General features: G+C 67.4%; 783 protein-coding genes, 10 tRNA genes, 3 rRNA genes, 7 pseudogenes, 1 CRISPR repeat array and 1 riboswitch (2 of these 805 running past the window's edge). Of the genes and pseudogenes, 488 read left to right on the top strand and 315 right to left on the bottom strand.

What is annotated here, in order from left to right; all coding sequences use genetic code 11:
* From ACOQPE_RS09210 to ACOQPE_RS09240, 7 genes are all read left to right on the top strand, one after another.
* Positions 1-1,100, top strand: partial view of a DUF3179 domain-containing (seleno)protein gene (locus ACOQPE_RS09210; protein WP_420608628.1) — the 3' portion only. 514 nt of this gene lie to the left of the window's left edge; 1,100 of the gene's 1,614 nt are visible here — the last part of the coding sequence; its start codon lies beyond the left edge, outside the window; the stop codon is at positions 1,098-1,100.
* Positions 1,101-1,148: 48 nt separating this feature from the next.
* Positions 1,149-1,221: transfer RNA gene (locus ACOQPE_RS09215), tRNA-Glu, on the top strand.
* A gap of 100 nt (positions 1,222-1,321) precedes the next feature.
* The gene (locus ACOQPE_RS09220) at positions 1,322-3,001 is read left to right on the top strand and encodes a class I adenylate-forming enzyme family protein (RefSeq protein WP_420608629.1); all 1,680 of its coding nucleotides are present in this window, start codon (positions 1,322-1,324) and stop codon (positions 2,999-3,001) included.
* 50 nt (positions 3,002-3,051) lie between these two features.
* Positions 3,052-4,515 carry an FAD binding domain-containing protein gene (locus tag ACOQPE_RS09225; protein WP_420608630.1) on the top strand — a complete coding sequence of 488 codons (1,464 nt, stop codon included), beginning with the start codon at positions 3,052-3,054 and terminating at the stop codon, positions 4,513-4,515.
* A complete protein-coding gene (locus ACOQPE_RS09230; RefSeq protein WP_420608631.1) occupies positions 4,512-6,875 on the top strand; it encodes a xanthine dehydrogenase family protein molybdopterin-binding subunit in 2,364 nt (787 codons plus the stop codon). Before ACOQPE_RS09225 ends, ACOQPE_RS09230 begins: the two co-directional genes overlap by 4 nt.
* Positions 6,876-6,953: 78 nt before the next feature.
* Positions 6,954-8,000: a helix-turn-helix transcriptional regulator gene (locus ACOQPE_RS09235; protein WP_420608632.1), complete on the top strand. Its 1,047-nt coding sequence runs from the start codon at positions 6,954-6,956 to the stop codon at positions 7,998-8,000.
* Positions 7,997-9,043: a helix-turn-helix transcriptional regulator gene (locus ACOQPE_RS09240; RefSeq protein ID WP_420608633.1), complete on the top strand. Its 1,047-nt coding sequence runs from the start codon at positions 7,997-7,999 to the stop codon at positions 9,041-9,043. Before ACOQPE_RS09235 ends, ACOQPE_RS09240 begins: the two co-directional genes overlap by 4 nt.
* A 10-nt stretch (positions 9,044-9,053) precedes the next feature.
* Here ACOQPE_RS09240 and ACOQPE_RS09245 read toward each other — a convergent pair whose 3' ends face one another.
* A complete protein-coding gene (locus tag ACOQPE_RS09245) occupies positions 9,054-9,860 on the bottom strand; it encodes an endonuclease/exonuclease/phosphatase family protein (RefSeq protein ID WP_420608634.1) in 807 nt (268 codons plus the stop codon).
* A gap of 77 nt (positions 9,861-9,937) precedes the next feature.
* On the opposite strand from ACOQPE_RS09245, the gene ACOQPE_RS09250 reads away from it, so the two are divergent.
* Complete coding sequence (locus tag ACOQPE_RS09250; protein ID WP_420608635.1) at positions 9,938-10,681, top strand: alanyl-tRNA editing protein; 744 nt, start codon at positions 9,938-9,940, stop codon at positions 10,679-10,681.
* Positions 10,682-10,864: 183 nt separating this feature from the next.
* Complete coding sequence (locus tag ACOQPE_RS09255; RefSeq protein WP_420608636.1) at positions 10,865-12,421, top strand: DNA-methyltransferase; 1,557 nt, start codon at positions 10,865-10,867, stop codon at positions 12,419-12,421.
* 6 nt (positions 12,422-12,427) lie between these two features.
* Here ACOQPE_RS09255 and ACOQPE_RS09260 read toward each other — a convergent pair whose 3' ends face one another.
* Together ACOQPE_RS09260 and ACOQPE_RS09265 are read right to left on the bottom strand one after the other, a co-directional pair.
* The gene (locus ACOQPE_RS09260) at positions 12,428-13,171 is read right to left on the bottom strand and encodes a PIG-L deacetylase family protein (protein WP_420608637.1); all 744 of its coding nucleotides are present in this window, start codon (positions 13,169-13,171) and stop codon (positions 12,428-12,430) included.
* The gene (locus tag ACOQPE_RS09265; protein ID WP_420608638.1) at positions 13,168-13,824 is read right to left on the bottom strand and encodes a hypothetical protein; all 657 of its coding nucleotides are present in this window, start codon (positions 13,822-13,824) and stop codon (positions 13,168-13,170) included. Before ACOQPE_RS09265 ends, ACOQPE_RS09260 begins: the two co-directional genes overlap by 4 nt.
* 119 nt (positions 13,825-13,943) lie before the next feature.
* Here ACOQPE_RS09265 and ACOQPE_RS09270 point away from each other — a divergent pair, with 119 nt between their 5' ends.
* Both ACOQPE_RS09270 and ACOQPE_RS09275 read left to right on the top strand, forming a co-directional pair.
* On the top strand, positions 13,944-16,466 hold the full coding sequence (locus ACOQPE_RS09270; RefSeq protein ID WP_420608639.1) for a hypothetical protein: 2,523 nt from the start codon (positions 13,944-13,946) through the stop codon (positions 16,464-16,466).
* Between the two features lie 44 nt (positions 16,467-16,510).
* Complete coding sequence (locus ACOQPE_RS09275; RefSeq protein ID WP_420608640.1) at positions 16,511-17,218, top strand: ribonuclease HII; 708 nt, start codon at positions 16,511-16,513, stop codon at positions 17,216-17,218.
* A 95-nt stretch (positions 17,219-17,313) separates the two neighbouring features.
* Here the strand turns inward: ACOQPE_RS09275 and ACOQPE_RS09280 are convergent, their stop codons facing one another.
* Complete coding sequence (locus tag ACOQPE_RS09280; protein ID WP_420611352.1) at positions 17,314-18,222, bottom strand: IS982 family transposase; 909 nt, start codon at positions 18,220-18,222, stop codon at positions 17,314-17,316.
* 130 nt (positions 18,223-18,352) lie between these two features.
* On the opposite strand from ACOQPE_RS09280, the gene ACOQPE_RS09285 reads away from it, so the two are divergent.
* Together ACOQPE_RS09285 and ACOQPE_RS09290 are read left to right on the top strand one after the other, a co-directional pair.
* Positions 18,353-19,249: a class I SAM-dependent methyltransferase gene (locus tag ACOQPE_RS09285; protein ID WP_420608641.1), complete on the top strand. Its 897-nt coding sequence runs from the start codon at positions 18,353-18,355 to the stop codon at positions 19,247-19,249.
* 91 nt (positions 19,250-19,340) lie between these two features.
* Positions 19,341-20,480, top strand: a complete 1,140-nt coding sequence (locus ACOQPE_RS09290; RefSeq protein WP_420611378.1) for a carboxylate-amine ligase — start codon at positions 19,341-19,343, stop codon at positions 20,478-20,480.
* Here the strand turns inward: ACOQPE_RS09290 and ACOQPE_RS09295 are convergent.
* Positions 20,477-21,469 (bottom strand): hypothetical protein, encoded by a 993-nt coding sequence (locus tag ACOQPE_RS09295; protein WP_420608642.1) that lies wholly within the window; start codon positions 21,467-21,469, stop codon positions 20,477-20,479. The genes ACOQPE_RS09290 and ACOQPE_RS09295 overlap by 4 nt on opposite strands.
* Positions 21,470-21,645: 176 nt before the next feature.
* Between ACOQPE_RS09295 and ACOQPE_RS09300 the strand changes: the two genes are divergently transcribed.
* Together ACOQPE_RS09300 and ACOQPE_RS09305 are read left to right on the top strand one after the other, a co-directional pair.
* Positions 21,646-21,849 (top strand): hypothetical protein, encoded by a 204-nt coding sequence (locus ACOQPE_RS09300; protein WP_420608643.1) that lies wholly within the window; start codon positions 21,646-21,648, stop codon positions 21,847-21,849.
* Positions 21,846-22,235 (top strand): type II toxin-antitoxin system death-on-curing family toxin, encoded by a 390-nt coding sequence (locus tag ACOQPE_RS09305; RefSeq protein WP_420608644.1) that lies wholly within the window; start codon positions 21,846-21,848, stop codon positions 22,233-22,235. The genes ACOQPE_RS09300 and ACOQPE_RS09305 overlap by 4 nt, the downstream gene beginning before the upstream one ends.
* On the opposite strand, the gene ACOQPE_RS09310 is transcribed toward ACOQPE_RS09305, so the two are convergent.
* Positions 22,209-22,472, bottom strand: a complete 264-nt coding sequence (locus ACOQPE_RS09310; protein ID WP_420608645.1) for a helix-turn-helix transcriptional regulator — start codon at positions 22,470-22,472, stop codon at positions 22,209-22,211. The genes ACOQPE_RS09305 and ACOQPE_RS09310 overlap by 27 nt on opposite strands.
* Before the next feature lie 194 nt (positions 22,473-22,666).
* Between ACOQPE_RS09310 and ACOQPE_RS09315 the strand changes: the two genes are divergently transcribed.
* The 4 genes from ACOQPE_RS09315 (at position 22,667) to ACOQPE_RS09330 (ending at position 26,891) form a co-directional block, all read left to right on the top strand.
* Entirely contained in the window at positions 22,667-25,492 is a 2,826-nt protein-coding gene (locus tag ACOQPE_RS09315; protein ID WP_420608646.1) for a DEAD/DEAH box helicase family protein, read from the top strand.
* Positions 25,493-25,603: 111 nt separating this feature from the next.
* The gene (locus ACOQPE_RS09320) at positions 25,604-25,879 is read left to right on the top strand and encodes a hypothetical protein (protein ID WP_420608647.1); all 276 of its coding nucleotides are present in this window, start codon (positions 25,604-25,606) and stop codon (positions 25,877-25,879) included.
* Entirely contained in the window at positions 25,876-26,250 is a 375-nt protein-coding gene (locus tag ACOQPE_RS09325; protein ID WP_420608648.1) for a clan AA aspartic protease, read from the top strand. Before ACOQPE_RS09320 ends, ACOQPE_RS09325 begins: the two co-directional genes overlap by 4 nt.
* A 149-nt stretch (positions 26,251-26,399) precedes the next feature.
* Complete coding sequence (locus ACOQPE_RS09330) at positions 26,400-26,891, top strand: hypothetical protein (RefSeq protein WP_420608649.1); 492 nt, start codon at positions 26,400-26,402, stop codon at positions 26,889-26,891.
* Between the two features lie 52 nt (positions 26,892-26,943).
* On the opposite strand, the gene ACOQPE_RS09335 is transcribed toward ACOQPE_RS09330, so the two are convergent.
* From ACOQPE_RS09335 to ACOQPE_RS09345, 3 genes are all read right to left on the bottom strand, one after another.
* The gene (locus tag ACOQPE_RS09335) at positions 26,944-28,332 is read right to left on the bottom strand and encodes a hypothetical protein (protein WP_420608650.1); all 1,389 of its coding nucleotides are present in this window, start codon (positions 28,330-28,332) and stop codon (positions 26,944-26,946) included.
* A gap of 184 nt (positions 28,333-28,516) precedes the next feature.
* On the bottom strand, positions 28,517-29,872 hold the full coding sequence (locus ACOQPE_RS09340) for a DNA cytosine methyltransferase (protein WP_420608651.1): 1,356 nt from the start codon (positions 29,870-29,872) through the stop codon (positions 28,517-28,519).
* A 1-nt stretch (position 29,873) separates the two neighbouring features.
* Entirely contained in the window at positions 29,874-31,916 is a 2,043-nt protein-coding gene (locus ACOQPE_RS09345; RefSeq protein ID WP_420608652.1) for an ATP-binding protein, read from the bottom strand.
* Positions 31,917-32,242: 326 nt separating this feature from the next.
* Here ACOQPE_RS09345 and ACOQPE_RS09350 point away from each other — a divergent pair, with 326 nt between their 5' ends.
* Positions 32,243-33,682, top strand: a complete 1,440-nt coding sequence (locus ACOQPE_RS09350) for a type I restriction-modification system subunit M (protein ID WP_420608653.1) — start codon at positions 32,243-32,245, stop codon at positions 33,680-33,682.
* 49 nt (positions 33,683-33,731) lie between these two features.
* Positions 33,732-34,430 (top strand): hypothetical protein, encoded by a 699-nt coding sequence (locus ACOQPE_RS09355; protein ID WP_420608654.1) that lies wholly within the window; start codon positions 33,732-33,734, stop codon positions 34,428-34,430.
* Between the two features lie 10 nt (positions 34,431-34,440).
* On the opposite strand, the gene ACOQPE_RS09360 is transcribed toward ACOQPE_RS09355, so the two are convergent.
* The 4 genes from ACOQPE_RS09360 to ACOQPE_RS09375 all read right to left on the bottom strand — a co-directional run bounded on the left by ACOQPE_RS09360 (position 34,441) and on the right by ACOQPE_RS09375 (position 38,161).
* Complete coding sequence (locus tag ACOQPE_RS09360) at positions 34,441-35,232, bottom strand: DNA-processing protein DprA (protein WP_420608655.1); 792 nt, start codon at positions 35,230-35,232, stop codon at positions 34,441-34,443.
* 191 nt (positions 35,233-35,423) lie between these two features.
* Positions 35,424-37,493: a RecQ family ATP-dependent DNA helicase gene (locus ACOQPE_RS09365; RefSeq protein WP_420608656.1), complete on the bottom strand. Its 2,070-nt coding sequence runs from the start codon at positions 37,491-37,493 to the stop codon at positions 35,424-35,426.
* 105 nt (positions 37,494-37,598) lie between these two features.
* The gene (locus tag ACOQPE_RS09370; protein ID WP_420608657.1) at positions 37,599-37,922 is read right to left on the bottom strand and encodes a type II toxin-antitoxin system PemK/MazF family toxin; all 324 of its coding nucleotides are present in this window, start codon (positions 37,920-37,922) and stop codon (positions 37,599-37,601) included.
* The gene (locus tag ACOQPE_RS09375) at positions 37,916-38,161 is read right to left on the bottom strand and encodes a ribbon-helix-helix protein, CopG family (protein WP_420608658.1); all 246 of its coding nucleotides are present in this window, start codon (positions 38,159-38,161) and stop codon (positions 37,916-37,918) included. Before ACOQPE_RS09375 ends, ACOQPE_RS09370 begins: the two co-directional genes overlap by 7 nt.
* Positions 38,162-38,345: 184 nt before the next feature.
* Here ACOQPE_RS09375 and ACOQPE_RS09380 point away from each other — a divergent pair, with 184 nt between their 5' ends.
* Both ACOQPE_RS09380 and ACOQPE_RS09385 read left to right on the top strand, forming a co-directional pair.
* Positions 38,346-39,569 carry a sulfotransferase family protein gene (locus ACOQPE_RS09380; protein ID WP_420608659.1) on the top strand — a complete coding sequence of 408 codons (1,224 nt, stop codon included), beginning with the start codon at positions 38,346-38,348 and terminating at the stop codon, positions 39,567-39,569.
* 13 nt (positions 39,570-39,582) lie between these two features.
* Positions 39,583-40,707, top strand: coding sequence for a DUF1214 domain-containing protein (locus tag ACOQPE_RS09385; RefSeq protein ID WP_420608660.1), 1,125 nt, complete (start codon positions 39,583-39,585; stop codon positions 40,705-40,707).
* Positions 40,708-40,755: 48 nt separating this feature from the next.
* On the opposite strand, the gene ACOQPE_RS09390 is transcribed toward ACOQPE_RS09385, so the two are convergent.
* Positions 40,756-41,607 (bottom strand): TIGR03619 family F420-dependent LLM class oxidoreductase, encoded by an 852-nt coding sequence (locus ACOQPE_RS09390; RefSeq protein WP_420608661.1) that lies wholly within the window; start codon positions 41,605-41,607, stop codon positions 40,756-40,758.
* Between the two features lie 10 nt (positions 41,608-41,617).
* Positions 41,618-42,901, bottom strand: a complete 1,284-nt coding sequence (locus ACOQPE_RS09395; protein WP_420608662.1) for an acyl-CoA dehydrogenase family protein — start codon at positions 42,899-42,901, stop codon at positions 41,618-41,620.
* A gap of 89 nt (positions 42,902-42,990) precedes the next feature.
* Here ACOQPE_RS09395 and ACOQPE_RS09400 point away from each other — a divergent pair, with 89 nt between their 5' ends.
* From ACOQPE_RS09400 to ACOQPE_RS09415, 4 genes are all read left to right on the top strand, one after another.
* Positions 42,991-43,281, top strand: a complete 291-nt coding sequence (locus tag ACOQPE_RS09400) for a hypothetical protein (protein WP_323670980.1) — start codon at positions 42,991-42,993, stop codon at positions 43,279-43,281.
* 211 nt (positions 43,282-43,492) lie between these two features.
* Positions 43,493-43,759, top strand: a complete 267-nt coding sequence (locus ACOQPE_RS09405; RefSeq protein WP_420608663.1) for a cupin domain-containing protein — start codon at positions 43,493-43,495, stop codon at positions 43,757-43,759.
* Between the two features lie 101 nt (positions 43,760-43,860).
* A complete protein-coding gene (locus ACOQPE_RS09410; RefSeq protein ID WP_420608664.1) occupies positions 43,861-44,769 on the top strand; it encodes a hypothetical protein in 909 nt (302 codons plus the stop codon).
* Positions 44,770-44,827: 58 nt separating this feature from the next.
* Positions 44,828-46,561 (top strand): DNA polymerase Y family protein, encoded by a 1,734-nt coding sequence (locus tag ACOQPE_RS09415; protein ID WP_420608665.1) that lies wholly within the window; start codon positions 44,828-44,830, stop codon positions 46,559-46,561.
* A 41-nt stretch (positions 46,562-46,602) separates the two neighbouring features.
* On the opposite strand, the gene ACOQPE_RS09420 is transcribed toward ACOQPE_RS09415, so the two are convergent.
* The 5 genes from ACOQPE_RS09420 to ACOQPE_RS09440 all read right to left on the bottom strand — a co-directional run bounded on the left by ACOQPE_RS09420 (position 46,603) and on the right by ACOQPE_RS09440 (position 52,944).
* A complete protein-coding gene (locus tag ACOQPE_RS09420; protein WP_420608666.1) occupies positions 46,603-48,042 on the bottom strand; it encodes a D-alanyl-D-alanine carboxypeptidase family protein in 1,440 nt (479 codons plus the stop codon).
* Positions 48,043-48,357: 315 nt separating this feature from the next.
* Positions 48,358-49,209, bottom strand: a complete 852-nt coding sequence (locus ACOQPE_RS09425) for a fumarylacetoacetate hydrolase family protein (RefSeq protein ID WP_420608667.1) — start codon at positions 49,207-49,209, stop codon at positions 48,358-48,360.
* A 72-nt stretch (positions 49,210-49,281) separates the two neighbouring features.
* Complete coding sequence (locus tag ACOQPE_RS09430) at positions 49,282-49,791, bottom strand: hypothetical protein (RefSeq protein ID WP_420608668.1); 510 nt, start codon at positions 49,789-49,791, stop codon at positions 49,282-49,284.
* A gap of 10 nt (positions 49,792-49,801) precedes the next feature.
* Entirely contained in the window at positions 49,802-51,328 is a 1,527-nt protein-coding gene (locus ACOQPE_RS09435) for an amidase (protein ID WP_420608669.1), read from the bottom strand.
* Between the two features lie 41 nt (positions 51,329-51,369).
* A complete protein-coding gene (locus tag ACOQPE_RS09440; protein WP_420608670.1) occupies positions 51,370-52,944 on the bottom strand; it encodes an amidase in 1,575 nt (524 codons plus the stop codon).
* Between the two features lie 135 nt (positions 52,945-53,079).
* Here ACOQPE_RS09440 and ACOQPE_RS09445 point away from each other — a divergent pair, with 135 nt between their 5' ends.
* Entirely contained in the window at positions 53,080-56,607 is a 3,528-nt protein-coding gene (locus ACOQPE_RS09445) for an error-prone DNA polymerase (protein ID WP_420608671.1), read from the top strand.
* A 12-nt stretch (positions 56,608-56,619) separates the two neighbouring features.
* Here the strand turns inward: ACOQPE_RS09445 and ACOQPE_RS09450 are convergent, their stop codons facing one another.
* On the bottom strand, positions 56,620-57,657 hold the full coding sequence (locus tag ACOQPE_RS09450) for a hypothetical protein (RefSeq protein WP_420608672.1): 1,038 nt from the start codon (positions 57,655-57,657) through the stop codon (positions 56,620-56,622).
* 93 nt (positions 57,658-57,750) lie between these two features.
* Here ACOQPE_RS09450 and ACOQPE_RS09455 point away from each other — a divergent pair, with 93 nt between their 5' ends.
* The 3 genes from ACOQPE_RS09455 to ACOQPE_RS09465 all read left to right on the top strand — a co-directional run bounded on the left by ACOQPE_RS09455 (position 57,751) and on the right by ACOQPE_RS09465 (position 61,313).
* Positions 57,751-58,386 (top strand): TlpA family protein disulfide reductase, encoded by a 636-nt coding sequence (locus ACOQPE_RS09455; protein ID WP_420608673.1) that lies wholly within the window; start codon positions 57,751-57,753, stop codon positions 58,384-58,386.
* 282 nt (positions 58,387-58,668) lie between these two features.
* Positions 58,669-59,910, top strand: coding sequence for a magnesium transporter (locus ACOQPE_RS09460; protein ID WP_420608674.1), 1,242 nt, complete (start codon positions 58,669-58,671; stop codon positions 59,908-59,910).
* A gap of 152 nt (positions 59,911-60,062) precedes the next feature.
* Positions 60,063-61,313, top strand: a complete 1,251-nt coding sequence (locus tag ACOQPE_RS09465) for a potassium channel family protein (protein WP_420608675.1) — start codon at positions 60,063-60,065, stop codon at positions 61,311-61,313.
* Between the two features lie 186 nt (positions 61,314-61,499).
* On the opposite strand, the gene ACOQPE_RS09470 is transcribed toward ACOQPE_RS09465, so the two are convergent.
* Positions 61,500-63,581: a hypothetical protein gene (locus ACOQPE_RS09470; protein WP_420608676.1), complete on the bottom strand. Its 2,082-nt coding sequence runs from the start codon at positions 63,579-63,581 to the stop codon at positions 61,500-61,502.
* Between the two features lie 307 nt (positions 63,582-63,888).
* Here ACOQPE_RS09470 and ACOQPE_RS09475 point away from each other — a divergent pair, with 307 nt between their 5' ends.
* Positions 63,889-64,761: a PIG-L family deacetylase gene (locus tag ACOQPE_RS09475; protein WP_420608677.1), complete on the top strand. Its 873-nt coding sequence runs from the start codon at positions 63,889-63,891 to the stop codon at positions 64,759-64,761.
* The gene (locus ACOQPE_RS09480; protein WP_420608678.1) at positions 64,758-65,111 is read left to right on the top strand and encodes an SCP2 sterol-binding domain-containing protein; all 354 of its coding nucleotides are present in this window, start codon (positions 64,758-64,760) and stop codon (positions 65,109-65,111) included. The genes ACOQPE_RS09475 and ACOQPE_RS09480 overlap by 4 nt, the downstream gene beginning before the upstream one ends.
* Positions 65,112-65,127: 16 nt before the next feature.
* Here ACOQPE_RS09480 and ACOQPE_RS09485 read toward each other — a convergent pair whose 3' ends face one another.
* The 4 genes from ACOQPE_RS09485 to ACOQPE_RS09500 all read right to left on the bottom strand — a co-directional run bounded on the left by ACOQPE_RS09485 (position 65,128) and on the right by ACOQPE_RS09500 (position 68,043).
* The gene (locus tag ACOQPE_RS09485) at positions 65,128-65,973 is read right to left on the bottom strand and encodes a ChbG/HpnK family deacetylase (RefSeq protein ID WP_420608679.1); all 846 of its coding nucleotides are present in this window, start codon (positions 65,971-65,973) and stop codon (positions 65,128-65,130) included.
* A gap of 9 nt (positions 65,974-65,982) precedes the next feature.
* A complete protein-coding gene (locus tag ACOQPE_RS09490) occupies positions 65,983-66,408 on the bottom strand; it encodes a thermonuclease family protein (RefSeq protein ID WP_420608680.1) in 426 nt (141 codons plus the stop codon).
* 197 nt (positions 66,409-66,605) lie between these two features.
* On the bottom strand, positions 66,606-67,799 hold the full coding sequence (locus tag ACOQPE_RS09495; protein ID WP_420608681.1) for a steroid 3-ketoacyl-CoA thiolase: 1,194 nt from the start codon (positions 67,797-67,799) through the stop codon (positions 66,606-66,608).
* 73 nt (positions 67,800-67,872) lie between these two features.
* Positions 67,873-68,043, bottom strand: a complete 171-nt coding sequence (locus ACOQPE_RS09500; protein ID WP_420608682.1) for a hypothetical protein — start codon at positions 68,041-68,043, stop codon at positions 67,873-67,875.
* Positions 68,044-68,153: 110 nt separating this feature from the next.
* Between ACOQPE_RS09500 and ACOQPE_RS09505 the strand changes: the two genes are divergently transcribed.
* The 6 genes from ACOQPE_RS09505 (at position 68,154) to ACOQPE_RS09530 (ending at position 74,870) form a co-directional block, all read left to right on the top strand.
* Positions 68,154-69,140 (top strand): LLM class F420-dependent oxidoreductase, encoded by a 987-nt coding sequence (locus ACOQPE_RS09505; RefSeq protein ID WP_420608683.1) that lies wholly within the window; start codon positions 68,154-68,156, stop codon positions 69,138-69,140.
* An 89-nt stretch (positions 69,141-69,229) separates the two neighbouring features.
* A complete protein-coding gene (locus ACOQPE_RS09510; protein ID WP_420608684.1) occupies positions 69,230-70,018 on the top strand; it encodes an enoyl-CoA hydratase/isomerase family protein in 789 nt (262 codons plus the stop codon).
* A 163-nt stretch (positions 70,019-70,181) separates the two neighbouring features.
* Positions 70,182-71,306 carry a RidA family protein gene (locus tag ACOQPE_RS09515; protein ID WP_420608685.1) on the top strand — a complete coding sequence of 375 codons (1,125 nt, stop codon included), beginning with the start codon at positions 70,182-70,184 and terminating at the stop codon, positions 71,304-71,306.
* A 20-nt stretch (positions 71,307-71,326) separates the two neighbouring features.
* Positions 71,327-72,376 carry an FAS1-like dehydratase domain-containing protein gene (locus ACOQPE_RS09520; RefSeq protein WP_420608686.1) on the top strand — a complete coding sequence of 350 codons (1,050 nt, stop codon included), beginning with the start codon at positions 71,327-71,329 and terminating at the stop codon, positions 72,374-72,376.
* Positions 72,377-72,498: 122 nt separating this feature from the next.
* Positions 72,499-73,665: an acyl-CoA dehydrogenase family protein gene (locus ACOQPE_RS09525; RefSeq protein ID WP_420608687.1), complete on the top strand. Its 1,167-nt coding sequence runs from the start codon at positions 72,499-72,501 to the stop codon at positions 73,663-73,665.
* Positions 73,662-74,870: a CaiB/BaiF CoA transferase family protein gene (locus ACOQPE_RS09530; protein ID WP_420608688.1), complete on the top strand. Its 1,209-nt coding sequence runs from the start codon at positions 73,662-73,664 to the stop codon at positions 74,868-74,870. The genes ACOQPE_RS09525 and ACOQPE_RS09530 overlap by 4 nt, the downstream gene beginning before the upstream one ends.
* 34 nt (positions 74,871-74,904) lie before the next feature.
* Here the strand turns inward: ACOQPE_RS09530 and ACOQPE_RS09535 are convergent, their stop codons facing one another.
* The 4 genes from ACOQPE_RS09535 to ACOQPE_RS09550 all read right to left on the bottom strand — a co-directional run bounded on the left by ACOQPE_RS09535 (position 74,905) and on the right by ACOQPE_RS09550 (position 80,577).
* Positions 74,905-75,237 carry a DUF7508 domain-containing protein gene (locus ACOQPE_RS09535; RefSeq protein WP_420608689.1) on the bottom strand — a complete coding sequence of 111 codons (333 nt, stop codon included), beginning with the start codon at positions 75,235-75,237 and terminating at the stop codon, positions 74,905-74,907.
* 70 nt (positions 75,238-75,307) lie between these two features.
* The gene (locus ACOQPE_RS09540) at positions 75,308-76,495 is read right to left on the bottom strand and encodes an amidohydrolase family protein (RefSeq protein WP_420608690.1); all 1,188 of its coding nucleotides are present in this window, start codon (positions 76,493-76,495) and stop codon (positions 75,308-75,310) included.
* A 134-nt stretch (positions 76,496-76,629) separates the two neighbouring features.
* Positions 76,630-77,559 carry a DapH/DapD/GlmU-related protein gene (locus ACOQPE_RS09545; protein ID WP_420608691.1) on the bottom strand — a complete coding sequence of 310 codons (930 nt, stop codon included), beginning with the start codon at positions 77,557-77,559 and terminating at the stop codon, positions 76,630-76,632.
* Positions 77,560-77,658: 99 nt separating this feature from the next.
* Complete coding sequence (locus ACOQPE_RS09550; protein WP_420608692.1) at positions 77,659-80,577, bottom strand: M16 family metallopeptidase; 2,919 nt, start codon at positions 80,575-80,577, stop codon at positions 77,659-77,661.
* Positions 80,578-80,699: 122 nt separating this feature from the next.
* On the opposite strand from ACOQPE_RS09550, the gene ACOQPE_RS09555 reads away from it, so the two are divergent.
* Both ACOQPE_RS09555 and ACOQPE_RS09560 read left to right on the top strand, forming a co-directional pair.
* A complete protein-coding gene (locus ACOQPE_RS09555) occupies positions 80,700-81,836 on the top strand; it encodes a nitronate monooxygenase (RefSeq protein WP_420608693.1) in 1,137 nt (378 codons plus the stop codon).
* A gap of 43 nt (positions 81,837-81,879) precedes the next feature.
* Entirely contained in the window at positions 81,880-82,764 is an 885-nt protein-coding gene (locus tag ACOQPE_RS09560; protein WP_420608694.1) for an SDR family NAD(P)-dependent oxidoreductase, read from the top strand.
* A gap of 22 nt (positions 82,765-82,786) precedes the next feature.
* Here the strand turns inward: ACOQPE_RS09560 and ACOQPE_RS09565 are convergent, their stop codons facing one another.
* Positions 82,787-83,686, bottom strand: coding sequence for a metal ABC transporter permease (locus ACOQPE_RS09565; protein WP_420608695.1), 900 nt, complete (start codon positions 83,684-83,686; stop codon positions 82,787-82,789).
* A 71-nt stretch (positions 83,687-83,757) separates the two neighbouring features.
* A complete protein-coding gene (locus ACOQPE_RS09570) occupies positions 83,758-85,077 on the bottom strand; it encodes a metal ABC transporter solute-binding protein, Zn/Mn family (RefSeq protein ID WP_420608696.1) in 1,320 nt (439 codons plus the stop codon).
* Between the two features lie 193 nt (positions 85,078-85,270).
* Here ACOQPE_RS09570 and ACOQPE_RS09575 point away from each other — a divergent pair, with 193 nt between their 5' ends.
* Both ACOQPE_RS09575 and ACOQPE_RS09580 read left to right on the top strand, forming a co-directional pair.
* Positions 85,271-86,104: a metal ABC transporter ATP-binding protein gene (locus tag ACOQPE_RS09575; protein ID WP_420608697.1), complete on the top strand. Its 834-nt coding sequence runs from the start codon at positions 85,271-85,273 to the stop codon at positions 86,102-86,104.
* Positions 86,105-86,166: 62 nt separating this feature from the next.
* Positions 86,167-86,625: a Fur family transcriptional regulator gene (locus ACOQPE_RS09580; RefSeq protein ID WP_420608698.1), complete on the top strand. Its 459-nt coding sequence runs from the start codon at positions 86,167-86,169 to the stop codon at positions 86,623-86,625.
* A gap of 22 nt (positions 86,626-86,647) precedes the next feature.
* Here ACOQPE_RS09580 and ACOQPE_RS09585 read toward each other — a convergent pair whose 3' ends face one another.
* On the bottom strand, positions 86,648-87,118 hold the full coding sequence (locus ACOQPE_RS09585) for a phosphoribosyltransferase (protein WP_420611379.1): 471 nt from the start codon (positions 87,116-87,118) through the stop codon (positions 86,648-86,650).
* Between the two features lie 221 nt (positions 87,119-87,339).
* Here ACOQPE_RS09585 and ACOQPE_RS09590 point away from each other — a divergent pair, with 221 nt between their 5' ends.
* From ACOQPE_RS09590 to ACOQPE_RS09610, 5 genes are all read left to right on the top strand, one after another.
* Positions 87,340-87,693 (top strand): hypothetical protein, encoded by a 354-nt coding sequence (locus tag ACOQPE_RS09590; protein WP_420608699.1) that lies wholly within the window; start codon positions 87,340-87,342, stop codon positions 87,691-87,693.
* Positions 87,694-87,724: 31 nt separating this feature from the next.
* Positions 87,725-88,807: a hypothetical protein gene (locus ACOQPE_RS09595; protein ID WP_420608700.1), complete on the top strand. Its 1,083-nt coding sequence runs from the start codon at positions 87,725-87,727 to the stop codon at positions 88,805-88,807.
* A 132-nt stretch (positions 88,808-88,939) separates the two neighbouring features.
* Complete coding sequence (locus ACOQPE_RS09600; protein WP_419914856.1) at positions 88,940-89,581, top strand: nitroreductase family protein; 642 nt, start codon at positions 88,940-88,942, stop codon at positions 89,579-89,581.
* Positions 89,582-89,586: 5 nt separating this feature from the next.
* Positions 89,587-90,915, top strand: a complete 1,329-nt coding sequence (locus ACOQPE_RS09605) for a hypothetical protein (RefSeq protein ID WP_420608701.1) — start codon at positions 89,587-89,589, stop codon at positions 90,913-90,915.
* Positions 90,916-91,070: 155 nt separating this feature from the next.
* A complete protein-coding gene (locus tag ACOQPE_RS09610) occupies positions 91,071-91,877 on the top strand; it encodes a 2-keto-4-pentenoate hydratase (RefSeq protein ID WP_420608702.1) in 807 nt (268 codons plus the stop codon).
* Between the two features lie 48 nt (positions 91,878-91,925).
* Here the strand turns inward: ACOQPE_RS09610 and ACOQPE_RS09615 are convergent, their stop codons facing one another.
* From ACOQPE_RS09615 to ACOQPE_RS09625, 3 genes are read right to left on the bottom strand one after another with little or no spacing between them, the layout of a single operon-like run.
* Positions 91,926-92,312, bottom strand: coding sequence for a RidA family protein (locus ACOQPE_RS09615; RefSeq protein WP_419854157.1), 387 nt, complete (start codon positions 92,310-92,312; stop codon positions 91,926-91,928).
* A gap of 54 nt (positions 92,313-92,366) precedes the next feature.
* Positions 92,367-92,654: a DUF1330 domain-containing protein gene (locus ACOQPE_RS09620; protein WP_419854156.1), complete on the bottom strand. Its 288-nt coding sequence runs from the start codon at positions 92,652-92,654 to the stop codon at positions 92,367-92,369.
* Between the two features lie 31 nt (positions 92,655-92,685).
* Positions 92,686-93,609 (bottom strand): TauD/TfdA dioxygenase family protein, encoded by a 924-nt coding sequence (locus ACOQPE_RS09625; protein ID WP_420608703.1) that lies wholly within the window; start codon positions 93,607-93,609, stop codon positions 92,686-92,688.
* A gap of 80 nt (positions 93,610-93,689) precedes the next feature.
* On the opposite strand from ACOQPE_RS09625, the gene ACOQPE_RS09630 reads away from it, so the two are divergent.
* Together ACOQPE_RS09630 and ACOQPE_RS09635 are read left to right on the top strand one after the other, a co-directional pair.
* Positions 93,690-94,940, top strand: a complete 1,251-nt coding sequence (locus ACOQPE_RS09630) for a mandelate racemase/muconate lactonizing enzyme family protein (protein ID WP_420608704.1) — start codon at positions 93,690-93,692, stop codon at positions 94,938-94,940.
* Complete coding sequence (locus ACOQPE_RS09635) at positions 94,933-96,531, top strand: MFS transporter (RefSeq protein ID WP_420608705.1); 1,599 nt, start codon at positions 94,933-94,935, stop codon at positions 96,529-96,531. Before ACOQPE_RS09630 ends, ACOQPE_RS09635 begins: the two co-directional genes overlap by 8 nt.
* Before the next feature lie 18 nt (positions 96,532-96,549).
* Here ACOQPE_RS09635 and ACOQPE_RS09640 read toward each other — a convergent pair whose 3' ends face one another.
* The 5 genes from ACOQPE_RS09640 to ACOQPE_RS09660 form a co-directional block, all read right to left on the bottom strand.
* On the bottom strand, positions 96,550-96,972 hold the full coding sequence (locus ACOQPE_RS09640; RefSeq protein WP_420608706.1) for a DUF3237 domain-containing protein: 423 nt from the start codon (positions 96,970-96,972) through the stop codon (positions 96,550-96,552).
* A gap of 73 nt (positions 96,973-97,045) precedes the next feature.
* Positions 97,046-97,834 carry a maleylpyruvate isomerase family mycothiol-dependent enzyme gene (locus ACOQPE_RS09645; protein ID WP_420608707.1) on the bottom strand — a complete coding sequence of 263 codons (789 nt, stop codon included), beginning with the start codon at positions 97,832-97,834 and terminating at the stop codon, positions 97,046-97,048.
* Positions 97,835-97,904: 70 nt separating this feature from the next.
* Positions 97,905-98,816, bottom strand: coding sequence for an LLM class F420-dependent oxidoreductase (locus ACOQPE_RS09650; protein WP_420608708.1), 912 nt, complete (start codon positions 98,814-98,816; stop codon positions 97,905-97,907).
* A 20-nt stretch (positions 98,817-98,836) separates the two neighbouring features.
* On the bottom strand, positions 98,837-99,274 hold the full coding sequence (locus ACOQPE_RS09655; protein ID WP_420608709.1) for a MaoC/PaaZ C-terminal domain-containing protein: 438 nt from the start codon (positions 99,272-99,274) through the stop codon (positions 98,837-98,839).
* Positions 99,271-99,762 (bottom strand): FAS1-like dehydratase domain-containing protein, encoded by a 492-nt coding sequence (locus ACOQPE_RS09660; protein ID WP_420608710.1) that lies wholly within the window; start codon positions 99,760-99,762, stop codon positions 99,271-99,273. Before ACOQPE_RS09660 ends, ACOQPE_RS09655 begins: the two co-directional genes overlap by 4 nt.
* A 50-nt stretch (positions 99,763-99,812) precedes the next feature.
* On the opposite strand from ACOQPE_RS09660, the gene msrA reads away from it, so the two are divergent.
* The gene (gene msrA / locus ACOQPE_RS09665) at positions 99,813-100,466 is read left to right on the top strand and encodes a peptide-methionine (S)-S-oxide reductase MsrA (protein ID WP_420608711.1); all 654 of its coding nucleotides are present in this window, start codon (positions 99,813-99,815) and stop codon (positions 100,464-100,466) included.
* A 27-nt stretch (positions 100,467-100,493) separates the two neighbouring features.
* Here msrA and ACOQPE_RS09670 read toward each other — a convergent pair whose 3' ends face one another.
* The gene (locus ACOQPE_RS09670) at positions 100,494-101,489 is read right to left on the bottom strand and encodes an LLM class F420-dependent oxidoreductase (protein ID WP_420608712.1); all 996 of its coding nucleotides are present in this window, start codon (positions 101,487-101,489) and stop codon (positions 100,494-100,496) included.
* Between the two features lie 175 nt (positions 101,490-101,664).
* Here ACOQPE_RS09670 and ACOQPE_RS09675 point away from each other — a divergent pair, with 175 nt between their 5' ends.
* A complete protein-coding gene (locus tag ACOQPE_RS09675; protein ID WP_420608713.1) occupies positions 101,665-101,889 on the top strand; it encodes a hypothetical protein in 225 nt (74 codons plus the stop codon).
* Positions 101,890-101,922: 33 nt separating this feature from the next.
* Here ACOQPE_RS09675 and ACOQPE_RS09680 read toward each other — a convergent pair whose 3' ends face one another.
* The 10 genes from ACOQPE_RS09680 to ACOQPE_RS09725 form a co-directional block, all read right to left on the bottom strand.
* The gene (locus tag ACOQPE_RS09680; RefSeq protein WP_420608714.1) at positions 101,923-102,519 is read right to left on the bottom strand and encodes a phosphatase PAP2 family protein; all 597 of its coding nucleotides are present in this window, start codon (positions 102,517-102,519) and stop codon (positions 101,923-101,925) included.
* Complete coding sequence (locus tag ACOQPE_RS09685; RefSeq protein WP_420608715.1) at positions 102,516-102,911, bottom strand: LysM peptidoglycan-binding domain-containing protein; 396 nt, start codon at positions 102,909-102,911, stop codon at positions 102,516-102,518. The genes ACOQPE_RS09680 and ACOQPE_RS09685 overlap by 4 nt, the downstream gene beginning before the upstream one ends.
* 47 nt (positions 102,912-102,958) lie before the next feature.
* Complete coding sequence (locus ACOQPE_RS09690; protein WP_420608716.1) at positions 102,959-103,255, bottom strand: LysM peptidoglycan-binding domain-containing protein; 297 nt, start codon at positions 103,253-103,255, stop codon at positions 102,959-102,961.
* Between the two features lie 66 nt (positions 103,256-103,321).
* Complete coding sequence (gene map, locus ACOQPE_RS09695; RefSeq protein WP_420608717.1) at positions 103,322-104,287, bottom strand: type I methionyl aminopeptidase; 966 nt, start codon at positions 104,285-104,287, stop codon at positions 103,322-103,324.
* Between the two features lie 98 nt (positions 104,288-104,385).
* Entirely contained in the window at positions 104,386-105,657 is a 1,272-nt protein-coding gene (locus ACOQPE_RS09700) for a CaiB/BaiF CoA transferase family protein (protein ID WP_420608718.1), read from the bottom strand.
* A 37-nt stretch (positions 105,658-105,694) separates the two neighbouring features.
* Complete coding sequence (locus ACOQPE_RS09705; protein WP_420608719.1) at positions 105,695-106,492, bottom strand: enoyl-CoA hydratase/isomerase family protein; 798 nt, start codon at positions 106,490-106,492, stop codon at positions 105,695-105,697.
* Positions 106,493-106,503: 11 nt separating this feature from the next.
* Complete coding sequence (locus tag ACOQPE_RS09710) at positions 106,504-106,989, bottom strand: HIT family protein (protein ID WP_420608720.1); 486 nt, start codon at positions 106,987-106,989, stop codon at positions 106,504-106,506.
* A gap of 21 nt (positions 106,990-107,010) precedes the next feature.
* Positions 107,011-107,970 carry a type I pantothenate kinase gene (gene coaA / locus ACOQPE_RS09715; RefSeq protein ID WP_420608721.1) on the bottom strand — a complete coding sequence of 320 codons (960 nt, stop codon included), beginning with the start codon at positions 107,968-107,970 and terminating at the stop codon, positions 107,011-107,013.
* Between the two features lie 4 nt (positions 107,971-107,974).
* Positions 107,975-109,243: an NAD(P)/FAD-dependent oxidoreductase gene (locus ACOQPE_RS09720; RefSeq protein WP_420608722.1), complete on the bottom strand. Its 1,269-nt coding sequence runs from the start codon at positions 109,241-109,243 to the stop codon at positions 107,975-107,977.
* Positions 109,244-109,247: 4 nt separating this feature from the next.
* The gene (locus ACOQPE_RS09725) at positions 109,248-111,380 is read right to left on the bottom strand and encodes a VanW family protein (RefSeq protein ID WP_420608723.1); all 2,133 of its coding nucleotides are present in this window, start codon (positions 111,378-111,380) and stop codon (positions 109,248-109,250) included.
* Between the two features lie 144 nt (positions 111,381-111,524).
* Here ACOQPE_RS09725 and ACOQPE_RS09730 point away from each other — a divergent pair, with 144 nt between their 5' ends.
* Positions 111,525-112,442, top strand: a complete 918-nt coding sequence (locus ACOQPE_RS09730; RefSeq protein WP_420608724.1) for an SDR family oxidoreductase — start codon at positions 111,525-111,527, stop codon at positions 112,440-112,442.
* 52 nt (positions 112,443-112,494) lie between these two features.
* Positions 112,495-113,376 carry a MaoC/PaaZ C-terminal domain-containing protein gene (locus tag ACOQPE_RS09735; protein WP_420608725.1) on the top strand — a complete coding sequence of 294 codons (882 nt, stop codon included), beginning with the start codon at positions 112,495-112,497 and terminating at the stop codon, positions 113,374-113,376.
* 12 nt (positions 113,377-113,388) lie between these two features.
* Here ACOQPE_RS09735 and nucS read toward each other — a convergent pair whose 3' ends face one another.
* Both nucS and ACOQPE_RS09745 read right to left on the bottom strand, forming a co-directional pair.
* Positions 113,389-114,048, bottom strand: a complete 660-nt coding sequence (nucS, locus tag ACOQPE_RS09740) for an endonuclease NucS (protein ID WP_420608726.1) — start codon at positions 114,046-114,048, stop codon at positions 113,389-113,391.
* A gap of 4 nt (positions 114,049-114,052) precedes the next feature.
* A complete protein-coding gene (locus ACOQPE_RS09745; protein ID WP_420608727.1) occupies positions 114,053-115,084 on the bottom strand; it encodes an MBL fold metallo-hydrolase in 1,032 nt (343 codons plus the stop codon).
* Positions 115,085-115,208: 124 nt separating this feature from the next.
* Here ACOQPE_RS09745 and ACOQPE_RS09750 point away from each other — a divergent pair, with 124 nt between their 5' ends.
* On the top strand, positions 115,209-117,008 hold the full coding sequence (locus tag ACOQPE_RS09750) for a PEP-utilizing enzyme (protein ID WP_420608728.1): 1,800 nt from the start codon (positions 115,209-115,211) through the stop codon (positions 117,006-117,008).
* 33 nt (positions 117,009-117,041) lie between these two features.
* On the opposite strand, the gene ACOQPE_RS09755 is transcribed toward ACOQPE_RS09750, so the two are convergent.
* Entirely contained in the window at positions 117,042-117,863 is an 822-nt protein-coding gene (locus ACOQPE_RS09755) for an enoyl-CoA hydratase-related protein (RefSeq protein WP_420608729.1), read from the bottom strand.
* 95 nt (positions 117,864-117,958) lie between these two features.
* Positions 117,959-118,726 carry a 3'(2'),5'-bisphosphate nucleotidase CysQ gene (locus ACOQPE_RS09760; protein WP_420608730.1) on the bottom strand — a complete coding sequence of 256 codons (768 nt, stop codon included), beginning with the start codon at positions 118,724-118,726 and terminating at the stop codon, positions 117,959-117,961.
* A gap of 218 nt (positions 118,727-118,944) precedes the next feature.
* On the opposite strand from ACOQPE_RS09760, the gene ACOQPE_RS09765 reads away from it, so the two are divergent.
* The 4 genes from ACOQPE_RS09765 to ACOQPE_RS09780 all read left to right on the top strand — a co-directional run bounded on the left by ACOQPE_RS09765 (position 118,945) and on the right by ACOQPE_RS09780 (position 124,759).
* Complete coding sequence (locus ACOQPE_RS09765; protein ID WP_420608731.1) at positions 118,945-120,114, top strand: amino acid ABC transporter substrate-binding protein; 1,170 nt, start codon at positions 118,945-118,947, stop codon at positions 120,112-120,114.
* A gap of 189 nt (positions 120,115-120,303) precedes the next feature.
* Entirely contained in the window at positions 120,304-121,848 is a 1,545-nt protein-coding gene (locus ACOQPE_RS09770; RefSeq protein ID WP_420608732.1) for an amino acid ABC transporter permease, read from the top strand.
* Position 121,849: 1 nt separating this feature from the next.
* The gene (locus tag ACOQPE_RS09775; protein ID WP_420608733.1) at positions 121,850-123,871 is read left to right on the top strand and encodes an ABC transporter permease subunit; all 2,022 of its coding nucleotides are present in this window, start codon (positions 121,850-121,852) and stop codon (positions 123,869-123,871) included.
* A gap of 165 nt (positions 123,872-124,036) precedes the next feature.
* Entirely contained in the window at positions 124,037-124,759 is a 723-nt protein-coding gene (locus tag ACOQPE_RS09780; protein WP_420611380.1) for an amino acid ABC transporter ATP-binding protein, read from the top strand.
* A gap of 37 nt (positions 124,760-124,796) precedes the next feature.
* Here the strand turns inward: ACOQPE_RS09780 and ACOQPE_RS09785 are convergent, their stop codons facing one another.
* Entirely contained in the window at positions 124,797-125,075 is a 279-nt protein-coding gene (locus ACOQPE_RS09785; RefSeq protein WP_420608734.1) for a hypothetical protein, read from the bottom strand.
* A 152-nt stretch (positions 125,076-125,227) separates the two neighbouring features.
* Here ACOQPE_RS09785 and ACOQPE_RS09790 point away from each other — a divergent pair, with 152 nt between their 5' ends.
* Genes ACOQPE_RS09790 through ACOQPE_RS09800 form a run of 3 tightly spaced genes read left to right on the top strand, consistent with a single transcriptional unit; the run spans position 125,228 to position 128,468 of the window.
* Positions 125,228-125,941 carry an HAD-IA family hydrolase gene (locus tag ACOQPE_RS09790; protein ID WP_420608735.1) on the top strand — a complete coding sequence of 238 codons (714 nt, stop codon included), beginning with the start codon at positions 125,228-125,230 and terminating at the stop codon, positions 125,939-125,941.
* 35 nt (positions 125,942-125,976) lie between these two features.
* Positions 125,977-127,671 (top strand): energy-dependent translational throttle protein EttA, encoded by a 1,695-nt coding sequence (gene ettA, locus ACOQPE_RS09795; protein ID WP_420608736.1) that lies wholly within the window; start codon positions 125,977-125,979, stop codon positions 127,669-127,671.
* Positions 127,672-127,694: 23 nt separating this feature from the next.
* Positions 127,695-128,468 carry an exodeoxyribonuclease III gene (locus ACOQPE_RS09800; RefSeq protein WP_420608737.1) on the top strand — a complete coding sequence of 258 codons (774 nt, stop codon included), beginning with the start codon at positions 127,695-127,697 and terminating at the stop codon, positions 128,466-128,468.
* Between the two features lie 5 nt (positions 128,469-128,473).
* Here the strand turns inward: ACOQPE_RS09800 and ACOQPE_RS09805 are convergent, their stop codons facing one another.
* Positions 128,474-130,369 carry an ATP-dependent helicase gene (locus ACOQPE_RS09805; RefSeq protein WP_420608738.1) on the bottom strand — a complete coding sequence of 632 codons (1,896 nt, stop codon included), beginning with the start codon at positions 130,367-130,369 and terminating at the stop codon, positions 128,474-128,476.
* 45 nt (positions 130,370-130,414) lie between these two features.
* On the opposite strand from ACOQPE_RS09805, the gene ACOQPE_RS09810 reads away from it, so the two are divergent.
* The 4 genes from ACOQPE_RS09810 (at position 130,415) to ACOQPE_RS09825 (ending at position 133,306) form a co-directional block, all read left to right on the top strand.
* Positions 130,415-131,188: a helical backbone metal receptor gene (locus ACOQPE_RS09810; RefSeq protein WP_420608739.1), complete on the top strand. Its 774-nt coding sequence runs from the start codon at positions 130,415-130,417 to the stop codon at positions 131,186-131,188.
* 48 nt (positions 131,189-131,236) lie between these two features.
* Positions 131,237-132,388, top strand: a complete 1,152-nt coding sequence (locus tag ACOQPE_RS09815; protein ID WP_420611381.1) for a CaiB/BaiF CoA transferase family protein — start codon at positions 131,237-131,239, stop codon at positions 132,386-132,388.
* A 97-nt stretch (positions 132,389-132,485) separates the two neighbouring features.
* Positions 132,486-132,938: a hypothetical protein gene (locus tag ACOQPE_RS09820; RefSeq protein ID WP_420608740.1), complete on the top strand. Its 453-nt coding sequence runs from the start codon at positions 132,486-132,488 to the stop codon at positions 132,936-132,938.
* Positions 132,935-133,306, top strand: coding sequence for a hypothetical protein (locus ACOQPE_RS09825; protein WP_420608741.1), 372 nt, complete (start codon positions 132,935-132,937; stop codon positions 133,304-133,306). Before ACOQPE_RS09820 ends, ACOQPE_RS09825 begins: the two co-directional genes overlap by 4 nt.
* Positions 133,307-133,350: 44 nt before the next feature.
* Here the strand turns inward: ACOQPE_RS09825 and ACOQPE_RS09830 are convergent, their stop codons facing one another.
* Together ACOQPE_RS09830 and ACOQPE_RS09835 are read right to left on the bottom strand one after the other, a co-directional pair.
* On the bottom strand, positions 133,351-135,177 hold the full coding sequence (locus tag ACOQPE_RS09830) for a phosphoenolpyruvate carboxykinase (GTP) (protein WP_420611382.1): 1,827 nt from the start codon (positions 135,175-135,177) through the stop codon (positions 133,351-133,353).
* A gap of 49 nt (positions 135,178-135,226) precedes the next feature.
* A complete protein-coding gene (locus ACOQPE_RS09835; protein ID WP_420608742.1) occupies positions 135,227-135,424 on the bottom strand; it encodes a hypothetical protein in 198 nt (65 codons plus the stop codon).
* A 153-nt stretch (positions 135,425-135,577) separates the two neighbouring features.
* On the opposite strand from ACOQPE_RS09835, the gene ACOQPE_RS09840 reads away from it, so the two are divergent.
* The 3 genes from ACOQPE_RS09840 (at position 135,578) to ACOQPE_RS09850 (ending at position 146,099) form a co-directional block, all read left to right on the top strand.
* Positions 135,578-137,428 (top strand): DAK2 domain-containing protein, encoded by a 1,851-nt coding sequence (locus ACOQPE_RS09840; RefSeq protein WP_420608743.1) that lies wholly within the window; start codon positions 135,578-135,580, stop codon positions 137,426-137,428.
* Positions 137,425-139,647, top strand: a complete 2,223-nt coding sequence (gene recG / locus ACOQPE_RS09845; protein WP_420608744.1) for an ATP-dependent DNA helicase RecG — start codon at positions 137,425-137,427, stop codon at positions 139,645-139,647. Before ACOQPE_RS09840 ends, recG begins: the two co-directional genes overlap by 4 nt.
* 149 nt (positions 139,648-139,796) lie before the next feature.
* Entirely contained in the window at positions 139,797-146,099 is a 6,303-nt protein-coding gene (locus ACOQPE_RS09850; protein ID WP_420608745.1) for a PEP/pyruvate-binding domain-containing protein, read from the top strand.
* A 6-nt stretch (positions 146,100-146,105) separates the two neighbouring features.
* On the opposite strand, the gene ACOQPE_RS09855 is transcribed toward ACOQPE_RS09850, so the two are convergent.
* The 3 genes from ACOQPE_RS09855 to ACOQPE_RS09865 form a co-directional block, all read right to left on the bottom strand.
* Complete coding sequence (locus ACOQPE_RS09855) at positions 146,106-149,519, bottom strand: helicase-related protein (RefSeq protein ID WP_420608746.1); 3,414 nt, start codon at positions 149,517-149,519, stop codon at positions 146,106-146,108.
* A 106-nt stretch (positions 149,520-149,625) separates the two neighbouring features.
* Positions 149,626-150,369: a hypothetical protein gene (locus ACOQPE_RS09860; RefSeq protein WP_420608747.1), complete on the bottom strand. Its 744-nt coding sequence runs from the start codon at positions 150,367-150,369 to the stop codon at positions 149,626-149,628.
* 485 nt (positions 150,370-150,854) lie between these two features.
* The gene (locus ACOQPE_RS09865; protein WP_420608748.1) at positions 150,855-154,067 is read right to left on the bottom strand and encodes a hypothetical protein; all 3,213 of its coding nucleotides are present in this window, start codon (positions 154,065-154,067) and stop codon (positions 150,855-150,857) included.
* Positions 154,068-154,344: 277 nt separating this feature from the next.
* Between ACOQPE_RS09865 and ACOQPE_RS09870 the strand changes: the two genes are divergently transcribed.
* Positions 154,345-155,973 (top strand): HNH endonuclease signature motif containing protein, encoded by a 1,629-nt coding sequence (locus tag ACOQPE_RS09870; RefSeq protein ID WP_420608749.1) that lies wholly within the window; start codon positions 154,345-154,347, stop codon positions 155,971-155,973.
* Here ACOQPE_RS09870 and rsmD read toward each other — a convergent pair.
* Positions 155,946-156,506 (bottom strand): 16S rRNA (guanine(966)-N(2))-methyltransferase RsmD, encoded by a 561-nt coding sequence (gene rsmD, locus ACOQPE_RS09875; protein WP_420608750.1) that lies wholly within the window; start codon positions 156,504-156,506, stop codon positions 155,946-155,948. The two genes, ACOQPE_RS09870 and rsmD, sit on opposite strands and share 28 nt — an antisense overlap.
* Before the next feature lie 60 nt (positions 156,507-156,566).
* On the opposite strand from rsmD, the gene ACOQPE_RS09880 reads away from it, so the two are divergent.
* The 18 genes from ACOQPE_RS09880 to ACOQPE_RS09965 all read left to right on the top strand — a co-directional run bounded on the left by ACOQPE_RS09880 (position 156,567) and on the right by ACOQPE_RS09965 (position 170,741).
* Positions 156,567-156,746 (top strand): hypothetical protein, encoded by a 180-nt coding sequence (locus ACOQPE_RS09880; RefSeq protein ID WP_420608751.1) that lies wholly within the window; start codon positions 156,567-156,569, stop codon positions 156,744-156,746.
* Between the two features lie 118 nt (positions 156,747-156,864).
* Complete coding sequence (gene coaD, locus ACOQPE_RS09885) at positions 156,865-157,350, top strand: pantetheine-phosphate adenylyltransferase (RefSeq protein WP_420608752.1); 486 nt, start codon at positions 156,865-156,867, stop codon at positions 157,348-157,350.
* Entirely contained in the window at positions 157,347-158,120 is a 774-nt protein-coding gene (locus ACOQPE_RS09890; protein WP_420608753.1) for a hypothetical protein, read from the top strand. Before coaD ends, ACOQPE_RS09890 begins: the two co-directional genes overlap by 4 nt.
* A gap of 77 nt (positions 158,121-158,197) precedes the next feature.
* Positions 158,198-158,677 carry a YceD family protein gene (locus ACOQPE_RS09895; RefSeq protein ID WP_420608754.1) on the top strand — a complete coding sequence of 160 codons (480 nt, stop codon included), beginning with the start codon at positions 158,198-158,200 and terminating at the stop codon, positions 158,675-158,677.
* 45 nt (positions 158,678-158,722) lie between these two features.
* The gene (gene rpmF, locus ACOQPE_RS09900) at positions 158,723-158,944 is read left to right on the top strand and encodes a 50S ribosomal protein L32 (RefSeq protein WP_420608755.1); all 222 of its coding nucleotides are present in this window, start codon (positions 158,723-158,725) and stop codon (positions 158,942-158,944) included.
* A gap of 19 nt (positions 158,945-158,963) precedes the next feature.
* Positions 158,964-159,986 carry a phosphate acyltransferase PlsX gene (plsX, locus tag ACOQPE_RS09905; RefSeq protein ID WP_420608756.1) on the top strand — a complete coding sequence of 341 codons (1,023 nt, stop codon included), beginning with the start codon at positions 158,964-158,966 and terminating at the stop codon, positions 159,984-159,986.
* 13 nt (positions 159,987-159,999) lie between these two features.
* Positions 160,000-160,290 carry an acyl carrier protein gene (locus tag ACOQPE_RS09910; protein ID WP_419854094.1) on the top strand — a complete coding sequence of 97 codons (291 nt, stop codon included), beginning with the start codon at positions 160,000-160,002 and terminating at the stop codon, positions 160,288-160,290.
* A 1-nt stretch (position 160,291) separates the two neighbouring features.
* Positions 160,292-161,056 (top strand): ribonuclease III, encoded by a 765-nt coding sequence (rnc, locus tag ACOQPE_RS09915; RefSeq protein WP_420608757.1) that lies wholly within the window; start codon positions 160,292-160,294, stop codon positions 161,054-161,056.
* Positions 161,049-161,879 carry a DNA-formamidopyrimidine glycosylase family protein gene (locus tag ACOQPE_RS09920; protein WP_420608758.1) on the top strand — a complete coding sequence of 277 codons (831 nt, stop codon included), beginning with the start codon at positions 161,049-161,051 and terminating at the stop codon, positions 161,877-161,879. The genes rnc and ACOQPE_RS09920 overlap by 8 nt, the downstream gene beginning before the upstream one ends.
* A gap of 27 nt (positions 161,880-161,906) precedes the next feature.
* Positions 161,907-165,062, top strand: a complete 3,156-nt coding sequence (locus ACOQPE_RS09925; RefSeq protein WP_420608759.1) for a chromosome segregation SMC family protein — start codon at positions 161,907-161,909, stop codon at positions 165,060-165,062.
* 11 nt (positions 165,063-165,073) lie between these two features.
* Positions 165,074-166,177, top strand: a complete 1,104-nt coding sequence (gene ftsY, locus ACOQPE_RS09930; RefSeq protein WP_420608760.1) for a signal recognition particle-docking protein FtsY — start codon at positions 165,074-165,076, stop codon at positions 166,175-166,177.
* A 12-nt stretch (positions 166,178-166,189) separates the two neighbouring features.
* On the top strand, positions 166,190-167,689 hold the full coding sequence (ffh, locus tag ACOQPE_RS09935) for a signal recognition particle protein (RefSeq protein ID WP_420608761.1): 1,500 nt from the start codon (positions 166,190-166,192) through the stop codon (positions 167,687-167,689).
* Positions 167,690-167,960: 271 nt separating this feature from the next.
* On the top strand, positions 167,961-168,437 hold the full coding sequence (gene rpsP, locus ACOQPE_RS09940; RefSeq protein WP_420608762.1) for a 30S ribosomal protein S16: 477 nt from the start codon (positions 167,961-167,963) through the stop codon (positions 168,435-168,437).
* Entirely contained in the window at positions 168,434-168,706 is a 273-nt protein-coding gene (locus ACOQPE_RS09945; protein WP_420608763.1) for a KH domain-containing protein, read from the top strand. Before rpsP ends, ACOQPE_RS09945 begins: the two co-directional genes overlap by 4 nt.
* Positions 168,672-169,181, top strand: coding sequence for a ribosome maturation factor RimM (rimM, locus tag ACOQPE_RS09950; protein ID WP_420608764.1), 510 nt, complete (start codon positions 168,672-168,674; stop codon positions 169,179-169,181). Before ACOQPE_RS09945 ends, rimM begins: the two co-directional genes overlap by 35 nt.
* A 37-nt stretch (positions 169,182-169,218) precedes the next feature.
* Entirely contained in the window at positions 169,219-169,962 is a 744-nt protein-coding gene (trmD, locus tag ACOQPE_RS09955; RefSeq protein WP_420611383.1) for a tRNA (guanosine(37)-N1)-methyltransferase TrmD, read from the top strand.
* A gap of 51 nt (positions 169,963-170,013) precedes the next feature.
* Complete coding sequence (gene rplS / locus ACOQPE_RS09960) at positions 170,014-170,358, top strand: 50S ribosomal protein L19 (protein WP_419553838.1); 345 nt, start codon at positions 170,014-170,016, stop codon at positions 170,356-170,358.
* Positions 170,359-170,396: 38 nt separating this feature from the next.
* On the top strand, positions 170,397-170,741 hold the full coding sequence (locus ACOQPE_RS09965) for a YraN family protein (protein ID WP_420608765.1): 345 nt from the start codon (positions 170,397-170,399) through the stop codon (positions 170,739-170,741).
* A 13-nt stretch (positions 170,742-170,754) separates the two neighbouring features.
* Here ACOQPE_RS09965 and ACOQPE_RS09970 read toward each other — a convergent pair whose 3' ends face one another.
* Entirely contained in the window at positions 170,755-170,973 is a 219-nt protein-coding gene (locus tag ACOQPE_RS09970; RefSeq protein ID WP_420608766.1) for a hypothetical protein, read from the bottom strand.
* Positions 170,974-171,328: 355 nt separating this feature from the next.
* On the opposite strand from ACOQPE_RS09970, the gene ACOQPE_RS09975 reads away from it, so the two are divergent.
* From ACOQPE_RS09975 to ACOQPE_RS10045, 15 genes and pseudogenes are all read left to right on the top strand, one after another.
* Positions 171,329-172,846: a YifB family Mg chelatase-like AAA ATPase gene (locus ACOQPE_RS09975; protein ID WP_420608767.1), complete on the top strand. Its 1,518-nt coding sequence runs from the start codon at positions 171,329-171,331 to the stop codon at positions 172,844-172,846.
* Positions 172,847-172,881: 35 nt separating this feature from the next.
* The gene (gene dprA / locus ACOQPE_RS09980; protein WP_420608768.1) at positions 172,882-174,105 is read left to right on the top strand and encodes a DNA-processing protein DprA; all 1,224 of its coding nucleotides are present in this window, start codon (positions 172,882-172,884) and stop codon (positions 174,103-174,105) included.
* A 63-nt stretch (positions 174,106-174,168) separates the two neighbouring features.
* Positions 174,169-175,101 (top strand): tyrosine recombinase XerC, encoded by a 933-nt coding sequence (locus ACOQPE_RS09985; protein WP_420608769.1) that lies wholly within the window; start codon positions 174,169-174,171, stop codon positions 175,099-175,101.
* 68 nt (positions 175,102-175,169) lie between these two features.
* Positions 175,170-175,679, top strand: coding sequence for a murein hydrolase activator EnvC family protein (locus ACOQPE_RS09990; RefSeq protein ID WP_420608770.1), 510 nt, complete (start codon positions 175,170-175,172; stop codon positions 175,677-175,679).
* A 190-nt stretch (positions 175,680-175,869) separates the two neighbouring features.
* The gene (gene rpsB, locus ACOQPE_RS09995) at positions 175,870-176,934 is read left to right on the top strand and encodes a 30S ribosomal protein S2 (protein WP_420608771.1); all 1,065 of its coding nucleotides are present in this window, start codon (positions 175,870-175,872) and stop codon (positions 176,932-176,934) included.
* Position 176,935: 1 nt separating this feature from the next.
* Positions 176,936-177,742, top strand: coding sequence for a translation elongation factor Ts (gene tsf / locus ACOQPE_RS10000; RefSeq protein ID WP_420608772.1), 807 nt, complete (start codon positions 176,936-176,938; stop codon positions 177,740-177,742).
* Positions 177,743-177,822: 80 nt separating this feature from the next.
* Entirely contained in the window at positions 177,823-178,521 is a 699-nt protein-coding gene (gene pyrH / locus ACOQPE_RS10005) for a UMP kinase (protein ID WP_419917394.1), read from the top strand.
* Between the two features lie 88 nt (positions 178,522-178,609).
* On the top strand, positions 178,610-179,131 hold the full coding sequence (gene frr / locus ACOQPE_RS10010; RefSeq protein WP_420608773.1) for a ribosome recycling factor: 522 nt from the start codon (positions 178,610-178,612) through the stop codon (positions 179,129-179,131).
* Between the two features lie 20 nt (positions 179,132-179,151).
* Positions 179,152-180,591: a phosphatidate cytidylyltransferase gene (locus ACOQPE_RS10015; protein WP_420608774.1), complete on the top strand. Its 1,440-nt coding sequence runs from the start codon at positions 179,152-179,154 to the stop codon at positions 180,589-180,591.
* Positions 180,592-180,595: 4 nt separating this feature from the next.
* Entirely contained in the window at positions 180,596-181,750 is a 1,155-nt protein-coding gene (gene dxr / locus ACOQPE_RS10020; RefSeq protein WP_420608775.1) for a 1-deoxy-D-xylulose-5-phosphate reductoisomerase, read from the top strand.
* Complete coding sequence (locus ACOQPE_RS10025; protein WP_420608776.1) at positions 181,747-182,988, top strand: M50 family metallopeptidase; 1,242 nt, start codon at positions 181,747-181,749, stop codon at positions 182,986-182,988. The genes dxr and ACOQPE_RS10025 overlap by 4 nt, the downstream gene beginning before the upstream one ends.
* 13 nt (positions 182,989-183,001) lie before the next feature.
* On the top strand, positions 183,002-184,213 hold the full coding sequence (gene ispG / locus ACOQPE_RS10030; RefSeq protein ID WP_419915012.1) for a flavodoxin-dependent (E)-4-hydroxy-3-methylbut-2-enyl-diphosphate synthase: 1,212 nt from the start codon (positions 183,002-183,004) through the stop codon (positions 184,211-184,213).
* Positions 184,214-184,362: 149 nt separating this feature from the next.
* Entirely contained in the window at positions 184,363-185,037 is a 675-nt protein-coding gene (rimP, locus tag ACOQPE_RS10035) for a ribosome maturation factor RimP (RefSeq protein WP_420608777.1), read from the top strand.
* Positions 185,034-186,293, top strand: coding sequence for a transcription termination factor NusA (nusA, locus tag ACOQPE_RS10040; RefSeq protein WP_420608778.1), 1,260 nt, complete (start codon positions 185,034-185,036; stop codon positions 186,291-186,293). Before rimP ends, nusA begins: the two co-directional genes overlap by 4 nt.
* A gap of 99 nt (positions 186,294-186,392) precedes the next feature.
* Positions 186,393-186,530: pseudogene (locus ACOQPE_RS10045) on the top strand (translation initiation factor IF-2 N-terminal domain-containing protein); the annotation flags it as partial.
* Positions 186,531-186,808: 278 nt separating this feature from the next.
* Here the strand turns inward: ACOQPE_RS10045 and ACOQPE_RS10050 are convergent.
* Positions 186,809-186,955 (bottom strand): hypothetical protein, encoded by a 147-nt coding sequence (locus tag ACOQPE_RS10050; RefSeq protein WP_420611416.1) that lies wholly within the window; start codon positions 186,953-186,955, stop codon positions 186,809-186,811.
* Positions 186,956-187,100: 145 nt separating this feature from the next.
* Here ACOQPE_RS10050 and infB point away from each other — a divergent pair, with 145 nt between their 5' ends.
* The 8 genes from infB to ACOQPE_RS10090 all read left to right on the top strand — a co-directional run bounded on the left by infB (position 187,101) and on the right by ACOQPE_RS10090 (position 196,656).
* Positions 187,101-189,281, top strand: coding sequence for a translation initiation factor IF-2 (gene infB / locus ACOQPE_RS10055; protein WP_420611384.1), 2,181 nt, complete (start codon positions 187,101-187,103; stop codon positions 189,279-189,281).
* A 48-nt stretch (positions 189,282-189,329) separates the two neighbouring features.
* The gene (locus tag ACOQPE_RS10060) at positions 189,330-189,692 is read left to right on the top strand and encodes a ribosome-binding factor A (RefSeq protein ID WP_420608779.1); all 363 of its coding nucleotides are present in this window, start codon (positions 189,330-189,332) and stop codon (positions 189,690-189,692) included.
* 5 nt (positions 189,693-189,697) lie between these two features.
* Positions 189,698-190,561 carry a tRNA pseudouridine(55) synthase TruB gene (gene truB / locus ACOQPE_RS10065; RefSeq protein WP_420608780.1) on the top strand — a complete coding sequence of 288 codons (864 nt, stop codon included), beginning with the start codon at positions 189,698-189,700 and terminating at the stop codon, positions 190,559-190,561.
* Positions 190,562-190,598: 37 nt separating this feature from the next.
* Positions 190,599-191,543, top strand: a complete 945-nt coding sequence (locus tag ACOQPE_RS10070) for a bifunctional riboflavin kinase/FAD synthetase (protein ID WP_420608781.1) — start codon at positions 190,599-190,601, stop codon at positions 191,541-191,543.
* 185 nt (positions 191,544-191,728) lie between these two features.
* Positions 191,729-192,001: a 30S ribosomal protein S15 gene (gene rpsO / locus ACOQPE_RS10075; protein ID WP_323673084.1), complete on the top strand. Its 273-nt coding sequence runs from the start codon at positions 191,729-191,731 to the stop codon at positions 191,999-192,001.
* A 32-nt stretch (positions 192,002-192,033) separates the two neighbouring features.
* Entirely contained in the window at positions 192,034-194,556 is a 2,523-nt protein-coding gene (locus ACOQPE_RS10080; RefSeq protein ID WP_420608782.1) for a polyribonucleotide nucleotidyltransferase, read from the top strand.
* An 82-nt stretch (positions 194,557-194,638) separates the two neighbouring features.
* Positions 194,639-195,406, top strand: a complete 768-nt coding sequence (gene dapB, locus ACOQPE_RS10085) for a 4-hydroxy-tetrahydrodipicolinate reductase (protein WP_420611385.1) — start codon at positions 194,639-194,641, stop codon at positions 195,404-195,406.
* Positions 195,407-195,477: 71 nt separating this feature from the next.
* Positions 195,478-196,656 carry a sulfite oxidase gene (locus ACOQPE_RS10090; RefSeq protein ID WP_420608783.1) on the top strand — a complete coding sequence of 393 codons (1,179 nt, stop codon included), beginning with the start codon at positions 195,478-195,480 and terminating at the stop codon, positions 196,654-196,656.
* Between the two features lie 39 nt (positions 196,657-196,695).
* Here the strand turns inward: ACOQPE_RS10090 and ACOQPE_RS10095 are convergent, their stop codons facing one another.
* The 4 genes from ACOQPE_RS10095 to ACOQPE_RS10110 all read right to left on the bottom strand — a co-directional run bounded on the left by ACOQPE_RS10095 (position 196,696) and on the right by ACOQPE_RS10110 (position 201,821).
* Positions 196,696-198,501, bottom strand: coding sequence for a ribonuclease J (locus tag ACOQPE_RS10095; protein ID WP_420608784.1), 1,806 nt, complete (start codon positions 198,499-198,501; stop codon positions 196,696-196,698).
* On the bottom strand, positions 198,498-199,382 hold the full coding sequence (gene dapA, locus ACOQPE_RS10100; protein WP_420608785.1) for a 4-hydroxy-tetrahydrodipicolinate synthase: 885 nt from the start codon (positions 199,380-199,382) through the stop codon (positions 198,498-198,500). Before dapA ends, ACOQPE_RS10095 begins: the two co-directional genes overlap by 4 nt.
* A gap of 71 nt (positions 199,383-199,453) precedes the next feature.
* On the bottom strand, positions 199,454-200,188 hold the full coding sequence (locus ACOQPE_RS10105; RefSeq protein ID WP_420608786.1) for a transcriptional regulator: 735 nt from the start codon (positions 200,186-200,188) through the stop codon (positions 199,454-199,456).
* A 7-nt stretch (positions 200,189-200,195) separates the two neighbouring features.
* Positions 200,196-201,821 (bottom strand): long-chain fatty acid--CoA ligase, encoded by a 1,626-nt coding sequence (locus ACOQPE_RS10110; protein WP_420608787.1) that lies wholly within the window; start codon positions 201,819-201,821, stop codon positions 200,196-200,198.
* 100 nt (positions 201,822-201,921) lie between these two features.
* On the opposite strand from ACOQPE_RS10110, the gene ACOQPE_RS10115 reads away from it, so the two are divergent.
* Entirely contained in the window at positions 201,922-202,653 is a 732-nt protein-coding gene (locus ACOQPE_RS10115) for a hypothetical protein (RefSeq protein WP_420608788.1), read from the top strand.
* A 48-nt stretch (positions 202,654-202,701) separates the two neighbouring features.
* Positions 202,702-205,068, top strand: a complete 2,367-nt coding sequence (locus ACOQPE_RS10120; RefSeq protein ID WP_420608789.1) for a DNA translocase FtsK 4TM domain-containing protein — start codon at positions 202,702-202,704, stop codon at positions 205,066-205,068.
* 27 nt (positions 205,069-205,095) lie between these two features.
* Here ACOQPE_RS10120 and ACOQPE_RS10125 read toward each other — a convergent pair whose 3' ends face one another.
* A complete protein-coding gene (locus ACOQPE_RS10125; protein ID WP_420608790.1) occupies positions 205,096-206,334 on the bottom strand; it encodes a cytochrome P450 in 1,239 nt (412 codons plus the stop codon).
* A gap of 122 nt (positions 206,335-206,456) precedes the next feature.
* Here ACOQPE_RS10125 and ACOQPE_RS10130 point away from each other — a divergent pair, with 122 nt between their 5' ends.
* From ACOQPE_RS10130 to iolG, 8 genes are all read left to right on the top strand, one after another.
* Positions 206,457-207,401: an MBL fold metallo-hydrolase gene (locus ACOQPE_RS10130; protein ID WP_420608791.1), complete on the top strand. Its 945-nt coding sequence runs from the start codon at positions 206,457-206,459 to the stop codon at positions 207,399-207,401.
* A 200-nt stretch (positions 207,402-207,601) separates the two neighbouring features.
* Entirely contained in the window at positions 207,602-208,495 is an 894-nt protein-coding gene (locus ACOQPE_RS10135; protein WP_420608792.1) for a sugar phosphate isomerase/epimerase family protein, read from the top strand.
* Between the two features lie 62 nt (positions 208,496-208,557).
* Positions 208,558-209,592 carry a substrate-binding domain-containing protein gene (locus tag ACOQPE_RS10140; protein ID WP_420608793.1) on the top strand — a complete coding sequence of 345 codons (1,035 nt, stop codon included), beginning with the start codon at positions 208,558-208,560 and terminating at the stop codon, positions 209,590-209,592.
* Positions 209,593-209,600: 8 nt separating this feature from the next.
* Complete coding sequence (locus tag ACOQPE_RS10145; protein WP_420608794.1) at positions 209,601-211,883, top strand: ABC transporter permease subunit; 2,283 nt, start codon at positions 209,601-209,603, stop codon at positions 211,881-211,883.
* Complete coding sequence (locus tag ACOQPE_RS10150; RefSeq protein ID WP_420608795.1) at positions 211,880-212,656, top strand: ATP-binding cassette domain-containing protein; 777 nt, start codon at positions 211,880-211,882, stop codon at positions 212,654-212,656. The genes ACOQPE_RS10145 and ACOQPE_RS10150 overlap by 4 nt, the downstream gene beginning before the upstream one ends.
* An 8-nt stretch (positions 212,657-212,664) precedes the next feature.
* Positions 212,665-213,894: a Gfo/Idh/MocA family protein gene (locus ACOQPE_RS10155; protein WP_420608796.1), complete on the top strand. Its 1,230-nt coding sequence runs from the start codon at positions 212,665-212,667 to the stop codon at positions 213,892-213,894.
* Positions 213,895-213,940: 46 nt separating this feature from the next.
* On the top strand, positions 213,941-215,872 hold the full coding sequence (gene iolD, locus ACOQPE_RS10160; RefSeq protein WP_420608797.1) for a 3D-(3,5/4)-trihydroxycyclohexane-1,2-dione acylhydrolase (decyclizing): 1,932 nt from the start codon (positions 213,941-213,943) through the stop codon (positions 215,870-215,872).
* Positions 215,869-216,876, top strand: a complete 1,008-nt coding sequence (gene iolG, locus ACOQPE_RS10165; protein ID WP_420608798.1) for an inositol 2-dehydrogenase — start codon at positions 215,869-215,871, stop codon at positions 216,874-216,876. Before iolD ends, iolG begins: the two co-directional genes overlap by 4 nt.
* Before the next feature lie 4 nt (positions 216,877-216,880).
* Here iolG and ACOQPE_RS10170 read toward each other — a convergent pair whose 3' ends face one another.
* The 4 genes from ACOQPE_RS10170 to ACOQPE_RS10185 form a co-directional block, all read right to left on the bottom strand.
* Positions 216,881-217,897, bottom strand: a complete 1,017-nt coding sequence (locus tag ACOQPE_RS10170) for a LacI family DNA-binding transcriptional regulator (protein WP_420608799.1) — start codon at positions 217,895-217,897, stop codon at positions 216,881-216,883.
* An 80-nt stretch (positions 217,898-217,977) separates the two neighbouring features.
* Positions 217,978-218,901, bottom strand: a complete 924-nt coding sequence (locus tag ACOQPE_RS10175) for an SMP-30/gluconolactonase/LRE family protein (protein ID WP_420608800.1) — start codon at positions 218,899-218,901, stop codon at positions 217,978-217,980.
* 61 nt (positions 218,902-218,962) lie between these two features.
* Entirely contained in the window at positions 218,963-219,961 is a 999-nt protein-coding gene (locus tag ACOQPE_RS10180; RefSeq protein ID WP_420608801.1) for a hypothetical protein, read from the bottom strand.
* A 4-nt stretch (positions 219,962-219,965) separates the two neighbouring features.
* Positions 219,966-220,772, bottom strand: coding sequence for an SDR family NAD(P)-dependent oxidoreductase (locus ACOQPE_RS10185; RefSeq protein WP_420608802.1), 807 nt, complete (start codon positions 220,770-220,772; stop codon positions 219,966-219,968).
* Positions 220,773-220,850: 78 nt separating this feature from the next.
* Between ACOQPE_RS10185 and ACOQPE_RS10190 the strand changes: the two genes are divergently transcribed.
* Positions 220,851-221,990 carry a DMT family transporter gene (locus ACOQPE_RS10190; protein WP_420608803.1) on the top strand — a complete coding sequence of 380 codons (1,140 nt, stop codon included), beginning with the start codon at positions 220,851-220,853 and terminating at the stop codon, positions 221,988-221,990.
* Positions 221,991-222,102: 112 nt separating this feature from the next.
* Positions 222,103-222,933, top strand: coding sequence for a DUF6159 family protein (locus tag ACOQPE_RS10195; RefSeq protein WP_420608804.1), 831 nt, complete (start codon positions 222,103-222,105; stop codon positions 222,931-222,933).
* 22 nt (positions 222,934-222,955) lie between these two features.
* Here ACOQPE_RS10195 and ACOQPE_RS10200 read toward each other — a convergent pair whose 3' ends face one another.
* Both ACOQPE_RS10200 and ACOQPE_RS10205 read right to left on the bottom strand, forming a co-directional pair.
* A complete protein-coding gene (locus ACOQPE_RS10200) occupies positions 222,956-223,792 on the bottom strand; it encodes an LLM class F420-dependent oxidoreductase (protein ID WP_420608805.1) in 837 nt (278 codons plus the stop codon).
* A gap of 69 nt (positions 223,793-223,861) precedes the next feature.
* A complete protein-coding gene (locus ACOQPE_RS10205; RefSeq protein ID WP_420608806.1) occupies positions 223,862-225,085 on the bottom strand; it encodes an aminotransferase class III-fold pyridoxal phosphate-dependent enzyme in 1,224 nt (407 codons plus the stop codon).
* Between the two features lie 103 nt (positions 225,086-225,188).
* On the opposite strand from ACOQPE_RS10205, the gene ACOQPE_RS10210 reads away from it, so the two are divergent.
* A complete protein-coding gene (locus tag ACOQPE_RS10210; RefSeq protein ID WP_420608807.1) occupies positions 225,189-226,376 on the top strand; it encodes a CaiB/BaiF CoA transferase family protein in 1,188 nt (395 codons plus the stop codon).
* 56 nt (positions 226,377-226,432) lie between these two features.
* On the opposite strand, the gene ACOQPE_RS10215 is transcribed toward ACOQPE_RS10210, so the two are convergent.
* Positions 226,433-227,647 (bottom strand): acyl-CoA dehydrogenase family protein, encoded by a 1,215-nt coding sequence (locus tag ACOQPE_RS10215; protein ID WP_420608808.1) that lies wholly within the window; start codon positions 227,645-227,647, stop codon positions 226,433-226,435.
* A gap of 74 nt (positions 227,648-227,721) precedes the next feature.
* Here ACOQPE_RS10215 and ACOQPE_RS10220 point away from each other — a divergent pair, with 74 nt between their 5' ends.
* Positions 227,722-228,357: an NUDIX hydrolase gene (locus ACOQPE_RS10220; protein WP_420608809.1), complete on the top strand. Its 636-nt coding sequence runs from the start codon at positions 227,722-227,724 to the stop codon at positions 228,355-228,357.
* A 233-nt stretch (positions 228,358-228,590) separates the two neighbouring features.
* Positions 228,591-230,081 (top strand): HNH endonuclease, encoded by a 1,491-nt coding sequence (locus tag ACOQPE_RS10225; protein ID WP_420608810.1) that lies wholly within the window; start codon positions 228,591-228,593, stop codon positions 230,079-230,081.
* Between the two features lie 108 nt (positions 230,082-230,189).
* Here the strand turns inward: ACOQPE_RS10225 and ACOQPE_RS10230 are convergent, their stop codons facing one another.
* Positions 230,190-233,324 carry an AAA family ATPase gene (locus tag ACOQPE_RS10230; protein WP_420608811.1) on the bottom strand — a complete coding sequence of 1,045 codons (3,135 nt, stop codon included), beginning with the start codon at positions 233,322-233,324 and terminating at the stop codon, positions 230,190-230,192.
* Positions 233,321-234,643 carry an exonuclease SbcCD subunit D gene (locus ACOQPE_RS10235; RefSeq protein WP_420608812.1) on the bottom strand — a complete coding sequence of 441 codons (1,323 nt, stop codon included), beginning with the start codon at positions 234,641-234,643 and terminating at the stop codon, positions 233,321-233,323. Before ACOQPE_RS10235 ends, ACOQPE_RS10230 begins: the two co-directional genes overlap by 4 nt.
* A 191-nt stretch (positions 234,644-234,834) precedes the next feature.
* Between ACOQPE_RS10235 and ACOQPE_RS10240 the strand changes: the two genes are divergently transcribed.
* Together ACOQPE_RS10240 and ACOQPE_RS10245 are read left to right on the top strand one after the other, a co-directional pair.
* A complete protein-coding gene (locus ACOQPE_RS10240) occupies positions 234,835-235,689 on the top strand; it encodes an SMP-30/gluconolactonase/LRE family protein (protein ID WP_420608813.1) in 855 nt (284 codons plus the stop codon).
* A 25-nt stretch (positions 235,690-235,714) separates the two neighbouring features.
* On the top strand, positions 235,715-236,482 hold the full coding sequence (locus ACOQPE_RS10245) for an alpha/beta fold hydrolase (protein ID WP_420608814.1): 768 nt from the start codon (positions 235,715-235,717) through the stop codon (positions 236,480-236,482).
* 9 nt (positions 236,483-236,491) lie between these two features.
* On the opposite strand, the gene ACOQPE_RS10250 is transcribed toward ACOQPE_RS10245, so the two are convergent.
* Positions 236,492-237,271: an SDR family NAD(P)-dependent oxidoreductase gene (locus ACOQPE_RS10250; RefSeq protein ID WP_420608815.1), complete on the bottom strand. Its 780-nt coding sequence runs from the start codon at positions 237,269-237,271 to the stop codon at positions 236,492-236,494.
* Positions 237,272-237,345: 74 nt separating this feature from the next.
* Here ACOQPE_RS10250 and ACOQPE_RS10255 point away from each other — a divergent pair, with 74 nt between their 5' ends.
* A complete protein-coding gene (locus ACOQPE_RS10255; protein ID WP_420608816.1) occupies positions 237,346-238,617 on the top strand; it encodes an MFS transporter in 1,272 nt (423 codons plus the stop codon).
* 94 nt (positions 238,618-238,711) lie between these two features.
* On the opposite strand, the gene ACOQPE_RS10260 is transcribed toward ACOQPE_RS10255, so the two are convergent.
* Both ACOQPE_RS10260 and ACOQPE_RS10265 read right to left on the bottom strand, forming a co-directional pair.
* A complete protein-coding gene (locus ACOQPE_RS10260) occupies positions 238,712-241,258 on the bottom strand; it encodes a DNA polymerase (RefSeq protein ID WP_420608817.1) in 2,547 nt (848 codons plus the stop codon).
* Positions 241,259-241,346: 88 nt separating this feature from the next.
* The gene (locus ACOQPE_RS10265; protein WP_420608818.1) at positions 241,347-242,429 is read right to left on the bottom strand and encodes an aminotransferase class IV; all 1,083 of its coding nucleotides are present in this window, start codon (positions 242,427-242,429) and stop codon (positions 241,347-241,349) included.
* Between the two features lie 118 nt (positions 242,430-242,547).
* On the opposite strand from ACOQPE_RS10265, the gene pgsA reads away from it, so the two are divergent.
* From pgsA to ACOQPE_RS10285, 4 genes are all read left to right on the top strand, one after another.
* Positions 242,548-243,150 (top strand): CDP-diacylglycerol--glycerol-3-phosphate 3-phosphatidyltransferase, encoded by a 603-nt coding sequence (gene pgsA / locus ACOQPE_RS10270; RefSeq protein ID WP_420608819.1) that lies wholly within the window; start codon positions 242,548-242,550, stop codon positions 243,148-243,150.
* A 34-nt stretch (positions 243,151-243,184) separates the two neighbouring features.
* Entirely contained in the window at positions 243,185-244,651 is a 1,467-nt protein-coding gene (locus ACOQPE_RS10275; protein WP_420608820.1) for a molybdopterin-binding protein, read from the top strand.
* A gap of 140 nt (positions 244,652-244,791) precedes the next feature.
* On the top strand, positions 244,792-245,694 hold the full coding sequence (locus ACOQPE_RS10280) for a TIGR03560 family F420-dependent LLM class oxidoreductase (RefSeq protein ID WP_420608821.1): 903 nt from the start codon (positions 244,792-244,794) through the stop codon (positions 245,692-245,694).
* Between the two features lie 49 nt (positions 245,695-245,743).
* Positions 245,744-246,595: a TIGR03619 family F420-dependent LLM class oxidoreductase gene (locus tag ACOQPE_RS10285; protein WP_420608822.1), complete on the top strand. Its 852-nt coding sequence runs from the start codon at positions 245,744-245,746 to the stop codon at positions 246,593-246,595.
* Between the two features lie 30 nt (positions 246,596-246,625).
* On the opposite strand, the gene ACOQPE_RS10290 is transcribed toward ACOQPE_RS10285, so the two are convergent.
* The 3 genes from ACOQPE_RS10290 to ACOQPE_RS10300 form a co-directional block, all read right to left on the bottom strand.
* Entirely contained in the window at positions 246,626-247,870 is a 1,245-nt protein-coding gene (locus tag ACOQPE_RS10290) for a CaiB/BaiF CoA transferase family protein (protein ID WP_420608823.1), read from the bottom strand.
* 67 nt (positions 247,871-247,937) lie between these two features.
* On the bottom strand, positions 247,938-249,242 hold the full coding sequence (locus tag ACOQPE_RS10295) for an MFS transporter (RefSeq protein WP_420608824.1): 1,305 nt from the start codon (positions 249,240-249,242) through the stop codon (positions 247,938-247,940).
* Positions 249,243-249,253: 11 nt separating this feature from the next.
* Entirely contained in the window at positions 249,254-250,138 is an 885-nt protein-coding gene (locus ACOQPE_RS10300; protein WP_420608825.1) for an enoyl-CoA hydratase/isomerase family protein, read from the bottom strand.
* 218 nt (positions 250,139-250,356) lie between these two features.
* Here ACOQPE_RS10300 and recA point away from each other — a divergent pair, with 218 nt between their 5' ends.
* From recA to miaA, 4 genes are all read left to right on the top strand, one after another.
* A complete protein-coding gene (gene recA, locus ACOQPE_RS10305; RefSeq protein ID WP_419854021.1) occupies positions 250,357-251,442 on the top strand; it encodes a recombinase RecA in 1,086 nt (361 codons plus the stop codon).
* Between the two features lie 156 nt (positions 251,443-251,598).
* Complete coding sequence (locus tag ACOQPE_RS10310) at positions 251,599-253,401, top strand: flavin-containing monooxygenase (RefSeq protein WP_420608826.1); 1,803 nt, start codon at positions 251,599-251,601, stop codon at positions 253,399-253,401.
* Positions 253,402-253,467: 66 nt separating this feature from the next.
* Positions 253,468-254,964 (top strand): MiaB/RimO family radical SAM methylthiotransferase, encoded by a 1,497-nt coding sequence (locus ACOQPE_RS10315; RefSeq protein WP_420608827.1) that lies wholly within the window; start codon positions 253,468-253,470, stop codon positions 254,962-254,964.
* Between the two features lie 13 nt (positions 254,965-254,977).
* Positions 254,978-255,928, top strand: coding sequence for a tRNA (adenosine(37)-N6)-dimethylallyltransferase MiaA (gene miaA / locus ACOQPE_RS10320; RefSeq protein WP_420608828.1), 951 nt, complete (start codon positions 254,978-254,980; stop codon positions 255,926-255,928).
* 41 nt (positions 255,929-255,969) lie between these two features.
* Here miaA and ACOQPE_RS10325 read toward each other — a convergent pair whose 3' ends face one another.
* From ACOQPE_RS10325 to ACOQPE_RS10365, 9 genes are all read right to left on the bottom strand, one after another.
* Positions 255,970-257,118, bottom strand: coding sequence for an aminotransferase class I/II-fold pyridoxal phosphate-dependent enzyme (locus ACOQPE_RS10325; protein WP_420608829.1), 1,149 nt, complete (start codon positions 257,116-257,118; stop codon positions 255,970-255,972).
* Positions 257,119-257,125: 7 nt separating this feature from the next.
* Positions 257,126-258,406: a GTPase HflX gene (hflX, locus tag ACOQPE_RS10330; protein WP_420608830.1), complete on the bottom strand. Its 1,281-nt coding sequence runs from the start codon at positions 258,404-258,406 to the stop codon at positions 257,126-257,128.
* 121 nt (positions 258,407-258,527) lie between these two features.
* Positions 258,528-259,571, bottom strand: coding sequence for a hypothetical protein (locus tag ACOQPE_RS10335; RefSeq protein ID WP_420608831.1), 1,044 nt, complete (start codon positions 259,569-259,571; stop codon positions 258,528-258,530).
* 386 nt (positions 259,572-259,957) lie between these two features.
* The gene (locus ACOQPE_RS10340; RefSeq protein ID WP_420608832.1) at positions 259,958-260,917 is read right to left on the bottom strand and encodes an SDR family oxidoreductase; all 960 of its coding nucleotides are present in this window, start codon (positions 260,915-260,917) and stop codon (positions 259,958-259,960) included.
* A 22-nt stretch (positions 260,918-260,939) separates the two neighbouring features.
* Positions 260,940-261,016 (bottom strand) — tRNA-Gly (locus tag ACOQPE_RS10345).
* A 74-nt stretch (positions 261,017-261,090) separates the two neighbouring features.
* Positions 261,091-261,315 (bottom strand): hypothetical protein, encoded by a 225-nt coding sequence (locus ACOQPE_RS10350; protein WP_323672321.1) that lies wholly within the window; start codon positions 261,313-261,315, stop codon positions 261,091-261,093.
* A gap of 13 nt (positions 261,316-261,328) precedes the next feature.
* Positions 261,329-261,538: a hypothetical protein gene (locus ACOQPE_RS10355; RefSeq protein ID WP_420608833.1), complete on the bottom strand. Its 210-nt coding sequence runs from the start codon at positions 261,536-261,538 to the stop codon at positions 261,329-261,331.
* Entirely contained in the window at positions 261,535-262,773 is a 1,239-nt protein-coding gene (gene metX / locus ACOQPE_RS10360; protein WP_420608834.1) for a homoserine O-acetyltransferase MetX, read from the bottom strand. Before metX ends, ACOQPE_RS10355 begins: the two co-directional genes overlap by 4 nt.
* 109 nt (positions 262,774-262,882) lie before the next feature.
* A complete protein-coding gene (locus ACOQPE_RS10365; RefSeq protein WP_420608835.1) occupies positions 262,883-264,052 on the bottom strand; it encodes a DEAD/DEAH box helicase in 1,170 nt (389 codons plus the stop codon).
* A gap of 238 nt (positions 264,053-264,290) precedes the next feature.
* Between ACOQPE_RS10365 and ACOQPE_RS10370 the strand changes: the two genes are divergently transcribed.
* Positions 264,291-264,361: transfer RNA gene (locus ACOQPE_RS10370), tRNA-Cys, on the top strand.
* A gap of 108 nt (positions 264,362-264,469) precedes the next feature.
* A tRNA-Val gene (locus tag ACOQPE_RS10375) sits at positions 264,470-264,543 on the top strand.
* A gap of 249 nt (positions 264,544-264,792) precedes the next feature.
* On the opposite strand, the gene ACOQPE_RS10380 is transcribed toward ACOQPE_RS10375, so the two are convergent.
* Positions 264,793-265,086, bottom strand: coding sequence for a DUF2442 domain-containing protein (locus tag ACOQPE_RS10380; RefSeq protein WP_420608836.1), 294 nt, complete (start codon positions 265,084-265,086; stop codon positions 264,793-264,795).
* A 128-nt stretch (positions 265,087-265,214) separates the two neighbouring features.
* Between ACOQPE_RS10380 and ACOQPE_RS10385 the strand changes: the two genes are divergently transcribed.
* From ACOQPE_RS10385 to ACOQPE_RS10400, 4 genes are all read left to right on the top strand, one after another.
* The gene (locus ACOQPE_RS10385; protein WP_420608837.1) at positions 265,215-266,417 is read left to right on the top strand and encodes a CaiB/BaiF CoA transferase family protein; all 1,203 of its coding nucleotides are present in this window, start codon (positions 265,215-265,217) and stop codon (positions 266,415-266,417) included.
* 127 nt (positions 266,418-266,544) lie between these two features.
* Positions 266,545-267,612, top strand: a complete 1,068-nt coding sequence (locus ACOQPE_RS10390; RefSeq protein ID WP_420608838.1) for a 6-phosphofructokinase — start codon at positions 266,545-266,547, stop codon at positions 267,610-267,612.
* Between the two features lie 62 nt (positions 267,613-267,674).
* Positions 267,675-267,783, top strand: a riboswitch (TPP riboswitch).
* Complete coding sequence (locus tag ACOQPE_RS10395) at positions 267,771-268,904, top strand: thiamine ABC transporter substrate-binding protein (protein ID WP_420608839.1); 1,134 nt, start codon at positions 267,771-267,773, stop codon at positions 268,902-268,904. (Overlaps the previous riboswitch by 13 nt.)
* Positions 268,905-268,932: 28 nt before the next feature.
* Positions 268,933-270,591, top strand: coding sequence for an ABC transporter permease (locus ACOQPE_RS10400; protein WP_420608840.1), 1,659 nt, complete (start codon positions 268,933-268,935; stop codon positions 270,589-270,591).
* A gap of 15 nt (positions 270,592-270,606) precedes the next feature.
* On the opposite strand, the gene ACOQPE_RS10405 is transcribed toward ACOQPE_RS10400, so the two are convergent.
* Together ACOQPE_RS10405 and ACOQPE_RS10410 are read right to left on the bottom strand one after the other, a co-directional pair.
* Entirely contained in the window at positions 270,607-271,053 is a 447-nt protein-coding gene (locus ACOQPE_RS10405) for a hypothetical protein (RefSeq protein ID WP_420608841.1), read from the bottom strand.
* Positions 271,050-273,140, bottom strand: coding sequence for an acetoacetate--CoA ligase (locus ACOQPE_RS10410; RefSeq protein WP_420608842.1), 2,091 nt, complete (start codon positions 273,138-273,140; stop codon positions 271,050-271,052). The genes ACOQPE_RS10405 and ACOQPE_RS10410 overlap by 4 nt, the downstream gene beginning before the upstream one ends.
* 98 nt (positions 273,141-273,238) lie before the next feature.
* On the opposite strand from ACOQPE_RS10410, the gene ACOQPE_RS10415 reads away from it, so the two are divergent.
* The 7 genes from ACOQPE_RS10415 to ACOQPE_RS10445 all read left to right on the top strand — a co-directional run bounded on the left by ACOQPE_RS10415 (position 273,239) and on the right by ACOQPE_RS10445 (position 279,787).
* Positions 273,239-274,018: a TIGR03084 family metal-binding protein gene (locus tag ACOQPE_RS10415; protein WP_420608843.1), complete on the top strand. Its 780-nt coding sequence runs from the start codon at positions 273,239-273,241 to the stop codon at positions 274,016-274,018.
* A gap of 58 nt (positions 274,019-274,076) precedes the next feature.
* Entirely contained in the window at positions 274,077-274,703 is a 627-nt protein-coding gene (gene coaE / locus ACOQPE_RS10420) for a dephospho-CoA kinase (RefSeq protein WP_420608844.1), read from the top strand.
* On the top strand, positions 274,700-275,557 hold the full coding sequence (locus tag ACOQPE_RS10425) for a hypothetical protein (protein WP_420608845.1): 858 nt from the start codon (positions 274,700-274,702) through the stop codon (positions 275,555-275,557). The genes coaE and ACOQPE_RS10425 overlap by 4 nt, the downstream gene beginning before the upstream one ends.
* Positions 275,558-275,615: 58 nt before the next feature.
* Positions 275,616-276,533 carry an HAD family hydrolase gene (locus ACOQPE_RS10430; protein ID WP_420608846.1) on the top strand — a complete coding sequence of 306 codons (918 nt, stop codon included), beginning with the start codon at positions 275,616-275,618 and terminating at the stop codon, positions 276,531-276,533.
* Complete coding sequence (locus ACOQPE_RS10435; protein WP_420608847.1) at positions 276,526-276,987, top strand: hypothetical protein; 462 nt, start codon at positions 276,526-276,528, stop codon at positions 276,985-276,987. Before ACOQPE_RS10430 ends, ACOQPE_RS10435 begins: the two co-directional genes overlap by 8 nt.
* Positions 276,988-277,045: 58 nt before the next feature.
* Entirely contained in the window at positions 277,046-278,323 is a 1,278-nt protein-coding gene (locus tag ACOQPE_RS10440) for an acyl-CoA dehydrogenase family protein (protein ID WP_420608848.1), read from the top strand.
* Between the two features lie 66 nt (positions 278,324-278,389).
* On the top strand, positions 278,390-279,787 hold the full coding sequence (locus ACOQPE_RS10445; protein ID WP_420608849.1) for a hypothetical protein: 1,398 nt from the start codon (positions 278,390-278,392) through the stop codon (positions 279,785-279,787).
* A gap of 110 nt (positions 279,788-279,897) precedes the next feature.
* Here ACOQPE_RS10445 and ACOQPE_RS10450 read toward each other — a convergent pair whose 3' ends face one another.
* The 5 genes from ACOQPE_RS10450 to ACOQPE_RS10470 form a co-directional block, all read right to left on the bottom strand.
* Positions 279,898-280,608, bottom strand: coding sequence for a hotdog domain-containing protein (locus ACOQPE_RS10450; protein ID WP_420608850.1), 711 nt, complete (start codon positions 280,606-280,608; stop codon positions 279,898-279,900).
* 6 nt (positions 280,609-280,614) lie between these two features.
* The gene (locus tag ACOQPE_RS10455) at positions 280,615-281,106 is read right to left on the bottom strand and encodes a nuclear transport factor 2 family protein (protein WP_420608851.1); all 492 of its coding nucleotides are present in this window, start codon (positions 281,104-281,106) and stop codon (positions 280,615-280,617) included.
* A 28-nt stretch (positions 281,107-281,134) separates the two neighbouring features.
* Positions 281,135-281,914, bottom strand: a complete 780-nt coding sequence (locus ACOQPE_RS10460) for an ABC transporter ATP-binding protein (RefSeq protein WP_420608852.1) — start codon at positions 281,912-281,914, stop codon at positions 281,135-281,137.
* Between the two features lie 72 nt (positions 281,915-281,986).
* On the bottom strand, positions 281,987-284,176 hold the full coding sequence (locus ACOQPE_RS10465; protein ID WP_420608853.1) for an ABC transporter ATP-binding protein: 2,190 nt from the start codon (positions 284,174-284,176) through the stop codon (positions 281,987-281,989).
* A complete protein-coding gene (locus tag ACOQPE_RS10470) occupies positions 284,170-286,164 on the bottom strand; it encodes an ABC transporter ATP-binding protein (protein WP_420608854.1) in 1,995 nt (664 codons plus the stop codon). Before ACOQPE_RS10470 ends, ACOQPE_RS10465 begins: the two co-directional genes overlap by 7 nt.
* Before the next feature lie 80 nt (positions 286,165-286,244).
* On the opposite strand from ACOQPE_RS10470, the gene ACOQPE_RS10475 reads away from it, so the two are divergent.
* From ACOQPE_RS10475 to lysS, 3 genes are all read left to right on the top strand, one after another.
* Entirely contained in the window at positions 286,245-287,594 is a 1,350-nt protein-coding gene (locus ACOQPE_RS10475; protein ID WP_420608855.1) for a hemolysin family protein, read from the top strand.
* The gene (locus tag ACOQPE_RS10480; RefSeq protein ID WP_420608856.1) at positions 287,591-288,712 is read left to right on the top strand and encodes a hemolysin family protein; all 1,122 of its coding nucleotides are present in this window, start codon (positions 287,591-287,593) and stop codon (positions 288,710-288,712) included. The genes ACOQPE_RS10475 and ACOQPE_RS10480 overlap by 4 nt, the downstream gene beginning before the upstream one ends.
* Positions 288,713-288,773: 61 nt before the next feature.
* A complete protein-coding gene (lysS, locus tag ACOQPE_RS10485; protein ID WP_420608857.1) occupies positions 288,774-290,402 on the top strand; it encodes a lysine--tRNA ligase in 1,629 nt (542 codons plus the stop codon).
* 48 nt (positions 290,403-290,450) lie between these two features.
* On the opposite strand, the gene fabI is transcribed toward lysS, so the two are convergent.
* Complete coding sequence (gene fabI / locus ACOQPE_RS10490; protein WP_420608858.1) at positions 290,451-291,230, bottom strand: enoyl-ACP reductase FabI; 780 nt, start codon at positions 291,228-291,230, stop codon at positions 290,451-290,453.
* Positions 291,231-291,428: 198 nt separating this feature from the next.
* Here fabI and npdG point away from each other — a divergent pair, with 198 nt between their 5' ends.
* The 5 genes from npdG (at position 291,429) to ACOQPE_RS10515 (ending at position 295,766) form a co-directional block, all read left to right on the top strand.
* Positions 291,429-292,235 (top strand): NADPH-dependent F420 reductase, encoded by an 807-nt coding sequence (npdG, locus tag ACOQPE_RS10495; RefSeq protein WP_420608859.1) that lies wholly within the window; start codon positions 291,429-291,431, stop codon positions 292,233-292,235.
* 54 nt (positions 292,236-292,289) lie between these two features.
* Positions 292,290-293,408: a cysteine--tRNA ligase gene (locus tag ACOQPE_RS10500; RefSeq protein ID WP_420608860.1), complete on the top strand. Its 1,119-nt coding sequence runs from the start codon at positions 292,290-292,292 to the stop codon at positions 293,406-293,408.
* 185 nt (positions 293,409-293,593) lie between these two features.
* Complete coding sequence (locus ACOQPE_RS10505) at positions 293,594-294,190, top strand: hypothetical protein (protein ID WP_420608861.1); 597 nt, start codon at positions 293,594-293,596, stop codon at positions 294,188-294,190.
* A gap of 2 nt (positions 294,191-294,192) precedes the next feature.
* Positions 294,193-294,786: a CDP-alcohol phosphatidyltransferase family protein gene (locus tag ACOQPE_RS10510; protein WP_420608862.1), complete on the top strand. Its 594-nt coding sequence runs from the start codon at positions 294,193-294,195 to the stop codon at positions 294,784-294,786.
* Between the two features lie 44 nt (positions 294,787-294,830).
* The gene (locus tag ACOQPE_RS10515) at positions 294,831-295,766 is read left to right on the top strand and encodes a phosphatidylinositol mannoside acyltransferase (protein ID WP_420608863.1); all 936 of its coding nucleotides are present in this window, start codon (positions 294,831-294,833) and stop codon (positions 295,764-295,766) included.
* 12 nt (positions 295,767-295,778) lie between these two features.
* Here ACOQPE_RS10515 and ACOQPE_RS10520 read toward each other — a convergent pair whose 3' ends face one another.
* Positions 295,779-296,600: a nucleotidyl transferase AbiEii/AbiGii toxin family protein gene (locus tag ACOQPE_RS10520; protein ID WP_420608864.1), complete on the bottom strand. Its 822-nt coding sequence runs from the start codon at positions 296,598-296,600 to the stop codon at positions 295,779-295,781.
* A 59-nt stretch (positions 296,601-296,659) separates the two neighbouring features.
* Positions 296,660-297,178 carry a type IV toxin-antitoxin system AbiEi family antitoxin gene (locus ACOQPE_RS10525; protein ID WP_420608865.1) on the bottom strand — a complete coding sequence of 173 codons (519 nt, stop codon included), beginning with the start codon at positions 297,176-297,178 and terminating at the stop codon, positions 296,660-296,662.
* Between the two features lie 534 nt (positions 297,179-297,712).
* Here ACOQPE_RS10525 and ACOQPE_RS10530 point away from each other — a divergent pair.
* From ACOQPE_RS10530 to ACOQPE_RS10635, 22 genes are all read left to right on the top strand, one after another.
* The gene (locus ACOQPE_RS10530; protein ID WP_420608866.1) at positions 297,713-298,792 is read left to right on the top strand and encodes a glycosyltransferase family 4 protein; all 1,080 of its coding nucleotides are present in this window, start codon (positions 297,713-297,715) and stop codon (positions 298,790-298,792) included.
* Positions 298,793-299,846: 1,054 nt separating this feature from the next.
* On the top strand, positions 299,847-300,224 hold the full coding sequence (locus tag ACOQPE_RS10535; protein ID WP_420608867.1) for a hypothetical protein: 378 nt from the start codon (positions 299,847-299,849) through the stop codon (positions 300,222-300,224).
* Between the two features lie 17 nt (positions 300,225-300,241).
* Positions 300,242-302,101: a hypothetical protein gene (locus ACOQPE_RS10540; RefSeq protein WP_420608868.1), complete on the top strand. Its 1,860-nt coding sequence runs from the start codon at positions 300,242-300,244 to the stop codon at positions 302,099-302,101.
* Positions 302,098-302,940, top strand: a complete 843-nt coding sequence (locus tag ACOQPE_RS10545) for a hypothetical protein (protein WP_420608869.1) — start codon at positions 302,098-302,100, stop codon at positions 302,938-302,940. The genes ACOQPE_RS10540 and ACOQPE_RS10545 overlap by 4 nt, the downstream gene beginning before the upstream one ends.
* The gene (locus ACOQPE_RS10550) at positions 302,937-303,224 is read left to right on the top strand and encodes a hypothetical protein (protein ID WP_420608870.1); all 288 of its coding nucleotides are present in this window, start codon (positions 302,937-302,939) and stop codon (positions 303,222-303,224) included. Before ACOQPE_RS10545 ends, ACOQPE_RS10550 begins: the two co-directional genes overlap by 4 nt.
* Positions 303,225-304,070: 846 nt before the next feature.
* A complete protein-coding gene (locus ACOQPE_RS10555) occupies positions 304,071-304,886 on the top strand; it encodes a hypothetical protein (RefSeq protein WP_420608871.1) in 816 nt (271 codons plus the stop codon).
* A gap of 54 nt (positions 304,887-304,940) precedes the next feature.
* A complete protein-coding gene (gene pdxS / locus ACOQPE_RS10560) occupies positions 304,941-305,840 on the top strand; it encodes a pyridoxal 5'-phosphate synthase lyase subunit PdxS (protein WP_419864268.1) in 900 nt (299 codons plus the stop codon).
* 84 nt (positions 305,841-305,924) lie between these two features.
* Positions 305,925-306,584, top strand: coding sequence for a pyridoxal 5'-phosphate synthase glutaminase subunit PdxT (pdxT, locus tag ACOQPE_RS10565; RefSeq protein ID WP_420608872.1), 660 nt, complete (start codon positions 305,925-305,927; stop codon positions 306,582-306,584).
* Between the two features lie 67 nt (positions 306,585-306,651).
* On the top strand, positions 306,652-307,440 hold the full coding sequence (locus tag ACOQPE_RS10570) for a YebC/PmpR family DNA-binding transcriptional regulator (RefSeq protein ID WP_420608873.1): 789 nt from the start codon (positions 306,652-306,654) through the stop codon (positions 307,438-307,440).
* Positions 307,441-307,499: 59 nt separating this feature from the next.
* Positions 307,500-308,060 (top strand): crossover junction endodeoxyribonuclease RuvC, encoded by a 561-nt coding sequence (gene ruvC / locus ACOQPE_RS10575; protein WP_420608874.1) that lies wholly within the window; start codon positions 307,500-307,502, stop codon positions 308,058-308,060.
* Positions 308,057-308,674 (top strand): Holliday junction branch migration protein RuvA, encoded by a 618-nt coding sequence (gene ruvA / locus ACOQPE_RS10580; protein ID WP_420608875.1) that lies wholly within the window; start codon positions 308,057-308,059, stop codon positions 308,672-308,674. Before ruvC ends, ruvA begins: the two co-directional genes overlap by 4 nt.
* Positions 308,671-309,921: a Holliday junction branch migration DNA helicase RuvB gene (ruvB, locus tag ACOQPE_RS10585; protein WP_420608876.1), complete on the top strand. Its 1,251-nt coding sequence runs from the start codon at positions 308,671-308,673 to the stop codon at positions 309,919-309,921. The genes ruvA and ruvB overlap by 4 nt, the downstream gene beginning before the upstream one ends.
* A gap of 90 nt (positions 309,922-310,011) precedes the next feature.
* A complete protein-coding gene (locus ACOQPE_RS10590; RefSeq protein WP_420608877.1) occupies positions 310,012-311,319 on the top strand; it encodes an S-adenosylmethionine:tRNA ribosyltransferase-isomerase in 1,308 nt (435 codons plus the stop codon).
* 10 nt (positions 311,320-311,329) lie between these two features.
* The gene (gene tgt, locus ACOQPE_RS10595) at positions 311,330-312,538 is read left to right on the top strand and encodes a tRNA guanosine(34) transglycosylase Tgt (protein WP_420608878.1); all 1,209 of its coding nucleotides are present in this window, start codon (positions 311,330-311,332) and stop codon (positions 312,536-312,538) included.
* Positions 312,539-312,597: 59 nt separating this feature from the next.
* The gene (gene yajC, locus ACOQPE_RS10600; protein WP_420608879.1) at positions 312,598-312,912 is read left to right on the top strand and encodes a preprotein translocase subunit YajC; all 315 of its coding nucleotides are present in this window, start codon (positions 312,598-312,600) and stop codon (positions 312,910-312,912) included.
* Positions 312,913-312,957: 45 nt separating this feature from the next.
* Positions 312,958-314,574, top strand: coding sequence for a protein translocase subunit SecD (secD, locus tag ACOQPE_RS10605; protein WP_420608880.1), 1,617 nt, complete (start codon positions 312,958-312,960; stop codon positions 314,572-314,574).
* Positions 314,571-315,692, top strand: a complete 1,122-nt coding sequence (secF, locus tag ACOQPE_RS10610) for a protein translocase subunit SecF (protein ID WP_420608881.1) — start codon at positions 314,571-314,573, stop codon at positions 315,690-315,692. Before secD ends, secF begins: the two co-directional genes overlap by 4 nt.
* A 106-nt stretch (positions 315,693-315,798) precedes the next feature.
* Positions 315,799-318,105 (top strand): RelA/SpoT family protein, encoded by a 2,307-nt coding sequence (locus ACOQPE_RS10615; protein WP_420608882.1) that lies wholly within the window; start codon positions 315,799-315,801, stop codon positions 318,103-318,105.
* Positions 318,106-318,172: 67 nt separating this feature from the next.
* Positions 318,173-319,525 (top strand): histidine--tRNA ligase, encoded by a 1,353-nt coding sequence (gene hisS / locus ACOQPE_RS10620; RefSeq protein WP_420608883.1) that lies wholly within the window; start codon positions 318,173-318,175, stop codon positions 319,523-319,525.
* Positions 319,525-321,348, top strand: a complete 1,824-nt coding sequence (aspS, locus tag ACOQPE_RS10625) for an aspartate--tRNA ligase (RefSeq protein WP_420608884.1) — start codon at positions 319,525-319,527, stop codon at positions 321,346-321,348. Before hisS ends, aspS begins: the two co-directional genes overlap by 1 nt.
* A complete protein-coding gene (locus tag ACOQPE_RS10630; protein ID WP_420608885.1) occupies positions 321,345-321,728 on the top strand; it encodes a hypothetical protein in 384 nt (127 codons plus the stop codon). The genes aspS and ACOQPE_RS10630 overlap by 4 nt, the downstream gene beginning before the upstream one ends.
* A gap of 1 nt (position 321,729) precedes the next feature.
* On the top strand, positions 321,730-321,999 hold the full coding sequence (locus ACOQPE_RS10635) for a hypothetical protein (protein WP_420608886.1): 270 nt from the start codon (positions 321,730-321,732) through the stop codon (positions 321,997-321,999).
* Positions 322,000-322,011: 12 nt separating this feature from the next.
* On the opposite strand, the gene ACOQPE_RS10640 is transcribed toward ACOQPE_RS10635, so the two are convergent.
* Entirely contained in the window at positions 322,012-322,170 is a 159-nt protein-coding gene (locus ACOQPE_RS10640; protein ID WP_420608887.1) for a hypothetical protein, read from the bottom strand.
* Entirely contained in the window at positions 322,167-322,436 is a 270-nt protein-coding gene (locus ACOQPE_RS10645; protein ID WP_420608888.1) for a hypothetical protein, read from the bottom strand. The genes ACOQPE_RS10640 and ACOQPE_RS10645 overlap by 4 nt, the downstream gene beginning before the upstream one ends.
* 107 nt (positions 322,437-322,543) lie before the next feature.
* Here ACOQPE_RS10645 and alaS point away from each other — a divergent pair, with 107 nt between their 5' ends.
* From alaS to mltG, 3 genes are all read left to right on the top strand, one after another.
* On the top strand, positions 322,544-325,171 hold the full coding sequence (gene alaS, locus ACOQPE_RS10650; RefSeq protein ID WP_420608889.1) for an alanine--tRNA ligase: 2,628 nt from the start codon (positions 322,544-322,546) through the stop codon (positions 325,169-325,171).
* On the top strand, positions 325,168-325,605 hold the full coding sequence (gene ruvX / locus ACOQPE_RS10655; RefSeq protein WP_420608890.1) for a Holliday junction resolvase RuvX: 438 nt from the start codon (positions 325,168-325,170) through the stop codon (positions 325,603-325,605). The genes alaS and ruvX overlap by 4 nt, the downstream gene beginning before the upstream one ends.
* Positions 325,606-325,924: 319 nt before the next feature.
* On the top strand, positions 325,925-327,076 hold the full coding sequence (mltG, locus tag ACOQPE_RS10660; RefSeq protein ID WP_420608891.1) for an endolytic transglycosylase MltG: 1,152 nt from the start codon (positions 325,925-325,927) through the stop codon (positions 327,074-327,076).
* A gap of 88 nt (positions 327,077-327,164) precedes the next feature.
* On the opposite strand, the gene ACOQPE_RS10665 is transcribed toward mltG, so the two are convergent.
* Together ACOQPE_RS10665 and ACOQPE_RS10670 are read right to left on the bottom strand one after the other, a co-directional pair.
* Complete coding sequence (locus tag ACOQPE_RS10665) at positions 327,165-327,947, bottom strand: hypothetical protein (protein WP_420608892.1); 783 nt, start codon at positions 327,945-327,947, stop codon at positions 327,165-327,167.
* Positions 327,944-328,828 carry a DNA-methyltransferase gene (locus ACOQPE_RS10670; protein ID WP_420608893.1) on the bottom strand — a complete coding sequence of 295 codons (885 nt, stop codon included), beginning with the start codon at positions 328,826-328,828 and terminating at the stop codon, positions 327,944-327,946. Before ACOQPE_RS10670 ends, ACOQPE_RS10665 begins: the two co-directional genes overlap by 4 nt.
* A 241-nt stretch (positions 328,829-329,069) precedes the next feature.
* Between ACOQPE_RS10670 and ACOQPE_RS10675 the strand changes: the two genes are divergently transcribed.
* The gene (locus tag ACOQPE_RS10675) at positions 329,070-331,073 is read left to right on the top strand and encodes a hypothetical protein (RefSeq protein WP_420608894.1); all 2,004 of its coding nucleotides are present in this window, start codon (positions 329,070-329,072) and stop codon (positions 331,071-331,073) included.
* A 421-nt stretch (positions 331,074-331,494) separates the two neighbouring features.
* Positions 331,495-331,925: direct repeats of the CRISPR family, unit length 36 nt; unit sequence GTTTTGGTAGCCGACCATTCCCTTACCGGCTAAAGT.
* Between the two features lie 54 nt (positions 331,926-331,979).
* Here the strand turns inward: ACOQPE_RS10675 and cas2 are convergent.
* The 3 genes from cas2 to cas9 are packed head-to-tail and all read right to left on the bottom strand — an operon-like array spanning position 331,980 to position 336,350.
* The gene (cas2, locus tag ACOQPE_RS10680) at positions 331,980-332,312 is read right to left on the bottom strand and encodes a CRISPR-associated endonuclease Cas2 (protein ID WP_420608895.1); all 333 of its coding nucleotides are present in this window, start codon (positions 332,310-332,312) and stop codon (positions 331,980-331,982) included.
* Positions 332,309-333,217: a type II CRISPR-associated endonuclease Cas1 gene (cas1, locus tag ACOQPE_RS10685; protein ID WP_420608896.1), complete on the bottom strand. Its 909-nt coding sequence runs from the start codon at positions 333,215-333,217 to the stop codon at positions 332,309-332,311. The genes cas2 and cas1 overlap by 4 nt, the downstream gene beginning before the upstream one ends.
* Before the next feature lie 7 nt (positions 333,218-333,224).
* Positions 333,225-336,350: a type II CRISPR RNA-guided endonuclease Cas9 gene (gene cas9, locus ACOQPE_RS10690; RefSeq protein ID WP_420608897.1), complete on the bottom strand. Its 3,126-nt coding sequence runs from the start codon at positions 336,348-336,350 to the stop codon at positions 333,225-333,227.
* Positions 336,351-336,653: 303 nt separating this feature from the next.
* Between cas9 and ACOQPE_RS10695 the strand changes: the two genes are divergently transcribed.
* The 33 genes from ACOQPE_RS10695 to ACOQPE_RS10855 all read left to right on the top strand — a co-directional run bounded on the left by ACOQPE_RS10695 (position 336,654) and on the right by ACOQPE_RS10855 (position 371,009).
* Complete coding sequence (locus tag ACOQPE_RS10695; protein ID WP_420608898.1) at positions 336,654-337,595, top strand: shikimate dehydrogenase family protein; 942 nt, start codon at positions 336,654-336,656, stop codon at positions 337,593-337,595.
* 51 nt (positions 337,596-337,646) lie between these two features.
* Positions 337,647-338,315, top strand: a complete 669-nt coding sequence (locus ACOQPE_RS10700; RefSeq protein ID WP_420608899.1) for a prepilin peptidase — start codon at positions 337,647-337,649, stop codon at positions 338,313-338,315.
* Between the two features lie 102 nt (positions 338,316-338,417).
* On the top strand, positions 338,418-339,503 hold the full coding sequence (locus ACOQPE_RS10705) for a 3-dehydroquinate synthase family protein (RefSeq protein ID WP_420608900.1): 1,086 nt from the start codon (positions 338,418-338,420) through the stop codon (positions 339,501-339,503).
* 8 nt (positions 339,504-339,511) lie between these two features.
* Positions 339,512-340,000, top strand: a complete 489-nt coding sequence (locus ACOQPE_RS10710) for a type II 3-dehydroquinate dehydratase (protein WP_420608901.1) — start codon at positions 339,512-339,514, stop codon at positions 339,998-340,000.
* A 152-nt stretch (positions 340,001-340,152) separates the two neighbouring features.
* Positions 340,153-340,719 (top strand): elongation factor P, encoded by a 567-nt coding sequence (gene efp / locus ACOQPE_RS10715; protein WP_420608902.1) that lies wholly within the window; start codon positions 340,153-340,155, stop codon positions 340,717-340,719.
* Positions 340,720-340,757: 38 nt separating this feature from the next.
* Positions 340,758-341,180: a transcription antitermination factor NusB gene (locus tag ACOQPE_RS10720; protein WP_420608903.1), complete on the top strand. Its 423-nt coding sequence runs from the start codon at positions 340,758-340,760 to the stop codon at positions 341,178-341,180.
* Between the two features lie 331 nt (positions 341,181-341,511).
* Positions 341,512-343,497, top strand: a complete 1,986-nt coding sequence (locus tag ACOQPE_RS10725) for a hypothetical protein (protein WP_420608904.1) — start codon at positions 341,512-341,514, stop codon at positions 343,495-343,497.
* Positions 343,494-346,001: a hypothetical protein gene (locus ACOQPE_RS10730; protein WP_420608905.1), complete on the top strand. Its 2,508-nt coding sequence runs from the start codon at positions 343,494-343,496 to the stop codon at positions 345,999-346,001. The genes ACOQPE_RS10725 and ACOQPE_RS10730 overlap by 4 nt, the downstream gene beginning before the upstream one ends.
* Positions 345,998-346,750 carry a hypothetical protein gene (locus ACOQPE_RS10735; RefSeq protein ID WP_420608906.1) on the top strand — a complete coding sequence of 251 codons (753 nt, stop codon included), beginning with the start codon at positions 345,998-346,000 and terminating at the stop codon, positions 346,748-346,750. The genes ACOQPE_RS10730 and ACOQPE_RS10735 overlap by 4 nt, the downstream gene beginning before the upstream one ends.
* Positions 346,751-346,753: 3 nt before the next feature.
* The gene (locus tag ACOQPE_RS10740) at positions 346,754-348,799 is read left to right on the top strand and encodes an ATPase, T2SS/T4P/T4SS family (RefSeq protein WP_420608907.1); all 2,046 of its coding nucleotides are present in this window, start codon (positions 346,754-346,756) and stop codon (positions 348,797-348,799) included.
* A complete protein-coding gene (locus ACOQPE_RS10745) occupies positions 348,793-349,566 on the top strand; it encodes a hypothetical protein (RefSeq protein ID WP_420608908.1) in 774 nt (257 codons plus the stop codon). The genes ACOQPE_RS10740 and ACOQPE_RS10745 overlap by 7 nt, the downstream gene beginning before the upstream one ends.
* A gap of 55 nt (positions 349,567-349,621) precedes the next feature.
* Positions 349,622-350,389, top strand: coding sequence for a type II secretion system F family protein (locus ACOQPE_RS10750; protein WP_420608909.1), 768 nt, complete (start codon positions 349,622-349,624; stop codon positions 350,387-350,389).
* 76 nt (positions 350,390-350,465) lie between these two features.
* On the top strand, positions 350,466-350,675 hold the full coding sequence (locus ACOQPE_RS10755) for a hypothetical protein (protein WP_420608910.1): 210 nt from the start codon (positions 350,466-350,468) through the stop codon (positions 350,673-350,675).
* A gap of 165 nt (positions 350,676-350,840) precedes the next feature.
* Positions 350,841-351,257 carry a hypothetical protein gene (locus tag ACOQPE_RS10760; protein ID WP_420608911.1) on the top strand — a complete coding sequence of 139 codons (417 nt, stop codon included), beginning with the start codon at positions 350,841-350,843 and terminating at the stop codon, positions 351,255-351,257.
* 114 nt (positions 351,258-351,371) lie between these two features.
* Positions 351,372-351,788, top strand: coding sequence for a hypothetical protein (locus ACOQPE_RS10765; protein WP_420608912.1), 417 nt, complete (start codon positions 351,372-351,374; stop codon positions 351,786-351,788).
* A gap of 70 nt (positions 351,789-351,858) precedes the next feature.
* A complete protein-coding gene (locus ACOQPE_RS10770) occupies positions 351,859-352,230 on the top strand; it encodes a hypothetical protein (RefSeq protein WP_420608913.1) in 372 nt (123 codons plus the stop codon).
* 131 nt (positions 352,231-352,361) lie between these two features.
* Positions 352,362-352,907 (top strand): bifunctional pyr operon transcriptional regulator/uracil phosphoribosyltransferase PyrR, encoded by a 546-nt coding sequence (gene pyrR / locus ACOQPE_RS10775; RefSeq protein ID WP_416246650.1) that lies wholly within the window; start codon positions 352,362-352,364, stop codon positions 352,905-352,907.
* Positions 352,904-353,983, top strand: a complete 1,080-nt coding sequence (locus ACOQPE_RS10780; protein ID WP_420608914.1) for an aspartate carbamoyltransferase catalytic subunit — start codon at positions 352,904-352,906, stop codon at positions 353,981-353,983. Before pyrR ends, ACOQPE_RS10780 begins: the two co-directional genes overlap by 4 nt.
* Positions 353,976-355,337, top strand: coding sequence for a dihydroorotase (locus ACOQPE_RS10785; protein ID WP_420608915.1), 1,362 nt, complete (start codon positions 353,976-353,978; stop codon positions 355,335-355,337). Before ACOQPE_RS10780 ends, ACOQPE_RS10785 begins: the two co-directional genes overlap by 8 nt.
* The gene (gene carA / locus ACOQPE_RS10790) at positions 355,334-356,512 is read left to right on the top strand and encodes a glutamine-hydrolyzing carbamoyl-phosphate synthase small subunit (protein WP_420608916.1); all 1,179 of its coding nucleotides are present in this window, start codon (positions 355,334-355,336) and stop codon (positions 356,510-356,512) included. Before ACOQPE_RS10785 ends, carA begins: the two co-directional genes overlap by 4 nt.
* Positions 356,512-359,856 carry a carbamoyl-phosphate synthase large subunit gene (gene carB / locus ACOQPE_RS10795; RefSeq protein ID WP_420608917.1) on the top strand — a complete coding sequence of 1,115 codons (3,345 nt, stop codon included), beginning with the start codon at positions 356,512-356,514 and terminating at the stop codon, positions 359,854-359,856. Before carA ends, carB begins: the two co-directional genes overlap by 1 nt.
* Entirely contained in the window at positions 359,849-360,820 is a 972-nt protein-coding gene (locus tag ACOQPE_RS10800; RefSeq protein WP_420608918.1) for a dihydroorotate dehydrogenase, read from the top strand. Before carB ends, ACOQPE_RS10800 begins: the two co-directional genes overlap by 8 nt.
* Positions 360,817-361,605, top strand: coding sequence for an orotidine-5'-phosphate decarboxylase (gene pyrF / locus ACOQPE_RS10805; RefSeq protein ID WP_420608919.1), 789 nt, complete (start codon positions 360,817-360,819; stop codon positions 361,603-361,605). The genes ACOQPE_RS10800 and pyrF overlap by 4 nt, the downstream gene beginning before the upstream one ends.
* A 61-nt stretch (positions 361,606-361,666) precedes the next feature.
* Positions 361,667-361,987 (top strand): integration host factor, actinobacterial type, encoded by a 321-nt coding sequence (gene mihF / locus ACOQPE_RS10810; RefSeq protein ID WP_420608920.1) that lies wholly within the window; start codon positions 361,667-361,669, stop codon positions 361,985-361,987.
* 27 nt (positions 361,988-362,014) lie between these two features.
* Positions 362,015-362,662, top strand: coding sequence for a guanylate kinase (locus tag ACOQPE_RS10815; protein ID WP_420608921.1), 648 nt, complete (start codon positions 362,015-362,017; stop codon positions 362,660-362,662).
* A gap of 13 nt (positions 362,663-362,675) precedes the next feature.
* The gene (gene rpoZ, locus ACOQPE_RS10820; RefSeq protein ID WP_323672173.1) at positions 362,676-363,014 is read left to right on the top strand and encodes a DNA-directed RNA polymerase subunit omega; all 339 of its coding nucleotides are present in this window, start codon (positions 362,676-362,678) and stop codon (positions 363,012-363,014) included.
* A gap of 1 nt (position 363,015) precedes the next feature.
* Positions 363,016-364,275 carry a bifunctional phosphopantothenoylcysteine decarboxylase/phosphopantothenate--cysteine ligase CoaBC gene (gene coaBC / locus ACOQPE_RS10825; protein ID WP_420608922.1) on the top strand — a complete coding sequence of 420 codons (1,260 nt, stop codon included), beginning with the start codon at positions 363,016-363,018 and terminating at the stop codon, positions 364,273-364,275.
* Positions 364,276-364,379: 104 nt separating this feature from the next.
* On the top strand, positions 364,380-365,591 hold the full coding sequence (metK, locus tag ACOQPE_RS10830; protein ID WP_420608923.1) for a methionine adenosyltransferase: 1,212 nt from the start codon (positions 364,380-364,382) through the stop codon (positions 365,589-365,591).
* 26 nt (positions 365,592-365,617) lie between these two features.
* Complete coding sequence (locus ACOQPE_RS10835) at positions 365,618-367,504, top strand: hypothetical protein (protein WP_420608924.1); 1,887 nt, start codon at positions 365,618-365,620, stop codon at positions 367,502-367,504.
* Between the two features lie 60 nt (positions 367,505-367,564).
* Entirely contained in the window at positions 367,565-368,134 is a 570-nt protein-coding gene (def, locus tag ACOQPE_RS10840) for a peptide deformylase (RefSeq protein ID WP_420608925.1), read from the top strand.
* A 177-nt stretch (positions 368,135-368,311) separates the two neighbouring features.
* Positions 368,312-369,190, top strand: coding sequence for a methionyl-tRNA formyltransferase (locus tag ACOQPE_RS10845; protein WP_420608926.1), 879 nt, complete (start codon positions 368,312-368,314; stop codon positions 369,188-369,190).
* Between the two features lie 124 nt (positions 369,191-369,314).
* Complete coding sequence (locus tag ACOQPE_RS10850) at positions 369,315-369,887, top strand: YfcE family phosphodiesterase (RefSeq protein WP_420608927.1); 573 nt, start codon at positions 369,315-369,317, stop codon at positions 369,885-369,887.
* A gap of 75 nt (positions 369,888-369,962) precedes the next feature.
* Positions 369,963-371,009 carry an amidohydrolase family protein gene (locus ACOQPE_RS10855; RefSeq protein WP_420608928.1) on the top strand — a complete coding sequence of 349 codons (1,047 nt, stop codon included), beginning with the start codon at positions 369,963-369,965 and terminating at the stop codon, positions 371,007-371,009.
* Between the two features lie 33 nt (positions 371,010-371,042).
* Here ACOQPE_RS10855 and ACOQPE_RS10860 read toward each other — a convergent pair whose 3' ends face one another.
* On the bottom strand, positions 371,043-371,813 hold the full coding sequence (locus tag ACOQPE_RS10860) for an N-acyl homoserine lactonase family protein (protein WP_420608929.1): 771 nt from the start codon (positions 371,811-371,813) through the stop codon (positions 371,043-371,045).
* Positions 371,814-371,881: 68 nt separating this feature from the next.
* Complete coding sequence (locus tag ACOQPE_RS10865) at positions 371,882-372,760, bottom strand: crotonase/enoyl-CoA hydratase family protein (protein ID WP_420608930.1); 879 nt, start codon at positions 372,758-372,760, stop codon at positions 371,882-371,884.
* 126 nt (positions 372,761-372,886) lie between these two features.
* On the opposite strand from ACOQPE_RS10865, the gene ACOQPE_RS10870 reads away from it, so the two are divergent.
* Positions 372,887-374,140, top strand: a complete 1,254-nt coding sequence (locus ACOQPE_RS10870) for a CaiB/BaiF CoA transferase family protein (protein ID WP_420608931.1) — start codon at positions 372,887-372,889, stop codon at positions 374,138-374,140.
* A gap of 32 nt (positions 374,141-374,172) precedes the next feature.
* Here ACOQPE_RS10870 and ACOQPE_RS10875 read toward each other — a convergent pair whose 3' ends face one another.
* Together ACOQPE_RS10875 and ACOQPE_RS10880 are read right to left on the bottom strand one after the other, a co-directional pair.
* Positions 374,173-374,601 (bottom strand): hypothetical protein, encoded by a 429-nt coding sequence (locus ACOQPE_RS10875; protein ID WP_420608932.1) that lies wholly within the window; start codon positions 374,599-374,601, stop codon positions 374,173-374,175.
* Positions 374,598-375,767 carry an amidohydrolase family protein gene (locus ACOQPE_RS10880; protein WP_420608933.1) on the bottom strand — a complete coding sequence of 390 codons (1,170 nt, stop codon included), beginning with the start codon at positions 375,765-375,767 and terminating at the stop codon, positions 374,598-374,600. The genes ACOQPE_RS10875 and ACOQPE_RS10880 overlap by 4 nt, the downstream gene beginning before the upstream one ends.
* A 102-nt stretch (positions 375,768-375,869) precedes the next feature.
* Between ACOQPE_RS10880 and ACOQPE_RS10885 the strand changes: the two genes are divergently transcribed.
* The 5 genes from ACOQPE_RS10885 to ACOQPE_RS10905 all read left to right on the top strand — a co-directional run bounded on the left by ACOQPE_RS10885 (position 375,870) and on the right by ACOQPE_RS10905 (position 380,068).
* The gene (locus ACOQPE_RS10885; RefSeq protein WP_420608934.1) at positions 375,870-376,400 is read left to right on the top strand and encodes a MogA/MoaB family molybdenum cofactor biosynthesis protein; all 531 of its coding nucleotides are present in this window, start codon (positions 375,870-375,872) and stop codon (positions 376,398-376,400) included.
* Positions 376,400-377,536, top strand: coding sequence for a bifunctional diaminohydroxyphosphoribosylaminopyrimidine deaminase/5-amino-6-(5-phosphoribosylamino)uracil reductase RibD (gene ribD, locus ACOQPE_RS10890; RefSeq protein ID WP_420608935.1), 1,137 nt, complete (start codon positions 376,400-376,402; stop codon positions 377,534-377,536). The genes ACOQPE_RS10885 and ribD overlap by 1 nt, the downstream gene beginning before the upstream one ends.
* A gap of 144 nt (positions 377,537-377,680) precedes the next feature.
* Positions 377,681-378,301, top strand: a complete 621-nt coding sequence (locus ACOQPE_RS10895) for a riboflavin synthase (protein WP_420608936.1) — start codon at positions 377,681-377,683, stop codon at positions 378,299-378,301.
* Positions 378,294-379,592 carry a bifunctional 3,4-dihydroxy-2-butanone-4-phosphate synthase/GTP cyclohydrolase II gene (locus ACOQPE_RS10900; RefSeq protein ID WP_420608937.1) on the top strand — a complete coding sequence of 433 codons (1,299 nt, stop codon included), beginning with the start codon at positions 378,294-378,296 and terminating at the stop codon, positions 379,590-379,592. Before ACOQPE_RS10895 ends, ACOQPE_RS10900 begins: the two co-directional genes overlap by 8 nt.
* 62 nt (positions 379,593-379,654) lie before the next feature.
* A complete protein-coding gene (locus ACOQPE_RS10905; protein WP_420608938.1) occupies positions 379,655-380,068 on the top strand; it encodes a hypothetical protein in 414 nt (137 codons plus the stop codon).
* An 84-nt stretch (positions 380,069-380,152) separates the two neighbouring features.
* Here ACOQPE_RS10905 and ACOQPE_RS10910 read toward each other — a convergent pair whose 3' ends face one another.
* The 4 genes from ACOQPE_RS10910 to ACOQPE_RS10925 are packed head-to-tail and all read right to left on the bottom strand — an operon-like array spanning position 380,153 to position 382,485.
* Positions 380,153-380,599, bottom strand: coding sequence for a hypothetical protein (locus tag ACOQPE_RS10910; RefSeq protein WP_420608939.1), 447 nt, complete (start codon positions 380,597-380,599; stop codon positions 380,153-380,155).
* 31 nt (positions 380,600-380,630) lie between these two features.
* A complete protein-coding gene (locus tag ACOQPE_RS10915) occupies positions 380,631-381,116 on the bottom strand; it encodes a prepilin peptidase (protein ID WP_420608940.1) in 486 nt (161 codons plus the stop codon).
* A complete protein-coding gene (locus tag ACOQPE_RS10920; RefSeq protein WP_420608941.1) occupies positions 381,113-381,742 on the bottom strand; it encodes a hypothetical protein in 630 nt (209 codons plus the stop codon). Before ACOQPE_RS10920 ends, ACOQPE_RS10915 begins: the two co-directional genes overlap by 4 nt.
* Positions 381,743-381,750: 8 nt before the next feature.
* Complete coding sequence (locus tag ACOQPE_RS10925; RefSeq protein ID WP_420608942.1) at positions 381,751-382,485, bottom strand: hypothetical protein; 735 nt, start codon at positions 382,483-382,485, stop codon at positions 381,751-381,753.
* Positions 382,486-382,524: 39 nt separating this feature from the next.
* Here ACOQPE_RS10925 and ACOQPE_RS10930 point away from each other — a divergent pair, with 39 nt between their 5' ends.
* The gene (locus tag ACOQPE_RS10930; protein WP_420608943.1) at positions 382,525-383,094 is read left to right on the top strand and encodes a hypothetical protein; all 570 of its coding nucleotides are present in this window, start codon (positions 382,525-382,527) and stop codon (positions 383,092-383,094) included.
* Positions 383,095-383,101: 7 nt separating this feature from the next.
* Here ACOQPE_RS10930 and ACOQPE_RS10935 read toward each other — a convergent pair whose 3' ends face one another.
* The 6 genes from ACOQPE_RS10935 to ACOQPE_RS10960 are packed head-to-tail and all read right to left on the bottom strand — an operon-like array spanning position 383,102 to position 388,698.
* Positions 383,102-383,635: a hypothetical protein gene (locus ACOQPE_RS10935; RefSeq protein WP_420608944.1), complete on the bottom strand. Its 534-nt coding sequence runs from the start codon at positions 383,633-383,635 to the stop codon at positions 383,102-383,104.
* Between the two features lie 3 nt (positions 383,636-383,638).
* Complete coding sequence (locus ACOQPE_RS10940) at positions 383,639-384,463, bottom strand: hypothetical protein (protein WP_420608945.1); 825 nt, start codon at positions 384,461-384,463, stop codon at positions 383,639-383,641.
* Positions 384,460-385,407, bottom strand: coding sequence for a type II secretion system F family protein (locus tag ACOQPE_RS10945; protein WP_420608946.1), 948 nt, complete (start codon positions 385,405-385,407; stop codon positions 384,460-384,462). Before ACOQPE_RS10945 ends, ACOQPE_RS10940 begins: the two co-directional genes overlap by 4 nt.
* The gene (locus ACOQPE_RS10950; protein ID WP_420608947.1) at positions 385,404-386,687 is read right to left on the bottom strand and encodes a CpaF family protein; all 1,284 of its coding nucleotides are present in this window, start codon (positions 386,685-386,687) and stop codon (positions 385,404-385,406) included. The genes ACOQPE_RS10945 and ACOQPE_RS10950 overlap by 4 nt, the downstream gene beginning before the upstream one ends.
* Positions 386,684-387,595, bottom strand: coding sequence for a hypothetical protein (locus ACOQPE_RS10955; RefSeq protein WP_420608948.1), 912 nt, complete (start codon positions 387,593-387,595; stop codon positions 386,684-386,686). Before ACOQPE_RS10955 ends, ACOQPE_RS10950 begins: the two co-directional genes overlap by 4 nt.
* Positions 387,580-388,698 (bottom strand): SAF domain-containing protein, encoded by a 1,119-nt coding sequence (locus ACOQPE_RS10960; RefSeq protein WP_420608949.1) that lies wholly within the window; start codon positions 388,696-388,698, stop codon positions 387,580-387,582. The genes ACOQPE_RS10955 and ACOQPE_RS10960 overlap by 16 nt, the downstream gene beginning before the upstream one ends.
* Positions 388,699-388,932: 234 nt before the next feature.
* On the opposite strand from ACOQPE_RS10960, the gene ACOQPE_RS10965 reads away from it, so the two are divergent.
* The 9 genes from ACOQPE_RS10965 (at position 388,933) to ACOQPE_RS11005 (ending at position 408,211) form a co-directional block, all read left to right on the top strand.
* Complete coding sequence (locus tag ACOQPE_RS10965) at positions 388,933-395,607, top strand: hypothetical protein (protein ID WP_420608950.1); 6,675 nt, start codon at positions 388,933-388,935, stop codon at positions 395,605-395,607.
* A 269-nt stretch (positions 395,608-395,876) separates the two neighbouring features.
* Complete coding sequence (locus tag ACOQPE_RS10970) at positions 395,877-397,163, top strand: hypothetical protein (RefSeq protein ID WP_420608951.1); 1,287 nt, start codon at positions 395,877-395,879, stop codon at positions 397,161-397,163.
* Between the two features lie 176 nt (positions 397,164-397,339).
* Positions 397,340-398,452 carry a glycine betaine ABC transporter substrate-binding protein gene (locus ACOQPE_RS10975; RefSeq protein ID WP_420608952.1) on the top strand — a complete coding sequence of 371 codons (1,113 nt, stop codon included), beginning with the start codon at positions 397,340-397,342 and terminating at the stop codon, positions 398,450-398,452.
* Positions 398,453-398,532: 80 nt separating this feature from the next.
* On the top strand, positions 398,533-403,992 hold the full coding sequence (locus ACOQPE_RS10980; protein WP_420608953.1) for a hypothetical protein: 5,460 nt from the start codon (positions 398,533-398,535) through the stop codon (positions 403,990-403,992).
* 106 nt (positions 403,993-404,098) lie between these two features.
* Positions 404,099-404,677: a hypothetical protein gene (locus tag ACOQPE_RS10985; protein ID WP_420608954.1), complete on the top strand. Its 579-nt coding sequence runs from the start codon at positions 404,099-404,101 to the stop codon at positions 404,675-404,677.
* Positions 404,661-405,341 (top strand): hypothetical protein, encoded by a 681-nt coding sequence (locus ACOQPE_RS10990; protein WP_420608955.1) that lies wholly within the window; start codon positions 404,661-404,663, stop codon positions 405,339-405,341. Before ACOQPE_RS10985 ends, ACOQPE_RS10990 begins: the two co-directional genes overlap by 17 nt.
* Positions 405,342-405,562: 221 nt before the next feature.
* Complete coding sequence (locus tag ACOQPE_RS10995; protein ID WP_420608956.1) at positions 405,563-406,138, top strand: hypothetical protein; 576 nt, start codon at positions 405,563-405,565, stop codon at positions 406,136-406,138.
* A gap of 19 nt (positions 406,139-406,157) precedes the next feature.
* Complete coding sequence (locus ACOQPE_RS11000) at positions 406,158-406,907, top strand: hypothetical protein (protein ID WP_420608957.1); 750 nt, start codon at positions 406,158-406,160, stop codon at positions 406,905-406,907.
* A 176-nt stretch (positions 406,908-407,083) separates the two neighbouring features.
* Entirely contained in the window at positions 407,084-408,211 is a 1,128-nt protein-coding gene (locus ACOQPE_RS11005) for a glycine betaine ABC transporter substrate-binding protein (RefSeq protein WP_420608958.1), read from the top strand.
* Positions 408,212-408,279: 68 nt separating this feature from the next.
* Here ACOQPE_RS11005 and ACOQPE_RS11010 read toward each other — a convergent pair whose 3' ends face one another.
* The 6 genes and pseudogenes from ACOQPE_RS11010 to ACOQPE_RS11035 all read right to left on the bottom strand — a co-directional run bounded on the left by ACOQPE_RS11010 (position 408,280) and on the right by ACOQPE_RS11035 (position 411,958).
* Entirely contained in the window at positions 408,280-408,780 is a 501-nt protein-coding gene (locus tag ACOQPE_RS11010; protein ID WP_420608959.1) for a prepilin peptidase, read from the bottom strand.
* Positions 408,781-409,016: 236 nt separating this feature from the next.
* Positions 409,017-409,889: an ATP-binding protein gene (locus tag ACOQPE_RS11015; protein WP_420611386.1), complete on the bottom strand. Its 873-nt coding sequence runs from the start codon at positions 409,887-409,889 to the stop codon at positions 409,017-409,019.
* A pseudogene (locus tag ACOQPE_RS11020) lies at positions 409,887-410,168 on the bottom strand (AAA family ATPase); the annotation flags it as partial. The gene ACOQPE_RS11015 and the pseudogene ACOQPE_RS11020, both read right to left, overlap by 3 nt.
* Positions 410,169-410,180: 12 nt before the next feature.
* Entirely contained in the window at positions 410,181-410,306 is a 126-nt protein-coding gene (locus tag ACOQPE_RS11025; protein ID WP_420608960.1) for a hypothetical protein, read from the bottom strand.
* Between the two features lie 191 nt (positions 410,307-410,497).
* A complete protein-coding gene (gene hisG, locus ACOQPE_RS11030) occupies positions 410,498-411,373 on the bottom strand; it encodes an ATP phosphoribosyltransferase (protein WP_420608961.1) in 876 nt (291 codons plus the stop codon).
* Between the two features lie 105 nt (positions 411,374-411,478).
* Positions 411,479-411,958: a hypothetical protein gene (locus tag ACOQPE_RS11035; RefSeq protein WP_420608962.1), complete on the bottom strand. Its 480-nt coding sequence runs from the start codon at positions 411,956-411,958 to the stop codon at positions 411,479-411,481.
* A 245-nt stretch (positions 411,959-412,203) separates the two neighbouring features.
* Here ACOQPE_RS11035 and infC point away from each other — a divergent pair, with 245 nt between their 5' ends.
* The 6 genes from infC (at position 412,204) to pheT (ending at position 417,930) form a co-directional block, all read left to right on the top strand.
* Positions 412,204-412,704, top strand: a complete 501-nt coding sequence (infC, locus tag ACOQPE_RS11040; protein ID WP_420608963.1) for a translation initiation factor IF-3 — start codon at positions 412,204-412,206, stop codon at positions 412,702-412,704.
* 145 nt (positions 412,705-412,849) lie between these two features.
* Positions 412,850-413,044 carry a 50S ribosomal protein L35 gene (rpmI, locus tag ACOQPE_RS11045; protein ID WP_323673642.1) on the top strand — a complete coding sequence of 65 codons (195 nt, stop codon included), beginning with the start codon at positions 412,850-412,852 and terminating at the stop codon, positions 413,042-413,044.
* A 64-nt stretch (positions 413,045-413,108) separates the two neighbouring features.
* A complete protein-coding gene (rplT, locus tag ACOQPE_RS11050; RefSeq protein WP_419915273.1) occupies positions 413,109-413,477 on the top strand; it encodes a 50S ribosomal protein L20 in 369 nt (122 codons plus the stop codon).
* Between the two features lie 56 nt (positions 413,478-413,533).
* On the top strand, positions 413,534-414,310 hold the full coding sequence (locus tag ACOQPE_RS11055) for a TrmH family RNA methyltransferase (RefSeq protein WP_420608964.1): 777 nt from the start codon (positions 413,534-413,536) through the stop codon (positions 414,308-414,310).
* A 34-nt stretch (positions 414,311-414,344) separates the two neighbouring features.
* Positions 414,345-415,469 (top strand): phenylalanine--tRNA ligase subunit alpha, encoded by a 1,125-nt coding sequence (gene pheS / locus ACOQPE_RS11060; RefSeq protein ID WP_420608965.1) that lies wholly within the window; start codon positions 414,345-414,347, stop codon positions 415,467-415,469.
* A 37-nt stretch (positions 415,470-415,506) separates the two neighbouring features.
* The gene (pheT, locus tag ACOQPE_RS11065; protein ID WP_420608966.1) at positions 415,507-417,930 is read left to right on the top strand and encodes a phenylalanine--tRNA ligase subunit beta; all 2,424 of its coding nucleotides are present in this window, start codon (positions 415,507-415,509) and stop codon (positions 417,928-417,930) included.
* A 48-nt stretch (positions 417,931-417,978) separates the two neighbouring features.
* On the opposite strand, the gene ACOQPE_RS11070 is transcribed toward pheT, so the two are convergent.
* The 4 genes from ACOQPE_RS11070 to ACOQPE_RS11085 all read right to left on the bottom strand — a co-directional run bounded on the left by ACOQPE_RS11070 (position 417,979) and on the right by ACOQPE_RS11085 (position 423,818).
* Entirely contained in the window at positions 417,979-418,959 is a 981-nt protein-coding gene (locus ACOQPE_RS11070; protein ID WP_420608967.1) for a D-isomer specific 2-hydroxyacid dehydrogenase family protein, read from the bottom strand.
* A gap of 17 nt (positions 418,960-418,976) precedes the next feature.
* Positions 418,977-419,795 (bottom strand): SDR family NAD(P)-dependent oxidoreductase, encoded by an 819-nt coding sequence (locus ACOQPE_RS11075; RefSeq protein WP_420608968.1) that lies wholly within the window; start codon positions 419,793-419,795, stop codon positions 418,977-418,979.
* 9 nt (positions 419,796-419,804) lie between these two features.
* Positions 419,805-420,632 carry an SDR family NAD(P)-dependent oxidoreductase gene (locus ACOQPE_RS11080; protein WP_420608969.1) on the bottom strand — a complete coding sequence of 276 codons (828 nt, stop codon included), beginning with the start codon at positions 420,630-420,632 and terminating at the stop codon, positions 419,805-419,807.
* Positions 420,633-420,764: 132 nt separating this feature from the next.
* Positions 420,765-423,818: a cytochrome P450 gene (locus tag ACOQPE_RS11085; protein ID WP_420608970.1), complete on the bottom strand. Its 3,054-nt coding sequence runs from the start codon at positions 423,816-423,818 to the stop codon at positions 420,765-420,767.
* Positions 423,819-423,900: 82 nt separating this feature from the next.
* Between ACOQPE_RS11085 and ACOQPE_RS11090 the strand changes: the two genes are divergently transcribed.
* On the top strand, positions 423,901-424,647 hold the full coding sequence (locus tag ACOQPE_RS11090) for a DUF192 domain-containing protein (protein ID WP_420608971.1): 747 nt from the start codon (positions 423,901-423,903) through the stop codon (positions 424,645-424,647).
* A 129-nt stretch (positions 424,648-424,776) separates the two neighbouring features.
* Positions 424,777-425,433: a GOLPH3/VPS74 family protein gene (locus ACOQPE_RS11095; protein WP_420608972.1), complete on the top strand. Its 657-nt coding sequence runs from the start codon at positions 424,777-424,779 to the stop codon at positions 425,431-425,433.
* 41 nt (positions 425,434-425,474) lie between these two features.
* Here ACOQPE_RS11095 and ACOQPE_RS11100 read toward each other — a convergent pair whose 3' ends face one another.
* Complete coding sequence (locus ACOQPE_RS11100; RefSeq protein ID WP_420608973.1) at positions 425,475-426,242, bottom strand: nitroreductase family protein; 768 nt, start codon at positions 426,240-426,242, stop codon at positions 425,475-425,477.
* A gap of 85 nt (positions 426,243-426,327) precedes the next feature.
* On the opposite strand from ACOQPE_RS11100, the gene merB reads away from it, so the two are divergent.
* Both merB and ACOQPE_RS11110 read left to right on the top strand, forming a co-directional pair.
* Positions 426,328-426,819 carry an organomercurial lyase gene (merB, locus tag ACOQPE_RS11105; protein ID WP_420608974.1) on the top strand — a complete coding sequence of 164 codons (492 nt, stop codon included), beginning with the start codon at positions 426,328-426,330 and terminating at the stop codon, positions 426,817-426,819.
* 6 nt (positions 426,820-426,825) lie between these two features.
* Entirely contained in the window at positions 426,826-427,473 is a 648-nt protein-coding gene (locus ACOQPE_RS11110) for a hypothetical protein (protein ID WP_420608975.1), read from the top strand.
* Between the two features lie 6 nt (positions 427,474-427,479).
* Here ACOQPE_RS11110 and ACOQPE_RS11115 read toward each other — a convergent pair whose 3' ends face one another.
* From ACOQPE_RS11115 to ACOQPE_RS11170, 12 genes are all read right to left on the bottom strand, one after another.
* On the bottom strand, positions 427,480-428,811 hold the full coding sequence (locus tag ACOQPE_RS11115; protein ID WP_420608976.1) for a M20 family metallo-hydrolase: 1,332 nt from the start codon (positions 428,809-428,811) through the stop codon (positions 427,480-427,482).
* Between the two features lie 18 nt (positions 428,812-428,829).
* Positions 428,830-430,287, bottom strand: a complete 1,458-nt coding sequence (locus ACOQPE_RS11120) for a glutamate synthase subunit beta (RefSeq protein WP_420608977.1) — start codon at positions 430,285-430,287, stop codon at positions 428,830-428,832.
* A gap of 81 nt (positions 430,288-430,368) precedes the next feature.
* On the bottom strand, positions 430,369-435,042 hold the full coding sequence (gene gltB, locus ACOQPE_RS11125) for a glutamate synthase large subunit (RefSeq protein ID WP_420608978.1): 4,674 nt from the start codon (positions 435,040-435,042) through the stop codon (positions 430,369-430,371).
* Between the two features lie 126 nt (positions 435,043-435,168).
* The gene (locus ACOQPE_RS11130) at positions 435,169-435,615 is read right to left on the bottom strand and encodes a hypothetical protein (RefSeq protein WP_420608979.1); all 447 of its coding nucleotides are present in this window, start codon (positions 435,613-435,615) and stop codon (positions 435,169-435,171) included.
* Positions 435,612-436,127, bottom strand: coding sequence for a hypothetical protein (locus ACOQPE_RS11135; RefSeq protein WP_420608980.1), 516 nt, complete (start codon positions 436,125-436,127; stop codon positions 435,612-435,614). Before ACOQPE_RS11135 ends, ACOQPE_RS11130 begins: the two co-directional genes overlap by 4 nt.
* Entirely contained in the window at positions 436,124-436,894 is a 771-nt protein-coding gene (locus ACOQPE_RS11140) for a hypothetical protein (protein WP_420608981.1), read from the bottom strand. The genes ACOQPE_RS11135 and ACOQPE_RS11140 overlap by 4 nt, the downstream gene beginning before the upstream one ends.
* Entirely contained in the window at positions 436,891-437,400 is a 510-nt protein-coding gene (locus ACOQPE_RS11145; RefSeq protein ID WP_420608982.1) for a hypothetical protein, read from the bottom strand. Before ACOQPE_RS11145 ends, ACOQPE_RS11140 begins: the two co-directional genes overlap by 4 nt.
* Before the next feature lie 86 nt (positions 437,401-437,486).
* Positions 437,487-438,308, bottom strand: a complete 822-nt coding sequence (locus ACOQPE_RS11150) for a type II secretion system F family protein (protein WP_420608983.1) — start codon at positions 438,306-438,308, stop codon at positions 437,487-437,489.
* A complete protein-coding gene (locus ACOQPE_RS11155; RefSeq protein WP_420608984.1) occupies positions 438,305-439,237 on the bottom strand; it encodes a type II secretion system F family protein in 933 nt (310 codons plus the stop codon). The genes ACOQPE_RS11150 and ACOQPE_RS11155 overlap by 4 nt, the downstream gene beginning before the upstream one ends.
* A complete protein-coding gene (locus tag ACOQPE_RS11160) occupies positions 439,207-440,517 on the bottom strand; it encodes a CpaF family protein (protein WP_420608985.1) in 1,311 nt (436 codons plus the stop codon). The genes ACOQPE_RS11155 and ACOQPE_RS11160 overlap by 31 nt, the downstream gene beginning before the upstream one ends.
* Positions 440,514-441,464, bottom strand: a complete 951-nt coding sequence (locus tag ACOQPE_RS11165; RefSeq protein ID WP_420608986.1) for a hypothetical protein — start codon at positions 441,462-441,464, stop codon at positions 440,514-440,516. The genes ACOQPE_RS11160 and ACOQPE_RS11165 overlap by 4 nt, the downstream gene beginning before the upstream one ends.
* Positions 441,434-442,399, bottom strand: coding sequence for an SAF domain-containing protein (locus tag ACOQPE_RS11170; RefSeq protein WP_420608987.1), 966 nt, complete (start codon positions 442,397-442,399; stop codon positions 441,434-441,436). Before ACOQPE_RS11170 ends, ACOQPE_RS11165 begins: the two co-directional genes overlap by 31 nt.
* A gap of 543 nt (positions 442,400-442,942) precedes the next feature.
* Between ACOQPE_RS11170 and ACOQPE_RS11175 the strand changes: the two genes are divergently transcribed.
* From ACOQPE_RS11175 to ACOQPE_RS11225, 11 genes are all read left to right on the top strand, one after another.
* Positions 442,943-447,874: a hypothetical protein gene (locus ACOQPE_RS11175; RefSeq protein ID WP_420608988.1), complete on the top strand. Its 4,932-nt coding sequence runs from the start codon at positions 442,943-442,945 to the stop codon at positions 447,872-447,874.
* Positions 447,864-448,997 carry a hypothetical protein gene (locus ACOQPE_RS11180; protein ID WP_420608989.1) on the top strand — a complete coding sequence of 378 codons (1,134 nt, stop codon included), beginning with the start codon at positions 447,864-447,866 and terminating at the stop codon, positions 448,995-448,997. Before ACOQPE_RS11175 ends, ACOQPE_RS11180 begins: the two co-directional genes overlap by 11 nt.
* 78 nt (positions 448,998-449,075) lie before the next feature.
* Positions 449,076-450,227 carry an extensin family protein gene (locus tag ACOQPE_RS11185; protein ID WP_420608990.1) on the top strand — a complete coding sequence of 384 codons (1,152 nt, stop codon included), beginning with the start codon at positions 449,076-449,078 and terminating at the stop codon, positions 450,225-450,227.
* Positions 450,228-450,271: 44 nt separating this feature from the next.
* Positions 450,272-451,336, top strand: a complete 1,065-nt coding sequence (locus ACOQPE_RS11190) for a hypothetical protein (protein ID WP_420608991.1) — start codon at positions 450,272-450,274, stop codon at positions 451,334-451,336.
* Positions 451,336-452,472 (top strand): hypothetical protein, encoded by a 1,137-nt coding sequence (locus tag ACOQPE_RS11195; RefSeq protein ID WP_420608992.1) that lies wholly within the window; start codon positions 451,336-451,338, stop codon positions 452,470-452,472. The genes ACOQPE_RS11190 and ACOQPE_RS11195 overlap by 1 nt, the downstream gene beginning before the upstream one ends.
* Positions 452,473-452,496: 24 nt before the next feature.
* Positions 452,497-454,893, top strand: coding sequence for a hypothetical protein (locus tag ACOQPE_RS11200; protein WP_420608993.1), 2,397 nt, complete (start codon positions 452,497-452,499; stop codon positions 454,891-454,893).
* A 69-nt stretch (positions 454,894-454,962) separates the two neighbouring features.
* Complete coding sequence (locus ACOQPE_RS11205) at positions 454,963-455,934, top strand: hypothetical protein (RefSeq protein ID WP_420608994.1); 972 nt, start codon at positions 454,963-454,965, stop codon at positions 455,932-455,934.
* 331 nt (positions 455,935-456,265) lie between these two features.
* Entirely contained in the window at positions 456,266-456,829 is a 564-nt protein-coding gene (locus ACOQPE_RS11210; RefSeq protein ID WP_420608995.1) for a hypothetical protein, read from the top strand.
* A 140-nt stretch (positions 456,830-456,969) separates the two neighbouring features.
* On the top strand, positions 456,970-457,854 hold the full coding sequence (locus ACOQPE_RS11215; protein ID WP_420608996.1) for a hypothetical protein: 885 nt from the start codon (positions 456,970-456,972) through the stop codon (positions 457,852-457,854).
* Between the two features lie 166 nt (positions 457,855-458,020).
* On the top strand, positions 458,021-458,677 hold the full coding sequence (locus ACOQPE_RS11220) for a hypothetical protein (RefSeq protein ID WP_420608997.1): 657 nt from the start codon (positions 458,021-458,023) through the stop codon (positions 458,675-458,677).
* Between the two features lie 413 nt (positions 458,678-459,090).
* The gene (locus tag ACOQPE_RS11225) at positions 459,091-459,822 is read left to right on the top strand and encodes a hypothetical protein (protein WP_420608998.1); all 732 of its coding nucleotides are present in this window, start codon (positions 459,091-459,093) and stop codon (positions 459,820-459,822) included.
* Positions 459,823-459,902: 80 nt separating this feature from the next.
* On the opposite strand, the gene ACOQPE_RS11230 is transcribed toward ACOQPE_RS11225, so the two are convergent.
* Complete coding sequence (locus ACOQPE_RS11230) at positions 459,903-460,403, bottom strand: prepilin peptidase (protein ID WP_420608999.1); 501 nt, start codon at positions 460,401-460,403, stop codon at positions 459,903-459,905.
* Positions 460,404-460,476: 73 nt separating this feature from the next.
* On the opposite strand from ACOQPE_RS11230, the gene ACOQPE_RS11235 reads away from it, so the two are divergent.
* The 31 genes from ACOQPE_RS11235 to ACOQPE_RS11385 all read left to right on the top strand — a co-directional run bounded on the left by ACOQPE_RS11235 (position 460,477) and on the right by ACOQPE_RS11385 (position 492,604).
* Entirely contained in the window at positions 460,477-460,878 is a 402-nt protein-coding gene (locus ACOQPE_RS11235; RefSeq protein ID WP_420609000.1) for a hypothetical protein, read from the top strand.
* Complete coding sequence (locus ACOQPE_RS11240; protein WP_420609001.1) at positions 460,875-461,507, top strand: hypothetical protein; 633 nt, start codon at positions 460,875-460,877, stop codon at positions 461,505-461,507. The genes ACOQPE_RS11235 and ACOQPE_RS11240 overlap by 4 nt, the downstream gene beginning before the upstream one ends.
* 327 nt (positions 461,508-461,834) lie before the next feature.
* Entirely contained in the window at positions 461,835-462,140 is a 306-nt protein-coding gene (locus tag ACOQPE_RS11245; RefSeq protein ID WP_420609002.1) for a hypothetical protein, read from the top strand.
* Positions 462,137-462,373 (top strand): Arc family DNA-binding protein, encoded by a 237-nt coding sequence (locus tag ACOQPE_RS11250; RefSeq protein ID WP_420609003.1) that lies wholly within the window; start codon positions 462,137-462,139, stop codon positions 462,371-462,373. Before ACOQPE_RS11245 ends, ACOQPE_RS11250 begins: the two co-directional genes overlap by 4 nt.
* A 226-nt stretch (positions 462,374-462,599) precedes the next feature.
* Entirely contained in the window at positions 462,600-463,667 is a 1,068-nt protein-coding gene (argC, locus tag ACOQPE_RS11255) for an N-acetyl-gamma-glutamyl-phosphate reductase (RefSeq protein WP_420609004.1), read from the top strand.
* Positions 463,664-464,563, top strand: a complete 900-nt coding sequence (argB, locus tag ACOQPE_RS11260) for an acetylglutamate kinase (protein WP_420609005.1) — start codon at positions 463,664-463,666, stop codon at positions 464,561-464,563. The genes argC and argB overlap by 4 nt, the downstream gene beginning before the upstream one ends.
* Before the next feature lie 91 nt (positions 464,564-464,654).
* Positions 464,655-465,929: an acetylornithine/succinylornithine family transaminase gene (locus ACOQPE_RS11265; RefSeq protein WP_420609006.1), complete on the top strand. Its 1,275-nt coding sequence runs from the start codon at positions 464,655-464,657 to the stop codon at positions 465,927-465,929.
* Positions 465,929-466,888, top strand: a complete 960-nt coding sequence (gene argF, locus ACOQPE_RS11270; RefSeq protein ID WP_420609007.1) for an ornithine carbamoyltransferase — start codon at positions 465,929-465,931, stop codon at positions 466,886-466,888. The genes ACOQPE_RS11265 and argF overlap by 1 nt, the downstream gene beginning before the upstream one ends.
* Entirely contained in the window at positions 466,885-467,346 is a 462-nt protein-coding gene (gene argR / locus ACOQPE_RS11275; protein ID WP_420609008.1) for an arginine repressor, read from the top strand. Before argF ends, argR begins: the two co-directional genes overlap by 4 nt.
* Before the next feature lie 12 nt (positions 467,347-467,358).
* On the top strand, positions 467,359-468,831 hold the full coding sequence (gene argH, locus ACOQPE_RS11280; protein WP_420609009.1) for an argininosuccinate lyase: 1,473 nt from the start codon (positions 467,359-467,361) through the stop codon (positions 468,829-468,831).
* Positions 468,831-469,442 carry a DNA-3-methyladenine glycosylase gene (locus tag ACOQPE_RS11285; protein WP_420609010.1) on the top strand — a complete coding sequence of 204 codons (612 nt, stop codon included), beginning with the start codon at positions 468,831-468,833 and terminating at the stop codon, positions 469,440-469,442. The genes argH and ACOQPE_RS11285 overlap by 1 nt, the downstream gene beginning before the upstream one ends.
* On the top strand, positions 469,397-470,122 hold the full coding sequence (locus ACOQPE_RS11290; protein WP_420609011.1) for an NUDIX hydrolase: 726 nt from the start codon (positions 469,397-469,399) through the stop codon (positions 470,120-470,122). Before ACOQPE_RS11285 ends, ACOQPE_RS11290 begins: the two co-directional genes overlap by 46 nt.
* A 31-nt stretch (positions 470,123-470,153) precedes the next feature.
* Positions 470,154-470,402, top strand: a complete 249-nt coding sequence (locus tag ACOQPE_RS11295) for a hypothetical protein (RefSeq protein WP_420609012.1) — start codon at positions 470,154-470,156, stop codon at positions 470,400-470,402.
* Between the two features lie 124 nt (positions 470,403-470,526).
* The gene (locus tag ACOQPE_RS11300; RefSeq protein WP_420609013.1) at positions 470,527-470,835 is read left to right on the top strand and encodes a hypothetical protein; all 309 of its coding nucleotides are present in this window, start codon (positions 470,527-470,529) and stop codon (positions 470,833-470,835) included.
* Entirely contained in the window at positions 470,832-471,830 is a 999-nt protein-coding gene (locus ACOQPE_RS11305; RefSeq protein ID WP_420609014.1) for an ABC transporter ATP-binding protein, read from the top strand. The genes ACOQPE_RS11300 and ACOQPE_RS11305 overlap by 4 nt, the downstream gene beginning before the upstream one ends.
* Positions 471,827-472,594 (top strand): ABC transporter permease, encoded by a 768-nt coding sequence (locus ACOQPE_RS11310; RefSeq protein WP_420609015.1) that lies wholly within the window; start codon positions 471,827-471,829, stop codon positions 472,592-472,594. Before ACOQPE_RS11305 ends, ACOQPE_RS11310 begins: the two co-directional genes overlap by 4 nt.
* Positions 472,595-472,635: 41 nt before the next feature.
* Entirely contained in the window at positions 472,636-473,907 is a 1,272-nt protein-coding gene (gene tyrS, locus ACOQPE_RS11315; protein WP_420609016.1) for a tyrosine--tRNA ligase, read from the top strand.
* A 491-nt stretch (positions 473,908-474,398) separates the two neighbouring features.
* A 16S ribosomal RNA gene (locus tag ACOQPE_RS11320) occupies positions 474,399-475,918 on the top strand.
* 263 nt (positions 475,919-476,181) lie between these two features.
* Positions 476,182-479,264 (top strand): 23S ribosomal RNA (locus tag ACOQPE_RS11325).
* 148 nt (positions 479,265-479,412) lie between these two features.
* A 5S ribosomal RNA gene (gene rrf, locus ACOQPE_RS11330) occupies positions 479,413-479,529 on the top strand.
* The 16S, 23S and 5S rRNA genes sit together here, the layout of an rRNA operon.
* A gap of 275 nt (positions 479,530-479,804) precedes the next feature.
* Positions 479,805-480,656: a hypothetical protein gene (locus ACOQPE_RS11335; protein ID WP_420609017.1), complete on the top strand. Its 852-nt coding sequence runs from the start codon at positions 479,805-479,807 to the stop codon at positions 480,654-480,656.
* Positions 480,657-480,776: 120 nt separating this feature from the next.
* Complete coding sequence (locus tag ACOQPE_RS11340) at positions 480,777-481,883, top strand: class I fructose-bisphosphate aldolase (RefSeq protein WP_420609018.1); 1,107 nt, start codon at positions 480,777-480,779, stop codon at positions 481,881-481,883.
* A gap of 64 nt (positions 481,884-481,947) precedes the next feature.
* Positions 481,948-483,891, top strand: coding sequence for a 2-oxoacid:acceptor oxidoreductase subunit alpha (locus tag ACOQPE_RS11345; protein ID WP_420611387.1), 1,944 nt, complete (start codon positions 481,948-481,950; stop codon positions 483,889-483,891).
* An 88-nt stretch (positions 483,892-483,979) separates the two neighbouring features.
* The gene (locus ACOQPE_RS11350) at positions 483,980-484,999 is read left to right on the top strand and encodes a 2-oxoacid:ferredoxin oxidoreductase subunit beta (protein ID WP_420609019.1); all 1,020 of its coding nucleotides are present in this window, start codon (positions 483,980-483,982) and stop codon (positions 484,997-484,999) included.
* A 64-nt stretch (positions 485,000-485,063) separates the two neighbouring features.
* A complete protein-coding gene (locus ACOQPE_RS11355) occupies positions 485,064-485,900 on the top strand; it encodes a TlyA family RNA methyltransferase (RefSeq protein ID WP_420609020.1) in 837 nt (278 codons plus the stop codon).
* Positions 485,897-486,766, top strand: a complete 870-nt coding sequence (locus tag ACOQPE_RS11360; protein ID WP_420609021.1) for an NAD(+)/NADH kinase — start codon at positions 485,897-485,899, stop codon at positions 486,764-486,766. The genes ACOQPE_RS11355 and ACOQPE_RS11360 overlap by 4 nt, the downstream gene beginning before the upstream one ends.
* Entirely contained in the window at positions 486,766-488,367 is a 1,602-nt protein-coding gene (gene recN / locus ACOQPE_RS11365; RefSeq protein WP_420609022.1) for a DNA repair protein RecN, read from the top strand. Before ACOQPE_RS11360 ends, recN begins: the two co-directional genes overlap by 1 nt.
* A 2-nt stretch (positions 488,368-488,369) precedes the next feature.
* Complete coding sequence (gene steA / locus ACOQPE_RS11370; protein WP_420609023.1) at positions 488,370-489,548, top strand: putative cytokinetic ring protein SteA; 1,179 nt, start codon at positions 488,370-488,372, stop codon at positions 489,546-489,548.
* Between the two features lie 13 nt (positions 489,549-489,561).
* Positions 489,562-490,623, top strand: a complete 1,062-nt coding sequence (locus ACOQPE_RS11375) for a copper transporter (protein ID WP_420609024.1) — start codon at positions 489,562-489,564, stop codon at positions 490,621-490,623.
* Positions 490,620-491,492 (top strand): glycosyltransferase, encoded by an 873-nt coding sequence (locus tag ACOQPE_RS11380; RefSeq protein ID WP_420609025.1) that lies wholly within the window; start codon positions 490,620-490,622, stop codon positions 491,490-491,492. The genes ACOQPE_RS11375 and ACOQPE_RS11380 overlap by 4 nt, the downstream gene beginning before the upstream one ends.
* Positions 491,399-492,604, top strand: coding sequence for a hypothetical protein (locus ACOQPE_RS11385; RefSeq protein WP_420609026.1), 1,206 nt, complete (start codon positions 491,399-491,401; stop codon positions 492,602-492,604). Before ACOQPE_RS11380 ends, ACOQPE_RS11385 begins: the two co-directional genes overlap by 94 nt.
* A gap of 8 nt (positions 492,605-492,612) precedes the next feature.
* Here the strand turns inward: ACOQPE_RS11385 and ACOQPE_RS11390 are convergent, their stop codons facing one another.
* A complete protein-coding gene (locus ACOQPE_RS11390; protein WP_420609027.1) occupies positions 492,613-494,118 on the bottom strand; it encodes an amidohydrolase family protein in 1,506 nt (501 codons plus the stop codon).
* A 163-nt stretch (positions 494,119-494,281) separates the two neighbouring features.
* On the opposite strand from ACOQPE_RS11390, the gene ACOQPE_RS11395 reads away from it, so the two are divergent.
* Positions 494,282-495,946: a CTP synthase gene (locus ACOQPE_RS11395; RefSeq protein WP_420609028.1), complete on the top strand. Its 1,665-nt coding sequence runs from the start codon at positions 494,282-494,284 to the stop codon at positions 495,944-495,946.
* A 2-nt stretch (positions 495,947-495,948) separates the two neighbouring features.
* Positions 495,949-496,875 carry a tyrosine recombinase gene (locus ACOQPE_RS11400; RefSeq protein ID WP_420609029.1) on the top strand — a complete coding sequence of 309 codons (927 nt, stop codon included), beginning with the start codon at positions 495,949-495,951 and terminating at the stop codon, positions 496,873-496,875.
* Positions 496,876-496,887: 12 nt separating this feature from the next.
* Here ACOQPE_RS11400 and trpS read toward each other — a convergent pair whose 3' ends face one another.
* Positions 496,888-497,889: a tryptophan--tRNA ligase gene (gene trpS / locus ACOQPE_RS11405; RefSeq protein WP_420609030.1), complete on the bottom strand. Its 1,002-nt coding sequence runs from the start codon at positions 497,887-497,889 to the stop codon at positions 496,888-496,890.
* Positions 497,890-497,975: 86 nt separating this feature from the next.
* On the opposite strand from trpS, the gene ACOQPE_RS11410 reads away from it, so the two are divergent.
* The 7 genes from ACOQPE_RS11410 (at position 497,976) to ACOQPE_RS11440 (ending at position 508,357) form a co-directional block, all read left to right on the top strand.
* The gene (locus ACOQPE_RS11410; RefSeq protein WP_420609031.1) at positions 497,976-498,782 is read left to right on the top strand and encodes a segregation and condensation protein A; all 807 of its coding nucleotides are present in this window, start codon (positions 497,976-497,978) and stop codon (positions 498,780-498,782) included.
* On the top strand, positions 498,779-499,582 hold the full coding sequence (gene scpB, locus ACOQPE_RS11415) for an SMC-Scp complex subunit ScpB (protein ID WP_420609032.1): 804 nt from the start codon (positions 498,779-498,781) through the stop codon (positions 499,580-499,582). Before ACOQPE_RS11410 ends, scpB begins: the two co-directional genes overlap by 4 nt.
* Positions 499,583-499,587: 5 nt before the next feature.
* Positions 499,588-500,430, top strand: coding sequence for a pseudouridine synthase (locus ACOQPE_RS11420; protein WP_419856117.1), 843 nt, complete (start codon positions 499,588-499,590; stop codon positions 500,428-500,430).
* A gap of 195 nt (positions 500,431-500,625) precedes the next feature.
* Positions 500,626-504,363 (top strand): indolepyruvate ferredoxin oxidoreductase family protein, encoded by a 3,738-nt coding sequence (locus ACOQPE_RS11425; protein ID WP_420609033.1) that lies wholly within the window; start codon positions 500,626-500,628, stop codon positions 504,361-504,363.
* A gap of 72 nt (positions 504,364-504,435) precedes the next feature.
* Complete coding sequence (locus ACOQPE_RS11430; RefSeq protein WP_420609034.1) at positions 504,436-505,578, top strand: prephenate dehydrogenase/arogenate dehydrogenase family protein; 1,143 nt, start codon at positions 504,436-504,438, stop codon at positions 505,576-505,578.
* Complete coding sequence (gene aroA / locus ACOQPE_RS11435) at positions 505,575-507,662, top strand: 3-phosphoshikimate 1-carboxyvinyltransferase (RefSeq protein ID WP_420609035.1); 2,088 nt, start codon at positions 505,575-505,577, stop codon at positions 507,660-507,662. The genes ACOQPE_RS11430 and aroA overlap by 4 nt, the downstream gene beginning before the upstream one ends.
* Positions 507,662-508,357: a lysophospholipid acyltransferase family protein gene (locus ACOQPE_RS11440; protein WP_420609036.1), complete on the top strand. Its 696-nt coding sequence runs from the start codon at positions 507,662-507,664 to the stop codon at positions 508,355-508,357. The genes aroA and ACOQPE_RS11440 overlap by 1 nt, the downstream gene beginning before the upstream one ends.
* A 15-nt stretch (positions 508,358-508,372) precedes the next feature.
* On the opposite strand, the gene ispH is transcribed toward ACOQPE_RS11440, so the two are convergent.
* Positions 508,373-509,416 (bottom strand): 4-hydroxy-3-methylbut-2-enyl diphosphate reductase, encoded by a 1,044-nt coding sequence (gene ispH, locus ACOQPE_RS11445; protein WP_420609037.1) that lies wholly within the window; start codon positions 509,414-509,416, stop codon positions 508,373-508,375.
* 163 nt (positions 509,417-509,579) lie between these two features.
* Between ispH and ACOQPE_RS11450 the strand changes: the two genes are divergently transcribed.
* From ACOQPE_RS11450 to ACOQPE_RS11470, 5 genes and pseudogenes are all read left to right on the top strand, one after another.
* Positions 509,580-511,268 (top strand): DUF512 domain-containing protein, encoded by a 1,689-nt coding sequence (locus ACOQPE_RS11450; protein WP_420609038.1) that lies wholly within the window; start codon positions 509,580-509,582, stop codon positions 511,266-511,268.
* Complete coding sequence (gene der / locus ACOQPE_RS11455; RefSeq protein ID WP_420609039.1) at positions 511,265-512,644, top strand: ribosome biogenesis GTPase Der; 1,380 nt, start codon at positions 511,265-511,267, stop codon at positions 512,642-512,644. The genes ACOQPE_RS11450 and der overlap by 4 nt, the downstream gene beginning before the upstream one ends.
* A 295-nt stretch (positions 512,645-512,939) precedes the next feature.
* Positions 512,940-513,017, top strand: a tRNA-Pro gene (locus ACOQPE_RS11460).
* A 14-nt stretch (positions 513,018-513,031) separates the two neighbouring features.
* Entirely contained in the window at positions 513,032-513,640 is a 609-nt protein-coding gene (locus tag ACOQPE_RS11465; RefSeq protein ID WP_420609040.1) for a DUF6642 family protein, read from the top strand.
* A 105-nt stretch (positions 513,641-513,745) separates the two neighbouring features.
* Positions 513,746-514,117, top strand: a pseudogene (locus ACOQPE_RS11470) (DUF427 domain-containing protein).
* Positions 514,118-514,153: 36 nt separating this feature from the next.
* On the opposite strand, the gene ACOQPE_RS11475 reads toward ACOQPE_RS11470, so the two are convergent.
* The gene (locus ACOQPE_RS11475) at positions 514,154-515,443 is read right to left on the bottom strand and encodes an NAD(P)/FAD-dependent oxidoreductase (RefSeq protein ID WP_420609041.1); all 1,290 of its coding nucleotides are present in this window, start codon (positions 515,441-515,443) and stop codon (positions 514,154-514,156) included.
* 382 nt (positions 515,444-515,825) lie between these two features.
* Between ACOQPE_RS11475 and ACOQPE_RS11480 the strand changes: the two genes are divergently transcribed.
* The gene (locus ACOQPE_RS11480; protein ID WP_420609042.1) at positions 515,826-518,336 is read left to right on the top strand and encodes a ribonucleoside-diphosphate reductase subunit alpha; all 2,511 of its coding nucleotides are present in this window, start codon (positions 515,826-515,828) and stop codon (positions 518,334-518,336) included.
* A 203-nt stretch (positions 518,337-518,539) separates the two neighbouring features.
* Positions 518,540-519,499, top strand: a complete 960-nt coding sequence (locus ACOQPE_RS11485; protein ID WP_419856378.1) for a ribonucleotide-diphosphate reductase subunit beta — start codon at positions 518,540-518,542, stop codon at positions 519,497-519,499.
* A 30-nt stretch (positions 519,500-519,529) separates the two neighbouring features.
* On the opposite strand, the gene meaB is transcribed toward ACOQPE_RS11485, so the two are convergent.
* Positions 519,530-520,516 carry a methylmalonyl Co-A mutase-associated GTPase MeaB gene (gene meaB / locus ACOQPE_RS11490; RefSeq protein WP_420609043.1) on the bottom strand — a complete coding sequence of 329 codons (987 nt, stop codon included), beginning with the start codon at positions 520,514-520,516 and terminating at the stop codon, positions 519,530-519,532.
* Between the two features lie 125 nt (positions 520,517-520,641).
* Here meaB and ACOQPE_RS11495 point away from each other — a divergent pair, with 125 nt between their 5' ends.
* Positions 520,642-521,196, top strand: a complete 555-nt coding sequence (locus tag ACOQPE_RS11495) for a hypothetical protein (RefSeq protein ID WP_420609044.1) — start codon at positions 520,642-520,644, stop codon at positions 521,194-521,196.
* A 21-nt stretch (positions 521,197-521,217) separates the two neighbouring features.
* On the opposite strand, the gene scpA is transcribed toward ACOQPE_RS11495, so the two are convergent.
* Both scpA and ACOQPE_RS11505 read right to left on the bottom strand, forming a co-directional pair.
* Positions 521,218-523,539 carry a methylmalonyl-CoA mutase gene (scpA, locus tag ACOQPE_RS11500; protein WP_420609045.1) on the bottom strand — a complete coding sequence of 774 codons (2,322 nt, stop codon included), beginning with the start codon at positions 523,537-523,539 and terminating at the stop codon, positions 521,218-521,220.
* Positions 523,536-525,098 (bottom strand): methylmalonyl-CoA mutase family protein, encoded by a 1,563-nt coding sequence (locus tag ACOQPE_RS11505; RefSeq protein WP_420609046.1) that lies wholly within the window; start codon positions 525,096-525,098, stop codon positions 523,536-523,538. The genes scpA and ACOQPE_RS11505 overlap by 4 nt, the downstream gene beginning before the upstream one ends.
* 50 nt (positions 525,099-525,148) lie before the next feature.
* Here ACOQPE_RS11505 and ACOQPE_RS11510 point away from each other — a divergent pair, with 50 nt between their 5' ends.
* The 3 genes from ACOQPE_RS11510 to ACOQPE_RS11520 all read left to right on the top strand — a co-directional run bounded on the left by ACOQPE_RS11510 (position 525,149) and on the right by ACOQPE_RS11520 (position 531,526).
* Complete coding sequence (locus tag ACOQPE_RS11510) at positions 525,149-526,342, top strand: hypothetical protein (RefSeq protein WP_420609047.1); 1,194 nt, start codon at positions 525,149-525,151, stop codon at positions 526,340-526,342.
* Positions 526,343-526,890: 548 nt separating this feature from the next.
* A complete protein-coding gene (leuS, locus tag ACOQPE_RS11515; protein ID WP_420609048.1) occupies positions 526,891-529,770 on the top strand; it encodes a leucine--tRNA ligase in 2,880 nt (959 codons plus the stop codon).
* 73 nt (positions 529,771-529,843) lie between these two features.
* Positions 529,844-531,526: a thiamine pyrophosphate-binding protein gene (locus ACOQPE_RS11520; RefSeq protein WP_420609049.1), complete on the top strand. Its 1,683-nt coding sequence runs from the start codon at positions 529,844-529,846 to the stop codon at positions 531,524-531,526.
* A 336-nt stretch (positions 531,527-531,862) separates the two neighbouring features.
* Here ACOQPE_RS11520 and ACOQPE_RS11525 read toward each other — a convergent pair whose 3' ends face one another.
* From ACOQPE_RS11525 to ACOQPE_RS11535, 3 genes are all read right to left on the bottom strand, one after another.
* On the bottom strand, positions 531,863-532,702 hold the full coding sequence (locus ACOQPE_RS11525) for a type ISP restriction/modification enzyme (protein WP_420609050.1): 840 nt from the start codon (positions 532,700-532,702) through the stop codon (positions 531,863-531,865).
* Between the two features lie 225 nt (positions 532,703-532,927).
* The gene (locus tag ACOQPE_RS11530) at positions 532,928-537,334 is read right to left on the bottom strand and encodes a type ISP restriction/modification enzyme (RefSeq protein WP_420609051.1); all 4,407 of its coding nucleotides are present in this window, start codon (positions 537,332-537,334) and stop codon (positions 532,928-532,930) included.
* Between the two features lie 145 nt (positions 537,335-537,479).
* Entirely contained in the window at positions 537,480-537,680 is a 201-nt protein-coding gene (locus ACOQPE_RS11535; protein WP_419856140.1) for a hypothetical protein, read from the bottom strand.
* A 125-nt stretch (positions 537,681-537,805) separates the two neighbouring features.
* Here ACOQPE_RS11535 and ACOQPE_RS11540 point away from each other — a divergent pair, with 125 nt between their 5' ends.
* Positions 537,806-538,555: an SOS response-associated peptidase gene (locus ACOQPE_RS11540; protein WP_420609052.1), complete on the top strand. Its 750-nt coding sequence runs from the start codon at positions 537,806-537,808 to the stop codon at positions 538,553-538,555.
* Positions 538,556-538,578: 23 nt separating this feature from the next.
* Here the strand turns inward: ACOQPE_RS11540 and ACOQPE_RS11545 are convergent, their stop codons facing one another.
* Positions 538,579-538,977, bottom strand: coding sequence for an HIT family protein (locus tag ACOQPE_RS11545; protein ID WP_420609053.1), 399 nt, complete (start codon positions 538,975-538,977; stop codon positions 538,579-538,581).
* 42 nt (positions 538,978-539,019) lie between these two features.
* Between ACOQPE_RS11545 and ACOQPE_RS11550 the strand changes: the two genes are divergently transcribed.
* The 6 genes from ACOQPE_RS11550 to ACOQPE_RS11575 all read left to right on the top strand — a co-directional run bounded on the left by ACOQPE_RS11550 (position 539,020) and on the right by ACOQPE_RS11575 (position 542,993).
* Entirely contained in the window at positions 539,020-539,634 is a 615-nt protein-coding gene (locus ACOQPE_RS11550; RefSeq protein WP_420609054.1) for a CDP-alcohol phosphatidyltransferase family protein, read from the top strand.
* A gap of 87 nt (positions 539,635-539,721) precedes the next feature.
* The gene (gene gcvH, locus ACOQPE_RS11555; RefSeq protein ID WP_420609055.1) at positions 539,722-540,123 is read left to right on the top strand and encodes a glycine cleavage system protein GcvH; all 402 of its coding nucleotides are present in this window, start codon (positions 539,722-539,724) and stop codon (positions 540,121-540,123) included.
* A gap of 5 nt (positions 540,124-540,128) precedes the next feature.
* Positions 540,129-540,581, top strand: a complete 453-nt coding sequence (locus tag ACOQPE_RS11560) for an FHA domain-containing protein (protein WP_420609056.1) — start codon at positions 540,129-540,131, stop codon at positions 540,579-540,581.
* Entirely contained in the window at positions 540,578-541,627 is a 1,050-nt protein-coding gene (locus ACOQPE_RS11565) for a MerR family transcriptional regulator (RefSeq protein ID WP_420609057.1), read from the top strand. The genes ACOQPE_RS11560 and ACOQPE_RS11565 overlap by 4 nt, the downstream gene beginning before the upstream one ends.
* 52 nt (positions 541,628-541,679) lie before the next feature.
* Positions 541,680-542,204: a bifunctional nuclease family protein gene (locus ACOQPE_RS11570; RefSeq protein WP_420609058.1), complete on the top strand. Its 525-nt coding sequence runs from the start codon at positions 541,680-541,682 to the stop codon at positions 542,202-542,204.
* Positions 542,205-542,378: 174 nt separating this feature from the next.
* Positions 542,379-542,993: a MerR family transcriptional regulator gene (locus tag ACOQPE_RS11575; RefSeq protein WP_420609059.1), complete on the top strand. Its 615-nt coding sequence runs from the start codon at positions 542,379-542,381 to the stop codon at positions 542,991-542,993.
* 76 nt (positions 542,994-543,069) lie between these two features.
* Here the strand turns inward: ACOQPE_RS11575 and msrB are convergent, their stop codons facing one another.
* From msrB to ACOQPE_RS11590, 3 genes are all read right to left on the bottom strand, one after another.
* A complete protein-coding gene (gene msrB / locus ACOQPE_RS11580; protein WP_420609060.1) occupies positions 543,070-543,495 on the bottom strand; it encodes a peptide-methionine (R)-S-oxide reductase MsrB in 426 nt (141 codons plus the stop codon).
* Between the two features lie 65 nt (positions 543,496-543,560).
* Positions 543,561-544,631: an LLM class flavin-dependent oxidoreductase gene (locus ACOQPE_RS11585; RefSeq protein WP_420609061.1), complete on the bottom strand. Its 1,071-nt coding sequence runs from the start codon at positions 544,629-544,631 to the stop codon at positions 543,561-543,563.
* Positions 544,632-544,704: 73 nt separating this feature from the next.
* Complete coding sequence (locus tag ACOQPE_RS11590; RefSeq protein WP_420609062.1) at positions 544,705-545,100, bottom strand: hypothetical protein; 396 nt, start codon at positions 545,098-545,100, stop codon at positions 544,705-544,707.
* A gap of 91 nt (positions 545,101-545,191) precedes the next feature.
* Here ACOQPE_RS11590 and ACOQPE_RS11595 point away from each other — a divergent pair, with 91 nt between their 5' ends.
* Together ACOQPE_RS11595 and ACOQPE_RS11600 are read left to right on the top strand one after the other, a co-directional pair.
* Positions 545,192-546,052 carry an enoyl-CoA hydratase/isomerase family protein gene (locus tag ACOQPE_RS11595; RefSeq protein ID WP_420609063.1) on the top strand — a complete coding sequence of 287 codons (861 nt, stop codon included), beginning with the start codon at positions 545,192-545,194 and terminating at the stop codon, positions 546,050-546,052.
* A gap of 67 nt (positions 546,053-546,119) precedes the next feature.
* Positions 546,120-547,298, top strand: coding sequence for an aromatic ring-hydroxylating oxygenase subunit alpha (locus tag ACOQPE_RS11600; protein WP_420609064.1), 1,179 nt, complete (start codon positions 546,120-546,122; stop codon positions 547,296-547,298).
* A gap of 33 nt (positions 547,299-547,331) precedes the next feature.
* Here ACOQPE_RS11600 and ACOQPE_RS11605 read toward each other — a convergent pair whose 3' ends face one another.
* The 6 genes from ACOQPE_RS11605 to ACOQPE_RS11630 all read right to left on the bottom strand — a co-directional run bounded on the left by ACOQPE_RS11605 (position 547,332) and on the right by ACOQPE_RS11630 (position 553,119).
* Positions 547,332-548,414 (bottom strand): pyridoxal-phosphate-dependent aminotransferase family protein, encoded by a 1,083-nt coding sequence (locus tag ACOQPE_RS11605; protein WP_420609065.1) that lies wholly within the window; start codon positions 548,412-548,414, stop codon positions 547,332-547,334.
* A 46-nt stretch (positions 548,415-548,460) separates the two neighbouring features.
* On the bottom strand, positions 548,461-549,354 hold the full coding sequence (locus ACOQPE_RS11610; protein WP_420609066.1) for an NAD(P)-dependent oxidoreductase: 894 nt from the start codon (positions 549,352-549,354) through the stop codon (positions 548,461-548,463).
* On the bottom strand, positions 549,332-550,891 hold the full coding sequence (locus tag ACOQPE_RS11615) for a class I adenylate-forming enzyme family protein (RefSeq protein ID WP_420609067.1): 1,560 nt from the start codon (positions 550,889-550,891) through the stop codon (positions 549,332-549,334). The genes ACOQPE_RS11610 and ACOQPE_RS11615 overlap by 23 nt, the downstream gene beginning before the upstream one ends.
* Positions 550,892-550,936: 45 nt before the next feature.
* The gene (locus ACOQPE_RS11620) at positions 550,937-551,983 is read right to left on the bottom strand and encodes a peptidase M29 (protein ID WP_420609068.1); all 1,047 of its coding nucleotides are present in this window, start codon (positions 551,981-551,983) and stop codon (positions 550,937-550,939) included.
* 77 nt (positions 551,984-552,060) lie between these two features.
* On the bottom strand, positions 552,061-552,690 hold the full coding sequence (locus tag ACOQPE_RS11625) for a histidine phosphatase family protein (protein ID WP_420611388.1): 630 nt from the start codon (positions 552,688-552,690) through the stop codon (positions 552,061-552,063).
* A gap of 42 nt (positions 552,691-552,732) precedes the next feature.
* Positions 552,733-553,119, bottom strand: coding sequence for a hypothetical protein (locus ACOQPE_RS11630; RefSeq protein WP_420609069.1), 387 nt, complete (start codon positions 553,117-553,119; stop codon positions 552,733-552,735).
* Between the two features lie 289 nt (positions 553,120-553,408).
* Between ACOQPE_RS11630 and ACOQPE_RS11635 the strand changes: the two genes are divergently transcribed.
* The 3 genes from ACOQPE_RS11635 (at position 553,409) to ACOQPE_RS11645 (ending at position 556,933) form a co-directional block, all read left to right on the top strand.
* A complete protein-coding gene (locus ACOQPE_RS11635) occupies positions 553,409-554,050 on the top strand; it encodes a hypothetical protein (RefSeq protein ID WP_420609070.1) in 642 nt (213 codons plus the stop codon).
* Between the two features lie 67 nt (positions 554,051-554,117).
* Positions 554,118-555,422 carry a serine hydrolase domain-containing protein gene (locus tag ACOQPE_RS11640; RefSeq protein WP_420609071.1) on the top strand — a complete coding sequence of 435 codons (1,305 nt, stop codon included), beginning with the start codon at positions 554,118-554,120 and terminating at the stop codon, positions 555,420-555,422.
* Positions 555,423-555,466: 44 nt separating this feature from the next.
* On the top strand, positions 555,467-556,933 hold the full coding sequence (locus ACOQPE_RS11645) for a mycothione reductase (protein ID WP_420609072.1): 1,467 nt from the start codon (positions 555,467-555,469) through the stop codon (positions 556,931-556,933).
* Between the two features lie 111 nt (positions 556,934-557,044).
* On the opposite strand, the gene ACOQPE_RS11650 is transcribed toward ACOQPE_RS11645, so the two are convergent.
* A complete protein-coding gene (locus tag ACOQPE_RS11650) occupies positions 557,045-557,518 on the bottom strand; it encodes a hypothetical protein (protein WP_420609073.1) in 474 nt (157 codons plus the stop codon).
* Positions 557,519-557,612: 94 nt separating this feature from the next.
* A pseudogene (locus tag ACOQPE_RS11655) lies at positions 557,613-557,789 on the bottom strand (hypothetical protein); the annotation flags it as partial.
* Between the two features lie 368 nt (positions 557,790-558,157).
* Between ACOQPE_RS11655 and ACOQPE_RS11660 the strand changes: the two are divergent.
* Both ACOQPE_RS11660 and ACOQPE_RS11665 read left to right on the top strand, forming a co-directional pair.
* A complete protein-coding gene (locus ACOQPE_RS11660) occupies positions 558,158-558,868 on the top strand; it encodes a DNA methyltransferase (RefSeq protein WP_420609074.1) in 711 nt (236 codons plus the stop codon).
* On the top strand, positions 558,865-559,359 hold the full coding sequence (locus tag ACOQPE_RS11665; protein WP_420609075.1) for a hypothetical protein: 495 nt from the start codon (positions 558,865-558,867) through the stop codon (positions 559,357-559,359). Before ACOQPE_RS11660 ends, ACOQPE_RS11665 begins: the two co-directional genes overlap by 4 nt.
* A gap of 189 nt (positions 559,360-559,548) precedes the next feature.
* Here ACOQPE_RS11665 and ACOQPE_RS11670 read toward each other — a convergent pair whose 3' ends face one another.
* The 15 genes from ACOQPE_RS11670 to serB all read right to left on the bottom strand — a co-directional run bounded on the left by ACOQPE_RS11670 (position 559,549) and on the right by serB (position 578,572).
* Positions 559,549-560,742 (bottom strand): ISL3 family transposase, encoded by a 1,194-nt coding sequence (locus ACOQPE_RS11670; protein WP_420609076.1) that lies wholly within the window; start codon positions 560,740-560,742, stop codon positions 559,549-559,551.
* A 237-nt stretch (positions 560,743-560,979) separates the two neighbouring features.
* On the bottom strand, positions 560,980-562,551 hold the full coding sequence (locus tag ACOQPE_RS11675) for an SIR2 family protein (RefSeq protein ID WP_420609077.1): 1,572 nt from the start codon (positions 562,549-562,551) through the stop codon (positions 560,980-560,982).
* Positions 562,526-563,479: a hypothetical protein gene (locus ACOQPE_RS11680; protein ID WP_420609078.1), complete on the bottom strand. Its 954-nt coding sequence runs from the start codon at positions 563,477-563,479 to the stop codon at positions 562,526-562,528. The genes ACOQPE_RS11675 and ACOQPE_RS11680 overlap by 26 nt, the downstream gene beginning before the upstream one ends.
* A gap of 44 nt (positions 563,480-563,523) precedes the next feature.
* Complete coding sequence (locus tag ACOQPE_RS11685) at positions 563,524-565,923, bottom strand: hypothetical protein (protein ID WP_420609079.1); 2,400 nt, start codon at positions 565,921-565,923, stop codon at positions 563,524-563,526.
* Positions 565,924-566,093: 170 nt separating this feature from the next.
* A complete protein-coding gene (locus ACOQPE_RS11690) occupies positions 566,094-567,044 on the bottom strand; it encodes a DNA-methyltransferase (RefSeq protein WP_420609080.1) in 951 nt (316 codons plus the stop codon).
* A 78-nt stretch (positions 567,045-567,122) separates the two neighbouring features.
* Complete coding sequence (locus tag ACOQPE_RS11695) at positions 567,123-568,100, bottom strand: isopenicillin N synthase family dioxygenase (protein ID WP_420609081.1); 978 nt, start codon at positions 568,098-568,100, stop codon at positions 567,123-567,125.
* An 8-nt stretch (positions 568,101-568,108) separates the two neighbouring features.
* Positions 568,109-568,696 carry a hypothetical protein gene (locus ACOQPE_RS11700; protein WP_420609082.1) on the bottom strand — a complete coding sequence of 196 codons (588 nt, stop codon included), beginning with the start codon at positions 568,694-568,696 and terminating at the stop codon, positions 568,109-568,111.
* 4 nt (positions 568,697-568,700) lie between these two features.
* Positions 568,701-569,846 carry a selenide, water dikinase SelD gene (gene selD / locus ACOQPE_RS11705; protein WP_420609083.1) on the bottom strand — a complete coding sequence of 382 codons (1,146 nt, stop codon included), beginning with the start codon at positions 569,844-569,846 and terminating at the stop codon, positions 568,701-568,703.
* A 108-nt stretch (positions 569,847-569,954) separates the two neighbouring features.
* A complete protein-coding gene (locus ACOQPE_RS11710) occupies positions 569,955-571,091 on the bottom strand; it encodes a glycoside hydrolase family 3 protein (RefSeq protein WP_420609084.1) in 1,137 nt (378 codons plus the stop codon).
* Complete coding sequence (locus ACOQPE_RS11715; protein ID WP_420609085.1) at positions 571,091-572,014, bottom strand: nucleoside hydrolase; 924 nt, start codon at positions 572,012-572,014, stop codon at positions 571,091-571,093. Before ACOQPE_RS11715 ends, ACOQPE_RS11710 begins: the two co-directional genes overlap by 1 nt.
* Positions 572,011-572,727 (bottom strand): hypothetical protein, encoded by a 717-nt coding sequence (locus ACOQPE_RS11720; RefSeq protein WP_420609086.1) that lies wholly within the window; start codon positions 572,725-572,727, stop codon positions 572,011-572,013. The genes ACOQPE_RS11715 and ACOQPE_RS11720 overlap by 4 nt, the downstream gene beginning before the upstream one ends.
* A 23-nt stretch (positions 572,728-572,750) precedes the next feature.
* Positions 572,751-575,660 carry an aminomethyl-transferring glycine dehydrogenase gene (gcvP, locus tag ACOQPE_RS11725; protein WP_420609087.1) on the bottom strand — a complete coding sequence of 970 codons (2,910 nt, stop codon included), beginning with the start codon at positions 575,658-575,660 and terminating at the stop codon, positions 572,751-572,753.
* A gap of 67 nt (positions 575,661-575,727) precedes the next feature.
* Positions 575,728-576,867 carry a glycine cleavage system aminomethyltransferase GcvT gene (gene gcvT, locus ACOQPE_RS11730; RefSeq protein ID WP_420609088.1) on the bottom strand — a complete coding sequence of 380 codons (1,140 nt, stop codon included), beginning with the start codon at positions 576,865-576,867 and terminating at the stop codon, positions 575,728-575,730.
* 19 nt (positions 576,868-576,886) lie between these two features.
* Positions 576,887-577,192: an arsenate reductase family protein gene (locus ACOQPE_RS11735; protein WP_420609089.1), complete on the bottom strand. Its 306-nt coding sequence runs from the start codon at positions 577,190-577,192 to the stop codon at positions 576,887-576,889.
* 108 nt (positions 577,193-577,300) lie between these two features.
* A complete protein-coding gene (serB, locus tag ACOQPE_RS11740; RefSeq protein ID WP_420609090.1) occupies positions 577,301-578,572 on the bottom strand; it encodes a phosphoserine phosphatase SerB in 1,272 nt (423 codons plus the stop codon).
* A gap of 64 nt (positions 578,573-578,636) precedes the next feature.
* On the opposite strand from serB, the gene ilvD reads away from it, so the two are divergent.
* The 4 genes from ilvD (at position 578,637) to ACOQPE_RS11760 (ending at position 583,503) form a co-directional block, all read left to right on the top strand.
* Positions 578,637-580,472 (top strand): dihydroxy-acid dehydratase, encoded by a 1,836-nt coding sequence (ilvD, locus tag ACOQPE_RS11745; RefSeq protein WP_420609091.1) that lies wholly within the window; start codon positions 578,637-578,639, stop codon positions 580,470-580,472.
* Between the two features lie 62 nt (positions 580,473-580,534).
* Entirely contained in the window at positions 580,535-582,106 is a 1,572-nt protein-coding gene (locus ACOQPE_RS11750) for an MFS transporter (RefSeq protein ID WP_420609092.1), read from the top strand.
* A 28-nt stretch (positions 582,107-582,134) separates the two neighbouring features.
* Entirely contained in the window at positions 582,135-582,683 is a 549-nt protein-coding gene (locus tag ACOQPE_RS11755) for a thioesterase family protein (protein ID WP_420609093.1), read from the top strand.
* A gap of 46 nt (positions 582,684-582,729) precedes the next feature.
* Positions 582,730-583,503: a dihydropteroate synthase gene (locus ACOQPE_RS11760; protein WP_420609094.1), complete on the top strand. Its 774-nt coding sequence runs from the start codon at positions 582,730-582,732 to the stop codon at positions 583,501-583,503.
* A 28-nt stretch (positions 583,504-583,531) separates the two neighbouring features.
* Here the strand turns inward: ACOQPE_RS11760 and ACOQPE_RS11765 are convergent, their stop codons facing one another.
* Complete coding sequence (locus ACOQPE_RS11765) at positions 583,532-585,877, bottom strand: molybdopterin-dependent oxidoreductase (protein ID WP_420609095.1); 2,346 nt, start codon at positions 585,875-585,877, stop codon at positions 583,532-583,534.
* Between the two features lie 184 nt (positions 585,878-586,061).
* On the opposite strand from ACOQPE_RS11765, the gene ACOQPE_RS11770 reads away from it, so the two are divergent.
* A complete protein-coding gene (locus tag ACOQPE_RS11770; protein ID WP_420609096.1) occupies positions 586,062-586,256 on the top strand; it encodes a ferredoxin in 195 nt (64 codons plus the stop codon).
* 36 nt (positions 586,257-586,292) lie between these two features.
* Here the strand turns inward: ACOQPE_RS11770 and ACOQPE_RS11775 are convergent, their stop codons facing one another.
* Positions 586,293-587,180, bottom strand: a complete 888-nt coding sequence (locus ACOQPE_RS11775; RefSeq protein ID WP_420609097.1) for a 3-keto-5-aminohexanoate cleavage protein — start codon at positions 587,178-587,180, stop codon at positions 586,293-586,295.
* Positions 587,181-587,219: 39 nt separating this feature from the next.
* Complete coding sequence (locus ACOQPE_RS11780; protein ID WP_420609098.1) at positions 587,220-589,658, bottom strand: xanthine dehydrogenase family protein molybdopterin-binding subunit; 2,439 nt, start codon at positions 589,656-589,658, stop codon at positions 587,220-587,222.
* Here ACOQPE_RS11780 and ACOQPE_RS11785 point away from each other — a divergent pair.
* Entirely contained in the window at positions 589,657-590,568 is a 912-nt protein-coding gene (locus ACOQPE_RS11785; protein WP_420609099.1) for a methyltransferase domain-containing protein, read from the top strand. The genes ACOQPE_RS11780 and ACOQPE_RS11785 overlap by 2 nt on opposite strands.
* Here the strand turns inward: ACOQPE_RS11785 and ACOQPE_RS11790 are convergent.
* Positions 590,561-591,502: a PfkB family carbohydrate kinase gene (locus ACOQPE_RS11790; protein WP_420609100.1), complete on the bottom strand. Its 942-nt coding sequence runs from the start codon at positions 591,500-591,502 to the stop codon at positions 590,561-590,563. The two genes, ACOQPE_RS11785 and ACOQPE_RS11790, sit on opposite strands and share 8 nt — an antisense overlap.
* Positions 591,503-591,656: 154 nt before the next feature.
* On the opposite strand from ACOQPE_RS11790, the gene ACOQPE_RS11795 reads away from it, so the two are divergent.
* Positions 591,657-593,279, top strand: a complete 1,623-nt coding sequence (locus ACOQPE_RS11795) for an AMP-binding protein (protein WP_420609101.1) — start codon at positions 591,657-591,659, stop codon at positions 593,277-593,279.
* A gap of 21 nt (positions 593,280-593,300) precedes the next feature.
* Here the strand turns inward: ACOQPE_RS11795 and ACOQPE_RS11800 are convergent, their stop codons facing one another.
* Positions 593,301-593,900 carry an HhH-GPD-type base excision DNA repair protein gene (locus tag ACOQPE_RS11800; protein ID WP_420609102.1) on the bottom strand — a complete coding sequence of 200 codons (600 nt, stop codon included), beginning with the start codon at positions 593,898-593,900 and terminating at the stop codon, positions 593,301-593,303.
* A gap of 101 nt (positions 593,901-594,001) precedes the next feature.
* On the opposite strand from ACOQPE_RS11800, the gene ACOQPE_RS11805 reads away from it, so the two are divergent.
* Entirely contained in the window at positions 594,002-594,448 is a 447-nt protein-coding gene (locus ACOQPE_RS11805) for a hypothetical protein (protein WP_420609103.1), read from the top strand.
* A 29-nt stretch (positions 594,449-594,477) separates the two neighbouring features.
* On the opposite strand, the gene ACOQPE_RS11810 is transcribed toward ACOQPE_RS11805, so the two are convergent.
* Positions 594,478-594,792 carry a hypothetical protein gene (locus ACOQPE_RS11810; protein ID WP_420609104.1) on the bottom strand — a complete coding sequence of 105 codons (315 nt, stop codon included), beginning with the start codon at positions 594,790-594,792 and terminating at the stop codon, positions 594,478-594,480.
* 205 nt (positions 594,793-594,997) lie between these two features.
* Here ACOQPE_RS11810 and ACOQPE_RS11815 point away from each other — a divergent pair, with 205 nt between their 5' ends.
* The gene (locus tag ACOQPE_RS11815) at positions 594,998-595,702 is read left to right on the top strand and encodes a hypothetical protein (RefSeq protein ID WP_420609105.1); all 705 of its coding nucleotides are present in this window, start codon (positions 594,998-595,000) and stop codon (positions 595,700-595,702) included.
* A 65-nt stretch (positions 595,703-595,767) separates the two neighbouring features.
* On the opposite strand, the gene ACOQPE_RS11820 is transcribed toward ACOQPE_RS11815, so the two are convergent.
* Both ACOQPE_RS11820 and ACOQPE_RS11825 read right to left on the bottom strand, forming a co-directional pair.
* Entirely contained in the window at positions 595,768-596,130 is a 363-nt protein-coding gene (locus ACOQPE_RS11820) for a hypothetical protein (protein WP_420609106.1), read from the bottom strand.
* 250 nt (positions 596,131-596,380) lie between these two features.
* The gene (locus ACOQPE_RS11825) at positions 596,381-597,100 is read right to left on the bottom strand and encodes a DUF3800 domain-containing protein (protein ID WP_420609107.1); all 720 of its coding nucleotides are present in this window, start codon (positions 597,098-597,100) and stop codon (positions 596,381-596,383) included.
* A gap of 214 nt (positions 597,101-597,314) precedes the next feature.
* Between ACOQPE_RS11825 and ACOQPE_RS11830 the strand changes: the two genes are divergently transcribed.
* The 3 genes from ACOQPE_RS11830 (at position 597,315) to ACOQPE_RS11840 (ending at position 600,373) form a co-directional block, all read left to right on the top strand.
* On the top strand, positions 597,315-597,800 hold the full coding sequence (locus ACOQPE_RS11830) for an HIT family protein (RefSeq protein ID WP_420609108.1): 486 nt from the start codon (positions 597,315-597,317) through the stop codon (positions 597,798-597,800).
* Entirely contained in the window at positions 597,800-598,789 is a 990-nt protein-coding gene (locus ACOQPE_RS11835) for a hypothetical protein (protein WP_420609109.1), read from the top strand. Before ACOQPE_RS11830 ends, ACOQPE_RS11835 begins: the two co-directional genes overlap by 1 nt.
* 168 nt (positions 598,790-598,957) lie before the next feature.
* A complete protein-coding gene (locus tag ACOQPE_RS11840; RefSeq protein WP_420609110.1) occupies positions 598,958-600,373 on the top strand; it encodes an NAD-dependent succinate-semialdehyde dehydrogenase in 1,416 nt (471 codons plus the stop codon).
* Positions 600,374-600,395: 22 nt separating this feature from the next.
* Here the strand turns inward: ACOQPE_RS11840 and ACOQPE_RS11845 are convergent, their stop codons facing one another.
* Positions 600,396-601,190: a class II aldolase/adducin family protein gene (locus ACOQPE_RS11845; RefSeq protein ID WP_420609111.1), complete on the bottom strand. Its 795-nt coding sequence runs from the start codon at positions 601,188-601,190 to the stop codon at positions 600,396-600,398.
* 135 nt (positions 601,191-601,325) lie between these two features.
* Here ACOQPE_RS11845 and ACOQPE_RS11850 point away from each other — a divergent pair, with 135 nt between their 5' ends.
* The 6 genes from ACOQPE_RS11850 to ACOQPE_RS11875 all read left to right on the top strand — a co-directional run bounded on the left by ACOQPE_RS11850 (position 601,326) and on the right by ACOQPE_RS11875 (position 609,317).
* A complete protein-coding gene (locus ACOQPE_RS11850) occupies positions 601,326-603,569 on the top strand; it encodes a CoA transferase (protein ID WP_420609112.1) in 2,244 nt (747 codons plus the stop codon).
* Positions 603,570-603,619: 50 nt separating this feature from the next.
* Positions 603,620-605,965: a xanthine dehydrogenase family protein molybdopterin-binding subunit gene (locus tag ACOQPE_RS11855; protein ID WP_420609113.1), complete on the top strand. Its 2,346-nt coding sequence runs from the start codon at positions 603,620-603,622 to the stop codon at positions 605,963-605,965.
* 46 nt (positions 605,966-606,011) lie between these two features.
* Positions 606,012-607,307: an O-acetylhomoserine aminocarboxypropyltransferase gene (locus tag ACOQPE_RS11860; protein WP_420609114.1), complete on the top strand. Its 1,296-nt coding sequence runs from the start codon at positions 606,012-606,014 to the stop codon at positions 607,305-607,307.
* A 4-nt stretch (positions 607,308-607,311) separates the two neighbouring features.
* The gene (locus ACOQPE_RS11865) at positions 607,312-608,142 is read left to right on the top strand and encodes an alpha/beta fold hydrolase (RefSeq protein WP_420609115.1); all 831 of its coding nucleotides are present in this window, start codon (positions 607,312-607,314) and stop codon (positions 608,140-608,142) included.
* Positions 608,143-608,301: 159 nt separating this feature from the next.
* Positions 608,302-608,841 (top strand): FAS1-like dehydratase domain-containing protein, encoded by a 540-nt coding sequence (locus ACOQPE_RS11870; protein WP_420609116.1) that lies wholly within the window; start codon positions 608,302-608,304, stop codon positions 608,839-608,841.
* Positions 608,842-608,894: 53 nt separating this feature from the next.
* A complete protein-coding gene (locus ACOQPE_RS11875) occupies positions 608,895-609,317 on the top strand; it encodes a MaoC/PaaZ C-terminal domain-containing protein (protein WP_420609117.1) in 423 nt (140 codons plus the stop codon).
* Between the two features lie 60 nt (positions 609,318-609,377).
* Here ACOQPE_RS11875 and ACOQPE_RS11880 read toward each other — a convergent pair whose 3' ends face one another.
* Entirely contained in the window at positions 609,378-610,634 is a 1,257-nt protein-coding gene (locus ACOQPE_RS11880) for an acyl-CoA dehydrogenase family protein (RefSeq protein WP_420609118.1), read from the bottom strand.
* Positions 610,635-610,781: 147 nt separating this feature from the next.
* On the opposite strand from ACOQPE_RS11880, the gene ACOQPE_RS11885 reads away from it, so the two are divergent.
* Positions 610,782-611,330 carry a DsbA family oxidoreductase gene (locus ACOQPE_RS11885; protein ID WP_420611389.1) on the top strand — a complete coding sequence of 183 codons (549 nt, stop codon included), beginning with the start codon at positions 610,782-610,784 and terminating at the stop codon, positions 611,328-611,330.
* On the opposite strand, the gene ACOQPE_RS11890 is transcribed toward ACOQPE_RS11885, so the two are convergent.
* The 3 genes from ACOQPE_RS11890 to ACOQPE_RS11900 form a co-directional block, all read right to left on the bottom strand.
* Positions 611,327-611,761 carry a rhodanese-like domain-containing protein gene (locus ACOQPE_RS11890; RefSeq protein ID WP_420609119.1) on the bottom strand — a complete coding sequence of 145 codons (435 nt, stop codon included), beginning with the start codon at positions 611,759-611,761 and terminating at the stop codon, positions 611,327-611,329. The two genes, ACOQPE_RS11885 and ACOQPE_RS11890, sit on opposite strands and share 4 nt — an antisense overlap.
* Before the next feature lie 96 nt (positions 611,762-611,857).
* On the bottom strand, positions 611,858-612,268 hold the full coding sequence (locus tag ACOQPE_RS11895; protein WP_420609120.1) for a VOC family protein: 411 nt from the start codon (positions 612,266-612,268) through the stop codon (positions 611,858-611,860).
* A gap of 80 nt (positions 612,269-612,348) precedes the next feature.
* Positions 612,349-613,116 carry a DUF169 domain-containing protein gene (locus ACOQPE_RS11900; RefSeq protein ID WP_419907707.1) on the bottom strand — a complete coding sequence of 256 codons (768 nt, stop codon included), beginning with the start codon at positions 613,114-613,116 and terminating at the stop codon, positions 612,349-612,351.
* Between the two features lie 261 nt (positions 613,117-613,377).
* Between ACOQPE_RS11900 and ACOQPE_RS11905 the strand changes: the two genes are divergently transcribed.
* The 4 genes from ACOQPE_RS11905 (at position 613,378) to ACOQPE_RS11920 (ending at position 618,462) form a co-directional block, all read left to right on the top strand.
* A complete protein-coding gene (locus ACOQPE_RS11905; protein ID WP_420609121.1) occupies positions 613,378-614,160 on the top strand; it encodes an enoyl-CoA hydratase/isomerase family protein in 783 nt (260 codons plus the stop codon).
* Between the two features lie 87 nt (positions 614,161-614,247).
* On the top strand, positions 614,248-615,171 hold the full coding sequence (locus ACOQPE_RS11910) for a TIGR01777 family oxidoreductase (protein ID WP_420609122.1): 924 nt from the start codon (positions 614,248-614,250) through the stop codon (positions 615,169-615,171).
* 51 nt (positions 615,172-615,222) lie between these two features.
* A complete protein-coding gene (locus tag ACOQPE_RS11915) occupies positions 615,223-617,496 on the top strand; it encodes a penicillin acylase family protein (protein WP_420609123.1) in 2,274 nt (757 codons plus the stop codon).
* Positions 617,497-617,550: 54 nt separating this feature from the next.
* Positions 617,551-618,462, top strand: coding sequence for an alpha/beta hydrolase (locus tag ACOQPE_RS11920; RefSeq protein WP_420609124.1), 912 nt, complete (start codon positions 617,551-617,553; stop codon positions 618,460-618,462).
* On the opposite strand, the gene ACOQPE_RS11925 is transcribed toward ACOQPE_RS11920, so the two are convergent.
* The 4 genes from ACOQPE_RS11925 to ACOQPE_RS11940 form a co-directional block, all read right to left on the bottom strand.
* On the bottom strand, positions 618,440-619,300 hold the full coding sequence (locus ACOQPE_RS11925) for an alpha/beta fold hydrolase (RefSeq protein WP_420609125.1): 861 nt from the start codon (positions 619,298-619,300) through the stop codon (positions 618,440-618,442). The two genes, ACOQPE_RS11920 and ACOQPE_RS11925, sit on opposite strands and share 23 nt — an antisense overlap.
* A complete protein-coding gene (locus ACOQPE_RS11930) occupies positions 619,297-620,580 on the bottom strand; it encodes an LLM class flavin-dependent oxidoreductase (protein WP_419915408.1) in 1,284 nt (427 codons plus the stop codon). Before ACOQPE_RS11930 ends, ACOQPE_RS11925 begins: the two co-directional genes overlap by 4 nt.
* A gap of 47 nt (positions 620,581-620,627) precedes the next feature.
* The gene (locus ACOQPE_RS11935) at positions 620,628-621,950 is read right to left on the bottom strand and encodes a cytochrome P450 (RefSeq protein ID WP_420609126.1); all 1,323 of its coding nucleotides are present in this window, start codon (positions 621,948-621,950) and stop codon (positions 620,628-620,630) included.
* A gap of 73 nt (positions 621,951-622,023) precedes the next feature.
* Positions 622,024-623,148, bottom strand: coding sequence for an acyl-CoA dehydrogenase family protein (locus ACOQPE_RS11940; RefSeq protein ID WP_420609127.1), 1,125 nt, complete (start codon positions 623,146-623,148; stop codon positions 622,024-622,026).
* 157 nt (positions 623,149-623,305) lie between these two features.
* Here ACOQPE_RS11940 and ACOQPE_RS11945 point away from each other — a divergent pair, with 157 nt between their 5' ends.
* Complete coding sequence (locus tag ACOQPE_RS11945) at positions 623,306-624,670, top strand: M20/M25/M40 family metallo-hydrolase (protein WP_420609128.1); 1,365 nt, start codon at positions 623,306-623,308, stop codon at positions 624,668-624,670.
* A 5-nt stretch (positions 624,671-624,675) separates the two neighbouring features.
* Here ACOQPE_RS11945 and ACOQPE_RS11950 read toward each other — a convergent pair whose 3' ends face one another.
* A complete protein-coding gene (locus tag ACOQPE_RS11950) occupies positions 624,676-625,386 on the bottom strand; it encodes a hypothetical protein (protein ID WP_420609129.1) in 711 nt (236 codons plus the stop codon).
* A 149-nt stretch (positions 625,387-625,535) separates the two neighbouring features.
* Here ACOQPE_RS11950 and ACOQPE_RS11955 point away from each other — a divergent pair, with 149 nt between their 5' ends.
* The 6 genes from ACOQPE_RS11955 (at position 625,536) to ACOQPE_RS11980 (ending at position 632,498) form a co-directional block, all read left to right on the top strand.
* Positions 625,536-627,254: an N-acyl-D-amino-acid deacylase family protein gene (locus ACOQPE_RS11955; RefSeq protein WP_420609130.1), complete on the top strand. Its 1,719-nt coding sequence runs from the start codon at positions 625,536-625,538 to the stop codon at positions 627,252-627,254.
* Between the two features lie 68 nt (positions 627,255-627,322).
* Positions 627,323-627,799, top strand: a complete 477-nt coding sequence (locus tag ACOQPE_RS11960; RefSeq protein ID WP_420609131.1) for a peptidylprolyl isomerase — start codon at positions 627,323-627,325, stop codon at positions 627,797-627,799.
* Between the two features lie 202 nt (positions 627,800-628,001).
* The gene (locus ACOQPE_RS11965; RefSeq protein ID WP_420609132.1) at positions 628,002-628,808 is read left to right on the top strand and encodes an enoyl-CoA hydratase; all 807 of its coding nucleotides are present in this window, start codon (positions 628,002-628,004) and stop codon (positions 628,806-628,808) included.
* Positions 628,809-628,886: 78 nt separating this feature from the next.
* Positions 628,887-630,527, top strand: a complete 1,641-nt coding sequence (locus tag ACOQPE_RS11970; protein ID WP_420609133.1) for a cation:proton antiporter — start codon at positions 628,887-628,889, stop codon at positions 630,525-630,527.
* On the top strand, positions 630,524-631,330 hold the full coding sequence (locus tag ACOQPE_RS11975; RefSeq protein ID WP_420609134.1) for an inositol monophosphatase family protein: 807 nt from the start codon (positions 630,524-630,526) through the stop codon (positions 631,328-631,330). Before ACOQPE_RS11970 ends, ACOQPE_RS11975 begins: the two co-directional genes overlap by 4 nt.
* A 43-nt stretch (positions 631,331-631,373) precedes the next feature.
* Positions 631,374-632,498, top strand: a complete 1,125-nt coding sequence (locus ACOQPE_RS11980) for an AI-2E family transporter (protein WP_420609135.1) — start codon at positions 631,374-631,376, stop codon at positions 632,496-632,498.
* On the opposite strand, the gene ACOQPE_RS11985 is transcribed toward ACOQPE_RS11980, so the two are convergent.
* Entirely contained in the window at positions 632,489-633,172 is a 684-nt protein-coding gene (locus ACOQPE_RS11985) for a M23 family metallopeptidase (RefSeq protein ID WP_420609136.1), read from the bottom strand. The genes ACOQPE_RS11980 and ACOQPE_RS11985 overlap by 10 nt on opposite strands.
* A 138-nt stretch (positions 633,173-633,310) precedes the next feature.
* Between ACOQPE_RS11985 and ACOQPE_RS11990 the strand changes: the two genes are divergently transcribed.
* Positions 633,311-633,586 carry a DUF4031 domain-containing protein gene (locus ACOQPE_RS11990; protein ID WP_420609137.1) on the top strand — a complete coding sequence of 92 codons (276 nt, stop codon included), beginning with the start codon at positions 633,311-633,313 and terminating at the stop codon, positions 633,584-633,586.
* Here the strand turns inward: ACOQPE_RS11990 and ACOQPE_RS11995 are convergent.
* The gene (locus ACOQPE_RS11995; protein WP_420609138.1) at positions 633,549-634,238 is read right to left on the bottom strand and encodes an alpha/beta fold hydrolase; all 690 of its coding nucleotides are present in this window, start codon (positions 634,236-634,238) and stop codon (positions 633,549-633,551) included. The two genes, ACOQPE_RS11990 and ACOQPE_RS11995, sit on opposite strands and share 38 nt — an antisense overlap.
* Before the next feature lie 67 nt (positions 634,239-634,305).
* On the opposite strand from ACOQPE_RS11995, the gene ACOQPE_RS12000 reads away from it, so the two are divergent.
* Positions 634,306-636,120, top strand: a complete 1,815-nt coding sequence (locus ACOQPE_RS12000; protein WP_420609139.1) for an acyclic terpene utilization AtuA family protein — start codon at positions 634,306-634,308, stop codon at positions 636,118-636,120.
* 125 nt (positions 636,121-636,245) lie between these two features.
* Here the strand turns inward: ACOQPE_RS12000 and ACOQPE_RS12005 are convergent, their stop codons facing one another.
* Together ACOQPE_RS12005 and ACOQPE_RS12010 are read right to left on the bottom strand one after the other, a co-directional pair.
* Positions 636,246-637,187: a DNA-3-methyladenine glycosylase family protein gene (locus tag ACOQPE_RS12005; RefSeq protein WP_420609140.1), complete on the bottom strand. Its 942-nt coding sequence runs from the start codon at positions 637,185-637,187 to the stop codon at positions 636,246-636,248.
* A 24-nt stretch (positions 637,188-637,211) separates the two neighbouring features.
* Positions 637,212-638,057, bottom strand: coding sequence for a fumarylacetoacetate hydrolase family protein (locus tag ACOQPE_RS12010; RefSeq protein WP_420609141.1), 846 nt, complete (start codon positions 638,055-638,057; stop codon positions 637,212-637,214).
* 146 nt (positions 638,058-638,203) lie between these two features.
* On the opposite strand from ACOQPE_RS12010, the gene ACOQPE_RS12015 reads away from it, so the two are divergent.
* Positions 638,204-638,725 carry a diguanylate cyclase gene (locus ACOQPE_RS12015; protein WP_323672456.1) on the top strand — a complete coding sequence of 174 codons (522 nt, stop codon included), beginning with the start codon at positions 638,204-638,206 and terminating at the stop codon, positions 638,723-638,725.
* A gap of 16 nt (positions 638,726-638,741) precedes the next feature.
* Here ACOQPE_RS12015 and ACOQPE_RS12020 read toward each other — a convergent pair whose 3' ends face one another.
* The 3 genes from ACOQPE_RS12020 to ACOQPE_RS12030 all read right to left on the bottom strand — a co-directional run bounded on the left by ACOQPE_RS12020 (position 638,742) and on the right by ACOQPE_RS12030 (position 642,679).
* Positions 638,742-640,340 (bottom strand): gamma-glutamyltransferase, encoded by a 1,599-nt coding sequence (locus tag ACOQPE_RS12020; RefSeq protein WP_420609142.1) that lies wholly within the window; start codon positions 640,338-640,340, stop codon positions 638,742-638,744.
* A gap of 90 nt (positions 640,341-640,430) precedes the next feature.
* Entirely contained in the window at positions 640,431-641,852 is a 1,422-nt protein-coding gene (locus ACOQPE_RS12025; RefSeq protein WP_420609143.1) for an FAD-binding oxidoreductase, read from the bottom strand.
* Positions 641,849-642,679 carry a glycerophosphodiester phosphodiesterase gene (locus ACOQPE_RS12030; RefSeq protein ID WP_420609144.1) on the bottom strand — a complete coding sequence of 277 codons (831 nt, stop codon included), beginning with the start codon at positions 642,677-642,679 and terminating at the stop codon, positions 641,849-641,851. Before ACOQPE_RS12030 ends, ACOQPE_RS12025 begins: the two co-directional genes overlap by 4 nt.
* 106 nt (positions 642,680-642,785) lie before the next feature.
* On the opposite strand from ACOQPE_RS12030, the gene ACOQPE_RS12035 reads away from it, so the two are divergent.
* Complete coding sequence (locus tag ACOQPE_RS12035) at positions 642,786-643,604, top strand: SirB1 family protein (RefSeq protein WP_420609145.1); 819 nt, start codon at positions 642,786-642,788, stop codon at positions 643,602-643,604.
* 39 nt (positions 643,605-643,643) lie between these two features.
* Here ACOQPE_RS12035 and ACOQPE_RS12040 read toward each other — a convergent pair whose 3' ends face one another.
* A complete protein-coding gene (locus tag ACOQPE_RS12040) occupies positions 643,644-644,261 on the bottom strand; it encodes a histidine phosphatase family protein (RefSeq protein WP_420609146.1) in 618 nt (205 codons plus the stop codon).
* A gap of 67 nt (positions 644,262-644,328) precedes the next feature.
* On the opposite strand from ACOQPE_RS12040, the gene pyk reads away from it, so the two are divergent.
* Entirely contained in the window at positions 644,329-645,762 is a 1,434-nt protein-coding gene (gene pyk, locus ACOQPE_RS12045) for a pyruvate kinase (protein WP_420609147.1), read from the top strand.
* Between the two features lie 14 nt (positions 645,763-645,776).
* On the opposite strand, the gene ACOQPE_RS12050 is transcribed toward pyk, so the two are convergent.
* Positions 645,777-646,088: a hypothetical protein gene (locus tag ACOQPE_RS12050; RefSeq protein WP_420609148.1), complete on the bottom strand. Its 312-nt coding sequence runs from the start codon at positions 646,086-646,088 to the stop codon at positions 645,777-645,779.
* A gap of 113 nt (positions 646,089-646,201) precedes the next feature.
* Between ACOQPE_RS12050 and ACOQPE_RS12055 the strand changes: the two genes are divergently transcribed.
* The 4 genes from ACOQPE_RS12055 to ACOQPE_RS12070 all read left to right on the top strand — a co-directional run bounded on the left by ACOQPE_RS12055 (position 646,202) and on the right by ACOQPE_RS12070 (position 648,927).
* Positions 646,202-646,666, top strand: coding sequence for a DUF3151 family protein (locus tag ACOQPE_RS12055; RefSeq protein WP_420609149.1), 465 nt, complete (start codon positions 646,202-646,204; stop codon positions 646,664-646,666).
* On the top strand, positions 646,663-647,241 hold the full coding sequence (gene mobA, locus ACOQPE_RS12060) for a molybdenum cofactor guanylyltransferase (RefSeq protein ID WP_420609150.1): 579 nt from the start codon (positions 646,663-646,665) through the stop codon (positions 647,239-647,241). The genes ACOQPE_RS12055 and mobA overlap by 4 nt, the downstream gene beginning before the upstream one ends.
* 116 nt (positions 647,242-647,357) lie before the next feature.
* Positions 647,358-648,521, top strand: coding sequence for a ribonuclease D (locus ACOQPE_RS12065; RefSeq protein ID WP_420609151.1), 1,164 nt, complete (start codon positions 647,358-647,360; stop codon positions 648,519-648,521).
* A 133-nt stretch (positions 648,522-648,654) separates the two neighbouring features.
* Positions 648,655-648,927, top strand: coding sequence for a hypothetical protein (locus ACOQPE_RS12070; protein WP_420609152.1), 273 nt, complete (start codon positions 648,655-648,657; stop codon positions 648,925-648,927).
* Here ACOQPE_RS12070 and ACOQPE_RS12075 read toward each other — a convergent pair whose 3' ends face one another.
* Positions 648,928-649,692, bottom strand: coding sequence for a hypothetical protein (locus tag ACOQPE_RS12075; protein ID WP_420609153.1), 765 nt, complete (start codon positions 649,690-649,692; stop codon positions 648,928-648,930).
* A gap of 137 nt (positions 649,693-649,829) precedes the next feature.
* Between ACOQPE_RS12075 and ACOQPE_RS12080 the strand changes: the two genes are divergently transcribed.
* The 4 genes from ACOQPE_RS12080 to ACOQPE_RS12095 are packed head-to-tail and all read left to right on the top strand — an operon-like array spanning position 649,830 to position 653,729.
* On the top strand, positions 649,830-651,275 hold the full coding sequence (locus ACOQPE_RS12080; RefSeq protein WP_420609154.1) for an FAD-binding oxidoreductase: 1,446 nt from the start codon (positions 649,830-649,832) through the stop codon (positions 651,273-651,275).
* Positions 651,272-652,261, top strand: a complete 990-nt coding sequence (locus tag ACOQPE_RS12085) for an FAD-binding protein (protein ID WP_420609155.1) — start codon at positions 651,272-651,274, stop codon at positions 652,259-652,261. The genes ACOQPE_RS12080 and ACOQPE_RS12085 overlap by 4 nt, the downstream gene beginning before the upstream one ends.
* A 17-nt stretch (positions 652,262-652,278) precedes the next feature.
* A complete protein-coding gene (locus ACOQPE_RS12090; RefSeq protein WP_420609156.1) occupies positions 652,279-653,511 on the top strand; it encodes a (Fe-S)-binding protein in 1,233 nt (410 codons plus the stop codon).
* The gene (locus ACOQPE_RS12095; RefSeq protein WP_419856268.1) at positions 653,508-653,729 is read left to right on the top strand and encodes a hypothetical protein; all 222 of its coding nucleotides are present in this window, start codon (positions 653,508-653,510) and stop codon (positions 653,727-653,729) included. The genes ACOQPE_RS12090 and ACOQPE_RS12095 overlap by 4 nt, the downstream gene beginning before the upstream one ends.
* Positions 653,730-653,762: 33 nt before the next feature.
* Here the strand turns inward: ACOQPE_RS12095 and ACOQPE_RS12100 are convergent, their stop codons facing one another.
* From ACOQPE_RS12100 to ACOQPE_RS12135, 8 genes are all read right to left on the bottom strand, one after another.
* A complete protein-coding gene (locus tag ACOQPE_RS12100; protein ID WP_420609157.1) occupies positions 653,763-654,374 on the bottom strand; it encodes a hypothetical protein in 612 nt (203 codons plus the stop codon).
* Positions 654,375-654,389: 15 nt separating this feature from the next.
* Positions 654,390-655,118 carry a redoxin domain-containing protein gene (locus ACOQPE_RS12105; protein WP_420609158.1) on the bottom strand — a complete coding sequence of 243 codons (729 nt, stop codon included), beginning with the start codon at positions 655,116-655,118 and terminating at the stop codon, positions 654,390-654,392.
* A gap of 67 nt (positions 655,119-655,185) precedes the next feature.
* On the bottom strand, positions 655,186-657,636 hold the full coding sequence (gene cofH / locus ACOQPE_RS12110; protein ID WP_420611390.1) for a 5-amino-6-(D-ribitylamino)uracil--L-tyrosine 4-hydroxyphenyl transferase CofH: 2,451 nt from the start codon (positions 657,634-657,636) through the stop codon (positions 655,186-655,188).
* 68 nt (positions 657,637-657,704) lie between these two features.
* On the bottom strand, positions 657,705-658,214 hold the full coding sequence (locus ACOQPE_RS12115) for a winged helix-turn-helix transcriptional regulator (protein ID WP_420609159.1): 510 nt from the start codon (positions 658,212-658,214) through the stop codon (positions 657,705-657,707).
* Positions 658,215-658,416: 202 nt separating this feature from the next.
* Positions 658,417-659,550, bottom strand: a complete 1,134-nt coding sequence (gene tal, locus ACOQPE_RS12120) for a transaldolase (RefSeq protein ID WP_420609160.1) — start codon at positions 659,548-659,550, stop codon at positions 658,417-658,419.
* A gap of 33 nt (positions 659,551-659,583) precedes the next feature.
* On the bottom strand, positions 659,584-661,533 hold the full coding sequence (tkt, locus tag ACOQPE_RS12125) for a transketolase (protein ID WP_420609161.1): 1,950 nt from the start codon (positions 661,531-661,533) through the stop codon (positions 659,584-659,586).
* A 13-nt stretch (positions 661,534-661,546) separates the two neighbouring features.
* Complete coding sequence (locus ACOQPE_RS12130) at positions 661,547-662,719, bottom strand: FIST signal transduction protein (protein WP_420609162.1); 1,173 nt, start codon at positions 662,717-662,719, stop codon at positions 661,547-661,549.
* Positions 662,720-662,734: 15 nt separating this feature from the next.
* Positions 662,735-663,190 (bottom strand): hypothetical protein, encoded by a 456-nt coding sequence (locus tag ACOQPE_RS12135; protein ID WP_420609163.1) that lies wholly within the window; start codon positions 663,188-663,190, stop codon positions 662,735-662,737.
* Between the two features lie 110 nt (positions 663,191-663,300).
* Between ACOQPE_RS12135 and ACOQPE_RS12140 the strand changes: the two genes are divergently transcribed.
* Positions 663,301-663,756 carry a nitroreductase family deazaflavin-dependent oxidoreductase gene (locus tag ACOQPE_RS12140; protein WP_420609164.1) on the top strand — a complete coding sequence of 152 codons (456 nt, stop codon included), beginning with the start codon at positions 663,301-663,303 and terminating at the stop codon, positions 663,754-663,756.
* Positions 663,757-663,858: 102 nt separating this feature from the next.
* Here ACOQPE_RS12140 and ACOQPE_RS12145 read toward each other — a convergent pair whose 3' ends face one another.
* A complete protein-coding gene (locus tag ACOQPE_RS12145; RefSeq protein WP_420609165.1) occupies positions 663,859-665,043 on the bottom strand; it encodes a M20 family metallopeptidase in 1,185 nt (394 codons plus the stop codon).
* A gap of 119 nt (positions 665,044-665,162) precedes the next feature.
* Here ACOQPE_RS12145 and argG point away from each other — a divergent pair, with 119 nt between their 5' ends.
* Positions 665,163-666,530, top strand: coding sequence for an argininosuccinate synthase (gene argG, locus ACOQPE_RS12150; protein ID WP_420609166.1), 1,368 nt, complete (start codon positions 665,163-665,165; stop codon positions 666,528-666,530).
* Between the two features lie 167 nt (positions 666,531-666,697).
* Here argG and ACOQPE_RS12155 read toward each other — a convergent pair whose 3' ends face one another.
* The 4 genes from ACOQPE_RS12155 to ACOQPE_RS12170 form a co-directional block, all read right to left on the bottom strand.
* On the bottom strand, positions 666,698-667,615 hold the full coding sequence (locus ACOQPE_RS12155; protein WP_420609167.1) for a hypothetical protein: 918 nt from the start codon (positions 667,613-667,615) through the stop codon (positions 666,698-666,700).
* The gene (locus ACOQPE_RS12160) at positions 667,612-668,700 is read right to left on the bottom strand and encodes a hypothetical protein (RefSeq protein ID WP_420609168.1); all 1,089 of its coding nucleotides are present in this window, start codon (positions 668,698-668,700) and stop codon (positions 667,612-667,614) included. Before ACOQPE_RS12160 ends, ACOQPE_RS12155 begins: the two co-directional genes overlap by 4 nt.
* Positions 668,697-669,932, bottom strand: a complete 1,236-nt coding sequence (locus ACOQPE_RS12165) for an AIPR family protein (protein ID WP_420609169.1) — start codon at positions 669,930-669,932, stop codon at positions 668,697-668,699. Before ACOQPE_RS12165 ends, ACOQPE_RS12160 begins: the two co-directional genes overlap by 4 nt.
* Before the next feature lie 687 nt (positions 669,933-670,619).
* Positions 670,620-672,332: a hypothetical protein gene (locus ACOQPE_RS12170; RefSeq protein WP_420609170.1), complete on the bottom strand. Its 1,713-nt coding sequence runs from the start codon at positions 672,330-672,332 to the stop codon at positions 670,620-670,622.
* Positions 672,333-673,014: 682 nt separating this feature from the next.
* Between ACOQPE_RS12170 and ACOQPE_RS12175 the strand changes: the two genes are divergently transcribed.
* Both ACOQPE_RS12175 and ACOQPE_RS12180 read left to right on the top strand, forming a co-directional pair.
* The gene (locus ACOQPE_RS12175) at positions 673,015-674,325 is read left to right on the top strand and encodes a DNA methyltransferase (protein ID WP_420609171.1); all 1,311 of its coding nucleotides are present in this window, start codon (positions 673,015-673,017) and stop codon (positions 674,323-674,325) included.
* Positions 674,325-675,176, top strand: a complete 852-nt coding sequence (locus ACOQPE_RS12180; protein WP_420609172.1) for an endonuclease — start codon at positions 674,325-674,327, stop codon at positions 675,174-675,176. The genes ACOQPE_RS12175 and ACOQPE_RS12180 overlap by 1 nt, the downstream gene beginning before the upstream one ends.
* A gap of 42 nt (positions 675,177-675,218) precedes the next feature.
* Here ACOQPE_RS12180 and ACOQPE_RS12185 read toward each other — a convergent pair whose 3' ends face one another.
* Both ACOQPE_RS12185 and tcuA read right to left on the bottom strand, forming a co-directional pair.
* Complete coding sequence (locus tag ACOQPE_RS12185; RefSeq protein ID WP_420609173.1) at positions 675,219-677,489, bottom strand: NADP-dependent isocitrate dehydrogenase; 2,271 nt, start codon at positions 677,487-677,489, stop codon at positions 675,219-675,221.
* Positions 677,490-677,544: 55 nt separating this feature from the next.
* Entirely contained in the window at positions 677,545-679,065 is a 1,521-nt protein-coding gene (tcuA, locus tag ACOQPE_RS12190) for an FAD-dependent tricarballylate dehydrogenase TcuA (RefSeq protein ID WP_420609174.1), read from the bottom strand.
* A gap of 110 nt (positions 679,066-679,175) precedes the next feature.
* Here tcuA and ACOQPE_RS12195 point away from each other — a divergent pair, with 110 nt between their 5' ends.
* The 3 genes from ACOQPE_RS12195 to ACOQPE_RS12205 all read left to right on the top strand — a co-directional run bounded on the left by ACOQPE_RS12195 (position 679,176) and on the right by ACOQPE_RS12205 (position 682,199).
* On the top strand, positions 679,176-680,312 hold the full coding sequence (locus ACOQPE_RS12195; protein WP_420609175.1) for an Ldh family oxidoreductase: 1,137 nt from the start codon (positions 679,176-679,178) through the stop codon (positions 680,310-680,312).
* A 254-nt stretch (positions 680,313-680,566) separates the two neighbouring features.
* On the top strand, positions 680,567-681,565 hold the full coding sequence (locus tag ACOQPE_RS12200) for a hypothetical protein (RefSeq protein ID WP_420609176.1): 999 nt from the start codon (positions 680,567-680,569) through the stop codon (positions 681,563-681,565).
* A gap of 1 nt (position 681,566) precedes the next feature.
* On the top strand, positions 681,567-682,199 hold the full coding sequence (locus tag ACOQPE_RS12205; protein ID WP_420609177.1) for a hypothetical protein: 633 nt from the start codon (positions 681,567-681,569) through the stop codon (positions 682,197-682,199).
* A gap of 18 nt (positions 682,200-682,217) precedes the next feature.
* On the opposite strand, the gene ACOQPE_RS12210 is transcribed toward ACOQPE_RS12205, so the two are convergent.
* A complete protein-coding gene (locus ACOQPE_RS12210; protein WP_420609178.1) occupies positions 682,218-683,942 on the bottom strand; it encodes an SIR2 family protein in 1,725 nt (574 codons plus the stop codon).
* Positions 683,943-684,677: 735 nt separating this feature from the next.
* The gene (locus ACOQPE_RS12215; RefSeq protein WP_420608456.1) at positions 684,678-685,970 is read right to left on the bottom strand and encodes an ISL3 family transposase; all 1,293 of its coding nucleotides are present in this window, start codon (positions 685,968-685,970) and stop codon (positions 684,678-684,680) included.
* A gap of 110 nt (positions 685,971-686,080) precedes the next feature.
* On the opposite strand from ACOQPE_RS12215, the gene ACOQPE_RS12220 reads away from it, so the two are divergent.
* Positions 686,081-687,004 carry a hypothetical protein gene (locus ACOQPE_RS12220; protein WP_420609179.1) on the top strand — a complete coding sequence of 308 codons (924 nt, stop codon included), beginning with the start codon at positions 686,081-686,083 and terminating at the stop codon, positions 687,002-687,004.
* A 484-nt stretch (positions 687,005-687,488) separates the two neighbouring features.
* On the opposite strand, the gene ACOQPE_RS12225 is transcribed toward ACOQPE_RS12220, so the two are convergent.
* Positions 687,489-688,358 carry an IS3 family transposase gene (locus tag ACOQPE_RS12225; RefSeq protein ID WP_420609180.1) on the bottom strand — a complete coding sequence of 290 codons (870 nt, stop codon included), beginning with the start codon at positions 688,356-688,358 and terminating at the stop codon, positions 687,489-687,491.
* Positions 688,355-688,663, bottom strand: a complete 309-nt coding sequence (locus tag ACOQPE_RS12230; protein ID WP_420609181.1) for a transposase — start codon at positions 688,661-688,663, stop codon at positions 688,355-688,357. Before ACOQPE_RS12230 ends, ACOQPE_RS12225 begins: the two co-directional genes overlap by 4 nt.
* A 158-nt stretch (positions 688,664-688,821) precedes the next feature.
* On the opposite strand from ACOQPE_RS12230, the gene ACOQPE_RS12235 reads away from it, so the two are divergent.
* The 3 genes from ACOQPE_RS12235 to ACOQPE_RS12245 all read left to right on the top strand — a co-directional run bounded on the left by ACOQPE_RS12235 (position 688,822) and on the right by ACOQPE_RS12245 (position 690,467).
* Positions 688,822-689,664 (top strand): restriction endonuclease, encoded by an 843-nt coding sequence (locus tag ACOQPE_RS12235; RefSeq protein ID WP_420609182.1) that lies wholly within the window; start codon positions 688,822-688,824, stop codon positions 689,662-689,664.
* 267 nt (positions 689,665-689,931) lie between these two features.
* Positions 689,932-690,183, top strand: coding sequence for a hypothetical protein (locus ACOQPE_RS12240; protein ID WP_420609183.1), 252 nt, complete (start codon positions 689,932-689,934; stop codon positions 690,181-690,183).
* Complete coding sequence (locus ACOQPE_RS12245) at positions 690,180-690,467, top strand: ribbon-helix-helix protein, CopG family (protein WP_420609184.1); 288 nt, start codon at positions 690,180-690,182, stop codon at positions 690,465-690,467. Before ACOQPE_RS12240 ends, ACOQPE_RS12245 begins: the two co-directional genes overlap by 4 nt.
* A gap of 72 nt (positions 690,468-690,539) precedes the next feature.
* On the opposite strand, the gene ACOQPE_RS12250 is transcribed toward ACOQPE_RS12245, so the two are convergent.
* Both ACOQPE_RS12250 and ACOQPE_RS12255 read right to left on the bottom strand, forming a co-directional pair.
* Entirely contained in the window at positions 690,540-691,397 is an 858-nt protein-coding gene (locus ACOQPE_RS12250) for a TauD/TfdA dioxygenase family protein (protein WP_420609185.1), read from the bottom strand.
* 83 nt (positions 691,398-691,480) lie between these two features.
* On the bottom strand, positions 691,481-693,595 hold the full coding sequence (locus tag ACOQPE_RS12255; RefSeq protein ID WP_420609186.1) for a 3-hydroxyacyl-CoA dehydrogenase NAD-binding domain-containing protein: 2,115 nt from the start codon (positions 693,593-693,595) through the stop codon (positions 691,481-691,483).
* Positions 693,596-693,751: 156 nt separating this feature from the next.
* Between ACOQPE_RS12255 and ACOQPE_RS12260 the strand changes: the two genes are divergently transcribed.
* Positions 693,752-694,777 (top strand): branched-chain amino acid aminotransferase, encoded by a 1,026-nt coding sequence (locus ACOQPE_RS12260; protein WP_420609187.1) that lies wholly within the window; start codon positions 693,752-693,754, stop codon positions 694,775-694,777.
* A 14-nt stretch (positions 694,778-694,791) separates the two neighbouring features.
* Complete coding sequence (locus tag ACOQPE_RS12265) at positions 694,792-695,394, top strand: HD domain-containing protein (RefSeq protein WP_420609188.1); 603 nt, start codon at positions 694,792-694,794, stop codon at positions 695,392-695,394.
* Between the two features lie 32 nt (positions 695,395-695,426).
* Here ACOQPE_RS12265 and ACOQPE_RS12270 read toward each other — a convergent pair whose 3' ends face one another.
* From ACOQPE_RS12270 to ACOQPE_RS12285, 4 genes are all read right to left on the bottom strand, one after another.
* The gene (locus ACOQPE_RS12270) at positions 695,427-695,816 is read right to left on the bottom strand and encodes a type II toxin-antitoxin system VapC family toxin (protein ID WP_420609189.1); all 390 of its coding nucleotides are present in this window, start codon (positions 695,814-695,816) and stop codon (positions 695,427-695,429) included.
* Complete coding sequence (locus ACOQPE_RS12275) at positions 695,813-696,055, bottom strand: type II toxin-antitoxin system Phd/YefM family antitoxin (RefSeq protein WP_420609190.1); 243 nt, start codon at positions 696,053-696,055, stop codon at positions 695,813-695,815. Before ACOQPE_RS12275 ends, ACOQPE_RS12270 begins: the two co-directional genes overlap by 4 nt.
* Positions 696,056-696,201: 146 nt before the next feature.
* On the bottom strand, positions 696,202-696,804 hold the full coding sequence (locus tag ACOQPE_RS12280) for an MOSC domain-containing protein (RefSeq protein ID WP_420609191.1): 603 nt from the start codon (positions 696,802-696,804) through the stop codon (positions 696,202-696,204).
* A 65-nt stretch (positions 696,805-696,869) separates the two neighbouring features.
* Entirely contained in the window at positions 696,870-700,772 is a 3,903-nt protein-coding gene (locus ACOQPE_RS12285) for a hydantoinase B/oxoprolinase family protein (protein WP_420609192.1), read from the bottom strand.
* A gap of 52 nt (positions 700,773-700,824) precedes the next feature.
* On the opposite strand from ACOQPE_RS12285, the gene ribH reads away from it, so the two are divergent.
* Positions 700,825-701,310 carry a 6,7-dimethyl-8-ribityllumazine synthase gene (gene ribH, locus ACOQPE_RS12290; protein ID WP_420609193.1) on the top strand — a complete coding sequence of 162 codons (486 nt, stop codon included), beginning with the start codon at positions 700,825-700,827 and terminating at the stop codon, positions 701,308-701,310.
* On the opposite strand, the gene ACOQPE_RS12295 is transcribed toward ribH, so the two are convergent.
* Complete coding sequence (locus ACOQPE_RS12295) at positions 701,307-702,296, bottom strand: NADPH:quinone oxidoreductase family protein (protein ID WP_420609194.1); 990 nt, start codon at positions 702,294-702,296, stop codon at positions 701,307-701,309. The genes ribH and ACOQPE_RS12295 overlap by 4 nt on opposite strands.
* Before the next feature lie 172 nt (positions 702,297-702,468).
* Here ACOQPE_RS12295 and ACOQPE_RS12300 point away from each other — a divergent pair, with 172 nt between their 5' ends.
* The gene (locus ACOQPE_RS12300) at positions 702,469-703,611 is read left to right on the top strand and encodes an amidohydrolase family protein (protein ID WP_420609195.1); all 1,143 of its coding nucleotides are present in this window, start codon (positions 702,469-702,471) and stop codon (positions 703,609-703,611) included.
* Positions 703,612-703,742: 131 nt separating this feature from the next.
* On the opposite strand, the gene ACOQPE_RS12305 is transcribed toward ACOQPE_RS12300, so the two are convergent.
* Positions 703,743-704,594 carry an alpha/beta fold hydrolase gene (locus tag ACOQPE_RS12305; RefSeq protein ID WP_420609196.1) on the bottom strand — a complete coding sequence of 284 codons (852 nt, stop codon included), beginning with the start codon at positions 704,592-704,594 and terminating at the stop codon, positions 703,743-703,745.
* Between the two features lie 30 nt (positions 704,595-704,624).
* On the opposite strand from ACOQPE_RS12305, the gene ACOQPE_RS12310 reads away from it, so the two are divergent.
* The 3 genes from ACOQPE_RS12310 (at position 704,625) to ACOQPE_RS12320 (ending at position 707,585) form a co-directional block, all read left to right on the top strand.
* On the top strand, positions 704,625-705,365 hold the full coding sequence (locus ACOQPE_RS12310; RefSeq protein ID WP_420609197.1) for an alpha/beta fold hydrolase: 741 nt from the start codon (positions 704,625-704,627) through the stop codon (positions 705,363-705,365).
* Between the two features lie 76 nt (positions 705,366-705,441).
* The gene (locus ACOQPE_RS12315) at positions 705,442-706,671 is read left to right on the top strand and encodes an ATP-binding protein (RefSeq protein ID WP_420609198.1); all 1,230 of its coding nucleotides are present in this window, start codon (positions 705,442-705,444) and stop codon (positions 706,669-706,671) included.
* Positions 706,672-706,757: 86 nt separating this feature from the next.
* Positions 706,758-707,585, top strand: coding sequence for an SDR family NAD(P)-dependent oxidoreductase (locus ACOQPE_RS12320; RefSeq protein ID WP_420609199.1), 828 nt, complete (start codon positions 706,758-706,760; stop codon positions 707,583-707,585).
* Positions 707,586-707,686: 101 nt separating this feature from the next.
* Here ACOQPE_RS12320 and ACOQPE_RS12325 read toward each other — a convergent pair whose 3' ends face one another.
* From ACOQPE_RS12325 to ACOQPE_RS12335, 3 genes are all read right to left on the bottom strand, one after another.
* On the bottom strand, positions 707,687-708,940 hold the full coding sequence (locus ACOQPE_RS12325; protein ID WP_420609200.1) for a glycine betaine ABC transporter substrate-binding protein: 1,254 nt from the start codon (positions 708,938-708,940) through the stop codon (positions 707,687-707,689).
* Between the two features lie 245 nt (positions 708,941-709,185).
* Positions 709,186-711,828: an ABC transporter permease gene (locus ACOQPE_RS12330; RefSeq protein ID WP_420609201.1), complete on the bottom strand. Its 2,643-nt coding sequence runs from the start codon at positions 711,826-711,828 to the stop codon at positions 709,186-709,188.
* Positions 711,825-713,081, bottom strand: a complete 1,257-nt coding sequence (locus ACOQPE_RS12335) for a quaternary amine ABC transporter ATP-binding protein (RefSeq protein WP_420609202.1) — start codon at positions 713,079-713,081, stop codon at positions 711,825-711,827. Before ACOQPE_RS12335 ends, ACOQPE_RS12330 begins: the two co-directional genes overlap by 4 nt.
* A gap of 186 nt (positions 713,082-713,267) precedes the next feature.
* On the opposite strand from ACOQPE_RS12335, the gene ACOQPE_RS12340 reads away from it, so the two are divergent.
* Both ACOQPE_RS12340 and ACOQPE_RS12345 read left to right on the top strand, forming a co-directional pair.
* Complete coding sequence (locus ACOQPE_RS12340; RefSeq protein WP_420609203.1) at positions 713,268-714,572, top strand: 4Fe-4S dicluster domain-containing protein; 1,305 nt, start codon at positions 713,268-713,270, stop codon at positions 714,570-714,572.
* A complete protein-coding gene (locus ACOQPE_RS12345; RefSeq protein ID WP_420609204.1) occupies positions 714,569-717,445 on the top strand; it encodes a molybdopterin-dependent oxidoreductase in 2,877 nt (958 codons plus the stop codon). The genes ACOQPE_RS12340 and ACOQPE_RS12345 overlap by 4 nt, the downstream gene beginning before the upstream one ends.
* Positions 717,446-717,453: 8 nt before the next feature.
* On the opposite strand, the gene ACOQPE_RS12350 is transcribed toward ACOQPE_RS12345, so the two are convergent.
* Complete coding sequence (locus tag ACOQPE_RS12350; RefSeq protein ID WP_420609205.1) at positions 717,454-718,206, bottom strand: hypothetical protein; 753 nt, start codon at positions 718,204-718,206, stop codon at positions 717,454-717,456.
* Between the two features lie 32 nt (positions 718,207-718,238).
* Between ACOQPE_RS12350 and ACOQPE_RS12355 the strand changes: the two genes are divergently transcribed.
* Entirely contained in the window at positions 718,239-719,138 is a 900-nt protein-coding gene (locus tag ACOQPE_RS12355) for an alpha/beta fold hydrolase (protein ID WP_420609206.1), read from the top strand.
* Here the strand turns inward: ACOQPE_RS12355 and ACOQPE_RS12360 are convergent.
* The 3 genes from ACOQPE_RS12360 to ACOQPE_RS12370 are packed head-to-tail and all read right to left on the bottom strand — an operon-like array spanning position 719,093 to position 723,129.
* Positions 719,093-719,947, bottom strand: coding sequence for an alpha/beta fold hydrolase (locus ACOQPE_RS12360; RefSeq protein ID WP_420609207.1), 855 nt, complete (start codon positions 719,945-719,947; stop codon positions 719,093-719,095). The genes ACOQPE_RS12355 and ACOQPE_RS12360 overlap by 46 nt on opposite strands.
* A gap of 5 nt (positions 719,948-719,952) precedes the next feature.
* Positions 719,953-721,368: a benzoyl-CoA 2,3-epoxidase subunit BoxB gene (boxB, locus tag ACOQPE_RS12365; protein ID WP_420609208.1), complete on the bottom strand. Its 1,416-nt coding sequence runs from the start codon at positions 721,366-721,368 to the stop codon at positions 719,953-719,955.
* 33 nt (positions 721,369-721,401) lie between these two features.
* Positions 721,402-723,129 (bottom strand): enoyl-CoA hydratase-related protein, encoded by a 1,728-nt coding sequence (locus tag ACOQPE_RS12370; protein WP_420609209.1) that lies wholly within the window; start codon positions 723,127-723,129, stop codon positions 721,402-721,404.
* 174 nt (positions 723,130-723,303) lie between these two features.
* On the opposite strand from ACOQPE_RS12370, the gene ACOQPE_RS12375 reads away from it, so the two are divergent.
* Positions 723,304-724,800: a benzoate-CoA ligase family protein gene (locus tag ACOQPE_RS12375; RefSeq protein WP_420609210.1), complete on the top strand. Its 1,497-nt coding sequence runs from the start codon at positions 723,304-723,306 to the stop codon at positions 724,798-724,800.
* Between the two features lie 104 nt (positions 724,801-724,904).
* Here the strand turns inward: ACOQPE_RS12375 and ACOQPE_RS12380 are convergent, their stop codons facing one another.
* On the bottom strand, positions 724,905-726,461 hold the full coding sequence (locus ACOQPE_RS12380; RefSeq protein ID WP_420609211.1) for an alpha/beta hydrolase: 1,557 nt from the start codon (positions 726,459-726,461) through the stop codon (positions 724,905-724,907).
* A 137-nt stretch (positions 726,462-726,598) separates the two neighbouring features.
* Here ACOQPE_RS12380 and ACOQPE_RS12385 point away from each other — a divergent pair, with 137 nt between their 5' ends.
* Both ACOQPE_RS12385 and ACOQPE_RS12390 read left to right on the top strand, forming a co-directional pair.
* Positions 726,599-727,381, top strand: coding sequence for a crotonase/enoyl-CoA hydratase family protein (locus ACOQPE_RS12385; protein ID WP_419856318.1), 783 nt, complete (start codon positions 726,599-726,601; stop codon positions 727,379-727,381).
* A complete protein-coding gene (locus tag ACOQPE_RS12390; RefSeq protein WP_420611391.1) occupies positions 727,378-727,992 on the top strand; it encodes a class I SAM-dependent methyltransferase in 615 nt (204 codons plus the stop codon). Before ACOQPE_RS12385 ends, ACOQPE_RS12390 begins: the two co-directional genes overlap by 4 nt.
* A 3-nt stretch (positions 727,993-727,995) precedes the next feature.
* On the opposite strand, the gene ACOQPE_RS12395 is transcribed toward ACOQPE_RS12390, so the two are convergent.
* The 4 genes from ACOQPE_RS12395 to ACOQPE_RS12410 form a co-directional block, all read right to left on the bottom strand.
* A complete protein-coding gene (locus tag ACOQPE_RS12395; RefSeq protein WP_323672729.1) occupies positions 727,996-728,298 on the bottom strand; it encodes a hypothetical protein in 303 nt (100 codons plus the stop codon).
* A gap of 71 nt (positions 728,299-728,369) precedes the next feature.
* Positions 728,370-730,043, bottom strand: a complete 1,674-nt coding sequence (locus tag ACOQPE_RS12400; RefSeq protein ID WP_420609212.1) for a long-chain fatty acid--CoA ligase — start codon at positions 730,041-730,043, stop codon at positions 728,370-728,372.
* A gap of 37 nt (positions 730,044-730,080) precedes the next feature.
* On the bottom strand, positions 730,081-731,211 hold the full coding sequence (locus ACOQPE_RS12405; RefSeq protein WP_420609213.1) for an epoxide hydrolase family protein: 1,131 nt from the start codon (positions 731,209-731,211) through the stop codon (positions 730,081-730,083).
* Positions 731,212-731,381: 170 nt separating this feature from the next.
* A complete protein-coding gene (locus tag ACOQPE_RS12410) occupies positions 731,382-733,757 on the bottom strand; it encodes a CoA transferase (RefSeq protein WP_420609214.1) in 2,376 nt (791 codons plus the stop codon).
* Positions 733,758-733,858: 101 nt separating this feature from the next.
* On the opposite strand from ACOQPE_RS12410, the gene ACOQPE_RS12415 reads away from it, so the two are divergent.
* A complete protein-coding gene (locus ACOQPE_RS12415) occupies positions 733,859-734,746 on the top strand; it encodes a polysaccharide deacetylase family protein (RefSeq protein ID WP_420609215.1) in 888 nt (295 codons plus the stop codon).
* A 154-nt stretch (positions 734,747-734,900) separates the two neighbouring features.
* Positions 734,901-735,992 carry a histidinol-phosphate transaminase gene (hisC, locus tag ACOQPE_RS12420; RefSeq protein ID WP_420609216.1) on the top strand — a complete coding sequence of 364 codons (1,092 nt, stop codon included), beginning with the start codon at positions 734,901-734,903 and terminating at the stop codon, positions 735,990-735,992.
* A 26-nt stretch (positions 735,993-736,018) separates the two neighbouring features.
* Here hisC and ACOQPE_RS12425 read toward each other — a convergent pair whose 3' ends face one another.
* The gene (locus ACOQPE_RS12425) at positions 736,019-737,491 is read right to left on the bottom strand and encodes a pyridoxal-dependent decarboxylase (RefSeq protein ID WP_420609217.1); all 1,473 of its coding nucleotides are present in this window, start codon (positions 737,489-737,491) and stop codon (positions 736,019-736,021) included.
* Between the two features lie 86 nt (positions 737,492-737,577).
* On the opposite strand from ACOQPE_RS12425, the gene ACOQPE_RS12430 reads away from it, so the two are divergent.
* From ACOQPE_RS12430 to ACOQPE_RS12445, 4 genes are all read left to right on the top strand, one after another.
* Positions 737,578-738,648: a phosphotransferase family protein gene (locus ACOQPE_RS12430; RefSeq protein WP_419856325.1), complete on the top strand. Its 1,071-nt coding sequence runs from the start codon at positions 737,578-737,580 to the stop codon at positions 738,646-738,648.
* A gap of 6 nt (positions 738,649-738,654) precedes the next feature.
* Entirely contained in the window at positions 738,655-739,320 is a 666-nt protein-coding gene (gene ung / locus ACOQPE_RS12435) for a uracil-DNA glycosylase (RefSeq protein WP_420609218.1), read from the top strand.
* A gap of 133 nt (positions 739,321-739,453) precedes the next feature.
* A complete protein-coding gene (locus ACOQPE_RS12440) occupies positions 739,454-739,744 on the top strand; it encodes a DUF1330 domain-containing protein (protein WP_420609219.1) in 291 nt (96 codons plus the stop codon).
* A 46-nt stretch (positions 739,745-739,790) separates the two neighbouring features.
* Complete coding sequence (locus tag ACOQPE_RS12445) at positions 739,791-741,515, top strand: uracil-xanthine permease family protein (protein WP_420609220.1); 1,725 nt, start codon at positions 739,791-739,793, stop codon at positions 741,513-741,515.
* Between the two features lie 73 nt (positions 741,516-741,588).
* Here the strand turns inward: ACOQPE_RS12445 and ACOQPE_RS12450 are convergent, their stop codons facing one another.
* The 6 genes from ACOQPE_RS12450 to ACOQPE_RS12475 all read right to left on the bottom strand — a co-directional run bounded on the left by ACOQPE_RS12450 (position 741,589) and on the right by ACOQPE_RS12475 (position 749,498).
* The gene (locus tag ACOQPE_RS12450; protein ID WP_420609221.1) at positions 741,589-742,212 is read right to left on the bottom strand and encodes a VOC family protein; all 624 of its coding nucleotides are present in this window, start codon (positions 742,210-742,212) and stop codon (positions 741,589-741,591) included.
* A 46-nt stretch (positions 742,213-742,258) separates the two neighbouring features.
* Positions 742,259-744,658: a CoA transferase gene (locus ACOQPE_RS12455; RefSeq protein WP_420609222.1), complete on the bottom strand. Its 2,400-nt coding sequence runs from the start codon at positions 744,656-744,658 to the stop codon at positions 742,259-742,261.
* Complete coding sequence (locus ACOQPE_RS12460; RefSeq protein WP_420609223.1) at positions 744,655-746,421, bottom strand: cation:proton antiporter; 1,767 nt, start codon at positions 746,419-746,421, stop codon at positions 744,655-744,657. The genes ACOQPE_RS12455 and ACOQPE_RS12460 overlap by 4 nt, the downstream gene beginning before the upstream one ends.
* A 160-nt stretch (positions 746,422-746,581) precedes the next feature.
* Complete coding sequence (locus tag ACOQPE_RS12465; protein WP_420609224.1) at positions 746,582-747,196, bottom strand: RES family NAD+ phosphorylase; 615 nt, start codon at positions 747,194-747,196, stop codon at positions 746,582-746,584.
* Between the two features lie 63 nt (positions 747,197-747,259).
* Positions 747,260-747,901, bottom strand: coding sequence for a hypothetical protein (locus ACOQPE_RS12470; RefSeq protein ID WP_420609225.1), 642 nt, complete (start codon positions 747,899-747,901; stop codon positions 747,260-747,262).
* A gap of 145 nt (positions 747,902-748,046) precedes the next feature.
* A complete protein-coding gene (locus ACOQPE_RS12475; protein WP_420609226.1) occupies positions 748,047-749,498 on the bottom strand; it encodes a flavin-containing monooxygenase in 1,452 nt (483 codons plus the stop codon).
* 46 nt (positions 749,499-749,544) lie between these two features.
* Between ACOQPE_RS12475 and ACOQPE_RS12480 the strand changes: the two genes are divergently transcribed.
* Positions 749,545-750,750: an acyl-CoA dehydrogenase family protein gene (locus tag ACOQPE_RS12480; protein ID WP_420609227.1), complete on the top strand. Its 1,206-nt coding sequence runs from the start codon at positions 749,545-749,547 to the stop codon at positions 750,748-750,750.
* Positions 750,751-750,759: 9 nt separating this feature from the next.
* Entirely contained in the window at positions 750,760-751,233 is a 474-nt protein-coding gene (locus ACOQPE_RS12485; protein WP_420609228.1) for a nuclear transport factor 2 family protein, read from the top strand.
* A 36-nt stretch (positions 751,234-751,269) separates the two neighbouring features.
* Here ACOQPE_RS12485 and ACOQPE_RS12490 read toward each other — a convergent pair whose 3' ends face one another.
* The gene (locus ACOQPE_RS12490; RefSeq protein WP_420609229.1) at positions 751,270-752,493 is read right to left on the bottom strand and encodes a CaiB/BaiF CoA transferase family protein; all 1,224 of its coding nucleotides are present in this window, start codon (positions 752,491-752,493) and stop codon (positions 751,270-751,272) included.
* On the bottom strand, positions 752,490-753,251 hold the full coding sequence (locus ACOQPE_RS12495) for an enoyl-CoA hydratase/isomerase family protein (RefSeq protein ID WP_420609230.1): 762 nt from the start codon (positions 753,249-753,251) through the stop codon (positions 752,490-752,492). The genes ACOQPE_RS12490 and ACOQPE_RS12495 overlap by 4 nt, the downstream gene beginning before the upstream one ends.
* Before the next feature lie 111 nt (positions 753,252-753,362).
* On the opposite strand from ACOQPE_RS12495, the gene ACOQPE_RS12500 reads away from it, so the two are divergent.
* Entirely contained in the window at positions 753,363-754,190 is an 828-nt protein-coding gene (locus ACOQPE_RS12500; RefSeq protein WP_420609231.1) for a PP2C family protein-serine/threonine phosphatase, read from the top strand.
* Here ACOQPE_RS12500 and ACOQPE_RS12505 read toward each other — a convergent pair.
* Positions 754,172-754,244 (bottom strand) — tRNA-Ala (locus ACOQPE_RS12505). The two genes, ACOQPE_RS12500 and ACOQPE_RS12505, sit on opposite strands and share 19 nt — an antisense overlap.
* 100 nt (positions 754,245-754,344) lie before the next feature.
* Here ACOQPE_RS12505 and ACOQPE_RS12510 point away from each other — a divergent pair.
* Positions 754,345-754,731: a pyridoxamine 5'-phosphate oxidase family protein gene (locus tag ACOQPE_RS12510; RefSeq protein WP_420609232.1), complete on the top strand. Its 387-nt coding sequence runs from the start codon at positions 754,345-754,347 to the stop codon at positions 754,729-754,731.
* Positions 754,732-754,802: 71 nt separating this feature from the next.
* On the opposite strand, the gene ACOQPE_RS12515 is transcribed toward ACOQPE_RS12510, so the two are convergent.
* Together ACOQPE_RS12515 and ACOQPE_RS12520 are read right to left on the bottom strand one after the other, a co-directional pair.
* Positions 754,803-755,816, bottom strand: coding sequence for an LLM class F420-dependent oxidoreductase (locus ACOQPE_RS12515; RefSeq protein ID WP_420609233.1), 1,014 nt, complete (start codon positions 755,814-755,816; stop codon positions 754,803-754,805).
* A 17-nt stretch (positions 755,817-755,833) separates the two neighbouring features.
* Positions 755,834-756,880, bottom strand: a complete 1,047-nt coding sequence (locus ACOQPE_RS12520; protein WP_420609234.1) for a phosphotransferase family protein — start codon at positions 756,878-756,880, stop codon at positions 755,834-755,836.
* A gap of 91 nt (positions 756,881-756,971) precedes the next feature.
* On the opposite strand from ACOQPE_RS12520, the gene ACOQPE_RS12525 reads away from it, so the two are divergent.
* The 4 genes from ACOQPE_RS12525 to holA all read left to right on the top strand — a co-directional run bounded on the left by ACOQPE_RS12525 (position 756,972) and on the right by holA (position 761,685).
* The gene (locus tag ACOQPE_RS12525; RefSeq protein ID WP_420609235.1) at positions 756,972-758,129 is read left to right on the top strand and encodes an MFS transporter; all 1,158 of its coding nucleotides are present in this window, start codon (positions 756,972-756,974) and stop codon (positions 758,127-758,129) included.
* 10 nt (positions 758,130-758,139) lie between these two features.
* Positions 758,140-758,799 (top strand): helix-hairpin-helix domain-containing protein, encoded by a 660-nt coding sequence (locus ACOQPE_RS12530; RefSeq protein WP_420609236.1) that lies wholly within the window; start codon positions 758,140-758,142, stop codon positions 758,797-758,799.
* A 124-nt stretch (positions 758,800-758,923) separates the two neighbouring features.
* Positions 758,924-760,732 carry a ComEC/Rec2 family competence protein gene (locus tag ACOQPE_RS12535; protein WP_420609237.1) on the top strand — a complete coding sequence of 603 codons (1,809 nt, stop codon included), beginning with the start codon at positions 758,924-758,926 and terminating at the stop codon, positions 760,730-760,732.
* Positions 760,714-761,685 carry a DNA polymerase III subunit delta gene (gene holA / locus ACOQPE_RS12540; protein WP_420609238.1) on the top strand — a complete coding sequence of 324 codons (972 nt, stop codon included), beginning with the start codon at positions 760,714-760,716 and terminating at the stop codon, positions 761,683-761,685. Before ACOQPE_RS12535 ends, holA begins: the two co-directional genes overlap by 19 nt.
* Positions 761,686-761,693: 8 nt before the next feature.
* On the opposite strand, the gene rpsT is transcribed toward holA, so the two are convergent.
* Positions 761,694-761,957, bottom strand: coding sequence for a 30S ribosomal protein S20 (gene rpsT / locus ACOQPE_RS12545; protein WP_420609239.1), 264 nt, complete (start codon positions 761,955-761,957; stop codon positions 761,694-761,696).
* Between the two features lie 147 nt (positions 761,958-762,104).
* On the opposite strand from rpsT, the gene lepA reads away from it, so the two are divergent.
* The 5 genes from lepA (at position 762,105) to hemW (ending at position 767,644) form a co-directional block, all read left to right on the top strand.
* On the top strand, positions 762,105-763,898 hold the full coding sequence (gene lepA / locus ACOQPE_RS12550) for a translation elongation factor 4 (protein WP_420609240.1): 1,794 nt from the start codon (positions 762,105-762,107) through the stop codon (positions 763,896-763,898).
* 75 nt (positions 763,899-763,973) lie between these two features.
* Complete coding sequence (hrcA, locus tag ACOQPE_RS12555; RefSeq protein ID WP_420609241.1) at positions 763,974-765,056, top strand: heat-inducible transcriptional repressor HrcA; 1,083 nt, start codon at positions 763,974-763,976, stop codon at positions 765,054-765,056.
* Positions 765,057-765,067: 11 nt separating this feature from the next.
* Complete coding sequence (dnaJ, locus tag ACOQPE_RS12560) at positions 765,068-766,273, top strand: molecular chaperone DnaJ (protein WP_420609242.1); 1,206 nt, start codon at positions 765,068-765,070, stop codon at positions 766,271-766,273.
* A 1-nt stretch (position 766,274) separates the two neighbouring features.
* A complete protein-coding gene (locus ACOQPE_RS12565) occupies positions 766,275-766,565 on the top strand; it encodes a helix-turn-helix domain-containing protein (protein WP_420609243.1) in 291 nt (96 codons plus the stop codon).
* Positions 766,562-767,644: a radical SAM family heme chaperone HemW gene (hemW, locus tag ACOQPE_RS12570; protein ID WP_420609244.1), complete on the top strand. Its 1,083-nt coding sequence runs from the start codon at positions 766,562-766,564 to the stop codon at positions 767,642-767,644. Before ACOQPE_RS12565 ends, hemW begins: the two co-directional genes overlap by 4 nt.
* Positions 767,645-767,658: 14 nt before the next feature.
* Here hemW and ACOQPE_RS12575 read toward each other — a convergent pair whose 3' ends face one another.
* The 8 genes from ACOQPE_RS12575 to ACOQPE_RS12610 are packed head-to-tail and all read right to left on the bottom strand — an operon-like array spanning position 767,659 to position 772,726.
* The gene (locus tag ACOQPE_RS12575; RefSeq protein ID WP_420609245.1) at positions 767,659-768,102 is read right to left on the bottom strand and encodes a hypothetical protein; all 444 of its coding nucleotides are present in this window, start codon (positions 768,100-768,102) and stop codon (positions 767,659-767,661) included.
* The gene (locus tag ACOQPE_RS12580; protein WP_420609246.1) at positions 768,092-768,556 is read right to left on the bottom strand and encodes a hypothetical protein; all 465 of its coding nucleotides are present in this window, start codon (positions 768,554-768,556) and stop codon (positions 768,092-768,094) included. The genes ACOQPE_RS12575 and ACOQPE_RS12580 overlap by 11 nt, the downstream gene beginning before the upstream one ends.
* Complete coding sequence (locus tag ACOQPE_RS12585) at positions 768,553-768,969, bottom strand: hypothetical protein (protein WP_420609247.1); 417 nt, start codon at positions 768,967-768,969, stop codon at positions 768,553-768,555. Before ACOQPE_RS12585 ends, ACOQPE_RS12580 begins: the two co-directional genes overlap by 4 nt.
* Positions 768,966-769,229 carry a hypothetical protein gene (locus ACOQPE_RS12590; protein WP_420609248.1) on the bottom strand — a complete coding sequence of 88 codons (264 nt, stop codon included), beginning with the start codon at positions 769,227-769,229 and terminating at the stop codon, positions 768,966-768,968. Before ACOQPE_RS12590 ends, ACOQPE_RS12585 begins: the two co-directional genes overlap by 4 nt.
* 23 nt (positions 769,230-769,252) lie before the next feature.
* Complete coding sequence (locus ACOQPE_RS12595) at positions 769,253-769,978, bottom strand: type II secretion system F family protein (RefSeq protein ID WP_420609249.1); 726 nt, start codon at positions 769,976-769,978, stop codon at positions 769,253-769,255.
* The gene (locus tag ACOQPE_RS12600; protein WP_420609250.1) at positions 769,975-770,832 is read right to left on the bottom strand and encodes a type II secretion system F family protein; all 858 of its coding nucleotides are present in this window, start codon (positions 770,830-770,832) and stop codon (positions 769,975-769,977) included. Before ACOQPE_RS12600 ends, ACOQPE_RS12595 begins: the two co-directional genes overlap by 4 nt.
* Positions 770,829-772,121, bottom strand: a complete 1,293-nt coding sequence (locus ACOQPE_RS12605) for a CpaF family protein (RefSeq protein WP_420609251.1) — start codon at positions 772,119-772,121, stop codon at positions 770,829-770,831. Before ACOQPE_RS12605 ends, ACOQPE_RS12600 begins: the two co-directional genes overlap by 4 nt.
* Positions 772,118-772,726: an RcpC/CpaB family pilus assembly protein gene (locus tag ACOQPE_RS12610; RefSeq protein WP_420609252.1), complete on the bottom strand. Its 609-nt coding sequence runs from the start codon at positions 772,724-772,726 to the stop codon at positions 772,118-772,120. Before ACOQPE_RS12610 ends, ACOQPE_RS12605 begins: the two co-directional genes overlap by 4 nt.
* A 336-nt stretch (positions 772,727-773,062) precedes the next feature.
* On the opposite strand from ACOQPE_RS12610, the gene ACOQPE_RS12615 reads away from it, so the two are divergent.
* From ACOQPE_RS12615 to cysS, 3 genes are all read left to right on the top strand, one after another.
* Positions 773,063-773,377, top strand: coding sequence for a helix-turn-helix domain-containing protein (locus ACOQPE_RS12615; RefSeq protein WP_420609253.1), 315 nt, complete (start codon positions 773,063-773,065; stop codon positions 773,375-773,377).
* Between the two features lie 11 nt (positions 773,378-773,388).
* Complete coding sequence (locus ACOQPE_RS12620; protein WP_420609254.1) at positions 773,389-774,180, top strand: type II CAAX prenyl endopeptidase Rce1 family protein; 792 nt, start codon at positions 773,389-773,391, stop codon at positions 774,178-774,180.
* 69 nt (positions 774,181-774,249) lie between these two features.
* Positions 774,250-775,689 (top strand): cysteine--tRNA ligase, encoded by a 1,440-nt coding sequence (gene cysS / locus ACOQPE_RS12625; protein WP_420609255.1) that lies wholly within the window; start codon positions 774,250-774,252, stop codon positions 775,687-775,689.
* On the opposite strand, the gene nudC is transcribed toward cysS, so the two are convergent.
* The 3 genes from nudC to ACOQPE_RS12640 all read right to left on the bottom strand — a co-directional run bounded on the left by nudC (position 775,690) and on the right by ACOQPE_RS12640 (position 778,098).
* The gene (nudC, locus tag ACOQPE_RS12630; protein WP_420609256.1) at positions 775,690-776,511 is read right to left on the bottom strand and encodes an NAD(+) diphosphatase; all 822 of its coding nucleotides are present in this window, start codon (positions 776,509-776,511) and stop codon (positions 775,690-775,692) included.
* Between the two features lie 55 nt (positions 776,512-776,566).
* Positions 776,567-777,223 carry a transcriptional repressor LexA gene (gene lexA, locus ACOQPE_RS12635; protein WP_420609257.1) on the bottom strand — a complete coding sequence of 219 codons (657 nt, stop codon included), beginning with the start codon at positions 777,221-777,223 and terminating at the stop codon, positions 776,567-776,569.
* 146 nt (positions 777,224-777,369) lie between these two features.
* A complete protein-coding gene (locus ACOQPE_RS12640) occupies positions 777,370-778,098 on the bottom strand; it encodes a dihydrofolate reductase family protein (protein WP_420609258.1) in 729 nt (242 codons plus the stop codon).
* Positions 778,099-778,333: 235 nt separating this feature from the next.
* Between ACOQPE_RS12640 and ACOQPE_RS12645 the strand changes: the two genes are divergently transcribed.
* A complete protein-coding gene (locus ACOQPE_RS12645; protein ID WP_420611392.1) occupies positions 778,334-781,183 on the top strand; it encodes a vitamin B12-dependent ribonucleotide reductase in 2,850 nt (949 codons plus the stop codon).
* 23 nt (positions 781,184-781,206) lie between these two features.
* On the opposite strand, the gene hemH is transcribed toward ACOQPE_RS12645, so the two are convergent.
* Positions 781,207-783,618: a ferrochelatase gene (gene hemH, locus ACOQPE_RS12650; protein ID WP_420609259.1), complete on the bottom strand. Its 2,412-nt coding sequence runs from the start codon at positions 783,616-783,618 to the stop codon at positions 781,207-781,209.
* A 126-nt stretch (positions 783,619-783,744) separates the two neighbouring features.
* Here hemH and ACOQPE_RS12655 point away from each other — a divergent pair, with 126 nt between their 5' ends.
* The 5 genes from ACOQPE_RS12655 to era all read left to right on the top strand — a co-directional run bounded on the left by ACOQPE_RS12655 (position 783,745) and on the right by era (position 787,866).
* The gene (locus ACOQPE_RS12655; RefSeq protein WP_420609260.1) at positions 783,745-784,026 is read left to right on the top strand and encodes a DUF3039 domain-containing protein; all 282 of its coding nucleotides are present in this window, start codon (positions 783,745-783,747) and stop codon (positions 784,024-784,026) included.
* Positions 784,027-784,171: 145 nt separating this feature from the next.
* The gene (locus ACOQPE_RS12660; RefSeq protein ID WP_419853334.1) at positions 784,172-785,134 is read left to right on the top strand and encodes a PhoH family protein; all 963 of its coding nucleotides are present in this window, start codon (positions 784,172-784,174) and stop codon (positions 785,132-785,134) included.
* Positions 785,135-785,138: 4 nt separating this feature from the next.
* Positions 785,139-785,639 (top strand): rRNA maturation RNase YbeY, encoded by a 501-nt coding sequence (gene ybeY, locus ACOQPE_RS12665; protein WP_420609261.1) that lies wholly within the window; start codon positions 785,139-785,141, stop codon positions 785,637-785,639.
* The gene (locus ACOQPE_RS12670; RefSeq protein WP_420609262.1) at positions 785,636-786,970 is read left to right on the top strand and encodes a hemolysin family protein; all 1,335 of its coding nucleotides are present in this window, start codon (positions 785,636-785,638) and stop codon (positions 786,968-786,970) included. Before ybeY ends, ACOQPE_RS12670 begins: the two co-directional genes overlap by 4 nt.
* A gap of 29 nt (positions 786,971-786,999) precedes the next feature.
* Entirely contained in the window at positions 787,000-787,866 is an 867-nt protein-coding gene (gene era / locus ACOQPE_RS12675; RefSeq protein ID WP_420609263.1) for a GTPase Era, read from the top strand.
* 175 nt (positions 787,867-788,041) lie between these two features.
* On the opposite strand, the gene ACOQPE_RS12680 is transcribed toward era, so the two are convergent.
* On the bottom strand, positions 788,042-789,979 hold the full coding sequence (locus ACOQPE_RS12680) for an ATP-dependent DNA helicase (RefSeq protein WP_420609265.1): 1,938 nt from the start codon (positions 789,977-789,979) through the stop codon (positions 788,042-788,044).
* A gap of 63 nt (positions 789,980-790,042) precedes the next feature.
* On the opposite strand from ACOQPE_RS12680, the gene uppS reads away from it, so the two are divergent.
* Entirely contained in the window at positions 790,043-790,765 is a 723-nt protein-coding gene (gene uppS / locus ACOQPE_RS12685; RefSeq protein WP_420609266.1) for a polyprenyl diphosphate synthase, read from the top strand.
* A 101-nt stretch (positions 790,766-790,866) separates the two neighbouring features.
* Complete coding sequence (gene recO / locus ACOQPE_RS12690; protein ID WP_420609267.1) at positions 790,867-791,583, top strand: DNA repair protein RecO; 717 nt, start codon at positions 790,867-790,869, stop codon at positions 791,581-791,583.
* Positions 791,584-791,646: 63 nt separating this feature from the next.
* On the opposite strand, the gene ACOQPE_RS12695 is transcribed toward recO, so the two are convergent.
* Positions 791,647-792,081 carry a hypothetical protein gene (locus tag ACOQPE_RS12695; RefSeq protein WP_420609268.1) on the bottom strand — a complete coding sequence of 145 codons (435 nt, stop codon included), beginning with the start codon at positions 792,079-792,081 and terminating at the stop codon, positions 791,647-791,649.
* 165 nt (positions 792,082-792,246) lie between these two features.
* Between ACOQPE_RS12695 and ACOQPE_RS12700 the strand changes: the two genes are divergently transcribed.
* The 5 genes from ACOQPE_RS12700 (at position 792,247) to dnaG (ending at position 797,954) form a co-directional block, all read left to right on the top strand.
* Complete coding sequence (locus tag ACOQPE_RS12700; RefSeq protein ID WP_420609269.1) at positions 792,247-793,596, top strand: glycine--tRNA ligase; 1,350 nt, start codon at positions 792,247-792,249, stop codon at positions 793,594-793,596.
* 68 nt (positions 793,597-793,664) lie between these two features.
* The gene (locus tag ACOQPE_RS12705) at positions 793,665-795,206 is read left to right on the top strand and encodes a putative PEP-binding protein (RefSeq protein WP_420609270.1); all 1,542 of its coding nucleotides are present in this window, start codon (positions 793,665-793,667) and stop codon (positions 795,204-795,206) included.
* Positions 795,207-795,277: 71 nt separating this feature from the next.
* Positions 795,278-795,520, top strand: a complete 243-nt coding sequence (locus ACOQPE_RS12710) for a hypothetical protein (protein WP_420609271.1) — start codon at positions 795,278-795,280, stop codon at positions 795,518-795,520.
* An 11-nt stretch (positions 795,521-795,531) separates the two neighbouring features.
* Positions 795,532-795,717 carry a hypothetical protein gene (locus ACOQPE_RS12715; RefSeq protein ID WP_420609272.1) on the top strand — a complete coding sequence of 62 codons (186 nt, stop codon included), beginning with the start codon at positions 795,532-795,534 and terminating at the stop codon, positions 795,715-795,717.
* Between the two features lie 74 nt (positions 795,718-795,791).
* On the top strand, positions 795,792-797,954 hold the full coding sequence (dnaG, locus tag ACOQPE_RS12720) for a DNA primase (protein ID WP_420609273.1): 2,163 nt from the start codon (positions 795,792-795,794) through the stop codon (positions 797,952-797,954).
* A 14-nt stretch (positions 797,955-797,968) separates the two neighbouring features.
* Here dnaG and ACOQPE_RS12725 read toward each other — a convergent pair.
* Both ACOQPE_RS12725 and ACOQPE_RS12730 read right to left on the bottom strand, forming a co-directional pair.
* Positions 797,969-798,041: transfer RNA gene (locus ACOQPE_RS12725), tRNA-Asn, on the bottom strand.
* 124 nt (positions 798,042-798,165) lie between these two features.
* A tRNA-Ile gene (locus ACOQPE_RS12730) sits at positions 798,166-798,238 on the bottom strand.
* A 148-nt stretch (positions 798,239-798,386) separates the two neighbouring features.
* On the opposite strand from ACOQPE_RS12730, the gene ACOQPE_RS12735 reads away from it, so the two are divergent.
* The 7 genes and pseudogenes from ACOQPE_RS12735 (at position 798,387) to ACOQPE_RS12765 (ending at position 807,328) form a co-directional block, all read left to right on the top strand.
* Complete coding sequence (locus ACOQPE_RS12735) at positions 798,387-800,435, top strand: ABC transporter substrate-binding protein (RefSeq protein WP_420609274.1); 2,049 nt, start codon at positions 798,387-798,389, stop codon at positions 800,433-800,435.
* Between the two features lie 31 nt (positions 800,436-800,466).
* Positions 800,467-802,401 (top strand): ABC transporter substrate-binding protein, encoded by a 1,935-nt coding sequence (locus tag ACOQPE_RS12740; protein WP_420609275.1) that lies wholly within the window; start codon positions 800,467-800,469, stop codon positions 802,399-802,401.
* A 48-nt stretch (positions 802,402-802,449) separates the two neighbouring features.
* Positions 802,450-803,589 (top strand): ABC transporter permease, encoded by a 1,140-nt coding sequence (locus ACOQPE_RS12745; RefSeq protein ID WP_420609276.1) that lies wholly within the window; start codon positions 802,450-802,452, stop codon positions 803,587-803,589.
* Entirely contained in the window at positions 803,582-804,412 is an 831-nt protein-coding gene (locus tag ACOQPE_RS12750; protein ID WP_420609277.1) for an ABC transporter permease, read from the top strand. Before ACOQPE_RS12745 ends, ACOQPE_RS12750 begins: the two co-directional genes overlap by 8 nt.
* 55 nt (positions 804,413-804,467) lie before the next feature.
* Positions 804,468-804,842, top strand: a pseudogene (locus ACOQPE_RS12755) (ATP-binding cassette domain-containing protein); the annotation flags it as partial.
* Positions 804,843-805,526: 684 nt separating this feature from the next.
* Positions 805,527-806,180, top strand: a pseudogene (locus ACOQPE_RS12760) (oligopeptide/dipeptide ABC transporter ATP-binding protein); the annotation flags it as partial.
* The gene (locus ACOQPE_RS12765; protein WP_420609278.1) at positions 806,177-807,328 is read left to right on the top strand and encodes an ABC transporter ATP-binding protein; all 1,152 of its coding nucleotides are present in this window, start codon (positions 806,177-806,179) and stop codon (positions 807,326-807,328) included. The pseudogene ACOQPE_RS12760 and the gene ACOQPE_RS12765, both read left to right, overlap by 4 nt.
* 67 nt (positions 807,329-807,395) lie before the next feature.
* Here the strand turns inward: ACOQPE_RS12765 and ACOQPE_RS12770 are convergent, their stop codons facing one another.
* A complete protein-coding gene (locus tag ACOQPE_RS12770) occupies positions 807,396-808,787 on the bottom strand; it encodes an ATP-binding protein (protein ID WP_420609279.1) in 1,392 nt (463 codons plus the stop codon).
* Positions 808,788-808,925: 138 nt separating this feature from the next.
* Positions 808,926-809,495: a hypothetical protein gene (locus ACOQPE_RS12775; RefSeq protein ID WP_420609280.1), complete on the bottom strand. Its 570-nt coding sequence runs from the start codon at positions 809,493-809,495 to the stop codon at positions 808,926-808,928.
* 423 nt (positions 809,496-809,918) lie between these two features.
* On the opposite strand from ACOQPE_RS12775, the gene ACOQPE_RS12780 reads away from it, so the two are divergent.
* A complete protein-coding gene (locus ACOQPE_RS12780; protein WP_420611393.1) occupies positions 809,919-818,393 on the top strand; it encodes a Calx-beta domain-containing protein in 8,475 nt (2,824 codons plus the stop codon).
* A gap of 59 nt (positions 818,394-818,452) precedes the next feature.
* On the opposite strand, the gene ACOQPE_RS12785 is transcribed toward ACOQPE_RS12780, so the two are convergent.
* Complete coding sequence (locus ACOQPE_RS12785) at positions 818,453-820,147, bottom strand: ATP-binding protein (RefSeq protein ID WP_420609281.1); 1,695 nt, start codon at positions 820,145-820,147, stop codon at positions 818,453-818,455.
* A gap of 290 nt (positions 820,148-820,437) precedes the next feature.
* On the opposite strand from ACOQPE_RS12785, the gene ACOQPE_RS12790 reads away from it, so the two are divergent.
* From ACOQPE_RS12790 to ACOQPE_RS12810, 5 genes are all read left to right on the top strand, one after another.
* Positions 820,438-820,508, top strand: a tRNA-Val gene (locus ACOQPE_RS12790).
* A 286-nt stretch (positions 820,509-820,794) separates the two neighbouring features.
* On the top strand, positions 820,795-826,704 hold the full coding sequence (locus ACOQPE_RS12795) for a Calx-beta domain-containing protein (protein ID WP_420609282.1): 5,910 nt from the start codon (positions 820,795-820,797) through the stop codon (positions 826,702-826,704).
* A gap of 411 nt (positions 826,705-827,115) precedes the next feature.
* Positions 827,116-827,883, top strand: coding sequence for an inositol monophosphatase family protein (locus ACOQPE_RS12800; RefSeq protein ID WP_420609283.1), 768 nt, complete (start codon positions 827,116-827,118; stop codon positions 827,881-827,883).
* Between the two features lie 21 nt (positions 827,884-827,904).
* Positions 827,905-827,978, top strand: a tRNA-Val gene (locus tag ACOQPE_RS12805).
* A gap of 288 nt (positions 827,979-828,266) precedes the next feature.
* Positions 828,267-832,937: a Calx-beta domain-containing protein gene (locus tag ACOQPE_RS12810; RefSeq protein WP_420609284.1), complete on the top strand. Its 4,671-nt coding sequence runs from the start codon at positions 828,267-828,269 to the stop codon at positions 832,935-832,937.
* 43 nt (positions 832,938-832,980) lie between these two features.
* Here ACOQPE_RS12810 and ACOQPE_RS12815 read toward each other — a convergent pair whose 3' ends face one another.
* The gene (locus ACOQPE_RS12815) at positions 832,981-833,226 is read right to left on the bottom strand and encodes a hypothetical protein (protein WP_420609285.1); all 246 of its coding nucleotides are present in this window, start codon (positions 833,224-833,226) and stop codon (positions 832,981-832,983) included.
* A gap of 93 nt (positions 833,227-833,319) precedes the next feature.
* Between ACOQPE_RS12815 and ACOQPE_RS12820 the strand changes: the two genes are divergently transcribed.
* From ACOQPE_RS12820 to ACOQPE_RS12830, 3 genes are all read left to right on the top strand, one after another.
* Positions 833,320-838,698 (top strand): proprotein convertase P-domain-containing protein, encoded by a 5,379-nt coding sequence (locus tag ACOQPE_RS12820; protein ID WP_420609286.1) that lies wholly within the window; start codon positions 833,320-833,322, stop codon positions 838,696-838,698.
* Positions 838,699-838,916: 218 nt separating this feature from the next.
* Complete coding sequence (locus tag ACOQPE_RS12825; RefSeq protein WP_420609287.1) at positions 838,917-839,132, top strand: AbrB/MazE/SpoVT family DNA-binding domain-containing protein; 216 nt, start codon at positions 838,917-838,919, stop codon at positions 839,130-839,132.
* Positions 839,129-839,524: a type II toxin-antitoxin system VapC family toxin gene (locus tag ACOQPE_RS12830; protein WP_420609288.1), complete on the top strand. Its 396-nt coding sequence runs from the start codon at positions 839,129-839,131 to the stop codon at positions 839,522-839,524. The genes ACOQPE_RS12825 and ACOQPE_RS12830 overlap by 4 nt, the downstream gene beginning before the upstream one ends.
* Positions 839,525-839,590: 66 nt before the next feature.
* Here ACOQPE_RS12830 and ACOQPE_RS12835 read toward each other — a convergent pair whose 3' ends face one another.
* Together ACOQPE_RS12835 and ACOQPE_RS12840 are read right to left on the bottom strand one after the other, a co-directional pair.
* Positions 839,591-840,724, bottom strand: a complete 1,134-nt coding sequence (locus ACOQPE_RS12835; protein ID WP_420609289.1) for a DUF1295 domain-containing protein — start codon at positions 840,722-840,724, stop codon at positions 839,591-839,593.
* Positions 840,725-840,763: 39 nt separating this feature from the next.
* Positions 840,764-841,897, bottom strand: coding sequence for a DUF1295 domain-containing protein (locus tag ACOQPE_RS12840; RefSeq protein WP_420609290.1), 1,134 nt, complete (start codon positions 841,895-841,897; stop codon positions 840,764-840,766).
* Between the two features lie 129 nt (positions 841,898-842,026).
* Here ACOQPE_RS12840 and ACOQPE_RS12845 point away from each other — a divergent pair, with 129 nt between their 5' ends.
* Positions 842,027-842,155 (top strand): hypothetical protein, encoded by a 129-nt coding sequence (locus tag ACOQPE_RS12845; protein ID WP_419853370.1) that lies wholly within the window; start codon positions 842,027-842,029, stop codon positions 842,153-842,155.
* Positions 842,156-842,167: 12 nt separating this feature from the next.
* Positions 842,168-842,515 (top strand): annotated as a pseudogene (locus ACOQPE_RS12850) (peroxiredoxin); the annotation flags it as partial.
* Between the two features lie 60 nt (positions 842,516-842,575).
* Here ACOQPE_RS12850 and ACOQPE_RS12855 read toward each other — a convergent pair.
* Positions 842,576-842,926 (bottom strand): thioesterase family protein, encoded by a 351-nt coding sequence (locus ACOQPE_RS12855; RefSeq protein ID WP_420609291.1) that lies wholly within the window; start codon positions 842,924-842,926, stop codon positions 842,576-842,578.
* Between the two features lie 53 nt (positions 842,927-842,979).
* Between ACOQPE_RS12855 and ACOQPE_RS12860 the strand changes: the two genes are divergently transcribed.
* Positions 842,980-843,483 carry an FABP family protein gene (locus tag ACOQPE_RS12860; RefSeq protein ID WP_420609292.1) on the top strand — a complete coding sequence of 168 codons (504 nt, stop codon included), beginning with the start codon at positions 842,980-842,982 and terminating at the stop codon, positions 843,481-843,483.
* Between the two features lie 112 nt (positions 843,484-843,595).
* Positions 843,596-845,725: a flavin-containing monooxygenase gene (locus ACOQPE_RS12865; protein ID WP_420609293.1), complete on the top strand. Its 2,130-nt coding sequence runs from the start codon at positions 843,596-843,598 to the stop codon at positions 845,723-845,725.
* Between the two features lie 165 nt (positions 845,726-845,890).
* Here ACOQPE_RS12865 and ltaE read toward each other — a convergent pair whose 3' ends face one another.
* Together ltaE and ACOQPE_RS12875 are read right to left on the bottom strand one after the other, a co-directional pair.
* Positions 845,891-846,895: a low-specificity L-threonine aldolase gene (ltaE, locus tag ACOQPE_RS12870; RefSeq protein WP_420609294.1), complete on the bottom strand. Its 1,005-nt coding sequence runs from the start codon at positions 846,893-846,895 to the stop codon at positions 845,891-845,893.
* Positions 846,896-846,980: 85 nt separating this feature from the next.
* On the bottom strand, positions 846,981-848,654 hold the full coding sequence (locus tag ACOQPE_RS12875) for an N-acyl-D-amino-acid deacylase family protein (RefSeq protein ID WP_420609296.1): 1,674 nt from the start codon (positions 848,652-848,654) through the stop codon (positions 846,981-846,983).
* A gap of 238 nt (positions 848,655-848,892) precedes the next feature.
* Between ACOQPE_RS12875 and ACOQPE_RS12880 the strand changes: the two genes are divergently transcribed.
* The 5 genes from ACOQPE_RS12880 to ACOQPE_RS12900 all read left to right on the top strand — a co-directional run bounded on the left by ACOQPE_RS12880 (position 848,893) and on the right by ACOQPE_RS12900 (position 852,857).
* The gene (locus ACOQPE_RS12880) at positions 848,893-849,801 is read left to right on the top strand and encodes an IS982 family transposase (RefSeq protein ID WP_420611352.1); all 909 of its coding nucleotides are present in this window, start codon (positions 848,893-848,895) and stop codon (positions 849,799-849,801) included.
* 31 nt (positions 849,802-849,832) lie between these two features.
* Complete coding sequence (locus ACOQPE_RS12885) at positions 849,833-850,360, top strand: flavin reductase family protein (protein WP_420609297.1); 528 nt, start codon at positions 849,833-849,835, stop codon at positions 850,358-850,360.
* A 148-nt stretch (positions 850,361-850,508) separates the two neighbouring features.
* Positions 850,509-850,733: a translation initiation factor IF-1 gene (gene infA / locus ACOQPE_RS12890; RefSeq protein WP_323672860.1), complete on the top strand. Its 225-nt coding sequence runs from the start codon at positions 850,509-850,511 to the stop codon at positions 850,731-850,733.
* A gap of 5 nt (positions 850,734-850,738) precedes the next feature.
* Complete coding sequence (locus ACOQPE_RS12895) at positions 850,739-851,584, top strand: enoyl-CoA hydratase/isomerase family protein (protein ID WP_420609298.1); 846 nt, start codon at positions 850,739-850,741, stop codon at positions 851,582-851,584.
* A gap of 34 nt (positions 851,585-851,618) precedes the next feature.
* Positions 851,619-852,857 (top strand): acyl-CoA dehydrogenase family protein, encoded by a 1,239-nt coding sequence (locus ACOQPE_RS12900; RefSeq protein ID WP_420609299.1) that lies wholly within the window; start codon positions 851,619-851,621, stop codon positions 852,855-852,857.
* Between the two features lie 27 nt (positions 852,858-852,884).
* Here the strand turns inward: ACOQPE_RS12900 and ACOQPE_RS12905 are convergent, their stop codons facing one another.
* The 6 genes from ACOQPE_RS12905 to ACOQPE_RS12930 all read right to left on the bottom strand — a co-directional run bounded on the left by ACOQPE_RS12905 (position 852,885) and on the right by ACOQPE_RS12930 (position 858,751).
* Positions 852,885-854,024, bottom strand: a complete 1,140-nt coding sequence (locus tag ACOQPE_RS12905) for an ABC transporter substrate-binding protein (protein ID WP_420609300.1) — start codon at positions 854,022-854,024, stop codon at positions 852,885-852,887.
* A 94-nt stretch (positions 854,025-854,118) separates the two neighbouring features.
* Positions 854,119-854,955, bottom strand: coding sequence for an ABC transporter permease (locus ACOQPE_RS12910; protein ID WP_420609301.1), 837 nt, complete (start codon positions 854,953-854,955; stop codon positions 854,119-854,121).
* Positions 854,956-854,968: 13 nt separating this feature from the next.
* Positions 854,969-855,850, bottom strand: a complete 882-nt coding sequence (locus ACOQPE_RS12915; RefSeq protein WP_419915556.1) for an ABC transporter permease — start codon at positions 855,848-855,850, stop codon at positions 854,969-854,971.
* 71 nt (positions 855,851-855,921) lie between these two features.
* Entirely contained in the window at positions 855,922-857,064 is a 1,143-nt protein-coding gene (locus ACOQPE_RS12920; RefSeq protein ID WP_420609302.1) for an ABC transporter ATP-binding protein, read from the bottom strand.
* Positions 857,061-858,086 (bottom strand): agmatinase, encoded by a 1,026-nt coding sequence (gene speB, locus ACOQPE_RS12925; RefSeq protein WP_420609303.1) that lies wholly within the window; start codon positions 858,084-858,086, stop codon positions 857,061-857,063. Before speB ends, ACOQPE_RS12920 begins: the two co-directional genes overlap by 4 nt.
* Positions 858,083-858,751: a GNAT family N-acetyltransferase gene (locus ACOQPE_RS12930; protein WP_420609304.1), complete on the bottom strand. Its 669-nt coding sequence runs from the start codon at positions 858,749-858,751 to the stop codon at positions 858,083-858,085. Before ACOQPE_RS12930 ends, speB begins: the two co-directional genes overlap by 4 nt.
* Positions 858,752-858,848: 97 nt before the next feature.
* Between ACOQPE_RS12930 and ACOQPE_RS12935 the strand changes: the two genes are divergently transcribed.
* Positions 858,849-860,300: an NAD(P)/FAD-dependent oxidoreductase gene (locus tag ACOQPE_RS12935; RefSeq protein ID WP_420609305.1), complete on the top strand. Its 1,452-nt coding sequence runs from the start codon at positions 858,849-858,851 to the stop codon at positions 860,298-860,300.
* Between the two features lie 47 nt (positions 860,301-860,347).
* Here the strand turns inward: ACOQPE_RS12935 and ACOQPE_RS12940 are convergent, their stop codons facing one another.
* The 6 genes from ACOQPE_RS12940 to ACOQPE_RS12965 all read right to left on the bottom strand — a co-directional run bounded on the left by ACOQPE_RS12940 (position 860,348) and on the right by ACOQPE_RS12965 (position 867,354).
* Positions 860,348-861,274, bottom strand: a complete 927-nt coding sequence (locus ACOQPE_RS12940; RefSeq protein ID WP_420609306.1) for an MBL fold metallo-hydrolase — start codon at positions 861,272-861,274, stop codon at positions 860,348-860,350.
* The gene (locus ACOQPE_RS12945; RefSeq protein ID WP_420609307.1) at positions 861,271-861,822 is read right to left on the bottom strand and encodes a TIGR03086 family metal-binding protein; all 552 of its coding nucleotides are present in this window, start codon (positions 861,820-861,822) and stop codon (positions 861,271-861,273) included. The genes ACOQPE_RS12940 and ACOQPE_RS12945 overlap by 4 nt, the downstream gene beginning before the upstream one ends.
* A 141-nt stretch (positions 861,823-861,963) precedes the next feature.
* A complete protein-coding gene (locus ACOQPE_RS12950; protein WP_420609308.1) occupies positions 861,964-862,749 on the bottom strand; it encodes a hypothetical protein in 786 nt (261 codons plus the stop codon).
* A 10-nt stretch (positions 862,750-862,759) separates the two neighbouring features.
* Positions 862,760-863,680 (bottom strand): YihY/virulence factor BrkB family protein, encoded by a 921-nt coding sequence (locus tag ACOQPE_RS12955; RefSeq protein WP_420609309.1) that lies wholly within the window; start codon positions 863,678-863,680, stop codon positions 862,760-862,762.
* Positions 863,681-863,751: 71 nt separating this feature from the next.
* Entirely contained in the window at positions 863,752-865,254 is a 1,503-nt protein-coding gene (locus ACOQPE_RS12960) for a class I adenylate-forming enzyme family protein (protein WP_420609310.1), read from the bottom strand.
* A gap of 12 nt (positions 865,255-865,266) precedes the next feature.
* Positions 865,267-867,354 carry a molybdopterin-containing oxidoreductase family protein gene (locus ACOQPE_RS12965; RefSeq protein WP_420609311.1) on the bottom strand — a complete coding sequence of 696 codons (2,088 nt, stop codon included), beginning with the start codon at positions 867,352-867,354 and terminating at the stop codon, positions 865,267-865,269.
* Between the two features lie 120 nt (positions 867,355-867,474).
* Between ACOQPE_RS12965 and ACOQPE_RS12970 the strand changes: the two genes are divergently transcribed.
* Complete coding sequence (locus ACOQPE_RS12970) at positions 867,475-868,869, top strand: MFS transporter (RefSeq protein ID WP_420609312.1); 1,395 nt, start codon at positions 867,475-867,477, stop codon at positions 868,867-868,869.
* A 121-nt stretch (positions 868,870-868,990) separates the two neighbouring features.
* Positions 868,991-869,392, top strand: a complete 402-nt coding sequence (locus ACOQPE_RS12975; RefSeq protein WP_420609313.1) for a cache domain-containing protein — start codon at positions 868,991-868,993, stop codon at positions 869,390-869,392.
* 101 nt (positions 869,393-869,493) lie between these two features.
* On the opposite strand, the gene ACOQPE_RS12980 is transcribed toward ACOQPE_RS12975, so the two are convergent.
* Together ACOQPE_RS12980 and ACOQPE_RS12985 are read right to left on the bottom strand one after the other, a co-directional pair.
* A complete protein-coding gene (locus ACOQPE_RS12980; RefSeq protein ID WP_420609314.1) occupies positions 869,494-870,447 on the bottom strand; it encodes a calcium/sodium antiporter in 954 nt (317 codons plus the stop codon).
* 42 nt (positions 870,448-870,489) lie between these two features.
* A complete protein-coding gene (locus ACOQPE_RS12985) occupies positions 870,490-872,280 on the bottom strand; it encodes an IlvD/Edd family dehydratase (protein WP_420611394.1) in 1,791 nt (596 codons plus the stop codon).
* Between the two features lie 214 nt (positions 872,281-872,494).
* On the opposite strand from ACOQPE_RS12985, the gene ACOQPE_RS12990 reads away from it, so the two are divergent.
* From ACOQPE_RS12990 to ACOQPE_RS13005, 4 genes are read left to right on the top strand one after another with little or no spacing between them, the layout of a single operon-like run.
* Positions 872,495-873,487: a thiamine pyrophosphate-dependent dehydrogenase E1 component subunit alpha gene (locus ACOQPE_RS12990; protein ID WP_420609315.1), complete on the top strand. Its 993-nt coding sequence runs from the start codon at positions 872,495-872,497 to the stop codon at positions 873,485-873,487.
* Positions 873,484-874,485, top strand: coding sequence for an alpha-ketoacid dehydrogenase subunit beta (locus tag ACOQPE_RS12995; RefSeq protein WP_420609316.1), 1,002 nt, complete (start codon positions 873,484-873,486; stop codon positions 874,483-874,485). The genes ACOQPE_RS12990 and ACOQPE_RS12995 overlap by 4 nt, the downstream gene beginning before the upstream one ends.
* Positions 874,482-875,534, top strand: coding sequence for an NAD(+)/NADH kinase (locus ACOQPE_RS13000; RefSeq protein WP_420609317.1), 1,053 nt, complete (start codon positions 874,482-874,484; stop codon positions 875,532-875,534). The genes ACOQPE_RS12995 and ACOQPE_RS13000 overlap by 4 nt, the downstream gene beginning before the upstream one ends.
* Positions 875,535-875,548: 14 nt before the next feature.
* Positions 875,549-877,009 carry a 2-oxo acid dehydrogenase subunit E2 gene (locus ACOQPE_RS13005; protein WP_420609318.1) on the top strand — a complete coding sequence of 487 codons (1,461 nt, stop codon included), beginning with the start codon at positions 875,549-875,551 and terminating at the stop codon, positions 877,007-877,009.
* On the opposite strand, the gene ACOQPE_RS13010 is transcribed toward ACOQPE_RS13005, so the two are convergent.
* Entirely contained in the window at positions 877,006-878,169 is a 1,164-nt protein-coding gene (locus ACOQPE_RS13010) for an acyl-CoA dehydrogenase family protein (RefSeq protein ID WP_420609319.1), read from the bottom strand. The genes ACOQPE_RS13005 and ACOQPE_RS13010 overlap by 4 nt on opposite strands.
* 23 nt (positions 878,170-878,192) lie before the next feature.
* Positions 878,193-878,747 (bottom strand): VOC family protein, encoded by a 555-nt coding sequence (locus ACOQPE_RS13015; RefSeq protein ID WP_420609320.1) that lies wholly within the window; start codon positions 878,745-878,747, stop codon positions 878,193-878,195.
* Between the two features lie 152 nt (positions 878,748-878,899).
* On the opposite strand from ACOQPE_RS13015, the gene thrH reads away from it, so the two are divergent.
* From thrH to ACOQPE_RS13065, 10 genes are all read left to right on the top strand, one after another.
* Positions 878,900-879,514, top strand: coding sequence for a bifunctional phosphoserine phosphatase/homoserine phosphotransferase ThrH (gene thrH, locus ACOQPE_RS13020; protein ID WP_420609321.1), 615 nt, complete (start codon positions 878,900-878,902; stop codon positions 879,512-879,514).
* Between the two features lie 74 nt (positions 879,515-879,588).
* Complete coding sequence (locus tag ACOQPE_RS13025) at positions 879,589-880,071, top strand: peroxiredoxin (RefSeq protein WP_419915582.1); 483 nt, start codon at positions 879,589-879,591, stop codon at positions 880,069-880,071.
* Positions 880,072-880,098: 27 nt separating this feature from the next.
* Entirely contained in the window at positions 880,099-881,145 is a 1,047-nt protein-coding gene (locus tag ACOQPE_RS13030) for an ROK family protein (RefSeq protein WP_420609322.1), read from the top strand.
* Positions 881,142-882,623, top strand: a complete 1,482-nt coding sequence (dacB, locus tag ACOQPE_RS13035) for a D-alanyl-D-alanine carboxypeptidase/D-alanyl-D-alanine endopeptidase (protein ID WP_420609323.1) — start codon at positions 881,142-881,144, stop codon at positions 882,621-882,623. Before ACOQPE_RS13030 ends, dacB begins: the two co-directional genes overlap by 4 nt.
* Positions 882,610-883,293, top strand: coding sequence for an LON peptidase substrate-binding domain-containing protein (locus ACOQPE_RS13040; protein ID WP_420609324.1), 684 nt, complete (start codon positions 882,610-882,612; stop codon positions 883,291-883,293). The genes dacB and ACOQPE_RS13040 overlap by 14 nt, the downstream gene beginning before the upstream one ends.
* A gap of 13 nt (positions 883,294-883,306) precedes the next feature.
* Complete coding sequence (locus ACOQPE_RS13045) at positions 883,307-883,681, top strand: hypothetical protein (RefSeq protein WP_420609325.1); 375 nt, start codon at positions 883,307-883,309, stop codon at positions 883,679-883,681.
* Entirely contained in the window at positions 883,674-883,919 is a 246-nt protein-coding gene (locus tag ACOQPE_RS13050; protein ID WP_420609326.1) for a hypothetical protein, read from the top strand. Before ACOQPE_RS13045 ends, ACOQPE_RS13050 begins: the two co-directional genes overlap by 8 nt.
* Before the next feature lie 13 nt (positions 883,920-883,932).
* Positions 883,933-884,178, top strand: a complete 246-nt coding sequence (locus ACOQPE_RS13055; protein WP_420609327.1) for a hypothetical protein — start codon at positions 883,933-883,935, stop codon at positions 884,176-884,178.
* The gene (locus tag ACOQPE_RS13060; protein WP_420609328.1) at positions 884,175-885,050 is read left to right on the top strand and encodes a tRNA (adenine-N1)-methyltransferase; all 876 of its coding nucleotides are present in this window, start codon (positions 884,175-884,177) and stop codon (positions 885,048-885,050) included. The genes ACOQPE_RS13055 and ACOQPE_RS13060 overlap by 4 nt, the downstream gene beginning before the upstream one ends.
* Before the next feature lie 11 nt (positions 885,051-885,061).
* A complete protein-coding gene (locus tag ACOQPE_RS13065; protein ID WP_420609329.1) occupies positions 885,062-885,940 on the top strand; it encodes a trypsin-like peptidase domain-containing protein in 879 nt (292 codons plus the stop codon).
* Positions 885,941-886,027: 87 nt separating this feature from the next.
* Here ACOQPE_RS13065 and ACOQPE_RS13070 read toward each other — a convergent pair whose 3' ends face one another.
* Positions 886,028-886,261: a ferredoxin gene (locus ACOQPE_RS13070; protein WP_419853422.1), complete on the bottom strand. Its 234-nt coding sequence runs from the start codon at positions 886,259-886,261 to the stop codon at positions 886,028-886,030.
* Positions 886,262-886,435: 174 nt separating this feature from the next.
* Between ACOQPE_RS13070 and arc the strand changes: the two genes are divergently transcribed.
* The 8 genes from arc to lepB all read left to right on the top strand — a co-directional run bounded on the left by arc (position 886,436) and on the right by lepB (position 894,810).
* Positions 886,436-888,199 carry a proteasome ATPase gene (gene arc, locus ACOQPE_RS13075; protein ID WP_420609330.1) on the top strand — a complete coding sequence of 588 codons (1,764 nt, stop codon included), beginning with the start codon at positions 886,436-886,438 and terminating at the stop codon, positions 888,197-888,199.
* Between the two features lie 73 nt (positions 888,200-888,272).
* Positions 888,273-889,781, top strand: coding sequence for a depupylase/deamidase Dop (gene dop, locus ACOQPE_RS13080; protein WP_420609331.1), 1,509 nt, complete (start codon positions 888,273-888,275; stop codon positions 889,779-889,781).
* Between the two features lie 86 nt (positions 889,782-889,867).
* Positions 889,868-890,059, top strand: a complete 192-nt coding sequence (locus ACOQPE_RS13085; protein WP_420609332.1) for a ubiquitin-like protein Pup — start codon at positions 889,868-889,870, stop codon at positions 890,057-890,059.
* Between the two features lie 5 nt (positions 890,060-890,064).
* Positions 890,065-890,946 carry a proteasome subunit beta gene (prcB, locus tag ACOQPE_RS13090; protein WP_420611395.1) on the top strand — a complete coding sequence of 294 codons (882 nt, stop codon included), beginning with the start codon at positions 890,065-890,067 and terminating at the stop codon, positions 890,944-890,946.
* Positions 890,943-891,683: a proteasome subunit alpha gene (gene prcA, locus ACOQPE_RS13095; protein ID WP_420609333.1), complete on the top strand. Its 741-nt coding sequence runs from the start codon at positions 890,943-890,945 to the stop codon at positions 891,681-891,683. Before prcB ends, prcA begins: the two co-directional genes overlap by 4 nt.
* 21 nt (positions 891,684-891,704) lie before the next feature.
* Positions 891,705-893,063, top strand: a complete 1,359-nt coding sequence (pafA, locus tag ACOQPE_RS13100) for a Pup--protein ligase (RefSeq protein ID WP_420609334.1) — start codon at positions 891,705-891,707, stop codon at positions 893,061-893,063.
* 50 nt (positions 893,064-893,113) lie between these two features.
* A complete protein-coding gene (locus ACOQPE_RS13105; RefSeq protein WP_420609335.1) occupies positions 893,114-894,223 on the top strand; it encodes a DUF3866 family protein in 1,110 nt (369 codons plus the stop codon).
* Positions 894,202-894,810, top strand: coding sequence for a signal peptidase I (gene lepB / locus ACOQPE_RS13110; RefSeq protein ID WP_420609336.1), 609 nt, complete (start codon positions 894,202-894,204; stop codon positions 894,808-894,810). The genes ACOQPE_RS13105 and lepB overlap by 22 nt, the downstream gene beginning before the upstream one ends.
* 32 nt (positions 894,811-894,842) lie before the next feature.
* Here lepB and ACOQPE_RS13115 read toward each other — a convergent pair whose 3' ends face one another.
* Positions 894,843-895,604: a glycerophosphodiester phosphodiesterase gene (locus ACOQPE_RS13115; RefSeq protein ID WP_420609337.1), complete on the bottom strand. Its 762-nt coding sequence runs from the start codon at positions 895,602-895,604 to the stop codon at positions 894,843-894,845.
* A gap of 18 nt (positions 895,605-895,622) precedes the next feature.
* Between ACOQPE_RS13115 and ACOQPE_RS13120 the strand changes: the two genes are divergently transcribed.
* From ACOQPE_RS13120 to ACOQPE_RS13155, 8 genes are all read left to right on the top strand, one after another.
* A complete protein-coding gene (locus ACOQPE_RS13120) occupies positions 895,623-895,892 on the top strand; it encodes a hypothetical protein (RefSeq protein ID WP_420609338.1) in 270 nt (89 codons plus the stop codon).
* Between the two features lie 85 nt (positions 895,893-895,977).
* A complete protein-coding gene (locus ACOQPE_RS13125; RefSeq protein WP_420609339.1) occupies positions 895,978-896,340 on the top strand; it encodes a twin-arginine translocase TatA/TatE family subunit in 363 nt (120 codons plus the stop codon).
* Positions 896,337-897,182, top strand: a complete 846-nt coding sequence (tatC, locus tag ACOQPE_RS13130) for a twin-arginine translocase subunit TatC (protein WP_420609340.1) — start codon at positions 896,337-896,339, stop codon at positions 897,180-897,182. The genes ACOQPE_RS13125 and tatC overlap by 4 nt, the downstream gene beginning before the upstream one ends.
* Before the next feature lie 41 nt (positions 897,183-897,223).
* Positions 897,224-899,575 carry a DEAD/DEAH box helicase gene (locus tag ACOQPE_RS13135; protein ID WP_420609341.1) on the top strand — a complete coding sequence of 784 codons (2,352 nt, stop codon included), beginning with the start codon at positions 897,224-897,226 and terminating at the stop codon, positions 899,573-899,575.
* Complete coding sequence (locus tag ACOQPE_RS13140) at positions 899,572-900,201, top strand: hypothetical protein (protein ID WP_420609342.1); 630 nt, start codon at positions 899,572-899,574, stop codon at positions 900,199-900,201. Before ACOQPE_RS13135 ends, ACOQPE_RS13140 begins: the two co-directional genes overlap by 4 nt.
* Positions 900,202-900,291: 90 nt before the next feature.
* Complete coding sequence (locus ACOQPE_RS13145; protein ID WP_420609343.1) at positions 900,292-901,944, top strand: FAD-dependent thymidylate synthase; 1,653 nt, start codon at positions 900,292-900,294, stop codon at positions 901,942-901,944.
* Between the two features lie 40 nt (positions 901,945-901,984).
* Positions 901,985-902,497 (top strand): GNAT family N-acetyltransferase, encoded by a 513-nt coding sequence (locus ACOQPE_RS13150; protein ID WP_420609344.1) that lies wholly within the window; start codon positions 901,985-901,987, stop codon positions 902,495-902,497.
* Positions 902,494-902,901, top strand: a complete 408-nt coding sequence (locus tag ACOQPE_RS13155; RefSeq protein WP_420609345.1) for an NUDIX hydrolase — start codon at positions 902,494-902,496, stop codon at positions 902,899-902,901. Before ACOQPE_RS13150 ends, ACOQPE_RS13155 begins: the two co-directional genes overlap by 4 nt.
* Here ACOQPE_RS13155 and ACOQPE_RS13160 read toward each other — a convergent pair.
* Positions 902,854-904,413 (bottom strand): hypothetical protein, encoded by a 1,560-nt coding sequence (locus ACOQPE_RS13160; protein WP_420609346.1) that lies wholly within the window; start codon positions 904,411-904,413, stop codon positions 902,854-902,856. The genes ACOQPE_RS13155 and ACOQPE_RS13160 overlap by 48 nt on opposite strands.
* Positions 904,414-904,670: 257 nt before the next feature.
* Between ACOQPE_RS13160 and ACOQPE_RS13165 the strand changes: the two genes are divergently transcribed.
* A complete protein-coding gene (locus ACOQPE_RS13165) occupies positions 904,671-907,157 on the top strand; it encodes a DNA gyrase/topoisomerase IV subunit A (protein ID WP_420609347.1) in 2,487 nt (828 codons plus the stop codon).
* On the top strand, positions 907,154-909,241 hold the full coding sequence (locus ACOQPE_RS13170; protein WP_420609348.1) for a DNA gyrase/topoisomerase IV subunit B: 2,088 nt from the start codon (positions 907,154-907,156) through the stop codon (positions 909,239-909,241). Before ACOQPE_RS13165 ends, ACOQPE_RS13170 begins: the two co-directional genes overlap by 4 nt.
* A 282-nt stretch (positions 909,242-909,523) precedes the next feature.
* On the opposite strand, the gene ACOQPE_RS13175 is transcribed toward ACOQPE_RS13170, so the two are convergent.
* The gene (locus tag ACOQPE_RS13175) at positions 909,524-910,327 is read right to left on the bottom strand and encodes a hypothetical protein (RefSeq protein ID WP_420609349.1); all 804 of its coding nucleotides are present in this window, start codon (positions 910,325-910,327) and stop codon (positions 909,524-909,526) included.
* 226 nt (positions 910,328-910,553) lie between these two features.
* On the opposite strand from ACOQPE_RS13175, the gene ACOQPE_RS13180 reads away from it, so the two are divergent.
* The 3 genes from ACOQPE_RS13180 to ACOQPE_RS13190 all read left to right on the top strand — a co-directional run bounded on the left by ACOQPE_RS13180 (position 910,554) and on the right by ACOQPE_RS13190 (position 914,746).
* Positions 910,554-912,290: an N-acyl-D-amino-acid deacylase family protein gene (locus ACOQPE_RS13180; RefSeq protein WP_420609350.1), complete on the top strand. Its 1,737-nt coding sequence runs from the start codon at positions 910,554-910,556 to the stop codon at positions 912,288-912,290.
* A gap of 125 nt (positions 912,291-912,415) precedes the next feature.
* Positions 912,416-913,129 (top strand): DsbA family protein, encoded by a 714-nt coding sequence (locus ACOQPE_RS13185; RefSeq protein ID WP_419853460.1) that lies wholly within the window; start codon positions 912,416-912,418, stop codon positions 913,127-913,129.
* Between the two features lie 3 nt (positions 913,130-913,132).
* Positions 913,133-914,746 carry a flavin-containing monooxygenase gene (locus ACOQPE_RS13190; protein WP_420609351.1) on the top strand — a complete coding sequence of 538 codons (1,614 nt, stop codon included), beginning with the start codon at positions 913,133-913,135 and terminating at the stop codon, positions 914,744-914,746.
* 55 nt (positions 914,747-914,801) lie between these two features.
* On the opposite strand, the gene ACOQPE_RS13195 is transcribed toward ACOQPE_RS13190, so the two are convergent.
* A complete protein-coding gene (locus ACOQPE_RS13195) occupies positions 914,802-915,224 on the bottom strand; it encodes a hypothetical protein (protein WP_420609352.1) in 423 nt (140 codons plus the stop codon).
* Positions 915,221-918,799, bottom strand: a complete 3,579-nt coding sequence (locus ACOQPE_RS13200) for a DEAD/DEAH box helicase (RefSeq protein ID WP_420609353.1) — start codon at positions 918,797-918,799, stop codon at positions 915,221-915,223. Before ACOQPE_RS13200 ends, ACOQPE_RS13195 begins: the two co-directional genes overlap by 4 nt.
* 247 nt (positions 918,800-919,046) lie before the next feature.
* Here ACOQPE_RS13200 and ACOQPE_RS13205 point away from each other — a divergent pair, with 247 nt between their 5' ends.
* The 4 genes from ACOQPE_RS13205 to ACOQPE_RS13220 form a co-directional block, all read left to right on the top strand.
* Positions 919,047-920,759 carry a proline--tRNA ligase gene (locus ACOQPE_RS13205; RefSeq protein ID WP_420609354.1) on the top strand — a complete coding sequence of 571 codons (1,713 nt, stop codon included), beginning with the start codon at positions 919,047-919,049 and terminating at the stop codon, positions 920,757-920,759.
* A gap of 240 nt (positions 920,760-920,999) precedes the next feature.
* The gene (locus ACOQPE_RS13210) at positions 921,000-921,722 is read left to right on the top strand and encodes a corrinoid protein (RefSeq protein ID WP_420609355.1); all 723 of its coding nucleotides are present in this window, start codon (positions 921,000-921,002) and stop codon (positions 921,720-921,722) included.
* A gap of 148 nt (positions 921,723-921,870) precedes the next feature.
* Positions 921,871-922,605, top strand: coding sequence for a DUF1638 domain-containing protein (locus ACOQPE_RS13215; protein ID WP_420609356.1), 735 nt, complete (start codon positions 921,871-921,873; stop codon positions 922,603-922,605).
* Positions 922,602-922,746 carry the 5' portion of a dihydropteroate synthase gene (locus ACOQPE_RS13220; RefSeq protein ID WP_420609357.1) on the top strand. 785 nt of this gene lie beyond the right edge of the window, so the window shows 145 of its 930 coding nt (coding positions 1-145); it begins with the start codon at positions 922,602-922,604; its stop codon lies off the right edge, out of view. Before ACOQPE_RS13215 ends, ACOQPE_RS13220 begins: the two co-directional genes overlap by 4 nt.

Genomic DNA, 922,746 nt, shown 5'->3' on the forward strand with positions numbered 1-922,746 from the left:
CCAACGGCGTCGATCCCGGCGAGGGCTACGAGACCTTCAAGAGCGAGCTGTACGCCTACCTCGACTTCCGATTCGGGGACATGCTCGCCCAGGTCACCGACCGGGTCACGCTCGGCGCGATCCAGTTCGGCGGGGTGCGCCGGGGCGGCATTCCGGAGCTGAACAACCCTGAACGGCTCACCCCTGCCCAAGCCGACTTCATGACCGATGAGGAATTGGTGCTGGGCGTGGTGATCGGCGCCGAAGCCGGGGCGTACCCGGTGCGGTTCCTGGCACGCCACGAGCTGGCGAACGACATCGTCGGAGGTGTGCCGGTGGCGCTCGGCTACTGCACCCTGTGCCTCACAGCGCTCATGTTCGACCGGCGGCTGCCCAACGGCGACGTGCTGTCGTTCCAGACATCGGGCTTGTTGATGGACTCGAACAAGATCATGATCGACAACGAGACCGAGAGCCTGTGGAACCATCTCTCGGGCACCGCGTTCGCCGGCCCGCTCGCCGGCACGAAGCTGGAGCAGTTCCCGGTGGCCACGACGCGCTGGTCAGATTGGCTGGCCGATCACCCTGGCACGTTCACGCTCGATACGCCCCCGCCCACGTACTTCCCCGAGATGCCCGAGCGTCCGCCGATCACCTACGACTACACGCCGGGCGCGGCGTACCGCACGTACTACTCCAGCGAGGATCTGTGGTTCCCCACCTTCGAGACGCCCGACGTGTTCGAGCTGAAGGAGGAAGTGGTCACGGTCGACCGCGGCGGCCACACGTTGGCGTTGGGACTGATGGCGCTGGAGCAGGAGGATCCGTTCGTCTACGTGCTGGGCGGTGAACCGCTGGTGATCGTGCCGAACCAAGGCGGCGCCAGGGTGTACAGCGCCGCCGAGGTGGCCGGCGTGCCCGCCGAGGCGTGGCGCCACGGTGCCCCCGTGGAAGTGGCGCCTGGGGGAGTGCTACACGACGAGCTGCGCGTCAACGGCGTGGACGGCCGCAATCGCATCGACGTCACGCTGCCGCGCATCGTTTCGTCGCAGTCGTTCTGGTTTGCTTGGTACGGCCTGCACCCCGACACCGAGATCTGGCCGCCCGCCGACCATCGCTAGCGGTCACATCTGGGGTGGTGGCTATGCTGACTCCTCGCATCTCAACCAGCCCCCATCGTCTAGCGGCCAAGGACACCACCCTCTCAAGGTGGCGGCACGGGTTCGAATCCCGTTGGGGGTGCGCCATGCCCGCTCGATCCGGACGGCTCGGTCGGCGTCGGTCCTGCTGAGCTATCTGCGAGCGCAGCACCGGTGCCGGTGTGCCGAGGGAGCAGCCCGAGATGACCGATGGGCAGGAGTCGCATTGGTCTCGGCATCTGCCCGCTGGTGTCAGTGCCGCCGAGGTTGATCTGTCTGCGGGCGGCACGTTGCCCGCGGTCTGGCTGGACCACTGGTCGACTGATCCGCAGCGTGCCGTGGTGTGGGATGAGCGCGACGGCTGGGTGACCGGCGCCGAACTCTTGGAGCGCGCCCAGCAGGTCGCCGAGCGCTTGGCGAGTGCGGGTCTAGTCGCCGGCGACCGCGTGTTGATGAGCGGTCCGAGTTCGTCTCGTTTGGTTGGCGCTCACGCTGCACTGCTGGCGATGGGCGCGGTGGTGGTCCCGCTGAACGGTGCCTATCGAGCCGATGAGGTGCGCGGCGTGGTGGCCGATTGCCGGCCCGCAGCGGCATTTGTGGAAGGCGTCGGCGGACCCGGCGAGTGGCACGAGTGGATCGCCGATGCCGATCCCGCGGTGCTGGTCAGCGATTTCGATGCATCAGACTTGCTCGCGGGCCGCGCAGGTGCCGTCGAGCGCGCCGCCGGCAGCGCTGATGCAGTCGCTCCCGGCGGCGTCGGTGCCGCGCCCCATGAAGGGTCCAGATTCGATCTGGTGGCGTTAGCGCATCAACGCCGACCCGATGAACCGGCGCTGATTGGGTACACGTCGGGCACTACCGGGCGGCCCAAGGGTGCGGTCCTGAGCCACGCGAACCTGCTGGTGTCGGTGCGGGCACTGGAGCTGGCGTGGCGCTGGATGCCCGATGATGTGCTCGTGTTGGCGCTGCCGCTGTTCCACATGCACGGTCTCGGCGTGGCGCTCCACGGCACGCTCACTGTTGGCGCTCGGGCCGTGCTGCAGTCCACGTTCGAGCCCGACGCCGTCTTCGATGCCATTCGCGAGCACCAGGCCACCATGTTCTTCGGCGTGCCGACCATGTACTCCCGGCTGGTCGCCTCGCCGCGGGCCGCCGAGCTGTCGGCGCTGCGGCTGTGCGCGTCGGGTTCGGCACCCATGCCCGCTGAGCTGCACGACGCCGTGCGGGAGGCCAGCGGCCAGCACGTCATCGAGCGCTACGGCATGACCGAGACCGTGATGCTGGTGTCGAATCCGCACGACGAGCCTCGTCGGGCCGGCACGGTGGGCTTCCCGCTGCCGGGCGTCGAGCTGCGCCTCGAAGCGCTGGACGTCAGCGACGGCGATAGCGAGCCGGCGGACGGCGACGACGCTGCGACGGCTGGCCCCGAGGCTGCGGAGATCCTGGTGCAGGGACCCAATGTGTTCTCCGGCTACTGGGAGCGGCCCGCCGAGAACGCGGCGTCGTTCAGCGACGGCTGGTTCCGCACCGGCGACTTGGGCCAGTGGGACGACGGCTACCTGCGCATCGTCGGCCGCGCCAAGGAGCTCATCATCTGCGGCGGCTTCAACGTGTACCCCCGCGAGGTCGAGGAGGTCATCGCCTCGCACCCCGATGTCGCCGAGTGCGCCGTCGGCGGCGAGCCCGACCCCGAGTGGGGCGAGGTGGTGGTGGCCTACGTGGTCGCGGAGCGCGACTTCGACGACGACGAGCTGAAGGACTACGTGGGCGAGCGCCTCGCGTACTACAAGCGACCCCGCCGCACCTACCGCATCGCAGCGCTGCCTCGCAACGCCCTCGGCAAGGTGCAGCGCCACGAGCTGGCAGCCCGCAGCGACTCCTGAAGGCACTGGGGTCGTCGGCAGGCTGCGCATCTGACACCCTTGTATGCCGGATGTTCGAGCTTCATGACGTGCAGCGGTCAGTCCCGCTGCCAAGCCGGTATGTGGCCCCTGGCTCGCGTGACGAGGCGGCAGAGTTGCTCTCGTCGCACGGCGCTGCGGCGCGGCTGATCGCCGGCGGCACCGACCTCATGCTCGAGCTCTCCCGTGGCGCCCGCTCGGGCGTGGAGCTGCTGGTGGACATCTCCGGCTTGCCCGGTCTCGACCGGATCTCGTACGAAGACGGGCGGGTCACGCTCGGGCCGCTCGTCACCCATGCTGATGTGATCGCCTCCGCGCCGATGCGCACGGCCGGCCTGCCGCTCGCCCAGGCGTGCTTGGAAGTGGGCTCGCCGCCGCTGCGCAACCGGGCCACCGTGGTCGGCAACATCGTGACCGCCAGCCCGGCCAACGACACCATCTCGGCGCTCGTCGCGCTGGATGCCGCCGTCACGATGACCTCGGTGCGTGGCGAGCGCACGGTTCCCATCAGCGAGTTCTTTGCCGGTTTCCGGCAGACGGTGCTGGAGCCAGACGAGATCGTCACCGCAATCGGCTTCGATGCCCTCGACGGTGCGGATCGCCCCAATGACCGTCGCGGTGTGTTCGTGAAGCTGGGCCTGCGGCGGGCGCAGGCGATCTCGGTGGTGCATGCCGCCGTGGTCGTCGAACTCGACGACGGTCGGGTGGCTGACCTCGTGGTTGCCCTCGGCAGCGTCGCGCCCACCATCATCACGGTGCCCGAAGCGGCAGAGCTGGCCGCCAGCCGGGAGCTGGCCGAAGCCAGCGCCGACATCACGGCCGCTGCATGCCAGGCGGCAACGCCCATCGACGACATCCGCGGCAGCGCCGAGTACCGCTCGCACACCGTCGGCGTCGTGGTGGACCGAGCAATCACGGCGCTGGCCACCGGCACCGAGGCCGATCGCTGGCCACACCAAGCGCCACGGCTGGCGTTGACGGCGAGCGCTGCTGATGCCGGACCGGCGTCGACAGTGTTGGCCGAGCCCAGCGACACCGTCACGGCGAAGGTGAACGGTGTGCAGCGCAGCGCAGCAGGGGCCGCCGGCAAGACGCTGATGGACTGGCTGCGCGACGACCTCGGGCTCACCGGCACCAAGGAGGGCTGCGCCGAAGGCGAGTGCGGCGCATGCACGGTGCATCTCGACGGCGCCGCCGTGTTCTCGTGCCTGGTGCCTGCGGGCCGAGCAGACGGGGCGAGCATCACCACCGTCGAAGGCGTGGCATCGCCTGGCGGCGACCTGCATCCGTTCCAGCAGGCGATGGTGGACACCGGCGGCGCGCAGTGCGGATTCTGCACGCCGGGCTTCGTGATGAGCGCCGTGGCGTTGCTCGACGAGATTGCGGAGCCCACGCCCGAACAGATCACCGTCGGCCTGTCGGGCAACCTGTGCCGCTGCACCGGCTACTGCTCGATCATCGAAGCAGTGCACACGGCTGCCGGGGACCTGTCGTGAGGGAGGGCGCCGCTCCCGGCGAGACCGGTGCGGTCATCGAGCTGGAGATGCCGCCGGCCACGGCGGGCGGTACTGGCCAGTCACCGCCGCGCGCCGACGGTCCTGCCAAGGTCGCCGGGCTGGCCGGCTACCCGGCCGACCGCATTCCCGCCGATGCGCTGTGGGCCTTCGCAGTGTTCACCGACCAACCCCATGCCCGGCTGCGACACCTCGACCTCGCTCCCGCCGAACAGTCACCCGGCGTCGTTGCGGTGCTCGGCTCTGCCGACGTGCCCTGCAACGAGTACGGGCTCACCAAGTTCGACCAGCCGGTCTTCATCGGGCTCGACCACACGGGCCGAAGTCCAGTGCCCTGCGATGTCTCTCGCTGGGAGGCCGACCACCTGGCGCTGATCGTCGCCGAGAGCCTCGACCAAGCGCGTGCCGCCGCGACCGCCATCGAGGTCGAGTGGGAGCCGCTGCCGGTCGTGGCCGATCTGGACGCGGCGCTGGCGCCCGAGGCGCCGCTCGTGCACCCCTACGAGGGCATCGGCTCCAACCTGTACGAATCGATGCGGACCCGCAAGGGCGACCTCGACGCGGGCTTCGCTGCCGCCGCGGTAACGGTCGAGGCCACCTACGAGGTGCCCTACCAGGAACACGCCTACTTGCAGCCCGAAGCGGGCACGTCATGGGTGGACGCCGAGGGCATCGTCAATGTCGAGATCGCTGGCCAGTGGGTGCACGAGGACCGTGAGCAGATCGCCCACGCGCTCGACCTGCCCGAAGAGCACATCCGGGTGCGCTACCCGGCCATCGGCGGCGCCTTCGGCGGGCGCGAGGACACGTCGATGCAGATCATCCTGGCGCTGGCCGCCGCCCGGCTGGCCGAACGGGGCATCGACCGGCCGGTGGCCATGCAGTGGTCGCGTGAGGAATCCATCGTTGGCCACCACAAGCGGCACCGTGGACGCATCTGGGCCCGCTGGGGCGCCGACCGCGACGGCAAGATCACCGCAGCGCAGGCCGAAGCCTGGCTGGATGCGGGCGCCTACAACTACACCTCCAACAAGGTGATGGGGAACCTGCATCTCGGTCTCGGCGGGCCCTACGAGCTGCCCAACGCCGCCATCGACACCCATGTCGTGTACACCAACGCTACGCCCGGGGGAGCGTTCCGGGGCTTCGGTGCCCCGCAGGCGGCCTTTGCCGTGGAATGCCAGGTGAACAGGCTGGCCGAGGCGCTGGGTATGGATCCCATCGACTTCCGCCGCATCAACACCCTGCGCGAGGGATCGCCGAGCATCGCCCACACGCCAATGCCGGCGGGCGTGACGATGCCCGAGGTGATCGAGGCCTGCGCCCACGCCGCAGCGCTACCGGCCCGCGCCGGCTCGGGCGACCTAGACAGCGACGATGGCAGTCCAGAGTCCGGCGAGCCGGCGCTGTTCAGCCCGTTCGTGTCGCTGCCGGCTCGGCCGTCTTCGCTGCGCCGCGGACGCGGCTTCGCCTGCGCATTCAAGAACGTCGGGTTCTCGTTCGGCTTTCCCGAGCGCTGCGAGGCCACGATCGTGCTGCACGGCGAGCCCGACGACGAGGCCCCGGCATCGGTCGAGCTGGCTCACGCGGGCGCCGATGTCGGCCAGGGCGCGCACACCGCGTTCCTGCAGATGGCGGCCGAGGCGACCGGGGTCGACCCGTCCCGGGTCGTGGGCCGCTTCAGCGACACCGGCACATCGGGCGATTCGGGGTCGGCGTCGGCGTCGCGCCTGACGTGGATGGCAGGCAACTCGATCCTGGGTGCTGCTGAGGAAGCCGAGAAGGCATGGCGCGAGGGCGCCCGGCCGGCCATCGGGCACTTCCGCTTTACGCCCCCGCCGACCACCGAGCTCGACCCCGAGACCGGCGAGGGCACCCCGAACTTCACGTACGGCTATGTCGCCCAGCATGTCGAGCTGACCGTCGACATCGACACCGGCCACATTCGCATCGACCGGGTGATCAGCGCCAACGACGTGGGCCGGGCGATCAACCCGCGCTTCGTGGTCGGCCAGATCGAGGGCGCGGTGGCCCAAGCCCACGGCCACGTGCTCAGCGAGCACTTGCGCAGTCGGGACGGTCGCTTGCTGAACCCAAGGTTCAGCACCTACCTGATCCCGGGCATCGGCGACATTCCCGTCACCACGGAGAGCGTGGTGCTGGAGCTGGCCGACCCGCTGGGTCCGTTTGGTGCCCGCGGCATGGCCGAGATGGGCGTGATCCCTTATGCACCGGCAGTGGCCGCAGCGCTGGCTGACGCAACCGGTGTCTGGATGGACGACTTTCCGCTGACGCCGGAGCGTGTTTGGGCGGCGCTCCGGGCTGCCGACGTCAACGACTGAGGCTCAGCTTCGAGCAGCACCGCGGTCGGGTCGATAACCCAACGGGCCATCCGAAACCGCAGTCCTACACTCCGAGGCGTGGCAGCGAGATCACGCCCGGATGCAACCGAGCGCGTGATGGAGTTGGTGATGTACCTGCTCGCTCGCGATGTGCCGAAGACGCGTGAGGAGATCTGGCGCGACACCGGGCTGTACGCGCCCGACGGCACCACCGAAAAGCGTCAGCTCGACAGCGCCCGCGCCTCGTTCGAGCGCGACAAGGCGCTGATCCGCAACCTCGGCGTGCGCATCACCGAGTCGATCGAGCACGACGGCGCCACGTCGTACACGATCCGCCGCGAGGATTACTTCCTGCCCGACCTGCAGCTGACTCCCGACGAGCAGCTCGCGCTGCGCTTCGCGGCGTCTCGGGTGGACATCGGCGAAACCTGGGATCTCGAAGCCGTCGCCAAGCTCACGAGCATCGAGACCGCTGCGAGCGGCGAGGACGGAACGGCAGCTACCGGCGGCACGGCGGGGGCCGCTGCGGCCGGCCACGATGCTGAGCCGCTGTCAGCAGATGTGGCGCTGGAGACGGCTGCCGCGCAGCAGACCGCTGGGTCGCTGTTGCCGAAGCTGGCTGCTGCCTCTGCCGAGCGAGCGCAGGTCCGGTTCGCGTACGGGGGGCGGCGGCGCGACGCCCAGCCGCTCGGACTGCTGTGCCGGGCGGGCTACTGGTACCTGGCTGCACGCGAAGACGATGTGGTCAAGACGTTCCGGGTGGATCGCATGGAGAGCGACGCGGACGTGGGGGAGCGAGGGGCATTTCCTCGCGCAGATGTCGACGTTGCAGCGTTGCTGCCGCGCGAACCGATGGAGATCGACTTCGGCGACGACTTCGAGGCCCGGGTGCGGATCGACGCCACTATGGCGCAGCAGCCCACGGCCGAACGAGGCCGTGTGGTTGAACGCCACGACGACGGCTCTGTGACGGTGACGGCGCGGGTTCGCAACCGTGCCGCGTTTCGCGTGTGGGTGCTGGACATGGGCCGCCACGCCGTCGTGGAATCGCCGCCTGAGCTGGTTGAAGAGATCACGTCGTGGCTGCGAGCACTGGCGGACGAGGCAGGGGACGGCTACCGGTGAGGGGACCCAGCACGTCGACCAAAATCGAGCGCCTGCTGGCCATCGTTCCGTGGGTGGTCGAACGGGGTGGCGCCACGGTGGGCGACATCGCCGAGCGATTCGAAATGCGTCCGGCCGCCGTGTACGACCTGCTGCTCGCGGCCATGTGCTACGAGGTGGCCGGGGCAGGTGCGTACGAGAATCTGGGCATCGTCGTGTTCGGCGACGAGGGCGACGCCGGCGAGGCGTGGGTGCATGTCGAGCCCGGAGCGATGCTGGATCGGCCGCTCAACCTGTCGGTGCCGCAGGCGTTCGGGATCCTGGTAGCGGGGCAATCGGCGCTGGCCCTGCGCGGCGCCGACCGGTCGGGTGCGTTGGCGACAGCGCTCGACAAGCTGCGCGCAGCGTACGGCGAGCGAGTACGGGTGTCGGTGGAGCTGCCGCTGCCACGCAGCTTGCCGACGCTGCGGGAAGCCGTGCGCGTTCGGACCACCGTCAGCATCCACTACTACACCCCCAATACCGACGCCGTCACCGAGCGTCGAGTGGACCCGCTGGATGTCTCGCTGGCCGACGGGCATTGGTACCTGCGGGGCTGGTGCCACCTGCGCCAAGACCTGCGCTCGTTCCGTGTCGACCGCATCGAGGAGTGCAGCGACACCGGCGAAGTGCATGGCCGTTCGGCCGAGTTTCGCGAGGCGTCAGGCGGCCCGGCCGAGCTTCGCGAGGCGTCAGGCGGCCCGGCCGAGCTTCGCGAGGCGCCAGGCAGCTCAGCCGAGCTCGGCGCCGTTGCGCCAGCCGAGTCGGACGAGACGACCGATGTGGTGCTGTCGATTCCCCGCAGCGACTTGTGGCAAGTGGAGGCGTACCCGTCACGGGAGGTACGCGACAACGGCGATCGGTGCATCGTGACGTACGCGATCCGCAGCCCGTTCGTGCTCAGCCAGATGCTGCTGCGCCTCGGCGCAGAAACGCAGGTCGTGAACGCGGCGGAGCTGCCGCCCGAGCTGGCCGAAGCAGGCAGCGCCGCCGCTGCGTCGATCCTGGAGCTCTACGGAACCTGACGCCCGCGGCTCAGTCGACCAAGTCCACGACCAGTCCGTAGTGGTCGGATGGCACCACTCCGTCGACGGCTTCGGTGCCGAGCAGTCGGACACCCGTGATGTTGCCCTGGGGGACCGGGCGCGGCGTCGACACGAACACGTAGTCGATGCGCCGGTTCGGCCACATGGCTTGGTGCAGGTAAGGGTTCTGGCCGCTCCACGTGAAGCCGGGGCCGTCGCCGGCCTGTGCCCAAGCGTCGCTCCAGACCAACCCGGGCACCGGCGGTGGGCGTTCGCCGGTCAGCAGCCTGATCTCCTCGGAGCTCGGGACGGCGTTGAAGTCGCCGGCCATGACGATCGGGAAGCCCTCGGGATCGTGATGAGGTGCTGCCAGTTCGCACAGCGTGGCCACCTGTGCCTGGCGGATCTCGCTGAGATGGAAGCGGTGCTCGAGGTGGGTGCAGATGACGGTCATCTCGCCGTCCCCGCGTGCGATCCGGGCCACGACTGCGGTCCGGTGGCCCGACTGCAGGCCTTCGGGCGACGAGGGGTCGCCGACAGCCAGCGAGTGAGAGCTGGATTCGATGATGGCTGTGCGGCTCAGGATCGCATTGCTGAACGACAGTCCCCGCCGGCCGAAGCGCGGGTGGTGCGCGACATTCATGCCCAGCGCCTCGCCGAGCAGGTCGGCCTGGTTCTGGCCGTCACGCTCGGCCCAGATCTCCTGGCAGCACACGATGTCGGCGTCGAGTGCGGCAAGCGTGGCGACGATGGCCTCGTGGCGGGCCTCCCAGTTGTCGCCGAAGCGCCACCACAAGTTCCAGGTCACGATGCGCACAGCGTCACCGTAACGGCCGCTGTCCTCGCCGAGCTGACTGACCGATGCGGGAGCTCGGCGACGTATCGTCTGCGGCGATGAGCGACGAAGAGAACGCCGAACACTCGACCGATCAGATCTACCTGCGCGACGCGTACCAGCAGACCGTCGAGGCGACGGTGGTCGCTGTGCGTGACGATGCCGTCGCGCTCGATCACACCGTCTTCTACGCCACTGGCGGCGGGCAGCCGCATGACACCGGCACGCTCGCCGACCAGGGTGGGAACACCTGGCAGGTGCACAACGTGCGCAAGGAGGGCGACCTCATCTGGCACTGGGTGGACGGCCAGCCTTCGCCGGAGGGAACGGCAGTCTCCGGCACCGTCGACTGGGAGCGCCGGCTGCAGCTCATGCGTACCCACACCGCGCTGCACATCCTGTGCGGGGTCATCTGGAACGAGTGGGGCGTGCTGGTGACCGGCGGGAACATGGAACCGCTGGCCGCCCGCATGGACTTCGAGTTCAGCCCGTTGCCGGAGGGCTTCGCTGCACGGGTTACCGAGTTGGTCAATGCCGAGATCGCCGCGGATCGGCCCATCGAGGTGAGCTTCCTGGAACGCGCGGTGGCGCTGGCCGACCCCGAGCTGATCCGCACCAAGGTCAACCTGATCCCCGAGTGGGTGACCGACATCCGGGTGGTGGACATCGTGGGGCTCGACCGCCAAGCCGACGGGGGCACCCATGTGGCGTCCACCGGCGCCGTGGGCCGCTTCGAGATCACCAAGACCGAATCGAAGGGCAAGGGCAACAAGCGCGTCCGCATGGTGCTCCACGACGCTTAAGCGAACCTTGGAGCCCGGGGCGGGTCCTGTCACCCCTGCCTCGCCGGCGCGGGCGCAAGCGCCCGCGCGCCCCGCAGTCCTCGCAAGCTGCGGGCTGCGGGGTCCCCGTTCGGTGCCACCCACCCCTACCTGCCGTCATAGGGCCTCTTGGCGGGCGCGCGTCTGTTCGGTACCTTGGAACAAATGACTCCCCGGGAGCCATTGGGCGGAACGCGCACCGTCGTGCCGTCTGCTCGTCGGACGGCTACGTCTCGATTCGGCGCCTCCCGGCGCGAGGGCCACGATGCGTCGGCGTTCTACGAGCGCTTTACGCCGCCGGTTCTGTCCGATGACGACGCGGTGGCTCGGGGGCCTGACATCGATCCCAAGCTGGCTGAGCGCCTCGGCGACGGCTGCTTCTGCGGTGACGCTCGGCAGATGGCCGAGCTGCACGATGCGTGCGTGGCGCTGGTGGTCACCTCACCGCCGTACTTCGTGGGCAAGTCGTACGAAGATGCCGTCGCCGCCGGCACCGACAGCCGCATTCCCACCAGCTATTTCGACTATCTCGACATGCTGCGGGATGTCTTCGCGGAGTGCGTGCGGGTGCTCGAACCGGGCGGTCGCATCGCCGTCAACGTGGCGAACCTGGGCCGCAAGCCGTATCGCAGCCTGTCGGGCGACGTGGCCCGCATCTTCGAGGAACTCGGCCTGCTGCTGCGCGGCGAGATCGTGTGGCAGAAGAGCAAGGGATCGAGCGGGTCGTGCGCATGGGGGTCGTTCCGCAGCCCGTCCAATCCGACGCTGCGTGACACCACCGAGCGCATCGTGATCGCCAGCAAGGGCCGCTTCGACCGGGCGCGCTCGGCCGCACGGCGCGAGGACGAGGGGCTGCCGCACCGCAGCAGCCTGTCCACCGATGAGTTCATGGAAGCCACGCTCGACGTGTGGGACATGGGGCCCGAGAGTGCGCAGCGGGTGCGGCACCCCGCGCCGTTCCCCTTGGAGCTGCCCCGGCGTCTGATCGACCTGTACACCTACGAGGACGACCTGGTGCTCGACCCGTTCATGGGTTCCGGCACCACGCTGGTCGCGAGCGTTCTGTGCGGCCGGCGGCCGGTTGGCTACGACCTGAACCCCGATTACGTGGACTTGGCACGCGCACGCGTGGCTGCTGCGGACTCAGCTCCGCCGGAAGGTCCACGCCCCACCGCGCAGCCGCCGCTGTTCGAGTTGAGCAGCGCCGCGCCGAAGGCAATTGCTGATGCGATGACGGCCGATGCCTTTGTCGGCCAAGCGGTGGAAGCCGGTCGCAAGTCCCACGACATCGCCAGTGAGCTGCTGGAACGCTCGGGCTTCGAGATCGTGCGCAGCCCCGCCACGGTGCGCGGCTCTGGTGTGAAGTTCAGCTTCCTGGTGGCCGACCGGACGAGCCGTGAGTGGTGGATCGATGTAGCCGGGGCGTTCACCACCGTGCGGCCCGGACTGCTGCGCGCCGAGACGCTGTGGAAGGCGCTGGGGCGAGCGTCGGTGCTGGCCTCGGCACAGCCCGGCGCACGCGTGCTGCTGCTGACCCCGCATCTGCCCCGAGTGGGTGCCGAGGGCGACCGTGCGCTGCGCACGCTCGGACCAACTGCAGTCTTCGACGTCATCGAGCTGTTCGACGAGGCGGCTATTGACAGGCTCGCGAGCTATGCCGACGGTGCTACAGCCCCGCTCGCCGGCTTCTGGGACGACGGCGAGATTGACACCGCGCCCTAGCGAAGCTCAGACGCCGTCGATGCGCTTGAACAGCTCCGCGTAGGCGAGCCCGGCCTGCTGGCCGCTGGCCGCAGCGACCGCATCCACCCAGTCGGCGAAGCGCTGCACCTGGGCGGGATCGTCAGGGTCGGTGATGTCGTGGGTGGTCACGAACTGGGTGTGGTGGCACAGCAGCGCCTCCGTCTTGGTGGCAGTCCAGCCCTCCACGTTTTCCGCGTGGTCCGGTTCGTCGGCCTCGAACAGCAGCAGCTCGTCGGGGCGATGCGGCGGCAGGCCCTGCTCGGGGAAGAAGAACGGGTCGCGGGCGGCCACGACGCCCTCGACGGCCAGCAGCCCCGCGTGGCGATGATCGGGATGGAGCCGGTAGCGCTTCCACGGGTCGTGACCCAGCACGACGGCAGGGCGCAGCTCGCGGATGACCTGGGCGACCTGCGCTCGGGTCGCGAGGTCGCTGTCGAGCTCGCCGTCGACGTGGCCGCCGAAGCGCACCTCGCCGGTGCCGCCGAGCGTGGCAGCGGCGGCACGCTGCTCGTCCTGGCGGGTTCGCACCAGCGCTGCTTGGTCGCAGTCGGCGTCCCACGTGCCCTTCGAGCCGTCGGTGCAGACGAAGTGGTGGACCGCTGCGCCGGCGGCTGCCCACTTGGCCAGCGTCGCCCCGCAGTCGAACTCGGCATCGTCGGGGTGAGCCGCGATGACGAGTGCCGATGCCGGCACTGGCAGGTCAATCGAGAATCCGGCGTCAGCGGTCATCGCTGGCTGTCGGCGTCGGCGAGATGCGCCGCGAGATCGTCGGGCGTGTCGATGTCGAATTCGAGCGCTGCGACCCGCCGCACCTGCAGATCGAGCCCGCAGCGCTGCGTTTCGTCACAGTGGGCCTTGAATGAACCAGGCCCGTAGTGAAACTCGAACCCGGTGCCCAGCGGCAGCGCCATCACATTGGTGCCGTCGAGATGCCGGTCGGGCACGATCGTCACGGTGCCCGGCTCGGCCAGTCCTTCGAGCGTCTCGGCGCGGGGCAGATCACCGTGGGCGATCACGACGTGCTGCGGCCAGCGGCCATCGGAAGCGGCGTCGCTGCCCGTCGAGTTTCGCCACGGCGGTGATTCCTCTGGCGTGGCGGCCGACAAGCGCTCGAGGGCAGCAGTGAGGGCGCCATTCAGTCCCCGAACCTCGATGCGCAGCGGATGGGCCCCCACCGAATGAGCCCACTCGGCCACCTCGTCGTTGTCGCACACCACGAGAGCCGGCATGCGACCGGCGGCCTGCACGACCCGCGCGGCCATGGAACGAGCCAACTCGGCCCGCTCACCGGCAGGAAGCTGCGGGGCGAGCCGTCCCTTGGCCAGCTCGAAGTCCTTCACGGGGATCAGCACCACCGCTTCGGGGTTGCCGCGATCAGTCACCCGCGGCGAGTGTATGGGCGCTCAGAAGCCCGAGCGCACTCGTTGGGAGGGTTCGTGGGCGCATCGACCGAAGACGGATGCGGCTCGGTCGGCGGGCTCCGATTTGCTAGGACAAGACGGTGCTGACTGAGCCGCCTGACGGGTGGGTGCGACCGTGGTGGGCTGAGCGCCAGCTCGACCCGAAATCGGCCGCGTATGCGCCGGAGCCCAGCGAGATCCGCTATTGGCTCGGCGGCATTCACGTTTCGGACACGGTGCTTGCCAACACGCTGGGCCGCTCGTGGACGACGATCGGGCTTCCCGAAACGCTCGACCGGGCTGAAGTTGATCCGCGGGGACTGGTGGTGCTGGGGAACTGGTCGCTCGACTGGTGGGTGCGTGCCGGTGACGAATGGGTCTTCCCGTCGCGGGCGGTGTCGGTGCGCCAGCGCTTGGTGGACGCGATGCCGGTGGTCGAGACCGTGGTACGCGTCGGCGGCGGCGACGTGGTGCACCGGGCAACGGCGGCTCGGGGTGCCTCGGTTCAGCTCGAAGATGCTGAGGGCCACGTGAAGCGCCGACGGGACAAGCAGGCCGCAGATGGCCCCGCGAGCGCCGTTCCCGAGGTGTTCGTGGTGGAGATCGTCAATCGCACGTTGGCGCCTGTGGCCGTTGCGCTTGCTCCCCGGCCGTTCCATTTGGGCGCGTTCGAGAGCTCGAACGGCGAGATCTGGGAGTGGTCGAACGCCTGGTGCATTGACGACATCTCCGTGGACGGTCGGGTGATGACGCTCGACGACGGCCTCGGTCATACCGTGGGCCGCGCAGCGGTGATCTTCGATCGCGCACCCGGCGATGTCGTAGTCGGCGGTCACGGGGCCGATTGCGCTGCCGTGCTTGTGGAAGCTGGCAACCAGGCCACGGCGGGGCAGGACAGTTCTGTACCGGTGAGCATCGGGGGTGCCATTCCTTCAACTGACCCGCCATCGATGCCGCAGCATGGACGGGATCCGGCGGTGGTGACCTGCCCACAGCACCTCGCCAACGCAGCGGCGGTGTTCCCGCTGGTTGCTGGAGCGACGTTGCGCGCCGCCATTGTGGGCCGCGGCTCGGCATTCGAATGGGACGCTGCCGGCAGCCCTGCGCTCGGCGCCGCCGTGCTCGATGCGGTGCCCGGCGTGGAACGGGTGGCCAACGGTTGGCGCCGGCGTGTCGATGCAGGTTGCCGGCTCGAGCTGCCCGCCGGCCGGCTGGCTGACGCTGCACTGGCGGCGCGGGCTCTGCAGATGCTCTCGACGGCACCATTTGATGACGGTCCTGGCGTTGTCGGCCCGATGCTGGCCCCGGCGGCGCACACCGATGCGCAGTTCCCCGGCGACGACCTCGTGCAGCTGCTGGCGCTCATCGAGTCGGGCGTGCCCGAGCAGGTCCGCGATCTCCTGTTGCGCCAGGCCCAGGCGCAGCACTTCTCCGGCGTGACCGCCAGCATGGGCATCTCGGTGACGGGCACCTCGCTCGTGCTCGCCGAGCACCTGCTGTCGCTGCATCCGGACCCGGAGTTTGCCGAGGGCATCTCAGAGTTCGTGACAGCAGCGGCACGTTGGCTGCTGACGCGCGAAGTGCGCTGGCAGGAGGAGCCATGGACGATCCGGGAGGGACTGCGAGCCAGCAGCCGACTGTTGCTGCGGCTCGGTGCTGAGCGTGCAGCGACTGCCCTGCAGAGCGCGGCATTGACGCTGCCTGAAGCACTGCGTGTTGACATCGCCGGCACAGCGCGCCCGCGAGCCAGCTCCCGGGAACGCCGCCGCGCTCGCCCGCATACTGCCGACGGCGCTGCCGACACCAGCGAGTCGCCGTCCTTCTACCGCGATGGGTTGGGACGTCTGCCGTGGGAGGCGTCTTCGGACACGAATGCCCGGACTCGCAGCACGGCGAGGTTCGTCCAGCGTGTGCCCGGCGAGTCGGCATCGAATGAGGAGGATGAGCAGTCGGGCCAGCGCTGGGAGTGGCTGTCGCATGACACCGGGCTGTGGATCCATGCCGCCGTGCCGTGGGCGCCGCCGTTGCCGTTCGTGGGGGCCGAGCCGGCCGACGGCACGCCTGCGGACTTCGTGGACGACACTGCCGCGTCGTGCGGACACGACATGGTGGCCACTGCGCTGCTGGCCCTCGCCGAGGCTCGATTGGCGCCCGGACGCGCCTTCGACCGGCTCGAGGCACTGGTCTCGGTGGCATCGCCGACGCTGAACTGGCCGACCTACATGCACCCGACGTTGCGCACGGGCACCAACGGGACGGGGCACGACCTGATGGTGGGCGGCCTGTTCGTGCGGACGCTGCTGCGACTGCTGGTCGACGTTCCCGACGACGGTTCGGCCGGCAGCGGGGGAGCAGGCCGCGAACCGGCCCGCCTGCGGCTTGCGGCGCACTGGCCGGCAGCCTGGCTGGGCCAGCCGGTCGAAGTGCACCACGTGCCGACGCGCATCGGGCCCGTGTCGTGGGCGGTGCGCTGGCACGGCGAGCGGCCGGCGCTGCTGTGGGACGTGGTGCCACACGACCCGGGCGGCGACCCGCCAGCAGTCACAGCGCCAGGGCTGGACCCGGCGTTCACGGCCACGGGCTGGCAGGGCGAGGCGCTCCTCGCACCCCCGCCCGCGCTGTAACCGGTCTCCCGATCGGCACGGGGTCGGCAACTAGGTTCACATCCATGACGGCGCGGCCGAGCCTCACGTTCGAGCGGCGCTGCTGGGATGCGGGCGAGACGACGGTGGTCGGCGTGGACGAGGTGGGCCGCGGCGCTTGGGCCGGCCCCTTGACGGTCGGCGCGGTGGTGGTCTCGCCGCACGGTCGTGTGAACGGCATCCGCGACTCCAAGGAGCTCCGCCCCGAGGTGCGCGAGCAGCTCTTCGAACGCATTGACGACTGGGCCCGTGCCTGGTCGGTGGGGCATGCCACCGCCGCCGAATGCGACGAGTTGGGCATGACCGATGCCCTGCGGCTGGCCACGCGCCGGGCCTTGGAACTGCTGCCGGCCGAGCCGGATCGGGTGCTGCTCGACGGCAAGTACAACTTCGTGGACTGGCGTCCGAGCCGGGCGCTTGTGGAGGGCGACCGGCGCTGCCTGTCGATCGCGGCGGCCTCGATCATGGCCAAGGTTGTGCGGGACCGGATCATGACGGTGCTGGCCGGCGACTTCCCGCCCTACGGGTTCGAGTCGAACAAGGGCTATCCCGCGCCGGTCCACCGTGCCGCTCTGGCCTCCCATGGACCGTGCGCCATCCACCGGCTGAGCTGGTCGTTCACCGAGGGACTGCCCAATGCCGAGCCGGTGCCGAGCGCCACACACAGCGATGCCGAAACAGCGCTGGAGACCTACTCGAAGGCCTTCGCCGGACCCGACACGACGTTGTTCTGAAGCGCCGCTCCGACGAGAGGGCGTCGGTCCTGGGTCACGTGCTGCGTCGGAATGAAGCCGCGCACCGGGGCTGCTAGATGATTGGTTCCAAGGGGTCAGTGGTCGTAGTGGGTGAGGGTGCGTGCTGGCAGGTGGGGGTGGTGGGTTCTGTTGTGCCAGATGGCGGCGGTGAGAGCGAGGATGCGTGCCAGGACGCGCACGGCGACGCCGGCGCGGGTGCGGCCGTTGTGGCGTTCGAGGCTGAGCTGGCCTTTGAGGGTGTCGCAGACCGATTCGATGATCTGGCGGAACGGGCGCAGGAACCGCTGGTGGGGGCGGGCGGGCTCGTTGCGGGCGGCGGGCCGGATGAGGGTGATCCCGGCGTCGTTGAGCCGGTTCTCGAAGTCTTTGCTGCGGTAGCCCTTGTCGGCGATGAGCGTCTGGCCGGGGCGGGCCAGGTCTGCGTGGTCGATCATGGCGGCGCAGGTGTCGCGTTCGTCGGCCTTGGCGCCTGCCAGGGCGAAGCTGATCGGCAGCCCCGCCGGGGTGGTGATCAGGTGCAGTCGCAGCCCCCAGAACCAGCGCGAATGCGACGCGCACCAGCCGTATTGGGCCCATCCGGCGAGCTCGGAGCGCACCGCGGTGGGTCGGCTCGTGCCGCACGGCACCGGCGTGGAGTCGGCCAGCCACACGTCGTCGTGCCAGTCCGGGCAGTCGCGGGCCAGCGCTGCTGTGACGTGGCCGATCATCTCGCCGGCGCGGCGCAGCCGCTTGTTGAAGCCCTCTCTGTTGGGCAGGTACGGGAACCACGGCCGCAGGTGCTGATGAGCGAAGCGCACGAACCCGCGCTCGGAGTCGTACCCCAATAACGCCGAGATCACCGCCAAAGTGACCAGCTCCGCGTCCGACAGCTTCGGTGCGAACCCCACACGGGGCCGCCGCGGCGCCCAGCCGGGATTGTCGGCCAACAGATCGTCAATCCTCACATACAGTGCCGTCGCGAGGGTGTCCAAGTCCGGGTTCATGCCCAGGTCCTCCAGGATCGAGGTGCAGGTACACACCCCGAGCTTGGACACCCTCACCCCACCAACAGCGGACCCCCCACCCCTTGGAACCAATCATCTAGAAGAAGGCAGCTTCACGGAGAGGCCCTTGATGAGTGTGAACGACGACCCCAACGCTCAACAGCGCGAGTTCTGGCGGAACGCAGACGTGTGGGTGCAGGAGCAGGAGCGGCTGGACGCCCAGCTCGGCCACATCGGCCTAGCGGCGATGGAGACCGTGGAGGGCCTGCCGGCCGAAGCCAACGTGCTGGACGTGGGCTGCGGCTGCGGCCAGACGACGTTGCAGTGGAGCGAGCGTGTCGGCGGTTCGGTGCTGGGCGTCGACATCAGCGAGACGCTGATCGACGTGGCCCGCCGGCGTGGCGCTGAACACGCGGCCGGGCGCCCTGAGACGGCGCCGATCGCATTCGAAATAGCGGACGCCCAGACGGCGGACATCGCCGCGCTCGGCGCCGCTGCTTCGGGCCGCAACGGGGTCTTCGACGGCTTCGACCTCGTCTTCTCGCGCTTCGGCGTGATGTTCTTCGCCGATTCAACCGCAGCGTTCGCGAATCTGCGGGCTGCTACGCGGCCCGGCGGGCAGCTCGCATTCGTCTGCTGGCAGACGCCGCGCCAGAATCCGTGGCTGGTCACCGTTAACAAGGCAGTGCTGGAGATCGTGGAGATGCCCGACAGCGGGGGACCGGCGGTGGATCCGTTCGCCTTCGCCGATCCCGACTTCGTGCGCGGCATGCTCGCAACAGCGGGGTGGTCCGATGCTGGCTTGGAGTCGTTCGAGACCGAGGTGCTGTACGGCGTGGGCAGCACGCTTGCCGACACTGCGCAATTCGCCATGGATCTCGGCATTGCCCGGAGGGCGCTGGCCGGGCACCCGCCGGAAGTGCACGCTCAGGCGAAGGACGCCGTCATTGCAGCGCTCGCGCCTTTCGAGACGCCGGAGGGCGTGGTGTTCCCTGCCGCTGCGTGGATCGCCACGGCGCGCAACTGATCCAGCAGGTGGTCGCCCGCCCTCTCAGGGGTTGCGAGGCCCAACCGGCTCGACGGCAGTAGGCACGGGTTTGGCACACTCGCGGAAGATGATCGACGAACCGAGCTGGACGATCGGGATTGAGGAGGAGTATCTCCTCGTCGACCGCGACAGCGGCGCCTTGGTGCGGGCACAGCCGCCCGGCTTGATCGAACGGGTGGCCGAGCTGCGCCACGGGCTCGTGAGCCCGGAGCTGTTCAGCGCGCAGATCGAGATCGGCACGGGCATCTGCCGTGACATGAAGCACCTGCGCGCCGATGTCGGCCTGCTGCGGCTCGCGGTCACTGAGGCCGCTGCAGAACATGGGCTTGCGCCTATTGCCGCATCCACCCATCCGTTCGCCAGACCGGAGGAGCTCCAGATCACCGACAAGGAGCGCTACCGCGATCTGGCCGAAGACCTCCAAGAAATCCAGCGCCAGCTGGTCATCTCGGGTCTGCACGTGCACGTGGGCATTGAAGACCCTGAGCTGCGGATCGACTTGATGAATCAGGTGACGTACTTCCTGCCGCACCTGTTGGCCGTGTCGACCTCGTCGCCGTTCTGGCAGGGTCGCGACACCGGGCTGGCCAGCTACCGCTCGGCGGTGTACAAGACGCTGCCGCGCACGGGCCTGCCGCCGAAGTTCGACTCGTGGGCGGAGTTCCGTCGCCATGTCGATGTGCTGGTGAACGCCGGGATCATCGAGGACTCATCCAAGGTGTGGTGGGACATCCGGCCCTCGGAGCGCTACCCGACGCTCGAAATGCGGGTCACCGACCTGCCGACCCGCATGGAAGACACGATCGCCATCGCGGCTGCGTATGTCTGCCTGCTGCGGATGCTGTGGCGGTTGCGAACCGAGAACCAGCGATGGCGCGGCTATGCGAACTTCCTCATCGGCGAGAACCTGTGGCGGGCGGAGCGGTACGGCATCAGCGGCTCGTTGATCGACCTGGGCAAGGGAACGCTGGTGCCCTACGAGCACCTAGTCGATGAGCTCATCGAGCTGGTGATGCCCGATGCCGAGGCGCTCGACTGCGTGGATGAGATCTGCCACCTCCGCACCATCTGCGAGCACGGCACCTCAGCGAACCGCCAGCTCGCCGTCTATCAAGCTGCGCTGGACGCCGGTGCTGATCACGACGAGGCCCTCGCCGAAGTGGTGCAGCACCTCATCGGCGACTCGTTGGCGCCGCCCGCCGACGATTAGTTGCAGGCGCCGTCTGCGCTGACGCCCCGGTGGCTGTAGCACAGCGGCGTGGCCAAGACGCTGCGAAGCGTGTACGGCCCGGCATCGGTGGCGATGTCGCCGTCGGCCACAGCAGCCGTCCAATCGCCGGCTGCATCGGCCGAGATCAGCAGCCGGTAGCCACGTATCGAATCGTCGGGTTGGCCCACGACATCAACGGCGATGTCGACCACGGCTTCGAACGCGCCGGGGGGCGCAACGGTTCTGACGCGTGACGCGGGCTCGTCTGAGGCAACCGTCGCGACAATCCGTTCAGCCAGTGCAGTGAATGTGTCAGCGGTCGTGGCGCCGTCGATGTTGGCAGTGACCTGCGCGGTGATGTCGAGGGCAGTCTCCGGCACCAGCGGCGCCAGATAGTTCGAGCTGGCCCAGCCGATGATCGGGCCCGCTTGGATCTCGTGCCACGTGCTCGTGGCGAGGTCACGGGAGCGGCCGGTCGCGGTCACTCCCGCAACGCCGATCCTCGCAAACGCCCCTTCGGCGTCGGCATCGCGAACCAATAGCGCGCTCTCACTCGGCGACTGCGGCGACAGCTGGAGCGTCAGCGTTGCGACGATTTCGCCGCTGGGAACATCGCGCACGTTGAGCCAGTCGTCGTGAGCGACGCCGATGACGCCGAGTTGGGTGCCGGCCGCGGGCCCGAACGTCGCAGGAGTGCCCGGCAGTGCGTCGTCAGGTGTCGTCGCGGCGGCAGGTTCCGCCGATGCAACAGAAGTAGCGGTGACGACCGTCGGCGAAGGTACCGCAGCGTCGGCGGATGTGCCTGCGGTCGTGGCCGGCAGCGACGGCACCGCGGGTTCGCCGTCGGCGCCGGCCGTGGTGGTCCCAGCAGCGACATCCGCCGTCGATCGTGCCGGTTCCACCTCTGTCGCGCTCAAAGCGACGAACAACGACAGCACTGAGATCACCAAGGCAGCAAAGGCCATCGCGGCAACAAGTCGGTTCGTCATGAATCCGCCACGGCGGCAGGCAAGCTCACAGGCGCTCCGGTATACCGCAGTATCGGCCGAATCAGGCGACACCCAGCACAAGCAGGCAACCGACTCGCCCACTTCCCGACTTGAGCGTGTCCAGAATTCGACAGCCAGTCGCGGGCTAGTGATATCGATTTGATACCATTCCATTCATGGCGATGACGCTCAGGCTGACCGACGACGAGCAGGAGGCGTTGCGGCGGCGCGCCACGCTCGACGGCACCTCCATGCAGGAGGCCGCTCGGCGTGCCGTGCGCGAGTACGTGACCAAGGCAGAGCATCGCGACCGCGTGGCAGTCGCGGCCGACCTCGTCATGGATCGTCACGCCGAAGCGCTGCGCCGGCTGGGCGAGTGAACGAGACGTTCGAGTACCTCCACACCGAAGACCTCGTCGAACTGGCCCGCCGGTTGCTCGGCGATCCGCCGCCGATACGGGACATCGGCCTCTTGGGTGCCGCGGCAGCACGGCCCCAGGCCTCCGCATTCGGTGAGGACGCCTATCCCGACGTGTGGACCAAAGCTGGCGCGCTGTTGCACTCAGTGGTCAACAATCACCCGCTCGTCGACGGCAACAAGCGACTCGGCTGGCTAGCCGCAGCCGTCTTCCTGGAACTCAACAACGCCAGCGTGACCACGGCCAGCAACGACGCCGTCTACGACCTCGTCATGGCCGTCGCCGCAACCGACATCACCATCGACCGCATCGCCGCCGCCCTACGCGCCATGGGCACCCGAGTGTGAGCGGTAGGCCTGTTCGAGGTTGAGCCACAACTGCGCCGAGGTGCCGAGCGCAGAAGAGATGGCTGCGGCCAAGTCGGGGGTGACCTCGATCTGCGCATCGAGGACGTCCGCGACAACGTGCACCGGCTGACCTATCAGCTCCGCGAAATGCGGAATAGTCCAGCCACGCGCAGCGAGTTCATCTGCGAGGTGCTCGCCAGGAGGAAACACCTCTGCTGCCACAAGCTTCGAAGACAAGTTGGCGTACCTCCGTTTCGACTTGATGGTTCAAGTAACCGAGACTCATCAGAACGGACCAGAGCAGCGAGTCTTCGCAGTCCTGGATGCGGCGTCGGCGCTCATGAGCGGACCTGCGCCACTTCCGTCGCCCGGTTCAAGATCGTACGATGGCCGCTGGTGTGCGGGTTGGCGGTCGTGAGTCTGGGGTCGCTGTGAGTGAATACCTCTCGCCCGAGCAATTGGCCCGTCGCGACATCGACGAACAGTTGGAGGCCTGCGGCTGGGTGGTGCAGGACTACAAGACAGCAGCTGTGGCTGCGGCTCTGGGAGTAGCTGTCCGCGAGGCACAGACCACGGCTGGGCGTGCCGACTATGTGCTGTACGTGGACCGTCAGGCTGTGGGCGTCATCGAGGCGAAGAAGGCCGGCATGACGCTGACCGGCGTTGAGCCACAGACTCGCAAGTATCAGGCCGCGTACCCCGAGGACCGGCCTGCTGTCGAGATCCAGGGGGCGCTGCCATTCGGCTACGAGTCGACTGGTACTGAGACCCGCTTCACGAGTGGCCTAGACCCAGTGCCCGCGAGTCGTCGCGTATTCACGTTCCACCGCCCCGAGACGTTGGCGCGTTGGCTGGCAGACCATGCCGAGGGGAAGGGTCGCGAGCCCGGCCTGCGCGCTGGCGTGAAGCATCTGCCTGGACTTGACGCGGATGCTGGGCACTTGTGGCCGGCGCAGGAAGAGGCCATCCGCAATCTTGAGCAGTCATTCAAGGACAACCGTCCTCGGGCACTGATCCAGATGGCCACCGGTTCGGGCAAGACGTTCACAGCCGCCAACGTCTGCTATCGCCTGCTGCGATACGCGGGTGCCCAGCGGATTCTCTTCCTCGTCGACCGGGCGAATCTTGGCCGCCAGGCACTCCGAGAGTTCCAGAGGTTCGCCATCCCCGACGACGGCCGTAAGTTCACTGAGCTCTACAACGTCCGCCATCTGACGTCGTCGTGGCTTGACATGGCGAACGAGGCGGCCACCAAGGTCCACATCTGCACCATCCAGAGGCTGCATTCGATCCTGCGAGGCGAGGACGAGCTCGACGAAGCGTTCGACGAAGAGAAGAGCGGATTCGATACGGCTCCGCCAGAGCCCGTGGAGGTCTCCTACAACCCTGCGGTGCCCATCGAGTCCTACGACCTGATCATCATCGACGAGTGCCACCGCTCCATCTACGGCGTGTGGCGGCAGGTGCTCGAGTACTTCGACGCCTTCCTCGTGGGCCTCACTGCAACTCCGGGCAAGCAGACGTTCGGGTTCTTCGATCAGAACCTCGTCATGGAGTACGGGCATGCCCAAGCGGTGGCCGACCGGGTGAACGTGGACTTCGACGTGTTTCGCATCCGCACCGAGATCACGGAATCCGGCGGTGTCGTTCCCGCTGGGTTCGTGACCGAGTTCCGCGACCGTGAAACCCGAAAGCGCCGCCTGGAGAAGGTCGACACGGACATCGATTACGACGCCAACCAGCTCGACAAGCGCGTGGTGGCACCCGACCAGATCCGCACGATCGTGCGCACGTTACGCAACTCGCTGCCGGAGATCTTTCCCGACCGTGAGCGCCGTGATGATGGCTCGTTGCGGCACGTGCCCAAGATGCTGATCTTTGCGAAGGACGACTACCACGCGGAAGACATCCTCAAGAGCGTCCGCCAGGAGTTCAACTTCGGCAACCAAGAGGCGGTGAAGATCACCTACCGCTCCGGAGACTCTGGCAACAAGCCCGAGGATTTGCTGCAGCAGTTCCGCACCAGCTACGAGACGCGAATCGCGGTCACGGTGGACATGATCGCGACGGGCACCGATGTGAAGCCGATCGAGTGCGTCGTGTTCATGCGCATGGTGCGCAGCCGCAACTTCTTCGAGCAGATGAAAGGGCGAGGCGTGCGGGTGATCGACAGCGACCAGCTGCGCGCGGTCACGCCTGATGCTGCAGTCAAGGACCGTTTCGTGATCGTGGACGCCGTTGGCGTGACCGAGGCCGAGCTGCACGACACCGTGCCGATGGAGCGCAAGCGGACGGTGAGCTTCGACAAGCTGCTCAGCGACATCGGACTGGGCTCGACGGATCCCGATGTCGTGTCGTCGGTGGCGTCCCGGCTCACCTGGCTGAACCGCCGGATGACAGCGGCGGATCGGGCTGAGGTGGAGCAGGTGGCAGGAATCGGGCTGACCGATCTAGTGCGTGGCATGGTGGACGCGCTCGATGTCGACCGCCAGTACGAGGCAGCAGCTGCTGAAACTGATGGTGATCCGACACCCGAGCAGGTCAAGGCCGCCGGCGAGTCGATGATCCGCGAGGCCGTGAAGCCACTGGCAGGCAACTCTGCTCTACGGGAGAAGCTGATCGACGTCAGGCGCAGCTACGAGCAGATGATCGACACAGCATCGAGGGATCGGGTGATCTCCGGTCAGTTCTCCCGGAAAGCGGCCGACCGTGCCCGTGCCCAAGTCGAATCATGGCGGCAATTCATCGACAACAACCGGGACGAGATCACCGCGCTGCAGGTGCTGTACAGCCAGCCCTACGGCGGTGGGCTCAGCTACACCGACATCAGGGAGCTGGCGAACGCGATCAAGCGACCGCCCCATCGCTGGACGCCTGACGCTCTGTGGGAGGCCTACGAGACACTCGACAAGTCGAAGGTGCGTGGTTCGGGTCACCGTGTCAGCACCGATTTGGTGAGTCTCGTCCGCTACACGCTCGGCGAGGCCGATGTGTTGGTGTCATACCCGGATCTGGTCAACGAGCGCTTCGAAGCGTGGCTGATGCAGCAGTCGAATGCCGGCCGCACGTTCTCGCAGGAGCAGGCGGCCTACTTGGAGCTGATCAAAGACCGCGTCGCCACCAACCTCGGCATCGAGCCTGCCGAGTTGGCGGCACCACCCTTCAGCACCCAAGGCGGCCTCGGCAAGGCACGCATGCTCTTCGGCGACGACCTCGACGCACTGCTTGACGAACTCACCGTGGCCCTCGCCGCATAACCGCCCGGCACCGATCAAGCGTCCCGGGTGATGCACCGAAAATCACTTGAAGTCGGTCCAAGGCCCAGGGTTAGGCTGCGTCCATCGGTTCGAGTGCGGGAGGAGGCGACCATGGCGGTTCGGAGTCAGAGCACCTTGGAAGAGACTGCCCGCCGTGGCGACGAGATCTACGAACGAGACATCAAGCCGATCCTTGCCGAGGACCAGCGCGGCCGTTGCGTGGCCATCGACGTCGACAGCGGCGACTGGGCCATCGCCGACGAGGTGCTCGATGCGGCACAGGAGCTGAGAACTCGGCACCCTGAAGCATCTGATGTCTGGCTTCTGCGGGTGGGCTATCGCGGGCTGTACGGCTTCGGGGGCCAGGGATCTCGGGCGGTGGAATGATCGAAGGCACCGTCAACGACATCCTCGAACCGGTGGTCACCTTGGTTGTCTCGGGAGTCGCCGAGCGCACCAGCCGCGTGGACGCCCTCATTGACACGGGGTACGGCGGCGACCTCATGCTTCCGACAGATGTGGTGCGCGACCTCGGCCTGGTGCGAGTCGGCGCCACTCGGCTCGTATTGGCAAATGGCATGGAGGAGTCCTTCCACACCTACATGGCGACCGTCGATTGGTCTGGCAACAAGCGGGGCGTCGCAGTGCATGCGACCAGCGCGGCGGCGCTAATCGGCATGCGTTTGCTCGAAGGTCACAACCTGCAGATCGATGTCCGCCAAGGTGGTCGCGTCCTTATCGAGACGCTTACCGCGTGACCGAAGACCTTCCGCCCGGTTGGACCTGGGCAATGGTCGGCGACATCGCAGACGTTCAGCTGGGGCGACAGCGTTCACCGCAGCATCACAGCGGCAGTCACATGCGCCCATACCTCCGTGCCGCCAACGTGACGTGGAACGGAATCTCCTTGGACGACGTGAAGGAGATGAACTTTGACAACAGCGATTTCGAGACCTATCGGCTTGAGCCGGGTGATCTCCTGCTGAACGAGGCCTCGGGTAGCCCAAATGAAGTCGGCAAGCCAGCCATCTGGCACGGTGAGATCGAGGACTGCTGCTTCCAGAACACTCTGCTGCGACTGCGCGCACGCGGCATCGACCTGGGCTACCTGTACTGGTACTGCTTCTACTCGGCCCTGACGGGAAGGTTCGGCGAGGCCGGCCGCGGTGTCAACATCCGCCACCTCGGCAAGCGAGGTTTGATGCGATTCCCGATAGCAGTTGCTCCTCACGCGGAGCAAGAGCGCATCGTTACAGCTATCGAAGAATACCTCTCTCGCCTTGAGGCGATGGAGTCGAGCTTCGCGCATCCGAAGATCCCGGCGCTCCGCCGCTCGATTCTCAAGGAAGCGTTCGAAGGCCGTCTCATCTCACAGAATCCCCAAGATAAATCGGTGTAGGTGCTGCTGCCACATCGTCGTCTGCTAGTCGTCTGATCTGGCGCATTGAGCGTCAGAGCTCATTGCTCCACATCTTGAGAGAGCCGAGATCTCGCTTGAAGCGTGGGTTCTCGCAGATCATGGTTGCGGCAGCAGTCTCATCGGCGCCAAGAGTGCGGAGCAGGTGGAATCGTTGAATCCACTGAAGCGACCAGGCTCCGCCGAGGCAACGAAGCCCGAAGTCAGCACCCGGCCGCGACTTTCCATGTGCAACCTGTTTTCGGAGGTTGTTGATGTCATCAAATGCCGACCAAGCGCTGCGGACCTGCTTCCCCACATCGCCAGCGTTGTCTGCAGCATCGTTGATCTTGGTCTTGATGTGTACCTTCTGTTCGTCGATTCCAGGGTTCTCGTAGATGAACTGCGCCTCGACGGAGCGGACGCCGTTGAGCAAGGCGACGTCGGCGCCCCGGCTCAGGAGGCGGTCCTGGGACTCGAGGTGCGAGATCATTGAGACGTAGGCGTCGCCGCGTTGGACCTCGACTACGTATTGGCCGAACATCTGCATCGGGTCGATGCCGTGCTTGCTGAACGAGTTCCATGTCGCCAAGAACTCATGAGGCCGAATGTCGCCTGAGGCGTCGCGGGCGCTGGGCGCGCCATTGCGAGGAAGTCTCCGCAGCGTGAGCTTCACGGACTGCGGTCGATCATCCGATCCCAAGAGTCGGCACTCGGTTCCGCTGATGACCGATGGGCGCATTGTCACGAACCTGACGAAGCGTTCGACGCAATTCGCCCATTCCTCCACAACGGCTCCGAGCGCCAGTTGTCCCTCCAACTTCCAGGACACAGCGTTGTTGACCGAGAAAAGCCGGCCATCTGCATCCCATCGGTGCTGTCGAGAATGCTCGGGGAATCTCACGAGCGAGAAGTTGATGCCGCCGACGTTCACGGTGCCCAGCGTCTCGTCTCCGAGATCGACCGTGGCCGTGTCGTCGGCTTCAAACGAAACTGTGTTGTCTGTCCGTTCGTGGAGCGCCCAAGCTCGGAGGTCGTCGGTGGTCAGCCAGCTGGTTGAACACTGAGCCTCGGGCGTCACCCACGCGTTACCCGTCGCGAGCCAACCGACTGCCCAGTCCTCATGCCCCCCGGCGATGCTCGGAGAAGGCTCCGTCCTGCTGAGTCTCTGGCAGTCGAGCAAGCTAATGCAGTTCTCGTCGCGACTTGATCCCCAGATGTGAGAGCGCGATGAAGAGCTCTCCGAGTCCGAGTCATCGCTGATCAAAGTCGAAGTGTCGTCCAGACAGCCGATCGTCTCTAGCGCAAACTCACCGTCAGCGATTTCCCGCAAGGCACCCGATATGCGGTCAGCTCGCTTGGGCGGGCCATAGTCGTCAGACCCTTCCAACGGATTCGCGACCCACCATTCTCCGTGCACGAAATCGCCCCCCTGCGTCGGCATGAGAGCGGGAAGCCTACGGGCAACATGTATACCCACGACTTCACCGAGAGAAGCTCGATGCGTGCAGAGGCGGGGCGACGCGAATCCGACAGTTGGACATTGACGCTCCCCTACCCCAATGTGCGCTGCGAGGACTTGTCGAACGGGCCGGTCTCTCTTGAGCGGTCCCGTGCGGTCGAACAAGTCAGGACCGTGCGGCCGAGTGTTGACCGGGCAGACCGCGCTGCATGCGCTCCACAGCTTTCGCCAGGCGTTGATCGTTCACGGATGTGAGCCCTTCGGTTTGGCCTTCGAGTAGCGCCGCAAGTATGCACCCATGCATCTCGGTGAAGCGGGGTGGCACTGCCTCACCGATCATTGCCCTCACCGCTGTTGCGCCCCAGTCATCCAGCGAGTTTCCCCAGTCGAAGTCCTGGGGAATGGTTTGGAGATGCGCACACTCGTGAGGGCTCAGGAGACGGTTTTCGAATGGATGAATGGTGTTGTCTGAGCCGACGTGACCGCTGGCCGTCGTGATGGTCGGCGCCGGAGCATCCGGCCGCATTCGTGAGTAGCTGGATCGCCGAAAGCCGCGCACTAACCGGTAGCTGCCGTCCACCTCTTGCACCACGGGTCGCAGAAGAGGCTCATTGCACGTGGGGCACACGGCATCATCAGCGCCCACCTGTGCGTCACACTTGGCCTCACAGTGCGTGGTGTCCCAAGCACGCCCGCCGGAGTTTGGCGGGATCGCTGCCACCATGCGATAGCGATGATCTGAGCCCCAGACCGGCACTGCGTGCATCGGGGTCGTTGGATCGTGAGCGGTCTCGTAACTCGCCGCGTCGAGTTCCATCACGTCGAGTTGCGTCAGGGCTTCCTTGAGCGATGTCCAGTTGCCGTCCGCTGCGGAGGCGATCGGCTTGGGGTAGGGGACGCACTGCGACCGAGCGAGGGTGGCAATGGTCGGCTCATCACGTCGAACGAATGTCATGAAGGCTCGCACTCGGCGTTGCGGCACGCCGTAATCAGCCAGATCGGTCAAGAATGGGTAGCACTCGTAGTGCGGTTCGAGCAGCTCCCGTAGCAGCACAGCAGCTGAGATCGGCGCCAGCTCGTCGTTTCGGGGATCGAGGACCAGTCGCGAGAGAAAGGCTGCGACGTTCTCGACCACAACGAGCCGTGGCCGAAGACCGTTGGCCACTAGGGCGATCACTTCGACGAGCAGATTTCGGCCGTCACGACTGCCTGCGGCGGCGTCTTCCTCGCGTCCTCGGCCACCGCGCGCCGTGCTCATTCCCTGGCACGGTGGGCACGCCGAGAGCAACGCCGGCGGCTCTGGACCCTCTTCGCTACGGAAGGATGCAATGACCTCGCGCCATGTGTTTCGGAGGTCGCCGGGCACGCCGCGCGCTTCCTTGTGGTTGGCGAGCGCTACCGCTAGTCGGCGTTGCTCGATTTCCGCCATGATTCTGAAGGAGAATCCGGCCCTCGCATAGCCGACATCGCCGGCGCCACAGTTGGAGAAGAGGCTCACTGCGCCCAGCGCCTCGGTACCCATCTCATTCGCCTTCGCCACTGGGCGATCCAGACTCGCCGGCTGCTCGAAGCGACGTTTCACGCGCTCGAAGGAAGTCGGCGTTGGATCGTTTCGTCTTCGCCAACAGGGCATTCCAAGTCGAGTGAACTACGGTGCCCTCCTCGATGTAGCGGTTAAGCAAGTCGGCCTGCATGTTGTCGGCGAGATTGATTTCGTCGACAATCAGATGAAACACACAGCCTCGGGCCAGGTGACCGGATAAGTCTTGCTCCTGCTCCCGCATGGAACCAAAGACTGTGATGTAGTGGTAGAAGCGGGTGAAGTCATCTCTCTTGAGGCCCGCATGTGGCCGCTTGATCTCTATGCAATGGAGCTGGCTCGAAATCTCCATCATGATGAAATCAGGGCGTAGACGAAAGTCCTCCGCAGGCAGCTGCAGATCGCTCGGCCAACGTTCTTGAATCAGCGTGGCATATCGGTTAGCGAATGTTCTCAGCGTTTGGTTGTCCGAGACGACCTCCCACTCTGGGTCGATCAGCCATGGAGCGCTACGCAGAATCTCTTGCAGCCTCGATTCCGCAACGGGCTCGGTGCCATCTCGCTCAATAGCAGCTTCGAGACTCGAAATGGCCTCGACCCGCCCTCTCGCTACTTGCGCGTACGAAGCGAGCGCAGCGACCTCCGTGCGCCGAAACAGCTCTACGAGGCGATCCAGTGCATCAGAGTTGCCGCTCGTCAGCTGTGCGAGATCGGCGAAGCTCTCGACGAGCAGATGATGAGGAGCGACCGACAGCACGAATTGGACCAGGCGCTCCAAGTACTCCGAATCCTTGAGCTTCTCCTCGGAGACGGACCTGCCGAGCATCTTCGTGAGCTCCACGGCAGAATCGACGAGTTCATCGTCTTTGAAGGTGCTTCGCGCCCTCGACTCGACTCTCGACCTCTCGAGGACCCGAGTGGCCATCGACTGCTCGTGCACGGGAATGGCCGACCGGGCGACCTCCTTCACCAACTCTTGGCCGTACAGCTTGAGTGCTTCGCCTTCTTCAGAGTTCCAGAGGATGTCTTGCCGGTCCGTCCTGATGAGGTCGTCGTGGCCATCGACGTCGAGCCAGTCGGCCACCACTTCGCCCACGAGGTACGACCGGACGACGAATTCGCCGCTGTAGCCCGAACTCTGCTCGAAGTCTCGGGTCGTAGCAACGATCTTGTTTCTCGCGTAAATTCGGACACCGACGTCTTCGTCGTTCTTGTAGGCGTTCTTGGCCTTCGCGACCCAGCCGGTGACTGGCAACTCCGTGCCACCGCAGGGCACGGGACGATTATCCAAGAGGATCCGGGTCTGCTCGTCGACTTCGATCTCGAACGGTGGCAGGGGTTGCGCCCCGAAGAGTCGTTCTCTGAGGTTCAGAACCGCTATCTCGAAGTCGGTCGTGCCCCGAAAAATGCGAGCGAGTTGGCGGAGGAACACCTCCGCTGGAGGAACGCGTTTCGGGAGGAACTGTCGCAGCGTGACCTTGGTGCCGCTCGTTTCTCGCCATGTCCGGTCGAGGTCACCGGACGTGACCGGTGCGGCACCCGGCTCGTCCTTGATGATCTCGTCGTAGTCCATGACGAAGTGGCTCACTTGGTACTTGCCGTCAACGAGTTCGCCCCCGGCCGAGAGGATTTCGATCTGGCGGCAGATGCCGAATGGTGCGAGCTTGCCGATTCCCTTGCGGCCCATGACGGGTCGGTTGAATCGTGGCGATCTCGGCCCGTTCACTGAACGCGTTCGACGGTCACCGCCTACGTCAAGAAACAGGAGCTGCGCTTCTTCGGGACTCATGCCGTGACCGTCGTCTTCGACCACGATGTCCCATAGTTGACCGTCGTCGTCGGCGCCGTCGAGTTGTGTGCCCATGGGCAAGCTCACGGTCACCTGAGTCGCGTCAGCGTCGTAGCTGTTGGCGATCAACTCGGCTACGACTGCGGAGGCTCGGTCGTAAAGCCTGACACCAAGCTTGTCGATCGTGAGCCGGGAGATGTTGAGCTTGTAGCCCTCGGCATCCCCGTCTCCGCTCATCGGCCGCACTTCCAACAGCGTTGCCAAGGGTGCTGCGACAGCGGTTGGGATGCTTCGTCGGGCATCGCGTCAAGCTAGCGCTGCACGTTCTCGACCTTCATCCGATTATTGGAACGCCGCGTCGGGTCGAGGCTGGCGCCGGACAGAAACTAGGCCCCGCCACGCCCGGCGGCACCGGCCCGAAGAGGAGGACGAGACGATCTATCGCGCCACTTGCGGCGGGCTGCCCCGTGATGGGCCGTCGCAGTTGGCGAGGCCAATCTGGGCCGTCGCCCGGTGATAGCACGAGCGCCGGCTTCATGGGTGATCTGGCGTAGCGTGAGCCGGTGCCTGCTCAGGAGCCGAAGGCGTTGGTGCAGAAGCTGTGGGACTTCTGCGACGTGCTGCGCGATGACGGCTTGTCCTACGGCGACTATCTGGAGCAGCTCACCTACCTGCTGTTCCTGAAGATGGCCGATGAGCAGTACGTGTTGCTCGGAGGCGACCGCATCGTTCCTGTCGAGCACGACTGGCAGTCGTTGCTGAGCCGTTCAGGCAGGGAGCTCGAAGACCACTACAGCGACGCGCTGGCCGCGCTGGGCACCGGCGAGGACATGCTCGGCGTGGTGTTCCACAAGGCCCGCAACCGCATCCAGACGCCGGCCAAGCTGGAGCAGCTCATCAAAGAATTCATCGATCAGCACGAGTGGATGAGCTACGACGCTGATCTCAAGGGCGACGCGTACGAGGGCCTCATCGAAAAGACCGCTCAGGAGGGTGCGCGGGGAGCGGGCCAATACTTCACGCCCCGAGCGCTCATCAACGCCATCATCGACGTAATGCAGCCCGAGCCTGTTCACCGCATCTGTGACCCCGCGTGCGGTACCGGCGGGTTCTTCCTTGGCGCGTACCGGTCCATAGTCGAACGGCACTCGCCATTGGAGCCCGACCAGGCCGAGCACCTGCGGTCGGGTGCGTTCACGGGTTGGGAGATAGCGGATCTGCCAGCCCGCCTCTGTGCGATGAACATGCTGCTCCACGGCATCGAGAGCCCCGAGTCCAACTCGCCGATTGTGGTGGACGACGCCCTGCGAGACTCGCCCGGCAGGCCATTCGACATGGTGCTGACCAACCCACCGTTCGGCCGGTCGTCATCGGACAGCTACGAGCGGGAAGACTTCTGGGCGACGACCCGCAACAAGCAGCTCAACTTCGTCCAGCACGTCGTGAGCCTGCTGAAGATCGGCGGCGACGCAGCCGTGGTGGTGCCCGACAACGTGCTGTTCGAGGCCGGTGCCGGCGAGACGATCCGCCGCCGGCTGCTGCACGACTGCGATGTGCACACGCTGCTGCGGCTGCCGACGGGGATCTTCTACGCCCAGGGCGTCAAAGCCAACGTGCTGTTCTTCCGCCGCCGCGAGGGCGCAGAGGATCCCTGGACCCGCGAGCTATGGGTGTACGACCTGCGCACCAACAAGCACTTCACGCTCAAGCAAAACCCGCTCACCAGAGCCGACCTGGACGAGTTCGTCGCCTCCTACCGGGCCGACGCCCGTCACAAGCGCGAGGAATCTGAACGGTTCAAGCGTTACGCCTACGACGAGCTGATCGCCCGCGACAAAGTCAGCCTCGACCTGTTCTGGCTGAGAGACGAAAGCCTCGAAGACGCCGACAACCTGCCACCCCCCGACGTCCTCGCCGCCGAGATCGCCGAAGACCTCGAAGCTGCCCTCGCCGAGATCCAAGCCCTCGCCGACGGCCTCACCGCGTCGGCCGAAGCTGACTGAGTGGCTTTCTCAGTCGTCGATGCCTAACGAACTTGCCGACTCGGGCCGCATGATCGCCTTCATCGAAGAGGCGGAAACTGCGATCATGCTCTCGGACGAGGGCATCCGAATTGTCGAGTCATGGGATGGGGGCGTCGATCGACGCGTCGTCGCTCTGCACCTGTTGGCACAGGGCTATGAACGGTTCTTCAAGCTGACGCTCGCGCTCGCGCTTCTCAGGCAAGCCGGCCGATTGCCCTCCGCGCGAGAGGCGCAGCGCTGGGGGCATGGCTTACTCAGGCTCTTGGACATGACGCTGGATGAATTCGACAAGGATTCTGGCTTCGTTGGCCGGCCGGCCGTGCGCGAGGACATCGCATCATTGAGGCGCGATGGCCTGGCCCGACAGCAATTGGAAGTATTGGACGAGTTCGCCACTGGTGGTCGCTACCACAATCTCGATGTCATGCTCGACGGCCACTCACAGGCCGAGCAACCGCTGGATCGATGGTCTGCGCTGGAGACCGAGCTATTTCGGGCAGACGACAGGTGGACCCGGCTGATGCAGGACGACCCCGCAGGCTTCGGTAGGCGCTGGTATCCGCATCTGGCAGCGGTGCAAGTGCATCACCTGCAACGGACTGCGCGTACCCTCGCTCGGGCCTGGACCCTCGGGCCTGCCAGCGATGAGGGAAAGCGGCTCACGGGTGTTGTTCGGCGTTTTCTGTTCCTCACCGATGATGCGCTCGGGCGCTGCCCTCCGCGTTGATGTGGCGCGATCAGTTGGCAGCAGCGACGTCGAAGAGGACACCCTGTTCCGCTCCGGAAACGAGCGGAGCCGTGTCAGGGGTCGTAACGGCATCGCCGTCATCGAGGAGATGCCCTAGGTCGTCGAGGTCCGAGATGGGTACAGCGCCGCGTCGCTCAAGAACCTCGTTGCCTGGTCCCTCGCCCGGTCCTCGCCACACGGCGACCCGACCGAACTTGTGGTCGAGCGCCTCGGTGCCGCCGGACCAGGTGCCGCCCTTGCCCTCGTCAGTTGCGACCACGAGCGTGAGCGTCGATTGTGCATAGATGAGCTTGTTTCGACCCATGGCGTTGCCGGCACTGAAACCGGCGTCGGGGTTGTAGGGCGTGCACATGAGGGCTTGCCCGCTGTGGATCGCTGCACGGACATCGCTCTTGGCAAGCCTGCGGGAGAGAGAATCTGCCAGCAGCCCGATGACTGCTCCGCCCGAGTCGAACGCCGAATTCATGGCGAGTTGATCCACTCCCCGGGCTCCGCCCGACACCAATGGAATGCTGTGCCGAGAGACGCACTTGGCCGCTGCGATTGCGACCTCAGCCCCCGACGGGCTCACGTCTCGGCTGCCCACGACCCCGAGCCCTGCGGTGTCCAAGAGCTCGACCGGCCCCGCTGCGTACAACAGGGGAGGGGCCTTGGGTCCGAGTCGCTGAGTCCAGTTCTTCGGATAGTGCTCGTCGAACGGAGTAAGCGCCCGGACACCGGAATGTTCCAGTCGTTCGAGCTCGAAGGCGAGAGCCGTCGCCCGATCCACCAGAGCAGCCACGCGATCTGCAAGCGAGCTTGCGATATCAGAGTCAATCGCGAGATCAGCGGCGCTCTTTCCGAGCAAGCTGCTCGGACCAGTTTCGAGGATCGCGCTCAGTTTCCAATACTCCGATGCCTTCAACGGCCGTACGTCGCCAACGGACAACCGACTAACGAGGGCCAGTGTCGCGAGCGCGTCGTCACTGCGTCTCACGAGATCGACCTCTCCGAAGCGTCGGCAAGCGCGAATGGGACGACCGGGCCTGTTCCAGCTTCTCGCAGCATGTGGCCGATTGCTGTCAGCGTCCACCGTGAGTCGACGATGTCGTCGACGAGCAGCACAGGCCCAGCGGGCACGGAGTCGTTGATGCTGAAGGTTCCTGCAACGTTGCGGTACTGCTGGTGGCTGTTCTGCATCGACTTTTGCGGCCGTGAGTCGCGGATCTGGCGCACAACATCCTGACACGGCAACTCCAATGCCTCGGCGAGGCGTCTGGCGAAGTCTTCGACCAGCTGCGGATGGCGGCGGGAAGGCACGAACGTCACCCATGCCGGCTCGGGGTCCGGCTGCCATCGTTCACGAATGAGGGCGACGGAGGCCTTCACCAGGCGATTCCGGAATCTCCCGTCTGACTGCTTGCCCTTGCGCACCATGTTGCCCCAGCCGCCGTCGCCCCATCTGGACAGCACTCGTCCCTCCTCCAGGTGAGCCGCCGCCGGAATGGACTTGCGGTCCGGCCACTGCTTGCGCGGTTCAATGACCATGCTCGCGCTGCGCATGAACTCGACGGCCTCCTGGATCTGATCGGGCTCGAAGGCCTTCTCATACGTGACTCCGGTGCAGTTGTCGCACATGCCGCAAGGCTCGCTGACTGGATCGTCGAGACAACTCCTGAGGAACCGCATACGGCATTGATCGGTGTCGATGTATTCGTAGAGCTGTTCGAGTTCTGAGCGCCGAAGGGACGTGACAGCATCGACGCGGTCATGGTCGAACATCCATGTCTGCAGGGTTCGCCGCCATTCCCTTCCCACGCGCTCTATGACGCCGTCCACCTCCAAGTTCTTCAGAAGGTTCTCGAGCCGTCCGGGCCTCACGTTGGTTTCCTGGAGCAGCTGGTCTGTTCTCATCAACTCGTTATCGCTCTCAAGGAGGGCGACTACCTGCTGAGCCTGTGACGGTTCGGGGAACGCGGAAGTGATGAAGTAATCCTGAATGTCGGCGTCTTCGCTGCCGCGGAGCAGGATGCCCCACGACTCGCTCAATCCCCGCCCCGCACGACCGACCTGCTGGTAGTAGGCAATTGCACTACCAGTCGACTGGTAGTGGATGACAAACGACAGGTCGGGTTTGTCGAATCCCATGCCTAGCGCAGATGTTGCGACAACCGCCTTCACGGAATTGCTCAGCAACGACTGCTCTATTCCTGGTCGAGTCTGAGCATTGGTCGCACCGCTGTAGGCGACCGCCTGGATTCCCTGCGAAACGAGCCAGCCCGCAACTCGTTCGGTGTCGCGCACCGTGGAGCAATAGACGATCCCAGTGCCCGGCAGTTCGTTCAATGTGGCTGCAAGCCAAGTCAGTCGTTCTGGCGGCGAGAGAATCGTGAGCGCGTGCAACCGGAGCCCTTCGCGACCGAGCGGGCCACGTACGGCCTCGAACTGCGACCCAAGCTGGGCCGTTACGTCGGAGATGACTCGATCGTTGGCCGTTGCCGTGCAGCACAGCACCGGCACCCCACTGGGCAGCAAGTCCAGGACCCGTACCAAGCGGCGGTAGTCGGGTCGAAAGTCATGGCCCCAATCGGAGATGCAGTGGGCTTCGTCGATGACCAGCAGGCCGCAGCGATTTCCGATTACCGGCAGCACATCGCTACGGAACTCCTGATTCGCCAGTCGCTCTGGCGAAATCAGGACGATGTCAACTTCGTTTTCCTCGATCTGATGGATGACCGAGTCCCACTCGGTCCTGTTCGAGCTGTTGATGGTGACTGCGTGGACGCCCATCCTCTCTGCGGCCTCGATTTGATTCCGCATGAGGGCGAGCAACGGTGAGACAAGCAGCGTCGGGCCGAGTCCTGCGTCTCGCAGCATCTTGGTTGCGATGAAGTAGACGGCGCTCTTGCCCCAACCGGTTCGCTGCACCAGCAGCACGCGGCTCCGGTTGTCAACCAACTGCTGGATGACCTCAAGTTGGTCGTCTCGAAATGCGGCGTCGGAATCGCCGGTCAACCTGCGGAGCAGCCGCCGAGCCTTCGTGGACGAGGACGACGAGCTCACCGGATTCCGATCGACTGCCGCTGTGGATCTGAAGTGTGCACGGCGCGGAAGGTACCCAACCGGTGTGACAACAATCGAGCCAATATCGCTCCCCGGTTCGCCGTCTCAGTAGGCGATGTCGAGGGAGTAGCGGAGGGCTTGGTCGAGCTGGACTCGCTTGATTGCGCCGAGATGGCCGACGGGGTCGGCGTCGAGGCGGGTGATCGGCACGGTGAGGAGGTTGTCGCAGCTGATGACGCTTGGCTGCGGCAGTCCTTCGTCTGTGCCGACTTCCACTTCTGAGCGGATGCCTCGCATCGCGCGTGTGATGGGAGCGCACACCACCGCCGTCAGCACAGAGGCCGCGGCGTCTCTTGACAGCACGACGACGGGTCGCCGGCCGCTTGGCTTTCCCAGATCGCCCCAGTAGATCTCGTTACGGGCTACCACGGGGGCGCTGTCTCGGCCGCCAGCCGCGTCGCTGCCTCGACCAACACTGGATCTTGAGGTTGGCGACGGTATGCAGCGACCAGTTCGGCATCGGCGGCGGCCAGGTCTGCTGCATCGATGACCGCGCGCGCTCCGCGGCGAAGCAGTGCCGACCTGCTCGTTCCCTCGGCAGTGGCAATCTCCGCGAGGCGTTCGATGAGCTCGTCGTCGAGTTGGACGAGCACTTCACGTCGAGCCATCACCATATGGTATGGCATATGTCCCAGACTCGGCGAGTCTGGCAGACGGCGTCTCGGAACAACCACGCTGGCACCGTAACGAGCGCTGACGGAGCCATTCCAACGGATTTCCTGCTGACTCACTGAGCGGGGTGCTGGTACGTTGACCGGCCGTATGCCTCATGACACCGATGCACTTGCCTCAATGGACGAACGGTTCACCCGGCCTGACTGGGTGCGGCGCATCAACTACATGGCCGACTCGATCGGCGGCCGGCCGCACGACCTCGTGCCGATCGACGCCGGCGACCTGCTCAAGCGGGCCTCCGATGCCCTTGGCGGTATGCCGGCCGGCGATCTGGACGACCCAGGATGGCAGCCTCGCTTTGAGTCTCTGGTGGCAGCAGTCAACAACGCGCCGTTTCATGTGCTCGGGCGGCTGATGACCAAGCAGGAGCTGCTGCGCTCGTTGCGCACCCGGCTGCTCCTCACGGCGGCGATCGACGCCGCACCCGAGATCACCGCCGAACCCGTGCGCGCCCCGGTGATGATCGCCGGTCCGGCCCGCTCGGGCACGTCGATCCTGTTCGAGCTGCTCGCCCTGCATCCAGACCTGCGTGCCCCGATCGCTGCCGAGGCGTTGCACCCGGTGTCGCTGCCAGAAGCCGGCCTCGCCGATGCGCGCTTGATGGGGGAGTGCGAGCAGGATTTCTGGGCCGACATCCAGCCTGAGCTGCTGGCGATGCATGAATTCCGAGCCGACTTGCCCGTCGAGTGCATCACCCTCACCACCGGCAGCTTTGCGGGCTTCCACTGGAATCTGTTCGGTCCGATGGAGGGATGGATAGCCGACCCTGCGGTGAACTACGAGTACGAGCGGCAGATCCTCCAAGCGCTCCAGCACGGTCGGGGCCCCACCCGGTGGGCGCTCAAGACGCCCGGCCACCTGTTCACTATGCCGGAGCTCTTCGACGCCTTCGATGATGCCTGGGTAGTGCAGACCCACCGCGATCCTGCTCGCGTCATGTCCTCTGTTGCGAGCCTCACCTCCGTCATTCAGTGGACGCGCACCGACGAGGTCGACGTGGTGGGGAACACCGAGATAGTGCATGCGGCGTTCGCCGCCGCCCTCAACGACTCGGCCGACCTGCGTACATCTGGCGCTGTTCCGGCCGATCGCCTCGTGGACGTTCACTACACCGAGCTCGTCAGCGACCCGACGGCGACGCTGGGAACCGCCCTGGAGCAGATGGGTTTGCCCTTCAGCGACAGTTATGCCGCCGCCGTGCTCGACTACCTGGCGCACAAGCCGAAGGGCAAGTACGGCGTTCATCGCTACGAGCCCGAGGACTGGGGCGCTACGGCTGAGGGCCTGCGCGCCGCCACGGCCCACTACATGGAGTACTTCGGCGTCGTGGAAGAAGGCTGAGCCGGCACCGATCATGGACCCGCTTCCCGAGACCGAGTCCCGCCGGGCGCTCGCCGATCTGCTCGAGACGCTGCGCGACGCCGACGAGCGCTGGGTGTCACCCGAGTGGAACCTGCACACGGCCGACGACGCCGTCGAGGCGCACCGCGCGCTCATGCACTACCTGCAGTGGGGCCTGGTGGGGCTCTTCGAGCGCGATCCGTCCGCTCCTCGCTTCCAGCGCTTGGTGACGCCGAGCCGCAAGCTGCTGGGCGACAACCCCGACACCGTCTACTTCGAGGCGCCGGTGTCGGCCGACCACGTGTACCGCGTGACCGGCGAAACGAAGGACGCGATCTACCTGTCGATCACCGTCGAGTCGAGCAGTGGCTGGGGGTCGATGGACAACCAGGTGCTCAGCGTGCTCAACGACACGACCTTGGACGTCGACGCCGATGGCCGGTTCGAGATTTTCGTCGGCGGCGAGCCCCGCCAGCGCAACTGGCTGGAGCTGCCGCCCGAAGAGGGGGCGGTCATCAGCCGCCACTACTTCGAGGACACCACGCACGCAGCGACGAATCCCGCCCGGATCCCGGAGATGGACATCCAGGTCATCGGCGGCACGCCCGCGCCCCGGCCATCCGACGACTCGGTCAGCGCCGGCATTCGCCGCATTGCGGCAATGATCCGCGAGCTGACCGTGGATCGTGTCCCGATGGCCCAGGGCGAGCCGCGCTCGTGGGTGTCGCTGGTGCCGAACGAGTTCCCGCCGCCCGGTCTGCCCGGCGACCTCGGCCTGTCCGCCACCGACGCTGCGTACGCGCTCGCGCCGTTCGTGATCGGGCCCGATGAGGCGCTGATGATCCGGGGCCGCTGGCCCGAATGCCGCTACGCCAACATCAGCCTGTGGAACCGCCACCTGCAATCGCTCGACTACGCGAACCGCTCCATCTCGCTCAACCGGGCCCAGATGGTCGCCGACGATGACGGCCGCTTCACCGCAGTCATCGCCCACACCGATCCCGGCACGCCCAACTGGCTTGACACTGAAGGCCGCCCGTTCGGCATCGCCTTCTGGCGCTTCATGCTGCCCGAGGGCGAGATCGAAACCCCTCAGGCCGAAGTCGTCCCGCTCGCCGAACTTCCGACTCGCCTCTGACGCCCTGTTCGCGGGTGCCCGCGAGCCGTCCCGATCGCCGGCCGGGTGTCAGTCGGCGAAGGCGTCCACGAGAGGTTGGTAGCGGTCGAGGAAGCGGGCCAGGCGATCGGCGCCGTCGGGGGCGCCGAGGACGATCCGTTCGGCGCCGAGACTGCTGTACAGCTCCAGCTTCTCGGCGTCAGGGTTCGCATAGCAGTACATCGAGATCGGGATGGCATCGGGGTCGCGGCCCGCTGCCTCCACCGCAGTACGGAACCGCTCGATGCCCACTCGCACGTCGCGGAAGCCGACATCGAGGGGGCACCAGCCGTCTGCGTACTCGGCCACGTGGCGCATGCCGATGCGTCCCCGGCAGCCCACCAGCACGGGCGGCCCGGGCTGCTGAGCCGGTTTCGGGTACACCCACGCCGGCTTGAAGCGCACGAACTCGCCCGAGTACTCGGCTTCGTGTTCCGCCCACAGCAGACGCAGCGCATCGACCGTCTCGCGCATCGCGTTGTAGCGCTGTGCCCACGGCACGCTCGACACGTTGGCCAGTTCTTCGCTGTTCCAACCGACACCCACGCCGAACAGCAGCCGGCCGTCGGACACCTCGTCCAGCGTCGCCACGCTCTTGGCCAGATCCAGGATCTCGTGCTCGAGCACCAGGCAGACGCCCATCGCCAGCTTGATCTTCGACGTCGCAGCTGCCGCGGTCGCCAGCGATACGAACGGGTCGCGCATGTGCCAGTAGAACTCGGGCAGATCGCCCCCGTCGGGGTGAACCGTCTCGCGGCTGGCCGGAATGTGGCTGTGCTCGCCCACCCACAGCGAGTCGTAGCCTCGCTGCTCCGCCTCGACCGCCATGTCGGCGGTCGCTGGCCCGTAGTCGCTGTTCGTCGGCGCCAAGCCGATCTTCATGCCGGTCGGCTCACTCGGCGCGCTGGGTGCCGACCTTCAGCTCCCGGAAGGGGCTGGTGGTGTCGATGCCAGGCTCCTTGGGCAGGCCCAGCACTCGCTCGCCGACGATGTTGCGCATCACCTCGTCCGAGCCTCCGGCGATGCGCATCGCCGGGAAGCCCAGCACGTAGCCGGCCCACGAGAACGTGCCCCACTCGCCGGAGTCGACCACCAGCTTCGGGCCGATGGTGTCGGCCACGAACTCGCAGGTGGCGTTCATCTGGCGGATCAGTCCCATCTTCGACAGCGACATCTCGGGGCCTGGGGTCTTGCCGGCACGCAGCGCGTCCATCGTGCGCTGGTTCGACCAGCCCAGCACCTTGCCGTGGGTGTAGATCTCGGCGAGCTTCTGGCGACTGAGCGCATCGCCGCTCAGGCCGTAGTGGGCGGCCATCGCGGACAGCTTCGTGAAGCTGCCGCCGCCGGTGCCGCCGCCCGAGCCGCCGCCGATCGCCGCGCGCTCGTTCATGAGCGTGGTCAGCGCCACGCCCCAGCCCTGGTTGACCTCGCCGAGGCGGTGCGAGTCGGGCACGCGCACGTCGGTGAAGTACACCTCGTTGAAGTTGGCCCCGCCGGTCATCTGCCGCAACGGGCGCACGTCCACGCCGGGGGCCTTCATGTCCACCAGGAACCCGGTCAGACCCTGGTGCTTGGGCAGGTCGAAGTCGGAGCGGGCGATCACCTCGCCGATGTCGGAATAATGCGCGCCCGAGGTCCAGACCTTCTGGCCGTTGAGGATCCACTCCTCGCCGTCGCGCTCGGCCCGCATCTGCAGGCTGGCCAGGTCTGATCCGGCACCCGGCTCGGAGAACAGCTGGCAGCCCACGATGTCGGCCCGGTACATCTGGGGCAGCACGTCGGCGGACACGTCGGGCTCGGCGTGGGCCAGGATCGTCGGCGCCACCATGCCTAGGCCGATGCCGAAGAAGCCGCCGTCGGGCGTGTCGAACTGGCTCTCGAGCTGGCCCCAGACGCGCTCGAACTTGCGGGGCATGCCGCCGCCGCCCAATTCGGCCGGACCGCTGATCCAGCCGAAGCCGGCGTCGTACTTGGCGGCCCGCCATTCCTTCGACGCCTCCAGCTCGGCGCGCTCGCGCTCGCGGTCGATTTCCTCGAAGAGCGCCGCGTTGTCGGGCCCCTCGCCCCAGACGAACTCGCGCCGCTCGGCTTTGCGCTTGGCGTTGGCCTCCAAGAATTCCAGTGCCTCAGCAGCAAACTGCTCCTCGGTGATCTCAGCGGTGTCGGCAGCGGCCATGTCGGGCTCCTGTTTCGTGCAAGAAAGGCGGAATATCTGGGATACGAGCAGCCCCAAGCTAGCGACATATGTCGCTACGCTCATCGGCCATGGGTCAGCCCGTTCGAGTAGCAGAGCGACCGTCGTCCGTTCGTGTGGGCACGGTGCAGTTCGAGACCAACCGCCCGCTGACCGGGGCGGGCCACCGCTACTACAACAGCGCCGAAGATGCCGCCAGCGCCGAAGACCCGGCCGACCTGCTGGCGTGGCGCCTGTTCCAGCGGGGCGGCGTCGACCACATTCACGTGTACGGCAACGTGGCCACCATCGACCTCTCCCGGGGCCACACCTCCGACGGCATCGCCGAGCTCATCGAAGAGCTGTTCGCCCACTATCGGTAACTCGTTACCGGTAGCGACCAGCACAGTCGGTAGCTCGCTAGCGGTAGCGACCAGCACAGTCGGTAGCTCGCTAGCGGTAGCGACCAGCACAGTCGGTAGCTCGCTAGCGGTAGCGACCAGCACAGTCGGTAACTCGTTGCCGGTGGCGACCAGCACAGTCGCTAGCTCGCCCGCGTGAGCGATTGGCACGGCGGTAGCTACTGTGGCACGCATGACCGAAAACGAGTTTCGTTCCGAGCTGGCGGCGCGGGGCTATGGCGAACCGCGCAGCTATGAGTTCGAGCCCGATGCCGATGGCGAGCTTCACAGCCACGAGTTCTCGGCCATGGCGATGGTGACCGAGGGGGAGTTCCGGCTGGGGTTCACCGACGAGACCCGGGTCATGGGAGTGGGGGACTGGTGCGAGGTTTCCGCCGGCACGCTGCACAGCGAGATGGCGGGACCAGTCGGCGCGACCCTGCTGGTTGGCACGAAGTAGCTGGCCCAACCCCTGTCCCGGGGGCTGCAGGGAAAGCACACGCACGGCGGCGGCCGATAAACAACCGTTCGTGGAGACGATTGTTCGTCTAGTCTGTCGCGATGGCAGTGCAGCTGCGTCGTACCGTCGACGCATTGGACATAGCCGGCCCTCGTGGGGTCGGCGCATTGGACATAGCGCATGCTGCGGACATCGAGCACAGCAAACGGCTGCTGCCTGTCGCTGACGAGTTGGTACCGCTGCTGACCCAGCCGGGGCTTGTCCCCGGGACGGTGCTGGTTGCCCACGGCCCCGGGGCGTTGACCTTGGCAACGGCCTTCACGGCGGAGGTCTCGCGTACGGGTGGGTGGGTGGCTGCGGTGGGGTTGGGGCGCATGGGTGTCTCGGCGGTGGCGGAACGGGGGGCATCGCTGGACCGGTGGGCCTTCGTGGACGAACCCGGCAGCGCCGCAGCTGAAGTGCTGAACGCCTTGATCGGCAATGTCGACGTGATCTTGCTGGCTGCAGGAGTGCGGCTGGCGGCTGCCCACAGCCGGCGCCTGCGCACTCGCCTGCGGGAGCGCGGAACCGTGATGATCGAGGTCGGCGCATCGAACACAGCCGGCGCTCGTGGCGTCGGTGCATCGGGCACAGCCGGCGCTCGTGGCGTCGGTGCATCGGGCACAGCCGGCGCTCGTGGCGTCGGTGCATCGGGCACAGCCGGCGCATTCAGTCCAGACGTGACCATGACGGTGGAACGTGCTGCGTGGACCGGTCTCGGGCACGGGCACGGCCGGCTGCGGGAACGCCGGGCCGAGGTGGTTGCTGCGGGCCGCGGTGCGGCGTCGCTGCCGCGACGAGCCGTCCTGTGGCTGCCCGATGCCAACGGGCGCATCACCGCCGTCCGCGGTGCGATCGACACCGTTTCCTGGCCTGTTCAGGTCGCATCTGCCCAGGGCGGCATCTCGATAGCCGACGCCTCGGGAACCGGTGACGATGCCGTCGTCCCCCTGCAGCGCCGTGCGGGATAACCACGACAACCGGGCCGGCTTGGCCAGTCAGGACGAACCTGCCGGTATCCCGCCACGGATGCTGGCAGCGGAGGTCGGGAACTGGTCTGCTGTGGCAGCAGGGTTCGACCCGGCCACACCAGCGGCGGTGGTCTCCGCCGGGCGCATCACCGCCGTCACGCCTGCGGCTGCTGCTGCGGGGATACGCCCAGGAGTGCGTCGCCGCCAGGCTCAGACTGAATGTCCCGTCTTGGAGCTGGCCGAGCACGACCCCGATCTCGACGCGCGCTGTTTCGCCCCCGTGGTCACTGCGCTGGAAGACCTGACGCCGAGAGTCGAAGTGCTGGCACCCGGTTGCTGCGTCGTCCCCACCCGAGGCCCGTCGCGCTACTACGGCGGAGATGAGGCGCTGGCGGAGCTGGCGCATCGCACCATCATTGAAGTGCTGGCCAGCGAACTGGGCACAGCCGGCGCTCGTGGCGCCGGCGCATTGAAGACAGCCGGCGCTCGTGGCGCCGGCATGTACGACCCAGCATCATCTGTCAGCGTCGGCATCGCCGACGGCTTGTTTGCCGCTGGCCTTGCTGGGAGGGCGGCGTCGGCCCGAACCCCGTCGACGCCGGTGCTGGTGGTGGCCTCTGGCAGCAGCGCAGAGTTCCTGAGCGGGCTGAGTCTGGGGACGCTGGCCGAGGAGTGCTCCCTGCTGACGGGCTGCACTGCCGATGGCACGACCGATGACCTGATCAGCATGCTGTGGCAGCTGGGCTTGCGCACTCTGGGCGATCTTGCGGCACTGCCCGTGGGAGACCTCGTCGGCAGGTTCGGCACGCAAGGGAAATGGATGCACGCACTGGCCAGCGGGCGCGATCCTCGCCTGAGCCAGCCTGCCATCGCTCAGCCTGATCTCAGCGCTGAAACCGAGATCGACCCGCCCGCGGATCGGCTCGACACGGTGGCCTTTGCCGCGAAGTCTCTGGCAGATCAGCTCGACGCCCGGTTGGCTCGGGAGGGCCAAGCACTGGTGTGCGTGGAGATCAGCGCCGAAACCGAGCACGGCGAGACCAGCAACGGGCGGTGGCGCCACGGATTCCGCTTCAGCCCGCCCGATCTGGTCGACCGTATGCGCTGGCAGCTCGACGGCTGGCGCAGCACCAAGGGCCGCAACAGCCCCACCGGCGGCATCTCGTTCATCCGGCTGCGGGCGGTCGAGACGCTTCCCGATGAAGGGCGCCAGCTCGGTTTCTGGGGTGGCCAGTCGGAGGCGGACGAGCGGGCCGAGCGAGCGCTGCAGCGAGTTCAGACCTTGGTCAGCTTTGACGCGGTCACCGTTGGCCGCCTGGGCTCCGGCCGCCGCTTTGCCGATCTCGAGCAGCGCCTCCCGTTTGGCACCACCGGTCCTCGTGGGGCCGGTGCATCAGGCCCAGCCGGTCCTCGTGGGGCCGGTGCATCAGGCCCAGCCGGTCCTCGTGGGGCCGGTGCATCGGATACACCCCCGTGGCCAGGACGGCTGGGCGCGCCAGCCCCTGCGGAGGTGCTGGTCGAGCCCGAGCCGCTCGTGGTGCTCGATGCGAACGGCGATCCGGTGGGCGTGAGCGGCAGGGCACAGCCCAGCGCGCCCCCGGCCATGCTGCGCCGGGCCGATGGGCGCACCAGCCGCATCGCAGCGTGGGCAGGGCCATGGCCGCTGGAGGAGCGCTGGTGGAGCACACGGTCGCGCCGTCAGGCCCGATTCCAACTGGTGCTCGACGACGGCACCGCCCATCTCTGCGCTGTCGAGGGCGGTCGCTGGCAGCGCGAAGCCACCTACGACTGAACTCGCCCGCGCAGCGACCATCCCCCGAACGGCTGAACCCCTCAGTTGCCGTTGGTGGACCAGTGCCAAGGCTCGCTCGGCAGGTTGTACAGGCCATACGTTGCGGCGTTGCTCTTCAGCCACCTGAAAGCCTCTGAACTGCGGCTGTTGACCGACCGGCCATTGTGGACGAAGTCGACGGCGAGGCCGCGCTCGTGCATGGAACGCCCGGGCCGAGCCGTGGGTGGCCTGCACTGGTAGGAGGGCTTCTGCCAGACCGCCCACTCGCTTGTCCCGCAGTGCGCTCGCCGGAGCGCAATCTGCGAAGCAGCACTCCGGTAGCCGCCGCCGTACAGCCCGATCCCGTCACGGGCGGCATGTCTCAGCAGGTTCTCCACGTTGTTGGCAATGGACTCGTGCACCTGGATGCTGCCTACCCGGATTCCTTTCTCCACGAAACCGCCGACCCAGGTGAGTTCGCTGCGGTCGAAGTCGTTGCTGACCGGCTGTCCTGCAGTGCCTTCCCGCCGCCGTCTGGCTTCTTGTTCTGCCTGCCATTTGCGGCATCGTTCTTCATCGCTTCGGCGCTTGAGCTCGGTCGTGATTCGTTGCTGCTGACTGATGGCGCCGGCGATCTGGGTGGTTGTCTCGGCCACTTCCGCGGCAGCTTCAGCATCGACCTCTTCGAGCCACTGGAGCTCACCTAGCCGATGGTCCAGCCGGTTCTCCAGTTCTTCGAGTACGACTGCTTCCTGTTCCACGGCGTCGAGGAGGTCGTCAAGAGCCCGTGCAGACTCCTCACGGCGGATGTCGCGCAGTTCTTCGGCTCGCTGGAATTCGCGCACAGCGAGCTCAGCGTCCACCCCAAGGGCTCGCAGCTGATCGCCGGTCACCGTGAGGTCGCCCAGCGCAGCGCCAATCAGCACTCGGATGCGGGCGGCGTCGTAGATGTCCCCGGTGCGCACCAGACCATAGGAACCTTCCACCGAGGCGTCGTGACCGACGTAGGTCTGCACGATGAGTTCCACTACCCGTTCGCCCAATTCGGCGTGCTGAGCATCGAGCGCCAGGACACGCTGGATTCCGGCTTCGACGGAGGCTTCGGCCGCGGCGAGTTCGAGTTCGGCCTGGTCGAGATCGGCCCGTTGTTCGTTGACGAGCACCTTGAGCTGATCGGAGGTCTCCAGCACCTCGTTGACGTCGGCGGTGGCGAGGTCGACTTGGCCGACCTTGACGAGCAAAGCAGCCTGAGCTTCCTCGCGTGTGCGCTCTTCTTCCTCGAGTTCCGCCTCGAGTGCCGTCTGTTCTTGCTCCAGCTGCTGTCGGCGCTCTCGCAAATCGGCGTTGGTTGCGCCGGCTTGTGTGGCGCTGGTGCGCGCCACCCGTGCGCATAGCCGCGACATTTCTGCGTCGGACGGCTGCGACTGGGCGCCTCCGGCTGCGAGCGGCACGACACTGATGACGAGGGCGAATGCGATCGCAGCAGCTGCACGGCGCGCCACGCTGCGGCGCCCCGTGGCAGGGCGTGCCGTGGTGGAGCGCGATTGTCGCTGTGAACCTTCTCGCTGTCGCACCTGTCGTTTTCCGCTCTTGTTCCCCGTGCATCATGTGATTGCGCTCACGGGCCGCTCGGGCCACGGCTTCGCCTATCGGCTCAGCCTCTTGGGGCCGACGCCGTCGTCAGCCTGCGGTCGCCAGTGGCCGCCGCAAGCGACGACCGGGACCTTCGGCCCAAGGTACCGATGGGCGCTCGGTCGTGGGTGTCGCCCCTTGAGATTCTCAGCCGGCTCTCAGCTCGATTGCGTCGGGCGATGCCGTTACTCGTCGATCACCCGGTTGCGGAGGACGCCGATGCCAGGAACTTCGAATTCGATCTCGTCGCCCGCAACCAGCCAGCGCGGCGGGTCGTGCGAGCCGCCAGTGCCTTCGGGCGAACCTGTGGCGATGACATCGCCAGGTTCGAGCGGCATCACCCTTGACAGGTAAGAGACGATCTCGGCAACCGAGAAGATCATCTCGCTGGCGCCGGCCCGCTGGCGTTCCTCGCCGTTCACCCGGCAGATCACCTCCAACTCTGCGGGGTCGGCGATCTCGTCGGCGGTCGTGATCCAGGGGCCCATCGAGCCGGAGCGATAGAAGTTCTTGCCGGCGGCCACGCTGTGGCGTTGCCAGTCGCGCACCGAACCGTCGTTCAGCATCGAGTACCCGCCGACGTAGTCGAGAGCGTCAGACACCTCGATGTGGCGCCCGGGTCTGCCGATCATCACTGCCAGCTCCACTTCGTAGTCGAACTGGATCGACACAGACGGCCGTACGAGATCCTCGTCGTGGGCCACCAGCGTGCCGGGCGGCTTGTTGAAGTACACGGGCTGCGCGGGGGGTTGCACGTTGCCGCCCAGGGGATATTTCTTGTGGTAGTTGGCCCCTGCGCACAGCATGCGTGCACCGGGATCGACCGGCACGGCAAACGCGATCTCGTCCCAGGCCACCGAGACAGGTGTCCCCGAGAGTGCCGCCGGATCAACCATCGCCGCGGCGATCGCGCGGCCGATGGAAGCGATCGGCCCGCCGCCTGCATCCATGCCGTCGAGCTGGGCCACGCCGTCGGCGGATGCCATGCCGACGTGAGATGAACCGTCACCGGCAAGGGTGTAGCGCAGCAGTTTCACGGCGCGTCACCGTACTGGTTGCGCGCCGTCCGACTCTGGGGTCGGTGAGCGTGGTAGCTGCGCGTCGGCGGCTCAGTCGCTCGCCGTTCGGCGCAAGGGTTCGCCGCCGGCGGCGCGAATCGTGCCCTCGAACCTGTCGAGGTCGGTGCCGTTCACATGGCCCGTCCAGGGTTCGCCGACACCGCTCTCGTCAAGAGACGGCTCGACGGACACCTCCACCCGGGGGCTGTCGGTGCGCAGCACCAGCGTGGCATCGCTGCCCGAACTCCAGCGAGCCACGACGACCGCTCGACGGAAGCTGATGTCGGCCAGCACGAGACCGTCGTCGGTGGCCGCCAGCAGGCGATGCACGTTGAACAGGAGCTGGTGCGCGACTACTGCCGCCACGATCACCAGCCAGCCGATGCCCCACGCAATCGCCAAGCCGGCTCCGAGGGCGAATGCGGCGACCCGCACGATCATGATTCGTCGGTGTGCTCGGGCGGTCTCGGTGTCGGTGACGACCACGGCACTGCGCACGCCGACACCCAGCTCGCCGAGCAGCTCCACCGCCCGTTCGAGGGCCCGGTCTGACGGATTCATGACGCGCGCGTCACGGCGATTCCGGCGGCAGGTCACCCAGCGAGATGAAACCGTCGGCGTTGGAGATCTGCTGTGCAACGGCGAGCAGGAGACGCTCGCCTCCGTGCGCCGCGTGCAGCTGCACACCCAGTGGCAGCCCGTCGGCGTCGACCGCAGTCGGCAGCGAGATGGCCGGCTGCCCGCTGACGTTGGCCTGGTTCACGAAGGCGGCCAGCTCGGCGATCCGTCGGGCGCCGTCGGCCGGATCGGCCAGGTAGCCGAGGGGCGGCGTCACGTCCGCGAGCACGGGGGTCATCAGCAGGTCGAAGCCGTCGCCCTCTGGCGTGTTCGTCCCGGTGGGGGCATCGGCGTTCCAGAACGCCATGACGCGCCTGCGCCAGCGAGCGAGCTCCTCGAGCGCTTGCACATACATGGATGCAGGCAGCGATGCGCCCAGCTCCGCCGACCACCAGTTGGCGGGCTCGACATCGTCGGATGTCATCGGGCGTCCCAGCCGTTCTTCCCACCCGGCGAGCTCGGTTGCCATGCCGACCGTGCGCACCACAATCGTGTGGTCGGCGAGTTCGGCGCTGAACCAGCCGTCGGGCGCCGTGTCTGGCTCGATGCGGTGGCCGAGCCGGGCGAGCAGGTCGGCCGCCTGTTCGACAGCTCGTCGTACCGGCGGGCTCGCACGTCCGGGACTGCCCGTCGACACGGCGATGCGCAGCGGCGGCAGCGGGACGGTCAGCGCGCCGGCAAACGACTCGTCGGGGCCAAGCGGGGGAGCGATGTAGGGATCGCCCGGTGCGGGGCGGCTGATGATGTCGAGGCACCGTGCGGCATCGCGCACCGTCCGCGTGAGCATGCCGTCCACTGCAAAGCCGCCGCGGTGTTCGCCGAGGCGCGGCGCGGTCGAGGCCCGGCCCCGGGTCGGCTTCAGCCCCACCAGGCCGCACGCAGCCGCGGGAACGCGGATCGAGCCGCCGCCGTCGTTGCCGTGTGCGACCGGCACGATGCCTGCCGCAACGGCGGCCGCCGAGCCGCCGCTGGAACCACCGGGCGAGCGGCCGAGCGACCACGGGTTGGCCGTCGGGCCGTAAGCATCCGGCTCGGTGGTGATGGTGGTACCGAACTCGGGCGTGTTCGTGCGCCCCACCGAGACCAACCCGGCGCCGCGCAGCAGGCCGTAGAGGTGGCTGTCGAGCGAGCCTCGCCAGCCCAGGTCCACCAGGAAACGGGCGCCGGCGTGGTGAAACTCACCGGCCTGCTCGCAGCCGAGGTCTTTGATCGCCATGGGCACGCCGTCGAACGGCACGCCGGTGTCCGACATGTCGCCGAGCGCATCGCCGTCGGCCCGTCGCCGCGACCAGCGTTGCGCCGAGGCTTCCGCCTCGGCGAGCGCCCGCTCGGGGCGGGGATGGATGACCGCGTTCAACGCCGGATGCAGTCGCTCCATCCGTTCGAGCGCAGCCTGCATCGCCTCAGTGGGGTCGGCCTCGCCTGTGGAGAATGCCTGCGCCAGCGCCGTGGCGTCGGTGAAGCGGTGGTCAGCAGACATGTCCCCGCTTCTCAGCCTCTCGACTTCTCAGCAGCCGGGGATCATGCGCCGCCGGCCCACAGACTCGGCATGCGGCCCGCCCACGGGGCCGCCCGCTCGAGCTGGCCGGCCAGCGAGAGCAGCATCTCCTCGCTGGCGTGCGCGCCCACGAACTGCACGCCTATGGGCAGATTTCCTGAGAACGTGCGCGCATTGGTGCGCCTTCTCGTCGAGTCACCTGTTGCTTCCCGCTCCTGTTCGCTGCGCTCACGGGCCGCTCGGGCCCCGGCTTCGCCGTTCGGCTCAGCCTCTGGCGCCCAATGCAGGGGCACCGACATCGCCGGCTGGCCGGTCACGTTGAACTGCGGGGTGAACTGCAGCAGGTCGTTCAGCCGGCCGCGGCCGGTTTCGGGATTGCGCAATTCGCCGAGGCGAGGCGGCGGCTCGGCCATGATCGGCGACACCAGCACATCGTGGTCAGCCCACCAGGCAGCGAGCCGCCGTGTCCAGGCATGGCACCACTCGAGCGCCGACACGTACTGCGCCCCGCTGACCTCGCGCCCGATGTTCATGAGCGCCCACGTATCGCCTTCCATATCGGCACGGCTCATGTGCCGGCCCAAGACCTCTTCGAAGCCAGCAAGCATGACGACGTTCTGCGCGGACACGATCGTGCGAAAGTGCTCGAAGAACTCTGCGTGGAACAGCTCGGCAGGCGCTGAATAGCTGACGTGGTGTCCGAGGCTCTCCAGCAGTCTGCCGGCGTTCTCGACCGCTTGGCTGCATGCGGCGTCCACCGGTCCCCAATCGGAGTGCGGGCACAGTCCGATCCGGAGCGTCCGCGGTTCGCGTGCCGCCGCGGACTCGAACGTGCCTGACGGCGGTGGTGCCCAGTAGGGGTCGCCGGGCCACGGCCGGCTGATGCCGTCGAGCACCCGGGCGCTGTCGCGCACGCTGCGGCTGACGACGCCGTCGACACTCCAGCCGGCCCAGCCGTCTCCCGAATCGGGACCCAGCGACACCCGGCCCCGGTTCGGCTTCAGCCCGAACAGCCCGCAGTTGGCGGCGGGCACACGGATCGAGCCGCCCCCGTCGTTGGCGTGGGCGATGGGCACAATGCCCGCGGCCACCGCCGCTGCGGACCCGCCGCTGGACCCGCCGGTCGAATGGCCGGTGTTCCAGGGATTGGCTGCCGGCCCATACGCCAGCGGCTCGGTGGTGATGGTGAGGCCGAATTCCGGAGTGTTCGTCCGGCCGAAGTTCACCAGTCCCAGCTCGGCGAACATCGTGGCGAGATGAGCGGTGCTCGACGCCGCGTACCCCGCCTCTTTGAGCGCGGCGTTGCCGGCGTGGTACGGCTGTCCCTGCGTCGTGCAGGTCAGGTCTTTGGTGAGGAATGGGACACCTGCCAACGAACCGCCGGTCTCGCCGGCGCTGCGTGCGGCATCGAGCTGTTCGGCCGCACGGCGGGCGCTGTCGTCGAGCCGTCCGATGATGGCGTTGATCTCCGGGTTCACCCGGTCTGCCCGGGAGGTGGCCTCGGCCAGCAGTTCGACCGCCGAAGCTTCGCCCGAGGCGAACAGCTCGGCGGTGGCTACGCCGTCAGGCAAGTTTCCGGCGGGTGATGTCTCAACCATGGGCGCAACGTAGTGCGGTTGCCGGCCGGGTGAGAGTTCGGGCTCAAGAGCTGAGGCCAGAGGCGAAACCGTTGGAGAGAACTTGCGTTCTCAAAAACTGTTGTTCTTAGAACTGTTGTTCGTTATTGTCGTGCCGTGGGTTTTACGAATCCGGGAATTCCCTGGACCGAGCTGGAGCGGCGGTTGTCCGACCGGCTGCCATTTCCCGGCCGGCCCGGTGAGGGCCGGCGCATCAAACACAGCTATGGCGAAAGCCTCGCTGCCGGCGGCGAGCGGGTCGGGCCTGTCGCCCGACCGCGGCCGGCGGAGCCCACGGTGCCGTATGCGGAGCTGCACGCTCATTCCAACTTCAGCTTCCTTGACGGGGCGTCGAGTCCGGGCGAGCTGGTGGACGAAGCAGTGCGGCTGGGGCTCGAAGCACTGGCGCTGACCGATCACAACGGGTTCTACGGGGTGGTCCGCTTTGCAGAGGCTGCCGCCGAAGCCGGGCTGCCGACGGTGTTCGGCACTGAGCTGACGCTCGACGCGTATGGCGCCGACGAGTTGACGCTCGACGCTCATGGCGCCGGCAGTTCGGCGCCCCCCAAGCGCAGGCGAGTGCCGCGGGTACGTCCTGAGCGCACCGGATGTGCCGACCCCGTGGGCTCTCATGTGGTGGTGCTGGCCCGCTCGCCGGCGGGGTACGCCGCGCTGGGCGAGTTGATCTCGGCAGCGCAGATGGCGGGCCGCAAGCACGCTCCGCGCTTGAGCACCGGCGAATTCCTCGCAGCCGCAGCGGCACACCGCGACGAGTGGGCGATCCTCACCGGGCACCGCAAGGGCGCTGTTCCCGCAGCGCTCATGGCCGAAGGAAGGAGTGGCGGGCCACGCGCTGCAGCCGCTCAACTCGACCGTCTCATCACCGCAGCCGGCCGTCACAATGTCTTCGTCGAGCTGTGGGACCACGGCCACCCGCTCGATAGCGACCGCAACGACGCGCTGGCTGAATTGGCTGTGCGAGCCGGTGTCGAGCCGGTCTGTACCAACGGCGTCCACTACGCCACCCCCGCCGGGCGGCGGCTGGCTGTCGCTCTGGCCGCGGTGCGAGCCCGGCGCAGCCTCGACGAGCTGGATGGCTGGCTGCCGCCAGCAGCGACAGCGCACGTGCGATCCGGTGCCGAGCAGGCCCGTCGGTTCGCCCGCTGGCCGGGTGTGGTGAGTACTGCTGCGCAGCTCGGTCGCGACTGCGCATTCGATCTGTCGCTGGTTGCGCCCAACCTGCCGCCGTACCCCTGTCCCGACGGTCACGACGAGATGTCATACCTGCGGCACCTCGTGGCTCAGCGGGCACAGTGGCGGTACGGCACCCCTGAGAGCGAGCGGGTGCCGGGGGCGTGGGCGCAGCTCAATCACGAGCTCGACCTCATCGAACAGCTCGGCTTCGCCGGTTACTTCCTGGTGGTGTACGACATCGTGTCGTTCTGCCGTAGTCGCGACATCTACTGCCAGGGTCGCGGCTCGGCCTCGAACTCGGCGGTCTGCTACGCGCTCGGTATCACCAATGTCGACTCGGTCGATCTGGGGCTGCTGTTCGAGCGCTTCCTGTCGCCCGAGCGCGACGGGCCGCCCGACATCGACATCGACATCGAGAGCGGTCGCCGTGAGGAAGCCATCCAGTACGTGTACGAGCGCTACGGCCGTGCTCACACGGCGCAGGTGGCGAACGTCATCACCTACCGGGCGCGCTCGTCGGTGCGCGACATGGCCCGGGCCCTGGGCTGGGAGCCCGGCCAAGCCGATGCCTGGTCGAAGTCACTGGACAGGTACAGCCCGCTGCCCACCTCGAACGGTGCATCGAACGGGTTGGCGGCCCAGCCCCATCGGGCAGGCCGGCCCCGTGCACGCGACTGGCGCGACGCCGGGCCTGAGCCGACAGGCAACGGGTCCAACCCGTCCGGCCCCAGCCAGTCACAGCACAATGAGGCCGGCATTCCCGCCAACGTGGCAGAGCTGGCCGCTGCGCTCGAAGGGGCGCCGCGCCACCTCGGTATCCACTCGGGCGGCATGGTCATCTGCGACCGGCCGGTGACCCATGTCTGCCCCACCGAATGGGCCACCAAGGCAGACCGCTCGGTGCTGCAGTGGGACAAGGACGACTGCGCAGCAGTCGGGCTGGTGAAGTTCGACCTGCTCGGGCTGGGAATGCTGTCGGCCCTGCACCACGCCGTCGACCTGATTGCTGATGCGCATCACACGAACGTCGACATCGGCCTGCTGCCCCAGGAAGACGAGGTCTACGACATGCTCTGCCGCGCCGACAGCATCGGCGTCTTCCAGGTGGAATCACGCGCCCAGATGGCCACGCTGCCGCGGCTGCGCCCCCGCTGCTTCTACGACCTGGTGGTAGAGGTGGCGCTCATCCGCCCCGGGCCCATCCAGGGCGGCTCGGTGCATCCCTACATCCGGCGCCGCAACGGCGAAGAGCCGATCACCTACCTGCACCCCCTGCTGGAGAACTCGCTCGCCAAGACGCTGGGCATCCCGCTGTTCCAGGAGCAGCTCATGCAGATAGCCATCGACGTCGCCGGGTTCACACCCGCCGAGGCCGACGAGCTGCGTCAGGCCATGGGTTCCAAGCGGTCCCGCGAGCGGATGGGCCGCTTGCGCGAGCGCCTGTTCAGCGGCATGGCCTCCCGGGGGCTGGTCGGCGATGTGGCCGAGCGGGTTTGGGAGAAGATGGTCGCCTTCGCCGACTACGGCTTCCCCGAGAGCCACTCGGTGTCGTTCGCTCACCTGGTGTATGCCTCGTCGTGGATCAAGCTGCACTACCCGGCAGCGTTCTGCGCAGCGTTGCTGAACGCGCAGCCGATGGGGTTCTACTCGCCGCACTCGCTGTGCCAGGACGCTCGCCGTCACGGGGTGGTGGTGCATTCGCCCTGCATCAACCTGTCCTCCGAGACAGCCACGCTGGAGCCGTGCAATGCCTCTACCGGCGGGATGGCTGTGCGGCTGGGGCTGTCATCGGTTCGGGAAGTGGGCGATGAGCTTGCTGAGCGGATCGCCGTCGGTGGCTCCTACAGCAGCATGGAAGACCTTCAGCGCCGAGCCGAGCTGAGCCTGCAGGCGCTGGAGGCGCTTGCCGCCGCTGGAGCGTTCGACTGCTTCGGGCTGCCGCGGCGCGAAGCACTGTGGGCGGCCGGGGCTGTGCACCAGGGAGGCTCAGACCGGCTCGCGGGGGTCGTGACCGGTGCTGAGTCACCGCCGCTGCGGCGCATGTCAGCAACCGAGACCGCTGCCGCGGACCTGTGGGCCACCGGGGTAGCCCCCAACGGGCATCCGACGAGGTTCCTGCGAACCGAGCTGGCCGCTGCCGGCGTTCGCACTGCTGCGGAGCTGCTTACGTGCCCACCGGGCAAGATCCGCGTTGCCGGCTTGGTGACGCACCGCCAGCGACCCATGACGGCCGGCGGCACGACGTTCCTGAATCTCGAGGACGAGACGGGCTTGGTGAACGTGGTGGTGTCGCGGGGATGCTGGCAGCGGTACCGCTCGGTTGCGCGCGACGTGCCCGCGCTGATGGTGTCAGGCCGCCTCGAGCGCCATGAGAACGTGGCGAACGTGATCGCCGAGAGAATCGAAGCTCTCGATGTGCCTGCTTCGGTGGGCAGCCGCGACTTCCGCTAGCTAGGTACCGGGTCAGCCCAGCGGGCGGCCGAAGGGCAGATCGTCCTGCCACGTTCGCAGAAAGGCCTCGGCTCGGTAGCAGGCGGCCATGAACGGCCCGTCGTCGTGGTCGGCGGTTTCGGACATGACGGCGTTCACCGTGTCGGCCGTCGCCGAACGCAGGTCGTCGTGTGTGAGCACAGGATCGGCCCACCAGCCCAATGCCGGACCCGCGGCAGCCACAAAGTCGGCCGCAACCGGCGTGCCCGCTGCGCGCAGCACTGCGAGGGCCTTGGATGACACCGCGGCGGACGAGAAGGCGACCACCGGCGTAGAACCGGCCATGGACGCGCCATCGCCCGACATCGCACCGGGCTTCGAGCCGCAGAACAGCACGTCGACGTCGTCTTTCCAGACCGTCCACGGTTTGGCCGGCTCGTTGTCTCCCGACAGCGTTGCCACACACATCTCGCCGTCTGCCAGCCAGGCCTCCGCAAGTGCCACCGGGTCGAGCTGGCCATTCGCACAACCCTTCGCTGTGGATATGCGCGCGATGCTCGCCCCTGCCGCGGCGGCTTCTCGTGCGATGCCCAACCCTGCCGGTCCGAATCCCTCGATCGCGATGTGCTTACCGTCGAGACCGCCGAGCAGGCCGGCTGCCGCTGCAGCAGCCCCGACGCCGATGAGCTCGTGGTTGAACGAGATGCCGTCGCGATCGTCGTTGCCGATGAGATTGCGCTGGTCGTGGGCCAGCACCGGTGCCAGCAGCTCAGCATCAAGCCGCAGACCCGGGCTGGTCGAGAGGCGCCCGCTGGAGAAGTCGTCGGCTAACTCGTCCGCCAGCGCCTCCACGGCCCCGGTGGCATCGGTGGGGTCGGACTTCAGGCCGATGCTGGCGCCGCTGCGCTGCTGCTCCAGCGTGGCGAAGACATAGGTCAGATGCCGGACCAGCATCGTCGCGTTGCCGGGGATGAGGCGGCTGCCGAGGCGGGCCTCCCCGACGTAGTGCTGGGCGCCTGGCAGGTCGAAGATGACGAAGCCGGGTGTCGATTCGAGCTGGCGGGTCTCCACGGGCTCAGTCTGCCACCGACCGCCCGGCACGCCCCGGGCACAGCTGCAGGGCCACGTCGGGTGAGGTCCGCGTCGTGCCTAGCCTTGACGGCGGTGCGACGAGTGGCGATATGTCTGTGCGCAGTGCTGCTGGCTGCTGCATGCGGCGGCGACGATGCGTCAGCACCCGCCGCGACTGACGCCGCTGCTGCAACGACGACACCGATCGGTGCTGCACCCGACCGGACGCAGGTGTCCGGCACAGCCTTGCCGCAATTCGAGCAACTGGAAGACGACCCCGCTGTCGGCCGGCAGGCGCCCTTGGTTGTCGGCGCGGATCTGCTCACCGGTGCCGAGGTTCGCATCGAGAACCAGGGGCGCCCGATGGTGGTGGCCTTCTACGCCCACTGGTGCCCGCATTGCCAGAACGAGGTCGAGGACCTCACCGGCTGGCTGGAGACGAACGAGCTGCCCGCTGGCGTGGACTTCTACGCGGTGTCGGTGCTCGAAGACGCCACACGCGGCAACCACCCGCCCGACCAGTGGCTGCGTGACGAAGGCTGGCAGCACCCCGTCGTGGCCGACACGCCGGCGATGTCGGTCGTTGACGCATTCGGCCTGGTGTCGGTGCCGTACCTCGTCGCCGTCGATGCCGGCAACGAAGTGGTGCTGCGGTTCGCCGGCAACATCCCAGGCGGCGCGCCCGAGCTGGCGGCCTTCTTCACCACACTGCTTGAACCAGCCTCATAAAGGACCCGAATGGCGCGACACAGATGCCATAGCGGGCGCACTAACGCGCGCATTCACCGGTGAGGCTGCCACCCTTGGCATATGGCCGAGGGCGATTCCGCGCCGCGGCGCTCGTCGAAGCGCGCTCCCAGCCATGCCCCTCGCGCGCCCGGGAGGACCCCGCACATCGCGCAAACTAGGCGGATTCGCCGCGAAAGCACCAGGTTTCGCCGCGAGAGCCTCCGGCTGGGTCGTGAGAGTGTCCGACTCGCTGGTCGGGCCGGGGCGTTCGGACGAACCCGCGTGCTCCGCCCTGTACGCCGGCTGCACCCGCTGGGCTTCCTGCGCGGGTTGTTCGGCCCCGACGCCACAGGGGCCCGCCAGAGCCTCACCGCCCTTGCCGTCAGCAGCCTGACCGCCACGGCGGCGGGCGTGCTGCTCGCGGCGGTCACCGGCACGCTTGAGCGCCTGCCGGGCCTGCTCGTGCTGGTGCCTGCGGCTATCGGCATGCGCGGCGACATCTTCGGCGCGCTGGGCAGCCGCCTCGCAACGACCATTCACGCAGGCACGTTCCGGGCCACTGCCCGAAGCGACACGATCGTGGGTCAGAACGTCATTGCGGCTGCCGTGCTGACGCTGGTGACCGCTGTGGGTCTCGGCGTCATGACCAACGTGCTGGCACCGGTATTCGGCCTATCCGACATCATCGGGGTCACCGACCTCATCGTGGTCTCGGTCGTCGGCGCCCAGCTCGCCTCCATCGTTGTGCTCGTTGTCACGCTCGGGCTCGCAGCCAGCTCTACCCGACGCGGCTGGGACCTCGACAACGTGAGCGCGCCGCTCATCTCGGCAGTCGGCGATGCGGTCACGCTGCCGGCGCTGTTCTTGGCCAGCTATCTCGTGGGCATCACCGTCCTCACGCCGCTCCTCGCGATCGCCAGCGTTGTCGGAGCTGCCGCGGCCATGTTCTGGGCGTGGCGTTCGGGGCTCGAGCAGCTCTGGCAGATCCTGCGAGAATCGGTTCCGGTCCTGGGCTTGGGCGGGCTGCTGCTCATCGTGGCCGGAGTCGTGATCGAGCACCGCCTCGAGGACTTTGTCGACAAGCGGGCGGTGCTCATCTTGGTGCCCGCATGCCTCGCTGCGGCGGGTGCCATCGGCTGCATCCTGTCGAGCCGGCTGTCGACCAAGCTGCATCTCGGCGTCATCGAGCCCCGAGCGCTGCCGCAGCGCGGCGCCCGCCTCGACATGCTGTTCGCCTTCGCCCTGACCGTGCCCGTCTTCGTGCTCAACGGCCTGCTTGCCAGCGCCTTCGGCACGCTCTTCTCGCTCTCGACGCCAGGACTGCTGCGGCTCGTGGCCATCTCGCTCATCGGCGGCATGATCGCGACAGCGCTGGCAGGTGTCATCGCCTACTACGGCACGGTCGTGGCCACGCGCATCGGTGTCGATCCCGACACCTACGGCATCCCGCTCGTGAACAGCACCGTTGACCTCGCGGGCGCCGCCGCGCTCGTGCTCGCCGTGAGCTGGGTGGGCTTGTCGTGACCGCTGCTGTAGAGCGCCGTCGTGGCCGTCGGTGTGCGTGCGGTTGTATTCGCCTTGTTCGCCCTCGTGCCGCTGTGCCTACGCTTAGTGCGGCGGCACTACGTGTCCCCAAGCTGAATGGAGCTCGTCGCGCCGCTGGCTGACGATCTGAAATGCGATCAGACCCCGAAGACAAACCCCGAAACCTCAAGTCCATGCTCTCGGAGGCCAAAGACGCCTCAGAGCTCATGGTCGATCTGGCCTATGCCGCGCTCTACTTCGACGACGAAGGCATGGCAGATGCCGTGCTGGGCCTCGAGGTGGACATGTCGGCTCTCGTGCACGAGATGCGGTCGCTGGCGATGCTGGCCGTGCGCCACCCCCGCGAGGTGGACGGCATGAGCTCGGTGCTGCAGGTGGTGTCGTCGATCGAGCAGATCGCCAACGCCGCAGTGGACATCTCCAAGATCGTGCTGCATCACCTGGGCATCCCACGAGCCCTCATCGTGGACTTGGCCCAGGCGGCCGAGGTCTCGCACCGGCTGGTCGTGGCCGCCGGCAGCCACTTGGCGAATCGGCCGCTGCGCGACATGGAGCTGCCAGTGGCGGTCGGCATGCGGGTGGTGGCCATCCAGCGGGGTCGCCACTGGCTGACCGATGTCGGCGGCGACAGCATTGTGGAGCCTGGCGACGTGCTGTTCATGCGTGGCGACCCGGCAGGCATCGTCCGGCTGCGGGAGCTTGCCGCGATGGAGCGCTGGAATCCGCCCGAGCCCGACGACGACCATGCGCTCAGCGACCTCGACCGAGCGGTGGACACCTTGGTGGAGATGAAGAACCTCTCCGAGGCAGCTATCGGGCTGGCCTATTCGGCACTCGTGCTGGACGACCTGTCGCTGGCCCGAGAGGTGCGCTCGATGCAGGAGCGGCTCGACGGGATGAAGGCGTCTATGCAGACGTGGGTGCTGCGAGCGGCGGCCGATGTCGCCCAGGTGTCTGACGCGGACCCGGCGGGGCTGCGTGGTCTGCTGCACGTCGCCGAGGCGGCCGAGGACATCGGCGACCAGGCCCGCAACATCACCTCGCTCGTGCTCGAGGATGAGGACATTCACCCTGTGCTCGCGCTCGCGCTCGGCGACACCGACGATGTCGTCGTGCAGGTGCCGGTTGCACCCGGTTCACAGGCCGACGACTCGACGCTCGGGGCGCTCGGGCTGGCCGTGGATCCCGGCTATCACGTGCTGGCCATCCGCCGTGCTGCCAGCTACATCTACAACCCGCCTCGCACCGTGCGGCTGTGGGTGGGCGACGAGCTGATCGCCTCGGGTCCCGAGGAGGGTCGCGACCGCCTCGCTGCGATCTGCGGCTATTCCATGGACATCGACGAGGAAACCGGGCACATCGAACTCACGCCGGTCAGCTGACCGGCGGGCTTGTTGTCGGAGCCGCGGGACGGTCCGCTGGCACAGCGCTGGCGCTGCATCAGCGGACCGCCGAAGCCGACGGGTCGGATCCCGGGTTGTGCTGTGCGGGGACAACTTGGCAGCGTCACCTGCCGGTAATGACTGCCCCGCTCGTGTCGTCGCGTGGCCGTGCGGGATCCGATTCGGTCACCAGCAAACTTGGATTTTGTCGCCGCCGTCGCGGTAGATCGTGGACGTGTCGAACTTCGGGCCGTTTTCCCTGTAGACGTGTACCTGTACCCAGCCGGGGCCGTTGCGGTGGCAATCAACCCTAATGTTGTCGTACCACTTGTACTTGGGCGTAAAGCCGTCGTCGTCGGCGGGCACGTTTATCGTGATCGTGGCGCCATCGTCGATGAACGAGTTCTTGTTTGGCTGCGGGTGCGCTGCTCCGGTCTGGAGGACGAGCAGTCGGTACGGTTCGTAGTAGGCGCGGCCCGTCTGCACGCTGATGTAGGCGTTGTAGGGCGGAGTCTGCCCCGTCGAGCCGGACTGCCGCCGGACATACACCCAAGTGGGCGACATCGGGTGGTAGCTGTCGTCGTCGGTGATGGTGATGGTCTTTGTCGCAGCGCCGCCTGCCGGGTTGGTGTCGCGGATGATGACCTGCCGCTCGACGATGGTGTTGTCGTCGCACGGGCTTGCTTGCAGCCAGCCGTTCTTGGTGTTGATGACGATGCCGAGGACGCCCACATCGTCGCCGTGGGTGTACCGGTCCGATGTGCAGCCGTCCCGGTACGGCTTGGTGCCGTTGTGCGATGCCACGACATCGATGTCGAGGGTGATGGTCGAGTCGAAATCGCCGCAGCCGGCGGGAGTGTTGCTGAGCTTCACCTCGCGGTAGTCATCCTCGCCGATGCTGATGTCGCTGCTGTCCCAGCCGGTGCACGGCGTGTCGTTGTCGGAGATCTGCATGTACAGCACCGGGTTCGATCGCAGCCCGCCATTGTTGGCCGCCCAGATCTCGAACTGGACCTTGTGGTCGGCGACGACGCTGTCGTCCTCGACCGAACCGCGGACGGTTATGTGGTGTCCCGATGCCGAAGCCGCCTCGGTCCAGTTGATCGAGCCGCTGCACTCGCCGCCCCAGCGCGAGCCGACAGCATGTTGCACTACGTGCGGTGCAGTGCCGGTGTGCTGGCTGTCGTACCACAAGCCCAGCGAGTTGAGATACACATGGCTGGCGTGCGGCGTCTGGCCCTGGAGGTTGCCGCCGACTTGGACACGGGCGCACACATGCCGGGGTGAAAAACCGTTCGTCTCGCATGTCGTCTCCGTGCCGCGCACGATGATGTGTGAGAACGCGTCGCGGCCCTCACGAACCGTGACCGTGTCGCTGCCGCCGTTGCCGGCCCACTCCAGCGAGCACGCCACCTGGTCCTGTTGGCTCTCCTGTTGCAGCGAGTCCTGCTGGCTCTGCTGGTCTTGAGAGGACTGCTGCTGTTGCTGTTGTGTGTCCTGATCGGTGTCCTGTCCGTCCTCGTCGCCGGTGTCTGGGCCGTCGTCGGTTTCAGTTCCGTCGTCGGCTCCGGCACCCTCGTCGGTGTCTTCGGCGGCTTTTTCGGTGCATTTGAGCGCGTCGCCTATCGGCTGCCACCCTGTCCATGTCTTGCCGTTGCTGAACGTTTCCACATCCGCGGCGGTGATGGTGTCGTCGGTGACGTTGGCGGGTTTGGCGGGCAGGTTGTCGGCGCCGAGCGTGTTGAGGATGCGCCAGAACATCGGCGTCAGCGAGCCATGGCGGTCGTGCCAGTCGAACGCGGCGCGCGCCTTGCTGACGGCGTCAGCCGTGTCGCACGCCTCCGGCGCCGGATCGGCGCTCTCGCCGTCGCTGGTGTCTGAGCCGTCGTCGGTGTCTTCGGCGGCTTTTTCGGTGCATTTGAGCGCGTCGCCTATCGGCTGCCACCCTGTCCATGTCTTGCCGTTGCTGAACGTTTCCACATCCGCGGCGGTGATGGTGTCGTCGGTGACGTTGGCGGGTTTGGCGGGCAGGTTGTCGGCGCCGAGCGTGTTGAGGATGCGCCAGAACATCGGCGTCAGCGAGCCATGGCGGTCGTGCCAGTCGAACGCGGCGCGCGCCTTGCTTATGGCGTCAGCCGTGTCGCACGCCTCCGGCGCGGTGTCAGTCCCAGTACCGCCGTCTGCGCCGGCCACGGACGTGAACGGTGCGCCGAGCAACGTCGCCCCCAGCAGCGACGCCGTCAACAGCAGCACCAGCCAACGACGCATGGGCTTGTCTAGGCGATCTCTGACATTCCGCTGGGGGGGGGTATTCATCAGCAACCGACTCCTGCCTAGCGATTAGCCACGGGAGGGTACGGCATGAGTTGCAAACAGGCAATGGTCCGATGGAAGGGCCTGACGGGAAGCTGGGACACCGGCGCGGCGATCACCACCACAGGACAGCCGGACCAACCAGACCAGCCGGACCTGCGTCTGCCGGGCGTGAGCCTGCCCGTCATGGTTGGACAGGCTTTCGTCGGGACCATCATTGCCTCCGGTCAGCATCGTGCGTGCCCCGGTAGCTTGACCGCCGATGTCACAGGACACGGGACAGTCAGACACGGGACTGTCGATTCTCGCGGTGCATGCTCACCCCGACGACGAAGCGTCGAAAGGTGCGGGGACCGTCCGCCGGTATGCCGATGAAGGCATCCGCACCACGCTCGTGTGCTGCACCGGCGGCGAGGAGGGCGACATCCTGAACCCGGCGATGGACCGGCCCGAGGTGAAGGAAAACCTCGCCGAAGTCCGCCGCTCCGAGCTCGACGCGTCTGCGGTTGAGATCGGCTACGACGAAGTGGTCATGCTGGGCTATCGCGACTCGGGCATGCCCGATACCGAAGCCAACGCCCATCGAGACGCCTTCGCCAATGCTGACCTCGACGAAGCGGTCGCCAGGCTCGTGACCGTGATCCGCCGGGTGCGCCCGCAGGTCATCCTGACCTACCCGCTGGTGCAGTCGCGCTACCCGCATCCCGATCATCTGCAGGTCACCGCTATCTGCATCCCTGCATTCGCGCACGCCGGTGAACCGGCCTGGCGCCCCGAGTGCGGCCCCGCGTTCACGCCGATGAAGATGTATGCGCCGGTGTGGTCGCACAAGCGCATGAAGCTGATCCACCAGGCCTTCTTGGATCTCGGGCTTGAGTCGCCGTTCGACGAGAAGTGGCTGGGGCGACCCAGCCGGGACGACCGCATCACTGCGGTCATCGAGGTGAACAACGCGGTCCGGCGCAAGGCGCTGCTGGCTCATGCCACCCAAGTCGATCCGGACTCGCCGTTCTGGTTCGGCCTGCCCGACGACGTCGCCGACTCGATCCATCCCTACGAGGAGTACATGCTGCTCGAGTCGCGCATCGCGACCGAGCCGATGGAGCATGACCTCTTCGCAGGGCTGCGCCCATGAGCTTTCTCGACGACGAGTTCCTTGCGGCGTGGGCCGACGCCGGCCACGAGCCCTTGGGGAACGTGTCGGGCACCGTCGTGATGAAGACCGCTGGCGGCCCCGACGGCAAAGTCGCCGTGAGCCTGATCTTCGAATCCGGCGTGCTGACGTCTGCGTCTGCGGGGACCACCCGGGGTGCTGATCTGACCTTGGAGGCCCCGTGGCAGCTCGCCGCCGACGTGGTCTGCGGCGATGCCGATCCCGCCCGGTACTACATGGCCGGTGATCTCAAGGTCTCCGGCGACATGGCGCTCTGGCTGCAACTGCTGCCAGCCTGGCGCAATGCGGGTTCGCTGGGCTCGCCGGGCTGAGCAGAGCGGGGTTCCCTCAGCCGGCAACGGATCGCTGCAGCTGGCGCAGCGCTCGATATCCCATCAGCCGGATCCCGCTGCGTTCGATGTGGGCACGCAGCTCAGCGTTGTCACGCAAGTGGAGCAGGTCCTCCACCCGAGATCCCCATTGGGCGGTCAGCGATCGCAGCTCCGGCAGGTCGGCCGCCGGCTGCAGCTGCAATTCGGTCACTCCCGGCTCGAGCGAGTCGAGCAGCGCTTCGATCCGCCGGTACCGCCCCATGGCCCCGGGCGCGATGCGGAGTACCCGATCCGGGGTCACGACACCCTCGGAACCGAGCAGATCCTCAGCGGGGAATCCGAGCTGACGCCGGGCGTCGCTGGAGATCAGCCGCACCGGCAACCCGAACTCCACTGCCAGCTCCAGGTACACGTCGAAGAACTCGGGGCGCACGCTGAGCACGTCGAGGTGACTGTCGAGGTGCGTGACGTCGAAGCCCCACAGGATTGCCCGCTCGATCTGTGCCCGGCATTCCCGCCGGACTTCGTCGAGGTCGGCGTGGTCCCACACATCGCCCACCGTGCTGGGCATCCCGCCGTTGCCGTCGAGCAGCGACGGGCCGTAGGTGATCGGCCCCCACCGGTACAGCTCGAACTCGGCGTTCAGCGTGAGCGCGACCCCGATGTCCTCGCCCCGGAACCTCGCTGCTGCCTCGCGTGACCACGGGCACGGCACGAGCAGCGTTCCCGTGGTTGCCAGGCCGTCTCGCAGCGCGGCGTAGACGCCTTCGTTCATCGCGTGGCAGCCGCCGAGTCCGGCCGCGCTGATGATCAGCAGTCTGTCGTCGGGGCCGTATCCGAGCCGCTGGGACAGCGGTGCCACACCGACACGCTAATGGGCACCTTCGAGTTGCCGGTTCGGGCCGCCGCAGTCGGCCCAGATTCCCCGGCCGGCGGCGCGAGCGTCGGCTTGGGCCTCGTCGAGCACGGCCCGGTGCTCTGTGTTGGGCTCGAAGTGCATGGTGCCGGCGTAGCCGTCGAGCACGAGGTAGCGATTGACGAACAGGCCATCGGACGCCCGGTATACGTACGCCAGCAGCCGGTCATAGCGGTCATAGAGCTCTCGGTCGCGCTGCAGCAGCACCCCGGTGCCGGGCGGGAGCAGCTCTGCCGTCCGTCGGGTGGCCGCATCGCCGCCGCATTCGGCGGGCAGGTAGCCGCCGGTCTTCTCCGGGGTGTCGATGCCGAGGAACCTCACCGTCGTCCGGCGACCGCCGAGGTCGACGTCCATCGTGTCGCCGTCGATCACCGCCAGCACGACAGCGTTCGGCTCCAGCGCTGCCGCCTCGAGTTCCGATTCCGGAGAGTCTGCGGTTGCACTGCCATCGGCTGCCGCCGCCTCCGTGCCGGAAGGCGCAACTGTCGCTTCGTCAGATGGGCCGAAGTACTGCCATCCGGCCCAGGCCGCCGCACATGCTGCGGCGAAGGCACCGAGGGAAGCTGCTCGGCGCTTGATCAGAGCCGCTCGATGATGGTGCCCGTGCCCAGCCCGCCACCACAGCACATGGTGACGAGGGCTGTGTTCTTGTCGGCCCGGTGCAGCTCGTGCACCGCCTTGGTCAGCAGGATCGCACCGGTGCCGCCCAGCGGATGGCCCAGCGCGATCGCGCCCCCGTTGGGGTTGACCCCGTCCATGTCGGGGTTCACCTCGCGCTGCCAAGCGAGGACGACCGATGCGAATGCCTCGTTGATCTCGACGATGTCGATGTCGGACATCTGCATGCCATTGCGCTCGAGCAGGTAGTTCGTGGCCTCGATCGGCCCCGTCAGCATCAGCACCGGGTCGCTGCCGACCAGGCAGGTGTCGACGATGCGAGCCAGCGGGCACAGGCCCAGCTCGCTGGCACGGCTGGCCCGCATGAGCAGAACCGCTCCCGATCCATCGCTGATCTGCGACGAGCTGCCGGCGGTGTGCACGCCGCCGTCCATCACCGGCGAGATCCCGGCAAGGCCTTCCGCCGTGGTGGGCCGGATGCCGCCGTCGCGCACGACGTGGCGAACTTCGTCGGTGGGCTTGCCGTCTTCGTCGAGCACCGGCGCATCGATCTCGACGATCTGTGTGGCGAAACGGTCTTCGGCCCACGCCCGCGCGGCGTTGTGCTGGCTTCGCAGGCCATAGGCATCGCATTCTTCCCGGCTGATGCCCCACTGCTTGGCCATGAGCTCGGCGCCCTGGAACTGCGTTGTGTACTCGTAGTGCTCTTTGTAACGGGAGGTAGCCGTGCGCTGCCCCTTCTTGTAGCTCGATCCCATCGGATTGCGCGTCATCGACTCGACGCCGCACCCGATGGCCGAGTCGACCACGCCGCTGCGCACGAGGCCGTACGCCAGCGTGGTGGCCTGCTGGCTCGAACCGCACTGCGCGTCGACGGTGGTGGCAGCAACTGACAGGGGATAGCCCGCGCCGAGCCACGCAGTGCGCGCAATGTTGGCAGTCTGCTCGCCGGCTTGGCTGACGCAGCCGCCCACGATCTGGCCGATGCTGCCCGGGTCGACCTGCGTGCGTTCCATCAGTGAGGTCAGCACGTCGCTGAGCAGATCGGATGGATGGATGCCGCTCAGGTCGCCGCCGCGCCGGCCGACGGGAGATCGGACGGCGTCGACAATGACGATGTCGTCGGGATGCTGGTTCACGGATGCGCTGCTCATGGCCGGCACTGTACTTGCGCCTTCGTACTGCCCGCCCAATGGTTTGGCCGGCATTGGCCTGTTGCGGCCGGCATCAGGCGGCGTGCAGATCGATCTCGGGCGGGCGTGTCGTGGCGGCCAGCGCCGCCCGTGCCCGAGCGACGCCCCGCAGACCTTCCTGGCGGGTCGCCCGGTTCAGCCGGTGGGGCATCCGGCTGGTTGACACCAGCCGGAGCTGAGGTGCGATATCAAGCTGTTCTGCCATGTGCCCAGTGTGATCAGGGGGTGTGACACGAATAGCCCCCAGTGCGCCTCCGGGGCACTGCGGAGCCTCCTCACGGAATCGCCTCGCCTCTGCTCACTAGCCTGCGCGCCGTGACCGACAATCGACACGACTGGCGCTACGGCATCACCGTTCCCTTCGGCGATCCGCTGCATGCCCAAGCCGACCTCTACCGCGAATTCGCAGATCTCGGCTACACCGAGTTCTGGAGCTCGGAGGCCGACGGCACCGACGGGTTCACCCCGCTGGTGCTGGCCAGCCAATGGGTGCCCGATGTGCGGCTGGGCATCGCCATCATCCCGGCCTTCACCCGCGGCCCTGCATTGCTGGCCCAGCAGACCGCAGCCATCTGCGAGGCGGCGCCGGGACGCTTCGCCATGGGCATCGGGGCATCGTCGAACGTCATCGTGGAACGCTGGAACGGCATCCCCTTCGACGAGCCGTTCAAGCGAACACGTGACACCGCTCGATTCCTGCGCCAGGCGCTCACAGGCGAACGGATCAGCGAGACCTACGACACGTTCGATATCAGCGGCTTTCGCCTCGGCCGCCCGCCCGAGATCCAGCCACCGATCCTGCTGGCAGCCCTGCGGCCCGGCATGCTGCGGCTGGCTGGCAGCGAGGGCGACGGCGCCATCATCAATTGGCTCTCGGCCGACGACGTTGCCACCGTCCGTCCCTATGTCGATGAGGGCGGTGACGGCAAGGAGGTGGTCGCCCGGATCTTCGTGTGCCCCAATCCCGATGCCGACGTGGCTCGGGCGGGCTTCAAGCGGGCGATCGCCGCGTATCTCAATGTTCCCGTCTATGCCGAGTTCCATCGCTGGCTCGGCAGGGGCGAACTGCTCGCCGCCATGTGGGAGCGCTGGTCTGAGGGCGACCGTCGAGGGGCGCTCGAGGTGATCGACGACGACGTTGTCGACGAATTGCTGGTGCATGGCCCGCCAGAAGCCTGCCGGGAGCACATCGACCGCTATCACGCGAACGGTGTCGACGTATCGGCTATCTCGATCATGCCGTTCGGCGGCATCGACCCAGTCCAGGCCGCCCGCGACCTGTCGCCCGCCGCTCGCAGCTAGCCGGCTCATTCGCTGGGCTGCCCAGGCGCGTAACCTCCCGGTGAGCCCGGATCGGGCTCACCTGTCCGCGCATTCTTCAAGGAGCAGACATGGACCTCGAGACGATCACCTACGAAGTGCGTGACGGCGTCGCGCATGTGCGGTTCAACCGACCGGAGGGCGCCAACGCCGTCAACCCGCAGTTCTCACGCGAGCTGCGAGCCGTCATGCTCGAGATCGAGTTCGATGACGCAGTCAAGGCTGCATCGGTCACCGCGGAAGGCCGGGTGTTCTCGGCTGGCGGCGATCTGAAGGAGTTCCACGCAGCGGGCGACGGTCTGCCCCAGCTCGCATCGGACATGGTCATCGACCTGCACGCGGCGATCAACAAGATGAACCGCACGCCCAAGCCGTTCGTCGCGGGCGTGGGCGGCAGTGTCGGCGGGGCCGGCATGTCGCTGGCCGCCTCGTTCGACTTGGTGATAGCGGGCGAGTCGGCGAAGTTCACCATGGCCTACACCCGGGCCGGCGTGACTCCCGACGGCACGTCGTCGTACTTCCTGGCGCGCCACATCGGGCTGCGCCGGATGCTCGACCTGACGCTCACCAACCGCGTGCTGTCTGCGGAGGAAGCCGAGCAGTGGGGCCTGGTCAACCGTGTCGTGCCCGACGATGAGGTCGACGCTGCCACCGCCGAGTTGGCCCAGTCGCTGGCCGACGGCCCGGCGTGGGCGCTGGGCCACGCCAAGCGGGTGATCTACAACGGCATCGACTCCCCGCTCGAGCAGGCGGGCGAGTTCGAAGGCAAGACGATTACCGACGCCATGCTGACACATGACGGCCGTGAGGGCATCGCTGCCTTCGTGGAGCGCCGCGCGCCGAACTTCACCGGCAACTAAGCACACGCGTCGGGGTAAAGGGGCTGCAGCCCAGCCCCACAGCGGAACTTCGCCGGTGCGCTCGGTACCGCCGCCGGCGTCCTAGCGTCGAACGCTTGCGCGCACTAGACAAGGTGTGAGCGGCATCAGCCGTGCCGCCGTTTGTGCGCGAGGAGCACGAACCATGCCCCCCCAGGAGATCACAGCAGAACCATTCCCCTGGCTGGACACCAGCCGGTATTCATTCTCTCAGGGCATCGACGCTTCGGGAGCTGCATGGCTGGCGGGGCAGACCGCCGGCGCGTACGACGCCGAGTCGGGCCGGGTCACCGTGCGCGGCGACGGCGCCGAACAGGCCAGCGTGTGCTGGGCCAAGGTGGAAGCAGTGCTCGACGCAGCCGGGCGAGACGTCAGCGACTGCTCTGAAGTGACCGAGTACATCACGGTGGCCGGGGCTCCTGAACGCGATGCGATTGCGGCCCAGCGGCCTCACAGCCTGGGTTCGGCGATGGGCGGCGTGCGCCCTGCGACATTCATCGTCGAATCGCTCGTGCGACCCGAGGCGCTGGTGGAAGTAGAGGTGGTAGCCGGGCAGGTCGACGGCTTGGTGCACGTGCCCCAGGTGCTGCCCGTCGACGACGACGGCAATGCGGTGCTGGAGGGCGATTTCGTCGGCCAGTGCGAGTGGGCGCTCGAAGAAGCCGGCCGCCGGCTCGAGCCCCACGGCATGGACTTGAGCAACGTCGTACGAATCGTGCAGCAGACCACCGCGGCCACCCGCCGCCAGTACAACGAGACCGCGGAGGCACGCCGGCGGCTGCTCGCACCGCAGTTCCCGTCATCAACGGGGTTGCTGATGCCTGAGCTTCCCCATCCCGGGGCGCTCGTGGCGCTCGATGTGTGGGCGTCGGCGCATCCCAAGACGGTGGTGCCCTACCTGGCTGACGCCTACTCGTCACTCACCTTCAGCCCCGCCGTGGAGGCCGGCGGGCTGCTGTTCATCTCCGGCACCACGGCGTTCAATCTCGGCACCGGAGAGACCGTTGCCGAGGGCGACATCGGCGGGCAGGCCGAGTTTGTCTACGGAGAGATCGCCGCCATCTGCGAGATGGCCGGCACCTCCATCGACAACCTCGTCAAGACGGTCGAATACGTGACGCCCGACGGCGTCGGCGACTACCGGGCCGTCGGCGAGGTGCGCCAGCGCATGATGGGCCGGCCATTCCCCGCCTCGACCGGTGTCGTGGTGTCGGGGCTGCTGAGCCGCCGGTGGCTGATCGAGGTGGAAGCCGTCGCCTTGATGCCCTGAAGCCGGGCCCGAACGTTCCCATGACGCAGTTGCTGACCCCCGAAGTGCGCGCTGCGCTCGGCTCGACGCACACCTATGTGGCGCCCGAGCCGCTCAGCCGAGCGTCCATTCGCTATTTCGCGTTGGCCATCGGCGCCGACCCGCAGCGCTGGCGCGACGAAGCGCCGCCGACACTGATCTGCGAGACGGCACAGCTGACCGGTCGCGCCGTCCCCGACCGCAATTCGTATCTCGGGCACACCTGGGAGCTGCCGCTACCCGTGCCATGCGCCATGTTCCGGGGAGGCAACGACTACCGGTTCGAACGGCCAGCCCGCTTCGACGACGTCATCACCACGACCTGGACGTTGGCCGATGCGACGGAGCGGGTCGATCGCGCCGGCGGAGCGTTGCTGCTGGTGAACGCAGAGGCCCGCTATTCGGCTGGCGACGAACTGCTCGCCACGAACACCGAGACGATGATCTTCCGACCGATCGAGCCTGCGGCCGCCGACGCCGGGGACGAACATGCCGATGCCACGCCGCCTGCAGACGGTGAGCGATCCCGAGACCCTGCGGGGGAGACAGCGGAGGTGGCGGCGGGAAAACGACCCCAAGATTCGGCAGCCGATGGCGCGACGGCAACGGCGGAACCCGCGGCGGACCATGCCGACGGCGCCACGCCGCTGCCACGTCAACGTTTGACCCCCGGCCGGTCGCTGCGGCCGCTGCATCGACACATCGCCTTGGCGGACATAGTCGCCTACGGCGCCGCCACGTGGGACTGGCATCGCCTGCACTATGACGAGGCGCACGCCCGCCGGCTGGGCGCTCCGGCACCACTGGTCGACGGCCAGATGCTGGGGGCGCTGCTGGCCGAGTGCGTGCTTCGGGCCGCAGGCCCCGGCGCCCGGCTGGTCCGGCTCTCGTACCGCAATCGTGCGCCGGTGCGCGCCGGCGAGACGGTGGGCTGCGCTGGCACGATCGCGACATCCGACGATGCAGGCTTCAGCGTCGACCTGTCGGTCTCGGTCGGCGAGCAGCTTGTCGTGGCGCCGGCATTCGCTCAGCTCGCCTGGACGTCCAACTGACACGGCCTCGAGCTTCGCCCTGTGCTTGCCGCTCTAGCTCGCTGCGCTCGCGGGCCGCTACGGCCGGGGCTCAGCCTCCTAGCATCGGGCGCCGACACGGCGCCGACCCAAGGGGGCACGACGTGGACTTCTCCATGAGCGACGAGCAGGCGCTGATCGTCGAGACCGTTCAGCGTTTCGTCGAGAGCGAGATCATCCCCCTCGAGGCCGACCTCGACCCCGACGCCGGCGAGCTTGAGCCCGACGATGCGGCCCGGCTCACGCAGATGACCCGCGACATGGGCTTCTACGGGCTCGACATTCCCGCGGAGTACGGCGGGCCGGGTCTCGACACCACCACCCGGGCGCTCATGGCCATCGAGATGTCCAAGCACCGGGCCGGGCTGTACAACCCCTGCTACGGGGTGTTCGGCGGCGCAGGCCTGGCGCAGCTCTACGAGGCCACCGACGAACAGAAGGAGCGCTGGCTGTACCCGACCCTGCGTGGCGAGAAGATGGGCTGTTTCGCCCTGACTGAGCCGTCGGGAGGGTCCGACCCCGGCCGGGCCATCCGCACCCGGGGCTACAAGGACGGCGACGAGTGGGTGCTGAACGGCTCGAAGCTGTTCATCTCCGGTGCCGACAAGGCCGACTACGCACTGCTGTTCGCCCGCACGTCAGACGATCCGAGCCGTAACGGCGTCACGGCATTCATCGTCGACACCGACACGCCCGGGTTCAACGTGCGCCGGGTGGTGCACACGCTGCGAGCCACCCGCTATGCCACCGAGCTGGAGTTCACCGACATGCGGGTGCCCGAGAGCCATGTGCTCGGCGAGGTGAACGGCGGCTTCGGCATCGCCAACGACCGGCTGAGCCGCCAGCGCATCCCCTATGCGGCGGGCTGCCTGGGGCCGGCGATCATGGCCCAGGAGATGGCAATCGAGTGGGCCCGCAGCCGCGAGACGTTCGGATCGGTATTGGCCGAGAAGCAGGCGGTGCAGTGGATGATCGTCGACAACGAGATCGACATCCGCCACGGGCGCTGGTGCGTGCTGGAGGCGGCCCAGAAGGCCGACCGCGGCGAGCGTTTCCGCACCGAGGCCGCGATGGCCAAGCTCGTCGCCTCCGAGGCCGCCGGGCGGGTGGTCGACCGCTGCATCCAGATCCACGGCGGCATCGGCGTCACCAAGGACCTGCCGCTGGAGCGCTGGTACCGGGAGCTGCGCATCCGCCGGATCGGTGAGGGCCCCAGCGAGGTGCAGCGGCTGATCATGGCCCGCGACATCCTCGGCGGCAGCTTCAAATGAGCGAATCGGACACCGGGGCCGGCGAGCCGGCCCGACCGCTGCCGCTCGACGGCGTGGTGGTGCTGGACCTCGGGCAGATCTACCAGGGGCCCTACGCCGGTCTGCTGCTGGCCTACTCGGGCGCCAGGGTCATCAAGGTGGAGCATCCCCGCGGCGAGGCCCTGCGAGGCCACAGTCACCAGCTGCCCTTCGCCATGCTCAACTCGTCGAAAGAGATCGTGTCGCTGGATCTCAAGTCGCCGCGCGGCCGGGAGCTGTTCATCCAGCTCGCCGGCGGCGCCGATGCGGTGCTGTGCAACTTCGCCCCCGGCGTTCCCGAGCGGCTCGGGATCGACGCCGAGACGCTCTGGCAGACGAACCCCAAGCTGGTGTTCGCCCAGGCCAGCGGCTACGGCCTCGACGGCCCGGATGCTCAGCGGACCGCCATGGACGTCACCGTCCAAGCGCACATGGGCGTGATGAGCATCAACGGTTTCGCCGACCGCCCGCCGGTGAAGTCCGGCGCGACGTTCATCGACTTCCTCGGCGGCACCCACCTGTACGGCGCCGTGGTGACTGCACTGTTCGAAGCGCAGCGCACCGGCCGCGGTCGCTTGGTGTCGACGTCGATGGCCGAGGCTGCGTACTACACGCTCACCACCTCATTGCAGGCGTGGCAGTTGCACGGTGTGACCGGACGCATGGGCAACCGCAATGCCGCCATGAGCGTCTCGCCGTCCAACGTGTATCCGTGCAGTGACGGGCACATAGCGTTGATCGCCGCGATGAACTCGCACTGGCGCGCGGTGCTGGAGGTGATCGGCCGGGCCGACCTGCTCGGCGATGAGCGACTGCGCAGCAACGCCGGTCGCTGCGAGCACATGGACGAGGTGGACGAGCTGGTGACGGCGTGGACGTCGGGGCGCACCCGCGCCGAGGCGGCTGCGGCACTGTCGGCGGCGGGCGTGCCGGTGGCGGAAGTCCGCGAAGTCACCGACGTCGTGCACGACGATCACATGATCGAGCGCGGGTTCCTCCAATGGACCGAGCTGGACGGCTTGGGCGAGATCCCGCTGGCGCACAGCCCGCTGCGCTGGCACGGGTCGGACATGCGCGAAGTGGAGCCCTACCGGCCTGTCGGCGCCGACAACGAGGCGATCTACCGCGAGTTCTGCGGGCTGGAAGCCGACGACCTCGCTGCGTTGGCAGCCGAACGCATCATCTGATCCCTCGAGTTCCCGGCACGTCGATGCTGAGGGATCAGGAGGGGGTGAGCCGGCCGACGCGCTGCGCTTGGTCGCGCTGCGGCTCAGGCAGCTTGCCGTGGTCGGCGAGGTGCAGCATCAGCAGCTCGTCCCAGCGGCTGCGGTAGTTGGAGGTGAACTCGCAGCGGAACTGCGTGGCACCGCCGTGTTGTTCCATTTCGCGCCGGAGCGCGGACTGCATGCCGAAGAGCTCGTTCGCACCGGCATAGCCCACCGACAGCACCGTGCCGTCGGCGTCGGCGACGTGATACACGCCGAGCTGCGCGGGCAGTGCATCGACTGCCGCGTCATCGAGACGCTGCCATGGCTTGTCGAGCCGGATGCCCATCTAGCGTCGCCTCTCGGGTCGGGTCGTGGTCGCGCGGGTGCGTCGGTTGGCGAGTTGCGTGCCCCGGGGCCTATGCAGCCGCCGCCACGACCGGCACATCGGTCACCGCCGTGCCCATCAGATCTTCGAAATTCAGCTGGAAGAACCTCTCCTGCACGTCGGCGGGCAGGTGCTCGACCTCGCGGTCGAAGCGCCGCAGCGGATTCCGACCGCCCTCGACGTGTGGATAGTCGGAGCTGAACATGCAGATCTCCGGGGCTGTGTTCTCGATGATCCAGCCGGTCGGCTCGGTGGGGTAGGGCGTGACCCGCACCTGGCGGTGCACGTACTCCGAGGGGCGCAGGCTGAGCTTGCCGAGCCGCTGCTCGTGCCGCTCGAACGCGTCGAACGCTGCTTCGAGCTGGCGAATGAAGCCCGGCACCCACACGGCGCCCAGCTCGATCACGCCGATCTTCAGCTCCGGAAAGCGCTCGAGCACGCCGTCGAAGATCAGCATCGACAGCGCCTGCAGCGGCGCTGCGGAGATCGCCATGTACGACACGGAGCGGAAGTTCTCGCCGCCGCCGTGGAAGTCGGGCTCGGGCGGCAGGCCGTTGTTGCGGTGCTGCGGCGGCATCACCAGGTCGGGCGTGGCCACATGCATCACCACCGGGATGCCGGCTTCCTGCGCGGCGGCCCAGACGGGATCGAAGCCGACGTGGCTGTGGGCGTGGTGCTTCGGCATGCGGTTGGGGATGAGCAGCGCCGCCGCGCCGTCTTCGATGGCCTGGCGGGCGTGGGGCCCGGCGCGTTCGATGTCCTGCAGCGGCACCGAGCACACCGGCAGCAAGCGGGCATCGCCTGAGCAGAACGCGATCTGCGCCCGGTTCGCCGCTGTGGCAGCGGCATAGGTGAGCGCGGGCTCGGCGGTGTGCTCCATCTCCTCGATGAGCGTGTTGGGCATCGAGGGGAACACGAGCTGGCTGGCGAAGCCCAGGTCGTCGAGTGCTTGGGACCGATCGGCGGGATCCCAGGCGCCCGGGGCGATGTAGTTCTTGCGCAGCATCACCTCGGCTGCGGCGCCGGCGCGGAACTCCGGGTCGGCCTGGCGGGCCCGGGCCTTCTCGATGTCGGCGAACACCTTGTCGTTGTCGCCGATGGAGAAGTGGTCGAGCGCATACCGCGCCACCTCAGCCGAAGCGAACGGCTCCAGCCACTCCGGCGGCTCCATGGTGTGCGCATCCGCGTCGTGAATGATCCTGTCCTCGACGTAGGCCATGGCCGTCCCCTCGATGTCCCTGCGGCGCATTCGACGATACCGCTCCCGTCGCTGGCGCTTCCGGGCTCGGATCTCTTCGGATTGGGTGATCGCAGGCGCTTCGACCGTTACGACCACCGTGGGGCGGTGCGTCGTCAGTTCTTGTGGAGCTCGGGGTTGATGCCTTCCCAGCGGCTCGGGTCGGCTACTCGCATCTCGATGGCGCCGCTGACGCTGTTGCGGATGAGCAGCATCCCTGAGTGCCCCGAAATGTCGCGGCCTTTGACTACGGATCCGTCGGGCAGGGTGATCAGGCTGCCAGCTGTCACGTAGAGCCCGGCTTCGACCGTGCAGTTGTCGCCGAGGGCGATGCCGATGCCCGAGTTGGCGCCGAGCAGGCAGTGTTCGCCGATCGACACCCGCTCCCGGCCGCCGCCCGACAGCATCCCCATGGTGGAAGCGCTGCCGCCAAGGTCGGAATGCGCTCCGATGACCACGCCGGCAGAGATACGCCCTTCGACCATGGCAGGGCCGAGCGTGCCGGCGTTGAAGTTGACGAAGCCTTCGTGCATGACCGTGGTGCCGTCTGCCAGGTGGGCGCCGAGTCGCACCCGGTCGGCATCGCCGATGCGGACGCCCTGGGGGATCACGTAGTCGACCATGCGCGGGATCTTGTCGACCGCCGTCACGCTGACGGGGTGGCCGAGCGACGCAGCCGCTGTGCGCAGATCATCGACCCGCTCGGGCAGCACCGGCCCGGCACTGGTCCACGCGCAGTTGGTCATCAGGCCGAACATGCCGTCGAGGTTGGCGTCGTGAGGCTGGATCTCACGGCGGCTCAGCAGGTGCAGTCGCAGGTACGCATCAGCCAGGTCTGCCGGTGGAGCATCCAGATCGTCGATTGTGACCGTGACGGTCTCGCCCACATTGACGCCAAGCTCCACCGCCAAGCACGACCGGGCCGGCGGCGAGTCCTCCGTGGCTCCTTCCGGAAACCAAGCGTCCAGCCGAGTTCCTGTTGCGACGTCCACATAGCTGTGCCCGACTGCGCTGATGGTGCCCGAGTTGCTCCCCGATGTATTCACCTGCGCATCCTGCCACCACAGCGCCGCAAACACGCTGCTGCGTACTGACCGTGTGCTCGGAGGAACGTTTGCTCATACACACTGCTGGCGGACGCAGGGCTAGCGCTGTGGCACACGGACGATTTCAATCCGGCGGCTGCTGTCGAGCAGTTGCCGTGCTAGGTCGCGCACGTCGGCCGTGCTGATATCGCCCACTGCATCCTCGATTGACCGCGCCCACGGCACGTTGTCGTGGCCGATGGCCTCGCGCATCAACAGCAGGTAGGGAGGAAAGAGCCGACCGCCGAAGTGCGCGTCGTTGGCGACGATGCTGATCGCCTGCTCGAGGTCGGAGATGCTCGGGCCCTCCGACGCAAGCTGTCGTATCACGTCGTCGATTCGCTGCTCGATTGCCGGCATCGCATCGCCCGGGCCGGTGGCCGAGATATAGGCGTACAGCCCCGGCACCGGTCGGTACTGCGGCACGCTCCAGATGTAGACCGCGTAGGTCTGCCCCAGATCCTCTCGTACCCACTGCACGAGATGCTCGTTGAGAATCGCTGTCAGAACATCGGACGTTGCGACCAGCTCGGGCGACAGATCAACGGGAAGCTCGAAGTGATACTCGAGGCCTGATTCTGCAAGAGTGTCCGCGGCTACCTCTCTGCGCGTCGGGCCCTCGGGATGCGGGGGCCTGCGGTCGACCCCCAGGTCAGGCGTCCTGGCAGGCAACGTGCCGATGTAGCTCTCTGCGAGCTCCCGTACCTTCGAACTCACCACGTTGCCGGAGACTGCGATGACCAGATCGTCGACGCCGACGAAGCGATTGCCGTAAAGCGTCAGCAGGCCATCGGGCGTCATGGCCTCGACTTCGGCTGCAGTCGGACTCACCCTGAAGTACTCGTTGTCGCCGAAGCGTGCCGTCGCGTAGGCGGCCCGGGCTTGGCGGCCCGACGAAGTTCCCATCTCTGCTACCGCATTGCGCGCACTCTGCTGGGCACCGCGCGCTGCGGTCTCGCTCACCCTGGGTTCGGTGAACAGTAGATGGACGTATGCCAACATCGTCTCGAGACCTGCTGTGTTGACATAGCCGAAGAAGCCCTCGGCCGTGTGCTCGATGAACGGTGTCAGCTGGACATCTGCCTGTTCCAACTTCGCGCGGACTTGTGATGCCGACAGTTCGCCGACGCCGCTGGCCATCACGGCCTCGAGTGCGAATGGCGCCAGCGCAGCGCTGCCCGGAGGCAGCTGCGAGAGGCCGCCACGGGACTCAGCAAAGAAATGAACAGAGCCAGGCGCCGAATTGCCCTGTTCGTACACGACCCGAGCACCGTTGGGGAAGGTCCATTCATGGATGGTGCGATGGCCGTTCGGCTGCTGCCTCGAACTCACTGGGTCCACGGCATCCGGACGCTTCATGAGCTCGCTGATGACTGCATCGATGGGTGTCGGGGCCGCGGGCGCAGCCGATGCGATCGCCGATGCGAGTTCGTCTGTCGACGGCAGCGCGGATTGGTCCGACCCGGCTGCCACCACGACCGGTTGGGATCTCGCGAGAACCCATTGGTGATAGCGATTCAAGCCCTCGAGCGAAATGCCATGGAGAGTCTGGATTGCGCCGGCCAGCCAATTGTCTGCGTCGCGCAGATCTTTGCCCCCGACGAAGTGGTCCGCATAGTCCTGCGCGTACCGGAAATCGCTGCGCGATTGCCGATCCTTCGACTCGTCGTTGAGTTGTGCCCGAATACTGCCCATCGCCTGCGCCAACTCGACATTGGTGAACGGGTGCACCGCCGTTCCTGTCACCACGGACCAGAAGTCGGTGACGGCCGCTCCGAGTTCGGGCCCCTGCAGCTCGGCCGAGTGGTACCGGACCCACCGAGCGGGAGCCTGCTCGCGGACGAGCGGCGAGTTCGCTTGGGACAGCGTGCCCGCCTCGTGTGCCCGGGACAGCCGGGCATTCAGCATGCTCAGCAGCAGCCGGTCGAGGACGTTGAGCGCCTCGCCGCAAGCGGTGCCTTCCGGCCAAGCAGGAGTCAGCCAGCTGATGGTGGCGTAGGGACTGCCGATGTCGGGATGCACGGCCGAGGCGAACCGGGGGCCGTCGGCGATCGGCGCCGCCCACGCCTCCTGGCTCGGGACGGAAGCCTCAGCACGCAGCCTGCGGAAATGGCGTTCGATATGCGCTTCCAGTTCGTCCACCTCGAGATCGCCGACTGCGATCACTGCCATGTTCGAGGGCACGTACCAGGTGTCGTAGAACTGCCGAAGCTGCGCGGGGGAGATGCCCGCGAGCGAGGCTGCGGTGCCGCCGATGCGGTCGCCCTCGTACGGCGTGCCTTCGAACATCAGGTCTGTCGTCACTCGGCCGACGTGCCCGAAGGCTGAGCCATCTCGCAGGTCGAGCTCGTTCTGGACGATGCCGCGCTCCGCCTCGACCTCGCTCGTGCTGATGCTGGCGAATGACGCCCACTGGCTCAGGATCTCGAAGGCCACTGGCACTTTGTCGACGAGCCGTTCGGTGCCGCTCGTGCTGATCGACATGATGTATACGGTCGAGTCGTATGACGTGAATGCGTTCTCGTCCGGGCCGAACTCGACGCCGATGTCGCGCAGTGCTTGGTGCAGTTCGTTGAGCGGGTACAGATCAGTCCCGTTGAAGAGCATGTGCTCGACGAAGTGAGCAGTTCCTTCGGCACCGTCCGGGTCGGTGACGCCGCCGGCCCTGACGACCAGACGCAGATCTAGGTGGCCTGCGGGAACATCGTTCGACCTCGCGTAGTACGTGAGGCCATTGTCGAGCCGGCCCAGCACGAGCTCGTCGTCGCGCGGCAGTGGCTCGCCGCCAGACAGGCACAGCTCGGCAACGTTCGTGACCGAGTCGTCTCCGGCCAATTCCAACGGTGCTGGCTCGGACTCAGGGACGGTCGATCTCGTCGATCCGTCGCCGCCTCCCGTGCACGACGAGACTGTCAGCGCCGTGACAGCGAGCAGCGCGACGGCGGAGGTGCCGGTCGAACGCTTGCGGCGCTTGGGCATTCCTGTTCTCTAGCCGGTCGCAGCGCCAGCGCGGTGTTGCCCGTGCGATGCCGCCGTGCTGCAGAGCGCCGCGAGGCGCCCGTCCGCTGCGAGGAGGCGCTGCGCGCCGGTAGTTTCGGGGCATGAAGACACCTGTGTGCGAGATGCTGGGCTGCGACGTTCCGATCGTCGCATTCACCCATTGCCGGGATGTGGTGGCGGCGGTGACCAAGGCGGGCGGCTTCGGCGTGCTCGGCGCAGCCGGTCACACGCCCGAGCAGCTCGACATCGACATGGGCTGGATCCAGGACGAGGTGGGCGGCCGGCCATTCGGCGTCGACATCATCGTGCCCGCCAAGTACGAGGGCAAGTCTGAGGGCGAGCTGTCGGTCAAGGACCTCAAGGCGATGATCCCGCCGGCGCACCGCGAGTTTCTCGACGACATGATGGAGCGCTACGACGTCCCGCCGCTGCCGGCTGAGGACAAGCCCGGCGCCATTGCCGGCGACGCCGAGCCGCCCATGACCTACGCCCAGGCGGTGCCGCTCATGGACGTGGCGTTCTCGTACCCGATCCGGCTGGCCGTGAACGCGCTCGGCCCGCCGCCGCCCGACATGATCGAGCGGGCCCACGACAACGATGTGCTCGTGGGTGCGCTGGCCGGCAAGAAGGTGCACGCTGAGCGTCATGTCGCCGCAGGCGTCGACATCGTCATCGCCCAAGGCCATGAGGCCGGCGGCCATACCGGCGACATCGCCACGATGGTGCTGGTGCCCGAGGTGGTGGATGCCATTGCGCCGGTACCCGTGCTGGCAGCAGGCGGCATCGGCAACGGGCGTCAGGTGGCTGCCGCGCTGGCGCTGGGCGCCCAGGGCGTGTGGTGCGGGTCGGTCTGGCTCACCACCCAGGAAGCCGAGACGCATCCCGTCGTGAAGGACAAGTTTCTGGCGGCAGGCTCGTCGGACACGCTGCGCTCACGCTCCCGCACCGGCAAGCCCGCCCGCCAACTCCGCTCGGCCTGGACCGACGAGTGGGAGGGCGAGAACTCGCCGGGCACGCTGCCCATGCCGCTGCAGCCGATGCTGATCGGCGCTGCCAGCCGCCGCATCGACCGGGCCGCCATGAACCCGTCCAATACGGGCGCGGTCGAGCTCGCCAACTACTTCGTCGGCCAGGTGGTCGGGCAGCTCAATGAGTCGATCTCGGCCACGCGGGTCGTCGAAGAGATGATCAGCGAGTATCTCGACGTCATGGAGCGCTTCGAGCGGCTCAACGCCTGAGCGCGAGACGCAGCCCAGGCAATCTCGCAAGAGGGGGACAGACATGGAGACCATGACCGGACGCGTCGCGGTGGTGACCGGGGCCGCATCGGGGATCGGCAAGGCCCTGGCACTGGGATTTGCCGGCGAGGGCGCCAACGTGGTGCTGGCCGACATCGAGGAAGAGCCGCTGCGTGCCGCCGAGGCCGAGGTGGCCGGCCACGGCGTCGAGACGCTCGGCGTCATCACCGATGTGACCGACGCCGACTCGGTGGGCGCGCTGGCGCAGGCCACCATCGACCGCTTCGGCGCCGTGCACATGGTGTGCAACAACGCCGGCGTCGGCGGGGGAGGGCTGATCCGCAACCAGCAGCTCGTCGACTGGAAGTGGGTGGTGGACGTATGCCTGTGGGGCGTGATCCACGGCGTGCATCACTTCCTGCCCCATCTCATCGAGGCCGAGGAGTCCCACATCATGAGCACCGCCTCGGTGGCCGGGCTCATGTCGGTGCCCGGCCTCGGCCCCTACAACGCCGCCAAGTACGGCGTGGTGGCGATCATGGAGACGCTGCACCTCGAGATGCAGCGCGACCGCAACGCCGATGTGGGCGTGTCGGTGCTGTGCCCCGGCGTGGTGCGCACCAACATCGCCACGGCCCAGCGGAACCGGCCCGAAGAGCTGCGCCGTGAGCGCCGGCCTCGACCGGAGGGCGAGGCACCGTCGGAGACCGCGGACGCCCGCCGCCGCAACGCCAATATCGCCGCTGCGCTGGAACGAGGCATGGACCCTTCCGAAGTGGCCGCCAAGGTGATCGAGGCCATGTACGAGAGGCGTTTCTGGGTGCTGTCGCATCCCGAGCTGCTCGCCGATGTCAACCACCGCAACCAGCAGCTCGCCGACCTCGAGAATCCCACGATCTACACGAGCTTCACCGACGGCGAGCAGTAACCGGAAGCGCCTCCTGCGGCGCTCAGCGGCTGTCGGCGAGCATCTGCACGGGCAGTTGGTCGTCGGGCGGCGCCGGCCGCAGCGCGTACACGAGCGCCCTGATCAGCATCGTCGCGAACAGAATGGCGACGGCCGTCAGGGCCATTGATGCGCCGCCGGCGAGCCGATGGTGATAGCTCAGCAGCAGGCCGACATAGACCGACACCGCTCCGATCAGCACCGCGACGACCATGATGAGCGGCACACGCCGCAGGAACATCGAGGCAGTCGCTGGCGGGGCGATCAAGAAGGCCATGACGAGCAGGCTTCCGACTACTTGGAACGAACCCACGATGGTGACGGCCAGCAACGCCATGAGTACACCGTGCGTGAGGCGTGGGCGAAGCCGGGCCATCTCTGCTTGTACCTCGCAGAAGGTCATCACGAAGAACGCCCGATAGAACACGACTGCACCGCCGACAGCCACCACGGCAACCACCGCCTGGCGCACGAGGTCTGTGTTCTGCACGCCGGTGATCGAGCCGAACAGGAAGCGGTCGATGTCGCCGGTGCCGGCGGCTGCCCCCGACGACATGATCACCACGGCGAGCGCCAGCAGTCCCACGAACAGCACGCCGATAGAGGTGTCCTCGGAGAGGGGCGAAATGCGCGGGATGAACGAGATGGCACTCACCATCACGATTGCCGCTACTAGAGCGCCGAGGCCCGTGTCGAAGCCCACGATGAATGCAATCGCGATGCCGGGAAGCACCCCGTGCGCCAAGGCGTCGCCGAGAAAGTTCAGGCTTCGCAGCACCACCCAGGTGCCCACCATCGAGGTGGTCAGCACCGCGAGCAGTCCCGCGGCCAGCGCCTTGGTCATGAACGGGTTGGAGGTGAACGGCTCGATCCACCAGCCCACCGGATCGGTGAGGAACGTCATGTCATCCCCCTGATGGGCTGGTGGTCGGCTCGCCCCTGGTCAGGGGTGGTGTCGCCGCAACGCTAGATCCCTCAACCCAGCGCATCCGCAATTGCTTGTGCGTTGAACCTCAGCATTCCGATCAGCGTGTCGCCGTCTTCACCTTCAGGCGCGAGGCTGCCAGTGAGCAACTGCACCACGTTGATGTTGCCTGCGGCGGTCGCCAAGGCCTGGATATCGACATCGGAGTGTGTCGTCTCCGAGAACACAGCGGGCACGCCTTCGTGCTCGATGATCTCGGCCAGCTCCTCCAGCAGAGCGGGGTTGGTCTCGGCTGCCGTGGAGAGTGAGGGAATCACGGTGCCCACGATCTCGAAGCCGTAGCGGTCGGCGAAGTAGCCGAACGCATCGTGGTTGGTGATCAGGATGCGGCGATCCGCCGGCACTGCGTCGAGAATCTCGGCGACCTCGGCATCGGCGTCTTCCAAGGCCTTCCGGTAGGAATCCAAGCAGCGGTTGACGGTGTCGGCATCTGCGCCGGCATGGATCAGTTCGTCGGCCAATTCGCCGAGCACTCCGGCGACGCGCTGCGGATCGAGCCAGACGTGGGGGTCGCCACCGCTGTGGTCGTGCCCGTGCTCGTCTTCATGCCCGTTTTCGTCCTCGTGGTCGTGCATGTCCTCGTCGTCGTGGCCGTCTTCGTCGTGGTCGTGCCCGTCTTCCTCGTCGTGGTCGTCCTCGTGACCCTCGTCGTCGTGGTCGTGGCCGTCTTCCTCGTCGTGGTCGTCCTCGTGACCTTCGTCGTCGTGGTCGTGGCCGTCTTCGTCGTCGTGGTCGGCGTGGTCGTCCTCGTCGTGGCCTTCGTCGTGGCCTTCGTCGTGGTCGTCGTCGTGTCCCTCGTCGTCGTCGTGGTCGTGCCCGTCCTCGTCGCCGTGGTCATCGTGTTCGTCATCGCCGTGCCCGCCGTGCGCTCCGCCGAATTCGAATTCGATGGTGTCGATGTGCTCCGCCACCTCGAACACATGCACGCCCTCAGCTGCGACAGCTTCCAGGGTGTCGTGGAGGCGCTCCTCGAGACCCAGGCCGTTCGCCACCACCAGGTCGGCTGCGCCCATCGTCTCGCGGTCTCGCAACGACGGCTCGTAGGAGTGCGGATCGCCGCCCTGCGGGATGAGGGTGGTTACCGACACGCTGTCCTCGCAACCCACGTTGCTGACCACGTCGCCCCAGATGCTCGTCGTGGTGACCACCGACGGCACTGCCGAGGATGCGTCTGTCGCGTCAGCCGCGTCGGTATCAGCATCGGTTCCCGTGCATGCAGCAGCGAACAGCGCCGCAGCCGCCGCCACCACCAATCCGCTCTTGCGGATCCGTCGACGCCTCCGTTGACTCGCGCCAGCTTCGACCGTCATTTGTGCCTCCCCTATGCTCCGATTCAGGTGCGGAAGAGCCCCAGTGGTGCTCTAGCCTCACTTCAGGTTTTGAGAATGAGAACCAGTTTCAGCTACCCTATCGAGGCTGGAGCACCCAACCACCTTCGAAATCGAAGTGAGGCACGCCCTGTTCCATCTCCACGACGTCCGAGTCTCTTTTGGGCCCTGCCATGTGCTCGAAACAGGCGATCTGAAGCTCGAAGACGCGTCGTCGGTCGCACTCATGGGTCCGAACGGGAGCGGCAAGACCACCTTGCTGCGGGTGCTCAGCGGGCTACAGCGCCCGACGTCGGGCCGAATGGAGTCTCTCGGCGACGTCAGGGTGGGGTTTGTGTGCCAGCACCACCAGCCGCATCCCTTCATGCCGATGACGGTGCAAGAGGTACTGACCATCGGGCGCTATCGCAGTCGCGGACTGCTGAAGCGGTTTCGTCGCAGCGACAAGGAAGCGGTTCGTGTTGCGGCTGAGCGGCTCGACGTTGCGCACCTGCGTCAGCGTTCCTTCGGCGAGCTCTCCGGGGGTCAGCGTCAGCGAGTCATGGTGGCAATGGTGCTCGCGTCCGACTATGACTGCTTGCTGTTCGACGAGCCGATCACCGGCCTCGACTTGCCGAGCCAGACGACCATTCTCGAGGTGATCGAGGCTGAGCGTGCCGCCGGGCATCTTGTGGTGATGTCCACGCACCACCTGCAGGAGGCACGACGCTGCGATCGTGTGCTGCTGCTGAAGGGGATGGTGCTTGCCGACGGGCCTCCCGACGAGGTGCTGACCGATGCGAACCTGACCGCGGCTTTCGGCGGCGAAGTGGTGGCCCGCGACGGTGCCGAGCGCGAGTTCGTCATGGAGAGCATCCACGCCCATGAGGCGGGCGATCCTGGCTGTGGCCCGAATGTCGGTGTTATCTCGCACTCCCACCAGGGACAGTTCTCGCCGGCGGGCAGCCACCACGGTCACCACCACGACTTTGACCACGATGCTTCCCATGAGCACGCCCGCCAACTGTGACCGCCGTGGGCGACCGGGCCGCGCCTCCTTGGCCCGTTCGCGAATCTGACCGGGACAGCCGGATGGAGCCTCCGAAGGATCTCGAGCAGCTCCACGAAGATGTGAAGCAGCGGCTCGCGGTAGCGGGGCACCGCTACACCGACGGACGGCGCGCCCTCGTCACGGTGCTGGCGTCGGCGCAACGGCCGCTCACGCTGCGCGACATCGTGTCAACCGTTCCCGAGGTGCCCCAGAGCTCGGCATATCGCAACCTCGAAGCGCTTCGCGAGGGCGGCATCGTGGTTCGCATCAGTGCGGGCGGCGACCGTGCGCATTTCGAGCTCACCGAAGCGCTGCTCGGCCATCACCATCACCTGATCTGCGTGTCGTGCGGGACGATCGAGGACATGCGCATCGACGGCGAGCTCGAGGCCGAGGTGGATCGGGCACTGACCGGGGCCGCGGGCGCAGCGGGCTTCACGCCCCTGCGCCACAGCCTCGATCTCTACGGCGAGTGCTCCGACTGTGGCGAGGTCGCCTAGCGCCGCAGCCGGTGCGCCGAGCTCAGGAGCGGGCCTGCTCGTCGGTCACGATGGGCGGCTCGGTCGACCAGGGGAAATTGATCCACAGGTCGGTGCGGCGCCATACCCAGTCGCAGTTGACCGTCGACCACGGCTTCTCGTACAGCACCGCGGTGCGGACGCTGCGCACCCGCGGCAGGCAGAAGTCGTAGACCAGCTTGAGCGTGTGGCCGGTGTCGGCGACGTCGTCGGCGATGAGAATGTCGGAGTCGCGGTGGTCGATGAGGTCGGGCGTGGGCGGCAGCATGATCGGCACTTCGAGGCGCTCGTCGACGCCGGTGTAGTACTCGCAGTTCATGACGTAGATGTTCTTGACTGACAGGGCGTAGCCCAGCGAGCCGGCGCAGAACAGCCCGCCCCGGGCGATCGCCAGGATCATGTGGGGCCGGTAGCCGTCGTCGGCGATCATCTGCGCCAGCTCCCGTACGGCGACGCCGTAGCGCTGCCAGTCCATCACCTCCCGTTCCTCAGCGTCGGTTGCCTCGCTCACCCGTCCTCCCAGCACGCCTCAGGCCGGCCTCAGCCTGCCTCGCCCCGAACCTAGGCGCGCGCAACCTCGTGCATCCATATTTTCGGTCCCCTCTCCACCCGGTTGAAGTCTCCATTCGGACGTCTCATCGACAATGGGCGTCACACCCCGTTGCGAAATTGAGGTCGCTGCTATGGGAAGTGGAAATGCCTGATATGGACGCCGGATCCGAATTGACCGAGATCGATGCCAGAAGTCGCGCAACGGCCTCGTCAAGAGCAGCGAGCGATGTTGCCGATTTCGACACTTGGTGGGGTGACGTCGACATCATCAACAAGGAGACTGGCGCCAACGAGTATCACTTCGGGCCCGTCGCCTATGTCCAATTCGTCGACGGATCCAGCCACCGGTTCCAAGCGCTGACAGTCGCCAGGCTCAACGCACAACTCATCCATCTCGGCATTCAGGTTGATTGTCCATCTGAACAGCTCAATCACGCGGGGTGCGTGTGCGAGATCTGCGGCTACGGTCGCTCCGGTGACCATCCCGGCATCGAGTAGCTCAGCTCGGTTGGACCCCATCCAGGGAGTGTTGGAGATTCTCGACCGCTCATCGAAGACGGGTACTAACAAGCTTGGTCTGTTGCTCACGCTGCTCGACTTGGCTCCGACACTCGACCGGGATGACCCGAGCATCACGCGGCCAACGATGGCCGAGCGCTACCTCGAGATTCACTGGGAGCATGCACGTCCGTACGCGGGGGCCGGTGGCGAACTCACGCTGCGTCAGAGTTCGGTCAGCAAACGGCGGAACGATGGCACGACGGCTGATGACACGACAGTCATGCAGGAGATCCACAGGCTGAGAAAGCTGCTCGCAGACCGGGGGTGCGGAAACCTCCGCGACAAGCCGCTGGACGTCGTCAGGCACAGTGCTGAAGGTTCTCCATGGCAACAAGAGTGGGCAGAGGAGTTTGAGACGGCGCTCGTCAAGGTTCGGGCGACCTTACTGAAGAACCCTGTAGACAAACTTCAAAATCTGCCGGGTGATCCCGAACCATTTCTGTACAACGTGACGCTGGACGAGTCCGGGCTCACGCTGCTTCCCGGTGTCGCGGAGAGTCTCACCAGATTCGCAGGTGTGCTCCGTCCCTTGGTCGAGTTCAGATTCGCCCAGACGGTCGCAAGGATCAACCGCATTACGCAGCCAGTTGACGATGTCTATTCTCACCTTTTTGGCCGCGACCGGATCATGCCGCCTTCGAGCATGCGTCGGCGTCTGGTTCAGTTGCAGGGCGGGCGCTGCATCTTCAGCGGTGATTCGCTGCCTACATCTGGCGGTTCGCTAGATCACGTCTTGCCGTGGTCGCGGGTACATCTGTCTCAAATCGAGAATTTCCTCATGACGACTTCGAGCGTCAACAGCAAGAAGAGGGACTCCTTACTGGCACCCGCTGCGCTTGAGCGATGGCTTGATCACGTCCACACCAAATCAGACGAGATTCGACAATGCGCAGATGACCACAGCTGGCCAACAGGCATTGACAGCGTGCGGCGAGTTGCATCGCGGATCTATGAGGTTCTTGATACGTCGACTGGAGTCTGGGACTACGAGCACGGCATTCGACCGCTGGGGCCTGAAGGCAAGGGCGAGGTGCTCGCACTGCTCCGGTAGAGCCACGCCGTCGACACGGCCCCGCACTAGCGGACTACGCCGACAGCGTGACCGGTGGTGGGTACTGTTGCGCCGTCACGCTCGATCTGGTTGTTGCCGGAGGTGGGGTGGCACGACCAGAGCGAGGGAATCATGGAACTTGGCGAGGCAGCACTGACGTCGATGACGACGCGGTACTTCACGAAGGATCCGGTGTCGGACGCGACGCTGGAGCAGGCGTTCGACTACGCCCGGCATGCGCCGCAGGGTGGCAACCGCCAGCCGGTGCGGTTCATCGTGGTGCGCGACGAGGCAAAGAAGCAGCAGCTGCAGGAGTGGTACCTCGAGCCGTGGAAGGCCTACCTGGGCATGGCTCGCAGCGGCGACATCGAGATTGTCGGCGACAAGGCCAAGCGGCTGCTCGACAGCGCCGACTACTTCGCTGAGCACTTCGCCGAGGTGCCTGTGATCGTGGTGGCCTGCGGCTACATCGACGGCGTCCATCCCACCGACACCGAGCTGGGCCGGCTCAGCGTTGTAGGCGGCGGTTCGATCTACCCCGCCGTGCAGAACTTCCTGCTCGGCTGCCGCGAGGCCGGCCTGGGCACTGCGCTCACCACCCTGCTGTGCATGTACGAGCCACAGGTCGCCGAGATGCTGGACATTCCCGAGGGCGTGGCCACTGCGGCCCACATCGCGGTCGGATACCGGTCGACGCCGTTTCCGCGCAAGCTCGACCGGCTGCCGCTGTCGGAGATCGTCTTCGACGAAACCTGGGGCAACGCCACCTACTAGCTGCCATGACTGAGCCGGGCGATTCGGCGGCGGCCGGTCCGACTGTCGAGCACGCCGGCCTACGGGCAGCGGCCGAGGCGCTTCGGGCGGACGGCCTCTCCGCTGACGAGGCGTTGCTTGTTGCGGCACGGCGGCTGGCTGCGACCGATCCTGAAGTGAGGGCGTTCGCTCGGGAGCGCTTCGCAGGAATGTGGGACGAGCCCGAGCCAGCATCGACGGATGCCGATGCCGCGGCGGATGCTGGCGAGCGCGGTGCCGAGCGGCGCGGGTTCTGGATCATGGCCGCGTTCGCGGTCGCAGCAGCGATTGCGGTGCGGCTGCCCGAGGCATTCGGATTCAACCTGACCGACTCCGACGACGCCAGCTTCTATGCGCGCAACTTCAGCTTGCTCGTGCTGCCGGCGCTGGCGGGCTGGTTCGTGTGGCTGAAGCGGCCGCCCTCGTGGGTGACGGCCGTGATCGGCGCTGTCGTCGCCGCCTCGGCGGCGGTCATCAACGCTTACCCGTTCGACGATGACAGCTCCACGTTCGTGCTCGCCGCGCTGCACCTGCCGGTGCTGCTGTGGCTGGTCATCGGCCTCGCTCGGACCGGAGAGCGCTGGAGGCTGGCCGGCCCGCGCATGGACTACGTGCGCTTCACAGGCGAGTGGATTGTGTACGGCGTGCTGATCGCGCTGGCGGGCGCGGTGTTCAGCGCCCTCACCGTCGGCGCCTTCGTGGCCCTCGACATCGACACGAGATGGATGACCGAGTGGGTGATGGTGGCCGGGTCGGCCGGCGCCGTTGTTGTCACCGCCTGGCTCGTCGAATTCTGGGCGGGTGCCGTCTCGAGATTCGCCTCGATGCTGGCGTACATCTTCACGCCCCTGTTCGCAGCGATGCTGGTTGTCTTTCTCGTGGCGGTGCCGGCGACGGGCCGGAGCATCGAGGCCGACCGAGAGGCGCTCATCCTGTTCAACGTATTGCTGGGTTTCGTGGTCGGTTTGCTGCTGTTCTGCGGTGCCGCGAGGCGCTCAGGCGATCGGCCGGGATTCTTCGATGGCGCTGCCGCGCTGCTCGCCGCTGCGGGGCTGCTCACCAGTGTCTTGACGCTGGTTGCCGTCGTCGGGCGCATCGCGGACTTCGGCTGGAGCCCGAATCGGGCGGCCATCGCAGGCATCAACGTCATCTTCCTGGTGAATCTGGGCGGGAGCGTGTGGCTGTATCTGGAGTTGTGGCGCCGGCGGCGCCCGTTCGGCGACATCGTTCGCTGGCAGACCGCCCACTTCGGCATCTACGCCGCCTGGGCCGCGCTCGTGGTCGTGGCCTTCCCGCCGATCTTCGGCTTCGCATGAGCCAAGCCCCGTTCGCGGCGGCTATCCGACCTGTCAGCACGTTCGCCGAGTTCTGCAGCGGCGAACGACTGGGGCCGCGCAAGCTCTAGCGTTCTCGGCTGACTGGGCCGGCTGGTCATGAGGCGCGCGAAGGCGCTGGAGGCGGGGAGCACGACATGGCGATGACTGACGAGCAGCGGCGTGAAGCGGCTGCAGCGCTGCTGCGTGCCGAGAACACCCGCGAGTGGATCGACCCGATCACCGACACCTACCCGGGCGCTGACAACGACGACGCGTATGCCATCGGCCAGTACGTCACCGACGCCAAGGTGGCAGCCGGCCGCGTCATCAAGGGGTACAAGGTCGGGCTCACGTCCAAGGCCATGCGCTCGACGTCGGGCGCCACCGAGCCCGACTACGGCACGCTGTTCGACAACTGGTTCCTCGACGAGGGCTCGATCGTGCCGGCGTCGATCCTCAACGTTCCGCTGGTGGAGATCGAGATCGTCTTCGTGCTGAAGTCCGACCTCGGCGGGCCCGACACCAACGCCATCGACGTGATGCGGGCAACCGACTTCATCCTTCCGGCCATCGAGGTGGTGGACCGGCGCTACAACCGGCGCAGCACCCAGGCGGGCGTGGCCGACAGCATCGCCGACGCCGCCTCATGCGGATTCATCATCGTGGGCGGCCGCCCCACCGAGCTCACCGACGTCGACATCCGCCACATCGGCGGTGCGCTGTATCTCAACGGCGACCTCGAAGAGTCCGGCACTGCCGCGGCCGTCATGGGCAACCCGCTCAACTCGGTGGCCTGGCTGGCCCGCAAGCTCCACGAGTTCGGCGTCACCATGTCGGCCGGCCATGCCATCCTGTCGGGCTCGTTCATCCGTGCCCGCACGATCCGCCCCGGCGATGCCATCGTCGCCGACTTCGGCCCCCTCGGCCAGATCAGCTTCGGGGTCGGAGACCCCGAAGAGTGACACAGCGGTGTGGGGTTGCCTGACGACGAGAACTGAGGCTTATCAAGCTCAGTCTTCGACGTAGGCCACGAAGGTGCAGGAGATCTGCACCGGTCCGCCGCCCTCCACCTTCATGTTGTGGCGAGCGGGGCGCGACTCGGGGTCGGGGAAACGCTCCAGCCACGGGCCGTTCAGCGCCGGGCGTGACGCAGCAGGATCGGCGACGTAGAACGTCATCTTCGCCATGTCGTCCCAGGTGGCGCCGGCGCCTTCGAGCATCTGGCCGACGTGCGTGAACAGGTTGTCGATCTGCTCTTCGAGGGTGTCGGGGACGTCGCGGCTGCCCGGATTCGTCGGCGGCGTGATGCTGGACACCACCAGCGGCCCGATCCGAGTGGCCGCCGGAATGGGGTTCGCGTGCTGGAAGCTCTCGATCTCGATCGACGTGCGCGCCATGTTGCCTGCTCCTGTGTGCTCGCTACCCGAACGTAGGCGTCTGCGGCGGTCGGGCTAGACGCCTTCGACGACCACCATCTGAAACTCGGCGGCACCCGCCCGGACGTCGCGAGCGTGGCGGTACTTCTCGGAGTCGTAGAAGTTCTTCGCCGAGTCCACATCGGGGAACTCCAGCACCACGATGCGGCGATTCTCGTCAGGACCTTCGAGGGTCACTGAATCGCCGCCGCGCACGATGAATTTCCCGCCGCTCTCGGCGACCGCGGCTGGCGACAGCGCCTTGTACTTCTCGTACTGATCCGGGTCGGTGACGTTGACCCGCGTGATGACGTACGCAGCCACGATGTTCCTCTCGTTGCAGGTATCGGACCGGCTACGAAACCGAGTTCATGATGGCGTCGCGGCCGTGCTTGAAGCCCGCCGTCTCGGCCGTGTGATTGAGCGCCAGCTCGGTTTCGAGCTCACCGGCGATGCGTGAATGCCACATCTTGCGCGGCTGGGACATGTCGAACGGCACGCCCTGGTGCATGAGCCGGCGGTTGTCCCAGATCACGGCCTCGCCCTCGGTCCACGCGTGCTGGTAAGTACGCGGTGGCTGGCAGGCCTCTCGATTGAGCCGATCCAGCAGTGCCACCGACTCGTCTGGATCCATGCCGATGATGTCGTGCGCATGCCGGCCGATCAGCAGATTGGGACGGCCGGTGTCGGGGTGGTACTTCACCATCGGCCGAACCGAGATGTCCATGTCGTGATAGCCGTACATGCCGTAGGTGCCGTCGTCCTTCTTCTTCGGCAGCAGACCGGCCCGGCCCTGGCTGTAGTAGAGCGAGTGGTGCGCCTCCAGCGTGTGCACCAGCTCACGGTCTTCATCTGACAGCACTTCGTATGCGGCCCGCATGTCGGCCCAGCCGGTGTCGGCCCCGTCTTCGGGCACCAGCTCGGCAGTGAACACCGCGCCCTTGGCCTGCAGCGGCATGTAGGTGCTGTCGTGGTGCCAGCCCCAGTTGCCTTTCAGCGACTTCACGAGGTCGTCGCCGGACTCGTGGTGCACCTTGCCGTCCTTGCCGACGTTCGAGATGGGTGCCGCGTTGAATTCCAAGTTGCCGAAGCGCAGGGCGAACGCGTCCTGCTCGTCGTTGGTCAGGAACTGACCCGAGAAGATCAGCAGCGCGTACTCGAGCCATGTCTCATGCAGGGCTTCGAAGGTGGCGTCGTCGATGGATCGGAGCTCGATGTCGTGCACCCACGCCCCGAAAGTGGCATCGAGCGGTTCGATATTCAGCGTGACAGCCGTCATGGCCGGATGGTAGCACCGGCTCCCAATTAGCTTCAGGGGCCGGCAAGCGGCTCAGGCACACCTGGACCGGGAGGGCAGCAATGAATGACGTGGCAGGAGGCAGCGGCTCTGCGGACAGCGGGACGCTGGTGGAGCGCGTCGAGACGCTGTCGTGCGACGCCGCCTGGCGTAACTACCACTTCTTGAAGATCACCACCGCCGACGGCGTGGTCGGCTGGGCCGAATACGACGAGGGGTTCGCCTCGCCCGGCCTCACGACGGCCATCGAGGCCCTTGCGCCGCTGGTAGTCGGTCGCTCGGTCTTCGACCACGAGCCCACCTACCAGAACCTGTTCGCCCGCACCCGCCAGGCCGCGAGCGGCATCATCGGCGAGGCCATCGGCGCCGTCGAGAATGCGCTGCTCGACGCCAAAGCCCGCACGCTCGGTGTGCCCTGCTACGACCTGCTCGGCGGCAAGGTGCGCGACCGCATCCGCGTGTACTGGTCGCACTGCGGCACCTGGCGCATCAACCTCGGGCACATCTACGGCAACCGCATCACCGATCTCGACGGTGTGCGGGCGCTCGGCGCCGAGGTCGCCAGCAAGGGCTTCACCGCCCTTAAGACCAACATCTTCCGCCAGACGCCCGACGGCCTGCGCGGCTGGCTGCCGGGCTTCGGCACACCGTTTGCGCCCGAGCTCAACGTGTCGCGCCAGCTCATCGACGAGATCCGGGCCACCCTGCAGGCGTTCCGAGACGGCGCCGGCGACGGCATGGACATTCTGCTGGACCTGAACTTCAACGCCCGAACCGAGGGGTACGCCCGCATCGTGCGCGAGCTGGCCGACTTCGGGATGTTCTGGATCGAGATCGACTCCGACCATCCCGATGCCATGGCGCACATCCGCTCGAGGGCCGGCTGCACGATCAGCGGGGGAGAGTCGCTGTTCGGCGTGCGCGAGCTGTATCCGTATCTGCAGGCCGGCTCGTTCGACGTACCCATCATCGACGGCATCTGGAACGGCTTCTGGCAGTCGTCCAAGATGGCCGCGATGGCCGACGGCATGGGCCATAGCGTCGCGCCGCACAACTTCTACGGTCACCTCGCCACCATGATGAATGCCCACTGGGCGGCGGCCACGCCGAACATCATCATCATGGAGACCGACATCGATCGGATCGCGTGGGACGACGAGATCGTGACCGTCGCACCCAACTACGTGGACGGCCACCTGGTGCTGGGCGACGCTCCCGGCTGGGGAACCGAGCCCGTCGAAGAGGCCCTCGCCGCACGCCCGCCGCGGCTCAGCGGCCTGCGCGATCGTCGTCCCCCGGCGGGCGATGACTGAGGACCTCGCTCCAGCGTCGAACCCCGCACCGCAGGTCGTCCAACTCCGGCTCAGTGAACGTGCAGCGCGCCTGGTGCCCAGCGCAGCCGGCGAGGCGGCGCCGCGCATCGATCGCGTCACGCCGCCGCGCACCGAGCACGCCGCATCGCAGCGCATCGAACGTGCGGCACCGGCGCGCCCGTCTCGGGCACCGGGCCCGCGTGCGCTCGACGACGCCGGGGAACGCGTCTCGAGTCGTGCCCGCTTGGCCCTCGCCACCGGATCGCTGGCGTTCGTGCTCGGCACGGTCAATGTCACAGTGACCAATGTCGCGTTCCCCGACATCGTGCGGGCCTTCCCCGGCGTGTCAGGCGCTGTGACGGGATGGATCGTGAGCGGCTACGCGCTCGCGTTCTCCTCCACGATCATCATCGGCGGTCGGCTCGCGGATCGCTACGGCCGACTGGTGGTGTTCCGCCTCGGCGTGCTCGGCCTCTTCGCGTCATCGATCGCCGCAGGGCTGGCACCTGGCATCGAGCTGCTCCTCATAGCCCGCGTCGTGCAGGGGCTGTGTGGGGCGCTGACCGTGCCGTCCTCGCTCGCGCTCGTGCTGCCGCAGTTTCCCGCGGCGCGCCAGGCCAGCGTCATCGGCGTTTGGGCCTCTGCGGGAATGGCGGCGTCGGGCATCGCGCCCGGCATGGCCGCCGGCATCCTCGAGATCGCCAGCTGGCGCTGGGTGTACCTGACGATTGCTCCTATAGCGGCGCTCGCATTTGTCGGTTCGATCTGGTTCTTGCACGAGACAGCCAAGCCGGATCGCAGCCGGCCGCTGGACTTGCTGGGCGTCGCCATGGGGACTACCGCGGTGTTCCTCGTCGTGCTGGCAACCCTGCAGGGACGCTTCTGGGGATGGGGAACGGTCGGCACGCTCTCGTGCTTCATCGGTGCCGCGGTGCTGCTGCCGCTGTTCCTGTGGCGCTCCGCCGGTCACGACGAGCCGCTCTTCGATCCGCGACTCTTTCGGGTTCGCAGCTTCGCCGTGGCCAACATGGCGGTGTCGTTGGCAATGATCGGCGCTTTCACGAGTTGGTTCCTGTGGCCGCAATATCTGGTGGGGGTCTGGGACTACAGCCTCTGGGCCGTCGGTCTGGCGTTCACCCCTGCCCCGATCATCTCGGCGGTCATGGCGGTGCTCGGCGGCCGCTGGGCCGACAAGCACGGGTTTCGGGGGATGATGGCCCTCGCATCGGCTGTCGCAACGGTCGGCCATCTGTGGCTGCTGTTCTTCTTGGACGAGAACGTGCGCTTCTGGTTTGCGTTCTTTCCCGCGACTGTGTTCTTCGGCCTGGGCATGGGCCTGCTCGCCAGCCACCTGAACTCCGCGGCACTCGTGGACATCAAGCCGGACGCCTTCGCGACAGCGAACGGCGTGCATCAATCGCTGCGCTACAGCGTCGGTGGCGTCGGCGTCGCCATAGCTATCGAGGTGCTAGGTGGCGCCCACGAGGTGCACCTCTACAACTGGCTGTGGTTGCTGCTCGGCGGCCTGCAAGCGCTGTGCATCCCACTCATGGGGCTTGCTTATCCCCGCAAGCACCTAGCTGCAGCCTGACGCCGGTGGTTGTGCTGGCTACAGCAGCTCGTAGACCTCGTAGGCCAGCTTGCCGTCGTCGAGCGAGCCGATGCCGATGGCCTGGATCTTGTTGAGCCAGTTGTACGGGCCCTCCATCGACGTCTGGAAGGTGGGCGCGGACCGCGGCGAGCCGTCGCCGTAGATCTTCCCCTGGTACTCCATCAGGATGTCGACCTCGTCGTCGGTGCGGATCGAGATGCGCACGTCGAGATGCATCGTGCCGTCGGCCGATCGGTACAGCCAGTCGCCTGACGGGCCCAAGATGGTGCCGTTGATGCGGTCGCCGGTGACCGTGCCGCCGTCGACTGAGGCGACCATCCGGGTGCCGGCAGGCCCGCCGCGGATGCGGGTGGCATTGGACAGGTCGGCATCGATGTCCATTCTGAACAGGTGCCGTACGGGCAGGGAGGTCTCTGACATCTGGGTACTCCTTGTTTTCTGAGACTTGGGGTTTTCTGAGACTTGGGCTCGTCGAGTTGGGGATTGCGAGCGACTACATCGTGAAGCGCAGGTTCCGGGCAGCGTGAGCGCCGAGTTCGGCATCGCCCGACCACGTCACCTGGCCTGCAGCGATCGGACCCTCAGGGTCGATCCTCCCGCAGGTGAGGTCCATGAACGCCATCGAGTCGCAGTGCAGCGTGACGGTCGGGTTCTCGACGTGGTCGACCTCGCGGGCCCGACCCTCCACCTGCACGTAGATGTCGCGCTCTACGGCGCCGGTGATGTCGAAGTGCATGGAAGCGCCGTCGGGAAGCCCCACCTTCTTGCCGGCGATGTAGCCGATCGACAGGTGTACCTCGTTGAGCGCCATCTCGGCGGCAGGGCCGCCGTTGTCGGTCGGCATTCCCAGCGGGGTGCGGCAGTCGCGCTCGTGCATCCAGTGATCGAATTCCCGGATCGCCATGAACCGGCCGTAGGTGCCGGGCCCGACCGGGGTGATCGACCCGCGGTCGAAGACCTCGTCGTCGAGCGCCTCGAGCTGTGCGGCACGCCCGTCCCACACCTCGGCGGCCAACGCCGTCAGCTCCGGCCCGCTCATCGCCATGGCCGCCGAGAAGAGGCCGGGAATCTCGCCGAACGGGGGCGGTGTCTCGACCGATTCGGGCAGCCAGCCCGACAGGCCTTGCTCGACGGACACCTGGTGTGCCAGCACGCCCTTGACGGTCCAGTCGGGGCAGTGCGACTGCACGTCCCACTGGTCGCCCGCGAGCGAGCCGTAGAGCTCCTTGGAGCTCGCCCAGCAGGTTTTGAGGTTGTCGATGATGAGTTGCGGCTGACTCATGGTGGCTGTCCTGTTCTGTCTTGTGGTCTCTGAATGGTGATCGTGGTGCCGGAAGCTGATCCGGCAGGGTTCAGCCGGTTTCGGCCCGGATGTGTTCGAGAATCTCACCCAGCCGGTCGATCATGGCTTCGACCGAGCGGGCACCGGCTTGGAAGATGGCGGTCACGTTCACCGAGGCCCAGTCGAATCCCAGCGCCGCGACCACTGCGGCCCGCTCGCCGATGGCATCCAGGTCTTTGTAGAAGCCCTTATCGGCGTCGGTGCGCGGCGGCGGGGCCAGCATCAGCTGCATGCCGATGGAGTCGGGGTCGCGACCGAAGTCGTCCTCGGCCCGGCGGCGTATCTCCGTCATGCATTCGAGCGCCCGTTCGTCGCTCACGCCCGACGCCATCCAGCCATCGCCCTTCTGGGCGGTGCGTCGCAGCGCGGCGCGGCTGTCGCCGCCGATCCACAGCGGGATGTCGGCGCCCTGGGGCGACACGGGCTCCATGCCCATGTCGTGGCTGTTGTAGTGCTCGCCGGAATACTCGATCCGCCCACCTGCCCAGTAGGTGCGCATGAGGTCGATGGCCTCGTCCATGCGCTTGCCCCGGGTGCCGAAGTCTTCCTCGAGGGCGTCGTACTCGGAGTCCTGCCAGCCCACGCCGATGCCAAGGCGCACCCGCCCGCCCGACAGCGTGTCCAGCGTGGAGATCTGCTTGGCCACCAGCACGGGCTGGCGCTGCGGCAGCACCAGCACCTCGGTCGACAGCGAGACTCGCTCGGTCACCGCTGCCACGTTTGCGAGCAGCATCAGCGCTTCGAGAATCGGCATGTTGGCGGGGTAGATCGTGAAGCGCCCCTCGCCCGGGTGGCCCATCACCACGTGGTCGAATGCGGCGATCTCGTCGTAGCCCTGATCCTCGATGGCCTTGGCCAGGTCGAGCACACGCTGGGGTCCTTCCCGGAACGCAATGGACGGGAAGTCGACGGCGATGTTCATGCGCGGACCCTCTCCTGCATCTACGTCGTGGGCAGGCGGACCCTAGCTGTCGCCGGCATCAGCAGTCTTCCGTCGGAGGTGTGCTCGGCGATCTCCAGCTCGACGATCCCCGTCCCGCAGTCGACGGACGTCACCGTGCCCGAGAACACCAGCTCCTCGCCCGGCAGGCCGCTGGCACGGTTCTGCCACGTGACACCCAACAGCCGGGCGGTCGGTCCCGCCCAGTCCGTCACGAACTGCGTGAGCCATGCGCCCTGCAGCGGACCGTGCACGATGATGTCGTCGTGCCCCTCGAAGCGGGCGTATTCGCGGTCGTAGTGGATCCGGTGCGGGTTGTGGCTGGCGGCGCTGTAGAGGAAGAGCTGCGCCTCGTCGGGGAATTTGTGCATGGCCGGCAGTTGCTGGCCGGCCTCGAGCGTCTCGAGGTGGGGTACTGCGGCGGAAGTGTCAGTGCTCATCGTGCGATGCCGATCATGCGGGAACGGGCGACCTCGTCGCCGAATTGGTTGACGAAGGTGGTCTCGCGCACCTGCTGGACGAACGGCCCCTTGCGGCCCTCCTTCTGGTCGACGGCCGCGAGCCGGACAGTGGCGGTGATCTCGTCGCCGACGCAGACGGGCTCGAGAAAGTCCCATTCCTCGCCGCCGAACATCACCCGGTCGACCAGCAGTCGGATCCGGGTGCCCTCGCGGTACAGGCCATCGGTGCGCAGGTCCGACGCCGTTCTCGGCTGCACCACTGCGTGGGTGACGTAGGTGGGCGGCGCCACCAGCGTCCGGTACCCGGCCGCCTGGGCTGCGACCTCATCGAAGTAGATGGGGTTCTCGTCGCCGACGGCGTATGCGTAGCGCTGCGCCTCCCGACGGTCGATGACGGTGGTGACCGGACCCGACAGCACCTCGCCGACTCGCTCCAGTGTCTCGGCCGGAATCAGCGACTCGCTCATGTTCCTGACACTACGTCGCTAGCGTCTGTGGCACAGCAGGAGGAAGCACCGTGGCGTTGTGGTCGAGGAAGCTGGAGATCCCGGACGCCGACGCCGCGTTGCCCGGCCGCAGCCAGACGATGCCGGTCGCTCCGGCGCACGTCGTGCTCGGAACGTCGATGACGCCGCCGTTCCCCGACGGCTTCAAGCAGGTCGTGGTCGGCATGGGCTGCTTCTGGGGAGTGGAGCGCATCTTCTGGCAGCTGCCCGGCGTGCACACGACGGCGGTGGGCTACGCGGGCGGCCACACGCCGAACCCCAGCTACGAAGAGGTGTGCTCGGGGCTGACCGGGCACAATGAAGTGGCCCTCGTGGTTTTCGATCCAGCGGTCACGAGCTTCGACGCCATGCTGAAGGCCTTCTGGGAGGGGCACGACCCCACCCAGGGCATGCGGCAGGGCAATGACATCGGCACGCAGTACCGATCGGGCATCTACGTATTCGACGAAGCCGACCTGGCAGCCGCGGAGGCCTCCCGCGACATGTTCCAGGGCGTGCTCGACGGCGCCGGACTCGGCCGCATCACCACCGAGATCTGCCTGGCCGGGCCCTTCTACTACGCCGAGGACTACCACCAGCAGTACTTGCACAAGATCCCGTGGGGCTACTGCGGCCTGGGCAGCACCGGCCAGACCTGCCCGGTCGGCGTCGTCATCGCTGACTGAGCTGCGCCCCCTCGGCGTGCCGCCAAATCAGGCGAAGGCGTCGGCGAACGCCGCCATCGTCTCGTCGGTCACGGCGCGCCGGTCGTCACCCCACGGCAGCGGCATCAGCACCGGGTGCTCCACGCCCGCGTCCACGTAGGCCCGTGTGAACTCGCCGATCTCAGCCGGCGTGCCGATGAAGTCGATCGACTGGATCATCTCGTTCGAGATGGCAGCGAGCGCGCCGTCGCGGTCCCGCTCGGACTGGCGGGCGCGGGCTTCGTCCACCTCGTCGCCGAAGCCGGCTGCGCGGAAGGCGTTGGCGTAGCCGTCGGCCATGACGTAGTTGAGCAAGTCGCGTTGCGCCGATCGGGCCGAGCGCTCCAGCTCACCGGCCGCGGCATGGACGTAGCAGATGATCTGCGCGTCGCCGCCCTTGCGGACCTCGGCCACCACGCTCGGGACGTGCGAGGCGGGCAGGTAGTTGAGCAGGACGCCGTCGGCCACCTCGCCCGCGAGCCGCAGCATCTGCGGATTGAGTGCTGCGAGCACGATCTTCGGTCGGCGCTCGCCCAGCCGCATCGCGAGGCGAAAGCGGCGCACCTGCCAGAAGTCGCCCTCGAAGGTCACCGATTCGCCGCTCAGGCACTCGCGCAGCAGCGCCACGTACTCGCGCATCATCGCGATGGGGCGCTCCGGCGGCGGTTCGCCGTGCTGGCGGAGGATGCCGGGTGCCGAGACGCCGAGCCCGACCAGCACGTCCCGGTCGTCACTCAGCGATTGCAGGGTGGCGGCCGTCATGGCCACCACTGTGGGGGCGCGCAGCTGGATGGGAATGATGCCGGTTGCCAGATCGAGGCCGGGCGCAGCGTGGGCGACGGCACCCAGGAGCGAGAAGGCATCGGTTCCGGTTGCCTCGACTGTCCAGATCGACGAGTATCCCTGTGCCTCGGCAGAACAGGCGATGTCGGTGACAGCGGCTGGCCCCAGCACCCCCAGGCTGCCGAAGGTCACGCCATAAGGAAGTGGTCCGTTCGCGCTCATGGCGGCGCACCGTACCCGCCGACCGTGCCGTTCGCCGGTGCTGTTGCGCGCGTTGGTGAGCAGTTATGTGACGTGTCAGTGAACTGACGGTGACCGGCGTCGGGTGCGAGATAGGGTGAGGTTCACAGCCAGCAACGCCGTCTGCACAGACGTCGGGAGCGGGGAGGAAACAGAGATGACCGAGACAACGGAACCGACTCGGACAGCTGAGCCCCGGATCATCTCCGACGCACTCGAGGTCATCGACAGTGCGTTGGGCGACTTCTTCAGCCGCGAACTGGTCTCGTCGGTCGAGGTCACCGATGTGCTGCTCGACGTGCGGACACTGCTGCGCCGGGGCGACGAAGCCACAGAGCTGCCCACGATCACCAAGGCCGATCAGGACGTCGCCCGAGCCTGAGTCACCGGCGCTGGCACCGCGCCTGAGCTCGGCTCAGCGCCGCATCAGCCGCGACGCCAAGCGCCCGATTGCCTCGCCGACGGCGGCGCCTGCAATGACATCGCTTGCGTGATGCAAGCGCACGTGGATGCGTGACACCGCCACGATGGCTGCCGCCAGGCGGTAGAGGGGCCCCAGTCGCGACCCGCGCGACAGCACGACCGCAGCACAGAATGCCGCCGAGGCGTGGCCGGAAGGAAAGCTGGACGTGATCGGCTGGCGGAGCCGGTGGCGGGTCGGATTCTCGGCGGCCGTGCCGGGCCTGCGCCGTGCGAACAGCCGCTTGACCCCCTGATTCACGATCAGCGACTCGAGCGCCATGAGAGCGCTGAAGCGCAGCGCGTCGGAGGCTTCCCGGCGCGGCCCCAGGGCTCGAATCGCACCCAGCACGTGCCAGATCTGGCTGAACTCGCCCAGGTCTGAGGCTCCGTACATCACCCGATCCATCAGCTTGCGGCCTCGCAGGAACTCCCACCACCGGTCGACGGCACTGTCGAAGCGAGCGATCTGCTGCGCTGCCGCCGACAGCGGATCGTGCGTCTCCGAGGCGTCGTCAGGCGCAGGGTCAGTCGGCGGCGATGCAGACATCATCCGGACCCCGAAAGCGTGATCGGCGGCGCGGTGGTGGTGGGCAGCAGCGGCGGGAGGACGGGGTCGGTGGCGGGAGCGATGGTGAGTGCGGGCCCGGCATCGGGGTCGGGTGGCGGCGGGATCAGAAGAATCTGGCCGACGAAGATCTTGGTGGGGTCGGCGATGTTGTTGACCCGCACCAGGTCGTTCAGGTGAATGCCGTACCGGTCGGCAATCTGGATCAGCGTGTCGCCGCGCACCACCGTGTACGGCGTCAGCACCGGGGGTTCGGTCGTGGTGGCCGGTGCCACCGTGGGCGCAGGAGCGGTTGTGGCGGATGCCTGGGTGCGAGACTCGCCCGGCAGCAGCGTGCACCCGATTGCCATGCCCGAAGCCGCGACAGCGATCACCACGGTCATTGCTCGCCGGCGCCGTGAGCAGGAGCAGTCACTGGCCTTCGTCACTGTGAGCTGTTGGCGCCGACCACGGTCGGCGGGATGACGAGCTGCTCCCCGATGCGGAGCAGCGTGTCTTCCTTGCCGTTCTCTTCCATGAGCGCTTGGACGGAGACGCCGAATCCGTTGGCGATCTTGCTGAGGGTGTCGCCCGGCTGCACCACGTAGATGCGACGCTGCGGAGGCGGCGCCGCGATGGTCGTGGTGGTGAGCTGCGGGCGCAGCGTCGTGAGCACGGGAAGGGTCGTCGGGATCGGCTCTGCCTCCGGCTCGGAGGCACAGGCGCCGCCTATCGCAGCCACGGCCACCAGTGCGGCAGCGAGCCGTCCAGCGCATGCGGCACCTGCCCCACGTCGTCGAGGCATGGCTCAGTCGGTTCGAACGGCCGCTGTGTGGAGCTGCCGGGGCCAGGCATCGGGATCGGGCCGGCTCGCGGCGCTGGCGGAGAGAAACGGCTGTGGCTCGTCGTCGGTCACGGTCAGCAGTTCGGCGCCGTCAGCGGTGACCAGCACCGTGTGTTCGAACTGCGCGGTGCGGCTGCGATCGGCCGTCATGGCAGTCCAGCCGTCAGGCCAGAGCTGGGCGCGTGGTGTGCCCGCCGTGATCATCGGCTCCACGGTGAAGGTCATGCCTTCGACCAGTTCGGTTCGCGCAGAGGGGTCGAAGTAGTGCGGGATGTTGGGCAGCCGGTGGAAGATCTGCCCGATGCCGTGACCGACGAACTCGCGCACCACGCCGTACCCCTCGGACTCTGCCCGAGCCTGGATGGCGCGTCCGATGTCGCACACTTGGGCTCCTGGCCGAACCGCAGCGATGCCGTGGTACATGGATTCGCGTGTGACCTCGACGAGCCGCTGCGACGTCTCGTCGACATCGCCCACCAAGAACGTCTCGGAGTGGTCACCGTGCACGCCGCCGACGTAGATCGTGACATCGCAGTTCACGATGTCGCCGTCGCGCAGCTGCCGGTCATCGGGGATGCCGTGACAGATGATCTCGTTGGCCGAGGTGCACAGCGACTTCGGGAAGCCGTTGTAGTTGAGCGGGCTCGGGTAGCCGCCTTCGGCAATGCATGCCTCGTGGCAGACCTCGTCGAGATGATCGCTGGTGACGCCCGGAGCGATCTCGGCGGCCACGGCCCTCAGCACGCGCCGCGCAGCCGAGCCTGCCGACCGCATGGCGTCGATCGTGGCGTGGTCGGAGGGCTCCACGCCGCTCGGGGCCGGCGAGGGCTTGCCGCTGAGCGCGTAGGGCGGCAACTCGATGTGCGCGGGCACCGCCCGGCGTGGCGAAACCAAGCCGGCAACTACTGGCTCGAAGCCAGAAGGCCTCATGCGCGCTGCTGGCACTCGACGCTTGCGCCTGCCCATCGTGGTCACGCTACCCGTGGGTCAGGGGTGCTCTGTGATCGTGCCGCCTGCCCAGCGCGCGATCAGTCGCCGAGCTCGCCGGGCACTTCGTCATTGTGCTCGCCGAGCTCGCCGAGCACTTCGTCATTGTGCTCGCCGAGCTTGGGAGCGCGGCGGTAGATACCCGGCGGCGTGGCGCTCATGCGAATCGGCGGCGCGATCTGGACGATCGGCCGGCCCACCGGTTGCTCCACCGCCACCAGCATGTCGCGGGCTGCGACATGGGGATCGGTGAACAGGTCGCCAGGGTGGTTGACCGGGCCGCACGGCACCTTGCCGCCGATGGCCGCGATGACCTCCGCATTGGTGAGCGTTGCGGCCCACTCGGTCAGTGCCGTGATGATCTCGTCGCGATGGTGGTAGCGCGCTCGCAAGGTGCGGGTCTCTTCAGCCCAGGCCCACTCGGGTCGGCCCATCGCAACCGCCAGCTCGCGCCAGTGGTTGTCGGTGGGGGCGCCGATGGCGATGGCCCCGTCGATGGTGTCGAAGATGTCGAACGGCACGATGTACTGGTTCTTGTTGCCGCTCGGTGGGGTGTCAGGCTGGCCCATCACGCTGTAGCGGGTGACCCCGACTTCGCTGAGCGCCATTACCGCGTCGACCATCGACACGTCCACGAACTGGCCCTCCCCCGTCCGCTGAGCATGGAAGAGCGCCGCCAGCACGCCCATGGCGCCAATAGTGCCGGGATAGGTGTCGCCGATGTAGGGACCCACGACGTGCCGATCGTCGGGACCGCTGCCAGTGGCCGAGACCATGCCAGACATCGCTTGGGCCACGACGTCGTACGCCGGCCAGTCCACGTACGGGCTCTCTCCCGAACGCGGGTCGCCGAAGCCGCGGATGGCGCCATAGACGAGCTTCGGGTTGCGCTCGTGGAGCACCTCCCAGCCCACTCCGAGCGCATCCATCACGCCGGCGCGCATGTTCTCGACGAGTGCATCGGCGGTGTCGACGAGCTGCAGGAATTGCTCCCGCTGATCGTCGTCGGTGAGGTCGAGCGCGATGCCTCGCTTGTTGCGGTTGTAGTTGGCGAAACCGGCGCCGAAGTTCCGCTCCGTGTCTTCGCGGGTGTACGGCGGCATCTTGCGTGCGAGCTCGCCCCGCGGCGGCTCCACTTTGATGACATCGGCGCCCAGGTCGGCCAGCATCATCGTCGACCACGGCCCGGCCAGCGCGTGAGTGCAGTCGATGATGCGGACACCTTGGAGCGGGCCCGAGTTCTGGGCAGCCATCGGGGCCGCCCGCTCGTGCGCAGTCAGGTGCTCTTCATCGGGTGGGTCCAGCAGTGCCATGTCGTCGCCCTTCTGAGGTTCTGATGTGGTGCCGTGGTCAGGCGAAGTTCGGGCGGCGCTTCTCGACGATGGCGGCGTGGCCCTCCCGCACATCGGCACCTGTGAAGCCCAGCATCTCCAGCGCGGCAGACGTGTCGAAGATGGGCCCTGCCATACGCATCCAGTTGTTGAGGCTGTACTTCGTCCAGCGGATGGCGCTCTGGCTGCCCCCCGCCAGTCTGCGGGCGACCGCAAAGGCCTCGTCGAGCACGGCATCGTCGTCGACCACCTTGCTGACGAGGCCCATGTCGTCGGCCTCCTCGCCCGTGATCGTGTCGCAGGTCAGCAGGTAGTACTTCGACTTGGCCATACCGCACAGGATCGGCCACACGATCGCGGCGTGATCCCCGGCGGCGACGCCGAGCTTGGTGTGCCCGTCCACGATCCGCGCGCTGCGCCCGGCGATGGAGATGTCGGCCATCAGCGCCGCCGCCAGACCGGCTCCGACGGCAACGCCCTCGATCGCCGAGACGATGATCTTGGAGCAGTTGATCATGTTGTAGACGATGTCTCGCGCCTCGCGCAGTGCCCGCTGGCGCGTCTCGAAGTCGTCCATGATCTCCTGGATCATGTCCAGGTCGCCGCCGGCGGAGAACGTGCCGTTGGCGCCCCGGATGACGGCCACCCGGGTGTCAGGATCGTCGTCGACTGCCCGCCAGACATCGGCCAGCGCCAGGTGCTTCGGCGCATCCACCGAATTCAGCCGACCTGGCGTGTCGATCACAATCTCGAGCACGCCGTCGTCGTCGGGACCGGTGATCTGCAGCGCGGAGAAGGGGGCGTAGCGGTCGTTCATGGCGCCCGAAGCTAGTTGTTCGGGGTGGCAGTCGCCGGGGCCTGTGAGCTGGGCGCGCTGAGCAACCGGTACGCCGATTCGATCTCGCCTGCTGGCGCAAAGATCCGCTCCCACGGGTGCAACAGCCGGTCGCGCCCATAGCGCGGGATCACGTGGATGTGGAAGTGAAACTGCGTTTGATCTGCAGCGGCGCCGTTGTTGTTGAGCAAGTTCACGCCCGCCGGCTGCAACCGCTCGCGCACCAGCCCGGCCACGCGCCGTGCAGCTTGCATGACGTGCGCAGCATCGTCATCGGTGAGCTCCCAGATGTCGGTCACGTGCCGGCGGGGAATGACGAGACAGTGACCGACGGTCATGGGCAGTCGATCCATGAAAGCCACGGCGTGATCGTCCTCGTAGATGCGCAGTGCCGGGATATCGCCTGCCACGATCGAACAGAACGTGCAGCCAGGCTTCCGGGCCGCAACGGGGTCAGCGTCGGGCGAGGAATTCGTCACGATTCGAGCATCCACTGCGGCTCAGTGGTACCGGAGCTCGACGTGGTCAACGACGTGATCGTGCCCCTTCGCGAGCACCAGGTCGGCTCGAGCCCGTGTCGGCAGGATGTTCTCCTGCAGGTTGACGAGGTTGATCGAGCGCCAGATTGTGCGAGCGACCGCGTCGGCGGCAGAAGGCGGCAGATCGGCGAACTGAGCGAAATAGGCGGACTGCTCGCGGAACACCGTCTTGCGCAGCTGCTGGAAACGCTCGACGTACCACTCCTCGAGGTCTTCGGCCTCGGCGTCGACGTAGATCGTGAAGTCAAAGAAGTCCGACACGAACGGCGTGCTCGACGGTGGTCCGGTCTGCAGCACATTCAGACCCTCAACGATGAGGATGTCGGGCTGGTTGATGAGCTGAACCTCATCGGTCACGTCGTACAGGCTGTGCGAGTAGACGGGCGCAGCGACATCGGGTTCGCCGCTCGAGATCCGCTGGAGGAAATCGCGCAGTTCGCCGCGGCGGTACGACTCGGGGAAGCCCTTGCGCCCGAGGATGCCGCGCGCGGTGAGCTCGGCATTCGGCAGCAGGAACCCGTCGGTCGTGACCAGATCCACTTCCGGGTGATCCGGCCACGAGGCCAAGACTGCTCGCAGGATGCGTGCCGTAGTGCTCTTGCCGGCCGAGACACTTCCGCCGATGCCGATCAGGTACGGGCGTGGCGGCAGCACCCTGCCGAAGAAGCCTTCGGTGGCGGCGCGAAGCTGGCGTTTAGCTGCGACACGCAGGTTCAACAGTCGCGACAGAGGCAGGTAGATGTCGCGCACCATGTCGAGCGTCACAGGCTCGACGAGGCCCGCCAGCGCCTCAAGCTCGGCTTCTGTCAATGACAGCGGCGTGGCGTCTCGCAGCTTCGCCCACTGCTCGCGGGTGAACCTGCAATGCCGGTCATCGATGCCCGGCTCGAGCCTTCTGTCGAAGGTAGCGGCGTCCGTCACCCACCTAGCTTGGCGAACTTAGGGCACTGACCGCAACCGGGTCGTACGCGCCTTGTGCCGACGCCATGCCCCGGTGCCAGCGACGAGGTGTCGCGACGGCAGCTCGCGGGTAGTCCTCGAACATCCAGCGGGCGAACTGCCGGCGGGTCCAACCGGACCAGTCGACCGCTCGAAGCGAGAGTTCGGCCAGACGCTCGTGCGCGAGGACGCGGCTGAGCCCGCGCGCCAGCCGGTGGTCCAGCGTGAACTCGGCTCGCGCTTCCCGCACGTAGCGGGCCGTCACGCTGTGCGGGGGGCCGCCGCGCGCTATCGCCGTCGCCGCCATCCGCCCCATCTGCAGGGCCTGGCCGATTCCCTCGCCGGTCAGCGGGTCGGCGGCCGCAGCGGCGTCGCCGCACAGCAGCGTGCGACCCTGCGCCAGCTCCAGTTCCCCCAGTCGCGCCGGTATCGGCCACGCGCGCGTCGGGCCGTCGGGTCGGTGAGGGCCGAGCACGCTCGCGATGTGACGACGCTCGGTGAGGCTCGCCCAGACTGCGGCGATCTCCTTGCCGTTGAGGGTGCCGGCACCGCCAGCGGAGTCGCGGCCGCGGTGGTTTCGGGGCACGCCGAAGCCGACATTCACGCGCCCGTCGTCCAAGGGGAATGACCAGGCGTAACCCGGCAGCAGGTCGGGCTCGAACCAGACCCACATGTCGCGGGAAGCAGGGTCGCTCGCGTGCAGGTAGCCGCGAAACGCATGCCAGTCGCCCCGGTAGCGATGTGGGCCGATGCCGAGTGCCTTGCGCACGGCGGAATACACGCCGTCAGCAGCCACCACGAATCGGGCTTTCACGACGCTGCCGTCGCTGAGCCGGACGGACGCCGAGCTCACCCGCTCGCCGGAGTCCTCGAATCCCTCGAATGCGATGCCGAGACGCACGTCAGCCTGTGCTGCGGCCGCGAGGTCGACGAGTCCCGCATCGAGTTCGGTGCGCCGGCACACGCTCGCAAACTGCCCGCGTCCTTCGGGGAGGGGCAGCCTCATGACGCGTCCTCGCGGCGTGCGCACGCACGCGGCTGCCACGGGCATCCACGAGTTCATCCGCTCCGGTTGCAGGCCGAGCGACTCGAGCTCGCGCAACGCCAGCGCTGTGAGGCCGTCGCCGCAGCACTTGTCCCGTCCCGGTGCCGCGCGATCGACGAGCATGACCCCGAGCCCCGCGCGCCGTGCCCACACAGCTGCGGATGCGCCCGCCGGGCCGGCACCGACGATCAGGACATCGACGATGGTCACCCGCTCATGACCTCTGGGGCTCGCCGGTTTCGGTGACCCCATCGCCGGTGCTGGCCTGCCCGCCTTCGGCGTCGTCGGGGCCGCCTTCCTCGCCCGTAGTGCCTGTTTCGCCGGCGTCGTCAGGCTCGGTCGGGTCGCCTTCGGCGTCGTCGGCGTCGCCTTCGCCGGATTCTGTCCCGTCGTCGGCCCTCACCGTGCTCAGATCGACACCGAGACAGGGATCGTCGGGATAGCGCGGCAATTCCGAGTCGCGCTCGCCCGGCTGTTCGACGCATTCGAGCGGCGGGCACTCCACGATCGAACCGTCTGCACGCTCGCTGCCGTCTTCGACTAGCTCTGGCTCAGTCCCGCCGGAAGCCTCCTCCGGCGCCTCGTCGCCGCTTGGGGGCTGAGCAGGTCCCAGCAGCGGATCCACGCACTGCCTCGGTACCGAACGCGAGCCGTCGCAGTCACGTCCCTCCTCGGGCCGGTAGCGGGCATGGAACGTGTCCGAATCGATGGTGCCATCCGAGAACACTCGAATCCGCTCCGTGCTGACCCGTCGGCAGAATTCCCGCATCTCCTCTTCGGGCTCGCCGATGGTCACCTGGACATTGCGCGTGGAGTACAGCTCGACGGTGATCGACGTGTCGGTGTAGGTCGGCCAGATGAGCAGGCCGTACGGCGTGGGATTGGTGAACCTCAGATCGGGTTTGGGGTACGAGATGGTGGGGTCCAACCCGAACGGGTAGCGGCTGAGGTACAGCGAATGCGTCTGGTACTCGTCGATGGTCATACCGGCCCGGATCAACGCATTGAAGATGGTGGTGGCGAACTGCGACACCCCGCCGCCGATGTCGTCGACCAGCACGCCCTTCTCGATGAAGCCGCCCTCGACGAAGCCCTTTTCTTCGGTTCGCCGGCCGACATGTCCGTTCAGCGAGAGGCTTTGGCCGGGCTCGACCACCGCGCCGCGCATCAGCTCCGCGAAACGGTGGATGTTCTCGACGCGTCCCTGGCAGCACGCGTGCTTCGTGGTGAAGGTGCCGACGAGCTCGATAATGCCCAGCGCCTCCAGGTGTGCCTGCTCCTCCCGGCTCACCGCCGGGCGCGACGGCAGCGCCAGCGGTCCTTCGATGCGCGCCAGCAGCGCTTCTTCGATCAGGGCGCTGACATCGTCCGCACAGCAGGCGACGCTGCCATCGCTCGCTACCACCGTCGGCACGCCGCTGACAACGGCCATGGCGCCGGTGGTGACGGGTGCCGATGCTGCGGCAAATGCTTCCTCGAGGTACGGCCCGACCTGCGCATGATCGAAAGCGATCTCCGGGGGTGTTGCCCCCGGGTCGAGCTGGAGCCAGCCGGCGATCGTTTCGATGGTGAGTTCGTGGGTTGCTTCGCTGAACACCACGAGGAGGCTGCGCCCGTAGTTCTGGTGTGCCGTGTTGACGGCCTGCTGCAACTCGGGCGTGTTGGCGATCGGCTCGCTCTGCGTCAGCTCTGCGGCGATCTCGATGCGGGTGAACGAGCGTGCAATGCCCTCGAGCACCTGGTCGACGATGGCATCTGCGTCGACGATCTGGCCGGGCAGGCCGAGGTCGACCGCCAGCGTGTCATTGACGACGACCACCGATGGGGGAGTCGCCGTGACGCCGAGGTCAGTGGCATTGGCCAGCACGGCTCGGGCCATCGACCGATCGACGAGATACCGCCGCTCGGCGAACTGGGGATCGGTCGACCACGCAACCCACGACTCAGCGTCTCCGCCGGTTTCTTCGGCATCGCCTGCTCGCAATTCCCGAACGGCCTCGAACGTGGCGTCTCGCTCCAGCGCAATGCCGAGGTCGGCCACCGTGAGCGTCTGCTCACCGGTATCAGTGCGCACGACGACAGGCGTGGCCGCCAGCTCCGCTGCGAGCGCGGCAATCCGCAAGTGCACGGTGTCGGGGCTCACTCGGGTCGGCGTGCCTGGAGCGGCCGTGGGAACGACGATTGGCGCACTGGTCGTCGTCGGCGCGGCCGACGTCGTCGGAGCAGTAGGCGGCGGCGCATCATCCGAGTTCCGGATCGCCAGCACAGCCGTCCCACCGATCGACGCGACCAGGATGGCGGCCGCCGTGATGATCGACCAGCGAGGGGCCCACGTCGGCCAGTGCACGAGGGTTGATCGTACGGGTCACTTGCGGGCTGCGGGCGGCGCGTCGAGCGTGCGATACTCCGAGCCGTCATCACCGCATAGGAGGCTGCGTGGCGGCGCCGAGTGAGGCCCGTCGCTGGCGAGAGCGAAGGAATCCACAACATCATGAGCAAGCTGTGCGAAGGTCGGGTCGTCATCGTGACCGGAGGTGCCCGGGGCATCGGGCGTGAGCACTGCCTGATGCTCGCCGAGCACGGCGCGAAGGTGGTCTGCAACGACTTGGGCGGTGCGCGCGACGGCACCGGCGCCGACATCGGCCCCGCCGACGACGTCGTCAACGAGATCGCGGCGATGGGCGGCGAGGCGGTGGCGAACGGCGACGATGTCTCCGACTGGGAAGGCGCCCAGCGCCTCGTGAATCAGGCCATCGAGACCTTCGGCGACCTGCATGGCGTCGTGAACAACGCCGGCATCCTGCGCGACCGGATGCTGGTGAACATGACCGAGGCCGAATGGGATGCGGTGATCAAGGTTCACCTCAAGGGCACGTTCGCCCCGGCGCGCTGGGCCAGTTCCTACTGGCGGGAGAAATCGAAGGCCGGCGAGCAGGTGAACGCATCGATCGTGAACACGACATCGGTGTCAGGCATCTACGGCAATCCGGGCCAGACCAACTACGGCGCCGCCAAGATGGGCATTGCGGCGTTCACGATCATCGCAGCGCGTGAACTGGCGCGCTATGGCGTGCGGGTGAACGCAGTGGCGCCGGGCGCACTCACGCGCATGACCGAGGACTTGGGCATGGGCGAAGCCTCCGAGGAAGACCAGGCCATGATGCACCCCCGCTATATCGCGCCGATTGTCACCTGGCTGTGCTCGGAAGAAGCAGCCGGCGTGTCCGGCCGTGTCTTCGAGGCCTCCGGACGCATGCTGGCGATTGCCGAGGGCTGGGAGCGCGGCCCGACCATCGACGCCATCGACGACCCGACGAAGATCGGCGATGCAGCCCGACAGCTCGTGCGCGATGCCCGCCTCAACAGCGGCATGAGTGGTGCGCCGGCCGACGGCGGCGTGGCCGACTGAACCGTACGCTCCAAGAACCCGCACACCACAAGAACAAGAGAGGCCATCAATCATGGGACTCAATCCGGAAGCAGTCGGCGCCACCGGCACACCGACCAAGCGGTCGTGGACATTCCGCGATTCGCTGCTGTATGCCGTCGGCATCGGCGCCGGCGCGGAGGATCCGTTCGGATCCGAGCTGGAGTTCACCACCCATAACTCCAAGAACATCGCCCACCAGGCGTTCCCGACCCAGGGCGTCGTCATCGGATTCGGTGCTGGCGGTGCCATGGCCAACGCCGGTGATCTCGACTGGGGCAAGCTGCTGCACGGCAGTCAAGGGATCACCGTGCACCAGCCGATCCCGACCGAGGGATCCGTCGAGATCACCGATCGCATCGCTGGTATGTGGGACAAGGGCGAGGGCCGCAACGCCATCATCGACACCGAGGCCAGCGCGGTCGATCCTGATTCTGGCGACGTCATCTTCGAGCTTCGAAGCTCGGTGGTGATCCGCGGCTCAGGCGGTTTCGGGGGCGAGGCGGGCAGCACTGCGCCGCTGGTCAGCGCGCCCGACCGCGACCCCGACTACGAGATCTCGTACCAGACCCGCCCCGATCAGGCCCTCACCTACCGGCTGAGCGGCGACTACAACCCGCTGCACAGCGACCCGTGGTTCGCGACCGAGCTCGCAGGCTTCCCCAAGCCGATCCTGCACGGCCTGTGCACGTATGGCTTCACCGGCAGGGCGCTGCTGCACACCCTGTGCGAGGGCGATCCCGCCCGCTTCCGATCAATGGATTCCCGGTTCTCTGCACCGGTGTTTCCCGGTGACGAGCTCACCATCCAGGTGTGGGACGACGGCGAGGGCCGAGCGATCTACCGCACGGTGGCTCAGAAGGGCACCGACGAGCAGCGCGTGGTCATCGACAACGGCCTGTGCACCTACGCCTGATCTAGAACAGCCCTAAAACAGCTTGAGAGCGTCGCTGGTGATGCCGCGCAGCTCGTCGTAGTTGAGCACGACACAGCGGATGCCCCGATCGGCCGCGAGCACCCGCGCCTGGGGCTTGATCTCCTGCGCAGCGAAGACACCGCTCACGGGCGCCAAGCGGGCATCCCTGTTCAGGTACTCGAGATAGCGGCACAACTGCTCGACGCCGTCGATCTCGCCCCGCCGCTTGATCTCCACTGCCAGCGTCGAGCCGTCGCTGTCGCGGCACAGCAGATCGACGGGACCGATGTCGGTCGGGTACTCGCGCCGCACCAGCTCCGCGCCGTCGGCCAGCGTCTCGGGATGCGCGGCCACCAGTTCTTGCAGGTGGGCTTCGACGCCGTCCCGCTCGAGGCCGGGATCGATGCCCATGTCATGGGCGGTGTCGCTGATCACCTCGGCAATCCGGATCTCGAGACGCTCGCCCTTGTCGTTCGTGACGCGCCACAGATCGGGCTCGCAGACGAGCCGGTTGGGCGCATTCATCCAGTTCAGCGGCTTGTAGGCACCGCCGTCGGCATGAATGGCCACGCATCCGTCGGCCTTCACCATGATCAGTCGGACGGCCTCGGGCAGGTGCGCGTCGAGCCGTCCCGAGTAGTCGACCGTGCAGCGAGCGATGACCAGCCGCACGTCGCTAGGCGGCTGCTGTCAGCTCGTAGACCGACGTGAGCTTGGGCTCGCCCCCGTCGGGCCCGTCGGCATCGAGCACCCGGGCGCGGCCGCTCTCGACGAGATGGAGCATGTGCGCGTAGACCGAGCTTGCCGCCGGGTACCACAGCCGCTTGTCGTAGGCCTCGTACATCTTCGGAACGAAATCCGCTATGCGGCACGGTCCCGGCCGGAGGTGCTCGATGATCTGCTGCTCGCGGTCGCTGCGGTGCGCGATGAACGAGCGCACGTATGCCGTGGGTTCGGGAATCGGGGGGCCGTGGGTCGGCCAGTACCGCTCATGGTCGAATTCGAGCAGCTTCGCCAGCGAGTCGAGGTAGTCCTGCATGGAGCCGTCGGGAGGACCCACGACACTCGTTGCCCAGCCCATGACGTGGTCGCCCGAGAAGAGCGAGTTTTCCTCCAGCAGCTCGTAGCACAGGTGGTTCGAGCAGTGACCCGGCGTGTGCACCGCGCGCAGCGTCCAGCCGTCACCGGCGACGATGTCGCCGTCGACCAGCGCGACATCGGGGACGAACTCGGTGTCGGCACCTTCCCGCTTCAGTTCCTCGGGCAGCTCGTCGAACTCGGCCTGGTACTTCTCCTGCTCCTCGGCGCTGATGTAGCCGGAGAAGTCGACACGATCGTCGGGATCGAGCTTCCACACGCTGGCGTGCGGGCCGTAGCCGTAGCTGAGAGCGCCGGTGGCCGCGACCAGGTCGCCCGTGAGGGGCGAGTGATCGCTGTGGGTGTGCGTCACGAGAGCAGCACCGACCGTCTCGCCAGGCTCGAGTGCCGCGAGGACATCGTCGAGATGGCTCGCGAGCGGCGGCCCGGCGTCGATCACTGCAACCTCGCCGCGCCCGACGATGTAGGTGCCGGTGCCGCGATAGGTGAACGGCGTCGGGTTCTTGCAGATGACACGGCGGATCATCGGCGACACCTGGTCGCAGGCGCCATAGTCGAACTCGCCGAGATCTCGATAGTGCTCGATGGTCACCGGCATCGGCTGCTCCATGTCGGGTCGGAACGCGTGCGTGACGGTCTAGCATCACATCACGGCCTGGCCGGGCAGCCGCCATGAGGGGGAGGCGGCTGCCCGGCCCGCTGTGCTTTCACGTTCAGCACCGTCGGGAGGGAACATGGCGGATCTGACAGACCGGAGCGGCGGCTACTTCGTCGGCACCAAGCCTTCGGAGCGCTACCCCATCTGGACGCGCGCCAACGTGGGCGAGGTGTTCCCGGATCCGGTGAGGATGAGCACCTTCGACTTCGCGTTCCAGAACGACGACGGCATTCGCATATCCGAGTGGGGATTCCGCGATGCGTATGTGGAGATGGGCGCGTTCGACTACGACGAGTTCGATCCCGACAACTGCGTCTTCTTGGGTGTCTTCGGCGGCTACACCTATCTCAACGCCGCCGTCGGTCGCGTGTTCGGCGCCCGCGCCCCCGGCATCGACGTCGACACCGTCGACCGGACCTTCTTCGGCGAGCAGCCGGGCATCCCGCCGTACGAACCGCATCCCGACGACGCCAGCCCCGCGGCGGAGCAGCGCATCGGCGAGACCTTCCTCATGCTGTTCGCGGCGCCGGCGTTGCCGGAGGTGCACGAAGACGAGCAGAACATCGCCGAGCTGCGTGCACAGCGGCCCGACTTCACCCAGATGGGCGATCACGAGATCATCGATTGGATCGACGATTTCCTCCAGTCGGGCTACGGCGACGGGGCCGGATTCCGGCTGCTGTTCGCGCGCCACCTGAAGGTGTCGTTCCTGGCGGCGGTGCCGCTGGGCGCGATCGAGCAGGTGTGCACGGCGCTGGGCCGGCCCGAGGACACGCTCAAGCTGGTGGCCGGCTTCGGCGACGTGGCCTCCGCCGCGCCCTCCGACGCGATGTGGGAGCTCGGGCGGCGGGTCGCCGCGTCGAGCGCGCTGGGTGCGCTGTTCGACGAGGGACCGTTGGGCTTGGCCGACCGCCTGGCTGCGGCCGGTGCTGGGGAACCTTTAGGCGACGCCGCGGCGTTCAACGAGGCCTTCGCCTCGTTCGTCTATGAGTTCGGCTCGCGGGGGCCGAACGAATGGGAGATGAGCTGCCCGACGTGGGAGACCGACCCCGACATCGCGCTGGCGGCTATCGACCGCATGCGCCTGGCGCCCGCCGATGCCGAGCCGGCACGGCGCCGGGCAGAATTGGCCGCCCAGCGAGAGGCGCTGGCTGCAGAGATCTCCGCGTTGCTCGAGGCCGACCCCGACACCCAGATGCAGTTCAGCCTGGCCCTCGGTGCGGCAGCCGTGTACCTGCCGGGGCGCGAGCGCACCAAGACCAACTGCGTGCGCTTCGTGAACGAGTGCCGCATCGCCTCACGGGTGCTGGGTGAGCGGCTCGTCGAGCGGGGTCAGTTCAGCGGACAGACCGAGTTCGGCATGCTGCGACTGTCCGAGATCCACGAGATGCTCGACGACCCGACCGGTTGGGCAGAGGTGATTGCCGAGCGTCAGGCCCAGTGGGACGACGCCGCGTCGCGTCAGGAGCCGTTCGTCATCGTCGGCGACCCGCCGCCGATGTCAGAGTGGCCTCGCCGAGGTGAATCTGAACTGCCGCAGCTCTCGGCGGGCGAGACGCTCGCCGGCTTGCCAGGCTGCCCTGGCATCGCCCGTGGGCGGGCCCGAGTCGTGCTCGACAGCAGCGACCCGACCGCCCTCTCGCCCGGCGATGTGCTCGTGGCGCCGCTCACCGATCCGTCGTGGACGCCGCTGTTCGTCAGCGCGAGCGCGGTGGTCGTGGATGTCGGCGCAGCGCTCAGCCATTCGGTGATCGTGAGCCGCGAACTCGGACTGCCGTGTGTCATCTCGGCAACCGGCGCGACGGGACGCATCCCGGACGGCGCCCTCATCGAAGTGAATGGCGACACCGGCATGATCACTGTGCTCGAGCTGTGACGCTCGGCGTCACGGTGATGGAGCCCTAACCACTCAGCGTTCAGGCCAGTCGGGCCGCCGCCGCTCGGTCAGCGCCCGCACACCTTCGAGGTAGTCCAGGCTGGGGATCATCTCGTTGAGCAGCCGATCCGATTCGGAGACGGCAGTGCCCACGTCGCGGTGCTGGTCTAGGTAGATCTGCCGCTTCGTCGTGGCCAGCGAGCTGGGCGCAACCCGGGCGGCCATGTCATACGCGTACTCGTACACGCGATCCATGAGCTCAGACGCCTCGACGATCTCGTTGAACAGGCCCCAGCCATCGGTGTCGGCGGCCAGGAACTTGCGGCTCGACAGCAGCAGGTCGTTGGACCGCGTGATGCCGACGAGACGGGGGAGCACCCATGAGAGACCGAACTCTGCGGGCAGCCCCAGCGGCCCGTGGGCGGCCGTGAGCTTGGCATCCGGTGCTGCGAACCGCAGGTCGCAATAGCAGGCCAGAACCAGCCCAGCGCCCGCCGCTGCACCGTTCACCGCCGCGATCGTCACCGTCTCCAGCGCCATCATGAACGCGAAGTTCTGGTCGAACTCGGGTGCCACGCCATAGCCCGGCATCGCCAGATCGGCCGATGTGCCGGGGTCGTAGCCACCTTTTTCGCTGTGGCCCTCCAAGGCTTGGGTGTCGGCGCCCACACAGAAGTCGCGTCCCTCGCCGGTGATCACGACGACGCGGACCCCCGCGTCCTGCTCCGCCTGCTCCAGCACCCAGCGCAGCTCGGTGTGCATCCGACCGGTCCAAGCGTTGCGGCGATGCGGGCGTGACAGCGTCAGCGTCGCGACCGGACCCTCGACGGAGTACTTCGTTGCCTTCAGCTCCATGTGTCCCTCTCGGCCGCTCTCAGGCTTCGCCTTCGATGCTGTGTCTCATTGGTGATCTCAGGCTTCGCCTTCGATGCTGTGTTTGACGGGTGATCTCAGGCTTCGCCTTCGATCACCTGCCGCAGCGCCTCGAGGGCGTCGGCAGCGAGTTCGGGGCGGCAGATCAGCAGATCCGGCAGCCACGGGTCGGCGAAGTTGTATTCGAGTTCCGATCCGTCGCAGCGGCTGGCGTGCAGGCCAGCCGCACGCGCTACCGCGACCGGCGCGCAGTTGTCCCATTCGAATTGGCCTCCCGAATGGGCGTAGATGTCAGCCATGCCGAGCACCACGGCCATGGCCTTGGCTCCTGCGGAGCCGAGCGTCATCAGCTCTGCATCGAGCGCCTGGGCGATGATGACCGCCGCCGCAGGGGGACGTGACCTGCTCACGACGAGGCGCGGCTGCCCGTTGTGCGGTGCCGGCAGGAGCGGCTCGGGGTCGGTGCACAGTGTCTGCCCTACCGCCGGCAGCGCCACGGCGCCCGCAGTGGGCACACCGTTCTCGACCAGAGCCACATGCACTGCCCAGTCCGACCGGCCGGGTTCGGAGTACTCGCGTGTTCCATCCAGCGGATCCACGATCCAGACGCGGTCCGCGGACAAGCGAGCGAGATCGTCGCGCCCTTCCTCAGAGAGGATGGCGTCATCGGGTCGTGCTTCGGCCAGCCGGTTCACGATGTGCCGGTGGGCTTCGGAATCTCCCGTGTCACGAACTTCCCAGGTCCCGGCCCCCGAGCTGAAGAGCCTCTCGCGGACCTCCACCAGCAGTGCCCCGGTCTCAGTGGCCACGCTCGCGGCAAGAGCGTGGTCGTCGGGTTGGGCCATCGATCAAGTGTGCCCTCTGCACGTGCCTGCGACACGCCCACGGCGCGCTCGACGCAGTTCATGACAGCATGCGTGACGTTGAATACCGTGCATGTTCGGTCATGGTGTCGGGGCTGCAAATTCGTACGGGTAGCCTCGCGGTTCGTCAGGTGCGGCGGAGTGCAACACCGCGCATCGCGCGCCTGCGTCATGGACAACCGATGGAGGGAATGTTCTCTATGAATAGACGATTCGCGCCGATTTCTCGGCGGTCTGCGTTGCGACTCGGCGGCGTGCTGATGGCGATCGCGTTGGTGGCCGCGGCATGCGGCTCTGACGATGGCGACGATCAGGACGTTGATGGCGACGAGCCGGCGGCGACAACCGAAGCAGAGGCAGCGGCCGAAGAACCGGAAGCCGAAGTCGAAATGACGCAGGACTCCGGCGACCTGCTCGCGGTGGTCCAAGATCGCGGCACGCTCAACTGCGGCGTCAGCGGTTCAGCAGTGGCCTTCTCGGAAACGCAGCCTGATGGCAGTACGACCGGCTTCGATGCTGACTACTGCCGTGCAGTAGCCGCAGCGATCCTGGGCGATGCCGGGGCGGTCAACTTCGTGCCGCTGACGGCGGCCGAGCGCTTCACGGCGCTGGAGGCCGGCGACATCGACTTGCTGGTGCGCAACACCACCTGGACTCAGAGCCGAGACACTGACCTCGTGCTCGACTTCGGGCCGACCACCTACTACGACGGCCAGCAGCTCATGGCTCGCGTCGATGACGGCTTCTCGGGCACGTCGACAGTGTCGGATCTCGATGGCGCCACGGTGTGCACTAACGCCGGCACGACCACCGAGAAGAACATTGCCGATGCTGCGAATGCAGCCGGCATCGACATCACACTGTCCACCTTCGAAGACTTCGACATCGTCACCGAGAACTTCATCTCGGGTGCGTGCGATGCGGTGACCACCGACGGCTCCGCGCTCGTCGGTCGCAAGGTGAAGCAGGAGGGCGACCAGAACTGGGTGATCTTCCCGCCGACGCCGATCTCGAAGGAGCCGCTGGGTCCGGTCTACATCCAGAACCAGTCGAACTTCGGCGACGTCGTGAACTGGACCGTGTACGCCATGATCATCGCTGATGAGAAGGGCATCACCTCGGCCAACATCGACTCGATGATGGGCAGCGGCGACCTCGACGCTGAGGCGGTACGCATGCTCGGCGGCGAGGGCGAGCTGCAGACCAAGATGGGTCTGTCGGCCGACGCGTTCTACAACGTGATCAGCCAGGTCGGGAACTATGACGAGGTCTACACCCGCAACCTCGGCCCCGTTGGTCTGAGCCGTGACGGCTCGGCGAACGCGCGCTGGACAGCGGGTGGTCTCATCTACGCACCGCCTGCTCGCTAATCGCATGCCAGCCGGCTGGGCGTCGCCCGGTCCGGCTGGCGAGTGATCAACAGCAACTGGCACGGCCCCCGACCCGACCGGGTCGGGGGCCGTCGCGCGCTACGGCGCAAGAAGCCGATCACTGCATGACTCAATGCACCCGATGCAATAGCCCGATGCATGCGACCTCGTCGCGTAGGGTGACCTTCGGTGAGCGACCCCCGAGCGCCGGACCGTGACGCCTCCCTGAGCACGCTGGGAACCCGTCCGCCGTTCTACCGGGACGCGACGGTCGTGCGCTGGATCGCGCAGGTCGGCACGCTCATTCTCGTCTTGGCGGCAATGTGGTTCCTCGCCACCGAGGCGGGGGACAGCCTGCGAGCCCGCGGCGCGAACATCGACTTCGACTTCATCTCCGACCACATCGGCATCAAGGTCGGCTGGGGAATCGACACCAACCCCGACTCCGGCGGCCGGGCGCTCTGGGTCGGCATGGTCAACACCATTCGCATGGCGGCCGCGGGAATCGCGCTCGCCTCGGTGGTCGGCGTGCTGGTGGGTTTGGCCCGGTTGTCCTCCAACTGGCCGCTTCGACGCCTCGCGGGTGTGTATGTGGAGGCGCTGCGGAACATCCCGCTGCTGGTGCAGATCCTGGTGTATGCCGCCGTGCTGGCGTCGCTGCCGAACGTCTCGTTCGGCATGGGGCCGGTCCCCGGTTGGATTCACCTGTCGAACAAGGGCCTGTCGATACCGCGCGCGTTCGTCGCCGACGGCTTCTACCAATGGGCCGTCGTGATGCTGATCGGCGGTGTCATCGCGCGCGTCGTCTTCAAGCGCCTGGCGATCAGACGCGAGCAAACCGGAACACAGACCAATGCGGGTGCGTGGGCAACCGGCATCGTTGCAGCCTTCGCCATCGTGGGGTGGTGGGTGCACCCCATCTTCGGTTGGTTGGGGAGCATCTTCGGCGGCCTGTCGGACGCGGTCGGCTCGATCCCGCAGGGGGCGGTGCAGCTCGTCGCCGCGCTGGCCGCCGCAGGGGTAGCGGTGTGGTGGATACGCCGCTTCCTCGCGCAGCACCGCACGCCGGCAGGTCTCACGCGGCTCACCGACGACGATTGGTTCCGCATGATTTTCGCAGTCGCGGCTGCGGTGATCGTGGTGCTCTTCGTGGCCGTGCTGTGGCCCGGGCTGTCGAGTTGGATCGTCAACTCCTCGAGCGACGGCCTTGGCGTGCTCGCAGACAAGTTCGGAAACGGCCGGACCGGTCCGCCGATCGACGCGATGCGGCCCGACATCGTGCAGCCGGGCAACTTCCCCAACTACGGGCCCGCCGGCCTGAACCTGCCCATCGGATTTGCAGCCGTCTACTTCGGCGTGGTGTTCTACACAGCGGCGTTCATCGCCGAGATCGTGCGCGGCGGCATCTTGGCCGTGCCCAAGGGCCAGAGCGAGGCGGCACAGGCTGTGGGCCTGCGGCGCTCAACGGCGCTGCGGCGGGTGATCCTGCCCCAGGCGCTGCGGGTGATCCTGCCGCCGGTGGGCAATCAATACCTGAACCTCACCAAGAACACCTCGCTTGCGATCGCCGTGGGCTACAGCGATCTCGTTCAGATCGGCCAGACCGTCTACAACCAGACCGGCAAGACGCTGCAGGTCATGGCGGTGTGGATGTTGTTCTACCTCGCCTGCTCGCTGACGATCTCCGCTGTCGTCAACTTCTTCAATATCCGGCTGCGGATCGTGGAGCGTTGAGGTGACCGATCCGATGCTGCCCGCCGCTTCGACCGCCCTAGCGGCCGAGCCGGTCGGCCCCGCGGCGAGGCCGCCTGACCGGCCGAGCCTGCCGCCCGGCCGCTGGATCCGCGAGAACCTCTTCCCCAACGCTCGCAACTCGATTCTTACGATCTTCGCGATCCTCGTTGCGCTGTTCGCCTACCGCGGCTTGCTGAACTTCATGTTCAGCGAGGAGCGCTCGTGGATTGCCGTGCGCACCAATCTGCGACTCCTGTTCACCCAGGCCTATCCCGAGCATCAGTACGTCCGCGTGTGGGTGACAGTCGGGATCGTCATGGTGCTCGCTGGGCTGAGTGCCGGCATCTGGGCCCGCTGGGGCGGCGTGACGCTGAAGCGATTGATGGGCTGGCTGGTGTCGGGGGGCGCACTCGTCGCCGTCGGCGTGCTGATACGCGAGCCCAGCGTGCTCACCGACGCAGCCGGTGAGGCGATGCGCGACAGCGCCGGCGAGTTGGTGCGCGAGTCCTTCGCCGCTGCGATGGCAGATCGATGGGTGTGGTGGGTCATCGCGCTCGTGCTGTTCGGGCTCGGTCTGGCGCTGTGGCTGCTCTTCGATGATCTGAGCCGTCGCACTATCGAGATCGGTGTGGCCTGGCTCGTCTTCGGTCTGCCGGCACTGCTGGTGGCATCCACCTGGGTGATGCCCTATGGCCACTACGGATTCGCCGACGGCGAGTTCATCGCCGAACCTGGACAGCTCGTGGCAATGAGCACGAGGATGCCATGGACGGTCATGTGGCTGCTGCTGTTTGGCTGCTACGGGATCGGCCGGCTCGCGCGCAACCGCGCCATCGCCTCGGCGCAAGCGGCGGCCGACGCCAGTGACGACATCGAGGAGTCCGAGAGCGGGGCCGAAGGCGACGGAGCGCCGGAATTGCCTCGGGACGCCCTGGCAAAGACCCGAATGACGGTCAACCTGGCATGGGTGCTGAGCCCCTTCTTCCTCTACTGGGTCGTCATGCGCGATCCCGAGATCGACTACGCCCACGTGTTCTCGACCATGCTGCCGATGGGGCTTGCCTTCGGCGCGGCGGGCTCGGCGGTGCTGTGGTGGCTGACGCGCAGCGACGCCGGCGAGGTCGGCCGCCTGGCGGCGATCGGCCTGCTGCTGCTGGCCGCGTTCCACTGGGTCTCGGCGTTCTTCGGCTGGTACTCAATGCTGCAGGTTGCACGCATCGGCTTCCTGCTGCTGGCAGTCGCCGGGCTGTTCGCGCCGAACTTTGCTGGCGTGGCCGCTCAGCGCCGGAAGCTTGTGGGAGCGTGGCTCTTCGCGGTGTTGGTGGTCTTCTACGGCGCGACCGTCATCAATTCGCCGTCAACCGTCGAGACGCCGACGGACATGTTCATCGGCGGCTTCAGCGTCACGCTGCTCGTCTCGGTGCTGACGATCATGCTGTCGTTCCCGATCGGGGTGCTGCTGGCACTGGCCCGAACATCTCGCCAGCCGATCTTCCGGGTGCTCTCGACGGTCTATATCGAGGTGATCCGCGGCGTCCCGCTCATCACGCTGCTGCTGTTCTTCTCCGTCGTGCTGCCGCTGTTCCTGCCCGACGGAATGGAGCTGGCAGAGCTGGCTGCAGCAATCCTCGGGTACACGCTGTTCTCCGCGGCGTATCTGGCCGAGAACGTGCGTGGGGGGTTGCAGTCGATCCGCCGCGGCCAGTACGAAGCAGCTGACGCCGTCGGGCTGACCACCACCCAGCGCACCGGGTTCATCGTTCTGCCCCAGTCTTTGCGGGTGTCCATCCCGCCGCTGGTGGGTCAGGTGATTGCCACGTTCAAGGAGACCTCGCTGCTGGCCATCATCGGGCTGTTCGACTTCCTGCGGATGGCCAATTCGGTGATACCGAACCAGTCACAGTTCCTCGGAGTCCGGCGCGAGGGGCTGCTGTTTGTCTCGGCTGTGTACTGGGTGGTGGCATTCGCGATGTCGAAGTACAGCCAGCGGCTCGAACAACGTGTCGGATTGGGCCAGCGATGAGCGGGAAGGGCCGGAGGCGAAGCCGTGGCCCGAGCGGCCCGTGAGCGGAGCGAACAAGAGCGGGGAAACGGTGTCGCAGAAAAAGGGGAATCGACCATGAGCACGCAACCGGCCCACGGTGACGCCACCATCGCGGTGTCCGACGAGCTCGCCGCACGCGACGACATGATCGTGTGCCGCGGCGTCGACAAATGGTTCGGCGATTTCCAGGCCCTGAGCGGCATCACTGCAACGATCAAGGAGCAGGAGATCGTCGTTGTGCTGGGGCCCTCCGGATCCGGCAAGAGCACCTGGATCAGGTGCATCAATCGGCTGGAGGCTCACCAGAGCGGTCAGATCATCGTGGATGGCATCGAGCTGACCAACGACCTGCGCAACATCGAGAAGATCCGTTCCGAGGTGGGCATGGTCTTCCAACAGTTCAACCTGTTCCCGCACCTGACGGTGATGGACAACATCACGCTGGCCCCGATCTGGGTGCGCCGCAAGTCGCGACCCGAGGCAGAGGAACTGGCCGAGTCGCTGCTGGAGCGCGTCGGCATTCCCGAACAGGCGCAGAAGTTCCCCGGCCAGCTCTCAGGCGGTCAGCAACAGCGTGTGGCGATCGCGCGGGCGCTGGCGATGGAACCGCGCGTCATGCTGTTCGACGAGCCCACCTCGGCACTCGATCCCGAGATGATCAAGGAAGTGCTCGACGTGATGGAGGAGCTGGCGCGCTCGGGCATGACCATGATGGTCGTGACGCACGAGATGGGCTTCGCACGTGAGGTGGCCGATCGGATCATCTTCATGGAGGAGGGCGAGATCGTGGAGGTCGGCACGCCTCACCACTTCTTCACGGAGCCAGCAGAAGAGCGCACCAAGCTGTTCCTGAGCCAAGTGCTCTAGCCATTGCGCCCGCTGCGCAAGCGGCCGGGCGCCCGACCTAGCCCTTGGGTTCGCCGTAGGGGGCGCCGGCTTCCTCGTAGCACTCCGGGTGGTAGTGCTCGACGCGATCCCAACGGTTCTTCACGTAGACGTTGCAGATGATCTGCTCTGCACGGATGCGCGCCCGGAACTTGATGAGCTCATCGCAGACGGCGCAGTAGGCCGAATTGCCAGCGTCCACGGTGCGCGACACTGCCCTGCTCTTCCACCGCTTGCGTTTGGGTGCGGTGGTCTGCGTTGCGGTCTCCGATGACGACGCCGAAGTGTCCGTAGCCATGGCGGGACCCTAGCGAACGCTCGCGCGCTCTAGGTGGATATTCGCGCGATAAGCGCGAATTCATGCGCGTCACGCGCGAATTGTCGCCCGATAATCGCGCGATGTGCGCGTTATCGTGACGACCGGCCGAGTCGTGGATAGCGTGCCGGTCCGTGTCCAGCGGCGCCGCCAGCACAGCCGATCCATCGCCTCGCACCGGAGGCATCAGCCCATCTGCTTCGGCGACCGTGAATGCCGTGCTGTTCGACTTCGGCGGTGTCATCACCGAGAGTCCATTCGAAGCGTTCAACCGCTACGAGGATCGCATCGGCGTGCCGCGCGACACGATCCGGCAGATCAATGCCACCAATCCCGACACCAATGCGTGGGCGCGACTGGAGCGCAGCGAGGTCAGCGTCGACGAGTTCGCTGAGCTGTTCGAGGCAGAGGCTGCCGACCGGGGACACGAGATATCGGGCGCGCAGGTACTGGCGTGCCTCAGCGGCGGGCTGCGCCCGCGGATGGTGCGTGCGCTGGAGATTCTCGCCGCGCGCCTGCCGGTGGGCTGCATCACCAACAACGTGAGAACGGGCCACGGCGCCGGCATGTCCCGGGATGCCACCACGGCCGCGGCGATCGCCGAGGTGATGAAGCTGTTCGGCGTGGTGATCGAGTCGTCGGTAGTGGGCCTGCGCAAGCCCGATCCGCGGATCTACGAGCTGGCCTGTGACCGGCTCGGCATCGACCCGGCCCGCACGGCATACCTCGACGACCTCGGCATCAACTGCAAGCCGGCTGCAGCAATGGGCATGGCAGCCATCAAGGTGACCGATCCCGACGAGGCCCTGCGCGAGCTGGAAGCACTCGTCGGCTTCGAGCTGCGATGACCGTCTGCCCGTGACGTGCTGATGGCGATGCACTGATGGAGTCAGGGTTCATCTACACGCTGCACAAGCTCGGGCGCTTTTACCCGCCCGACCGGGAGGTTCTGCGCGACGTCACGCTGGCGTTCCTGCCGGGTGCGAAGATCGGCGTGATCGGCCACAACGGCTCGGGCAAGTCCACGCTGCTGCACATCATGGCCGGCCTCGACGACGGCTATGTCGGCGACGCGAGGCTGGCGCCCGATGCGTCGGTGGGGTTGCTGCCCCAGGAACCCGAACTCGACGTTGCGCTCGATGTCGAGGGCAACGTGATGGCGGGTGTTGCCGAGACTGCCGCCCTGCTGACGGCCTACGAGGAAGTGATGGCCGGCTGGGCCGAGCCCGATGCTGACTTCGACGCGCTCGGCACCCGCCAAGCAGAGCTGGAGGATCGGATCGCCGCGGCCAATGCCTGGGATCTGGACCGCCAGGTCGCCATCGCCATGGACGCTCTGCGTCTGCCGCCTGGCGATGCCGACGTGACCACGCTGTCGGGAGGGGAGCGACGGCGCGTGGCGCTGTGCCGCCTGCTGCTGTCCCACCCGGACCTGCTGCTGCTCGACGAGCCGACAAATCACCTCGATGCGGAATCGGTCTCATGGCTCGAGCGGTTCCTGGCCGACTATTCAGGGACAGTCGTGGCCATCACCCACGATCGCTACTTCCTGGACAACGTCGCCGGCTGGATTCTCGAGATCGATCACGGCCGCACGCATCCGTTCGAAGGCAACTACAGCGCGTGGCTCGAGTACCGCAACGCACGGCTGGTCTCGCAGCAGCGGCAGTCCGACGCCCGAGCCCGCACGCTGGCCCAGGAACTGGAGTGGGTGCGCATGTCGCCGCGGGCCCGGCAAGCGAAGAGCAGGGCACGCGTCAGCGCGTACGAGGAACTGCTGGCGACGCATCGCAATGCTGCGGATGAGCAGCGCCGAGCAGATGCGCTGCAGATCACGATCCCGATGTCACGGCGTCTCGGCTCGCAGGTCATCGATGCCGAGGGTCTCGTCAAGGCCTACGGCGACAAGCTGCTGTTCGACGATCTCGCGTTCCGGCTGCCGCCGGGCGGCATCGTCGGGGTGGTCGGCGCGAACGGTGCCGGCAAGACCACGCTGTTCCGGCTGCTGGTCGGCGACGAGCGGCCCGATGCGGGCAGCATCACCATCGGCGAGACGGTCGACATTGCGTATGTGGACCAGTCACGGGCGGTGCTGGATCCCGACCGCACGGTCTACGAGGAGATCACCGGTGGGCACGACACGCTGCGCATCACTGGCTTGGACGGTGCCCGCGAGGTGAACGGCCGGGCATTCGTCGCATCGTTCAACTTCACCGGCTCGGATCAGCAGAAGCGCGTGGGCGACCTTGCAGGCGGCGAGCGCAACCGGGTGCACTTGGCCAGGACGCTGACCAGCGGATGCAACGTGCTGTTGCTCGACGAGCCCACCAACGACCTCGACGTGGACACGCTGCGTGCGCTCGAGGCCGCCTTGGAGTCGTTCGGCGGCTGCGCCGTGGTCATCAGCCATGACCGCTGGTTCTTGGACCGGATCGCGACCCATGTGCTGGCCTTCGAAGGCGACAGCGTGGTGCGATGGTTCGAAGGCAACTTCACCGACTATGAGGCCTTCCGCAAGCGCGAGCTGGGCGCCGATGCAGGCCCGACTCGCATCACCTACAAGCCGCTCGCCCGCTGATTTCTGCAGTTAGCGTCGAACCGGTGCGGATTGCCACGTGGAATGTCAACAGTCTGAACGCCAGGCTGGAACGGGTCGACGAGTGGCTCGACTATGCCGAGCCGGACGTGCTGCTGCTGCAAGAAACGAAGATGTCCGACGAGCAGTTCCCGCACCTGCACTTCGAGGCGCAGGGCTATGCCTCGGTGCATCACGGCGAAGGCCGCTGGAACGGCGTGGCCATTCTGTCGAGCGTTGGCATCGACGATCCCGTCGCTGGCTTCGCCGACGGCCGTGAGCCCGATCCGGACGCTCGCATCATCTCGGCCCGTTGCGGCGGTGTCACGGTGAGCTCGGTCTATGTGCCCAACGGCCGTGCGGTCGACCATGAGCACTACCGCTACAAGCTGGACTGGCTTGCACGGCTGCGTGCCCACCTCGAGGCCACGTCCGATCCGGCCGAGCCGGTGTTGGTCGGCGGCGACTTCAACGTGTGCCCCGACGACCGGGACGTGTGGGACCCCGACAACCCCGAGCCGCGCACGCACGTCACCGATCCTGAGCGAGATGCCATCGCCGAGGTGTGCGATTGGGGGCTGGCCGACATCTTTCGCGAGCACTACGACGCCGACGGCTTGTACAGCTGGTGGGATTACAGGGACGGCGCGTTCTACAAGCGTCACGGCCTGCGCATTGATCTGCTGCTGGGCACCGAGCCAGTGGTCGCGGCCACGCAGTTCTGCCTCATCGACCGCAACGCTCGCAAGGGCACCAAGCCCTCGGACCACACGCCGGTATTCGCTGATCTCGCGATCTGATCCGCTCAGCGCTCGCTTGAGTTGTCGAGAACGGCTCGGGCGGCGGCGAGCCGGGAGGCAGCGTCGTCTGGTGACAGCGGTGGGGGCTCGGCGGTGGCGGCTGCGATCTGTGCCAACCAAGGTGAGGGGTTGCGAGACCCGTCTGCCGCGCCAGACCCAGATCGGTGCCGTGCCCAGGTGAGATGCAGCGTGCGGGCGGCCCGCGAGACTGCGACGTAGAACAGCCGCCGTTCCTCGGGATCATCGCGGCGCAGTGGCACCAGGCCCTCCTCCACACCGGCGATCACGACGTGATGCCACTGCAGGCCCTTCGCCGCATGAAACGTCGCCAGTGTCACTGCTCCGTCTCGCATATCGAAACGGACGCCCGAGCGGTCGCTGTCGAACAGGTCTGCGGTGAGTTCGCGGTCGCTGGCCGACAGCAAGCCGACCCACGTGGCGAAGCCCTCTCCGGTAGGGCCGCTGCGACTGAACGTGCGGCCCGATGTACGGGACATCTCGGTGAGATAGGCGTCGGCGAGGTCGAGCACTCGCGCCAGCGCTGGCTCGGATGCATCGCCTGGCCCGGCATCCTGCACGTCAGCTCGCATGTCGGAGACTGCTGTCGAGAACCGATCACCGGTCGTGCGGAGGCGCTCCAGCACCTGCCGGGTGGCGGGCAGTTGCAGGAACGGGCTTCGCTGCCCGCTGAGGCGACAGGGGATGCCGCGAGCGTCGAGCACGGCGGTGATGTCAGAGAGTTGGGCATTCGTGCGGGCGAGGACTCCGAACGAATCCCAGCGCACGCCGCCGACATGACGATCGGCGATCCATCTGGCGATGCCGGCGGCTTCTGCCACAGCATCGTCGAACGCCGTCACGGTTGGCGAGGGACCGGTCTCGTGAGGTCGTGCCGGCGACTGTGCCGTTCTGCCGATGTTTGTAGCGACCGGCTCGGAGTCGGCGTTCATGACGGCCTGCGCGGCGGTGACCAGCGAGGGGTGGCTGCGGTAGTTGAGCTCGAGCCGGACGACCTGCGCCCCTGCGAAACGGCGCTCGAACTCGGCGATATACCGGCTGTCGGCACCGTTCCATCCGTAGATCGCCTGGTCGGCATCGCCGACGGCGCAGATGTCGGCGCCGCCGCTGTGCACCGCTTCGGCACCTCCGATCCACTCCTGCAGCAAGTTCCACTGCAGCCGGTTGAGATCCTGGAACTCGTCGACGAAGAAGTGCCGGTGCAGCCAGCGCCGCGCGGCAGCGAAGTGCTCGTCGGCACGCATCAGGCGCGTGCATTCGGCGAGCAGATCGTCGAAATCGAGCAGCCGGCGGCGCGACTTGAGGCGTTCGAAGCGGTCGTAGAGCTCAGCTGCCGCCTCCGCGGCGGCGGGCCCGAGCCGCCGCAGCGCCGGTCCGTCGCGGTAGTCGGCAACCGACAGATCGTTCGCCTTCGCCCAGTCGATCTCGCGCAGCGCCCTGGCGACGGTGATCGGCGGCCTCGCACCGTAGGCATGCTGGAGGTGCTCCGAGAGCTCGCCGCTGAGCGTCGCTCGGTTCGGCAGGATCTTGCGCACTGCCCGGCCGCGGTCTGCGTCGTGCTGCCGCACGTGGGCAAGGGCGATCGAGTGAAACGTGCCGATCGGACCCATGTCGTGGATGTCCAGTTCCCGGAGCCTCGACCAGAGTTGCCGTGCCGCGCGGCGAGTGAATGTCACTGCCACGGCGTGCTGTGCCTGCATCGACTCGGTGGCGGCTCGCCACGCGATTCGTTGCGTGAGCACACGGGTCTTGCCGCTTCCCGGGCCGGCCACCACTAACAGCGCCGCAGCTGGGGAGCGGACCGCGGCACGCTGGGCGGAATCGAGTCCGTCGTCGGGCGGGAGAGCCTCACCCGGATCGGTTGCGGGCGCCGCATCGCTCACGGGGCGAACCTAGACCGAACCTGGACCTTCGTTAGTCTGCTGTCGGTGCGAGTCATCAGCCTCGTTCCGAGCGTCACGGAGACGCTGGCTGCATGGGGCGCAGACCCGATCGCGTGCACTCGCTTCTGCGAGCGACCCGATCTCGAACATGTCGGCGGCACTAAGAACCCCAACATCGAGGCCATCGCCGAGCTGCGACCCGACCTCGTGGTCGCAGATCGAGAAGAGAACCGCAAAGAGGACCATGACGCGCTGATCGCCCGCGGCATCGAGGTCGAGGCGCTGCACATCGCGTCGCTAGACCATGTGGTGCCGGAACTGGCTCGGCTGGCCAGCCGAGTCGGCGTCGGCTGGCTGCCAGAACCGCTGCCGGAGCGCTCGGAGCTGCCGCCACTGCGTCGGCCCGGCGGCGGAGGCGGGGGAGAGCAGCCCGTGCGCGTGTTCGTGCCGATCTGGCGACGGCCGTACATGACCGTCGGCGCCGCCACATACGGAGTTTCCCTGCTGGAGTACTGCGGCGTGCAGGTGGCGTTCGCCGACCGGGCTGAGCCATACCCCACCCTGAGTGAGGAGGATCTGCGCAGCGAGCCAATCGATCTGGTCCTCGCTCCCACCGAACCGTACGAGTGGCACCGCCGCAATCTCGACGAGCTCGACGCGTATGGCCCGGTCCATCTCATCGACGGCCAGGACCTGTTCTGGTGGGGGACACGCACGCCCGCCGCCGTCCGGCGCGTTGCGAACGGCATTGCGCGAGCGCTGGGGGTACCGGCACCGTCAGCAAACCCGGCCGGGGAGGCTCGTGCCAGCGCGCAGTAGCGTTGCCCGCGGATCAACCGCCGGGAAACCACGAGATCGGGAGTGACGATGGGCACTGGACCGCTGGCAGGCGTTCGCGTCATCGAGTTGCAGGGCATCGGCCCCGGGCCGTTTTGCGGGATGATGCTCTCGGACATGGGGGCGGAGGTCATCCGCATCGACCGCGCTGCCAGAGTGCGCGACCGCGACCCCGACACCCCGCCGATCGACGTGCTCGCCCGTGGTCGTTCGTCGATCGGCCTCGACCTCAAGAACTCCGACGGGATCGAGGCACTGTTGCGGTTGGTAGAGCACTCCGACGCGCTCATCGAGGGATTCCGGCCCGGCGTGATGGAGCGGCTCGGCATCGGACCCGACGAGTGTCTCGCACGCAACCCGCAACTCGTCTACGGCCGCATGACTGGCTGGGGTCAGGAAGGCCCTTATCACATGGGTGCCGGGCACGACATCAACTACATCGCGCTGGCTGGCGCACTCGATCCCATTGGCCGCAAGGGAGAGCCGCCGATCGCGCCGCTGAACCTCGTGGGCGACTTCGGTGGCGGCGGCATGCTGCTTGCGTTTGGCGTGGCCTGCGCCCTGTTCGAGTCACAGCGCTCCGGCCAAGGCCAGGTGATCGACGCAGCCATGGTCGACGGTGCCGCAACGCTCATGGCGATGTTCCATTCCATGCGGGCGCTCGGGGTCTGGAACGACGAGCGCGGCACCAACCTGCTCGACACCGGCAGCCACTTCTACGACGTGTACGAGTGCGCCGACGGCAACTACATCTCGGTCGGATCGATCGAGCCGCAGTTCTACGCCGAGCTGCTGCGCCTGACCGGCCTCGACGAGGATCCTGAGTTCGCCAAGCAGCACTCGCGCAGCCGCTGGCCGCACCAGAAGGACCGCATTGCGGAGGTTTTCAGGTCGAAGACCCGCGACGAGTGGTGCGAGATCATGGATGCCACCGACGTGTGCTTCGCACCGGTGCTGACGTTGGAGGAGGCCCCGCAGCACGCGCACAACGTCCATCGCGACGTGTTCTGCGAGGTGGCCGGTGTGATCCAGCCGAGCCCGTCGCCGCGCTTCAGCCGCACGGTCCAGGCCGTGCAAGGGCCGCCGGCGCATCCGGGCCAGCACACCGATGAGGTACTGGCCATCGCCGGTTACGACCCCGACGACATCGCAAAGCTGCGCGACACCGGTGCCGTCGCCTGAGAGGCTGAGCCGAATGGCGAAGCCGTGGCCCGAGCGGCCCGTGAGCGGAGCGAACAAGAGCGGGAAACAATAGGTGACGCAACGAGAAGGTCGTGCTTTGAGCGCATTCTCTGACACTGGAGCCGACGCTGCGGGACCGGCCAGCGCCGGCGAGCAGGAAGGCCGGGAGCCGAGCGACGCACCTCCGGGGCTCGATCGCAAGCTCGTGCCGCTGTATGCCGAAGCTGTCGCCGTTGCCGACGTGTCTCCGGCGAGTGCCTGCGCGCTGGCCCGCCTGTTGCTGCGCAGCCTCATCCAATCTCAGGGACTTCGGGGCCGTCACATCGTGCGCGACATCGGCGAGTTGGTTTCCGCCGGCGCACCGGTCGGGCTCCTGCGGGCGCTCGACGTCATGAAGCTCAGCGACACCGAGGCCCGCCGTCCCGGCGAACTGAACCTCGCCAATGGCCACGGTGACGCCCAGAACCTGCTGATGTTCATTCACCTGTTCACGCAGCACGTCTCGCCGCCTCAGCGGCGAGACCATCAGGCACAGTCGCCGCCTCAGTGAGCGCTGACGTCTGGGCGGCGGTCCATACGGCGCTGGGCTGGGCGATGGTGCTGTCGAACGGAGCGGCCGGGCTGTGGGCGCTCGGGGCGAGGCGCTGGGAAACGCTGCGCCACCGCAGCCTGTGGTGGCTCTTGGGCGGCGCATGGGTGCTGGTGTTCGTGCAGCTCACGTCGGGAGTCATCCTGATGCGAGCTGCCGCGGTCGATGCCCCGGCCTTCCACGTCTTCTACGGGGTCTGCTGCGCGGTCGCGGTCCTCTTCGTCTACGCCTACCGCCAGCAGCTGGAACACCGTCGTTACGAGCTGTTCGGCCTCGGCGCGTTGTTCATCATGGGGCTCGCCATCCGAGCCATGTTCCTGGGCAGCTGACGATCCTGGCGGGCCGGCCGTGGGGCGCCGTTCAGCGCAGCCGTTCAGAGCCCGAGCCGCTCTTCCAGAAGGTCGAGTTGGTGACGCATCGGCGGGGGCAGGCGCTCGCCCAGGTTGCGGTAGTGCGCCTCGATCATGTCGATCTCGGCTCGCCAATCGTCTTCATCGACACCGAGCAGCGTTTCGATCTCGGCATCGGTCAGGTCGAGGCCGCTGGTGTCGAGCGCCTCGGGCGGAGGCACCAGGCCGATCGCTGTCGGCACGGCCTCTCCGTGGCCTCCAACGCGCTCCACCACCCACTTCAGCACCCGGGAATTGTCGCCGAAGCCCGGCCAGATGAAGTTGCCGTCGGCGTCCTTGCGGAACCAGTTCACGTAGAACAGCTTTGGCAGCTGGGTTCCCGGCATGTGACCGATGTCGAGCCAGTGCTGGAAATAGTCGCCGAAGTTGTAGCCGCAGAAGGGCAGCATCGCGAACGGATCTCGCCGCACTTCGCCGATGGCGCCCGCGGCGGCAGCGGTTTTCTCCGATGACATCTGGGAACCCAGGAACACGCCGTGCTCCCAGTCGAACGCCTCCGCTACCAAGGGAACCGTGGTTGCTCGCCGGCCGCCGAAGAGGATCGCCGAGATCGGCACGCCGGCGGGATCCTCCCACTCGGGCGCAATCGAGGGGCACTGCCCGGCGGGCGCCGTGAAGCGGGCATTGGGGTGCGCAGCGGGCGTGCCGCCGGAGGCCGACCACTCGTTGCCGCGCCAGTCGATGATGCCCTCGGGCGGCTCCGGCGTGAGACCTTCCCACCAGACGTCGCCGTCGGGCGTCTGCGCCACGTTGGTGAACATGCAGTTGCCCCACATCGTGCCGAGCGCGTTCGGATTGGTGTCGTCGCCCGTGCCGGGTGCCACGCCGAAGATGCCGGCCTCGGGATTGATGGCATGCAGGCGGCCGTCGTCTCCGAACTTCATCCAGGCGATGTCGTCGCCGATGGTGCGCACCTTCCAGCCGGGCAGCGTCGGGATCATCATCGCCATGTTCGTCTTGCCGCAGGCCGACGGGAACGCAGCCGCCACGTAGACGGTCTCGCCGTCGGGGGGCGTCACGCCCACGATCAGCATGTGCTCCGCCAGCCAACCCTCGTCGCGGGCCATCGTCGATGCGATCCGCAGGGCAAAGCACTTCTTGCCCAGCAGCGCGTTGCCGCCGTAGCCCGATCCGTACGACCAGATCTCGCGTGTCTCGGGAAAGTGGACGATGTACTTGCGGTCGGCGTCGCACGGCCAGGGCACGTCGGCTTGGCCCGCTTCCAGCGGCGCGCCGAGCGAGTGAACGCACGGCACGAAGGGATCGTCGCCGAGCACGTCGAGCGCGGCTTGACCCATACGGGTCATGATCCGCATGGAGGCTGCCACGTAGGGCGAATCGGTGAGCTGGACTCCGATGTGTGCGATGTGGCTGCCCAGCGGCCCCATCGAGAACGGCACCACGTACATCGTGCGTCCGCGCATCGAGCCACCGAACAGCTTCAGCAGCTCCTCGCGCATGTCATCAGGTGCGCGCCAGTTGTTGTTGGGACCCGCGTCCAGCTCGCGCTCGGTGCAGATGAAGGTGCGGTCCTCGACGCGGGCGACATCGCCCGGATCGGACCGGGCGAGGTAGCTGTTGGGGCGCGCGTCGGAATCAAGCGGGATGAGGGTTCCCGATTCCACCATCTGGCTGCAGAGCTGCTCGTACTCTGCTTGTGAGCCGTCGCACCAATGGACTGCATCGGGTCGCAGCACGCCGGCCCAATGATCGACCCAATCGATCAGCTGACGGTGAGTGGTCGCAGGCAAATTGTCCTCCGGGTCCGAGTCTCGCGCTCGCGCACGAATCGAGACTGGTAACTCGCTCCTCGGCCGGCGCGCCTGCGCCGGCCTCAGATCACGCTGTCTCCCCCCCGGCGGTGATCCAATCAGGTGTTCCCAGATCCACTTCCGAGCCGAGACGCAGCCGTGTGGCGAGCCCCCGTTCGTCCAGGTCGTAGATCACTCGCTGGCCTTGCCGCACCATCCGGAAAATGGATCCGTCCAGGGCATTTGGGGCCAGTTCGTGCTCGGAGCGCGTGACATCGTCAGTCACGATCCCGACTCGCGATGCCGGGTCGTACGACTTGATGACGCCTTGCACACGCGCCTCCAGTGGCAGGGAATCTGCCCGGCCGCAGCGGCGGCTCGCGCAGTCCCCGGAACGCTACCAACCGGTCGCCGCGGGCGCGTTGTAGCTTCGGCGTCCATGGGCGACAGCAACGCTCATACATCCGTGGGGGTAGTGCCCTCTCTCGACAGCGAAGCGCTGGCCGAGGTCATGCGCCGTTATCAATCCGCGCTCAACCAGCACCGGGTCACGATCGATCGCCTCAACGTCTATCCGGTGCCCGATGGCGACACCGGTACCAACATGGCCTTGACGCTCGCAGCGGTCACCGAGGAATTGCTCCTGTCCGGCGCCGGCAGGGGCGACATCTGCCGAGCGATCTCGCACGGCGCGCTCATGGGAGCGCGCGGCAACAGCGGCGTCATCGTCAGCCAGTTGCTGCGGGGCCTTGCGGCCACGCTCGCTCCCGGGGACGAAGATCCCGACAGCGATCCGCCCATCGACGCCGAGCTGCTCGCCGAAGGCTTGGTTGCCGCGAGCACCGCTGCCGACAGTGCCGTCATGCGGCCCGTCGAGGGCACGATCCTGAGTGTCGCGCGCGCATCAGCCCAGGCGGCGCAGAGCGCGCTCGAAGCTCTCGCCCCCGATGAGCGGGGCACCGGCGCGACGGCGCTGGCAGCCGTGCTCGAGAGCGCACGGCAAGCCGGCCAGGCAGCGCTGGAGGCAACCCCGCAGCAGCTGCCGGTGCTGGCGGACGCTGGAGTGGTCGACGCGGGTGCCGCCGGTTACCTGCTGCTGCTCGACGCACTGCTGAGCGTGGTCGACGGGCGCCCTTTGCCGGCAGAGGTCGACTTGCCGGCCGAGGTGGCTGCAGTCATCGCTCACGGGAACGCTGGCACCAACCTGGCCAGTGACCCTGTCGATCCTGTCGCTGAGCAACGCGCCGAATTGCACAGTCACCTCGACCCCGGCGATGGCGGCGGTCATGACGTGCACGATCCGTCTGGCACTCGTTACGAGGTGATGTACCTGCTCGCGGCGCCCGATGAGAACATCGACCAGTTCAAGTCTGCCTGGGATGCCTTGGGCGATTCGATCGTGATGGTGGGCGGCGACGGGCTGTGGAATTGCCATATCCACACCGATGACATCGGCCCCGTCATCGAGGCAGGCATCGATGTGGGACGGCCGCATCGCATCCAGATCACCGATCTCCACGAGCAGGTCGCCAGCCTCGGAGGCCACGGTGCGCATGGTGCGCACGCAGGCCAGCCCGGTGCGCACGCAGGTGCGGCGGACGGGGCTTCGGCTGAGTCTGCGCAGCGACCGCTCGTGGGATGTGCGGTGGTCGCGGTCTCGCCCGCGGCGGGCCTCGATGAGCTGTTCGCTGCGCTGGGCTGCCACGAGCTCGTCACCGGCGGCCAGACCATGAATCCCTCGACGGCTGAACTCCTTGCGGCCATCGAGTCCGCGCCTTCACAGCAGGTCGTGGTGCTGCCCAACAACTCCAACATCGTCCCGGTGGCCCGGCAAGCGGGCGATCACGCCGACAAGACAGTGACGGTCGTCGCGACGACCTCGGTGCCCGCGGGCCTCGCAGCCCTCATCGGGTACGACCCCGACGCGAGCGCTGACGTCAACGCCGCTTCGATGGGCGACGCCGCGGATGCGGTGTCGGCAGGAGAAGTGACCCAGGCAGTGCGTGACACGACCGCACCGACAGGCGATGTCGCTGTCGGGCAGTGGATCGGCCTCGACGACGGGGGCATCTCCGCTGCCGGCGACACCGCGGCAGCGGCGGCTATCCGGCTGCTCGAGAACATGCTCACCCCAGCCCACGAGATCCTCACGCTCATCGAAGGCGCCGGCGCCCAAGCCGCCGAGACAGCCGAAGTGATGGCGTGGCTCGCCGAGCACTGGCCCGACGTCGAGATCGAGCGGCACGTCGGCGGCCAGGACCACTACCCGTACCTCTTCGGCATCGAATGAACACACCCCAACCCAGCCAGCCCGCTGCGGGCCGGTCCCCGGGGGCAGCTGCGAAGGATCCGCTGACGCTGCGGGAGCTCGACGCGATCGGCGTTGACCGGCTCAACGGTGTCGGCCCGCAGCGCCGCAAGGCCCTGGCCGAAGTCGGCGTCGAGTCTGTATTCGATCTGCTCACGTACTATCCCCGGCGCTACGTCGACCGCACGGCCCAAGCCCCGATCAGCGAGGCTGAGATCGGGTCGGAGATCACCGTCGTGGCCGACGTGCTGTCGGTGTCGAGCCGTCGCCTGCGCGGAGGCCGGCGACTGGTGAGCGTAGATGTCACCGATGCCAGCGGCGTGCTGAGCGTCGTGTTCTTCAATCAGGCATGGCGTGAGCGTCAGCTCACCGAGGGCCGCACCGTGGCGCTGTTCGGCAAGGTGGAGAACTACCGCGGCCGCAAGCAGATGACGAACCCCGTGGTCGATGTGCTGAGCGGCGGTTCCACAGCAGACCGTTCCGCATCCGCAGACCGCACGGGCAAGATCGTGGCGATCTACCCGCAGTCGGAGACCTCCGGCATCGTCACGTGGGACGTGGCGAACTGGGTTGCGGAGGCGCAGCGACGCTGTGCAGGCCGTGGCATCGCTGATCCGGTGCCCAGTCGATGGCGCAAGCGGCTCGGGCTCGCGAGCCGGTCGCGAGCGCTGGCCGACATCCACGATCCGCCGTCGATGGCGGACCGGTGGGCGGCTCGGGATCGGCTGGTGTTCGACGAGCTGATGCGGGTGCAGCTGATGCTGCGAAGCCAGCGCTTGGCGCGCGAGGCCCATGAACTCGGCATCGCACACGAGCCGACTGGCACGCTCATCGAGGCATTTCACCGGCGACTCCCGTATACGCTGACAGGAGCGCAGCAGCGTGCGATGGCGGAGATCGACGCCGACGTGAGCATGCTGCGCCCGATGCACCGCCTGCTGCAGGGCGACGTCGGCTCGGGCAAGACGCTGGTGGCGTTGCACGCATTGCTCATTGCGGTCCAGAACGGCCACCAGGGCGCGCTCATGGCGCCGACGGAGGTGCTGGCCGAACAGCACTATTTCGCCCTGCGCGCCTTGCTCGACGGGTTCGAAGTGCCAGACGAAGGGCGACTCGGCGGCCGTCGGCCGCTGCGCCTGTGCCTGCTCAGCGGCTCGAGCTCGGCGACGCAGCGTCGTGAAGTGCTGGTGCAGGTTGCGACCGGTTCCGCGGACATCGTCGTCGGCACGCACGCGCTTCTGGAGGAGTCGGTGAAGTTCGCATCGCTCAGCGTTGTGGTGGTCGACGAGCAGCACCGTTTCGGCGTGTCTCAGCGTGCGCGGCTGCGCGAGAGCGGCCGTGACGACCGCCGCATTCCCCACCTGCTGGTCATGACCGCTACGCCGATTCCCCGCACGGCGGCCATGACGGTGTATGGCGATCTCGACGTCTCGGTGCTCGACGAGCTCCCGCCGGGCCGCACGCCGATCGCTACGCAGTGGGTGCGCGGTCCCCTTGCGACTGAATCGATGTGGATCGACGTGCAGCGCGAGATCGAAGCCGGGCGTCAGGCCTATGTGGTGTGCCCGCTGGTCGCCGAGAGCGAGAGTCTCGACGCGCGCTCGGCGGAGCAGACGCACGCAGAGCTGTCGGCGGGCGCCTTGGCGGGCCTGCGGGTCGGGCTGCTCCACGGGCGCCTGCCGATGCCCGAGAAGGAAGCAACGATGGCCCGATTCCGGGCGGGCGATCTCGACGCCCTGGTCGCGACGACGGTCATCGAAGTCGGGATCGACGTTCCGAATGCCACGGTCATGGCGGTGCTGTCGGCAGACCGATTCGGCATCGCGCAGCTGCACCAGCTGCGAGGTCGGGTGGGCCGGGGCAGCCATGCATCGTCGTGCTATCTCGTCAGCGACGAGGACCCGACAGCGATCGCTGTCGAGCGGCTGAGCGCGCTGGCCGCGACGAACGACGGGTTCGAACTGGCCGAGCGCGACCTCGAGCTCCGCGGCGAGGGCACGCTGTTCGACGAAAGACAGTCTGGGCGCAGCGACCTGAAGCTGGCGTCGCTGGTCCGCGACCTGCACTGGGTGCAGGCTGCCCGCGACGCTGCCGCCGATCTCATCACGGCCGACGGCGACCTCGATGCGCATCCGGCGCTGGCAGACGAGGTCGACTGGTTCGCCAGCCGTCGCGATCCCGACTACCTACAGCGCAGCTGATCGCACGACGGAAAGCCAGTGATCCGATCGCCATCGTCAGGGGTGATCGCCGACATCGACGCAGGTCGAACTGGCTCGACCTCCTCGAACATGGCACTGAACTGCTGAACGGATCTTGACAGGAGGTCAGGGCACGTAATGTCTACGGCATGGCGGGCGGGAAACACGTGGCCCTGCTAGTGGTGAGCTCGGACGATGCGAACAGGCGCCTCTTCCCCGCCGGCCCGCTGCGCGGCAGGTCGCTATTGCGGTGCTTGATTGCGGCCCTTGGCGTACTGACCGCTGCTGCGCTGCTGCCGCTCTCTGCGGGCGCGGCGACCCCTCCGCCAGGGCCGTGCGAGTCTGGCTGGGTCGCGCCGACTCCTGCCTCCGTCGCCGTCACCGACGTCCCGATCGAAGTGGCCTCGACCACTGACGACTACTTTGTTCTGTACATCAGAATCGACAGCAGTTCGCCCACGACAGATCTGCCGATCGCCGTGGTGTTGGGGGAAGATGGGACCACCTCCCTCGCAGACAATCTCAGTCCGTTGAGCGCCGACCGCTACCTCGTCGAGAAATACTCGGTGAGCCAGCCTGCCGACATCGACGGTGATTGCATCGACGACCTCACCGAACTCGCAGATCTGGGAACCCACAACCCAGTGAATCCCGGACAAATCAGCGACGACGCCCTCGGGGCTGTGGCCATTCCGGACCGCAGCGCCTTCGAGATGCTCGCCCTCAAAGGCGTGCCGATCGGCGGAACTTACTTTGGAGATGTGGAGTTCGTCAACTTCTGGATTTTGAACGCCTTGTCTGATCGCCCGACTGTCTATTTCATGAATACCAACAACACGATTCGGCACTTGGATTTCGCCCAGAAGCTGGGGTTCTACGAAACATTCCGTGATGACATACGAGGCACACTCATCTATCACCCAAATGTCGTCGCCCCAGACGGCTCTCTGGGGCTCTACCGCTTTGATGCATCGTCAGCCCATTGGCGCGATTTTTCGTTCGCACGCGTGGAGCGTGCGCATGAGATTCTCGCGTCTGCGATGCCACTTCTCGACAATAATCTCGCCTACCATCCTGTCGGCTGGTCATTTTTGGACCAGTACAATCGCCAGAAGGCAGACTTCGATGCATCGAGGGTCAACGTCTTGTTGCAGGAAGACATCTTGCCAGATGTGGCCTTCGTTGCGCTCAATCAAGCGGAAGGATATGGTCGTCTGCGGTTGATGGAGGACGGAGAGCATCCGCTCCCGTACGATGTTGCTATCTATCGCTCGCTTCCGAATGATCTGCCCCGTGTTGCTGGGACGATTACGACGGTGCCTCAGACGCCGTTGTCGCATGTGAACTTGCGGGCTGTCCAGAATGGTCTCCCTAATGCGTTCATTCGGGATGTACTGGATGAGGAGTCGATCGTCTCGCTGATCGGAAGCTATGTTCATTTTTCCGTGACGGCGGACGGGTACACTGTTCGCAAGGCATCCAAAGCCGAAGTCGATGCGCATTACGAGAAGCTGCGGCCAGCGCAGATGCAGACGCTGCAGCGTGATTTGAGCGTCACCGAGATCGCATCGCTTGCCGATGTAGAGTTCGCTGACTGGACTGCCTTCGGCGTCAAGGCAGCCAACGTTGCTGAGCTTGCACAGCTCTCGCTGCCAGATGGCACTGCACCGGTCGGTTTCGCGATTCCGTTCTACTTCTACGACGAATTCATGAAGCAGGCGACGGTCACTGAGAAAACTCTGCTCGGCAAGAAGAAGTGGCCCGACGACGAAAAGATCACGTTGGCCGCCGGAACGACGCTGGCCAGCGCTGTCACGCAGATGTTGGCCCACGCCAAGTTCCAGGCTGACTATGACATCCAAGAAGAGATGCTGGACGACTTGCGTGACGCCATCAAGGATGCCACCACGCCCAAGTTCATCACTGACGCTTTGGCTGCAATGCACGCCAAGTATCCGAACGGACAGTCGTTACGGTACCGTTCGAGCACGAACAACGAGGATCTGCCATCGTTCAGCGGTGCCGGTCTCTACAGCTCAAAAACCCAAGATCCTGACGAGACGACAGATGACGGCATCGACAAGTCGATCAAGAGCGTCTGGGCCAGCTTATGGAACTACCGTGCATTTCGCGAACGCGACTTTCATCGCGTCGACCACACCACGGTTGCCATGGGAGTGCTCGTACACCCCAACTACGAAGACGAACTCGTCAACGGAGTGGCCGTCAGCTATGACCCATTCACGCATCGGGACGGCATGTACTACGTCAACTCACAAGTCGGTGAGGACTTGGTCACCAACCCCGAAGCGCTGTCACGACCGGAGGAGATCTTTCTCGACGCCAACGGTATTGCGACGGTGCTGTCGTATTCGAACCTGAAGGCTTCACGAGAGCTGCTCATGACCGACGCTCAGATGAAGCAGCTGCGCAGCAATCTCGCCACGATCCACGATCATTTCAAGGCGTTGTACGCCGTCAAGACCGGCGACGACTATGCGATCGAGATTGAGTTCAAGATCACTGCCGACAACGTGCTGGCCATCAAGCAGGCACGGCCGTGGCTGTTCACCGAACCGCTCGTCGTGCCCAAACCGACGGTGTCTCTTGCCTTTGTCGACGACCAAGTCACCGAAGGCGACGATCTTCAGCTTGTGGTCACTCGCAGCGGTGGGATCCAGTCGGTGCCTCTCAGCGTCGGCTTCACGGTGTACGAAACCGGCCAGATGCTCGTGAGCACGTTGCCTGCCGAAGTCACGATTCCTGCGAATCAAACCAATGCAACCATCGCTATCGGGACGGAGCCGGACTCTCAAGCCGAGCACAACAGCGTCGTCACCGCCGCCCTGAATGCTGACGTCGGCTATACCCTCGGCGCTCCTCAGTCAGATACCGCGACCGTCGAAGACGACGACGGCCCGCTGTGTGATGTTGCGACGGCCATCGGCCGGGCGCGTGCTGCGTTTGCGTGGCACACCGACAACAATGGCGGCAACGAGGTTGTGTTCTGGCAGGTCCTGGCTTATCTGGGGGCTGATCCGTTGCCTGCGCCTCCTGGCGGCGCCGTCCTCGCCTCGACCACTCCTGAGGCGGTGAAGGCGTTCAGCGACGGCAAGTCGTGGCCTGGCTGGGTGCCCATCAACGCCGCCATGTCATGCCATCCCCCGCCGCCCGAGGTCAGCATCACAGCCGGCGCCGACATCGACGAGGGCGGTGTTGCGGTGTTCACGGTCACCGCCGACCCGGCGCCGACAGCCGCGCTGGCTGTGACCGTGGCGGTGTCTGCGTCGGGGGATTTCGGTGTGTCGCCGGGGTCGCATACGGTGACGATCCCCACTACCGGCAGCGCGACCTTGACTGTCGCTACGGCCGGCGACTCGGCTGATGAGGCCGATGGGTCGGTCACTGCGGCGGTCAGTGCTGGCTCGGGCTACAGGGTCTCCGCAACGGTCGGGTCGGCGTCTGTTGGGGTGGCTGATGACGATGTGCCTGTGGTCAGCATCGCTGGGGGTGCTGATGTCGGTGAGGGCGGCGATGCGGTGTTCACGGTGTCTGCCAGTCCTGCGCCGTGGGCGGGGTTGGATGTGTCTGTGGCAGTCGCCCAGACTGGTGACTTCGGCGTGACGCCGGGTTCGCGGACGGTCACGGTCCCGACGTCAGGCACGGCGACGCTCACGGTCACTACAGCCGACGACAGCGCTGACGAGGCTGACGGGTCGGTCACTGCGACCGTCGGCGTAGGGAGCGGTTACACGGTGTCGGCGACTGCGGGCACGGCTGCGGTCGCGGTGCGAGATGACGACGATCCGCCGGTGTCTGATCCTGTGGTGAGCATCACGGCGGGCAGCGGTATCAGCGAGGGCGGCGACGCGGTGTTCACGGTGTCTGCTGTTCCGGCGCCGTCGGCTGCGTTGACAGTCACCGTGTCGGTCTCCCAGACCGGCGATTACGGCATCACTGGCGGTTCGCGTCAGGTGACCATCCCCGCCTCCGGGACCGCGACGCTGACGGTGGCGACGGCGAACGACTCGACGGACGAGGCTGACGGGTCGGTGACGGCGAACCTCAGCACCGGCGCTGGCTACACGGTCTCTGCGGCGGCGGGTTCGGCGTCGGTGGCGGTGTCTGATGACGATGATGCGGTGCCGGTGGCCGATCCGTGCGTGGCGGTGCTGTCGGGCGACGGGAGCGTCACCGGGCAGTGGGCTGCGGGGTGCGGTTCGTCGGCGCGTGCGGGCCGTTTTGCGCGGTTCTTTTCGTTCTCGTTGGACGGCCCGGGCCGGGTGACGATTGATCTGGAGTCGTCGGCTGACACGTATTTGTATCTGCGCCGGGGTGTGGGCCAGAGGTCGGGTGCTGCGGTGGCGTCTGACGATGACGGCGGCGGCAGCTTTGACTCGCGGATCAGTCGGACGCTGGGGGCGGGCGGTTACACGATCGAGGCGACGACGTTTCACGCGTCGACGCCGGGGTCGTTCACGCTGACGGTCGCTGGCATTCCGGCGCAGACGGTGGTCCAGCCGGACCCGGAGGTCGCTATCGCTGCGGGCGGCGGGATCACCGAGGGTGGCGACGCGGTGTTCACGGTGTCTGCGGTTCCGGTGCCGTCGGCGGCGTTGGACGTGACCGTGGCGGTCGTCGTGTCGGGCGATTTCGGTGTGTCGCCGGGGTCGCACACCGTCACGGTCCCCGCCTCGGGCACTGTCACGCTGACGGTGGCGACGACCGGCGACTTGGTCGACGAGGCTGACGGGTCGGTCACCGCCACTGTCAATACCGGTACGGGTTACACCGTGTCCCAGTCTGCGGGCACCGCGTCGGTTGCGGTGGCCGATGACGACGACCCGGCCCCGCCGCCGTCGGTGTGCGTGCCGTCTTTGCCGTCTGACGCGGTGACGGTGTCTGAGGTGACTGGCTGGCGCGGCGAGTATTCCCATGCTGCCCATCAGCAGCGCTGGGATCGGGTGCTGGCCGCGTTGGGGGTGGACACCGGCGAGGAGGCGATGACCGTGGCCGACGCGCAGGCGGTCAAGGCGCAGTTCGACAATGACCGCTGGGACCGCACGGTGCGCACGCTGGTGGCCATGGCCCAGTGCGACGACGACCCGCCGCCTGCGGCTGTTCCTGTGGTGAGCGTCGCGGCCGGCGGCGGGATCGCCGAGGGCGGCGACGCGACGTTCACGGTCACTGCTGATCCGGCGCCGACAGCGGCTTTGACGGTGGACGTGACCGTGGCTCAGACAGGCGACTTCGGCGTGGCGACCGGCACGCGCCAGGTGACCGTCCCGACATCGGGCACAGTCACGCTGACGGTGGCCACCGTGAACGACTCCGCGGATGAGGCCGACGGGTCGGTCGCTGTCACGATCAACGGCGGCACCGGCTACACCGTGTCCCCCACAGCGGGCACAGCCACGGTCGCGGTCGCGGACGACGACGATCCGCCTGCGCCTGTGGCTGATCCTGAGGTCAGCATCACAGCAGGCGGCGGGGTCACCGAGGGCGGCGACGCGACCTTCACGGTCACCGCGGACCCGGCGCCGACGGCGGCTTTGACGGTGGACGTGACCGTGGCTCAGGTCGGCGATTTCGGCGTGTCGCCGGGCTCTCGGACGGTGACGGTGCCCACCGGCGGCAGTGTCACGCTCACCGTGGCGACGGCGAACGACACCGCCGATGAGGCCGACGGGTCGGTCACAGCGACCGTCAGCGCCGGCAGCGGCTACACGATCTCCGCGACCGCCGGCACAGCAACGGTCGCTGTCGCCGATGACGACGACCCGCCTGAGGTGACCGTCACGGCCGGCGGCGGGGTCACCGAGGGCGGCGACGCGGTGTTCACGGTCACTGCTGACCCTGCGCCGTCGGCGGCTTTGACGGTGGAGGTGACCGTTTCGCAGTCGGGCGATTACGGCGTAGCGGTCGGCACGCGTCAAGTGACCATCCCGACTTCGGGCACTGTCACCTTGACCGTCGCCACGACCGGCGATAGCACCGACGAGGCCGAGGGCACGGTCACGGCGACGGTGGGTTCGGGCAGCGGCTACACCGTGTCCCCGTCGGCGGGCACAGCCGCGGTGGCGGTGGCCGACGACGACGACCCGCCGCCGAACGCGACGCCGTCGTTGTCGATCAGCGACGCGTCGGCTAGCGAGGGCGGCACGCTGACCTTCACGGTGACGCTCAGTCCGGCCAGCGGCCGTTATGTGTGGGTGCACTATTACGCGCGACCTGCGTTCGGGGCTGAGTTGTCGGCGACGTTCGCGGACTTCGCGCAGGCCTACGGGATGCTGACCTTCAGTCCCGGCGAGACAACCAAGACCATCACCGTGGCAGCGGTCGACGACAGCCGAACCGAAGACGACGAGACGTTCAGAGTCGTGCTGTACTCCGCGTCGCAAGCAGCGATCGCCGACGGCGAAGGCATCGGCACCATCACCGACAACGACTGACGCCAGTCACACGAGGGCGAGCCAGGTGACGCAGTAGACGTCGTCAGGCGTGATCTCGGGCAAGGGCTCGGGTGGCTCGTAGGGCTGCAGGCCGAGCGCGTCGATCACCCTGATGATCTCGGCGGCCTGCTCAGCCGGACTCGCCGAGCTCTTGAGCGCTGCGGCGAGCGTTCGGATGGTCCGCTCCGGGTAGGGCGCCGTGATCGTGTCGACGGTGCGGTCGATGTCGTCTTGCGTCATCTCCGGAGGCGAGTGGTCGCTCACCACTTCTGCGGCGCGGGCCAGCCGAGGCGAAATCCGCGGCTCGAGGTTCGCCTTGTCGGACATGACGTTCCATTTGCGGACAATGTCGTCCTGGGCAACTTTCCACGCTTCGAATGCGCCTTCGACATCGGAGTATTCCAATGTGCGCGGGGTCTCGAAGCCGGCAGGCGGGCGGGCGAGGTCGAGGCAGGCCAGCGACTCGACTACCACCTCATCGGGAGCTGACCCATCTCGGTCGACGAATCGGAACAGGGGCGCCGGGTGGTCGCCGACGCGGGCGCAAAAGACGTAGCCGGCTCGCCCGTCGACGGCATGGGCTGCCATTCCCGAACCCGAGCCCCACGGCAGCGCGGCGATGTGTTCTGCGAGATCTGCGTCCTCCATTGCCCGGCGCAGCTCCTGGCGGAACTCCTCGCCCGACAGGACGCCCTTCGCGGTTCCGCCTCGCTCGAACATGGTTGCGTCCTCGCGACGGATGCGTTCAATCTCCTCGCGTGTCTCGGTGAAGTTGAGCTCGTGATGCTTGCCTTGATCGGGCAGTATCTCGCCGACGCCCACACTGGCCGCCGCTTGCGCGATCTTGCGGTGCAGTCGTTCGGAGAGGCCGAGTAGGTCGTCCAACCGGCTGTCGGGAAAGACGCAGCGCAGAAACACCTCCGCGTGGCGCGAGCCGATGCGGTCGATGCGCCCGTGACGCTGCACGAGGCGCATCGGATTCCACGGAAGGTCGTAGTTGACGATGTGGCAGGCCTGCTGCAGGTTCACGCCTTCGGCCAGCACATCGGTTGCCACCACGATGTCGTACAGGTCGTCGTCGTGGCCCTCGGGCGCATCGGTGGTGCGCGGGGCGAATCCCCACAGCACCGATTCCTTGTCGGCAGAGCCCGAGCTGCCTGCCACCGAGGCGATGCGCCCTTGGTAGGCAGCGAGCCGCTCGTCTGTGTGCGACACCGTTTCGAGGTGCTCGACAATCCAGTCGACGGTGTCGGCGTAGTAGCTGAAGATCAGCACCTTGTGCCGGTCGCGGGTGTCTTCGGCACCGATGCCATGGGCACGTGCGTCGGCGGCGATAGCGGCAAGCTCGTCGGTGAGGGCAGCCAGGTTCGGGTCTGCGTCCCGCGTCACGGTGCGTGCCTCGGCCGCAAAGTCGCGCAGCAGTTCTCGGTCACGCTCGGTGTCTCGGCGCAACCGCTTGATGTCGAATTCTGCGGCGTCGTCGGTGACGTGCACGAGGTGATCCAGGAATGCGTCACGCTGCTTGTCGTCGAGATCATCGGTGTCGGCGGCGATCCAGTCCGCCAGTACGTCCCCGGTGCCCACCCGGCCTCCGTCGAGCAGGGACAGGAACGCGTCGTGGCTATTTGCCATGCGCTCGCAGGTCTCTGCGAAGGCGTGGGGCGACGATTCGAAACGCTTCAACAGGCCCGAGCGCAGCAGCCCGGTGAGCTGCAACTCGTAGGTGTCGATCGCGTGGTCAAGCCGGTAGCGCGAGGGTGCGTAGCGCGCCAGTGTGAGGGCGCTTGTGTCAGTGGATTCGTCAGTCAGCGTGCACCCAGCGCTTGCCGGATCATCGGTCTTGGCAACGTCAGACTCCCCAGTGCTGACGACAGGGTCGGCATCGAGCGCTGCGGCGAACCGGTCGAAGAATCCGGGCAGGACCGCGTCGAGGTCGTAGTTCACCTTGCGGACCCGAGGGGTCGGGAAGACGATCGGCGTGTCGTGTCCGCCTATGCGCACGATGTCGTTGGGGTAGAAGCGCTTTACGAACGAACGGGTGCGGCGCACGGCCACGGCGTCGAGCACGTCGAAGAGATGCTCAGGAGTCAGGTCGTCGGGGTTGAGCGCGACGGCCTTGGCGAAGTGATCGCGCAGCGAGCCGATGCCGACATCGGCGAACTCCGCGTCGTTGCGCAGGAAGTAGCCCAGCAGGTGGTACAAGTCCCACAGGCTGTTGTTTACCGGCGTCGCAGTCAGCATGACGAGTTGCTTCGGCGGCGATCCGGCGAGCAGCCGTCGCAGCGCTTGTGCCCGCTGCGTGGATGGATTGCGCAGATTGTGTGCCTCGTCGATCACCACCATCGCGTAGTCGTTGACGTCGAGCTGGTCGAGCGTGATGCCGGTGGCGTGCTCGGGGTTGAGGCGCGAGTCACCCATCAACTCCTCGAACGACACGAGCTCCATCGGCAGGTTGTGTTCGGCTCGGAACGCGCGCCACGGGCCGTCTCGCAGCGTGGCAGGTGTGATCACCAGCACCTTCTGGCGGCGCTCCAGGGCGGCTTCGCGAATCAGCTCGCCAGCGAGGAACGTCTTGCCGAGACCGACCTCGTCGGCCACCAACACACCGTGCCGCTCGTCGAGGATGCGGCGCGCCCGCCACAGTCCGTCTGCTTGGAACGAGGTGAGGTGAATCTGCGGGGCACCCTCGGCGTCAGCTTCGGCTTGCAGTTCGTCGCCGTAGCGCTCCCACAGCATCCGCAGGTACACGAGTTGCGGTGAGTGCGGCTCGAACCTGGCCTCGAACAGGGCGGCCAGATCGTACGGGGCTGCCTGATCCCACAGCTCGTCGAACCACTCCTGCACTTGTGTCACGACGTACGGTGCGTAGTTGCCGAGGTTCAGCTCCAGGTTGGATGCCAGCCCGGCGTAGGTGAAGTTGGACGATCCGGCCACGACGCCGTGAGATCGGTCGCCCACCACGAAAGCCTTGCCGTGCAGGAATCGGCCCTCGAGACGCCGCACTTCCACGCTTGGCGATGCCAGCCAATCGGTGAGGCGTCGCGCCGCTGCGTGGGACTGGCGGCTGAAGCCCAAGTGGTCGCGTTCGAACCGGAGGAGCTGCTCCTGTTTCGCCAGCGCGCTGTGCATCCGGGCCCGAGCTGCCCGTGCCGGGTGAGCAGGCTCGGTGTGCAGTGCTCGTCGGCGGTTCTCCGGCGGCTGCGGCTCGGCGCCCAACAGGAGCCGGACGCCTGATGCATGGTCGAGTGCGTCGGCCAGCAGGGAATAGCCGCCGACATTGAAATAGGCGGTTGCAATGTCCACTGCGGCACCGCCCACGAAGCCGGTAGCGGCATGGGTGATGAACCCGTTGAGCGCCTGCGCCACTGTCTGGCCGCCACGGTTGACCGCCAGCTCGGGCTTGCTCGGCATCTCAGCCATTGCGGACTGACCCGAAGCGTCGCTCACGGTATCCCGGCGTGTGAGCGTTCATGAGGTTCGCCTGCGCTGTCGAAACAGCCGGTGATCTCTTCCGCCCGCGGACCTGTCATGTCAACCTCCTGAAGTGTTCGATGACCGCCGCGAGCCGGTCCAAGTAGCGCTCGGACCGCTTCTCGTCGAACGTGGTGTAGATGATCTCGAGATCGTCCTCATCAAGGCCGTACAGGTGAGCCACACATGCATCGAGCTCGTGAATCAGGTCCTGCTTGGTCGCCTCGTTATTCGCTGAGCCAACGGGTACCCCGACCTCTGCGGCCCACTCCGCGAACCGGTCATCGACAGCAGCTAGCCGTCCCGCAATCTCGACCACCCGATCCCGCACAGGATTTCCCTTGCCCGGGTCCGGAATGGACAGCAATCCCAACTGCTCGAATGTCATGTGCAATTCGACGCTGCGGCGAGCCTGCCAGTCACAGGGCATGGACGAAAGCACACCGAGAAGGAAGGCCTCATCCGTCGGCGTGCCAGCAACCCTGAGGAGATACGGCGCTTGATGCACTATGACTCGCTCACCGGGCACGAGCGCTGCGATCAGCGAGCGTGTATCAGTCGCCCTAGCTACGTCACGAAAGGTGATTCGTGCGTGCAGACACGGCAACGTATCCGGATTGTCAGTAGTGGCGTGTTCCTGTGCGGCGAAGGCCGAGGCGGATTTCGAACGCTGCGTCAGGCGTTTGTCGTGTAGGTGCTCGATCATCTCATCGGCAACGGCGCTGTCGTAGTAGGTGCCCGTGTCGGGCTCCCAGATGTTGAACGACGAGCCCTTGTAGACGGGCCAGATGTCAGGCATCTCGAGGCCTACTTGTTCGCCGAGCCGCAGCGCCATCGTCGTTCACGAACCGCTCCCGGTCCCGGGTCGCGTCGAACTCACGGACAGGGCGGAAGCGCCATCGTCGTTCATGAAGAGGTGTCGGTCGTGCGTCGCGTGGAGCTCGGCGATTGGGCGGAAGCGCCATCGTCGTTGAGGAAGCGGTGCCGGTCGGTCGTGGCGTTGAGGTCGCCCTGGACCGGTCGGAACCGCCACGTTCGTGGCCGTTCCTGATGCTTGAGAATCTTGCGGGGGGGGGGGGGCCAGCGCGTCTGGCGCATTCGCGCCATCGAAACGCGGCTGCAGCTTCATACGCCGCCACACGCGGAAGGCATCACGTCGCGGAATCTGCGGAAAGGCTGCTGTGTTGGACCAGCTCAGGAATTCTGAGACCGGGATCAGTTCGGGCTTGCCGTCGACCAGTTCTCGAAAGTGAGCGAGCGAGCGGGCCGGTCCGGGGTAGATCGCTACGTGCGGGTCGTCGGCTTCGGCCTCAAAGCCACCCCCATGGTTCGGCGGCCCGGCTGCGCTTGCGGGCCGCGACGATGGCGATCGTGTAGCGGCCGTCCACGTCGTCGAACGTCCATTGTTGGGCATTGAGGCACGTGACGACCGTGAGTTGCGCGTGACCGCGGCCAGCACCACCGTGTAGGAGTTGTGGACTCCCTCGAACACCCAACCCTTGTGATTGATGAGGGTTGAGGTGGCGATGCACTGGATTTGTCCCCCCCCCCCCCGTCGATGCTGACAATCTCCTGACGCCAGTTCGCCATGCCCGCGTCAGAGACGGCCGAACGCGGCAAGACGATGCCCAGCCTGCCGCCATCGCGGCAGAGCGCGAGATTCGCCCACGCGAACGCCTTGTACAGGTCGGTCTGGCCGGTGCCGAGATGGGGGAACGCCGCTCGCAGGATCAGCTTGAGAAACTCCGCGCGTTCTCGCTCGGACTCAAACTCCCCTGTGAGATCAGGCCGTTGCGCTTCCAGCGTGTCAATGCGTTCCCGGCGGCGCGCGACCGGCAGCGAGCGCACGCCGGGCAAGTGCATGCCCCACCACACTTCGCGGTCGACCACCACTTTCTCCCACGGCGGGTTGCCCAGCAGGCAATCGAAGCCGCTCCGCCCTGATCTCGCGAATACCTCGGGCCATGTCGTCGGGTAGTGAACGGGCGCCAGTCGTTCGATGACGCTTCGCACCACAGGGTCATCAGCCAGTGCGGCGATACGAGCCGGGGTGAAGTCAAAATCGCGATGTATCTCGATCATCCCAGCACGGACAGCGGTCGCCACGTCGAACACGTCGTCGATTGGTCGGACTGCTGAACGAGTGGCGAAGTGAGCATCCCTCGCCGCTGCCACTTCGGACTTGTCAGCGTCGTTCAGCGCGGCGAGCCGAGCCAGCGGCTCGTGGATCGCCTCGATCATGATCTCCAACTGGTGTACGAACAGCGAGGGTTGCGATTTGTCTCCTTTGGGCCGAACAGCCAACGCGCCGTCCTCCACCGAAGCAACGCCGGTGAGGCTGTCGCCGTGGACGAGGTTGTGGTCGAGGAAGGACAGCGGGAGGCCGGGCACGAAGGTGTGGACCCAGATGGCGAGACGCGCCAGCTCGACGGCAACGCGGTTCTTGTCGACGCCATAGACGCAGTGTCGAGCAATCTGGCGACGCAGCAGCGAGCCGGTCTCGATCTCGACTCCGTCGCCCAAGTCGCCGAGTTCGTCCATGGCGACGTTTCGCAGCCTGTTCAGTTCCACCGTGATCGCCGGAACCGGGTGTAGCGAAAGCCATGCCGACAGACGTGCCTCGATCCGGTCGACTGCCGCCACGAGGAAATGAGCGGAACCCATGGCGATGTCTGCACACCGGAAGTCGAAGAACGCCGCAGCCACCCCAGCGTCGTCATCAGCGTCTCGCAGCGTGTCGAGCCGGCCGAGGTGGTCGTCGAGCGCGGGTTCGAGCGCGTGATCCAGCAGGTGCTCTACCGCGAACGGCTTGGTGAAGTAGGAACCTGTCGCCTTGCGGGCGCCGGAAAGGTTGTGGAAGTACACCTCGCCGGCCTTCACCACCGCCTCGTCCTTCGCTCCGGCAGGCACATACTGCAGGTCGCTTTTGACTTTCTTGACGGTCAGGTCGTCAGGTGCAACTGACAGCTTCGATTCCAGCAAACCCTCATAGATCGTTCCAAACTCCCGCACCGACAGCGACCGGAAGTCGACGGGACCCAGCCCCTGAGGGCCGTGGTCGACCAGCGCCGCCGCAAGAGCGGGGCCGAACTCGGCGTTAGTGAGGCGCAACTGTGCGATCGCTGCGCCGGTAGGGCTGACCTTCGGATCCTCAGAGAACAGGCCTCCGTTGTAGGTCGGCACGCCCCAGTCGGCGTTGCCCTGGTTGACCGCATCCCACAGGCCGCATACGTCATCCCACATGTCGGTGGCGCGCTTGTCGAAATGAGTCCTGGCGTTGTGCTCGTCATCGGCGAGTCGTTGAGCCATGCGCGACAGCGAGTGATCCGCGTAGCGGCCGTTGCTGCGGTAGGGGAGCAGATCCTTGTCTTCGGCGTAGGCGACGAACAACAGCCGGAACAAGATGACCATGACTTGTTCGTAAGCGTTGTCGAGGACGGTTTCGCTGATGCCGCCTGCGGGCGAGTTGTCGCCGAGCCGCGTTGCGACAGCCTGAGCCAGCGTCGGAACCGTCTCGTGGTAGACCCGTTCGCGCAGCCGGACAGCGAGATCGGCGGCAAAGCGCTCGGAGTCGTCGAGAATCTCATGCAGCGAACCGCCACGGGCGATTGCAGTGGCCGAGAACAGCAGGTGCAGGTAGCCGGCCTGTGCGGCAGCGAGGAGCGACAGGTTCAGCTCGACGTACGTCTCTGCTCGGCCCTTGCGACCCACGCCGACGCCGGGCCGTGCTGAGTAGAGGCGAATCTCCGAGGCGCGGGTGAGTACCACCCAGTCGACGTTCTCCCGATCCGCCAGCGCCAGAGCTCTCGACACAGGCGACATGCCGTCGAACCGGTCGGACGGCGCTTCGAACGGTTCGCTGTCGTCGCAGAACACGGCGATGGCCTCGCGCCGACCGGCGATCGTCAGCAATGAGGCGTTTGTGGCGAGCGTCGCAATCTTGTAGCCCAATCCCTCGATGAGCCGGCGGCCTCGCTTGTCGAGCAGCGGAGCGGCATCGCCTCTGGCAGATGCCCAGTCGGGGCGCAGCGGGACGCCCGCGGTGAGTTCCTGGGTTGCGAGCAAACCCGAGTTGTGGAGGCCGGGAAACGGCGAGTCCAGTTCCGGAAGGGCGGCCATCAGCAGGCGGGTGGCCGCATGATGATTCGGTTCGCTGAGGGCGACGTCGGCAAGACGCTCGGCTTGGGATACCTCCACATCGAGATGCGGCACCGGATGGTCGCCTGTCGGACCGCATAGGGCTACGCACTCGCCGCCTGAAGCCTCAGGCGATGGGTAGAACACGATCAGCAGCACCGGTGCAGCCCGCTTGTTCCGTCGGGCCGCCCATGCGGCACGCAGATCGGCCACAGTCGGCTTGCGGGTGGCTGTCGCGACCGCTACCTCTAGGCCATTGCGCCCCGGTTGGACGAACAGCTGGACGGCTGCAAGGGAGTTCGGAAACCCAGACGGCGCCGTCCACGTCTGCGGCACCCGGTCAATGAGGAACTCCTCCATGAGAGCGCTGAGCGTAGTTCCGCGGCGAAGTTCAGGTGATTCCGTGGCGCTTTGGGCTTGCAGGGCGTTGCGTGGGCGCGACTGGTCCGGCTTGGGTGTGAGCGAACAGGCTGATTGCGGGAATCATCGAACCCCGCAATGACTACCCGTCAGTGCTTTGGATATGTAATTTACTGACATTGACTATTATAGCCAATAATTAGATGTAACATATCTGTAATGAACTGAATAGCTTTGAATAGGCCTTCTTGTCACATGCAGCGGCTATGATGAACGTATGTTCTCACAGGTGCAGCAGGCGCTTGAATCCCTCAGCGCAGCCCTCGACGGCGTCGAGATGGCACCGACCGGCGAACTGCGGCGCGCACTAGGTCTCGCCAAGTCCCTGCGCACCAAGGCTGAGCTGCTGGAGACCCGAGCCGCTTCGCTGGTCGCCCAGCGTGAACGGCACGGCGACGGGGGCGCCGGGCTGCTGAGCCAAGTCGGCGGCCGGTCCCGATCCGAGGCTGCCCGCAACGTCCGGGTCACGGCGGAACTGACCGCGCTGCCCGACGCGCAGTCGGCAGTCGCCGAGGGCGAGATCAGCTTCGCGAACGCTGCGAGCCTGGCGCAGGCCGCACGCAAGACCAGCCCCGAGGCAGTCCAAGACGATGCCGACCTGGTCGAAATGGCCAAAGCACTGCCCGCAGACGAGTTCGCGCAGGCTGCCCAGCGCTGGACAATCCAGCACCAGAGCGCGTCCAACCTGGAAGCACAGCATCGCCGCAACCGGCGCAATCGCAGCGTGCGGTTCTGGAACGGCGAAGACGGCACCGTGCAGATGCGCGGTGCGTTCGACGCCGAGATGGGCGCACGAATCCAGAGCCGCCTGCGCGACACAGCCGAACAGCTTCGACGCGCCGACCGCCGCAAGCTCCGCGACAGCACCCATGCCGCGGGAGGCACCGCTGACCCAGGTGAAAACGGAGCTGCCGTCAATGGGACGACGCCTCCTGGCACGCGGGTCGAAGCTGTTGTTCGGACACGTGATCAACGCATGGCCGACGCCCTCGACAGGCTGCTCGCCGGCGCCCCATCGACTGCTACGGCCCCGACAGGCGCTGCTGCTGGCCCTGGCCCTGGCGCCGCCGCGGAGTCCTCTGAGGTACCCACGTCGGCAAACCGTCCGTTCGCCGGAGACCACTCCGCAGCGGAGTCTTCTGAGACCTCAGCAGCGCTGATTCGAACGCCGTCGGCGGACGATCTGATCGGCCTTGAGCAGCGTCGCACGGTCACGGAGATCATCGTGCGAGCCGATCTCGACGCACTGCTGGGCAAGCCCGGCGGTATTGCCGAGATCGCCGGCGCCGGTCCCATCCCACCGAGCACGCTGGATCGGCTCCTCTGCGGCGCCGACCTGTCGTTAGTCTTGTGCGGCGCAGACTTCACACCGCTATACGAGGCCGTTGCCAGCCGGGCGCCGACCGCGGCTCAGCGCCGCGCCCTGATCGCCCGCGACGGCGCATGCATCGGCTGCGGCGAACCCCCCGGCGAATGCGAGGCGCACCACATCATTCCGTGGAAATGCGGCGGCAAGACACGCGTCGACAACCTCGTGCTGGTGTGCTGGTCATGCCACGACCTCATCCACGACCACAACTGGCGAGTGATCGTCCGCGACGGCCGGTTTCGGCTGGCCCCACCCGACCCGGCACATCCGCACAACCCAGCCCGATCGCGCAAACCAGTCAGCAAAGTGCGAACAGGCGGTGTGAACCAGTCGGCGGATAGTCGCGGCCACAGTGAGGGCAGGGAAGCTGCCGGCCCCACTTCGATGGATCGAGATATGGGTGACGATGGCTCCCCGACCGAAGACGACCGATCACCGCCAGAAAGCGATCAACACGACCTGTTCACAGCGGCATGAAACTTGCTGTCTCGCCGCACCAGCAGGGTGACGACGGGCGTGCCGTAGCGGCGCACGCGATGCGTCTGCCACGCATGGTTCGAACCGGGCTCGATCTCGCGGTCCGATTCGCACACCAGCACGTTGGCGTTGACTGTGTCGAGGACATCGCTCCAGCCTTCGAACCGATAGGGCGGATCGGCGAATGCAAGGTCGACCGGATCGCCATGGACCGCGAGGTACCGGCCGACGTCGGACCGAATCACCGTGGCGCGATCGCTGATGCCGAGTGCTGTCAGGTTGGTTGCGATGGTTCGGCAGGCCGCTGCGTCGGAGTCCACGAGCGTGGCGTGCGCGGCACCGCGCGAGAGCGCCTCGATGCCGAGCGCGCCGGAGCCGGCGAACAGGTCCAGCACCGTGGCGTCCTCGGGCAACCCCAGACTCACGAGCATGTTGAATATGGCCTCGCGGGCGCGGTCCGATGTCGGACGAACCGCCTTCGTGCCGGCCATCTCCAGGCGGCGACCGCGCAACGCCCCGCCGACAACGCGCATGGCGTCACCGTAGGCGGGAGGCCCACGGGTGTGGCAGCAGGCGTATGCGACACTGCGACCATGGACGACGTCGCGGTGCCCGCAGAGATCGTCTGCGTCGACTGCGGTGGGCGCTGCGGTCTGCTGAGCGTGCCGGAGCCGGACTGGGGCTTCCAGCCCGGAGATGTCGTCGCCTACCGCTGTGCTGACTGCGGCGATCGCTGGGATCTCATCGTCCCTGACACCGAAACCGCAGGCTGATCCGGGCCGCGGCATCGCCTGCCGGCTCGGCGGGGAGGGTCCCTCGATTCGTGACCGTGGCGCGGTACGGTCGCCCCACTGGACACGGATCGATCCGGAGGGACCGTTTTCGGTGGTCATGGCGATGTATCCAGGCTCGTTCGATCCTGTGCACAACGGGCATCTCGACGTGATATCGACGGCGTCTCGGCTGTTCGATTCGGTCACGGTCGCGGCCATGCGGAATCCAGCCAAGGCCACGCCCCTGTTCTCCGATGACGAGCGCGTCGCGATGATCGTCGAAGCCACGAGTCATCTCGGCAACGTCTCGGTGGTGCAGTTCGGAGAACTGGTCGTCGACCTTGCTCAGCGCCTCGGTGCCGATGTCATCGTGAAGGGGCTTCGCAGCCAGAGCGACTTCGAGTCGGAGTTGCGCATGGCGCACATGAATCACTCGGTCACCGGTGTTGAGACCGTCTTCGTCCCTCCGCGGACCGAGCATCTCTTCATCGCTTCCAACTACATCCGGGAGATCACCAAGTTCGGCGGCGACTGCTCGCACCTCGTGCCGCCTGCGGTGGCCGCTCGACTGAAGCAGCACATCACGCAGGAGGCGGGCACATGAGCATGTCCGAGGGGGGCGTCGAGGCGCCGCCGCAGTTGGGGGTTCACCCCGCAGCGCCCCAGCCGCAAGCTCCGTTCGGGCAGCCGTCGTTCGAGACTGCGGCGGCCACTGAGGAGACGCCGACGTCAGCACATGCTCGTGGCCCGGCAACGCTCGCCCCACGCCCTGCCTCGGTGACGGCCGAGCAGTTCATCCGTGAGGCCATGGAGATCATCGACGCCGCACGCCCGATGCCACTGTCCACCTCGGTCATGATCAACCGGGACGAAGTGATGACCCTGCTCGAGTCTGCGCTGGCAGCCGTGCCCGACGAGACACGCCAGGCCCGCTGGCTGCTTCGCGAGCGTGATGAGGTGCTCGCTCAGGCACGTGTTGACGCCAATCTGGTCATCGATGAGGCGCGCAGCCGCGTCGCCCAGATGGTGCAGCGAACCGAGGTTGTGCGTGCCGCCGAACGGCGTGCGCGCCAGCTGCTCGACGATGCCCGAATCCAAACCCGTCGCCGCCGCCACGAGGTCGACGAGTACTGCGAGCGGCAGCTCGCGCAGTTCGCGAGCGCTGTCGACCAAGTTCAGATTGCAGTACAGGCCGCTCGGCGAAAGCTCGGCAAGCGTGCCGCGACGCCGGTGACGCCTGCATCACCGAGTGCTCCGCCTGCACACAATGGAGGAGAAGCCGCTGGCACTGGAGCGCCCGGACCGGCCGGCCGCGGCCCTGACGCTCGTCCGCCCGACACTCATCCAGTGGTGTTCGACCAGGATCAGATGTGAGCAAGGGGGACCGTCACGGGTCCCTTTCTGTGCCCCTGCGGTTGATTTCGGACGGTCAGCTCGCGTGGTCTGCGACGGTGCCAGCGTCAGCGCTGCTCGACCCTGAGTCACGAGACGCCCTGAGCATCGCCGATGTCGAAGTGCCGCTCGACAGTGATGTCGAGGTGGCATTGGCGCTGGAACTGATCGGCGGCGGCCTCAGCGTCGCCGGTGAGGTCACGGCCGCTTGGACGGGTCCGTGCGCTCGTTGCTGGCTGCCGCTCGACGGGGAGGTGCGGACGGCGGTCCGCGAGGTGTTCACCGCCGAACCCCGTGAGGGCGAGCAATACCGGCTCGGCCCCGAATATGCAGATCTCACTCCGATGGTGCGAGAGGCGGTGCTGCTGGAGCTGCCCATCGAGGCCATCCGGTGCCCGCATTCCGAGCCGTGCCCGAACCTTCCTGCAGAGCTCGCCGAGGCCAGCGAAGAAGCGTCCGAAGGCGGCCTGGCGGAGCTCGCAGATCCGCGCTGGGAGGCGCTGGAGGCGCTGCGGGGCCGCACGGATGAGACCTCTTGATATCCGGTTCGCGTATCGGGTCGGGAGCGCCAATGGATAGGCTGCATGGTCCGCTCGAGGAGTCGATCCGATCGAGGAGCCCGAACGGTGGCAGTCCCCAAGAAGAAGACATCCAAGAGCAAGACGCGTTCGCGTCGCGCTGCGGCGTGGCGTCTGGCCGAGGCGCCGCGGAGCATGTGCCCCCGTTGCGGCGCTGCAAAGCTGCCCCACCGAGTTTGCGGGCAGTGCGGTTGGTACGGCGGTCGCCAAGCCCTCGATATCGCCTAGGCCAGAATCGCGATAAGCCGTGCCGAATGGCAACCTCGGGGCCGGGCTGATGACGCTGCCGGTCGCCGTGGACGCAATGGGCGGCGATGATGCCCCCATTGCGGTCGTGGAGGGTGCGCTGGAGGCCGTGCGCGAGGGCCTCGATGTCGTCCTCGTGGGTCGCCGCGATGCGATCGCCGCTGTCGGAGGCGAGTCGCTCCCGATGATCGAGGCCGCAGATGTCATCGAGATGTCCGAGGAGCCGAGCCGTGCGGTGCGGACCAAGAAGGACTCGTCGATCAGCCGTGCGGTGAACGCAGTGCGCGACGGCGAGGCCTCGGCGATGGTGAGCGCCGGCAACACCGGTGCCGTAGCGGCCGCAGCCCTGCTGAGGCTCAGGCGCCTGCCCGGAGTTGCCCGCCCGGCCATAGCGACAGCGTTTCCCGTCCCCGGAGGCCGCACTGCACGCGTCCTGCTCGACTCGGGCGCGATGGCCGACTGCAGCGCCCAGTGGCTGCACCAGTTCGCCCGGCTCGGCTCGGCGTACAGCCGCATCCGCTTCGGCGTGGCGGCACCGCGGGTCGGGTTGCTCTCGATCGGCGAGGAGCCCGAGAAGGGCAACATGCTCGTCAAGGAGACTCATCAGCTGCTTGCGGCCGACGACGAGATCGATTTCTACGGCAACGTCGAAGGGGGCGATCTCCTCGACGGCCCCGTCGATGTCGTGGTCACTGACGGCTTCACCGGCAACGTGCTCCTGAAATCTCTCGAAGGCACGGCGTCGTTCTTCGTGCGTCTGATCCTCGAACGTCTCGCCGAGGGCGGGGAGGCGGGCGCAGAAGCACTTCGCCTGCTGGCGCCGCTCGCCGACGAAATGAGCGCCGACAACATCGGCGGAGCGATGCTGCTCGGCGTTCGGGGAGTCTGTGTGATCGCGCACGGTTCGTCGAGTCCGAAGGCCATCACGAGCGCCATCAGGTCCGCCCACCGGATGGTCGAGGCTGATTTGCTGGGCGAGCTGGCGGCCGTCAGCCTCCCGTCGCCTCCTGCGGACCACCGGTAGGCTCGTGGCCGCCATGCCCGCCGAAACTCACGTGCGCCAGAGTCCCCCCGAGCGCGAGGAGGTCTTCGATCTCATCCGCGACCAGCTCGCCGACATCTTGGAGCTGGAACCCTCGGCGGTCGCCGAGTCGTCCTCGTTTGTGGACGACCTCGGAGCCGATTCGCTGGCACTGATCGAACTGGTCGAGGCGCTGGAAGAGGAGCTGTCGGACCGCACGGTGGGCTTTCGCATCGAAGACGAAGACCTCGAAGACCTCAAGACCGTGCGCGATGCCATTGACTACGTGATGGAGCGCGTCGGCTGACGTGGAGGCCGCTGTCGCCGAACTCGCTGAGCACGACAGCTTTGAGAGGCGTGTCGGATATCGCTTTGCTGACGCCGGACTTCTGACCGAGGCGCTGTCGCACCGGAGCTGGTGCCATGAGCGCAACGTGGAACAGCCGACGGGATCGCAGGTGGCCTCCAATGAACGCTTGGAGTTCCTCGGAGACGCCGTGCTGGGTCTGTGTGTCTGCCAGCTTGCAGTGACGCGCTGGCCTGATCTCGGACCAGGTGACCTGAGTGCGGTGCGATCCGCCGTAGTGAACGCCGGCGCGTTGGCCGAAGCCGCTCGGCACTGCGAGCTCGGGCAGGCACTGCTGCTGGGCAAGGGTGAGGCTGCGACCGGTGGCGCCGACAAGGAGTCGATCCTGGCCGATGGGCTCGAAGCGGTGCTGGGCGCCGTGTTTCTCGACGGCGGCCTCGCTGCTGCTCGCGACATCGTCGAGCGGCTGCTGGGCGAGCGTCTCGCCGAAGCGGCGAGCGAGCCGGGCACGCGTGAAGCAAAGAACCGGCTGCAAGAACTCGTGGCTAGGCAATTCGGCACCGAGCCCACCTACGACGTGTCGAGCTCGGGACCTGCGCACCGCCCTCAATTCGTTGCCGCGGCGCGCGTATTCGATGAGGTCTGGGGGCGCGGCGAGGGTTCCACCAAGCGTGCTGCCGAGCGTCGCGCGGCGCAAGCTGCGTGCATTCGCCTTGCAGACCTTGACGATCCACCTGTCGATGCGGAGGAGCCCGCTCATGGCTGAATTGCCGGAGATCGAGATCGCCCGACGCGATCTCGACAAGGAAATCACGGGCCGCCGGGTCAAAACGGTCGATGTCCCGGGCACCAAGAAGGCACTGCCGGCCATGCGGTCGAAGCAGCAGTTCGCCGACCTGCTCGAAGGCAAGAAGATCTTGTCGGTGTCTCGCGACGGCACGCTGCTGCTGTTCGACCTTGGGCCGGACGAGGTCATGGTGGCGCACTTTGGCGCTACGGGGTCACTGCGGCGGGCCACGTCCAGAACGCCACAGGATCCCGACACCAAGGTCGTGCTGACGTTCACCAAGGGCGGACAGTTGCGCCTGCTCGACTCGGGTGCTGAGGCGACGCTGCGCGTGATCGCCAAGAACCGCTACCACAAAGTGTTCCCGGACCAGGTCGATCTCGGCTTCGACCCGGTTGACATGCCGATGCCCTGGACCGACTTCGCCCTCATGCTGCGCGGTCGTTCCGACACCATCCGCGAACTGCTCTTGGACCCGACCTTCGTCGTGGGGCTCGGACCGATGTATTCCGACGAGGTGCTGCATGCAGCGCGCCTCTCCCATGCACGAGTTGCCAGCGAACTGAACACCCAAGAAGTGCGGCGGCTCTACCGCGCCATCGTCGAAACGGTTCATAACTCCATCAAGTACCGGGGTTCGGGCACCAGCGGCCACCTCGACATCTTCGGCAAGTCAGGGGGCTTCGATCCCTATCTCGAAGTCTTCGGGCGGGCGGGCGAGCGATGTCGCAATGGCCGGGGCGATGTCCTCACCACGGTCATCCGGGGTGTGACGCACCACTACTGCGATTATCAGGTGTAGACGCCAACCCTCACACTTCGAGCTGCCGTGTTCCTTCGCTCCCTGACACTGTCCGGTTTCAAGTCGTTTGCAGACACGGCCACGCTCACATTCGAGCCAGGCGTCACGGTGGTGGTGGGCCCGAACGGCAGCGGCAAGTCGAACGTCGTCGACGCCATCGCGTGGGTGCTCGGTGCGCAGGGGCCGCGCGCATTGCGAGGCCAGCGGATGGACGACGTCGTTTTCGCGGGTACTGATCGCCGGACGGCTCTGGGCCGAGCACAAGTCACCCTGATCATCGACAACGAGTCGCAGACGCTGCCCACGCAGACTGCAGAAGTAGCCATCACCCGCACGTTGTTCCGCTCGGGCGAATCCGAGTATGCACTCAATGGGACGCCCTGCCGGCTGCTCGATCTGCAGGAACTGCTCAACGACGCCGGGGTCGGCCGCCAGCAGCACATCATCGTGGCCCAAGGCCAGATCGAGCAGGTCCTGGCAGCCCGTCCCGAAGAACGGCGAGCGCTGATCGAGGAAGCGGCCGGTGTGCTGAAGTTCCGTCGCCGCAAGGAGCGCGCCGAGCGGCGGCTGGAGGGCACCGAGGCAAATGTGACTCGCCTGGTGGATCTGCAGCGTGAGCTGCGTCGCCAGCTTCGGCCGCTGGAGCGGCAGGCCACCGCTGCTCAGCGGCACCGGGAGATCAGCGCAGAACTGGCTGAGCTTCAGCTCTACAACGCGGGACGCGAGCTGGCTGCACATCAGGCGGGGCAGAGCACGTCCGACGCTCGGCGGGTCACCTTCGCAGCCCAGCAGGAAGCGGCGGTGGCATCGATTTCCGACATCGACGGGGCGATCGACGGCGCGCAGTCACAGCTCGCACAACTGTCAGCCGAGCCGGCTGATCGGCTGCCGCGGGCGGTGTCGCTGTCGGAGCGGGCGCGCGGCTTGATCGGCCAGACGTATGAGCGAATGCGCTCAGTCGAGCGCGAGCGCAACGCCCTGCTCGATTCCGACGTAGTGGTGACGCTGACCGACGAGCACGCACGCGTCTCAGCCGAACTGGCAGAGATCGACGCAGCCCCCGCGCAGTCTTCGCCTTCGAAGGAACCGCCGGACGAAGCGAACTTGGAGACCGGCGACGATGCGGCGGTGAATGAGGCTGAAGAGGCCAGTGCCGAGGCCGAGGCGCGTCTCGCCGCTGCAGCCGCCACGCTGTCAGAGGCCGACGAGCATCAGCGGAGCTCGGCGGAGGAGCTGCAGCACTGGATCGGGCGGTTCGAGGCGTTGGCGTCGGCCGTCGCCGCTGCACGCACCGATTCCGGCATCGCTGCGCTGGATGGCGTGGCCGGAGTCGTCGGTGTGCTCGGCGATCTGGTGACGATCGATGTCGGCTGGGAGGCTGCCGCCGAGGCTGCTGCGGACGGAGCGCTGCTGGCAGTCGTCGTTCGCGATGACGGCGCAGCTTCCGCGGCGCTTGCAGCGCTTGCTGACAGCGATACGAACGGCTCGGTGATCTCGCTCGACAAGCTGCCCGTCGCTCGCGAACCGAGCCGCCAGGCAGCAGACGGCGAGTTGGTGCGGCCGCATCTGCAGGTGGCTGTCGAAGCTCCGGAGTGGTGCCGCGATGAGCTCGAGACGTTGCTGGACGCAGTTGTCGGTGCAGCGATCTGTGTTCCGGGCGATTGGTCGAGCGCGTACGACCGCGCGCTGGCCGACCGCGACGCGGTCTTCGTGACGGCAAACGGCGACCGGTTCGGGCCTCGACGTTGGCGGATCGGCAGCGCGGGACCGGCTGCGGCCACCGCGGCGCTCGATCACGCCCGCGGACGGATTGACGACCTGACCCACGACCATCGTCAGGCTGCCGCAGCGTGGGCTTCGGCACGGCAGGTGCACCGGGCCGCGCTCGATGCGTTCCAGCAGGCTCAGCGCACAGCGGAGACGCTGCGGCGCCGCATCGCCACTGCTGCGGCCCGGCAGGCCGCTCAGGCTCAGGCCGCCCACGACCGGGCCGCCGCGCAGCAGCGGCGCCGGTCGGCGCTCGCCGAGCGGCTCGGTGCCATTTCCCAGCGTCTTGCAGGTCACGAGAATTCCCACGCAGCCGCTGCCGCTCGGCTGGACAGGGCCGAAGTCATCGTGTCGGGGTTGGATCATCTTGCGCTGCTGCTCTCGCAGCACCGTCAACGCCTCGATGCCGAGGCGCGCCACTTGCGTTCTCGCCACGAGGCCCGCACCGAGCTCATTCGGCAGCTCACGGAACGTCTCGATGCACTCCGTCACGAGCGCGACGCTACTGCTTCCCGCCTAGAGCGGTTGCGCACTGAACTGGCGGCTCTCGACGTGGCGGATGCGGAACGGCGCACCAAGCGCGACGCCCTGATCTCGGCGCTGCGTGCGGACTTCAATGCAGACCCGGCGACGGCGCTTGCTGCATCGCCGCCGCCGCTGCCCGACGGCGTCACCGCCTCGGCGCACGAGCGGGCACTTCGCGCGGATCTGAACCGTCTGGGCCCGGTGAACCCGCTGGCGCTGTCGGAGTACGAGGAGGCTTCGGAGCGCTTCGAATTCGTGGCCACCCAGCTCGCGGATGTGCGCAACAGCCGCAGAGAGCTGCACAAGGTCATCCGTGCCATCGACGCAGAGATCATCGCCACATTCGCGGACGCATTCGAAGATGTCGCCCGGAACTTTGCCGAGCTGTTCGGCACACTGTTCCCGGGCGGCACGGGCCGGCTCTCGCTGACCGATCCCGAAGAGCTCCTCACGTGCGGTGTGGAACTTGATGTTCGGCCGGCCGGCAAGCGCATCGGACGGTTGTCGCTGCTGTCGGGCGGCGAGCGTTCGCTGGTGGCGCTGGCCTACCTCTTTGCTGTCTTCCGCAGTCGGCCGTCGCCGTTCTATGTCCTCGACGAAGTCGAAGCAGCGCTCGACGACGTCAACCTGCAGCGTTTCCTCGATCTGGTGGCAGAGTTCCGGCGGGAGTCGCAGTTGATCATCGTGAGCCACCAACGACGCACGATGGAATCGGCTGACGTCCTGTACGGCGTGTCGATGCCGCCCGGCGGATCGAGCGTGGTCGTTTCGGAGCGGCCTTCCCAAGCGGCCGCACTCATCGCTGCTGGCGGCTCACCCGGCGCCGACGAGCCCATGGCAGAACAGCCCGAGTCGGAGCACGGCAGGGAGCCCGCGACGGTGCCTCGGTAGCCTGCCGACCAGTGAGCACCACGACAGTTCTCATCGTCATTGTCATCTTTGTCGTGGCGACGGTGCTCCTCGGCTCCCTTCCATTCGTTCATCGTGCAAGGCAGCGGTGCTCGAGACCGGCATCGCCGCACACGCCTGTCGCCGTGTCCCCACCTGCGGCACGGGCGATCGATGAGCCGGTCGCGGTGCGGGCGCCGACCCCAGCCACCTTCAGCTCGGGACTGGCCTCATCGCGCCGCACGCTGCGCGAGCGCCTGGCGTCGATCAACCGACGGCAACCTGACGAGACCGCGTGGGAGAGCCTGGAAGAGGCCTTGCTCGGCGCCGATGTCGGCGTGGCGACCACGATGGCCACACTGGAACGCCTGCGCAGCACTGCCGCCGATCAGGACATCATCGATGCCGACGAACTGGTGCAAGCGCTGGCTGACCAGATGCGCGCAGCGCTTGATGCGGATCGCACGCTGCACGCGACCGCTCCGGACCGGGAGGGCGCCACGCCTGTCTGGCTGTTCGTGGGAGTCAACGGTGTGGGCAAGACCACCACGATCGGCAAGGTGGGCGCCCGGCTCTCGGCGGACGGTCAGCTTGTGGTGATGGCGGCCGCCGACACCTTCCGCGCAGCCGCGGCCTCGCAGCTGCAGACGTGGGCGGATCGATGCGGGGCGGAGCTGATCTCGGGCAGCTCCGGGGCGGATCCCAGCTCGGTGGTGCATGACGCCGTCAGCGCGGCGGCGGCCCGCGGTGCCGACGTGGTCCTTGCTGACACGGCCGGGAGGCTGCAGAACCGCAAGAACCTGATGGATGAGCTCGCGAAAGTCCGCCGGGTCGCTGATCGTGAACCGGGCGCAGTTGCCGAGACGCTGCTCGTCATCGACGCCACGACTGGTCAGAATGGCTTGAGCCAAGCGCGGGCCTTCGCCGAGGCCACCGATGTCACGGGCGTGGTGCTCACCAAGCTGGACGGCTCGGCCAAGGGCGGCATCGTCTTCGCCATCGAGGCCGAACTAGGCCTGCCGGTGAAGCTGGTGGGGCTCGGCGAAGGCCCCGACGATCTCGTCGACTTCGACGCCGACAGCTACGTCGATGCGCTGCTCGGCGTCGATGCCGGCTAGTAGGGATGAGTGATGTTCGACACGCTGACTGAACGCCTGTCCGGGACTCTGCGGGGCCTGCGGGGTCGCGGACGCATGCGTCCTGCCGACGTCGACGAGGCACTGGCCGAGATCCGATTGGCGTTGCTCGAGGCCGACGTCAATGTTGCGGTGGTGCGCCGCTTCGTGGAGCGGGTCCGCGAGCGCAGCGTCGGCGGTGAGGTCACCGCCAGCCTCACGCCCGGCCAGCAGGTCACCAAGATCGTCAATGACGAGCTCATCGACATCCTGGGCACCAGCCCGCTGAACGTCCAGTTCGCGTCAAAACCGCCCACCGTCGTGCTGCTGGCCGGACTCCAGGGCTCCGGCAAGACGACCGCTGCAGCCAAGTTGGCCCAGTGGTGCAAGTCCCAGGGCCGCAACCCGCTGCTGGTGGGGGCCGACTTGCAGCGTCCCGCAGCCGTCGAACAGTTGCGGACGCTGGCCCGCAGCATCGATGTGGAGGTATGGAGCCAAGCGGGCGAAACAGGCGACAGGGGCCAAGCGAGCGACCCTGTGGCCTGTGCGGCCGGCGGACTCGCCCACGCCCGCCATGCCGGCCGCGATGTGCTCATCGTGGATACGGCGGGCCGGCTGGCGGTCGATGCCGAGCTGATGACCGAGGTGGCGCGCATCTCGGACGCCGTCGAACCCCATTACACCTTCCTCGTCGTCGACTCCATGGTGGGCCAGGACGCTGTTGCGACCGCTGAGGCCTTCCACGCAACGCTCGAAGTGGACGGGATCATCCTGACCAAGCTCGACGGCGACGCTCGCGGCGGTGCGGCCCTGTCAGTCGCCGAGGTCGTCGGCCGCCCGGTGGCCTTCGCGTCGGTCGGAGAGAAGATCGACGACTTCGAGCAATTCCATCCGGACCGCATGGCGAGCCGGATTCTCGGCATGGGCGACGTGATGACGCTCATCGAGAAGGCAGAGCGCGTCTACGAGCAGGAAGAGGCGGAGGCGGCCGCTCAGCGCCTCGTCGAGGGCACATTCACGCTCGACGATTTCGTGGATCAGCTTCGTCAGCTCCGCAAGATGGGCAACCTGCAGAGCATCGTCTCGATGATGCCGGGTGTCTCCGATCAGGTCCGCAATGCCGAGATCGACGATGATCGCATCACCACCGCCGAAGCCATCGTGCTGTCGATGACGCCGGCGGAGCGCGTGTCGCCGGAGATCATCGACGCCTCCCGCCGGGCCCGCATCGCTGCCGGCAGCGGCACGTCATCAGCGCAGGTCAGCAACCTGCTCAAGCAGTTCACCCAGATGCGCAAGATGATGGGCGGCATGATGGGTCTGGGCTCGAAGCGTCGTCCGGCCGGCCGTAAAGCTGCTCGCAAGCGTGGAAAGAGCGCCGGGGGCGGCTCGCGCACTGGCGGGGGAGGCAGGGCCACGCCCAAGGGAGCATCCCGGGCGGGCAAGCCGGCAGGCAAGCCATCGGTCGCCGACATCGACTGGGATGCGCTCGACCTGAAGCTGCCCGGCCGCTGAGCACTCATCCGCTTCCACAGCGGGCGCGTCTCCAAGAGCGTGCGCGGATTGGCGGAACTTCCCGTGGTGCCACGCTTTGCTTCCCGCTCTTGTTCCCAATCTCGATTGAATTCGGGCTCACGGGCCGCTCGGGCCACGGCTTCGCCATGCGGCTCAGCCTCCAAGGGGTTAGCGAGCAGTGGCCCGTTAGGATCGTTCGTCGGCGCGGCGGCCTGCTTGGCTCGCCGATCCCCAACGAGCCCCCATCCGAATACACCTAACCGGGAGCAACATGGCCGTTCGTCTGCGCCTCAAGCGCACCGGCAAGAAGAAGCAGCCCAGCTATCGCGTCGTCGCAGTCGACAGCCGCAAGCCACGCGATGGCCGCGTTCTGGAGATCATCGGCACCTACGACCCTCGACAGGAGCCCTCTGCGATCTCGATCGCCAATGAGCGCGCTGTCCATTGGCTCAGCCACGGGGCTCAGCCCAGCGACACCGTCTCCAAGCTGCTGACGATTTCCGGCGCGTGGGACGAATTCCGCTCGCAGGGCTCCTCTGAGCCCGCAGACAGCAGCCCTGAGGCTGTGCAAGCTGCATCGTCCGAGCCCGCACCCGCAGCCGCACCTACGCCCGATCTGGTGCTCGATACGCCCGAGCCGGGTGCAGACGACTCACCAGAGACTTCCGCAGAAGTGCCTGCCGATGAGCCAGCGCTCCTGGATGGGGCACCTGAGCCGAAGTCTCCTGAACCTGGGGAGGCCCAGTGACCGACGGTCACACCGGCGAAGACACCGAGACCACCACTGCCGAAGAGGTCCTGCTGTATCTCATCGCTCAGCTTGTCGAGCATCCCGACCAGGTGGAAGTGGAGATCGCGGAGTCAGGCTCGAAGCTGAGCTTGACGGCGACGGTGAGCTCGGATGACATCGGCCGGGTCATCGGCAAGCGAGGTCGCGTCGCGAACGCCATCCGAACGCTGGTGCGCGCCGCAGCCCATCGCGATGGCGTCCAGGTCGAAGTCGACTTCCGGGACTGAATCCCATCCAGCAGGCCTGCTGGAGATCGCGACTGTCGGGCGCGCGCACGGTGTGCGCGGCGACGTCGTGATGCACCCGGTCACCAACCGGTTGGAGCGATTCGATGTCGGCTCGAAGCTCATCACCGCAGCAGGGGAGCGAGTGGTGTCCCGTGCCCGCTTCGACGGCAATCGATGGCTCGTCAGCTTTGAGGGCATCGACGATCGTGATGCTGCGGCAGCGTTGACCGGAACGACAGTGTTTGCTGAGCCGTTGGACGATCCCGACGAGCTCTGGGTGCACGAGTTGTGCGGAAGCTCGGTCATCGATCAGCACGGATTCGACGCCGGCGTGATCAGGGCTGTTGTGGCGAATCCGGCGGCGGATCTGCTCGAGCTCGACACCGGGCACCTCGTGCCGCTGACCTTCGTGGTGCGCAGCGAACCCGGTGCCGTCCACGTGGAGGTACCCGATGGCCTCTTCGAGCTCGGCTAGCGTCCAACCCACTCCGGCGCAGGGGCCGGCGGCGGAGCTGCGCATCGACCTGTTCTCCATCTTCCCCGACGAGCTCGATGCCATGTGCGAGCTGAGCATTCTCGGGCGGGCCCGACGCAGCGGCGTGCTCGACATCCGCTGCTGGGACCTGCGGCTGGCGACCACAGACGCCCATCGCACGGTCGACGATGCTCCCTTCGGAGGCGGGCCGGGCATGATCCTGATGCCTGAGCCGGTCTTTGCGGCTGTCGAGGCGGTCGCGCCTCCACGGCCGCTGCTGTTGCTCGACGCTGGCGGCCGGCGATTCGATCAGGCGATGGCCGCCGAGCTGGCAACCTCAGGCGGTTTCAGCCTGCTGTGCGGCCGCTACGAAGGCGTGGACGAACGCATCCGCACCGAGCTCGTCGACGGCTCGGTTTCCGTCGGCGATGTGGTGCTGGCGGGCGGCGAATTCGCCGCCATGGTTGTCGTGGAAGCGGTCGGAAGGCTGGTGCCCGGTGTATTGGGCAACGAGGCTTCCAGCGAGGAAGAGAGCTTCGCGACCGGGCTGCTGGAGCACCCGCAGTGGACGCGCCCCGCATCGTTCCGCGGACTCGACGCGCCCGAAGTGCTGCGCAGCGGCGACCACGCTCGTGTCGGTCGTTGGCGCCAGGCGATGGCGCTCATCCGCACTGCGGCAGAGCGCCCCGATCTGCTGGCAGCACGAGGCGTGAGCGAGGCGGACCGAGAGCTCCTCACAGAGTTCGGCCTCGAACTCTCGTTGCGGCAATCCGCGGACTGACCACTAGCCTGCGGTGTTCGTCGTCACGCCGATCACAGGAGTCGGATCGCCATGGGCAGCACCGATCTTGTCGACCAGGCTCGTCTTCGAGACGATCACCCCGACTTCGGCCCTGGTGACACCGTGCGCGTCCATGTGCGCGTCGTCGAGGGCAACCGCCAGCGCACGCAGGTGTTCGAGGGTTACGTGATCGCACGGCACTCGTCGGGCATCAGCGAAACCTTCACGGTTCGCAAGCTCAGCTTCGGCGTCGGGGTCGAGCGGACATTTCCGCTGCACGCTCCCACCATCGCGAAGATCGAGCGGGTAGCGGTCGGCGATGTGCGCCGAGCGAAGCTGTACTACCTGCGCGACCGCGTCGGCAAGGCAGCGCGTATTCCCGAGAAGCGCTTCTAGCGGCACACGATCGGTCGCGGGCCGGACGCGGGGCGCGCGTGACCGCTCGGCGTCAGGCACTCGGCAGGTACGGCGAAGGTCTCGTCGAGCGCTGGTATGCCGAGCGCGGCTACCGCGTACTGGATCGCAATTGGCGATGCCAGCTCGGGGAGCTGGACCTAGTGGTGACCGACGGAACCCACTTGGTGATCTGCGAAGTGAAGACCCGTTCCAGTGATCGCTTCGGTACGGGCTTCGAGGCGATCACCGCGCGTAAGCAGCAGCAGGTCCGACGGCTCGCAGCGCACTACGTGCGCCAGCGGGGCGGTTGGAGCGGTCCGATTCGCTGTGACGCCGCGTCTGTGATGGGCCGCAAGGTAGAGGTGCTCACCGGGGCCTTCTAGCGGCCGGCGCTGTTCACCCCACCGGCCGCCGCCGGTCGCGTGCCTGCCAGCAACCCCAGTGCCAGTGACGCCGGAGATCGGGAGCATCGATCGGCACGGCGACCACATGGCCGGTACCGGCCTCGATGGAGTTGCCGCAGCCGCCGCAGACGTATCGCTTGACCGCTTCGAAAGGCTGCACCCGGCGCACCTCGAAACCGGGCACGGGCTCGAGTTGGCGTATCGGCGGCATCAGGCCAGCACCGCCCACAGCACCAGGCCGAGCGCGACCAGCGAGGCGACGGCAACAAGCACGTAGTCGAGCCGGGTGATGCTGTGCTTGCGATACGGGTCGTATCCCACTCGTGCAGTATCGCCCGGCGCGGCTCGGCCGCGTGGCGTCAGAAAATGCCAGCCTGTTATGGGCGGCTCCGGTGTACGGTCCCCGTCGAGGCTGCAGCGATGGCTCGCGTGCCGTGATGCAGGCTCAGCAGGTCAGTCGTCACCGACGCCGCTGTACCGATCGTGGCCCCCAAGCGGGCTTCTTCGTCGAATCCGGACTGCGCCACCTCGGCGCCGCGTCCGGTCCGAGTTGCCGGAGGAGGCCCATGCTGGCTACTGCAACGACCGCGACGCTGGTCGGCGTCGACGGTCACGTCGTTACCGTTGAGGTGCACACCTCGAACGGACTGCCGTCGTTCACCATTGTCGGGCTGCCCGATGCCGCCTGTCGCGAAGCGCGTGACCGGGTTCGGGCGGCGGTGCTGTCATCGGGACTCGACTGGCCCGACAGTCGCGTCACTGTCAACCTGGCACCGTCAGGCTTGCGCAAAGGGGGCGCGGTTCTCGACGTGGCCATGGCAGTGGCCGTGCTCGCAGTCACCGAGCAAGTGCCAGCCGAGTCGTTGCGCGGGAAGGCGTTCCTGGGCGAACTCGGCCTCGATGGAGCCGTCAGGGGCACGGCCGGCATGCTGCCGCTCACCGACGCGCTCCGCGACCGTGCGGTCGTGGTTGCGTCCGAGGCCTATCACGTTGCACTCGCAGCAAATCCGCGAGACGTTCACCCGGTTCGCACGCTGGGCCAGCTCGCGTCGGTGCTCGCAGGCCGCGCACCGTGGCCCGATCCGCCGCCGGTCCCGCCACAGCCGTCCCCCGTGCCGGTGCCCGATCTCAGCGACGTGATCGGGCAGCCCTCCGCTCGACGGGCGGTCGAGGTTGCCGCGGCGGGCGGTCACCACTTGTTGATGCTGGGACCTCCGGGCGCAGGCAAGACGATGCTGGCCCGGCGACTGGTGGGCCTGCTGCCCGAGCTCAGCCGGCAGTGTGCGATGGAGGCCACGCGGGTCCAGTCGGCAGCAGGGCTGCCGCTGCCTACCGGCTTGGCCACTCGGCCGCTTCTCCGCAGTCCCCATCACACCGCCACGGTGACTGCGCTGATCGGCGGTGGTACGAATGCGATTCGCCCCGGAGAGATCTCGCTTGCACACCGCGGCGTGCTCTTCCTCGATGAACTCGGCGAATTCGCGCCCAGCGTGCTCGATGCCATGCGCCAGCCGCTCGAAGAAGGCGTCGTTCGAGTGAGCCGAGCGTTGGGCACGTGCTCGTTTCCGGCTCGCTTCTTGCTTGTGGCGGCCATGAATCCGTGCCCGTGTGGCCAAGCCGGTAGGCCGAACTCCTGCCGCTGCTCGGACCTCGTCCGCCAGCGATACCTCCGGCGCCTCTCGGGGCCGCTGCTCGACCGCTTCGATCTCCGCATCCAAGTGCGGCCGCCCGATCCCGACCAATTGCTCGACGGCATCCGCGGTGAGCCGACCGCCGCCGTGGCCGGCCGGGTGGCCGCGGCTCGCGAGCGGGCCGCCTCTCGGGGTGTCGAGGCCAATGTCGAGCTGACCGGCGCGCAGCTCGAGCACTTCGCCCCGCTCACACCTGCTGCCCACACAGCGCTACGTGAGCGACTGCGTGGCGGGCTGCTCAGCGGCCGCGGGTTGCATCGCGTGCGATGCGTCGCGCTCACGCTGTGCGATCTCGCCGGGGACGAACCGCTCGTCGATGCTGAACGCCTCAACGAAGCGCTCACGCTGCGCGCCAGCGTGGGCAGGCTGCACGCGCCTGCCACGGCAGCGTGAGCTGGGGCGGAGACAGCGGCGGGGAGGGTCACGCCGTGAGCACCGTCGGCCGTTCCGATGCCGAGCGAGCGGAACTCGGTGCGCTGATCGAGCTGTGCTCGTTGCCGCACATGGGCCCGGCGCGACTGCGTGCCTTGTTGAGCAGCCGTGACGCCCTTGAGTCCATCGATCAGCTGCGTGCCGGGCGGGCTGCGGTGCTGACGGCGTTGCGATCGTGCCGCGGTGTGGATGAGCAGCTGATCGCGACATGGCGGCGGCAGGCCGCATTGGCCTTCGAGCGTGCGGCGATCAGCGGGCATCCCGTCGGCGCCGACTTGCTCGCTATGCATGCGCGTGAGGGCATCTGGCTATCTGTGCCGGCTCGCAGCGATGCAGCCGAGATCTGGGAGTCAGATCCCGAGCCTCCTGCGCTGCTGTTCGGCCAGGGCGTTGCGATCGATCCGGAGATCCGGCGCGTCGGCGTTGTGGGCACACGGCGATGCACTGCGTATGGGCGCACAGTGGCACAGCAACTCGGGGCGGGCCTCGCAGCGGCGGGAGTGGCAGTGGTGTCGGGATTGGCGACCGGCATCGACGGCATCGCTCAGCGAGCGGCGCTCGACGCGGGCGGGCCGGTCGCCGGCGTCGTCGGCAGCGGGCTCGACCAGGTGTACCCCGCCTCGAACCGGACGCTGTGGGCCGATGTGGCACGACGCGGGACACTGCTCAGCGAGTACCCGCTCGGCCGGCGTGCAGCGCACTGGCAGTTCCCGGCGCGCAACCGGATCGTGGCGGCACTGTCCGAGGTGCTGGTTGTGGTCGAGTCCGGGACGACGGGCGGCTCGATGTACACAGTCGACGCCGCAGCCGAGCGGGACCGGCCGGTGATGGCTGTGCCGGGGCCGATCACCAGCGCGGCCTCAGCCGGCGCCAACCGGCTGCTCGCTGACGGGTGCGCGCCGGTTTGCGAGGTGGCCGACGTGCTGTCGGCATTGGACGCCGAGTCCCCGGCCCGGCCAGCGTGTGAGCGCAGCGAGACCGAGCGCGATGCGCGGGGCCGCACCGTGGCCCGAACGGCCGCAGCGGTCGCCGCAGGGTCGCAGCCGGACGAGCCGCTCGACCGCCAGATCCTCGACGAGTTCACCGCCGGGCCTCGCACGCTCGACGAGCTGGCGCTGCAAACCGGTGCCAGCCTCGGCGAGCTGGCGTCGGCGCTGGGCCGGTTGCAGCTGTCGGGCTGGGCCAGCGAAACCGGTGGTTGGTGGGAGAAGGCCCGATGAGTGCCCGAGATTGCCCTGGCGGGGCTTGCGAACCGGTGGGGACCCATCGGTACTGTGGTTCTGGTGACTGTGGGTCTGGCGATGTCGCATCCCGAGACTGGGACGCCGCCGGTGTGGCGAGTCCCCGAATTCGTTCTGTCGCTGACTGCGGCATCGGATTCCACCAAGCGCGCCTACCGTTCGGATCTGCGCCAGTTCGCCGAATGGGCGGCCCGGGCCGGGCTCAACGTACCCAGCGATGTCGATCGGCGCTGGCTGCGCCGCTACATCGCATTCCTGTCGGTGCGCGGGCTGTCGCGACGCTCGGTGGCTCGCAAAGCGTCCGCATTGAGGCGCTACTTCGGGTGGCTGGCGCGTCAAGGCGCCATCGAGGTCGACCCGGCGCTCGGGCTAGTCGCGCCTGCTGGCTCGGGACGCTTGCCACGCGTCCTGGGTGCGGCCGAAGTGTCCGAGATGCTGGGCGACGGCACGGTGCCAGACGATCCGACCGAGCTGCGCGACCGGCTCGTGCTCGAGCTGCTCTACGGCAGCGGCCTGCGCGTCAACGAGCTCTGTCAGCTCGATCGCGGTGCCTTCCGGCCCGGCAGCGCTCACATCGAGGTGATCGGCAAGGGCGCCAAGCATCGCCGGGTGCCGCTCAGCGAGCCGGCCATGGCGTTGCTCGCCGCGTGGCGCGATGGCGGCAGCGACGCGTTCGACGGGCAGCGGCTGCGCGAGCCGGCCGACCGCGACCCTGCGGCACTGCTGGTGAACCTGCGCGGCAACCGGCTCGGCACTCGGGACGTCCAGCGGATCCTGGATCGTCACGCCGCTACGCCGACCCATCCGCATGCCCTGCGACACACCTACGCCACGCATCTGCTGGACGGCGGAGCCGACCTGCGCGTGGTGCAGGAACTGCTCGGCCACGGGCGACTCGCGACCACGCAGATCTACACGCGGGTCAGCAAGGAGCGTCTCCGGGAGGTCTACGAGTCGGCACACCCGCGCGCCTGACCATCGCATTCGCTGTTGCGGGTGCGGCTGTGCTGGCTGTCGCAAGCGGCCCGGCGTGGGCACAGGCCGTGCCAGCACAATCCGTGCCCGCACAGTCTGGACCGGCGCTCGGCTACATCTGGCCGGTGCAGGGCACCGTCGTGGACCCATTCCGGCCGCCGGACAACCCGTACGGACCCGGCAATCGCGGCCTCGAGTTCGCGACGCAGCCCGGCTCGGCATTCTGGGCTGCGGCCGATGGAGTCGTCAGCTTCGCCGGGCCGGTAGGCGGGCGATTGCATGTCACGGTGAGCCATCCCGACGGTCTGCGAGTGTCGTACTCGGGGGTTGCGTCGATCGGCGTGCGCAGAGGCGAGCGGGTCCAGCAACGACAACAACTCGGCACGGCGGGCGATCGGCTGCATGTCGGCGTGCGCCGGGGCGAGATCTACCTCGACCCGGCTCAGGTTTTCGGCAGCCGTGGCAGCCCGAGTGGGCAGCCTTCGCTTGGCCGCCCGCATCTCGTCCCCTCGTCGCCCGCCGTGTATCGCCTGCAACTGCGCTGGTTACACTCCGGCGTCGGCAATGCGGTGCTCTGAGGCTTACGCCGACGGAGGCCTGGCATTCAGGAGGCCGAGTCTCCCGGAAGCCCGAGTCTGCGCCAGCGCGTCTCGCCGAGATCACAATGCCACCGACCATTCACTGACCAGCCGGGGCGACCCCACGGTCGCCGCTGCCAAAGCGGCGTCGTCCCCGGTGCAGAGATTCGAACCGTGGGGAGGAGCATTCATGTCCGCTGTTGTGACCATGTCCGACCTGCTCGCCGCCGGCGTGCATTTCGGCCACCAAACCCGCCGCTGGAATCCGAAGATGGAACGGTTCCTGTGGGGCGAGCGCAACGGCATTTACATCATCGACCTCCGGCAGACGCTCCAACTCCTCGAAGACGCCTACGCCTACGTGCGCGACACCGTGGCCCGTGGCGGCACGATCCTGTTCGTCGGCACCAAGCGCCAGGCCCAGTATCCGATCCAACGCCATGCCAATGCGTGCGGCATGCCCTATGTGAACCAGCGTTGGCTGGGCGGAATGCTGACCAACTTCCGCACGATCCGCGGCCGGGTCACCAAGATGCTCGAGTACGAGCGGATGCAGTCCGCAGGCGACTTCGACAACATGCCCAAGAAGGAAGCCCTGCTGCACACCCGTGAGCTCACCAAGCTGCAGCGCAACCTGAACGGCATCCGGAATATGGACAAGCTGCCGGACGCCGTCTTCGTGCTCGACACCCCGAAGGAGCACATCGCGGTGGCGGAGGCTGTTCGGCTGAAGCTGCCGGTGGTCGCCGTCGCCGACTCGAACTCCGATCCCGATCCGATCTCCTACGTCATCCCCGGCAACGACGACGCCATCCGCTCGACCGAACTGCTGTGCCGTGTCATCGCCGACGCCGCCTTGGAAGGCCGATACATGGCCGAGCGCAGCGGCGTGGCCGTGGCTCCCGCAGGCGAGCGCTCGCCTGAGGAAGAGGCACGCATCGCCGCACAGCAGGCCGAGGCGCAGCGGGCTGCCATGGCCGAGGCCGCAGCCCGCGAGGCCCGAATTGCTGCCGACCAGGCCAAGAAGGCCGCCGCGGCGGCTGCCGTTCCTGACATGCGGTCGGCTGAGGCCCCTGCCGCAGCGGCTGATGTCGCTGGTGACACAGTCCCCGCTGCCGAGGCATCTGCGCCGGACGAGCCCGCCGGCGATACGTCCGCGTCCGCCGAGCCTGCCGCCGAAACGGCGGAGGCGGCGGACGATGCGACTGAGGCTGAATCCCTCGCCCCTTCATCTGCATCACAGGGAGCGTCCTGACATGGCGGCGTTCACAGCGAAGGACGTACAGGCCCTGCGCCACGCCACGGGCGCCGGGATGATGGATGCAAAGAACGCGCTGACCCGATGCGATGGGGATGCCGACGCGGCTGCGCAGTGGCTGCGCGAGAACGGCATCGCCAAGTCCGCGGCCCGAGCAGATCGTGACAACAGCGACGGCGTCGTTGTGGCTCGCGTGGTTGACAGTGGCGACGGCTCCGTCGGCGCCATCGTCGAATTGCGCTGCGAGACAGACTTCGTCGCCAAGTCTGACGGGTTTCTGTCAATGGCAGACAAGATGCTGACCGATGTGATCGCAAGCGGTGCGTCTGCCGTCGCCGAAGCGGCAGCCGTCATCGACGATCTGAAGATCACGCTCAAAGAGAACATCGCAGTCGGCACCGTGGAGCGCTTCGAGGCCCCCGCTGGCTCCTGCATCGACGCCTACGTCCACCAGCAGAATGGCCGCGGCGTCAATGCTGTACTCGTGGAGATCGAAGGGGCGACGCCGGAGCTTGCTCACGATGTGGCGTTGCATATCGCGAGCAACCGCCCGACCTACATCCGGCGCTCGGACGTGCCAACGGAGGTCCTCGACCGGGAGCGAGCCACCTTCGAGGCAATCAGCCGGAATGAGGGCAAGCCCGAGGCTGCGCTGCCGAAGATCGTCGAGGGCCGCCTGACGGGTTACCTGCGTGAGCACACGCTCATGGAGCAGAAGTTCGTGAAGGACGAGAAGCGAACGATCGCCGATCTCGTCGGATCGGCGAACGTGACACGTTTCGCCCAAGTCGAGATCGGCCGCTGAGCATCGCTGTGGCTGCGGCGGAGACCCCGGAGCCGCAGAAGGAAGATCCGCGCCAACACGCAGCCCGTGAGTGGAAGCGGGTGGTGCTCAAGCTGTCGGGCGAGGCGTTGGCCGACGCCGGAGGGAACAACGTCAGCGCCGCTGTGGTGGATTCGCTGGCGTCGGAGATTGCCGACGTCTGGACCTCGTTGAAGGTTGATATCGCTGTCGTCGTCGGGGGCGGCAACATTTGGCGCGGCATGGCGGGCTCGATCGGCGGCATGGACCGCGCCCAGTCCGACCACATGGGCATGCTCGCCACTGTCATCAATGCGCTTGCGTTGCAAGATGCACTCGAACGCAGAGAAGTGCCCACCCGTGTGATGACCGCCATCGGCATGGCACAGATCGCAGAGCCCTATATCCGGCGCCGGGCTGTGCGCCACCTGGAGAAAGGCCGGGTAGTGATCTTTGCGGCGGGTACCGGCAACCCGTTCTTCACGACCGACACGGCGGCAGCGTTGCGCGCCGCGGAAGTCGACGCTGACGTCGTGCTGAAGGGCACTCATTCCGGTGTCGACGGCGTCTATACGGCAGATCCGCAGACCGATCCGGATGCTCAGCTCCTCAGCGAAGTCACGTTTCTTGAAGTGCTCTCCCGGGAGCTGGCGGTAATGGACTCCGCGGCAATCGCCGTGTGCAAGGACAATGCCACTCCCATCGTGGTCTTCGACCTCATGACGCAGGGCAATTTCCGCCGCGTCGTCGAAGGCGAAGCGCTCGGCACGCTGGTGCGCTGAGAGGTGACGGTCACTCCCGACAGGTCATCGCTACGCTGGTCGGGTGAGCGAATTCGCCGCTGAGATCTGTGCGGACGCTCGCGAACGGATGCGCGGCGCTGTCGAACATGCCCGCGGGAACTTCGCCACCGTCCGGACGGGCCGCGCAACACCAGCGCTGGTCGAGAAGCTGCAAGTCGACTACTACGGCGCAGCCGTTCCGTTGCAGCAGCTCGCGGGGTTCTCGGTGCCCGAGGCCCGCATGCTGGTCATCCAGCCGTTCGACCGGGGCGCGCTCGACGCAATCTCCAAGGCGGTGATGGAGTCTGACCTTGGCATCAATCCATCGAGCGATGGCCATGTCCTGCGATTGCTCTTCCCCCCCTTGACCGAGGATCGGCGCAAGGATCTGGTACGCGTGGTCAAGCAGATGGCCGAGGACGGGCGCGTTGCGGTGCGCAATCTGCGTCGCAGCGCTCGTCACGATCTCGATACCCTCGAAAAGGAGAAGGAGATCTCCGCCGACCAGAAGCGCAGCTTCGAACAGGAGCTCGACGCCGACACCGCCAAATTCGTCGGAGACATTGACCGGGCGTTGGATGCCAAGGAGCAAGAACTCCTCGAGGTTTGACCGAGCAGGTGTGAAGGTAGATGTCCGAAAGCAGCGCGCATCCGCCGGCCCGCTCCGGTTCCGATCCCAGCGATCCGGCGGATGCTGGCGATCCGCTGGGCGCGACCCGGCCGCTGGTGAACTTCGATTCCGACGACGCTCCTGCGTCGGATGAGACGGCTGTGCCGCCCGCGGAACCCGAAGTGACGGCCACGGAGCCAGAGCGCCGCGGGGGCTCGCGCCTGTTCCCCCAACTTCCCGACGACCCGCGTCTGGCCGGTGAGACTCCAGCCGCCCCCGAACCCGAGGCACCTGCTGCAGAGAACCTTGAACCGCTGTTCGATTCGCCCGATGAGACGACCCCGCCGCCGATCCCGCCTGCTGATGCTCCTCCGACGCCAGCCGACATGCCGGTGGCGCCCGCCGCTGAGACTGCCGCGCCGTCCGCAGACGATCCAGCGCCTGTCGCCGCGGCCCCGACCGCTGCCGAAGTACCGTCGGAGGCTGGTGCCGCACCATCCGAAACTGACCGCTTCGCTCAATGGGCTCAGCTCGATGCGTCTGCATCGCACTGGCGCGAGGGGAACCAGGACTATGAGGAGCGTGGTGTCATGAGCGACGAAGCCCGGACCGTCTTGCACAATGCCCCTGCAGACTCCGGCGGCACCGGTCGCAACCTGCCGGCTGCCATTGCGGTGGGCGCCGTGCTGGCAGCGCTGTTCTTCGGCGCGCTGCGGCTGGGCGAAGCAGCCACCGTGGCGCTCGTTGCGATCGTGCTGGTGCTGGCCGCAGCAGAGTTCTACCGGGCCGCCCGGCCGCTGGGCTACCGTCCGGCAACGCTGGCAGGTCTTGCGGGCGTCGCAGGCTTGACCGTCGCTGTGCACCTGCGTGGTGTCGAGGCGTATCCGATCGTGCTGGCCGTTGCAGCGGTGACCATCCTCTGCTGGTTCCTGTTCGGCGTCGAGCGAGACCATCCCACCGCGAATATGGCCATTACGGCACTCGGTCTGCTGTGGATTGGCGGCTTGGGATCATTCGCTGCGCTGATCCTGCGCGAGCCGAACGGCGACTCGATGCTGATCGCCGCCGTGATCGGGACGGTGGTGTACGACGTCGGTGGCTATGTCGTCGGTCGAACGACCGGCCAGAGCCGACTCGCGGCGCGGATCAGTCCGAGCAAGACGCACGAGGGTCTCATCGGGGGCATCGTGCTTTCGGTGGTGATCACCACGCTCGTGCTGAATCGCTTCCCTGGCGTGTTCCCGTGGACCGGCGGCTTGCTGGACGCCCTGTGGCTGAGCCTCGCCGTCGCACTTGCAGCACCATTGGGCGACCTGACGCAGTCGATGGTCAAGCGCGATGTGGCGATCAAGGACATGGGCAGCCTGCTGCCCGGTCACGGCGGTGTCTTCGATCGCTTCGACGCGCTGCTCTTTTCCTTGCCGGCGGCGTACTTCGTCGGCACATTCGTCGCCGGCTAGGCCCATGGGCGCGACGACCGTCGCGGTGCTCGGCTCGACGGGTTCGATCGGCACCCAGACGCTGGAGGTCATGCGCGCCGAGCCGGACCGGTTCCGGGCAGTCGCTCTTGCGGCGAACAGCTCCGTGAGCGAACTTGCGGCCCAAGCCACCGAGTTCGCGCCCGCAGCAGTCGCCATCGGCGATGCTGGGCTGGAGCCGGAGCTGCGTGCCGTGCTGCCCGCCGGCGTCGAGGTTCTGGCCGGTGCCGACGCGTTCGCTGATCTCGCGGGTACGGCCGATGTCGTGGTGAATGGCGTGGTGGGCTTCGCGGGCCTGGGTGTCACTCTGGCCGCGCTTCGGGCCGGGCGGCGCCTCGCGCTGGCGAACAAGGAAAGCCTGATCGCCGCGGGACCGCTGGTGCAGCCCTTGCGCGCAGTGCCCGGCGCCGAGCTCATCCCGGTCGACAGCGAGCACAGTGCCCTGCATCAGTGCCTCGCCGGCCAGTCGGCACCGCCGGAGCGGCTGATTCTCACCGGCAGCGGCGGACCGTTCCGCGGGCGCACCGCCGCCGAACTGCGCGAGGTGACCACCGCGGACGCCTTGGCGCACCCCACGTGGTCAATGGGGCCGAAGATCACGGTCGACTCCTCGACCCTCATGAACAAGGGCCTCGAGGTCATCGAGGCACACGAGCTGTTCGGGATCGACTACGACGGGATCGAGGTGGTCATCCAGCCGCAGTCGGTGGTTCACTCGATGGTGACTTTCGCCGACGGCAGCACCGTCGCGCAGCTCTCCCTGCCGGACATGCGCCTGCCGATCGGCTATGCCCTGGCCTATCCCGAACGCATCGGGACGCCGTTCGGCGCTGTCGACTGGTCGACGGTCGGTCGCCTCGACTTCGAACTGCCCGACACCGAGACCTTCGGCTGCCTGCGCCTGGCGTACGACGCAGGCCGAGAAGGCGGCACCGCACCCGCGTGGCTGAACGGCGCCAACGAGCATGCCGTCAGTGCATTCCTGGCCGGGCAGCTGCGCTGGCACGAAATCGAGCGTGTGATCTCGAATGCGATGCAGGATCACGATGGCGCCGCTGCGGACAGCGTCGACGCGGTCATCGCTGCGGATCGCGGGGGCCGCCGCTCTGCGGCTGCTGCGGTGATGGGCATCCGCGCATGAGGGGCCACACCGACGAACCGCAGGCGCCGACGCCCAGCTCCGTCGCCCGCACCGTCGGCGGCATCGCAGCGCTTGTGGTGTTGGCGCTGCTGGCATGGGGCTACCCGTTCGCCGTCGGCGCTGCGACGGTGCTCGCAGGCGTGTTGTTCATGCACGAGTTCGGCCACTACGCGGCCGCACGTGCAGTGGGCATGAAGGTCACCGACTTCTTCTTGGGCTTCGGTCCGCGGCTGTGGAGCTTCCGCCGCGGCGAAACCACCTACGGTCTGCGCGCCCTGCCGCTCGGGGCCTATGTACGCGTGATCGGCATGTCGAGCAGCGATGTGGTGGAGCCCGGTGACGAGCACCGGGCCTACCGCGTCAAGAGCTATCCCCGCCGGCTGCTTGTCGTGTGTGCCGGTTCACTGATGCACCTGGTGATGGCGCTGGTCGCCTACGTGGTGTTGCATGCAGCGCTCGGCGCACCCGCTCTCGAGGAGAACCGCTGGCAGGTTGCCGAGGTGATGAGCCAGCGGGACGGCGTGACGCTTCCGGCCGGCACGGCTGGCATCGAGGTGGGCGACCGCATTGTGGGTGTGAACGGTGTCGTCACTGAGGATTGGAACGCCTTCGTATCGCAGGTGCAGGCGCGGCCAGGCGAATCCGTGCTGCTGGAGATCGAGCGGGACGGCACGCTCCTTGCCACCGAGGCGACGCTGGCGGCAGACCCGGAGACGGGACGGGGCCTGCTGGGCGTTCGTGCCAGCCAGGCGGTCACCTACGAGACGGCCGGACTGCCCACAGCGACGGCCCGCGCGTTCGCCGACGTCGGGCGGGCGATGGTCGATTCAGTGCGTGGAATCTGGTCGCTGTTTGTGAACTTCGGCGTCGTGATCGACCGGATTGTGTCGCCGCCTGGTGATCCCTCGGCGAACGACGACCTGGGCACGCGGCCGTTGGGGGTCTTCGGCATCGTGGACTTGGCTTCGGACACCTCCTGGGGGTGGTCCGAGCGAGCGCTGATGTTCGCCATGGTCAACGTGTTCCTCGGCGTGTTCAACATGGTGCCGGTGCCGCCGTTCGACGGCGGCCATGTGGCGATAGCTACCTATGAGCGCTGGCGGGAACGCGGTGGGCGCGACCGGTACTTCAGCGATCCACGGGCGTTGGCTCCCGTTGTCGCCGTGGTGGTGACTGCGCTCGCGCTGCTGGCCATCGGCTTGCTCTACCTCGACATCGCCAACCCGATCGATCTGTGAAACCTTCCGTGCCATGAGTACGTCTGCCAGTTACGCCCGACGGCACACCCGCCAAGTGCATGTCGGCTCGGTCGCGGTCGGGGGCGGGGCACCCATTTCGGTGCAGTCGATGACCACCACCAAGACGTCCGATGTCGACGGCACGCTGGCGCAGGTCTACGCGCTGGCCGGTGCGGGCGCCGACATCGTGCGCTGCACAGCCAACGACATAGCGGCCGTCGAGGCGCTCGCGCAGATCGTTCCGCGTTCGCCCGTGCCCCTTGTGGCCGACGTTCACTTCCAGTACCGGCTCGCGCTCGCCGCGCTCGACGCCGGAGTGGCGTGCTTGCGGCTGAATCCGGGCAATATCCGCAAGCCCGACCAGATCCGCGCTGTGGCGACGGAGGCCCGCGATCGCGGCGTGCCGATCCGCATCGGCGTCAATGGCGGCTCCCTCGATCCCGATATCGAATCGCGCTTCGGCATGACGCCTGCCGCGCTGGTCGAGTCGGCCAAGCGGGAGCTCGGCTACTTCGAGGAGGTGGGGTTCGACGACGTCAAGATCTCGGTCAAGGCCAGCGATGTGACCCTGATGGTGGAGTCGTACCGGATGCTCGCCGACGAGGTCGATTTCCCCCTGCATCTCGGCGTCACCGAAGCCGGCCCACCGCCTGCCGGCTTGGTGAAGGCGACTGCGGGCATCGCGACGTTGCTCAACGAGGGCATCGGCGACACCATCCGCTACAGCCTCACCGCCGACCCCGTCCAGGAGGCCACCGCTGGCCAGCAGTTGCTCCAGGCGCTGGGACTGCGGGAACGTTCGGGCACCGATCTCATTGCCTGCCCGTCGTGCGGCCGCGCCGAAGTCGACGTGATCTCGGTAGCCCAGGAGGCGCAAGAAGCGTTCCGTGACCTTGACCTGCCCGTGCAAGTTGCCGTGATGGGCTGCGTGGTGAATGGACCGGGTGAGGCACGCAGTGCCGACCTGGGGATTGCCGCGGGCCGATCCCGCGGTCACTTGTTTGTGAAGGGCCAGGTTGTGTCTGTGGTGCCTGAGGACGAGATGGTCGCGGCGCTGGTGAGTTGGGCTGAGATCGTCGCTGCCGACGGCGTCGAGGCGGCGCTGTCGCGGGCGGAGGCCGGCGCAGCGGCAGCCGCCGAAGCCGACCGCGCCGCGCTCGTCAGCGAGCAGGGCGACGACGTCAATCAGGCCGCCCAGCGCGTCGCCCTCATACGGCGCCGCTAGGCCTCCCAACCAGTAGATCGAGCCGCCGCTGCCGGTGAGTCGTGGGTGACGATCGGCATGATCGGGCCACATCGCGGTCGGGAACCTTCTGAACGCCTTGGTAGCGTCGTACTTTCAGGACAGTTTCGGTCGGACCAGGGCTCTGCGCCATGTTCTTGTGGGTCGGGTCCTTGCGGCTCGGCCGCAAGGGCTGGTACCGCAGGCACAGCCCCGAGGTCGGCTGGGGCGACGCGGACAGGGAGGTTGCGATGACTGACACCGCTGCGGCCTCGCGCGCCCCGGTGCACACCTCATCTGCCGTCGACCCTTCGCAGCTCACCGCACTCGCCGAGCCGATCGCCGCCGAGACCGGCTGTGCCCTCTACGACGTTCAATGGCGAGGCGGCACGCTCGTGGTGCTGGCCACGGCATCGGAGGGCGGCGCTATCGGCGTTGAAGCGCTGACCAAGCTCAGCCGCAGGCTGTCCGCCGCACTCGATGCCGCTGACCTGATCGACGGCCGCTACGTGCTCGAAGTGTCCAGCCCCGGGCTCGAGCGCAGCCTGCGGCGTCCAGAGCACTTTGCAGGTGCGATCGGCGAGCGAGCAGTCATTCGCACGAGCGGACCGCTGCGCCGGCGCATCGTCGGCGAGATCTTGGAAGCCGACCGATCCGCGGTTTCGATCCGCATCGAGGAGATTTCCGGCAATGCCGCCGCGGAGCAACAGATCCAGCCGGGAGCTGGTCAGACGCTGTCGGTGCCGTTCAGTGACATCGCCAAAGCCCGCACGACATTCGAATGGGGCTCACCGCCGAACAAGGGCCGAGGAAGGCAGGGACGATGAACAGCCCGGAGATCATGGAAGCGCTCCAAGCACTCGCTGCCGAGAAGGGCATGACCACCGAGGTCTTGCTCGAGGCGGTCGCGAACGGTCTCGAATCGGCCTACAAGCGCCGCGAGGGTGCCGCCGAGCAGGCCTACGTCATCATCGACGAGTCGTTCAACATCACGGTGTACGCCCAAGAAGTCGATGAACTGGGCAACGTTGTGCGCGAATGGGATGACACGCCCCACGACTTGGGCAGGATCGTGGCCCAGACCGTTCGGCAGGTCCTGAACCAGCGCATCCGCGAAGTCGAACGCGACATGAAGTACGACGAATACGCGGGGCGCGAGGGCGACATCGTCACCGGCATCATCCAGCAGAACGATGCCCGTTACACGTTGCTCGATTTGGGACGTGTGGAGGCGCTGCTGCCCCAGTCCGAGCAGGTTCCCTACGAGCGGCCAGAGCCCAACAGCCGCCTCAAGGCGTACATCGTGGAGGTGCGCAAGACCGCCAAGGGTCCGCAGATCGTCGTGTCGCGCACGCATCCAGGACTGATCCGCGAGCTGTTCAAGCTGGAAGTCCCCGAGATCTCCGATGGCGTCGTCGAATTGAAGGCCTGTGCGCGCGAGCCCGGCCACCGCACCAAGATCGCCGTCTGGTCGAATGACCCCAACATTGATCCAGTCGGTGCGTGCGTGGGTGCCCGCGGCAGCCGGGTGCGTCAGGTCGTGAACGAGCTGCGAGGCGAGAAGATCGACATCGTCCCGTTCTCCGACGACCTCCATGACTTCGTGGCGAAGGCGCTGTCCCCGGCCCGGGTGCGGGAAGTTCGCTTTCATTCCGAAGAGGGTGTTGCCGAGGTGGTCGTACCCGATCACCAGCTGTCGCTGGCGATCGGCCGCGAGGGTCAGAACGCGCGCTTGGCGGCCCGGCTGACCGGCTGGCGCATTGACATCAAGAGCGAGACCCAGATTGCCGAGGAGGAAGCCGGCTACTCGGGAGAGGAGTGGGCAGAGGGGGAATGGGTCACGAACCCTGATACCGGCGAGCAGACCTGGGTTCCCGCCGACGGCAGCGAAGCCATCACGGCGGGCCAGTGGTCCGAAGCCGTCACCGAGCATCAGGACGGCGACGAAGCAGGCGACGCTGCGCAGACCAGTGAGACTGTGCAGACCAGCAACGCTGTGCCGGCCGACGATGCTGTGGCCGAGGCCCCTGCAGAGGCTCACACCGACCCCAGTACGCTTCCATCGGACTCGACGGCGCCTTGAGGCCGATGGCCCGTCTCGTCGCGTCCCCGTTTCGTTCCCTGAGCCCCGCCGGGCGCCCCGTCAACTCTCGACAGATCTTCCGACAGAAAGACCGACCGCTTGCCGAAGAAAGTCCGCGTTCACGAGCTCTCCAAAGAGCTGGGCATGACGCTCACCGAGGTGCTCGACGTATGCGAGTCGTTGGGCATCGGTGTGAAGACGCACTCGTCCAGCATGGAGGACGCTCAGGCTGACCGCGTCCGGCGCAAGGCCGCGCGTGAAGGACTGATTCGTGACGAGCCGCCGCCTGAGGCACGCAAGGCTCGGAAATCGCCGGCGAAGGCTGCCGCCGCGACCTCGCGCGCAACCCCACGTGACGACTCGGCGGAGGCACAGCAGTCGCCGCCGGCAACCCGCCCTGCTCGCAAGGCTCCGGCTGAGTCGAGGCCGGCTGCGCAAACTGCACCGGCCTCCGAGGCCGCGCCACCGGCACCCGCGGCCGCGCCAGCCGCAGAAGCATCCCCCCAGACAGAAGCTCAACCTGCTGCTGCGGCCGAGTCGGCTCCGCCGAAGGCACCGAGCGCTCCGCCCGACATGCCGCCGTCTGGCACCCCGCCGCCGCCGAGCACGCTGCCGTCTGCGGGTGCCCCGCCACCGGTACCGCCACCACGGCGGCTGGTCACCTCAAGCGGCCAAGAATCCGCGCGGCCGATTCTGCCTCCATCCGGGCGTCCGGCAGCGCGCGCGGAGGAACCAACCGCGCCGTCGAGGCCGGCGCCGGACGAAGCGGCCGGCTCTGCACTGCCGCCGCCTCCTTCTCGTCTGCCGGTGCCGCCGAAGTCTGCCGACGGCCGGCCGATCCCGCCCCCGCCCGCAGCACCTCGTTCGGGATCTGGCAAGCCGATTCCACCGCCGCCGGGTCCTCCCCGCACATCAGCACGCAGCGGGGCCCCATACCGCTCCGGTCCCCCCGGCGGGTTCCGGCGTCCCGCGGGCGGCGGTGACCGTCCGCACGGAGGCGGGCCAGGCGGCGGGCGCGCTCACGCTGGGGCGCCGCCGCCCCCCGGAGGCCGTCCGGGCGGACCCCCCGGCGGTGCTCGTCCGGGAGGTCCGCGGGGAGCACCGCGAGGCGGTCCACGAGGCCGGCCTCGCCGCCGCCGTCGTCGCCAGCGCGAGGAACTGCAGCCTCAGCAGCTCACCGCCTACACGCCGGTAGATGCGCCCGTTCCCGAAGGTGAGATCGTCATCGAACGCGGATCGACGGCTCAAGAAGTGGCCGCCCGCCTGAATCGCTCGGCCGCCGACATCGTGCGATTCCTGCTGCAGCAGGGCGAGATGGTGACGGCCACCCAGTCGCTCAGCGATGACATGATCGAGCTCTTCGCTGCCGAGCTCGGCGCCGAAGTGCGCATCACCGAACCCGGCGCGGAGCAGGAAGAGGAGCTGCTGCGGGCACTCGAAGTCGACCTCGTTGACGAGGGCGCTCAGATCCGGCCGCCCGTGGTGACGGTCATGGGCCACGTCGACCACGGCAAGACGCTGCTGCTGGATCGCATCCGTTCCTCGAACGTCGTCGAGGGCGAGGCGGGCGGCATCACGCAGCACATCGGTGCGTACCAGACCACGCGCAGCGATCACCGGATCACGTTCATCGACACGCCCGGCCATGAGGCCTTCACGGCGATGCGCGCCAGGGGAGCGCAGGCCACCGATGTCGTCGTGCTGGTGGTGGCCGCCGATGACGGCGTCATGCCGCAGACGGCCGAAGCCATTGACCACGCGCAGGCGGCCGACGTGCCGATCATTGTGGCCATCAACAAGATGGACCGGCCCGGTGCTGACGCCGATCGGGTGCGAGCCCAGCTCGCCGAGCGGGGCCTGGTACCCGAGTCGTACGGCGGCGAGGTGATCACCGTGCCCATGTCGGCGATGACGGGTGAGGGCATCGACGAGCTGCTGGATCAGATCCTGCTCGTCGCCGAGCTCGAGGAGCTCACGGCCCCCGCGTCAGGGCGTGCGGTGGGCATCGTGCTCGAGGCCCATCTCGACCGCGGCCGCGGCCCGGTTGCGACGGTGCTGGTGCAGCGCGGCACGCTGCGCATCGGCGAGCCGATGGTCGCCGGCGCCGCGTGGGGCCGCGTGCGTGCCATGACTGATGATCGCGGCGCCCCGCTCAGCGAGGCGGGTCCGTCCATGCCCGTGGAAGTGCTCGGTCTCGGCGAGGTGGCGCGCTCGGGCGACCTGTTCGTCGTGGCACCCGACGAGAAGACTGCGGGCAAGGTGGCGGAGACCCGCGAGCACTGGCAGCGCCAGGCCAGCCTGGCCGGCACCGCCGGCGGAAGCGGAGGTGGAGCCCGTCTGGAGGACATCTTCAAGCAGGTGCAGGCCGGCGAGACGGCCACCCTCAACCTGGTGCTCAAGGCGGATGTCCACGGCTCGCTCGAGGCAGTCACCGACAGCCTGCGCAAGCTCGAGCGCGAAGACGTCAAGCTGTCCTTTGTGAGCCGCGGTGTCGGCGGCATCAACGAGAACGACGTGCAGCTTGCAGCCGCATCGGAAGCCACGATCATCGGCTTCAACGTGCGTCCCGACCGCAACGCCCGCCAGACGGCCGAGACCGAGGACGTCGAAGTCCGGCTCTACGAGATCATCTACGACCTCATTTCCGATGTGCAGAACGCCATGGTCGGCTTGCTCGAGCCGGAATTCGAGGAGATCGTGGTGGGCGAGGCACAGGTGCGTCAGGTCTTTCGCATCTCGGGCGTGGGACCTGTGGCCGGCTGCGTCGTGGAGCACGGCAACGTGCGCAGCGGCGCCAAGGTCAGGTTCCTGCGTGACGGCACGATCATCTGGAAGGGCGCGGTTTCCTCGCTGCGGCACTTCCAGGACGACGTCGCTGAGGTGTCCGCGGGCATGGAGTGCGGTATCGGTCTCTCTGACTTCTCTGATCTGAAAGAGGGCGATGTGATCGAGACGTACACCGAGCGCGAGATCGCCCGCGTCGCCTGACGGCGCACCCGCCCGATGGCCAGTCGCTCCCGCCGTCGGCGGCGCACGATGCCGACTGCGCACGGATACGAGCGGACCGATCGGGTTGCCCAGCTCGTGCGCGGCATTGTGGCATCGGAGATGGAACGGCTCGACGAGTCGTTCGAGGGCATCGTGATCGCCGGTGTGGATGTCGATCGTGAGCTGAGCGTCGCCGTCGTGCACTACGACGTGCGCGACGACGATGCTGCAGACAGGGCCGCTGCGGCGTTCGATGAGCACCATCACCGTCTCCAGAGGGCTCTGGGTGCGAGCACCAGCCTGCGACGCACTCCTACGCTTCGCTTCCGCCGTGACCGGGGCGCTGTTGCTGCCGAGCGGATTGAAGACCTGCTGGCCGATCTGTCCGACCTGCGCGACGAGGAATCCTGAACGGCATGGCGCGACGCCGTCCGGCCACCGTTCATGGCAGCGTCATCGTCGACAAGCCGCCGGGACCCACCTCGCACGACGTAGTGGCCCTGCTGCGCCGCCGATTCGGCGAGCGGCGCATCGGCCACGCCGGCACGCTCGACCCGACCGCAACGGGCGTCTTGGTGGTCGGCATCGGCAGTGCCACGCGCCTGCTGCGATTCGCCACCGCAGGCCGCAAGAGCTATGAGTGCGAGATCGTGTTCGGGGTCGAGACCAGCACGCTCGATGCTGCCGGCGCGATCGTCGCGACCTGGTGCATGGATCTCGAATCGGCGGAGGTTGCCGACGCGGCTTCGGGTTTCGTCGGCACGATCTCCCAGCTGCCGCCGATGGTGTCTGCCGTCCGTGTCGGCGGTCGCCGCCTGCACGAGATCGCCCGGTCGGGTGAAGCTGCAGCACGCGTACCGCGCCAGGTCGAGGTCTACCGATTCGATGTGGAGCCCACCGACGATCCGCTGGTGTACCGGGCGTCGGTCGACTGTTCCGCCGGCACCTACGTCCGCACGCTCGGCGCCGACCTGGGGAGTGCGCTGGGCGGCGGGGCTCACATTCGAGCGCTCCGGCGGACGCGCAGCGGCTCGTTCTCGCTGGCCGAGGCCGAGCTCCCCGAACAGGCGGCGCTGCGACCGCCCGGCGAGCTGGTTCGTGACCTGCTCCAGATCCGTCTGTCCGACTATGACGCCGCCAACGCTCGCCAAGGCGCTCATCTGGCCGCTGATCGCTACGAAGGCTCAGGTCCGTGGACGCTCGTCGATCCCGACGGTCGGCTCGTCGCGGTACACGAGCGCGCTGACGGCCGCCTGCGGGCGACGGTCCTGCCGTCGTAGAGCGTGCGCGGACCGGCCTCTGAGTAGCGTTGCGCGCATGGAGGTCATCCGCGACTTGGACTGGTGCCCGGTGCTCGAGCACGGCAGCGTCGTGACCGTGGGGGAGTACGACGGCGTCCACCGTGGACACCGGACCGTGATCTCGGAGATGCATCGCCTCGCAGCGGAACGGGGATGCGCGACGGCGGTCGTGACATTCGACCGTCATCCCGCCACGGTGGTGCGACCGGAATCCGCCCCGCTGCTGCTGTGCGACCTCGACCACAAGCTCGAACTGCTGGCCGAGACCGGCGTCGACTTCACGCTGGTGGTCACCTTCGACGAAGCGCAGGCGGCGGTGCCTGCCGAGCAGTTCGCACAGGAGATACTCGTCAGATGCCTGTCAGCACGGGCTGTTGTGGTCGGTGCCGACTTCCATTTCGGCAAGGGACGCCGGGGCAATATCGAGACGCTCCGCCAGGTCGGCGCCACCTACGGCTACGAAGTAGTCGGGCTCCCGCTGGTGAAGCAGATGACCGGCGACGGCGACGTGATCTCGTCCACGTCGATCCGTGAAGCGCTGGCTGCGGGTGATGTGGAGCGGGCCCACCGGCTGCTCGGGCGACCGTTCGAAGTCCGTGGCATCGTCACGCTCGGCGACCGCCGCGGCCGCCAGATCGGCGTGCCCACCGCCAACCTGCCCACCACTCCCGACCTGCAGATTCCTGCCGACGGTGTCTATGCCGCCTGGTACGTACGCCCTGATGGCGCCCAATACCCGGCGGCTGTCAACATCGGCCGCCGTCCGACGTTCTACGAGTTCGCAGAGCGCTCGCTCATCGAGGCGCACCTGATCGGCTTCCGCGGCGATCTCTACGACGAGACGGCCAAGGTCCGCTTCGTCCGCAGGCTGCGGCCCGAGCGCCGCTTCGACGGCGTTGACGAACTGAAGGCTCAGCTTCGCCGAGACATCGAAGACGCCGCAAAGTGCCTGCACACCTGACTCGCCTGGCACTGATGCCATAGCTGGGGGTCTCGCCGCCTCCCCAGCGGGTGCACCGCAGTTCTGCTGGTAGCCTGCACGGCTGACAAGAGACAGAAGACAACGGCCGGGTTGTCCGGCCAGTTCGTCGCAGCAGGCCTCCCATCGGCCGTGCGACGGCAACACAGAGGGAATACAGCAACGGCATGAGTGCCAAGAGATCAAGTCCAGCGGCCTCGGTGATCGACGAACATCGCCATTCCGAGGCCGATACCGGATCGCCAGAGGTGCAGGTCGCTCAATTGAGCGCCCGAATTGACCACCTCACCGAACACCTCCAGACCCACCACAAGGATCACCACAGCCGCCGAGGGCTGCTGAAGCTCGTCGGACGTCGGCGCAGGTTGCTCGACTACCTGAACGCCAACGACGTCGAGCGGTACCGGGCTTTGATCGCAAAGCTCGGCCTCCGGCGCTGACCACCGATCCCCACCCCACAACAGGAGCAGACATGGCTGAAGCCATTTCGGTCACCGGTCCCATCGCGGGCACCGACAAGACCATCACCTTCGAGACCGGCGTGCTTGCCGGGCTCGCAAACGGGGCGGTCACGTCCCGCATCGGCGACACGCAAGTGCTCGTCACCGCAACAGCGTCGAGCCGTCCACGCGACGGCGCATCGTTCTTCCCGCTCACCGTCGACATCGAGGAGCGCATGTACGCAGTGGGCCGGATTCCCGGCTCGTTCTTCCGGCGAGAGGGGCGTGCGTCCGACGATGCGATCCTCACGTGCCGGCTGATCGACCGCCCGCTGCGGCCGAACTTCCCGGGCGACTACCGCCACGACACCCACATTGTGGGCACGATCCTCGGCGCCGACCATGTCAACCCGTACGACCTGGTGGCGCTGAACGGCGCGTCGGCCGCCCTGTGGCTGAGCGGCATCCCGTTCGACTGCCCGATCGCCGGCGTGCGGATCGCCTACTCCACCGACGGCGAGTGGATCCCCTTCGCTACCCACGAAGAGTCCGAGGCCGCCACGTTCGAGATGGTGGTGGCCGGTCGCCAGCTCGACAGCGGCGACATCGCCGTGATGATGGTGGAGGCCGGTGGCACCGAGAAGGCCTTCGAGTACTACGCCGAGGGCGCGCCGAAGGTCACCGAGGACGTGCTTGCGAGCGGTCTCGAAGCCTCCAAGCAATGGATCGACGACATCATCGAGATGCAGAAGTCGCTGCGCCGGCTGGTCGAGGAGCAATCCGGGCCGATCTCGGTGATGGAGTACACGTCCAGCAAGGACTACTCCGACGAGGTGCTCGATCGCGTCCGCGAAGTTGCCACCGACCGCATGCGTGAGGTGATGGCGATCGCCGACAAGGCTGACCGCGAGGCGGCACAGTCTGAGACCAGCAGCGCCGTGGTCGACGAGGTCGCCGCAGAGTTCGCCGATCTCGACGGCGCCAAGGATCAAATTCGTGAGGCCGTCAGGTCGCTGTCGAAAGAGATCGTGCGCGAGCGCATCGTGGCCGACGGCTTCCGTATCGATGGACGCGCCACAGATCAGGTCCGGCCGCTCTCGTCAGTCGCGGGTTACCTCGGCCGCACCGCTCACGGATCGGGCCTGTTCCAGCGCGGCGAGACCCAGGTGCTGAACGTCACCACCTTGGCGATGTCCCGGATGGAGCAGATCGTCGACACCCTGAATCCTCAGGACCGGCGCCGGTTCATGCACCACTACAACTTCCCGCCTTTCTCCACCGGCGAAGCCGGTTTCATGCGGGGCCCGAAGCGGCGTGAGATCGGCCACGGCGCACTCGCCGAGCGAGCGATCTTTCCGGTCATTCCGTCCAAAGAAGACTTCCCGTACGCGATCCGGCTGGTGTCCGACGTACTCACTTCCAACGGATCCACCTCGATGGGGTCGGTGTGCGCATCATCGCTGTCGCTGATGGATGCTGGCGTGCCGATCGTGGACCACGTCGCCGGCGTGGCGATGGGCCTGGTGTATGCCGACGGCAAGTACGTGACGCTCACCGACATCCTGGGTGCCGAAGACGCCTTCGGCGACATGGACTTCAAGGTCGCCGGCACCGAAGACGCCATCACGGCGCTCCAGCTCGACACCAAGATCGACGGCATTCCCGCCGAGGTGCTCGCCCAGGCGCTGCAACAGGCTCGGCAGGCTCGCCTGCAGATCCTCAAGGTCATGCGAGCCGCGATCGCCGAGCCGAGGCCCGACGTGGGCGAGACGGCACCGAAGATCACCAGCTTCGAGATCCCGATCGACAAGATCGCCGAGGTCATCGGACCGCGGGGCAAGGTCATCAACTCCATCCAGGAAGAGACCGGCGCCGACATCAACGTCGACGACGACGGCACCGTGGGCACGGTCAGCATCGGCGCTACCGACCGTGAGGTCGTTGAAGAGGCCGAGCGGCAGATCCGGCTCATCGTCAACCCGCCGACGCCCGACGTGGGCGCCACCTACGAGGGCCGCGTGGTCAACATCACCAAGTTCGGTGCCTTTGTGAACGTGCTGCCCGGCACCGACGGCTTGCTGCACATCTCCAAGCTGGGTGGCCGCCGGCGGCTGAACTCGGTCGAGGAGGTGCTCGAGCTCGGTGACGTGGTCAGCGTGATCGTCGAGGAGATCGACCCCAACGGCAAGATCAGCCTCTCGCCGGCCGATCCGACCCAGGTCGGCGGCTCCGAGGGCGATGCCGACGGGGCCGACGACGGCGCGCCGCCGCGGCGTGAGCGTGGCCGCGACCGCGACAGGGGCGGCAGCGGCAATGGCACACGCCGGTCCCGCACGCCGGTGGCCGCCGCGGTGACGGCAGGCGATGGTGCAGATGCATCTGCTGCCGACGGCGACGACGAGGGCGGCGTTGCATCGGCACCGAGCGGCACTGCCCGTGAGGACGTCTCGTTCGGTGAGCATTTCGAGCAGATCGCGAAGGACGTCTACGGCGACCTCGGGCCTGAGCTCGAGCAGTCCGGACGGGGATCAGGCCGGCGCCGCGGCCGCCGCTGAGCGGCTCAACCAGCGGGCGGGCCCGTACTGCGTCCTGCTCGCACACAACGGGGCGTTCTGACGCGCTACTAGCGTGACCACCGTGAGAGTGCTGGTGTTCGGCGCGGGCGGGCGTATGGGCGCAACCGTCTGCGAGGCGGTTGCCGCTGACGACGACCTGGAGTTGGCGGCCGGTGTGGATCCCGGTGCGCCGGGCCAGCGAGACGTCACCGACAGCATCAACATCGTCGCATCGGTCGCCGATGTCGACGCGGCGGCCGTCGACGTGGCTGTCGATTTCACGGTTGCCGCTGCAGCCCGCGACAACTTGGCATGGTGCGCGGAGAACGGCGTGCATGCCGTTGTCGGCACGAGCGGCCTCGATCCCGACGATTACGAGAGGTGCCGGGCTGCGTTCACCGCCAGCAATTGCCTCATCGCCCCGAACTTCGCCATCGGTGCGGTGCTCATGATGCGCTTTGCCGAGCTCGCCGCTCCGTTCTTCCCGACGGCCGAAGTGATCGAGCTTCATCACGACAACAAGGTCGATGCGCCCTCTGGAACCGCCATGCAGACCGTGCGTGCGATGGCAGAGGCCTCCGATGACTGGGGGCCAGATCCCACCCGTGACGAGGTGGTGCCGGGCGCGCGCGGCGGCAAGGGCCCCGGCGGCATTCCGGTTCACTCCGTCCGGCTGCGGGGGCTGGTGGCGCACCAGCAGGTGCTGCTGGGCACGGCCGGCGAGACGCTCACCATCCGCCACGACAGTCTGGACCGGGTGTCGTTCATGCCGGGTGTGCTGCTCGCCTGCAAGTCCATCGGCGAGTACCCCGGCGTCACGATCGGCCTCGATACGTACCTGCAGCTCTAGTTCGTGCGGGGCCAATGGTGACCGGGGCCGCGCAACCTCGACCGCTCTGGGAGTTTGCCCACGAGCGGGGGATGAGCCGGCGCCGGTTCCTCTGGCTGCTGTCGGCCGGCGGGGCATCGGCCGTGCTGGCCGCATGCACGGGCACCCGGGTTCCGCTGGAGACTCCGGCGTCGACGGCCCCGGCCGTCGGGACGGCGCCATGGTTCAAGGATCCGGCGCCGTTCATCGTGCGCGGTACCGCAGGTCTCGAAGCCCGTCTCGAGAACATGGACGGACTGATCACGCCGGAGCGGTTCTTCTTCGTGCGGAACAATTCGGTCAGCCTCGATGTCGATGTCGATGGCTGGTCACTGAGCATCACCGGCGACGCCGTGCCCACGGCGCTTGAGCTGGCCTATGACGACGTGCTCGCCATGGAGAGCCGAACGCTGGAGGCGTACCTCGAATGCGCCGGGAACCACCGGGCCATGTTCGACCTGGTCAACGGCCAGGCGGCCGAGGGCACGCAGTGGGGCACCGGTGCTGTCGGCAATGCGACCTGGACCGGCGTGCCGCTCGCAGACGTGCTGCGCGAGGCGGGCGTCAGCGACGACGCCGTCAGCGTGATGCTGATCGGCATGGATGTCGACTCACCCGAGGCGGGTTTTCGCCGTGTGATCCCGGTGGCCAAGGCGATGGACCCCGACACGCTGCTGGTGCATGGCATGAACGGCGCCACGCTGCCACGCGACCACGGCTACCCGCTCCGGGCGCTCGTCCCGGGCTGGGTGGGCAGCACAAGCATTAAGTGGCTGCGCCAAATCGTGGTCTCGACAGATCAGCAGTGGGCGCGAAACAACACCACGTCCTACGTGCTGATCGGCGATGCCTACCCGCCCGAGGGCCAAGCCGACGGCAAGGTAGCGACCACCCAGACCATCAAGAGCGCGCTAGCGCTGCCGTGGCCGGCCGAACTCGACGCCGGCGAGCACCGCATCGGCGGCTACGCGCATTCACCGGCGGGCAGGATCGCCGCAGTGGAATGGAGCGACGATTCGGGCCAATCGTGGCGTGAAGCCCAGCTCGTCGGCCCGCAGTCGCGCCTCGGCTGGGCCCGATTCGAGTTCACCTGGGATGCGCCCGCGGGCCGCCACACCGTGATGACCCGAGCCACCGATACCGCCAGCAACACCCAGCCCAAAAAGGTCCCCCACAACCGCAAGGGCTACCTCTTCAACCAACCAGTGCCACACCCCATCCACGTCGTGTGACCTTGGCGAGGCGCGCCCGCGCCCGGCCCCAGCTGCTCCTCAGGCGAGGGGGATCACGGTGGCGGAGATGGCGGGGCGGCGACGGGTGCGGTTGCCGACGAAGCGGCCGGTGGCGCGGCGGGTGACACGCTCGATCTCGTCGGTGTCAGGGCTTGGCCGTGACCCCTTGACGGCCTGTTCGACGGCTTGGGCGATCTCGTCGGAGAGGGCCTTGACGACATCGGCGTGCTTGGCGACGTCGAGCCAGCCTCGCGAGGCGATGTCGGGTGCTGCTGCCAGACGACCCTTGCGGTCCAGCACCACGGTCACGTGCACGAATCCTGCCGTCAGGGCCAAGCGTTCGCCAATGACCTCAGTGTCGGGATCGTCGAGCGTCCCGTCCACGTAGTGGTACGGCGCGGGAACGCCGGCACGGACCTGAAGTTCGTTGCCCTTGAGCGTGATCTGGGCGCCGTCGGTCAGCGTCAGCACCCGCTTGGCCTTCATCCCCACCTCACGGGCAAGTCCGGCATGGCGGGCCAGCATGTGGAACTCGCCCTCGATCGGCACGAACCAGCGCGGGCGACACGCCTGGTGCAGTTCGCTCAGCTCGTCGCGCTGAGCGTGCCCGGACGTGTGCACCAACTCGTGCCCGTCGTGGATCACTTCGGCACCCTGTCGCGCCAGGCGGGACACCATGCGGAACACGGCTCGCTCGTTGCCCGGGATCGGATGGCTCGACAGGATCACCGTGTCGTCGGCTCCGGTCGTCACCTCGGAGTGCGCTCCGCCGGCGATCTGCGACAGTGCCGCGCCCGGCTCGCCCTGGCTGCCCGTGCAGACGATGCAGACTTCGTCGGGATTGAAGCGGTCGAGCTGCTCGACACCGAACAGCGCACGGTCTGGAACATCGAGCACGCCGAGCTGGCGTGCGATGCGGACGTTGTTCACCATCGAACGACCTACCGGGACCACCACGCGGCCTTCGGATATGGCGGCGTCGCAGATCTGCTGGACCCGGTGCAGGTGGCTGGCGAAGCAGCTCACGATCAGTCGCCGGTCCGGGCGCTCGCTGAACAGCCGCCGCAGCGTTGCGCCGATCTCGGTCTCCGACGCGCTGCGGCCCGGCCGGTCGGCGTTGGTGGAATCGGCCATCAGCAGGGCGATGCCCTCGTCGCCCAGCCCCCGCAGGCGCTCTAGGTCGGTCAGCCGACCATCCACCGGAGAGGGGTCGATCTTGAAGTCGCCCGTGTGCACCAGTGCGCCGACCGGCGTGTGCAGCACGATGCACAGGCTCTGGGGCACCGAGTGGGTGATCGGCAGTGCTTCGACATCGAACGGGCCGATCTTGCGGCGCTCGCCGTCGCCGATGACATGGAACGACGTGCGGTCTGCCAAGCGTGCCTCGGTCACCTTGTGCTCGGCGAGCGCCATAGACAGGGCCGACCCGTACAGAGGAACCTCGATGCTGCGCAGGAAGTGGGGCACGCCGCCGAGGTGGTCCTCGTGGCCGTGGGTGACCACCAGTCCGACGATGTCGCGGGCACGCGAGTTGAGCCAGCCCATGTCGGGCAGCACGTGCTGGACGCCCGGCATGATCGCCGGGTCAGGAAACATCACCCCGAAATCGATGACGAGAAGCTTGCCGCTCTGCTCGACCACGGTGCAGTTGCGCCCGACGTCGCCGAGCCCGCCCAGAAACGTGACAGTGACGCTGCCGCTGTCGCCGCCACCCTTGGCGCTGTGCGCAGGCGCTTGCCGTGTTCGGCGCGCGCGGCTGCTTCGTTGTGACCGTGCGCGGTCGTTGCGGCCGTCAGACCCGGCGGGCGGGCCCTCGGCAGGGGAGCGGCGCTTGCGGCGGCTCAAGTCTGCTTCAGACGGGCGTAGACCTCTCGGGCGCGGTCCTCCAGACCGTCGGGCGTCGGGCCCATGGGCAGGCGCGGCTCGCCGACCGGCAGTCCCAGCGTGCGCAGCATGGCCTTGGTGGGCACTGGATTGGGTGCCTCGTCGCCGGTCTCGAAGTCGTAGCTCTCCAGCAGAGCGGCGTTGATCTCGCGGGCCTTGGTGGCGTCGCCGGCATCCCAGGCATCGAACATCGCCACGTGCTCGGGAATGCTCCAGTGCGCCGCCACGCTGATCACGCCTACAGCGCCGACAGCCAGCAGCGGCAGCGTGAAGGTGTCGTCGCCGCTATACACCTCGAAGCCCTCCGGTGCTTCAGCGATGACCTTCGCGGTTTCACCCGGATTCGCTGCAGCATCTTTCACCGCCACGATGTTCGGGATCTGCGCCAGCTCCAGCAGCGTCGGCGTGTTGATCTTGCGCCCCGTGCGGATCGGGATGTCGTACATGATGATCGGCAGGTCGGTGGACTCGGCAACGGCGGCGAAGTGCGCTGCGATGCCGGATTGGGAGGGCCGGTTGTAGTACGGCGTGACGGCCAGGATGCCGTCCACGCCCAGCTCGGCGGCCTTGCGGGTCTGGCTCACCGAATGCGCCGTGTCGTTCGTGCTGGTGCCGGCCACAACCGGCACCGTGACGGCCTCCGCTACGGCGCGCCACAGCTCCCAATCTTCCTCGTCGGTAATGGTGGGTGCCTCACCGGTCGTGCCGGTGATCACGAGGCCCTCGGCGCCCTCGCCGACGAGCCAGCGTGCCAGTGTCACCCCAGCATCCACGTCCAGCGATCCATCTGCCGCGAAGGGCGTCACCATCGCCGGAACCACTCGTCCGAATCGCGCGCTCATGGCTCCGAGACTACTGCTGCGCCCTGACAACGCTGGTCTTGATTTTCCTGCGCGCGGACGCCGTAACCACCTCAGACGCTGCCCTCGTCGGCGCGGTTGATGCCGAGGGTTGCCAGCAGATCCTCGTGCAGCTCGAACCACACCGTGTGGTAGCTGGGCATCATCGGCTTGGTGAGGTAGTCCAGCTCGCCGTCCTGCAGCCGGCTGAGCGCCTCGGCGAACCTGGACGCGTAGTTGTCGTAGCGGGCCATCACGCTGCAGAGCTGGTCGAGCACCCCGCCAAGTTCGCCATGCAGGTCGTCCAGCCGGCTGATGATGGCCGCGTCGTAATCCGGATCACCGTGGTCATTGAGCCGCCCGCCGTCGCCGGGACCCGCGTCAGCCACAGCCGGGTGATCTTCGGGAAGCACCTGCCAGTCGGTGCACAGCTGCAGCATCTTGGGGTTCAGTGCCAGGAAGTCCCGGTAGGCCGCCGTGACGGCGTCGCGGGCACCGGCCGCATCCAGCTCAGCGGCCAGCGCGGTCTCGCCGTCGTCGCGGCCGGTTGGGGTGAGGATGAACTTCGGCACCCCGCCGACCTCGCGGAACATACAGTGCCCGGCAGCGTCCAGCTCCGCCAGCAGCCACTCGGTGTCGTCGGGCTCGAGCCCGTGGATCGCAGCGACGTCATCGATCTCGCCCAGGCCCTTCAAGCGCAGGGCCAGCCAAACGAGCAGGCGCGGTTCGGAGCGGTGTGGACCGCTCGCATCAGACTCGGAGCGGTGTGGACCGCTCGCATCAGACTCGGAGCGGTGCGGGGTGCTCACGCCCGGCTCACTCCACCACGAGATCGGCGAAGCGATCCCGCAGCGTCTTCTTGGAGAACTTGCCGGTCGAGGTCTTCGGGACCTCGTCGATGATCTGGGTTGCGCTCGGCAGCCACCACTTCGCCATCCGCGGCGTGAGGTACTCGATGAGCTCGTCGTGGGTGATCGTTTCCCCCTCGACCGGCACCACGCAGGCCATTGGCCGCTCCATCCAGCGGTCGGAGGCAACAGCGACTACCGCGGCCTCTGCCACCTTGGGGTGGCTCATGATCTCGTTCTCCACCTCGGCCGAGCTGATCCACTCGCCGCCGGACTTGATGAGATCCTTGGTGCGGTCCACGAGACGGATGTAGCCGTTTGGGTCGCAGGTGGCCACGTCGCCAGTGCGAAGCCAGCCGTCCTCGGTGAATGAGTCTGCGGCGTCGGGCCGGTTGTAATACGAGCCGGTTACATAGGGGCCGCGTACGTGCAGCTCGCCGGACGACTCGCCGTCCCGGGGCAGCTCATTGGTGGTGTCGGGCTCGCAGATGCGGAACTCCACGGTCGGCAGGATCGTGCCGACGGTGGTGCGCAGGTCGGCCTTGGCATCGTCGTCGAGGCCCTGCTGTCCGGAGCGGATATGCGCGATCGAGCACAGCGGGCTGGTCTCGGTCATGCCCCACGCCTGCAGGATCGGCAGCCCCACCGCCTCCCGGTACCCCTCAGAGAGCGCCTTGGGCACCGCCGAGCCGCCGCAGGGGATGGCTCGCAGGCTGGACACGTCGCGCCCTTCCAGCTCGCCCAGCACGCCCATCCAGATCGTGGGAACCCCGGCGGCGAGCGTGACCCGCTCAGTCTCGATCAGTTCCGCCAGCGGCTTGGGCGCCAGGTTGGGGCCGGGGTTGACGAGCTTGGCCCCGGCGGCCACCGCCGCATGGCTCAGCCCCCAGCTGTTGGCGTGGAACATCGGCACCACCGGCATGACCACATCGCTTTCGCACACTCCGGCCGAGTCGACGAGCATCGCCGCGAGGGTGTGGAGGTAGGTGGAGCGGTGGCTGTACACCACGCCCTTGGGCTCGCCGGTAGTGCCGCTCGTGTAGCACATGGATGCCGCTTGGCGTTCGTCGGCGACGCGGAACCCCGCCGGCGACGCGGCCTCCAGCAGCTCTTCGTAGTCGACGATGCGCGGATCGTCGGGAATCTCGGGTCCGGTGCTGCTGCCCGAGTCGTCCATCACGACGACGTGGCGGACCGTGGTCATCTCGTCCACCAGCGGCCACAGCAGGGGCAGCAGCGAACGGTCGGCGAAGATCACCTCGTCCTCTGCGTGATTCGCGATGTAGGTGACCTGCTCGGCGAACAGCCGGATATTGAGGGTGTGCAGCACCCGGCCCGAGCAGGGCGCAGCGAAGTACAGCTCGAGATGGCGGTCGGTGTTCCACGCAAATGTGGCTACGCGGCCATCCGCGGAAACGCCGAGATCGTCGAGTGCACCGCCGAGCAGCCGAGTCCGCTCAGCCCAGCGCCCGTAGTTCGTGCGCTCGATGCCGGTTGCGGTGGCAGTCACCAACTCCTTGTCCGCGAACAGCGTCTCGGCGCGTTCGAACAGCGGGTCCAAGGTGAGCGGCACGTCCATCATCGTCGATTCCATGACGCCGCAGGCTAGAGGGCATGGGGCGTCGCCTCGAAGGGCGTGCCGGCGCACTTGAACACCGGCGCTAGGGGTGCGCCGGTGCGTAGCCTCGGCCGCGGTGGCTGACGACGGCGGGGACGAATCAACGGCAGCCGAAGCCGCCGCTGCCGACGGAGCATCGTCGGGCCCGGTGATCACCGATGCAGACCGACGGCGGATGCAGCTGCTGGCTGCGGTGCCGGTGGGCTTCGCCTTGGCGGCCTATGCGGGGCAGATCTTCTTCGCGGCGCTCATTGCGCGGGCGCCGCTGCTGTTGCTGTCGCTGAACGCCACCGACCCCATCTTGCTCGGCGTGGCCCATCAGGCCCCGCTGTGGGCATTCATGGCCATCGGGCTGACCCGCCTGTTCATCACCGACCCGTTCCTGTACCGGCTCGGCTACGACTACGGACCCAATGCCAAGGCCTACCTGGCAGCGGAGATGGGACCCCGCAGCCGCGTCATCCGCACCATGGACTGGCTGGAACGCTGGTTCCCGCGCGCCGGCTGGCTGCTGCTGTTCGCCATTCCCGGCTACCCGATGTGCTTGCTCTCGGGGATTGCGCGGATGCGCCAGCTGCTGTTCGTGGTGGTGAACCTCGCCGGCACCTTCACCCGCCTGGCGCTGGTGTGGTGGGTTGCCGATCTGTTCGCTGGCCCCCTCGGAGCGGTGATCAGGTTCATCAATCGCTACTCGATCCCGTTCACCGTGGCGATGTTCGTGCTGGTTGTGGTGCAGACTGCCCGCAATCAGCGCCGGAACGCGGCCGCAGAGCAGCGTTCGTTCGAGGCAGGAACAGACGACGCATAGTCGGCGGGGTCTCCAATGGTCCAGCCCCGCCTCGGTACTCTCGCTGAGGTGAGTGCGCGCGGCACCGCCGGGGCCAATGGCTCAAAGGACGCGTCCAAATCGTCGTCTGCACACGAAGGCCGCAGCGGGTTCTCGCGGGTCGTTCGCAATGCCCTGAGCGGCCGATCCCGCGAGATCGTGGCGCTGTCGCTGTTCGCTCTCGCTGTGATCTGCGCGTTGGGGCTGCTGGGCGACCGAGCGGGCGTCGTGGGCCGAGTCTTGGAGAGCGCGCTCGCAATTCTGCTGGGCGTGTTCCGGTACGTCGTGCCGATCCTGCTGGTCTGGATCGGCGTCGCGCTCGCCCGCATGACCGCTTCGGAGCGGAGCGGCCGAGCCGCCTTCGGACTGAGCATGCTCACGGTTGCATTCGCTGCGGCCGCACACCTGTCCGGATCCGCCGACGGCTTCGGATCGCTGGAGGACCTGCGAGGCAGCGGGGGAGTGCTGGGCGCCGTCGTTGCCGAGCCCCTGCGACGCCTGATCGACGATCCCGCGACATGGGTGCTGCTGCTGCTGGTGATGCTGTTCGCGGTCATGATCGTCGCCAACATCGGCCTCGGCCAGGTGTTGCGATGGATATGGACCGGTCTGTCCGCGCTCGGTCAGAAGCTGAGCGGCTCGCTGTCGAAGGGTGCCCGAAGCCTGCAGCGGGTTGGTGAGGATCCCGAACCCCCGTCGTTCGGGGAAGAGCAGTACGACCTAGAGGCTGAGCCGGCTGGCCAGACTCCGGGCCTGGACCTGGGCACCTCGGATGTCAGCGAGGCGGCATCCGACGAGGCTGTCTTCGAGCCATCGCCCCCGCAGTTCGTCGAGCCTCCCTCCGACCAAGCCGTCCCGACACCTGTGCCGGCGGCCCTCGCGGCCAGCAAGGGCACGGGAGGGAGCAGCCAGCGTCCGCGCTGGCGGCTGCCGAAGAAGTCGATGCTGAAGCGCAGCGGCACCCAGCAGTTCGACCGGGCCCAGCTGTCGGCGGGCGCTGCGGCACTGGTGGCGGCACTGGCCAGTCACGGCGTGGAAACTCAGGTCACCGGCTGGGAGCCTGGCCCGACGGTCACGCGCTACGAGCTGAAGCTGGGCCCGGGCGTGAAGGTGTCGCGGGTCACAGCCCTCCACAAGGACATCGCTTACGCCATGGCCGCCGCCGATGTCCGGATCCTCGCGCCCATCCCCGGCCGGTCAGCGATCGGCATCGAGGTCCCGAATTCCGACCGTCACCTGGTCGCGCTCGGCGACATCCTGTCCGCCAAGGCCGCGACCGAAGCCGTGCACCCGCTCGAAGTGGCGATGGGCAAGGACATCTCGGGTCGTGAGGTCATGCTCAATCTGGCCACGATGCCCCACGTGCTCATTGCCGGCGCGACCGGCTCGGGGAAATCGTCGTGCATCAACTCGATCATCGCGTCGCTGCTCATGCGATCCACGCCCGATGAGGTGCGGATGATCCTCGTCGACCCCAAGCGGGTGGAGCTCGGGCAGTACGACGGCCTGCCGCACCTGCTGACGGCGGTGGTGACCGAGCCGCGCAAGGCGGCAAACGCCCTGGCGTGGGCCGTGAAGGAGATGGAGCGCCGCTACGACGTGCTGTCGGAGGCGGGTTTTCGCGACATCACCGGGTACAACGCGGCCGTGCTCGACGGGGCGCTGCACAGTGACGAGAGCGAACTGCTGGGCAACGACCAGCCTCACGAGTCGATGCCCTTCATCGTCGTGGTCGTCGACGAGCTGAACGACCTCATGATGGTGGCGGCCCGCGATGTCGAGGAGTCCATCACACGGCTGGCTCAGATGGCCCGTGCCGTCGGCGTCCACCTCGTCGTTGCCACCCAGCGCCCGAGCGTGAATGTCATCACCGGGGTGATCAAGGCCAACATCCCCAGCCGGCTGGCATTCGCCGTGTCCAGCCTGGCTGACAGCCGGGTCATCCTGGATCAACCCGGTGCCGAACGGCTGGTGGGCCAGGGCGACATGCTGCTGCTGTCGGCGAACTCCAGCACGCCGCGCCGCATCCAGGGCGCGTGGGTGAGCGAGTCGGAGGTTGCCCACGTGGTGGCTCACTGGCGCCGGCAGGCGCCCGAGGTCGACTACGTGGAAGGCGTGGAAGGCAGCGACGACTCGGACGGCAGCAGCATCCTGCCGGGCGGCACCACCGGCGATGCCGACGACGACGAGCTGCTGCGCCAAGCAATGGCCATCGTCGTCGAGACACAGCTCGGCTCGACGTCCATGCTGCAGCGGAAGCTGAAAGTGGGCTTCGCTCGCGCCGGACGGCTGATGGACTTGCTCGAGCAGCGAGGCGTGGTGGGTCCGTCGCAGGGCTCCAAGGCCCGCGACGTGCTGATGACGCCCGAGGAACTGTCGAACGCGCTGGGAGAGTGACGGCGAGCGGCGCCGCTCGCCGCTGGCTCAGATGCCGACGCGGATCTGCAGGTTGCGGGGGCCGCGCACCTGCACGCCGCCCCATTCCACGCCGCCTTGGCCGGCATCGGTGGCGAGCTCGAAGTTCGGGAACCGGGCCAGCCACTCCTCGATGGCGACCTTCAGCTCCATGCGGGCCAGATTCGAGCCCAGGCAGCGGTGGATCCCCAGCCCGAACGCGAAGTGGCGGTTCTCGGCGCGGTCGATGACGACCTCGTCGGGACGGTCGAACTTGGACGGATCGCGGTTGCCGGCGCCGAACGGGAGCAGCACTTTGTCGCCCTTGGCCACAGGGCAGCCGCCGATGTCTGCGTCGTCAGTGGCGGTGACGCGGGCCATGGTGACCGGGGAGTAGGCACGCAGGAACTCTTCGATGGCCGTGGGGATGAGCTCGGGTTCGTCCACGAGCCGCTCGCGGTCAGCGGGGTTCATGGCCAAGTGCATCAAGCTGGCCGAGATCGAGCTCCACGTGGTGTCGATGCCCGCCAGCAGCAACAGGAAGCTGGCGCCGGTGATGTGGTGGTTGGCCAGCGGGTCGCCGTTGGGCAGCTTCATGTCGAGCAGCTTCGATGGCAGGTCGTCCGCGCGTTCCTGGCGCCGCTGGTCGGTGAGCTCGCCGAAGTAGTGGAGCACCTCACGGGTCGCGTTTGCCCGCCGGTCGAACTCATCGCCCTTGGACTGCAATACATCCACTGCCCAGCGGGTGAACTTGGGCTCGTCCGACTCGGGCAGTCCCAGGATGCGGGCGATGACCCGCACGGGAATGTGCTTGGAATAGGTGTCGGCCGCATCCGTCACGCCGCTGCGGCCCTTGTCCGCACCGGTTTCGGCTGCGATGGCGTCGATGCGCTCGCGGGCGATGCTGCGAGTGACCTCGACCATTTCCTCCACGGCCGTAGGACCGAAGAACGGCAGGAGCAATCGGCGCGCGTCGGTGTGGAACGGCGGATCCGAGGTGATCGGCGGGGCGGTGAGCAGCCCGACGCCTTCGGGCGTGGGCGCCACGGCGATGTCGCGGGAGCTGAAGTTCTCGGTGTCGTAGGCGACCGCTGCGATGTCGTCCCACGTCGTGGGCATCCAGTGCCCGTCATTGTGGGGGCTGTGGGCGACGGGACATTCGGCGCGCAGCTCGTCCCACACGTCTGCGGCGCCCTGGATGTACTCGTCGCTGTAGACGTCGAAGTCCCGCGCTGCAGAAGCGCTGTCGGTGTCAGCAGTCGTGCTCATGGCGGCTCCTTTGAGTCCCCGCGGGCGCGGTCCGAGGCGCTTCCCAGCGTAGGCGACGGGTTCTACGCTGCGCCGTAGTACCGGCCGAGTGACAAGGCCGGCTCGACGGTTCGAGGGGGCACATGTCAGGAGATGCAGCACACGCGGCTGTCGAGGCCGCGCAACTCAGCGAGGTGGCACCGGGCGTGTACAGCTACGTCCAGCCCGACGGCACTTGGTTTATCAACAACATGGGATTCATCGCCGGCTCCAGCGCTGTGGTGTCGATCGACACCACCTCTACGGAGCGCCGCAACAGGGCCTATCTCGACGCCATCGCGTCGGTGACATCGAACCCGGTGAAGACTGTGGTCAACACGCATCATCACGCCGACCACACCCACGGCAACTACCAGTTCACTGACGCCACGATCATCTCGCACGCCAAGTGCCGTGACGTGATGGTGGCCGCCGGCATCCCCGACTACAGCGCTGTCTTCCCTGGCGTCGAATGGGGGGACCTGCAGTTCCGGGCGCCTGACGTGACCTTCGAGGGTTCGATGGTGCTGCATCTCGACGACCGTCGCATCGAGCTGTCGGACCTGGGTTTCGTAGCCCACACCGACGGCGACATCGTGGCGTGGCTGCCCGATTGCCGGGTGCTGTTCTGCGGCGACCTGATCTTCCACGGCGGCACACCGTTCGCGCTGTTCGGATCGGTGTCCGGGACGATCCAGGCGATGGATGTCATCGAGAGCTTCGGAGCCAACGTGGTCGTGCCGGGCCACGGCCCCCACTTCGGCGGCGACGACATCGCTCGCGTGCTCGACGAGCAGCGCTCATACCTGCGTTTCGTGCAGGAAACGGCCTCGGATGGGCTGGCAGCAGGCAGGACGCCGCTCGAGCAGGCCCGGGCCACCGACCTCGGCCCCCACGGCCGCTACACAGACCCTGAGCGGCTTGCCGGCAACCTCCACGTCGCCTACCGCGAAGCTGAGTCCACCGATTACGAGTTCCCCGGCGTCCCCCAGGCGATCATGGACATGGTCGCCTACAACGGCGGTGCGTTGCCGCGTTGTGTGGCGTAGCAGTCGGCGGCGGCTGTAGGCGGCCCATCAGACACCTCGCCGACAACGGCGGCGCCCTGCCGCGCTGTCTGGCCTGAATCCCGGCGCCGTCGGCAGGAGGCGACCCATAGGGGTTGCTTTGGCATGTCGTTCCGTGGAACGGTTGACGAAATCGTGCGACTATCGGTCGGTCCCGGTTCGACCGGTTTCCGGAGGCGTTTATGGGAAGGTCACTGCGCGAGCGTCTGGCCGCTGCGCCGATCACCTGGGGTGTGTGCGAAGTGCCAGGTTGGGGCTACCAGCTCAGCCCCGACGAGGTGCTCTCCGACATGGCTGCGCTGGGCTTCACGCACACGGAGTTCGGCTCAGTGGGCTTCCTGCCGGCCGACGGCCACGAGCTCGCGGACGTCCTCCGGCGCCACGGATTGTCGTTGCTCGGCGGGTTCGTTGCCGTGGTGCTGCACGATCCCGACCGTTTCCAGGCCGAGATGGCGCGCGTCGCAGCAGTCGTAGCCCAGATGGCATCCGCAGGCGGTACGTGGTTCGTGAGCTGCCCGGTTTTTGACCACGACGATTGGCAGCGCCCGAGCCTCGACGATGCCCAGTGGCACCAGATATTCCGCGGGTTTGCGGCCATCGACGCGGTGGCTGCCGAGTCGGGCATGAACCATGCATTCCACCCCCACGTCGGATCGCTGGTCCAGGAAGATGCCGAAACGCGGGCAGTGCTTGAGCACACCGACACGAAACTGGTGCTCGATACGGCGCACCTCACGCTGGGCGGCAGCGACCCTGCAGCGCTGGTGGCGAGCCATGCCGATCGCATCGGGCTAGTGCACCTCAAAGACGTAGATTCCGACGTGGCCGGACGGCTTCGCTCCGGCGAGATCAACCTGATGCAAGCCGTCCAGCAGGGGCTCTTTCCCCCGCTCGGCGAGGGCACGGTTCCGCTCGCCGAGATCATCGGCGCGCTGGAACAAGCACGCCCGGAGTTGTGGTACGTGCTGGAGCAGGATGCGGCGCTCAGCGGTCCGGATGCCGCCGATGTGGAACGGTTGCGGCGCGGCGTCGTTCGCAGCCTCAAGTTTGTGCAAGAATTCGACGCGGCGCGCTAGCACTCCAGGGGAATCGGGCGCTGGCGTTGTGGCCATTCACGTCTTCGGGAGGAAGAACAGACATGAGGCGTATTACAAAACTGCTTGCACTGCTCGCAGCGATGACATTGTTCGCGGCAGCATGCAGCAGCGACAGCTCCGACGAGTCCGCGGACGAGCCGGACGCTCCGGCACCGGCCGAGACGACCGAGGCCGCATCGGATGCGACCGAAGTCACGCTCACACAGAGCGACTGCGACAAGACGTACCACGTGATCACCCACGGCGACTCAGGAACCTTCTGGTCAGTCGTCGAGGTGGCGGTAGCGGATGCGTCCGACGCCATCGGCTGCGACGTCGTCTACTTCGGCGCCAACAACGAAGCGCAGGCGCAGTCGCAGGCGATTGAGGGTGCGATCGCCGACGGTTCCGACGGCATCGCCATCTCGCTGGCAGACCCTGCAGGTCTCGAAGCCGCCGCCCGAGCGGTCGTGGCAGCAGGCATCCCGCTGTACACGCTGAACTCCGGTGTGAACAACTACGAGGATCTCGGCGCCGTCACCCACATCGGTCAGACCGAGATCGTGGCCGGCCAGGGCGCCGGAAAGCGGTTCAACGCCTTGGGCGCCACCCATGTGCTGTGCGCACGCCAGGAGCAGGCCAACATCGGTCTTGAGGAGCGCTGCCAGGGTCTCGCGGAGACGTTCGACGGCCAAGTGACCTCGGAGTTCGTCGGCCTCGACGCGAACCCCGACGAGCAGGAGCAGACCATCGCCTCGATCCTCACCGCGGATTCCAGCATCGACGCAGTGCTGGGCGTCGGGCCGAACCTGCCGCTGCGGGCGCTCGACGCTGCCGAGTCGGCCGGGCGCACGCTGCACATCGGTGGCTTCGACCTGTCCTCGGACCTCATCGCTGCAATCGAAGCGGGCGACATCGCCTTCACCGTCGACCAGCAGCAGTACCTGCAGGGCTATCTCCCCGTGATCCTGATGCACCTGCAGGCAACGAACCAGAACACTGCCGGCGGCGGCCTGCCGATCCTGACCGGTCCAGGTTTCGTCACGCCTGACAACGCTGCAGAGGTCGCAGCGCTCGTCAGCGCCGGTACGAGGTAGCCCTCCCTGTGGCGGCCGACACCGCCGGCGGGGCCGACGAACGGCTCGCATATCGCGGGCCGATCCAACAGCTGCTCACCCGTCCTGAGATTGGTGCGCTGCTCGGCCTCGCCGGCGTGTGGCTGCTGTTCTGGCTGACATCTGAAGCATTCGGCACCGCAGGGGGCACTGCCAACTTCCTCGACGTCGCCGCGCTGCTCGGCATCATGGCGGTGCCGGTGGCGTTGCTGATGATCGGCGGCGAGTTCGACCTGTCCTCGGGCGCGATGACGGGCGCCACCGCCATCTTCGTCATCCTGATGAGCCGCGAGGTCGGCGAGCTGGGCGGCGCGGGCTTCAGCCTGCACCTTGCCGTGCCGCTGTCGCTGTGCTTCGCGCTGGCGATCGGCTGGTTCAACGGCACGCTCGTCGAGCGAACATCGCTGCCCAGCTTCATCGTCACGCTGGGCACGTTCTTCATCCTCATCGGCGCCAAGCTCGGCTTCGGCAAGCTGTTCACCAACAAGGTCATCGTCGAAGGCCTCGACGAGGCGCAGGGCTACGAGTTCTGGGACGACATCTTCGGCGCCGAGTGGATCCGCAACCAGCACATCTGGGACGGTCGCGACTGGGCGTGGGCAGGGCTGCTCGTGCTGGCGGGCGTCGCCCTTCTGCTAGGGCTGCTGGAGATGAGCTACACGCGTCGGGCCGACCCGCCGTCATGGGCTACAGCGGGCGCGTTCATCGGGGCCGTCGCGGTACCGCTGTTCGGCTTCGTCATGCTGCTGACCACCGACGGCACCGCCTCGAACTGGCTGTGGGGAGCTGTCATCGCCGCAGGGACCCTGGCGGGTGTCGCGATTTGGTGCAGATCCCGCTACGAGCCAGTACAGCGGCGTCGGCCTTCGCCCGACAGCCGCACGATGCGAATGATCGGCATCGGCGTCGGCGCTGTGGTGGTCGCCGTGGTGCTGGCATTGGTCATGGATGCCACGAACTCTGACCAGCTCGGCTTCCTGGGGGGCGGTCTCGGGCGTGCGGTATTCGCCATCGGCATCGCTGGCACCGGTGTGCTGGCCGCGCTGGCCGCGACCGGCCATGTCCGCTCGAGCGCACCGGTCATCGGCGTGGCCGTGGCGCTGCTCCCTGCGATCAGCTTCATGATGACCATTCAGGCCGCCCGGGCGTTGCTGTTCGGCGGCCTGGCGGTGGCCGGCGTGGTGGCGCTGATGCTGGTGACGGCACGAGCCGACCTCTCGCTGTGGCTGCCGATGGCGACCGCGGCCATCGTGGCTGTCGCCGCGTTCGTAGTGCAGGCCGAGTCCGCGTCGCGCAAGCTGCGCGTCGAGCTGTTCTCGGTGCTGCTGCTGATCGCGCTCGCGCTCGCTGCCACCGCAGCGGCCCGAGCCCTCGCACAGAGGCGCAGCACGGCGGTGCCCGTGCCGCAGATGGGGCAGTGGCCGCGCGTCGCCATGGCCGCCGGCGGGGCTGCGGCCGTCGTGTTCGCCGTGATTGAGCTGATCGACGGTGACGGCCTGCTCTATGCCCTCTCGACGGGCGCCGCCAAGGGTGGCGCGATTGCGCTCGGCATCTTCGCCGTCGGCACGTTCTACCGGTTGCTGTTCAGCAGCGACGAAGGCATGGGCCGGCCCCTCGTGAGGGTCGGGCTGGCGGCTGCGGGCCTGGCGCTCGCAGTCAAGCTGATGTTCATCACCACCCTGGAGGAGGAAGCGACCCAGGCGGTGACCCGATTCCGGGTCTCGGTGCTCTTCTACGTGCTGTTCGCCGCCGTCGGCGCCTGGGTGCTGGCCAAGACGCGCTTCGGCAGCTGGACCTTCGCCGTGGGCGGCAACAAGGACGCCGCCCGGTCGGTAGGCGTCCCGGCTGCCCGCACCAAGACGACGCTGTTCATGCTGGTCTCGGTTTGCGCCTGGGTCGCAGGCATGCTCATCGCATTCCGCCTCAATTCCGTGCAGGCCAATGTCGGCGACGGCAACGAGTTCCGCTACATCATCGTGGCCGTCGTGGGTGGCAACCTGCTGACCGGCGGTTACGGCTCCGCTATCGGTGCGGCGATCGGCGCGCTCATCTGGGGGATGATCAGCCAGGGCATCGGATTCGCGCGCTGGAACACCGACTGGCGCTTCCTCGTGCTCGGCGGGCTGCTGGTGGTGGCAGTGATCGTCAACAACTACGTGCGCCAGCGTGCAGAGCGGTCGCAGGCGGCGCGCGGCGACCCCGACGATGACGAGCCGCCAGGCGGCGATGCTGGCGCGGCCGACGAATCTGCCTCGGCAGGAGCTGAGCCATGAGCGACACACTGATCGAACTGCGGAACATCTCGAAGTTCTACGGCAACATCATCGCCCTCACCGGGGTGTCCACCACGGTCAATCCCGGCGAGGTGACGTGTGTGCTGGGCGACAACGGTGCCGGAAAGTCCACGTTCATCAAGATCCTCGCCGGCGTGCACCAGCACGACGAGGGAGAACTGCTGCTGGAGGGGGAGGAGGTCACGTTCTCGTCGCCTCGGGCGGCCCTCGCTGCCGGCATCGCCACCGTGTACCAGGACTTGGCCATGGTGCCGCTCATGTCGGTCTGGCGGAACTTCTTCCTCGGCGCAGAGCCCACAAGGGGATTCGGGCCATTCCGCCAGATCGATATCGAGAAGGCCAAGCAGATCGCCAAAGAGCAGCTCGCGGAGATGGGCATTGACATCCGTGACACCGAGCAGCCGGTTGGCACGCTGTCGGGCGGTGAACGTCAGTCAGTGGCGATTGCCCGGGCCAGCTACTTCGGCGCGCGGGTGCTGATCCTCGACGAACCCACCTCGGCGCTCGGCGTCAAGCAGTCCGGCGTCGTCCTGCGGCGCATCGTGGAAGCACGTGATCGAGGACTCGCCGTGATCTTCATCACGCACAATCCCAATCATGCGTACCCGGTCGGCGACCGCTTCGTGATCCTCAATCGCGGTCATTCCATGGGCAATTTCGCCAAGGAAGACATCAGCCAGGCCGAGCTGACGCAGATGATGGCCGGCGGTGCCGAGCTCGAAGCACTGCAGCACGAGCTGGCAACGCACTGAACCGATCAATGCGACAGCGCTTGGGCATTGCCGTGGTCGGATTCGGCTGGATGGGCCAGGCGCATGCCCGCTCGGTCATGCGCATCCCGAGCTTGTTCAGCGACCGCAGGTACGCGCCCGAACTTGTGGTCTGCGCTGACACGGTCGACGAACGGCGCGCAGCGGCCAGCGAGGGCTTCGGCTTCGGCGACGTGACCGACGACTGGCGGCCGGCCGTGGACCGTCCTGACGTGGATGTCGTCTATGTCACGGCGCCGAACATGCTCCACGAGGAGATCGTCACGGCGGCTGTGGCCGCCGGCAAGCACGTGTTCTGCGAGAAGCCGGTCGGCGGCACGCCGGCCCAGACGGTGCGCTGCTTCGAGGCCGCCGCAGCGGCGGGCAGCATCACCGGGGTTGGCTACAACTACCGCTACGCGCCGCTGGTGCAGCACACCAAGGCCCTCATCGACAGCGGCGCGCTCGGATCGATCACCAACTACCGGGGACGCTTCTTCTCGATGTTCGGGGCCGATCCGCTGGGGCTGCTCTCGTGGCGCTTCGAGCTGGATCAAGCGGGCCACGGTGTCACCAGCGACATTCTCAGCCACGCCATCGACTTGGCCATGATGCTCAACGGGCCGATCGAGCGGGTGATCGGCAGCGGCGCCACATTCATTGCCGAACGGCCGGTCGCGGCAGCCGGGGCAAGCCACTACGCCCGCGGGCGGCTGGACGATCCGACCGGTCCGGTCACCAACGAGGACTACTTCGGCGCTCTCGCTGTGTTCGCCAACGGCTCGCGGGGCACGTTCGAGGTCAGTCGCACGATGGTGGGGCCCGAGAGCCAGATGGCATTCGATATCTACGGCACCGAGGGCGCACTGGGCTGGAATCTGGAGACCATGAATGAGCTGCGGCTGTACATGGCACCGGACGCCGGCAGCGCGTCCGAGCGTGGCTACACGACGATTCGAGCCGGCGAACGACATCCAGGCCACAGCGCTTTCGTTCCCGGCGATGCCAACGCCATCGGGTTCGAGGATCTTGTCGCTCTTGAGGATCACCAGTACCTCTCGGCAGTCAGCGACGGGCGCCCGCATTGCGCCGGTTTCGCCGAGGCGGTGGCCTATGTCAGCGTCCAGGCCGCTCTGCTGCGGAGCTGGATGAGCGGCACCTGGGAAGACGTGATCCCGCTCAACGCCGGAAACGTCGATGAGCTGGCACCGCATGATCCCGCCGACGTGGCAGGCAGGTGAATCAGGCGGCCATCATCGGTGACGCCGCCCCGAAGGGAGTCTCGCGATGGCAGATATTGAGCTGACCACCGCCGGTGCGATCGTCCGCTACATGGTGGCGCAACGGATCGCGCTCGACGACCTCGACGCCGATGCGGCCGGCCGGCTGGCGGCTGTCTCCGACGGAGCGTCGGTGCCGCTGTTCGGGGGCGTCTATGCAATCTTCGGCCACGGCAACGTGACCTGTCTCGGGCCCGAATTGCGCAGCGCGCGCCGTGGGTTGCCGACGTGGCGCGGGCAGAACGAGCAGGGCATGGCCTTGGCCGGCGTCGGCTATGCGCGGGCGATGCGTCGTCGCCGGATCATGGCGGCCACCAGCTCCATCGGACCCGGTGCCACCAATATGGTCACGGCCGCGGCAGTGGCCCACGCGAATCGCATGCCGCTGCTGCTGCTGTCGGGCGACACCTTCAGCCATCGACTGCCTGACCCGGTGCTGCAGCAGGTTGAGCACTTCGGCGATCCGTCGATGACGGTGAACGACGCCTTTCGGTCCGTGGTCCGCTACTGGGACAGGCTCACCGCACCCGAGCAGGTGCTGGCGAGCCTGCCTACTGCAGTGGCGACGATGCTCGACCCGGCCGACTGCGGCCCCGCCTTCATCGGCTTGCCGCAGGACACCCAGGCGCAGACATATTCCTTCCCGGAGCGCTTCTTCGAGCCGGTGGTGCACCGGGTGCGGCGCCCCCGCCCCGACCGGCGCGAGCTCGCCGCTGCCGCGGCAGCGCTCTCGGCGGCACAACGCCCGCTGCTCATCAGCGGCGGCGGGGTGCGCTGGTCGATGGCAGAGGCCGAGCTGCGGGCTTTCGCCGAGCGCCACGGCATCCCGGTCGTCGAGACGGTGGCCGGCCGTACCAGCTTCCCCTCCAGCCACCCCCTTGCCTGCGGGCCGATCGGCGTGACGGGCTGCGTGTCTGCGAACGCGATGGCCGCTGCTGCCGACGTGATCGTGGCGGTGGGCACACGGCTGGGCGACTTCGCCACCGGCTCGTGGACCGTGTTCCATCATGACTCGACGTTCATCGGGCTGAACACGGCACGGTTCGACGCGACCAAGCACGGCAGCCTGCCGCTGGTCGCCGATGCGCGAGAGGGACTCGCCGAGCTGGGAGCCGCGCTCGGAGGCTATGTCGCTCCAGCGAGCTGGACGGAGCGTGCGGAGACCGAAACAGCGCAGTACCACGCGTACATCGACAAGCTCGCTGCGCCGGAAGCTGACAGCTCGCTGGCAGAACTGCCGACGTACGCACAGGTGGTGGGTGCCGTGTCGAGAGCGGCCGATGAACGCACCTACGTGGTGACTGCAGCCGGCGGTCTGCCTGGGGAGACCGTGAACGGCTGGCGCAGCGACATCGAGCACTCATTCGACTGCGAGTACGGCTACTCGACGATGGGCTACGAGATCTCGGGTGCGTGGGGCGCGAAGCAGGCATTGGCGGGCCGGGATGTCGTGGCGCTCGTCGGCGACGGTTCGTACTTGATGATGAACTCTGACCTGTACAGCTCGGTGCTGAGCGGCCACCCGATCACCGTGGTGGTATGCGACAACGGGGGCTTTGCCGTCATCAACCGGCTGCAGCGGGCCCAAGGCGGCGAGTCGTTCAACAACTTCCTGGCCGACACGATGACCCAGACTCCATCGGGGACCGCTGACCGATCGGGACCGGAGCCTGCACATGTCGACTTCGCCGCGCACGCAGCATCCATGGGATGCGCGTCGGAAACCGTTGCCACCATCGCCGAGCTGGAGGCAGCGCTGGAGCGGGCGAAAGCGTCCGAGCGCACGTATGTGATCGTGCTCGCCACTCACCCCACTTCGTGGACCGAAGGCGGGGCGGCATGGCAGGTGGGCGTGCCCGAGACCAGTGACCGGCCCGAGATCGCCACCGCAGCCGCAGACATGGCCGAGGCCATGGCCCAGCAGCGGCGAGGCCTGTGAGCACAGCAGGCATCGGCCTCATCGGCTGCGGCCGGATCGGCCAGATGCACGCGCGCCAACTGGCCGGCATCGAGGGCCTCCGTCTTGCTGCGGTGTGCGATGCCGTTCCGGCCGCATCGGCGTCGCTCGCGGCAGAGCTGGATGTGCCGGCAGCCCACAGCCCGTCAACATTGATGGCCCGATCCGACGTCGACGCCGTGGCGATTTGCTCACCGACCGAAACCCACGTCGACTTCATCGTGGCGGCTGCGAACGCCGGGCTGCCTGCCTTCTGTGAGAAGCCCGTCTCGCTGGAACTGGCCGAGGCCGAACGCGCTGTGTCGGCTGTTGCCGCAGCAGGCACGGCAGTTCAACTGGGCTTCAACCGTCGCTTCGACCCATCGCATCGCGCCGTCGCCGCTGCTGCTCACAACGGCGAACTCGGCGAGGTGCAGGTCGTGAGGATCACGAGCCGCGACCCGGAACCCCCGCCGCACGACTATGTCGCCGGTTCAGGGGGCATATTCGCCGACATGATGATCCACGACTTCGACATGGCGCGCTTCGTGGTGGGTGCCGAGGTCGTCGAGGTGTACGCCGCAGGCGCGGTGCGCATCGATCCCGTGATCGGCGAGCTCGGGGATTGGGACACCGCGGCGGCGGTGCTCACTCACACCGACGGCACCATCACGACCATCGACAACAGCCGGCAGGCCGTCTACGGCTACGACCAGCGGGTCGAGGCGTTCGGCAGTGCCGGGGCGATGACCTCGCAGAACCCGACCACCCACAGCGCCGTGCGATCCGCGCCCGCAGGGGCTGTCGCGGCGCCGATGCCGTGGTTCTTCACTGAGCGATATGCCGAGTCGTACCGTTCAGAGTGGGCTGCGTTCGTCGAAGTGCTCGCAGGCGAGCCTCCGCCGGTGACGCTCGAAGACGGGCGCGCATGCTTGGCCATCGCGCTGGCGGCCACCCGCTCGGCACGTGAGGGACGTCCCGTCAGCGTGGCGGAGATCTCGTCGTAACCAGCTAGCCGGCCGGGCCGGTCGAGTCCCGCGCTACCAGCTCGGCGCTCAGCACCGACACGAGAGCGGTGTCCCGGCCGTTCATGCGGTCGCTCAGCATGCTGACCGCTGTCTGCCCGATATCGGAACGTGGCAGCCTTACCGTGGTCAATCGGGGCATACCTGCGACGGCATAGAGCGAATCGTCGAAGCCTGTGATGCTGATGTCGCCTGGCACGTCGAGGCCGGCGTCTACTGCGGCGAGGACAGCGCCGCGGGCCTGGGCGTCGTTGACGCAGGCAATGGCCGTCGGTCGCCGCGAACGGCGTAGCAGCTTGTCGGCAGCCTCATACCCATCCGACTGCAGGAAGCCGGCGGGCTCGAAGGAGATGTGTCCCGAGCATTCCTGTCGCTCCATCTCACTGGTGTAGCCGCGGGTCCGGGCAGCGACGTTGGGCATCTCGGCATCGCCGATGAGCGCGATGTCGCTGTGGCCCAGATCGGCCAAGTGACGGACGACTGAGGCCATGGCCGCTTCGTCATCGGTGACGAGCGTGTCGTATCGATCGGATCGAAGGTCGTACATCAGCGCCAAGACCGGCAGGACATCCGCGTATTCCTCGAGTTCGGCCGCGTCACGCTGACCGAGCAGCCCCAGTGCGAGGCCGTCCACCCGGTACTCGAGCATCCGCTCGATGACCTCGCGCTCGCCGCCGGCTTCAGGCGGGCTCGACAGGTACAGCGTTCGCATACCGCGTCGGCTGACTTCTTGGTCCACGGCGAACATGACCTCACCCCAGAACGCGTCGAAGAGCCCAGTGATGACGAACCCGATGGTCCCGCTGCTCAGGCCTGCGAGCGATCGAGCACCGGCGTGTACCCGGTAGCCCAGTTCGGCGGCCGACTCCAGGATGCGCTGGCGCGTGCTGTCGCGGACGTGGCCCTCGCCGCGCAGGGCGCGTGACACCAGCGACTTTGAGACACCGGCGTGCTGCGAGATGTCCTTGATGGTCGGGTAGCCACCCTGTCGTTTGGCCGTCATGAGTCCCTTCGAGGGCTGTTGCGAAGGCCGCGGCCTCGATGGTACCGAACCGCGGATTCCGGTCGATCAGCGCGGCGGTGTCAGAAGGGGAGCTTGAGGCCGGGGCGGGGCCAGTCGCCGACGGCGAGGCGGCCGGTGCCAGACAGGGTGACGTAGGCCGTGCGCATGTCGTCGCCGCCGAAGCAGATGTTGGTGGTGGCCGAATCGTCGGTGGGGGCGAACTCGAGCTCGTCGCCATCGCGGGTGAAGGTGCTGATGCCGCCGGTGAGGATCGTGGCCACGCTCACGTTTCCATCGGCGTCCATCGCCAGCGAGTCGAAGTACTTGCGGCCGGCCGGTCGGGCCAGGAACCAGCCCCGTGCCGGTACACCGGCGGCAACCTTGCCCGGGCCCTCGAGGTCGAAGGCGAACATGGCGCCCTGGAACGTCTCGGCCACATAGACCCGGTCTTCCTCGGGGGAGATGCCCACGCCATTCGGACCGTCCATCGGGAATGCAATCTCCTCGATGTGGCTGCCGTCGGCCTTGGCGTAGTACAGCCCGCCGCGATCCCGGTCGCGGGTGCGGGTCTTGCCGTGATCGGTGAACCAGAAGCCGCCAGTGGAGTCGAACATGATGTCGTTCGGTCCCTTGAGCGACACGCCGTTCACATCGGCATACAGGATCTCCACCTCGCCGGTCTCGAGATCGATGCGCTCGATGCGGCCGGTGGTGTAGTCGGATGCCACCTCGCCGGGCACGGTGCGGCCCCGCACGGTGATCCACTCGAAGCCGCCGTTGTTGCACACGTACATCGCACCGTCAGGCCCCAGCGCTGCGCCGTTCGGCCCGCCGCCCGGCGTGGCCAGGATGTCCTTGCGACCGTCGGTCACGTCGACGCGCGTGATGGTGCCGCGCCCGATCTCGACAACGGCCACCGAGCCGTCTGCCAGCACCACCGGTCCCTCGGGGAAGATCAGGCCGTCGGTGATGGTCTCGAAGTGATCAGGTCCGAAAAAGCTCATGGCCGCCGACGCTACTTCGCGACCATGCCCGGCTTCCTGCCAAGCCAGTGCTGCAGGGCTGTCAGCGCAGCGCGTCGCGCCAGGGGGAGGCGTCGATGCCGCGGTAGCGGTCTTCGAGCGCGTCGACCAGTTCGGGTGTCCAGTACGGGTGGCCGGGCAGCGGAGCGCCGAACAATGAGAGTTCATCGGGCGTGCAGGAGGCGGCGAACTTGGACCACAGGGGTCCATTCGAGACCGGCTGCACGTTGTCGTAGCCGATCCAATCGGCGCCGCCGGGCTTGAACGAGGCGCTCATCAGGAATCGGCTGCCGCCGGGACGGGTGAGGTCGACGCCGCGGTGCCACACGTCTGGCCGGTACGCCAAGAACGAGCCGCGCACTCCTGCGGCAGAGATCCGATCGCCGTCAGGCGGGCCGTCGTAGGGCCGGGTCGCGTCGGCAGGGCCTCCGGCCAACTCGGTGGGCGCCACGCCGTCATCCACATCGCTCAGGTACAGGAAGCCTTCCAGGTTCCACCAGCCGGCTTCGAGACGGTCGGGCACCACGTTGTGGTTGCGGTCCTGGTGGAACGGCTGCTCGTAGTTGGCGACTCCGGTGTACTTGCCCCAGATGCGGGCTTGGTAGATGCGGATGTCGTCGATGCCCATGGCCATGCGGGCGAACCGCAGCACATCGGCGTGTACCTGCAGCCGGTTCAACCGGTGCGAGGTGTACGGGAACAGGATGTGGCCCAGGAACTGTTCGGGCCGGAAGGCCGCCCCTTCGGGTTCGGCGTTGCCGAACTTGTGGCCTTGGTTGTAGCTGCGTCCGACGAAGCGTTCCCGAAGTGCCGGGTCGCCCGAGTGGAACTCCTCGGGCCGGGGGTACAGGTCCCAGAGCTCTTCGACGGCAAGGTCGATGTCGACGGTCGGCACGAGCTGGTCGACCAGCACCCAGCCGTGCTCGCGCCAATGCTGCGCCGCCTCGTCGAGATCGGCAATGCCGACGGTCGTGGCGCCGGCATCGGTGCGATCGTCGACGCTCGTGGCGTCGGCGTCGGTGCGATCGTCGGGCGTGCTCACGAGCTCAGTCGGCGCCCTGTGCGTCGTCGACGGTGATGCAGGTACCGGACACGAAGTCAGACAGCGGAGACACCAGGTACAGCAGCGTCGAGTCGAGCTGCGAGGGCTTGCCGAGGCGGCGACGGGGGAACATCTGGGTGAAGTCGCCCATGCGCTCGAGCATCCCATCCATCATCTCGCTGTCGAACGCGCCTGGGGCGATGGTGTTGACGTTGATGTGGTAGCGGGCGAACTCTTGGGCCAGCACTTCGGTCATGCGCACCACGGCGCTCTTGGTGATGGCGTACATCGAGGTGCCCAGCGGTGCCCTGAATGCGGCCCCCGAAGAGATGTTGACGATCCGGCCGGGCAGCTCGGCGGCGATCAAACGGCGTGCGACCTCGCACGACAGGTGGAACAGCGACGTGAGGTTGGTGGAGATCATCTCGTCGACGAAGGCTGGGTCCATCTTGAGCGCCAGGCGGGCGTCGGGCTTGCCGGCGTTGTTCACGAGGATCTGCACGGTCCCGAGTTGGGATTCGGCGGTGGCGACGGCCTCGAAGAGCGCTTCGGTGTCGGTTACGTCGAGAGGGATGGGCAGCACGGTGGCGCCGTCGGCTTCGAGCTCGCTGGCGAGCGCATTCAGCCGCTCCACGCGCCGTCCGCAGATGGCCACACTGGCCCCGCAGGCAGCCAGCACCGAGGCGAAACGGCGGCCGAGACCCGATGTCGTGCCGGTCACGAATGCCGTCTGCCCGCTGAGGTCTGATGACCACTGGGGCGGAAGGCCAACCTCGGCTCCCGAGCCGTCGGCGCTGGCGTCGTCGTTCATTGTTTCTCCCTCCGCCCGAGCGGGGCGTTCTCAGGCTGGCAGGGTATTGCCCCGCCCGATCGTCGTAGCCTCGCTCCGGTGAGGGGTGCGGGCGGGCCGGCAGCGGCGAGCGACAGCGGACCAGCCGTACCGTCGGGCGCCGTCTTCCATGTCGCCCCGGCCATCGACCGGGCGGGCGGCGTCAAAGCGCCGCTCAACGGTGCTGCGGCGGTTGCGCGGCGCGCACCGGCCGAAGGCTCGGCTGCGGGCGCCGCGACCGGTGCCACAACCGTGCGGACGGCCGGCGGCGCGCTGCCGCTGCTGGTCATGGGCCTCGTGGTCGTCTCATGGGGTCTCGGGCCGCCCATCTCCAAGCTGCTCACCGCACCGGCGATGGTGAGCGCCTTCATCCGCTTCGGCATGTCCACGCCGTTCCTGCTTGTGGTGCTGGCGCTGCGCGGCCGGTGGCTGTCTCGGCGGGTGTTCACCCAGACCGCGCTGCCGGGCCTGTGCTTCGGCATCAACATGGTCTTCGTCTTCGCTGCGGTGCAGGAAGTCACGATCTCCGTGATGTCGGTGATGATGGCCCTGCAGCCGGCCATGCTCCTGGCGCTGGTGGGCCCGATCTTCGGTGATCGGGTCAGCTTTCGCCAGATCGTCTTCACGCTGATCGGAGTCGGCGGCGCCGTCGGCGTGATCATGGGCGCCGGCGGCGAGTTCCGCGCCAGCGGGTTCGGACTGTTCCTCACCGCGATGTCGGTGCTGACGTTCACCGTCTATTTCGTGCTGACCCGGATGGCCAGAGCGTCCACCGACGTGGACCCGATCGAGTGGATGGCGGGCATCAACTTCTGGTCGTTTGTTGCCGCGGTCCCGCCCACCGTGCTGATGGTGACACCGAGCCAATTCTTCGAATTCGGCGGGCTGGATTGGCTGTGGATCGTGATCGTGGCCTTCGTGACCGGGGTGTTCGGCCACGTGCTGATGACGTGGTGCCACGGTCACATCGAGGTGGCCCGCTCGTCGCTGTACGTGCTGGCGATGCACATCGTGGCCGTGGGGACGGCGTGGCTCATCCACGGCGAGCCGGTGACGCCCATGCAGTTCCTGGGCGGCGCCGTCGTGCTGTTCTCGGTGGCCATGGTGATCCGCACGCCAACCGGATCGCGGGCTGCGCCTGCTCCGGTCGAGCAGGCCGCTGAGCCCGAAGCGCCTGTCGCTGCGCGTTCACAAAACTGACGATCCGGTGTCGCGCGCGCTGAGTACGCTCGACCGTGCACAGTGCACCAGCCGCGACGCAGGAGTCCGCCATCGATCCGCCTGCGGGGCTGAGAAGGCAGGGAGCATCTCCATGGGCCGATTCGCCAATACCTGGCGGCTGACCAAGAACTCGTGGTCGCTGCTGAAGCAGGACCGCGAGCTGCTGTGGCTGCCGGTCCTCAGCATGCTGACCATCCTGGTCATTGCCGCTGCGGCGGCAGTGGTCGGCTTCGTCACCGGCAGCTTCGATGCAAGCGGGGGCGCCGAGAGTGTCGAAGGCAGCGCAGTCGTGCTCGGGCTCGTATTCGCGTTCGTGGCAACAGCCACAGTGGTGTACTTCGAAGGCGCACTCGTGGCCGGCGCGCACGAGCGCATGACCGGCGGCGATCCCACCGTGCGCAGCGCCATGGGCAAGGCAGCGTCACGGCTGCCGAGCCTGCTCGGCTGGGCGCTCATCACGTTGACCGTCGGGCTGGTGCTGCGCTTCCTGCGCGAGCGCCTGGGCTGGCTGGGCCAGATGCTGACGTTCCTGGCCGAGGCGGCGTGGGGCGTGGCCACCTATCTGGTCGTGCCCGCCATCATCATCGACGACTACCGCTCGTTCGCCAGTGTCAAGCACTCCATGTCGCTGGTCCGCCGCACCTGGGGCGAGAATCTCATCGCCCAGGCGGGGTTCGGCATTCTGGGCTTCGTGATCGCCCTGCCGATCATCCTGGTCGCGGTGCTGATCGCCACGTTGGTGCCCGGGATCGGCCTGTACATCGGCATCGCCGTCGGCGTGATCGGCGTTCTCGCCGTGAGCGTTGTGGTGAGCGCGCTGAGCCTCTACTTCAAGACCGCGCTGTACGAGTACGCCGTCGACGGCGTGGCGCACGGCGGCTTCGACATCGACGAGATGGAAGCCTCGTTCCGCTCGAAGTAGCCAGACCGAACGGCCCAGCGGTTCAGCCGCAGATGCCGTGTTCGGCGGCGAAGGCGGCGAGGCCCTCGCTGATCTCGGCGACGTCGCCGGTGTTCCAGGAGACCACGAGCTCGGTCACCCCGACGGCTGCATAGCTGGCAGCCAGCTCCGGCGTCACGTCGCTTGCGGTCCGCCGCACGGAGACTTCCGCAGGGATGCCTGAGCGGCCTGCCGCCTCTGCGGCTTCGCGGATCACCGGCAGGCGCTTCGCGACGCTCTCGGGCGACAGCATCATCGGGTGCCAGCCGTCGCCCAGGCGGCCGACGCGCCGCAGTGCCGGCGGACGGTTGCCGCCGATCAGGATCGGGGGTCGGGGCTGCTGCACGGGCTTGGGCGAGCTCACGGCGCCTTGGAACGAGTAGTAGTGCCCGTCGTAACTGGCGTTCGGCTGGGTCCACAGCAGGTCGAGCACCTCGATGAACTCGTTGCTGAGCCGGCCGCGGTCGTCGTACTCCGCGCCGAGCATCTCGTTCTCCTCGGGAAGGCTGCCCACGCCGAGCCCGACCACCAGGCGGCCGCCGCTCAGGCGGTCCAGCGTGGCCAGCTCCTTGGCCAGCACCATCGGGTGCAGGTACGGCATCACCAGCACGCTGGTGCCGAGGCGCACCCGTGACGTGTGTGCCGCCATCCACGTGAGCATCACCAGCGCATCGTGGTAGGGCCGTTCGCCCAGCCGGTCCCACACGTAGCCCACGTTGAGGACGTGATGATTCACCCACACCGAGTCGAAGCCGAGCTGCTCGGCCTCGACAGCCAGAGCGACCACCTCCGCTGGATCATCGACTCCGAAGTTGTTGGGCACGGTGAAGCCGAACTTCATGCGCGTTCCTTTCTGGGCATCAGAATGCTGGTCACCGGAGCGGTTGCAGTTCGTTGAGGGGCCGTGGCGCTACGCGAGGGCCGTGAACGCTGCGTCAGCAATGTCGCAGGTGCGCTTGATGTCGTCGTCGGTGTGCGCGGTGCACACGAAGTTGTTGTGGTAGCTGAGCAGGTATGCGCCCCGGCGGATGCACTCGGATATCCAGCGGGCATGGAACTTCGAGCCTCCCTCGCCCACGACGCGCAGGTACGGCATGGCGGGCACGCCGCTCACTCGCAGTTCGTGCCCATGAGCTGCCGCCACATCGGTCAGGGCTTCGCCCAGTCGAATGCCGGTTTCGGTCGCGGCCGCCGCGGCATCAGTCGAGCGAAGTTCCCGCAGCGTCGCGAGGGCAGCTGCCATGGGCGCGGCATTGAAGAACTGCGTTCCAGTGAAGAACGTCTCGCCTGCGGCCCCCTTCAGCTCGTCGCTGCCGGCCAATGCCGCCACCGGGTGCCCGTTCCCGATCGCTTTGCCGAAGCACATAAGGTCCGGCGTGAATCCGTACGCCACGTGCGCGCCTGCCAAGTCGATCCTGAACCCGCTGCGTACCTCGTCCACGATCACGACAATCCCTGCAGCCCGGCAGGCGCCCTCAACTGCAGCCCAGTAGCCCTCGGCGGGCAGTTCGTTGTCGGCGAAGACGGGGTGGTGATACGGCGACGAGATGAAGCAGGCGATGTCGCCCGGGTGAGCATCGATAGCGGTCTGCACAGCCTGCGCGTCGTTCCATGGCACCTCGATGACGAAGGCTTGGTCCTCCGCGATGGTGCCCTTGTTCCCAGGCGCCTGCATCCACGGGGCCGAGCCGTGATATCCGCCCTGGATCTTGAGGATGTACCGCCGCCCCGTCGCAGCGCGGGCAATCATTACGGCCAACCCGGTCGCGTCGGCCCCGTTCTTGCCGAACAGCGCCCAGTCGGCCCCGTCCACGAGGTCGACGAGCTCCTCGGCCAGCTCCACCATGACCGGCGCGGCGAGGCTGACCGTGCTGCCGTCGGCGGCCTGCTTTTCGGCCGCCTCCTCCACCCCCGGATGGTTGTAGCCCAGAATGTTCGGGCCGTACGCACACATCCAGTCGATGTAGGAGTTCCCGTCCACGTCGGTGAACCGTGCGCCTTCTGCAGACGAGAAGAACACCGGTCCATCGTCGATCACCGCTGGGCCGTAGTGGCCGTACACGCCCTTGGGGATCACCGCCTGTGCCCGCTCGTAGAGCTCGCGGGACTTCGAAGTCTGCATCGGTTCGCTCATATCCGCCTCTCTCGACGAGAAGATCTTGGTGGGCAGCATCCTGACATACCGGCGAATTCTCGGCACCCAAAATGCAGCAAGCGGGCGGGGTTACGATCCGGCGATGGGAGCGCTTGACGACTACACCGTCCTCGACCTGTCCATCTTGGTGCAGGGCCCTCAAGCTGCCGCCACCTTGCACGACATGGGAGCGTCGGTCATCAAGATCGAGCTGCCGGGCATGGGCGACCTGGGACGGGTCATCCCCGTGTCGCCCACCGATCTGCGCAGCCCGTACTACGAGGCGTGCAACCGGGGGAAGCGGTCGGTCACCCTCGACCTGCGCACGCCGGGCGGCAAGCGCGCACTCGAGCGGTTTGTCGACACCACCGACATCCTGATCCACAACTTCGTGCCCGGGACCATGGAGGCCTGGGGCCTGTCGTATGAGCACCTGTCGTCCATCAATCCCCGGCTCGTGTACGCCACCGGCTCGACGTTCGGGCCGATCGGCCCCAAGTCGACGCGGGAGGGAGCCGACTCGTCAGGTCAGGCAGAGGGCGGGCTCATGTTCGCCACCCGAATCGACGGCGGACCCCCGGTCATGAATGGGGCTGTCATCTCCGACCATGTCGGCTGCCAGAACATGGTCACCGGCATTCTTGCTGCGCTGCTCCATCGCACCGAGACCGGGCTTGGACAGCGGGTCGACGTGTCGCTCGTGGGCGGCATGATCTACGCCCAAGCATCGGAGATGACCTACACCCTGCTGACCGGTCGCAACCCCGAACGCATCGATTCGGGTCACGCCTTCGTTCCCACGTTGCTCCACACCGTGGAGGCGGCCGACGGCTGGATCCACCTGCTCAGCGGCACCGGTCCGGGGTGGCCCGAATTCGCCAAGCTGCTCGACCGGCCCGACCTCGCCGACGACGAACGGTTCCTGGCCCTCATGCTGAGCTCGGAAGCCCGGGCCGAGCTGGTCGCCATCATCGACGAGGTCTTCCCCACCAGGACCCTCGACGAGTGGGAGGCGGTGCTCACCGGGGCAGGGGTCCGCTACGGGCTGGTCCGTGACTACGAGGCGATCGTGGCCGACGAGTCGATGTACGAGAACGGCTACCTGCAACGCGTCGAGCACCCCGAGGGCGAACGCACGGTGATCGGCACCCCGATCCGCATGTCAGCCACGCCGCTGAAGCCTGGCGCAGTTGCGCCCGAACTCGGCCAGCACACCGAGGAAGTGCTGCTCGAGCACGGATACACGTGGGACGACATCACCGCACTTCGCGACGAGGGAGTCTTCGGCTGAGATTGTCGACGCAGCCTGTGGCCCTGCCGGCGGCGGGGGGGCGTACTGCGGCGGGTTCAGCTGGCCGCGTAGGTGGCAGCGAGAGAGCGGGCGATGCGGTCGGTCTGGATTTCGGTGCTGCCGTCCACGTAGTTGGCGATGCGCGCTCCGATGAGGTGGTGACCCCCCGGGTGATCGCTGCGAAGGCCCTCGGCGCCCATGGCTTGGATGCAGGCGGCGATGTCGGCTTCGGCCGTCTCGGTGGCGAACTTCTTGGCATGCGCAGCCGGCAGGATGGCGCCAGAGGCGTCGCCGGTGCGCAATGACTCGGTGACTGCGTCGACGGCCCGGGCAGTGAGCAGCTGGGAGGCTTCGAGGCGGTTCTGCACCCCGGCCAGCTTCCATGCCAGTCCTTGATGGGCGATGACGGGCCTGCCGAATGCCTCGCGCTCGGCTCCGTAGCGGACTGCGCTCGCGAGGGTGGCCTCCACCATGGCGCAGCACATGGCGGCGACGTAGGTGCGGGCACCGTTCACGCTCGACAAGGCTGCGATGAAGGCTTCCCCCGCAGGGCTGAGAAGATCTTCGGCGGCGGCGATGTAGCCATCCAGCCGGAACCCGCCGGTGCCGATGAGGTGACCTCCGGCCAGCTCGTACGGCGGCAGCCGCTCGAAGCCGGGCTGGGTGCCGTCGATGAGGAACAACGCGATGCCTCGACCCCGGGAGCCGGGCTGCGTCTGCGCGTAGCAGAAGATCACGTCGGAGTGCGCGGCGTTGGTGATCCAGGCCTTGGCGCCGTCGAGCCGCCAGCCGCCGTCGACAGGCGTCGCCGTCGTAGCGATGTTGGCGAAGTCGCTGCCGGCGCCCGGTTCGGTCAGCGCGGTGGAACCGAACCGTCTTCCGGCCATCAGGTCGGCCAGGTAGCGCTCGCGGTGGGTGTCGCTGCCGAGCCGCGCCACTCGCGCTGCGACGTTGCCGGTGTTCACCAGACTGAAGGCGAACGGCATCGACACAGCGCTCAGCACCTCGACGATGCGGCACTTCTGGGCGAAGCTCATCCCGAGCCCGCCCCGCTCGGCAGGTACCTCCATGGCGAGCAGCCCGATCGCCGACGCTTCGCGCAGGGCCTCGGGTGCCATGCGCTTCTCGCTCTCCCAGCGGTTCACGTTCGGCGCCACGACCGTGTCCCGGAATTGCGCGACTTCGCCGACGAACGCTTCGAATGATGCTGCATCCATGCCCGTCAGCGGATCGTCTGCAACGATCGAATCGTCAACGTCGGCAGCAGTCATCGCGGCGACGGTAGCAGCGGCGTCCGGAAGCGAACCGAGAGCCGTCGCATGCGTCCGACCTACGCTGCGAGGCCGTGGTCGGCCTGCACCCTGTCACTGAGGCGTTTGAAGCGGAACGCCTGACGGCAGTGCTCAGTCAGGACCTCGACACACCGCATCACGGCCCGACTGCCGCCGTCGCCGCAGTGGCGCGCTCGGGTGACAGTGGCCCCGAGATGCTCTTCATCGAACGAGCCACCCGCGACGGCGACCCGTGGTCGGGCCACATGGCGTTTCCGGGTGGGCGCACCGAGCCCGACGACGACGACACGTTCGACACGGCGGTACGCGAGAGCCGCGAAGAGATCGGATTCGACATCACCGCGCACGCCGGAGTGCGCTGGCTCGGCCGGCTCAACGATCTCGAAGGCAATCCGCGCTGGCGCGGCGCTGCGCTGCGGGTGACGCCGCACGTGTGCTGGCTAGACGGCACACGCCCCGCACTGACGCTGAACTACGAAGTAGCCGACGCGTTCTGGGTCTCGGTGGCAGAACTGGCCGACCCTCGACGCCACATCGACTACCACTACCCGCCTCGACCCGACGAGCGCTTTCCGGGCATCGAAGTCGGCCACGGACGGGTGATCTGGGGCATGACGCTGCGGATGCTGCAAGACCTGTTCACCCGCACCGGCCACCCCCTCCCGATCCAGTTCAGCCCATCCAGCTGAGCAAGCCCCGCCGCTGCGGCCTTGCGTCCGGTCGTGCCGATCGACGCGACTGCGGCGTCGGCGCGAGCACAGCGTCGCTAGGTGGACCCTCGACTGCGAGCGACTGCTGGAAGTTCGGTTCTAGAGAATATCAAAACTGACTCATTAGCTCTGAAACTAAATGTTACATAACTGTAATGTATCTGGCAGCATATAAACGTTCGTATGTCACAGGGGCTCGGTAGAGTGAACACATGTTCTCTCAGGTGCAGTCGGCGCTCGACTCGCTCGCAGCGGCCTTCGATGGTGTCGAGGGTGCGCCCACCGGCGAACTGCGCGACGCGCTGGGGCTGGCCAAGCCGCTGCGCGCCCGGCTCGAAGCGCTCGAGACAGCGGTGGCGTCCCAGATCGCCTCGCGAGAAAAGCACGGCGACGGCGGCGCAGGGGTGCTGCATCAGGTCGCTGCGGTCCCTCGCTCGGATGCCGCGCGCAACGTTCGCACCGCCGCCGAGCTCGAGCAGCTGCCCGACGCTCGGTCGGCGCTGGCTGGCGGCGAAATGTGCATGGCGAATGCCTCCCGCCTGGCCCGCGTCGCACGTCAGACGAGTCCAGAAGCAGTGCAGGACGATCCCGAGTTGATGGACTTGGCCAAGACGTTGCCGCCCGATGAGTTCGCTCAGGCCTCGGCGCGTTGGGCAGCGAAGCATCAGAGCGCCGCGAGCCTCGCCGACCAGCACCGCCGCAACCGGCGCAACCGCAACGTGCGCTTCTGGAACGGCGACGACGGCACCGTGCAGATGCGCGGCGCGTTCGACGCAGAGATGGGCGCCCGGATCCAAACTCGCATCCGCGACGAAGCCGAACGCCTCCGCCAAGCCGACCGCCGCCTGCAGCGCAGGGGCAGCGCCGCCAGCACAGACGGCCCCGACACCGGGCACACCGGCACTGCAAGCGACGGTCCGGCAGCCGGTGGCGTGGTGCGCACCCGAGACCAGCGCATGGCCGACGCCCTCGACGGCATCCTCACCCACCGCACGCCCGTTCCCGCAGCGCTTCCCGATTGCGCAGCCGGCTACGACACCGTCACTGACCGCACCGCCGCAGGCGATGGCGCGTCCGGCGACCTCAGCTGCGGCAATATCGGCGCGGGCTGTTGCCACAAGGCCTGCGACAGCACGGGCTCTGCAGGTCGAAAGGCCCAAGCGACCCAGATCATCGTGCGAGCCGACCTCGCAGACCTGCTCGACGACCACGACGGCATCGGAGAGATCGCAGGCACCGGCCCGGTGCCCGCCAGCGTCATCGACCGGCTCTGCTGCAACGCCGACATCTCCGTCGTGCTGTTCGGCAAAGAACTCACACCCCTCTACGAGGCAGTCGCTGCACGAGCACCTACCGCAGCCCAGCGTCGCGCCCTGATCGCCCGCGACGGCGCCTGCATCGGCTGCGGCGCCCCGCCCGGCGACTGCGAAGCGCACCACATCATCCCCTGGCTCTGCGGCGGTCCCACCAAGATCGACAACCTCGTGCTGGTGTGCTGGTCCTGCCACGACAAGATCCACGACCACAACTGGCAGGTCATCAAGCGCAACAACCGCTACCGGCTCATACCGCCCGACGCAGAGTCGGCGCCCAACCCCGCCAGATCCAAGAAGCCGACCCCGCGCCGCAACCCTGCGCCGCTGCAATACACCGCCCCTACCCACACGTTCGATGTATCTCGCGAACCCGCCCTGTTCCCGTAGCACGCACAACGGCAACATGGCCGTTCGAGCTAGGGACTCGGTGAGCGGTGCGTACCGCCTCCTCGAACGCGAGGCATCGCGTTTCCTCGACCCACATCCATTTGGAAGTCAGAGTTCGGAGATCGCACCGACGCTGGTGTGGGAGCCCTTGTCGGTTCGGTGGACTTCGATGCCGGTGCGGATGCGTACACGCAACTCGGATACATGACTGATGAGGCCGACGGCACGACCGCCCTCACGCAGACGGTCCAGTTCGTCCATGGCGAGGTGCAGCGCTTCGCTGTCCAGGGTCCCGAATCCTTCATCGACAAACAGCACTTCGAGGCGCACGCCGCCGGTGCGAGCAGTCACCACATCGGCGACACCGAGCGCCAGCGCCAGCGACGCTTGGAAGGTCTCGCCGCCCGAAAGCGTGGAGACCTCGCGCTCCGCTCCGGTGTGAGCGTCGTGCACTCGCAGGCCGAGTCCTCCCTTGGCACCATGCCGCTCGCTCTCCCGATGGACGCTGAGCCGATATCGGCTGCCGGACATGGCACCAAGCCGTCTATTGGCGAACTGGCATATCCGTTCCAAATAGGCCGACAGGATCCATCGCTGCAGGGACACCCTTGGAGCAAGTCGTCCACTACAGCGGTCGGCGACGGCGGTCCAAAGTTCGGCGTCGGCGAAAGCGCTGGCGTACTCGGCGTCCACTTCTCGATGGTCGTCCGCCCAGCCGCGAATTGCATCGCGCGCACTTGCGATCAGGGTGTGATGATCTCCGGCCTCCTTGGCCATCACGCGCTCCGCGTTCGCCGCCTCTTCAGCGGCCTCAGTGTCGGGTCGATCATCCGGAAGGCACTGCAAGTCATCGGCACCGAGGTCGCGTCGGGTGTCGCGCATTGCGTCGTCGTAGCTCTTCACTTCTTCCCGCAACTCGTCGCGCACGGCGTCGTCGAGCAAGGCAGATCGGGCCTCATCAGCGGAGGCGAACGGAGACTTTTTGAGTTGGGCTTCGAGGGTGCCGGCCAATGTGTGGAGCGCTGTTCGAGCCTTCGTCTGTTCCCCAACGGAAGTCTGCAAGTCGCTGAGACACGATTCGACAGCTCGCAGAGCCGCCACGGCTTCGTCGGGGTCAACCTCGCCGATCGCTTGGCTGATCGTGGATCTCAATTCTCCGGCTTCGCGCTCTGCCCTCTCGGCCGCGTCGAGAGCGAGTGCCGCGTCGGTCTCAGCTCTGCTGGACTGCTGCCGAGCCGAGTTCTCTTGGTGCCGGTGGTATTCGCTCGCCTCCCGCAGTTCGTGCTGGTTGCCGGCTAACTCGTTTGCCGCAGCCAATTCGGCGGCAGCAGATTCAGATTGTCTGGCCGCTGCGTCAGGATTATCGGCAGCGTCACCGGCCCGTCCGCGCAACTCATCAATCCGCGAGTTGATTCCCCGCAACACTTCTCTTGCACCGTCTTCGGCTTCGACGGCGCGCTCGACGGCAGCCGAAGCAGCTTCGAGATGCTCGTCGCGCACGGCGTCGTCGGCAGGCTCGGCCGGAATCGGATGCTCCGTCGATCCGCAAACTGGGCATGGAACAGCGTCGAGCAGTTCGCCTGCGAGTACGGCGGCCATGCCGTCGAGGCGCCGCTCACGAAGGTCGAGCTCTTCCTTGCGACGCTCGAGGGTTGTCTGATTCGCGTCCCTCACAGACTTCTCGGCGGCGTCACGCTTGGGTGCCAGCGACTGAAGCTTCGCAGCCGCTGCTGCCTGCTCGTGAGCGCTCTCGGAAGTGGTCGTGAGCGCCGAGATCCGACCAGCGGCCGACTCGGCAGCTCGCAGTCCTGCTTCCGCGAAGACTCTCTTGAAATCATGCTCCTCAGCGGTTTCGCGCCGTGCTTGCTGCTGTTCAAGATGGCATGTGGCGGACTCTCGCTTGGCAGCAGCCTCGGACTCTCGCTTGCTTGCAGTGCAGGCGTCCTCGGCGAAGTTGCCGAGTTCGTCCAGACGGTCGGAGACCTGTCTGCCAATTGGAGCGAGATTCGTCTGCAGCGCTGGGTCGTCGACGGCGGGGATGGCGAGTTCATCCGGGAGGCTCAGCGCATCGGCCATGCATTCTCGCAGGGTTGCGTATTGCGCTGAGAGTTCGGCGGTGCACTGATCAAGCTCGCTGCGAGCGTCCGCTTCGTCATCAAGCACGTGCCGTATCGCTTGAGCGTCGTCGGCCCGGCCAAGGGCTTCCCGTTTCGTGTCGATATTGGTCTCGGCGTCGACAAGTCTGCGCAGCAGCTTCTGAAGCTCATTGCGCCGATTCCAACGGCCAGCGAGCTGTCTCGCCTTGCTGTGGTCCTCGTTCGCCGCCTCGTACCTCGCATTGGCAGTCTTTGCGGCGTCAGCCGCATCGTCGGCGACCGATTGCGCTTGTTCGACGAGATCGTCGAGTTGGCTCTGATCGGCGGGCCACGGCGCATCGACCCGCTCGACGGCATCCGACGAAGCCACGGAACCAAGGGCGGGCCGTGACGCATCGGTTGACTCGACGGCGTCCGACGAAGCGCCGGAGCTATGGACAGTGCCGTCGCGTAGTCCGCTGCTTTCGTCTGCGGGCGACACCTCACGCCACCGTTCGGCGGCCGTTCGACGCAGATCGTGGAGCCGTTCTTCGAGACCTGTCGCCGTTGTCCGGTGCCGTTCGGCCTCGGCGTCCAGCCAGCTTGCGGCCGATTCGTAGATCGAGGTTTCGAACAGCGTGAGCAGCAGCTTCTCGCGCTCCCCGGACGTGGATCGGAGTGCTCTCTCGAATCGGCCCTGCGGGAGCAGCACTACCTGCTGGAACTCTGAGGCGGTGAGGCCGAGCAACTGCACGACTTCTTGGTCGACTTCTGGGATCTTCTCCGCGACTGGTTGCCACGTCTCGCCCACGAGACGTTCGAGAGCAGCGCTGGCCTTCTCGCCGGTGGTTCCGCTGCCGCGCTTCTTGGCACGTTCGTGTGCTGGGACGCGGTGTATGCGCCAGCGATCGCCTTGGACGGTGAACTCCAGATCCGCCCAAGGCGACACCTCAAGCGGAGCGTGGTCTGAGCGGAGCGTGTCATACGGGCGCGCCCCGGGGACCTCGCCGAACAATGCGAAGCACAGCGCGTCGAGCAGGAAGGTCTTGCCCGCACCCGTTCGCCCCCAGATGAGGAAGAGTCCCTCGCTGACGAGTTCGTCGAATTCGATCTCGACTTTGTCTGGGTAGGGACCCAGGGCGCAGAACGCGAGGCGGTGCGGCCTCATGATTCGTCCATTCCCGCGGCTGCTTCGAGTGCAGACGTCAGCGCTTTCTTCTGCGCATCTGACGCATCAGCGCCCTGCTGGTCTGCCCAGAAGCGAAGCGCAAGATCGAGCGGATTCTCCGAGTGTTCCACGGCGTGGGCCACGTCTTCGCTGCCGTTTCGAATCTGCCCGTCGGGCTGGTGTTCGAGCGTCACAGCGTGCTGAAAGCGAGTTTGAAGGCGCGCCATGGCTTGCAGGGGCAGTTCGGGGTCGGTGAGCAGGAAGCGCACTCGATCCTGCTCGGCCTCGCTGAATGCCGCGCTGCCGAGCAGGTCGGTCATGCGGCCCCGCAACGTACGCAGCGGGCGGCCGACACCCAGCGGGACAACCTCAGTGCTGCATCGGCCCTCTGCGTTCATCTCGACGATGCGCACCGACTTGGTGTCGTTCTCCTCAGAGAACGAGTAGGGGAGCGGGCTGCCGGAGTATGCGATACGGCCTTCGTCGAAGGCTTGGCAGCGGTGCAGGTGGCCCAGTGCCACGTAGTCGAACCCGCCGAACACGTCTAGGCCCACCCTGTCGATGTTGCCGATGCTGAGATCGCGTTCGGAATCCGACGGAGTTGCCCCGTCCACGAAGGTGTGCGCCACCACGACGGTGCGAGTCGGACCACCGGCGGCCGCCGCCCGGCGGATCAGCGTTGTGGCGAGTTCCGTGACGTCGTGGTGGCTGGCGCGTCGGGTTGCCTCGGCCTCGGGAGACTGCTGCCCGGCTAGCAGGGCGATGGCCGGGTCGTGGCGATCGGCTCGGCGAGACCCTGCCGTCCCTGCTTTTTTTGCCGCCTTTGCCTCTGTTTCCTCAGCCTCTGCTTGCGCGGCGCCTGCCGCCTCAGCGTCTCCGTCGAGTTGGTCGAGGTGCTGGCGGGCCAGCAGCGGCTCGAGGTAGGGCACCGGATAGACCCTGACCGGCGGTCCGCCGTCGTCGGCTTCCAATTGCAGCGGTTCAACGCACCGGGCGACCGCGCCCCGGACGGCGACACCCGCCTGCTCGAGGATCCGGTCGGCAACTGCTACCCGGTTCGGCGAATCGTGGTTGCCGGCAATGGCGACAACCGTCGCGCCCGTTTCGCGCAGGCGTACCAGGGCCTCGTCGAACAGACGCACGGCATCGGTTGGCGGGATCGCCCGGTCGTACAAGTCACCTGCGATCACGACTAGGTCGACTCTGCGGTTCCTAGCCAGTTCGACGATCCGGTCAATGATCTCTTCCTGCTCGTGCATGAGCGATGCGCCGTGGAAGCTGCGGCCCAGGTGCCAATCGGACGTGTGCAGGATGCGCACGGCCGCAGAGTACCGAGGGGCTGTGACGGGGAGCCTGGGGAATGGGGATTGCCGGGGCGAGAAACAGTGTGATCTCGTCGGCTCGCCGGGATTGTGCCAGCCAACTCCCGGTTCGTTAGTGTCCGCACACCGCAGGTCCCTGGATCGGGGCCGCCGGATGAGTCTCACGGCTCGGAGCAGGGGAGACGTCGATGAGCGCTGAATTCGAGTTGGAGCTGCTGAGTTCGGGGTGGGGCCTCATCGAGGGTCCGCGGGTGGACGAGCATGACAACCTCTATTTCTCCGATGTGCCCAACGGCGGGGTGCGCCGGCGCAGGCCTGATGGCGAGATCGAAGTGGTGGTGCCGAAGCGGCGCGGCGTGGGCGGCATGGTGCTGCACGCCGACGGCGGCGTGGTGGTGAGCGGGCGCAACATCCAGCACGTCACCGAAGCCGGATCGGAAGTGCTGTTCGCTCCCGACGTGGCCGGTTTCAACGACATGCACACTGATTCGTTGGGACGGGTCTACGTGGGCTCGCTGAGGCGTAACCCGTTCGACCTGTCGTCACCCGATGAGGCCGGCGAGCTGTATCGCATCAACCTCGATGGCACAGCCGATGAGGTGTATGGCGACGTGCAGCTCACCAACGGCATCGGCTTCTCGCCCGACGGATCGCGGCTGTATCACTCCGACAGCATCCCGGGCAGAGTGTGGGTGTCTGATGTCGACGGCGATTCGGTGACCAACCGCCGGGAGTTCGTGCGCGAAGGCAAGGTGCCCGACGGCCTTGCCGTGGATGTCGAAGGCGGCGTGTGGGTCGCGCTGGCCGAAGGCGCACGCGTGCAGCGCTACACGCCCGAGGGCGAACCCGATCTCGCCGTGCCGGTTCCCGACCAGTTCGTCACCAGCGTCTGCTTCGGCGGCGCCGACATGCGTGATCTCTACATCGTGACCGCTGGGGCGTCGGACGGCGGCGGCACGTCGGGCGGCGGCTGCATCTTCCGCACCCGCGCCCCTGTTGCCGGCGTCCCGACCCCGCTGGCCCGGGTGCGCTCGAGCCAGTGAAACTCGCGTCGATGGGAACAGTCCGGTGAGCGCCATCTTCCGCTGGTCATACGGGGCGCATGACGCACCGGTGCTGCTGTGCCTGCACGGCATTGGTTCGTGTGCGGATGCGTTCTTGGGTCAGCGCCCGCTGGCCGAGCGGCTCGGGATGCGGCTGGTGGCGTGGGACGCTCCCGGCTACCGCTATTCGGCCGATCCCGCCAGTGCCCCTGGCATCGACGGCTGGGCTGACGCGGCTGCATCGCTGATCACGGCTGAATCGGACGGCCCGGTCGCTGTGCTGGGCGTGTCGTGGGGCGGCGTCACGGCGACCCGTCTGGTGCTGCGGCACCCTGAGCTGGTCTCTGCGCTGGTCCTGGCCGACTCCAGTGCCGGCGCCGGCACGAAACCGGAACAGGCCGAAGCCATGCGGGCGCGGGCGATCGATTTTGTCGACCTCGGCCCTGAGGGTTTCGCAGCGGCCCGGGCGCAGCGGCTTGTCAGCCCTGACGCCTCCGCTGAGCTGCGGGCTCACGTTGCCGACATGATGATCCCGTCGATCCGCATGCCCTGCTACCAGTGGGCGTGCGACTCGATGGCAGAGTCGAACCACTACCCGGACCTTGAACGCATCGCTGTGCCGACACTGGTGGTGGTGGGCGAGCACGACGAGGTCACCCCGCCCCGCACATCACAGAGGCTGGCGGAGGGAATTGCGGGCGCTCGTTACGCAGAGATCAGCGACGCCGGCCACCTCGCCAACCAGGAGCAACCCGAGGCGTTCAACGACGCCATCGCCGACTTCTTGGCCTGACAGTGCCGCTCAGCGGGGAGGCAGCCGGATGCCGCCGTCGACGCGGATCACCTCGCCGTTCATGTACGGGTTGGTGATGCACTCCATGACCATGAAGGCGAGTTCCTCGCCGTAGCCCAGACGCTTGGGAAACAGCACGCTCTGGCCCAGGTGCGCTTTGAACTGCTCAGATTGCTCGCCTTCGCCGTAGATCGGCGTGTCGATGAGGCCCGGCGCAATCGTGTTGACGCGAATGCCGGTGGCGGACAGGTCGCGGGCGATCGGCAGGGTCATGCCCACCACGCCGCCCTTGGAGGCCGAGTAGGCGGCTTGGCCGATCTGGCCGTCGAAGGCCGCTACCGACGCCATGTTGACCACCGCGCCACGGGACCCGTCGTCGTCGGCGGGCTCGGTCTTGGCCATGGCCGATGCCGCCTGGGCGAGCATGTTGAACGAGCCGATGAGGTTCACATTGATCACGAAGCGGAACTGCTCGAGATCCATGGGCACGTTGTTGCGGTCGATCGTGCGCCCGGCACGGCCCAACCCGGCCGAGTTGACCAGCGCACGCAGCGGCCCCATCTCCGATGCGGCATCCACCGCGGCACTCGCGTCATCAATGCTGGTGACGTCGCAGCGCACGAACAGCCCACCGACCGACGATGCCACTTCGGCGCCGAGGTCGTCCTGCAGGTCGGCGATGACCACATGGGCTCCGGCTTCGGCAAGCTGGCGAGCGCTGGCCTCGCCGATGCCCGACGCTCCGCCCGTGACGATGGCTGATGCTCCGCTGAGGTCGAGACGCGGCATGTTGCTTTCCTCCAAGTCGTTTTCGCCGGATCGAAGCTAGCGTCGGCAGTCGGCATGTCGGAGGGTCCACCGCGATGAAGAGCGAGCGGGTTGCGACATTCGCCGCGCTGGGGGTTCCCGGGTTCCGACTTCTGTGGCTGAGCGGGGTGTTCTCGTTCATGAGCATTCAGATGCAGTTCCTGCTGCGGGCGCTGCTGGCCTGGGACCTCACCGAGAGCGAGAGCGCACTGGGCATCGTGTTCTTCGCCTTCGGCCTGGCACTGGGCGTGTCGACGCTCTTCGGCGGCGTGGCGGCGGATCGCCTCTCGAAGCGGCGGTTGATGCTGTTCGGCCAGATGGTGCTGCTGCTCGGCTCGGTGGGCATGGGCTTGGCACTGGCCACCGATGTCATCCACTACTGGATGCTGCTCGTCTCCAGCGCGCTGCAAGGCCTGATGTTCGGGCTGATCGGCCCGGCTCGCATCTCGATGACAACTGAGCTGGTCGGGCGTGAGCGGCTGGGCAATGCGATCACGCTGTCGTCGCTGTCGCTGAGCGGCAGCCGAGTTATCGCCCCGACCGGTGCCGGGCTGCTGGCCGGGTGGGCGCTGTTCGGGCTCGCCGGCGCCTACTTCGTCTCGGCGGCCATTGCGACGCTGAGCTTCGTGCTGCTGATGCCCCTGCCGGAGACGAAACGATCCGTTTCCGGCTCCAGCGATGACGCCCGACCCGTGCGCCACGCGCGCAGCAGTCCTCTGGCCGAGATCCGCGAAGGCATCCGCTACGCCATGAGCCGACCTGAGCTTCGGCGACCGATCGTGACCTCGATCATCGTGATCATGTTCGGCTTCAGCTACGTCGCCTTCCAGCCGGCGCTGGTCGAAGGCGTCTTCGGTCTCGGCGACGCCCATGTCGGGTTCATCTCCGGGGCGTCGTCGATCGGCGCGGTGGCTGCGTCGATCGTGCTCGCGTCACGCGCCGACTCGCCGGGCGCACACTCCATCCTGATCGGCCTGGGCTTCGCCTTCGGCGCTTCGATCGTGGCCCTCGCGTGGGCGCCGACCTATGCGATCGCCTTGGCGGTGACTGCGGCCATCGGGGCGGCATCTGTCGGGTTCATCTCGCTCATTCAGACGATCGTCATGCGTGCCACCGACGAGGCCTACCAAGGGCGCGTGCAATCGCTGGTGCAGCTTCCGTTCGCAGCATTCGCCATGGCGGCAGCGCCGCTGGGCGCCTTAGCGGAATGGGTCGGCGTGCGCGCCATGTTCTTGACCATGGGGATCGCCGTCACGCTCAGCATGGTCGTCTACTCGATGGCCGCCGTGAGCAACCGGCGACTGCCCCAGCCGGCGGGCTCGCAGTAGGCACGGCAAGCCCGCCGGGGCAGCCGCTCGACGGCCTCACAGGCGGCGGTCTGAACGGACGCGCCTGGCCCGATGGCCGTAGGCGGCAGCCCTCTCAACGCAACTGTTCGAGGATCGAGGTCTCCGACAGGCTCGTGCGGATGTCGGTATCGGCCACCGTGGGCACGTCGGGGCACCAGCGTGACATGGCAGCTTCCAGCGCTGACTTGACGTCCGCGGCGATGGCGTGAGCTTCGGCTTCGTCGCACTCGATGACGACGCTGTCGTGGACGGTCTGCACAGCGTCGGCTGTGGGGTAGCGCTCAAGCGCTTCGCTCAGCCGACCGTAGGCGTCGAGCATCACGTCGGCCACGCCGCCTTGGATCGGGGCGTTGCGGTAGGCATTGGCCATCTGGCCGACCCGGGTGTGCAACGCGCGCCGCAGCAGGAACTGCTGGTCGGCGTCGCCCATGGCAACGCCGACCTCGTCGATGACAGCCCGCCGCAGGTGCCGTTGCTCCAGCACCTTGTCCACGGCCGGCCGTAGCGTGCCGCCCGCTGCGGCCGTCGGCGGAGCAAGGTCGAAGCGGGCCAGCACTCGCCGCCACACCTCGGCCGGCCGGGGCTTGGTCGAGCAGCCGACCACAGCAGCGGCTTCGCCCAGCACCCAGTCCACGGAGAACGTGAACTGTTGCCGGCGACCAGCCGGCGTATGCGAGCTGAACGACAGCGGCGAGCCATCGGAACGGACGACTACCGGCGCGGCAAACGACAGCGCCCACGCCACCTCGGCAACGTCAATCTCGCTCAGGCCGATCGTCGGGCCGCCGGCGAACCGGCCCGGGTCGATCGCGCCGGCCCGATCGGCTGCGAGCAGGGCCTCGTGGACCTCCTCGGCGCTGTGATGCCGGCGCTGCTGGCTCCGAAGCGTCCGCCGAGCGTCATCGGTGCGGGGCCACAGGGCCCCCAGCCGCAGCGTCAGCGGCCAATCGGCATCCAGCGAGGTGGCGGCGAAGTGACCGATGAAGCGGTCCCGCTCGTCCACCCAGTGGGCGATGCCGGGGTACGCGCTCAGGTAGGCCTCGATGAGCGCGTCGGCCTCGCCGCGGCTGGTCGGCACGCCGGCGTCGGTGAGGCCACGCGACAGCCCCGCGCCGCGCTGCCCGTACAGGATCCCGAAGTTGATGCGCTTGGCCTTGGTGCGGAATTCCTCGTAGCGGGGCCGGTCGAGCGCCGCCAACCCCGCCGGTCCGTCGAGGCGCACGTCGAACATCCGCTCAGCGGTGGCGGTGTGGATATCGAGACCTTGCTCGAACGCCGACCGAAGGCCGTCGTCGCCCGCGAGCTGGGTGGCGAAGCGCAATTCGGCCTGGCTCAAGTCGGAATAGACGAAGACCCGCCCGGGCGAGGGCTTCATGTAGGGCTTCAGCCGAGGGGTGAAGTTCTGCGCATTCGGGTTGCGGCTGGCCAGCCGACCCGTGTTGGTGCCCACCACCTGCAGGTACTCCGGGTGCAGGCGGCCGTCGTCCCACAGGTGCTCGGCCATCGTGTGCCCATACGTACTCAAGGTCTTGGACAGGTCGCGGTAGGCCAGCAGCGCGCTGCAGAGTTCGCCGCCGATGCCCGCCAGCACCGAGGCGCCGAGCGAATCAGTCGGCGCCAGCGGCCGGGCTCGGCCGTCGGTCTTGACCGTCCATGCCTCCACCTCGTCGGACGCGAAACGGTTCAGGACCTCACGTGCCTGCTGTTCGCTGTCGGGGTTCCAGCTGGGCTCGAGACCGCCGCCGAAGAGATCGCCTTGACCGCCGCCGGTCAGCTCGGCCAAATGGGTGAGCACCTCGACGCGCCGCGACGCCAGCTCCGCCAGCTCGGCTTCCCAACCCTGCACGTCGAAGGGCAGACCGGCGCGCTCCATGCGGTCGAGAAACGGCCGGGCCGCCTGCTCCAGACGGCAGACCTCCTCCAGCCCGGCGTCTCGCAGCCCCTCACGCAGCTCGTCGGACACCCACAAGGTCTCCACTGCGTCCGCTGCTGCGTAGGCCACCTGGCTGTCGCTCAGCGGCCCGTTGGCGGAGTAGGAGAGCTGTGTCGTGGCCTTCCCTTCGACGCTGAGGCCGAGATAGCGCTCGGCGGCCCACGCAAGCCCATGGAAGAAGCTGAACCCGGTCAGCCCCTGATGCAGCAGAGCATCGGCCAGCTGTGCGTCCCACCAGCGCAATGACCCCACCGCCGCACCCGCAGCCGCGGCCGGCTCCATGAGATGGGTGTCGATGACACGATCGTCAAACGTCGCGTTCCAGGCATCCGACGCCAGGTCCTGGAGCCGCAAGCCCTCGTGCAACGCTGTCGCCAGTTCACACAATTCGTGCGAGGCGACATCGACGACCCATGCGTGCTCGGCACCGTCGGGAGTGCGAGTTGCCGCGGATATCACCCGCAGTTGGGGAACGCGACCGCGCGACCCCGCATAGCGAGGCTCATAGACCGTCTCGGTATCCATTGCACGGGCTTCGGACGCCGACAGCGCACCGACGAACTCGCCGAGCCGGTCGGGGCCCACGACCGTGACGGGCACCTGAGCCGGATCTCGCGAGGCTTCTGGACGCGGGTCGAGCCGCCGGACGTCCGCTGGGGCACGGGCAAGATCGGCAACGGCGTCCACGAGCGCACCCTAGGACGGCCCTGTCACAGCCACCGGACAGCTGCAGCGGGTATCGCGAGCCGCCTGGATGGGACGGCCCCCGACCACCTCAGGCGTACTGCACTTCGATGAAATCCTCGGGTGAGCCGTCGCCTGCTTCGGTCTCGGCGGTGATGAGATCGTGCAAGCGTTTCGCCACAGGGCCGACTGTGCCGTTGCCGATCGGGGCGCCGTCCCACTCCACCACCGGGAAAACGTGAGTGTCGCCGCCGGACATGATGACCTCAGCGCCGGCGCGAGCCTCGTCGGCCCGCAGTGGCCGCTGTTCCACGCCGCGCAGCAGTCCTTCGTCGCTGAGCGGCCCCCTGGCCAGATCCAGCAGGCGCCGCATGGTGGTGCCGTGCAGGATGCCCTCGAACGGGGGAGTCACGAAGACGCCGTCGTGGCTCACGCTGCACACGTTCAGTACGCAGGCTTCCGCGATGAAGCCGTCGTCGTCCACGATGATCCCGAATGTCCCCCCGCCGTCGGCCGCCTCGAGGTGGGTCAGGACGTTCAGCAGGTAGTTGTTCGACTTGATCTGGGCCAGCAGCGGCGGCTTTTGGGGCGTCTCGCGCACCGTTGCTTCGCGGAAGCCGTCCCGCATCGGGTCGAAGCCTCCATCGCCGAAGCTCATGGGGTCGAGCACGACGCAGTAGAAGCACGGCTCTTCGCATTCGGCCGGCATGAACGAGAACCCGCCCGGGCCCGCTGTCAGCCAGTAGCGGACGATGGCGTTGCGGGCACCGGAGGCTGCCGCGGTGTCGGCGACCATCTGGATGAGCTCGTCGCGCGACCACGGAATCTGGAGGCGGGCGCCCGCAGCACTCGCAAGCAGCCGATCGATGTGGATGCCGAGCCGGTACAGCCGGCCGTTCACCAGCGAGCAGGTGTCGAAGACGCCATGGCCCCGATGCACCATGTGATCGTCGAGCGGCACCGTCATGACGGTGGGATCGGTGACGACGCCTCCCAAGTAGGAGCTGAACATGGCGTAGCAACCGCGCTTGCCCCGGCGTCGCGCGGACATGCGCTCGACAGCTTCGGCAGCACTCAGGATCTGCTGGGCCGGGCGCAGGCTGCCGCCGGACTCGTCTGGTGCGGCAGCGTCGCCGTTCCCCGAGCCGTTCCCCGAAACCGTTCGCAGCGCCACGTGCCGATACTAGGTGGACCGCCGTGCCCGGCTTCGGGAGCCGCTGCTGATCCCAGTCGGTCGCAGCGTCCATTGAGGGGGCGCCGTTGATGGTCGGCGCGCGTAACCTCGCTGGGCAATGGCGGTTCCGGATGGGGAGGACGCGCCCCCGGCGTTCGGGCCGACGGCGCTGGCGACGCCGGCCAACCTGGTGACGGTCGCCCGGATTGCGGCCTCGCCCGTGTTCATCTGGATGATCGTGCGGACCGACGAGGCCCGCTGGTCCACGTTCGTCGTCGGTTTCGCCATCGCCATGACCGACTACCTCGACGGCTGGCTGGCCCGCCGACACGGCACGACGCGTGCGGGCGCGTTCCTGGACCCGCTGGCCGACAAGGTGCTGGTGCTCGGCGGCATGGCGGCGCTCGTGTGGAACGGCCAATTCCACGCTGTCCCGGTGATCGTCATCGCGGCACGGGAGCTGCTGATCAGCGCCTACCGGTCACGTGCCGGCCGCCAAGGCATCACGGTGCCGGCGACCAAGCTCGCCAAGTGGAAGACGTTCGTCCAGCTCTGGGCCATCGGCTTCGCCGTCATGCCGCCGCTGGCCACGAACGCCCACTGGGTGGCCACGCTCACGCTGTGGCTGGCGGTGGCGCTCACTGCGTGGACCGGCTGGTCGTACCTGCGGTCGGCTCATGGCGTGGCGGCCGCGCAGCTCGGCGACGACACTTCCGGCTGAACCGCGCCATCCTCTGCCCCTAGGGTCACGGCTTGTGAAGACTGAGATCGTCGCTGTGGGCACCGAATTGTTGCTGGGCCAGATCGTCGACACGAACTCCTCGTGGATGGGCGAGCAGCTCGCCCTGGCCGGCATCGACAGCCACTACCAGACCAAGGTGGGGGACAACTGGGATCGCATCGAGGACGCCTTCCGGCTGGCGCTCGACCGCAGCGATGCCGTGATCGTGTGCGGCGGCCTGGGGCCCACCCAAGACGACATCACCCGTGAGGTGCTGGCGTCGGTGATGGGGGTCGAGCTGGTGCTCGACGAGCGCATCGCCGAGCGGATTCGGGCGATGTTCGCAAGCCGAAGCCGCCCGATGCCCGAGAACAACCTGCGTCAGGCCATGGTTCCCGTCGGCGCGTCGCCGATCCCGCAGCAGCCCGGCACTGCGCCCGGCCTGGTGGCGCCCATTCGCTGGGTGGAGGGCACCGGGGCCGTCGCTCCCGGCGCTGAGCCGCCGGACGGGGCGGAGGTACTCGACCGCGTGGTGTACGTGGTGCCCGGTGTGCCGTATGAGATGCGCGAGATGATGAACGGCACGGTGCTCGGCGACCTGCAGCGGCGCGCCGGTGTCAGCGCAACCATCGAGAGCCGGGTGCTGCGCACGTGGGGTCAGAGCGAATCGGGTCTGGCCGAGATGCTGGCCGGTCGCATCGATGAGCTGGACGAAGCTGGCAACCCGACCTTGGCGTTCCTGGCCAGCGGCATCGAGGGCATCAAGGTGCGGATCACCGCCAAGGGTGCTGACTCGGCCGAAGCGTGGCGCCTGATCGAGTCCGAGCAGGCGGTGCTTGAGCCGCTGCTCGGCGACCTGGTCTTCGCCTACGACGACGACAACATGGAAGCGGCCGTGCTCGCCGAGCTGGGCCGGCTGGGTTTGACGCTCGGTGTCGCCGAGACGATCACCGGCGGCCGCATGGCGAACCGCCTGTCGTCGGCAGAGGCTGCGATGCGTGCCGGCACGGCGCCCGGCGGGGCCAAGCTGGGCGATCCCGGGCTCGCGTCCGCAGCCGATACCGGCCAACCCGATGGCGGGACCGGTCCGCGCACTTTCGCGGGCGGCATCGTGGCCCGCTCAGAGCACCTGACGGAGTACCTGCTGCATGCCGGCTCGTCGACGGTGTCGCCGATGGGCGACGATCTCGTTCCGCCGCTCGCGTCGGCCGCCGGCGCCGAGGCGCTCGCCCGAGCGGCCCGCCTGCGCACCGGCGCCAGCGTGGGCCTCGCTGTCACGGCGATCGAAGACCGCAACGCAGCCACGCCCGAGCATCCCTTCGGCACGGCGTTCCTGGCCGTGTCGATCTCGGCGCAACCAGCGCGCGGCGACATTCCCGCAGTCGCTCACCGCGACAAGGCCGACGAGATCCGCCTGCCCGGCGACCGCGAGCGGCTCGCCGACTACAGCGCCATCTCGGCGCTCAATCTGCTGCGCCTCACACTCACCGGCCGCCGCTAGAGGCTGAGCCCCGGGCCCGAGCGGTCCGCGAGCGCAGCGAGCCAGAGCGGGAAGCTCAGGGCGAAGCCGTGGCCCGAGCGGCCCACGGACGGCCATTCCCACATCCCGCGAACGCGATCTCTGGATGGCAGGCTGTCCCGATGCGTTTCGGATTCTGGACGAAGAACGATCAAGAGACCTCGGCGGTCATCGAGTGCTGCCAGCACGCCGAGGTCACCGGCTGGGACGGGTTGTGGTTTGCCGACCACTTCATGCCCAACGAGGAGAACGTGGACCAGCCGGTCCACGAGGCGTGGTCGGTGCTCGCGGCGCTTGCGGTAGCAGTGCCCCGGGTACGTCTCGGCCCGCTCGTGGCCGGCAACACCTACCGCAACCCGGCGCTGACGGCCAAGATCGCCACAACGATCGACCACCTGTCGGGCGGCCGGGTGGTGCTGGGCATCGGCGCCGGATGGCAGGAGAACGAGCACGAGGCCTACGGATTCGATTTCGGCACGCTGCGCAGCCGCATGGATCGCTTCGACGAGGCCGTCGAGATCATCAGCTCGCTGCTCGGCAACACACGCACGAACTTCAACGGCGAGCACTACACGGTGGCCGGGGCACCGCTCGACCCCAAGCCGGTGCAGTCACCGGTCCCGCTGCTGATCGGCGGGGGCGGTCGGAAGCGCACGCTGCGGACCACTGCTCGCTGGGCCACCGAATGGAACTACTGGGGTATGCCCGATGACATCGCCGAACTGTGCTCGGTACTCGACGGGCACTGCGAGGCGATCGGCCGCGACCCCGGCGAGATCAGCCGTTCAGCCTGCGCGTTGCTGTTCATCAATGAGGACTCGGCCAAGCTGGACCGCTTCCGTGCCATGGACCTGGGCCGGGCCACCATCGTCGGCACTCCCGACGAGGTCAGCGAGGTCGTCGAGCAGTACCGGCAGGTCGGCGTCGACGAGCTGATCATCCCCGACTTCACCTTCGGCCCCATGGATGCCAAAAAGCACTCCATGGACCTGTTCATCAACGAGGTAGCACCCAACTTCCGCTGACGGCAGCGCAACACCACACCACACGACACTCCGACGACAGGAGAACGAGATGAAGATCGGTCTGTTTCAGATCAACATGGGGGCGCTGGGCGATGCAGCCGGCGCTGAGGGCGCCGGCCGCATTGCCGTGGCCGCCGAGCAAGCCGGCTTCGAGTCGGTGTGGACGGGGGAGCACGTGGTGCTGCCCGACCCGCAGGCGCCGCCATCGCCGCTGCCGCCGCTGCATCCGATGCTCGACCCCGCGGTCGCCCTCGCGTACGTCGCAGCGCTCACCAGCGAGATCAAGCTGGGCACGGGCATCATCATCGTTCCCCAGCGCAACCCGCTGGTGCTGGCCAAAGAACTCGCCAGCGTGGATGTGCTGTCGGGCGGCCGTCTGCTGTTCGGCGTCGGCGTCGGCTACCTCGGCCCGGAGTTCGAAGCGCTGGGCATCCCGATGGAAGACCGTGCCCGCCGCACCGAGGAATACATCGAGGCCATGCGCGCCATCTGGTCGATGGACGCGCCCGCGTACGAGGGCGAGTTCGTCAGTTTCTCCGATGTGCAGGCTCGTCCCAGGCCGGTCCAGCAGCCGGGCCCGCCAGTGGTGATGGGCGGCCACACCGCGCCTGCCTACCGCCGATCGGTCACGATGAGCGAGGGCTGGTACGGGTTCGCGCTCGACTACGACGCCACGCAGCGCTGCATCGACGGTCTGTCGGAGGCAGGCGCCCGCTACGACCGGCCCGCCGAACTCGGCAGGCTGGAGATCACCGTGACGCCGCGGGTGCGGCCGACACCGGAGATGGTCGAGCGTTTCGCCGAGATGGGCGTGGACCGCCTGGTGCTGCTGCCGAATGGCCAAACCGTCGACGAAGTAGCCGCCTTCGTCGACCACATCGGCTCGACGATTCTGAACTGAGTCCGGCCGGGGCCGGGCGTGACCGCCGGATTACCGGCGCCCCGCAGCGTTCGGCCGGCGGATGGCCTCGCCGGCAGACACGATGCCTTGGTCTTCGAGCGTATCGATCGCTCTGTCGTCGAGGCCGGCGAGCTCGCGCAACACCTCGCGATTGTGCTGACCCCGGTCACCGGCGACGGCTCCCGGCGCCACGCCTGCATCGGCTGCCCTGAACCGCCACGGCGATTGCGGAACGGTCATCGGTGCGGCGGCTTCGCCCCCCACGATGTCGACAAAAGCGCCGCGCTCAGCGGCCCAGTCGGTTTCGGCGAGTTCAGCCACGGTGCGCACTTCTGCTGCCATCACCGACTTCACGCCGATCGCTGTTTCGACCGCCTCGGCGCTGTCGAACTGGCTCACCCATTCGCCGAAGATGGCTTCGATCTCGTCGCGATGCAGGACGCGATCCTCAATGCGGGCGAAACGCGGGTCGTCGCGCAGATCTGGCCGGTTCATCGCTGCCGCGATCACCTTGAAGCCGAAGTTGGCGGTGAGATCGAGTGTCACGGTGACGTGCCGGCCGTTTGACAGCGCGTACACCGCCGCCCAGTTCTGCCCGCCCTTGAAACCGATCATCGGATCCTGGCCGGTCAGGTCGGTCGCGGCCTGGTCGTTGCACATCAGCGTGCTCTCGGCCATCGACACCTCGACGGTCTGGCCGCGCCCGGTCCGCATGCGCATGTGGAGCGCCGCCAGAACGGCGCCCAGAGCATGCAGCCCGGTGTAGGTGTCGGCGTGCGACATCGGGTCGTTGCGGTAGGCGTCCCCTCCCCGCCGCCGGGAGACCATCTCGGTCACGCCGGCCTCGGCGTGCAGCACCGACGCAAACGCTCCCCGGCCGCTGCGGCTGTTGCCGTGCCCCCAACCCGAGACAGACGCCACGATGATGCCGGGGTTGATCTCGCTGAGCACGTCGTAGCCCAGCCCCAGCTTGTCGAGCACTCCCGGCCGGTAGTTCTCCAGCACGATGTCGGCCTTGGGGACCATCGACAGCAGCACGTCGCGGCCGGCGGGCTGGGTCAGGTCGAGCGAAATGCACTCCTTGCCCACGTTGAACTGGGCGAAGTAGGGCGAGAACCCGTCGACGTTGGGAACGATGAACCTGGTGAGGTCGGCATCGGGAGGCTCGATCTTCACGACGCGAGCGCCCAGATCGGCCAACAGGCGGCCGGTGATCGGCCCCGCCACCGCGCGGGTCAGATCCAGCACAAGCACGTCTTCGAGCGGGCGTTCCACGGCGCACGACGATAGAGCCGCGCAGCGCTCGCTGCCTGTCTTCAGCGGCCGATGTCGCTGCCCGCTCTCAGCGGGCGATGCCGCTGCTCGCCGGCACCGGCATCCAGACGCTCGGCGGGGACAGCTGCACTGGTGAACGCCTTGGCGGCGGGCCCTCGGCCGGCTCGAGCGGCACCGGGTCGCGTGTCAGCCTCGAGATGACCAGCGTTCCCGCCAGGGCGAACACTGCCACGACGGCGATGGGCACGAGCGTCCCGCCGGTCTGCTCGTGCATGGTGAGCATCAGGATCGGGCCCACCATGCTGCCGATGCCGTAGCAGAAGAACAGGCGGCCCAGCACCGACCCGATGCCTGCTACGCCGAACAGGTGCGGTGTGACGTCGCCCTGCAGCGCGACGAAGCCGCCGTAGCCGACGCCCAGCAGCACGGCGAACACCACGATCTGCCAGTAGCGGTCGGATGCGAAGAACCAGATCACGTACGCCACCGGCAGCATCCCGAACGAGATCGTCAGCAAGCGCACCGACCCGAGGGCCCGGGCGAAGCTGGTCAGCAGCAGGCGCCCGACGATGCTCGCGCCGCCGACGACCGACAGCAGCAGCGCTGCCGCGCTGGCGCTGATGCCGGCCGAGCGGGCGAAGGGGATGATGGCAGCGAGCGAGCCGATCACCGGCACCGCGAACAGAGCGGAGCCGATCGTCAGCAGCCAGAACGCCTTCGTCCGGCAGACACGGCGAACGTGCTCGCGCGGATGAGCGGTCGCGACGATCGGCGTGCGCCGCACCAGCACGAAGCACACGACGTAGGTGATCGCTGCGATGACGGCCAGCCACCGGAAGGCCTCGCGCCAGCCCAGGATCTCGATCATGCGCTCGGCCAGCGGTACCAAGAACATGGTGCCCAGGCCGGGCCCCGTCGCGACCAGCCCTTGGGACACTGCCCGGTGCCGCAGGAACCATGACGCTGCCGTCGCGAACAGCGGTGAGACGAACAGGCCCGCCCCGAAGCCGCAGCCGATGCCGTAGACGACGTAGCCGTGCCAGATCTGCGACACCGACGAGGTCAGGACTAGGCCGGCTACGAACATTGCGCCGCCCACCGCCAGCAGCGGCCGCGGCCCCAGCCGATGCAGCAGCGGGCCCGAGATGATCCCGGTGCTGAAGAACAGCAGCGTGGCGATTCCGATCATCACCGAGGTGCCGCCCTGGCCGGTTCCGAACTCGGCCGACATCGACTCGATGAACGCGCCGAACGTGTAGATGGTGCCGAAGGCCACGCCGCATGACAGGCCGGCGCCGACCGCCACCAGCCAGGCGCGCCACGAGTCGATCAGCTCAGGCTGGCTCGCGAGCGGGGGAGCGGCACCTGCCACAGGAATGGAATTCAGCCGTCTGTGCTGTCGCCGGTGCTGATGTCGGCGACGAGATCGCCTACCCGCATCTCACCGTCGTGCGTCTGGCCGCCCAGTTCAATGAACTGCTCCATGGCGGGCTGCGCTTCCGGCGTGCGCAGGAGCCGTTGGAAGAGGTATCGCTCCTCGAACATGCCGTCCCTGAGGGGGAGTTCGTCGGCCGCATTGACGGCTTGCTTGGCCAGCGCGACGGCCTGGGGCGGGAACTTCGCGATGCGGTATGCCAGATCGGTGACGAACGGCCGCAGCTCGTCGGCGGGCAGTGCACGGTTGAGGTAGCCCCATTGTTCGGCCGTCTGCGCACCGATGTCGACGCCGCCCAGGATCACCTCCATGGCGCGGCCGCGCCCGACCAGACGGGGGAGCCGCTGCGTGCCGGTGCCGCCGGGCAGGATGCCGATCGGCACCTCCATCTGGTTGATGACCGTGCGGTCGAGCGCGCCGAAGCGCATGTCGCACGACATCGACAGCTCGCTGCCTCCGCCGCCGACTCGTCCGCCGATCTCGACAATGGTGGCTTTGGGCATCGTGCGGTACGTCTCGCACATGGCGTGGAACCCGACGTGTTCCGTGGGTCGTTCGGCGGGGCCATCGGTCGGGTAGCCCAGGATCGCCGTCACGTCGAAGTGGGCGATGAAGAAATCCGGGTTGTCGCTGCGGAGCACCACCACCCGCACCGAGTCGTCATCGGCGACGTGAACGCTGAACTTCGCGAGCTCGCGGAACAGCGCCGGCGTCATCACGTTGATCGGCGGGGCGTCGATGGTGGCGAACACGACACCCGCGTCGCGCTCGATGTGCAGCAGCTCGAAGTCGTTGTCGGTCATCGCAGCGGATTTCTCAGCAGAGGGGCTCATGGGTCGCAGCGTGCCACATGTGCGCGACACGATGGCGTGCTCGCCGCCGCTCGGCACACGGCGGCTCAAGGCTTGACACGAACTGATGTTCGGAACTACATTTCTGTCATTCGCGCACGGCAGAAAACCACCCGTGAGTTGTCACACCCCGCTTCTACGGTGCTCCAAGACGGCATCGCACACCGGGTGCGGCCGAACGGGAGTCCGAGGAGGACGACATGAGTCAGCAAGACACAGAACGGGACCGGGCGCTGGACATGACGCTCACGCAGATCCGCCGCCAGTTCGGCGACGGATCCGTGATGAAGATGGGCGAGAAGCACCACATGGCGGTCGAGGCGATCTCCTCGGGCAGCCTCGCGATCGACCTGGCGCTCGGCATCGGGGGCTTTCCCCGCGGCCGGGTGGTGGAGGTGTACGGCCCTGAGGCATCGGGCAAGTCCACGCTCGCCATGCACTTGGTGGCCGAGGCGCAGCGAACCGGCGGCGTGTGCGCCTATGTCGACGCTGAGCATGCGATGGATCCGGTGTATGCGAAGAACATCGGCGTCGATGTCGACGAGCTGCTGATCTCCCAGCCCGACACCGGCGAGCAGGCGCTCGAGATCACCGACATGCTCATCCGCTCGGGTGCCATCGATGTCGTGGTCGTCGACTCGGTGGCGGCGCTTACGCCGCGGGCAGAGATCGAGGGCGAGATGGGCGACACCCATGTCGGCCTGCAGGCACGCCTCATGTCCCAGGCGCTGCGCAAGCTCACCGCCAACCTGAACAAGACCAAGACGATCTGCGTGTTCATCAACCAGCTGCGCGAGAAGATCGGCGTGATGTTCGGCAGCCCCGAGACCACCTCGGGCGGCCGGGCGCTGAAGTTCTATTCGTCCGTGCGGATCGACATCCGCCGCATCGAGGCCATCAAGGTCGAGGGCGAGGTCGTGGGCGGTCGCACTCGCGTCAAGGTCGTCAAGAACAAGGTGGCGCCGCCTTTCCGCCAGGCCGAGTTCGACATCATGTACGGGCAGGGCATCAGCCGTGAGGGCTCGCTGCTCGACGTGGGTGTCGAGCACGGCATCGTGAAGAAGTCGGGTGCTTGGTACACCTACGAGGGCGAGCAGCTGGGTCAGGGCCGCGAGAACGCCAAGAAGTTCCTGATCGCGAATCCCGAGGTCACCGTCGAGATCGACGGCCGGATCCGCACCGCGCTCGGCATCGGGGCCGATGGCGAGGCAGACGACGATGCCGACGTGCTCGACCGCCTCGACGATGCGCAGTCGGCACGCTCCGAGGGTGCCAGCGTCGATTGACGCCCCGATCTGCTCGATACAGGTGCCACAGCGGGCGGCCCATGGGCCATCCTGACGAACCGGCACCGCACGGCGGTGTTGTCGTAGCCTGATCCGGTCGTAGGCGAGCGGGGCGATCCGGCTTCGGATCAGGAGCCTCGGATCGGGGAGAGTCAGGTGGCGCAGCAGACCGGGAAGCAGAAGGTCGACAAACAGAAGACCGACAAGCCGCAGAACGTCTTCAACTTCGACTATTCCCGCGACGTCGACGGCCGCCCGCCGCAGTCGTACTACGACGACATCAAGCGGCGGTTCGCTGAAGAACGCGATCTGCGGCTGGGCTACCGGCCTCCGGGCACGCAGATCTACACGTCGGAGCTTGTCGGCGATTTCGCCCGCTACGAGGAGGATCCGTACGCAGCCGAGCGCATCGAGCGCCCGCCCGTGCACGACGAGGTCGAGGTGCTGTTCATCGGGGGCGGGTTCTCGGCGCTGCTGACCTCTGCCCGGCTGCGCCAGAAGGGCGTGGAGAGCATCCGCATCGTCGAGCGCGGCGCCGATGTCGGCGGCACCTGGTACTGGAACCGGTACCCGGGGGTGGCCTGCGATGTCGTCTCGTACGACTACCTGCCCTTGCTGGATGAGACCGGCTACGTGCCGTCGCGGCACTACGCCACCGGCGACGAGATCTACGAGTACTGCCGGCTGATCGCCCGCAAGTACGACCTCTACGACCTGGCGATGTTCCAGACCACCGTGACGTCGACCGTCTGGGACGGCGAGGCGGAGGTGTGGCGCATCGGCACCGACCGTGGCGATGAGATCACCGCACAGTTCGTCATCTGCGCCAACGGCACCCTCGCCAAGCCGAAGCTGGCCGTCATCGAGGGCATGGAGCGCTTCACCGGTCATTCCTTCCACACGTCGCGGTGGGACTACGACTACACCGGCGACGACCTCGAGAACCTCAGCGACAAGCGGGTCGGCATCATCGGCACCGGCGCGACGGCAGTGCAGGCCATCCCGCAGCTCGGCGAGATGTCCAAGGAGCTGTACGTCTTCCAGCGGACGCCATCCTCGATCGACATCCGCGACGACTGGGAGACCGACCAGGACTGGGCGGCGAAGCTGCAGCCGGGCTGGCAGGCACGCCGGCGCGAGCGAGCCATGGCCGGGCCTCGCCTGAGCGACGAGCAGAAGGCGCGCCGTGCGGCGATGTCTCGCGACGAGAAGATCCGCCGCCAGGAGAACGCCAACATCGACGCCATGATGCGCATCCACCGGCGCATCGACGAGGTTGTGGAAGACCCCGCAACGGCCGAGGCGCTCAAGCCCTGGTACATGCTCATGTGCAAGCGGCCGTGCTTCCACAACGACTACCTGCCCACGTTCAACCGGCCGAATGTGCACCTGGTCGATACCCAGGGCAAGGGCATCACCCAGATCACCGAGCAGGGCCCGCTCTTCGACGGCACCCAGTACGAGCTCGACCTGCTGATCTACGCCACCGGATTCGAGGTGCAGAAGACCGGCATCTACAACCGCATCGTCGGCGAGAACGACCTGGAGCTGACCGACAAGTACGCAGACGGCATCCGCACGCTGCTGGGCATTCACACCGCCGGCTACCCGAACCTGTTCATCATGGGCGGCTATCAGGCCTTCTTCGCGTTCAACCTGACCGACGTGCTCAACAGCCAGGGCGAGCACATCTCCGAGTGCATCGACTTCGTGCGCCGGGGCGGCCTGCAGACCATGGATTGCCTGCCCGAGGCCGAGGAATGGTGGGTGCAGCAGGTCATCGCCAACCGCGGCAAGACCACCCGCAACCGCGATTGCACACCCGGCTACTACAACTTCGAAGGCGCCGAGAACCGCCGCCAGGACGGCAACTTCAACGGCAACATCAAGCAGTACTTGGGCTTCATGGCCCACGCCCGCGAGAACATGTCGGAGAACTTCGCTTTCACGCAGCGCTGACCGCGGCCTGATCTGACTGAATTCAACCTGCCTTCCGCCTTTGGGCGCGCCCCTAGCCTTGACGCCGTGACTGCGGGCGAGCAAGTGGGCGAGAACGCGGGCCGGCGCAGCTACTTCGTGCGCACCTACGGGTGCCAGATGAACGAGCACGACTCCGAGCGGATCGCCGGCCTGCTGGAAGCCGACGATCTCGTGGCCGCGACGACGATGGCCGACGCCGACGTCATCGTGCTCAACACCTGCTGCATCCGCGAGAACGCCGACAACAAGCTCTACGGGCAGCTCGGACACCTCAAGCGCCTCAAAGAGGAACGACCCGAGGTACAGATCGCCGTCGCCGGCTGCCTCGCGCAGAAGGATCAGGATCTCGTGCGCCAGCGGGCGCCCCACGTCGACGTGGTGTTCGGCACGCACAACGTGGCCCGTGCTGCCGACCTGCTGAGCGAGGCCCGTGTTTCGGGTCCGGTGACGGAGATCCTGGCCGAGTCCGACGAGTTCCCCTCGGCCCTGCCGGTTCGACGGGATGCCCAGCACGCCGCATGGGTCACGATCCAGATCGGCTGCGACAACACCTGCGCGTTCTGCATCGTGCCCTCGGTGCGGGGTCGGGAGATCTCCCGACCGTTCGGCGAGCTCATCGACGAGGTGCGCCGCCTGGCAGCCGACGGCGTCAGCGAGGTGACCCTGCTGGGCCAGAACGTCAACAGCTACGGCCGCGACGTGACCCTGGCGCTCCGCCCCACGAACGGCTCACCCGGTGCGGACGCCGCCGCTGAAGCTGCGTGGCGGGCTGGCGAGGTCTGGACCAGCGGGCGGCGCACGGCCCGCCCGCTGTTCGGCGATCTGCTGCGGGCGGTCGGCGCGGTCGATGGCATCGAGCGCGTGCGCTTCACCAGCCCACACCCGAAGGACCTGCGAGCCGATGTCATCGCAGCCGTGGCCGAGACGCCCGCGGTGTGCGAGCACCTGCACCTGCCCCTGCAGTCCGGCAGCGACGAAGTGCTGAGGGCAATGCACAGGGGCTACAGCGCCCAGCGTTACCTGGAGCGGCTGGCGGCCGCCCGTGCCGCCGTCGACGACCTCGCGGTCAGCACCGACATCATCGTGGGCTTTCCCGGCGAGACCGAGCGCGACTTCGCGGACACGCTCGAACTGGCTGCGACGGCCCAATTCGACAGCGCGTTCACGTTCGTCTTCTCGCCACGGCCGGGCACCGAAGCCGCTGAGCTGGCCGATCAGTTCGTGGACCCCCGTGTATCGGCCGAACGCATGGAGCGGCTGCGAACCGTGATCGAGCGATCAGCTCGCCTCGGCAACGAGTCACGGGTGGGTCGCATCGAAGAGGTGCTGGTGGAGGGACCGTCAAAGCGAGATCCGGGCACGCTCACCGGTCGCACCCGGCAGAACCGCCTCGTGCACTTTGCCGCTGATGAGCCGTTGCGGACGGGCACCTACGCACGGGTGCGGGTCACCGGCGCTGCCACCTTCCACCTCAGCGGTGAACTCATTGAGGTCACCGCCCCAGCGCGACACCGCACCCGCATTCCGGTTGCTGCCCGCTGAGAGGCGCGACGCCATGGGTGGTGACAGCGGCCATCGGCCCCTGGTCATCGTGGGCCCGACGGCGTCGGGCAAGTCGGCGCTTGCGCTGGAACTGGCCAGGCGAACCCACTCGCGGCCGGACATCGCGGGTACGACGGAATTGGTGTCGGTTGACTCGATGCAGGTGTACCGGGGCATGGACATCGGCACCGCCAAGCCCACGGCCGCCGAGCAGGCCGACGTGCCGCACCACCTCATCGACCTTGTCGATCCCGCAGAGCGGTTCACTGTGGTCGACTACGCCACTGCGTTCGAAGCGGCCATGGCCGACATCACCGGCAGGGGCGCTGCCGCGCTGCTGGTCGGCGGCACCGGCCTGTACCTGCGTGCCGTCGTCGATGGTCTCACGCCGCCCCCCGAGTTCGCCGACATCGCCGCCGAGCTGGAAGCCGAGGCGTGTGCAGCAGGTGAGCCCGAGGGGACCGTCGCTCTGCACCGCCGGCTGGTCGAGCTGGACCCGCTGGCAGCCTCACGCATGGAGCCGACGAACCTGCGACGGATCGTCCGAGCCCTTTCCGTGTGCCTCGGAACCGGCCGATCGTTCTCGTCATTCGGGCCGGGGTTGCAGAGCTATCCCGAGGTCCCGTTCCGGATCGTGGGCATCGATGCCGGTCGGGCGGCGCTGGACGAGCTCATCGGCGACAGGTACCGCCAACAGATGGAGCAGGGAATGCTCGAAGAGGTGCGCCGGCTCGCTGCTCGGCCGCTGTCGCGTACGGCTGCGCAAGCTCTCGGCTACAAGGAGCTGCGAGCGCACCTGGCAGGGGAATGCACGCTCGACGAAGCACTCAACGTCGCCGTCGCACGTACCCGGCGATTTGCCCGCCGCCAGCAGCGCTGGTTCGTCCGCGACCCCAGGATCACCTGGATCTCGCACGGAAGCCCTGCGGAGATGGCCGACCAAATACAGCAGCTTGAATCCTGAAGGCACTTGGCCGCACCAAGCTTCAAGTTTCAATCGAAGGTTTAGCTCAGGCGGGATTCGACCATGTCGAGGGCGTCATCGGTCAGCACGGCGGCTACCCGGACACGATCAGCTGCGGCCGATCCGTAGAACTCACCCGGCGATACGAGAATGCCCACCTCAGTGAGCAGCGTGCGAGTGAACGCCCACGCGTCGCCATCGGGGGCTGTAGCCCACAGGTAGAACCCGCCGCGTGGCAGCGCGGGTTCGGGTCCGAATCGGCCGACGATGCGAGCGAGGCGCTCCAGCCGGTTCCGGTATCGCTCTCGCTGTTCAGCGACATGGACTTGGTCGGCCAGCGCTGCGACCGCTGCCGCCTGCGCCGGGCCCGGCACCATGAAGCCGGCGTGCTTGCGAACCTCCCGCAGGTAGTGCACGAGCTCGGGATCGCCTGCGTAGAAGCCCACCCTCACACCCGCCAGATTCGACCGCTTGGACAAGGAGTGCACAGCGACGACCCCGTCAACCGTTGCTCGCACCACTGCGGCGGTGTCGACTCCGGCCTGTGTCAGGATCGTGCGCGGAGGTCCGTCCCAGGTGAACTCGGCGTAGCACTCATCGCTGAAGACAGGCACGTCCCGTTCGCGTCCCCAGCGCGCAGCAGCGTCGAGATCGTCCAGGCCTCCTGCAGGGTTGCCCGGCGTGTTCACCCACAGCACCAGAGCCCGTTCGGCGTCGGCGTCGGAGATGGCGTCGAGCTGGATCGACCAGTGCTCGTCAGCCGGCACGGGCACTGCCCGGCAGCCGGCCAGCTCAGCTCCCATCGCATAGCTGGGATAGCTCACTTCAGGGAACAGCACGGTGTCGCGCTCGGGCGTGCGAAGTCTCAGCCAGTGCGGCAGCCCGGCCACGAACTCCTTCGAGCCGATCGTTGCTGCCACCTCGGTACCGCTGTCCACCTGCACACCGAGCCGTTCCGCGCACCAATGCGCAGCGGCCTCCCGAAGCTCGGGCGTGCCGATCGACGGCGGGTAGCCACGCTCGGAATCCGACCCACCCAGCGCCGCCAGCACAGCCGGCGTGGGCGGATCCACCGGCGTGCCGATGGAGAGGTCCACCAGCCCGCCATCGTGCCGATCAGCGAGCGGTTTCAGCTCGTCCAACCGGTCATAGGGATACGGCGGCGGCACGTATCCGACAGATGCGTTCACCGCGACATCATTGCGCGCCGTTGCCGCGGGCAACATCTGAAGGGGTGCCGTCGTCAGCGGTTCCGGTCGCGAATTCGGCGAACAGGCTGCGGGAGACGGCGTCGAGTCGTGCACGCACCACGGTCCCATGGTCGTCATGAGCTTCCGAGAGCACTTCGCCTTCCCGGTGGACAGCCGCGAGAGTGTCGCCGCGGGAGTAGGGGATGCGCAGTTCGGTGACCTCGGTGAGGTGCCGGAGCCGGTCGCCGACAGCAAGCAGGAGATTCTCGACGCCGTCGCCGCTGCTGGCCGAGATCGCATGGGAGCCCTCGTAGCGCTCCAGCAGCTGTCCGACTGTGCCGTCGTCAGCGGCATCGCACTTGTTGAATGCGATGAGCTCTTCGACGTCGCCGGCGCCGATCTCGCGCAGCACGGAGCGCACCACATCGATGTGCATCTCCGGTTCCGCCGCTGAGGCGTCGACCAGGTGCACCAGCAGGTCGGCCTCGGCCACCTCCTCCAGCGTCGACATGAAGGCCTCCACCAGCGATGTCGGCAGCTTCTTGATGAAGCCGACTGTGTCGGTGATCAGCACTGTCTCGCCGCCGGGCAGTTGCAGCCGCCGGGTGGTGGCGTCGAGCGTGGCGAACAATCGGTCTTCCACCAGCACGTTGGCGCCGGTGAGGCGCCGCAGCAGGGTCGACTTGCCAGCATTGGTGTAACCCACGATCGCGACCGTGTGGTAGCGGGAGCGCCGGCGCGACTTGCGCTGGTTCAGCCGGGTCCGCCGCAGCCCGCGCAGATCCTTCTCGAGTCGCGCCAGCCGCCGCTGGATCCGTCGGCGATCCACCTCGAGCTGGGTCTCGCCCGGTCCTCGCGTGCCGATCCCGCCAGCCTGCTGGGACAGCTGCCGCCCGCGGCCGCGCAATCGCGGCAGCCGGTAGCGGAGCTGTGCCAACTCCACCTGCGCCTTGCCTTCGAGCGTCGTGGCGTTCTGGGCGAAGATGTCAAGAATGACCGCGGTGCGGTCGAGCGCGGTGCGTTTCAGAATGCGCTCCAGGTTGAACTGCTGCGCTGGCGACAGCTCGTCGTCGAACACCACGGTGTCGGCATCGTGCTCAAGCGACGCATCCAGGATCTCGTCGGCCTTCCCCCGTCCCACGAACGTCGCCGGATCGGGCGCATCCCGCCGTTGAACGATCCGCTCCACCGAATCCGCGCCCGCGGTGTCCACCAACCGTTCCAGCTCGTCAAGATTGGCGTCCACCTCGTCAGCAGTCCGCTCCGCCAGCTGCACCCCCACCAGCACGATCTGCTCCCGAAAAGCCCGATCAATCAGCCCCGATTCAGCCCCCCCAAACTCCCCAAACCCCCCCCGATGCGACTCGTCGTCTTGGCGGTCGGCTGCAGGGGTTTGCGAGGCCATGGAGCTATGCCCCGATGCTGTCGAGTTCAAACGAGATACCCGTCTCGATCCGCTCAGCAATCACGCGTAGTTGCGGCGGTGGATTCGTGCGAACCCGAATCTGAAGGCTCTCGCCGTGCATTCCGTTGCTGTCGCTCACGGGTGCAGTCCAAATGTCGACCTCATTGATGTCACGCACAAAGCCCCAGCGTCGAGCCAGCGTGGCCGCCACGACGGAGCCGCTGCCGCAGGAAACGGTTAGGCCAGCGCCGCGTTCCCACACTGACATCTGGAGTGTCCAAGCCTGATCGCGCTGAACGGGATTGGGCCTGAAGGGCCAGATGAACTCAACATTGATGCCATCCGGGAAATACGTCTCGTAGATGCGGCCGAGCCGGGCCACACATTCGCCCAGATCAGCAGCATGCTTGCTCAGCTCAGGTACAGGAACGCTCACTGGCGGACGGCGAAGCGCGATCACGAGGTGTGGGTTCCCCACGCTGCCGGTGCCGAGGTGTCGAAGATCGCCACCGAAAGTACCGCGAATGCGATCTTCGAGTTCAGGAGGTATCTCTGGACCTTCGACCACTACCGGCATCGCAACCTCAACAAACCATTCATCGGCCCCCGCACTTTGTGCAGATTCCGGATCGGGAGCTTGCTTCGCGTGCCACACGGTGCAGTGTTGCTCTCCGGCGTCTGTCTCGAAGGCTTGTAGGGGACCGGAACCGATGATTCCTGCGTCGTGCGACGCCTGCGCAAGGCAGGCGAGTCCGTTGCCGCTGGTTTCTGCAAATGAGCCGTCCGAATTCAGCAGGTGCATTCGTACGCTGTCCCGAGGTCTGCGATCAAGACCGATGATGAACCCATCAGCACCACGGGAGTGTCGATAGCTCGGGCGAGTCCCGACGCCAGTTGCACGGTCACAAATGGACTGCGCCACGGCTGCCCGATCCAGACCGCGCGCTGCCAACGCTCGGTCGAGCAATTCGAGTTCGCGCCCGCTCATGAGTGCGATCAGGAAATCGTTGCCTTGCGCCTCGTATCGAGCGAGCGTGAGTTGCGCCACGCACCCATTGTCACACCTGGACCCGAAAATCCACGAGCGAATTAGCACGCAAGGCGAAGAAACGGACCGACGAGGGGTGGGCGGGGGCAGGGGTGCCCACGCGCAGTTATGAAGCGCCCCCAAGCCCACGCGACGTGACCACAAAGCGCTTCATCTGTTTGAGCATGGGTGCCCCTGCCCCGACCACCCCGGTGGAGCGTCCAGAGCCAGCGCATCGTGGCTACCGTGTTGGCGTGGCCAGTGAGCGCGAGCAGTGGCCGAGACGTGCGTGGCGAGAGATCCGGCGCCGGGCGGACTGGTTGTTGGACGTCCTGCACTTCTGGTCGTGACCCGCGGCTTCCCAGCAAAGCTGCCGTTCACACAGAGTCGGGTCGTTGCCCGAAACGCTACGCCGTCGGCTCGCGCTGTCCGTAGTTCTTGAACGTGTCGCCGATCGACGTTGCCACTGAGGCCAGCTTCGAACGGCCCTCGTTCAGCCGGGGAGCCATGGTGGTCAGACCTTCGACGGTCCAGCGCCCCTCAGTGACGATGATGTCGTCATCGGCGAGTGACCAGCCCTGATAGAGGCCGACCTCGTTGGCGCCCACATGGAATACCCCGCCTGTGAACGGGCAGTCTTCGGTTGAGAGGTACGCCACCAGCGGGCTGACGTTTGCCGGGTCGTACACATCGAACTGCGCGGGGTCGTCGGGCGCCTTCACTACGTCGCCCAGCCCGGGCGTCTGCAGCGTCAGGCGTGTCCGTGCCACCGGCGCCAGGCAGTTGACGCGCACGTTGTAGCGGGCCAGTTCGCCCGCAGCCACGAGCGTCATCGCAGCAATGCCCGCCTTGGCGCCCGTGTAGTTGAACTGACCCAGGTTGCCGAGCATCGCGCCCGATGCCGTATTGATGATCGAGCCGTTGACTTCCTTGCCCGCCTTGGACTGCTCGCGCCAATACGCAGCCGCCCACCGGGTCGGGCAGAAGTGGCCCTTCATGTGCACTTCCACGACGGCATCCCACTCCGGCTCGGTCATGTTGACCACGACACGGTCGCGCAGGATCCCTGCGTTGTTGACCAGCACGTGCAGGTCGCCGAAGGCCTCGACGGCCTGATTCACCATGCGCTGGGCGCCCTCCCAGTCGGTGACGCTGTCGCCGTTCGCTACGGCCTCACCGCCCATGGCCTCGATCTCGGACACCACCTCTTGCGCAGGTCCCTGGTCTGCGCCGGTGCCGTCGGCGGAGCCGCCGAGATCGTTCACGACGATCTTCGCCCCCTCCGACGCCATCAGCAGCGCATGCTCACGACCGATGCCGCGGCCGGCGCCGGTGATCAGCACGACACGTCCGTCAAGTGCACCCATGTTGTTCTCCTGTGATGGAACTTGGAGCGGATGACCGGGGTCGAACCGGCGACCTCAACCTTGGCAAGGTTGCGCTCTAACCAACTGAGCTACATCCGCGCGGCGGATCACTGTAGCAAGCGCCTATCGCAGAGACCCGTGGATCTGGCGGGGTAGAGCCGCGTTCGGACGGGTTACTCGGCAGGGGGCCGCAGGTCGATCCGCAGCGTCAGGATCCCGTCGTCGAGCGTGGCGGTGGCATCGCCGATCATGGCGTAGTCCATGAAGTCGAGCTCGGCCTGACGGATGAAGTGACGCCGCTCCTCGCCCCCGATGGCGGGCAGGTTGCGCTTGCGCACCGCCTCGGCACGCTCGGCGAAGCGGGTGATCATTTCCTGTGGGTCGAAGTTCTCGCTCATGTCGTTCTGGCTCTCATGATGGCTCGGCCGCGGTGCTCACGTCACCTTGCCACCGCTGCGGGGCCGTCCGCCGCAGGTACACGACGAATCCGGTTCCGCACGCCACGGTGAGCAGGCCCAGCACCGCAACCAGCAGCCACCACACGCCAAGGCCCGAGCCCACGGCTTCCGACGGCACGTTGGCATGCCCATCGGCCAGCAGCGCGGTGCCGCTGGCGATCAACGGGTGGCTCCCGGCGGGCCCGCAGCGCTCTTGTAGATGTCGTCGATGAACTCGCCCATCGGCGGGCCGGTCTGGTCGGGCTCGGTGAGGAAGCCGTCATGGCCGTTGTCGCTGTCGATGTCGACGTGCTCGACTCGCATAGCCTCCCGGCTGCGCAGCGCCTCGACAATCCTGAGCTGCTGGGGTCGTGGGTACAGGAAATCGGTGCGCACGCTCATCACCATGGTTGGCGCCACGATGCGTGCGAGCGCGGCATCGATGCCGCCGCGGCCCCGCCCGACATCGTGCAGGTCCATCATCTTGTTGAGCACCAGGTAGGTGTTGGCGTCGAAGCGAGGCACGAACTTCGCTCCCTGGTAGTCGAGATAGCTCTCGACGTCGAAGCGCTGCTCGAGGCGCAGCGGCAGCACCGGGTCTTCGCTGTGGCGGGCGAACCGGCGATCGAACTCGTCGCCGGAGCGGTAGTGGATCATGGCGATCCGCCGTGCATTGGCGAGACCACGATGGGGCCCGTCGCCGTCGGGTGCGTCGTAGTAGCGACCGCCCCTGAAGTTGGGGTCGTCATAGATCGCCTGCCGTCCGACCTTGCTCCAGGCGATCTGCTGCGCGGATGCCTCCGCTGACGCGGCGATCACGACCAGCGAGCCGGCCCGCTGGGGGTAGGTGATGCCCCACTCCAGCACGGCCATGCCCCCCATCGAGCCGCCGACGACGCTGAGCCAACGGTCGATGCTGAGGTGCCGGCCGAGCGCCCACTGCGAACGCACGACGTCGCGGTTGGTGACCACGGGAAAGTCGGGCCCGTAGCGATCGCCGGTGGACGGGTTCAACGACGACGGGCCGGTGCTGCCTTGGCAGCCGCCGAGCACGTTGGCGCACACGATGAAGTAGCGGTTGGTGTCGAGCGGGCGGCCGGGGCCGATGAAGTCGTTCCACCAGCCCTCAGTGATCTGAGCAGGCGGGTGTGCTGCGCCATGAGCGTGCGCATCGCCGGTCAGGGCATGGCAGACCAGCACGGCGTTGGAAGCGTCAGCATCGAGTGCGCCCCAGGTCTCATACGCGAGCACCGGCTTGTGGAGCACACCGCCGCCCTCCAGCGTGAACGGACGATCCGGCGACAGCTCGAAGAACTGCCGCTCGCCCGCGCCGAGGCCCGGGTGCCATGCACCCGAGGCGGGCAGCGGCCAGGCCGCCGCATCGTCGTTCGGGGCGCTCGCGCGCCTCGCACTGTCCACAGCTGAGCCTTCGTCCTGGGCCTTCGATTCCGGAGGCCGGGTTCCAGCGGCCAGATTGCCGCTGGATAGGCAAGGGTACCGGTAGGCCCCGGTCCGTCTAAAGCCGTTTTCAGCGGCTGGCGTTGTCGCTGCTGGCTGCGAACGCCGCGAGATCGTCAAGACGCTCGTCGTTCGAGAACATGTCGTGCAGCCGCAACCGCAGGCCGAGCCGGCGCTGCAGCTGGCGCACCTCGAGCTCTTCGTCCCACAGGAACATGGTGACGGCGGTGCCGCTGCGGCCCGCGCGAGCCGTCCGACCGGAGCGGTGCAGGTAGGTCTTGTGCTCGGGGGGCACGTTGTAGTGCACCACCACGTCGACCTCATCGATGTGCAACCCGCGGGCGGCGACATCGGTAGCCACCAACGCAGTCAGCTTGCCCTTGGCGAAGCTGGCGAGCGCACGCTCCCGCTTGACCTGGGGCAGGTCGCCGTGGATGGCGCCTGCCTGCACCCCGGCCTCTCGCAGCTCACGGGTGAGCTGGTCGGCGCCCCGCTTCGTGCGGGTGAACAGCAGCGTGCGCCCGTTCGCCTCGATGATGCGGGCGGCGACCCGTACCCGGTCCATCTTGTGCACCGACAGGAACAGGTGCCCCATCTCCGAGACAGTCACCTCGCGTTCGGTGACTTCGTGGAAGACCGGGTCTCGCAGGTGCCGCTTGACCAGCGTGTCCACCACGCCGTCGAGCGTCGCCGAGAACAGCAGCGTCTGATGCTGGCCGTCGATGTGACGCAGCACCCACTCGACCTGGGGCAGAAACCCCATGTCGGCCATCCGGTCGGCTTCGTCGACCACCACCCGCTGGATGCCCGACACATTGACGGCACCGCGGTCGATGAGATCGATGAGCCGTCCGGGGGTGGCGATGACGACGTCCATGCCGCCCGACAGCAGCTCGATCTGCCGATCGAGGTTGGTGCCGCCGTAGGTGGCGATCGACCGCAGGTCGGCAGCCTTGGCCAGCGGCTCGACCACGGCGGCGATCTGGTTCGCCAGCTCGCGGGTCGGCGTGAGCATGAGGGTGGTGGGGTGGCCGTCGGCAGCACGCGGCGTCAGCGCCAGCATGGGCAGGCTGAACGCCAGCGTCTTGCCCGAACCCGTCTTGGCTTTGCCGCAGACGTCCCGGCCGGCGAGTGCTTCGCCGATGGTCAATTCCTGGATGGCGAACGGCTCGGTGATTCCTTGGTCAGCCAGGGTGTCGCAGAGGGGTTCGGGTACGCCTAGTTCACTGAATGTTGTCACGGGGGTCTTTTCGAAGGTCGTGGCCCAAGGGTTGCGCTGCCAGCTACGCGAACTGCGACAACGCTGGGCAGTGGGGCCACACGGCGAACTGCCTTGGCTGCCGAGTGTATGGGAGCAGCGGTGCGGGGAGGCGGAGCAAGGCCTGCGCCGCACCGTCTGGCTACCAGTGCGCCGCAGCGCACGCCGCTGGAAATGCTGCCGTCATTCGGGGGGCAGACCACTACCCTGCGAAGTCCCGGGCGGAGTGGCCGAGTGGTTAGGCAGCGGCCTGCAAAGCCGTGTACGCCGGTTCGAATCCGGTCTCCGCCTCGCCGGCCGACCGGACCTCGAGCAGGCTGAAGGCGTCGGCCGAGCCATATGGGCAGGGTGCTAGCGTGAGTCGCCCTCAGGGCGCTGCGTTAGCTTGCATCGCCCTTCGGGCGATTGGCGCAGTTGGTTAGCGCGCTTGCATGACACGCAAGAGGTCACAGGTTCGACTCCTGTATCGCCCACCCCGGGCTAATCGCCGCGTCGCCAGAATTTCTGAAACCGCAACCTGCCAGCCCGCCACTCCCACGCAAGCACCCCGACGCACACAACTGCGGCAGGCAGGCTGAAGTACCACCACGGCCAATCTGTCAACCACCTGACTACCCGCAATATCACGAGGGCGACTATCAGCCCCCAACCACTCACGCCAGAACTTCCGCAACCCGGAAGCCTGCTGGTCGCTCATCTAGCCGCACGCTAGTTGTCGGTGTTCAGGCATCCGCCAAGGCCCGCAGGCCCGGCAGGATCTCCTCGGGTTCGCGGCCGGTGATCTCGAGGTAGACGGCGTCGGCACAGACTTCTGCGTCGTCAGACCAGCGGATCGTGCGATGGGGCGTGATGCTCGCCGACTCGAATACGCCGCCCTCGTTCCAGATTGCAAAGACGCCACGTCCGGCGCGATGGGATAGGTCGATCTCGCCTTCGACACCGTCATCGAAGCGGACCCACAGCCGGTAATCGCTTCGCGCTTCTATCGCGACGGGGTGCAGCTGGTCATCCGACATGTCGAGTCTCCGGGGACATCCCCTGCGACGGGACGCAGGCTGAGAACCCCCTCCATGACACAGGCTAAAGGGCTGAGCAGAGTCGAATAGGACGGGCAGCCGCGAGGCGTGCCAGAATTCGCGGCGCTATGAGCGACAGCAGCGCGGACAAGGCGGGGGAGCGGCCGCTTGAGGGCATCCGGGTGTTGGACTTCACGCGTGTGGTGGCGGGGCCGCTGGCTACCCGGATGATGGCCGACATGGGTGCAGAGGTCATCAAGATCGAGCCGACGGACGGCGATCTGAGTCGGACATTCCCGCCCTATGTCCCGGGCGATGTCAACCCGTACTTCTCCCAGCAGAACGCCGGCAAGCGCTTCTGCTCGATCGACCTGCGGGCGCCCGGGGCGCCGGAGCTGGTGCGGGAACTCGTCGGCCGCTGCGATGCGGTGGTGGAGAACTACCGGCCCGGCGTGATGGCCAAGTTCGGGCTCGGGCCCGACGAGATGTGCGCCGCGCACCCCGCGCTCGTGTACTGCTCGGTCACCGGATTCGGCCAGACCGGACCGTGGGCCGACAAGCGGGCATACGCACCTGTCGGCCACATGGAGTCGGGCTACATCGACTACGCCGTCCGCGAGACCGGCGCCCGACCCGAGAACCCGCCGCTGGTGGTGGGCGACATCGTGACAGCGATGTCGGCGGCCGCAACCGTCAACGCCATGCTGGTGAAGGCGGCACGGACGGGCCGGGGCGGCCACATCGACGTGTGCATGGTGGAAGCGATGGTGTACATCCAAGAGTGGTCGGCGCTGGAGCTGGCGGGCGGCTGGGACGGGCCCAACGCAGGCCTCGCCCACGAATGCCCGATCTTGGTGCTGCCCGACGGGCGGGTGTGGGCCATCGCCGGCAACCCCGCAGCGTGGTTCGACGACCTGCTCAAGGCGATGGGCCGGCCCGAGCTGGCTGATGATCCTCGATTCGCCACGCCTGCAGCCCGCATGGCCAACCGCTATGAGCTGTACGACGAGATGACCCAGTGGGCGGCAGGATTCGCCGACGTGGACGACTTCCGGCAAGCCATCGAAGCGGGCACGCCGTTCAGCGTGGCCGAGATGCGTTCCCTCACCGAGCTGGCGGGAACCGATTGGGCTACGCATCGCGGGTTGCTGGCCGACACCGCTTCGGGCTTCGCCGTACCCGCACGTCCGGCGCTCGGCTCAGGCATCGGCACCGACGGCCATGTCGCAGCCCACGGAGCCGACAACCGTGACGTCATCGGCGGGCTGCTCGGGTATGACAACCAACGGCTCGACCAGCTCGAAGCTGCCGGGGTGCTCGTCACCGCCTGAGTTCGCCTGCGCCAGCAGCCGGCGACTCGCAATTGTTCGACCCGTCGGACGGCCTCGCGGCAAGCGCAGGATCTGCGGGCGATGGGCCCTCGCGAGTGCCCGTGAGCACTCCGATTAGCTTGAGCCCGTGCGAATCGGGGTGCTTACCGGCGGGGGCGACTGCGCAGGCCTGAACGCGGCGATCCGGGGAGTCGTTCGAGCGGCCGGCCACGAGATGGATCGCAGCGTCATCGGCTACCGGCGCGGCTGGAACGGCGTGCTCGACGGCGACAGCGTGAAGCTCGATTCCGAGGCGATGCGGGGTGCGCTGCCACGCGGCGGCACGATGCTCGGCACCTCTCGCAGCAGCCGACGCCTCGAGACCGAGGGTGCGGCGCCGCTGATAGCGCAGCTCGAGCGCGACGGCGTGGACGCGCTGGTGACGATCGGCGGCGACGGCACGCTGATCACCGCCGCACGGCTCTCCGACGCCGGGTTCCCGGTGATCGCAGTGCCCAAGACGATCGACAACGACGTACAGGGCACCGATGTCTGCATCGGATTCGACACGGCGCTGGGCGTCGCCACCGAGGCGGTCGACCGGCTCCACACCACCGCCGAGTCGCACAACCGGATCATGGTGCTCGAGGTGATGGGCCGCCAAGCCGGCCACATAGCGGCCGGTGCGGGCATCGCTGGGGGCGCCGCCGCCATCCTCGTGCCCGAAGCGCCGTTCAACATCGACGGCATTGCCGAGCGTCTCATTGCACGGCATCACCGCGACCGAAATGCGTCGATCGTGGTGGTCGCCGAGGGCGCTGTTCCCGACAGCAGCGTCGAGGCGCCAGACACCGGCACCGACGAATGGGGCAACCGGATCCTCGACGGCATGGGGCAATTCGTGGGCGATCTGCTGGCGGAGCGCACGGGCTACGACACGCGCACGACAGTGCTGGGGTACATCCAGCGCGGCGGGCCGCCGACGCCGGCCGACCGGCTGCTTGGCAGCCGGCTCGGGGCCCGAGCGGTCGAGGTGCTCATGGAGGGCACATCGGGATGCATGGTCGGCGTGCACTCGACGGGCATCGCCCTGCAGCCGCTCGCCGAGATCGCGGGCCGCACCCGTTATCTCAGCGAGGACCAGTTGGAGCTGCTGGATCTGATCTCCACGGCGCCGGTGCTGACACCGCTGCGCACCTCGCGGCGCTGGTTCTGAGGCCGGTTCCGACACTGGCCGGCCGGCACCGCACGCTGGGCCGCACGGTAAGGTGACCGCGACAACACATACCGGGGAGCCCAGAGGGCTGAGAGGGCGACAGCAGTGCTGCCGCCGACCCGAGAACCTGATCTGGGTAATGCCAGCGGAGGAAGCACATGACCACCCACCGAGTGCGCAGGCCGTACCGTCTCGCTGTTGCCGTCGCAGCCACCATGCTGCTGGTCGCAGCCTGCGGTGACGGCGACGCTCCCGAGACCAACATTCCAGCTCCGCCTCCCGAGACCGAATCTCCGGCGGAGGACGCGGCGGCCCCGGCGACGACCACCACCGAGCCGTCGATCGAAGGCACGACCGTGACGCTGATCACTCACGACTCGTTCAACCTGTCCGACGGGACGCTCGAGGAATTCACGGCGCAGACCGGCGTGACGGTGGAACTGCTCGAAGTCGGCGATGCCGGCACGCTGGTGGCTGAGGCGATCCTCACCAAGGGCGCGCCGTTGGGCGATGTGCTGTTCGGCATCGACAACACGTTCCTGCAGCGCGGCCTCGACGCCGGCATCTTCAAGCGGTATGAATCGCCTGCGCTTGCCGGCGTGCCCGAGGATCTGCAGATCGATCCTCGCCATCGCGTCACCCCGGTGGACTACGGCGACGTGTGCGTGAACTACTGGAAGGACGCGGTGCCGTGGGAGCCCGTGACCCTCGACGAGCTGACGTTCCCCGAGTTCGCCGACCAGTTGGTCGTGCAGCATCCCGAGACCTCCTCGCCGGGCCTGGCTTTCCTGCTCGCCACCATTGCCGCCTTCGGCGACGGGTGGGAGCTGTACTGGGAGGACTTGCGGGCAAACGGCGTCACGGTTACCGCCGGCTGGGAGGACGCTTACTACGGTGAGTTCATCTCCGGCGCGGGCGAACGATCAATGGTCGTGTCGTATGCCTCCAGCCCGCCGGCTGAGGTGATCTACGCCGATCCGCCGACCGACGAAGCGCCGACAGGGGTCATCACCGAGTCGTGTTACCGCCAGATCGAATTCGCCGGCATCTTGGCGGGCACCGACAACGAAGCCGGGGCGCGTGCGCTCATCGATTTCATGCTGAGCGAGACATGGCAGAACGATGTTCCGCTCAACATGTTCGTCTACCCCGTCATCGAGAGCGCGACCCTCCCGCCTGAGTTCGTCGAACACACCGCAGTGCCGCCGCACCCGCTCATGCTCGATCCGGCTGAGATCGAGGCCAATCGCGACGCGTGGACCGAGCGCTGGGTGGAGATCGTTCTGCGCTGAGCGCACGGCGCGCCCACTGGCCGAGGCGATGGGCAATGTGACGGTGGCCCGGCCGCCGCGGCGGCGCCAGGTGGCGGCAGTGCTCGGCTGGGCACTCGCCGCCGCAGCTCCGCTCGGGTTCCTGGCGGTGTTCTTCGCCTACCCGGTGCTCACCGTGGTGGCAGACGGGCTCAACAGCCTCGGCGATCTCCTGGGGCGCTCGTCGATTCGCGGGGTGATGTGGTTCACGGTCTGGCAGGCCGTCGCGTCGACGGCGCTCACCCTTGCCGTCGGCATTCCGGCGGCGGCAGCGCTGGCCCGCCTGCGACCGAGGACGCGGCGGATCGTTCGCGCCGTCATCACCGTTCCGTTCGTGCTGCCGACGGTGGTCGTGGCTGGTGCCTTCGAAGCAGTCTTCGACCGCTTCGGTCTCGACGACGGCATCCTGTCGCTGCACCACACCGTGTGGGCGATCCTGCTGGCGCACGTTTTCTTCAACTACGCCGTGGTGGTGCGGACGGTGGGCTCGTGGTGGGCCGGCCTGGACGGTCGCAACGCGGATGCGGCGGCGGTGCTCGGCGCGACGCCGGTGCGCGCGTTCGGCTATGTGACTTGGCCGCTCCTGCGGCCTGCGGTCGCGGCCTCGGCGGCTGTCACGTTCCTGTTCTCGTTCACATCGTTTGGGGTGATCCTGATTCTCGGCGGCCCGACACGCGCCACGGTAGAGACCGAGATCTACCGGTACGCCATCACGCGGCTCGACTTCTCGACAGCCGCCGCGCTGGCGCTCTGCCAGCTCGTTGCCGTTGCGGCTCTGGTCGCACTGGCGGGTGTGGCCGAGCGGCGCCGGGCGGTGGCTCGACGGGCGCCCGGACGCACGGCGCCCCGGCCGCGGCGCGGCGTGATCGCTGTCAATGCCGCAGTGGCCATGGTGCTGCTGGGCGTGCCGATCATCACGCTGGTGGAGCGGTCATTCGCGACCGGCGGCGGGTATGGAGTGGCCAATTTCGCTGCGCTGGCTGATCGCGTGCAGATGCTGCCGACAACCGCGCTCGCTGCGCTGCGCCACTCGCTGGGATTCGCCGTGCTGGCGACGTTGATTGCCACCGGCATCGGCGCATTGGCGTCGTTCGTGGTGGTGGGGGGCCGGGCGCACGCCGCGGCGGTAGCCGGCGCGAGCCGGTTCCGGCGACTCTTCGATGTCGGGTTGACCTTGCCGCTCGGCGTGTCCGCCGTGACCGTGGGGCTCGGAATGCTGCTGGCGCTCGACACGCCTCCGCTCGAGTTCCGCACGGCGTGGTGGATCATTCCTGTAGCGCACGCCCTGGTCGGGATGCCGTTCGTCGTCCGCACGCTGGTGCCGACGCTGCGCTCGATCGACGACCGGCTGCGGGAAGCGGCATCGGTGCTCGGTGCCTCGCCGTTGCGCACTCGTCGTGAGGTCGACGTTCCGATTGCATCCCGAGCGGTGGCGGTAGGTGCGGCATTCGCCTTCGCCGTATCACTGGGCGAGTTCGGTGCGACGGCGTTCCTGCCTCGGCGGCCCGACACGCTCACCGCGCCGCTGGCGCTGTTCCGGCTGCTCGGCACACCGGGGGAGACGCTGCGGGGTCAGGCCATGGCGCTCGCTGTCGTGCTCATGGCCGCGACGGCTGCGTCAGTGCTGGTGATCGAAGGTCTGCGCCGCACCGACGAATCGCTGTTCTAGGCGTCCTTGGAGGGGCTAGGAGGCCTTCCAGAGGCGGTGCCCCTCCATCCACAGCAGGATCGGCAAGGCGGTGTCGATGAGGTGCCAGATCGTGAAGTTGTCGCCGCCGTCGACCATCGCCCGAAACCAATTCGGGACGAAGGCGATCGTCACGGCGACAGCGAAGATGAACATGGCCCGGGCGCCGCGATCGTGGAAGCTGGCCGCCGACCGCCGCTGCCATGTGGTGAGCAGCACCAGTGCCAGTGCGACTGCCATGAACCAGTCGAGAACGTTCCACACATCGAGGTTTGCGGGATCGCCGGGTTCGTCACCGGGTCCGTAGAACGGGAACACGAAGAAGTTCACCACCACAGCGGCGGCGACCAGCTTGAGATAGATCGCTACGGGCTTGGCGAAGATCATGTGCCGGGCCTCCTTCGACAGGGCTGACCGACCCAGCACCATGGTGGACGCCGTCAAGCCTCCAGTGCGGGATGATCGGCGAAGTGGTCGAGCGCGTCGGGGTCGTCGATGGCCTCGACGTTGGCCACCGGTCGGCCCTCCACGACGTCTCGAATCGCCAGCTCCACGAGCTTCCCTGAGCGGGTGCGCGGGATTGCCGGCACTTGGGCGATCACTGCGGGCACGTGGCGAGGCGATGCCCCCGAACGGATCTGCGAGCGGATCCGGCCCATCAGCTCGTTGTCGAGCGTCACGCCCTCGCGCAGCTTCACGAACAGCACGACCCGCGTGTCCGCGCTGGCTGTCGAGCCTTCGTCGGTCGCGACCTGCTGGCCGATCACGACGCTCTCGAGCACTTCGTCGATCCGGTCGACCTGGCGGTAGATCTCGGCGGTGCCGATGCGCACCCCGCCAGGATTCAGCGTGGCGTCGGATCGCCCGCTGATGATGATCCCGCCGCTGGGCGTCCATTCGGCGTAGTCGCCGTGGTGCCACACGCCCTCGAAGCGTTCGAAGTAGGCAGATCGGTAGCGCGCGTCGCCCGGGTCGTCCCAGAAGCGCAGCGGCATGGACACGAAGGCGTTGCGACACACCAGCTCCCCCTGCGTGCCCGCGCCGAGCGACGCGCCGTCGGCATCGGCCACGTCGACGTCGAGGCCGAGCGCAGCCGCCTGGATCTCGCCGCGGCGGACCGGGCCCGTCGGGTCACCGATCACGAATCCGCCGCAGATGTCGGTGCCCCCGGAGAACGAGGCCAGGTGCACGTCGGCCTTCACCTGCTCGTACACCCAGTCGAAACCCTCGGGCGCCAGCGGAGAACCGGTGGAGGAGATCGTGCGCACGGTGTCGAGCGCATGGGTCTGCGCCGGCCGCAGACCGGCCTTCATGGCGCCCTCGATGAACTTGGCGCTGACGCCGAACAGCGTGACGCCCCAGTCGTCGGCCACGTCGAACAGCCGCGCTGGGCTCGGATGGAACGGCGATCCGTCGTACAGCACCAGCGATGCGCCGCTGGCCAGCCCCGCGACGAGCCAGTTCCACATCATCCAGCCGGTGGTGGTGAAGTACATGACGCGATCACCGGGCCGGACATCGAAGTGCAGCCGCTGCTCGCTCCACAGCTTGAGCAGCGCGCCGCCCGCCCGGTGCACGATGCACTTCGGCTTCCCGGTGGTGCCAGATGAGTAGAGGATGTACACCGGCTGGTCGAAGCTGAGCCGTTCGAACGTCAGGTCGTCGCCCCCGGCGGCGCGATGAGGCGCCAGCCACTCTGTCCACGATGTCGCCGATCCCGACACATCGCCTGATGGAGCGGGTGCGCTGCGGTCGTACGGAGCAAGAACGAGCCGCCCCAGGGACGCACCCGTCGTTCCCAGGCTGGCGGCCACCTCGGCCGCCTTGCTTGCCGTGTGATGGCGCACGCCGTTGTAGTAGTAGCCGTCGACGGCGACCATGACGGTCGGGGAGATCTGGCCGAAGCGGTCGAGCACGCCGTCGATGCCGAAGTCGGGGCTGACCGACGAGTACACGGCACCCAGCGACGCCGTGGCCAGGAATACGATGAGCGCTTCGGGGCCGTTGGGGAGCATTGTGGCCACCCGGTCGCCCACGCCGACTCCGTCGGCCGCCAGCGCCCGCTGGCACGCTGCCACCTCGGCGCGCAGCTCGCCGTGCGTCATCGTCAGCTGCGCTGCGTCCTCGCCGATGAACGCCAGGGCCGTGTCGTCGGCGTGTGGCCCGCCCGCAGTGACGGGCCGCAGGTAGTGCTCGGCGATGTTCAGGCTGGAGCCGGCGAAGAACTCCAGACCAGGGCCTGGCGTCGCGCCACCTGCTGTCGAGGCAGCACCGCCCTGCGACCCTGCGGAGACGAAGTTGGGGCCGAGCTCGCCGATGCCGTCGCAGAACTCCCACACGGCGCGCCAGAACGCCCCTGGATGCTGCACGGACCACGCATGCAGATTCGCGTAGGCGTTCCGGTCGAGCCCGAATCCGATCTGCTCGGCGAACTGCCAGAGCTGCGTCCCCGCACGTCGCTCGGCATCAGGCCGCCACAACACGTTTGCATCGGCGACTGCGGCACTCTCGCTGTCTGCTGAGCTGCTCATCGAGCGCAACATAGTCAGCCGCTGTCACGTCCTCCGTTTCGATGGGTGAGGCGGCAGCCACGGAATCGCTCTGAGCCGTGCGGGTAGTGTCCCCACCCATGGACGGCATCTGCGACGACCTTCAGGCAGAGAACGACGCGCTCGGCGACGTGGTCGGCGACCTCAGCGAGGAGCAGTGGCGCCTGCCCACGCCTGCGGAGGGCTGGGACAGCCGCGAGACCATGGTGCATCTGGGCATGACCGACTGGGTGGCCACTGTGGCCGTTGTCGATCCCGAGCACTTCGACGACTTCAAGGCCGCTGCCGCGCGTGGCGAGATGGATCTGCACACCGCAGCCGGATTCGACTTCGCCTCCATGTCCGGGGCGGAGATCTGGGAATGGCTCTGTGCCGAGCGCACCAAGATGCTGGACGCCGTGCGCCCGCTCGATCCCAAGGACCGGATTCCCTGGTTCGGACCATCCATGGGAGCGCTGTCGTTCGTGACCGCCCGGCTCATGGAGACCTGGTCGCACGGGCATGACGTGGCCGACACTCACAGCAGGGAGTTGCCTCGCACCGATCGCCTTCGCCATGTTGCCCACATCGGGGTGAGCACGCGCGGCTGGAGCTACGCCAACCGGGGCCTTGAGGTACCTGAGGGACCGGTACGGGTCGAGCTGGATGCCCCGAGCGGGGACGTGTGGACGTGGGGTCCCGAAGATGCGGCCGACAGGGTGAGCGGCGACGCCTACGAGTTCTGCCTCGCGGTCACCCAGCGGCGACACCACACCGAAACCGGGTTGTCGGTCACCGGCCCGCTGGCAACTGGGTGGATGGACATCGCCCAGGCATTCGCCGGGCCGCCGACCGACGCCGAGAGCCGCCGCGCCGCCTGAGCGCGATGCGGATCGGCGCTCGGGCGAAGGCAGTGCTGAGGCGCGCACAGGGGGCGCGGTGCTGATCGTCGGTCTGACAGGCGGAATCGGCGCGGGCAAGTCGTCGGTGGCGCGGCTGCTGGCCGGTCACGGAGCAGCGGTGGTGGATGTCGATGCCTTAGGCCGCGAGATCATCGCTCCCGGCGGGTCGGCGGTGCAGGCCGTGCTCGAGCGGTTCGGCAGCGAACTGGCCGGTCCCGACGGCGGCATCGACCGTCCTGCGCTCGCCTCGATCGTGTTCAACGATCCCGACGAGCTCGCAGACCTCAACGACATCAGCCATCCGGCGATCAACGAGCTCCTCGACGAGCGGATCGAGTCCATCGGCGAGGCTGGCACAACCGACGTCGTCGTGCTCGACATGGCCGTGCTCACCGAGAGCACGCTGGGCCGCGACACCCGCTTCCCCTATGAGATCGTGGTCACCGTCGAGGCGCCGCCCGACATACGGCTGGAGCGGCTCATCGAGCGCGGCATGACCTCCGAAGATGCCAAAGCGCGACTGGCTTCCCAGGCAACCGACGAGCAGCGACGCGAAGTATCCAATTTCGTCATCGGCAACGGCGGCGGGAACGACGAGTTGGCCGATGCCACGGAGAAGCTGTGGGATGCCCTGTGCCGTCTGGCAGACGAGCGCGCTGCATGAGCCCCGAAGCGCCGCCGCCCGCTCGGTACCCGCCGCAGAACCACATCCTCCGGCACCTGCGCCTCAGCCATCAGATGAGGGGTGACGGCACGCTGACAGCAACCATGCCGATCCTCGACGACCTCGCCGATGGTCCTCTGGCCGAGGGGGGCTGGCTGCGGCTCGGCGCCGTAGCCACGCTGGTGGACTCGGTGGCGGGACATCACGCCGTGCTGCAGGTGACGCCCGACTGGTCGGCCACGCTGCACCTGTCGACGGTGCTGGCTGCCCGCGCCGAGGGCGAGGCAGTGACCGCTCGCTGCACGCCGTTGCGAGTCGGCCGGAACCAAGTGGTCACCGAAACCTCGGTGACGGATGAAGCGGGAACCGAGGTTGCCCGCTCGACCTGTACCTATGCGCGCCTGCCCCGGCGCGACGACACGCCGGTCGTGGATTCCACAGCGCGCGAGAACACGGTGGACTATCGGGAGGACCACGAGCTCGATCCTCGGCCCGCGCTCGACGATTACTTGCAGGTCACCCCAGTGCCCGGCGAGCCGCGCATTGAGCTGCCGATGCACAACCGCATCCGTAACTCCTTCGGCTCGCTGCAAGGGGGCGCGTCGATCGTCGTCGCCGAGGTCATGGCGAATCACCTCGCCGGCATGGCGGCTGGCGGCGAGCGCACCTCACGCTGTGTGTTCGCCGATGTGCATTACTTGGCGCCGGGCCGCGGCGGTCCGTTTCGCGTCGACGGCGAAGTGCTCGCACGCACCGATCACCTGGTGACGACCCGCACCCGGATCTTCGAGACCGCCGGCGACACTGACCGGCTGCTGCAAACCGCCACTGCGACGGCTGCCTATCTCGACTGAGCGAGCTGGGCCGAAATAGGCATGCCGCGTGTCACACCGGCCCTCTACCGTGCAGGGCATGACCACACCGCCGCGCAACGCTCCGGCCCGGCCTCGGGCCGGCTTGCCGCGGCTGGCAGCGTTCGATGTGGACGGAACGCTGATCAACCGCCATGGCGTGCTCACCGAGCGGACTGCTTCGGCGCTGCGGGCACTTGCTGCGGCGGGCGTCGTCACCGCTTTGGCCACCGGCCGCCCGTGGCCGCAGGCCCAGTCGGTAGTGCGCCAGGCGTCGGGCGTGTCGTATGCGGTGTGTCTCAATGGGGCGGTGGTGATGGACGCCGTCGCGGGCGAGCAGATCGCCGATCGCGCAATGACGCACATCGAGGCCATCGAGGCGGCGGAGATTGCCCGCAAGCTGGTGCCAGACGTGCGGTTCGGGCTCGACATGGCCGACGGCCGGCACGTGTGGGAGCACGATTTCGCTCCGGTCATGCCCGTCGACCTGCTTGCAGACATCAGCGTTGACCGCGTCGACGATGCACTCGGCGCCGTCGACGGGCCTGTTTTGACGTGGCTGGTGCATGCCCCCGGCGTCGACACGCTGACGCTCATTGACGAGCTCGCTCCGGAAATGCCGCTCGGCACCGAGATCCGCCCGTCTGGCCTGGACATGGCCGAGATCGCGGCGGCTGGGGTGAGCAAGTCGGCGGGGCTGGAGATCATCTGCCAGCGCTACGGCTTCGACGCCGCAGACGTCCTGGCATTCGGCGATGGGCTGAACGACATCGACATGCTGCGCTGGGCCGGCCAGGCGGTCGCGATGTCCAATGCTCCCGACTCGGTCCGCGATGCGGCCGACCGGGTCGCACCGAGCAATGAGCACGATGGCGTGGCGGCTGTTGTCGAGGCGATCCTTGCCCCCGAAGGCGGGCCGCCGGCTGGGTGCGGCGGTGCGTTCGCCGCTGCGCCGCCCGACGGGAGGTCCGATGGCTGAGGAGGAGCGCCGTTCGGTATGGGAGCGAATGCGGCGCGGCATGGCCGACCACAATGCCAAGGCCCCGCGCACGCCCCTGGGAATGCCCGAAGTAGTCGACCACGACGACGCAACCGACGCTGAGGACGACACGCCCGACGGGGCGACCGCCGAACTCGTGCTGGAACGTATCCATCACTACCGGGACACCATCCGCAGCTACCAGGTTCTCATTGAGAACCAGCGAGTCGGGCAGATCCGCGACGACCAGACCGAGCACTTCGTACTGCGTCCAGGCAGCTACACGCTGCGTCTGCAACTGCTGTGGATCTTCAGCCCCAGAGTGGTCGTCGAGCTGCCCGCCGGCACCGAGACGCGCCTGATCTGTGGCCCCAACGGAGGGATCCTGCAAGCGTGGCGACTGTTCTTCGCCCCGACGACGGCAATCTTCCTTCGTTTTGCGCCCGAAGCGTGATGCAGTCTGCGCTTTGCAGCCGAAGCCTGAGCAGGGGGCAACGGTAGGGTTCGCCGCCATGAGCGAGCGGCGGGCATCTGTAAGCGCAACGTCGGATGGCGAGCTCAGGTCCGAGCTCGATGCCTGGCTCGCGGACAACTGGGATCCCGAGGCCAGCGTGCAGGAATGGTGGCAGCGCCTGGCTGCCGCCAAGCTGTCGAACCCGACGCTGCCCGAGCCGCACGGCCGGGGCTGGGGTCGCAGTGAGACACGGGTACTGGTCGAAGCGATGCGTGCCGCTGGTGCCATCGGGGCACCGGCAGGGCTGGGCATGTTGCTGGCGGCGCCCACCGTTCTCGAGCACGGCACACCCGAACAGATCGAGCGCTTCGTGCCGGCCATTTTGAACGGCACCGAATCGTGGTGCCAGCTCTTCTCAGAGCCTGGAGCAGGCAGCGACCTCGCCGGTCTGCAGACCAAGGCCATCCGCGACGGCGACGAGTGGATCGTCACCGGCCAGAAGGTGTGGACCTCTGAGGGCGCGCATGCAGATCTCGGCATGCTGGTCGCGCGCACCGACCCTGAAGCCCCCAAGCACCGGGGCCTCACTTGGTTCGCCTTCGAGATGGACCAGGACGGCGTGGAGGTTCGGCCGCTGCGCGAGATGACCGGCCGGTCGCTGTTCAACGAGGTGTTCATCGACGGGGCACGGGTGCCCCATGCGAATGTCATCGGCGAGCTGAACGACGGCTGGCGAGTGACCAATACCACGCTCATGGTTGAGCGGGCCGGCATCGGCGGCAGCCACGGCCTCGCATTCGCAGCGGCGCATCCCGGCTCCATCGCCGGTCACCTCGACCGGCCAGCCGGCACGTTTCGCGGCAAGCGGCTCCCGCTGGCGGCTGGGGGAGTGGGCCCCGGCACGTTCAACCAGCTCAGCGAAGAAGCTCGCACCCGCGGCCGTGCCGGCGACCCGGTCGTCCGCCAAGAACTTGCGGCGCTGCACACCGATCTCGAGGTGATGCGGCTGTCAGCAATGCGCAGCCGCCAGAAATCCCAGCGCACCGGCGGCGAGGGCAACTTGGCGAAGCTGCGCATGACCGCGGCCCTGCGCCGCGCCCGGTCGCTCGCAAGCACCATCCTCGGCGCGGACATGACCCTGTGGGGCGACGAAGCCGCGACCGACGGCGTGCTGCAGGAGATGGCGGTCTTCTCGCCGGCGCCGTCGATCTACGGCGGCACCGACGAGATCCAGCGGAACATCCTCGGCGAGCGGGTGCTCGGTCTCCCCAGAGAGCCCGGCCCCGATCCGGCTACGCCGTTCCGGGAACTTGCCCAGAACGCAACGTCTTGGTAGCGCGCTGTACCTTGCTCGAGGCCATCGGGGAACGCACGCCCAGCGGGCGGCACAGAATGTGAAGCGGTGAGCATGACCGAACCGCCCGAGGGTCCGGAGTCGCCGCAGGGCCTTGAGATCCTGCCGGAGGGCGGCGCCGATTTCGCCAGCGTGCAGGAGACGGTGGTGGAGCGACGGCCGTCGTCGGCGCCGCGCTTGGCCGTGTTCGCAAGCCTCGCCGCGGCCTTGGCCGTGGCTGCACTGGTCGTGGCGTGGGTACGCAGCGACAGCGAGCCGGATGCCGCGCTGGCACCGACGACCACCACGACCGAACCCCCCGCGACGACGACCACCACGGCACCGGCGCAGCCGCCGCGCACGACACTGCCACCGCCGACTGCGCTCGACGCAGCCGTCGGCGAGCTGCCGCCAGCACGCCCCGCCGCCGAGATGATCGCCACGCTCGCCGGCGACCCGACGGGCGACATCCGCGGCTTCCTGTACCAGCTCGATCTGCTGACCGGCGAGGCACGGTTCGTGCCATTGCCCGGCCTGCCGCACACGCTTGTCGATCTCGACGGGGCGCTCGTGGTGGGCATCAGGCGCGACGTATTGCGGGTGGACATCGACAGCGGCGACACCGTCGTCATCGCCGAAGACGTAGCCGAAGTGCTGCCCGCCTACAGCCCGCCGGGGATCGTGGGGGTGGTGCGCGGCACTGAGCATCTGTTCGCCCGGGTGGTCGGCCCCGACGGTGTGTTCCGCTCGGCGGTGCAGATGCCCAACGAGGCGATCGTGCACGGGGCGCTCGGCGATCATGTCGTCGTGTCGATGGCGGGCAGCGTCATGGCGCTCGACGGGCGAAACGCAGCGCTGCAGCTCGGTACCGGCCGGGTGCTCGCCGTTGGCGATGGTCATGTTGTTCGGCTGCAGTGCGAGGAGTACGGCTGCCAGATCACTGACATCTCATTCAGTGCCACTGTGGGCCCAGATCGCCGCGACGACTGGTGCGAGGAGATCTGCGCAGAGGCGTCGGGCCGCTTCGGCGAGCGCGACGACCAGGCCGAGCTGGCGCAGGACTGCTCGACGTTCTGCGAGGGCTACCCGATTTCCACCGGGGTGATCTCAGAGCGGCGAGTGGAGCTGCCCGCAGAGCTGCAGGCGGCGTCGCCGGACAGATGGAGCGAGCAAGGATTGATGTCGCCGGACGGCAATCGCATCGCGCTGCGGCTCCTGCATGGCAACGGCACGCCAGCGGGTGTGGTGGTGGTGGACTTGGCCGAGGATTGGGGTCGCCACTCGCCCGAGATCGGCATCGACCTCGGAGACATGGCGTGGGCGCCCGACAGCCGATACCTGCTGTACACGCTCGACAACGATGTCATGGTCTGGGATGTCGAGGCTGCCGAGGGGGAGCTGCCTTCGGGCCGGGCTCATGTGGGCGAACCGCTGGGACAGCTCATTTTGCGTTCGCCGAGTGGCTGAGGGAGTACGCGCGCCCGCAGCGGAGGCGGCAGGATCCTCAGCGACCAGCGATCCGGCAGGTCGCAACGTCGCCGAGTCTCCTGCAGCCTCCGCAGCTCGGTCGTCTGTGCTTAACCGTCTTTGGCGAGTTGATCTGCGGTGACGATGACGAACAGGCCGTTGGCTTCGATGAGCGGGGGTGCGTCGGGTGCTGCGCTGGCGGCGCGCACGGCGAGCTCGACGTGCGACTTGCGGCCCTCGCGGCGGGTTTCGCGCCCGGCGAAGATCACCGGCTCGTCGATGGGGACGCCGCCCCGGTAGTCGATCTCCAGGCGTGCGGTGTAGGCGGCGATACCCAGGCAGACCATGAGGTAGCCCAGAACGTCGTCGACCACGGCACATACCGAGCCGCCGTGTGCACGTCCCGGAGCGCTTTCAAAAGCCGCGCCGAAGGTGACCAGTGCCCTCACGCCGTCGCCGTCACGGCGCATGTCGACTTCCATCGCGGTGGGATTGGCCGGTCCGCTGAAAGCCCGATCGCTGAATGCCGTCACCTCGGCGCCGTCAGCGGGCCGAGGATCGGTGTAGCGACGCGCGAAGTAGTCGGCCGGTCTCGGAACCGGTGCTGAGCCGGCTTCGAGCCGCCCGGCGGTCGCCTCGGCCCACGCGGCGATCTCCGCCAGCGTCTCGGGGTCGGTGCGATGACGCACGAAGGCGTGTGCCAGCCGCCGCAGCGCCCCGGCCGCAGCGCTGCGCTCGGCGAGCTGGGTGTCGGGATAGATGAGGTGCAGGTCACCGGCCGCTTCGAGATCGGCGTCGCGGCGCGGCGACGGGTCGTTCACGGGCTGTCAGCTGCCGAGCCGGTCAGACTCGCCGTAGGGGTAACCGACCAGTTCGCTGGACGGGTGCTCGAGGTCGAATGTCCAGTACTGGCGGATCTCGGCGATCAGCCGCTCGCCGGAGTCGTCGCGCGGGCCGAAGTCGTAGTGCTCGCTGCCCCGCACGGCGAACGGCACCTCGCCGTCGGCGCCCGCTGCGCTCGTGCCAGACATCTTCCATTCGATCGCTGCGGTGTCGCCGTCGGTCACCAGCCGCTCGCAGTGCCACGACGCGCCTTGCCACTTGGAGGCGATGCGCGACCAGAAGCGCCCGATCGTTGCCGCACCTCGCACTGGGGCATGGTTCGTGTCGTAGACCACGGCGTCATCGGTGAAGTGTCCCGCCACTGCCGCTGCGTCGCCGCTGGTGCAGGCATCGAAGTAGCCGGTGATCCGCGCTTCGATGTCCGCGGCCGCTTCCGGAGTGCCTTCGGTGATGCCTGTGCTGGCGTGCTCGCTCATGCCGCCAGTCTCGCAGGCCCCCTTTTGGCTAGTCCACCGCCCATGACAGCCAGCGGCCATCGCGCCGTTCGAGCCTCAGCTTGTGCGAGAAACACTCCGACAGCGACTCGGCGGTGAGCACGTCGCCCAGAGGGCCGCACGCCAGCGGCAGACCGTCGCGCAGCAGCAGCCCGTGGGTGAACGACGGCGGGATCTCGTCGGTGTGGTGGGTCACCAGCACCGTTGCCGGAGTCTCAGGATCCGCGGCCAGCGATTCCAGACTGGCCACGAGCTGCTCCCGGCCTGCGAGGTCCAGACCGGCGGTCGGCTCGTCGAGCAGCAGCAGCTCCGGACGGCCCATGAGCGTGCGAGCCAGCTGCACGCGCTGCTGTTCGCCCGATGACAGCGTGGCGAACGCCCGGTCAGCCAGCGGACCGGCGCCCACGCGTTCCAGGCATGCCCGCGCGCTCGATCGGTCGGTATCGGTGTAGGTGTGCCACCACGTCTCCAACGCGGCGTATCGCGCTGTCATCACGATGTCGAGGGCGCTGATGTTCGGCCGGAACTGATCGCGCAGCGACGAACTCGCCAGCCCGATGCGCCGCCGGTGTTCGCGCACATCGACGGCACCCCACCGCTCGCCCAGCACCTCGACTGTGCCAGTGGTGGGGAACCGGTAGAGCGACAGGATCTTGATGAGGCTGGTCTTGCCCGATCCGTTCGGTCCCAGCACGATCCACCGCTCGTGGGGAGCGATCTGCCAGTCGAGCGGTCCCAGCACGGTGGTGCCGTCGTAGACGACTGACACATTCCGCAGGGATGCGGTCACATTCCGCAGGGAGACTGTCGGCTGGGCTGAAGGCCGATCTGCGGGCAGAGGATGGGCGTCACTCACGAGTGCTCACGTCTCGCCGCGGCGGCCTTCGCCGGCGTGTGCCACCCACGTCGCATACATCCCGGCGTACTGCCCGCCCAGCGCCACCAACTCGTCGTGGGTGCCCAGCTCCACCACGCCACCCTCGTCGATCACGGCGATGCGGTCGGCTCGCATCGCCGTCGCCAGCCTGTGCGCAATGAGCACCGCCGTGCGGCCTTCCAGCAGCAGGTCCAGCGCACCCTCGATCTCGGCCTCGGTGCTGAGATCGACGCTGGACGTGGCCTCGTCGAGCACGATCACCCTCGGCCGCGCCACGAACGCCCGGGCCAGCGCCAAGAGCTGCCGCTCGCCGGCCGACAGCGACACGCCCCGCTCGTGTACCTGGGTGTCCGCGCCATCGGGCAGGCTGTCGATCAACCGGCGCAGACCGACCAGGTCGATCGCCGCGTCGATGTCGGCGTCGAGCTGGGTGTCGCCCTCGCTCCCGGCGCGGTCGCGCAGGCCGAATGCCACGTTGTCGCGGATGGTGCCGTGGAACAGGAACGGCTCCTGGGGAACAACGCCGAGCTGGTTGCGCAGCGACGACAGCGTGACGTCACGCAGGTCCCAGCCGTCGATCGTGATCCGGCCTGCTGTCGGGTCGTAGAAGCGGATGATCAGTTTTGCGATCGTGCTCTTGCCCGCGCCCGTCGGCCCCACTAGGGCGAACGTCTCGCCGGGGCGGATGTCGAGGCTGACATCGCTCAGCACCTCGGGCGGGTCATCGCCAAACGGCTCGTCGCTGCCGGCAATGCCGCCCTCGGCATCGCCAAAGGGTGGCTGGCCGGCGCCGTTGCGCTCTGCGTGCTCGCCATTCGCCGTCGGCCCCATCCCCAGTGGGTCGAACGACACTCGCATCCGTCGCGACTCGTCTGCGTCGCCATTCACCCTGTCGCCGGCTGTGCTGTTGCTGCCGTCGCCGGCTGTGCCCGCGGTGGCCGCATCGTCGTCATAGGCGAACGACACGTTCTCGAGCCGGATGTGACCGCTCACCGGTGGCAGCTCAGCCGCGTCGGGATGCTGGCGCACGGTCGGCTGTGTTGCCAGCACCTCGCTGATCTTGCGGAGACCGGACTGGCCTTGCTGGTAGGTGCTGTAGAGCTGCGCGAGCTGCTGGATCGGGGCGAAGAACCTGGTGACATACAGCACGAACGCGCCGAGCTCCCCGACGGTGAGGCTGCCTCGCACCACCATCGCCCCGCCGATCGCCAGCACCAGTCCCTGGGCGGCAATGCCGATCGCCTCGGTGCTCGGCCCGTAGATCGCCTGCACCCGGGACATTGACAGGTTGGCGTCGCGGAAGCGAGCGGTCACCTTGCGGTGCCGCACCGCGTTCTCCAGGCGACGCCCGGTGGCTGCAATCACCCGGATCCCGGCCAGATTCTCGGACAGGTCGGCCAGCACGTCGGCGATGCGGTCGCGGATCTCGCCGTAGCCCGCCTCGCTGCGGGCCCGGAACCACAGCGTCAGGGCCACCAAAGGCGGCACGATCCCTACGAGCAGGATCACCGCCAAGACCGGGTTGTAGGTGAACAGCACCACGGTCACGACGCACACCGTGAGCACCTGGATCAGCAGGTTCACGAAGCCTTCGTTGATGAGCAGCGCCACGTACTCCATGTCGGAGGTCATGCGGCTGAGCAGCACGCCGGACTTGGCCGTGGTGTACCAGTCGAGCGAGAGCCGTTGGTAGTGGCTGAACAGGCGCAACCGCAGGTCGAACATGACCTGTTCGGCAATGCGCCCGTTCAGGCGTTGACGCAGCCGGCTGAGCAGGATGCTCACTGCGACAACGCCGAGAAAGATCAGCACCACCATGTTGAGCGCGAAGCGGTCGCCCGCCTCGATGCCGCGATCGATGCCCTGCTGGAAGAGCACCGGCACCGCTTGCATCGCCGTGGTCTCGAGGCAGAGCAGCAGCAGTGCCAGGCCCACGCTCCAGCTGTGCGGCACCAGCATGTCCCGCAGGCCGAACGGGCGCGCCCGCCCGCCCCCGGCACCTCCGGCGACATGGTCGAAGTCGACGTCCGGCTCGGGGTGGGCCGGCTCGGCCTCCAGCAGCTTGTTCGCGCCTTCCTGCATCTCGGTCGGCACGCCGGCGAACGGCAGCCCCGCTGCGGCGCTGGCCTGTGTCGCGGTCGGCCCCATGTGGCCGGGGCCGCCGACCATCACCATGATCCGCTGCTCCCGGGCGTGCCGTCGGCGGTGGCGAATCGGTCCGGATCGCTCGTGTCGCCCCCCGCGGCCAGCACCTCGACATAGCGGGGCTCGGTGGCCATCAGCTCTGCGTGGGTGCCGTCGGCAGCAACTCGCCCGCCGTCCAGCAGGATCACCCGGTCAGCCAGGCTGATCGTGGACAGCCGGTGAGCGATCACGATGGTCGTGCGCTCGGCGAGCAGCTCGGTGAGTGCCTCGTGGATCTTCGCCTCGTGCGCCACGTCGATGGAGCTCGTGGCGTCGTCGAGAATCAGCACGGCGGGATCGGCGAGGATCGCCCGTGCGATGGCGATGCGCTGGCGCTGGCCGCCTGAGAGGTCGTAGCCGCGCTCGCCGACCACGGTGTCGTAACCCTCGTCGAGCTCGCTGATGAAGTCGTGGGCCTGTGCCGCGGTGGCAGCGGCGACCACATCTGACCTGGCGGCATCGGGCCGTGCGTAGGCGATGTTGTCGTGAATGCTGGCCGAGAACAAGAAAGGCTCGTCGGGCACGAGGCCGACGGCTCGGCGCAGGCTGTCGCCGGTGAGGGCGTTCACGTCGTGACCGTCGACCGAGATGGTGCCGCTGCCGAGGCTGTAGAAGCGCATCAGCAGCCGGGCGAGCGTCGATTTGCCGCAGCCGGTACGCCCGACGACCGCGACCCGCTCGCCGGCGCCGATGTGCAAGTCGAGCCCGTCGAAGACCAGCGGCGCATCGCTATCGGCGCTTGCTGTTCCCGCTACGCCCCCGACCGTCTCGGTGCCGTAGGCGAATCGCACGCCGTCGAATCGCACTTCCATGCCCGAAGGCCCGCCGTGCGAGCCCTCTCGTTGGGGTAGATCGACCGCGCCGGGACGGTCTGCCACGAGCACCGGCTCATCGAGCACCTGGAAGATGCGCTCTGCGGACGCCTTGGCCCGCTGGCCGAAGATGAACAGCATCCCGATGAACCGGAACGGCGCCTGCAGCAGCAGGATGTACAGGTAGAAGGTGGCCAGATTGCCCACGGAGAGCGAGTCGCCGATGATCAGGTGACCGCCCACCAGCAGCACCATCGCCATTGCCAAGTTCGGCAGGTTCTCGACGACCGGCGTGTAGTGCGCCCTGGTGTTGTGCTGCAGCATGTTGGCCCAGCGCAGTCGTTGGGTCGCCCGGGCCATCTCCTCCACCTGACGGGCCTCGGCGGCAAAGGCCTTCACGACACGAACGCCGTTCACGCTCTCGTGGGTGACGGTGGCGACCTCAGCGTTGCGTGACTGGATGATCCACGACAGCGGGAACATGATGCGGCGCAACCGCTGGCCCAGCACGTAGACGGCGGGCATGATCAGCATCGTGATGGCAGTCAGCGGCAGGCTGATCCATGCCATGACCGCGATCGCCACCACGAAGCTCAAGAGCTGCACCGACACAATCGGCGCGAAAGCCAGATACATCTGCACCGAGCGGATGTCGGAGTTGGAGCGGGAGATGATCTCGCCGGTCTGCACCCTGTCGTAGAACGCGAACGACAGCCTGCTGAGGTGGGAGAAGAGCAGCGTGCGCAGCTGGAACTCCACCCGGTGGCCCATGGAGAAGAGCCCGTAGCGGTAGGCGTAGGTGAAGATGCCGCGTGCGACGCCGAGCCCCACCAGGGCGATGACAAACGCCCACAGCGAGCTCGAGCCGGCGCCTTCGAGCCCGAGAACTGCGGCGTCGACGGCCAAGCCGGCGATCCACGGTGCAATGGCCCCCGCTCCCGTCGCCAAGATGGCGGCGATCACCGCGACGACGATGCGCGCCCGCTGGCGTCGCAGCAGTGGTCCGAGTCGCCGGATCCAGCTCAGCGAACGGTCCGCTCGGATCCAATCGCCGCTGAATTCGTCGCCGAGTTCGTCGGCTGAATTCGCCTCGGGAGGCGCGCCGTCGGCGTTGGGATCGGGCTGCGCGGCGGACTCCGCGGGCGCAGTGGGTGGGGCCACCCGCATCCCGGCGAGGCTACCGGCGCCCCTGTTCGGCAGGCCGGAGCTTGCGGGTACCGTGGACGGCGCCACTGGGGCGCTCGGGGGTGCACGGCACCGGCATGACGCTGGGACTCATCGCAGGACTTGGGATTGTCGTCGCGCTCATCGTCTTGAATGGCGTGTACGTGGCAGGCGAGTTCTGCTTGCTTGCTGTGGATACCTCGCAGGTCGACGTTCTGGCCGGCCAAGGGCAACGACGAGCCCGCGGCGTACGGTCGCTGCTGCGGCGGCTCAACTTTCATCTCGCCGGCGCTCAGCTCGGCATCACGCTGACGTCGCTGGTACTCGGCATCATCGCCGAAGACACCGTGGGCCGGTTGATCGAATGGGCGTTGGGCGGCTGGGGCTCCTCGCTGGCATCGGCCGGGGTGGTCGCCGTGGTGGCGATCGCGCTCGCCGCGGCCTTCCAGATGGTCTTCGGTGAGCTGCTCCCGAAGAATCTGGCCGTGTCGCGGCCGCTGGGCACCTCGCTCGCACTGGCACCGGTCCTGCGCCTCTACGGCACCATCGCCGCGCCCCTCACGCTGCTGTTCAACGGCATAGCCAACGCCACTGTGCGCGGGCTGGGCCTCGAGCCCACCGAAGAGCTCCGAATCGTGCGCACCCGCGACGAGCTGGAGTACGTGGTGCGCTCGTCGCGCCGCAGGACGCTCAGCGACGCCCAGGCCGATCTGCTGGTGCGAACGCTGCGCCTGGGTCGCAAGGACGCAGCCGACGCGCTGACGCCGCGTACGTCGATGTCGGCCGCGAGCGCTGCAGCAACGCTCGCGGAGCTGGTGGAACTGGCGCGCACCAGCGGGCATTCCCGGTTCCCGGTGCTCGGCGCAAGCTCTGACGACGTGCTCGGCATCGCCGAAGTCCGCGATGTGTTCAGTATCGACGCGGCCGAGCGTGACCGCACGCTCGTGGAGTCGATCATGCGGCCCGTCGTCGCGGTGGCCGAGAGCCGCAAACTCGATGGCGTCCTCGCCGACATGGCAGCCTCGGACTGCCGGCTGTGCGTGGTGGTGGACGAGCACGGCGGCACCGCCGGCATTCTCACCCGCGAGGACATCGCCGAGGAACTCGTGGGCGACATCGCCGACGAGTTCGACGAGCCCGCTGTGCTCACGTTCAGCCGGCCGGGCCAACCGGTGACGCTTGCCGGCACGGCCACGCTCGACGAGGTGGAGGAGGCAGCAGGCCTGACGGTGCCGCCAGGGCCCTACGAGACGCTGGCGGGTTTCGTGCTGGAACGCCTGGGCGAGATCCCCTCGGTGGGAGCAGCTGCCATGTGGAACGGCTGGCGCCTCGAGGTCACGCAGACCGATGGGCTCCGCGTGGTCGAGGTGCGCATCAGGCCTCCTGAGGTGGCCGAAGAAGGCGACGCTGATGCGGGGGGCGGCGCATCATGACCACGCTGGCCATTGCGGTGGGTCTGGTGCTCATCGTGTTCAACGGCGCCTTCGTCGCCATCGAGTTCGGCCTCATCGGCGCGAAGCGCGCCGTGGTGGACGGCGCCGCAGCGACGGGCAAGCGTTCGGCCCTGGCAGCGCAGCGCATGCAGTCCGATGTGCTGACCACGCTCGGGGGAGCGCAGTTGGGCATCACCCTGTGCTCGCTGGCAGTGGGTCGCCTGACCGAGCCGGCCATCGCCAGGCTGATCGAGAGCGCCGTGCACGGGATCGTCGAGATCCCCGACGCCGTGCTGCACACCATCGGCTTCGGCATCGGGCTGGGCATTGTGACCGTGCTGCACATGGTGTTCGGCGAGATGGTGCCCAAGAACCTGGCGCTCATCGGGCCCGAGCGCACCCTGTTGGTGCTCGCCCGGCCCATGGCTGCCTACCTGTATGTGGCCCGTCCCATCGCCCGGGCGCTGCAATGGGTGGCAAATGGCATGACCCGCATGCTCCGTGTCCAGCCGACCTCGGAACTGGCCGATGTGGCAACTCCTGCCGAGCTGACGCTCATGGCGCGCGACTCGCTGGCCGAGGGCCACATCGCACCCACCGACGTCGCTCTGCTCGAACGGGCGATGCGTTTCGAAGCCACCACCATCAGCGAGGTCATGGCGCCAGCGGGGGAAGTCGCGGCCGCGCGCCTTGCCGATGGGATCGCCACGGTCGAGCAGCAGTTCGCTCGGACGGGCCACTCGCGGCTGGTGGTGCTGGGCAGTGGTCCCGACGATGTGCGGGGAATGCTGCACAGCAACGATCTGGCGGCGTTCGTCGAGCGTGATGCCGTGGATCTGGCCGCGGCGGACCGGATGGTCGCTGCGACCCGGCCCGCGGGCCGCGGCCTCGTGCGCCGGATGCTGCAGTTCGGTCCCGACGTGGCGCTCGATGAGGCACTGCGCCGCATGCAGCGCGCTCGCATTCATCTCGCCGTCGTCGCCGATGCTCATGGGCGCACGCTCGGGGTCGTTGCGCTGGACGATCTGCTGCGCAGCCTGATCGGCGAACCGGACGCCGGCATCCCAGATATTGCGCGGACCGGCGAGCCAGGGGGTGGCACACTCCCTTCTGACTAGGCCCTGCTGGTTAGGCTTCGCCGCTCGTTGCGAGGCCCGGTGCGGCCGAGGGCCCCACATCATGACTTGGATCGACAAAGCGCTCGACGGCTGCTCCCCGCAGGTCGTGATCAACGATTCGAAGACGCCCAGCGGCCGTGCGCACGTCGGTTCGCTGCGCGGCGTGCTGATCCACGACGCGTTGGCCCGGGTGGCCCGAGAGCGCGGTCTGGACACGACGTTCATGTACGGCTGCGACGACATGGATGCGGTCGATGAGATCCCGCACGGCACCGGTAAGCAGTTCGTAGAGCACTTGGGCAAGCCGCTGTGGGCGGCCCCGGCGCCCGAGGGTCTTCGCGGCGCTTCGATGGCCGAAGCGTACTTCGGCGAGTTCACCGGGAAGTGGTTCGATACTGCTCGCATGCCGTCCGATTCCGCTGGCTCGCCAGCGGCGGCGGCGGGGCCGTTCGAGACGCTCGGCGTCGAGGTCGAGTTCTACCGCATGAGCGACGTCTACCGCTCTGGCCGGCTCGACGACGTCATCGACACCTTCCTGCGAGCTGCGGCCGATGTGCGGCAGATCTACCTCAGGCTCAGCGGGGCCGAGCGTTCAGACGACTGGCTGCCGTTCCAGCCCATCTGCGAGCGGTGCGGCCGCATCGGCACCACCTACGCCTCCGATTACGACGGCGAGACCGTGGCGTACGAGTGCAGGGCCGATCTGGTGACCTGGGCCGAGGGCTGCGGGCACCGCGGCCGCATCAACCCGTTCGGCGGCAACGGCAAGCTGCCGTGGAAGCTGGAGTGGGCCGCCAAATGGAAGCTCTTCGGCGTCTCGATCGAGGGTGCTGGCAAGGACCACATGGCCGCCAGCGGATCGCACGAGGTGTCCTCCGCGCTCGCCCGCCAAGTGCTCCGGTGCCCGGTGCCCGTGCCCGTGCCGTACGAGTTCTTCACGCTCGGCGGCGCCAAGATGAGTTCGTCGCGGGGCATCGGCATGACCTCGTCAGACCTGGTCGAGATGCTGCCGCCCGAACTGCTGCGCTATCTCGTGCTGCGGACACAGCCTCGGCGCTCCATCAATTTCGACCTCGACGTGCCCAGTCTCACCAAGGCATTTGTGGAGTATGAGCGGCTCTGGCGATCCGCGGCCGGCAGCGAACCTCGCCCCAACGACAGCCAGCTCTACTCGATGACGCGTGCATCGCTGGGGCCAGATGTGCCGGCGGCGCCCGAGTTCGGCCCGCCGTTCGACTCGGTGCTGAGCCTCGCCCAGCAGCCTCACATGCAGCTCGCGGACCACGTCGCATCGCTCGGCGTCGATCTGTCTGCAGCAGAGTCGGAGTGGCTGTCTCGCAAGGAGGCCACCGCACGACGGCTGATGGCAAGCAGCCCCGACCTCGCTGGTGTGGTCAAGATGCTCGATGCATCCGAGGCCTCGCAGCAGCGCAGTGCGCTGGACGAACGCCAGCGCAACTTCCTCGACCATTGCTTGCAGCGACTGAAGAATCTGCCCGAGTGGGATTCCAAGGCCATTCAGGACGAGATCTTCGAGTCGGCCCGCGATGTCGGGATCGACCCGCGCTCGGATGCTGCACTCGTATTCGGAGCTCTGTATCAGGTGCTTTTCGGATCTGAGACTGGACCGCGAGCAGGCAGTTACCTGGCATTCCTCGGGCGCGAAGAAACACTCCAGCGATTGAGCTGAGCAGCGGGTGATGCCGTCTCCGCTGCGAGCGCAACGGCCTGTGCGGCGTCAGGCGCCCATGGCGTGGTAGCCGCCGTCGACATGCACGATCTCGCCGGTGGTGCCGCCGAACCAGTCCGACATCAGTGCGAGAGTGCTGCGGGCCACGGCCTCGCTGTCGGTGATGTCCCAGCCCAGCGGCGCCCGTTCGGTCCATGCGTCTTCGAATTCGGCGAAACCGGGGATCGACTTGGCAGCCATGGTGCGGATGGGTCCCGCCGAGATCAGGTTCACCCGGATGCCCTGCGGTCCGAGCGACTTGGCCAGATAGCGCGCCGCTGATTCGAAGGCTGCCTTGGCCACACCCATCCAGTCGTAGACCGGCCAGGCCACGCTGGCATCGAAGGTGAGCCCGACCACTGAGCCCTTCGCTTCGGCCAGCAACGGCGCCATCGGTGACGTCAGCGAAGCGAGGCTGTAGGCGGAGATGTTCAGCGCCGTGGCGACATCCTCCCAGGGGGCGTGGAGGAAGTTGCCGCCCAGGCAGCTCGCCGGCGCGAAACCGATGGCATGCAGCAGGCCGTCCAGTCGGCCCCAGCGCTGCTCCAGATCGGCTCGCACAGCGTCGATCTCGTCGGGCAGGGTGACATCGCACGGCAGCACATCGGGCGGGTCGGGCAGCCGCCTGGCTGCTCGCTCGGTAAGCCGGATGCCCCTGCCGGCGCCGGTGAGCACCACCTCGGCGCCGTGCTCCTGCGCCAAGCGCGCCACGTTGAACGCCAGCGAGGCATCGGTGAGCACGCCGGTGATGAGGAATTTCTTGCCTTCCACGATTCCGCTGCCCGCCACGCTCTCGCCTCCGCTGGGTGTCTGGGCGCTGCCGCGTACAGCACCGTTCTTCGCCGGACGCTACCGCTGCGCCACGCGCCACTTGGGTGCCGCCGCCGGCGGGAGTGCACGTGATCCGGCGCGCCGAGGCCGAGCCACCGGGCGAGACGCCGGCCGGTCACATTGCCGTGGGGCGCGCTCGGCCGTACCGTGAGCGCCGTGCCGGCAGATGCAACCCCCAACGGGTCCGCTGACGGGGTCGCGGCAGCGAGTCCCTCGAGCAGTGCTGAACCCACCCGGATCGGCATCATCGGCGGCACCGGGCCCGCGGGTGCCGCATTGGCAGCCCGGCTGGCCGACATCGGCTGCGAGATCACGCTGGGCTCGCGTTCGAAGTACCGGTCGATGGAGGTCGTGGACAACATCGTGGATCGGTGGCCCGACCGCCGCCTGCGAATCCATCCCGGCGCCAACAGTCTCGCTGCGGCCGAGCCCACGGTGGTGATCGCAACGCCCTGGGATGCGGCGGCGATTACGGCACGGGACGTGGCCGAGCACCTGCGCGGCAAGGTCGTGGCCACCATGTCCAACGCGCTGGCCCGCGTCGACGACGAGTTCGTGCCGCTCATCCCGCCGAGAGGCTCCGTGGCTGCGTCGGTGCAGGCCACGCTGCCTGAGTCGCGGGTTGCTGCAGCCCTCCAGCACGTGCCCGCGACCGAGCTCGGCAATCTCGACGAGCCGGTGCATGGTGACATCCTCATCTGCAGCGACCATCGCGAGGCCACGTGGCACATCGCCGAGATCGTGGACCGCATGCCCGGTGCACGGGCGCTCGACTGCGGCAATCTGTCCAACGCCACCGCCATCGAAGCGTTCACTGCTGTGCTGATGCAACTCAACACCCGGTACCGCACCCGGGTCGCGCTCCGCCTCGTGGGTCTGGATCACGTGCCGATCAGCGTGCTGGGCGGCGGGCCGAGCGGTGCCGATGTGGCCCAACCGGCCGCTGAGACCGTCCCCGACTGATCCGGCCTGGCCGGTCCGATGAGCCGGGCTCTGCAAGCAGGGCGATGAAGCTGGATGAAGCTGTACGAAACCCAGCAGCGAGCCGTCGTGCCGCTCGACGCGCAGCCGGGGCGCACCGTGCGGATGTACGTGTGCGGCATCACGCCCTACGACGCCACCCACGTCGGTCACGCTGCCACGTTCCTGGCCTATGACGTGCTCCAACGCCGACTGCGCGACCTGGGATGCCGCACCCGCTGCGTGCGCAACATCACCGACGTCGACGACGACCTGCTGTCGCGGGCGCGTGCCATGGGCGTGCACTACCTCGACCTGGCGGCAGGGTCGCTCGCCGCATTCGACGCGGACATGGCGGCGTTGGGCCTGCTGCCCGCCGACGCCGAGCCCCGAGCGACATCGGCAATCGCCGACATCCGGCGACTGATCGGACGGCTGCTCCGCAGCGGCCACGCCTATCGCACAAGCGACAACGTGTACTTCGACGTCTCGGCCGCACAGAGCTTCGGCGAGCTGAGCGGCCTCGATGCCGCCGAGATGGTGGAGCTGGCGCGCAGCCGTGGCGGCCGGCCCGACAACCCCGACAAGCGCAACCCGCTCGACTTCGTGCTCTGGCAGCGTTCGGCGCCCGGTGAGCCCGAGTGGTCCTCTGCGTGGGGTCTCGGCCGTCCGGGATGGCATGTGGAGTGCTCGGCGCTGGCGCTGGAGCATCTCGGCGAGACAGTCGATGTGCACGGCGGCGGCAGCGACCTGGTGTTCCCGCACCACGAGTGCTCGCGGGCGCAGTCGGAGGCCGCTACCGGGCGACCGTTCGTGCGTCACTGGATGCACACGTCGATGGTGCGGCACGGCGGCGCCAAGATGGCCAAATCGGCGGGCAACCTGGCGTTCGTGGCCGACCTGCGGGCGCGCTGGGAGCCCATGGCAGTGCGTCTGGCGTTGCTGGGCGCGCACTACCGGTCAGATTGGGACTGGTCCCCCGAGCGGGTGGCCGACGCAGCCCGCCGTCTCGAACGCTGGCGCGCCGCGGGCCGCGGCGATGGTGCGCTGGCACGGGTGCGCGAGCGTCTCGACGATGACCTCGACACTCCCGGCGCGCTGGCGGCCATCGACGCCGCGGTCGCCGAAGGAGCACCGGTCAGCGACGCTGCGGCCCTGCTGGGCGTGGTTCTGTAGCTTCTTGGCAGGAGGACCGGCCCGCTGTGTCGCTTGGCAGGGCCAGCGGGCCAGGCCCTCCGGCACCCTCAGAGGTTGAGCCGTTGGGTGAAGCTGCGGCCCGAGCGGCAGCGAACAAGAGCGCGCAGCAAGGGGTGACGCGAGGGGAAGTTCCGGCAGTCCGCGCGCCGGTAGCGTTGGCCGCGATGGCCGAGCCAGACGAACTTGGCGAGGTACGCGACGAGCTTCCGGAGGACTTGGACCGAGGATTTGTCGGCGTGTACAAGTTCCCCGACAATTCGCGGCGCAAGATCACCGGCGCGTTGTGTTTTGCGGTGGGCGTCTGGGCCGCCACGGCAGCGCTCGCATGGGGCGGCGATGCGGTGCTGCTCAACACCGGGGTGGCCACCGGCGGCGTGCTCCTTGCTCTCGTCGGCATCTACCAATTCGCAGCGGGTCGCCGGTTTGCGGTCAACGAGAACGAGGCGCTGGTTGCCGCCGTCGCCGACGTCGGTTTTGCTGTGGGGCATGCCAGCGCCCAGCTGGGCTGGCGCGGCTGGATGAGCCGCCCGACATGGCGCGTGCTCGTCTACTCAGCCGAGGATCCGCCAGAGCAGCGGGGTCTGGTGCTGGTGGACGCTCTCAACGGCGCAGTGCTTGAGAAGTGGGTCGAAGACAATCCCGAGACCTGGATCGAGACGGCCTCGGACCCTGATGCTGCCGGCGAGCATGAGGCCGCTGCCGACGAGGATCAGGCCGGCATCGAGACAAGCGCGGCGACGGCGTCCGGCGACGGGGGCTGACGGTGTTCGACGGCAAGTTCCGCAAGGGCGTCGACAGCGTCACGGCGCCGATCGGGCGCGGCCTTGCGGCGATCGGCCTGAGCGCAGATGTGCTTACCGGGTTCGGCCTCGTCATGTCGGCTGCCAGTGCCATCGCCATCGGCGCCGGCCGGCTCGTGCTGGGAACCGTGCTGCTGGTGATCACCGCGCTCTCGGACCTCCTTGACGGGCCGGTCGCAGCAGCCCGGGGCACCTCGTCGAGCAGGGGCGCTTTCTTCGACTCGACGGCAGACCGGGTCACCGACGGCCTGCTGCTCGGCGGCATCGCGTGGTATCTCGCCGGTGAGCACGGCGCGCAGTGGGCGGTGCTGCCGATGGCAGTGCTCGGTGTCAGCGCAGTGATCTCTTACGAGCGAGCCAAGGCCGAGCTGCTGGGCTTCGAGGCCAAGGGCGGGCTGATGGAGCGTGCCGAGCGGACGGTGGTGCTGGCCGTCGCAGTCGCCTTCGAAGTGCTGCTCATTCCATTGCTCTGGGTGCTGCTGGCGCTGTCGGTGGTGACTGCGGTGATGCGCTTTGTGAAGGTGTGGCGCCAAGCCAGCGCACGCATGTCGCAGTGAACGCAGCGCCGCTTCGCGAGCGTGTGCGCGGCCTCCTTCGTCCCGTGCGACGGCGGGACAAAGCTCGCCGCCCGGTAGGGCGGGACAAGGCGATAGTGCTGGGGTACCAGGCAGGGGCATCAGCCGCCCGGCTGGCCCCGCTGTGGCTCACCGAGCGTGTGGCCGAGCTGGCCGGACCGGTACTCGCCCGGCTGATGCCTGCCAAGGCGGCGATGGTCCGGCGGCATCAGGCCCGCGCGCAACGCTGGGCCGCAGACTCGACGGACGATCTCGACCGGGCCACAGCGGCTGCGTTCAGCTCCTATGCCCGCTACTGGCTGGAATCGTTCCGCCTGCCCGCGCTGAGCGAGCTCACCTTGGACCGGGGCATCGACGTGCCGGCGTATCACCATGTGGAGGAAGCCCTCGAACGCGGCAACGGCGTCATCTTGGCCCTCCCGCACCTCGGGGGCTGGGAGTGGGCCGGGTTCTGGATGGCCACGGTCAATCGACTGCCGATCACCGTGGTGGTGGAGCCGCTCGACCCGCCTGAACTGTTCGAGTGGTTCGCCGACTTCCGTGAGCGATTGGGCATGCGGGTCGTGCCGCTCGGGCCGAACGCGGGACGCGAGGTGCTCGGCGCCCTGCGACGGAACGAGATCGTCTGCCTGCTGTGCGACCGCGACCTCACCAACGACGGCGTCGAGGTGACCTTCGGGGATGAGCGAACAACCCTGCCGGCGGGCCCGGCAATGCTGGCGCTGCGATCAGGCGCTGCCCTGCTGCCGACCGCTGTGTACTTCCGCCCCCGGGGCAGGCACCTGGGCACGGTTCGGCCGCCGATCGATGTCACGCGGCACGGCCGCCTGCGCGACGACGTGACTGCCGTCACCCAGCGACTCGCCGACGATCTGGTCACGCTGATCGCCGCAGAACCGCACCAGTGGCATCTCTTCGGCCCCAACTGGCCATCGGATCAAACCGTGGCTAATGCCCCCTGACTAGCGACTTTGTTAGTTGGCAGCCTCGTGCAGGGCGGCGAGTTGTGCGACGGTTTGGTTGACCAGACGGCGGTCGCGTGGCGAGCAAGCAGCGATCTGCGCTTCGACACCGTCGAGCGCGGCGAGGAACGAGAACCTAGTGATCATGTGGTTGAGCCAATGCTGGGGTTCCGCGGGCTGGGTGAGCAGGCCGATGTCTTCGGAGGGCAGTCGGCTGGTGTCGAAGTTGTCGAGGAGATCGGCAGGCTCGAACGGCGCATTCCCGAGTTTGTCGTCAACTGTGTCGTGCCAAGCCTTGAGGACAAGAAGGCGACGGACAAGCGACTCATCGAAGGTGGCTTGGCCGTACCAGTAGAGGTCATACAGGTCGCGGACTTTCGCGCGTCGCCGCCATGCGGCAAGTTTCTCGGCGATCGCTTCTTCGAGGGTGGGTGTGGGGATGGCGGGCATGTCGAACTCGTACCCGCTGTGGACCGGAAGAGCGACGGGAGTCAGGTCTTCGGCCGGGAGCCAGAGGGGCCGAGCGGAAACCTCGATGCGGGAGGCGATGGCGGGACGGCCCAGGGGAGTGTCGATTTCGAGATGCCCGCGCATCGGACCACGCTCGCCGATTCGAAAGGCGACATCGTGGGTCGTGGCATTGTCGAGCGTGTCGAGGACGAGCGCGGCTGTTTCTGCGTCGGGAGCGGCAAAGTCGAGATCCGTGGAGAAGCGACCGGCATTGCCGGCGCGCAGCTTGCGTAGCGAAGTTCCACCCTTGAGCACGACGCCGAAGCCGAAGATGCCCTGCTCGTGAAGGTAGTGAAGGGCGTAGTCTTGGGCGACATCCAGCAATGCTGGCGCTGCCATGCCAGCGCGGCCCATGTGGTGACGGGCGAGGAAGCCTTCAGTGATCATCGCTGGGGGAGGTAGGCGTCGTAGACCTTCCACTCGGGGTCCCAAGTGCCTTGGCCGTCCCGCGGCCCGAGATAAGTGACGCCGTGGGCGGAGGGAAGCGTGCGCTTGATGACGTCGGCGATGTCGTGGCGCTGAGACCAGCGGGCGACGTGACCGAGGCGAGCGAGGGCAGCAGTCGAGCGTCCTTCGGCTTCGGCCAGCACATCGTCCAAGTCAGCCGCGTGCATGGTCTCGGCCAGCCACCCGTCTGCGTTTGCCCAGTTGTGCTGCCGGGCAGGATTGGCGGAGATGGCGACGACAATGGTCGCGGCTTGCCACACCGGAAGGCCGTCTCGGTCGACGGTGGGCACACGCCAGTCGAACGCAGCGGAGCGCGCTTCGCAGAGCGCCCGCGGCGGGCGCCAGCCCGGCTGATGCGCGTAGGTGTGGCGGCTGGGCGGATGCATCGAGTAGCCGAGTTCCCACACAGCGGACGCGAACGCTACGGCGACGCGGGCGTCGGGCTGGCGCTGCAACAACGCCCGTAGTTCGATCCAGGGATCACCTGACCCGACCCCTGCTGCACGCGCAGCAGGGGCGAACTCCCATGCGTGTCGCGCGCGTATCGGGACGAGCCATCCCGCTCGAGTGAGTCGGTCGGCGGCTGCACGTGTGTCCAAGTGCGATCCCGTCCGGCGGATGATGTCTTGGAGCAACGCAGCCGTGACAATTTGAGGCTGGTGCAATTCGAGGTCTTGCAAAATGGCCGCAAGGCTGCGAGGCACATGTCGTGCTGTCAATTGAACATCTTTCACATACATATAATACGCACTTTACGTGTTGTTGACAACAAATCCTCGAGTGGAGGAACCGTCGAAACGCTTCGGAATGTCCGCAACGTCAATGCCCCGAACGGGGAAGCGAGCCACGATCGGTCTTGTTGTGGCGTCTGTGCCGCGCCTAGCGTCGCGTTCGACAGTGAGTATTCCCGCGCGGATCGCCGGCGAGGTTCGCCCGATCTGATGCGCCCATCTGATGCAACCGCCCCTTCGACAGTGAGGAACGGCTGAGTGAGAATCGGAATCATCTCGCCGTACAGCCTGACCAGCGCCGGCGGCGTTCAGGTACAGGTGCTGGGCCTAGCCCGTGCGCTGGCTGCGAACGGCCACGACACCAGGGTGCTGGCGCCCTGCGATGGTGCTCCGCCTCAGACCGGCGTCACGCCGCTCGGTGCAAGCATCCCGACGTTCGCGAATGGGTCGGTCGCCCCGATAGCACCCGATTTCGCATGCACGCTGCGAACGGTACGGGCGCTGCGCGACGAGGAGTTCGACGTTCTGCACCTGCACGAGCCGCTGTGCCCTGGGCCGACGCAGACGGCGCTATTCCTGCGCTCTGCGCCCATCGTGGGGACTTGGCACGCAGCGGGGGGCAGCCTCGCCTATCTCGTGCCGGGAACGCGGTGGCTGGCGTCACGGATCGACGTTCGAGCCGCAGTCTCGGCTGACGCCGCCGAGATGGCTCGCAACGGTGTCGGCGGCGACTACGAGCTTGTCTTCAACGGCGTCGAACTCGACCACTTCGACGATGCGGTGCCCAAGCGCGTCGAAGCACCCACTATCGCCTACATCGGCCGTCACGAGCCGCGCAAGGGCCTCGCCGTGCTGCTTGAGGCAATGTCACGGCTACCCGAGGGCGTCCGGCTGTGGGTGATGTCGCGGGGCCCACAGACCGAGGAGCTGCAACGTAGGCATCAGCGCGACACGCGCATCGAATGGCTGGGACGGGTCAGCGAGGCGGAGAAGTTGGCGCGCATCAAAGGCGCCGACGTGCTGTGCGTGCCGTCGCTGCATGGCGAGAGCTTCGGCGTAGTGCTGCTGGAGGCGATGGCGGCGCGCACGCCGGTGGTCGCGAGCGACCTGCCCGGTTATCGCAATGTCGTCAGCATCGGCGACGAAGCCGTGCTCGTTCCCCCCGGCGACCCGAAGGCGCTCGCGGAGGCACTCATCGGTGTGCTCACGCGTCTCGATCGATCTGCCGATCTGGTGGCGGCGGGCCGTCAGCGAGCCGAGCAGTTCTCGATGGCCCGCCTGGCAGACCTCTACGCCGATATGTACGAGCGCGCCATCGCCCAACGCGCTGCCGCCTAATGGTGCCGCTGGCCGTGCTTGCACACGGCACCGCGTCCGGTTGGACTACGTGTCGCGGTGGCTGGCTGTGCCGCCCAAGGATGAATCGGTTGCGCAGGGGCGGTGATCGGCGGGTGGCTACCCTCAGCACTCGCATGCTTGGTAACCGTGTCGCCGAACGATGACTACAACCGTCGGTTCATCACCGCTGCCCTATCGGGAGCCCGGACACGAACAGCTTCCACATGTCGTGCGTTTCTCGGGCGGCCGAAGCTCAGCGATGTTGGTGCTCAAGCTTGCGCAGGGCGGCGTCCTCCAACATGGCCGCGGTGACTTGGTGCTATTTGCGAACACGACAGCAGAGCATCCAGGCACATACGAGTTCGCTCGAAGTGTGTGCGAGGAGATCGAGGGCCGATTCGGGGTGCCCTGCCTGTGGTACGAGGGGTGTGCTGTCGAGGTGGCGACACGATCTGGCTACACCCGCTCGCGAACCTTCCGATTGGTTCGCCGGGAGCCGGCCCATGACCGAGATGATCCACGCTGGCCCGGTTACCGGTCGCGGGGGGAAGCATTCGAAGAGATGGTGTCGTGGACAAGGCTGCCGTCGAGGTGGCGACGCATGTGTACCACGGAGCTAAAGGTTCGGCCAGGCCATGATCTGGTTGCTGAGTGGCTGTACGGCGGACCGGGACCGGCACGCCAGGGCCATCACAGGGATGCATCCTTGGCCACGGCCGCCGTCGTCGCGGATCGCTACCGGGGAGTGTTGGACCGTGACGAGCGCGAGGCGCGTCTCCAAGTGGCCTGCGCCGAACCGTGGGCGCGCCCACCGCAGGAGTGGCAGGACTTCACTTCGGTGAATTTGAATCGCCCGGTAGGCGGACCTCGGGGTTGGGCTGACATCTGGGGTCGCTTCGGAGATGCACAGCGATTCGTATCGGTACTTGGCTTGCGAGCGGACGAGCCGGAGCGAGTGCGGACCGCGATGTGGCGGTCGCTCATGGCCGAGGGTGCCATGGGTACGCGATGCCGCGACCGGATTCAGCCCGCTGGGGAACTGGTGTATTGCCCCTTGAGCGACGACGGCATTGGCGAGGACGACGTAAGGACCTATTGGTCGGGTCGGCCCTATGACTTGGACATTCCGGACGGCGCTGGCAATTGCGTCTACTGCTTCCTGAAGGGCCCAGCAGCGCTCGCGCGGTTGGCCGCTCAGATGGACGGTCAGGATGACGATGTCAAGGGCACTCCTGTGGACATTCGCTGGTGGTCGCGTCTTGAGGATGCATACGGTCGTCCGTCGACGAATCAGGAGGGCCGTATCGGCATGTTTCACGACACCGATTACGAGACGATCTTGCGACGCGCGACGAGCCGCGACCTCGTGAGCGTGAACGGCTGCGCGGCGGATGGCGTTGACCTCCGCGTGCCGTGCTCGTGTACGGACTAGTCAGCAGGGAGGGTGCCGTGCGTGAGAGTGATGAACCGCGCCTCGTCTTTGTGGACCGTATGGCCGCTCCGGAGGGGTTTCGGTCCGGTGAGGGCACGGACGACGAGATCGTCGTGCGCGAGCTCGTTCAGAATGCCCTTGACGCAGGGGCCGACACGGTCGACTTCTGCACCGTGCGCTTGCCTGTCGAGCAAATCCCCGACATCGACGGCTACCGGACCGCGATCGATGCGATTCACCCGGACCTACGGCAGACCCCGGTAGCGAGAGCTGCTTTGGAGCGCATCGGTCGCTCGCTCAAGGCCGACTCAGTGACTTGCTTGCTGTGCATTGACAACGGTACCGGTCTCCGCCTCGGCGAGTATCAGCGGCTGCTTGCGGAGGCGATGTCGGCCAAGGTGGGCGAGGCGGCCGTCGGCAAGCTGGGATCCGTCGGCGTTGGACACCTGACAGCACTCGATGCATCAGACATGCGGTATGTGCTCTACGGGTCGCGCGGACCTGACGGGCTGTTGTTCGGCGGGCAGGCCATGTTGGCGAGCCAGCGACAGGAGCGTGACGGAGAGGAAGTACACAAGGAGCGGCAAGGCTGCTTGACTGCAGCAGCGCATGTAGATGGCTTTCGTGGCTACAAGGCTCAGCCGGCCGACCCTGCGAGCACGCCGACGTGGATGAGAGTTCCGACTACGTCAGGAACGACGGTAGCGATCCTTGCCTACGACTCCCGAGACGAGGAGTCCCCCGGTCGAGACGGTGACGGCAATCTGGCAGCCGACCCACACATGGATCGCATCTTCAATGCCGTCGCGAAGCACTTCATGGTTGCACTCAAGCAGGGCAGATTGACCGTGACCTACAGCTCCGAGTTGAGGAGCAGGGTTTCGCTCGATGAGGATGAGGTCGGCAGGCGCTTGGAAGCGGACCGCGGGCGCTTGCGGGCAAGCGGTCGCAACTACGGTTCAGGCGCCCGAGCGTGGGCCGCGTGGGAGACGCTCACTGAAGACCGAACCTTGCCATGTGATGGGGGCTCGCTCTGGTACAGGCTGACACCCGGTAAGGACACCAAGGTCACGGTGTTTCGTAACGGGATGCGCATCACCGACGATGCTCCGAGACTCAGAAGCCACGATTTTCGAGGCATCAAGGCCTTCAGCGCTGTGCTCGACGCAGGCGGCGAACTGGCTGCGGCGATCAAGGAGTGCGAGACTGATTCGCACCTCGAGATCAAGGTCTCGCAGGCCCCTGGCGAGTATGGCGCATTGACCCAGTCGGGCTTACAGGCTGTGCAGGACGCCCTCAAACAAGCCGTGGGTGAGCTCGAGACCGACGAGTGGGTGCCTGACGTGTTGCGCATCTTCGACGCTGAAGGCATGCCGAGCAAGATCGAACCCGCACCGCCGCGGCGCCGGCCACCTCGACCCGAATCGCCGCAACCGCCGCTGCCCCAGCCGGAGCCTGAACCCGGGCCTGCACCACCGGGTCCGGGCCCAGGGCCAGGTCCCGGACCGGGCCCAGGTCCAAACCCCGGGCCTCGTCCCGTACGGCCGCAGTCGTGGCGACCCGGCAGTGTCGAAGGAGTACGGCGGTCTCTGATTCCCGTGAACGGGACAGATGCGGTCGTGGAATGGGACTTTACGGGTGAGAGTCGCCGGCCGTCCAACGTCGGCGTGTCGATCGTCGTGGGGTCCGGTTCACAACCTGCGGACCGAAGGCCGGCCCCTGACCGAGCACTGCTGATCCGGCCCGAAGGCGGCGCTGACGATGAATGGGCGGAGGAAGTGAAGGTGACCGCCGGCCAAGGGACCATCCGCGTTGAGGTGCAAGATGCGCCGCCGGGCTGGGAAGCCGTGACGGCGGTAGTGAGTAGGCGCGCGTGAGCATCGTGCCGGTCTGCGATGCCCGCGTCGATGCCCTCTCGCGCGACTGGCCCGAGGGTCACTATCGCTGCAATATGACGACTGTGCGTAGCGGGTATGCCATCACAGCGCATCACATCCTCGAGGGAGCGGATGAACTCAACGAGTTGGTCGTCAGCGGCGCAGCGCGCTTTGCCGTTGAGGTCGTCTCATCAGCCACATTCCGGAGCAGCTTGGTGTTGGCCCCTGAAGGCGCCGCGCAGCACACTCTCGACCTCGATGCCGCGACCTTTGCCAAGGATGGTGCCCAAGCTCGTCCCGGCCTCATCGCCGTCCGCGACTGCGCGCTGCCCGTTACTCACCTGAGCCCCGCTTGGCGAGAGCTCGGGCCCAGCGTTGAGGTCCAAGCCGGACAATGGCTTGCTCGGGGTCAACATGCGGAACTGACGTCTCCACAGATGAGTCTGCTCACGTTCGTTCCCGACCCAACCCTGCTACCACGCGAAATGCGCTGCCGCTATGCCCACCCGACCTACGAAATCGCCATGCATCCCGACGACTTGGTTGAGTGTCAGGAAAACGAAGGTCAGCCCGCGGCCAAGACCGTCATGCTCGCCGCATGGGTTTCTGCACTGGCTGATGCGAACCATCGAAGCGCGTTCGGCGGAAGCGTCGATGGCGAAGAGGACGCAAGCAGCGAGCAGAAGGAACTGATCGGCTATCAACTGGAGGCCAAGATCAAGGCCATAGATCCAGAGTGTCCGGCCCCAGGCGATGAAGGCTATGACCCCCTCCGTGCCGCCACGGTGCTCCTCGGTCAGGACTTGATCAAGTTCGCTATCGGGAGCGATGCGGCGTGAACGCGATTGGCAATGTGGTTCCTGAATCTGTGGAGCGGAAGTTCAGCGCGTGGCAGCAGTCGCTCGTAGAGCAGAAAAGGTCGAGTAATCCTGCGCCAGATCTGATCGCACGTCAGCAGGAGTTGGTCAACGCAGCTACTTCATCAGATCGATTGGCTGCGTTGCTTCAACAGAAGCTCGGTGCCGCGCCTGAACTCATCGACGCTGCACCGCCGCTGCAAGGTGTGACGGATGATGAGATGCTGACCACCAATTTCGAGTGGGAGCGCCACGTCGGACTGTAGCTTGAGGCCGTCACGCCGCAGCAAGCCCTCTCAAGTCCGTGGTGGTACATATGTCACATCGCTTGGCTGAGGGCCGGCACTTTCCCGAACCCGCCTGACACTGCATTCAACGCGCGAGTTAACCCCAGGGTTCTGTCGACCGATCCCGCCGCGATGCCCAATTCCGCGTCAGAGACGCTCGATAAGGCCACGAGGAATCTGCTGCGTCGGCTTGGCGGCTTGCCGCACATTCGCCGCCTCTATCGGGTCGCCATCGATCCGCCGATCGCACGCGCCTATTGGAGGTGCCGCCTGGCTACAGATGCTGTCGCAAATGCGCCAGCTGACGCCAATCTGACCGTTGAGGAGTGTCACCGGATTCTGCACCGCAGCTCATGGGACCGCTTCATGGAGCGTTCGCAAGGCACGTACAGTTCGTTGCTCGCTCCGCGCGCACTTGCGGCCGTATGCGCCGTAGCCGAGTTCAGCAGCCGAGGCGTGCGCGACGAGCACTTGCAGGCTATCGCCCAACGATGTTTGCGGTCTCACCCTCAACTCATGGACTGGGCTGAGCTGACTCGTCCCGCCAGTACAGCGCCTTCTGAGGCGACGCCCTCCGGTGAGTCCGCGCCGTCCGCAAGCAACCGTCAGGCCCGGCGCCGACGCAGGCGCTGACGGGAGCAGTTCGACAAGCGGAGCAGTTCTCGATGGCCCACCTGGCGGGCATCCACGCGGACATGTACGAGCGTGCGATCGCGCTGCGCACTGCCGCCAAGGGCTGACCGCCAGTTGAAGCAGTGGCGCAGCGAGCCTGATTTGCGCCCAATGCCATGCGCCGGCGTGGGGCGGGGGAGCCGGGCCGGTTGAATGCTGCGGGTGGACCCGCTGTTCGCCATCTATCGCAGTCGAGCCGACAAGCTGCTGGCGGAGTTCTGGGCCGTGCACCTGGTTGCGGCGACCATCGTCGGCGTGCCGGTGGCGCTGTTCACCGGGCTCGGCTGGTGGGCGCTGCCGATTGCGCTCGCTGCGACGTGCGTGCTCGCCGCCGGCGAACTGGCTGTGGGGGAGCGGCGCCTGCAACGAGCGCTCCTCGGAGCCGGCTCGGGGCCGAGCGATGCTGACAGCCATCCTCGCCTGGAAAACGTTGTCGACGGCGTCTGCCTGCTCGTGGGCGTTCCGGTGCCGACGCTCGCTGTCGCGCCGAGCTCGGCTGCGAATGCGACGGCATTTGGCCGGCGACCGGATCGCTCGACCCTCGTCGTCACGCAGGGACTGCTTGAAGCGCTCAATCGCATCGAGCTGGAGGCCGTCGTGGCGCGGCTGCTGACGCAGATTCGTGACGGGCGGGCTGCCTACCTGACCACCGCCGTCACCACGGTGGGGTTTCCGGCGCTGGTGTGGCCGGCCCTGTGGCCGCTGGTGCAGGCTCGCACCGAGCGCGAAGCCAGCACCGGCAGCGATTTCGACGACGACGCCGAAGCCGTGCGGCTGACCCGTTACCCGCCCGGTCTCGCCGATGCGCTCCAGACGATGTCGGCGGCCGGTGTGCGCACTGATGCACCGCGGGTGACCTGGCCGCTGTGGCTGGCCGATCCGAGGGCCGACGCAGCCGATGCTCCCGACAGCCTGCCCGACTACCGGGCCGACCTCGAGACGCGGGTGGCGGTGCTGCGCGAATTCTGAGCTCGGCGGGATAATCCCCGGGGCAGCACTGGGGCCGTTCCCTACACTGAGCGCATGAATTCAGGTGACGGAGCGTCTCATCTGGTCGGAACGGTGCGGGTCAAGCGCGGGCTTGCCGACATGCTCCGGGGCGGCGTCATCATGGATGTCGTTACGCCCGAGCAGGCCAAGATCGCGGAAGACGCCGGAGCGGTCGCCGTCATGGCGCTCGAACGCGTGCCGGCCGACATTCGCCGTGACGGCGGTGTGGCCCGCATGAGCGACCCGGCGATGATCGAGGGCATCCAGGCGGCCGTGACGATCCCGGTCATGGCCAAGGCCCGGATCGGCCATTTCGGCGAGGCCCAGGTGCTCGAATCCCTCGATGTCGACTACATCGACGAGTCTGAGGTGCTGACACCCGCAGACGAGGCACATCACATCGACAAGTGGGCGTTCACCGTCCCGTTCGTCTGTGGCGCCACCAACCTGGGCGAGGCGCTGCGGCGCATCTCCGAGGGTGCCTGCATGATTCGCTCCAAGGGCGAGGCCGGCACCGGCAACATCGTCGAGGCCGTCCGCCACCTGAGGGCCATCACAGGCGACATCCGCAAGATCACCCAGGCCGATGCCGCCGAGCTGTTCGATTGGGCGAAGCAGCTGCAGTCGCCGCTCGGCCTGGTGCAGGAGATTGCCGAGACCGGCCGCCTGCCGGTGCCCCTGTTCTGCGCCGGCGGCATTGCCACACCGGCCGATGCGTCGCTGGTGATGCAGCTCGGCGCCGAGGCAGTGTTCGTCGGCTCGGGCATCTTCAAGAGCGAAGACCCGGGGCCGAGGGCCGAGGCCATCGTCGAGGCCACCACGCACTACCGCGATCCGTCGGTGGTGGCCAAGGTGAGCCGGGGTCTCGGCAGCGCCATGCCGGGCCTCGAGATGGAAGGTCTCGAGACCAAGCTCGCCGAACGCGGCTGGTAGGAGGCTGAGCCGAATGGCGAAGCCGTGGCCCGAGCGGCCCGTGAGCCCAATCGCATGGGAAATCGGGAACAAGAGCGGAAAATAATGCCGGCGCGGAAGAGCGCCACCGCGAGCGACAGCCAGCCGTTGATCGGCGTTGTCGCGCTGCAGGGAGCTGCCGCCGAGCACGTTGCCGCCTTCCGGCGCGCCGGGGCCAGAGCTGTCGAGGTCCGCGTGCCCGCAGATCTCGACGGTGTCGATGCTGTGGCGCTCCCGGGCGGCGAGTCGACCACCATGTCGCACCTGCTCCGCACGAGCGGGCTGTTCGATGCGCTGTCTGAACGCCTGGCCGGCGGCATGCCGGCGTTCGGAACCTGCGCGGGAATGATCCTGCTCGCCGTCGATGTGCTCGACGGCCGCCCGGATCAACGCTGCTTCGGCGCCATCGATATCTCGGTGCGTCGCAATGCATTCGGCCGCCAAGTCGCCAGCTTCGAGGCGGAGCTCACCGCCGACGGCCTCGATGAGCCCTTCAAGGCGGTGTTCATTCGAGCACCGTGGGTGGAGCGTGCAGGCGACAGCGTGGAGGTGCTCGCTGAGATCACGCCCGCCTCGAACTCGTCGACCGACGGCGTCCCGTCGTCGGTGCCGGTGCTGTGCCGGTCAGGACCGATCCTGGTGTCGAGCTTCCACCCGGAGCTAACGGCCGACGACCGCATTCACCAGCTCTTCCTCGACATGGTCGGCGCATCCATGGCCCGCTGAGCGGCCGCGCCCGGCAGACTGTCGCGGCTGCACTGCCTGATGGCAGGTCTCGTTCGGGAGGGGGTCTGTGTCTGGTCATTCCAAGTGGGCCACGATCAAGCACCGCAAGGGCGCTGCCGACAAGGCGCGCGGGAAGCTGTTCGCCAAGCTGATCCGCCAGGTCGAGGTGGCCGCACGCGAGGGCGGCGGCGATCTGGATGCCAACGCGACGCTGCGGACCATGTACCAGAAGGCACGCGACAACTCGGTGCCGCTGGACACGATCGAACGCGCCATCAAGCGAGGCACCGGCGAGCTCGAGGGCGTGTCGTACGAGCAGGTCACCTATGAGGGCTACGCGCCGGGGGGCGTGGCGATGTACGTGGACGTGCTGACGGACAACCGCAATCGCACCGGGTCGGAGATCCGCAGCGTGTTCACCCGCGCCGGCGGATCGCTGGCCGAGCCGGGCGCGGTGGCGTGGCAGTTCGAGCGCAAGGGCGTGGTGGTGGTGCCCGCGGTCGAGCCGCAGCCCGACGGGTCTACGGCCGCAGGCACGGTGCCCGACGAAGACGAGTTGATCCTGGTGGCGCTCGATGCCGGCGCAGAGGACGTCGAGCAGGAGGGCGATACCTGGCGAGTCACCGCCGCTGCCGCCGACACGATGGCGGTGCGCGAGGCGATTGAGGCAGCGGGCATCGCGGTGACCTCGGCCGACCTGACGTACGCGCCGCAGAACCTCATCGAATTGACCAGCGTGTCGGAGGCCAAGCAGGTCATGGCGGTGCTCGACGCGCTCGACGATCACGACGATGTGCAGGGCGTGTACGCCAATTTCGACATCAGCGATTCGCTGCTGGAGGCGATCGCCGGCTAGGGCGGAGCGGTGTCACGCATACCCGGCTCGGACGGTGCCAAAGGCTACGGTTCGTACTGATGTTCGTATTGGGGATCGACCCGGGAATGTCACGCTGCGGGTACGGCGTGGTGGAGCAGATTCCCGCTGCTGGAACGCAGCGTGCCCGCACCGAAGCAGTCGCCCTGGGCGTCATCCGCACCGATCCAGGAGAGCCGCACGCAGCGCGCCTGGCCACGCAGATGGGTGAGTTGCAGGCCCTCATCTCCGAATTCCAGCCCTCGGTGGTGGCCGTGGAGCGAGTCTTCTTCCAGGCAAATGCGCGCACTGCGATTGGAGTCGCGCAAGTGGCCGGGCTCGCCATGGCGGTGGCGGCCGCAGCAGGGCTGGAGGTGGTCGAATACACGCCGACCCAGGTCAAGCAGGCCGTTGCGGGCTGGGGCGGGGCCGACAAGGACCAGATGAAGCGCATGGTTGCCGAGCTGCTCGCGCTGCCGGGGCCGCCTGAGCCAGCCGATGCCGCCGATGCGGCTGCGGTCGCGCTGTGCCACCTGTCCCAGGCTTCCTGGCACGGGGCGGCAACCCATGCCCGGGCGCGTGTGCTGCTGCCCGCTTCGGGCGCGGCGGCACCCACGTCGTGATCGGCTCAGTGCGCGGGCGCCTGCTCGACAAGGATCCCGGCGGCGAGCTGCTGATCGAGGCCGGCGGGGTGGGGTACCGCGTTGTCGTGGCGCCGTCCACGCTGGCCGGCGCCGGACCGGTGGGCGACGAGTGCTTCGTGTATGTACACCACCACGTGCGCGAGGACGCTTCCGACCTGTACGGATTCGCCGAGCTCGACGAGCGGCGCTGTTTCGAGGCCCTGCTCAGCGCGCACGGCGTGGGCCCCGCGCTGGCGCTTGCCGTGCTCTCGCACCTGCCGCCCGACGAGCTGCGGCGCGCAGTGGCCGCCGACGACGCCGCGGCGCTGGAGCTGGTGCCCGGCATCGGCGCCAAGACGTCCAAGCGGATGGTGCTGGACCTCAAGTCGCGGCTCGGCGCGCCCGACGTTGCCGGCGCTGCCGCTGTGGCGGCGGCCGGCGACGGCGCAGGATCTGCGGTTGCGGAAGTGCGGGCCGCACTGAGTCAGATGGGATTCGCTCCGGTGGAGATACGTGAGGCAATGGCCGCCGTGACGATCGAGGCAGCACGCGATGCCGAAGCCGACACCGGTGCCCTGCTGCGCGTGGCGCTGCAGGAGCTGGGTCCGCGATGAGTGCTGGGGGAGCCCGCAGCGAGGGCTACCGGCGTGACGATTCGGGGGTGTCAGAACCGGGCCGGAGCGAGGTCACCGACCCAGCCCGCTCGGCGGTCGACGACGGCGATGCCGAGGCCTCGCTGCGACCGCGGTCGCTGGAGGAATTCGTCGGCCAGCCCGAGGTGCGAGAACACGTGGCCATCACGCTGCGGGCTGCGCTGGCCCGGGGCCAAACGCCCGACCATCTGCTGTTCGCCGGCCCGCCGGGCCTGGGCAAGACCACGCTGGCCGGCATCATCGCCGCCGAGTTGAACGCGGCTCTGCATCTGACGTCGGGCCCGGCGGTGGAGCGAGCCGGAGATCTCGCGGCAATCCTCACCAATCTGGCTGACGGCGATGTGCTGTTCATCGATGAGATCCACCGCCTGCCCAAGGTGGTCGAGGAAGTGCTGTACCCGGCCATGGAGGACTTCGCGATCGACATCGTGCTGGGCAAGGGACCTGCCGCGCGCTCGATCAGATTCGAGCTGCCCCGCTTCACCCTGGTCGGCGCCACGACTCGCACCGGGCTGATCTCGGGACCGCTGCGAGACCGCTTCGGCCTGGTCGAGCGCCTCGACTACTACTCGACGGAAGATCTCACGGCGATTGTGGTCCGTGCGGCCGGGATTCTGGGCGTGGACGTTGACGCTGAGGGGGCTGCGGAGATTGCTTCACGCAGCCGGGGCACGCCGCGGATCGCCAACCGGTTGCTTCGCCGGGTGCGCGACTTCGCCGAGGTGCGCGCCAGCGGCGCCGTCGACGTGGCAGTAGCGCAGGAGGGGCTCGCAGCATTCGGCGTCGACGAGCTCGGTCTCGACAAGGTCGACCGGGCGATTCTCGACGCTCTCGCTGTCACTCACGCCGGGCGACCGTTGGGGCTGTCGACGCTGGCGATCACCGTGGGCGAGCAGACCGAGACGGTGGAGGACGTGTACGAGCCCTTCCTGATCCAGCGCGGGCTGCTGCAGCGCACGCCGCGGGGCCGCATCGCCACCGCAGCGGCGTATGCACATCTCGGCGTCGAGGCCCCGCCGTTCGCCGACCTCGCCGGGGCTTCCGTGGGCGGCGACGACATCACGCTGTTCGATGCGTCAGGGCGGGCGGCCGACGATGCCGCCGTCTCCCCTGAGCGGATGCAGCATCCCGCAGCAGAACCATCGGCCGCGCCAGCCGCCGAGCTGTCCGCCGACGCACCCGTGGAAATCGACGACTCAGCGTGGTGAGCCTGCACGGCGCTGGGCGATCCGCGACGATTGGCGTCCGCTGGAGCGGCCCCGGCTGCTGAATTGCGAGCCGACGTAGCCTCCCCGCTGATGAGCGCGTCGCGGCTGCGGATGGACGAGTTCGACTATGAGCTGCCGTCGTCGTCGATAGCGCACGTTCCTGCCGAGCCGCGCGACTCGGCCCGGCTGCTGGTTGACCCGGGGCCGTGCCGAGCACCCGAGCACCGGCACGTCACCGATCTCCCGTCGCTGCTCGGCCCCGGGGATCTGCTGGTGGTCAACGAGACCCGGGTGATGCCTGCCCGCCTGCCGCTGCGCAAGCGCACTGGCGGCGCGGCCGAAGTGCTGCTGCTCGAACCGCTCGGACGCCGGCCGTCGGGCAGCGACGCAGCCCACCCGAGGGCCGCCGCCCGAGCGACTGCTCCAGAGGGTTCCCGCAGGGCGACACTGCCGCCGCGCAGCGACGCGGGCTGGGCGGCGCTGGTGCGACCTTCCCGCCGGATTGCGAATGGGACGGTGCTGGTCTCCGAGCGAGACCCGAGCGTGCGAGTGGTGGTGGGCGAGCGTCTGGACCGCCAGCGCCGAGCTGTGAGTGTGCTCGTCGGCGAGACGCCGCTCGCCGATGTGTCGCAGGCTCGCTTGCTCGAACGGGCGGGGGAGGCGCCGCTGCCGCCCTACATCGACCCGGACATGGCTCGGGGCGCCATCGCCCAGCGACTTGGTGTCAATGCCGCCGACAGCGATGCTGCTCGGACGGCGCTGGCCGATCGCTACCAGACAGTCTACGCCCGCTCGGATGGTTCAGCCGCGGCGCCCACGGCAGGGCTTCACCTGACCGAACGCGTGCTGGACGCACTGCGCTCGAACGGCGTGAGCATCGCGACCGTCGATCTCACCGTCGGCCTGGCCACGTTCGCGCCGGTGACTGCCGAGCACGCCGATGAGCACGAGATGCACACCGAGCACTACCGGGTGTCAGCGCAGACGCTCGCTGCCTGCGCTGCGGCCGTGCGCGTCGTTGCGGTGGGCACTACCACCGTGCGCGCACTGGAGGCTGCGGCCCGCCAGCAGCGCGACCTGCGCGTGGCCAGCGCTAAGTGCACGCCCGAAGCGGCCTGCGCGCCGCCGGACGACCACGGCGACCGGCGCGGCCTGGCACCGACGGTCAGCAGCGACATCAGCGGCTCGACCGATCTGTTCCTGCGGCGGGGTGCTGAGTTCCTGCTGGTCGACGCTCTGCTTACCAACTTCCACCTGCCCCGATCATCCCTGCTGCTGCTGATCGACGCGTTCATCGGGCCGCGCTGGCGTGACCTGTACGAGACGGCGCTCGCGGACGGCTACCGCTTCCTGTCCTTCGGCGACGCGATGCTGCTCCGGCGGACACCGCCCTCGTGAGGCTGGCGAGATGAGCGTTCCAGACAGCCCGCTGGCGTTCGAGCTGCTGGCGTCTGACGGCTCAGCTCGACGGGGACAGGTCACGACGGCCCGCGGGACCTTCCAGACGCCGGTGTTCATGCCCGTGGGAACCCGTGGTGCTGTGATCCATCTCGACGCCACCGACTACGAGCACCTCGGCCTCGAGGTCGTGCTGGCCAACACGTATCACCTGCTGGCGCGGCCCGGCATCGATGTGGTGGAAGCGCTCGGCGGGCTGCACGGATTCTCCGGCTGGGATGGCCATTTCCTCACGGATTCCGGCGGCTTCCAGATCATGTCCCTCGGCCGCCGTCCCGGCGGCGCAGATCAGCCCAGCCGCCGTCCCGGCGGTTCCTCTCAGGATGCGAAATCCAAGGTGGACGACGAAGGCGTGACCTTCCGTTCGACCTACGACGGCGCCCAGATGCGGCTGACACCCGAAGATGCGGTCGATGCGCAGCGCCGCCTGGGATCGGACATCCAGATGGCGCTCGACATCTGCCCCGAACTGCCCGCGCCACCCGACCAGGTGCGCGAAGCGACCGAACGCACCCACCTGTGGGCGGCCAGGGCCGCGGCGGCCATGGGCACTGCGCGACGGGACGGGATCGCCGGTGGGCAGGCATTGTTCGGCATCTGCCAGGGCGGCATCGATCCCGGCCTCCGGCGCGGCAGCGCCGAGACGCTGGCGTCGATCGGCTTCGACGGGTACGGCATAGGCGGGCTGTCGGTGGGCGAGTCCCGCAGCGAGATGGGCCCGGCCCTGCACGCAGCGACCGAGGTGCTGCCTGCCGACCGGCCTCGCTACCTGATGGGCGTGGGCGACCCGGCCCGCATTGTCGATGCCATCGCCGCCGGAGTGGACATGTTCGACTGCGTACTGCCGAGCCGGCTCGGCCGCCATGGAACCGCGCTCACACCCCAGGGTCGCATCAACATTCGCAATGCCCGGTTCGCCCGCGACGCCACGCCCCTCGACACTCGTGAAGAAGGCGCCGACAGCCGCCCCAGGTCAGGCGCCCGCTTCAGCCGCGGCTATCTCCGGCATCTGATGAGCGTGAATGAGCCCACGGCCAGCCGCATCCTGACGCTGCACAACATCACGTTCCTCAACGACCTGGTGGCCGACGCACGAGCCGCCATCGAAGCCGGCCGCTTCAGCGCATTCCGTGAGCAGGTCAATGAAGTCTGGGGCTGAGCCGCTGCTGGCGGAGGAAGCCCGGTACGCTGACCCGCCGTCACGCTGAGGGGTACGTCATGGGTTCGATCATCATCCTCGTCGCACTGTTCGCCATCATGTATTTCCTGATGATCCGGCCGCAGCGCAAGCGTGCCGCCGAGCGTGCCGCGATGCTGCGCGCTGCAGACATCGGCGACGAGGTCGCCACGGTCGGCGGGGTCATCGGCAAGATCGTGGCGGTCGAGGAGCCCGGCGAGGTGGTCTGCCTCGAGGTGGACAGCGATGTGGAGCTGCGGGTGCAACGCCGCGCCATCGGCGAGATCATCACGTCCGCCGGCGGCGGTGGCGCAGACGATCCGCCCGCATCGGACGGCGTCAACGAATCGGAATGATCCCGGCCGCAGCGCGCAGCGCAGGCATCGGCGCATTGGTCTGACGTGCGCCGCTCGCAGATCGTCTCGCTCCTTCTCGCGATCCTGATCGGGTTCGGCTCGCTCGCGGGCGTGCTGGCCGCGGGCTGGGCGCCGGTGCTGGGCGTGCAGCTGCAGGGCGGCGTGGAGGTGCTGCTGCGGCCCACAGCCCCAGCCGACGATGAACAGCTCGACCGTGCCATCGAGATCATCCGCTCGCGCGTCGATGCGCTCGGCGTGGCCGAGCCCGACATCACTCGCCAAGGCGAGCAGGTGGTGGTGCAGCTCCCCGGCGTCAAGGACAAGCAGCGTGCGGTGGACTTGGTGGGGCAGACAGCAGAGCTGCGGTTCCGGCCAGTGCTGCTGACGTTCAACCGCTTCGACGAGACCGAGCTCCGCTCTGCATTGGACCTCGCCAACGCTTACAACAGCGCGATTGCCGACGCCGCGGATGCCGAGAGCGAATCCGAGACGAGTGCAGACGACGAGCCGGCGCTCGACGGGGAAGCTGCCGATGACTCGCTGGGCGATTCACCGGCAGCTCTGGCCGACGGGCCCGAATCGGTCGAAGACCCTGAGATCATCGAGCCCGCAACGGATGCGTCGGAGGCAGACGAACCCGATGAGATCGAGCCCGACGAGACGCTGGAGCTCACGCGGTCGGAGGACGACCTGGCAGAGCGGACGGTCGTGCTCACTGACCATGGCGAGATCGTGGGGTATGTGCTCGGCCCGGCTGAGCTCACCGGCGAAGCGGTCGCCGAGGCAGCGGCAACGTTCAACAACGAGTGGGTCGTCAATGTCGATCTCACCGACGAGGGCGCTGTCGGCTTCGACGAGATCGCTGCCCGCTACTTCGGCCAGCAGGTGGCCATCGTGCTCGACGGCGTCGTGGAATCTGCCCCGGTCATCCGGGCCACCGAATTCGGGGGCACGGCCGTCATCTCGGGCACGTTCGACGAGGACGGGGCACGCGACCTCGCTGTTGCGCTGCGCTTCGGCGCTCTTCCCGTGGAGTTCGTGCAGGACGATGTGCGCACCGTGTCGGCCACCCTCGGCGAGGGAACGCTGCGTGCGGGCGTGATCGCCGGCATCGTCGGGCTGATCCTCGTGGGCCTGTACATGCTGGCCTACTACCGGCTGCTCGGCATTGTGGCAGTGGCCAGCCTGGCCATCAGCGGGTCGGTGCTGTGGTCGCTCATCAGCTGGCTCGGCGAGAGCCGGGGCCTGGCGCTGACGCTGGCCGGCACTACCGGCATCATCGTGTCGATCGGCGTCCAGGTCGACTCGAACATCGTCTATTACGAGCGGATCAAGGAAGAGGTGCGCCGCGGCAGGGCCGTGCGCTCGGCAGCCGATGCCAGCTTCAAGGGCGCCTTCATGACCATTGTGTGGGCCGACCTGGCGTCGCTCATCGGCGCGGGCGTGCTGTACCAGCTCACCAGCGGCACCGTACGCGGCTTCGCCCTGTATCTCGGGCTCGCAACGCTGATCGACCTGGCAGTGTCGTACTTCTTCATGCGGCCGCTGGTGGTGTTCATCGCTCGACGCCTGGTGAATGAGGAACCGCGGCGCCTCGGCGTGCTGCCGACAGCCGACGGCGATGCCACCCCGGCAACGGTGCCGACAGGAGGCACATCGTGATTGCAGCGCTGCGCACCTTCTACCGGGGCGAGAACGCCTGGGACATCCTGCGCCTGTCACGCAAGGTGCTCATCGGCTCAGCAATTGCTGTGCTCGTGTGCGTGGTGGCTCTGCTGGTGCGCGGCCTGAATCTCGGCATCGAGTTCGAAGGCGGCTCGGTGTGGGAGATACCGGTGCCCGAGGAATCTCAAGGCGCCGAAGCGGATGACGCGTCGACCGGTTCCGGCAGTGCATCGGTCGACAGTGTGACGACCGATGACGTGGCGTCGGCGGCCGCGGAGGCCGGCGTGCCCGATGCGCGCGTGCAGTTCGTGGTGGTCACCGGCGCGCCCGACATCTTCCGGGTGCGCGGCGTGCTGGGTCCCGATGCCGACAGCGCAGCGGTGGCCGGGGCGCTGGCCGATGCCGTCGGCGTCGACGTGGAGAGCCTGTCGTCGCGCCAGGTCAGCCCGTCGTTCGGCGACGAGGTCGCCGGCAAGGCACGCCGGGCGCTCGTGGTGTTCTTCGTGCTGATCGCGCTGTACCTGTGGTTCCGCTTCGAGTGGAAGATGTCGGTGGGCGCACTGATTGCGGTGGGGCACGACATCGTGCTGACGGTCGGCGCCTACGCCCTGTTCGGGTTCGAGGTGACGCCGGCGACGGTGGTGGCCTTCCTCACGATCATGGGCTATTCGCTGTACGACACGATCGTCGTGTTCGACCGTGTGAAATCCAACGAGCGGTCGTTGCCGGCGCGCAGCCACTTCACCTATCACGCGCTCGCGAACGTGTCGCTCAACCAGGTGCTGACACGATCGGTGAACACCTCGATCACCTCGGTGCTGCCCGTGCTGTCGCTGCTGGTCGTGGGCGCCGGGTTCCTGGGTGCGGGCACCTTGGCCGAGTTCGCCACGGCGCTGCTGATCGGCCTGTTCGTCGGCTCCTACAGCTCGATCTTCGTGGCGATGCCCACGGTTGCGTGGCTGAAGGGCTACGAGCCCGGCTGGGCCGCCGCGCAGGCTGCGGCCGACGCCGCCGGCCGTCACGACTCGATGGAAGCTGCCACCCAGGCGCTCGCCGCCGAGAGCTACACCCGCAGCGCCCCGCCCCGCCCCCGCAAGAAGGGCCGCCGCCGCTAGATCCGGCTCCAGATGACCGGCGAGGCGCGGCAGAATGGGAGTGTGAATCACTCCGCGTTCGGCCCGGTGCCGGCCGAGCACCGCAGCGAGAAGCTTGGCTAGGGCCATGCCTGCGGTGTCGCGCGTGCTGCCGTGGCGGCGCATCGCGAACACGGTCGCGGCCGACATCTCGCCGGTGGTCGAGCGTTACCGCCAGCGCTGGCCGAAGCGCTCGCCCGAGCTGGTCATCCGGGCGTACGAAGCGGCCGCACAGGCACACGAGGGCCAGCGACGCAAGACAGGCGAGGCGTACATCACCCACCCGGTCGCTGTGGCAGGCGTGGTTGCCGATCTCGGCCTCGACGACACGTCGATTGCCGCTGCGCTGCTGCACGACGCAGTGGAAGACACCAGCGTCGAGCTGGTCGCCCTGTCCGACGACTTCGGCCCCGAGGTCGCGGCCATCGTGGACGGGGTCACCAAGCTCGACCGGGTCCGCTTCGCCTCCAAGCAGGCTCAGCAGGCCGCCACCCTGCGCAAGATGCTCGTGGCGATCGCGAACGACCCACGCGTGCTGATGATCAAGCTGTCGGACCGGCTGCACAACATGCGCACGCTCGGTGCGCTCGGTGCTGCCAAGCAGGCCGACGTGGCCCGCGAGACGCTCGACATCTATGCACCGCTCGCCAACCGGCTCGGCATGCAGCAGGTGCGAGACGAGCTGGAAGACCTGGCTTTCGCGGCGCTGTACCCCAAGCGCTACGCCGAGATCGACCGGATGCTCGCCGAGCGCACTCCCGAGCAGGAGCGGTACGTCGACCAAGTGCTGACCGAGGTCCGCGAGCAGCTGTCGCGGATGAAGATCGAGGCCACGGTGACCGGGCGCAAGAAGCACCACTGGAGCGTCTACGAGAAGATGGTCATCAAGAACCGCTCGTTCGACGAGATATTTGACTTGGTGGGCATCCGGGTGGTGGTGCCGACGATCCGCGACGCGTACGCGGCGCTGGGCTCCATACACGCGACGTGGAAGCCGGTGACGGGCCGGTTCAAGGACTACATCGCGATGCCCAAGTTCAACCTGTACCAGTCGTTGCACACCACGGTGGTCGGTCCGTCGGGCACGGCCGTGGAAGTGCAGATCCGCACCGACGAGATGCACCAGCGGGCCGAGTACGGCGTGGCGGCCCACTGGCGCTACAAGGCCGAGCGCAACGGCAACGGCAACAAGAGCAGCAGCAACCGCAGCAAGGCGCAGCGCCACGGCAGCAAAGCAGAGCGTCACCCCAGCACCGCCGCCGAGGAGGACATGCCCTGGCTGAGCCGGCTGGTGGAGTGGCAGGCCGAGTCTGACGACCCGGCCGAGTTCATGCGCACGATCGCGAGCGACCTCGGTCACGGCGAGGTGTACGTGTTCACGCCCAAGGGCGACGTGGTGACGCTGCCGACCGGCGCCACGCCCATCGACTTCGCCTACGCCATTCACACCGATATCGGCGACACGCTCATCGGCGCCAAGATCGACGGCCGGCTCGTGCCGCTCGACCGGCAGCTGCGCTCAGGCGACACGTTGGAAGCGTTCACTTCCGACGATCCCGGGACCCGGCCGTCGCGTGACTGGCTGGAGATCGCCGTCACACCCCGGGCCCGCTACAGCATCCGGCGCTGGTTCGCCCGCTCCGACCGTTCCGAGTGGGAGGCGGCCGGTCGTGAGGCAGTCTCCGACGAGCTGCGGTCTGAAGGGCTCAAGGCGTCGCTGCTCATCGACGGCGACGAGATGCGCGCCGTCGCGGAGCAGCTCAGCCGAGCCGATCTCGACCAGCTCTTCGAAGCTGTCGGCAAGGGCGACGTGCGGCCCCACTCCGTGGCCAAACGGCTCCTCAGCAACCTGCGAGGTGAGGGCGACGGGGTGCAGCTGCCTGCACGCCCGGCCCGCCAGCGAGGCTCGCGCCGCCGTCGCTCTGCCGGTGTGCATGTCGACGGCCACGACGACGCGCTGGTGCGCTTGGCACGTTGCTGCAGCCCGGTGCGCGGCGACGAGATCTTGGGCTTCTCGACCAGCGGGCGGGGCATCTCGGTGCATCGAGCCGACTGTGCCAATGCGGGCGAACTGGCGACTGCGTCGGGTGCCCGCCAAGTCGAGGTGGAGTGGGACGAGAGCTGGGCGGGCGAGTTCGCCGCCGCGCTCGAGGTGCGCGGACTCGACCGCAACCGGCTGCTGCTCGATGTGGTGCAGGTGGTGTCGGGCCGCCACGACTTGTCCATCGCGAGCTGCGACACGTTCGTGGGCGACGACCAGGTGGCGGTGATGCAGTTCGAGGTGGAGGTGGGCGATCCCATCCTGCTGGACCAGTTGCTGGCCGCCCTGCGCGAGGTGCCCGGCGTGTTCGACGCCTACCGCACCATCGAAGGACTCGCCCGCACCGAATACTGACGCGCCGAGTTCTGAGGCTCTGGGGCAGCTAGGACTGGGGGCGGTAGGGCCGTAGCCTGCGCTGGTCATGTCCGGTACGCCTTCGACGCCCGCGAACCCTGCCGACAGCGGCGATGCAGCGGCCCTGAAGTCGTTCCGGACGCCGATCGGGACACACGATCTCGCACCGCCGGAATCCGGGCGCTGGGTGGCGTTGCTGGGTGCCTTCATCGCAGCCGCAGACCGTGCCGGATTCGGCTACTTGCAGACGCCGATCTTTGAGGACATCGGCGTTTTCGCCCGAATCGGCGAGGGCACCGACGTGGTCGGCAAGGAGATGTATGAGTTCTTCGACCGCAGCGACCGCCACCTGGCGCTGCGGCCCGAGTGCACGGCGTCGGTGTGCCGCGCCTTCGCCCAGCACCGCCCCACCACGCCGTGGAAGGTGTGGTACCAAGGGCCGTTCTTCCGCTACGAGGCGCCCCAGGCCGGCCGCTACCGCCAGTTCCACCAGATCGGGGCGGAGACGCTCGGCACCGACGATCCCGATGCCGATGTGGAGATCATCGCCCTCGCCGCTGAGTTCTTTCGCGCGATCGGGCTGCAGCAGGTACCACTGCTGGTGAACTCGATGGGCGACCTCGGCACCCGCGTGGCCTACGGCGAAGCGTTGAGCAGCTACTTGCAGCGCCGCGCCGGCGATGTGGACCCGCAGGATCGCGACAAGATCGCGCACCACCCGCTGCGCATCCTGGACTCCAAGCGCGAGGCGACGGCGGCTGTGGCCGCGGAAGCCCCGCGGATCACCGACTATCTCACCGCAGCCACGGCGGCCCACTTCGAGCGGGTGCGCGAGGGGCTCGACGCGCTCGGGATCGACCACGAGGTCGAGCACAAGCTCGTGCGCGGCCTCGACTACTACACCCGCACCACGTTCGAGTTCCGCGCCACCAGCCTCGACGCCGCCCAGGACACCATCTGCGGCGGAGGCCGCTACAACGGGCTCGTGGAGGCCCTCGGCGGGCCGCCGACGCCCGGCATCGGGTTCGCATTGGGCATTGAGCGTCTGCTGCTGGCCTGCGATGCCGAAGGCGTCTTCGAGGTTCCGGCACAGCGGGCCGAAGTGTGGGTGATCGACACGGCGGGCGGCGCCGCCGCTCGCGATCTCACCCATGAGCTCCGAGCCGTTGGAATCCGTGCTGACCGGGCCTTCGACGACCGGTCGATGCGGGCGCAGATGCGCGCTGCGGACCGTTCCGGCGCCGAGATTGCGCTCATCGTGGGCAGCGACGAGGTCGACGCCGGCACCGTGACGGTGCGACCGCTGCGACGCCCTGACGGCGGTGACGTCGACACGCCGCAGCAGACCGTGCCGCGGGCCGAACTGCTCCCCACACTGCGGCGCATCTTCGACGAGCTCAATGCGGAAGGCGTTGCGTGATGGGTGCCGGAGCGCGAACCGATTACTGCGGGCGTCTGGGCCGCGCCGACATCGGCCGGGACGTCACCGTGTGCGGCTGGGTCTCCCGGCGTCGTGAGCATGGTGAGCACCTCGCGTTCGTCGACTTGCGCGACCGCACCGGCATCGTGCAGTGCGTTGTGGACCACGCACACGATCTGCGCTCGGAGTACGTGCTGTCGGTGACCGGCACCGTCCGTGAGCGCCCATTGGATACAGCCAATCCCGACTTGGCCACTGGCGAGATCGAGATCGGAGATGCAACCGTCGAAGTGCTGTCGCGCTCGGAGCCGCCGCCGTTCCAGATCGACGGTCGCACTGAGGTCGACGAGATGCTGCGCATTCGCCATCGCTACTTGGACCTGCGGAACCCTCGCATGCACTCGAACCTGGTGAATCGGGCGCGGGTGAATGCAGCGATCCGGCGTTCGATGGAGGCAGCGGAATTCATCGAGGTCGAGACGCCGACGCTGGTTGCTTCGACGCCGGAAGGCGCCCGCGACTTCGTGGTGCCCAGCCGTCTGCATCAGGGCCGCTTCTACGCGCTGCCCCAAAGCCCCCAGCTGTTCAAGCAGCTTTGCATGGTGGGCGGCATCGACCGCTACTACCAGATCGCGCGGTGCCTGCGAGACGAGGATCTGCGAGCTGACCGGCAGTTCGAGTTCACCCAGCTCGACCTCGAGATGAGTTTCGCCAGCGGTGCCGAAGTGCGTTCCGTGATCAGCGAAGCGGTGGCCGCGGCGGCTGAAGAGATCACCGGCGTGCGCCCCGCGGCGATGCCCGAGATCACCTGGCACGAGGCGATCGACCGCTACGGGTCGGACAAGCCCGACCTGCGCTTCGGGCTCGAGCTCACCGAGCTCACCGAACTGTTCGCAGAGACCGGGTTCAACGCCTTCAAGGCGCCTGCCGTGCGGGGCATCCGGGTGCCCGGCGGCGGCGACATCAGCCGCAACGCGGTCGACGATCTCACCAAGCAGTGCCAGCGCTGGGGTGCCAAGGGTCTCGTGTGGATGCGGATCAGTGCCGGCGACCCGCTGGCCGACGGTGCCCGCAGCGCAGCGGGAGGACGGCTGGCCGTCACCTCGCCGGTCGCGAAGTTCATGTCCGACGCCGAGATCGACGGCGTGCTGGGCCGACTCGGGGCCGAGCCGGGTGACATGTGCTACCTGGTGGCCGATACTTGGCGCCGAGCCAGCGGGGTGCTCGGGCTGTTGCGGCTGGAGCTGGGCCGCCCGCCGGTGAACGAGGGCGGGTTGCACTTCCTGTGGGTGGTCGACTTTCCCCTGTTCGAAGATGTGAGCGCCGACGGTCTGCCGATCCCGGCCCACCACCCGTTCACCATGCCCCATGCCGACGATCTCGATGTCGTCGCGGCGGCTTCGGCGCGCATGGCGTCAGGCGGCGGCTTCGACGCTGACACCCTGCTGGGCGTGCGCTCGCAGGCGTACGACCTGGTGCTGAACGGCTGGGAGCTGGGCTCGGGCAGCGTCCGGATCCACCGGGGCGACATCCAGCAGCAGATCTTCGACCTGCTGGGCATCGAGCCAGCCGCAGCGCAGGAACGATTCGGGTTCCTGCTCGACGCGTTCCGCTATGGCGCTCCGCCGCACGCTGGCTTTGCGTTCGGCATCGACCGTCTCGCAGCGCTGCTGTGCGGCGAGGAGAACATCCGCGAGGTGATCGCGTTTCCCAAGAGCCAGTCCGGAGCAGATCCGCTCACCAATGCCCCGTCTGCGATCTCCGACGTCCAGCTCGAAGAACTCGGCCTCGCGATCGTGGCCGACGACGAGGAACTCACGTGAGCGCCGGCGATCTGGCCGCCGTGGTGGTGACTGTCTGCGTGGTCGTCGCGCTGGTGGCCCTGATCGCTGTGCTGACCCAGGCATTCGCCCTGATGCGCGAGCTGCGCCGCAAGCTGGACGACTTCGACTCCAAGGTTGGGCCGGCGCTGGGCCAGCTTGCGGATACCGCCGAGATGGCCCAGACCGAGATCGGACGGCTGCGCGACCTGCTGAACGTGGCGCAGAAGGTGGCCGGGCTGGCTGAGTCTGCCGGTGCCGCCACCGCGCGCGCCGCCGCAGCACCCGTCGACAAGGTCAGGTCGGCATTTTCTGTCTTGAAGGACCGTCTCGGCGACTCGGAGCGCGAGACTGCTGCGAGCGGCGAGACGGGGGAGCGCTGAGGTGTTCAAGCGGCTGAGGTGGCTGACGTTGGGCGCGGGCCTGGGTGCCGGCGCCTCGCTGTGGGTGCAGCGACGGCTGCGCTCGTTGCTGGACCGCTACGCCCCGGTGCGGGGCACGGCCAACGTGTTGGGCACGGCACGCCAGATGCGCCGCGACCTCCGATCGGCGTGGCGTGACGGCAAACGCCAGATGAACGACGCCGAACAGCGCCTGCGCGACGAACGAGACCGCCGCTGGGCCGAGCGCCGCCACCGCGGCGAAGCCGCCTGAGCTGTCAGCTCCTCAAGTCGCGGTGGAGGCTGGCTCAGAAGCTGGGAACGGTGTGCTGCGCTCCGTAGCAAAGATCCGGTCTAGCTCGTCTTGTGTGAACTCGTGTTGCTCGAATTCCTCGGACATCCTGAGGTAGTCCTCGTCAGTGGGTTCGTCGTTGAAGTCGGTCATGATCGTCGCTTCCCAAGGTAGCGAGCCAAGATTGGCCGGAGCCGCATCGCGTGGAAGATGATGAAGTCTTCTGCAGCAGGACGGTAGAGGATCTCCAGGAGGTTGCCTGCCCGGTCGGGGCCGATGCAAAGTTCCCTCGACCAGTCGCCTTCCGAATCAAGTTGGACGAAGCGCGCGCCGAACTCCCACGCGTGCTCGATATCTGCGGCAGGGATGCCGTGCCGCAGAGCCGAAGGGTGAATATCCACATCGAGAACATATTTCAATTGTTTTCAGAGTGTTTCACTGTTTTCTGAATTGACGAGTGCAGCGTCACACGCTGCTCGGCACAGCGGCCACGGAGGCCGCGAAGGCCCCTCGGTATCCTCTGGGGATGCGCGCCGGCGAACTGCGTGAAGCGTTCAACTCGTTCTGGGCGGAGCGAGGCCACGAAGTTCGCGCTTCCGCGAGCCTGATCCCGCACGAGCCCTCGCTGCTGTTCACCGTGGCGGGCATGGTGCCGTTCATGCCGTATTTCCTCGGCGAGGAGGTGCCGCCGACGCGCCGCATGGTCACCATCCAGAAGTGCGTCCGTGCAGGCGGCAAGCACAACGACCTCGACGACATCGGCCGCACGAACCGGCACTTCACATTCTTCGAGATGATGGGCAACTTCAGCTTCGGCGACTACTTCAAGGCCGAAGCCATCCCGTGGGCGTGGGAATTCGTCACCGAGGTGCTCGGACTCGAGCGGGAGAAGCTGTGGGTGACGGTGCACGTCAGCGACGACGAGGCAGCTGAGATCTGGCAGAGGTCCGTCGGCGTCCCGCCTGAGCGCATCCAGCGTCTCGACAAGGACAACTGGTGGGCGGCGGGCGATGTGGGACCGTGCGGACCCTGCAGCGAGATCTTCTACGACCTGGGACCCGAGCTCGGTGACGGCGGCGGACCGGCGCACGGCGGCGAGGACCGCTTCGTCGAGATCTGGAACCTGGTGTTCATGCAGTTCGCGGCCGACGGCACCGGCGACATGACACCGCTCGAAGCCCCGGGCATCGACACGGGCGCCGGCCTCGAGCGGATCCTGGCGGTGCTGCAGGGCGTGCCCGCAGCGTGGGACATCGACCTGTTCGCACCGCTGCTGGCCGAGGCCGAGCGCATCTGCGGCAAGACCTACGGCGCCGATCCCGAAACCGATGTCTCGATGCGTATCTTCGCCGACCACGCCCGCACGACGGCGATGCTCATCTCCGACGGCGTATTCCCTTCCAACGAAGACCGTGGCTATGTACTGCGCCGCATCATCCGCCGCGCCGTGCGCCATGCCTGGGTGCTCGGCGTCACCGATGTCGTGATGCCGCGGCTGGTCGAGATCGTTGTGGACGTGATGGGCGACCACTACACCGACCTGGTCAAGAACCGGCAGTTCATCGCCGATGTCGTGGCCCGCGAGGAGGAGCGTTTCCGCACCACCCTCGCCGCGGGCCAGACGATCCTGGACGAAGCGATTTCTGAGCTTGATTCGACAGAGCTCGATTCGAGAGTGCTCGAAGGCGGGGTCGCCTTCCTGCTCCACGACACGCACGGTTTCCCGGTGGAGGTGACCGAGGAGATCCTCACCGAGCGCGGCCTGAGCCTCGACCGCAGCGGCTTCGAGGCCGCCATGGAGCGCCAGCGCGAGCGAGCACGGGCTGGTCGGGCCGGCGGCCCGACGTTCGCGGACGAGCGCTACCGGGAGATCCTGGCGCAGTTCGGCCCCACCGACTTCGTGCGGGACGCACCGGCGGTAGCTGACGCCCGGGTGCTCGCCACCTTCGACATACCGCTCGGCGACGGGCAGGACGGTGACGACCGAGGCGGCGACCTGGTCGAGGTGTTCCTCGATCGCACGCCGTTCTACGCCGAGAGCGGCGGGCAGATCGGCGACATAGGCAACATCACCGGTCCCGACGGCAGCATCGAGGTGCTCGACTGCACGTACGCACTCGCCGACCTACATCGCCACATCGGGCGCGTCGTCGACGACGGCGTCGAGGTCGGATCGCTGGTGACTGCGGCGATCGACGACGAACGCCGGGCGGCGATACGGCGCAACCACACGGGCACCCACATCTTGCACTGGGCTCTGCGCGAGGTACTGGGTGACCACGTCAAGCAGGCGGGCTCGCTGGTGGCGCCCGATCGTTTGCGCTTCGACTTCAGCCACTACGAGGCGGTCAGCCGCGACCAGCTGCGCGAGATCGAGCGCGCCGCGAACGCCGAGATCATCGCCAATGGCCGCTGCCGCCACTACGAGACCTCGATGAGCCACGCGCAGGCCATCGGCGCCATCGCCTTCTTCGGCGACAAGTACGGCGACGTGGTGCGGGTGCTCGAAGCCGGCGAGCACTCGACTGAGCTGTGCGGCGGAACCCACGTGGCCGCGCTCGGCGATATCGGGCACCTGCGCATCGTCTCGGAAGCGAGCATCGGCTCGAACATGCGCCGCATCGAGGCGGTCACCGGTTTCGCGACCGTCGATCGGCTGGCCGACGCCGAAGACACCCTGGACTCGCTGGCCGAGATGCTGAATGCGCAGCCCGACGAGATTGCCTCAGCGGTGCAGCGACGGCTGGACGAGGCCAAGGAGCTGCGCCGCCAGGTGCGAGACCTGCAGCGCTCCATGGCCGCGTCACGCGCCGACGAGCTGGCGGCCGGGGCCGCTGACGGCGTCGTTGTCGCCGATCTCGGCGATCTGGAACGGGACCCACTGAGGGATTTGGCAGTGTCGGTGCGCGACCGCGACGGCATCCGCGCCGTGGTGCTGGCCTCCGCGCCGGCGGCCGGGGGAGTGGCGCTGGTCGCTGCGGTTGACCCGGGCGGCGATCTGTCTGCGGGGGATCTGCTGCGCGACGCGGCCCGCACCGTCGGCGGCGGCTTCGGCGCCAAGGGCGACCCACCGCTTGTCGTGGCCGGCGGCCGCAACCCTGAGGGCATCGGCGAGGCCCTGGCCCAGGCCCGAGCGGCAGCACTCGGGGAGTGAGTGGAGCGCCGGGCCCGATGATGCGGGCTGTCGGCGTGGATCTCGGCTCGGTGCGCATCGGCGTGGCCATTGCGCCGGCTGATGCTGCGGTGGCAGTGCCATATGAGGTCCTCGAACGCAGCGGCGAGCGTGCCCGAGACCACGAAGCACTCGCAGGTATGGTCGCTGACGTGGGTGCGGAGGTGGTCGTGATCGGCCTGCCGACCTCGCTCGACGGCAGCGAAGGACCGGCTGCGGTGGGCGTGCGAGCCGAGGCCGACGAGATAGCGGCGGCACTCGATGTGCCGGTGGTCTTGCACGACGAGCGCTACACGACCGTGAGCGCGGAGCGCATCCTCGCCGACCAAGGCGTGCGCGGCCCGGCTCGCCGCAAGGTCATCGACAAGGTGGCGGCCGCGGTCATCTTGCAGTCGTGGCTCGACGCACGTGCCTGACCGCAGCACCGACATTGAGTCGACCGCTGCTGGTCACGCAGCGGAGGCGGACTCTGGGACGGCGACGCGTGGTGACGCCGCGGCGCGTGAAGCAGATGCGCTGCGCCGACGCTCGAGCTCTGGGAAGGCTTCGACGCGGCTGCCGGTGCCGGTGCGCACGCTGGCCGCGCGAGTAGCCGACATTGCGGGCCTGCTGCCCCGCCGGGATGCGCCCGGACAAGAACCGGGTCTCGCGACTGCGGCACCCGGTGTCGAAGTGGGCTCGCGGGCGGCGCCAGCGACGGCTAGCCGTTCGGCTACAGATGCGGCAGATCGCCAAGTGCAGCTGCTCCCACCGGTCGGCGGGCCTCCTGCTGCGCCGGTGCAGGGTCGCCGCGGCGTCGACTTCGAGGTGGTCAGCACCCGGCGCGGGCCTGGCACCTGGGGGGCGTTGCTGTTCCTGATCGTGCTGGGCGCCGTCGCTTGGACGTCGGGCAGCCGGGCGTACCGGTGGGTGCAAGAGCAGCTCGATCCGCCGGGCGAGCCCGGTGCCGAGATCGTGCTGAGTCTGCCGCGAGGCTCGAGCACAGCAAGCATCTCCGACCTGCTCGCGGCCGAGGGCGTCATTGCGAGTTCGCAGGCGTACGAGTGGTACGTCCGCCTGCGGGGCGGCCCCGCATTCCAGGCCGGGGAGTACACGTTCCAAGCCAACTCGTCGGTATGGGAGACCATGGCTGTGCTCGAAGCAGGGCCGAGCCGCGTCGCCCAAGCTCCCCAGCAGCCCCTCACGATCCCCGAAGGCCGGACCATCGCCCAGATAGCGGAACAGCTCGACGAGACGGAGGGCCTGAGCTTCGGCGGCCCGGAGTTCGTCGAAGCCCTGCGCAGCCAGCCGGTGCTGTCGCTGGTGGCACCCGTGCCGCGTTCGCTTCCCGACGGTGTGTTCGAGCCTGCCGAGGGGCAGGTGTTCGCCGACACGTACTTCTTCGACGCACGCACCAGCGCCGAGCAGCTTGTGGCGCAGATGACCGAACGCCTCGACGAGGTGCTCGCCGAGCTGGGATACGACGACGCTCCGAGACGCGTCGGCCTCACGCCCTACGAGGCGCTGATCGTGGCCAGCCTCGTGGAACGCGAGGCCCAGACGCCCGAGGACCGGGCGAAGGTGGCCCGTGTCATCTACAACCGGCTCGCCCGAGGCTGGTCGCTCGGACTCGATGTGACCGTGTTGTATGCAGTGGGCGGGGAGGAGCTGACCGCCGAGACGCTGGCGGTGAACTCCCCGTACAACACCCGTGTGCTTGTGGGCCTGCCGCCCACGCCGATTGCAGCTCCGGCCCGCTCATCGCTCGAAGCGGCGCTGAATCCCGCCGAGGGACCGTGGATGTTCTTCGTGGTGACCTCGCTCGATGGAGAGATCTCGTTCTCGGAGACCGACGAGGAGTTCCAGCGCGACAAGGCGGTGTGCATCGAGATCGGCCTGTGCAACTGACGCGTGGCGAAGGCCACCTGGGCGAGTCGTGCCGACTCGTGCAATGGAGATGGTCGAGTTCTTCTTGCCTTGCCACTTGCACGCGCCTTCATCTTGAGAGGCGGTGGTTGCCGAGGTCCCATTCTTCGTGGATCGCGCATGCCGAGAGCTTGATTTGCTTGACCGTCACCTTCGCGTCCGATCTATCCAACGAAACGCGGGCCGCGACGGGGTCCCCTTGGAAGGAACAGTCCAGCGTTGGACCGTCGGCTTCGAAGTCTGCTTGAGGCAATGACTGCAGCGATTCGAAGATCGCGCTCGGTATCTCGACCAGTTGGTAGCAGTGCGGGATCGACTGCGGATCATCACGGAACGCTCGGAGCATCACGATGGCATCGACAGCGGCGCAGTACTCCTCGAAGAGGCCCAGCGTCCTGGTCCTGCGATCCCGTGCCGACCGCACGTCTTGGATCCACGCTGCCTCGGTGAGCTTCGAGATGTGAACCGTCGACTTCGACAGCCGCTGAGCGGCCGTCGACTTCAAGGAGAGCCTTCTGTCACGACCGTCAGATGCCTGCACGGTCACGTCGACGAAGCGTCGTGTCGCCGGTGCCGGTGGATCGACGCTCCAGCCCACGGCTTCGCAAGCATTCCGGAATGCGTTTTCGAAACCCGTTTCCTTGAGCGCGTCGACAGCCAGTCCGTGGTGAGCAGAGACCAGCAGCCCGAAGTACTCGATCCAGTCCGGCTCCGCAGTGATCCAAGTCGGCCGGGAAGCAGAACCTTGAGCTTGGGGAGGATCGGAGAGCGAGTCGACCATGCGTGCGACGAAGCGAACACCCATCGGCGAGAGATCATCGATCTTGCGCCTCAGGGACTCGCTGTCGTTCATTGACCCAATCGTCGCTCGATGAGGTCGACGAAGGCGGGGTTGAGCTCGATGCCAGCCCATTTTCGGCCGAGTGCCCGTGCGGCGAGCAGGGTCGTACCGGAACCTGCGTAGGGGTCCAAGACGATGTCGCCGGGCCTGCTGGTGATGGCGACGCACTGGGTAGCGAGCGTCAGCGGCATGACGGCCGGATGGTCCTCGACACCGCAGTCGTCGCGCCGACGCGGTTCGGTGTTGATGTCCCAAACGGTCCTCAATCGGCGATCATTCGGTCCGCGAACGGCATCGACATCGTAGAAGTAATCCTTGTTTTTCGACAGCAGGAACACGGTCTCATGGGCCTTGGTCGGGCGATCCCGAACAGACTCCGGATGTGCATTGGGCTTGTGCCAGATCACCTCCGAGCGAAGCCACCACCCGGCGTCCTGCAAGGCGAAAGCCAAGCGCCAAGGAACCCCGATGAGATCTTTTGGCTTGAGACCCTCAGGGGTCGGCGGTCGAACCCGCATAGCGCGCGCCCGGTTTTTGCGGTCTGGGGCTCGGTAGCGACGGTTGCCCGAGGTGTAGCTGTCGCCCACGTTGAGCCATGCGGTGCCGTCGTCAGTGAGCAGCCGTCGAACCTTGTCGAACGTCATCACGATGCTCTTGACGTAGTCGGCCAAGGCGTCGTCGCGGCCGATCTGGTCATCGATGTCGTAGTCCCGCAGCGACCAGTACGGCGGAGAGGTGACTACTGTCTGGACGCTCCGATCGGGCAAGAGGTCGAGCCCCTGTTCGGCCGGACCGCAGATCAGCACGGGCTGCTGCAGGTCTGCGATGGGCTGAGCATCAGGGAGGTCGAACCGCCGATGCGGCTCGCGAGGTCGCTCAGTGCCAGCACCCATGCATTCCGACCGTAACCGTCGCGGTTCGATGCCAGGCGCATTCCCCGATCCGGTCTCAAACAGTCGTCCGTCCACGCGCCGCAACATAAGCGGGGGCTGTAACATCGAAGGGTCCGCTTGGGCCGGGTTGTGGCTCGGGAGGATGCGTTCGGTGTTTCGATGGTCTGGTCTGACTCTGGGTGTGACGGGCCTTATGCCGGGCCATGCCGCTGTCACGGCTCATCGAGATGGCCGGCACCTCGTGCCCCGCAGCGGGGACGCGTCGGTCGTACCGAGGCTTTCCGCGGACCACGTCGAGCCGACGCTCGACCATCACACCCCCCGCCGCATCCATGCCACCCTGACCGGCATGCACAACCGCCCCGCCCGCACCCTCGCAGCGCTGCTCGCCGCAGCGCTGGCCGCCGCGACGCTGACCCTCGCTGCGTCCCCCGCAGCCGCCCAGACCGTGCACGGCGCCTACCTGGCCGGCGCCGAGCCGTGGACCGAATCCGACTGCGCCGGACAGACCGCCGTCGTGGCGGCGTCGGACGCCGCGGCCCAGTCCGACCTCTACTCAGCAGTAACCCTCGCCGGGGCATTGGGCAGCCGCTGCGTGATCCTCGCCGGCGCCCGCACCGAGCCCATCCCCACCGATCAGCTGCTGCGCCTCGACGCCGCCGCAGGCACCGTGCACGTCGTGGGCGGCCTCGCCGCCGTCCCCGCAGCCAAGATCGCCGGCTACCGGATCGAGCGGATCGCCGGGGCGGACCGGTGGGCCACAGCCGCCAACGTCGGCGCAGCCGCCGCCGACATCCGGCCCCCGACCCGCACGCCCGGCCCGCCCTGGAACGCCGACTGCACCGGACAGACCGCCGTCGTGGCCGCCTCAGACACAGCAGCCCAGTCCGACCTCTACTCAGCAGTCACCCTGGCGGGCGCGCTGGGCAGCCCCTGCGTGATCCTCGCCGGCGCCCGCACCGAGCCCATGCCCGCAGCCCAGCTGGCACGCCTGCGGGCCGCCGTCGGCACCGTGCACGTCGTGGGCGGCCTCGCCGCCGTCCCCGCAGCCAAGATGACCGGCTACCGGATCGAGCGAACCGCGGGCGCGCACCGGTGGGCCACAGCCGCCAACGTCGGCGCAGCCGCCGCCGGAACCGAACCCCCCGAACCGCCGCCCACGACCGGCGACCACCCCGAACCGCCCACCGGCACCGCGGCGGGCATCAGACCCGAGCAGCGCATCACCCACGTCACCGACTGGTTCACCGACATCGGCCTCGGCCAGCCCATCGCGGTCAGCTTCTCCACCGGCGCCTGCCACGCCGCAGCCGCAGCCTGCGCCGACGACCACACCATCTACTACACCGACAGCCCGAACCAGCTCGCCGGCGCATTGATGGCCCACGAATACGCCCACATCTGGCAGCACGACCGGACCGCCGACGTCGGCTTGGAAAGCCTGCCGGCGTGGGTCGTGGAGGGCTTCGCCCAATACATCAGCCACCGCTACAGCCCCGCAGAAGCCCACAGCGAACGGGAACTGTGCGGAGCGCCATTGGGCGAGGACAACGAGCTCGCCCGCATGGGACCCGGCCAATACTCGGCCAGCGTCTACCGAGCCGGCGAGCTCGCCTTCACCCACCTCGTCGACCAATACGGCTGGCAGGCGGTCATCGACTACTGGAACACCCCCGGCACCCACCAACAGCGCTTCCAGACAGCCTTCGACACCAACGCAGCCGCCTGGGAAACACGATTCCACAAAGACGCCTGCCGCCGGCCCATCTACATGGACGCCTGGAGCGAACAAGGCATCAACAGCGGCCCGGCCCAATGGGGTGCCAAACCTCCGGCCGGTCATGTCGGCCCGTGGAAGGACACCATCGTCTTCGTCAACTACCGCCGTCATTATGGATGGGGTACGCCCCTCCCCCTCGAAGCCATCCGCCTGGCGCCAGACATCGTGTTCGACGAATTCCTGCTGTTGAACGGTGGTGGGGAACGTCTGAGACGCGCCAGCTCCGCGCCCTTGGGCACCGATCTGGTGTGGATCGACCACCCCGCAGCCCGAACCATCGCCAAGAACTGCGGCGTTGGCCCCGGTCCGCTGTCGGATGTTGTGCTGGAAGCCGAGTTCAGAGTCTTCGGCGAATGGCATGCCGGCTTCATCGCCCTCGGCACCGGATGGGCCAACGGCTTCATGCGGCCCCCGTGGCCGTCGGATCACGAGCCCACCCCCCTCAGCGTCTGCCTCGGGAAGTAGCTCCGCTGTCGGCCGGCCCCGTGCCGTGCCGCTGTCACGGGTATTCGCGCCACCTGGCGTGCCGGGCGGTACGTTGCGGGTGATGGCTGCTGATTCTGAGCGTGAGGCGCAGCTGGCGCGCACGGCGAATCTGCTTGCCAACGGCGGCAGCGTGCGCAGCGTGGCTGCGGCGCTGGAGATCGGCCGCACGGCGGCGGCGGCGACGTTGGCGGCTGTGGCTGCTGAGGAATCGGCGGACGCGGTGCTGCTCGACGATCTCGCCCGCCAGGCGACCGACGCCGGCGACATGCGCACGGCGCTGGCCATAGTGCGCGAGAGAAGGCTGCTGCGCGTCGAGTGCAAGCGGTCGGCTATACGCATCTCGACGCCATCGAGGCGGCGGCACCGGACGGCCCGCGAGTGGCCCGATCCAGTCGCGTCGGTTTTGGTAGCCGACCATTCCCTTACCGGCTAAAGTTGAGCACGGCTGAGCTGAGCGCGTCGCGGAGTTTTGGTAGCCGACCATTCCCTTACCGGCTAAAGTGCACTCACTGGCGCACTGGCCGACAGCTACGTTTTGGTAGCCGACCATTCCCTTACCGGCTAAAGTGTTGCCGTGATCCGTGACGCGGCAACGGAAGTTTTGGTAGCCGACCATTCCCTTACCGGCTAAAGTATGAACATGAGCATGATCAATGACACTGCCGTTTTGGTAGCCGACCATTCCCTTACCGGCTAAAGTGTGCATCGTGAGGGCCGAGACACCGCGACAGTTTTGGTAGCCGACCATTCCCTTACCGGCTAAAGTCGCCGCCATCGGCTGTTCGAGACGAACTGGTTTTGGTAGCCGACCATTCCCTTACCGGCTAAAGTGATGGTTCGGACTATTGAGGGATCGCTCGGTGTAGGGCCTGAGGTGATGCTTGGCTAGAACAGGAGTAGCTGATTTCGTTCAGTGTCACGGTGCTCTCGAGCGCCACCGTTGAATACCTGCATTTGCCCGTATTGCTTGTCAGTGAGCGACAATATGCTGACGTGCCCCTCTGGAGGTACTTTATGATGAACCCTATATGCGAGGGCGTCAACAGCTGATCGGCTCCCGCAGAACTTCATGTAGACCGAGAACTGTGCCATCTCGAAGCCGAGGTCAAGCAACTCATTGCGAAACTTAGTGGCGCGACGACGTTGTGGCTTAGTCGTCACTGGTAAATCAAACATGACGATGGTCCACATGAATCTGTACCCGCTGTATTCGTTCATCCCACTATTGATCGGCTGTCTGGGAGACTAATGTGAGGTCGTCTCTCGAGTACTGCCTTGGTAAGCGATTGAGCGGCCCATTCGATGCAGCGACTGAGCGGCGCGATGCCGCGATCGGTATTCACGCCTCGGGCCAATACCGCGACCAGATCCGATTTCGCTTCGGCATCGACATTTTGACATTCGCGGGACCAAAGCCCTAGCACGGTTCGGTCGACGGCAGGCCGAAACGGCTCCATCAGATCGTCGGCGAGACAAAACGCGTTGAAGCGGTTGTGGTGCTGGAGACCAAGCGATGGATGCAGCCCGGTTGCGCACACGCAGCGGGCGACGGTTGCTCTCAGTACGGCGTAGCCGTAGTTGAGGAGCCCATTCGGTCCAGGGCCGTCCCGACGGCGACGAAATTCATCGCCGAAAAGGCGGGTCCAGTACCACCGGGCACCCTGTGCCTCGAGCAACGTGCAGTTGTCGGCTGAGACTCGGTGTGCCAACTCATGCAATGGACTCGGGTCGTGGTTCTGATTGTGCAATACAGCGGCCTGTGCTTCCAGCTTTGTCCGGATAAGTATGGCCCAGAGTGAAGCTCGAAGGTCGTCGGGCAGATTTGCCTGGGCTGACATCCGCCTGCTCTGTTCGTAGTTCGCTTGGACCGGCCACAGCCATGCAGCGGGCGTGTGATATGCGTCGCAGCAGACGAGCGGAATGCCTCGTCGGGCGAGTTCGACGACCACGCTGTTGGAGTACGATGCCTGCGGCGTATGGACAATTATTGACTCAATCTCGTCGAACGGCACGAGCCTCTCGGAGACGCCGGGCGCATCGCTGCTGCTGGCTACCGAGAGCGAGCCACGCTTCTTTGACAGGTAGCACCGCCCCGTTGCGATGTCGAGGACTCGGCGCTCCATATCTTCATCACTCCGAATGTTTCTCAACTCTGACGCTGAGCGGGCCACCGTCATGCACACGGCCCAGAATGTCGACGCTGATCTTGCGCAGACCTTCGGTCGGCACACGAGATGCGCTCTTGCGGAACGACGGCATCATCTTGGCCTTGCCTGCCTGTTCGTGACTGACGAGGCCAATGCTCTGGCCTGTGAGTTCCTTGACCCGAAGAATCTGCCGGTCCTCGCCGTGGCCCATGGCGACCATGTCGTTGATGTGGAGCCGTATGAGTTTGCGCGCTGTCGGATGGCATGCCTTGACCTGCGAGAGGCGGTGCTCGCGATGTGCATCGAAGCGGCTGACGGTCTCTCCGATGGCCTTGCCATCGGGCAGGAGCCAGATGTCCATGAAGGCATTGCCGTCAGTCTTGTATGCCTTGTGGATGCCGCCGTTGGCATCCCTGATGAAGGCCAGACTGTCCTCGCTCATCTTCAAGAGAAGCCGAATGCGATGAACCCCGAGTTCTGCCTGCGCATGTCGAATGAATTGCTGCCATCGCTCGGCGTCGCTGTCGCCGATATCGGCTGCGCGAGCGTGTTCCCAAGCCGTCTCGAGGCGGTGCCTGAGCGTCAGGTCCCGCACCCGTGCGAGGTCTTGAGGCTTGATGTTCGAGAGTTGCTTTCTCTCGACCAGCGTCATCTTGCCATGCTCATCGGGCCCATCGACGATCCCATAGGCAGTGTCGTTGTGGAGACTACCGCTCGTGACGTCCCGCCCGCTTCGGCGGCGTTCTCGCTTGTCGCGCTGTATGGTGAAGTGATCCGGTCGATGGCGGACGACACACCGACGAACAAGAGACTCGATGTCAGTGCGAAATCCGGGCCACGGCGACGAGATGCCGTCTGTCGCTCGTTCGACGTTCCCGCCGCGCCCCGACTTGCTGGCGATCTGCTGCAGCAGCGAACGCGATGTCATGCCCACGACAGCCGCGTCGATCATGTGGTGACGATGGTCGTCGCGGTTCTTCCTGCTGTCGCCCGGCCCCGTCAGGATGCTGTTCAGCCCCCATGCCCGGCGCAGCAGTGCAGTCATTCGGCCTGGTGTCACCCAGATGCTGCGATGGTCGACTGCGCATTCGAGATACTCGCGGACGAGGCGTGACAAGTAGCGATTCTCGTTGAGCTGACGTTCCAGAAAATCCGGGCGTGCTTCGAATCGGTCCATGGCGTCTGGACCGAAGCGCCAGCGCTTCCCCGGCGGCAGCGCTTCCGCACGAGCGAGGATCGCGTCGTAGAGCGCCTGATCGGCGCCCCATGCCTCGTAAGGCGTTCGGTTGGCCTTCTCCCTGTTGGCACTGCGCATTGCAATGACGGAGTTATTCATGCTGTTGTCGAGGGTGCGGCTGTAGGGCAGCAGATGCTCGATCTCGGTTTCGTCGGACAGAAGCCGCCCTACCGACAGCGGTGTGCCGGTGAAGGGACAGACCCGCTGGTTCGGCGGGCCCTGCTCATCCCACAAGCGCAGCTTGCGCATGTCGCGAGCCGACGGCGAGGAGAGACCGGCGTCTTCCGCCATCGAACGCAGCCGATCGTTGCGTTCTGAGTTCTTGCGTTGCCGAAGCTCATCCTCGCGTCGCTGCTCGTTCGTCTGCTTCAGATCGCGCGATAGTTCAACCACTACTTGATCCGGTTTGCCGTATGCCTCCGTGATGGCGTTGAAGAGCCGGCGCACTTGGCCGAGTGCGATGTGCACGGTCGGGTTCGCTACGCGGCCATGGCGCTCAACTGCAGATCCGGCGCCGGCTTTGGCGCCGGTGACATGCCGTGTGAGCACCTCGCCGTAGTAGGGCAAGCGGTCATAGCGGGCGTGGCCGTGCAGATCTGAGTGATGACCCAGCCCTGCTGCGTTGACTGCCTCGTGGTAGTGCATCCCTCGTTGCATATGCGGCAGCAAGCGCTCTATGGCTGCTCTGGACAGGTTGCCTGTGCCACTCGGCAGCTTGGCGGCAGCGACTGCCTCGGCTGATGCTTCGTCGAGTTCGTGTTCGGCCATCAGCCAATCGACAAGCGTGTCGGTGTCTGTATCGGCGAGCAGGCGCTCGACGATCTGCTGCTGAGCTTCGGTGCTGTAGCTGCTCCACTTGCTGCCGAAGCACTTGCGAGCGCGCAGCACTGTGGCGGTGCCGTCCCCGTCCAAGGCTTCCCGTGCAACCGAGCGCAGGTTGAAGCGTGTGCCTTCGGGCAGTCCTGCGTCGGCTGCCAGTTGGCTGAAGTCGCGCCGCTTGCTACGGCACAGCTTCGTGACGACCTGCTGGCGTTCGTCGTCCGTCAGCGGCCGGGCGGCCTCGCCGGCTGGAGCTACTTCCGCGTTGTTGACTTCCTGCAGTATGCGGAAGAGCTGGAACAACGGCTCGGCCTTGAGAATACGGACCTCGTCGCTCAGCAGCGTGCACCGGCCGCGCTCAACAGGGCGCAGCGGACGCTGGTGCATCAGAGCAGCGATAACAGCGTCCCAATCAGCAGCAGAGACCCCGGGGTGATGCGGCGCCTGTGCTTCGCGGATCGCTTCGAGTTCATCCTCGATCATCGACCGCTCGGGGTAGAGACCGTTGTCGAGCCGAGCACGTATGGTCGCCCCGCGTTCACGTTGACGCCACAAGTACTCGCCGAGGGTTCGAGCGCCCGATTGCTCGATGCGGCGTGCCAACTCTGCAGTCTCTTTGCGGATCGTTCCGTCTTCGTCACTGTCGACCTGACGGTTGCTCTTGAAGCCGCGCCGATCCGCGAATGACAGCAGTACCCGTGCGAGCTCGGCCGGCTGAAGCGGCCGGTCCAGAGCCGAAGCTCTCTGCTGCAGAGGATCGATCATTCGCCAAGCAGCGCGGTCTTCTGAAGGACTTGGCAGTAGGCCGCAGTCGTGCAGCAGTGCTGCTGCCCGCCGACGTCGGCGGAGGGTTCGGTCACGGTTGCGCCGTGGTCCGCGTTTGGCTCGGCGCTCGGCTGCGTTCGAGGCCCGATTCTTGGGGTTGCGGCCATCGCTGTGGATCGAGACTCCACCGTCCACGACCTCTATGGGTTCGGGTGGGTCCGCATCGTTCAGGCGGTACAGCACCCACCCGATGCTGTTCGTACCCAAGTCGAGTCCGAGTCGCAACACCTGATTGCCGCCTGCCGAGTTTCCCGCAGGTGAGCGGGCGAATCAGGGTAGTCTGCGACACAGGGAATGGTTGGCGGTACCCACGGGTGCCAACAACAAGCAGAGTTCCGAAAGCGGGACGATATGCACCACGTTGCGAGGCGGGCTCCGGCCCGCCTCGTCCCTTTGGCGTCCGTGTCCGCGACGTGAACCTCAACGGAAGTCGGGCGAGCGTGAGGCATCCGAGCGATGTGATGGCCGGGCGGCGACGTCGATCTCAAAATGCACTTCCGGGTTGGCGTCGCGCGTGTGCACACTGTGTCGATGCGGCCCGCACCGACTGGCAACACCAAGGTCGCAGGAGTGATCGGCGATCCTGTGCGGCACTCGCTCAGCCCCGCACTGCACAATGCCGCATTCTCTGCGCTGGGCCTCGACTGGACGTACCTGGCTTTTGAGGTGCCCTCCGGCCAGGGCGCCGATGCCGTGGCCGCAATGCGGGTGCTCGGCATTGACGGCCTGTCGGTGACCATGCCGCACAAGGACACCGTGGCCGCTGCGGTTGACGAGCTGTCGCCCGCGGCAGCGCTGCTCGGCGCCGTGAACTGCGTGCGCCGTGACGGCGACCGGCTGATCGGAGAGAACACCGACGGTGCCGGTTTCTTGCGCTCGCTGCGCACCCAGGCGGGTGTTGATCCCGCAGGGCTGCACACGGTCGTGCTGGGGGCCGGCGGCGCGGCGCGGGCGGTGATCGTCGCACTGGCAGCCGGTGGGGCGCTGGTGACGGTGGTGAACCGCTCGCCGGCCGCGGCCGAGCGTGCCGCGGCGCTGGGTGCCTCGGCGGGACGGGCGACGCACGCTGAGGCCAGCAGGGGGCCTGGCGCCCCGGAACGCGGCGCCACCGCGACAGGCGGCGCACCAGCCGAAGCGTCGCGAGGACCGTCAGGCTCGGCGGCAGTCGGCGACCTCGGAGCGGTGCGCGGTGCCGACGTGGTGGTGAACGCCACACCGCTCGGCATGACCGACGGCGATCCGCTGCCGGTCGATCCGGCGCTGTTGAGCGACGGCCAGCTCGTGGCGGATCTCATCTACCGCCCTGAGCGGACGCCGTTGCTCACCGCAGCCGTCCGGGCAGGTGCGACGACGCTGAACGGCGTCGGCATGCTCCTGTATCAGGCCGCCGAGCAGTTCACGATGTGGACCGGCTACGACGCTCCTGTCGACACCATGGCAGCCGCGGTCGGCCTCGACCTTGCCGGTTCGTAACCCGCCGGCTTCCTCCCTCGTGCGGCATGCATCCTCAGCGCAGGCTGCGTGGTGATCACCCAGGTGGAGCCGAGTCTCGTGGCCGGCGCGGTCGCCGGACTGGGCGGCGCTGCCGCTGGTGCGGCGGCAGTTCGCTGCGCGAAGCGCTGTTTCGACGTCGGTTTGCCGTCGGCATTGACGGCGGCGGCGTGCATGGCGACAGGCGCGATGCTCGCGTTGCGGGTCGGCGCGGATCCTTTTCTCGCCCCGCTGCTGGCGTTCGGCTGGGCCGGTGTGGTGATCTCCGCGGTCGACCTGCGGACTCACCTGATCCCCACGCGCTTGTTGCGCGCCTGCGCCGCCGTCGCGGCCCCATTGGTGTGTGCGGCAGCGGTGCTCGACGGCGGCCTCGCAGGGCTGGCGCGCGCGTCTGCCGCGGCAGCCATAGGAGCAGTGCTCGGCTGGGGGGCGATGCACGTCATCTGGCGAGTTGCCCGGGGCGGGCTCGGCTATGGCGACGTGCGGCTCGGCGGCTACCTCGGCCTGCACCTAGGCCTCGGCGGGCTTTCCGCCGTGTGGGCCGGGCTGCTTGCGGGCTTCGCTATCGCCGCCGTGATCGGCGCTGTCGGGGTGGTCGCGTTGGGCCGGAGCACCGACCACCGGTTCGCTCTCGGACCCTCGCTGGTCATCGGCGCGCTCGCCGCCGCCTGGTGGTTCATGCCGCCGGGCCTCGCCGCCTGAGCACGTCGCAGTCCCCGTAGCTCGCTGCCTGCCACAAGTCCGCTGCGCGCGGAGACGTCCTGGCAGGGAGCCGGTCGGGATGCGTCGGTACCCTCGCAACCGATGTCGGGCACCATCCGCGTCGACGTTCCGCTGGGCGACCGCTCCTACCCCGTGCTGGTCGGCGCTGGCGCGCGCCACGAGCTCGCTGCGGTTCTGCGCGAGTCCAAGCTGACTGCCGGGGCGCAGCGCGCCGCGGTGGTCACCCAGCCGGGTATCGGCGTCAATGTCGATCCAGGCATCGGTTTCGAGACATTCGAGATTTCCGACGGCGAGCAGGCCAAGGAGCTGGCCACCGTGAGCGAGCTGTGCAGCAGGTTCGCTCGTTCCGGCCTCACCCGCCGTGACGTCGTGGTGGGTGTGGGGGGAGGGGTGGTCACCGACGTGGCCGGCTTCGCCGCGGCGGTGTACCACCGCGGCGTGGCCGTTGTGCACGTTCCCACCACGCTGCTGGGCCAGATCGACGCTGCCGTGGGCGGCAAGACCGGTGTGAACCTGGCCGAGGGCAAGAACCTCGTCGGGGCCTTCTGGCAGCCCGCCGCAGTGCTGTGCGACGCCGAGGTGCTCGACACGCTGCCCGAGCGCGAGCTGCGCGCCGGTTACGGCGAGCTGGCCAAGTACCACTTCATCGGCTGCACACCGCAGGCTGCGCGTCTCATCGCTTCCCACCCGCCGCTCGCGCAACGTTTAGCCGGCGGCGAACCGCTCAGCTCGCTCGAAGGGGCAGAACTGGTGACGGCGTGTGTTGCCATCAAGGCCGAGGTGGTGGCTTCCGATGAGACCGAGAGCGGTCGCCGGGCGCTGCTGAACTACGGGCACACGCTCGGACATGCGCTGGAGATCGCCGGGCGGTTCGACCTGCGCCATGGCGAGGCAGTGGCCATCGGACTGCGGTATGCGGCAGTGGTCGCCCGCCTGCTCGGACGTATCGACGACGATCGTGTTGCCGAGCACGAGCGGGTGCTCGACGCCTACGGGCTCAGTGCGAGCCTGCCTCAGGGCATCGATCACGACGAGATCATCGAGCTGTTCGGCCGAGACAAGAAGGCTGCCGAAGGCATCACGTTCGTGCTCGACGGCCCCAATGGCCTCGAAGTGGTGCCCGGCATCGATCCGAGCGTGCTTCGCAGCGCGCTCGAGCGGATGTGAGCGCAGTCATGCCTCGTCACGTCGTGCTGCTGCTGTCGGGCCCGAACCTGAACCTGCTGGGCACCCGCCAGCCCGAGATCTACGGCACCGACACGCTGCTCGATCACGTGCGCGCCGCCCGCCGGGCCGCTACCGAGCGCGGCTGGGACCTCGAGCACCGCCAGAGCAACCACGAGGGCGACCTGGTCGATGCGGTGCACTCGGGCATCGGCCGGGTGGAAGCGATCGTGGTGAACCCCGGCGCCCTCACCCACTACGGCTGGTCACTGCACGACGCGCTCGCCGCATTCGATGGCCCGATCGTGGAGCTGCACCTGTCCGAGCCGCGCGACCGCGACCCGTGGCGGCATCTGTCGGTGGTAGAGCCGCTGGCGTCCGCTCGGGTGGCGGGGGAGGGCGGCGCCGGCTACCCGCGGGCAGTCGCACTGGCCATCGATGCGGCGGTCGCCGACGCCGGTGCCCCCGACACCGGCGACGACGCCGACCGGCCGTCGTGACCGCAGCCGTCGCCTGTACCGTCCCGCAGGTCGTTTTGAGTGCAGGTGAGCCGCCGTGGGCGGCACGCCCGCGCTCAAAAAGCCGATACCGCTGCCGATCGTGACGACCCACTCCAAACCGAGGCACCAGCGCCTGACTCCATGAGGTTGACATGGCCATCTCCACCGCCGACTTCCGCAACGGCATGACGCTCGACCTCGCCGACGGGCTGTTCCAGCTCACCGAGTTCCAGCACGTAAAGCCGGGCAAGGGCGGCGCGTTCGTGCGCACCACACTGCGCAACGTCCGCACTGGCGCCACGCTCGAGCGCACGTTCCGGGCGGGCGAGCGCATGGAGCGCGCGGTCATCGACCAACGCGACATGCAGTACCTGTACGCCGACGGCGATTCGCTGGTGTTCATGGACACCGACAGCTATGAGCAGCTCCCGGTCAGCCGCACGGCGGCTGGCAGCGCCACCAATTTCCTGGTGGAGGGTGAGATGGCCACGGTGGTGCGCCATGGCGACGAGGTGCTGGGCGTGGAGCTGCCCGCATCGGTGGTGCTGGAAGTGGCCGACACCGACCCCGGCGTGCAGGGCGACCGGGTGTCGGGCGCGCGCAAGCCGGCCACGATGTCCACCGGGCTGGTGGTGCAGGTGCCGCTGTTCATCGAGACCGGCGAGCGCCTGAAGGTGGACACCCGCAGCGGCGACTACATCGAGCGGGCCCGCGGCTGACGCCGCCGGGTAACCGATACGGGCTCGAGCCCACTGCCATGAGCCGCCCGAGCGACCCCTTCGCCGCTCCCGACGAGCCGACCCGCCGCCGAGAGGCGCGCCAACGCTCGGTGGAGATGCTGTACGAGGCCGAGATGAAGTCGCGCGAGCTGGCCGATGTGCTTGCCGAGCAGGTGAGCGATGTCGACCCATTCGCGCTCGAGCTGGCCACCGGCGTCGCCGCCCAGCGCGATGCGCTGACTCAGCGGCTCGCCGAGCTGCTCAACGTGGGTTGGACCCCCGAGCGCCTCGGTGCGTGCGATCGGCTGATCCTGCTGCAAGGCCTCTTCGAACTCGAACGAGGGGCGGCCCCCGCAGCGGTAGTCATCAACGAAGCCGTCGAGCTTGCACACCGGCTGGGCGCCACCGATCGCAGCGGCGCCTTGGTGAACGGCGTCTTGGCAGCTGCCGACGGCCGGTGACCCCGCTGGTCACTGCGTAGGCCGGCTGCGGAGCGATCAGCCTGGCCTTTGCACTGTGGGCGCGTCGACACCGGCCGTCCTCGTTCACCGCCGCGACCTGAAACCGGCGGCCGCTGTCGCGCACGCGGCCGACGGCAGCGGGGCCAAGACATCGCGCTCGCAGGAAGTGCGAGACCGCGGCGATCCGCCTGTAAGTATCACATATCTTGAAAATCATTGGAATGATCTGAAACAACGCGCCTAGAACTCGCATCGAATCTTTGCGGCGACCCCGACCGAACGGGATGACCGCAAAGACGACCTCGCACAACGAGTTCGCAGGAGCTGAGCGATGACCATTCGAAGGCGCTGCCTGACCGCACTGGGATTGCTGGTGGCCGTCGTCGCGACGCTCGTGGCAGCGTGCAGCGGCGACGGCGGAGAACCCGTCGATCCTGCCCCGTCGATCTCTGCAGACGCCGGCGGCGACGCCATCGACGACGCCGGCGGCGTCAACACGGAGCTTCGCTCGCCGCTGGGCGATCAACCCACCGACGAGGCACGGCTGATCGTTGCGGGCAACGGCGAGTACCCGATCTCGGGGGAACATCTCCCGTCGCTCGAACTGCAATCGGCCGTAGCGATCGGCAGCAACCGCATCTGGGTCCCCTGGCCGCCGTACCCGGAGGCGGATGCCGACCCGGTGCGGCGTGGCGAACCGGCGGCGACCGGCTCGCACTCGAAGCTGCTCGGCGACGCCGAGCGCGGCTACGACTACATCGTCGCTCAGCGAGCCCAGTGGGAGGCGATGCCGCCCTACCTGCCCGAAGCGCGGGCAGCGATGGCCGAGGGGGCCCGGTTAGCGCGCCGGCGCGGGGGCACCGGGACGGCGTGGGAGTTGGCAGTTGATCCCGCGGGTTTCGACTACGAGACGCGCATCCATGAGGACGGCAGTGGCGCCTACGACCATGTGTCGCTGTGCCCCCGGCATCCAACGCCAGCCTCGCTTGGCGTGGCTTCGGGCGATGCAGACGCCGAGCAGGACCGTGCCGGTGCGGTCGTCGAAGCGTTCATCACCGGGATGCGCTCGCCCGGCGGACGGCCCATGCACTCGTGGGGTACGACGGTCAACGAGGTCGCCAAGCTGCTCGTCTACAGCCCAGGAGAGCCGATGGAGCTCGCGCTCGGCGGTCACAGTCTGACTGACGCGGGCTTCTTCCCCGGCGACTGGTCGGCACAGGCGAAGCGTTGGCTCGCGCGTCGCGCAGCGCAGGGAGCGGTGACCGACTCGCTGGTCGGCCATGCCGTCGTGAGCACGGGGCCCGAGACGCTGTGGGAGGCATGCGCCGACTTGGCCTCGATCATCCCCGGCGTCTACACCGAGTCACACCGCACCCGCCAGCTTGAGTCGTTGTGGGCTCGCGGGCTGCGGCTCGCGTTCACCGCACCGCCTGTCGAGCGGGCATGGATCGCCGACCTCAGCGCAGCCGGACATGCACTGGCCGTGATCTGCCACGCACCTGGGCAGTCCTACTTGGTCGACACCGCCACGGGCGAGCGTCTTGACTCCGGCACTGATCATCGTGCACAGGTCGAGGCCATGTGGCTCACCTGGTCGCGGCTCAGCTACCGGGTGCTGCGCAATGCCCTGTTCGAGGGCGGCTGTGACGGCGACGCCTTTTCCCAAGCAACGCAATGGATGCAGGAACGCAAGGACGCTCATGCAGCGTCCATCGAGTGGAGCGAGCCCCGCGCATGGGGCTCGGGCGTCCGCAACCAGTGGATCGCCGTGCGCGAATGGGTGGAGGTGTCCCAGCAGGAGGCATGGCGGGCGCACCGGGATCACGGCTGGCACCTGGAGTTCTGGTGCGAGACCGGCATCCCCCTTGGTGCACTGGTCGGCGGCGAACTGCGTCGCCCCGCGCTGGAGTCTCGCTGCACTGCCGAGCAGTGGTCGGCGCTGTCTGAGGCCGCGGCTGCGGCGCCTGAAGTGACAAGCGAGCTCTCGGCCACGAACTGGGCGCCGGGCGCGAGCTGGCACGAGCGCATGTACCTCTCGCCGTTCAAGTCGTTCGAACAGGCGCTTGGCTGCCCTGCGGACCCAGTGCTCATTGATGAGGCGCTCGCGCGTCCGATCGAGCGACGGCCGAAGAAGCCGTGGCCGCCGGGCTCGCTCCCGCTTACCCCCGACGGGCATGCCTATCCGCGCCCGATGCCGCCGTGCCCAGAGGCCGGCTGGCCGCCCCAGACCGACCGGTTTTGGTGGCCCGAGGCCGACTTGCTGGCCGAGGTGGGCCGTGACATGTCAGGAGAGGAAACCGCAGGGGCGACGTCATGAGCGGCAGCAGCAATCCAGCTGAGCCCGGCTTCTCATCGACGACTCGGATCAGCACTGCTCGCGTCGGACTCGCACGCGTGGCACGGCGCTGGTTCGCGGGCGCCTGCGTGGTGCTCGCGACGCTTGGCGTCGTGGCAGCGCCCGACGACTCCGCCGAAGCACAGACATCTGTGGCACCGGTGCTGACCTGCGGCGGAGGCATGGTGCTCGACAGCTCTAGCGGCCAGTGCCTGACGCCTCGCACCGAAACGTCGCTGCGCCCGTCGAGCTGCTCGGCGGGATCGGTGCGGGTGGCGGGCCAGTACGGCGGTCACGTCTGTCAGACCAAGGTGACCAAGCAGGTGGACACGGGCCGGACGCAGCAGGTCTACAGCCATACGACCTACGACAAGGTGTGGGTGCCGACCGGTGCCAAGCAAGTGCAGACGGGAACGAACCGTGTCTGGGTGCCCCCCAAGACGGTCACCGAGCCGCTGGTGCCGCCGGTGCGGGTGCAAGTGGGCACACGCACCGAATCGAAGGTGGTGACCCGCCCAGGGCCTGACGTTCTCTACGACGTCAACTACCAGGCAACGGTCACGACCACGCGTACGGTCAAGCGCTGCACATTCGACCCGTTCGCCGGTCGGCAGTGCTGGAACGAGACCGTCGCCGAAACGCACACAGAGACGCGGACACGTCTTGAGTGCTGCATTCCGGGTCCGCCGATCACCGAGACCGTCACCACCGAGGTTCCCGTCTACGAGTACCGGACCTCGCGCACGGCCACTATTCCGGGGTACTGGCGGGAGGAGCCCGTCTATGAGACGCGCGAGACCGGCTACTGGGACCGTGTGGCGACGCTCCATTACACCACCCAGCCGATCTACGAGACCGTGGTGACGTGGGTGACGGCATCCACCACGCTGGGCCCGTGTCCGTCGGGTTGGCAGCCTGCGGGCAGCCAGTGCTCGCGCACTGTCCTGGGTCCGCCGTCGGGAGCGCCGACGCAGGGTTGCCCGTCGGGCTCGGTGCCCCGCTACGGCGATGCGCTGGGCGGCAACGGCCCCTCGGTGCTGACCTGCCAGTCGTCCGCACCCGGTTCGGACACCGACACCGGCACGGAGCAGGACGACAGCGGCGGGCCCGAGGACAGCCCCGACGGAACGGCGCGGTCGTTGCTGCATCTGGCCGGTGAGAGCGATGAGCGGCTCGCCGAGCTGGGCATCCACCGGTGCTCGAACGGGCTGCTGTCCTATGTGCCGTGCAGTGAGCTGCCGGGGCGCACATGGAACGACGACCCCGACGCCTGCGACGGCATCGAAGGGACCGTCTACAAGCCCGACCACGGCGGCTCCTGCGTGACGCCTACCGACGTGCTGAACAAGTGCACAACGCCCGGGCAGTGCGAGGACACCACCATTCGCACGTACTGCCCCGCGATCGGCGAACTGGCCGATACTCGGCTCGAAGAGCACGTCCATCCGCAGCGCGGGGCGGAGACCTACCGCGTCTGCCGTTTCGACTGCACGGACTTCGGCTCGCTGCCGTCGTATGTGCGCACGCGCATCAACGGCTCCTACGACTACGCCTGCGTGCCCGAGCCCGATCCCGACGACGATCCGACCTCTTCGACGACGACGCAGCCCGGCACCACGACCACCACCACCGAATCGACGACCACTACCACGAGTCCGCTCGACGACGAGGAAGACGAGGACGAGACCGACGGCACAGAGCCTGACGACCCAGACCCCGACGACACGGAACCCGATGACACAGAGCCCGACGACACGAATCCCGATGACAGCCCGCCGACCCGCACCACGGTGGTCACCACCGAACCGACACCGACCACCGCCGTGCCCCTCGACGACGAGTGCGCACCGGCGCCGTCGGCGACGGCTGCCGCCGGTGCTCTGAGCGGGCTGAGGCTGAGGTCCCATGTTCGCACTGCTGGCGCGGGGAGTTCGCATCAGCGTCACATGCCGGGCGACGGGCGCTACCTGCAGGTCGCTCCCGGCCGCGGTTGGGTCGAGATCAGCGGTTCGGTCGACGTCTCCGAGCACGAATGCGAGTGGGTCGCCACATGGGTGCGTCTGAGCTGGGAGGACCTGCAGCCATGGGTGGCCGATCAACGTCGCTCCATGGAGGCGCGGGCTGACACTCGACACCTCGTGAAGCGCTGGGATGCGCTGAACGCTGACCAGCAGCAGCTCGTCCGTCAATGGCATCGACCGGGTGCGGTTCCCCCGGTGACGGTCTGCTCGGTCGGCAGCGCATCAGGTGCGGGCGCGTCGGCGTCGTGCGATTGGACGTTCGCGCATCCCGCGGCCTACGCGTGGCAGGCCAGCCTCTGCTTCGAGCCCGGCGCCACTTCGGGAACCGTGCAGCCACGCGGCAGCGAGCCCAGCAGGCGAGATTCGTGCTGGGTGCAGCTCGCATCAGGCGTCGAGTGGATTCGCTCGGTCGGCGACTACGCCGATGGCCGTGCGACCGTGACCGGCAGCGGGAGCGGATCGTGACCCCGGCGGGGCCCGTGGGATACCCCGCCGAAGACCGCTCCGCTGATCGGGGCGGCCTGCCGCGCCACGGACCCGAGCCTTGGCGCATCGGGGCGGCGGTGCTCATTGTCGGCACCGTGGTGCTCGCGATCTGGCTGTGGGGTCGCCCGCATGCCGAGCCGCCGACCGTTCTGGCGGCGGTCGCGTCCGAGCCGTGGACGGCGGGCCAGCCGCCAGGCGCGTTCGAGGTTGTCGAGATCGCAGCGCAGCTTGCAGATCGCTTCGCCGATCCCGATTCGATCGTGACGAGCGTGGCGAGCCATGACGTTCCGCCGGGAACCTTCGTGACGCCCGGCTTGCTCGGCAACCCCGGTGACGCCACTGGGGACCTCACAGCGATGCGCTTCGCTGCAGACACCTCTGCGTGGCCTGAACCGGGACCGCGTGCGGGCAGCCGGGCCGTGGTGGCGAGTGTGCTGGGCGGCTGCGCGCTCGACGTGACGACCTTGGCAGGTGGTGCCGAGGGCAGCATCGTGGTCCATGTCGATGCGGCGGACGCTGCTCGCTATGCGCGCGCCGCCGAGCTCGACGGGCTCGTGGCCTGGCCGGCGCCGCCCGACGGCTGGCCCGAGTGCCGGTCGCCGTGGGCTGCGGGAACAGTCCCGTCGGCCTTCAGCAGTAGGGCGCCATCTGGGCTCAGCAGCGACTCGGCATCGGGCTTCGGCGGCGCGCTGCCGCCGACCCAGCTCGGCGATCCGGCCGGGGGCTGAGACGTGCTGCTCGTGCTGTGTGACGACGCTGTGGGAGCGACGGCGAGCGACTGGGTCCGCGAGGCGCTGCGGGCGGGGCTCACCGCCGTTGCGGGCCAAGTGTGGTTCGCGGCCGACGTGATGTCGATGCCGCGCTCTGACGAGGGAGGCGAACCGTGTGTGGCGTGGCTGACCAGCAGTGTCGAGCCCGATGCGATCGCGGCTGCTGCTGCCTCGTCCAGTGAGGTAGTGCTGTTGCTCGGCGCTCCTGCTGCTCGTGCTGCAACAGGTGCCGTGGGCGGCCCTCATGCAGCGCAGGCGTGGAATGCCGCGACTTCAGGCGGAGTGCCGTGTACTGCGGTGTGGCTGCCGAGCGCGGGCGGCGGGCGCGGCGATCCCACTGGGGAACTCTCTGCGGCGCTGGACGCCAACCGGGCGGTGCGCCTCAAGCGGATAGGCACCCGCGGCGCCTACCGGCAGCTTCACCGGCTGGGACGTTCGCTGGCGTCGTCGGCGTGTGCCCCGCAGCGACTCGACCGCACCGACGGCGCGGTGCGGCGGCGCACTGCGGCTCGCGCCGCCACCGACGCGCTCTCCGAGCTGCTCGACGAATCCGACGTCGAGGAGTACCAGATACGTGGAGGCGAGTCGATGCTCGTGCAGTATGCGGACGGCCGCGTGGAGCGACAGCCGTCGCCGTTCGCCGCCGACGAGGATCTCATCGAGGCAGTGCGATTCCTCGCGAGCTATTCCGGGGATCGACCCCAGCGCTTCGACGAGCTGGATCCCCGGCTGGACGTGCGTGTCGGCGACCGCTGGCGCCTGCACGCCGAGGCGTTCGTGACGAGCCCGCCCAACGTCGTGCTCCGCTCGAACATGGCCGGCCGGATGCGTCTCGACGATCTCGGCATCGCCTCGAACGAGCTGGGCAGCGTGCTCATCGAAGCCATCGCTGGCAGGGTGCGGGCCAACGTGGTGGTCGCGGCGGCGATGGGCGGCGGCAAGACCACGCTGTGCCAGGCGCTGCTCGCGGCGGTGCCCGACCACGAGCGCATCGACACCATCGAGGACACGCCAGAGCTGCGGCTGGCGGAGTACGGCATCCACCCCAACACTTACGAGCGGCTGACCCGCGACGCCAATCAGGACGGCCACGGCCGTCATTCGATGGCCGACCACATCCGCGATGCCAAGCGGGCGAACGCCGCCAAGCTGGTGGTGGGAGAGATCCGCGGCGAGGGCTGCGAGGCGCTGCTCGATGCCATGTCGTCGGGCCTCGACGGCTGCCTGGTCACGCTCCACTCGCAGCCCGGCAAAGGGGTGCTGGAGAAGCTCGTGGCCTATGCCTGTTCGGAGGGCGCCGAGCCCGACTACGCGCGCCGTCAGATAGCTGCGGCGGTGGATCTGTGCGTGTGGATGGGGCGCAATGACGCTGGCGAACGGGTGGTTGCCGATGTGACCCAGCTCACCGGCATCGACGATCTCACCGGTGTCATATCCACGATCTGCCTCTGGGCGCTGCGACCTGGCGACCGCTGGGCGACACCTGTCGGCCGTCCCGCAGGTCGCATGGCCGAGGTGTACGCGTCTGCTGGCCTTCCCGCCTCAGGCGGTGATTCAGAGCTGCCCGCCGCCTACTCCCAGATTGTCGATCTCCCGCTGATGCCGAACGTCGGTGCGGCGATGTCGGCTGCGGACCCGTCGATCCAGCCGCCGTCGGCGGAGACGCAGCTGCCGGCGCGTGGGCAGCAGCCGACAGAAGGTCATTCCGAAAGGGACGAAACGCCCACGCAATCGTCGTCGAAGGCTCAGGGCCAGCGGCCGCCGCCTAAATCGGACAAGGCCGACGAAGCCGCCGCTGTGTCGCGGCCGAAAGCCGAGGAATCGTCACGACGCGGCGAGCCGACAGAGGCGCGGCCGAGTCTGCCGCAATCGGCGGTGCCGCCGTCGGGCACGCCAGTGCGTGACGACGGACGGCCGCGCGGAGTGCTGTGGGACCCGGGCCCGCTCGTGCCGATCGACGACCCGCCGCCCTACGAACCGCTCGTTGACGAGGACCCCGCATGCTGAGATTCATTGCGCTCGGCGTCGTCGGCGTCAGCGCCGCGCTGTGGATCGTGTTCGCCGATGTCGCTCCAGTGGGTCCGGCCGAGCAGCGGTCACTGCGCTGGCCATGGCTGGTGACTGGCCTTACCGCGTTCGGCGCGGGTCTCGCGCTCGGCCCTGCAGCAGCCGGAATGGCGAGCGCGGTGACAGGCATATGCGCTTGGTGTGCGGCCGTCATCCTGCGCAGTCGTGAGCGCGTCGCCACTGCTGAGTCAGTGGCTCAGTTCGCTGCTGTGTTGGCCAACCAAGCGCAGGTGTCACGCACGGTGGTGGACGCGCTCGAGACGTCTGCGCCGCTGGCGTCTGGCCCGGTTGCGCGCACTGCGGCCACTTTCGTTGCCGAATGCCGCAGCTTGGGCGTCGAGGCGGCTGCACAGCGCTTCGCCGACGGCGATGAAGGGGCCGTCGCCGCGTGGTTGGCCGACGCGGTAGCCGTCGCCGCGTCCAGCGGCGGCGAATGGGTGCCGATCCTGGGGGTCGTGGAGTCCGAAGCGGCCGAGGCAGCGGCCACCGCTCGGCATTTTCACCGTCATGTCGCGGCGAACCTGCCCCAGATCGGCCTTGCTGCTGCGCTTGGCGCCGCCGTCGCAGTGGGCAGCGCCCTCGTGAGCCCTGATGCCTGGGCCTGGCTGAGCGGCCCCCAAGGTCAGCGCGTCGGCCTCGCCGCCACGGCGGTCGGGGTTGCCCTGTGCGCGCGCCTGCTCGCGTCGGCATGGGAGATGCTCCGGTGAGCGGCACTGTCGCGTTGGAGATCCAGCGGTCTGCGGGGCACCGGGAGATGCGCCGATGAGCCGGGTTCTGTCGCATCCGGGGGCCGTCGCCTTGTGGGTCGCGGCGAGCATCGGAGTTGCTGCCGCGCTCGCCTCGCTCTCGGCGAGCGAGCGGAAGCAGCGCAATCGCAGGCGGTTGGCTGCGCTGGGCTGGAGCACCCCGCGCTTGGCCATGCTCACCGCAGCGGTGACCGTCGCTGCCGTCGGAGTCGGGTTCGTCGCCGGCGCGCGACTGCCAGCGCAGGGCGCGTCATCGCCTTCCGCGGCACTGGGGTGGTCGCTGCTCGCCGGCGTGGTGGCGTCGTGGGCGGTACCGGCGGCGATCGCCAGCGCTGTGCTGTCCGGTCATCGTCGCCGGCTCGACGGTGCAGTGCTGCTGTGGCTGCGTCGCATCCGTCTGTTCGTGGCCGCGGGTCGACCCATCAGTGTGGCCGTGCTCGATGCCGCCGAGCGCGTTACCGACCCAGCGTTTGCACCGGCCGCCGGAGCGGTCAATGCTGCGGTGATCGGCGGACGCGATCCGCTCACGGCTGTCGCGGCACAGCTCGCGGACTCGCCGACCGCCTCGTTGCTGCGCACGGTGGATGCCGCCGAGCGCTCCGGCGCCGCTGCGTCGCAGCTGCTCGACCGGGTGCTCGACCGCGTAGTGCGCGCCATCGACGACCGCCGCCGAGAAGCCATCGACCGCCTCAGCCGTTCAGTCGGCGCATCGGCGTCGCTGCTGGCCGTCGTGGCCTCCGCTGTGGTCATGGTCACGATCGTCATGACCCTGCCCTCGGTATGAGGACACCGCCGCTATTCGCCTCCCGAAGTTCTTTTCCCGTCACAACCGCTTGCAGGAGCGAGCAAGGAGCAAACACATGGATTCACCGGTCACCAAGCTGATCTTCATCGCCGCCGCAGTCGCCGCCTCGGTGCTGGTGGTGGCGATTATGTGGACGACACTGGGCAGCAACGCCCCGCAAACAGACGACACGGTCAAGTACGACAAGATCAAGACCAAGACTCTGTGCGAAGCCGTCGACGGCAACTGGACCCAGGGTACGAAGACATGTGCGGCCAAGCCGTAGCCCTGCTCTCGCATCTCACAGGTCTGGCTCTACGACCTACGGAGCGAAGCACATCGGGCGAGTCGATGCCGACCGCTCAGGTGGATTCCGCTCTGCTGTCTGCGGGGCGAATGCTCGTCGGCTTGGCAGCGCGGGTTCATCCGACTCCGGTGTGATGAGTTCGTTATGGACAGCTCGATCTCGATCCTGCGGCTGTTCAGCGCGCTGGCGGTGTTCATGGCGCTGGTGATCTCGTTGTTCGCCGGCCAGGTCGGCGCTGCCGCGGCCCAGGGTGCGGCCGATGCCGCAGCCGTCGCCGTCACCGATCTCGTCCCGCCGAACTGGGACTGCACCCAAGCGAGCCTTCCAGCCGATGCTGCAGCCACCGCGGCGCGGACAGCAGTGGAACGCACGGCGCAGCTTGCCGCCGTGCAGCCCACCGCCGTCGAGGTGCGAGCCGAGGCGACCTGCTCGATCATCGTGTCGGTGCGGGTCGCCTCGCAAGGCTGGCTCGGCTCGCGCAGCGCGCTCGGCGTCGCTTGCCGTCGCCCGCCGTCCGCGGAGGGCACAGCGCTGCGAGCACCGGTGGCGCCGCCGTGCTGAGCGGCGCATGGTTCATCGCTAAGCAGTGGCCGTACTGCGCGGATCGTCGCCATTCGTCTCGAAGGCCGCCAAGCCCAGCGGAGCGCCGTCTGAGTGCACGCGGGAGGCGTTTTCGTGGATGAGAGCGTCGGGATGCTCAGTGTGGTCGCTGTGCTGGTGTTCGGCATCTGGCTGGTGGACTACTCCGGCGATGCCACCCGTGCGTCAGGATCGATCCGGGCGGCAAGCGTCGAAGCGGCGCATTACGCAGCCGGCGCGCTCGCAGCCCCGCCGGGCACTGCCACCGATGCCGAGGTCGACCGGCACGCCGCAGGCATTGCCGAGCGCATCGTCGGCGCCGCGGCCATCGCCGATTGCGACACGGCCGATCAGCGCTTCAGCGCCACCGCCGCCGTCCACCGCCTGCCTTCGACGCCCAATCCCGCCGCCGTCACGGTTGACGTGGCCTGCCCGCTCGCTGTGTCGTCGCTGTTCAGCGACGTCGTCAGCACCCGCGTCGCTGTGCCTGTCCCGCCGGCACCCGCCCCCTAGCCGTGAGCACGACGCGCAGCACGGCCATCGCCCGGCTCGACGCCCTGGCGCTCGACGGCGGCTCGGCAGCATGAGCACGCCGTTCGTCGCGCTGGCGTTGGCAGCGATGTGTGCGCTGTTCAGCGCCGCGGCTGCCGACACAGCGCAGGTCATGGGTCTGCGGAATCATGCCGCCAACGAGGCCCGCCGGGTGGCGATCAGCACGCTCGATTCGTGCGCCGTCAGCAGTGACCCCGGCCGCCGTTGCGCGGTGCCGCCAGGCTGCGCCGCCCCGGCCTGCGGGGTGTGCTGGCGCGGTGACGCCGTCCAGGCCGACATGTCGCTGGACTGGTCGCCCGTGATGCTGCGGGGCCTCGCCCCGGCCCACGGCCGTCACGTGCTCAGCCTCCAAGCACTCGACGTGGCCGACCTGGCCGGAACAGACCTGCCCGCCTGTTCCTGAGGTCGACAAGCGAGATATTGCGCGCCGGGTCGCGGGAGGCCCGCGCTAGGGTGCGGTTCTGACCGTGAAGCGGGTCCGGTGAGGCTCGTACGGACAGGAAGGACCTGCGCGTGGCAGACCGCGAGCGACGCATGACGCCCCCCTACGGGGGCGTTTTCGTTGCCCGGACCACCATTCTCGATTCCAGCGGGGTCCATCGGGCGCTCACCCGTGTCAGCCACGAGATCATCGAGCGGAACGAGGGTCTCGACAACGTCCTCGTGGTGGGCCTGCAGACCGGCGGCGTGCAGATCGCCCTGCGGATCGTGCGGCTCCTGTTCGAGATCGACGGCACCGACGTGCCCTTCGGCACGCTCGACGTGGCGATGCACCGCGACGACATCGGCCTGCGCCCGGTCATGGCCGAAGCCGTCACCGACATCCCCTTCGACCTCGACGGCATGACGGTCGTGCTGGTCGACGACGTGCTCTACACCGGCCGCACCATCCGTGCAGCGCTCGATGCCCTCAACGACTTCGGGCGGCCCAGAGCGGTACAGCTCGCCGTGGTGATCGACCGCGGTCACCGCGAGCTGCCCATCCGCCCCGACTTCGTCGGCAAGAACCTGCCCACCAGCCGTGAAGAGATGGTGGACGTCACGCTCGAGGGCGTGCTGCTGGGGGAGATGCGCAAGTGAGCGGGCACCTGCTGACCCTGGGCGAGCTCGGTACCGAGGGCATCTCCGAGCTGCTGTCGCTCACCGACCGCTTCGTCGAGGTGGGCCGCCGGCCGATCCCTCGGGTGCCCGCCCTGCGGGGCCGCACTGTGGCCACGCTGTTCTTCGAGGAATCCACCCGCACCCGGCTGGCGTTCGAGACCGCCGCCAAGCGGCTGTCGGCCGACGTGCTCAACTTCTCCGCGGCCTCGTCGTCGCTGGCGAAGGGCGAATCGCTGCGAGACACCTTCGAGACCGTCCAGGCCATGGGCATCCATGCCGCCGTAGTGCGCCATCGCAGCGCCGGCGTGCCTGCCCAGCTCGCCCGCTGGGCGGACGATGGCGTGTCAGTGCTCAACGGTGGCGACGGGTGGCATGCCCATCCCACCCAGGGCCTGCAGGACGCCTACACGCTGTGGCGCCACTTCAGCCCGATGGCCGACGGCCAGCCGGGCGCCGAGGCCGCCGATGAACCCACGCTGGCAGGGCTTCGGATCGGCATCGTCGGCGACATCGTCCACAGCCGCGTCGCCCGCAGCGACATCGAGGCCTACACGGCGCTCGGCGCCAGCATCGTGCTGGTCGCACCGCCCACGCTGCTGCCGGCGCAGCCGCGTGACTGGATCGACTGCTGGCTCCCGGCCGACGCAGCCAAGCGCGTCGAGATCTCGCACCGTCTCGACGACGTGCTCGACGAGCTCGATGTGGTGGGGCTGCTGCGCTGCCAGCGCGAGCGCATGGCGGACGGCCTGATCGGGTCGGTGCCCGAGTACGTGGCCCGCTACGGCCTCACCGCCGAACGCGCCCAGCGCCTGCGCTCCGATGCGGTCATCACCCACCCCGGGCCGATGAACCGCGGCATCGAGATCGCAGGTGCGGTGTTGGAAGACCTGGCCGCCAGCCGGGTACTGGTCACCCAGCAGGTGTCGCACGGCGTGGCCGCCCGCATGGCGGTGCTGTTCCGTTTGATCGGATCAGGCACAGCCCTGCCCCATGCAGACGGCCCACCCGATGCCGCGCCCTCAGAGGCGGAGCTAGCGGGCGGAGGCGGTGTCTGAGATGACGGAGCAGCGGTCGCCGGACGCAAGTGAACCGTTGCTTCTGGCAGGCGGCGAGATCGTCGAGCGCACCGGTCGGCGGCATGCAGACATCACCGTGCTGGCCGGCCAGATCGCCTCTGTTGATCCTCCCGGCACGAGCCGCAACGGTTCGGCTCAGGTCATCGATGCGGCGGGTTGCGTGGTCGCCTCCGGACTGGTCGACCTGTTCAGCCGCCTCGGCGAGCCCGGCAACGAGGAGGCCGAGACCGTCGCCACCGCCACCGCGGCCGCCGCGCTCGGCGGCTTCACGGCACTGCTCGCACAGCCCGACACCGACCCGCCGCTCGATCGGCTGGGCCAGCTCGCCGAGCTGCGCCGCAATGCAGCCGGCGGGCACTGCGCCGTCGTCGCCGCTGCCACGATCACCGCCGACCGGGCAGGGGAGCGCCTGTCGCCGATGGCCGAACTGGCCGATGCCGGCGTCCGCTGGTTCACCGATGTGGGGCCGCTGGCCGACACCGGCCTCCTGCGCCGGGCCCTGCAGTACGCCGGGCCGCTGGGCGGGACCGTGTCGGTGCGCCCCGCCACAGCCCATCTCGGCGGCACTGCTGCCATGGCCGAAGGCGCAGTGTCGGCACGCATGGGCCTGGCCGGGGAACCGGCAACTTCCGAAGAGCTGTCAGCCAGCGCCGCGATCGGCGTTGCGCGGCTCACCGGGGGGCGGCTGCACCTCGACCGGATCAGCGCCGCCCGCACGGTCGAACTGGTGCGTGCCGCCAAGGCAGAGGGCATCGACGTGTCCGCGTCGGTTGCCGCCGAACATCTGCTCTTCGTCGATGCCGACGCCGACAGCTACGACACGCTCATGCGAGCCGAGCCGCCCTACCGCACTGCGCTGGACCGGGCGGCGCTCATCGCCGGCGTCAACGACCGCACCATCGATGCGGTGGTCAGCGGTCACTCGCCGGTACCGCCGCAGGCGAAGGACTTGCCCTTCGACGAGGCGCCGCCCGGCGTGGCGGCGCTGGAAACCTGCGCTGCATTGGTCCTGGGCCACCCAGATATCAGTGTCGAAACCGCGTTGGACGCGCTCGCTTGGCGACCTGCCGAACTGGCAAGCGCCACCCACCTCGGCGGCGGGGCGATCGAGCCCGGCCAGCCGGCGAACCTCGTGGTCTTCGACCTCGACCGACCCTGGACGTTGGCCGAGCGCGGCTCGGTCTCGATGGCTCGCAACACACCGCATCGCCGCCGCGAGCTGGGCGCGATGGCGATGACAACGGTCGTTGGCGGTCACTTGGTGGTGGCCGACGGTGCGCTGTGCGGCACTGCCGGTACCGTCGCTGCGCTCTCCGCAGGAAACACCCGATGACCCCAGCCGCTGACAACCCCGCCGCGCCCACTGCTGGTGCACTCTTGCTCACCGACGGCACCATCTTCGAGGGCGAGATGATCGGCGCGCCCCTGGGCCCCTCCGGCGGCATCGCGTCGGGCGAGGTCGTGTTCAACACCGTGATGACCGGCTACCAGGAGGTCATCACCGACCCCTCCTACGCAGGCCAGATCATCGCGTTCACCTACCCGCACATCGGCAACTACGGCACCACCACCGCCGATGCCGAGTCTCGCCGACCGTTCTGCCGGGGTGTCGTCATCCGCGACCTGGCCCGTCGCCGCTCCAACTGGCGCGCCGACAGCGATCTCGACGCCTATCTTGCCCGCCACCGCGTGGCCGGCATCGCAGGCGTGGACACTCGCCGTCTGACACGCCATGTGCGCGACCACGGCGCCATGCCCGGCGCATTCGGACCCGCCCCCGACGATGAGGCGCTCGAACGCCTCACGGCTGCGGCCACCGCCGAGCCCGGCACCGCCGATGTCGATCTCGTCGGCGAGGTCACCACTGCCGAGCCCTACACCGCCGGCGACGGGCCGTGGCGTGTCGTGGCCTACGACCTGGGCATCAAGCGCGCCATCGCCGCCAACCTCGGGCGCATTGCCACCGTCGAGGTCGTCCCGGCGCACACCACCGCAGACGAGGTGCTCGCCCGCGAACCCCACGGGGTGTTCCTCTCCAACGGTCCGGGCGACCCCGAGATGGCCGGCAGCGTCACCGATGCGCTCGGCGCGCTGCTCGACCGGGTGCCGATCTTCGGCATTTGCCTCGGCCAGCAGGTGCTCGGCCTCGCGCTGGGCGGCCGCTCCTACAAGCTGCCCTTCGGGCATCACGGGGGCAACGTGCCGGTACGCGAGCAGGCCACGGGCCGCGTCGAGATCACCAGCCAGAACCACAACTTCGCCATCGAATCCGGCTCGGTGCCCGGCGTCGACGAGACGCACGTGTGCCTGAACGATGGATCGCTGGAGGGCTTCGCGTGCCGCGACCTGCCCGCGTTCGCGGTGCAGTACCACCCCGAGGCCAGCCCCGGTCCGCACGACTCGCGCTATCTCTTCGACCGGTTCGCCGACCTCATGTCGTCGTTCTGGGGCGGAACCCCCAACGGCGCCGGCCTCGGCGCCGGCGGCAGTCACGAGAAGGCTCGCTGATGCCGCGCCGCGACGACATCAGCTCAATCCTCATCATCGGCTCGGGGCCCATCGTGATCGGCCAGGCCTGCGAGTTCGACTACTCGGGCACGCAGGCCTGCCGGGTGCTGCGCGAACAGGGCTACCGGGTGGTCCTGGCCAACTCGAACCCGGCCACGATCATGACCGACCCCGAGTTCGCCGATGCCACCTATGTCGAGCCGCTCGACGCCGCCGTGCTCGAGGCGATCATCGCCCGCGAACGCCCGGATGCGCTGCTGCCCACGCTCGGTGGCCAGACAGCGCTGAACCTCGCCACCGAGCTCTCCAACAGCGGCGTGCTCGACCGTTACGGCGTCGAGATGATCGGCGCGTCCGAACAGGCCATCAACACCGCGGAGGACCGCGACCGCTTCCGCCAGGCCATGACCGAGATCGGCCTGCGCTGCGCTCGCTCTGCCATCGCTCACTCCATGGAGGAGGCCCGTCGGGCGATCGACGAGATCGGCCTGCCGGTCATCATCCGTCCCGCCTACATCCTGGGCGGGGAGGGCACCGGCTTCGCCACCACTGCCGCCGAGTTCGAAACCGCCGCAGCCGCAGGCCTCGACGCCAGCCCGATCAGCGAGATCCTCATCGAGCAGTCGGTGAAGGGCTGGAAGGAATTCGAGCTCGAAGTGATGCGCGACCGCGCCGACAACTGCGTGGTGATCTGCTCCATCGAGAACTTCGACGCGATGGGCGTGCACACCGGCGACTCGATCACGGTCGCCCCCACCCAGACCCTGTCCGACGTGGAGTACCAGCAGATGCGCGATGCGGCCTTCGCCTGCATCCGCCGCATCGGCGTCGAGACCGGCGGCTCGAACGTGCAGTTCGCAGTGAACCCCGCCAACGGCGAGCAGATCATCATCGAAATGAACCCGCGGGTCAGCCGCAGCTCCGCCCTGGCGTCGAAGGCGACCGGCTTCCCGATCGCCAAGATCGCCGCCCGACTCGCCGTCGGTTACACGCTGGATGAGATCACCAACGACATCACCGGCGAGACGCCCGCCAGCTTCGAGCCGACCATCGACTACGTGGTCACCAAGATCCCCCGCTGGGCCTTCGAGAAGCTGCCCGGAGCCGCGCCGGTGCTCGGACCGCAGATGCAATCGGTCGGCGAGGTGATGGCCATCGGCCGCACTTTCCCCGAGAGCCTGCAGAAGGCTCTGCGCAGCTTGGAGCAGGGCCGCTTCGGCCTGAATGCCGACGCAGGCGAAACGCAGTATGCCGAGCGCCCGACGGCCGAGCTGCTCGACGCGATCGCCACCCCCACGCCCGAACGGGTTTTCGAGATGGGAGAGCTGCTGCGCAGGGGCGTCGACCCCGATGAGATCAGCGCCATCACCGGCGTGGACCCGTGGTTCGTCGACCAGATGCTCGTCATCATCGACGAACGGGCTGCGCTGGAGGCGGTCGGCAGCCCCAGCAAGCTCGACCGCCGCTCGTGGCGCCGCGCCAAGCAGCTCGGCTTCGCCGATGCACAGCTCGCATGGCTCTGGAGCGCGAGCGAGGCCGACGTCCGCGCAGCCCGCCTCGAAGCGGGCGTGCGTGCCACGTTCAAGACCGTGGACACGTGCGCCGCCGAGTTCGATGCCCGCACGCCGTACCACTACTCCACCTACGAGGACGAGGACGAGATCCGCCCCGGCACCCGCCCCCGCATGATCATCCTGGGCTCGGGACCCAACCGCATCGGCCAGGGCATCGAGTTCGACTACTGCTGCGTGCATGCCAGCTTCGCCCTGCGCGAGGCCGGCTACGAAACCGTGATGGTCAACTGCAACCCCGAGACGGTCTCCACCGACTACGACACCTCGGACCGCCTGTACTTCGAGCCGCTCACTACCGAAGACGTCCTCAACATCATCGATGCCGAGGATCCGGTCGGCGTCATCGTGAGCCTCGGCGGCCAGACGCCGCTCAAGCTGGCGTCGGAGCTGCCCGCCGGGCTGGTGTGCGGCACGCCCGCCGACTCCATCGATCTGGCCGAAGACCGCGAGCGCTGGAACGCGCTGTGCGCCGCGCTTGCCATCCCACAGCCGCCCGGCGGCACCGCAGCCGGGCCGGCCGAGGCAGCCGCGATCTGCGACGACATCGGCTTTCCCGCTCTCGTGCGCCCCAGCTACGTGCTCGGGGGCAGGGCCATGACCGTGGTGTACGACCACGAAGAGCTGGCCGCCACCATGGCCGAGCTGGCGCAGTTCTCTTCGCTGGGCCGCGAAGGCGGCCTGTCGGCCGAACGGCCCGTGCTCGTGGATCGCTTCCTCGAAGACGCCATCGAGGTCGATGTCGACTCGCTGCGCGACCGCACCGGTGCGTGGATGCTCGGCGGGATCATGGAGCATGTCGAGCAGGCCGGCGTGCACTCAGGCGACAGCGCGTGCGCCATCCCGCCGCCGAGCCTCAGCGCCGAGACCCAGCAGACGATCGTGACCTACACCCAGCGCCTGGCCGATTCGCTCGGCGTGGTGGGGCTGCTAAATGTGCAGTTCGCCGTCAAGGCCGGCGAGGTGTTCGTGATCGAGGCCAACCCACGGGCGTCGCGCACGGTCCCGTTCGTCGCGAAGGCCACCGGGGTGTCGCTCGCCAAGGCGGCTTCGCGGGTGATGGCGGGCGAGACGCTCGACGAGCTCGTCGCAGACGGGATGCTGCCCGGCTGGTCACGCAACGGCCAGCTGCCATCCGATGGGCCAACGGTGCCGCGCCATGTCGCCGTGAAAGAAGCCGTGCTGCCCTTCGGCCGGTTTCCCTCGGTGGACACCGTGCTCGGCCCGGAGATGCGCTCGACCGGCGAGGTCATGGGCATCGACGCGACCTTCGGGCTGGCGTTCGCCAAGAGCCAGATCGCCGCGGGCGACGCGCTCCCGTCCGGCGGCACGGTGCTGCTCACGCTGGCCGACCGCGACAAGCCCGAGGGGCTCGAAGCGGCCCGCGTGCTCTCCGAGCTCGGCTTCGACATCGCCGCGACGGCCGGCACGGCCGATTACCTGCGACGCAACGGCGTTGCGGTCGCGACCGAGGTGGCGAAGCTGTCGGTGCACGGCCACGAGACCTCGCCCGGCGAGGACTCGGTGCAGCTCATCGCTGCGGGTCGCATCCAGTTGGTGGTCAACACGCCGAGAGGTCGAGGGGCGCAGATCGACGGCCGCCACATCAGGGCGGCGGCACGCACACATCACGTTCCGTGCCTGACCACCGTGGCCGCGGCCCGCGCTGCAGCGATGGGCCTGCGCGAGTGGCTCGCCAGCGACTTGCAGGTGCGGCCGCTGCAGGAATTCCACGCAGAACTCGATGCGTCGATGCGACGCGAGCATGCCTGAGTCACTGCCCCGGGCCATCCGGGGCGGAGGCGTCGACATGGCAGTGCGGATCGGCAGCGTGGAGCTGCCCAACCCGGTCATGACGGCGTCCGGCACTGCCGGCTACAGCAACGAACTCGGCTCGTACCTCGACCTGGCATCGCTCGGGGCGATCGTGACGAAGTCGCTCTCGCCGTTTCCTTGGGCGGGCAACCCGGCGCCGCGGGTAGTGGGCACCGCGGCGGGGATGCTCAACGCGGTCGGGCTGCAGAATCCGGGAGTCGCCGAATGGGTCGAGCACGATCTGCCGCGCATGGCCCGCACGGGCGCCAGGGTGGTGGCCAGCATCTGGGGCCGCTCAGTCGCCGACTACGCAGCGGCCGCAGCGGCGCTCGCGGGTGCCGGGCTCACAGCGCTGGAGGTGAATGTCAGCTGCCCGAACCTCGAAGGGCGCGGCCAGATGTTCGCCTGCGATCCGTCGGCCACGGCCGATGCCGTCAGCGCTTCAACTGCTGCGGGCGTGCCCGTGTGGGCAAAGCTCACGCCCAACGTCACCGATCTCGTCGAGATCGCCGAAGCGGCCTTGGGCGCGGGTGCCGAGGCCCTCACGCTCATCAACACCGTCTTCGGGATGTCGATTGACCCGGCCACCGCGCGGCCCACGCTCGGCATCGGCGGCGGCGGGCTGTCGGGTCCGGCCATCCGCCCGGTTGCGGTGAGGGCCATCTACGACGTCCGTGCTGCGCTCGGCGGCGTGCCGATCGTGGGCGTTGGCGGGGTGGCCAGGGGGGAACACGCAGTGGAACTCATGGCTGCCGGCGCCTGTGCGATCCAGGTCGGAACCGCGTCGTTCTGGGATCCGCGGGCGCCGCGCAGTGTGCTCAACGAGCTGCGGCGCTGGTGCGAACGGCACGGTGCCCGCTCGGCTGCCGAACTGACAGGGCGCGCCCACCGGACGGCAACCGACACAGGGGAGACGACGTGAACCCGCAAACGGCCACTGCAACGGCATCGGTGCTCGGGCGAGTCCCGGCGCGTGATCGCTTGGCTCTCGCGCTCGATGTACCGGATCGCAGCGCTGCCATGGCGCTCGTGGAGCGCTTCGGGGCTGACTTCGGCGTCATGAAGGTCGGTCTTGAGCTGTTCCTCGCCGAGGGTCCCAGGATCGTGCGTGACATCGTGTCGGCGGGCAGCCGCGTGTTCTTGGACCTCAAGCTCCACGACATACCGAACACGGTGGAGCACGCTGCTCGTTGCGCAGGCGAGCTGGGCGTCTGGCTGCTCACCCTGCACACCCAGGGTGGGCCGGACATGCTGGCCGCGGGTGCCCGTGGCCTGAGCGACGGTGCGGCCACCGCACGCCGCGGCACTGCTGATGCAGGCTCGACTGCTGCTGGCGCGGACCCGAGTGCCGAAGTGCCGATCGCACTGGGCGTCACCGTGCTCACCTCAGACGCAGACGCCCCATCGGAGGTGCTGACGAGCCGCGCACGGCTGGCCGAGCGAGCCGGCTGCGGCGGCGTCGTCTGCGCCGCACCCGATCTTCTTGTCGTGACCAACACGGTGCCAGGGATGCTCCGGGTGGTCCCAGGCATTCGCCCTGCCGGGGCGCCGTCGGCCGATCAACGCCGCGTCGCCACACCGGCGTCGGCACTGACGGCAGGCGCCGATGTGCTCGTCATCGGCCGAGCGGTTACCGCAGCGCCCGATCCGGACGCTGCAGCGGCAGCCATCGTCGCCGAGGTCGCTGCCGCCCTGGGCTCGCCGTAAGCGGCGTCGATGAGCCCGGTGTCCCTAGGGCCTATCTGGGGCATAGCTACACTGCACCTCAATGAGTCCGCTGCCTGAACTGAGTGACGAGCAGCGTGCCGAGGCGCTGGCCAAGGCCAAGGAGGCCCGCGAGGTCCGCGCAAACGTCAAGCACCGGTTGAAGATGGGCCTGCTCACCTTCGACGAGTTGCTGGCCGAAGCCGACTCTGTCGAGAACGTCGGCAAGCTCAAGGCACTCGCTGCCTTGGAGTCGATGCCCGGTCTCGGCAAGGTCAAGGCCCGCCGACTGATGGCTGAGATTGGCATCGCCGACAACCGGCGACTGCGGGGTCTCGGCGAGACGCAGCGGCGCCGTTTGAGCGAGCATTTCGCACAGGGCTAAGCCTCTGAGGCGCGTGAAGACAGTCGCATGACCGACCCGGCGCCCAACGGCGCTGCGAGTCGTGGCGCGCCTGGGCGCGCACCGGGTGACAGCGCGCCTGGGCGCGCACCGGGTGACAGCGCGCCCTGGGGCGTCACGCTGTACGTGGTGTGCGGGCCGGGCGGCGCCGGCAAGGGCACGATCGTGGCCGAGCTGGTGGCGCAGGATCCCACGCTGCTGCTGAGCCGATCCTGGACAACCCGTCCTCGCCGGGTGGGGGAGCCGGCCGAGGCCTACACGTTCGTGACGGCCGAGGAGTTCGATGCACGCATCTCAGCAGGCGGGTTCCTGGAGTGGGCCGACTTCTTCGAATACCGCTACGGCACCCCGATGCCGCCGCCCGATCTCGACCGCGATCTGGTGCTCGAAATCGACGTTCAGGGCGCTGTGTCGGTGCGCAACCGTGATCCTGCCGCCCTGGTGATCATGGTGCTGCCGCCGAGCCGCGCCGAGCAGGAGCGACGCATGCGCCGCCGGGGCGACCCCGATGCAGACGTGGCACGCCGGCTCGCCAAGGCCGACGAGGAGCTGCCTGTCGGCTACCGGATGGCTGATCTGATCGTCGTGAACCGGGACATATCGAGCACGGTGTCGGAGATCGCGGCGTTCGTGGAGCGCACCCGGTCCCGCCGGTAGCCTGCGTGTCGCGATGACTGAGTCAACCGACACCATGATCACCCCAGGGCTCGAAGACCTGCTCTCCAAGGTCGACTCGAAGTTCACGCTGGTGAGCCTCGCTGCCATGCGCTCGCGGCAGATCAACTCGTACTACAACCAGCTCGACGGTGGCATCGGCTCAGTTGTGCCCCCGCAGGTTGCCTCGGTTGCCCGCAAGCCCTTGTCGATCGCATTCGAGGAGATCGACGCCGACAAGATCACGTTCGAGCGGTTCGACCCCGAGGAGCGAGCACGGCTGGAGGCCGAAGCGCTTGCCGCGGCGGAGGCTGACGCAGCCATGCTCGAAGTGGTTCCCGACCTCGAGGCCTGATTTGCCTGACGCTGCGGCGTCTCCGTTCGCCGGGCGCCGCGTGGTGCTCGGCGTCAGCGGTGGCATCGCTGCGTACAAAGCAGTGATCCTGTGCCGACTCATGATGGACGCCGGCGCGCACGTCGTGCCGGTGATGACCGCAGCCGCACAGCGTTTCGTCGGCAGGGCCACCTTCGACGCCCTCGCCAGCGAGCGGGTGCAGACGTCGATCTTCGGCGAGGACGACCCGATCCCGCACACCACGCTGGGCCAGACGGCCGATGTGGTGGTCGTGGCGCCCGCCACGGCGCGTGTCATCGGCAGCTACGCGGCGGGCATCTCCGACGGTTTGCTCACCGCCGCGCTGCTCGCTACGCGGGCACCGGTGGTGGTCTGCCCTGCCATGCACACCGAGATGTGGGAGCACCCTGCCGTGCAGCACAACATCGAGGTGCTCACCGGCCGGGGCGTGCACATGGTGGTGCCTGAGGCCGGCCGTCTCGCCGGCGGTGACATCGGCACAGGCCGCCTTGCCGAGCCGGCCACGATCTTCGAAGCCGTCAGCGAGGTGTTCGCTGCGTTGCCCGAACGAGACCCTGCCCACGAGCCGGCGCCGGCTCGCCGCGACTTCGTCGGCGTGCGCGTGACGGTCACCGCAGGCGGCACCCGCGAGGCCATCGACCCGGTTCGCTTCATCGGCAACCGGTCGTCGGGCAAGCAGGGCTACGCCATCGCCACTGCCGCTCGCGACCGCGGCGCGGAGGTGACGCTGGTGACGAGCGCCCCGCTCCCTCCGCCTGAGGGCGTGCGAGAGGTTCGGGTGGAGTCGGCAGCCGAGATGGAGGCCGCCACCGGGGAGCATGCAGACGCCGACGTGGTCATCATGGCGGCTGCGGTGGCCGATTTCCGGCCTGCCGAGGTTGCGCCGCAGAAGATCAAGAAGGGCAACCCCGCCGAGCGTGCCGAGGCGCCGGTCATCGTGCTCGAGCACACCCACGACATCCTCGCCGGCCTCGGGGCCGCAAAACCGCCGGGCCAGGTGCTGGTCGGCTTCGCTGCCGAGACCGCTGATGTGCTCGACAATGCTGTCGCGAAGCTGGCTCGCAAGAACCTCGATGTCATGGTGGCCAACGACGTCTCGGCAGCCGGCGCTGGCTTCGCGCACGACACCAACATCGTGACCATCCTGCTGGCCGACGGCACCGTGCGCCCGCTGCCGATCTGCTCCAAGCGCGAAGTCGCCGACGCCGTCCTCGACACCGTCGCCGAGTTGCGCCAGTAGTTCTCTGCGCCTGCGCACGCTCTGCTGCGTCGCGACCTCGTTCGTCTAGCCTTGCCGCGCTGCTCGGAGTACCGGTAGCGACAGGCCCAGACGACCGACAGAACATGACCGAATCGGGAGCCACGGTGAACCAGTGGACTTTCACCTCAGAATCGGTGACCGAGGGCCATCCCGACAAGATGGCCGACCAGATCTCCGACGCCATCCTCGACTCGCTGATCGCCGAGGACCGCCACGCCCGGGTGGCGGTAGAGACGCTGGTCACGACCGGACTGGTCGTCGTGGCGGGCGAGGTGTCTACCGAGGCCTACGTGGACATCCCGCGGGTGGTGCGCAACACGATCACCGGCATCGGGTACGACCATGGCGAACTCGGCTTCGATGGCAACACGTGCGGCGTGATGATCGCTCTCGACGAGCAGTCCCCAGAGATCACTCAGGGAGTCTTCGGAAGCAGCGAAGCAGCCGCGCACGAAGACAACATCCCTGATCAAGGCGCCGGCGACCAGGGGATGATGTTTGGCTACGCCTGCCGCGAAACCGATGCGCTCATGCCGCTGCCGATCTATGTGGCTCATCGCATGGCCGAGCAGCTCACCGAGGCGCGCCGCTCAGGCTGCATTCCCTACCTGCGCCCCGACGGCAAGACCCAGGTGAGCTTCGAGTACCGCGACGGCGAGCCGGTCGCGCTCCGCACGGTCGTCGTCTCCGCCCAGCACCGCGAGGGGATCGAGATCGAGGGCATGATGCGCCCCGACCTGCTCGAGCACGTCATCGGCTCCACGTTGCCTGCCGCCTTCGCCGACGACGACTTCGAACTGCTCGTGAACCCGTCCGGCAGCTTCGTCAGCGGCGGGCCGGTCGCCGACGCCGGCCTCACCGGGCGCAAGATCATCGTCGACACCTACGGCGGTTACGCCCGTCATGGCGGCGGCGCATTCAGCGGCAAGGATCCGTCAAAGGTCGACCGTTCGGCGGCGTACGGCGCACGCTGGGTCGCGAAGAACCTCGTGGCCGCCGGGGCGGCAGACCGCTGCGAGATGCAAGTGGCCTATGCCATCGGGCGTGCAGACCCGGTCTCGGTGCTTGTGGAGACGTTCGGAACCGCCCATGCCGATCCGGAGGCCATCTCGGCGGCAGTGGCCGAGGTGTTCGACCTGCGGCCGGCGGCGCTGCTGGCCGACTTGAATCTGCGCCAGCCGATCTACCAGACCACGGCCGCCTACGGCCACTTCGGCCGTGTGCCCAATGGCGACACCTTCCCCTGGGAGCAGCTCAACCGCGTCGACGATCTCAAGTCCGCCCTGGGCCTGTAAGAAGCCGCCCGGGGCAGACTGCGGCGATGCAGCGGGCGGTGCAGGTGCTGGTTGACGAGCCAGCCATCGACCGCGAGTTCACCTACCTGCTGCCGCCGGAGCTGGTCTCAGGTCGTGTGCCGGTCACCGTCGGCACGATTGTGCGGGTGGTGCTCAACCGCCGTCGCCTGCGCGGTTGGGTCACCGGGCTGGACGCGACAATTCCTGGCGGTCGGGAACTGGCGCCGGTCAGCAGCGTCGTCGGCGTCGGACCGCCGCCGCATGTAGTCGAGCTGGCGAGATGGGCAGCGTGGCGTTGGGCCGGCACTCAGGTTCACTTCTTGCGCACCGCGAGCCCGGATCGTGTCGTCAAGGGTCTGCCGGCGGGCCGTCCGGTGAGTCTGCCGAACGTCGTGTCCGATGAGGGGGCCGACACTCCCGAATGGGTCAGAGACGCGTTCGCTGAGGCCGCCCCTGCGTCAGCCGGTGGCGGGTTGCCGGCCGTGGTGCGTCTCGGTCCGTGCGCCGACGAATGGCCGCTGGTCGTCGAGGCGTTGCGTCACGGCCGCACGCTCGTGCTCGTGCCCACTGCGGCGTGGGCGGCCAGGCTCGCAGGCAGGTTGCGTCAGATAGGCGTGTCGACTGCGTTCGCTCCACGCGACTGGGCGGGGGCAGCGTCGGCACATGTGCTCGTGGGGACCCGCGCCGGGGCATGGGCCCCGTGCGGCCGGCTCGATGCGGTCGTTGTGCTTGACGAACACGACCAGACGTATCAAGAGGAGGCTGCGCCCACGTGGAATGCCCGTGATGTGGCGATTGAGCGGGCACGTCGCGACGGCGCCCGCTGCTTGCTGGTGGGGCCGTTGCCCTCGCCCGATGCGGTTGTCCTCGCTGGACCTACGGCATCAGATTCTGGGCCGGCGGTCATCACGGCGCCGCGGACTTCAACGAGCGAAGCATGGCCCCGAGTGCAGATTGCAGACCGGCGCCAAGACGACCCAGCGACGGGGGAGTGGTGCGGCGAAGCTCTCGCCGAGCTGCTGCGCAGCGACGGCACGGTGGTGTGCGTACTGAACCGCACCGGTCGGGCACGTCTCGCCTATTGCGCCTCGTGCGGCGAGTTGGCGCGCTCGCGCACGAGCGGCCGTGCCATGCGGCTGGAGAAGCAGCAGTTCACCGACCCCGACAGCGGTGACATCCGCCCTGCCGTGTGCGAATTCTGCGGAGCGACGAAGTTCCGGCGTGCTCGGGTCGGGGTGAAGGGTGTCGCCGAGGAGATGGAGCGCTTGGCTCGCCGCCCTGTCATCCAGGTGGTCGGTGGTGCAGCGCCGGACGCAGCCAGCTCCAGCAGCGGCTCTAGGGCTGCTGACGATGACGCCCAGCCACCGCGCCGTCGTCGGCAATCGCGGCCACAGTCGAGGCAGCCAGCGCTTTACATCGGTACCGAGGCAGTGTTTCACCGGGTGCCGTCGGCAGACGCAGTCGCGTTCGTCGACTTCGACCAGGAACTCACGGCGCCCCGCTACCGGGCCGGTGAAGAGGCCTTCGCACTGCTCGTGCGTGCGGCACGTTTGGTGGGCCCGCGTTCGGGCGGCGGCAGCGTCTTGGTGCAGACGCGGCTGCCTGATCATCCGGTCCTGGCGGCGGCAACCGAGGCCGATCCCAGCGATTGGCTGCGAGCCGAGATGGAGCGTCGTCCGGCGATGCGCCAGCCGCCCGCTGCAGCGTGGGCGCTGGTGTCCGGCGCCGCGGCGCCGGGCTACGTCGAGAATCTGTCAGCAGGCCTGCACGCTGCGATGCTCGACATCGCGGGACCCGCTGACGGAACATGGCGCATCTGCAGCGACAACCAGAACGTGCTGTTGGATGCCCTGGCAGCCGCGGAGCGGCCGTCCGGGAGGCTGCGGGTCGCTGTCGATCCGTTGCGAGCCTGACGCGTCCTACTGCCCTTCCGACCGGGCCGCGCGCGGGCGCGCCGGTAACCTCCGAAATCCATGGGAGGCACGTTCGAGATCCGGCTGATGGGCGATCCGGTGCTGCGCCAACGCGCCGCCGAGATCACCGACATCGACGGCCGCGTGGCGCGCATGGTCGACGACATGCTGCCGGCCATGTACGAGGCCGAGGGCATCGGGCTTGCCGCTCCCCAAGTGGGCATTCAGCGCCGTCTGTTCATCTTCGACCTCTATGAAGGTGACGGCCCCCAGACGCTCATCAATCCCGAGATCGTCGAGAGCGACGGCGAGTGGACCTACACCGAGGGGTGTCTGTCGGTGCCCGGTCTGACCTTCGAGATCGTGCGTCCGAAAGAAGTTCACATCGTCGGACGTGACCTCGACGGCAACGAGGTCAGCATCGAGGCCGATGAGCTGCTGGCACGGCTGTTCCAGCACGAGCTGGATCACCTCGACGGCGTGCTGCTCGTCGACCACCTCGAAAAGGCTGAGCGCAAGGAAGCCCTGCGCGATTGGCGCATCCAGCTCGTACAGCTGCAGTCCGGCACCAACGGACCGGCCGACAGCGGCCCCGTCCCGCTCGTGGGCCGCAATGTCGCGGAGGACTGAGCACTCCCTGGCGGCCGCTTCGCAGCTTGCGCACCGCGACAGCGCCAGAGCCGCACTGCACTGGCGGCTTGAGCGTGGCTGCACCGGTATCTCCCCGCAAGCGCGCAGCGAGCCACCGGCCTCAACTGCCGCGCCCGACCACAGCGCGATCGTCCGATGATGTCACCGGACTCGCCAATGCCTCCTGACCGGCCACGCCGGATCGCTTTCGCCGGCACTCCGCACGACGCCGTGCCGGCATTGCGGACGCTCGCGGAAGCCGGATTCGAGATCCCCGTCGTGGTGACGGGCGCGGCGCGCCGACGAACCCGCCGCGGCAGCGACACCCTGAGCCCTGTCGCTGCCGCCGCCGAAGAGCTGGGCCTGCCGGTCAGCCACGACCCGGCCGATCTCGCGGGCTGCGGCGCCGACTGCGCGGTCGTGGTGGCCTACGGGCAGCTCATCGGTGAGGATCTGCTGGCTACTACGCCCATGCTCAACCTGCACTTCTCGCTGCTGCCGCGCTGGCGTGGTGCCGCACCGGTCGAGCGGGCGCTGCTGGCCGGTGACGATCGCACGGGCGTGTCGCTCATGGCGCTGGAAGCGACGCTCGACACGGGACCCGTCTACTGGCGCCACGAAGTGCCCATCGGACCGGCCGACACTGCAGCAGAGCTCCGCAACCGGCTTGCTCGGGAAGGTGCTCAGCACCTCGCAGGCTCGCTCACCGGGGGCCTCGGCACGCCCCAATCCCAATCGGGCGAGCCGACATACGCACGCAAGCTGACCCCCGCGGACCGCCAGATCGACTGGTCGCAACCGGCTGCTCACATCCACCGCCAGATCCGCGTCGGCGGCGCGTGGACCACGCTCGACGGCGAGCGCTTCATCATCCGAGGGGCGACCCTGCAGTCAGGTGAGGCGGCGGCGTCGCCAGGGACGCTGGTCGACGATGCCGTCGCGACAGGTGACGGCCTGATCCTCCTGCGCACCGTCCAGCCCGCAGGCCGAGCAGCGCTTGATGCCCACGACTGGCTGCGCGGTGCCCGCCTGCCCCCCGCCACCCGCTTCGGCTGACGGCTTATGACGGCGCGGCCACGAGGTCGCAATGCAGGCCGGTCGGTGCAAGCACCGGTCTGGCACCACGCTCCCGAGACGGGCCGGCCAGTCGCGTAGCCAATCCGTCTCGTAGCGTGTTCGGATGCGCATCGGGCTGATATCGGACACGCACATTCCCGAAGCCGCGCCCGAGCTGTGGCCCGAGGCGTACGCGGCCATGGAGGGCTGCGCCGCCATCCTGCATGCTGGCGACATCTACGACATCTCGGTGGTCGACCGGCTCAACGAGATCGCGCCCACCTGGGCGGCGCGTGGCAACGGCGACGACGGCTCGTCAGGCCGTGACGTGCAGCCCGATCATCCGCTGCTTGCCAACGCCTGGGCGCACACGTTCGACGGCGTGCGGGTCGGCCTCACCCACCACCTGCCGGTGCCCGAGCTGTCGTTCTACTCAGTGGCTGATGCAGTTGAACGGCACTTCGGTGCCGATGAGCGACTCGACGTGTGCGTGTACGGCGATACGCACGTGCACCGCATCGACGCCCTGTCGGGCGTGCTCTGCGTCAACCCCGGTTCACCCACGTTTCCGCGCAACCTCAGCGCCCAGCTCGGCACTGTTGGCTATCTCGACATCGAAGACGGTGTCGCCACGCCATCGCTGTGGCAGCTCACACCCAACGGTCTCGAACCCACCGAGTCCTGGCACTACGTCTGAAGTCGTCACGCACTGCCGGTCCGGCGCTTCGGTGCCGACTGCTTCGTGTGCCTGTGCCGCCTACAGTGCCGCACGTTGCTGCACGGATTCGATCAAGGGGGAGCGGCAGTGGCCGACGACAAGGATGCGTGGCTGGCAGCCACCGTTGAGCAGCCGATCGACGCCGACGAGGAGATCGTCGATCCGCATCACCACTTGTGGGACTTTCCTACTGGCACGTACCTGGTGCCCGAACTGCACGAAGACACCGGAGCAGGCCACAACGTCACCCAGACCGTGTTCGTGGAGTGCGCTGCCGGCTACTACACGAGCGGGCCTGAGCACCTGCGCCCGGTGGGCGAGACGGAGTTCGTACGCGAGCAGGCGGCGATCTCAGCCGAGGCCGACGGCGCCACGATCTCGGCCATCGTCAGCTTCGCCGACCTGACGCTGGGCAATGCCGTCGAGGAGGTGCTGGCAGCGCACGACGAGGCCGGTGAAGGGCTCTTCCGCGGCATCCGCCACGCCAGCGCCTGGGACGGCAGCGACCAGATCCGCGAGAGCCACACCAAGCCGCCGCCCGAGCTGCTCGCCGATCCGGACTTCCGGGCGGGCTACGCAACGCTGGGCCGCATGGGCTTCAGCTTCGACGGCTGGATGTTCCACACTCAGGTCAAGGAGCTGGTGGATCTCGCTCATGCCGTGCCCGACACGCCCGTCGTGCTCGACCACCTCGGCGGCCCGCTGGGCATCGGCCCCTATGCCGAGCGCCGAGACGAGGTGCGCGCCGTGGTGCGCCCGGCGCTCGAAGCGCTCGCCCGCCACCCGCAGGTCACCGTCAAGGTCGGCGGGATCGGCATGAGCATCTACGGCGTCGGCTTCAAGCGGCTGTCGCAGGCACCGTCCTCGGAGCACGTGGCAGCCACCTGGAGCGACGACATCCGCCACTGCATCGAGACCTTCGGCCCCGACCGCTGCATGTTCGAGAGCAACTTCCCGGTCGACAAGCAGGGCTGCTCGTACACCGTGCTGTTCAACGCCTTCCAGCGCATCTGCGACGAAGCCGGCTACACCGCCGCCGAGCGCGCCGACCTCTTCGCCGGCACGGCGCGCCGCTTCTACCGAGTCGACCCGCCCGCCTAGCCCTGCGGGCCAAGCCTGCGCTGGGTCAGCCGGCTAGGTCAGGCCGAATCCTTCGTGGGGCAGGGTGGCCCACTGGGTCTCGTCGTGCCCGTACAGCAGGCGGCAGCCATGTTCGTCGCGCAGTGACTTCAGGCTGCGCATCGATTCGAGCTGCATGTCGTGGTCGTAGCCGAACGGTGGCAGCAGCATCCGGTCGAGCACGTCCTCCCAGTAGACGCAGTCGCCGGTCAGTACCACCGGACCGCTGTCGAGCTCCACCCGCAGTGACTGGTGGCCTGCGGTGTGCCCCGGCGTGGGAATGCAGGTGACCGAACCGTCGCCGAACACGTCGTGCTCGCCTTCGATGAGCAAGAGATCGTGCCCGAGATCGAAGTCCTCGGGCTTGTACACCTCGTACTCGATGAGCTTGGGGTGATGACCTGATTCCCACTCGGCCCGCTGGCAGATCAGGCGGGCGTTGGGCAGCAGCTCGGTGCCGCCGCAGTGGTCGAAGTGCAGGTGGCTAAATATGGCGAATGTCAGCTCGGCCGGGTCGACGTCGACGCTCTCGAGCCGGGCCGAGACCTCGTCTTCCGCCGAATAGTCCGCCGCGAACGACTTGGCCAGCAGCGGGTAGCGAGCGCCCACGCCTTCCCGCACCTGGGGGTGCATGCCCGTGTCGAACACCAGCGTCTGGCCGCTGGGGTGGCGCACCAGCCAGCTGGGAATCGGCAGCCTCACGTTGCCGGGCGCGTCCTTGATCACCGACTCGGTGGGAGTCGACAGCCAGCCGCATTCGAGCGGGAGCAATGAAAGTTGCGTCATGTAACTGCCTCCGTCGGAAGTTGCCTAGGTCGCGCCGGGACTCGAGAGCCGTCGCTGACTGCTCGTGGCTAGGCACCCAGTCCGTGATGCAGGGCGCTGTGGTCGGGATAGTCGGGATCGCGACGGTCCATCTGGGCACGGAAGGCCTCGCCCATGTCGTCGGTGTCGAACATGGCCGCGTTCCACACGGCGATGTACTCGAGGCCGTCCGCCACCGAGTGATCGCGGCTGTAGTTCATGGTCTGCTTGGTGCCCCAGATCGCCATGGGGCTCTTGGAGGCGATCTGTGCCGCCACGTCCCGCACGGCGTCCATCATCGAGTCGTGGTCGTCATAGACCGCGTTGACGAATCCCCGGTCCAAAGCCTCCTCGGCGCCCATGCGCCGACCGGTGAAGGCGAGCTCACGCACGACTCCCTCGGGCACCAGCTTGGGCATGCGCTGCAGTGTTCCGACATCCGCGGTCATGCCGATATTGATCTCCTGGATGCTGAAGAACGCATCGCTGGTGGCATAGCGCAGGTCGCACGCCGAGACCATGTCGACACCGCCGCCCACGCATGCGCCCTGAATGGCGGCAATGACCGGCAGCCGGCTGTTCTCCAGAGCGTTCATGGTCGTCTGTGCTCGCAGCACACCGGTGCGGAACTGGGCCCGCCGCCGGCTGCCGTGCGCACGATCGGGGGAGCTGTCAGCGCTGGCAGATCCGCCGGACACGTCGAAGCTGCCGAACACCGACAGATCCATGCCAGAGCAGAAATGACGGCCGACGGCCGACAGCACCACGACACGCGCGTCGGTGCCGGCGGAGATGTCGTCGATGATGCTCGGCAACTCGGTCCAGAACTCGGCGATCATCGAGTTGGCCTTCTCAGGTCGCTTGAGGACCAGGTGCGCGACATGGTCAGTCACTTCCACGTCGAAGCAGGTGTACTCGGAATCGCCCATTGCGCATTCTCCTCGTCGTAGGACTGCCCGCTCGTAAGACAGTCCGCCATAGTCAAGCGCAACGGAAGCCGCGGTGGGCGATCTGGCTGCGGGCTGGCTGCGAGTCCGGCGCTACTGTCACCCGCGATGCCTGCCGAGCCTGCCAGTGAGCCCGCCGCCGAGCCGCCTGCCGCGCCTGCCGCCGATGTTGCTGCCGAAGCACCGCTTGCCGGGATCCGCGTGGTCGAGATGACCATGTATGTACAAGGACCCACGAGCGGGCTCACCCTGGCCTCCCTCGGCGCCGACGTCATCAAGATCGAGCAGGTCGGCCAGGCCGACTACATGCGCAACTTCACGAGCCTGTTCGGGGTGACCTTCGACGAGCGGGGCCAGGAGTGGCTCTACGGCTCGGTGAACCGCAACAAGCGGTCCTTGGTGCTCGATATCGCATCGGAAGCGGGACGCCCGGTCTTCGAGCGCCTGATCGGCCAGGCCGATGCGTTCATCTCGAACATGCGGGCCGACGGTCTCGCCCGCTTCGGAGCCGACCCCGACACGTTGCTCGGGATCAACCCCCGGCTGGTCTATTGCCGGGGCGGCGGGTTCGGGATGCGGGGCGAACTGGCCGAAGACATGTGCCAGGACACCGTCGGCATGGCTCATGCCGGGTTCATGGATGCAATCTCCGAGTCGGATCAGCCGACCTACCCGCCAGGCGCCCTGAGCGACATCCTGACCGGCACCAACATGGCCTCGGGCGTCATGGCCGGCCTGCTCAAGCGTGCACGGACGGGCCGGGGCTGCGTGGTCGGCACATCGCAGACCCAAGCGCTGCTGTGGCTCACCAGCCAGGCCGTGGGTGTTGCAGTGAATGTCGGCCAGCGCATGGACCGCTTTGACGTCTCGGGCGCCTGGAACCCGCTCTTCACGGTGTACGAGACCGCTGACGGCTGGATCGCGATTGCCGCCCTGCAGGATCCGCACTGGCAAGGGCTGGCCCGCGCTGTCGGCATCGAGTCGTGGCTGGACGACCCCCGATTCGCCACCTTCGAGGACCTGGTGGCCAACCGTGACGAATTCACCCCGCTGTTCGCCGAACACATGCGGACCGACACGACGGACCGGTGGTGGCGGGCCATCCGAGGCTCCGGTGCATGGGTGTCGCCGGTGAATCGCGTCGAAGACGTCGCCAGCAACGAAGACATCTTGGCCAACGAGTACCTCGTGACGTTCGACGACGGCTTCATCGGTCCGCCGGCCATGTTCGATGTCGACGAGTTCCGCGGCGTCCGTGGCAGCACCGCCGATTACGGCGAGCACACCGACGAGATCCTGGCCGAGCTGGGCTACAGCGACGAGCAGATCCTCGAACTCAAGATCGCCGACGCCGTCTGGTAGACCGCGCTGCCACGAGTGCCCAAGCAGAGCGGCTAGAGCATCACGCCCATCACGAGCGCGGCGAGGCCGCACAGCAGCGACACGCCGGCTGCTGCACCCCGCTTGGCCGCGTTGTCGCCGGCGTTCTGGTGCACCAGCGCGCCGATGCCGGAGATGAGCACGAGCAGCATCTTGATGCCGAGCAGCATCGACCAGCCCGTGCTCGTCTCCTCGCTGGGAATGGCCAGCATGCCCCACAGGCCGGTCACGACCGCAATGCCGAATGCGGGCCACGCCACTCGTGAGAAGGCCTTGGCCGCCACCTTGCCGGAGCCTGGGAACGCCCGACCCACGACGGGCACGACGGCCCCGACCACGATCTGGCCGCCGATCCACACCGTCACCGCCAGCACGTGCAGCACGACACGGACAGTGTCGAGGTCAAACGCGACTTCCCGCGTCACTTCGCTGAGTGCTGTCATGAGCGACCTCGTTCGCCGATCAGTTCCGCCATGTTGTCGGCGAAGAACCGGTCGAGCACCCCGCCCTCAAAGCCTTCGAGCGATGCGTTGAAGCGGCCCAGCGGGTTCCGACCTCCCTCGATGTGGGGGTAGTCGCTCGAGAACATGTACAGGTGCTCGTTGGATTCGCGGATCATGGCGCCGACGTCCTCGATGGGGTAGGGCGTGAAGGCCATCTGCCGGGTGATCTGCTCTGACGGTCGCTCGCTGAACGCGGCCAGCTCGGGCTCAGAGCGCTTCCAGGTCTCGACGGTCACGTCCAGCCGGCGCAGCATCTGGGGCACCCAGGCTGCGCCAAGCTCGACGACCCCGCCCCGCAGGTTCGGATGCCGGCTCAGCACGCCGTCGAGCACCATCACGCCCACGAACGTCTCGGCCGCATGGTGGAGCGCCACCATGTCCTTGCCGCGGACGTTCTCGCCGCCGCCCAGCCAGTCGGTCGGGGTCGGCCGGCCGGTGTTCATCCACTCCGGTGCGATCTGCAGCGGGTTCCCCCCGACGTGCAGCAGGAACGGCACGCCAGCTTCGGCCATCTGCGCCCAGACCGGATCGAGGTCGTCGTGACCTGGCGAACGACCGCCAGCGGGCCGATGCGGCACCCACATGGCACCGAGCCCTGCTTCGAGCGCAAAGGCCATCTCGTCGATCGCCATCTGCGGATCGTCGAGCGGCAGCAGTGCCACGCCGATCATGCGGTCGTCGTCGGCGCAGAATTCGGCCATGCCACGGTTGTGAGCACGGGCTGCGCCGTAGCGCACATCGAGGTCGAGCTGGGGATCGAACACCACGCCGGCGCTGAAGGTGGCGAACACGAACTGCCGGTCGAAGCCCAGCAGGTCAAGTGCAGTGGTGCGCTCGGCCGCGTTGAACGCTCCCAGCGCCTGGTACCCCTTCGGTCCCCGGATCAGATCGTCGCCGAGGGCCACGAGATCGGCCACGGTCTCGGGTGTATGCGAGCGGCTGCCGCCCGCTGCCTCGAAGTTGTTCACCGATTCGCCGGCGCTGGAGAATTCGATCTGCGGGAGACGGTCCGCCATATCCCCCTCGGCATGTGACTGCAGGAAGTCCGGCAGCTCCATGAGGTGGCTGTCGGCATCGAGATAGGTCCGGTCGCTCGCGTAGGCCATAGGCGCAGGCTAGTGAGGCAGCCGTCGTGAGTCGCCGGATCGGGAGGCTGCTTCGCCCAGCCGCCAGCGTCACGCCCAAATGGCCGTCGGTAGCCTGCCGCGATGGCCACCGATCACGGGGCGCACGGGCATCAGCACCACCAGCCTCACACGTCAGAGGACGAACACCGGCTCGCGGCGAAAGTGCTGACGGTCTCCGACGGCGTGATCGCGGGCACCCGCGAGGACCGCAGCGGCGAAGCACTTGGCGAAACGCTGGCAGCGGCCGGATACGAGGTCGTCGAACGCCGCGTCGTCGCCGACGGCATCGACACGGTTTCTGAGGCGCTGGCAGAGATGTCAACTGGCTTCGAGGGGCTGATCGTGTCGACCGGCGGCACCGGCTTCACGGAGCGAGACCTCACACCCGAGGGCACCCGCGCTGCGATCGAGCGCGAAGCACCCGGCTTGGCGGAGGCCATGCGACTGGTGAACCCGCTGGGCCGACTGTCGCGAGGTGTCGCCGGCATCATCGGCCGCACGATCGTGCTGAATACCCCCGGCTCTACCAAGGGCTGTGTGGAGTGCTTCGAGGCCGTGGCCGACGTGCTTCCCCACGCCCTGGCCCTGCTGGCGGGCGAACGGTTGCACTGATGCCCGCCGAGGACCCGGCTCCCCACGAGGAGTCGGCGAGTCTGGGTGCAGGAGGCTCCGCGCTCATGGAGCGCGCCGTCGAGCTGGGCGAGAGGGTGCGCGGTACGACTGCGCCGAATCCGTGGGTGGGCGCTGTACTCGTCGCGGCCAGCGGGCAGACCTTCGACGGCGCAACTGAACCTCCGCCGGGTCGCCATGCCGAGATCGTGGCGCTTGACGCCGCTCGCCGAACCGGCACTGATCCGGCCGGAGCGACCCTGTACACCACGCTGGAGCCCTGCTCACACACCGGCCGCACGGCGCCCTGCATCGATGCGATCATCGCCGCGGGCGTCAGCCGGGTCGCCGTCGGCGTGACCGACCCCGACCCCAACGTGGCCGGCAGCGGCATCGAGGCGCTGCGTGCAGCCGGCATCGACGTGGAGGTGGGCGTTGCCGCCGACGCTGTCGATGACTCGCTGCGCCCGTACTTGCACCAGCGCCAGACGGGTCGTCCTTGGGTGGTGCTGAAGCTCGCTGCCACGCTCGACGGCCGCATCGGCGCGCCCGACGGCACTTCGCAGTGGATCACCTCACCGGAGGCGCGCGCCGACGCCCACGCGCTGCGCGCACGCTGCGATGCCGTGCTGGTGGGAGCAGGCACTGTGCGTGCCGATGACCCGTCACTCACCGTTCGCGAGCTGCCGACCACCGATCCCCGTCGCCCCCTGCTGCACATGCGTGATGCAGGTGACGAGCCGGCCGATGTACTGCTGTCCCGCGCTGCGGCAGACCGGCTCGATCCGCGCCGCTTCGTGCTCGGCATGGCACCGGCGGAAGCCAGAGTGCAGCCGTGCATGGAAGTCAGCGGAGCGTTGCGGTCTGTGGTGCCGCGCCTGGCCGACGACGGCGTCGTCGAGCTGCTGGTGGAAGGCGGTGCCAATGTCGCTGGAGAGCTGCACCGAGATGGCCTCGTTGACGAATACGTCATCTACCTGGCACCGGCACTTGCGGGCGGCGAAGACGGCCTTCCGATGCTGGCAGGCACCGGCGCGCAGTCGATCGACGATTTCTGGCGCGGCGATATCGCCGACCTGCGCCGTGTCGGCCCCGATCTCCGCATCACCATGCTTGTCGCTGCGCCAACCAGCCGGTAACTCACCGGGCGAATCCGGCGGGATCGGACTGCCGCCCAGCTCGGCGAGCCTCAGCGGGCGCACCGGCAGGCTTCCCCCGGTACCGTTCGATACGGGCTGGTGACCTGCAGACCGGGCAGTTCGTTTCCCCTGGAAGGAAGGGCGATGTACACGGGACTCGTCGAAGAACTGGGCACCTTCGCGGGCCGCAAAGGCGAGCGCTACCGGTTCAACGCTGCGCTCGTGCTCACCGATGCCGCCATCGACGACTCCATTTCCGTCAACGGCTGCTGCCTGACCCTGGTCGAGATGGGCGACGGTTGGTGGGAGGCCGATGTCAGTGCCGAGACCGAGAAGCGAACGGCCCTGCGTTCGCTGTCCGAAGGCGATCCGGTCAATCTCGAACGCTGCATGCGCTACGCCGATCGGCTCGGCGGGCACCTCGTGCAAGGTCACGTCGACGGGGTGGCCACCATCACCAAGCCCGCCCCTGACCTGCGCGTCGCCGTGCCCCCCGAGGGCGGCTTGCGCCGCTACCTGGTCGAGAAGGGCTCTGTGACCCTCAACGGCATCAGCCTGACCTGCTTCGACATCACCGACGACGACGAGGGCGGATGCGAGTTCTCGGTGGCACTCATTCCGCACACCATGGCCATGACCACCATGGGCACTGCGCAGCCAGGCGACCTCGTCAACCTCGAAGTCGACGTCCTCGCACGCTACGTCGAGCGGCTGCTCGGGCAGAATGGTGCGGTGACCGACGATGAGCGAGTCCGGCATGACTGACCGCCCCGCGGCAGACAACGCACCGGCCGAGTCGCCCTTCGCCGCCATTCCCGAAGCGATCGCGGCCATCGGCCGCGGCGAGATCGTGGTGGTGGTCGACGACGAAGACCGTGAGAATGAGGGCGACCTCATCATGGCGGCCGAGCACGCCACACCCGAGACGATGGCGTTCTTCGTGCGCTATACGTCGGGAGTCATCTGCGCCCCCCTGATGGGAGAGCGCCTCGACGAGCTGGCGCTGCCGCTCATGGTGACGGTCAACACCGAGTCGATGCGCACCGCCTACACGGTCACGGTCGATGCCGCCGAGGGCACCACGACCGGGATCTCGGCGGCGGACCGCTCCCTCACACTCAACCTGCTGGCAGACCCCAAGTCGAGCGCGAACGACTTCAACCGTCCCGGCCACGTACTGCCGTTGCGCTACCGGCCCGGCGGTGTGCTCAAGCGCGCGGGTCATACCGAGGCAGCCGTCGACCTGGCCCGGCTGGCCGGCTGCCATCCGGCGGGCGTGCTCTGCGAGGTGGTCAACGACGACGGGACCATGGCGCGGGTACCCGATCTGATCGAGTTCTGCGAGCAGCACGATCTGCTGCTCATCTCCATTGCCGACCTCATCCGCTACCGGCGCGTCAACGAACGCTTGGTCGACCCGATCTCCCAAGCCCGAATCCCCACCATCTACGGCGAGTTCACCGGGCACGTTTTTCGCGACTTCGACGACACCGAGCACCTGGCGCTGACCTACGGAGCTGTGATGGGCGCGGAGCCCGTACTGGTGCGCGTGCACAGTGAATGCCTGACCGGCGACATCTTGGCATCGATGCGCTGCGACTGCGGCTCGCAGCTGCACAGTGCCCTCGAGGCCATCGCCGAAGCAGGTGCTGGCGTGCTCGTCTACCTGCGCGGCCACGAAGGCCGCGGCATCGGCATCGGTCACAAGATGGCTGCGTACTCGCTGCAGGACCGCGGGCGCGACACGGTCGACGCCAACCTGGAGCTGGGTTTGCCGGTGGACAGCCGGGAATACGGAATCGGGGCGCAGATCCTGGCCGAGCTCGGGGTGCAGCGGATGCGCCTGATGACCAACAACCCCAACAAGATCGGCGGACTGTCCGGCTACGGGCTGGAAGTCGTCGAGCGAGTGCCGACGTCATCGAACGCGAATCCGTACAACTCGGCCTACCTGCGCACCAAGAAGATGCGCCTCGGCCACCTCATGGAGGACGAGGCCGACGGCGCAGCCGACGCCGACGACGAGCTCGAAGAAGCACCCCCGCTCGCCGACTGATGCCCAACCTCGTCGCCACTCGGCGGTCCAGCGGCGGTCTGTCAACGTTGGGCTGGCTGCTGTTGACGGCTGCTGTGGCGGCGTTCACGGGTTCCGCGGTGGTTGCGGTGGGATCGGTGGTGCGTGATGTGGGTGTGGATGCGGGGAGTTTCAGTGCGCGTTTCCGGGCGGCTCGGATCCATGCGGATTCGTTGACGCGGGAGTGGCGTGCGCACCATCCGGCGACTCGGTTCGAGGCCGATTCGCTGAATCGGCGCTACGGGGAGCGCTGCGCCCGTCTGGGGATCACCTACGCGGACACCGAGGCTTTGCCGTTCTGGAAGCCGGGTGTGCTCGACTCTGGCGGCGGCTGGTACGAGGTGCACAAGCTGCCGGTGTGCAGCTTGCGCAATGTGCGTGGGGAGCGGGAGCGTTTCGGCCCGCCGCCGACGGCGCCCTCCGAGTCCGAGGAGTCGGGGATGCGCCAGACCGAGTGACTGTCACCGGCACGCTCCTCTGAACCGTCAGTGTCGGCGGCTCGGTGCTGGCGGCATGGGGGCTCGGTGTGTCTGGTCGCTGTGTCAGGGGCTGCGGCGGCAGATGGCTTGAGGCTTGCCGCTGCCGGCGGCGGCGGTGTCGGCATTGTTGAGCATGTCGGCGGCTGTGGCGTCGCCGGGGTTCTTGTCGCTGGGCCTGTGGAATTCTGCTTGGACTTGGAGGTTGGTGTCGCTGTAAAGGATTTCGAGGCGTTCGCAGCGGGCGGTGAAGTACAGCTCCCATCTTTGCCAGGTGTTGAAGCGGGCGTCGTTGACGTCTGCGGTGCGGGCTTCGCGGATGACGGTATCGGCGGCGACGTTGGCTGCGGTGGCGCGTGCGCTGGCGCCGCCGAGTTGCTCGGCGGTGTCGTCGACGACGTTCTGGACGAGCACGACGGCCAATGCGGCGAGTCCGGCGACGGCTGCGACGATGAGCAGCCATTCCAGCGTGGTGAGGCCGGCTTCGTTGCGGCGAGCGGTGCGTTGAGTCATGGGAGTTTCCTTTGGTCTGGTTGCGGGTGGGTCATGGGAGCGGTCCGACCGCGGCGAGGCGGATCGTGAGGATGAGCCCGGCGCCGAGGGTGAGAGCGGGTGCGCAGCGCACTGCCGTGCCGCGTCCGCGGCGCAGCGTGGCGACGAGTGCTCGGGGCCACGCGGCGGCTGCGCCGGCGGCGAGCGCCCACCATGGCCACGCCGGCCCCCACCAGCTCAGCAGGAGGCTGCTGACGATGATGAGGCGGATGTCTCCGTAGCCGATGGCTTCGGGCCGGGTGCGGTAGGCGATCTCGGCGAGCGCGGCGACTGCGGCGGTGCCGGCGAGTACGTGCAGACACCGGCGGGGGTCGCCGAGAGCGAGCGCCGATGCGCCCAGCAGTGCGGCGATGGCGATGCCCGCCGTCCAGCAGGCGCGCCGGCTGATGACGGCTCGACGCAGATCGGTCCACGACGCATGCACGCCGAGCAGCGCCCATGTGCCGACGGCTGTCCACACGCCCGCAGCGGCGCTCACTGCTGCTCGCTCCCGCCGAGGCCGTCGGGTGTATTGCCGGTCGGCTCGGGCGCGCCCGTGCGCACGAGGACGTGCGCGCCGTATCCGTGCGCTGTGCGGGTGCCGAACAGGCCGCGTACGGGGGCCGTGGCGCCGTCGGCCTCGCAGGTGACGTGGGTGGTCACGATCTCGACCCGCTCGGCGTGCTCGGCAGCCGAGGAGGGTTGCTTGAGGTCGACGTGGGCCGCAGTGACGAACCCGGCGGCGCCGCGGGCAGGCCGCGGCCCGTCCGCGCACAGGTAGTCCAGCCCCGGCCTGGCGCCGAGCACGGTTGCGGCCATGAGTTCGCGACGCTGGGCGTCGTCGAGGCTGCCGGCTTCAGTCGTGTGGCCGTGGACGCAGCACACCGCGGCGGCGACGGCTGCTTCTTGTGCAGCGAGGCTAGTGACGAGTTCGGCTCGGGCGCCGCGGCCTGCCCACAGGATGAACAGCACCCCCAGCGCCAGCATCGGGGTGAGGGCCATGAGCTCGAGCGACGACGCGGATCCGCGCTCGTCGCGTGCCGCTCGCTGCGGCCGACGCCGTGCCGTAGGGGTGCTGCGGCGGTGTCGCGCCCGGCGGGCAGGGACTGGCGCCGTCAGTCGCATGGGCACGCCTAGTTGCCGAACGCCGTGCGCGTGGGGAGCGTCTCGGCGAACGACAGCGCCTCCTCACCGAGCCGCGGCAGCCCTTCGTGCAACGCTCTTTCGAACAGCCCGCCGCAGTCGGGCGCCATTCCGTCTTCGGATTCGGTCATGTCCTCGCCGGGCGCCCGTGCGATGCGCCCGACGGCTTCGCTGCGGATCGTGATGCCGTCCGGCCACACTTGGGCAGTCGCCCAGTCGCCCGCGCCCCAATCGGCCGCTAGAGCGACATGTGCGGCGTCGGCGATCACGGCTTGGCCGCCGGCGCGGCACGGCAGACTGGCGGCGTGAGCGTGGCCCTGCGTCGTGTAGGCGCTGCTGTAGAAGCCGGCGATGGCGGCTTCGTCGAAGCCGCGGGCGCCCAGATCGGCGAGCAGCGACCGTGCGAGGGTCTCGCAGGCGTTCTGCAGGTCCGCGCGGAGCGCTTCGGCGGCTTGGCTTGCGGCGCGGTCCGATGCCGGGCCGCAGTCGGGCGGGAACCAGCCGATGCGGCCATGGTCGCGGCCTTGGGCGTCGCGCCACCCGGCCGCGAGCGAGGCGAGACTGGCGGCTGCGCTGTCGGCCGAGGCCTGCGCTGCGATCCTTCGCGGCACCGCAGCGGCGACGACGGCTGCGAGCACGCAGACGGGCACCATCAGCATCACCAGCAAGGTCACGGCGCCGCCGGTCTCGTCGCCCCGTCTCGGCGGCCGGGCACGGGCCCTCACCGGCGGCCTTCCGCCGCTCGGCGGGACGAGCGCGGCGAGGTGCTGCCGTTGCTGATCCTGTGGCCTGGGATGATCGTGCTCCTGCTGATCCTCGCGGCGCAGGCCTTCCTGGTGACGGGCGCCCGGGCGCAGGCCGAGATTGCGGCGTCTGCGGGCTTGCGCGCGGCGTGGGTTGCAGTGGGCGACGCGGGGCTGGCGCATGCAGACGACGGCAGCGTGTATTCCGAGGCGGAGCCGCACCCTCGTGCGTCGTCGATGTCGGCGTCTGCGCACGACGCTGCGGCCCACGCAGCGGGGGCGAGCGTAGAGGGGTGGCGCTGGTGGACGCCCGCAGCGGTGACGGTGCGCAGCGATTGGTGCCACAGCGGCGCTGACGCGGCTCTGCGGCCCGGCGCGGGCGATTCGGGATGGGTGCGGGTGGAGGTGTCCGGCGAGGTGGTCGGCCCCTTCAGCGCCCTGTGGCCCGGCCGGCTCGACCGGGTGCATGCGGCAGCGGCTGGCCCGGCGGTGCTGTCTCCGCTGCCCGACGCGAACGCCCCCGGCACGCAGAACGCGGCCGGTCCCGGCGTCGGGCTGCCTGACGTGCCCGCGGACCTGCCTGAGTGCTGATCGGCGTTCATCGCGGCAGCCGGCTGATCCGGCACGCCCAGCGCCCGCTGGTCTGCGGGACATCGCCGGGGCCGAGGGCGGTCTCGGTGCCAGGTGCGAGCGTGGCAGTGGTGGGGGCTGTTTCGTCGGGGACCGTCGTGGGTGCCGGCTGGGCAGCGGGCGCGGTCGTCGGCGGGGGCGGGATGTCGATGGGGACCGTGTCCCAGGCCCAGACGGCTGCGGCGAGCGTGTCGGTATAGGCCGACGCGAGGTCTTCGCAGCGGCGCTCGAGCGTCGCCAGCGTTGCGCGTGCGTCGGCCAGCGCGGAGTCGTCGTCGGCGGTCTCGAGGGCGATCTGCGGGGCGACGGCTTCGTCGGAGATGCGGGCAGCGTCGATGCCGGCGTCGATGAGACGACCCCCGGGGTCGAGCGGTGTGCGACTCGCGTCGTCGAGCAGGTTCTGGAAGGCGACTGTCATCGCCGCCGCAAAACCGCCGGCAGCGGCGATGACGAGCAGCCATTCGAGCGTCGCAAGCCCGGCGAGGTCGTGGCGTGGCGGCATCGCTCAGGGGGCTTGGGTGATGATGCCGCCGGTGAGCGACACGAATGGTGGGTAGATCAGGATGGCTGCGAGCGCCAGCGCCACTGCGGTGGCGGGCAGCACGATGATCTGGTTGCGGCGGTCGGCGGCCTCGCGCTCGCGCCCGAGGGTGTCGCGCCACAGGTTGTCCGCTGCGGCCAGGACGGCGTCGGCCATGCGCGTGCCGCGGCGCGCGGCGAGTTCGAAGGCGCCGACTGCAGCCGTCAGGCTTGTCAGGCTGTACCGCTCGACGAGTTCCGCGAGGCCTTCGGCGGCGTGGCGGCGCTCGTTCTGAGCCCGTTGCAGATGCTGCTGCAGCAGTCGCCAGCCGGCCCGGCGGCCGACCCCAGCGGCGGACAGCATCGCTGTCTCTGGGTCTGAGCCGGCGCTGACTTGCTGGGCGGCGAGCACGATCCACAGCCGCACCACTTGGTCGAGTTCGGCCCGGGCGCGGCGGGCGGCATCGCGGACGCTCTGGGCCGGCAACTGCCACCCCGCGAGCGTGACCAATGCGACGGTGAGCACTGCGGCGACCGCTGTGCGGGTCCACAGGGCTGCGGCAACCGCACCGACGGCCAGGCCGCCGACGAGACCAGCCGCACGTTGCGCTGTATAGGTGCGCGGCGTGACCCCGGCGAGCCGCAGGTCGGCCCGGCGGCTTTGCCTCGGCTCGGGCAGCAGCCCCAGCACCGTCTCCGCGGCGCCGCGCCGCGCCGGACGCCTGCGTGGGGCGGCAACAGCCGCGACGGCGACAGCGGCACCTGCCGTGAAGACGCCTGCGGCGGCCAGCACCAGCACGGTGGTGCTCACAGCGGATCCCGGGCGCGCCCGCGCTGTTTGAGATCGGCCAGAACCGACGGGTCAGCGCGCACCACCGAATGCCGCACCAGGAACGCAGTGGCACCCAGCAGCACGAAAGCGATGAGCATGAGCACGGCTTGACCGGTCGGGGTGCGGTAGGGCTCGAAGTAGGCGGGGTTGTTGCGGTACATGAGCGTGATCACGCCGCTGGCCAGCGCCAGCAGCGCGATGGTTTGCGTCCAGAGCTGCACGACGGCTTCGGTGCGGGTGCGGTGCAGTGCGACGATGTCGCCGATGCGCCCGGCGAGCTCTCCCAAGGGCCCAGCCAGCGACCCGCCGGAGGTCGCGGCAACCCGCAGCCCCGCGGCAACCTCGGGCTCCCAGGTCTGCCCGGCCGCGGCGAGTTCGCCGGTCGCCGCGCCGAGACCGGCGAGGCGCGCAGTGCGGGCTGTTCGGGCAACCGTGTCGGCGATCTGGGGCGGGGCGTGAGAGGTGCTGGCGGCCAGGGCGTCGCCGAGCCCCGCGCCCGATCGAGCGAGTTCGGCGATCTGACGCGTCCAGGACTGCCAAGCCACTGCCTCGGCGGTGTGGCGCCGCCGCTGGGTGGGGGCTGCGACGAACGGCGGCAGCAACAGGCCGAGGCCCCCGGCGAGCACTGCCATGCCCCACAGCCGCGTCGCCGCGTACCCGCCGCTGGCGCCGCACGCCGCGGCCACACCTTGGATGATCCACAAGCGCCCGCCAAGGCCCGGTCGCGGCCTTGCGAACACAGGCGAGCTGCGCGCCGAATGTGCTGCGCCCGCGGCGCGGTGCCCGGGTTGCGAGTCGCCGACCGGCGCCGCGACGGCCTCGTGCCGCCCACGGGCCCGCCCCCCGATCAGGCCGACCCCAGCCAGCGCCGTCACTGTCGCGCCGGCTGCGAACAGCAGCCCGAACCACACAGCGCCGGTCATGGCTGGCGAGGCTCGCTGGGCCATGCGGCGACGTGCGCACCGCCTTCAGCCAACCGTTCAGCCAATTCAGGGCTGCACGGACGGCCGGTCATCACGAGCGGGTCTGCGCGATTGGGCCGGGCGAAGATGTCGTGGACCTCGAACCGGTCGTCGGGAGCGCCGAGCACCTCGGTGATCGAGCGGATGCCGCGGAACCCGGTGCGAGGATCGCTGCCCATGTGAACGACGAGATGGATCACGTCGGCTGCCTCCTGGATCAGCGCCGACTGCGCTCCTGCGAGGCCCGAGCTGAGGCAGTAGCGGACGATGCGGGCGAGGGCCTGGCGGGGCGACGACGCGTGGATCGTGGCCATGGAGCCGTCCGAGCCCGTGCCGCATGCAGACAGGAACGTCGCGGCTTCGGGTCCGCGCAGCTCTCCGACGATCACCCGGTCGGCGCCCGACCGCAGCGAGCGCCTGGCGAGCTCTTCCATGCCGATCTCGCCCTCGCCGTCGCTGTTGGGCTCGCGGGTCTCTGCTGCGAACACATACGGGTGCGTGTCGTGCAGGAAGAGCTCGAAGGTCTGCTCGAGCGTGCACACCACCTCCGTCGGGCCGATCTCGCCGAGCAGCGCCCGCAGCAGCGTGGTCTTGCCAGACCCGAGCGCACCGCAGATCAGCACGTTCGCAGGCGCAGGCGGCCGCACCGCGGCAGCGAGGAACTCTGCGGCCTCGTGCGTCAGCGACCCTCCGGCGACGAGATCGTCGAGCCGCACGATGCGGTGGCGGTGGCACCGCACGGTCAGATAGGGCTGCCCGCACACCTCCATCGCCGCGAACACCCGCTCGCCGGTGCGCAGCCGCAGGTCCAGTAGCGGTGCCGACTGATCGAACCGGCGGCCCGTCTGCCCATGAGTGACAGCGAGATGCGCGACGAACCCGATCATCTCCTCGGCATCTGCGAACAGCCCGCCGATGGCCTCCTGGCGCCCACCCACCAGGCCCAGCACCCCCGTGTGCGGGCCGAACAGCCAGATGTTCTCCACGTCGTCACGCCGCAGGTACCGCTCCAGCGGGCCCGTGCCGAGCAGTGCCTCGAGCTGGTTGCGGAGCCACGACAGCTCGTCGTCGCTCAGCGACTCGCCGCGCGAGTCGAGCGCTTCGGCTTCCCGCGTTCGGGTGATGTCCTCGGCGATCCGCCGGCATGCATCCGCCACGGCCGGCAGCGACTCGGTCGTGCTCAGCCGGCGCTCCTGCACCCGCGGCAGCACCTCGTCCCAGATCGCCGCCGCCAAGCTCATCGCCGCGTTCCGGTGGCCGCAGACGCCGCGACATTCCTGCGAGGCGGTTCCGGCGGGCCTTCGGACGGGCGGTGTGCCCGCGCCAGCCCGTTGGTGCTCGCTGCGTCCTGCGACAGGCCGGCCGAGAGTTCTGGGCGATCGTGCAAGCGGCCCGAGGCCACGCGCAAGGCATCGAGCGCAGTTCGGTCCCGCCGTCTCGCACGACCGCCCAGCAGCGCCGACTCGCTCACCGGTCCGAGCCGGCCGACGACCGCCAAACCCGCAGCACCATTCGTCGGCTGCCGGCTCTCGATGTCGCCTGCACTGGCGCATACCAGCGTCACCGGGTCGGGGTCGAAGCGCAGCCAGAACGCACTGAGCACGCCGCGCAGCCCACCGGGCGGCGCAGTGCCCCGAGCAGGCGACAACGTCACCTGCAACGCTGCTGCACGCGTCAGCGCCGCGTAAGGCTCGGTGAGGGATCCAGGCATCGACACGATGACCGCCCATCGCCCACTGAGCTCGGCGACTGCGTCGGCCCGCTCGGCCAGCCATGCCGCCGAGCGGCGGGCGCCGTCGGGATGACCGGGTGCTCCCAGCAGCAGGACCGACCCGCTTCCGTCGGCTGGCAGCGCCCAGCAGTGGGCCAGCACGCTGTGCGTATTGAGCGGCGTACGCGCTGCGATCAACGAGGGCAGGCCCCGCTGTGCGGGCGGCACCCCAGCACGGGTCGCCGCACTGATGCGCCTCGCCAGCCCGGTGCCGTGCGCGTCAGCGTCGATCACCAGCACGTCGCGGCCTGCTCGGGCCCACGAGCGGGCGACGCCCACCGCAAGGGCGCCCGTGTCGGGCGCACCCCGAACGGGCTGTGGCGCATCGGCGTCGAGGTCGCCACCGGCGCGTACGGCGAGCATCAGCCCTGCTCCCATGCCCGCCGCCACCGGTCGTTGAGCTCGTCGGCGACGGCGTCGGTGTCGGAGCCTTCGGTGACGCGCAACACCATCGGGGCAGCGCCGAGCCGTTGTGGCAGGGTCCTCCACCACACCCACTCGCGGGGCTCGGCCCACACGCCGAGCATGCCGTCGCGGTAGTGCTCCAGGCGCACAGCGCGCAGCACAGAACGAGGTCGGCCGCCGCCGCTGCCTCGGGGAACGCCGGGATCGACCAGCAGCGCCAGGTCTCCCTCGGTGATCGCCGACGCCGCCAGGCTCAGGTCGAGTGCGATGATCACCTCCAGCTCGCCCGGCGCGGCTTGAGCACGCCATTCGTCGCCGAAGGGATGCAGCGCTGCGGCCTCCCGCTCATAGGAGGCCGCCCACAGCTCGTCCAGGTCGGCAGCCAGCGCGGCGGCGTCGCCGCCGAGCGGCACCGGCAGCACCATCGGCGCAGCGCCCAGCTCCGCGGGCAGCGCCCGCCACCACACCCACTCCGCAGGTGGCACGAACAACCGCATCGACGACCCGTCGAATCCGGCCAGCGCGAGCGAGCGGATCACCGACCGCCGCCGTCCGGGCTGCTGGTGCGACGGCGCGACGCCGGGGTCGATGAGCAGCACGGTGTCGCCCTCGTGCACGCCCGACGGCGACAGGCTGGTGTCGACCGGAACCACCACTTCCAGCGCGTCGCCGAACGCCCCCACAGACGGCTCGACCAGCATGTCGGCCGTCACCAATGAACCCGCAGGCAGCGCACGCTCCAGGGCCAGACCCGCCAACGCCTCGGCCGTGCCATGGCTCCACACGACATGGGGCACGTCGCCCAGCAGCACCTCGGCCGAGGAGAGATCGGCTGCGGTGAGCACATGGCCGCGGGGAAGGTCCCGGGCCGCGACAGCCACAGCGATGCGCTGGTCGAACGCGGCGGCAGTGGCCCAGAACCCCGCGACGCTGGCGGCCATCAGGACCAGCCCGGCGAGCGCGACAAGGGCGCGCTTGGCTGCGCGCGGCAGCCGCCGACGCGTCCGTTCCGGCACCGCCGTCCCCACGGCTTCGGCCGTCGCCTCGGCCCCGTCACCCATCGGCGTCTGCGCCATCGCGGGCACAGCGGCAGCCGTGCCCGACAAAGTCTGGGTTGTTGACAGTGGTGCTGTGGGGGGTTACGTTGCGCCGCTCATGACCCGCACCACCGCCGCGAACACCCGTATCGGGCGGGGGGGGGGGGCAGTAGCAGCGATTCCTCGCCCCGCCGCGGTGCCCGCGCGCTGCGCGACGGCCGGCTGGGCTGGGCCGCTCGGCTGCTTGTCGCGACGCTCGTCGCGACCTCGGTTGTGTCGGGGGTGGGCGCGGTGCCGTGGGTGGAGCGTGGCGATGCCGACGGCGACGGCGCCGAAGAGCTCGGGGTGGGGTGGAACAGCTTTGTCGGCGAGGCGGGGGCTGCTGGTTCGCAGGGGGCGGCGGGGCTGAGCTGCCCGGCGGGCATGGTGCTCGACGGGGGGCTGTGCAAGACCGCCAAGGTCGAGCGCACCGCGGCCGATCTCGTGTGCCCGCAGGCCGACGACGGCTACGTGGTGGTCACGACGCTGGGGGAGCTGGGGCCGTCTCATAGCTGCCAGAAGACGGTACCGGCGCACTGCACCGGCGGCAAGACGCTGCACGAGGGCCAGTGCCGCACCGCCACCGTGGAGCAGCGCGACGCGAAATGGAGGTGCAGCCAGGGCACGCTGGAGACCACGTTCTTGGATCCCGGCTACAGCTATTGGTGCCGCATCACGGTCGATCCGCCGCAGTGCACTGTCGACGGCGAGAGCTATCGCACGACGCCGGCTGCGGGCTGCTATGAGCAGGTCGAGTTTCACGAGACGCAGGGCTACACATGGATGTGCAGCACCGGTGTGCTGCAGGTCGACTCGGGCGATCACGGCACCGCCTATTCGTGCAAGATCACCTTGGCCAGCCCGACCTGCCCGGAAGGCGAGACGTACCGCAACGGCCGCTGCGAGACCCAGGAGACCTTCTACCGCACCCGCGGCTACACATGGACGTGCAGCGTCGGCACCAAGGTGACCACGTCGGGCGAGCACGGCACTTCCTATTCGTGCCGGATCACGCTGAACCCGCCGACGTGCCCGAACGGGGAGACGTACCGCAACGGCCGCTGCTATGAGCAGGAGTCCTATTACCGCACCCGCGGTTACACGTGGACGTGCAGCGTCGGCACCAGGGTGACCACGTCGGGCGAGCACGGCATTTCCTATTCGTGCCGGATCGCGTTGAGCCCGCCGACGTGCCCGGCAGGGGAGACCTATCGCAGCAGCGGCTGCTATGAGCAGGAGTCCTATTACGATTCGCGGCCGCTGCGGTACTCGTGCCCGGCCGGGTACACGCTCAAGACCTCGGGTCTGTCGCGTACCTGCACGAAGACCGAGACGTACCGCAAGCGAAGGTGCAGCTACGACCCGTTCGCCGGCCAGCAGTGCTGGTGGGAGACGCGCACCCGCACTTTGACCGCGGCTGTGGTCGAGTCGTGCCCGGCCGGCTACAGCCCTGACGGCACTGGCTGCACCGCCGACAGCCCCACCACCAGATGGAAGCCAACCGGCAGCACCCCGACCCGCTACCGATACACGCCGGCGGCCAGGTCGTGCCCGTCGGGCTGGTCGCCGTCAGGGTCGGTGTGCCAGTCCGACAGCCCCTCCACACGCTGGAAGCGCACCGCCAGCACCCCCACCCGCTACCGGTACACGCCGGCTGCGAAGTCGTGCCCGTCGGGCTGGTCCGACAACGGCGCCCTGTGCGAGTCCGACACAGCGTCCACACGCTGGAAAGCCACCGCCAGCACCCCGACCCGGCACCGCTATGTGCCGGCTGCCAAGTCGTGCCCCGCCGGCTGGTCCGACAACGGCATCCAGTGCCGGTCCGACACCGCCAAGCAGCGATGGGACCGCACCGCCAGCGTGCCGGTCACCAGCCGCACCGCCGACGCCGTCCGGTTCTGCGACACCGGCTTCGCGTGGAACGACAGCAGCGGCAAATGCGAGAAGACCCTCTACAGCGACCCCACCGCACCGCTCACCAAGCTGGTCGGCCGGCCGCCCACGCAGTCGTGCCCTGCCGGCTGGGACCCCGCAGGCGGCGGGCAGTGCAGCCGCACCACCCTGGGCGACCCGACCCAGACGCCGACCGGCGCGGCCTGCATCGACCGCCTCGGCACCCTCAAAGCGGGGACCGTCACGCGTACGGGCACGCTGGGGACGGGCTGCGTGTCGCTGCGCAAGGGCGACAAGCAGTCCCCCCACTGGGCGCGACGGTTCTCGCTGAGCGTCGCCGCCGCGTCCAAAGCCACCGTGGCCGCATCGTCGTCCGCGGCGGACACGTTCCTGTACGTCCTGTCCGGCAGCGGGTCCGACGTCACAGAGGAAGGCTCCGACGACGACTCCGGCACCGGAACCGACGCCAAGATCACCGGCATCGCTCTGGCCCCCGACACCGTCTACACCGTCGAGGTCACCACCCCCACACAGAACATCACCGGCGCGTTCACCCTCACCCTCACCATCACCCCAGACCTGCCGGCGGTGCAGATCACCGGCCTCGCCGACAGCCACGGCATCGGCCAAGCCCACGCCGCCCCCAGCGGCGGCTTCACCGTCCAGCCCGCCGACGCCTCGTGCACAGCGTCGCCGCCCGACGCCAAGATCACCGCCGGCAACGGCGCGAACCGCACAGTGTCGCTGACCCGCAAACCGCCGTTCTCACAGGAAGTCACCGTCAAATGCACCGCCACCGGACGCTCCGAGGGCACCGCCAAGGCGACCCTGCGCGGCCACCAAGCCATCGCCGGCCTCTCGATCGCCGCATCCGCATGCAAGGCGACTTCTGACGGCACAGCCGATTATGCGTGCACCGTCCCCGCGGACGGCACCGCCACGCTCACCGGCACCACCCAAGGACCCCACAGCGGACTGTCGCTGTCCTGGGCTGCTACCGGCGGCGCGAAGATCGACAGCCAGACCCAGGCCAAGACCCAGACCGCAGCGCCCAGCGCCACGCCGGTCGTGTACTCACGCACCGGCACCGCCGACATCTCATGCACCGCGGACGGATCCGTCACCCTCACCGCCACCGCCGGAACCCACACCCGTGCTGTCACCGTCGCAGTCACCTGCGACAAGCCGCCGCCCGACGTCGACTGCGACGACCCGCTCGGCACCCTGCCCGAAGGCACCACCAGCCGCAGCGGCACGATCACAGCAGACAGCAAGTGCACCACGGCGCATCGAGGCCGTGCGGGCACCTACTACACGCGCCGTCACACCTTCACGCTGTCAGGCCCTGCGCAGGTCACCGTCGACGTCGGCAACGACCCCGCCAACACGGCCAAGCTCGACACGTACCTGATCCTGCTCGACGGCCACAGCACCGCGGGCAAGGCGAACGCCCGCAACGACGACGGCGGGCCCAGCACCGACAGCCGCATCGCCAAGAAGCTCCCCCCGGGCGACTACACCGTCGAGGCCAGCACCTACCGCTCCGGCGCTGCGGGCCGCTACCAGCTCACAGCGAAGGCCGTCCACGACCGCAAAGTCGCCATCGCGGGGCTGGCCGACACGACCGAGACGGGCCTGGGCCAAGTGACCGTCACGGCGCCGTTCACCGTCACGCCCGCCGCGGCCGACTGCACTGCCGGCCCCGCCGCAGCCACAGTCGCTGCGGGGATCGGAGCGGCGGACCGCACCCTCACAGCCGACGTCACCGCGCCGGGCAGCCTGACGGCGACGGTGACCTGCACCGCGGCCGGGCACGGCGCAGCGAAACGGATAGTGACATTGACTGCCGAGCTCGCGACCGGTGTCATCGTCATCGGTGCGCGGGCAGCCGACGGCGGCGAATGCAAAACCGTGACACCGGTGCCCGACGGCGCCGGTGCCGCCTACATATGCACCATGGCCCGAGGCGGCGACTTCGAGATCGAAGCCGAAGCCACCGCCACCGCCGCAGCGCTCACCGTCTCGTGGGCGGCGACCGGCGGCGTGACCGTCGACAGCCAGTCCCAAGGCACCGTCACGACCACGGTCGGACCCGACAGCACCGTCCTGCACCGCAGAATCGCCACAGCAGCACTGAACTGCACCACGAACGGCACCGCCGCCGCCACAGCGACTCTCGGCGACAGCACCAAAACTGCACACCTCACCGTCAACTGCCTCACACCAGTCGCCGTCACCGGCCTCGCCGACGCCAGCGAGACCGGCGTCGGCCGAGTCGCCGTCACCGCGCCGTTCACCGTGGAACCCGCCACAGCCCGATGCACTGCCAGCCCCGCCGCAGCGACGGTCGCTGCGGGAACCAGCGCCGCGGACCGCACTCTCACCGCCGACATCGCTGCGCCGGGCAGCCTCGCCGTCACCGTCACATGCGAAACCGACGGCTATGCCGACGCGACACAGGCTGTCACCCTCACGGCCAAGCTCGCGGCCAGCGTCACCACCGTCGGCGCCCGCGCCATTACCGGCGGCGACTGCAAGACCGCCGACACGGTGCCCGACGGCGCGGATGTGGCCTATACATGCACCATGGCGCGAGGCGAAGACTTCGAGATCGAAGCAGAAGCCACCGCCACAGCCGCCACCCTGACCGCGGCCTGGGCGGCGACCGGCGGCGCCGCCGTCAAGACCCAGACCCAAGGCACCGCCACGACCACGGTCGGCCCCGACGGCACCGTCTTGTACCGCCGCACCGCCACAGCGGCACTGAACTGCACCGCGAACGGAACCGCCGCAGCCACCGCCGCTCTCGGCGCCAGCACCAAGACCGCGCACCTCACCGTCAACTGCCTCACGCCGGTCACCATCAGCGGCCTCGTAGACACCGCCAAGACCGGCAGCGGGCAGGTCACCGTCACAGCGCCGTTCACCGTCACACCCGCCAACGCCGCATGCACCGCAGAGCCGAGCACTGCCTCGATCGCCGACAGCGGCAACGGCAAGCGCACCCTCACAGCGAAACTCGACGCGCCCGGCAGCATCGCCGTCACGGTCACCTGCCGCCGGGACGGCTGGGCGGCCACATCGCAGACCGCCGCACTCACCGCCGCTCTGCCCTGCGGCGATCATCTCGGCCGGCTGCGCAGTGGCAGGGTCAGCCGCAGCGGCACCATCACCGCCGATGCGGCGTGCACCACCACGCACCGCGGCAGCGGCACGTTCTACGCACGTCGGCACACGTTCACAATCGGCAGCCCCGGCTGGGTCACCGTCAACCTCAAGAACGCCAACGGCCAATACAGCACCCGGCTCGACACGTACCTGATCCTGCTCAAAGGCACCGGCGCCACAGCGACCGTCATCGACGAGGACGACGACGACGGCCACCGCAACGACAGCCGCCTCACCGACATCTTCCTCCAGCCCGGCACCTACACCATCGAAGCCACCACCTACCGCCCCGCACACACCGGCAAATACACGCTCAACCTCAACGCCACCGTCACCGGACTCAAGACCGACTACAACGCCATCGTCGGACGCGAACTCAAAATCGACTTCGAGACTGGGAAGTTCACCCCGAGGGTGTCGGTTCCAGCTTCGAGCCTGAGCGCAACCGCGACCCGAACTGGCACCATGGCGACGCTTTCGGTAACGCCCGCCCGTACCGGAGACTTCAGCGTCACACTGTCATTCAGCCGTCCCGCAGAAACCTCGCGCAGTGGCTCCTCCGAGGCCCGAGCCCAGCGGGCGGAGTCAAGCGACTCTGAGGACACGGCCGATGTGGGGATAGGCGTCAACTGCCCTAATGGACAGGTGCCGGGGCCCCATCCCAACGGTACCTGCCTATGGGACACCGATGAGAAGTTAGCCGCCATCAAGATCGGTAAGAACGAACGCGGCAGCCAACTCTATGAGGTTACCCCCGCACTGCTTGACGGTGCCAAGCGGGTCGCCGCGCAGGCCTTGGTGGGTCACCCTGGGTGCGGTATGGGCGACGGACAGCTTGCTGCGGCGATGATTGCGATCGGCTACTGGGAGTACCCGATCGAAGTCAACGACAGCAATCAGCGAGTCCCGGCACGGTCATTGATGACCCTTTCGCGCTCGCACAGGGATCGCCATCAGGCGCTGTACCCGGACAACGAGTTCAAGGAAGTTGTCGATGTGGGAGCGTTTTGGCACCCCGGTGTGGGTTACTGGCAACTTGATTGGTGGCCATCGGAGATGGGTCACGCCGAGCGTGCCGACATTGATAAGGGCGGACTTGCAGTAGCTACGAATCTTGCGAAAGAGTACTGCAGCCCAAGGTCGGGCGAGTCAGAAGAGGAGAGCCTCGGAAAGTTCTTGGACGGAACCACGAATCGAGGTGGTTGGAACGCATGCAAGGGTGCTACTAAAGGGGAGCCGCTATGCTACGAGACGTACCAGAAGATCTATCTGGGCGTCGAGTCGTTCAGCGGTGCCGAGCGGCTTTGGGTGACCACCACGGAGAACACCGGCGATGACCACAGAAGCGGCGGCGGTGTGCATCGTATGTCTTGTGGGTTCGGTGCCACGGGCACGGACTTCCCGTGTTGGCTATACGACACCGATAGCACGTTGATCGAGGGTGCATTCAACGGCAATAACAAGCGCGGGGTCACAGGCGGTGACAGTCCGTTGGCGGCCCCATTCATGTCGTTTGCATACGGACCTGAGACCAACAAGAAGAACTTTGCGGTTTTTCCCCAGTCATTCGCCTACCCGGCTGGCGCGACGGGCGATCGGGTCACATGGATCAAGGTCGTGCCCACAGATACCAGAGTGCGCAATACGGCGGCTTCCTCGTGGCATGAAGACGACTTTGACGAAGACGGCAATGATGACAACGACGACAAAGAGCTTTATGTGAATGTCTGCCAGCTTCACATCACTGGTATTCCCGATCGATGTGAGCGGTTGAGCAGTACCAGCCCATTGTTCGCCACCAAGGTCCGCGCTGCCTATCCGGGCCAGCCTCCTGGGACTGATCGGTGAGTCCCTCGGCACCTGCGGCGCGAGCCAGTCGTGTTCGGAAGCTCATGGTGGCTGCAGCAGGTGCCACGGCATTGTTGGCTGGCGCTTGTTTCACTAACGTAGATACGCACTCCGCGACGGACCCTGCAACTGCCGCTGGGTCTGGGGTGTCGGCGCGAACGCTGAATGGCGCGGTGACATCGGTGGCCTCGACTGAGATAGCGATCAATGTTGAGGCCGCAACAGTTGAGCGGCCTACGACGGAGATACCGACGACGACGCGCACTTGGGTGGAATTCGAGACGGTGCCCTCGCCGCTGGTGCATCACGGCCTGCGTGTGCCACAAGGCGACGCCGATACCAAAGGTGCCATGTTCGAGATCGACGCGGCGGCATCGCAGAGCCGGCAGGAGAGCGAGGCCGCAGGGGTGATCTTGGACTTGTGCCGCTTGGAGGATGCCCTCATTGCAGAGCATTGGCCGAATGAGGTGCCCGAGCCGGGCGAGCTTTCCCTACCCGAGCGGCGCGAGTTGGCCCGCAGTTTCCTTGGGCGGGACTGCCGCGGCGCTGATACTGCCCTTGCTGAGCCGTTGCTTGGATACTGGCCGAGCCGCTATCGCGTTTTTGGCACGTACGGGCTCGAAGGCACCTTCTTTCCTACCCGCGATGAGGCAGTTGCGTGGTATGAGCGGCATGAGGCGGCGCAGCAGATGCGTTATGGGGCCACGCTGCCGCGCGGCGCGGAGTTGTATGGCAGCTTTGGGTATTCGATCGAATACTCGGGGCGCGACAACCCGGTCGATGAGGTGCGTGTGCTCGACGGCACGATGGGTGTGACCGGCGGGGTGCTGCGAGGTCTGGTCCGGAACTGGTCCAGGACCATGTGGGCCTACGGTATGCGGGTCGAGGCGGGAGGTCGGGAGTTCTTGTGGCCGTTGTCGATCCAGCCCGGTGAGGTTGCGCCTTTCGAAATCGACGACTGGGATGGCCCCGCCGATCCTGGATCGATCGACGTAGCGGTCTTCGCTGAGATGTCCAACGACGGTGACGTCTCGCGTGCCTGGTGGATGGCGCCTTATCCGCAGGTCATGCAGTCCGATGCCTGGCAGCAAGCGCCCGGCTGGTACCGCGCGCCGCCTCAGGACGTCCTGGACGATCTGCCCGCAGACACCGAGAGGCTTGTGTCAGCCAGCGCCCACTACAGCCTCTCCGACAACCGTCCTGATTCTCATCCAAGCTTGCACGGTGAGCTCGCCGAGGATCTTGAGTTTGAGTTGGCCGTGTTCGTAGCGTTCTTCGGCGACGACGGCATTGTGCTTGACGTGCAAGCTGTGACCCCGTATAGCGAGGGGCGTCGGCTGCTCGCCCCGCCCGATGGCGTGTTGCCACGCGGAGCCGAGTACTCCGTCGATTCCTATGGCGAGCGCGACGGCCGGGTCCACTACGCCCCGTTCGCGGTGCGTCGGTACCCGGTCCCAGAACTGGGGGTGCGGGGAGTGAGCGTCTTGTTCGACGGCACCGCCGATGCTGACTGGGTGATGTGGATTGGCGCCGACCACAACGCCGCTGCGTCATGAGAACGGTTGCCACGATTACGACTGAGCGACCGTCGTCACGTCGGTCGCGAAGCGGTGCAGCGTGCCTCTCGCTGGCAGCAGTCTTCGCGCTCGGCCTAGCCGCAACAGGCTGCTCGGGCGACGGGGTCACTGCCGTTGAGAGTTCGGCAGCGCCGATCGATCTCGCCACGACGGCAGTGACCGGCTCTACGGACGTGGACGGCTTGGTGGGTGCCGTCGCTGAGGGTGGTGATGTGCATGCGGCTGCGACGCTGCGGCCCGGGGCGGGCGTCAAGGTCACCGCAGGCATGCAATCGGAAGGTTGGTCGCGCTTCCGGGCTGAGCTGTACAGGCAGCTTCTGAGCGAGCTGGGCTTTGAGGTTTCAGACCCGTGGGAGATGGGCCCGAATGTGGCGTACCTCTGGATGGCCGCTGGCGATGTGGATTACTGGACTGACGGGCGATTCCCGTCTCATCAGGTGTGGCTCGACGGCGCAAGCTACGACGGATCGAGGGTGGGGGATCATGTCTCGGCGGTGGGCGTTCAGATGCCAGTGGGCAATGTGCTGGGCTGGCTGATCTCGAAGACGTTCGCCGACGAGCACGGTGTGTTCACCATGGATGACCTGAACCGCGACCCGACCGCCCTAGGCGAGTTCGACGTTACCGATACTGTGCCCGGAAACGGCAAAGCCGACGTGCTCTCGCTGGGAGGAATCTACGACAGCATCTCCGAATCACAGGCGGCGTTATCAGGTTGGGACAACATCGCATTCGTCAGTTTCGGCGAGGAGGTATTGAGCGAACGCGCCGTGAACGCAGCGAACGCGGATTATCCCGTAGTGATGTTCGTGGGGACGCCCTCGGCGTTGACAGCGACGCTAGAGCCAGGTAGAGATGTGTATTGGCTTGGCGTCGAGGACTTTCTGGATACCTCGAACCCTCTAGGGCACATCGAGGGAGAACTGTTCTCTCAGGCAACCCGCGGACACGACGGTGCTGGCGGCTACGCAGCGATCAACGCCCTGCGGTGCCCCGCTGCGGCGTCGCACCCCGACGGGCTGTGCCCACTTGGCTGGGTCGCCAATGACATGGCCGTAGCAGCCAGCAATGATTTCCTTGCCGCGAATCCCGCAGCTGCGACGCTCCTCGAAGCCGCGACATTCTCCCAAGCAGACGTCTCGCAAGCCCTTGCGCAGCAGGCCGATGGCAGCGATCCCTCTGATCTCGCTGCTGAGTGGATCGCCGTCAATCGTGCGTCGGTCGATGAGTGGCTGACCGCTGCCCGCGCTGCGGCTTCCGGCGGATAGGTGAGCGCGACGCTGACGTGCGCTGGCGACGACACGGCCACGATGATTGTGTCGCATGCGGGTGTGTTGGTGGCATCGCGGTGGATCCGCCGACGTGCCCGAACGGGGAGACGTACCGCAACGGCCGCTGCTATGAGCAGGAGTCCTATTACCGCACCCGCGGTTACACGTGGACGTGCAGCGTCGGCACCAGGGTGACCACGTCGGGCGAGCACGGCATTTCCTATTCGTGCCGGATCGCGTTGAGCCCGCCGACGTGCCCGGCAGGGGAGACCTATCGCAGCAGCGGCTGCTATGAGCAGGAGTCCTATTACGATTCGCGGCCGCTGCGGTACTCGTGCCCGGCCGGGTACACGCTCAAGACCTCGGGTCTGTCGCGTACCTGCACGAAGACCGAGACGTACCGCAAGCGAAGGTGCAGCTACGACCCGTTCGCCGGCCAGCAGTGCTGGTGGGAGACGCGCACCCGCACTTTGACCGCGGCTGTGGTCGAGTCGTGCCCGGCCGGCTACAGCCCTGACGGCACTGGCTGCACCGCCGACAGCCCCACCACCAGATGGAAGCCAACCGGCAGCACCCCGACCCGCTACCGATACACGCCGGCGGCCAGGTCGTGCCCGTCGGGCTGGTCGCCGTCAGGGTCGGTGTGCCAGTCCGACAGCCCCTCCACACGCTGGAAGCGCACCGCCAGCACCCCCACCCGCTACCGGTACACGCCGGCTGCGAAGTCGTGCCCGTCGGGCTGGTCCGACAACGGCGCCCTGTGCGAGTCCGACACAGCGTCCACACGCTGGAAAGCCACCGCCAGCACCCCGACCCGGCACCGCTATGTGCCGGCTGCCAAGTCGTGCCCCGCCGGCTGGTCCGACAACGGCATCCAGTGCCGGTCCGACACCGCCAAGCAGCGATGGGACCGCACCGCCAGCGTGCCGGTCACCAGCCGCACCGCCGACGCCGTCCGGTTCTGCGACACCGGCTTCGCGTGGAACGACAGCAGCGGCAAATGCGAGAAGACCCTCTACAGCGACCCCACCGCACCGCTCACCAAGCTGGTCGGCCGGCCGCCCACGCAGTCGTGCCCTGCCGGCTGGGACCCCGCAGGCGGCGGGCAGTGCAGCCGCACCACCCTGGGCGACCCGACCCAGACGCCGACCGGCGCGGCCTGCATCGACCGCCTCGGCACCCTCAAAGCGGGGACCGTCACGCGTACGGGCACGCTGGGGACGGGCTGCGTGTCGCTGCGCAAGGGCGACAAGCAGTCCCCCCACTGGGCGCGACGGTTCTCGCTGAGCGTCGCCGCCGCGTCCAAAGCCACCGTGGCCGCATCGTCGTCCGCGGCGGACACGTTCCTGTACGTCCTGTCCGGCAGCGGGTCCGACGTCACAGAGGAAGGCTCCGACGACGACTCCGGCACCGGAACCGACGCCAAGATCACCGGCATCGCTCTGGCCCCCGACACCGTCTACACCGTCGAGGTCACCACCCCCACACAGAACATCACCGGCGCGTTCACCCTCACCCTCACCATCACCCCAGACCTGCCGGCGGTGCAGATCACCGGCCTCGCCGACAGCCACGGCATCGGCCAAGCCCACGCCGCCCCCAGCGGCGGCTTCACCGTCCAGCCCGCCGACGCCTCGTGCACAGCGTCGCCGCCCGACGCCAAGATCACCGCCGGCAACGGCGCGAACCGCACAGTGTCGCTGACCCGCAAACCGCCGTTCTCACAGGAAGTCACCGTCAAATGCACCGCCACCGGACGCTCCGAGGGCACCGCCAAGGCGACCCTGCGCGGCCACCAAGCCATCGCCGGCCTCTCGATCGCCGCATCCGCATGCAAGGCGACTTCTGACGGCACAGCCGATTATGCGTGCACCGTCCCCGCGGACGGCACCGCCACGCTCACCGGCACCACCCAAGGACCCCACAGCGGACTGTCGCTGTCCTGGGCTGCTACCGGCGGCGCGAAGATCGACAGCCAGACCCAGGCCAAGACCCAGACCGCAGCGCCCAGCGCCACGCCGGTCGTGTACTCACGCACCGGCACCGCCGACATCTCATGCACCGCGGACGGATCCGTCACCCTCACCGCCACCGCCGGAACCCACACCCGTGCTGTCACCGTCGCAGTCACCTGCGACAAGCCCGACGCGGCGGTGGCGATCAGCGGTCTCGCGGACGCGACGGAGAGCGGTTACGGCACGGTGACGGTCAGCACCGGGTTTACCGTCGCGCCCGCGGCGGCCCGCTGCAGCGCCGTGCCCGCCACGGCGACCGTCACAGCAGGCCAGAGCGCGCAGGAACGCACCCTCACAGCGGACGTCGCCGCGCCCGGCAGTCTTGAGGTGACCGTCACCTGCGAAGCCGACGACCACGTTTCTGCGTTGCAGACAGTGACCTTGTCGGCGCGTGACGCGTGCGTGTCCGACCTCGGGCTGCTCTCGACGGGCAGGACGATAGCGAGCGGCGAGCTGACCGGTGACTGCGTCTCGCAGCGGCTGTCGCGCCGGGGCCGTGTCTACTATGCGCGCTGGCACACGCTCACCTCCGCCAATCCCGGCTCGCTGCGCATCACGGTGGACGACGACGGCTCGAACACGCCCGTGCTAGTCACCTACGCGCGGCTGATCGACGGGCACCAGCGCGACGGCAAAACGCTCGCCGCCGGGCGAGGCACCACGGGCGACCCCGCGAGCCGCATGCAGGTGATGCTGCCCGGACCGGGCCGCTACATGATCGAGGCCACCAGCGCCCAGCCCGCCGGCACCGGCGGCTACACACTGACAGTTGAAGCGTTCCTCGGCGTGCGCATCGACGGGCTCGACGGCGGCCGACGCGTCGGCGGCGGCCCTGTCGCGGACCGCTTCACCGTCTCCCCGCCCGACGCCTCGTGCTGGCCCACCACCCGCACCGCCGCCGTCACCGCAGGCGACGACGGCCAGCGCACCCTCACCGCGAACCTCGCCGGGCCCGGAGCCATCGACGTCACCGTCGTCTGCAGCCGCATCGGCTACAGCACAGCCGTCGCCACCTCGACGCTCACCGCGCTCACCCCTGTCACCGATGTCACGGTGAAGGCAGCGGCCGACGGATCGTGCATCAAGTCGGCCGGCCCGCTCGACGACGGCATCGACCAGAAATATCGGTGCACGATGACACGCGGCGACAAGATGGCCCTCAGCGTCGACGCGACCGGCCCCTCAGTGCAGATGGCCCTCGGCTGGACGGCCGCCGTCGGAGTCGGTGTGACCTCCAAGGAAGGCGATCTGGACGCATCGGTAGTGGGCGATGCGGTGGTGTTCTCCCAGGCCGGCACCGGCATCGTGACTTGCACCACCGGCGGGGACATCACACTGGCGGTGAGCATCGCCGGCGCCGTCGAGCACACCACGACGATCTCGGTCACCTGCAGACCGCCAGTGCAGATCACCAACTACAGTCCAGGCACCCGCGACGGAGCCGGCGCCATGTCGGGCAGCTTCACAGTGTCCCCCATATCAGCGGACTGCTCCGCAGCCCGTGCTGGGGGCATCGGCGGGGATCCTGTGCCCGGGGGCAGCGGCGCGAATCGGACGGTATCGGTGACCACTACTGCGACGGGCTGGCTCGACATCGAAGTCGAATGCCGCAACGACGGATACGCCACGGCGACTGCCGCAGCGAGGTTCGTGGCACGCGACGAGTCGAACTGCGTGTCGCCGCTGGGCGTTCTGCGGCACGGCACGCGCACGTTCACGGGTTCGCTGTCGGCCACCAGCTGCACCTCCAAGCAGCGCCTGGCAGGCTCCAAGGCCACCTTCTACGCCCACCGCTACACGTTCACGCTCGCCAGCTCCGGCTGGGTCAGCATGGGCCTTGAACCCACCGACACCGGCACCGATGCCCTCGACACCTACCTGCTGCTGCTCGACGGCCACGGATCGGGCGGCACAGTGCTCGACAGCCACAACAACCTGCGCGGCGATGCCACCGGGCTCGACGACGTGTTCCTTACCGCTGGCGACTACACCGTCGAGGCCACCACTGCGCTCAGCGGCAGCACCGGTGGCTACCGCATCGCCGTGGAAGGCGACTTCGCAGTGCAGTCCGACGACTTGCCCGCCACCCTCGCCGCCACTGTCGGCCAGACCGCCAAGCACCGCTTCGACTACCTGCCCCACGATGCCGCGGTGACCGTGCAGAGCGTTAGCCCCGTCGGGCTGAGCGCCTCGGTCACCGCCGTGCACGGCAGCGCGGCAGTGAGGCTCGTGCCCGACAAGGCCCGCACCACCACCGTCACGCTCGCGTTCACCGCGTCAGGGCACACCAGCACTGAAACCATCATCGTCACCAGCTACTGCGCGACCGGTTACCGGCCCAGCTCCGAGGGCACCTGCCAACCCCTCACACCCACACTTGACGAAGCCTGCTTCCAGACCATGGCCGACGGTCGGGTGAATGCGTTCGGACGGCAATGGCGTGAGACGGTTGTTGCAAGGATCTACGAGAATCAGTGTGCATCTGTGTCCAGAACAGGGCGCGTTGCTGCCTACTACGAACTCAGCGTGCCGTCGGGTGTGACATCGCGTGCGACCTATGAGATGGAGCTTGATCTGTATGTGCGTACCGACGAGCCGCCTATCGATCCATTCGCCCCCATTCATTGGTACAAGTCGCTGCCGGACATGGATGTTGTCCTTTGGCCGCTCGGGAGCGACGGCCGGCCTGGTGCTCCGGTCGCGTTGAGGCTCTCTGAGGAGCCGACGAATCGCCGGCAGCGGTTGGTTGCGAATGTGCGGGCCGGTGATTATGTGGTGGAGGTCATCCCCCGATATGAGACGGCACCGACGGTGCAGCAGTTCCCAGAGCTCGCTTACAAGTTCACACTCGCGGTTCTGACGCCGTCGGCTCGCCAGCATCTGGAGGATGTGTTCCACTTAGGCAATCTCCGTCGCGGCGGCAAGGGCGCGACTCTGGCGGGGTTCCTTGATGCGCGGGGCACGCTGCGCTACGGAGCCTCCGAGGAGAATCCCACAGACGACGACGACGACGATCTGTTCGATCCTGAGAGCGCGCTGTATCCGTGGCTCCAGTTCGGCGTCGACCGCTGCAGCATTCCTGCGGGATTGATCGGGTGGGTGGAAGACCGGATCCTCGACCTCGCGCACGACTATCACTTGTACTTCGTCCAGGATTTGATAAACGAGGAGTACCTCGTCGACTACGCGGATTTCTACGGTGTGGAAGTGCCGATCGTCTACGCGTGCATGAGACACGATTTCAATTGGAAGAACCCGTATCGCATCAAGGTTCACTTCGATCACAACACTGATCGAGGCATCTGGAACAGCCAATTCGTCGGCGAAACCAACCGACGTATTCGAGACGACATCTTGATTCTATGCAATGCAAACCAAAGGACTCAGGTGGAGACCTCGACTCGATACACGTGGACACTTGATCGTAGAGGACTGGAAGACTGCACAGACATAGCCAAACTAATTCAGTTCGGCCTTGATTTAGTTCCAGTTAGCTACTCAAGATATGAGAATCAAGGCTAGTGCAATGCTCTGTGGAGGACAGAACATGCAGAATAGCATAAGTGAAACTTCTGTTGCCCTTAGCAGGCGTTTGAATGAGTGTCGTTACCGGGCACTGTTGCTAGGGATGGCCAGCCTAATGCTAGCCTTGAGTGCATCATGTTCTGACTCGTACACTGAAGCTGAGATCGGTGTTGAGGAAATCGTAGACGAGTACATCGAGTCACTAGACACCTACGCACGCTACCGGACTCATGAGGAGGAAACCGCGGCGTGGGACTTGGAGTACGAGTGGTTTCAGAACGAGGCGGACGAGCAGGAGCGCGAGCGATTCATATTCGAGCAGCTGATCAGGGGGAGAATGATCGGTGCTCGCGACTCATTACCCGATGAACTCAAACCGGGAGGCGCCCTTGAACAGGCGTACAACGATTCGCTGGACGACTGTGCTTCGGCTGCCGGCTACGAAGGCCTCCAACTGCACGATCATACTCTCGCGTACTTCGAAGCCGCTTTGGTCGAGTATCGGCTCACGGAGCATGAGTTCCTAGATCTGAATCACGAATGCGCCAAGTATGCTATCGAGTATCCGACATTGTCAGAGTCTGAGCGCGAGCGCTTGCTCGGCCTGCAGCGAGACTATTATCTTGAGGTAGTGCGCAACTTCTTGAAGGAAAACCCTGACGCGGTTGTTCCTCTCCAATAAGGGAGCGTCGGACAGACCCAGAGTAACTATAAGCATGTTGAACGGCCTTGGATTTGTCGATATTGGCAGGGCGTTGCTGTTGGGAGTTTCGATGCTTGTACTGGCGGTGTCAGCGTCGTGTTCTAATTCGTACAGCGAGGCGGAGATTGGAGTTGAACAGCTCGTTGACGAGTACATAGAGTCGCGGAATGTCTATGTGCGTTACCGAACCTATGACGCCGAAAAGGAAGCGCGGGATGCCGAGTATGAGTGGTTCCAGAATGAGGCGAACGATCAGGAGCGTGAGCGGTATATATTTGAACAGTTGATCAAAGGAAGAATGATAGGGGCCCGCGAATCGCTGCCAGACGATCTCCAGCCCGGGGGCGCTTTGGAACTCGCGTATAATGATTCGCTCGATGAATGCGCTTTGTCTGCCGGGTATGAGGGCATTCGGCTCTACGACAGCTCACTTACGCATTTCGAGACTGCCTTGGTCGAGTACCAGTTAACCGAGGATGAATACTTCGACTTGAAGCACAAATGCGCCAAATATGCCATAGAATATCCGACACTTTCAGAGTCCGACCGCGATCGCTTGCTAGGCTTGCAGCGAGACTTCTACCTCGAGATAGTTCGAACTTTTTTGGAGGAAAACCCTGACGCGGTTGTTCCCCTCCAATAGGGGGCTCTTCGCGTTTTGGCGCGGGGTAAGGTCGCCGCATCAGACTTCGTGACGGCGATACGAAGGCGCTATCCGTGAGCGATCGTCGCACCTGGGCTTGTCGGCGCGCTGTCGGGACTGTGGCTGCGGGCTTGCTGGTCGGGGCCTGTTCGGCCGGCTCGGAGGTGTCGCCAGTAGCAAGTCCTACGGCGACTGCCGCAGCCGTCGGGACGCCGGTGCCGGTGTCACTGCCGATGACGACGGCTCTCACGCCGACGACGATGGCGGACGCGGACGAAGTTGCGGCGACGGATGAGGTCGCGATCACGGCGGTGACGGCTTCGCCGATCACTATTGAGACGCCTGCTCCGACGAGCACGTGGGTGGTCTTCGAGGAAGTCGAGGAGCCGCTTCCGCCTTTGGTTTTCGGCGGGGTTCGGATTCCGCAGTCTGAAGATGATGTCGCGGGAGCGCTTTGGTGGCACAGTTCGTCGTTCGGTCGACCGAGTCGCCCACCGACGCGGTTCGAGCACGCTGGGGCGGTGTTCGATCAGTGCCGGATCGAGGACGCGTACTTCGGCAGGTACGGCTGGTATCCGGATGAGGGCGGTATCCCGGACCAATACAGGCGGGACTGGTTCCGACACTCGTCGCCCGACGACTGCAGAGGTACCGAGTTAACGAGTTCACAGCCGCTGTTCGGGCTGTGGCCTGGGCGTTATTTCACCTTTGACGACAGCGGCCGCCAGAGCGACTCTTTCGCTTCGGCGCAGGAGGCCGCTCAAGTGGTACGCCAACGAGGTTGCAGAATATGGTGAGGACTCGATCCCGGCCGGCATGACGCCGGCTGGGATGATCGGCAAAGACGACGGCTCCGGGCCCTCTCTGCCGCAAATCCGGTACTCAGACGCAGTTGACCCGGTGGACGAGGTGCGAGTGCTGCTCGGCACCGTTGCCTTCGGCGCTGATGGCGCGCTGCGGGGGTTGGTGCGGAATTGGTCTCGCGACTTGTGGGCATACGGGACAGTGGTCAAAGCTGGCGGCCGTGAGTGGGTGTGGCCGCTGTCGATCCAGCCAGGCGAGATGGCGCCATTCGAGATCGAGAACTGGGATGGTCCTGCGGCCGCGGCATCAATCGATTTCTCGGTTGCCGCAGAGATGTCGAACGATGCGGACCTGTCGCGTGCGTGGTACTCGCGATGGAGCCAAGACTACTACGACTACTTGACGCGTTCAAGCGACGATGTCGCGGAACCGGAAGCCTTCCCATACGTCTTCGAACGAGTGAACCCGATCTCGCATCCGAGCTTCGAGGGCATATGGGCGCCCGGCCTCAGGCTTGACCTAGCCGTCTGGTTGACGGAACTGGACTCGGAGGGCCGCGTATTGGAGGTGGCCGCACTCGAATTCCGTGAGTTCGGCCTGTCGAGGGATGCCGCAGACCTCGGCGACGCAGGGCCACTGACAGGCACCTACTACCCGCGTCCCGAGCACTGGGTGCTCGAGATCGGCTCGGGTGCCGATGTCTCGACGCCGCACTCATTCAGGGCGTGGATAGGGATGCCGCATCCTCGGGCGAGCCCGTGAACCGGGTGAGCCGCTCGGCTTCCGATACGCGTCGTACCGCATCAGCGCGGAGCAGCCACGGGTCGGCTCGATGGCGCTGGCTGGGGGTCTCGGTAGCTCTTGCCGTGCTGTGTTGCGGCTGCACCGGTGATGACGAGGCACCGAGGGCGAGTGCATCCAACGGTGATGCCGTCGCGATGACGCCGTTGGTACCCGAGAAGGTGCCGCCGCCGTCGACAACTGATGATGTGCACGAGCCGCCGGTACCGGTGGTGCTACGCCCAGGCGATGGTGTGGTTGTGCGAGCCGCGGCGGGGCTGTTGCCCGGGTCGGCCTTTGTCGGCGAGATACATCGGCAGCTGTTGGAGATGCTGGGTTATCGGGTGCCCGATCCGCAGGAATTGGTGGCGCGTCCGGGCGTGGCATATCTGTACCTGGCCGAGGGCGAGTTCGACGTCTGGCTCGACGGCAGCTTTCCGGCCCACAACGTGTGGCTGGAGGGCCAGCGCTTCGACGAGTCCCGGGTGGGCGACCATGTGACGCTGCTGGGCCGGCACCATCCGGTGGACTTGATGACGGGCTGGCTGATCAGCAAGGACTTCGCCGACGAGCACGGCGTGTACACGCTCGACGCGCTCGATCGTGACCCGGTTGCGTTGGCTGAGTTCGACGAGTCGGATGTGTTTCCCGGCAACGGCACGGCCGACATCGTGGCGTGGTCCGTCGGGGCGTTGCCGGGCGACGTGGCCGCAGCGCAGGCGGCATTCTCAGGCTGGGACAACATCGCGGTGGCGAGACTCGGCTGGGACGACCGCGTCGAGGGTGCCGTGAGTGCGATACAGCAGGGGATTCCAGTGATCGCCGTGACGAGTTCGCCGTCCGAGCTGGTCGCGAAGCTGCGCCCCGGCCACGAGGTGTACTGGCTCGGCATCGAGGACTTCCTGGACGGCTCCAACCCGCTGGGTCATCCCGACGGAAAGCTGTTCTCACAATTTACTCGCGGCCTCGACGGTGCCGGCGGCCACGCGCCCGTCAGCCCCGATGAATGCCCCTCGGCCGCAGCCGATCCACGAGGGCTGTGCCCGCTGGGCTGGGTCGCCAGCACCCGCACGGTCGCGGCCAGAGCCGAGTTCGTTGCGTCGAACCCCGCAGCTGCGGAACTGCTCGATGCCGTGTTCGTGCCAGCAGCGGACATCTCCCAGGCGCTCGTGCGCGAGGCCGAAGGCACCGACCCAGCGGCGCTCGCGTCTGAGTGGATCGCCGCCAATCGAGCGCCGGCCGAAGAGTGGCTGACTGCCGCCCGAGCAGCGGCGGACCGGCCATGACGGGGTCTGTCGGGCGCTCCGTTGTCAAGTGATGCGGTGATGCGGAGGACTGTCCGGCGCTTTCGTGATCATATGGCGGTGCCGTGTGCGGCGAGGCGTGTGAGAGTGATGAACGCTGTGCCTGCGGCGAGTGCTGGTGCCCAGGCGATGGCGCTGGCGGGTCCGTGGCGTGCGTGCGCTGCGGCGGCCTGGGGGACGGCGACCGCTGCGCCGGCGAGCAGCGCCCACCAGGGCCATTGGGGTCCCCACCATGCGGTGAGGATGCTGCTCGCGTTGATGAGCCGGATGTCGCCGTAGCCGACCGCGCCGGGCCCCAAGCGATAGAGCACCTCGCCTGCGATGAGCACCGCGACTGTGCCGGCTGCGACGCTCAGCAGGTGTTCGGGGCGACCGTATGCGACCGATGCGAGCGTCAGCAGCACGGCGATGAGCACGGCGGCTGTCCAGCAGGCTGTTCTCGATATGCGTCGTTCGCGCAGGTCGGTGACGGCGGCGTGCGCGGCCAGCAGCGCCCATGTGCCTGCGGCTGCCCATACCGATGCCGTTCCCAGCCAGCGCGCCGCTGTCACCCGGTCATCATGACCGCTCTGTCGCAACCGCCAGCGCAGTCTCGGGCTTCCTCTCAATCGAACCCCGACCCACTCCCGCACACATCTTCATTATTTGGTGGAGGCGGATCACTGGATTCATGCTGCTGTTCGGTGTTGATGTCGAGCTTCGAACCCGATCGGGGTCAGCATGCCAAGGGGTCGCTGTGCGCTCCTGACGTGGCGTCTGCGGACACTGCGCGGCCACAGCGTGCTCTCTACGGGCCGAGGGCGGTGATGGGGATGATGGATACGCCGTCTGGGCGTTGGTAGGCGTATCCGCCGGTGGCTGTGATCACGGCGAGGGCCTGGAGTCTGCTTCGTACGGTGCGGTCGACGCGTTCTGCGAGCTTGGTGAGTGATGTGGCGGCGTGTTCGATGGCTTGTTCGCCGCCCAGCTTCACCTCGAACGCTGCCCAGGCGCCGTCGCCGAGTTCGACGATGGCGTCGGCCTCGAGGCCGGTCTCGTCCCGGTAGTGCCCGATCCGGCCGCGTAGCGGTTCGGCGTAGACGCGCAGGTCGCGCAATGCGAGCGATTCGAAGAGCAAGCCGAACGTCTCGAGATCGTCGAGCAGGCGTTCGGGTCCTGCCCGCAGCACGGCGCACGCCAGCGCGGGGTCGGCGAGTTGGCGTACGGGTGCGGAGCGCAGCGCGACTCTCGATCTCATGCGCGGCGACCACGCAGGGACGTCTTCGACGACGAACACTCGCTCAAGGGCAGCGAGGTAGCTCGTGACGGTTTTGGGGTCGAGGTTGCCGCCGTTGGTGTCGCGAGCCAGTGTGCGGAGCGCGGCCCTGGTCGAGATGTTGCGGGCCAGTGACTGCAGCAGTCGGCTGACGCGGACTGGGTCGCGAGCGATGCCGTCGACACGGGCAAGGTCGACCCGGCTGATCTCCTCGAGATAGAGCCCCAAGAAGTGCTGCGCATCATCGGCGGGCATCCCCAGCGTCTGCGGAAAGCCGCCTCGAACTGTCCATTCGGCTATCTCGCCGAGGGTGCGCGTGGTTGTCTGGGCTCGAGGGGCAGAGCCATCGAAGATGTTCTTCATCGACACGGCTCCATCAGACAGGCCTGACTCGAACAGCGACATGGGCCGCAGCCGCACACGCCCGATTCGCCCGGCGCCGGAGTGGCGCGTGATGTCGTCGGCCGGGCTTGCCGAGCCGGTCAGGATGAACTGCGCGGTCGCGCGCCGGTCATCGCTGGCACGCCGCACCGCGTTCCAGATGTCAGGAGCGAGTTGCCATTCGTCGATCAGCCGGGGCGTGTCGCCGTCGAGGATCGACCTGGGCTCCACGAGCGCTGAGCGGCGTGCGTTGGGAACCTCGTCGAGCGACACCTCGCTGGCCGCGAACTGCCGGGCGCTGGTGGTCTTGCCGCATCAGCGAGGCCCTTCGAGGACGACGGTCGGCACGAGGCGCAGCAAGCGCTCTATCTCGGCGTTGACGACCCGCGGCAAGTAGCTGGCGAGCCGATCGCCGACGTCATCGGGGTTCTCGGCGGCCACACGCTTCAGCGTACGTGGCGAGAGGCACCTGATGGACGCTTTGGGGTGATTCCAATGGATGATTTAGGACTAATTTGATGGATGTTCTGAGACGCGTTCGATGCGTTCTCGATCCCAGCCCACAGCCCAAGGCTGCGGCCCCTCGGATCACGCCCGACGCACAAAACCCGAGTGTCATTGTTGGGTTTGGCTCAGGGGACGATTTTGGAGATCGGCATCTCGACGATGTCCGTCGCGCCCCGTTCGATCAGCTCGGGAATAAGCACGTTGATCGTCTGCTTCGGAGCCACCGTTTCGACGGCGTAGGCCTCGCCGCCCCACAGCTCGTTCACGGTGGGCGCCTTCATCGAGGGCAGCACGTCGATCACGGCGTCGAGGTGCTCACGGCCGACGTTCAGTTTCACCAGCACCTTGCCGCGCGCATCCAGCACACCGTCGAGCAGCGTCTTGATCTGCGTCATGGCCCGGCGCTTGTCCGGGTTGTCGTAGGCGGCGCGATTGGTGAAGATCTCTGTGTAGCTCGTGAGGATCTCGTCGATGATCCGCAGGCCTGCCGCGTGCAGGGCCCGGCCGGTCTCGGTGAGGTCGACCACGGCGTCGACGATCTCGGGCGCCTTCGCCTCGGTGGCGCCATAGCTCAGCCGCACGTCCGCATCCACGCCTCGCTCAGCGAAGAATCGTCGGGTCAGCTCGGGGTATTCGCTCGACACTCGCACCCCGTCCGGCAGGTCGGTGAGCGCCTGGAACCTGCTGTCGTCGGGCACCGCCACCACGATGCGCACCGGCCGTGAAGTGGCCTTCGAGTAACGCAGCTCGCCGAGCGAGACCACGTCGCTGTTGGTCTCCTCGATCCAATCACGCCCGGCGATGCCCAAGTCGAACAGCCCGTCAGCGACATAGGACGGGATCTCCTGGGGTCGCAGGATGCGCACGTCGTCGATGCGCGGGTCGTCGATGCTGGCGCGGTAGTCCACCGTCGAGCCCCGCCGCACCGGCAGGTCTGCATCTTCAAACAGCTGCAGGGTCGCCGCCTCCAGCGAGCCTTTGGGGAGCACGAGCTTGAGCACGGGCGGTAACGGTACCCGCGGCGGTTCACTGCGCCCTGCTGATTTTTCTCGCGCCCGACGGCGGCGTGCCCGAGCGCCGAGGCTGCGTTGCTTCAGGCGCCGTGTCTATTCGCCTGCTGTCTGGCGCTTGTGGATCTCGACGTAGGCGAGGCGAATCTGCTGCAGCGCACCTTGCAGCGTGTCGCCGGCCGGCAGTTGGTCGGCGAGGTTGTCCACCAGCAGGCCCAGCGCGTCGATCGGGAGCCGAGCTTCGGCAAGATCGGGAGGGTCACGCCGCAGATGCAATGCCGCAAGCTCGAACAGCCCCATCATGTGGTTCTGCACGATCTCGGCCGCGGGCACCGAGACGAGCTGTTCCTGGGCCTCGCGCAGTTGCTCCTGCATTGCGGCCAGCTCTTCAGGATCGAACGGCTCGCCAGTGCGCGGATCGATCGGCAGCCCGGTCTCGGGGTCGATGTCGAGTTCGCCGGCGAAGGCTCCGCCCTCTCCTTCGTCGTCGGCCGGGGAAGTGGGCGCGCTCATCGGCTCCTCGGCGCTCTCGCGAGGTACCCGGTGCTCACCCTCGGGTGTCCACAACGTACTCATCGGCAAACTTCCCCGCTCGTGCGGCTGTGCTGGCTTTCCCCAGCGCTGTTACCCTACGGCCCCTACAACAGGAACAAGCGGGGTCTGACCCCCACCGGACCGCCCGAGGGCGCGTTCTGGTACCGGGCTCGCACAGGATGCCGCGTGGACGAGGAGCGTCCTTTGGACAAGCGAGTACGGCCATAGCACGCGCAAGTGACGGTGACGCCCGGATCAACGAGGACATCAGGGTCCGCGAGGTCCGCTTGGTCGCACCCGACGGCGAGCAGATCGGCATCAAGTCGGTTCCCGAAGCGCTGCAAATCGCCCGCAACATGGACTTGGACCTCGTCGAGGTGGCGCCCAACGCCGCCCCGCCGGTCTGCCGGATCATGGATTACGGCAAGTACAAGTACGAGGCGGCCCAGCGGGCGAAGGAATCGCGACGCAAGGCGACTCATGCCGGGCTGAAGGAGATGAAGTACCGGCCCAAGATCGGGACCGGCGACTTCGGCACCAAGACGGCCAAGGTCTGCAAGTTCCTCGAGGACGGCCACAAGGTCAAGGTCACCGTCATGTTCAGGGGACGTGAGATCTTCCATCCCGAGCTCGGCGGCCAGATCCTCGAACGGGTTGCCGAGGCGGTTGCCGATGTCGGCAAGGTCGACCAGTTTCCCCGCCTCGACGGACGCAACATGACGATGTTGCTGAGTCCCGACCGCGTTTCACGTCAGCGTCGCAAAGCCGCAGATCCGCCCAACGATTGAGCCCCCGGGCCCGAGCGGCCCGCGAACCCGAATCCAATCGAGACGGGGAACAAGGGCGCACAACGACAGGCCACGCAACTAGCCCGGCGGTTTCAGATGTGTCGGGCCACACAGATCGAGCCACCACAAGCAAGGCAGCAACACCATGCCCAAGATGAAAACCCACAGCGGCGCCAAGAAGCGCTTCAAGACCACCGGCTCCGGCAAGCTCGTGCGCCGCAAGCGCAACCGGAATCACCTGTTGGAGAAGAAGTCGTCGGCGCGCAAGCGACGGCTGGCACTCGAAGGCGAAGTGTCGGCAGCCGACGCCAAGCGCGTCAACCGGATGCTCGGCCGCTGAGCGGCACCGTCCCAGACACGACCCGCGGACGAGACGATCCGCAGACAAGCGAGGACAGATCAACGTGGCACGAGTCAAGCGATCCGTAGCCAGCCGCACCCGTCGCAAGGCGACGCTCGGCAAGGCGAAGGGCTACTACGGCAACAAGAGCAGATCATTCCGGGCCGCCAATGAGCAGGTCATGCACAGCGGGCAGTACGCGTTCCGCGATCGCCGGGCCCGCAAGGGGGAGTTCCGGCGGCTGTGGATCCAGCGCATCAATGCTGCTGCTCGCCAGAACGGCACCACCTACAGCCGCCTCATCCATGGGCTCGATGTTGCGGGCGTCGTGGTCGACCGCAAGAACCTGGCAGATCTCGCCGTGAGCGATCCCGCGGCATTCACTGCGATCGCTGAGCGCGCCGAGGCCGCCCTGACTGAAGCAGCAGCCTGAGCGCACCGCTGGCAACACCGCCGTCGAAAGCAGCGCTGTCGCGGCTGTCGCGCCTGGTGCGTGATCGGCGCCAGCGGGATGCCTCTGGCCGAGCTGTCGTGGAAGGGCCTCGGGCGGTGGACGGAGCGCTGGCCAGCGGGGCAACGCTCGAAGCGGTGTTCGCCCGCCCGGAACTCGTCGGCCGCTACGCGCCGGAAGGCGCGCCCGATGGTCATCCCGACGCCCAGCGCTTGGGCGCCGGTTACCGGCAGCGGATCGGAGCGATCCATCCGGTGCCCGCAGACGTGCTCGATCCGCTCGCCGATGCCATGAATCCCCAGGGTGTGCTCGCCATAGCGCCGTTCGTCGATGCAGCGCTGGATGAGGCGGCGACGGCAGAACGGGTGGTCGTGCTCGAGGCAGTGCGTGACCCCGGCAACGCCGGTGCGGTGGTGCGCAGCGCCGTCGCTGCCGGATTCGGTGCGGTGATCGCAACCGCTGGCACAACCGATCTGTGGAGCCCGAAGGCACTGCGCGGTGCAGCGGGGCTCACGTTCGGGCCGCTGGTGTGCCGCGGGCACTCGACCGCCGAGGTGCTCAGCGCGCTGTTCGACGCCGGCCATGTGCGCGTGCGAGCTACGCCCGACGGCGACATCGGTGTTGACCGGCTGCCGAGCGCTGAACGCATGACGCTCGTGGTGGGCAACGAGGCACATGGGCCGTCGGACGAGGCGGTCGGGGGCACCGACGTGGCCGTCTCCATTTCCATGCAGCATCCAGTGGACTCGCTCAACGTTGCCGTGGCCGCTGCCGTGCTGATGTACGCGATGAGAGAAGCGGCCAGTAATTCCTGACCATTCGGCTCCGTTGCGTCGTACCCTGCCTGCCGTGAACGGCCCGGCCACCGACACTCCCGCTAGCGCTCCCGCCGACGTATCGCCCGAAGCGCTGCTCGCCGGCATCCGCGCCGCGCGTGACCAGGGATTGGCCGCGGTCGCTGTCGCAGCGACCGGCGACGAGCTGGCACAGGTCGAATCAACGCTGTTCGGGCGCAAAGCTGCGCTCGGGCAGATCAAGCAAGGCTTGGGCTCGCTGCCGCCCGAACAGCGAGCCGCGGTCGGGCGAGCGCTCAATGAGGCACAGCAGGACCTGCGCGCGGCGCACGCGGAGGCCGCCGACGAGCTGGCCGCCTCGGCTCGCCGTGAGCAGTTGCAGCGCGAGTGGCTCGACCTCACCGAGACACCGCCGGGGCCCGAGCGCGGCCACCTGCACCTGGTCACCCAGACCACCGAACGCCTCGAGGACGTGTTCGTCGGCATGGGCTTCACGGTTTCCGAAGGCCCCCAAGCCGAGACCGACTGGTACAACTTCGAGGCGCTCAACCTGCCTGCGGCGCACCCTGCGCGCTCCATGTGGGACACGCTCTACCTGGACCTCGGCGAGCGCACCGAGCTCGGCGACGGCGAGGGCGGCGAAGCGTCCAACGTGGTGCTGCGCACGCACACCTCGCCGGTGCAGATCCGGGTGATGGAAGTGCAGCCGCCGCCGATCTACACGATCTGTCCGGGGCGCGTGTTTCGGCGCGACACCGCAGATGCCAGCCACATGCCGGTCTTCCACCAGATCGAGGGTCTCGTGGTGGATCGAGGCATCTCGTTCGCTGATTTGGCGGGGACACTCGAGGAATTCACCTCGGCCTATTTCGGCAAGGCAATCTCGTCGCGGTTGCGCCCCTCGTACTTCCCGTTCACCGAGCCGTCCGCCGAGTTCGACATCACCTGCGTGATCTGCGAGGGCTCCGGTTGCCAAACCTGCCAGCGCACGGGCTGGATCGAGCTGGGCGGATGCGGCATGGTGCATCCCAACGTGCTCGCCAACTGCGGCATCGACTTCGAGGAATGGACGGGCTTTGCCTTCGGCTTCGGCATCGACCGCCTCGCGCTGATGCGTCACGGCATCGACGATCTGCGCGACATGTACACCAACGACATCCGCTTCCTCAGCCAGTTCTGATGCCCGCAGACCTGATTGGGCGAGGGGGACAGCCCCGATGAAGGTGCTGCTGAGCTGGCTGCGCGAGTTCGCGCCCATCGAGGGCGAACCCGCTGAGCTGGCCGATCACTTGAGCGACCTCGGCATGGCTGTCGAGGAGATGCGCATGCTGCCGTCGCTCGACGGTGTCGTCGTGGCCCGCGTGGCCGGCCTGCGGCCTCACCCGGAGGCCGACCGCATCCAGCTGGTGGACGTCGAGTTGCCCGGTGCCACGGGTGAGGGAACGGGCGGCGCGCTGCAAGTGTGCTGCGGCGCATTCAACATGTCGGTCGGCGACCTGGTGCCGCTGGCCACCGTCGGCACGACCATGCCGGGCGGCCTCGAGATCGGTGAGCGCCGCATGCGCGGCCAGCTCTCTCAGGGCATGTGCTGCTCCGCCGCGGAACTTGAGCTGGGAGCCGATGCCGAGGGCATCATGATCCTGCCCGGCGAATTTGAGCTCGGCGCCCCGCTCATGTCGCAGCTCGGCCTCGCCGGCGACGTGCTGTACGACCTGGAGGTGAATCCGAACCGTCCTGACGCCATGTCGGTGGCCGGCGTGGCCCGTGACCTGGCCGCGCGGCTCGGTGTGCCCTTCCGGATTCCTGTGCCGGTCGTCAGCGAGTCCGGCGAGGACATCTCGACAGTGGCATCGGTGGAGATCATCGACGCTGATCTTTGCGGTCGCTTCGGTGTGCGCGTCATCCGGGACGTGTCCATTGGCCAGTCGCCGCTATGGATGCAGGCCCGGCTCACGCTGTGCGGGATGCGCCCGATCAACTCCGTGGTTGACGTCTCGAACTACGTGATGCTGGAGCTGGGCACGCCGAACCACACGTACGACCTGGCGCTTGTGCCCGGCGGTCACCTGGGGACGAGGCGCTCGGCGGGTAGAGAACGCCTCATCACGCTCGACGGCACCGAACGCGAGATGCTCCGGGGCGATGGCCTGATCGTCGACCGTGAAGATCGGCCCATCGGCATCTCCGGCGTGATGGGCGGCGAGAACACCGAGATCAGCGACAGCACCACGGCAGTGCTGCTCGAGCTCGCATGGTGGGACCGACTGTCGATCAGCCGCACCTCCCAGCGGCTCGGCTTGCGTTCGGAAGCCTCGATGCGTTTCGAGCGAGGCACCGATCATGAGCTTGTGCCGATTGCCTTGGACCGGTTCTGCGAGCTGCTGGATCGGGTGACACCCGGGGGAGTGTCGGTGTGCAGCGGCCGACTGGACGGCCGGGGCGACCTGCCCCCGGCCACCCGAGTCCGTGTGCGCCCAGCCCGCATGAGCCACCTGCTGGGGCGGCCGTTTGCCGCCGATGAGCTGCGTGGCCTGCTCGATCCCATCGGTCTGCAGTGCACTGTGCCGGATGACGGGGCGCTGGAAGTGACCATTCCCAGTTTCCGACCGGACGTGATCACCGAGACCGACGTGGCCGAAGAGGTTGCTCGTCACTACGGGTACCAGCGCCTGGGCCGCACTGTCCCGCGTTCGCCCGAGCCGGGTCGACTGACGCCGGTACAACGCTTGCGTCGCGACCTGCGGCGTGTGCTGGTGGGGGCTGGCCTGTCCGAAGCCATGCCCAACCCGTTCCTGGCTCCCGATGCCGTGCGCCGGGCCGGGATCGACGGCGCAGAACCAGTACGACTCCTGAACCCGCTCGCGACCGAGGAATCCGTCCTTCGGCCGTCGCTGCTTCCGGGCCTGCTCACCGCAGCCGCGTACAACTCCTCCCACCGAAACGACACCGTGTCGCTGTTCGAGATCGGTGTCGTGTTCGGCCCCCCGACGGCGGGAGGCGGCGACATTGCTGCCGCAGACACGACTGCCGCCGCGGTACTGCCCACTGAGACAGAGCACCTCGGCGCCATCTGGGCGGGCGGCGAAGCGGCCGACGCAGTGCATCTGACCGAGCTCATTGCAACGGCATTCGGCCTCGATGTCTCGCTCATGAACGCAGGCGACCTGGACGGCATGCACCCGGTGCGCGCGGCGGCGGTGTTGCTGGGCGGGCAGGCGGTCGGCGTCGTGGGCGAGGTCGACCCGGTGGTCTGCGAACGCCACGGTCTCGCACAGCGCTGCGCCTGGCTCCAGGTGAACGTGGAGCCCCTGCTCGCGGCGGCATCCGCAGCCGCCGAGCGGCCCTATCAACTGGTCTCCACCTACCCGTCCAGCGACATCGACTTGGCATTCGCGGTGCCCGATGACGTTCAGGCGTCACAGGTGCGCAACACGCTGCTCGTTTCAGGCGGCGACGAATTGCGCTCGGTTGACCTCTTCGACGTCTATCGAGGCGATCAGATGGACACGGACACGCGCTCGCTGGCCTATCGCCTGCGCCTCCAAGCCGACGATCGCACGCTCACCGATGAGCAGGTAGCCGATATCCGCCAACGATGCATCGACGCAGTCGAGCACGCCCACAGCGCGGTGCTGCGCTGAGGCATCGAATGCACCGGATCGCTCCCGCCGAATGTTGACGAATCGGCCTCAATAGCCGAGGTCGAGGTACACGGGACCGATCAATGGCTCGCCCGCAACCCGCCGCGCCACGTTGGCGGTGACCCGCTCGGCCAGCAGAGCAAGGCCCATCTCGGGCGTGTTGCCGATGTGGGGCGTGATGAGGCAGTTGGGCAGGCTCCACAGTGGGTGGCCGTCAGGGAGCGGTTCGGGGTCTGTCACGTCGAGCGCAGCGCCGCCGATCTGGCCGTTCTGCAGCGCTTCGACGAGATCGTCGGTGACGATGTGCCCGCCGCGTGCCACGTTCACGATCCACGCGTGATCGGGCAGCGCCGCCAGTTCGGCCGATCCGATGATGCCTGCAGTGTCGGTTGTCAGCGCCAGCGCGAGGAACAGCACATCGGTGCCCGGCAGCACCTGTGACAACTCATCTGGCCCGACGACGCGTGCGGCTCCCGCTGTGTCGCTTGACGCCGCTCCGTGCGGCGCTGAGAGCATGGGGCGGTTGCGCACCACGGTCACTTCGCAGCCGAACGGTGCGAGCAGGCGCAGCAGCGAGTCGGTAATGCCGCCGCCGCCCAGCACGGTCACCGACGCGCCGAGCAGGTTGCGGCCCTCGGGGGCTGCCCAATCTGTTGCCCGCGCGTAGGTGGCCATGCCTCGCATGCCGGCCAGCGCCAGCATCAGCGCGTGCTCGGCCACGGGCTCTGCGTACACGCCTTTGCCGCAGTACCACTCGATGGCAGGCCGGGCGGTCACGATGTCGACGACCGGTTCGATGCCCGCGTAGGGCAGCTGCACCCATTCGATGCCGGGATTGGCGTCCACCAGTTCCCCGATCAGCTGTGCCTGCGTGGGCTCGGCCCACACGAGCGCCGATGCGCCGTCCGGTGTGCTCACCGTGCCACCGCCGCGCTCGACCGCCTCGGCTAGCACCGGGCGCCGCCAGCAGTCGGGTTCGACGGCAACCAGCACGCTCATCGCGTCGCCCTCCTGTTGCGCTGTGTGCACCGCACCGCTTGGGCTCCTCAGCGGATGTCGGCCGCGAGGCCGCCGTCAGCACAGATGATCTCGCCGGTCACGAAACTGGCTTCATCACTGCACAAGTACAGGCAGGCGTTGGCAATGTCATCGGGCTCACCGAGCCGTCCCAGCGGGGTTTCGCGCTCGCGCCCGCGCACCCACTCGTCGCTATGGGTCATGAACGCCGTCATGGGCGTGCGGATGTACCCCGGAGCGACCGCATTCACCCGGATGCCGTACCGGTTGAGTTCCAGCGCCGCGCAGCGGGTGAGCATCCACACTCCCGCCTTGGACACGCAATAGTCCGCGCCTCCGGGCAGCGCCATCAAGCCGGCCACCGAGGCGATATTCACGATGGCACCGCCCCCGCTCTCGCGCATGCGGCGCGCAACCGACTGGTTGGTGAGCATGACCCCAGTCAGATTCACATCGAGCACTCGCTGCCACGACTCGAGCGACTTACCGAGCAGCCACTGGTCGCCTCCCTGCCAGGAGTCCCGGCCGACCTGGTCGGGGATCTCACGGCTGACGTAGCCCGAATGGGAGATGCCCGCGGCGGCAACACAGGCGTCGAGCTGTCCGAACGCGGCGACTGCGGCGTCGGCCATCGTGTCGTTCTGGTCAGGATCGGCCGTGTTCACCTGTGTCCAGGTCGCCTGGCGCCCGCGATTGGTGATCTCGGCGGCGACTGCCTCGGCCCGATCCGGGTTCAGGTCAGCCACCACCACCGATGCCCCCTCTTCGGAGAAGCGCAGCGCGCAGGCTCGACCGATGCCTGACGCGCCACCGGTGATCACTGCGACCTTGCCGTCCATTCGGCTCATTGCGCTACCTCAGCGGCCGGCGGCCATGACGCCGCCGTCGGGGAAGATGATCTCGCCGGTCACGAAGCTGGCGTCGTCGCTGCACAGGTACAGGCAGGCGTTGGCGATGTCATCGGGTTCGCCGAGGCGACCGAGCGGGGTCTCGCGCTCACGCGCCTGCACCCACCGCTCGTTGCCCAGCACAGCGCCGCTCATGGATGTCTGGATGTAGCCGGGCCCGACTGCATTGACACGGATGCCGTAACGACTGAGCTCAAGAGCGGCGCAACGAGTGAGCATCCAGACGCCGGCTTTCGACACGCAGTAGTCCGAACTGCCTTTGAGCACGTTGGTGCCGGCAATCGACGAGATGTTGACGATGGCGCCGCCGCCGTTGTCGCGCATCTTCCGAGCCACGGCCTGATTCGTGAGCATCACGCCGGTCAAGTTCACATCGAGCACCCGCTGCCACGATTCCAGCGACTTGTCGATAAAGAACATGTCGCCGCGGTCGAAGCGATCCTGCCCGGCCTGGTCGGGGATCTCGCGGCTGACGTAGCCCGAATGCGAGATCCCTGCTGCTGCCACGCACGCATCGATTCGCCCGAAGGCATCCACCGCGGCGTCAGCCATGGCATCGTTCTGCTCCTGCTGCGAGGTGTCCACCCGCACAGCGACGGCATCGCGGCCGAGCGCGTTGATCTCGTCGACGACGCTCGCGGCACGGTCGAGATTCAGGTCGGCCACCACGATCGACGCGCCCTCAGACGCGAAGCGCAGCCCGCAGGCTCGCCCGATACCCGACGCCCCGCCGGTGATCACCGCCACCTTGCCCGCCATCCGTTCTGTTGAAGCCATCGCCTCTCCTCATGCACTCGACCGGGTCAATCCCGCTGACCGTGCAAGATCATGCCCTACCGGTGCGACGCGAGTCATGCCGAGTCGGTTCGCCGGCAGCATCGACCAGGCAGCGTCGTTTCCGCTCAGCCTTTAGTCGTCGCGGCTGCTCACCCGGGCCTTCAGGTTCTCGCGCCGCCCGCGGATGAGGTTCCACGTGACCCGTTCGTGCTTGGGCGAGATGCCCATGGCCTGGCGGATGATGCGCTCGTCGACATCGTCGGGCGCCGGGGTGAAGCCGATCTCGGTGGCCATCCGGACCCCGTTGCGGGCGAAGAACGACGATGCGATGCGCTCGAATTGGGCCAGCACCTCCATCTCGGGCTCCAGCTCGCCGGTGACCGAGCAGAGGTAGGCGAAGTTCTTGATGAACAGCATCAACTCCTTGGGAATGCGAGCGCCGTTCGCCAGCAGCCCCGAGATGAGCGCCCGGAACTCGGCAGTGAACTCGTCTTCGGTGAGCTCGAGTGGGTCGAAGCCGGGCCGGTCCAGGCGCAGGTCGGCAATGACTCGCTCGGGGTTGCTGCCAGGTCCGAACGCACCCAGGTCGATCATGCCGGCTACCTGCGATTGCAGGTCACCCGTCAGCAGACCGACCACATAGCGCAGGAAGGCAACTCGCTTGGGCCCTTCGAGCCGGCCGGTGATGCCGAAATCGACGAGCCCGATGACGGGCGGCTGGCCCTGTGGCGTGCCTTCGGTGTCGATGAACACGTTCCCGGCGTGGAAGTCGCCGTGGAAGACGCCTGTCATGCACGCGCCGTGCAGCAGCGCATCGTTCATCTGGCGGAAGATGGCAGCAGCTTCGCCGTCGGCCAGATCCTCCGACCGGAGTTCGCTCAGCGGCCGGCCTGCTACCGGGCTCATCACGATCACTCGCTCGGTGACGCCGTCGAGCACCGGTTCGGGCACCTGCCAGCGGCCGCTAGTCGTAGCCCGCAGCGCACGGTCGACTTCGAAGAGGTTCGCCACCTCGACTCGGAAGTCGAGCTCTTCGGTGATGGTCTCTGCGAACAGTTCCACGAGCGCGGGCGGGTTGGCCAGCGCTGTGATCGGGATGCGACCCACGAGCTTCGGCGCCAGCCACGCCAGCACCGCCAGGTCGCGCTCGACGCGCCGTCGGATGCCAGGTCGCTGTACCTTCACCATGACCGGTGTGTCGTCCGGCAGCAGCGCCGCGTGCACCTGCGCAATCGACGCGGCAGCCGTCGCCTCCATATCGAATGCAGCGAACCGCGAATCGATGTCGCCCAGCTCAGCCTCGACGACCTCGCGGATCGCAGACCATGGCTCGGCAGGCACCTGGTCGCGGCACAGGCGGCACTCGGCCACGAGCGCATCGGGGAACACGCCCTCGCCGGCCGCGATCAGCTGTGCCAGCTTGATGTACGCGGGGCCGAGCTTGGTCGCCGCCAGCCGCAGCCGCCGGTAGATCTGCTCCCGCCGCTCGTCGGGATCGAGTCGCCGGTCCAGCAAACGTCCGGCGTAGACGGCCCAGCCGATGCGAGCCGCCGTGACTGCAAGGCGAAAAACAGGAGGGAACTTCGGGCGCGTGATCAGTGCGGGCACGCTGTCGTGGATCGCCCGGCGAATCGGGGCTATCGAGGCGAGATAGCGGTCGCGCTCGGCGGATGTTCCAAGATCTGTCCGGACATCGGCGGGCGGCAGCGTCCCGGCCGGAACGCGTTCGGTCAGCGGTGGCGCATTCAATCGCAGGTGCATGCGAGACGGCCCCCAGATGCCCAGCGAGAGCGGCTTCCACTGCACGGGCTCGCTGAGCTCGAAGCTCTCGACACGCTCGACGAAGACGCGCAGTGCCTCCTGCAACTCCGCCCGCGCCAGGAATGCACCTAGGCAGTGGTGTGCGCCGCTGCCGAATGCGAGATGCGGGTGCTCGCGCGGGAGCGCTGCATCAAAGTCATACGGATCGAAGCGGTGCTGGTGTGGGTGATCGGGGTGTGCGATTTCCTCACCGTTGAGTGCTGACGTCGCGGGGTCGTTTGCCGCGTGAGCCGGACAACCGCCGCTGAGGCTGGCGGCGTGCAGGCCGATCATCACGACGGTGCCCGCGGGGAACAGCAGATCGTTCACCACGACATCGGTGGTCGCGATGCGCATCGCCGTGCGTACCGCCCCGATGTAGCGCAGCGATTCCTCCACATAGGCCGGGATCCGATCCGGATCGGCCCGAAGCGCTGCGTACTGCTCCGGCCTGTCGGCCAGCACCGCCAAAGTGGCGCCGAGTTGGTTGCGCGTCGTGTCGGTGCCGGCGATCAGTAACGCCTCGACCATGCCGATGAGCTCGTCTTCGCTCAGCCGATCGCCCTCGTCAGACACACCAATCAGCTCAGTGAGCAGATCGTCGGCCGGTTCGGCCCGCCGGCGCTCGATCAGGTCGACGACGTATGCGCCGAGTTCGGCTTGGGCTGTCGCGATGTCGCCGAGCCTGCTCACGACGGCCTCGGCGTCGCCGTCGAAGAGCCCGAAGATGGTCTCGGCCCATCGGCCGAACCGGCCCCAGTCGTCATCGGTCACGCCCAGCAGGCGGCAGATGACCGGTACCGGGTAGGGGTCGCACAGCTCCGAGACGATCTCGCCCCCGCCGCCGGCCAACAGCGGTTCGAGCAGTCTCGTGGCGTGGGTGGCCATGAAGGGCCGGAGCCGGTCCGCAGCAGCGGGAGTGAAAGCACGACCGAAGAGCCGTCGCAGGCGGCGGTGATCGTCGCCTTCGAGCGACAGCACATTCGGCCGGGCGCGCATGGCCTCGCCGCCGGTGCTGACCGGTGCGTCCTGGCGAGCCCGCGCCATCAGCGCGTTGAAGTTCACCGTCGTACGCCGCGCGCTGTCCGTCCCACCGCCGTCTCGCCCATTGCCGTCGAACCCAGTGCCATCGAGCATGGCGACGCCCGCCAGCATCGAGATCCAAGCTGGATCACGCAGGATCGTCCGGGCCTCGTCGTAGCCGTGGACGAACAGCCCGAACGGGGTGCTCACGATCCAGTCGCCGGTGCGGCCGAGTTCACGGCTCATTGCCACCAGATCGGCAAACTCACCGATTGCGAAGTCGGCGAAGGGAACGGCTCCTTCGTCGTCGACCGAGCGGGTCGATGCTCGCTGCGGTTCGGGCGCTGTAGCAGTGCTGCTCACGACCCCTATCTCATCATGCACACCGCCCGCTTCCACCGCGCACTGTCTCGCCACGGGCCAGCCGTCACGACAGACTGACTCCGTGCAGCAGTTCCGCCGGTTGACGGCGATGAGCGCCGTCGCGGTGGTCTTGGTGGGCTGCTCGGTCCAGGAATCCACCCGCAGCGGCGGTCTCATCGCGCCAACCGGTCCCCCCGTGACAGCGACCTCGCCTGCGTCCGCGGTCGTGACAGTGGTCGGCGAGTCGATCGACGCCCCCTCTGCGTCAGCCCTCGGGCCCGTCGAGTCGCCCGCCGAGCCCTCGGCGCTGACGGACGAACAGAGCAGCGAGACCAGCGCCCCGGCCGAGACGCTCGCGTCGCCCGCCGAACCTGATCCGTCTGCGGACGCTCGAGCGGTGCTCGCCGCGGCCGACCCGCCAGAGGGCTTCGGCGAGGGTGTGCTGGGCGTGACCGGGCCGGCAGGCCTGCGCGTATGGCCGGTCATTGTCGCGGACACCCCGCAATCCCGACAGCGCGGGCTGATGGGCGTGGCCGACTTCGCAGCGCTCGGGGGCTACGCCGCCATGGTGTTCATCTTCGAAGGGGACACCTCAGGCGCGTTCTGGATGCGCAACACACCGCTTCCGCTGCGGATCACCTTCGTCTCTGCGAGCGGTTCCGTGGTCTCAGCGACCGACATGGTGCCGTGCCTGGCACCGACGCCACCCGAAGAATGCGAGCGCTATCACCCTGATGGCCCGTATCGCATCGCGATCGAGCATCCGCTCAGTCCGGCTTTCGACATCGGTCTCCCCTCGGCCGAGTTCGTCGAAGTGACCGTCGAGTAGTGCCGGGACATGCGCGCATGACACACGTGCGACGGCAACCGGATGGCGCCGTCGGCCAACTACGCTGCGATGCCGCGGCCGCTTCGTGCGCCACTGCGCAGCCGACATGACAGGAGTTGGATCGGGACCATGCTGAGATTTGCCGAGGAAATTCTGCTCCTGCTGCTGCGAGACGATGACGGCAAGCTGATCCACGTGCCCGAGCGCACGCTCGACAGGGTGATTGCCGGCTCGGTGCTCATGGATCTGGCGATGGAGAATCGGATCGACACCGATCTCGAGAAGCTCATGCTGATCGACTCGACGCCGATCGGCGACGGCCTGCTGGATCCCACGCTGGCTCATATCGCCGCTCAGCAGGCCGAGGGCGACTCGCGCTACTGGGTGGAGTTCGTGGCCTCGCGAGCCGAGGGCATCCGCGAAGAGGCATTCGCCCGTCTGATCGATCGGGGCATTCTCGAGCGCAAGGACGACCGTCACCTGTGGGTGTTCCGATCCCGCCGCTACCCGATGGTCGACGGCCAGGCCGAGCGCGAGGTGAAGCTGCGCATCATGGGCGTGCTGTTCAGCGACGAGATCCCCAGCCCGCGAGACGTCGTGATCATCGCGTTGGTGGATGCATGCGGCATCTTCGGCGAGCTGCTGTCCAAGCCGGAGCTGGAGCAGGCAGCACCGCGCATCGAGCAGGTGCGCAAGCTCGACCTGATCGGTCAGGCCATGACCTCAGCCATTCGCGACATCGAAATGTGGCTGGCCAGCTCCACGGTCAGCCGCTTCATGCTCTAGGCGAATCAGCGCGACGCCCCGGGCGCGGGCGCACGGTCGGCTCAGCCGTCCTCGAGGGTCTCGCTGCCGCGGTACATGGCTTGCCGGCGGACGCCGGTCACGTAGGTCTGCACCGCATCGTCGGCTGGAGTGCGCCCAGCATCCCACCGGCCCCAGTGGATGAGTTGGTCGAGCGGGTGGCGGTAGCGAGACTCGGCACGACGGTGCGGCCAGCCGATCGGAATGGTGGCAACTGGCACGAGGGGATCCGGCACGCCGAGCAGTTCGCGCAACTCCCGAGCAGTGGTGTCCTCGCCGCCGCCGCTCAGCCACGCGGTCGTCAAGCCGTACGCGGCAGCCGCCAGGTGCATGTTCTGCGCGGCGGCGCCCACAGATGCAAGCAGGATCTTCTCGTTGTTGGCGGCGTACTCGTCGCCCCAGCCGTCGTGGTCACTGACCGGGTACGAGTCGACCCAACGGGGATCGCAGAACAGCAGCACGATGGCCAGCGAATTGTGCAGCCAGTGCTTCTTGTGGACGTGCGGGAAGCCCCGGCAGTGCTCCACCAGCCGGTCAGCCTGGCGTACGAACACATCTGATACAGCCAGCACATCGGCCCGCTCCGCAGCCACGACAAAGTGCCACGGCTGCGTATTCGCGCCCGACGGCGCCCACCGCCCGGCCTCGCAGATGCCGCGCAGCACCTCGGCGGGCAGCGGCTCCGGCGGCGGCTCGAAGCTGCGCACCGACCGCCGCAGCCGCAGCACCTCCATGAGGGCATCGAAACGCGGGGCCGTCAGGTCGTCGTTGCTGGGCACATCCCCCGCCATGCCTGCAAGTTACTTCTGGACCCGATGCGCACCGTCGTTGCGGCCGTCGACTGCGCACGCATGTGACCCCTTCTAGAGTCGCGATATGGCCACTGACTCCTTCGATCCGGCGCAGATCCCGCTCACCGAGCTCGACGCTGCCTATGCCGCGATCATGGGTGAGATCGTGGCCACCGGCGTTGCGCCTCACTACGCCGAACTCGCCCGCACGCTGGATATGGCACCCCTGCGGGCCAAGGCGGTCATCAGCCGGATCATCGACCTCACGCCGGGCTGGCTGCATCCCGGCACCGAGTACATCGCATCGTTCCCGCCGTTCAACAACCAGCCCACCCAGTACCGGGTGAGCGTCGACGGCGAGCAGCGCTGGTTCGCCCAGTGCGGTTTCGAGGCGCTGGCCTGCCGCTGGCTGCTTCCGGGCCAGACCGTGACCGTGGATGCGCCGTGCCTGCTCGGCGGCGAACCGCTGCAGATCGTGATGCGCGACGAGGAGATCCTCTCCGTCGACCCGCCCACCATGGTCGGCTACACCCGCAGCATGGTCGGCGGCGATGCCGCCACCCGGCCTTTCCGCTGAGCGGGCATGAACCTCTTCCGGTCGGAAGAGCACGCCCTCGAATGGGAGGAATTCGACCACCGCACATCGCACCTGCTGCGGCCTGTGGAGTGGTGGGCCGACACGTTTGCCTCACCGATGTTCCGCGCGCGAGCCCGCAGCGACTTCATCACCTGGGCGACCGGTCCCGAGGGCGCAGCAGCGTTCGGCGAGTTGCGGGAACGGCTGACGCCGGTGCGCCCGGACGTGAAGGCCACCACGGCGGCGGCGATGGAGCTGAGCAAGGTCGACGTCAGCGTGGTCGATGGGGCGTCGCCCGACGACCGCAGCGTCGAGCAGCAGCTGTTCGGGGAATGGCCCGCGGCAGTACCGGTCGAGATCGCCCGGCACTGGCGCAATACCGCGAGGGCGATGATCGTGGCCATCCCCGCCGACTCGCTGCCCGATGTCGACGCGCAGCTATGGACCGAGACTCGACGATCGGCGGTGCGCGACGTCCAGGCAGCCACCGGCTGGCTCGCCCGGGCCGATGTGCGCGCCGGTGATGTGCGGCTCACTCATCGGCTGGCGCAGATGGGATGGCAGGGCGAAGTAGCCGATCAGCCCGCGTGGACTGCCATGGAGCAGTCCGCCCGGGCGATCCTCAAGTGCAGGGCGTTGGCTGAGCTGACCTGACCGGTGTTAGCCCGCCAATGCCAGCACAGCGTTCAGGGTGGCCTGGGCGCCGGCTGTTGCGTGCTCTGGGAGGATCGACTCGGCTTCGTTGTGCGACAGCCCGTCAGCGCACGGAATGAACAGCATCCCGGTGGGCGCAACCATGGACACGTAGCAAGCGTCGTGGCCGGCCCCTGACGTGATGTCGACCGGCTCGAAACCGGCCGCCGAGGCGCCTTCCCGCACTGCATCCACCACTGCGGGGTCGAACACGATCGGCGGCGAGTACCAGATCGGGGTGATCTGCGGTCGGGGGAGCGAACGGCCGCTGGGTTGGCTGACGCCGCTCGATGCGGCGCTGGGTTGGCTGACGCCGCTCGATGCGGCGCTGGGCTGCGGTCCGAAAGCACCACTCTCGGCGAACGCCAGCAGCTCACGGTGCATGGCTTCCAGCTCGTCAGCGGCGGGATGGCGCAGGTCGACCGTCAGCGAGACCGAGCCGGCCACGGTGTTGCGCGAACCGGTGCCGACCGTGAGCGTGCCGACAGTGGCGCGACCCTCCGGTGCGCGGCGGGCTGCGATCTCGTCGGCCTCGCACACCAGCCGCGCGGCGGCCACCATCGCATCAGCGCGGTGCTCCATCGGCGTGCTGCCGGCGTGCGCCGACTGGCCGTCGATCGACACGTCGTACCAGCGGATGCCCTGCACCCCGGTCACGGTGCCGAGCGTCACGTCCGCGGCTTCCAGGATCGGGCCCTGCTCGATGTGCGGTTCGATGTAGTGCCCGATCGACCGGCGACCTGCTCCGTCAGGAGCACCGCACGGCTCGTCGCCCGCGTAGCCGATGCGCGCCAGCTCGCCGCCGAGCGTGGTGCCGTCCACCCCTGGGGCGGCCAGCCCCTCGTCCAGGCTGAATGCCCCGGCGTAGACGCCAGAGCCGATCATCGCAGGCGGGAAGCGCGCTCCCTCCTCGTTGGTCCACGACACGACTTCAATGGGCGCTGCGGTGCTGATGTCGTGATCGTGGAGCACACGCAGCACTTCGAGGCCCACCATCACGCCGTAGGCGCCGTCGTACTTGCCGCCGGTGGGCTGGCTGTCGAGATGGCTGCCCACCACCACCGGCGCCCGCCGCGGATCGGTGCCCTCCCTGCGGGCAAACACGTTTCCCATCTGGTCGACATGAACAGTGCAGCCCAGCTCCCGCGCCCATGCCACGAACTGGTCGCGCCCCGCCCGGTCCTCGTCGGTCAGCGCTACACGGGCGACTCCGCCGGCGGCCGTGGCGCCGATCTCTGCCAGGGAATGAAGCGTCTCCCACAAACGCTCGCCGCTCACCGGGTACGGGCTCGTGCTCACCGTCGTCACCTCCGTGGCTCAGTTGAACGGGTGCGCGGAGGGCGGCATCGGGGACGGGAGGGCCGTATGACCCATGAGGGCCTCGTCGACTGCCGCGGCGCACGCTCGGCCCTCCGCGATTGCCCACACGATCAGGCTCTGCCCACGGCCCATGTCGCCGCACACCCACACACCGTCGACGCTGGTGCGGTAGTCCTCGTCGCGCACCACGTTGGAGCGCGCATCGGTCTCCACGCCGAGCTGGGCCAGCAAGCCCTCCTGCTGGGGCCCGAGAAATCCCATCGCCAGCAGCACCAGATCGCATACGAGCTCGAAGTCGCTGCCTTCGACCTTGGCGAACCGACCGTCGCTGAATACCACCTCGTGTGCCCGCAGTGCTCGCACTGCACCGGCGTCGTTTCCCAGGAACTCTTCGGTGTTCACCGAATAGACGCGCTCGCCGCCTTCCTCGTGCGCCGAGGATGTCCGGTAGATCATCGGATAGGTCGGCCACGGGTTGGCCGAGTCCCTCTCGTCGGGCGGTCGCGGCAAGATCTCGAACTGGTGCACCGACGCAGCGCCCTGGCGATGTGCGGTACCCAGGCAATCGGCACCTGTGTCGCCGCCGCCGATGATCACCACATGCTTGCCTGCGGCGTTGATCGGAACCTCGGCCGGGTCGAGGTCTCCCTCTTGGGCCTTGTTGGCCCACGGCAGGTACTCCATTGCCTGGTGTATCCCATTGAGTTCGCGACCCGGGATCGGCAGATCGCGCCACGCCGTCGCGCCGCCGGCCAGCACCAGTGCGTCGAAATCTGCTTGCAGATCCGCCACAGGAATGTCCACACCGACCTCCACGCCAGTGCGGAACTTCGTGCCCTCTGCGCTCATCTGGTCGAGCCGTCGCTCGATGTGGCGCTTTTCCATCTTGAACTCGGGGATGCCGTACCGGAGCAGGCCGCCGAGCCGATCGGCACGCTCGAACACCGTGACGTCATGGCCGGCACGGGTCAGCTGCTGCGCCGCAGCCAGGCCTGCAGGCCCCGAACCCACCACCGCCACGCTGCGACCCGTGCGCGAGGCGGGCAGTTCGGGGCGGACCCAGCCCATCTCGAAGGCCTTGTCGATGATCGCGACCTCGACCTGCTTGATCGTGACCGGGTCGGCGTTGATGCCCAGCACGCATGCGCCCTCGCACGGTGCCGGGCACAGCCTGCCGGTGAACTCGGGGAAGTTGTTGGTGGCGTGCAGTCGCTCGATGGCGTCGTGCCAGCGATCGCGGTACACGAGATCGTTCCAGTCCGGGATGATGTTGCCCAGCGGGCAGCCCGAGTTGCAGAACGGCACACCGCAGTCCATGCAGCGGCTGGCCTGGGTGCGCAAGTCTTCGTCGGCGAATGGCTCGTACACCTCGCGCCAATCGCGGAGGCGCACCGGCACCGGGCGCCGCGTCGGCAGCTCCCGGTCGTGCCGCATGAATCCCCGGATATCACCCATCTAGATCACCCATGCAGATCAGCCATGCGCAGCCCCTGTGCCTGTCTGGCGGCGGCTGCGCCGAGCGAACGGACGCGATTCCTAGCCATGCGCAGCTGCCATGACTGCCTCGTCGGGGTCTTGGCCGAGCTCGGCCGCTGCCGCCCGCGCTTCGAGCACGCGCCGGTAGTCCTTCGGCATCACTTTGCGGAAGCTGCGCACCTCGCTGTGCCAGCGACCCAGGATGCGCCCCGCCGGCGCCGAATCAGTCTCGGCGAGGTGATGGCGCAGCACCGTGCGCACCGTCTCGGCGTCGGCGTCGTCGAGCTGGGGTTCGAGGTCGACCATCTCGGCATTCAGGTTCCGCCAGAAGACATCGTCGGGGTCGTAAACGAATGCCATCCCGCCCGACATGCCCGCGCCGAAATTGCGGCCGACGCCGCCGAGCACCACCACCATGCCGCCCGTCATGTACTCACACGCGTGGTCGCCCACTCCCTCAACGACGGCGGTCGCTCCGGAGTTGCGCACGCAGAAGCGTTCGCCGACCGTGCCGCGGATGTACGCCTCGCCGCCGGTTGCGCCGTACAGGATGACGTTCCCGGCGATGATGTTGTCCTCGGCCACAAAATCCGGGTGTGTGTCCCTCGGCGGTCGTACCACCAGGCGCCCGCCAGACAGCCCCTTGCCGAGGTAGTCGTTGGCGTCGCCGTAGAGCCGCATCGTGAGACCATGCGGCACGAATGCGCCGAAGCTCTGCCCGGCCGACCCGTTGAAGGTGAAATCGACCGTGTCGTCAGGCAGGCCGTCGCCGCCGTGGGCAGCAGTGATGCGGTGGCCGAGCATGGTGCCGACGGTCCTGTTCACGTTGCTGATCGGCAGCTCTGCCCGCACCAATTCTCGGCGCTGGATTGCGGGTGCCGCCAACTCGACAAGCTGCTGGTCGAGGGCTCGCTCCAAGCCGTGGTCCTGGCTCTGCGAGCAGTAGCGATCCTGCGGCCATGGCGTCTCGGGCTCCGCCAGGATCGGCGACAGGTTCAGCCCGTGCGCCTTCCAGTGGGCAACCGCCGCGGCGGTGTCGAGCCGGTCCACCCGCCCGATGGCCTCAGGCAGCGATCGGAAGCCCAGCATTGCCAAGTACTCGCGGACTTCCTGGGCGATGTACTCGAAGTAGTTCACGACGAACTCGGGCCGTCCGCCGAAGCGCTTGCGCAGCTCGCGGTTCTGGGTAGCGACGCCTACGGGGCAGGTGTCGAGGTGGCAGACGCGCATCATGATGCAGCCCGAGACCACCAGCGGCGCTGTGGCGAAGCCGTATTCCTCGGCGCCCAGCAGTGCCGCCACGATCACGTCGCGGCCGGTCTTCAGCTGCCCGTCGGTCTGCACCACGATGCGATCCCGCAACCCATTCAGCAGGAGTGTCTGCTGCGTCTCGGCAAGGCCGAGCTCCCACGGCGCGCCCGCGTGCTTCAGCGACGTCAGCGGAGACGCCCCGGTGCCGCCGTCGTGCCCGGAGATCAGCACCACATCGGCCTTCGCTTTCGACACGCCGGCGGCCACAGTGCCCACGCCCACCTCGGCCACCAGCTTGACGTGGACCCGCGCGGCGGGGTTGGAGTTCTTGAGATCGTGGATGAGCTGCTTGAGATCCTCGATCGAATAGATGTCGTGGTGGGGCGGCGGGCTGATGAGCCCGACGCCGGGCGTCGAGTGGCGGGTCTTCGCGATCCACGGCCAGACCTTCGGCCCCGGCAGCTGCCCGCCCTCGCCGGGCTTGGCGCCTTGGGCCATCTTGATTTGCAGATCGTCGGCGTTGGTGAGGTACTCCGAGGTCACACCGAAACGCCCTGAGGCCACCTGCTTGATGGCAGAGCGTCGCAGATCGCCGTTGGGGTCCGGCACATAGCGCCGCGGGTCCTCGCCGCCCTCGCCGGTATTGGACTTGCCGCCGATGCGGTTCATGGCGATCGCCAGCGTCTCGTGCGCCTCCGCGGAGATCGAGCCGTAGCTCATCGCTCCGGTGGAGAACCGCTTCAGGATCTCGGCAACCGGTTCGACCTCGTCGATCGGGATCGGCCCGCCGGTTGCCGGACGGAGCTCGAACAGGCCCCGCAGTGTCGCCAGCTCGGTGGACTGATCATCCACCAGCTGCGTGTACTCCTTGAACACCTCGTAGCGGCCGGCGCGCGTGGAGTGCTGCAGCTTGTAGACGGTCTCGGGGTTGAACAGGTGGTACTCGCCCTCGCGCCGCCACTGGTACTCGCCGCCCGCCCACAGATCGCGGTGCGCGGCCTCGGTGGGGTTGTCGAGGTAGGCGAACCGGTGGCGCTCGGCAACTTCGGCGGCGAGCACGTCGAGACCTACGCCGTCGAGCTTGGACGTCGTCCCGCTGAAGTAGCGATCGATGAGGTCTGACCCAAGACCCACGGCCTCGAACACCTGCGCCCCGGTGTAGCTGGCCACGGTCGAGATGCCCATCTTGGACATCACCTTGAGCACGCCTTTGGTGCACGCCTTGATGTAGTTGCGTTTTGCGGTGCGCTCGTCGACTTCGGTGATGACACCGCTGCGCACCATGCCGTCGATCGATTCGAAGGCCAGGTACGGGTTGACGGCGCTCGCCCCGTAGCCCAGGAGCAATGCCATGTGGTGCACCTCGCGCGCATCGCCGCACTCGGTCACCAAGCCCACCATCGTCCGGGTCTTGTTGCGTACCAAGTGGTGGTGCACTGCGCCCGTCAGCAGCAGCGAGGGAATCGGCGCATGCTGCTCGTCGCTGTAGCGGTCCGACAGGATGATGATCCGGGAGCCGCCGGCGATGGCCTCGTCGACTTGCTCGCACACCTCTGCGATTGCTCGCTCCATGCCTGCGCCGCCGTCCGCGACCGGGTACAGGCCGTCGACGGCGAACGGCCGGTAGTGCTGATGGGCCCCCGAGTCCCCGTCTGCATGCAGGTCCTCGTCGATGTACAGGATCTTGGCGAGATCCTCATTCGACAGGATCGGGTAGGGCAGCACGATCTGGCGGCACGAATCCGGGCCGGGCTGCAGCAGGTTGCCCTCCGGGCCGATCTTGGCCTTGGTGGAGGTGACCAGTTCCTCACGGATCGCATCCAGTGGCGGGTTGGTGACCTGCGCGAACAGCTGGCTGAAGTAGTCGAACAGCAGTCTCGGCCGCTTCGACAGCACGGCGATCGGCGTGTCGGTGCCCATCGACCCGATCGGCTCCATGCCGGTGCGGGCCATGGGCGCCACCAGGATCCGCAGCTCCTCGGTGGTGTAGCCGAAGGTGCGCTGGCGCAGTGTCACTGAGGAATGCTGAGGCGTCAGGCTGAAGCGCGGTGGCAGGTCCTCCAGGTGTGCGAGCCCGTCGGCGAGCCAATCCCCATACGGCTCCGCGTTCACGAGGTCATGCTTGATCTCGTCGTCGCCCACGATGCGGCCCTGCGAGGTGTCCACCAGGAACATGCGTCCCGGCTGCAGGCGGCCCTTGCGGATGATGCGGGCTTGATCGATGTCAGCGACGCCGACCTCGGACGCCATCACGACCAGGCCATCGGCGGTGACCCAATAGCGGGACGGCCGCAATCCATTTCTGTCGAGCACCGCGCCCACGACGGTGCCGTCGGTGAAGGCGATGCTGGCCGGGCCGTCCCACGGTTCCATCAACGAGGCATGGAACTCGTAGAAGTCGTGCTTGTCCTGGGGCATGCGGGCATGGTTCTCCCATGCCTCAGGGATCATCATCAGCACGGCATGGGGGAGACTCCGCCCGCCGAGATGGAGCAGTTCGAGGACCTCGTCGAAGCTGGCGGTGTCCGATGCTCCCGGCGTGCACACCGGGTAGCTGCGCTCGAGCTGGTTCCGCCCATCGGGGTCAGCGAACAGCGGACTCGACAGCGTGCCCTCGCGCGCACGCATCCAGTTGCGGTTGCCCATGACGGTGTTGATCTCGCCGTTGTGAGCCAGCATGCGGTACGGGTGCGCGAGCGGCCATGACGGGAACGTGTTCGTGCTGAAACGCGAGTGCAGCAGGGCGAGCGCCGATTCCATGCGGGGGTCGACCAGGTCGGGATAGAACTCTGCGAACTGGCTGCAGGTCAGCATTCCCTTGTAGATGAGCGTGCGGCACGACAGCGAACCGAAGTAGGGCGCGGGATCGATCTCGTGCTCGGTGCGCTTGCGGGCGACGTACACCCGCCGTTCGAGCGCCAGCCCCTCGAGCAGATGGCCCTGTTGAGGGGACGGGGCGGCCACGAACAGCATCCGGAACACCGGCATGGGATCGGTGGCGAACTTGCCGAGCGAGGAAGGATCGGTGGGGACGTCGCGCCAGCCGAGCACCTCGAGCCCTTCGTCGACCATGATCGCTTCGATCGACGCAGCGGCTGCGTCAGGGTCGGCGCGCGGCAGGAACGCCGTGCCGGCTGCATAGCGACCGGCTGGCGGGAGCTCGAAATCGCAGACCTCGCGCAGGAACCGGTCGGGCACCCCGATGGTGATGCCGATGCCGTCACCGACGTTGGCCTCGGCGCCCGTCGCGCTGCGATGGTCGAGGTTGACGAGGCACTGCAGGGCCTGATCGACGACTGCGCGGCTCGGCACTCCGGACATGTCGGCCACGAAGCCCACGCCGCACGCGTCATGCTCGAAGGCAGGGTCGTAGAGGCCCTGTGCAGCAGGCGGCGTCGAGAACGGGCCGGTGCGTATCGCAGGACGATCTTCGGCACGTGGCGCAGTCGCAGTGTCAGCGGCCGCAGTGTCATTGATGGGCATCGGCGACGTCCAAGTGGGCTGATTGGATTCCGTGTCGGAACCCGGCGGATGCAGGGACGTCGTTGGCCCTGGAAGCGAGCAGTTTACCGGCGCGCCCGCCGTACTCGAACGGCGTCGTCGGAGGGTTCAGGTGTTGCGTCGGCAGATGGCCTGGGGTTTTCCGGCGGCGGGGTCTGCCTCGTCGGCTTTGTTGAGGTCTGCGGTGGTGGTGGGGTCGTTGTCGTTCTTGTTGTTGGGTCGCACGAATTTGGCTTGGACGTCGAGGTTGGTGTCGCTGTAGAGGATTTCGAGGCGTTCGCAGCGGGCGGTGAAGTAGAGCTCCCAGCGTTGCCAGGTGTTGTAGCGGGCATCGTCGGGGTTGGCGGTGCGGGCTTCGCGGATGACGGTGTCTGCGGCGACGTTGGCGGCTGTTGCGCGTGCGCTGGCGCCGCCGAGTTGTTCGGCGGTGTCGTCGACGACGTTTTGGACGAGGACGACGGCGAGTGCGGCGAGCCCGGCGACGGCGGCGACGATGAGCAGCCATTCGAGGGTGGTGAGCCCGGCCTCGCTGCGGGTGCGGGATGCGGTGTTCATGGGGTTCCTTTGGTTGTCGGGGCGGTGGTGATGTGGGTGCCGTGCCCGTGGACGGTGCGGGTGCCGAACAGGCCTCGCACCGGTGTCGCTGCGCCGTCGGTGGTGCAGGCGATGTGGGCGGTGACCACGGCGGCGGCGCTGTCGGGGGTGGCAGTGTGGGTGGCCCATTGGCCGTGGGGGCCGGCGGGCTGGGGTCCCCCTGTGCACAGCCGTTCGAGGCTGGGTCGGGCGGCGATGACGGCTTCGGCGGCGAGCTGTCTGGCGGTGTTCTGGTCGTACGCGGCGTCGTGGGAGTGGAAGGACCCGCAGCACACCGCAGCGGCGGTGGCGGCTTCTTGGGCTGCGAGCGTGACGGCGAGCTGGGCTTGGCCCGTGTTGCCGGCCCAGGTGATGAAAGCGACCGCTAGGGCGCACACGGGCGTGAGCGCCATGAGTTCGAGCGCGGAGGTGGATCCGCGTTCGCTGCGGGCGCCTCGGCGGCGTCGCATCGGAGGGGCTGCGTCGGCGGTCATGGCGCTTGGGGGTGCCCGAAGGCGGTGGCTGCGGTGGCTCGGTCGGCGAGCAGGCGGGCGGCGGGCCCGGTGAGGGGCGTGCAGTCGGGGAGCTTGGCTGTGCTGTCCGCGCGGGTGGTGGTTGCGGTGGCGTGTGCTTGCAGGCTGATGCCGCCCGGCCAGATCTGGCCGGGTGCCCAGCTGGTGGCAGCCCAGGGTGCGCTCACGCCGAGGCGTACGGCGTCGGCGGTGATGGTGCGGGTGCCGATGCGACAGGGCAGAGGAGCGGGGCCGTCGGCTGCGGTTGCGGCGGCGAGGCTGCTGGTGTGGTAGCCGGCGAGCCGGTCGGCGTCGATGCCGACGGTGCCGAGGCCGGCGAGCAGCGAGCGGGTGGCGGTCTCGCAGAGCGCAGCGAGAGCAGGTTCGGCTGCGGGCGTGTCGGTCGGCTCGCTTGGGGTGCCGGCGCTTGTGAGGACTGGTTCGGCCGCGTCAGCCGGTTCGGGTTCGGTCGGGTCGGTGAGGGGCGTGGGCGCGTTGGCCGGGTGGGTGGTGCAGTCGGGGTAGTACCAGTCGACCGGGCCGTGGGGTCGGTTCTGGGCGTCGCGCCAGTGGGCTGCCATGGCGGCGAGCTGGGCGGCGCTGTCGTCGAGGGCGGCTTGGGCGGCGAGCCGTTGAGGGACGGCAGCGGCGGCGACGGCCGCGAGGGCGAACGCGGGGATCATCAGGATCACCATCAGCGACACGGCGCCGCCGCGTTCGTCGCTGCGCGGTCGCTGCGGGGCGTTCATCGGGCGGGTCCGTCGAGGCGGCATGCCCAGCGGCCCTCGGGGGCGGTGCGGCCCGGTTCGTCGGGCTGCTGGGGTGCTGCGGCTGGGTCTGCTCCCTCGTCGGAGAGCGGAGGCGTCGGCGGCTCGGGGGTTCCCGCGGGGGACTGGCTGTCGGTGCCGCTGTCGGCGAGCGCGGGGATGGGCTGCCACTGCCAGCGGGCGTGCTGGACAGCGGCCGGGTAGGCGGCGGGAAGGGTCTCGCATTCGCTGCGCAGCCGTTCGAGCCGTGCGGTGGCGGCGTCTGCGGATTCGGGCGTGCCGGCGGCTTGAGCTGCGCTCGCGTCGAGGAGCGCTGCGAGCGCTCGGTCGTTGATGTGGGCGGCGGCGGTGCGCGACGCAGCGTGCGTGCTGTGTTCGCGGGGTGTGAAGGTGGTGTGGTCGGCGGTGAGCCCGTCGAGCCCGACGGCCATGGCCGCAGCGAATCCGCCTGCCGCGGCGATGACGAGCAGCCATTCGAGCGTGACCATGCCCGCTGGGTTGCGTCGTCGAGGGTTGGCAGCCAGGCGGGTCCGGCGGCGCCGCGGCACGGGGCGGTGGTGCTGTGGGCGGGGGTTCATGGCCCGGTGGCGGTGATGCCGCCGGTGAGCGAGACGAGCGGGGGGTAGATGAGGATGGCTGCGAGCGCGAGAGCGATGGCGGTGGCGGGCAGGGCGATGATCTGGTTGTGCCGCTGGGCGGTTTCGCGTTCGGCTGCGATGCGCCGCTGCCATTGGTTGTGGGCTGCGGTCAGGATGGCGTCGGCGAGGCGGGTGCCTCTGCGCGAGGCGAGGGTGAGGGCGCTGAGGGTCTCGTCGAGCCCGTCGAGCCGGTAGCTGTCGGCCAGGCCGGCGAGGCCGTCGGCGGCGGGCCGGGTGTCGTTCTGGGCTGCGTGCAGCCGTCGGGCGAGGGTGCGCCACGGCAGGGTGTGGTTGGCGTGCGCAGCGCGCAGCATGGCCTGGGCGGGCTCGGCGCCGGCGTTGACTTGCTGAGCGGTGAGCGCGATCCAGGCGCTGACGGTGAGCTGGAGCTCTTGGCGTCGCTGGCGGGCGGTGTCGCGGGCGGCCTGTGCGGGCCCCAGCCAGCCCGCTGCGGTGCAGGCGGCGACGGCGGCTGTGGCTGCGGGCGCGGTGGAGGTCCACTGGACGGCGACGGCCGTGCCGGCGAGCAGTCCCGCTGCGCCGACGAGTGCCTGGTGGGCGAGATGCGCTGTGGGGGCGATCCCGGCGAGGCGCAGGTCGGCTGTGCGTCGGTCGCTGAGCCTGCGCGTTGCCAGCCGCTGCGAGGCGTCCCGCGGCGGCCTGCCGGCGGGATGGCGGCGGCCCCGCAGGGCTGCTGCGATGCACATCAGCAGTCCCGCGGCGAGCGCGGCGCCTGCGAGGGCTGCGGTGGGGCTCACAGGGGCGGCCGTTCGGTGCGCCGCTGCGGTTGGGGTGCGGGCGGGGCGAGCGGGGAGCGGTGGGTGCGCACGGTGCTGTGATGCACGAGGAATGCGCTTGCGCCGAGGATGACCATGGCGATGAGCACCAGGAAGGTCTGTCCGGCAGGGGTGCGGTAGGGGTCGAAGTAGGCGGGGTTGTTGCGGTACATGAGCGCGATCACCGCGCCGGCGAGCGCGAGCAGCGCGATGGTCTGGGTCCACAGCGCCACGACGGCTTCGGTGCGGGCGCGGTGCACGGCGACGCTGTCGCCGATGCGCTGTGTGAGCAGTTCCAGCGATGCGGCGACCGGCCCGCCCGCTGCGGCAGCCATGCGCAGACCCGCCGCGATGTCGGGCTCGAACACGGCGCCGGCGGCGGCGAGCTGCTCGGCGGCTGTGGTGATGCCGTGCTCGCGGGCGGCCCGAGCGGTGCGCGCCACAACCGGCGCGATTCGCTGCGGTGCGTGCGCAACGCTGGCGGCGAGCGCGTCGGCGAGCCCTGCGCCCGAACGGGCCAGTTCGGCGAGCTGGCGTGCCCATGCCTGCCAGGCCAGAGCGAGAGCGGTGTGGCGGCGCCGTCGTGCGGGCGCAGCCGCGAACGCAGGGCCGAGCACTCCTGCGCCTGCGGCGAGCACTCCGATGCCCCACAGGCCGCTCGCCAGATATCCGGCGGCCAGCCCGGCGATCCCCGCTGCTGCCTGGACGGTGCCCCACAGCAGGGCCCGCCGCGGTGACGCGGCGGGGCTGCGGGCCCGACGGCTCGGCGCCTTGGCGGGGGGTGCGGGCTGCTGCGTGCCGGGCCGCGTCGGCCCTCGGAGGGCTGCCGCAGCGGTCAGCGACACGCCGGCAGCGAACAGCAGCGCGAAGCCGGTGGCGTTCACCGCTGCGGCCTCGCTGGGGTCGCCCACGAGCCGGCGTCGGCGTGGTGGACGCGTTCGGCGAGGCCGGGGCTCTGCGGTGCCGCGAGATGCGCGAGGGGGCCGTCGGGCCGGTCGCGCCGGAACAGGTCGCGCACCTCGAAACGGTCGCCGTTTGGGGGCAGCGTCTCGGCGATGGTGCGTATGACGCGTCGGCCGCTGCGGGGGTCGGCGGCCATGTGCACGACGAGATGGATCACCTCGGAGGCTTCCTGGACCAGTGCCGCTTGGGCCGGTGCGGCGCCTGAGGCGAGGCAGTACCGGACGAGCCGGGCGAGTGCCTGGCGGGGCGACGACGCGTGGATGGTGGCCATCGACCCGTCGCTGCCGGTGCCGCACGCCGACAGGAAAGCGGCGGCTTCGGGGCCGCGCAGCTCGCCGACGATGACCCGGTCGGCGCCGGTGCGAAGGCTGCGACGGGCGAGCTCTTCCATGCCGATCTCGCCCTCGCCGTCGCTGTTGCGCTCGCGTGTCTCCGCCGCGAACACCCACGGATGGGTGTCGCCGAGGAACAGCTCGAAGGTCTGCTCGAGGGTGCAGACCACTTCGTGACCGCCGATCTGGCCGAGCAGGGCGCGCAGCAAGGTGGTCTTGCCCGACCCCAGCGCACCGCAGACCAGCACGTTCGCCGGCGACGGGGGCGCCACCGCCGCGGCAAGGAACGCGGCGGCGTCGTCGCCGAGGGTGCCTGCTTCGACCAGGTCGTCGAGGCTCACGAGCCGGTGGCGATGGCACCTGACGGTCAGGTACGGCTCGCCGCACACGTCCATCGCCGCGAACAGGCGCTCGCCGGTGCGCAGCCGCAGGTCCAGCAGCGGAGCGGAGTGATCGAACCGGCGGCCGGTCTGGCCGTGAGTCACTGCGAGATGAGCGACGAAGCCGATCATCTCCGCGTCGTCAGCGAACAGCGGCCCAGCGATCGTCTCCTGACGGCCGCCCGTGAGCCCCAGCACCCCGCGGCGAGGGCCAAACAACCACACGTTCTCCACGTCCGGCCGGTCCAGGAACCGCTGCAGCGGCCCCGCGCCCAGCAGCGCCCCGAGCTCGCCGTCGATCCACGCCCGGTCCGCGTCCGACAATACGGTGCCCCGCACATCGAGCGCCTCGGCTTCCAGACGAGCGATCGTCTCGACGGCCAGACGCCGCGACGACTCGCCGACGCGGCCGCCTGCTGCGGCCCCCTCGCCGTCCGATGGGTCGGCGGCTGCGTCGAGCCGATGGGCTTGCACCTGCTCGCGGACTGCCGCCCAGATCGACGCAGCCAAGCTCATCGCCGGACTCCTGTTCGCCCCGCGCCTGTTCGCCCGGCCTCCGCTCGCGCGGTGCCCGCGTCTGTGGCATCCGGTCTGCCGAGGGAGCCTGTGCTGTGCGTGCCGAGCGCTGCGAGCCGTGCTGCGGCGGCGCCGAGCGCGTCGAGGGCGACGCGTTCGCGGCGGCGCGGACGGGCGCCCAGCAGCGCCCGCTCGCGCACCGGCCCCACGCTGCCCAGCAGCACCGGCATGCCTGCGGCGCTGTCATGGGTCCGCGCTGGCATCGGGCCGGCGTCGTCGCTGCGGGGCCGGTCCGGCGCGGCCCCGACGCGTGCGGCGCGCAACTCGGTGATCGGGTCAGGCGCCGAGTGCCTCCCGAACGCCGCGAGCACGCCGCGAAGCCCTCCCGGCGCCGCCGTGCCCGATGCCGGCGCGGCGCCGACGTGCATGCGCGCTGCTTGGTGCAGCGCTTCCCGGGCCGCGTCGGGCGCCGTGTTCGCCAGCGACACCAGCACCGCTGCGATGCTGTGATGCGCATCGGGCAGCGCGGCGAGCTCTTCGGCGTGCTCGGCCGCCCAGCATGCGGTGCGTGCCGCTCCTGCGGGGTGAGCGGCAGCGCCGGCGAGCAGCACCCGGCCCGCGCCCCGGCGCCGCTCGGGCAGCGCCCAGCAGTGCAGCTCGATGCTGTCGGCGCGGATGCCCCCGCGGGCAGCGACGAGCGTCGGCAGCCCGCGCCGGGCGGTCGGCATCACCGTCGCCGTGGCCGCAGCGACGCGTGCGGTCAGCCGTGTGCCGACGGCGTCGGCGTCCACCACGAGCACCCCTTCGCCGGTGGCAGCGGCGATGCCATGCGCCAAAGCGACCGTCAGCGCCCCGCACTCGGCCGGGGGCCCGCCGGCGGCGCCGAGCGGTTCGGCTGCGCTGGTGACGGTCGCCATCACCAGCGCTGCTCCCAGTGCTTGCGCCACGCCTCGTTCAGATCAGCGCTCATGGCGTCGGTGTCGGCATCGGGCGAGACGCGCAGCAGCATCGGCGCGGCGCCCAGCCGCTGGGCGAGGCTCTGCCACCACACCCACTCGGCGGGCTCGGCCCAGATGCCCAGCAGGCCGTCGCGGTAGTGGTCCAGCCGCACAGAGCGCAGCACCGAACGGGGCCGGCCGCCGCTGGCGGCATCGAGCGGCACGCCGGGGTCGACCAGCAGCGCCAAGCCGCCCTGGGCGACTCCCGACGCCGACAGCGACACGTCCACCGGCACCACCGTCTGCAACAGCCCCGGCCCCCCGGCGGTCTCCCACGCCGCGCCCAGCGGGCTGCCCGCCGCTGAGGCCTGCCTGTGCTCGGCAGCCCACACCGCGTTCAGTTCCGCTGCCAACCCTGCCGCGTCGCCGCCCAGCGGCACCGGCAGCACCATCGGCAGGCTTCCCAGACGGGCGGGCAGCGTCTGCCACTGCACCCACTCGGCGGGAGGTGCGAACAATCGCAGCGCGTTGCCGGCCAGCGACTCTGCGACCAGCGTGTCGATCACCCGGCGGGCACGCCCCGGGTCGCTGCCCGACGGCGCCGCGCCGGGGTCGATCAGCAGCACCAACTCGCCCTCGGCGACACCCGAGGGAACCAGGCTCGTGTCGACCGGCACCAGAACCTCCAAGTGGTCCCCGAACGCCCCCGCTGCGGGCGCGGCGAGCATCCCCGCGGTCACCAGCGACCCCGCCGGCACGCTGTGGGTCACCGCAAGACCGGCCAACGCCGCCGCTGCACCGTCGCTCCATTCCAGATGCGGCACCACCCCGGGCAGCACCAGCGCCGCGTCCAGGTCGCCTGCCGACAGCACATGGCCGCGGGGCAGGTTCCGCGCTGCCACCACCACAGCCGCACGCTCGTCGAACGCGTCCGCAGTCCGCACGAAACCGGCGACGCTGCTCACCGCCAGCAGCAGCCCTGCAAGAGCGAGAAGCACACGACGCGCGCGACCGCCCAGCCGTCTCGGAGCGCGCGTCGGCACCCCGGCAGCTGCCGCCCGTTCCGGCTCGACGAACCCGCCGACAGCGGCCTCGCGGGGCGCGAGCCGACGCCTGCTCGAACGTCCCCGTAGGCGGCGGATCACCGTACTCCTCCGGCACGACACGGCATCGGGGCCGACGCACACCCGGCGCCGCACAGCACCGCGCCGACAGCACGCCGCCCGACGCCGGCCAACGGCAGACGGTTGACAGCAGCGCCGGGTCTGGCTACGTTGCGCCGCTCATGACCCACCCCACCCACGCGAACACCCGTATCCGGGGGGGGGGGGGGTCGCTGCCCTGTTGCGCCGCAGCAGTGCCGACACGACGCGATTCGGCCGCGCCGCGTTCGAGCCCCGCTTGAGGGTGCTGCTGGGCTGAGCTGGGCCGCTCGGCTGCTTGTCGCGACGCTCGTCGCGGCCTCGGTGCTGTCGGGGGTGGGCGCGGTGCCGTGGCTGGAGCGTGCCGATGCTGACGGCGATGGAGCCGAGGAACTCGGGGTGGGGTGGAACAGCCTCGCTGGGGAAGCAGGGGCCGCGGAGTCTTCGGGCACAGCCGGGCTGAGCTGCCCGGAGGGGATGGTGCTCGCTGGCGGGCTGTGCAAGACCCCCAAGGTCGAGCACACCGAGATGGAGAGAGTGTGCCCTCAGGCCGACGACGGGTATGTGCTGGTCACGACGCTGGGCGAGCTGGGGCCGTCTCATACGTGCCAGAAGACGGTACCGGCGTACTGCACGGGCGGCAAGGTGCTGCATCAGGGGCAGTGCCGTGTTCGCACGGTGTCGACGTCGACGCTGACGGCGACGGCGACGTGGTCGTGTGTGCGGGGCACGCTGGTGAGCACTTCTGGGGAGCATGGCACGGCGTGGTCGTGCAAGATCGCTGCGGGGACGACCTGTCCTTCGGGGCAGCGGTATCGCAGCGGCCGCTGCGAGAAGCAGGTGACGACGTACGGGTTCGCGAATTATCGCTATGAGTGCCCGTCGGGGTACACGCTGGGTTATGACGGGATCGGCTGGACGTGCTCCAAGTCGGTGACGCCGTACTGCACCGGCAGCCACGAGTACCGCACGTCGCCGACTCGGGGCTGCTATCGGTCCGAGTCGTCCTATGCGACGGCCGAGTACGAGTATTCGTGCCCGTCGGGCTACACGGCGAGCGGCTCGGGAGCGTCGACGAAGTGCTCCAAGACCGAGACGTACAAGAAGCGTGTGTGCAGCTACGACCCGTTCGCCGGGCAGCAGTGCTGGTGGGAGACCCGCACCCGCACGGTGACCGCGGCGCCTGTCAAGTCGTGCGAGCGGGGCTTCTCGCCGCACGGATCGAAGTGCCGCTCGGACACAGCTTCGACGCGTTGGGTGAAGACCACCCGCCAGCCGGTCACCAAGCACACGCAGCCGGCGACGCGTGCGTGCCCTTCGGGCTTCTCGCCGCACGGGTCGAGGTGCCGGTCGGCGACCACGGAATGGAAGCCGTCGGGCAGCACGCCGGTCACCAGCTACCGCTATGAGTCCGCGGACCGCTCGTGCCGTTCCGGCTACGACTGGGACGCCGCAGCACAGCTGTGCACCAAGACCGTCACCACGACGGTCTACAGCGACCCCACACCGCCATTGACAACGCTCACCGGCCGGCCGCCGATCCAGCGCTGCCCCCAGGGGTGGGATCCCGCGGGCGGCGGGCGATGCAGCCGCTCCACTCTCGGCCCCCCGACCCAGGCACCGACTCGCACAGTGTGCAGCGAGAGCCTGGGCAGTCTCGGCGAGGAAACAGTGACACGCTCGGGCACGCTCGCTGCTGGCTGCGTGTCATGGAACAAGGGCAACGCGCAGTCTCCCCACTGGGCGCGCCACTACACGCTCAGCGTGCCGGTCGACTCCAAGATCGACGCGGGAGCGTCGTCGGCAGCGGCGGACATGTTCGTGCAGGTCATGTCCGGCACGGGGCCGACAGCGACAGTGATCGCGTCCGACGACGACTCCGGCGCCAACACGGACGCCCAGATCGACAACGCCGCCGTCGCGGCCGGCACCGAATACACGATCGAGGTCACCACCCCAACAGCGAACATCACCGGCGCGTTCACACTCACCGTGGCCGTCACACCAGACCTGCCGCCGGTGAAGATCATCGGCCTCGATGACAGCTACGGCATCGGCCAGGCTCAGGCCGCAGCCGGCGACGGCTTCACCGTCGAGCCCGCTGACGCCTCGTGCACGGTGTCGCCGACCGACGCGAAGATCACGGTCGGCAACGGCGCGGACCGCACGGTGTCGCTGACCCGCAAACCGCCGTTCTCACAGCACGTCACCGTCAAATGCACCGCCACGGGACGCTCCGAAGGCACCGCCACCGCAACGCTGCGCGGCCATCTCGCGATCGCCAGCCTCACCATCAGCGGCAACGAATGCAAGAAAGCCGCTGCTGACAGCGCAGCCGACTACGCATGCACCGTCCCCTACGGCAGCGCCCTGACCGTCACCGGCGCCGCGCAAGGACCCCACAACGGCCTGTCGCTGTCGTGGGCCGCCACAAGCGACGCGAAGATCGACAGCCATACCCAGGCCAAGACCCAAGTCGCCGCGCCCAGCGCGACACCGGTGGTGTACTCGCGCTCCGGCACCGCTGCCGTGTCGTGCACCGCCGACAGCACGGTCACCCTCACCGCGACCGCCGGAGCTCACAGCCGCTCTGTCACCGTCGCGATCGCCTGCGGCCAGCCGCCGCCAGCGGCGGCGTGCGACGACCCGCTCGGCACCCTCGCTGAGGGCACTGTCACCCGCAGCGGCACGATCGCTGCTGACAGCAAGTGCACCACCGCGAACCGCGGCCGCTCGGGCACCTACTACACGCGCCGCCACACGCTCACGCTGTCAGGTCCCGCGCAGGTCACCGTCGACGTCGGCAACGACCCCGCCAACACGGCCAGGCTCGACACGTACATGGTCTTGCTCGACGGGCACGGCGCGACGGGCAGCGTGAACGCCAGCGACGACGACGACGGTCCCGGCAACGACAGCCGCATATCCAAGAAACTCCCAGCGGGCGACTACACCATCGAGGCCACCACCTACCGCTCCGCCGCTGCGGGCCGCTACCGGCTGAAGATCAACACCGCCTACGACAAGACCGTCAAGATCACAGGACTGGCCGACACAGCCTCCGACGGCACCGGCGAAGTCGCCGTCACAGCGCCGTTCACCGTCGAGCCCGCCAATGCCGCCTGCACTGCCAGCCCCGCCACAGCCAGTGTCGCCGACGGCACCGATGCAACCGACCGCATCCTCACCGCGGGCATCACCGCGCCGGGCAGCCTCGCGGTCACCGTCACCTGCACGGCGGCCGGCCACGCCGCCGCGACGCAGACCGTGACGCTCACAGCGAGCCTCGCCGCGGGCGTCACCACCGTCGGCGCCCGGGCCGTCGTCGGCGGCGAGTGCAAGACCCTCGCCCCGGCGCCCGACGGCGCCGATGTCGCCTATGAGTGCACCATGGCCCAAGGCGGCAGCTTCGACGTCGAAGCCGAAGCCACCGCCACCGGCACAGCGCTCACCGTCGCCTGGACAGCCACCGGCGGCATCGCCGAGGACAGCCAATCGCAGGGCACGGTCACGGCGGTGCCCGGCCCCGACAGCACCACCCTGCACCGCCGCACCGCCACGGCAACCCTGAGCTGCACCACCAACGGCACGGCCTCCGCCACAGCGACCCTCGGCGACAGCACCAAGACAGCCCGCCTCACGGTCGCCTGCCAGACGCCCGTCGAGATCACGGGTCTTGCCGACGCTGGCGAGACCGGCAGCGGGAAAGTCGCCGTCACCGCCGACTTCACCGTGGAGCCCGCCGAAGCTCGATGCAGCGCCTCGCCCGGCACAGCAGCTGTCACAGCAGGCCAGAGCGCAGCAGAGCGCACGCTCACCGCGAAGATCGCCGCACCCGGCAGTCTGGCTGTCACGGTTACGTGCGAGGCTGACGGGCGAGCGGCTGCATCGCAGACGGTCACTCTGACTGCGGCGGAGGAACCGGTTTCGCCGTGCGTGAGCGCGTTGGGGGTCCTCGAGCCGGGCGCGGTGAGCGTGTCGGGGCAGACCAGCGCCGATGGCGGCTGTTTGTCCAAGAACCGCGGCCCGGTGCGCGGGCGCCGCTATTTCGCTCACCGCCACACCCTCACGCTCCAAGAGCCGACATGGGTGACCGTCGAGCTCGTCGGCGGCAAGCGCACGAATGGCTCCGGCAGCTTTGACACGTACCTGCGGCTGATCGACGGCCACAGCGCCGACGGCGCCGGAAGAGTCCGCGCCAGCAGCGACGACATCGGCGACGAGAACGGCAGCTACCGCCGCGACAGCCGCGTCGAAGCCGGACGGCTGCCCGCAGGGAAGTACACGCTCGAGGCGTCCGCTTCCGCGTACGACGACACCGGCGCGTACCGGCTCGACATCAGCGCGGTCACGGTGCACGGGCTCAGCAGTTCCTTGCACGCGCCCCACGGCCAGACGACCGAGTTCGTGTTCGAGTACCGGCCCGCAAACGCCGAAGTGGCCATGGCAGGCGACGTGGGCGCGGACGTGACCGTCAGCGCCGCCGCCGGGTCAGGCGTGCTGAAGGTCACACCCGACCGGCCTGGCAGCTACCTCGCCGTCGTCGCCATCACACCCAAAACGCCCACCGCCACGCAGCCCCAGAGCGCCTCCGCGGCAGCCGACGCCCAGGCCGGCGACGCCGATCCTCAGCCAGCCGGCCCCGGCGCCGCTCCGACGGTCAACGTCGTGCCCGCAGGCAAAGCCTGCGCCGCGGGCCAGACCGTCATCGTCGTCATCGGCAGAGCCGTATGCACCGGACCCGCCACAGCCCAAGTCACGATACGCACCCCGGCCACCGGGAGCCGGCCCGCCAAAGTGATGCCTGCTGCTTGCATCACGCGCCTCTCGGTCGGACGCTGGTATCTCGATACCGAAGCATGGCCGGTAAGCACAGACTGCAACGCTGCGGTCAACAACGTCAAGGACAGCATCAGAAGGCGCACCCGGTTCTACACGTTTGAGATCACCCACAGCAGCGTCGATGTGACCATTCGGCTGTCGTCGGACAACCGAAACACACACCTCGCGCTGTACAGGGCGATCACCGACCCGATCAGCGGCCTCCTCACCAATCTCGGCAGCGCTCCCGTCGCCATCAACAACGACGCCTGGGACACCGCCGCAGGCACCGGGTACCTGTATCTGGACGGCAACGCCACCGACTCCAGAATCCGCACGACGCTCACCAAAGGCGTCTATGTCATCTCCGCCGCCTCCCTCACCATGCCAGACGCCGCAGACCAGCACACCATCAACATCAAGATCCCCCACCCCCCGAGCGCCGATGACGACTGAACCCCCGACAGCTCCAGACGAGGCCGACTCCACAAGCTCAGCGGCCCGCCGGCCGCTGAGTCGCCGCCGGTTCCTTGCCGTAGTCGGCGGTACTGCAGGTGCCGTCGGCGTCGCCGGACTCGCGGGCCGCAGCCTGCTCGCCGGCCTCAGCAGCCCAGCACCCGTAGCGACCGGGCAAGCCGCAGGGTCAGCGTCGGTCGATTCCAGCACGGAGATTGTCGAAGTCGAGCCCGGCTTCGCCGACGCCACTGTCTGGAACGACCAATTGCTCACCCTGCGAGCCGACCCCACTGGCACCGGCATCGTCCTCCGCTCAGAAACCGACGGACAAGAGCATTCAATAGACACACCCCCCGACTTCACCGCACGCTGCATCGGCACCATCGACGAGACTCTCGTCGTTGGCGGGCACATGTACACTGAAGAAGAGGCGATTACGTACGAAGCCGGGCCTGATGCTCTTGAACTCTTGCGTTACGCCGGTGTCGAGGCGGCAGCCTTGGCATCACAGCCGGGTATACCGGAGTTCGAGAGGCACATGTATACGCCGAGGCGAATGGCAGCTTCCCTCGTAACCACAGGTGACCTGAAGCGGTGGGAAACCACGGAAATAGTATTTCCGGACCATACCGGTGGTTCTGTCGCTGGAGTCTTGGAGCGCACGGGCTCATTTGCCTTGGACCACTACGAGTCTCCTGAGACGGCCGACTCAAATTTCGAAGCAACGCTCTTGGATGCGCGTTCTGCCTTGGGCGGCGTTGCAGTGTTCGACACCTGGGCACTGCCAGTAGATCATGGTCTTATCTGGGGCGTGACAAGCGCTGACTGGGGCGACATAGTCGTCGTGGCGGACAGGCATGGCGTACGGGCTATGGACGACCGAGGGCAACGCGTCTTTGAGATGGAAGATGCGTTTCTGTACGCAGTACAGCCAATCGTCAGCGAGTTTGGCGAGGTGGTCGCTGTTGGGACCTTGGGCGCAAGCGGCGTAGCGAAGACGAGACTGTTTCGCGGCGGTGAAGAACTCCTGACCATAGACGACGCGTTGCTCATGTCGCACCAGATAGGGCCGGCAGTTTCGCTTGCGGCACCCGCAGGAAAAATCGGCGGAATGACAGCATAGGAAGGGTAGCTCATCGGTAAGTTCTGCACTTGTTTGGGCTGAGGCTATGGTCATCGACTGTTCGAGAGGGAGAGATTCATGACGAAGGAGGCGTGCGATCACTCCTGTGGCCGCGATGCGCCCGTCACGATCGTGCCGGTACCGTCTACTGAAGGTGCTTACAGATTTCGTGACCCCGAGGGAGATTTGAAGGTAGATCTGCGATCCTTGACGGGTAGCGCATGTGCCGCTGGTTTCAATGAAAACAGCTCTGAGGATTTCGGCGATTATAATGCGAGTGATCCAAAAGCACCTACGATTCATCCATGCTTACACAGCATTTTGGATAACTGCATTGCCAATCTCGATTGGTTCTCGTCGCGGTATGGCATCGGTTATGGTAGGCTAGAGATCATCGGCTATAGTGGTGTATCGCGTCCAGACTTCCGGTTTAAGCATGCGGTTGATGGCAAAACGGTTACGCTTTATGAGGCGAATGTTCGAGAAAGACTGAGTAAGTCTGTAGCGGAGGCTAGGAAACATGCGGCCACTGCTACATCGACTAAAGGAGACACCGCTACACCGACTACGGTAATTTACCCAGCCATTGATTTTGTAGACAATGGTCAGAAACGTGTGACACAAAGGCAGTTGGAATGGCTACGGCGAGCAGACATCTACGGCTCGACCTTTGCCGTCAAGGGGAGCTGGCACTATCACGATAGAGCGATCGATATCACCTGGATTGGCTGGAACGAAGCGACTCTCGAACGGCCCATTCAGAGGCGAGCAGCGCGGCCCTGCCGCGGGCGAAGCGATGTGCAATCTAGCACTGCAGCTTACCGGCGCATGGTAACGGTAGAGGCGTGCTTGAGGAAGTTCTTCGGCACGGTGCTCAACCGTAACTATGATGATGACCACGCGGATCATTTTCATGTGGACGACGGTGCGTGTGTGGGTTTCAATCTCGGGTTGAAGTCGCACGTAGTGTTTCTGCAAGATTGCATTGAAGCATTCACCGACGTGCGCCTGAGCAAAGACAACCTCGGTCGTCATTTTGGAACATATGACGCAACTACCAAAAAAGGCTATAGAGCCTTGATGTCCGATCTGGGGATGGAGCGCTTGCAACCGGAGAAGTATGGCTCCCACTACTGGCTTTTCCTGAATTATATCATGATGCACGGGTTCGCTAATGAGCGCGCAGGCTTTTACAGGTATGGCGATACTACGACATCGCCGATCGTGTGATGCGTTCTGTTCCTGAAGAACGGGCAGTCGTGAGGCGGGTTCTCGTGACGGTTGTGTCTGTTTGCTTGGTCTGCGCGACGGTGCTGTCCGTTCAGCCTGCTGTGTCGGCGGGTCCCGATGGCGAGGCTGACGCGGCTGGGGTGTCGCCTGTTGCCCCGGTGTGGCCGTTCGTCGGCATGGTCGACTATGCGGGAACTTTCGTGGGCATTCCGGACGGAGAGCGTTTCGATTTGGGCCTCGATTCAGGACTGAGTGCGCGAGAATGTCTTATTGGCGCTTGGGCACTTCATCTTGGCTACAGCGCTGACTATGCGTTCTTTGCTAGATTGCGACATAAACCTTTGGCTTCGCCAGAAATGATGGGTTCGTTTGTGGCACCTTGGGGTGACGCTGCCTATCCGTTACTGACGAGTCCTATCGTTTCATGGAAATCGTTGCCTTCGTCTGATCATCCGTTCGTCGTGGACCGATTCAGCGCGCATACTAGTTCGATGATTCTGGATGAGTATTACGCACATTATCAGGTGACATCGGATGCGTTGCGACCGCCGGAAGAGAGCATTCAGCCGTTTGTGTCGTTAGGTTTTCTCGAAGCTAGCACCGGCCCTTGGGGGCGGGCCGATGAAGTGCTCAGGTTCGAGAACGGCAGAGGCGTGCAGCACTATGTGTTGGCTTCATATCCTCGATTTGACGGCTTTTTGAGCGAGGTTGACCGCGATCGTGCTGAGATGCTGCTCGAAGTTGAGGAGGCCGACTACGACGAGTCCGAATCGGAACATTCATCTGGCTGGTCGCCGCCGTCACATGCGCTCAGGGTGCAACGCGTTAGCGGTGAACGGGCGATCTGGTCGATGGGCGCGACGGATTGGTACTTTCCATGTGTCGTCCCTCATTCGGTGGTGCAGGACACTCGGACGGGTTTGGCGCTGAGCTGCACTGACACGGTGCTGTTGCCGGTGGGCTTGCCGTCGGGGTCTGATCTGAGCGATGTGCCTCCGCTTCGCGGTCTTGACGAATGCCCCCGGACGTCGTGGGCATCTGTGCTCGCTGTGGCCGAGAACAATGAGGCGCAGGCGCAAGGCGAGCTGCCTCGCGGTGGGGCTGGATAATGGTGCGCGTTCTGGTGGGCCTGCTGTGGCTGGCGCTCGCAGCGACCGGCTGTGCGATGGGGAGCGAACCGGTGCCTGACGCCGGCCGGTCGGAGGCAGATGCTGCTGCGAGCGTCGCGCACGAAGCGGGGGCAGAACCGACCACATCTGGCGCTCCGCCTGATTCGGCTCATGTGGCGCTAATGGAGGCGCCGCCGCCGACCGTCGCTTCCGACGGCGACGATGCCACGGCATCTGGGGCAGCATCGGGGCCTGTGCCGGTGAGCGGCGAGGAAGCACACCGTCGGGACGGGCGAAGCTGCGGGTACTACACGGTTCCAGACGAGACCTACTACGTTGGCGGCCTTTGGACTTGGGCAGATTCTCTGGACTTTGGCGCGCCGCCGACTGGCGTATTTTTCGCTGAGCTGGTGCAGTTGATGCCTGTCGCCGACCCCTTTGCTCACGTTGATGGTGCTGGTTCCTCTTGGTGGCCGGATTGGCCGCTGAGATGGCAGATAGTGCGCTCGGGCCTAGTGCTCGACGAGGATCGCTGCATGAGCGTCAGCAGCGCTGCGTTTGGCTCTGTTGTCTTGCCGGTGGAGTTCTCGGTTGAGTGCGTCGGTCGGGTGGCGGCGGTTGTTCATGGCAATGGTGAGGCTGAGTTCGGGGACGCGGCCAACGCCGTTTGGTTGGCGGCCGACGGTGCGGTCACTTGGCGGCAGGGGTCCTCGCCGGAGCTCGCCGCTGCGATCGAGGACCGGCATATGGACGTTGCGTTCGTGTCGGCGGGGGACGCGGTGAGCGTCGCCGGGGCGGGTTCGCTGCTGGTCCGTTCGCCGCCTTGGCCCCAGAGTCCGGGATGGGAAGTCCAGACCCTGCGCGCAGGCCCGCTGTTGCTCCTGACCGCCCAGCCGGCCCATCTGGAGTGCTTCTCAGGGGTGACGTGGGCGTTCGACGTCTCGACTGGCGAGCTGATCACCTGCGGCGCCAACACCATGGCGACCGCGGTTGTGAGAACCGACGCCAGCGCGGACGGATTCGGTGCTGCCGCGGGCCGGCCGGAACTGCGGCTGCCCGACCCCGACGATGTGCCGGACTACTTGGAATGCGCCGCACGGTTTGACCTGGGTTCCGTCGGGCGCCCCTTGCCCTGAATGCAAGTCGGCGAGACCCTGGGAATGGGTCAGTGGTCTGTTCATGCCGGTGCGGCATGGATGGTGCTGTCGCCCTTTTGCAGCGTTTCGCCCGGCACAGCATCTGTCACCGTCGAGCTCGTCGGCGGCAAGCGCACGAATGGCTCCGGCAGCTTCGACACGTTCCTGCGGCTGATCGACGGTCACAGCGTCGACGGCGCCGGAAGGGTCCGCGCTGCCAGCGACGACATCGGCGACGAGAACGGCAGCTACCGCCGCGACAGCCGCGTCGAAGCCGGGCGTTTGCCCGCAGGGAAGTACACGCTCGAGGCGTCCGCTTCCGCGTACGACGACACCGGCGCGTACCGGCTCGACATCAGCGCGGTCACGGTGCACGGGCTCAGCAGTTCCTTGCACGCGCCCCACGGCCAGACGACCGAGTTCGTGTTCGAGTACCGGCCCGCAAACGCCGAAGTGGCCATGGCAGGCGACGTGGGCGCGGACGTGACCGTCAGCGCCGCCGCCGGGTCAGGCGTGCTGAAGGTCACACCCGACCGGCCTGGCAGCTACCTCGCCGTCGTCGCCATCACACCCAAAACGCCCACCGCCACGCAACCCGACAGCGCCTCCGCCGCCGCGGCAGCCGACGCCCAGACCGACGACGCCGATCCCCCGCCAGCCGACACCGGCACCGCCCCGACGGTCAGAGTCGTGCCCGCAGGCAAGGCCTGCGCCCCAGGCCGGACCGTCATCGTCGTCATCGGCAGAGCCGTATGCACCGGACCCGCCGCAGGCCAAGTGAAGATCGTCAAGCCCGACGGCACCCAGATACCCGCCAGATGCGTAGCCGATGTGTCGCTGGGCCGCTGGCATCTCGACTCGGCCAGCTGGCCCGCGGCGACAGCCTGCACGGTGTCGGACGGCGCTGCGAGCTATCGGGCGCAGTTCTACGTGCTGCGGGTGCCCCACGACGACGCGCAGGTCACGATCCGGCTGTGGTCCGACGACCGCGACACCTATCTGGCGCTGTACCGCGCACCGCCTGATCCCAGGTCGATCGACACCGGCGACGTGAAAGCAGACCTCGGCGGCACCCCGCGGGCCGCAACGATGACGCCGGCACCAACGACGGCGACGCCAGCAGCACCGGCTTCGGTTACCTGGACGGCAACACGACCGACTCCAGGGTCCGTCTCGAGCTCGACAAGGGCACCTACGTCGTCGCGGCAGCCGCCAAGACCACACCGGCGAGCGCCGACCGGCACACCCTCAACGTCAAGATCCCTCACCCCCCGAGCACCGATGACGCCTGAACCCCCCGCAGCACCAGACGACACCGGCCCCGCAAGCTCAGCGGCCCGCAAGCCGATGAGCCGCCGCCGGTTCCTCGCCGTAGTCGGCGGAACCGCAGGCGCAGCCGGCATCGCCGGGCTCGCAGGCCGCAGCCTGCTCGGCGGCCCCAGCAGCCCAGCACCCCCAGCAGCGGCAAACCCCGCAGGCCTGATGCCGGCGGACCCGGGCGTGGAGATCGTCGAAGTCGAGCCCGGCTTCGCAGACGCCGCCGTCTGGAACGACCAACTCCTCACCCTGCGAGCCGACCCCGCTGGCACCGGCATCGTCCTCCGCTCAGAAACCGACGGCGCCGAGCACCCAGTAGACGCACCCCCCGACTTCACCGCACGCTGCATCGGCACCATCGACGACACCCTCATCATCGGCGGACACAGGCTCGTCAATACTGGCTCACTAGTATTCGAGCTTGGAATGGATTACGAAGAGCTACTTCAAGCAGCAGGGCACGAAAGTGTACGCCTTCGTCAACAACCACACCGACCGGTACCGTTCCCTCATCGGCATACCTTCATGGATCATCTGTCAACTGCAATTTCTACCGAAGATCTGCGTAGTTGGGACTATCGGACATTGGAGATCAGAGAGGGAACAGGCGGCTCGATTAGCGGTGTGTTCGAAAGCAGTGGCACCTTGGGTATCGATTACTACGCGTTTGCCGAGATACCAGATTCCATTGCGGGGCTTGCTGTCGTAGATGCTTCCAGTGCCCGTAGCGGCACAGCCGAAATCAACCGCCTGCTTCCGATAGATCACGGGTCCCTTTGGGGTGTCTTGAGCACTGAGTGGGATGAGGTCGTTATAGTTTCGGATGTATCCGGCACACGAGGATACACCTCAAAAAATCAGATCGCCTTCACTCTGGAAGCACACGAGGAATTGCTGGGTGCATCAGTATGGGGAGAAGCGGTACATTTATCGGTTATAGCCGCGGATGGTCATCGTGTGGCGAAAACACTAGTCAATGGTGATTTGATCGAAGTAGATGTGGAGTCCGTAGAGGCGAACATTTTGAACCAAATATCTCGTGATCTGGTGGTTTCTTCTGTACTTCCTCCTGTACGGTTAATTGATACTGCGGAAGCATCCTAAGTCTCGGTGGCAACTTGACATATATCGATATTGCATGGTTATTCTAGTTGATGAAAGTAGTAGGCATACATGACACAGGCCGATAGCGATGTTGAGGCTGGAGCGGGTTGCAGCTACAAACCACCGCGAGCAATCAATTTGGACGACAACGAGATCTATTACATGAGTAGCGGCACCGACCCCTTGGGAATCGATCTTCGTGCAGTGCAGTGGGAATCGCTCCAGAATGACGACTGGCTGAAGGGTCCCGTTTGTCCGGTAGACTCGGAGGATATCGACCAGATCGTCTCGAAGCGAGGGACCCGTTTCTTCTCGTCCTCCAGTGGAGCACTCAGGTGTCACCCTGATATGCGTAAGCCACTTCTGTCTTTTTTGAGTAACGTGGGCTGGTTCGCCAAGAATTACGGGACTGGTTATGAAGAGCTTGAACTATTGGTGACGGAGGCGCAGCGGCGCGTGCTTCGCTCAACAGGCAGTTTTCATTACGAAGGTAAGGCACTGGACATATACTGGGTTGGCTGGAAGCAAGACAACCGACGTATCGCATCGCGACCGTGCAATGGCGCTGCTGAGGCAATGGATGTGACGTCTCGAAGGCGGCTTGTCGCAGTAGAGGCAGGACTGCGCAAGTGGTTTAGCTACGTACTGAACCGGAACATCAATAAACATCAACATCATTTCCATGTCGACAACGGTTGTCCCGGCGTAGCCTTAAGGGTCAGAAATCCCGCTACGCTTGGGGCAGGTGTGTTCAAGCGGCCCTATACATCGTGCAATTATTTCATCCAAGACTGCATCGACGCATTTACGGATGTGCAGGTAGATTACGATGGATCCTGGAACGTTACAACTGTCAACGGTCGAAAGACTCAAGAAGGCTACAAGACTCTGTTGTCCGATTTCGGCATGGAGTTGTTGAATCCGATCAAGAATGTGAATGAGTATTTTTTGTTTTTAGATTATGTCATGATGCATGGCTTTGCCGACAAGCGTGCTGGAGCGTTTCGATGGGAAGGCTATGCAACATTTCCTTCAGTCTAAGCAGCGGCGCTTGCGTCGCGCTGCGTTAGCCCTGTTAGCAGGTGCAGTCATAATATGCGGGGTGATCGCTATGTTGGGGACGACGAGCGGGCGGAATGCTCTGGCGCAATCAGGATCGGGAAATATACAGGTGCCACCCGAATGGGCTAAGGCGCCGAAGTATCCTTTTCGGGGTGCAATAAAAGTCGAATCGCGTTCCAACGACGGTACCGACGAAAGCGTAATTTACTTACAATACTGGGACGACGAGCGCGCTGCTTTGCACAGTGTTTTCATGGGTCAAGTCTCGGTCACATGTGCAAATGAACCATCTGTGTCGGACAGTGGCGTCATGTACACGCACTTCAACGATATGGGGGCATCAAGCCATTTTGGTATACCATGGGGAGATACTGCATACCCGCTCTATTGGACGCCAAATGAGATGTTGGCTGATCCCTTTCCTGAGTGGTTGCAAGCGCAGGTGATGGCTACGGTTGATTCACCGACGCGGGGATCGTGGTTGGCACTTTCGATTGGGGAGCGTACAGCTTGGTTTGACTTGGAGAATCGGGACAAGTTGACATTAGTGAATCATCCTGGTTCTGAAGTCGACTACAGAGGAGCGTCGGAGCTAAGGGAGCTATACGGCGGTTTTTTTGCCGGATTTGGTGGTACCGATGGACGCAATTTTGCGATAAGGCTCTACTCGGGAGTCGAATCGCCATGCGACGACTACAGCTATATTTTCGACGGTATATCGGGTGATGTGGTTGCATGCGGTTGGTCAGTGGGGGGGCCAGTACTCTGGGATCAGACAATGGAGGCAGATGAATCGAGTTTTGTATTGCCGGAACCGCCGGTCGACTTAGAGTGCAATCCCGTCAATCTTTCTCTGTGGACTGGCCCCCAATGAGCGTGAGTAAGGTGATGAGTCGCTGTGTTCGATCCCGCAGGTACGCTCTGCTCACGGCGCTCATGGCACTAGTTGGAGGTGCGTGTTCTGATATCCCAGCCAGACAGTCAGCCGCTACTGCCACGGCAGCAATAACAACGGTGACAGCCTCTGCATCTGCAACGACGATGACTGGCTTAGACTTCATCGATGACCATGTAAGTGATGCCATCCCGCAACTAGGTGAGGGAGAGGCATCGACGAGTCGGGCGATGCCCACTCGTATGCTTGAAATCGATTGGACAGCACAGCGCTACTTTGAGCATGGTCCGGCACCTAAGTGGCCGTTCCGAGGGATTGTTCAGCTCTACATCCCCTCGTGGAGTTCAGGAGTGACCGAAGATCCAAGCCTAGGATGGCGTTTGCGGTATTTGGGATGGTCGGCTGAGGGCGAGGTTGCCACGCAGGTGCCGCTCGAGGGTCTCGATCTGGACTGTATGGGCCATGTCGCAATGGTGTCCCACGGCCCCGAAGGCGTTGAGATTGGTGAGATCACAGCGGATGGCAAGACCGGCGGTGCTTTCTACCACGTGCCATGGGGTGGCACGGCGCAATATCAGCAGCAACCCACTGACTCACTGATCCGCGAGGCCGTTGACCGGCCTTCCAATATAGATGTCGCGATTTACGGAAACCAGTTGACGTTGTCTGATAGAGAGTCGCAGCAGGTCATCGATCTCCGGTCCGATGGCCACAAGACACCGTGGACAGCGCAAGCTCGCCACGACGGTGAGCTGTTCATCGTCACCGTGCACCCAGCACATTTGCCGTGTTACTCGGGGGTAAGCTGGATCTCGCTAGCCAACACGGGCCAAATGCTTTCCTGCGGCGCCAATACTTGGGCGACCCGCTGGATCCAGCCTGCCGAGGAAATCCCAAAAAATTTGGCGCTACCGGACCTTGCATTAGCAGGCGATTATCTCATGTGCGCTCGTCGCCTTGACCTTGAGATTTTACCAGTTAATGTCGTTCCAAATACCCCGTGAAATGGCTCGCTACGGCGATCTCTGTAGGCATGAGACTGCACGATCACGGCCGCTCTGTCGTCCGGCGGTTGCCTATCTGCTCGCCTTGGCAATGGTCATTTTGTCCATAGCCATACCGCAAGGTGCAGCTGCCGCGGACGACGCTAGGCCTGTCGCTAGTGCCGGGGTGACTCAAGCACCGGCCGCGCCGTTCCATGGCTTTATTGTGTTGGGCGACGATTCTTCTGTAGATGACTTTGTGGATCGCGATCATTCTGTCGGTGGCGATAGCTTTGTTCTTCAATACTGGGATACGCATAGGGGACTCATGCATGTCGTGGACTTGGGGGCGCAGGCAGGTTGTCCTCCTGTGCCAGATATATTGCAAGACCGAGTCGACGTATGGATACCGGACTTCAAGTACGGAGTTGGCGGCGGTCTCAGCTTGAGCGTTCCTTGGGGGCGTGGCGTGATGCCTCGATACGCGGTGGTCGATCAGGGCGACGTCGACCCGAGGTCGAGTTACAACGTGGATCATCTTGACGTCAATGTTAGCTTCGCCGGTTTCGATTCGGTCAATTATGGCCTCATTGTCTCCAGTGACGCTGCTTGCCCGTGGCTTGATTCCTATTTGCTCGATATCGGCTCAGGAGATGTTGTCGGCTGCTTCGGCGGCTTCGGCGGGTACGGGGCGTTGCAGTTGGTCGCCCATGAACTCGAAGGTCGAGCTATCGAGTTCGCCCTGCCCAAATGGGGTGATTATGATTATAGTTCCTGTGCCGAGCCGACGCGTTTAGCATTGTTGAATATGATCTGGCTGTCATATCGCGAGCTAGTTGAATAGCCAATAGATGGGTGGGTCTACTACCGTATGGGTATTGTCAAGTGAGCGATAGCGCCGATGGCTGCTGCGGGATCATTACCTTATGCCAAGCCAAGCGTGCCCGAGGTTCGGTGTGCATAGCGATGCTCGCGCTGGTGGTCGCGTCGGTTGGTGTGGCACTGGGTTGCTCCGTGGGGTCGGCTAGTGATATCGCTTCTGAATCTCGCGAACCGATCGCTTCGGTGGGTTCAGCAGCTGCCCCTCTGACGTCGCTTGGGGTTCCGTTGCGACGAGAGTTTGGCGCTGGTGGTGCCGCCGCTGACAAACCTGAGGCGGACGGAGCGGACGATAGGGGCGAAGGGGCACCGGCGGACAGGTCCGCCGCGGACGCCGCCCCGCGCCCTGCGTCGCAGCCTGTTGTGGATGATGCGCATTTGCGCACGCCATCCTCTGTTGACCCTCCGGGCGGATTCGGCGGGTTGGTATGGCTGTCGACTGAGTGGAGCTATGCGGCGGACGGCCCGGCTGACGAGGTGGTGGCGTGGCTGGAGTTCTTGGATCTGTCGGCTGACGTGCCTGCGAGTAGGTCGGTGCCGTTGGCAGGGTTCAGGCCGCAGTGCTTCGGGCAGCTCGGGCTGGTGGCGCGTGGCTTGGACGGCATCGAAACAGGCGAGATGAGTGAGCCGGGCGGGGGGGCGTCATTCTTCGTGCCTTGGGGGGGAGAGGCGCAGAGGCTGGATCTGCCTTCTCCGCCGCTGGCGGCTGAGGTTTCTGAGCGTCCGTCGAATGTGGAGTTCTCGGTAGAGGGTGATGTGGTGACGCTGCGTTCGGGCGGATCGTCGGCTTCATACGCAATGCGTACGCCGCCTCGGGCGGAGGGGGATTGGTGGCAAGTGCAGGTTCGCCATGACGGGCCGCTGCTGATTCTCACGGTGCATCCCGCGCATTTGGAGTGCTACTCGGGCGTGACGTGGGTGAGCGTCGCCGACACCGGGCGGGTGTTGGGTTGCGGAGCGAACACGGCTGCGTTCAGATGGCTGCCCGCTGAGCTGTCGCCGTCGGGTCGGCTGAGGCTTCCTGATGCTGCCGAGATGGGCGATGTGCTCGACTGCGCTGCCCGCTTGACGCTGCCGCCGGATGCTCTGGCAGCAGCTATTCGCGAATGAGCAGACGCGGCGAGCGCTTCTCAGGCGGCCGCGTGCGGACAAGACAGCGGCATCTGACACTTCTGGTTCTCCGCAGCGGTTCATGGGGTGGTGCCGTGTGCGGTGAGGCGGGTGAGTGTGATGAGGGCGGTGCCTGCGGCGAGTGCCGGTGCCCAGGCGATGGTGGTGGCGGGTCCGTGGCGTGCGTGCGCTGTGGCGGCTTGGGGTATGGCGAGTGCTGCGCCGGCGAGCAGCGCCCACCAGGGCCATTGGGGTCCCCACCATGCGGTGAGGATGCTGCTGGCGTTGATGAGCCGGATGTCGCCGTAGCCGATGGCCTGGGGCCGGATGCGGTAGAGGGCCTCGCCGGCGATGAGCACGGCGGCGGCGCCTGCGGCGACGCGCAGCAGATGTGCTGGCTGGCCGTGGGCGACAGCGGCGACGCTCAGCAGGGCGGTGACGAGCAAGGCCGCTGTCCAGCAGGCGGTTCGTGAGATGCGCCGTTCGCGCAGGTCGGTGACCGTGGCGTGCGCGCCGAGCAGTGCCCACACGCCTGCCGCTGCCCATACCGCCGCGGTGCCCAGCCAGTGCACAGCCGTCACGGGGTCACCCCGCTTCGGCCGTCGCGGTGCATCGGGTCGGTCTGGGGGCGCGGGCCGGGGCTGTGCGGGGGCGGTGTCGCTGAGCTGGCTGCTGGTGGCAGCGGCCGTCGCGGCGATCAGCGCCACTGCCGTGGTGGTGGTGCAGACGGCTGTGCGTGACGTGGCGGTGGACGCGGGCAGCTACAGCGCCCGCTTCCGGGCAGCGGTGATCGCGGCCGACACAGTGACACGCGACTGGCGTGCGCGGGCGCCGGCCGACCGGTTCGAGGCCGACGCGCTGAACCGCCGCTACGCGGAGCGGTGCGCCCGCATCGGCATCACCTTCGCCGACACCGAGGCGCGCCCGTTCTGGAAGCCTGGAGTGCTCGCAGACGGCGGCGGCTGGTTCGAGGTGCACAAGCTGCCAGTGTGCAGCCTGCAAGACGTGCGCGGCGAACGCGAACGGTTCCGCCCGTTCCGGACCGCGCCGCCGTGATGCTCGCCGTGCCGCCGAACAGCCCGTCCGCGACGAACGGCGCCTGCCGCGACGAACGCGGGGAGGTGCTGCCGCTGCTGATCCTGTGGCCGGCGATGGTGGTGCTGCTGGTGGTGCTCGCAGCACAGGCGCTCGTAGTGAGCGGAGCGCGTGCGCAGGCCGAGGCAGCGGCGTCAGCAGGGCTGCGGGCAGCGTGGGCCGCAGCAGCAGACGCCGGGCTGGCCTCTGCCCACGACGACAGCCCCCATGTGAGTGCCGACCCGCATCCGGGCGCGTCGTCGATGGCCCAGGCCGCCCACGACGCAGTCGCGCGCACCGCGGCAGCGAGCGCAGCCGGATGGCGCTGGTGGACGCCCGGCGCGTCGGTGGTGCGCAGCGACTGGTGCCACAGCGGCGCCGACGCTTCGCGCCGTCCCAGCGCAGGCCAGCCGGGCTGGGTGCGCGTGGAGGTGACCGGCGAGACAGTGGGACCGTTCAGCGCCCTGTGGCCCGGACGGCTGGACCGGGTACACGCAGCCGCAGCCGGCCCCGCCCTGCTGACCACAGCAGCCGCGGCCACCGGTGACCCCACAGCCGACCCCGGCGACATCGCAGCCCCTGCCGTGCCGCCGTCGTTGCCCGAGTGCTGAGCGCCAGCACGCTTGAGTTGTCTGACCGGCCACAAATGGCGCAGGCGGATTAATCGAGAGCAGGTCAGTGATTGCCAGAGTTCCTCATGACCAGTTCGCCACAACTGCCAGCGGAGTTCGCCGTACTCAGGCGCCGGGACCGTCGATGCTGACAGCCCCATCGCTCGCCGCTCCGTCTGCTGTCGTGCGTGGTGCGTGAATCGCAGTCGCGTCTCGGCCTCGGTACAGCAGCGCAGGTCTCAGTCGACGAACACGCCGGCGTCGGCGTCAATCGGCTGAGCCCTGATCTGCGTCCATTCTGTATCCAGTTGTAATACAGTCACTCCCGTGGAGAGCCCCTTCGATCTGGACCTCCTCGACGACGATGACCCATTCGAAATCACCGACCAGCTCCCGCACCTGTTCAAGCACGGCGCGCTCGGCCTACCCGACATCGTCGACGTCTGGCAAAGCGACCCGCTCTTCTACCCTGCGACCCCACCCGCGCACTGGCTCATGGTCGCCGAAGTCAACGGAGCCGTGCTCGTGGTCCCCCTCGCACCATCGGATTCGGGCGACGCGACGCGGTGCCGACCGATCGGCTGCTATGAGGCGGCCTCGCACCTCATCACCCTGTACATGGAGGACAGATGAACGCTGAGCGCATGACCCCCGCCGAGGAATTCGAGTTCTACAGTCAGCCAGAAAACCTGCGTCCCCAAGGACCGGCGCGACGACGCACGCCGAGGCTGTCCGACCCGATCGCCGTGCGCTTCCCGCCGACCGTGCTCGAACAGATCAGAGCAGTCGCCGCAGCGGAGGATCGCTCGGTGTCATCCTGGGTTCGACGCGCAGTCAACGAGGCCCTGCCCACTCCGGCCCGCTGAGTCCGCTCACACCGCGCAGGCACGGCGCGCGCTGCCCCCCGTAAATGTGAGCGTTGGGTTTCAGCGCAGTCCTGAGCAGGAACGGTGACACACGGCCCGTCTCCCGTCTGGGCTAGGACGATTCTGCAGAGTCCGGCCGCGCATATGAATAATTTTGCGTGTTTATGCATAGTTCGGCTGAGCGCTTGGTACAGTGAGCATCGATCTCACAGATGGGCACGCCGCAATGGACACAGACAACGGCCCGAACGCGATCAGCAGTACGGCATCGGCGGCGCCGGTGCGCGTCGGCATCGTGGGTGCGTCCGGCTACACCGGCGCGGAGTTGCTGCGACTGGCGGCAGTGCACCCGTCATTCGACGTCGTCGCTGTTACCGGCGACACGCAGGCAGGTGCTGCGGTCCGCGACCTGTACCCCAGCTTGGCGGCCGACTACGGCGGTCTTCGCTACTGCGCATACGACCCCGAGATATTCGTCGGGCTCGACGTGGTGTTCCTGGGCCTGCCGCACATGGCCAGCGCGCCCGTCGTTGCCGACCTGTACAAGCGCGTCGGCTGTGTGGTTGACCTGGGTTCGGACTTCCGGCTGACCGACCCGGAGCTGTACCCGCAGTGGTACGGCGCAGCTCATCCGATGCCAGAGCTGCTGGGCGAATTGCCCTACGGGCTTCCCGAGCTCGGCCGCGAGGCACTGCGCGGCGCTGCGGGCGTCGCCGTGCCCGGGTGCTACCCAACGGCTGCTGCCCTGGCCCTGGCGCCGTTCGCCCGCGGCGGCCACATCTCGACGAGCGGGGTCGTGATCGATGCCGCGTCGGGGGTCAGCGGCGCAGGCCGGGCGCCCAAGCCCAACACGACGTTCTCCAGCGTCGACGCAGACTTCGTGGCCTACGGCTTGCTTAGCCACCGTCACACGCCGGAGATCGAGCAGGCAACCGGGTGCCAAGTGCTGTTCACGCCGCACTTGGCGCCAATGGTGCGCGGCATTCTGGCGACCTGCTACGCCCGACCGTCAGAAGGCCTGTCCACCGATGACGCGCTCGGTGTGCTGGCAAATTTCTATGCCGACGAGCCGTTCGTGGTGGTGCACCGTGATGCCCCCCATACCAAGGCAACGCTCGGTGCGAACACATGCCATCTGAGTGCCAGGGTGGATCCCCGAACTGGCTGGCTGGTCGTGCTCAGCGCAATCGACAACCTGGTCAAGGGTGCATCCGGCGGGGCGGTGCAGTGCGCCAACATCGCACTCGGACTCCCCGAGACAGCCGGTCTGCCAACGACAGGATTGATGCCGTGATTACGGACGACGTCCACGCCCAGCAGGTCGAGCGTGCCGAGCTGCTCGTCGAGATGCTGCCGTATATCAGCCGATGGCGGGGCAAGGTGGTGGTTGTCAAGTTCGGCGGCAATGCGATGGTCGACACTGCGCTCACCGACGGCTTCGCCGCCGACATGGTGCTGCTGCGCCAGATCGGCCTGGCGCCGGTCGTGGTTCACGGCGGCGGCCCGCAGATCGGCGATCTCATGGCACGCCTCGGCAAGACATCGGAGTTTCGCGATGGGTTGAGGGTCACCGACGCGGAAACGTTGGACATCGCACGCATGGTTCTGGTCGGCAAGGTCAACCGCGACATCGTCGGCGCCATCAACGTGCACGGGCCGCTGGCCGTGGGCATTTCCGGCGAAGACGGCCGAGTCATCACCGCCACCGCCCGGAACCCTGATCTGGGATTCGTGGGCGAGGTCACCGATGTGAACACCGACCTGCTGGAACGGCTGCTTGCGGAGGGGCTGATCCCGGTGATCTCCACGATCGGCGCCGATGCCAAGGGGCAGGCATACAACATCAACGCGGACACGGTCGCCGGCGCAGTGGCCGCGGCTCTCGATGCCGAGAAGGTCGTGTACCTCACCGATGTGGCGGGACTGCTCGACGATGTTGACGACCCGGATTCGCTCGTGGAGCAGACAACGGCCGACTCGCTGGCTGCCCGGCTGGCGAGCGGCACGATTGCAGGCGGGATGATCCCCAAGATCGAAGCCTGCATCAGCGCCGTACGCAACGGCGTCAACAGCGCACACCTTCTCGACGGCCGCGTTCCGCACGTTGTGCTCGTCGAGCTGTTCACCGATGCCGGTGTCGGCACCATGATCACCCGTGATCGGCCGACAGCCCTGCAAACCGGCCATTAGCCCAGACCGCTGAGTACCCGAAACCTGAGTACCTGAAACCTGAGTACCTGAAACCTGAGAACCCGAGATACCGAGAGCGAGCCACGATCTCATGACACAGACGACCACGGCGACAAGTGCAACGAACGGGCTGTCGCCCCACGCGGCCGCCATGGGTGCCGCAGAGCTGGAGCACTGCCCGCTCATGCCGACCTACGGGCCTCCGCCGGTCCAGTTCGTGCGCGGCAGCGGCTGCGAGCTCTACGACCGCGACGGCAAGCGCTACCTGGATTTCCTGGCGGGGCTGGCGGTGACGTCGCTCGGCCACTCCCACCCCGCGGTCGCCGATGCGCTCAACGAGCAGGCGCGCACGCTGCTGCACGTGTCGAATCTGTTCGGCACCGAACCGCAGGTCGAGGTCGCCCAGACCATCGACCGATTGCAGGGCGGCGGCGGGCAGGTCTTCTTCTGCAACAGCGGTGCCGAATCGCTCGAGGGGGCGATCAAGCTGGCGCGCAAGCACGGCGGTCGCGGTCGCTACGTCGTGGTCAGTGCGCTGCGTTCGTTCCATGGGCGCACGCTGGCGACGCTTCACGCCACCGGACAGCCCGAGAAGCACGAGACGTTCCAGCCGCTGCCCGAAGGCTTCCGTCACGTGCCATACAACGACGCGGATGCATTGGAGGCAGCACTGGATCCCAGCTGCTGTGCAGTGCTGCTCGAGGTTGTCCAGGGCGAGGGGGGCGTGAACGTTGCCGACAGCGCCTACCTGCACCGCGTCCGTGAGATCTGCGACGAGCGCGGCATGGCGTTCATCGTCGACGAGGTCCAGACCGGCTTGGCGCGCACGGGCGAGTGGTTTGCCTGGAACCACCACTTCGACCCGGCCGGGGGACCGACCGGCGCAGCTCGACCCGACATCGTGACCATGGCCAAGGCGCTGGGCAACGGGGTGCCGATCGGTGCTGTCTGGGCGCGCCGGGAGGTCGCCGCCGCGTTCCAGCCGGGCGATCACGCGACGACGTTCGGCGGGCAGCCGCTGGCCGCGAGCGCGGCGCGTGCCGTGCTGCGCACCATGGAGGCAATCGGTGCCCCTGAGGTGGCTGCTGCCCGTGGCGAAGAGCTCGCCGGCAAGCTCATGGGCGTTCCCGGCGTCGTCGACACCCGCGGCCTCGGCTTGCTCATCGCGGCTGAGCTCGACACCGATGCCACCGGTCGCAGCGGTCCCGAGATTGCTGCTGCGTGTCTCGAGGCCGGCCTCGTGATCAACGGGATTACGCCCACGGCCGTGCGTTTCGCGCCGCCGCTCGTCGTTTCGAGCGAGCAGATCGACGAGGGCCTCGCAATCTTCGCGAGCGTGCTCGCCGGCAACGGGAAGCTGGGCTGATGCGTCACTTCCTGGAAGTCGATGATCTGTCGGCCGACGAGCTGCAGTGGGTGCTCGACATGTCGTCTCGCGCCCCGGAAGCTGCGCCGCCAGTCCTGCAGGGCAGCGGCGTTGCATTGGTGTTCGAGAAGCCGTCGAACCGCACACGCAACTCGATGGAGATGGCGGTCCACCAGCTCGGCGGGCATCCCGTCTACATCCGTCCCGAAGAAGTGGGCATGGACGTTCGCGAGACCGCGGAAGACATCGCGCGGACGCTTGCCTGCTTCCACGACATCATCGCCGTCCGCGTCTTTCGGCACCGCCACCTCGAGCGCATGGCGGCCTGCGCGGTGGCGCCGGTCATCAATCTGCTTTCCGACAATGCACACCCGTGCCAGGCCTTGGCAGACCTGCTCACCGTTTCGCAGTGCATCGGTCTCGATCGCACCGAGCGCGTCGCATTTGTGGGCGACGCCAACAACGTGTGGCGATCACTGGCCATCGGCTGCGCCATGCTCGGCATCCCGAGCACGCTCGCGGTGCCAGACGGCTACGGACCGTCAGGGGCGACGCTGGATCGCATAGCGGCACTGGGCGGCGAGTGCACCGTCACGGACGACCCCGCAGCGGCAGCGACGGGCGCCGACGTCGTCTACACCGATGTATGGACCTCGATGGGCCAAGAAGACGAGCAGGCCGAGCGCCTGGCAGCATTCGGTCCGTACCAAGTCACGCCGGAGCTGATGTCGCTCGCTGCCGACGATGCCATCTTCTTGCATGACCTGCCGGCGCATCGGGGCGAAGAAGTGGCTGCAGAGGTCATCGACGGTCCGGCCAGCCGCATCTGGCAGCAGGCCGAGAACCGGATGCATGCCGCTCGGGGCCTGCTGGCCTTCCTGGCGGGCACAGCGCCGCATGGAGCGGCGTCGGCCGGTTCAGCGCCGCATGGAGCGGCGTCGTCGGGAGCAGCATCATGAGCACCAAGGCGCAGCGGCAGCATCTCATCCGCGAGCTGCTGGCTAGTCACGAGATCAACAGCCAGGCGCAGCTGGTCGGCCTGCTGGCGGAGCGCTCAGTGGAGGTCACCCAAGCGACCGTCTGCCGCGATCTCGACGAGCTGGGCGTCGCCAAGATGCGCACTGCAGGGCGCACCGTGTACGCGGTGCCCGAAGCCGACGCGCGCGAGGCGCTGGCGCCGAACACCCTGCGCCGAGTGTTCTCGGACTGGGTGCTTGACGTGCGCTCGTCGCAGAACATCGTGGTGCTGCGCACGCCGCCGGGATCGGCGCACGTCGTTGCCTCGGCGATCGACCGCAGTGCGGTCGACGGCGTGGTCGGCACGGTGGCGGGCGACGACACGTTGTTCATCGTGGCCACCGAGGAACTCGGCGGCCCGGCGGTTGCCGAGCACTGCCGGGATCTGGCCGACTTGTGAGCGTGCTGTCCGATGCCTGCTGACGGCACTCCTGCCGACGACACATCCCCGGAACCGATCGGCCCGTCCCGAATCGGCCCCGCCACCCTGTGGCACGGCCGCTTCGCCGCCGCGCCCGCGGATGCCCTCGCGTCGCTCAACGACTCGCTCCCGTTCGACCAGCGCATGTTCTCCGAGGACGTCGCTGCGTCACGGGCTCACGTATCGATGCTGGCCGCAGTGGGTCTGCTGCCTGACGGCGAGCGTGACGACATCGTGGCGGCTCTCGACGAGGTGGAAATCGAGATCGCCGAGGGCCGTATGGTCTGGGCTCCGACCGACGAGGACATTCACACAGCCGTTGAGCGCCGCGCGACCGAGCTCTGCGGCGCCGCGGCCAAGATGCACACCGGTCGCAGTCGCAACGACCAGGTCGCGACCGATCTGCGCCTGTGGACCCGCCGCGCGATCGATGAGCTGACGGGGCTGGTGCTGGGCCTGGCGGGCACGCTCGCCGCCAGGGCACGAGAGGCCCAGGGCGCAGGCATACGACTGCCTGGCTACACGCACCTGCAGCAGGCGCAGCCGGTAGGGCTCGCGCATCACCTGGCAGCGCATGCATGGGCGCTGCTGCGAGATGTGGAGCGCCTCAGCGACGCCAGGCGCCGCACGGATGTCTCGCCGCTCGGCGCCGGCGCACTCGCAGGCTCGACGCTGCCGCTGAATCCTTCGGCGACTGCTGCCGATCTGGGGTTCGCAGCGGTCTTCGAGAATTCGCTCGACGCCGTCAGCGATCGCGACTTTGTGGCCGACACCCTGTTCGCGTTGGCGATGTCGGGGATTCACCTGTCTCGGCTAGGCGAGGAGCTCGTGCTGTGGTCGAGCGCCGAGTTCGGATATGTCGTGCTCGACGATGCCTTTGCAACTGGCTCGTCGATGATGCCGCAGAAGAAGAACCCCGATGTCGCCGAGCTGGCACGCGGCAAGGCCGGACGGCTGATCGGTCACCTGACAGGTTTGCTGGCGACGCTCAAGGGGCTCCCGCTCGCCTACAACAAGGACCTTCAAGAAGACAAGGAACCGCTCTTCGACGCCGTCGACACCGTGCGATTGGTGATCTTGGCGCTCGACGGCCTGATGCAGACCGTCGAATTCGATGCAGCGGCCATGGCGGCGGGTGCCGACGACCCCTCCGCGGCCGCCACTGACCTGGCCGAATGGCTGGTGGCCCGGGGCATGCCCTTCCGCGATGCGCATGGAGTCATCGCCGGGCTCGTGCGTCAGGCGCTGGACGACGCCGACGCCTCTGTGCGTTCCCACCGCCTGACGGAACTGGTGGTGGCGCACCCGGATCTCGGCCCGGAGGCTGCGCAACTGCTCGCGCCTGGCGCGGCCTACCGCAGCCGCTCGACGCCAGGCGCGGGCGGCCCCGATGCCGTGGAGGTTCAACTCGTCCGTCTCGACGCTGCACTGGCCGCGGCCAGCGACGCCCAAGCCGGGCATTGATGGTGCCAGCGGGCGAGCCGCTGCCACAGGCGTTCTACGAGCGCCCGGCAACCGAGGTTGCTCCCGACCTGATCGGCAAGCTGCTGGTCCAAGGTCCTGACAGCTCAGGCCGGACGCTGCGCGCGGGCCGCATCGTGGAGGTCGAGGCGTACTGCGGCAACGGAGATCCCGCGGCACATTCGCGTGGCGGCCCGACGGCTCGCAACGCCTCCATGTTCGGGCCGCCAGGACGCCTCTACGTGTACCTGATCTACGGCATGCACTGGTGCGCGAACGCAGTCTGTGCGCCGACCGGAATCGGCGACGCGGTCCTGTTGCGAGCGCTCGAGCCGGTGCACGGCACTGATTCCATGGCGGCGCGGCGGAGTCGCACCCCAGGATCGATCGGCGGCAGCGACTTGTGCTCGGGTCCGGGCAAGCTCACCCAGGCTTTCGGCATCGATGGTGCCCACGACGGCTGCGACCTCACGACCGACGGCGGACTCAGCATCCGCGACGACGGCTGGACTGCGGCGGACATTGTGAGCACGACCCGCATCGGCATCAGCCGCGGCACCGACGTGCCATGGCGCTGGTATGTAGCCGGCAACTCGCACGTGAGCAAACGGTGACATTGCGGGGCAACCGTTCGCCGGCACGCGACAGCGGCACTCGGGAGCCGTGTTGGCACGCGGCTGCCCCGGCGGTGCGGCAGCTTGGTTCATCAGATGCGAAAGCCGGCCTCGCCGTGGCACTCGAGGCCGTGGAGCGATTCGAGCCTCAAGATCGCGTCCAGGCTCAGCACCGGCGACGATTGATCGGCTTCGCCGCGCGTCATCCCGATGCGCTCCATCGCTCGTGTGCGGCCGGACACCTGACGGCATCGTCCTGGGTGGTAAACCACGACGCAACGCAGGGGTTGGTGCTGCTGCACCGCAAGATCGGTCGCTGGCTGCAGCCGGGCGGTCATGCCGATGGCGAGCGTTCCCTCCCAGGTGTTGCCCTGCGCGAAGCCACCGAGGAGACCGGCATCGACGGCCTGGAGGTCTGGAGCCAACCGGTCGACATTGACGTGCACCTGTTTGTCAACCGCAGGCACCCCGAGCCAGATCATCTTCACTTCGACGTGCGCTTCCTTGTTCGTGCACCACGCCATGCCGTGACGCGCGGCAACCACGAGTCCGAAGAGCTGAAGTGGATCAGGTACGACGAACTCACCGAGCCCGAGCTGGGACTCGACGCCAGCACGCGCCGTCTGGCCCGATACGGCTTCGACCTCGCCCGCACCTTGAGGCAACGCAGCGACGAGTAGGCGCGTTGCTGCTGGCGCGTACGGTGGCTACGTGCATCAGGTGCTGCAGCTGGTCGAGAACATCGTCCTGCTGCTGTGCGGTCTGGTGCTGGGCTGGATTGCTGTCACCTTCCTGCCGGGCTCGGTGCTGCCCGTGATCGCTGTCACCGTGGTCTTGGCCGCCGGCGGACGGCTGCTGTTCAATGGCACGCTCTGGACAGCAGGAATCGGCTTCCTCGTCGCAGGAATCGCCGGTGCCGGGTTCTACATCGCGGACGCCGTGACATCACTGGGCGTCTGAAGGCATCGCCCGCTCCGTGCTTGGCGCTCTTGTTCGCCGTTCTGCCTGTGACGGCGCTCACGGGCCGCTTGGGCCCGGGGCTCCGCCTCTGGGCCGCACGCGGCAGCACCGGTAGCGTGACCGGGTGGACTTCGGCGCTGTGCTGATCGCCGCAGCCGCTGTGGCGGCGCTGATCATGGCCGGTGGAATTGTCGACATCGCCCGACTGGGCCGCGATCGGTTTGAGCAGGTGGGCAAGCGTCGCTGGCATTGGGTCCTGCTGATCGTCTACAGCGGTCCGCTGGGTGTCCTGCTGTACGCAGCAGCAGTGCGGCCGCAGGTCGCCCATCCCGAGCGCTACGCCGATGACGGCATCGACGCTCCGGCCGATGACCCCGGCGATGGCCTCGCCAGCAGTCACGGCAGTGCCGCAGTTGGTGGACACACGAGATGAGCGGCGAGGCACACCTTGCCATCGAGGTCACCGGGCTTCACAAGCGATACGGGGAAGTCGAGGCGGTCACCGGCGTCGACCTGTCGGTCGCGATCGGCGAGGTCGTGGCTTTCCTGGGTCCCAATGGGGCCGGCAAGACCACGACCGTCGAGATACTCGAAGGCCTCCGCACCCGAACGTCTGGAGACGTGCAGGTGCTGGGCGTCGATCCGGCGGAGGCCACCGCGAACTGGAGAGAGCGCATCGGGGTCGTTCTGCAGGGGGCCAAGCACGAGGGCGACTTCACCGCTGCGGAGATCGTGACGATGTGGTCGGCGTATTACCGGTCGCCCCGGCCGACCCCAGAGGTATTGGAGCTTGTCGGGCTTGCCGAGGCAGCTGGTACCCGGACTCGCCGTTTGTCGGGAGGGCAGCAGCAGCGCCTGGCCGTAGCGCTTGCCCTCGTGGGCGATCCCGAGCTCGTGTTTCTGGATGAGCCGACGACCGGATTCGACCCTGCTGCCCGCCGCGAGGCGTGGCAGACCATCGACGGTCTGCGGTCACTGGGTGTGACCGTGCTGCTGACCACCCACTACATGGACGAGGCAGACCAACTGGCAGACCGGATCGCGGTGATCTCGCGGGGCCGCATCGTGGCCGATGGCACTGCCCTCGAACTGGCGGCGCAAGTCGCAATGCCCTCGCAGATCAGCTGGGATGCCGCGGAATTGAGCCCTGGGGTGCTGCCTGATCGGCTGCGAGATCTGCTCCGCGGCCAGGATGCGTCGATGCGGTCCCGGACCGCTGTCGGCACGGCGGCCGTTGAGCGGCAGACCGAGCGACAAGTCGAACGGCCTGCGCTCGCCACGCGTGATGTAGACGAGGTCGTGCGCGAGCTGCTCGGCGCCGCCGAGGCGGCCGGGACCCGGCTCGACTCACTGGCTGTTCAACCGCCGACGCTGGAGGACACGTACCTGGCACTGACTGGGGACTCATCGTCGGGAGACGGTTCATGACCCGCCTGGGGCAGCTGCGCAGCGAGGCGCGTTTCAACTTGCTGGGCTTCCGGCGCAGCCCGGCGGCCACCTTCTTCACAGTGGTCCTGCCGATCATCTTCCTGGTGATCTTCACCTCGATCTTCGGCAACGAGATCATCAGCTCGACTGGAGCGCGCGTCGCGACCGTCTACGTCCCGGGGATCCTGGCACTGGCGCTGGTGTCGGCGAACTTCATGAACGCTGCCATCGTCACGGTCATCAGGCGCGAGAGCGGCGTGCTCAAAGCCATGCGCGCGACGCCGCTGCCGCCGTGGGTCTATGTGGGCGGGCAGGTCGCTGCATCGCTGGTGCTGACCGTATTCATGACAGCACTCGTGATCGGCATCGGCTGGCTCGGCTACAGCGTCGAAGTCCAGCCAGGTGCGGTGCCGAGCCTGCTCATCACGCTCGGGGTGGGCGCAGCGGCGTTCTCGGCCTTGGGGCTCGCCATCACGTGCGTGTGCACCAGTGAGCAGGCAGCTCCGGCGATCACGAACATGTGCGTGCTGCCGCTGTACTTCGTGTCCGACGTGTTCATCTCGTCGGACGGAGCGCCGCGCTGGATGACCTTCATCGGCGATGTATTCCCTATCAAGCATCTGGCTGTCGCGCTAGGACGCACCTTCGACCCATTCAGCGAAGGCGTACCGATGCCGGCGTGGCATTGGGCGATCCTCGGGGTGTGGGGCGCGTTCGGGGTGCTGGTCACCCTGCGCTTCTTCCGTTGGACGCCTCGCAACTAGCCGGAGGTCTCGCGGCGACGGCTGTCCGGCAGACTGGCGGTGTGGACGTGCTGGCCGACCTCGAAGCGCGTGGACTGATCCATCAGACGACAGACCGTCGGGCGCTCGCGCAGCGGCTGGAGTCCGGACCGATCACGGTGTACTGCGGTTTCGATCCCACCGCTGCAAGCCTTCATGTGGGCAATCTCATGGGGCTGCTGACGCTCCGGCGGCTGCAGCTCGGAGGACATCGCCCTATCGCGCTGGCCGGCGGCGCAACGGGCATGGTCGGTGATCCCAGCGGACGCTCGACCGAGCGAAACCTGCTCGATGACGACGCGCTGGCCGGCAATCTCGAGGGAATCGTGCCGCAGCTGCGCCAATTCCTCGACTTCGACGACGGGCCCTACGCGGCGCGCCTGCTCGACAACCGTGCGTGGACCGTCGGCGTCGGCGTGCTCGACTTCCTGCGAGATGTCGGCAAGCACGTCACCGTGCAGCAGATGGTGGGCAAGGAGTCGGTTCGCAACCGTCTCGACGAGGGTGACGGCCTGTCGTACACCGAATTCAGCTACATGCTGCTGCAGGCATACGACTACTTGTGGCTCGCGGAGAACGTCGAGTGCGAACTGCAGGTCGGCGGTTCTGACCAGTGGGGCAACATCGTGCTCGGCATCGACCTGATCCGCCGCCGGCTCGGGCGCGCTGCCCATGCGCTGACTTGGCCGTTGCTCGCGCGCAGCGACGGCACCAAGTACGGCAAGACGGCAGGCGGCGAGACGCTGTGGCTCAGCGCCGAGGCCATGAGTCCGTACCGCTTCTACCAGGCCTGGATCGGCGTCGACGATGTCGACGTCAGAAAGCTGTTGGCGCAGCTCACTTTCCTCGACATGGCCGAGGTGGCTGAGATCGCTGCTGCACACGAGGCCGACCCCGGGCGGCGCGAGGGGCAGCGGCGTCTCGCGGCCGAGATCACGAGCATCGTGCATGGCGACGCTGCGGCCGCGGCTGCAGCCGGTGCCAGCGAGGTGCTGTTCGGCGGGATGGCGTCACTGAGCGAGGTGTCAGCGCCGGCGCTGGCGTTTGTGGCCACCGAAGTTCCCTCGGCCCCGCTGCGAGCACTTGATGCGTCTGTAGTCGATGTGCTGGTCGATGCCGAATTGGCCCAGAGCCGCAGCGACGCGCGCAGGGCATTGGCCGAGGGCAGCGTGTACATCAATGGGGATCGCACCAGTGATCCCGACCGCCAGCTCGGGGCCAATGACCTGCTGTATGGCCGCTATGTGCTGCTGCGGCGCGGCAAGAAACGCTGGCATGTCGCGACTGCTCCCTGAATCCTGCGCGATCGCGCCGAATCGGCTGCTGAGGGTGGTTGCGGAGGTGGGTCGGCCGCTGTAGTCTCATGCGTCCCCCTCAGGGGCGGCAACGCCGTCCAGAGGGGTCCGACACCTCCGGCGGCGTCACCCGCAGCACTCTTTCGCAGAGGGCAGCGGCAGGCGCCGATCGAGTGTCAGCTGCCGGCGGATTCGCCTCAGCAGCGCTCCTTGACAACAGAACAGAGGACGAAAACGCCAGTGCGGGCGATCGGCTGCTGGATTCCAGCCGCTGGTCGAACCACACAGCCGGTCCGCGGTCTACCCATGACCGGGGACCAACTTGTTCGTGCCGTCTCATCGGGCTCGCCTCGTGCGAACCCACATGCGACGGTGCACCAATTCCAGCCAGTCGCCGCGGGAAGAGGGTTTTCCCTCGGATCGTGGCACAGGCTCTTCGATCGTGCCTGCGATCGACCGCGGCTCAGCCGCATGACATCGTGGGCTTGATCTCGACGGAGAGTTTGATCCTGGCTCAGGACGAACGCTGGCGGCGCGCTTCATCCATGCAAGTCGAACGACCCCGAGACTTCGGTCTCAATGGGAGAGTGGCGAACGGGTGAGTAACACGTGAGAAACCTACCCCGGAGATGGGAATAGCCCAGGGAAACCTGGATTAATACCCAATACCCTGCTTGCACCTCATGGTGCGTTCAGGAAACGCTCCGGTGCTCCGGGAGGGTCTCGCGGCCTATCAGCTTGTTGGTGAGGTAACGGCTCACCAAGGCATCGACGGGTAGCTGGTCTGAGAGGACGATCAGCCACACTGGGACTGAGACACGGCCCAGACTCCTACGGGAGGCAGCAGGAGGGAATATTGCGCAATGGGCGAAAGCCTGACGCAGCGACGCCGCGTGGGGGAAGAAGGCCTTCGGGTCGTAAACCCCTTTCAGCAGGGACGAAATTGACGGTACCTGCAGAAGAAGCGCCGGCCAACTACGTGCCAGCAGCCGCGGTAATACGTAGGGCGCAAGCGTTGTCCGGATTCATTGGGCGTAAAGGGCTCGTAGGCGGTTTGGTAAGTCGGGTGTGAAAACTCAGGGCTCAACTCTGAGACGCCACTCGATACTGCCATGACTAGAGTCCGGTAGGGGAGTGTAGAATTCCTGGTGTAGCGGTGAAATGCGCAGATATCAGGAGGAATACCGATAGCGAAGGCAGCACTCTGGGCCGGTACTGACGCTGAGGAGCGAAAGCGTGGGGAGCAAACAGGATTAGATACCCTGGTAGTCCACGCCGTAAACGTTGGGCACTAGGTGTGGGTCCCATCCAACGGGATCCGTGCCGTAGCTAACGCATTAAGTGCCCCGCCTGGGGAGTACGGCCGCAAGGCTAAAACTCAAAGGAATTGACGGGGGCCCGCACAAGCGGCGGAGCATGTTGCTTAATTCGAGGCAACGCGAAGAACCTTACCTGGGTTTGACATGTTGGGGACAGCCGCAGAGATGCGGCCTCCTTATGGTCCCATCACAGGTGGTGCATGGCTGTCGTCAGCTCGTGTCGTGAGATGTTGGGTTAAGTCCCGCAACGAGCGCAACCCTTGTCCTATGTTGCCAGCGCGTAATGGCGGGGACTCGTGGGAGACTGCCGGCGACAAGTCGGAGGAAGGTGGGGACGACGTCAAGTCATCATGCCCCTTATGCCCAGGGCTGCAAACATGCTACAATGGCCGGTACAAAGGGCTGCGAAACCGTGAGGTCAAGCGAATCCCAAAAAGCCGGTCTCAGTTCGGATTGGAGTCTGCAACTCGACTCCATGAAGCCGGAGTCGCTAGTAATCCCGGATCAGCAACGCCGGGGTGAATACGTTCCCGGGCCTTGTACACACCGCCCGTCACACCACGAAAGTTGGCAACACCCGAAGCCAGTGGCCCAACCCGCAAGGGAGGGAGCTGTCGAAGGTGGGGTTAGCGATTGGGGTGAAGTCGTAACAAGGTAGCCGTACCGGAAGGTGCGGCTGGATCACCTCCTTTCTAAGGAGTCACCTCCGAGAATGAGACCACCGTGGTCTCAGATCTCAGACGGAGATTCCCAGTTGGAGCACTGGTGCTGTCTAGAGCCATTTGGCAATAATCAGCTCGTCCTCTGTTCTGCTGCCAGGGAGCGCTGCGTCGCGCCTTGACGCCGCGGCTCTCTGATAACTGCATAGCGATGCACGAGCATCAAAGTCCTCTGCGACTGTCACATTTGAGACTGTGGCAGAGGAGATTTGATTCTTCGAGACTGAGTATCGATATACCAAGCTACGAAGAGCCAATGGTGAATGCCTTGGCGCCGAACACCGATGAAGGACGTGATAGGCTGCGATAAGCCACGGGGAGCCGCCGAATAGGCTTTGATCCGTGGATATCCGAATGGGGAAACCCGGCACCCTTTATCGGGTGTCACTCCTGCCTGAATCTATAGGGCAGGTAGAGGGAACGAGGGGAATTGAAACATCTCAGTACCCTGAGGAAAAGAAAGCAACAGCGATTCCCGGAGTAGCGGCGAGCGAAATGGGAAGAGCCTAAACCGAGTCCGGTGGTAAAGCCTGGTGGCGTTGCCGGATCGGTGTTGTGGGACATCCCCGACCGAGCACCAGATCGGTCAAGGAGTTACAAAGCAGGCAGATAGCGGAACCGTACAGGAAAGGCGGGCCGCAGAGGGTGACAGCCCCGTACGCGAAATCTGCTTGCCTCCTGGGATTGCTCCCGAGTAGCGCCGGTTCCGTGAAGGCCGGCGTGAATCTGCGAGGACCACCTCGTAAGGCTAAATATGTGTCGGCGACCGATAGCGAACTAGTACCGTGAGGGAAAGGTGAAAAGTACCCCGGGAGGGGAGTGAAATAGTACCTGCAACCATTGGTTTACAAGCAGTTGAAGCGCTACTGGGCACTTGTGTCCAAGCGCGACAGCGTGCCTTTTGAAGAATGAGCCAGCGAGTTACGGTGTGTGGCAAGGTTAACCAGTGATGGGAAGCCGGAGCGAAAGCGAGTCCGAATAGGGCGCACAGTCGCATGCTGTAGACCCGAAGCCGTGTGATCTATCCATGGGCAGGGTGAAGCGGAGGTAAGACTCCGTGGAGGCCCGAACCGACCTAGGTTGAAAACTGGGCGGATGACCTGTGGATAGGGGTGAAAGGCCAATCAAACACGGTGATATCTGGTTCTCCCCGAAATGCATTTTGGTGCAGCGTCGCACGTTCAGCCATGGAGGTAGAGCACTGATTGGGCTAGGGGGCCCACAAGCTTACCGACCCCAGTCAAACTCCGAATGCCATGGCTCCAGAGTGCGGCAGTGAGTCCACGGGGGATGAGCTTCGTTGGACGAGAGGGAAACAGCCCAGAGCGCCGGCTAAGGCCCCTAAGTGTGTATTAAGTGGCAAACGATGTGGGATTGCCCAGACAGCCAGGAGGTTGGCTTAGAAGCAGCCACCCTTGAAAGAGTGCGTAACAGCTCACTGGTCGAGTGGTCCTGCGCGGATAATGTAACGGGGCTAAATACACCGCCGAAGCCGCGCCTTTGAGTTCGCTTTCGAGCGAGCTCGAGGGGTAGGGGAGCGTCGTGCCTGCAGCGAAGCCGGAGCGTGAGCGCCGGTGGAGCGGGTCCGAGTGAGAATGCTGGCATGAGTAGCGAGAGAGGGGTGCGAATCCCCTCCGCCGTAAGCCCAAGGGTTCCTGGGGAAGGCTGGTCCTCCCAGGGTTAGTCGGGAGCTAAGGCGAGGCCGAGAGGCGTAGTCGATGCACAACCGGTTGATATTCCGGTACCACCACGTGCGCGCCAAGTCCAAAATGCGGTTGCTAAGGGGCTGTCCTCCCTTCGGGGAACGACGAACCGACCCACCGCACCGAGGACAGCAATGAGGGGACGCAGGAGGATAGGTGAACCCAGGCGATGGTAGACCTGGGGTAAGCGAGTAGGACGGGGACTAGGTAAGTCCGGGCCCCATGAAGTCCGAGACGCGATGCCGAGCCGCTACAGGCGAAGTCATTGATTCCATGCTGCCTAGAAAAGCCTCTAGCGAGTTCACGTGGTGCCCGTACCTAAACCAACACAGGTAGGCAGGTAGAGCATACTCAGGCGAACGGGAGAACTGTGGTTAAGGAACTCGGCAAATTGCATCCGTAACTTCGGGAGAAGGATGACCCTGCGATGGTGACGGCACTAGCTGCCCGAGCCGGAAAGGGTGGCACAAAATAGGGGAAAGCGACTGTTTACTAAAAACACAGCAGCGTGCGAAGTCGTAAGACCATGTATACGCTGTGACGCCTGCCCGGTGCCGGAAGGTTACGGGGAACGGTTAGCTCTTCGGAGCGAAGCTGTGAACCTAAGCCCCGGTAAACGGCGGCCGTAACTATAACGGTCCTAAGGTAGCGAAATTCCTTGTCGGGTAAGTTCCGACCTGCACGAATGGCGTAACGACTTTCCCACTGTCTCAACCACAGACCCGGCGAAATTGAAGTACGAGTAAAGATGCTCGTTGGCTACAGAAGGACGGAAAGACCCCGTGGACCTTTACTATAACTTGGTATTGGGTTGTGGCACGTGTTGTGTAGGATAGGTCGGAGACTAGGAAGCGTGTGCGCCAGCATGCGTGGAGTCACCCTTGAAATACGACCCTGCTCATGTCGGAACTCTAACCTAGGACCCTGATCGGGTTCGGGAACAGTGCCAGGCGGGTAGTTTGACTGGGGCGGTCGCCTCCCAAATGGTAACGGAGGCGCCCAAAGGTTCCCTCAGACTGGTTGGCAATCAGTCGTCGAGTGCAATGGCACAAGGGAGCTTGACTGTGAGACATACAGGTCGAGCAGGTGCGAAAGCAGGGCATAGTGATCCAGCGATTGCGTGTGGAAGCGTCGTTGCTCAACGGATAAAAGGTACCCCGGGGATAACAGGCTCATCTTCCCCAAGAGTCCATATCGACGGGAAGGTTTGGCACCTCGATGTCGGCTCATCGCATCCTGGGGCTGAAGCAGGTCCCAAGGGTTGGGCTGTTCGCCCATTAAAGCGGTACGCGAGCTGGGTTTAGAACGTCGTGAGACAGTTCGGTCCCTATCCTCTGTGGCCGTAGGAGATTTGAGGAAAGCTGTCCGTAGTACGAGAGGACCCGGATGGACGCAGCTCTCGTGTGCCAGTTGTTCCGCCAGGAGCACGGCTGGTTGGCGACCTGCGGAAGGGATAAGCGCTGAAAGCATCTAAGCGCGAAGCCTGTTCCAAGATGAGATCTCCCACTGGTACAACCAGGTAAGGCCCGTGGCAGATAACCACGTTGATAGGCCGGATGTGTACGCACAGCAATGTGTTCAGCAGACCGGTACTAATCGGCCGAGGGCTTGGTATCGGTACTCAGCCTCGAGGAAGCGCACCTCACGTACGTGCGCTGTGCGTGCATCGCTGTGCAGAATGCTGCCTACGGCAAGCCCGTACGCAGCGCGGAATGCTGCGTACGGCAAGCCCGTACGCAGTGCAGGAATCTGCACCGACAGATCTCCGGTGGTTATGGCGGCAGGGCCACACCCGTTCCCATTCCGAACACGGAAGTTAAGCCTGCCAGCGCCGATGGTACTTGGGGGCAATTCCCCTGGGAGAGTAGGTCGCTGCCGGAACCCTGAACCCCCGTCGTGTTAGCGGCGGGGGTTCTTCGCGCTTGCGGGCCTACCCTCGGGGGGTGACGCAGAACCGGCGCCCGCCTCGCAAGCCGACACACGGGCGACCCGATCGCGGCCGTGGCCAGCGGCAGGATCGGAGCCGTCGCGGTCAGCCTGATCGCGCTCCCCGGGGCCGTTCTGATGGCGATGATCAACAGCGCCGCACCCGCGGTCGGCGACCCCAGCAGCGCCGCTCGGACGCTCCGCGGCGACCCGATAAGCCGGTCGACGAGGTGGCATCCCGGGCAGCTCGCCGCACCGACTGGGGTGGGGTGGCCCGCAAAGGCGCATCGGTGTTGCGGCCGATTCCCGGCGCCGACCGGGGTGACGCCTACGCGGCAAAGGTGCCTGAACGCCAGAGCCCGCGACCTCAGCAGCCACCGCCGCCCGAGCGCGCCAAGCGTGCGCCGCAGGACGCGCCACGTCGTCGTCGCTCCAAGGTGCGACTTGAGGTTCCCCAGCTCGATCCGATCGGCGTGCGGGGCATGCCGTCCGCAGAACAGCAGCGACTGTCGCAGCGATTGCGCGAGGCAGGGGAGGACTTCCTCGCAGAGCGTTTCGGGGATGCCCTCACCACGCTGCGGCCGCTGGCGTCCCGGTATGCCGCGGTCGCCGAGGTGCAGGAGCTGTACGGCCTCACGCTATACCGGCTCGGCCGATGGACTGCTGCGTCGCACCGGCTCGAGCAGTACGAGCAGTTGACGGGCGCGGTCGATCAGCTGCCGGTGCTCGCGGATTGCTACCGGGCGCTCGGACGGCTCAACGAGGTGCACGATGTGTGGGATCGGCTGAGGCACGCCGACCCCGACGCTCAGACGATCACAGAGGGACGGATCGTGGCAGCGGGTGCGCTGGCCGACGAAGGCAGGCCGCGTGATGCGATCCGCCTGCTTGAGGCGGGTCCGCTGCGTCCCAAGCGGCCCAAGGAGCATCACCTGCGGCTGTGGTACGCGCTCGCAGACCTGTACGACCGGGTGGGCGACCTGCAGCGTGCCCGGCGCGGGTTTGCCCGGATCGCGGAGGTGGATCCCGGCTTTGTGGACGTCGAGGATCGGCTGGCAGCGCTCGGCACCCACGACACCTGACGAGCGGTTCCGGATCAGCCTTCTCGCGGAACCGCGCGGATAGAGTGAGTCCGTCATTCGGCGTGCGCCGCCCCCAGTACCAGCCCCTGGTACCAGCCCCAAAACCGGCGCCGTCAGATAATGCGAGGCGAACCGTACATCGTGACCACCGACATTGTGCGCCTGCTGGGCGAGCAGGCCTCTTATCTGCTGGACCACAAGTGCGAAGGCATCGGGCGCGACTTGCTCACCCTGCCCGGGCCCGACTTCGTGACCGAAGTCGTCGCCGGCACCGACCGTTCTCCGCAGGTCATGCGGAGCCTCCAGTCGCTGTTCGACCACGGTCGCCTCGGAGGCACCGGTTACGTTTCCATCCTTCCGGTGGATCAGGGAATCGAGCACTCGGGTGCCGCGTCGTTCGCGCCGAACCCGATCTACTTCGATCCGGCCTCCATCGTGGAATTGGCAGTCGAGGGCGGCTGCAATGCCGTGGCCACGACGTTCGGCGTTCTCGGAGCGGTTTCCCGCCGCTACGCCCACCGCATCCCGCTCATCGTCAAGATCAACCACAACGAGTTGTTGACCTACCCAGCCTCCTACGACCAGATCATGTTCGGTTCGGTCCAGCGAGCACATGAGCTCGGAGCCGCCGGCGTCGGCGCAACGATCTACTTCGGCTCGGCCGAGAGCGGCCGCCAGATCACCGAGGTGGCAGCGGCATTCGAGGAAGCGCACCGCCTCGGCATGTTCACCGTGCTGTGGTGTTACCTGCGTAACCCAGACATCAACCTGTCCGGCGACAATGCCGACGGCGAGTCAACTCAGGTCGACAACCATGTCGCGGCCGACGCCACAGCACAGGCCAACCACATCGGCGTGACGATCGAGGCCGACATCATCAAGCAGAAGCTGCCTGAGCACAATGGTGCCTTCATCTCAGTGCCGGGCTTCGGCAAGACGCATGCGGCGGTGTACGACCAGCTGACGACGGACCATCCGGTGGACTTGTGCCGCTGGCAGGTGGCGAATTGCTACATGGGACGCGTTGGGCTCATCAACTCCGGCGGCGCCAGTTCAGGGGCCACCGACTTGGCCGAAGCCGTCACCACCGCAGTGGTCAACAAGCGAGCCGGCGGCATCGGGCTGATCTCAGGACGCAAGGCGTTTCAGCGCCCAATGGCCGAAGGCGTCGAACTGCTCGGCGCCATACAGGACGTCTATCTGGACCAGGCGGTGACCATCGCCTGAGGCGTGATCCAACCCGGCTGCATTCACCCAGCCGCGGCTAGCGTGGTCGCCTGGAGCGACCGCAATCCCCCAAGGCCCTACTACTGCGGGCCCGTTCCCGCCAGGAGCCCTTCCCCTAGGAGACACAGTGACCGATACCGCATCGCGCGAACTGCCGCTGCAGGAGATCGACGAGGTCATCATTCGCTTCGCCGGCGACTCCGGCGACGGCATGCAGCTCACCGGTGACCAATTCACGAGCATCTCCGCGGCGCTCGGAAACGACCTGTCCACGCTGCCTGAGTTCCCCGCCGAGATCCGCGCGCCGCAAGGGACACTCGCCGGTGTCTCGGCGTTCCAGGTGCGCATCTCCGACTTTGACATCACCACCCCGGGCGACGCTCCGACGGTGCTGGTGGCAATGAACCCGGCGGCGCTGAAGGCGCAGCTGCACAACCTCGCTCAGGGCGGCGCACTGATCCTGAACACCGATGCCTTCAACGACCGCAACCTGGAAAAGGCCGGCTACTCCAGCAATCCCCTCGACGACGGCACGTTGGATGACTACCGCTCGTACCCAGTGCCGATGAGCCAGATCACCCGCGACGCCGTGGCCGAGCACGGCGTGAAGCCGCGCGATGCAGAGCGTTCCAAGAACTTCTTCGCGCTCGGTTTGATCTCGTGGATGTATACGCGGCCGGTCGAGCCGACGCTCGAGTTCATCAACACCAAGTTCCGGGGTCGCGAACAGGTCATCAACGCCAACACCGCAGCGTTCAAGGCCGGCTACAACTTCGGCGAGACGGCTGAGATCTTCGAGGCTCACTACGAGGTGAAGCCGGCCCCGCTGGCACCTGGCGAATACACCAACGTGAACGGGAACACGGCGCTGGCTTGGGGCTGCGTCGTGGCGGGCCAGCTCGCGCGCTTGCCGGTGTTCCTCGGTTCGTACCCCATCACGCCGGCCTCGGACATCCTGCATGAGATGTCGCTCAAGAAGAACTTCGGCGTGCGGACATTCCAAGCCGAAGACGAGATCGCTGCTGCGGCATCAGCGGTGGGGGCGGCCTTCGGCGGAGCGCTGGCATTCACCTCCACATCGGGGCCCGGCTTGGCGCTGAAGGGCGAGACGCTCAGCCTTGCGGTGAGCCTCGAGCTCCCGATGGTGGTGCTCGACATCCAGCGCGGCGGCCCGTCGACGGGTTTGCCGACCAAGCCCGAACAGGCAGACCTGATGATGGCCATGTACGGGCGGCATTCCGAGTCGCCGCTGCCGATCGTGGCGCCGCGCAGTCCGGCTGACTGCTTCGACATCGCGATCGAGGCGTCTCGCATCGCGCTGAAGTACCGCACACCCGTCATCGTGCTGTCCGACGGCTACCTGGCGAACAGCTCCGAGCCGTGGCTGCTGCCCGATGTCGATGCGCTGCCGGACATCGGTGTCGACTTCGCGACGGAGTTCAACGGCACCAACGAAGACGGCGACGGCATCTTCCTGCCGTACCTGCGGGATCCCGACACGCTGGCTCGCCCGTGGGCCATTCCCGGCACACCAGGGCTGATGCACCGCGTCGGCGGCATCGAGAAAGAGGACGGCACCGGCAACATCTCCTACGAGCCCGAGAACCACCAGTTGATGGTGGATCTGCGGCAGGCCAAGATCGACGGTGTCGACGTCCCCGATGTCGAGGTCGCCGGCGAGGCAGACGCCGATCTCGCCGTACTGGGCTGGGGCTCCACGTGGGGCGCGATCGACGCTGCCGCCGGACGGCTGCGCGACGACGGCCACCGGGTGGCGCATGTGCACTTGCGCCACCTCAATCCGCTGCCCGCGAATCTCGGCGAGGTGCTGCGGCGCTACCGGGCCGTGGTGTGTCCCGAGATGAACAAGGGGCAACTGTGCGATCTGGTGCGGGCGAAGTACCTGATCGATGTCGAGCACATCGGCAAGATCGACGGTGTGCCGTTCACGACCGGCGAGGTGACCTCAGCAGTGCGCAAGCGCCTGGAGGAACTGGCGGGCAGTTAGGCGCCGACGAGACGATGATCAACGAATCCAGGGCCACTGGGTTCAGCAAGTACAGGTTCAGCAAGTACAGACAGAGGCGAACAGCACGATGACCGACACCTCGATCACGCCGACCACACAGCCCGGAGACTGGGCCTCCGACCAGGAGGTCCGCTGGTGCCCGGGCTGCGGCGACTACTCCATCCTCACCGCGATGCGGATGCTGATGCCGAGCCTCGGCACCGAACCGCACAACACGGTGTTCGTGTCAGGCATCGGCTGCGCTGCCCGGTTCCCCTACTACATGAACTCCTACGGCGTGCACGGCATCCATGGCCGAGCACCCGCCATCGCCACCGGCTTGGCGATGGCCCGGCCGGATCTCGACGTCTGGGTGATCGGCGGCGACGGCGACATGCTGTCGATCGGCGGCAATCACCTGATCCACGCATTGCGCCGCAACGTCAAGATCAAGGTGCTGCTGTTCAACAACCAGATTTACGGCCTGACCAAGGGCCAGTTCAGCCCCACGAGCGAGATCGGCAAGGTCACCAAGAGCTCGCCGATGGGTTCGCTCGACGCCCCGTTCAACCCGCTCGCCGTGGCGCTCGGTGCCGAGGCGTCGTTCGTGGCGCGCACACACGACATGGACCGCCAGCACATGATGGACACGTTCCGGCGAGCGCACGAGCACGACGGCGCCGCGTTCGTGGAGGTGTTCCAGAACTGCAATGTCTTCAACGACGGCGCCTTCGAAGGGGTCACCAAGAAGCAGAACCGCGATGCCAACCTCATCTCGTTGACGCACGGCGAGCCCATTCAATTCGGAGCCGACGGCGAGTTCGGGGTCATCGACGAGTCAGGCTGCGCACGGGTTGTCCACACCGCCGATGTGAGCACCGACGAATTGCTCACCCATGACGAGACGAAGCACGATCCCTCGACCGCCTTCATGCTGGCGCGTCTCGCGCGCGGACCGTTTGAGCCCACGCCGATCGGCGTGTTCCGCGCCGTGCGGCGCAGCGAGTACGCCATGGCCTCCACCCGGCAACTGGCGGCGGCTCAGCAGAAGCAGGGCGCCGCTGACATTGCGCAGCTGCTGCGCTCGCGCGGCACCTGGTACGTCTGAAGACACCTCTTTCGTCGCGTAAACCACTGCGGTGCGCCGCGGGCGCGCTGGTACTTTCGGCTGCATGAACGCCGTCCGACGACGCCTGGACAACGAGCTCGTCCGGCGCTGCCTGGCCTCGTCTCGCGCAGCGGCCCAAGCACTTGTTTCGGACGGCCGGGTTCTCGTGGGCGGTTCGGTCGCGCAGAAAGCGTCCCGCATGGTGTCGGCTGCCGAGCCGGTAGAGATCAGCGGTGAGCCGGCTCGGTTCGTGTCACGCGGCGGAGAGAAACTGGACGCCGCGCTGGACGAATTCGGGATCGCAGTGGCGGGGCGGCGCGCCGTCGATGCCGGCGCTTCGACGGGCGGTTTCACCGATTGCCTGCTGCAGCGGGGCGCGGCGGAAGTCGTTGCGATCGATGTCGGCTGGGGACAGCTCGATGCCCGCCTGCGGGCCGATTCCCGCATCACCGTGCGGGAACGGTGCAACGTGCGCCATGTCCGGCCCGAAGACATCGGTGGCCCCGCAGACATCATCACCGCCGATCTGTCGTTTATCTCGCTGCGCACGGTGATGCCGAACCTCGCAGCGTGCACGGCGCCCGGCGGGGAAGCGGTTCTGCTGGCCAAGCCGCAGTTCGAGGCCGGCCGGCGCGAGGCCTCGCGCGGCAAGGGAGTGGTGCGCGATCCGGACGTGTGGCGGCGAGTGCTCAGCGACGTGGCATCGAATGCCTCCCGCCATGGTCTCGCACCCGCCGGCCTCGCCGCATCGCCGTTGAGAGGGGCCGCCGGCAATGTCGAGTTCTTCTTGCACTGCCGTCGCCTAGAGGCTGAGCCGTCAGGCGAGTTCGATCTTGACAGCGCCATCGAGACTGCTATCGAGACGGCACCCAGCGCTGCTTCCGAGGGGGCATCGGTATGAGTGACGTGCTGATCATCGCCCATGCTGAGCGCACCGAGGCGCTGACAGCTTCGAAACGACTGGTGGCCTGGCTCGAGGGCGAGGGTCACGCGGTGGAAATGGGCGGCGTGGAGGCCACGGCAATCGGTCGCCCCGAACTCGGTGTCGATGAACCGATCCGGACTGTCCCGGATCTCGCTGTGAGCATCGGCGGCGACGGCACCATGCTGCGCTCGTTCGATCTGGTGGCAGCCGCGGGCGTGCCGGTGCTCGGCGTCAATGTGGGCCACCTCGGCTACCTGACCGAATTCGAGCCGGCACAGCTCACCGACATGGTCGCCGCGGCGCTCGGAGGGTCCCTAGACGTCTCGGAGCGGATGATGGTCAGCGCACGTGTGCGGTACAGCGGTGCCGATGACATTGGCGCCCAAGATGACGAGACGTGGACGGGACTGAATGAGGTCGTGCTCGAGAAGCGCGATCCGGGGCACACGGTCAGATTGGAAGTGTGGCTCGACGGCGATGTGTTCGCGACCTACGCAGCAGACGGCCTCATCGTGTCCACGCCGACGGGTTCCACGGCGTACAGCCTCTCGGCAGGAGGTGCGGTCGTAGCGCCGACGCACTCGTCGTTGCAGGTCACTCCGGTCGCGCCGCACATGCTCTTCGATCGTTCGCTGCTGCTGCCGCCGGACACCGAGATCGGTATCCGCGTGATCAGCGAGCGGCCGGCGCTCGCCGCTGTGGACGGGCGCTCGGCCAGCTTGCTGGCGACCGGCGATGAACTGGTCGTGACACGCGCTCCATACGACGCGCGGTTCATCACCGCTGGCGGCGACAGCTTTCATCGTGTGCTGAAGCACAAATTCGGCCTCAAGGACCGCTGATGCTCGTCGAGCTGGCGGTGCACGATCTCGGCGTCATTTCCCATGCCAACTTGGTGCTCGGCCCAGGCATGACCGCGCTGACCGGCGAGACGGGCGCCGGCAAGACGCTGGTGGTGCAGGCGGTGCAGCTGTTGATGGGCGGTCGCGCTGATCCGGCGATGGTGCGCGCCGGCGCAGTCGAAGCAGTTGTCGAGGGCAGGTTCGTGCAGGCTGATGGCAGCGAGCGTGTGCTACGCCGCGTGATCCCAGCAGCCGGTCGCAGCCGTGCCTACGTGGATGGCGGCATGGCGTCGGCGGCAGAGCTTGCAGAGCTCGGGGCCGAGCTCGTTGACCTTCACGGGCAGCACCAGCACCAATCGCTGTTGCGCGCTCGCACCCAGCGCGAGGCGCTCGACCGCTGGGGCGGCATCGATGTGCGCCCGCTTGCAGCAGCGCGTGACGAACTGACAGCGCTCACCGAGAACCTGGCCGCACTCGGCGGAGACGCGCGAGCACGGGCGCAGGAGATCGATCTCCTGCGGTACCAGGTTGACGAGATCGCATCGGCGCAGCTGGAAGATCCTGACGAATTGAGCTCGATCGCCGAGCGGGAGGACCTGCTGGCCGATGCAGCATCGGTCCTCGCGGATGGTCATGCGGCACGCCAGGCACTTGCTGGAGACGACGGCGCGATCGACAGGCTGGGCGCTGCGGCGGCTTTGCTGGCCGCCCGGAAGGCGTTCGCCCCGGTGAGCGACCGCTTGGGTGCCGTGGCCGCGGAGCTCGATGACACTGTTGCGCAGCTGAGAGGAATGCTCGACACGGTCGAGGACGACCCGCAGGCGCTGGCCGACGTCCGTGCCCGGCACCAGCTCCTGCGCGAGCTGACCCGCAAGTACGGCGACACGCTGGCCGATGTGCGCGCGTTCGGTGCCCAGGCAGCAGAGCGGCTGTCGCAGCTCGAACGCCACACCGAGTTGGCCGCCGAGCTGGAGGCCGGCATCGATGCGGCGCAACGCCACGTCGAAGCCGAGGCTCACGTTGTGGCTGCAGCTCGTCGAGCGGCTGCACCTGGTCTCGCCGCTGCGGTGGGCGAGCACCTCGCGTCGCTGGCGTTGGCAGGCGGCACGCTCGAGGTCAGCGTCACCGGCGAAGCGCCGAGCGACGGCGTCGAACTGCTCTTCAGCGCGAACCGGGGCACCCCACCCGGTCCGCTGTCGAAGGTGGCATCGGGCGGCGAGCTGGCGCGCGTCATGCTGGCGTTGCGACTCGTGCTGACCGCCGGCCCGCCGACCCTGGTGTTCGACGAGGTCGACGCTGGCATCGGCGGCGAGACAGCAGTTGCCGTCGGCCAGGCGCTGACTTCGCTGGCCAGCCAGCACCAGGTGCTGGTGGTCACGCATCTCCCACAGGTCGCGGCATTCGCACACCACCAGGTAGCCGTTCGGAAGACAGACGACGGCAACGCAGTGGCTTCCAACCTCGTCGCCGTGACGGGACCCGATCGCGTCAGTGAGCTGGCGCGGATGCTCGCGGGTCAGCCTGCATGGGCGAGCGGCCGCCAGCACGCGACTGAATTGCTGGAGGTGGCCGCCGCAGCACGGGGCGGCACGCGAGAGTGAGCATGTCCCGCCCGCGCGCGTTGTGGGGACGCCTGCGATTGCGCCGCAATCACGGCGGCAGCCACGTGGAGATCGCGGGACGGTGCAGGGTGGACCGTCGCACCAAGAACCTCCTGCGCCGCTTGGAACGCGGCGAGATTGCGGTCATCCACCACGCAGACCTGGATCGGGTCGCTGCCGACGGCCTTCTGGCCGCGGGGGCGATCGCGGTGATCAACGCAGAACCGACGATGACCGGCCGGTACCCGGCGTTGGGCGGTCTCACGCTCGCGCAAGCAGGAGTACCGGTGCTGGACGACATCGGCGAGGGGGTGTTTGCATCGCTCCGAGACGGCGAGGAGCTGGCCATCTCAGGCGATGAGGTGCTGCGCGGCGACCAGGTGATCGGGACCGGATACCGCCGCGATGCCGAGCACTTCGAACGCGTACTGGAATCGGCGCGAGTGGCAGTGCGCAGCGAACTCGGGAGCTTTGCCCGGAACACGCTCGAGTACCTGGAGAGGGAACCGCAGGTTCTCACCGATGAGCTGGAGATCCCGCCGCTGCGGCACCAGCTGCGACGCCGCCACGTGCTGGTAGTGGTACGCGGAATCGACTACCGCGAAGATCTGGCGGCACTACGCCGGTCGGGCTACATGTCGGACATGCGGCCCGTCATCATCGGTGTGGACGGGGGTGCCGATGCGCTGCTCGAGGCCGGTCTCGTGCCCCACATCATCATCGGCGACTTCGACTCGGTGTCGCCGCGGGCACTCGAGTGCGGGGCGCAGCTCATCGTGCACGCCTATCTCGAAGGCGGCGCGCCGGGCGCGGTCCGCCTCGACGACGCCGGATTGAGCTACGACGTCATCGCTGCGCCCGGAACCAGCGAGGACCTGGCATTGCGGCTGGCGTTCGAGCAGCGAGCCGAGCAGATCGTCGAGGTGGGGTCCCATACGTCGATGGTCGACTTCTTCGACAAGGGCCGCAGCGGCATGGCATCCACCTTTCTGACCCGGATGCAGGTGTCTCCGGCGCTCGTGGATGCGAAGGGCGTGAGCCGTCTCTACCGCACCCAGGTGCGCAAGCGCGACATGGCGATGCTGATCGTCTCGGCGCTCGTCACCATCGGCGTCATCGCCGCGGTGACCGAGCCGGGCCGGCTTCTGCTGCGCACCCTATGGATCAACATGGGCCTGTAGATCGGTCGGGCGAATGATCAACCTCCGCTACCACATCGTGTCGATCGCGGCGGTCTTCCTGGCCTTGGCGATCGGCCTGGCGCTGGGCTCGACATTTGTGGACTCGGTGCTGGTGAGCAACCTGGAGTCACGCGTGGACCAGTTGCAGGCCGACACCGAATCGGCGATCGAGCGACAAGCGGAAGCCGAGGCGGAACTCGGCGAGGCTGAGGCGGCACGCGACGCGGCGCTTGCGAGCGTCGAAGATGCGCTGTCCGTGCGGTTCGAGGTAGAGGATCTCGTACGGCCGTACCTTCCCCAAGGACGGCTGAGCGGCACGACAACGCTCATCGTCGCCCCGGAATCCACGGATCGGGCCGCCGTGGCAGCCATCCGTGCACGCCTCGATGCGACCGACGCGCGCCATGGCGGGGTGCTGTGGCTCAGCGATGACCTCCGCCTGCACGACCCCGGCGTGCGCCAGAGCATCGCCGACGCGTTCTCGCTGGCGGGTGACAGCCGCAACGCGGTGCGCAGAGCGCTTCGCTTCCTGCTGCCTCAGGCACTGTTCAGGCCCGCGGAGGCCGGTTCCAGCCAGATGCTCGCTGATGACGTCAATGCGGTCACCGACTTCGGAGCACTTGACGGCTTCTCTCGCGGCTTCTCGGCGGTCCCGCCGACGCGTACTGCGCTCACCTTGCTCCGCGATCTGGAATTGGTGACTCATGACGGCACCGGCGCTGTAGCGCTGCACCTGCTGGGAGGGGAGCAACTGCGACTCGTGGTGGTCACCGATGCGACGGCGGCCGGGTTGAACCAGGACTTCATTTTCGACCTGTTGAGGGCGGTCGTTGACGACGGCCACTCGGGCACTGGCGTCATCGTCGAAGTACCTGCTCCAGGGGCAGCAGGAGTGGGCTACGGCGCAGTGCTGGAGCGAGTTCGCGCCGACGCCGTGCTCGCGGGAGCGTTCGCGAGCGTCGACGATGTCGATACCTTCTCGGGCGATTTGGCGCTGCTGGTTGCGCTGGAGCGGCTGCCTGCCGTCGATCACTTCTCGGGAGCTGATCTCAACCACGGATTGGGCCCGTCATGACCCACGCCGTGGCGATCGTGCCCGCCTTCGACCGGGCGGACACGGTCGGTGCCACGGTGACGGCACTGCGAACGGTGCCCGACGTGCTCGACGTCATCGTGGTTGACGACGGATCCCGGGACCGAACTGCGGCTGCGGCTGCGGCTGCAGGAGCGCGCGTCATCGAGCTCGCACGCAACCGCGGCAAAGCAGCGGCGGTCGCCGCGGGAGTCGCGGCGTCGGGTGCCCCCGACGTGTACCTCCTCATCGATGCCGATCTGGGCGGTTCAGCCGCGCTGGCTGCCGATTTGCTGCAGCCAGTTGGGCAGGGCGAAGCCGACATGACGATCGCCGTCTTCGGTGGTGCTGAGAGTCCGAGCGGGTTCGGGCTCGTCAAGGCGTTCGCGGCACGTGTCCTGCGTTCCGAGACGGGACTGGAATTGGCTGAACCTCTCTCGGGTCAGCGCGCCGTGCGGGGTCCGCTGATGAGATCACTTCAGCTCGCTCCCGGCTTCGGACTCGAGGTCGGTCTGACGCTCGATGCGGCCGATCGCGGAGCCCGCATCAGCGAGGTCGAGATCGGATTCAGCCATCGGCAGACTGGACGTGACCTCAGCGGCTTCGCGCATCGAGCGCGAATCGGGAGACACGTCTACCTCGCCGTGGTAGCCCGCACCGGCTGGCCAAAGGCGGTCTATTCCCTCGCCGCCTCACTGGCGGGACGCGTCATCTCGGCGGCTCGCGGTGTGCCGGCGCGCGACCGGGGGCAGCAGCTCGGGCGCGCGGTACGGCAGTCATGGCAGCGGGCACGGCAGCTCTGGCCGCCGCGCTCGCTTCGGCACCTGCGTTCGTGGCGTTCGTTGCGGCGCCGGCGCGCACGCGGGTCATGACGCTGGTGCCCTCGCTGGCCCTGATCATCGACACGACGCAAGCGGGAGCGTTGTTGACAGCGGCATTTGCGGGATCGCTTCTCGTTGCAGCCCTGCTCTGGCGCTGGTTCGGCTCGCGCATGAGCCGAGATCGCTGGATCCGGCCCAACTACCGGGGGCAGCCGATCGTCGCCGTCTCGGGTCTTGTCGTCCTCATCGCCGGTTCGGTCGCAGTTGCGATCACAGCCGCCGTCATCGTTTCCTTGCCAGAGGGCGAGATGCACGAGGCCGTACATGTGCTGGATCAATCTGTGCTGCTGGCACGCTCGCCTGATTCGGCTGTCATCGCCGGCGGCATCGCTGCGCTGGTGCTGCTTGGGGGTTTCGGCTGGCTCGGCTACCGCGACGACATCCGCGGAACACCAGACGGATATGTTGCTTCCAGCGGCTTCGCCGGGCACCTTCGCCAGAGTCTGCGCCAGCGAGTCCTCACGACCGGGCTGCAGAAGGCGCTTGGCGGACTCGTTGTCGCAACCGTGGCTGTGCAGATCGCACTGTGGGGCGACCCTGCCGAGGCCCGCTACTTCGCTGGCACGAATCCTGGGGATTGGTTCGACCCGGTGCCGCATGCCTTGGGCTTGGGCATGGATCCTGACGCCATGTGGAGCCTGATGGCGCTGATACGCGGGGTGCTGATCGTGGCCTTGTCGGCGAACCTGCTGAACCTGCTGGATCGAGCGCCTGCACGGGCCGCCAAGGCATCGCTCGGGTGGTGGCTCATCGCCCTGGCGCCGGCGGCGCTCGTGGCGTCCGGCTCAGCGGGACGCTTCGATCTGGGATTCGAGGTCACCGAATGGGCTGTGTGGGCTGGGGCTGCCGTTGGCGCATCGGCTGGCCTGCTCCGAAGCGAGCTCGCTGAGCAGCACATGCAGGGTGACACCGGCGTCAATCCTGTAGGCGCCATCTTGGGCATGGCGACGGTCGTCGCGTATCCGGCGACCGTCGAGTGGGTGGTGCTGGCGGTGCTGGCGGCCCTGAACCTGGCGAGCGAACGCTGCTCGTTCAGCCGGATCATCGATGCGGTCCCGCCGCTTCGGTGGCTGGACCGGCTCGGCTCGCCCTACCGCAACTGAATCTCCACCTATGCCCGCTGCATGGCAGCGGCGCAGTGGCGATGCTCGGCCAAGCGCTCCTCAAGGCCGGGGTGAACGATCTGGCCGCCGGAGACAACCGGGCGTCCGGCCACGATCGTGTCCCGGGCGGACAGCGGGCCGCAGCGCAGCCATGCTTCGATGGGATCAGAGAGGGCGCCTGCGAACGCAGGCCCGTCGAGCTGCCACACCACGAGGTCACCGCACGCGCCGGGCGACAGCTCGCCGATCTCGCCCACTCGGCCGAGACAGCCCGCGCTGCCACGGGTTGCCAGGTCCAAGGCCTCGCGGGCGGAGAAATACACCGCGTTGCCCTGTTGAGCATCGCCTCCGTCGGCGTCATCGGCGGACTCGCCGACGTGGCCATCGGCGGGCCTGCCGCTGTCGAGGCCCTTCTCGGCGCTCAGGTGCCGTTGGCCGTCGCGCAAGCGCCCGACCAGGAGCGCATTGCGTGCCTCGGTCCACATCGACGCCGAATCGGTGCTGGCTGAGCCGTCCACCCCGAGTCCCACCGGCACACCCGCAGCCCGCAGCTCGCGCACCGGCGCCAGTCCGACTCCGAGCAGGAGGTTCGAGCTGGGACAGTGCGCCACACCGGTGCCCCACATTCCCAAGCGGGCGATCTCGGCTGCGTTGGGCTGCACGCCGTGCGCGATCCACGAACGATTCGAGCCCCAGCCGCAGTGTTCGAAGTAGTCCACCGGGCGCATCCCGAACATCTCGATGCAGAAGCCGTCTTCGCCGGGGTCTTCGCACAGGTGGGTGTGCAGGCGGACGTCGAGGCGCTCCGCGAGTTCGGCCGTTGCCGTCATCAGCTCAGTCGATACGGAAAATGGCGAGCACGGCGCCAGTGCGATCCGGACCATCGCGTCCGGCGAGCGGTCATGGTGCACGCCGACCAGCCGCTCCGATTCCGCCAGGATTTCCTCAGGCGATTGGCAGACTTCATCGGGCGGCAGCCCGCCGTCGGACTGGCCCAGCGACATGGAGCCGCGGGTTGGGTGAAAGCGCATGCCCAATTCGCTGGCGGCGGCGATCTCCGCGGCAATCAAGTCGCCTGCGCCCCGCGGATGCACATAGAGGTGATCGGTGCTGGTGGTGCAGCCGCCGAGCGCCAGCTCGGCCAGACCTACCCAGGCAGACAGGTACGCGCCCTGCTCATCGAGCCGCGCCCACAGCGGGTACAGCGTCGTCAACCAGTCGAACAATCCGCCCCGAAGCGCCGGAGCGTACGACCGCGTGAGGTTTTGGTACATGTGATGGTGGGTGTTGACGAGCCCAGGCGTGACGAGGCACCCGCCGGCGTCGATGCTCCGGTCTGCTGTGGGCGGCATCTGCGAGGCATCGCCGACCGCGCTGACGAGTCCGCCGGTGATGGCGACCCAGCCGCCGGCAATCTCGCGCCGCTGCTCATCGCACGTCGCCAGCAGTTCGGCACCGTGCACTAGCAGATCCGCCGCCGCAGCCGCCTGGGCTTTGTCTGATGCGTCGTTCATGATGTTCCGTCCGGCCGGTTGTTCACTCGGGGCGACGATCTCGGCGGATCCGGCAGGCAATTGCCGGACTTCCGTGAGGATCAGCCAACCCCGTATCAGCCAACACCGCCCGAAGCGACGGTAGCTTGATGACACATGCGAGAGCGTCCACCGAAGATGCCGCGTGGCTAAGCACATTTTCGTCACCGGCGGAGTTGCCAGCTCCCTCGGCAAAGGGCTCACGGCGGCCTCGCTCGGCCGGCTGCTGGCCGCCCGGGGACTGCGGGTCACCATGCAGAAGCTGGACCCGTACATCAACGTCGACCCCGGCACCCTCAACCCATACGAGCACGGTGAGGTATTCGTCACCGACGACGGCGGCGAGACCGATCTCGATCTCGGCCACTACGAGCGGTTCATCGACGTATCGCTCACCCGTGACTCGAATGCGACGACCGGCTCGATTTACCAGAAAGTGCTCGCCGACGAGCGGCGGGGGGAGTATCTGGGCCGGACCGTGCAGGTCATCCCGCACATCACCGACGAGATCAAGGAGCGCATCCGCAAGCTGGCCGACGGCGACGTAGATGTGGTCATCACCGAGGTGGGCGGCACTGTTGGAGACATCGAGATCCTGCCGTTCCTCGAGGCAATCCGGCAGATGCGCCTCGAGGTCGGCCGTCAGAACGTCTGCTACGTCCATGTGACGCTGGTGCCGTTCATCGGCCCGTCGGGCGAGCAGAAGACCAAGCCCACGCAGCACTCGGTGACCGAGTTGCGCAGCCGCGGCGTGCAGCCCGACGCCATCGTGCTGCGCAGTGAGGGACCCATCGAGGACGGCCTGCGCAACAAGATCTCCAACCTCAGCGATGTCGAGCTGGCTGGCGTGGTGAACGCCCCCGACTCCTCGGTCCTCTATGAGATTCCGATGGTGTTGCGGTCCGAAGGTCTCGACAGCTTCCTGTGCGGGATCCTCGGCTTCGAAGACGTCGAGCCCGACCTTGCCGACTGGGAGGCGATGCTCGCACGCATCAAGGCGCCGCAGGCGACGGTGCGCGTCGGCATTATCGGCAAGTACGTGGCGCTGCCCGATGCCTACCTGTCCGTCGTGGAGGCGCTCCGCCATGCGGCCTCCTACCACGGCGTCGAAGTCGACATCGAGTGGATCCATTCCGAGGAGATCGAGGGGTTGCTTGCCGCGGGGCGGCTGCGTCACCTCGATGGGATGGTGATCCCAGGGGGATTCGGCTCGCGGGGCATCGAGGGCAAGATCGCCGCGGCTGCGTACTCACGCGAGCACGACATTCCGTGCCTGGGTCTGTGCTTGGGGCTGCAGGTCATGGTCATCGAGTTCTGCCGCAACGAGCTGGGTCTGTTGGGCGCCAACTCGACCGAGTTTGACGCCAACACGCTGCACCCGGTGATCGATCTCATGCATGCACAGCGCGGCATCGAGGACAAGGGCGGCACCATGCGGCTCGGCGCATACGTGGCCAGGCTGGCGCCGCGCAGTCGCGTGGCGGCGATGTATGGCGACACGCTGGTCAACGAGCGACACCGGCATCGTTACGAGGTCAACAGCGCTTACCGGCAGCGAATGGAAGAGGGCGGCCTGCAGTGCAGCGGGCTGTCGCCCGACGGGCGGCTGGCAGAGTTCATCGAGCTGGACGGTCACGCGTTCTGGGTTGGCACCCAAGCCCACCCGGAGTTCAAGAGCCGTCCCAACCGCCCGGCCCCGCTGTTCTGCGGACTGGTGGGCGCCGCGCTGGCGCGAGCCGAGGGACGCAATCCTCAGCTGCTGCCGGCTTCGACTGGAACAGGGCCGCTGGGCACCGAATCGCTGGGCTGACGATGTCCGCTGCGCTGGCGGTCGAAGCCGAGGACTACCTGGGCTGGCTGTCGAACGAGCGAGGCCGAGCGCCGCGCACCGTGGCGTCGTACCGGGCCGACCTCGGCGGGTTTGCGGCATGGCTCGAGGCACGAGGCACCGATCTGCTGGGTGCGAGCTCCGCTGACATTGCGGCCTACCTGGCGCACTTGCGCGACGATCTCGGTCGGGCAGCTTCCACTGCCGCCCGCGCTGCGGTCAGCCTTCGTGGCCTCTACCGGTTCCTGGTGGCCGAGGATCTGGCTTCGACCGATCCCGCCGGTGCGCTCGACATGCCCCGGGCGCCGGCCGGGCTGCCGCGGGCATTACGGCGCGATCAGGTCGAGCAGCTCCTGGCATCCCCCGTGGGAGACAGCCCGCTGGTGCGGCGAGACCGGGCAATGCTCGAAGTGCTCTATGGCATGGGCCTGCGCGCCAGCGAGCTGGTGGCGCTCTCGCTGGGCGACGTCGACCTCGACGAGCGGCTCATGCGCGTGTGGGGCAAGGGAAGCAAGGAGCGCGTCGTGCCGGTGGGGCGCCACGCCGCCGATGCCGTGGGCGATTGGCTGAGCGGCGCCGGGCGGGAGGCGCTGGAGCCTGCTTCGTGGTGGTCGAGAGACGATGCCGCCGCGCTGTTCCTGAATGCCCGGGGCCGCCGCATCACCCGTCAGGGCGTCTGGCTGATCGTGCGCCGCCACGGCGACCGCGTCGGACTCGGGCCCGATGAGCTCACGACCCATGTCCTGCGCCATTCCTGCGCTACCCACATGCTCGACGGCGGTGCCGACATCCGCAGCGTGCAGGAACTGCTGGGTCACGCGTCGATCTCGAGCACCCAGCGCTACACCGCAGTGTCACAAGAACGGCTGACCGAGGTCTACCGCCAAGCCCACCCCCGCGCCCGCTTCTAGCCGCCGACCCAGTTACTTGGGAAGGAAGCCCATCGCCTCTTTGGCGCGGGCCAAGGTGCCAGATGCCACGGCCTCGGCTTTGTCGGCGCCGGCGGCGATGATGCGGGCGAGTTCAGCGGGATCTGCGTCGAGTTCGGCCTTCTTCGCAGCGATGGGCACGAGCATCGCGATGACCGCGTCCGCTGTATCGGTTTTGAGAGCCCCGTACTGGCTGTAGCCCGCCGCAGAGTCCGCAGGGCTCCGGCCAGTTGCGGCACCCAGGATCGACAGCAGGTTCGAAACGCCCGGCTTCGTGTCGGGGTCGTAACGCACCTCAGACTCGGAGTCGGTCACTGCGCGGGCGAACTTGCGTGCAATGTCGGCATGATCATCGAAGATGCCTATCGAGCCTTGGGGGCTCTCGGCCGACTTGGACATCTTCGACGTGGGGTTCTGCAGGTCCATGACGCGGGCGCCGACCGTGGGGATGGCAGCCTCAGGGATGACGAACGTGTTGCCGTAACGGGAGTTGAACCGCTGCGCCACATCACGTGTCAGCTCGAGGTGCTGGCGCTGGTCGTCGCCGACCGGCACTCGATCGGCGTCGTAGATCAAGATGTCGGCTGCCATCAACGCCGGATACGTGAAGAGGCCGGCCGAGACGTGGTCGCCGCCCATCTCGCCCCCCTCCGAACGTGCCGACTTGTCCTTGAACTGGGTCATGCGGCGCAGCTCGCCGAGCGACACTGTGCACTCCAGCAGCCAGGACAGCTCCGTGTGCTGGGGCACGTGGCTCTGCACGAAGAGCGTGCAGACCTCGGGATCGAGGCCAACCGAGATCAGCGTGGCCATCGTGCCCAGGGTGGCTTCGCGCAGCTGGGCCGGATCCTGCTGGACGGTGACCGCATGCAGGTCGACGGCGCAGTAGAAGGCGTCGGCATCGTGCTGGTCGATCGCCCACTGCCGCAGTGCCCCGAGATAGTTGCCGAGGTGTACGTCGCCGGTGGGCTGGATGCCCGAGAGCACTCGTGTCATGGCGCCTGACGGTACCGGAACGGTGTCCGCGAGAGCCCTGCAAATATCCCGGGCCGCACAGGAATGCCGCGGTACCTTCGGGCCGCGTGGCCCACGAGGTTCGCACGGAGGCCTTCGCGGGCCCGCTCGACGTGCTGGTGAAGCTGGTCGTCTCCCAGGAGGTGGACATCTGGGACGTGTCGTTGACGCGCCTGGTCGACGACTTCGTCGCCGTCATGGCTGCTGTGGATGTGAGCCACGCTGCTTCCGAAGGCAGGATCGACATTGACGCTGCCAGCGAATTCGCGCTGCTGGCAGCGACGTTGATCGAGCTGAAATCCCGCCGGCTGCTGCCGGCCCCGCCGGTCGAATTGGATCTGGAGGAGGAACTGGCGGCCTACGGCCTGCGCGATGCCGCACTGGCACGTCTGGTCGAGGGGCGCACGTTCGGCGCAGCCGCAAGGCTGCTTCGTGAGCGCTGGGACGCCGCGGCACTGCAATGGCCCCGCACCGCGGGTCCCCCCGAGCGCTTCTTGGTCTTTGCGCCGGATCTGCTCGCGGGAGCATCTCGAGATGATTTGGCCGCGGCGATGGAACGGGCGCTTGCGCCGCGGCCCGTGCCGCGGGTCGACGTCAGTCACCTGAGGGCCGCCGGCATCACGGTGGACGAGGCGGCGGCGAAGATCGTCGAGCAGCTCGCATCGGCGGGCCCAGCGACCTTCCGGGAGCTCACCTGCGACATCACCGAGCGCATCGTGGTGGTCGTGTACTTCTTGGCGGTGCTCGAGCTGTTCGGATCGGGCCTTGTCGAGCTGACCCAGGCCGAACGCTTCGGCGACATCGGTGTGGAGTGGATCGGCGACGGGGCAGCCCTGCCGGCGGCGGCCGGCGGTTACGGGGAAGACGCTGCGTGAGCGGTACCGCGCGCGGCCTGAGACTGGTCAGCGATGAGGGCCGCACGGTGGCTGAACCGCTTGATGCGCCGCAGGACACGCCCGCTGCACCCCCGACCCGCCCGCCGGCCCATCCGTCGATTCCCGCCGACGGCGGCACCGTCAACGGCGCATCGGAGACGGCGAATGGCCTCGCTGACTTTGCAGCGGAAGCTGGCGCCGACGAACAAGGGCTCGGCGCGTCGCGATCGGTCGATGATCATGAGCTGTACGCGGCCGTCGAGGCGGTACTGATGGTGGCGACCGAGCCGGTGCCGGTCGATGTGCTGGCCATGGTCACTGGCGCACCCACGGCAACCGTCGCGGCGATCTGCAACGAGCTCGCCCGGGAGTACGCGAGAGCCGATCGGGGCTTCGCTCTGATGCAGGTGGCTGGCGGCTACCAACTTCAGACAGCCGCAGCGGTCGCGGAATACGTGGAGCGCTTCGTGGGGAGTCGCCGGTCAGCCCGCCTGTCCGCGGCGGCGATGGAGACCTTGGCGGTGGTCGCGTACAAGCAGCCGATCTCACGTGCGCAGATCAGCGCCATCCGGGGCGTCAATGCCGACGGCGTTGTTCGCACGCTTGCAGATCAGGGCTACATCGCCGAGGTCGCGCGCGATCCGGGTCCGGGCAATGCCGCTCTGCTCGGAACGACGGCAACCTTCCTCGAACGGCTGAGCCTCGACAGTCTCGACGACCTGCCGTCGTTGGCGGAGCTGCGCGTGGACCCTGAAGCGGTCGAAGCCATGGACCGCCTCGCAGTGCCCCAGCACGGCTAGCCGTCGTGACACCCGCGGGCGCGCCGGACCACGGCGACGCAGCCTCGCCCGACGGCGAACAGGACAGTGCCCAGGGAGGTCTGGGCCGCAGCATGCCGGATGACCGTGAAGCGGTGTCGCCCGACGGCGAACAGGACAGCGCTGAGCGGCTGCACAAGGTCATGGCCCGTGCCGGCGTTGCCAGCCGCCGCAAGTGCGAGGATCTGATCGCTTCGGGACGCGTCACGGTCAACGGCACAGTTGCCCGGGTCGGAGACCGTGCGGACCCGGCAGATCGGATCGAGGTCGACGGTGCCGTCGTCACGTGGGATGCAGCGATGGTCCACTACCTGGTGAACAAACCGCGCGGCGTGCTCAGTGCGGCATCGGACGACCGGGGCAGGCGCTGCGTGACCGATCTGGTGCCTGCTGCAGCTCGCGTGTATCCGATCGGGCGGTTGGACGCCGACTCCGAAGGGCTGATCATCGTCACCAACGACGGCGAGCTGACTCACCGGCTGACGCATCCGTCGTGGGGAGTGCCCAAGGAGTATCTCGCCCATGTGGATGGGGTGCCGGCACGCGGGGCGCTGGCGCAGTTGCGCACAGGTGTCGAGCTCGACGATGGGCCCACCGCGCCTGCTGCCGTGTCGATGCCCCAGGCGTCGGTGCTGCGCATCGTGATACACGAAGGCCGCAACCGCCAGATCCGCAGGATGTGCGAAGCCGTAGGACATCCGGTCGTACGGCTGGTGCGCACGCGCATCGGGCCGCTCACCGACCCCGGACTGCGCCCCGGCGAGCACCGGATGCTGTCTGCCGATGAAGTCCGTGAGCTGCACCGCGCCGCGAAGCGGCGCAGCGATTGACGCTGACCGCCAACGACGCGAGCAGTTCGGCAACGACGCGAGCGCTGTGGCGCAGCAGTGCGCTGCTTCGTAGGCGGCGAGGAGTGCTGTTCGACGTACTCGCCATGTCACAGGCACCGACCACAATGGGAGTGACACACGGACGAGCCTTGGCATGCCCGACCCGAACCGATACCAGCACACAGGAGCACGCAGATGAGCCTCGCTGAGACGTACCGGCTGTCGGGGCGCTACACCGACGACAGCGGCACCACGTTCATGACCGGGCTGCAAGCCCTGGCTCGCCTGCCGATCGAACAGCTGCGGGCCGACCGGCGCGCGGGCCTGCGAACTGCGGCGTTCGTGTCGGGCTATCCGGGCTCGCCCCTCGGTGGCTACGACGCCGCAGTCGAAGCTGCCCGCAGCGCCACGGATCTGCCGATCGTCCATTCATCGGCTGTCAACGAAGATCAAGCCGCGACGGCCGTCATGGGCAGCCAGCTGGCCACGACCCGCCCCGATGCGACCTACGACGGCGTCGTCGGGTTGTGGTACGGCAAGGCGCCCGGTGTCGACCGCGCGACGGATGCGCTGCGCCATGCGGTTTTCGCAGGCACTGATCCTCGCGGTGGCGCGGTGGCCATTGCGGGCGACGACCCCGCTGCCAAGAGCTCCACGATCCCGTCGAGCTCGGCTGGGTCAATGGCCGACTTGCACATCCCAGTGCTGTACCCGGGCACGCCCGCCGAGGCGCTCGAACTCGGTCGCCATGCCATCGCCATGTCCCGGACGACGGGGCTGTGGACGGGCCTCAAGATCGTGGCCGATGTGGCGGACGGCGCTGCGACGGTCCTGCTGGATCCTGACCGGTTCGATCCGGTCATCCCGCTCGTCGACGGCGAACCGTACCGCCACCGGCCCGACGGCTACCTCCTCACGCCCCACACGGTCGACATCGAGCGCGAGATCGTCGAGGTCCGCTACGAGCTCGCCATCGCGTACGCAGCTGCCAATCGCTTGAACGACGCCACTGTCGATCCGCCGGACGCCTGGATTGCGATCGTGGCCTCAGGCATCACCTACCGCGAGGTTCGCGAGGCACTGCGACGGCTGGGCCTCGGCAGCGATGAATCGGTCCGGGACGCAGGTGTCCGGCTCGTGCGCATGGGCATGCCGATCCCGTTCAGCCCCGATCGGGCCCGGCACTTCGCCCGCGGGGTTACGGAGATCTTCCTGATCGAAGAGAAGAGTCCCAATATCGAGTCGTTGCTCAAAGACGCCCTCTACAACCAATCGCACCATCCCCGCATCGTCGGCAAGACCGATGAGCGCGATCAGATTCTGCTCAGCTCGTACGGAGCGCTGACAGCCGATGAGCTGATTGAGCCGCTGCGCGGGAGGTTGGAGGCTCGCATCGGTGACCGGCTGGTGCAGCGCCAGCCGGAGCGCGTGCGCATCGAAGTGGCACTGGCTCCCGGGCAGAGCCGCTCGCCGTACTTCTGCTCGGGTTGTCCGCACAACCGGTCCACCGAGGTACCTGACGGCGCCGTCGTGGGCGCCGGGATCGGCTGTCACACGATGGCGCTGTTCATGGATCCGGAGCGGGTCGGCGACATTGTGAGCCTGACGTGCATGGGTCAGGAGGGCACGCAGTGGATCGGCATGTCGCCCTTCGTCGAGACACAGCACATCTTCCAGAACTTGGGAGACGGCACCTATTTTCACAGCGGCCAGCTGGCGATTGCCGGCGCGGTGGCCTCTGGCACCAATATCACCTACAAGCTGCTGTGGAACCGGGCTGTCGCGATGACAGGTGGGCAGGATCCCGCTGGGCAGCTGGAGGTGCCCGACGTGGCAGCCGGGCTGTTGGCGGGAGGTGTGGCCAGGGTGCTCATCACCACGGACGATCCCGCTGGCTATCGCGGCCGTGCCCTGCCTGCCGGTGTCGAGGTGTGGCATCGCGATCGCTTGACCGAGGCCCAGGAGCTGCTCGCCGGCATCGATGGCGTCACGGTGCTCATCCACGATCAGCAGTGCGCGGCCGAGGCGCGACGGGCCCGCAAGCGCGGCACACAGTCCACGCCGCCCAAGCGAGTGTTGATCAACGAGCGAATCTGTGAAGGCTGCGGCGACTGCGGCGCCAAGAGCAACTGCCTGTCGGTACAGCCCGTTGACACCTTCTTCGGGCGCAAGACCCGCATCGATCAGACGTCGTGCAACCTCGACTACTCGTGCCTCGACGGCGATTGCCCGTCGTTTATGACGGTGACGGAGCCGGGACCATTCCGCACTGCGGTGCGCGAGATGCTGGCACCGTTGCAGCGCAAGCAACCGGCAGGCGGCAGCGATGGCTCCGGCGACGGCACTCGACCCGAACCGCCCGATGAGCTGCCCGATCCGGTACCGCTCGTCGGTCCCGATGAGGTGTCGGTGCGCATGTGCGGGATCGGCGGCACCGGCGTGGTGACGGTCAACCAGGTGCTTGGCACGGCGGCGATGTTCGACGGCTTCGAGGTGCGAGGTCTCGACCAGATCGGGCTGTCGCAGAAGGCGGGCACGGTGGTGGGCGATCTGCGGCTGAAGCGGATCGGCGGGCCGGCCACGGCGCGCCTCGGCAGCGGCCAAGCCGATGTGATCGTGGCCTTCGATCTGCTCGTAGCGGCATCGGCAGCGGGACTCGATGTCGCCGACCCGACCCGGACGATGGTTGTCGGTTCGACATCGCCGACGCCGACCGGTGCCATGGTGGCCGATCCGAGCATCGACATGCCTGCGACGTCTGAGCTGCTTGAGCGGGTGGCTGCGGTCACCGTCGACGGCCGGCAGCACTGGGCCGATGTCGCTTCGCTGGTGACGGCACTCTGCGGCTCTGCAGTAACAGCGAATGTGTTCGTGGTGGGCATGGCCGTCCAGGCAGGCGCGCTGCCCATCACGCCGGCGAGCGTGGAGGCAGCCATCGAGTTGAACGGCGTCGCTGTCGACCAGAACCTCGCCGCATTCCGCTGGGGCCGGACGATGATCTGCGATCCGGCCATGGTGACCGCGGCCGCCGCGCGCGGCACGGCCAGCGCCGCAGGTCCCGACGTCAGCATCGCCACAGATACCGGTCCTGACATCACAGTGCCCGAGCGGCTGGCTGCCCGCATCGACGAACTGATCGATGGGCTGGCCTGTGGAGCATCAGCGGGCGACCTCCATGCGCTGCGTGCGGCACTGCACCGGTACGCAGCCGAGCTGTGTGCATACCAGTCGGACGAGCTGGCAGCGAAGTTCCTGGACGCAGTCGCACGCGTGGCGAGCGCAGATCAGGCCGCTGGGGACGGCTCTGGCCGGCTGACAGCAGCCGCTGCGGCAGGGCACTTCAAGCTGATGGCCTACAAGGACGAGTACGAGGTGGCCCGGCTTATGTCCGATCCTGAGGCGAATGCCGCGGCGCGGGACTTGGCTGCGTCCGTCGGCGGCACGGTGTCATGGAGCCTGCACCCGCCGCTGCTGCGTGCCCTCGGGCGCACGGGCAAGATCCGGTTCTCGACGGCGTGGCGGCCTGTATTCGCGCTGCTGGCGCGAGGCAAGCGCCTCCGGGGTCGATGGTGCGATCCGTTCGGCCGTACCGAGGTCCGCCGAACCGAGCGGGAACTGCCCGGCGAGTACCGGGCGGCACTCGACGCTGCGCTCGAAGCTCTGGAGCAGGATGCAGGCGCAGCGAGAGGGGAGGCTGAGCCGGCAGGCGAAACCGTGGCCCGAGCGGCCCGTGAGCGAAGCGAACAAGAGCGGGAAGCAAATGGCCTCAGCACGGGAAGCCTGACGAGCTCGCGCATGTTGTATGAACAGGCCGTTGCCATCGCCGGGTTGGCTGAGCTGGTCCGCGGCTATGAGGATGTCAAGATGGCCACCGTGGAGACATTCCGTTCGGAGTTGGCGACTCACGTCGCGGGGCTCGCGACACCAGGCTGAGCCGCTGGGGCTGATCAGGAGTCTCGCCGGCCCAAACCGGCGACGATCAGAGCCATCGGTACCCTTCGTTCCGTGGCCTCGAGTTCCGTCGAGACAACGCAGTCGCTGTCGCCTGCCGGCGCAGCGGCGCCACAGCGCGCCGACGAGCCTGCGGGCCGCGCCCAAGTTGTGGGCACGGGTCTGATCGGTGGATCCGTCGCAGCGGCGCTGCGCAAATCGGGATGGCATGTGACGGGACGCGACGCCGTCGGCGATCACGCGCAACGCGCACTCGAGCTCGGCTGTCTCGATGCCGTCGGCACCGACCCGGAGGCAACGTTCTGCGTGGTGGCGGTGCCTGCCGCGCTGCTGGCCGACCAGGTTGCGATCGCGCTGGCCGACACCGCTGCTGCGGGTGCCGTGGTGACCGACACTGGAAGCGTCAAGACTCCCGTCGCCCGGGCGATCGCCGATCCGCGCTTCGTGCCGGGCCATCCGATGGCCGGTTCAGAACAAGACGGCATCGAAGGCGCGAACCCCGACATGTTTGCCGGGGCGGTGTGGGCCCTGACGCCGAATGAGACCACCGACGACAGCTCCCTGCGCTCAGCGCGGGCAGTGCTCGCGGGACTCGGATCCGATGTGGTGACGATGACCCCCGAACGGCACGATGCCCTTGTTGCAGTGGTCAGCCATGTGCCGCACCTGGCAGCAGCATCGCTGATGTGCCTGGCAGACGACCGAGCCGACGACGATGCGCCGCTGCTGCGCCTGGCGGCCGGCGGTTTCCGGGATATGACCCGGATCGCTGCAGGCCACCCGGGCATCTGGCTGGACATTTGCGGCGAGAACCGTGATGCCATCGTGAACGTGCTCGACGAGCTGTCCGAGCGGCTGATGCAGATGCGCGAGGTAGTGGCGGGAGCGGACCGCGACGGCTTGCGCGCCGTGCTCACCCAGGCGCGGCGCGCCCGCACCAACCTTCCGTCGCGCTATGTGCGGCCGCAGGAGCTGCTGGAGGTGCGCGTACCGATCCCGGATCGCAAGGGTCAGATCGCGGCCATCACCATGCTCGCGGCGGATTGCGATGTGAACGTGGCCGACATCGAGGTGGCCCACTCACCCGAGGGCGCCGAGGGTGTGCTCGTGCTCGTGGTGGCACGCACCGAGGCCCAGCGCTTTCTCGCGGCCCTGGCCGGGCAGGGCTACCACCCCACCACACGCGATCTGGCATGAGCACGGGGCGGGTCATCGGGGTCGTCGACCCGTTCACCAACGGGGCGTCTGGCACGGCGCTGTTGCCGGGTTCCAAGAGCATCACGAACAGGGCAGTGCTGTGCGCGGCCCTGGCCACCGGACGCAGCACGCTCGACGGAGTGCTGTTTGCAGACGACACCGACGCAATGATCGAGGCGGTCACCGCTCTCGGTGCGGTGGTGCGGGTCAACCGTGGCAAACGCCAGCTCGTGATCGACGGCATCAGCGGTCGGCGTTCGAGATCTCACGACGCCGCCGGCGAGCCGACGATGGTGCATGCGCGGTCATCGGGAACGACGGCCCGCTTCATCCTGCCGGTCGTCGCGGCGCTTGGCGGCCGCTGGCTGCTTGACGGCGACCCTCAGCTGCGGGCGCGCCCCCAGGATGACCTGCTGGCGGCGCAGCGCTCGCTCGGTGCCAAAGTGCGCGAGCTTGGCGAGCACGGCTGCCTGCCGATCCAGGTGTCGTCGGCGCCCGTCGAAGATGCGACTGCGGTCCTGCGCCATATCCGAATCCGGGCCGACGCTTCCAGCCAGTATGCGAGCGGCCTGCTGCTTGCCGGCCCCCTGCGTGGCGGCATTCATGTGGAGATCGATTCCGAATTCGACGCCGTCAGCCGGCCGTACATCGACATGACGGTGGCGGTCATGGAGGCCTTCGGTGCCATCGTGACCGTCCCGAGTGCCGACCGCTTCGTGGTGACCGAGGGCCACTATCAGGCCGCCGATTACGTGATCGAGCCCGATGCCTCTGCTGCGAGCTATGTCTGGGCCGCGGCTGCGATGTGCGGTGGCAAGGTGAGTGTCGAGGGGCTCGGCAGCCACAGCATCCAGGGCGACGTGCGCTTCGCGGAGGTGCTCGGCGAGATGGGAGCGGACGTCACCGTCAGCGCCGACGCCATTGCTGTCGGTGCGCCGAGGGGTGGAACGCTGCAGGCGGGCTCGTTCGACTTGCGCGACTTCTCCGACACCGCACAGACGCTGGCGGCGGTGGCTGCGTTCGCCGAAGGCACCACCTCCATCGGCGGCATCGGCTTCATTCGACGCAAGGAGACCGACCGCATCGGCAACACGGCGACCGAGCTCGCCAAACGCGGCGTCGACGCCGTGGCCGAACCCGACGGCATCACCGTGCGCGCGAATCCCTTCGGGCTCCGGGCCGGCTTGGTGGACTGCCACGGCGATCACCGCATGGCGATGGCGATGTCGCTGATGGGTCTGCGCGTGGCCGGGATCGACATCGACGATCCCGACTGCGTCGCCAAGACTTTCCCCGACTTCTACGACGTGCTCGAGACCCTCAGAGCTTCGCCGGAGCCAGTCGCGGAGCCGGATGTGCTGGTGATCGCGATCGACGGACCGGCAGCCTCCGGCAAGTCCAGCGTGGCGCGAGCAGTGGCCGGCGAGCTCAACATGGACTACCTCGACACCGGCGCGATGTACCGAGCGGTGGCGTGGGCGGCGTTGCAAACCGGCGTGGATCTCGGCGATCTCGCGGCAGTGGCGAGCATTGCACGCAACGCAGACATCGACATCTCCAGCGAGAGCGGCGCCCAGCACGTGACCGTCGACGGTGCCGATGCCACAGCGGCGATCCGCAGTGCCGAGGTGGATCGCAGCGTCAGCGCGGTGGCGGCCAACCCGCAGGTGCGCTGGGTGCTGACCCGGCGACAGCGTGACTGGGCGAACCGCGTGGGCGGGGGAGTGATGGAAGGCCGCGACATCGGCAGCGTGGTGTTTCCTGACGCTGTCGTGAAGGTGTTTCTCACCGCTGCGCCGGCGGAGCGGGCCCGCCGTCGCCTCGCCCAGCAAGCCGCCTCGGCGGGCGGGGTGGATGATGCGAGTCACGACGACGGAGCGATCGCTGCGCTGGCTGCGGAGCTGAGCGAGCGGGATCGGCTCGACTCTGGCAGGGCCGATTCGCCGCTGCGCGTGGCACCCCGAGCGGTCATTGTCGACACGAGCAAGTTGTCTCAGGATGAGGCCGTCGCGACGATCGCCGAGTTGTACCGCCGTGCGACCGAGCCCCAGGGCCCCCTGCGCCCGAGTCCAGTCGAAGGCTGATGAGCGGACCGGACGGGCCCGAGACCGATCTGCGTGACGGGCCGCTCAACATGGCCGTCTACAGGATCATGAAGTACGCGATCTGGGGTGTCTTCCGGGCGTGGAACCGTATCTCGGTCGATGGGCTCACAAATCTGCCCGATGGCCCGTGCGTCTGGGTGCCCAACCATCGCAGCTACATCGACACGCCGATACACGCTGCGATTCCTGCCCGGATGCGCGTCATGGGCAAGGACTCGATGTGGAAGTACCGCTTTCCGGGCTGGCTGTTCACGACGATCGGCTGTTTCCCGGTGAACCGCGACGCGCCTGATCGGGCAGCGTTGCGCACGGCGCTGGATGCCCTGACCCACGGCGACGGCCCGGTGGTGATGTTCGGCGAGGGCGAGCGCAAGGACGGCCCGCGTGTGCTGCCGCTCATGGATGGCCCGGTGTACCTGGCAGCGCGCGCGCAGGTCCCGATCGTGCCCGTCGGCATCGGCGGAACCGCCGCAGCCATGCCCCGCGGCGCCAGGCTCATGTACCCGCGGCGCATCAAGTTCATCATCGGACAGCCGATGGACCCGCCGCCGCTCGGACCGAGCGGCCGCACATCACGGCGGGCGGTGCGTGAGCTCACCGAGGAACTGCGCGAGCGCATCCAGGAGCTCTTCGACCAAGCCCAAGCCGACGTCGGCACCCCCAACGTGCGCTGAGAACTCTGCGTCGCTTCAGTGCTCCGTGGCGACGAGTCCGGCGAGAACACCGCTCGCCGCTGTCGTCCTGTCTGCCGCACCCAGTCGCGCTCCCGGAGGCACAGCGAGGCTGGCATGAACGGCCGCCTGCATGGCGTCGAGCAGATCGCGCAGCTCCCGCGGCGGGGGGAAGTACTCGTCTTCGTCGGTGATGGTGACCTCAGTGGTCCCCTGAGCGGGTCCTAGGCGTGCGATCACGGCGTCCACGAGCTCCTCCGGCGCGGAAGCCCCCGCCGTGACTCCCACCGTGCCGCGCAGGTCATCAGGCAGCTCAGCGGCGGCGTTCACCCGCAGCACGCGCTGGCAGCCGGACTCTGCTGCCACCTTGGCCAATGCCATGGTGTTCGACGAGTTCGCTGAGCCGATGACGACCACGGCGTCACAGGCCGCAGCGATCTCGGCCAGCGCGCTCTGCCGATTGGTGGTGGCGAAGCACAGGTCCGAGCGCCCCGCCATCCACACGTCGCCGAAGCGCGCCTTGGCGGCGTTGGCAACGTCGGACCAGTCGCGGTGGCTAAGCGTGGTCTGGGCCAGCACAGCCACAGGCGCGTCGGAGTCGTCGAGCAAGTCGACATCGGCGGGTTCGGAGACTAGCGAAATGGCGCCGGGTGCCACCGCCATTGTCCCGACGGCCTCGTCATGGCCTTCGTGGCCCACGTAGACCACCCTGAAGCCCTTGCCGGCACGTACGCGAACCTCGTGGTGCACCTTGGTGACCAAGGGGCAGACGGCATCCACCACGTAGCCGCCGCGCTGTCGGGCCTCGGCGACGACCTCAGGGGCCGAGCCGTGCGCTGAGAGCATGAGCGGCCGACCGGGCGGCACTTCGGCGACGTCGTCGACGAATACCACGCCGAGTCGCTCGAAACGATCCACCACGAGGCGGTTGTGGACGATCTCGTGGTAGCAGTACACCGGCGGCGGGAACGAGCGAACGAGCCAGGCGAGCGCCTTGATGGCCATCTCGACGCCGGCGCAGAAGCCGCGAGGCGCTGCCAGGAGCACCTGGTCTACAGCCACGGCTCTGACGCTACCGACCGAGCACGAGGTTCCTATCCTGAACCCCATGAGGCTGAGCCCCCGGGCCCAAGCGGCCCGCGAGCGAAGCGAGCTAGAGCGGGAAGCACAGGGCGAAGCCGTGGCCCGAGCGGCCCGTGAGCGCAGCGAACAAGAGCGGGAATAGATGGCCGAGCAACGAGGACGTGAGCCCGTCCGCGCGCCCTCCGGCCACCGGCCGGTTGTGGTGGCGGTGGAGCCCGGTTCGGCGGCCGAGACCGCCGGGCTGGCCCCCGGCGACGAGGTGGTGTCGATCTCCGGTGTCAGCCCGACCGACGTGATCGCTTGGCAGCTGCTGCTGGACGAGGCCGATCCTTCGCTCGCGGTGCTGCGCGATGGGCGCGAGATCGCCATCGACATTCCGAAGGACGCCGGCGTCCCGCTCGGTGCCGAAGTGAACGCAGCAATCTTCGACCGGGTGCAGACCTGTGACAACCACTGCGAGTTCTGCTTCATCTACCAGTTGCCGCCGGGATTGCGCCGGAGCCTCTATCTCAAGGACGACGACTACCGGCTGTCGTTCCTGTATGGCAACTTCACGACGCTCACCCGTTTCACCGAGCTGGATCTCGAACGGGTGCTGGACGAGCGCTTGTCACCGCTGTATGTGTCGATCCATGCCACCGATCCCGCGGTGCGGGCTCGGATGCTCCGCAATCCGCGTGGCGCGATAAGCCTGCGCTGGCTGGGCGCATTGCTCGATGGCGGCATCGAGGTCCACGGACAGGTGGTGGTGTGCCCGGGCGTGAACGACGGGCAGGTGCTGGCCGACACGCTGGCAGGCGTGCTCGACCGCTACCCGTTGCTGGCCACGTTGGCGGTGGTACCGCTGGGAGTCAGCGCGCACCAGCGGGAGCCAGCCATGCGTCCCCACACTGCTGCGGAAGCGGCGGCAGTCGTGGACACCTGCGAGGAGTGGCAGCAGCGTTTTGTGGACGTGCTCGGTCGCCGCCTGGTGTTCGCAGCGGATGAGTATTACTTGCTCGCAGACCGACCCTTTCCTGCGGCCGAGACCTACGGCGACTTCCCGATGCACGAGGACGGCATCGGCATGGCGAGGGCGTTCGAGCGGGAGTTCTGGGCCGCCGCTGAGAGCACGCCCGACGGGGGCGTCAGGCAGCGCGCGCCGGCCGCGGGATTCTTCTCCTGGGTGGACGGGGCGCCGGCGGAGGGCTACCGCGCAGTGCGGGCGCCCGGACATGGCGCGAACCGCAGCGGCGAGATCGACGTCGATGGGTTGCCGCTCAGTCTCGGGCCGATGCCGGTGGCCGTGACACTGCCGGGATCACCCCGTCGTGGCTCTTCTCGAACGATCGGCCCTACTCACAGCGAGCTCGCCGCCCAGCCCATCGGGATCCTGACGGGCACCTACGGAGCTGCCGTGCTGGCACCGCTGGTGAGTCTGTGGCAGGCCCACGCCATACCGGAACGGAGGGGGAGTGCACCTCGGGCGCGGGTCATCGAAGTGCCCAACCGGTTCTTCGGCGGCAACATCGGCGTGACCGGCTTGCTCGCCGGCGTCGACATCGCCGCCGTGTTGGCCGCCGAACCGGCGGCGCATCGTTACCTGGTGCCCGACGTCTGCCTGTCGGGCGGGAAGTTCCTCGACGGCATGACACCCGCCGAGCTGCCCCGGCTCGTCGAGATCATTCCCACCAGCGGCAGCGCCCTGCGGGAGCTCCTCGACGCAGCCGCCGGCGCACAGCCCGCTGCGACTCCGCCGAGCGACACTGCGTCGCCAAGCGGCACGGCGCCGGCAGGCGGCCCGTCCTCGGTCGACGGCACCGCTTCGCACACGGCAGGCGTCTCGCGATGAGCGCCGGTCTGCCCGTGGTCGGCATCGTAGGACGGCCGAATGTCGGCAAGTCCACGCTGTTCAACCGGCTCGTCGGACGTCGCGAGGCCGTGGTGGCGCCCGAGCCCGGCGTCACCCGCGACCGCAAAGCAGCCGAGGCCGCTTGGCGCGGGCACAGGTTCATCGTGGTGGACACAGGCGGGTGGTCCGCAGACGGCGACACGCTCGATGGCAAGGTGTCCGAGCAGAGCGAGCGAGCGATGGGCGATGCCGACGTACTGCTGCTGGTGGTCGACGTGACTGTCGGCATCACCGAGCCCGACGCCCGGATCGCCGCCATGCTGCGGCGCAGCAGCCGGCCGACGCTGGTGGTCGCCAACAAGGCTGACGGCGGCACCCGTGACGATGGCCGGTGGGAGTTCAACCGCTTGGGGCTCGGCGAGGCCTGGGCCGTGTCCGCCTTGCATGGCCGCAACGTCGGCGACGTGCTTGATCGGGTGCTGGACCTGCTTGAGATCAGCCCAGGCGAGCATGCCGACAACCCCGAGACGGTCACGAACGCCGTCGACGGGGGCACCGCGGACCATCACGAGTCCCTCAGCGAGAGCGAAACCCCTATCCACGAGGAGGAATCCGTGCCCGGGGTGGCCATCGTGGGCCGGCCCAACGTCGGCAAGTCGACACTCTTCAACCGGCTCATCGGCGACGAACGGTCGGTGGTGCACGACCGACCCGGCACGACCCGCGACACCATCGACACCTTGGTGGAGACCGAGGCGGGCCCGGTGCGATTCGTGGACACCGCCGGCATGCGGCGCAAGGCCCGGGTCGACGCGGATACCGAGTACTACGCCAACTTGCGGGCGCTGCGGGCCATCGATGCTTGTGACGTGTCGCTGCTGGTCATCGACGCCACTGAAGGAGTGACGGCGCAGGACCAGCGTCTCGCCGAGCGCATCGACGCCGCTGGCTGCCCGATCGTGGTGCTGCTCAACAAGTGGGAAACGCTGGATTCCGAGCATCGTGAACGCGTGTTGGGAGAGCTGGCGCGTCGCCTGCACTTCGTCGGCGAATCACCCGTGTTGCGCATCAGCGCGCTGACGGGTCGGGGCGTGCATCGGCTGGTGCCCGCAGTCTCCGCTGCGATGGAGGCATACGAATCGAGGGCGCCGACCGCCAAGGTGAACGAGATCGTCCAGCTCGCGCAGTCCGCGCAGCCGGCGCCTGGCGGAGCACGGGTGCTCTACGCCACCCAAGCCGCAACACAGCCGCCGACGTTCACGCTGTTCGCCAACCGGGAGCTCCCAGCTACCTACCTGCGCTACCTCGAGCGCCGCTTGCGCGAAGAGCTGGGCCTGGCGAAGACGCCGCTCAAACTGCGAGTGCGCCGGCGATGAGGCCGCTGTCCAGGCGCGGCGCGCCCTCGACCGCCCAGCGACAGAATCGTCGCCCGCTCCCAGACGGACCTCGTCATCCCGGCAGGCGTAGGAGCAGCGAAGGCGACCGGCCCCAGCAGGGGCGCACGGGGGCACCGTGGCACTTCTGGCTCGTCGTGGTCATGGCGACCGTGTACTTGGGCTGGCGTGCGGTCGAAGGCGTCGTGTGGCTCATCCAGTGGTTCGCGAGCGTCATCAGCTGAGCGGCCCGACGTTGGACTGTCCATTCAACCCAGCCGGTATCGTGCCTGCGGAACGGGCTGTGGCGCAGTCTGGTTAGCGCACTGGTCTGGGGGACCAGGGGTCGGAGGTTCAAATCCTCTCAGCCCGACCACAGCGGGGTTTGTCATGGCAAAGGGTGTGCCAGCGGTTGCTCCGGGCGGAAGGGTGTCGCGGCGGCTCGCCGCGGGAGTCTTCGCATTTGAAGGTGATGACTCCGATGCAGATCTCCGTCAGCAGTTCGGCGTGGCCACGCTGCTGCAGACCGTCCGTGAGCTCAGCGGCCTGAAGTTCATCCGGCGCGACATCGGCACGGCGCCCGAGCTCTTCTACTACGTCCGCAAATGGACCCAGCAGCGCTACCGCGACTATCAGATCGGGCACTTCGGATTTCACGGCAAACCTGGAGAGCTCTGGCTGAGCGGCTCCACCAAGGTGACCCTGGAGGAGCTCGCCGACGTGCTCGACGGACGGGCTGGCGGACGGATCATCTATTTCAGCTCGTGCGAGATCATGGGCACCGACGACGCGGCCCTGCGGCGATTCCAGGAGCGGTCCGGAGCTGCCGCGGTGATCGGCTTCCTCGAGCGGGTCGGCGGCAGCTTGGAGCTCCCGGCATTCGAGCTTCTGCTGCTGCAGGCGCTGAACGACGACTCGAGGATGGACGCAGTGGAGGACCGTATCCGCAGCCAGCATCCCTATCTGTGCGAATTGCTCGGCCTCAAGATCATCAACTGATCTGCGCTCGATCAGGGCGCCCAGGACCGCGAACGCCTCACCGTCAGTGAGCGTGGTGCCATGATGTGGCCTGCAGCGACTCACTGTCGGCGAAGGGGAGCGTAGATGAGCGAAACAGCGACTGAGCATCGCAAGCCCGAGATCGCGATCGTGCCTGAGTCAGGACGGGTCACCGTTCGGGTGGATGGCGTGGTTGTGGCCGATTCGACCGCCGCGGTAGTGCTGACCGAGGGACGGCTGCCGCCCCGCCACTACCTGCCGCCCTCAGACGTGAAGATGGAACTGCTCCACCCGACCGTCCTGTCGACTCATTGACCGTGGAAGGGCGATGCCAGCTACTGGTCAGTAGCAGTCAACGGTCAGAGCTACGACGACATCGTGTGGTCGTACCCCGATCCGATCCCCGAGATGGCGGAGATCGCCGGTCTGATGAGCTTCTATGCCGAGCGTGACGAGGTAGATCAGACCGTCACCTGAGCACTGCGTGCAGTTCGGGCCGCGCTCGAACGCTCATCAGTTCAAAGTGGCCGCCAGTTCCAGTGCCTCGTCCCACGAAGGGTGCGATGCCAAGAGCCGGCGGAAGCGCACGAAGGGCCTGATCGCGTCGAGCGCCATGACCGCACTCAGACGGCCATTGCGCCGGTATCCGGCCAGGAACGACCTGCCCGGATCCGGACTGCCCGCATTTGGGATGCTGGCATTCGTGCCACCTGCCACCGATCCGACCAGCACCTCCACGTCGTCGCCAGCGTCGGGATGCCCGGCGATCTGGATGCGAGCGTCATATTGATCCGACCAGACAAATGGCACCGAGTTGTAGGGCTGAGCCTCCGCGGGGGCCACCAGGTTGCGGCCCACTGCCATGCCGTGCTCGACTGCTGCAGTCCAGTGCTCTACTCGAACCGGCTCGGAGCCCGCCAACGGCCCCAGCCAGCCATTGGGGACACGCGCCGCATCGCCAACGGCATAGACGCCCGGGGGACCGCAGCACAGCGTCTCGTCGCAGACCACGCCGTTGTCAATCTGCAGTCCCGAGCCTTCCAGCCATGCCGTGTTCGGCACGACCCCGATGCCCACCACCACCAGGTCGGCGGGGATCCGGCTGCCGTCTGCCATGGCAACTGCTTCGACCCGGTCGGTTCCCAGCACGCCGTCCACGCCGACGCCCAGCCGCAGCTCCACACCGTTCTGGCTGTGCAGCGTGCCGACCCGCGTGCCCATCTCCGCGCCGAGTCCGCGCACCAGCGGTGCGCGGGCCGCCTCGATCACGGTGACCTCGCAGCCGCGGGCCTTGGCCGAGGCTGCTACTTCCGAGCCGATGAAGCCTCCGCCTACCACTGCGACTCGTGCACCTGCGACGAGACCTTCCCGGATGGCCGCCGCGTCGTCGAGCGTCCGCAACGTGTGCACGCCCCTGACGCCCTCCGTGCCTGGCAATGACCGCGCCGCTGCGCCGGTGGCAATGACGAGGCCGTCGAACGGCACCATCTCGGCACTGCCGCCTGCCGCTGGGGCCACTGCGATGGTGCGGGCGTCGGTGTCGAGCCCCACGGCGTGAGTGCTCAGCATGACCTCCACGTCGAGCTCGTCATAGGCGCCGTCTGGGTCGAGGGCCAGCGAGCTGGGGTCGTTGTCGCCGGTCAGGAACTCCTTGGAAAGGGGAGGTCGGTCGTAGGGGAGATGGGGTTCGGCACCGATGAGCGTCAACGGCCCGTCATGGCCTGCAGAGCGCACGCTGTGTACTGCGCGCGCGCCTGCCAGCGAGGCACCGACGATGACGATGCGATTCGGTGTGTTTGGCACAGGAGCAGTGTGGCACCTCCGGCGCGAGCGAGGACTGGTTGCCGGGGTGCCGCCGGCCGCGGCCGCCTAGCCGGATATCCAGCGCCTGCAAGGGTTTGGGCGCCCGGCCCGCCCTCGCTGCGCAGCCATCGGGGCGAGGCTCGCCGCACTGCGAGCGCGCGGTCCGCCGATCGGAATTCCCGCAGTTCCGGTTGAGTATTCCGGCGCTGCGGTTGACGCGCTATAACTGTTCCTCACATCCGTGGAATTACACCGGTGTCATTTTCGCCGGATGGATGGCAGTCGGGCCGCATGCGGCCCGGGCTGCGGGGAGCGAGAGATTCGTGGAAATGGCAGTCCGCACCACAGACATGGACGGCCTCGGGCGATCGGACGGCCCGAGATGAGCGTCACCGAGGCAGCGCCTCCGTCGCCGACGACCGAGGCCGCGCAGCAGGGTCCAGACACTCCGGGAATGCGCGTGCAGAAGCGCGACGGTTCCATGCAGGCCGTCGATGTCAACAAGATCGTCCGCGCCGTCGAACGCTGCGCCACCGAACTGGCCGGCGTCGATCCCATGCGGGTGGCGACGCGGACCATCTCGGGTCTTCATGACGGTGCTACGACCACCGAGCTCGACGAGTTGTCGATTCGCACGGCCGCGGCGCTGATCTCTGAGGAGCCGAACTACTCGAAGCTGGCTGCCCGCTTGTTGGCCACCTACATCGACAAGGAAGTCCAGAACCAGAACATCTACTCGTTCAGCCAGTCCATCTCCGAAGGCGGCGAGTGCGGGCTCATCCATCCCGATGTGGTGGCCTTCGTTGCCGCAAACGCCCGCAAGCTCAACGATGCGGTCATAGCGCAGCGCAACGGCGACTTCGAGTTCTTCGGCCTCCGCACCGTGTACGACCGCTACCTGCTGCGGCACCCGCAGCGCCGCACGGTCATCGAGAACCCGCAGTACTTCTTGCTGCGGGTTGCCTGCGGCCTGTCGCAGACGGCCGAAGAGGCCATCGCGTTCTACGAGCTCATCTCCAGCCTGCGCTACTTGCCGTCGTCGCCCACGCTGTTCAACTCGGGCACGGCCCATCCGCAGATGTCGTCGTGCTACCTGCTCGACAGCCCCACCGATTCGCTCGAAGGCATCTACGACCGCTATTCCGACATCGCCAAGCTGTCGAAGTTCGCCGGCGGCATCGGGGTGGGCTGGCACCGGGTGCGGTCGCGTGGCTCGCTGATCAGCGGCACCAATGGTCTGTCGAACGGCATCGTGCCGTGGCTCAAGACGCTTGACTCGTCGGTGGCGGCGGTGAACCAGGGCGGCCGGCGCAAGGGCGCTGCATGCGTGTATCTCGAGTCGTGGCACGCCGACATCGAGGAGTTCCTGGAGCTGAAGGATTCCACCGGCGACCATGCTCGGCGCACCCACAATCTGAACCTGGCGAACTGGGTGCCCGACGAGTTCATGCGCCGGGTCGAGAACGACTGGCAGTGGTCGCTGTTCGACCCCAAGCAGGTGCCGCATCTCACCGACCTGTACGGCGACGAGTTCACCGATGCGTACCGGGAAGCCGAAGCAGCGGGCTTGTACGAGCGGCAGGTGTCGGCCCGCGACCTCTACAGCCGCATGATGCGCACGCTCGCCCAGACCGGCAACGGCTGGATGACTTTCAAGGACGCTTCGAACGCCAAGTCCAACCAGACCGGCGAGCCCGGCAACGTCATCCACCTGTCGAACCTGTGCACTGAGATCCTCGAGGTCACCAGCGACGCTGAGACGGCGGTCTGCAACCTCGGCTCGGTCAATCTCGCCAAGTTCGTGCGGGAGGGCCCAGACGGCAGAACCGTCGACTACGACGCGCTGGGAGAGGTTGTGCGCACCGCGGTGCCCTACCTGGACCGCGTCATCGACATCAACTACTACCCGACGCCCGAGGCTGCCCGATCGAACGAGCGCTGGCGTCCGGTGGGGCTCGGCGTCATGGGCCTGCAGGACGTGTTCTTCCAGCTCAACCTGGCGTTCGACTCGCCTGAGGCGGTCGAGATTGCGGCCCGGATCGCCGAGGAGATCTACTACTGGGCGGTCTGGTCGAGCTGCGAGCTGGCTCGCAAGCATGGGCCGCACGGGGCGTTCGGCGAGACGCGGGCCGCGGCGGGAGAGCTGCAGTTCGACCTGTGGGGCATCGAGCCGTCCGATCCGGCACGCTGGGCTGAGCTGCGCGAGCGGATCGGCCAGCACGGGCTGCGCAACTCGCTGCTGGTGGCAGTTGCGCCCACCGCCACCATTGCGTCCATCGCAGGCTGCTACGAGTGCATCGAGCCGCAGGTGTCAAACCTGTTCAAGCGAGAGACGCTCTCGGGCGAGTTCATGCAGATCAATCGCTATCTGGTGCGTGAGCTGCAGCAGCGCGGCCTGTGGAGCGAGGCCATGGCCAACAAGATCAAGATGGCCGAGGGCTCGGTGCAGAACATCGCTGAGATCCCCGACGACCTCCGCTTGGTGTTTCGCACGGCGTGGGAGCTGCCTCAGCGCGCGCTCATCGACATGGCCGCCGCACGTGGCGCTTTCATCGACCAGAGCCAGTCGCTGAACCTGTTCATGGAGAGTCCCAACATCGGAAAGCTCTCCTCCATGTACATGCACGCCTGGAAATCAGGCCTGAAGACCACCTACTACCTGCGCTCCCGTCCGGCCACCCGCATCAACCAGACCACGACCGACAGCGCATCGGGCAGCAATGGCGGCCAGCCCAACGGCGGCACTGCAACGCAAGCGACCGTCTCGGCCATGCCCGACCCAGCCGCGGCGGGCTCGGCCGCCGCGGTCATCGACACGGCCGCCGATGCAGCCGCCGCCGAGGCTGTGGCGTGCTCGCTGGAGAACCCCGAGACCTGCGAGGCCTGCGAATGAGGCGTCGCGAGCTCATCGGCCGAACCACCTGAAACAGACAGAGGATCCCCATGGCACTCGTGCAACCAGCGCCCGAATTGGTGCCCCAATCCCTTCCAGCCCAGTCGCTTCCAGACGGCGAGTCGCAGACCAGCCCGGGCCCCGATACCGCTGTCCGCAGCGGCAACATCCTGGACCCTGGCTTCGAGTTGACACTCCGGCCGATGCGGTACCCGCAGTTCTTCGACATGTACCGCGACGCCATCCGCAATACGTGGACGGTCGAGGAAATCGATTTCTCCGACGACATCGTCGACCTCAACCGCAAGCTGGCGCCGGCCGAGCGGCACCTCATCAACCGGCTCGTGGCGTTCTTCGCCACCGGCGACTCCATTGTCGCCAACAACCTGGTGCTGAACCTCTACCAGCACATCAACAGCCCCGAAGCTCGCATGTACCTGAGCCGGCAGCTGTACGAGGAAGCGCTGCACGTGCAGTTCTACCTGACGCTGCTGGATCACTACATCCCTGATCTCGACGAGCGAGCGGCGGCCTTCTCGGCCATCGAGAACATTCCCTCCATTGCCGCCAAGGCCGATTTCTGTTTCCGCTGGATGGACAGCGTGTGGTCGCTCGACCAGCTCTCCACCGTCGAGCACCGCAAGGCCTTCCTGCTGAATCTCATCTGCTTCGCTGCGTGCATCGAGGGGCTGTTCTTCTTCGCGGCGTTCGCCTACGTCTATTTCCTGCGGTCGAAGGGCCTGCTGAACGGGCTGGCGGCCGGCACGAACTGGGTGTTCCGTGACGAGTCGGCGCACATGAACTTCGCGTTCGAGGTGGTGCGGACGATCCGCTCAGAGGAGCCCGACCTGTTCGACCAGGATCTCGCCGACCGGATCCGCGAGATGATCGTCGAGGCTGTCGACGTCGAGACGCAGTTCGCGCGCGACGTGCTGTCGGGCGGCGTGGCGGGCATGTCCGTTGCCGACACCCGGTCCTACTTGGAGTTCGTGGCTGACCAGCGGTTGGCCCAGCTCGGGCTGCCGAAGAACTTCGGCTCCAAGAACCCCTTCTCGTTCATGGAACTGCAGGACGTGCAGGAGCTCACGAACTTCTTCGAGCGCACCGTCGCCGCCTACCAGGTCGGCATCGAAGGCGAGGTCGCCTTCGACGAGGACTTCTAGGCGAGGTCGCCTTCGACGAGGACTTCTGAGCTAGGCCTCCGTCGTCGTGTCGAAGGCTGCCATCAGCCGATCCGCTGCGGCTGTTGGCGTCAGCCGGTCGGATCGCACTTCGTCTTCCAGCTCGGCGAGCAGGTCTTGGGCACGCGTTGCCAGCCGTGCGCGCATGCGCTCGGTGAGCATGGCGCGCATCCAGCGCACCCGCTGGTCTGCCCTGCGGGCTGCCAGCTCGCCCGATGCCGACATGAGCCGGCGGTGCTCGGTCACGTGCTCCCACAGCGTCTCGAGGCCGTCTGCGGTCAGGCCGGAGCAGGTGATCACCGGGGGAGACCAGGTCGGCGAGACCGGCTGGGTCATGTGCAGCGCGAGCTGGTAATCGCGAGCGGCGTTGCCGGCTCGCTCGACGTTGTCCCCGTCGGCCTTGTTAACTGCGATCAGGTCGGCGATCTCCAGGATGCCCTTCTTGATGCCCTGCAGGTCGTCGCCGGCACCGGCCAGCATGAGCACGACGAAGAAGTCGACCATGTCGGCCACGGCCGTCTCTGACTGGCCGACGCCCACGGTCTCCACCAGCACGATGTCGAAACCCGCCGCTTCGAGCACCAGGATCGTCTCGCGGGTCACTCTGGTCACGCCGCCGAGCTCGCCTGACGTCGGGGATGGTCGCACAAAGGCCGCCGGGTCATTTGCCAGGGCCGTCATGCGGGTCTTGTCGCCCAGGATGGAGCCGCCGTGCAGTGCCGAGGTGGGGTCGACGGCCAGTACCGCCACACGGTGCCCCCGCCCTGTCAGCGTGGTGCCGAGCGTCTCGATGAGTGTGCTCTTGCCCACACCGGGCACGCCGGTGATGCCGACGCGATGTGCTCCGCCGCTGTGGGGCAGCAGTCGGCCGAGCAGGGCTTGTGCCGACTCTGCATCGGCAGGGCGCCGAGACTCGACCAGCGTGATCGCCTGACCGATGGCCGCGCGGTCGCAAGCGCGCACGTCGGCGGCAAGTTCAGCGACATCGACTCGGGTCATCAGGAGCAAGGTACCGGGAGCCGCGGCGGCGGCCTGCCGGCTGCTGAGCCCGATCATCCGTCGGGTTGTCTCCATCAGGCGGCTGTCTCGTTCGGACTGTGCCCCACTTCGGGCAGAATGTCTCGGTGGGATTGCTGAAGCGGATGCGCACGGGGGACCGTTCCCACCCCGCCGAGCAGTACCTGAACCAAGGCGATCACCTGCACGCACTCGTGCCGGCGCAGGGCGGGCTGCACCCGTTCTCGATGCTGGTGATCGGCGTGGCGGCGCTGGCCGGCATCGTGCTGACGGTGGATCTGCCGTGGGTGCAGGTCAGCCTGATTTCCACGACGGTCTTCGCGACAGCGGCGGTGCTGACGATGTCGCGTTACCGCTTGCTCGCGCTGACCGATGCCGACATCGTGGTCATGCGCACTCGGGCGCTGCGGCCGGCCAAGCCGGTCGAGCTGCTTGACCGCATCGAACGCGTCGAGCCGTTCGACATCCGTGGCTCGGCGTGGGGGCAGATCGTCGTCGGCAGCGAGAAGCTATGGGTGCACCGCCGCTACCACAGCCATCTTCAAGACGCCGATGCACGGCTCGCCGCTGCGCCGCGCGGCATGCGAGCGGCTTCCAGCACCGCGTACCGCGCTTCTCGGGCGAAGAAGAAGGTCCGCAACGTGGGTGGTCGCCACCGCTGAGCCGGCGGCGGTTGTGGGGCGCTAGCCGGGCCGCTCGAGCAGATCCAGCATCTCAGCAGCAGCTTCGGCGATGACCGTTCCGGGAGGGTAGATCGCTGCGGCGCCTGCCGCGCGCAGCGCGTCGAAGTCTTGCGCCGGGATGACGCCGCCCACCACGATCAGGATGTCGGGCCGGCCGAGTTCTGCCAGCGCTTCCCGCAGTTCCGGCACCAGCGTCAAGTGGCCCGCGGCGAGCGACGAGGCGCCGACGACATGGACGTCGTTCTCGACGGCTTGGCGGGCCGTCTCGGCGGGCGTGCTGAACAGCGGGCCGATGTCGACGTCGAAACCCAGATCCGCATAGGCCGTAGCCACCACTTTCTGGCCCCGGTCATGGCCGTCCTGGCCCATCTTCGCGATGAGGATGCGCGGCCGGCGCCCGGTCTGCTCCCCGAAGCTGGCAACCCGGTTGCGCACGGCATCGACGGCGGCCGCCATCGGATGGGTGCTGCCGTCGCCTGAGACGGTGCCATCGTCACCCGAACTGTCGCCAGCCATCTCGCTCCCGTACACGCCGCTGATCGTGCGTATCTGGGCAGTGTGCCGCCCGAAGGCGTCCTCCATCGCCGCGCTGATCTCTCCCACGGTGGCATGACAGCGCGCAGCGTCGACGGATGCGGCGAGCAGGTTGCCCTCGCCGCTGCGGGCCACCTCGCGCAACTCGTCCAGCGAGCGACGCACTGCATCGGCGTCGCGGCCACGGCGCAGGCGTTCCAGCTTCGTTAGCTGGGCGGCGCGTACTTCGGCGTTGTCAACCCGCAGGATGTCGACTTCATTGGACAGCTCAGACCTGTAGCGGTTGACTCCGACGACCGTGCGCTGCCCGGCCTCGATGCGCGCCTGGGTGCGCGCTGCGGCTTCCTCGATGCGCATCTTGGGGATGCCGGCCTCGATGGCGCGGGCCATGCCGCCGAGCTGCTCGATTTCTTCGATGTGCGCGGCGGCTCGCTGCGCCAGCTCGGCGGTCAGCCGCTCCACGTAGTAGCTCCCGCCCCAGGGGTCGATCACCCGGGTGGAGCCGGCTTCGTGCTGCAGGAACAGCTGCGTATTGCGGGCGATGCGGGCACTGAAGTCGCTCGGCAATGCCAGCGCCTCGTCGAATGCATTCGTGTGCAGGCTCTGGGTGTGGCCGTCGACGGCGGCCATGGCCTCGATGCAGGTGCGCACCACGTTGTTGTACGGATCCTGGGCGGTGAGCGACCAGCCAGAGGTCTGGCAGTGCGTCCGCAGCGACAGCGATCGTGGATTCTCGGGCTCGAAGCCGGCGACCAGCTTGGCCCACAGCAGTCGGGCGGCCCGCAGCTTGGCCACTTCCATGAAGAAGTCCATGCCGATGCCCCAGAAGAAGCTCAGGCGCGGGGCGAAGTCGTCGATGCCCATGCCGGCGCCGATGCCGCAGCGCAGGTACTCCAGGCCGTCGGCCAGCGTGTAGCCCAGCTCAAGGTCGGCAGTCGCCCCGGCCTCCTGCATGTGATAGCCGGAGATCGAGATCGAGTTGTAGCGAGGCATCTCGGCGGAGGTGAACTCGAAGATGTCGCTGATGATCCGCATGGAGGGTTGTGGCGGGTAGATGTAGGTGTTGCGGACCATGAACTCCTTGAGGATGTCGTTCTGGATGGTCCCGGTCAGCTGAGCGGGTGCAACGCCCTGCTCCTCGGCGGCCACCACATAGAGCGCCAGCACCGGCAGCACGGCGCCGTTCATGGTCATCGACACGCTCATGCGGTCGAGCGGGATGCCGTCGAACAGCGTGCGCATGTCGAGGATCGAGTCGATGGCGACGCCTGCCATGCCGACGTCTGAGCTCACCCTGGGATGGTCCGAGTCGTAGCCCCGGTGGGTTGCGAGATCAAAGGCAACCGACAGGCCGCGCTGTCCCGCTGCCAGGTTGCGCCGGTAGAACGCGTTGGAATCCTCGGCGGTGGAGAAGCCGGCGTACTGGCGGATGGTCCACGGCTGGTTCGTGTACATGGTGGGGTACGGACCCCGCAGGTACGGGGCGAAACCGGGGTAGCCGTCGAGATACGTGCGCCCTTCGGAGCCGTTCCCGCTGGTGCTTGGCCCGCCGTCGTACAGGTCGGCGACGTCGGCGGCGGTGTAGAGCGGCGCGATGTCGATGCCTTCGGGAGTGGTGCTGGGCGAGGGAGAACGCCCGGTTTCGGAGGCGAACCGCTCTGCCCACTCCGCTCGTGCCGACGATTCAGATGGTGCCGATGATCCAGGGCTGTTCGCGCCGTTCGGGCTCCCGTGCACAGGCCCGGTGTCGTCAAGCTGGACGTTTGAGAAGTTACCGATGACGCTCATGACCCTGCCGCTCCCGTCACGGCTTCGCCCGCCGGCTCAGCCTCATACGGCGCTGCCCAGCGGTGCACGCCTAGCCCGACCGCAGGCGTGCCGGCCGGCTCGCGGGCGGGGACGCTCGCCCCCGAGGCCTGCGCAGCCTGCGAGTCCACGAAGTCGGTGACTCCGACGAGCACGTGCTCGCCCGCCGCGATCTGCTCCTTACGCTGCGCTCGTTCGGTGGCGATCGATGCCTCTAGCTCGCCGCCGGCAATCGCAGCGCAGATGCCACCGGTGGCTTCGATCTCGCGAAAGCGGTCCCAGGCCGTCTGCGCCAGCTTGCGCGTGAGGTCTTCGAGGTACCAGCTTCCCCCGGCGGGATCAATGACCGATCCGATGCGGCTCTCGTGGCGAAGGATCAGCTGCGTGTTGGCAGCGACGCGCCATCCCAGGCCGCTCGATGCCTGACCGGCGCTGACAGCGTCAAAGGGTCGGACGGTGATGGCGTCGACGCCTCCGTTCGCGGCACCGAATGACGCCGTGGTGGCGCGCAGCATGTTCACCCACGGGTCGACGGCGCTCAGCATGGCCGTCGCGCTGACTGCGTGGAGCCGCATCGGCGGCGCCTCGTCGCCGGTGCCGTTGACCCCGCAGGTGCCCAGCACACGGGTCCAGCACATCCGCAGCGCCCGGCATTTGGCGGTGACCATGAAGGGGTCGGGCCCCGCGGACAGCGTGAAGCCCAGCAGGCGAGCCGCCGCATCCGGGTCGAGTCCAGGCCCGTCGGCGTTGTCGCAGATCGCCCGCAGCCACGCCACCCCGGTCGCGAGCACCGCAGCCAGCTCGGTGGCATCGCTAGCGCCGGCATCGGCGAAGACCGACCCGTCAGCCTCCAGCGGCACGGCAGCAGGCGAGCGCTGTGCGATCTCGGCGGCGCTGCGCGCTGTGGCGCACATCGAGGAGACGAGCGTGGAGCAGCTGCTCAAGTCGGCCCAGTGCCAACCGCTGGCGGCCGCCGCGATCGGGTCGAGACCGAGCCAGGAGTTCAGGCCAGCGAGATCCACACCGTGGCGGTCGAAGACATCCAGCAGTGCCGCGGCGTGCGCAGGCGATGCGCCGGACTGCAGGTGGATCGTCACGCCGGCACCGGCGGCATCGCCGATGCCTGCGGCGAGTGCGGCGGCATCACCGTCGGCGTCCCAGCCCCGGGCGACAGTGACGGCATCCACGCCCGACGTCGTGTCCACGGCGACGGCGTCTGGGGTGCTCACAAGTCGCGCGTCGTGGATCTGGCGCACTTGCCAGCCCTGTGCGCCGCTCGCGGCGGTGGCGCCGCGGGTGAATGGTGCACTGCCGGGCAAACCCGACGGGTTAGCCTCGGTGCCGAGGCGATGCGCGGTGTACAGTGGGGCGATCTCGACGCCGTCGAGCAGCGTCGTGTGGAGCGACGACAGCGGCTCGCCCCGCAGCGCGCCCTCGGCCGCGGCCTCCCAGTCCTCGCCGCTGACAGTCTCGAAGGTGCACTTGTCTAGCGCTATTCTAGCACTACACTGCCTGACGCCATTTGAGGAGCAAATTGCCATCAAATGGAATGTTAGCAGCGAGGATTCTTCATCGATTCGGGAAGGTTGGAATGTCAATTCGCAAACGACGTGGGGTTGCACTGCTCGTGTGGGCACTTATGGCGGTGCTTCTATGGCACGATCCGGCGGGTGCTGAGCCTGCGCTGGCGAAGGACGAAATAGGCTCGAATGCGCCTTCTTCTGATGGCACAGAAGGTTCGTTGGAGCCTGAGGACTCGGAAATTGACATTAGTAAGCCAGACCAAGATGGCGTTCCCGGTACCGATGGTCTTCCTGAGACTGAGGAAGGTCGCGGTGCGCTCGCGGGAAATGCGGCGCAGGAACAGGATGTAACTCAAACGACGGCATCGGACTATGTTGACGACGCCATCGATCAACTCATTCGAGCACAACCTAACTTGAAGCCACTTGTGGTCTCGTCACTGGTTGACCACACAGATCTGGTGACACAATTCGAGGATGGTAGCAGCCTAGCCGGTTTCACTTCAGCATCTGGAGCGATGATCGAAGCGCCGTCACATAGCTCTCAACAGGTTTCCATGACTGCACCCGGCGGCCTGAATGTTCGAGTCGGCCTGCCGGGGACTGAACGTGCCGCCACCTTGTCTCCGTCAGGTCGTGCAGTGTATTCCGCTGTGCGGCCCGCGACTCATGTTGCAGTTGATATTCTCAACGATGCGACAGCACGTGTGCTCGCCGTGATCGAAAACTCAAATGGTGCCAAGCAGTTGCGTTATAGCCTTGAAGCGAACGTAAGGTTCTCTCTAGTTGAGCGCACGGACGGTGGAATCGATATTCGCGATGACAGTGGCATAGTTTTTGCGCAGATTGATCCTCCGTGGGCCTATGACGCACAAGGTTCCGAAGTGCCTGTGAAGTACTCGGTAGACGGCAATACGCTGCTACTTGAAATAGCCCACGGGTCTCACTTTGAGTACCCCGTGGTCGCTGATCCTCGGTTCAAGTGGGGGCGCATCACCGGTACGGTCTATTTCTCTAGTCACGAAACCAGCGCCATCGCTGCTGGGACCATTTCTACATCCATAGTCCTTGCCAGCATTCCTACGGGGATAAGCCAGCTGATTGCTGCGTATTCTGGCTACCTTGGAATTTGGGCTGCATCTGCCGAATCATACGGCCAGTGCCTGAAGATTAAGGTCGGCTTTACTTGGACTTTCAGAGGTATTGTCCCCGGTGTTGACCCTGGCCATTACACCCGGGAGGCGGGGGTCACCTGTCAATAGCGGGCATTGGCCAGTTTGGGCGTCGCGGCAGCAGATTTGGGCGACCTTGAGTGTGCTAGTCCTTGACCCGACAGATCCTGCTGCAAAGGTAGGCCGCGCAGTCGCACTTCTTTACGCGGTTGCTAGTGCAGCTACAATCGTAGCGGAGAATGCAGGGACCGCTGAGTCGGTTGTGCCCGTGGTCGGAATGGTTCTCGGAAGCCTACTGGCGGGAGCGTTCGCAGAACATCTATGTCGATTTGATTCGGCAGGAATTTCTCTTCGCCCGACCATATCAGGAATTCTGTTTCCGATTAAGAGTGTGTCATGCGCGAGGCGTGGCAGGCAAAGATTTCAAGATGGAAGTCCATAGCCTTGGCGAGATATCTCACAGTTTTTTGCGCCATGGGCATAGTCATGTTCAGACCTGTTTGCATGCTGAATCTAATGTTGCAACTTGATGCGCGTGATCGGGGCATTTGGCTCAGTCCGATGCCTGCTTGCTGATGAATGCGCCAGAAATACGGTCTTGCTCTTCGGAGCATGTTGCAATCCCACATGCTGGCGTGATGGCAACTGGAACCTCTGACCAAGCCGGTATCCCGCTCTACCGCTACAACGCCGAGATGGCGAACGAAATCGAGCTGCGCTGGCAGGAGCGGTGGCGGGCCGACGGCACGTACCGCACGCCGCTGAATCCACTGGCTTCGGCCCCACGAGGGCCGCAGCTCAGCGGGTCGCCGGTTCAGCAGAAAAAGCTCTTCATCATGGACATGTTCCCGTACCCGTCAGGTTCGGGGCTGCACGTGGGGCACCCTCTGGGCTACATCGGCACCGACGTGTATGCACGTTTCAAGCGCATGTGCGGCTACGTGGTGCTGCACCCGATGGGCTATGACGCATTCGGCCTGCCCGCCGAGGAGCATGCCCGCCAGACCGGTGAGCACCCCCGCGTCAACACCGAGCGGAACATCGCCAACATGTCGCGCCAGCTGGCCCGACTGGGACTCGGCCACGACGACCAGCGATCGCTGGCCACGACCGATGTCGAGTACTACCGCTGGACGCAGTGGATCTTCCTGCAGATCTTCAATTCCTGGTACGACACCGACGCGCAGCGGGCCCGCCCGATCGCCGAGTTGATCGAGTTGTTCGAGACTGGGCGCAAGGCCACCATCGGCGGTGCTGTGTGGGCCGAGATGAGCGACGTCGAGCGGCGTACCGAGCTGGATGAACATCGTCTGGCCTACTTGGGCGAAGCACCGGTCAACTGGTGCCCTGCGCTGGGAACGGTGCTGGCCAACGAGGAGGTCACCAACGAGGGGCGGTCCGATCGGGGCAACCATCCAGTCTTCCGCCGCCCGATGAAGCAGTGGATGATGCGCATCACGGCATATGCGGACCGGCTCCTGGCCGACCTTGACCGGGTGGACTGGTTCGAGAGCGTCAAGCTCATGCAGCGCAACTGGATCGGCCGAAGCGAGGGCGCATACATCAGCTTCGCGACCGACGCCGAGCCCGGCAGTTCTGGCTTAGCCATCTCCAATGCGTACAGCTCCGGCCCAGCCATCGAGGTATTCACCACCCGTCCCGACACGATCTACGGGACGACGGCGATGCTGCTGGCGCCCGAGCACCCACTCGTCGACGAGCTGGTCGCAGACGTGTGGCCCTCTGGCACCGATCAGCGCTGGACCGGGGGTGCCGCTACGCCCCGTGAGGCCCTCGACGCGTACCGCGCCCAGGCAGCAGCGATGACCGACTTGCAGCGCCAGACCGAGCGCGACAAGACCGGCGTGTGGCTGGGCGTGAACTGCCGCGTGCCCACAAGCGGCGCGCCGGTGCCGGTGTTCGTCGCCGACTACGTGCTGATCGACTACGGCACGGGCGCGGTCATGTCGGTGCCCGGAGAGGACCAGCGCGACTGGGACTTCTCCGTCCAGTTCGGGCTGCCGATCATGCGCACTGTGCAACCGCCGCCAGATTTCGACGGCGAGGCCTATGACGGTCCCGGGCCGGCCATCAACAGCGATTTCCTGAACGGCTTGGAAAGGGCCGATGCCATCGACGCTATCTGCGGCTGGCTGGACGAGCGGGACTGCGGCCGCCGCACGGTCACCTACAAGCTGCGGGACTGGCTGTTCAGCCGGCAGCGCTACTGGGGCGAACCATTCCCGATCGTGTTCGACGAGACGGGTCTTGCATTGGCAGTGCCCGAAAGCGAGCTGCCGGTGGAGCTGCCCGAGCTGATCGACTGGGCACCCCGGGCGCTGGATGAGTCGTCGGAACCTGAACCGCCGCTCGGTCGTGCCGCCGAGTGGGCCACCGCCACCTACGACCTGGGCGACGGCGAGCGCACGTACCGTCGTGAGCTGAGCACGATGCCCCAGTGGGCCGGATCGTGCTGGTACTACCTGCGCTACCTCGATCCCGCCAACGACGACGCCTTGGTGGATCCCGAGGTGGAGCGGTATTGGATGGCAGACCCCGATGGCGGCGTCGGGGGTGTCGACCTCTATGTCGGCGGCGTGGAGCACGCCGTGCTGCACCTGCTGTATGCCCGCTTCTGGCACAAGGTGCTGTATGACCTGGGTCACGTCAGCGGCCCCGAGCCGTTCGGCCGGCTGTACAACCAGGGCTACATCCAGGCAGCTGCCTACCAGGACAGCCGGGGCGTGTACGTGGAGGCGTCCGAGGTCATCGAGCGCGGCGGCAAGTTCTTCTGGGGCGACGCCGAGGTCACCCGCCACTTCGGAAAGATGGGCAAGTCGCTGCGCAACGCGGTCACGCCCGACGACATCTACAGCGCGTACGGCGCCGACACGCTGCGAACCTACGAGATGTCCATGGGTCCGCTGGATCAGGGCCGTCCGTGGGAAACCCACTCGGTGATCGGCTCTCACCGGTTGCTGCAGCGCGTGTGGCGGAGCTTGGTCGACGAGGAGACCGGCGAGATCACGGTCGCCGATGTCGAGCCCGACGCTGACCTCGAGCGCATGGTGCACAGAACCATCGACGCAGTCACCGATGCCATGTCGGATCTGCGCTTCAACTCGGCGATCGCGCGCATCACCGAGCTGAACAACGAGCTGACCCGGCGGGGCGGCGCGACGCCCCGTTCTGTCGCTGACGTGCTGGTGCGCCTGCTGGCGCCGCTGGTGCCGCACCTGGCCGAGGAGCTGTGGTCGAAGCTGGGCAATTCGACCACGGTTGTCTACGCGCCATTCCCACAGGCCGACCCTGCGATGCTGGCGGCCGAGGTGATCGAGGTGCCCGTGCAGGTGAACGGCAAGGTCCGCAGCCGGATCACGGTCGACGCCGGCATCTCGCCGGCCGATCTCGAGGTTGCCGCGAAGGCCGACGAACGCATCGCCCAGCTCACCGCCGGTGCAGACATCCGGCGCGTCGTGACCGTACCCGGCAAGCTGGTGAACATCGTGCTCGCCTAAGCGAGCAGAATCAGACACGTGCTCGCCTAAGCGAGCAGAATCAGACACGTGCTGGCGTAAGCGGGAGAACGACATGAGCGACAAGGAACGGCGAGCGCTGGGCGTGACGGCCACCGAGACCCACGGCGGCAAGCTCGCCGCTCGGGCACTCAAGGCGGCCGGGGTGGAGTGCGTGTTCACCCTGTCGGGCGGGCACGTCATGGGTATCTACGACGGCTGTCTCGACGAGGGCATCGAGGTGGTCGACGTCCGACATGAGCAAGCCGCGACGCATGCCGCCGACGCGTGGGCGCGCCTGCATCCGGGCAAGGTGGGCGTGGCCATCCTGACCGCTGGTCCCGGCGTGACCGATGGCGTCACCGGCGTCGCGAATGCCTGGCGGGCCAACTCGCCGATCCTGGTCTTCGGCGGCCAGGGGCCGTTCAAGCACGCCGGCCGTGGCTCGCTGCAGGAGATGGACCACGTGTCGCTCATGCGGCCGGTGACGAAGTGGTCGGGTGCATGCGGGGAAACCCGTCGCATAGCCGAATACATCGAGTTGGCGGTGCGCACGGCACTCAGCGGTGTGCCCGGCCCGGCCTTTCTCGAGATCCCCATGGACATCCTGCATGGGCGGGTTGATCTTGACGCCGTCGAGGTGCCCCGGTTTCGCGACTACCGGGTGGCCGCTGCCGCTGCAGCCTCTCTGGTGGAGCAGGCGGCCCAGTTGATCGCCTCAGCCGAGCGGCCCGTCGTGATGGCCGGCACGGCGCTGAAATGGAGCGAAGGCGGCGATGCGTTGGCGGCATTCTTGGATGCCACGTCCGTGCCGTGTTACCTGAACGGCATGGCGCGCGGGGAGATCTCGTGGGATCACCCGTCGTTTCTCTCGCTCACTCGCAAGGAAGCACTCGAAGCCGCTGACGTAGTGATCCTGGCCGGCACGCCGCTCGACTTCCGCATGAAGTTCGGCCGCGCCATCCCCGCAGACGCTCGCATCGTGCAGCTCGACCTAGACGAGACGCTCATCGGTCAGAACCGCCCCGCCGATGTCAGTCTCGTCGGCAACCTCGGTGCCAACTTCGATGCGCTGCTCGACGTATTCAAGGCCACCGGTGTGACCGTGGACGCCAGTGCACAGCTTGCGGCGCTGCGCAAGCGCGAAGTCGAGCTGGATGAGGCCCGCAGCGCCGAGCTCGACAGCGACGAGGTGCCGATCGACCCGTTGCGGCTGTGCCGCGAGATCGCCGACGCCGTCACCGACGACATGATCGTGATCGGCGACGGCGGCGACATCGTGGCGCAGGCCTCCAAGGTGATCCGGGTGCCCAGGCGCGGCACCTGGATGGACCCGGGACCGCTCGGCACGCTCGGTGTGGGGATGCCGTTCGCGCTGGCGGCGCAGAAGGCGCACCCGGACAAGCGCGTGCTGATCGTTTACGGCGACGGCTCGTTCGGGCTCAACGGCTTCGAGTACGACACGGCGGTGCGATTCGGGCTGCCCATCGTGGGAGTCGTGGGCAACGATGCGGCGTGGGGCCAGATGCTGCGGCCCCAGGCCAGCCTCTACGGCCAGGACCGTGTAGTTGCCACCGAGCTCAGCTACACCCGCTATGACAAGGTGGTCGAGGCCATGGGCGGCCACGGCGAGCACGTGACCGAGCCCGACCAGATCGCACCAGCCTTGTCGCGGGCATTCGACTCGGGTCTGCCGGCACTGGTCAACGTCGAGATCCGCCAGGACCGCGGCGCCATGAAGGGCTCCACGTACGTATAGCCAGAGCAGCGCTTCCGCCGGTCGGCTCTACGGCAGGATGTCGTGGGTGCCGCAACGGTGCCACTCAATGTGACGTAGTCCTTGCCGAGGCGGGTTTCCCAAGGAAAATGTCGCCCGCCCGTCGTCTGCCCAGCGGAATTCGAACAAGCCGTCGACACCATGCAGCTTGCTGACAATTCCCTTCCGGAACCAGTGTCGGTTGCCGGATTCGATCTCTCGCAGATCGGCAACGAAGAGTGCGAGTGCGGCGTAGAACTCTTGCCGTTGTGCTCTCGTGAGCTTCGCAATGTCGCGGCGAAACCGCGCGGAGGAGGCGTACGTCGGCACGATCCCTGGTCACTCGGGAGCGGTGTCGTATGGAATTGATTCGAGATGAGCTACGAATTCTTCGTCGGTGTAGATGATGCCGGTGGGGTCTTCGAGCGGGGGTCCCTTGCCCTGCGATTCGATGATGTCAGCGAGCGTGACAGGACCCGGCTCGTACAGGTGTGACTCGCCCGGCCGCGAGGTGGGCAGCCAAGCGATGATGATGGCCGATTCGTAGCTCACCGTTACGAGACGGCGCAGGTGGCGGATCAGGTTGAACGGCTCGTCTGCCCAGTCGCGCCAGCCGTTCGGATCGTCGATGATGCCTGATGCCTTGTCGTGCTTGACGCGGAGGCTGTCGATGGCCCATTGCAGCGGGGTGCGCCCCGAAACTGTGTAGTGCGTGGTTTCGACTGGAATGCCGGCGAGACGGCACCGGCTGTTCACCAAGAGCACGGTGCGGTCTTCGCTGCCGTCAGAGTGCTTTCCCCAACGCATCCGGCTCGCGATCCGATAGGCATCTCCACCGGCATCGCCTTCGTCCGGCTCACCGTCCACCAAACACTGCACCGGGTACTCGTCGACGGTCTCGTAGCCGATGTGGAGATCCATCAGCTTGCGCCCAGCCGCCCGGAACGGCTCGAAGTCGTCGGCCAGCGGGATGCGCGGCAGGTTGCGCTGCAGGTCGTGCTTGTAGTCCATGCGCCATTCCGGCGAGTGCATGACGCCGTAGAGGTACTCCCAGATGTCGTCCTTGGAGATGTCGGGGCCGTACTTGGCCTGGAACTGCTCCAACGCCCAATCGCTCACGTTGTCCCCGTCGCGGTCTGAGCCGCCATCGGGCACTTGCAGGTCAAGTGTCTCGGTCATGGCTGTCGCACCCGCGGAAACACGCGTCCTGCTGGGTCTAGAGCGTGCAAGTCCGGCAGCGACTGTGAGGCCAGCACAGCAAATGTCGTTCGGGTAGACGGCGTGCTCATGAGGATGGTTTCGGGCGGGGAAGCGTCCGGCTCTGCTGGCCAGGACCCATCAGGTGCAAGTCGGGAAGCCATCTCGTCGCGAGCGTCCCGAACACCGCCATGTTGGACGGTGCGCTCAGCATGATCGCCTCCGTGGAATGACCCGGGCGGGTTGGTTGGTCCCGACTGCGCAGAGGTCGACGAGGCAGTTCGTTGCCAGTGCTCCGAATACCGCCCGATTGTTCGGCGATGCGATGCAGATGCTCCGCTCCGCTCCGCTCCGCTCCGCTCCGCTCCGCTCCGCTCCGCTCCGCTCCGCTCCGCTCCGCTCCGCTCCGCTCCGCTCCGCTCCGCTCCCAGCGTCCATAGCAGATATGTCATCTATAGGGGAGGATGGCGGGAAGAGATCACTTGTGGCTCTGGCCTGGGACAGGATCCGATGATCCTCGTATAGCCAGATTTTCGTAAATGGTCGATAGAGGACCTCGCGGATGCGACTCTCGTCGAACTCGATAGTTAGACCCTTCTTGATCGAGTTCTTCAACGTGTGGGTCCACTTGATCATGCTCAGATCGTCGTTGATGGTTGCATCCTCCGGGCTGAGTCCCTGTTCGACGTCTTGTCGGGCTTGCTCATAGGCACCGACCAACCTTGTGACCTTGGCTATGAGTGCGTCGCGACTAAATGCGTAGACGTAGGCATCGCAGCTAGTCGCCAAGCCACGCGCATGATCATCGATGATCGTGTTGCCGCGGCTGGCTCGGGGGCCGACCTCACATACCGGCAGCAAGGCAGCGAATGAATCGTCAGTGAGGTTGACCCAGTCGTGAGCGTCGTTGACTGGCACCTCGTCGAAGTGGCCGCTGGTGACGTCTGCGAGTTCGGCTAGCCAAGCGAGCTTTGCATCCCGTCGCGAATACTCGGGCACAGCGATGTAATGCAGCGAGGCGGATTCGGCCAGGTTCTTCTCCGGATTGCGGACTAGCACCGTGAGTTGCACGCCGTTGCGAGAACCTTGACCAAAGACCTTGTCACCCTCACGCCGGTATTCATCGCCAGACTTCATGGCGTCACCTAGAAGGTTCACGACATAGACATCCGTGAATTCTTCTCGTAGGGCGGCGCGCATCCCGGCGAGCGACGGAGCGTTGGACAGTGAGTTGGGATGCACGAACGCAACGATGCCGCCTCGCTGCTTGTCGTCGTCTTGGGCATCCAGGCGGTCGCAGGCCCAGCGGAACGCTTCCACATAGAGATTGCCCGAAGAGGGCCCAGCTCCGCGTCCAGTGACTCTTCGGTGCCAACTGCCATACGTGTCGCGCACTCGCTGCTCGATTTCGGGATACGAAGGCCGAGGGCTGTCGTCGCCTGATGACTTCTGGCCGGCCGACCAAGGCGGGTTGCCGATGATGACTTGTATGGGGAGTTCGTTTTGCTGTCGGGCGCGCGCGGAGTTGTAGCCGATCGTCCCCGTACCCGGCAGGCTCGCAGGGTCGTGCGAGAACGTGTCGGTGAGCACGATGCCGCTGAATGGTTCGTAGTTGCCAGTGCGGTCCCGGTAGCCCTCTTCGATCTTGATGGCGGCCAAGTAGTAGGCGAGGAGCACGATCTCGTTGGCGTGGATCTCTTGGACACTGCCGCCCGGCACCAGCGGGTTGTGCGTGTTGACGAACTTGCGCTCCAAGTCTTCGTCTGCGATCAGCGGCTCGCCGTCGCTGTTCTTCTGGGTGAGCAGACGGTTGATGAACGTGCCCGTGCCCGTGAAGGGGTCCAAGATGTGGACATCTTTCGAGGTCAATCCTCGTCCGAACTCTTGGCGCAGCACAGCGTCGACCGACCGCAGCATGAAGTCCACCAGTTCCACAGGCGTGTAGACGATCCCCAGCCGAGTGATCTCGGCGGGCATCGCCTCCTTGAAGAACGACTCGTACACCTCCAGCATGATCTTGAGTCGGGCGTCAGAGTCGGCCGCGCCAGAGAGGCGGTTGCGGACGCTGTCGTAGAACCGGTCCAATGCGACCGTCTCGTCACGAAGCCGGATGTCGGCAGCCTTGAACTCGTCAAGCAACTCGTTCAAGGCGGCGGAGATCGGGTTGCGGTCGGCGAAACCGCTGCCTGCGAACAGCGCATCGAAGACCGGCATCGTGACCACATGCTGGGCGACGAGCACCGCAAGGTCGCCAGACGGCAAGCTTCCGCCGATGGTGGCTTCCATCTGGTCGCCGAAGCGCTCGAACTTGGCGGCCAAGTCAGGGTTGGCCCCGACAGCGGTCCGCACATGCTCAGTAATGGTGCCGGTGATCCGTGCCACCTCACGGCCCCAGCGGTCCCAGTACTGGCGATCCCCGCAGGCGGCCACCAGCCGTGACGCAATGGCGTGCTCGAAGGGCAGACGCTGCTGGGTCACTTTGCCGTCGATGTCGCCGCCGTCTTGCTCGCATTCACACTCGGCGTCGGCCCGACCGCATGTTCTGCATACGCCGCTCGGCAGGATGCTGATGGGCAGCCGTCCTGTCAGGTCGGCTGTGTTGATCGCGACGTCTAGGCGTTCGTCGTGTGAGCGCAGGGCTTTGAGGACCTTCCAAACGGCCTTAAAGTCGGAGCCCGACAAGACTTGGTCGTCGAGCAGGCTTGCGCCGGAGGGAACCACCACCGGCAGGATCACGTAGCCGACATCTTTGTGTTCGGCGCGCCGCATCACGCGGCCGACGGCCTGTATGACGTCGATCTGTGACTGCTTCGGTTCGAGGAAGATCACGGCGTCCAATGCCGGCACGTCGATGCCCTCAGTGAGGCAGCGGGCGTTGGTCACAATGCGGCAGGCGCCGTCGGGATCGCCTTGTCGGAGCCATGCAATCGTGTCGGCCCGTTCGAGAGCGTTCTTCGAGCCGTCGACGTGGCGTACGTCGCAGCCGAGCAGTTCGGCCCTATCGCCTGCCGCCGTCCGACCATGCACCGCAGCAGCCACCGCCTCGACCACGGGGTTCCAGTACCTCTCCACCAGTTGGGAGTTGCGGATCCGGTTGGTGAAGGCGATGACTCGCTGGGCAGCGTCCTGCGGGTTGACGGCGCCCGTGACACGGCCCTCAGCGGTGGTGGTAGTGGGATCGGCCAAGCCGTCCCAGCAGCCAGCAAAGCGGACTGCTTCGTGGATGCTGAATGGCCGATCGTCGTCGATCACGATGCTGTCGTAGGCATCGAGCACCGGATTCTCGGCCACCGCGATGACCAGCACTTTGTAGTCGGTGAGGTGGCCGCCCTCGACAGCGTCGCCGAACGACATGCGGTACAGCTCCGGACCGTAGATGTTCGGATCGTCCATCGAGAAGACGTCGAAGTCGCGCTCGTGTTCGTCGGCGCGGCGCCTGGCTGCCTCGGTGTACACGCGAGGCGTCGCCGTCATATAGAGGCGCTTGTGGGCACGCACGCGCTCAGGGTTGTGAATGAAGGAGTACGGGGTGATCGTTCGACTGTCTGCCTTGCCCTTCTTCGGCGTCTTCGTATCCTCGATGCCGGTGGTGCGGTGAGCCTCGTCGCAGAGCACGAGATCGAAGGGGGGAACTTGGGTGTCCGTGCCGTCTCCAGCCTGCGCGTCAGCGATGAGGCTGAGCGATTGGTAGGTGCAGAACACGACGGTCATCGCGTCCGAATCGCTCATGGCTAGCTGCGCTGCGATGCGCTGCGGATCAGTGGTGACCGGCATTGCCAACTCGGCCAGCGGCGCATCCTCGGCTGCGTGTCCGGCGCGAGTATCGGAGCACACGCCGATGTAACGATGCGCAATGTCGGGATTTCGCTGGCGTGCCCATTCGCGCATCGTCTGGTTCATCAGGGCGATGGAGGGCACCAAGTACAGGACCCGCCCGCCGACGCCGGCCTGCTGTTCGGCAATCCACAGCGAGACGACCGACTTGCCCGTTCCGCAGGGCAGTACGAGTCGTCCGCGGTCTCCCGCGGCGAGCCCGTCGAGCACCGTCGCTATCGCCTCAACCTGAAACGGCTTGGGCGTATGGCGCGGCTGGGGCGTGAAGCGCAACTCGGTCGGGTCGTCGAGGCACTCGTCCCAGTTGATCGGCCACGACTCGAGGTCGCTGCGGTGCAGCACCTCGCACCGCGGCGATGCCTGTTCGACCATCGTCCGCGCTTGCGCGGTCATCGGCGACGTCAGCACGAGCAGGCGTGCGGAGAACGCCGAGCCCGACGATGCCGAGATGAAGGAGTCGACCTCGGCCTTGCTGATTCGACCCTCGATGTGCGCTTTGGTCTGGATAGCGCACAGTCCTCCACCTGCCTCGGGGGTTTGCTTAGCGACGAGGTCGATGCCGACATCGGCTCCGTAGCCGAGGGCCTCGCGGTCGGGCCATTCCATCCAGCGCCAGACGTGCTTGAAGCGCCTGGGGCCATAGAGATCCGGGTGGCGTGCCAGAGCGGCTTGCATCAGCCTCTCGAACGCGCTGCCGCGGGCCTGAGGCGTGTCATAACGCTCGCTGAGCATTGCCAAGAGATTGGCTTGCTCCGTCGTTGCCGTTCGAGTCGATGCCATCGACCGATTCACGCCACTCGCGATCCTGCACCCACGTGCCGCACAGTACCGGCCTGTCCGGCGAGCAGCCACGGCGAGCGGCCTCCGCGTCGCTGACCAGAGTCTGGACGAGCGTTTCATCGTGGGGCAAGCCGGGGGCAGCATGTCACTGTTGCCTGCGGTCGGAATCGGCCTCCGGGGGACTTGTGCGGGATTCCTGCCGGTAGGTGGCGGCGCCACCGGCCGAGAGTGCGGCAAACGCAATGTCTGCCGTCACGTCGTCTTCGACGAGTCGGTCGAGCGCTTCCTGCTCCTCGGCCTCATCCCCCGACAGCAGCACGGCCCAGAGATCGTCGACGAATCCCACGAGAAGACATCATCCAAATAAAATTCATGATGTTCAAATGGTTTTCAGATACAACTGAGTTCATCGAGTTCGCGTGAGCTGATGCGGAGCGGACTTGGAATCCACCGTCGTTCTACGCTCGGTGCATGTGCGGGAGGTTCGTCTCAGCGGCCAGTCTCGAGCAGATTGCGGCGCACTTCGACACGCCATTGCCCGGTTTCGACGCACCTCGCAGCTACAACGTGGCACCCACTGCCGACATCGTGGCCGTGGTGGGCAACGACGATGCCCACCGGATCGAGACGTTCCGGTGGGGCCTCGTGCCGCAGTGGTCCAAGGACCCCGCGAAGGGCCTGCCGCTGTTCAATGCCCGGTCTGAGACAGCGGCAACGAAGAACTCGTTCCGTGGCGCGTTCAAGCGGCGCCGCTGCATTGTTCCTGCCGACGGGTTCTACGAATGGCCCAAAGCCCCGAAAGGGACGAGCCGCGACGACCGACCGCTGCCGCACTACATCACCCGCGCCGATGGCGCCATGCTCGCCATGGCGGGCCTGTGGGAACGCTGGTCGCCGCGGCCAGCCGGCGATTCAGCGGAGGGAGCGGACGCAGATGTCCCCGTCGGCCCGCCCCAGGCCCTTCACTCAGCCACGGTGCTGACCACCGCAGCGAACAGCTTCATGGCGTCGATTCATGACCGCATGCCGGTGCTGCTGGAACGCTCGCAGTGGGAATCCTGGCTCGACCCCGCCAACGACGACACCGGCGTGCTGTCGGCCATGTGCGTGCCCGCGGATGAGGGCATCCTGCGCTCGCACCGGGTGGGCCGAGCGGTGGGCAACGTCCGCAATCGCGACGCGAGCCTCATCGAGCCGGTGGAATCGGATCAGCTCTTCTAGTGCCGCGCTGCGGGAGAGATGGCTCAGCCGTCCAGCGCGGCGCGGATGGCTTCGGCGGGCCCGCTCAGCTCCTCGGCCGAGGCCATCGGCAGCGGCCGGGCGAAGTTCATGTCGGCCATCGAGTTCACCGGGCACACATGAATGTGGCAGTGAGGCACCTCGAAGCCGGCGACCACCAGCCCGATGCGTTCGGGTCTCAAAGCCTGCATCTGCGCCTGGCCGATGCGTCTGGACACATCGAACAGGTGCGCCTGCAGGTCCGCCGGGACGTCCAGCCAGTGGTCGATCTCGGCGATCGGCACCACCAGCGTGTGACCCGGCGACAGCGGGTTGATGGACAGGAACGCAACGCACCGGTCGTCGCGCCACACGAACGTCCCGGGCAGCTCGCCCTCGATGATCCGCGTGAAGATCGTGCTCATGCGCGCAGCCTAAGCCGACGGCATCTCGGTACTGTGAGCCGCGTGAGCGAGGCCTCCGATGCGCCGTCGGTCCCCGACCAAGGGTGGCGGCCGTTCACCGTGCCGAACCTGATCAGTCTGGCTCGTCTGTGCTGCCTGCCGTGGTTCGTGTGGCTGGTATTCGGTGCCGAAGACCGCTGGGCCGCCGCACTGCTGCTCGGCACCCTCGGGGCTACCGACTGGTTCGACGGCTGGGTGGCGCGGCGGTTCAACCAAGTCTCCGAGCTCGGCAAGATCCTGGACCCCACTGCCGATCGGCTGCTGCTGCTGGTCGCGCTCGTCGTGATGATCGTCGACGGCTCGCTGCCGCTGTGGATCGCGATGCTGGCACTGTTCCGGGAGGGAGTGGTCGCCGTGGCGGCGCTGGTGCTGGGGGCACTCGGCGCTCGCAAGATCGACGTGACCTGGTGGGGCAAGACCGGAACGTTTCTCATGATGTTCGCGGTGCCGATGTTCCTCGCTGGAGACAGTCACATCGGCGCAGCGGATGCCTTCCGCATCGCGGCATGGATCTTCGTGGTGGTAGGCCTGCCGATCCACTACTGGTCGGCGGTGGGCTATATCCCCCAAGCCTTCGATGCGGTGCGTGAGGGGCGCGCAGGGCGCACCGCTGGCTGAACTCATCGCCGCGGCAGCTTACGAGCGGCACATCCCTACAGCGAAGCCGGGTCTGCCGTGTGACAGCTATCCGGTAGGTTCGCGAGCATGGAGATTCCCGCCGAGCTTCGCTACTCGAGCGATCACGAATGGGTGCGCCCCGCCGATGGCGGGGTGCAGGTGGGCATCACCGATTTCGCACAGGATGCGCTCGGTGATGTCGTGTATGTGGAGTTGCCCGAGATCGGCGCCGAGGTCACGGCCGACGAGCCGATGTGCGAGATTGAGTCCACCAAGTCGGTATCGGACATCTTTGCCCCGATCTCGGGCGAGGTGGTCGAAGTGAACGTGACTCTCGAGGATGAGCCGCAATTGGTCAACGAGTCTCCCTACGGCGACGGGTGGATCTGCGTCATCGCCCCGACCGACGACGTGGCTCAGGCGTCCGCCGAGATGGAGGCACTGCTCGATGCCGATGGCTATGCAGCGTTGATCGCCGAGGACCTCTGATCATCATGGCGGTCACCTGCGCCATGTGCGGGAAGTCGAATCCCGACGACGCCCGATTCTGCTCCAGCTGCGGGACACGCTTGGAAGCGCCCCCAGACGCGCCTACCGAAGTGCTGACGCCAATTCGCGTCACCGAGGTTCCGCCCTACGTCGGCCAAGCAGAGCTTGTGGTCACATCCGGGCACCGATCAGGGACACGATTCGAGTTGGCCGGTGACAGGGTCACCGTCGGCCGCCACCCCGACAGCGACGTGTTCCTCGACGACATCACCGTGTCACGCCGTCATGTGGTGCTCGAGTTCGGTCAGGCGGGCCACATCCTCTGCGACGTGGGTTCGCTGAACGGCACCTACATCAACGGCATTCGTACCGACGGCGAGGTGAGGTTGCACAGCGGCGACGAACTGCAGATCGGCAAGTTCAAGATGCTGTACTTGGTCGCCTCGGTCGGGCTGTGAGCGCCCGCGTCGAGCCAGAGCCCACCCCGCCATCGCATCCGCCTGCCCCCGCCGAACGACTGTCAATCGGCGAGGCGGTTGCGTTGCTGCGGCCCGAGTTCAGTGATCTGACCGATTCCAAGATCCGGTTCCTCGAAGATCGCAAGCTCATCTCGCCGGCCCGTACGCCGGGGGGCTACCGCAGCTTCGGACGCCACGACATCGAAGTGCTGCGCTGGATCCTCACCCGTCAACGCGATCAATACCTGCCGCTCAGCATCATCGGCGAACGCATCGATCGCGGCGAACATCTGGCTGACATCTGGGGCATCGGCGTTGACGAGCTGGGCAAATCCGCGCACACCGGCACGGCTGCGCCTGGGCTCACCACACCCGACGACAGCGCTGATGATGCCGATCGAGAGCAGACGACGGCCGACACCGCCTTGGACGGCGATGCCGCACATCGGGCCGCTGGCGATCAGGACGCGGCCGACGACGACACTGCCGACCGCGGTGCGGCTGGCCGAGACTCGATCGTGGGCGAAGACAGGCACGCAACGACGGCGACCGCCGGCAGCATGGCGCCGCCGTGGTTTGCAGAGGACGACACCCGCACCTACAGCGCAGCCGACCTGAGCGCCGAGACCGGGCTCTCCGTTGACGAGATCGCTGAGCTGACCGACTTCGGGTTGCTCGTGCCGCTCGCCGACGACGACGCGACCCGGCTACTGCCGCCACAGCCCGGCGCAACACAACCCGACCCAGTGCAGGCCTCGTTGGGGCTGGAACCGCCTGAGCCGCGCTACGGCAGCAGTGCGCTGCTCATCGCCCGCATCTCGCGCGAGTTCGCCACCTACGGTTTGCAAGCCCGCCACCTGCGTGTCATCCGCAATGCCGCGGCGCGAGACGCCTCCATGTTCGAGCAGGGCATCCAACCAATTCTGCATGCCGGCGGAGCGTCGGCAGAGCTCGACGCGCAGCGGTCCTTGGGCCGTTTGACGGCGCTGTGCGAGCGCCTGCGATCGGTGGTGATGGGGGAGGAGTTGCGCCGTTATCGGCCTTAGCCCCAGGTCTCTCCGGCTCGATGCTCGCAAGGGCCGAAGTAGTGTGCGTGGCATGGTCGAGATGGAGCTTCTTGGCGTGCAGGTCGAGATGCCCTCGCAGAGCCCGCTCTTGCTGCTGCGTGAGACTGGCGGTTCTCAGCGAGTGCTGCCGGTGGTCATCGATACGCCCGAGGCCCAGGCGATCTACCGCGGCATCGAGCAGATTCGCGTGCCGAGGCCCCTCACGCACGACTTGATGGCGGCCATCTTGGACGTCCTCGGGGCGACGCTGGTCAAGGTGACAGTCACCGATCTGCGAGATCGCACGTTCTTCGCCGAGATGGAGGTCACCATCGGCTCGGACACCCACACGATCTCCGCCCGGCCGAGCGACGCCGTCGCGCTGGCCGTGCGGGCCGACACCCCCATCTTCGCCAGCGAGTCGGTGCTGGACGAAGCGGGGCAGATCATCGAGCTCCCCGCGGATCCCCCCGACGACGTCGATCCCGACGAGCTCCTCGACGAGTTCAAGCAATTCTTGGACGACGTGCAGCCCGACGATTTCGGTCCCGCGGCGGAGGCCGGCGACAAAGAGTGAATCGTGGCGGCCTCACCGCCGCTGCGGCCCGCTCGATGGTTCGACGCTCGTGCAGAGCGGCCTCTTGCGCTGGCGCGACCGGTCCCCGTACGCTTTGTGAAGGTACAGATCACAGCTCGGTAGTTCGCAGGGTGTGATTTGCCGCGTGTGACCCACGCAGGAGAGGAGACACCGATGGCCGGCCAGCAACCAGCTTCCGACCCTGTGCCGACGACGTCGCAAGAAGCCGACGTGCCGTCACAGCCTGCCGCCACCTCGGCGAGTGCCGACGTGTCTGCCGAGGCCGCGCCCGAGATGGCAGGCGCGATTGTCGAGGGGTTCTCCAGCAAGCAGGCAGAGAAGATTGTCGGGATCAGCTATCGCCAGCTCGATCACTGGGCCCGTAAGGGCCTGGTGCAGCCATCGCTCGCACAGGCCGAGGGCAGCGGCTCTCGGCGCCGTTATTCCTACAACGACCTCGTCGAGTTCAAGATCGCGAAGAAGATGCGCGACCAAGGCATCGACCTGCGCTCGATTGCCCGAGCGTTCGACTATCTGCGCAACCAGCTCGGCGGAGAGGTTGCCTCGGCGAACATCGTCATCAGCGGCAGCGACGTCTTGTGGGCTGACGACGACCGGGTGCTCAGCCTGCTGCGCCAGGGTCAGGCGGCGATGCTGACCGTGCTGCCGGTGGCGGGCGTGCGCCGCGAGCTCGATGCCGATGTGGTGAAGCTGCTCCCTGACGAGCCCATCGCAGTGCAGCTGAGCCTGGATATCGGCGACGCCTCCGGCAACGACGGGAGCGGCTGATACTGGGCCTGCTGAGGGAACACCGTGCGCGCCCGGTCTCGTCCAGGCTGGGCCCGACCCGGTCAGCCGGACTCGGTCACGTTGGCTCTTCGGACGGCGCGAACTGCAGCGACGCCGAGTTCATGCAGAACCGGTCGCCGGTCGGTCGGGGACCGTCCGGGAACACGTGACCGAGGTGAGCTCCGCAGGCCTTGCACATGACCTCGGTGCGGATCATGCCGTACGAGCGGTCGACCTCGGTGTCCACTGCCTCGTCGGAGACCGGCTGGGTGAAGCTGGGCCAGCCGGAGCCGCTCTCGAACTTCGTCTCTGAGTCGAACAGCTCGGCGCCGCACACGACGCAGTGGTACGCGCCGTTGTCGTGGTTGTCCCAGGTTTCGCCCGTGAACGGGCGCTCGGTCCCTGCCTCTTGAGTGACGTGGTACTGCATCGGCGTGAGTCGCTCCCGCAGTTCCGACTCGGAGAACGTGACGGCGTGTCCAGTGTCAGATTGCCCAGTCATGGGCACCACGGTAGTGACATGGCCAACCCCGAACAGGTCGCTTGCTGCTGGGGTGGACGGAGCAGCTAGGACGATCCGTTGGCGGTTTCGGCATTGACCGCTCGGACGATGTCGATCATCGCCGCCAGCGTGTCCAACCGGGCTGCGGCGGTGGGCCCTTCGGGCTGCAGGCGCAGAACGTCCACGCCGGCGTTTCGATACGCCCGCACCTGGTCGGTGACCTGCTCGTGTGTGCCCAAGAAGTTGGTTTCGGTGACGAGACGGTCCGGCACCGCGGCCGCTGCGCCGGCCCGATCGCCGTCGAGCCACAGACGCTGAACGTGGCGGCATTCTTCGGTGAAGCCCGCCCGGCGGTAGGCGTCGTTGTAGAAGTTGGTGGTGGCCGATCCCATGGCGCCCAGCGTGAACGCCAACCCCGATCGCCGCGGCTCGATCAGAGCGTCGAGATCGTCCCCGAACTCGACGGCACCGCCGGCTTGGCAGGCCACCGCTCCGGCAGGACGTCCGGCTGCGTCGGCTCCTTCAAGCACCTGGCCCCAGGTGACCTCGGGGTGGCTCGGCACGAAGCAGGTGCCCACCCAGCCGTCGGCAGCCTCGCCGGTGTAGCGCAGCGACTTGGGGCCGAGGGTCGCGAGCCAGATCTCGATGGCATCGTTCGCCGGCTGAGCCAACCGCAGCGACTTGCCCTGCCCGCCGGGCAGGGGGAGCACATGGTGGCGCCCCTCATAGCTGATCTTCTCGCCGGCGAAGGCTTGGCGGCAGATCTCGACGGTCTCGCGCAGCCGCCCCAGCGGGTCGCCGAAGCGCACGCCGTGCAGCCCCTCGACCACTTGAGGGCCGCTGACGCCGAGCCCCAGGATGAACCGGTCGCCGGTCATGGCGGCCATCGAGAGCGCAGTCATTGCCGTCATCACCGGTGCGCGTGCGGAAATCTGCAGGATTCCCGTGCCGAGCTGTACGCGCTCGGTAACAGCAGCGACATAGGCCAGCGTGCTGACGCCGTCCATTCCCCAGGCCTCTGCTGACCAGACGATGTCCACTCCGAGGCGTTCCGCCTCCCGCAAGAAGTCGACTTGGGAATCCCAGTCACGCCGCTTGCCTGATGCGGGTCCCCCGAACTGAATCGCTGTGCGCACGCCCGGAACCCTAGGGGCTGAGCCCCGGGCCCGAGCAGCCCGTGAGCGGAGCGAACAAGAGCGGGGAAGCCGCTCAGGCGGGGTGCAGCGTCACCAGCCCGCCGAGCTGGGCGAGGTCCTGCAGGGCCTGGTCATAGAAGAAGCGCGCCGAGCAGGCGTCACGCGCCCATGCCTCCTCGTCTGACGTCGGGTAGCGCCCGACGGCGCCGATGCTCAGCTCGCCGGTGGAGGCGGAGCTGATGCTCGTGCGATTGCCCACGAGCAGCTCTTCGAGCGCGTCGCTCCGATCGCCCGGTTCGTCGAACACGAACAGCCGGCCGCCGTCGGTGACGAACGGTGTGACGTAGTAGGTGCGGTCGCCCGCAGGCGTCTCGGTGTCGAGTCGCAGCATGAGCACGCCGTCAAACGGAGCGAACGGGGCAATGGGCGCTGGCGGCGCATCATCTGCGTCGCTGGTCTCGGAAGCCACGGCCGGCAGCGTACCGAGCGGCCGAGTTTTCACTAGGTTCGGCGTGCGACCCGCCTTGGGGCGGATCGACTCACGCAGGGAGTGATGAGCAATGTCAAGCGAGCAAGCCGGCTACTTGGATACCGAGAATTTCGGGTTCGAGCAGGCGTTGGGATCAGACGGAGTGCTGACCGTGACGTTCAACCGTCCCGAGTCGATGAACGCTTCGAACCACTCGATGAAACGCGACCTCATCGAGCTGATCACCCAGGTCCAGATGGACGACGCTGTGCGGGTTGTGGTGTTCACCGGACAGGGGCGTGCATTCTGGGCCGGCGACGATCTCGGCGGCTACGAAGCCGAGCGTCCTTCATCGATGCCGGAGATCTTCGGAGGTCATCACAACGCTGCAGGCACCTACAACAGCCTGCGGACGATCTCCCAGGCCGTGAACACGGCCGTGCGCCGTCTGGACAAGCTGACGGTCGCGGCCATCAACGGTTTCGCCATCCAGACGGGTTTCAGCTTCGCCTTGGCCTGCGATTTCCGGATCGCGGCCCGATCAGCTCGCATGGGATCGGCAACGCTTCGATTCGGCCTGCTGCCCGACGAGGGCGGCCAGTGGCTGCTGGTGCAGCATCTCGGCGTCGCCAGGGCGACCGATTTCATGATGCGCAAGCGGATCGTGGACGCCGACACCGCACACGAGCTCGGGCTGGTGCACGAGGTGGTCGACGACGAGCAGCTGCCCGCCGCAGCAGCCGAACTCGCAGCCGAGCTGGCTGAGGGCCCGCAGGTGGCCATGCGCATGCTCAAGCGGTCGATCCTGCTGGCTGCGGAGATGACCTGGGAACAGTCCCTCGACGAGATCGCCTCCAAGACGGCGATCACCGATCACTTGCCCGACGCTGCCGAGGGCGTGTCGGCCTTCCTGTCCAAGCGGCAGCCCGAGTTCAACGACTGGCTTCGCTGAGGCGCGCCGCGGTGCTCTGAGCGGGCGGCACTGACGGGCGCCGCAAGGCCGCTGGCATACTTCCGTCGTGGAGCACGCCGAACAGATCAGCCACATCAAGACGCTGCTGGCGCGGCTCGACTCCGACACCAACGTGGATGCCGGCGGCGTGCGCTACAACCCCACGTCGTCCTATACCGACCGCGAACTCGCACGGATCGAGCGGCGGGATTTCTTCGACACCCATCCCCAGATGGTGGGCCTGTCGGGCGATCTGCCCGAAGCCGGCTCGTTCATGACCCAGGACGATCTGGGGACGCCGATGCTGCTGGTGCGGTCGCCCAGCGGCCGCTTCCGGGCGTTCGTGAACTCCTGCCGTCACCGCGGCGTGGTCATCGAGACCGAGCCGCGCGGGCGCAAGCGCAGGTTCGCCTGCCCGTTCCACAACTGGACCTACGATGCCGACGGCGCGCTGGTGGGCCTGCCGAAGTCGGATCACTTCGGCGAGCTCGACCGCGACGATCTGGGGCTGGTGGAGCTGCCGGCGGTCGAACGTCACGGCCTGCTGTGGGTGTACCCGCAGCCCGGCGGCACGCTCGACCCCGATGCGCTGCTGGGCGACGAGCTCACCGCCGACATCGCCGGATGGGACTTCGGCAAGCTGCAGTGGCTGGGCAGTGACACATACGAGGTCGGTTGCAACTGGAAGCTCGCCATGGACACGTTCGGCGAGACCTATCACTTCCCCGTGCTGCACTCGGACACGCTGTCGAACGATTTCTACGGCAATGTGCAGTGCTACGACGAGTTCGGGCGCCATCACCGGCTGATCCTGTGCCGCCGCTCCATCGAGGATGCGCGCGAGCGGCCGCCATCGGAGTGGGACATCACCCGCTACGGACTGCCGGTGTACTGGCTGTTCCCGAACGTGCAGCTGATCCCGTCGCGCGAGGTGCTGTTCCTGGTGCGGGCGTATCCCCACCCGACCGAGCCCGGCCGTCACACCAGCCAGATCTCCTTCTACCTGAGGCCCGGCATCGCACGCGACGACGCCGAGTTCGACTTCATGGCCGAGGCATCACGGGCCTTCAGCAACGTCATCCGCGATGAGGACTACGTGATGAGCGCCAGCCAGCAGCGTTCAGCCAACAGCGGGGCGCTCGAACATGTCGTGTTCGGACGCAACGAGCCGGCGCTGCATCACTTCCACAACACGTACCGGGCTGCGCTGGGCCAGGAACTGCTGCCGTTGCACCCGACGCCCTGAGCGGGCGTCGCTGCCGATCACGCTGCCGGGCCCTCAGCCGCTCACGAGTTCTTCGAGCGCTCCCAGCAGCATCCTGACGTTGCGCATCCGGGCGGTGTGCCCCATGCAGCCGATGCGCCACACCGTGCCGGCGACCGGTCCGAGCCCGCCGCCCACCTCGATGCCGTAGCGCTCGAGCAGGGCACGGCGCCCGGCAGCGTCGTCGAGGCCGTCGGGCAGCGTGACGGTGGTGAGTTCGGGCAGGCGGTGGCCCTCCTGGGCCCACAGCTCGAAGCCGAGCTCGGGCAGGCGTGCGTGCAATTCGTCGCCGCAGGCCTGGTGGCGAGCCCAGGCGTTCTGCAGCCCCTCGTCGAGCACAGTGCCGAGGCCGGCATGCAGCGCATAGAGCATCGAGATCGGCGCGGTGTGGTGATAGGCGCGAGCGCCCTCGCCCACGACGTACGCCCGGATCATGTTCAGGTCCAGGTACCAGCTTTGGGGCCGTTCGACGAGCGATTCCAGTGCCCGATCGCTGACCGTGAGGGGCGCCAGGCCGGGCGGCACGCCGAGGCACTTCTGCGTGCCGCTGTAGGCGATGTCCACGGCCCAGCCATCGACGTCGACGTCGATGCCCCCCAGCGACGTGACGCAGTCGACGAGCAGCAGCGCTTCTCCCTTGCCCTGGCCGAGCGGCGCGATGTCGTTGCGCACGCCAGTGGACGTCTCCGCATGCACGACGGCGATGAGCTTGGGCGACGGGTGGGCGTCGATCAGTCGCTGCGGATCGATGGCACGGCCCCAGTCCTCGTTCACCGCTACGACGTCGGCGCCGCACCGCGCTGCCACGTCGCACATACGCGTGCCGAAGACGCCGTTGACGCCGATGACCACCGTGTCGCCGGGTTCGACGAAGTTGCAGAACGCAGCTTCCATGCCTGCCGAGCCGGTGGCGCTGACAGGAAAGGTCAGCAGGTTCTGGGTCTGCCAGACGGCGCGCAGACGTTCGTTGATCTCGTCCAGCAGGGCGATGAACTCGGGATCGAGGTGGCCCAGCACGGGCCGAGTGAAGGCTTCGATGACTTCGGGGTAGGGATTGGATGGTCCCGGCCCCATCAGGATGCGGTCGCTGTGGGTCACGGGCCCGCACGGTACCGGCCCGTGTTCGCTTGGAGGTTGAGTGGAATCAGTGCGATTCGAGGGGGCGCAGCAGGGCGATGAGGCTGGAGGTGTCCCAGCGGCCGCCGCCCAGCTCCTGGATGCGCTTGTAGAACTGGTCGACGACGGCAGTGACCGGCAGGGGAGCGCCGTTGCGCTGCGCCTCCGACAGCACGATGCCGAGGTCCTTGCGCATCCAGTCCACGGCAAAACCGAAATCGAACTCGTCGGCGACCATCGTTGTGCCGCGGTTGGACATCTGCCACGACCCGGCAGCCCCCTGCGAGATGGTGTCGAGCACGGCGTCGAGATCGAGGCCGGCTCGGCGACCGAACTCGAGCCCCTCCGACAGTGCCTGGACAAGGCCGGCAATGCAGATCTGGTTGACCATCTTGGTGAGCTGCCCTGAGCCGGCAGGACCGATCAGCGTGACCGCCCGCGCGTAGCAGTCCATGACTGGTCGCGCCCGCTCGAAATGCTCGGCCGCGCCGCCACACATCACGGTCAGCACGCCGTTCTGCGCGCCCGCCTCGCCGCCGGATACGGGTGCGTCGATGAAGCCGATTCCTTGCTCGGCGCAGGCTGCAGCCAGCTCGCGCGCCAGGTCGGCCGAAGCGGTGGTGTGGTCGACCAGGATCGAGCCCTCGCCCATTGCGGCGAGCGCCCCGTCGTCGCCGTAGGCAACTGCGCGCACATCGTCGTCGGCGCCGACGCACATGAACACGATGGCTGCGCTATCGGCGGCGTCTGCCGGCGTTGTAGCCACCCGACCCTGGTGCTCGCCTGACCACCGCTGCGCGACGCTCGCGGTTCGATTGAAGACGGTGACGCGGTGGCCCGCTGCAGCGAGGTGGCCCGCCATGGGGAAGCCCATAACGCCGAGCCCGATGAATGCGACATCAACCGGCACGGTGGACTCCATGGTTCTCGTTGAGCATTGCTCGTACCTCGTGTTTGCGTACTTTGCCGAGCGCCGTTCGGGGAAGCTGATCGGTCCAGAACACTGCCTTGGGATGCTTGAAGCGTGCGAGCTGCCCGTCGAACAGTCGCAGGAGATCGGCGGCCTCGATCTCGGCATCGTCGGCGGTGCCAGGAGCGGCCGCCGGCCTGATTGCCCGTACGGCCACGATGACGGGCACCTCGCCCCATCGCTCGTCGGGCACGCCCACGACGGTTGACTCTGCGACGAGATCGCTGCGGGCGAGGATCTCCTCGAGCTCGGCGGGGTAGATGTTCTCGCCTCCCGAGATGATCATGTCCTTGCGCCGGTCGTCGATGAAGATCCAGCCCTCGTCACCCGCGTGCCCGACATCGCCGGTGCGGAACCACCCGTCGCTCAGTGCTTCAGCAGTGGCCTCGGGGTCGCGCCAGTACTCCCGCAGCACGCTCGGCCCCCGCACCCACAGCTCGCCGCGGTCGTCCGGCGCCGCGTCCCCCCCGGAATCGGAGACGATGCGCACCTCGCACATAGTCGAAGGCTTGCCGCACGAACCTGGGTGGGACGCTGCTTCGTCGCAGCGCAGGTGCACCGCGATCGGGGCGGTCTCGGTGGATCCGTAGATCTGCCCGACCGGCACACCCCGATCGAAGAAGGGCTGGGTGGCGGCCGTCGGCACGGGAGACGACCCGGTCATGATCCCATGCAGCGATCCGAGGTCGGCGGTGGCGAAACGCGGGTGGGCGGCGACAGCGGTGAGTGCAGCGGGTACCAGCACGGTCCAGGTCGGCTGCCACTGCTCCACGTCGTCGAGGAACTGCCCGGGGTCGAAAGCCCGCTCGATGAGCGCGGCCGCCCCACCCAGCAGAGCAGGGAGGGTCTGGATGTTCAGCCCGCCGACGTGGAACAACGGGATCGTGGTGAGCACCCGGTCGCGGCTCGTGAGGTCATGAGCGTGGGTGGAGTTGACGGCGTTCGCGGCCATCGCCGCCTGGTCCAGCACTGCGCCCTTGGGATGTCCCGTGGTGCCCGAGGTGTAAGCCAGCAGCACCGGATGGGCGGGGGTGCCCCGACGTGGCGGGGGAGCACTCGGGGTACTGGGGCACTCGGGCTCGTCAGGCAGCGCCCGGATCTCGCACCCCGCACCGATCGATGCGGCATGCCGCTCGAAGGTCGAATCGACTACCAGCAGGCGAGGTTCGGCGTGGTCGAGGATCCACTGGTGCTCGGGCGGCGCCAGGCGCGAGTTCAACGGCAAGTAGATGGCGCCGAGCCAAGAGCATCCGAGCATCAGCCGCAGCGCGGCCGGCCGGTTCGGGCCGAGCCACGCCACACGGTCGCCCTCGCCCACGCCGGCACCGGCCAGCCAGCCGGCCGTCGCGGCGATCTGGTCTGCGAATGCGCGATACGTGTGCTCGACGCCTTCGAACGCGACGGCGGTCGCAGACGGTTGCCGGTCGGCCCACCGCTCGACACGCGCGGCAAGATCGGCCCCAGCGGACAGCGGTCCGGAATCGCTCACGGTGCGTGCAAGATGTCGATGGGTGCAGGCTGCGGGCTCGCCGGCTCAGGCCAGGTCGCCCTGCAGGGCGCCCTCGATCACCACAGCCTCCCCGTCGAGGAACACGCTGTGATTCCGCATGGGCAGGTCGAAGTGCCCCAGGGTGTGCCGGCCAGCGTGCTCGTTCGCCCCGGTGGAATACAGGAAGTTGCCTGCGAAGGCCCGCTGCTCGGTTCCGTTGGTCTGGCTCCGGTCGTACATCGAAAGGGTGTCCCACCGCGCTCCGGGGTTCATGCCCCAACCCACGTGGCTGGTCGCGTAGGCCTCGCGGTCGCCCCAGGCATCGGTGTAACTGCGGAACAGCGCCGCGTCGGTGCCGACGCCCTCGACGTCGACGACGTAGTCGCCTTCGATTTTCAGCGTGACCGGCGACTCGATGTACCGCTTGAAGGTGAGGTTCATGTCGCCACGGTCCATCACGATCGTGCCGTTCACGGTGTTGGCCTTGGGGAAAGCCAGGCAGAGCCCGCCGGGCCAGTGGCTGATCGTGCCCGGCCGAGCGGTGTAGCCCCATCCGCCACCGCACGGTGCTCCGTCGACGTCGACGACCAGATCGGTGCCCGCTGCCGAGGTGACGTGCATCTGCGAGGCAGCGATCAGCTTCTTGATGCCGACCTTGACCTTCGGCTCGAGGTCCGGCTCTGGTGAAAGACGCTCGAGGGCTTCGGGGTGCTCATTGGACACCATCAGGATCCGGGTGCCCTCGCCCAGGATCTTCGGGAGTTCCGGAGCGTGCAGCAGCCCTTCCACCGTGCAGTCGACCACGAAGTCCACCGCCCCGAGCGCCGCGAGCACTGCCGCTGAGCCGGCGATGGCGTCGGACGCGCCCGTCGACCTCACCGGCACCGGCGCCGACTGGCGAGGCGTGGGGACCACGACGTGGACCGGCGGCGTGCCGAGCCGATCCAGGGCCAGTTCGGCCAGGTTCACGTTCACGGCCCTGCTCTGGCTCTCGGACAGGATCGCTGCCGTCTGGGGCGGTTCGACGCCGCACATCTCGAAGACCGACGAGAAGGCATCGATCCACTTCGCTTCGATTCGCTCGACCAGCATCTGGTCCTCCAGATTCCCGCAGTCTGCTGACTATGCGCCAAGTTAGAGGCTGTGCGGAGCGCCGCGGCCGCTGGGTGTCAGGCTGCTTCTACGGCGGTGAGGTGGGCGGCGTCGTTGAACCGTCGTACTTGCCACAGGCGCCGCCCGTTGAAATCGAGCAGCTCCAGCTCGGTGATGGCGGTCACCGAGGTGACCACGCCGACGCCCCGATGACTGGGCGGGATGCCGAAGGCCATCGCCATGGCCGCAGAGGCGATGCCGCCGTGGCACCCCACAAAGATCGTCTTTCCCGCATGGGCTGCGGCGATGTCGTTGAGCGCCTGTGCAACCCGGTGGCGGAAGTCTGCGCGGCTCTCACCGCCGTCCACCACGGGCGCGTATGGCTGGTCCATCGGCTGGATGAACCCGAAGCGCTCGCGCGCCGCCTCCCAGGTCATGCCGTCGGCAGGTCCGAGCCGCATTTCCTCGAGGTCATCGTGGAGATGGACATGGAGATTCCCGCGCTCGGGCCCGCGGCCGAGTACTGGCAGCACGATGTCGGTGGTCTCGCGGGCCCTGGGCAGCGGCGAGGAGTAGACGACGTGCACCTCGGGTTCGCGGCCGGCTGCGAACCGGTCGCGCAGCGCCGCCGCTTGGGCGCGGCCCCGGTCGGTGAGGCCCCGACACCCCTGGGTCCGCCGACGATTCCTTCGGCCATGGCGACGGATTCGCCGTGCCGGACGATCAGCAGCCGCGAGAGCAGTTGCTCGTCAGCCATATCGCCTGCTGCCGACATCCACACCGGAAGACTCTAGGTGTGCGCAACGACTGCCGTTCGGCGCGGCGCCAGCCGGAGAGGTCGGCTCAGCCACCGTGCAGGCCGTGGTGAGTCTCAGTGAAGCCGGGTCGAACACCGGCACGGCTCCACTCCGTGCCTCCCTGGCCACGCAGAGCCCGGGAATGCCCTCGGCCGCTGTGACGACAGCGCCCACCGCGTCGACGAGATGCTCCGATTGACGCGAGAACACAAGCGCCTGGACGCCGTCGTGGGCCGCTGCAGCCGGACGGGAGTAGCCGGCGCCTTCCAGCCGCTCGACCGTCGAAGCAACGGTTAGGTCGGCGCCGTCGACAAACAAACAGAATTCATGCGTGGTCATCACAGGCGCGTTACCTCTCGCTGCATCGCTTGATGCCGGAAGCCGTGGTCGCATGGCCAAGCGTCCGGCCGGTCTGCGGCACTCTAGTAGCGATTGCTTATCTACCGTCAAGAGCTTTAGTTTCAACTAATTTCCATATTTTCCGTGTAGTTTAGGAATCTGTCTCTGGCAATCTGTTCGGGGCGGCCGCCGGCCCGCACGCCGCAGCGGGCGTGCATTCGCCAGCGGGACAGTCCGGAGCGCCGCGCCGACGCCACCGGAAAGTGCCTGGGCCGTAGCATGCGGCCCGATGACAGGTGACACGGGGATGTCCACGCCGCAGCACATCGCCTATCGAGCGATGGCGGCCTCCGACGTCGGCTCGGTTCCTGTGGGGTGCATGGGCGAACCCGACGAACTGGCAGAGCGGATCGCCAGCCTTGGATCCGCTGCGATCCTGGCATTCGAGGGAGACCGCCACGTCGGGCAGCTGCAGTTCCGGAGGTACATCCCCGGACAGCGAAGCCCCAACAACATCTGGGATCCGGTGTACTGGATGGACTTCGACGGCCGGGCACCGACCCTTCCCCCCGGCACGATCAGCGTCTTCTGCTATCACGTCGGCCAGCTTGACGACACCGACGACCGCGACAGCCGCTACTTCGGTCGGGGCATCGGGGCCGGGCTGCTCGACCGCATGCTGGAGTGGGCGTCCGCCACCGGCGCGGCGGCCGTGGTCGCGAAGGCGTCGCCGTCGTTGAGGCCGGTGATGGGCTTCATGGGCGGTCAACCCGTCGAGGTCTACGAGGAGCGAGGCTTCCAGACTGTCGCAAGCTGGTCCGACCCCGATCTCGCCGAGGCGGTCGTCGAGCGTGGCATCGCGACCACTGAACAGCTCCCGGCCGCGGCCACCGTCAGCTGCTGCGTCCTGAACCTTTCCGAGCGCCGCTGACAGAGCCTTCGGCCGATTCCTGAGCCGTAGCCTGCAGGACGGCGAGTAGCGAACACCGGAGGTTGTGATGGGATCGATCACCTCAGACATCGAGCCAACCGTCGGTCCGGCCGAGGTGGGCTTCGACGCCGGTCGGCTGGAGCGCATTGCCGCTCATCTGGATCGGTATGTCGACGACGGGCGCCTGCCGGGCGTGTCGGTGCTGCTGACGCGCGGCGGCCAGATCGCGTACACCCACCGCTACGGCCAGCGAGACTGCGAGCGGTCGCTGCCGGTCACCGCAGACACCATCTATCGCATCTACTCGATGACCAAGCCCATCGTGTCGGTCGCCGCGATGCAGCTGTACGAGCAAGGGTGCTTCCAGTTGAAGGATCCGGTCTCGCGTTGGATCCCGGAGTTTGCGAACGCACGCGTCTTCGCCGGCGGCAACGTGATGCAGTACCAGACGCGAGAACCGGCGAGCGAAGTGACCGTCCACAGCCTGCTGACCCATACCTCCGGCCTCACCTACGACTTCCACTTCGCCAACGAGGTCGACGCGCTGTACCGGGCCAACGGCTTCAACTGGGGTGCCCCCGGCAACCTCGAGGAAACCTGCGAAGCGCTCGCATCGCTCCCGCTGCTGTTCGATCCGGGCACCGAGTGGAACTACAGCTACTCCACCGATGTTCTGGGCCGTGTCGTCGAGGTCGTCTCGGGTCAGTCGCTCGACGAGTACCTCGTCGACCACGTGATCGGGCCGCTCGGCATGACCGACACGGGCTTTCAGGTGCCACCCGCCGACGTCGAGCGCTTTGCGGCCAACTACACGACAGCCACGCTGGCGGCACGCGAGGCAGCGGGCAACACGGGGCCGACGCCCCCGGCATACCGGCCCGACGACGCGGGCCTGACTCGCACGCTGATGGATGACCCGCGCACGTCGGCCTATCTGGGACCGCCCAAGATCCTTTCCGGCGGCGGTGGCCTGGTGTCGACCATGGGGGACTACCACCGCTTCACCCAGATGCTGCGCAACGGGGGCGAGCTCGACGGCGCCCGCGTCATCGGCCGGCGAACCCTCGAGTTCATGGCCAGCAATCACCTGCCTGGCGGCACCGATCTCACCGAGTGCGGCCGGGCGTTGTTCTCCGAGGCGGCCTTCGACGGTGTCGGTTTTGGCCTGGGCTTCTCGGTCGTGCTCGATCCTGCCAAGGCCAAGGTCGTCTCCAGCAAGGGCGAGTTCGCCTGGGGCGGAGCTGCGTCGACAGCATTCTGGGTGGATCCGGTCGAAGACATCACGCTCGTCTTCCTGACGCAGCTGCTGCCCTCCAGCGTCCACCCGATCCGCCCAGAGCTCAAGGCGCTCGTCTATCAAGCGCTGGTGTGAGGCCTGCCGCTGCTCTTGGAGAGAAGCGCTGATTGACTGCTCACATGGCAGATTTCGACTTGGTCATCGTCGGCACCGGCTCGGCCAATTCCATCCCGGGTCCCGAGTTCGACGACTGGTCGATAGCGATCGTCGAGCGCGGCACGTTCGGCGGCACCTGCCTCAACGTGGGCTGCATTCCCTCGAAGATGTTCGTGTACGCGGCCGACGTCGCCGACACCATTGCGACCGCCGGCGACTACGGCATCGCCGCCAGCTTTGACAGCGCCGACTGGCCTGCCATCCGGGATCGCGTATTCGACCGCATCGACCCCATCGCCAGCGGGGGGCGCGACTACCGCTTCGGTGCCGAATGCCCCAACATCACCGTGTTCGAGGGCGATGCCCGTTTCGTGAGCGACCGGCGCCTAGCGGTGCGCATGGGCGACGGCACCACCGAATCGGTGTCGGGGCGCCATGTGGTGCTCGGTGCCGGCGCTCGTGCGTTCGTGCCGCCGTACCGCGGCCTGGGCACGGTGCCGTTCCACACCTCTGACACCGTGATGCGGCTGGATTCGCTGCCAGAGTCGATGATCGTGCTTGGCGGCGGGTATATCGCCTGCGAGCTGGGCTACGTGTTCTCGGCGCTGGGAAGCAACGTCACGGTGGTCAACCGGGGTGAGCGGTTGCTGCGGGCCGAGGACGACGACGTGTCTGCGGCATTCACTACGGCGGCGCAGCGCCACTTCGACCTGCGCCTCGGCGCGACGGTGACCTCCGTGCGCGGCGGAGCCGCGACCGGCAGCACAGTGCGCGGCGGAGCCGCGGAGTTTGTGTACGCCGCCGACGGCTCGCCCAGTGCCCATAGCAACTCCTACACGGTCGAATTCGACCGTGGCGGGCGTGCCGAGTCGGTGAGCGCCGATGTGCTGCTGGTGGCCACAGGTCGGGTTCCCAACGGTGATCAGCTCGCCCTCGACCTTGCAGGAGTGGATGACGACGACGGCCGTGTGCTGACCGATGAGTTCTACCGCACCTCGGCGCCGGGCGTGTGGGCCTTCGGCGACCTGTCGAGCGAGACTCAGCTCAAGCATCTCGCCAACGCGCAGGTGCGGGCGCTGAGGCACAACCTCCTGGTGGCCGAGGGGCAAGCCGACGGCCCCATGCGCACCGTCCGGGAGGATCTGGTCCCCCATGCGGTGTTCTCGCACCCGCAGGTCGCCTCGGTCGGCCTCACCGAGCGCGATGCACGGGCGGCGGGTCTGCCGATCTCGGTGGCCAACAAGCCCTTCGGCCACACGGCGTACGGCTGGGCGCTGGAGGACACCGCCAGCTTCGCCAAGCTCATCGCGCACGCCGAGACCCGCGAGCTGCTCGGCGCCCACATCATCGGCCCCCAGGCGTCCACCCTGATCCAGCAGCTCATCCAAGGGATGTCCTTCGGCCAGACGGTCGACCAGATGGCCCGTGAGCAGTTCTATATCCACCCCGCGCTGACCGAGGTCATCGAGAACGCTCTGCTCGAGCTCTAGCCCGCCGAGCTGACAGCAGCTCGGCCGCGTTCAGTCGACCCGGCGGGCGTCGGGAATCAGGTTGACCTATCCGCCCGGCAGAAATGTGCATCTGACCTGCGGAAACATCGATCAAGGCAAAGTGTTTATTACTTCAACTGTTATCTCAGACGTGTCCGGCCAGATCGCCCGCACCGCTTGAGTCACTTCGGCAGCAACGAGCACGACTGCCCCGATACCGAGCCAACGGTCTCGATGGATCGGCAGCCCAGCATTGAGCCGCCGGACGAGATTTGCCGCCTCTCGCTCCGAGACGATCTCAGCGCCTTCGCGATGGTTGGTGGTCCAATGCCCCCGGTCGCACAGGTAGTCATAGTCCGGTCTCGGCTCATTGGCAAAGTACGCGGCAGGTTTGTCTCGGCGGCGAACTGTGTAGGTGCCTTTCCCCTCGTTGTCCTCCGAGAAGGCTCGCTGATGCTCGAAGGCGTCGTACACATACCGCCAGTTCCCCCACCATGAGTGCCGTTCGCCTGCGGTGCAGCAAGGGCGAGCCTTGCTCTTGCCCGTGGCGTCCTCGGTCTGCTCTTCGGCGCTCTCATCGCTCATGCGTCGAGAAGCTAAGCGCTCTAGAAGGGCTCCTTAGCGATCTTGCGGGATGCGTACTGCTCCCCGCTGATTCGACCGGAATGCCACGATGCACTCATCGCATCGGCTGCCTCTTCGGTACCTGGCCCGAGTCCCGCACGACTGAAGCACCCTCGGCTCGATCCCATGCACTCTCCGATGTCTCTCCCCATATTCCCGGCAGGTCGTTGGCAACCGTCTGCTTCGTCCATCGCTCGCACGGCTCGCGGACTGGGCACTCGGCGCATTTCCGCTCCGCCCACTCGGGTCCCCGTTGAGCGTCACGTGCAGAGGGAAGTCCTCACTCGACAGGCTTTCCGCAGCAGGCGGCCTGTTCCGCTACCTCATCGGCGAAGAGAGGTGGCATTGCTTCCACCATGTCGAGGACCGACGCGCCTAGATTCTATTCCGTGAGCGCTATCAGCCTGAAGAAGCCCCGTTATCAACCATCGCGCGCTGTATGGAGGCGTTCCCAGGCCAACAGCTCCGGTGACTTCCGCCGGGAGACGCTCTCAGATTGCCCGAGAGTCTATGAGGGCGAAACTCGACTGTATGCCTATTGCCTATCGTCGCTGTTCGTCAGCTAGTGCCCGTACCACTCATTAGCGAAGAGGTGCAGCTATGCCAGTAGATCCGAACCTAGATGTAGAACGTCGCGTCGTGCGCAATGGTCTTCCTTCGAATGATCTTGTTCACACTGCACATACCGACGGTAACGACCGAATTTTTCCCAGAATTCTCGATCTCTACCTGGCGCCAGGAAGCATCATTGCGGATGTGACATATGGTAAAGGAGTTTTCTGGAGACGCATTCCCCCTGACAAATATGAACTACGTCCCACTGACATACTTACTGGTACCGATTGTCGAGACTTGCCGTATGCCGATAACGAGATAGATTGCGTTGTATTGGATCCCCCGTACATGCACTCGCCTGGCGGGACCGCACATATGGCGCATAGTGCTTTCGAGGAGCACTACCGAAACAACAGTGCCAAGAACCGAACTGGAAAGAAATACCACGACGCGGTAGTGGAGCTGTACCGTCAAGCAGCTCAAGAAGCTCATCGAGTGCTGCGGCAACGGGGAGTTCTAATTGTAAAATGCCAAGATGAAGTATGTTCAAATCGTCAGCGTTTCACCCATATTGAAATTATTCAGAGTCTCGACGAGATCGGCTTCATCCCCGAAGACCTGTTTGTAGCTGTAAGGAACAACAAGCCCGGAATCAGTCGCGCGATTCGACAGGTTCATGCACGGAAGAACCACAGCTATTTCTTGGTCTTTTGGAAGCCAGGCGAAGGCCGTCGCATCTGGGAAGCGCCAGAGTGAATCCGATTGATTTGCTCATCGAGATCATTCAGGATCACGACCCTGAGGATATCTGGCGAGGCTCTCCGCTTATTGGCTACCGGCTCCTCGGCAATACTAACCGCGGAGAAATCGGCGAAGAGTTCGTTCGTACCTATCTTCGGCATGCGGGCCTTAGGGTGACTCATGGAAACCGCACGGATGAGATCGACATGGATGTCGAAGGATCCCAGGTAGAAGTGAAGACAGCTTCACTGGGTGCAAACGGGACATTCCAGTTCAATCATGTCCGACTGGACCGTGCTTATGACTATCTCATCTGCCTAGGAATCTGTCCGCACGAAATTGTCTTCAACTTATGGGACAAGCGCGAAGTCAACGACGGATTGGCAGGTCACTTAGTCGAGATGGCACAGAATCAGGGGGTGACCTATAAGCTCACGAAGAAGCTCGCTGATATGCAGCCTATAGGTAGCTTTCTTGAGGTTGTACGTGGACGCTTGGGCCTGTAGGTATGGAACGGTAGGCGAGTCGCGATGCCGCCTTCTGTCTTGGCTCAAATGAGTTTCGGATTTGAACACTATCGATATTATGCATCGGTCGTCTGGCCTAACTTGCTTGGCGCTAGCCGGCTGGCAGCGGATTCTAATGGAGCCTTCGCGTTTTTTTGGGATGGGGCTGCTGGGCTCGGTGGGGTCAGGCTATGTGGTGAGGATGCCGCGGGCTTCGAAGTTGGCGTGGTTGGTGAAGCCGTGGGCTTTGCGGCGCAGGACTTGGAGCAGGTTGTTGGTGCCTTCGATGGGGCCGTTGCTGGGCCGCCCGGCGCGGTGCCAGCCGAGGATCTGTTCGTGCCAGGCCAGGAACGTGTCGACGATGCCGCTGAACTCGGGGATCTGGCCGGTGCCGTAGATGTCGGCGAACCGGTCGAGCGCTTCGAGGGCGCCTTTGCGGTCTTTGGCGAGGTAGAGGTTGTGCAGCTCGCCGAGCGCGTCCCAGGCGGCTTTGAGCCGAGGGTGGGCGGCGAACAGGCCGTCGAGGCGTTCCCGCTCGGCGGCGTCGAGGGTGTCGGGTCTGCGCATGAGCAGGAACCGTGCCCGGAACACGTCGGGGTCGAAGCGGGGCTTGGCGCCTTCGGGGCGGCGCTGGACGTCTCGGCGCACCGCGGTCAGCCCGGCTGCGAACCATCTGATGACGTGGAACCGGTCCAGCACGTGGCGGGCGTGGCCCAGCCGGGCGTCGATGGCTGCCTTGTATGCCTTCGAGCCGTCGGACACGACGACCTTGACGCCGCGGCACCACTTGTGGCCCTGGGCGGCCAGGAACGCCGTCAGGGCTGCCTGGCTGCGGTGGGGCACCATGGCGAGCACCTCGCCGGTGTCGCCGTTGACCAGCACCGTCACGTAGCGGTGCCGACGGCGGATCGAGGTCTCATCGACCAGCAGCAGCCGGCACCTGCGCCGACGGCGATGCTCGCCGACCAGCCCCGCCCAGGCGACCACCAGCGCGTTCACCAGGCCCCAGCCCAGCCGGTGCCGGCGGGCCGCCGCGTTGACCGTCATCGCCTGGGCGTCCTGGACCACACGGCGTGCCAGCCGGGCCGTGAGACGGCCCTCGAACGCCGGGTGGTCCTCACAGAATCGACGGCCGCACGGCTCGCAGACCATGCGCCGCCGCTCCCAGATCAGCGTCACCGGCCGGCCCGACACCTCCAGGTCGCGCACCTTGTTGTCGCGGCGGTCATGGGTCCGCCCGCTCGGCGCCGAACAGTGCGGGCACTTCGGGCGCACCACCGTCGAGGCGACCCGCACCACCAGCCGCTCCGGCAGATCGGCAAGCACTCCCAGCACCCGCACCTGCGGCAGCCACAGCCGCACCGACATAACATCTCTCGCCATCGAGGCCCTCCAGGGTTCGGCGTCTCACGAACACCGATCCCAGCAGGGCCTCGACCCCTACCCAAGGACCCTCAACCCACCGTCATCCCAAAAAAACGCGAAGAGCCTTCTAATGTGAGTCCTGGTGGCCTGCACCAACCACCAGATCGATGTCCTATCAAACACTCACCTTCCTCATCACCGCATCACCTTGATGATGCCTCACAGTGATCTTGAAAGCCGTGCCCATAGAATCGATCACAGAGATGCTTGGACCGCCGCAAAGAAGGCGTCTGCCGTTTCGGTGATGAGACGATCGTCCAACGTCCGGTGCCCCGAATCCGCCCAGAACGCATCCCTCGCTTCCCCGAAGCGCCGGATGTCTTCGGTCAGATACGGCACCACCCATCTCTCGTCTAGACCGCGTGCGAAGTCTTCACTCCCTAGGACCCGCAGCAGGTCTTGGTCTCGCATGCTCGAACCCACATAGATCCAGAGCCGCTGGCTCCCGGCATGGAGCAGAGCACGAAGCGCCTCGAGTTTCCCATTGCCGACGCCGGTGTCGGTTTGCTCTGCGCTTACAACGCAGCTCTCCGGCCGGTCGATCGTGCCGTGCACCTTCAGGTAGGGCACCGCAGATACTTGGCCAGCGAGATACTGAGTGATGTAATCGGCCGCGCTCTCGAATTCTGCGTCGTCAGCAAAGACTTCGAGAGGCACCGCAGCATGCGATTCGATGAGTGTGTCGAAGTTGACCGTCACCAAGACGACTCGCCCGACACGCTGGTTGAGATACCGGCATAGGCTCCTGACCGCTGGCCCCGCGTTGGAAACGAGCTTGTCGTGGAGGGCTCTAAAGTCGTCGAGGGTCGGGAGCGATCCGCTGAAGTGGCGTTCTTCAGCGCGTATCACCTGCTCGAGCGTGAGCTGTTGGATGAAATCCTCAGCCTCCAAGGACATCTCACGAGGCGTCAACCACCCATCCTTTGCACCGGCCCACTCGTAGAACCTCCGGGCTAGTTCGGAGGATCCGTGGCGGGAAGCATGGAGGCCAAGCAGCCGTGCAATGGCAGAGTCTCGCATTCGGTTGCCGAGTGGGAACCCGGATGATGCGGAGAAACCGGCTGCGAGGAAAACTACCACGGCCTGGTTCTCCTTCGATATCCGCGCCGCCACAGCAGGTAGCTCGTCTGGCCCGTGCCTGGAGAGCAGATGTTCGCCCTCGACTGCGAGCCGAAGTCCTGCCTTGGGTTGACAGTGAGCCGTGATATCGATCTCACCCTCCACAATGACGAATAGGGTCCTGAGCGTTTGGCTCGGGAGGTTCATCAAGTACAGGGTGAAGAGTTCCCAGATCGCAGACCTGAAGTCGAGGTCTACTTGACTGACCCTGTAAGCCACGATTGCAGCATGTGACTCGGCCTCATCCAGCTCGCGGCTCGTAACTGCGCAGCAGACATCGATGACCGTCTGTTCGCCTGGACTGAGCTCTCCTCCGGCGGGTGGATCTACGAACTCCCAAGAATTTGCGCCTTCAGAATCCACTCGCGCGACCCTTCGGCTGCCGCCGAACCTCGTGACGTCCAGTGCTTGCTCGACGGTTGCGATCCGCGCGGCGTCATCGCTCGGCGGGGTCTTCCGCCGGCCCGTAGGTGCACCTGCGACGAACAATGGAGCATCAAGAACAGCCGCGAGGGCCTCGATGCTCGGAAGGGCCGCATCAAGGTCGTCCACCAATACCGGTACCACGGTGATCGTTCCGGCAAGGCCGCGCTCGTGATGCCGAGCGAGCTGCGGCGCAAGGTCAAGAAGCGCCGTTACCCGGCTCATCGTCTGACAGTTGTAGCTCGGTGAGGTGTTCTAGTAGCCGAGCGCGAAGGCGCGCGGTATCGCGGGGGCGCTCATGGATCAGACCGAAGGCTGCAAGGCTCGGCAGCTGCACCCGTAGCTCCTCAACGAGGCCATCGAACGCTTCGACGAAGAGATCGGGCGTGGCGTGTGCTCGGTGCCCCCTGCTGAGATCCTGAGCGACGCGACGAACAACGTCGGGGACGGCATCCGCGCGGACCCACACCTTCCCATCGTTCCCGCCGCGAGCGTCCTGTACTTCCAGTCCGCTGCCGAGTCGCCGTCGCGCCTCGTACAGCATCCACCCACTCACGAGCGTCTGATTGGCCCGGTCGCGCCGGCCAGATGGAGACAGGACATCGGCGAAGCGCTGCACCGGTGCGAAGAAAGCTCGGTCCACAAGATCCTTGTTCGGCCCGCCTGCGAAGCGGGTCAATGCGCGTCGTTCGTCGGTGCACCGATTTACGAGCAGGGCAATCACGACACCGGCGGCGGGGATTTGTAGGGGCTTGTCTGTGCCTGCGAGCAGACCTACAACCGACTCAATGCGGTGCCGAGACCACTCTCGGTAGAGCGAACCCAGCAATCGATCGTATGCATCGACGATCAAGGCCGTACGTCGCCCCGGTTGATCTGCGTACCGACTGGACAAGTAGTCGATAAGGCACCGGCCCTCAGGTGTAACCAGGTAGCTCGAAGGAGCGACCTCCAGAGTCCAGGGAGGGCCAGGGACCCCGTCCACGGTCGTCGCATCGAGCGCCAGCAGCTCGCGGCGCAAGCGCTGCCCTTGGGCAACTGGATCGAACCAGCGCCGGGCCAAAGCAAGGTCCTCTTTGAGATCGGCGGGCTCTGCCCCCATCGTTTCTGTCCAGATCGAAGTAAGCGCGTGGAGCGTGACAGCCGCGTCCAACCGCGTGAGATCCTCCGGGTGGCCGAGCAAGGGGCTGAGGTCCGTCAACGAACGAGTTCCCTCACGCCGTATCCCTTGGAAGCGACCTGCTCGGCCATCTCTTGAAGGCCGCGTTGTTCTGTCTTGAGCGCGGTCTTCTCCAATTGTTCATAGTCACGAGCGAGTGGAAGAATCACTACGACTTGGTCAGTGGGGTGTTGTGGAATCCGATCCTCAAGGACGTCAAACAGCTGCTGCAGCCGGTCGTGTGCGATGAAGGCACCGAACTCGTCCAAGACCACAAGTCGATTCTGCGGTGGGTTGTCCTCGTCATCTAGGAGCCCCAAGCGGGCCCGGGTGTAGGCGAAGGCCTGTTCGCCTGACGAGAACGCCTCGAGGGGCCGGCTACGTATGATCTCACCCTCGGTCCAGAGCACTTCTCGCGCTTCGAGGTCAACGGCGATGTCTCCCTCGGCCTGTGGTAACAACTCTCGTCGGACGCGTTCGTTGTTGAACCAATCGCTGAAGCGTCGCCCTAACCAAGACTTCAGTTCCTTGACGTACATCTCAGCGTCGGGGCTCTGACTCCGAATGTGCCGCCCGACGCCGATCAAGGCGCGCTCCACCGCTGCAAGTTGAGCCCGCACCGCTCCAAGTCGATCGAGGACGTCGTCGAGCCGTTCGCGAAGGCTCTCGATGTATCGAGCCTGCGCCTCGTTTGAGGTGTGCTGCGCTGGCTCAAGAGCGAGTGCATCGCGAAGCCACCCAAGATCGTCACGGTTGGCGAGCATGTTCCACGCCCGCTGGACGTCGGATTCCGTTCGCACCAGTTCGGAGCGCCTCGCACTTAGTGACTCACGTGCGATCCGTTCCGCTTCTCGAGCCACTTCGAGCGTGTCGCCGTACTCCACGAGCGCCTCATCGAGAAGTTCCTGTGGCACACCTGCGCTCTCAAGGCTCTGCTCGAGACGCTGACGGAGATCGGCAGGATCAGACACTGACGATCCGCCCAAGCGTTCGACGAGGCTCGCTCTTCGACCTGCCAGCTGGACGATCTCGTCGTCGAGCTGAGCCTTCTCCTCTTCCAGTAATCGAATCCCGTCTGAGCCGGCGGCGGGCAAGGCTGCGATCGCCCTTTGCACGCGTTCTTCGTTGGTCTGAACGAGCCGGTTGTATCTCTCGATGTTGTTGATGTGGGCCAGTAGCGCCGCCACCTGTGCCTGCCGCCGATTCTGAGCGGCCAGTTGTTCCTGCACAGCTTCGGCTTCGGGCGGTGGTGGGTGCCCTTCGAGCGCCCTCCTGCGGTTGAACATGCCGCTACGAGTTTGGGCCACGGTCAGGCTTAGATTGGTCTCGGGCTCCTCGAATGCAACTTCGGCGGCGAGGCCGGTCTCCTCGCTTCGCGCTAGGCGATCCGTGATCTCGTCCAGAAGTTCGCGCATGACCGGTGCAGCATCGAGGGAACGCTGCTCAAGTTCAAGCGCCTCGATGGTTTCATCTACTAGAGCCGCTTCCGCTTCCGCACCCGAGCGCTCGTTAACGATGCCGAGTTGAGTTGCGAGCGTGGAGGCGCTTCTGACGGAATCAGCCAGCTTGCGCCGGTTGTTGGATGTAGTCCGTCGCGCATTTCTGAGTTCCTTCTGAACCGGGCCGGCCAAGGCTGAACTCTGCACAATCTCGCGGAGCTCGGTGTCGATGGACTCGCGCCTTGCCTGACGATCGGAGATGCCCCCATCGACTTCCGTCAGTTCTGCCTGGAGCTGCGGCGCTTCCTCCGAATAGCGGTCAAGCCGCCGTTGAAGATCCGCGGCGTCGCTGACGAGCTTGTGCTGCGAATGGGCCCGCTTTGCGTCAGCGGCCGCGCGCTTTAGTTCTTCTTCGGCATTGACCAACGACTGTCTAAGGAAAGGAATGGCGGCGTCCGTCCATCCACCGAACATGAGTCGGAGATCGTCAGCTTTGTGCTCAAGCACAGCTAGCGGGGTGCCCTCCCCCCCGGTGTATCGGGCAGCCCACCGGTGAACCGCCTCGGCTTCCGCATCGGCCCGATTGGCAAGCGTCTCAACGATGCCCTCGTCGCCGGCAATCCGGTGGACTCGCATGAGGTTCCGGAGTTCGCTCATTGTCGTTGGAGCGCCGTCGACCTCAAGCGTCTCGAACCAAGCCTCGTCTGGTGCGCCGCTGGGTTCTCCAGGCCACTCGCGGCTGTCCGCTCTCCAGAGAACCAGATTTGCACCGTGGAGGTTCTCTGCGCGGACCTCGAAGCTGCCTAGTCCAGTACGGAGGCTCTCCCAAGCAGGAGACCTCAGACGATAAGGCATCTCGCCACAACAGATCTCCAGTACCCGCACCGCCAGCGACTTCCCAATGCCGTTGCGGCCCTCGATGACCGACAGCGGCACGTCTGACAATCCGTCAAGGACCCTGAGCGGCCCAATCGGATCGGTACTAATGCGAATCTGCATCGGCTAAGAGGGCGCGGAGAGAGCGCGTCACGCTGGCTTCTGTGTCGTCGAGCGCGGACAGCAACCTGACCAGCTGAACATCGGGGCCAGCGCCCTGACGCTGCGCACCATCAAGGACGCCGATCACTCGGGTGGTGTCAGCCGGCAGTGCGGCATCTGGGCCCGTGCCGTCACTCATCGGCCTTCTCCAGCACCTTTTTGAGCCTAGACCGAGCCGATCTTGTGTACTTGGCTGAAGCTTCGAATCCCAACGCTCTGCGGCCAAGTTCAGCAGCAGCAACTAGGGCAGTGCCGGAGCCGCTGAAGGGATCGAGAACGAGACCTCTGGGTGGTGTGGAGGTGAGGATTCTGCGCTTCACGAAGTCAATCGGGAACGTCGCTGAGTGGCCGTTGGCCGTCGCAGGCGGATCGTGCACTACGACATCCAACGCGCCCGGCTCGGCGGCGTCGAGGTCGTAGTAGTAGCTCGGCCGACGCCCGCCGGGTTGTCGCTGTACGAAGTGGAACCAGTGCTCGTGCGACATCCTCAACCGATCACGTTCCGGGCGAGGCATTGGGTTCGGCTTCGCCCAGATCAGATCGTTGCGCAGGATCCACCCCTGATCCTGCATTGCGATAGCGAATCTTGCGGGCACAAGCAGAAGCTGCTTGTCGTGCAAGTAGCCACCCGACGGAGTTCTTCGCCGTGTACGCCCACCATTGAGCCCCTGTCGGCCGCTATCTCTGATGCTGCTCCAACGCGCGAAATAGGTGTCGCCTAGGTTGACCCAAAGACTTGAGGTTGACCGCAAGGTGCGGCGGGCTTTCGAGAAGAACTCGACCAAGTGATCGATATACCAATGCGGGTACGGCTCAAGCCCCAGCACACCACCCGCTCTTGAGTACCAGTCGAACGGAGGCGTCCGTTCGTCGGTGCAGCCGACAGACCGCCACTCGTCGAGAACCGACTCGTCGTGCGGCAGGCCGTAAGTCCGCATACCCCAATACGGCGGCGAGGTAATGAGGAGGTCGACCGAATCATCCTCAACCTCTTCAACGAGCCGATAAGCGTCTCCGGTTCTAATCGAACTCAGTGGTTCGGTTTCAGGACTGTCAGCTGCGGCCGCACTTCGACTTCGCACGTTCTGAGCCTAACATTGAAGTGCGGCCGCACTTCGCAAGGGCCTGAGCGATGCACCGCCAAGCCCTAGCGGACGGCGTCAATCGATGCGGCGGGCGTCGGGGATGAGGTTGATCTCCCAGATCACCTCTTCCAGCCGGTCCTCGGCCGAGACCGCCTCGTAGCGGCACGGCCGCTCAGGCGTGACCGTGGACGGAGCCGGGGCGAGGATCGTGGACGGGCGTGGGTGGCAGAACTGCACCACGCTGAGCCGGCTGGTGTGCTGGCCTGGGTCGGCCTTGACGCGGTGCCAGCCGGCGCCGATCAGGCCGTTGGTGACGTGCTCCAGCATGATCCCCGAGTTGATGATGACGTGATCGTCCGGCGGGGCGGCATCGACCCATCCGCCGTCGATGCGCACCTGCAGCCCGCGGTCGGTCGCCCGTGGCAGGGCGGTGATGAGGTTGATGTCGGCGTGCTCGTCGGCCCAGACGTGGCCCTCGCTGCCGCCGCCCGGGGCATGTGACATCGGCGGGTAGTGAATGGCCCGGCTCAGGTGCGTGCCGTAGGTGGTCATCCGGTCGAAGTAGGTCTCGTGGGCGCCGATGCCCTGCGCGATCACACGCAGGAAGCGTCGCTGCAGCTCGACGAGCCGCCGGTGGAATTCGGTGAGCCTCGCTCCGGCGCCGTCGATGTCGTCATCGGGAAAGATCGACGGCCGGTACCAGCGGCCGTACTGAACGGTGAGCGGGTGCCCGGCGGGCGGCTGATCGCTCCAGTTGAACATCTCCTTCCAGTCGGGCAGGTCGGAGATGGCGGCGGTTTCGGTGAGGCGGCCGGTGTAGCCACGCGCGCCGAACGACTCCGCGTCGACGTAGCACTGTTTGGCGTCGGGTTCGAGTGCGAAGAACCGGCCCAGCACGTCGTACGCGTCGTCGAGCAGACCGCCGGAGAGATCGTGGGCCGTGTAGACGAAGCCCGTCCGGAGGCTCGACATCACGCCGTCGGTGACCGCCTTGCGCTGTGCCGCCGAGCCGTGCTCGAACGCCAACAGGTCGACATCCAGAATCTCGTCCATAGTGCCTCTCAGTCTTCCCGCTGGCGCGCCAACCAGGCCTCGTAGCGAGCTTGGTCGGTCCAGGCGCCGGTGTCTGTGTCGAAGCGAGCCGCTTCGGGTGCCATCAGGGCCGGGTCGGTGGTGCGGGCCTGGGTGCTCGACACGGTGCCCACCCAGTCGGGCAGGTCGAGCACGAGTTCGGTGGGGCAATCGTGCGGGGGGCGGGCGGCGATGGCGACGGTCGGCAGCGCAGCGATGGACGCATCCCGGTGCGCTGGATCGTTGCTGTAGAAGACCGGGTCGTGGATCTGCTGCCACTTGTCTGCGCCCATGACGATCACATCGAATCCGGCAGCGATGTCCGACAGCAGCTGCGCGTCGGTGACGTCGATCTCGAGCCAGTCGATCGGCGCTGCGACCTGTTCGAGCACGGCGATCCGGTCGGCGAGGCGCGGGCGTTGCACGTCTTCCTTGGCGAGCGCCACCCGGCTGACGGTCCACACGAGCACATCGAGGCGGTGCTGTTCGATCACGGCTTCGCTGATGGCGAGATGGGCCGTCGTGGGCGGGTTGAACGAGCCGGGAAACACCCCCCGCCGCATCGTGCCTGCGGACATTTCCTCAGCCTGCGTCTGTTGCGGAGTCTCCGGTGACGGCGCCCGCGATCGTGATCGATCCCGCCGTGCCGCTGCTGCCGTCGGCGAGTTCGCCGATCACTGCGGCGTCATGGCCGCTGTCGCGCAGCTCGCGCACAGCGTCGCCGGCGCGTGCGGGATCGCAGCTGAACAGCAGGCCGCCCGAAGTTTGCGGATCGCCGAGCACGGTGCGGGTGAGCTCGTCGCTGCCGTCGAGGCGCTCGGCCAGGTGATCCAGGTTGCGGCCGGTGCCCCCGGGCACGAAGCCGCCGGTGGCGAGCCCGACCACATCGGGCAGCAGCGGCACGGCGCCGGCATCCACCACGGCACTCGCTTCGCTGGCCGCGGCGAGTTCTGCGAGGTGTCCCAGCAGTCCGAACCCGGTGACGTCGGTAGCCGCCGTGGCTCCTGCCCTGATGGCCGCGGCGGCGGCTGCGTCGTTGAGCCGGCACATCTCGGCCACGCCGGCCTCGTAGGCCGCATGCAGGTCGCCGCCCGGCTCGACGGCCTCGGGGCCCGAACGCTTCAGCGCGGTCGCGAGCAGACCGGTGCCGAGCGGTTTGGTCAGCACCAGCGCCTGGCCCGCCTGCCCACCGGCGTTGGTGAGCAGGCCCGTGCCGTCGCTGGCCGGCCGGCAGGTGCCAGTCACCGACATGCCATAGAGCGGCTCGGGCGCGTCGATGGTGTGACCGCCGGCCACCACCCAGCCGCCGTCCGCCGCGGCATCCGCACCGCCGGCGAGCACCTCGCCCAGCAAGTCCAGCGGGAGCGCGTCGCGCGGCCAGGCCGCCAGGTTGAGGGCGAACAGCGGGCTCGCGCCCATCGCGTAGATGTCGCTGACGGCATTCGCCGCCGCGATGCGCCCCCACGTGCGCGCATCGTCCACGATCGGCGCGAAGAAGTCGGTCGAATTCACCAGCAGCCGGTCGCCGTCGAGCCGCCACACGGCGGCATCGTCGCTGGTGTCGGTGCCGACCACCAGGTCCGGGTGCGACGGGGGAGTCAGATGGCGCAGAACCTGCGCCAGCTCGGAAGGCCCGAGCTTGCACGCTCAGCCCGCACCGTGGCTGTACTGGCTCAGCCGGAACGCCGGTGTCGATTCGCCGCGCGAGCGTGCGTCCTCGGAGGTCACGCCGTCACGGTACCGATCCGGGTCTCCGCTGGGCACCGCCAGCGCCCCGACGGTCCGGCCTGTGCGCGGGCGGCGCGGCGCGGTGAGTCCGTCCTCGGCACGCGCGGCTCAGTCCAGCAGGCCGTACTGCTGTTTCAGCGCGAGGATCCGCTGGACCGATTCGTAGATGCGCTCCTCGGGGATCTCGCCCGACTCCACTGCGGACAGGATCGCCTCGCGCACCCGCAGTACGTTGTCGGCCTCGTCGTCGTGGGTCTGGTTGGCGATCAGCACGACGTCCACGCCCGCATTGACGGCACGCACCGCCGCTTGCTCCAGGGTGAACTGCTCGACGATGGCGCCCATGCCCATGTCGTCGGAGATCACCACGCCGTCGTAGCCGAGATCGTTGCGCAGGAGATCGGTGACGACGGCTGCTGACAGCGTGGCGGGAAGCGCAGCGGGGTCCAGCCGCCGGTTGACGACATGGTTGGTCATGACCGCACCGGCGTAGCCCTGCTCGAACAGCATCCGGTAGGGAGCGAGCTCGACATCGCTCACGAAGCTGTCGGTTACGTCGGTGACGCCCAGGTGCGTGTCGCCGACCGCACTGCCGTGGCCGGGGAAGTGCTTGAGCGTCGGCACCACGTCGTGGTCGAGGTGCGCATCCGAGAAGGCGCTGGCGTGCTCGACCACCTGCGCGGGATCGGCGCTGAACGCCCGCCCCAGCGCGCCGATCGCCGGGCTGTCGGGGTTCACATCGACATCCACAACCGGCGCCAGATTCCAGTTGATGCCCACCGAGCGAAGCTGTTCGGCCAGCGCCGCAGCGATCTCCGATGTGCTTTCCGGGTCGCCGGCGCCCATGTCGGCCGCCGACGGCACCACGACTGTGAAGCCGTACTTCTGCTTGAGCCGATTGACCAGCCCGCCCTCGGCATCCACAGCGATCAGCAGCGGGATCTCGCTGTGCTCTTGCAGGCTTGCCGTGAGGGCCTCGAGCTGAGCAGGCGAGACGATGTTGCGCGGCTGCGTGCCGCCGCTGCGCACGTCATAGTCGTACAGGATGAGCCCCCCGGGGCGTACCTCGTCCAGCAGCTCGGCCACTGCAGGCTCCACCTCGGTGCCGGGAAAGCCGAACAGCAGCATCTGGCCCACCGCCTCGGGCAGCGTCAGGTCTCGCGCTTCGAGATCGTCACTGCCGCAGGACGCGGCGGCGATGGCTGTCGCTAGTGCCAGGACGAGCAGCGTCGTTGCGCGGCGCATCAGCCGTAGCTGCCGACGGCGTCGACGATGAGTTCGAGCGCCGGAGCGGCGTCGATGCTGTAGGCGACCTCGCAGTTGGGCGTGGCGCCGGTGCCGGGTCGTTCGTCGGCGACGGTCATGCCCCGGGTGAGATCGCCGCTCGTCTCCACGTCGACGTGTCGGGCGCCGAAGGTGAACAGCTCTGGGTGCGTCACGGCCAACACTGCGCAGGGGTCGTGCATGGGCGCGGCATCCAGCCCGGCGCGCTCGCGGTAGCCGGTGAGGTAGAAGTCGAACAGGCCCGCCACGAACTCAGGCACCATGCCGCCCTGCTCCCGCAGGGCGATGATCTCGTTCTGCCCGACGCAGAGCTGGTGGGTGAGGTTGAGCCCGGCCATGCGAACCAGCAGTACACCGGCGGCGAACACGATCTGGGCGGCATGGGGATCTGCCCAGATGTTGAACTCGGCCGTCGGCGTGACATTGCCCGGCCCGACCGCGCCGCCCATGAGCGAGATGCCCGCCACCCGCTCGACGATGTCCGGCGCTTGGCGGATGGCCAGCGCAATGTTGGTGAGCGGCCCGACAGGCACGAGCCACACGTCGTCGTGGGCTCGCACCGTCTCGATGATGACGCCGACGGCGTCGTTGCTTGCTGCCGCCAGGTGCACATCGGGCCGCGGTGGCCCATCGAGCCCGGTCGCCCCGTGGGCACGAGGGGCGTGGGCCGCTGGCACCAGCAGCGGCTGGTCCGCGCCCGCATGCACCGGAATGTCCAGCCCGGCGAGCTGGCACATCAGCAACGCGTTCGCCGTAGTGAGATCCAGCGGTGCGTTCCCCGACACCGTCGTGATCGCCAGCACCTCGCACTGGCGGGCCGCCAGCAGGATCGCCACCGCATCGTCGTGGCCCGGATCGCAATCGAGAATGATCCTCGGGTTCACAGCTTGGTGATGCTGGGCGCGGGGGCGTCGGTCTCGCCCCAGTAGTGGGGGAGGCGCAGGTAGCCGAAGCGCGTCAGCTCGACGGCCGATGCCAGCCCCTGGATCTCCTTGATCCGCTGGATGGAGCGGATGTGCGAGGCCATCTCGTAGAACAGCATCCAGATCGCGCACTCGAGCGTGTTCACGATCATCCGCTCGTCGTCGGGATCATGCCAAGCACCTCGGGGGAGCACCGTGATGGCGTCATCCCAGAAGAGCGTGCTGTGACGTGACTCCACCATCTCGCGGAACGTCTCGACCGGATGGGACGCGACCACGTAGCGCATCCAGCTCAGGCCCAGGTCGAGCTTGTCGAGCAGATCGGGCACGTCCCAGAACAGCTCTGGATCCAGCCGCAGCCCGTGCTTGTTGTTGCGCCCCTGGTGATGCTCGGCCCACACGATGGGCTCGGGAATGTCGCCGTCGGGCCACAGCAGCATCCCGCAGCGCCGCTTCGCGAAGATCAGCGACACCCAGGCGATGTGGCTGATCTGCCGCCGGATCGACCACCACATCAGCTCCCGTTCGGGCGACTGGTCGTCGAGGTCGAGCTGCCCGTCGCTCAGCCCGTCCACTTCGGCGCGCAGCCACAGGTCGATATGGGAGAAGTACGGCATCGTGCCGGCCGCATCATCGTCCGGCATCTCCAGCACCGAAGGGTCGACCCGAGCCATGCCCGAACGCTAGCGATCTGTGGTCAGTCAGTTTCGAAGGCGCGGGGGTCTGGGCAGGCGCACATGAGGTTGCGGTCGCCGTAGGCGCCGTCGATGCGGCTCACGGGCGGCCAGTACTTGTCGGCCACGAGCGTCGCCACGGCGGTGCCCGCCGGGTAGGCGGCCTCGGTGCGCGAATAGGGGTGCTCCCACTCGTCGGCCAGCACGTCGATCGCCGTGTGGGGCGCGTTGGCGAGCGGGTTGTCGTCGGCGGGCCACTCGCCCCCCGCGACCCTGTCGATCTCGGATCGGATCGTCGCCATCGCATCGCAGAACCGGTCGATCTCCGCCAGCGATTCGCTCTCGGTGGGTTCGATCATCAGCGTCCCCGCGACCGGGAACGACATCGTCGGGGCGTGGAATCCGAAGTCGATGAGCCGCTTGGCCACGTCGTCCACGCTGGCCCACTCCGAGAACGGCCGCAGATCCACGATGCACTCGTGTGCGACCAGCCCGTAGCGGCCCTGGTACAGGATCGGGAAGTGTTCGCCGAGGCGCGAGGCCAGGTAGTTGGCCGACAGGATCGCCGTCTGGGTGGCCTGGGTGAGGCCGTCCACTCCCATCATGGCGATGTACATCCATGGGATCGGCAGGATGCCCGCCGAGCCCCACGGCGCTGACGAGATCGCTCCCGGGCCGGTTTCGGGGCCGGCAGTGGGTGCTAGCGGGTGGTTGGGCAGGTACTTGGCCAGGTGCAGGCGGCACGCCACCGGCCCGATGCCCGGCCCGCCGCCGCCGTGGGGAATGCAGAACGTCTTGTGCAGGTTGAGGTGGCTGACGTCGGCGCCGAATGTGCCCGGTGCGGCGAGGCCGACGAGGGCGTTGAGGTTGGCGCCGTCCACGTAGACCTGCCCGCCCGCTTCGTGCACCTTGAGACAGACCTGCCGGATGCCATCTTCATAGACACCATGTGTCGAGGGATAGGTGGCCATGAATGCGGCGAGCTGATCGCCGTGCTCGGCGATCTTGGCGTCGAGGTCGTCGAGGTCGACGTCGCCGTCGTCGGTGCAGCCCACCACCACCACCCGCATGCCGGCCATCACGGCCGACGCGGCGTTGGTGCCGTGCGCGGAGGAGGGGATGAGGCACACGGTGCGGTGGGAGTCGCCCCGGTCGTCGTGGTAGCCGCGGATGGCCAGCAGCCCGGCCAGCTCGCCCTGCGAGCCCGCATTGGGCTGCAACGACACGGCGTCGTAGCCGGTGATCGCCGCCAGCCACCGTTCGAGGTCGGCGATGATCTGGCGGTAGCCCTCCCACTGGTCGGGCGGCGCGAACGGGTGGATGTCGGCGAACTGCGGCCAGGTCACCGGCGTCATCTCCGCTGCAGCGTTGAGCTTCATCGTGCAGCTGCCCAGCGGGATCATCGAGCGGTCCAGCGCCACGTCGGCCGAGGCCAGCCGGCGCAGGTAGCGCATCATCTCAGTCTCGGAACGGTGGGAGTGAAAGGTGGGGTGCGTGAGGTACTTGCTGGTGCGCCGCAGTTCGCCGGCGATGCCCGACGGCGCCGAGGCTGCCAACTCGGCCACAATTCCCACATCGGCTGACCTGCCGTCTCCTGTCGTTCCGAAAGCATCCAGGAGGTGCGCGACCGTCGCTTCGTCGCAGGTCTCGTCGAGCGAGACGCTCACTGCGTCGGCATCGACTCGGCGCAGGTTGATCCCGGCGCTGAGCGCGGCGGCCAGTACCTGGTCGGCGCCGCCGGGGACCTCCACAGTCAGCGTGTCGAAGAACGTCTCGTTGCGGACGCGCAAGCCCAAGTTGCGCACGCCCTCGGCCAATCCGGCCGTCAGCCGGTGCACGCGCTCAGCGATGCCCGCCAGTCCGTCAGGGCCGTGCCAGACCGCATACATCGAGGCCACCACGGCGAGCAGCACCTGAGCGGTGCAGATGTTGCTGGTGGCCTTCTCGCGCCGTATGTGCTGCTCACGGGTCTGCAGCGCCAGCCGGTACGCGGTCCTGCCGGCGGCATCCACCGAGACGCCCACGAGCCGTCCCGGCATCGAGCGGCGGTGCTTCTCGCTGGTCGCCAGGAATGCCGCATGCGGGCCGCCGAAACCGAGCGGCACACCGAAGCGCTGCGAGCTGCCCACCACGATGTCGGCGCCCTGCTCGCCGGGCGGCTGCAGCACGCAGCACGCCAGCAGGTCGGCCGTGACGGCCGCAATCGCGCCCGTAGCGCGCAGAGCTTCGATCACCGATTGAAGGTTGCGGACAGCGCCGCTGCTGCCGGGGTAGGCCAGCAGTGCGCCGTACACCTCGGCAGGTGCCAGATCGGTCGCCGGATCGCCCACCACGATGTCGATGCCGAGCGGCTGGGCACGTGTGCGAACCACATCGATGACCTGGGGATGGCAGTCGGCATCGACGAAGAAGCAGTCGGGCCCGCTGCGTGTGATGCGGCGGGCCATGGCCATCGCCTCGGCAGCCGCGGTGCCCTCGCACAGCAGCGATGAGTTGGCGATCTCCATTCCCACCAGATCGCACACCATCGTCTGGTAGTTGAGCAAGGCCTCGAGCCGCCCTTGGGAGATCTCGGGCTGGTACGGCGTGTACGCCGTGTACCACGACGGGTCTTCCAGCACGCCGCGTCGGATGACTGCAGGCGTGAGGGTGCCGTAGTAGCCCAGCCCGATCAACGAGTGCACCTGCGTGTTGGCATTGGCAAGCCAGCGCATCGCCGCAGTGGCTTCCGTCTCGGTGAGGGGACGGTCGATGCCGTCGAGCACGATCGGCTCGTCGATCCGGATCTCGGCAGGCACGGCGGCATCGACCAGTTCGGTGAGCGAGCCGAACCCGAGCCGCTTGAGCATGACAGCAACGTCGTCAGGCCCTAGGCCGATGTGGCGTACAGCGAATGCCCCTTCTGAGCTCGTGGGTACAGGGGGTTCACTCATGCGCCATGCCTCCGAAGTGGCCTTGTGCGGTCTCGATCATCGACAGTGCCATCGCTCGGGTTATCCATCACGACGGTCGCCAGTAGCGGTGCTCCACGAATGGCAGCGGGGCCACCCGGCACGGCTCGGCGCCCTTGCGACCTTCGGCAAACAACTCCGTGTCGTCAGCCGAATGCTCGGCTGCCACGTAGGCCATGGCGATCGGCGCTTCGACCGTCGGGCCGAAGCCGCCGCTCGTCACCATGCCGACGCTGGTGCCGTCGGAAGTGCTCAGCGCGGCGCCGTCGCGGATCGGCCGTCGGCCCTCGGCCGCGATGCCCACTCGCAGGCGCGGCGGCCCGCCGGCGAGCTGCGCCGTGATGATCTCCGCACCGGGAAATCCGCCGTCGGCCCGCCGGCGCTTCGGGATCGACCAGCCCAGACCGGCCTCAGCCGGCGTTGTCGCCTCGGTGAGCTCGTGGCCCACCAGCGGCAGGCCCGCTTCGAGGCGCAGCGTGTCGCGGGCGCCGAGCCCCGCGGGAACTACCTCATCGGCGTTCAGCAGCAGCCGTGCGATATGGGCCACCTCGCCTGCCGGCATGGCAATCTCGAAGCCGTCCTCGCCGGTGTACCCGCAGCGAGACACCTCGCACTCGACGCCCTCGATCAGCAGTGTGGCCGTCGTCATGAACGCCAGCTCCGCGGCTTCCGGCGCCCAGCGAGCCAGCACGCCGGCCGCCGCTGGACCCTGCAGCGCCACCAACGCCAGATCGGTTCGCACGTCAAGGCGCACATCGCCGTCGTCGCCGCCGTTGACCGCCCGCAGCATGGACAGGTCGGCCTCGGTGCGCACCGCATTGACCACGATGCGCAGCCGATCGGCATGACACGACACGATCAGGTCGTCGAGCACACCGCCTGCCGCAGTCGTGAACAGCGTGTAGCGCATGCGTCCCGGCACGAGGCTGGTGACGGCACCCGGCACGCAGCCTTCCAGCCAGGCCGCCACGTCGCCTACCTCATCGTTGCCCCCCGGGTGCAGCTCGATGATGCCCATGTGGCTGACGTCGAACAATCCCGCCGCCGTGCGGGTAGCGCGGTGCTCGGCAACGGTGCCGTCGCCGTAGCGCATGGGCAGCGCATGGCCGCCGAAGTTGACCATCCGGCCGCCGAGTTCGGTGTGCAGGTCGAACAGCGGGGTGCGTACGCCGCCGTTGGCGTCAGTCATCAACCGGTCCGGCTCGGCCTCAGTCGGCCAGCAGCTCGGCGATGCGACCCTTCGGACGTCCGACGATGGCACGGTTGCCGCGCACCACCACGGGACGCTGCATGAGCGCCTTGCGCTGGCTCAGCAGCTCCACCACGGCGGCGGGATTGTCGACGTAGTCGTCGGCGTTCAGGTTCAGCTTCTTGAACTGCGAGTCCTTGCGCACCAGGTCTTCGACGGGGTCCTCGAGTATCGACACCAAGTGTTCGAGCGTCTCGCGGTCGGGTGGCGTCTTCATGTACAAGACGACGTCGGCCTCGACTCCAGCTTCCTCGGCGACCGCCAAGGCATTCCGGGACGAGTTTCAATGCGGGTTGTGGTAGATCGTCACCTCGGCCATGAGGCCGAAGTTACCTGCGCGAGACGCGCAAGTCTGGTCATGCAGCCATGACGGTCACGGCAGCAACGACGAGAGCGGTCGCTCGGCATGCAGCGGCGTCGTCGAGGCGTCCGCGGCTTCGACTTCCTCGCGTGTGACGCCCAGCATGAACAGGATCGCGTCCAGGTACGGGACGTTCACGGTGGTGTCCGCCGCATCGGCAACCACCGGCTTGGCGTTGAAGGCGATGCCGAGCCCCGCCGCTGTCAGCATGGGCAGGTCGTTGGCACCGTCGCCCACGGCCACGATCTGCTCCAGCGGCACGCCCTCGATGTACGCGAGCTGGCGCAGCAGCCGCGCCTTGGCCTCGGCGTCGATCACTTCTCCGACCAGTTCGCCGGTCAGCCGGCCGTCGCGGATCTCGAGCTCGTTCGCGTAGGCGTGATCGAACTTGAACCGCTTCGCAAGGTGATCGGTGAAGTGCGTGAAGCCGCCGGAGATGATCGCGACCCTGTAACCCAGCCGCTTCAGCGTGCGCGCGAAAGTGCGGGCGCCCCGCGTGAGATTCATGTGCACGATCGCAGCGTCGATGATCGAGGCGGGCTGGCCGGTGAGCAGGCGCACCCGCTGGCGCAGCGATGTCTCGAAGTCGATCTCGCCGGCCATGGCGGCTGCGGTCAGCTCCGCCGAACGAGCTTCGTGGCCGGCCTCGGCGGCCAGCAGGTCGATCACCTCGTTGCGGATGAGGGTCGAGTCGACGTCCATCACGATCATGCGGGTCGAACGCCGTGACAGGCCGTGGGGCTGCACGGCGATGTCGATTCGGCGCTCAGCGGCCACCTCGATCAGGTCGGTGCGGAGCTTGTCGCTCTCCGCACCCTCCACCAGGAATTCGTAACTCCACACCGGGAAACGGGAGAGCCGGTGAATGCGGTCGATGTTCCCGCCGCTGGTGGCGATAGCCCCGGTCACGACCGACAGGTCCGCAGGCTTCAGTTGGGGCGCCAGGGCGGTGACCACGAGGCGCTCCGCGTGCTTGGTCGGCGTAGCGTCGACAACCTCGAAGTTCATCTCCAAGCCCCGCTCGTAGCCGAACAGCAGCACTTCCTTGACCAGGTCGCGGCCGGCGGGGACGGTGATCGCGAGCCCGAGCGTGAGCTGGCGGCGCACCACCACCTGCTCCATGTCCTGCACGTCCGCGCCCGCGTTCGAAAGCAGCGCCAGCAAGTCCGTCGTGATGCCTGGGCCGTCCGGGCCGGTCACCCGTATGAGGATCGTGTCCCTGGGGGCCGCATCGTCGGCTGTATCGCCCGCAGCATCATCGGCTGCAGTGTCGTTCGGGACCACGGGTCGCGCAGGCTACTGCCCAGACGGGCTATGAGAATCCGGCATCGCCGCGTAGGCTGAACGTATGCCGAGCTACCGATCTGTCACCTCTACAGCAGGCCGAAATCAGGCCGGGGCTCGAGCCTTGTGGCGTGCCACCGGCATGACCGATGAGGACTTCGGCAAGCCGATCATCGCCATATCCAATTCGTTCACCCAATTCGTGCCCGGCCATGTCCATCTGAAAGACCTCGGCCAGCTCGTCGCCCGCGAGATCGAGGCCGCCGGCGGCGTGGCGAAAGAGTTCAACACCATCGCCGTCGACGACGGCATCGCCATGGGCCACGACGGGATGCTCTACAGCCTGCCGTCGCGAGACCTCATCGCTGACGCGGTCGAGTACATGGTGAATGCGCACTGTGCCGATGCACTGGTGTGCATCTCCAACTGCGACAAGATCACGCCGGGGATGCTCAACGCCGCGATGCGACTGAACATCCCGACCGTGTTCGTCTCGGGCGGTCCGATGGAGGCCGGCAAGACGAAGCTGGCCACCCAGAAGGTCGACCTCATCAACGTGATGGTGGTGGCGGCCGACGACTCGGTCAGCGACGAGGACGTCGCCGAGATGGAACGGTCGGGCTGCCCCACGTGCGGTTCGTGCTCAGGCATGTTCACGGCCAACTCCATGAATTGCCTGACCGAGGCGCTGGGCCTGTCGCTGCCCGGCAACGGGACCGTGGTGGCGACCCATTCGGACCGCCGTGAGCTGTTCCTCGAGGCCGGCCGCTTGGTGGTCGAGCTGTGCCGCCGCTACTACCAGGAAGACGATGCGTCAGTGCTGCCGCGTTCGATCGGCAGCTTCGAGGCGTTCGAGAATGCCATGACGCTCGACATCGCGATGGGCGGGTCCACCAACACGATCCTGCATCTGCTGGCCGCCGCCCAGGAGGCGGAGCTCGACTTCACGATGGCCGACATCGATCGGCTGTCGCGCAAGGTGCCCAACATCTGCAAGGTGGCGCCGGCGTCGGAGTTCTTCCACGTCGAGGACGTGCACCGCGCCGGCGGGGTCATGGGGATCATGGCCGAGCTGAACCGGGCGGGCCTGATCGCCAACCAAGTGCCGACGGTGCATTCGCCGACCATGTTCGATGCCATCTCCAGCTGGGACGTGGCCACCAACGACGATGCGTCGCTGGCCGAGTTCTTCCGGGCGGGCCCGGCGGGCATCCCGACACAGGTCGCGTTCAGCCAGTCCGAGCGCTACCGCACGCTGGACCTCGACCGCGAGCGGGGCTGCATCCGCTCGGTCGACTGCGCCTACTCCACTGATGGTGGGCTGGCGATCCTGTACGGCAACCTCGCGCCCGACGGCTGCGTCGTGAAAACCGCCGGGGTGGACGAATCCATCTGGGTGTTCTCCGGCCCGGCCCATGTGGTCGAGAGCCAGGACGAAGCGGTGGAGCACATTCTTGAGGGCGAGGTCGTCGCCGGCGATGTGGTGCTTGTTCGCTATGAGGGTCCGCGGGGCGGCCCCGGCATGCAGGAGATGCTGTACCCGACGTCGTACCTGAAGTCCAAGGGTCTCGGCAAGGCGTGTGCCCTGGTCACCGATGGGCGCTTCTCGGGCGGCACGTCTGGCCTGTCGATCGGCCATGTCTCGCCCGAAGCTGCCGCAGGCGGGCTCATCGGGCTCGTGCGCAGTGGCGACATCATCGAGATCGACATCCCGAATCGCACCATCAATCTCGCAGTTGACGATGCCGAGCTGGAGCAGCGTCGCGTCGAGCAGGACGAGGCGGGTTGGCAGCCGGCCGAACCGCGCCCACGCCAGGTCAGCACCGCACTGCGGGCCTACGCGGCAATGGCCACCAGCGCCGACAGGGGCGCAGTGCGCGACCTGTCCCTGCTGGGCTGAGCAGCTCACGCTGACAGCCCTTCACGAGCCTTGATCGGTGGCCGCGCCGTAGTCTCGCGCCGGTGACCACCGTGGACGCAGCCGAGGAATCTCCGGTCCATCTGGACTCGGCGCGCGGCTGGGTGACCGCCTGCGGCGCGGCGATTGTCGTCATGGCCGGTTTCGGCACGATCTACAGCTTCACTGCCTTCGCCAACGACATGGCCGAGGAGTTCGACACCGGCCTCGGACCGATCTCGATCGTGTTCGGCATCACCGTGTTCCTGTACTTCGGCAGCGCGCTGTTGTCGGGCCGCCTGTACGACCGGTTCGGCATCGTGCCGCTGCTGATCGTCGGCGGTGTCCTGTTTGTCGGTGGTCTGGTGGCCACGTCCTACGTGTCAGTGCTGTGGCACGGCTACGTCCTGTACGGCGTTGGGCTCGGATTCGGCGGCGGTCTGTTCAATGCGCCGCTGTTCGCCCTGGTCGCCCTGTGGTTTGCCAAGCATCGTGCGATGGCGCAGGGCATCGTGGCGACCGGCTCGGGTCTCGGCACGATGATCTACGTCCCGTTCGCTCAGCGGTTGCTCGCCGAGTACGGCTGGCGCCTCGGCATGCGTTGGCTTGCAGTCATCGCAGTGGTGATCCTCCTCTTCGGGCTTGCAGTCATCAGGCAGCCGCCAAGAGTGCAGATGGGCAGCCCCCGCCGGCACCTCTCGCTGGTGCTGCGGACGGCGGCGTTCTGGCAGATGGGAACCTCCGGCATCTTCTTCACGATCGCCGTCATCGGCACGATCGGGCTCATCATCCCGTTCTCCATCGACGACGGTGTGGAGGAGTTGGCGGCGGGTTGGCTGGTGTTCGCCGTCGGGCTCTCGAGCATCGTCGGCCGGCTCGCTCTGACGAGCTTGGCGAGACCCTTGGGTTCGGTTCGCCTGCTGAAGATCGCTTTCAGCGGCCTGCCGGTGGCGTACACCATCTGGTTCATCACGACACGCGTCGATGCGCCCGGCACCAAGTACGTGCTGCTGGTGGTGTTCGCCTCAGTGCTCGGTGTTTCCTATGGCGGCTTCGTGGCGCTGCTGGGCGATGTCACCGCTCACCTGTTCGGCTTGGCGAGCATCGGCGCGGTGGTCGGCATCTTCTTCTTCTTTTCTGGCACAGGCGCCTTGATCGGCCCGCCCTTGCTGGGCTTCACGCACGACGCGAGCGGCGGCGTCGGAGTGCCGATCTTGATGGTTGGTGTCATTGCGTTGGCGGGTGTCTTGGTACTCCTGCCGATGACCCGCCATCCACTGGCACTGCCGACCTACATCGGGCCTGGCGGGCCGCCGCCAACGCTTGCCGCCCCGGCCGCTGGGGCGCCCCGGCCGCTTGCACCAGTGCGGCTGCCGGGCACAGCGCCCGCCCCGGCGGCGGCCGGTGTCGCGGCCAGCGCTGCGGCCAGAACCGTGCAGCGACTGCCGGTGACAGCCGGTGCGACCGCGCCATCACCGGCTCCCACTGCGATCCCGGCCGTCCCGAGGGTGCGGCCGCTTGACGATGGCCTCGTGGCGGCAATGTCACAGCCGCGCTCTGCCGCCCTGCAAGATGCGCCACCCGAGGTGTTCTGGCCTGTAGCCGATGAGGCTGTCTCTTCGAACGGACAGTCATGAGAGCCGACACCAATGAGCAGAGACAGCCATGAGCGCTGAGCCGCTGGAACCGCAGCCGACCGACGCTGTGTCCCGAGCTCCTGTCCCGGTGCTGGCTGGCACCGTGCAGGAGGGGTGGATCGACTACAACGGCCACCTCAACGCTGGCTATTACCTGGTGGCGTTCGACGACGCCATCGCACCCTGGATGGACTACATCGGCATGGGCACCGCACATCGTGAAGTGCGTGACATCACGACGTTCTCCGCGGAGAACCACATCACCTACGTGCGAGAGATCGGGCCCGATGAGCCGTACGTGATCTCGGTGCAGCTGCTGGGCTTCGACCGCAAGCGAGTGCACGCATTCCAGGTCATGACCCAGACCCGTGACGACTACCTCGTGGCGACCTGCGAAGTCATGTCGCTGCACATCGACGGGCCGACCCGGCGTGTGGGGTTGATGGCCGACGAGCCCTACCTGCGGCTCGCCGAGATCTGGGAGGCACATCAGCATCTGCCACTGCCGCCCCAAGTTGGTCACGTCATCAACATCCGGCCCTCAGACGAGGCCTTACTGCACACGGACCTGGCCTAAGGCCCAGGCTCGGTCGAGATCGCGGCGCCCTGACTAGGTTGCGGCCGTGGAGATCTTCGGCGTGGTCAATGCCTCTCCAGACTCGAAGGCCGATTTCTCGGTGGTCCAAGGCTGCGCCGAAGCGGCGGCCCGGGGAGCCGAGCTGCTGGCCGAAGGCGCCGACCACTTCGATCTCGGCGGCGAAGGCTCCACGCCCGGCAGCGACGAGGTGAGTGCCGACGACGAGTGGCACCGAGTCGAAGGGCCGCTGCGCGGGCTGCTGTCGCTGGGCGCAGAGGTGGCGATCGACACTCGCAAACCCGGCGTAGCCCGCCGAGCCCTCGATGCCGGCGCAACAGTGCTGAATGCGGGCGACGCTTTGCAGTCGCCCGAGATGATCGAGCTCGCCGCGGAACGCGAGGTCACCGTGGTGCTCCCCTTCATGCTGGGACGCGATTTCCGCAGCGTCCGCGATGTGCGCGGTGACCCGGTGACGGTCATGGTCGAGTGGTTCGCCTCACGCATCGAGCGCCTGCGCGAGGCAGGCGTGACGCAGCAGCTGCTGCTGGACTGCGGTGTCGGCTTCGGCCCGCACGACATGGACTGGCCCGAACGAGCGGCCTACCAGCGAGCCATCTACGGCGGCCTCGGCGAACTTCGCCGCTTCGACCTGCCGCTGTACGTGCCAGTGCCCTGGCTGCAGACACCCGACCGCCTCGAACTGCTCGACCTGGCGCTCTCCCAAGAACCCGACTACGTACGAGCCCACCGCCCCGCCCAAGTCCGCGAACACCACGCGGCCCTCAGCGCGGCGAGTGCTCAGATCGTGTCGTCGGATTAGCCCGACGGTTGAGCTGCCCTTGGGTGGTTCAGCCGGCGACAGGTTCTAGGGCTACCCGGACGTGCTTGTGGTGCGGGGTGAGTGACAGCCAGTCGCGGTCTTCGATGTCGGTGAGCTCGTTGACGGCCACGCCGTGGATCTTGTGCTCGCCGTCTTCGTCGGGATACTCGGTGCCGAACCCGTGGGGGAGTGTCACGTGGCCGGCCATGACCGTGTCGGTGACCTCCGCAGGTGCTTCGGCCTCGCCCCGCTTGGAAACGATGCGCACCCGGTCGCCGTCCACCACGCCGAGCGTGGTGGCGTCGTCGGGATTGATCCGCAGCGAGCCGGCCTTGTCCTTCTTGCGCCACTCGGGATCACGGATCACGTCGTTGGCGTTGGACGAGCGGCGCTCGCCCGCTGAGAGCACGAACGGGAAGCGATCCTGGCCGATGGCCGGTTCCTCGTCGGCCAGCAACCGAAACTCGTCCTCGAGCTCCTCGATGTACAGGTGGATCTTGCCGTCGGGGTGCGCGATGCGGTCCCACGTCTGGGAGTACTCGCTGACGCTGTAGATCATTCCTGACGGCGAGTCGACGAGCTTGTCGAACAGGTTGCTGGCCAGCTCCAGCCCCTCACCCTCGACGCCCGCAGCCCGCACCTCGTCGGGGTAGCGCATCGAAGCCTGCATCGCAGAGCCGAACATGATCGCCGCCGGCGCCATGTTGCCCAGCGTCGGCCCGAGCGAGTCGTACAGAACGACCGGCAGCTTGGCCCCCACATCGGGATCGGAGGTCGACGCCTGCCCGAGCGCCTCGATGAAGGCATCACGACCCTGCTGCGCCGCATCGGCCAGCCCGTCGGTGCCCGCGGGACGTCCGCCCATCGCGGCCACCAGCCGGCTGTGGATCTCGGCCTCGGGCAGCGACTCGCCCAGTGGCTCGAGGATCGGGTGGCGTACCTGGAAGTAGTTCGCTGGCATCTCCCCAGCGAAGAACGTGGCCTCAGGCTTCTCGTACTGCGAGCAGGCCGGCAGCACGTAGTCGGCAGCGCGAGCCGTCTCGGTCATGGCGACGTCGATCACCACCAGGCATTCCAGCTTGGCGAAGGCCTCACGGAACCGCTTCGAGTCCGGCAGCGTGTGCAGCGGGTTCGCCGACTCCACGATCATTCCCCGGAAACGGTTCGGGTGATCGGTGTCGATGCAGTCGGGAATCGCGGCGCAGGCGACGAGGCCCGACAGCATGGCGTTGCCGGTGACGGGGTCGGTCTCGCCCTCGCCAGAGTGACCGCAGATCGGAGCGAGGCGCAACGGCAGGTTCATGCCCCCCGGCTTGGCGAAGTTGCCGGTCACCAAGTAGAGCAGCCGCTGCAGCCAGCTGTTCAGCGTGGAGTGGGGCGCCATCTCGATGCCGAGGTCCTCCTCGGTGGACAGCGACTTCGCCGTGCCCATCGTGCGCGCCGCCGCACGCAGCTCAGCCTCGTCGATGCCGCACTTGCGAGCGCAGTCGGCGATGTCGGCGCCCGAGATCAGGTCGCGCAGCTCATCCCAGCCGGTGCACTGCTCCGCGAGGAATTGCTCGTCGGTCAGCCCCTCCTCGACCATGATCGCCAGCAGCGCCGCCAAGGCCCACGCATCGGTGCCGGGGCGAACACGCAGGTGATGATCGGCCATCGCCGCCGTCTCGGACACCCGCGGATCCATCACCACGAGCTTGCGCTCGTCGTCGTTGCGGATCTTGTTGAGCTCGTTGCGCGACTCGGGGAAACCGTGGCTCTGCCAAGGGTTCTTGCCGATGAACACCGCGCAGTCGGTGTGCTCGAAATCGCCCATGGCGCCCAGGTTCTGCCTGCCGAACATCTTGCCCTGCGCCCAGAACATGCCGGTCTTCTCCTGGGCGAGCGCATTCGAGCGGTACTTGACGCCCAGCGTCTGCAGCACGCCGCGGGCATACGCGCCGGGGAAGTGGTTGCCCTGCCCGCCGCCGCCGTAGTACAGGATCTTGTCGCCGCCGACCGCGTCTCGGATGCCGGTCAGACGCTCGGCGACCTCGGCGATCGCCACATCCCACGACACCTCTTCGAAGGTGCCGTCGTCCTTGCGGCGCAGCGGGGTGGAGAGGCGGTCGCGCCCGTTCTGGTAGTAGTCGATCCGCAGGGCCTTCTCGCAGGTGTAGCCCTTCGAGGCGGGGTGCTCCTTGTCGCCACGCACTCGCGTGATCTTGCGACCGTCGAGCCGTACCTCGATGCCGCAGTTGTTGGAGCACAGCACGCAAGCGGTCTTGTGCCAGACCTTCGTCGGGTCCTCCTCGGCGCCGTTGGTCGCCACCGGAGCGGCTTGGTCGCCAGAGCGCTTGGCTCGAAGCGCGGCAAGTCGGGTGTTGGCGTCGGACATGGCATCCCCTTGGCGTATGCGGGCGCAGACATCGCAAGGCTACGGCGCAGACTGGCTCGCTGCCGGAATTGGGTGTCGCTTCGCACGCCGGGCGCGACGCACTGGCGCGCTAGCTTCTGGCCCACAGGGGCACCGCCGCGCCCCGCCAATGTTTGGCCCCAGCGGCCTGCAGGAAGGATTGCTCGTGCGGATCAGTGTGGATGCCGACAAGTGCCAGGGCCACAACCGCTGCTACTCGCTGGCGCCGGAACTGTTCGATGTGGACGATTACGGCTACGCCACCGCGGCTGGCGACGGCGAGGTACCCGCAGGCTTGGAAGACAAGGCTCGGCTGGCTGCGGCGAACTGCCCCGAATACGCGGTGTTGATCGAGGAATAACCCCGCCGACGCGCCCCGTGCGCGGCGGCCCGTCCCTCAGCGCCTCTTCAGCTCGAGCTTGTCGCGGACTTCTTCGGGGCCGATGACCCGGTAGTTCATGGCCTCAAGGATCTGCTTCGCCCGGGCAGTCAGATCGGCGTTCGTCGCCAGCCGCCCGCGTTCGAGGTACAGGTTGTCCTCGAGCCCGACCCGGGCGTTGCCGCCCGCCACCGCTGCCAGGGCCACATACGGAAGCTGGTCGCGTCCCAGTGCGAACGCCGAGAACGTCCAGTCGTCGGGCACGTTGTTGACCATCGCCATGAACGTGTTCAGGTCCGGCGGCGCACCCCAGCGGATGCCCATGCACAGCTGCACCATCACCGGTGCTTCGATCACCCCGGCTTCCACCAGCGATCTGGCCTCCCACAGCTGGCCGGTGTCGAAGGCCTCGATCTCAGGGCGCACGCCGAGTGCGGTGATCTGGCGGGCCATCTCCATGAGCGTGTCGTGGGTGTTGGTGGCCACGTAGTTGCCTTCGCCGAAGTTCATCGTGCCGCAGTCGAGCGTGCAGATCTCCGGCAGCAGCTCGCGAACGTGGGCGAGACGCTCGGTGGCGCCTGCCATGTCGGATCGCACCGGGTCAGGCGGCAGCGGTTGCTCCACTGACCCGATCACGAAGTCGCCGCCCATGCCGGCTGTGAGGTTCAGCACCACATCGGTGCTCGATGCCCGCACGCGCTCCACCACTTCGCGGTAACAGTCGACGTCGCGGCCTGCGTCGCCGGTGATCGGGTCGCGCACGTGCACATGGCAGATCGCAGCGCCTGCCTCGGCGGCGTCGATCACGTTCTGGGCGATGTCGGCAGGCGTGTATGGCACCTTGTCGGACTTGTCGACAGTGTCACCAGCACCGGTCACAGCACAGGTGATGAAGACGTCAGGCATCGCAAATTGTCTCACAGCCCGCCCGGCTGACCGGCCTGCTCAGATGCCTTCGGCCGCCGCAAGCCCTTCCGGGTCGACTTCCTGACCGGCCGCCATGGCGGCAAAGATCTCGGGTGGCTCCTGCCACGAATCCATCGGGCTGCCGGCTCTGGCCGCCTCGATTGCCTCCCACACGCGCTGGGGGCTCATCGGCATGTCGATATGCCGGACGCCGAGATGTGCCACGGCATCGATGACGGCATTCTGCAGCGCCGGTGTCGACCCGATCGTGCTGGCCTCGCCGATGCCCTTCGCTCCCAGCGGGTTGAGCGGCGAGGGCGTCTGGGTGCTGTGCACCTCGAAGCTGGGGAACTCGGCCGCCGACGGGAACAGGTAGGTCATCAGCGTGCCGGTCTGCGGGTTGCCGTCGGCGTCGAACACCACTTCCTCGTACAGCGTCTGCGCAGCGCCCTGGGCGATGCCGCCGTGCTGCTGGCCGGCAAGCAGCAGCGGGTTGATCACCGTGCCGGCGTCGTCGACCGCGATGTGGCGCAGGTAGTGGATTTCGCCCGTGTCGGTGTCGACCTCCACCACCGCGATGTGCGCGCCGAACGGGAAGCTGGCCTCGCCCTGGTCGAAGTCGAGCTGCGCTGCGAGCCCCGGGTCGATGGGCTCGCCCCGTTCGGCCGCAGTGCTCTCGGCTTCGGTCGGGTCACCGAGCAGCCCGTCCGGTGCATCGTCGACCGCCGTGGCCAGCTGTGCCCAGTCGACGGATCGAGCCGGCACGCCGGCCACGCTGAACGTGCCCACCGCAGCGTCGAGCACGATGTCGTCGACGCTGGCTTCGAGCAGGTGCGCCGCTAACCGCTGGGCTCGATCGATGAGCACGTCGGTGGCGTTGGCGACGGCCGAGCCGCCGACCTGAACCGAGCGGGAGCCGCCGGTGCCGCCGCCGCGGGGCACGAGAGCGGTGTCGGACTGGATGAAGCCGATGTGCTCCACATCGATGCCGGTGCGGGCCGACACGATCTGGGCGAATGTCGTGTGATGGCCCTGCCCGTGTGAGCTGGTGCCGACGCGGATGGTGGCGCCGCCGTCGGGTTCGATGCGCACCGCCGCGAACTCGCTGGTCAGACCGCCGGCAGTGATCTCGACGAAGCTGGCGATGCCGATGCCGAGCTGGCGCACGTCGCCGCGCTCGCGCCGGGCGCGCTGTTCGGCCCGCAGATCGTCGTAGCCGGCGAGCTCGACGGCACGCCGCAGGGGCAGGGCGTAATCGCCGCTGTCATAGGTGACGCCGGTGAGCGTGTCGAAGGGGAAGGCGTCGGGCGAGATGAAGTTGCGCAGCCGGATCTCGATGGGATCGATGCCGGTCTCGATGGCGGCCTGATCGACCAGCCGTTCGAGCAGGGCAGCTGCCTCGGGTCGCCCAGCACCCCGGTATGCGCCGGTGGGCGTCGTGTTGGTGACTGCCGTGGCCACGTCGAACCGGATGGACGGAAAGGCATACGTGCCGTTGGACATGCGCTTGGTGCCTGCCGGCAGCATCGTTCCGATGTTGGGGTAGGCGCCGGTGTCGCCCACCAGGCGCACGCGCAGCCCGGTGAACGTGCCGTCGTGCCGCACGCCGAGCTCGACGTACTGCACTTGCGCGCGGCTGTGCGCCAGCGTGGTCATGTCCTCGCTGCGTCCCGGCGTCCAGGTGACCGGTCGACCCAGCCGATCGGCCAACGCCGCCACCACGGTGTGCTCGTGATACAGGCCGGCCTTGGCGCCGAAGCCGCCGCCGACGTGCGGGGCGATGACGCGCAGCCGCCCGGCGTCCCAGCCGAGTGCGCCGGCGAGCTGCATCTTCGTGAGGTGCGGCATCTGGGTGGCGCAATACACGGTCATCCGGCCGTCGTCGCCGGGCACAGCGGCGCACGAATTCGGCTCGAGCGGCACCGCCGCGATCTTCTGGTTCACGTAGCGGCCCCGCACGATGTGATCGGCGCCGTCGAGCGGATCGGTGCCGGGCGGGTCGGTGATCTCTGTGGCCACGTTGTTGGGCCGCTCGTCGAAGAGAGCCGGAGCGCCAGGGGCCAGCGCCGCCTCGGCATCGGGCGCTGCGGGCAGCGGTTCGTAGTCGACGGCAACCAGCTCGGCGGCATCGACTGCTTGCACCAGGGTTTCGGCCACCACGACGGTGACCGCCTCGCCCACGAAGCGCACCTTGCCGACCGCCAGCGGGGGACGGGCGAACTCGTCGGCCACAGCGACGAAGCCATGGTGCGGCGCCACGCCGAGCTCCGCTGCGGTGAGCACCTCGATCACGCCCGGTGCCTGCTGTGCCTCGCCGGTGTCGATGCCCCCGATGCGTGCATGGGCAACGGGGGAGCGGACGAACACCGCGTGGCACATGCCGGCCGCCGAGTGGTCGTACACGTAGCGCCCGCCGGCGGTGAGCAGCTCGGGGTCTTCGCTGCGTCGGACTTCGTTGCCCAGGATCGATCCGGCCATGGGCGGCGAGGCTAGCGACGGGCCGCTGCGCCACTCGGTTCAGCTCTTGGGCGGTTGCGCTGCCGCCGTGACCGGCGGCACTGTGCCCTACGCTGCCGCCGTGACCGACGGCGACGTGTACACCCACGGCCATCAGCCTGCGGTGGTGGCACAGCACGCGCGGCGTACCGCTGAGGACTGTGCGGCGTTCGCCCGGCACGTGATCGAGCCCGGCGCCCGGATCCTCGATGTCGGCTGCGGACCGGCGTCGATCACCGTCGGCCTCGCCCGCTGGGCGGAACGAGGTCACGTCACCGGCATCGAAGTCACCGACGAGATCCTGGCCACAGCCGCAGCCACAGTTGCCGAAGCCGGCGTCGACAACGTGACGCTGGCCAACGAATCGGTGTACGAGCTGCCCTATGACGACGGCACGTTCGACGTGGCCTACGCGCATCAGGTCCTCCAGCACCTGTCCGACCCCGTGGCGGCGATCTCGGAGATGGCCCGGGTGGTGCGCGCCGGTGGCTGGGTGGCCGTGCGCGACTCCGACTACTCGACCATGCGGGGCTACCCCTCGAGCACCGAGATCACCCGCTGGCGAGAGGTGTACCGGCAGGTCTGCCGCCACAACGGCGCCGAACCCGATGCCGGCCGCCACATGTATGCGTGGTTTCGTGCTGCCGGGCTGCCCGATGTGCAGATGTCGGCGTCGGTGTGGCAGTTCTGGACTCCCGAGACGCGCCGCAACTGGGGCTACTCGTGGGCGGATCGCTGCCTGCACACCAGCTTCGCCCGCCAAGCCGTCGAATACGGCTACGCCACATCAGACGAGATGGAACAGATCGCCGCCGGCTGGCGAGCATGGGCCGACGATCCCGACGGCTATTTCCACTTCATTCACAGCGAGGCGCTCGCGCAGGTCAGCTGAGCTCAGCGAGTGCAGTCTCCAGCTCTGGGACATTGGGCGGATCGGCGCCTGGACGGGTGCAGGTGAGAGCTGCAGCCGTTGCCGCCCGGGTGGCGATGGCGCGCCACTCGTGGAGCGTGAGCGCCGTCAATGCCGCCCGGTCGGCGCCGAGCCGGTTCCACAGCGACACCAGCACCGACCCCACGAACGCATCGCCCGCCCCCACCGTGTCCGCGACGTCGACCGGCGGGGCAGTCACATCGAGCTGGCCTTCGGCTGTGTACACGGTGACGTCCCGTGCACCGCGGGTGACGATCACGGTCGTGACCCGGCCGGCAAGCAGTTCTGCGGCGCAGTCGTCGGCGGCACGCCCGGGCCAGATCCACGCCAAGTCCTCATCGGAGGCCCGGAAGAGGTCGCAGACACTCAGCCAGCGCTTGTGAAAACGATCCCACCGGTGGCGATCCTCGACGATCGCGGGTCGGACATTGGGGTCGAGCGAGACGAGGCCGTCGTGACGCTCGGCAAGCGAAGCCAGCACGTCGGCGGTGCGCCCGCGGAACATGCCGAGCGTGCCGCCGTGCAGGATGTGAGGCCCGTGGCCGAGGGCGGTGAGGTCGGCCGCTGCCAAGGCCGTGTCGGCTGTGTCGTCTCCTTCGAAACGGAACGACGGGTGCGGCGTCAAGCTGATGATCGCCTTCGCTGTGGGCTCTGCGCCTCGCTCGCACGCCCGCAGGTCGACGCCGCTGCGCTGCAGGTGGCGCCAGATGAGCTGGCCGGCCTCATCGGTGGACACACGTCCCACGAATGCGCTCGGTGCTCCCAAACGCGCAGCGGCGATGGCGGCGTTCATTGGCCCTCCGCCGGGCACCGCACGCGATTCATCTCCGTCGAGCACGTCGACCAGCGCCTCGCCGCAGCAGACGATCATCCGGCTGCCCTCATCGCGCTGCACTCACCGTGCCGTCGCCCTCGTGCCGCGTTCCCTGCGTCGCAATCGCGGTGCCGTAGCCGCCGTGTGCCGTCATGCCAACGCCTCCACTACGGCAGTCTCGCCCGCGGGCGCAGCCAGATGACGACTCGGCGCTGCGCCCGCAAGACTGTCGGCCATGTCTACTGCGACGCCGGTTGCCGTTCCCGACAACTATCCCGCTCTCGTCGAGAGGGCGGCCCGACTGTTTGGCGACTCCGAGGCAATCCGCGACGGCGACATGTCGATGACCTTCGCAGAACTGGCGGAGCGCTCCGAGGCGTGCGCGGCAGCGCTAGTGGAGAATGGTCTCCAACCCGGCGATGCCGTGGGGTTGTGGGCGCCGAACGCGTGGGAGTGGGTGGTCGCGGCCATGGGCACGCTGCGAGCCGGCGGCGTCATCGTGCCGGTCAACACCCGCTTCCGGGGCCGCGAGGCCGCATATGTGCTGTCGCGTGCGAGGGTCAAGCTGCTCTTCACCGTGGTCGGCTTCCTCGGGTACGACTACGTGGCCGACCTCGAGGCCGCCGCCGAGGACGGTCACACCATTGATTCGCTCGAACGCACGGTGATCCTGCGCGGCGACACGCCGCCGGGCACCACCTCGTTCGACGAGTTCGTGGCCACAGCCACTCCCGACGGCTTCGCAGAAGCTGCGAAGCGCGCAGCCGCCGCCACGGGCGACGACCTCGGCCTGGTGATGTTCACCTCGGGTACGACCGGGCTGCCCAAGGGGGTCATGATCCGACCGGCGTCGATCATCCGCAGCTTCAGCCAGTACGCCGACGAACTGGGCATGAGGCTGGGCGATCGCATGCTGGTGATCAACCCGTTCTTTCACGCATTCGGATTCTGCGGCTCGATCACACCGTGCATCGTGAAGGGGGCCACGATCCTGCCCCACCCCGTGTTCGAGGTTGAGGCCGTGCTGGAGCGGATTCAGTCCGAACGGGTGACTGTGCTGCCGGGCCCGCCTGCGATCTTCCAGTCGATGGTCAACTTCGCCGGACTTGACCGGTACGACACTTCCAGCCTGCGCTCGGCGATCACCGGAGCGGCGGCGATCCCCGTGGAGACGGTGGTGGCGATGCGCGAACGGCTCGGTTTCGAGACGGTCATCACGGCGTTCGGCATGACCGAGACGCACGGTCTGGCCACGATCTGCTCGGCAGGCGACCCGCCGGAGCTGGTGGCCTCCACGAGCGGGAAGGCGCTGGCAGGCATCGAGCTGCGTGTGGTCGATGACGACGGTCGCGACGTGCCTGCTGGCGAGCCGGGGGAGCTGCTGGTGCGCGGCTACTGCGTCACCACGGGCTACCTCGACGATCCCGAGCAGACCGCCAAGACCATCGACTCCGATGGCTGGCTGCACACCGGCGACATCTGCGTGATGAACGAGCTCGGCTACATCGACATCACCGACCGCAAGAAGGACATGTACATCAACGGCGGCTTCAACGTGTATCCCGCCGAGGTGGAGAACGTGATGTCCGAGCATCCGCTGATCGGTCAAGTGGCGGTCATCGGCGTGCCCGACGAGCGGCTGGGAGAGGTCGGCGCCGCATTCGTGGTGCCGTCGCCGGCTGGCGCTCCTGAAGCCGATGCGTTGCGGGCCTGGTGCCGCGAGCAGATGGCCAACTACAAGGTGCCCCGGTACTTCTGGAATGTCGAGGCGCTGCCGCTGAACCCGTCGAACAAGGTGCTCAAGACCGACCTGCGCGAACTGGCCGCCGAACGTCTGGGCGCGGAGCTGGCTGGCTGAGTGTCCGGTCGGTCCAGCCGCTCAATCCTGCTTGGACTTGCCGGCGGCCTTCTGGTTCTTCTTCCAGATGCGGACCTCGGCGAGCGCATCAGGGCCGTCGATGTCGGCCACTGAACGCGGCTGACGGTCGGCGAACGGGCCGGCCACAGCCTTCCAGCCGCGGGGTGCTACGCCGAAGCGCTTTGCCAGGATCGCCACGAAGATCTTGGCCTTCTCGTCGCCATACCCGGGCAGTGCCCGGAGCCGGTCATACAGCGCCTTGCCGCTGCGAACGTCGGCCCAGACGGCGCCGGCATCGCCGTCGTAGTGCTCGACGATGTGGCGTGACAGCTCGCCGCAGCGCTTCGCCATCGATCCGGGGAAGCGGTGCAAGGCCGGCTTGGTCTTGAAGGCGGCTTCGAGCTCGTCGGGATCCATCTCGGCGATGGCGGCCGGCGAGAAGCGGTCGCCCAGCCGTTCGGCCAGCCGGATCGGGCCCTTGAAGGCCCATTCCATCGGGATCTGCTGGTCGAGCATCATCCCCAGCAGCAGTGCAAACGGGTCGTCCCGCACGAGCTGATCGGCCTCAGGATCGCCCGTGACCGCCAGCGTCCCCCCGATGTCACCCGCGCTGCTCGCCATGGAGCCGCACGCTACTGCGACGGAACTGGCGACGGTGTTGGTGAGTTCGCCGGAACAGGAAATGAGTTTGCGGCGCGCACGGTTCCGCGTATGGTCAGGGCATGGAGTGGTCGAACGTGGGGCCGACGCTGACGGTGTTCGTTCCGATCGCCATCGCGTTCGCCGGTGGCGTGTGGGCCGTGATCAAGTGGGGCTTCGGGGGAGTCACGGACCGCATCGATGGGGTCGTCGATCTCGTCAACTTCCGGTTCGATGACCAGAACGACCGGGTTGATGCCCGTTTCGACGCGGTCGACCACCGTTTCGAGTCCGTGGATGCCCGATTCGATGCGATCGACCACCGTTTCGAGTCCGTGGATGCCCGATTCGACGCAATCGACCACCGTTTCGAGTCCGTGGACGCGCGCTTCGATGGAGTTGACCACCGGTTCGAGGGGCTGGACAAGCGCATTGACGGCATCGACCGGCGCATCGACGAAATGCGCGTCGATCTCCGGGCGATCGTCAACCGGGTGGACTCATTGCACGCATCCATAGCGACCGCATAGCCATCGACGGCCCAGCCGCAAGCTCGTCTCTAGATCCCAAGGCTGCGGCTTGTGGACTTCGATTCGCGGGATCGCCCCCGGTCGGCAGCCTCATTGCAGGGATTCCTTGCGGCGTCGGCAGAAACGCCGACAATCTTGGCGATTCGGTCAATCGAAATACCATCGCCACGAGCTTCAGCTATGGCGTCGAGCATCAGAGCCTCGTCGGTGGAGCGATTGCGCACCATGCGCCAGAGGCGGTACTCGGCGACCGGCATCTGCTGGGCTCGGTCTGGGTCGAACGACTCGGCGTAGTCCGCCAGCTCCTCTGACCTCTCGGCGATCTGCCCGCGAGTGAGCTTCATAGCGCTCTCCTGAGGTACTGCTCTGTTGCGGGCATGGCGTGAAAGATCGCCTCGGCTTCGTCATCCTCAGAGTACCCAAGGGCGATTTCGAGGTTCCTGCCGCTGTAGTCGGCCCCGATGATCATCTCAGATTCATTGTCGAGACGGAACGCTGCAAAGTCCTTCCGGCGAGGGAGAGGGTGTCACGGTTAGCCTCCAGTGCCGCATGGAATTCGGAGTCGGCGCGGGTGATCGGGTTGAGCGCTTCTTGCGTTCGCACGCCACGGGGCGGCTCGTTGTGTGCGTCGGCTCGGCCAGTGTCTCGGGCGTTGCGTGGTTGGCCGGACGCACACCTCAGCGTCCGGTGACCTTGCTGATCGGCGATCTGCAAGGCCGGAACTTCCAGCATGCGACCGACGCCGATCGCCGTACGGCCCTGGCATTCGTCCAAAGAAGCGATGTGGAGGTCCGCAGCTGGTACCGCACCGCGCGCAACGCGGCAGGCCGCTCCGAGGCCCATCTCAAGGTGTGGGCCGCATGTGATGAGCGCGGGGTGCCGCATGCCTATCTCGTAGGTTCGGCCAACCTCACGACCGCCGGTCTTGCCGAGAACGGCGAATTAATGACCGTCGCTGACGGTCTCGAGCACGACTACCTGAGCGGTGTCCTGCAGGCGCTCCTCGACAAGTCCTGGCCGGCCGAGGACCAGCTTATAGAGCGAATCTCAGGTTTCGATGGCAAGCCAGTGGCCGAGCGCCCGCACCGCCGTGCAGCTCGCGGTGGCCAGCACCGCCAAGGGCCAGCCGGCCCGAAGGCCCAGGCCGGCTGCGGCAAGCAGGCGGCGGTCCTAGCTGTCTGTGCGCTCGGGTTCGGCGTGGCCGTCCTGACGCAGGCAATCCGAGCGGTCGGCAGCACTCGGCGCTCCAACTGATTCTCTGGATCGGGCGCGAGTTAAGCCCGAGTTCTCGCACTGTGGACCGATTCGGGCCATTGGCCTCAGCGGAATCTGCAGTCGTTGCCGAACTGCTGTTCTGCGTCAGTGGCCGAGGTTCCGAGCAGTTCGTCGATGCGCTCCCAGGCGGTGCCTTCGTCTCGCGCCCAGCGGACTGCTTCGGCGATCTGGTTCCGGCTGACCTCGGTGGGCTTCTCGATGATGCGCTCGGCGCGCACCGCGAGGTCAAGCCACACCTCGTGCCGGGGGCCCGGTAGGAGACCCAGCCAATCGATCGACTCGCACCAGTCGGCGACGGCATTCCAATCGCCGCCCGCTTGGGCCTCTTCGATCAGCTCGTTCAACACCTCGGATTGCTCGCCCAAGTCGACCTCTACGGTCATGACTTCGTCACGGAATCTGCCCATACGGGCCAGTGTGGCCGACCGGGGACAGGCCAACCGGACCAACCAACGGGTCACTGCCAAGTCGGCGTGTTCACAGCTGTCGCGACTGCCGACGCCGGAAGTGGCCAACCGGTGCACAAAAAAAGGACCCCGTGAGATCCGGGGTCCTGAAGCCTGGGGCGCACGATTGCGTTCAGCTCAGGCCTACTAATCGCATCCGTCAGGCGAGCGTCAAACTATCACGCTCTCTGCGTCGCGGGATGCAGCGCGGTCACAGCACGACGATCCGATTCCTCCAAAGGCGACCGCCATGTGTACGACGCCTTCCTAGCGACGTCGGTCGGAGTCCGGCGAGATCGTTGTCGAGATCCTGCATCGCCGAATCTCCCTCGATGGCGCGGCGACGGACTCCGGTGATGATGTCGGCCACCTGAATGGCTGGCGACGTGGCCGAGTCTGCGTAATACACCGTTGGGTGCATGGGCAGCTTCTTCGTGGACGTGTAGCTGGCAACACTGTGGCTTGCGTGCGTGTCCAAACTGTGGCTCGAGCGATCCATAACGATGATCCCGGTGGCTGCGGCGGAGCGGCACTCGACCGCGAAGTGCTCGACCAGCGCTTGCATGAGCAAGGGCATCGTCGTCTTGAGTGACATGTGGTGGAGCATTCTGGACTTGTCGATGCTCGCCGTGTACGCGGTGCACTTCAAGCCGCCGATGATCTTCAGGATCTCTTGGACGAGTTCCCTGTTGCGCCGGATTCGCTGTGGGTTGGGCCGAATCGTGTCGGTGGCCTTGATCTCCCAGCTGGCAGGGTGGCCCCGGCTGGGGAATAGCCGGCCCTTGGCGCCAGTGATTCTTCGGCTGAGGACCGGAACAGCCTCGGAGGCCACCGCGCAGCCGCCGATGACGATGGCGCCGGAGGAGTGGCTCGGTGCCGGGTGGCCCGAATCGTCCAGAAAGAGAATCAGTGAGGACCTCTGCGATGTCATGAACGTGAGCATCCGATTCGCGACATCCGGCAACTACTAGCACGGTGCTGTCCAAGCGCCGAAGTTGTTTTGTTGGCACGAGAGCGTGTTGCTGCGGCTCGAGGTGTCGCTGGCCGGCTGCGGTCGGCGAAGCGTGCAGCGCATGCCGCCCGGCTCCCACAATCCAGGTCCGACAACAGGGGACCAGGCCAACCGGACCAACCAACGGGGCAGAATGCCGGTCGTGGATGGATGCGTATTCTGTCGGATCGCCTCAGGGGCCGAACCTTGCCATCTCGTCCATGAGGACGAACGCCATCTTGGTTTCTTGGACATCTTTCCGAATACCGAGGCGTTCAGCGTGGTGATGACGAAGGAGTGTCTTCCTAGCGACATCGCACGAGTAGACGGCCATGTTGCTGCGGGCCTGTTTGAGGCTGCGCGCCGGGTTGCCGTCAAGATCGCTGCTGCGTACGAGGACGTGGATCGCTGCGCGATCGTGTTCGAGGGAATGATGATCGATCACCTGCACGCCAAGGTCATCCCGCTGCATCGGACGGTCGGAGTGCAGCCGAGTCCCGAGTCGGGGACGACGGCTCGTGGTGAGCAGTACTTTGAGGCGTATCCCGGCTACGTGACCACCGAGATCACAGCCAGTCGGGCTGATGACGAACACTTGGCCGCCGTTGCCGCCAAGATCAACTCGCAGGGCAGGCGCTGATGGGCGAAGCAGTTCCGTTTCCGGCTACGCAGCCGCGGGGGTACGAGTGGCTGGAAGGGGAGCCGGCGTTCGATGCCGAGCGGCACCTGCAGCTTGAGGAACCGGCTGAGGTGCTGATGCTGGCCGACCTCGGTTACGACGCCGCCGAGATTGCCACGAAGGCCACGCCGGTGGCACTGTCGTCGCCGTTCCGGATGCTGAGCGACGAGGGCTCGGCGATCATGCTGGCGACCGCCAGGCGGCTGCGCTGTTTCACCCGCCCGGCGGGGGAGCGCATCGAGCGCACCGTGCGCGGCGGCTGCTACCGCTCACGCTGGCTGCGGGACCTGTGCCTCAGCCCAGAGGTGACAGCACATCTCGAAGCGATCTACGGCATCGAGATCGCCCCGCACCCGATGCCGGTGCACCTCGGCCACATCAACTACGAGCCGTCCCAGATCGATGTCGGCATCGACAAGTGGCATCACGACACGCTGCCGCTCGACTACGTGCTGGCGGTGACCGACCCCGCCCAGGTTGCCGGTGGGCGTTTCGAGTGGTTCGGGGGCACCAAGCATGAAGCCGCCGAGCTGGCTGAGGCCGGTCAGCAAGTCCCGCCCGAGCGGACGGTCGCTCCCCGGTTTCCCGGCCCCGGCTATGCCATCGCGCTACATGGCGACATGGTGGTGCACCGCGCCGGCCCGCTCGACGAGATGTGCGAGCGCATCTCGATGGTGAACGGCTACGTGGCGACCGGCGTCGCCGTCGACGAGCAGAGCCGCACGTCCGACCTGATCGGCATCGACGACCCGGAGACGCTGTGGACCGAGTGGGCGAAGTTCGCGGCATGGCGGAGCAAGGATCGCCTGACCCAACTGATCGACGAGCTGGAGTTCACCTCCGACCGCGACGCCGTCATCGCCCAGCTCGAAAGCGCGATCGGCGACGCTCAGCGTGCCGTCGAAGAGATGCGTGCCGGCGAAAAGAGCCTGCTGCACTACGGCGACTGAGCGGCCGGACTCGCAGCAGCGCGGGCTGTTGCGGCACTGCGAGCGACCCATCGGCTGAACGGCAACCCCACGGCAGTACCGAAGCGTGAATGGTCGTCGCGTTGCGGTCCGGTTGCGATGGCGCGCAGCGGCTGGCTGATTTGCGATGCTGGCGCGATGCAAACGCAGATGCTCATTGGAGGACGCTGGCACGGCGCCGCAGGCGGCGAGCTGATCGACGTGCTCGACCCGGCGACCGGCGACGTTGCCGCTGGCGTCGCGGCGGGAACGCCAGCCGATGCCGTGGCCGCGTGCGACGCGGCTGCCGCAACGCAGCCCGGCTGGGCAGCCACTGCGCCCCGCGTCCGCTCGGAGATCTTGCGCGACGCCCACCGCATCCTGATCGAGCACTCCGACGAGCTGGCCGACCTCATCACGCTGGAGAACGGCAAGCCCCGCGCCGACGCCATCGGCGAGGTGGCCTACGCCGCTGAGTTCTTCCGCTGGAACGCCGAGGAAGCCGTGCGTATCCACGGCTCGATCAGCGTCGCGCCCTCGGGCGCCAACCGCATCATCACCCGCCACCCGCCCGTCGGCGTCGTGGCCATGATCACGCCCTGGAACTTCCCGGCCGCCATGATCACCCGCAAGCTCGCCCCGGCACTGGCCGCCGGCAACACGGTGGTCATCAAGCCGCCCCGGGAAGCCCCGCTGACCTCGCTGCGGGTCGCCGAGCTGCTGGGCGAAGCCGGCGTGCCCCCAGGCGTCGTCAACCTGGTGCCTACGGCCAACTCGGGCGCCTGGCTCGACGCCGTCGTGGATCACCGGGCAGTGCGGATGCTGTCGTTCACCGGCTCCACCGAAATCGGCCGGGTCCTGCTGAAGCGCTGCGCCGACCGGGTGCTCAAGGTGGTGATGGAGCTCGGCGGCAACGCACCGTTCGTCGTGTTCGCGGACGCCGACCTCGAAGCCGCCACAGCCGGCGCCATGGTCGCCAAGATGCGCCACTCGGCGGAGACCTGCACGGCCGCCAACCGGTTCTTCGTGGAGGCGCCGGTTCACGACGAGTTCGTCGAACGGCTGGCCACGGCAATGGGCGCGATGAAGGTCGGCAACGGCAGCGACCCCGACGTCACGTGCGGCCCGATGATCAACGCCGCCTCGGTGCAGAACATCGACCGGCTGGTGCGCTCGGCGGTCGACGGGGGCGCCACCGCTGTCACCGGCGGCGCGGCCATCGACGGGCCCGGCTTCTTCTACGAGCCGACGGTGCTCGGCGGGGTGGAGCCCGGCGCGCCCATCACCCGCGAGGAGATCTTCGGGCCGGTTGCGCCCGTCTCCAGCTTCACCGACACCGACGCCATGATCGCCGCCGCCAACGACACCGAGATGGGCCTCATCGGCTACGTCTACACCCAGGACCTGGGCAAGGGCCTGGCGGTCAGCGAGCGCATCGAGGCCGGCATGATCGGCCTGAACCGTGGCGCCGTGTCGGACCCCGCCGCGCCCTTCGGTGGCATGAAGCAGTCGGGCCTCGGTCGCGAGGGCGCCAGCGAAGGCATCTACGAATTCTGCGAAACCCAGTACATCGCCGCCGAGTGGTAGCTGGTGTGCTGGGCGCAGGCGCTCAGTCGAGGAAGCTGGGATCTCGCTCGAGCACCTTGTCGTAGATCGGCTGGTAGCTGAACCAGCCGGCCAGCGGGCTGCCCGTCTGCGACGCCGTGAGCTTGGCGGACTCGTGGCGGATCGGGATCGGCGTGCCGGCGGCCTCAGCCAGCAGCTGGCTCTGGCAGGTGCGCTCCATGGTGATGAACCACCACGCGGCCTCGTCCACGGTCTGGCCGACGGTGAGCAGCCCGTGGTTCTGCAGGATCACCGCCTTGCAGCTGCCGAGCGCCTGGCCGATGCGCTTGCCTTCGGACGTGTCGAGCACCACACCGGTGAAGTCGTCGAACAGGGCGTGGTCTTCGTAGAAGGCGCAGGCGTCCTGGGTGAGCGGGTCGAGCAGGCGGCCCAGGCTCGACCACGTCTTGCCGTACAGCGAATGGGTGTGCGCCGCAGCAATCACGTCGGGTCGGGCCTTGTGCACCTCGCTGTGAATGGCGAAGGCCGCCTGGTTCAGCGGGTAGCGCCCCTCCACGATGTTGCCGTCGTGATCCACCAGCAGCAGGTCGGACACCTTGATCTGACCGAAGCCCACGCCGAACGGGTTGACCCAGAAATGGTCGGTCCATTCGGGGTCGCGCGCCGTGACGTGGCCGGCCACGCCCTCCTCGAAGCCGAACAGCGAGAACGCCCGGTACACCGACGCCAAGCGCTCCTTACGGTGCTGCCGCTCGGCCTCGATCGTGTCGAACGTCGGCGCCTGCGGCATCGGGATCTCGGTGAAGGGGTCGGCGGCGGAGTCAGTAGTCGTCGTCACGAGGGCCATCGTACGACGCTCGGGCCGCCGTGACCGAGGAGCTGTGCCGCGTGTTCGCAAGGGACGCCGGGCATCGCGGTCGTGACTTCGGCCGTGATTCGGCTACTGCGACTGCACCCGCGTAGTGTCCACCCGGTGAGCAGGGACGACGCTGGTGCAGCGAGCGGCGCGCCCGTGCGGTGCCTTGGCGGCGTACGAGTGGTGGAGCTGACCACAGGCATCGCCGGGCCGTACGCGGCGCGCTTCCTGGCCGATCAGGGCGCGGAAGTGGTCAAGGTGGAGCCGCCCGGCGGCGACCCGTACCGGTCCGACCCGGGCTTCCAGGCGGTCAGCCGCAACAAGCGCTCGGCGGTGCCCGACGGCGTCGAATGGGAACGAGCCCCGCTCCCGGCCGATGTCGACGGACCGCCGGCGTCTCTGCCCGGCATCCTGCGGCCGGCGTCGTCGTCGATGGCCACGCCGCCGCTGGGTGGACTGCTCGCTGGCGCCGATGTCGTGTTCGTGCCCGACGGTCCCACCGCTGCGGCCGTTCGAAGACATGCTCCGAGCGCGGTGATCATCTCGTGCCCGACCTGGGGCGACCGGGGACCGTACGCGACCCGTGCAGGCACCCCGTCGCAGGTGGCCGCCGTGACCGGCATCGGCTGGAACCAGATCAGCTACTCCGAAGGCCCCGTCGAGTTGGTGGTGCCGCTGGCCTCATACGGGGCCGGAATGCTCGGGGCGATGGCAGCCGCAGCGGGCCTGTACGCACGGCGAGCCCACGGGTCGGCACCGACCTACACCGTTTCGGAGGTGTCCGGCTCGGGTGCCATGCAGATCGGCGACTTCGAAGTGCCCGAGATGGCCGACCTCGACCGCGACGGCTCCTGCCCGCTCGGCTCGGCCGGCCGGCTTCCCGTGTACCGGCTGTTCCGGGCCGCCGACGACCGCTGGATGTTCGTGGCCTGCGGCACCTATCCCTTCTACGTGGCGATGCTGCGAGCCCTCGGCCGCGAAGACCTGCTGGGCGATGAGCGGTTCCCGGACCCGCCGTGGGGCCTGCTCGATCTCGAGCCGCTGGCGGAGATCACGCCGATCCTCGAAGAGGCGTTCGCCCAGCGCACGCTTGCCGAGTGGCTCGAGGTCTTCGCAGTGCACGATGTGCCCTGCCAGCCGACCCAGACCCGCGACGAGTTCGTGGGCTCGGCGCTCGCGCAGGTCAACGGGCTCGACACTGTGGTTGAGCACCCCGAACTCGGGACAGTGCGCACCCCGCCCCAGCCGATGTGGATCGACGGCACCGACGAGGTTGCGTTGCAGCCAGCACCGCGCCTCGGCGAGCACACCGCCGCAGTCGAAGCCGAGCTGGAAGCCGGTGCATGGCCGGCCCAAGCGGTATCGGACCCCTGGGTGCCGGGTACCGCACCGTTGCTCGGCGTCAACGCTGTCGACCTCAGCTCGTTCATCGCCGGACCGGTCATCACCCGCCATCTGGCGATGCTCGGTGCCGAGGTCATCAAGATCGAGCAGCCCGGCGGCGATCCGTTCCGCGTGCTCGGCCCGTATTTCAACGGCTGGAACCAATCGAAGCGCTCGATCTGCCTCAACCTCAAAGACACTGCCGATCACGTCGTCATGGCGCAGCTCGTGGCCGGCGCCGACGTCATCGTGGAGAACTTCCGCCCCGGCGTCGCGGCACGCCTCGGCGTCGCCGATGAGGATCTGCGGCGCATCCGCCCCGATGCGGTGCTGGTGAAGAGCCCCGGTTACGGCCGCGACTCGTCAATGGCGGACGTGCCGGCCTTCGATCCGCTGCTGCAGGCTCTGGGCGGGATCATGGCGGCGCAGGGCGGCGATGACGAGCCGGTGTTCCTGACGGTGCCGGTGCACGACGCCGCCACGCCGATGATCGCCGCGTTCGGCGTGCTGTGCTCGCTGTACCGGCGGCAGGCCGACGGCCACGGAAGGACGGTGCGCACGTCTCTCACCCAGACAGTCATGGCAGCACAGGCAGCCGAGTTCGTGCAGTACGAAGGGCGGCCGCCTGCCGAGATGGGCGGCATGGACTACCGGGGCGCCGGCCCCGAGCGCACCTACCTCGAGGTGCCCGGTGCCGACGGTCCCGAGTGGGTCTGGCGCCAGACGACGCCCGAGGGCACCAGCGACCTGCCGGTCGAGCGGCGCGGCTTCGTGGGGTCCGCAGTCGCCGTCGATAACAGCCACGTCGTCGACCTGCCCGAGACCGAGTGGGGCCCGATGATCCAGCTCGGCTCCCTCGTCGGCGGCATCGACGTGACAATGCGCCGAGCCCCCTACCTGGACGAGCACCGAGCAGAGATCACCGCCGAGCTCGCCACGCCCGGGGACTCCGGCACGCAGCCTGCGGCGGCCGACTGAAGGTTCCGACTCGGCTCGAACAGCGGAATCTGCGTCACTACGGTGAGCCCATGGCGACGGCGCGACTTGCCTCCGAGGATCTGCCGATGCTGCGCGGCACGGCAGCCTTCACCGCCGATCTGCCGTTGCCCGAGGGTTGCTTGCACGCAGCGTTCGTGCGCTCGACGGTGGCCCACGGCGACCTGCGCAGCGTCGATCTGCGCGAGGCCGAGCAGGCGCCGGGCGTCGTCGCCGTCTTCGAAGCGGCTGGGCTGGGGTTGGAGCCGCTGGAGTACTACCGGGCCACCACGCTCGGCGGTCAGATGGCCCGGCCGCTGCTGGCCACCGAGCGCGTCCGGTTCGTCGGTGAGCCGATTGCCGTCGTGCTGGCCGACTCGCCCAGCCACGCGCTCGACGCCGCCGAGCTGGTCGCCGTCGAGACAGACGAGCTGCCGGCAGTCATCGACGCCGAGCAGGCCGCAGCCGGCGACGTGCTGCTGTTCCCCGATGCAGGAACCAACGTGGTGCGGCCGCTGGATCCCCCCGACGGCGGCGGCTTCCTGTCACCGCCCACCGAAGTTGACGACGCAGCTGCACCTCCTGCCGAACCCGGTGAGGATCCCTGCGACGGCGCGCAGTGTGTCGTGGAGCTGGTCTGCGAGAACGACCGGATCACGTCGCTGCCGATCGAGCCGTGCGCCATCGTCGCGACGCCCTTCGAGCTGCTCCGGGGCACGCCGCTGGCGCAGGGCGCTTCGCCTGACTGCGAGCTGGACATCTGGAGCACCGGCCAGGGCGTGCACAGCGCGCCGTACCTGTACCGGCGTTTGCTGGGCATCCCGGTTACGGCGGTGCGCGTCCGCGAACCGCAGGTCGGCGGCGGGTTCGGCGGCCGGGGCGACCCCATGCCGGAGTTCTTCGTGGTGGCCCGGGCCGCCCAGCTGCTCGAACGCCCGATTCGCTGGGTGCAGAGCCGCCAGGAGCAGTTCGTCTCGATGCCCTACGGGCGGGGCCAGCGGCACCGCATCCGGATGGGTTTCGAGCCCGACGGCCGCATCGTCGGGATCGACGTGGTCATGTGGTGCGACGCCGGTGCGTACCCGCACATGGCGCCGATGCTCACTGCGGCCAGCTACCGCCAGAGCACCGGCCTGTACCGCGTGCCGCGGCTGCGCTACCGCATCGGCTCCGCGGTCACGAACGCCCCGCCCACCGGTGCCTACCGCGGCGCCGGCCAGCCCGAGGTGAACGCTGCGCTCGAGCGGGCCATCGACGCCGGCGCCCGCGAGCTGGGCCTCGATCCCGCCGACGTCCGCCGCCGGAACCTGCTGCGTGCCGACGAGCTGCCGTTCGACACGGGCACCGGCATTGTGCTCGACAGCGGCGACCCGCACCGCGCGCTCGATACTGCCCAAGAACTGATCGATGCCGAGCGCTGGCAGGTGCTGGCAGCCGAGCGCCGGGCAGCCGGCAGCAGATCGGCACTGATCGGGATCGGCTACGGCTGCTACAGCCAGAGCGCGGGCAGCGGCGACGACCCCGACTACGCCTCGCTGGAGCTGGGATCGGACGGGAGCGTGCTGGTGACCTGCGGCAGCCACGGCCACGGCCAGGGTCATCACAGCCTGTGGGCCCAGATCACCAGCGCCCGGGTCGGGATCGCCGAAGGCGCCGTGCGGGTGAACGACGCCGATTCGGTGACATCGTCGTACGGCGGGGTGACCGGCGGTTCTCGCACCGCGACGGTGCTGGGCAGCCAGATCGCCGAAGCCGCGACCGAACTGCGTGCCCGCATCTGCGAAGTAGCCGGAGAGCTGCTCGAAGCCAGCCCCGACGACATCAGCCTCACCCCCGACGGTGCGCACGTAGCCGGCGTGCCGTCCCGGCTGACGAGCTGGACCGACATTGCCGCAGCCGCACCGGAGGGAATCAGCGCCACCGTCACCGAGCGCAGCGCCGAGGTGACCCATCCCTACGGCACCCACGCCGCGGTCGTCGAGGTCGATGCGGAGACAGGCCGTGTCGAGCTGCTGGCGTTCGCCGCGGTGGACGACTGCGGGCGGATGCTGTCGGAGGCATCTGTCGAGGGCCAGCAGCACGGCGGCGCGGTTGCCGGCATTTCCCAAGCGCTGATGGAGGCAGGGCAGTGGGACGCCGACGGCACTCCCCGCACCACCACGCTCGTCGACTATCTGATCCCTGCCGCAGCCGATGTGCCCTCCATCGACACTGCTCGGCTCGGCACGCCGACCGAGCGCAACGAGCTCGGTACCCGCGGCATCGGTGAGAACGGGGCCATCGCTGCGCCGCCGGCAGTGCAGAACGCCGTGATCGACGCGCTTGCCCACCTCGGCGTGACCCACATCGACATCCCCCTCACACCCCAGCGCGTCTGGGAAGCGATTCGAGCCGCGTAATAGCAAAGCAGTGCTTGAATGCAGGCAAGCGACCCCGGAGGCACCCATGGTCGAGCCGGATTTCCTGCACTTCGACACGCTGGCGCTGCACGCCGGCCAGCGGCCCGACCCGACCACCGGGGCGCGAGCCGTGCCGATTTACCAGACGACGTCGTTCAGCTTCACCGACACCGAGCAGGCAGCCAGCCTGTTCAACCTCGAGATCCCCGGCCACATCTACAGCCGCATCTCCAATCCCACCGTTGCCGTGCTCGAGGAGCGGATCGCCGCGCTCGAGGGCGGCGTCGGCGCGGTCTGCACGGCGAGCGGCATGGCGGCGTTCCACCTGGCGTGCGCCACAATCGCCTCAGCGGGCGACCACATCGTGGCCAGCCGCAACATCTACGGCGGCACCCACAACATCCTGAGCCTCACGCTGCCCCGCTTCGGCATCACCACGACGTTCGTCGACCCCCGCGATCTCGATGCGTGGCGCAATGCCATCCAGCCCAACACCAAGGTGCTGTTCGCCGAGACGCTGGGCAACCCCAACATCGAGGTGCTCGACGTGCCGGCCGTGGCCGCAGTCGCCCACGAGGCCGACCTGCCGCTGATGCTCGATGCCACGTTCACCACTCCGCACCTGATGCGGCCCATCGAGCTGGGTGCAGACATCGTGATGCACAGCGCCACCAAGTTCCTCGGCGGTCACGGCGTCGCGATCGGCGGGGTCGTGGTGGACGGCGGGCGTTTCGACTGGGCCGCTTCGGGCAAGTTCCCGACGCTCAGCGAGCCGTATGCGGGCTACCACGGCATTGCCTTCACCGACGAGTACGGGCCGCAAGCGCTGTCGATGCGGGCCCGAGCCGAGGGCCTGCGCGACTTCGGCGCCGCCATGAGCCCAGCGGTGGCGTTCCATTTGCTGCAGGGCGTCGAGACCCTCCCGCTGCGCATGGATCGTCATGTCGCCAACACCGAAGCGGTGATCGAGTTTCTCACCTCCCACGACGCCGTGAGCTGGGTGAGCCACCCGTCGGTGCCGTCGCATCCCGACCACGAACTGGCCAAGCAGCTGCTGCCGCGAGGCGCCGGCGCGATCCTGAGCTTCGGCGTCGAAGGCGGCCGCGAGGCCGGACGGCGGTTCATCGAGGCGGTGCGGCTGGCGTCGCATCTGGCCAACGTGGGCGACGCCAAGACGCTCGTGATCCATCCCGCCAGCACCACCCATCAGCAGATGAGCGCTGAGGACCTGGTTGCCGCCGGCGTCGGCGAAGACCTGGTGCGGCTGTCGGTGGGTCTGGAGCACCCGGGCGACATCATCTCGGACCTGTCCCGCGCCCTGCGGGCATCGCAGAAGGGCTGAACCGATGACAGCGACCGAGACGTTTTCGCTTGACGTCCGGGGCCACGCTGCGGGTGTGGCCGCAGGGGGAGTGGTACCCGATGCGGCATCGGCGGCCGAGGCGCCGGTGGTGCTGCTTGTGCACGGCGCAGGCATGAACCGCACGGTGTGGCAGCTGCAGACACGCTGGTTGGCACACCATGGCTACACCCCGCTCGCCATCGATCTGCCGGGTCACGGCAACAGCGAAGGCGAGCCTCTGGGATCGGTGGCCGAGATGGCCGGCTGGCTCGGCGATGCCATCACCGCCGTGGGGGAGCGGCTGGATTGCGCCCACGTACGTCTTGTCGGCCATTCGATGGGGTCGTTGGTATGCACCGAAGCGGCAGCCGCCGATCACGATCGCATTGCTCGTTTGGTGCTGATGGGCACCGCAGCGGGAATGCCGGTGCATCCGGCGCTCTTGGGTGCTGCGGAGAAGAACGAGCTGCTGGCACCGGAGCTCATGACCGCATGGGGACACGGCAACCGGGCGCATGTCGCCACCAATCCGACGCCCGGGCTGTGGATGCTCGGCGGCAGCGTGGCCCTGCTGGAACGAGCCGACAACGGTGTGATCCACGCCGACCTGTCCGCCTGCGCGGCCTACGAGGCTGGCGACGTTGCTGCGCGAGTCAAGTGTCCGGTGACGGTGATCGTGGGCAGCGAGGACAAGATGACCCCGCCGCGGGCCGCAGCACCGCTGATCGCCGATTTCGCCGATTGCGATGTGGTGCACCTCGCCGGAGCCGGCCACATGATGATGAACGAGGACCCGGCCGCCATCCGGACGGCACTCGCCACAGCGCTCGCCTAGCCCGCCGGTTGTGCGCGCTCCGCGCTGCGCCGGTCGTGCGCGCTTGTTGCTGTGCTGGTTGTGCGCGCTCCGCGCCTTGCTGGCCGTGCGCGATCCGCGCGCGGCTGCCATCATGTGCCGGCGGCAATGTGACGCAACCTGCCGCAGAAGGAGCCGGACATGACAGTCGAGCGATTTCCCGTCGAGGCCTCGCACATCCTGATGTTCGCGAGGTCGATCGGCGACACGAACCCGATCTACAGCGACGCGGAGTACGCCGCTGGCACCGAGGTCGGTTCGATCATTGCGCCGCCGACCTTCGCGCAGTCGAGTGCGCAATTCGACCCCGACTACTTCCTGCGCCCCAAGCCCGACAAGAAGTGGTTCGGCAGCGGACGCACCGCCTCGGGCACCCTGGTGCGCGACCTCTCCGAAGCAGACGGCGACGATATCGCCGACGAGCGTGAGGACGACAAGCAGTCCGGCGCTGCGGCTGGCGGGCTGCACGCTGAGCAGCACTTCACCTATCACCGGCATCTGAAGCCCGGCGACGTGCTGCACACGGTCACCTACGACGGCGAGCGCTGGGAGAAGCAGTCCAAGCGGGCGGGCATCCTCAAGTTCTCCGAGGCCGTCACCGAGTACCGCGACGAGGACGACGAGCTGGTCATCACGGCCAAGGGCGTCGGCGTCGTCACCGAGAAGGTCATCGACAACTAGCGGGTCGCCAGGACTTCGAACGCAGCACTCACCACCCAGAAAGGAACGCAGACATGGCACTCAGCGCATCGCAGCTCAACGTCGGCGACAGCTACTCCGAGCAGATCGTCGACGACCTCACCCGCACCCAGATCGTCCAGTACGCCGGAGCGTCGGGCGACTACAACCCGGTCCACACCGACGAGAAGTTCGTCACCGAGGTGGCCGGCTACCCGACGGTGTTCGCGCACGGCATGCTCACCATGGGCATGACCGGCCGCATGGTCACCAACTACGTCGGCGACGGCCGCCTCACCTACTACGGCGTGCGGTTCACCAGCCAGGTGTGGCCAGGTGACACGCTCACCGCCAAGGCCGAGGTTGCCGACATCCGTGACGAGGACGGTCAGAAGCTGGTCGATCTCACCATCACCACCACCAACCAGGACGACCGAGCAGTCCTCACCGGCCAAGCCACCGCCCGCCTCGACGACTGAGCGGCGCTAGCCCTTCGCCCTTCCGGCGCAGTGTTGGCTCTTCGCCCGTTGGGCGCGGTGCTAGCCCTTGGCCCGCCCGGCGAAGCCGAACAGCTTGCCGGCCACTTTGCGGATCTGGATCTCCTCTGAGCCCTCGGTGATCCGGTACCGGCGGTGGTGCCGGTAGATGTGCTCGAAGGGCATGTGGCGGCCGTAGCCGTTGCCGCCGCAGCTCTGCATGGCCCGGTCGGCAGCGTCGCAGCAGAACCGATTGCCCCGGTAGTTGCACATGGCCACCTTGTCAGTGATCTCCATGTGGTCGACGCCCTCGTCCATTTCCCAGGCGGTCTTCCAGATGAGCGCCCGCACCATCTCGGCCTCGGTGTACAGCTCCGCCAGCGGGAACTGGATGGCCTGATTCTGTGCCAGAGGCTTGCCGAACGTGGTGCGGTTCTTCACATAGTCGACCGCCACGTCGATGCAGTGCAGGCCGGCGCCGACCGATGATGCTGCTTGGCGGATCCGGTTCTCGTGCACGAAGAGCTGCGCTGTCTGCAGGCCCCGGCCCTCGGTGCCGAGGATGTCGTCGTTGCTCACCCGCACGTCGGTCAGCCGCACGTGGGCATGGTCGGTGGGCATGTTGAAGGTCCACATGAACTTCTCGACCGCGAAGCCCGGCGTGTCGACGGGCACGATGAAGCAGGTGATGCCGTGCCCCTCGCCGGGGTTCCCCGACGTGCGGGCGAAGATGTAGTCGTGGGTGGCGTGGTGGAGCCCGGTGTTCCAGTACTTCTCGCCGTTGATCACCCACTCGTCGCCGTCGCGCACGGCGGTGGTCTCCATCCAGGTGGCATCGGAGCCGTGCAGCGGCTCGGTCAGGCCGAAGCCGATGCGGGCCTGGCCTTCCAGCATCTTGGGGATCCAGTACTCCTGCTGGGCGGGTGAGCCGTAGCGCTCCATCATCAGCACGGTCGGGAAGTTGCCGATGATCGAGTTCTCGTTCTGCAGGTCGTTGTGCAGTCCGAGGCCACGGCGGGCCAGGTGCTCGCGGATGATGGCCATCCCCAGGTTGGAGCCGTTGCTGCCGCCGAAGCGCTCCGGCAGGTGCCAGCGCAGGAAGCCCGCCTTGTCGGCTTCCTTGCGCATGCGAACCAGCAGCGCTTCCCATTCCGCATTGGGCAAGCCTTCGCGCTCCCAATCGGTGCGCGAATCCTCCCGCCGGTGGTCGAAGAAGCGGATGTTGTCGTCCTCGTTCTCGATGGGCTCGATGACGTCGTCGATGAACGTGTCCAGGTCGTCGAGCAGCTGGGCGATGTCGCCGGGGATGGTGAAGTCCATGCGCGGCAACCTACCCGGCTGCCCGCGGCCCCCGCCGAGGCGCCGGGGCCGGTGTGCGAGGATGAGCACACGGGGGTGGCGGCGATGACGACTGCTGAGGCGATGTCCGTGCTGGTGTGGTCGGATTACCTGTGACCGTGGTGCCATCTGGCACGAGCCCGGGCGGTCCGCCTGGCTGAACGGCACAATCTCGACATCACCTGGCTGGCGTACGAGATCCATCCCGAGGTGCCGCCCGAGGGCGTCGAAGTGCGCATGAGCTTCGAGCGGATCGCCGAGATGGCCGAAGCCGAAGACATCACGTTCGTGGTGCCGAAGCGCCTGCGCAACAGCGCCAAGGCGCACCAGGCTGCGCTGGCGGTCGAGCACGCCGACCCCGACGCCGCCGAGCGCTATCACGACCGGCTCTATGCGGCCTACTGGGAAGACGAGCTCGACGTCGCCGATCCTGACGTGCTGGTCAGCCTGGCGGCAGACGTGGCCATCGACCCCGACGTGCTGCGTCGAGTCGTCGCCAACGACGAGCTGCTGCCGGCGCTGCGAGCGTCGATGACCCGGGCGAACGAGTGGGGCATCAGCGCCACGCCGAGCTGGCTGTTCGACGGTCGCCTCGTGATTCCGGGAGCGCAGGACGACGACTTCATGGCCGATGTCATCACCCGGCTGCGCGAGCGACCGGCACCGCCCACTGGCTAGGTGTCGGCGGTTTCCGGCGGCGGCACCACGGGCAGTCCGTGCTCGATCCAGCCTTCGACGCCGCCGTCCAGATCGGTGGCCCGTGCGAAGCCCAGCCGCTGCAGCTGGGCTGCGGCAAGGCTCGAGCTATAGCCCTGGTTGCAGAGGATCACCAGATGGTCACCGAAATCTGCGGCTGTCCCCTCCGACGCCCCCGAGTCTGGGTCGAGGCGCCACTCGAGCACCAGCTGCCCGATGTGCTCGGAGCCCTCGATGACACCAGTTCTCTCCCGGTCATCTCGCGGCCGAATGTCGATGACACGCAGCTGTCCGCCCTCGGCGGAATCCGCCGCCGCCATCAGCTCTGCCAGCTCAGCGGGAGCGACTCGCTCCAGGCCCGAACGCGCTTCGTCCAGCAGTTGGTTGATGGTCTTGCGCCGAGGTTCAGGCACTGCTCAACGCTCCCGATGCAGTCGCGCTCGCGATCCTAAGACGCTCTGCCGCGCTCGAGGAGCGCCTTTCGGCGGTTGATGCCCGGCTTCAGGCGATCAGGCAGGGTTGTCGATGAACTCCACCCAGTTGCCGTCGGGGTCTTCGACCATGCCGACCACCACGCCGGGCCGCGCTTCGAGCCGTCGCCAGATGATGTTGGCCCCGGCGTCCTCGCAGGCAGTCATGACTTCCTCGAAGTTGCCGACGTTGAAGGTGAAGTAGCGCAGCCCGGTGGCGCCGGTGATGCCGCCAGTAGCGCCGGCCTGAACGTCAGCGACAGGCACCACGAGCTTGAGCAGGCTCTTGTCTGCCCACAGGCGGTGCATCTGGGCGATGCTCACCTGCTCCATGTTGAGCGTCGCCTCGAACTCCAGCCCCAGCACGTCGCGGTAGAACGCGAGCATCTCGTCGCCGTTGCTGGTGACGATGCCCAGGTCGAAGCCTTCCTTGGTCGGTTGCAGTGCCACGTTGTCCCCTGTCTGTGTTTGGTCTGCGTTGCTTGTTCTGCGCTCGATCCGCGCCTTATCTGGTTGGTCCGCCTGTGTGCTCAGTCGTAGCTGGCACCGAGGCCGGCGCGGGCGTCGGTCTGGATGCCATAGGGCGGGATCGGGTAGCGCAGGCCGTTCCGTGCCAGTGCCTCCATGCCCTCGACCGCAACAACCAGATCCTCGGGCGTGAGCGCAATCAGCAGCTCGTCTTCCATCACGCCGCCGTAGCGCCGCTCGGCGAAGCAGGGCAGCGACACGCTGGGCTCGCCGGTGCGCAGCGCTCGGCCCCACGAATCGGCGCAGGCCGATTCGCCGACACAGCCCCATTCCAGCTTCTTGTACTCCCGCCACTGCAGGCCGTTGATGAAGATGATCATCTGCGCTGGAGTGGCGTAGATCATGCAGACATCGGGCGGGTCAAGCCGCTTCGACGACAGCGGCGAGACCACCATTGCCTCATAGGTGCCGTAGGGCACGAAATCCATGGCGTGCTGGTGTGCAGAGGCGTCTTCGAGAGTCTCGTACCACACCCCGGCCATGCGGTCGCCCGACAGCCACTTGTCGTCTTGTGGGTGCAGGCCGATGACCGCCCCGCACTGGGCTCCCACGAGGTCGTCCATGGTGATGCCGACGGTCCAATTCAGCCGGCACGCCATCCCCACGATCTGGTCGGTGGTGTGGATGGCTTTGGGGCGGCGGACCCGCGGCACTTCGTTCATCGCCTCGACCGTCTCGAAGAGCTTCATGCCGATGGGCGTCGTGCGGATGCGCAGCACGGCCTGCAGGCGCGCCAGCAGCTCGTCCCAGTCGATGGATGCCGTGCGCACGTGCGCTGCGGTCTCGGTAGTTGCGTCGGCGGTTTGAGTCACGGCTGTCCCCCTGTGTTTCCCGCTCTTGTGAGCTTTGCTCACGGGCCGCTCGGGCCACGGCTTCGCCATTCGGCTCAGCCTCGTGTGCACGGCAGCCGTGGAGTTCCCGGAGTTTCTGGCTGCCGTGTTCGGGAGGTCACGCTAGTTCGGCGACCACTAGCGTGAGCCGCCGAGCGAGCAGAGACCCGGCGAATAGACCGGGTGATCGGAGACGGTGCAATGGCAGACCGACTGAGGATCGAGCGGGACGGGCGCGTCGGGCTGGTGATCATGGATCGCCCGCCGCACAACTTCCTGAGCTACCGCCAGGTGCACGACATTGCCGACGCCATGGTGGAGTTGGAAGAGGACATGAGCATCGGCTGCGCCGTGCTAGCCGCCGAGGGGCGCTCATTCTGTGCCGGTGCCGACCTGGGTGGCGAAGGAGTCGGCGGCGGTGCCGAAGAGAAGGTCGGCGGCAGCGCCACGCTGCAGCTCTACCAAGGGTCGGGCCGGCTCTTCGATGTGACGCTGCCCATCGTCGGGGCGATTCACGGCCCTGCTATCGGCGGCGGCCTGGGCCTGGCGATGGTGCCCGACATCCGCATCACTTGCCCCGAGGCTCGCTTCTGCGCCAACTTCGCCTCGTTGGGCATCCACCAAGGCTTCGGCATGAGCGTGACGATGCCGCTGCTGCTGGGCCCCGAGCGCGCCGCGAAGGTGCTGCTCGGCGCCAAGCGGTACAAGGGCGATGAGGCGGTGGAGCTTGGGCTCGCTGACGAGTGCGTGCCCGCCGACCAGGTGCGAGATCGCGCCATCGAGGTCGCACGTGAGATCGCGACCAACGCGCCGCTGGCGGTGCGGGCCATCAAGGCCACGCTGCGGCTCGGTCTCGGCGACAAGGTGCGCGAGATCACCCAGCGCGAGGCAGCGGAACAGCTGCGCCTGTCGGGTACCGAAGACGCCCGCGAGGGCATGAAGGCCGTCAGCGAACGCCGCCCCGGCAACTTCGCCGGCCGATAGGCCGGGCAGCCAGCACTGGGCCGCTAGCAGTCGCGCTGCAAACCCCGCGTCCATGCGGGGACGTCCGGGCGCGACATCATGGAAGCCATGGACCGCATGCGAGTTGCGATCACCGGCATTCGAGGGTTGATCGGCGGAGCGCTCGCGGCGAGCCTGCGCGCCGATGGTCATGAGGTCTTGGGCGTCTCCCGGCGACCCGACGCTCCGGCTGGCAATGAGGATCCCGACACAGCAAGCACCCGAACCATTGCGTGGGATGTAGCTGCTGAGGCCATCGACGTATCTGCGCTCGAGGGTCTCGATGCCATCGTCCACTTGGCGGGGGAGAGCATCGGCGGGCGGTGGACCGCTGCGCGCAAGGCGGCGATCATGTCCAGCCGCGTCGACTCCACCCGGCTGCTTGCCGGAGTCATCCGCGAGCTCGATGCCAAGCCATCGGTGTTCGTCTGCGGTTCAGCGATCGGCTTCTACGGCAACCGGGGCGACGAGGAGCTGACCGAGCGGTCGCTGCCAGGCGACGGTTTCCTGGCCGAGGTGTGCATGCGCTGGGAGCGCGCCGCGGTGCCGATTCCCGACGCCGGCGTGCGGCTGGTGCGCATCCGCACCGGTCTCGTCGTGGGGTCCGGGGCCGAGGCCATTGAGCGGATGGCGAAGATCACGCGGCTCGGAGCCGGTGGTCCGCTCGGATCCGGCCGCCAATGGTGGAGCTGGATCAGCCTGGAAGACGAGGTGCGGGCTATCCGTCATCTCATCGACAGCGACGCCAGCGGGGCATTCAACCTGACGGCCCCCAACCCGGTCCGCCAGCGTGACTTTCAGCATGCGCTGAGCGCAACGCTAGAACGCCCATCGTTCCTGCTGGCGCCCCGGTTCGCGATCCGTGCAGCGCTCGGCGAGATGGGCCAGGCGCTGCTGCTCGACTCGACGCGGGTGATGCCCGACGCCCTCAACGAGGACGGCTTCGAGTTCAGCCACCCCGACCTCGCAACCGCTCTCGCTACCGCCGTCTGACAGGACGCTTCGCTTGCCACGCATGGCGTTCTGGCTTCTAGCGTGGCCGCCATGGCGCAGGGCAATGGATCCGAGGGTGGACAGGAGACCGGCGCGCTGGGCGTGACGGTTCGGCGTGACCGGTGGGGCATCGCCCATGTCGAGGCGCCGTCGGCCGAGGCTGTGTTCGCGGCGCAGGGCTGGGTGGCGGCCGAGGACCGCATCTGGCAGATGGAGTGGGACCGGCGCCGGGCGCTGGGGCGCTGGGCCGAGGTCGTCGGGATGGCCGGGGCGCGTGAGGACGCCTTCTTCCGCCGGCTCGGGCTCGCGGCGATTTCCCAGACCGACTACGCGGCGCTGGATGGGCGCACCCAGGCGATGTGCGAGGCCTATGCACGGGGCGTGAACCGATGGCTCGCCACACATGAGGACGCGCTCCCGGCCGAATTCGAGCATCATCCGGCACCGCCGGAGCCCTGGGAGCCGTGGCACTGCGTGGCGGTCTACAAGCTGCGCCACATCTTCATGGGCACGCTCACTCGCAAGCTGTGGCGGGGGCGGATCATGGCTCAAGCTGGCCCCGAAGCTGTGATGGCCACGATCGGCGACACCGAGAGTGACGCCGCGATGGTGCCGGGCGAGGGGCCTCGCCCCGATCTGCTGGCCGGCGCGGCGAGCGTGCTCGATGCATGCGCGGCCGACATGGCGGCGCTGGCAGCGGCGATGGACTCCGACGGAGCGTCCAACTCGTGGGCGCTCAGCGGGCAGCGCACTGCCAGCGGCAAGCCGCTGCTGGCTGGCGACCCACACCGCGGCATCGAGTTCCCGAACGTGTACCACCAGTGCCACCTGCGCTGCGATGAGTTCGATGCGATCGGCATGGGCTTTCCCGGCGTGCCCGGCTTTCCCCACTTCGGCCACAACGCCGAAGTTGCCTGGGGGATCACGCACGGCATGTGCGACGACACCGACGTGTTCGTGGAGCGCTTCCAGCCTGGCTCGACACTGGGCGAGCCGTGGCGATTCGAGCAGCTCGGCATCCGGGGCGAGGGCACGGTCGAGGTGCTGTGCGGCTCCACGCCGAGGGGACCAGTGGTGCTCGGCGATCCCGCCGACGGTGTCGCGCTGTCGATGCAGTGGACCGGCATGTTCGGCCCCGACACGACGCTGGATGCCCTGTGGCCGATGCTGGTCGCAAGCTCCACGGCCGAACTGGTCGATGCGGTGCGGCCGTGGGTGTTGCCGGTCAACAATCTGCTGGCGGCCGACCGGGCCGGCTCAATTGCGTTCAAGATCCGGGGGCGTGTGGTCGAGCGCCAGCCGGCGAGCCGCTGGACACCGGTGCCGGGAACCGATGAGTTCGCCTGGGACGGCCTCGAGCCGGTTCCATTCGAGAACCTGCCGGAATGGACCGACCCCGAACGCGGCTACCTGGTGACGGCCAACAACCGCACCGCCGACGGCGGCCCGTACATCTCGCTGGATTTCGCCGGCCCGAGCCGCCACGACCGCATCTGCGAGCTGCTGGCGCCGATGACGGGTGCCTCGGTGGACGACATGAGCGCCGTCCACGGCGACGTGACCTCGCTCGTGGCCGCCAACGTGTTGGGCCTGATCACCGAGTACGCGGTTGAGTGCGGCCACGAGCTCTCCCACACGCTGCTCGACATGCTCGCCGACTGGGATCAGCGCATGACCGCCGATTCGGCCCCGGCGACTATCTACGCGGTCGTCAAGCGGCGGCTCATCGAGGCCATCATCGAACGTCTCGGCATCGCCGGCGCTCAGCTGGGCGCCGCGGGATGGCCACCTGCCGCGGAAGCCAGCCGGATGGCGGCGGGCGCCGCCACCCGCATGCTCTGCGAGCGCAACCTCGACGTGGTCCCGGGGCTCGACAACCCCATCGGCCGGCGCATGGCCGCCAGCGCCTGTGTTGACGAGACCGCCGCCGAGCTGACCCAGCGGCTCGGTGACGACCCGCAGGCGTGGACATGGGGGACGGTGCATCGCATGGCCTCGCCGCACCCGCTCGCGTCAGCGCTCGCTGCAGCGCGGGATCTGCATCCACCGGTCGACGGCTGCGCCGGCGACGGCGACACGGTCCGCCAAGGCGGCACCGCACCCGAGACGGGCGAGCGGGCCATCCACGGCTCGGTCGCCCGCTACGCATTCGACCTCGGAGACTGGGACAGCTCCGGCTGGGTGGTCCCCCACGGCGTGTCGGGCGTGCGTGGCAGCGGCCACGATCTTGACCAGCGCCAGGCCTGGCTCGACTGCGAGCTCATACCGATGGCGTACAGCCCGCAATCGGTGGCCTCGGTCACCACCCATGAGCACGAGATCTAGCCAGGCGCCGCTGCTGCACCGCAGCTGCTTCGATCCGGCCGCGACGACGTCACCGTGAGCACAGGCCCAGCCGCCGCGCGATTCCTCCGTCGGCACCGGCTGTCGCCCGAAGCTGCCGCATACCGGGCCCGCCGCAGGCCGTCGGTGCCGATCCAGATTCCGGACCTGACGGACTTGGCGGCGGTCGCTCGCTGGAGGGCTGCGACCAATGCACTGTGGGGCGAGGACGACGATCCTGCGGTGCCTCACCGGCAGGAGATGGTTGGCGGCGTGAGGTGTCTAGTGGCTGGTCCGCCACCCGACGCCGGATCGCCGACCGTGGTCTATGTGCACGGAGGCGGCTACGTGCTGGGCAGCGCAGCGGTGGCGATCCCGATCACCGCCCGCTTGGCCCGGACCTTGCGTGTGGTCTCGGTGGACTATCGCCGACCGCCCGAGCATCCATTCCCGGCAGCGCTGGACGACGTTGTGGCCGTGTGTCTCGCGCTCGCCGCTGAGGGTACGCCTGTGGCGCTCGCCGGTGATTCATCCGGTGGAGCGCTCGCGCTGAGCGCTGCGGTGATGGCTATGGCTGAGGGCGTGGCGCCCGTCGCCGCAGTGCTGTTCAGCCCGGTGCTGGACCATGTTTCTGTGCCCGATCGTCCGTCCCCGGGTGATGACGAGCGCCGCCTCATCGACTGCTACACGGGCGACGCCGACCCTGCCGACCCTCGCCTGTCGCCGCTACGCGCGGAGCTCAGCGGATTGTGCCCCGTGCTCGTCCACGCAGCTGCCGATGAGCCCCTGGCGGCCCAAGCCGTTGAGCTGCATCGCCGGGCTACGGCCGCTGGCGTCGACGTCACGCTCGACCTCTGGGAGCACATGTGGCACACCTGGCACTACCACGATCTGCCCGAGGCCGACCAGGCGCTCGCCGAAGCTGCTGCCTTCCTGGCAGCGCCCCTCAGCTCGTCAAGTGGGACGTAACCGCAGCGACGACGGCTGCTGACTGCTCGTAGGGGAGCATGTGGCCGGCGCTGTCGACCAGCTCGACGGTCGCGTTGGGCAGGGTCGCCTGCCAGGCGTCGGCATAGGCGGGCGGGATCAAGCGGTCTTGGCGGCCCCACACCAGCAGCGTGGGCACCGTCACCCGGTAGGCCCGCTCGGAGAAGCGCCGGTTGGGGATCGGGAACAGGATCTTGCCGGCCATGCCCTGCTGGCGGGCCCGCGCCACCATGAACCGCGTCAGCGTTTCGTTGTCGGAGAAGTCGGCACCGCCGGTCAGCACTTCCTCGCCCACGTTGGGATCAGCGAAGAGCACTTCGGCGAGCTGGTAGGGGAGCATTGCGAAGATGTCGGGAATCGGGTGGTCGCTCAGCCACATCCCCGCCGGGCACAGCAAGGCCATCCGAGCCACCGACTGGGGTGCCAGCGCCGCCATCTCCGCAGCGATCATGCCGCCCATCGAGTGGCCCATCAGATGAAGCTCGGCAGTGCCGTCGTCCCGCAGCAGGCCCATCTCGGTGGCAACGTCCCAGCCGTGCAGTGCGAAATCCTGCATGTCGGACAGGCGATCCTCGTCGGTGTGCTCGCTCCAAGCGGGCCACACCGGTGCCACCACGCGCAGCCCGGCACCGGCCAGGCCTGCGAGCACCGGTTCATCGCCCAGCCAGCCGCCTGCGCCGTGCAGCGCCATGACCGTCGCAGCGCCGGCCGAAGCGCCGCCCGCGGGCTCGTAGACGCGCACTGGCGCCGTCACGCCCCGCCGAGTCGTGATGACAACCTCTTCGAAGGCCGGCGCAGGAGCCGTCTCGGTGGCGCTCATGCCACCGGACCCTTGGGCGCCTCGGGGTAGCGGCGGGCGTCGGCCATGGTGTCCTCGGGACGCACCCGGTCATCCATCGGCTTGCACCACCAGTCCTCGGCGTCGGCGAACTCGTCGCCCCAGATGCCGCGCAGGCCCGGCATCACCTTCTCGGCGAAGAGCTGGCTCGAATAGCGGGTCTTCCAGTCGGGCATGTTGCCCATGTGCAGCAGGCAGAACACCGTGCCCACCCGCAGCCGCTTGATCATGTCCTCCATGCGCTCGCGCACGGTGTCGGGCGAGCCCGCAATGACGTAGCCGCCTTCCACCAGATCCTTCCAGGTCAGCCGCTTGAACAGCGCCTGGTTCTCCTTGCGGAACTGGTCGAGCTTGCCGGCCTGGATGGTCTTGACCGTCCGGTAGCCCGGGGGGTCGGCGAAGCCGGGGAACACATGCAGGCAGCGGTTGAAGAAATACAGCATGTGCTCGCTGTAGAGCTCCTCGGCCTCAGCGTCGGTGGCCGCCGTGCAGATGATCTGCGCGAACCCCGCACGCCCCGGCGTCATGGACTTGTCGAGCTCGCCGACACGGTTCCAGTACCCGTCCATCAGCGTCTGGCCTGCGAGGTACCCGTTGAAGCTGAGGTAGGAGTAGTTGTAATCGTTCTCGAGGCAGAAATCCCACGTCTCGATCGAGCCGCCGCCGGGGATGTAGATCGGCGGGTGCGGCTGCTGGATCGGCTTGGGCCAGCAGTTCACGTAGCGCAGCTGCGTGTACTTGCCGTCGAAGGCGAACACGTCGGGGTTGGTCCACGCCTCCATGATCAGGTCGTGGGCCTCGTAGTACTTCTCACGGGTCAGCGCGGGGATCTGCCCGTAGGTGAAGTTGGTGTCCATCGGCGTGCCCACCGGGAAGCCCGCCACCAGCCGGCCGCCGCTCAGGCAGTCGAGCATGGCGAACTCCTCGGCCACCCGGTGCGGCGGGTTGTACAGGGCGATCGAGTTGCCGATCACGCAGATCGCGGCCTGCGAGGTCCGCCGGGCCAGGCCCGCGGCGATGATGTTGGGGCTCGGCATGATGCCGTAGCCGTTCTGGTGATGCTCGTTGACACCGATGCCGTCGAAGCCGAGTTCGTCGGCGAACTCGAGCTGGTCCATGTACTCGTGGTAGACGCCGTTGGCGCGTTCGGGGTCGAACAGCGAGCCGTCGATGTCCACCCAGACCGACCGGTGCTCGGTCTTGAAGTCGTCGGGCAGATCGGGCCACGGCATCAGGTTGAACCAGCAGAACTTGACGGTCATGTGGGGACTCCTTCAGGGCTTGGGTTCAGGCGAAGCAATCGTCGCGGCTACCGCCGGGTGACTTGGACGGGGAGGTGGGTGTAGCCGTGAATGAACGACGAGAGCGAGCGCTCGGGCTCGGCTTGCACTTCGATGCGCTCGAAGCGCGGCAGGATCTCCTCCCACAGCACCCGCAGCTGCAGCTCGGCCAGCCGGCTGCCGAGGCAGTAGTGAAAGCCGTAGCCGAACGAGAGATGACTGGCGGCGTTGTGACGCTCGATATCGAGGTCGTCGGCATCGTCGCCGAAGACGTCCTCGTCTCGATTGGCCGACACGTACCACATCAGCACCTGATCGTCCTTGAGGATCTGCTTGCCCCCGATCTCACAATCGGCGGTGGCAGTCCGCCGCATGTACGACAGCGGTGTCTGCCAGCGGATGATCTCCGGGACGAAGGTGGCGATGAGATCGGGGTTCGCGATGAGCTTGTCGTACTGATCGGGGTATTTGTTGAGCGCGTACACGCTGCCCGACATGGTGTTGCGTGTCGTGTCGTTGCCGCCCACGATCAGCAGGATCAGATTGCCGAGGTGTGCTGCGGCAGGAAGGTGGCTGGTGGCATCGCCGTGCACCAGCATCGAGATCATGTCGTGACCCGGGTTCGTCCGCCGCTCCTCCCAGAGCCGCTCGAAGTACGGGAGGCAGTCGGAGAACTCCTCGCGCCGCTGGGCGCTGGTCTCGACGATCCCGTCGGGACCGGGAATGGTGGTGACCAGGTCGGACCATCGGGTGAGCTTCCGGCGGTCTTCCAGCGGGAAGTCGAACAGGGTTGCCAGCATCAGCGTGGTCAGCTCGACCGACACGGTGTCGACCCAGTCGAACGTCTGGCCCTCCGGCAGGAAATCGAGCACCTTCGTCGCGCGCTCCCGGATGAGCGACTCGAGGTCTCGCAGATTGGTCGGGGCCATCATCGGCTGGACAGTGCGGCGCTGGGGGCGGTGCTCGGGCGCGTCCATGGTGATGAACGAGTTCAGCGGTGTCGTCGGGAGCGACTCAGTGTCGGCAGGCGGTCCGATGGTGATGCCGTGAGCCGAGCAGAACGTCTCGTCGTCGCTCTCCACCTCGCGGACGTCGGCCCACTTCGTGACTGACCAATAGCGTCCGGCCGAACCCAGCTCGTTGAAGTGGACGGGATCCTCCCGACGCAGGCGTGCGAAGTGGTCGTGCCAGCGATCCTCGCGAAACAGATGAGGGTTCAGCGGGTTGATCTCATCGATGGCGAGATCGGCAGCGGGTGGGACGCCCGCACCGAAATGCGCTTGCTCACGATCGGGATTCACCGCTCCGCCGGCCCGCCATTCCTCGCGTTCAGCCTCGGTTGCAACCGCCATGTTGGCTCCCTCGCCACTCTGTGCTCTGCGCAGGGCTGTGTTCCGGCAGCGTGATGCGACCGGCCCGCCAACTTTAGGGCGACGGTTCGCGAGGCAGGCCGAGCACCCGCTCGCCGATGATGTTGCGCTGGATTTCGCTGGTGCCCCCGGCGATGCGCATGCCCGGCGCGTACAGGAACGCCTCGGTCTCGTCTGACGCCAGCATGGCATCGGCGCCGCGCAGGCTGGCGCCGATGGCAACCTCGTCGTAGCCGAGTTCGCTGTTGGCCAGTTTGGCCACTGGCGCCATGAGCGGATCGGCGCCGTGCAACTCCATCAGCGCCGCCAGAGCGTTGCCCCGGGCGTGCAGCTCAGCGAGCGACTGCCGACCCAGCGGTCCTGCATCGCCTGCCGCCTCGATCATCCTGGTGAGGCGTTTGCGGAGGCTGATGACCCCGGAGGAACCGGCGCCGCCCCGCTCGTCTTCCAGCACCGCCATGGCGACGCTCCAGCCGCCGCCGCGCTCGCCGAGCAGTGCGTCTGCGGGCATGGCGACGTCGTCGAAGAAGACTTCGCAGAATTCGCTGTCGCCGGTCATCTGCTTGATCGGACGCACTTCGATGCCGGGCAGCGTCATGTCCAGCAGGAAGAAGCTGATGCCGCGGTGCTTGGGGGCATCGGGCTCGGTGCGGGCCATCAAGATGCCGTACTCGGCGAACTGGGCGTTCGACGACCACACCTTCTGGCCGTTCAGCACGTAGTGGCTGCCGTCGGGCACCGCTGCCGAAGTGAGCCCGCCCAAGTCCGAGCCGTTGCCGGGTTCGCTGAACAGCTGGCACCACAGCACCTCGCCGGTCAGGATTGGACGCAGGAACTGCTCACGCTGGCGTTCGGTGCCGGTGCGCATGATGGCCTCGCCCGCCAGCACGATCCCCTGCAGGTTGAGGTAGGGGGCAACGCCTGCCCGTTCGCACTCCTCCATCCACACGCCGGTATGCGCCCGGGAGAGCCCGCGACCGCCGTATTCGGTCGGCCAATGGAGCCCGGCCCAGCCGTGGTCGTAGCAGTAGCGCTGCCAGAGGCGGGCCTGATCATGCAGCGCAGGCACCAGGATCGCGCCATACGCGGGACACGCCGTGCCGTCACGAACCGCATCGCTCAGGAACTGCGACGCCTCGGCACGGAATTCGGCAAGATCGGCATCGATGGGCGTGTTCATCGTCCGCCACGGTAGTTGCGTCTGCGGGACCTCGCCGGGAAGTGTCGTGCGCGGTGGGGTGTCGAGCACAGGCCGCGAGCGAATACTGGGCCGTGCCTGTGTCACCACGATCGACGGCTCGCCATCAGGGGTGCGAGCGCAGTCGTAACATCGCCATATGGGCGATCTCGACTACACCGATCCGGCGTTGACCAACGAAACCATCGAGCTGCTGCAGCAGATGATCCGCAATGCCTGCGTCAACGACGGGACCGTCGAATCGGGCGAGGAGGTTCGCAACAGCGACCTGCTCGAGTCGTACTTGGAAGGCCCCGGCGTCGACATGCAGAGCTTCGAGTCGGAGCCGGGACGCCGATCACTGGTGGCCCGTATCTCGGGCACCGACCCGTCGGCGCCCAAGCTGTGCCTGATGGGCCACACCGACGTGGTGCCGGTGAATGCCGACGGCTGGAGCAGAGACCCGTTCGGCGGCGAGCTGGTGGACGGCGAGGTCTGGGGACGCGGGGCGGTCGACATGCTCAACCTCACCTCGTCGATGGCGGTGGCGTTCCGTCACATCGTGCGCACCGGCTACCGACCGAAGGGCGATGTCATCTACTTCGGCGTTGCCGACGAGGAGGCTGGCGGCACCTACGGCGCCAAATGGATGGCTGAGCACAACTGGGACGCCATTGACTGCGACTACGTGCTGACCGAGTTCGGCGGCATGCCGAACCACACGCCCCAAGGAACCAAGATCACGCTGGCGGCGGGCGAGAAGGGCATCGGCTGGCGGCGACTCACCGTGCGCGGCACACCGGGTCATGGCTCCATGCCGTTCGGCACCGACAACGCCCTCATCAAGGCGGCCGAGATCGTGCGCCGCATCGCCGAGTACCGGCCGGCACCGCAGCTCACCGAGATGTGGCAGCACCATGTCTCGACGCTGAGGGTCGACGACGAGACACGCGAGGCGCTGCTCGACCCGGCCCGGGTCTACGACGCTGTGGCCGGCATCGATGCACCCGGCCTGGCGCGCCACCTGCATGCATGCAGCCACACCACGTTCAGCCCGAATGTCGTGGGCGGCGGCAACAAGACCAACATCATCCCCGACAAGGTCGAGATCGAGGTCGACATCCGCACTGCACCCGGCGATCCCGTCGAGGTGAACGAGCACCTGCGGGCGGCGCTCGGCGAGCTGTTCGACGAGGTGGAGATCGAGCACCTCCACGACGATCCCGCGAGCTTCTCGCCGACGAATACGCCGATGTGGCAGCTGCTCAGCGAGCTGATGACGAAGGCTCATCCTGGTGCGCCGGTGATCCCGCAGCTGATCGTGGGCGCGACCGACGCCCGCTTCTTCCGCCTGAAGGGCGCCGTGGCCTACGGGGCGGGGCTGTTCAGCAACCGGGTCAACTCCAGCGACTTCATGCTGCGGTTCCACGGCAACGACGAGCGCGTCGATGTGGACTCGCTGGCGCTCACCACACAGCTATGGATCGACGTCGTCAAGAACCTGGGTGACGCCGTCAGCAGTTGAGCCGGTTAGCCGGCGCAGGCCACCCTGGGCTCGATGTGGGGGAGCCGACCGGCTCGCAGTGAGATCACCGCACCCGCCTCGTCCACTTCCCACACCACGCGCTTGTCGATGTCGGGGTCGTCGACCGGCACGTACTGGATTGCGGAGAGCCCGGGCCCGTCCTCGATCCTGTCGCCGAATGCCTCGATGATCTCGCTCCGGGTGGAGCCGATGCCGTAGCCCGAGATCGTTGTGATCGGACCAGATTCGATGTCGACGCGCACGATCTCGGCGTTGACGGCCAGGAACCGGACGCCTTCAGGACCGTTCTGAACCGTGTAGTAACGGCAGGCGTCCGAGCCGCCCGGGACTGCGATCATCAGCGCGCCGGCGGCTGTCCGGGCGTCTTCGAGCGAGTGCCCGATCTGCACGGGCCCCAAACCGGCGGTCGAGAGCTTTGATTCCAGCGTCACGTCGGGACCGGCCTCGTCTTCGGCCATGGCATCGCCCGCTGCAGTCGTTGTGGGTGCAGCCGTCACGACCGTGGTGGGCTCATCGTCGGTGTCCGACATCATCGCGTCGTCAGCGGCGGTGGTTGTGGTCGCGTCGGTGTCGTCGTCGCTCAGCAGGCCGCAGGCGCTGACCAGCATCGCAGCGGCCAGCGCTGCCGCAAGCGCGCGCCAGCGTGCGGTGCTGCGTTGCGGCTCAGCGTCTTGGCGGGAGTCGAGTTGGTGCACGGCGGTCGCCCTTCCAGTCACAGCCCTCTGGGGAGTCGGCATCCATTCGAGAGTACCGAAGCCAGCGACGGGGCGCGGAGACACGGCAGGCGGAGTCCCGGCGGGCGTAAGCTCACGCGTCGGGAACCTCACACGAACGGGAGCGCGCGATGTCGCACGACACAGTCATCCGAGGCGGCTTGGTGGTGGACGGCACCGGCAGCGATGCCAGGGTCGCCGACGTCGCCATCGACGGCGAGAGGATCACCGCGGTAGGCGAGGTCACAGTATCGGGGCGCACAGAGATCGACGCTGGCGGCAAGGTTGTCACGCCCGGATTCGTCGACATCCACACGCACCTCGACGCGCAGCTCGCCTGGGACCCCATCGGCTCGAGCTCGTGCTGGCACGGCGTGACCTCGGTCGTCATGGGCAACTGCGGGGTCACGTTCGCCCCGGTGAAGACCGAGGACATCGAGTACATCGCCGAGGTCATGGAGTCGGTCGAGGACATCCCGAAGCAGTCGATGATGCAGGGCCTTCCGTGGGACTGGCGCTCCTACGGCGAGTATCTGGCCTTCCTGGACGGCATGCCCAAGGGCCTCAACGTCGGCGGCATGGTCGGCCATGTGGCAGTGCGCTGGCACACGATGGGTCCCGACAGCCTCGACGAGCGTCCTGCATCGCAGTCTCAGGTCGCGGCGATGTGCGAGCTTGTGGACGAGGCGATGGGGTCCGGCGCGCTGGGCTTCTCGACCTCTCGCACCCTGCTCCACCGCACGCCCGACGGGCGCCCGATCCCGGGCACGTTCGCCGATGACGACGAGCTGTACGCCTTCGGCGACGTCCTGGGCCGCCACGGCCGGGGCGTGTTCGAGTCGGCGCCTCGCTTCGAGGCTGCCGGACCTGACTTCGCCGGAGGCCGCCACGAGATCGAGGTGCTCGGCGAGATCACGCGGCGCAGCGGCCGGCCCAGCACTTTCGGCTTGGTGTATTCGGCTCGCAAGCCCGAGATGAGCGATCTGGTGCTCGGCTACGTCAGCGAGCAGAACGCCGCCGGCGCGAACCTGCGACCGCAGACCACCTGCCGTGCCATCGGCGTCGTGCTCGGAATCCAGCACCGCACACCATGGGATCGTGCGGGCGAGACGTGGCGATCGCTGCGCAGTCTCGACGTGGCCGGTCGCCTTGAGGCGATCCGCGACCCCGCGACCCGTGCAGCCCTGGTGGCGGAGGCCAACTCGTCGGACAAGAACTCGACTGGTATGGCCAACTCGCTCGTCGACCTGAGCCGCCTGTACCTGCTCGACGCGGTCAACCCGAATTACCGGATCGGGCCCGACGGCACGCTTGAGGCACAGGCTGCGGCAGCCGGAGTGTCGCCGGTGGAACTGTTCCTGGATGCGACCGATCGCTCCGAGGGAACCGTGATGCTGAGCCTGCCGGTGCTGAACCAGGACTTCGATGCGATCGAACGGATGCTCAGCCACGACTCCATCGTTATGGGCCTCGCCGATGCGGGCGCTCACGTCGGGCAGATCATGGACTCGAGCCAGCCGACGTTCTTCCTGAGCCACTGGGTACGCGACAACGGGTTCTTCTCGCTGCCCGAGGGCATCCGCCGGATCACCTCCGACACGGCTGACCTGTTCGGGCTGGTCGACCGGGGCCGGCTCGAAGCCGGTCGGTTCGCCGACATCAACGTCATCGACGTCGAAGGCCTTTCGCTGTCGGGTCCTGAGTACGTGTACGACTTCCCGGGCGGCGCGGGCCGCTACATCCAGCGCGGCACCGGCTACGACGCCACGCTGGTGAACGGGCAGGTGTTCATGCGCGACGGTGAGCACACCGGTTCCCTCACCGGAAAGACCCTGCGCTCCACCGACTGAGCACACGAACCGCTCACAACAGATGCCGTAGCGGCCGCACCCGTTTCCGCCGGTAGCGTCGCTGGCTCATGGCTTCTGCACCTGCAATGAACATCAACACCGATGCGATCTGGCGTGTCACCCTCGACACGTCCAAAGGCCGCATCGTCATGGACCTCGACCCCCAACTCGCCCCGGTGACGGTGAACAATTTCGTCAATCTGGCGCAGGACGGCTACTACACGGGGCTGACCTTCCACCGGGTCGTGCCCGAATTCGTCATCCAGGGCGGCTGCCCGGAGGGCTCCGGCCGCGGCGGCCCGGGGTACCGGTTCGCTGACGAGCCCGTGAATGGCGACTACACGCTCGGTGCCGTGGCCATGGCCAACGCGGGGCCAGACACCAACGGCAGCCAGTTCTTCATCTGCATCGACGACTGCCGCGCCAAGCTGCAGCCCGCCTACAACCTGTTCGGCTACGTGACCGAGGGGATGGACGTTGCACTCGCCATCGCCGTCGGCGACACGATGGACACAGTCACCGTCGAAGAGGTGTCCAGAGGCTGAGCCCCAGGGCCCGAGCGGCCCGTGAGCGCAGCGAACAAGAGCGGCAAGCACAGTGCGAAGCCGTGGCCTGAGCGGCCCGTGAGCGCAGCGAACATGAGCGGGAGACAAGACGTCATTTGGCGAGAACGTTGATCTGCGGGCGCTGCCTCTCAGAACTAGCGCGAGTAGCGTGGCCGCGGCGGCACCAGCAAGGAGAAGCCGGATGAATGACACAGTGCTGTACGAGGTTGACGACGGCGTGGCGGTTGTCACGCTGAACCGTCCCGAACGTTTGAACGCCTGGACTGGCGAGTTGGGAACCGGCTACTTCGACGCGCTTGATCGGGCTGCCGCCGACCCTGACGTCCGTGCCATCGTGGTGACCGGAGCGGGCCGGGGATTCTGCGCCGGGGCCGACATGGACAACCTGCAGGGGATCAGCAGCGGGCAAGGCGAAGGCTCCGACGAGGCCCCGCCCCGCCTGCGCAACGAGCGTCACGACTACGCCCTGTCCATCCCCAAGCCGGTGGTGGCAGCGATCAACGGGGCATGCGCCGGGCTGGGCTTCGTGCACGCCATGATGTGCGATGTCCGATTCGCGGCCCAGGGTGCCAAGTTCACGAGTGCATTCGTGCGCCGCGGCCTCATCGCTGAACACGGTGTCTCGTGGATGCTGCCCCGCGTGGTCGGTCCGTCGAATGCGCTCGACATCCTCATGTCGGGCCGCGTCTTCCTGGCCGACGAGGCCAAGGAGATGGGCGTGGTCAGCAGGGTCTTTCCGCCCGACGAGTTGCTCGACGAGGCAGTCAGCTACGCGCGTGACCTGGGGCGCTTCAGCGCTCCGTGGTCGATGGCCCAGATCAAGCGCCAGGTGTGGGGACAGCTCGATGAGGCACGGAGCGACGCCTTGGAGGAATCCAACGCGCTCATGCGGGAATCGCTCACACGACCGGACTTCAAGGAAGGCGTCCAGAGTTTCGTGGAGCAGCGCGACCCCAACTTCGAGCCGGTCTCGGCCGCCTCTGATTGATCTGGGTCTGAGTCACCTGGGAGCTGATCGACTCCCTGAGCATATGGTTCTGGCGCCTGCCGGGGCGGTGACACAACAGTGAACGACACGCTCGTCGCGTTCGCGGTCCTCGCCTGGCTGGCATACCTCGCCAGCCGACTGCTGGCGCGCCACCACCTGCCCGAGCTGGTCGCCTTCCTCATCGTCGGCGCCCTGCTCGGCCCCTCGGGGCCGCCCGTCATCAACCTGATCGACGAGCCCTCCCTGATTGCGCTGCGTCCGGTGACGGAGGTGGCGCTGGCCGTGCTCATGTTCGTGATCGGCGAGCGCGTCTCGGTGCGGGCGCTGCGTGCCGCCCGCTGGACGCTGACCACCGGTGTCGTCCAGTTCGCCTTGAGCGCAGTCGCGGTCTTCTGGGTGACCAGCAGGCTGGGGGCTGACCGCCCCGTGGCGCTGGTGTTGGGAGCGTTAGCGGGAGCGGGTGCCCCGATGACGATCGCGCACATCGTGAGCTCGGTACGCGCCCGCGGCAGCTATCCCACCGGCATCGTCGGCACCCACGCGGTGTCTGACGCGCTGGCCACCACCACCTTCGCGGCAGTTCTGCCCATTGCAGTGCTGCTTTCCGACGAGGCCGCAGACGTCGGCGGTGCGGTGCTCGACTTCGTGCAGCTCGGAATCGGCGGTGCGGTACTGGGACTGCTCGGAGGCTGGTTCATCTCACGGCTCGGGTTCCAGATCGAAACCTCTGGCGAGCTCCTGCTGTTCGTGCTGGTGCACATCGTGATCGGGTGGACCGTCGCCGGCTTCTTGGACATCTCGCTGCCGCTGGCCGCGCTCGTGGCCGGGGCCACCGCGGCCACGGTGTCGCCGCAGGCATTCTCAGTACGGCTGTTCCGGACCATCAAGACCATCGAGCAGCCGCTGTACCTGCTGTTCTTCGCGCTGGCCGGCGCCTCGATCCACCTCTCCGACGTACCCAAGGTTGGTTTGGTCGGCGTCGCGTACATCGTCGTGCGTGTCGCAGCCAAGATCGTCGGCGGTCTCGGCGGCGGATTGGTGGGGGGCCTCGGCTGGCGGCGATCGTTGCGACTGGGGGTCAATCTGACGCCGCAGGCCGGCGTTGCCGTGGGCCTGGCGGTCATCGCATCGGAGCGGCTTGGCGACCCGGGCGCCGAGGCCGCCACGGTGGTGCTGGGCGCCGTCGTGCTGTTCGAGCTGGTCGGGCCGCTGCTCGTTGCCCGGGATCTGCGCGGCTGGACGTCTGCCGAGGACGACGACGGTGCCGCCCCTGAGGAGTTCGAGCTGCCCCATCGTGTGCTGGTGGCGGCGCCGGTCCCGGTGGAGCTGCCCGAATGGCTGATCGATCAAGCGGCGCGGTGGCGGTCGTCGCTGGTCGTGCTGATGCCGGGGGAGCGTGACGAGCCGCACGCCGTCAAGATCGGCGAGCTCTGCGGCAGCCGCGATGTCGACTTCGAGTTCCGCTCGCTGCGCAACGAGAGTTTCACCGGCGCAGTGGTGCGATCGCGCAGCCAGCACCATGCCGATCTCGTGGTGCTGTTCTCCCAGCGCCCGCCGACGGGCGCCTCACGCCTGGTGCTGCTGCCCTCGGAACGGATCGCCCGGCAGCTCCCCGTGCCGGTGCTGAACTTCCCGCTGAATCCCGACATCGTCGACGATGCCGACGAGGCCCCGCGGCAGCGACGGCTGCCGTGGCAAGGCACAGGCCGGGGCGAGTGAGGGCGGCAGGGGCAGGTGACGGCCCCGCAGGGGAGTCGCTGGTTGCGGCTGTGCGCGAGATCGCAGCCGAGGCCGGCGCGCTCACGCTGCGATGGTTCGGCCGGCGCGACCTCGGGGTCACCAACAAGCGCGATGGCACCGAAGTGACCGAAGCCGATCGGGCGGCAGAGCGCCTCGTTCGTGACCGGATCGGCGAGCGATTTCCCGATGACGCGATCTTCGGCGAGGAAGAGGGCGGCTCGATCCGGCCCGACGGCAGGACCTGGATCGTCGATCCCATCGATGGGACGCGCGGCTTTGTGCGGGGCGTCCCCCTGTACGCGACGCTCGTGGCGCTGGTGGATCCGCACGGTCCGCTTGTGGGAGTCATCGATCTGCCGGTGCTCGGGCAGACGCTCGCCGCCGGGAGGGGCGCCGGCTGCTGGCTCGGCGACCACCGCTGTTCGGTGAGCGATCACCCCGACCTCCGTGGGGCGCTCGTCAACACGTCCGACTACAACACCTTCGAGCCAGCCCAATTCGAGGCATTGCGCTCTCGAGGCGCGATGATGCGCACGTGGGGCGATGCCTACGGCTACTTCCTAGTGGCGACCGGACAGGCTGAGGCCATGATCGACCCGGTGTGCGAGACCTGGGATCTGGCGCCGATGCCGGTGATCATGGCCGAAGCCGGTGGGGCCTTCACCGACGTCGCTGGCCGGCCCGAATTCCGCAATCGCAACGGCGTCGCCACCAATGGGCTGCTGCACGCGGCGGTTCTCGACGCGATGGGTGCCAGGCACGGGGGCAATCGTGGCCAGTGAGGCGCGGCGCAGGGCGGAGCTCCGGTTACCCGAGCGTGACCGGATGCCGCGCTGGGTGCCGCGCGCCATCGGGCTGCTCATGGCCGCGGTGGTCGGCCTCGCGACCGCGGCATGGCTGCTCGACAAGCTGCGCGACCTCTTGGTGGTACTGCTGGTGTCGCTCTTCTTGTCGTTTGCGATGGAGCCGGCCGTCAATTGGCTGGCGCGCCGGGGCTGGAGGCGAGGGCTCGGCACGGCAGTCGTCTTCACGGCCTTCGCCCTGGCGGCTGCGGGATTCCTTGCGGCGATGGCGTCGGTGCTGGCCGACCAGATCACCAAGTTGATCGACGCGGCTCCTGGTTATCTGTCCGACATCGAGCGCTGGGCAGACGAGCAATTCGGCATTCAGCTCAGCACCGACGATCTGAGAGCCCAGTTCACCGAGGGCGGGAGCGCGGCATCGCTGCTCGGCGATGTCGCCGGCAACCTGGTGTCGGTCGGCTCGACCGTGGTGAACGTGGCCATACAGATGCTCACCGTTGCGCTGTTCACCTTTTACTTGGTTGCGGACGGACCGCGGTTGCGACGCCTGGTCTGCTCGGCGCTGGCGCCTGCCCGTCAGGCCGCCGTGATGCGCGGCTGGGAACTGGCTATCGACAAGACCGGCGGTTACATCTACTCGCGGACGTTGCTCGCAATGGCGGCGTTCCTGGTGCATTGGGCGGCCTTCGCCATTATCGGTGTGCCGTTCCCGATTCCGCTGGCGATGTGGGTGGGCGTGCTCTCGCAATTCGTGCCGGTCGTCGGTACGTACCTGGCGGGACTGCTGCCGTTGCTGATTGCATTGCTCGACGAACCGATTTCAGCCCTCTGGGTGGCCGTGGTGGTGCTCGCGTACCAGCAGCTGGAGAACTACCTGCTGGCGCCGCGTGTGACCGCCCACACCATGAACATCCATCCAGCGGTGGCCTTCGGGGCAGTGTTGGTAGGAGCGGCTCTGCTGGGCTCGGCAGGCGCGCTGCTGGCGGTACCGGCAGCCGCAACGGTTCAGGCGTTCGTGTCGACGTACATCAAGCGGCACGAGCTCATCGAGTCAGAGTTGTTCGAGATCCGCGAGGACGAGGGCGACGACGACAACGAGGACGACGGAGCTGACGACGCGGATCACACGGGTGAGCCTCAGGCGTGACCCGGGGGCGGCTGCGGCCAGGGAGCGATGTAGTCCAACGGGTCCACGGCAGCACCGCCGAGACGCAACTCGAAATGCAGGTGCGGGCCGGTGACTGCCCCGGTCGAACCCAGCAGCCCGATGCGATCGCCGGCCTCCACATGGTCACCCTCACGCACTCTGACGCTGCTGAGGTGTGTGTAGACCGTGGCAACCCGCTGCCCGTGGTCGATGATGACCGACCGGCCATACGCGGCGAAGCTCCCGGTTGCCATGACGGTTCCCATGCCGGAAGCGAGGACGGGCACACGCCAGCGCCGCTCCCGGTCGACGAGATCGACGCCGGTGTGCGGCAGCCACCGTTTGCGCACCGGGTGGTAGCGGGGGCCGAATTCTGACGTCATGACAGGATCAGCGAGGGGCATGCGGAGTTCGCCGAAGAACGGCACGCGCAGCGGTTCACAGGCTTGCCCTGCGGCGACGATCGAGGCGATCCAGTCGTCGTAGATGAGAGCGCCTTCGATAGCGGGGCCCATATACGGGAGCCGCGGGAGCGCCGGTTCGGGGAAGCATGCGTTGAGGTGCTGGCTGACCGGCGCTATGTCGACGGGCACCTCGGTCGCCTGCACGGAGTGGTCGGACCCGATGGCGATCCCGGCGAATGCGAGCAGGGCGGCTGCGCCAGCGCGCGCCAAGGCCCGAGCTGGCCGTCGTACGCGCTGGATCTGCCCAATCACACAGCGCCTCCCCCCGTCAGGCGCCTCGTAGGGAAGGCAAGCCTATGTCGCCCCGCTGTCCAGCGCGGCCGGAGGGCCATATACCAAGCTGGACCGATGGCAATCCTGGTTGACGAGGCCCGCTGGCCGTGGCGCGGTCGCCGCTGGGCTCATCTCGTCTCCGACGAGAGCTATGACGAGCTGCACCGGTTCGCAGCGCTCATCGGCAAGCGGCGGGCCGCATTCCAGGGTGACCATTACGATGTCGATGAGACAGAGCGAGAACTGGCGCTGCAAGCGGGAGCAGTTGCTGTGAACAGCCGTGAGTTGGTGGCCCGGTTGCGAGCGGCAGGGCTCAGAAGACCTCGAGGTGTTCCATCACCGCGTCGATGAAGCCGAAGTTCTTCGGCGTGGCGAAGTGGTCGCAGCCGCGCAGTTCGGTGAACGAAGCGTCCGCCAGGGCGTCGAGCAGCGGGTCGGCAGGGCCGGCGAAATCCTCGGTGCCCAGCACGACGCGCACGGGATGGGTAATGCGTGCAAACTCGTCATCTCCGAGCGGCGCGTGCTTGCGGCGCATGAATGCGGCCAGCGCCTGGCCGTCCTGGTCTGGTTCGGCGGCATATCGGGCAAAGGTCTGGGCGTGCACGTCGTCTGCCTCGGCTTCCCCGGAGACGCCGCGTGCGATGCGCTCGGCCTGCTCGTCGTCGCGTTCGAACAGATTCCGCCCGACGCCCGAGACCACCAGGCGGCCGAAGCGCTCGGGTGCCATGGCCGCCAGGGCCAGCAGCGTGCGTGATCCCATGGAGAAGCCGACGCCGTCGACGGTCTGCTCGCCGACTTCGGCTGCCAGCCGCTCGACCAGCTTGGCCTCCATGTCGGCGTAGCCGGCCGGATCATGGTGCTTTTCGGCCGAGCCGTGGCCGGGCAGATCCCACGCGATGACCTCACGGCCGCCGTCGGACAGCAGATCGATGATGCCGGTCGGCTGCCAGGTGCTCGCTACCGAACCGGTGAAGCCATGAAGCAGGAGCACAGGATTCGCCATGACCGGAAGTCTCGCAGAGCGGTGACCTACCCTGCATCGGAGCCTCCCGACAGGACGAGCAGTGAATATGAACACGACGACCGCACCGCCCATCCGGATCGCCAACTGCAGCGGCTTCTTCGGAGACCGGCTCTCTGCCGCAAGGGAGATGGTGTCGGGGGGACCGGTCGATGCCCTCACGGGCGACTGGCTGGCCGAGCTGACCATGCTGATCCTGTCGCGCATCGCAGCCAAGCGGCCCGGCGCCGGCTACGCCCGCACCTTCGTCACGCAGATGGAGGAGGTCATGGGCACCTGCCTGGACCGGGGCATCAAGGTGGTGTCCAACGCCGGCGGTCTCAACCCGTCCGGGTGCGCCGACGCCGTGGCCGATGTGGCGGACCGGCTGGGGCTGAGCCCGTCGATCGCCTACGTCGACGGTGACGACCTCACCGACCGGCTGGGCGAGCTGATCGCAGCAGGCAACGACTTCGCCCATCTCGACACCGGCCAGCCCTTGGGCGAGCTGGCCGACCGGATCGTGACGGCCAACGCCTACATCGGCTGCTGGGGGATTGTGGAGGCGCTGAACCAGGGTGCCGACATCGTCGTCACCGGGCGGGCGACCGATGCGGCCGTGGTGGCCGGCCCCGCTGCGTGGCATCACGGCTGGACCCGTGACGACTGGGATGCGCTTGCCGGCGCCATCGTTGCGGGGCATGTGATCGAGTGCGGCGGGCAGGCCACCGGCGGCAACTACAGCTTCTTCACCGAGATCGCCGACATGACCTACCCGGGCTTCCCGTGGGCGGAGGTGGCAGCCGACGGCTCCAGCGTGATCGGCAAGCACGCCAGCACCGGCGGGGAGGTCTCGGTGGGCACGATCACCTCGCAGCTGCTGTACGAGATCCAGAGCGAGCGCTACATGAATCCCGATGTGGTGAGCCGCTTCGACACCATCGAGCTGGAACAGATCGGGCGGGATCGGGTGCGCATCAGCGGGACCCGGGGTGAGCCGGCGCCGCCCACGCTGAAGGTGGCCATGAACTACCAGGGGGGCTTCCGCAACCAGATCTCCATCGGGCTGACGGGGTTGGACATCGAGGCCAAGGCGGAGCTCATCGAGCGGCAGTTCTGGCATGCGTGCCCGTACGGTCCTGACGATTACGAGACCGTGGTGCGCAAGTTTTTGCCGACCCACAAGGCCGATCCGGGCACCAACGAGGAAGCGGTTGCGGTCTACAAGATCATCGTGAAGGACCCTGACGAGCGCAAGGTGGGGCGGGCGTTCTCGAATGCGGGCACCGAGATCGGGTTGTGCTCTATTCCCGGGATGTTCGGCACGGGGGGCGGCCCGGGGGCGGGCCAGCCCTTCGGCGTGTACTGGCCGGCGCTGGTGGACGCGTCGCTGGTGCCGATGCAGGTGGTGGTGGACGGTCGTCGAACGGTGATCGACAGCACGCCGCCCGACACGGGTCCCGATAATCCTCCTGACGGTGCGGCCGCCGAAGCTTCATCCGACAGGGTTGAGACGGCGCTGGCAGAACGCGTGGAGCCGCCCGGAGGGCCGACGCGGGCGGTGCCGCTCGGCACGCTGTACGGCACCCGGTCCGGAGACAAGGGGCCGAACGCGAACTTGGGCATCTTTGCCCGCTCGGTTGAGGCCTTCTGGTGGCTGTCGGATTTCTTGACTGTCGAGCGACTTGCCGATCTGATGCCCGAGGCCGCCGAGCACCGGGTGGATCGATACGACCTGCCGAACATCTGGAGCCTGAACTTCATCTTCCACGGGCTGCTGGAGGAGGGTGTGGCGGCTTCGACGCGGCAGGATCCTCAGGCCAAGGCGCTAGGGGAGTACCTGCGGGCCAAGATCGTCGACATTCCCGAGGCGTTGTTGCCCTAGCTGGTGCTCCCAGCCGGGTGTCGCCCGCTGCGGAGGCCGCAGGATCCTCTGCTCCCGCGATCCAGCTGGTCGCAACGTCGCAGAGTTTCCTGCCGCCTCCTCCGCTATCGCGTCTGTTCGTTTTGCTAGCGGTGCTGCAGGTCCTGTAATGGCATGCGGGGGCCGTGGCGTGGGGGTGGGCCGGCTGATTTGGCCAGTGCCTGCACGCGGGCTCGCTGGCCTTGGTAGGGCTCGAGAAGTTCGAGCATGCGGTCGTCGTCGCCGCGTCGTTCGCCGGCTAGGTGCCAGGTGACGTAGCTGGGGATCTGGTAGTCGCCGACGATCACCGAGTCGGGATCGCCGTGGCAGAGCAGCACCACGATCGACGCGGTCCATGGGCCGATTCCTTTGATGCTCTGCAGGCGCTCGCGAGCCTGCTGCGGCGGGCACTGGGCCAACCGCTCCAGCCTTTCGGCGCGACGGGCGAAGGCGATGATCGCCTCGGCACGACGGCGTTCGATGTCGAATCGGTGGAACTCGTGGTAGGCGAGCGAGGCCATCAGCTCCGCCGTCGGCGGCAGCCGCAGCGCGCTCGGGACGGGGCCGGGCGGTTGCCTGCCCCAGCGCCGCAGGATCCCCTGCCACGAGTTCTTGGCATTCAGCCCCGGCACCTTCTGGCCGCACACGGTGGGCACTACGTGCTCCCAGATCGTGCCCGTGGCCGTCAGCCGGCGTGCAGGCCAGCGGCGCACCCAGCCGGCCACGACGGCATCGTGGGGCACGAGCGCAGTGGGATCGTCATGGGCGCCGAGCAGCGCCGGCACACCCGCCGCGGCGATCTCGGCGCCTGGTCCCCACCCAGCCACATCTGCCATGTGCCCCGAGCGCGTGATGCGCAGCGTGGCTTCGCCGGCAGGTGTGTCCCGGGTGCGCCAGATGTCGGGACCGTCGTAGAGCACGGGGCCCACGGCGCCTTTGCCGCCGACGCGCCCGAGCGACCGGCCGGGGTCCAGCGAGTAGTCGAATTCGAACTGCTGCCTGATGTCGGGCGTTCCCGACAGCACCGCCGCTGCTGTCGTAGGCCGCATCACGACTGCCCCAGGCCAGCAGCCCTAGACGGGCTCGGCAATCACCGGGTTGGTGAGCGTCCCGATGCCCTCGATGGTGATCGACACGTCGTCGCCGGCGCTCAAGAACGCGGGTGGCTTCCAGAACGCTCCGACTCCTTCGGGAGTGCCTGTGGCGATGACCGTCCCCGGCTCCAGCGTGAACGCGGTCGACAGATGCTCGACGATCTCGTAGCAGTCGAAGATGAGATCGTCGGTCTTGGCGTCTTGGCGGACTTCGCCGCTCACTTCCGTGACCAGGCGGCAGTTGTGCGGGTCGATGGAGTCGCCGGTGACCATCCACGGTCCGCACGGGCCATGGGTGTCCCACGACTTGCCCATCATCATCGTCGGGCTTGCGCGCTGCCAATCGCGCACGCTGACGTCGTTCATGATCGTGTAGCCGGCGATGTAGTCGGCGGCGTCAGCGGCAGACACTGCTCGTGCAGCCCGCCCGATCACGATGGCCAGCTCGCCTTCGTAGTCGACCATGTCGGGCGCGGCCGCCGGAAGGTGAATGGGCTCGCTCGGTCCGATGATGCAGTGGTGGTGCTTGTTGAAGATGATCGGCACCTTCGGGGGCTCACGGCCGCCCTCGGCTGCGTGTGCCCGGTAGTTGAGCCCCACGGCGAGGATGGTCGGCGGGCGGCCCACCGGCGACAGCAGGCTTGCTTCGTCGAGCGGCGTGGTGGGGCCCGTCGGCATGGCTTCGACTGCGGCCCTCAGGTCGCCGTCGCACGCTTCGAGCAGCGACGGCAGGTCTGTGTGGTCGCTCTCCAGCGTTGCTATTTCCTGGTCTGTCACCACGGCCAGAGCGGGTTGACCGTCCACAAGATGTCGTGCAATGCGCATGCGCCGACGCTAGTGCGGAGCTGCACATTGGACGTGGTGGCGACGCTGGCCCCGTGCGGATGCGAGGGGCGGTGAGCTCCGTGGGCAATCGCCGTCTGGCGGTTCGGCATTGTGCGAATCGCTCGACAGTGGCACTCTGGCGCTCCATGGCTCGCCATGGCGCCGGGGGCTCGACCCCCGGCGTATTCGACTCTGTGCTGGATCCCGTCACGGGACTTCCCGATGTGCGCGTCTTCGCGGTCCTGCTCGACCGGAAGCTGGCATTGGCCCGGCGGGCGCTCCAACCGCTGTCGGTGGTGTTCTTCGAGGTGGACGGCTTCGAGGGGCTGAGCAGTACGCAGGCCCGGGTAGCTCAGCGGCTTGCGGCGCGCCTGGTGCGCGGCACGCTGCGCGAGTCAGACACCGTCTGCCATTGCACCGACGGGATCCTGGCCGCTGTACTCGACGACACACCTCATGGGGGGGCGGTGTGGGCCGCTGATCGGGTGCGCCGAGAGGTGGCCGCCCGCTCGTATCACACCGGCGTCACGCTCTCGATGGGGGTGGCCAGCTATCCCACTCACGCCTTGGAAGCGGCCGACCTGCGCGACCGTGCGTACGCGGCCCTCTTCGTCGCCCGGTCGCTCGGCCCCTCCCGGCTGGAGGTGGCCGAACCGCTGCCGCACTGAGGATGAGCTGTACCTCTCAGTAGCCGGCAACGCCGCCGGTGAGCGCCCGGGGGTCCGAAGCGCCCGCAAGCACGCTGTCGTGCACCTCGATGAGATGGGCATGCCCGTACGAGTTGTCATGCGGGCCGTCGGTGCCGACCCGGTGGCCCCGCCCGGCGAGATCGGCGACGCCCTCGGGACCTGCCCACGCCGAATGACCCTCGACGTACAGCTGCAGATTGTCGGGATCGGCCCAGGTATCGAAGCCGGTTCCCTCCGCAGCGCCCCAGCGCCAGCGACCCGATCCGATGGCCGTCGCCGGTTCCTCGCCCGCGCACAGCGATCTGGCCAGCACCTGCAGCAGCACTTGAGGCTGGGCGTCGCCGCCCATCGTGCCCACCACTGAGCGCAGCGACCCGTCAGCGCGCTGGACGATGGCGGGGGCAAGCGTGTGAGGGGGGCGCCGCCCGGGGCCGTATTCCGCAGCATGGCCATCGACGAGGTTGAAGCCGATGCCGCGGTTGTGCAGGCTGATCCGGTGCGTCGGGGTCCACAGCCCGATGCCCCAGCCTCCCGCATTGGACTGGATCAGCGACACGCCCATGCGGTCGGCATCCACCGCTGCGAGGTACATGGTGTCGCCGGTCCCAGTTCCGGCGCCGAGCCGCGCCGCTGCATCGGGCGAGATGTCGGCGCGGCGGGGTGCGAGCCGTTTGGGCGCGATCAGCGCCGCACCGTCAGCGTCTTCCGACAGCACTGCGGGTCGATCCCATCCCGCCTGCTTGGCCGCCTCGGCCAAGAGGTGAGCGAACAGCGGATCGTCGGGGTCTGCGGGCAGGTCCAACCCCGCGGCGATCCAAGCGCCGGCGAGCGTGAGGTAACCCTGCGAGTTGGGCGGCACGGTCCACAGGCGGTGCCCCCAAGCGCCGGTCTGCAGCGGCGTCACCCAGTCGGCCTGGGAACGAGCCAGGTCCGCCGGGGCGTACTCGCCGCCGCCCAGCTCGATGAGGTCTCGGCCGAAATCGCCTTCGTAGTAGGCCTCCCGGCCGCCGTCGACGATCTCGTGCAGGGCCGTTGAGATGCCGGGTCGGGTGATGAGATCGCCCGGCCGGTTCTGGGGCGAGTAGTCGCCGGTGTTGGCGACGCCGTCGAGCAGTGCCGCAGCCACTGCGCCGTGGGGCGAGAGCGGAAAGCCGTGGCTTGCGAGGTCGATCGCTGAGGCGAACACCTCCGCCAGCGGGGCGCGCCCGTACTGTTCGTGCAGGCTCAGCCATCCGTCGACACATCCCGGCACTGGCACGCTGCGGATGTCGTTGCGGAAGCGCATCCGTGTGCGGCCCTCGGCGCGCAGCGTGTCGGGGTCGGCGCCGCTGCCGGCCCGGCCGCTCGCATTGAGCGCTGCGGGGGCCGTACCGTCGGCGTGGTGCACCAGCGCCCACAGGTCGCCGCCCATGCCGCACATGTGCTGGGTGGTCACGGCGAGCACCGCGGAAGCCGCCACCGCTGCATCTGCTGCCGAGCCGCCGGCACGCAGCAGCGACACGCCGGCCTCGCTCGCGAGATGGTCGACGCTGCAGACCATGCCGTTGCGGGCATAGCGGGTGGCGAACGGGACCTGCGGTCGGGATCGGCTCACCCCTCGAACGCTAGAGGCTGAGCCCCGAGGCCCGAGCGGCCCGTGAGCCCAATCACATCAGCATGGGAACACCAGCGGAAAGGGCGGCTCTCAGGGCAGCAGGACGTTCGGGTTGAGCAGGCCGACCGGGTCGAGCGCCCGCTTGATGGCGCTGAAGGCAGCCAATTCGGCCTCGCTGCGGTTGAGATGCAGCTGGGAGAGCTTGGCGGTGCCGATGCCGTGCTCAGCCGAGATGCTGCCGCCGAGCTCGGCGACGTAGCGCAGCACAGCGTCATCCACCTCGTCGGCCGGTTCGGCGCCGCCGGGACCCAGCACGTTGACGTGCACGTTGCCGTCGCCGAGGTGGCCAAACAGCAGCGGCTGGGCGTCGGGGTCGGTCGCTCGGACCACATCGGGCACGCCGTCGACGAACTCGGCGAGGCGGGCCGCCGGCAAGGTCACGTCCAGCTTGTGGGGGATGCCGGCTGCTGAGATCGCCTCGGTGACGTTCTCGCGGAACGCCCACAGCCGCTGGCGGGCTGCGGGATCGAGCGCTACCGCTGCATCGACGACGAGATCCGCCAGTTCTTCGACTGCAGCACCGAGCTCATCGCTGGGATCGGTGCGTGCCGCGGCTTCGGCGATCAGCCACGCTCCGCCGCCGTCTTCGATGGGCGGGCTGCGATGCGAAACGCCGCCGAGGCGGCCGACTGGTGGGGCGACGCCAAGGTGGCGCGACACGAGCGCCATGGCCCCCTCGAAGACAGCTTCCAGCGCGTGCAGTGAGGCGACACCGCGGCGCAGCGCCGCGGCTGCGCTGACGGCATCGGCTGCCGTCTCGAATGCCAGCAGCGCGGTGGCGCGCTCGGGCTGGGTGGGGTGCAGTCGCAGCCGCACCCGCGTGATGATGCCGAGCGTGCCCTCGCTGCCCGCCAGCAGGCTCCCGAGGTCGTAGCCGGTGTTGTCCTTCTCAAGGCCTGCCAGGTGGCTCACCACCGTTCCGTCGGCCAGCACCGCCTCGATGCCGACGACCTGGGCTCGCATGGCGCCGTAGCGGAGCACGTTGATGCCGCCCGCATTGGTGGCGACCATGCCGCCGATCGTGGCCGAGTCGCGAGCCGCAAGGTCGACACCGACGCTGAGTCCCGACGCGGCCGCGTGTGCTTGGGCATCGGCCAGTGTCACGCCTGCACCCAGCGTCACCTGTGATGCGAGCTCATCCACCGGTTCGCAGATGTTCAACCGCCGCATCGACAGCACCGCTTCGCCGGCGAGAGGCACGCTGCCGCCGACGAGGCCGGTGTTGCCGCCCTGGGGCACCACCGGCACCCGAGCAGCCGCCAGTGCACTCATGACGGCAGCGGTCTCTGCGGTGTCGCCGGGTCGGATCACCAGCGGCGTCGCGCCGGCGAAACGACGTGTCCAGTCCATGCTGTAGCCGGCGGTCATCTCTGGGTCGCGCAGTACGTGTACTGCCCCGACGATTCCCGTCAGCTCGTCGATCAGCCCGGCATCGATGACGCCGGTACTCATGTGCCGGCCTCGTCGCCTGCGGGCCAGGCGCCCCGCTTCGCCATGACGTCAAGCAGGACCGTGGGCTCGTCGGTCATGATGCCGTCGACGTCGATGTCGAGCAGGCGGTCCATCTCGGCCGGGTCGTCGATGGTCCACACGTGCACAGCCACTCCGTTCCGGTGCGCATAGTCGACCAGCCGGCGGGTTGCGAGCGGGACCGGTCCCTGACGTAGCGGGATGGACGCGATCCGCCCTCGAAAAGGTCGCTCGCGCCGCGTGCGGCCTGGCGGGTCCGATCGGGCCGAGCGACGGGGCCGCGCAAGCAGTCCCGTGAGACTCAGCATCCGCAGGCGAGCGATTTCTTGGGGACTGAAGCTGAGGCACACAGCGTCGCCGTGCGCTTCGTCGACGCGTTCGAGACGTTCGTCGGAGAACGAGCCGATGCACACACGTTCCAGCACGCCGGGCCGCCGCAGTGCCTCGATGAGCGGCTCGACGGCGGCATCGGTCTTGGGATCGATGCTGATGCGCACGTCGTCGAAGGCGTCGAGCAGTTCCTCGAGCCGGGGAATCGGCTCGCCGCCGACACGTGCCCCCGACACCTCGCTCCAGGTCATCTCCGAGATGCGCCCGTCGAGGTCCGAGGTGGGGGAGAGCATGTCGTCGTGGAACACGGCCAGCACCCCGTCGGAGGTTGCCTGCACGTCGGTCTCGAGGTGGCGGTAGCCCAGGCCGACGGCGCCTTCGAAGGCCGCCATGGTGTTCTGCGGCCAGACCGCGCTGCCGCCGCGGTGGGCTATCGGCACCGGACCCGGCTCATCCAGGTACGGATGCTGCGACGTCACAGCGCAAGTATCGCCGCTCGCCTGCTTGATACATCGGCCGGCGAGGCGCAGCAACGGTGCAGCCGCCGAGATGGCGCCGGGTGCTGCCACCGGTACCGTCACGTCGATGTCAGACGGCGACGCGGGAGTACCTGACCCCCCAGACGGTCACCGGTCGCCGGTGGATGCCTTCGCCAGGTGGGCGGCCAGTGAGCCGGTACCGCTCGACCGGGCGGCGTTGGCCATCGCCTCCCACTGCCGGGCGGACCCGGTCGACGAAGCTGCCGCGCTGGCCGAGCTGGATCGCCTCGGCGCAGCGGTGCGCGAACCCACGCCGGACGCAGTCGTCGATCTGCTCTTCAGCCAGGAGGGCTTCGGCCCCAACCGGGGTCGCTTCGCCGATCCGGCCAACAGCTACTTGGACTTGGTGGTCTCGCGGCGGCTCGGTATTCCGATCACGCTGGCGGTGGTCACCATCGAGGTGGCTCGCCGTGCTGGTGCCGTGCTGCACGGGGTCGGCATGCCGGGTCATTTCCTGGTCGGCACACCCGATCCGGAGGTGTTCATCGATGCCTTCGACGGCTGCGTCATCGACCGGGCGGGTGCTGCAGCGATTTTTGCCCGCTTCGAGTCACGTCAGGCGTTCGATGATTCGTTCCTGCAGCCGACACCGCCCGAGGCGATTCTGCTGCGCATGCTGAACAATCTGCGCACGCTGCACCTGCGCCAGCCCGATGCGCCCTCAATGTTGGCCGTGCTGGAACTGCTGACCCGGCTGCCCGGGTGCCCGATCGACGAATACATGCGACTGGGCCAGGCGCTCGCAACGCTGGGACGGCCGGACGAAGGTGCGCGAGCGCTGGAAGGCGCCGCAGACCGGTTCGGCGGCAACGACGGCGACCAGCTTCGCCGAGCAGCAACACGCCTGTGGGCCCAGCTCAACTAGGCCAGCGAGCAGCCGTGGGGCCACGGTCGCCAGCGCGGGCTACAAGCCGATAGCCAGGTCTGGGCGGCCTCGCAGGTGGGTGCGCTCGTTGACGGACAGCACGCTGCGGTGGCCGTGGCTGGACGCAAAGACTCGTGTTATCGACGTGTAGTCCACGTCGAACTTCAGGAAGGAGTCGGCGTCGAAGCCGAGGCAGCGCGCCAGGTATGCATTCACGACCCCTCCATGGCAGGCCAAGGCGACGCGGTGGCTGCGATGATCAGCGACGATCGCGTCGACCGCATGGTTGACCGCGGCGATGAACTGCGAGGTGCGCTCTGCGTCGCCGAACGAGCCGGTTGCCAGCTCGTCCCATCGCTCCCGGTCGGTTTCCTTCAACACCTCCATCGGCACATAGGCGGGGGAGTCACGGTCGAATTCGCTCAGCCCGTCGCGAACCGTGGGTCGCAGGCCGGTTGCGTCACCGATCGCTTGGGCCGTCTGCAGCGCCCGCTGCATCGGGCTGCTGTACAGGGCGTCGATGTTCATCTCGGCGAGCCACCCCGCGACCGCAACGGCCTGCTGACGGCCGATCTCCGACAGGGGCGGGTCTGCTGGCTGACCGTCGTGTCGCACGACTCGTTCGGGTTGGCCGTGGCGGACGAAGACGAGTTCCACGGCGGGTGACCCTAGAGGGCAAAATCCATGGCTGACTGCCCTGGCGGGAGCGGTACCGTGGTAGCACATGGCAAGACGGACCAAGATCATCGCCAGCGTCGGGCCAGCCTGCAACGACGAGGCGACCATGACGGCCATGATCGAAGCGGGCGTCGACGTCTGGCGTCTCGGGCTGGCCCACGGCACGCTCGACGAGCAGGTCGAGACCTTCCGGCGGCTGCGTGCCGTATCGGCAGAATCCGGGCGGCACATCGGGATCCTCGTGGACCTGCCGGGCCCCAAGGTGCGCTGCAAGCCGTTCCCCGAAGGCGGCTGCGACGTCACTGAGGAGGCCGTGCTGTCGCTCGCCATCGACGGAGACGCCAGCACGGCGGATCGGATCGTGGTCGACTACGAGGGACTGCTGACCGACGTGGGACCTGGCGACCAGCTGTCGTTCGGCGACGGCAACGTGGTGCTGGTGGTGGAGGACCGTGCCTCCAATGCCCTCAAGACCCGCGTCCTGCACGGGGGTCATCTCGAAGGCCGGCCGGGCCTGCATGTCGACTCGTCCAAACTGCGCATCAGCACGCCGACGCCGCAGGACCTGAAGCTGGCCGACACGTTCATCGACTTGGGCACCGACATGGTTGCGCTGTCGTTCGTCCGCTCCGCACATGACATGCGGCGCTTGGGCGTCGAGCCTCACCCCCGCGGCCCGCTGCTGGTGGCCAAGATCGAGACCAACGCCGCCGTGGAGAACCTTGACGGGATTATCGAGTCGTCCTCGGCAGTCATGGTGGCGCGCGGCGACCTGGGTGCGGAGTGCGACATCGAGGAATTGCCGCACTTGCAGAAGCGGATTATCGAGGCCTGTGTCGCACACGGCCGACCGGCCATCACCGCGACACAGATGCTGGAATCGCTGCTGCACTCGCCGGTGCCGACACGGGCGGAGGCCTCCGATATCGCCAACGCAGTGTTCGACGGAACGTCCGCTGTGATGCTGAGCGGCGAGACGGCCATCGGCCACGATCCCGTGAACGCTGTGCGCACCATGGCCCGCATCACCGAGCGAGCCGACGAGCGCTTCGACTACGAGGCGTGGTGGAACCGGCTGCTGTCGGTGCGCAGGCTGGACGAACGTGCTGCCGACTACCTGCGGGTGACCGACGGCATCACCCAGTCGGCGTCGAGACTGGCGACCGAGCTGGGCGCTCAAGCCATCATCTGCCTGAGCCGCTCGGGGTTCACCGCCCGCAGCATGGCCCGGTTCCGCCCGTCGATGCCGCTGCTGGGCCTGACGCCCGAGCCTCGCACCGCGATGCAGCTCTCGCTTTCGTGGGGGACGCGCCCGCTGGTCTTCGGCGAACGCCTCACCCCGGCCGAGTCGGCACTCGAGGCGGTGCACGCGGCCGCACGCACCGGCGTGGTGCGAAGCGGCGACATGGTGGTGGTGGTGTCGGGCTCGAGCCCTGAGTCGCACGCCACCGACAACCTGCGCGCCATGCGCGTGCCCTGAGAGGCTGAGCCCAGCTAACCGGTGTCGATGTCGATATCGACGTCGATTCGGGAGGGGTCGATGCGGTCAGGCCCGCACAACGGGTTCTGGGGTACCTGCACGGTCCGGCCGAAGGCCTCGCACGAGCAGGTGTCCTGGCAGTCGCGCAGCCCGGTCCATTGCACGGCCAGCACCGCTGCCCCGCCGATCAGCACCACCGCGATGAGTACGGCCAGTACTAGCCGGCGTATCAGCCGGAGCGCAACGAAGGCCGCCACGGCCAATGCGGCGATCCCGCCGACCAGAGCGATGCTGAGGCGGTCGGCATCGAGCCATTCGGGCAGCACTCCAACAGAGAGTACGCAGCGTGCTGGCAGCGCCCGTGGACCGCTCCCGGGCCGGCGCCAAGGCGCTCACTAGAGTCGAAGTGGCTCGAACGACACTTCATGAGGTTCCACGCATGGCGGCCACACCCATAGACCTGCGCCCGGGCGGCCTGCCCGAGACGGTGCTGGATCCGGCCCCTCCCGCCGCCGTCGCGGCATGGGAAGCGGCGATGGCTCTACGAATGGCTGAACGGGGTGCTGCGCTATCGGCGGTGGCCGCCCGCTGGCCGCGGCTGCTGGAGGCCTGGGCGGAACTGGGGCGCTGGGCGGCGAGCGAGGGCCGCCACATCGAGGCGTACGCCTACTGCAGAGTGGGCTACCACCGGGGACTTGACGCGCTTCGCGCCGCCGGCTGGCGGGGGAGCGGCTACGTCCGCTGGGCGGAGCACACCAACACTGGCTTCCTGTGGTCGCTGCTGGGCCTGGGTCGGTGCGCAGCCGCCATCGGCGAGCACGATGAGGCCGACCGGTGCGCCGGTTTCCTGATGCAGCTCGACCCCGGAGGCGAGCCGTCCACGGGTGAGTGGCCGCAGGCGTGAAGCCCGCCGGCGTCGTGCTGTGCGGCGGCGCATCCACGCGTATGGGCATCGACAAGGCCGGCCTGGAACTGGCGGGCCGACCGCTGGCCTTGTGGGTCGCCGATGCGCTTTCGGCCGCGGGAGCAAACCCTGTCGTGGCGCAGGGCGGCAGTCCGCCGTTGCCGCTTGCGGCTGATCCCGACAGCTCGCCACATGCCGGACCGCTCTCGGCCCTGATCGATGCGCTGGAGCGCCATGGCGATGTGCTCGTGTGCCCGACCGACGTGCCGACGGTGCCAGCCGAGCTGCTTGCCGCCCTGGTCGAGCGCGCCCGCAGTACCGGTGCGCCAGTGGTGCTGGCTCGCAGCGACCGCCCGGAGCCGCTTATCGGCCATTACGCCCGCGGATCGCTCTCGATGTTGCAGGCGGGCATGCAGGCTGGTGCGCGCGGACCGAAGGAGGCTTTCGACATCGAGAGCGTTCCGACTGTGCCGGTGGCAGCGTCTGATGTGCTGAACGTGAATACGCCCGCCGATCTGGCCGCAGCCGAGTCGATCTTGGCGGCTCGCGAAGCGGCCCAGCCGGGAGCGAGCTGACCCGCATGGCACCCCCGCGTGACCGACCTCGCCGCAGCTCGTCTCGCCATGATTCGTCTCGCAGCGATCGGCGCCGCAGCGACTCGTCTCGCCGGGATGCATCACCGTACGAGTGGGTGGACACGCAAGCGGATCTCGACGCTCTGGTCGCCGATCTGCTGACCGCCGGCTGCGTGGCCGTGGACACCGAGTTTCACCGTGAGCGCAGCTACAGGCCGCAGTTGGCGCTGGTGCAGATTGCGTTCGGCGAGCGGATCGCGCTCATCGATCCCACCACCACCGAGGTTGCAGTGCTGGGCGCCGTGCTGGCGGCTGATGTCCTGATGGTCATGCACGCGTGCGCGCAGGACATCGAGGTGCTGTCCCAGGAGTGCGACGCCATCCCGTCGCAGCTCTTCGACACACAGGTGGCCGCCGGTTTTCTGGGCATGAGCACACCGTCGCTGTCGGCGCTGACTGACCGGCTGCTCGGCGTGCGGCTGGCCAAGGGCAACCGCCTGACCGACTGGTTCGAGCGGCCGCTGCGACCGGCCCAGCAGCGCTACGCAGCCGACGATGTGGCGTACTTGATCCCCCTGCTTGACGAGTTGCGCTCCCGCCTGACGGCGCGGGGTCGCTGGCAATGGGCGCTCGACGAGTGCGAGCAGTGGCGCCGACCTCCCGGTCCGCCGCCGGATCCTGCCCAAGCGTGGACCCGGATCAAGGGGGCGCGCCAGTTGCGCGGGCCCCAGCGAGCGGTCGCGTACCGGCTGGCTGCCTGGCGCGAGCGAACGGCCAGCGAGCGGGACATCCCGGTGCGCTTCGTGCTGTCGGACATGGCGCTGCTGTCGATCGCTCAGCGTCGCCCCCGCAGCATCGATGACCTCGGCGGCTTGCGGGGGGTGGACGGCGGCCAGTTCCGCGGCGCGGCCGGCGACCGGATCATGGCTGAGGTGCGGCGCGGTCTCGACATGGCGCCGGGCGACATCCCAGCGAGCGCGCTGCCGGCGGGGCCCAACGTGGATGCGGCACTGCAGCCGGCCGTCCCGCTCGTGGGCGCCTGGGTGGACGAGGTGGCACGCACCGAGGGCATCGATCGCAGCCTGCTGGCGACCCGTTCGGACATCGCCGCGCTGCTCGCGGGCGATCCGGCCTCGAAGCTGAGCTCGGGCTGGAGAGCCGAAGTGGTGGGCGATGGGATCAGGTCGCTGCTGGCGGGGGAGGCTGCACTCGCGTTCGATCCGTCGGCTGGCCTGCAGCTCGAGCCGCGGCCCGGCGGGGCGCCTGAACAGTGCGAATGACACGCAGCGCCGTGCCTCAAACGGTAGGGTGGCAGGGCACTTCGTAGAACACAGGTGCCCTATCCGGCGCGGATGGGGGCATGTCCGGACGCAGGCAAGCGAGGCCTCGCAGTCGAGCACGAGGAGCCAGCCGGTGAAGAAGGGTCGACATCGCCGCTATGAGGAGGCTCGCAAGTTCCAGCGGGCCACGGCGGAGCGTTTCACCATCGAGGACTACGACTTCGACAACTCGGACCGTTTCGGGGTGGAGCCCGGAGACCGTGACATGGCCGACGAGGAATCGGCTCCCGACGACCAGTACGGCCATCTTGCCGACAAGTACGACGACTATTCGGATCTCGAGGCCAAGTACGCCGATTTCGATTCCGAAGCCGACGAAGAGGCACCGCAGCGCGAGAGCGCCTGACTAGCCGTCGCGGCGGCGGACTGCTGGGTGGGGGAGCAGCTGGGCTGAGGCGACGCGCTGGTCGAGTTGCGTGCGCAGCTCGGCGTAGATCGCCGGTCCGCAGATCGCTGTCAGCTCGTCGCAGAGCGCCCTGAACACGGGCTGGCTGCCGACGTGGGCCTGAGCCGCCGAGGTGCACCACCAGGCGACATCGGTGTCAGGGCCGCCCCAGTCGCGCAGTTCCCATTCCCGCACCATCGTGTAGATGTGGCCGGTGACGGTCTCATGGTCTTCGCGGCGCAGCGGCGCCTGCCAGCAGATCTCGGGCTTGGTGTCCATGGGCCGCCGGCCGGTGCGCTCAGCCAGCAGGTGGAACGCGCAGCCGGCGCCTGCGGGGTGATCGGCCCGGTTCGCGAACACGCACGCACCGTCGACGACTCGGGTGCGCCACCAGCCATCGCCGTCCTGCCAGAGTGCCTCGGCGGGATCACGGTGGTGCTGCCAGAGCTCGGCGTCGAGCTCGGCGATCATCTCCCGCACGTGTGCGAGGTCGTCATCGCCGTTGAGATAAGCACCGTGGCTGCAGCAGCCCAATGCCAGCTCGGGGGCTGGTTCGATGTCGATGCCGGGGCAGCCGGCGCCGTAGACACACGTCCAGGCGCTGGCAAGGAACGTCACATCGAAGAGCCACGTGCGGTGTTCAAGCGGATCTTCCAGCGACAGCCACTCCCGGGTGTCGTGGCCCAGGCTCCAGCCATCGGGGCCCGCACCGATATCAGAAGCCATCCGCGCCGAGCCTACGAGGCCGAGCTTGGGAGGCCGGGGCCTGAGCGGCCCGTGAGCGGAGCTCACGAGAGCGGGGACATTGGCCGAGCCGACTTTTGCCAAGTCGATCTGCGGTGCTTGTGGGGTACGGTCGGGGCGTGGCTTCTGGGGACGACGCGGCCGATGCGGCCCTGCTTGCTGACCTGCGCGGCGTGCTCGGCGACCGGGCTCGCGACAATGACTTCGAACGAGGCCTGTACAGCCGGGACGGCTCGATCGAGGGCAGCCCGCCGGCGATCGTGTGCCTGCCCGAGTCTGCTGCCGAAGTAGCCCAGATCGTGCGTGTCTGCCGTCGCCACAGCCGGCCGTTCCTGGCGCGGGGCTCAGGCACCGGCCTAGCCGGGGGCGCAGTGCCCGTCGGCAGGCCCGTGGTGATCGCCACGGCGAAGATGGACCGCATTATCGAGGTTGACATCGACAACCGAGTGGCGTGGGTGGAGCCCGGCGTGCTCAACCTGGATTTGTCGCGAGCATTGACGCCCCAGGGCTTCCACTTTGCCCCCGACCCTTCGAGCCAGCAGGTCTGCTCGATCGGCGGGAACATCGCCAACAACTCCGGCGGGCCGCACTGCCTGGCGTACGGCGTGACCACGGCGCACATCGCGGCGCTCGAGGTGGTGCTTCCCTCCGGCGACACCACCATCTTGGGCGGTGTGGAGGCGGAGCCGGCGGGATTCGACCTGCGCGGTCTGTTCGTGGGTTCTGAAGGCACCATGGGCATCGCCACCAAGGCCGCAGTGCGGCTGACGCCGAACGCGCCAGCGGTGCGGACTTTGCTGCTCGACTTCGACGATGTCAGCGAAGGCTCGGCGGCCGTCAGCGCCATCATCGCCGCAGGGCTGGTGCCCTCGGCGCTGGAAATGATGGACCAGCGCGCCATCGAGATCGTGGAGGCGTTTGCCCACGCTGGCTACCCAACCGGGGCCGCTGCGGTGCTGCTGGTGGAACTGGACGGCTTGCCGGGTGGGGTGGAAGCGGGCGTGGAGATCGTGCGCGATGTGGCGCACAAGCACCACGTCGGCAATGTGCGTGTTGCGGCCGACGACGAGGAACGGGCGCTCCTGTGGAAGGGCCGTAAGAACGCCTTCGGCGCCGTCGCGCGGATCAAGCCCGACTACTACCTCCACGACACGGTCGTGCCCCGCTCGAAGCTCACCGAGGTGCTCGAGAAGGTGTACCGCATCGCCGATGCCTACGGCTTGATCGCCGTCAACGTCTTCCACGCCGGCGACGGGAACCTGCATCCGATCCTGGCGTTCGACCGGCGTGAACCCGGCGTGGACGAGCGGGTCAAGGCAGCCGGCCGTGACATCGTTGCTGCCTCCATCGAAGCCGGCGGTGTGCTCAGCGGCGAGCACGGCATCGGCCTGGAGAAGCGCGACTACATGGGGATGCTGTTCAGCGCCCACGACATGTACACCCAGGACGTGGTGCGTGAGACGTTCGATCCCGACGGTCTCGCCAACCCGCTCAAGATCATCCCGACCGGCTCGCGCTGCAGCGACTCGTTCCACCAGCATGTGCCCGAAGGTGCCTGGGTGTGAGTTCGCAGCCCAACAGCGCCGGCGCGACGCCGGCAGCAGCGAGCACCGGATCGGCCGATGCCGGGGCCAGCCTGGCTGCGAACATTGCAGCGGAGGTGACTGCGTTTGCCGGCGAAGTCGGCATCAGCGATCCGGTCACGGTGGTGGGCGCACAGACTCATTGGGACGTCGGCGGCGCCCCGCTTGCGGGGACGCGCAAGGTCCGTGCACCTGCAGGCGTGTGGGAACACGAGCCGTCGGAGATGACGGTTCGCTGCGGCGCCGGCACGACGGTGACCGAGCTGGCGGCGCATCTCGCTCAAACCGGCCAGATGGTGCCGCTCGACCCGGCTGACGACGCGGCGACCGTGGGCGGGGTACTGGCGTGCGGCTTCAGCGGACACCGGAGGCTTCGCTACGGGCATGTGCGCGATCTCGTGCTGCAAACCCGCCACGTTGACGCAACCGGCAAGGTCGTCACTGCGGGCGGTCCCACGGTGAAGAACGTCTCCGGGTACGACTTGGCCCGCCTGCTGGTGGGCTCGCTGGGAACGCTCGGTCTGCTGGCCGAGGTGATACTGCGGACCTTGCCGGTGCCGCCTGCCGCTCAATGGCTGGAGGGCGACGGCGACCCCTTCGCGGCGTTGGACCTGCTGTACCGGCCCAGCAGCATCCTGTGGAACGGATCGCACACTTGGATCCTGCTGGAGGGCGATCCGGCCGACGTGGCTGCAGAGGCTGCCAAGGTCGAGCCGCTGGGCTTCTGTGTCGCCAATGGCGGGCCGCCGATCCCCGCAGCCGGGCGCGAGTCGATGCGGCCCTCGGACCTGCGAGCGCTGGCCGGCTCCGGAGGCGAGTGGCTGGCCGAGATCGGCATCGGTCTGGTGCATCGGCACGAACCAGTGCCGGCTGCACCGGTCGCGCCGGCCAATGCTGTGCTGATGGACCAGCTCAAACAACGGTTGGATCCCGACAACCGGCTCAACCCCGGCCGGAGGCCATGGTGAGCCCCGTGGGTGAACCGTTGAGCACAGCGAGTACGTTTCCGCTGCAGCTCGATATCGACAGCGACACGCTCGCTTCGTGTGTGGCGTGCGGCATGTGCTTGCCGCACTGCCCGACCTACCGCGTGACCGGTGAGGAATCGGCATCGCCGCGGGGACGCATTGCCATGATGCGCGATGCCGCCGAGCGGGGCGAGGCCGATGCCGCGTTCGTGGAGTTCATGGACGCCTGCATCCAGTGCCGTGGCTGCGAGACGGCCTGCCCGGCCGGCGTGCACTACGGCCACATGATGGAAGCCACCCGCGAGGCGCTGGCATCCCAGACCAACTATCAGCCGCGCCTGCGGCGGCTCGCCTACCGCGCACTCGGCATGCCCCGCTTGCTTGGCTTCGGGTCACGCTTGCTGGGGCTGTCTCAGCGGCTCGGCCTGGTACGCCTGTTGAGCCTCTTGGGTCGTGTGCGTCCATTTCGCCAACTCGGTGCCATGACCGCCTCGCTGCCGCGTGTGCCGGTGCGCCAGGCACCGCTCACTGCCAGCGGCGACGATGTCTGGCTGTTCACCGGATGCGTCATGGACGCGTGGATGCGCGACACCCACCGGGCCGTGCAGGCCGTGATCGAGGCAACCGGTGCCGGTGTCGCTCTGCCGCCGGCGGGGGCCGCCTGCTGCGGCTCGCTGCACCTCCACGCGGGCTTGGCCTCCGACACCCGGCGCCTCGCGCAAAAGGTGATGGCGGCGCTGCCCGGTGAAGCTCCGATCCTGATCGACTCGGCAGGCTGCGGTGCCACCATGAAGGAATACGGTCTCCTGCTGGGCACCGAAGAGGCCCGCCAGTTCGCAGGACGCGTGCAGGATGTGCACGAATGGCTGGCTGCACGGGTCGACGACCTGCCGGAGGGCGCGGGCAGCCGGGCACAACGTCCGCGGATCGCAGTGCAAGACCCGTGCCATCTGCGCCACGTCCAGCAGGCGCACCTGCCGGTACGCACGGTGCTCAGCCGGTTCTTCGATGTCGTCGAGCTGGACGATGACGGTCTGTGCTGCGGCGCAGGCGGCGCCTATTCCCAGCAGCACCCTGAGGTTGCCGGAGCAGTACGGGAGCGCAAGGTGGCCGCCATCGAGCGCACAGGTGCGAGCGTTATCGCCAGCGCAAACCCCGGATGCACGCTGCACCTGCAAGCCGCGGGCCTCGACGTTCGCTACCCGCTGGAGATCGTGGCCGAGCACCTGGATGGCGGCGCGCCGGCATGAATGACGAGATCGCTGAGCTGGCAGACCGCCTCGACGACACGGCCGAGCGACTCGCCGAGCTCAGCATCGAGCTGCTGCAGGGCGCTCTCGCCGATGCTGACACCAGCGACCAGCGCGCCCGGCTCGAGCGCAGCGTCACGCGGGCTCGTCGTGCCACGCACAAGGCAGCCTCGATCCTGCGGGAGTCGATGGGAGCGTCAGAGCCGTTCGACGATTAGACGTCCACGAGCGGCCCCGGCCGGGCTGGCTGCTCAGTAGCCAGCCGAGATGCGGTAGAGCTCGCCGATGAGATCGTCGTACTGGCCTATAGCCAAGGCCACGGCGTAGATCGCGCCGACCGCGGCGCCGGCGATGGCGAATGGCAACCGGTCCAGCACCCTGCCGACAGCCGGCACCGCGTAGGGAGCGGTGGCAATGAGCAGCAGCGGCAGCAAGACGCCGACCATGTAGATGAACATGAGCCCGAGCGTGCGTGGGCCGGCGGTGGAGGCGTCGTTGAGGATGTCGCCGAGGAGTTCGCCGACGCAGGGCCGCCACAGCCAACCGGCTAACGCGCCGCCCACGAGGCCCGCGCCCGTGGCGAGCGGCGACGAATGGCCAGGCGCCCGCCACGCCGCCACGTAGGTGCCGGCGGCGACGATGCCCGCGATCACTACGGCCGCACCTCGCGCCGAGACCCACCAGTGCCCGGCGGCCTGCGCCCAGGCCAGGAACGCAGCGCCTGCGGTGTAGTACAGCGCCACCGTGAGACGCGCCCTGCGGGCCACGAACACCAGCGCCAGCCCCGGCACCAGGGCCGTGAGCGTGCAGGCCCACGTGATCACCCCGATGCCCTCGGTGAGGGTGTCGAAGATGGTTTTCACGACGGACTGGCCTGCCTATGTGTTCTCTTGGGCGAGGAGTCGCTCGACGGTTGCGTAGAGCTCCCGGTAGGTGTGCGCGCCGTCGCCGCGCCGATCGAAGCGGATCTGATTGTCGCTGTCGATGATGTAGACGCGGGGCCAGTAGCCGGTGGGGCCTTCCTGCCAGACGTGGAAGTTGTACTTGGTGGTGTCGAGCGCGATCGGCCAGACCACGCCGAGTTCGGCTGCGGCCTCGATGATGTTGTCGACGTTGGCCTCATAGCCGAATTCAGGTGAATGGACCCCGACAACCTCCACCCCTCGATCCCGAAAGTCGGCATGCAACAGGGCCAGCGCATCGAGTGTCTTCTTGCAGTTCCGGCAGCCGAACGTCCAGAACTGCACCACAGTGATCTCGTTGCTCGCCCGGATCTCCTCCAACGAGCTGGCCCCGGTGTTCAGCCACCCGTCGAGCTTGCTGAGGGTGAACGCAGTCCCCAGCACCGGGATCGGCTCAAGTGCCTCGGTCGTTGTCGGCACCGGGGCAGCAGTCGCCGTCGCTGCGGCCTCGACCGGCGCGGTCTCAACTGCAGCCGTCGTCAGCGATGCCTCGCTGGGTTCCGCTTGCGACGTCACCGCCGGCGTGCCCACGGTCTCGGCGACACTCAGCTCGTCCTCGGGCTCGTCGACAGCGGTCCAGACAATGAGCGCGACGCCAACGAGCAGAACACCCGCTGCGACGGAGCGCGAGACAGAAGACTTCATCTCAGGCGCAGCGTACGCCCCACCCGAACGGCTGCTTCGACGCGACTGCTGTCGCATTGCGCAGTCGCTAGACGCGACTGCCGAGCGATTCGAGCGGAATGAGCTTGCGGTCGGTGGCGTTGTCGGTGGGCCGCAGGATGCGGCTCCGCACCTCCGGTGCGCCGTCGGCGTTCTCGTAGCCGGTGAGACGCTGGCGGGTGCGACGCCCGAGGGGTTCCGCGATATCCCGGAAGTCCTGCTCGGTGAGCCCTTGGCCATGCTGCGCGCCCGCAGCACGCGAGATGTTCTCGTCCATGAGCGTGCCGCCCATGTCGTTGGCACCTGCCCGCAGGATCTGCTGGGCGCCCGGCGGCCCGATCTTCACCCACGACACTTGGATGTTGTCGATGAGCCCGTGGTAGGCGATCCGCGGCACGGCGTGCATCAGCAGGGTCTCCCGGAAGGTCGGACCCCGACGGGCACCCTTGCGCAGGTAGATGGGGCTGGCCATGTGCACGAACGGCAGCGGCACCCACTCGGTGAACCCACCCGTGCGCTTCTGCAGCTCGCGGGTGGCAACGATGTGGTTGGCCCAGTTCTCCGGATGCTCGATCGATCCGAACATGATCGTGATGTTGGAGTGCAGGCCCACGGCGTGCGCCGCCTCATGGCATTCGAGCCACTCGGCGGTGTTGATCTTGTCGGGACACAGCACCGCGCGTACCGAATCGTCCAGGATCTCCGCCGCGGTACCCGGCAACGACTTCAGCCCGGCCTCCTTGAGCCGCATGAGGTAGTCGACGAGCGATTCGCCGAGCCGCTTGGCCCCCTCGATGACCTCGAGAGCCGTAAACCCATGCAGGTGCATGTCGGGCACGACATCGTGGATGGCCCGGCAGACGTCGATGTAGTAGTCGCCGTCGAAGCTGGGGTGGATGCCGCCCTGCAGGGTCACCTCGGTGGCGCCTAGCTCAGCGGCCTCGATCACCCGCTCCTGGATGTCGGCCAGCGTCAGCATGTAGGGCGTGCCCCGCAGGTTCAGCGACAGGGGTCCCTTGGAGAAGCCGCAGAACTTGCACTTGAACGTGCAGACGTTCGTGTAGTTGATGTTGCGGTTGTGCACCCAGGTCACGATGTCGCCCACGACTTCGCGGCGCAGCTCGTCGGCCACCTCGCCGATGGCTACCACCTCGGGTCCTCGTGCAGAGAACAGCGTGACGATCTCATCGTGGCCGACTTGCTGGCCAGCCATTACGCCGTCGAGCACCTCGCGCACGGCGCCGCGGGCATGCGACGGGCCGCCCATGATGTCGGTGGGCAGGTGACCGGCGCCGCCTGAGTACCACTGGGTTGAGTTCTCGTCGGCCACCAGCACATCCGCGCCGGAGCCGGCGTTGAGATTCTCCATGGTGCGCTCGGGCATCTGGCCGCCGGGATCGTCACGGCCGAGACCCTCGGCATCGGAGCGGTCCATCACCGGGAACCGGTTGGTCTCGGCCAGCCAGCGCTCGGGCTGCAGTGCGAACTCCGGGTAGACCGTGAGCCGGGGAGCGAGCGTGAATTCGCGTGCCTCGGTGACTTCCCGCAGGCGATCGAGCGCCGGCCACGGACGCTCGGGGTTGACGTGGTCGGCAGTGATCGGCGAGACGCCGCCCCAGTCGTCGATGCCGCAGTCCAGCAGGCCACCGAAGTCCTCGGTGAGGTTTGGCGGTGCCTGCAAGTGGATGTCGGCCGGCAGGATCAGTCGTGCCAGCGCGATTGCCTGCGCATACTCGTCGGGCGGGCATGCGGGCATGTTGTGCATGGACGTGCCCGCCTTGGGCAGGAAGTTCTGCACGATCACTTCCTGGATGTGGCCCCAGCGAGCGTGGCTCGCGGCGATGGCTTCGAGCGCCGCCAACCGGTCGGCAAGCGACTCGCCGATGCCCACGAGGATCCCGGTGGTGTACGGGATCGCCAGCTCGCCGGCGGCTTCGAGCGTGCCGAGCCGGCGGGCCGGTTCCTTGTCGGGCGATCCCCGGTGGCAGTCGAGGTGTGGATTCAGCGACTCCAGCATCATCCCCTGGCTGGGCGACACCTCGCGCAGCGCGGCCAGCTCGCTGGCGGTCATGGCGCCCGGGTTGGCATGGGGGAGCAGCCCGGTCTCGTCGCGCACGAGGCGGCACATCTCGACCAGGTAGTGGACGGTGGAATCCCAGCCGTGCTCGGCAAGCCAGTTTGCCGCTGCGGGGTAGCGCAGCTCGGGGCGCTCGCCGAGGGTGAACAGCGCTTCGTGGCAGCCCGCCCGGGCGCCGCTGGCGGCGATCTCCAGCACCTGCTCGGGCGTGAGGTACGGCGTGTCGAGCCGTGCGGGAGGCTGTGCGAACGTGCAGTAGCCGCACTTGTCGCGGCACAGCATGGTCAGCGGGATGAACACCTTCGGGCTGTAGGTCACCCGGGTGCCGAACGCCTGGTCGCGCACGGCCGCTGCCAGCTCGGCAAGCTCGCCGAGCGGCAGCGCTGCGAGTTCCAGCGATTCGGCCGAGGGCTGCGGGGCCACGGCTGTGCCGTTGGGCGATGCTCCGTTTGCCGCCGGGTCATCCACGCTGTGCGACGGTTCGATGATGGTCACAGGGCCCCTCCGTTCGTGGGCTGCTGTTGAAAGGTCGTGACGGTCGCGGCCGCGACGAGTTCTTCGCTGCGACTGGACCGGCTGCGGATGCGAGTGGGGCTGACCGGCTCGTCACAGGCGGGGCACCGCGTCGCGATCTCCAGCGGTGTCCCGCAGTCGGCGTGCACCAGCACCGTGGGCGCATCGCCGTCGTGGCACCAGCGGTCGCCCCAGGCCATCAGCGCGAGCAGGCTGTTTGACAGGTCGAGGCCCTTGGCTGTCAACACGTAGTCGTACCGGACCGGTCGGTGCTGGTAGGGCTCCTTGGCCACGACGCCCGCGTCGACGAGACGGCCGAGCCGGTCGGCCAGCATGTTGCGAGCGATGCCGAGGTCGTGCTGCATGGCGCTGAAGCGGCGCACCCCACGGAACAGGTCACGCAGGATGAGCAGCGTCCAGCGATCGCCAACAATGTCGAGGGTTGCCTGGATGGAACAGCTCGGCTGGCCCGTCGTGGCGGTCTTCACGGCCGCGCACACTACGGCAGTCAGTTTCGGTTTGCAACCGACCTGCATTCAACTGACTCATCACGCCTTGGCGCCCGGAGACTGAGTGCGCCCGCAGCCGAGGCGGCAGAACCCTCTGCTCCCGCGATCCAGCAGGTCGCCACGTCGCAGAGTCTCCTGCCGCCTCCGCTGCTCTGGCGTCTGTGCAGCGCCGGTGGAGCCGTCAGGCGAGCGAATCGGCCTTCGATTGCAGCGACACCAGCAGCTCGTCGAAGCTCTTCGTGAACGCGGCGACGCCCTGCGCCTCGAGCGTGTCGGCGACGCCGTCGAGATCGATGCCGTGCTCCTGGACGGCATCAAGCACGTAGTTGGCAGCGGTCTGGTCGGCATCGACGGTGCGGCGCAGCTTGCCGTGATCGCAGAAGGCCGCCAGGGTGTCGTCGGGCATCGTGTTGACGGTGTGCGGGCCGATGAGCTCGTCGACGTACAGCGTGTCGGGGTAGGCCGGGTTCTTGGTGCTGGTCGACGCCCACAGCGGCCGCTGCACCTGGGCCCCGAGCGCAGCGAGGCGTTCCCAGCGGGGCCCGCTGAAGATCTCGCCGAAGCGGCCGTAGGCGGCCTGGGCCTGCGCCACGGCGGTGCGACCCCGTAGGCCCAGAGCGCTGGGCGTGCCCACCGAGTCGAGCCGGCGGTCGACCTCGGTGTCGGTGCGGCTCACGAAGAACGACGCCACGCTGGCCACGCCCGACAGGTCGGCGACGCCGGTGGCAACTCGGTCCTCGAGCCCGCTCAGGTAGGCCTCGGCCACCTGCTCGTAGCGAGCCACCGAGAAGATCAGCGTCACGTTGATGCTGTGGCCCTCGGCGATCATCTGGCGAACGGCGCCGAGACCCTCGAGGGTGCCGGGGATCTTCACCATCAGGTTCGGCCGTGCGATGGCCTCGTGCAGCTCCCGGGCAGCCTGAGCAGTGGTCGCCTCATCGTGCGCGAGCGACGGGTCCACCTCGACCGACACGAACCCGTCGGTGCCGCCCGACGCCGTGTGCACTCCTTCGAGCGCTCTCAGGGCGCCCCGGATGTCGCTGGTGACCAGTTGCCAGTACGCGTCGTCAACCGAAGTGCCGCCGCACACGAGGTCACCGAACTGCTCGTCGTAGTCGGGCGACGACTCGATGGCCTTCTGGAAGATCGACGGGTTCGACGTGAGGCCGCGGATGCCTTGTTCGACCCAGGCGTCCAGCTCGCCGCCGGTGATCCAGCCCCGGCGGAGATTGTCGAGCCACGGGCTCTGCCCACACTCGGAGTACAGCCCTCGCAGGCGTCCGTTCGTGGTGCTGCCGTTGCCGCCGTCGGTCATGGGAGTCTCTCTGTGCGCGTGCCTGCTCAGGTTCTACAGCAGTGCGCGGGCTGCGTCGGCGATGGCCGGTGCGGTGAATCCGAAGTGATCCATGAGGTCGCCGCCCGGCGCGCTGGCGCCGAACCGGTTCATGGTGACGGTGGCGTCGGCGTAGCGGTCCCAGCCCATCGCCGAGCCCGCCTCCACGCCGAGCACCGGGACGCCCGGGGGGAACACGGCGGCTCGATACTCGGCCTCTTGGGCCTCGAAGAGATCCCAGCTCGGCATCGACACCACAGAGCTGGCGATGCCGTCCGCGGCGAGCAATGCGGCGGCGTCTGTGCAGCACTGCACCTCGCTGCCGGTGCCCGCCAAGATCACCGCCGGCGCCGGCGTGTCGATCAGCACGTAGGCGCCCAGGGCGACCTGCGACGGTCGGTCGGTGCCGTCGAGCACGGGGACGTTCTGTCGTGTCAGCACCAGCGCGGTGGGGCCGTCTCGCTCGACTGCGATCTGCCACGCCTGGGAAATCTCGTTGGCGTCGGCGGGCCGGATCACGCACAGGCCCGGAATGGCCCGCAGGGAGGCGACGTGCTCGACCGGCTGGTGGGTGGGCCCGTCCTCTCCCACGCCGATGGAGTCATGCGTCCACACGAAGACGGTCTTGGCGCCGCTCAGGGCTGCCAGCCGCACCGCGGGGCGCATGTAGTCGCTGAAGACCAGGAAGGTGCCGACCACCGGCAGCACGCCGCCGTGCAACGCCATGCCGTTGGCGACTGCCCCCATAGCGTGCTCGCGGACGCCGAAGTAGAGCTTGCGCCCGCTCGGATTGGCGGCCGACAGCACCTCGGCGGTCACGTTGGTACCGGTGTTGCCGGTGAGGTCGGCGCCGCCGCTGATGAGGGCGGGCACGGTGTCGAGCGATGCGTCGAGCACGCGATTGGCCGCGACCCGGGTGGCCATCTGGGTGCCGGCTTCGAAGGTCGGAAGATCGGACATCTCGCCGTTCACTGCGCCGGCCGACCAGAGCGCTTCGAGCCAGCCGCGATCGTGGCCGCTGGCTGCGAGCCGAGCCTCCCATTCGACGCGCTCGGTTGCGCCATGTGCGCCGGCTGACCTGTAGGCCTGCACCACGTCGTCGTCGACCACGAACGTCGCTTCTGGGTCCATGCCCATGGCCCGCTTGGCCGCAGCGATCTCCTCGGCGTCGGTGATCGCGCCATGCGCTGCCGACGTGTCGGCCGCTGAGGGCATCGGAAAGCCGATGTGGCTGCGGACGATGATCATCGAGGGACGATCGTTGACCAGCGTGGCCTCGCGGATCGCTCGCTCGAGAGCGTCGGTGTCTTCGGCGGCCTCGCCGAGGTCGGCAACGTGCCAGCCGTACGCCTCGAAGCGACGAGCGGCGTCGTCGCTGAGCGCCAGTTCGGTGGTGCCGTCGATCGTGATGTGGTTGTCGTCGTAGACGGCAACCAGGCGGCCGAGCTGCTGGTGGCCGGCGAGCGATGCTGCCTCGTGGCTGATGCCCTCCATCAGGTCGCCGTCGCTGACGATCACGAACGTGCGATGGTCCACCAAGTCGGCGCCCAGGCGGGAACGCAGGCCGCGCTCGGCCATCGCCATGCCGACGGCGTTGGCGAAGCCCTGTCCCAATGGACCGGTGGTGACCTCCACGCCGGGCGTGAGGCCGTACTCGGGGTGGCCGGGCGTGATCGATCCAAGCTGGCGGAAGTCTCGGATGTCGTCGAGCGTGACGCCGTAGCCCACCAGGTGCGCCATGGCGTAGACGAGCATCGAGGCGTGGCCGGCCGACAGGATGAACCGGTCGCGGTCGGGCCAATCTGGCGCTGCGGCGTCATAGCGCAGGATGCGGCTGAACAGCACATGCGCCAGGGGCGCCAGCGCCATCGCCGTGCCGGTGTGGCCGCTGCGGGCACGCATCACGGCGTCCATCGCCAGTGCCCGGATCGTGTTGATCTGACGTGCTTCGAGGGTGGTGTTCATGACGCTCGGCTCATCATTGCCCATCGGCGTCGGAGAACAGCGCCATCGAAGCGGTGAAACCGTGCACGTACGAGCGGGCGCCGACCGGGCCGATCTCGCCGGCACAAAACATGCCGGCCACCTCAGCCGACGTGTGGTCCGCGAGCGCAGCCGCGTCGTGATGGGGCGCGTCGAACAGGTGGGTGCCCCGGCCGTTGCAGGTGAACAGCAGGGCGCCTTCGGTCTGCGGCGAGTGCGCGAGAGCGGCGCGCAGGTCTTCGTCGGCAGTTACGGCGTCGCGCACATGAAACTGCACCGTCGCGCCGATCGGCGCCTCGTCGCCGATGGCGATGGCGCCGCTGTCACGGTCTGCGCCGAGCACACCGCGGATCAGGAAATCGCCGCGCTCGAAGTCGATCTTGCGCTCGTCGGTCACCCGGCCCACGTGCAGCCCTCGCTGCACGAGGCGCTGGTCGGCGGGATCGAGCTTGGAGAACACCTGCTGCAGCCGCTCGAACGGCGGCATGCCCCCGAGCGACTTCACCACGTTGCCCTCCGCCTCGGTGATGATGTAGGGCTGGCCGATGGGTCGGCACCCCTGCGAGACCAGGTGCGTCACGTTCGCGCTGCCGCCCACGATCAGGGCCGCAGCGCCGTCGCGGTGCACGCTGCCGTCCACGACTATGCGGTTGCCGCCCGGCATCGGTGCTCCAGACGACAGTCCGCCCAGCACGCTCACGTCGGGCCAGCGCTCTGCCCAATGCCCGAGGGCGGCATCGACGGGGTAGGAGTACGGGTCGGCCAGCACGACCATCGAGAGATCGCCGGCGGCGTGCACTTCGTCGAGTGCGGCTGCGAGCGCTTCGTCGTCAGCAACCGGATCGGGTACCGCGCCCAGCCGGACCGCACGCGCCCGCGGCGCATTGCTGCCGCCCAAGCTGCCCACCCACAGCACGGCAGCGGTCTCTTCCTCAATCTCGCGCTCGCCCGCCGCCACCGAGACCGCCGTCGTGCCGATGAATGCACCGGGATTCAGCAGCTCGACCACTGCCGCGGCAATCTCATCGGTGTTGCCCATGTGTTCGCCGGAGGTGAACAGCACGGCGACGTCGGGCTGCACTCCCAGCGTCTCGAGCACCCGCCCCACGATCTCGCCGGTCGCGATGCCGGGATCGGCGTGCTGGGAGAAGCCGACGGTGAACGGCATGCGTGCCCGGCCCGCCTAGCTGTCCTGCTGTGCAGGCGTGCCGGTCCAGCCGCCCGCGGCCGGCCCTGCCGTCGGCGGCTCGGGCTCGTCGGCGGGCGGGTTCATGGTGAGGGGAACGATCAGCACCTCGCCCTGGTCAACGCGGCAGTGGGCCTCGATCGTCGACGGCTCGTCGAAGGTCAGCTCGGCCTGCACGAGGTTGTAACCGAACTTGCCGGGCTCGACGCTGAGCGGCTGCACGTTGCGCGCCATCTGCTCGTCGCCGCGCATGAACCTCACTTCCAGCGCCGCCAATCCGGTGTGCGAGGCCCCGCAGCGCACCAGCACGAGCATGTGCGGCGTGATGGTCACCGGGAACGGGCCGGGAGCCGCCATCGAGAAGTGAACGCCGCCCAGATCGATGCGGGCCGCGCCGCCCGCGGCCTGGCGCATGTCGAAGTGCTCGATGAACAGCGCGGACATGATCTGCACGCTGTGGATCGTAGGCGTGCAGCACACCTGTCAGGCGAACGCATTTCGGCGCGATGCCCAGCGGAAGAGCCTCAGGCGAAGCCGTGGCGTACTGCCGTAGATTGCCCGGCATGGCACACAGCGAGAAGTTCGACGGCGAATACGGACCCAGCACCTGGGACTGGGTGAAGGAGCAGGCCAATGTGTACGAGGCCTCTTCGGGCACCGAGGCGAACACGCTGCGCGATACCGGGCTGCCGATCATCGTCATGACGACCGTCGGGCACCGCACCGGCCTCGTGCGCAAGGTGCCGCTGATGCGCGTGGAGCACGAGGGCGAGTACGCGATCGTCGGCTCCAAGGGCGGCGCCCCGGCGCATCCGGGCTGGTACCACAACCTGATGGCAGACCCGGCGGTGCTCATCCAGGACGGACCTGAGCCATTCGAGACCACGGTGCGCCTCATCAGCGGGGCCGAGCGTGAGGCGTGGTGGGAACGGTGCGTCGAAGCGTTCCCGCCCTACGCGGAGTACCAAGCCAAGACAGATCGCGAGATCCCGGTATTCATCTCGGCCCGCGCCAGTTGATCGGGCCACAGCTTCGCGCTGCGCTGCCCGCTCTTGTTCCCAATTTCAATTGGACACGGGCTCACGGGCCGCTCGGGCCACGGCTTCACCCTCGGCTCAGCCTCAACGGGCGAACAGTTGGCGGTAGACGTCGGCTGCGCGTTCGAGCTCTGCGATCTCCACCCATTCGGTCGCCTGGTGGGCCTGATCGATGGAACCCGGGCCGAACACCACGATCTGGTCGGCCACCTCGCCGTAGCGCAGCGCATTCGTGCCGAAGTCGGCCACGGCCGGGCCGTGGCCTGACATCTCCGCCAGGGCGGTGACCAAGTCGCTCCCGGGGGCTTGAAAGAACGCGTTCTCGCCCAAGCCGTTCGCCAGCTCCACCTTCACCCGCGCGGGCAGCGCTGCGGCGCGCACCAAGTCGGTGAGGCGGGTGAGTTCGGTTCGGTAGTCCTCGCCGTCGGCGATGCGCCTGCCGATGTACAACTCGCAATGGTCGGGAATGATGTTGCGGGCCCGCCCGCCTCCCATTTCGTTGACCGACACCGTGCCAGCCCCGAGCACACCGACATCCCGCTGGTTCGCCAAGCGCTCTTGCTCGGCATCAATGGCGGCGATGATGCGGGCGCCGGCGGACAGCGCATTGATGCCCAGGTGGGGTTTGGAGGAGTGCGCTGCACGCCCCTCGACCTCGACTTCGAGGCCGAGCCCGCCCTTGTGGCCGTACACCGGCACGCACATTGTCGGCTCGGCGACGACGATCTGCTCGCGGCGCTCGTTGCGCTCCAGCAGGCGGTCGCGGTATGCCCCGGCGCCGGCCAGGCCGCCGCCTTCCTCGGAGACTGTGCCGACCAGCTCGACCGTGCACATCGGCTGCTGACCGGCGGCAGCCATCTCGGCCAGTACGGCGAGCACCACGGCCATCGTCGCTTTGGTGTCGACCGATCCTCGCCCCCAGACCCGACCTTCGCTGATCCGGCCCTCGAAGGGATCGCCCTCCATGTGCTCGACACCAACGGTGTCGAGGTGCACGTCGATGGCCAGCATGCGCTCGGTGCGGCCGGTGAAGCGGGCATACACGTTGGGACGCCCGGGCTCGATCTCGTCGAGCTCAACCTCGGCGCCCAACGCTGCTGCTCGTTCGGCCACCCAGTTGGCCATATCGGCCTCGGCAACAGTGCCCGAGCGCGGCCCGTGGTGCATCGGGTTGACACTGGGAATGCGCACCATGTCGCTCAGCAGCTCGGCTATGGATTGGCCGGTGGCAGTGCCGTTCGTGGTGCCTGTTGCCTCGCTGTCGCTCATGAGTCACCCCTTCGTGGCGGAGCGTACGCGCAGCGCGATCAGAACGCAGTGAACGGCAGCGTGGGGTTCGCCGAAAAGCACAGTCGATGTGGCAGTCGAAAGCCGTACCGTTGTGGCCTATGTCGACTGGACCTGCATCTGCTGGCGGTTCGCGCGTGCTGGCCGAGCTCCCCGTGGGGGAGCGGGTCGGCATCGCGTTCTCCGGCGGGCTCGACACCTCTGCAGCGGTGGCGTGGATGAACGAGCGCGGCGCGCTCGTGTGCGCCTACACGGCCGATCTGGGCCAGTACGACGAGCCCGACTTGTCGGGTGTGCCACAGCGGGCACTCGACTACGGCGCCCACGCAGCACGCTTGGTGGACTGCCGAGCGGAACTGGTGCGAGAGGGCTTGATGGCGCTGCAATGCGGCGCGTTCCACATCTCGACAGCCGGCCGCACGTACTTCAACACCACGCCGCTGGGCCGGGCGGTGACTGGCACGATGCTGGTGGCAGGGATGGCCGAAGACGGCGTGGACATCTGGGGCGACGGCTCGACGTACAAGGGCAACGACATCGAGCGCTTCTACCGCTACGGCCTGCTGGTCAACGCCGGGCTGCGCATCTACAAGCCCTGGCTGGACGCGGCGTTCGTGGACGAGCTGGGCGGCCGGGCTGGGATGAGCGAGTTCCTGGTGTCGCGCGGGCTGCCGTACCGGGACCCCACCGAGAAGGCCTATTCCACCGACGCGAACATCTGGGGCGCCACCCACGAGGCCAAGCAGCTGGAGGACTTGGGCACGTCGATGGAGATCGTTGAGCCGATCATGGGCGTCGCCCACTGGGATCCGGCGGTCGGAATCGACGCTGAGGACGTCACGATCCGCTTCGAGGCTGGTTGGCCTGTTGCCATCGGTGGGCGGGAGTTCTCGGCATCAGACGCAGAGGGCAGCGATCACGTTGCGCTGGTGCTGGAAGCCAACGCCGTCGGCGGGCGCCACGGACTCGGCATGAGCGACCAGATCGAGAACCGCGTCATCGAGGCCAAATCGCGTGGCATCTACGAAGCGCCGGGCATGGCGCTGCTGCACATCGCGTATGAGCGGCTGCTGTCAGCGATCCACAACGAAGCCACACTCGACAACTACCGCACGATGGGCCGCCGTCTGGGTCGGCTGCTGTACGAGGGCCGCTGGTTCGACCCCCAGGCGCTGATGCTGCGCGACTCGCTGCTGCGCTGGCTGGGCTCGTCCGTTTCGGGCGAGGTCACGCTGCGGCTGCGCCGTGGCGATGACTACTCGGTGCTCGACACGACCGGCCCTGCGCTCACCTACGCGGCAGATCGACTGTCGATGGAACGAGTCGAGGACGCAGCGTTCGGCCCAGGCGACCGCATCGGGCAGCTCACCATGGCGAACCTGGACATAGCCGACAGCAGGGACAAGCTCGCGGCTTATCGCGACACCGGCCGGCTCGGCCCCGGGGGGCTGGCCGAGCTCGATACCTAACCGCTGCGAGAGCCGTGAATGGCTTACGGCTGCCGAGCGCTGCTTCATAACCAGCGGTGAGGTCGAATCAGGGACGCACGCGCAGCTAACTTGCTGGGACCGACTAATCGAGCACCTCGATCATCCTGTCGAGTGTGAGCGTCGTCAAGAGCACGCATTCGGTTAGCTCACTCAGCCGATGCGCCTCGTGCGCCACCACGGCTGAGTCTGAGGACGATGGCACCGATGACGTGCACAGTGAGCCACGCATCGGGGCGCTCGGCAGAGCTGTCGCTGGGATGCGCGCTGCCGAAGTTTCCACGGTCTGCTGTGAGCCAGCCTTCAAGAGGCTTGTCGTGCTTAGCCAAGAGCCCCTTATCGATCGCGACGGCGATCTGCTTGGAGAGCCTGTCGGAGCCGTTGCCGCAGTCGAGCGCGGCGAGCACGGACTGCAGCGCCGTACATGCTTTGGTGATGGCTTCGTCAGGCTGGCGATGCTGGATCGCCGTAAGGGCTTCGCGGTATGTGTTCTCGGCATCGGCGAAGCGCTGATCGCCGGTGAGGTACTCAAATGCGGGCACCAAGATCTCTCGGTCCGCGATGCTGCCGCTGCGAGGCAGGAAGTTCCCACCGGCGAAGACGAACCCGATTCGATGGTCTTCGAGGATCTCGTTGATCCTGTCCTGAAAGTGTTGCCGCGCTCTGGAGCGCCTCTCGATGAACTCCTCGTCGATGACCGCTTGCCAGCGCCACACACCCTCGATCAGCCCGAAGATGACGAGGAGATCTTGGCCTGGGTCCCTGATGCTGGCCACGAAATCGTCGACATCCTGACGCCCGAACAACTCGGGAACTTCGCCGGCCCGACTCACGACTCCTGCGGCATCCGAGACGTCTTGTGTAATGGCGCTCAGCAGCGTCCGCACGCCGCCTTCGTGAATGTCATCCCATAGTTGGTCTCGGACGCGAGCTGCGAGCTTGGTGCGTGTCTTCAGATCGAGCTGCTCGGTCCACAGGCTCTCGCCGGCCGCCTCGCGCTCGGCTGTTGCGCGTCGTAGCTCACGAATGGGATAGGGAATCCATGGCTGCTCGGTTGGCTCGGTCACGGCTGGCTGAATTGGTCAACTATGTGTTGCCCAAATTGTCGGGTCAGCGATGCGGCCAGCATCACGGCTGACAGCGACCTGTACTCGCTGAAGACTCCTGTCTGACCTACGCAGTGACTTGTCGGATTCCGTGAGAACTGGTCCGGCGGCGGTTTCCCGCTCTCTGGCTTCCACGACACGAAGGCGGCGTCGACGGGTTGAAGCGCAAGCCACCAACGCAGCCTGTTGATTGGTACGTTGTCCAGCGGTTTGCTTGGGAACTCACGCCTGAATCGCTTTGGTATGACTTCGAGCACGCTGGTGATGACGCCCGCGGCGTGCGACTGGGCGGCGGAGCTGTGTCCATCGGCGATGGCACCGACTGCGAATCGGCACTGATCGGCCAGCTCGCCGTCCAGGCCTACGAGCACGTCCCGGCAGTCCTCCACGATCGCCTCGCGGTGGTACAGCAGCACCTGTCGACGTGTCGTAGCGTCTGGTGCCGCCAGGAGCTCCTGAACGATCTCAGCGCGCGGTACTCCACACACGGCGATGCCCTCCGCTCTTGCGATCCTCGCTGCCTGATCAAGGCTCGCCAGTCCACGTAAGTTCGGCGGATAGCAGTACTCCAGCCGCTGCCACAGGTCCGCGAACGAACGCAACGAAGCGGACACGAGTGCTTCGGTGGAGCGGCCAATGCGCGCAAGAGGCGCAAGGGTGAGCGGCGTGCCGAGCCGGCGCACGCTCGCTTCTGCAGTGAGCGCGGAGCTCGCCACCAACTGCTTCGACAAGCGGCTGAGAAGGGTGATCTCCCGGGCCACGGCAGCCGTCTTGTCGAAGCGCGTTGCTGCGCCGAGTGATTCTGACCACATCGCCACGGTCCGTGTTAGCTCGACGATCCCGGAATGGACCGCTGAGCGGCGCGAGACAGCGGCCGCCAACTCAGCGATGTGATTCGATCCGACGACGGCCTTCGCGGCTGCTGCCAATGCGATTTGTCGATGGCAGTGTTGCAGTGACCGGATCTGAGCCGACCCGGTGATGGTGCGGACATAGGAAGAGTTGGTGCCAACGATGCCAGCGTGAAGCACATCGGTGGGTCTCATATGGCACCTCGTCGCTCTGCGTCAATCACCGCCAGTTCCTTGTAGACCGACCCCCACAGCGCCGGTGAGCGGCCGGCCGCGTGCAGGTCTCTGCCTGTGGTGTCCCAGTGTTCATAAAAGGTGCGCAGCAATTGCCCGCCAGCGGCTTCCCAGAGTTCCATAACCTCGTCGAAGTCGTTGCGCCACATGACAGGCCGGTAACGGCCAACCGATTCAGCTGTCTTGTCTTGGACGAGCAGCAGCCGGAAGCTGGCGAGAATTGGGAAAGTCGCCGGCCGCCGGAGGCGCTTCTGCGAGCGCATGTCGGGCAAGAACGGGAATTCGAAGCCCGAACGGCCCTCCTTCACCTTCTCGACCATGTCGAGGTGTCCGTACTTGCCGCCGCTGCCGGAGACTCCGCCGATTTCCTGCCAGCGATTCTCTGAGTCATAGGCAATCCAGTCGTGCAGCTGCAAGATGTCCCTGATCACCGGCGTGAGTCTGTGATAGCGGTGCGGGTCGCTTCGGAAGCGGTCCAGCATCGACTTCTTGCGTCTGTATGCGTCCACCGGGTGGCTGCTGCGATCGGGGTGGCTCTCGATGTCGAAGCACGAGATCGCAGCGATGACATCGACCACATCGATGTCGCCGTCATCGCCCTCGTGCCACGCCACGCGTTCAACCCAGCCGTCGACTTCGAGTTCGTCTTTCAGGAACTGGAACTTGCCCTCCAAGTCGGCGAGCGATTTGTCCTGCACCTGCATGCTGGTGTTTCGGCCACCGGCGATCTCAGTAACAAGACTCTCGGTGTCGAGACCGGTCATCACTTCGAGCTTGATGAATGCGTTCTTGGGGATTGCGTTCGATTTGTTCGCTTCTTGGACGATCTCGTAAGAATGACCGCCGTCGACGATGCCGTACATTCCGTCGTCCGCGAAGTGCAGTTCGAATACGTCAAGGCCTGCGGGATGCAGCTCCCGGCTCTTCTTCACCGCTGATGCGACGAGCGTCAGGCCGCGGTGCTTGAGATGGAAACTGCCTGGGATGCTGTCGTCGTCTTGGCGCAGCGATCGCGACACGGTCCGGTACACCGGCCTGTTGATCTGCGGTTCTCTCGGGTTCGCATTGAGCGGCAGGCCGTCTGGCAGCTCGCTCGCCGGAACCAGCATGAAATGGGTCTCAGCCCCAGGGAAGTTGGGGTCTTGCATTCGCCGCGACCACTTTGCGGCGACTTGAACAACGCGATCACTCATCGCATCGTCTCCTCTCTTGAGCGCCCGCCTCTGCAGGCCTCACTTGTCGGTAGTCGCTCTCAGCAGCCGCCGAGGCAACGAAGCCACTTTATCGGCCCCACGCACGCTCGTAGAGGAACCGCGCGCATCAGGCTTGGCGTGCGCGACTGGCTGGGGCTACATCTCCCATGGCCACCTTCAAGGACCTCCCCGGACGATCGCGAGTCGCGCCGGACCTGCCGAAGCGGCGTATTACCGCAACCCCGGCGTCTACAAGAAACCGTCGCCAAGTGGCTCCAATTGGCGCACCGCGATACTGCGACCCTCATAGATGCCTGTCGTCACAACCGCTACCGCAGCTCGAGGGATGCTCGACGAGTCCGGGCGGCGGTTGAATGACGACATCTGCGTGAAGGAGGTCTGTGGGCTTGGCCAAGAAGCGCAAACGTCGACGGCAGCCTGCGAACCGCGCTCGGTTCTCAGGTCCGAGTCCGTTCGCGGCCGTGTGTTCCTTCTTGCTCCGTAAGGCGCCGTTGTCGCTCCCGGACGAGTCGATCCTGCGCGGCCAGGAGAAATCGCCTCGAAGCCGGGTGTTGAGGACGACTATCTTGGGGTCGAGGGTCGGGCGATCCGGGTTCGCCTCGCCCCAAGTGTCGCGCCATGCGCACTGGTCGTTATTCCACTTGCCGCCAACGGTAGAGGTAGATCTCAGTCGGGGATTATCCATTCGGTGATTGGCTGCACGTCCACGGAAGCTAGGTCGACGAGCCAGCCGATGGGGTTGGTGGCAGGTCGATGCCCCGCCTCGATTCCGGCTCTCCATCCGATACAGCTGGCGATTGCTTTGGCCAGATCGTTGTCGCCGACCGCTTTGGCGGCTTGTCGCAGGCTTGCGAGCTCGCGTCGGGTGTTCCCGAAGGGTTTGGTCTCGTCCGCCAGGAGCTGGAGCGCTTGCACGGCAAGCGCCTTACGTACCTGGGCTTCTGTGAAGGCCGGTGCACCGTCGATCGTTGCCCGGTGCCACGCGGTCAGGAATGCGGCCGAGCGGGCCGTTTCCCCGGCGACCTGTGACCATTCCTTGAGCTCTTGGACAGGGATACGTATCTCGTGATCGCCGCTGTTCGTGGTGAGCCGAATGGTGAGACGACTGTGGTTGCCCAGATGGGTCGAAGCCAGAGGCCCGACTTCTGCGAACTTGACCGGCCGTGTGCTTCGCGCCTCGATGACGGCTTCGTCGTCTTCGAGGCGCAAGCCGGCATTGTCCCAGCCGAGCAGTCCTTCTGCGAGGGAGCGGATCAGGAACGGTGACGTGCCATCGGCGTGATCGCCGACGCAGCGGCCGGTAACGAGCGCGAGTGCCATGTCCATGACACCGCATGCTTCGCTGATCGCGAGCACCGCGTCGCACAATTCGTCAGTCGACATCACCTTTGGTGGATGGCCCTGCGCTGCGCATCTTGCAGGGCACAGCTCGATCATGCCGTCGGATCGGACCGAGTAATCGCGGTGAGCAAAGGCGTTGCGGATATCGGAATCGCCCAGTAGCGGAGCGACAGCCCAGCCCTTCTGGCTCGCGACCCGAGTCAGCGCAGCGACATCGCTCGCTTGGGTCGACTCGAACTGCCGACTTGTGGTTGCCGCACATGCGATGCCGAGGTGCAGCTTGAGTGGCTGTTCGACGAGCCGGTGGCCGAAGTCCAACATCTCGGTGGCGCGCTGGCGCTGGGACTCAGAATCGCCCTCTTGGACGGCCAACCGTGCCGCGTGCAACAGATCGTCCAATGCGTCGGTGGCGCGCTGTTTGAAGATCTCGGTCTCGGCGATCTCGACGACTCGGTCTCGATGACGGGCGAGCAGCGATTGATGCTGTGCGGCGCGGCACCAAAACGTGCCCTCGTCTGAGGTCGATGCGAAGATGAAGTCCCACAGCAACGCCAAGATACCGACGCTGACTTGATCTGAGGTCAGCCCGTGATCCTCGAGGATCGCTCGGCCGCGGGCTTCCGCTGCCACCATGTCGTCGCCGATCGCGAAGCGAATCCAAGTGGCTACAGCATTGTCCGACATTGCAAGCCCGGTGATCTGGTCGGACAGCTCGTTGCATCGAGAGATCGCGGCGGTCGCTGTGTCCAGGTGCTCCTGCAGCTGGGGCTCGAGATGTTGGGCATCTGATCCTCGACGCGCTTCGAGCATTGCGACGGTGACATCGAAGACCGCTATCAGGTGCTCGACCGTGATCTTCACGTGCCGCGCGTAGGCACTCAGCGGTCTCAGCTGAGGCGTCTCGCTGACCCAGGCTTCGAGGTCGGCAATGTCTGCTGCGATCTGTTGCAGCTCATCCGGTCGGGCCTTGCGGGTGCGGGAAATTGCGTCGGCGCCCCGCGAGACTCGATCCGGGAGCTGCACGAGCAGCGGCGACACGAGCATTTCCAATGGCGAAGCGTCGGGAGCTCGACCAGGCGACGCCCGTTTCTGCTTGACCAGTTCGAGTGCCCGCAGGCGACTCTGATGCTGCAGATCGACTTCGGCCGGCGCAGCCCGAGCTCCACATGTCGGACAATCGAGTCCCCGCTGCCGGTGCTCGCCGCACCCCTGACAGTCGATCAACTCGAAACTGATCTGGAACCTCACCGTCCCGCGACCATAACGACGAACTCCTGAGCCGTGCGAGATATTTTCTGTGCTTCATCGCACATGAGCAGTCGCTGCGGCGGTACGACTCCCGATCTCATCGCGGACGTCAAGTCGCACTGCGGTAGCGATCTGAGTGGCTTCGCACCTGGAACCGCGAACGGCCCGCGGTGGCGCAACTGATGGCCACCGCCGATATGAGTCCGGGTGGCCTCGTTCCGGTAGCTACACCTGCGTCATGCGGGCTGACTGACGAGTGCCCGCTCGCTGCATCTCAGCCCTGCTCTTGGCTGACTCGGTAGCGGTTGGGCCGTTCGGCCAACGAACACCGGGCCTGTAACACCCCATACATACGTTCTTAGCCGGATCAGCAACGCGAGGGGCGGCCATGAGACGTACGACGACCAGTGAGGCACCGGGTCGGGAACAGGATCACCTACCCGGGATGGGAGTGTGGTCTACGGTCGGCAGCGTGGTTGCGGCACCTCGGCCCCCAACTAACGGGGCGATGAATTCGTTGCTCCAGTGTGATGCCCCTGCCCATGGCTGGTACCGATTCGTGCTGTCGTTTCCGCCCCACTTGGTGCGTGACTACGCGGGCCGGTTCGAGCTTGGAGATGACGCAGTTGTGCTCGATCCGTTTTGCGGGACCGGCACGACCTTGGTGGAATCAAAGAAGTTGGGCATCGCGAGCATCGGCGTCGAAGCGATGCCGATGTCGAAGTTCGCAGCCGAAGTGAAGACCGATTGGTCTCCAGACCCTGATGCGTTGGCGAGCCATGCGGACTTGGTTGCCGAGAAGGCTTCGGCAACATTGGCAGCGGATCAGCTGAGCGATGAGCTCGGCGCATCGACGGCCGAGGGCCTTCTCTTGCGAGGCCTGGATGCTGACGCTGCCAAGCTGCTCATCAAGCACTCCATCAGCCCGCTGCCGTTGCACAAGGCGCTTGTGCTGCGCGAAGCGCTACGGGGCGAACATGCGGCAGGCATCTCGGACCACGAGATGCTCGCCTTCGCCCGTGTACTCCCGACTGAGGTAGGCAACCTCCGATTCGGCCCCGAGGTGGGCGTCGGCACGATACGGGACGATGCAGCAGTCGTGGCCCCATGGCTGGATCGGGTGCGGTCGATGGTTGAGGACCTGCGCGTGCTGGCGGAGCGGAACGAGACAGCTGCCAATATCGTTGCTGGAGATGCGCGGGCTGTCGCATCGTGTGTGCCAGCCGAGAGCGTGGACGCTGTCATTACCTCGCCCCCCTACCCCAATGAGAAGGACTACTCGCGAACTGTCCGTCTTGAGTCGGTGCTGTTGGGCTACCTCACCGATCGAGCAAGCTTGCGCAGCACCAAGCGCGAACTACTCCGTTCGAACACGCGCGGCGTCTACCGCGATGACGATGACTCTGCTTGGGTCGCGGACGACACGCGGGTGCAGGAGCTGTCCGCCCAGATTGAGGAACGTCGAATCGCTCTAGGCAAGGACTCGGGCTTCGAGCGCATGTACCACCGCGTGACGAAGCTCTACTTCGGTGGCATGGCGCGTCATCTGTTGTCGCTGCGAGACGTGTTGCGGCCCGGTGCCCGCCTCGCATACGTCGTTGGTGATCAGGCGTCCTATCTGCGAGTGATGATCCGCACCGGTCAGATTCTCGCCTCCATTGCCGAGCGGTGTGGTTACGAGGTAGAAGGCATCGATCTGTTCAGGACGCGACCGGCCACGGCGACGCGGGACCAGCTTCGCGAGGAGGTCCTCGTGTTGCGATGGCCCGGCGGCAAGAGCTGATGAGCGATGAGGCGTCGTCGGCGTCGGGCACCCTGGCCCAGCGAATTGTTGGCAAGATCTTTGCCGAGAAGTTCCAACCGGGCCTGGACGAGGTGCCCTTCACCAGAGACGAGATCATCGCGGCCGCTGCAGACCTCGGCGAGAAGCGGCCCAAGAACGTCGGCGATGTCGTCTACTCACTGAAGTATCGCACGCCTTTGCCAGCCTCGATTCTGGAAGCGGCACCGTCAGGACTCGATTGGGCGATATTTCCCGGCGGCAATGCCGTGTATGTGCTGCGCCTCGTGCCCGTGAACGTGATTGAGCCCCGTCAGGGTTTGACGATGGTCAAGATCCCAGATGCGACGCCGGGCGTGATCTCGATGTACTCAATGTCAGACGAGCAGGCCTTGCTGGCTCGCGTCCGCTACAACCGGTTGCTTGACGTGTTCACTGGTTTGACTTGCTATCCGCTTCAGAGTCACTTGCGGACGACAATTGAGATCGACGATGTCATCTCGGGGGAGCCGAGCAGTTCTCAGGTCGAGACGGACGAACTCTACGTCGGTGTCGATACTCATGGAGCTCACTTTGTCCTGCCGGTGCAGGCCAAGGGCGGAACCGATGTGTTGAGTGTCATCCAGATCTGGCAGGACTTCCGGGTCGCCGAGCAGAAATTCACTGAGCTTCAACCGCGACCAATCGCTGCTCAATTCATGCAAGACGATGACATTGCGCTCTTCGAGTTTGCTGAGCGCGATGGGGAGATCACCATTGCGCGTGAGCGCCACTACCGGCTCGTCGATGCGGATCAGCTGTCGCCTGATGACCTGCAGTCGTATCGGGCGGCTTCTGAGCTAGACACGCACTGAGCTGGCACGGGGGACCTGATCGCGACGCTGCGACGGCGCGAGTCAGTTCCCGGTGCTGCTGCGGAAGCCGTCGAGGATGTCGTTGAAGGTGGCGCTCGGCCGCATGGCGGCTTCGGCAAGTGCGGGGTCGGGCAGGTAGTAGCCGCCGAGGTCGACCGGCACTCCCTGGCACTCCACCAGCTCGTCAACGATCTGGCTCTCATTGGCGGCCAATGCTGCCGCCAGCGGGGCGAATCGTTCGGCGAGGTCGGCGTCGGTGCCCTGGCGGGCCATCTCGTCGGCCCAGTGCTTCGCGAGATGGAAGTGGCTGGCGCGGTTGTCGGGCTCGTTGACGCGGCGGCTGGGAGCACGGCCTTCGGCGAGCCATGTGCCGATCGCAGCGTCGAGGGTGTCAGCGAGCAGTTGCGCGACGGGGTTGCCGGCTATGCGGCCCAAGTGCTCGAGCGACACCGCCAGGGCCAGGAACTCACCCAGGCTGTCCCAGCGGAGGTGGTTCTCGGCCACCATCTGCTGGACATGCTTGGGCGCCGAGCCACCGGCACCCGTCTCGAAGAGGCCGCCGCCGGCCATGAGCGGCACGACCGAGAGCATCTTGGCCGACGTGCCCAGCTCGAGGATCGGGAACAGGTCGGTGTTGTAGTCGCGCAACACGTTGCCCGTGACCGAGATGGTGTCCTCCCCGCGCCGGATGCGCTCCAGCGAGAAACGGCAGGCATCGGCCGGGGCCAAGGTCCTGATGTCGAGCTCGCCGATCGAGGCGTCGTCAGCCTGCCGTTGCGCCAGTCGCGCATCGACCTTGGCGATGAGCTGCGCATCGTGGGGCCGTTCGGCATCGAGCCAGAACACCACCGCGGCTCCGGTGAGCTGACCTCGCTCGATGGCCAGATCGACCCAGTTGGCGATGGCTGCGTCGTTGGTGGTGCACATGCGCCAGATGTCGCCCTCGGCGACCCGGTGGCTCATCAGCACCTCGCCGGACTCGGTGACCACGCGCATGGTCCCCGCGGCGTCCACCTCGTAGGTCTTGTCGTGACTGCCGTACTCCTCGGCCTTCTGGGCCATGAGGCCCACGTTGGGCACCGAGCCCATGGTCGTCGGGTCGTATGCGCCGTTGGCGCGGCAGTCGTCGATCACCGCTTGATAGATGCCCGCGTAGCTGGAGTCGGGGATGACGGCCTTGGTGTCGTGCTGGTTGCCCTCGGCGTTCCACATCTGGCCCGACGACCGGATCATGGCCGGCATGGAGGCGTCCACGATGACATCGCTGGGCACGTGCAGGTTGGTGATGCCGCGATCGGAGTCGACCATGGCCAAGCCGGGGCGCTCGGCAAGCGTGGCGGCGATGTCGGCCTCGATGGCCTTGCGCTGTGCTGCCGGCAGCGATTCGACGGCGGCCAGCACGTTGGCCCAGCCGTCATTGGGGTCTGCACCGGCGGCCGCGAGTGCTTCGGCGTGCCGGTCGAACACCGGTGCGAAGAACGCCCGCACTGCATGTCCGAAGACAATCGGATCGGCGACCTTCATCATGGTGGCCTTGAGGTGCAGCGAGAACAGCACGCCACCCGAGCGGGCGTCGGCGATCTGATCATCGAGGAACTCGCGCAGCGCGGCGACCGACATGAACGTGGAGTCGACGACATCGCCGGCGCCCACGGGGACTTTGCGCATCAGGCGCACGTTCCCGTCGTTGTCCACATGCTCGATGCTCAGCGAGCCGGCGCCGCCCGCCGTAACTGACTGCTCATTCGAGCGAAAGTCGCCGCCGGACATCGTCGCCACGTGGCTCTGGCTCTGCGGTGACCAGGCGCCCATCGAGTGGGGGTACTGGCGCGCGTATTCCTTCACGGCGCGGGGTGCGCGGCGGTCGGAGTTGCCTTCGCGCAGCACAGGGTTCACCGCCGAGCCCTTCACCCGATCGAAGCGCTCGCGGATCTCGCGCTCGGAGGCGTCTGCGGGGTCGTCGGGATAGTCGGGGACTGCGTAGCCCTTCGATTGCAGCTCGGCGACGGCGTCCTTGACCTGGGGGACCGAGGCGGAGATGTTGGGCAGCTTGATGATGTTGGCGCCGCGGTCCTGGGTCCACGCGCCGAGTTCGCTCAGCGCATCGCCGATCCGCTGGTGTGGCTCGAGCATGTCACCGAAGGCCGCAATGATCCGCCCTGCCAGCGAGATGTCACGCGTCTCGACATCGACGCCTGCAGCGTCGGTGAACGCGGTGATGATCGGCAGCAGCGAATAGGTGGCCAGCGCTGGCGCCTCGTCAGTGTGGGTGTAGACGATCTTCGAACCAGAGTCGTTGGGCGAGGAAGACATAGCGATTGGACGCTACCGCCCGCCGGGGAGCCGCCGCCCATTCGGCAGAGGCGGCTCAGCCAGCGGCGTGCGCAGCGGCGGAGCTTCCCGCCAGGCGGCCGAACACGGCACCAGCCGAGAGGCCCGAACCGCCGGGATAGTTGCCGTAGAACAGGCCGCCCACCAGCTCGCCTGCGGCATACAAGCCCGTGATCGGCCGCAGGTCGGTGTCGATCACGCAGCCGGTTTCGTCGATGCGCAGCCCGCCGAACGTGAAGGTCAGGCCGCACGTCACGCGGAACGCTGAGAACGGCGGCGTCTCGATCGGCATCGCCCAGTTCGTCTTGTCGGGGCCGAGGCCCCTGGTGCGGCGGCCGTCGAGCACGTTGGGGTCGAACGGGACGCTGCAGTCGACCGCTGCGTTGAACTCGCTGATCGTTGCCAGCGCTCCCTCGGTGTGCACGTCCTCCATGCGCGCGCAGAGCTCTTCGATGCTGTCGGCGGTCACTTTGGTGACTTGGCGGATGCGGTACTCGTCGCGCTGCAGGTGCTCGGTGCTGGCGTCGAAGACCTGCCAGGCCGAATGCCCCGGCTGGGCAAGGATTTCGCGCCCGTAGCGGGCGTAGGTGTAGTTGCGGAAGTCGGCGCCCTCGTCCACGAAGCGCCGGCCGTCCTGGTTCAGCACGATCGCGAACGGGTAGCTGTGCTTCTGGAAGCCGTCGCCGACGGCGAGATCGCCGAACTCCGGGGCGTTGTAGTCCCACGCCACGGCGTGAGCGCCGCTCCAGTTGCCATACGGCATCGCGCCGATGTCGAGCGCCATGGCGATTCCGTCGCCGGTGTTGAAGCGGGTGCCGCGCACCTTGGCCAGGTCCCATCCGGGACCGAGGTAGCGGGTGCGCCATTCGGCATTGGCCTGGAACCCGCCCGCTGCCAGCACGACAGCGCCGCATTCGACGTCGATCACACGGCCGCCGCGCCGCACGCGAACGCCCCGCACCGCACCGCTGTCGTCGGTCAGCAGCGAGCGTCCGGCGGCTTCGTGCCACAGGTCGATCCGGTTCCGGTCGAGTGCTGCCCGCAGCGATTCCACGAGTCCTTCGCCGCCGCCCACCGACTCCACCGTGAGGCCGCCCCAGAAGGTGAAGCGCCCGTCCACCTTGAAGGCCTGGCGTCCCCAGATCGGCGCGAACCGCACACCATGGCTCGCCATCCACATCAGCGTGTCCTTGCTGCGGGTGACGAGCGTGTCGGCCAGCTCGGGATCGCACCGGTAGTCGGTGATGCGACCCAGATCAGCGTAGAACTGCTCTTCGGTGTAGGTGCCGAAGTCGGTCATCTCCACTTCGGCGTCGGTGAGATCGGGCATCAGCGCCCGCAGGTCGTCGACGCCGTCGTAGGCGAAGCGGATCGCGCCGGCAGTGAATCGGCTGTTGCCGCCGGCCTCGGCCTCGGGCGCCCGTTCCAGCACGAGCACCCTGGCACCGCCCTCGTGGGCCGCGAGCGCCGCGCACATCGCCGCATTGCCCGCGCCCACCACCACCACGTCGTAGTGCTCCGTGGAGCCTGCCGCCGCCGATCGATCAGGCGCATTCACGCCGAGCGAGCCTATGTGGAGCATCCCGACGATGCGGGAGCGAGGCCGGCCGGCCGAGTCACGGTGCTCTGGTGCGGAAACGAACCGGGGGAGCCGCGTACGCTGCGGCGATGAGCGAATCCAGCACAAACAATGACGCCGCGAACCGCGACGTGGTGATCGACCATGAACGCCTTGCGGAGTTCATCGCTGAGATCTTCCGGTATACGGCGTGCTCCGATGCCGAAGCGGCGCGTATCGGTCGCAGCCTCGTGGGGGCCAATCTGGCAGGCCATGACAGCCACGGTGTGATCCGCTCGGCGCTGTATGTGGATCTGCTGGCGAATGGCATTCAGCTCGCCGACCAGGAGCTCAAGGTGCTCATCGACTCGGGCGCGCTGTTGCTGGTGGACGGCCAGTACGGCATGGGCCAGACCGTCGGTCCTGCAGCAGTGGAACTGGGCATCGAGCGATGCAAGGAACTTGGCGTTGCGGTGGCGGGGCTGCGCAACGCGGGCCACCTCGGCCGCATCGGCGAGTACGCCGAGATGGCCGCAGCCGAAGGCCTGGTCTCGGTGCACTTCGTGAATGTGGCGAACAGCCGGCTGGTGGCCCCGTTCGGCGCCAAGGCCCGCCGGATGGGCACCAACCCGTGCGCCTACGGAGCGCCCGTGGCCGGTCGCCGCCCCGTCATCCACGACTTCGCCACGTCGGTGGTGGCCGAGGGCAAGGCCATGGTGGCGCTGCATGGCGGTCCGGCCGTCCCCGACAACGCCCTCGTATCCGGCGACGGAGAGATCACCGGCGACCCGCGGGTGCTGTACACGTTCGAGGAGGGTCAGCGCCCGAACTCCATGGACGGGCCGGGCGCGCTGCGGGCGATGGGGGAGCACAAGGGCTCGGGCATCTCGGTGATGTGCGAGCTGCTGGCCGGTGCGCTCACCGGTACCGGCACTGCAGGGCCGCGCCGGCTTCGCTTCGCCAACGGCATGCTCTCGGTCTACGTCGACCCGGCCCAGGTAGACGCCGCTGTGGGCGAGACTGACGACGGGTACAACGGCATCGCGGCGGACTATCTCGACTGGTTCTACGACGCTGACGCGATCGATCCCTCCGAGCCCGTGAAGCTGCCCGGCGATGTGGAGCACGAGCGGCGCCAGCACCGCATGGCCAACGGCATCACGCTGCCCGCCGAGACGTGGGAGAGCATCTGCGGCGGCGCCCGAGCCGCCGGCGTGCCCGAAGCAACCATCGCCGCCGCCAGCTGAGGGCGTCGCGATGTGGCCGTGTTCGCGGAATGTTGAGGCACGGTGGTTGACCGCGTCCGTCGTGAAGACCGCAAGAAGCATCTCGCGATGAGATTGTCGTTTCGATGTTCTGTGGCGGTGTCTGCGTAGGGTGTGTTGGCTGCGTGCGCCGGCGATGCGGTGGGCCCGCCGCCCGCCGCGCCTGACAGTGCGCTCGCCGGTGAATCAGACCACTCGCCAAGCGAGAGTGGCTCCGCCACCTAACCTCGAAGCAGTTGATTCGCAGCATCGAACCGACAGATCGATGTAGAGAGCACGTCGATACCTCCGCACAAATGGCGACGCTGCCCACCGGACACCGGGTTACGGTGCCGGCTGTGACGATCGACTCCGTTGCCTTTCACAGGATGTTCACGGCTTGCAAGCGCACCCGTGAGCTCGTAGCAGAAAACCCTGTGAAGCCCGACTACTCCCCAGATCATGAGGCGGCGGAGGCGTGGCCGCTGATCACCGCTGCCTACAACGGGATTGAGCAGGCGCTAAAGATGCTCCTGTTGGTCCCCACGGACACCGGGTTCACCATGGACCAGTTGAAGCGAAAGCCGTTCCGGCACGACTTGGAAGCGCTGTACGGAGCGTTGGAGCCTGCCGATAGCGAATACATCGAGCAGCACTTCGGTGAGCACTGGAGCCTCAACGAGTACAAGAACCTGAACTTGGGCTTCGATACGGCGCAGGAGTTCGTCGCGCATCTCAACAGGAGCCATCCCCAAGAGGGATCGCTGGCGTGGCGCTACGCCCTCCTCGACATGAATGTTCAGATTCCGAAGACGAATCCGTGGACGATGTGCGAGGTGTGGTACGCGATCTGCTGTCGCGTCAAGGCTGAGCTGTACGGCAGACCGGACGGCACATTTCGGCTGAGCGGCCGGCTGAAGTTCCGGTTCGAACGAGTCATTCTCCATTGGGGCGAGGCGTATGACGGCTTCACCGATGACCTCAACAGCTGGATTGGCCGCAAAGGCGACGAACTAAGCGCATGGGTCGACCTCCTGGTCAAGGCGAATCGCGATGCGATCCACCAGGTGCAAGCACCTGAACGACTTCGCCTCCACCTCGGCCGTATGGCCGAGCGTGCAACAGCGGCACTGGCAGGCACACCAGCCGATCCAGACTTCCAGCAGTTCCTGCAGCAGGTCCAACGGGCCGACCGCGATCGGGTGTGGAATCCCCAACGAGCCGAGTTCGACTGGGCCAACACCGAGGAGACTTGACATGGTGATCTTCGGCCCCGCGGGTCCGGATGAGTCATTCCGCAACAACGCGATCATGTGGCACTTCGACGATCACGCTTTGGCGGCGGGCTTCGCCGAGACGGCGCGGCTGATCGTGGACCATTGGGTCGGCGAGGGACCGAATGATGCTCTGTTCGTGCCGCTGGTCTACAACTGCCGGCACGCGCTCGAGCTGGTCCTAAAGGCAGCGATTCGGGAAGCGGCCGCGAGCCTGCGAGCCGACGGACGAACCAACGAAGTGCTTGAAGCTGATCGTTTGGACGAATGGCTTGCGAAGGAGGCAGTCCACAATCTCCATAGGCTCGCAGAGCGTCTCGACAAGCTGCTCACCGATCTCGGCGAGGACAAGCTTCCGGCGAACACTCGCAAAGTCGTGTTGTCAATCCACGAACTAGATCCGACTGGGCAGACATTCCGCTATGCGACGATTCGCAAGGGGGAGAAGTTTGAGAACGCACCCCTGCCTCTTGTCAAGTATGGCAACTACGGCGCGAATGTCAGTGTTGTTGCTATGTACGAGCACTTCGACGCAGCATTCAAGCTGATCTCATATGGCCTGATGTCAGCATTGGGGCAGTACACGGGCAGTTGGCTCAACGAAGGCGAGTCGTGACCTGAACTTGCGGAAGCGCTACCACGTTTGACGGGAGGCCAGCCTGAATTGCTCGTTGTAAGCGTCGCGGCATTGGTCGAGGTCGTTGGGGTTCGTAAAGACTGCTGCTTCGACGAGCACCTCAAGATGGTTCCGGACGAGCTGGTCCGGGGGCTCCGCGTACCCAACTAGGTGCCTGAATGCCCCCATGCCGATCGGCCCCGTTCCAATGCCGGATTGCGAGGAGAAGGCAAGCCCGAAGAGGTACTCGATCTGATCGAACAGCTTCTCGTAGCGCCGATCGTCGGGGATGATCTCCTGCACCGCGGGGCGCAGCACCTCGTAAGGGCGCTGTGAGTGCGGCACCTTGTGTCGTTCCAGCCCGGGCACGTTCGTCCTCATCATGTCGTAGTTGAGGATTTGCCACGAGCTGACAGCGACTCCGACTGGCATAGTCTCGGCGCGCTTGGTGACCTCGACTGTCCCGAGTATGCGGGCGATGGGGCCGATGCGATCCGCAGCGGCGGCGCCGATCGCCGTCGCGTACATGGCGAGCAGCGCTGGGTACTGCTGCAATTCGATCAGGACGACGTTCCCTGCCCGCTCTGTCTGTCGATTCGCCAACCGGTCGATGGCAGCCGCCAGAATTTGGTCGTGATCTTCGCTCCTGGAGAAATACGCACCCGTCGCGAGCAGCGTCATCAGCCGAGCGCTAGCGATCTCGTACTCGCGAAGTCGTTCCAGGTAGACGGGGTTCGCATCTGGAGCGTTCACCAGCAGGTTCGCCACAGCGTCGATTAGGCGGTCCGTCTCGGTCAACATCAGATCGTGCAGGCGGATGCGGTGTACAGGGTCCGAGAGATAGCGCTTGAGACGGGCGACTGCGGCCGCGGTGACGTGTGGATCGCTATCGATTGCGTCTTCGAGCGCCGCGACCGTATTGGCGAGTTCATCAAGAGCGGCGTCGGCATCAGTAATCTGCATCCGGATCGCACCGCGGTGCGCGATTAGTTCGTTGGCATGGGCAGCTATGTCGCCGCGATGCATCCAGTAGGTTGCGAACCTCCTGTTCGGTGCCCGCAGCAGTGCGTTGCGCAGCGCTATGTCCCAAGTGGCTGACCAGCCGCACGCCGCTAGCCCGTACTCGTCGAACACTCGGTCGAGCAGTGCATCAATTGCTGGGTCATACCTGTCGAGTTCTTCGACGGTGTTCTTCAGGTCCGGCGACAGGTAATCGCCGTGCACCTTGATGATCGTGCAGCGGTTGTGGACGAGTGGCAACGCACCCTGCGCGTGCGCGGCGCTGGCAATGACAGTCGGCTGTACGCCGACGTCGGTGAGCGCCTGCTCGAGCAGCCGATCGAAGTTCGTGGTGACGATAACTCGGACGATTCCGGCTTTCACCAGGTCGGCAATTGCGCGATGCGCTACGCCGGGCATCTTGATGCCTTCGTCCCGCTCATCGTCTGTCGGCTGAAAGTAGCCCTCCAGCAGATTCCTGCGGTCCTCTGGCGAAGGAGCCAAGTCTTCGAGCAGTACCGAATAGTCCGGCTCGCCTCCTGTGTGGTTCCTGTACCAACTGACCGGATCGCCGCCGTGATCCTGCCCCAGCGCAGCCGCGAACCGCTTGATCAGGTCGACTGTGACATCCCAGCCGGTTGGTACGCCGGAGCTACGGCCGACACCTGAGCCCAGAAGCAGCGCATAGCTGCCGGGGCCAGCATGCATGCTCGATGCGAGCGACGCCATCGGAACCAGAGGCATCCGGCGAACCTAGCGATGTCGCCCTCGATAGGAACGGGAAATGCAGGGACTGCGCGCCGAAAATCGCTAGTCCGGAAAAAATGCCCTAGACGGTGACGGCGCTGTCGTTACGGTTCATATGGAGATTTCCGTCCGCCAGATCAGCGCGTCGACATGCCTCATTATCGGAGAAACACCCAGGTCAAGCCCGCCGACTTGCGGCAACGCGTGCGCAGCTTCCCGCGCGATCAACTGCTGAAGGGGATTGCGTTCCAATCCGCGCAGGATGTATCGGTGACGCGATGCATGGCGCCGAGCCAGCCGCAGGTGGCGCTGTCCCAAGTCCGGCAGGGAATGCTGTTCGCCGTGGCCGGCATCTGCGTTACCAGCGGGAACAACCATCGCAACAAACCGGTTCGGCTACGCGATGTGCAGGACCTGCTCGACGGATTCCACAATTTGTGGGAACCCGCGCTAGACGAGCATCAGAGTGACGCGGTCTGGCGGACGGTGGTGTCGCGCATCTCGTATGTGCAGTTCCCGTTTCAGGTCTCCCCGATGGAGTCGTTGGCGCGCTCGCTATGTCTCTATGGTGCCGATCCGCGATTCGGCGAAGCGCTGTTCGACGAGGACCAGATGTGCGACATGCTCGGCACCACGCTGGCCCGCTTCTTGTACCTCGGCTTCGCGATGTACTCGTTCGCCATCAGCAGGGGTGGGCGAGTGTCTCGGAGCGAATTGCTGGCTCTTCGTGTTTTAGCGTGGAGTCAGCGTGTCGAGCAGGGTCCAGTCGGGCTTGCCTGCATACAGCAGGACTCGTGTGCGGTAGTGGTCGAAGTTGGTGATCCCGAACGACACCCGCTTGATCAGCTTGGCGAGGTTGTTCGCTGCTTCGGTCGGCCCGTTGGTCACACGCGACCGGTGCCAGTTCGTGATCTGGGTGCGCCAGGTGGCCAGGGTGCGGCCGAGCTTGTTCAGCTCCGCCGAGAACGTGTCGTCTTGGAGGTCGCGGGCGAGCTCGTCGAGCGTCTCGGCGGCGACGCTGCGTTTTGGGATCCGGTAGACGCCGCGCAGGGTCTCCTTCGCGTGCCACGCGTCGCGCACCTCGCCGCGGGGGTCGCCGGCTGCGAGCAGGCCCCGCAGCTTGGCTCGTCCGCGGTCGGTGACTCGCTCGGACGCTTTGAGCAGCAGTCTGCGTATCCGGTAGAGGGGGTCGTGTTTGGTGCCTCGCCCGCCGGTGGTCTCGTTCTGAACCCGGCGGCGCACGTCGTCGATAGCCGAGTTGGCGAGCTTGATCACGTGGAACGGGTCAGCGACCTGGCGGGCGTGCGCCAAAGCGTCGGTGAACGTCTTGCGATAGGGACCCGACAGGTCCATCACGCCCCAGCGGATCTGCTTGCGCCATAGCGACGATCTCGCTCGGATCCATGCGGTGGCCCCGTCGGCGCTGCGACCAGCGACTATGTCGAGCAGCCTGCCGCGGCGGGTGTCCACGATCGTGGTGCCCCAGTGCTTTTCTCGGTACCGGCCGCGGCGGAACATCAAAATCTCGTCCAGGCCCAAAGCGGTTACCCCGTCGAGGCGTGCCGAGTCGGCATCGAGCAGCGCCGATCCCCACCGGTGCACTGCCCGCATCACCGTGTGCCATCCCGCACCCAGCTCGGCGGCGATCTCGCTGACCGCCCGACCGGCACCCGCGCGGCGGGTCGCGTGACGCGCTGCCCGGCTGGTCATCCGCGCCCTGGGCGGCGCGACTGCGGGGTCCTGGTCGGTGAACGTGCCTACCGCGCACGACCCGTCGGGGCAGCGCCAGCGGCGCTTGCGCCACCCCAGCCGCACCGGCCGCCCGAACGCCGGCAGATCAGCCAGCCTCACCGTGCTCGCGCTGTGCGCCCACACCGGCCCCCCGCAGCCGACACAGCACGGCCGCCCCGCCAGCTCGACCCCGATCTCGAGCGGACCGCCGTCGCGGTCCCTCACACCGGTCACCGTCACGCCGGCGCCCAAGCCGACAACCACATGCAACGCGCGAATAGCGTCAACCCTCACAGGGATCCTCCAGAACTCGGGGCTACGAACACCTCCGATTCTGGGGGATCCCTCCCAATCAGGCCGTGACCCTCACACAGCTACTCCACGCGCAAACGCGAAGCGCCGAATTGCTGAGCGATGACTACGCGCTGATCTTTGCGCCGGACTCGGCGCAGGCTGGTCTTGATGTCATCGATCGATGGCTGGCGGCACCTGCAGACGAAATCGCGTCGATGGGTCGCGCGAAGTCAGCGGACCCGGGTGACCTCTGGGGCTTCAACCCCCTGTTCGAACGGCCGGTAGTCACCATCGGCGACGACTACGTCGTTCCATGCCCGGCGGCGATCTTGCAGCGTCTGTCACCGCAAGGTCTGCACTTCATAGTCCGCGACGCGCTGCAGGCCGAAGCGCATCCGAGTAAGGCATTCAGAGCATTCACCAAACGGCTCGGCGCTCGGTTTGAGGACTACATCGGCAAGCAACTCGGACTCCTTGAGCACGCCACCGTGTCGCCAGAGATCTCCTATGACGGCGGCAAGCTCAGCGTCGACTACATAGTCGAGACGCCCGAAGTCGTCGTGCTCGTGGAAACCAAGGCCATCGCTCCCACGCTCGACACTCGCGCGGGCAGGTTCCCTCAGGACAACGATGTCGCCACCAAACTCCAGAAGGCGTGCGACCAAATCGCCACCACAGCCGAGCTGCTTGAGCAAGGACACGAGAGCTTCCCGAGTCTCAAGGGGCGTGCCGTGCGCGGACTGGTCGTCACCCGCGACCCTTACTACTGGCTTGGCACGCCCTTCTTCGACGACATCGTTCAGCCCAAGTCCGTCCCGACCACATTCATCAGTTCCCACGAACTCGAAACCGTGTTGGGGCCGCTCATTCACGACACAGCGTGCGGGACACGGCTACTGAACGCCCTGCCGAACGACCTCCGTGATGTTGGCAGCCGCCTGACCGAGCTTGCGCATGGGGCGAACCCGCTGCTCTCTGAGACATGGGACGCGGACTTCGAGCCGATCTTCGACAACATCGGCAAGGCAGCCTGATGCGGCGGATTACGCCCTGCCAGTCATGCCGGCGTGCCCCTAGGGCGGTTCCCCTTCTGGGCGCGTGGAGACGGTCGCCACCGGGCCGAGTGCGAATGTAGGGACTGAGTCAAGTCGATACCGGAACCGTGAAGGCACCGAAGATCCGCCCGGTCCGGCCTGTTAAGGCCAAACCGGCCAACATCCCACCACCACAGCGAGCTCTAGTGGCTCAGCTTCGGGACCTGTAATGCGCTCCGAGCACGTTGCGATCTGAGCCTTCACGGACGATCATGATTGCGATGTGATGTGCGCCAGGTGCTTGCTGCGTCAATGGCGTGTCGGGAAGGAAGCAGGCGAGTGGTGAACGACGCACACAAACGAGTTCCGACAGCTTGGCTCATTCGAGCTGGCAAGTTCGGTGAGCGCGAGGACTTCAATCTCGAGCACAGTTTGGCCAGTTGTGGATGGGGCTGGGCTTCCCCCCAAATTTAGGAGGGTTTGGTCAGTGGTTGTTGGCTTGTTCGTAGTCGGTCGGGCTGGTCATGTCGAGGGTGCTGTGGAGCCGTCGTGTGTTGTACCAGTCGGTGATCCATCTGGCGATGTCTCGGCGGGCTTGGCGTCGGGTGGCCCAGTGTCGCTTGTGGATGAGTTCGTGGGTGAGGGTGGAGAAGAACGATTCGGCGGCTGCGTTGTCCAGGGCGCAGCCGACCCGCCCCGTGGAGCGGGTGATGCCGAGCCTGTCGCAGGCCCGGGCGAAGTCGCCGGCGGTGTACTGGGTGCCTTTGTCGGTGTGGAAGATCACCCCGGTCACGTCGCCGCCTCGGGTGGCGACGGCCATGTCGACGGCGGCCTGGGCGAGCTGGGCTGTGGGATAGGAGTTCGAGGTCGCGAACCCCACGACGCGGCGGCTGAACAGGTCCATGACCGTGGCGAGGTGCACTTTGCCCTCGCCGGTGGGGATCTCTTTGAAGTCCCCGACCCAGCGCCGGTCGGCCGCGTCGGCGGTGAAGTCGCGTCCGATCAGGTCCTCGGGGGCGGCGTCGCGGTCGTCTGTGCGGGAGCGGCGGCGCTTGGTGGGGCGTGCGACCAGGCCCTGGCGGGCCATGGAGGCCTCCACGGACTTCTTCGACACAGCCCGGCCCGCTCGTCGCAGCTGCACCCGGATCCTGGGGGACCCGTAGGTCCCTTCTGAGTCCTCGAAGCAGGCCAGCACCGCAGCGTCGAGCTCCGCCCGGCGGGCCTCGATGCCCGACGGGGACCCGTGCCGCCACCGGTAGAACCACGACTCGCTGACGTCCAGCGCCCGGCACGCGACCGCGTGAGGGATGCCGTGATCGGTCCTCTGGGAAGCCACAAACCGCGCCAGGGTCACTTTGTCGCCTCGTTCACCCACAGGACCACGGATCGTTTGAGCACGTCGCGCTCCATCTCCAGCTCAGCGCAACGGCGCCGAAGCCGAACCAACTCGGCCCGCTCGTCCGCGTCCAGCGCCCCCTCGCCGGCACCGCGCTCGGCCTTCACCCAGTTGCCCAGCGTGCCCGCGTGAATCCCAAGATCGCGGGCGACCACAGCGATCGGCTTGCCCGTCTCTGTCACGATCCTCACCGCACCAGCGCGGAACTCCGGATCGAACCTTCTTCGTGTCTCTGGCACAGCTCCCCTTTCCTCAAAGAGCATGCCTCCCAGATTCCGGGGGAAGCCCAGGCGATCTTCCAGACCTAAGGAACTTCGAGAGTCGCGCCGACCTCGAACGGATCCTGGGTGGTCAATTGCCGAGCGCCCGCGAGAGGTCGGTCGCGACGTGGGCAATCCAGCTTTGGAGGCTTCGAGAGAGAGTGCGCGTCGGCGACTTGGTGGTGATGCCGCTTAAGTCCACTTCTCAGATCGCATTCGGAGTCGTGACGCGGCCGTACTGGTTCAACGCGGATGACGAACCAGGCTGGCGGCACGTCGTGTCCGTGGATTGGCAGCGAACGGATGTGCCTCGCACCGCGGTTAAGCAAGATCTGCTGTATTCGCTGGGTTCAGCGTTAACCATCTGCACAATCACCAGAAATGATGGGCAGTGGCGGCTCCATCAGCTTCTCGAGACCGGGGTCGATCCGGGTGCGCGGTCGGCGGGCGAAACGACGGAACGCGAAGGTGGTGCCGCGGCCGGGAAACAGATCGACGATGGTGAATCGGAATCGACGGGGCCTGACACCGACCTCGAACGAGTCGGCAAGGACCGGATACACCGTTACATCGAAGAGAATTTCGCTGGTCACAGGCTGTCACAGCTAGTGGCGAAGCTCCTCGAGGCCGAGGGCTTTACTGTAGATACTGCTCCACCCGGTCCAGACGGCGGCATCGACGTATTCGCGGGACAAGGGCCGCTCGGCCTCGACAGCCCACGCGTCATTGTGCAGGTCAAATCCAGCCCCTCACCCGTCGACGTCAATGTCGTGCGCGCACTCGAGGGTGTAGTTGGACGCCAGGGGGCGGATCAAGGCCTATTGGTTGCATTGGGGGGAGTCACCCAACCGGCACGCAGAGAGATGCGCAGCCAGTTCTTCAGGGTTCGAGTCTGGGCCGCAGATGACTTGATCGATGCCCTGTTCCGCAACTACGACAAGCTCGACAAGGCAGTGCAGGCCGAACTGCCACTCAAGCGAATCTGGACTCTCGTCGAAGAGTGACCTAGGCGTGATGCAAGCGCCTCAGCGAACCGCGCCGTCTAGTGCGCCGACGCTCGAGGTCCCTGTGTCTCGCGTTGATGCATGTCAGTCTTGCGCTTTGCGTCACGAATGGGCGAACGGGCAGGGCATCTAGGTGACGTCGAGCACAGGCAACATCCCAACCCATGGGCAGCGGCATCACAGTGCGGTTGAAACCAGGGAAGGCATCTGCGGCAGCGTCCGCGCCGCGCTGAGATGTATGTGTCTTAAACGTGTTACGTTTAAGGAGTGTGGATCCATGAGTCGGCCTACCGCCATGGCCTGACCGACGACGAGATCCGTCACGCTTGGGACAACGCCATGGGCTTCTTTGACATCGACATCGAACATGAGCCGATCAAGAGTCTCTGCATCGGACCCGACCGGGCGGGAAACCTGCTCGAAGTTCTGTACCTGCAAGCCGAAGACGCCGACCTCATCATCCACGCCATGCCGCTACGACCGACATTCCGTGCCTATCTCACCAAAGAACATCTATGAGCGACGAAACCGACACCAGCAAGGTGCGCAGCAGCTTGACCGACGACGAGATCGACGCGATTGCTGCCGACTTTGAGAACCGGGAATTCGAGCCCGCCGAGCTGACAGCGATTCGCAAGACCCGCCGACGCTCCCCGCGCCTAGGCGAGGCGAGAGCCGAGGTGTACACGTTCCGAGCACCGCCGAGCTACAAGCGTCGCATCCAGGAGCAGGCTGCAGCCCAGGACGTGACTGAGAGCCAAGTCATTCGGGATGCGCTCGACGCATACCTCTCCGCGTCGTAGTCCAGCTCGGAACATCGACCCCTGACGGTGCACCCAGCTCCATGAGCTGCCCACACTCAGTCTCTTGCGGCGCTATTCGTCGAGGGTGGGGCCGGTGCCTTGCACGCGGGTCTGGCGCATGTAGCGGCGCCAGCGGTCGGCGTCGTAGCCGGCACCGCGGTGCAGCAGGCAGCGATTGTCGTAGATGACCGTGTCGCCCGGGCTCCAGCGATGTGCGTACTCGTCTTCGGGACGGGTAGCGGCCTCGTTCAGCTCGTCGATGAGCCGGCGGCTGTCGATGCCATGCCAGCCGACGATCGACCGGGCATGCGAGCCGGCGTAGTAGTTCCTCAGGCCGTTGCCAGGGTTGGTGCGCACGAGCCGCTGGGGGATCGGCGGGAGTGATGCGGCGTGATTCGGATCGACCGGGGCGACCTTGGTCCGGCTGAACACGTAATCGTGCAGCACCACCAGGTCGTCGATCTCGGACTGGCGCTCGGGGCTGAGCCTGGCGTACGCGGCCCGCTGGCTCGCATACAGCGTCTCACCGCCCTCGCCGGGCACCTCGTAGGCGCACAGGATCGACACGTACGACGGCACGAGCCGGAATGACGAATCCGAGTGCCAGAGGTTGTTGCCCTTCTGGTTGTGGGTCAGCGGGTGTGACTCGTCCCGCTTGGTGTCGGCGTCGATGACGTTGCCGATCGTGCCGAAGTACTCGACCTTGCCCGTCTTGCCGAACACCACATGGTTCGGCTCGGGTTCGCCGAGGGTGCGGGTAAGCGCAAGCTGCGCTTCATCGGACATCTGCTGGTCCGGGAAATGCAGCAGCGAGTAGGTGTCGACGGCGTCGTGCAGCTCCGCAACCGCCGCGCCGTCGAGCGGCTTCGACAGGTCGATGCCGCCGACCTTGGCGCCGAAGTCGGGATGAATGGGCTCGAACGTCAGCACTGGATGTCTCCCTCGGGCAGCCCCGCCATTGATTCTGGTCGCAGGCAATTCTTGCCGCCACTGCCGGCCGCCGGGCTCTGCCGTCAGCTCTGGTGGCGGGCCAGCGAACCGCCCTCGGCTGCCAACCGTTCCAGCAGCGGGCTGGGTGTCCAATGATCGCCACCCAGCGTCTCGTCGTAATGGCGGATGCGGCCCAGCACCTCGCCGAGCCCGATCTCGTCGGCCCAGTACATGGGCCCGCCGGTGTACATCGGCCAGCCGTAACCATTGATCCAGGTGACGTCGACGTCGCTGCCCCGCAGAGCGATGCCCTCGTCGAGGATCTTGGCGCCCTCGTTGACCATCGGGTACAGGCAGCGTTCGAGGATCTCCTGATCGGTGACATCGCGCAGCACCGCTCCCCGCTCAGCGGCGAAGTCGCGGATCATCTGCTCGACCTCCGGGTCGGGCGTCGAGGCCCGGGTGTCGGGGTCGTAGATGTAGTAGCCGCGGCCGTTCTTCTGGCCCCGGCGACCCGACTCGCACAGCACCTCGCGCACCGTCGAGCTCGACGACGTGTCCTCGTTCCAGCCCACGTCGAGACCGGCCAGATCGCTCATGGCAAACGGCCCCATGGGGAAGCCGAAGCCGTACACGACCTTGTCGATCTGGGCAGGCGTGGCGCCCTCCAGCAGCATCTTCTCGGCCTCGATGCCCCGCATGAACAGCATCCGGTTGCCGATGAAGCCGTAGCAGACACCGCACAGCACCGGTGTCTTGCCGATGCGCTTGCCGATCGACATGGCGGTGGTGATGGCCGTGTGCGAGGTGGCATCGCCGCGCACCACTTCAAGCATCCGCATGACGTTGGCGGGGGAGAAGAAGTGCATGCCGATGACGGCCTCAGGCCGTGACGTGGCCGAGGCGATCTCGTTCACATCCAGCGCGGAGGTGTTGGTGGCGAGCACCGCACCCGGCTTGCAGATGCCGTCGAGCTGGGAGAACACGTCCTTCTTGAGCGCCATGTTCTCGAAGACGGCCTCGATCATCAGGTCGCAGTCGGCGAAGTCGCCCATGTCGGTGGAGCCCTGGAGCAGGTCCATGCGGGTCTGCACGTCGTCTGAGGAGATGCCGCCTCGCGCCGCAGTGCGCTCGTAGTTGCGCCGCACCACGCCGAGGCCTCGCTCGAGGCTGGCCTCGTCACGCTCCACGAGGGTGACAGGAATACCGATGTTGGCGAAGTTCATCGCGATGCCGCCGCCCATCGTGCCCGCGCCCAGGATGCCGACCCGCGCAATGTCGACGGGCGGCGTGTCGCGGGGAACGTCGGGCACCTTCTGCGCAGCTCGCTCAGCAAAGAAGTAGTACTGCTGCGCGTTGGCCTGCGAGCTGCCCATCAGCTCGCCGAAGATGCGCTGCTCGGCGGCGAGCCCGGCCTCGAAGTCGCCGCTGGCGCCGGTCTCGACGGCTGCTTCCACGCAGCGCACGATGCAGTCAGGTGCTTCGAAGCCGCGCGTCCGGCGGGCGATCGAGGCCCGGAAGGCCGCGAACTGCTCGGCACCGAAGCCTTCGAGGCGATCGTTGCGATCGCGGATGCGCGGGCGGGGCATGCCTTCTGCCACAGCTCGGCGGGCGAATGCCACCGCTCCGGCCTCGAGATCGGCCAGCGAGTCGCCCACGATCTCGTTGATCAGGCCGCATTCCAGGGCCTCAGAGGCGCCGATCGGGTCGCCACTGACCATCATCTCGAGCGCCCGCTGCGGGCCGGTGATGCGCGGCAGGCGCTGCGTGCCGCCGCCGCCGGGCAGCAGGCCCAGCTTCACCTCGGGCAGGCCGAACTGGGCTGTGCTGATGGCGACCCGGAAGTGCGCGCACAGCGCGACCTCCAGCCCGCCGCCGAGCGCAGTGCCGTGGATCGCAGCCACCACTGGCTTGCTGCAGTTCTCCATGGCCTCCTGACCGGGCACGAGGGCGGGGGGCTTGGGCGGCTGGGAGAACTCGGTGATGTCTGCACCGGCGATGAAGGTCCGCCCGTCGCAGATGAGCACGATGGCTGTTGCGTCGCTGGCCTCGGCGGCTGCCATGCCGTCGATGAGGCCTTGGCGCACGTGGTAGCTCAGCGCGTTGACGGGCGGGTTGTTCACGATGAGCAACGCCACGTCGTCGCGGCGCTCGAGTCGGACCGACTCGGTGATCTGGCTCTGGTCCTGGGTTGTCATGGGCCGCAGCGTACGCAACGACGGCCCTGCCGGACCGGGCCGGTGCGTGCCACAGGCGATTCGGCGCCGAATTCTCCCCGATGCGGACAGGGCCCGGCGATACGCTGCGAATGTCTTGGACGACTGCAACGCCCAAGCCATCCCCATGGAGCGCCGGTGACTGACAAGCCCGACCCGTTTACGGTCCCCTTCGGGACCATCTTCTGTGACTGGATGACCACCGCCCGCGCCGACGACGGCCCGTACGTCTACGGCGGGGGAGCTGAGCCATTCGGCGACTTCACGATCAGCCCCGCGGCGCACGTACTGCACTACGGCAGCGCCATCTTCGAAGGGCTCAAGGCACACCGCCAGGTGGACGGGTCGCTGGCGATCTTCCGGCTGGACCGGCATGTGGAACGCATGGTGTCCAGCGCACAACGGCTGCGGCTGCCCGCCATCGACGGTGATGTCCTGCATCAGATGTGCGTGGACGCAGTGGAGGCGAACGCGGGCGAGGTGCCCGACCCGCCCGGCTCGCTCTACATCCGCCCGACGCTCATCGGCACCGAGCCCGATATCGGCGCTGCGGCCCGTCCGACGCGCAGCGCGTTGCTCTATGTCGTCAATTGCCCGGTCGGCGACTACTTCAAGGGCGGCGTTCGGCCGCTGACCTTGCTGGTGGAGACCGACATTCCCCGCACTGTCCCGCAGTTCGGCATGGTGAAGTGCGGCGGGAACTACGCGATGGCACTGGCGCCCACGCTGGATGCCATGGCCGGCAACGAGGCCATTGACCAGATGCTGTTCGCCACCGGCGGCGACATCACCGAGACCGGGGCGTCCAACTTCTTCCTGGCCGACGACGAGCGGGTGGTGACCCGCCACCTCGACGAGTCGTTCCTGCACGGTGTCACCCGGTCGTCGGTGATCGAGCTGGCTGCGTCCTTGGGCTACGAGGTCGAGGAGCGTTCGATCGACCCCGAGGAGCTGGTCGACTGGGCTGAGCGCGGCGAAGCGTTCCTGTCGGGAACAGCGGCGGTGCTCGCGCCGGTCGGCACGATCCTGTACGAGGGCAAGACGCTCAGCGTGGGCGACGGCCAGCCGGGCCGCAACACGATGCGGCTGCGCCAGGCGCTCGTCGACATCCAGGTCGGTGCTGCGCCCGACCCCTTCGGTTGGCGCACACCTGTGAAGGGCTGACGGATCGGATTGACATGAGCAGTCCGGACACTGACCGCATCGTGTCCTGGACGGCAATGGAGCACGGCACCGCTGAGGACTACGCGTTCCTGGACAGCCAGCACTACGCGCACGTCCGCGAGGGACTGGTCGACAACCTGCTGAACATCCTGAAATGTCTGCGGGGACCCACGCTGGGGTACCCGATCGACCGCTACGACCATTCCCTGCAGTCGGCATCCCGGGCATTGCGGAACGGCGAATCGACCGACCTCGTGGCGGCGGCCCTGCTGCATGACATCGGCGACGCATTCGCGCCCGAGAATCACAGTGCCGCCGGCGCCGCCGTGCTTCAGCCGTACGTCGACGAGGGCACCCACTGGGTGATCGCTCATCACGGCCTGTTTCAGGGCTACTACTACTTTCACCACCTCGGTGGCGATCGCGATGCCCGCGAGCAGTATCAGAGCTCGCCCCACTACGACGCCTGCGTGGACTTCTGCGAGAACTACGACCAGAACTGCTTCGACCCGAAGTACCCCAACCTTGCAGCGGAAGACTTCCGCCCCCTGCTCGACGAGGTCTTCAGCCGCCCCTCACAGGTCCCCGCCACCGCCCCATTGCCGACACCGAGCTGATTCTTCGCTGAAGACGGCTGTTGCTCCCCGCCTCACCAGAGCGTGGCGACGGGGAACTCCTCAAATGCCGGGTCTCTCGTGACGAGTGTCAACGACTCGATCTCGGCCTGCGCCGCCAGCATCCGGTCGAATGGATCCTTGTGCGCCGTTGCGTAACTTCCGGCGCGCTGAGCATGCGTGAAGGTGATTGGCAGTCGGTTGTAGTCAGCCGCCAGAACCAACTGATCGAGTCGCGACGCGAAGATCCCCAGATCGTCGAGCCGACCCAAGCGGTGTTTGGTCGCAATCTCCCACGCACTCGCAGCGCTCACGAGAATCCTCGCCTCGGGGTCCAAGACTGCGGCCCGAGCTCCGGCAGAGAGCGCCGGGTCGTCTCCCAAACACCACAGCAGGGCGTGGGTGTCCAGCAGGAGCTCGTTCATCCTCCCTCCCATGCTGCGAGTTCGTCATCGGGGAGGGGATCGAAGAACTCTGGTGGCACCTCGATGCCGCGGAACAGTCCTATGCGGCGACTCGGCCGCCTCTCCTCGTACGGCACAAGACGGGCGCAGGGCTTGCCCGCCCGCGCAATCACGATCTCCTCACCGGCCTCGACTCGGCTGAGCAGCTTCGACAGATGTGTCTTCGCCTCGTGCACATTCACCATTGATGACGATTTCATGTTATCTCAGCCTTAGCAAGTTATTTTCGCCGCAACGACGCTTATGAACTTAGTCTAGTGACTAGACTAATTCGTGAAACGCTGATCCCCACGACGCGCTGTGGCGCGCCGGTACCGCAAAGTTCCTGCCGTCGAACGGCGTCGGGTCAGAGGCGGGTGATGGGGTCGCCGGGGCGGACGGTGCCGGGCTGGATGACGCGGCAGTTGACGCCCCGCATGCGCAGGTCGCGGCCCTCGCCGGTGTTCACGAAACGCAGGGCGTCGCGGCCGAATCGGGCGGCGAACTTGGCACAGCCTCGGTGCGGTTTGGCCGTGACCTCCAGGATCGCGTCGCCGAGTCTCAGCTGGGCACCGGCGGGCAGCGTTTCGTGGCTGATGTCGAGGTCGGCGTAGATCTGGTCGCCCGCGAGCGGCCAGCGTTCGACCGGTCCGATGACGGCGGCCGCCGCACGAGCGCTCATGATGGTGATCTGGGCATCCGGGTGCGGTCCGCCATCGACTGAGGACGGTGAGCCTCGCTGGTTCCACGTGTCGCCCGCAACGCCTTCGGCATCGTTGATCTCGGCCACGTCGAGCACTTCGCGGGCATCTTCGCCAGGGCGGCGAACGATGAGCTCGATCGTGCCGGTGCTGCCGGGCGCCTCGCGAATGTGGGGCAGCGCCGCTGCTAGCTCGCCGGTGCTGCGGTGGAGCGCTTCATTGGTGTCTTCGTGCCTGGCGGCGGTGCTGGTATCGGCTGATGCGTTCATGTGAGGGTGCCTTCGGCTGGAGTCGAATGGGCGGGAGCGCTCCTGGCCTCCGCGCCACAGGGGGATTATTGCGCCGGAGTTTGCGCCGGCGAAGTGAATTCGAGCTGACGGTCACGCGTCACCGCTTCGGGGTCTCGCTCAGCGGGGTCGCCGTAGCCGCCGCCACCCGGGAATTCCACGATCAGCCGGCGGTCGCCGAAAATCACCGAACGCCCTTTGGCGCGGACCTCGGTGCCGTCGTCGAGTGAGAGTCGTCCCAGCGCGCCGGGTCCGCCGCCGTGCCGGCCGCGCGCCGGGTACACAGTTCGCTCGTAGGTCGCGCTGATGGAGAAGTCGCGCCCTTGACGGTTCTCCAGCTCGATGACTTGGCCGAGCCCGCCCCGGTACTTGCCCTGCCCGCCGGAATCGCTGCGGAACTCCTTGCGCCAGAACACGAGCGGCGAGCCGATCTCGTTCACCTCCACCGGCATGTTGCGCACGCCGCTCGGGAAGGCCGTTGCCGACAGTCCGTCCGCCTGCGGGCGGGCGCCGGCACCGCCCGAGTGGAAGCTCATCAGAATGTACCGCTCCAGCTTGCGGCGGTCGGACTCGTCGCCCGATTGCCCGACCGTCGTTCGGGAGCGATTCGTCGCGCCGACGCCGGTGTCGGGCTCCCACATGCCCGTGCCGAGCAGGTTCCACAACGACGACGTGCCCTCCGCCGGCACCCGCTCGGGCACTACCTGGCTCAAGCAGCCGAACACGGCATCGGGGAGCAGCTGGCCCATGACGTGACGCACGTTGACCGCTGCGGGGTGGGGCGCATTGAGGATGCAGCCTTCGGGGGCTCGCACCTGCACGGCGTCGAGCGAGCCCGTGTTGTTGGGGATGTCGGGGCCGATGATGCAGCGCACGCCGAATGACGTGTAGGCGTCGGTGTAGGCCATCGGCACGTTGATGCCCCAGCTCGACTGAGGCCCTGTGCCGGCGAAGTCCACGTCGATGCCGTCGTCGCCGACCGTCAGCGAGCACACGATGTCGATCGGTTGCTCCATGCCGTCGACGCGCATCGTCGAGTTCCACGTGCCCTCGGGCAGCTCGCCGATCGCCTCGAGCATGGCCCGGTGCGACGACGTGATGATGTGCTCGGCCAGCTCATCCAAGTTGACCATGGCGTACTCGTCCATCATCGAGATGAGGCGGGCGGCGCCGGTCTCGTTGCAGGCAGCCAGCGAGTGGATGTCGCCGATCACCTGCACCGGGTCGCGGACGTTGGCCTCGATGATCGCCACCACGTTCGGGTCGAACACGCCGTCGGTGGCGAACTTCAGGATCGGCAGGTACAGGCCCTCGTGGTACACCTCCTTCGAGTCGGTGGTGAATCCGGCGCCGCCGATGTCCACCACGTGGCTCGTGCAGGCGAACAGCGCCACCAGCTCGCCGCGCAGGAACGCCGGCGTGACCACCACGATGTCGAACAGGTGGCCGGTGCCCTTCCACGGGTCGTTGGTGAGGAAGATGTCTCCCGGACGCATCTCCGACGCCGGGTAGCGATCCAGGAAGTGCAGCACCGAGTAGGCCATCGAGTTGACGTGGCCGGGCGTTCCGGTGACCGACTGGGCGAGCATCCGCCCCTGGGGGTCGAAGATGCCCGCCGACAGGTCGCCGGCCTCTCGGGTGGACGTGCTGAAGGCAGCACGTACGAGCGCCCGTGCCTGTTCCTCGGTCACCGAGATGAGGCGATTCCACTGGACGCCCAGTCGCACTGCGTCGAGGTTTGCCGCAGCATCGGCCGCTGCCTGCGCGCCCTGTCGACCCGTGTCGTCGCGCAGTTCCGTCCCGGCTGACGCATGCGGGTGCTGCGGCGCAGTGACGCCGGTGAGTCGCAAGTGCCCACCTGCTGTGACCGTTGCCACCGCTCCATCGGGGACCAAGGTCGTGGTCTGGTCCTCGGTGATCAAGGCGGGCCCTGCCAGCCACGCGCCTTCGGTGAGGGAGCCGCGCTCGAAGACCGCATGGGGGATGGCCCGGCCGGTTGCGGTGTCGGTGACAAGTGCAGTCTCGTCGGAGGCAACCGGTTCGGAGGCGACGGTTGGATGCAGCGAAATGGCGGGGGCCTGCGGGGTACGCACTTCCAGCAGCCAGCTCAGCACTTCGATCTCGAGGTTGCCGATGTGGCGCGTGTAGAGCTGCTGGTAGGCCTTCGTGAACGCGGTACGCAACTGGTTGCGCACCTCAGCGTCGCTCAGGCTGTCGATGCGGTCGGCGAGCAGCGCTGCGGCGTCGACGTCGACGGTGATCTCATGGCCTTGACCGCGGTAGCGCATCAGGGCTCGCACGTGCGTGGCTGTCTCGGCGCCGGGCGCGGCAGCATCCACGATCGTGTTCGACTCGGCGGCCATCTCGCGGAGCAGCCCTGCCAGGTCGGCTGCTGTCAGTTCGCTCACGCGGGCATGGCGGGTACGGACCGACTCGTGGGCCACCGGCGCCGCCAGAAAGCCGATGGCCGATCCCACACCTGCGCCCGCAGGCACCACGATGTCGTCGATGCCGAGCTTGGCGGCCACCCGCGCGGCGTGCAGCGGCGCCGCGCCGCCGAAGGCGATAAGCGTGCCGCTGCTGATGTCGCAGCCTTGGTCTGCGGCGTGAACGCGACCGGCGTTAGCCATGTTCTCGTCGACGACCTCGGAGATGCCGATGGCGGAGATCGTCGTCTGCAGGCCCGATGGCTCCGCCAGCGCGGTGCCCACGGCCTTGGCGGCGGCGTCGACGTCGAAGGTGAGCGTGCCGCCGGCGAACCGCTCCGGTGCCAGCCGGCCCAGCACCGCATCGGCATCGGTCACGGTTGGCTCGATCCCGCCGCGCCCGTAAGCAGCAGGACCGGGCTCAGAACCTGCGCTGGCCGGACCGACGGTGATGCGCCCGAGCGCGTCGAGGCTGGCGATGGATCCGCCGCCGGCGCCGATCTCGACCATCTCGATCACCGGCAGGCGCAGCGGGAGCCCGCTGCCGGCCAGGAAGCGATACTCGCGGCCGACCTCGAACTCCCGGCTCGTGCGGGGGTGACCGCTCTCGACGATGCACAGTTTCGCCGTGGTGCCACCCATGTCGAAGCTGAGGGCTCGTTCACAGCCGAGGCCGCGGGCGATCCCCGAGGCGAGCAGTGCGCCGCCCGCAGGCCCGCTCTCGATCAGCCGCACCGGGAAGCGCAGCGCCTCGGCGAGCGTCCCCAACCCACCGCCGGAGGTCATGAGGAAGAGCTCGCAGCCCAAGCCCAGCGCTGTGAGCCGCGCATCGAGATCGGTCAGGTACTGCCGCACGAGCGGTGCGATGTAGGCGTTGGCGCACGCGGTGGAGAAGCGTTCGTATTCCCGGATCTCTGGGCAGACTTCGCTGGACATGGTCACGGTCGCCTCGGGCCAGCACTCGGCCAGGATCTCGGCGGTGCGCTCCTCATGGCGGGCATCGAGATACGAGTGCAGGTAGCCGACGGCGACGCTGGTCACGCCGTCGGCCGCCAGTGACGCTGCTGCGGCCCGCACAGCGTTCTCGTCGAGTGGCAACAGCACAGTGCCGTCGGCGGCGAGCCGCTCGGGTATGCCGATGCGGTGGTTGCGCGGCACCAGCGGTTCGGGCCGGCGCATGTACAGGTCGTACTGCTCGAACCGGTTCTCGTGGGCCATCTCGACCGAGTCGCGGATGCCCTGCGTGGTCAGCAGTGCCGTGCGTGCGCCCCGGCGCTCGATGAGGGCATTCGTGGCCAGAGTGGTGCCGTGGATGAACACGCCCACTTCTGCGGGCGCGATGCCTGCTTCGCGCAGCACCCGCTCGACGCCGTCGAGCACGGCGTCGGCCGGCGCGTCCTGCGTCGTCAGCACTTTGGCGGTGTGCAGAAGCGGCGCGCCGCCGCCTGTGCCGTCAACCTCCAGCGCGATGTCGGTGAACGTGCCGCCGATGTCGGCCGCCAGCCGGGCGCGTGCGCCTGCCATCGGCCCAGCGTAGGCGCGTCGTCGCGGAAGGCTGCGGGGCTACCGTGCAGGCGTGGCGAGTGGCGACCAGCGTGGCGGAAGGCCGCCGGTGGGAGCCGGTGCGGGGCTGCGCGTCGGCATCGTGCGGGCGACCTGGAACCCCGAGATCGTGGACCGGCTGGCAGCGGGCGCCCAGCGAGGTCTGGATGACCTCGGCGTCGCTGAGACGACCGAGGTGACCGTGCCCGGGTGCTTCGAGATCCCGTACGCGGCACAGGTACTGGCTCGCAGCGGGGAGGTCGATGCGATCGTCGTCATCGGGGCGGTGATCCGCGGGGAGACCACCCACTACGAGCTGGTCAGCGAGGGCGCCGCGCAAGGCGTGATGGCCGTGCAGTTGGAGACGGGCATTCCGGTCGGCTTCGGCCTGGTCACCGTGGAGAACACCGAACAAGCCGCAGCCCGCAGTGAGGGCCCCGGAGGCCACAACGTCGGTGAGGACGCGGCCTGTGTGGCGGTGTCGATGGCCCTGCTCGCCCGCGATTTCTCTACCCCCTAAACGCGGTCGGGGCGCATCCGCACGAGCACCTTGCCGACGGCCTCGCGTTCGTCGAGCAGACGGTAGGCATCGGCGCTCTGCTCGAAGGGCAGCACCTGGCCGATGGGCGGCTTGACCGCGCCCGACGCGATCATGCCGAGCAGACGCTCGTGGATGCGGGCGGGGATCGTTGGGTCAGCGGCCACGGCTTCGCCCCAGGCGGCACCGACCAGGCTCACGTTGCGCAGCAGCAGCCGGTTCACCTTGACCGTCGGGATCTCGCCTGCGGCGAACCCCACCACGACGAGCCGCCCGAAACGTGCCAGTGCCCGGATCCCGTCGAGGAAGCGGTCTCCGCCCACCGGGTCGTAGGTCATGTCGACGCCCCGACCGCCGGTGAGCTCGCGCACCTCATCCTTCCAGGTGTCGCTGATGAGCACGATGTGATCGGCCCCGGCCGCCCGGGCGATTTCGCCCTTTGCTTCGGTGGAGACCAAGCCGATCACCGGCCCGGCGCCGACCCCCTTCGCCACTTGGATGCCCGAGGTGCCCACGCCGCCCGATGCGCCCAGCACCAGCACCGACTCGCCCTCGCGCAGACCCGCCCGGTCGATCATGCAGAACACGGCGGTCTGGTAGTTCATGACCAGCGCAGCACCCTCTTCGAACGAGAGCTGATCGGGCAACGCGAATAGATCGCGGGGCTTGGTGGCCACCACGTCGGCCAGGCAGCCGGGCGACCACACGCACACGCGGTCGCCGGGTGCGTAGCCCGAATCGGCGGGCGCCGAGCGCACGATGCCAGCGGCCTCTATCCCCGGCCGGAAGGGCGGGTCGGGCCGGTACTGGTAGAGCCCTTGGCTCTGGAGCAGGTCGGGGAACGACACGCCGCCGCAGACGATATCGACGATCACTGATGCGCCGTCTGCATCGGCGACCGGTTCGGGAGCGTCGACCACGGCGACACCGGCTGGGCCTGTGAGGGACTGCACTTCCAAAGCACGCATGGCGACACTGTTTCACAACAGGCTCAAACGGGCACAACGAATGCGAGAGACGCTGTGCAGTGGCGCTGTGCCTTGGGAGTGCACGCGAGGCCGCTGGTACTGTGGACCGCGCAGTCCGTCTGCGCTGGCGAGACCAGGCGTACGGATGCTCAAACAGAAGCAGGGGAGAGCGATGCGGTACTACTCGTGTGACTCGCACGTGGTCGAGGCAGCCGAGATCTATGCCGGCTTGACAGACAGGTTCGGCGATCGGGCACCGTTCATCAGCAAGGACTACAACGACAAGCCGGGCACGTGGCTGGTGCTGCCCGGCGGCATCCGCCCGGTGCCCGTCGGCCGGCTGGGCATCGCCGGCGCCAGCCTGTCCGACCCAGCCACCCACGCTCGCATCGAGCAGGGCTACGACGGCTTCAACCCCGGCGTGATGGATCCGACCGCCCGTCTCGACGAGCAGGCCCAGGACGGCATCGTCGGCGAGGTCATGTACCCGAGCCTGTCGATGTTCACCTTCGCGATTCCCGACGACGAGGTGCGCGACGCCGCGTTCCGCAACCACAACGACTGGGTGCTCGACTACTGCTCGGTGGATCGCAACCGGCTCATCGGCGTCGGCTGCCTGCCCCTGCCCGACGTGGAGCGGGCCATCGCCGAGATCGACCGCTCGGCGCAACTCGGCGTGCGCGGCTTCGCCATCCCCGCCCACGTCGACCCCGCCAAGCCGTACTGCCATCCCGACTTCGACCCGTTCTGGGCCCGGGCCCAGGAATTCGGCGTGCCGCTCACCATGCACATCTTCACCGGGTCGAGTCTCGAGGGCGGCATGCCCGAGCACTGGGGCACCCCCGGCGGCCATCTGAAGGGCTACACGCTGGCCCACACCACCATTGCCAACACGATCATCGATCTCATCTGCGGCGGAGTCGTGGAGCGTTTCCCGGATCTGCGCTTCGTCTGCGCCGAATACGAGACCGGCTGGGTCGGCCACTTCAAGCAGCGCCTCGACCACGCGGCGTATCGCACGCCGTGGGAGGTGTCAGACGAGCTCACCATGAAGCCGTCGGAGTACTTCGACCGGAACTTCTGGGTCACTTTCGAGGACGACGTGGAAGGCGTTGCGACACGGCACTCGATCGGCGTCAGCAACCTGCTGTGGGGCAACGACTACCCCCATCACGATTCGATCTGGCCCAACTCGCGACCGATCCTCGACGACATCCTCTCGGGCGTTCCTGACGACGAGAAGGAACAGATGGTCTGGAGCAACGTCCTCGAGCTCTACAGCCTCGACCCCGATTCGCTCCCCGCAGCCGCCTGAGGCACGATTACCGAGGAGCCCGCTGCGGAGGCGACAGAACCCTCTGCCACCAGCGATCCAGCAGGTCGCAACGTCGCAGAGTCTCCTGCCGCCTCCACAGCTCAGGCATCTGCGCCTGGACGTTCGATTACTTAGGCGGCGACGAGAGGTTCGAGGTGGGCGCGGATCGACTTTGCCACCCGTTCCCCGTTCTCCATCGGGCCGAAATGGCTGAGCTCGGCAAATGCTTCGAGCCGGCCGTTGCCGAGCGCCTCGGCGATGGGCTGGGCCATCTGTGGAGGGATGTCGTTCCATTGCGCAGGCGAATCGCCCCGAGCGACCACGGTGGGGCAGGTGATCGCGCTGAACGTGCTGTAGTCCATCGGGACGCTGGACTCGTAGATGCGCGCCTCGGTGTCGCCCGAGCACGACAGGCGCACGGCATCATCGCCTGAGGGATAGGTGCCCAGCTCCACGTAGGCCCGCACTGCCTCGGGCTGGCAGAGCGAGAACGGCGGCTTCGACATGAAGCGCTCGTAGGCCTCATCGACGGTCGCGAACCGGATGCGCCGGCGGCGCGACGCCACCACGAGCGCATGCTCGGAGTCGGGTCTCGGGAAGCCCTCGGGAACCAGCACCGGCTCGTAGAGGTACAGGCCCCGGTAGGTGCCGGGCTGGCGCAGTTCGGCCATGAGCAGGCACGCGGCGCCGAGCGAATGGCCCGCCGCCAGCACCGGTTCGCCGCCCAGCGCGTTGACCGCGGCAAGCACTTCGTCGGTGAACCGGCCCCGGTCCACCGACATGCCGTCGTGCTGCGGGCGTGAGGCCCCGTGCCCCCGGAAGTCGAGCCCCCAGCATCGGAACGTGTCTTGCAGGTGTGGCACCACGGTGGCCCACATGCCGGCATTGAGGCCGTTGCCATGCGTCAGGAGCAGGGGCGTTCCGTGCCCGCCGAGATCATGGAGCACTGCGTGTTCACCGTCAGAGGTGGTCAAGCGCATCATCGCCGCCGCACGATAGTGCAGACTCTCGCCATGGCGAATTTCACACGTGGCTCCGTGGACATCCATTACGACGACTACGGCTCGGGCTTTCCCCTGCTGCTGATCGCTCCGGGCGGCATGCGCTCGGCGGCGGCGTTCTGGGAGCAGAGCCCCTGGAACCCGATCACTCAGCTGTCCGACCGGTACCGGGTGATAGCGATGGACCAGCGCAACGCGGGCCGTTCGACAGCGCCGGTCTCTGCCGACGACGGTTGGGCCACCTACACGGCCGACCAGCTTGCGCTCATGGATCATCTCGGCTGCGAGCAGTTTCACCTGGCGGGCATGTGCATCGGCGGCCCCTACATCATGGGGCTGATCCAGGCGGCGCCCGAGCGGGTCGCGAGCGCCACGCTGTTCCAGACCATCGGGCTCGACGAGAACCGTCACGCCTTCTACGACATATTCGACGACTGGGCGCAAGCGATTCGCGACGACCATCCCGAAGCCGATGAAGCGGCCTGGGATCAGTTCCGCTCGAACATGTACGACGGCGACAATTTCCTGTTCAACGTGGACCGCGACTTCGTCGCGACCGTCCAGACGCCGCTGCTGGTACTGCTCGGCAACGATCTGTATCACCCGGAGTCATCGTCGCGGATCGTCCATGACGCCGCTCCGAACTCCACGATGATCGAGGACTGGATGGACGGCAGCGCCCGGACAGCAGCGATGGAGCAGTTCGCAGCATTCCTGGCCGAGCACACCTCTGCTGTGTCAAATAGCGATTGATTCACGCGCTAAAGCGCTAGTCAAGACCGCGTTAAATCACTAGCCACCCCATCGTGCCGCCGATAGCGTGGGCGTGATGGAGTACTACGTGACGCGATTGGTCGATCCTCTCATCGCTCAGCTGCTCTCGGAGTTGCCCGCAGTTCTGGTGTTGGGGGCGCGCTCGACAGGCAAGACGACGACGGCATTGCGACATGCGGCATCCGTCGTCCGCCTCGACCACGATCCTCAGGCAGCAGCGTTCCGCGCCGACCCTGATGTCGCACTGCGCGGATTGGCCGAACCGGTGCTGCTCGACGAATGGCAGTCGGTTCCCGGTGTGCTCAGCGCGGTCAAACGTGCAGTCGATGCCGATTCGTCGCCGAGACGTTTCATCGTGACCGGTTCGGCAAGGTCGAGTCTCGACACGGGCACGTGGCCGGGCACCGGTCGCTTGGTCAGTGTGGACATGCATCCGCTCACGGTGAGCGAGCAGGTCGGATCGGCGTCTCGTCCCCTGATCGAGCGGATCTGTGACGGTGAGGAGTTGCTGCCTGCCAGTGACAGCCCTGACCTGCGGGGCTATCTCGACCTGGCGTTGCAGGGGGGCTTCCCCGAGGCGGCACTAGTGGACTCGGAGATCACTCGGCGCCGCTGGTTGCGCAGCTACCTACGGCATGTCGCGGAGCGAGATGCACCTGCTGCGGATCCTGGCCGAGATCCAGTACGGCTGGCCCGATACCTTGAGGCGTACGCATTGAACTCAGCTGGTCTGGCGCGTGACAACACGCTGCACGGAGCTGCTGGCATCAGCCGTGACACTGGTATCGCCTACCGGCGGCTCCTCTCCGACCTGCGAGTCATCGCAGAAATTCCGGCGTGGAGTTCCAACCGCTTGTCTCGATTGGTGAAGTCGCCGAAGCGCTACATGGCGGATTCCTCGCTGCTTGCTGCGGCTGCAGGGGTCACTGCCGTGGGCGTCTTGGCCGAGGGTGATCTGATGGGACGCCTCGTCGAGACATTCGTTGCTGCGCAGCTGCGCGCCGAGGCCGACGTCAGCGATCTCTTTCCGAGGCTTCATCATCTTCGCGACGCCCAGGGGCGGCATGAGGTTGACATCGTGGCTGAGGTCGCAGGAGGACGTCTCATAGCGATCGAGGTCAAGTCCGCATCTTCCGTCTCAATCTCCGATGCGCGGCATCTGATCTGGCTCCGGGAGCAGCTCGGCAGGCGTTTCATTGCCGGCGTCGTGTTGCACACCGGGCCTCGAAGCTTCGCGCTTGACGACAAGATCAGCGCCGTGCCGATCAGCACGCTCTGGGCATGACACGGCCGCGTACCGATGCGGAGGTGCGGGCGCGGTCTCTCCGTCTGCTGTGGGCGTGACAGCCTGTAGGGCAGTACTTTGCGCGCATGACGAACGCAGCCACCACAGACAGTTCCCACGGTCCCAGTGTCCGGCTTGACGGAAAGGTGGCAGTCGTCACCGGCGCCAGCCGCGGCATCGGCGAAGCGAGCGCACGCGCGCTAGATGCCGCGGGCGCGCAGGTGGTGCTGACCGGGCGGACCACGTCTGATCTAGAGAATGTTGCTGCCGAGATGCAGCACGATCCCGTCGTGCTTACGGCCGGCCTTGCGCCCCCAGGTGCCGGAACTGACCTCGCTCGGCGCATCCTGAACGAGGTCGGCGGCGTGGACGTCTTGGTCAACAACGCAGGCATTCCGATGCGCCGGATGCCGGAGCAGCTCAGCGAGGCCGATTTTGACCTGGTGTTCTCGATCAATGTGAGATCGCTCGTGATGCTGAGCGTCGGTTTGGCCCCGTCGATGATCTCCCGTGGCGGCGGGTCGATCATCAACATCAGCTCAGTGGCGGGCGTGCACGGCCCGCTCGGACGTGTGGCGTATGCCGGCACGAAGGGCGCCGTAGATGCGATGACCCGAGCGCTGGCGGCAGATTGGGGTCCAGGCGGCATCCGGGTCAACTCGATAGCACCGGGCCTCATTGCCACGGCCATCTGGGAAGAAGCTCGCAACAACGTGCCGGGCCTCATCGAGGACCTCGCTGGTCAGATTGCGCTCAAGCGCTGGGGTTTCGGCGACGACATCGCCGATGTGGTGCTGTTCTTCGCCTCGGATGCATCTCGCTATGTCACCGGCGAGACGCTGGTGGTAGACGGCGGCATGGCACGAGTATCGGCGTCAGCCGCTCCGCCGACACTGCCAGAACTCGAAGACTGAACGGCATCCCGGGCGCGCAGAGGGCGCCGGACCGTGGTCCGGCACCCTGCGTTGTGCGCCCGAGCCGTCAACCCCGGGGGGTTGCGGCTGCGTTCAGTCGTCTAGGCAGCAGCGCGTGCTGCATCAAGCCAAGCGTCGACGGTGCCGCGATTGTCGGCGATCCATGCGGCTGCGAGATCGCCTGGGTCGGCACCCTCGCCCTGCTCCACGTTGGCCAATGAGACTTCGATCACTGACAGTTTCACGACCTCGAGCAGCTTGGCGGCCGCCGGGTTAGCGGCCAAGAAGTCGTTGTTGGCGGTGACAAGGATGTCGGCTGCAATCCAGCCGATCGGGCACAGGCCCTCAGGATGGTCTGCGGCGGCTGGGCATTGGTCCGGGCCAATGGCTGCGTAGCCGCCGGTGCCGTCCTCACCTCGCTGGGAGTGCTCTTCGCCACCCTCTTCGCCGGCCGGGTTCGAACTGTCGAGAATGCTCTCGACTCCAGCCCAGTACACATTGTCGCCCGGGCGCAGCTGGGTGATGTAGGCCGACGGGGTCCACGTGTAGATCACCATCGGGACACCCTCGCCGGCGGAGTCGACAGCTTGGGCGAACATTGCGTCGTAGCCGGCGATCACCTGCTGAATGTTGTTCCAGCCCGAGAACGCGATCTGATTGGTGATGACGTTGTCGCAGGTCCACGCCTCGGGGCATCCGAAGATGTCCGCCATGCCGTTGTCAGGCACTGGATCGGTAGCGTCGAATGCAGCCAATGCCTCGGGGTTGCGATTGAGTTCGTCGAGGCTGTAGACGCCGTACTCATCCGCGAAGCTCTTGGTGATCAGGAAGCCCTGCAGGCCCCCGGCGATCATTTCCTCGCCGACGATCGACAGGTGGTCGCCGACCAATGAGCCGTCAGGCAGCTCACCCGCGAGCCATGCCAAGTGGCCGGGATACCAGCTGTTGACCCAGAAATCCAGCTGGCCCTCGGCCATTGCCACGTAGGCGCTGTTCGGGCCCAGTTCCAGCTCAGCAGGATCGGTGACGTCGTAGCCGAGCTCCTCCATCAGGTCGCGGTACAGCTCTGCTTGGAAGTAGCCAGTGCTCCAGCTTGCGCGGCCCATGGTCGCGGTGACGCCTTCGCCGGGCGTCATCGACATGGCGTCGTCGTCCATGTGGTCGTCGTCCATGGCGTCGTCGTCCATGTGGTCGTCGTCCTCCATATGGTCGTCGTCCATGGCGTCGTCGCCCGCTGGCGCTGCGGTCTCCTCTGTGGCGGTGGCGTCACCGTCGTCATCATCGCCGCATGCCGCAGCAAACAGCGCGAAGGCCGCCAATAGCAGCAGCAGCCTGATCCATCGTTTCGACTTCATGTTGGTGATCCTCCCTGATCCAACTCGGTATGAGTCACGCGACATCTCGGACATCCGCCGCGCATGTGTGCACCGATCTCTCGTTTCGACGACGGCGCCTCTGTGGTGAGGCTAGCCGGGCAAAAGGAGCAGGCTGCGCCTCATGCGGCGACGGGGCTTCGGGTACCGAGCAGGCACGCCCGCCGCGCAGCGCACCCGCGCTCAAGCTGAAACGCTGCATCTCCATGATCCAGTTGGCTCCCCGCCTACTGGACGGCAGCGGGGATGTCCCCGTAGATCTTTCTTCTCTCGAACTCTGAGAGCGTGCCGCGTGAGGTGGCAAACAGCGTGAATCCGGCAGCGAGCACGAAGACCGCGCCGACACCTGACACGAAGTTCCGATCTGCGACGCGGGCGATCGCCAGGATCCAGGCCAGTGCCAGCAAGGTGATGCCCAGGCCCATGCCCCCTACAAGTGCACTCCACCGGTAGCGCAGACCTTCGTCGATGCCTGCCATGCCGATAGCCGGCGCGACCATGACCAGTCCTGCGAATCCGACGATGAGTGCCCAGACCCCGAGTCCCGCACCCTCCGACTCGAAGCCATCGTGAATGATGTCGCCGGTCCGCTTGGCCTCGGCGATCTTGGCAGCGATATCGGCGGCCTTGACGCCCTCCAGCGCAAGCTGCTGGTTTTCTTCGCGACGCTTCTCCTGTGCAAGTTGAACATCGCCGGCCGCGTCCGCTTCATCGGCAGCAACAGCCGCTGCGCGGGCGGCGTCGGCCGCAGCAGCGCCTTCTTTGGCGATCTGATCGAGCTCGGCTTGGAGTTCCTCATCGATGACCGATTCGGCGCGCGTGTCGAAGCTCCAACCGCTGTACCCGCCCATCACCAACAGCGCGACGGCAAAGAGCGATCCCAGCATGCGTCCGTAGCCCACATTGGCCGGCAGCGGGCGTCGCGCCGACATCGGGGCTCGCCAGAGCCAGAGCGCTGCACCGACTGAGGCAACGATGGCACCTGCCACCGCCGCGTAGACGCCGACGCCCTTGCTGTAGATGAGGAGTGCATCCACGTAGTCGGAAGGTCGGGCTAGCAGGTATCCGACGGCGCCGACAAGAGCGGCCGGTGCGAAGACCGCCGCGCCGTGTGCCGACATCCAGCGCGAGCCTTGGCCGGTACGCCAGAGGGTGTTCACCGACGCAAGCAGCGCCACCAATGCCATCGCTCCGATGAAGATGCCGAACCATGAGCCGCCCGATGCCGAGACACCGTTGAAGCTCTGCGATGTGTACACCAGATCGCCAGCGCACTCCATCTCGGTTCCGGTCTCCGACAGCGGGTCGAGCGACTGGATCTCGACCCATTGCCCCGTGCAGTCCACCTGCCTCAGATCTACATCGCCGCTGCGTGCATAGGCCGACACCAGACCGGCATCGATGTTCCAAGGCAGCAGCAATGCGATCAGCGTCACCAGCGAACCGATCGCGGTTGCGATGACCGCTGCGCGTTCGCGTTTCCCGACGCCTTCGAAGGTCTCGGCCGGCTGGGCGGGCTCAGATTCCTCCACGGCGGTTTCCGAGCCGTCGCTCTGGGGAAGCAGTCGTTCGGGCGTGCGCCGGTTCCTCCAGGCGCCCATGATGCGGCTGAGCAGATTTCCCGAGTCTCCGGCCTCGGGCTGGCTGAGTCGGTCCATGACCACGGCGACCAAGAAGAAGGCGAGACCCCCCGCACCGGCTTGCGCGAGATCCTGATTCGAGATGGCTTGGAAGAGCAGGCGCCCCAAGCCGCCGGCGCCCATGATCGCGGCAATGCCCAGCATCGAGATGGCGAGCAGCAGCGTCTGGTTCAGCCCAGTCATGATGGCGGGCCGGGCCAACGGCAGCTGCACATCGGTGAGCACGCGCCACTCGGGTGCACCGTAGGCCCGGGATGCCTCGACGACGTCTTCGGGTACCTGGCGGATGCCGAGGTTGGTGAGCCTGATGAGGGGCGGCAGAGCGAACGTCATCGTGACCATCGTCGCCGAGACAGAGCCGACGCCGAAGAAGAAGATGAACGGCAGCATGTACACGAACGAATGCACGACTTGCATGGCGTCCAGCACGGGCCGCACGACTTTCCACGCTCCGTCGACGCGTCCGCACAGAATCCCGATCGGTATCCCGATGATGACGCACAGCAGCACTGCTGCACCGATGAAGCCGATCGTCAGGGCTGTTTCTCGCCAGTAGGCCTCGCCGAGCAGCCCGCAGATCAGCAGTCCGACGAAGGCCATGATGCCGACTTGGATATTGCGGATCAGCCAGCCCAAGAAGAACACAGCGAGGCAAACCGTCAGCCACGACATCTGCAGCAGCCAATCGTCGACGATGACCTTGAGCAGCGTTCGGAACGGCCATTCGATCACATCGAGAGTGGCCTTCATGTTGTTGTCGACCCAGAAGACGACCTGTTCAACCCAGTCGCCGACCGGAATCTGCCAATTGTCGAGCACAGTGTTCTGGCGAACCTGCGCGACGACGCCCGATGTGCATTCGACCAACTCGCCCTCGGCGTCGATCAGTGCGTCTCGGCACTCGACGGACTCGCCGTCGACCCGGTACGGATGGGTGCCCGAATCGACGATCTCCTCGGGTCTGACCCTGTACCACCACATGGCCACGAGACCGACAAGGCCGCCCGCGGCGACGCCATAGCGTCGCCCCATGACGCCGCCGAACAAGATGAGCGTGGGCACGAGGAAGATCGCGATCAGGAGCGACCACTCGATGCCGGTCGTCACCCAGTCGACGACGCGGTCGCCGGCTTCGGGTGCGGTGACTGTGTCTACAAAGCGATCGATGAAATGGCCGGAATAGTCTGATTCCTCGCCCTCGGCCTGGGCGAGGAGCATGGCGGCGCTCACATGAATACCTCCCGCTCGAAGCCGTCTATGAGCTGTTCGACGCGGCCCATTTCCTCCATGATGAGGCGGGGATCCAGATTGCCGACCAGCGTGCCGTCATCGTCGACGACGGCAATCGAGAGTCCACGTCCTGCCGCTGCATAGAGCTCGTTCAGCGTGGCCTCTGGACTGCATTTGTCAAAGTCAGAGCGGAGTGCCTTGGCGAGATCGTTGCTGCCCATTCCGCGGGCGCGCAGGCCGTCGGCTGCTGTCAGCAGCGAGACCGGCTTGCCGGCGGCGTCGCAACAGAAACGCCCGGCGACCTCATCGACGCGCTGGAGAGCGTCGCTGAGCGAGATATCGGACGGGATCGGCTTGGGTTCGGACATGACCTCATGGACCTTGATGACCCGGCCTTGATCGACGTCCTGCACAAACTCGGCCACGTAGCCGGTGGCCGGCTCGGTGAGGATTTCCTCGGGTGTGCCGATCTGCACCACAGCGCCGTCTTTCATGATGCAGACCCGGTCGCCGATGCGCAGGGCCTCGTTGAGGTCGTGGGTGATGAACAGGATCGTCTTGTGGACCTCGGACTGGATCTCCATCATCTCGTCCTGCATCTGACGCCGGATGAGCGGGTCGAGCGCGCTGAACGCTTCGTCCATGAGCAAGATGTCGGGGTCGGAAGCAAGTGCTCTGGCGAGGCCGACACGCTGTTGCATGCCGCCGGAGAGCTGGGCAGGCCGATGATCGGCGAATGCAGCGAGCCCGACCAGCGACAGTGCGCGCATGGAGGCTTCGTTGCGCTCGGATCGGTCGACCTTTTGCACCTTGAGTCCGTAACCGACGTTGTCGATCACTTTGCGGTGGGGGAACAGGGCGAAGTGCTGGAAGACCATGCCCATCTTCTCCCGTCGGAACTCCTGCAGGTCGGTTCCGTCGAGCTTCTGCACGTCGACGCCATCCACAAGCACCTCGCCATGGGTGACGTCGTGCAGTTTGTTGACCATGCGGATTGCCGTCGACTTGCCGGAACCCGACAGGCCCATCACCACGAAGATCTCACCGCGGTTGACAGAGAAGTTCACATCGGTGAGCCCGACGACATGGCCCGAGAGCCGTTGCACGTCGTTCTTGGGCACGCCGGAGCGAGCTAATTCGAATGCACGGCCACGCGGCTGCGGCCCGAAGATCTTGTAGACCTCGCTGAGACGGATTATCTCGTCGCCCTCAGCAGCGCCATTGGCTGGGCCGTTGGCTGCGTCGTCGGTCATGAGTCCCCCCTGGTATGTCCCGTAACACGTTAGGCGCGCAGTGGGAGCCGGTCGGTAATCCATGCGCGCCAGTGGCTCGCTGCCGCGATGACCTGTGGGAATCAACCGGCGGGCAGAGCGGATTCGAGTTCCGGGTGCTGTGGTGAAAGAACGGGCGTCGGGTGAGCGTGTGCCAATCTGTTGGCCGTGACGCGCCTTGGGTTCCTGCTGGACAGCGGCGCGTGCATCGGTTGCCACGCGTGCACGGTGGCCTGCAAGAGCGAGCACGATGTGCCGCTCGGCGTCAACCGGACGTGGGTCAACTACGTCGAGACCGGCGAGTTCCCGCAGACGCAGCGGCACTTCGCAGTGATGCGCTGCAACCACTGCGACGACGCACCCTGCATCGCGATCTGCCCGACCGGTGCGCTGTTCCGGGCATCCAACGGCGTGGTGGATTTCGACGACTCCCGCTGCATCGGCTGCAAGGGCTGCATGAACGCGTGCCCGTACGACGCGCTGTACATCTCGCCGACCACCGGCACGGCGCACAAGTGCAACTTCTGCCAGCACAAGCTGGAAGTCGGGCTCGAGCCCTCGTGCGTGTCGGTATGCCCGACACGGGCCATCACCGTGGTCGATCACGACGACCCGGCGGATCCGGTCGCAGATCGCATCCGCACCGAGAACCTGCCGGTGCGGGCGCCCGAGCGCCGCACCCTGCCCAAAGTGCACTACGCGGGCACCGTGCCCGAGGCGTTGGATCCGCTGGCGCGCCCGGTGGCTGACGACGGGCTGATCTGGGCCGACTGGACCGGAAGCGCCTCCTGGCCGGCAGCGTCGACAGCGCCGGCGGCACGCACGGCCTACACCGTGTCCCATGACGAGCCGTGGGGAGCCAAGGTGGCCGGCTACATGGTCACCAAAGGGGTGGCGGCCGGGGTGATGCTGTGGGCCGCTGCCGCGGCGCTGCTGGGCTGGGACGACCGTGCCGCCGTCGCCACGGGACCGGCGGTGATCGCCCTGGTGGCGCTGGCAGTGACGGGCGTGCTGCTCATCGCCGATCTGAAACGGCCCGAGCGCTTCTGGTACCTGTTCGCCAAGGGCCGGCTCCGCAGCTGGATCACAGCGGGGGCGTGGGTGATCATGATCGACGCGACGCTGGTGATGCTGTGGGGCATCGCGGGCTTGTGGGGCGGTTCGACCTGGTTCGTGGTACTGATCGGCCCGACGGCCGTGTTCTCGTTGCTGACCGCTGCATACACGGCGTTGCTGCTGCGCCAGTGCCGGGGCCGGGTGCTGTGGGCCGACCGGCCGGCGCTGTTGCTCATCGGCCGGCTGGTGGGTGAAGCCCTGCTGGGGGGCGGTGCCGTGTGGGGGGCCTTTGTGGCCCTCCGAGCGAGCGGCGCAGCGTTTGCCTGGGCTCCGGTCGTTGCTGCCGCAGTCTTGGCATGGCTCTACCGGCACGACCGTGCCTACCTGCGTGCGGCCCAGGCGGTGCCCCTGTCATGAGCGAGCACCGCTCGAGCGAACAGGACTCCCCGCCAAGGCCAGCAGTGCAACTCGGTTCCGCGGCTCCGCACGACCAATGGCATGACTGGTCTGAGCTTGACGCCGCAGCGTGGCCGGAGCGTGTCGAGCGCAACTACACCCTGGTGCCCACCACCTGTTTCAACTGCGAGGCGGCGTGCGGGCTGGTGGCCTATATCGACCGCGACACCGACGAAGTCGTTCGCTTCGAGGGCAACCCCGAGCACCCCGCATCCCGGGGTCGCAACTGCGCCAAGGGCCCCGCCACGATCAACCAGGTGCACGACACCGAGCGCATCCTGTACCCGCTGCGCCGGACGGGTGAGCGCGGCAGCGGCGGATGGGAACGCGTCAGTTGGGACGAAGCGCTGACCGAGATCGCAGCACGCATCCGTACCGCCATCGTCGAAGGCCGCCGCGACGAAGTCATGTACCACGTCGGCCGGCCCGGCGAAGACGGCTACACCGAGCGTGTGCTCACGGCGTGGGGCATCGACGGGCACAACAGCCACACCAACGTCTGCTCCTCCAGCGCCCGGGTCGGCTACGCGACGTGGATGGGCCACGACCGGCCCTCGTCGGACTTCGCCAATGCCGAGGTCATCTTCCTGATCTCAAGCCACCTTGAGGCCGGGCACTACTTCAACCCGCACGCCCAGCGCATCATCGAGGCCCAGCAGCGGGGAGCGACGGTGATCTGCGTCGATCCGAGGCTGTCGAACACAGGGGCCAAGGCCGATCACTGGCTGCCTGCATGGCCCGGCACCGAACCGGTCCTGCTGCTGAGCCTGGCCCGCCTGTTGCTCGAGGCAGGCACGTGGGACCGAGCATTCGTGCACCGCTGGACGAACTGGCAGACCTACCTGGCCGAGACCCGGCCCGATCTGCCGCCGACATTCGAGTCGGTCGAGGTGGCGCTGCGTGACGCCTACGCGGAGTACACGCCTGAGCGGGCCGCAGAGCTGTGCGGGGTAGATGCGGACAATCTGCGTGAGATCGCGCATGCGATCGGTGGGGCGTTGGGCCGCTTCGCCTCTCACAACTGGCGCGCCGCTGGCGCGGGCAACCTGGGCGGCTGGCAGACCGCACGGTGCCTGTTCCTGCTCAACGTGCTTACCGGATCGGTCGGCACGGTGGGGGGCACCACTGGAGCGGGCTGGCACAAGATGAAGCCGGCGCCGCCGCTGCGGCCGCCGCCGGTGGAGCACTGGAACGAGCTGTCGTGGCCGCGCGAGTACCCGCTCAGCCATCACGAGATGTCGATCCTGCTGCCGCACTTCCTGCGCGAGGGCAGGGGCAAGCTCGACACGTACTTCACCCGCGTCTACAACCCGGTGTGGACGAACCCCGATGGGTTCAGCTGGCTGGAGACGCTGAGCGATCCCGAGCGGGTGGGCTGCCATGTTGCGCTCACGCCGACGTGGTCGGAGACGGCGTGGTTCGCCGACTACGTGCTTCCGATGGGCGTGGGCTCGGAGCGTCATGACCTGGCGTCGTTCGAGACGCACGCTGGCCAATGGCTGGGCTTCCGCCAGCCGGTGATGCGACGGTATGCCGAACTGCGGGGAGCCGAGCTCGGCCCCGACAGCCGGACCCACGAATTCAACCCAGGCGAGGTCTGGGAGGAGAACGAGTTCTGGATCGACCTGTCGTGGCGGATCGACCCCGATGGCTCGCTCGGCATCCGCCAGTGGTTCGAGAGCCCGTCCCGCCCCGGCGAGCCCATCAGCATCGACGAGTACTACGAGGCGATCTTCACCGACGAGGTGCCTGGCCTCGCCGACGACGCCGCGGCAGCGGGGCAGACACCGCTCGAGTTCATGCGCGACCGGGGCGCTTACGCAGTGCGGGGCGATCCCTACGGCCACCACGAGCGAGTCGTTCAGCCCGCGCAGCTGGCTGGCACCGTCTTGGGCGACGACGACGTCCACCGGCCGTCGCGCGACACCATCGGCGGCGCCACCACGTCGCTGCCCCCGCTCGGCGACGGCTCCGTGGCAGTGCAGGTGGCAGGGGCGGCCCGTGCCGGGTTCCCGACGCCGTCGCGCAAGCTGGAGCTGTACTCGACGACGCTGGCCGAGTGGGGCTGGCCCGAGCATGCGACACCCGGCTGGATACCCAGCCACGTTCATTGGCAGCATCTGGATCTGGCCGGCAACGAGCGCATCCTGGTGCCGACGTTCCGCATTCCGACGCTCATCCACACCAGATCGGCGAACGCCAAGTGGCTGGCCGAGATCAGCCACCGCCATCCGCTGTGGATTCACCCCTCAGACGCTGAGGCTCTCGGCATCGATGTGGGCGGCCTCGTGCGGATCAGCACCCGCATCGGCCACTTCGTCATCTCGGCCTGGCGCACCGAGGGCATCCGCCCCGGCGTGGTGGCGGCCTCGCACCACATGGGCCGCTGGCGCCTCGACCCCGCCACCCAGCCACAAGCTGGGCCAGCAGGCGAGCGGCCAAGATCCTGGGCCGGCGGTCCTGCGGAGATCCAGCGCGATGGCACCGTGTGGCAGCTCCGACGCACCGGGTCGATGACGCCGTTCGCTTCCGACGACCCCGATTCTGAGCGGGTCTGGTGGAACGACACCGGTGTCCACCAGAATCTCACGTTCTCGGTGCAGCCTGACCCGATCTCCGGCATGCAGTGCTGGCACCAGCGGGTGCGAGTTGGCCCGGCCGAACCCGACGACCGCTACGGCGACGTAGTGGTCGATACCGAGCGTGCCCGGGCCGCATATGAGGAGTGGTTGGCGATGACCCGCCCAGCTCCTGGTCCCGGCGGGCTGCGCCGCCCGACGTGGCTGGCACGCCCGATGAAGCCTCATGCCGAGGCCTACCGCCTCGATTCCTGAGCCGGGCGTCAGCTCGGTTTGTGCGCCTTGCGGGAACCTGCTTCCCAGTCCTCCATCTCGGGTGCTTCCGTGATGGTGCCCAGCACGTTCAGCTGCGGGGCTTCGCGCAGCGAACGCTTCAGCTCGGCAAAGCCCGGGAAGCGCGCGAGTTCGATGACGGCGTTCCACAGCGGCACGGCCTGTTCGTCGGAGGGGACCCGCGAGATCACCGGGCCGAAGAAGGACAGGCCGTCGGGCGGCTCGAAGGTGATGATCGGCGTGCCGACGTCTCGCCCGGTGCGGCTCAGCGCAAGCTCGGTTTCGGCTTCGATCTCGGCGTCCCACGTCTCGTCGTCGACTGCTGCGGCAAAGTCCGTCGGCAGGCCGGCAGTCGCCAACGCCTCTGCGGTGTGCTCCACCGTGCCGATGCGATCCCGCAGCCCTGAGCCCTTGGGCATCTCCCAGTAGTGCTGGCCCATGGCGTCATACAGCGGACCCATCACGTCACGGCCCAATTCGGCGCGCACTTTGGCCGCCGCCCGGAGCATCCGCAGCCCTGCGGTATGGCCCTGCTCGTACCCGGCTGGGAACTCAGTGGCGTAGTCGCGGTGCTTGTTCAGGATGCGCAGCGAGATGAAACGCCAGTCCACCGAGTAGCCCGTCTGGGCAACCACCTTCTCGACCCAGCGCGACGTGATCCAGGCAAAGGGGCACACCGGATCCCAAAAGAACTCAAGATCGGGAGGTGTCTCAGCGCCTTCGGCTCCCTGTGTAGTACTCATGCGCGCATGGCTAGCACACGCGCTGTCCAATCATGAGTGGTCCTGACGGTGGCGCGCCGGCGCCGGAGATGGTCGAAGTGGGCGACGGTGTCGAGCTCGCATTGCATCGACTGGGCGGCGACGGGCCGCCGTCGCTGTTCGTGCATGCCACCGGATTCAACGGCCGAACGTACGGTCCGCTCACCAGCCGCCTTACCGAGCACTTCACCGTCTGGGCACCTGACCTCCGCGCCCATGGCTGGAGTCCACCGCCTGCCGACCGCGACTTCCTCTGGACCACGCTGGCCAATGATCTGCTCGGCATCGTCGACCACTTGGGCATCGCTCACGGCGAGTTGGACTGCGTCGGGCATTCCATCGGCGCGGCGACGCTGCTGCTGGCCGATGCGCAGCGGCCCGGCACCATCCGGCGCATGTACGGCTACGAGCCGGTGGTGTGGCGCATCGAAGACCAATTCGGCCCGGGCGAGAACCCATTGATCGCTCTCACGACGAAGCGTCGGGAGGAATTCGCCTCACGCGGCGAGGCCTTCGAACGCTTCGCATCGCGGCCGCCGTTCAGCGGTGTGCGGGCCGATGCGCTGGCGAGCTACCTCGCCAACGGGTTCGAGGATCTGCCCGACGGCTCGGTGCGGTTGCGCTGCCGCGCCGCAGACGAGGCGGCAACCTATGACGGCGAGTGGGTGTCGACGACCGCTCGCCTCGAGGGCGGCCAGACACCGGTGGTCATCGGCAAGGGACTCGATATGACCTTCGAGGACATCGGGGTGCCTGCGCATGAGGCGTTGGGAAACTCGCGGCTCATCACCTACCACGGGCTGGGGCACTTCGGGCCGTTCGAGGCGCCCGACGTGATCGCGTCCGACGCCTTGGCGACCCTGCTGGGTCAGGAACCGGCAGCCGCGCAGCCGGAGACAAAGTCGGCCAAGTAGCCGGCGATGCGCTCGGGCTGGTCGCGATGGGCGACGTGGCCGCAGTCGGCAAGCAGGTGGCCGGTCGCGTTCGGCGCTGACTGGACGATCGTCGACACCTGCGCTTCGGTGCCGTACTGATCGCCGTCGCCCTGCAGCACCAGGACCGGGCAGTCGATGCGTTCCAGCAGCGGTCGGATGTCCCAGCGGCGAAATCGCGGTGTCAGCCAGACGTTTCGCCAGCGTTCGAAGGCGAGACGGGGGTGGTCGTGGTGGCGGGCGAGTCCCGAGATCACCTGCTCACGCTGGTCGTCGATGGCGCGGATGCCCTCGATGCAGATGTCCTCGATGAAGGAGTGCGGCGCTATCACGGCCACACCCAGCGGCGCCACCAACGCCAAGCCCGCTGCAATCAGCGAGATGGATGCCCCGTCGCTGTGACCGATGAGGATGGGACGGCGGATGCCGAGCTCGTCGAGCACGGCGGGCAGCACCTCGGCGGCTTCGCGTTCCATGAACCCGTCGGTGTAGGTCTTGGGCACCGGGTCTGAACGGCCGTAGCCGCTGCGGTCGTAGGCGATGACCTCGAGCCCGCACCTACGCGCCAGCACCTCGGGCAGGTCCCGCCACTGCGTGATGCTGCCGAGGCCGTCATGCAGCATCACGATCACCGGGCTGTTCCCGCCGCCGCTGCCACGGTCGTCGGGGTCTCCAGGCGAGATGCGACGGTATGCGATGCCGACAGCGTCAACCTGCAGGCGGCCGTCCACGGTGACTGTGCTGCCCGATTCGATCACGCCTGCGCCGATATCGCCTGCCGCAGAGTCCATGGCGGCTACAGGCGCACGTAGTCGTACTCGACCGGCCTCGTGTTGACGCCGCGAGCTGGGGGAGCGATCCAACCGGCCATGCGCCCCGGCTCGTAGACGGGCGACATGAGCGAGGTGATGTAGTCGCGGTCGTCGTCGGTGGGAAGCCAGTCGCCGCACGACGCCTCCCACTCGGCCGTGCTGACCACCCTGCCGTCGGGAGTGATGTCGTGCGGGGCGAACACGCCCACGGCCCGGTTGAAACCCGGGTGCGGCAGCTTTAGCTCGAAGTCAATCCCGGCCTCGGCGATCAGGCGGTTCCAGCGCCGCAGCCCCTTCTCGCAATCGTCGGAGTACGAATCGCGCAATTGCAGGTTCACCACCTGCAGCGAAGGCCGCTCCACGGTTGCCAGCGCACCGTCGACCACCTCGGTGCAGGCGAACGTCGTGGAGGTGAGCACGTGATCGTCATCGTAAGCAGACTCGTCAAATCGCCCCTTGAGGCCAGCGGTGTAGAAGTTGGCGCCGTTCGTCGAAGCCTCCGCGCCGAACAGGTCGAGCGAGACGGCGTAGTGGAAGTTGATGTACTTCTGCAGCGTCGGCAAGTCGACGACGCCGAATGGCCGGACATCGTCGGTGTCGTGTTCGACCATTACCTCGCAGGTGCGCTGGGCAACGCGTCCCATGCCGGTCGCGCCCACGAACATGTGGTGCGCCTCCTCGCGCAGCATGAACTCGCAGGTGCGGCTGAGCGGATCGAACGCCGATTCGGCCAGCGCACCGAGCTGGTACTTGCCGTCACGGTCGGTGAAGTAGGTGAACGCCAGGAACGAGAGCCAGTCGGAGGTCTTCTCGTTGAAAGCGTTCAGGATGCGGGGATTGTCGGGGTCACCCGAGTGCCGCTCCAGCAGCGCCTCGGCCTCCTCACGGCCGTCGCGGCCGAAATGCGCGTGAAGCAGGTACACCATCGCCCACAGGTGGCGGCCCTCCTCGACGTTGATCTGGAACAGGTTGCGCAGGTCGTACAGCGACGGGGCTGTGTGGCCGAGATGTCGTTGCTGCTCCACCGACGCCGGCTCGGTGTCTCCCTGCACCACGATCAGGCGGCGCAGGTCGCTGCGGAACTCGCCCGGCACCTCCTGCCACACCGGCTGGCCCGCAGATTCGCCGAAGCCAATGCGGCGGTCGGGCTTGGGAGCCGACAGGAAGATGCCCCAGCGGTAGTCGGGCATCTTGACGTAGTCGAAATGGGCCCAACCCTCGGCGCTGGTGTCGGTGGCCGTGCGCAGGTAGACGTCGTTTCCCGAGAAACCGGCGGGACCCAGCTCGTCCCACCAGCGGGCGAACTTGGGCTGCCAGCCCTCCAGCGCCCGCTGCAGCCGGCGGTCGTCTGCGAGTCCGACGTTGTTGGGGATGCGCTCGCTGTAATCGATTTTGCTCACGGGCGCTTCCCCTCGTCGCCGCGGAGGCCGAATTTACACACGGTCTGTGGCGTAGTTCGGGCGAGTGCCGGTGCCGTAGCGGGTCAGTGCGCCGTTCGGGCCGGTGGCGTTCGGGCGGATGAAGATCCAGTTCTGCCAGGCCGACAGCCGGCCGAAGATCTTGGTGGCCATCGTCTCGGGGCCGCAGAAGCGGTGGTTGGCCTCCATGGCGGTCAGCGCGTCGGGCGAGAAGGCGGCGCGCTCCTCGATCGCCAGTCTCAGATCGTCGTCCCAATCGAGGTCGTCGGGAGTCGCGGTCGCCAGCCCGGCCTCGGCCGCAGCCTGTGCATCGAGGGCGGAACCGACGGTGTCGCGGGCGGCGGCAATGGCTTCGTCATCTCCCCAGAGTCGAGACTGCAGCCGAGTGAGGCCGTTGGCCATGGGCATCGATCCGAGGCTGATCTCGGTCATGGACAGCGCCGGCAGGTCGGCCTCTGGGCTCGGGGGTCCGCGCAGTGCTCGCACGGCCATGCCCACGGCATCGTCGGGCCGCTCGTCGACGAATTCGCCCTCCAAGATGTAGGTGCGGTCGGCCGCCAGTGCCACCTCGGCGAGCACGCCCGCGAAGCACGAGCCGGGCTCGACCGCGGCGATGAGCGTGCGAGCGGTGAGATCGAGCCGCGACAGGGTGCGACGCCAGAGCAGGGCGGTTTCCCGCTCGGCATGGTTGGCGGGCTCGCACAGCGCCCGGTCGTGGGCGGTGACGCTTGCGTGGCTGCCCTCGGTCAGCAGCACCAGCGTGCCCAGCTCGGGCTCGTTGAAGCGCAGATGGCACAGCAGCGCGTCGAGCTCCCGTGCCGCTCGCAGCGGCCAACGGGGATCGGGGCTCGCGCTGATCAGCACCTCGGCACAGGCCCGATCGCGGTCCGGTGCCATAGCGACGAACTCGCCGATCACGCTGCCGTCCGGGGTGGGCGAGATGCCCAGCGGTTCCAGCTCTACGGGCTCGCCGTCGGCGCCGGTTTGGGCGGCGCGGCTGTCTTCGGCCAGTGCAGCGGCTCTGACGCTGACGGCTTCGTCGAACGACGTACGCGGTGCCAGCTCATCCGCCAGGCCCCACTCCAGCGCCACCTCGCCCCGCAGGCCCTCGGCTCTGGTGGCGAACACGTCGGCCCGATCGCGTCGCACGTGACGCTTGTCGGTCAGCCGGGTCAGCCCGCCCGTTCCCGGCAAAACACCCAGCAGCGGCACCTCGGGCAGCGATACGGCGGTGTTCCGGTCATCCACCAGCAAGATGTGATCGGTCGCCAGCGCCAGTTCGTACCCGCCTCCCGAGCACGCGCCTCCCACCGCAGCGAGGAATCGCAGCCCGCTGCCGGCCGAGGCATCTTCGAGTTCCAGGCGGGTCTCGTTGGTGAACTTGCACAGGTTCACCTTGTGGGCATGGGTTGCCGCCGCCAGCGCCCGGATATTGGCTCCCGCGCAGAACACCCCCTCGTAGCCGCTGCCGATCACCACGCAGCCCACCTCGGGGTGCTCGAAGCGGATGCGGCGGACGGCGTCGGCGAACTCCAGCTCGACGCCCATGTCGTAGCTGTTCAGCTTCAGCTCGGCGCCGTCGAAGATGCCACCGTCGGGCTGCACGTGCATCAGCAGCGTGGCGATGGGGCCGTCGACGTGCAGCGTCCAGTGCTTCCACGGACGGAGATCGCCGAAGAAGTCGAGGTACACCCGGGTGTCTGCCGGCCGCGTCTGTGCGGTGCTCACACGATGAGTGTGCATCGTTAGTGTTCGCTTCGACACCCACGTGTTTCAGACATGCGCCGGGTGGAGGAGCTTTGCGTTGCGTCACCAGTTGTTTCCCGCTCTTGTTCGCTGCGCTCACGGGCCGCTCGGGCCACGGCTTCGCCATTCGGCTCAGCCTCCGGCATGCGCCGACCAGACGAGGAGGACAGCGTGAGCGCGAATGCCGTGCACCGATTCGTCATCGAACCGGCAGAGGCAAGTCCTGACGCCACAGCGATCGTCGATGCTGCAAGCGGGCAGCACACGAGCAGGGCCGAGATGGTGGCGGGTGCGAAGGCGGCTGCGGCAGGGCTCGCCGAGCGCGGCGTGCAGCCCGAGCAGCGGGTGATGATGTGCGCGGCCGACACGCCCGCGTTCCTGTGGTGGTTCTGGGGCGCGATGTGGATCGGCGCTGTCCCGGTGCCGGTCTCCACCATGGTCCGCCGGCACGATTACGAGTTCCTGCTGCACGACAGCCGCGCTGTCGGACTGGTGTATTCGCCCCCGTTCGCCCCTGAGGTGTTGCCTGCAGCCGACGGCCAGCCGTTCCTGCGCTGGACGCTCGACGATTCCGACGAGGGACTGCTGGGCGACCCCAGTGCGGCTCCGGAGCCCTTCGCTGCCGTCGACGATGACGTCGCGTTCTGGCTCTACACCTCGGGCACCACCGGGCAGCCCAAGGGCGCCATGCACCGCCACATCGACATGTCGGTCTGCACCGACAGCTACGCCCGTGGCGTCCTTGATATGGGGCCCGACGACGTCGTCTATTCGGTGCCCAAGCTGTTCTTCGCCTACGGGCTGGGCAACTCTGGCTATTTCTCGTCAGGCACCGGTGCGACAGCCGTGCTGAACGCCGACCGGCCCGAGCCGGCGGCGGTCGCCGAGCACGTTCGCACCCACCGGCCCACGCTGTTCTTCAGCGTGCCCACGAACTACGCGCAGCTGCTGGCCGCAGATCTTCCCGACGACACGTTCTCGTCGGTGCGGCAAGGCATCTCGGGCGGCGAGCCGCTGCCTCCGGAGATTCACCGGCGCTTCGCCGAGCGATTCGGAGTGGAGATTCTCGACGGCATCGGCACCACCGAGCTGGCCCACATCGCCATCTCCAACCGGCCGGGCGCGTCGGTGCCCGGCACGACGGGCACGCCGCTGGATGGCTATGAGGTGTCGCTGCGCGATGAGCACGGCAACGAGGTGGCCGATGGCGATCCGGGCGCGCTGCACGTAGCGGGCGGCTCGGTGATGACCGGCTACTGGAATCGCACGGAGCGCACCCGCGCGGCGCTGCAAGGACGCTTCCTGGCCACCGGCGACACCTACATGCGCAACCCCGACGGCACCTATACCTACATGGGGCGTTCCGACGACATGCTGAAGGTGGGAGGCATCTGGGTGTCGCCGATCGAGGTCGAAGGCTGCATTCTGGAGCTGGATGATGTGGTGCTCGCTGCTGTGGTCGGCGGCGTTGATGACGCCGGGCTGACCAAGCCGCACGCGTTCGTGGTTCCCACCGAGGGCGCGGATCGCGACACGCTGCCCGAGCGCGTGCAAGCCCACGTGCGGGAGCGGCTTGCGGCGTACAAGTACCCGCGGTGGGTGGATCTGGTGGAGGAGCTGCCGCTGACCGCCACCGGCAAGGTCAAGCGCTACCTGCTCCGCGACTAGCTAGGTGCGCCCGCTGCGAAGGCGGCAGGACCCTCTGCGACCAGCGATCCAGCAGGTCGCAACGTCGCAGAGTCCCCTGCCGCCTCCGCGGCTAGGGCATCCGTTCAGCCCCAAGCGCGTGTGACAGCGCGGGGGAGTTCTTCGATCCACTGGATGAGGTCGTGGCCGCAGACACGCTCGGTCCAGTCGTGCGGCGATTTGGCGAAGTGCAGCCACGCCGCCCACGCCTCGGTGGCCTGATGGAAGCCGCCCTCGAGCGTGCCAGCACAGAGATGCACGAACGGCGCCTCGGCGGCATTCCAGTTCATCTGCTCGTTCGGCGGCATGCCGGTGGAGTACGCCATGGCGTGCCCGTACTTGTCGCGGTGCATGTGTCCGACCGCCAAGGCGTGGCCGCCGCCGTCGGATGCGCCGAACACGCCCCGCTGGCTGCGGTCGTCGGAGACACCGAATGACTGCTCAGCCCAGGCCGACAGCTCTTCCACGAAGAAACGCTGGTGACGGTCGAAGCGATCGTTGTCGAAGCCCGGCAGGTATTCCATGGCCCGCTCGTTCCCGTAGCCGCCCATCGGCGCGGAGTGGGCTGCGACCAGCACGAAGCGGGGAACCGTCTCATTGGTGATGCCAGCGTCGAGTCGCCGGATGTAAGGGCCGATCATGCCGCCGTCGGTGGCATACAGCACCGGCAATCGCTCGGCGGGGGAGTGGTTGGGCGGCAGGTACACGGTGATCGTGCGCTTGGTGCGCAGCGAGGTGCTGTCGAGCGTGTGCGCCTGGGTAACACCGCGCAGCTCGTCGTCGGGGTGAGACGGGAGCTCGGCAGGCGCATCCGGGCCCCGGAAACGGTGCGGGACCGGGCCTCGCTGGCCGCCCAGCAGGCCTCCGCCGGCGTCGAGCGGCCAGAAGCCGTAGCCGATGACGGCCTCGCTGAGCCGCTCGATGCGCACGCTGAGCGCCCACAGATCGCCGTCGCCGACGCCAGCGTTGCTGCTGCCATTGCCGTCTCCGGCACCGACTCGCCACATGGGCAATTCGATAACGGGACCGGGCAGCAGGCCGACATCGTCACTGCGGCATGCGAAGGTCAGCTCGTCGCCGTCGGCCCAGCAGCCTTCGGGGTGGGCGGCGAGCTGTGCAGTCAGGAATTCGGGAGAGGGGTCGCGCCACACACGGCACATGCGCTGACCCGGCGGCAGGCCGCCGTCAGCGGCACGTTCGCGGGCGAGCTCCCGGTTGCGCCGGTCGATCTCGGTACGCCGTTGGTCGAGGGTGGGCAGCCCCATCCGCTCTCGGGAGTCGTCGTCGACGCTGCTGTCGACCGGTGCCAGCACCAAGTCGCCCAGGTGGGTCGTGACCACGGTCCCGAATTGCTGGGGCCTGCCGCTCAGCAGGCTCATCTTGTCGGCGCATTCGGCGAAGACGGCGCCGGCGCCCGGCACGCCGTCGCGGTGGGCGCGGGCAGCCAGCTCACCGGCGATGGAGAACATCTGCGGGCCGCCGTGGACGCTCAGCGCCCGGGCAGCTCGAAGGGCATTCGCTCCTTGGGCCTGCTGCAGTTCCGGTGTGCGGGCCAGGAGCTGCACGAGCATGGGCACCTCGGCTGGCTCGGCCATCTCGATGCGGGCCAGCAGGTCGCCCACTTCGTCGCCGCTGCTGTTCATTCCGCGCTCCGAGTTCCGTATCGTGCCTGATCGCGCTGCGAGGCTACTGTCGGCGCCTGAACCGCTGCCGGGGCCGCCGGCACCGGCGCCATACGCGGGTGCACTCCGGTGTACCCGCCTGAGACAGAGGAATCCCGGTGAGCGAAGAACCCCTGGTTTTGGTCGAACAGCGCGGCTACGTGCAGATCCTCACGCTGAACCGCCCGGATGCGATGAACGCTTTCAACATGGCGCTCTCAGAAGCGCTCGGCGAGGCACTTGACGAGCTCGATGCCAATCCCGATGTGCGTGTCGGCGTGATCACCGGCGCAGGGCGGGGATTCAGCGCAGGCATGGATCTCAAGGCATTCGTCAGCGGCGGCGGGATCGATGCGATGCCGAACCCGGCTGGCCGCGGCTTCGGGGGCATCGCTGAGCGCAGCGCGGCCAAGCCGCTCATTGCCGCGGTGGAGCGCTTTGCCCTGGCGGGAGGGCTGGAAGTGGCACTGTCATGCGATCTGATCGTGGCGTCGGAAGGCACCATGCTCGGCATTCCCGAGGTAGGCGTCGGGCTGTTCGCAGGTGCCGGCGCGCTGCTGCGCCTGCCGCGCCAGCTTCCCTACAGCCTGGCCATGGAGATGGCGCTGACCGCCGAGCCGATCACCGCCGAAGTGGCGCAGCAGCACGGCATGGTGAACCGGGTGTGCCCGAAGGGCGAGGCAGTGAACGTGGCCGTCGAGCTCGGCGAGCGCATCGCCCGCAATGCGCCGAAGGGCGTGCGTGCCTCCAAGGCGCTGATCCGCAATGTGCTGGGCGTGTCCGAAGACGACTTCTGGGCATTCCAGCAGCCCGCACTCGAGGATGTCTTTGCGTCGTCGGATGCCATCGAGGGCGCGACCGCCTTTGCCGAGCGGCGCGACCCGAACTGGGAGGACCGCTGAGCCGTTGGGCTGAACGAGGCGACATACCCCGCGGCGCCGACTACGACGACCGCTGGGCCCGCAAGGCGGCGCGTGGCGAATCGATTCACGGCGAAGCCGACTTGGTCGATTCGCTGCTGCCGCGAGGCGGCAGCGTGCTTGATGCAGGGTGCGGCACCGGCCGGGTCGCCATCGAGCTGGCCCGGCGCGGCCACCACGTCGTGGGCGTCGACTTGGACCCCGCCATGCTCGACCTCGCACGCAACAAGGCGCCCGAGCTTGCGTGGATCCAGGGCGACCTGGCCAGCACCGTCATATCGAGGGATTCCGGCATTTCGGGCGACACCGGCGAGCGGCGGCTGTTCGACGCTGCGGTGGCCGCGGGCAACGTGATGATCTTCCTCGAACGCGGCACCGAGGCCGCGGTGGTGGCCAACATCGCTTCGCACCTGCGGCCCGGGGGTGCGCTCGTGGCGGGCTTCCAGCTCAGCGACGGCTACCTGGCGCTGCACGTGTACGACGCACTCGCCGAACGCAACGGGCTCGAGCTTGAGGCCCGCTACTCAACGTGGGAAGGCGCCCCGTTCGACGGCGGCGACTACGCGGTGTCGGTCCACCGCCTCGCAGGCTGACGCTCAGTCGGTAGGCAGGCGGGCGAGGAGCTCGATCTTGCGCTCCTCGTACTCGTCGAAGCTGATCTCGTCGTTGTCGAATTGGGTCTGCACCTCTTCGACAAGGCGGATCAGATCTGCCGCAGACAGCTCCTCGTCGAGGTTGCCGTCGAGCACAGCGCCCGTGCCCTCGGGCTCAGGCGTCTCGTTGACCAGCGGACCGCTCTGGGGAATCTTGCCCATGCGCTTGGCGCGCTTGGCCTCGGCCTTCGCCTTCTTGGCCCGGTCCCTCTGCAGTTTCTCGAACGTTGTGCGACCGGCAGCCATGTCAATACCTCGCGTCTGTCCAGCGGACCATGCTACTGGCGACCTGCCCCAATCCGAATGCAGGCGAGAGGTCAGCCGGAGGGCCAGGCGTGGTCGGCATAGTGGGTGCGCAGGAGTTTCTTGTCGATCTTTCCTGTGCCCGTCAGCGGGATCTCGTCTGCGACGACGATGTCGTCGGGAAGCCACCACGACGCCACCCGGGGCCTGATCGCGTCGAGCACGGCGCCGGCATCGAGGGTGGCACCGGCAGCGAGCTCGACGATGAGCAGCGGCCGTTCGCCCCAGCGCTCGTGCGGCAGGCCGATGACCGCAGCGGCCGCCACACCGGGCGCAACGAGCGCAGCATTCTCCAGCTCGATCGAGCTGATCCACTCGCCGCCGCTCTTGATGACATCCTTCGATCGGTCGGTCAGTGTCAGGTAGCCCTCGGCGTCGAGAGCACCCACGTCGCCCGTGCGCAGCCACCCGCCCTCGGCGGGCGACAGGTGCGAGTCGGCGAACGCGCCGGGGTCGGCGAGTTCGCCGAGGTAGTACGCGCCGCACATCCACGGACCCCGTGCCTGTATCTCGCCGACGCTGCGACCGTCATGGGGCAAGACGTTGCCTTGGGCGTCGACCACGCGCAGCTCGATGCCATACAGCTCGCGGCCGGCTTTGGCTTGGCGGTCGCGCTGGGCGTCACGATCGCTGCGCTCGACCCGGTGCGTGAACCGACCCGACGTGCCCTGGGTCATCTCGGTCATTCCCCAGACGTGGCTGACCGTGACGCCGTAATCGTCCTCGAGCGTGTCGATGAGCACCCGTGGCGCGGCTGAACCTCCGACAGCCACTTTCTGCAAGGAGGGCACGCTTCGACCCGTGTCCTGCAGGTACTGCACGACGCCGAGCCAGATCGTGGGCACTCCCGCCGAGAACGTGATGTCCTCGGCTTCGATGAGATTCACGAGGGCCTCGGGGCTGAGGTCGGGGCCTGGCAGCACGAGCTTTGCGCCGCTCATCGCGGTGGCGAACGGCAGTGCCCAGCCGTTGACGTGGAACATCGGCACGGTGCCGAGCACGGCGTGGCCCGAGTGGACGTCGTGGCCGTCGCCGGTGCAGGTGGCCCAGGTCTGCAGCACGATCGACCGGTGGCTCTGCAGCACGCCCTTGGGGTTGCCGGTGGTGCCCGACGTGTAGCAGAGCGTTGCGGCCGCACGCTCGTCGAAGTCGGGCCACGCCGCAGGGCCCGGTGCGCCTGCGATCCAGTCCTCGTACGCGATCTCGCCGGGAAGGCCCGCAGGCGCATCGAGCCGGCCGAGCACCACCCAGCGGCGAACCGTCGGCGTGCGCGGGGCGAGGCGCACAGCGATCTCGACAAACGACTGGTCGACCAGCACCACGCTGTCGGCGGCGTCATTGAGGATGAAGGCGAGCTGGTCGTCATGCAGCCGGGGGTTGACGGTGTGCAGCACGGCGCCGATGCCGGTGATGCCGTAGTAGGCCTCCAGGTGGCGGTGGTCGTTGCACGCAATGGTCGCGAAGCGTTCGCCTGGCCCGATGCCGTCGGCGACCAGCGCTCCGGACACCAGCCGGGCCCGCTCGGCCACCTCCCGCCAAGTACTGCGCGTGGTGACCCCCGCCGAGTCCACAGACACCACATCGGTGCCGGCATGGCTGCGGGCCGCATAGGAAATGAGGCTCGAGACCAGCAGCGGCCGATCCATGGTGTCGCCGAGCAGCATGGGCTCGGCGGGCCCTGTCGTCATCGGCGACGACTCGATGCCAGCCGCCGTGGGCCTCCGCTCATCGGAGCAGGCTGAAGAAGGCGCGCACGTCGTCGACGAACAGCTCGGGCTGCTCGAAGGCTGCGAAGTGGCCGCCCGCGGGCATGTCGGTCCAGTGACGGATGTCGGAGTAGATCGGCTCAGACCATGAGCGCACCGGGGGGATGATCTCGGCCGGGAACTTGGCAACGCCGGTCGGAACGTCCACTGTCATGCGGGGGAGCTGCCGGAAGCTCTCCCAGTACAGGCGGCCCGACGAGGCTGCGTTGGCGTTCAGCCAGTACAGCATGACGTTGTCGAGCATCTCGTCGCGGCCCAGCGTGTTCTCTGGATGCCCGTCGCAGTCGGTCCAGGCCCAGAACTTCTCCAGGATCCACGCTGCCTGCCCGGCAGGCGAATCGGTGAGGCCGTAGCCCAGCGTCTGGGGGCGGGTGGACTGCTGCTTCGAATAGCCGGAGTCCCAATCGTTGTAGTGCTTGGCCTTGGTGAGGGCCGCAATCTCCTCGTCGTTGGGCTCACGATCCTTGGGGCGGCTGCCGCGCATCACCATGTTCAGGTGGATGCCGATGCAGCGGTCGGGGTGACGGCTGCCGAGCGCGCTGGTGACCGCTGATCCCCAGTCGCCGCCTTGCGCGCCGAAGCGGTCGTAGCCCAAGCCGGTCATGAGCTCGGCCCAGCAGTCGGCGATCTTCTCGATGCCCCAGCCGGGCTCGGTCGGCTTGGCGCTGAAGCCGTACCCGGGCAGCGATGGGCAGATCACATGGAAGGCATCGGACGCATTGCCGCCGTGTGCGACCGGATCGGCGAGCGGCTCGATGACCTTGTGGAACTCCACCACCGAGCCGGGCCAGCCGTGAGTGATGACGATCGGCATCGCGTCGGGCTCGGGGGAGCGGACGTGGATGAAGTGCACGTCCATGCCGTCGACGTCGGCCATGTACTGGTCGAACCGGTTGAGCGCGGCTTCGCTGGCTCGCCAGTCGTAGGTGTTGGCCCAGTAGTCGCAGACTTCCTGGACGTAGGCGAGGGGGATGCCTTGGGACCAGTCCTCCACCGGTTCGGCGTCTGGCCAGCGGGTTCTTGCCAGGCGGTCCCGCAGGTCTGCTAGCTGTTCGTCCGGGACGTTGATCTGGAACGGTTCGATCTGCATCCGAGCACGGTAGTCCGCTGGGTGTGCTCGCTCCCGGGGTGTGCGAGGGCAGGCGCGCCCGTGCTTCAAACAGATGCGGCGCCTTTGCGCTGGCGCGGGGTTGCAGGGGCGCCGCATAACTGCGCGCGGCCGCACCTGCCCTCGCACACCCCTACCTGCCGTCGTGCGCTTCAGTCGTAGATGAAGCCGAGCTCGGCGGGGGGCGGGAGCTCACCGCCGATGTGGCCGCCGGTGCGGAGGTCGGCAATCTGCTTCTCGCTGAGGCCGGCTACTTCGGTCATGACCTCGTTGGTGTGTTGGTCGAAGCGGGGGGAGGGGCCGGCTTGGTTCGGGCGGACTCCATCCAGAGTGAACGGTGACGCGATGTGGCGCATGGGGCCTGTTACTGGGTGATCGACTAGCTCTATGCGGTTGGCGACTGGTTGGTGGTCGGGTGCGGTCCATGGGTCCCAGCAGAACTCGGTGCGGGCGCTGGCGGCGTGCAGCGCCGTTTGCAGGTCAGCGCGGGTCCGGGCCGGTTGGCCGCCGTTGTTCTTGATCTCTTCGAGCAGGCCCTCGATCACGTTGACGGCGTTGTGGCCACGGGCAGGATCGTCGGCCGATCCGTCGGCGATTACGGCTAGGTATCCGTCGGTGCCTCTTATGAAGCCGCTCCAGGCGGTGTTGGGTTCCCGGTTTCCCATGCGGCCGATGTCTCGGCCGGTTGTGGAGGCGAGTACGAGTGCTTCGCCGCTGTGCTGCCAGGTTCCTTCTTGCTGGGAGACGTCGATTTCTATGCCTCGACCGGTGTGCTCGGCGTGGTGCAGTCCGCTCAGCAGGGCGAAACCGGCGGTGATGCCGGCGATCGGGTCGGGGAAGTAGATGTTGGAGATGCGGGCGCCTTCGTGCTCGTAGCCCTGCCGGTGACCCATCCCGCCCATGGCCTCGATGATCGAGCCGAATCCCACAGCGCCCGCATAGGGGCCGTCGACGCCGAACGCGGGCATGCGCACCAGCACGATGCGTGGGTTGACCTCGGCCAGCGTCTCGAAGTCGAGCCCGAGCTGGGGCAGCACGTGGGCCGAGAAGTTGGCGACCAGAGCGTCGCAGTTGCGCACCAGCTCCATGAAGGCGGCGCGGCCCTCGGGCGTGGCGAGCGTGACGACGCAGTCGCGCTTGCCCTTGTTGACGGCGTTGAAATGCCCGCCTGCCTCGTAGAAGCGATTGTCGTGGACGAGATGCTCGAGGCCGGGCGCCATGCCGTGGTCGTAGGGCCGCTGGGTGCGGAAGCCGTCGAAGGGGTTCTGCGCCTCGATCTTGATGACGTCGATGCCGAGCGGTGTGAGCAGGTTGCCGATGTACGGCCCGGCCCACGCAATGGTCATCTCGATCACCCGCAGCGCACGCGCGGGTCGCAGTGCCGCCGTGGGCGTATCGGCAGCCGGGCATGCGTCGGCACCCCGATCGCTCACTCGTTGCATCGGCACGGGCAGGCCTGGTGCGGCGAAGGGCTGGATGGGCGCCAAGGCGGTTGCTGCTGGTGTCTCGACTTCGCCGAGGAAGCCGCGGTCGGCGAGATGTTCGTCTGCCAGCGCGTCGAGCGGCGTCATCACCATGCCGACTGCCCAGGGCGTCTCGAGCGCGAACTGGAACAGCTCCCGCTTGGTGCGGGCGGCATACCAGGGCTCGATGACCTCGCGGATCTTGTCGATGTGGCGGGCTCGGCGGTGGCGGTGGCTCAACTCGGGATCGTCGATCCACTCGGGCATGCCGAGATGCAGGCACTGCATCTCCCAGTCGTCCCGCCGGATCGAACCCGGGCACACGTAGCCGTCGGCGCAGCGGATCGCACCCGACGGATAGGCCGTGGGCGGGTGCGGCCCCACCAGCGGCCGGCGCCGCTGGCAGTGCAGCGAATCGCAATAGCAGAGCTCGACGGCAGTCAGCAGCGCCCCCAGCCACGACACGTCCACGTGCGTCTCGGGCCGTCGCCGGATGAGGTGCGCGGCCCAGGCGGCAAGACCGCCTGCGCAGTACTGGGCCTGCCAGCCCGGAAGGCGCAGCGGTTCGGCACCCTCGTCGCCGTTGAAGCCCAGGAAGCCCGTGGCGGTCTGCACCAGCAGCTCGTCGGCGATGACGCCAGGGTCGCCGGCGTCAGCACCCCAGGCCGTCACCGTCACGAGCTTGGGCACGCGTTCGCCCTCGGCCGCACCGGCGGCCATCCGCTGGGGATCCCACGGTCCGCCGGCAAGCCCGGCCAGCGTGTCGCTGGCGATCACCACGTCCGGCCACGACCCCTCCACGCTGTCGGCGGCGCAGTTCAGCTTCGCCGCATTCAGATGCACATACAGCGGGCTGATCTCATCGGGCCCCAGCGGGACATCGTCAACCGGTTGACTCCGTGCAGGGTCCCCGCCCGGCGGCTCCACCTTGACCACGGTGGCCCCCGCACCCGCCAGCAGCCGTCCGGCATACGGCCCTGCGATGCCGGTGGCCAGCTCCAGCACACGCATCCCCGCGAGCGGCGGCGGCACAGTCTCGGCGGCTCCATCGGCCGGGGCAGGCATCGGATCACGGTACCGCCCGGCGGCCCCGGCACACCGGGCCGACATCGGGGCTGCCGTGCTTGCTGTGGCGGGCTCAGACGGGGGTTCAGTAGGGTCCGAAGATGAACTCCGAACAACCGTCCAACGGTCAGCACAACGGCGTCACCGTCTGTCTGAGCTTCGACTTCGATGCGGTCTCGATCTGGACCGGCCCCCGAGGGTCACGATCGCCCAACCTGACCGCCCGCGGCGAGTTCGCCACCATCGGCGCGCACCGCCTGCTCGACCTGCTCGACGAACGCAGCCTCCCGTCCACCTGGTTCATCCCCGGCCACACCATCGACACCTTCGGCGACGTGTGCGCCCGGGTGGCTTCCGACGGTCACGAGGTGGGCTACCACGGCTACTGCCACGAAGCCCCGTCATCGAAGCGGGACGAAGCCGACGAGCGGGCCATCCTGACCCGTTCGATGGACTGCCTGGAACGGCTCGCTGGCGGGCCGCCGGTCGGGCACCGGGTGCCGGGCGGCAACTGCGGCGACCGCTGGATCAGCCTGCTCATCGAGCACGGCTTCTCCTACGACTCCTCCATGGCCCGCAACGACTACGCGGCCACGTGGTGCCGGCTGGGCGACGTGCCCACCACCGACGGCCCGCACCAGTTCGGCGACGAGGTCGACTTGGTGCAGCTGCCGTTCGACTGGATCCTCGACGACTGGCCGTACTTCAGCTACGACGGGCCGACCGTGCAGGGGCTGCGCACGCCCGATCACGTCTATGACGTGTGGTCGGCCGAGTTCGACTACCTGAACGACCGGGTCGGCAGCGGGGTGTTCGTGCTCACCATGCACCCTCAGTGCATCGGGCGGGGCAGCCGGATGCTGATGCTCGAGCGGCTCATCGATCACATGGCGGCGCAGCCGGGCGTGACGTTCGCCACCATGGCCCAGGTCGCCGACGACTTCCGGGCTGCTGCCACGCCGGGGGACCGCGCCGGTCGTCGCCTGTAGCCGGCGGTCTGCGGACCACAGCCAGCAGCCAGCGGGTAGCTTGCCGCCGACACGGCGACATGCTGGTGCGGCTGGCGCATGGGGGAATGCTGATGCTGGCGCATCACGAGGCAATGCTGATGCTGGCGCATCACGGGAGCGGGAAGGCGAGCGCATGATCGGACGACCGAGAGCGGCGGTGGAGGGCCTTCCGCAGTACAAGCCCGGCCGCTCCGCGGCGCAGGCCGAAGCCGAGCACAACCTGGTTGAGGCGATCAAGCTGGCATCCAACGAGAACGCCAACGATCCGCTCCCGTCGGTGGCCAAGGCAGTGTCCGAGGCCGCCTTGGGCATGAATCGCTATCCCGACCATCGCTGCATGGAGGTGCGCGAGGCGCTGGCCGACCGGCACGGCGTCGGGCTGGATGAGGTCACGGTGGGCTCCGGTTCGGTGGGGGTGCTGCAGCAGCTGTTCGCCGCCTACATCGATCCCGGTGACGAGGTGGTGTATCCGTGGCGTTCCTTCGAGGTGCACCCGGTGTTCTGCGTCATCTCGGGCGCTCAGGCGATGACGGTGCCGCTGGTCGACCACGCGTTCGATCTTGACGGCGTCGCCGCCGCGGTAACCGACCGCACCAAGATCGTTGTGCTCTCCACGCCGAACAACCCCACCGGCACGGTTTGCAGCACCGCGGAGCTGCAGCGCCTGCTGGCAGCGGTGCCGCCCTATGTGATCGTGGTGATCGACGAGGCCTACCGGGAATTCGTCACCGATCCCGCCGTGGCCGACCCGATCCAGACGGTGCTGCCGGACCACCCCAACGCCTTGGTGCTGCGCACGTTCTCCAAGGCGTACGGCTTGGCCAACCTGCGCGTCGGCTACGGCGTCGGGCACCCCGATGTCATCGGTGCGCTCGACAAGGTGGCGCTGCCGTTCATCGTGAGCGGTATCGCTCAGGTAGCGGCGCTGGCTTCGCTCGAACCGCAGGCCGGCACCGAGCTGGAGGAGCGTGTCGCCGGCATCCTGGCCGAGCGCGACCGCGTCAGCGCTGCGATGTCCGATCTGGGCTGGCCCGTGGTGCCCAGCCAAGCCAACTTCGTGTACCTGCCGGTCGGCGATGGGGCGATGGAACTGTTCGTCCGGCTGGAGAAGCAGGGTTTGGTGACTCGCCCCTTCGAGGGCGAGGGCGTGCGCATCAGCCTGGGCACTCCGGCCCAGAACGACCGGCTGCTGGCAGCGCTCGGACCGTTCGACCGGACCAGCTGAGCCGCGCCGGTCGAGTCAGGCCGCGGCTAGACGGCGGCCTCGCTGATCGCCTTCCACAGCAGGTCCATCTGGGTGCGGTCGGTGCGCGACTGGCCAACTGCCACCCGGATGATGCTGCGCCCGTCGAGCTTCGACGGGGTCAGGTAGGCCACGCCGCTGTCGTTCACCGCTGCCGCGACGGCGTCGGTGGCGCGGTCGGCAGCCTCGGCCGCCGCATCGCCGTCGGCCGCAGCGCGGCAGCGGAAGCACACCAGCGAGAACGGGTGCGGGGCCACGATCTCGAACCGGTCGTCTTCGCGAAGCCGCTGCGCAAACTCCTGGGCCATGGTCACGTGATGGCGCACCATCTGGCGGATCCCCGTTGCGCCGTAGCTGCGCAGCACCCACCACAGCTTGAGGGCCCGGAAGCGCCGGCCCAGCGGCACTTGCCAGTTGCGGTAGTCGATCACGTTGCCGGCATCGCTCTGGGTGTTGCGCAGGTAGGGCGGGTCGATCGACAGAGCGTCAGTCAGCGCCGCCTTGTCGGCGACGAAGAAGGCCGAGCAGTCGAAGTTCACCATCATCCACTTGTGCGGGTTGAACACGTAGCTGTCGACGAGCTCGACGCCGTCCTGGTGATGGCGGAACTCGGGACAGATCATCGCTGTGCCCGCGTACGCCGCGTCGACGTGGTGCCACAGGCTGTGCTTGATCGCGACGTCAGCGATGGCTTGCACGGGGTCGACCGCGGTGGTGCCGGTGGTGCCGATCGTCGAGCCAACGAAGGCCGGCACCAGCCCCGCGGCGAGGTCGGCTTCGATCGCTGACGCCAGGGCATCGGGGCGCATCGCCAGGCTCTCGTCGGTGTCGATGAGGCGCACGGTGCCGAAGCCGGCCACGTTGGCGCCCTTCTCCACAGAGCTGTGCGCTTGCGCCGAGGTGTAGGCCACCATCTGCGTCGCGGGCTGGCCGCCGCGCTCGGCAGCGCGGTGGCGGGCCGCCACCAGCGCGACGTGGGTGGCGTCCGACGCGCTGCCCTGCAGCACGCCGCCGCCGCTGGCCGTCGTCTTCCAGTGCTCAGGCAAGTCGAGCAGGTCGACGAGCCAATCCAGCATGTGGCTCTCGACCTCGGTCAGCGCCGGCGAGGCCGCCCACAGCAGACCGATCAGCCCGAGACCGGCCGACACCGTGTCTGCCAGCACCGAGGGCGGCGAGTTGTTGGCGGGGAAGTAGGCGAACCAGCCTGGGTGCTGCCAGTGGGTGACACCTGGCACGACCACCCGATCCAGATCGGCAAGCAGGTCGTCGAACGGCTCGGGTTCTTCGGGCGCGGACTGGGGCAGCAGCTCCCTGATGTCACCCGGCTGCACGCTCGAGGCCACCGGCAGCGACTCGATGCGCTCCCAGTAGTCGGCGATCCAGTCGATGACCGCCCGTCCGTGCTCACGGAACTCCTCCGGCGTCATGTGCGGCGGAGGCGAGGTCGGCCCCGCGGACCCATTGGGCTCGGTCGCGTCCATGGTGCCGACGCTACTTGTGGCCCATCTCTGAGCCGCCGCCGGTCGTTGCCGTAGTGTGTGCGGGCTGAGCGAGAAGGAGGGGCGCGATGACCGACGGGGCGGCAGGCGCAGCTGCGACTTCGGGTGTCGTCGGGTACGACGTTCCCGCCGTCGAAGCGTGGATCAGCGAGAACGTCGACGGTCTCGAGCCGCCGTTCGACTGGACGCAGCTCGAAGGCGGCCACAGCAACCTCACCTACAAGCTGACCGCCGCCGACGGCATCACGGCGGTGGTGCGCCGCCCGCCCATGGGCGAGCTGCTGCCCAAGGCACACGACATGGGGCGGGAGTTCACGATCATCAGCGGTCTGGGGCCCACGGATGTGCCGGTGGCCATCGCGTACGGCTACTGCGAGAGCCCCGACGTGACCGGGGCGCACTTCTACGTCATGAGCTACGTCGAGGGCAAGCCGCTCTTCGAGTCTGCCGATGCCCGCGAGCACCTGACTGCCGAGGGCCGGGCCCATGTGGGCATGTCGTTCATGGACGTGCTGGCGGCGCTGCACTCGGTGGATCCCGACGACGTCGGGCTGGGCGAGCTGGGCAAGAAGGAGGACTACGTCGGGCGGCAGATCCGCACGTGGTACCGCTCGTGGACCGCCTCGGCCGAGTCGGCCTCGTACGACACGCCGGTCGTGCATGAACTGCACGATTTCCTGCAGGAGCGCAAGCCAATCCAGGGTCCCGCCCGGGTGGTGCACGGCGATTACGGGCTGCACAACTGCCTGTTCAACCCCGCCGGCGAGCTGCAGGCGGTGCTCGACTGGGAGATCTCCACCCTCGGCGATCCGCTTGCCGACTTCGCCTATGCGCTGAACAGCTGGACCGAGCCGAGCGACGACATCCTGGAAGGCTCCGACCCTCCGACGCTGGTTGACGGCTTCGTCGGCCGCGCCGACCTCATCGAGCGCTACGAGCAGCAAACCGGCGCCGACTTGTCAGACCTGGCGTACTACGTCAGCTTCAATCACTGGAAGTCGGCCTGCATCATCCACGGCGTGTATGCCCGCTACATGCGCGGCCAGAAGCCTGCCGACGATGTCGACTTGGACCTGTACCGGGCACGCATCGGGCGGGGCATCGAGCTGTCGGCCGCCGCCGCCGAGACGATCTCCTAGCGGGGCATGCCGCGCACCGACTGGAACCCGATCCTCCGGGGGGAATTCGACAAGCCGTACTGGCCGATCCTGCAGCAGTTCGTGGCCGACGAGCGTGCCCAAGGCGCGGTGTACCCGCCGCACGACCAAGTCTTCGCCGCGCTGCACTTGACGCCCTACGCCGATGTGAAGGTGCTGATCCTCGGCCAGGACCCCTACCACGGCCCCCGCCAGGCGCACGGGCTGTGCTTCTCGGTGCCGCATGGCATCCAGCAGCCGCCGTCGCTGCAGAACATCTTCGCCGAGCTGCGCGACGACCTCGGCGTCGAGCCGCCGTCGCACGGGAACCTTGAGGGGTGGGCGCGCCAGGGCGTGCTGCTGCTGAACGCGTTCCTGACCGTGCGTGCCCGTCAAGCTGCCTCGCACCGTTCGGCCGGCTGGGAGACGTTCACCGACGAGGTGATCCGGGCGGTCAGCGCCAAGCCCGAGCGCGTGGTGTTCATTTTGTGGGGCGCGTTCGCTCGACGCAAGAAATCGTTCGTCGACCTGACCCGCCATGTGGTCATCGAGTCGGCCCATCCGTCGCCGCTCAGCGCGCATAACGGATTCTTCGGCAGCAAGCCGTTCAGCCGGGCCAACGCCGCCCTCGCAGCCGCCGGCCGCCAGCCAATTGACTGGAGCCTGCCCGACTGACGCGGCGTCAGCCTTCAGTCATGCAGCGCTCTGTTAGTTTCGGAGCACCGTTCGAGCCCGGTCGGCTTCGCTGAGCGAGCCGGATGCAGATCGGGTGAGTTCTCAGGGGTCGCAGCAACGGGGGGTGCATCGAATGGCTGCCTACATGATCGTGGTGGACAGCGAGGTGCATGATCGCGAACAGGCAGACAGTCTCTCGCTGCGCATCGCCGAGTGCATCGAAGCCCGCGGCGGCAAGTACCTGATCCGCGGCACTCCGACCCTGTCTCTGGGGCCCGGTGCGCCCCCGGCGAGCATCACCGTCTCGGAGTTCGAGACCTTGGAGGACCTCAAGGCGGCATTCGGGCAGGACGATGTGATCAAGCTCCGATTGGAACGCCGCGCATCAGTCGAGTCGGTGGCATTCATGGTGGAGGGCCTGTAGGCGACGCGGCACTCGCCGACAGGCCTCGCGCTGGCTCCACAACTCAGTGACAACAGACGACGCCTCCGTCCTCTACGAGCCGAATGATCGGTTGCCTGCCGGCCTGACGCTGGGCATGGGGCTGCAGGGCCTCCTGTTGTCGGTCACGACCACCGCGCTGACGATCTCGCTATTTGCCAACGCGGTCGGACTCGACGATGACGACCGTTCGTGGATGATCTTCGCGGCGCTTGCCGTCAACGGTGTCGCCACCGCAGCGCAGTCGACGCGCGGCGGGCCGATCGGCTGCGGGCACGTTCTCATGGTCGGCACAGCACCGTCGTACCTCGCTGTCACGCTGCTCGCCGCTGAGCGGTCCGACGCACGCACGTTGGCCACGCTCATCGTTGTGTCGTCGTGCGTCCAGTTCATTCTGGCGAAATGGCTGCCCCGAGCCCGGCAGATCATCACACCGTCGGTTGGCGGCATCGTGCTGATGCTGATAGCGGTCACCGTCGCCGGCGTGGCCGTTGGCAGGCTGGCCGGACCGCCCGGCGGCACGGCGTCGAGTGCAGGCCCGGCCGTGGCGGCGCTCACCGTCGCCGTCGCTGCGATGCTGGGCTTGCGAGCGAAAGGCCGGGCGCGTCTGTGGTCGCCGCTCATCGGCATCGCAGTGGCGTGTGTCGTGGCGGCGCTGTTCGGCTTGTTCGACTCGACGAGGGTGTCGGCCGCTCGGTGGATTGCGCTGCCCGAACCGCAGCTGCCCGGTGTTGAACTGACCGCCAGCTCAGAGTTCTGGTCGCTGCTGCCGATGTTCGTGGTGGTGTCGATGGCTGCGGGGCTGCTCGCGATGAGCAGCGGAGTCATCATTCAGCAGGTCTCGTGGCAGAACCCGCCGGTGACGGACTTCCGTCTGGTTCAAGGCGCCATGAACACCAACGGCGCGGCGAGCCTGATCGGGGGCTTCTTCGGTGCGCTGCCCACCGTGGTGTACGGCCCGACGTCGGCGACCATGACGACGCTCACCGGAGTCGCATCGCGCCGGGTGGGATACAGCGTCGGCGCCATGCTGGTCGCTGTCGCATTCGCTCCGAAAGCCACAGCAGTGCTGGCCTCGATTCCCGATGCGGTTACGGCCGGCTACTTGCTGGTCATCATGGGCATGGTCTTCGTGGAGGGGATGCGGGCGGTAGCCAGGGAGGGCCTGACGCGCCACAGGGCCCTGATCGTGGGAATCTCGCTGGGGATCGGCTTCGGGTTGCAGGGCAGCAGCGTGGTGGCCGATCTGATCGGTGGGGCGTGGGGGGCGCTGCTTGGCAACGGCATGGTGGCGGGCACCATCGCGGCCATCGCCCTCACTGCATTCGTGGAGGTCAGCGGCCGGCGTCGCCAGCGGCTCGAGGTGGAGTTGCACATCGACTCGCTGGGGCCGATCAGCGAGTTCCTGGACTCGCTCGCCGCTGGGGCCGGGTGGAGCGAGGCGTCGCGCAATCGCCTACGCCTGGTCGGCGAGGAAGCCCTGGCGAGCCTGCTCGAGGATCGCGGCGACGAGTCTCACGCCCGACTGGTGGTGATCGCCCGGTCTGCCCCCAATTCGATCGAACTGCAGTTCTTGGCGGCGCTGGAGGAGCAGAATCTCGAAGAGCAGCTTGCCTGTCTCAGCGAGCGGGCCGAGGTGCCTGAGGAGCGGACGATCTCGCTGCACCTGCTGCGGCACTTCGCCTCGACGGTGCGGCACCGCAAGTACAGCGGGATCGACATCGTGACCGTCGAGGTCGACCGGTCCCGCTAGCGGGAGAGCGATACCCAGGCGCGCAACAACCGTCCGGCGCGGTGGGCCTGCCGGCGTTGCCGTCTCGTTGTCCTCAGCGCAGGGTGACGCGTCCGTTGGGGGTGTCGAGCGTTGCCTCGAAGGTGACCGTGTCGCCTGCCGCCACGTCCACGTCGATGCCGATCGCGCTGTGCAGCGCCCGGATGTGGTCGGGGTCGGGATGCGTGCCGCCGAGCGAGACCAGCGTGCAGCCGGTCGGCGTGACCGTGGCTGGATGCGTGGTGTTGCCCCATTCGATGACAAACGGGACCAGTCCCGGGCCGGCCGACATGGTCAGCGACCAGTGGATTTCCTCGCCGTCGGGCTTCACGCGGCTCATCGCGGAGATCGGGCCGGGGTCCTCGCCGCAGGCCGCCATGGCGGCGGTCACATCCTCGATGGTCTCGCCTTCGGAGGCGTGTATGGCGAAGGTGATGAGCCGGCCCTCACTCATGGCGTCGATGTCGAACGGGCGGCCGTTCGGCGGGTCGGGCTGGTCGGGGTCGGGGGCGATGATTTCCAGATAGACGTCGTCGCCGAGCGACATGAGGGTGTTGCGGGTGCCCATGCCCGGATGCGGCCCGCCCGGCGCGGCCGACATGCCGACCAGCGCCTCCACTGCGGCCGTGCCGGCCGCAAGATTGGGCGCTGCGTACACGATGTGATCGATAGCTGCCATGCGGGCACGTTAGCCACGGGTGGCGGGCCCGTCAGCACCGGCGGCGCTAGTCGAAGGCCTCTGCTGCGGCGAGTTCGGCGACCTTGTCGGCGTCGTAGCTCAGGTGCTGGGTGAGCACCTCGTACAGGTGCTCGCCGAGTGCGGGTGCAGCTCGTTCGGGCCACACACGGCTGCGCGACATGGTGAACCGGGGTGCTTCGATGATCGTGGTGCCGTGGGTGGAGTGGGGGACTTCGACCCAGTGGCCCCGGTGCGCAAGCTGCGGGTCGACCGCCAGCTCGGGACTGTTCTGCACCCGGTGGGCGGCGATGCCTGCCGCTTGGCACTGCGCCTCGACATCGGCTTCGTCAAGCTGGCTGGTCCATGCCGACACTGCAGCTTCGAGCTCTTCCCGGCGGGCGAGGCGATCGGCGAGCGGCAGTGCTGCAAGGTCGGGGCGCCCGATCAGCCCGGCCAGCTCAGTCCATGCGCTGTCGTCCTGGGCTACGACGGCCACCCAGCGATCATCGCCGGCGGCCGGGAAGACGCCGTGTGGGCAGTAGTGCTCGCTCTGGTTGCCGCGCCCTCCCACGACAGTGCCGTTGCGCAGGTACTCCAGCACTGCCGGGGCGATGAAGTGGACCGACGCCTCAGCCTGGGAGAAGTCGAGGTAGCGGCCCTCACCAGTGCGGCCCCGGTGGTCGATTGCGGCGAGCAGGCTGGCTGTGGCCGGATGGGGCGAGGTGTAGTCGGTGATGGCGCCGTAGGGACCGACCGGGGCACGGTCGGGCCAGCCGGTGATGTTGTAGAAGCCGACCATGGCGCCCGACAGGTTGCCGTACCCGCCGAAGTTGGCGAGCGGGCCGGACTGGCCGTACAGGCAGCTCGACAGCATCACCACCGAGGGGTTGATCTCGCGGACGCTCTCGTAGTCGAGGCCCCACGAGCGCATGATGCGCGGGGTGTACGACTCGCACACCACATCGGCCCAGCGCACGAGATCGTGCGCGACCTCGCGGCCTGCGTCAGTGGCCGGATTGAGCGTGATGCCGAGCTTGCCGGCGTTCATGTTGTTGAACGTGGCGCCGTTCTCGGGACCGGGGTCGTTGTCGATGAAGGGAAGGAATGTGCGGACGGCGTCGAGCTTGACCGACGACTCCACCCGGATCACCGTCGCGCCTGCATCGGCCAGCAGGCGGGAAACGGTGGGACCGGCTACCGCCCACATGAAGTCGAGCACCTTGAGCCCTTCGAGCGGGCGCTCGGGCGCCGACGGCTCTGGTGAGGTGGACACTGCGGGCTGGCGCGTGCGGGCCAGGATCTCGGCGGTGTGCTCTCCAGCGGCCGGCACCCGATGGGCTGAGCCGTTGCTGGGCTCGGGCTTCATCCAGTGCCCCGGGTAGCGCTCGCCGTCGACGACGTCCCAGTAGTCACGTGAAGCGAGCTGCTCGGAGGCGACGAGATCGGCCGTGGTCGCCACCGGTGCAAGCAGCAGGCGACGCTCGAGGGCGAGGGCGAACAGCTCGTCCTTGGTGCGTGACGCCGTGAACGCAACCACGCAGTCCTTGACCCGCTCGAACTCGTCGAGTGTCTCGCTGCCGTCGCCGAGCGCCATCCCGTATTGCACCCAGTCCTTGTTGGCTGTGGCCTCATCGCAGAAGCCCGCTTCGTGCACCAGCGCCATCATCCGGCCCGTTGCCGGCCCGATCGCCGCTCCGAAGACGTGCGTGAACGAGACGTACCCGTCCTTGGCCGGGTACACCACCCGCAGCCGGATGGGTCCGCTGCGGATGCCGCCACCGCCCCGCAGCGTCAACGGGGCGTTGACCAGCGAGCACAGCACCGACGACATGGTCGAGTTCATCGCCACGGCCTGAGCCGACACGTCGATGTGCTGGCCGAGCCCGGACTGGTTGCGTTCGACGAGAGCGAGCACCGTTGCTGCGGCGGCTTGGCCTGCTGCGTGCAGGAATGCCTGCGGCACGCCGACGCCCAGCGGCGCCCGGTCCTCATCGCCGCACATGTGCATGGGGCCGCCCGATGCCCACACGGTGAGATCGGTTGCCGCCCAACCGGCCTTGGGACCGGTCTGGCCGAACGGCGAGATCGAGGCGACGACGAGTGCCGGGTTGATCTCGGCGAGCGTTTCGGGCCCGAGGCCGAGCGAGGTCATGTGGCCCGGCGGGGCAGATTCGATGAGCACATCGGCACCAGCCGCGAGCTGCCGCAGCGCATCGGCACCGCTGGCAGTGGTGATGTCGACCTCGACGGACTTCTTGCCGCGTGCGTAGGAAGCATGGGTGAGCGAGGTGCCGATCGCATCGAACGGCGCCAGCCGCCGAACGGGGGAGCCTCCCGGCGGCTCGACGGCAATCACCTCGGCGCCGAGCCTCGCCAGTATGAACCCGGCCAGGTGCCCACGGTCGTCAGTCAGGTCGAGCACCCGGTACGGCGACAGCAGCGTCATACGTCGTCGTTGCTTGCTGCGTCGGGGCCGAGTTCGGTGTGGAGCACTGCGTGGGTGACGGCTTCGGTGTCGGGTTCGGGCAGCTCGAAGTGGCCGAGCGCATGGGCGATGAGCGCGTCGTGGGCGGCTTGGCGCTCGGCAACGACGTGATCGACGAGGCCGTCGCGCTCGAGGTCGGCTGCGTCGGCGGGATCGGCGGCCCAGGCGAGCACCGCGATATCGGGGTTGTGTTCGCGGGCGATGCGGGCGAACTGTTCGACCGCTGAGGGCGGGCTGTCGACCGCCAGCGCGATGCGGGCGTCACGCAGGCCCGCGCGTTCGGCGATCACGTGGCGCGACACGTCGCCGACGAGCACCTGCCGTCCTGTGGATGCGGCCCACCGCTGGGCCTCGGGGTCGAGCGACACGATGGTGTAGGGGATGTGCGCCAGCTCGAGCGCCGAGACGATGCGCTGTGCCCGGGGGCCGAAGCCGTTGACGACGGCATGGTCCTGCAGGGGTTCATAGTCGCCGGGGTCGTGCTGATCGGACGGCCTGACGGCGTCGCTGTCGTGCGGCCGACCGCGCGGGCCGCCGCTGAGGTCGGCGTCGGATCGTGCTGCGAGCGACTGGCCCCAGCGGGCACCGAAGGGGCTGAATGCCATCAGCAGCACGGTGACGGCGATGAATGCGTCGGTGCCGTCGGCCAGTCCCGCCGGAACGAGCCCGACGTCTTGGCCGGCTCGTTCGAGCACGAAGGAGAACTCGCCGATCTGTGCCAGCACGATCGCCCCTGAGATCGCCACCGCTCGCCGCTGGCGCACCAGCAGCGCTGCCGTGGTGGTCGCGAGCATCTTCACCACGACCACGGCTGCGGCCAGGCCGATCACGAGCGGCAGATTGCGCACCAGGTAGCCGACGTCGAGCAGCATGCCGATGGACACGAAGAACGTCGCCGAGAACAGGATCTGCAGCGGCATCACTTCGCCGAGTGCCCGCGCAGCCACCCGGCTCTCGCTGACCATCAGCCCTGCGAGGAACGCTCCCAGCGAGATCGAGACATCGAGCAGGCTGGTGGCGTACGCCGTGCCGAAGCAGATGGCCAGCACGGTCAGCAGGAAGACTTCGGCCGACTGGATCCGCGAGACGTACTTCAGCACGGCGGGCACCAGCGTGCGGGCAACCACGATCACCGCCACCACGATGCCGGCGGCCTTGGCGAAGGCGATCAGCACGTCGGACGGGCCGGTGATCTCGCCGCCGAGCAACGGCACCGCCAGCACCATGGCCACAATCGCCAAGTCCTGGAAGATGAGCAATGCCACCGACACGTTGCCCACCGGCGACGTGGTGGCTCGCCGTTCAGCGAGCACCTTCAGCACGATGGCCGTGCTGCTGAGCGACACGAGCAATCCGGTGAACACTGCCGTTCGCCAGTCCACGCCGAAGGCGGCCACGACCCCGGCAACGATGCCGGTGGTGAGGCCCACCTGTACAGCCCCGCCCACCAGGAACAGCGACGCGAGCCGCCGGACCCGTTCAAGGCTGAACTCGATGCCGAGGGTGAACAGCAGCAGCATCACACCGATGTCGGCCGATTGGTTGACCAGATCGATGTCGCTGATGAGGCCGGTGCCGCTGGGCCCGATGATCGTGCCGGCTGCGAGGAAGCCGACGATCGGCACCACACCCAGACGCGTCGACACGAAGGCGATCAGCGTCCCCGCAACCAGCAGGATCGCCAGCTCGGTGAACAACGGCGGTGCCGACGCAGCCAACAGCACTTGGGTCCGAGACTATTGGTGCGGACGCCTCACGGGACCTGCAGGTCTGCATCGAGCGAACCGGGGCACAAGTACGTTGGCCCAGTGGTTGACGGCGGCATCGCGTTCGGCATCGTGTTCCTGGCGGAAATCGGCGACAAGACCGGGCGATGCGGCGGTCCTACCGGTGGGTGAGCACGACGTTGTACGACGTCAGGATCATCTCGAGGTAGAGCCGTGCGCTGCCGGAATCGAGGACTCGATCATGGGGTGGGAGCGGCAAATCGCCGACGACCTCGGCGAAGCAGTCCGGACCACAGCGGTCGTCGAAGAAGACGTATGAGAACCCGGCGGGTTCTCGGTGCGACTGCCAGGTCAATCCGCATGCCCAGGGCGCCCAGTCTCGGATGGCGGAGGCCCAGTGCCGAGTCAACGAATACTCCGAGGCGGGTGTCGAGGTCAGCCAGGTGTCTTGACCGATGGCTCCCAGGTCTGTGCCAGACCGGAGCGTCACGAGTTCTAGGTCACGGGTCACCTCGATCTCTGCGATTCTCAGATCCTTGATCGCCGCTTCGGGGAGGATGCGGGCGCCGTGACTGACCGCCGGCAGGTCGCGCAGCAGCTTCTCGCTGATCGCTGTCTCGGCGTCGTCGCCGGCATACAGGTACGCGTACGGATCGCTTGGTGTCGAGTCGAAGCGGCCGCCTTCTAGTGAGTGAGCCGCCACGGTCGGATTGAACGCCGTGGCCTCGAAACGCGTGCGGTGGATACGTACGAGCTGCCCTCCCTGTCGCACAACGTGGCGGCGAGGAGCGCCCGTGTAGTTCGGCGGCGGCTGTTGGCGGGGAGGCAAGTGCTGTTAGCCGACCGGCTCTGCGACCGCTCGTGCGAGTACCGGCAAGTCATCTGCTCTGTCAGTACCGACGAGTTCCATCGGGACGGCAGCGACACGGGCGTTGGTCGAGACCCACCACGATGCGACACCCCAGGGATCGTCAGAGGCGCCGAGCAGTTCGTTCACGGCGCGGACCTCGGGGAAGATGTCCTCGCGCAGGTGATCGAACTGAAAGACCGGGTACAAGTAGCCGCGGCCTCTTGGCAGGCCCAACAGCCAGGAGCGCATGCGCCGCTGGCGGACTATCTCGCGATTGGCTGGCTTCGCCCCCAACGCGACTGCGGCGCCATTGGGCTCGAGCATCGGCACCTGCCAGATGGCCTCCATCGCATCGCCTCGCAGCCGTGCCTGGATGAGCTCCCGGTATGCAGCGGCATCGAACACCTCCCGCGGACTGCCGCCGATCTGCCCGGTGAGTTCGCGTCCGGATGCCAGCAGCGTCAGCAATGACCGCACCCGGCGTTCTTCGTGCTCGAGCTCGGAATGCCGGGCGGCAATCTGAGCAGCAATGTCGAGCCAGAGGGAATCATCCGCTTCAGTCAGCCCGAGCGCGAGCAGGTCGACGAGCTGACGGTACGCCTCATCGTTCAATCGCTCAGCTGCCATAGCCTTTTCCTGACGGTTGTGACGTAAGTATATCGCCGTCAGGAACGTCAGAACCAATAGGCACGTTTACCTATGGCCCAAAACCAGTGCCGCTGGCCAGAGTTGACTTCTGGCTCGGGTTCCGTGTCTTGCTAGCGGTTCGGCGTCAGCGAACCTCGAACGCATCGAGGTGCAGGTCGCGCATCTCGCGACGGAAGCGGGTCCAGCTGCCGGGGAAGAACGGCAGGATGCGACCGTTGCGGTCGCGGTACCAGCCGGGGCAGTCGCCCGCCCAGCTCATCTCCTGCAGCTCCGCCTGGGTGGCTTCGGCCCATTCGTGGGTGGCGTCTCGGCGAGCCTCGATGGCGCTCGCGCCGCGGGCGAGCAGGTGTTGGATCCAGCGGCCGATGTAGTTGGTGGCGACCTCGGCCGTCATGAACACCGGAGCATGGCCTGGGGATCCGTTGACACCAGCGACGGTGAACCAATTCGGGAAACCCGGGATGGCGACGCCCCGGAATGCTTCGGGCGCCCGAGCGAAGGCTGTGCGCAGGTCGAGGCCGTCGCGCCCGTAGATCTCCAGCGCAGGCCCGCCATCGGCCCGGCCACCCAGCTTGTACCCGGTGCAGAAGATGACGACGTCGACATCGACCTCGGTGCCGTCGGCGCTGACCACGCCGTTCGGGGTCAGCGCGGTGACGCCGTGCGGGACGAGCGTCACGTGATCCAGCGCCAGGGCGGGGTAGTAGTCGTCGGAGACCAGGATGCGTTTGCACCCCGGGTCGAACGAGGGTGTCAGTGCGGCGATCGTGTCCGGATCGGAGATCGCAGCGTGCATCTGGTCCATGACCTCAGCGCGCAGCTCCTCGATGGCGTCGGTCTTCTTCTCGAACGCCCGTTGCCACAGCATGGTGTCGCGGTACTGCTGGCGCCGAGCACGGTGCCAACCCTCGTCGGTGGCCAGCTCCGCCTTCTCCTCATCGGTGTAGAAGCGGTTGCGGCGAGGGCGAACCCAGTTGGGCGTGCGCGAGTACACGAAGACCTCGGCCGCGTCCTTCGCCACCTCGGGAGCCACCTGGACCGCGGCCGCTGCGCTGCCCACCACCGCGACCCGACGCCCGGCGAGCTCGACGTCGTGGCGCCACGACCCGGCGTGCCACACCAGGCCTTCGAAGGAGTCGAAGCCGTCGAGGGTGGGGTAGTGGGGTTCGGTGAGGCCACCAGTGGCTGAGACGACGAAGCGGTGACGGAGCCGTTCGCCCTCTGCCAACTCGAGTTCCCAGCAGGCGTCGTCAGGCTGCCACGATGCCCGTTCGACGGTGGTGTTGAGCCGGATGTGGTCGGCGATGCCGTACTTCTCGGCGCACGACCTGATGTAGGCCTGGATCTCGGGTTGGCCGGAGAACACCATCGAGAAGTCGGGATTGGGCTCGAAGCTGTAGCAGTAGATGTGCGACGGGATGTCGCAGTGCAGTCCGGGGTAGGTGTTGCGCAGCCACGTCCCGCCGACATCGGACTGCTTCTCGTAGACGACGAAGTCGTCGATGCCCAGACGCTTGAGCTGGATGCCCATCACCACGCCGCTGAGGCCCGCGCCCAAGATCCCGACCAACGCCATGGCACTAGTGTCTCAGCGGAGGCCGCGGGGACGGGCAGGCTCGAACATGACGGTCTACGACGAAGCGCACGAGTGGTACTCGGCTCACTGGGATGCCGAGATGCCCGTGGGGGACTGGTGGCGGCTCATCTCCGAGTCGGGATGGGGCTATCCGTTCTGGCCGGCCGATCGGTTCGGTCGCGGCCTCAGCCACGTCGAAGCCACCGAAGCCGATCGCGCCCGAGATGACGTCGGGGCGTTCGGGCCTCCGAACGGGGTGTCGGTGACGCTGGTGGCGCCCACACTGTTTGAACACGGTCCCGACCTGCTCCTCGATCGCTACCTGCCCAAGATCGCCACAGGTGAAGAGCTCTGGTGTCAGCTCTTCTCCGAGCCCGGCGCCGGATCGGACCTGGCAGGGCTGCGGACCACCGCCGAGCGAGATGGCGACGAGTGGATCATCAACGGCCAGAAGGTCTGGACCACTGCCGCTCACACGGCCGATCGGGCCGTCGTGATGGCGCGCACTGACCCCGATGTGACCAAGCACCAAGGCATCTCGTTCTTCTGCATCGACATGGGCCAGCCCGGCGTCGAGGTTCGCCCCTTGCGGGACATGACCGGTGACTGCGAGTTCAACGAGGTCTTCATGGACAACGCCCGCGTGCGTCACGACGATGCGATCGGCGGGCTGAACAACGGCTGGCGGGCGGCCATGACGATGCTGGCCGTCGAGCGCGAGCTCGATGCCGTGGGCCACGACGGTGGCGGCGACGTCGTCAACAACGTCGACCTCTCGGCGCCTGTCGGGGTGGTCCAGCATGAGCAGGCCACCAGCACCGGCATCTCGGGTTTCAGCTACACCACAGGCGCCATGAAAGACCGGGTCGTCCGATCGTTGCTCGACGACGAAGATCGAACCGATCCGCTGCTGCGTCAGGCGTTGGCCAACGCACACATCGAACGAGCCGTCCTGGACTGGAACGGCGCTCGACAGGTGAATCCGTCGCTCGGCAAGCTCGCCAACTCGCTGTTGTGCCGCACCCTGCGCGATCTGGGCTTCTCCGGTAAGGGCATGCCCGCACAGCTCGGCCGCGACGATCAGCCCGACGGCGGCCACTTCCTGAAGACGGCACTGTTCGCCCAGGGCATGGCCATTGCCGGCGGTACCGACGAGATCCAGCGCAACCTCATCGGCGAGCGAGAACTCGGTCTTCCCAAAGAGCCTGATCCAACCCGGGGTCTGGCGTTCAGCGAACTCCCCGACCAGTAGGAGAAGCCAATGCCCTACACCGCACAACAACTGTCGGACCTCCAGGACATCCGCGACGTCCTGCACTCGTACTGCCGCGCCATCGATGACAACCGTCCCGATGACGTGGTCGAGCTGTTCACCGATGACTGCGAGTACGACTACGGCGGCGATCTCGGGACGTTCAACGACAAGGCGTACGCGTACAAGTTCTTCCGGGCGGGGACCGACAAGATCTACAAGCGGTCTGCGCACTACGTGAGCAACATCGAGGTCAGCTTCAACGGCGACGACTCGGCCGAGACGGTGACCTATCTCGACGCGTGGCACGAGTTCCACGAGGACATCGACAACGCGTGGGTCTTCGGCCGCTACGTCGACTCGTTCGTGCGCACCGGCGCGGGTTGGCGGATCTGCAAGCGCCAGGTGCTCACGATGGGTCAGGAAGCGTGGCCCCGCGAGGTCGACTACATGGCGCGCCACGTGTTGCCGCCTCGTCGCTGAGGTTCGCCACGCCGTTGGGGGCCGCCGCCTCGCCGGTCAGCTGACGCCCGACGGCACGCCGTCGATCATCACGCCGGTGTCGTGCAACTTGTCGATCTGTTCGTCGGACAGTCCCAGCTCCGCCAGGACCTCGCGGTTGTGCTCGCCCTGGAACGGCGCCAAGCCTGCGGGGGGTAGCTCGCCCGCGCTGAACTTCCAGGGCGGCGATGGGACGCGAGCGGTGCCCCCGGCACGGTCGTCGACCTCGCGGATGGCTCCACGCTCGGTGGCCCACGCGGACTCGGCGATCTCCGACACCGTGCGGATGGTGCCCACCGCTAGCCCAGCCTCACTGACCTGGGCCTCGAGCTCTTCGATGGTGCGGAACGTCAGCACCCAATCGCGGATCTCGGCATGCAGCTCGGCCCAGTTCTGGCGCCGGAATTCGGGGGTGATGAACCGGATGTCGAGCAGCAGGTCGTTGCGGCGCATCATGGCGCAATAGCGCTGGAACACGAACGTGGCGACGGGGCTGGCCGCAATGGTGATGAGCTGGCCGTCGGGGAGCTCGAACACCGGCGATTCAGGCGCGCTGAGGGCCAGCGGTTCGCCTTCGACGTCGATGTCCGACAACTCGTAGCTCACGCGGTCGTTGACAGCGAGCATCGAGTGCACCATGGCCACGTCGACGTGTTGCCCTTCGCCGGTGCGGTCGCGGTGCGCCAGCGCGGCCAGCGTGGCGATCACGCCCTGGAGGCCGGTGTAGACGTCGGCGTGGTTGTACGCGTCGTTCTCGACCGAGGTCAGCGTGTCGCCGTAGTGGCGCGAGATGATCTCTGTGAACCCCGACTCGGCCTGCACCGTCGGGGCGAACGCCGGCCGGTTGCGCCACGGACCGGTCTGGCCGTATCCGCTGATCGACACCATGATCAGCGTCGGGTTGACGGCGAGAAGATCCTGGTATCCGAGGCCAAAGCCGTCGAGCGTGCCGGGCCGGAAGTTCTCCACCACGATGTCGGCCTCGGCCACGAGCTGGCGCACGATGTCCTGGGCTTCGACGAAGTTGAGGTCGAGGCTGATGGCGCGCTTGCCGCTGTTCTGCTGGGCGAAGTAGAGCGACATCGGTCCGACGTGGGGCTGGCCGCTTCGGCCCGTGTCCGGTGCGGGGGGCTCGATCTTGACCACCGATGCGCCCAGGTCGCGCAGTTGCTTGGTGCAATGGGGGCCGGCGAGCACCCGGGTGAAGTCGACGATCTTGACGCCGTCCAGCGGGGTGGTCATCGGCCCTGGAAGATCGCGGTGCCGGGACCGGTCTCGGCGAAGGCGGTCATGCCGGTCTGGAGGTCTTCTGAGGCCCACACGGGCTTCGCGGCCTCGTCCTGGACCACATCGGCGGCTCGCACACCCTCGCTGGTGGTGATAGCAGCCAGGCGTTTGATGGCGGCGTAGGAGACGTTCGGGCCCGTCGCCAACTGGCGGGCCCACGACAGTGACGCATTCTCCAGTTCGTCGTCTTCCACCACGACGTTCACGATGCCCCACTTCTCGAGCAGCACAGGATCGTGGCGGCGAGCGAACATTGCGATCTCTTTGCCGCGGCTCGCGCCGGCTCGATCCACGACGCGTTGCACTCCGCCGAGCAACGGCATCAGGCCCAGGGTGGCTTCCACGAGTCCGAGCCGGGCCGACGCCCCGCAGATGATGAAGTCGCAGGCCAGGGCGACCTCGAATCCGCCGCCGAGCGCGAGGCCGTGGACGGCGGCGATGGTGGGCAGCGGCACGCCTTCGAGTCGTTCGAGGACGGCGGCCGCGTCCTGGGCGCGGCCTTCTTCCGATCCGAACCCGTCGACGTCGGCGCCGGCCGAGAAGTGTTTCATCTCGCTGCGGAGCAGGATCGCGCGGCCACCGGCGTCTGCTGCGCTTTCGAAGGCCCCGATCAGCTGGTCGATGAAGGCGCCGTTGAGCAGGTTGTGCGGTGGCTTGGCCATCGTGACCACGGCGACGGCGCCGTCTATCTCGAGCCGGACATGGTCGGACATGAGCCAAGTTTGCCCGACGCTCGGCTGTCCCCGCAGAACTTCGAAAACCATGCTGCTGGGGCCGCAACATCTCAGTACGGTCGTTGAGGCGATCCTGATCGGAACACAGCCATGCCCAAGAGCTCCCAAGCCCGCGTCTCGACTGACATCGCGACACGGTGCGAAGTCGGTCCTCGGGATCGGCAGGAGGATCGCGTTCGTGCAGCCGTGAACAGCGACGGTTCTTGGATGTTGGCGGTGGCCGACGGGCTGGGCGGCCATCCGTTCGGGGACGAGGCAGCGCAGGCGGCAGTGGATGCGCTGCCGGAACGGATCGGCAGCCCCGCCGAGATGGCGGCGGTGTTCGATGCGGCCAACGCGGCGACGTGGGCGCTGCATCCGGAGATGAGAAGCCCCGACGACGGTCTGTCGTCAGTAATCGCGTTGACGACGTTGGTAGTTGCTGCGTGGACTCCCCAAAGCGGATTGTTGGTGTCGTGGGTGGGCGACTCGATGGCGTTCTTGGTGCCGGTCGCTGGCGGGCCGGGGTGGCACAGTACCCCGCACGGCGGTCCCATGGGATTCGTGAGCCGTGGCGTCGGCATGTTTCGTGCGGGTCATGGCGACGGCTACGAGCTGCCACCTGGCCATCTCGAGAATCTGAGCGATGATGTCCCGACTGGGCGTGTCGAGGGCTGGATTGAGGATCAGGGGCTGCTGGTTGTGCTGGCGAGCGACGGGTTGTTCGATCCGGTACTGATGGCTCACGACAGGGGCTGGTTCGGCGATGATCCCGACGACCTCAGCCTCGGCTTCGCATTGCCGCCCGACCAGCGGGGCTCCGCCGACGCCGTGGCCGACACGTTGATGGACACCGCCCAATTCGCCGGCCTGATCGACAACACCACCATCGCAGTGGCCCGCATCGCCGGAACTGGGAGTGGAGCTAAGGGGAATTGAACCCCTGACCTCTTCCATGCCATGGAAGCGCTCTACCAACTGAGCTATAGCCCCGAGGCTCCACGACGATACCAGCGCGCTGCTCAGAACTGAGAGTGGATCGAGAGGGCGATCGGGCGCGCAAGCGGTGCGCTGCGGGCATATCGTCGGGCACATGAGCATTCCCGTGGAGCCCGGCGACATCGGCAAGCAGATGGAGCAATTCGGCGACGCTGCGTATGTGCTGACGGTGCGCGACGATGCCACGCCGCACATCGCCCACTTGGCGATGCGGCTCGACGGCGAGGTGCTGCGGTGCGGCGCCAGCCGTTCGGCTGCGGCCAACGTGGCGCAGCGGCCGACGATCTCAGTGCTGTGGCCGCCGTACGAGCCGGGCGGCTACTCGATGATCGTCGACGCCGTGGCCCGCACGGTCGACAGTGCCGACGGGCCCGAGTTGGAACTGCGGCCGACCAGTGGCGTCCTGCACCGGCCTGCAACGCCGGCAACCCCGGCGACCAATCCCAACTGCAGCTCAGACTGCGCCCCGCTCAGCGCCTGAGCCAGCGGGCGCTAGCTCTCCAGGTCCGTTGCTGCGCCTGATGCTTCAACGACGCTTCGAGCCGGCTGGGGCTAGCTCTTCAGGTCGTTGAAGATTGTCTCCCAGCGGGAGCGGTCGCCCTTGTAGGGGGCGTAGAAGCTGACTCGGTCGACGACGTCGTCGAATCGGCGCTTCAGCTCGGTGGCCACCTGCTCGGGCTCGGCCACTACGGCGAACGCATCGAGGATGTCGTCGTCGACCAGGTTGGCCATCTCGACCCAGCGGCCTTCCTTGGACATGGCGTTCAGCTCGGTCTGCATGTCGCCCCAGCCATGGCAGTCCAAGACCGGCCGGTAGGCAGGCGTGGAGCCGTAGAACGCCACCTGCTGCTTGGTGGCCTGGCGCGCCTTCTCCATGTCCTCTTCGGTGTTGCCGGTCACGATGAACGACGGCCCCGAGATGGTGATCTCGCTGGGATCACGGCCGGCCCGGGCAGCACCCCGCTCGAGCGCCGGGATGGTCTCTTCACGCAGGTACTTCTCGGTGGTGAAACCGTGGCACAGGAAGATGTCGCAGGTCTCGCCCGCTACCGCCGTCATCAGCGGGCCCACGCCCGCCAGCGCCAGCCGCGGCGTGCCGTAGGGATTCGGCCCGGGATCGAAGAACGGCGTCATCAGCGTGTGCTCGTAGAAGTCACCGCGGAAATTCAGCTTCTCGCCGTTGTTCCAGCAGTCCCAGATGGCCTTGATCGCCATGATCATCTCGCGCATGCGGGCCGCCGGCTTGGACCATTCCATCGAGAACCGCCGGGTGATGTGCGGGCGGATCTGGCTGCCCAACCCCAGGATGAATCGCCCTTCCGACAGCGTCTGGATGTCGTTGGCGCTGTAGGCCAGCGTCATCGGGTTGCGGGCAAAGCCCACCGCGATGTTCGTGCCGAGGTCCACTGTCTCGGTCGCGTGCGCGATGAGCGGGAGCATCGTGAACGGATCGTGGCTGGTCTCTGGCACCCACAAACCGTCGTAACCCAATGCTTCTTGTTCTCGACTCGACTCCATCAGGTTGTCGAATCCGCTTGTGACTCCGAGGCCGCCATCTACCTTCATGGCCGGGAGAGTAGTAGCTAGAGGTTTGCCAGCACCGACTCGGCACGCTCGGCCAGCGACACGATGCTCTGCGGGAACTCGTGGACCTCAGGAGGTATCTCTGGTATTGCGCCGCCCACGTAACGCGCATGCACGCCTTCGAGAATGCAGGCCAGGCGCCAGCTCGCAAAGGCGAAGTGCCATTCGATGCTGCTGATGTCGCGGCCGGTCAGCTCGGCATAGGCGTGTGCGAGCTGGTCGCGGGTCCAGAAGCCCTCGGCCGCGGTGGCGTCGTGCCCGAGCGGGTTGAAGCCGTCGTCGGCCTCGACCCAGTAGCCCAGCAGGAATCCCAGCTCGGCGACCGGGTCGCCCAGCGTGGAGATCTCCCAGTCCAGCACGGCCGCCAAGTCTCCGTCGGTTGTGGAAAGGCAGTTGTCGAGGCGGTAGTCGCCGTGGACCAGGGTGGCCTCGGTCTGCGGCGGGATCGAGGCCACCAGCACATCGTGGACGCGTTCGATGATCGGCAGGTCCCGCGACGTCATGGCGTTGAACTGGCGCCGCCAGACGTGGAGCTGGCGAGCCACGTAGTCCTCCGGCCGACCGAGCGTGGCGAGCCCCGTGGCCTCCAAGTCGGTGCCGTGGATGGCGGCGAGCACCTCCACCATCCGCAGGCTCAGCGCCCCGCGGGCCTCAGGGGTGAGCGTCTCGGCGTCGTCGAGCGAGCGCAGCACGGTGCCGTCGACAAAGTCGGTCACATAGAAGTCGGCGCCGTTCACCTCGGCGTCAGTGCACAGGCCCACGACCGGCGGTGTAGGGACCTCGGTGGGCTCCAGCGATGACAGCAGGCGATGCTCGCGCACCATGTCGTGCGCCCCGGCCAGCAGGTGCGCCAGCGGCGGACGGCGCAGCACCCACCGGCAGCCCGTGGCGTCGCTGACGCGGTAGGTGAGGTTGGAGTGGCCGCCGGCGATGATCTCGAACTGCAGTGGCGGGCTGAGCTCGACCCGTTCGGCCATCCAGGCCGTGACCGGCTGAGGATTGATGCCGGCGACCGGACTGCTCGCATCGGAGACTGCGTCAGACACCGTCGTTCCCTCGTCGCGTCGACCTCACAGCGCTCCATCATGGCCGCGGCGATGCCGTAGTGCCCACCGCCAGCGCCAATACGCTTCGCCGGTGCTGTTCGTGACGATCTACACCACGCAGTTCCTCGTCACGGCATCGATGGGCGTCATCTTCGCCTACCTGGCGGACCTGCAGGATCGATACGGCCTCTCCCACCTGGAGCTGGGCATGGTGGCCGCCGCTGGCTTCGTTGCCGGCTTGGCAGCGCAGCTGCTGCTCTCTCCGTTGGTCGACCGGGGCCACCACCGTCTCGTGGCATGGATCTCGGTGGCTGCAGCAGTGTTCGGCGCTTTTGGATTCGTGTTCGCGGAGGACACATGGTCGCTGGTGACGAGCCGGGCCTTGGCCGGCCTCTCCTTCGGACTGTTCGGTCTGGTTGCGCGCAAGGCGCTGATCGGGCGCGACATCAGCGGCAGCGGCGCCAAGGTGGGAGGCCTGCTGTCGTGCGCTGTGGCGGGATTCATCAGCGGTCCAGCGATCGGGGCGGCGCTCAGCAGCGTTTCGTTCGAGGCCCCGTTCCTTCTCACCGGCACGCTGATGCTGGCGCTCGGACCGGTCGCGGCAGTGCTGATCTCGAAGTCGCCGATCGCCGCGGCCGCGGTGGACTACTCGCATCTCGCGCGCCTGCTCCGCCGCCCGCGGGTCCAGGCGGCCATCTGCGTACACGTCGGCGTGTGGGGCCTGATCGGCATCTTCGACGCGACCGTCGACCGCTACCTCACCGACGTGGGATTGTCGTCGGCAGAGCTGGCTGTGGGGCTGCTCATCATCGGCATCCCGCTGATGGCGTTGCCGCCGTACACCGGCGCCCTGGCTGAACGCCTCGGCGGAGGTCGCATCGGTGTCCCCGCACTGCTGCTCTTTGTCCCGGCTGTGCTGCTGTATGGCTGGATCGGGGGACTGGCGAGCTTCATCGCCGTCGGCCTCGCCGAAGCAGTCACCGAGTCGTATGGCGTGATGGGTGCCCAAGTGCTCGTGCTCGAGGCCACGGGTGCCGAGCAAGCGGCCATGGGGACCGGGGTGCTGGAGGCTGTCGGCCTGCTCGTCGCGGCTGGCGCCGCATTCGGCGGCCCGCCGCTGTACGGCCAGTTCGGGCCGCGTTGGCTGTTCGGCGGCTGGGCGGTGGCGTGTCTGTTCCTCGCGGTGATCGCGATGCTGAGACTGAAAGCAGTGAAAATCCCACCAAAGGTCATCACACAGCCTCACTAGGGTCGCGTTCATGCGGGCGCCGGGCCCAGGGCCCTCAGCACATGGGCGCTCCACCGACTGGCGTTCTGTGGCGGCTGAGGCAGCCGGTTTCGCTCGGCGGATCGGCATGGTGCCGGCTTTGATGCTGCTCGGTGCTGTCGGCGCGATGGTTGCTGCAGGATTTCTGGCCGGGGTGCGGCACGGTTCGCCCGAGCCCATCGAGCTGCCCCTCGCAGCGGCCGAAGCACCGCTCCCGGTAGCGACGACGCAGCCGTCGCTGCTGAAGGTGCACCTCGCCGGCGCGGTGCGCCAGCCAGGGCTCTACGACGTCCCTGCCGGGTCGCGAGTAGGTGACTTGGTCGACACAGCCGGTGGGCTCGAAGCCGACGCCGATGACGCAGCGGTCAACTTGGCAGAGCGGCTGAGCGACGGGCAGCAGATCTATGTGCCGGTGGAGGGCGAGCTGCCTGCCGGCGAGGAGCCGGGTTCAGATCTCGCCGGACCGATCGACGTCAACACCGCCACGGCATCGCAGCTCGACGAGCTGCCGGGCATCGGCCCATCCCTGGCGACGGCAATCATCGCCTACAGGGCCGAGCACGGGCCGTTCGCGACGCTGGATGCGCTTGAGCAGGTACCCGGGATCGGGCCCTCCAAGCTGTTGCGGCTGCGGCCCCATGCAACCGTCTGAACCGTCCTTGTCGCCGATGCCGTCGTACCGGCCGGTCCTGTCCGCTCCGCCGTTCCGATCGGGCCCGCCACGGGCGGCGCCTCGGCGGTTTGGGGGTCTCAGCGCCGTTGCCGACCGGTGGCTGGTGGCAGGCGCAATCGCCACCGCCGCAGGTGCATTGTGGGCGCCCCCGGTGTCGCTGTGGCGGGGATCGTGGTGGTGGGGCGCCGCACTGGGCATCGGGCTCGGTGCCGCGGGCATTGCGACCCGTGCGCGCCTGCTCATCCCGGCCGGCTTGCTGGTGCTCGCCGCGGTCGCCATGAGCGCCCAGGTCGCCCAGCTGAGCGCCGTGACCGGGGGAGAATTCGACGGCGAGGTGCACCTGGTCGGCGATCCCCGGTGGCGGTCTGGCGCATTGGTCGTGCCGTTCGGCGCCGAGATCGACGGTGCCCGGCACCGGTGGGAGGGCTGGGCACGGGGCCCGGCGGCATGGCGGCTGGAAGACGCAGCGATGGGGGAGCGCTGGCGCCTGAGCGTGAGCGCGGAACCGGCAGAGCCCGCCGACCGTCCCTTCCTGTGGCCTCGGCATCTCGCAGGGACTGCACAGATCCGCACAGCGCACCGTCTCGACGGCGGCGGCGCGCCGTTCCGCATCGCGAACTCGCTGCGCGGGCTCGTGGAGGCGTCGGGCCAATCGCTGTCGCAGCGGGATGCAGCGCTGCTCGCCGGCTTCGTGTACGGCGACGACCGGGGCCAGCTTCCCGAGGTCGTTCACGACTTCCGGGAGACGTCGCTCACCCACCTGCTCGCCGTGTCGGGTTCGAATGTGGCGTTCGTGCTGCTGCTGTTCGCACCCTTGCTGGCCGGGCTGCCACCCCGGACCCGGCTGGTCGCCGTGGCAGTGTTGCTCGTTCAGTTCGCCGTGCTGACCAGGGGTGAGCCCTCGGTGCTGCGAGCGTGCGTGCTCGCAACTCTCGCCGTGGGTGCGCACGCCGTCGGCCGGCGGGCATCGGCGGCGCGGCTGCTGGCGCTGGCGATCATCGTGCTGCTGCTCGTTGACCCGCTGCTCGTCCGCTCGGTGGGCTTCCAGCTGTCGGTTGCCGCCACTGCCGCAATCGTGATCGGGGCTCGCCGCGTCGCCCGCCTGCTGTGGGGGCCGCCGTGGCTGCGCTTGGCGCTTGCAGCCACCCTGAGCGCACAGGCGGGGGTGCTGCCCGTGCAGCTCGCCGTCTTCGGCTCGTTGCCGCTCGTGAGCATTCCCGCCAATGTCCTGGCGGGACCCGTCGCAGGCCCAGCCATGGTCTGGGGCCTCGTCGGCGGCCTCACGGGCGGCTTGGCCGGCGATGCAGTCGCATCGGTGCTGCACCTGCCGACCAAGTTGATGATGGGGTGGGTTGCGGGGGTGGCACGTTGGGGTGCATCACTGGGCTGGCCGCAGATCGAGGCCGCTGAATTGACCGCCGTGGCTGCGGTTGCCGGATGCTGCACTGGGCTGTATTTGATGGCACCGCGCCTGTTCGGGAGCCTGGCCGGCGCGCTGCGCAGCCTGTCGATGGTCGCGGCCGGCGTCGGAGTCTGGGCCGCAGCCAGCACCCACCGACCTGCGCCTCCGGCGGGGCTGCACCTTGCCGTCCAGCACACCGACCCTGTTGTCGTGGTGGTGGATCGCCCGGATCCGGCACGTGCGCTCGGCCAGCTCGCCGCCGCGGGAATCGACCGCATCGACGTGCTCATAGCGCGCTCGGCGAGCCGTGCCGGGCGCGAAGCGGTACGCGCCCTCGACGCCCGGCACGACATCTCCCAGGTCTTCGCACCGGTGGGCCTCGGCGGCCGGGTCCCGTATGACGCAGTGACCGCGCCCGTCGCGGTCGCAGGGCTCACGGTGGAGCCCACCGCAGAGCGCCTGCACGTCTCAGCAGAACTAGCGTCGACAGAATGGCAGGCGGTGCCGTGAGGCTGGTCAGCGGTGCTGACGAGATTCTCACAGCCGAGGCGGTGCGAACTGCCGTCGCCGAGCTCGTGGGCGATGCCGACCGGGCAGAAGTGCTGGATGAGTTCGCCGGCGACGAGTACACGCTGAACGATGTCGTCATCTCGGCATCGACGCCGCCGATGCTGGCAACCCACCGAGTCGTCGCCGCACGGGGGCTCAGCCGCTTCGGCGCGGCGGATCTTGCCCCGCTGATCGCGTGGCTGGACGATCCCTGCCCCACCACCGACCTGGTGCTCGAGTGGGACTCCGGTCGTGTGCCGCGCCCGCTGACCGAAGCCGTCGAGGCCAGCGGAGGGCACCGGGTCGCATGCGATGTGCCCGGCGGGGCGCGCAATCGCCGGACCTGGCTGGAGGAGCGCCTCGCGGAGGCACCGGTCCAGCTCGATGCCCGAGCCCGAGCGAGCGTCGCCGACCACCTCGGCGCCGAACTCAGCCGCCTCGGAGCGCTGCTCGACACGCTGGCAGCGGTCTTCGGCGAAGGCGCCCGTCTGGATGCCGACGACGTGCTGCCCTACCTCGGCGCCGAGGGCGATGTGCCGCCGTGGGAGCTGACCGACGCGATCGACCGGGGGAACGTGAATGCGACCCTCGCAGTGCTGCAGCGCATGTGGGGTGCGGGCCGGCACCCCTTGGCAGTCACGGCCACCGTCGCCAACCACATCACCCGGATGGCCCGCCTGGACGGCGCCGGCGCCGCTAACGAAAAGGAGGCCGCTGCCGTGCTGGGCCTGCGCGGCTCCACGTTTCCGGCCCGCAAGGCGATGGATGGATGCCGACGGCGGGGCAGCGAGGGGATTGCCCGAGCCGTCGAGCTGCTCGCAGCGGCCGACATGGACATGCGCGGGCGGTCCGGACTCGACGCTCGCTGCGTTGCGGAGATCCTGTGTGCGCGGCTCGCCGCCGGCGCCCGCTGAGGGAAGCGCTAGACGCCGTTGCGCGATGCCGAGCGAGTGATCAGACGCGACTTGCGCCGGCCCGCCTCGTTCCGATGGATGACACCCTTGGCGGCGGCCTTGTCGAGCCGCTTCTGAGCGAGACGGATGAGCTCGTCGGTGGGCTCGCCCGCCTCGGCGGCTGCCATCACCGCCTTCTCGCGCGTCCGCAGTTCTGAGCGCACGGCACGATTGCGCACGCGTCGCGCCTCGTTCTGACGATTGCGCTTGATCTGGCTCTTGATGTTGGCCACGAAGGCATGCACTCCGTCTCGAAACCGGCCCCGCAGGGTACCGTGCGCCCTGCGATGCTCCACGTGCCCCCAAGAGGCTGAGCCGAACGGCGAAGCCGTGGCCCGAGCGGCCCGTGAGCGGAGCGAACAAGAGCGGGAAGTAACCAGGTGACGCGACAAGAAGGTCCGCCGATTCGGAACTTCTCGATCATCGCCCATATCGACCACGGGAAGTCCACGCTGTCGGACCGGATCCTGGAGTTGACCGGTGCTGTCGAGGAGCGCTCGATGCGCGCCCAATACCTCGATTCGATGGAGCTCGAGCGCGAGCGCGGCATCACCATCAAGGCCCAGAACGTCCGCGTGAGCTGGCGGCGTCACACGCTGCATCTCATCGACACACCCGGACATGTCGACTTCGGCTACGAGGTCAGCCGGTCGCTCGCGGCATGCGAAGGCGTGGTGCTGCTCGTCGATGCAGCGCAGGGCATCGAGGCACAGACGCTGGCCAATTGCTACCTGGCCCTCGAGTCGGATCTCACCATCGTGCCGGTGCTCAACAAGATCGACCTCCCCGCGGCTGAGCCGGATCTGTACGCATCGGAGATAGAGCGTGTGCTGGGCATCGACTCGAGCGAGGTGCTGGCCATCTCGGCCAAGACCGGTGAGGGCGTAGAAGCGCTGCTCGATGCGATCATCGAGCGGATCCCCCCGCCGGGGGGTGACCCGCACGCCCCACTCCAAGCGCTGATCTTCGATTCCCACTTCGACCAGTACCGCGGCGTCGTCTCCTCGGTGCGAGTCATGAACGGCCGGTTGTGCGCCGGCGACCGGTTGCGCTTCATGCACGCCGGCGGCCTGCACCTGTCCGAGGAGGTGGGCCTTCGCCTGCCCGCGGTGACACCGACCGACGCGCTGGGCCCCGGCGAGGTGGGGTACCTCATCGCCGGCATCAAGGACGTGGCAGAGGCTCGCTCGGGCGAGACGGTGACATCGGCGTCGGAGCCGGCGGACGTGCCGCTGGCCGGTTACGACGACCCGAAGCCGATGGTCTTCTGCGGCCTGTACCCCGTCGACGGCGACGAGTACCCCGACCTGCGTGACGCACTGGCGAAGCTCAGGCTCAACGACGCATCGGTGACATTCGAGCCTGAGACCTCCGGAGCCCTCGGGTTCGGCTTTCGCTGCGGCTTCCTCGGCCTGCTGCACATGGAGATCGTCCGCGAGCGGCTTGAGCGCGAGTTCGGGCTCTCGCTGATCGCGACCGCGCCCTCAGTGGCCTACCGGGTGCGCACCGACGACGATGAGGAGCTGCAGGTCGACAACCCGTCGGATCTGCCGCCGGCCGGTCAGATCGCCGAGATTGCAGAGCCGATGCTGACGGTGTCGGTGCTGACGCCGAGCGCGTACACGGGGGCGGTCATGGACCTGTGCCAGTCGCGCCGGGGTTCGATGACCTCCATGGACTACCTGTCGCCCGAACGCGTGGAGCTGCGCTACGAGCTGCCGCTGGCAGAGGTGGTGACCGACTTCTTCGACCAGCTCAAGAGCCGTACCCAGGGGTACGCCAGTCTCGACTACGACCATGCGGGCTACCGCACCGAGCGCCTGGTGCGGGTGGACATCTTGCTCAATAGCGAACCGGTGGATGCGTTCTCGGCTATCTGCCACCGCGACGGCGCCTATCCATACGGCAAGGCCATCACGGCGAAGCTGGCCGAGCTCATCCCGCGCCAGCTCTTCGACGTGCCGATCCAGGCCGCCATCGGCGGCCGGATCATCGCCCGCGAGACGGTCAAGGCCAAACGGAAGGACGTGCTGTCGAAGTGCTACGGCGGCGACATCACCCGCAAGCGCAAGCTGCTGGAGCGTCAGAAAGAGGGGAAGAAGCGGATGAAGGCGATTGGGCGTGTCGAGGTGCCCAACGAAGCGTTCGTTTCTGCGCTGCGTCTGGACCAGTGAGTTGCGCCGGCCCGAAGCTGGCCTGAAGGGGGTCGGTAGCATCGGGTTATTGCGGGTACGGCCTGCGGAGGGGTGATGGACGAGCGCAGAGCCACGGTGCTGCAGGCGGTGGTCGAGAACTTCATCGAGAGCGCGCAGCCGGTCGGATCGGCCGCGGTGCTCGAGTTGACCCGCCTCGATGTGTCGCCCGCGACCGTCCGCAATGACCTCGCAGCGCTGGAGGCCGGCGGCTACTTGATGCAGCCGCACACCAGCGCCGGTCGGGTGCCGACTGAGGCGGGCTACCGGTACTTCGTGGACGGTCTGGGGCCGGGTTCGCTCGACAACACCGAGGTCCGGCAGGTGCGGGCGTTCTTCGCCCATGCCCAGGGGCAGATCGAGGAGTTGCTCGCCGACACCAGCCGGCTGCTGTCGGACCTGACCGAGTACGCGGCGATGGTGGTGGCCCCCCGGCACGACCGAGACAGCATCCGGTCGGCCCAGCTCGTGGACCTTGGCGGCGGCCGGCTGCTCGTTGTGCTCGTGATGTCGTCGGGCGTCGTGGAGCGCACCTACGTCGACGTCTACAACAACCGGGAGCTGGCCGACGCGGCTCAAGGGCCGGCCGCAGGAGCAGCCTCCGCGATCCTGGCCGAGGCGCTGGTGGGGCATGCCCGGTCGCAGCCACCGTCAATTCCCGAGACGGGCGATGCGGCAACCGATGCGCTGGTGGCGGCTGCGCTGGCCGCGCTGGCCGACGACCAATCGCACCCCAGCGAGCTCTACGTGGGCGGTACAGCCAGGATCACCGAGCAGTTCGAGGCCGTGTCGTCGCTTCGTTCGGTTCTGTCTGTGTTGGAAGAGCAGCTGATGGTGGTGACGCTGCTGCGCAGCCTCGTTGATCGCGGCCTCAGCGTGGCCATCGGGTCTGAGACGGGCATGAAGCCGCTGGCGGACTGTTCGGTGGTGGTAGCGCCCTACGAAGTCGACGGTCGCACGGTCGGCAGCGTGGGATTGCTGGGCCCGACGCGGATGGACTACTCGAAAGCGCTGGCGGCGGTGCACACGGTGAGCCGGCGACTGTCGGCCTCGCTCGGCGACGGCGACGGTGCGCATGCTCTCGGCGACGGTGACGTCGCGCAGGCACCCGTGGGCATCTCGCCATCGATCCCGCAATAGATCTGCCACAGATGCCTGCCGACTACTACGAGCTGCTCGACGTAGGCCGCGATGTCAGCGAGGGCGACCTCAAGCGCGCCTACCGGCAGAAGGCCCGGGAGCACCACCCCGATGCGAACCCGGGCGACGCGCAGGCCGAGGCGCGCTTCAAGGAGATCAGCGAGGCATATGCCGTGCTCTCCGACCCTGAAGCGAGGGCCCGCTACGACCGCTTCGGGCATGAAGGCCTGCGTGGCGGGATGGGTGGCCCGGCATTCGATTTCGATCTCAGCGACATCTTCGAGTCGTTCTTCGGGGGGAACCCCTTCGGCGGCGGCCGATCCCGCCGAGCGTCGGGCCCGCCGCGTGGCGATGATCACGAAACGGTGGTGGATCTCGACTTTGCCGAGGCCGTCTTCGGCGTCGACCGGCAGATCGAGGTGCGGACGCTGGTGTCGTGTGACGATTGCGGCGGATCGGGCGCCGCGGAGGGCACGTCGCCGACGGTGTGCAGCGTCTGCGGGGGGGCAGGGCAGGTGCGCCAGGTGCGCCAGAGCCTGCTGGGCCAGATGGTCACCACTGCGCCGTGCGGCCAGTGCCGCGGGACCGGCATGGAGATTATTGACCCGTGCAGATCCTGCCGCGGGGAAGGCCGCCGGGCCGAGCATGTCTCGCTCGTCGTGCGGGTGCCGCCCGGCGTCGAGGGGGGTGCCACGCTTCGTCTGAGCGGCCGCGGATCGGTGGGACCCCGCGGCGGTCCTGCCGGCGATCTGTATGTACACCTTCGTGTCGCCGAATCCGATGTATTCGTACGGCAGGGCGAGAGCCTCGTGGCCGAGCTGCCGGTGACGATGCTGCAAGCTGCCCTGGGAGCGAAGGTGACGTTCGAGACGCTGGACGGACCACGGGAACTGGCGGTGAAGGCCGGCACCCAGCCGAATGACACCATCCGGTTGAACGGGCTCGGCGTGCCGCGCGCCAATGGGCGCGGGCGCGGTGACCTGCATGTGGTGGTCCGTGTGGACATCCCGAAGAAGCTCTCGAAATCCGAGGTGGCCAAGCTGAGAGAAGTCGCCAGCGAACGTGGGGAACAGGTGGACGGGATCGTTGTCGATCGGTCTCCGCCAGACGCATCGCACGATCGTGAACAAGCGCGTGTCGAGGCTCGGGCTGAGCGATCCAAGTCTCGCGGCAGCACTGAAGCCCGGCAACGGCGCATGCGTCGCAGCAAGAGCTGACATGCCTGTCGACCGCCGGCACGTTGATGCGCTGGTGGGGGACCGGCTGCGGGCGGTGCGCAAATGGCGGCGCATGACGCTGGCGCAGGTCGAGGAGACCTCCGGCGGCGAATTCCGCACCTCGGTGCTGGGGGCGTATGAGCGCGGCGAGCGGGGGTTGGCCGTGACCCGGCTGCTGCGCTTGGCACAGCTCTACGACGTGCCGCCATCCGAGCTGCTGCCAGAGGACGATCAGGACAGCGAACAAGACGATGCGGCATTGCAGCGCTTCCCGCCCGATTCAGTGCTGTGACTGAGTCCGCCTGCGCATCGCCCGCATTCGGCGTCTACTGCCATATCCCGTTCTGCACACACCGCTGCGACTACTGCGCATTCGCGACGTGGACCGACCGCAGCCACCTCATCGACGACTACATGGCGAGCTGCCGCCGGCAGGCTCGGGAGCTGGCGGCCGGCATGCCGCCGGTGACCTCGGTGTTCTTCGGCGGCGGCACGCCGAACCTCGTGCAGCCCTCGCTGCTCGGCGATGTGCTGGCGGAACTGCCCCTGGCAGAGGGCGCTGAGATAACGGTGGAGTGCAATCCGGACTTGGTCACGCGGGAACAAATGCAGGCGTACGGGGATCTGGGCGTGAACCGCATCAGCCTCGGCGTGCAGTCGGCGGTGCCCCATGTGCTCGACGCGCTGGGCCGCCGCCACGACCCGCCGATGGTGGCTGTGGCGGTTGATGCCGTTCGTCAGGCCGGCATTGGCCAGCTCAACTTGGACCTGATCTACGGCTCGCAGGCCGAATCGTTGCCCGACTGGAAGCGCACGCTGGTCGAGGCCATCGATCTTGGGCCCGATCACGTGAGCGCGTACGGCCTGACGCCGGAGCCAGGAACGCCGCTCGGCGACGACCCGTCGCGACATCCCGACGAAGACGAGATGGCCGACAAATACCTGCTCGCCGACGAGCTGCTCGCCCGAGCGGGCTACGAGATCTACGAGATCTCCAACTGGGCTCGGCCCGGCGCGCAATGCCGGCACAACCTGCTGTATTGGCGGCAGGGTGCCTATGTGGGCATCGGCTGTGCCGCGCACAGCCACCGCGACGGCCGCCGGTACTGGAGCGTCCGCACGCCCGAGCGGTTCATTGCGGCGATCTCAGCCGGCACCTCGCCGATGGCAGGCAGCGAGGAGTTGGGTCCGGACGAGCGTCGTACGGAGGCCCTGCAGCTTGCGTTGCGCACGTCGGTCGGTGTTCCTGTCGGCGCAGTGCCTGGCGACGTGGCGCACCTGCTGGAACCTGCCGCCGGGGGCCGCCTCAAGCTGACTGCTCGCGGGCGTCTCCTGGCCAACGAGGTGGCCGTGAGGCTCAGCCTTCCGTAGGGGCAGTAGCGGGCCTAGCCGGAGAGCCGGACATACCCGATCGCCTCTGCGGCGACGGGCCGGCTCGCTTGCCCACTGACGTTCCCGATCAAGCCGATGACCCGCCGCGCCGAACCCTCCACCGACACGCGCACTGCTGCCGGACCCGCCGCGCGGATGGCCACCGAGACCGATCCGGGCTCGAACACTGCCGACAACCGATCCCGCGCCGCCCGCAGGCTCCACGGCTCCAACCGCCGGAGCCGGGAGGCGGAGAGGCGGTAGGACCCGTGATGACGAAGCGAGGATTCGTCGAGGGCAAGTGAGACGAGGTCGTTGGCCAACGAAGACGCTGCTGCTTGTGCCTCGCGCTGCGCCAGGAAGGCAGCCGTGCTGTCGACGGCGATACTGGCCAGCAGCGCCACGATCAGTACGCCGGCAGGCACGAGCAGCAGCGCGGAGCCGCGTTCACTGCCCACAGGGAGCCCGCCCGTCGAGGCCGTGCCGGAAGGGATCGACGATCTCGCTGGCGCGAGCGCTGACGGTCACCGGTGACCATCTGCCGCCGAACAGCGCCAAGCGGGGGACATCCCGCGTGGCTTCGAAGGTCACCCGCTCGCAGCGACGCAACTGGGTCGTGCCGACCGGCTGAACCGATGCCGAGCCGCTCAGCCGGTAGCCCGACATCGCCTGCCCGCCGGCGTCGGTCGCCGCGTGGACTGCATCACCGAGGCGAGGCCCGTGATGCTCGACGAATGTCCGCGCTGCTTCCCGCGCGCCGGCGACAGCAGCGATCTTGGCGTCGAGTGCTGCCCAGGCCTGGGCGAACACCAGCGTGCCCCCGATGAAGACCAATACGACGAAGGGCAGCACTTCGGCCCCGACGACGCCCGAAGCGTCACGCCGGGTGCATCTGGCGGCGATGCGCCTCATGGCGAGCCGGCGAAGCGAGCCAGCTCGCGCCGTACCTCGAACCGGCGCTCGACAGTCTGCAGGCCGATCAGCGCATCAGCATCGATGAGCACCGTCGGGGGTCTCGCTGCCAGCTCCAGCGCGACGGTCTCGCCGCTGGTGCGCCAGCGGAGCCGCTCGATGTCCACTGCAGGACCGATGGCCGAGCGCAGCCATCGCTCAGCATCGACGATTGCCGCAGGGCTGCCACCGCCGAACGCTGCCCGGCGCGTTGCATCGTGGCCGACCGCCGTGAGAACCGAGGTGCTGTAGAAGTACACGGCAGCCTGGACTGCCAGCGTGAGAAACGTCAGGAACGCCAAGACAGCCCACGGCAGGGCAACGAGGCCGGCACCGCGCTCGTCGCGGCACGGCTTCGCGTGCAGACGGGTCATTTGCCGATCTTCGCGATCTCAGAATTCGTCGTTTCCTCGGCGTTCTCCCAGAGCGTCTTGAAGCCGACCCACATGAGGGCGCCAAGCGAGGCGATGATCAGCACGGCGATGGCCGCCGAGATCACTCCCTCGCCTCGTTCGTTGTGTCGTGCACCCTGCCGTACGCCCTTCCGGGTGGCCCCCGCAGCGGCAAGCGCGGCGGCACATGCCGCGCTGAGCGCAGCCGCTATCGGAGCCGTGTAGATGAGGCTGTCGTACATGGGATTGTCCTTTCATTGCTGGCTCACAGCGCCGCATACCCGCTGAGGGCGTCGCTGAACGGGATCGCGAGCAGGACGCACCCGGGCACCAGCGCCGCGACGGTGACGGGAATCCACACCTGCTCGCTTCGACGCTCGATGTGGGTGATGAGGCGCCGGTGCGCCTCCATGCGCGCCGAACGGGCCTCGTCTGACACCAGTGCAGCGACATCGGTCGCGTCCTCGTGCAGGGTGAGCACGCCGACGAATCTGCGGATCTCCGCCGAACCGGCATCGTCCGCCCACTCGGCCAGCGCCACCTCGACTGCAGCGCCACCGGCGACGCGGGCGCCGACACGTTCCAGTCCCTCGGCGCAGATGCCGTGCCCACGCCGGGCGACGGCATCCAGTGCGCTGGTGAGCGACATGCCGCTCGCGAGCAGCATGCCGGTCTGCTCGGCGACGATCGGCAGTTCTTCGGTGATCTGCGTTTGCCGCGACGACATCGACCTGCTGAGCAGGTGTTGGGATGTGCCGTAGGCAGCGGCAGCCACCCCGAGCGCCCCGGCGAGCGCGAGCAGCGGTCTGATGCCGATGGCACCGAGTGCCGCTCCCGAAACGACGAACGCCGCGGTTGCGCCGCCGACCTGCCGTACGCGGAACTCGAACGGGGACCGGGCCATGCCGGCTTCGCGCAGCCGGACAGCGAGTTCGGCATCGGCATTCGCCAGCGAGGCGATGCGCTGCACCAACGATGCTGCTGCGATCACTGCAGGAACACTCGCTTCCGCACAGGGATCGCCATGATCCGCCCAGCCCACAGCCAGCAGGCGGCCACGGCGAGCACGCTGAACGCCACGAGCAGCTGACCGTCGCCCGACTCGTAGGCCTGCCGACCGCGCCCGATGCTCAGACCGATCACGGCCATGAACGCGGGTACCGACGCGACGAAGCTGCGTGCGAACCGAGCCCCGGCCTGCTTGGCTCGGGCGTCGGAGCGAGCGGCAGCCTCAGCTTGGGCCGCCTCGGCCAGCGCACGCAGTCGAGCATCGATTCGCACCCCGCCGATCTGGTGTGCGGCCAGCAGCGTCTCGCAGACGGCGTCTGCAGTCGGGTCCGCGAGCGAGGTCTTGAGAACGCGCAGTGCGGCTTCGAAATCGGTGCTCAACGACCACGTGCGCGCCGCCTCGGAGATGGCCGGCTGCATTTCGTCGGGAGCGTGCTTGCCCGCGGCGAACAGTGCGGCCGGGATCGACCGACCCTGGTGGGCCACCAGCACCCGGATCTCCGCGAGCAATCGAGGCCACGCTTGCCAGGAGTCCACAGCGCGGCGACGGCGCCGTTGTGTCACAGCGCACGGAGGGATGGCCGCACCGAGCAAGGCCACGAGGGCGGGTGCCACCACGCCGCCGAACAGCGCCCAAGCGCCGATCCATGCGGCGACGGCCGTGGCGGCGCCAGCCAGCGCGCCGTGCAGCAGGAGCACCGAAGTCGGGGGAGCTGTCGATGGTGACCGACGCGCTGATGCACGTCGCCACGCGGCGCTGGTGGTTGGGCCGCCGCCGGGGGTTGACAGCAGCCACACGCCTGCGGCGCCAGCGGCAATGAACGCCAGAGCGGTCACGCCGGCGCACCCACCTCACCCTCGCTGGGCGGGGGCATCTCCCTCCCGGCGGCGGAGAGCCGTGACGTCATCCGCCGGGAAATGTGCGAGGTTCTCACCGGGGGCTGGCCGTGGCGTGCTGGCGCGTAGAGCGGCGTCGTGTCGAACGAGATACTGCCGTCGCCCACCGGTTCTTCTACCGCTACGACCTCTGTGACCTCCACAGCGGCGGGAGCGCGCCGCAGGTGGACCACGATGTCGATCGATTCGGCCACGAGCTGGGTGATCGCCGCCGCGGGCATCTCGCCCACATCAGGTGCGAGCTGGCACATGAGCCGCAGCCGGCCGAGCGCCTGGCGTGCGGATCCCGCGTGGATGGTCGCGTAGCCGGTGACCCCACTGGAGAGCGCGAGCAGCAAGGGCACCGCTTCGCGGTCTCGCACCTCGCCCACGATGGCCACATCCGGCGCCATTCTCAGGAAGCCGGCCACCAGGCGCCGCAAGTCGACGGGAGCTCGCTCGGTCCGGCCCGGCCGGGTCTGCATGCCGGCGACGTTGGGCAGCCCGATGTCGAGCTCGAACACTTCCTCGGCGGTGACCACCCGCAGGCTCGGGTCGAGTTCGGCAGCGCAGCATCCCAACAGCGTTGTCTTGCCGCTGCCGGGTGCGCCTGCGATCAGAATCGACAGCCGGGCACGCACAGCAGTGCGCAGGAACTCGGCGATCTCGCCGGTCAGCGTCCCGACCGAAGTCAGCTCGCCCAGGCTCGAGAATGCGATCCCGGTGAACTTGCGGATGTTGAAGATGAGGTGACCGCCGCGGCCGATGTCGGGATGGACGATGTGCAGGCGGGCGCCATTGTCGAGTTGTGCGTCCTGCAGTCCCTCGCTGGGATCCAGCTTGCGGTGGGATGCCGTCGCGTCGTCGATGATTCTCGTCAGCGTGCGTCGGACGTGCTCGTCATCGTGGAACGACTCGTCGTGCTGACCGCTCGGACCGTGGTGGCGCTTGACGAAGATCTCATGGGGGGCATTGACCATGATCTCCCAGACATCGGCATCGGCCAGCGGCGCTTCGAGCGGTCCGTAACCGAGCAGGTTGCGCACGACCCGGTCGGCAACGGCGTCGGCGTCGTCGATCGCACTGCTGTGAACGCCGCTCTTGAAGCCGAGATTCCAGCGCCGGATCTCCTCGTGGGCGAGCCCCGTGACTGCCCGATGCGCGCCTGGCCCACGCGGGTCCAGGCCGCAGTGCCGGGCGCGCTCCGAAACCGACCGTTCGATCTCGGCGAGGGTTGACGGATCGGTCATGGCGCCACCTGTGGTGATGCTCCCCAGGGACGGATCAATGTGATGGAACCCGCGTCGGCGGCTGCGGCAACCGAGACCGCGGCAGCGCGGTCGTGCACCTGCAGGGTGACGGTGACTGTGCCCGACGGCTGTCCTGCGCCAGCGAAGTCGTCGACATCGAGCACGAGGGCGTCGGCTGCCACGAGACTTGACGCATGCGAGGCGGCTGTAGCGACGAGGTTGGAACCCGTGACGACGACGTCGACTCGTTCGCCGGCCGCGATCAGCCCGTTGAGGGCCCCGGGACGATCGAGCTCGACAGCAACGGCATAACCCGCGTCTCGACCGGCAGTTGATCGGCGCGGACCGACGTCACCCCGGGCGAGCAATTCCCCGGCGTGAATGGCTTCGAGCACCACGCTGCCCACCACGTCATCGCCGTCGCCCTCGCCGAAGACGGTCGCTTCGATCTCGGCTGGCAAGCGGATGGAGACCAAGGCAACATCTGCCGGCTCGATCACCCTGCCCGGAGCGAGCCGCGTCCGCGCGACCACGTAGCTGGTTTCGGGCGCAGCCGCTGACTGCTCGAACGCCCACCACAGTCCCAGGGCTGCAGCACTGCACAAGACCGCACCTGCGATGACGCGTGGGCGAAGCGATGACCGGCTACCTCCGCTGGGGCGGCTTGTGGCAGGTGCAGGCGGCAGAGCCCGATGATCGGTTGGCGACAGCGGATCTGCGGGCACGCCGCAGACTTAACCATGTTGGTGTGAAGTCACCAAATAATTATCAAAACTTCAGCAAACTGACTCAGTAGGTCGCATAGATATGGCGGTATAGCGCGTAATATCAATGGTTGATGTTGAAATGCACGTTGGCCGCCGGTTCGCGCACTAGCGTTGGCCCGCAGGGATCGATCACGTCCCTCGAGCGCCAACAGCCGACCGACTGCGAGGTGCGAGATGGCTGAGGAGCCGACCGAATCAGGCGACAACGGTGCAGCAGGCGAAGAACAGCACCAGGTTCCCTACGAAGAGATCGTCTGGCTGTCCACGCTGAAGGCCGCAGACCGCATGGGCATCACCACCCGGACGCTGTACCGCTTCATTGACCGGGGTGACCTGCCGGCGTACCGGTTCGGACGTGTCATCCGGTTGCGATTGAGCGATGTGGACACGTTCATCGAGGAATGCAGGGTCGAGCCGGGAAGCCTCGAGCACCTCTATCCCGAAGCCCGCCCGGACGATCCCGACGAAGACGACGAAGAAGCCGGGTAGGTCGACGGCGCTTGAGCAACGAGGGCACTCCACCCGCTGACGCCGGCGCGCCAGGGGGCGTGTGGAGCACGATCAGCCCGCGCTTCGGCGCTCATCCGGACTGGCGCGCCGCCACGAATCGGAGGCACTGGCCCGGGGGCCTCGCCCTGCTGTTCGTCATCGGGCTCGGCGGCTCGCTCGCGTTGCTCGTGGTGTCGCTGCTCGCGGCGCGAACCGGCTATGTGAACACCCTCGAGACCGAGTTGCTCGAACGGCCCCTCGTGGAGCAATTGCTGCTCGTCGCGCTGATCGCGCCCGTGATCGAGGAGTTCGTGTTCCGGCTCCCTCTGGCCGCCCGCCTGCGCCTGGGCGTGCTCGCAGCCACCGGGGCATTCGGGTTGCTGAACTTTGCGGGCGGCGACGGTCCCGTCATCGTCGTTGCGTCCGTCTTCGCCCTCATCGTGCTGCTCTCGGGAGCCCTGTGGATCCAGTCGCTCGTCGCCGGGGTGGCGCGGCCCGAGGCCGCGGTCGATGCCGGGCCGGAGCCTCCGACTTGGCGTGGCAGCGTTGCTCGCTGGTGGGAGGCTCATCCGCGCTGGCCGGTGTGGTGCTCGCTCGCCGCGTTCGGCGTCGTGCATCTCGCCAACTACGACGTGAGCTGGACCTTCGCCACTGTTGTCGTGGCACCGCTGGTGGTGAGCCCGCAGATCTGGCTGGGCCTCATGTTCACCATTGCGCGGGTGCGGTACGGCTGGTGGGCGGGTCTGGTGCTGCACGCGTTCCACAACCTCGCGGTCTGGAGCGTGACCATCGCTGCCGGCTGAAGAGAAAATCCAGGGTTTGCCTCTGAACCGCATCGGTACCCTTGCAGCCCGATCGGGACTCCGGCATCAGTGAGCTTGCAGATCTTCGACACGATGACGCGGCGCAAGACCGCCTTCGTCCCGCGGACGCCGGGCGAGATCTCCATGTATGTCTGCGGTCCGACGGTCTATGACGTGCCCCACCTCGGCCACGGCCGCACTGCGCTGACCTACGACGTCATCCGGCGCTACTTGGAGTGGTCTGGATATGAGGTGACGTTGGCATCGAATGTCACCGACATCGACGACAAGATCGTGGAGCGCGCCCAGCGCGAGCAGCGCTCCGAGGCCGATGTCGCCGCAGAATTCACAGCCGCATATGACGAGCAGATGGATCGGCTCGGCGTGCTGCGGGCCCATTCGCGGCCTCACGCCACACACTTCATCTCGCAGATGATCGACGTGATCGCTGAGCTGCGGTCGCTCGGTGCCGCGTACGACGTGCCGGGCAAGGGCGTGTACTTCGCCGTCGACGCTGCCCCTGGGTACGGCGATTTGGCGGGCCGGACAACCGAGCAGCTCAACGCGGATGCTGGCGCGCGCGTCGACGTCGACCCCGACAAGCGTTCACCGCTGGACTTCGCGCTCTGGAAGGCCGCGCAGCCGGGAGAGCCGCGCTGGGAAACGCCGTGGGGGGAGGGCCGGCCCGGCTGGCACACGGAGTGCGTGGCGATGTCGCTCAGCGCGCTCGGGCCCGGCTTCGACATCCACGGAGGGGGAGACGACCTGGTCTTTCCCCACCACCAGAACGAGTGCGCCCAGGTGACCGCCATGGGCGAGGCGTTTGCCCGCTACTGGGTGCACAGCGCCATGGTGAACGTCGGCAGCCAGAAGATGGCCAAGTCGCTGGGCAACTACACCCAGCTCGCCGAAGCGATCGACGCAGTCGGCCCCCGCGCTGTGCGCCTGCTGGTGCTGCAGACCCACTACCGCCGGACCATGGAGATGGGGTCCGACTCGCTTGAAGCGGCCCGCAGCGCTGTCGGCCGGCTCGATGCGTTCGCCCGCCGGGTCTCCGCTGCAGGCTTCCCGGACGGCATCGAGGCTGCAGTGCGGCGGCCTGACATCGAACGCGGGTCTGTTCCCGACGTGGATGTCGAAGCCGTGACGGCGTTCGCAGCGGCCATGGACGACGATTTCTCCACGCCCACAGCGCTCGACGTGATCTTCCGCCTCGTGCGCCGGGCGAACGCTTCACTCGACGGAGCAGCGCCTGCCGAGGCTTCCCGATCGGCTCGCACGGCACTCCACCTGCTCGGCGTGGTGGGGCTCACCTGCGGTGATGACGGCGGCGAAGATCACCGCGACGGCGGGCTCGCCGATGCCGAGGTGGACGTATTGCTGGCACAGAGGGCTGCGGCGCGATCAGCTCGCGACTTCGACACCGCCGACCGTATCCGGGACGATCTGGCGGCCGCAGGCATCGTCGTCGCCGACGGCCCCGACGGCGCCACCTGGCACCGCGCCTGATCAGCCGGCTGCGGTTCGCTTCAGCCAGTCGTCGATGAGCCAGCCGGCAATCGACATCCCGCCGCGCGGGCACGGGGGCAGGCTGTCTGCGGTGTACCAACCGGCTTCGACGATCTCTTCGGGGTCGATCTCGATCTCGCCGGCTTGCCATTCGCAGGTAAAGCCGCACATCAGCGAGTGCGGGAATGGCCACGGCTGGCTTCCGAAGTAGCGGACGTTGTCGACCGTGATCTGGACTTCCTCGTAGACCTCCCGGGCCACGGCGTCCTCGAGGCTCTCACCGGGTTCGACGAAGCCGGCGAGTGCGCTGTAGAAGCGGCCGGGGAACTGCCGGCCCCAGGCGAGCAACACCTCGGGGCCGCGTTCGACGAGAACGATCATGGCGGGGCTGAGCCTCGGAAACGCCATGTGACCGCAGTTGCTGCAGACTCTTGCCCGATCTGAGGCGTTGGTGTTTGTCAGGCTCCCGCAACGTCCGCAATAGCGATGGGTTCCCTCGAACTCCACGATCGGTGCGGCGCGGCCGGCGATCTGCCAGTGCTCGTCGGGAATGCGGCCGTAGAGCTTGCGCAGCGGCACGGGCTCGAGATCACCCTCGTCCAGCGGCGGCCCGTCGGCCGGATCCATGTCGACAGCCCAGACGCCGAGGCCATCGAGCACGCCGAGAAAAGAGGCGGAAGGCGAGCCATCGCCGACGGGCGCCGTGGGGCTCGCGCACAGGCCGCTGCCCGGCTCGGTGAACACCGTGCCTGAACGGACGGGGATCCACACGCGCGATGTGTCGTCGAGATCGTCAGGCGGCTGGGTCAGAACCGTGAACACCGGTCAAGTTGAGCACACAGCGCTTACAAGCGCCGCTGTGTCGAATTGCCCGCCGCTATAGGCGACGGATGACCGTCACGACCTTTCCGTAGATGGTGACTTCGTCGGCGGGGCGGATGATCGGACCGTGGCTTTGATTTGCCGGTTCGAGGACGACGTTGTCGCCGTCGCGCCGGTAGCGCTTGACGGTGCCCTCTTCGCCATCGATGCCGGCCACGACGATGTCGCCGACCTCCGCGTCGGGCTGGTGGCGCGCCACCACGTAGTCGCGATCCCAGATGCCGACATCGATCATCGAGTCGCCCCGCACTCGCAGCATGAAGAGCTCGCCGCTGCCCGTGAAATCGGCCGGCAGCGGCAGCAGCTCCTCGACGTTCTGCTGGGCGAGCACGTCGGTGCCTGCTGCAACCTCCCCGATGAGCGCCACGTGACGGGCCGGTCGCCGCTCGCCCTTCACTCCTGTCTGCCAGTCGCAGTTGATGATGAGCGCCCTGGGCCGCGATGGGTCGCGCCGGATCCATCCGTCGGCCTCGAGCGTTCGCAGGTGGCGGTGCACGGTCGCAGGCGAGTTGAGATTGACCTCGTTGCCGATCTCGCGGACCGACGGGGGATAGCCGCGCTCGCGCTGCGTCACGTCGATGAAGTCGAGCATGGCGCGCTGACGCTCGTTGAGGTGTGCGATCCGCTGACCTGCGGCACTCGTTGCTTGCATGGTGAACCTTTCGGGTCGGTCCCGGCGCGCCCGGCATCTGCTGCCCGGCCTGATCGGGTGCTCCCATCGAAGGGAAGGAACTCTCGTTCCGATCAGTCAGTACACTAACAACAAATGTTCCAAACAGCGCGCATTTGTTCGATGCTTCAGTGCCGAGAGCGCACCCAGCGCACGAAGAGCACATCGTCGTGGGCGATGACTTGCTCGAGCGCGAATGCGCGGGGCGCGGCGGCCGGCGAGCCGCCGCCGGGCGCAGAGGCGATGCGCGGGGCGTCAGTCGCCACGGCCAGCGGCGCGTGCGTCAGGTTCACCTCGTCGACGAGGTCGGCCGCCAGCAGGCTGGCGTTGAGCGCTGGCCCTCCCTCACAGAGCACAACGCGCGCCCCCAGCGAGCCCAGGTGTCTCAACGACGCAGGCAGATCCACCGAGTCGGTGCCGGCGCGCACGAGCTCCGCGCGGTCGGCCAGCCGTTCTGCGGCGTCGCAGTCTGCGCCGACGGTGGTGACCACCAGCGGCAACGGTGCTGCCGGCGGGTCTGGCGGCTGGCTGAACAGCGGCAAGTCCGGGTCGACGCTGAGCGATCCGCTGACCACGGCAATGCGGGCACCAGATCGCCGCGCCGGGCGGTACCGCTCGGCGTTCGCCGTGCGCGCACCGACCAGGATCGTGTCGGCCTGCGCGCGCAGCGCCCCGAACATCGCCTTGTCGGGTTCGCTCGAGAGCCCCCCCGACACGCCGTCGATCGCTGCGGCCCCGTCGATGCTCGCAACCATGTTGAGCATCACCCAGGGACGATCGGCGTGCGGTGCACGTTGGCGACTGGCGGCGTGCGCAGCGTCGATGGGTTCGGGGGGCAGCGGGTACAGCCGGTGCACGCGGCGAGTCTGCCACCCGTTCGTCCCGGCAGGCGTTGTCGCCGGCGGTTATCCACAGCATCTGCCAGTTATGCACAGGAAAGTCCCCGTGAAGGCCTGTTCATTGCCCCTTTCGTTCCACAGGGGAGCGGCCGTAGCGTGCGCCTGTCACCGTCGGCCGCACGGCCCGCGGGCGCGTCCCGGCGGGTCGACTCCGGTTTGCGACACTGGTGCAGGAGGTCAGCGGTAAGTGGCGATGACCGAGGAGCAGCGGGTGCGGGGCCACGGCCCCGGGCACCGGTCTGCCGGCGCGCCTCTGCGTCTGCAGCGGCATTTCACCGCTGATGGCGCCCATCCCTATGACACGGTGCGGTGGGAGCGCTTCGATGCCTCCATCACGAACGCGGTCGACGGATCGGTTGCGTTCTCGCAGCCCGACGTTGAGTTCCCCGCCGATTGGAGTCCCACGGCGGTCAACATCGTTGCCCAGAAGTACTTCCGCGGCACCATCGGCACGCCGGAGCGGGAGCAGTCGCTGCGCCAAGTCATCGACCGCGTTGCGGGCACCGTCACCCAGTGGGCGGCCAGCGACGGCTATTTCGCATCTCCGGACGAGGCGGCGACATTCGAGGCAGAGCTGGCGTGGCTGCTGGTTCACCAGCGGGTGGCGTTCAACAGCCCGGTCTGGTTCAACATCGGCGTGAAGGGTGTGCCCCAGCAGGCGTCGGCCTGCTTCATCCTTGCTGTCGACGACGAGATGGAATCGATCCTGGACTGGTACGTCACCGAGGGCCGGATCTTCAAGGGCGGCTCGGGCGCCGGGGTAAACCTGTCGGCGCTGCGGGCATCGTGCGAGCCGCTGTCGGGCGGCGGCACGGCGAGCGGCCCGGTCAGCTTCATGCGCGGCGCCGATGCGTCGGCGGGCACCATCCGCAGCGGCGGCAAGACCCGGCGCGCCGCCAAGATGGTCCTGCTCGACGCCGATCATCCCGATGTCGAGGCCTTCGTGTGGTGCAAGGCACGCGAGGAGCGCAAGGCACGCGCCTTGGACGCCGCCGGATTCGACATGGATGTCGACGGCGCCGACTCGTTCTCGGTGCAGTACCAGAATGCGAACAACTCGGTCCGGCTGTCCGACGAGTTCATGGAGGCGGTCGCGGCCGACGGCACTTGGGAGCTGCGGGCGCGCACCACGGGCGAGGTCACCGCCGTCATGCGTGCGCGGGATCTCCTCGGCCAGATTGCCCAAGCGGCCTGGGAATGCGCCGACCCTGGCGTTCAGTTCTCCACCACGATCAACAGCTGGCACACGGCGCCCGCCCACGGCCCGATCAGCGCCAGCAACCCATGCAGCGAGTATGTCCACCTCGACAACTCGGCCTGCAACCTGGCGAGCGTCAACCTGTTGCCCTTCTTTGGGGATCACGCCGCCGGCCGCGATTTCGATATCGAGGGCTTCCGCCAGGCGGTGCGCATCACGTTCATTGCCCAGGACGTGCTGGTGAGCCACGCCGACTACCCGACGGAGCTGATCGGCGAGACTTCCCGGCGCTTCCGCCAGCTCGGGCTGGGCTTCACGAATCTGGGTGCGCTGCTGATGGCAGCGGGCGTTCCCTACGACTCTCCGCAGGCGAGGGCGCTAGCGGCATCGCTCACGGCGCTCATGTGCGGGGAGGCATACGCCACCTCAGCCGACTTGGCCGAGCGGCTCGGAGCCTTCGACGGCTTCGACGCGAATGCCGATGCGATGTGCGGCGTTCTGGGCCGGCATCGCGACTCGCTGGACAGCATCGAGGTGCGCGCCGAGCCGGCGGACACCGGCGCAGGCATGGCGGCGCTGACCGAGGATCTGCGTGCCGCCGCGCGTGCTCGCTGGAACCATGCCATCGCGGGCGGCGAGTCTCATGGCGTTCGCAATTCCCAGGCCACCGTGATCGCGCCCACCGGAACGATCTCGTTCATGATGGACTGCGACACCACCGGGATCGAACCCGACCTGGGCCTGGTGAAGCACAAGAAGCTGGTGGGCGGTGGCGATCTGCGCATCGTGAACTCGACAGTGCCCGTCGCGCTGAACAGGCTCGGCTACTCGCTCTCAGACATCGCTGACATTGAGGCGCACATCCTCGCTACGGGCCACATCGCCGGCGCGCCGCACTTGGCGGACGCTCACCGGGCGGTGTTCGCCTGCTCGATCGGCGCCGATGCCATCTCGCCGCAGGGCCACGTTGCGATGATGGCCGCCTGCCAGCCCTTCGTCTCGGGTGCGATCTCCAAGACCGTCAACCTGCCCGAGTCGGCATCCGCCGGCGACATCGAGGACCTCATCGTCGAATCGTGGCGGCTTGGGCTCAAGGCGGTGGCGATCTACCGCGACAACTGCAAGGTGAGCCAGCCCCTGTCGGTCGGGCCGGCGACCTCCGCTGGCACACCGGCTCTTGGCACACCGGCCATGGGTGCATCGGCCCAGGGGGCCGCAGCATCCGCTGCCGCCGCATTGGGGGGAGCGGTGGTGCCGCCGCGCAACCGGCTGCCACGCAGCCGCCGGTCGCGCACGTTCTCCTTCCGGGTCACCGACTGCCACGGCTACATGACCGTCGGCGAGTACGACGACGGCCGGCCCGGGGAGATCTTCCTCACCGTGGCGAAGCAGGGTTCCACGCTGGCCGGGATCATGGATGCATTCGCCATCTCGGTCAGCCACGGCTTGCAGTACGGGGTGCCGCTGCGTTCCTACGTGGACGCCTTCACCAACATGCGGTTCGAGCCTGCGGGGCTCACCGACGACCCCGAGCTGCGCATTGCCACGAGCATCGTCGACTACATCTTCCGCCGCCTGGCGCTCGAGTACCTGTCGTTGGAAGAGCGCACCGAGTTGGGAGTGCTCAGCGTCGACGAGCGCACTGATCCGCCGCTGCCGGGGCTCGAGAGCGCAACGGTCGAGACTGCGATCGGCGCCGAGCCGGCACCAGACCCGCCGTCGCACCGCTCTGAGACCCGCGGATATGCCGATGCACCGCTGTGCATGACCTGCGGCGACCGGATGGTGCGCGCCGGCTCATGCTTCGCCTGCCGCTCCTGCGGCGCAACCAGCGGCTGCGGCTGAGAGGCTGAGCTGCCGGTCGGCCGTCAGGCGCCTCGCTCGAGCGGGCAGCACCCCGGAGCGCAGCTGTCCGGGCGCGGTCCCAGCCGGCCGACCGCGGGCCGTTCGGCTCGCAGACCTGCCGTCTCCTCCACGAGATCCACCAGCGCCTCCACGAACAACGGATGCGTGCCGACCGACCGAGCACGCACCATGGTGATGCCAGTGCGGGCGGCTGCGGCACGCGCCTTGGTGTCGAGGTCGACAAGCACTTCCATGTGGTCGGAGACGAAGCCGAGCGGCACGACGAGGACGGTACGGCAGCCCGCCGAGCCGAGCTGGGCGAGCCGGTCGTTGACGTCGGGTTCCAGCCACGGCACGTGCGGTGGACCGCTGCGCGACTGGTACACCACCTCGATCTGGCCGCTCAGGCCCGCCATGCCGGCGACTGTCTCGGCGGCATCGCGGAGCTGCGCCTCGTAGTCGCACGATGCAGCCATCCGGCTCGGCAGGCTGTGCGCGGTGAACAGGGTGTGCACATCGCTGCGCAGGCGAGCGCCGTCGAGTGCCTCTCGGATGCGCTCAGCGAGGGCGCCGGCGAATCCGGGGTGATTGCCATAGACCCGCACCCGCGACAGGCGTGGTGCTCCGGGCACCTCGCTGGCAGCTTGTGCGAGATCTTCGTGATATTGGCGGCAGCCCGAATACGAGCTGAATGCGGAGGTCACGATCACCGCCGCGTGGCGGCGTCCTTCGCTGGCCATCTGGCCGACGGCGTCACGCAGGTACGGGTGCCAGTTGCGATTGCCCCAGTAGCACGCCAATGGCGTGCCCCGGCGAGCGAGTTCGCCCGACAGCGCCGCCAGCAAAGCGCGGTTCTGCTCGTTGATCGGGCTCACGCCGCCATGACGCAGGTACTGCTGAGCGACCTGGGCGAGTCGCTCTGCTGGAACGTCGCGTCCCCGAGTGACGTTCCGCAAGAACGGCATCACGTCGTCGGGACCTTCCGGCCCTCCAAACGACAGCAGCAGCACGGAGTCGATCGACTCGGGTCCGAGGGCTTCTTGGGCCGGTGCAGCCCGGAAAGACTGCACCGTGACCGGCCCGCGCTGCCCGAGCCCAGCGGCAGGCGCTGCATCGCTCAGAGGGACCGCGGCAGCGGCATCGCCCGCACGGGCCGCCGGCGCCGTCGGGAACTGTTCGCGCTGTGCCGGCGTCGTGGCGCGGGCGGCGGTCTCACCGGTGCCGACGGTGGCGAGGGGGACGACGCGGGCGCGCCCGGAAGCGACCAGCAACGGCACCGATGTGAGCGCAATGATCATCGCCGCCACGATCGTCACGCGGTAACCGGCGCCGTCAATCAGCAGCCCTGCCAACGGCGGCCCGACAAGCCCGCCGATGCCTGCAGCGGTGTACAGCGCACCCAAGACGCCGCCGAGTCCGGCGAGCCCGAAGAGTTCTGCGGCAACCGCAGGAGACAGGGCGATGAAGCCGCCGTAGCTGCAGCCCATCACCAGCGTGTAGATCACGAGCACCGTGTAGTTGTCGCCGGCAAAGAGCCAGATCAGGTAGCTCAGCCCCATGATCGTGAAGGAGAGCTGGTACAGCCGCATGAGCGGCAGCACGGTGCCGAGTGCACCGAGTGCCAGCCGCCCGAGCAGCGAGGCCAGGCCGATGATGCTGATAAGCCACTGACCGCCTGGCTTGCCGAGGTCGTCGAGGTAGTCCTTGATGTAGATGATCGGGACGAACAGGCTGGCGCTCAGCAGCATCATCGAGAAATAGAGCAGCGTGTACCGCCGGTTGTGCATGAGCCTGCGCAGCGACGGCATCTCGCTCGGGGGCGCGACATGGGGCGGACGCCGAGCGGCGATCGCAGCCAGCATGAGCAATCCCGTCGACACGACAGCGAGCACCCGGTAGGTGTCGCGCCAGCCGTAGAGCTCGATGAGCCATTCCGCAGCCCAGGCGCCGGCGAAGTGACCCAGTCCGATCCCAGCCACGGCCACGCCCAGTGCCGCTGTGCGGTGACGTTCGAACCAGCCGCCGACCACCGAGACCATCGGGACGTATGCACACGCCACGCTGATCCCCACGCCGAGCACGTAGGTCGTCATCGCTAGCCACAGGCTCTGGGCCAGGCTGGTCGCCCAGAGGCCGACTCCGAGGGCGACGGCGCCAGCGAAGAGCACACGTCGGGGTCCGTAGCGGTCGCCGAGGCGACCGGTGAACACACCGAGCACGAAATAGAGGAACGTCGGAATCGCGAAGAGCAGCGACGCCAAACCGGTGCCGATGCTGAACTCGTCGCGGATGGAGGCGAGCACGACCCCGAAGCTGTAGGCCACGGCGAAGACCGCGAACGTGGCGAGCGAAGCCGACAGCGCGACGGCCCATCCGGCAGCCGAGTCCAGCTGGAGGCTGCGGGCGGTGGCGCCCTCGTCGGCGGTTGTGCTCAAGGTCGTTCGCCCGGTGCTGTGCAGTCAGTGCCACCGCTGTCGACTCACAAGTGGCGCGAACGGGCACATTACTGCCGTACCGTTGCACCGGCAGGAGCCGATTCTGACTCGGAGGGGACCAGCGAGATGACCGCCCAGACCCTCAGCGATGGCGTCAGCAGCATTCCAGTCGCCAGCGGCGCTGCTGCGGGCAGTCCCGACGTCATCGAGCGCCCCGACACCCGCACGACAGACGGCGATCACGACCGCTTCTCTCACTACGTCAACAAGACGGCGCTGACCCGCTCGGCCGTCAGCGGCGAAGCGGTTGTGGCGCTGTGCGGCAAGAAGTGGGTGCCGACGCGAGACGGCGAGCGCTACCCGGTGTGCCCGGCCTGCAAGGAGATCTATGCCGGACTGCGCTCGTGACGCAAGAAATTGGACAATGGCAGATCGCGGGACGCGACTAGCCTTGCGACCATCGTGACCGAACCAACCGTCGGCAAGTCTGGTTGCCGTCTGCGCGCCACCGACTCATGAGTGCTGCGCTGACGACTTACTGCGCCGGAGCCCAGTGACCGACACACAGGTCCGGATACACGTGCCGGGCAATCACCTCATGGTCGGGGTGCTAGGGCAGCGCGACGAGCACCTGCGGCTGGTGGCAGACCACTTTGCAGATGCCGACATTCACGTGCGTGGCAACGAGATCACCGTGGCGGGGCCCAGCGCAGCGCTCGTCGGGCAGGTCTTCGAGGAGATGGTGCACGTGCTCGAGGCCGGCCAGCGCATCGAGCCCGAGATGCTCGACCGTGTCATCGACATGGTCGAGGCCGACGAGAGCCCGAGCGACGTGCTGTCTGCCCCGATCGTGCGCGCGCCCAACGGCAGGGTGGTGCGGGCGAAGAGCGCGGGCCAGAAGCGCTACGTGGAGATGATCCGCTCGAACATCGTGACGTTTGCTGTCGGGCCGGCCGGCACCGGCAAGACGTGGCTTGCGGTGGCGCTTGCCGTCGATGCGCTGATGTCGAAGGCCGTGCGGCGCATCGTGCTCACCCGTCCGGCAGTGGAAGCGGGCGAACGGCTGGGCTTCCTGCCAGGGGATCTGATGGCCAAGATCGACCCGTATCTGGCCCCGCTGTATGACTCGCTGTACGACATGCTCGATGTGGAAACCGCCGCCAAGCTGCTCGAGCGCAAGACGATCGATGTGGCGCCGCTGGCATTCATGCGCGGCCGCACGCTGAACGACAGCTTCATCATCCTCGACGAAGCGCAGAACACCACACCCGAACAGATGAAGATGTTCCTGACCCGCATCGGCTTCGGCTCCAAGGTGGTGGTGACCGGCGACCGCACGCAGATCGACGTGCCCGGCGGCAAGAGCGGGCTGATCGACGTGGAGCAGGCGCTCGACGGCATTCCCGGGCTTGCGTTCGCTCGCCTCGGCAGGCGGGACATCACCCGGCATCGCATCGTCGGCGACATCGTGGCGGCATATGACCGGCGTGACGCGAAACGCAACGGCAGCGAGTGAACGAGTGGCTGGTGGCTGCACCGGCACCGACGGCGTGCTGATCGCAGATCGTCAGAACGACGTGCAGATCGATGCCCGGCGCTACCGCGTGCTGGTACAGCAGATGCTGGACGCCGAGGGTGTGCCGCCGGGCACTGAAACCGCCGTGACGTTCGTGGGCCGCGACGAGATGGCCGAGCTGAATGAAGCTCACATGGGTCACACCGGGCCGACCGACGTTCTCGCCTTCCCGCTGGATCTCGTGCCGGGCCCGCAGGTGCCGGACGGGGCCAGCATCCGGCTGGCCGGCGACGTCGTCGTGTGCCCAGCCGTCGCTGCGGTGAACGCGGAGGCAGGCGAGGGGTCTCGCCCGGGTCACGACGGCAGCGTCACCGCGGAAATCGATTTGCTCGTCGTGCACGGCGTGCTGCACTTGCTCGGCATGGATCACGCGGAGCCCGCCGAAGCTGCTGCCATGCGCGCCCGCGAGACTGAGCACTTGCGCAGCTTGTGGAGCCGTTCATGAACTGGGTGCTGGGCGCTGTCGCGGCGGCGATCCTGCTCGCGGCGGCCATGTTCCTGCGACTGGTCGAGGCGACGTTCGTGCGTCTGGGCCGAGCCCGCGCCTCGGGCCTCGACGAGTCCAATGGCAACGGAGAGCGTCACAACGGCGACCGCGACAACGGGCATCCGAGCGTCCCGCCGAAGGCCTCGCTGGAGCAGCTCGTGGAGGACCGTGAGGTCGTGCTGGGTCCCGTCTCGCTGCTGCGAGTGCTGGCCCAGGTGACGCTGGTGGGTGGTGTCACCTGGGTTGCCGCGAGCCATACGGGTGCAGCGGGCATCGTGGCCGCAATGGCCGTGACAGCCATCGTGCTGTTCGGCGTGACCGAGGCGATGCCCCGGCGCTGGGGGGTCGAGGCCAACGACCGCATGGCGCGGGTGCTCGCGCCGATCGCTCGCGTCCTGAGTCGCACCGGACCGCTCGCTTGGGTTGCCCGGCTGCTGGCATTCCCCGCGCGAGCGGTGGGACCTGCCGCGACACAGGGCGACAGCGGCGAGGTCACCGAGGACGAGCTTGTGGCGCTGGCATCGGCTGCAGCGCAGGCCAGCCTGATCGAGGACAGCGAGGCCGAGCTGATCGGCCAGATCATGGAGCTCGGCGACACCATCGTGCGTGAGGTGATGGTGCCTCGCCCCGACATGGTCACCGTGAGCCTCGATGACAGCGTCGCTGATGCGCTGGAGCAAATCATCGCCTCGGGCTTCACACGCCTGCCGGTGACCGCCGCCAGCGTCGACGACCTGCGGGGCATCGTGCTGGCGAAGGATCTCGTTGCGGCCTACCTGCACGGCACACCAACGAAGGGGCCTGGCTCAGACGGCGTAGTCACCTGCGCACAGGTGCTGCGGCCAGCCACCTTCGTGCCGGAAACCAAGCGTGTCAGCGACCTGATGCGCGAGATGCAGGAATCCAAGTCTCACCTGGCTATCGCCGTGGACGAGTACGGGGGCGTGGCAGGGCTGGTCACGCTCGAGGACATCATCGAAGAACTGGTGGGCGAGATTGCCGACGAGTACGACGCCGACGAGGCGCTCGTCCAGGAAGTAGACGACGGCGCGTTTATGTTCTCGGGGCGGCTGCCCGCGTCGCGGCTGGCCGAGGTTCTGGAGCTTCGACTGCCCGAGGGTGACTGGGACACGGTCGGCGGCTTGCTGCTCGACCGCATGGGCCACGTGCCCGAAACGGGCGAGACCACGGAACTCGACGGCTGGTGCCTGTCTGCGCTTGAGGTAGAAGGCCGGCGCATCAACCTCGTCGGCGCCCGGCGAGGAGCCAATCCGGCGGGTTCCGGGTAGGCCCGGAGCGGGCGGTGCGCTCAGGCTTTGTGACCCTCGTGGGGCGCCCGAATGCAGGCAAGTCGACATTGCTGAATTGCTTGGTGGGCAGCAAGATCAGCATCACCTCCGCCAAGCCCCAGACCACTCGGCTGCGTGTCATGGGCGTGCGGCACCTTCCCGATGCGCAGATCGTTTTCGTCGACACGCCCGGCATCGCCAAGCCGGTGACGCCGCTGGGGGAGCAGCTCAACGAGACCGCCCGCACCGCCGTCAACGAGCTGGAGCCGGTGGACGTGATCTGCATGGTGCTCGATGTCACAGCGCCGCTCGGTCGCGGCGACCGGCTCATCTGGGAGTCGCTGCCGTCGGGCATCTCCAAGGTGGTTGCAGTCACGAAGTGCGACCGGGCGTCGAGGGCCCAAGTGCTGGATCAGCTTTCTGCCGCTGGGGAGTTCGACGCCGATGCGTATTTCCCCGTGTCGGGAGTGAGCGGCGAAGGCACTGATGCCTTGATCAATCACTTGGCGGCCGGACTGGACGAGGGTCCTGCGTACTTTCCTCCCGAGAGCATCACCGATCTGCCCGACGCGTGGCGCATCTCCGAGGCGGTGCGCGAGCAGTTGCTGGCGCGGCTGGGCGACGAGCTGCCCTACAGCATCGCGGTCCGTGTCACCGAGTGGGAGCCCGACCGCATCCGCTGCGACATTGCCGTGGAGCGGCCCTCGCAGAAGGGCATCGTGATTGGCAAGGGCGGGCGGATGCTGCGAGACGTAGGCACAGCGGCACGCCGCGAGCTGGGCCTCGACGGTGTCTATCTGGAGCTGCGGGTGCGTGTAGAGCCGGACTGGCAGCGCACCCCTGACGCGGTCGCGCGCATGCTCGCTCCTAACGCCCCTTCCGAGCCCTCCGATTGACGACGTACAGATGTCATAGCGGAGGAGGGCGGCAGGGAACTCTGCGACGTTGCGACCGGTTCCCTGTGGATGCACTGCGCCGCGTCGATGCCGTCGGCAAGAAATGCGGTGAGGTGCTGATCTCTGGCCTGCTGGATCGCGGGACCAGAGGGCACTGCCGTCCTCCGCAGCGGGCTCAGGCGTGCTGGTTGCGGATGGAGGAGAGGAACTCGATTGCTTCGGCCTGATCGACGGTGCGGCGCATGGGCGGCAGCGGATCGAGCAGGCGCGACCGGTAACCGGCAGTGGCGAGCCGCGAGTCGAGCACCGCCACCACTCCGCGATCAACGGTGGTGCGGATCAGCCGGCCCACTCCCTGGGCCAGCATGTCTGCCGCATTCGGCACGTCGACAGTCATGAACGCATCGCTGCCTGCCGCCTCGCGCCGGGCTGCCGCGAGCGGCTCGTTGGGCCGGGTGAACGGGAGACGGTCAATCGCCAGCAGCGACAGGGCCGGTCCGGCCACGTCCACGCCCTGCCAGAAACTCATCGTGCCGCACACCACCGTGGCGGGATCGTCGCCGAGCGCGTCGAGCAGCGCGGCGTTCGACAGATCGCCTCCTTGGCGCAGCACCCGGATGTCGCTGAGATGTTCAGCGAGCGCATCAGCGGTGTCATTGAGTGCGCGCCAGCTTGTGAACAGCGCCAGCGTGCGCCCGCCGACTGCGGCGACGAGCTCTGCCAGCTCGTCGATGGCTGCTGCCCGGTACGCATCGCGGGTGGGGGCGGGCAGGTGGCGAGCGCAGTACAGCAGCGCATTCGCCGGGTAATCGAACGGGCTGTCCACTGCGAGATACGCGTGGTCGGCGGTGGGCACGCCGAGTCGGCCGACGAAGTGCGGGCCGAGCGTCGCGCTGGTGAGCACGCACGCTTGGCGGCCCCACAGCCGGCTCGCGAGCAGGTCTCCCACGTCGAGCGGCGCCAAGCGCAGCCGGCCGCGACCTTCCACCAGGATGACCGTTCCCTGCGGCGGGTCCAGCGCGGCACGCAGCGCAGTGAGCGACTCCGCTGCGATCCGCCCGACGCGCAGCCGTTCCAGATCGGCTGCGTCGTCGCCGGCCGACCGCAGCTCGGCAGCGAGATCGGCGACCCGGCTGTCAGCGACTTCGAGCAGGCTGGCCAGGTCGCCGGTGATCGCTCCTAGGCGTGTATCGCGCAGAGGTCCGAGCTCGTCGGCCAGGCGGTTCGACACATCGGCGACGGCATCCGCAGCCGTTCCGGCGGCGCCCACCGCCCGCGCCTCTGTAGCCAGGCGGGTGAAACCCGCCGGTGTGATCTCCAGCCCGGCCACTTGGGTGACGACCGGCTCGAGCTGATGGGCCTCGTCGAACACGACGGCGTCGTGCGGCCCGAACAGGTAGCCGTCGCCGAACAGGTCGATGCAGTAGAGGTGCTGGTTGGTCACCACGATTCCGGCCCTCGCTGAGCGGGCCCGGGCTTCTTCGGCGAAGCAGCGGTGGCCCTCGGGGCAGCGCTCGGCGCCGATGCACTCGGTGCTGGTCACCGACACCGATGACCACACGCGCGCGTCGGGCGCGGCCGCCAGCTCCGAACGGTCGCCGGTGCGCGTTCGGGGCACCCACTGCTGGATCTCGGACAGCTGCTGCTGCCGGGCCAGCTCTGCGGCTGTGGCCGGGCCGTCTCCCTGGTCGAATTGCTGCTGGGCGTGCTCGCCGAAGCGATGGCGGCAGAGGTAGTTGTTGCGCCCCTTGAGCACTTCCCACCGGACGGGGCGTCCGAGCCGCTCGGCCATCCCGCCGGCCACGAGCGGCAGGTCCTTGCCGACGAGCTGGTCCTGCAGCGCCAGCGTCGCGGTGGCGATCACCACTCGCTTGCCCGCAGCCGCAGCGAGTGCGGCAGGTACCAGGTAGGCGAGCGACTTGCCCACGCCGGTGCCTGCTTGGCACAGCAGCGTGCCCCCGCCGGCCATCGCGTCATGCACTGCGGCTGCCATCTCGACCTGGCCGTCTCGCTGCTCGCCGCCGCCGGGAAGCGCTGCGATCACCTCGACGAGTGCCGCAGCGGCGTCGTCGACGCTGGTGGCAGGGGCAAGGTCCCATGGCTCGTCGGACATCTGCCTCCATTCTGGACGGCGGGCGCAACGATCTGCGGCGGCGAGGGTTCTACCCTGCGCAGTGTGGACCGAGGTGCGGGAATCGACGTGACGCGCCTGCCGACTCACGTGGCCTGTGTGATGGACGGCAACGGACGCTGGGCCCAGGCGCGTGGGCTGCCGCGGACCGAGGGTCACACAGCCGGCGAGGAAGCCCTGATCGACACCGTCGAGGGCGCGGCCGAAATCGGTCTGCAGTGGCTCACCGTGTACGCGTTCAGCACGGAGAACTGGCGTCGCCCGCCGTCCGAGGTGCGGTTCCTGATGGGCTTCAACGAGTCGCTGCTGGTGCGGCGCAGCCACGAGCTGCACGAGCAGAACGTGCGGATCCGCTTCGTCGGGCGGCCCGATGCCCGCATCCCGCGCCGGGTCCGGGCCCGCATCGACGAGGCCGTCGAACTGACGGCGGCCAACACCGGCCTCACGTTCACGGTGGCGTTCAACTACGGCGGCAGGGCCGAGATCGTCGACGCTGCCGCCGGCCTGGTGCGCTCGGGTGTCCCCGCAGACGAGGTCGACGAGGCAGCGCTCGTCAAGCATCTCTACGACGCCGAGATGCCCGAGGTCGACCTCATGATCCGGACCTCAGGCGAGAACCGGCTGTCGAACTTCCTGCTGTGGCAGATGGCCTACAGCGAGCTGGTGTTCACCGACACGCTCTGGCCCGACTTCCGGCGGAGGGACCTGTTCGACGCCATCTGCATCTACCAGGCCCGTGACCGGCGCTTCGGCGGCCTGAACCGCTGAGGCCGCACGCCACCACACTGCGCAGGAGTCAATGCAGCACCCGCCGGCTCGAACGAATCTGGCACAGCGAATCCGACAGAGCGAAGGGGAAGCCCCCGCAGATGCAGTACCGGGACCGGGGGGTGGTGCTGCGCACCACCAAGCTCGGCGAGGCCGACCGGATCATCACGGTCATCACCTTCGGGCACGGCAAGGTGCGCGCGGTGGCGAAGGGCGCGAGGCGCACTCGAAGCAAGCTGGCCGGTCACGTCGAGCCGCTGCGGCATGTCGATCTGCAGCTCTACCGGGGACGCGGCGAGCTCGACATCGTCACAGGAGCTGTCACCCTTGACCGTTGGCCGGCGCTGCGCTCGGATCTCGACCGGCTGGGCACGGCCATGACGCTCGCCGAGGCGGTGGATCAGTCGGTGCACGACCGGGGCGACGACCCCGTGCCGTACCAGATGTTCATCGGGGCGCTTGGTCGCCTCGACCGGGCCCACTCCGAGATGCTGCTGCCCGCGTTCCTGTTGCGGCTGCTGGCACACGAGGGAACCGCGCCGATGCTCGACGGGTGCGTGGTGGGTTCCGGCTGTGACGACGCGCCGATCGTGGCGTTCGACCCCGCCGGGGGCGGTGTGACCTGCGCCACCCACCGCCGCGGCCGTTCCCTGTCGGGCGGGGCACTCGAGTTGCTGCGTTCGATCATCGACGGGCGGGTGAATGCCGTGCTCGACGTCGAGCCGTCCTCCGACACGCACGAAGCAGCGGCGGCCGTCACCCGCATGTGGGAGTACCACATGGACCGGCGCCTCCGAAGCGCCGATCTGCTTGGATGAGCAACCGGTCAACGTCGATCCCAGATGATGCCGCCGGCGCCTCCGAAGCGCCGACCTGCTCGGCTAGCGGAAGATGCGGCTGCGGCTGTCGGGGTTCTCGACGCTCTCGTGGAGCCGCTTGAAGCGCTTCTCTGCCCGTACGTCTGCGGTCGAGCGCCACCACCTGCGGCCTCGCCAGAATGCCCCGGCGAAGGCGAGCAGCGCCAGCACGACTTGTGTGCGGGCCAAGCCGCCGCACAGCGGATGCCGGCTCTCGGGCGGCACGTACTCCTGCCCGGTGGCACGCATTTCGGCAATTGCGTCGTCAACTGCGTTGCGCACCTCGTCAAGGTCGACGTCGGGCGGGGCCAGACTCAGCAGTGGCATCGAGCAGGTCCAGTCGACCTGGCCCTCTTGAATGTCCTCGTACGGGCCGCCAAAGACCGGCAGCGGCATGAACAGCACCATCATGCCGAGGAATGCACACAGGAAGACCACGGTGGTGTCGCGCAGCCGCATGGCAGTCAGCCTAGGAGGCTGAGCCGGCGGGCGAAGCCGTGGCCCGAGCGGCCCGTGAGCGGAGCGAACTAGAGCGGGCAACAATGAGCGGCGCGTAGCCGGTGAAGCTCCGCCCGCCGAAATTCGCCCCGGAGCCCTCGCAGGCCGTCAGTACCCTTGCCGCTCGTGACGAGTACCGCTGGCGCCGAATCCGAAGAGCCGGGTCCCGATCCCGCGCTGTTCGACAAGATCGTCAATCTCTGCAAGCGCCGCGGCATCGTCTTCGGCTCGGCCGAGATCTATGGCGGTTTCCGCAGCGCGTACGACTACGGGCCGATCGGGGCGCAGCTCCTGAGGAACGTCAAGGACGCTTGGTGGCGCTCCATGGTGCAGATGCGCAGCGACGTCGTGGGTCTCGACGCGTCCATCCTGGGCCCTCCCCAGATATGGGAGGCATCGGGCCACCTGAAGAACTTCACCGACCCGTTGGTGGACTGCACCTATTGCAAGACCCGCCACCGCCAGGATCAGCTCGACGACCCGGATGTGTGCCCGAACTGCGGCCGGCGCGGCACGTTCACCGAGGCCCGGGCCTTCAACCTCATGTTCCGCACCCAGGCCGGGCCGGTGGAGGGCGCGGGCGCCGAGGTGTACCTGCGCCCCGAGACCGCCCAGGGCATGTTCGTGAACTTCAAGAACATCCTGGAGACGAGCCGCAAGCGGCCGCCGTTCGGCATCGCCCAAGTGGGCAAGTCGTTCCGCAACGAGATCACGCCGGGCAACTTCGTGTTCCGCACCCGCGAGTTCGAGCAGATGGAGCTGGAGTTCTTCGTGCCGCCTGCCGGGGCCTCGCAGTGGTACGAGTACTGGCTGGCCGAGCGGCTCCAGTGGTATGCCGACCTGGGCATCCCCGCGGGCCAGCTTCGCCTGCGCCCCCATGACGCCGACGAGCTCAGCCACTACTCCAGCGGCACCAGCGATGTCGAGTTCCTGTTCCCGTGGGGCTGGGGCGAGCTCGAGGGCATCGCCAATCGCGGCGACTACGACCTGAGCCAGCACGCCGCGCACTCGGGCCAGAAGCTGGAGTACTTCGATCAGGCCAGTGGCGAGCGGTACGTGCCGCACGTGATCGAGCCCGCTGCGGGGGCGACGCGGGCGCTGATGGCGTTCCTGCTCGCTGCTTACCGCACCGAGACCGTCAACGACGAAGAGCGGACGGTGCTGGGCCTGCACCCGCGCCTGGCGCCGTACAAGGTGGCGGTGCTGCCGCTGTCGCGTAAGGAACCGCTCCCCGCGTTGGCAACCGAGGTGCTTGGGCTGTGCCAGCCGCACTGGATGTGCGACTACGACGAAACCCAGGCCATCGGGCGCCGCTACCGCCGCCAGGACGAGATCGGCACGCCGCTGTGCGTGACGGTCGACTTCGAGTCTGTTGACGATCGCTGCGTGACCGTGCGTGATCGCGACACGATGGCCCAGGACCGGGTGCCCATCGACGCGCTGGTAGACCATCTGGGGAGTCGGCTGGGCCTCTGAGGGCCCGACCTCGCCGAGGACGGTCAGCACAGGGGGAACGGCATGGGCCAGCACGACCGGGTGCTGCGATGAGCGATTCGAGTGCGCTGCCCGAGCTGAGCGACCGGCAGCGCCGAGCCGTTACCGACCTCAGCATCGATCAGCTAGTGGGGGTCCTGCATCCGACGTTCGAACTCGCGTCGAGCGCTGGCGAGGTCGCTGTGCTGACGACCGGTCTGGCAGCGTCGCCAGGTGCAGCGTCGGGTGTCGTGGCAGTGGGCTCGGAGGCGGCGCTGGACCTGGCGTCGGCGGGCAGCACGGTGATCCTGGTCGCCACCGAGACCACCCCCGCCGATGTGGCTGCGATGGGTCTGTCGGCGGGAATCCTGACTGCCCGGGGTGGGCTGGCGAGCCATGCGGCAGTGGTGGCGCGGGGCTGGGGCATTCCGGCTGTGTGCGACGCCCGCGAGATCACGGTGGAGGCTGATTGCTTCACGGTCGGCGACCGGCACATCGTCAATGGCACGCCGATCTCGATCGACGGGTCCACCGGCGAGGTGATGCTGGGGGACCGCGAGATCGCCGGGTCGGCAGTCGGCGGGGTTGGCTCGGGGTCGGGTTTGGCATTGCCGGGCGAGATCGCCGAGGTGCTGGGCTGGGCAGATCGCGTTATGGCGGGGCGGTTCGCCGTGCTCGCCAATGCGGACACGGCGGCCGATGCGGTGACGGCGCGGGAGCTCGGGGCGCGGGGCATCGGGCTGTGCCGCACCGAGCACATGTTCTTGGCGCCCGACCGGCTGGAGATCGTGCAGCACGTCGTGCTGCACGGGCACGACGAGCACGTCGACGACCTCGCGGCGGCCCAGCGAGCAGACTTCCGCGAGTTGCTCGCGGCCATGGACGGTCGGCCGGTCACGGTCCGGCTGCTCGATGCGCCCATGCATGAGTTCCTTGCCGGCGCAGACCCCGATGAGGCCGCCCAATGGCACGAGCACAATCCGATGCTCGGCGTGCGCGGCGTGCGGCTCGGCCTGCTGCGCCCCGAGCTCTATGCCGCGCAGGTGGAGGCGCTCGCAGGCGCGGTGGCCGACCGTCGTGCAGCCGGCGGAGACCCCCGTGTCGAGATCATGGTGCCCCTCGTGTCCACCGCCGCTGAGCTGGCGGCTGCCGTCGACACCGTGCGTTCTGCGTGGAAGGGCGCCGATGCCGGTGCTGCGCCGCCGATCGGCACCATGATCGAGACGCCCCGCGCCTGCCTCATTGCCGGCGAACTGGCGACCGGCGTGGAGTTCGCGAGCTTCGGCACCAACGACCTCACCCAGATGGTGTTCGGCTTCAGCCGCGATGACACAGCGGCACAGGTCATTGCGCCATACATCGCCGAAGGACTGCTGGAGGCCGATCCGTTCGCCTCACTCGACCGTGCCGGCGTCGGCGAGCTCGTGAGCAGCGCAATGGAGCGGGGGCGCACCGCCAATCCAGCGCTGCGCGCCGGCATCTGCGGCGAGCACGGCGGCGACCCGGCCAGCATCGAATTCGCCGTGCGAGCAGGCCTCGACTACGTCTCATGCTCGCCCTATCGCGTCCCGATAGCCCGCTTAGCCACCGCCCAAGCCTTCCTCACCAACTGAAATTGTCGTGTGTCCGAAGGACGGCTGTGCCAAGGTGTGGATGTCGGCATGTGCCCGACGCGGAGTTGCGTATGCCTTCCCAAGCGCTATCGAATCATGACGCCTACCAGCGCTTCCATCGCGAGCAGATGGAGGCCAACCACTTCGGCAAGATCGCCCTCTTGCACAACGGTGACGTGGTCGGTGTCTACGAAGACAGGGAGTCCGCCTACGCAGTCGGCATCACGCAGTACGGGTCGGGCGAGTTCTCGTTCGAAGAGGTCGGCGCCCAGCCCATCTTCGTGAGCCTGCCCATGGTGGGCCAGGGGCGTTGAATGGATTGACAGTGGCCGTTCAGAACCGGCAGGTTCTGAACGGCCACGGCCAGGTGGCCCCGCACGGACGGCAACTCTCCGTATGGCAACTGCCGCCGCCGGTGCCGCCCAACTTCGACGTCCTGCTCGGCATGGACTTCTTGCGCCTCTTCGAGCTCGTGCTCAACGATCGGACGTGCACATTCACACAGAACTGACAGGCCATGCGGTTTGGCTGTGGGCGTCTCCTTCGCCGGGGTGTGTTGCAGGCAGTTACTAACGTCATCGGAAGATGCGGATTCGGGACTCTGACGTGCAGCGTGTGCGCGAGGCGACCGATCTTGTCGCGCTCGTCGGCAGGCGGGTGAGCTTGAAGCGAGTCGGCAGCCGCCACATGGGGCTGTGCCCGTTCCACACAGAGAAGACGCCGTCGTTCAGCGTCAACGGCGCCGAGGGCGTCTACTACTGCTTCGGCTGCAAAGCCTCCGGCGATGCCATCACGTTTCTGCGTGAGACCGAGCATCTCGACTTCTCCGACGCTGTCGAGCAACTCGCGGCGGCAGCGAACATCGAGCTCACCTACGACTCTCCCGGCGCGCAGCTCGCCAACCGGCGTCGCAAAGAGCTTCTCGACTTGCTGGAACGCGCTGCTCGCTTCTATCACGAGCGTCTGTTGAGCAGCCCCGATGCTGGCGAGGCGCGAGCGTACCTGCGACGGCGGGGCTACGACCGCGAGACAGTGACCAAGTGGCGTCTCGGCTACGCCCCGCCGCTGTGGGATGCGCTGTGCCGGCACCTCGATGCGCCTCCCGAACTGCTTGCCGCAGCGGGGCTGGCGTACGCAGACCCGGCTTCTGACTTCTTTCGGGACCGGGTCATGTTCCCGATCTGCGACGCCGGCGGCCGAGTGGTCAGCTTTGCCGGCCGCATCCTGCCCCGCTCCGGCGAGCCGCCGCCGAAGGGGCCCAAGTACAAGAACACCGCCGGCACAGCCGTCTACGACAAGAGCAAGGTGCTCTACGGGCTGCACTTGGCCAAGCAGGCCGCCCGCAGTTCCGAGCGAATCGTGGTCTGCGAGGGGAATACCGACGTCATCGGCTGCGATCTGACCGGCATCTCCGAGGCCGTGGCCACCTGCGGCACGGCGCTCACCAAGCAGCACGCCGAATTGCTGTCGCGTTCCGCCAAGCGCATCGTGCTCGCCTTCGACGCAGACGCAGCCGGGCAGACCGCCGCTGAACGCGTACACCATTGGGAGCGCGAGTTTGGCCTGGACATCTTCGTAGCGGCGTTCCCGCCCGGATCCGACCCGGGCGACCTTGCAGCGACCGATCCGCCGGCCCTGCGCAGAGCGCTCGACGAGGCCCAGCCGTTGCACACATTCCGGGCCGAGCGAATCCTGGAGCGCTCCGACCTCGGCAGTCCCGCAGGCCGCGATCGCGCAGCAGACGAGGCGGCCGAGGTGTTCGCCGTGTACCCGCCGGAGATCCTGCTGGACGGCGATCTCGGGCCGATCGCCGATCGCATCCCCATGAACGTCGAGAAGTTCCGTGAGCGCGTCGACGCTGCCCGACACCGTCGGGACGACAGCCTGGCTGCTGAACGGCGACGCGGAGCTGAGCGCAGCTACGAGGCAGCCGAAAACGGATATGTCGATGATGAGTACGCCGACGGCGGCTACCCCGACTACCCGGGCGGCGACCATGACGATGCCGGTTATCTCGACGACGGTTTCTCCCACGGTGATCATGGGAGCAGTCCGAGAACCGGCAGCGGCCGGGACGATGCGCGCAGGCTGCGTCCCCGACGACGCACCGGAGGGCGGCAGCAACTCGACGGCCGCAAGCAGACCGACCTGGACTTGCGCCTCTTGGCAGCCGCGGCTTCCCCGAATGGCAACGTGCTCGGCTTGATAGCGCCTGAGATGTTCGCAACACCTGCTGGGCGCGACGCATTCGCGCGCATGACGGCCGACGAAGACTGGCGCGGCCAAGCGGCCGCCGCCAAGAGCCGCCCGTTGCACAGCGACTCGTCGGAGAGCGACTCGGCACGCAGCGACCTCGCCGAATCGGGGAGCGATCCGGCGCACGACGACCCCTCCGGGGCGGAAGTCGATCCTGTTGTCGAGATGCTGGCTGCTGCGGCTGCCGCCGGCATGCAGGTAAGCGCTGAGGAGGCCAAGGGCAGCGTGGCCATGTCCACGGTGCACTTCGTCCGCTCGACGATCGACAGCGTCGGCGCAGGCGGCGACGTTCCGAGGACCAAGCTCGACCCAAGCCTTGCTGCGGCTGCGCAACTGGAGTTCCGCCACCAATGCCTGCGATGGCTGCGCGAACGCCAGCCGGAATTGCTGGACCTCGACAAGCGCATCGGGGCAGTCCAAGCAGTACGGGACTGGCTGTGCTCGCTCGGCGACGCAGAACCGATCTATTCAGAGAACCTGGGCGCGGAGTAGTCGGAGGCTAAAGGCTCCGGGGGTGGGGCTCGAACCCACGACAAACGGATTAACAGTCCGCTGCTCTGCCAACTGAGCTACCCCGGACCGAACGGGCCGCGCTGCGCCCCGAACGTGCGGAGCAACGATACTGAGTCATGGTGCGCCGCTGACGGCGCGGTCGTCCTGTGCGCGGCCGACATCGTGGTCGTTGTGCACTCCGGACAGTGGGTGGGCCGGGTGGGGATCGAACCCACGACCCAGCGATTATGAGTCGCCTGCTCTGACCACTGAGCTACCGGCCCGGCCGCACCGTACCGGCCCAGCGAGCACGACGGTCGCGAGCCAAACGAGGACCCGAGCCGAGAGCAGGGCCGGGTACAGAGCCCGGTAGCGGGGCTAGTAGGTTTCGCGCAAAGCGCCGCGATGGCGCAGTGGGGAGGAGAATCCACGATGCACACAGCTCACTCGCGGCGCCATGCCGATCAACTCACGAGCAGGCGCCGCCGAGGGTCGCGGCGCTCGTTCGGCATTCGGCTGGGCGTGGTGCTCGCCGCATTCGCCCTGATCGCGGTCGCCTGCGGCGGCGGAGATGACGGCGGCGACACCGGTGACGGTGCCGCACCGGCGGAGCCGGACACTACTGAGGTTGCTGTCGAAGCGCCCTCCACCACCATGTCCGAACAGGAAGAAGAGGTGGTCGAGGCTCGCGAGGCCGGCGAGGCTACGGGCGAGGACGTCCGCGAGACCGAGACCGGCCCGGTCCATGGCGGCAAGCTCGTGTACGGCATCGAGGCCGACTCGGCCAACCCGTTCGTCCACTACGCGACATCGTGTGCCATCAGTTGCCGCATGATCTTCCGTGCCATCACTGACTCGCTGTACATCACCGACAGCGACGGTGAGATCGTGCCCCTGCTCGTGGAGTCGGAGGAGCACAGCGACGATTACATGACGTGGACGCTGACCATCCGCGACGGCATCAAGTTCCACGACGGCACGCCGCTGGACGGCGAAGCCGTGGCGTACAACATCAACCTCTGTCGCCTCAGCCAGCTCACCGGCCCGGCATTTTTGGGCATCGACAGCGTCACCGGCGAAGGCCAGACGGTGACGGTTACGGCCAGCCCCGGCCAGCCTCTGGCGACCGGCGTCGGTCCGGCAGGCCGCGCCGAAGTCTGCGGCCAGATGTTCAGCCCGGCATGGATGGAAACGCTGCCCAACAACCCGCTGTATGTCTCGCCGGCATCCCCGCTGCCTGAGGCCGCTCGCGAGGCGGCCCTCGCGGCCGCCACTGGCGATCCATCTGCGCCGGTCGGGCTGGGCGCCTTCAGGTTCGTGAGCTACACGCCGGGCAACGGCAACAGCTTCATCGCTGAGCGCAACCCGGACTACTGGCGCGGCCCCAACGGCATCACGGGCGAGAACCTGCCGTACCTGGACGAGATCGAATTCGTGGTGGCAGTGGACATCCAGGGCCGCTCCAACGGTTTGAAGGCGGGCCAGTTCGACATCATCCACACGGCGAATGCCGATGAGATCGCCAAGTATGAGGGTGACCCCGACTTCGTGCTGCTGCAAGCCAACGACTTCGGTGAGACCAGCCACAGCCTCATCAATGTCGCGTCGGGCGTGAACCCCGTGCTCACCTTCGTGCGAGGCGGCGACCCCACCGATGCGTCCCAGCTCATCCAGATGGACCCGCTGGGGCTCAACGCAACCAATCCGTTGGTGCATCTGAGCTGCCGCAAGGCACTCGCGCACGCATTCGACGGCGAGCGCTTCGCCAACGAGCGGCACCAGGGCTTGGTGCAGGTGGCGAACGGCCCGTTCCCGCCCGGCAGCGTGGGCCACCTGGAAGACTCCGGCTTCCCGACCTACGACGTCGACGCCGCACAAGCAGAGTTTGAGCAGTGCAAGGCCGACAGCGGCCAGAACCCGGTGACGTTCTCGTTCAACACCACCAACGACGCGTTCAACGTGGAGTCCAACGAGCTCATCGCGTCGATGTGGACCGACGCATTCGGCGACGAGCTGGCAGTGACGATCGCTCCCATCGAGCAGGGCCAGTACATCGGGCTTGCACTGGCCGGCGTGTTCCAGATGCAGGGCTGGCGCAACCACGGTGGCGTCGACCCGTCCGAGCAGTGGTACTGGTGGAACTCGGCGACGGCGAGTCCGGTCAACCCCGGCGTGCCCGAACTGGCGCTGAACTTCGGGCGCTTCCAGGATCCCGAGATCGACGCGGCCTACCAGGTAATCCGGCACAATCCCGACCCTGAGGCCCGGCGAGAGGCGGCTGAAGCCGTCAACCGGGCATTCGGCAAGAACGTCTGGAATCTGTGGACCTACTGGACGCTGTGGGGTGTCATCGCCAACCCGCGGGTCCAGAACATCACCGATCTGCCCATCCCCGACAACGCTGAGGGCGCCTTCCCGGTGATCTCCGGCAAGCACCACCTGGCGCAGATCTGGTGCACAGACGGGAACTGCCAGGGCTGAGCACCCACCAGAACGAAGGAGGAGGCGGCAGTTGGCGCGAGCGCGTTCGCTGGCAGCAGCGGCAGCGTTCGCGCTGATTGCCGTCGCCTGCTCCGCTGGTGATGGCGGCGGGGTCTCGGGCACTACACCCGACCCAGCAGCCGATGAAGTCGCGACCACGCTGGAGGAGTCCCAGGCGGAGGTGGTCGAGGCGCGCGAGGCTGGCGAGGCCACGGGCGAGGACACCCGGGAGCTATCGAGCGGCCCGGTGCACGGCGGCCGGCTGGTGTACGGCATAGAGGCAGACACGGCGAACCCGTTCGCGCCCTACGCAGCGCTGTGCGCGATCAGCTGCCGCATGATCATGCGTGCGGTCACCGAGTCGATGTATGTCACCGACGCCAACGGCGACATCGTGCCGTACTTGGTGGAGACCGAAACGGCCAGCGACGATTTCCTGAGATGGACGCTCCGGATCCGCGACGGCATCACGTTCCACGACGGCACGCCGCTGACCGGCGAGGCCGTGGCGTACAACATCAACCTGTGCCGCTTCAGCCAGCAGACCGGGCCCGGCTACCTGGGCATCGAGAACGTCTGGGGTGAAGGCCAGTACGTCTACTACGAGACGTCCATCCCGTTCGCGACCGGGCCCGGTCCCGCATCGAGGGCGCAGGGCTGCGGCTTCATGTTCTCCCCGGCATGGCTGGAGACGCTGCCCAACAATCCGATGTACACCTCGCCGTTCTCGCCACTGTCAGCCGATGAGCGCACGGCGGGCCTTGCCAGCGCCACCGGCGATCCGTCTGCACCGGTGGGGCTGGGGGCGTTCAAGTTCGTGGAGTACACGCCGGGCAACGGCAACAGCTTCATCGCCGAGCGCAACCCCGACTACTGGCGCGGCCCCAACGGCGTCACCGGCGAGAACCTGCCGTACCTGGACGAGATCGAATTCGTGGTGTCGGTGGACATCGTGGGCCGTTCCAACGGGCTGAGAGCGGGCCAGTTCGACATCGTCCACACCTCGAACGCGGACGAGATCGCCAAGTACGAAGGCGACCCCGACTTCGTGCTGCTGCAAGCCAATGACTTCGGCGAGACCAACTTCAGCCTCATGAACGTGGCATCGGGGACGAATCCGGTACTCGCCGAGCTGCGGGGCCGTGACGAGCCGATCCCGATGGACCCGCACGGGCTCAACGTGGCCAACCCGCTGGTGCACCTGAGCTGCCGCAAGGCACTGGCGCACGCGTTCGACAGCGAACGATTCGTCAGCGAACGGTTCCAGGGCTTGGTGCGGGCGGCGAACGGTCCGTTCCCGCCCGGCAGCATGGGCTACTTGGACGACTCGGGCTACCCGACGTACGACATTGATGCCGCACGAGCGGAGTTCGCCCAGTGCAAGGCCGACAGCGGCCAGAACCCAGTGACGTTCGGGTTCAACTCCACCAACGACCCGTTCAACGTCGAGTCGAACGAGCTCATCGCGTCGATGTGGCGGGCTGCCTACGGCGACGAGATCGCGGTGACGATCCAGCCCATCGAGCAGGGTCAGTACTTCGGCCTGGCGCTGGCCGGCCTGTACGAGATGACGGGGCTGCGTGCCCATGGCGGGGTGGACCCCATCGAGCAGTGGCTCTGGTGGAATTCGTCGACTGCGCTCCCGATCGACCCGACTGTGCCCGAACTGGCCCTCAACCTCGGGCGCTTCCAGGACCCTGCCATCGATGCCGCGTACGATGTCATCCGCCACAATCCCGACCCCGTGGCCCGGCGTGAGGCGGCTGAGGAGGTGAACCGGGCCTTCGCGCGCAATGTCTGGAACCTGTGGACGCACTGGACGCTGTGGGGTGTCATTGCCAACCCGCGGGTGCAGAACATCACCGATCTGCCGATCCCGGGCAGCGATGTCGGTGCGTTCGCCGTGAACGCCGGGGCACACCATGTCGCCCAGATCTGGTGCGATGACGGCGATTGTCAGGGTTGAAGCGATGAGTTCGTGTAAGAACAGCGCTCGGGGGGAGGCGCGTCCGGAATGATGCAGGCCGTCCGCGACCAGCTTGGGCACATGGTGATCGTGGCGCTCGTCGCCACGATCGCTTGGGCGTGGTTCTGGCGCCCGCCGTTCAGCTGGACCTTTGCGGTACTGGTCGCCATCGGCATCTCCGGGGCCGCTGTCGCCGATGGGCGCTACGCGCTGCGTCGCATAGCGAGCGTGATCCCGGTGCTGGTGGGAGTGTCGTTCGTGGTGTTCGCGCTGATGGCGAGCCTGCCCGGCGATCCCGCCATCAACATCCTGGGACCCGCCGCCACAGCCGACCAGATCGCGATCGTCCGCACGGAACTCGGCCTTGACGAGCCGTTCTTCAACCGCTATGGCAATTGGCTGGGCGGCGTGCTGACCGGTGATCTCGGCAGCTCGATCGTGCTGCGAGAGGACATCGCCGACGGCATCTCACGCTCCATGACGCCGACGCTGCAGATCATGGCGTACTCGGTGGTCATCGCCTTGGCCATCGCCATCCCGCTGGGCATCTGGGCCGGCTACCGGCAAGGCACCAAGACCGACCGGTCCATCAACCACACGATGCTGGGATTCTTGGCCACGCCGAACTACGTGCTGGCCGTGATGCTCGTGCTGTTCCTGGCGATCGGCGGGCTCAGCGTGGCCGGCAACGAGATCGGATTCCGAGCGCTGCCGGCGGCGCGCTATGTGCCCTTCGGCCAGGACGTCGTGCTGCACTTCAAGCACATGCTGCTGCCGTCGCTGTCGCTGGCGATGGGCCAGGCTGCGGTGTTCATGCGCTTGCTCCGCTCCGACATGATCTCCACGCTGCGACTGCCGTTCATCGACCTGGCTCGCAGCAAGGGGCTGCCGACGCGACGGATCCTGTGGCGGCATGCGCTGCGGCCGTCGAGCTTCACGCTGCTGACCGTGGTGGGCCTGACGGTAGGCCTGCTCATCGGCGGCGCGTTGATTGTGGAGTTCATCTTCACCATCCCCGGCGTAGGTGCCTACATCTTCTTGGGCGTGACCCAGCGCGACTTCATCGCTGTGCAGGGGGGCGTGCTGGTGATTTCGACGCTGTACATCGCAGTGCTCACCATGTCCGACTTCCTGTACTTGGCCTTGGATCCGCGGCTGCGCGGCAGGGAGGTGGGCACTCGTGCGTAAGCGGCTGGGATTTTTCTTCTGGATAGCGGTCGCGTATCTGACTGTGCTCGCGTTCGCTGCGGTGTTCGCCGACATCCTGCCCATCAAGGACCCTGCGGAGACCTTCGCCGGAACGTCCAAGCAGGGACCCAGCCTGACGCATTGGTTCGGCAATGACGGCGTGGGCCGCGACGTATTCAGCCGTGTCATCTACGGGGCCCAGGTGAGCCTGGTGATATCGACCGTGGGCACCGTGCTGGCGCTGGTGATCGGCGGCCTGCTGGGAATGGTGTCGGGCTACTACAGCGGCCGGGTCGACCGCTGGCTCACGGCCACGATGAACGCCTCGCTGGTGATCCCGCCGCTGATCCTGTTCTTGGCGCTGGTGCTGTTCCTGGACTCCGAGGCGAGGCGGCGCATCTTCATCTTGGTGTTCACGTTCGTGCTGCTGTCGATCGCCCCCATCGCTCGGGTGGTGCGCGCCGCCACGCTGTCAATCGCCAATCAGGACTTCGTACTGGCCGCCAAGACCTTGGGAGCGCGTGACGGCCGCGTGCTGTTCCGCGAGGTACTGCCCAACGTGGCCCCCTCGCTGGTCAGCTATTCGCTGATCATCATGGCCGGTCTGATCGTGGTGGAGGGCTCGGTGGCATTCCTGGGCCTCAGCGTGCCTCCGCCCACGCCCACATGGGGCGACATGATCAACAAGGGGCGCACAAACCTCGACGTGGCCGCGCACATCAGCCTGATGCCCGCAATCGTCATGTTCGTCACGGTGCTGGCGCTCAACTTCGTGGGCGACAAGCTGCAGCAGTACTTCGAGCCTCGGCAGGCTGTGCTGTGACGGCCGCGCTGCGAGAGCAGGGCTGTGAGGGCCCGGTTGCGAGGGCGGGCCGGTAATGGCAGGCAGCGGCGACGCTCACCTGCGGCCCGATGCCGTGCTGAGCGCGCGGGATCTCGTCGTGGAGTTCCCGGCGGCTGGCGGGCGCACTGTGCACGCGGTGTCGGGCGTGTCGCTCGATCTGTTGGAAGGCGAGACGCTCGGCCTTGTCGGCGAGTCGGGCTGCGGCAAGAGTACGACCGGGCGGGCGATCCTGCAGCTGCCACGGCCGACATCGGGCTCGGTACAGGTCGCCGGCCGGGAGCTCACCGAACTCGACGACGACGCGATGCGCGAGGTGCGGCCACGGCTGCAGATGATCTACCAAGACCCGATCTCGTCGCTGAACCCTCGGCGCCGGGTGCGTGACATCATCGCCGAGCCGCTGTTCATCGCTCTGGAGAACGTGGCGCGCAGAACCGCCATGGCGATGTGGCAGGACCGCATCGGCGGTCTGCTGCAGAGCTTGCTGAGGCGGGCGGCGAAGCCGATGCGGATCGTGGGCCTGCTGGCCTCCGTGGCCTTCGTGCTGTGGATCCTCTCGGAGGCGGTCGAAGAGCGAGGCGCGGAGCCGTGGCTGGGCTGGACGGAAGTTCCCGCAGCGATTACTGGGTTCCCGACGCTCGCAATCCTGCTGGCGGCTGCCGCGGTCGCCTTACTGTTGGGCCTGACGTGGGTGCTGCTCGCGCTGATGCTGCCCTTCAGCCTGATGTCGCGCCAGTTTGGCGACGTGTCGGCGCCGGTCGGCATTGCGGGCGTCGCGGTGACCACCGCCGCCAGCGGGTTCCTGCTGTGGCGCACCTGGTCGAGCTTCGGCGGCTGGGCCCAGTGGGTGAACTCCGGCGGGCTGAGCCTGCTCACTGCCGTGCTCGTCGTGTGGCTTGGGGCGTCGATCGCGAAGCCCGCGCGGGCAGGGGCAAGCGGGGTAGCGACCACGATCAGCGCCATGGTGGTGCTGCAGGTCTTCTACATCGCCGGTCTCGACGCGGGCGCAAAGCTGATCGTGCTCGTGGCCTCCATTGTGGTCGACGTGCTGCTGTTCCGATGGGTGCTGCGGCGCTACCGGGCGAACCGCGACGCGGAGCGCGAGCAGGCTGAGCCGCGCGTCCGCGAGGTGCTCGACTACGTCGGCATCAACCCCGACGACGCCATGGACCGCCGGCCGTGGGAGTTCTCCGGCGGGCAGGCGCAGCGGCTGTCGATCGCACGTGCACTGGTGAGCGTGCCGCAGGTGATCATCTGCGACGAGCCGGTGTCGTCGCTGGACGTCTCGGTGCAGGCACAGATTCTCAACCTGCTCGAAGACCTCAAGAACCTTATGGGCCTGACGCTGGTGTTCATCGCGCACGACTTGGCGGTGGTCAAGAACGTGAGCGACCGGGTGGCGGTCATGTACTTGGGCAAGCTCTGCGAGGTCAGCGAGCCCGATGCCATGTTCGATGAGCCCGCCCATCCGTACACCGAGTTGCTGCTGGCGGCGATTCCGCAGCCTGATCCAGAGGCTGAGCTGGGGTCGGGACGCATCGGCGGCGAGCTGCCCTCGCCGATGGACCCGCCGTCGGGCTGCCGGTTCCGCACCCGCTGCCCGCATGCGGCGCAGCGTTGCGTCGACGAAGAGCCCGAGATGCGAGAGATCGCACCCGGGCGGTTCGTGGCCTGCCACACGCCGCTTGTCGGCGAAACGGCACCTATGCGCGTCGAGATGGCCTCGGCTCCTGGGGGCGGGTCGTGAGCGACGCCTCGACGCCGGATCTGGCGGGATTGGACGAGTCGCCGCTGCTTGACGTTGCGGAACTGCGCACCACATTCCACACCCCGGTGGGGCCGCTCGTGGCGGTCGACGGGGTCGACTGGTCGCTACGTCGGGGTGCTCGGTTGGGCGTGGTGGGGGAGTCCGGCTCGGGCAAGTCGGTCATGTCCCGATCCATCATGCGGCTGCTGCCCAAATCCCGGGTGACCTCGACCGGCAACGTCAGCTTCGACGGCATCGACATGATGTCGCTGGGCCGCCGTGAGCTGCTCGAGATGTGGGGACCCCAGCTCGCGATGGTCTTCCAGGATCCGCTGGGCTCGCTGAACCCGGTCATGAAGATCGGCAAGCAGGTGGGCGAGGGTCTTCGAGTGCACCGCGACCTGTCGGCGCGTGCCGCGCGCAGCGCTGCGCTCGATCTGCTCGAAGAGGTGGGCATTCCCGAGCCGCACCGGCGCATCGACGAGTACCCCCATCAGCTCTCGGGCGGCATGCGCCAGCGCATCGTGATCGCCATCGCCTTGGCGTGCAGCCCTCGCCTGCTGATTGCCGACGAGCCGACCACCGCGCTGGACGTCACCGTTCAGGCGCAGATCCTGGACCTGCTCGAAGCTCAGCGGGCCGAGCGCAACATGTCGCTCGTGCTCATCACCCACGACCTGGGCATCGTGGCGGGCCGCACCGACGAGATCATCGTGATGTATGCGGGGCGGATCGTGGAGCGCGCCCCCACGTCAACGCTGTTCAGCGACATGAGGATGCCTTACACCGAGGCGCTGTTCCGGTCGATCCCCAAGGTCACCGACGACAGCCATGCGCGCTTGGAGATCATCGGCGGGCAGCCGCCCCGGATGACCGATCTGCCGCCCGGATGCAAGTTCGCTCCCCGCTGCAAGTACGCGCAAGACCTGTGCTTCGCCGAGGAACCGGCGCTCATCGAGGTGCCCAAGGCGGCACCCGCTCGATCAAGCATTAGCGGCAGTGATGACGACGACGAGCCCGACCCTGCGGCAGGCGTGCACCTGTACCGCTGCTTCTACCCGGTCGGCACGCCCGAGGCGGCCGAGGCGTTCGAGCGCAACCTCGCGTCAGGCCGGGTCAGCGAAGCCGGGGTCGTGATCCGCGCCTAGCAGCACCACTCATCGAGGCGAACCGCAGGGAATTCGCCAATGCGACCGTTGCCAAGCTTGGGGTGAGTCACGCCACCTCGACGGCGGCTGCCAGGATCCACTCGTACGCAGGTTGGGCGCGTACTCCGGTGGGCACCTCGGCAGGAAGACTCCGGTGGTCAAGTGTGAGCAACGACTGTGTGGCCGACGGGAAGGCCTGTCCGGCAGCGGCGAGAGCGCGGAGTTCTCGATCTGCCGTCGCTGCCTCTGTCGCGTCCGCGCACACCTGGATGAGCTCGATGGTGCCGTCGAGATGGCGTGCCAGGAAATCCACCTCGAAGCCCTGGGGTGTGCGGACGTAGGTGACTTCGCTCCCGCGACGCTCCAGTTCGATCAGGACTGCCGTCTCGAGGGCGTGCCCCGTGTTTGCCCTCCCGGTTCGGTCGTAGACACTGATGAGTCCTGAATCGATGGGGTACGCCTTGCGGGGGTTGACCATCCGCTGGCGCACCGATGCGGTCTCCATCCACACCGTCCGCACCAGAAAACTGTCCTCCAGGCAGCTCAGATGGTGGTGCACGGTGTCGCGCGCGATCGCGATCCCCTGGGAACGCAATGCACGGTGGAACTTCTCGACGCTGAACATTGCGCCGGCATTGGCCAGCAGCTGACGTGCCAGCCATCTCAGGCCGACGATATTGGTGACGCCGTAGCGGTCGATCACGTCCCTCAGCAGAGCAACGTCGACATAGTCGGTGAGCAATCGGCGCCGAGTCGCGATATCGAGTCCTTGTGCTTCGGGAAAGCCGCCGCTCTCGAGCCATTCGAGGAACGCTTCCTCGACACGCATCCGCTCGGTGCGGGGCAGCAATGGGGGAGTCTCGGGCAACGTCACACCTCGGTGCCGCAATGCCTCGTCAAAGCCGAATGGATTCATGAGCACTTGCCAGGCTCTGCCCCGAAGCTCGGTTGCGATTTCGCGCGAGAGCAAGGCCGCCGAGGAACCCGAGACGAACACCTCGGTGCCATCGGCATCGAGCAGGCGCCGGACGAGCCGTTCCCACCCCGGCACGATCTGGATCTCGTCGAGAAACCAGCACATCGGTGTGTGCGCATCGGCGTGGGTTGCTAGCCGATGCCGGTCGGTGTACTCGTCAATCAGTGCGCCCAGCGTTGACCCGTCGAGTTCTCGCAGGCGTTCGTCTTCCAAGGAGAGGAAGGGAAGGTGCGTGGCTGGGACACCCGCAGAGCCGCGTTCCGCACGCAGCTGGTGCAGGTATGTCGTCTTGCCGGCGCGTCTCATGCCGATCACCGCAGTGGCCTTGCCGGCGAACGCGGACCGGCCGGCGACACGACGTGGTGTGAGTGCTGCCGGACGATGCACTTCTTCCAGTCGTGCAAGAAAGGCGTGACGCAAGCGCGACGAGAGCCCGCCGGTGACTGCTGCCCGCCCCCGATTGCCGTCCGCCGTTGATGCCATGACCAGAATTCTCCTTTTCAGAAGGAGAATTTATCAGAAAATACGCCTTTAGAAAAGGAGAATTTGTCGACCGTGGGTCCCTGACCGGCGGCTTGCGCCAGCGAAGACGGACAGGCGGCGAGCCGGAGCGAAGCGGCGCTACGAGGGGACTTCTTCGTACCAGTCGTGTGCGTGGTGCAGCAGGTAGTCGCAGATCTTGGTGCACCGGTCGAAGGGCTCGCACATGTCGTCCTCGCCTTGCAGCAGCGCCTGTAGCGACAATTCCTTGCGTGCCACGATCATCAGCGTCCGTTTCGCTGCGTCGGTCACCGATGTGAGCGAATCGATGGCGGACACCTCCACCGGCAGGGCTGTGCCGCCGAGGCCGGCGAGGTCGGTCGCCAGCACGAGCATGTCGGGGCTGTGATCCAGTGGCGGGAGCGCCCAAGTGAACATCAGGGGCAGCCAGAACTCATCGGGAGGCAGCTCGTCTTCTGGCGTCGCCCACAGCACCTCCTCGAATGACAGCATCGTACGCGGATCGGCTTCCAGCGTGAGGTGCAAATCGAGCGGTCCGCCGCAGGCCTCCGCCGGATGCAGATCGACCTCCCAGGTCTGGCGCAGGCTGTAGGTCTCGATGAACTGTCGCTCGTCGTGAATGTGAAAGCCGTGCGCATGGGCGTGGTCCTTCAGGCTCGCCATGTAGCCGGAGATGTCGATCGCTGCCATCGGGATGCTCCCCATGCGGCGCTGAGGTGATGATCGGAGGTTATAGCGCCGGGTGGCAGCATTCGACGGGCGAATTCAGAGCGCGATGATGTGTGGAATCATCTTGGACGGTTCAGGCCGAGTGTGTACGACGGAGGTCGAGCGCCATTGGTGGCAGCTTCGTTGTGAGACCGGCCATCATGACTGACTGCTCGCAACCACCGTTGGAACTCGTCGGCGTTCTCGATGGCGGCTGCTTCGAACGCGTGCGCGTGTTCTGGCGTTCACTCTGCCCCGTCCGGCGCTGCTGTCCAAGGGCTCGCCGTAGCGGTATTCTCTTCGGGCAGGAATGACGCTGCCGCCAGCGCACAGCAAGGGCGGCGGTGAGTGAAGGCATCGAGACTGGGACTTCGAGCGAGACCGATGAGTTTCCGGCGGGTGAGAATGCGCCTGACGCGGCCGATGCGAGCGGCTTGGGCTGCTGTGCTGACGGCGGCGATCGCGGTTGCTGTGCTGGGTGCGGGGATGCCCGCGGTGGCGGCGCAGGCCAGCGGCGACGGTGCCGGGTCTGGGCAAGACGCGGGGCCTGACGTGACTGAGGGCTTGGAGCCGGGCACGCTCGAGGGCGGCATCGAGCCTGATCCGGGGGCCGGTGCGGCGTCTTTGGCCTATCCCAATTTGGGTGCCCGTCTGTCGGCGTTGGCGGTCGCCGCGGCGTCGGCTGTCGGCGGCGAGGGCGGCGCTGGGAACTCCAGCGAATCCGGCAGCTACGCCACCGCGATGATCGGGCTGTCGATCACGTTCGACGGCGACTCCGAGCAGGCCGTCGAAGCGATCACGGCCGTCGGCGGCGACGTGCGCAATGTGTTCGACGGCTATGTCGAGGCGTTCGTGCCCTCCACTGCGCTGGCCGCTCTGGCGCAGATCCCCGGTCTCACTTGGGCCCGGGAGCTTGCTGTGCCGCACAAGGACAGGGGTCGCTATACCAGCGGCGGCGTCGCTGCGCACCTGGCCGACGCTTGGCACGACGCGGGCATCACCGGCGGCGGCGTGAAGATCGGCGTGATCGATGCCTCGTCGGGAGTTACAGCGAGGGACGGCTTCACGGGCTTGCGGTCGGCCATGGCCAGCGGTGATCTGCCTGCCACGGTGGTGGGGCGCTGTTACAAGGCGGTGGCCCTGGCGACCAGCGACATCGACGACTGCGCCAAAGCGGGCGGTGACAGCCACGGCATGTCTGTGGCCGCGACCGTGATGGACGTGGCGCCCGACGCCAGCCTGTACATCTCCAATGCTCGCACTTGGGGCGATTTGCAGCGGTCGGTGGAATGGATGAAGAACCAAGGGGTCGGGGTGATCGTCCACTCGACCTCTTGGAGCTTCCACGGTGCTGCCGACGGTACCACCCCGGTGAATCCGAGTCCGCTGAGAACGGTGAAGTGGGCGGCCGACAACGGCATTGTGTGGGTGAACTCGGGTGGCAACCGCAACGGCAAGACTTGGTTCGGGGCGTTCACCGATGCCGACAACGACAACATCCACGAGTGGGCGACCGGCGATGAGTACCAAGAGTTCACGTTGAATGCCGGTGAGTCCAAGGATGCGGTGTTCATGCGCTGGGATGACGCGTGGGGCACAGCGAGCAAGGACCTGGCGCTGCTGGTTGTCAAGAACCCGGGCACGGCGTCGGAGCAAGTGGTCGACAACTTGAACGACGAGCAGAAGGGTGCCTCAAACAGCTTCCCGTTCGAGTTCAAGTCGTTCACGGCCCCTCACGCCGGGACATACGCGTTCGTGGTGAAGAAGATGAGCGGCGCGGCGCCGGGCTGGATCCAGATGGCCACGTTCGGCTCGCTTGCTCACAGCACCACCGGCCACAGTGTGATCAGCCCGGCCGACAGCCCCCACGCTGGGGTGCTGGCCGTCGGCGCCGCTTCGACCGCCAGCAGCGACATTCGGTCCTACAGCAGTCTGGGGCCGACGCCCGACGGCCGCGTCAAGCCCGACATCGTGGGGGCGGACGGCTATGTGGCCGTGAGCGGCACCAACTACGGCACCAGCTATGCCGCACCCCATGTCGCCGGCTTGGCTGCGCTGGTCCGACAGCAGAACCCCGAGTTCTCTGCTGTGCAGACCGCCGAGTATCTCAAGACACACGCCGCGCCGCGCGGCAACCCCTATCCCAACAACACTTGGGGGCACGGCTTCGCGCAGCTGCCGCCTCTCGGCTGCGTCGACCGCCTCGACGGCGACGGCACAGTGTCGGGCGCGTGGACGTCGGGTTGCACGTCGGCGGTCCACACGCAGAAGTCGAGCCGGTATTACACGTTCACGATCTCACAGCAATCGACGGTGACGATCGACCTGTCCTCCAGCGTCGACGGCTACCTGTACCTGCGCAACGGCTACAACAACCAGAAAGACGTGGCGCTGCACACCGACGACAACAGCGGCACCGGCGCCGACGCACGCATCAGCGCGTCGCTGGCCGCGGGTACGTACACGATAGAAGCCACCACTGCATCCACGGGCCAGACCGGCGCCTTCACACTGGCGGTGTCGGGCGGGCTGACAGAGGTGTCTGAGGTGGGCATCTCCGCCGGGGCCGACATCACCGAGGGCGGCAATGCCGTCTTCACCCTCACGGCCACTCCTGCGCCGCCGTCGCCGCTGACCGCAACCGTCGAGATCACCGCTGACGGCGACTGGGGGATCACCCCCCGCACACAGACGGTGACGATCCCCGCCACCGGCACCGCCACGCTGACCCTCGCCACCTACAACGACTCGACCGAGGAGTACGACGGCTCGGTCACCATGCGAGTGATCGGCAAGCCCGCTTATGTAGTCTCATCGACTGCTGACGCAGCCACGGTCGCGGTCTCCGACGACGACGGCGGCGCTCCGTGCACCGATCCGATCACCGGCGACGGCACCACGAACAGCGAGTTGACTCTGGCTTGTCATTCGTTCACTCGAGACGCCCACGCCAATTTCTTCACGTTCTCGGTAGCCGAGCCGCGGGTCGTCACCATCGAGATGAACGCCTTCGACGACGGCTACAAGGAGAGCACGTATCTCTACCTGCGCCAAGGCAACGGCACCCTGCGTGGGCCTGCGCTCTATGAGGACGACAACAGTGGACCTGTCCGAGACTCGAAGATCGTTGCCGTCTTGGATCCTGGGGATTACACGATAGAAGCCACTCTGGGGTGGGACAACAACGGCGGCGGCCCGCATCTCACCAAGTTCGCACTCGTGACCAGCGGCCTCACGTCGTCACAGCCGACTGTTCCTCACATCCGCATCGCTGCCGACGGCGTGACCGAAGGCGATGATGTTGTCTTCAATCTGCGGGCTCTTCCCGCACCGGCTGCCGACCTCCAAATCCCTGTGGATATCACCCAGCTTGGCGCCTTCGGCTTCTCGCCGAGCATTGAATCCACCACGGTGACGATCCCCACCAGCGGCCGAGCAACGCTGACCTTCACGACCCAAAACGACTCGACAGCAGAAGACGACGGCTGGGTGACAGCCGCGCTGAACGACGGTCAGGGCTACACGGTGTCAACGGCGAGGCGAGCCACATCCGCCGTGGCCGATGACGACGGCGCCCCGCCGTGCTCCATCACGCTGAGCGGCAACGGCAACATGACCGGTGAGCTGTTCGACGGTTGCCAGTCGGTAGACCGTGATGGCAGTTACGCCCGCTTCTACACGTTCACCATGAGCCAGCGGGGGAAAATCACCATCCAGATGAACGGGACCGTGCCCGTCCATGGGGGAATGGACACAAGGGACACCTACCTCAACTTGCGCAGCGGCAACGACGTCAAGAGCGGCGCCTTGGTGGCCAGCGACAGCGGCAGCTGGCTCAACGCCAAGATCGATCGCACAATTGATCCCGGCACCTACACGATCGAGGCCACTTCGTACAAGCCCGACACAACGGGCGCGTTCGAGTTGGTCGTAGATGGAATCACAGAGGACAACGGCACCTGCATAGAGCACCTGACGGGCGACGGCACGTCCAAGGGCGCATGGGCGAGCAGTTGCACTTCAAGCGCACGAGAAGGCCGCTATGCCCGGTTCTACACCTTTGAGCTCAAGCAGCGCAGCACGATTGCCATCGATCTGAAGTCAAGCATCGACAGCTATCTCTTCCTGCGCTCAGGCAACGACGTCCGGGTAGGAACAGCGCTGCACACCAACGACGACGGCGGCACGGGTTCCGATGCACGCATAAGCCAATCGCTCGCTTCCGGCTGGTACACCATCGAGGCCACGACGTATCGTCGCGCCCAGTCCGGGAGATTTGACCTGGAAGTCAGCGGTATTCCCGCTCCGGCAGCAACGCCGGAGGTCAGCATTGCGGCGGGGGCCGACATCACCGAGGGCGGGAATGCGACGTTCACGGTGACGGCTGATCCTGCACCTTCGGCTGACCTCGATGTTGCGGTGGCGGTCTCGCAGGCGGGCGATTTCGGCGTTTCGCCGGTTTCGCAGACCGTCACCATCCCGACCACCGGCAGTGCCGTGCTGACCGTCACCACCGCGAACGACTCGGTGGGCGAGTACGACGGCGCTGTCACAGCGACGGTGACCGCCGGCGCCGGGTACACCGTGTCGACTGCCAGCGGGTCGGCGACGGTGGCGGTGGCGGACGACGACGGCGGTGCGCCTTGTTCGGTGCGGCTCAGCGGCAACGGCAGTGTGGACGGCAGGTGGACCTCGGATTGCGCATCCACTGACCGCACCAACCGGTATGCCCGCTTCTACTCGTTCAACCTGTCGCAGCAGAGCGCGGTGACCATCGAGTTGGCGTCGTTCGAGGACAACTACCTCTATTTGCGAGCAGGCGAGGACACGCAGACCGGCACCGCACTGCACTCCAACGACGATTACCGCAGTCCGAGCACGGACGCCGGTATCAGCGAGACGCTCGCTGCCGGCTGGTACACGATCGAGGCCACGACCTTCGACCAAGCCGTCAGCGGCGATTTCACCCTCACCGTGAGCGGCTTGACCGCACAGCCGACAGGACCGGAAGTCAGCATTGCTGCCGGCAGCGGAATCACCGAGGGCGGCGACGCGGTGTTCACCGTCACTGCCGACCCGGCGCCGTCGGCGGCCTTGGACGTGACCGTGGCGATCACGCAGTCCGGCGATTTCGGGGTTACGCCGACTGCGCAGACCGTCTCGATTCCGACCTCGGGCGCTGCCACGCTCACCGTCACCACAGCCAACGACAGCGCTGACGAGGCTGATGGATCGGTCACTGCCACCATCGACACCGGCAGCGGCTACACCATCTCCTCGACGGCAGGCGCAGCGACTGTCGCAGTCGCTGACGATGACGATCCGCTGTGTGACACTGCGGATGCCATCAGCCGGGCGCGTGCTGCGTTTGCGTGGCACACCGACAACAATGGCGGCAACGAGGTTGTGTTCTGGCAGGTCCTGGCTTATCTGGGGGCTGATCCGTTGCCTGCGCCGCCGGGCGGCACTGTTTCTGCGTCGACCACTCCTGAGGCGGTGAAGGCGTTCAGCGACGGCAAGTCGTGGCCTGGCTGGGTGCCCATCAACGCCGCCATGTCATGCCATCCCCCGCCGCCCGAGGTCAGCATCACAGCCGGCGTCGACATCGACGAGGGCGGTGTTGCGGTGTTCACGGTCACCGCCGACCCGGCGCCGACAGCCGCGCTGGCTGTGACCGTGGCGGTGTCTGCGTCGGGGGATTTCGGTGTGTCGCCGGGGTCGCATACGGTGACGATCCCCACTACCGGCAGCGCGACCTTGACTGTCGCTACGGCCGGCGACTCGGCTGATGAGGCCGATGGGTCGGTCACTGCGGCGGTCAGTGCTGGCTCGGGCTACAGGGTCTCCGCAACGGTCGGGTCGGCGTCTGTTGGGGTGGCTGATGACGATGTGCCTGTGGTCAGCATCGCTGGGGGTGCTGATGTCGGTGAGGGCGGCGATGCGGTGTTCACGGTGTCTGCCAGTCCTGCGCCGTGGGCGGGGTTGGATGTGTCTGTGGCAGTCGCCCAGACTGGTGACTTCGGCGTGACGCCGGGTTCGCGGACGGTCACGGTCCCGACGTCAGGCACGGCGACGCTCACGGTCACTACAGCCGACGACAGCGCTGACGAGGCTGACGGGTCGGTCACTGCGACCGTCGGCATAGGAAGCGGTTACACGGTGTCGGCGACTGCGGGCACGGCTGCGGTCGCGGTGCGAGATGACGACGATCCGCCGGTGTCTGATCCGGTGGTGAGCATCACGGCGGGCAGCGGTATCAGCGAGGGCGGCGACGCGGTGTTCACGGTGTCTGCTGTTCCGGCGCCGTCGGCTGCGTTGACAGTCACCGTGTCGGTCTCCCAGACCGGCGATTACGGCATCACTGGCGGTTCGCGTCAGGTGACCATCCCCGCCTCCGGGACCGCGACGCTGACGGTGGCGACGGCGAACGACTCGACGGACGAGGCTGACGGGTCGGTGACGGCGAACCTCAGCACCGGCGCTGGCTACACGGTCTCTGCGGCGGCGGGTTCGGCGTCGGTGGCGGTGTCTGATGACGATGATGCGGTGCCGGTGGCCGATCCGTGCGTGGCGGTGCTGTCGGGCGACGGGAGCGTCACCGGGCAGTGGGCTGCGGGGTGCGGTTCGTCGGCGCGTGCGGGCCGTTTTGCGCGGTTCTTTTCGTTCTCGTTGGACAGCCCGGGCCGGGTGACGATCGATCTGGAGTCGTCGGCTGACACGTATTTGTATCTGCGCCGGGGTGTGGGCCAGAGGTCGGGTGCTGCGGTGGCGTCTGACGATGACGGCGGCGGCAGCTTTGACTCGCGGATCAGTCGGACGCTGGGGGCGGGCGGTTACACGATCGAGGCGACGACGTTTCACGCGTCGACGCCGGGGTCGTTCACGCTGACGGTCGCTGGCATTCCGGCGCAGACGGTGGTCCAGCCGGACCCGGAGGTCGCTATCGCTGCGGGCGGCGGGATCACCGAGGGTGGCGACGCGGTGTTCACGGTGTCTGCGGTTCCGGTGCCGTCGGCGGCGTTGGACGTGACCGTGGCGGTCGCCCAGTTGGGCGATTTCGGTGTGTCGCCGGGATCGCGCACGGTCACGATTCCCACGTCGGGCAGCGCTGTGCTGAGGGTGGCCACGGCCAACGACTCGACTGACGAGGCTGACGGGTCGGTCACCGCGACCGTCGGCGCCGGAAGCGGCTACACGGTGTCGGCCAGCAGCGGGTCGGCGTCTGTGGCGGTGGCCGACGACGACAGCCTGGTCCCGCCGGTGTCGGTGTGTGTGCCGTCTTTGCCGTCTGATGCGGTGACGGTGTCAGAGGTGACCGGCTGGCGTGACGCCCATTCGGGGTCGGCGCACGTGTTGCGGTGGAACCGGGTGCTGGCCGCTTTGGGCACAGACACCGGCGAGACGCCGATGACAGTGGAGCAGTCCCGTGCCAATGAGAGCGTGTTCATCCCCGGCCGCTGGGACCGCGTCACCCGCACTCTCGAAGCTCTCGGACAGTGTGCCGACCCGTCGGCGGTGACGCCTGAGATCAGCATCACTGCCGGGGCCGGTGTCACTGAGGGCGGCGACGCGACGTTCACGGTCACTGCTGATCCCGCACCGTCTTCGCCGCTGACGGTCACTGTGTCGGTCGCGCAGTCGGGCGATTTCGGCGTGTCGCCGGGCTCTCGGACGGTGACGGTGCCCACCGGCGGCAGTGTCACGCTCACCGTGGCGACGGCGAACGACACCGCCGATGAGGCCGACGGGTCGGTTACAGCGACCGTCAGTGCCGCCAGCGGCTACACCGTGTCCCCCACAGCGGGCACGGCCACGGTCGCGGTCCAAGACGACGACGACCCCGCCCCGCCGCCTCCGCCTGTGGCTGATCCTGAGGTGAGCATCACAGCAGGCGGCGGGGTCACCGAGGGCGGCGACGCGACCTTCACGGTCACTGCGGACCCCGCGCCGACGGCGCCGCTGACAGTGGACGTGACCGTGGCTCAGGTCGGCGATTTCGGCGTGTCGCCGGGCTCTCGGACGGTGACGGTGCCCACCGGCGGCAGTGTCACGCTCACCGTGGCGACGGCGAACGACACCGCCGATGAGGCCGACGGGTCGGTCACAGCGACCGTCAGCGCCGGCAGCGGCTACACGGTGTCCCCGTCGGCGGGCACTGCGACGGTGGCGGTGGCCGATGACGACGACCCGCCTCCGCCGCCTGCGGTGGACCCTGTGGTGAGCGTCACGGCCGGCGGCGGGGTGACTGAGGGCGGCGACGCGACGTTCACGGTCACTGCTGACCCTGCGCCGTCGGCGGCTTTGACGGTGGAGGTGACCATCGCTCAGGTCGGCGATTACGGCGTAGCGGCCGGGTCGCGTCAGGTGACCATCCCGACTTCGGGCACCGTCACCCTGACCGTCGCCACGACCGGCGATAGCACCGACGAGGCCGACGGCACGGTCACGGCGACGGTGGGTTCGGGCAGCGGCTACACCGTGTCCCCGTCGGCGGGCACAGCCGCGGTGGCGGTGGCAGATGACGACGACCCGCCGCCGAACGCGACGCCGTCGTTGTCGATCAGCGACGCGTCGGCTAGCGAGGGCGGCACGCTGACGTTCACGGTGACGCTCAGTCCGGCCAGCGGCCGTTATGTGTGGGTGCACTATTACGCGCGACCTGCGTTCGGGGCTGAGTTGTCGGCGACCTTCGCGGACTTCGCGCAGGCCTACGGGATGCTGACCTTCAGACCCGGCGAGACAACCAAGACCATCACGGTGGCAGCGGTCGACGACAGCAGCCCAGAAGACGACGAGACGTTCAGAGTCGTGCTGTACTCCGCAGCCCAAGCAGCAGTCGCCGACGGCGAAGGCGTCGGCACCATCACCGACAACGACTGACAGGCGAGCTGAGTCAGTAGATGCCGGGCGGAAGTCCGGCCGAATAAATCAGCAGTCTCCTAGACCTCGAAGCGAGGTCCGGGGCCGTAGGCGACGCTGGGGCCGCGTGGGGCGTCAGTGGTCCGTTCGAGCATTTCGCGATCGACGAGTTCGCGCAGGATGGCCGATGCTCTTGGTGTGCCGACGCCGAGGAGGTTGCGCACGACCTGGTTGTTGATGCGGCCGTGCTTGTTCACGTGAGCGGCGATGGTGTCTTCGATCTCGCTGCTGTCCCGCCGAGAGCGACGCACAGCAGAGCCCAAGCCTCGGGCTGCCTCTGCGGTGAGTCGGTAGCGGGTTGAGGGCCCGTTCGTTCTGGCGTGCGATGGTTCGATGAGCGGTCGGGCGTCGGCGGCCATGCGCTGCATTGCTCGGGCTGCGTCCGTCTCGGGACGCTGGAAGGCCTGAGCCATCTGGGTCGGCGCGACGGTGCCTGACGCGCAGAGCCGGCGCAGCACCAGCAGCAGTTCGACATCGTTGCGCTGCGCATCCTTGAGGAGCGCTACGCACGAGGCAAAATCAGGTTCGGCAGGACCGCCATCGAACTGCACCCGCACGGCTTCCGCCGAACCCGAGATTGATGGGGGCGGCTTGCCAAGGCTCAGCATCGACCGGTACATCCGCGCAATCCCGGTGCCGAGTTCTTCGATCAGGCCCAACGCGCGAAACGCACGTGCGAGGAGCCGGTTGCGGGGGCGAGATGTTGTCGAGAGGATGTTGTGCTCGGTCACGCCGCTGACGAATGGCCCCATCGAGGTGACCGACAGCGCATCGTCGAAGTGCTCGACCCGTACGGGTTCGGCGATATCGAGGCGGCGGTGGACGAGAGCATTGGCAACGGCTTCGCGTATCGATCCGGGCGGGTAGCGGTGCATCTGGATTTGCTGGCCGTTCGGCAGGAGCAGCGGCTCGAAGGGGTTCCTGGAGGCGACGAGTTCGAGCACGCGGCCGAACGCCGGCAGCAACGGCATGGCGATGCGCTCCGTTGCGTCGGGCGGACTGCCGACGCTGAGGCGGTGCTGGTAGACGACGACTTCCTCGCCTGTCGCGCAGAGCAGCTGCTCGCCTGCGATGTACAGCCCTCCGTCGGGCGAAGCCAAGCCCATCGTTGAGCACAGTTCGGCGTTGGGCAGTTCGGCCCAGCGTTCTCGTTCGCCGCCGAGACGCCGCAACTCCCCGCGTGCGACCTCCATCGCGACCGGGTCAAGATCCTCGACGGTCCGGCCGCTGCGTGCCTCCGACGGATCGACTCCGTGCCGTTCACTGTGGAGCGCAGCGATCTCGTCGGGGGCCAGCGGGAGGCAGCTGCGCCCGATGCGTCGCGTCACTCTGCCGGCGACGCCATGCACGGTCGCGCCGACTGGCACGTGCGCAACCAGCAGCCTCCCCTCGTCGTGCCAATGCACGGTGAGGCCCACCGTGAGGCCCGGCGTCACCGTCTCGAAGATGTAGCGGCGCGCCTCCAGTTCGTCGAGATCGGTGCCCGAGAATGCCGCTGCACCACTCTGGTCATCGTCGACTCCGAGAACCACAGAACCACCGTGGCCATTGGCCAGGCACGCAGCGGCTTCGGCCAGCGCCATGCGAGTCTTTCGTGCGCCGCCGCGGGCCGACTTGAACTCCAGAGTCTCCGACTCGAGGTCACCGGGTTTCGACCCACGCCCGATCGCCTCCAGCGCTTCAAGCACCTCATCCGGCACACGTTCCGTCGCCATAATTTTAGCCTAACTGACAATTTGCATTGAACTAAAACTCTCGGGACCCTTGAATAAACTGACGCGGGCAGCATCTGTCGCATCAGGCTGAACTGGGTCCGGCATGACGAGTCGGATGCCAGCCATGGCCGTCTGCCAAAGTTTTAGTTTCTTGAGAAACAGCACAGACAATAAAACTCTCAGAAACTGGAGACGAGAACTGCCGACGCCGTTCAGCCAGCGCTGGCAGCCTTCGATCGTTGGCGCGTCGGCGGCGAGCGGGCCGTGATCGGCCTGTCGGGTCGTCCCGCCGCTTAGCTCAGATGGCGAGAGCACCTCCCTTACAAGGAGGGGGTCGCAGGTTCGAGTCCTGCAGCGCCCACCGATAGGTGCCGGGCCGTGAATTCCTTGCTCGATGATGTGTGCAAGCATCTCGGTTGATTCAGCACCTGTGTGGAACGGGGGTTCGGATGCTGATGCCACGACGGTTCACGGGTCTGGTTGTTGCTTCGGTTGCTGTTGTTCTCGTTGCGCTGTCGCTGTCTCCTGTTGGGGCGTCGGCTGGTTTGGCGTCGGTTCAGGCGTCGGTTCTGCCTGATGCCGGGGTTGGCAAGGATCCTTGTCCGGTTCCTGCGGAGGGCAGGCTGCGGTCTGACGCGGAGTGCGATGTGGTGGTCCGGCTGGTCAACAACAGTTCGGCTGTTTCGACGTTCTCTATCAGCGAGAGCGGTGCTGCGGGTGCGCTTGATGAGAGCGTGTTCAGTCCGTCGCTGCCGGGGAAGAGCAGGCTGGGGGAGTGTCCGTGCGAGGTGACGGTTGCCGCGAACTCGTCGGCGACGTTCGGGCTTCGGGTCGAGGTGGGCGATGTGACGCCGGGCTGGTACACGAGCCGTGTCCGTGTGCATCGGCTGCACACCGGCGGGCGGCTGCTGCACAGTTTTTTGCTCAAGATCGAGGAGGTCGGTGCGGACTGGGACGTGACGGTGTCGCGAGACTCCTTGTCGCTGGCCGAGGCCGATGACCCCGACACTGCCGACGCGTGGGAGCATCAGGCGGCTTATTCGGTGAGGCTGACCGAGGAGCCCTCCGGCGATGTCACCGTCACGCCGGTGAGCGCCGACGCGTCGGTCGTTGCGGTGTCGGGGGCGTTGACGTTCACGGCTGCGGACTGGCAGACCCCCAAGACGGTGACGGTGACTGCTGTCGACGACGACATAGCCAACGTCGGGGACCGTCACGCGAGCATCCGCCACGACGTCAGCGGCGTCGGCGTCGGTGACGTGACGGCGGACGACGTAGCCGTCGTGGTCGCCGATGACGACATTCGGGGCGTGAGCGTGTCGGCAGGCACGCTGGCGCTCGACGAGGCCGACGATCCCGATACCGGCGGGGTTCTCGAGCACCGAGGCGCCTACACAGTGCGCCTGACAAGCGAGCCCGCCGGCGGCGATGTCACCATCGACCTGGCCAGCGGCGACACGTCGGTCGCGACGGTCACCCCGGCGACGCTGACGTTCACCTCCGCGGACTGGAGCACCGAACGGACGGTGACCGTCACCGCTGTCGACGACAACACGAACACTGCGGGCGGCCGTCAGACGAGCATCGCCCACACCGTCACCAGCGCCGGCGACTACGCCGGCATGTCAGCCGACAGCGTGGCGGTCACGGTCGGCCCGCTGCGCATCGACCCATGCACCACCGACACCGGCGGCGATTACGACATCGACGACGACGGCCTGATCGAGATCTGCAACCTGGCGCAGCTGAACGCGGTCCGCTGGGACCTCAACGGCGACGGCGCCGCTGACGTGTACCCGCCCGACAAGGACGGAGTAACCGGCCACGACCCCGACGGCGCCGCCAAGCACGCCGCAGCGTTCCCCAACGCCATCACCAACATGGGCTGCCCGACCGGCGGCTGCGCAGGCTATGAACTGAGCGCCGACCTGGACTTCGACACCAACGCCAACGGCCGAGCCGACACAGGCGACGACTACTGGAACAACGGCCTCGGCTGGCACCCACTCATAGGCGGAGCGAGGGTCAACACGAACGGAGCGCTGAGTCGACTGAGGGACTCTGTGCCTGGCGATGGAACCAGAGTGTGCTGCGGCGACCGTCCTCACCCGCGCGCAAAGATGTTCACAGCAGAGTTCGAGGGCAACGGGCGCACCATCGCCAACCTGTACATCAATGACCGCCATCTGTTCTACGCCGGGCTGTTCGGCATTATCGGCCCCGGCGGGATCGTTCGCAACTTCGGGCTGACCGCACCCAACGCGGACAGCGGAGTGTTCGGACGCTGGTATGTGGGGGCGCTGACCGGCGATATCGAGCGGGGCAGGGTCAGCGGCGTCTATTCCGATCTCGACGTGTCGGGAAGGTACATGGTCGGCGGGCTGGCCGGCACTATCTGGGGTTACGGCTCCATGATTGAGAGTTATGCCACCGGCGACGTCACCGGCATAGAGACCGTTGGCGGCTTGCTGGGATCATCGAGCAGGTCTGGTGTTGCTGCCGTTTACGCCACCGGTGACGTGACGGTTGAAGTCGGTCAAGGTGGTGGCTTGGTCGGTTCTAGCGGCGATGGACATCTGCGGGCGGCATACGCCACGGGCTCAGTCATCGGAACTGACTACTACCCGCAACAGCGCATCGGGGGATTGGTCGGCGGTGGATTGATCGGCGTGTCCGTCCACGCATCGTTCACGCCGTGGATGCGAGCGAACTATGCCACCGGCCACGTCAGCAGTCCAAGCGGCGTGATCGCAGCCGGCGGGTTTGCCGGGGACTGCAGGGGGGCCGAGCGAAAGCGCAGCGAAGGCAACAACTACTGGGACGCAGAAACCACTGGCATGGCCGCCGGCCCGGGTTGTGGTTTGGGCTTCACCACTGCCCAGTTGCAGGCGCCCACCGGTTACACCGGCATCTACACAGACTGGAACGTGGATGTGAACGTGGGCAGCTACTACGGGAGCTTTCCCGGTCCGGGTGATGACCCGTGGGACTTCGGCACGTCTACTCAGTATCCGGTGCTGAAGTATTGCGCCGACAAGCCGGGCATCGAGACCCCTGACGGGCAGCCCTACTGCCCGCTGCAACCTGACAATCAGCGCGGCCCTTCGAGCGGCCAGGTCGGGACTGCCTCCAATCCCGTGGTGAACGTGGCTGCGGCCACCAACACGCGCGAGGGTGAGACCATTGCGTTCGTCATCGCCGGCAACCCGAATCCGTCCGCTGACCTGCCGGTGAACGTCTCCGTCACGGCCAGCGGCGACTACGGCGTCACCGCCCAGACAAAGACCGTGACCATCCCCGCCCACGGCAGCTACACCCTGAATGTCGCCACGACCAATGACAACGTGGACGAGGACAATGGCACTGTCACCGTGACGGTCGACACAGGCACGGGCTACACGGTCTCAGCTACAGCCGGCGCGGCCAGCGTCACAGTCGAGGACGACGATGTGCCCGAGATCAGCATCGCAGCCGTGGATGCCGACATCGACGAGGGCGGTGTTGCGGTGTTCGCGTTGGCTGCTGTTCCGGTGCCGGCCTCGCCGTTGACTGTGAACGTCTCAGTGGCCCAGTCCGGCGAATTCGGTGTCTCGACGGGTTCGCGTCAGGTGACGGTCGGCACATCGGGGACGGGCACGTTGTCGGTGCCGACGTCGGGCGATTCGGTTGATGAGGTGAACGGCTCGGTGACGGCGACGGTCCGCAGCGGTTCGGGGTATTCGGTGTCGTCGTCGGCGCGTTCGGCGTCTGTGGCAGTCCAAGACGACGATCACGATGATGCGTGCGTGGTGGCGTTGTGGGGTGACGGCAGCGTCAGCGGGAGGTGGGCTCGTGACTTTACGGGCTGGTTCATCGTTCCGTCCCAAGGTGATGGCAGCGTCAGCGGGATGTGGGCCGCTAGCTGCAGTTCGGCGGAGCGTGCTGGCCGGTTTGCGCGGTTCTATACGTTCTCGCTGGACAGCCCGAGCCAGGTGACGATCGATCTGGAATCGCCGCATGGGCATACCACATATCTGTATTTGCGCGCCGGGTCGGGCCAGAGGTCGGGTGAGGCGCTGGCAAGCGACGACAATCGCGGCGACAGGGACAACACGCGGATCCGTCACCAGCTTGCGGCGGGCGATTACACCATCGAGGCGACGACGGACCGCGCGCGGGTAGCGGCGCCATTCACGCTGACGGTCGCAGTGGCTGAAGACGATGATCCGGTGTCGACAGGCGATCCGTGTGTGGTGGCGTTGTCGGGTGATGGGAGCGTCACAGGGGAGTGGGCTGCGGGGTGCGCTTCTTCGGATCGCGGCGGTCGATACGCGTTGTTCTATTCGTTCTCTGTGGACGCTTCGAGCCAGGTGACGGTCGATCTGGAGTCCTCAGTCGACACGTATCTGTATCTGCGCGCCGGTGTCGGTCAGAAGCAGGGCGCTGTGCTGGAGTCCGACGATGACGGCGGCGACGGGTACGACTCGCGGATCAGCAGAACGCTGGCGGCGGGCGATTACACGATCGAGGCGACGACGTATCGCGCGTCGACACGGGGGTCGTTCACGCTGACCGTGGACGGCATCCCGGCGCAGACGGTGGTCCAGCCGGACCTGGAGTTGCAGCAGGATCCCGAGGTCAGCATCGCCGCCAGCGCCGACATCGACGAGGGCGACGATGCGACGTTCACTGTCACTGCGGTCCCGGCGCCCACAGCGGCGCTGGATGTGACTGTGGCGGTCGCCCAGTCGGGCGATTTCGGTGTGTCGCCGCGCTCGCATACGGTCACGGTCCCGGCGTCTGGCAGCGCCACGCTGACGGTCGCCACAGTCGGCGACTCGGTCGACGAGCCCGACGGGTCGGTCACCGCGACGGTCGGCGTCGGGACGGGTTACACGGTCTCGGCGACGGCGGGGTCGGCGTCGGTGGTGGTGGCTGATGACGACGGCGCTGTTCCGCCGCCGTCGGTGTGTGTGCCGTCTTTGCCGTCTGATGCGGTGACGGTGTCCGTGGTGACTGGTTGGCGTGACGAGTATTCCCATGCTGCGCATCGGCAGCGCTGGGATCGGGTGCTGGCTGCTTTGGGGGTGGACACCGGCGAGGAGGCGATGACCGTGGCCGATGCGCAGGCAGTCAAGGAGCGGATCGACAATGACCGCTGGGACCGCACCGTCCGCACGCTGGTGGCCATGGCCCAATGCGACACCGACCCGCCGCCTGCCGCCGTTCCTGTGGTGAGCGTCGCGGCCGGCGGCGGGATCGCCGAGGGCGGCGATGCGGTGTTCACGGTGTCTGCTGTTGCGGCGCCGTCGGCACCGCTGGCAGTAAGCGTCACGGTGGCCCAGACAGGCGACTTCGGCGCAGCGACCGGCACGCGCCAAGTGGCCGTCCCGACATCGGGCACCGTCACGCTGACAGTGGCCACTGTGAACGACTCCGCGGATGAGGCCGACGGGTCGGTCGCTGTCACGGTCAACGGCGGCAGCGGCTACTCCGTGTCCGCGGCCGCGGGCACAGCCACGGTCGCGGTCGCGGATGACGACGATCCGCCTGCGCCTGTGGCTGATCCTGAGGTCAGCATCACCGCCGTCGGCGGGGTGACTGAGGGCGGTGACGCGACGTTCACGGTGTCTGCTGTTCCGGCGCCGTCGGCGGCGTTGACGGTGGAGGTGACGGTTTCGCAGTCGGGCGATTTCGGTGTCGCAACGGGGTCGCGGTCGGTCACGGTGCCGTCGTCGGGCAGTGTGACGCTGACTGTCGCCACGGTCGGCGACAGCACCGACGAGCCGGCCGGGTCGGTGACGGTCACGGTCGACGCCGGCAGCGGCTACACGGTGTCCCCGTCGGCGGGCACTGCGACGGTGGCGGTGGCCGATGACGACGACCCGCCTCCGCCGCCTGCGGTGGACCCTGTGGTGAGCGTCACGGCCGGCGGCGGGGTGACTGAGGGCGGCGACGCGACGTTCACGGTCACTGCTGACCCTGCGCCGTCGGCGGCTTTGACGGTGGAGGTGACCATCGCTCAGGTCGGCGATTACGGCGTAGCGGCCGGGTCGCGTCAGGTGACCATCCCGACTTCGGGCACTGTCACCTTGACCGTCGCCACGACCGGCGATAGCACCGACGAGGCCGAGGGCACGGTCACGGCGACGGTGGGTTCGGGCAGCGGCTACACCGTGTCCCCGTCGGCGGGCACAGCCGCGGTGGCGGTGGCAGATGACGACGACCCGCCGCCGAACGCGACGCCGTCGTTGTCGATCAGCGACGCGTCGGCTAGCGAGGGCGGCACGCTGACGTTCACGGTGACGCTCAGTCCGGCCAGCGGCCGTTATGTGTGGGTGCACTATTACGCGCGACCTGCGTTCGGGGCTGAGTTGTCGGCGACCTTCGCGGACTTCGCGCAGGCCTACGGGATGCTGACCTTCAGACCCGGCGAGACAACCAAGACCATCACGGTGGCAGCGGTCGACGACAGCAGCCCAGAAGACGACGAGACGTTCAGAGTCGTGCTGTACTCCGCAGCCCAAGCAGCGATCGCCGACGGCGAAGGCGTCGGCACCATCACCGACAACGACTGACAGGCGAGCAGGGTCAGTAGATGCCGGGCGGAAGTCCGGCCGAATAAATCAGCAGCCTGCTAGACCTCGAAGCGAGGTCCGGGGCCGTAGGCGACGCTGGGGCCGCGTGGGGCGTCAGTGGTCCGTTCGAGCATTTCGCGATCGACGAGTTCGCGCAGGATGGCCGATGCTCTTGGTGTGCCGAGCTCGGGCTGCGTCCGTCTCGGGACGCTGGAAGGCCTGAGCCATCTGGGTCGGCGCGACGGTGCCTGACGCGCAGAGTCGGCGCAGCACCAGCAGCAGTTCGACATGGTTGCGCTGTGCATCCTCGAGAAGCGCTACGCACGAAGCAAAATCAGGTTCGGCAGGGCCGCCACCGAACTGAACCCGTACGGCTCCCCGAGTCTGAGAAAGGCTGGCAGCATTCGACGCGTGAACTCAGCAGGCCGCGACCGGCTCGCGTTGCTGCGCAGGACAGCCGACGCCGTTCAGGCGGCGCTGGCCGCCTTCGATCGTTGGAGCGTCGGCGGCGACCGGCCCGATCAGTACGCGCTCGACCAAGTCGCCGACGCCGCTGCGCTGGGCGTGCTCGACGCGGCCGGCGTCGGCGTGCTGAGCGAGGAATCGGGCCTGCGCGCCGGGTCATCCGGCGAGACTGTCATTGTCGACCCTGTTGACGGCTCGACCAACGCGTCGCGCCGTATCCCGCACTATTGCATCAGCTTGTGCGCTGTGGACGGGCTGGCGCCGGTTGCCGGGCTGGTGCGGCATCTCGTCTCGGGTGAGGAATTCACGGCCGTGGCCGGCGGGGGAGCACATCTCGACGGACGCCCGATCAGGCCCAGCGGGCGGACGAGCGGCGAGCGGGCCGTGATCGGCGTCTCGGGCCGTCCCGGCGCTGAGTTGCCGGTCTGGCAGGTGCGGGTGCTGGGCTCGGCTGCGCTCGACCTGTGTGCTGTCGCCTGCGGCCGGCTCGATGCGTATCTGGACCTCAACTCGAATCACGGCGTCTGGGACTACGCCGCAGGCATCCTGATCTGCAGTGAGGCAGGCGCATGGACCGGCGAGGCCGGCGGCAGGGAGCTCTTCCACCTCAGCCACAGCGAGCGTCGGGGGCCCGTCGCTGCCAGTACGCCCGAACTGGCGGCGCTGCTCGGACACGCTCGGCGGCCGGGGTCTGGGTCAGGCGGCGGCCGGTAGCCTGCCAGACCCGGCCGCCCGGGGCGCTTAGCTCAGATGGCGAGAGCACCTCCCTTACAAGGAGGGGGTCGCAGGTTCGAGTCCTGCAGCGCCCACCGATAGGTGCCGGGCCGTGAATTCAGAGCGCGATGATGTGTGGAATCATCTCGTGTGTCTCAGGACGAGTGCGTGCGCTGGGGGTTCGGATGCTGATGCCGCGGCGGTTCACGGGTCTGGTTGTTGCTTCGGTTGCTGTTGTTCTCGTTGCGCTGTCGCTGTCTCCTGTTGGGGCGTCGGCTGGTTTGGCGTCGGTTCAGGCGTCGGTTCTGCCTGATGCCGGAGCGGGCAAGGATCCTTGTCCGGTTCCTGCGGAGGGCAGGCTGCGGTCTGACGCGGAGTGCGATGTGGTGGTCCGGCTGGTCAACAACAGTTCGGCTGTTTCGACGTTCTCTATCAGCGAGAGCGGTGCTGCGGGTGCGCTTGATGAGAGCGTGTTCAGTCCGTCGCTGCCGGGGAAGAGCAGGCTGGGGGAGTGTCCGTGCGAGGTGACGGTTGCCGCGAACTCGTCGGCGACGTTCGGGCTTCGGGTCGAGGTGGGCGATGTGACGCCGGGCTGGTACACGAGCCGTGTCCGTGTGCATCGGCTGCACACCGGCGGGCGGCTGTTGGCCAGTTTCCAGGTCAAGATCGACGAGGTCGGTGCGGACTGGGACGTGACGGTGTCGCGGGGCTCCCTGTCCTTGGCTGAGGCCGACGATCCCGACAGTGCCGGCGCGTGGGAGCATCAGGCGGCTTATTCGGTGAGGCTGACCGAGGAGCCCTCCGGCGATGTCACCGTCACGCCGGTGAGCGCCGACGCGTCGGTCGTTGCGGTGTCGGGGGCGTTGACGTTCACGGCTGCGGACTGGCAGACCCCCAAGACGGTGACGGTGACTGCTGTCGACGACGACATAGCCAACGTCGGGGACCGTCACGCGAGCATCCGCCACGACGTCAGCGGCGTCGGCGTCGGTGACGTGACGGCGGACGACGTAGCCGTCGTGGTCGCCGATGACGACATTCGGGGCGTGAGCGTGTCGGCAGGCACGCTGGCGCTCGACGAGGCCGACGATCCCGATACCGGCGGGGTTCTCGAGCACCGAGGCGCCTACACAGTGCGCCTGACAAGCGAGCCCGCCGGCGGCGATGTGACTGTCGGTCTGGCCAGCGGCGACACGTCTGTGGCGACGGTCACCCCGGCGACGCTGAAGTTCACCTCTGCTGACTGGGGTATCCCGCAGACGGTGACGGTCACCGCGGTCGACGACAGCACCGACACTGCGAGCGGCCGTCAGACGAGCATCGCCCACACCGTCACCAGCACCGGCGACTACGCCGGTATGACCGCAGCCGACGTGGCTGTCACGGTCGGCCCGCTGCGCATCGACCCATGCACCACCGACACCGGCGGCGATTACGACATCGACGACGACGGCCTGATCGAAATCTGCAACCTGGCCCAGCTCAACGCGATCCGCTGGGACCTCAACGGCGACGGCGCCGCTGACGTGTACCCGCCCGACAAGGACGGAGTAACCGGCCACGACCCCGACGGCACCACCAAGCACGCCGCAGCGTTCCCCAACGCCATCACCAACATGGGCTGCCCGACCGGCGGCTGCGCAGGCTATGAACTGAGCGCCGACCTGGACTTCGACACCAACGCCAACGGCCGAGCCGACACAGGCGACGACTACTGGAACAACGGCCTCGGCTGGCACCCACTCATTGGCGGAGCGAAGATCAACTCGGCAAGAGAGCGGTATCGATTTTGGCACCATGCGGTTGCCGGTGGAATCGTTGAGTGTTGCGGCTACTTTCCCAACCCGCGCGCTCGGATGTTCACAGCAGAGTTCGAAGGCAACGGGCGCACCATCGCCAATCTGTACATCAACGACCCCGTGCTCGATTACGTCGGACTGTTCGGCATCATCGGCCACGGTGCGCACGTTCGCAACTTCGGGCTGACCGCACCCAACGCGGACAGCAAGGTAGTTGGAGGCGCGCGGGTAGGAGCGCTGGCCGGCGATATCGAGCGGGGCAGGGTCAGCGGCGTCTATTCCGACATCGACGTGTCGGGAGAGCGCAAGGTCGGCGGGCTGGCCGGCTCCATCTGGCGCTTCGGTTTCATGATTGAAAGCTACGCCACCGGCGACGTCACCGGCAAAAGCATCGCCGGCGGCTTGCTGGGAGTTCTCAGCTGGTCCGGTGTCGCCGCCGTCTACGCCACCGGAGACGTGACAGTTGAAGTCGACGAAGGTGGCGGCCTAGCCGGTTATCGTGCGGACGGCCACCTGCGGGCGGCATACGCCACCGGCTCAGTCAGCTACACCGGAGCTCACTCCAGTCCGGGTCGGCGCATTGGTGGATTAGTCGGCGGGTACGCGCACTGGTGGACCAAGTCATGGATGCGAGCGAACTATGCCACCGGTCGCGTCAGCAGCCCCAACGCCGAGATCACGTCCGGCGGGTTGACTGGAGGCTGCAAGCTGAGCAAGAGAGAGCGCAGCGAAGGCGCCAACTACTGGGACGTAGAAGCCACCGGCATGGCTACCAGCCCGGACTGTGGCATGGGCTACACCACTGCCCAGCTGCAGGCACCCACCGGTTACACCGGCATCTACGCAGACTGGAACGTGGACGTGAACGTGGGCAGTTATCACGGGAGCTTTCTCGGGCCGGGCGATGACCCGTGGGACTTCGGCACCTCTACCCAGTATCCGGTGCTGAAGTACTGCGCCGAGAAGCCGGGCATCGAGACCCCTGACGGGCAGCCGTACTGCCCGCTGCAACCCGGCAATCAGCGCGACCCCTCAAGCGGCCAAGTCGAGACCGACTCCAGTCCCGTGGTGAACGTGGCCGCGGCGACCGACATCAGCGAAGGCCAGTCCGCTGCCTTCATCATTGCAGCCAACCCGAATCCGTCGGCCGACTTGCCGGTGAACATCTCCGTCACGGCCGGCGGCGACTACGGCGTCACCGTCGAGACAACAACCGTGACCATCCCCGCAGACGGCAGCTACACCCTGAGCGTTGCCACGACCGATGACAACGTGGACGAGGACGACGGCACTGTCACCGTGACGATCGACACAGGCACGGGCTACACGGTCTCCGCCACCGCGGGCACCGCGACGGTGGCGGTGGCTGATGACGATGTTGCGCCGTGTGATACTGCGGATGCCATCAGCCGGGCTCGCGCCGCGTTCGCGTGGCATGTCGACAACAATGGCGGCAACGAGGCTTTGTTCTGGCAGATCCTCGCCTATCTCGGCGCGGACCCGATGCCTGCGCCGCCGGGCGGCACTGTTCCTGCGTCGACCACCCCCGAGGCGGTGAGGACGTTCAGCGGCGGCAAGTCGTGGCCTGGTTGGGTGCAGATCAATGCTGCGATGCAGTGTCACACTCCGCCGCCTGTGGTGAGCATCGCTGCGGGCGCCGATGTGGACGAGGGCGACGTTGCGGTGTTCACGGTGTCTGCGGTTCCGGCGCCGTCGGCGGCTCTGGATGTGTCTGTGGCGGTCACCGAGACAGGCGATTTCGGTGTGTCGCCGGGATCACGCATCGTCACGATTCCGGCGTCGGGCACGGCCACGCTGACGGTGGCGACGGCGAACGATTCGGTTGATGAGCCTGACGGGTCGGTGACGGCGACGGTGGGCGCCGGGACGGGTTACACGGTTTCCGCAACGGCCGGGGCGGCGTCGGTCGCGGTGGCTGATGACGATGTGCCGCCGCCGTCGGTGTGTGTGCCGTCTTTGCCGTGGGATGCGGTGACGGTGGCTGTGGTGACTGGTTGGCGTGGCGAGCTCTCCCATGCTGCCCATCAGCAGCGCTGGGACCGGGTGCTGGCCGCGTTGGGGGTGGACACCGGCGAGACGGCGATGACCGTGGCTGACGCGCAGGCGGTCAAGGCGCGGATCGACAATTCCCGCTGGGACCGCACGGTGCGCACGCTGGAGGCCATGGCCCAGTGCGGCACCGACCCGCCGCCTGCGCCTGCGGTGGACCCTGAGGTGAGCATCGCTGCCGGCGGCGGGATCACCGAGGGCGGCGATGCCGCTTTCACGGTCACCGCTGATCCCGCGCCGACAGCAGCTTTGACAGTAGAAGTGACCGTCGCTCAGGCCGGCGATTTCGGCGTCACGACAGGGTCGCAGTCGGTGACGGTCCCCACCGGCGGCAGTGTCACGCTCACGGTGGCGACGGCGAACGACACCGCGGATGAGCCCGACGGATCGGTGACGGCCACGGTCGGCGCCGGCAGCGGCTACACGATCTCCGCGGCCGCTGGCACAGCGACGGTCGCGGTCGCAGATGACGACGATCCGCCTCCGCCTGTGGCCGTTCCTGAGGTGAGCATCACCGCAGGCGGCGGGGTGACCGAGGGCGGCGACGCGGTGTTCACGGTCACTGCTGTTCCGGCGCCGTCGGCGGCTTTGACGGTGGAGGTGACGGTCTCGCAGTCGGGTGATTTCGGTGTGTCGTCGGGTTCTCGGACGGTCACGGTCCCCACCACCGGCAGCGTGACGCTCACAGTGGCCACGACCGGCGACAGCGCTGACGAGCTGGACGGGTCGGTGACTGTCACGATCGGCGCCGGCAGCGGCTACACGGTGTCCCAGTTGGCGGGCACAGCGTCGGTCGGGGTGGCCGATGACGACGACCCGCCTCCGCCCCCGCCTCCGGTGGTGAACGCGGTTCCGTCGTTGTCGATCAGCGACGCGTCGGCGGGCGAGGGCGGCACGCTGACGTTCACGGTGACGCTCAGCCCCGCCAGCGACCGCTACGTGTGGGTGCACTACTACGCGCGGCCCGGGCACGGGGCTGCGTTCTCGGCGACCTTCACAGACTTCGCCCAGGCCTACGGGATGCTGACCTTCAGACCCGGCGAGACAACCAAGACCGTCACCGTGGCAGCGGTCGACGACAGCCGAACCGAAGACGACGAGACGTTCACAGTCGTCCTGTACTCCGCGGTCCAAGCAGCAGTCGCCGACGGCGAAGGCGTCGGCACCATCACCGACAACGACTGAGATCCCGTACTGCCATCACCGGAAGGCCTCGTTTGGGAGGCGGCTACTCGTGGCGTGTCATGAGCACGTAACCGCATGCCTTGGTGCCATCGGCGGCTGCTTGGGTGCCGGAGCCGGGTGTGGTGGAATGGCGGTGATGGGTCGCGCAAGATGGGTCGGCGGGGTGGTGTTGTTGGCGTGCTGCGCGGCTGCGGTTGTGCTTTTTGGGCGACCCCCCCCCGACGTTGGGCCGGTGTCCCACCCGTATGAGCTGACCCAGCAGGACGAGGGGCAGCTCGACCGCCACCATGCCGACGCCGTCTCCCGATGCACGGGCAGGCCTGCCAAGTGGCGAGATCGTTTGTCGGGCTGTCAGTGGTATCTGAGCGACAGCAGGGCTGGGGTGTTCGACGTCAATGTCGAGCCGGCGTGGGGGGCGACGCTGGGCGAGGGCGTGACGGCGCTGGTGGTGGATTATCCGGTCGATTATCGCCATGAGGATCTGCGCGACAACATGGATCCGGCCGACTCGCCGGGGCTGACCGAGGCCGCGGTGGTGGGCTCCGACACGAGTCACGGCACCTCCATGGCGAGCATCATCGCAGCGCGTGACAACGCTGTCGGCTTTCGGGGTGTCGCGCCGCGGGCTGCGCTGACCTGGAGGAGCATCAACTCCGTCGAGATTCACAGCTATCTCGCTGTAGACGACGCGAACACTTGGAGCACGTGTGTCGAGGTGGTCGACGCGGACGGCTCGGTGGCTGGTGCGTGGGTGCCGGGTTGCGAGTCGTACAGGGGAGCACCGGCGCCTGCGCAGTACTACACGTTCACGTTGGACTCCGAGTCGCAGGTGACGATAGAACTGCAATCAAGCAGCGGCTCCAATCTGTATGTGCGCAACGGCTACGCGCTGTCTGGCGGGTGGATCGCTCACGACTACGGCTTCAAGCGCAACTCACGGGTCAGTCGCACGTTGCCTGCGGGGGTGTACACGATCGAGGCGACGACGTACCTAGCCGAGCGCAGCACAGGCTCGTTCACGCTTCAGGTCGCCGGCTTGGACGGCGTTTCGGTGCCTGACGCCATCGAGTCGGGGCGCAGGTGGGCGCCGGTGTGGGACTCGCTGCTGGAAGCCGCTGTGGTCAACCGCAGCTACGGCCCTGCTAACTACACCCGCCCGTACAAGGATGAGAGCGGCGGTCTGGGGCATCTTCCTGAATATGAGGTCTACGACACGATGGCCGAGTTCGGCTTCGACGGTCGGGGCACGCTGAATGTGGTGTCGGGCGGCAAGACGTTTCCTGTGCCGGGGCTGGTGTTCTGGGCGACGCTGGCCGAGGAGCGCAGCCATCCCGCGGTGGTCGCGGCGTGCGCCACCGACCGGAACGGCCGGCGGGACGCTCGGTCCAACACGAGCATCGAGGGTCCGAATCTGTGGGTGTGCGCGCCGGTCGGCGGCATGGTGTATGCGATCTTGGGTGACCGCTACTACCTGAGCACGGGCACTCCGTCGAGTCCGGCGACGGCTTTGGTGTCGGGCGTGGCTGCGCTGGTGCGCAGCATCGACGCCAGCCTGTCATGGCGCGACGTGAAGCTGATATTGGCCGCATCCGCGCAGCACAACGACCCCGGCGACGCGGGCTGGCAGCAGGGCGCTGCGGTGTACGGTGCGGCCCAGCAGAACTACCGCTATCACCACAGCTACGGGTTCGGTGTCGTCGACGCGGGCGCCGCGGTGCAGCTTGCGCAGAACTGGCGGTACCTGCCCGAGTACCGCAGCGAGCACATATCGGCGCCGATGCTGTCACCGGCGCCGGCCGTCCCTGACGACGGCAGCACGGTCGCTGCCGATCTCGCTGTTGATCCTGAGATCGATTTCGTGGAGTACGTCGAAGCCCATCTCGTGCTGGACGCGCCGTGGTTCCGCGATCTCGAGGTGGAGCTGGAGTCCCCGTCGGGCACCGTGTCGACGCTGAGTGTCCCGGTCGGCGACATCACCAACCCGGCCTTGGCCAAGTATGACTGCAAGCAGGCGTCGGAGTGCGGCATCTCGGGCAGCTTCCGGTTCGGCACAGCGGCCCATCTGGGCGAGGACCCCGCCGGCACCTGGACGCTGCGACTGGCCGACCGGCGGCCCAACGGCGGCGCCAACACGCTGGAGTCGTGGTCGCTGCGATTCTTCGGCCACAAGTCCTCGGACCCGACCCCGAACCTCACCCCCTCGCCCACCTTCGGGCCGTGGCCGCAGGTATCGATAGCCGCCGGCGCCGACATCACTGAAGGCGACGACGTGACGTTCACCATCACCGCTGATCCCGCGCCGTCGGAGGCGTTGGACGTGACCCTGTCGGTCACGGCGGCGGGCGATTTCGGTGTTTCGCCGGGTTCGCGTCAGGTGACGGTCCCCACGACCGGTACCGCCACGCTCACGGTGTCGACGACCGGCGACTCGGCTGATGAGGCTGACGGGTCGGTGACGGCGACGGTCGTCAGCGGTTCGGGGTATTCGGTGTCGCAGTCGGCGGGTTCGGCGTCGGTGGCGGTGGCTGATGACGATGTTGCGCCGTGTGACACTGCAACGGCTATCAGTCGGGCGCGTGCTGCGTTCGTGTGGCACACCGACAACGATGGCGGCAACGAGGTTTGGTTCTGGCAGATCCTGGCGTATCTGGGCGCGGATCCGATGCCCGCGCGGCCGGGCGGCGGTGTTCTGGCCTCGACCACTCCTGAGGCGGTGAGGGCGTTCAGCGACGGCAAGACATGGTCCGGCTGGGCGCCGATCAACGCGGCCATGAGCTGCCACACCCCGCCGCCTGTGGTGAGCATCGCGGCGGGTGCTGATGTCGGCGAGGGCGGTGATGCGACTTTCACGGTGTCTGCGGTTCCGGCGCCGTCGGCCGCTTTGGATGTGACGGTGGGGGTGGCCCAGATAGGCGATTTTGGTGTGCCGGCGGGGTCGCACACGGTTACGGTTCCGGTGTCGGGCAGCGCCACGTTCGCCGTGGCCACGACTGATGACTCCGCAGACGAGGTCGACGGGTCGGTCACCGTGACGGTCGCCGCTGGCTCCGGCTACACGGTGTCCGCGGCTGCGGGCACGGCTGCGGTTGCGGTGACCGATGACGATGTGCCCAAGGTCAGCATCGCGGCGGGGGCCCGGGTCACCGAGGGCGGGGACGCCACGTTCGCGGTGTCTGTTGTTCCGGTGCCGTTTTCGCCGCTGACTGTGGGAGTGACGGTTTCGCAGTCGGGTGATTTTGGTGTGTTGCCGGGTTCGTACACGGTGACGGTTCCCACGACCGGGTCTGCCACGCTCGCCGTGTCAACGACCGGCGACTCGGCTGATGAGGCTGACGGGTCGGTGACGGCGACGGTCGTCAGCGGTTCGGGCTATTCGGTGTCGCAGTCGGCGGGTTCGGCGTCGGTTGCGGTGGCTGATGACGATGATGAGGTGCGGGTGGCCGATCGGTGTGTGGGGGCGTTGTCGGGTGACGGGAGCGTGAGCGGGGTGTGGGCTGCGGGCTGCGGTTCGTCGGCGCGTGCAGGCCGCCTTGCGCGGTTCCTTTCGTTCTCGTTGGACAGCCCGAGCCGAGTGACGGTCAATCTGAAGTCGTCGGCGGACACGTATCTGTATCTGCGCCGCGGTGTGGGCCAGAGGTCGGGTGCTGCGTTGGCGTCCGACGACGACGGCGGCAGCGGGTACAACTCGCGGATCAGCCGACAGCTCGCGGCGGGCGGTTACACGATCGAGGCGACGACCTATCACTCGTCGACGGGAGGGTCGTTCACGCTGACGGTCGCTGGCATCGGGACCCAGACCGTGGTGCCCCCGGATCCTGTGGTGAGCATCGCGGCAGGCGGCGGGGTGACTGAGGGCAGTGATGCGACGTTCACGGTGACTGCGGACCCGGTGCCGTCGGCGGCGCTGGACGTGACCGTGGCGGTCACAGCGGCGGGCGACTTCGGCGTCTCGCCGGGATCGCACACCGTCACGGTTCCCTCGTCGGGCAGCGCCACCCTCACCGTCGCCACAGTCGGCGACTCGGTCGACGAGGCTGACGGGTCGGTCACGGCGACGGTCAGTGCTGGCAGCGGCTACACGGTCTCGGCCACAGCCGGGGCGGCGTCGGTCGCGGTCGCCGATGACGATGTGCCGCCGCCGACGGTGTGCGTGCCGTCTTTGCCGTCTGACGCGGTGACGGTGTCTGAGGTGACTGGCTGGCGCGGCGAGCTCTCTCATGCTGCGCATCGGCAGCGCTGGGACCGGGTGCTGGCCGCGTTGGGGGTGGACACTGGCGAGACGGCGATGACCGTGGCTGACGCGCAGGCGGTCAAGGCGCGGATCGACAATGCCCGCTGGGACCGCACCGTGCGCACGCTGCAGGCCATGGCGCAATGCGACAGCGACCCGCCGCCTGCGGCCGTTCCTGAGGTGAGCATCACAGCAGGCGGTGGGGTCACCGAGGGCGGCGACGCGACGTTCACGATCATCGCCGACCCCGCACCCACGGCACCGCTGACGGTGAATGTCGCAGTGGCGCAGTCGGGCGACTTCGGTGTCATGACCGGTTCGCAGTCGGTCACGGTCCCCACGTCGGGCAGCGCCACCCTCACGGTGGCGACAACAAACGACAGCACCGACGAGGCCGACGGGTCGGCCACCGTCACGATCAACGGCGGCACCGGCTACACCGTGTCGTCCGCCGCGGGCACAGCGTCGGTCGGGGTGGCCGATGACGACGACCCGCCGCCTCCGCCGCCTGCGGTGGACCCTGTGGTGAGCGTCACCGCCGTCGGCGGGGTGACTGAGGGCAGCGACGCGACGTTCACGGTCACTGCTGTTCCGGTGCTGTCTTCGCCGCTGACAGTGACAGTGACCGTGTCCCAGTCGGGCGACTTCGGCGTCACGACCGGTTCGCAGTCGGTCACGATCCCCACCTCGGGCAGCGCCACCTTCACCGCGGCGACGACGAACGACAGCGCCGACGAGGCCGACGGGTCGGTCACCGTCACGATCAACGGCGGTACCGGCTATACCGTGTCCCAGTCGGCGGGCACAGCGTCGGTGGCGGTGGCCGATGACGACGACCCGCCTCCGCCGCCTGCGGTGGACCCTGTGGTGAGCGTCACGGCCGGCGGCGGGGTGACTGAGGGCGGCGACGCGACGTTCACGGTCACTGCTGACCCTGCGCCGTCGGCGGCTTTGGCGGTGGAGGTGACCATCGCTCAGACCGGCGATCACGGCGTAGCCGCCGGCACGCGTCAAGTGACCATCCCGACGTCGGGCACCGTCACCCTGACCGTCGCCACCGTCAACGACAGCACCGACGAGGCCGACGGCACGGTCACGGCGACGGTGGGCTCGGGCAGCGGCTACACCGTGTCGACCGCCAGCGGGTCGGCGACGGTCGCGGTGGCCGATGACGACGACCCGCCGCTGAACGCGACGCCGTCGTTGTCGATCAGCGATGCGTCGGCGGGCGAGGGCGGCACGCTGACGTTCACGGTGACGCTCAGCCCCGCCAGCGGGCGTTATGTGTGGGTGCACTATTACGCGCGGCCCGCGTTCGGGGCCGCGCTGTCGGCGACCTTCGCGGACTTCGCGCAGGCCTACGGGATGCTGACCTTCAGTCCCGGCGAGACAACCAAGACCATCACCGTGGCAGCGGTCGACGACAGCAGCCCAGAAGACGACGAGACGTTCAGAGTCGTCCTGTACTCCGCAGCCCAAGCAGCAGTCGCCGACGGCGAAGGCATCGGCACCATCACCGACAACGACTGACAGGCGAGCTGAGTCAGTAGATGCCGGGAACGATGCGGTACGGGACCCGCTCGCGGTATTCGGCCCATTTCTCGGGATCGTCCTTACAAGGAGGGCGTCGCAGATTCGAATCCTGCAGCGCCCACCAACGCCAGTTCCTCGATAATCGGTGGTGGATGCTTAGGTCGTCTGAATACTAGAGTATGAAAAGATCAGTAGGCAATTCCGAAAGTTATGGCATGCGAGTTTCTGAGCGAGGTCAAATCACGATCCCCAAGGGTTTGCGGGACCGCTTTGGGCTGAGTCACAACGTCGAGGTGGAGCTCACTCCCACTCAAGGAGGGCTCCTCATTCAGAAGCGGACGGTCGCACTGCATCCGGTCGAAAGAGTGTTTGCCATCATCAGCGGCGATCTCAGCACCGATGATTACATCGAGGAGATCAGGGGACGGTGATCACTGCCGTCGACACCAGCGTCCTGCTGGACGTTTTTCGTGCCGATAAACGGCATGGACCAGAATCGCGGGAACGCCTGAAGGCGGCGTACGACGCCGGTGCCGTCGTCATCTGCGACATCGTGTATGCCGAACTCGTGCCAGCGTTCGGCGGCCGTGCACTGCTGGATGAGACGTTGGAGCAGATCAACACTGTGCTGTCTCCAATCACCACTGACATCGCCTATGAGGCAGGGCTGCGCTGGCAGCGGTACCGTCAGGCTGGCGGACCGCGTGAACGGATCATCACCGATTTCCTGATCGGCGCCCATGCCGTGAGCGCAGCCGACAAGTTCCTGACGCGCGACCGCGGCTTCTATTCGACCTACTTCCCCGAACTGTCCGCCGACTAGCGGGATGCGCCGTTGGCGACTTGAACCAGCCGGCGGTCGAGATCACTGCCGCCGAGCGCCCCCGGCTCAGTAGATGCCGGGAATAATGCGGTACGGAACACGCTCGCGGTATTCGGCCCATTTCTCGGGGCCGTACTTCTGCGCGCAGCGTTTGTCGTCGTCCATCTGCCGGTAGCTGAACAGCGCGAAGACGTAGATCAGGTAGAGCCAGGCCCACAGGTTGCCGAAGTGTCCCCACGCCACGGCGAGGCCCAGCCCGTAGAACACTTCGCCCATGTAGTTGGGATGGCGAGATGCGCCCCAGAAGCCGCTGCACAGAATCTTGCGCTCCCCGGCTTCGATGATCTGCGGCTTGATGCCCAGAAAGCTGCGCTCGGGCCAGCGCTTGAACGTGTACTTCTGCATGTTGGCGCCACGGCTGATGCACCAGCCCAACACGTACAGCGCCGGTGCGCCGATCAGCCAGAGCGCCCGCCAGCCCCCTGCGTGGCCAGGATCGGGATGGGCTGCCATGCCCCACATCGGGATGATGAACATCCAGCCGTAGACGAACAGGCCGCCCCAGAACATCTTGAAGCCGAGGCGCTCGTAGATGATGTCGAACGTGTAGAGCATCGTTCGTTCGAAGATGAAGTAGTCGACGACGTAGAGGGTGAAGAACGCCGCGAAGAGGTACGCGCCCGGATTCGGGTTGTCGACGTTCTCGTAGTGCCAGACCGCGCCGGAGAAGGCGTTGAGCGACAGCATGGTGCCGCCGACCACGTAGAAGTACATCTTGAGATCGATGCGGTCGTTGAAGAACTGCATCTCCTGAGCGCGGCCGAACCAGCACGCCAGGAACTTGTTCTTCGCGTCACCCTCGGGTTGGCTGAATACGGCGATCAGGGTCATGATGACCGCCAGCATCGTTCCGCCGGCTACGGCGTACAGCGACGATCGGTAGAACCAGTCCCGCGGCATGCCCGTGAGCTCGAACCACCAGATCGCCTGGGTCACTACGAACACCAGCAGCCCGTTGAGGCGGTAGCTGCGGGGCTGGCCAGTCTCGGAGTCGATGACGTAACCGGGCACGCGCTTGCCGGGAATGACCATCTGCAGCACGAAGAACGCGGCCATCACGAACAGCGGCGTGAGAAATCCCAGCACCGCCTCGCCCGCGGTCAGCTCTGTCAGGTGACCGATGCCGAGCCGCTCGAACATGGGTGGCCTCCTCTCCGGTAGCCCCGCAGCCAGCCGGCGCTAGAAGATGCCGGGAAGGATCCGGTACGGAACCCGTGCCTGGTATTCGGCCCATTTCTCGGGGCCGTACTTCTCGGCGCAGACCTTGTCGTCCTCGAACTGGCGGGGCACGAAGAAGGTCACGATCATGATCAAGTAGCTCCAGGCCCACAGGTTGGTGAAGTGCCCGAACGCCAAGGCGTTGGACAGCCCGTACAGGGCCTCGCCGAAGTAGCCGAAGTGCCTGGCCTTCCCCCAGAACCCGCTGCAGAGGATCTTGCGGTCGCCGGCCACGATGACCTCCGGCTTGATGCCGAGGAAGGAGCGTTCGGGCCAGCGCTTGAACGTGTACTTCTGCATGTTGGAGCCGCGGGAGATCACCCAGCCCGCCACGAACAGCACTGCGCTGCCGATCAGCCAGAGGTACATCGGGCCGCCCGAGAAGCCTGGATCGGGGTGTTTCGCCAAGCCCCACAGCGGCAGCACGAACATCCAGCCCCACACGAAGGGCCCGCCCCAGACGAGCTTGAACCCGACGTTCTCGTGGATGAGGTCGTAGGTGTAGAGCTGCACTCGCTCCCATACGAAGTAGTCGAAGACGTAGAAAGAGTTGATGATGACGTAGAGGACGAGGCCGGGGTTGACGTCGTCGACGAAGTCGGCGTGCCAGGCCAGCGCGGACCAGGCGTTGAGCGAGAGCATCGTGCCGCCGACGATGTAGAAGTACATCTTGAGGTCGAAGCGGTTGTTGAAGAACTGCAACTCCTGCGCACGTCCGAGATAGAACGCCTTCAACGGGTTCTTCTGTTCGCCCTCGGGCTGGCTGAACACCACGAAGGCGGTCGCGATGGCGGCGGTGATCACCCCGCCTGCGATTGCGTACATGGTCGACCGGTAGAACCAGTCTCGTGGCAGCCCGAATAGCTCGAACGCCCACACGATGTGGGCAAGCACGAACACCAAGATGCCGTTGAGTCGGTAGCTGCGGGGCTCGCCGGTGTCGCGGTTGGTGGCGTAGCCCGTCACGCGACGGGCGGGCAGGATCATGTGCGCCACGAATGCGAAGGCGCAGACGAACAGCGGCGTGAGGAACCCCAGCACCGCCTCGCCGGCGGTCAATTCGAATAGATGGCCGATGCCGAGCCAGTCGATCATGCTGCACGCCCCCTCTCGCGCCTCTCAGCGCAGACTGCCAGTATTGCCGTCAGCGGCGAGTGGTCGTGGGACTCAACGACGCACTCGGCGGTAGCGTCCGCTGGCGACGGCAGGAAGGTGCGTGAAGCCATGAAGCTCGACAGCGGGGATCGATTCCCCGAACTCACTCTGGCCGACCTCGAGGATCAGCAGGTCACCATCCCCGACGTCTTCGGCGACGGCTGGGGTGTGGTGCTGGTGTACCGGGGCCACTGGTGACCGTACTGCCGTCAACAGTTGGTTGACTTCGACGGCGCCGGCTCGCTGCTCAAGACGCTCGGCGCCAGCGTCGTGGCCCTCTCCGTGGACGACAAGGAGACCACGCAGCGCCTCTCCGACGGCTTGCAGCTGCGCACGGTGAAGATGTTGCACAGCGCAGACATGGCCGAGGTGTCATCGCTCACCGGCGCCTACACCGAGGAGGGGCGGGGCATCCTGCACGCCACCGGGTTCATCCTGTCCCCGAGCGGCAAGGTGGCTCAAGCGTGCTATTCGACGGGGCCGATCGGGCGGTTCACCGCGCTCGACACGATGCGGATCATCCGCTTCGTGCAGCAGATGAGGCAGCGCCAGGGCTAGGGCCAACCGCCACGTGTTGACTGCTCGGCCGCTAGCCGCCCTGTGCTGATTGCTGGGCGGTTACCCGCCCACGATGAACCGCTGGTGCGTGCCCTCAGAGATGAGCGTGTCACCGTGGGTGACCCGGATGTCGAAGACGAGACGGCGGCGGTCGACTTCGCTGATCTCGCCCGCCACCACGACGTCTTCGCCTGCGGCGACAGCGGCCTCGTGGCTGACGCAGATGTGGATGCCTACGGTCGTCTGGTTCTCCGCGAGGTGCGGCTGGACGCCAAACAGGCAGGTGCCTTCGATGAGACGGACCATGTCAGGGGTGGACAGCACCTTGTTGGGCAGGTGCGGCGGGGACATCTCGTCGGTGACCCGGTGCGTTTCGTTGACACCGAATCCGACCTGTAAGGCTGCGCTCATGGCCGCAGACCCTAGAGGCTTGACCGGGGAGGGCTCCCCGCTAGGTTGCGGCCATGGCTGAGCTGCACCCGCATTGCGTGCCCCTCGCCCCGCTGCTGGGAACCTGGCAGGGCGGGGGCACGGGCCAGTACCCGACCATCGACGAATTCGCCTACACCGAGGAATTGACGTTCGGCCATGTGGGCAAGCCGTTCGTGTCGATGACCCAGCGCACTCGCAACGCGGCCACCGGCGAACCGCTGCACTCAGAGGCTGGCTACCTGCGAGCCGTGGGGGACGGCCAGATCGAGCTCACCCTCGCACAGCCGTCCGGTGTCACCGAGATCTGTCTCGGACGGGTGCGCACCACATCGGACGGCTTGGCGATCGAGCTGGCGAGCAAGCACGTGGGCCTGACCCCGACCGCCAAGGAGGTCACCCTGGTGCGCCGAGAGCTGAGCATCGTCGGGACGGGCACTGCCGACAACCCGACGCTGATCTCCGAGCTGTGGATGGCAGCTGTGGGTCGCAACGAGCTGCTGCACCACCTGAGGGGCGAGCTGACTAAGCAGGCCTGAGGCGACCTGATCAGCTGGCACGCCGAGAGACCGCTACGACGCAGCGGCTGCGGCACACCGGGTCCGCTCCGGCGCAACGTCCTACGCTGGCCCTTGGGTCAGAGGGGGAGCGATGTCAGAGATGTCCGGAACCAGCGCAGCAAACGGAGCCCATGCGGCCGACTACGGCGCCCCGACAGCCGCGGGCCGCCCCGACGTGGACGACGAGACGCTGGCCGCTGCGGTAGCGGTGGCGAACATCCCGACGCTGCTGATGGTGCTGGTGCAGATGACGGGCGAGCTGCATTGGCTCGACGATCCCTACCGGCCCAAGCGCCAGCCCGGACTCGGCGACAACGACACGGGCGGCCTGGCTCCCGAGCATCAGCAAGAGGTTCGGGAGGCTGCGCTCGAAGCCATTGCCGCATGGCGGGACGGCCGCCCGATGGCGATCGGCGAGCCCGACGACGCGTTGATCGTGCGCATGCTCAGCACCGCGATGGGCGAGCACGTGCCCGACGAGTACGGCGCCTTCACTGCCGCACAGCTCGGCCTGGCCAAGTTCCTCGACCACGACCCGATCAACGTGCCGCCTGGCTTCAAGGTGCTGGTGATCGGCGCTGGTGCCTCTGGGCTGTGCGCTGCCATCAACCTGCAGCAGGCCGGCGTGCCCTACGAGGTGGTCGAACGCAACGGCACGGTTGGCGGCGTGTGGTGGGAGAACCGCTACCCGGGCGCCGGTGTCGACACGCCGAACCACCTGTACTCGTACTCGTTCGCGCCGCACGACTGGAAGATGTACTTCTGCCTGCGCGACGAGCTGCACGGCTATCTCGAGAAGGTGGCCGACGACTTCGAAGTGCGCGACAGCATCCGCTTCAACACCTCGGTGGAGCGTGTCAGCTACGACGCCGAGCGGCAGGTCTGGCGGGCCGAGGTGCGCCACGTGGCCGACAACGAAGGCCGCTGGGAGACCGGGCGGCTCGGCCTCAGCGCCACGCCCGACGAGACAGGACTGCGGCGCCGCGACGACGGCGCAGCAACGGCACCCGGAGCAAACGGTCATGCTCAAGGCGTCGACGGTCCCACCGAGATCATCGAGGCCAACGTCATCATCAGCGCCGCGGGCATCTTCAACCCGCCGATCCGCCCCAACATCGACGGCCTCGAGTCCTGGAGCGGCGAGACGTGGCACACCGCACGCTGGCCGGCCGATGCCGACGTCGCCGGCAAGCGCGTGGCGATCGTGGGCAACGGGGCGAGCTGCATGCAGACAGCCCCCGAGATCCAGCACGACGTGGAATCGCTGGCGATCTACCAGCGCTCGAATCACTGGGCTGCGCCGTTCGATCAGTTCCGCAAGCCGGTTCCCGACGCCATGAGGACCCTGTTCGAGGCGGTGCCGCTGTACCGGGCCTGGTACCGGGTGCGGCTGGGCTGGACGTTCAACGACCGCATCCACACCGCCTTGCAGAAGGACCCTGACTGGGAGCACCCCGAGCGGTCGCTCAACGCCCAGAACGACGCCCACCGGGCCTACTTCACCCGCTACGTGATCGACGAGCTGGGCGACCGGGCAGACGAGCTGCTCGACAAGGTGCTGCCCACCTACCCGCCGTTCGGCAAGCGCATGCTGATGGACAACGGCTGGTACCGCATGCTGCGCAATCCCAAGGTGGAGCTTGTCGACGATTCGATTGCCGAGATCTCCGGCCAAACCATCCGCACCGCGGATGGCACCGAGCGCGAAGCCGACGTGCTGGTGCTGGCCACCGGCTTCGACGTGCTGCGGTTCATCACCACCTACGAGGCAACCGGCCGCTCGGGCCGCAGCCTGCGCGAATCGTGGGGCGACGACGACGCCAGCGCCTACCTGGGAACGGTCACGCCCGACTTTCCCAACTTCTTCACGCTGTACGGGCCGAACCTGCAGCCCGGCCACGGCGGCAGCCTGATCTTCGTGGTGGAGATGCAGGTGCGCTACGTGACGGACATGATCGCCAAGATGTGCGCCGAAGGGCTCGGTTCGGTGGAAGTGCGGCGAGATGTCCACGACGAGTATCGCGACCGCGTTGACGATGCCCACGAGAACATGGTGTGGATGCATCCCGGCATGACCAGCTACTACCGCAACGAGGCCGGCCGCATCGTGGTCAACTCGCCATGGCGCAACGTCGACTACTTCGCCATGACCTCCGAAGCCAACCTTGACGACTATGTCTGCGAGCCGCGAACGGCCGATCGGGAGCTCATCGCCGACTGATCGCACCGAAAATTCGAAGGCTCGGGACTTTGGCGCCGCCTATAGTTGTGCGGGAGGCCAGCCTCAACCGAGTGTGGTCAGAGCAGGCTTGTTGTAGCTCGCACTCGGAGAGGCTGGCCCTACTCGTGACCGTAGGTCTGGCATCGCATCCGCGCGAAGCGAATTTCAGGTGGCCAGTTCAGCGGTGATGGCTTCGAGCGCAGTGTCGACGTCGGCCTCGCTGATGTCGAGATGCAGCACCATGCGGGAGCGCCCGAATCGCCAGTCGGCCAGCACGCCTCGGCCCTCGACACGCTTGCCGAGCGTCGGGTCGTTCTGATCGAGCTGTGAGAACACCATGTTGGTGTTGCAGCCGGTGACGGTGATGCCGTCGATGGCTTCGAGCCCGGCCGCGAGCCGCTGTGCATTGGCGTGATCGTCGGCCAGCCGGTCGATGTGGTGCCGCAGCGCATGCAGCCCGCCCGCAGCAATGATGCCGGCCTGACGCATCCCGCCGCCCAGCACTTTCCGCCAGCGACGGGCCCGGCCCACCAGTTCGTCGGTGCCGCACAGCACTGAGCCGACGGGCGCGCCCAGACCCTTGGACAGGCACACCGACACAGTGTCGAACGGGTCGGCCACCTCGGCGGGGGAGCAGCTCAGCGACACCGCTGCGTTCCACAGGCGGGCACCGTCGAGGTGCAGCCCGAGACCGTGACGGTCGGCGAAGTCGCGGGCCTCCTGATGCTGGGCCGGCGTGAGCACCATGCCGTCGATGGTGTTCTCCAGGCAGAGCAGCTTGGTGCGGGCGAAATGGCTGTTGTCGGGTTTCACCGCTGCTTCGGCCGCTTCGAGATCCAGCATTCCCGTCTCGTCGGTCGGCACCGTTTGTGGCTGGATGCTGCCCAGCACCGCTGCGCCGCCGCCTTCGTACATGTAGGTGTGGGCGTGGTGGCCCACTATGTACTCGTCGCCCCGCTCGCAATGCGCCAGCAGCCCGCACAGGTTCGACTGGGTGCCGCTCGGCACGTACAGTGCCGCCGCCTTGCCGAGCAATTCGGCGGTGTAGCGCTCGAGCTCGTTCACCGTGGGATCGTCGCCCCACACGTCGTCGCCGACATCAGCGGCTGCCATGGCCGCCCGCATTTCGGGCGTCGGCTTGGAAACAGTGTCGGAGCGCAGGTCGATCACGGCAGCAAGCCTGCCATGCGGCTTACGCCGTGCAACGAGTGGGCCCGGGCAAGACCGATCAGATGGACCCGTTCAGCCCGGTTGCTCAGCCCTTGCCGTTGCGCAGCAGCTTGCCCGGCAGCGGGCCATGCGGATCAACCGCGTCGGCACCGTCGCGGCGGATGATCGTGCCGTTCACCACGACCGCATCGATGCCCTTCGCATCGGAGATCAGCCGGTCTGCGCCGGCGGGCAGGTCGTACACCCGCCGCTTGCCCAGGTGGCCGACCTCGTCGGCGTCGAACACCACCACGTCGGCGGGCTTGCCTTCGGCGAGCGTGCCCCGGTCGGAGATGCCGAACACCTCAGCAGGACGCTGGGTCAGCATGTGGATGGCGGTCTCGAGATCGAAGCTCTGCCGGCCTCGCACGAAGGTCTGCAGGAACTCCGTGGAGTACTTGGCGTCGCAGAGCTGGCTGGCGTGCGCTCCGGCGTCGGACAACCCGATCACCGTCGTGGGATCGTGCAGCAGCTCGTCGATGTCGTCAGGGTCGTGGTTGATCACGTCCTGGACGATGCGCATCTCCAGATCGGCTTCGAGGGCCACGTCGAGCACCCAGTCCACCGGGTCCTGACCCGCCTCGTCGGCCATCTCCTGGATGTTGCGGCCCTCGAGTGCGGGGTTGTGCGGCAGGTAGCTGATCTCGGTGCGCGCCCAGCGGTCACCGATCTTGCCGCCATTGCCGGCCTTCTCCTTGAACTCGGCCCGCCAATCGGTGTCGGCGTAGTAGCGCTTGCGGCCTTCCAGATCGCTCTGGGACACCGGCGTGAAGCAGCGCAGCGCTTCATAGATGAACGGCGCCTTCCAGCTCATCTCGAACTGGATGGGCTGCACCGCAACCTGCGGGAAGACCGGCAGACCCCGGTCGGCGATCTCGCGGGCACGCTCCAGATCAGCGCGGTGGCTGCCCGGGCCCCGGGCTGAGCCCAGCAGCGCCGTCCAGCTCACATGTGCTCCCGTGGTCTCGGCAATCCGAGCGAACTCGTCGTGGTTGAGCCCCCGTCCCACCGTGGCCTGCATCACGCCGCCGACATCGCCCAGCGCCTGGGCGATCTCGACGATCTCGTCGGTGGTCGCAGCGCGGCTCGGTACCGGTCGCCCTTCGTAGCCGACGTGGGTCGATGCCTTGGACGTGGCAAAGCCGAGTGCACCGGCCCGGAGCGCTTCTGCCACCAGGTCGCGCTGGGCGGCGATCTCTTCGGGCGTGCCTTCGCGCTCGGTTGCTTCTTCGCCCATGACGTACATGCGGGCGGCGGTGTGGCCGATAAGTGCCGCCATGTTCACCGCAGCGCCGTTCGACTCGAGCGCATCGAGGTATTGCGGGAAGGTCTCGAAGCCCCAGTCGCCGAGGCCAGCGCGCAGCGCATCGACGCTCATGCCCTCCACGTTCTCGAGCGTGCGCATGATGAGATCGCGGTGCTCGGGCCGGGTGGGCGCTACGGAGAACCCGCAGTTGCCCATCACGATGGTGGTGACGCCGTGCCAGGGCGAGCAGCTCACCAGCCGGTCCCACATGATCTGCGCGTCGTAGTGGGTGTGGATGTCGACGAACCCGGGGCACACGATGCGCCCGGTGGCGTCCACGGTCTCGGCAGCCTCAGCAGGCGCTGAACCGAGCGCCACCACCTTGCCGTCGGAGATGCCCACGTCGCCGACGTAGCGGGGCGCTCCCGTCCCGTCGATGATCGTGCCGCCCGTGATCTTCAGGTCATACGCCATGTCGCTGTCCCCGTGCTTGGCGCGTACGCGCTCGCTGCTCTCGGGCCGGTCAGCCCGAGGCCGTGCCGCTTACGCTAGCCGCGCGCTCTTCGCCGGTCCCTGAGGAGCAGTGGTGCGGGCCGGTGACGCTCCGCTGCCTAGATGATTGGTTCCAAGGGGTGGGGGGTCCGCTGTTGGTGGGGTGAGGGTGTCCAAGCTCGGGGTGTGTACCTGCACCTCGATCCTGGAGGACCTGGGCATGAACCCGGACTTGGACACCCTCGCGACGGCACTGTATGTGAGGATTGACGATCTGTTGGCCGACAATCCCGGCTGGGCGCCGCGGCGGCCCCGTGTGGGGTTCGCACCGAAGCTGTCGGACGCGGAGCTGGTCACTTTGGCGGTGATCTCGGCGTTATTGGGGTACGACTCCGAGCGCGGGTTCGTGCGCTTCGCTCATCAGCACCTGCGGCCGTGGTTCCCGTACCTGCCCAACAGAGAGGGCTTCAACAAGCGGCTGCGCCGCGCCGGCGAGATGATCGGCCACGTCACAGCAGCGCTGGCCCGCGACTGCCCGGACTGGCACGACGACGTGTGGCTGGCCGACTCCACGCCGGTGCCGTGCGGCACGAGCCGACCCACCGCGGTGCGCTCCGAGCTCGCCGGATGGGCCCAATACGGCTGGTGCGCGTCGCATTCGCGCTGGTTCTGGGGGCTGCGACTGCACCTGATCACCACCCCGGCGGGGCTGCCGATCAGCTTCGCCCTGGCAGGCGCCAAGGCCGACGAACGCGACACCTGCGCCGCCATGATCGACCACGCAGACCTGGCCCGCCCCGGCCAGACGCTCATCGCCGACAAGGGCTACCGCAGCAAAGACTTCGAGAACCGGCTCAACGACGCCGGGATCACCCTCATCCGGCCCGCCGCCCGCAACGAGCCCGCCCGCCCCCACCAGCGGTTCCTGCGCCCGTTCCGCCAGATCATCGAATCGGTCTGCGACACCCTCAAAGGCCAGCTCAGCCTCGAACGCCACAACGGCCGCACCCGCGCCGGCGTCGCCGTGCGCGTCCTGGCACGCATCCTCGCTCTCACCGCCGCCATCTGGCACAACAGAACCCACCACCCCCACCTGCCAGCACGCACCCTCACCCACTACGACCACTGACCCCTTGGAACCAATCATCTAGTGTGCAGCCATGACTGCTGCGGAGCTGCCCGACGAGTTGGCCAACCGGGTGACCTGGAAGATTCCCAATGCGTTGGCGCTCGTGGGGTCGAGGTCCGGTGACGAGCGCAATGCGATGACGACGAGCTGGATCACCCAGCTCTCGATGGAGCCGGTGATCATCGGCATCGGTGTGGAGAACACGGCCGTGACTCACCGGTTGATCACTGACGGCGGCTGCTTCACGGTGAATCTCTGGGACGCCGAGAACACTCGGCCGTTCGTGAAATTTTCCAAACCCGCCGCATACGAAGCCGTTGCTGAAGGCACAAGCACAGGAACGCTCAACGGCTGGTCGGTGTACGAAGCTGCAACCGGGGCACCGGTGTTTGTCGATGCTGCCGCATGGATGGACTGCGAGGTGCGCCACAGCGTGAATCTGGGCACGCACACGTTGTTCATGGGCGAACTCGTGGCGGCGGGCATCAACGACGACGAAGTGCGGCTCGCCTCGATGTCGGACACGCGCATGAAGTACGGCGGCGTCAAGCGCCACTGACGGCGTCGCCAGGTCTGGATTCCTGCAGGAGACAGGGTCCGTGGGCGGTTTCAGACCTGCTCGGCTACCATGATGTGTCGCCCCTTTCGGGGCCTGCGTGTTCACCGCGGTGGGCACGCATTTTCTGCCCGCCGACCAGGGAAACCACGTGCCGAAAGTCAAAGACGACGCCATCTTGCTCGAAGGAAAGACCGTCGAAGCGCTCAAGGGCGGGCACTTCCGCATTGAGCTCGACAACGGCCACGAGGTGCTGGGGCACCTGAGCGGCAAGATGCGCAAGCACCACATCCGGATCCTTCCCGGAGATCGGGTGCAAGTCGAAGTCTCGGCATACGACCTCAGTCGCGGTCGCATCACGTATCGCTACAAGTAGCCGTCATGAGCGCCACCACCCAGCCGCCCAACGGCACCGTTATGTACAGCGTTGAGCGGGATGCGGCGGGCGACGTCGCCACGGTCACGCTGAACCGTCCCGAGACGCTGAATTCCATGAACAACGAGTTCATGAACGACATCACCGAGGCCTTCGGCATGGTTGCTGCCGACGATGGCATCCGAGTGGTGGTCCTCACCGGCGAAGGCCGCGGCTTCTGCTCAGGCGCCGACCTGCGCAATGCGGTCGCTGGCGACGCCGAAGGATTCGACGCTGATGCAGCGGGCGAGGCCACGACCGACTCGATGGACAACGTGTTTCACCCGGCCATCCGGGCAGTGGCCGAGTGCCCGGTGCCGACCGTGGCTCGCATCAACGGCGTCACCGCAGGCGGCGGCATCGGCCTGGCGCTGTCATGCGACGTAGCGGTCGCGGCGCGCTCGGCGTTCTTCGTGGCCACGTTCGGGCCCCGGTTGGGCATCGTTCCTGACTTGGGAACCACTTGGCAGCTTCCGATGCGGGTGGGCCGTGCCCGTGCGCTCGGCATGGCGCTGCTTGGTGAGCGGGTGACTGCCGATCAGGCCGAAGACTGGGGCTTGGTGTGGAAAACGGTGGATGACGAGGAGCTCGACTCGGCCGTCGGGCAGGTGACCGACGTGCTGCGGCGCAGCTCGCCCGCCGCCATGAGCCGCATCCGGGAATCCGTGGACGGCGCCACGCAGCGTGATCTGACCGACCAACTCGACGTCGAGATGGGACACCAGGCGGTGCTGATCCCGCGCAACATGGCCGACGGGGCAGCGGCATTCCTGGCCAAGAGCGACCCGTCTTTCTCCGGCGACCGTTACTGACCCCAAGTACGCCGGCTGCTGGCAGACTGGCGCCATGACCGACACGCTTGACGCCCCGGCTGCCGACGCGGCCGTCGACCCCGCTGCTGCGCGGGTTGACGCTGCCATCGACGAGCTGCTTGCCTCGCACGATCCCCGGCAGCTCAGCTACGCCGAGTTCCGCGGCGCGCAGTTCGATGCCGGCCTGGCGTGGGTGCACTTCGACGAGGGCCACGGGGGCCTGGGCGTGAGCCCCAAGCTGCAGCGTGGGGTGGAAGAGCGGCTGCGGGCGGCCGGCGCCCGGCCCATGAAGCCGGTGACCTTCTTCGCGCATCTAGCCGGGCCGACCATTCACACCCACGGCAGCGACGACGTCAAGCAGCGCTTCTTGCGGCCGATGTTCACCGGCGAGGAACTGTGGTGCCAGCTGTTCAGCGAGCCGGGTGCGGGCAGCGACTTCGCCGGGCTGGCGACACGGGCGGTTGCCGATGGCGAAGAGTGGGTCGTGAACGGCCAGAAGGTGTGGAACACCCTGGCTCACCTCGGCGACTACGGGATGCTGGTGACCCGCACCAATCCCGAAATGCCTAAGCACCGCGGGCTCACCTACTTCGCACTTGATATGAAGTCGCCGGGCGTGGAGGTGCGCCCGCTGCGCCAGATCACCGGCGAGGCCGAGTTCAACGAGGTCTACATGACCGATGTGCGCGTGCCCGACGCCAGCCGCATCGGCGACGTGGGCGACGGCTGGCGGGTGTCGCTGACCACGCTGATGAACGAGCGCAACGCCATCGGTGCGGGCGGTGCCGGCCCTCCCAAGCGAGGCTCCGGGCCTATCTCGGTGCTGGTGAAGCTGTGGAACCAGCGTGACGATGCCGAGCGCGACGACGTCACCCGTGATCGGCTGACGAAGCTGTGGACCCGTGCCGAAGTGCTGCGGCTGACCAACATGCGCGCGGGTGCCAACCGGCGCAAGGGCAACCCCGGGCCGGAGATGTCGATCGCCAAGCTGGCGTTCGCTGAGCTCAACCAGGCCCTGATGACCTGCGCCGTCGACATGATGGGCTCCGACGGGCTCGTCGGCTACGACTACACGTTCCGCCGCCCGGGGGATCTGTCGGTGGACGGTTCCGACGGCGGCGTCCAGCACGGGTTCCTGCGGGTGCGTGCCAACTCGATCGAGGGCGGTACCTCGGAGATCATGCGGAACATCCTGGGCGAGCAGGTGCTCGGCCTGCCGGGCGAGCCCCGCATCGACAAGGATGTGCCCTGGGTGGACGTGCCCCGCAACTGAGACACGCCCACCCAACGGGTCACATGATCAGCTCTTCGCCTCGGTGAGCATGTCCTGCACCAACAGGCTCAGATCGCCCAGCGGCGGGATCAACTCAAGCAGCGCGGCCATCTCCGGCGGCGGGTAGATGCCCGGGTCCTCCAGGATCTCGTCGAGGATGAACGGCGTCGAAGCCTTGTTCGGGCTGGCGTAGTACGTGTAGTTGGTGAGCGCAGCGCCGTTCTCCGCGTCGAGCAGGAAGTTGATCATGGCATGGGCCGAGCACACGTTGTCGGCGTTGTGCGGGATGGCCATGGTGTCCACCCAGCGTACGCCGCCCTCCACGGGGATCGTGTACACATGCGTCTCATAGGAGTCGGTCTCGAAGAGCGCTGAGGCGAAGCCGCCGCTCCAGCCGTGCGCCACGTCGACCTCGCCGTTGACCAGGTCGTCGCCGTAGGTCACCGAGTCGTACTTGACCAGTCGATCGTTGGTGGCTTTCAGCAGCGCCCCGGCCTCGCGGATCGCGTCCTCGTCGCCTGACTCGATGGTCTCGGAGATGCTGTAGCCCAAATACTTGAGCGCGGCAGCCACAGCCTCGGGCGCGTCGTCGAGCATCGAGATGCCGCCGGACACCTGCGCTGCGATCTCCGGATCAAAGATGACTGCCCACGACGACTCGCCGCCGATCGCGTCGAGCGCGTCATAGCTCATGCCGATGCCGGTGGTGCCCCACTGGTAGGCAGCGTGATAGCGGTGCTCAGGATCGAACAGCGGGCTGAGGAAGGCATCGTCGATGTTGGCGAAGTTCGGCAGTGCGTCGTAGTTGAGCGGCTGCAGCAGATCCTCTTCGATCATCAGCGCCGCCATGTAGTCCGACGGCACGACCAGGTCGTAGATGGCCGCCTCGGATTCCACCTGGCTGAGCATCTGCTCATTCGACTCGTAGACCGTGTAATCGATGCTGACACCGGTCTCCTCCTCGAAGGCCAGCAGCAGCTCCTCGTCGATGTAGTCGGCCCAGTTGTAGAAGGCGAGATCGCCGTCGGTCTCGCCGGGCTCGCAGTCATCGGCGGCGTTGTCGCTGCCTCCGCCGCCGCATGCACTGACGAGCAGCGCCGCGGCTGCGGCGAGTGCTAGCCACCGTGCCCAGCGTGTCGGGGATGCGCACTTCGCAAGGCTGTTCATGGTTCCTCCCTTGTCGACGCTCCTGTCGAGCGTCGCTGTCTCGCTTGCGTTGTCGGGACTGTGTCGGTTGTGCGCCTGTGCGGCGCAGTCGGGCTCATGGCGTCGTGCTCCTCGGACGCTGGAGGGCCAGCGATGCCACCACCAGCGTGATCGACGCGGCCAGCATGAGCGTCGAGATGGCGTTCAGCTCCGGCGTGACGCCCTGACGGATGGTGCTGAACACGTACACCGGCAGCGTCGTGGCGCCAGGCCCTGCCGTGAACGCCGAGATGACGACGTCATCGAGCGAGAGCGTCAGCGCCAGCAGGGCGCCCGCGGCGATGCCTGGCGCAATCAGCGGCAGCGTCACCCTCCTGAACGTACGCCACGGCGTGGCGTACAGATCACGCGCTGCCTCCTCCAGGGTGCGGTCGAACTGATCGAGACGGGCGCGTACCACCACAGCCACGAATGAGATGTTGAACGCAATATGGCTGAGCGCGATGGTCGTGACGCCCAGCGTGAACCTCGGGCCGATCGTGTCGATGAGCTTGAAAACCTCGGCGAAGAACACCAGCAGCATGACGGCCATGGTGATGTCGGGGATGACGATGGGCAGGTAGACGGTGCCGTCCAGCGCTCGCCGGCCCTTGAAGCGGTAGCGGTCGAGCGCCAGCGCCACAGCGGTGCCCAGCACCGTGGACACGATGGTTGAGCTGATCGCCACGATGAGCGACACACGCAGGGCGCTGATCACCTGCGTGTTGCCCAGCGCCTCGCCGTACCAGCGCGCCGAAAGGCCTTGCCAGACGTTGACCCGCTCGGAGTCGTTGAACGAGAAGACCACCAGGACCACGATCGGCACATACAGGAACGCGAAGACGAACCAGGCATTGGCCTTCAGCAGGTGCCTGGCCGAGCGCTTGCTGCCGGCGGTGCCCAGGGTGCTCACGGCCTGTGACTCCTCATCGCGTGACGCCCTGGGTTCGCTCGGCATTGGCGGAATTCCGCTGGTTGATGGCCACCGCGACGAGCATCGCCACGATCACCAGCACGCTCAGCGCCGCGCCCAGCGGCCAGTTGCGAGCGGCCTGGAACTGGCGTGCCACGTACGAGCCGATGAGCAGTGTCTTGGCGCCGCCCAGGATCTCCGGCACAACATAGGAGCCGAAGCTGGGCACGAACACCAGCACGCAGCCCGCCACGATGCCCGAGCGGGTGAGCGGCACGGTGACGCGCCAGAAGGCCTTCGCGCCGCTCGCGTAGAGGTCGCGGGCGGCCTCCACCAGGCGCCAGTCCATGCGCTCCAGCGCCACGTACAGCGGCAGCACCATGAAGGTGAGGAAGCCGTACACCATGCCCAGCACCACCGCAGTGGGGGTGAACAGGATCCGGAACGTGCCGAAACCCATCGCCTCGCTGAGCGCCGAGGCGGGGCCGTTCGACCCGAGCAGGAAACGGATTGCAAAGATGCGCACCAGACCGTTGGTCCAGAACGGGATCATCACCAGCACGAGCAGCCGGGCGCGCAGCCGGGGAGGACGGGTGGCCAGGTAGTAGGCGAAGGGGTAGGCGACCACGAGACACAGCACGGTGGTGAGGAATGCCAGCCAGGCGGAGCGGGCGATGATGCCGAGGATCACGTCGTCGGCGATGCGCTCGTAGGAGTTGAGGTTCCAGCCGCTCAGCGAGGTGCGGCCCGTGGAGGTGCGGGTCGCGAACGAGTACACGGTGATGAGGCCCAGCGGGACCACGAAGAAGATCAGCAGGTACAGCGCTCCGGGCGTGGCGATGAGCGTGCCGGTGCGCCGCTTCCTGCGCTGTGCGGCCAGTTCTGCAGGGGTCAACAATGGTGGCGTATCGGGTCCAGCATCTGTCGACTGCGCCGCTGCAGGCTTGGCGCGACGCAGCGATGGCATCAGTCCGCGACCACCGTCGTCGCCTCGGGCGACCAGCTGACCGAAACGGGTTCACCGGCGGCGAGCGCCGCTGAGCCGGTTTCCGAGCGTGCGGTGATGGTGGCCGCTCGTTCGCCTGCGTGCGTCCCGCTGGCACCGGCGGTGGGGCCGATCGCGACCGTGTACACGAACGCGTGCCCGAGATAGGTGGCGTCGGTGATGACGCCGTCGAGGCAAGGGGCGCCCGCTGGCGCCTCGCTGCGGCGATGCAGCCGCACCTGCTCAGGGCGCACGCTCAGCGCTGCCGGGGAGCCGACAGCCAGTTCGTTCGCGGCGGCTACCACTGCGCCGGCGTCGAGGCGCACCGCGGCGGGGCCCTCGGTGACCCCTTCGAGCAGGTTGGTGCGCCCGATGAAGTCGGCCACGAAGCGGTTCGCGGGATGCTCGTACACCTCTGCTGGCGTGCCGACCTGCAGCAGCCGGCCCTCTGACATGACGCCCACGCGGTCGCTCATGGCCAGGGCTTCCTCTTGATCGTGCGTGACGAAGACGAACGTGATGCCCACCTCGCGCTGCAGGGCCTTCAGCTCCACCTGCATCTCCTGGCGCAGCTTCAGGTCGAGCGCTCCGAGCGGCTCGTCGAGCAGCAGCACCTTGGGGTGATTCACCAGGGCTCGTGCGAGAGCGACGCGCTGCTGCTGGCCGCCTGAGAGCTGCGAAGGCCGGCGATGTTCCATGCCTTCTAGCTGCACCAGGGCGGTGGCCTCAGCGACCTGGCGGTCGGCATCGGGGCCGCGGATGCCCCGCATCTGCAGTCCGAATGCGATGTTCTGCGCCACCGTCATGTGGGGGAAGAGGGCGTAGGCCTGGAACACGGTGTTGACCGGTCGCCGGTCGGGAGGCCACGATGCGACTTCCTCGCCGAAGATCGCCAGGCGTCCCTCGCTGGGGATGTCGAGGCCGGCGATCATCCGCAGCGTGGTGGTCTTGCCGCATCCTGACGGCCCGAGCAATGCGAAGAACTCGCCGTCGCCGATCTGCAGGTCAACGCCGTCGACTGCCACGACATCACCGAATCGCTTGGAGATGCCGTGCATTTCCACGGCGGGCACGCTGGAACCAGCATCGGGCGGTGGCGCGGACGACATGTCCTCGCTGTTCATGTCAGCCCCAGCGGCTGTGCAGGCGCCCCGGCACGAACGGCCTGCGTGCAGATGAAGTCGTGAGCGAGCGTTGCGGCCGCCAAGGCGGTGATCTCTGATACGTCGTACGCGGGGGCAACCTCGACCACGTCCATCCCCACGATGTCAAAGGGGGCGAGGCCCCGCACGATCTCCAGCGATTGCGCAGTGGTGAGCCCTCCTGACACCGGCGTGCCGGTGCCCGGGGCAAATGCCGGATCGATGCAGTCGATGTCGAAGGTCACGTAGGCCCGGCGGTCGGCGACCTTCTCCCGCACGACCTCGAGCACAGCAGCGGGTCCGTTGCGGTGCACCCAGGGCGCACCGAGCACCGTGAACCCGTAGTCGTCGTCGTTGTGGGTGCGGATGCCGATCTGGACAGATGCCTCGGGGTCGATGATGCCCTCTTGCAGCGCACGCAGGAACATTGAGCCGTGATCGAGGCGGCCCTCGTCGTCGGGCCACGTATCGGGATGCGCGTCGAAGTGGATGAGCGACAGTGGCCCGTGCTTGGCCGCATGGGCACGCAGGATCGGGTAGGTGACGAAGTGGTCGCCGCCGAAGGTCACCATCTGCGCGTCGTGAGCCAAGATCTCGGTGCAGTGGGCCTCGATTCGCTCGACGGCCTCTGTGGGGTGGCCATAGTCGATGAAGCAGTCGCCGTAATCGACCACGGCGAGATACGCGAACGGGTCGAAACCGAAGGGGTAGGCGTCGAGCTCGGCGAGTCCTGTTGACGCTGCCCGGATGGCGCGCGGACCCAGCCGAGCACCCGGCCGGTTCGACGTCGCCATGTCGAACGGGATGCCCGACACGACGATGTCGGCGTCGGCGATGTCGCGGGTGTAGCGGCGTCGCAGGAACGACAGCGCACCGCCGTAGGTCATCTCGGGTTTGCGGCCGTGCAGGTCGTCTGAGCGGAATGCCTGATCGCCGAGGGTCTCGGCGTCGGAGCCGGCGATCAAGCCTCCTCCGCCCGCCGCGGGATCGGTGCTGTCGCTCACGCGCCGCTCTGTAGTTCTGGGTTGCGCCAGACGATCAGAGCCGCCCAGCTGTCGGTTGCCGGATCGGCGATGTAGTTCGGCAGGCCGCACACTGCCTCGAACCCGTTCTCGATCTGGAAGCTCAGCGTCCGGTCGTACAGCCGGCCTTCCCGCACCTCGGTGATGTACTCGTCGGCGCTCATGTTTTCCTTGTGCTCGGCGTAGCCGGGGATGACGCCGCCTGCCACGATGCCGTCCAAGCCGAGATCGATGCAGACCTGCTTGCGCAGCACGTAGAGCTCAGCGCCGATGCCCTTGCGGCGGTGGGAAAGCCGGGTGGCGATACTGGTGCCGTAGTACCAGCGGCCGTCGGGATCGTGCCCGCTGGCGCTGTGGTCTTCAGGGACGAGATCGGCGATCGTGTGAATCGGGTTCTCCCAGTCGAAATCGCAGCAGATGCCGACCCCCATGGCCACGAGCTCGTCGCCGTCGAATCCTGCGAAGCAGCCCTCGGGGAAGTCCTGCGCCAGCTGAGTAAAGCCTTGGGCGTCATAGAGGTCGGCGCGGTCTGCGGTCGGGTGGGAGGCCAGCTCCAGGGCCTCCAGTTCGGCAGCCCACTCCGGGAGGATCCGGGCGTATCGCAGGCCCGAGCGCTCGCCGACTGACACGGCTTCGATCTCACGCATCGCAGCACCCCCGCGGCGCCTGCCGCACTCAGCCGCCGGCTGAGAGATTATCCCTGCGTCGGGAAGCGGCTGGCAGCGGCAGTAGTTTTCGAAGGGGATGGCCGCTGCACTCAGCTCGGATCCTTGGTCGCTGGAGACGGCATCGACGACGCCGCTGTGGATCGACCGGCTCGAGCCGCCTGTCGCGCCCCGTCCCGCTGTCGAGGGTGATCTCGACGTCGACGTGGCCATCGTCGGCGGGGGATTCAGCGGGTTGTGGACCGCCTACTACCTCAAGCAGCTGGAGCCTGCGATGCGTGTGGTCGTGCTGGAGCGGCACCACTGCGGCTTCGGTGCGTCGGGGCGCAACGGGGGTTGGGCGGTGGGGGAGCTGGCCGGCTCGGTTGCCGACTACGCGCGGCGTTCCAGCCCGACCGAATCCCGGCGCCTGGTGCGAGCCGTGTTCGACGCCGTCGACGAGATCGGGCGTGTGGCATCCGCTGAGGGCATCGACTGCGACTACGCCAAGGGCGGCACCATCAGGGTGGCGCGCACGGGTCCCCAAGCGGAGCGACAGGTCGCCGAGATAGCCGAAGCTCGCAGCTTCGGGCTGACCGAAGACGAGATTCGCCTGCTCGATGCTGACGAAGCCCGAGAGCAGCTCAACGCCACCGATGTGCGCAGCGGTGTCCTGCTCGGCCCTTCTGCGGTAGTGGATCCCGCCAAGCTGGCGCTGGGACTGGCCTGGGCCGCCGAAGCGGCGGGGGTGGAGATCTACGAGCAGACACCTGTCAACGGTTTCGACGGCGGTGCGGTGCAGATTGCCGCAGAGGGCGCTCGTGGCTCGCCGATGAGCCGCGGCCGCCGCGAAGTTCGGGCCCCGGTGATCGTTCGCGCCACCGAGGCGTACACGAGAGATCTGCAGGGCTTGCGGCGGGACATCTTGCCCGTCTATTCGCGGATGATCGCCACCGAGCCGCTGCCTGATGCAGTCTTCGACGACATCGGCCTCGCGAACCGGCCGAGCTTCGCCGACGATCGCCGCATGGTCACCTACGGACAGCGCACTGCCGACAACCGGATCGCTTTCGGCGCCACCGGGGAGCCGTACAGCTTCGGCTCGCGGATCGTGCCCGCTGCCGAGACGCATCTGGGTATGCACCGGCGAATCTGGCGGGTGCTTTCCGAGATGCTGCCGCAGGTCGCCGAGGCGCGTGTCACCCACCGCTGGGGCGGGGTGCTGGGCATCCCGCGCAACTGGCTGCCCGGCGTGCGCTTCGACCCGCGCACCGGCGAAGGCGTGCTGGGCGGCTATGTGGGCGAGGGCGTCGCAGCGTCCAACCTGGCTGGCCGCACCATGGCCGAGCTGATCGCTGAGCGCGATACCGAGCGCACGAGCCTGCCCTGGGTGGGGGTGAGCTCGCGTCGGTGGGAGCCGGAGCCGCTGCGCTGGCTCGGCGTGCGGGGCAGCCGCGCCTTGCTTGGTGCCGCCGATCAGCGCGAACTGCGCTCGGACCGTCCGGATCGCCTGATGTCAGGCATCGCGCGGCTGCTGCGAAGCGGCCACTAAGCACTCTTGCTGGCGGACCCCGTGGCCCGGGGCGCAGCCCCTGGACGTCAGTCGCAGTCGAGGCGGTAGGCGCCTTCGTGGGGAACCATGACGCCGGCGGTGGGTCCTCCGAAGTGGGTGCCGATCACCAGGGTCTCACCGTCTGCCCAGTCGCCGAATGCCACGTGGCGGGTGCGGCGCGCTTCGTCGGGATCGGTGTCGAACATCGAGCTGAGGTCGGGGTCGGCGAGCTGCATCGGGGTATGTGCCATGTCGCCGGTGATGATCGCTCGCTTGCCGCCGCTGGAGATCACCACCGAGAGGTGCCCCGGTGTGTGGCCCGGCGTGGACTGGAACGACACCTCTGAGCAGATGCTGTCGACAGCTTCGACCATGTTGGCGCGGTCCGCGGCGGCGATGGGAGCCACCGAGTCCTCGAACACGGCATCACCGAAGAGGTCTTCGTGATTGGCCCAGTAGTCGTACTCGGGCGCGCAGAACAGGTACTCCGCGTTGGGGAATGTGGGCACCCATTCGCCGTCGGCGTTCAGGCAGGTGTTCCAGCCCACATGGTCCACGTGCAGGTGGGTGCACACCACATGGGTGATCGACTCGGGCGGGAAGCCAGCGGCGGCCATGTCGTCGAGGAACGGACCTTGCTGGCGGTGCCACAGCGGGTTGGTGCGTTCCTTGTCGTTGCCGACGCAGGTGTCCACCGCGATGCGATGTTCGCCTGCCGAGATCACGCAGGTATGGATGCGCTGCAACAGGTAGCCGTCGTCGCTGACGAAGTGCGGGCGCAGCCACGGCGCAGCCTCAGCACGGGCCAGCACGCCGCCCTTGCTGACGCCGTCGTAGAGGAAGCGCGGCGAGGTCGGCGTGGCGGCCTCCGAGACCGACGTGATGGACACGTCGCCGATCTGCCAGCGCTGCGGCTCGGCACGCTCGCTGCCGGCGTCTGTCTGGTCGGCCTCGCTCTCAGCGGCGGCGTTCACGGCTGGCGCCCGACGTAGCCGAGGTAGCGGTGCGACATCGGCGCGTCGTCGGAAACATCGACTGCGTCGGTGATCAGCCTCCACTTGCGGGGAATGTCGCCCAAGGCTTGCACCCGCGCGAGGGTGGCCTCGCACAGGTCGTCGGGCAGGTCGATGGGGTTGCCGCTGGCCTGGGCCAGGTCCCATGCGTGGGTCAGCGGGTCCCACTGCACCATGCCCACGAAGTTCTCGAAGCTCATCGGCCCGAACCAGTACTTGTCTTCGGCGGAGAGGTCGGCGCCGTCGATTGCGGCGAGCACGCCCTCGCGGGTGGCCTGCCACTGGGCCGCCGGATCGCCGGCGTCGTCGGCCATCTGGGGCATGCCCACCTCGCCGGTGCGGGCGATGCCGGCGAGCGCGTCGAGCACGCCGCACTGGTGACGCAGCAGTTCACTTGCATTCCAGTCGGCGCATGGCGTGTCATTGCCCCAGGCATCGTCGGGCACGCTGGCCACCACCGAGTCGAAGAGCGCGACGGAGCGCTTGAATTGGTCAACGATCTCGCTCATCGGCAAGAACCTCCCTGTGTGGTCGCAACCGAGCGGCGACCTGCGGCGGATGCCGATGGTAGGCCGACGAGCGCCGGCAAGCCCGTGTCAGTCGGCGTCGAAGAGATTGACGCGCGGTCCGGTAAGTGCCGGCAAGCCCGTTCAGCCGGCGTCGACGAGGTTGACGCGCAGGCCGGCGAGCGCGACTTGGCTGTCGTTCACGTAGCAGTCCCGCGTGCGGGCTACTGCGAGCACCGCTTCGCGGTCGACAGTCGTGACATCGATGGCACCGAGGCCTTCGCCGCGCCCGTCGGCTTCCGGCACGAATCTGAGGGTGGCGTTGTCGAGCTGGATCGTGGGGTGGCCGTCGGCATCGGTGTCGAGGTCGATCTGCGCAATCTGGCTCCAACGCTCGGCCAAGCGCTGCGGGTCGGGGCTCTGGAGCTCGGCGGCGGCGATGTTGCTCACCCTGTCGGTGCAGACGTAGGGCTCCCAGTAGGAGCCGGCAGGCGTCCAAGCGCCTCCGACGTCGTCGCCGGTGGGTCCGGTCATCTGGTCCATCTCGAAGAAGGCACCGCCGGTGTCGGCCGGGTGCAGCTGCATGCCGACATGGCCTTCATCAGGAAAGTTCATCTCGAATGCGATCCGGATGCCCATCTCGTCGACGTGGGCGCGGCGCGCAGCAACGTCGCTGACCTGGGTGATGACCATGTACCCGGTGTCGCCGCCGCGCCGCTGCTGGTACCGGCCGGCAGCAGTGTCGTCTTGGATCGGTGTGACGCACTCAAGGAACTGAGTGCCCACCGGCCACAGCACGTTCTTGAGGCCGAAGATGCCGACACCGGGATCGGTGAAGCACGGCTCAACGCCGAGAACGCTCTGGATGTCCGCCGAGGTCTGGGCCAAGTCGGCAGTAGTAACAGCAATCTGACGAAGACGAATCCACATGCCCGCCACCCTAGGAGAGCGGCTCGGGCGATGCCTGTTGGTCGAAAGCCTGCAGGCGGTGGCGGTCGAGGAGGCTGTTGAGCTGGGCGCCGGCGAGGAGGCCCATGGCGAGCAGGTACAGCCACAGCAGCAGGCTGAGGGCGCCGCCGAGCAGGCCAAAGACGGCGTTGACGCCGTTCGAGGCGAGCTGCAAGTAGGCACCGAACCCGCCGGATACGGCCAGCCACCACACCGTCGCCAGCAGGGCTCCCGGGACTTCTCGTCGCCAGGTGAGCTTGTGGCGCGGGGCGATCCGGTACACCGTTGCCGCCCACGCCACGACTGCCAGGAAGACGACGGGCCACCGGAGCCAGTCCCACGCCGTGCTGAACGAGCTTCCAGCGCCCAGTCGGCCAGCCAGCTCGGAGCCGCCGCCGAACAGCGGCCCCACGACCACCATCGTCGCCACCACGACGGCGACCACCAACGTCAGAAATGTCAGGGCGAAGCCCACGAAGCGGGTCGACAGCCAGCTGCGAGCGCCGTGGTGGCCGCGGGTCACGTTCAAGGCACGCACCACGGCGATGAAGCCGCGCGACGACGCATAGGCAGCCACGACGATGCCGACGGTCACGACCCGTGCGTCGGAGCGATCGAAGAGATCGGCGACCGTGGCGTCGAGCGTGTTCTGGTCTCCGAAGGTGTCGCTGATCCGTTGCAGCAGCCAATCCTCGGTGCCGGATGCCGCGCTCTGGCCGATCAGCACGTCGAGCGATCCCAGCAGCGCTGCGAACACGATGACGGCGGGGAAGAGCCCCAAGAGGGCGAAGAATGCAATCTCGGCGGAGAGCCCGGCGATGCGGTGCTGAGCCCAGTCCTGGCGGATCTCGTTGGCGATATTCAGGGTGCTGCGACTCAGCTTGCGGAGCCTCGATGTAGGGCTCGCTGGCACGGGGCGATTCTCCGGCGAGTGGGGCGGCGCTGCAGCGTCGGCCGCGCTATCCGAATCCGCGTGCTCGCTGTTCAGGGGGAGTCAGCCTTCACCAGATCGGCGGCCTGGGCGACCAAGCCGTTGCGGTCGATCTTGGCGGTCGAGGCCAGCGGGATCTCGTCAACGATCCACACATGGCGGGGATGGGCGTACGCGGGACCATTGGCAAGCGCGTAGCGCTTGACGTCGTCGACCGTGAGCGTGTGGCCAGGTTCGGCACGTACAAATGCTGCCGGCAGTTGGCCCTTCAGCTCGTCGAGCACCGGAACCACGACGGCCTGGTGCACCGCGGGGTGCTTCTCGAGCATCTGCTCCACGGCATCGGGGTAGATGTTCTCGCCGGCGCAGACGAACATGTCGTCCACGCGGCCCACGAAGTAGTACCAGCCATCCTCATCGCGAGTCATGAGGTCGCCCGTGTGGTACCAGCCGTCGGTGAGACGTTCGGCAGTGACGTCGGGCAGGTTGTGGTAGCCGGTCATGACGCCGGGCGAGCGCACCCACAGCTCGCCGGCGTCAGCGTCCTCGCCGGTGATCGGGTCGACGAGCCGCAACTCCACCTTGGGGTGCTGGTGGCCGACAGAGATCTTGGGCCTGGGCTTGCCTTCGGGGTGGGGACCGAACTCGAGCACCGCCTCGGTGGTGCCGTACCCGTTGGAGACGACCGCCTGCGGCAGCAAACGCTGCACGTCGTCGTACAGGGCCTCAGTCAGAGGCGCAGAGCCGATGAAAGCCCGCTGCACCGACGACAAGTCCGGCATCTCCTGACCAGCGGCGACACGGGAGGCGATTTCGGCGGTGACGAGGGCGAACATCGTGGGCACGCCCGAGCACATGGTGACCCGGTGGGATTCGATTGCTTCGATGTAGCCCGAAGCCGTGAAGCCCGGAAGGAGCACCACCGTGCCTCCATTGGCAAACGCCAGCTTGGAGGACATCGAAGCGTTCTTGTGGTACAGCGGAGCCGAGACCAGCATCACCTCGCCCGGCATCGCTGCGCCGTACTCGAGGACGGTGAAGGTGATGTTGCGATGCGTCAGCAGCACACCCTTGGGCCGCCCGGTCGAGCCCGAGGTGTAGATCTGCACGGCGATGTCGTCGTCGTCCACATCGGCGACCGCGGTGAGGGGATCGGCGGCGACAAGGGCGTCCCATTCGGGTGTGCCGATGATGATGTGGGGCATGTCGGGTGGTACGAGCGGTGCGTGCTCGGAATCGGAGATGACCAGTCGCACGTCGGCGTCGTCGAGGATGTATGCCTGCGTCTCGGCGGGAAGCCGGGTGTTGAGCGGCACGAAGACCAGCCCCGCAGCGGGCGCCCCGAACATCACGTCGTAGTACTGGCCGCAGTTGGCGGCGAGCAGCCCGACGCGGGTGAACGGCGCCAGGCCGCGGGCAGCGAGGCCCGCCCCGCAGCGCAGAGCTCGTTCTCGCAGCGCAGACGCGGTGACCCGCTCGGGCGGTGTGGCTGAGCGGTCGATCAGCACGACGGTGTCGTCGTGAGGGAAGCGCTCGAGCAGTTGAGCGACGTTCATCGCCTTGGCAGGCTACGACGACGGGCGGTCGGCTGGCTGCCGCACATCAGGAGCAGCCTCCACCTCGACGAGGGTGTCGTGAAATGCAGCCGAGCCGACGTCGGGATCGTCGCCGCCAATTGCTGCATTGGTGAGCACGTTGACCGTGCGCGCATCGGCTTCGCCAGCCCACCAGCCGAAGGGCATCGTCACCAGACCGGGCTGCAGGCGGTCGGAGATGGCAGCAGTGGTGAACAGCTCGCCGCGGCCGTTGTAGACACGCACTCGCTCGCCCTCGGCGATGCCACGCGCCTCGGCATCGGCGGCGCTGATGTCGAGGCGGGGCCGGGGCGGGTCGGGCAGGTGGTGCTCGAACCCGCCGTAGTGGCTGTTGAGAAATCGCTGATGCTGCTTGAGCGACATCAGCGCCAGTGGATAGCGCTCGACGAGTTCCGGGTCGCCGCTGAGCGATTCCGCGGCGGGCCGGTAGCGCAGCTCGCCGAGCCGGATCGGCCCAAGCGAGCGGGATTGCGCCCCGGCATCTACGCCTGACGGCGGGAGAGGAACCTCCCTGTCGGCCAGCGCAGACCAGCCCGCTGGCACTGCGAGCCGTGCCCAGCCGTCGCGCTGGAGCCGTTCGTAGGTGATGCCGTCGAGCCAGGGGTGGCCGCTCGCGAGCAGGTCCCGCGCCATCTGTTCGTCGCTGTCGGCGAGGCCGGATGCGCCGAGGGCCAGCGCGCCGGCCAGTCGCCGGAAGATCTCTGTGTTCGGCAGGCATTCGCCGAGCGGCTCGATGGCCGGCAGGTTCAGCGACACGTAGAGATGGCCCCATGCGTTCATCAGGTCGAGATGCTCGATCTGGGTGGTGGTGGGCAGCACGATGTCGGCATAGCGGGCGGTGTCGGTCATGAACTGCTCGATGACCACCGCGAACAGGTCGTCGCGCCCGAGGCCCGCCAGCACCCGGTTCTGGTCGGGCGTGATAGCAGCCGGATTGCAGCCGTAGTTCACGAGCACGGTGACCGGCGGTTGCAGGGTGGCATCGGTGAGCGCCGCACCGAGAGCTGACATGTTGACGGTCCGCTGCGGCCCCGGCGGCGGCACGATGTCGGCAAATGCCGTGTCGAAGTACACCTGCGTGGAGCGCATGTACTCCGAACCCGACACAACCGCCAAGGCGGCCACGGCGCGGTGAATGTCCTGGCCGTGCTCACGATGTTCCATGCCGATGAGCGCACGCAGCACAGCGGGTTGCTGTTGCGCGATGCGATGGGCCAGCGAGATGATGTCGGCTTCAGCGAGACCGGTGATCGAGGCCGCGCTCTCAAGGCCCAGGGCCTCGGCTTCGGCACGCAATTCGGCCCAGCCCGAAGCGGCGGCGCTCACACGCTCCTCGTCGATGAGACCGTCCCGGTCCAGCACGCCGATGATGCCCAGCACGAGCGCGACATCGGTGCCGGGGCGCGGCTGGATGTGCCAGTCGGAGCGTTGAGCGGTCATCGTGGAGACCGGGTCGACGACGATGACGCTGGCGCCGTTGCCATGAGCCTGCTCCACATACGGCCACAGGTGGCGGTTGGTGAGCAGCGTGTTGGTGCCCCACAGCACGATGGTGCGGGCGCTCGCGATCTCGGTGGGATCTGTGCCGAGCGGCACGCCGAGCACGTCGGCAGCCCCGTGCCAGGCGGTCACGCCGCAGATGTGCCGGTTCAGCTGCGTGGCCCCGAGCGCTGCGAAGAACCGATCGGCCAGCACGCCCTTCTGCACGAGCCCTTGGGTGCCGTCGAGCGAGTACGGCAGCACCGTCTCGCCACCATGCTGCGCGACGGCGGTGCCGATCCGGTCGGCGATCTCGGTGATCGCGGCATCCCAGTCGACCGGCTCGAACCGGCCCTCGCCCTTGGGTCCGACGCGTCGTAGGGGCCGCAGCAGCCGGTCCGGGTGATACACCCGATCGAGGAACGGGTTCACCTTGGGGCAGAGCTGCCCGTCAGTGAACGGATGGCTGGGGTCGCCACGCAGGTTCACGGCCACGCCGTCGCGCACCGTGACCTCCCAAGCGCACGTATCGGGACAGTCGTGATGGCACGCCCCGCGCACGACCGATGTTGCAGCGTTCATCGCAGCATTCATCGACTGGAAATTCCCCGCAGCGTCTCGGGCATCGCCCCTAGCATGGCGCACCGGAACCCGCCCGCCCGCATCGAATTCCGGGCTCAGCGTCAACGAGGCCAGGGCCCCATGTCGCAGACGACGTTCACAGCGGCACCCGCCGCTCCGCCCCTTGGCGAGCCCACGCGCCTGTTTAGCGTTCCGTTCCTGATCCTGAACTTGAGCGCCTTCTGCTCGGCTGTCTCGTTCTCGACACTGCTGCCGCTGATCTCTCTGCTCGTAGTCGAACAGACCGGCGGCGGGGACGTGGCTGTCGGCTTTGCGATCAGCGTGTTCGCTGTCACTGCGATTGCCGCTCGGCCGACCATCGGCATCCTCGGCGACCAGAAGGGTCGACGGTTCCTGGTGGTGTCGGGCTGCCTGCTCACCGCCCTCACGACCTATGGCCACGTGTGGGCAGACACCTATGCCGTGATCCTGCTGATGCGCTTGCTGATCGGGGCATTCCAAGGGGCCTTCTTCGTCGGCAGCGCAGCGATGGTGAGCGACTTGGCACCGGAGCACCGGCGAGGGGAGGCCCTGAGCTGGTTCTCGGTATCGATCTACGGCGGCATGGCGATCGGCCCAGGCGTCGGGGAGGCTGCGCGAGCGTGGGGCGACGCCTCCACAGCGCTCGACGGCTTCGATGTGGCGTTCGTCGTGTCGGGCACGCTGATGCTGGCTGCCACGGCCATCGGGATGCTGTTGCCCCGGGAGGAATCGCTGTTGATTCCGGGCCCGGCTCCAACTCCGGCGCCGAGCGGCCAGGCAATCTCGTCAGATTCCAGCGGGACGACCTTCGGTGCCCGTCAACTGCCGAGCATCGCTCAGCCCACGGTGTTCGAGGTGAGGAGTGCCGACGAGCCTCCGGGCCCAGCGAGCGTCGCCGCGTCCGGTGACCTGGGGGCCACCGTCATGAGCCGGTTGTTCTACCGGCACGCCGTCTGGCCCGGAGTGATCCTGGCGATGGGAATCATCATCTTCCCGGCGTTGCAGGGCTTCCTGCCGAAACTGGCGGCCGAGACGGATCTCGGCGATTACGGGACGGTTTTCTTCCTGTACGGGATGCTCGTGCTGGTTCTGAGAGTCCTCGGCCGCAAGCTCCCGGACCGGCTCGGAACCACCAAGACTGCGACGGTGGCGCTGTTCGGGGCGGCGCTCGGCATGGTCATCATGGGCACCTTCGTGACGCCGTTCGGGCTGTATGCGGGAACCGTGGTGCTGGCATTGGGAGGATCACTGCTCTATCCGGCGCTCATGGTCGCCGCAGTAGACGGCGTGCCGCCCAACGAACGTGCGCGAGCCGTCAGCACCTTCACGATGTTCTTCGAGCTCTCTGCGGGAATCGGCGGGCCGATCCTGGGCGTCTCGGCGTGGCTCGTCGGTGCCACAGTCGGCGCTTTCTATGCGTCGGCGGTGTGCTCACTCATCGGCATCGTGCTGCTGTGGATCTGGCAACGGGGCATTTCTCGGGCCGGCCCGTAGCAGTACGCTGCCGGATCCTCTCAGGAGCGTGATGTCCATGCGAAGCGTGAGACGTTGGTCGGGATTGCTGTGCGCGGTTGCTGTTGTCGCGATTGCCGGGTGCTCTGGGTCGGCGCCGACCATGGGCGAGGCGCCGCAGCGAGAGCTTCAGGACTACACACAGCAGTTGGTCAGCGACGCTGTCGACTACTTCGACGAGCACGGCCTCGACGCCACGATCGAGCACTACAACGACCCCGGCCGCGCCGACGGCCCTTGGTATGTCTTCGTTCTCGAGGACCGTGACGGTGCGATATATACGGTCGCCAACCCCGCACGGCCCGACTTGGTGGGCACTACCCGCGATCGCATCGACTCCACGGGCTACGACTACGGCGAGGCATTCGCTGCGGTGACCGAGGGCAGCGGCGGCGCTTGGGTGAGCTACATCTTCACCCATCCGGTAACCGGTGCGGACGCACCGAAGCACTCGTGGGTGGTGCGCCGCGGCGATGTGCTGCTCGGCGCTGGCTGGTACGAATAGCCACCGCTCATTCCAGACCAGCCCCGGTCACGAGCAGTCAGCGTCGTGAGCGGGCGCACGCTGCGCACGACAGCCAGCAGCGACGATCAGCGGAACGAGTCCTAGCCGGTGCCGAGCAGGATCATGGTGGCGACGTAGATGCCCAGCAGCACGACGCCGTCGATGCGCCCGGCGCGCTTGCCCACCAGGGCACCCAGGTAGGCCAGCACGACCACGGCCATCATCGCCCCGGTGCCCAGGCCCGTCAGCGAGGGATCGTCGATGGCGCCGGCGCCCACGAGCCCCATTGCCCCGCCTACGGCGAGACTGTTGAAGACGTTGGAACCGAACAGGTTGCCCACGATTAGCTCGGTATGGCCCTTGCGAGCCGCCGCCACGACGGTGGCCACCTCCGGCAGGGACGTGCCGAGTGCCACGATCGAGAAGCCGATGAACCCGCCGCTCAGGTTCCAATGCTTGGCAAGGGCAATGGCGCCCTCCACAGCGAGTTGGGCACCGATGATCACCCCGCACAGGCCCAGGACCGCCCGCACCAGATTGCGCCACGCGGCCCCGGCATCGCGTGCCGTCGAGCCGGGAGCGCCATCCGCATCGGGCAGTCGCTCGTCGTCACGCGACGTGCGGATGAGCCACACCAGCGTGATCGCCATCAGCGCTGCCAGCAGCCCGCCTTCGAGCCGGCTGAGGTAGTCGTCCATCACGAGCACCGCGAAAATGGCGGCGGTCGCCACCGACCACGGGACGTCCCTTCGCAGCGCGGTGCGGGAGAACGGGATCGGCATCAGCAGCGCCGCCACGCCGAGGCCGAGACTCAGGTTCGCGACGTTCGAACCCACGATGTTGCCCACGCCCAGCGCCGGGTTGTCGTTGATCGACGCCAGCGCCGACACGACCATCTCTGGGGCAGAGGTCCCGAATCCCAAGACCACTGCGCCGATCACGGCCGGTCGCATGCGCAGCGCCGTCGCCAGGCGTGATGCACCCGCCACGAAGTGGTCTCCGGCAACCACCAGCAGGACCAATCCCGCCAGCAGCGCCAGCAGTGCCCAGATCATCGCTGAGACCGTTCTGGCACGCCGGGTGTCGTCATCCGGCCGCTAGTGGTTGTGGCGCGGTGTGCCGTGCGTGCGCGAGGTGTCCCGGTACTTCACTGCCGGGCGCAGCACCATGCCTTCGTCGAACTGGCTGACGATCCCTCGTTGGATCTCCTGCCACGGGGTGTGCGACGGCGGCACCGGGTAACCGCCGGCGTCGTCCAACTCGGCGCGGCGCCGGGCCAGCTCGTCGTCATCCACCAGCATGTCGGCGCTGCCGCGCCGCAAGTCGATCCGGACGCGGTCGCCAGTGCGCAGCAGCGCCAGACCGCCGCCGACGGCGGCTTCGGGCGCGGCGTTCAGGATCGACGGCGAGCCTGACGTACCGGACTGGCGACCGTCGCCGATGCACGGCAGCGAGTGGACGCCGCGCACCAGCAGTGCCGCAGGCGGCTGCATGTTGACGACCTCAGCGCCGCCCGGGTAGCCGACCGGGCCGGTCCCGCGCACGAACAGCATGCAGTGCTCGTCGATCCCGAGTTCGGGATTGTCGATGTTGGCCCGATAGTCCTCCGGCCCGTCGAAGACGATGGCGCGGCCCTCGAAGGCGTCGGGATCGTCGGGGTTCGACAGGTAGCGCTGGCGGAACTCGTCGGAGATGACGCTGGTCTTCATGATGGCGCTGTCGAAGAGATTGCCCGACAGGTTGATGAAGCCAGCGTCGGCAAGGAGCGGCTCGCCGGCAGCACGGATCACGTCGGTGTCCATGATCTGGGCGTCAGCGCAGTTCTCGCCGATGCTGCGACCGTTGGCGGTCAGCGCCTCGGGGTGAGGCAGCAGCCCGGCACGCATCAGCTCGCCAACTACCGCGGGCACACCGCCGGCGTGGTGATAGTCCTCGCCGAGGTACTCCCCGGCAGGCATGAGATTCACCAGCAGCGGCACTGCGAAGCCGTGCTTCTGCCAGTCGTCGTTGTCGAGCGGCACCCCGAGGTGAGCGGCGATCGCATTGAGGTGGATCGGGGCGTTGGTGGACCCGCCGATGGCGGAGTTCACCACGATGGCGTTCTCGAAGGCCTCGCGGGTCATGATGTCCGCCGGTCGAAGGTCTTCGCGCACCATCTCGACGATGCGCAGACCAGTCCGGTACGCCATCTGCGCCCGCTCGCGGTACGGGGCAGGGATCGCCGCGGAGCCCGGCAGCTGCATGCCCAGCGTCTCGGCGAGCGAGTTCATGGTGGTGGCGGTGCCCATCGTGGAGCAGTAGCCGACCGACGGCGCCGAGGACGCCACCAGATCGATGAACCCGGTGTCGTCGATCTCGCCGGCCGCGTAGAGCTCCCGCGCCTTCCACACGACTGTGCCCGAGCCGGTGCGGCGCCCCTCGTGCCAGCCGTTCAGCATCGGCCCGACCGACAGTGCGATGGCCGGCAGGTTCACGGTTGCGGCTGCCATCAGGCACGCCGGCGTGGTCTTGTCGCAGCCGATCGTGAGCACCACGCCGTCGAGCGGATAGCCCTGCAGCACTTCGACGAGGCCCAGGTAGGCCAGGTTGCGGTCGAGCGAGGCTGTCGGCCGTTTGCCGGTCTCCTGGATGGGATGCACGCCGAACTCGAACGCGATGCCGCCCGCCTCGCGGATGCCCTCGCGCACCCGCTTGGCCAGCTCGAGGTGGTGCCGGTTGCACGGCGACAGGTCTGAGCCGGTCTGGGCGATGCCGATAATCGGCTTGCCCGACTGAAGTTCTTCGCGAGTCAATCCATAGTTGGCGTAGCGCTCGAGGTACAGCGCCGACATGAGCGGATCGCCCTCGATGTCGAACCAGGCTGCGGAGCGCAGGCCGCCGCGCCCGATGCCGGGATCGGGCCCGCTGGGATGAATCGAACGAGGTTCGGAAGTCGGAGATGCATCTGGTTCGGGAGCCACCGGGCCACACTACGCGTCGCTCGTGAAGGCAACGGAGTCGCCAACCCGTGACGGCGACGGACGGGCCGAACGCAGCCGTGATCGGCGCACAGGGCCAGAACTAGTGTGAGGCGCGCTGGAGCCGTGCCACGAGGGGGTTCGCATGGATCCGAGTCCAGAGACACTGCTGGATCTGCACCGGCGCATGGTGCGGATCCGCCACTTCGAGGAAGCCGCCGGCCGGCTCGCGGAGCAGAACCGGCTGCCCGGGTTCCTGCACCTGTACGTGGGGGAGGAGGCCGTGGCCGCCGGGGTGTGCGCCAACCTCGACGATGACGACCAGATCAGCTCGACCCACCGAGGGCACGGGCACCTGGTGGCCAAGGGAGGCGACTACGGCGGGATGATGGCCGAGCTGATGGGCAAGGCCACCGGCTACTGCGGGGGCAAGGGCGGCTCCATGCACATCTGCGATCTCGACCTGGGCATGCTCGGTGCGAACGGCATCGTGGGCGGCGGCGTGCCGATCGCCGTAGGCGCCGGGTTCGCGAACAAGTACCGGGGAAGCGACCGGGTCTCGGTGGTGTTCTTCGGCGACGGCGCCTCGAACATCGGCGCATTCCATGAGGCTGCCAACATGGCGGCTGCGCTGTCGCTGCCGGTGCTGTTCGTGTGCGAGAACAACGAGTACGGCGAGTTCACGCCTCGTGACCGCACGATGGCCATCACCGATGTGGTGGATCGCGCCGCCGGCTACGGCATGCCCGGGGCGATCGTCGACGGCATGGACGTGGTCGCCGTATGGGAAGCCGCACACGAGGCAGTCAGTCGGGCCCGCCGGGGCGAAGGACCCTCGTTCATCGAGGCCAAGACCTACCGCTTCTACAACCATCACGGCGTGCAGACCCTCGGCATGAAATACCGGTCCGACGACGAGCTCGAACAGTGGAAGCAGCGAGACCCGATCGAGCTGTTCGAGGACCGGCTGGCAACCGCCGGCGTGCTCGACGCCGACGGCGCCCAAGCAGTGCACGCCGCTGCAGAAGCAGACATCGAAGCTGCGATCGCCTTTGCCGAGGAGAGCCCGCTGCCCGATCCCGACAGCCTGCTGGTCGACGTCTACACGCAGGCCGCGTACTCAGGAGCCACCGCATGACACCCCCAACCGACACCGATGAGCGCCGCATCGCCTATGGAGCTGCCTTCACCGAGGGGCTGGCGCAGATGATGGACGCCGATTCGAACGTGTTCGTGGCCGGCGAGGACGTCGGCCGAGCCGGGGGAGTGTTCGGCTCGTTCCGCGGGCTGAACGAGCGCTTCGGCGACATGCGAGTCGTGGACACGCCGATCAGCGAGCAGGCCATCGTGGGCCTCGGCACCGGCGCAGCAGTGAGCGGCCTTCGCCCGGTCGTCGACGTGATGTTCATGGACTTCATGCTCGTGGCCATGGACCAGATCGTGAACCAGGCGGCAAAGCTGAAGTACATGTTCGGCGGCAAGGCCACGTTGCCGATGACGATCACCACGAGCGCTGGGGCCGGGCTGTCAGCGGCGGCTCAGCACAGCCAGAGCCTCGAAGCGATGCTGTGCCACATCCCGGGACTCAAGGTGGTGATGCCGTCGAATCCGTACGACGCGAAGGGTCTGCTTGTCTCGTGCATTCGCGACGACAACCCCACGGTGTTCGTGAAGCACAAGCGCCTGCTGGGACTGAAGGGCGAGGTTCCCGAAGATCTTTACGAGATCCCCCTGGGAACGGCGAGCACCGTGCGATCAGGCGACGACGTGACGGTGGTGACCTACGGCCGGATGGTGCACGAGGCCACATCGGCGGCAGATGCGCTGGCCGCGGAAGGCATCGAGTGCGACGTCATCGATCTGCGCACCCTCCAGCCGCTGGACATGGACACCGTGATCCAGTCGGCACAGCGGACCAGCCGGGTCGCCGTGGTGCACGAGGCCGTCCGGTTCGGCGGCCTCGGCGGCGAGATCGCTTCGCAGATCGCCGAGGAGGCGTTCGACTACCTGGATGCTCCGATCGAGCGCGTCGGCGCACCATTCAGCCCGGTGCCGTTCAGCCCCGTGCTCGAGAAGGAATGGGTTCCCAACGCCGAGATGATCAGCGAGCGGATCCGGGCACTCGCGGCGGCGTGAGCCAAGCTGCCGACTCGGCGGCCGGCCCAGCAGTCGGAATCGTCGCGAACCCGCTGGCCGGCAAAGACGTCAGGCGGCTGACTTCGGGGGCGACCCCCGTGTCGGACGCCGTCAAGATCGGCGCGATACGGCGCGCCGTGGTGGGTGCGATCGAGGGCGGCGCCGAACGTGTGCTGATCAGCGGCGACCGGGCACGGTTGGGGGAACGTGCGCTGGCGGGGTTGGAGGTGCCGGGATCGGTGGAGGTCGCCGAACCGCATGGCTGGCACACCGGGCGTGACTCGCAGTTGGCCGCCGCGCAGTTTCGTGACGAAGGCGTGGGGGCGATCGTTGCGCTCGGCGGTGATGGCACCCAGCGTGATGTCGTAACGGGGTGGCGCGAAGCACCGCTGGTGCCGCTGGCTGTCGGCACCAACAACGTGTTTCCAATCCCGACTGAGGCCACCGTCGCCGGTTTCGCTGCGGGAGCCGTGGCGAGCGGCCATGCCGATGCGGCCGAGGTGACGTGGCAGGCGAAGATCATCGACATCACGGCGGAGGGAAGCCAGCGCGCGGAGGTGGCGCTCGTTGACGTGTGCCTCGTGAGGAGCGCGTTCGTGGGAGCACGCGCCATTTGGGATCTGGGGTCGGTGAGCGAGATCGTGGCTGCCATTGCCGAGCCGGATTCGGTCGGACTCGCCGCCGTCGCTGCCGCCGTTGCACCTGTGGGCAGGAAGGAACCCGGCGGGATCCATGTCGGCTTGGGGTGCGCGTCCGGGAATGCACGGGATCTACAGAGCTACAGACACATCCGAGCAGCTGTGATGCCCGGCACCTACTCAGACATCGACGTCGCACACTGCGAGCAGCTGCGCTTCGGCCAGCCGGTCACCCTGTCGGGTCCCGGCGTGCTGACGCTGGACGGAGAACGCGAGATCGTGCTGGGTCGGGGCGAGAGGGCGGATATCACCGTCAATCCGGATGGTCCGTACGTGATCGACGTGGGTGCGGCGGTTGCGGCAGCACAGCGACGGCGCTACCCCTTCGGCCCTGCGGTTGCGGGCCGCTGAGCAAAGGGACGCCGATGGCCATCGAGTTTGCAATGCCGAAGCTGGGCCTGACGATGGAGTCGGGGACGATCCTGCGTTGGCTCGTGCCTGACGGTGCCGATGTCACCGCAGGACAGGCAGTGCTGCTGGTGGAAACCGACAAGGTCGAGACCGAGATCGAGGCCTCGGGCAGCGGTGTACTTGCTCAAACCGGTGAGATCGGCGTGGAATACCCCTGCGGTGTGCGGATCGGCTGGTTTCTGGAAGCCGGCGAGGAGCTTCCGGCGCCCGCCGATGCAGCGCCAGCCGCGGCGCAGATGCAGGCGGCGGCCGTCCCCGCATCCCAGCCTTCCCCGCAAGCTGTCCCCACAGCGCCTGTGCGTGCACCCGGCGAGCGGATCCTGGCGTCGCCGGCGGCCAAGCGGCTGGCCCGAGAGCTGGGGGTTGAGATCGCAACGTTGGCCGGAAGCGGGCCCAAGGGCCGCATCACCGAGCGCGATGTGCGAGCGGCGAACGAGGCTCTGGCCACAGCGCCTGCGGCCGGGCCGGCCGGCATCGCGGGATCCGCGGCACCTGAGCCAGGCGCGCCGGCGCAGCCGCCGGCGACGTTCGCAGCTCGCCAACTTGCCGATCTGCTCGGCGTCGATCTCCGCCGCGTGCCCGCCAGTGCTGGAGACGGGCGCATCTCGCGTGCCGATGTGGCTGCGCATGTCCGCACCTTGCTGGCTGATCTCAGCTCACGATCCGCCGATGAAGGTTCAGCTGCGCCGCCCCTGTCGCAGGCCCCGACCGAACAGATTCCCCTGCGGGGGATGCGGGGCGTGATCGCCGAGCGCATGAGCGCTTCGCTCCGCTCGATGGCCCAGCTGACGCTCACGATGGATGTCGACATGAGCGCCGTGGTAGCAGAGCGGGCTGACCTCGTCGAAGCTGCTCGTGGCGATGACGCCGACGAGCGTGACGGGGACGCAGATGCTGTCGTAGCGGTGGTGCCGGGCTACACGGATTATGTGATCGCTGCGGCGGCGGCTGCGCTCGGTAGGCACCCTCGGGTGAATTCTCAGGTCACCGACGATGCGGTGGCGCTCTTGGGCGACATCCACGTCGGGCTTGCTGTCGCGCTTGACGATGGGTTGCTCGTGCCGGTTGTCCGCCACGCCGACCGGCTCAGTCTCGATGAGATCGCTTCGGAGACCACGCGCCTCGCCACTGGGGCTCGCGACGGCACACTCGGATACGACGACTACCAAGGCGCCACGTTCACCGTGACTGCCCTGGGCATGTTCGGCGTCGATGCATTCACGCCGATCATCAACTCGCCCAACACGGCGATCCTGGGCGTGGGTCGCATCCGCAACGAAACCGTGTGGGCAGATGCCGCGCCTGAGCCTCGGCCCGTCCTGACCCTCTCACTGACCTGGGACCATCGAGCCTTCGACGGCGCCCCGGCAGCACGGTTCGCCGGCTCGGTACGAGACTTGCTCGAATCCCGCTAGCCGTCGATGTAGCTGCGCTTCGCGACCTCTTCGAGCATGACCTCGGTGGCACCGCCGCCGATCGGCAGGATGCGTGCGTCGCGGCACATCCGCTCGATGGTCGACTCGCGCATGTAGCCGATGCCGCCGTGGAACTGCATGCAGTCGTACATCACCTGATTCACGACTTCGGCGCCGAATGCCTTGACGCCGGACATCTCCTTGGTGGCATCGATGCCCTGCTCCTTGAGCCATGCGGCGTGGTACATCGAGGCGCGCGCTGCGTCGACCTTGGCCTGATTCATCGCCATGCGCTGGCGGATGGCCCCCAAGTCGTAGAGCGAACCGCCGAAGGCCTTGCGTTGCTGGGTGTACGCGTTGGTCAGATCGATAGCGACCTGCGCCGCGCCGATGCCCATCCCCACGATGACCATCCGCTCATTCTGGAAATTCTGCATGGCGGCGTAGAAGCCCCGGTGCACCTCGCCGAGCAGGTGATCGCTCCCCAGCCACACATCGTGCAGCACGAGCTCGGCAGTGTCCGAGCAGCGCCAGCCGTGCTTGTCGAGCTTGTTGGCCACCTCGAACCCGTCCGCGTTGGTCGGCACCAGGAACATGGAGATCCCGTAGCGGTCATCGGGGTTCGTGCGCGCCGCCAGTGCGACGATGTCGCCGTACACGGCACCGGTGATGAACGTCTTGGTGCCGTTGAGACGCCACCCATCGCCGTCGGGCACCGCGGTTGTGCGCAATCCCGCCACATCGGATCCTGCGTCAGGCTCGGTGACGCCGATGCACATCATGGTGTCCCCGGACTGGATCGACGGCAGCCAGCGCTCAAGCTGTTCATCAGTGCCTGCATTGAGCAGGTGTGGCAACGCCATGTCGGTGTGCACCAAGATGTTCGCCTCAAAGCCTGCGTAGGTGGAGGTGCCAAGCGCTTCGGCGAACGTCGCTGAGGCAAGAGGGCCGAGGCCGAGCCCGCCCCACCGCTCGGGCACCCGCAGCGAGAACATCTCCAGTTCGCCCATGCGCTTGTAGATCTCGCGGGGCACCTGGCCGTCTTCCTCCCAGGCATCGCCGACTGGTGTGACCTCATTGGCGACGAAAGCGACCGTCTGGTCATAGATCGCCTGCAGCTCGTCGGTCATGTAGTCGTTGCGGTGGACGGTGTTGCTCACTGGTTGCCTCCGGGCGGGGGGGGTTACGCAGCCGGAGCTGAGCCTTGCTGAACCAATTCGGCGAGCGGGTCGCCGCGGCGGAACCGCTCAAGCAGCACGTCGGCGTCGAAGAGCACTCCGATGGGGTTCTCCGCGAAGACCGGTCCGTTCATGAACTCGATGCACTCGGCCATCGTCGCGAAGTTCTCGACCTGGAACTCCACCCCGTTGCCATCGGGATCGGCGTAGTACATGGAGGTGGTCGGCCCGTGATTGATGGTGCGCACCGGCAGGATGCCCTCCGCACGCAGACGCTCGTAGTGGTCCATGAGGTCGCCGAACGTGCCCATGGTGTAGGCGATGTGCTCGAGGGTGCCGTTGCGCGACTCGTATCGACCCGGCTGGCCCCGGTTGACGAAGGCCATGCGGTGATGCTCATCGTCATAGGAGATGAAGCAGATGAACTCGTTCTCGTGGACCACCTGCGCCCCCAGCACGGTGCACCACCAATCGCGCACCGCTGCGATGTCGTCAGTGCGAAATACGCAATGGGCCATCTTGGTTGGCAGGCGGACTTGGGGACCGTTGGCGTTCGGCACGAGCAACCCCTCTAGGAAAAGCTGTCCGGTACGGCCGCCAGCAACGAACACGGCGGCTCGGCCTCAACAGTATCGGGCCTGCCTCGATGTGCTTCGAGGCGGCGCAGGCAGTCATGAGGCGTGGTGCTGTGTGCGTGACAGAATCGGCGCTCGTGCAGAGGGTCATCGCGTTGGACATGGAGGGCGTCTTGACGCCCGAGATCTGGATAGCGGTGGCCCAACGCACCGGCATCGACGAGCTGAGACGTACGACCCGTGACGAGCCGGACTACGACGCGCTGATGCGGTACCGGATCGATGTGCTCAACACGCACGGCGTGTCGCTCGAGCAGATCCGCGACGTGATTGCTGAGCTGCCCCTGCTGGAGGGAGCGCGGGAGTTTCTCGACGAGCTCCGGCAGCGCTGGGTCGTGGTGCTGCTGTCGGACACGTTCGAGCAATTCGACGATCACTTCCTGGATCTGATGGGCTACCCCCACCTGCTCTGCCATCGTCTTGACGTGGCCGACGGGCGCTTGGCGGGGTGGAGACGTCGAGTCGACGATGCCAAGCGGCGCGCCGTCGAGGCGTACCGCGCGCTGAACTACCACGTGACCGCCATCGGCGACTCCTACAACGATCTCACGATGCTGAGGGCGGCTGATGCGGCGAGCCTGTTCCGATGTCCCGAGGCGGTAGCCGAGGCCAATCCGGACCTGCCGTCGGTGTCCACCTACGGCGAGCTGCTGCGCTGGATCGAGAGCGTGCAGGTGCCGGCCATCCGCTGAGCCCCGGGGCTCGGGCGCCGGATACGCTGCGAGCCACATGTTCCCCACACAACGAGCAGGGACGGAGCGAAGCAATGGCGATTGAGGTCGGCGACCAGATTCCCGATGTGACACTGCGAGTACTGGACGAGGGCGGCATGCCTGCGCCCGTGCAGTCCGGCGAGATGCTGGGCAGCGGCAAGGTGGTGCTGTTCGCAGTGCCGGGCGCATTCACCCCGGGCTGCAGCAACGTCCATCTCCCGGGATACATCGAAGGTGCGTCCGAGCTTGCGGGCAAGGGTGTCGACAAGATCGTCTGCGTCTCGGTGAACGACGCGTGGACCATGAACGCCTGGGCGCAGGCGCAGGGCGCAGAGGGCATCGAGATGGCTGCTGACGGCAACGGCGACTTTGCCGAGGCCATGGGCTTGGTCATGGATGGCTCGGGCTTCGGCCTGGGTTCTCGCTCCCGGCGCTACGCGGCGGTCATCGAGGACGGCACGGTGACTGCGCTCGAGGTCGAGCCGGCAGGCGCCGTCGACGTGTCGAGCTGCGCCTCGATTCTGGGCAAGCTCTGACCAGAGGCTGAGCCGATAGGCGAAGCCGTGGCCCGAGCGGCCCGTGAAGCGACATCGGCAGTGCACATCGGCTTCGATGTCGGCGGCACGAAGATCTTCGGCGTCGCCACGGACGGTGCGGGCAAGCTGCTGCACACCGTGCGCGAGCCCACCCCGGCGGGTGCGCAGCATCTGGTCACGACGCTGGCTGGGATGGTGCGCCAACTCGCGCCCCAGCCGGGCCCGGTCTCGGTCGGTGTCGGCATGGCAGGACTCATCACCACTGACGGGCGAGTGACGATCTCTCCCAATCTGACCGGTGTGGACGGCGCAACTGTGGGCACCGATCTCAGCGCAGCGCTGGACATGCCGATCAGCTTCGATAACGAAGTCAACTGCGCTGCACGCTGGGAGCTGGCAGACGGTGCGGCGCAAGGGATCGATCACGGCGTCATGGTGGCTGTGGGCACTGGCATCGGAGGAGCGTTCATGCTCCGCGGCGAGGTGCTGCGCGGCAGCTTGGGCCTCGCCGGCGAGCCGGGGCACATGATCGTCGAGGCGGGCGGACGCGCCTGCCCGTGCGGGAGGCGGGGCTGCTGGGAGATGTACGCGTCGGGTTCTGCGTTGGACCGGTTGGCTGGCGAGCGTCTCGGCGGCGAGGTGCGGGGTCCCGATGTCACCGCCGCAGCGCGCCATGGCGATGTCGGGGCGCTGGAGGTGCTCGGCGAGTACTCATACTGGCTGGCACTCGGCATCTCGAATCTCTGTGTCCTGACCGATCCGGAGATGGTGGTGATTGGCGGGGGCTTGAGCGAGGACTGGGATCTGATCGCCCAGCCGGTCGATGAGCACCTCACACAGCTGCTCATCGGCCGCACGGCCGAGTCGAGACCCGCGGTGGTCCGATCGAAGGCCGGCGAGCTGTCCGCAGCGCTCGGCGCCGCCCTGGGCGGTGCGAGAGAGCACAGCGCCGCCTTGGGCGGAGCGAGACAGCACAGCGCCGCCTTGGGCGGAGCGAGGGAGCACCGTGCGGCCTTGGGCGGCGTGCACACAGAAGGCGCAGTTCCAGACGGCGGTTCCGAGCCAGTGACATGAAACCGTTGCGCGCAGCGGTGCTGATGCTGTTGATCGCAGCAGCCGGCCTGCTGCCGACGCTGGCGGCGGTGCGCGCGGGGAACACAGCCGACGATGCGGCCGCACACGCGGCGTCGCTGCGCACCCCTGTGCTCGGCCCAGCCGAACCGGCTGACCCTGACGACCCCGCCGCGACTGCCCCCGGCGTCGATGTGTCGGCGTCGACGCCGCCGATGCTTCGCGCCGAGCGCGTACCCGACGCGCTGTGGCGAGCGGCACAGCAGCACCACATCGGCAATGAGATGACCGCGTTCAGTTCCGACTGGCCCGAGCCGCACTGCCTCGCGATCTGGATCGATGGCGTCGAAGTGTTCTCCAGCAATGCCGAACCGGTGATCCCCGCGTCCGTGCAGAAGCTCATCACTGCCGCAGCAGCTCTGGCCCTGGTCGATGCCGATGAGCGGCTGATCACCCAGGTGCTGACGGATGCGGAGATCGTCGACGGCGTCCTTGACGGCACCGTCTGGGTCGTCGGCGGCGGTGATCCGCTGATCATGACGCAGTCCTATGCAGATTCTCACCGGCGCCAGCCGCAGCTGCGCACTCCGATGGAACGCCTAGCCGACGACCTCGTCGCGCTCGGCATCGAAACGCTGCGGGGCAATCTCATTGCCGACGAATCTCGTTATGACACGACGCGATTTCCCGAGACGTGGCCGCAGCGGTACATCACGCAGCTCAACAGCGGCCCGCTGTCGGCCCTGAACTTGAACGACGGCATCACGGGCTTCACCACGACGCTGTCTGCGGCCGAGCACCCGGCGCGCTGGTTCGTTTCCACACTGGCAGACTTGCTGCGAGTCCGAGGTGTCTCGGTGGACGTCGAGATCGACGTGTCAGCGGCGCCGAGCGGCATGAGCGAGATCGCTCGCCTCACGTCGCCCCCGCTGGTGGAGATCATCCAGCAGATGCTGCGCGAGAGCGACAACACCACCGCGGAGATGATGCTGCGCGAGATCGGTCTGCGCAGTGCGGGGGCAGGCTCAACGCCGGCTGGCGCTGCGGCCGCCGAGCGGATCGTGTCGGACCTGTTGCCCGATCAGTCGCGGCCTGCAGTAGTGGACGGTTCGGGATTGGACCGGCAGAACATGGTGACGTGCAGCTTCCTCGCCGCGCTGCTGGATCGCTTCGGCATCGACTCTGCTTTCGGGGCGGGATTGCCGGTTGCTGCACACACGGGGACACTCTCACACCGGTTCGCCGAGCATCCCGCAGCGGGTCGGCTGCATGCGAAGACCGGCCTGCTCACCGGCGTGAATGCTCTCGCCGGGTTCATCGAGACCGACAGCGGGACGGTGACATTCGCGCAGATGCTGAACGGCGTGCCGCCCGAGGGCCGCCTCGGTCTGGAACTGCAGGAGTCATTGGCCGGACAGCTCCTGCGGTACCCCGTCGGAGACGCCGCGGCCCTGCGAGGATTGACCCGTGCCCCTGCCTGATCAGGATCCCGAGCATGCTGGGCCCGATGTCGCACGCGAGCGTGCGATGTTCCCTCTCGGATCGCCGCTGCTGCCTGGCGCTGTGCTGCCGCTGCACATCTTCGAGCCTCGGTACCGGGCCCTCGCCCGGCGCTGCACCAGCAACGATGACCCCTTCGGCGTCGTGATGATCGAGCGCGGCAGCGAGGTCGGCGGCGGCGATGTGCGCGCCGACGTAGGTTGCCTGGCCACCATTGCCCAGCACCAGGAACTGCCCGACGGACGCTGGGTGATGCTGGCCACTGGCGATCGGCGGATCAGGATCGTCGAGTGGCTGGTCGACGACCCTTACCCCCGGGCTCTGGTCTGCGATTGGCCCGACGATCCTGCAGACGTGCCCGCCCAGGAGCGCAAAGCGACCGTGGCCCGACTTCGCCGCTTGCGCGCCCGGGCGTCTGAGATCGGAGCGCTCGGAGTGACCGCGGCCGAGTCGGCAGCCATCGACGATCAGCTCGCAAGACTCGCCGTTGCGTCTGCTGGAGCATCGGCGTGGTCGTTCCAGCTTGCGTCGCTGGTGCCCGCGGGTCCGTTCGACCGCCACAGCCTGCTGTGCGCTCCCGACCCCGCCAGACGCGTAGACGTCATCGGGGAGATCCTCGACGGCGTGGAAGAACTGCTGGGCGAACGGTAGCGTCACCGTGACTGTGCCTCGACGAGACTCCGGCCTGCGCGCCGAGATTTCCGAATTGGTCGGCATGCTGCGGTCCTACATCGTCCAAGAGACGGTGGGTCCGCTGCGCGGGCTGGGCAGATATGTGCTGTTCGGGCTCATCGGCGCCATCGGCGTGAGCCTGGGAGTGATCTTCGGGGCGTTGGGGGTGGTGCGCGTCCTGCAGGCTGAAACTGACCTCTTCAACGCGAACTGGTCATTCGTTCCCCATGTGGCTGGCGCAGTGTTTCTCTTACTGGCGATTGCGCTGCTGATCCGCGCTGTCCGGCCCAGGCACACCGATGCCGCTGCGCCGGAACCGGCCGCACCACGGGCAGACGAGCATGCAGCGGAGGATGGCGATGGCTGACAGCAACCGGGGTGCCGGGACCGGATCGGGCACAGATAGCCAGCGCATCACGCCCTCGGACATCTCCGATCGTGTGCGACAGCTCGTCGGTGGAGCGGGTGACGCAGCCGAGCAGGTGTCCAGCGCCGCTGTGGCGGTAGCTGCCGCCGTTGGGACCGGCCTCGTGCTGGCCGCATTCCTGTTCGGCCGTCGCAGGGGTCGCCGACGCAGCACGCTTGTCGAAATCGTCCGGGTATAAGAAGCTGAACCCCATGGCGAAGCGGCTGAGGCGCATGCCGGCCCGAGCCACCGATGCACTGTGGCGACGGGCGCGGACCGGCAATGGGATATGGCTGGCCGCGGCGATCATGGCCAGCGGGCTGCGGTTGCTTGTTCGATGGTCCAAACGCGAGCGGGACGTGGTTTACCGCGGCGAGTTGGCGCCGGGCGAACAGCTCATGATCCGACACGTGCCACCTGACGATGACGGCATCCGCTCAGCGGCGGAGGGGGCGTGAAGCAACCCGACGAGCTGCAGGACGGCGAGCTGCAATCCGGCGAAACAGTGCTGATGGTCGACAGTCGACAGCGTCGGTACCTCGTGACGCTGCGCTCTGGCGGTGAGTTTCACACTCATGCTGGAGTCGTGCCGCACAACCAGATCATCGGCTCGCCAGAAGGCTCGGAGTTCCGCAGCGCATCGGGTGCCCGCTTCGTGGCGGTACGCCCGACGCTCGCTGATCACGTACTGAAGATGCCGCGAGGCGCGCAGGTGATCTATCCGAAGGATCTCGGTGCGATATGGATGCTGGCCGACGTTCGAGCCGGCATGGCGGTCTTCGAGACCGGTGTGGGCTCAGGTGCCCTGTCGGCGACGCTGCTCCGCTGCGGGGCCTATGTCACCGGCTACGAGCTGCGGGAGGACTTTGCTGAGCGAGCCGTCCAGAACGTGGAGAGCATTGCCGGTGCCGAAGCGCTGGATCGCTATGACGTCCAGCTCCGCGATGCCTACGAATCGGTCGATCTGCCCCGCAGCAATCCACCCCGCAGCAATCCGGCACTGGGCAATGCCGGGACCGGGGCTGCCGGGGGACTGAGTTCTTCCGAGCGCCGGTACGACCGGGCGGTGCTCGACATCCCCGAGCCTTGGCGGGTCGCGGTGCACTTGCCCGAGCGGTTGCGGCGCGGCGGGATCCTGGTGGCGTACAACCCGTCAGTGACCCAGGTGCAGCAACTGCGCCGCACGCTGGACGACGGACCATGGGCGCTCATCGAGACCATCGAGGTCATGCACCGGAGCTGGCATGTCAAGGGAGCTTCCGTGCGGCCGGATCACCGCATGGTCGCCCACACCGGCTTTCTGACGCACGCCCGATTGATCGAGGCGTGACACGAGCTTGCGTGACCCGCGCTGCCGCATCGTGGCGGCGCCATGATCGACCGATCCGACGGCTGGTGCTGCGGACGGCACGATTGCTGGGCGCTGTGCTGTTGGTCGGCACGATGGTTGCCTGCGGAGCAGATCCCGACGATTCCGGCCGGGGAAGGTCGCCGGTCGCCAGCGTCGCCTCGATCCCGAGTCCCGACGGACCAGTCTGGTTGGGTGCACCGCCCCTATCCGTGGCGGTTGATGACGGCGTACTGGCCAGCGTCGTCGCGGTGCATGCATTCGGCTGCGGACCGGTATCTCATGGCTCGGGGTTCGCCGTCGCGCCGGGATTGCTGGTCGGCTCGGCCCATGTTGTTGCCGGATCATCAAGCGTCGAGATTGCATGGAACGCGGGCGGCGGCGATGGGCTCGTCACCTCACCGGCAGACATTGTCGGGTTCGACCCGGCACGAGACCTCGTTTTGCTGCGTTCCGATGCTGCTGTGCCGCCGCTGCAAATCGAACGCGTGCGTTTCGGCAGCACCGGGGCAGTTATCGGCTACCTGCAAGGAGAGCGGCTTGAAGTGTCGCCGGCGCGTATCGAGCACCTGATACTGGCATCGGGGTTGTGGGGTGACGGAGTCGGGCGAAACGTGTACTTCCTTGCGGCCGACGTCCAGAAGGGCCAGTCCGGCGGGCCGCTGGTCGACCGGGGTGGCGTAGTCGGGGTGGCGTTCGCCACCGCGACTGGACCTGACGACGTCGGATATGCGCTCAGCCGGGGCGAACTGCTGGGCTTCCTCGGCTCGTCGGGAGTCGACGTGCGATTTGACTATCGCGGCGATGCAGTGATCCACGCACAACCGGCGAGTCTCAGCGTGACGTCCAGCGGCGACTGTCGCCTCAGATGACGAGAGACCAGAGGCTTACGCCTCGATCTGTGCTTGTCGCTTTATCTCGGCCTACGCCTCGATCTGTGCCTGTCGCTTTATTGAAGCTCACGCTTCAATAAAGATGCACTCCCCGGGGCACTCTTCGGCGGACTCGATCACGGCGTCGAGCTGCGAATCGGGAAACTCTGCGAGCCCCTCGACACCACCCGGTTCGGAGAAGATCTTGTCGCCTTCCTTCACGTAGGCAAGCCCGTCGTCGAGCAGCGTGAAGACATCGGGTGCGATCTCTTCGCAGAGCCCGTCACCGGTGCACAGATCCTGATCGATCCAGACCTTCATCGTGTAACGACCCTTCCTGTGGGGCGGCCCGAAGGGGGGAACCGAGCCACCTATGAAATCTACCGAGTCGGCGCGCGTCCTGCACGGCACTGATCGCCCCCGGCCCAGCGGCCGGACTGGCAAGCGGGCAGGCGTCGCGTCTTGCCAGCAGTGTCAGGGTAGTGTCGGCCGCGCATGGACCAGGGCGACGAGGAGTCCCAGCGCAGCAGCGCAGCCGATGCGGGCGTGCTCCGCAGCCGCATGCGCACGCTCGAGGAAGAGGTCGCGCTGCTCCGGCGCAAGCTGGCCGACACGCCGGCGCGGGTCAGCACGCTCGAAGAACGCCTGCTCGAGGCGAAGGGTCAGCTGTCGGCTGCGGTCTCGCAGAACGAGAAGCTGACCTACACCCTGCGCGAGGCGCGAGAGCACATCGCAGCCCTGCGCGAAGAGGTCGACAAGCTGACCCAGCCGCCGTCGGCCTACGGCACGTTCCTGTCCCGCAACGACGACGGCACGGCGGATGTGCACGCCAGCGGGCGCAAGATGCGCGTGGCCCTGCACCCCGACTTGGCGGAGACCGAGCTGGTCGAAGGCAGCGAGGTGGTGCTGAACGAGTCGTACAACATCGTGCTGGCCCGCGGGCCCGAGACGTCCGGCGAGGTGGTGACGCTGAACGAGGTGCTCTCCGACGGCTTCCGTGCGCTGGTCACGGGTCGCGCCGACGAGGAACGCATCGTGGAGCTCGCAGGCGACCTGCGCGACGAGCCGCTGCGGTCGGGCGACAACCTGCTGCTCGACGTGCGCTCCAACATCGTGCTCGAGCGCCTGCCACGCCCCGAAGTGGACGATCTGCTGCTCGAGGAAGTGCCAGACGTCACCTATGAAGACATAGGCGGGCTGGACACTCAGATCGAGCTCATCACCGATGCCGTGGAGCTGCCGTACCTGCACCAGGACCTGTTCCGCACCTACGACCTCCCGGCCCCGAAAGGCATCCTGCTCTACGGCCCGCCCGGGTGCGGCAAGACGCTGATCGCGAAGGCGGTCGCCAACTCGCTGGCAGCCAAGGTGGGGGAGGTCTCCGGCCAGCAGGGCGCACGCAGCTTCTTCATCAACATCAAGGGTCCCGAGCTGCTCAACAAGTACGTGGGCGAGACCGAGCGCCAGATCCGGCGCATTTTCGAGCGGGCCAGAGAGAAGGCTTCCGAGGGCTGGCCGGTGATCGTCTTCTTCGACGAGATGGAGTCGCTGTTCCGCACGCGCGGCAGCGGCATCAGCTCCGACATGGAGTCGACGGTCGTGCCCCAGCTGCTCGCGGAGATCGACGGCGTCGAGGGCCTGCGCAACGTGATCGTGATCGGCGCCTCGAACCGGGAAGACCTCATCGATCCGGCGATCCTGCGCCCTGGCCGACTCGACGTGAAGATCAAGATCAACCGTCCCGACGAGCAGGCGGCACTGTCGATCTTCAGCACGTATCTCACGCCGACGCTGCCGATCGACCCGATGGAAGTCGCCGACCTCGGAGGCGGCGATCCCCACAAGGCCGTCCGGATCATGATCGAGCGGACCGTCGACGAGATGTACCGCCCCGACGACCTCAACCGATTCCTCGAGGTCACCTACCAGAATGGCGACAAGGAAGTCATGTACTTCAAGGACTTCGCGTCGGGGGCCATGATCGAGAACATCGTGCGCCGGGCCAAGAAGAACGCCATCAAGCGGTCGCTTGCCACCGGCAGCAGCGGCATCCGGCTGGACGACCTCATGGGCTCGATCCGCCAGGAGTTCCGCGAGCACGAAGACCTGCCCAACACGACAAACCCCGACGACTGGGCGAAGATCTCCGGCAAGAAGGGCGAACGGATCGTGTTCATCCGGACGCTCGTCGATCCCGACGAGAGCGATGCGCTCGGCGGCCGAGCCATCGAACGGGTGCAGACCAGCCAGTACCTGTAGAGCACTGCACGGCCAACGGGCGCCAGGTGCTGCTCTGCGGGGTTCGCGGGCCTGAGGGCTAGGGTCTCGCGCGGTGGCGGTTCACAAGGTCGTTGGCATCGAGACGGAGTTCGGCATTATCCATCGCTGCACGGGCGACTCCAATCCCGTGGCGGCGTCGTCGATGATCATCAACGCTTACGTCAACGGCTTCCTGTGCCAGCGCGTCAGCTGGGACTTCGAAGACGAGCAGCCCGGCGCCGACGCGAGGGGCTTCAACGAGTTCGACGCGCTGGCGCCCGAGATCGAAACGCACCTGGTCAATGCCGTGCTGACCAACGGCGCCCGCTACTACGTCGACCACGCGCATCCTGAGCTGTCGACTCCAGAGTGCTCAGACGCACGCCAATGCGTCGTGTACGACCGGGCCGCGGAGGAGATCCTCATCCGGTCCATGCAGGCTGCCAACAACCTCTTGCCCGACGACGAAGAGCTGGTGATCCACAAGAACAACAGCGATGGCAAGGGCAACAGTTACGGCTGCCACGAGAACTACCTGCTCGACCGCGATGTGCCATTCGGACGGGTGGTGACGCACATCCTGCCGTTCTTCGTGACCCGCCAGATCTTCTGCGGCGCCGGCAAGCTGGGCGTCGAGGTCCCGATGGATGACCGCTCTCCGGCACCGTTCGGGGACCGGCCGTTCCAGATCAGCCAGCGCGCGGACTTCTTCGAGGAGGAAGTCGGGCTAGAGACCACGCTCAAGCGGCCGATCGTCAACACCCGCGATGAGCCGCACGCCGACACGCGCAAGTACCGGCGCCTGCACGTCATCATCGGCGACGCCAACATGAGCGAGCTGCAGACGTACCTCAAGGTGGGCACGACTTCGCTGGTGCTGGCGATGATCGACGACGACTTCGTGCCTGAGCCCCTGACGCCTCTCGTGCCAGTGGCGGCGCTCCGTCAGGTGAGCTTCGACACCGCCCTGTCTGGGCTGATCGAACTGGTCGACGGCCGTCGCATGCGGGCCATCGAGGTCCAATGGGAGTACCTGGACCTGGCCCGGAAGTATGCGCAGAGCCATGGTCTGGATCCCGTCGGCGGCGACGACGTCGGCAATGACATCCTGGATCGCTGGGAAGCCATGCTCACTGGGCTGGAATCGGATCCGATGGGGCTCGCGACGCAGTTGGACTGGGTGGCGAAGCTGCGCTTGTACGAGGCTTTCGCCGAGCGGCACGACCTCGACTGGGACGATCCGAAGCTCGCCGCCTTGGACCTGCAGTACCACGACCTGCGACCGTCCAAGTCGCTGGCCCGACGCGTCGGACTTGAGCGGGTCACCACCGACGACGAAGTGGACGAAGCGGTCTCGGTGCCGCCGCCGACGACACGTGCCTACTTCCGGGGTCGTTGCCTCGACAAGTTCGGAGACGAGATCGTGGCCGCCAACTGGGACTCGATGGTGTTCGACATCGGAACTGATCCGCTGCGTCGCGTACCGATGCTCGAACCGCTGCGAGGAACCCAAGCGCACGTGGGTAGCTTGTTGGACGAGTGCCGGGACGCAGCCGAGCTGTTGCGCCGGCTGGGAAATTAGCCGCCAGGTTCAGACTCGAACGCAAGCGGCAATCGGAACTCTCACGCATTCGAGACCCAAGCAATCGACACCGGAGGAGGCCCGAGATGGCAGAACGCGAGCAGATGCGACGGTCGGCTCCGAGGGAAGCCGAGAGTCCCGCACCGCAGGACACCTCGTCTGAAGGAGCAACCGAACTGAAGGCGGAACTCGACGACCTGCTCGACGAGATCGACGATGTGCTCGAGACCAACGCCGAGGAGTTCGTGAAGAACTACGTGCAGAAGGGCGGCGAGTGACCCCCATGCCCTTCTTCGCCCCAGGGGACGATCCGGGGGCGAGCTTCCTCGAACTGCTGCGGCGCACCGGCAGCGAGCCATTTGCCGGTTTCGCGCAGGTTCCTGCCGCGGAGGGGGGTTTCGGCTCCCTTGAGGGTTCTCACGCCACCACCGTGCTGGCGGTGCGCAGCTCCGACGGAGTGGTTGTCGCGGGCGATCGGCGGGCCACCAGTGGCAACCTCATCAGTCACCGCGACATGCGCAAGGTCTTCCCGGCCGATTCCTATTCGGCGGTTGCCATTGCCGGTGCCGCAGGCCCGGCCGTGCAGATGGTCCGCCTCTTCCAACTGCAGCTTGAGTACTACGAGAAGATCGAAGGCAAGCCGCTGAGCCTGGAAGGCAAGGCGAACCAGCTGGCCGAGATGCTTCGGGCACACCTGCCCCAGGCGATGCGCGGCCTCCCGGTAGTGCCGATCTTCGCCGGATTCGACCCCGCCGACGGAAGGGGCAGGCTCTTCCAGTACGACGTGACCGGTGGCCGCTACGAGGAGCAGGATTATGCCACGGCCGGCTCGGGCAGCCTGCACGCCGGGACGGTCCTGAAGCTCGGCTTCCGTGACGACTTGAGCGAGCCTGAAGCACTGGCGCTCAGCGTGCAGGCGTTGTGGCACGCTGCCGACGAAGACAGCGCCACCGGCGGTCCCGATCCCGTGCGCGGCATCTACCCGGTGCTCGCGGCAATCGGGAGCGAGGGCTTCCGCCAGCTCAGCGACGCCGAGTCAGGGGCTGTGTTCGCTGATCTGCAAGCCGAGCTCTCTGGCGGCGGGAGCGGGGGAGCAGCCCGCGCCGACTCAGCCGGCGGCGATCCCAGTTCCGCCGGAGGCAGCCGCAGCGAGGTGCTGCCATGAGCATGCCCGGGATGTACGTCAGCCCTGAGCAGCTCATGCAAGACCGGGCCGACTATGCCCGCAAGGGGATCGCCCGGGGACGCTCGCTGGTGACGCTGGAATACGGCAGCGGCATCGCCCTGGTTGCGGAGAACGCCAGCGCAACGCTGCGCAAGGTGTCGGAAATCTACGACCGGATCGCCTTCGGTGGTGTGGGCCGCTACATCGAGTTCGACCAGCTGCGCATCGCGGGCGTCCGCCACGCTGAGCTGAAGGGCTACCAGTACTCCCGTTCTGACGTGGAAGCTCGCAGCCTCGCCAACCAGTACGCGCAGATGCTGGGGCAGTTCTTCACCCATGAGCTCAAGCCGCTCGAGGTCGAGATCGTGGTGGTGGAGGTGGGGATCGGCGACGAGGCCAACCAGCTCTACAGGATCCAGTACGACGGGACCGTCATGGACGAGGAGGCGTACTGCTGCATCGGGGGCGATGCCGACGCGGTGCGCGAGCGGGTGGCTGAGGGCTACGACCCTGAGCTCGATGCCGACGCTGCCATCCGGCTGGCTCGCGCGGCGCTCGCCGGCCCCGAGCGTGAGATCGCTGCGCCGGATCTCGAGGTGGCCTTGCTCGAGTCGAACCTCGAAGACGCAACACACCGCCGCCGGTGCTTCCGGCGTCTCGAGGACGACGAGGTGGAAGTCGCTCTGGGCGACAGCGCAGATCAGCCCGACGAAGGCTCCGATCAGGAAGATTCCTAGATCGGAAGTACGGTGAGCGCCGTGCAGCGGCGCATCATGGGTGTCGAGAACGAGTACGGCGTCACGTGCACACTGCGGGGACAACGGCGCCTCAGCCCCGACGAGGTGGCGCGCTACCTGTTCCGCCGGGTCGTGTCGTGGGGGCGATCCAGCAATGTGTTCCTGGCAAACGGGGCGCGCCTGTATCTCGACGTCGGCAGCCATCCCGAATACGCCACGCCCGAATGCGATTCCGTCTATGACGTGGTGTGCCACGACCGCGCAGGCGAACGAATCCTCGAACAGCTCGTTGCCAGCGCCACCGAGCGACTGGCCGAGGAGGTGTTCAACGGCACGATCTTCCTGTTCAAGAACAACACCGACTCGGCCGGCAACAGCTACGGGTGCCACGAGAACTACCTGACCAGCCGCGCTGACGACTTCTCGAATTACGCCGAGGTGCTGATCCCGTTCCTGGTGACTCGGCAGATCTACGCTGGCGCAGGCAAGGTGCTCAACACGGCGAAGGGCGCCCGGTATTGCATAACCCAGCGAGCGGAGCACATCTGGGAGAGCGTGTCGAGCGCGACGACCCGCAGCCGCCCGATCATCAACACCCGCGACGAGCCGCATGCCGATGCTGAGCGCTTCCGGCGCCTGCACGTCATCGTCGGCGACTCGAATATGAGCGAGTACACGTCATTCCTCAAGATCGGCGCGGCTGCACTCATGCTGCGCATGCTCGAGGATCCCGCCGTGGTGCTGCGGGACATGACGCTGGAGAACCCGATCCGGGCGATCCGCGAGATCAGCCACGACATCACCTGCAGACGCAAGGTGCGCCTGGCCAATGGGCGTGAAGTGAGCGCATTCGACATCCAGTCGGAGTACCTGGAACGAGCCCTGCGCTTTGCCGAGACGAACGATCTCACCGAGGAGGAGTCGCGTGCTCTGCAGATGTGGGAGCACGTGATGACGGCCATCGCTGATGACCCGCTGCAGCTCGACCGCGAGGTGGACTGGGTCATCAAGCACAAGCTGCTCACGAGCTATGCCGAGCGAGCTGAGGTCGGCTTCGACGACCCGCACATCGCACTGCTGGACCTGCAGTACCACCACGTCCACTCGACGCGAGGCGTCTTCTATGTGATGCAGCGACGCGGATTGGTCGAGCGAGTCTTGGATGACGCCGATGTGCGTCGGGCCACCGAGGAAGCGCCCCAGACGACGCGGGCCCGGCTGCGCGGGGCGTTCGTTCGCGAGGCCAAGGCTCGGCGCCGTGACTACACCGTGGACTGGGTGCATCTGAAGCTCAACGACCAGGCGCAGCGAACCGTCTTGTGCAAGGACCCGTTCCGTTCCCACGACGAGCGCGTCGACAAGTTGATCGAGTCACTGTGATGTGCACCGTGGACCGTGTGCGCCGGCGCTCAGCTGGCTGAAAGCAGCAGATGCCGCGCTTTGCGCGCCTACGAGCCGCCGAGGTGCGTGACGTGCGCCCCGGGTTGGCGCGGGTGACCCTGTCCGACGGCAGCGAGGCGTACGCGCTCACGGACTTGTGCGGCCCGGTCGCGGCTGGCGACGAGCTGCTCGTGAACACGTCGGCAATGGATCTCGGCCTTGGCACCGGCGGGGCACATGTGGTGCACACGAACCTCACGTCGCCATTCGGGGGCGCCCGGGGGCCGGGGCGTGTCATGAAGGCCCGTTATCTGGCTGAGCAGCTGCCCGTCGAGGCATTCGAGGAGGCGGCCGACGGGGCCGGAACGGATCGCCCTGCCTTTGTAGAGACAGCGCCCGATGGCGCTGATCCTCGTGAGGCGCGGCCCGCTGACATCGGTCTGGCCCTGCCATCGCTCGCGGGCGTGCGGGTGGTGCTGTGCGTGCTGCACAGCCATGCGCTGGCGCTGGCCGCGACAGTCCACGGTGTTTCCGGCGAGGCGCCGGGCTATGTCATGACCGATAGCGGAGCGCTGCCGTTCGTGCTCAGCGATCTCGCTGCCGCGTGCTTGGAGCGAGGAATGATCGCGACGGCGGTCAGTACTGGGCAGGCCTTCGGGGCCCCCATTGAGGCAGTCACCGTTGCCTCTGGCGTGGCCGCACTGGCGGAGCGGGACATCCAGCGTGTGGTCGTCGCGCCGGGGTTAGGGCACCTCGGCACTGCGAGCCCATTGGGCTTCTCGGCGCTGGATCTCGTCGGCCACGCGGCCGTGCTGGACGGGCTCGGAGCGGCGACAGCGCTGGTTGCACGTGCATCTTCGGTCGACGAGCGCCTACGGCACCGTGGCGTAAGCCATCACACTCGGGCGATGGCAGCGCTGGCGCCCACTCGGACCGTCGTTCCAGTCCCGGCGAGCAGCAAGCTCGACCCGACGGCGGGCGATGCCTCATGGATCGATGCGTTGGGAGAGCGAGCCTTCAGAGCAGAGCCGATTGCAGTCGCAGATGCCCTTGCTGGCAGCGGTCTGAGCGTGAGGTCCATGGGCCGCCCGCTGGAGAGCGACGAGCAGGCTTGCCTGTGGCTGGGGGCGGCAGCAGCGTGGCTGGCGGCATCGGCATGAGCATTCCCGACGAACCCGAGGATCTGCCGCCGCCTCGGCAGCCGCGCGTTCGGCGGGCTATGAGCCGGCGCACGCGCAGCCTGCTGTCGTGGACATGGGTGCTGCTGGCCGCGGTGACGCTCGCGCTGCTGATGCGGACGTTTCTCATCGCGGCGTTCTACATCCCGTCCGAGTCGATGGAGCCCGTGCTCGAGATCGGGGATCGACTGCTGGTCTCCAAGCTCAGCTACCGCATCGGGGATCCCGAACCCGGCGATGTTGTCGTGTTTCGCACCCCGCCTTCGATGCAACCGGCGCAGACTGCAGAGCTCATCAAGCGAGTCGTGGCGGTCGGCGGCCAGCAGGTCGAAGCGGTGAATGGCAGGCTCATCATCGATGGGTCGCCGGTGGATGAGCATTACCTGTCGACCGAGGTGTACACGCGTGACTTCGGCCCAGTGCTGGTGCCTGCCGGCTACGTGTTCGTCATGGGCGACAACCGCCGTTCAAGCCAAGACAGCCGCGTCTTCGGCGCGATTCCCGAGAGCGAGATCGTTGGGAGGGCATTTGCACGTTTCTGGCCGCCCACCCGCCTCGGCGGCTTGTAGATCTCCAGCGCCGCGATCGACGCCGATCACGGTCAGGCGGGCTGTGTCTCGCAGATATCGCCCGCAGGGGCGGACCCGCCCGGAGTCTTCGATGATTCGAGGCCGGCCAGCAGACGGTCGACGTGATCGCCGTACAGGCCGTCGAGGCCCATGTCCCGCAGCGCTGTCGCCAGGCGGGTGTGCTGCACGTCCCACCCGAAGCAGAGGCGTTCGAATCGGTGGAAGAGGGCCGCGAGGCCGCCAGTCCAGTCCTTGGCGGGGAGGTTGACGGCATCGATGCCGTCGACGGCCATCGCCGCAGCCCGACGCTCGGGGCCCTCCTTCATGCGCCGCACCCGGGTCGAATCGACGATGTGGGCAGACGTGCGCCCGCGCAGGTCGACCAGGAGATCCCAGTCGCCGTGGCACAGCCACAGGCGGTCCTCCGCGCCCGCGGCACGAGCAGCGGAGATCACGGCATCTGCCGCCGCCGGGTCCTTGAGATCGACTGACAGCTCGAAGTCGGTGCCGCATGCTTTGTACATGTCCGCAAGCGTGGGAATGTCGTCACCGATGCGCTCCCGTTGCAACGAGCTGAAGGCACGGCGCACGCCCCGGTGCCAAGCAATGCCGTCATGGTCCAGCATGGGGTGACCGTCCTGGCTCAACCAGACGTCAGTCTCGAGGCCCGTCGCTCCCATTTCCAGGGCCAGGGCGAACGTGTCAAGGGCATTGTCGGGGCCGTGCGCTCGCCCGCCGCGGTGTGCGAACGCGATCGGAGGCGTGCGCAGTGACGGCAATGGCTGAGGGGGCACGCCTCTATCGTGCCACTTGTGCCGGCGATATGGCTGCTGCCCATCGTTGCCTTCGGCGTGCTCGCCGTGGTGAGCATCGTCATGATCCGACGGCTGGCGATGGAGTTGCGGGCGACGGCCCAGAGCCTGGCGTCGATCGCAGATGCCGCTGCGGCGGTGCGCGCTGACGTCATGCGAGCACGCGCCGCAATCGACAGCCTGGACGTGCCGTCGCTGCGCCAGGCCACTGCCGAGCGGGTGCTCGGCCTGGCAGTGCGGTGGGCCGCTCGCCGGGTGCTGCCCTTCTGATGGGTTAGCAGTCGCTGCACACGGGTCCGCCTGTGCGTGCGCGGCACAGAACCGCTGCGCAGGGTCGGGGTTCTACCATCGAGCCGTGAGCCTGCAGCCCAACGAGGTGCTGATCATCGTGCTCGTGGCGCTGATCGTGCTCGGCCCCAAGCGGCTGCCGGGCGCAATCCGGGGCATCGGCCGCGCCTTCCGGCAGGTGCGCGACTTCTCGACCACCGTTCGCCAGGAAATGGATGCCACGATCTCGCCGCCCATAGTCGAACCTGCATCGCCGCCCGCCCGTCCCGCTGCGTCAATTGATTCGGAGGTTGAGCTGGAAAGCGCCGATACCGAGACCAAGCAGCCGAACGCTGCAGCGGAACAGCCGGAGGGTGACCAAGCCGAGATCAAGCAGCCCAGCGCTAGCGACCCGGCTGGCGATGACGCGACCAGAGACGGCGCTGCGTGAGGCTCCGGTGGCGCCGCCGGCCCCGGCCGGAGGTGATGGGTTTCTGGGATCATGTCGCCGAGCTGCGGAACCGGCTCATCTGGAGCATCGTGGCCATCGGGCTTGGCATGGTCGTCGGGCTGATCGTCTATGACTGGCTGCTCCGCGAGGTATTCCTGCCGCCGTACTGCAATGTGCTGGTAGCCCAGGAGATCGACCGGCCGTGCAGCCTGGTGATCACCGCACCGCTGGAGGGATTCCGCACCCGCATCAAGGTGTCGGCCTACCTGGGCGTGGTACTGGCCATGCCGGTGCTGCTGTGGCACCTGTGGCGGTTCATCACGCCGGCGCTGGACCGCCGCGAGAAGCGGTGGGCGATCCCGTTCGTGATTGCGGGGTTCGTGCTGTTCTCGGCCGGTGCAGTCTTGGCCTACTTCACGTTCGAACGGGCGCTGGACTTCCTGATCGCAGTTAGCGGCGACGCCGTCGACCCGCTGCTCGGACCCGGTGCCTACCTCGGCCTGGTGACGTTCATGATGCTGGCGTTCGGCATCGGGTTCGAGTTCCCGATCGTGCTGATCTTCGCCCAGCTCGCCGGCATCGTCGAGCCGCGGCAGCTGAATCGGGCCCGCCGCTACGCCATCGTCGGAATCGTGGCCGGCGCGGCGATCATCACGCCGTCGGGAGATCCGATCACACTCGCGGCGCTGTCGGTGCCGCTGTACGTGTTCTACGAGCTGTCGATCCTGGTCGGCTACCTCGTCCTCCGCCGCCGCAGCGGTGAACCCCCGCTGCGGCGCCGATTCCGCCGGTCGCCGAAGGAGAGCGAGCAGAGCCCCACTGCGGCCGGACCGACGCTGTGACTTCGAACGGGACCGCAGCGCCAACGCTGTTCGCGGAGCTCTTGAGTGCACGGAGCATCTCGCCCGACGGCTTTCAGACCGAGGCGTTCGCCGCGCTGGATCGGGGCAAGTCGGTGCTCGTCGCTGCGCCGACATCGTCGGGCAAGACCCTCGTTGCGGAGTACGGCATCGCAGCGACACTCGAGGCCGGCCAACGTGCGGCCTACACAGCGCCCACCAAGGCGTTGTCGAACCAGAAGCTGCGCGAGCTGCGTTCCTGGCTGGGATCCGAACGGGTAGGCCTGCTCACCGGCGACAACGTCATCTGCCCCGACGCCGATGTCGTGGTCATGACCACCGAAGTGCTGCGCAACATGATGTACGCCGGCTCATCGCACATCGCGCAGTTCGGCATGGCCGTGCTGGACGAGGTCCACTACCTGCAGGATCCTTACCGGGGAGCGGTCTGGGAAGAGGTCATCATCAGCACGCCGCCGCATATGCGACTGGTGTGCCTGTCGGCCACGGTCAGCAATGCCAACGAGCTCGCGTCGTGGGTCGAAGCCACTGCAGGCGGGTGCACGGCGGTGGTCTGCTCACAGCGTCCGGTGCCCCTGGAAGATCGCTTCCTGCTCTACGAGCGGCACAGCCGCCGTTTGGTGGATCTGCCGACGCTGCGGGACGGCCGCCCGAATCCCGAGATCGAACGGATAGTCGAGCAGGCACGTTCCCGATCCGGCGGCCAGCGCCGGCATCGACGGGCAGGCGCGCGACCGGCCCGTCCGCGTCGCTCGGAGATCGTCGAGCATCTGGCTGCCAGCGCCAGGCTGCCGGCGATCGTGTTCGTGTTCTCCCGTCAGGGTTGCGACGACGCTGCCCGGACGCTCGTCGCTGAGGGGGCGGCGTTTCTGGATGCCGCTCAGCAGCATCGCGTGCGCCAGATCGCGGCGGCGCACACAGCGGATCTCGAGGCCAGTGATCTCGACGCGCTCGGCTACGACGAGTGGCTGGGGCATCTCACGGCCGGTGTCGCGGCCCACCACGCAGGCTTGATACCGGCCTTCAAGGAGGCCATCGAAGAGTGCTTCTCGGCCGGACTGCTGGCAGTGGTGTTCGCAACGGAAACGCTGGCGGTGGGCGTGAACATGCCTGCCCGTTCGGTGGTGATCGAGCAGCTCAGCCGATTCCGCGGAGAGGGCTTTGCGCTGCTGACACCGGGTGAGTACACCCAGCTCACCGGTCGGGCGGGTCGCCGCGGCATCGACGAGACCGGTTATGCGTACACGCTGTGGCATCCGCAGACGGCGTTCGACGAGACGGCCCGCTTGGTCGCAAGCAGTGATTTCGAGCTGGAGTCGTCATTCCGACCGACGTACAACATGGTCGCCAACCTCATTGCCAGCCGCACCCACGACGAGGCAGTCGAGCTGTTGCAGCGATCGTTCGCCCAGTGGCGGGCTGATCGCCGGGTCGGCCAGTGGACCGCGGAACTCGAGGTGGAACGCAAAGCGCTGCGCGAGGCCCGGGCACGACTGCGGTCGATGGGGGGCGGTCGTGGCCGTTCGCAGTCGCACGCATCGGCACGCGGGAGGTCGTCGGGCTCGGGTCGGCACCGGCGCGGCAGGCCTGCCGACCGCCGCACCGACCGGGCACTCGTCGATGCGGAGCGACACGCCGAGCGCGTGGGAGCACGGGTGAGCCGTCTGAAGGATCGGATCAAACTCGCCAAGGGAGGGCTGGCCCGCCAGCTCGACGCCACCAACGAGGTGCTGAACATCTTCGACTGTGCGGATGGCTGGTCGCTGACCGCCACCGGTGACTGCCTGAAGTCTGTCTTCCACGAGTGCGATCTGCTGACGGTGCTGTGCTTGCGCGACGGCGTTTTCGACGGTGTGGCGCCCGCTCAACTCGCCGGCCTGGTGTCGGTGCTGACCTACGAACATCGCAGCAGCCAGCCGCCGCCGGCGCCCCGCTACCCCGACAACGACTCCCGCGAGAGGGCAGCGCACATGTTCGAGCTGGCGTCACAGATCAACAGCGCTGAGCGACAGCACAGCGTGGCGCCGTCGCGCGCGCCCGACGCAGCCTTCTTCGCCATTGCCCATGCCTGGGCTGGAGGGACGGCATACACCGATCTGTGGCACGGCGATGCGGGGGGCGACCAAGTGCCCTCTGGCGGCGATTTCGTTCGCCAGATGCGCCAGCTCATCGATCTCGTCGACCGGATCGCAGGCGTTGCCTCCCAGCAGCGCACGCGGCGCACCGCAGCCGATGCCTGTTCGGCACTCGACCACGGTGTCGTCGCTGCAGCTGCCCGAGTCTCCGATGGCCGGGTGGGGGAACCGGTCGCGGCGGCGCCGGGAGACGGTTTCGTGTCGTTGCCGGTGGTGACGCGCACTCGCAGGCTCACGTGACCGTACGGCGCAACCAGCCGTGGGGAACCGCAGCGATGCTGCCCGAAGGGGCGCCCGTCGCCAGCAGCAACGCCGAGTTGCGCCGGTTGATCACCTGCCAACGCACCGGCGACTTACCAGCGACGCCGATCGGCGTGGTCGGCGGCGACCTGTGGCGAGTGGTGGGCGCACCGGCAGGCGGTGCAGATCGCCTGCGTTCCGAACACGCTCGAACAGCTCCGATCGACCTCGTCGAGGCGATAGCCGATGGCGAGCCGCATTGGGCCTGCATCGGAGCCGTCGCGCGCAACTCGTGGTGGCGCGGGCCGGTCGTGGCGGCCATGAGCGCCGAGATGCTCGGGCCATGGCGATTGGCGCCCGCAGCCCATCCCAACGACGGGCGGCTGCACATACTCAGCACCGGTCTGGATCAGCCAGCGCTCGGCGTGACTCAACGGGTGCTTGCCCGCCAGCGGCTGCAGTCGGGAGCTCATGTACCGCATCCGGCCATCGCCGTGCGGCGTGTGGAACGTTGGGAGCATCGGTTCGACCGGCCGCTCACGCTGTGGCTCGACGGCGAACAGGTCGGCAGATGCCGCGAGCTGACCCTCGCAATCCAACCCGACGCCGCGGTGATCGTGTTCTGAGCTGCCGGTGTTCTGTTCCGCTTCTGACATCCGCTGGGCTACGGTCATCGGTCCGCAGGATGCGGTCGTGCGGGCCATACCATCGGCGCAGTGTCCCCGCCGACCCGACCCGCCGGTGATCCGGTAGTCCACTACACCAACGAGACGTTCACGCCTGCCGAGCAGGACATTCTGCGGCGCTATGTCACGAACCTGCGCCAGCCGGTCTTTGCGCTCGTGAACCTGCCTGAAGTGGTGAAGGGGGCACTGTTCGCCCGCTACTCCAGGACGCACAAGAGCCTGCGGCGGCTGCTGCTCGACGAGTTCGTCGACGACCTCGACATCTCCGGCGACGAGACCATCGACGCCACGGTGGGCGTCGCCCGCGCCGAGCAGCTGTACCAGCGCGTGTTCGTGGAATACGGCGACGACTCGGTGGCGCAGCTCGGAGCCGTGCATCTTGCATGCGAGCAGGCCTCCAACCTGCTCACCAAGATCCTCGAACGAGGGCGGCTGATGTCGTACCTCGAGCAGTCCACCCGCTACCTCGCCTACGACGAGCGAGTCCAAGGGCGGTACCGGTACCACCGGCCGCCCGAGGTGATGGGCTCGCGTGCGGGGACTCGATTCGTCGGCGACGTGGACCGCATGTTCGACGCCTACGGCGACATGGTCCGCCGCATGACCGGTTGGCTCACCGAGCATCCCGATGCGACAGCCGGTGCCGCCGCCGGCAGCGACCTCGCGCGCCGGCGGGCCATCCGTGCACAGGCATTCGACGCGGCGAGGGGTCTGTTGCCGGCGGCCAGCCTGTCCAACGTCGGCATCTTCGGCAGCGGACAGGCCTACGAAGCACTCCTGCTGCGGATGCGAGCGCACCCGCTGCCCGAGGCACGCAGCTACGCCCAGATGATGCTGACCGAGTTGCGCAAAGTCATCCCCTCGTTCCTGCGGCGCGTCGACCAACCTGACCGGGGCGTCGTGTGGTCGGACTACCTCGAGGCCAACCGGGTTGCGATGTCGGAATTCGCTGCAGACCTCTTCGCCGCGGACGAACCGGAGCCGGTGCCCGAGGTCCAGCTGACCGACTGGGATCCCTCCGGCGAGGACAAGATGCTGGCGGCCATGCTGTACCCCTACACGTCGCTGGGAGAACCGCAGATCGCTGCCCGTGTGGCCCAGATGACCGAGGCCGAGCGCATGGAGCTGGTGAAGCGATACTGCGGCGAACGGACGAACCGGCGCCACCGGCCGGGCCGGGCGCTCGAACGCCTCGACTACCGGTTCGATGTGCTCGCCGACTACGGCAGCTTCCGCGACCTCCAGCGCCACCGCCTGCTCACCATCGAATGGCAGCCGCTGAGCCCACAGCACGGGTACTCCGTGCCTGCGCTCGTGGATGCGGCCGGCGGGGGAGAGGCCTACGACGAGGTGATGGAGCTGTCAGCAGAGCTGTACGACACGCTCGCCGAGGCCGTCGGGACGCTGGAGGCGTCGTATGCGGTGTCGATGGCCTACCGCGTGCGCTACAGCATGCAGTTCAACGCCCGTGAGGCCATGCACATGATCGAGCTGCGATCACAACCTCAGGGCCACGAGGACTACCGGCGGGTCGTGACTGAGATGTATCGCCAGATCGCCGAGACCGCAGGACACCGGGCAGTGGCTGCGATGCTGACGCACGTGGATCTGTCTGAGGGCATCTTGGGGCGCTTGGGCGCCGAGGAAGCCACGGCCCGACGGCAATCTGCCGAACCCGCTTGACGGTCGAGCCCCGGGGGCCTCGCCTGATGGAATGCTCCGCATGGACGTAGTGGCCCGCCTTGCCGACAGCGAGCACGTGGGAGTGCTCGCGCAGATGGCGGCAGACGCCGTGGCTGAGCAGGTGGATGCGCGGGGCGGCTGGGTCTGGTCGCGCCGGGAGGTGAGAACGAGGCCGTTCGAGCAGAGCATTGCAGAGGCCCTCGATGATTCCGACAGTGCGGTGTGGATCGGAGAGATCGACGGCACGCCGGTTGGCTATGCCGTTGCGGTTGTCGAACCATTGCAGACCGGAGAGATGCTGGGGCGCGTCGCCGACCTGTATGTCGCTCCCGGCGCCCGCGAGGTCAGCGTCGGGGAGGTGCTGATCGGAGAGGTGCTGCAGTGGTGCACTGAGCGGGGCTGCGTGGGCGTCGACTCGCTGGCGCTGCCGGGCAATCGTGCCACCAAGAACTTCTTCGAGACATTCGGATTCACTGCACGTCTGCTGGTGCTGCACCGCAAGCTGGCGCCGGACACTGAGTCTCCAAGCGAGCCGACTCCCGAATCGCCGTGAGCGAGCCGATTCCTGAAGTTTGTGTCGGCGGAGTTGCGGTGCGCGGCAGCTCCGTGTTGCTGGTGCGCCGTGGCCGACCGCCGGCAGAGGGACTGTGGGCGTTCCCTGGGGGGCGTGTCGAGCCCGGGGAGTCTCTGAGCGACGCCGTCGAGCGCGAACTGGCCGAAGAGACCGGGCTCGTGGTGCGGTGCGGCCAACTCGTCGGCGTGACCGAGCACATCAGCGAGCAGTTGCACTTCGTGATCTTGGACTACGCCGTGGAGTGCCCCGCCGATGCGATGCCGGTCGCCGGCGACGACGCTGCCGACGCCCGTTTCGTGGGCTTCGACGAGATCAGGTCGGGTGCAGTCCCGCTGTCAGGCGGGATGCGTGACTTCCTCGACCGCCACGTCTTCGCTGGCTGAATCGCTGGCGTCGTTCTCGCTGTCGCTCGACGTGCCAGCGTCGTCGGCTGCGGCTTCAACCACAGGTTCGCTCGGTGCTTCGGCGTCGTCTGCCGAATTCTCGACTTGTGCCCCGGCAGCGTCTTCGGTGGGGGTTTCGGTGTCGCTGCCCGCTTCGGCCGAAGCCTCCGCCGCCTCGCCCTTCGGTCGGCGCCCGCGGCCGCGCCGTGACTGGTTGCGCGGGCGCGCCTCGGTCGGGTCGATACCCAGGGCCGTTGCCACCTCGGGCAGGCGAGATGCCACCTTGCGCACCGCTTCGAGCAGCTCGGGGGTCGGCTCGGCCGGAATGGCAGGCAGCACCACATAGGGCCGCACCGGCGAGTACGCCACCGCCTCGAGCACAACGGCGATCCGGTGCTGGGAAGCTCCGGTGCCCAGCGCGGCATTGGCCTGGGATGTCAGTTCCTGAGCGATCTCGGGGGGAAGCGGCGCGCCGGCCTTGGGAGGGCGGGAGCTGAGGCGCAGCGCTCGCACGACGCGCCCTTCCGTCAGGGTGGTCCGCAGCTCGTCGTGCCATTCATGCTGGCTGCGCTCGACGCGATCGTTGAGCCCTTCCCGGATCTTGTCGGCCAGATCCCGGGTCTCTGCGTCGCGGGCGAAGTCTTCGGCAGCTACCAGCACGGAGCGAAGGTCGCGCAGGTCGACCCGTTCGATGCCGGCGATAGCGGCGTCGGCGCGGTCGCGCCACTCGGCGATCTGCACTGGCCTGATCAGTGATTCCGCGAGCTGGAGCACACCCTCGGCCGGCACTTCGGGCGCACCGTCGGCAGCCGCCTTGCGATTCTGTTCGGTGATCTCGGCCCGCACCGCAGCGAGGCCGCCGCGTACCACCTGTTCGGCCACTACCTGCTGCTCGGCCGGCAGCGAGGCGATAAGTGCCTCACGGTGCTTACGACCAGGGCGGAGCTTGCGCGCTTTGGGGCGCGGGGGGCGGTCGGGGGTATCGGGCTTTTTCTGGGCGTCGGCATCTCGCGCCTGCCGCTTGCCGCTGCCCTCACGCCTGCGACGACCTTCGCCCTCGCGTCGCTTGCGCTGCTGGGGCTTGTCCCCGCTTGAGTCTGCGGCACCGTCACGGCTCCGGCGTGCTCCCTGGCGTTTGCGCTGGGAGCCTCGCGAGTCTCGCTCGCCGCTTCGGCGGCGTCCTCGCTCGCCTTCGCCACTGCGCTTGCGGCCGTCACGACCGCGGCTCACCCTGGTTGTCGTCGTTCCCGCGCCGCGATCCGGCGGGCCGATCAGCTCGATGCGCTCTGCGGGTGGCTTGCCGCTGCGAGCCTTGGGCGGGAGCACCTCGGTGACGAAGATGCCGTCGACCTCGAACTCGGCGTCGACGCGCAGAACATCTCCCGCAGCGGCGCCCTTTGGCAGCAAGCCGCCATCCAGCACGCCTTTCGGCTCTTTCGCTCCTGCGGCGCGCCATGTCCACGAGCCGTCGTCACGCCGGCTGGTCAACTCGACTTCGAGGCGACGGCTCACGGCGCCTTCACCAACACTCGCGGGAGGTTAGTGGCGTGCCTCCGGTTTGGCGGCACGGGATCACGCAGCGCCGCAGGTGCTCCTGGGCCCGATCGGAGGCCTGCGAGAAAATTCCTCGGAGGGGGACGGCAATCGTCGTACCCTCGAAGGCAGCTACCGGGTGCCCCGCGTTACAGCGGTTCACCTAGGCATTCGTGGCGCGCTCACGCACGCCTGTAGCTCTGCAACACCACCAGTCCCTGAAAGGGCCTCCGACGATGGCCGGACCGACCGCACCGACGACGATCGCACGCGAGATCCACGAGATCGATGTCGCCGACGAGATGCGTGACTCGTTCATGCCCTATGCGCTGTCGGTCACGACGGCGCGGGCGATACCTGATGTTCGTGACGGCCTCAAGCCGGTCCAGCGGCGGATCCTCTATGTGATGGACGATCTGGGACTGCGACCCGGCTCGCCGTTCCGCAAGTCGGCTGGGGTCGTGGGCGAGGTGATGGGCAAGTACCACCCCCACGGTGACAGCGCGATCTACGAGGCGATGGTCCGCATGGGCCAGAACTTCGCTATGTCGGTGCCGCTGGTAGAGCCGAAGGGCAACTTCGGCAGCCTCGACGATCCGCCGGCCGCCTACCGCTACACCGAAGCTCGGCTGCGAGGCGCTGCGATGACGATGGTGGCCGACATCGACGAGAACACCGTCGAATTCGCTCCGAACTTCGACGGCGAACGGACCGAGCCCACCTGCCTGCCGGCGCTGCTGCCGAACCTGCTGGTGAACGGCGCCAGCGGCATCGCAGTGGGCATGGCCACCAACATGGCGCCCCACAACCTCGGTGAGGTTGCCGAGGCCATCAAGCTGGTGCTGCGCCGCGCCCAGCGCCGCCCGGGCATCCAGACGCTTATGGAAGTGCTGCCAGGGCCCGACTTCCCCACGGGCGGCAGGGTGCTGTGGGACGAGCAGCTCGCCGAGGCCTATGAGACCGGTCGTGGCTCGGTGCGAATCCGCGCCACGGTGCATTTCGAACGGTTGACGGCCACCAGGCAGGCCATTGTGGTGACCGAGCTGCCGTACATGGTGGGGCCCGAGCGGGTGCTCGCCAAGATCCGGGAACTCGTCAAGGCAGGACAGCTCGACCAAGTTGGCGATGTGAACGACCTGTCGGGCCGCACCAGCGGGCTGCGGCTGGTCATCGAGTGCAAGCCGCACGCCGACCCTCAACAGGTGCTGGCCGAGCTGTGGCGGCGGACGCCATTGGAGGAGTCGTTCGGCATCAACAACGTGGCCTTGGTGGGCGGAGTTCCGCAAACGCTGGGCATCCGGGAGCTGTGTGAGCACTACATCACCCACCGGCTCGACGTCATCGTGCGCCGAACACAGCATCGGCTGGATCGGGCGCGCGAACGCGAGCACATCGTGGAGGGTCTGCTCATCGCGCTCGACGCCATCGACACGGTGATCGCCATCATCCGGGGCTCCGCCGACGTGCAAGCTGCCCGTGCCGGTCTGATCGAGCGGCTGAGCCTGACCGAGGTGCAGGCCAACCACATTCTCGACATGCAGTTGCGGCGGTTGACGGCCTTGGAGACGCAGAAGCTGCGAGACGAGCTGACCGAGCTGCGTACGGCCATTGCGTCGTATCTCGCCATTCTGGAATCCAACGAACGCCGTCGCCAGATCGTCGCCACCGAACTCGACGAACTGGTCGAACAGTTCGGGGTGCCCCGCCGCAGCAAGCTGGTGGAACGTGCGGAGGTCGACGCCGAAGCAGCACGGCTGGCCGACGAGGCGGCCGAGACAGCCAATGGCGGCTCGGCTGGTAGGGGAGCGCTGGCTGGAGTTGCTGGTGGGGGAGTGGCAGTCGCCGGTGTGAGCACGGTGACGCTGTCGACATCGGGTTTGCTCGGGCGCCGTCATGCCGAAGACCCGCTCGCAGCCAAGCCCGGCCGCCACGATGTGCTGGCGGCAGAAGTCACTGTGTCCGATCTCGAAACGGTGACTGCGCTCACCGATCGGGCACGACTGCTCACGGTGGATGTGCGGGTGATTCCCGAGATGGCGCGCGGCAGCAGGGGAGCGCCCCAGAGCGAGATGTTCGATCTGTCCAGGGGCGAACGGATTGTGGCGCTGCTTGCCGCGGAGATCGGTGCGGGCCTCGTAGCGCTGGTGACTCGCAGCGGTACCGGCAAGCGCGTCGATGCAGCCGAGCTGCTGGCGCGCCGCGACGGCGCCTCAGCCATGACGCTGCGCGATCGCGACCGGCTTGTGGCCGCGTTTGAGGCACCTGACGGATCCGAGCTGGCGGTCGTGTCCTCCACCGGTCATGTGCTGCGCACGGCGTCCGACGCCTTCGCTCCCAAGGGGCCGGACGCCGGGGGAGTGAACGCCATGAAGCTCGCTGCAGGGGCCACGGTGCTGACTGCCGCGCAGGTCGCGTTCGGCTCGTTGGTGGCTGCGGTCACCGATGAAGGCACGCTCAAAGTGACCGACATGTCCGAGGTGCCCGCTCAGGGCCGAGGCACCGCAGGTTCGCCGACTGTGCGCTTCGGCGGCTTCGAGACATGCGTTGCCTACGCATGGGTCGGCGTGAATCGCCAGATCGCCGCCATCGTGGCTGACGACGGCGATCCGAAGCGGCCCGACCCCACGCCGGTGCGCCCAGAGCTGGCGCCCACCAAGCGCAACCTGCGGGCCCGGCGGACAGGCCCCAGAATCGTTGCTCTCGGTCAGGATCGGTTCGCATGAGCATGACCACTATCGACCCCACAGCCGACGATGGTCCCAACCGACCGATCGTTCCCGCCGCAGCGGCGGGAACCGGCGTATACGACGCCGACGCCATCGAGGTGCTGGAAGGCCTCGAAGCGGTCCGCAAGCGACCCGGCATGTACATCGGCGGCACCGGTTCTGGCGGGCTCACCCACCTGTTGTGGGAGATCATTGACAACGCCGTGGACGAAGCGGCTGCGGGGCACGGCAAGCTGATCGAGGTCTCCTTCCACGGCGACGGTTCCTACGAGGTCGCCGACCAAGGTCGCGGCATTCCCGTCGACATCAAGGAAGGCGACGTGACTGCGCTGGAAGTGGTGTTCACCGAGCTGCATGCTGGGGGCAAGTTCGGCAACGGCGCGTACGGCGCGTCGGGAGGCTTGCACGGCGTGGGCGCTTCGGTGGTCAACGCGCTGTCATCGCGCATGGAGGTCGAGGTCGACCGCAATGGCCGCACCCACCGGCTGGAGTTTCGGGACCGTGAGGCAGGCAATACCGACGCTGCCGGGCGCTTCCGGCGAGGTCATGCGCTCAAGATCGTGGGGAAGGTGTCACCGAAGCGGACCGGCACGAGGGTGCGTTTCTGGCCCGATGCCGACGTGTTCGATGCCGATGCCTCGATCAGCTACGCCGAGGTTCGTGAGCGCGTGAAGCAGACGTGCTTCCTCGTGCCCAAGGTGAAGATCTCCCTGACTGACCGCCGCCGCGAACCGATCACGTCTGAGGAACTGATGTCGTCGGGAGGCTTGGCCGACTTCGTCGAGCAGTTGCGAGGCGATGCTGAGCCAGTGGGCGGCCTGATCGAGCTGCACGGCACCGAAGATTTCACCGAGCAGGTGCCGGTGGACGGTCAGCTCACCGAGGTCGTCCGTCATTGCGAGGTGGATGTGGCGATGCGCTGGTGTGCATCGTTCGACGCCCGCATCGTGAGCTTCGTCAACACCATTCCCACGCCCGACGGGGGCACCCATGTGGCGGGTTTCGAGCGGGCGCTCACGACTGCCGTGAACGGGGCGCTGGCTGACGCCGATCTGCGCAAGCTGCGGCGCCTGCGAGATGACGCCCGCGCCCAGCGCGACGACGCGCAGGAGGGCCTAGTAGCTGTAGTACGGGTGACGTTTCCCGAACCCCAATTCCGGGGTCAGACCAAGCGCGAGCTCGGGACGCCCCCGGTGCAGCGCACCGTCAACAACATCGTTCGCGACGGTTTGCGCGACTGGTTCTCGGGCACGTCGGCATCGAGCAAGCGGACCCACGTGAAGGCGGTGCTCGACAAGATCTCCAACGCCGTGGTGAACCGGGTGACCACCCGCCGCGCTCTTGACGAGCGGCGCAAGGCGGCAGCGCTGGGATCGGGGGGCATGCCGGCCAAGCTGGCCGATTGCCGGCTGCATCCCGGGGGCGAATTGTTGATCGTGGAGGGCGATTCGGCCGCCGGGCCGGCCAAGCGGGCGCGTGACAGTGCCTGGCAGGCGGTGCTGCCGCTGCGTGGCAAGGTGGTCAACGCCGGCAAAGGCACGGCCAAAGCAGTGCTCGACAACGCGGAGGCGACAGCGCTGTTCACCGCCGTGGGCGGCGGCTCAGGACCGGCGTTCGACCTGGATCAGACCCGCTACAGCCGCGTCGTGCTGCTGGCCGACGCCGACGTAGACGGCAGTCATATTCGCTGCCTGGTGCTCACGCTGGTGTACCACTACATGCGCCCGCTACTCGACGCCGGCAGGGTGTTCGCCGCCCAGCCGCCGACGCACGCCTTCACGATCGGTCAGGAGAAGCGGTTCGTGTACGCCGAGGCAGAACGGGACACGCTGATCGCCGAGTTGGATGCAGCGGGGCGGCGTTACCGGCTGACTCGATTCAAGGGCCTCGGCGAAATGGACGACGCCGAGCTGTTCGAGACCACGCTCAACCCCGAGACGCGAGTGCTGCGCCAGATCACCGTTGGCGATGCGCGAGCAGCGCAGGAGGCATTCGAAGTGATGATGGGCGCGGCGGTCGACCCACGCAGGACCTTCATCGTCGCCCACAGCAGCAGCTACGGCCACGCCCTCGACATCTAAAGCGCCCTGTCGTGGCGGTGTGCCGAAAATCAGGGCAGGCGTTTGGCCAGCGTTGGCTACCTTGACGCGCCGGTGCGCCGCCCCGAACTCGGTCACAAGCCTTCAACCAAGGGGCGGCGCACTTGCAATCCTCAGCGTAACAGCAGAGGCCGGAGTCATTTCCAGGATTATCGAACCGCTTTCGGAACGCCGATAATAGACATTATGTCAAGTTGAGCCGGATTCGGTCTCGAACCCTCTGTGGCAAAGGCTTGGCTCGAACGTGTTGCGCGGCAGCGGCTGCTAGCCCGTGGTTTGTGACGGGCCCGGCGAGTCTGCGGCGGCTTCGCAGGCTGGTGAGGCCCGGCTGCTGTCGTCAAAGCACCAGGGTTGCCATCCCCGGATAACCCACATGTCGTACGCAACCTGCAGGTTGATCTCCGGTTGCAGCCATGGATCGCATGAAGAAGACGGTCGACGACCTGTACGTCGCCCTTCCTCCTTGGCATGGAAGCACCACTGCGCGGCGGGTGTAGCCATGGTGATGCCGTCACAACGCAGTTCCGGCGCACTGATGTCGTCGGGCAGACGGGCAACCTCGGGAAGTCGATCGATGCCTTTGCCCGCCCAGCACGTTGCGTTGAGCTGGAGGAGGCCCCAGTCGTTGGTCACGGAGACCAGGCGTTCGGTGCAGCGCGATTCTCGCCACATCAACGCGAGGACTACGTCGGGGTCCCAATCCCCCATTTCTTGAACCTGAGATCGGTAGCGGTCACATGCCAACGACACTCCTGGCGCAACCGTGCGGCGGAACTGCTGACTCGGTTCGACGAGTTCATATGCGGTCGCGATGGGCGACGCGGGCAGATTCGGATGCTCGACGACCGCGTTGTCTTCCACTCCCTCCCTGCGTGGCGACGCCGGCTCGGAACTGGCTTCGATGATGACCGGCGGTGCTGTCAGCGGGCTGCGTAGGGCCGTCGAGACCGAATCTGCTGATGACAGCGTCGAGCGTTCCGCGGATGGGCTCGCCGGGGGCGACGTGGTGCCCATCTCCGGTGAGCTGGCGGCAGCCAAGATCAATGCACCGATGGCGACGGCCGACACACAGACCATGGCCGCGGCAATGCGCTTGAGATGTCGTGAGAGAAGGGGCATTGCCTCGGGGGGTCGGCAAACGAGGCGGGAGCCTATGGTTCGACGCCCACCGAGAGGCATCAGCGTCCCGGCAGGCCTGGAGCTGGACAGGTAGCGTGATGAGACGGTTGCACAGTCGCCTGGCTTGCTTGCAACCGCTGCGATCAGATCACGCCGAGCAGTACGGGGGCATGCCATGAGCGCTGAGTTCGACATTCACATCAAGGGCGGCACGGTCGTCGACGGCACACGGGTGCCTCGCTACAAGGGCGACGTCTGGATCCGCGACGGCAAGGTCGCCCAGCTCGGCGGCCGCCCGCAGGGCACGGCCGAACGCGAGATCGACGCCACCGGCAAGATCGTGGCGCCCGGCTTTGTCGACCTGCATACCCATTACGACGCCCAGATTCGCTGGGATCCGTGGTGCACCATCTCGGGCTACCACGGCGTGACCTCGGTGGTGCTCGGGAATTGTGGCTTCGGCTTCGCCCCCGTCAAGCCCGAGTTCCGCGATCGCTCCATGCTCACCATGACCCGTACTGAGGCGATCCCCTATGAGTCGATGCGGCTGGGCATGGACTGGGACTGGGAGACCATCCCCGAGTATCTCGATTCGTTGGACCGTGCCCCCAAGGGGGTCAACGTCATCCAGTACATGCCCACGGCGTCGCTGATGACCTACGTCATGGGCCTCGAGAAGGCCAAGGCGGGCGAGCCGGCGTCGGAAGCCGAGCGCAAGGAGATGGCTCGCCTCCTGCACGAGGGCATGGATGCGGGGCTCTGCGGCTTCTCCATCCAGCGCCTCGGCCCTGACAGCGTGCAGGCCGACTTCGACGGCTCCCCCATGGTCACCGACATCATGTGCGACGAGGACATCCTGAACTTGGCGCGCGTGCTGGCCGAGCGGGACGAGGGCTTCATCCAGATCACCCAGGGCACCGGCGACATCCGGGCCGACATCAAGTTCCTCGAAGTGCTGGCTGGCGCCGCCCAACGGCCGATCCTGCACAACGTGGTAGCGCCCGCCCGCAAGGATCCCGAGGTGCATCGCCGGCCCTTGCGCTGGATCGACAAGTGCTGGAACCAGGACCTGCCGATCTACGCACAGTGCGGCACCGGGCGCGCAGGTTTCGCCTTCACGCTTGAGCACTGGAACCTCTACGACGCCTCCCCCGCCTGGCGTGCGGTCACCACGGGCTCCAAGGAGGAGAAGATCGAAAAGATGGCCGATCCGGAGCTGCGCAAGGCGCTGGTGGACGAGGCCGAGGAAGCCGACCGCCGGCTGCAGGTCATTCAGGCAGGCGTGGGCGGCAACCCCAAGGGCCTGATCGTGCAGGGAGTCAACCGCCAAGCCGACATGCAGCAGTACGTCGGCCGCTCCGTCGGCGATCTGGCCGAAGAACAAGGCAAGCACCCCGTGGAGGTCATGCTGGATCTGTCCCTGCAGGGCGATCTGAACGTGGAGTTCCTGGGCCCCGACAAGGGCTCGAACGCCGAGTTCATGGGCGAGATGATGCAGTCGCCGTACGCCATCCCCGGCGTCTCTGACGGCGGCGCGCACACCAAGTTCTTCAGCGGCGGCTCCTACACCACCGACTTCCTGACGTGGCTGGTGCGCGACGAAGGCACCGTGACTCTGGAGGAAGCGCACTACCGGCTCTCGGCACTAGCGGCCCACGCTGCGGGCTTCAAAGACCGTGGCACGCTGCGTGAAGGCGCCGCCGCTGACGTGGTGGTCTACGACATGGAGGAGCTCGAAATCGATCCGCCGTGGATCGGCAACGTCGAGCACGACCTTCCGGGCGGCGAGTGGCGCCGGGTCCAGCGGGCCAAGGGCTACGACCAGATCATCGTCAACGGCGAGGTCACCTTCGAGTCCGGCGAATGCACCGGCGCAACCCCCGGCCGGCTGCTGCGCCACGGCCGCGGCTGACAGAGGCTGAGCCGAAGGGCGAAGCCGTGGCCCGAGCGGCCCGTGAGCCCAATCACATGAGCATGGGGAACAAGAGCGGGAAGCAATGGCGACGCGACGGGCATCTGCAGAAAGGACTGCGACACATGACCATCACTCCTGAGACCTACGACGGCCCCACCGAGGTCGACTTCCACTTCGACGTGATGTGCCCCTGGGCATACCAGACCTCCATCTGGATGCGCGACGTGCGCGACCAGTTGGGGCTGACCGTGAACTGGAAGTTCTTCAGCCTCGAAGAGGTGAACCTGCGCGAGGGCAAGAAGCATCCCTGGGAGCGCGACTGGAGTTACGGCTGGTCGATGATGCGCATCGGGGCGATCCTGCGGCGAGAGTCGATGGATCTGCTCGACCAGTGGTATGCGGTGTCGGGCGAGGCGCTCCATGTCGACGGCAACCGTCCCCACAATCCCGACGTGGCCCGTCATCTGCTCGAACAGATCGGGGCCGATCCCGGCATTGTCGAGCTCTCCATCGACGACCAGAGCACCCATGACGAGATCAAGGCTGAGCACCAGCGGGTCATCGACTCGGGCGGCTTCGGCGTGCCCACGCTGTACTTCGGCGACACGGCGATCTTCGGACCGGTGCTGCTCGACCCGCCCACCGGCGACGCAGCGCTGCGCATGTGGGACCTGGTTCTGGGCTGGCTGGAGTTCCCGCACCTGTACGAGATCCAGCACATGCCGCGCGACGAGAAGAAGATCTTCGACACCTTCAGGCCGTACCTCGAGGCACGCGACTGGGTGAGCATCAACCGCGGCAAGGAAGTCGGCTTCGAGCCTGCGGCGGCGGACTGATCAATGGACCGTGCACGGCACAGCGATGTCGTGGTGCTGGGCGCCGGGGTGTCGGGCATCTACCAGATCAAGCGGCTCGTCGACCTCGGCATCGATGCTGTCGTCCTCGAGGGCGAAGATGATCTCGGGGGCACGTGGTACCGCAATCGCTACCCGGGTTGCCGGTTCGACTCGGAGAGTTACACGTACGGGTACTCCTTCTCGAAGGAGGTGCTCGACGAGTGGCACTGGAAGGAGCGCTTCTCGTCTCAGCCGGAGAATCTGCGCTACCTGAACTTCGTGGTCGACAAGTTCGACCTTCGCCGCCATATGCGCTTCGGTTCCAGGGTCGAGCGGATGGCGTGGGACGACAGTGCACGGCACTGGCATCTGCGGCTCAGCGACGGCAGTTCGCATACGGCGCGCTTTGTCATCACCAGCCTCGGCCCCCTGTCGGCACCGACATTGCCGAGCTATGACGGCATGGACGCATTCGAGGGCGAGGCATTTCACACCTTCTTCTGGCCTGCCGAGCCGGTTGCGCTGGAGGGGCGACGGGTCGGCGTCATCGGCACCGGGGCGACGGGCATCCAGGTGATCGCTGAGATCGCCGACAAGGCTGCGGAGCTCAAGGTGTTCCAGCGTCGGCCCAACTGGAGCACTCCGCTCAACAACTCCCCCATCTCCGACGCCGAGATGGACGAGATCCGGGGGCGCTACGACGAGATCTTCGCCAACTGCGCTGCCTCGCCTGGCGGCTTCGAGCACGTGCCACAGTGGGGGTTCTGGGACAAGACGGCGACCGAGCGCCGCGCCTTCTGGGATGAGCTCTATTCGCAGTCCGGCTTTGCCATCCTGGCCGCGAATTTCGCGGAGATCTTCTTCGACGAGACGGCCAACCGAGAATTGTCCGACTACATCGCAGACCGCATTCGCGGCCGGGTCGACGACCCCGCCGTGGCCGAGAAGCTGATCCCGACAGACCACGGCTTCGGGCTCCAGCGCCTGCCGCTGGAAACCCACTATTTCGAGGCCTACAACCGACCCAACGTGGAGTTGGTCGACCTGCGGGAGACACCGATCGAGCACTTCACGCGCACCGGCATTCAGACCAGCGGCGCCCACTACGACCTCGATCTGATCGTCTATGCCACCGGGTTCGATGCCATCACCGGAGCGTATGACCGCGTGGAGATTCTCGGCGTCGACGGCACCTCGCTGGCCGAGCGCTGGCGGGACGGACCGAGCACGTACTTGGGCGTGCTGTCGCACGGGTTCCCCAACCTGTTCATGGTGGCCGGACCTCAGAGCGTGTCAGGGTCGACAAACTTCCCCCGGGCGATCGAGACCGGTGTGGACTGGGTCACCGACTTGGTGGCCTATGCATTCGAGAACGGCCACAGCAGGGTCGAGGCCGAGCTCGGGGCCGAGCAGGAATGGGTGAACGAGGTAATCCGTGCCCATGAACGGATGCTGTTCCGTCGAAGCAAGGGCTGGTTCACCGGCTACAACTCCAACGTTGCCGGCCATCAGGAAGGCAGCGTCCGCTATCAGGCCTATTTCGGCGGAGCGCCCCGCTATCGGGCCAAGGTCGACGCGATCGCCGCTGACGGCTACGAGGGCATCCAGCTCGGGTGACGTCGACCGGGTCCGTGCACGTCGAGGTGCAGCGGACCGGCTGTCTCAACAGCGCTCAGGACGCTGTGAACTCCTCGTCGTCCGAAGCGAGCAGGTCCCCGGCTGCCGCCAGTGCCCCGGCCATCGCGACGGCACGCTGGTAGACGGCTTCGAAGTAGTGCTCCGCGGCCGCCTCGCGTCCCGCCAGAGGCGGTTTGCCGAGCGAGCGCACGGTCGACGTCGGATCCGTCGTGACCGAGATACGGCGCGTCTCGGTGAGAATGTCGGGGGGCTGATCGGGCCCAGCGTCTCCAGCGTCAGCGTTGGCCGATCCGTCTGCTGTTCCATTGGCCGCGGCATCAGGTTGTTCTGGCGGCGTCGTCGCGCCCGCAGCTCCATGCCAGAACGCTGCACTCGCCTCAGCGGCCTGCCGTTGCTGGACCTCAGCCCCGTCGATGCGGCGGGTACGCGACGTCTTGCGTCGACGACGATTGCTCATGACGCACCTACGCCTGCAGGCACCAGGTCTGCCACCGGGGGCGTGCTGGTGTCGATCCCGTTGGAATCGTCGGCGAGGAGGGCATCAGGATCGATGCCCAAGGCGTGCCGGAGCTGCTCGGCGTCGAGATCGCCGATGGAGCTGGACTTCGGCAGCACCATGTCGGCGATGCGCCGCTTGCCGGCCACGACCTCCTCCACCCGTTCGTCCACCGTGCCCGGACAGACCAGGCGGTGGCAGATGACCGTGCGCGTCTGACCGATGCGCCATGCCCGGTCGCGAGCCTGATCCTCGACAGCGGGATTCCACCAGCGGTCGTAGAGCACCACATGACTCGCCGCGGTCAGGTTCAAGCCGGTGCCACCTGCCTTGAGCGACAGCACCATCGCCCCAGGCCCGTCCTCGGACTGGAAGCGTCGCACCATGCGATCGCGGGCAGAGCGACCGAGCCCGCCGTGGTAGCAGTCGATCTGCAATCCAGTCCGTCGCGTCAGATGAGCGGCCAGCCGCTCGCCCCAGGTGGCGAAGTGAGTGAACACCAGTGCCCGCTCCCCCGCTGCGAAGACCGCCTCGAGAATCTCGTGCAGCCGATCGAGCTTGCCACTGCGCCCGTCGATCTCCTCGTCGATGTCGTCGGGCCGGTAGTTGAGCGGATGGTTGCAGATCTGCTTGAGGGCCGTAATGGCGGCCAGCACTGCTCCCTTGCGCCGCTCCCCCGCTTGCTCGCTCTCGGCCGTGTCGACGATCAGCTGGTCGAGCACCGCCTGGTAGAGGCCGATCTGCTCTGGCGTCATCGCGCAATGCGCGAGCTCGTCGATGCGATCGGGCAGCTCGGCCGCGATCTGCGGCTCTGCCTTGGTGCGACGGAACACCAGCACCCCATTGAGCGCATGCAGGGCCGACTCGGCGGCGCCGCGTGCGTCGCCGGGACGCTGCAACTGTGCGATGAACGGTGTCCTGGAACCCACCAGGCCTGGATTGCAGAAGTCCATGATCGCCCAGAGGTCGCCGAGGCCGTTCTCGATCGGGGTTCCGGTCAAGGCAATGCGAATCCGGGCTGACAGCCGGCGCAGCTGCTTGGCGGTCTCGCTGGTGTGGTTCTTGATGACCTGCGCCTCATCAACCACGATCCGGTCCCAGGCCACCTCCTCGAGAGCGTCGATGTCGCGCACTGCAGTGCCATAGGTGGTGATCACCACATCGATCTGCCCGTTCTCGACTGAGCCAACGCCATCGCGCAGCGCCTCGACCAGCTCGGCGGGCTCACGCCGGGCGGGGCCGTGATGAATGATCGTCGACAGCCCCGGTGTGAAGCGCGCCGCTTCGGCCGCCCAGTTGCTGACAACCGCCGGTGGTGCGATGACCAGAGCCGGACCCGGTCGCTGGTCTGCAGCAATGCGAGCGAGCACTGTGGGGGTTTTCCCCAGACCCATGTCCAAGGCGAGGCAGCCGCCGAGGCCGGCTCCGTCGAGGAATTCCAGCCAGGCAACCGCTTCGGCCTGGTAGTTGCGCAGCTCGCCCACGAAACCCTCGGGGCTGGGCCGGGGCGCGGACGAGATCTCCGACGCCGAGCGCAGCAGATCGGCCGCCCAGCCGCTGCCGGAGATGGTGATGCCGCCGCGCACCGACGGGCCTTCGAGGCCCAGTACCTGGCGCAGCATCTGCGATCCGGTGAGGGCAGTGACATCTGCGCGCTCGGCGAGCGCGGCGGCCGCCTCGGCGAGGTCGGCGTGATCCAGCGCGATCCACTGACCCCGGTCGCGTACAAGCGGCCGTGCTTGGGAGGCCAGTTCGTGAATCTGATCTGCGGTGAGCTCCACGTCTCCGAAGACCGCTGTCCAGCTCACGGCGGTGAGCTGCTGTGCTCCCAGGGCGCTGTCGGCGTCCTCGGTGGCGGTGAGTCGGAGCGAGGGAGCCGGACGCTCGCGGGAGAGGTTCGGGACCTCAACCTTGAAGCCCGCGGACTGCAGTGCCGGCCCCGTCACCGACATCAGCTCCCATGCCTCGTCCTGGCTGAGAATCACTTCGCCGCGCCGCTTGCCCCCGGGACGCATCAGCACCGGCAGCAGACGTTCGAGGCGGGTGAGCTGATCGCGCACTTCGGTCCGATGCGAGCTGACGCCGCTCACCATCGCGACCTCGACGGGCTCGGTCGCGCCTTCGGGGCTGGTGGCGAGCACCTCCATGTGCCACGCCCCGGCGTCGTCGGGCTCGTCCAGCCGAACGACCAGCGACTGCCGGGCGGCGGCAGTCACCGGCCTGGCCCACAGCTCGACGCGGCGGGCCAGATCGGAGCCCTGAGTCGCCGAGCCGACAAAGCGCGTGCCGTCGAGGTATGCCAGGAAAGCCTCGGCCATCTCCGCCCGACTCCGAGGCTCGGGCGATGCGGCAGGAACATCGAGCCGTTTCGCGGCACTCGTCACGATGGCGTCGACCATGCCGGACAGGGCCGATTGCACCGTGGTCCGCGCCTCTGACTTGGGTTCGGGTGCGGCCACTGCACCTGGCAGGCAGTCGATGAGCGCCGTCAGCTGATCTGCTGGCGGCGAGGCGGGCTGCCACTGCACCGAGAATTCCGCCGTGTCAGGCCGCTTGCGGTTACGACGCTTGCGGACTCGGTGGAGCCGCGGCACTGTTCGCCCACCTGCCACCAGTTCCACCGCCGTCCTGGCCGCGGTTCGCAGCCAGAGTGCGCTGGCACCCAGCAAGAGGTCGCCGTTCGGGCTGCTCTCGGCAGTGTCGAGCTGCTCGTTGCCGTGCAGGGACTCGTCGTCGCTGGCTGGATCGCTGTCGGCTGCGACGCCGGGAGAGCTTCCGGATATCGACGACGAGCCGGCCGAGCTGCCGGCCGCCGGACCATGGAGACCGACCAACCAGCCCAGGACGTCGCCGACGTCAGCCACCAGTGCCTCGGCGCTCATCCCGCCCGGCAGCTTGATGTTCGGATGGGGGCGCCAGACACTGTCTGGGGCTCCGGTGGCCACCAGGCGATCCATGATCCGATCTGTGGGGTCGGGCTCGGTGCCGGCGCCTGCAGCCCACGCAACGATCCGGCCGGGCTGCCACGACAGCTGCAGTGCGGCCGGTTCGGGCAGCGGACCTGCTGCGGCATCGCCGGTGCCAGGATCCGAGGCTGCGTCATCGGGCGACTCGGTGGCATCGAGGCCCGTCAGACGCTCGTAGGCGGCGGCAAGCTCGGAGAAATCGGTTTCGAAGTCTCGCACGACCTGCCGGCGGATCGGCCGGGGCAGCCGTCGGGCCCCTGACAGCGAGGATTCCGTCTGGTCGAGCAGATCCAGGAGAACTCGTTCCCAGCGCAGCCGGTCGGTCTCGAGCGCGGCGAGATCGTCCGTCCCGGCGGTGCCTTGCGCCTCGGCCCAGACAAGACGCGCTATCTGGGACCAGCGCATCGTTGCGAGAGCAGAGGCCGCCGCGCCATTGCGCCCGGCGCCGTTGGGCCCTGTGGCGGAATCGGAGATGTCGCCGTTGCGACCGGTGTCATCGGCGGGCGCGAGCTGCTGAAGCGCCGGCGCGCCCCGGTTCGGAGTATGGGTCGGTGAGTCTTCGTCGCTCATCGCGTCATGCAGGGGCACGGGCAGGTGGGCTGCAACGCCTGTCCGGACTGCGCTGGGGGCATGGCCCGAACCGTCGATGCAGGACCTGCTGCGGACACAGTCACCGTGGTCGGCACTGTGGCCCTGGTCCGCTGCCGAGACCGCACGACCGATGCACGGTCGCCGGTGTGCAGTCGCCGGCTACGCGGACTGAGGGTACTGGACACGCATTGCATCGCAACGCGGTTGCTCGCTTACCCTGCGTCTGATGCGATGGTCTGATTCGTTCATCCCGACGCTGCGCGATGCGCCCGGCGACGCCACCGCCGCGAGTCATCAGCTGCTCGTGCGGGCTGGCTTCATCCGCCAGCTGCACTCGGGGCACTACAGCTTGCTGCCGCTCGGACTGCGCGTGCACAACAAGGTCGCCGATGTCGTCAGAGCGGAAATGGATGCCATCGGCGCGCAGGAGTTCCTGCTGCCAGCGATGCACCCCGGCGATCTGTGGCGACGCAGCGGCCGATGGAGCGTGATGGGCTCGGAGATGTTCCGCCTGCGCGACCGCCACGATGCAGACGTCGTGCTGGGCATGACGCACGAAGAGGTCTTCGCAGTGCTGGCTTCTGAGATGAGCTCGTACCGGGAACTGCCCCAGACCTGGTACCAGATCCAGACCAAGTTCCGTGACGAGCCCCGCCCGCGCAGCGGCCTGCTGCGTGTGCGCGAGTTCATGATGAAAGACTCATACAGCTTCGACATGGACGAAGAAGGTCTTGACAGGTCATTCGAGGCGCACCGCAAGGCCTACGAGACGATCTTCAAGCGGCTCGATCTCGAGGCCATGGCCGTACAGGCGTCCTCGGGCGCCATGGGCGGCGACGCCAGCGTCGAGTTCATGGTGGCGTCGCCTGCAGGCGAGGACGACGTGGCCCGGTGCACGGGCTGCGGGTATCAGGCGAACATCGAGCGGGCCCGCGCGGCAGTGCCGCCCATCGCTGATCCGCCTTGCGGCGACGCACCTGAGCGATTCGCGACACCGGGCGTCCGCACCATCGACGCGCTCGCGTCGTTCGAGGGCGGCGCGCCCGCCGATCGGCAGCTCAAGACCATGGTCATGGTTCTCGACGATCAGCTCACGCTGGTGGTCTTGCGAGGCGACCACCAGCTCAACCTGCAGAAGCTGGCCGACTGCAGCGGCGTGACCGATGTGCGTCCTGCCACCGAATCCGAGACGGTGGCGCAGCTCGGCGCCAGTCCCGGAAGCCTGGGAGCGGTCGGTGTCGAAGATCTGCCGATCTATGTCGATGAGGCGCTGCGGGGCCGAACCTCGATGACCACCGGGGCCAATGAAGACGACTGGCACCTGCGTGAAGTGGATGTAGCGCGTGACATCATCGATCCTCGCTGGGCTGATCTACGCGAAGTCGCAGCGGGCGAGGCGTGCATCGTGTGCGGCAAGCCGCTGGAGATCGTGCGCTGCATCGAAGCGGGCCACATCTTCAAGCTGGGCCGCAAGTACTGCGAGGCGATGGGCGTGTCGGTGCTCGATACGAACGGCGAGGCCCGCACCCCGATTATGGGCAGCTACGGCATCGGCATCGGGCGGGCGATGGCCGCGGTGGCCGAGACTCATCACGACGAGCGCGGCCTGATCTGGCCTGTCGCTGTAGCGCCGTTCGAGGCAGTCATCACCGTGCTGGATCCTGCCGATGAAGCCCAGTCGGCAGCCGGCGAGGGGCTCCAACGCGAACTGGCGGCGCTCGGGATCGACTGCCTGTATGACGACCGACCGCTGCGGCCGGGTGTGAAGCTGGCCGACGCGGAGCTCGTCGGCGTGCCCTACCGGCTCACGGTCGGCGCGCGCAGCCTGGCGGAGGGCAACGTGGAGCTGACCGAACGCTCAACCCGCGAGACACGCCTGCTCACAGTGGCCGAGGCGGCGGCCGTGACAGCCGGAGAGATCGACGCGCATCGCCGCTGAAATGCGCCGGCAGACGCCGGCATGTCGCCTTGAATTCACGTGCTCCCATGTCGCTGTTCCGGCGGGGTTCGTGGTACCGTACTGCTGTACCGTTCTGCGGCACAGTTCCACTATGCGGAACAGCAATCTGCTGGACAGCACATCGGGACGACTTGGCCGCAGGACCCATGCTGAATCTTGGACAGTTGACCGGGACGGGGGTGCCCGGCACACGTCATGACCATGGCGAGGGGGCAAGGCATGGCCGATGCGGCAACCGTCGACAGCGCCGATGCTGATGAGGAGATCGACCTCTCAGCCCTCGACGACGACGATCTCATCGCACAGATGCATGACGATCTCTATGACGGGCTCGGCCCCGAGATCGTCGAAGGCACCGAGCTGTTGCTCGGGCGCGGCTGGGGGGCCGACAAGGTCCTCAATGAAGCGCTGGTCGAGGCCATGCGCATCGTCGGCATCGACTTTCGCGACGGGATCCTGTTCGTTCCCGAAGTACTGCTCGCGGCCAACGCCATGAAGGCCGGCATGGAGGTACTCCGGCCACTGCTGGCAGAGACCGGCGCAGAACCGATCGGCAAGATCGTCATCGGCACCGTCAAGGGCGACATCCATGACATCGGCAAGAACCTGGTGGGGATGATGCTCGAGGGTGCGGGTTTCGAGGTGGTGGACCTGGGGATCAACACCGACGTCGACGAGTTCCTCGGCGCCCTCGCTGAGCATCGGCCCGACATCTTGGGCATGTCAGCGCTGCTGACCACCACCATGCCGTACATGAAGGTGGTGGTCGACACGCTGATCGAGCAAGGCCTGCGCGACGACTACCTCGTCATCGTCGGCGGCGCCCCGCTGAATCAGGAATTCGGCGAAGCGGTCGGGGCAGATGCCTACTGCCGCGATGCTGCCGTCGCGGCGGAGACCGCCACAGACCTCATCAGGGCCCGGCGCGCTGCCGCTGCGTGAGATGACAGCCACCTCGTCTCGGGAATCGACCGCTCGCCGGCGACGGCGCTCGCGTGCGCGCCGGGTAGCCGAGGCTGCAGCAAAACCTGCGGCAGCGCGGCGCGCACCGCGGCCGGCTGCCGCTTCAGCAGAGAGCCGATCACGCCGCGTGCTGGTACTCGGCTGCGGTGCACTCGCCAACGAGCTGCAGGCGATTGTCGGCAGCGGAGGCCTCGAACACATCGATGTGGAGTGCCTGCCGGCGAAGCTGCATAACCGTCCTGCGCTCATTGCGCCGGAAGTGCGCGCACGGCTGGACCGGCTCGCACAGCAGGGTCGAACCTACGAACAGATACTCCTCGGCTATGGCGATTGCGGCAGCGCTGGAGCCATCGACGACCTGTGCGCCGAGTTCGAGCGAGCTCATGCGGCAGGCGACGGGCCCTCGATGACCCGAGTGCCCGGCGCGCATTGTTACGAGTTCTTCGCCACGGCCCCGCGATTCGACGAGATGTCCGAAGCCGAACCGGCGACCTTCTACCTGACCGACTATCTGGCCCGTCACTTCGACCTCCTGGTCTGGCAGGGCCTCGGCATTGCCGACCATCCTGAGCTGGCAGAGCTCTACTTCGGCAACTACCGCCGCGTGGTGCTGCTGACCCAGACGCCCGATGGCGCTCAGCGCGCTCGCATCGAGGCCTGCGCTCGTGCCGGAGCTGACCGCCTCGGCCTCCCGCTCGAAATCGTCGAGACCGGCTATGGAGAACTCGAGACCACACTGACCAGCGTCGCTGCGCCAAAGCGCAGCACTGTGCCTTCCGAGCTCACTGCGCCAAAGCGCAGTACTGCAACTTCCGAGGTCGCTGCGCCAAAGCGCAGCGAACGGCCCCAGGCAGCGGTGTGACCGACACCGTCATCAGCTCCGCCACGCGTGAGGTGGTAATCGGCTTCGGCCGGCCGTTCGTGATGATCGGCGAGCGCATCAATCCCACCGGTCGCAAGCTGCTCGCTGAGGAGATGAAGGAGGGTGACTTCAGCCGGGTCG

Source organism: Candidatus Poriferisodalis sp. (assembly GCF_965219595.1).
Lineage (GTDB): Bacteria > Actinomycetota > Acidimicrobiia > Acidimicrobiales > Poriferisodalaceae > Poriferisodalis.

What these genes read in the sequence shown, in the direction of transcription:
- argR (WP_420609008.1), top strand. Translation starts at nt 466,885, where the DNA reads ATGAGCACCAAGGCGCAGCGGCAGCATCTCATCCGCGAGCTGCTGGCT.
- ACOQPE_RS11840 (WP_420609110.1), top strand. Translation starts at nt 598,958, where the DNA reads ATGCTCATTGGAGGACGCTGGCACGGCGCCGCAGGCGGCGAGCTGATC.
- ACOQPE_RS11200 (WP_420608993.1), top strand. Translation starts at nt 452,497, where the DNA reads ATGGGTCAGTGGTCTGTTCATGCCGGTGCGGCATGGATGGTGCTGTCG.
- ACOQPE_RS10125 (WP_420608790.1), bottom strand. Translation starts at nt 206,334, where the DNA reads ATGAGCACGACTGCTGACACCGACAGCGCTTCTGCAGCGCGGGACTTC.
- ACOQPE_RS11650 (WP_420609073.1), bottom strand. Translation starts at nt 557,518, where the DNA reads ATGAGCGATGAGAGCGCCGAAGAGCAGACCGAGGACGCCACGGGCAAG.
- ACOQPE_RS12530 (WP_420609236.1), top strand. Translation starts at nt 758,140, where the DNA reads ATGCGGGCGCCGGGCCCAGGGCCCTCAGCACATGGGCGCTCCACCGAC.
- ACOQPE_RS09500 (WP_420608682.1), bottom strand. Translation starts at nt 68,043, where the DNA reads ATGGCAGAACAGCTTGATATCGCACCTCAGCTCCGGCTGGTGTCAACC.
- ACOQPE_RS09765 (WP_420608731.1), top strand. Translation starts at nt 118,945, where the DNA reads ATGAATAGACGATTCGCGCCGATTTCTCGGCGGTCTGCGTTGCGACTC.
- ACOQPE_RS12350 (WP_420609205.1), bottom strand. Translation starts at nt 718,206, where the DNA reads ATGAGTACTACACAGGGAGCCGAAGGCGCTGAGACACCTCCCGATCTT.
- ACOQPE_RS10240 (WP_420608813.1), top strand. Translation starts at nt 234,835, where the DNA reads ATGAGCGCTGAATTCGAGTTGGAGCTGCTGAGTTCGGGGTGGGGCCTC.
- ACOQPE_RS11855 (WP_420609113.1), top strand. Translation starts at nt 603,620, where the DNA reads ATGGCGACGGCGCGACTTGCCTCCGAGGATCTGCCGATGCTGCGCGGC.
- ACOQPE_RS12285 (WP_420609192.1), bottom strand. Translation starts at nt 700,772, where the DNA reads ATGGCAGGCGCACGCGCCCGGCTGGCGGCCGACATCGGCGGCACGTTC.
- ACOQPE_RS10340 (WP_420608832.1), bottom strand. Translation starts at nt 260,917, where the DNA reads ATGGGTGCACTTGACGGACGTGTCGTGCTGATCACCGGCGCCGGCCGC.
- ACOQPE_RS09910 (WP_419854094.1), top strand. Translation starts at nt 160,000, where the DNA reads ATGCCCGCCGAAACTCACGTGCGCCAGAGTCCCCCCGAGCGCGAGGAG.
- recN (WP_420609022.1), top strand. Translation starts at nt 486,766, where the DNA reads ATGCTCGTCGAGCTGGCGGTGCACGATCTCGGCGTCATTTCCCATGCC.
- ACOQPE_RS10285 (WP_420608822.1), top strand. Translation starts at nt 245,744, where the DNA reads ATGAAGATCGGTCTGTTTCAGATCAACATGGGGGCGCTGGGCGATGCA.
- ACOQPE_RS09570 (WP_420608696.1), bottom strand. Translation starts at nt 85,077, where the DNA reads ATGACGGTCGAAGCTGGCGCGAGTCAACGGAGGCGTCGACGGATCCGC.
- ACOQPE_RS12745 (WP_420609276.1), top strand. Translation starts at nt 802,450, where the DNA reads ATGATGCAGGCCGTCCGCGACCAGCTTGGGCACATGGTGATCGTGGCG.
- tal (WP_420609160.1), bottom strand. Translation starts at nt 659,550, where the DNA reads ATGACCGACGGCGGCAACGGCAGCACCACGAACGGACGCCTGCGAGGG.
- ACOQPE_RS11865 (WP_420609115.1), top strand. Translation starts at nt 607,312, where the DNA reads ATGACAGCGACCGAGACGTTTTCGCTTGACGTCCGGGGCCACGCTGCG.
- ACOQPE_RS12165 (WP_420609169.1), bottom strand. Translation starts at nt 669,932, where the DNA reads ATGAGTGATCGCGTTGTTCAAGTCGCCGCAAAGTGGTCGCGGCGAATG.
- ACOQPE_RS11670 (WP_420609076.1), bottom strand. Translation starts at nt 560,742, where the DNA reads ATGGCGAGAGATGTTATGTCGGTGCGGCTGTGGCTGCCGCAGGTGCGG.
- ACOQPE_RS12880 (WP_420611352.1), top strand. Translation starts at nt 848,893, where the DNA reads ATGAACCCGGACTTGGACACCCTCGCGACGGCACTGTATGTGAGGATT.
- ACOQPE_RS10695 (WP_420608898.1), top strand. Translation starts at nt 336,654, where the DNA reads ATGCGGCCCGCACCGACTGGCAACACCAAGGTCGCAGGAGTGATCGGC.
- ACOQPE_RS09600 (WP_419914856.1), top strand. Translation starts at nt 88,940, where the DNA reads ATGGAACTTGGCGAGGCAGCACTGACGTCGATGACGACGCGGTACTTC.
- ACOQPE_RS10720 (WP_420608903.1), top strand. Translation starts at nt 340,758, where the DNA reads ATGAGCCGCCCGAGCGACCCCTTCGCCGCTCCCGACGAGCCGACCCGC.
- ACOQPE_RS10455 (WP_420608851.1), bottom strand. Translation starts at nt 281,106, where the DNA reads ATGAGCGAGCACGCCAGCACAGGCATCACCGAAGGCACTCCGGAAGCG.
- ACOQPE_RS11930 (WP_419915408.1), bottom strand. Translation starts at nt 620,580, where the DNA reads ATGACCGTCAAGTTCTGCTGGTTCAACCTGATGCCGTGGCCCGATCTG.
- ACOQPE_RS10850 (WP_420608927.1), top strand. Translation starts at nt 369,315, where the DNA reads ATGCGCATCGGGCTGATATCGGACACGCACATTCCCGAAGCCGCGCCC.
- ACOQPE_RS09605 (WP_420608701.1), top strand. Translation starts at nt 89,587, where the DNA reads ATGACTGAGCCGGGCGATTCGGCGGCGGCCGGTCCGACTGTCGAGCAC.
- ACOQPE_RS09555 (WP_420608693.1), top strand. Translation starts at nt 80,700, where the DNA reads ATGAAGACACCTGTGTGCGAGATGCTGGGCTGCGACGTTCCGATCGTC.
- ACOQPE_RS11695 (WP_420609081.1), bottom strand. Translation starts at nt 568,100, where the DNA reads ATGGACGAGATTCTGGATGTCGACCTGTTGGCGTTCGAGCACGGCTCG.
- ACOQPE_RS12280 (WP_420609191.1), bottom strand. Translation starts at nt 696,804, where the DNA reads ATGAACGCATCAGCCGATACCAGCACCGCCGCCAGGCACGAAGACACC.
- ACOQPE_RS12380 (WP_420609211.1), bottom strand. Translation starts at nt 726,461, where the DNA reads ATGAACAGCAGCGGCGACGAAGTGGGCGACCTGCTGGCCCGCATCGAG.
- steA (WP_420609023.1), top strand. Translation starts at nt 488,370, where the DNA reads ATGTCCCGCCCGCGCGCGTTGTGGGGACGCCTGCGATTGCGCCGCAAT.
- ACOQPE_RS09325 (WP_420608648.1), top strand. Translation starts at nt 25,876, where the DNA reads ATGATCGAAGGCACCGTCAACGACATCCTCGAACCGGTGGTCACCTTG.
- nusA (WP_420608778.1), top strand. Translation starts at nt 185,034, where the DNA reads ATGAACAGCCCGGAGATCATGGAAGCGCTCCAAGCACTCGCTGCCGAG.
- ACOQPE_RS11005 (WP_420608958.1), top strand. Translation starts at nt 407,084, where the DNA reads ATGACGCCGTTGGTACCCGAGAAGGTGCCGCCGCCGTCGACAACTGAT.
- ACOQPE_RS09275 (WP_420608640.1), top strand. Translation starts at nt 16,511, where the DNA reads ATGACGGCGCGGCCGAGCCTCACGTTCGAGCGGCGCTGCTGGGATGCG.
- ACOQPE_RS12400 (WP_420609212.1), bottom strand. Translation starts at nt 730,043, where the DNA reads ATGACGACAGGGCCCGCCGAGCCCATGCTGCTCGGCGACACCATGGAT.
- ACOQPE_RS10090 (WP_420608783.1), top strand. Translation starts at nt 195,478, where the DNA reads ATGAGCCGGCGCCGGTTCCTCTGGCTGCTGTCGGCCGGCGGGGCATCG.
- ACOQPE_RS12995 (WP_420609316.1), top strand. Translation starts at nt 873,484, where the DNA reads ATGACACCCCCAACCGACACCGATGAGCGCCGCATCGCCTATGGAGCT.
- ACOQPE_RS09515 (WP_420608685.1), top strand. Translation starts at nt 70,182, where the DNA reads ATGCCCCCCCAGGAGATCACAGCAGAACCATTCCCCTGGCTGGACACC.
- iolD (WP_420608797.1), top strand. Translation starts at nt 213,941, where the DNA reads ATGGCAGATATTGAGCTGACCACCGCCGGTGCGATCGTCCGCTACATG.
- ACOQPE_RS13070 (WP_419853422.1), bottom strand. Translation starts at nt 886,261, where the DNA reads ATGAAGGTCTGGATCGATCAGGATCTGTGCACCGGTGACGGGCTCTGC.
- recG (WP_420608744.1), top strand. Translation starts at nt 137,425, where the DNA reads ATGAACACACCCCAACCCAGCCAGCCCGCTGCGGGCCGGTCCCCGGGG.
- ACOQPE_RS11350 (WP_420609019.1), top strand. Translation starts at nt 483,980, where the DNA reads ATGACCGACACCTCGATCACGCCGACCACACAGCCCGGAGACTGGGCC.
- ACOQPE_RS12945 (WP_420609307.1), bottom strand. Translation starts at nt 861,822, where the DNA reads ATGAGCGAGATCGTTGACCAATTCAAGCGCTCCGTCGCGCTCTTCGAC.
- ACOQPE_RS10590 (WP_420608877.1), top strand. Translation starts at nt 310,012, where the DNA reads ATGAGCGCGTCGCGGCTGCGGATGGACGAGTTCGACTATGAGCTGCCG.
- ACOQPE_RS09385 (WP_420608660.1), top strand. Translation starts at nt 39,583, where the DNA reads ATGGACCCGCTTCCCGAGACCGAGTCCCGCCGGGCGCTCGCCGATCTG.
- ACOQPE_RS09580 (WP_420608698.1), top strand. Translation starts at nt 86,167, where the DNA reads ATGGAGCCTCCGAAGGATCTCGAGCAGCTCCACGAAGATGTGAAGCAG.
- ACOQPE_RS09405 (WP_420608663.1), top strand. Translation starts at nt 43,493, where the DNA reads ATGACCGAAAACGAGTTTCGTTCCGAGCTGGCGGCGCGGGGCTATGGC.
- ACOQPE_RS13195 (WP_420609352.1), bottom strand. Translation starts at nt 915,224, where the DNA reads ATGAGCAATCGTCGTCGACGCAAGACGTCGCGTACCCGCCGCATCGAC.
- ACOQPE_RS12315 (WP_420609198.1), top strand. Translation starts at nt 705,442, where the DNA reads ATGGAGTACTACGTGACGCGATTGGTCGATCCTCTCATCGCTCAGCTG.
- ACOQPE_RS11375 (WP_420609024.1), top strand. Translation starts at nt 489,562, where the DNA reads ATGATCAACCTCCGCTACCACATCGTGTCGATCGCGGCGGTCTTCCTG.
- ACOQPE_RS10500 (WP_420608860.1), top strand. Translation starts at nt 292,290, where the DNA reads ATGAAGCTGTACGAAACCCAGCAGCGAGCCGTCGTGCCGCTCGACGCG.
- ACOQPE_RS12845 (WP_419853370.1), top strand. Translation starts at nt 842,027, where the DNA reads ATGAAGCTCGACAGCGGGGATCGATTCCCCGAACTCACTCTGGCCGAC.
- ACOQPE_RS10730 (WP_420608905.1), top strand. Translation starts at nt 343,494, where the DNA reads ATGAGCGGCAGCAGCAATCCAGCTGAGCCCGGCTTCTCATCGACGACT.
- pyk (WP_420609147.1), top strand. Translation starts at nt 644,329, where the DNA reads ATGGCAAGACGGACCAAGATCATCGCCAGCGTCGGGCCAGCCTGCAAC.
- ACOQPE_RS11995 (WP_420609138.1), bottom strand. Translation starts at nt 634,238, where the DNA reads ATGGCGAATCCTGTGCTCCTGCTTCATGGCTTCACCGGTTCGGTAGCG.
- ACOQPE_RS11785 (WP_420609099.1), top strand. Translation starts at nt 589,657, where the DNA reads ATGGGCGGCGAGGCTAGCGACGGGCCGCTGCGCCACTCGGTTCAGCTC.
- ACOQPE_RS10380 (WP_420608836.1), bottom strand. Translation starts at nt 265,086, where the DNA reads ATGTCGGATGACCAGCTGCACCCCGTCGCGATAGAAGCGCGAAGCGAT.
- ACOQPE_RS13005 (WP_420609318.1), top strand. Translation starts at nt 875,549, where the DNA reads ATGGCCATCGAGTTTGCAATGCCGAAGCTGGGCCTGACGATGGAGTCG.
- ACOQPE_RS11145 (WP_420608982.1), bottom strand. Translation starts at nt 437,400, where the DNA reads ATGGTCACGCTCGAATGGCTGCTCGTCATCGCCGCGGCAGGCGGATTC.
- ACOQPE_RS10140 (WP_420608793.1), top strand. Translation starts at nt 208,558, where the DNA reads ATGAGGCGTATTACAAAACTGCTTGCACTGCTCGCAGCGATGACATTG.
- carA (WP_420608916.1), top strand. Translation starts at nt 355,334, where the DNA reads ATGACCCCAGCCGCTGACAACCCCGCCGCGCCCACTGCTGGTGCACTC.
- ACOQPE_RS11520 (WP_420609049.1), top strand. Translation starts at nt 529,844, where the DNA reads ATGAGCGACAAGGAACGGCGAGCGCTGGGCGTGACGGCCACCGAGACC.
- ACOQPE_RS10070 (WP_420608781.1), top strand. Translation starts at nt 190,599, where the DNA reads ATGGAGGTCATCCGCGACTTGGACTGGTGCCCGGTGCTCGAGCACGGC.
- ACOQPE_RS11310 (WP_420609015.1), top strand. Translation starts at nt 471,827, where the DNA reads ATGACCCGCCTGGGGCAGCTGCGCAGCGAGGCGCGTTTCAACTTGCTG.
- gcvP (WP_420609087.1), bottom strand. Translation starts at nt 575,660, where the DNA reads ATGAGTGAACCCCCTGTACCCACGAGCTCAGAAGGGGCATTCGCTGTA.
- ACOQPE_RS10985 (WP_420608954.1), top strand. Translation starts at nt 404,099, where the DNA reads ATGGCCAGCCTAATGCTAGCCTTGAGTGCATCATGTTCTGACTCGTAC.
- ACOQPE_RS11875 (WP_420609117.1), top strand. Translation starts at nt 608,895, where the DNA reads ATGGCACTCAGCGCATCGCAGCTCAACGTCGGCGACAGCTACTCCGAG.
- ACOQPE_RS09920 (WP_420608758.1), top strand. Translation starts at nt 161,049, where the DNA reads ATGGCTGAATTGCCGGAGATCGAGATCGCCCGACGCGATCTCGACAAG.
- ACOQPE_RS10300 (WP_420608825.1), bottom strand. Translation starts at nt 250,138, where the DNA reads ATGAGCCCCTCTGCTGAGAAATCCGCTGCGATGACCGACAACGACTTC.
- ACOQPE_RS09225 (WP_420608630.1), top strand. Translation starts at nt 3,052, where the DNA reads ATGTTCGAGCTTCATGACGTGCAGCGGTCAGTCCCGCTGCCAAGCCGG.
- ACOQPE_RS12855 (WP_420609291.1), bottom strand. Translation starts at nt 842,926, where the DNA reads ATGAGCGCAGCCTTACAGGTCGGATTCGGTGTCAACGAAACGCACCGG.
- ACOQPE_RS11805 (WP_420609103.1), top strand. Translation starts at nt 594,002, where the DNA reads ATGGAGTGGTCGAACGTGGGGCCGACGCTGACGGTGTTCGTTCCGATC.
- ACOQPE_RS11540 (WP_420609052.1), top strand. Translation starts at nt 537,806, where the DNA reads ATGTGCGGGAGGTTCGTCTCAGCGGCCAGTCTCGAGCAGATTGCGGCG.
- ACOQPE_RS10410 (WP_420608842.1), bottom strand. Translation starts at nt 273,140, where the DNA reads ATGAGCAGCTCAGCAGACAGCGAGAGTGCCGCAGTCGCCGATGCAAAC.
- ACOQPE_RS11120 (WP_420608977.1), bottom strand. Translation starts at nt 430,287, where the DNA reads ATGGGTGATATCCGGGGATTCATGCGGCACGACCGGGAGCTGCCGACG.
- ACOQPE_RS09255 (WP_420608636.1), top strand. Translation starts at nt 10,865, where the DNA reads ATGACTCCCCGGGAGCCATTGGGCGGAACGCGCACCGTCGTGCCGTCT.
- aroA (WP_420609035.1), top strand. Translation starts at nt 505,575, where the DNA reads ATGAGCACGGGGCGGGTCATCGGGGTCGTCGACCCGTTCACCAACGGG.
- ACOQPE_RS10755 (WP_420608910.1), top strand. Translation starts at nt 350,466, where the DNA reads ATGGATTCACCGGTCACCAAGCTGATCTTCATCGCCGCCGCAGTCGCC.
- ACOQPE_RS10175 (WP_420608800.1), bottom strand. Translation starts at nt 218,901, where the DNA reads ATGAGCTTTTTCGGACCTGATCACTTCGAGACCATCACCGACGGCCTG.
- ACOQPE_RS12210 (WP_420609178.1), bottom strand. Translation starts at nt 683,942, where the DNA reads ATGCCTCTGGTTCCGATGGCGTCGCTCGCATCGAGCATGCATGCTGGC.
- ACOQPE_RS09865 (WP_420608748.1), bottom strand. Translation starts at nt 154,067, where the DNA reads ATGGAGGAGTTCCTCATTGACCGGGTGCCGCAGACGTGGACGGCGCCG.
- ACOQPE_RS10920 (WP_420608941.1), bottom strand. Translation starts at nt 381,742, where the DNA reads ATGCGACTGACGGCGCCAGTCCCTGCCCGCCGGGCGCGACACCGCCGC.
- ACOQPE_RS11925 (WP_420609125.1), bottom strand. Translation starts at nt 619,300, where the DNA reads ATGAGCGCCACCGAGACGGCTCCTGCGCCGGCCTTCGAAGAGGTTGTC.
- ACOQPE_RS12325 (WP_420609200.1), bottom strand. Translation starts at nt 708,940, where the DNA reads ATGAAGTCGAAACGATGGATCAGGCTGCTGCTGCTATTGGCGGCCTTC.
- ACOQPE_RS09335 (WP_420608650.1), bottom strand. Translation starts at nt 28,332, where the DNA reads ATGCCGACGCAGGGGGGCGATTTCGTGCACGGAGAATGGTGGGTCGCG.
- ACOQPE_RS11635 (WP_420609070.1), top strand. Translation starts at nt 553,409, where the DNA reads ATGACAGGTGACACGGGGATGTCCACGCCGCAGCACATCGCCTATCGA.
- ACOQPE_RS10835 (WP_420608924.1), top strand. Translation starts at nt 365,618, where the DNA reads ATGCAGCGGGCGGTGCAGGTGCTGGTTGACGAGCCAGCCATCGACCGC.
- ACOQPE_RS11285 (WP_420609010.1), top strand. Translation starts at nt 468,831, where the DNA reads ATGGTGCCAGCGGGCGAGCCGCTGCCACAGGCGTTCTACGAGCGCCCG.
- ACOQPE_RS09610 (WP_420608702.1), top strand. Translation starts at nt 91,071, where the DNA reads ATGGCGATGACTGACGAGCAGCGGCGTGAAGCGGCTGCAGCGCTGCTG.
- trpS (WP_420609030.1), bottom strand. Translation starts at nt 497,889, where the DNA reads ATGACACGAGTGCTCTCGGGCATCCAGCCCACCGGCGACGTACACCTC.
- ACOQPE_RS10725 (WP_420608904.1), top strand. Translation starts at nt 341,512, where the DNA reads ATGACCATTCGAAGGCGCTGCCTGACCGCACTGGGATTGCTGGTGGCC.
- frr (WP_420608773.1), top strand. Translation starts at nt 178,610, where the DNA reads ATGCGCGGCGCTGTCGAACATGCCCGCGGGAACTTCGCCACCGTCCGG.
- recA (WP_419854021.1), top strand. Translation starts at nt 250,357, where the DNA reads ATGAGTCAGCAAGACACAGAACGGGACCGGGCGCTGGACATGACGCTC.
- ACOQPE_RS09850 (WP_420608745.1), top strand. Translation starts at nt 139,797, where the DNA reads ATGGCGGGCGGGAAACACGTGGCCCTGCTAGTGGTGAGCTCGGACGAT.
- der (WP_420609039.1), top strand. Translation starts at nt 511,265, where the DNA reads ATGAGCGCCGGTCTGCCCGTGGTCGGCATCGTAGGACGGCCGAATGTC.
- ACOQPE_RS09760 (WP_420608730.1), bottom strand. Translation starts at nt 118,726, where the DNA reads ATGGCCCAACCCGACGACCACGCTCTTGCCGCGAGCGTGGCCACTGAG.
- ACOQPE_RS10640 (WP_420608887.1), bottom strand. Translation starts at nt 322,170, where the DNA reads ATGACCGACTTCAACGACGAACCCACTGACGAGGACTACCTCAGGATG.
- ACOQPE_RS09415 (WP_420608665.1), top strand. Translation starts at nt 44,828, where the DNA reads ATGCTGGCAGCGGAGGTCGGGAACTGGTCTGCTGTGGCAGCAGGGTTC.
- ACOQPE_RS11575 (WP_420609059.1), top strand. Translation starts at nt 542,379, where the DNA reads ATGGCCGGCCAGCAACCAGCTTCCGACCCTGTGCCGACGACGTCGCAA.
- carB (WP_420608917.1), top strand. Translation starts at nt 356,512, where the DNA reads ATGCCGCGCCGCGACGACATCAGCTCAATCCTCATCATCGGCTCGGGG.
- ACOQPE_RS10210 (WP_420608807.1), top strand. Translation starts at nt 225,189, where the DNA reads ATGGGAGCGCTTGACGACTACACCGTCCTCGACCTGTCCATCTTGGTG.
- ACOQPE_RS11640 (WP_420609071.1), top strand. Translation starts at nt 554,118, where the DNA reads ATGGGATCGATCACCTCAGACATCGAGCCAACCGTCGGTCCGGCCGAG.
- ACOQPE_RS09345 (WP_420608652.1), bottom strand. Translation starts at nt 31,916, where the DNA reads ATGAGCGGAGACGGGGATGCCGAGGGCTACAAGCTCAACATCTCCCGG.
- ACOQPE_RS10745 (WP_420608908.1), top strand. Translation starts at nt 348,793, where the DNA reads ATGCTGAGATTCATTGCGCTCGGCGTCGTCGGCGTCAGCGCCGCGCTG.
- ACOQPE_RS11390 (WP_420609027.1), bottom strand. Translation starts at nt 494,118, where the DNA reads ATGAACGACGCATCAGACAAAGCCCAGGCGGCTGCGGCGGCGGATCTG.
- ACOQPE_RS10135 (WP_420608792.1), top strand. Translation starts at nt 207,602, where the DNA reads ATGGGAAGGTCACTGCGCGAGCGTCTGGCCGCTGCGCCGATCACCTGG.
- ACOQPE_RS10385 (WP_420608837.1), top strand. Translation starts at nt 265,215, where the DNA reads ATGAGCGACAGCAGCGCGGACAAGGCGGGGGAGCGGCCGCTTGAGGGC.
- ACOQPE_RS12295 (WP_420609194.1), bottom strand. Translation starts at nt 702,296, where the DNA reads ATGCGTGCTTTGGAAGTGCAGTCCCTCACAGGCCCAGCCGGTGTCGCC.
- cas2 (WP_420608895.1), bottom strand. Translation starts at nt 332,312, where the DNA reads ATGAACGAATACAGCGGGTACAGATTCATGTGGACCATCGTCATGTTT.
- ACOQPE_RS11815 (WP_420609105.1), top strand. Translation starts at nt 594,998, where the DNA reads ATGGAATTCGGAGTCGGCGCGGGTGATCGGGTTGAGCGCTTCTTGCGT.
- ACOQPE_RS12975 (WP_420609313.1), top strand. Translation starts at nt 868,991, where the DNA reads ATGGGCGAGGCGCCGCAGCGAGAGCTTCAGGACTACACACAGCAGTTG.
- map (WP_420608717.1), bottom strand. Translation starts at nt 104,287, where the DNA reads ATGAGGCCTTCTGGCTTCGAGCCAGTAGTTGCCGGCTTGGTTTCGCCA.
- argF (WP_420609007.1), top strand. Translation starts at nt 465,929, where the DNA reads ATGCGTCACTTCCTGGAAGTCGATGATCTGTCGGCCGACGAGCTGCAG.
- ACOQPE_RS13205 (WP_420609354.1), top strand. Translation starts at nt 919,047, where the DNA reads ATGCGATGGTCTGATTCGTTCATCCCGACGCTGCGCGATGCGCCCGGC.
- ACOQPE_RS12005 (WP_420609140.1), bottom strand. Translation starts at nt 637,187, where the DNA reads ATGCGGCCTACGACAGCAGCGGCGGTGCTGTCGGGAACGCCCGACATC.
- ACOQPE_RS12480 (WP_420609227.1), top strand. Translation starts at nt 749,545, where the DNA reads ATGACGGTCTACGACGAAGCGCACGAGTGGTACTCGGCTCACTGGGAT.
- ACOQPE_RS09480 (WP_420608678.1), top strand. Translation starts at nt 64,758, where the DNA reads ATGAGCTTTCTCGACGACGAGTTCCTTGCGGCGTGGGCCGACGCCGGC.
- argG (WP_420609166.1), top strand. Translation starts at nt 665,163, where the DNA reads ATGTCGACTGGACCTGCATCTGCTGGCGGTTCGCGCGTGCTGGCCGAG.
- ACOQPE_RS11505 (WP_420609046.1), bottom strand. Translation starts at nt 525,098, where the DNA reads ATGGCAATTTGCTCCTCAAATGGCGTCAGGCAGTGTAGTGCTAGAATA.
- ACOQPE_RS12185 (WP_420609173.1), bottom strand. Translation starts at nt 677,489, where the DNA reads ATGTCTTCCTCGCCCAACGACTCTGGTTCGAAGATCGTCTACACCCAC.
- rpsO (WP_323673084.1), top strand. Translation starts at nt 191,729, where the DNA reads ATGAGTGCCAAGAGATCAAGTCCAGCGGCCTCGGTGATCGACGAACAT.
- ACOQPE_RS10880 (WP_420608933.1), bottom strand. Translation starts at nt 375,767, where the DNA reads ATGGCCTACGCGAGCGACCGGACCTATCTCGATGCCGACAGCCACCTC.
- ACOQPE_RS10770 (WP_420608913.1), top strand. Translation starts at nt 351,859, where the DNA reads ATGAGCACGCCGTTCGTCGCGCTGGCGTTGGCAGCGATGTGTGCGCTG.
- ACOQPE_RS11035 (WP_420608962.1), bottom strand. Translation starts at nt 411,958, where the DNA reads ATGAGTACGTTGTGGACACCCGAGGGTGAGCACCGGGTACCTCGCGAG.
- ACOQPE_RS11250 (WP_420609003.1), top strand. Translation starts at nt 462,137, where the DNA reads ATGAACGCTGAGCGCATGACCCCCGCCGAGGAATTCGAGTTCTACAGT.
- ACOQPE_RS11075 (WP_420608968.1), bottom strand. Translation starts at nt 419,795, where the DNA reads ATGAGCCGAATGGACGGCAAGGTCGCAGTGATCACCGGTGGCGCGTCA.
- ACOQPE_RS09755 (WP_420608729.1), bottom strand. Translation starts at nt 117,863, where the DNA reads ATGGAGCTGAAGGCAACGAAGTACTCCGTCGAGGGTCCGGTCGCGACG.
- ACOQPE_RS11830 (WP_420609108.1), top strand. Translation starts at nt 597,315, where the DNA reads ATGCCGGTCGTGGATGGATGCGTATTCTGTCGGATCGCCTCAGGGGCC.
- ACOQPE_RS09750 (WP_420608728.1), top strand. Translation starts at nt 115,209, where the DNA reads ATGGCGGATCTGACAGACCGGAGCGGCGGCTACTTCGTCGGCACCAAG.
- rplS (WP_419553838.1), top strand. Translation starts at nt 170,014, where the DNA reads ATGGGCAGCACCGATCTTGTCGACCAGGCTCGTCTTCGAGACGATCAC.
- ACOQPE_RS12825 (WP_420609287.1), top strand. Translation starts at nt 838,917, where the DNA reads ATGCGAGTTTCTGAGCGAGGTCAAATCACGATCCCCAAGGGTTTGCGG.
- ACOQPE_RS09655 (WP_420608709.1), bottom strand. Translation starts at nt 99,274, where the DNA reads ATGAGCACTGACACTTCCGCCGCAGTACCCCACCTCGAGACGCTCGAG.
- ACOQPE_RS12140 (WP_420609164.1), top strand. Translation starts at nt 663,301, where the DNA reads ATGGCACACAGCGAGAAGTTCGACGGCGAATACGGACCCAGCACCTGG.
- ACOQPE_RS11440 (WP_420609036.1), top strand. Translation starts at nt 507,662, where the DNA reads ATGAGCGGACCGGACGGGCCCGAGACCGATCTGCGTGACGGGCCGCTC.
- ACOQPE_RS09440 (WP_420608670.1), bottom strand. Translation starts at nt 52,944, where the DNA reads ATGGTTGAGACATCACCCGCCGGAAACTTGCCTGACGGCGTAGCCACC.
- ACOQPE_RS12300 (WP_420609195.1), top strand. Translation starts at nt 702,469, where the DNA reads ATGCGGTACTACTCGTGTGACTCGCACGTGGTCGAGGCAGCCGAGATC.
- ACOQPE_RS13190 (WP_420609351.1), top strand. Translation starts at nt 913,133, where the DNA reads ATGGACCGTGCACGGCACAGCGATGTCGTGGTGCTGGGCGCCGGGGTG.
- gcvH (WP_420609055.1), top strand. Translation starts at nt 539,722, where the DNA reads ATGGAGATTCCCGCCGAGCTTCGCTACTCGAGCGATCACGAATGGGTG.
- ACOQPE_RS09535 (WP_420608689.1), bottom strand. Translation starts at nt 75,237, where the DNA reads ATGGGCATCCGGCTCGACAAGCCATGGCAGCGTCTCGATGACGCGGCA.
- ACOQPE_RS11795 (WP_420609101.1), top strand. Translation starts at nt 591,657, where the DNA reads ATGTCTACTGCGACGCCGGTTGCCGTTCCCGACAACTATCCCGCTCTC.
- ACOQPE_RS11620 (WP_420609068.1), bottom strand. Translation starts at nt 551,983, where the DNA reads ATGCTGGTCGAGCGAATCGAAGCGAAGTGGATCGATGCCTTCTCGTCG.
- ACOQPE_RS11205 (WP_420608994.1), top strand. Translation starts at nt 454,963, where the DNA reads ATGACACAGGCCGATAGCGATGTTGAGGCTGGAGCGGGTTGCAGCTAC.
- ACOQPE_RS12415 (WP_420609215.1), top strand. Translation starts at nt 733,859, where the DNA reads ATGAACTCCGAACAACCGTCCAACGGTCAGCACAACGGCGTCACCGTC.
- ACOQPE_RS09590 (WP_420608699.1), top strand. Translation starts at nt 87,340, where the DNA reads ATGCCTGATATGGACGCCGGATCCGAATTGACCGAGATCGATGCCAGA.
- mihF (WP_420608920.1), top strand. Translation starts at nt 361,667, where the DNA reads ATGAGTCCGCTGCCTGAACTGAGTGACGAGCAGCGTGCCGAGGCGCTG.
- ACOQPE_RS12590 (WP_420609248.1), bottom strand. Translation starts at nt 769,229, where the DNA reads ATGTACGACAGCCTCATCTACACGGCTCCGATAGCGGCTGCGCTCAGC.
- rpsB (WP_420608771.1), top strand. Translation starts at nt 175,870, where the DNA reads ATGTCCGCTGTTGTGACCATGTCCGACCTGCTCGCCGCCGGCGTGCAT.
- ACOQPE_RS12270 (WP_420609189.1), bottom strand. Translation starts at nt 695,816, where the DNA reads ATGAACGAGCTCCTGCTGGACACCCACGCCCTGCTGTGGTGTTTGGGA.
- ACOQPE_RS10760 (WP_420608911.1), top strand. Translation starts at nt 350,841, where the DNA reads ATGGACAGCTCGATCTCGATCCTGCGGCTGTTCAGCGCGCTGGCGGTG.
- ACOQPE_RS10280 (WP_420608821.1), top strand. Translation starts at nt 244,792, where the DNA reads ATGCGTTTCGGATTCTGGACGAAGAACGATCAAGAGACCTCGGCGGTC.
- ACOQPE_RS11305 (WP_420609014.1), top strand. Translation starts at nt 470,832, where the DNA reads ATGAGCGGCGAGGCACACCTTGCCATCGAGGTCACCGGGCTTCACAAG.
- dnaG (WP_420609273.1), top strand. Translation starts at nt 795,792, where the DNA reads ATGCGGATTCGGGACTCTGACGTGCAGCGTGTGCGCGAGGCGACCGAT.
- ACOQPE_RS09615 (WP_419854157.1), bottom strand. Translation starts at nt 92,312, where the DNA reads ATGGCGCGCACGTCGATCGAGATCGAGAGCTTCCAGCACGCGAACCCC.
- ACOQPE_RS13150 (WP_420609344.1), top strand. Translation starts at nt 901,985, where the DNA reads ATGGACGTAGTGGCCCGCCTTGCCGACAGCGAGCACGTGGGAGTGCTC.
- ACOQPE_RS10900 (WP_420608937.1), top strand. Translation starts at nt 378,294, where the DNA reads ATGACTGACCGCCCCGCGGCAGACAACGCACCGGCCGAGTCGCCCTTC.
- ACOQPE_RS10670 (WP_420608893.1), bottom strand. Translation starts at nt 328,828, where the DNA reads ATGGGTGCTGGCACTGAGCGACCTCGCGAGCCGCATCGGCGGTTCGAC.
- ACOQPE_RS11765 (WP_420609095.1), bottom strand. Translation starts at nt 585,877, where the DNA reads ATGTCCGACGCCAACACCCGACTTGCCGCGCTTCGAGCCAAGCGCTCT.
- ACOQPE_RS09465 (WP_420608675.1), top strand. Translation starts at nt 60,063, where the DNA reads ATGCGATCAGACCCCGAAGACAAACCCCGAAACCTCAAGTCCATGCTC.
- ACOQPE_RS12395 (WP_323672729.1), bottom strand. Translation starts at nt 728,298, where the DNA reads ATGGCTGCCGGTCGCACAACGTTCGAGAAACTGCAGAGGGACCGGGCC.
- cas1 (WP_420608896.1), bottom strand. Translation starts at nt 333,217, where the DNA reads ATGGAGCGCCGAGTCCTCGACATCGCAACGGGGCGGTGCTACCTGTCA.
- ACOQPE_RS09530 (WP_420608688.1), top strand. Translation starts at nt 73,662, where the DNA reads ATGAGCGAATCGGACACCGGGGCCGGCGAGCCGGCCCGACCGCTGCCG.
- ACOQPE_RS12305 (WP_420609196.1), bottom strand. Translation starts at nt 704,594, where the DNA reads ATGATGCGCTTGACCACCTCTGACGGTGAACACGCAGTGCTCCATGAT.
- ACOQPE_RS12580 (WP_420609246.1), bottom strand. Translation starts at nt 768,556, where the DNA reads ATGAGGCGCATCGCCGCCAGATGCACCCGGCGTGACGCTTCGGGCGTC.
- ACOQPE_RS10870 (WP_420608931.1), top strand. Translation starts at nt 372,887, where the DNA reads ATGCCTGCCGAGCCTGCCAGTGAGCCCGCCGCCGAGCCGCCTGCCGCG.
- dacB (WP_420609323.1), top strand. Translation starts at nt 881,142, where the DNA reads ATGAAACCGTTGCGCGCAGCGGTGCTGATGCTGTTGATCGCAGCAGCC.
- ACOQPE_RS10350 (WP_323672321.1), bottom strand. Translation starts at nt 261,315, where the DNA reads ATGAGCGAGAACTTCGACCCACAGGAAATGATCACCCGCTTCGCCGAG.
- ACOQPE_RS09630 (WP_420608704.1), top strand. Translation starts at nt 93,690, where the DNA reads ATGAATGACGTGGCAGGAGGCAGCGGCTCTGCGGACAGCGGGACGCTG.
- rimP (WP_420608777.1), top strand. Translation starts at nt 184,363, where the DNA reads ATGTTCTTGTGGGTCGGGTCCTTGCGGCTCGGCCGCAAGGGCTGGTAC.
- ACOQPE_RS11710 (WP_420609084.1), bottom strand. Translation starts at nt 571,091, where the DNA reads ATGCGCCGCGCAACGACGCTGCTCGTCCTGGCACTAGCGACAGCCATC.
- ACOQPE_RS11080 (WP_420608969.1), bottom strand. Translation starts at nt 420,632, where the DNA reads ATGGCTTCAACAGAACGGATGGCGGGCAAGGTGGCGGTGATCACCGGC.
- ACOQPE_RS12360 (WP_420609207.1), bottom strand. Translation starts at nt 719,947, where the DNA reads ATGGACTCTGCGGCAGGCGATATCGGCGCAGGCGTGATCGAATCGGGC.
- ACOQPE_RS12195 (WP_420609175.1), top strand. Translation starts at nt 679,176, where the DNA reads ATGAGCGAATCCAGCACAAACAATGACGCCGCGAACCGCGACGTGGTG.
- ACOQPE_RS11130 (WP_420608979.1), bottom strand. Translation starts at nt 435,615, where the DNA reads ATGAACACCGCATCCCGCACCCGCAGCGAGGCCGGGCTCACCACCCTC.
- ACOQPE_RS12860 (WP_420609292.1), top strand. Translation starts at nt 842,980, where the DNA reads ATGGCTGAGCTGCACCCGCATTGCGTGCCCCTCGCCCCGCTGCTGGGA.
- ACOQPE_RS11185 (WP_420608990.1), top strand. Translation starts at nt 449,076, where the DNA reads ATGACGAAGGAGGCGTGCGATCACTCCTGTGGCCGCGATGCGCCCGTC.
- pyrR (WP_416246650.1), top strand. Translation starts at nt 352,362, where the DNA reads ATGACGCCCCCCTACGGGGGCGTTTTCGTTGCCCGGACCACCATTCTC.
- ACOQPE_RS09585 (WP_420611379.1), bottom strand. Translation starts at nt 87,118, where the DNA reads ATGGACTGGCAGCGCTACGGCGTCGCCGTACGGGAGCTGGCGCAGATG.
- ACOQPE_RS12010 (WP_420609141.1), bottom strand. Translation starts at nt 638,057, where the DNA reads ATGCGCATTGCACGACATCTTGTGGACGGTCAACCCGCTCTGGCCGTG.
- ACOQPE_RS12920 (WP_420609302.1), bottom strand. Translation starts at nt 857,064, where the DNA reads ATGAACAGCGAGGACATGTCGTCCGCGCCACCGCCCGATGCTGGTTCC.
- ACOQPE_RS11835 (WP_420609109.1), top strand. Translation starts at nt 597,800, where the DNA reads ATGGGCGAAGCAGTTCCGTTTCCGGCTACGCAGCCGCGGGGGTACGAG.
- ACOQPE_RS09780 (WP_420611380.1), top strand. Translation starts at nt 124,037, where the DNA reads ATGATCGTGTGCCGCGGCGTCGACAAATGGTTCGGCGATTTCCAGGCC.
- ACOQPE_RS10555 (WP_420608871.1), top strand. Translation starts at nt 304,071, where the DNA reads ATGCTGCGGGTGGACCCGCTGTTCGCCATCTATCGCAGTCGAGCCGAC.
- ACOQPE_RS12670 (WP_420609262.1), top strand. Translation starts at nt 785,636, where the DNA reads ATGAACTGGGTGCTGGGCGCTGTCGCGGCGGCGATCCTGCTCGCGGCG.
- ACOQPE_RS12780 (WP_420611393.1), top strand. Translation starts at nt 809,919, where the DNA reads ATGCGCCTGACGCGGCCGATGCGAGCGGCTTGGGCTGCTGTGCTGACG.
- ACOQPE_RS13085 (WP_420609332.1), top strand. Translation starts at nt 889,868, where the DNA reads ATGGCAGAACGCGAGCAGATGCGACGGTCGGCTCCGAGGGAAGCCGAG.
- ruvC (WP_420608874.1), top strand. Translation starts at nt 307,500, where the DNA reads ATGTTCGTATTGGGGATCGACCCGGGAATGTCACGCTGCGGGTACGGC.
- ACOQPE_RS12470 (WP_420609225.1), bottom strand. Translation starts at nt 747,901, where the DNA reads ATGGCAGCTGAGCGATTGAACGATGAGGCGTACCGTCAGCTCGTCGAC.
- ACOQPE_RS11450 (WP_420609038.1), top strand. Translation starts at nt 509,580, where the DNA reads ATGGCCGAGCAACGAGGACGTGAGCCCGTCCGCGCGCCCTCCGGCCAC.
- ACOQPE_RS09390 (WP_420608661.1), bottom strand. Translation starts at nt 41,607, where the DNA reads ATGAAGATCGGCTTGGCGCCGACGAACAGCGACTACGGGCCAGCGACC.
- scpA (WP_420609045.1), bottom strand. Translation starts at nt 523,539, where the DNA reads ATGAGCGTCATCGGTAACTTCTCAAACGTCCAGCTTGACGACACCGGG.
- ACOQPE_RS12680 (WP_420609265.1), bottom strand. Translation starts at nt 789,979, where the DNA reads ATGTCCGACGAGCCATGGGACCTTGCCCCTGCCACCAGCGTCGACGAC.
- ACOQPE_RS09815 (WP_420611381.1), top strand. Translation starts at nt 131,237, where the DNA reads ATGGGCACTGGACCGCTGGCAGGCGTTCGCGTCATCGAGTTGCAGGGC.
- ACOQPE_RS09785 (WP_420608734.1), bottom strand. Translation starts at nt 125,075, where the DNA reads ATGGCTACGGACACTTCGGCGTCGTCATCGGAGACCGCAACGCAGACC.
- ACOQPE_RS13105 (WP_420609335.1), top strand. Translation starts at nt 893,114, where the DNA reads ATGCCGCGCTTTGCGCGCCTACGAGCCGCCGAGGTGCGTGACGTGCGC.
- ACOQPE_RS11140 (WP_420608981.1), bottom strand. Translation starts at nt 436,894, where the DNA reads ATGAACGCCCCGCAGCGACCGCGCAGCGACGAACGCGGCGGCGCCGTG.
- ACOQPE_RS09520 (WP_420608686.1), top strand. Translation starts at nt 71,327, where the DNA reads ATGACGCAGTTGCTGACCCCCGAAGTGCGCGCTGCGCTCGGCTCGACG.
- ACOQPE_RS10080 (WP_420608782.1), top strand. Translation starts at nt 192,034, where the DNA reads ATGGCTGAAGCCATTTCGGTCACCGGTCCCATCGCGGGCACCGACAAG.
- ACOQPE_RS12255 (WP_420609186.1), bottom strand. Translation starts at nt 693,595, where the DNA reads ATGACAACCCAGGACCAGAGCCAGATCACCGAGTCGGTCCGACTCGAG.
- ACOQPE_RS12265 (WP_420609188.1), top strand. Translation starts at nt 694,792, where the DNA reads ATGAGCAGTCCGGACACTGACCGCATCGTGTCCTGGACGGCAATGGAG.
- ACOQPE_RS11685 (WP_420609079.1), bottom strand. Translation starts at nt 565,923, where the DNA reads ATGCAGATTCGCATTAGTACCGATCCGATTGGGCCGCTCAGGGTCCTT.
- ACOQPE_RS11820 (WP_420609106.1), bottom strand. Translation starts at nt 596,130, where the DNA reads ATGGGCAGATTCCGTGACGAAGTCATGACCGTAGAGGTCGACTTGGGC.
- argH (WP_420609009.1), top strand. Translation starts at nt 467,359, where the DNA reads ATGCCTGCTGACGGCACTCCTGCCGACGACACATCCCCGGAACCGATC.
- ACOQPE_RS11860 (WP_420609114.1), top strand. Translation starts at nt 606,012, where the DNA reads ATGGTCGAGCCGGATTTCCTGCACTTCGACACGCTGGCGCTGCACGCC.
- pdxT (WP_420608872.1), top strand. Translation starts at nt 305,925, where the DNA reads ATGCCGGCGCGGAAGAGCGCCACCGCGAGCGACAGCCAGCCGTTGATC.
- ACOQPE_RS12205 (WP_420609177.1), top strand. Translation starts at nt 681,567, where the DNA reads ATGGTGATCTTCGGCCCCGCGGGTCCGGATGAGTCATTCCGCAACAAC.
- ACOQPE_RS11955 (WP_420609130.1), top strand. Translation starts at nt 625,536, where the DNA reads ATGTCGCACGACACAGTCATCCGAGGCGGCTTGGTGGTGGACGGCACC.
- ACOQPE_RS11945 (WP_420609128.1), top strand. Translation starts at nt 623,306, where the DNA reads ATGGGCGATCTCGACTACACCGATCCGGCGTTGACCAACGAAACCATC.
- ACOQPE_RS12230 (WP_420609181.1), bottom strand. Translation starts at nt 688,663, where the DNA reads ATGCTCTTTGAGGAAAGGGGAGCTGTGCCAGAGACACGAAGAAGGTTC.
- ACOQPE_RS11560 (WP_420609056.1), top strand. Translation starts at nt 540,129, where the DNA reads ATGGCGGTCACCTGCGCCATGTGCGGGAAGTCGAATCCCGACGACGCC.
- ACOQPE_RS12180 (WP_420609172.1), top strand. Translation starts at nt 674,325, where the DNA reads ATGAGCGATGAGGCGTCGTCGGCGTCGGGCACCCTGGCCCAGCGAATT.
- ACOQPE_RS11990 (WP_420609137.1), top strand. Translation starts at nt 633,311, where the DNA reads ATGGCAATCCTGGTTGACGAGGCCCGCTGGCCGTGGCGCGGTCGCCGC.
- ACOQPE_RS12320 (WP_420609199.1), top strand. Translation starts at nt 706,758, where the DNA reads ATGACGAACGCAGCCACCACAGACAGTTCCCACGGTCCCAGTGTCCGG.
- ACOQPE_RS11510 (WP_420609047.1), top strand. Translation starts at nt 525,149, where the DNA reads ATGTCAATTCGCAAACGACGTGGGGTTGCACTGCTCGTGTGGGCACTT.
- ACOQPE_RS10860 (WP_420608929.1), bottom strand. Translation starts at nt 371,813, where the DNA reads ATGACGCAACTTTCATTGCTCCCGCTCGAATGCGGCTGGCTGTCGACT.
- ACOQPE_RS12075 (WP_420609153.1), bottom strand. Translation starts at nt 649,692, where the DNA reads ATGGCTTCTGATATCGGTGCGGGCCCCGATGGCTGGAGCCTGGGCCAC.
- ACOQPE_RS09880 (WP_420608751.1), top strand. Translation starts at nt 156,567, where the DNA reads ATGGACGACGTCGCGGTGCCCGCAGAGATCGTCTGCGTCGACTGCGGT.
- ACOQPE_RS12775 (WP_420609280.1), bottom strand. Translation starts at nt 809,495, where the DNA reads ATGGCAGCGATCGACATCTCCGGCTACATGGCGAGCCTGAAGGACCAC.
- ACOQPE_RS12815 (WP_420609285.1), bottom strand. Translation starts at nt 833,226, where the DNA reads ATGGTGGCGGTCGAGCTGCCCCTCGTCCTGCTGGGTCAGCTCATACGG.
- ACOQPE_RS09560 (WP_420608694.1), top strand. Translation starts at nt 81,880, where the DNA reads ATGGAGACCATGACCGGACGCGTCGCGGTGGTGACCGGGGCCGCATCG.
- rpoZ (WP_323672173.1), top strand. Translation starts at nt 362,676, where the DNA reads ATGACTGAGTCAACCGACACCATGATCACCCCAGGGCTCGAAGACCTG.
- ACOQPE_RS13050 (WP_420609326.1), top strand. Translation starts at nt 883,674, where the DNA reads ATGGCTGACAGCAACCGGGGTGCCGGGACCGGATCGGGCACAGATAGC.
- ACOQPE_RS12105 (WP_420609158.1), bottom strand. Translation starts at nt 655,118, where the DNA reads ATGAAGTCTTCTGTCTCGCGCTCCGTCGCAGCGGGTGTTCTGCTCGTT.
- ACOQPE_RS11110 (WP_420608975.1), top strand. Translation starts at nt 426,826, where the DNA reads ATGAACCTCTTCCGGTCGGAAGAGCACGCCCTCGAATGGGAGGAATTC.
- ACOQPE_RS12770 (WP_420609279.1), bottom strand. Translation starts at nt 808,787, where the DNA reads ATGGCATCAACGGCGGACGGCAATCGGGGGCGGGCAGCAGTCACCGGC.
- ACOQPE_RS12500 (WP_420609231.1), top strand. Translation starts at nt 753,363, where the DNA reads ATGCCCAAGAGCTCCCAAGCCCGCGTCTCGACTGACATCGCGACACGG.
- ACOQPE_RS12345 (WP_420609204.1), top strand. Translation starts at nt 714,569, where the DNA reads ATGAGCGAGCACCGCTCGAGCGAACAGGACTCCCCGCCAAGGCCAGCA.
- ACOQPE_RS12440 (WP_420609219.1), top strand. Translation starts at nt 739,454, where the DNA reads ATGGCTGCCTACATGATCGTGGTGGACAGCGAGGTGCATGATCGCGAA.
- lysS (WP_420608857.1), top strand. Translation starts at nt 288,774, where the DNA reads ATGACTTGGATCGACAAAGCGCTCGACGGCTGCTCCCCGCAGGTCGTG.
- ACOQPE_RS09320 (WP_420608647.1), top strand. Translation starts at nt 25,604, where the DNA reads ATGGCGGTTCGGAGTCAGAGCACCTTGGAAGAGACTGCCCGCCGTGGC.
- ACOQPE_RS12430 (WP_419856325.1), top strand. Translation starts at nt 737,578, where the DNA reads ATGACCGACGGGGCGGCAGGCGCAGCTGCGACTTCGGGTGTCGTCGGG.
- ACOQPE_RS09705 (WP_420608719.1), bottom strand. Translation starts at nt 106,492, where the DNA reads ATGAACGACCGCTACGCCCCCTTCTCCGCGCTGCAGATCACCGGTCCC.
- ACOQPE_RS09635 (WP_420608705.1), top strand. Translation starts at nt 94,933, where the DNA reads ATGACTGAGGACCTCGCTCCAGCGTCGAACCCCGCACCGCAGGTCGTC.
- def (WP_420608925.1), top strand. Translation starts at nt 367,565, where the DNA reads ATGGGAGGCACGTTCGAGATCCGGCTGATGGGCGATCCGGTGCTGCGC.
- ettA (WP_420608736.1), top strand. Translation starts at nt 125,977, where the DNA reads ATGGAGTCAGGGTTCATCTACACGCTGCACAAGCTCGGGCGCTTTTAC.
- ACOQPE_RS09475 (WP_420608677.1), top strand. Translation starts at nt 63,889, where the DNA reads ATGTCACAGGACACGGGACAGTCAGACACGGGACTGTCGATTCTCGCG.
- ACOQPE_RS11825 (WP_420609107.1), bottom strand. Translation starts at nt 597,100, where the DNA reads ATGACATCGCAGAGGTCCTCACTGATTCTCTTTCTGGACGATTCGGGC.
- ACOQPE_RS11915 (WP_420609123.1), top strand. Translation starts at nt 615,223, where the DNA reads ATGGCGCAGGGCAATGGATCCGAGGGTGGACAGGAGACCGGCGCGCTG.
- hisC (WP_420609216.1), top strand. Translation starts at nt 734,901, where the DNA reads ATGATCGGACGACCGAGAGCGGCGGTGGAGGGCCTTCCGCAGTACAAG.
- ACOQPE_RS12335 (WP_420609202.1), bottom strand. Translation starts at nt 713,081, where the DNA reads ATGACCGACGACGCAGCCAACGGCCCAGCCAATGGCGCTGCTGAGGGC.
- ACOQPE_RS11780 (WP_420609098.1), bottom strand. Translation starts at nt 589,658, where the DNA reads ATGGCCGGATCGATCCTGGGCAACGAAGTCCGACGCAGCGAAGACCCC.
- ACOQPE_RS10865 (WP_420608930.1), bottom strand. Translation starts at nt 372,760, where the DNA reads ATGGGCGATTCCGAGTACACCTGCTTCGACGTGGAAGTGACTGACCAT.
- ACOQPE_RS10230 (WP_420608811.1), bottom strand. Translation starts at nt 233,324, where the DNA reads ATGAGGCCGCACCGCCTCGCGTTCTGCGCCCTGGGTCCCTACCCAGAC.
- ACOQPE_RS11355 (WP_420609020.1), top strand. Translation starts at nt 485,064, where the DNA reads ATGAACGCCGTCCGACGACGCCTGGACAACGAGCTCGTCCGGCGCTGC.
- ACOQPE_RS10255 (WP_420608816.1), top strand. Translation starts at nt 237,346, where the DNA reads ATGAAGAGCGAGCGGGTTGCGACATTCGCCGCGCTGGGGGTTCCCGGG.
- ACOQPE_RS12835 (WP_420609289.1), bottom strand. Translation starts at nt 840,724, where the DNA reads ATGTTCGAGCGGCTCGGCATCGGTCACCTGACAGAGCTGACCGCGGGC.
- ACOQPE_RS09640 (WP_420608706.1), bottom strand. Translation starts at nt 96,972, where the DNA reads ATGTCAGAGACCTCCCTGCCCGTACGGCACCTGTTCAGAATGGACATC.
- ACOQPE_RS10400 (WP_420608840.1), top strand. Translation starts at nt 268,933, where the DNA reads ATGGGCAATGTGACGGTGGCCCGGCCGCCGCGGCGGCGCCAGGTGGCG.
- ACOQPE_RS10425 (WP_420608845.1), top strand. Translation starts at nt 274,700, where the DNA reads ATGAGCCCCGAAGCGCCGCCGCCCGCTCGGTACCCGCCGCAGAACCAC.
- truB (WP_420608780.1), top strand. Translation starts at nt 189,698, where the DNA reads ATGGCGCGACGCCGTCCGGCCACCGTTCATGGCAGCGTCATCGTCGAC.
- ACOQPE_RS10465 (WP_420608853.1), bottom strand. Translation starts at nt 284,176, where the DNA reads ATGGTGATGGTCGGCGGCCCCGGCCACATGGGGCCGACCGCGACACAG.
- pdxS (WP_419864268.1), top strand. Translation starts at nt 304,941, where the DNA reads ATGAATTCAGGTGACGGAGCGTCTCATCTGGTCGGAACGGTGCGGGTC.
- ACOQPE_RS12355 (WP_420609206.1), top strand. Translation starts at nt 718,239, where the DNA reads ATGAGTGGTCCTGACGGTGGCGCGCCGGCGCCGGAGATGGTCGAAGTG.
- ACOQPE_RS10750 (WP_420608909.1), top strand. Translation starts at nt 349,622, where the DNA reads ATGAGCCGGGTTCTGTCGCATCCGGGGGCCGTCGCCTTGTGGGTCGCG.
- ACOQPE_RS12615 (WP_420609253.1), top strand. Translation starts at nt 773,063, where the DNA reads ATGGCTGAGGAGCCGACCGAATCAGGCGACAACGGTGCAGCAGGCGAA.
- metK (WP_420608923.1), top strand. Translation starts at nt 364,380, where the DNA reads ATGACCGAATCGGGAGCCACGGTGAACCAGTGGACTTTCACCTCAGAA.
- ACOQPE_RS11000 (WP_420608957.1), top strand. Translation starts at nt 406,158, where the DNA reads ATGACGCCGGCTGGGATGATCGGCAAAGACGACGGCTCCGGGCCCTCT.
- gcvT (WP_420609088.1), bottom strand. Translation starts at nt 576,867, where the DNA reads ATGACTGACGCCAACGGCGGCGTACGCACCCCGCTGTTCGACCTGCAC.
- ACOQPE_RS09300 (WP_420608643.1), top strand. Translation starts at nt 21,646, where the DNA reads ATGGCGATGACGCTCAGGCTGACCGACGACGAGCAGGAGGCGTTGCGG.
- coaD (WP_420608752.1), top strand. Translation starts at nt 156,865, where the DNA reads ATGGCGATGTATCCAGGCTCGTTCGATCCTGTGCACAACGGGCATCTC.
- ACOQPE_RS11465 (WP_420609040.1), top strand. Translation starts at nt 513,032, where the DNA reads ATGGCAAAGGGTGTGCCAGCGGTTGCTCCGGGCGGAAGGGTGTCGCGG.
- ACOQPE_RS11135 (WP_420608980.1), bottom strand. Translation starts at nt 436,127, where the DNA reads ATGACCGCCGACGCAGCCCCTCCGATGCGACGCCGCCGAGGCGCCCGC.
- ACOQPE_RS11195 (WP_420608992.1), top strand. Translation starts at nt 451,336, where the DNA reads ATGGTGCGCGTTCTGGTGGGCCTGCTGTGGCTGGCGCTCGCAGCGACC.
- ACOQPE_RS09540 (WP_420608690.1), bottom strand. Translation starts at nt 76,495, where the DNA reads ATGGCCTACGTCGAGGACAGGATCATTCACGACGCGGATGCGCACACC.
- ACOQPE_RS13025 (WP_419915582.1), top strand. Translation starts at nt 879,589, where the DNA reads ATGGCGATTGAGGTCGGCGACCAGATTCCCGATGTGACACTGCGAGTA.
- ACOQPE_RS12515 (WP_420609233.1), bottom strand. Translation starts at nt 755,816, where the DNA reads ATGAAGGTAGATGGCGGCCTCGGAGTCACAAGCGGATTCGACAACCTG.
- ACOQPE_RS09745 (WP_420608727.1), bottom strand. Translation starts at nt 115,084, where the DNA reads ATGGAGCAGCCGATGCCGGTGACCATCGAGCACTATCGAGATCTCGGC.
- ACOQPE_RS10195 (WP_420608804.1), top strand. Translation starts at nt 222,103, where the DNA reads ATGGGCCGATTCGCCAATACCTGGCGGCTGACCAAGAACTCGTGGTCG.
- ACOQPE_RS09260 (WP_420608637.1), bottom strand. Translation starts at nt 13,171, where the DNA reads ATGACCGCTGACGCCGGATTCTCGATTGACCTGCCAGTGCCGGCATCG.
- ACOQPE_RS13210 (WP_420609355.1), top strand. Translation starts at nt 921,000, where the DNA reads ATGGCCGATGCGGCAACCGTCGACAGCGCCGATGCTGATGAGGAGATC.
- ACOQPE_RS09375 (WP_420608658.1), bottom strand. Translation starts at nt 38,161, where the DNA reads ATGGCTCGACGTGAAGTGCTCGTCCAACTCGACGACGAGCTCATCGAA.
- ACOQPE_RS11630 (WP_420609069.1), bottom strand. Translation starts at nt 553,119, where the DNA reads ATGACCACGCATGAATTCTGTTTGTTTGTCGACGGCGCCGACCTAACC.
- miaA (WP_420608828.1), top strand. Translation starts at nt 254,978, where the DNA reads ATGGGTGGTGACAGCGGCCATCGGCCCCTGGTCATCGTGGGCCCGACG.
- dapA (WP_420608785.1), bottom strand. Translation starts at nt 199,382, where the DNA reads ATGAGCGCGCGATTCGGACGAGTGGTTCCGGCGATGGTGACGCCCTTC.
- ACOQPE_RS10910 (WP_420608939.1), bottom strand. Translation starts at nt 380,599, where the DNA reads ATGACTCAACGCACCGCTCGCCGCAACGAAGCCGGCCTCACCACGCTG.
- ACOQPE_RS10215 (WP_420608808.1), bottom strand. Translation starts at nt 227,647, where the DNA reads ATGACTGCTGCCGACGTTGACGATTCGATCGTTGCAGACGATCCGCTG.
- ACOQPE_RS12410 (WP_420609214.1), bottom strand. Translation starts at nt 733,757, where the DNA reads ATGCCTGCCCCGGCCGATGGAGCCGCCGAGACTGTGCCGCCGCCGCTC.
- ACOQPE_RS11160 (WP_420608985.1), bottom strand. Translation starts at nt 440,517, where the DNA reads ATGAGCTTGGCTGCGTCGATCTGGGCGGCAGTCCGCGAGCAGGTGCAA.
- ACOQPE_RS12015 (WP_323672456.1), top strand. Translation starts at nt 638,204, where the DNA reads ATGGCTCGCCATGGCGCCGGGGGCTCGACCCCCGGCGTATTCGACTCT.
- ACOQPE_RS11610 (WP_420609066.1), bottom strand. Translation starts at nt 549,354, where the DNA reads ATGGAGTCCACCGTGCCGGTTGATGTCGCATTCATCGGGCTCGGCGTT.
- argC (WP_420609004.1), top strand. Translation starts at nt 462,600, where the DNA reads ATGGACACAGACAACGGCCCGAACGCGATCAGCAGTACGGCATCGGCG.
- pheT (WP_420608966.1), top strand. Translation starts at nt 415,507, where the DNA reads ATGAAGGTGCTGCTGAGCTGGCTGCGCGAGTTCGCGCCCATCGAGGGC.
- ACOQPE_RS09730 (WP_420608724.1), top strand. Translation starts at nt 111,525, where the DNA reads ATGAGCAAGCTGTGCGAAGGTCGGGTCGTCATCGTGACCGGAGGTGCC.
- holA (WP_420609238.1), top strand. Translation starts at nt 760,714, where the DNA reads ATGGCAGGCGGTGCCGTGAGGCTGGTCAGCGGTGCTGACGAGATTCTC.
- hrcA (WP_420609241.1), top strand. Translation starts at nt 763,974, where the DNA reads ATGGACGAGCGCAGAGCCACGGTGCTGCAGGCGGTGGTCGAGAACTTC.
- ACOQPE_RS09645 (WP_420608707.1), bottom strand. Translation starts at nt 97,834, where the DNA reads ATGAGTCAGCCGCAACTCATCATCGACAACCTCAAAACCTGCTGGGCG.
- ACOQPE_RS09295 (WP_420608642.1), bottom strand. Translation starts at nt 21,469, where the DNA reads ATGACGAACCGACTTGTTGCCGCGATGGCCTTTGCTGCCTTGGTGATC.
- ACOQPE_RS12930 (WP_420609304.1), bottom strand. Translation starts at nt 858,751, where the DNA reads ATGCGTGAGATCGAAGCCGTGTCAGTCGGCGAGCGCTCGGGCCTGCGA.
- ung (WP_420609218.1), top strand. Translation starts at nt 738,655, where the DNA reads ATGCCGCGCACCGACTGGAACCCGATCCTCCGGGGGGAATTCGACAAG.
- ACOQPE_RS11980 (WP_420609135.1), top strand. Translation starts at nt 631,374, where the DNA reads ATGCCGCGCTGGGTGCCGCGCGCCATCGGGCTGCTCATGGCCGCGGTG.
- ribD (WP_420608935.1), top strand. Translation starts at nt 376,400, where the DNA reads ATGCCCGCCGAGGACCCGGCTCCCCACGAGGAGTCGGCGAGTCTGGGT.
- ACOQPE_RS10815 (WP_420608921.1), top strand. Translation starts at nt 362,015, where the DNA reads ATGACCGACCCGGCGCCCAACGGCGCTGCGAGTCGTGGCGCGCCTGGG.
- ACOQPE_RS09625 (WP_420608703.1), bottom strand. Translation starts at nt 93,609, where the DNA reads ATGACGGCTGTCACGCTGAATATCGAACCGCTCGATGCCACTTTCGGG.
- efp (WP_420608902.1), top strand. Translation starts at nt 340,153, where the DNA reads ATGGCCATCTCCACCGCCGACTTCCGCAACGGCATGACGCTCGACCTC.
- ACOQPE_RS09700 (WP_420608718.1), bottom strand. Translation starts at nt 105,657, where the DNA reads ATGGCACTGCTGGACCCACCCGATGAAGAGCACCTGACTGCGCACGAG.
- ACOQPE_RS12965 (WP_420609311.1), bottom strand. Translation starts at nt 867,354, where the DNA reads ATGAACGCTGCAACATCGGTCGTGCGCGGGGCGTGCCATCACGACTGT.
- lexA (WP_420609257.1), bottom strand. Translation starts at nt 777,223, where the DNA reads ATGCAAGCAACGAGTGCCGCAGGTCAGCGGATCGCACACCTCAACGAG.
- ACOQPE_RS09355 (WP_420608654.1), top strand. Translation starts at nt 33,732, where the DNA reads ATGATCGCCTTCATCGAAGAGGCGGAAACTGCGATCATGCTCTCGGAC.
- ACOQPE_RS11015 (WP_420611386.1), bottom strand. Translation starts at nt 409,889, where the DNA reads ATGTCGCTGTTCGAGTCAGGCCTGTCTGATGGAGCCGTGTCGATGAAG.
- ACOQPE_RS12710 (WP_420609271.1), top strand. Translation starts at nt 795,278, where the DNA reads ATGCCTTCCCAAGCGCTATCGAATCATGACGCCTACCAGCGCTTCCAT.
- ACOQPE_RS10250 (WP_420608815.1), bottom strand. Translation starts at nt 237,271, where the DNA reads ATGCCGCGTCTCGACCTCAGCGGAGCATCAGCCATCGTCACGGGCGGA.
- gltB (WP_420608978.1), bottom strand. Translation starts at nt 435,042, where the DNA reads ATGCCCATCAATGACACTGCGGCCGCTGACACTGCGACTGCGCCACGT.
- ACOQPE_RS10875 (WP_420608932.1), bottom strand. Translation starts at nt 374,601, where the DNA reads ATGACAGCACTCAGCGAAGTGACGCGGGAAGTCGCGTTTGACCTCGAC.
- ACOQPE_RS09400 (WP_323670980.1), top strand. Translation starts at nt 42,991, where the DNA reads ATGGGTCAGCCCGTTCGAGTAGCAGAGCGACCGTCGTCCGTTCGTGTG.
- ACOQPE_RS10480 (WP_420608856.1), top strand. Translation starts at nt 287,591, where the DNA reads ATGACCACGCTGGCCATTGCGGTGGGTCTGGTGCTCATCGTGTTCAAC.
- ACOQPE_RS10615 (WP_420608882.1), top strand. Translation starts at nt 315,799, where the DNA reads ATGCCTGCGGTGTCGCGCGTGCTGCCGTGGCGGCGCATCGCGAACACG.
- ACOQPE_RS11340 (WP_420609018.1), top strand. Translation starts at nt 480,777, where the DNA reads ATGCGAGGCGAACCGTACATCGTGACCACCGACATTGTGCGCCTGCTG.
- ACOQPE_RS10950 (WP_420608947.1), bottom strand. Translation starts at nt 386,687, where the DNA reads ATGAGCTTGGCGGCGGCGATCTGGGACGAGGTGCTGCCGCGGGTGCAG.
- ACOQPE_RS12565 (WP_420609243.1), top strand. Translation starts at nt 766,275, where the DNA reads ATGCCTGTCGACCGCCGGCACGTTGATGCGCTGGTGGGGGACCGGCTG.
- aspS (WP_420608884.1), top strand. Translation starts at nt 319,525, where the DNA reads ATGGGTGCCGGAGCGCGAACCGATTACTGCGGGCGTCTGGGCCGCGCC.
- ACOQPE_RS12950 (WP_420609308.1), bottom strand. Translation starts at nt 862,749, where the DNA reads ATGTGGATTCGTCTTCGTCAGATTGCTGTTACTACTGCCGACTTGGCC.
- msrB (WP_420609060.1), bottom strand. Translation starts at nt 543,495, where the DNA reads ATGACTGGGCAATCTGACACTGGACACGCCGTCACGTTCTCCGAGTCG.
- ACOQPE_RS12455 (WP_420609222.1), bottom strand. Translation starts at nt 744,658, where the DNA reads ATGACGCTGCTGTCGCCGTACCGGGTGCTCGACCTGACTGACGACCGT.
- ACOQPE_RS10395 (WP_420608839.1), top strand. Translation starts at nt 267,771, where the DNA reads ATGACCACCCACCGAGTGCGCAGGCCGTACCGTCTCGCTGTTGCCGTC.
- ACOQPE_RS11755 (WP_420609093.1), top strand. Translation starts at nt 582,135, where the DNA reads ATGAGCGCTGAGCCGCTGGAACCGCAGCCGACCGACGCTGTGTCCCGA.
- ACOQPE_RS09510 (WP_420608684.1), top strand. Translation starts at nt 69,230, where the DNA reads ATGGACCTCGAGACGATCACCTACGAAGTGCGTGACGGCGTCGCGCAT.
- ACOQPE_RS11965 (WP_420609132.1), top strand. Translation starts at nt 628,002, where the DNA reads ATGAATGACACAGTGCTGTACGAGGTTGACGACGGCGTGGCGGTTGTC.
- ACOQPE_RS10415 (WP_420608843.1), top strand. Translation starts at nt 273,239, where the DNA reads ATGGACGGCATCTGCGACGACCTTCAGGCAGAGAACGACGCGCTCGGC.
- ACOQPE_RS13170 (WP_420609348.1), top strand. Translation starts at nt 907,154, where the DNA reads ATGAGCATGACCACTATCGACCCCACAGCCGACGATGGTCCCAACCGA.
- ACOQPE_RS12130 (WP_420609162.1), bottom strand. Translation starts at nt 662,719, where the DNA reads ATGCCGTTCACCGTCGGCTTCTCCCAGCACGCCGATCCCGGCATCGCG.
- dnaJ (WP_420609242.1), top strand. Translation starts at nt 765,068, where the DNA reads ATGCCTGCCGACTACTACGAGCTGCTCGACGTAGGCCGCGATGTCAGC.
- ACOQPE_RS12885 (WP_420609297.1), top strand. Translation starts at nt 849,833, where the DNA reads ATGACTGCTGCGGAGCTGCCCGACGAGTTGGCCAACCGGGTGACCTGG.
- ACOQPE_RS09840 (WP_420608743.1), top strand. Translation starts at nt 135,578, where the DNA reads ATGGGCGACAGCAACGCTCATACATCCGTGGGGGTAGTGCCCTCTCTC.
- ACOQPE_RS09870 (WP_420608749.1), top strand. Translation starts at nt 154,345, where the DNA reads ATGTTCTCACAGGTGCAGCAGGCGCTTGAATCCCTCAGCGCAGCCCTC.
- ACOQPE_RS09280 (WP_420611352.1), bottom strand. Translation starts at nt 18,222, where the DNA reads ATGAACCCGGACTTGGACACCCTCGCGACGGCACTGTATGTGAGGATT.
- rimM (WP_420608764.1), top strand. Translation starts at nt 168,672, where the DNA reads ATGGCGTCCAGGTCGAAGTCGACTTCCGGGACTGAATCCCATCCAGCA.
- ACOQPE_RS12475 (WP_420609226.1), bottom strand. Translation starts at nt 749,498, where the DNA reads ATGGCGTTGGTCGGGATCTTGGGCGCGGGCCTCAGCGGCGTGGTGATG.
- ACOQPE_RS13200 (WP_420609353.1), bottom strand. Translation starts at nt 918,799, where the DNA reads ATGAGCGACGAAGACTCACCGACCCATACTCCGAACCGGGGCGCGCCG.
- ACOQPE_RS09735 (WP_420608725.1), top strand. Translation starts at nt 112,495, where the DNA reads ATGGGACTCAATCCGGAAGCAGTCGGCGCCACCGGCACACCGACCAAG.
- ACOQPE_RS11485 (WP_419856378.1), top strand. Translation starts at nt 518,540, where the DNA reads ATGCGGTACCCGCAGTTCTTCGACATGTACCGCGACGCCATCCGCAAT.
- alaS (WP_420608889.1), top strand. Translation starts at nt 322,544, where the DNA reads ATGCGCGCCGGCGAACTGCGTGAAGCGTTCAACTCGTTCTGGGCGGAG.
- ACOQPE_RS12405 (WP_420609213.1), bottom strand. Translation starts at nt 731,211, where the DNA reads ATGCAGATCGAACCGTTCCAGATCAACGTCCCGGACGAACAGCTAGCA.
- ACOQPE_RS11645 (WP_420609072.1), top strand. Translation starts at nt 555,467, where the DNA reads ATGGCAGATTTCGACTTGGTCATCGTCGGCACCGGCTCGGCCAATTCC.
- ACOQPE_RS12865 (WP_420609293.1), top strand. Translation starts at nt 843,596, where the DNA reads ATGTCAGAGATGTCCGGAACCAGCGCAGCAAACGGAGCCCATGCGGCC.
- ACOQPE_RS09410 (WP_420608664.1), top strand. Translation starts at nt 43,861, where the DNA reads ATGGCAGTGCAGCTGCGTCGTACCGTCGACGCATTGGACATAGCCGGC.
- ACOQPE_RS10665 (WP_420608892.1), bottom strand. Translation starts at nt 327,947, where the DNA reads ATGAACGACAGCGAGTCCCTGAGGCGCAAGATCGATGATCTCTCGCCG.
- recO (WP_420609267.1), top strand. Translation starts at nt 790,867, where the DNA reads ATGCAGTACCGGGACCGGGGGGTGGTGCTGCGCACCACCAAGCTCGGC.
- ACOQPE_RS10885 (WP_420608934.1), top strand. Translation starts at nt 375,870, where the DNA reads ATGGCCACCGATCACGGGGCGCACGGGCATCAGCACCACCAGCCTCAC.
- ACOQPE_RS10505 (WP_420608861.1), top strand. Translation starts at nt 293,594, where the DNA reads ATGGCCGAGCCAGACGAACTTGGCGAGGTACGCGACGAGCTTCCGGAG.
- ACOQPE_RS12035 (WP_420609145.1), top strand. Translation starts at nt 642,786, where the DNA reads ATGTCAGACGGCGACGCGGGAGTACCTGACCCCCCAGACGGTCACCGG.
- ACOQPE_RS12025 (WP_420609143.1), bottom strand. Translation starts at nt 641,852, where the DNA reads ATGAGTACCGGCGTCATCGATGCCGGGCTGATCGACGAGCTGACGGGA.
- ACOQPE_RS10430 (WP_420608846.1), top strand. Translation starts at nt 275,616, where the DNA reads ATGACCACACCGCCGCGCAACGCTCCGGCCCGGCCTCGGGCCGGCTTG.
- ACOQPE_RS10705 (WP_420608900.1), top strand. Translation starts at nt 338,418, where the DNA reads ATGTCGGGCACCATCCGCGTCGACGTTCCGCTGGGCGACCGCTCCTAC.
- ACOQPE_RS09855 (WP_420608746.1), bottom strand. Translation starts at nt 149,519, where the DNA reads ATGGCTGAGATGCCGAGCAAGCCCGAGCTGGCGGTCAACCGTGGCGGC.
- ACOQPE_RS09550 (WP_420608692.1), bottom strand. Translation starts at nt 80,577, where the DNA reads ATGCCCAAGCGCCGCAAGCGTTCGACCGGCACCTCCGCCGTCGCGCTG.
- dxr (WP_420608775.1), top strand. Translation starts at nt 180,596, where the DNA reads ATGGGCGCGACGACCGTCGCGGTGCTCGGCTCGACGGGTTCGATCGGC.
- ACOQPE_RS11800 (WP_420609102.1), bottom strand. Translation starts at nt 593,900, where the DNA reads ATGGCGAGCAGCGCGGGTGACATCGGGGGGACGCTGGCGGTCACGGGC.
- ACOQPE_RS12000 (WP_420609139.1), top strand. Translation starts at nt 634,306, where the DNA reads ATGAACACGACGACCGCACCGCCCATCCGGATCGCCAACTGCAGCGGC.
- ACOQPE_RS09220 (WP_420608629.1), top strand. Translation starts at nt 1,322, where the DNA reads ATGACCGATGGGCAGGAGTCGCATTGGTCTCGGCATCTGCCCGCTGGT.
- ACOQPE_RS10060 (WP_420608779.1), top strand. Translation starts at nt 189,330, where the DNA reads ATGCCGACTGCGCACGGATACGAGCGGACCGATCGGGTTGCCCAGCTC.
- ACOQPE_RS10110 (WP_420608787.1), bottom strand. Translation starts at nt 201,821, where the DNA reads ATGGAATCGACGATGATGGACGTGCCGCTCACCTTGGACCCGCTGTTC.
- ACOQPE_RS10845 (WP_420608926.1), top strand. Translation starts at nt 368,312, where the DNA reads ATGCCTCCTGACCGGCCACGCCGGATCGCTTTCGCCGGCACTCCGCAC.
- ACOQPE_RS09565 (WP_420608695.1), bottom strand. Translation starts at nt 83,686, where the DNA reads ATGACGTTCCTCACCGATCCGGTGGGCTGGTGGATCGAGCCGTTCACC.
- ACOQPE_RS12900 (WP_420609299.1), top strand. Translation starts at nt 851,619, where the DNA reads ATGACCGACACGCTTGACGCCCCGGCTGCCGACGCGGCCGTCGACCCC.
- ACOQPE_RS12785 (WP_420609281.1), bottom strand. Translation starts at nt 820,147, where the DNA reads ATGGCGACGGAACGTGTGCCGGATGAGGTGCTTGAAGCGCTGGAGGCG.
- ACOQPE_RS12905 (WP_420609300.1), bottom strand. Translation starts at nt 854,024, where the DNA reads ATGAACAGCCTTGCGAAGTGCGCATCCCCGACACGCTGGGCACGGTGG.
- ACOQPE_RS09285 (WP_420608641.1), top strand. Translation starts at nt 18,353, where the DNA reads ATGAGTGTGAACGACGACCCCAACGCTCAACAGCGCGAGTTCTGGCGG.
- ACOQPE_RS11595 (WP_420609063.1), top strand. Translation starts at nt 545,192, where the DNA reads ATGTCAAGCGAGCAAGCCGGCTACTTGGATACCGAGAATTTCGGGTTC.
- ACOQPE_RS12510 (WP_420609232.1), top strand. Translation starts at nt 754,345, where the DNA reads ATGAGCATTCCCGTGGAGCCCGGCGACATCGGCAAGCAGATGGAGCAA.
- tgt (WP_420608878.1), top strand. Translation starts at nt 311,330, where the DNA reads ATGAGCGTTCCAGACAGCCCGCTGGCGTTCGAGCTGCTGGCGTCTGAC.
- ACOQPE_RS09670 (WP_420608712.1), bottom strand. Translation starts at nt 101,489, where the DNA reads ATGAGCGCGAACGGACCACTTCCTTATGGCGTGACCTTCGGCAGCCTG.
- ACOQPE_RS10960 (WP_420608949.1), bottom strand. Translation starts at nt 388,698, where the DNA reads ATGGCGCAGACGCCGATGGGTGACGGGGCCGAGGCGACGGCCGAAGCC.
- pgsA (WP_420608819.1), top strand. Translation starts at nt 242,548, where the DNA reads ATGGCGGTTCCGGATGGGGAGGACGCGCCCCCGGCGTTCGGGCCGACG.
- ACOQPE_RS12605 (WP_420609251.1), bottom strand. Translation starts at nt 772,121, where the DNA reads ATGACCGATCCGTCAACCCTCGCCGAGATCGAACGGTCGGTTTCGGAG.
- ACOQPE_RS12095 (WP_419856268.1), top strand. Translation starts at nt 653,508, where the DNA reads ATGAATGACGAGATCGCTGAGCTGGCAGACCGCCTCGACGACACGGCC.
- ACOQPE_RS09495 (WP_420608681.1), bottom strand. Translation starts at nt 67,799, where the DNA reads ATGAGCAGCGCATCCGTGAACCAGCATCCCGACGACATCGTCATTGTC.
- ACOQPE_RS10225 (WP_420608810.1), top strand. Translation starts at nt 228,591, where the DNA reads ATGTTCTCTCAGGTGCAGTCGGCGCTCGACTCGCTCGCAGCGGCCTTC.
- ACOQPE_RS09395 (WP_420608662.1), bottom strand. Translation starts at nt 42,901, where the DNA reads ATGGCCGCTGCCGACACCGCTGAGATCACCGAGGAGCAGTTTGCTGCT.
- ACOQPE_RS10150 (WP_420608795.1), top strand. Translation starts at nt 211,880, where the DNA reads ATGAGCGACACACTGATCGAACTGCGGAACATCTCGAAGTTCTACGGC.
- ACOQPE_RS10470 (WP_420608854.1), bottom strand. Translation starts at nt 286,164, where the DNA reads ATGCGGGTGGCCCCACCCACTGCGCCCGCGGAGTCCGCCGCGCAGCCC.
- ACOQPE_RS11720 (WP_420609086.1), bottom strand. Translation starts at nt 572,727, where the DNA reads ATGGCTCGGGTCGACCCTTCGGTGCTGGAGATGCCGGACGATGATGCG.
- ACOQPE_RS10205 (WP_420608806.1), bottom strand. Translation starts at nt 225,085, where the DNA reads ATGAGCGAACCGATGCAGACTTCGAAGTCCCGCGAGCTCTACGAGCGG.
- ACOQPE_RS13185 (WP_419853460.1), top strand. Translation starts at nt 912,416, where the DNA reads ATGACCATCACTCCTGAGACCTACGACGGCCCCACCGAGGTCGACTTC.
- hisS (WP_420608883.1), top strand. Translation starts at nt 318,173, where the DNA reads ATGTCCGGTACGCCTTCGACGCCCGCGAACCCTGCCGACAGCGGCGAT.
- rpmF (WP_420608755.1), top strand. Translation starts at nt 158,723, where the DNA reads ATGGTCCGCTCGAGGAGTCGATCCGATCGAGGAGCCCGAACGGTGGCA.
- ACOQPE_RS11700 (WP_420609082.1), bottom strand. Translation starts at nt 568,696, where the DNA reads ATGTCCGCAGGCACGATGCGGCGGGGGGTGTTTCCCGGCTCGTTCAAC.
- ACOQPE_RS10710 (WP_420608901.1), top strand. Translation starts at nt 339,512, where the DNA reads ATGCCTCGTCACGTCGTGCTGCTGCTGTCGGGCCCGAACCTGAACCTG.
- ACOQPE_RS09890 (WP_420608753.1), top strand. Translation starts at nt 157,347, where the DNA reads ATGAGCATGTCCGAGGGGGGCGTCGAGGCGCCGCCGCAGTTGGGGGTT.
- ACOQPE_RS12735 (WP_420609274.1), top strand. Translation starts at nt 798,387, where the DNA reads ATGCACACAGCTCACTCGCGGCGCCATGCCGATCAACTCACGAGCAGG.
- ACOQPE_RS11095 (WP_420608972.1), top strand. Translation starts at nt 424,777, where the DNA reads ATGCTGAGATTTGCCGAGGAAATTCTGCTCCTGCTGCTGCGAGACGAT.
- ACOQPE_RS12245 (WP_420609184.1), top strand. Translation starts at nt 690,180, where the DNA reads ATGAGCGACGAAACCGACACCAGCAAGGTGCGCAGCAGCTTGACCGAC.
- ACOQPE_RS11210 (WP_420608995.1), top strand. Translation starts at nt 456,266, where the DNA reads ATGTACACGCACTTCAACGATATGGGGGCATCAAGCCATTTTGGTATA.
- ACOQPE_RS12935 (WP_420609305.1), top strand. Translation starts at nt 858,849, where the DNA reads ATGGCCGCTGCACTCAGCTCGGATCCTTGGTCGCTGGAGACGGCATCG.
- ACOQPE_RS11525 (WP_420609050.1), bottom strand. Translation starts at nt 532,702, where the DNA reads ATGACCGAGACACTTGACCTGCAAGTGCCCGATGGCGGCTCAGACCGC.
- ruvB (WP_420608876.1), top strand. Translation starts at nt 308,671, where the DNA reads ATGAGTGCTGGGGGAGCCCGCAGCGAGGGCTACCGGCGTGACGATTCG.
- ACOQPE_RS12655 (WP_420609260.1), top strand. Translation starts at nt 783,745, where the DNA reads ATGACCGCCCAGACCCTCAGCGATGGCGTCAGCAGCATTCCAGTCGCC.
- ACOQPE_RS10440 (WP_420608848.1), top strand. Translation starts at nt 277,046, where the DNA reads ATGAGCGAGCGGCGGGCATCTGTAAGCGCAACGTCGGATGGCGAGCTC.
- ACOQPE_RS09860 (WP_420608747.1), bottom strand. Translation starts at nt 150,369, where the DNA reads ATGCCTGACATCTGGCCCGTCTACAAGGGCTCGTCGTTCAACATCTGG.
- ACOQPE_RS09250 (WP_420608635.1), top strand. Translation starts at nt 9,938, where the DNA reads ATGAGCGACGAAGAGAACGCCGAACACTCGACCGATCAGATCTACCTG.
- ffh (WP_420608761.1), top strand. Translation starts at nt 166,190, where the DNA reads ATGTTCGACACGCTGACTGAACGCCTGTCCGGGACTCTGCGGGGCCTG.
- ACOQPE_RS11385 (WP_420609026.1), top strand. Translation starts at nt 491,399, where the DNA reads ATGGCAGCGGGCACGGCAGCTCTGGCCGCCGCGCTCGCTTCGGCACCT.
- ACOQPE_RS12485 (WP_420609228.1), top strand. Translation starts at nt 750,760, where the DNA reads ATGCCCTACACCGCACAACAACTGTCGGACCTCCAGGACATCCGCGAC.
- ACOQPE_RS12585 (WP_420609247.1), bottom strand. Translation starts at nt 768,969, where the DNA reads ATGACCCGTCTGCACGCGAAGCCGTGCCGCGACGAGCGCGGTGCCGGC.
- ACOQPE_RS13055 (WP_420609327.1), top strand. Translation starts at nt 883,933, where the DNA reads ATGGCGAAGCGGCTGAGGCGCATGCCGGCCCGAGCCACCGATGCACTG.
- ACOQPE_RS09970 (WP_420608766.1), bottom strand. Translation starts at nt 170,973, where the DNA reads ATGCCGCCGATACGCCAACTCGAGCCCGTGCCCGGTTTCGAGGTGCGC.
- tkt (WP_420609161.1), bottom strand. Translation starts at nt 661,533, where the DNA reads ATGAACACCACCCTCGAAGCACGTCAGATCAACACGATCCGGGCACTG.
- ACOQPE_RS12490 (WP_420609229.1), bottom strand. Translation starts at nt 752,493, where the DNA reads ATGACCACCCCGCTGGACGGCGTCAAGATCGTCGACTTCACCCGGGTG.
- ACOQPE_RS10200 (WP_420608805.1), bottom strand. Translation starts at nt 223,792, where the DNA reads ATGAAGTTCGGCTTCACCGTGCCCAACAACTTCGGAGTCGATGATCCA.
- ACOQPE_RS12895 (WP_420609298.1), top strand. Translation starts at nt 850,739, where the DNA reads ATGAGCGCCACCACCCAGCCGCCCAACGGCACCGTTATGTACAGCGTT.
- ACOQPE_RS09675 (WP_420608713.1), top strand. Translation starts at nt 101,665, where the DNA reads ATGACCGAGACAACGGAACCGACTCGGACAGCTGAGCCCCGGATCATC.
- ispG (WP_419915012.1), top strand. Translation starts at nt 183,002, where the DNA reads ATGAGTACGTCTGCCAGTTACGCCCGACGGCACACCCGCCAAGTGCAT.
- prcA (WP_420609333.1), top strand. Translation starts at nt 890,943, where the DNA reads ATGAGCATGCCCGGGATGTACGTCAGCCCTGAGCAGCTCATGCAAGAC.
- ACOQPE_RS10185 (WP_420608802.1), bottom strand. Translation starts at nt 220,772, where the DNA reads ATGAACGACGACGCCAGCGCCGACGGCTCGGGAGCCGAGGTTGGCCTT.
- arc (WP_420609330.1), top strand. Translation starts at nt 886,436, where the DNA reads ATGGACCAGGGCGACGAGGAGTCCCAGCGCAGCAGCGCAGCCGATGCG.
- ACOQPE_RS11960 (WP_420609131.1), top strand. Translation starts at nt 627,323, where the DNA reads ATGGCTTCTGCACCTGCAATGAACATCAACACCGATGCGATCTGGCGT.
- ACOQPE_RS11530 (WP_420609051.1), bottom strand. Translation starts at nt 537,334, where the DNA reads ATGGCATCGACTCGAACGGCAACGACGGAGCAAGCCAATCTCTTGGCA.
- ACOQPE_RS10895 (WP_420608936.1), top strand. Translation starts at nt 377,681, where the DNA reads ATGTACACGGGACTCGTCGAAGAACTGGGCACCTTCGCGGGCCGCAAA.
- ACOQPE_RS11675 (WP_420609077.1), bottom strand. Translation starts at nt 562,551, where the DNA reads ATGAGCCGGGTAACGGCGCTTCTTGACCTTGCGCCGCAGCTCGCTCGG.
- ACOQPE_RS10435 (WP_420608847.1), top strand. Translation starts at nt 276,526, where the DNA reads ATGGCTGAGGAGGAGCGCCGTTCGGTATGGGAGCGAATGCGGCGCGGC.
- ACOQPE_RS11570 (WP_420609058.1), top strand. Translation starts at nt 541,680, where the DNA reads ATGGTCGAGATGGAGCTTCTTGGCGTGCAGGTCGAGATGCCCTCGCAG.
- ACOQPE_RS11870 (WP_420609116.1), top strand. Translation starts at nt 608,302, where the DNA reads ATGACAGTCGAGCGATTTCCCGTCGAGGCCTCGCACATCCTGATGTTC.
- ACOQPE_RS09340 (WP_420608651.1), bottom strand. Translation starts at nt 29,872, where the DNA reads ATGGGTACCGAGGCGCTGGGCGCAGTGAGCCTCTTCTCCAACTGTGGC.
- ACOQPE_RS11545 (WP_420609053.1), bottom strand. Translation starts at nt 538,977, where the DNA reads ATGAGCACGATCTTCACGCGGATCATCGAGGGCGAGCTGCCCGGGACG.
- ACOQPE_RS11425 (WP_420609033.1), top strand. Translation starts at nt 500,626, where the DNA reads ATGAGCCTCGCTGAGACGTACCGGCTGTCGGGGCGCTACACCGACGAC.
- ACOQPE_RS09380 (WP_420608659.1), top strand. Translation starts at nt 38,346, where the DNA reads ATGGACGAACGGTTCACCCGGCCTGACTGGGTGCGGCGCATCAACTAC.
- ACOQPE_RS12160 (WP_420609168.1), bottom strand. Translation starts at nt 668,700, where the DNA reads ATGAGACCCACCGATGTGCTTCACGCTGGCATCGTTGGCACCAACTCT.
- ACOQPE_RS09660 (WP_420608710.1), bottom strand. Translation starts at nt 99,762, where the DNA reads ATGAGCGAGTCGCTGATTCCGGCCGAGACACTGGAGCGAGTCGGCGAG.
- ACOQPE_RS11810 (WP_420609104.1), bottom strand. Translation starts at nt 594,792, where the DNA reads ATGAAGCTCACTCGCGGGCAGATCGCCGAGAGGTCAGAGGAGCTGGCG.
- ACOQPE_RS09435 (WP_420608669.1), bottom strand. Translation starts at nt 51,328, where the DNA reads ATGTCTGCTGACCACCGCTTCACCGACGCCACGGCGCTGGCGCAGGCA.
- ACOQPE_RS10955 (WP_420608948.1), bottom strand. Translation starts at nt 387,595, where the DNA reads ATGGGAGCAGGGCTGATGCTCGCCGTACGCGCCGGTGGCGACCTCGAC.
- ACOQPE_RS11660 (WP_420609074.1), top strand. Translation starts at nt 558,158, where the DNA reads ATGCCAGTAGATCCGAACCTAGATGTAGAACGTCGCGTCGTGCGCAAT.
- ACOQPE_RS11400 (WP_420609029.1), top strand. Translation starts at nt 495,949, where the DNA reads ATGTCCGCTGCGCTGGCGGTCGAAGCCGAGGACTACCTGGGCTGGCTG.
- ACOQPE_RS10800 (WP_420608918.1), top strand. Translation starts at nt 359,849, where the DNA reads ATGCCTGAGTCACTGCCCCGGGCCATCCGGGGCGGAGGCGTCGACATG.
- ACOQPE_RS10025 (WP_420608776.1), top strand. Translation starts at nt 181,747, where the DNA reads ATGAGGGGCCACACCGACGAACCGCAGGCGCCGACGCCCAGCTCCGTC.
- ACOQPE_RS10170 (WP_420608799.1), bottom strand. Translation starts at nt 217,897, where the DNA reads ATGACGGCCAAACGACAGGGTGGCTACCCGACCATCAAGGACATCTCG.
- ACOQPE_RS09470 (WP_420608676.1), bottom strand. Translation starts at nt 63,581, where the DNA reads ATGCGTCGTTGGCTGGTGCTGCTGTTGACGGCGTCGCTGCTGGGGGCG.
- ACOQPE_RS11265 (WP_420609006.1), top strand. Translation starts at nt 464,655, where the DNA reads ATGACACAGACGACCACGGCGACAAGTGCAACGAACGGGCTGTCGCCC.
- ACOQPE_RS11180 (WP_420608989.1), top strand. Translation starts at nt 447,864, where the DNA reads ATGACGACTGAACCCCCGACAGCTCCAGACGAGGCCGACTCCACAAGC.
- ACOQPE_RS12495 (WP_420609230.1), bottom strand. Translation starts at nt 753,251, where the DNA reads ATGTCCGACCATGTCCGGCTCGAGATAGACGGCGCCGTCGCCGTGGTC.
- ACOQPE_RS09650 (WP_420608708.1), bottom strand. Translation starts at nt 98,816, where the DNA reads ATGAACATCGCCGTCGACTTCCCGTCCATTGCGTTCCGGGAAGGACCC.
- ACOQPE_RS12645 (WP_420611392.1), top strand. Translation starts at nt 778,334, where the DNA reads ATGACCGAGGAGCAGCGGGTGCGGGGCCACGGCCCCGGGCACCGGTCT.
- ACOQPE_RS12695 (WP_420609268.1), bottom strand. Translation starts at nt 792,081, where the DNA reads ATGCGGCTGCGCGACACCACCGTGGTCTTCCTGTGTGCATTCCTCGGC.
- ACOQPE_RS12705 (WP_420609270.1), top strand. Translation starts at nt 793,665, where the DNA reads ATGAGCGATTCGAGTGCGCTGCCCGAGCTGAGCGACCGGCAGCGCCGA.
- ACOQPE_RS12875 (WP_420609296.1), bottom strand. Translation starts at nt 848,654, where the DNA reads ATGGCGTATGACCTGAAGATCACGGGCGGCACGATCATCGACGGGACG.
- rpsP (WP_420608762.1), top strand. Translation starts at nt 167,961, where the DNA reads ATGGCCGTTCGTCTGCGCCTCAAGCGCACCGGCAAGAAGAAGCAGCCC.
- yajC (WP_420608879.1), top strand. Translation starts at nt 312,598, where the DNA reads ATGGGTTCGATCATCATCCTCGTCGCACTGTTCGCCATCATGTATTTC.
- ACOQPE_RS11380 (WP_420609025.1), top strand. Translation starts at nt 490,620, where the DNA reads ATGACCCACGCCGTGGCGATCGTGCCCGCCTTCGACCGGGCGGACACG.
- rsmD (WP_420608750.1), bottom strand. Translation starts at nt 156,506, where the DNA reads ATGCGCGTTGTCGGCGGGGCGTTGCGCGGTCGCCGCCTGGAGATGGCC.
- ACOQPE_RS12960 (WP_420609310.1), bottom strand. Translation starts at nt 865,254, where the DNA reads ATGAACGTCGCTCAACTGCTCGAGCGCTTCCCTCACGACGACACCGTC.
- ACOQPE_RS10945 (WP_420608946.1), bottom strand. Translation starts at nt 385,407, where the DNA reads ATGACCGGCGCTGTGTGGTTCGGGCTGCTGTTCGCAGCCGGCGCGACA.
- tsf (WP_420608772.1), top strand. Translation starts at nt 176,936, where the DNA reads ATGGCGGCGTTCACAGCGAAGGACGTACAGGCCCTGCGCCACGCCACG.
- ACOQPE_RS12425 (WP_420609217.1), bottom strand. Translation starts at nt 737,491, where the DNA reads ATGGACGCGACCGAGCCCAATGGGTCCGCGGGGCCGACCTCGCCTCCG.
- ACOQPE_RS10015 (WP_420608774.1), top strand. Translation starts at nt 179,152, where the DNA reads ATGTCCGAAAGCAGCGCGCATCCGCCGGCCCGCTCCGGTTCCGATCCC.
- ACOQPE_RS11940 (WP_420609127.1), bottom strand. Translation starts at nt 623,148, where the DNA reads ATGAACACGCCCATCGATGCCGATCTTGCCGAATTCCGTGCCGAGGCG.
- ilvD (WP_420609091.1), top strand. Translation starts at nt 578,637, where the DNA reads ATGCCGAGCTACCGATCTGTCACCTCTACAGCAGGCCGAAATCAGGCC.
- merB (WP_420608974.1), top strand. Translation starts at nt 426,328, where the DNA reads ATGGCCACTGACTCCTTCGATCCGGCGCAGATCCCGCTCACCGAGCTC.
- ACOQPE_RS13180 (WP_420609350.1), top strand. Translation starts at nt 910,554, where the DNA reads ATGAGCGCTGAGTTCGACATTCACATCAAGGGCGGCACGGTCGTCGAC.
- ACOQPE_RS11100 (WP_420608973.1), bottom strand. Translation starts at nt 426,242, where the DNA reads ATGGCGGGGGATGTGCCCAGCAACGACGACCTGACGGCCCCGCGTTTC.
- ACOQPE_RS12275 (WP_420609190.1), bottom strand. Translation starts at nt 696,055, where the DNA reads ATGAAATCGTCATCAATGGTGAATGTGCACGAGGCGAAGACACATCTG.
- ACOQPE_RS11910 (WP_420609122.1), top strand. Translation starts at nt 614,248, where the DNA reads ATGGACCGCATGCGAGTTGCGATCACCGGCATTCGAGGGTTGATCGGC.
- ACOQPE_RS12840 (WP_420609290.1), bottom strand. Translation starts at nt 841,897, where the DNA reads ATGATCGACTGGCTCGGCATCGGCCATCTATTCGAATTGACCGCCGGC.
- ACOQPE_RS12990 (WP_420609315.1), top strand. Translation starts at nt 872,495, where the DNA reads ATGGATCCGAGTCCAGAGACACTGCTGGATCTGCACCGGCGCATGGTG.
- rpmI (WP_323673642.1), top strand. Translation starts at nt 412,850, where the DNA reads ATGCCCAAGATGAAAACCCACAGCGGCGCCAAGAAGCGCTTCAAGACC.
- ACOQPE_RS12055 (WP_420609149.1), top strand. Translation starts at nt 646,202, where the DNA reads ATGGCGGCCACACCCATAGACCTGCGCCCGGGCGGCCTGCCCGAGACG.
- ACOQPE_RS09680 (WP_420608714.1), bottom strand. Translation starts at nt 102,519, where the DNA reads ATGATGTCTGCATCGCCGCCGACTGACCCTGCGCCTGACGACGCCTCG.
- leuS (WP_420609048.1), top strand. Translation starts at nt 526,891, where the DNA reads ATGGCAACTGGAACCTCTGACCAAGCCGGTATCCCGCTCTACCGCTAC.
- ACOQPE_RS11775 (WP_420609097.1), bottom strand. Translation starts at nt 587,180, where the DNA reads ATGCCTGACGTCTTCATCACCTGTGCTGTGACCGGTGCTGGTGACACT.
- meaB (WP_420609043.1), bottom strand. Translation starts at nt 520,516, where the DNA reads ATGACCCGAGTCGATGTCGCTGAACTTGCCGCCGACGTGCGCGCTTGC.
- ACOQPE_RS11935 (WP_420609126.1), bottom strand. Translation starts at nt 621,950, where the DNA reads ATGGCGGTTGCAACCGAGGCTGAACGCGAGGAATGGCGGGCCGGCGGA.
- ACOQPE_RS11905 (WP_420609121.1), top strand. Translation starts at nt 613,378, where the DNA reads ATGGCAGACCGACTGAGGATCGAGCGGGACGGGCGCGTCGGGCTGGTG.
- ACOQPE_RS10935 (WP_420608944.1), bottom strand. Translation starts at nt 383,635, where the DNA reads ATGCCGCCACGCCACGACCTCGCCGGGCTTGCGACGCTCGAATGGCTG.
- ACOQPE_RS12970 (WP_420609312.1), top strand. Translation starts at nt 867,475, where the DNA reads ATGTCGCAGACGACGTTCACAGCGGCACCCGCCGCTCCGCCCCTTGGC.
- ACOQPE_RS11360 (WP_420609021.1), top strand. Translation starts at nt 485,897, where the DNA reads ATGAGTGACGTGCTGATCATCGCCCATGCTGAGCGCACCGAGGCGCTG.
- ACOQPE_RS11480 (WP_420609042.1), top strand. Translation starts at nt 515,826, where the DNA reads ATGAGCGTCACCGAGGCAGCGCCTCCGTCGCCGACGACCGAGGCCGCG.
- ACOQPE_RS10130 (WP_420608791.1), top strand. Translation starts at nt 206,457, where the DNA reads ATGTCAGGAGATGCAGCACACGCGGCTGTCGAGGCCGCGCAACTCAGC.
- ACOQPE_RS12145 (WP_420609165.1), bottom strand. Translation starts at nt 665,043, where the DNA reads ATGAGCGACAGCGAGGCAACAGGCACCACGAACGGCACTGCCACCGGC.
- ACOQPE_RS10155 (WP_420608796.1), top strand. Translation starts at nt 212,665, where the DNA reads ATGCGACAGCGCTTGGGCATTGCCGTGGTCGGATTCGGCTGGATGGGC.
- ACOQPE_RS09430 (WP_420608668.1), bottom strand. Translation starts at nt 49,791, where the DNA reads ATGAATCCGTCAGACCGGGCCCTCGAACGGGCGGTGGAGCTGCTCGGC.
- prcB (WP_420611395.1), top strand. Translation starts at nt 890,065, where the DNA reads ATGCCCTTCTTCGCCCCAGGGGACGATCCGGGGGCGAGCTTCCTCGAA.
- ACOQPE_RS12370 (WP_420609209.1), bottom strand. Translation starts at nt 723,129, where the DNA reads ATGCACACTCATCGTGTGAGCACCGCACAGACGCGGCCGGCAGACACC.
- ACOQPE_RS12310 (WP_420609197.1), top strand. Translation starts at nt 704,625, where the DNA reads ATGGCGAATTTCACACGTGGCTCCGTGGACATCCATTACGACGACTAC.
- ACOQPE_RS13165 (WP_420609347.1), top strand. Translation starts at nt 904,671, where the DNA reads ATGGCCGGACCGACCGCACCGACGACGATCGCACGCGAGATCCACGAG.
- ACOQPE_RS12980 (WP_420609314.1), bottom strand. Translation starts at nt 870,447, where the DNA reads ATGATCTGGGCACTGCTGGCGCTGCTGGCGGGATTGGTCCTGCTGGTG.
- ACOQPE_RS12450 (WP_420609221.1), bottom strand. Translation starts at nt 742,212, where the DNA reads ATGGCAGCTATCGATCACATCGTGTACGCAGCGCCCAATCTTGCGGCC.
- ACOQPE_RS11880 (WP_420609118.1), bottom strand. Translation starts at nt 610,634, where the DNA reads ATGGACTTCACCATCCCCGGCGACATCGCCCAGCTGCTCGACGACCTG.
- ACOQPE_RS11290 (WP_420609011.1), top strand. Translation starts at nt 469,397, where the DNA reads ATGGCGCTGGTATGTAGCCGGCAACTCGCACGTGAGCAAACGGTGACA.
- ACOQPE_RS09975 (WP_420608767.1), top strand. Translation starts at nt 171,329, where the DNA reads ATGCTGGCTACTGCAACGACCGCGACGCTGGTCGGCGTCGACGGTCAC.